Source organism: Bradyrhizobium sp. 604_D8_N2_3 (assembly GCF_051810765.1).
Classification (GTDB): domain Bacteria; phylum Pseudomonadota; class Alphaproteobacteria; order Rhizobiales; family Xanthobacteraceae; genus Bradyrhizobium; species Bradyrhizobium barranii.
The window spans coordinates 4,241,808-5,138,686 of sequence record NZ_JBPWPM010000001.1 but is presented as its reverse complement, the minus strand read 5'-3'; the positions used below and the strand labels follow the sequence as shown (position 1 = coordinate 5,138,686).

The following is an 896,879-nucleotide window of genomic DNA, read 5'->3' as shown; positions in this document are numbered from 1 at the left end:
TTGCTCGTCGACGTCGCCGGAAGCCGTGATCGAATGGACGCACTGGAAGCGCACGCATGGCACGGCGCTTCGCGGCGACGAATGGTACGCGTTCGAAGGGGCGAGCGGTCGCATCAAGGAGATCAGGGCTTATTATGCGGCGCCCGCCGATCCCTCGGCTCGGATCTGCGAACTCGTCGATTTCGACTATCGCGATCGCGGCTATCACCTTTCGTCCGAATAGCGTCGAGCGTCCACGCCGTTCCTGGGCGGCGAGGGCGCCTTCACCGCCGTCATCGTGACGCGCATCGGGCTGACCAGCTCGGTCTGGCTCGCCGGCCAGCGATGCTCGCCGTGCGGCGAAACGAGGACCTTTGCGGAGAAGCACCTCGGTGCAATCAGGGCGAAAATTGCGGAGCTGCGCGTGCTGGAAGCGACAGTGACGTCGCTGGTGAGCGGCTGCGAGGCGACATGCAGCGGCAGCGTCGCGCCGGACTGTGTGATCCTGCAGTCGGGCCGTGGGTCACACAGCGCGCCAAGCTGAAGAGCGCCCCAAGTGCGAATTCCCGCATTCCACAGGGAACAGAGCTTCTGACCCGCAACGAATCGTTGACACCCGGCTGCATATGTCACCACATGTGGGCGTCACGGTTCCGCTGGATCGCAAGATTTAGTGGCTAAGAGGGAAGCCGGTGAACCGCGCGAGAGCGCGGAATTCCGGCGCTGCCCCCGCAACTGTCAGCAGCGAGCTGCTTCCGAACAATCGTCACTGGCGCCTTTCGCGCCGGGAAGACGGGAAGTGGGCGACGACCTGCGAGCCAGGAGACCTGCCGCGACAATCTGAACGTCCACGGGCGGGGTGTCCGGCGGTCGCTTGCATGCACCGCCCGGCAACTCTGCTGCCGGCGTTTCTGCAGCGTCCTTCCTTACAGCCCCGCTCAAACACAACGCGCGCATCACGGGGCCCATTGATGTCACTGAACCTGCACGACGCGGACACCGCTTCCGCACCCATCGTTCATTTGCGTCCACAATCGCTTGCGCCTGCTTCGAGCGAGCCGGCCATGCAGATCATCCGTCGCAACGGCAAGGTCTCGCCGTTCGATTCCGCCAAGATCGCGGTCGCCATGACCAAGGCTTTCCTTGCGGTCGAAGGCACCAGCGCGGTCGCCTCACGCCGCGTCCATGAGAGCGTGGAGCAGCTGACGGCCGAAGTCGTCACTGCGCTGATGCGGCGGGCAGGCGAGGGACGCACCTTCCATATCGAGGACGTGCAGGACCAGGTCGAGCTCGCCTTGATGCGGAGCGAGCACCACAAGGTCGCACGCGCCTATGTGCTGTACCGCGAGGAGCGGTCGCGCCAGCGCGCCGAGGAGGCGGCCGCGGAAGCGACGCCCGCTGTCGCGCCGGCACTTCAGGTCACGCTCGCCGACGGTTCGCGCGTTGGTCTCGACGCCAAGCGGCTTGCGCTGATTATCGGCGAAGCCTGCGCCGACCTCGACGGCGTTTCCGCGGCACCCGTGCTCACCGAGACCACCCGCAATCTCTACGACGGCATCAGCCAGGACGAACTGGCGCTGGCCTCGATCATGGCCGGGCGCACGCTGGTCGAGGAGGAGCCGAACTACGCCTATGTCAGCGCGCGCCTGCTGCTGGACAAGCTGCGCGGCGAGGTGCTGTCCTATGTCCATGCCGTGCCGACCTCCGCCTCGCAGGCCGATATGGCTGTACGCTATGTCGAATATTTCCCGGCCTATGTGAAGACCGGCATTGCCGCCGAACTGCTCGATCCTGAACTGGCCCGCTTCGACCTCGGCCGGATCGCGGCTGCACTCAAGCCCGAGCGCGACCTGAATTTCCAGTTCCTCGGCCTCCAGACACTTTACGACCGCTACTTCCTGCACGTCCGCGGCAAGCGGATCGAACTGCCGCAAGCCTTCTTCATGCGCGTCGCGATGGGTCTTGCGGTTCGCGAGATCGACCGCGAAGCCAAGGCGATCGAGTTCTACGATCTGCTGTCGTCGTTCGACTTCATGGCCTCGACGCCGACGCTGTTTAATTCGGGTACGCTGCGTCCGCAATTGTCGTCCTGTTTTCTCACAACCGTCTCGGACGATCTCGACGGCATCTTCAAGTCGATCAAGGACAACGCACTGCTGGCAAAATATTCCGGCGGCCTCGGCAACGACTGGACGCCGGTCCGCGGTCTCGGCGCCCACATCAAGGGCACCAACGGCGAGAGCCAGGGCATCATCCCGTTCCTGAAGGTTGCCAACGACACCGCGATTGCCGTCAACCAGGGCGGCAAGCGCAAGGGCGCGGTCTGCGCCTATCTTGAGACCTGGCACGTCGACATCGAGGAATTCCTCGACCTGCGCAAGAACACCGGCGACGACCGCCGCCGCACCCACGACATGAACACCGCCAATTGGGTGCCGGACCTGTTCATGCAGCGCGTCGATGCCGATGGCGAATGGACGCTGTTCTCGCCTGACGAGACGCCCGATTTGCACGATCTCTATGGCGAGGCGTTCAAGACGGCTTACGAGGCCTATGAGGCCAGGGCGAAAGCCGGCGGCATGCGCGTCTTCAAGACCGTGCGCGCGAGCGACCTCTGGCGTCGCATGCTGACCATGCTGTTCGAGACCGGTCATCCCTGGATCACCTTCAAGGACCCCTGCAATCTGCGTTCGCCGCAGCGGCACGTTGGCGTGATCCACTCGTCGAACCTCTGCACCGAGATCACGCTGAACACCTCCGCCGACGAGGTCGCGGTCTGCAATCTCGGCTCCATCAACATGCTCAACCATGTCGGTCCCAATGGACTCGACCATGCCAAGCTGAAGCGGACGGTGACGACAGCAGTACGGATGCTCGACAACGTCATCGACATCAATTTCTACACCATCCCCGAGGCGCGGCGTTCCAACATGCGTCATCGTCCCGTCGGGCTCGGCCTGATGGGCTTTCAGGAAGCGCTTCAGGTCCAGCGCATTCCGACCGCGTCCGACGCGGCCGTGGCGTTTGCCGACACCAGCATGGAGGCAATCTCGTTCCACGCGATCGAAGCGTCGTCCGATCTCGCCGCGGAGCGCGGACGCTATCCGAGCTTCGAGGGCTCGCTGTGGTCGAAGGGCATCTTGCCGCTCGACTCCATCCAGCTTCTCGCCGACTCGCGCGGTGGTCTCGACGTCGATCGCTCCGCAACGCTCGACTGGGATCGCCTGCGCAAGAAGGTCACGTCCAGCGGCATGCGCAACTCGAACGTCATGGCGATCGCGCCGACGGCGACGATCTCCAACATCTGCGGCGTCTCGCAGTCGATCGAGCCGAACTATCAGAACCTGTTCGTGAAATCGAACATGTCCGGCGACTTCACGGTCGTGAACGAGTTCCTGGTGCGCGACCTCAAGGCGAGGGGGCTTTGGGACGAGGTGATGGTCTCCGACCTCAAATATTTCGACGGCAGCGTCGGCCAGATCGACCGCGTTCCTGACGATCTGAAGGCGCTCTACGCCACCGCCTTCGAGATCGACAGCGCCTGGCTGATCGAGGCGGCCGCGCGCCGGCAGAAATGGATCGACCAGTCGCAGTCGCTCAACCTCTACATCGCCAATCCCTCCGGCAAGAAGCTCGATGCGCTCTACCGGCTGGCCTGGCGGCGCGGCTTGAAGACGACCTACTATTTGCGCTCGCGCAGCGCCACGCATGTCGAGAAATCGACGTTGAAGGGCACCGACGGAAAGCTCAATGCGGTGTCCGCGTCAGTGGCAGTGTCGCACGCGCCGATCATGATGCCGACCGCGGCAACGCCGGACCTCGACGGCATCAAGGCCTGCCGGATCGACGATCCCGAATGCGAAGCGTGCCAGTGAGGAGATGACGATGCTCGACTGGTCCGATACCGAAACCACAGCAGTCGCTCCGGCCGCCTCAAGTCTCGCCACCGCACTGCGTCCGCAGACCCAGCTCAAGCTCGAGCCGGCCGACCCGACCGGCTTAGGCGCGATCGATCGCGCCGGCGGCCGCGTCTCCGTCGACGAGAAGCGGATGATCAACTGCCGCGCCGACGTCAACCAGCTGCTTCCGCTGAAGTACAAATGGGCCTGGGAGAAGTATCTTTCAGGCTGCAACAATCACTGGATGCCGACCGAAGTCTCGATGCAGGCCGACATCGCGCTATGGAAGTCGCGGGACGGGCTGACCGAGGACGAGCGGCGCGCGATCAAGCGCAATCTCGGATTCTTCGCGGCTTCCGAATCGCTGGTCGCCAACAACATCGTGCTGGCGATCTATCGCCATCTCACCAATCCGGAGTGCCGGCAGTACCTCCTTCGGCAGGCCTTCGAGGAGGCGGTTCACACCCACACCTTCCAGTATATCGTCGAAAGCCTCGGGCTCGACGAGGGCGAGCTGTTCAACATGTACCGTGAGGTGCCGTCGATCACGGACAAGGCGGCCTGGGCGCTCAAGCACACGCAGCACCTGGACGATCCGTCGTTCCAGACGGGGACGCCGGATAGCGACCGCGCCTTCCTGCGCGATCTCGTCGCCTTCTATGTCGTGTTCGAGGGGATGTGGTTCTACACCGGCTTCGCGCAGATCCTGTCGCTTGGCCGCCGTAACAAGATGGTCGGCATCGCCGAGCAGTATCAATACATCCTGCGCGACGAGAGCATCCATCTCAACTTCGGCATCGACGTGATCAACCAGATCAAGATCGAGAACCCGCATCTGTGGACGGCGGCATTCCAGGACGAGGTTCGCGGCATGATCCGTGATGCAGCCGAATTAGAGGCCGCCTACGGACGGGACACGATGCCGCGCGGCTTCCTCGGCCTGAATGCTGCGCTGTGCGAGCAGTACATGCACTTCATCGCCAACCGCCGCTGTGCGCAGATCGGGCTCGCTCCGGTGTTCGCCGAGGTCGAGAACCCGTTCCCGTGGATGTCGGAGGCAATGGATCTGAAGAAGGAGAAGAACTTCTTCGAGACCCGCGTCATCGAATACCAGAATGGTGGTGCGCTGACTTGGGAATAGCACCGATCATGGCTATGCCGCGGGCGTGCCACCTGTGCTTAAACGGTGGCACGCGTGCGGCAGCAGGGGGATGAGGTGGAGATCAGACGAGACGATCCGACGGCGCCCTATGTCGCCGATTTGTTGGCACATCATCTCGAGGAGCTGCGCAGCGTCATGGCCGAGCGCGCCTTCGCTCTCGATGCCACCGGCCTTTCGGCTGCCACCGTGACCTTCTGGACGGCTTGGCAGGACGATGTCCTGCTCGGGTTCGGTGCGCTGAAGGAGCTGGATCATACGCATGGCGAGGTGAAGTCGATGCGTGCCGCGCCGGCTGCACGGGGCACCGGGGTAGGGCGCGCACTGCTGGGCCATATCATCGCTGAAGCCCGCAGGCGGGGTTACGTGCACCTCAGCCTGGAGACCGGCACGGCAGCCCTGCACGCGCCCGCCATCTCGCTCTACCGCAGCGCCGGTTTCGTCTCCTGCTCGCCGTTCGCCGACTATGAGGCGAGCCCGCACAACCAGTTCATGCGGCTCGACCTGACGGATTGAGCTGGGCGCTTGGCGCTCATCACTCCTGCCTCAGGATGACGGGGTTGGTACTGCGGGCCGCCGCGACTCAGGTGAGGCACACTCCGTTCCTGAGACCCGCGCTGGGGTGCGCCTGAACAGATCTGAAATCTCAAGTTGTGTATTGTCATATTCACGAGGGTATCGCAGTAAGCCAACCCGTGTCTTCCCGGTAACGATTGTGCTGTCCCTGCAACACTCATCTTGGATTAAACCCTTATCTCCGTCCGTTCGCATCAGCGCCGCTTTTTAGCCACACCCGAACATGAATAAAATCGCTCTAAAGTTTGAAGGGCATCGGCGGTCTTCGAAGGACGGAAAATCCCAAGGTCGATTCAAATCTTGGCTCTGATTTTTCGGGTCTGAAAGGGTTGGCCGGGGAAACTGGTTTGCGATGGACGCAAAGACCGACATCAAGCAGAGGCTGCCGAGCCGTCACGTGACGGAAGGCCCGACGCGCGCGCCGCACCGGTCCTACTTCTACGCCATGGGTCTGACCACCGAGCAGATCCACCAGCCCTTCGTCGGCGTCGCCTCCTGCTGGAACGAGGCCGCCCCCTGCAACATTTCCCTGATGCGCCAGGCCCAGGCGGTGAAGAAGGGCGTCGCGTCGGCCGGCGGCACTCCCCGTGAATTCTGCACCATCACCGTTACCGATGGCATCGCCATGGGCCATGACGGCATGCGCTCGTCGTTGCCGTCGCGCGAGTGCATCGCCGATTCCGTCGAGCTGACCGTGCGCGGCCACGCCTATGATGCGCTCGTGGGCCTTGCCGGTTGCGACAAGTCGCTGCCGGGCATGATGATGGCGATGGTCCGTCTCAACGTGCCCTCGATCTTCATCTACGGCGGCTCGATCCTGCCCGGCAATTTCCGCGGCCAGCAGGTCACCGTCCAGGACATGTTCGAGGCGGTCGGCAAGCACTCGGTCGGCGCCATGTCGGACGAGGACCTCGACGAGATCGAGCGCGTGGCGTGCCCCTCGGCGGGCGCCTGCGGCGCACAGTTCACCGCCAACACCATGGCGACCGTCTCCGAGGCGATTGGCTTGGCGCTGCCGTACTCGGCCGGCGCCCCGGCACCGTATGAAATCCGCGACGCTTTCTGCATGACCGCGGGCGAGAAGGTTATGGACCTGATCTCCTCCAACCTCCGGCCGCGCGACATCGTGACACGGAAGGCGCTGGAGAACGCCGCCGCCGTGGTCGCGGCGTCCGGCGGCTCGACCAATGCTGCACTGCACCTGCCGGCGATCGCGCATGAGTGCGGCATTAAGTTCGACCTGTTCGACGTCGCCGAAATCTTCAAAAAGACACCATATGTCGCGGATTTGAAGCCGGGTGGCCGTTATGTCGCCAAAGACATGTTTGAAGTAGGTGGCATACCGCTTCTGATGAAGACGCTGCTCGACAACGGATTTCTCCACGGCGACTGCATTACGGTCACCGGTCGAACGATCGCCGAAAACCTCAAAAGCGTGAAGTGGAATCCGCACCAGGATGTGGTGCACCCGGCAGACAAGCCGATCACCGTCACTGGTGGTGTGGTTGGTCTGAAGGGCAATTTGGCGCCAGAAGGTGCGATCGTGAAAGTCGCGGGAATGTCTAACCTGAGGTTCACCGGTCCGGCGCGATGCTTCGACCGGGAAGAGGACGCCTTTGAGGCCGTCCAGAACCGCACCTACAGGGAAGGCGAAGTCATCGTGATCCGCTACGAGGGCCCCAAGGGCGGTCCCGGCATGCGGGAAATGCTCCAGACCACCGCGGCGCTGACCGGCCAGGGCATGGGCGGCAAGATCGCGCTCATCACCGACGGCCGCTTCTCCGGCGCCACCCGCGGCTTCTGCATCGGCCATGTCGGGCCGGAAGCCGCCATCGGCGGCCCGATCGGGCTGCTCGAGGATGGCGACATCATCGAGATCGACGCGGTCGTAGGTACCCTTAACGTAAAATTGAGCGACCAAGAGCTCGCCCAGCGCAAGACCAAATGGAGCGCTCGCGCGACTAACCACACGTCGGGTGCGCTCTGGAAGTATGCTCAGCAGGTTGGACCAGCGGTCGGTGGGGCAGTAACCCATCCGGGCGGCGCGCACGAGAAACAGTGCTATGCGGACATCTAAGCGTGCCATACTTGCGTTTGTGTTGGGGGTCGGTGCGCTGGCCGCGCCGGCGCTCGCCTTTGACGGTTCGGCCAGCAAGGACGCGGCCCTCCCGGTCGTGACCGCCTTGCCGGGCGCCGCGGGTGCCGTGCGCAGCAAGGTGGCGGCACCGGCGACCACGCCCCAGGAAACCTCGCTCAGCGCCCTGCAATATGCCGCCGAAGGCGGTCATCCCGGCGCTCAGTTCAAGCTCGGCCGCATGTATGCCAACGGCGACGGCGTCGCCCAGGACGATGTGCGCGCCTTCGAATATTTCAGCCGCATCGCCAATGCGCATGCCGAGGACAGCCCGTCGGCGCCGCAGGCGCAGGTCGTGGCCAACGCCTTCGTCGCGCTCGGCCGCTACTATCTGAGCGGTATCCCGAACTCGAAGATCAAGCCGGATTCGGACCGGGCGCGGGAGATGTTCTCCTATGCGGCCTCCTATTTCGGCAATGCGGATGCGCAGTACGATCTCGCCCGGCTGTATCTGAAGACCCCGGACGCCTCGCGCGAGGACTTCCGCTATGGCGCGCGCTGGCTCGGCCTTGCCGCCCAGAAGGGCCAGCACGAGGCGCAGGCGCTGCTCGGCCAGATGCTGTTCAATGGCGACCGCCTGCCGCGGCAGGCCGCGCGTGGCCTGATGTGGCTGACGCTGGCGCGTGACAGCGCCGGTATCGAGGAAACCTGGATCAAGGAAAGCTACAACCGCGCTTTCGCCAAGGCCTCGGACGACGACCGCGCCATGTGCCTGCAAATGCTGGAACAGTGGGTGCAGGGCGTTCAGGGCCGCCGGTAGTAGGTACCCCCGCCGGGTAGGTTAGCCCGCGGCTGCGCAAAGCGCAGTCCGCTGGCTGCGCAAAGCGCAGTCCGCCGGCGCCATCCAGCACCTCCAGGCATCTGCTCAAGCCGCCTCCAGATCCAGATCCGCCCATACCGGCACGTGGTCCGACGGCTTCTCCCAAGCCCGCACATAGCTGTCGATGCCGACATTGGCGAGCCGGTCGCTGGCCTGCGGCGACAGCAGCAGATGGTCGATCCTCAAGCCATGGTTTTTCTGCCAGGCGCCGGCCTGGTAGTCCCAGAAGGTATAGAGCCCGGGCTCGTCGGTGACCGCGCGCAACGCGTCGGTGAGGCCGAGGCCCAGCAGGGACTGAAAGCTCTCCCGCGTCTCGGCCTTGAACAGGGCGTCCTCGGTCCAGGCGGCGGGATTATGGACGTCGCGGGCATGCGGGATGACGTTGAAGTCGCCTGCGAGGATCAGCGGCTCCTCGGCCTTGAGGCGCTCCCTCGAATACTCAAGAAGCCGCGACATCCATTTGAGCTTGTAGGGATATTTTTCGGTCCCGACCGGATTGCCATTGGGAAGATAGAGGCAGGCGATGCGCAGCACGCCGTGCTTGAGCGTGACCACGCCCTCGAGGAAACGGGCATGGGCGTCCTCGTCGTCGCCGGCGAGGCCCGACTTGGTCTCGTCGAAGCGGAGCTTCGAGAGCAAGGCGACGCCGTTGAAGGTCTTCTGACCGTGGGTGACCACGTTGTAGCCCAGCGCCTCGATCTCCAGCCGCGGGAAGGCCTCGTCGACGCATTTGATCTCCTGGAGGCAGACGATGTCGGGCTGGCACTCCTTCAGCCAGGTCAACAGCAGGTCGATCCGCTGCCGGACCGAGTTCACGTTCCAGGTAGCAACTCTGATGGGCATTGGCGGGGCTCCGGGCAGGGGCCATGGTTAGAACAAACTGCAAACGCGCCCGTCAAGGACGCCGCAAAATCTCCCACAAAATTAACCCGGCTTAAGCCGGGCTCGGGCCATTGATACCGAAAAGGTTTTTCGAATGGGATGGCCGGACAAATCCATGAAGCAAGCTGAGCCGCGCGACGGCCTGATCGGCGCGTTCCTGTACTGGCTCGGCGGCTTCGAGATCGAGGACGGCCTGACCGCCGATCTCAGCGAGCGCGAGCTGCGCCGCATTCGCGCCAAGCAGATCGACGCAGTGATGCGCGCGATCCCGGTGACCATGGCCGTCACCATGCTCAACGTCGCCATCGTGCTGATCCTGTTCTGGGGCAGGGGCTGGAACGATTTCCTTGCAATCTGGGGCATGACCCTCGCCGTCACCGCCTCGCTTGCCGTGCGCGCGTGGCGGCGGTTGCATCAAAACCCGCCGCAGGAAGCCTCGTCGCGCGCCGCGCGGCAGATGCTGCGGCAGGCGTTCTTCCTCGCGGCGATCTGGGGCACGCTGCCGCTCGCGCTGTTCAGCCGGGTCGAGCCGACCAGTCAGCTCATCCTGGCCTGCCTGATGGTCGGCATGATGTCCGGCGGCGCCTTCACGCTGTCGACCTTCCCGCGCGCGGGCCTCGTCTATCTCGCGACCGTGACGATGGCCTGCGCCGGCGCGCTGTTCCTGTGCGGCACCGGCCCGTATCTGCTAACCGCGGTGTTCCTGTTGCTGTTCGCGTTCTTCATGGCGCGCAACATCGTCTCGCAGGGCAATCTGTTCCTCGGCAATCTCAAGGCCCGGCTCGAGCTCGAACGTCAGACCGAGATCATCTCGCTGCTGCTGAAGGACTTTCAGGAGAACGCCAGCGACTGGTTGTGGCAGACCGACGCCGAAGGGCATCTCGTCGACGTGCCCCAACGCTTCGCCGAAGTGGCGCAGCTTCCGCTTCCGCTGCTGAAGGGCTCGCATTTCGTCGACGTGCTCGACATGCTCTGTCCCGACGACAAGAGCGCAGCCTACAACGTCGTCGGCCTGATGGAGCAGAGCGAGCCGCTGCACGAGATGAACCTCAAGGTCGTCGCCGGCGGCGAGGCGCGGCTGTGGTCGCTGACCGCGAAGCCGGCCTACGACCGCGACGGCCAGTTTCTCGGCTATCGCGGCTTCGGCCGCGACGTCACCGAGCGCTGGCGCGCGGAAAAGGCGGAGGCCGAGAGCCGTGCGAAGTCCGACTTCCTCGCGGTGATGAGCCACGAGATCCGCACGCCAATGAACGGCGTGCTCGGGCTCGCCAGCATGCTGCTGGAAACCAAGCTCGATCCGGAGCAGCACGAGGCCGTCACTTCGATCCGCGAGTCCGGCGACAATCTCCAGCGCATCCTCAACGATATCCTCGATCTGTCAAAGCTCGAGGCCGGACGCTTCGCGTTCGAGGCGATCGACTTTGCGCCGCAGGCGCTGGTCGAGACGGTTGCGACCGTCGTGCGCGCAGGCGCCAAGAGCAAGGGGCTCGCCGTCAAGGTCGAGCTCGACCCGAACCTGCCGCCGACGCTGCGCGGTGATGTCGCGCGGATCCGGCAGGTGTTGCTCAACCTCGCCTCCAACGCGGTAAAGTTCACCGACGAAGGCGAGGTGACGATCAAGGCCACCTGCCAGGCGCGCCGCGATCTGCTTGCGACCGTCGAATGGACCGTGAGCGACAGCGGCATCGGCATTGCGCCTGAGAAACTCGGGGAGCTGTTCTCCGACTTCGCGCAGGCCGATGCCTCGATCAGCCGCCGCTTCGGCGGCACCGGACTAGGGCTTGCGATCTCCCGGCGCATCATCGAGCAGATGGGCGGCACCATCGGCGTCACTTCGACGCCGGGCGAGGGCTCGACCTTCCGCTTCACGCTGGTGCTGCCCTGGAGCCAGGCGCAGGCCTCCGACCAGGCGGCGGGCAGCGACGAAGCGGACGAGCTCAAGGCGCGGATCGCGGGGCTCGACCGGCCGCTGAAGGTGCTGGTGGCCGAGGACGATGCCGTCAACCGCATGGTCGTGACCAAGATGTTGGGGGCGTTCGACGTCGAGCTGCGCGTCGTCACCGACGGCGTCCAGGCGGTCGAGGCTGCATCGGAGAGCGATTACGATGTCGTGCTGATGGACGTGCGCATGCCGGACATGGACGGCCTTGCCGCGACGCGGGCGATCCGCGCGCAAGGCGGGCGTTTCGAAGCCTTGCCGATCGTCGCGCTGACCGCCAACGCCTTCCCCGAGGACGTCAAGATCTGCCGCGAGGCCGGCATGTCGGATTTTTTGGCAAAGCCGCTGCGTAAGCCCGCACTCGCGGCCGCCTTGTTGCGCGCGCTCGACGGCCACATGATGTCGGAGGGCGCGCCGCTTCAGCCGGAGCTGACGCCGCTCGACGTCGAGTGGACGGACGAGGAAAGGCAGATGACCGGCGTCTAGCCGGTCAGATCGAGAAGCTGGTCCCGCAGCCGCAGGACGGCTACGGGCGCGTGCGCCGGCAATGTAACGCGGCGCCGTTACAGTTTTCCATAGACGCGCCCGGCGACCGCCCTCAGGCGCTCGACCGAGCCGGACTCGGGATGCGGCTTGACCGGCGCGAACAGGATCGAAGCCTGCCTGCCGTTCTTCCAGACATAGATGTTGACGGCGTTGCCGTTGCCCTTGGTGCAGGAATGCTCGCCGAACGCTTCACTGCCGAGCTCGGGTATCGTCAAATGTTTGCAGGGGCCCGCGCGCTTCATCATGCCGATGACCGTGTCGCGCGACATCGCGATCACCGCGACGGTCATGGTATTGGCCTCGCGATCGAACATCATGCAGCTGCCGGCGCCGGTCCGCTGGACCGTCAGCGTGCCCTTGTCGAGAAAGCCGTCGGCATCCGCGGCCGTGAGCCACTCGCAATTGCCGAACCGCTCGCTGCTCTTGCTCACGTTGGCGATGGCAACGCGCGCGGCTTCGGCGATCGGCCCGAGCAGCGCGTCGTCGGCACGCCGGCCAATCGGATAGACGCTGATCTGCAGAATGTAATCGCCGGACAAGGCGACGACCGAGGCCTCCTGGCGTTCTGCGCCGGCGGCGCTCGCTCCGCCCTGGCCTTCTTCGCCGATCCCCGCGACTGCGTTAAGCGGCATGCGCTCGCCAAGTGTCTTGACGAAGGTCGCGTACAATTCCCTGGCGCGGTCCTTGTCGGGATTGCGGAACACGGTCAGCATCATCGTGTCGCCGCGCCCGCCCTGGTAGATGCAGCCGCGGCCGTCCTGATTTGAAATCAGTGACCATTTGAGCACCGGCATCGCGCGGGCGAGCTCCTGGGCGCTGATGAACGGGCAGGTTTCGGCCGCGCGCGCGGGAAGCACCGGGACGGCTGCGATTGCAAGGAATAGAGCGAGGCAACAGAACAGACGATCAATAACTCGCATTGGATAATTTACTACCGCTATTGGCGCGCCACGGCAGATGCCACGGCAGATGAAGATGGGCACTATTGCTTCGTCGTGGCGCTATGATGCAACGTTCAATTTTGCTCGACTGCTGCCCAGGGCGGGCGTGAGCCGCCGATGCTGCTATGATGAGCAACCGGATTTTGGATGGGCCACCGCCTACTTCCGCTGAACGCGCTGACCGGACATGGCTGCATTAACATTGCGACAGGACTGGAAGGAGGTGCCATGCCGAAAACGATCGCGATATTGGGCTCCGCCCTCTTCTTTGCGGTTGCGCCCACCACAGTGGCGGGGCTCGTTCCCTGGTGGATTACGCGTTGGGAGTTTCGGCCGCCCTTCTTCGATCTCGACGCGACACGCGCCGTCGGGATCCTGTTGATCGTCGCCGGTCTACCCGGGCTTGTCGACTCGTTTGCACGCTTTGCGCTGCAAGGATTGGGCACGCCGGCGCCGATCGCGCCGACGCAGAACCTCGTGGTGACGGGTCTCTATCGCTATGTGCGCAATCCTATTTACGTTGCCCTTGTCGCCGTCATTCTGGGCCAAGCGGCCTTGTTCGGCGACCAGCGCCTTCTTGTGTACGGTGTGTTGGTGTGGCTCGCCTTCCACGCGTTTGTCGTGGGGTACGAGGAGCCGGCGCTCGTTCGTAGCTTCGGAACGGAGTACGAGGATTTCCGGGCCAATGTCCCGCGCTGGATTCCGCGGCTCACGCCCTGGCGAGCCGCACGACGCCGGAATCATTCGTGACGCGGGCGCCACCGCGGGAAGGGCGTAGTAGCGTGCCCTGTCGTAAAATGGCGCCGCTGACGAGATTCGAACTTTCTAGAATGATTGGACTGCGGCAGGGGCCGCTTCGGCGTCAGACTGTATCGGACCCGCCGAGCCCCGCTCTTTGGGACCGCGCGATGATCGCAACTTACCCCTGATTTGCCCGACGCGTCAAACGGTTTTCGTAAAGTCCGAAATGCATCGTGCCGGCTCCCGGCTACTTTGCATGGGGTTGTTTTTCAGATTTTTAAGTCGGGCTAGATCGAGAAGCTGGTCCCGCAGCCGCAGGATGCCGTCGCGTTGGGATTGTTGACGCGGAACGAGGCGCCGATCAGATCGTCGACGAAATCGACCTGCGAGCCCGCCAGGAACGGCTGGGAGGCGGAATCGACCAGCACGACCGCATTCTCCTGCTCGATCACGAGATCGTCGTCGGTGCGGTCGCGGTCGATGTCGAATTTGTACTGGAAGCCCGAGCAGCCGCCGCCCTCGACGGAGATGCGCAGCATCGCGCCAGAACCTTCGCCCTTGAGGATCTCCCCAATCCGGCGTGCGGCGCGGTCACTGATGGTCACGTCAGTCGTCATAGCTCGTCTCCGATAGTCCCGCGGTCATACCAACTTCACTTGCCCAATTCATTTGGTATCCCGCGTCCGGCATAGTTAAATGCAAGCATACGCAGAATCAAATGGATAGGGACTAAATTCGTCGTGTCCGTCGGAATGGCAGCCCCCCGTGCGCCCTATGCCTGCGACCCCGACCGCAGCCGCGGCCGGCTGGTCGTGGAGCCGCCGAGCCGGACCCGCAGCCCGTTCCGGCGGGATTGCGACCGGGTGATCCACTCCACCGCGTTCCGCCGCCTGAAGTACAAGACCCAGGTCTTCGTGTTCCACGAGGGCGACCACTACCGCACCCGGCTGACCCATTCGCTGGAGGTGGCGCAGATCGCTCGCGCCCTGGCCCGGCAGCTCGGGCTGGACGAGGACCTCACGGAAACGTTGGCGCTGGCTCATGATCTCGGCCATCCGCCGTTCGGCCACGCTGGCGAGCGGGCGCTGGATGCCTGCCTGAAGGATTTCGGCGGCTTCGACCACAACGCCCAGACCTTGCGCGTCGTCGCTTCGCTCGAGCACCGCTATCCGGAGTTCGACGGTCTCAACCTGACCTGGGAGTCGCTGGAGGGCATCGTCAAGCACAACGGCCCGCTGACGGATCGCAGCGGCGCGCCGGTCGGGCCCTATCGCGAGCATGGCATTCCGGTCGGCATCGCCGACTACATCAAGACCTACGATCTCGAATTGTGGAGCTTCGCCTCGCTGGAGGCGCAGGTCGCCGCGATCGCCGACGACATCGCCTATGACGCCCATGACATCGATGACGGTCTGCGCGCGGGCCTGTTCCATCTCGATGATCTCAAGGTGATGCCGCTGACGGCGGAGATCATCGCCGAGACCTCAGCGCATTACCCCGATCTCGAAGACGTCCGGCGCGGCGCCGAGCTGGTGCGCGAGCTGATCTCGCACCTGATCGGTGCGGTGTATTCGGAGGCGCAGAAGAACCTCGCCGCCGTGAAACCGCAATCGGCCCAGGACGTGCGCCGGCAGAGCCGGGCGCTGGTCACGTTCCCGGCGGCGGTTGCCGAGGAGGAGGCCGCCATCAAGCGCTTTCTCTATCAGCACATGTACCGCCACAAGCGGGTGATGCGGGTGATGGGGGAGGCGGAACAGATCCTGTTCGACCTGTTCGCAAAATACCTGACATCGCCCGGAGAGCTGCCACCGGAATGGCTGCTGGGGGCGGAGGCGGACAATGAGGGCGACCGGGCCCGCCGGATCGGCAATTTCATTGCCGGAATGACCGACCGTTTCGCCCTGACCGAGCACCAGCGGCTCTTTGACTCGACCCCGGATTTGCGTTAGGCGGCGGCCATGCCCGACACATCCTCAGCACTGCACCTGTTCGCCGACGTGCTCGCACGCGTGCACGCCGCCTGCCGCGCTCTCGCAGCGGACGCCAACTGGCCCGAGGGTATCGATTTCTCGCGCGTGGTGGTCGAGCCGCCGCGCGATGCCTCCCATGGCGACATGGCGACCAACGCCGCCATGGTGCTTGCCAAAGAGGCAAAGGCAAAGCCCCGCGACCTCGCCGAGCAGATCGCCGAGCGGCTCCGTGCCGACGCGCTGATTGCCAAGGTCGACGTCGCCGGCCCCGGCTTCATCAATCTGACACTGAAGCCGGCCGCCTGGGCCGAGGCGCTGCGGACGGTGCTGCGCGAGGGGGCTGACTACGGCCGCGTCCGCGGTGGCACCAAGGTCAATGTCGAATACGTCTCGGCGAACCCGACCGGACCGATGCATGTTGGCCATTGCCGCGGCGCCGTGTTCGGCGACGCGCTGGCAAGCCTGCTCCAGTTCGGTGGCCACGACGTCACCCGCGAATACTACATCAACGATGCTGGCGCCCAGGTCGACGTGCTCGCGCGTTCCGCCTTCCTCAGGTATCGCGAGGCACTTGGCGAAAACATCGGCGCGATCCCGGAAGGGCTGTATCCCGGCGACTATCTGAAGCCGGTGGGCGCGGCGCTGGCGAAGGAGCACGGCGACAAGCTCCTTGCGATGAGCGAGGCCGAGTGGCTGCCGACGGTGCGCGCCAAGGCGATCGCGATGATGATGGACGAGATCAAGGACGATCTCGCAGCCCTCAACATCCGCCACGACGTGTTTTTCTCCGAGCGCTCGCTGATCGAGACCGGCAACAACAAGGTTGCCGAGACCATCGACTTCCTGAAGGCCAAGGGCGACATCTATGAAGGCCGCCTGCCGCCGCCGAAGGGCGCGCCGGTCGAGGATTGGGAAGACCGCGAGCAGCTCCTGTTCAAGGCGACGGCTTACGGCGACGATGTCGATCGTCCGCTGATCAAGTCGGACAATTCCTATACCTACTTCGCCTCCGATATCGCCTACCACAAGAACAAGTTCGACCGCGGCTTTGCCGAGATGATCGACGTCTGGGGCGCCGACCATGGCGGCTACATCAAGCGGATGCAGGCGGCGGTGAAGGCGACGACATCAGGCAAGGGCGCGCTCGACGTCAAGATCGTCCAGCTCGTGAAGTTGCTGCGCAACGGCGAGCCGGTGAAAATGTCGAAGCGGAGCGGGGATTTCGTCACCTTGCGTGAGGTGGTGGATGAGGTCGGCCAGGACGCCGTCCGCTTCATGATGCTCTACCGCAAGAACGATGCGGTGCTCGACTTCGACCTCGCCAAGGTCATGGAGCAGTCGCGCGACAACCCGGTATTCTACGTCCAGTACGGCCACGCCCGCGGCCACTCGATCTTCCGCAACGCCCGGGCCGAGGTGTTCCCGGAACTGCCTGAGGATACCGGCAAGCGCATCGCGTGGCTCGGCGAGTCGGCGGTGGAACGACTGTCGGACCCCCTCGAGCTCGAGCTGCTCAAGCGCCTCGCAATTTTTCCGCGCATGCTGGAGGCCGCCGCCGCGGCCCATGAGCCGCACCGAATTGCCTTCTATCTCTATGACTTAGCGAGCGAATTTCACGCACTTTGGACGAAGGGGCGCGATTTGCCCTATTTACGCTTCATTATCAATAATGATGCAGATCTTACAAAGGCGCGACTGGCCATGGTCCAGGGCGTCGTCTCTGTCCTGGCATCGGGCCTCGCCATCCTCGGCGTCCATGCTCCGGACGAGATGCGGTAGTTTGGGGCGAACTACTTAAGGGGAATTTTGGGGGTAACCGGCAGAAGCCGGACCGCTTAGACTTGGTTGAATGCCTTGTGGGTCGAAAGCCGCGCCTTGGTCGAGGGGCGCGCGGCTTTCCCGAAGGGACGCATCATCACGATGGCCGAACGATATCAGGACAGAACGTTTCCTTCCGATGGCTATGGTCGCGGTGGCGATCAGCATGGGAAGGCGGAAAACGATCCCTTGGCCGAACTCGCCCGCCTGATCGGACAGACCGATCCATTCGCAGCGCAGGGACGGCCGAGCGCGCAGCCGCCGGCACCGCCAACGCAGAGCTATCAGGACCACGATTATCCGCAGGACGACTATCGGCAGGATTATGCCGAGCAGGCGCCGCCGGCTCCGCCCGGGCCGCCCTCATGGATGCGGCGCGCCAACGTGCAGCCGCAGCCCGCGCCCGAGCAGCCCGACTATCCCGTTTCTGTGAACCCGGTTCATCCATTGCACCGCTATTCAGCCCAGCCGACCGCGCCCGAGCCCGATTTCCATCAGCCGCAGGCCTATCAGGACCACGCTTACCAGGATCAGGCCCATCAAGCGCAGGCCTATCAGGATCAGGCCCATCAGGGCCGCGCTCACCAGCAGCATGATCAGGCTTACCAGGAGCAAGCCTATCAGGAGCCGCATCAGCCACCCGATCCGGCACGCTACGACGACGCGCTCTATGGACGGCTGGAGGGCGGCGAGCAGGATTATCAGCGCGATCCCGCCTATCCGGACGATCCTTACGCGTTCCAGAGCGACTATCCCGAGGCCGATCTCGACGAGCCGAAGAAGCCGCGCGGCGGCATGATGACGGTCGCGGCGATCCTCGCGCTTGCCGTGGTCGGCACTGGCGCGGCCTTCGCCTACAAGACCTATGTCGGTTCGCCCCGCAGCGGCGAGCCGCCGATCATCAAGGCGGACAACACGCCGACCAAGATCGTGCCGGCGCCGACCGACTCCTCGGCGAAGGTGCCGGATCGCATGGCGAGCGGCGATGGCTCCGAGAAGATCGTGCCGCGTGAAGAGGCGCCTGTCGACGTCGCTGCCAAGGCGGGCGGTCCGCGCGTGGTGTTCCCGCCACTGAACCAGAACGCGAACCCGCCGTCGGTGGCGAGCGTCGCGCCGTCCACGATCCCGCCGCCAAGCGCGGGTCCGATCCCGAGCAACGGCACGCTGCCGGCCAATACGCCGCGCTCGATCAGGACTGTGGCCGTGAGAGGCGATCAGACCGATAGCACCGCGCCGCAATCCGTGGCCGCCAAGCCGGCGGCAGCCGCGCCGAAGCCCGTTGCCGCGCCCGCACCGCCTGCGCCGCGCAATCCGCCGACTTCGGCCAATGCCAGTGCCAACCAGCCGCTCTCGCTTGCGCCGCAATCGACGCCGGTTGCGGAGTTGCCGCAGCGGATGGCTGCGACCAACCCGACGCAACTCACGCCCGCCAGCAATGGTGGTGGCGGCTACGTCGTGCAGGTCTCCTCGCAGCAGAGCGAGGACAGCGCGGCAGCGTCCTACCGGGTGCTTCAGAGCAAATATGGCAGCGTGCTCGGATCGCGCTCGCCGGTGATCAAGCGGGTCGATCTGACCGACAAGGGCAAGGGTGTCGTCTATCGCGCTTTCGCCGGACCCTATGGTTCGGCCGAGGAAGCGACGCAGGCTTGCAACAGCCTGAAGTCCGCTGGCCTGTCCGCCTGCTTCGTCCAGAGGAATTAACGGCCGTTTCCTTGACCCCCTCGCGGGGCAGGGTTAATCGGCCGTTATGAGCACGCGGGCCTTCATTACCGGTGTATCCGGAACGGAACTAACCGCCGCCGAGCGGGAGTTTATCCGTGCCGAACGCCCATGGGGCTTCATCCTCTTCAAGCGCAATGTCGAGGCGCCGGCTCAAGTTGCTGCGCTGGTTGAGGAATTGCGGGCGGCTGCGGGCACAGTTGACGCGCCTGTCCTGATCGACCAGGAGGGGGGCCGGGTGCAGCGGCTGGGCCCGCCGCACTGGCCGGTCTATCCGCCGGGCGCGATTTTCTCGACCTTGTACGACACTGATTCGGTACTTGGACTGACGGCTGCGCGCCTCAGCGCCCGGCTGATTGCGTCGGATCTCGCCGATCTCGGCATTACCGTGGATTGCCTGCCGCTGGCTGACGTGCCGGTGCCGGGTGCCGATGCCGTCATTGGGAACAGGGCTTACGGCACCGAGCCGGGCAAGGTCGCCGCGATCGCGCGCGCGGTCACCGAGGGCCTGGAGCAGGGCGGCGTGCTGCCGGTTCTGAAGCACATTCCCGGACATGGACGCGCCACCGCCGACACCCATTTCAAACTGCCGACGGTCGATGCTCCGAGGGACGAACTCGACCGGACCGACTTTGCGGCATTCAAGCCGCTGGCCGACCTGCCGATGGCCATGACTGCACATGTTGTGTTTAGCGCGGTCGACCCCGCCCATCCGGCGACGACTTCTGCGACAATGATCACTCAGGTGATTCGCGGCGTGATCGGGTTCCAGGGTTTGTTAATGAGTGATGACGTGTCGATGAACGCGCTGTCGGGGGATATCGCCGAACGGACCCGCGCCATCTTCGCGGCCGGCTGCGACATGGCCCTGCATTGCAACGGCAACATCGAGGAGATGCGCGAGGTCGCCGGCCAGACACCTGAGCTGTCCGGCACGGCGCTGGCGCGCGCGAAGGCCGCACTTGCGTCGCGCAAGGCACCGCAGCCGTTCGACCGGGTGGCCGCACGCGCCGAACTGGACGCATTGATCGCACGGGCAAACACGGCATCCGCATGACCGCAGAAATCCTATCGTTTGAAACCGGGCGGCCTGCAGAGCTCGCCGAGGGTGAGCCGGCGTTGGTTGTGGACGTCGAGGGCTATGAGGGCCCGCTCGACCTGTTGCTCGCGCTGGCGCGGCAGCAGAAGGTCGATCTCGCCAAGATCTCGATCCTGGCGCTGGCCGACCAGTACCTCCACTTCATCGAAGCCGCGCGAAAGATCCGGCTGGAGCTTGCTGCCGATTATCTCGTGATGGCGGCCTGGCTTGCCTTCCTGAAGTCGCGCCTGCTGCTGCCGGAGCCGCCGAGTGCGGAAGGCCCGAGCGCAGAAGAGATGGCGACCGCGCTCGCCAACCGCCTGCGCCGGCTGGAGGCCATTCGCGAGGCCGCCAACCGGCTGATGAACAGGCAGCAATTGCTGCGCGACATCTTCCCGCGTGGCGAGCCCGAGCAGATCGCGGAGATCAAGCACCCGAAATACACCGCGACGCTGTACGACCTGCTCACCGCCTATGCCGCGCAGCGCCAGTCGCGCGTGCTGGCGAGCGTGCATCTGGCCAAGCGCACGGTGTGGTCGCTCGCTGAGGCGCGCGCCACGCTGGAGCGGCTTGTCGGCAGCATCAGCGAACAGGACGACTGGGGCGTTCTCGACGACTTTCTGCTCCGGCACGTTGCCGATCCGACGCAGCGCGCGACGGTGCTCGCCTCGAGCTTTGCGGCTGCGCTCGAACTGGTGCGTGAAGGTCAGCTCGAGTTGAACCAGAAAGAGGCGTTCGCGCCCATCTATTTCCGGAAGGGGCGCCCGAAACCGGTCGTGGACGCAGCTCCTGCGCCTGATGCGCCGGTCGGTTAAGTGCAAGAAGGAGAAGCTACCATGGCAAGCCTGGCTGAAGTGCGGGTAGAAGAGGCCGAGCCGATGGAGAACGAGTCCCAGGCACGTCCTGAAGAGCTGCGGCTGCTGGAAGCGCTGCTGTTTGCTTCGAATGAGCCGCTGGACACCGCGACGCTGGCCAAGCGCATGCCTGATGGCGTCGACGTCAAGGCTGCGCTCGAACAGCTCCAGGCCGACTATGCCTTGCGCGGCGTCAATCTCGTGCGCGTCGCCAACAAATGGACCTTCCGTACCGCCGGCGATCTCGCCTGGCTGATGACGCGGGAGAGCACCGAGACCCGCCGCCTGTCGCGCGCCGCGATCGAGGTGCTGGCGATCATCGCCTATCACCAGCCGGTGACGCGCGCCGAGATCGAAGAGATCCGCGGCGTCGTCACCTCGAAGGGCACGCTCGACGTGCTGCTGGAGACCGGCTGGATCAAGCCGCGCGGTCGTCGCAAGACGCCCGGGCGCCCCTTGACCTTCGGAACCACCGAGGACTTCCTGTCGCAGTTCACCCTGGAACAGCTTGGCGATCTGCCGGGCCTGGAGGAGCTGAAGGGCACGGGCCTGCTGGATTCGCGCCTGCCGACCGGATTCAGCGTGCCGACCCCGTCGGATGACCCGCAGCTGCGCGAGGACGAGGATCCGTTGGAACCGGGCGAGGACCTGGATCTCGCGCTGGCGCCTGCGGTCGAGCCCGAGACGCCGGAAGGCGGCAATGAGGGCGGCGAGGGTGGCAGCGAGGACTGACGTCCCGGCCGTTTAGAGGCTCCCTGCGACCAGTTAACACTGGCAAGATTACGTAGCGCCAACAGCGAATTGGCGCTGCCTTGGTCCTTGTTTTTGAGGCCTGCCGAGCCTAGGTTTCCGGGAAGATCGGCCGGGTCCCCGGCCAGGTGTGTTTGGAGGGTTGCAGGATGGGTTCGCTTAGCATTTGGCACTGGATCCTGGTGATCGCAGTCGTCCTGCTGCTGTTCGGCCGCGGCAAGATTTCGGATCTGATGGGCGACGTGGCCCAGGGCATCAAGGCCTTCAAGAAAGGCATGCAGGACGACGACAAGGTCGCCGACAAGCCCGAGCCGGCCAAGTCGATCGAGCACGCCGCCGCGCCGCCGACCGCGGCCCGGTCCGACGTCGGCAGCAAGGCCGTCTGAGTAAGCGTACGCGAGACGCGGGTGACGGCGCCGATCCTAAGCGCGAAGGATTGGGCCGGTCGCGGCTGGCGTGAACGGAAGGCCTCATGTTCGACATCGGGTGGAGTGAACTGGTCCTGATCGGGGTCGTGGCCCTGGTTGCCATCGGCCCGAAAGAGCTGCCGGGCGTTCTGCGCATGGTCGGGCAGTGGATGGGCAAGGCCCGCAAGATGGCCTCCGAATTCCAGGGCCAGTTCCAGGAAGCGATGCGCGAGGCCGAAATGGCCGACCTCAAGAAGAGCTTTGACGAGGTCAAGGAAGCCGCTTCCGGCTTTGCCGGCAACAATCTGATGACCTCGCTCCAGAAGGACGTCAGCGACGCGCTCCGCGTCGATGCGCTGGACAAGCCGGCCGAGACCTCCGCGACCACCGCCGTCGAAGCGACTTCAAGTGAAGCGCTGGCGATTTCAGGCGAAACGCCGGCGACACCGACCACGCCGGAAGCGCCGACGCCCGAGACCTTCGTGGAAGCCGAGGCGCATGCGGCCGTGAACGAGCCGCTCGCGATCACCCGCGAGGTCGAGCAGGCCCAGGTCATTCAAGACACTGCGCCACCTGAGGCGATCAAGGACGTTAAAGCGTCATGAGCGACGCCGATATCGAGGCCAGCAAAGCCCCTCTGATGGACCACCTGATCGAGCTGCGGTCGCGGCTGATCAAGGCGCTGCTTGGCTTTGGCGTGGCCTTCATCTTCTGCTTCTTCTTCGCCAAGCAGATCTACAACGTGCTGGTCTGGCCGTTCGTGTGGGTCGCGGGTCCCGAGAATTCGAAGTTCATCTACACGGCGCTGCTGGAATATTTCATCACCCAGCTCAAGCTGGCGTTGTTCGGCGCCGGCTTCATTTCGTTCCCGATCGTCGCGACGCAGATCTACAAGTTCGTCGCGCCCGGACTCTACAAGCACGAGAAGCAGGCCTTCCTGCCGTATCTGGTCGCCACCCCGTTCTTCTTCGTGCTGGGCGCGGCGCTGGTCTATTTCGTGGTGCTGCCGATGCTGGTCCGCTTCTCGCTCGGCATGCAGCAGGCCGGCAGCGACGAGACCGCGCAGATCCAGCTGCTGCCCAAGGTCGGCGAATATCTGTCGCTGATGATGTCGCTGATCTTCGCCTTCGGCATCGCCTTCCAGCTTCCGGTGATCCTGACGCTGCTCGGGCGTATTGGGATCGTGACCTCGAAGATGCTGCGCGAGAAGCGCCGCTATTTCATCGTCATCGCCTTCGTCATCGCGGCCGTTCTGACGCCGCCCGACGTGCTGAGCCAGTGCTCGCTGGCGATTCCCCTGCTCCTGCTCTACGAGGGCTCGATCATCGCGGTCGGGATGGTGGAGAAGAAGGCGGCGGCGTCGAAGGCCGCCACCGGCACCGACGTGTCGACGCCGGCCAATCCTGCAGAGTAGGGCGCCACGTCCACCGGTGTCATTCCCCGCGAAGGCGGGGAATCCAGTACGCCGCAGCCTCTCGGGGAATCACGGGCGCCTCTGGAATACTGGATCGCCCGCTTTCGCGGGCGATGACAGCTGTGCTAGGGGGAACGCGCTGACGTACAACGTTCGCCGTTGTAGGTTTATGCGCTGATCCAGGACCACCGCCATGCACGACATCAAATCGATCCGCGACAATCCGCAAGCCTTCGACGCCGGCCTCGCCAGGCGTGGCCTGAAGCCGTTGTCGGCGTCGCTGCTCGCGATCGACGAGAAGCGGCGGGCGGCGATCCTGGCCTCGGAGCAGGCGCAGGCGCGGCGCAATGCGGCCTCCAAGGAGATCGGCGACGCCAAGAAGGCGAAGGATGACGCGCGTGCCGCCAAGCTCATGGCGGAGGTCGCCGAGCTCAAGACAACGATGCCGCAGCTCGAGGCCGTTGCGAAAGCCGCCGACGAGGAGCTTGCCACGGCGCTGTCGGCGATCCCCAATCTGCCGCTCGGCGAAGTGCCCGACGGCGTCGACGAGCACGGCAATGTGCAACGCCATGTCTTCGGCAATCGGCGCAACTACGCGTTTGCGCCCAAACCCCATGACGATCTCGGCGGCGCGCTCGGTGACATGGATTTCGAGACGGCGGCCAAGCTCTCCGGCGCGCGCTTCGTCGTGCTGAAGAAGGGGCTGGCGCGGCTCGAACGCGCGCTCGGCCAATTCATGCTGAATCTGCACATCGACGAGCACGGCTATACCGAGATCAATCCGCCGCTGCTGGTCCGCAACGAGATCATGTTCGGCACGGGACAATTGCCGAAATTCGAAGACGACCAGTTCTGGGCGATCAAGGGCGAATTGCTCGCCGCACCCGATCTGGAGCGGCTGCGGACCGAGCGTCTCGGCATCATTCCGACGGCGGAGGTGGCGCTTACCAACCTCGTTCGAGAATCCATCCTCGATGAGAAGCAGCTGCCGATGCGCTTGACTGCGCTGACGCCGTGCTTTCGCGCGGAGGCGGGCGCCGCAGGACGTGATACCCGAGGCATGATCCGCCAGCACCAGTTCACCAAGGTCGAGCTGGTGTCGATCACGACGCCGGAGACCAGCAAGGACGAGCATGAGCGGATGCTGGCATGTGCCGAGGAAGTGCTGCGCCGGCTCGATCTGCATTACCGTGTGATGGCGCTTTGCACCGGAGACATGGGCTTTTCGTCGCAAAAAACCTATGACATCGAGGTCTGGATGCCCGGGCAGGGCGAGGGCGGCGCGTTCCGCGAGATCTCGAGCTGCTCGGTCTGCGGTGACTTCCAGGCCCGCCGCATGGACGCCCGCTCGCGCGGTCCGGACGGCAAGCCGCGATTCGTGCACACGCTGAACGGCTCCGGCACCGCGCTCGGCCGCGCGCTGATCGCCGTGATGGAGACTTATCAACAGGAGGACGGCTCGATCGCCGTCCCCAGCGTGCTCCAGCCCTATATGGGCGGACTGAAGGTGGTCGCGCGCGAGTAGGGCGTTTTCGAGCGAAGTGGATACCGGTTCGCGTCGAGAAAGCGCGTCAAACAAGATAAAAATCTGAAGTCCCTTTCCGATTCTATCGGAACGCGAATCCGGTGCGTGTTGCCCGGCTGTCACGCAGAAACGTTTGGTTGCGAAGATCGGGCGGCCGGCTATTCTGCCGGCCATCCGACAATGCGAACTCACTGTTCATGGCCTTGCACCGCGACATCTTCTGGGTCGGCAGACAATGGGCGGTGACAGGTGCCGGTATCCAGGCCGTCGATCAGCGCCTGCGTGGTGTGTTCGACATCGCGATCGCGCGGCTCTGGGATGACGATCTCGTGTGCAGCCGGCGGGCCAAGCCCGGCGTGAATGCTGCGGATTTCGACAAGGCGCTGACCGTGGCGCGCCAACGCTTTCCGCAGACGCCGGAGCCGGACCCGATCCTCGCGCAATTGGAGGCGCTCGGGGTGATCGAGGCCCCGGTCGTGAGCCTGGTGGTGCCGGCGATGAAGCTGCGCGCGGAAGGCAGGCTCGCACGCTTCCTGCCGCAATGGCGCATCCGCAGGTAGCAGGACCAGGCTGGGAACCCGCCCCCGGACCCAGTCGGCCGGTTTGCCTGATCGGCCCCGGCCGGATAAGACGGCTCAGACCCGCTTCAGGAACGATTTTTAATATGCGCATTCTCTGCACCAATGACGACGGCATTCACGCCCCCGGCCTCAAGGTCGTGGAGGAGATCGCACGCGCATTGTCCGACGACGTCTGGGTCGTTGCGCCCGAGCTCGACCAGTCCGGCGTGTCGCATTCGCTCTCGCTGAACGATCCGCTGCGCCTGCGCGAGGTCGGACCAAACCACTTCGCGGTGCGCGGCACGCCGACCGACTGCGTCATCATGGGCGCGCGCCATATCCTCGGCACCAAGCCACCGGACCTCGTACTGTCCGGCGTCAACAAGGGCCGCAACGTCGCCGAGGACGTGGTCTATTCCGGCACCATCGCCGGCGCGCTGGAGGGCACCATCCTGGGGCTGCCGTCTTTTGCCCTGTCGCAGGAGTTCAGCGTCGAGACGCGCGAGCGCCCGCTTTGGGACACCGCGCTCAAATTCGGACCCGACATCCTGCGCAAGGTGATCGCCGCCGGCATCCCGAAGGACACCGTCATCAACGTCAATTTCCCGGCCTGTACGCCGGAAGAGGTGCTCGGCATCCGCGTCACGCGCCAGGGCAAACGCAATCTCGGCTTCCTCAGGATCGACGAGCGCAGGGACGGCCGCAACAATCCCTATTTCTGGATCGGCTTCGAGCGCGCCGCAATGATGGATACGCCTGCCGAAGGCACCGATCTGGCGGCGCTGCGCGAGCGCTATGTCTCCGTCACGCCGCTACGGCTCGACCGCACCAATGAGGCGTTTTCCGAAGCGCTGAGCGCGACGCTGAAGTAATCGCTAGCCGCCGCGAAGGGCGGCTTCGATGGTCTTGCCGAGCGCGTCGAGCTGGAACGGCTTCTGCAGAGCCGGCCGGTCGCGGTACTGCTCGGGCAGGCCGGAGGAGCCGTAGCCGGTGGCGAAGATGAACGGGCAGCCCTTCGCCCTGATGACATCGGCGACCGGAGAGATGACCTTGCCGTTGACGTTGACGTCGAGGATGGCGATGTCGAACTCGGTCGCCTGGGCGAGCCGCAGGGCCTCGGTGATATCGCCGGCCTCGGCAGCCACCTTGTAGCCGAGCTCTTCGAGCATATCCGCGACCATCATCCTGATCATCACCTCGTCCTCGACGAGGAATACAGAGCGGCCCGAAGGTCCGGTCGCGGTCATAGTCGTTGAGTCCTTGCCCATTTGCGGAAAACGTTCGCAGATAACGCGAATCGACGCAATGCGCGTTTCGGCGAGCGGACACCCGAAAATGGTCTTTGCAGCCAACCCGTTGCAAGCCGATTTATGGTCCAATACCGCGCCCGAACGGCTATCATGGGTTCCTGGGTAGGAACAGGATTCCTGCCCCGGGTCTTAACGAGACACGTGGCCCCGGACCCGACGAGACGATAAGCAGCGATGACCTCCGATCAGCACCCGCCGGAAAAGATGATGTTTCAGCTCTCGCTGAGGCGCCGGGGCATCAGCGATCAGGCGGTGCTGCGAACCATGGAGGAGGTGCCGCGCGATCTGTTCGTCGAGGAGACCGATCGCGACGCCGCCTATCGTGACAGCGCGCTGCCGATCGCCTGCGGGCAGACCATCAGCCAGCCCTTCGTCGTCGCCTACATGACCGAGCAGCTGCAGCTCCAGAAGAAGCACCGCGTGCTCGAGATCGGCGCCGGCTCGGGCTATCAGGCCGCCGTGCTGTCGCGTCTCGCAGGCCAGGTGCTGACCGTCGAGCGCTACCGCAAGCTCGCGGAGGCGGCACGCGCCCGGCTCGAAAAGCTAAACTGTCACAATGTCGAGGTGATGCTCGGCGACGGCCTCAACCTGCCGGCCAATATCGGCCCGTTCGACCGCATCATCGTGACCGCCGCGATGGAGCAGCTTCCGGAGAACCTGGTCGAGCGGCTGGAGGTCGGCGGCATCCTGATCGCACCCATCGGCCCGCACCATGGTGTGCAGACGCTGGTCCGCTTCAGCCGGACCGAAGCCGGGATCGAGCGCAAGGAACTCGTCGAGGTCCGCTTTGTGCCGGCGCTGCCCGGGGTGGCGCGGGAGCTGTAGATTTCCGGATCGGCTGTGCCGCCAACATCTTATTGGGAGGGTTAAGCCGTTATTTACTCGCGACGTGTTTACTTAAAAGACCAGTTCTGTTGCGTACGAGTGAGTAACCATGTCTGTAGTCGCCGAGTTGCTTTACTCGCGCCGCGTGCCGCAGGTTGCGGTCTTGGCGCTGATCTCGTTCAGCTTCGCAGGGTGCAGCGCCGACATGCAGTCGCGGCTGTCCCAGTCGAATTTCTCCAATCCTTTCGCGTCTGAGCAGACCGGCTCGGTGCAGCAGGCACCGCCGCCGCAGCGTGAGCTGCCGCAATATTCGCGGCCGCAGACGCAGCCCGGTTATTATCAGTCGCAGCCCTTGCCGCCGCCTGCGGTCTCCGCACCGCAATCCTATCCGGTTGCGGCGGGCGGCGGGGTGTCCGGAGGCGGTCGCGGCGTCAGCTCCTACGCGCCCCCGGCACAGCCGCATCTTGAGACCACGGCCACCGTGCCGCCGCGCTCGGTCGCGGCCGCCCAGCCGGCCGGCGGGACCAAGATCATCGTCGGCACTAGCGACACGCTCGACGTGCTCGCCAAGCGCTATCGCGTCACGCCGCAGGCGATCCTCGCCGCCAACGGCTACAAGGGCCCGCGCGCGCTCTCGCCCGGCCAGCAATTGATCATCCCGCATCCGGCCACAGCGGCTGCGCCCGCACCGGCGATGGCTCCTGTCGCGGCGGCTCCCGCGATGGCGCCTGCTGCGAAGCCGGTTGCAGCTGTCGCCGCGCCGCCGAGCACGCACTTCGTCAACCACGGCGACACGCTCGCCAGCATTGCCCGCAAGAACCACATCTCGTCGGCTGAACTCGCCCGCGCCAACGGTCTTGCTCCGTCGGCCAAGCTCAAGCTCGGCACCAGGCTGACCGTGCCGGGTGCCAAGACCGCCGCCGTCGCGGCGCCGGTTGCTGCGGCCCCTGTCGCGGGGACGCTGCAGCCCGTTGCGGTTGCTCCCGCACCCGCCACCAAGATGGCCGCTGTCGCCGCACCGGTGCAAAGCGCGCGTCTGGCCCAGGCCACGGCCAATGTCGAAGAGAAGGCCGCGGAGGCTCCGGCGAAAGCTGCGGAGACCACGAGCGCGCTGCCGACCTTCCGCTGGCCGGTGCGCGGCAAGGTGGTCACGAGCTACGGCGCCAAGACCAATGGCAAGTCCAATGACGGCATCAATCTCGCGGTGCCCGAGGGTACGCCGGTCAAGGCGGCAGAAGACGGCGTCGTCGCCTATTCCGGCAACGAGCTCAAAGGTTACGGCAATCTGGTCCTGGTTCGGCACTCCAACGGCTACGTCACCGCATATGCCCATGCGAGTGAGCTGATGGTGAAGCGCGGCGATACCATCAAGCGCGGTCAGGTCATTGCCAAGTCGGGTCAATCCGGGGAGGTGGCGTCGCCGCAGCTCCACTTCGAGATCCGTAAGGGATCGAGCCCGGTTGACCCGCTTCAATTCCTGAACGGGGCGTGAGGCGCGGGCCCGCAGAGTAGGGCACGCAATCACCACGAGTATGCTGTCATCGCCCGCCTTGTGCGCATTGCGCACTGGTGCGGGCGATCCAGTATTCCAGAGGCGGCGGTTGCCAAGCCGAGAAGCTGCCTCGAACCGTGGCGTACTGAGGCCTTTGTGTCCGGACAATCAATTTTCGAAAAACAACCCCATGCAAAGTAGCCGATGGCTGCCGGTGAAATGTCCTAATGTCCTGAAGCTGCTTCGGTTTCGATGGCGCAGCGGACATGGCAGGCCGGACCCGGCAACATCGCGAATAACCCGACCGGGACACCCTTTGATTTAGATCAACCTGGAAGCCTCGCGTTCCGTGTCCGTAGCAGCGCAGGCCAATGACGCACGGGTCCGGAGTTCGGCATGAAGCTGGCTGATACGAAATCGCCGCCTGATTCCGGACAATCGTACCAGCATCCAACAGGTGAGGGGATGCTGTTCGTGCCGGGTGGCACGTTTCACATGGGTTCGGATCGGCACTATCCGGAAGAAGCGCCGGTCCACCGTGTCACCGTGGATGCGTTCTGGATGGATTGCCATCCAGTGACCAACCGGCAATTCAAGGCGTTCGCCAAGGCTACCGGCCACGTCACCGTTGCCGAGATCGTGCCCGATCCAAAGGACTATCCGGGAATACTCCCGCACATGGTCTATGCGGGCTCGCTGATGTTCTCTCCGCCCTCGCATCCGGTCAGTCTCCGGGACTTCAGCCAGTGGTGGACCTTCGCCAAAGGCGCGAACTGGCGGCATCCCTACGGGCCGGGCAGCGACATCCGTGGGCTGGACGATCATCCCGTCGTGCATGTGGCCTTCAGCGATGCGCTCGCCTACGCAAAATGGGCCGGCAAGGATTTGCCAACCGAAGCGGAATGGGAGTTCGCGGCGCGCGGCGGACTGGACGGCGCCGAGTTCGCATGGGGAGATGAATTTGCGCCCGGGGGCCGTCACATGGCCAACACCTGGCAGGGCGAATTTCCACGCCAGAACACCAGGGACGACGGATACGAACGGACATCGCCGGTCACCGCATTTCCGCCGAACGGTTACGGGCTGCACGATATGATCGGCAACGTCTGGGAATGGACGTCCGACTGGTACTCGCCTCGGCATGAGGCCGACGCTGCAAAAGCCTGCTGCATTCCAGAGAACCCGCGCGGCGGCCGCGAGGCCGACAGCTACGACCCCAGAACGACCAACGTCAAGATTCCACGCAAGGTCATCAAAGGCGGCTCGCATTTGTGCGCGCCGAACTACTGCAGACGCTACCGGCCGGCTGCGCGGCATGCGGAGCCGATCGACACATCCACGAGTCACCTTGGATTTCGGTGCATCAGGCGAGGTGTCTCTAACGCATCATAATGGGAGAGCGAGGCCATGTTGAATTGCATATTCAATGACAAGCCACCCTTTGCCGCAATTCCACCGTTCAAGACGTCCCGTTGCCACAAGAGGTCCTGCGCCTCGCTGCTTGGCGCGACGATATTGATGTCGCTGTCCGGGGCAGCCAGCACGCCGGCGACCGCACAGCCGGCACCGAAACCCAATATCCTCTTCATCATGGGCGACGACATCGGCTGGATGCAGCCGAGCATCTACCACCGCGGCCTGATGGTCGGCGAAACGCCCAACATCGATCGCATCGGCAACGAAGGCGCGATCTTCATGCACTATTACGCCGAGCAGAGCTGCACGGCCGGTCGCAATGCCTTCTTCACCGGCATGAATCCGCTACGCACCGGCATGATCCCCCCGCAACTGCCCGGCAGCCCGTCCTATCTGCGGCCCGGCACCCCGGCGCTCGCCAAATTCCTGCTCGATCTCGGCTACAACACCGGCGAGTTCGGCAAGAACCATCTCGGCGATCACACCGACGCGCTGCCGACCGCGCACGGCTTCCAGGAATTCTGGGGCTACCTGTATCACCTCGATGCGATGCAGGGCGTGAGCTTCCCGGACATCAACAAGTCCCCCACCCAGCAGACGGTTGCCCCGCCCTGCAAGAATACGCCGATCCCCGGCATCCCGGAAGTACCGGGCGCGGTCGATCCGCAAACGACGGTTTGCCTGACGCCTCCGCGCAACGTGCTGGCGTGCAAGTCCGATGGTACAGGCAGGACTCAGCAGTGCGTCGATCAGGGCCCGCTGACACTCGAGCGATCGAAGGGTGTCGACGAGGAAATCTCGGCCAAGGTCATCGACTTCCTCGACCGCAACGATCCGAAGACGACGGGCAAGCCTTTCTTCGTCTGGTACAACCCTGCGCGCATGCACGTCACCACCGTGCTGAACGACAAGTACATGGCCATGGTCGGCGAACCCGGCGGCAAGGACTGGGGCGTCAACGAAGCCGGCATGAAGCAGATGGATGACAACATTGGCTATGTGCTGAAGAAGCTCCAGGACATGGGCCAACTCGACAACACGATTGTCGTGTTCACCACCGACAACGGCGCCGAGACGTTCACCTTCCCGGACGGCGGCACGACGCCGTTCAAGGGCTCGAAGATGACCACCTGGGAAGGCGGCATGCGCGCTCCCTGTGTCATTCGCTGGCCGGGCGTCATCAAGCCTGGAACGGTCAAGAACGACATCTTCGCGTCGCTCGACTGGCTGCCCACGCTTGTCAACATCGCCGGCGGAGCCAAGGGCGATGCGCTGAACAAGCGGATCATGGCCGGTGCCTATCCGGGCATCGTCAAGACCAGGCTCGATGGCGTCGACCAGACCGAGTACCTCTCGGGACGTTCGGAGAAGTCGGCGCGCGATACCTTCTTCTACTATTCCAGCAGCCACCCGTCGGCGGTGCGCTACAAGAATTGGAAGATGTATTTCGCGATCGCGCCCGAAACCGCGACGGGCTTCGTGCTCCCGGGAGTCCAGACCCAGTTCGTGGCCGGCATGATAAACCTCAAGCGCGATCCATTCGAGACGGGCTGGGGCGATGAGAAAAAGGCGGCTTTCTGGATGAGCGGCGCGCTCGCCGGGCCGGTCACGGCTTACATCTACGACTGGAACCTGCTGCCCATCGGCCAGATCCTGTGGCTGAAGGAGCTGGAAACCTACAAGGAGTTCCCCCCGCTTCAGGATCCGGCGAGCTACAACCTGGATCAGGTCATGGAACAGCTCAAGAAGGGTCAGGGGCACGCGAGCCAGTAGCTCGGATGCTTGCGGGTGATGCGGGCGCCCGACATAGGGCGCCCGCCAACGGAATAGCGAGCAAAGTGATCAAGGAGGCCGCGCCCGACCGGTCGGCACCTCCACAAGCCACGTCCGCTTCCGATGCATCAAGCGAACAGAGCCAATTGCATAACAACAGGAGGAGCACGTCATGAGTAGCAAGCTTCCGCCAGAAGAATCGCACGACGTTGCGCCGCAATCGGGCGGCGGAATGAAACGCCGCGATCTGCTGCTGAGCGGCAGTTCGCTTGTGGCCGCTTCGGCGCTCTCGGCCGTCGGGCTGACAACGCCGGCACACGCGCAGCAGCCGGCTCCAGCCCCCGCAGCGGCCGGCCAGCGGCCGAATATCGTCTTCATCATGGGTGACGACATCGGCTGGTTCAATATAGGTGCCTATCACCAGGGTATCATGGCGAGCCGGACACCAAACCTCGACAAGCTCGCCGCAGAAGGCATGCGCTTCACCGACTATTACGCCGAGGCGAGTTGCACGGCGGGCCGCGCCAATTTCATCACAGGCGAACTGCCAATCCGCACCGGGCTAACCACGGTCGGCCAGGCCGGCTCCCCGATCGGAATGCCGGCGCAGGCGCCGACGATCGCGACCGCATTGAAATCCATGGGGTACACCACGGGGCAGTTCGGCAAGAACCACCTCGGCGACCTCAACGAATTCCTGCCGACCATGCACGGCTTCGACGAGTTCTTCGGCTATCTGTACCACCTCGACGCGATGGAAGACCCGGCCCACCGCAACTACCCGCAAGCGCTCTTGGCCACCGTCGGTCCGCGCAATATGGTTCATTCCTGGGCGACCGACGTCGACGATCCGACGGTGCAGACGCGCTGGGGCAAGATCGGCAAGCAAAAGATCGAGGACTCCGGACCGCTTTATCCAAAGCGGATGGAGACGGTGGATGACGAAATCCTGAAGATTACGTTCGACTTCATCGACAAGGCCAAGCGGGACAACAAGCCGTTCTTCGTCTGGCTCAACCCGACGCGTATGCACGTCGTCACGCACCTCTCCGAGAAGTACGAGAACATGCGCAACTCCGACAACGGCTGGTCGGTTTCGGAGGGCGGATTCGCCCAACTGGACGATATCGTCGGCGCCGTCATGAAGAAGCTCAAGGACGAGGGCTTCGACGACAACACGATCGTCGCGTTCACGACCGACAACGGCGCGGAGAACTTTACCTGGCCTGATGGCGGACAGACGCCATTTGCGGGCGGCAAGGGAACGGCCCTGGAAGGTGGCTTCCGCGTGCCCTGCATGATCCGCTGGCCGGGCAAGGTGCCGGCGGGAAAGGTCGAGAACGGCATTATCTCCGGACTCGACTGGTTCCCGACCTTCGTCGCCGCCGCCGGCAATCCGAATATTGCCGACGAGTTGAGGAAAGGAAAGCAACTCGCCGGCAAGACCTACAAGGTCTACCTCGACGGGTTCAACCAGATGGACCTGATTACCGGAAAGGGCCCGTCTGCCCGCCACTCGGTCTTCTATTTCACTGAGGGCACACTGAGCGCGGTGCGCATCGACGACTTCAAATATCGCTTCACCGATCAGCCGAGCGGCTGGTTAGGCGGCACGGTCAAGGTTGATTGGCCGATCCTCACCAACATTCGGCTTGATCCGTTCGAACGCACGAACTTGCCCAACGGCGCGCAGGGGTCGTTGGCATTCTATAACTGGTTTGTTTTCGAGTTCTGGCGGTTCCAGTTCGTGCAGCAGGAGGTCGGCAAGCTCGCCCAGACGGCGATCGAGTTTCCGCCGATGCAGAAGGGCGCGAGCTTCAACCTCGAAGCCGTCAAGGAACAGATCGAGAAGGCCATGCAGTCGCACGCTGGCAAGTAGAATGTGCGGTGGGCGGGCGCTCCGCGTTGGGGCGCCCGCCCACGGAATAGCGAGCAAGTGATCAAAGAGGCCGCGTCGGGCCGGTCGCCACCTCCACAAGCCACGCCGGCTTCCGATGCGTCAAGCGAACAGAGCCAATTGCGTAACAACGGGAGGAGTACGTCATGAGCAATAAGCTTCCGCCTGGAGATTCCCACGACGCTACTCCGCAATCGGGCAACGGAATGAAACGCCGCGATCTTTTGCTGAGCGGGAGTTCTCTTGTCGCCGCTTCGGCACTCACCGCGGTCGGGCTAACAAGTTCTGCGCATGCGCAGCAACCAACACCGTCACCCGCGCCAGCCGGGCAGCGGCCGAACATCGTCTTCATCATGGGTGACGACATCGGCATGTGGAATATCGGCGCTTATCACCGCGGCCTGATGGCCGGCCGGACGCCCAATCTCGACAAGCTCGCCGCCGAAGGCATGCTGTTCACCGATTACTATGCCGAGGCGAGCTGCACGGCAGGTCGCGCCAACTTCATCACAGGTGAATTGCCAATCCGCACCGGCATGACCACGGTCGGCCAGGCCGGCGCTGCCATCGGCATACCCGCGCAGGCGGTGACGATTGCCACCGCGTTGAAAGGAATGGGCTACGCCACCGGCCAGTTTGGCAAGAACCACCTTGGCGACAAGAATGAATTCTTGCCGACGGTGCATGGCTTCGACGAGTTCTTCGGTTACCTCTATCACCTCGACGCCATGGAAGACCCCGCGCACCCGAATTACCCGCAGGACCTGCTGAACGTCGTCGGTCCGCGCAATATGCTCCATACATACGCGACCGCCGTGGACGACCCCACCGTGGATCCACGCTGGGGCAAGGTCGGCAAACAGCGGATCGAGGATGCCGGAACGCTTTATCCAAAGAGAATGGAAACCGTAGATGACGAAATTCGCGATCTTGCGCTGAAGTTCATCGAGAAGGCCAAGGCCGACAACAAGCCGTTCTTTCTATGGCTCAACCCGACCCGGATGCACATCGTCACGCATCTTTCACCAAAGTACGAGGGAACGCGCAACTCCAAGAACGGCTGGTCGATACATGAAGCCGGCATGGCGCAGCTCGATGACGACGTCGGCATGGTGATGCAGAAGCTCAAGGATATGGGCGTGGACGACAACACCATCGTGGTCTTCACCACCGACAACGGCACCGAGGTCTTCACCTGGCCTGATGGCGGGCAGACGCCTTTCGCGCAGAGCAAAGGCACCGTCATGGAAGGTGGCTTCCGCGTGCCCTGCATGATCCGTTGGCCGGGCAAGGTGCCGGCCGGCAAGGTCGAGAACGGCATCATTTCCGGTCTGGACTGGTTTCCGACCTTGCTGGCGGCCGCCGGCAACCCGAACATTGCAGAGGAGCTGCAGAAGGGCAAACAGATCGGTGACACGACCTATAAGTGCTATCTGGACGGCTATAACCAGATGGACATGATTACCGGCAAGGGGCCGTCGAACCGGCACGAAATCTTTTACTTCGGAGAGAGCGAACTCGGTGCCGTGCGCATCGACGACTTCAAGTATCGCTTCATCGACCAGCCAAAAGGCTGGCTCGGCGAAAAAACCAAGGTTGACGTGCCCTATTTGACCAATCTTCGCCTCGATCCATTCGAGCGCACGGGCTGGCCCGATAACGGGAGTAAAGAAGGCGCGCAGCAATACTTCGACTGGTTCAAATACGAATTCTGGCGCTTTGTATTTGTTCAGCAGCAGGTGGAAAAGCTGGCGATGACGGCGATCGAGTTTCCGCCGATGCAAAAGGGCGCGAGTTTCAACCTCGATGCCGTGAAGGCGAAAATCGAGGCGGCCCGGGCGGCGGTGGGCAAGTAGCGCCTGGCATCGACTGGTTTCATGGCGGGCGCACCGAACTCCTGTGCGCCCGCTTGGCAGCGGAAAGGAGTCGACCTTGAAACCGATCATCCGTTTTCCTGCTATCGATCGCCGCATCCTGCTCTCGTCACTGGCCGTCCTTCCCTTGCTCTCCGCCTCACTCCGCTCCACCTCCGCGCTGGCACAGGCCCGCGATCCACTCCCGTCCTGGAACGAGGGGGCGACCAAGGCTTCGATCCTCGATTTCGTCGCGCGGGTCACGACGCAAGGCGGGCCTTTCTTCGTGCCGGTCGAGCAGCGCATCGCGACCTTCGACAATGACGGCACACTATGGGTCGAGCAGCCGATGTATGTGCAACTGGCCTTCGCCCTCGACCGCGTGAAGGCCATGGCGCCAATGCATCCGGAATGGAAGACCACGCAGCCGTTCGCAGCAGTGCTGGACGGCGACCTGAAGGCGCTTGCGGCTTCAGGCGAAAAAGGATTGGTCGAAATCATCGCCGTGACACATGCCGGCATGACCACGGCAGAGTTCGAGAAGATTGTCACGGATTGGTTGGCGACCGCGCGCGATCCCCGCTTCAAGCGGCCGCATACTGAACTGGTCTACCAGCCGATGCTCGAACTGCTCGCTTATCTCCGAGCCAGCGGCTTCAAGACCTTCATCGCGTCGGGCGGCGGCATCGAATTCATGCGGCCCTGGACCGAGCGGATCTACGGAATACCTCCGGAGCAGGTGGTCGGATCGTCGATCAAAACCCGATTTGAGATCAAGGACGGTGCGCCAACGCTCTTCCGGCTGCCCGACATCAATTTCATCGACGACAAGGCGGGCAAGCCGATCGGCATCAACGAGCACATTGGCCGGCGTCCGATCGCCGCCTTCGGCAACTCCGACGGCGATCTCGAAATGCTGCAATGGACGACGCTCGGCGCCAGTGGCGCGCGGTTCGGCCTGATCGTCCACCATACCGATGCGGAACGTGAATATGCCTACGACCGCCAGTCGCATTTCGGGAAGCTCGATGTCGCTCTCGATGCCGCGGCCGTCAACAAGTGGGCGGTCGTCGACATGAAGAAGGACTGGAAGCGCGTCTTTGCCTTCGACTGATATCCTCTAAGGACCCATAAGTGCCATCTGGACGGCTATAGCCAGTGGACATGGTTACCGGCAGGAGGCACCCAACGCATTCCGGACTTCCACACCGACCATCTTTGTCGCCTGCGGCACCGCGTTCGAGGCGCGGACGTCCGCTGTTAACGCAAGGAGGACATCAGCAGGACGTTGGGCGCCCCCTTGGGCGGCACCACGGTCGGTGGCCAATAGGGTTTGGAATCCTTGGCATCCATATTGATCGTTCCGCCGAACGGCGCGGGCGGGTTTGGGAGATATTTGCCGTCTATCGTCGTCGTGGCGCTGGATGAGCCCGGCGTTCCCGAGATCTGCTGGGCGAAGGTCGGACCAATTGTGAGAGAGCCAGAACGGAGGTCGACCATACCAATGCGCGCATGGTGGGAGTGATGTTCATGGTCAGACTCCCTCGAATTGACTATTCGAAGCTAAACCTGCGAACAGCATGCGCCATACGCTTCAGGATGGCCGCATCGTCATCGACCACAATCACGAAGCGCCATCATGTCCGTGTAGCCCCGGTACGGGCGTGCGCCAAGAGTCTTGGCCGACCGTTGATCCAGATCAATGGAATAGTCCACCGTGAGCACAACGAAGGGTCGTTGTTATAAAGGCGGGCTTTGCCGACGGGCGCTGAGAATGTCCGGTGATCGGGACGGACCGGACGCGGCTGGCCTCGCGGTCGGTTGCTGACGAGGCGACGACGTCTTCTAAAAGCGAACATTTTCGGACTAGTGATCAAAGAAGTCTGCACGATGTCGGACCGTGAACCCATTCTCAAGCCAGTTGCGATCGCAGACCTGCGCCCGACCCAGATGACGGTCGGCATTCGGGAGGTCAAGGAGAAGCGCAAGCGCTGGCGCGACGAGAGCAAAGAGAAAGGAGCCGAGTTCTTGGGCAAGCACATGATCCCGGTCGTGCTTGGCCCGAAGGACCGCCACTACGTCATCGATCATCACCACCTGGCGCGTGCGCTCCATGAAGAAGGGGTCGAAGAGGTATTGGTTACCGTGGTGAAAAACCTCAGGACGCTGGAGCCCGATTCGTTCTGGTTCGTCCTGGACAATCAAAGCTGGATGCATTCGTACGACGACGAGGGCCGTCTGCGCCCTTACAAGGATTTGCCGAAGACCTTGGCCGGGCTTATTGACGATCCGTTCCGCTCGTTGGCGGGCGAACTGCGGCGCGCCGGCGGGTACGCCAAGGACACGACGCCGTTCAGCGAGTTCTTGTGGGCGGATTTTTTGCGTCGACAGGTCAAGCGCAAAACCGTTGAGACCCGCTTCGAGGAAGCCCTCGAGCAAGCCCTGCAATTGGCCCAAAAAGAGGAGGCGAGCTACCTGCCCGGCTGGTGTGGTCCCGTCTTGGAGGATTGAAGGCATGCTTATCCAGCGCGCGAAATCCGCAAGCGCGCCGATGACCCGACGAGCCGTGCAGGCTTGGTGCGAGAGGCTAACGGACAGCGGCATCGACCAGAGGAAAGAGTAGCTCATGGCGCAAACAGAGGCCGACAGAACACTGAGCCATCTGGATCACGAGCTTGTCGCGTCGCTAAACGACTTCCACGATCCGAACCAAGAGTGGCGCCGCCTCTTCTCGGAGCTGCTCGGAACGTTCTTCCTCGTCCTCGTGGCCGCCGGTGGCGGCATGATGGGGCAGGCCTTTCCCGGCACGATCAGCCGTGCCGCTGCGGTCGTCGCACCCGGTCTGATGGTGATGGCGATCATCCTCTTCATGGGCAGGGTGTCCGGCGCTCATCTCAATCCCGCGGTCAGTATCGCGTTCTCGGTGCGTGGCGACTTCCCATGGCGTCGCGTACCGGGATATATCGTCGTGCAGTTGATCGGGGCGACGCTCGCGGCACTGTTCCTGCACGCCGTGATCAACGTGTCGGCCAGCTACGGGTCGAACTATCCCGCGTCGGGATACTCCGCGTCCGATGCGTTCCTGATGGAGGCCGTGCTGACCCTCGGTCTCGTCAGTGTCATTCTCGGCACGGCGTCAGGCGCTCAGAACATCGGGATCATCGGCGCGATCGGCGTCGGCGCGTACATCGCACTCGCCGGGCTGTGGGGGAGCCCTATCTCGGGAGCGTCGATGAACCCAGCGCGCACGTTCGGCCCGAACTTGATCGCGACCGACTTCACGAGCTACTGGGTGTATGTCGCAGGTCCACTCGTGGGTGCAGTTCTCGCAGTGGGTGCAGCATGGGTGCTCCGCGGTGCCGGCGGCGGCCGCGCAGGCTCAGGTGCGGCACAGGGGAGCCTTTTCACCGAAGTCGAGCACCCGGAGAAGGGGTGAGGCGCAGGCATAATGGGTCATGAACTCTCGCTGTTCGTGGGTACGTTCGCGACTTTGCTCGCGATAATAAATCCGTTCGAGGTCCTGCCGGTCTATCTGAAGATGCTGGAAGGCAAGGACGCCGCCACACATCGCAAGGTGGCATGGAAAGCTTGCCTCTATGCGCTGCTTCTATCTCTCTTTTTCTTGATCTTCGGAACGCTGATCCTACGCTTGTTCGGCGTGCCGCTGAGCATGGTCCGCATCGTCGGCGGGATCATCCTGATGAAGATCGGCTTTGAACTATTTTCACCATCCGCTTCCGGTGGCGTGATTCCGGCCAGCGGCGCGGATCAGAGCGGTAACATAGCTTTCGTGCCGCTTGCGATGCCGCTCATGTGCGGACCAGGCGCTATCGCCACCATCCTCGGCATGACTGCCACGATTAAGCGATCATCAGCGGAACTGGCCTCCTTCGTAGCGATCGTCGCGGCTATTTTCGCGACGATGGTCGTCACCTACCTGTGTCTGGCATATGCCGGGAAACTTTTCGACAAGCTCGGCGCAATGGGGATCGATGCTATCACCCGAATAGTTGGCTTCTTCGTCTCTGCGATGGGCGTTGCGCTGATCTTCGACGGTATCATCGAGGCATTGCAGACGCATGGTGTGACGATTCTGCGTTGAACTAGCTGTTGGTGGCGCCACGCAAATTCCGGGGCGATCTTGACCTCGGATGTATTCTGCCAATCGGAGATTTGTTCTGAACCGAACCGAGTCCGAGGTGGACCGTATTACGCGGCGTCGGGAAGTTGTCCGCCCACAGTACAAAGGACGCGATCATCCACTTCGGACACCGAGACACAAGTCTCGTTGCGCGCCAGGTTGCCGTGTCAATTAACCGGGAACAGCAACGCGACAGTAGTTCGCAGGGACCAGGCCGGAGCGCCAGTCGGACGTATCACGTTGTAATAGGCTTGAATCGATGCGTTGATCGGTTGATCACCCACTCTGAAAACCCGACCGATGCCGCCGCCGACCGGCACTGTCCACCGCTCCCCCGACGCCGCGAGCCAATCCGCGGTGATGATGGGTGACGTGTTCAGGTACCAGCCGTGCGCCATGTTGTAGTTGGCGAAGGGCTGGGCGAGGAAGGCGTTGACGGGCGGTCGCAGTGGATTGCCGCCGACCGACCACTGGTTATTGAGCAATACACCGATCACCCAATGTGGCGGCGTGACCACTAACACGGCCGTTGGGCCGAACAAGAATTTACCGGTCCCGAGGATGGGATCGTTTGCGGACGGAACGGTGAAGACTGGTCCCACGCCCCAGATCAGCGGCCCGGGATGCACGGGGGACACAAACAACGATTGAGTAATGTCGCCAATCCCGTTGGTGCTACTGTCGAAGAACGGACTTGGCTGGCTCACCAACGGAATGATGGTACGTGAGATCACGTTCCAGTCATCGTTTAAATGCATGGGCACGACGGGTTGAATGTTGAGTACTTCCTGGGTGCGATTGAAGGGTCCGGTATTGAAATTGGTGTTGCTCTGAAACGGCACGCTGACCAAATCCGCGATCGGGTTTTGTGATTTCTTCTGTAGATCTTCGTCGTCTGAAGGCTCGTGGGAATGCTTCGGCGCCTCGGCCTCCGCGGGAAGGCCGCTTTCGAATTTATAATTGATGCCAGCTTTGACCATTTGAAGGTCGCGGTTCAAAGCGACCGAGGGGACGGTGGGAGAACGCCAGTTCGATAGCCCAAGATAATCGTATTCGAGTTTGACGGTCCAATGCGACTTGAAGCCGTATTCGATGCCAGCGCCCGCCAACCAGCCGGTGTTCGTGCTGGTCCCGTTCCAAGCGGCGCCGGGGAGGTTCAAAGTAGCGCTGCTGTTGACCCAGCCGCCGCCAAGCTTGGCGAATACGAGCCATCGATCATCCACGAGGCCGACACGGCCCGCTACGGTGCCGATCCAGTGCTGATCTACAAAGGCTAATGTCGGAGCAGGAAAGACCGGATGACCGAAGCCGGCTCCATCGAACTCACCTTCGACACCAAACAGAAAGTGGCCGGCCTGGAAGTTATAGCCCGCCTGCACGCCTCCAACGAATTCGGTCAGGCCGCCATACAGATTGTTGCCGGGAATGTTCAGGCTGCCGTTGGACCATCCTCCACCGAAGTTGGCACCAACATAAAACCCTCCCCAATTATACAATGGTGCTACGATTGGTGCTTTGTATATCGGAGCTTTGACGGGCAGGTCGGACGCAAGAGCGGGTCCGCTCAACAATCCTGCCGCGATGCAAATGAGGAAAACTTTCTGCACCGTCGCCTCCTCAAGGTCGGCCACAACTCGCAAACATATGACCAAGAAGGTCTCTGACCAATCAACTTGTTTGATCTGGATCAAGCCTAGCTTGCTATGTCGATGCAGGTGACATTTCGGTCACAACGAAATTGAGGATCTTCGTGCCGCTTCGTGTTCTTTAAGTGAACATTGTTGTCTGACTTTGCGATCGTCTCCTGTTTGAGAACGCGCTGGGCGATCTGGCAGTGATGCATTGGAATTTGTGCCCATGGCGGTCATCAGCACCGCAATAGAAGTTTCGGCTAGCGAGGAGGTTGCTGCGTAGCCGGCTTCCCCACGCTTTGGCCGTACAGGGCCTTGGCGTAATCGCTTCTGGCGTGAGCATCGACGGCATCCTCGAAGACTGACGCTAGAACGACGCCGACGAGCGTGAGCTTGAGGTTCATCGTCTGGCAACTTTGCTCTTGGTCACACTCGATTACCAATAAGCAGTCGCGAGGCTCAATATGCGACCTAACAACGGCTGGCATCGCGTTGCAGCAAGAGACGCCGGCGAACGGCGATGCGAGCTTTTTTTCTCACTCGTTGGTGGGGGTCCGAAAACAGAATCGGTGGCACAAACTGCATACCCAACATTTCCAGCTATGAGAGGGTTGCAGTAGATCTGCCGTGGCGCCCGATCGGACTTGGGTTACCGAATGTGGCTCTTTGGTCGCAGCATTGATCTTTCTTGCGATAGATCTATCCCCGTTGAATTTTACATGATGAGCCCCGATCGCCTCGGGGGTACGCTGTCGCCGGATTGTATTCGGAGGTAACACATCTTACGAGGCACGACATGACAGTGAGCATTGCACTGGCGGCGGCGGAGCAGAGTGAGCGATCGAAATCAGCACGTCGACGCAGACTTGGCGTTGCTGCATTCGTCTTGACGTCCGCGATCATTGGTTTTTCCCATTGTGCGTTGGCCGATGAAGGCGGCGTCAGCTTCTGGGTCCCCGGTTTCTTTGGAAGTCTGGCGGCCGCGCCGCAGCAGCCGGGTTGGTCGCTGGCAAACATCTACTATCACACCTCTGTCTCCGCCGGCGCCGACGTCGCGCGTGCGCGCGAGTTCACGCTCAACAGGGTTCCGGCCAATGTTACCCTCGACGCAAAACTGAATTTGAACGTCAACGCCACGGGCGATCTTGGCTTTGTGATCCCAACCTATGTATTCGCGACGCCGGTTCTCGGCGGCCAGGCGTCGGTGTCCCTGTTAGCAGCCTACGGCGTCGTCGGCACCAGCCTGGCAGGCACCTTGTCAGGCGTGCTCACGGGCCCTCTCGGCAACAACGTCCCCTTCGCGCGGTCCGACACCATCAGCGACACCACATGGGGCTTTGGGGATGTCGCGCCGGTATTCCAATTGCGCTGGAACGCCGGGGTCCACAACTACATGACCTATATCATGGGCGACATCCCGGTTGGCGCTTACCAATCCGATCGCCTGTCGAATATAGGCATCGGACACAGCGCGATCGACGTCGGCGGCGGCTACACCTATTTCAATCCGCAGACCGGCCACGAATTCTCCGGCGTGCTCGGCTTCACCTACAATTTCAAGAACACTGCAACGCAGTATCAGAATGGCGTCGACATGCACTTCGACTGGGGTGCATCGCAATTCCTGTCGAAGCAGGTCATGGTTGGCCTCGTGGGCTATGTCTACAAGGAACTCGGCTGCGACAGCGGTTCAGGTGACCGTGTCGGCTGCTTCCAGTCCCAAGTGGTCGGCATCGGCCCCCAGATTGGATTCCTGTTTCCGGTCGGCGACATGCAGGGCTATCTCAATTTGAAAGCTTACGGCGAGTTCGCTGCGGAAAACCGGCCATCAGGCTGGAATACCTGGGTCACCTTCTCTATCTCGCCGCCCGCGCCCGGAGCACCTCCGACGACAAAGCCCATCGTCAGAAAATACTAGCAGCAATCAAGCTGCGGCTGTCAGTTTGCTGATCATTCTTTGCAACACGCGGGCAACCGGTGGCACCTGGTCCCCGTCGAAGCTCGTTCCGGTGACCACCACCGAGGCCGTAGTGCCGGCGCGTAGCAAGCGTCGCCTTCGCGCGCGATTCCTTTGCGATCTCGCCCGCCGCGCCTGAAAGTACCGTCACGCCGACCCGGCACATGGTGACGAAGCGAGGCACGCGCCCTTGACCCTCCGCCTTCGGGGAAGGGCGGCACGTAGCCGGGTTGCGATCCGACCGCTAATTCACCGTCAGTTTCACGCCGAGCCGCCCCGCAAGCTCCTGCACGAACTGCCAGGCGACGCGGCCCGAGCGGGAGCCGCGCGTGGTCGACCATTCCAGCGCCTCGCGCTCCAGCGCCTCGTCATCGACCTCAATGCCGAAATGGCTGCAATAGCCCCGCACCATGGCGAGATATTCGTCCTGGCTGCAGCGGTGGAAGCCGAGCCACAGGCCGAAGCGATCCGACAACGAGACCTTCTCCTCGACCGCTTCGCCGGGATTGATCGCGGTCGAACGCTCGTTCTCGATCATCTCGCGCGCTAGCAGATGACGGCGGTTGGAGGTGGCGTAGAGGATGACGTTCTCGGGGCGGCCCTCGATGCCGCCTTCGAGCACCGCCTTGAGCGACTTGTAGGACGCATCATTGCCGTCGAAGGAGAGGTCGTCGCAGAACACGATGAAGTAGAAGGACGAGGCGCGCAGCTGTTCCATCAGCGCGGGCAGGCTCTCGATGTCCTCGCGGTGGATCTCGATCAGCTTCAGCTTGTCGGCCGGTTTGCGCTCCGCGTTGATGCTGGCATGCGCCGCCTTCACCAGCGACGACTTGCCCATGCCGCGCGCGCCCCAGAGCAGGGCATTGTTGGCCGGCAGGCCGTTGGCGAAACGCTCAGTGTTCTCCATCAGGATGTCGCGCATCCGGTCGACGCCCTTCAGCAGGAACAGCTCGACGCGGCTGACCCGCGGCACCGCAGCGAGGCGGCCGTCCGGGTGCCAGACATAGGCGTCCGCCCGCTCGAACGACTCGCGTTCGACGGCCGGCTTGCCCTGGGCGGCGAGGTGCGCCGCGATCGTCTCCAGCGCGCGGACGATGCGGTCCTGGGAGAGGTCCGGGGCTGCCTTGGCGACTGCCTTGTCAACTGCCTTGGGGGTTGCCTTGGGACGTTTTGCCGCGACGCGGGCTGGCATCCTGGCAGGGGTACGGGGGCCTTTGCCGGCCGGGCTTTTGCTTGGTTTTTTGGGCATGTCCGAAGTTCCTGAGAATGCAGCCTTATCGGGCCTGAGGGCGCGCCGCAAGATGGCCAAATCGACGGTCTGGCAGCGTTGCAATTGGGGCAATGGCCGCTATAGTCCGCGCGAATTTGACCGAACCGGTCGCCTTTGAGGGCCTGACCGGTTTTCCCCCGTTTCCACGAGGATCGTCCGAATGTTCATTACCCCTGCGTATGCCCAGGCCGCGGGCGCCGGCGACACCAACAGCATGTTGATGTCGCTGCTGCCGTTCGCCCTGATCTTCGTGATCATGTACTTCCTGATTCTGCGCCCGCAGCAGAAGAAGGTGCGCGACCATGCCGACCTCGTGAAGAACATCCGCCGCGGCGACACCGTCGTGACCTCGGGCGGCCTCGTCGGCAAGGTCACCAAGGTCGTCGACGACGACCAGATCGAGTTCGAGATTTCCGACGGCGTGCGCGTGCGGCAGATGCGCCAGATGATCTCGGGCGTGCGCGCGAAGGGCGAGCCGGCCAAGGAATCCAAGGATAGCAAGGAAGCCGCCAAGGACGACGCCGCGTCGAAGTGAGCGCTTCCGCGAGCATCCCAATCTCCTGATCTGACAGGTCCAGTCGATGTTGTATTTCACGCGGTGGAAGGCGCTCGGGATTATCCTGACGGCGCTGATCGTGTGCCTCTGCGCGGTGCCGAACTTCTTCCCCGAAGCGCAGGTCAAGACCTGGCCCGCCTGGGCGCAGCGCCGGCTCGTGCTCGGCCTCGATCTCCAGGGCGGCTCCTATCTGCTGCTCGAGGTCGATTCGAGCTATGTGAAGAAGGAGAGGCTGGACCAGGTCCGCGACGACGTCCGCCGGACGCTGCGCGATGCCAAGATCGGATTCACCGGCGGCGTGACCGTGCGCAACGACGCGGCCGAGGTTCGCATCACCAAGGAATCCGACGTGCAGCCGGCGCTCGCCAAGCTGCGCGAGCTGTCCCAGCCACTGGGCGGACTGATGGGATCCAGCGGTCAGCGCGACCTTGAGGTGACCGATGCCGGCGGCGGCGTGATCCGCCTGGCGATTCCGCAGGCTGCAATGCTCGACCGCATGCGCAAGACCATCGAGCAGTCGATCCAGATCGTCGAGCGCCGCGTCAACGAGCTCGGCACCGTCGAGCCTGTCATCCAGCGCCAGGGCAACGACCGCATCCTGGTGCAGGTCCCAGGTCTTCAGGATCCGACTCGCCTGAAGGAATTGCTGGGCAAGACCGCGAAGATGGAATTCCGCATGGTCGATGCGTCCGTGCCGCCGGATCAGGCGCAGCAGGGACGGTTGCCGCCGGAATCCGAGCTGCTGATGAGCGCCTCGCCGCCGCCTACACCCTATGTGGTCAAGAAGCAGGTGCTGGTCGCCGGTGGCGACCTGACCGACGCCCAGGCGAGCTTCGACCAGCGCACGGGTGAGCCGGTCGTCAGCTTCAAGTTCAACACCTCGGGCGCGCGCAAGTTCGCGCAGGCCACGCAGGAAAACGTCGGGCTGCCCTTCGCGATCGTGCTCGACAACAAGGTGATCTCGGCGCCCGTCATCCGCGAGCCCATCACCGGCGGCCAGGGCCAGATCTCCGGCAATTTCACGGTGCAATCGGCCAACGATCTCGCGATCCTGTTGCGCGCCGGCGCACTGCCGGCGCCGCTCACGGTGGTCGAGGAACGCACCGTCGGTCCGGGCCTCGGCCAGGATTCGATCGAGAAGGGCGAGCTTGCGGCCTATGTCGGCTCGATCCTGGTCATCATCTTCATGCTGCTGACCTACCGGCTGTTCGGGGTGTTCGCCAACATCGCGGTGGCGATCAACGTCGCCATGATCTTCGGCCTGTTGTCGCTGCTCAACGCCACGCTGACGCTGCCCGGTATCGCCGGCATCGTGCTCACCGTCGGCATCGCGGTCGACTCCAACGTGCTCATCTACGAGCGCATCCGTGAGGAGCTGCGGGGCGGCCGCAATGCGATTTCGGCGATCGACGCCGGATTCAAGCGGGCGCTTGCGACCATCCTCGATTCCAACATCACCACCTTCATTGCCGCCGCCGTGTTGTTCTACATCGGCACCGGCCCGGTGCGCGGCTTTGCCGTGACGCTCGGCATCGGCATCATCACCACGGTGTTCACCGCCTTCACGCTGACCCGGCTGATCGTAGCCTGGTGGGTGCGGTGGAAGCGGCCGCAGAGCGTGCCGATCTAGGAGCTAAGACCGTGACTCACTACGTTCTCATCGGGCTTGGCATTCTCATTGCCGTTCTCACCGTGGTCGCAGCGCTCGGGCTGCTGCCGTCGCTGCGCATCGTCCCGGACGATACGCATTTCGACTTCACGCGCTTCCGCCGGATCAGCTTCCCGATCTCGGCGGCGCTGTCGATCGTCGCGATCACGCTGTTCTTCACCCATGGCCTGAATTTCGGCATCGACTTCCGCGGCGGCACGCTGCTGGAAGTGCAGGCCAAGTCCGGCGCCGCCGACATCGCCGCGATGCGGTCGACGCTCGATGGCTTGCATCTCGGCGAGGTCCAGCTGCAGCAGTTCGGCGGCCCCGAGAACGTCCTGATCCGCGTCGCGGAGCAGCCGGGCGGCGACGCTGCCCAGCAGGAAGCCGTGCAGAAGGTGCGCGGCGCGCTCGGCGATTCCGTCGAATATCGCCGCGTCGAGGTGGTGGGACCGCGCGTGTCCGGCGAACTGCTGGCCTATGGCATGCTCGGCCTGATGCTCGCGATCGTCTCGATCCTGATCTACCTCTGGTTCCGCTTCGAATGGCAGTTCGCGCTCGGCGCCATGATCGCCAACGTGCACGACATCGTGCTGACGATCGGATTCATGTCGATCAGCCAAGTCGATTTCGACCTGACCAGCATCGCGGCCCTTCTGACCATCCTGGGCTATTCGCTCAACGACACCGTCGTCATCTACGACCGTATCCGCGAAATGCTGCGCCGCTACAAGAAGATGCCGATGCCGCAGCTGCTCAACGAGTCGATCAATTCGACCCTGTCGCGTTCGATCATCACCCACTTCACCGTGACGCTGGCGCTGTTGGCTTTGCTGCTGTTCGGCGGCCATGCCATCCACAGCTTCACCGCGGTGATGATGTTCGGCGTGGTGCTGGTCGGCACCTATACCTCGATCTTCATCGCGGCCCCGATCCTGATCTATCTCGGCGTCGGCGAGCATCGCGAAGATGCGCCCGATACGGCTACGCCGGCGAAGAAAAACAAGGCATGATCCGAACCGCATGCCCTCGCAGGCGTTTGCGAGGGCAGTAAGCTCATTCGGACGAAGCACATGGCCGGCGATCCCAACGCACCGCATTTTCCCCGCTCGGCGCCGATCGAAGCCTATGGCAAGTGCGGCTTCGCCTTTGCCGGCATGTCGCATCGGGGATCGCTGCTCTGCCTGCCCGACGCGATCTGGGCCTGGGACGTGACGGACCCGACGAAGATCGACCGCTATTCGCTGGATCGCGTCTTCACGGCAGCCAACAGCATCGACACGCTTCTGATCGGCACCGGAACCGGCGTCTGGCTGCCGCCGCCTGACCTGCGGCAGGCGCTGAAGGCGGTGAGGGTCGTGCTGGATACGATGCAGACCGGCCCTGCCGTGCGCACCTACAACATCATGATCGGCGAGCGGCGCCGCGTCGCGGCCGCGCTGATCGCCGTGCCATGAGCAGCGCTGCGCCTCCGCCCGATTCCGTCGCCTTCTGCGCCGGCCTCGTGCGCAGCCATGACTTTCCGCGCTATGCCGCAACGCTGTTTGCGCCGGCCGCCGAGCGCCAGGCGCTGCTGGCGCTCTATGCCTTCAATGTCGAGATCGTCCGCGTCCGCGACCAGGTGAGCCAGCCCTTGCCCGGCGAAATCCGCCTGCAATGGTGGACCGACATGCTGTCGGGCCACGTCCACGGCAGCGCCGAGGGCAACCCGGTGGCGGCGGAGCTCTTGCGTGCGATCAGCGATTTCGACCTGCCGGTCGAGCCGTTATCGCTACTCGCCGACGAGCATCAGTTCGATCTCTACAACGATCCAATGCCGACCATGGCGGCTCTGGAGGGCTATCTGGACGCGACCTGTTCGGCATTGTTTGGCCTCGCGGCCCGGGTCATGGCGCCACCTTCGGAGGCGGCCGAGCATGTCGCAAGGCATGCCGGGCTCGCCCAGGGCATCGCGCAGGTGATTGCGAATCTGCCGCGCGACTCGGCGCATCGGCAACTGTTCCTGCCGCAGCAGCTGCTGGCGGCCCATGGCTGCGAGATGGAGGACGTGTTCGCCGGCAAGGAGACGCCGAATCTGCATGCGGTGCTCGGCCAGCTCGTGGGCGAAGCCGAGCAGCATTTGACGACGGCCTTGTCGCTGTTGCCGGAGGTGCCGGCACCGGCACGGCCGGCGTTTCTGCTGCTGAGCCAGGTGCGGGGTGACCTCAAGCGCCTGTCGCAACCCGGGCGCAATCCGTTTGCGTCGCAGCCCCCGTCGCGGCTGCGCACGCTATGGACGCTGTGGCGGGCTTCACGTTCCCGGGAATTTACCAAATAGCGGCCGGCTTATCGCCTCAAACGGCCAAATGCTCTATGCTGTCCTATGGCTGAGTTGTCCCAAAATACATCCCCCGATCTCAGTGGCTTGCCGGTCGCTCTGGGCGACATTCATGCCGCCGCCGACACCATCCGCGGCGCCGTCGTCGAGACGCCCTGCAGCTACAGCCGCACGCTGAGCAACATCTGCGGCTGCGACATCTGGCTGAAATTCGAAAACCTCCAGTTCACCTCCTCGTTCAAGGAGCGGGGTGCGCTCAACCGGCTCACCGCGCTGACGCCGGAGGAGCGTGCGCGCGGCGTCATCGCGATGTCGGCGGGCAACCACGCGCAGGGCGTCGCCTATCACGCCAAACGGCTCGGCATTCCCGCCACCATCGTCATGCCGGTCGGCACGCCCATGGTGAAGGTCGAGAACACCAAGCACCACGGCGCCGAGGTGGTGGTGACGGGCGCGACGCTGGAGGAGGCGGCCGCCTATGCGCGAAGCCATGGCGAGGCCCGCGGCATGATCTTCGTCCACCCCTATGACGACCCGCTCGTCATCGCGGGGCAGGGCACTGTCGGGCTCGAGATGCTGAAGGCGGTGCCGGAGCTCGATACGCTGGTGGTCCCGATCGGCGGCGGCGGCCTGATCAGCGGCATCGGCATTGCCGCGAAATCGATCAAGCCGACAGTGCGGATTCTTGGCGTCGAGGCCTGGCTCTACCCCTCGATGTACAACGCCATCCATGACGGCAATCTGCCTGCGCGCGGCGATACGCTCGCCGAAGGCATCGCGGTGAAATCGCCGGGCAAGATCACGACCGAGATCGTCCGCCGCCTCGTTGACGACATCGCGCTGGTGAACGAAGCCGAGCTCGAGCGCGCGGTCGCGACCCTGATCTCGATCGAGAAGACCGTCGTCGAGGGCGCCGGCGCCGCCGGGCTTGCCGCGTTGATGTCCGATACGTCCCGCTTTGCCGGCCGGAAGGTCGGCCTCGTCCTGAGCGGCGGCAACATCGACACGCGGCTGATCGCCTCCGTTCTGACGCGTGAGCTAGCGCGCGAGGGTCGGCTGACGCAGTTGTCGCTCGATATCCCCGATCGGCCCGGACAATTGGCTGCCGTCGCCTCACTGCTGGCCGAGGCCGGCGCCAACATCATCGAGGTCTCGCATCAGCGGACCTTCTCCGATCTGCCGGCCAAGGCGACGCTGCTTCAGCTTGTCATCGAGACCCGCGACAGCGCGCATCTCGACGAGGTCATGGCCAAGCTCGGCGCATCCGGCTTGAGCGCGCGCTGTACCTGAGTGGCGCGCGCCGCTATCGCGGCGCCAAACCCGCGAGGTGGCCGATCAGCCGGTCGATCTCGGCTTCCGTATTGTAGTAATGCGGGGAGGCCCGCACGACCGGCGGCAGCGAGCGGATTTCGGCATCGATGCGGGTGCTCGCCGGATCTGAAGCGCCGATGGTGATGCCCGCTGCAGCGGCGCTGCTGACGATGGCGTCCGCCTCATACCCATCCATCGTGAAGCTGACGATGGCGCCCGGTGCGCGTCCGAGGTCGCGAATGGTCACGCCGCGAACGGAGGCGAGGCCGCCGCGAAGACGGTCCGCAAGCAGACGGCAGCGCTGCTCGATGGGGCCGAGGCCAATCGCGAGGGCATAATCGATGGCAGTGCCGAGACCGAGACGTGCCGCGTAATTGTTCTCCCATGTCTCGAAACGGCGGGCATCGTCACGGAGCCGATATTCACCGCGCGAGACCCAGGGCGCGGCGAAGTGATCGATCATCGGCGGCTCGAGCCGTTGCAGCGTCTCGCGGCGGACGTAGAGAAAGCCCGTGCCGCGCGGGCCGCGGAGGAATTTGCGCCCCGTCGCCGACAGCATGTCACAGCCGATGGTGTCGACGTCGACCGTCATCTGGCCGACCGCCTGGCAGGCGTCGAGCAGATAGGGAATCCCGTGCGCCCGCGCGATCTTGCCGATCGCCGCCGCGGGATTGACCAATCCGCCATTGGTCGGAACCCAGGTGATGGCGATCAGTTTCACGCGCTCGTCGATCATGCGCTCGAGCGCGTGGACGTCGAGCTCGCCGCTGGCATCGCTCGGCACCACATCGATGATCGCGCCCGTGCGCCTTGCGATCTGAAGAAACGCGACGTAGTTGGCAGCGTATTCCGCCTCGGCGGTCAGGATCCGATCGCCCTGGCGAAATGGAAGCGCGTAGAACGCCATCTGCCAGGCAATTGTCGCGTTCTCCATGAGGGCGATCTCGTCGGGGGCGGCATTCAGCAGGCGCGCTACGGAGCCATAGACCGCATCGAGCCGATCGGACTCGCGGTCGGCAGCGGCATAACCTCCGATCTCGCCCTCCAGGTCGATGTGGTCCTTCATTGCCGCGACGACGGCAGTTGGCATGAGGGCCGCGCCGGCATTGTGGAGATAAGCGAGGCGGGAGGCGGCCGGGGTGTCGGAACGTATCCGGTCGATGTCGATCAATGCTGGTCTCCGCCTCTGCTGTCCCGATCCCATGAATTAGGCGCGTTGACGAGCGCGAGCAAGCTTATGTGCTGCTTGGAACAAAATGGCGGATTATTGCCTCGTCTTGGTATCGGATTCCAAATCGGCGGCCTTTCTCCCGGGATTTTGAGAAACCCGGTGACTTCGGACGTTATATCTTCCCGGATCGGGAAACAGACCATGCAAGAGAAAGCGCAATCCCGCTCAATGACCGGGACGCCCAGGACCAACATCACCCGACGGATCGACCTCACGACCCTGCGGCTGTTCATCGCCATCTGTGAGGAAGGCAATTTGACGCGCGCCTCGCAGCGCGAGGCGATCGCGCCCTCTGCTGTCAGCAAGCGCATGCATGACCTCGAGGAGGTGCTCGAGGTCGCACTGTTCGAGCGGCATCCGAACGGCATGGTGCTGACGCCGGCCGGTGAATCGCTGCTGCATCATGCGCGCGTGACGCTGCTCAACGTCGAGAAGATCGCGGTCGACATGGCCGAGCATGCGCGCGGCGTGCGCGGGCATGTGCGGATGCTGGCCAATCTGTCGTCGATCGTCGAATTCCTTCCCGACGATCTGCCCGGCTTCTTTCGCTCACACGAGCTGGTGCGGCTCGATCTGCAGGAGCGCCCCAGCGCCGATGTCGTTCGCGGCGTCGAGGAGGGCGTGGCCGAAATCGGCATCTGCTCGGCAGACGTGTCGACGCGCGGGCTGGAGCGGTTCTCCTATCGGCGGGACCGCCTCGTCATCGTGGTGCGGTCCGATCATCCGCTTGCATCGGCAAGAGACGTTTCGTTCGCCGACACACTCGACTACGACCATGTCGGCCTGTTTGCGACCAGCTCGATCTATCTGCGCTCGCAATACACCGCGCAGCAGATCGGCAAGTCGATCCGGTTGCGGGTCCACGTCCCCGGTTTTGATGCGGTGTGCCGGATGGTGCAGGCCGGCATGGGCATCGGCCTCATCCCCGACCGTGCGTTCGAGGTCCTCAGTCACGGCATGAACCTGACGGCCGTCGAGTTAAGCGACGACTGGGCCGATCGCGAACTGGTGCTGGTGGCCAGGGATCCCGCGGGATTGTCGGCGACGAGCCAGTTGATGCTCGATCATCTGCGATTGCCCGGAACCAAACCTCACTGATGGCGGCCTTCGTGTCGTTCGTCATCCGCGAACGCGTGTTCATCAAAGGATATTGGACTTAGGGCCCTGCGCTCGGCGACACCACGATCAAAGACGATCGAGGAGCGCCAGACGTGGACGGACCATTATCCGGAATACGAGTCGTCGAACTCGGAACTTTGATCGCGGCACCGTTTGCCGCGCGGCTCTTTGCCGAGTTCGGCGCCGAAGTCATCAAGATCGAGCAGCCGGGCAGCGGGGATCCGTTGCGCAGATGGCGCAAGCTGCATCAGGGCACCTCGCTCTGGTGGTACCTGCAATCCCGCAACAAGAAGTCGATCGCGATCGATCTGAAATCGCCTGACGGGCGCGACGTCGCGCTGCGCCTGGCCGCGCAAGCCGATGTCGTGATCGAGAATTTCAAGCCAGGGAGCCTCGAGAAGCTCGGCCTCGGTTGGGACGTGCTCTCAAAGCTCAATCCAGATCTGACACTGGTCCGCATCTCCGGCTACGGGCAGACCGGCCCTTACCGCGACCGCTCCGGGTTCGGCGCGATCGGAGAGGCCATGGGCGGGCTGCGCTTCACTACCGGCGATCCCGACAGCCCGCCGGCCCGGGTCGGCATCAGCATCGGCGACAGCCTTGCGTCGCTTCATGGCGTGATCGGCGCGCTGATGTCGCTGCTCCGAGTCAAGACAGGGCAGGGGCGAGGGCAGGTGGTCGACGTCTCGCTCTATGAGAGCGTGTTCAACCTGATGGAGAGTCTCGTCCCCGAATATGACCTCATGGGTCATGTCAGGACCCGCACCGGCGGCGCCCTGCCGGGCATCAGTCCATCCAATACATATCCCAGCTCCGACGGGCGCCATGTCGTGATCGCCGGCAACAGCGACGCGATCTTCAAGCGCTTGATGCTGGTCATCGGGCGGCCGGACCTTGCCGACGATCCGGCCCTTGCCAGCAATGACGGACGTGTCCGCAGCAACGCCTTGCTCGATGCTGCCATCGCTGCATGGACCTCGGAACGAACGATGGACGAGATCCTCGCACGCCTCGATGCGGCCGACGTTCCCGCGGGTCGGATCTATTCCGTTGCCGATATTGTCGACGATCCCCATTACGCCGCCCGCGACATGATCCTGCCGACCGAGCTGCCGGGCGACGTCACCGTAAAGATGCCGGGCATCGCGCCAAAACTCTCCGACACCCCGGGCGCAGTCAAATGGCCTGGCCCGACGCTGGGACAGCATACCGACGAGGTGCTCGCGGGCCTCGGCTTGCAGGCAGGCGATATCGCGCAGCTGCGCCGCAGCGGAGCGGTGCAATGACGGCGCCGCCACCCGACATCCTGATCCAGGAGGTCGCTCCGCGCGACGGCCTTCAGATCGAAGCGAAATGGTTCGAAACCAGCGAAAAAATCCGGCTGATCAATTCGCTCTCTGCGATCGGCTTCAGCCGCATTGAGGTCTCGTCGTTCGTGTCAGCGGCGGCCGTGCCGTCGCTGCGCGACGCCGCGGACGTCTTCGCCGGCATCGAGCGGCGGCCCGGTACGATCTACGCGGCGCTGATCCCGAACCGGAAGGGCGCCGAGCTGGCGCTGGCTGCACGCGCCGACGAGCTCAATTTCGTGATGTCGGCGAGCGAGACGCACAACCGCGCCAACATGAACATGACGCATGCGGTGTCGCTGGCGTCGCTCAGCGAGATCGTGAAGCCGGCCCATGCAGGCGGCGCATTAGTCAACGCGACGGTTGCGACCGCGTTCGGCTGTCCGTTCGAAGGCCTGCAGCCATTCGAGAAGGTGCTCGATATCGTCAAGCGCTATCTCGATCTCGGAGTCGATGGCGTCACGCTCGCCGATACCACGGGCATGGCCAATCCCAATCAGGTCTCGCAGCTGGTGGCCGAGGTCTTGATGCTGGTCCCTGCGGACATGCTCACGCTTCACTTCCACAATACGCGCGGTCTCGGGCTGGTTAACGTCCTCGCGGCCTATGACACCGGCGCGCGCCGCTTTGACGCCGCGCTGGGCGGCCTCGGCGGATGTCCATTTGCGCCGGGTGCCACCGGCAATGTCTGTACCGAAGACCTCGTCAATCTCTGCCACGAGACGGGCCTGCGGACCGGTCTCGACCTGCAGCGCTTGATCGATCTCTCGTTCCGGTTGCCTGGACTGATCGGACACGAGGTGCCGGGGCAGGTCGCCAAGGCCGGCCGTCCCCTCGATCTGCATCCCATACCCGAGCGGCTGCGACGCTCGGGCTGATCGACCGCTATCAAAATTCAAAACACATTGGAGGAAACCATGACGATTGCCACGGCGGCGACTGCCGACCTCGATACTGGACTCACAGAGCATCAGGTCATCAAGAAGATTGCGTGGCGGCTGATGCCGCTGATCATTGTCTGCTACTTCTTTGCGTTCTTCGACCGCGTCAACATCAGCTTCGCCAAGGCTGCGCTCCAGGCCGATCTCGGCCTCAGCAACACCGCCTACGGATTTGGCGCCAGCCTGTTCGTCGTTGGTTACGTCCTGCTGGAAGTGCCGAGCAACATGCTGCTCTATCGCTTCGGCGCGCGGCGCTGGATCGCCCGCATCATGATTTCCTGGGGGCTGGCGACGGCGGCGATGGTCTTCGTTCATAGCGAGTGGCAGTTCTATGCGTTGCGCTTCGTGATCGGCGCCATGGAGGCGGGATTTGCGCCCGGCATTCTCTATTACCTGACACTCTGGTTTCCAAAATCGCATCGCGGCCGCATGACGTCCGTGTTCTTTCTCGCCACTGCATTCTCGGGGATCATCGGCGCACCGATCTCGGGTCTCATCCTCAACTATCTGAACGGGCTGCACGGTCTGGCCGGTTGGCAATGGCTGTTTCTGGCTGGCGGCATTCCCTGCGTTGCGCTTGGCTTCGTCGTGCTGCTGCGCTTCGACGACGGGATCGAGCAGGCCGATTGGCTGAGCGACGACGAGCGCCGGTTGATCTCGGTTCAGCTGGACCGCCAGAAGAGCGAGATCGGCGAGCATTCGGCATGGCGCTCGCTGCTCATGCCCGGCGTGCTGCTGCTCGGATTCATCTACTTCCTGATCCAGATCGCCTCCTACGGCCTCAATTTCTGGGCGCCCGACCTGATCAAGGCGGCCGGAGGCGGAAGCGCGGCTGCGATCGGCTTCCTGACCGCCGTTCCCTATATCTGCGGCGCCATCTGCATGATTGTCGTGGGGCGATTGTCGGATGCATCGGGGGAGCGCCCGAAATTTGTCGCAGCCTTGATTCTGACCGCGGCCGTGGGCTTCTTCGCGTCCGGTGCGTTCGACAGGAATGTCGTCACGCTGGTTGGCGCGCTTGCCATTCTCGGCGCCGGTGTCGTCGCGGCCATTCCAACATTCTGGACGCTGCCTCCGAAGATCCTCACTGGCGCGGGCGCAGCCAGCGGAATTGCGCTCATCAACACGCTGGGGCAGGTCGGCGGCATCGTCAGCCCGGTCATGGTCGGCTCGGTCAAGGATTGGACCGGCAGCACGACGCCGGCGCTCTATGTCATTGGCGGCTTGTGCGTGCTCTGTGCGTTGCTGCTGACGGTGCTTCCGCGAGACCTGAAAGCCAGGGACGTGGCGGAACCCCGGGTCGCATAGGCCGCGGCATTGGCGCGCCTTGGTGAGGCGCATTCAAGAGGGCATCTAGGCGAAAGACATCACACCGCCGTCCATTCTCAATGGATGGCGGTGTGATGGCCCGGAACCGAAGGGGACGCGCAATGGCGAAGAACACGATTTGCCTCTGGTACGACAACGACGCCGAGGCGGCCGCCCGCTTCTATGCCGAGACGTTCCCCGACAGCGCCGTAAGCGCCGTCCATCACGCGCCCAGCGATTACCCCTCCGGCAGGGCGGGCGATGTGCTGACCGTCGAGTTTACGGTTGCCGGCGTTGCCTGTCTCGGCCTCAACGGCGGTCCGATTTTCAAGCACAACGAGGCTTTCTCGTTCCAGATCGCGACCGACGATTAGGAGGAGACCGACCGCTACTGGAACGCCATCATCGGCAATGGCGGGCAGGAGAGCGCCTGCGGCTGGTGCAAGGACAGATGGGGCCTCTCCTGGCAGATCACGCCGCGGGTGTTGACCGAGGCACTGGCGGCCGGCGGTGACGAGGCAAAGCGCGCCTTCGATGCAATGATGGGGATGACGAAGATCGATGTCGCCGCGATCGAGGCCGCGCGCCGCGGCTGAAATTATCTCGCCTCAGATACAGAGGCCGAGCAGCTTGACGTGGCAGCCGCTGGATTTGGGCTTGCTGGCGGGCGCGGCCTCGCGCTTCACGGCAACCAGCGGCTCCTCGTCCTTCTTGCCTTTACCTTTGCCCTTGCCCTTCGGCTCGTAGTCGCCCGCGATCACCATGGCCCAATAGGTTCGCTTGCCGCTGGCATTCTTGGCGCTGGCGATGCCGACGCGCGAGGCGTTGTGCAGCAGCAGGTTCTTGCGATGCCCGGACGAGTCGATCCACTGTCCCAGCGTTTTCTCGAAATTGTCGTAGCCATAGGCGATGTTCTCGGCGGCGCGGCCCGCGCCGGCCGGTGCGACGCGCCGGTTGAACGGGCCGAGCGCGTCGTGGCTGAGGTCGTCCTTCGCCGCCATCGCGCGGGCCTGGTCCATGGCAATGCGGTCGAGGGTTGAATCGCGGACGACGCGGACCTCGCCGTTCTTGAGGCGAAAGCCGGAGATCAGCTCGGCCGGGGATTCGGCCATCGCGGGTGCAGCTGCAAGCAGCAGAAGGCCAGCGATCACGCCGCCAACCACACGATGCATCATCATCCCCCGAATGCCCATGACCCGCCGCCCGAATGATCCGATCGGTTCTCTATCGCCAATGTGGACGCTTCAAGGCGTGAGCAGCCCGTCAGCTCGCCGGCAGGTCTGCCTCGAAGTTGAAACGGTCCCGCAGGTTCTTCCGCTGTTCCAGGATGTCCTTGAGGAAGGCGCGGTCCTGGTCGTTCTTCATCATCGGCTCGATCAGGTCGAGCTGGTTCATGGCGACCAGTTGCAGGATCTCGGTTCGCGGCTTGCCGCTGGTATCACGGGGCAGCGCGTGTACGACCTGGATGTGTTCCGGCGGCTTGGGGCCCTTGGCGGCCGAAAGCTCGCTCCGAAGCTCGCCTTCAAGCGTGGCCTGATCGGCCTCGACGAAGGCATAGAGCCCGACGCCGGAGCGGCGGTCGGCGAAGGCGACGATGGCGGTGTCGCGCACGGCCGGGTTCTTGCGGATCAGCTCGGCCAGCACCGGCGCGTCGTTGACCAGCCGGCGGCCGCCGCCCTCGCGGTCGGTGAAGTTGAACAGGCCGCGCGTGATCGCGCGATAGACCTTCTTGCCGGTCGCGAGCCACAGGCTGGCGGCGAATGATTTCTTCGCCAGGATCTTGCGCTCGCGGGGCGTCAGCGCCTCGGGTGCGTAGGAACGCTTGTGCTTGAGCAGATGCCGCAGGTCCTCGTAGGCGAGGATGCGGTAGAGCCGGCCACGTCGGTTGAAGCAGGCCGCGAGCTGGAAGTCGGTCACGTAGGCGCGGCCGTCGCGGCCGACCAGCCAGTTCTGCTCCTTGGCGAGATCGTTGTGGCAGATGCCGGCGCGGCGCAGCCGGCGTAGCGCCGCCTTGGCCGAGCGGAAATAGGCGAGGTCGCCATGCGGCTTGGCCAGATGCAGGGCAACGCCGTCGACAAAGCCGCGTACCAGGGCGCGGCGTCCGGCCCACAGCAGCTCGGGGCCGACGTTCAGGCCTTTTGCAAGAACGAGTGCGTGTTTCTCGCGCGCGAACAGATGACGGGCCAAGAGGAATGACCACCACGGCACCTCGTCGAGCCGGCGCAGCACGGCGTCGACCTCGCCGCTATCGCCGCGGAAGCGGCCACGCTCGACGGTCGAGAACACGTCGCGCTTGAGCAGCACGCCCTCGGTCCAGCGCGCCGACAGTGTCGCGGCGTCGTCTTTGGGAAGACTCATCAAAAAACTCACGCGGCTGCGGCGATGCGCAGGTGATCGGCGATCCAGCGATCGAGATCGGCGAGCGCCAGCGCGCTCATCGCCTGCTTCTTGGCCACCGTTTTCTCGTTGCCGCGCAGGCGGGTGCCGTCGGGCTTCTTCGTCGGAGCATTCGCAAGCGGCGGGAACAGGCCGAAATTGATGTTCATCGGCTGGAACGAGCGCGTACCGGGTTCGATGGTCTCGATATGGCCGCCGGTGATGTGACCGAGCAGCGATCCCAGTGCCGTCGTAGCAGGCGGGCTCGCCAGTGTTTCGCCGCGCGCATCCGCCGCCGCATAGAGACCGGCGATCAGGCCGACGCTGGCGGATTCCACATAGCCCTCGCAGCCGGTCATCTGACCGGCAAAGCGCAGCCGCGGCTGCGCGCGCAGGCGCAGCTGGCCGTCGAGCAGCTTTGGCGAGTTGAGGAAGGTGTTGCGATGCAGGCCGCCGAGGCGGGCGAATTCGGCCTTCTCCAGCCCCGGAATGCTGCGGAAGATGCGTTGCTGCTCGCCGTATTTCAGCTTCGTCTGGAATCCGACGATGTTGTAGAGCGTGCCGAGCTTGTTGTCCTGGCGCAGCTGCACGATCGCGTAGGCCTTCGTGGTGGGATCGTGCGGATTGGTGAGGCCGACCGGCTTCATCGGGCCGTGGCGCAACGTCTCGGGGCCGCGCTCCGCCATCACCTCGATCGGCAGGCAGCCGTCGAAATAGGGCGTGTTGGTCTCCCATTCCTTGAACTCGGTCTTCTCGCCTGCGATCAGCGCGGCGACGAAGCCGTCATACTGCTCCTTGGTCATGGGGCAGTTGATGTAGTCGGCGCCGGTGCCGCCGGGGCCGACCTTGTCATAGCGCGACTGGAACCAGGCCACCGACATGTCGATGGACTCGCGATGCACGATCGGCGCGATCGCGTCGAAGAAAGCGAGCGCGTTCTCGTCGGTGAGCTCGCGAATGGCGTCGGCGAGTGGCGCGGAGGTGAGGGGCCCGGTCGCAACGATGACGTTGCTCCAGTCGGACGGCGGCAGGCCTGAAACCTCGCCACGGGCAATCTCGATCAGGGGGTGGTCGTTGAGCGCCTTGGTGACGGCCGCCGAGAAGCCGTCGCGGTCGACCGCGAGCGCACCGCCGGCGGGCACCTGGTTGGCGTCGGCCGCGCGCATGATCAGCGAGCCGAGCCGGCGCATTTCGGCGTGCAGCAGGCCGACGGCGTTGTTGGCAGCGTCGTCCGAGCGGAACGAATTGGAGCAGACGAGCTCGGCGAGCCCATCGGTGCGGTGCGCCTCGGTCATGCGGTCCGGCCGCATCTCGTGCAGCACCACGGGCACGCCGGATTTGGCGACCTGCCAGGCGGCTTCGGAACCGGCAAGGCCAGCGCCGATCACGTGCACAATGTTGGATTGGGGTCCTGTCATGGGGCGGACAGGTAGCGCTTTTCGGCGGTCAGTGGAATCGCCGAGATGGAGTTTTCTGCCATCAGAAACGACAACGCCCGCACGAGGCGGGCGCTATCGGTTCGTCCGGTGAAGGGCTGAACGAAATCAGCCCTGATACTGACCGGCGGCAACGCGCGGGATGTCCGAGCGATCGAGGCCGATGTCGGCCAGTTCGCGATCGCTGAGCTGGGACAGCTCGGCAACATTGCGCTGATAGTCCCGGAAAGCCTGGATCATGCGGATGAGCGAGAGCAGCATTGGTAGTCTCCTGTAGTTCGATTCAGCCCTTGCCCGGGCCTCATCGTTGAAATGAATATAGGTGAGAGTGGTGCAGTGCGAAAGTTCCGATGTTGCGATGCAGCTAAGCGCGAGGTGCATAGCGGTAGTAACGGACGATTAACCCGGGAGCACTCTCGCCCAAAGGGTAGGCGAAATAGGAAGTGCTTTGCCATAAATCACCGTGAATTCACGGGTTTACTGAAACCACTCTCGTTACCGGTGAAATGGAAATAGGTAGGGTTCCAACTGTTCTCAAGGCGGTCAGTCAGCGCCTGCGCCCAAGTCTCGCATGCGCAAATCGCATGATAGTGGAACTATAGAGATGAATATAAATTCATTTTTATGAAAGATACCATGCGACCGGGTCCACACGATCCGACTCGCTCTGGGCTGGCGGACCACCAGACAAGCGGGCAAGGAGCCTGCCGAAACTCATCCTGACTCGTTTCAGACCGCAGCCGCCTCCTTGGTGCGGTGCACACACGCCGAACGTGTGGCGTTCATTACAAGGGTGTAATGAAAATCAGAAATTTCGCATGGCGCCTCTGCGCCGCGCGCAACATCACGCAATTCTCGCGAGAAATTTATTGCGGCAAGTTGCCGCGCCCGGAGGAAAGTCATGTCGCAGATTCTGGCAATGTCGCTGGTTCTGTCCCAAGAACAAGAGAAGGAAAGTAACATCATGACGAAGTTACTCGGGGTTATCGCAATTGCCGCCGTCGCGTTCGCTGTCGCGCCGGCCCAGGCCGCCAAGCACGCCATGGGCGGCTGCAGCTCGGCCAACCTGGAGAAGACGGAGACCGCGATCGAGAACATGGCCGACGGCGACAGCAAGTTCGTGGCGCAGAAGGAGATCGCAGCTGCGCAGGACGCGCTGCTCAACGGCAAAATGGGTGTGTGCGGCGCGCACCTGAACAAGGCGATGAACGCCACCATGGGTAAGTAAACGCACCAAGAGAGGGCCGATCGCCGGGCGATCGGCCCTACGCGTCCTGTCGGGCGCTATTTAAGGGGCGCGTGCGAGCTGGGTCGCGAAATAGGCGACGGTCTTGGAGTAGACTTCGCTCTTGTTCCACTGCTGCAATACCGCAAAATTCGGACTGCCCGGCTGCCAATCCTTGCCGCGCTGCCAGCCGTAGCCCGCGAGATAATTCGCGGTGGAGGCGAGCACGTCGGGCGCGTTGTGCAAGAGGTCGCGCTTGCCATTGCCGTCGAAATCGACGGCGTATTTCATCCAGGACGACGGCATGAACTGGGTCTGACCGAGCTCGCCGGCCCATGCGCCCTTCATGTCGGCGGGGGCGAGGTCGCCGCGCTGGACGATACGCAGCGCATCCAGCAGCTCGGCACGAAACTGTTCGGAGCGACGGCAATCATAGGCCAGCGTTGCCAGCGAGCGAATGGTGGCGAACTTGCCGGTGTTGACGCCGAAATCGGTCTCGAGACCCCAGATCGCGACCAGCACCTCGCCGGGCACGCCATAGGTCTGTTCGATGCGGGACAGCACCGAGCCGTATTGCTTCATCATGTTGGAGCCGCGCTGCATGCGCGGCGGCACCATGCGGCCGGAGAACTCCTCGAAGGTCTGGGTGAAGACTTTTTGCGAGCGGTCCCGGTTGAGCACGCTCTGATCGAGCGTCACGCCGGCAAGCCCGGCGGCAACGGCCTGCTGCGAGACGCCCTTGGCCGCGGCGTCGGCTTTGAAGTCCGCGAGCCAGGCGTCGAAATTGCCCGAGCCGCAGGCAACAGCGGCGAGGGCTGGCTGGGCGGTTAGGATTGACGCGGAGAGGGCGAGGGCTGCGAGAGCGAGACGAGAAATCGTCGGGGTCATCAGATGAAATGGATTCCGTGAAGTGATCTGACCGGCGGGCGCAATTTCGATTGTAACCGCGGCCAAAGCAAGGCGTATGACAAGCACGTAATCCTGCCCGAGCCGAGCCCGGGCAGGATAGCATGTCACGATATCGTCAGGCGTCCGTCCGATTGCGCCAGGGGAAGAGGTTGGCGGGGAAGTCGGCGGCCGGCTTGCGCGGGCGATGCGGTGGGGGCGGCACCGGACGTGCACCGGGCTCCGAGACGATCACCTTGCGGTAGAGGTGCCAGGTGGCGTGGCCGAGCAGGGGGATCACCACGGCAAGGCCAAGGAACGCCGGAATCGTACCGAGCGCCAGCAGCACCGCCACGATCAGGCCCCAAGCCGCCATCGGCACCGGATTCTTGGCGACGACGCGTAGCGACGTCACCATCGCCTCGAACGCGCCGGCATGGCGGTCGAGCATCAAGGGGAACGACACGGCGCTGATGCAGAGCGCGGCAAGCGCAAACAGGAAGCCGGTGCCGCAGCCGACCAGGATCAGCCACCAGCCTTGCTGGGTCGTCAGCACGCGCGTCATGAAATCAGAGATCCCGGTCGCGCCCTCATAGCCGAACGCCGCGACATAGATCGCCTGAGCGGTCGCAACCCAGGTCACGAACAGAGCGAGCAGCAGCGTGCCGAGACCGAGCATGGCGCCGAACGAAGGCGAGCGCAGCACCTCCATGGCATTCCAGGCGCTGGCCTCCTCATAACGTTCGCGCCGGCTGGAGAGCTCATAGAGACCGAGCGCGGCGAACGGGCCGATCAGCGCGAAGCCTGCGGCCAGTGGGAACAACAGCGGCAGCACCGAATAGCCCATCACCGCGCGGGCGAGCACGAGGCCCAGCACCGGATAGATCACGCAGAGGATGATGGCGTGGCTCGGCACCGCCTTGAAATCTTCCCAGCCGCGCCTGAGCGCGTCGTGCAGATCGGACAGTTGGATGGTTCGGATCACCGGTCCAGCCGCATCCGCGGGCTGGGCCACAGTGGGGACATTGCCCGGGTAGAGTGTGGCCATGGTCGCTAGCTCCCTTGCCATGCAGCCGAATTCGGCGCCGGCAACGGCGCAAGCGGCCGCTTTTCTGAGTTTCGCGATTCCGGCCAGACGCGAATTCCGGACGTCATCGCGAACTGAAAGTGGAGCGTACGCCCATTTCCGAGTCCTGTCCCACACGCTTGGTTGAGATTCGATGCCGCACCGCAACCTCAACGATGTCATTCGGTCGTCATTTCGCCGCAGATAAGCTGATGCTGGTTGTCGGTTCGCAGAACTTCGCGGGCGTAACGCCGTAACTTCGTTTATAAGTGCCACTCAAGGCCCTTCCAACGGATCCTATTCGGGGAGAAGACATGAGCATTTTCGGGAAAATCATGGGCGCGATCTTCGGCAGCCATCCGGCTTCCGCCGCGCCCGCAGGTGGCGCACCCTCGGGTAGCGCACCCGCCAGCGCCGCGCCGGGCGGATCGGCGCCTGCTGCCGCGCCGATGGCAACCGTGGACGTTGCGGCCATCGTCGACAAGCTGGTCGCTGCCCAGAAGGAGAAGCTGGAATGGCGCACCTCGATCGTCGACCTCATGAAGGCGCTCGACATCGACTCCAGCCTTGCCGCGCGTAAGGACCTCGCCAAGGAGCTCGGCTACAGCGGTGACATGAACGACTCGGCGAGCATGAACGTCTGGCTGCACAAGCAGGTGATGTCCAAGCTGGCCGCCAATGGCGGCAAGCTGCCGCCGGAGATCAAGCACTGACCGATTGCTCGGTCGTAAGCCAGGGGGGCCCGCGATCTCGCGGGCCCCTTTTGCATTCAGGCGACGAGGTCTGCTTCCTCCGGATGCCTGTCGAGATAGTCGACGACGAAGCCACAGCCGGCGATCACCTTCTTGCCGTCGCGGCGGATCAAGTCCAGCGCACCCTTGATCAGCTCGGACGCAATGCCGCGGCCGCGTAGCGCGCGCGGCGTCTCGGTATGGGTGATGATCACGGCCGACGGCGTCAGCCGGTAATTGGCGAAGGCGATTTCGTTGCCCGCATCGAGCTCGAAGCGACTCCTGTCCTTGTTGTCCCGTACCGCCATGCCAGATCCCTTCGAAGCGCTGCGTGTTCTCTGATTTAGGCGCCTGAACCGGCCCTTGCCAAGGTGCGACCAAGGGAGGTTGCCGCAGGGGAGATATCCGGAAAATGCGTGTCCCGCTCAGCCTCCTGGCGCTGCTTGCGGCGCTCGTCTCGACCGCGCCGGTGTCGGCTGCGGCCGAAGGCGCCCCGGCCTGGGAGGCCTGCGTCGGGCTGACCAGCACGCCGGACGAGCGGATCAAAGCCTGCTCGACCGTGATCGATACCAGGAGCGAGAGCGGGCAGAGACTCGCCGGCGCCTATTGCAATCGCGGCCATGGGCTCACCGAGAAACGCGAACTCGACGCCGCGCTGTCCGATCTCGACGAGGCAGTCCGGCTCGATCCCGGCTATGCCTGCGCCTACAACAATCGCGGCCGCGTCTACAGCTTCAAGCGCGATTACGATCGCGCCATCGCCGAATACGACCAGGCCATCAAGCTCGATCCGTCGCTGGCGCTGGCCTACAGCAATCGCGGGGAAGCCCGTTTCAACAAGGGCGACCTCGACGGCGCCATTGCCGATTTCGACGCGGCGATCAAGCGCGATCCCAACTATGTCACCGCCTACGCCAACCGCGGCTTCGTCCACGCCCGCAAGCACGACACGGCGCATGCGCTTGCCGACTACAGCATGCGGATCAAGCTTGCACCGGATCTGATTGCCTATATCGACCGCGGCAACGTCTACCGCGACAGCGAGCAGTTCGATCGGGCCGCCGCCGACTACGGCGAGGCGATCCGCGTCGCGCCGACCGACGCACGCGGCTGGCGCAATCGCGGCATGATCCGGCTCTATCGGGGCGACAACAAGGGCGGCCTCGCCGACTACGACAAGGCGCTGCAATACGATCCCTCCGACGTGTTCTCCTGGAACAACCGCGGCCAGGCCAGGCTGCGCCTCGGCGATAGGCAGGGCGCGATTGCCGATTTCCGGAAGGCGCTGGAATTGCGTCCAAGCCTGCCGTCCGCCCGTGATGCACTGCAGAAGCTCGGGGCGCTGACGCGTGAGCCATAATTGGCTCGCTGTTTCGCTTGCAAAAACACTGGTCAGTCTTGCAATCGTGCTCCCGGTTCCCCACGTGTTTCTTCAGGACATACGCCCGAATGCGGCCGGCACGGTCGCTAGACATTCGGAGTGTCATGATCGCCAGCCGCTGACGTATGCCTCTTTTGGAGGAGGGTACGATGTCGGACTTTAGTTTCATCAAGACTCATCGAACATGGGAAGATTGGTGCGGGATGCTGCTCGGCGCGCTGATTGTCGCATCGCCGTGGTTCCCCATCCAGGATCACTCGCCGATCGTCGAACGCCAGACGATGATCCTGAACACGGTCGCAATCGGCCTCGTCGTATTTGGCCTGAGCCAGCTCGAATATGTCGCGTTGCAGCGCTGGCAGGAGGTGGCGACGATCCTGGTCGGGCTGTGGCTTATCGTCTCGCCCTATGTGTTCGGTTATTCCGGCGAAGGTTTTCTCCGGATCTACCATACGAGTCTGGGAGCGGTAGCGGTGATCCTCGGCGTGCTCCAGCTGTGGCAGGACTGGGATCTGAGTGATCAGGATATGCTGAAGCATGGGCAATAGGCGGTAGATTTGAGCAGGCCTGCCGTGCGCTCGGCGGGCCTGCGCTCGCTTAACTCTTCACCAAATCCGCATACTCCGGATGTTTCTCGATCCACGCCTTCACGAACGGGCATTGCGGGATCAGTTTCAAGCCGGCCGCGCGGACCTGGTCGAGCGCGCCTTGCACCAGCTTCGAGCCGACGCCCTTGCCACCGAGCTCCTTCGGCACATCGGTATGCTCGAAGGTGATGACGTTGCCGTCGAGCTTGTAGTGCTCGGTCGCGAGATGGCCCTCCACCGCCAGCTCGAAGCGATGATCGGCCTTGTTATCGATGACGTCGCTCATGGTGTCTCCCGTCAGGTCTTCAACGAGTCCGCCAGCATCTTGCGGATCGACCAGGCCTCGCCGTCGGACGAGCCCTTGATGTCGTCGATCCGCCAGCTGTTGGCCTCGCGCACGAAGTCATAACGCACGATCTGGTCGGCGGGTTTGCGGTCGTTGCGGTGGCCGGTGATGGTCACCGCGATCGTCGCCTTGTCGGCCTCCATCTTCTCTGCGTCAACTTTGAAGGATTTCACGTCCGGTTCCTGCGAGTTGGTGACAGGATCGAAATCGACTGGACCAACGTCGCCCTTCGGCGTATGCGCATCCGCCTTGGCCCACAGCGCGACCAGCGCCCTCGAGAGATATTTTGTTTTGGCCGCCTTGTTCTCGATGACGAAGGCGCCGCCACTATCGCCTTTGCCCTTGGCTACGCGCGTGTAGATGGCGGTCAGGATCGCGACGGGATCGCTGGAGGTAGGCATCACGGCGAATGCCGGGGAGGCGGTGGCAAGCAGAGAGGCGGCGACGAAGGTCCGACGGGTGAGCATGAAATGTCCCTGAGATAATGACGTGCGACCGCATGGCCGGAGCGGCCGGCGTCAGCGCGTATCTCTGTAGACCGGTGGCGCGGCCGCTCGGTTCAATCGGTCGCTTTGGCGAGCCTGGAATCTTCAGATTGCGGCTGCGGGCGGAGGCAACCCTGGCAGATGACGAGGGAGCGGGTGACCTTGGCGTCCTGCTCGGCCTCGATGCCGTCCTGGGCCTGCCACCATTCCTTCGAATAGGGCTGAAGTCCGGCTTGCGACCTGTTGCGCTCGGAGCCGGCGTCGGCGCGCGTGGCACGCGGAGCCCCGGAACGTGGCTGGTTGGGATCCTCGCCGGCGCCATCCCAGGCATAGCGCGCAGGCTTGAAGGCGGGGTCGGCGGAGAGGTGCGCCTGAGGCGCCACGGCACATCCGGCGAGCGCCAGCGACAACAGGAGGAAGGCGGGCGCTTTGACCATGATGCGGCACTCTGTACGCGAGAACTGGCTGAGGTTGCGCCGATCATGTTTAAAATTCCCTGAACGGTCGCGGCTGCGCCGGCGACAAACGCGAATGCGATATCTGATCCTCCTGCTCACACTGCTCGCCACCGCTGCGCGCGCCGACGATGCAAAGCCGTTCAATCCCTCCGATTATCCGCCCGGCGTGCAGCAGGCGTTGCGCTACGCCAATGAGGAATGCGACAGCCAGGATGGTGGCCTGGTGACCTTCGCGCCGGACACCGTGCGCAAGATCGATCTGACCGGCGACGGCCGTGAGGACTACATCGTCGATTTCCGCGACACCAAATGCGGGGAGCGCGAGACCACCTATTGCGGAACCGGCGGCTGCGTCATGAACGTCCTGGTGACTCTGCCCGATGGCAGCGTGCGCCCCGTGTTCGACGGCTATGTCCGCAGCTACAAGATTGTGCCGCCGCCGATGAAGCGTGGCGCGGCGCGCACCATTCGATTCGATCTGCACGGCAGCTATTGCGGCGGTTTCGGTGCGCAGGCCTGCTGGAAGGAGAAGGCCATCACGGCGACGCCGTTTGCGTTCAGGCAGCCGTAGGGCAGATGCGCGACCGGCGGCCTTGCTACGCCGCATTCGATGGCGATAAATGGGCTGCAAGGAGCGGGCGGCTCGTGCGCCGCCCGCCGTCGAAGAGGAAGCCCGATGCAGCCCCTGCGCATGTCCCGCCGCGTCATGAATCTCGCTCACATGCTGACCCAGAATGCGCGGCGGCATGGCGCGCGCCCCGGCTTCGTCTGGGGTGACAAATCCTGGACCTGGCGCGAGATCGATGCGCAGGTCTCGGCGCTGGCCGCCGCACTCGCCGCGCGCGGCATCGCCAAGGGCGACCGCATCCTCGTCCATTCCAAGAACGGCGATGAGATGTTCTTCTCGATGTTCGCCGCGTTCCGGCTCGGTGCAGTCTGGGTGCCCACCAATTTCCGCCTGATGCCGGATGAGGTCACCTATCTCGCGCAGGCCTCCGGCGCGAAGGCGTTCCTGTGCCACGTCGATTTTCCCGAGCACGCTGCAGCCGTGAAGGGCGGTGCGCTGGAGTTCACCTGGAGCGTCGCCGGCAAGGGCTCGTTCGGCGAGCGCTCGGTGGCGGAAGCCATCGCCTCGCAGGCCGGTGCAAGCGTTGCGAACGTCGCCGTCGAGCACGACGATCCCTGCTGGTTCTTCTTCACCTCCGGCACCACCGGCCGCTCCAAGGCCGCGGTGCTGACCCACGGCCAGATGGGCTTCGTCGTCACCAACCATCTCGCCGATCTCACCCCCGGCGTCACGGAAGCGGATGCGTCGCTGGTGGTGGCGCCGCTGTCGCATGGCGCCGGCGTGCATCAGCTGGTGCAGACCGCCCGCGGCGTGTGCACCGTGCTGCTGCCGACGGAGAAATTCGACATCGACGAGGCGTTCCGCCTGATCGAGGCGCATCGGGTCAGCAACCTCTTCACGGTGCCGACAATCCTCAAGATGATGGTCGAGCATCCCGCCGCCGACAAATACGATCATTCCTCGCTGCGTCATGTGATCTATGCCGGCGCGCCGATGTACCGCGAGGACCAGAAGGCCGCGCTGAAGAAGCTCGGCAAGGTCATCGTGCAGTATTTTGGCCTCGGCGAGGTCACCGGCAACATCACTGTGCTACCGGCGGCGCTGCATGATCCCGAGGACGGGCCCTATGCGAAGATCGGCACCTGCGGCTTCGAGCGCACGGCCATGCAGGTCTCGATCCAGGACGACGAGGGCCGCGAGCTGGCCGTCAACCAGAGTGGCGAGATCTGCGTGATCGGGCCTGCCGTGCTCGCCGGCTACTACGACAACCCCGAGGCCAATGCGAAGGCGTTTCGCGACGGCTGGTTCCGCACCGGCGACCTCGGCCACATGGACGAGGAGGGGTTCGTCTACATCACGGGACGGGCCTCCGACATGTACATCTCCGGTGGCTCCAATATCTATCCGCGCGAGATCGAGGAGAAGATCTTGACGCATCCCGCGGTCGGCGAGGTCGCCGTGCTCGGCGTGCCCGACGCGACCTGGGGCGAGGTCGGCGTCGCCGTCTGCGTCGCGCGCGAAGGCGAGAAGCCGGTGAGCGAAGCCGAGATGGCGGCGTTCCTCCTGCCGAAGGTGCCGCGATACAAGATGCCGAAGCGGTTCTTCTTCTGGGAAGCCTTGCCGAAGTCCGGCTATGGCAAGATCCCGAAGCGCATGGTGCGCGATGAGCTCGAGGCGCGCGGGCTGCTCGATCTCGACAACAAGCAGGCGGGCTGAGCATACGCGATGCGAAGTATCAAGCAGCCGGGCGCGCCTGTCGCCGAACGCATCCAATGGGTCGAGGCGAGGGGGCGCGCGTTCTCGTTCAGGCTCGAAGCGGGTCTGCCGCTGCTCGAAGCCGCGCGGCGTGGTTTTGCGGCGGAGGGGTTTGCCAGTGGCGTGCTGAATTTTGGCAGCGCTGCGCTCGGACCATTCGCATACGTGATGCCGGCGCTGTCGAAGACAGGTGAGAACGCAGCGTTCTACAGCGACACTTTTCGCCCCAGCGCCGTGACGCGGACGAAACTCGGCTGCATGACGCTCGGTATGCGCGATGGCGCCTCGTTCTTTCATTGCCACGGGCTCTGGACGGAGGCGGACGGCAAGGCAAGCGGCGGGCACATGCTGCCGGACGAGACTGTTGTCGCCGAGCCGTTCGAGGTCGAGGCGTTCGGCATCGACGGCGCGATGTTCACCGCGGAGCCCGATCCCGAGACCAATTTCAAGCTGTTCGGACCGGTGCCCGGTATGAGCACCGGCGCGCGTACGACAAGCCGCGCCTTCGCGCTGCGGCTGCGGCCCAACCAGGATTTTGCCGGCTGCCTCGAAGCGTTCTGCCGCGCGCATGGCATCGCACGCGCGAAGATTCACGGCGGCGTCGGCTCGACCATCGGCGCGCGCTTCACCCATGGCGGGGTGACCGAGCCGTTCGCGACCGAGCTCGCCGTGACAGCGGGGACGATCGTACAGGGCAGTTCGGGCGCACCGGAGGCGGCGCTCGACATTGCCCTGATCGACTACACTGGCGGCATTGCGGAGGGCCGTCTGATCCGTGGGGATAATCCCGTGCTGATGACCATGGAGCTGGTGCTCGAGGTGTTGGGCTAGTGGCTCTGCACAGTGATTTTGACAGGTTGGGTCCGGCGGTCAGATTAGCTCCGGCAGGAGTTTCGGATCAACGAGGACCTCGATGCTGCGAGGCGTCCTTGGCTGCCGTCTGATGAGGCGGGCGCGTTCCAGTGTCAGGACCATCTGGTGAACCGTAGGCGGGCTGACGCGGAAATATTCCTGCATGTCGGTTTCGGCCGGGGGCCTGCGATGCAGCCGGGTATAGAGGTGGATAAAAGCCAGATACTGCCCCTGCGTGGGCGTGAAGGGTTTTGTCGAAGGACTCACGCCGGCCATCCGATTCAGTTGTTCGTGCGTGCCTCGAACGAGGAGGCACGCCATGAATGTACGCTATCGGGTCGAACTCAGCCAAATCGAGCGCACCGAACTGAGGGCGCTGCTCAGCGGCGGCAAGCATGCGTCCCGCAAGCTCAAGCGAGCGCAGATTTTGCTGGCCGCCGATGCCGAGACCAGCGACGAGGAGATCGCAAGGAGCGTCGGCGTGAGCGGCTCGACCGTGTACCGGACCAAGCGACGCTTCGTGGAAGGCAATCTGGAGCGGGCGCTGAGCGAAGAGCCGCGTCCCGGGGCGGAGCGCAAACTCACGGGCAAGGAAGAAGCCTTGCTGGTGGCGACAGCCTGCGCCAGTCCGCCAAGGGGCCGTGCCCGCTGGACGCTAAAGCTGCTGGCGGGTGCGATGGTCAAGCTCACCGAACACAAGAGCCTGTCGCACGAGACGGTTCGGCGGCGCCTGGCCGAGAATGCCCTCAAGCCCTGGCGCAAAGACATGTGGTGCATTCCGCAGGTCGACGGCGAATACGTCGCCCGCATGGAGGATGTGCTCGACCTCTATGCCGAGGCACCCGACTCCAGGCGGCCAGTGGTGTGCTTCGACGAAAGCCCGGTGCAACTCATCGGCGAAACGCGTCAGCCCATCCCGGCCAAGCCCGGCAGGCTCGAACGTTACGATTATGAGTATCGTCGCAATGGCACGGTCAATCTCTTCGTTCTCCTCGACGTGCATCGTCCCTGGCGCAAGGTCAAGGTCACCGAGCGGCGAGCGGCAAGGGATTACGCCCAATGCATGCGTGATCTCGTCGACATCCATTATCCCGACGCCGAGATCATCCGGGTCGTCCAGGACAATTTATCGACCCACTCCGCCGGCGCCCTCTATCAGGCGTTCCCGCCCGCCGAAGCCAGGCGGATTTTGCGACGGCTCGAGTTCCACTATACCCCAAAACACGCAAGCTGGCTCAACATGGTCGAGATCGAAATCGGCGTCCTGCGGGGCCAGTGCCTGGATCGCAGGATCGACGACCCTAAGCGACTGCGCCGCGAAATCACCGCCTGGGAACGACAACGAAATGCCGCCCGCTCCCGCATCAAATGGATGTTCACAACAGACAAGGCTCGCGCCAAAATGGCTGGCGCCTACCCCGCCACTTCCAAAGAGTCATAATCTCTGTGACGAGGTACTAGTACCGGCGAGCGATCATCAGTGAGCACGCAGCTTGGCGATGGCCAAGAACGTGGATTCACTTATCCCTGATATGCCTGAGCTCGATCCTTGAAAGAGGTTGAGCAAGGGAGATTGACCCTGGCCGATGCTCTCGCCGTTTCTGACGTCATACATGGCGGAGAACCGGCTCAACAGTTTTTCAACCTTCGCCGGATCGGAAAGATCCTTGATCTTCATGAATTTGTCCACGACCTTGGCTTGCTGATCGATCTGCATCGAGGCCATCGAGTCAGGCAAATCGAAGGTGGTTCTGAACACCTCTGAAAGAGCCTTGTCGGCAAGGATGTCGTATGCGGACGTGATTTCTCCCGCCTTTCGCTGGAAATAGAGCGCAAGGCGTACGCCGGGATTCGTATCCCCCTGTTGCTGCTCCAGGCTTTGCTGGAGATAGTTCGCCTGTGTTTCCCGGAATTGATCTCTCTTCTGAGGACCCATCATCGGGAGGCGCGCGACGTTGCCCTTGCTGTCGAAGTTGAACGACGCAACGATTTCGGCAAAGCGAGGATCGCTCTGCGTGTTCGCGAAGCTCTTTGGGTTGTTCAGGTCGGAGCTGAAGATCTTCTTGAGAAATTCGGTGCTGACCTTCTTAGGGTCCAAACCCTTGGCCAAGAGAATGAAATCGACCATCGGCCTGTTTGCGAGAAGCTCGGAAACGCTGTCGATGCCTGCGATTGCCTCTTGATAAGCCGTCGCATCTTTCGTGGCTAGTGCCCGAATTGCCTTCTCCTGCTGAGGGCTTGCCTGTTTCAGCGCGGCAATGACGTATTCCCTCGCGATCTGGAGGACCTGAGCCGAGTCTTGAGCCACCAAGGGGGTCGTCAGATTGCCTTTTGCGTCGAAGTTGAAGGCGCGTGCGAGCTCTACGTACCGATTGTCCTTGAGGGTATAGACGTAGCTCTTGGGGTCGTTGACGTCGCTTTCGAGGACTGCCTTGATCGTCGCCTTCGAGACCATTCCGGGATCGAGGCCGACGGCGCCCAGCGCAAAATCATACACGCCAGGTGTCGATACGAACGCCTGGACTGAATTGATCTTGCTGAGGTCCGTTCTGAATTGCTTGACCGCCAAAGCTTCGTATATCGGGCTTGCTGCCGAATAGACGGCGGCCTTGCTGTCGTCGAACCGCGTTTTCGTGATCGCGACATTTGCAGCAGTCTGGGCGGATACACCTGACGGAAGCGACCCGTCGGACGAAAACTCGAACGCGCCGGCCAAGTCTACAAACCCGCCAATCGTCGATATCTGGTCGCCGAGGCTGGAAATGCTTTTCGTATATGACTCCAGGTGACTTTTTTCGACCAGGATCTGGATGTTCAACTGGTTCACGTCGGCGCCCGGCTGCGATAGTTGGGCCTTGTAAGCGGTTATCTTTAAATCAGCGGCGCTGGCATCCGATTTGGCTTGAGCAAGCTGGGCGTTGAGGCCGGTCAACTGAGAAGCGAAGGTGGTGTTGACGTAGCTGTTGGGATCGGATGGATCGCTGCGCAAGACCTGACTTATCGTGTCACGCGGCCACTTGCTTTCATCGATCCCATATGCCGAATAGACATAGTTGCGAAGACGGTCGTTGTTCAGGAGTTGGTCTGCACTGCTGATGTTGCCGATTTCGGCGCTGTAGTATTTCGAGTCGTCGGCAAGTGCATCGACCTGGCTCTTCTTGGTCGCCGTGTACAGATCGATCATCTCATCGATTTGGTTCTCCGATTGCGCAACCGGCGTCGCACCGCCATTGAAGGAGAATGCCGCGGCAAACTCCTGGTAGCGTTTGTCCACCAACTTGTTGACGAAGCTCTTTGGGTCGGAGAGGTCGCTCTCCAGCACCTTCTTCATGAAAGCCTTGGCGTAGGCCATGTCTTCCAGGCCATATGCCTTCATCGCATAATGATACAGGCGATAGTCCTTCATGAAATCATCGACGGTCTTCACCTTGCCGATGTTGGCTTTGTAGTAAGCCTCCTCGCGCGCGACATCCGTTTGCTGTTCGACCCGCGCCAGGGACTGCTTGAGATTGCGCGTGATGTAGCTGTAACTGAAATACGTCGATACCATCGCGCACTCCTCGCGGCTTTACGGTCCCGGACGTCCGTCAATCATTGCCGGGGTCGCGAGGTGGGAGCCGGCCTCATGCCGGCAACTGTCTCGTAGCTACGTTTTCTTAATTCGCACCCGGGTGGCGGATGGCGGGTTTGTTTCAATTTGTTTCCATTTGTTTCTCAGATGCAGCTTTCGTGAGGATTGTGTTCCTGAGATGTTCTTATTAAAAGATGGGTCGGAACGGGTTGGAAGCCGGGCATGAGCCGAAGAAGCAATCGCACGATCAACCTGCCGGCGCCCTACCTGAAACGGGTCTGGCTCGACCCGTCGCAGGTTAGCGATCGCGCGGCCTATCCGTTTTGCCTGCCCATCTTTCCGGATGATTTCGAGCTCAACTTCGACGCCGCCATCACGATCATCGTCGGAGAGAATGGCACCGGGAAGTCGACGATCCTCGAGGGTATCGCAGCGCTTGCCGGCTACGACGATGCGGGTGGAGGCAAGGGCTACATGCCCGTCGACCATTCCGAAGCGCGGGAGAAGATGGGCGGCCAGCTTTCCAGGGCCTTGCGCGCAAGCTGGCTGCCGAAGATCACCAACGGCTGGTTTTTTCGCGCCGAGAGTTTTTTCTCGGTCGCGCGATATCTCGACAAGGCCGCACGCGATGCCGGCCAGGCCGGCCCCGACTTCCTGTCGCATTCCCATGGCGAAGGTTTTCTGCGCTTCTTCGAAGAGCGCTGCCAGCGCCAGGGCATCTTCATCTTCGACGAGCCGGAATCGGCGCTGTCGCCGGCGCGTCAGATCGAATTCCTGAAGCTCTTGCGACGCATGGAGGAGTCCCGCATCTGCCAGGTCATCATGGCAACCCATGCGCCTCTGCTGATGGCCTATCCAAACGCGAGACTGTTGCGGTTGGGCAAATACGGCCTGGAGCCGACAACGGTGGAGCAAACCGATCATTACCGGGTGATGCGCGAATTCTGTGACGATCCGCGCGGGTTCGTGGAGGCGACGCTGGCGGAGTAGGCGAGGGCGCGCTCTCACGGCACTCGCTCTTCTCGTGTCCCGGACGCGCTGCAGCGCGTAGCGGTGCGGCGCAGAGCCGGGACCCACGCAGTCACACGCTCGCTGCAGCATGGGCCCCGGCTCTGCAGCGCATCGCCGCACTGGACGATGCTGCGCATCGCCAGGGAAGCGCTGCGCTGTGTCCGGGGCACGAGAGCAGATTCTAGCTTTGCATTCGAATTCAAATCGCACGCACGGTTTCGCATCCTCGCGGCAAGATCTGCCCGAGCTTTGCTGTAGTCACCACCCTCGAAAGTGCCGAGGGCGCAGGGAAGGCCGGGTGCCGGCTGGCACCCGCGGTCCACTGTGCGGAAATTGCGCTACGAAGTTTGCACAGCGGCATACAGGTGAAGCCAAACATCCGGCCTTCCCTGCGCAGTGGTTTTACGGCTTATGCCGAGCTCTCCCCGGGGAGCGATGCACTATTGCCCCCGTCACCTTGCGGATGACTGATGTGCGCGCCCGGTCGGGCCGCCACATCACCGCAAGACTTGGCGCACAGGCTCCGGGCGCCAGGACGGCACGGTTTTACCGTACACAGGCTGCACCGGTCGTGTGCGCGCGGCGTTCGCTCACGGTTGCCCGCCCTGCAAACCACCTTCGCGCCGACGCCGCCTGCGTCCACCACGTCCCATCCCGCGTGTCGTGACGATCGCGATAACGCCCCTCGGCCCGGGGTGGGATGGCTTTCTATATGATAATCCGAAATTCGGATAAAGAGAATTATTTCTGCGTGGTGTGGTTGACCCGTCCATTGGGTGTTTTGCCCGCCGGGCGGCGCAAGGGGTGGTTGTGGGACGCGCGAGCCCGCGCCGCAACGCCGCCATGAACAGGTCTCCCCTCGGCCGCAAAATGCGTTACCATGATCCCAGCGCGCTTCAAGTCGCGCACGATCAACGAGACGCATGAGGAAACGAGATGAGGGTGACGATTGGACGGCGCACGGTCATGGGCGCGGTGCTGACTGCCGCGGGCGCGGTGGCTTTGACGGCGGCGTTTGGCCCGGCCTGGGCACATGGGCCGACCCGGCAGAAGGTGCGCGAATCCATCGAGATCAACGCGCCGCCGGCCAAAGTGTGGGCCGCGATCGGCAATTTCCAGGACATGAGCTGGCTCCCGCCTGTTACCAAGACCGAGGGCGAGAAAGGCAATGAGATCGAAGCGACGCGGCGGCTGACCCTGACGGGAGGCGCCACCGTCGATGAGGAACTCTACAAGTTCGACGCTGCCGCGATGACCTATTCCTACCGGATCACCAAGGTGGACGTGAAGGTGCTGCCGGTCACCAATTATTCCTCGACGCTGGCGGTGACGCCGAGCGCCGACGGCAAGGGCGCGACGCTGGAATGGGCGGGCGCGTTCTACCGCGGCTTCCCCAACAACGATCCGCCGCCGGAGCTGAGCGACGAAGCCGCGGTGAAGGCGGTGAAGGGGCTCTATCAGGCCGGGCTCGAAGCGCTGAAGAAGAAGATCGAGAGCGGAAGCTGACCGTGCGGGCGCGGGTCCTGGCGGCGCTCGCCGCCAGCCTTTGCGCTGCCAGTATTGGCAGCGCGTCCGCCGAAGAGGCGTTCGTCACCAACCAGCTCAGCGACGATCTGATGGTCGTGGACCTCGCGACATCGCGCAGCGTCGCGACCATCCCGATCGGCGGCAAGCCGGCCGGCGTGGCCGTCAGCGCGGACGGGCGCTTTGCCTATGTCACGAGTCCGGACGCCAAGGCGGTGACCGTGGTCGACGCGGCAACGCGGCAGGTCTCGGGGCGAATCGAGGTCGGCGGCGGGCCGCTCGGCATTGCCGTGACGCCGGATGGCAAGACGCTCTACGTCGCCGACTGGTATGCCGCCGCGGTGCGGGTGATCGATACGGCCTCGCGCAGCGTCACGGCCAGCATCGCGGTCGGCGCGTCCCCGTCCGGCCTCGCGGTGACGCCTGATGGCAGGCTGCTGCTCTCGGCGGACCGCGACGACGACAGCGTCTCGGTGGTGGACACCGCAACGCGTGAGCGCAGGGCGACCATCAAGGTCGGGACCCGTCCGTTCGGCGTCACCATCGATGCCGAGGGAAAACGCGCCTACACCGCCAATGTCGGCTCCAACGACGTCTCGGTAATCGACATCGCCGCGAGCCAAGAGATCGGCCGCGTGCCGGTCGGGATGCGTCCCTATGCGGTAGCGCTGACGCAAGGGCGCGGCTTCGTCACCGACCAATATGGCGGCACCGTCAGCGTGTTCGACCTGGCGACGCTGAAGCCGGTGAAGCGGATCAATGTCGGCGACTATCCCGAAGGCATCAATGCGACCGCCGACGGCAAGCGCGTCATCGTCGCGTGCTGGGAGAGCAACACATTGAGCATCATCGATGCCACCGAGCTGAAGGTGATCGGCGAGGTCAAGACCGGCGACGGCCCGCGCGCGTTCGGGGCGTTTCTCAGGCGGACGGAGTAGGGGGCGTAGGGTGGGCAAAGGCGCGGCGCGCCGTGCCCACCATCTCTCCGCTGCCTCGGCACGCAATGGTGGGCACGCTTCCGCCTTCGCTCTTCGAGCTACGTCGGACAAGTCGCTTTGCCCACCCTACGGCACCTTCGGCGCGGCAAACGCCTTCAACTTCAGGAAAAAGTCCTTCAGGATCGGGTTGCGGTCCACATAGGTCACGTAGCGGATCGGATGCCGCCGGCGGTCGACGCTCCACGTGATCTGATCCGTGAGAACCGGGGCCGGGATGATCACGCTCGGTGCCCACGCGGGATTCAGCAGCCAGCCGACCGGCGCCATGTCCCAGATCTCCTTGGCCCAACCCAGATGATCGGACGAATAGTCCTTGAAGCGCATGGCGAGGAACGCGCCGATGCTGCCATGCGGTTCGACGTAGCGCTCGATCTCCGGCACCGTGCTGTGAAGGTGCGAGGTGACGCCCTTGCATGGCACGAGCACGAGCGGCACGCCGCTGTCGAAAAGCACCTGCGCGCCGCCGACGTCCTGCTTGAGGTTGAACTCGATCGTGTGCGGCCATTCCAGCGCATGACCGCCAAGCCAGACCACCACCACGCGGTCGATGATGTCGGGGGCCTTGAGCAGCGCCGAGGCGATATTGCTGATGGCGCCGATGGCAATGACGTAGAGCGGATTGTCAGGGGAGCCTGCGCGCGCCCGGGCCACGAGGTCGTCGACGGCGGGGGCCGCCTGCGCCGTCTTGCCGCGGCCGACATAATCGGTGACGCCGCGATGGACGAGGCCGTCCGGTGCGACGTTGAGGCGCTCCAGCAGGCGTAGGATTTCCTGGTAGCTCAGCTCCATGCCGTGGCCGGGACTGTCGGCGCGTGTGTTGAAGAACGGCGCGGCGTAGATCGCCTCGACGTCGAACCGGTCCTTCGACAGCAGCATCTGTACCAGCGCGAACTGATCGTCGATCTCGTTGTAGGTGTCGGTGTCGAGCACCACGCGCACCTTGCCGACCGGCGGCTCCAGGAGTTTCAGGCGGGCTGCGTCCGAGAGTGTCATCACCGTCTCCTTGGGCCGGGCGCCGATTGCGGATCAGGCCTTGAGCGAAATCCGGCTGACCACGTCTGCGATCTCTTCCATCTGCGCGAACATGTGATCGGGCGCAAGCGCCCGCAGCGCCGCCGGCGCGGCGTAGCCCCAACTCACCGCGCCGCAGGCAATCCCCACCGCCCGCGCCGCCTCGATATCGCGGACCTCGTCGCCGATCGCGATCACGCGGCCTGGCTCCACGCCCGCGCGCCGGATCACGCGGCGGAATTTCGCGGGCTTGCCGAACAGCGATGCCGCGCAGTCGAAATGCGCGAACAGGGCGGCGGAATCGCCGAGCTTCTCGCGCGCATTGGCTTCGCTGTCCGAGGTCACCAGCGCGAGCTGCACGCCGTTCCCGGCCAGCGTCCGCAGCATCGTCTCGACGCCAGCGAACAGGGGAATCTCGCTAGCAGCCTCCGCCTTCAGTCGCCGCGCATGCCGCGCGATCGCCGGCAGCTTCCACAGCGGTACCTCGAGCCGGGCGAGGATCTCGCGCGACGAGGCATGCCGCAGCGCTTCGATTTCGTCATCCGCGACGCGACGAAAATTGAAGCGATCGGCGACATCGTTGATGGTGCGCAGGAACCACGGAAAGCTGTCGGCCAGCGTGCCGTCGAGGTCGAAGATGGCGAGGGAGTAGGGCATTTGAGGCGGGTTTTGGAGTTCGCTGAAAAACGTGATGTGGCGTGCTATTATTTCAGGAGAATTCGAGGACAGTCATGCGACACGAGCGCATTGAAATCAACCCTGCGATCATGGCCGGCAAGGCCGTCAGCCGTGGGACGCATGTGCGTCACCGCAATTTGCGCACGTGAACATTGATGTCGAGATCGATGTTGCTGACGCAGGTCTGCGTAGTCCGGTGAGAGCCGCCCTCGTGCCAGTGGCCATCGCGCGTGCGGGCGTTGGTGATATTGGCGAGCTTCAGGCATCGCCATTGCGGCAGAGGTCCGCTGCTCTCACCGCCAAATTGCCAGGCGAGGACGGCTTCCTCACCCATCTTGTTGGTGCCGAGGATGTGGGGGCAGAGCTCGCGATAGCGCCCCTCGTAGATGCAGGTTACCTGCTGCTCGGCGAGGATTGCCTTGCTGAAGAGCGTGTAGGTGCGGCTGGGCATCGCGGACACATGCAGACTTTCCCCGATGATCCCGCGGACGAGGCGGAGTGAATTCTACTCCGCCGCCTCGCTCGTGCTCCGCCGCTTCGGCTTCCGTGCCTTCTTCAGCACCGGCTCCAGAAACTTCCCCGTGTAGCTCCGCGGCGCTTTCGCAATGTCTTCCGGCGGGCCCCAGGCGACGATCTCGCCGCCGCCGTCGCCGCCTTCGGGGCCGAGGTCGATGACCCAGTCGGCGGTCTTTATGACTTCGAGATTGTGCTCGATGACGACGACCGTGTTGCCCTGGGCGACCAGCTCGTGCAGCACCTCCAGCAACTTCTTGACGTCGTGGAAGTGCAGGCCAGTGGTCGGCTCGTCCAGGATGTAGAGCGTGCGCCCGGTGGCGCGCTTTGACAGTTCCTTGGCCAGCTTGACGCGCTGGGCTTCGCCGCCCGACAGGGTTGTGGCCTGCTGGCCGACATGGATGTAGTCGAGGCCGACGCGGTGCAGGGTCTGGAAGGTTTCGCGCACGCGCGGCACCGCCTTGAAGAAGTCGGCGGCTTCCTCGACGGTCATGTCAAGCACGTCGGCGATGCTCTTGCCCTTGAACAGGACCTCCAGCGTCTCGCGATTGTAACGCTTGCCCTTGCAGACGTCGCAGGTGACGTAGACGTCGGGCAGGAAGTGCATCTCGATCTTGATGACGCCGTCGCCCTGGCAGGCCTCGCAGCGGCCGCCCTTGACGTTGAAGGAGAAGCGGCCGGGCTCGTAGCCGCGCGCCTTCGCTTCGGGCAGGCCGGCGAACCATTCGCGGATCGGCGTGAAGGCGCCGGTGTAGGTCGCGGGGTTCGAGCGCGGGGTGCGGCCGATCGGCGACTGGTCGATGTCGATGATCTTGTCGATGTGCTCGAGACCCTCGATGCGATCGTGGGGTGCGGCGCCTTCGCTGGCGTTGTTCAGCTTGCGGGCGATGGCCTTGTAAAGCGTGTCGATCAGCAGCGTCGACTTGCCGCCGCCGGAGACGCCGGTGACGGCCGTGAACAGGCCGAGCGGAATCTCGGCCGTGACGTTCTTGAGGTTGTTGCCGCGCGCGTTGACCACCTTGATGGTGCGGCGATGGTTCGGCGGGCGCCGCTCCGGCACCTCGACCTCGAGCTCGCCGGTGAGATATTTGCCGGTGAGAGATTTCGGGTTGCGCATGATCTCGGCGGGCGTGCCTTCGGCGACGATGTTGCCGCCATGCATGCCGGCGCCGGGCCCGATGTCGAGGACGTAGTCGGCGAGCAGGATCGCGTCCTCGTCATGCTCGACGACGATCACGGTGTTGCCGAGGTCGCGCAGGCGCTTCAGCGTGTCGAGCAGGCGGGCGTTGTCGCGCTGGTGCAGGCCGATCGAGGGCTCGTCCAGCACGTAGAGCACGCCCGTCAGCCCCGAGCCGATCTGCGAGGCGAGGCGGATGCGCTGGCTCTCGCCGCCGGACAGCGTGCCGGAGGAGCGGGACAGAGTGAGGTAGTTGAGGCCGACGTCGAGCAGGAAGGTGAGGCGCTCGCGGATCTCCTTGAGGATGCGGCCGGCGATCTCGTTCTGCTGCGTGTTCAGCGCTTCGGGCACGGTCTCGAACCATTCGCCGGCCTTCCTGACCGACAGCTCCGAGATCTCGCCGATATGCTTGCCGCCGATCTTGACGCAGAGCGCCTCGGGCTTCAGCCGGAAACCCTTGCAGCCCTCGCAGGGGACGTCGTGGAAATATTTTGCGAGCTCCTCGCGCGCCCACTCGCTCTCGGTCTCGCGATAGCGGCGGTTGATGTTGGTGATGACGCCCTCGAACGGCTTCTTGGTGTCGTAGGAGCGGACGCCGTCTTCGTAGGAGAACTTGATCTCATCCTCGCCCGAGCCAAGGAGGATCGCGTTCTGCGTCTTCTTCGGCAGATCCTTCCATTTGGTGGTCAGCGTGAACTTGTAGTGCTTGCCGAGCGCCGTCAGCGTCTGCACGTAGTAGGGCGATGACGACTTGGCCCAGGGCGCGATCGCGCCCTTGCCAATGGCGAGCTCCTTGTCGGGGATGACGAGGTCTTCGTCGACATGCTGCTCGACGCCGAGGCCGCCGCAGGCCGGGCAGGCGCCGTAGGGATTGTTGAACGAGAACAGGCGCGGCTCGATCTCCGGAATCGTGAAGCCGGAGACGGGGCAAGCGAATTTTTCCGAGAACAGGATGCGCTCAGGCCCGCTCTTGTCGTGGATTTTTGCGGTCTTCTTCTTCTCCTCGACGGGCGCGGCCGCTGCAGGCGCATCGGCGAACTCGACGACGGCGAGGCCCTCCGCGAGCTTCAGCGCGGTCTCAAAGCTCTCGGCGAGGCGCTGGCCGATGTCGGCGCGCACCACGATGCGGTCGACCACGACGTCGATGTCGTGCGGAAATTTCTTGTCGAGCGTCGGCGCCTCCGCGAGCTCATGGAAGGTGCCGTCGATCTTGACGCGCTGAAAGCCCTTCTTGAGCCATTCGGCGAGCTCCTTGCGATACTCGCCCTTGCGGCCGCGCACGACGGGGGCGAGCAGATAGAGGCGGGTGCCTTCGGGCAGCGCCAGCACGCGGTCGACCATCTGCGAGACGGTCTGGCTCTCGATCGGCAGACCCGTGGCGGGCGAATAGGGCACGCCGACGCGCGCCCAGAGCAGGCGCATGTAGTCGTAGATCTCGGTGACGGTGCCGACGGTCGAGCGCGGGTTCTTCGACGTCGTCTTCTGCTCGATCGAGATCGCCGGCGACAGGCCGTCGATCTGGTCGACATCAGGCTTCTGCATCATCTCCAGGAACTGACGCGCATAGGCCGACAGCGATTCGACGTAGCGGCGCTGGCCCTCGGCGTAGATGGTGTCGAAGGCGAGCGAGGATTTGCCGGAGCCTGACAGCCCGGTGAACACCACCAGCTTGTCGCGGGGGATCTCGACGTCGACATTCTTGAGGTTGTGCTCGCGCGCGCCACGGATCGTAATTGCGCGCAGGCTGGATCCCGCGTTCTGCTGTTGGCGCTTCGCCTTGATCACTTCATCCATCCGAGTTGCCCTCAAGGAATCCCAAAGGTGCGCGATCGCGCCAACAAAAAAGGCGCGCGTCGCCCGGAACCGGGATCGGCGCCGATGGGTATGGCAGCGAACGTAGGAAGAACGGGAGCAGATTTCCAGTGGCGTGTGCGAATCGTCAACGGATTGTTGGCGCGCTGGCGGCATCTGGCAGGAGCAGGCCCCCCGGAACATGCGAAGGGCCGGCGCGAGGCCAGCCCTTCGTTCGCGTTTGAATGCGGATTTGGGGCAATCCGCACATGATCAGGACTTGGAGGTTCCTGAGGGAGCTTTGTCTCAGTATTTGGCGACGACCGGGCCGCCCCAGCGGTAATTGATGCGGATCAGGCCCATGTCGATATCCTGGCCGATCCGGTCGGTGCGCGGGGCGAAGCCGCCGACGAGCGTTGCGAAGTCGGCGCTGTGATGGCCGAGGAAGACATGGTTGTACTCGCCGCCGACCGACCAGTTCTCGGCAAAGCCCCATTCCACGCCGATGCCGATGGTGTAGCCCCAGCGGGTCTGGTTGACGCTGTTGAACACCGCCGCCGGGACGCCGGGGACGAAGGTGTCGTACTTGTCGTGCGCCACCGCGGCGCCAGCCTTGCCATAGAAGAGCAGGTTGTTGACGGCGTAGCCCATCTGGCCAGTGAACAGGCCGAAGCTGTCGATCTTGGTCTGGTTGGTGAACAGCGGCAGCGCCACGCTGACATTGCTGCCCTTGAAGTCGGCCCAGTTGCCCTGGCCCTCGATGCCGAACACCCAGCGCGACTTCTGCCAGCGATAGCCGAGTTGTCCGCCGATCGTGCCACCGCCCGCATTGTGACAGCCTTCGCCAACGGCCGGATCGACAGCGACGCCGAGCGCGCGGGTCACGCCCCAGCATGCATGGGCCAGCCCGCCGCCGCCGTTGATGCCGACATAGATGCCGCTCCAGTCGTAGAGGGGAACGGCGGCCGCCGGTGCCTTGTAGATCGGTAGATCGGCGGCGGTAGCCGGCGCGACCGCGCCGACTGCGAACAGGCTGACCGCAGCCAGCATCCACGTCTTCATGTCACGTCCCCAACTCGTCAAAGCCATTCGCGGACGCCTTGCGCGCGCCTCACGACTCCAAGACGGTTGGGTGCACCCTCGCGCGAAAACAAAAAGGCCGGCACAAGGCCGGCCTTTCGTAACGCGATGGCGTCGGAGGCGAAGATCAGTATTTGGCGATGAGGGGGCCGCCGAACCTGTAACTGACGCGGGCCGTTGCAATGTCAACGTCCTGGCGGATCCGATCGGCGCGCGAGAACGTGCCGTTGTTGAACGTAAAGCGGTTGTCGCGCGATCCCATGAAGCCGTGCACATAATCGACGCCGACCACGATGTTGGGCGTTACGCCGAAATCGAGGCCAGCACCAACCGCTCCGCCCCAGCGCGTTTCATTCGCCCTGTCGAACACGAAGCCGGTGGCAGTGGTTAAGCCTTCGTATTTGTCGCTCACAACCATCGCACCACCCTTCGCGTAGAACAGCACATTGCTCCAGGCGTAGCCGACCTGGCCGGTCACGAGACCGAAGGCGTTGATCTTCGAGCGGTCTGAGCCGACGCCGCCGGCAGCCAGGCTCGGTCCATTGGAGCCGCTAAGGTGAGCCCAGTCGCCCTGGCCTTCCACGCCGAACACCCACGACGCGCTTTGCCAGCGAAAGCCGGCCTGGCCGCCGGCCACGCCGCCGGTCGCGGTGTGGCAGCCCTCCGATGCGGGGGGAGTGACCGGCGCACCGAGGATGTTGGTAACGATGTCCCAGCAATTATGGCTCCAGCCGCCACCACCGTTGGCGCCGATGTAGAAGCCGCTCCAATCGTAGACCGCGGCGATCATCGGGGCAGGAGCTTTGGTGTAGGGCCTCGCCGCCAGATCGGCCGCCGAAACGGACGTGGTCATCGCGACTATGCCGGCGGCGGCAAGCATAAACTTGTTCAAGACGGACCCCCCACGGCCGAAGTTGTTGCGATCTTCGATACAACCTTTGAGGTGTGACAGTCTGTCACCGGAGGGTCACAGCGCGCCGAAAATGGAACTTGTCCGCAAACGCTCATGCCGTACGCGCGAAAACAAAAAGGCCGGCGCAAGGCCGGCCTTTCGTAACGCGATGGCGTCGGAGGCGACGGTTAGTACTTCGCCACGACCGGGCCGCCGAAGGTGTAGTTCACGCGGACCGTGCCCATGTCGACGTCCTGCTTGATACGGTCGATGCGGTCGTTGATGCCGAGAAACGTGAACGAGTTGTTGCGCTTGCCCATGAACAGATGGTCGTATTCGATGGCAACGGACCAGTTCGGCGCGAAGCCGAATTCGAGGCCGGTGCCGACCGCGCCGCCCCAGCGCGTCTCGCTTGCGCTGTCGAGGACCACGCCGACGACCGTGCCGTTGTACTTGGCATGCGTGACCGCCGCGCCACCCTTCACGTACCAGAGCACATTGTTCCAGGCATAGCCGACCTGGCCGGTGAACAGGCCGATCGCGTCGATCTTGGTCTCGTTGACCAGCGGAGCAAGCGCCACGCTCGTATTCGAGCCCTTCAGATTGGCCCAGTCGCCCTGGGCTTCAAGGCCGAACACCCAGCTGGCCGACTGCCAGCGATAACCGACCTGGCCACCGACGACGCCGCCTGTCGCATTGTGACAGCCTTCAGCCGTGTCCGGACCCGCAACGCCGAAGATATTGTTGACATCCCAGCAGTTGCGGCTCGAAGCGCCGCCGCCGTTGATGCCGAGGTAGAACCCGCTCCAGTTGTAGATCGAGGCCACAGCAATGGGCGCCTTGGTGTAGGGGCGGGCCGCCAAATCGGCCGCCGAGGCGGGAGCCAACGCGCTGAGTGCGAACAGACTGGCCGAGGCCAGCAAAACCTTCTTCATTTCAATTCCCCAGTTTCGTTTCTCTTTGTCGACCAAAAACGGCCGACCCAATGACCCAACCGATGTCATTGCTCTACACCATTGAAGCCGAAGGTTGTGTCACCGGGATACCACAGCTTTCCCCGAAAACGTTGGGAATCGGTTGGCCTGGATCTGGACGCGCGAAAACAAAAAGGCCGGCGCAAGGCCGGCCTTTCGTAACGCGGTGCGTTGGAAGCGAAGCTCAGTACTTCGCGACCACCGGGCCCCCGAAGTGATAGTTCACGCCGACCTGCACGGTGTGGAAGTTGAGCGTGCCGGTGGGCAGGGCGCCCGAGAAGTAGGTCTCGCCGCCGAGGCTGCGATAGAGGTACTCGCCCTTGACCGACCACTGCGGAGCGAAGAACGCCTCGACGCCCGCGCCGACGGTCCAGCCGGAGTGCCACTTGCTGTCCGATGCGGTCAGGCCGAGAGCGGAGAGGGTGATCTTGTTGTCGATCCAGGCGTAGCCGCCGGTGCCGTAGAACAGGACCTGATTGACGGCGTAGCCGATACGGCCGCGCACGGTGCCCATGGCATCGGTCTTCGAGCTCGCCGTTGCGGTCACAACGCCGAATCCGGGAACAACAGTGGCGCCGGTCGCCGAAGCGCTGACGTCAGCCCAGGAACCATCAGCCTCGACGCCGAACACGACGTTGCCGGTCTGCCAGTTGTAGCCGGCGGTGCCGCCGACGAAGCCACCCTTCATCTTCGGGTCGCCGGAACCGTTTTCCCAGGCGCCGCCGCCGACGATACCGAGGTAGAAGCCGGTCCAGTTGTAGACCGAGGCCACCGCCACCGGAGCCTTGGTGTAGGGGCGCGCCGCGAGATCAGCGGCCGAAGCCGGAGCAGCGAGAGCGAACAAACAGGCCGAAGCCAACAAAACCTTCTTCATTTTCAAACTAATCCCAGTCCCGGTTTCTGTTTTTGCCTTCCGTGCGTTCGGAAGGACATCGGACGCCGTGGTCCAACTGATGTCGTGCTTACACGAGCAAAGCCGCAAGTTGCGTCTCCCAAAAGCCACGATAATCGCAAAACGTAACGGTGACTGACCTATAATTCCCGTTGCCCACGCAAAAAGGCCGGCGCGAGGCCGGCCTTTGATCTCCAAGCGATTTCAGAGGGATGTCAGTATCTTGCGATCATCGGACCGCCCCAGCGATAGTTCACGCGGACGAGGCCGATATCGACGTCCTGGCTGATGCGATCGGAGCGTGTGGCAACGCCGAGCGGGGCGAAATTGCCGGATCCGGTGAAGCCGATGGTGCGGTTGCCGAGGAAGATGTGGTCGTACTCGAAGCCCACGGTCCAGTTCGGGGCGAATCCGAACTCGACGCCCGCACCCACGGTGCCGCCCCAACGGGTCTCGTTGGCCCGGTCGAACTCGAGGCCGCTGGCGACGTCGAAGCTGCGGTAGCGATCGCTGACGACGGCGCCGCCGCCCTTCACGTAGACCAGGACGTTGTTCCAGGCGTAACCGACCTGACCGGTAATCAGGCCGAAGGCGTTGATCTTCGAACGATCGCGCAGGCCGCTGATCGCACTGATGTTGTCACCCGAGAAATCGGCCCAGTTGCCCTGGCCTTCGAAGCCGAACACCCAGTTGGCTGACTGCCAGCGGTAGCCGACCTGGCCGCCGACCGTGCCGCCGGTCGCGTTGTGGCAGCCTTCGCCTACGAGAACGCCACCGCCGATATCGACGTCCCAGCACTTGTGGCTGGTGCCGCCGCCGCCGTTGATACCGATGTAGAAGCCGCTCCAGTCGTAGATGGTCGCGATCATCGGTGCCGGAGCCTTGGTGTAGGGACGCGCAGCGAGATCTGCCGCGCTTGCGGGAGCCGACAGCCCCAACGCGATTGCACCAATAGTACCAATCAAAATCTTATTCATTGCAGTCCCCCCAGTTTCTGACCGCTTTTCGAAGTCCCCGAAGCGGCTGATCAGGCGCGACGCCTATAAGAATCTAATTCCGCGGCAAGCGTAGCTTAGGCGGGCGGCGGAGTCCGTCTCCGGAATGCAACAGTCGGGCGGCATCTGAACTGCCTCTAACTTGATGAATGTTAAGCTGTTTTCGCCGTTCTCAGGAATTCGGGGAAATTCCATTTGGCGCAGGCCGTCTTTGTGCAGCGCGGTGTCGTCTTGCCAGCGCAACAAGGTGAGGGGAGTCATAAGAACAAATCTGGAACGAACCGGCCAGGGGTGCTATATGTGGGGATAAGTGGAGGGGTTACGGGCCGATCCGTCCGCGCAAGCGTATAGGGTCGCGTCAACAGGTTGCAGAGGACGCGGGCGCGTCCCGGGCCTTCTAAAATTCAGTGGCATTCGGAGTGGAGAGCGGCGATGGCGGGAAGCGTCAACAAGGTCATTCTGGTTGGAAATCTCGGCAAGGATCCCGAAATCCGCCGCACCCAGGACGGGCGGCCGATCGCGAATTTGAGCATCGCCACCTCGGAGACCTGGCGCGACAAGAATAGCGGCGAGCGCAAGGAAAAGACCGAGTGGCATCGCGTCGTGATCTTCAATGAAGGGCTCTGCAAGGTCGCCGAGCAGTACCTGAAGAAGGGCGCGAAGGTTTACATCGAGGGCGCGCTCCAGACCCGCAAATGGACCGACCAGAGCGGCGCCGAGAAGTACTCCACCGAGGTCGTGCTCCAGGGCTTCAACTCGACCCTGACGATGCTCGACGGCCGCGGCGGCGGTGGAGGCGGCAGCTTCGGCGACGAGCCGGGCGGCGATTTCGGCTCCTCCGGTCCCGTCAGCAGCGCGCCGCGCCGTGCCGTTGCCGCCGGCGGCGGCGGTGGCCGCAACAGCGACATGGACGACGACATCCCGTTCTGAGACGGGCGGGGCGCTTCGCCCCTGATGTCACCTTGCTCGCGTAGAGAGACAGGATTCCTTACCAATTGGCGGGCAAAGCTCGGTTTTTCCGGGCTTGCCTCATGTGCTGCCTCAGGCCTTTGACGAGGCGTGATGTGAATGATATTAACTTGATGTTAATTCTATTCACATTGGTCGGCCGTCGATCGGAGAAAGCCCTGCATGAGCGTTGCGCCGCTGCTTGAGGCTGCTCCAGCGATCCCGCTGCATGCCTTTGCCGCCATGGCCGCCTTCGTGCTCGGCCTTGTCCAGTTTGCTGCCCCCAAGGGAACGCTGCCGCACCGGACGATCGGCTGGATCTGGGTGGCGCTGATGGCGGTGGTGGCGGCCTCGTCGTTCTGGATCCACCAGATCCGTCTGATCGGGCCGTTCAGCCCGATCCATCTCCTGTCGATCTTCACGCTGGTGATGCTACCGCTCGCGGTGTGGCGGGCGCATACCCATCGGGTCGCCGATCACCGGCGTATCATGATCATGACGTTCATCGGCGCGCTCGTGATTGCCGGGCTGTTCACGCTTGTGCCTGGACGGATCATGCACCGGGTGATTTTCGGAGCCTAGGACGTGGTTCCCGGCGGCTCATTCCGGCTTCGCTCGAGGCAGTGGTGCTGAGCTCGTAAGTCTCTGGAAAAACAGTCGGAAAAACCGCTTCCCCAGACCTCGCAAGGGTGGTTATCAGGGGGGCGATGCGCTATATGATTCCCAGATAAAATCTCACCGGATTTCCCCTTGGCTGACGACGACAACAAGCCCGGCGACCAGCCGGCGCAACCCTCGGACATTCGTCCCGTTTCCATCTACGAGGAGATGAAGAAGTCCTACCTCGATTACGCGATGAGCGTGATCGTGGCGCGTGCGCTGCCCGATGCGCGCGACGGGTTGAAGCCGGTTCATCGTCGCATCCTCTACTCGATGAACGAGCAGGGGCACACGCCCGACAAGAAGTACGTCAAGTCGGCGCGCGTGGTCGGTGACGTCATCGGTAAATATCATCCGCATGGCGACCAGTCGATCTACGACGCCATGGTCCGGATGGCGCAGGACTTCTCGATGCGCGTGCCGCTCATCGACGGCCAGGGCAATTTCGGCTCGGTCGACGGCGATCCCCCGGCCGCCTATCGGTACACCGAAGCGCGACTGACGAAGGTGGCGTTGGCTCTGCTGGCCGACATCGACAAGGACACCGTCGACTTCCAGCCGAACTACGACAACAACGAAACCGAGCCGTCGGTCCTGCCGGCCAAGTTCCCGAACCTCCTGGTCAACGGGGCGGGCGGCATCGCGGTCGGCATGGCCACCAACATCCCGCCGCACAATCTCGGTGAGGTCATCGACGCCTGCGTCGCGTTGATCGATAATCCTGCGCTCACCATCGAGGAACTCATCAACATCGTTCCGGGACCGGATTTCCCGACCGGCGGCGTCATTCTCGGACGCGCGGGCATCCGCGCCGCCTACCACCTCGGCCGCGGCTCCATCGTCATGCGCGGCAAGGTCGCGATCGAGACCATCCGCAAGGAGCGCGAGGCGATCATCATCACCGAGATTCCCTACCAGGTGAACAAGGCGACGATGGTCGAGCGCATCGCCGAGCTGGTCAAGGAAAAGAAGATCGAGGGCATCGGCGACCTGCGCGATGAATCCGACCGCGACGGCTACCGTGTCGTCATCGAATTGAAGCGCGACGCCGTGCCGGATGTGGTGCTGAACCAGCTGTACAGGTTCACGCCGCTGCAGACGAGCTTCGGCGTCAACATGGTGGCGCTCGACAGCGGACGTCCGCGGATCATGCATCTGAAGGACCTGCTGGCGATCTTCGTCGATTTCCGCGAGCGGGTCGTCACGCGGCGCACCAAGTTCCTGCTCGCCAAGGCGCGCGATCGCGCCCACATCCTGGTCGGTCTGGCGATCGCGGTCGCCAATATCGACGAGATGATCCGCGTCATCCGGACCTCGCCCGACCCGACCACTGCCCGCGACACCCTGATGGCGCGCGACTGGCCGGCACGGGACGTCGAGGACATGCTGACGCTGATCGACGATCCGCGTCACCGCATCAGCGAGGACGGCACGATCCGGCTGTCGATGGAGCAGGCGAGGGCCATTCTCGACCTGCGCCTTCAGCGCCTCACCGCGCTCGGCCGCGACGAAATCCGCGACGAGCTCGACAAGCTCGCCGGCGAGATCGCCGACTATCTCGACATCCTGCGCTCGCGCGCCCGCGTGCTGGGCATCATCAAGACCGAGCTCGCCGAGGTGAAGGCCGAGTTCGCGACCCCGCGCCGCACCGTGATCATCGAGCAGGAGGGCGAGGTCGAGGACGAGGACCTGATCCAGCGCGAGGATATGGTCGTCACCGTCTCCCACGCCGGCTACGTCAAGCGCGTGCCGCTGTCGGCCTACCGGGCGCAGCGCCGCGGCGGCAAGGGTCGCGCCGGCATGCAGACCCGCGACGAGGATTTCGTCAGCCGCCTGTTCGTGGCGTCGACGCACACACCGGTGCTGTTCTTCTCGTCGCGCGGCCAGGTCTACAAGGAGAAGGTGTGGCGCCTGCCGATGGCCGCGCCGAACGCGCGCGGCAAGGCGCTGATCAACATCCTGCCGCTGGAGCAGGGCGAGCGCATCACCACCATCATGCCGCTGCCGGAAGATGAATCGACCTGGGGCAACCTCGACGTGATGTTCGCCACCACCGGCGGCAACGTCCGGCGCAACAAGCTGTCCGACTTCGTCGACGTCCGCCGCTCCGGCATCATCGCCATGAAGCTGGACGAGAATGAAGCGATCGTGGACGTGCAGATCTGCACCGAGCACGACGACGTGCTTTTGACCGGCGCCGGCGGCCAGTGCATCCGCTTCCCCGTCACCGACGTGCGCGTCTTCACCGGGCGCACCTCGATGGGTGTGCGCGGCATTGCGCTTGGCGAGGGCGACAAGGTGATCTCGCTGGCGATCCTGCGCCACATGGAGACCACCTCGGACGAACGTTCGGCCTATTTGAAGATGCGTCGTGCGGTGGCCGGCGAAGCCGTGGTCGACGAGGCTCCGGCGGATGCCGAGGCCGAAGAGACAACCTCCGGCAGCTTCCAGCTCCCGCAGGAGCGCTATGTCGAGATGTCGGCGGCCGAGCAGGTCGTGCTCACCGTCTCCGTCAACGGCTACGGCAAGCGGACCTCGTCCTACGAGTACCGCACCACTGGCCGCGGCGGCAAAGGCATCGTCGCCATGAGCGTCAACAACCGCAACGGCAATCTGGTGGCCTCCTTCCCCGTGGAAGACGCCGACCAGATCATGCTGGTCACGGACAAGGGCCAGCTCATCCGCTGCCCGGTCGAAGGCATCCGCGTCGCCGGTCGCTCGACCCAGGGCGTGATCGTGTTCGACACCGCCGAGGACGAGCACGTCGTCTCGGTCGAGCACATCACGGAAGAGGCCGATAGCGGGAACGGCGAGAACGGGAACGGTTCGTAGATCGAGCCGATCCCGTCAGGTGTCGTCCCCGTTGACGGTTGCAATCAACCGGATAGGTCCGGCACGGCACAACGCGCCGGTGTCCGGCCTATGATCCTGGAAGATGCGGCTGGCGCGATGCCTTCCAGCCGAGCACGGCCAGCGGAATTGCCAGTGTTGCCCAGGACAGCGCGTCCCAGCCATCGTCGCCGAACAGCGCCGACGCCAGCCCGACAAGGATGAGCCCCCCGAGCAGGAGCGGCCAGCGAAAGATCTCGTCCATGGTGTGGCGCTCGCGCTTCATGGACGGATCCCGGATGTCGCTACGACAGGCGGCCCGTCCTGCGCGCGCGTGGTGACGCGAGGCGATTTGCGCTTGCCGAGCCAGAGATAGACGCCGCTGGCAAGCACGACGATCGCGGCAAGATCGAACAGCGCCCAGATGATCTTCAGCGGCAGGCTGCCGTAGTCCCCGAAATGAAGCGGGCGCGATACCTGCAACGCCCTGAGATACCACGGCAAGCCACGCGCGGTGACGAGCTGCCCGGTTTCGGCGTCGAGCATCGCGGGCGTGAACAGGCGCGAGGTGATCGGCGTCGTGCCCTTGGTCCAGACGATGAAGTGCCGTGGTGTCCCAAACCTTGCGACCGTCGGAAAGATGATGCTGGCCGGCGTATTGCCGTCGAGCGCCCGACGTGCTGCGGCCATGACGTCGTCGACGTCGGCCCATTTCGCAAGCGGCGGCTTGCCCAAGTGCGGCGCGATCAGCTCCGGCATCACCTCCGCGCGCCAGGCGGAGAACAGCGGCAACGATATCGTGTTGATGACACCGGTGACGCCGACGGCAAGCAGCCATATGAGAGTCACTCCGCCGATCAGATTGTGCAGGTCGAGCCATTTCACCCGCGACGCGCCGATACGACGCACCGTGCCGAAGTTGAGCCGGCGCATGAAGGGCGCGTAGAGCATGATGCCGGAAACGATCGCGATGACAAACAACAGGCCCATGACGCCGAGAAACAGTTCACCCGGCAACCCCAAGAACATGTCGCGGTGGAATATGCGGATGGCGCTCATCAGGCCGCCCTGCTGCGTGTCTTCGCCGATCAGTTCGGCGGTCCTGGAATCGAACGACAGTTTCAGGAAACGTTGGCCGGGGGGAGCTTCGGGCGTAGCCGAGAGGAATACGTTGACGACGTTGGCGCGATCGTCGTCCCAGCCGAGCACCTGGAGGTAGCGCTGCGGATAGCGCGCCTTGGCGGCGTCGACCAGCCGGCTTAGCGGAGCCTGCGGAGTATCCGCCGGGAGCTCCCGGGCCGAGGCTTCCGACTTGAAGAGCTCGTCGATCTCGTCATGAAAGATCAGTGGGAGCCCGGTGATGCAAAGCATCAGGAGGAATAGCGTGCAGACCAGGCTGGTCCATTTGTGGACCAGCGACCACCATTTGACTGACTGTGCTGTCATCCTCTCACCACCGGTAGGTCAGCGTCGCCAGCACCGTGCGCCCCAGCGCCCAGCGGCAGCCGCCGGCCGTGCATAACGAGACATAGGTCTTGTCGAACACGTTGTTGACGTTCACCGCCGCACTGAGGCCCTTCCACTGCTGATACCGCATCCCGAAATCATAGGACAGCACCGCATCGAACACCGTGCTGGCCGGCACCGTGGCGGCGGGCAGGAAGACGCCCGGCACGATGGTCGGAACCGTCAGATTGTTGGCGTTGGTCGTGTACGTAGCGGACGCCGCCGCCGAAGCCGAACCCGGTGGCAGGACCGCCCTGCACCAGATAGTTGGCCCAGAGCGAGGCGGTGTGCATCGGGACGTTGGCGAGCCGCTTGCCGAAATTCACGTCCTGGGGCGAGCTGATCCGGTTGTCGAGATAGGAGTACTGCCCGCGCAGGCTCAGGCCGGGCAGGGGGCTGCCGACGACGGATCCTTCGAACCCGCGCGAGCTGACCTCGCCAACCTGCGCCGTGGTGTTGGCGGGAATGCCGGGGCCGCTGATGACCGTTGCCACGTTCTGCTGCTTGAGATCGTAGACCGCGGCAGTGAACATCAGATTGGTCCCGACCGGCTGATACTTCACGCCGCCTTCATACTGCTCGCCGGTGGTCGGCTTGAACGGCTGGCCGTTCAGCAGCGTGCCGACCGAGGTCGGCTGGAACGAGGTCGAGTAGCTGACATAGGGCGCAATGCCGTTGTCGAAATTGTAGATCGCGCCAATGCGGCCGGTTGGCTTCTGGTCGTCGTTCAGGACGCGAACGCCGGTGTTCTGCGCCAGGGTATTACCCTCGGCCCAGTCGTAGCGGACTCCGCCGAGCACGGTGAGCCGGCCGAGCCTGGCCTCGTCCTGGACGTAGAGGCCGCGCTGCGACAGGTGCTGGTCGAGGTTCTGGAAGAGCGCCGTGGGGACGGCGATGCTCTGCGTGTAATTCGGCGCCAGGATGTCGAGCGTGTTGGTGGCCGCGAAGCGGGCGAGATTGTTGAAGTCGAACCGCTGGTAGTCGACCCCTGCGAGGACCGTATGCTGCAACGGTCCCATGTTGAACTTGGCCTGGAGCTGGTTGTCGGCAGCGAATGTGTCGAGGTTCTCGTTGGTCGAAAAGTAGCTCCGGTTGATCGTGCGGCCGTCGACCAGCCGGAGCGTGCCGCCCGCGCCCGTCGTCGTGAACCCGCCGGGCTGCACCTCGACATAGCTGAGCTCATTGTTCAGGTAGCGTACGTTCTGGCGCACCGTGAAGACGTCGTCGAAACGATGCTCGAACTCGTAGCCGGCGGTTGCCTGCTTGTATTTGAGAGTCTCGTAGTTGAGATCGCCGGCAAAGAAATTGCGCGGGATCTGCCCGAACGTCCCCGGCACCAGCGTGCCCTGGATCGGCAAGAGCGCGAAGGCACCACCCTTCGGGTCCTGCCGGTAGCTCGTCAGGAAGGTGATGGTGGTGTCGATACTCGGACGCCACGTCCAGGCCGGCGCGATCGAAAATCTTTGCTCGCCGATATTGTCGACCTGGGTGTCGGCGTTGAGGCCGATACCGGTGACGCGGTAGAGCAGCGTCTTGTCCTTGTCGACGGGGCCGCCGACATCGAAGGCGCCCTGGATCCGGTTGAACGAGCCGGTTTGCAGGGAGACTTCTCCGAACGGATTTTCAGTCGGGCGCTTGCTGACGAGGTTGAGGATGCCGCCGGGCGAGGCGGCGCCGTAGAGAATTGATGCCGGCCCGGTGATCACCTCGGCGCGCTCGAGCAAATAGGGATCGACCCGCGGCGCACCGAACGGTCCGCCCTGGAGCCGCAGCCCGTCCAGATATGTTTCGAGGCTGAAGCCGCGAGCGCTGACGTTCTGAAAGCGGAAATCGGTATCGTTGCTGAAATAGATTCCTGGCGCGTAGCGCAAGAGGTCGCGGATGCTCTGCGCCTGCCGCACATTCATTTCGTCGCGAGTGATGACGGCGATCGATGCCGGCGTCGACATGATCGGCGCATCCGTCTTGGTGGCGCCGGAGGCGCGGGTGGCGACGAACCCGTTGGTGCCGGCGTTGACGCGCGCTGCTGTTCCCACCAGCGCTTGGAGCTCCGGCTGTACTGTCGAACGGTTGGCCTGTTGAGCGGACCGCTGGCTCGCACTGCGCCGCGCCGATGCGTTGCGCCGGACCTGGACCGGACGTTGCGCGCGCTGAACGGGTGCGTTGACCGTCACCGGCGGCAACGCGGATGCACCGGACTGGCCGGCGGTCTGCGCGTTCACCGGCGTGACGGCCATCAGCAAGCAGCCAAGCGCGAGTGCGCTGGCTGTGCTCTTGAAAGTGTTCCTTAAAAAATAGTCCGCACGACCACGCAGGCCGTGTCCATCGCATTCCATGTCAGCGCCCCATCCGGCGATCGCCGCGCCGGCGGGATGATCCTTCTGACCTCACGCGACTTCGCACCCGCGCGCGTGTTAGATGGCGACACTGCGAGCGTCGAGTTGGACGAATTTTGAATCACTCGAAACGTCATAATTGGAGGCATTCTTAGAACTTCTAAAAAAGCGAAGCTAACTGATCGACAAAACATTGGAATTTGTTGCTGCGTATGGCTGGTGATGGGCCAGACAAGATTGAGGTGCGCGCGAATGTCGCACACTCCCGGGTAAGCGGGCGTGACGAGCTCTACCTGTCGGTGATCGGCATCTCATCGAGACGCGTGGTGCGAAGCCTGCCTTGCCCTGAACGGGCAATCCACACGATGATCAGATCTCCAGCTCGGTCCCGAACTCCACCACCTGCCTGGTCGGCACGCCGAAGAACGCGGCGGAGCGTTCGGCGTTGCGCTGGAGGAAGGCGAACAGGCCTTCGCGCCAGACCCACATGCCCGGAATGTCCTCGCTCGGGATGATGGTCTCGCGGCCGACATAGTAGGTGATGTCGGAGAGGTCGATGCCGGGCAGCTTGCCTTGGCGGCAGGCGAGCGTCAGGCCGGCATAGATCGTCGGATTCTGCATGAAACCGTAATGCAGGACCACGCGGGTGATACCGGGAACGATCTCGATCACCTCGGCGCGGTCTTCATCGGTGATGTGCGGGGATTCCTCGATCAGCACAGTGACGAGGACGATGCGCTCATGCAGCACGTGGTTGTGCTTGACGAATTGCGTCAGCGCCAGCGGCACGCCGCGCGGGGCGGATGCCAGGAAGACGGCGGTCCCGGGCAGTCTGGCCCTGCACTTGTTGACCGCGGTCTCGATCAGGTCCTCCTCGGGCTGGCGCAGCTTCGCGCGCGCCGCCTCGACCAGCTTCACGCCGCTGCGCCAGGTCAGCATCATGAAGGCGACGAGGGCCGCGAGCAGCAGCGGAAACCAGCCGCCCTCGAACAGCTTGATCGAATTGGCGGAGAAGAAGATCACGTCGATCACGAAGAAGAAGCCGTTGACGGCGACCACGATCCACGGCGAATAGCCCCACTGGATCGCGACCAGGGCCGCGAGCAGCGTGGTGATCGCCATCAGCAGCGACACCGCGATGCCGTAGGCGCCGGCGAGTGCTTCCGAGGTGCCGAAGCTCAGGACCGCGCCGAGCGTTGCTGCAGCGAGCAGCCAGTTCACCAGCGGCACGTAGATCTGGCCCATCGCGTGGCTCGTGGTGTGGCGGATCTGCATGCGCGGCAGGAAGCCGAGCTGGATCGATTGCTGGGTCAGCGAGAACACGCCGGAGATGATCGCCTGCGAGGCGATCACGGTCGCGAGCGCCGAGAAGGCGACCAGCGGATAGTGCAGGGCGTCCGGGCAGAGCTGAAAGAAGGGGTTCTCGATCATCGCGGGATCGGTGATCAGCAGCGCGGCCTGCCCAAAATAGTTCAGCACCAACGCGGGCAGGCAGATCGCGAACCAGGCGAGCCGGATCGGGAAGCGGCCGAAATGCCCCATGTCGGCGTACATGGCTTCGCCGCCGGTCACCGCCAGGAAGGCGGCGCCGAGGATCGCGAAGGAGATGTGGAAGTCCTGGTGGATCAGGAAGTTGAAGGCATAGAGCGGGCTCAGTGCCGCGAGCACAGCCGGGGCCTTGACGATGCCGTGGACGCCGAGCGCGGCCAGCACGAAGAACCAGGCCAGCATCACCGGCCCGAAGATGCGGCCGATGAAGCCCGTGCCCTGCTTCTGGATCATGAACAGCCCGATCAGGATGGCGACGGTGATGGGCACGACGACCGGCGCGAGCGAGGGCGCATCGACCTTGAGGCCTTCGATGGCTGAGAGCACCGAGATCGCCGGGGTGATCGCGCCGTCGCCATAAAGGAGAGCAGCGCCGACGAGGCCGACCACCAGGAGATGCGCGCGCCAGGTGCCGGACTGGGCGTGGCGGGCGTGGAGCAGCGCCAGCAGCGCGACGATGCCGCCTTCGCCGCGATTGTCCGCGCGCAGGATCAGAAGCGCATATTTCAGCGAGATGATCAGCAGCAGGGCCCAGAGGATCAGCGAGGCAACGCCCAGGACAGCTTCGGGAGTCACCGTAGCGCCATGGGCGGCCGCCTTGGCGGCTTCCTTCAGGGCGTAGAGGGGGCTGGTGCCGATATCGCCATAGACCACCCCGAGGGCGCCCATGGTCATGGCAATCGGCAGAGGGTCAGGGTGATGGCCGGAAACGACTGCGGGCGTACTGGACAAGGTCGACCCCCCGATGGGATCGCGCCCGCCGGGCCATTCCGACGGGCGCGAGTATCAGACAGTCTGCGACGAGACGTCGCAAATATCCATGGGATTTATCTCGGGGTTTATATAACGCGAAGCTGACAGGTTCGACTACGGGGTCCGGTCGGCGGTCACGAGACGCGCCTCGCGGATATTGGCCTTGGTGCCGGCCTGGCGCAGGCAGGACGCCTCGAAGTTCGGCCAGGCCTGCTGCGAGCAGTCCTTGCCGACGGTGCGGATATCGAGACGGTCGCTCTTGGCCAGCGGCTGCGGGACGCTCGCCTCGACGGTCGGAGCGAAACCGGGAAGGACGGTGAGAGCGGCGGCAACGAACGCAGCAATAGCGATGGCCGAGATGGTCTTGATCATTGACGGTCCCCTGTGATGCGGCCGCTACGCCCAGTTGTGCGGCCCGTCATTCGTTGGGTGGATTAGTAACCATGGCCAGTTTCCGGACGTCTTCGCGGACGCCCGAAATGGTTTCGTTCGCACTTCGTTTTGTTTCATGGCCGTCCCGAGGACGAAACAATTCGGGGGATTCCGACTCGGCGCCGCCGAAAAACCGGCAGGGAACCCGTCTGGCTTGCCGGGCCGGGCCGGGCGCGGTAGGACGGGGACATGCCGCGTATCGCCTTCTATCCGGGTTCCTTTGACCCCATCACCAACGGCCATCTGGACGTGGTCCGGAACAGTGTCCCCCTGTGCGATCGGCTCGTGGTCGCGATCGGGGTCCATCCCGGCAAGAAGCCGCTGTTCTCAACCGAGGAGCGGCTCAAGATGCTCCATGACGTCTGCGGGCCGGTCGCGGCCCAGGTCGGCTGTACGCTTGAGGCCGTGACCTACGACGATCTTGCGGTCACCGCGGCACGCAGGCACGGCGCGACTGTCATGATTCGGGGTCTGCGCGATGGCACCGACCTCGACTACGAGATGCAGCTCGCCGGGATGAACGGCGCCATGGCGCCCGACGTCCAAACCGTGTTCCTGCCGGCCTCTCCGGCCGTCCGCCCAATTACCGGCACGTTGGTGCGTCAAATCGCGGCCATGGGCGGAGATATCTCGACCTTCGTGCCGCCGCTCGTCGCCAACCTGCTCAAGGCCAAATTCGCCGGATAACGGCGCAATTCTTCATCCTACCTGATCCGGAGTTCTCATGATCCGTCGTCTCGCAATTCTTGCCACGATCTTTGCCGCGCTCTTCAGCGCGGTCCCGGCGGTGGCGCAGCAATTGCCGGCCAATCTCGACAAGGCCAACGCCATCGTCATCGACACCACCAAGGGCCGCATCGTCATCAAGCTGCGGAACGACATTGCGCCCCAACATGCCGAGCGCATCAAGCAGCTCGCGCGCGAGGGCTATTACAACAACGTGCCCTTCCATCGCGTCATGGACGGCTTCATGGCCCAGACCGGCGACGGCGAGAAATTCAACGGCACCGGCGGCTCGAAATATCCGAACCTGAAGCAGGAATTCTCCAAGGTTCATTTCGCCCGCGGCATCGTCGGGATGGCGCGGCGCGGCGACAGCGTCGACAGCGCCAACTCGCAGTTCTTCATCATGTTCGCGGACGGCGGCAGCCTCGATAACCAGTACACCGTGATCGGCGAGGTCGTGCAGGGCATGGACGTCGTCGACAAGCTGAAGAAGGCACCGCCCGGTTCGGCCGGCGGCGCCGTCGCCGATCCCGACAAGATGGTGAAGGTCCAGGTCGCTTCCGACATCAAATAGGATGGGGCCATGGCGCGCTATGGCAATAGGCTTCTGCTGGCTGCCGCGCTGCTGCTTTCAGGCGTTTCCGGCGCGGCCGCCGGAGACGCAGAGGTCAACACCATCCAGGACATCTTCCAGCACTTGCGGACCTGCTGGAAGCCGCCGCCGCCCAGCAAGGCTCGCCCTATCGACATCACCGTCGTCGTGAGCTTTAACCGGGCCGGAAACATTTTGGGCCATCCGAGGATTACCTATGAATCCGCGGAGGCCTCCGACAATGACCGGCTGCAATACCGGGTCGCCGTGATGGAGGCGCTGCAACGCTGCACGCCGATGCCATTTACCGATGCAATGGCCGGCGCCGCCGCGGGACGTCCATTCGCGATCCAGTTCCGTAACCGGAAGACTTCACCCCCAACGCAAGAGAGACGAGCATGAGCGTCACCGAAAACACCCTGATCCTCGAGACCACGCAGGGCCCCGTCACCATCGAGATGCGGCCCGATCTCGCGCCCGGCCACGTCGCGCGCATCAAGGAACTGGTCCGCGAGGGCTTTTACGACGGCATCGTGTTCCACCGCGTGATCGAGGGCTTCATGGCGCAGACCGGCTGCCCGCAGGGCACCGGCACCGGCGGCTCCGGCAAGAAGCTGAAGGCGGAATTCAACAAGGAACCGCATGTGCGCGGCACCACCTCGATGGCCCGCGCCGCCAGCCCCGATTCCGGCGACAGCCAGTTCTTCATCGTCTTCGACGACGCCCGCTTCCTCGACAACCAGTACACGGTGTGGGGCAAGGTCACCGAGGGCATGGAGAACGTCGACAAGATCAAGCGCGGCGAGCCCGTCCAGAACCCCGACAAGATCGTCAAGGCGCGGATGGCCGCGGACGCGGAGTGACCGCTCAACCCTCATCCTGAGGAGCGCGGAACGCGCGTCTCGAAGGATGAAGGCCCCGCTGTTGCAGCTCGGCCTTCATGGTTCGAGACGGCGCTAGGCGCCTCCTCACCATGAGGGTCTGACTGCGTGGCGCTGAGCCCGACATGCGCACTGATCTCTTCAATTTCGATCTGCCCGCCGAGCGCATCGCGTTGCGCCCGGCGAGCCCGCGCGACTCCGCGAAGATGCTGGTCGTGGAAGGTGGCGCGCTGCGCGACCAGCTCATTTCCGAGCTGCCGCAATGGCTGAAGGCGGGCGACCAGCTCGTCGTCAACGACACCAAGGTGATCGCGGCGCAGCTCAAGGGCCGCCGCATCGGCCGCGAGACCGAGCCCAAGATCGAGGCGACGCTGATCAAGCGCCTCGATGGTTCCCGTTGGCAGGCGCTGGTGAAGCCGGCAAAAAAGCTCGTGGCAGGCGACCGCATCCGCTTCGGCAACGAGGGCAAGGTTTGCCTGCTCGGCCATCTCGACGCCGAGGTCGAGGCCAAGGGCACCGATGGTGAAGTGACACTGTCATTCTCGTTTCACGGCCCGGCGCTGGATCAGGCGATCGAAGATCTCGGCAGCCCGCCGCTGCCGCCCTATATCGCCTCCAAGCGTGCGCCCGACGATCAGGACCTCGCGGACTACCAGACCATGTTTGCTGCGAACGAAGGCGCCGTCGCGGCTCCCACCGCGGGCCTGCATTTCACCCCGGCGCTGGAGCAGGCGCTGCGCGATCGCGGCGTCGGCATCAACCGCGTCACGCTGCACGTCGGTGCCGGAACGTTCCTGCCGGTGAAGGCGGACGACACCGAAGGCCACAAGATGCATGCTGAGTGGGGGACGATCTCGGCCGAGACGGCGGAGCGGCTCAACACCGCACGGCAGAATGGCGGGCGCATCATCGCCGTCGGCACGACGTCACTGCGGCTGCTCGAAAGCGCGGCCGGCGAGGACGGCACCATCCGGCCGTTCACAGCCGAGACGTCGATCTTCATCACCCCCGGCTATCGCTTCCGTGCCGTCGATATCCTGCTGACCAATTTCCATTTGCCGAAGTCGACGCTGTTCATGCTGGTGTCGGCGTTCTCCGGGCTCGAGGCGATGCAGCGAGCGTATGCGCACGCGATTGCGGAAGGGTACCGGTTCTATTCGTACGGGGATGCGTGCTTGTTGTTTCGGGCGCCACTAATTTCGGCGCCGTAGGGTGGGCAAAGCGAAGCGTGCCCACCATCTTTCTTAAATGCGCGAGAGAAGTGGTGGGCACGGCGCTTGCGCGCCTTTGCCCACCCTACGCACCTTCCGTTACGCCATCACCCGCTGCGGCAACAACTCCGCGATCTGCACCGCGTTCAGCGCGGCGCCCTTGAGCAGCTGGTCCGCCGCCACGAACATCGAGATCGAATGCCCTGAGGGATCGCTGAGATCCTTGCGGATGCGGCCGACCAGGACATCGTCCTGGCCCGAGGCGTCGATCGGCATCGGGAAGTAGTTCTTCACGCGGTCGTCGACGAGCTTCACGCCGGGCGCCTGCGCCATGATGGCACGGACCTGGTCCTCGCTGATCGGCTTCTCGCATTCGAAGGTGATCGCCTCGCAATGGGCGCGCAGCACCGGCACGCGGACGCAGGTGACGCCGATCGCGATCTTCTCGTCCTCGAAGATCTTGCGGGTTTCGTTGATGACCTTGGTCTCTTCGTCGTTGTAGCCGGTTTCAGGATCGACGGCGGTGTTGTGGTTGAAGAGATTGAAGGCGTAAGGGTGCGGCATCACCTTGGGCGTATAGACCTGCCCGTTGAGATTGGCGCGGGTGGACTCGACGAGCTCGTCCATCGCGGCGGCGCCGGCGCCGGAGGCCGCCTGGTAGGTCGAGATGATGACGCGCTTGATGCGGTTCGTCTGGTGGATCGGCCAGAGCGGCACCAGCGCGGTGATGGCGGCGCAGTTCGGGTTGGCGATGATGCCCTTGTGGTCGCGGATGCGGTTCGCGTTGATCTCGGGGATCACCAGCGGCACGTTCGGGTCCATGCGGAAGGCGGAGGAGTTGTCGACCACGACGGCGCCGGCCTTCACCGCGATTGGCGCGAACTTCTTGGAGATGCTGCCGCCGGCGGAGAACAGGGCGATGTCGACGCCCTCGAAGGCGCGCTCGGTGAGCTCTTCGATGACGACGTCCTGCCCGCGGAACGATACCGTCTTGCCGGCCGAGCGGGCGCTTGCGAGCGCCTTGAGCTTGCCGACGCGAAAGCCGCGCTTGTCCATGGTGGCGATGAATTCGGCGCCCACCGCACCGGTGACGCCGACAATCGCGACGACGGGATCGTTACTCACATTCTCCTCCATTGCATTGAGCTGAAGACAACAAAAAAGCCCCGGACCAGAGGTCGGAGCTTCGGTAGAGTGGATTGCGTTTAAGTCGACGACCTACGCGCGCACGCCTCCCCGGGCCCCGAAGGCCGTGGTGGTTTTAGTCGTGCGTTTGGTGGTCGTGAACATGGCGGCGACTTATGCGGGAGAGTTTCGCGCCCGTCAATGGCTTTTCGGCGGGATTGTGGCCGCCGCTATTTCGCCCGGGCGCCCGGCGGCTCCAGGATGACCTCCTTGAGGTTGTCGCCGCTGATGACGACGATCGCGAAATTCAGCCGGCCGCGTTCGCGCACCAGTCCGCCGCTGATCGCCTTGCCCGAGGCCGCACGTTCGGCGACGTGCACGGCATCCGCAAGGCGGTGCTTGATGGCACCGAGCGCCGCGAGGTTGCTGCGGTCGTCGAGATCGAGCTCGGCGAGGGGGAGGGCGGCTTCGCCGCCGACGAGCTCGCCGGTTGCGGCGTTGATGGTGTGGCGCCAGATGCGGTCGTTGTGCAGGGTCTTCACCCGGTAGACCGGCACGCCGGAGGCTCCGTCGAAACTCACATCCGCCGTCGTGGCACCGGCATGACGGGCTTCCGCAATCGCCATGGCCTGGCCGATCGAGATCGACGAGCTGCGGAATCGTTCGATTTCGCGGCTGACCGCTTGGCGGTCTGCTTCAGCATCACCATCTGTGTCGCCGTGAAGCGCGGTTGGCGTGCCCGCGGCCACGGTCGCCTGCGCCGGCGCGGCAAGGAGCAGCGCCGGCAAGGCGATCGCAAGCAATCGCGAGGTCAATCGTTTGGCTGTCGTCATGCTCGAAACCCTCGGCCAGCGAGTGTGCCGGATGATCGTAAAGAATTCGCGGCCGACCTTGGGCATCGGCCGGCCGCGGAGCGTCGCAGCGGGCTGAACCCGGCACGGCGATCTTGGGCGGGACGGACCTCTTTGGGGCTGGTGAAAAAGCGGTCCGTATCGCTTATAACTAAACCATACCGTATCGTTTTGTTTTGGTCAACGACGCGGGCGTAACCTCCAGGGGGAAACGTCACTACCTCACGGAATTGTCAGCGGGACGGGCGCCGCCGCTGTGTGCCCTTTGCGGCGCTCTGGATGCGGTCTGCTGGTCCCAGCGCGCCGGCCAGGAACAGCTTGATCGCCGCGCGCATGCGCTTCTCGGCGGCCTTCAATTCCAGCGCCGTGCCGAACGTCGCCAGGCGGTGGGTGTGACCGACGACGACGTCGAGGAACACCTCTGCCGCGATCGTGGTGTCGTCGACGTCGAGTGCGCCCTGCGCCACCAGACGGTCGAAGAAGCGGGCGGTGGTTGCGACGGCCTTCAGCCAGCCTTCCTCCTTGCCGAGCTTGGCGATGTCGGGGAAGTTGATGGCCTGTGACGTCATCATGCGGCTGAATGCGACGGCATCGGGCCCGCAGGTGAAGGTCAGCATCTCGCGCCCGATCTCGACCAGCCTCTGCTCGACCGAAATGTCCGAAGCGCTGGAGATCTGGGTCTCGGCGGCTGCCGATAGCGGCGCAAGCCAGCGCGCGATTTCGCGCCTCAGCACGGCGGCAAACAGGCCACGCTTGTCCCCGTAACGGGAATAGACGGTGGGTTTGCTGACCCGAGCGGCTTCCGCGACCGCGTCGAGCGAGGTCGCGTCGAAGCCGCGGTCCAGGAACAGGCGGGTGGCGACCTCGATCAGCCGCTGATCGCGCTCGATCGCAGCGGTCTTCGTCGGACGGCCGCCGCGTGATTTCGGCACCTCGCGCCGTGGCGCCGCCGGTTTTGTCCTGGTCGCAGTCAATCCCATGCCCAATGATTCCTGCGCGCTTCTAATCGTCGTCATTTGCTCTATATCGCGCGGGAGCGGGGGCGTCATCGCGAATCTGGCCGAATTGGCCATATCTTCAACGGTTTCGGCACGGTCTCGTTCCGTCACGAGAGATCACTACGGCAGCTTCGAAGTCCAGGCCTGGCCGGAGGCAGCCTTCTCGTATCCGTACTGATACAGCGCCCGCATATAGGCGGTGTCGAACCCTTCCGAAGGCGGCGCGGGGTAATCGCGCGCGATGTAGGAGAGGTGGAAGCCGAGATTGTTGCGCTTGGCGAAATCATAGGTCGAGAAGATGATCGAGCGCGTCTGCGACTGGGTGATCGACGACAGGCTGCGCGAGGCCACGTCGATGGTGCTGTTGGACACGAGCTCGAAATTGCGTTCGATCTTCTTGTTGACGAGGATGTAGATGTTCATCCGCGCGTTGCCGGGCAGGCGGTCCTGGGAGAGCAGGGCTTCCGGCAGCGTCAGCACCGGCGCCGTCACGCCGCCGTCGACATGCATCTCCTGAAATCTGCGGCCCTGGCCTTCGGCGTCGATCATGATAGGCGGAAACACCAGGGGAATGCTGGCGGAGGCCGCCATCACGTCGCGAAACAGTTTTAGCGCCTCGGGTGTTCCGACCGCTGCGATCTTGCCCATGTCCCAGATGGCGGTCCGCTGGGTGTCGAGATCGGTGGTCACCACCAGCAGCTTTCGGCCCTTGGCGTTTTCACGCGCGACCTGCGCCATGATCTCCGGCCCGACATAGCGGGCGACGAGCTCGCGCAGCCGCGTGTTGCCGAACAGGCCGGATCCGAACAGCACACGCATGATGCTGGGATCGCTCAGGAGGCTCTCCGCGATGCCGCTGGTGTAGAGCTCCCTGAGCGTGTCGTCATATTGCGAGCCGAGATACGCAAACGGTGCGATCAGACCGCCGGTGCTCACGCCCGAGACGACCGAGAAGGTCGGCCGGGTGCGCGCCGTGGTCCAGCCGTTGAGCACGCCGACGCCGTAGGCGCCATCGGCGCCGCCGCCGGAGAGCGCCAGATAGGACTTCGTCGCGGTGCTGGTGTCCTTCTCGAAGCTGAATTTCGTGACGGGCTCGTCGGCGTAGCGGCGCAAGCCGTCGATATCGAGCACGCGCGACGTGCTGGCCTCAGCGGCCGTATAGGGCGTGCGGGGCAGGGAGGTGCAGGCGCCGAGTGCCAGGCTGCACGCCAGAACCAGGAATCCGGTCAGGCGGGCGCCTGTCTGTCTGATCCAGCCGCGCGAGGGGCCGGACATTTCGGTCGAAGATGAAGCGGAGGGCATTGTCGGTGGCTGGCGATCACGCAAATACTGCCGCCGGCAAAATTCACCGCGGCATCTCGTCCAGCCCCGCGCAAAAACTACACTGTATCGTTTTGTTTGGCAAGCGCGCCGGGCGATCAAGTCGGCGTCAAATGTGTCCCGCTCTGAGCCACAAGCCGGCTCTGGCGTGGTCCGAGCGGGTTGATCAGCCTCTTCCGACACGCAATAAGCACGACCATGAATCTTCCTGACACCGGTCTACCCAATCATTTCGAACTGCTCGCCACCGATGGCGCCGCGCGCACCGGGCGCCTGACCACGCCGCATGGCGTGGTGCGGACGCCGGCCTTCATGCCGGTCGGAACCGCCGGCGCCATGAAGGGCATGCACTGGCGCGAGGTGCGCGAGGCCGGCGCCGACATCGTGCTCGGCAACACCTATCATCTGATGCTGCGTCCCGGCGCCGAGCGGATCTCGGCGCTCGGCGGCCTGCAGCGGTTCACTGGCTGGAACGGGCCGATGCTGACGGATTCCGGCGGATTCCAGGTGATGTCGCTGTCGGACCTGCGCAAGGTCACCGAGAACGCCGTCACATTCCGTTCGCATATCGACGGCGCCAAGGTCGAGCTGTCACCGGAGCGCTCGATCGAGGTGCAGCGCTTCCTCGGCTCCGACATTGCCATGCAGATGGACGAATGCGTACGGCTGCCGGCCGAGCGGGACGACATCGAACGGGCGATGCGGCTGTCGCTGCGCTGGGCCGAGCGAAGCAAGCGCGCATTCGAGAGTGCGCCCGACGGTTACATGCTGTTCGGCATCGTGCAGGGCGGCGACGTGCCGCAGCTTCGTCACGCCAGCGCCGAAGGCCTCGTCGCAATCGGCTTCCACGGCTATGCGATCGGCGGACTTGCCGTCGGCGAGCCGCAGGCGGTGATGCTGGCGATGATCGACGAGACCGCACCGATGCTGCCGAGAGAGCGGCCGCGCTACCTGATGGGCGTCGGCACGCCCGACGACATCCTCGAAGCGGTCAAGCGCGGCATCGACATGTTCGATTGCGTGATGCCGACGCGCAATGGCCGTCATGGCGTTGCCTTCACGCGCTTCGGCCAGGTCAATTTGCGCAACGCGCGCCACGCCGACGATCCGCGTCCGCTCGACGAAGCGAGTTCCTGGCCGTCGGCGCGCAACTACGCGCGCGCCTACCTGCATCATCTCGTCAAGGCGGGCGAGACGCTGGGCGCCATGCTGCTCTCCGAGATCAATATCGCCTACTACCAGTTCCTGATGCAGGGCATCAGGGACGCGATCGCACACGGGACGTTCGACGAGTTCTACCAGCGTACGCGCCAAGACTGGGCGAGGGGCGACATCGCCCCGCGCTAGTCAGTTGCAGACGATCCGCTGCTTGACGGCGTGCTTGGTCACGAAGCCATAGCCGCAATTGTCGCAGGTCCAGAGATAGCTGATCATATGGTCAGAGATGTAGGCGGATGCTTCGGCGGCGACCATCGAGTCGGCGCAGACCGGGCAGGTCGGCAACTCGCTGCAACGCGGGGCGCGGTGATGTGCGACGGTCGACAACACTTCAGCGACTGCTGACATCGTGGTGACCTCTCTGGCTTTGAGACCTAAGCCTAACATAGACCGAATCAGTTGACGAGGTCGCAACACAAATGCGTTGGTTTTCTGATAATTACAGCTCACGCGATTTTGCGATGCAGCGTATTTAACATGTGCCGCATTGTCGCTTGCGTGTCGTCCCAAGCTGTCCGTTACTGCACAAGAGACGCTGCAGAAACAGAAATTGTCGTCACAGGGAGTTCATCATGGACGCATCGTCCAACACGGGTGCAGCGCACCAGCCCGGCCGCGGCCGGATCTACTCTTCGATCGTCGAGGCCTTTGGCGACACGCCGATCGTGCGCTTGCAGCGGCTGCCGGGCATGCACGGCGTCAACGCGACGATTTTGGCAAAACTTGAATATTTCAATCCCGCCGCGAGCGTGAAGGACCGCATCGGCGCGGCCATGATCATCGCGATGGAGAAGGCCGGCATCGTCAAGCCTGACACCGTGCTGATCGAGCCGACCTCGGGCAACACCGGCATCGCGCTCGCCTTCGTCGCGGCCTCGCGTGGTTACCGGCTCAAGCTGGTGATGCCGGAATCGATGTCGATCGAGCGGCGCAAGATGCTGGCCTTTCTCGGCGCAGAGCTGGTGCTGACGCCGGCAGCGCAGGGCATGAAGGGCGCGATCGCGACCGCCGAGGAGCTCCTGAAGACGACGCCGAATTCGGTCATGCCGCAGCAGTTCAAGAACCTCGCCAATCCCGAGGTGCACCGCCGCACCACCGCCGAGGAGATCTGGAACGACACCGGCGGCAACGTCGATTTCTTCGTCGCCGGCGTCGGTACCGGCGGCACCATCACCGGCGTCGGCCAGGTGCTCAAGCCGCGCAAGCCGTCCCTGCGGGTCGTGGCGGTCGAGCCGGAGGAAAGCCCGGTGCTCTCAGGCGGCCAGCACACGCCGCACAAGATCCAGGGCATCGGCGCCGGCTTCGTGCCCGACATCCTCGACCGCTCGGTGATTGACGAGATCGTGAAGATCAACTCGACGACCGCAATCGAGACCACCCGGGCGCTGGCGCGGCATGAGGGCATTCCCGGCGGCATCTCCTCGGGCGCGGCGATCGCGGCGGCGCTCCAGATCGGCAAGCGGCCGGAAGCTGCGGGAAAAACCATTCTGGCTATAGTGCCGTCCTTCTCCGAGCGGTATCTTTCGACGGCTCTGTTTGAGGGAATCTAGGACATGACGGATCAACCGAGGCGGCCGCGCACGCTTGGCGATGCGCGGTCGGAGGCCGAAGCGGCGTTCAAGAAGGTGACCGCCAAGGTCGCCGTGGCGCCACCGAAGCCGAACGTGGCGCCGGGAATCAAGGAGCAGGTCACGCTGCGCATCGACCAGGACGTGCTGGAGTTCTTCCAGCAGGGCGGTCCCGGCTGGCAGGACCGCATCAACGAGGCGCTGCGCAAGGCGGCGGGGAAGTAGCGCCTCCTGCCGGGGGCGCCGAAGGGCGGCGCGCCGGCGAACTCAGAGGACCTGCGACAGAAACCGCTGCGTTCGTTCGTCCTTGGCCGCCGTAAACAAGGCTTCCGGCGGCCCGTGCTCGACGATCACACCGCGGTCGGTGAAGTAGACGTGATCGGCGACCTCACGCGCGAAGTTCATCTCATGGGTGACGAGGAGGCATGTCATGCCATCCTCGGCCAGCTCCCGGATGGTGACCAGGACCTCCTTGACCGTTTCCGGATCGAGGGCGGCCGTAACTTCGTCGAACAGCATGATGTCCGGTCGCATCGCCAGCGAGCGGGCGATGGCCACGCGCTGCTGCTGTCCGCCGGAGAGCTCACCGGGATAGGTATCCTCCTTCCCCGCGAGCCGAACCTTGGCAAGCAGCGCCCGGGCGCGCGCTTCGACCTCGGCACGTTTCTGGCCGAGAACATGGATCGGCGCCATCATCACGTTCTGGAGCGCGGTCTTGTGCGGGAAAAGATTGTACTGCTGAAACACCATCCCGACCTTGCGGCGCAGCGCCAGCTTGTCGAGCCTGGGATCGGACACCTCGATGCCTTCGATCTGAATGCTGCCGGACGTGATCGGCTGGAGCGCATTAATGCAGCGGATCAGCGTGGATTTCCCTGATCCGGACGGGCCGATGATACAGATCACCTCGCTCTTTTTGACCGACAGGCTGATGCCTTTCAGGACCTCGAGAGCTCCGAACGACTTTCTGACGTCGACGCATTGGACGATGGGCTGATCCGGAGTCCAGCTCGTGGCCATGCACTGCTTCCTCAGCGTATGCGGAACCGACGCTCGAGACGCGCGGTCCAGAGGTTGATCGGATAACAGTAGAGAAAGAAACACAGCAGCGCGAAACCGTAGAGCGGCGCGAACAGCTCCGGCCTGCCGCCTTCGGCGGCATGCACCTGCGCAGTCAGGGTGAGCATTTCCGAAACACCGACGATCGATGCCAGCACCGTCGACATCGCGACCAGCGCATAGACGTTCATCCAGGGCGGCAGCATGCGCTTGATGCACTGTGGCAGCATGATCAGCCACATCGTCTGGCGCCGTGTGAACGAGAGCGATTCCGCCGCCTCCCATTGCGTCGACGGAATGGAGCGGACGGCACCGCGCACGACCTCGGCGACATTCGCCATGACAGGCAATGCGAAGCCGACCGTTGCCTTGATCCAGTCCGGTAACGGGATGGTGGTCTTGAAGAGGGTGACCTGGAAGGGCACCAGAAACATGACGAAGAACAGCAGCACCAGCCAGGGCGCGTTGCGGAAGAATTGAGTCAGGAGCCAGCTGACGGCGGCGAGCGGTCGAAACTCCGACAACAACCCCAGACCCAGGCCAAGCCCGGCGACGGTCCCCAGCAGCATGGCCAGCAGGGAGATCAGGATGTTGAAGGCGAACCCGCGCAGCAGCAGCGGCGACCACTTCACAATGACTTGCAGCGGGGACAGCACCGCCGGTCCGGTCTGCGCCCACGCGGTGGACGCGGCCATGATGGCGCAGAAACCGAGGATCGCGGCGGCCAGCGGGCCGATCCGAACGGACATCCGGGTCGGCACGGGACGATACGGCAGAAGGACGGCAAGCCTGTGCTCGGGCTGGGCGCCTTTCATCGGGCGTATCCCGGGATGCGCATCGCCCGCTCCCAGCGATGCATCAGCCAGACGAGGACGCCGACAAGGATGCCGTAGGTCGCCAGCAATACGACCATCATTTCGAAGACGTTCTGCGATTCCGACCAGATCTGCTTGACCGCATACAGCGTCTCGGGAACGGCGATCGCGTAGGCGAGGGTGGTCGTCTTGAGCAGGTTGACGAGGTTGTTGTTCAGTGCGGGAAGGCAGACGCGAATGGCCAGCGGAAGGACGATATGGACGTAAGCCTTGAGGCGCGTGTATCCGAGCGCCTCCGCGGCTTCCAGCGTCGTCCTCGGCACCGCCTCGATGCCGGAGCGGAAGATTTCGACGTTGAAGGCGCCCGCGAACAGCGACAGCGAAATGATGGCCCATTGGACGTTGCTCAGCAGCGGAACGCGCATGCCCGCCGCCTCGACCGCCGGGAGCATGGTGCCGAGGCCGAAATAGAAAAAGAAGATCTGGACCAGCGGCGGCGTGTTGCGGAACACCACCACGAAAGCGTTGACGGGCAACCGCAGCAGCATGGACGGACTGCCCTGCAGCAAGGCGCCGACCGCGCCGATGATGAGGCTCAGCAGGATGGTCGTGACGCTCAGAAGCAACGTCATCTTGAGCCCGCCGAAATAGCGGTCCCAATCGTAGGCATCGTAGAATACGGAGAAATTCAGCCCCGTCGTTTCGTAGAGCCGTTGAAACCAGTCGCCGATTTCGTGCATTTTGCGCGACACCAAACTGTTGAGGCGATGCCTCGTATCAGTGCATTGGCTCGACCTGTTCGGAGCGCAAGACGGATCTGGCGCTCCGCCTTACGCGTCTATTTGTCCTTGTATTGCTCGTGCATGAGCAGCGAATACTCGGTCGGCGTAATGCCCCACTTCTTTTCCGCTGCCACGATGAAGCCGGTCTTCATCCAGTCCTTTGTCGTATCTTCGAGCAGCTTCTGAAGGCTGGCATTATCGAGCGCGACAGCCATCATCCATGGCGATGGCAAAATACCTTTCAGGGGCAAGTCGTAGTCCGCCTTCCACTCGTCCTCGAGCAGCTTGCCTTGCAGGAAGGTCTGATCGTAGACATAGCCGATGCAGTTGCCCTGCTTCATGGCGAACAGAGGCTTCTCCGAGCCGTCGAACGCAACGATTTCGGGGCCGTAGGATTTGGCAACGTCCTTGTTGTACCAGGCCCCCGACGTTGCACAGACGGGTTTTCCCTTGAGCTCGGCCCAGTCCTTGATGCCGGACTTCTTGTTGAGAAGGATGTTCACATAGTCCGAGTAGTACAGCGGTTCGATGGCTTGAACCACGCGACGGCGCTCCGGCCTGTCCGACATGGTCGCGATCAGCAGGTCGACCTTTCCCTGCTGAAGAAATTCGATCCTGTTGGAGGCCGCGACCGGAACGAGTTCGAGTTTGACGCCGAGGCGCTTGGCAATGTCTGCGGCGAGATCCGGCTCGATTCCGACCACGTTTCCGGTGGGATCGCGGAAGCCGAAGGGCTTGTAGTCAGCCTTGACGCCGACATTCAACGTGCCGCGCTGCTTGATGGCATCGACGCCATCAGCTGCTTGGGCGCTGCCAAGCAGCAGCAGCGCCGCGATGCCTGTCATCATGGAACGGACAATGTCTCTCATCGGATGACGCCTCCAGGATTGTGATCACGACGCGCGCTGCGCGCGCTTGTTCAAGATACAAGGCTCGTGCCAAACGTCACGAAAAACGGGAGATGGAGAATGGGCTGAGGTCGATGGCACTTCGACCGTCGGTCACCATCCCGGCTACGACGTTGCCGATACCTGCCGAGTGCTTGAAGCCGTGGCCCGAGCACGCCGAGACGACACAAATCCTGTCCTGGTCGGGATGGCGGTCGATGATGAAGCCCCGATCGGGCGTCACCGTGTAGATGCAGGCGGCCGCCTGCGCGACGCGCGGCGTGGCGCCGGCGAGCCGCCCCGCGACGTGCTTCCGGTACATTTCAGCCGATTCCGCGGGATCGACGGTGCGGTCGATGGCGTCGGCCGTCGTGTTGGTCTCGTACTGCTCGGTCGCGACCTTGAGACGACGATCGCCAGGCAACGGCGGGAAGCCGTAGAGGTAGTCGACATCGGTCGCGCCATGCATCCAGATGAACACAGGGGCGTCGGCGCGATACGCGCTGGTATCGTCGAGCTCGTACCAATGCAGCACCTGCCGTTTCACCGTGAGCACGCGGTCAAACGGCGCGCCGAGCAGGTGGGCATTCCAGCCGCCGGCCGACACCACCACCTGGTCCGCCTCGAATGTGCCCGAGGACGTTTCCACCCGAACGGCGGAGCCGCGCTGCGCGATCGAGAGAACCTCGACTCCGGTGCGGATCGTTGCGCCGAGCTGCTCCGCGCGCGTCAGCTGCGCCTTGATGCAGCGCTCCGGAAAAACGTACCCTCCGCCGGGCTCGTAATAGGCCTTCTCGTTACCCTGAAGATTCAGGAACTGCGGGAAGCGATGGGCCACCTCCCGCCCGTCGATCACTTCATGCGCGATGCCGAAGTCACGCGCCGCCCCGATCGAGCGCGCGACGAAATCCGGCTTGCCGTGGTGTGACGTCTCGCCGACACCGGGCGCCATGACGACGAGGCCGCACGGGTTCAGCAGCTCCGCAGACGTCTCGGCTTCGAGCTCACGCCAGATCCGGTGGGTATCCAGCACCAGGGGCACGTAATCGCGCCCTTCGCCGACCGCCTGCCGGGTGATGCGGGTTTCGCCGTGGCTGGATCCCATCGTGTGGGGCGGGGAAAAGCGATCGAGGCCGACCGCCTTTACCCCTCGCCTGGCCAGTTGATAGAGGGCCGCGCTGCCCATGGCACCGAGGCCGATCACCAGAATATCCGCTTGCTCGCTCATGGATCGGGACTGCTTAATTGTTAGGACGATCCGAAGTCTGCTTTCGGATGCGGCTCTTCTACAAGGATAATTCATATAATGAAGGCAATTTGCATGTTAATATGACTTCTGCTTAAGCTATGGATATGACGCCACCTGTTCCAGACTTGCGAAGCTTGCAGATTGTCGCTGCCGTCGCGGAGTCCGGCAGCATGCTTCAGGCGTCCCGTCAGTTCGGGATGACGCAATCAGCGGTTTCGCAGGCTGTGCGGCGGGCCGAGGCCTCGATCGGCGTCGCGTTCTTCAACCGTAGTCGGAGGCCGCTTACACTGACGCGGGCGGGCTGCATCCTTGCTGGCCGTGTTCGCGATCTGAATCGCGACTTTGACACGTTACTCAGCGCACTCCGGGACGCAGCGAAACTGCCTGAGCGTGTCGATCTGAGGCTCGGCCTCATCGACTCCTATGCCGCCACGGTCGGCGCACACCTCGTCAAGGAGCTCATGACGGGCGAGGTCGCACTGAGTCTGTCCGTTTGGTCGGGCCTTGCTCACTCGCATGCCGAGGCGCTGGTCCACCGAACGATCGACGCGGCGATCACATGCGATGCGATGGATGACCTGTATGATATCGAGCGCTTCCCGTTTTACCGCGAGCCAAATCTGCTGGTGGTGCCGCGCGGATTGGAAGCCGAATTTGCTGACCTTGATTTGCGGGAGATCCTGACCCGGCATCGCTTGGTCCGGTACAGCGAACGCTCCTATGCAGGCGCGCAGGTCGAGCGTCATCTGAGCCGTTTGGGCATTCGCCCACCGCGGGCCTTTCAGTTTGACACCTCGGACAGCCTGGTCGCCATGGTCGCCACCGGGATGGGCGTGGCGATCACCACGCCGCTGTGTCTGTTGCAGGGGCTCGCTCACGCTGGTCAAGTCAGCGCTCTACCTCTGCCGGGCCCCGGATTTTTTCGTGAGCTGCTTCTGGTGACCCGCCGTGGCGATCTCTCATCACTGGCGCCGCGCATCGCGGAGATGGCTCGGACGAGCATTACGATGCAGGCGATGCCGCGGATCCGGACGCTCGTGCCTTGGTTCACCCAAGATTACTAGCCATTGGCACCACGAAAAAGGCCCGGCTCTCGCCGGGCCTTTTTGCGTTTTGGAGCCGGGTCTCGCCTCAACGGCGGAACATGCCGCCCATCATGCCGCCGACGACACCGCCGACGAAGGCTGCGCCGGCATCGCCGCCGCCGCTGTTGCGATGCTGAACCGGTGCGCTGCTCTGGGCCTGGGCCGGGGCAGCACGCCGGGCCGGCTTCGCGCTGTCGTCGCTCGCGGTGGCCGGCGCGGCCGCCACGATCTCGGACAGCAGGGCCCTGTGCTGGAGCTTGTTGAGGTAGCCCGTCGACGGGTAGCCGCGGGCGGCCTGCCAGCGCTTCAGCACCGAGCGGGTCTCGTCGGAGAAGGCACCGGTCACCTTGGTGTCGAAGCCGAGCCCGGTCAGGCGGCGCTGCACGTCGCGGCGCTGGCCCTTGTCGAGGCCGATCTGGTCCTCGGTGAGCTGGGTGGAGTCGTCGGTGAAGGTGGCGGGATCGATCCCGGAGTTCAGATTGCGGGTCGCCGTGGACGGGCCGCTCTTGATCGCCGCAAGCCGCGCCAGCGCCAGCGCCTTGAACTGGCCGTTCGGATAGGCCGAGAGATAGGCGTTGAGCTCTTCCGGCTTGTTGGATTCCTTGACCGAGCGCCAGTATTCGAGCTCGACACCGTCGGAGCTGCTCGCTGCCGCCGGCACGTTTCCGGAAGCGGTCGGGGCTGCGTTGGCAACCTGCGTCTGCTGCGACGGGTTGAGATAGACCGCGCCGATCAGGTTGGTGTGGCCCCAGGGAAGCTGGCCCTTGCGGGTCTCTTCGTTGACCTGGGCGCGCACCGAGGTCATCGCCTGCTGGATCTCGACGCCGGGCTTGGTGATGTTGTCGATCAGCGCGCGGGTGAACGGGCTGTTGTTGCCCTCCTGGCCGTCGAGCGCGGTCTGGCCCGGGCCGGTGGCGAACGCGATCAGCGTGCCTTCGCCCGACTTCATCTCGGCAAGACCGCTCTGCACGTTGACGCTGCGCGTTGCCGAGTTCGACTTGATCTTGGCGGCGAACGGATTGTCGCGGCAGGCGTCGAGGAAGACGAGCTTGACCTTGGCGTCGCCCATGGTCTGCTCGAGCGTCAGGTCGATATTGATGGCTGCGCCGAGCTTGACGTCCATCTCCGACTTGATGTCGGCGTCGACGGGCAGGAGGTAGTTGCTGCCGCTGACCGCGATGCCGTGGCCGGCGTAGTAGAACACTGCGACATCGGAGCCTTGCGCCTTGCGGCCGAAGTCCAGGAGCTTCTCCGTCATCTGGTCGCGGGTGAGGTTGGATCCTTCGATCACCTCGAAGCCGACATTGCGCAGGGTCGCCGCCATCGCCTTGGCGTCGATCGGCGGGTTCGGCAATTGTGCGACGTTCTTGTAGGAGCCGTTGCCGACGACGAAAGCGACACGGCGGTCGGCCTTCGCGGCACTGACCGACAGTGCCATGCACATCAGCGAAGCGAGCAGGGTGAGAGTGCGCATCTGAAATCCCCAACAGAATCGAATTGCAGGCAGCAACAAATTGGCAACGAACCTACACGAAGTGCCCGACTTCGCGCCACCAAAACGGCGGTACGTCGTATTCAACCCGCTGCTGTGTGGCCGAATGTGCACGATGGAAAGACCCTCCAACGTGATCCAGATCACACGGCCACTTCGTTTTTGTCGCGTGAGGCTGCGCGAGGTTCACTGCGCGCGGGCGGGAACCGGAGCGGTCGGCTTCAGGTTCAGAAGATTGCCGCACAGGATCAGCGTCGCGCCGAGCACGGTCCAGGCGTCGAGCCGCTCCGAATACAGCAGCCAGCCGACAGTCGCGGTGAGCGGCACCCGCAAGAAGTCCATCGGCACCACGATGGTTGCATCCGCGTAGCGGAGCGCACTGGCGAGGCAATAGTGCGAGAATGTGCCGCAGACCCCGATGACGAAGAGCCATCCCCAGAGCGTGGCTGACGGCCAGGTCCAGACATAGAGCGTCGGCAGCAGGCCCACGACCATCTGCACGACGATCATCCAGAACAGGATCGACAATGCGCTCTCGGTCCGGGTCAGCGATTTCGCCAAGATCATGGAAATGCTGAAGCCGATCGCGGCCCCGAGCGCGATCAGCTGTCCCGGATTGATCTCGCCGGTGGCGGGCCGCACGATCATGACGACGCCGACGATGCCGAGCGCGATGGCGGCGATCTTCCACACGGTCACGCGCTCGGACAGAAACGTCGCGGCCAGCAGCGCGGTCCAGATCGGCATGGTGAATTCGATCGCGACGACCTGGCCGATCCCGATCAGCGTCAGTGCGTAGAACCAGCCGAGCTGCGCGAAATAATGGACCCCGTTGCGTGCGAGGTGCTGGGGCAGGCGTTTGGTCGCGACCGCCTTGAAACCGCCGGCCCGGTAGATGATCGGCAGCAGCAGCGTGAACCCGATCACCGAGCGCACTTCCATGATCTGGAAGACGTTCAGCTCGCGCGTGGTCTCACGGCCGGCAACCGCCATGACCAGCATCAGCGCCAGCCAGCCGGCCATCCACAGTGCAGCCATCGTTTTGGACGGTGTCGCGGTCATCGTTGCTGGTGCGGGCGATCGAGCCTGAGGGGAGGGCTGGTATCGGCGACATCGCCGGCGTTTGCAACGGCCAAAACTGCGGATGCAGCGATGCAGGGCGGCGTGCTAAGGCATCATTGAACAACAAGAAAAGGGAGATCTTCGCTCATGCAAATCTTGCAGCCGGCTGAATGGAAGAAACCGCGGGGCTTTTCTCACGGCGTGGTGGCCGAAGGGCCGGGCCGCTGGGTGGTGCTGGCCGGGCAGACCGGCGGCGACGAGACCGGCAATTACGCGCCTGACATGGCGGCGCAGATCGCAACCGCGCTGAAGCGGATCATCAAGCTCCTTGGCGAGGCCGGAGCCGGTCCGGAGCACATCGTCCGCCTGACCTGGTACCTGACCAGCCGCAGCGAATATGAGGCCGCGGGCGCCGGCATCGGCGCGGCCTGGAAGGAAACGCTGGGGCGCAATTTTCCGCCCTCGACGCTGCTCTACATCGGCGGTCTCGTGGACGAGCGCGCCAAGGTCGAAATCGAGGTCACGGCGTTCGTGCCGAACGTATAAAACGGATAAAAAAAGCCCCGGCGGAATCGCCGGGGCTTTTGGCTTGAACGCGGTCCGCCTTAGCGCGACAGCGAGATGTTGGCGCCGCGGAACTGGCTGTCCGCGCGCATCGTGACGCTCTGCTTGTTGCCGGACGTCTTCAGCGTGATGTTGGCGTTGAAGCCGGCGGTTGAGGCGACCAGCTCGTAGTTTCCGCCGGCACCGCGGCCCTGGAGCGAGCCGGAGATGTTGCGGCTGGCCTCGGACCAGCTGCCGCCAATAGTGCCGCCTTCAGCCCTGACGTTGGCGCCGAGATTGAACTTGTAGGCGTCGCTGGCGCAGGTCAGCGACATCTCCATCGTCGGTCCGATCGGGGCGTATCTGGCCCGGCAGCGGATCCGCTCGGTCGAGCCGTCATCGAGCGTGACGGTGCCGGCACCGCTCCAGCTCCCCGCCAGCGGGGCGAACGGGCCGGACTGGGCCTGGCTCTCAGAGTTGGCGATCCCCGCCGCAAACAAAACGGCGGCCGCGATCAGCAGCCGCCGGCTCACGACGCTGATCCCGAATTTCTTACTGGCGCGATGCTTCCCACCGCCCACTGCACGGTATGCCTGCAGATGCTCCATTCCACTTCCCCGATCCGGCGTTGCCGCTGAGTTGACCGTTGGCATATGCACCATTGATCGAAACTTTCACAAGTCCCCCGCTGCCGATGGTGCCGGAAACGTTAGCGCCGGGCGCGGTGATCTTGCCGTCGGCAACCGTCAGCATGGAGCTCGCGGTCGGCTCGCAGGTACCGCTCTTGGTCACGATGGTGACATGCCAGTTGCCGTCATAGGGGGTCTGGGCGAAAGCGGGAGCGGCGAGGGTGATAACTGAAGCGGCACAGAATGCCGTAATGCGACCAAAACGCATGAATTCCGTCCTTGAATCTGTCTGATATGCTGACGCTTATTCGGCCCAAATGTGACGGAAATTTGTTGCATTGCCAAAGCGAAAATTGTTCCAGTGGAAACAATAGTTTATTTGTGTTTCCGGCTCCAATTTTCGAAGCAGAATCAACGCGCCTTCACGTTAAGGGTAAACGTCAGGAGAGGACTCAGGGAACGACTCACGAAAGACTTGGCGCCAAGGTCGCGAACTGCTCGTCCTGAACCTTGGAGGGCAGCGCCTTGTGGACCTTGACGTAGTCGATCACGTCGGCCAGCAGCTTGAGGCCGAGCGGAGCGAGCGCGCGCTCCCAGAGCTCGCGAGCCGTCTCGCCCTTCTTGACGAAGCACCAGTCCTGGGCGGCGATGGCGCCGGCGTCCATGCGGTCGGCAAGATGATAGATCGTGCCGCCGGCGATCGGATCGCCTTCCTTGATGGTCCATTCCACAGCGGCTTTGCCCCGATGACGCGGCAGCAGCGAGGGATGATAGCCGATCCCGCCGTACTTCGCGGCGGCCAGGGCGTCCTTGCCGATCCGGGCGTGGCTGTGGGCGGTGATGATCAGGTCGGTGTCGGGGCCGATTTCGGAGGCGACCACCAGCTTCGGATTGGCCTGGACCGTCACCTCGATGCCAGCCGCCTTGGCGCTCGCCGCGAGGCGATCCTCGGCGTCGGCCACGACGACCCGCACGATCGGGACGCCGTGCTCCCGGAGCATGTTCAGGGTGGTCACGCCGAAATGGCGGGAGCCGACGAGGGTAATGCGCATGGGTGTCCGATCCGTCTCGCAACTGCGTCATCCCCCGATAACACGTCGGTGCGTCCTGTCACCAGCCGCGGGCGGTTTGTGCCGGTTATCAACAATGCACCGGGCGCGGGGCGCGACGGGCTCCGCGATTGCGCAGCCGGCCGTTCCGGTGCTTCCATGCGCGTATTGCACCGTATCAGGAGCGAGCGCATGCGAAGCGCGTGGTTTTTCCTTCTCGCGGCACTGAGCGTCGCTACGCCCGCGCCCGCCGGCGGGCCGTACCCGGCGATCCCGCCCGAGGTCGGGGTGGCGCCCTTCATCGGTCCGACGTGGGATGCCTATCGTTGCGTCGAAGGGCCGGTCTATAATTTCTACCACGGCGCCTATTACGGCGAGGAGCCGCCCGCACTCTATCGCGGCTACGCCTACAGGCCGTACTACCGCTACAGCGCCTACCGCAGGCTGCCGCGCAAGTATTTTTGCGTCACGGATTAGCGTTGCCGGGCGGCCACATCGACAGCAAATGATGTATCCGCCGGTTCCTCTGTTTCATTTCTAACATAAGCAGCCCCCGTGTGCCGCTAGAATGCACCAACCGGGGCTGGCCAAATTTGATTCCGAATCCGTTTTCGAACCCGGCTTTGGCCGCTGGCGAGTGATCGCCAGCGGCTTTTCATGCCGGCGCCATCACGAAATCATCAAACGGTAACGCGTTCTCAACCTGCCTGTCGTATCGACGAATCCGTCGCGGATTTGTATTGCGTACCGCGACACCAAAAATGTCCCGCCGGCGTGGGTGCGCCGCGGGCTTTTTTGCCGGGACCGATTTCATGCCGAGCGCAATTGAGCAGATCGTGGACGCCTATGTGCGGCTGAAGAACCGCCGTGGGCTGGACGAGCTGATGATGCACAGGCAGCGGCTCGCGGTCGATCTGAAGAGCAGGTCCGGCTATGATTTCAGCCTGCCGATCGGCAAGATCGACGAGGAGATCGCGATCATCGAGGAGGGGCTCAGCCGGCTGAAGGCTCAGTCTCCGGATCCCCGCGGGATACGTCCGATCTGACGCGCTCAGTCGCGCCGGCCACCGTCGATGACGGTGAACAGCGGCCGTGCCTGGGTGGGCTCGACCAGCAGTTCCTCCACCAGCGCGGTTGCCGCATCGACATATTTGCGCGTCGGTTTGTCGAGCTCACGTTTGGCCTCGTCGTCGAGCGCGACCTTTGCGGCCTCGACCAGCTTGCGCATGCGCGCCGCATGGTCGTCGCCCGCCGTCAGCGTCGCGCGCGCCAGCGAGCGCAGCACGAACAGCTCGCCTTCGAGGCGGAGCAGGCGGTCATTGAGCCTGGAGAGGACTGCGTTGAGATCGGCCATAGCTGCTGTTTGTCGCGGAGGATCTATCCTGATCTAGCGGCGATCGGTGAACGGAATCCAAACGCCATTGGCGCAATTGGGTTGATCTCCGGCGTCTCCCGGCAGCAGCGATGCCGCCGATGTGAGACATCGTGACGGTGCGATGCGTCGTCCCAGCGTGGTTCCCGCACCACATGGAGCCCCGGGTGGACGTCTGGAGCACGTATGATGCGGTCTATCCTGGCTTTGGTCCTCCTGATTGCAACATGCGCGTCGGCGGCTGCCGCGCCGGCGCATCATGCCCGCCCGCGCCATCACGTCGCCGTCCGTCTGCCCGAGGACGCGCCGGTCCCGCCCGGCTGGTACAAATTTCCCGGGTGGCCGCCGATCCCGCCGTCGGAGAACAGGAATCTCGATCCCTCCAATTTCGGCGGCGGTTGATCGAAGCTACGACGCGGTTCGGGCGAGATAGTCGCGGGCGAACGCGAGATACCAGTCGAGGCAGGCGGGATTGGCCATCGCCTCCTTGTTGATGACCTTTTCGACGGGCTGGCCGAGCAGCAGCTTCTTGATCGGCAGCTCCTGCTTCTTGCCCGAGAGCGTGCGCGGGATCTCGGCGACGGCAAAGATCTCGTTCGGCAGGAATCGCCGGGACAGGCCGGCCTCGATCGCCTTGTTGATCCTGGCCTGCATCGCAGCGTCGAAGGCTGTGCCCGCGCGCAGCACCACGAAGAGCGGCATGTAGCTGTCGCGGCCGAGATATTCGAGGTCGACGACGAGGCTATCCAGCACCTCCGGCAGCGCTTCGATTGCGGAATAGAGCTCGCTCGTGCCCATGCGCAGGCCGTGCCGGTTGATGGTCGCATCGCTGCGGCCATAGATGATGCAGGAGCCGTCCGGATTGACCTTGAGCCAGTCGCCGTGCCGCCATACCGGCCCGCGGCCGCTGCCGTCGAAATTGTCCGGATAGGTCTCGAAATAGCTGGCGCGATAGCGCGCATCGCCCTTGTCGTTCCAGAAACGGAGCGGCATCGAGGGCATCGGCTCGGTACAGACGAGCTCGCCGACCTCGTCGATGACGGCGCGGCCCTGTTCGCTGAAGGCTTCGACCGCCGCGCCGAGCAGGCGGCATTGCATCGCGCCCGGCGTCTGCGGCAATTCGCGGTTGCCGCCGATGAAGGCGCCGGCGAAATCGGTGCCGCCGGAGATGTTCGCCCACCAGATGTCGGCCTGCGCCTTGCTGCCGTTGATTTTCGACAACGCCGTGAAGCGATCGTTGAACCAGGCTTGCGTATCGGCGCTGAGCGGCGAGCCGGTCGAGCCGAGGCAACGCAGCCGCGACAGATCGCCGGCCGCAGTGAGATCGATCTCGGCCTTGGCGCAGTTGGCGAAGAACGCCGCGCCGGCGCCGAAGAAGGTCGCTTTCGACTGTGCCACGAACCGCCACAGCGTGGTCCAGTCCGGCTTGTCCTTGGTGCCGCCCGGGCTGCCGTCGAAGATGCAGCAGGTGGTGCCGCTGAGCAGGCCGCCGACCTGAGAATTCCACATGATCCAGCCGGTCGAGCTGTACCAGTGATAGCGCTCGCCGAACGAGTTCTCGTGGTAGGAGCAGCCGAGGTCGTTGTGCAGGCCCAGCAGCGCCAGCACCACGATGACGATCCCGCCATGGCCGTGCACGATCGGTTTCGGCAGGCCGGTGGTGCCGCTGGAATAGACGATCCAGAGCGGATGATCGAACGGCAGCCAGGCCGGCTCGAACGCGTCGATCGCGGCGCCCGTCCTTGCGACGATGTCGGAGAGCAGGGCATCCGGCGCTGCGGGCGCGGTCTCGCTGTGCAGGATGACGTGCTCGACCGTCGGCAGCGATCGCCGCAGCTCGGCGACGACGTCCTTGCGATCATGCCGGCGGCCGGCATAGGTGACGGCATCGCAGGCGATCAGCACCTTCGGCTCGATCTGCTTGAAGCGGTCGATCACGGCGGGCGCAGCCATGTCGGGCGCGCAGACGCTCCAGACCGCGCCCATGCTGGCGCTCGCCAGAAACGCGATGATGGTTTCGGGGATGTTGGGCAGGTAGGCCGCGATCCGGTCGCCGGGCTTGATGCCCTTCTCCTTCAGATGCAGCGCGAGCGCCGCCACTTTGCGCCGCAGCTCCGGCCAGCTCGTTTCGTTGAGCTTGCCGTCCTCGCCGCTACTGACGATCGCGGGCAGGCCGGCGGCGTCGGCGGCCTCGACATGCCGGAACACCTGCCGCGCATAGTTGACCTGCGCGCCGGGAAACCACACCGCGCCCGGCATCTTGCGCTCGGTGATCACGGCCGCAAACGGCGTCGGCGATTGCAGATCGTAATAGTCCCAGATGCTGCGCCAGAAGCCGTCGAGATCGCGCACCGACCACTGCCGCATCTCCTCGTAATTCGCGAAGGAAAGTCCACGCTGCTCGGCGAGCCAGTTGCGATAGAGAGCGATCTGGGGAACGAAAGGAGCGGTCATTGCGTGTCGGATTCTGTTGCGGGGAGGGAAGTCTATCCTGCGCCGCAGAGTAGCAGAAGCCATAGTTCGCGCAGACTGCGGTGACGGCAGTAGTGGGTCTGCGAGCGCCAGCAGCACGTTGGAGTGGCGCAATACGTTTACTTCAATGGATTCGTTGATCGCGAGCGTCGCGAAGCAATCCGGACCGTCGCCGCGGAAAGACTCTGGATTGCTTCGCTACGCTCGCAATGACGGCGTGGAGGCGCGCCGTCGCCACAATTGGGCTACGGTACCGAGACCATCGCTGGCGCCTGTCACTGCACGCCCGCCCAGCGCCGTCCGAACACCGGCGGTTTTGTCTTCACGGCTTGCCAGCCGAAGAAGTGATGCTTCCCCGACCAGCTGTGCACCACGCCGCTGCAGATGCTGCATTTGAAGCTGCCGGTGTGGGCTTCGCTGTGCTCTTCCCGTGTCGCGGTGTAGTTCATGCTGCAACCCGCGCAGGTGAATTCTTCGGTCGTCCAGATGCTGTTGGCCATTGCACATCAGTGTTTTTGAATGTTGGCGAGAAGCGTAGGTGCGGGGATTTGCATCGGCGTAAACTGACCTCGGGAAATCCGGTTAATCGCCGTTAGCCAAACCCGGCTCCGGTCGCGGCGTTGCAGGAGCTTCCCGGGTCTGACGAGCGCCCGTCAGTCCAATCGCGTCGCCGATTGGTCCAAGCGCGCGCGTGATCCCACAGCTAGATTTCATCGTCGCCTCGGTCGGAGGGCGGACAATTTGGGGGTGAGATCATGCGGAAGAAACTGGCTTTGGCGTCTGCGCTGCTGTCATTGGCAACGCCGGCATTTGCAGCTGACATCATTGCGCCCGCGCCGGTCAAAGCGCCGGTGGCGGCCCAGATCTTCAGCTGGACCGGCTTTTACATCGGCGCGCATGGCGGCGGCGCCTGGAGCAAATGGACCGGCATCGACCCGACCGATCCGACAGCGACCTGGAGCTCGGCCACGGCCAGCGGCGGCATCGTCGGGGGCCAGATCGGCGGCAACTACCAGATCAGCAATTTCGTGATCGGCCTCGAAGGCACCGGGGCCTGGTCCAGCGTCACACTCAATGCCGGCGGCCCGTTCGGAGGCGGTGCCGGCTTCAACTTGTCGCTGAAGAACGACTACATCGCCACGGTCGCCGGCCGTTTCGGCGTCGCTTTCGATCGCGTGCTGCTCTACGCCAAGGGTGGCGCGGCCTTCACCCGCGACAAGTACAGCGTCAACAACGGCCTTGCCGGCCCGCTCGCCGGTTCCGCCTCGGGCAGCTTCAATCGCACCGGCTGGCTTGCCGGCGGCGGCATCGAGTGGATGTTCATGCCGAACTGGTCGGTGCGGGCAGAGTACAACTATATGGGCTTCGGCACGATCACCGAGCAGCCGGTGACGACAGGCAATCTGGTGGCGACTCCAGCCAATGTGAAGCTGAACATCCAGACCGCCACGGTGGGCGTGAACTACCACTTCTGATCGGACGGAGCGCCACCGCTCGGCCGACTGGACCAACCCGTTCGGCGACAGCTGATGCCGCGCCGGGCGGCGCAGCGGTCCGATCCCTTGCGCAGCCGCGGGCCCGGTCGTCTTGACGCCGGATGCGCGGCTGGCAATAACGCTTTGCCGCGCAAGTGCCGGAACCCGCGTCAATGCCGCAAGGAAAGGCGTGCCCGTGAAAAGTCTCCGTCAGCTCCTGACGGGAGAGGACATCATCCAGCTCCTGATCCGGGTCGGCCTGCTTGGCCTGTTGATCATCTGGACCTTCCTGATCATCCGCCCGTTCGTCCCGATCCTGGCCTGGAGCGCCGTGCTTGCGGTCGCGTTCTATCCGGCCTTCAGCTGGGTCGCCAAGATCCTCGGCGGCCGCCCGAAGACCGCGGCCGCGATCCTCACCCTGATCACGCTCGGCATCGTCATTGGCCCGGCGACCTGGCTCGGCCTCAGCGCGGTGGACGGTGCGCGCGAGCTGGCGAAGCAGCTCGGCACCGGCGACCTCGCGCTGCAGTCGGCGCCAGAGCAGCTCAAGTCGTGGCCGGTGGTCGGCCCTTGGCTCTTTGATCTCTGGGATCAGGCCTACAACAACATCCGTGCGGTGCTGCGCGAGGTCGCGCCCTATCTCCAGCCACTGGCGGGACCCTTGTTGTCGCTTGCGGGCGATGCGAGCCTCGGCACGCTCCAGTTTCTGGTCTCGGTGTTCGTCGCCGGTTTCCTGTTTCCGCACGGACCGCGGCTGGTTGCAGCCGGCCGCGGCTTCCTGTTTCGCATCGTGCCCGAGCAGAGCGAGCATTTTCTCGAGCTTGGGGGCGCCACCATCCGCGCCGTGGCGCAAGGCGTGATCGGCGTCGCCATCGTGCAGGCGCTGCTCGCCGGCATCGGCTTCAAGATGGCAGCCGTGCCGAGCGCCGGCCTGCTCGCCTTCATCGTGCTGTTGCTGTCGATCGTGCAGATCGGCGCGTTCCTGGTGATCCTGCCGGTGATCATCTGGATCTGGACCGCCAAGGACGTCACCACGGCGCTGCTGCTCACGGTGTTTCTCGTCCTCGTCGGCTTCATCGACACCATGTTGAAGCCGCTGGTGATGGGGCGCGGCCTCACCACGCCGACCATCGTGATCTTCGTCGGCGTGATCGGCGGCACGCTCGCCCACGGGATCGTCGGCCTGTTCATCGGGCCGATCATCCTGTCGGTGGCCTGGGAGTTGATGATGGCCTGGATCAGGACCGAGGACCGGGCGGCGGCGAGCGAAAGCTGAGCTGCTCGCACGGGCTGTGGTCAAAGCGCCCCGCGAACTTGTCTATTCAACTAGACAAGTTACGATAGGGCGATTCTGTTTTCGATCTACGGCAGTAATGGCGAAGTCTTCCAAGCTGGTTGCCGCAAAACGCGGCAAGGTATTGTTGGTCAGACGGCGGTCGGACGGCCTGTGGATGTTCCCGGGCGGCCGCAAGCGTTCGCGCGAGTCCGACAAGGACTGCCTGCGGCGGGAGATCAAGGAGGAGCTGCCCAAGCTGAAGCTCGGCCGGATCAGCCTGTGGAAGGAAGTGACGGCCAGGAATAAGCGCTCCGGTCGCAAGATGAGCGACGCGATCTTCATCGCCAAGGGTGCCAAGGGCAGGCTCGAGATCGGCGACAAGAAGGAGATCGACCGGGCCGCCTGGCAGAAGCCGCGCGGCATCCGCCTGACGCCGACCTCGCGCTACATCCGCGATCGGCTGTTTCCGAGCAAGCCGCGGCGCCAGTGAGGAGGGGGGCCGCGTCTTCGCGGCGCCGGTGCGACAAATCGCCCGCTGGTCCACAACACGAGCCCGAAATCGACAGATCATCGTGCGGTCAGGTCGGCCTACCTTCGTGGTCTGATCGAGTCGGCCCCAGCCAGCCGCTATTGCTTGACCGCCAGCGTGTCCAGGCAGTGGTTGAGATAGACGGTGCGATCCCTGGGCAGCACCTTGTCGAGATCCGCCTTCAGTGCGCATTCGCGTTGCCGCATCTGCTCGGCCCGGCGCTTCTCGGCCGCCTCGCGATATTCGGGGGCAACCTTGTAGGGATCGACCAGTGCCTGCGAGCGGGCGGGAGCGGTCACGGCGAGCGCGATGGCGGCGATGATGATAATGAACTGCTTCAAATGAGCCTCCGTAAAAGGGCTCATGCTAGCGCGGGGGTAGCGAGGGCTCAAACGGCAAGTACGGTGGGACGACCGATAGCGCAGCCTGCGTCCGAGAGGCTGTCGGCGGAGTCGGTTTTTCAACGACCCGAAGTCGGCCAAGTGAAGTGGGGTAAGTGAAGTCGGCCAAGCGAAATCGGCCAAGTGAAGTCCATTCACTTCGACGCGTGGTCGATCTTGTGCCCGAGATGCCCGGTGTCGTGATCGCGACGCAACTGGCTCAGCGAGGTCTCGTTCAATTGATGCAAGACCTCGCTGAGCGGCGTCGCATCCGGATAACCTGCCGCAAATGCCTTTCCGTAGATCTTCCGCAACGTGCCGACCAGCGTGTTGCCGTGCTTCTTGCTGATCGCGCCATCCTTGTCCCGATGGCGGCCGTCCAGGCCCGGTTCCTTCATGTGGTTCTCCCTGTGCGGCGTCTTGAGCGCCTGGAGAGAGCGTGCTCCCAAACGAATTGGTTGGCAACGGGCGGCGCGCGGGAGTTGAGCGGCGGTTCGCTCCATCGCGAGAGCGTCGCGTTCGCGCTTCGCTCTCTTAGCTGTGAAGCCGCGTCAGATCGCGGTGGGACGGTCGGCGTATTACATGAGCGGAAGCGGACTCGATTGGAGCCGATATGATGCGTCTTGTTTTGGCCCTGGGCCTCTTGATCGTCTTGTGCACGTCTGCAGACGCCGCGCACCACGCTCGTGCGCACAATCCTGCGACACGCCATCCTCCGGTCGATCGTCTCGGCACGGAAGGGAATTCTCGCGTGCGCTTCGCGGTCCCCGGCTGGAGCGATGAAGCAACGGCGCGCTGGCTCAATAATGCCTCGTCCAACGTCGGCCGAGGCGGATAGCCACACCCGGAAGTGGGTGCGGGAAGATCGGCGGAGCCGTGTGAACCAGTTCACACTCGCGCTTCGAGACCGGTGCTATGAAGGCCTCATTGCTTTTACCGATTGATATTTTGAAAACGCCCCAGCGCTCCCTACCAGGCGCTGGGGTTTTCATTTCGATCACGATCACCGCTCGCGAAGCGTGATCGGACCGGACGGGTGCTTTCTGAAAAGTGCCGAAGGGCGGGCGCGACTAAGCGGCTTGCTCCTCGAACGAGGTGTAGACCTGCCCAGCCGGATCGACGATCTGAACGTCCCAGCACCCGTCTTCGACGAGCTCTCTGGCCTTCTTGAGGGCGGCCGCGAGTGACAGCCGCTTGAGGCTGACGACGCCTGCCGTGTCGAAACCGCTGATTTCAAACATGCCGTTCCTCCGGTTTTCCTGAATCTTACACCTTTCGAGGGCGTTGTCTCCCGGCTTTTGTGGCAAGGCCCTTGGAACTGCAGACAGCTGCAGCGTCCAGTGCAGCGCGGTGGCCGCCGTCGTGCCATCGGCCGACCCTGATGGTCGTGGCGCTCTCGTCGCGTTCAGGCGTCATTCAGAGGGGTTGTCTATCTTGCGGCCTTGGAGGACCGCTTCGATGTTGATCACCACTATTGCGACAATCCTTGCTCTTCATGGCGGTGCAACGGCGCCTGCCGCAGCTGTCGAACGCCCGCTCGAGGTGCAGTATCGCGGCGTACCGAGGCATCCGCCGCCGTGCGGCGATCATTGGGATCAGAGCGCCCGCGACGGGATGTGCTATCCCAACGGCTATCTCCGTCCCGAAGACCAGGCGGCGCTGCAGGGGTACTATCAGGGCCCGCGGCCTTACTATGGAATGCGCCGGCGTCCGGTGCCATGCGGCCACGGCGCTGACGTCGATATCCGCGACGGTGTCTGCTACCCCAACGGCACGGTTCCACTACAATTCCAGGACCGGCCAGAGAATTACTATCGGCGGTACTGAGAGACGGGCCGTCAGGCGTGAGGCCGGGTGTGCTCCGGATCAGTGCGCTCCGGATCAGTGTGCTCCTGATCAGCGTGCTCTTGATGAGCTAGCCGCGGAGCCGGTCCAGCGCCACGCTAAGCGGCCTGCTCCTCAAACGAGGTGTGCACGCGCCCAGCCGGATCGACGATCTGAACGTCCCAGCACCCGTCTTCGACAAGCTCTCGGGCCTTCTTGAAGGCGGCCGCGAGTGACAGCCGCTTGAGGCTGACGACGCCTGCCGTGTCGAAACCGCTGATTTCAAACATGCCGTTCCTCCGGTTCTCCTGAATCTTACACCTTTCAGGGGCCTTGTCTCTCGGCTTTGGTGCTTCGAAGCAGGCTGCCGCGTGACTCATTCCGTCGCTTCGCCCCCCGTAATCAGCCGGGGCGGCCGGGCCTGCCAGGCGGCCATGTCGCTAACGTGGAATTAATCCAAAATGCCCACATAGGAGCCGTCGCGAGGACGTTCCGGCGTCGGCTTCCTTTTGCTCGCTCATTTGAGGTCAATGGACATGACCACGACATCCGAGGCGCAAGGCCTCGTCGAACAACTCGACCCCGCGGCGCTCGCGCTCGCAGTCGCAGCACTCGAGCCCGCAGCCCCGGAAGCTTCAGCACCGGCCAAGCGGTCCAGCCGGAAATCGGTCCTGGCACTGTCGGTGTGTGCCTTGGCCATCAATGGCGCGGCGGCGATCTATACATTGCCGGCTGATTTTCCGTCGCCGAATGTCAGCAGTCTGGCTGAACTGCTTCCGCGCCGGGAAGCTTCCGCGCCAAAGCCGGATCCGGTTGTCGCTGCCTTGAAGGACATTCAGTCGGCCCAGCAGCAACACACGGCTTCGCTGCAGGAGAACAACCACGCCTTGCAGCAAAATGCAGCCCTGCTGCAGCAGGATTCAATGGTGCTGCTGTCTCTGCGACAGAGCATCACGGACGAACGGGTGGATGTGAGGAAGATATCTTCACAGCTGTCCACGCTCATCGCGAAGGTCGATACGCTGCAAAATGCGATGATGTCGGACGTCACGTCCTCGATCCGAAAAGCGAATGCACGCTATGGACTGTCGGCAGCGATGCGGAAGCGGATGGTTCGGCAGTCGAAGTCTGTCGGGCCGGTTTCAGTTGGGGGAGCGCCGCTGAGTGTGCCGGCTGCGACGTCGGCTCCGGAAAGCTGAAGATAGTTCAAGCGAAGCAGTTGGCATTACTGGCCCTCGAGTTCACGTTGGCCGGTCTTCTTGTCATGCCAAGCAGGACACGATGGCAAGCACGACGTCTGCGCTTAGCTCCCCTGAGTACATCGTGAAAAGGATGCCAGCGCCAAGAACAACAGCAGAGACCTTGAGAATAATCATTTTGAGATCCCCTCGTGGGTGACGAGACACTGGACCCGGATTGTTTCCTGAGTGCTTCGCGTGATGCGGCGAACGGTTTCATTCACCGAGACGTTATCCGTGAGGGGCTGCTCGACTTAGAGGCCGCAACAGGGGCTGCTGCGCCCCGATGCATTTTCGAGATCAAGCCCGGGGGGCATCGCAATCGAGCTGGCGCGCGCCAACGGTGACTTCAAAACTCTCTCGCAAGAGCGAGCGCAAGGTCTCAGTTGCTCCGTTCCGACCTCCAGCCGGTTTCCCGATGTGAAATGGTGGCGGTGATATCGACATCTCTGCCGGCCGACTGGCGCCAGGCCGCCACGCCGAAACACACCGTCAGCGTTAGTGTCGTCAGCAATAGCAGCACCGACAGAAACTGGCTCACGCATACCCCCAAGCAAGATCACACACGAGGGCGCGCACATCTGGTTGATTCGGAAAATGCAGTCCGACTGACCTAGGGAGCGTTTTCCCCAAGGTTGCAGACCCGTGGACCAACACTCGTAGCCCTTGAGCCACCGCGACTCAGGAGCCGGCTCCGCACGCACCAGGCTTCTGCGCTTCACAAGGATTGGCCGGCTATTGCCGTCGCTACGGCATAAGCTTTGGCTGGATGCTCGATGGCAGCCTCGCCGGCCGTCGCTCTATGATAGAGGCGATTGTTGGAGGCGGTGACTTTACAGCGCTGTAGATCCCGTCCGACCGACCAAATTGGAATCGCAGCCCTAGATCTCGCGATGGAATTAGCTGGCAACGCAGTGAAGCGCTGACCCGCCGGTTCACGCTGGCGGCCCCCCTTTAGAATTCGCTAGTTGGGGGGGCTGCCGCTCTTGGCCTTGGACGAATGTTTCACTACCGGTTTGGCTGGCGTGGCCGGCTTCTTCGCTTCGCCGCCGCGGGCAGTTCCCCACGGATCGACTGCCTTCTGGTCGGGAACATTGCCGAGGGAGCGTTGATAGGCGCGCTCGGCCCGAATGTCGTCCGCCTTCTCGGCCTCCGTCTTGTCCTTGGACTCGCCGTACATTGGAACATGGTCCTCTGCCAATGCGGTCTGCGCGATCAGGGCGAACATGACAGCGACGGCGATCTTGCGCATCGAGAAACTCCCGGTTCTGTGACTAGCATAACATCGCACCGATTGCGGCATCAATGCATCGGAGTGGCGTCCGGCAGCGGCTGATGACTCATCGCCGCCGGTTGAGGCGGTAGAGATAAGCCCGCCGGCCCACAAGGTCGGCGGGGTTCTCTTGCGGAGCAGGCTAGTCATCATCCGCCGACGAGCCGTTAGTTCGCTAGTTGAGCGCGCGCCTGTTTGACATTGCGTGAGACGACACAATCGTAGGCCGATAAAGCGGCATCGGTCGCTAACTCAACCATTTCTCGATAGGCGGCGTCGTTCGTTTGAGTGAAGCTTTCGCGGATTGCTCTGGCAAGCTGTTCGTCGGATATGGCGTCGCCCGGGGCCGCTCGTCCGGTGAGTCGGCTATACAGATTCAAGCGATACACGTCGGCGGCGATTTGCCAGGCCCAATCCTCCAGTCCCAGTTGTTGAACCACCCGGTCGACCCCTTGCTCTACGCGCAGAAAAATTGGGGTAGTCGACGCTGGGCATAGAAAAAACTAACTCAGGTTAGAAAAAAATCTGCCCTACAAATTCAGGTGGAAGCCGCCGCTCGAGGCGCGCGCCGGTTCAGGCACCAACAAATACGCCGCCGGGCTCTAATACATTGTCCCGGCGGCGGTGTTCATTTCCAGCCCCGAGATGGGAACTAACAAAAACCTCGGATAGAGATTTTACGCACGAAACCTGGGAAGGTTTCAGGCTGCCGGTTCACGCTGGCGGGCCTTGGCAGGCCCTGCAAACTCCTGTTGATGTGGCCGAGGAAGCTGTCACATTACTTTGACAGACAGGTGCCAATTTGGAAGGCGCTGGGATTTCAGAGCCCAGACAGGAATACGCGGCGAACGCTGCCAAGCGAATATATTCCGCTTGTGCAGCGTTCAGTATCCTCTCAATTTCGGGAGTTCGGCGTGTTTGATGCTGAAATGACTGCGCTGCTCAGGGCGGTGCTCGATGAAGTTTGCGAGAATATTCCTGTAAGCGAGACGGGCGCCAGAGCGTACGTTGCTTCGAAGCTGCTCGATGCCGCGGCACATGGACAGTTCTCAACCGACGCGTTGAAAGCAGCGGGTCGCGAGGCCTTGAACCCACCAACGATGTGGCGCTGATTGTCCGCTCCACATCACTCGATCACATCGTATTCGAAGGCGACGCCCTCCGGGTCGTTCTCCTCAAACCATCGTTCCGCGGCGCCCACCGTCGCGAAGACCTTGATGTGATCGATGTCGCCGACCTGCTTGGGGTGTTGCGCCGGCCGTAGTGGGGCTCTTTCGCGCGCATGGAGCGCATCTGCCCGGATCTGGCGGACGGGGAGGGCGTGCTGCCGCTTGAGCGCGCCGGCCTGGTGGCGATCGCGAGCAATTGCCGCGCTGCCATCCTCGACGCTCAGATCGGCAATCAATTTGCCAACAGAGTGCCCGCACACGGCTTTTTCGGTCGGCTTGTGATTTCGCTTAAATTATTGTTTCGGCTTGGTGAGCGCGCTGGGGCTCGAACCCAGGACCCCGTGATTAAAAGTCACGTGCTCTACCGGCTGAGCTACGCGCTCCCATGGCCGCTGATGGCTTTCAAGATCGATCGCCATCGTCTTCGGACATTCGAGAAGCATGTCTTGCCGCTGCCTCAACTGGCGTCGCGGGGAAAAACCGGCTGTTTCCGGATCATGCTTTCGGCCCGCGCTGTGTAGGGGGATGGGGCGCTGAGGTCAATAGTGCGAGTGGCGGCCCAAACTCTTGGCGGAGGCGGGGATTCGCTCGCGGTATCCGCCGCTTAGGCCGGAATTTTCAACTCGATTGGCGGCCCGCTATCCACGCCGAACAGCGCCGGTGGCTTGCCGGCGCGGAGGTTTCACCCGCGCCGAGAGGCCGTTCGTTCGTCAGTTCGCTTCCCGCCGCACTTCGCTCGGCACCGGCTGCGGCGTGCCGGCGGGGGTCGGCAGGGCCACGGGGCGCAGGCCGATCAGCTCGGCGGTGCGGATCGCGCTGTCGCGCCAGAACTGGAACGAGTTGATGCGGCTGAGCTCGAGGATCGCGATCGCGACCGCGGCCAGGAACGGCAGGCTTTGCAGCACCAGTACGCCCGCGAAGATGTAGATCTCGGTGATCTGGCGATAGCTGTTGGAGGCGATCAGCACGCCGGCGCCGATCACCAGCAGGGTGCCGATCACGGCCTCCCAGAACGCCTGGAACTCGATCGACATCCTGGACAGGCCGCCCTTGGAGGTGCGCGCGAACGCGATGTGCTCGGTGATGAGACCTTGTGCCACCGCGCGCGATACCGTCCATTGCACGCTCATCGCCGCGATCATCGCGCCCATCATCTGGCCGGGTTTGATCGCGACGCGCGCGCGGTACATCGACAGGAAGTGCGCGAGCGAGACGATGAAGGCGCCGATGATCGGTAGCGTCAGGATCTTGTCGGGGATGGCGATGTCGGCGAAGGCGACGATCGGGACCCAGACGAGGTTGAGCAGCGCCACCACCACGCCGAGGCTCTCGGCGCCGAGCCAGTTCAGCCAGCCCAAGCCATATTCGCGCTTCTGGTCGGGCGTCAGCCGACTGCGGCCGGGCAGGAAGTTCCGCCAGTGCTTCTTTACGATCTGGAGGCCGCCATAGGCCCAGCGGTGACGCTGCTTCTTGAAGGCCTCGTAGGTGTCGGGCAGCAAGCCCTGGCCGTAGCGGTGATTGGTGTAGTGGGTGGTCCAGCCGAGTTGCTGGATCGCGAGGCCGAGATCGCTGTCCTCGCAGATCGTGTCGGACGACCAGCCGCCGGCCATGTCCATCGCGGCGCGGCGGATCAGGCACATCGTGCCGTGCACGATGATGGCGTTGGCTTCGTTGCGCTGGACCATGCCGATGTCGAAGAAGCCGGCATATTCGCCGTTCATGATGTAGTGCATGATCGACAGGTCGCCGTCGCGATGCTCCTGCGGCGCCTGCACGAGGCCGACGCGCGGGTCGGCGAAAGCAGGCACGAGGTCCTTCAGCCAGTCGGGATCGACGACATAGTCGGCATCGAGGATGCCGATGATCTCGGCATCGACGGCGGTGCGGTCCATCGCGATCCGCAGCGCACCGGCCTTGAAGCCCTGCACCTTCTCCGCGTTGATGAACTTGAAGCGTTCACCGAGCGCGCGGCAATGGTCCTGGATCGGCTGCCAGAACGCGGGATCGGGCGTGTTGTTGATGATGACGACGCATTCGTAGTTCGGATAGTTCAGCCGCGACAGCGCATCGAGCGTCTGCTTCAGCATCTCGACCGGCTCGAAATAGGCGGGGATGTGGATCGAGACCTTCGGGTAGTAATTCTCGGGAACGTTCTCGACCGGCTTGCTCTTGGAGAGCAGCCGCTCCGGCGGCCGGCCCAAGGCCACCGCCGCGATCTCGTCGACGCGCGCCATCGCGATGAGGACAAGGGGAACAAGCAGGATCATGCCGAGCGTGAGCGCGAAGGCCGAGCCGAAGATGAAATAGTGGTCGTTCCAGAACGCGAACACGGTCGCAGCCCAGGCGCCGACGCCGTTGGCGGTCGCCGACAGCAGGAACGCCTGCCTGGCGGTCGGCCGCTCCAGCCGCAGGATCGGCAGCGACAGGAGGATGCCGACCAGCAGCGCAATTCCCATCAGCTTCCAGTAGTCGGGGTTTTCGACCGGGCCGGTCCAAGCGAATTTCGGCTCGCGGCTGGCGTTGAGGATGCCCCAGTACGGGCCGACGCCGCCCTCGAAATATTTCCAGGGCTGATCGATGGCTTCGACGATGTTGTATTCCATGCCGATGGCTTCGGCGCGGCTGACGAAGTTGCGCAGGGTCAGCGCCTGCTGGAACGGACCGGGGTCGGCGTTGCGAAGGTTGTAGCCCTGGCTCGGCCAGCCGAATTCGGCGATCACGATGCGCTTGCCCGGGAACAGGTTGCGCAGCAGGTTGTAGCGGTCGACGGCCTGGTCGACCGCCTGGTCCGAGCGGAAGTTTTCCCAATAGGGCAGCACGTGGGCGGCGATGAAGTCGACGTTGGAGGCAAGGTCGGGATTGTCGCGCCAGATGTTCCAGATCTCGCCGGTCGTGACGGGCACGCGGACCGAGCCCTTCACCTTCTTGATCATGTCGATGAGGTCTTCGACCTTCTGCTCGCCGCGGTAGATCACCTCGTTGCCGACCACGACGCCGACGACGTTGCTGTTCTTGCGGGCGAGCTCGATGGCGGCCTTGATCTCGCGCTCGTTGCGATCCTTGTCCTTGTCGATCCAGGCGCCGACGGTGACCTTGAGGCCGAACTCGGCCGCGATCGGCGGCACCAGCTCGACGCCGCCGGTGGACGAATAGAGACGGATCGCACGCGTCATCGTCGACAGCGTCTTCAGGTCGGCGCGGATTTTCTCAACGGTCGGAATGTTGTCGATATCGGGGTGGGCCGCGCCTTCGAACGGGGCGTAGGAGACGCTGGGCAGCAGGCCTTTGAAGTCGGGCGCGGGTTCCCTGTCGCGCAAGACTCCCCAGATGCCGGCGTGAAGCACGGACACAAGCAACAGAACGGCGGCGACAACGCGCATCGCGGCTAAACCAAAAGGGGCTGAGGTGGCAGGGAAGCGGATCCGACCCCGAGATCCGACCGAGTCCGCGGCAAATGGAGCATACCTCTGCCGCGCGGTTTCACAACTGTCATGGCCTCATGACCGTATGAGGGCATGAGGGCATGACAGTTTCGGAATGTGCGGCAGTGCCAACCGCTTCTATCGCCGATCGTTCCTGAACGGCGGCTGAAACGATCGCGGCTATTTCGAGGGCGCCGGTGTCGGGCTTGCCGCAGGCGCGGGGCTCGCGGCCGGCTGCGGGGCCTGCGAATTGCCCGTGGTTGGCGCCGCCGGCTGGGAGGCGCTGGCTGACGCCTGCTGCGGCTGGGATGCCGGATTGATCCAGCAGGCGTGCACGCGGCTGTCCAGGGTCTCGGCGACCTTGGGATCGATCTGGCCGCCAAAGCGGGTCAGGCAGCGGAACGCGGCCTGGATGTGGCCGCCGGGGCAGCCGAAGCGGTCGTAGAGGTCGAGATGGCGGAACGCGGTATCGAGGTCGTCGCGCCACATCAGCCGCACCACGCGCCGGCCGAGCCAGACGCATTCGGGGTTGCCGGCCGGGCCGTTGATGACCTGGGCTGCTTCGGCGAACTCGTCGGTGCGGCGCTGGTTCTGGGCGGCGTCCTTGGCGGCGGCATCGGCGGGCTGGGCGGCTGCCTTGCCCTGGTCCGGGGCGGGCGTGCCGCTCTGGGCAGAGGCGCCACCGAGACCGACCATCACGACCAGGGAGGAGACGGCCAAGGTGGCGGCGAACTGCCGCAGGACCGCATTTCGTAACTCGAACACCCGTTGCCGCATGAATTCCCCAATATATCAGCTGACCGCCCGCGCCAGGACCTCGCGGACTCGCCGGTGATGGCGTCCAAATGGGTCCCCAATGCGGCGGCAAAGTCCTGCCGAGTCCATGACCTGAATTTGAAATTTTGTCCAGCAAAGTCACGATCCTAGGCCTCTGTCGAACGGCCGCAGGTAAATTCCTCGGGGGAGGGAAGGATCCATCCCGGACACACCCCTTGGCAGATGGCGCGTGAGCAGGTAATCGACGGCACCTCGCGGAGGACGGAACCGATTTCTCTTCGTACGCCACTGGCGCTTCTGCTCGTTTCACTGGGTGCGATTGCTGCCGTGTGGTGGTGGCTGGCCACGCCAATCACGCTCGCGCGCGCCCCGATCGACCCGGCCGACAAGGTCCAATGCGTCTCGTATGCGCCGTTCCGCGGGGAACAGTCGCCGCTGAACGCGTGGACCCATATCGAGGCCGACCAGATCGAGCAGGATTTGCGCCAGCTCAAGGAGATCACCGACTGCGTCCGCACCTATTCGATGGAGAACGGGCTCGACCAGGTGCCGGCGATCGCCGCCAAGGTCGGCGGGCTGAAGGTGCTCCAGGGCATCTGGCTCTCCAGCAACCGCGCCAAGAATTTTGAGCAGGCCGCGCTCGCTGTCCGCCTTTCCAAGGAATTTCCCGGCATCATCACCAGCGTCATCGTCGGCAACGAGGTGCTGTTGCGCGGCGAGATGACGACGGCGGACCTCGTCTCCATCATCCGCTCGGTGAAGGCGCAGGTCAGCGTGCCCGTCACCTATGCCGACGTCTGGGAGTTCTGGCTCAGGAATCGCGAGGTCTATGACGCCGTCGACTTCGTCACGATCCACATCCTGCCTTATTGGGAGGATGTTCCGGTGAAGGCGAAGTTCGCAGCGAGCCATGTTGAGGCGATCCGCGAGCGCATGGCGGTCGCGTTCCCCGGCAAGGAGATCCTGATCGGCGAAACCGGCTGGCCCAGCGAAGGGCGCATGCGCGAGGGCGCGCTGCCGTCGCGCACCAACCAGGCGCGCGTCGTCTCGGAAATCCTGGGCCTGGCGAAAGCGAACAAGTTTCGCGTCAATCTGATCGAGTCCTATGACCAGCCCTGGAAGCGCAAGCTGGAAGGCACCGTCGGCGGCTATTGGGGCCTGTACGACTCGGTGCGCCGGAATCTGAAATATCCGCCGGGCCAGCCGATCAGCAATTTCCCGTACTGGAAATGGTACATGGGCGCCGGCATGGGCCTCTGCGTGCTGGTGTTCGCGGTCGCCGGCCTCACGCTGCGCAGGCGGCCGTGGACGCCGCGCTTCTCGGCCTGGCTCGGCGTCGCGATCTCGGCGACCTCAGCGGGCACCCTGCTCGGGATCGGCGCCGACAAGATGTACTATGAGAGTTACGGCATCGGCGGCTGGCTGCACTGGGGCGCGCTGCTTCTGGCCGGCATCCTGTCGCCGATCTTCTGCGCGCAGGCGATGGTGATCGGCCGCAGCCTTCCGACCTTCCTCGATCTGCTCGGCCCGCGCGAGGGCCGCAAATGGTCGAAGCTCACCGCCGTGCTCGGCCTGACGCTGGCGGTGACCGCGGTGATCGCGACGCAGACCGCGCTCGCCTTCGTGTTCGACTCGCGCTACCACGACTTCCCCTACGCCTCGCTGACGATGGCGGTGGTGCCGTTCGCGGTGCTGATGCTGAACCGGCCGCAGATCGGCCAGCGTCCGATCGCGGAATCGGTATTCGCGGGCCTGCTCACGCTGGCGGCCGCCTATGTGCTGTTCAACGAGGGCCGCGAGAACTGGCAGTCGCTGTGGACCTGCGCGATCTACTTGCTGTTCGCGTTCACGCTGTGGCGGGCGCGGGCCGAGCAAATCCAAGAATGAACAGGCCGATCGCAAGGCCCGACAGCACGACATTGTAGAGCACGATGCCGAGGCCGGCGGCGACGATGCCGACGGTCAGCAGCACGATCGACGGCCGCATCAGGTTCAGCGTCGCAACCACCAGCGCGACGATGCCGAACACCGAATTCTTGAACAGCACCGTCGAGACTGTGCGCGCCTTGCAGATCAGCGTCTGCAGGCCAGCGTCACAGGCGAGGCCGACGGTCGAGTTCTCGATGCCGAGATAGCGCAGATAGATCGCATAGCCGACGGACACGAAACCGACGACGATCAGGAACTGCACCTGGTAGGGCGTGAGGCGGAAGGGCTTTTTTGTCATGGGCGCAATATGGTCGGGATGACGGGAGGGGGCAACAGGCGAGGTGGATATTTCTGGTCGCTTGCGCTGTTCGACGAGTCATTGGTCGACGGCCATTGACGCCCCAATTTGATGAGAGGCCGCAGTGATCTAACTCGTGCGCGTCCCTACCGCCTGAAGAACGACGACAGCGTCGATCCCGCCGAGGCCGTCTCCGGCTTCGCCGGTGCGGCCGGCGGCTGAGGCGCGGGTGCAGGCGCGGGCTCCTCGCGCTTCGACGAGCGTTTTGAGGAGTAGCTGCGGCGGCGCTTCTCCGGTTTGGCGCCAGGAGCGGGCGCTGGCGCAGTCTCGGCTTGCGGGACGGCGTCCTGGTTCTTGTCCGCGTTCTTCTCCTGAACCCGGTCCTGAGTCTTCTCTTGTCCCTTCTCCGCTCCGCCGCGCATCGAGAGGCGCTGGCCGTCGAACACGGTGGTCTCGCAATGGCGGTCGTTTTCGGCGAGGCCCGCGCAGAGCTTTGCGGCAGCGGCGGCATTGATCAGCGGGCCGGCGCCCAAGCGGAGCTGCATGCCGAGGCCGGCATTGCCTTCCTTGATCATGATGATCGGCCGCAGCGCCGCGATCTCCGGATTGGACTTGATCAGGCCGCGCCAGAGCGCGCGCAGGCCGTCGAGCGAGTTGGCGCCGCCAAGGTCGATGGCGAAGCGCGTCTGCTGGACCGCGATTGCAGGGGCCTCGCTCTCGGCCGTCTCCGGCGGCTTGGCTGGCGCCGCGGCGACCTCGGTCGGGGCGGGCGCCTGTTCGGGCTTCTTCTCGGCGGCCTTCTCCGTCGTCTCGGGCTGCGTCAGCTTCGATGCGGCGGGATCGGGTGGCGCCATGATCGACTTGGATGGCACCAGCGGAAGCATGGGCAGTGCCGACGTTGTCAGCGGCGACTGCGATACCAGCGAGGCCATGGCGGCGTTCTGCGGCGGCGGGATCAACTGATCCTTTGCGGCCTCCTTCAGAGCGTCCTTTGTCGGCTCCTTCGCCTGGTCCTTCGCGGCTGCCGCGCGCGGCTTGTCACTTGGGAGAGCCGGCGTCGAGGCGACCGGCGCGACGCTCGGCGCCGCGGGCTGGGTGTCAGGCGCCGGCGCGTCCTGCGGCTTCGCGCTCTGCTTGGCGATGGCGCCGGTGACGGAATTCATCCCTTGCTCGAGCACGGTGACGCGCGAATAGAGCCGGTCCCGATCGGTGTTCAACGTCTCGATGGCGGAGGCGAGGCGGCGAGCCTCGTTCTGGCTCTCCTTGGTCAGCATCTGGAGCCGGTCGGCCTGGCGCGACAGATCGGCCGACGCAACCTGGTCACGGCGCCAGCCGAGCTGGGCCTGATTGGCCATCACGGCCATCACGACGGCGCCGACGGCAACCACGCCCCACGCGCCCAGCCGCCACATCATGCTGCGGTCGACCGCGCTTTCCTCGGCCAGAAGTCCGGAGAACAGCCCGCCGGTCTCCTTGGTCCCGAAGGCGTCCGCCAGTGGGTCGGAATCCTTTGCCATGAACGTTAAGTGCCCAGCCCCGAACAGCTTCCCCGAATCAATCAGGGAACATTAACAGGAAAACCCCGTCGCACTTGAATTCCGGGCGTTTGCGGGGGTAGCAAGGCGACAGCTCATGACGGCATCGGCCTGCCGCCGCCCGTTGATTCGGCCATGTTTGACAGGATTTCGATGACCGCCCGTTCCAGCCTCACGATCGTACTCGCCGCCGGCGAAGGCACGCGCATGCGATCGAACCTGCCGAAAGTGCTGCATCCGGTCGCCCACCAGAGCCTGCTCGCGCACGTGCTCGCCGCTACACCGAAGGGAACCGGCACCTCGCTCGCCGTCGTGATCGGCCCCGACCATCAGGCGGTCGCGGACGAGGCGAAGCGCATCCGTCCCGATGCGCTCACCTTCGTGCAGACAGAACGGCTCGGCACCGCGCATGCGGTGCTCGCGGCGCGCGAGGCGATTGCGCGGGGCGCGGACGATCTGCTGATTGCCTTCGGCGACACGCCGCTGATCTCGGCCGAGACCTTTGCGCGGCTGCGCGCGCCGCTCGCGAAGGGCGCGGCGATCGCCGCGCTCGGCTTTCGCGCCGCCGATCCCACCGGCTATGGCCGCTTCATCGTCGAGGGCGACCGTCTGGTCGCGATCCGCGAGCATGCCGATGCCAGCGCGGAAGAGCGCAAGATCGATCTGTGCAATGCCGGCCTGATGGCGATCGACGGGCGCCGTGCGCTCGCGATCCTCGACAAGATCGGCAATGCGAATTCGAAGGGCGAGTATTATCTGACCGACGCGGTCGGCGTCGTTCGTGAACAGGGATGGGAGGCCGTCGTGATCGAGACCAGCGAGGACGAGGTGCGCGGCATCAACACCAAGGCGCAGCTCGCGGAGGCCGAAGGCGTGATCCAGGCGCGCTTGCGCAAAGCGGCCCTGGAAGCAGGCGTCACGCTGATCGCGCCCGAGACCGTTTATCTGTCCGCCGACACCGTGTTCGGCAATGACGTCACCATCGAGCCGTTCGTTGTGATCGGTCCGGGCGTGTCGATCGCCGACGGCACGGTGATCCATTCCTTCTCGCATATCGTGCAGACCACGCTCGGCAAGAACGTCTCGATCGGCCCCTATGCGCGGCTGCGACCCGGCACCTCGCTCGGCGACGGCGCGCGGATCGGCAATTTCGTCGAGACCAAGGCCGCGACGCTGGAGGCCGGCGTCAAGGTCAACCATCTCTCCTACATTGGTGACGCCACCATCGGCGCCAATTCCAACATCGGCGCCGGCACCATCACCTGCAACTACGACGGCTTCAAGAAGCACAAGACGGTCATCGGGCAGGGCGCCTTCGTCGGCACCAACTCATCGCTGGTCGCACCGGTGAAAATCGGCAACGGCGCCTATATCGGCTCGGGCTCGGTGATCACCCGCGACGTGCCCGACGACGCCATGGCGCTGGAGCGCAATCAGCAGACGATCCGGGAAGGCGGCGCTGCGCGCTATCGCGAGATGAAGACGGGCGGCAAGAAGCCGGAAAAGAAGCCGGAGAACTAAGCGCCAACTGCGGTGTCCTCTCGCTTTGTGCGCGATCTGACTGGTTTTCTGATCGACACATTCGTCACGGGGATGGAGCGACTGCTGCTGCGGGAAGTGAACGAGTACGATCCGCCCGAGATTTTGGCCCTCGTCATCGGGCTGGCGTTCTGGGCGCTCCTCATTTCCCTCGTCTGGGCCGTGATGCTGGGGTGGTAAGGCGCGCCGCTATTCGTCGTCGGAGAATTCCGAGAAGATCGCGCGCGTCAGGCGCCAGCCGCGCGGCTTGGCGCGTTTCGCAGGTTCTCCGGCGGTGTGCTTGACGAAGACGGGCTTGCTTTCCTTGCCGCGCTGGGGCGGCGGCCAATGCGCAAGGTGCGTGCCAGTGGTCTCGCTGGCGTGGGCGTACATCGATGACAGGCCTTTGCGGCCGGACGAGCTTTTCATGACCTTACTCCCTGGTCGGGAATCGTTGGTCAAACTTATTGACAACAAGTTAATGCGCGCGGTTTAAGGCCGGCCAATTCGACGCAGTCGAAGCCGGATGCGAAACGGTGCTGTCTCAATCAGCAATAATTATTGAGTATCTGGTTCCTTAGGAACTTCGCTAAAGACCGAGCGGATCGTTTAGGCGATTTTTCGACGATTTGGGGGATATTGATCCGCATGTGCGGGATTGTCGGCATTCTCGGGCGCACGCCGGTTGCAGAGCAATTGGTGGATTCGCTCAAACGTCTTGAATATCGCGGCTACGACTCCGCGGGCGTCGCCACGCTCGAAGGCAAGCATCTCGCGCGCCGCCGCGCCGAGGGCAAGCTGAAGAACCTGGAGAAGCGTCTCGAGGCCGAGCCGCTCAAAGGCACGACCGGCATCGGCCACACCCGCTGGGCCACCCACGGCAAGCCGACCGTCAACAATGCCCATCCGCACGCGACCGAACGCGTTGCCGTGGTCCACAACGGCATCATCGAGAATTTCCGCGAGCTGCGCGAGGAGCTCGAGAAAAAGGGCACGGTGTTCCACACCGAGACCGACACCGAGATCGTGCTGCATCTCGTGGACGATCTGCTCACGCGCGGCAACAAGCCCGTGGAAGCGGTGAAGCTGACGCTGGCGCGGCTGCGCGGCGCCTTCGCGCTCGGCTTCATCTTCGCCGGTGACGACGATCTCATGATCGGCGCCCGCAATGGCCCGCCGCTCGCGATCGGATATGGCGACGGCGAGATGTATCTCGGCTCCGACGCCATCGCGCTCGGCCCCTTCACCGACACGATCAGCTATCTCGAAGACGGCGACTGGGTCGTGCTGACGCGCAAGGGCGCCACGGTCTTCGACAAGGACGGCCACGCCGTCCAGCGCGAGAAGATCAAGCATGCCGCCTCGACCTCGCTGGTCGACAAGGCCAATTACCGCCACTTCATGGCGAAGGAAATTCACGAGCAGCCGGAAGTGGTCGGCCACACGCTGGCGCGCTATGTCGACATGGCAACCGAGCGCGTCTCGCTGCCGGTCAAGCTGCCGTTCGACTTCAAGAGCATCCAGCGCATCAACATCACCGCCTGCGGCACCGCGAGCTATGCCGGCTTCGTCGCGAAATACTGGTTCGAACGCTTTGCGCGCGTGCCGGTCGAGGTCGATGTTGCCTCCGAATTCCGCTACCGCGAGGCGCCCTTGCGCAAGGGCGATCTCGCCATCTTCATCTCGCAGTCGGGCGAGACCGCCGACACGCTGGCCGCGCTGCGCTACGCCAAGGCCGAGGGCGTGCACACGGTGGCCGTCGTCAACGTGCCGACCTCGACGATCGCGCGCGAGAGCGAGACCGTGCTGCAGACGCTGGCCGGCCCCGAGATCGGCGTCGCCTCGACCAAGGCCTTCACCTGCCAGCTCATGGTGCTGGCAAATCTTGCGATCGCGGCCGGCAAGGCCCGCGGCGAATTGTCCGACGAGGACGAGACCAAGCTCGTTCATGGCCTCGTCGAGATCCCGCGCCTGATGTCGGACGCGCTCACCACCGAGCTCCAGATCGAGAAGCTGGCGCGTGAGATCGCCAAATCGCGCGACGTGCTCTATCTCGGCCGCGGCACCAGCTTCCCGCTCGCGCTCGAAGGCGCGCTGAAGCTGAAGGAGATCTCCTATATCCATGCCGAGGGCTATGCCGCCGGCGAGCTGAAGCACGGGCCGATCGCGCTGATCGACGAGACCATGCCGGTCGTCGTCATCGCGCCCTATGACCGCGTGTTCGAAAAGACCGTCTCCAACATGCAGGAGGTTGCCGCCCGCGGCGGCAGGATCATCTTGATGACGGACGCAAAGGGCGCGGAGGAGGCGACCGTCGAGTCCCTCGTCACCATCGTCATGCCCGACATGGCGGCCGCGTTCACGCCGATGGTCTATGCCGTCCCCGTGCAGCTGCTCGCCTATCATACAGCGGTCATCATGGGCACCGACGTCGACCAGCCGCGCAACCTCGCGAAATCGGTGACCGTGGAATAGGCAGAAGGGATCAGGCCGGAGCGCTAGGTAGTCTTCCAAAACCTGCTAGAAGACCCTAGCTTGAGTGCAGCGACCGACCTGGAACCCGAATGACCCCCCGCGACGACGCGCCTGCGCCGCTTGATCCCATCCCGGAACCGCATACCGGCCTGATGGGCCGCTTCCGCAATTATTTTCTGACCGGCCTCGTCGTGACGGGGCCAATTGCCATTACGCTGTATCTGGTCTGGTGGTTCGTCACCTGGGTTGACGGCGTGGTGCGGCCGTTCGTGCCGCTGGCCTACCGGCCCGAAACCTATCTGCCGTATGTCGTTCCAGGTTGGGGACTGATTGTCGCATTCTTCACGCTGACGCTGGTCGGCTTCCTCGCGGCCAACCTGATCGGCCGGACGCTGGTCGATATCGGCGAGACCTTCCTCGGCCGGATTCCGGCGGTGCGCGCCATCTATCGCGGCCTGAAGCAGGTGTTCGAGACGCTGTTCTCGGGCAAGGGCTCGAGCTTCCGCAAAGTCGGCCTGGTCGAGTTTCCGTCGCCGGGCATGTGGTCGATCGTGCTGATCTCGCAGTCGCCGAATGAAGAGGTCGCGCGCAGCCTGCCGGGGCAGGAGGAGCACGTCTCGGTGTTCCTGCCGTGCTCGCCGAACCCGACCACAGGCTTCTTCTTCTACGTGCCCAAGAGCAAGATCGTCGAGGTCGACATGAGCACCGAGGATGCCGCGACGCTGATCATGTCGGCCGGCGTTGTGCAGCCGGGCTCGGCGCCCGACCCGAAGAAGGCCGCCGCGCTCGCGGGCATGGCGAACGCCGCGCGCATTGCCAACGCGTCCGCGCTCCAGCCCCAGCCCGCGAAGGTGGAGTAGGGCCATTCCCGTTTCGGATGGCCGCATTCACGCAAGCACTTTCGTCCTCTGCTAGTCTTCCGGTTGAATTGAGCGCCTCGCTCGGAATTCGACCTGGAGTGCATGATGACGAAGACCATTGCGATTCTCGCGCCCGGCGCCATGGGCAGCGCCGTAGCCCGCCGCCTCGGCGAAAACGGTGCGCGCGTGCTGACGTCGTTGAAGGGGCGTAGCGAGGCGACGCAAAAGCGCGCCGCTGACGCCGGCATGATCGGCGCCGAGGACGACGCGATCGCGGAGGCCGACATCATCCTTTCGATCGTGCCGCCGGGCGAAGCCGTGGCTTTGGCCGAACGCCTGGCGGCGCTGATCGTCCGGCGCGAGAAGAAGCCCATCGTCGTCGACTGCAACGCGGTCAATGTCGATACCGTGCAAAGAATCGAGGAGATCATCGGCTCGGCGCAGGCGCCGTTCGTCGATGGCGGCATCATCGGCTTCCCGCCGCAGCCCGGCGGCAAGAGCCCGGCTTTCTACCTGTCCGGCGAGTACGCTGGGGATCTCGCGGTGCTGAAGGATCTCGGGCTCGACGTGCGGATTGTCGAGGGACCCGTCGGCGCGGCCTCCGCGCTGAAGATGTCCTATGCAGGTATCGTCAAGGGCCTGGCCGGCATCGGCTCGGCCATGGTGGTCGCGGCCACGAAAGCGGGCGCGGCCGATGCGCTGCGCGACGAGCTCGCGCTGAGCCAGCCCGCGGTCCTGGCCCGGCTCGAAGTCGCGCTGCCGGACATGATCCCGAAGGCCTATCGCTGGGTCGCGGAGATGCGGGAGATCTCGGGTTTCCTCGGGCCCGACCATCCGGCGAGCCAGATCTACGAAGGCTTTGCACGCTGGTTCGAGCACCTCGCCGCGGACGCGAATGGCGAAGCGGTGGATGCGGCACTGCTGAAGGCGTTCGCAGCGCGTGTCGCGCAGAAGAAGGCCTGACCGTCCAGTCTGAAGTCACGGCGATGGATCACTCGCCGTGCACTGAAACCGACTCCAGAAAACCCTGGATGTCCCGGTCGCGTCTCAGGCGCACGACCGGGACATCGGGGCCATATTGAAGGCGCTCGGCCTCGATGACGGGCACGCGCTCGGTGTCGTAGCGCCACGCCTCCTTCATCAGTTTCCAGTCGAACTGTTCCGGACATCCCTCGGGCAGATCGGGTCGCGTCGTGTCGCGATCGAACGCGGAGCGCCAGAGAATGCGCCACTGGCAGAGCCAGCGCGGGCGGTCGATGACGACCAGGGTGTCGGCACGCGCAAGCGTGAGATCGAAGGCGAGCCCCGAGAAGCTGCCGTCGATGACCCATGCGTCGCCCGCGATCTCCTCCGCGACGCGTAGACGGAAGCTGGCCTTGTCGGATGGCTTCCATCCCGGCCGCCAGTAGAGCACGTCGAGATGCACCACGGGCAGTCCAAGCTTCCGCCCGAGACTTCGGGAGAGGCTCGTCTTTCCGCTTCCCTGAGAACCGACGACGATGACCCTGCGCATGAGCGCAAGGTTTCATAAAGTCGACCGCGGCGAAAGGGTGAGTCTTCTGAAGCGGCTCTATCCACTTCGTCATTGCGAACGCAGCGAAGCAATCCAGCCTGTCTCCGTGGGAAGATTCTGGATTGCTTCGCTGCGCTCGCAATGACGGGGAGGAGACGCCGCACGCCCCGTCTGCTATGGTTTCTGCGGAGACAGATGGATGCAATCGGAGTTCGAATGAGAGTGCTGGTGATCGGCGCAGGCGCGCTTGGAGGCTATTACGGAGCTCGCCTGGTCCGAGCGGGCGGCGACGTGACCTTTCTGGTGCGAGCGAAGCGTGCCGAGCAATTGCGGCGGAATGGATTGCAGGTCGTGAGCCCGCATGGCGACTTTGCCGTGCAGCCGAAGATCGTCCTGGCTAACGATCTCAAGGAGACGTTCGACGTCGTGCTGGTCGGGGTGAAATCCTACTCGCTCGACGATGCGATGGCCCAGTTTGCCCCGGCCGTTGGCGCCAACACGATGATTCTGCCGATACTCAACGGGTTGAAACATATCGACACCTTGACCGCGAAGTTCGGTGCTGCGCGCGTCCTCGGCGGCCTGGCGAATGTCAGCGCCGGGCTCGACGCGGATGGTCGTGTCGTTCAGTTCATGGCCAATCAGACCATCGTCTTCGGCGAGACCAACGGGGCGCTGAGCGAGCGTGCGCTCGCGCTGGAAACATTGCTCCATGTCCCCGGCATCGACGTGCGCGCCAGCGAAGCGATCATGCAGGACATGTGGGAAAAGTTCGTCCAGCTCAGCACGCTCGCCGGCATCACTTGCCTGATGCGCGCAAGTATCGGCGACATCCTGGCGGTGCCGAACGGCGAGCAGTCCATTTTCCGGCTGTTCGCGGAATGCTGTGCCGTTGCAACGGCGTCGGGTTTTGAGCCACGCGCCCCGTTCATCGAGTTCGACCGGAAACTGTTCACCACCCTGGACTCGCCGCTCAAGGCTTCGATGCTGCGCGATATCGAGCGTGGTTCGGTTACCGAAGCGGAGCATATCCTGGGCGATATGGCCAATCGCGCCCGCACGCTCGGTATCGATACGCCGCTGCTGGATCTGGCCCGCGCGCATGTGGCGGCTTATGAGGTCGGACGCCGAAGAGCAGCAGGCTAACCCGCCCCGATCAGCGGGATCGCCTCGTCCCGCTCGTAGAGATACAGCAGGCACCGTAGCGCCTCGCCGCGCTCGCCCTTCAGCTTCGGATCGTCCTTCAGGATCCGCAGCGCCTCGTCTCTAGCCTGGGTGATGAGCTGGCCGTGCACCTCCGACCGCGCGATGCGGTAGCCCGGCAGGCCGCTCTGGCGCACGCCGAGCACATCGCCTTCGCCGCGCAGCTTCAAATCTTCCTCGGCGATGCGAAAACCGTCGGTGGTCTCGCGGATGACCTTCAGGCGTGCCTTCGACATCTCGCCAAGCGGCTCCGAGTAGAGAAGGAGGCAGGTCGAGGCTTCCGAGCCGCGCCCGATGCGGCCGCGGAGCTGGTGCAACTGGGCCAGTCCGAAACGTTCGGCGTTCTCGATCACCATGATGGTCGCGGCCGGCACGTCGACGCCGACCTCGACGACGGTGGTCGCAACTAGAAGCCCGATCTCATGGGCGGCGAACTGGCCCATCACGCGGTCCTTCTCGGTGCCCTTCATCTGGCCGTGGACGAGGCCGACGCGGTCGCCGAAACGCTTTTGCAAGCTCTCGAAGCGTTTGGTCGCATTGGTCAGGTGCTCGGTGCCTTCGGCCTCGGATTCCTCGACCAGCGGGCAGATCCAGTAGACCAGCTTGCCTGCCTCCAGGGCCCGGCCGATGCTGTCCGTGACCTCATTGAGGCGGCTCATCGATATGGTGCGCGTCTCGATCGGCTGGCGGCCGGCGGGCTTCTCTCGCAACTCGGAGATGTCCATGTCGCCGAAATAGGTCAGCACCAGCGTGCGCGGGATCGGCGTCGCACTCAGCACCAGCACGTCGACGGCGGCGCCCTTCGAGGTCAGCGCGAGGCGCTCGCGCACACCGAAACGATGCTGCTCGTCGACGACGGCCAGGGCGAGATCGTTGAAGATCACGTCGTCCTGGATCAGCGCATGGGTGCCGACGAGGAGATTGATCTCGCCGGCTTCGAGTTGCGCCAACAGCTCGCGCCGTTCCTTGCCTTTCTCGCGGCCGGTGAGGATGGCCACGCGCAGCCCTGCGCGCTCCGCGAGCGGGGCGATGGTCTTGATGTGCTGCCGCGCCAAAATTTCCGTCGGCGCCATCAGCGCGGCCTGCTTGCCGACCTCGGCGACGGCGGCGGCCGCCAGCAGCGCCACCACGGTCTTGCCCGAGCCGACATCGCCCTGAAGCAGGCGCAGCATGCGCACGGGTTGTTTCAGATCCTCGGCGATGGCGGCGGCGGCGTTGCGCTGGGACGGGGTCAGGGCATAGGGCAGGGCTTCGATGATCTTGTTGCGCAAGTGACCGTCGCCGGCGTTGCGGACGCCGGCGGGGCGGCGCAATTGGGCGCGGATCAGGGCCAGCGCGAGCTGGCCGGCCAAGAGCTCGTCGAAGGCGAGGCGCGACCAGTAGGGTTTTTCGGGCAGGATGTCTGTCAGCTCGACCGGCTGGTGCACGCGGCTGAGCGCCTCGGTGACCGTCGGAAAACTGCAGCGGCGCATCACCTCCGGGCTGATCCATTCCGGCAGGGCCGGCAGCTTCTGCAGCGCTTGCGCGACCGCGCGGCGGAGCGAGCCGAGTGCCAGACCGGTGGTCAGCGGATAGACCGGATCGATGCCGGAGAGTTTTGCGATCGCCTCCTCGTCGAGCACGCGGTCGGGATGCACGATCTGCGGGATGCCGTCATACATCTGCAGCGTGCCCGAGACGTAGCGCTTCTCGCCCATCGGCAGCAGCTTTTCGACATAGCCGGGCTTGGCGCGGAAGAAGGTCAGCACGACGTCGCCGGTGTCGTCGCTGGCATAGACGAGATAGGGCGCGCGGGCGTTGCGCGGCGGAGGCGGACGATGGCGATCGACGGTGACCTCCAGCGTCACCATGGTTCCCTGGACGGCGTCGCGGATCTTTGGCCGCGCACGGCGGTCGATGACCTGGCTCGGCAAATGCAGCAGCAGGTCAACCAGGCGCGGCGTCTCATTGCGGCTGAGCAGGTACTGCAGCAGCTTGTCCTGCTTCGGACCGACGCCGGGCAGGCTGGTCACGGGAGCAAACAGCGGATTGAGCAGGCTGGGGCGCATGAGAGCGAATCTAGGATCGTTTCGGCCCGTCATGCCCGGCTTTATGGCGGGCATCCACGGCTTTTTTCGCGGCGCCCACGCGGGCAGCGAGCCATGCCAAATCGAGGGCTGACAGGGGCGGTCCGAGTGGCTATATCACCCCGGCCCGGCACGTCCGGGCTTTCTGCGTTTGACTGGATCTGAGACATGACGGGAACGACACGATCGAGCAACGGGCTGGACGATCGCCGCAAGCGGCTTCTGTTCCGCTGCTGGCACCGCGGCACGCGCGAGATGGACCTGATCCTGGGCCGCTTCGCGGATGCCGAGATCGGCAATCTGTCCGACGACGAGCTGACCGAGCTCGAGACCCTGCTCGAAGAGTCCGATCCCGATCTCTATGCCGCCATCACCGGTGACAAGGTGCTGCCAGCTGATGTCACCGGCGCGCTGTTTGCCCGCATCAAGGCGTTCCCGATTACGGACGGCGATTTATGAAACAGGGGATAAAGTCGCCGGCCGAGCTGCTTACGCCCGGCCGCGCGCTGACGCTTGCCAATGTTGCCGAGGGCGCCGAGGGCCTCGTCATCTCCGATCTCGCCCGCGCCATCGCCGCGCGGCCGAAGAAACCGGCCGTCAGCCTCGCCGTGGTCTGCCGCGACGGCGGGCGAATGCAGCAGCTCGAGCGCGCGCTGCAATTCTTCGCGCCCGATTTGCCGGTGCTGACCTTTCCGGCCTGGGACTGCCAGCCCTATGACCGCGTCTCGCCGCATGGCGGCATCCTGGCGCAGCGCCTGACCACACTGGCGCGGCTTGCGCCGCTGACCGGCAGCGACAAGCCGCTGATCGTGCTGACCACGGTGAACGCAATTGTGCAGCGCGTCCCTGCGCGCGAACTCGTCGCCGCGCAGGCACTGTCGGTTGCGCCGGGCAACGTGGTGCCGATGGACACCATCATCGCCTGGCTCGAGCACAACGGCTACAACCGCTCCTCGACCGTGCGCGAGCCCGGCGAATATGCCGTGCGCGGCGGTATCCTGGATCTGTTTCCGGCCGGCCTCGACCAGCCGGTCCGCTTCGACTTCTTCGGCGACAGCCTGGAATCGATCCGCTCCTTCGACGCCGAGACCCAGCGCACGATGCTCGACATGCGCTCGCTCGACCTCGTGCCGATCTCGGAATTCCAGCTCGTCACCGACACCATCCGCCGTTTCCGCATGGGCTATGTCGCCGAGTTCGGCGCGCCCGAGCGCGACGACGCGCTGTACGAGGCCGTCAGCGAGGGCCGCCGCCATCCCGGCATGGAGCACTGGCTGCCGCTGTTCCAGGACCGGATGGACACGCTGTTCGACTATCTGCAGGGCGCAGCCATAGCGATCGAGCCGCAGGCCGAGGACGCCGTCCGCGAGCGTTTCAAGCAGATCCAGGATTACTACGAAGCCCGCCGCGATGCGATGGAGCATCCCGGCGGCGGTGCCATCTACAAGCCGCTGCCGCCCGACAGGCTCTATCTCACCGACGAGGAATGGACCAGGCGCGAAAGCGAGATGTCGCTGGTGCGGCTGACGCAGTTTTCGGTTCCGGCCGATGGTGCGACGATCGTCGATGCCGGCGCGCGCAAGGGCCGCGACTTCGCACCCGAACGCAATGACGCCACCGTCAACGTGTTCGAGTCCGTCGTCAGCCACGTGATGGCGCTGCATGCCCAGCGCAAGAAGGTCGTGATCGCTCTCTGGAGCGAGGGATCGCGCGACCGCATGACCTCGATGCTGCGCGACCACAAGCTGACCCACACCACCAGCGTCAACGCCTGGCGGACGGTGCAGGCGACCCCGCGCAACGAGACCATGCTCGCCGTGCTCGGCCTCGAAAGCGGCTTCGAGACCGACGAGATCGCGTTGATCAGCGAGCAGGATATTCTGGGCGACCGCCTGGTGCGGCCGCGCAAGGCGAGCCGCAAGCTCGACAATTTCATCTCGGAGGTGACGAGCCTTGCCGCCGGCGACATCGTCGTCCATGCCGACCACGGCATCGGCCGCTTCATCGGCTTGCAAACCCTCGACGTCGCCGGCGCGCCGCATGACTGTCTTGAGCTGCATTACGCCGCCGACGCAAAACTGTTTCTGCCGGTCGAGAACATCGAGCTGTTGTCGCGCTACGGCTCCGACCAGACCACGGTCGAGCTGGATCGTCTGGGCGGAAGCGGCTGGCAGACCCGCAAGGCCAAACTCAAGAACCGCATCCGCGAGATTGCGGGCGAGCTGATCAAGATCGCCGCCGCGCGCCATTTGCACGAGGCGCCAAAGCTGCCGGTGCAGCCGGGCCTTTACGACGAGTTCTGCGCGCGCTTCCCCTACGACGAGACCGAAGACCAGCTCGGCGCCATCGAATCGACCTTGAAGGACCTCGAGCTCGGGCGTCCGATGGACCGGCTGATCTGCGGCGACGTCGGCTTCGGCAAGACCGAGGTGGCCTTGCGCGCGGCTTTTGCCGTCGCGCTCGAAGGCAAGCAGGTCGCGGTCGTGGTGCCGACCACGCTGCTCGCCCGCCAGCACCACAAGACCTTCACCGACCGCTTCAAGGGCTTTCCAGTGAATGTGGCGCAGGCCTCGCGCCTGGTCCCGACCAAAGAGCTGAACCTGGTCAAGAAGGGCATTGCCGACGGCTCGGTCGACATCGTCGTCGGCACCCACGCGCTGCTCGGCAAGGCGATCAAGTTCCGCGATCTCGGCCTCGTCATTGTCGACGAGGAGCAGCATTTTGGCGTCACCCACAAGGAACGGCTGAAGGCGCTTCGCTCCGAGGTGCACGTGCTGACGCTGTCGGCGACGCCGATCCCGCGCACGCTGCAACTGGCGTTGACCGGCGTCCGCGAGCTCTCGATCATCGCATCGCCGCCGGTCGACCGCCTCGCGGTGCGCACCTTCGTCGCCCCGCACGATCCGTTGATGATCCGCGAGGCGCTGCTGCGCGAACGCTATCGCGGCGGCCAGGCGTTCTACGTGGTGCCGCGCATCGACGACCTCGCCGAGGTCAAGGACTTCCTCGACAAGAACGTGCCGGAGATGAAGGTCGCGGTCGCGCACGGCCAGATGCCGCCCGCGGTGATCGAAGACATAATGACCGCCTTCTACGACGGCAAGTTCGACATCCTGCTGTCGACCACCATCGTGGAATCCGGCCTCGACATTCCCAACGCCAACACTCTGATCGTGCACCGTGCCGACATGTTCGGTCTGGCGCAGCTGTATCAGCTCCGCGGCCGCGTCGGCCGCTCCAAGCTGCGGGCCTACGCGCTGTTCACGCTGCCGGCGCAGCAGAAGATCACCGCGCAGGCCGAGCGCCGGCTCACCGTGCTGCAATCGCTGGAGACGCTGGGCGCGGGCTTCCAGCTCGCCTCGCACGACCTCGACATCCGCGGCGCCGGCAACCTGCTCGGCGAGGAGCAGTCCGGCCACATCAAGGAGGTCGGCTTCGAGCTCTACCAGTCGATGCTGGAGGAGGCGATCGTCAACCTCAAGGCCGGCGTGTCCGAGCCCGCCGCCGACCGCTGGTCGCCCTCGATCACCATCGGCATGCCCGTGCTCATTCCGGAAGACTATGTCGGCGACCTCTCGGTGCGGCTGTCGCTGTACCGGCGGCTCGCCGATCTCGACACCGAGGAGGAGATCGAGAACTTTGGCGCGGAGATGCGCGACCGTTTCGGCGTGCTGCCGGACGAGGTGCGCTATCTGTTCAAGGTCGCTGCGATCAAGGCGTTCTGCCGCACGGCCAATGTCGGGAAGATCGACGCCGGCCCGAAGGGCGCGGTCATCGCCTTCCGCGACAATTCGTTCGCCCACCCCGATCGCCTGGTGTCGTTCATCCGCAGCTACGGCCAGGCCGCCAAGGTGCGGCCCGACATGAAGGTGGTGTTCCTGCAAGACTGGGAGACGCCGGAAGAGCGTCTCGCCGGCACCACGGAGATCATGCGGCAGCTTGCACAGCTCGCGCAGAGCAAGAAGGCGGCGTAATTGTTCCGAGCGCCACCGGAGCGGTACTTGGATACAAGACAGCGGCATATGGCCACTTGCGGAATGATCGAACGACAGCCATGTTCGATTCGTCGAGTTCGGCCGACGATTTGGCCTCGCCGCTGATTGCGTGCCCGACTGATAACCTGATTCGTGTGACCCGCGACTGGTTTACCGGCCGCGGGTTTTTTGTACCGCAAAGCGGGGCTGCCCCGCCCATTGAAACTTCTGAGGTCGCGAGCGTGTCTATCAATATCGATTCAGGCCAGGAACACGGTGACGAACACGACGACGTCATGTATCCGCAGGTCCTGCCGTTCATATTGGTCCACGCGGGATGCGTCGCGGCGATCTGGTCGGGCGTCTCGTGGCAAGCCGTTACCATTTGCGCGGTTCTGTACTGGTTGCGCATGTTTGCGATCACCGCCGGCTATCACCGGTATTTCTCGCATCGGGCTTACGCGACCAGCCGGGTGTTTCAGTTCATCCTGGCCTTCCTGGCCCAGAGCAGCGCTCAGAAAAGCGTCCTCTGGTGGGCTGCCAAACATCGCCATCATCATCTTCACTCGGATACGGCGCAGGATGTGCATTCGCCCCGGCACAAGGGCTTCCTCTACAGTCATCTCGGCTGGATCTTCTACCGGCAGCACGATGCAACCGACCTGGTGAAAGTATCGGATCTGGCGTCGTATCCCGAGTTGATGTGGCTGCACAAACTGGAGCTTCTGCCGGCATTCGTGCTCGCGGGCCTCTGCTTCCTCATTGCGGGGTGGTCAGGGCTCGTGGTCGGCTTCCTCTGGAGCACGGTGCTCGTGTATCACGGCACGTTCTGCATCAACTCCCTCGCACATGTTCACGGCCGCAGGCGGTATGTGACCGGCGACGATTCCCGTAACAACTGGCTGCTCGCTCTCGTCACGATGGGTGAGGGGTGGCACAACAATCACCACGCCTATCAGGCCAGTGCTCGACAGGGCTTCCACTGGTACGAGATTGATCTCACCTATTATATCCTGGTGGCCTTGTCCTGGCTCGGGATTGTCCGGGATCTGAAGATGCCGCCCAAGCAGGTCCTGCGCAATGAGCATCGGTTGGGATCACGCGCGATCAAGCAAGCGGCCGAGCAGCTCGCCGCTCGCTTCAATCCTGAACACATCGCACAGGCGATCAAGACGTCGATCCATGAGACCGAATTGTCGGTCCGGGACGCGATCATTCTGTTGCAACAGCGTGCCGATTTGCGTCTGTCCAGCATGCCGACTCGCGACCAGTTGCTGGCCGAAGCGCAGCGCATGTTCGCAAAGACGATGTCGCTGGACGACATCGTCGACCGGGCCCACGAGCTCCTGAACGAGACTGTTGGCTTTCTCCTGGCCACTCCCGCTCTGGCGACCGCCCCGAAATCGAGCACGAATGGCGGCGGTTAGCGTGACGTTCCCCGTACGAGGGGCGCGCACGAGATCAGGGATTGCTGACGCGCGACTACGACGCCGCGCGCGACGCGTCGGCTGAGAGCCGCCCGAGCAGTGACCGCGCCGTATCCGACGGCGACAGCGAGTCCACGCTGACGACGGGATCGCTGCGCATCTCGTGCTTGCCATTGGAGGTGTGCCGCATCACCGCCGACAGGCGGCGGGCGATCATGTGGGCGGTGCGGAAGTCGGTCTCGGCGAACACGACGATGACGGAACCGTCTTTCTGCGCCACGCCAAAATCCATCTGCCGCATCAGGCGGCTCAGGATCCGTGCGGCGTCGAGCTGGGCGCGGGAATTGCCGGGCTCGAAGGCGAAGCGCGCCACGGAGAGGCCGCCGCCGCGGGCAAGAGCCTGCTCGACCGCCTTGGCGAAATCGCGGGCAAAAGCTTCCACCGTAAGCAGGCCGCTGCGCGGATCGAGCCAGCCGCCGGCATCGATCGAACGCAGCGTGCGGCTCAGTTGCGCTTCCATCGCGTGCTGGCGGATCAGCGGCAGCGCGTTGGCGGCGACCTTCGCCGGCTCGCCCGGGATCAGCTCGAGATTGGGCAGGTCGTACGTCTGCGCGAGCTGGTGCGCGGTGACGACCACGGGCAGGCTGCGGAATCGGGTGTCTTCGGCGAGCACCGTGAGGAAGGCGTCGGTGACGCGCGCGGTAAAACCTTCGGCGAGCACGACGCCATCGATATCGCGGGTGTTGAGATGCTTGGCCGCAGCCTCGATCGAGAGCGCGCCGACGACCCCGACGCGTTCGCCGAACGCGACGGAGAGCGCAGGATAGGCCGCGCCGCGGCCGATCAGGAGCACCGTTGCATCGCGTACCGGATCCCCCTCCGGCAACCCGACTTTCGCGTCCGGCAGCCGGCGCAGAACCGTCGCATGGAGAGTGCGTACGCGCAGCGCGGCGCGGAGCCGCGCGACGAGACGGTCGGAATTGCCGCCGCGCGAGGAGAACGGCAGGGCGTTCTGCGGCAGCGTGCCCGCAGCATCGAGTGCCACGAACGGCAGGTAGGGCGATTGGTCCGCGATCTTCCTGGCGAGCGTCGCCAGATGGGGCTCGTGCCCGGCATGCATCGCGGCGAGAACCGCGGCCGGCTGCACCTGCTCGACCGCGCGCGCCGCGCTGGCCCAGTCGGCGTCGACGACGGGAAACAGACGGGCCTCGTCCAGGGCCGCAATGAAAGGCGGCCGCTGGGCGTTGGACACAAACAGGATCGGGCCCGCCTGGGACATCGCAAACTCTGATCACGCAACAGATGCTGCGCAATCTAGTTCGGTTGCCTTAATGCTGCGTCAATGGATGGGGCGAAACCAAGTATATACCCTTTGAACATGTACACTAGATCAGGTACATATTCGTCTGCCACAACCAGCCCTAGAGGGCTGTGGGAGACGTGCGAATGCCACAAGGGATTAGGGCGTGGGCGATCTGGGGGGCAGCACAGGTGCTGCTCACTCTTGCACTTAAGCTCGTTATCAAGCTCGTGGACAACGCCGTGATAGGCTGGGGCGACGATAGGCTCGCAGAATTGCTAGGCGTCACGTCACCGAGCGCGACGACGGTGTTCAATTGGACCATCCCCTTTGCGCTCGCGGCCCTCGCCTTATGGCTTGTCCACTACTTCATCGCGCGCCCTCTCAAAGAGGAACTGGCCAAGATTTCGGAAGGGAACCACTTTTCTGCTATTAGTGCGGCGGACCGGCTGCAAGCATGGATGCGGAGAGTGGAACCCTACCACGTTATATTCCTGGGCCTGGCAATCGCCCTAGGAGGTGTTGTTTGGCAGACGCAAAGGGGGCAACCCAAGCGATCTGATCAGCCGATGTCCCATGACTCGCCTGCAACCACACATACATCTCCGGCGCAACTGCCCCTCTCGTCGTCACCGCGAAAAACCATCACGGGTTACGATCTGCAAATTCGTCAAAAAGCCCTCGACGAAATCTATGACTGCATCCACAGCAAGATTGATCCGGCGTATGACACCCAAAACAAACTCAATATTACTTGGGACAAGGAAACTAGGGATTCTGGCCCGAAATCTCTTGCAAGAAAACTGGCGGCATCAAGGGACCAGATAAACACAGCGTTTGCTGAGCTTGATGCAATCCTAAAAAAATACGGCTCCCTGAAAGATGTTCAAGATCTAACCGACTGGACATTCACACCTATCATCGCGCAGACAGGCGTGTTTGCAGATTTATTGAACCGTCTGCCAGATGCGCCGGCCGACATGACTGGATTTATCGAGAGCCACGAAGCCTTCAAAAATTGGCGGCAAGCAGTTTCATTATTCGCGCAATGGGCTCGTTCAAAAAAAGAGGTCATCTCCAAGCAGCGTGACGATTATAATTCATTCGAGATTATACCTGGCTCAAGAGAGCAGGACGCCTCGGCTTCAGAGATCGTAAAGATCAAGCAGGCCCTTGAAGAAAAGACGAATGAACTGGAGAAAGCAAAGACAGCCTCACCGGCTATCCCGCCACGGGATTCCGCAAGATCATCGATCTTGCGTGAGGGCGGCTATCTCAAAGATGAAAAAGAAGACTTGGGCCAGAAACTCAGAACTATATCAACTTCGATCCATACGATGGGCGATGAAATACTAAAGAAGTCTGAGATTGCTCTGAACCACTCCTATTGGGAGCGCGCCGATACGGATATCGCCCCTGAAATTCAGCGAATGGACGACATTCGAAATTTGACTGTCGAGATGCACAAAGCGCTATATGACGGGTTGATTGATAAAGAAAGGGAATTCCGCGTAGAATTGAACGGGGTCCTTTTCCCAAAAGAACCGTTTACGGAATTCCAAATAGGAGCAAACGAGTTTCACAATGGGCTTACTGCATGGATGAAGATGCGAGATGCAGCCGACAATAGCGGCAGAAACGATCTACTGCGGCTTGTGCAAGGTTCTCGCATGACGTTTGGAGTTTCACGGGACAGGTTTGCTGCTTGGCTAAGCCAAAGGTTGGAAATCATCGAACAAGCGAGAAGGGAGTTAAAGTGAAGCACGCACCGAAAGAAAAACGCTTTGACCAACTCTTGCAAGCGATGATCACTCAACGAGTGCCCGGGGAAAAGCCTGTAGCAAAAGCACGAACATCAGCATCGGCTGCTTCCGCAAGTTATGGCGATACTCGAACTCGCGAAGGTAAAGCTGCAAGTGCTTCTTCGAAACCCAAACGTAAGCCCCGTTGATCCCGCGTTTCACTTGAGACCAGAACGATTCGATTGAGTTGGCGTGCACGTCGCCGCGCACGTATTCCTTGGCCGAGCGATCCACGGCTTCATGATCGTAACCGTACTTCTCTTCAGCAGCTTGAAGTTTGACGCCTCATCCGTATGGACGGGGAAGCCTTGCTTAACGAACCGCACGACATGCGGGACGATGTGAGCCTCGGTGCGCGCCTGCGCGACGCGGGTAACGACATCGCCACCGCGCTCGACGATGCCCATGACAATCGCCTTGTCGTCCTTGCCCTGCTTGTCCTTGCCGCCAATGAATGTCTCGTCCACTTCGACCGTCTTGCCGGGGCCGCCCATCGGCGCGTCGCCATCAACGTAGCCCATGTACAGGCGGATCAGGTGGCACATGCGCCAAGCCGTCTTGTAGGTCACGCCTAGCTGACGTTCGACTTCCTTCGCGGCCACGCCGTTCCGCGTCTCGCAGAACAGGAACATGACGTAGAACCAGTCACGGAGGCCGGTGCGCGTCTTCTCAAACGGTGTGCCAGCGGTCGGATAGACCTGATAGCCGCAGTGCTCGCACTCGAATGAGCGGCGCGCCTTCACGCGGTAATAGGTTGCCTCTTTCTGACACTTGAAACAGGTAAACCGCTCGCCAAACCGGGTCCGCATCAGGTGGGTCAGGCAGCTATCCTCGTCCGGGAAGCGCTTCAGAAACTCGCGAATTTTGCTCAGTTTCTGGGCCATGTGGTCCGCCTCTCCGGAGAATATATGTACTCTACCGGAGAATGTTCTACATGTCCAGAGGGGATACGCTTAGGCCGGCCCGGAGCGGTCGCGAAAAGCCTCGACCATCAGGGGGTTAAGCCCGAGTTCATTGAGCGCTTCGCGGGCGCGGCCATTGTCTTGCGCCCGTCCTGCGAGCCGGTGACCCGAGAGCCGGTCGGGCAGCGCGGTGAGCAGGGCGCCCTGGCCGAGCCGGCGCGCCCATTCCTGGAGATCGTTGGACAGGAAGCGGTAGCCGCCGACGGCCATGATGCCGGAGGGCGGCGCGGTGATGCAGATCGCGCCGCTCGGACGGTCGAGCCGCGCGGCATAGCCGGTGTCGACATAATCGCGCGGCGGCTGCGCCGTCAGGGTGTCGCCGACCGGCTGCGGCGGCGCGTAGGCCGCGATCGGCACCATCGCTCCGCGCAGGCCGAGCGTGCCCCTGGGCGTCAGCAGGATCTCGCCGGCGATGGAGGAACCGGATTGCTCGCGCGGGGCGCCGTGCGGTCCGGGCATCACCGCAACCGGCATGCCGTCCTCGCTGCGGCGGGCGCCGAACAGCCCGGCCTCACCGAACAGATAGACGTCGGTCAGCGGTGCATGCGGCGCGATCCAGGCATCGCTCGCCGCCACCTGCTCGGGGGCGCGCCAGAGGCCGATGACGTTGCGCAAGCTCGGCATCCGCGCCGCGAGATCGGCATCGCCGAGCCGCAGCGCGAGCTGCGCCGGGGCGATCAGCACCTCGCATTCGTGCTCGTTGATCTGCTGTTCCAGCACGTCGTTCTCGAAGGGATGATGCAGCGCCAGCGTGCCGCCGCAGAGCAGCCACACCGCGAGCGAGGAGGCGAGGCCCGCGAACGACATCGGCGTGAACGCCGCCATCACGGTCGCGCCCTGCTTGATGTCGGCTTCCAGCGACATCGCGAGCCCGCCGGCGATCAGGCTGAAATGCGGCCGCGGCACCGGGCGAAAGCCTTCCGCGGTGACGTCGAAGGAGATCATCGCCGCCTTGCGGCCGTCCTGGATCACGGCGCGCGTGGTGCCCGGCGGGCGGGCCAGCACGTCGTCGAGCGAGGCCATGCCCTCGGGCAGGTCGGCGCCGAAACCGCAGACGTAACGGATCGAGAAGGCCTCCGCGGCGGCATGCATTGCGAGGTCGGAATAGCTGACGCCGTCGACCTTGCTCATGGTGACGATGGCGCGCGCCGCGGTGCGGTTCAGCGCGGCGGTCAGTTCCGCATGGCGCCAGAGCAGCGGCAGCACGGCGACGACGAGCCCGGCGCGATGTGCGGCGAGCACTGTCAGCACGAACTCGACCGTAGCAGGCAGCTGGATCGCGATAACGGAATTGGCCGGCAGGCCCGATTCGACGAAATGCGCCGACAGGGCCTCGATGGCGGTGTTGGCCTCGGCGTAGGTCATCCGCCGCGGCTGGTGGCCGGTCACGCGAGCCTTGTTGAGGGGATCAAGCAAAGCGGGCGCGTGCGGTTGCCGCATCAGCGTGCGCTGAAACAGCGTGTCGAGCGTCGGCGATACGGCTGGCTGATTCACGGCGTCACTTCGCTTGCGGCTGCCCCTTCGACCACCAGGTCTCCGGCAGGTATCCGGACAGCGCGGTGGCCTTTGGCCGTTCTATCCGATTCCAGCGCGCGATCCATTGCTCGGATACGTTAAACAGGGGGATTGTATAGAAACCGGAGATCAGGGCGCGGTCGAGCGCCCGCACCGCCGAGACGAAGGCCGTGTGATCACGGGCCTCGAGGAGAGCGTCGATCATGGCATCGACGGCGGGATCTTTGGCGCCCATGTAGTTGCGGGTGCCCGGATTGTCAGCGGCCGCGCTCCCCCAATAGAAATACTGCTCGTTGCCGGGCGACAGCGACTGGTCCCAGCGGTTCTGGATCATGTCGAACTCGTAAGCGAGCCGGCGCTGGTCGAACTGCACGGGATCGACCGCGCGAACGCTCGGCTCGATGCCGGCGCGCTTGAGGTCGCGCTGGAACGCGAGCGCGATGCGCTCCTGGTCGCGGGTCGTCACCAGCATCTCGAAGGTGAAGGGGGCTTTTGTCGCGCGGTTACGCAGCACGGTGCCGTCGAGATCGTAGCCGGCGTCTGACAGGAGCTTGAGTGCCGCGCGCAGCGTCGTCCGGTCGCGCCCCGAGCCGTCGGTGACGGGCAGGCGGTAGCTGCCGTCCATGACGTCGGGCGGGATCTGCGCGGCGAAGGGCTTCAGCAGCTCTTGCTCGCGCGCATCCGCAGGCCGGCCATAGGCCGACAGGTCGGAGCCGGCGAAATAGCCGGCAACGCGCGAATAGAGTCCGAAGAAGTAGTTGCGGTTGACCAGCTCGAAATCGAACAGCAGCGTCAGTGCCCGGCGCACGCGGATGTCGGCGAAGATCGGACGGCGCGTGTTGAACACCAGGAATTCGGAAGGCTGCGGCACGCCGGGCTTGATGGTGTCGCGGATCACTTCGCCGCTTTTGGCGGCTGGAAAGTCGTAACCGTCGTGCCAGCGCAGCGGCTCGTGCTCGACGCGGAAATCATAGAGGCCGCGCTTGAAGGCTTCGAACTGGCCGTTGGCCTCGCGAAAATAGTCGAGCCTGATCTCGTCGAAATTGTAGAGCCCGCGATTGATGGGCAGGTCGCGGCCCCAATAGTCGGGATTACGGGTCAAGGTCACGCTGGCGCCGGGCTTCACCGCCGTGATCCGATACGGGCCCGAGCCGATCGGGCCGGTCAGCGTCGTCTCCTCGAAGGTCGCGACATCCACGGCATGCTTCGGCAGGATCGGCATCAGGCCGAGGATCAGCGGCAATTCCCGGTCGTTGGCGCCAGCCAGGTCGAAGTGGACGGTGAGAGGGTCAGGCGCCTCGGCCTTGGCGACCTTAGCGTAATATTGCCGATGGTTGGGGCGGCCGTGATCGCGCAGCAGCTGCCAGGAGAACAGCACATCCTCCGCCAGGACCGGCTTGCCGTCGGAGAAGCGGGCGCGGGGATCGAGGCGGAACGTGACAAAGCTCCGCGCGTCATCGGTCTCGACCGATCTGGCGAGCAGGCCGTAGAGCGTGAACGCCTCGTCATTGCCGCGTGCGAGCAGGCTCTCGACCACATAGTTCCGCACCGGCTGCACGGCCAATCCCTTGACGATGAAGGGATTGAGGCTGTCGAAGGTGCCGAGAATGCCCCAGGTGAGCCGGCCGCCCTTGGGGGCATCAGGATTGGCGTAGGGCATGTGGGTGAAATCGGCCGGCATCGCCGGCTTGCCGTGCATCGCGATGGCATGGGCTTCCCCAGCCCGTGCGCCGCTTGCGGAGAGCGCGGAGGCGACGACGAAGGCGAGAAGACAGAGGCGGGTGCCAAGGCCCTCACGAAGGCCCTCGAGAAGGCGCTGGAACATGGACATCGGCACACGTTGATTCGAGGACCTGCGGGCCTGAATCCTATCACAAGGAATTTCACGGATCGCAGGCCAGGGAGCGGTTCAAGGCGTGGTCAAAGACGCTTGTCGGCATTGATCTTTTCGTCGGCCACGTTAAGAAGGCACGCAATCGCGCAAGAGCGTCGAGCCCGTCACTTATCCGCCTCAATTGACGGGGAGAGAGCCGCGCCCAACGCGGCCAGGTTCGTCGCTTCGGAGCGGTTCGGGCACTTCCCGTTCAGAAAGGGTTTTCCGCAATGAATTTCCGTTACTTGGCCGCGTCCGTCCGGCCGCGCGGGCGACTTCTCGCCTTGTTGACGGCGACGGCATTGGCCGTTCCGTTTGCCGCTGAGGCCCAGACCCCGGCGCCGGCCCCCGGTGCCCCCGCCGCGCCCAAGGCGGCCCCGAAAGCTGCTCCGAAGGCTGCCCCCAAGGCTCCGGCGCCGGCTGCCCAGGCTCCCGCCCAGCCGGCTCCCGCGCAGGGCGCTCCGGCGCAGCAGGGCGCCGCGGCCCAGCCGGCCGATCAGCAGATCCAGCTGATCTACGCCCCCTGGACCAAGTTCTGCCTCAAGGGCCAGGACGCCAACGCCAAGCAGGTCTGCTTCACCGGCAAGGACGGCCGCATCGAGTCGGGCCAGCCGGTCATCGCGGCCGTGATCATCGAGCCGGAAGGTGAGCCCAAGAAGATCCTGCGCGTGACGCTGCCGCTCGGCATGCAGCTCGTGCACGGCACCCGCATCATCGTGGACAACAATGCGCCGTTGCAGAGCCCCTACGTGATCTGCTTCCAGAATGGCTGCATGTCCGACTACGAGGCCACGCCCGAGCTCATCGGCAACATGAAGAAGGGCCAGAACCTCGTTGTCCAGGCGATCAATGCGAACGGTGCGCCCTTGACGCTGCCGCTGCCGCTCGCCGGCGAATTCCAGAAGGCCTATGACGGTCCGCCGACCGATCCGAAGGTGTTCGAGGAAACCCAGAAGAAGCTTCAGGAAGAGCTTCAGAAGAAGGCCGACGAGCAGCGCAAGAAGCTCGAGCAGAACGGTGGCGCGCCCGGCGCGGCTCCGACCGGTCAGAAGTAAGCGGGCTCAAATCCCGGACATGAAAAAGGCGCTCGGTTCGAGCGCCTTTTTTGCTGGCCGCTTGATGGCGGCAAAACTCACTTCAAGCGCGGCTGGCTCAGTTCAGCGACGGATTGCGCGGGCGATAGCCGCCGGTCTTGTCCTTGATGAAAATCTCGGCGACCTGGGAATGGCGGATCGGCTCGCCGGAATCGTCAGGCACCAGGTTCTGCTCGGAGACATAGGCGACGTATTCCGACTCCGCGTTCTCCGCAAGCAGGTGGTAGAACGGCTGGTCCTTGTGAGGCCGCACCTCTTCGGGAATCGACAGCCACCACTCCTCGGTGTTGTTGAATTCCGGATCGATGTCGAAGATCACCCCCCGGAACGAGAAGATCCGGTGGCGAACGACCTGTCCGATCTGGAATTTGGCGGTCCTCGCTTTAATCATTCCCCGTCGATAGACCAGGATTGTGGCCGATGCTAGTGCCCTGATCTGTAATTGACCTTCGGCTAAGGGGCAGATGGCCCCCAAATCTTCAGAAAACACTTCATCAATGGTCGATATCCTCAATCTGGCGCTACCTTATTTCGGCTTGATCTTTGTTGGATTCGCTTGCGGCAAGGCCAAGTCGCTGCCGGAATCAGGCCTCGCCTGGATGAACTTCTTCCTGCTCTACGTGTCGCTGCCGGCGCTGCTGTTCGCGATCATGTCGAAGACGCCGTTTGCGGAATTGAACAACCCGCCGTTCCTGGTCGCGACCACGCTGTCCACGGTTGCGGCGTTCACCCTGGCGCTGGTCGTCGGCAAGGTTTTGGGACGGCTGACGCTGCGCGAGGCGACGCTTGCGGGCCTCTCCGGCGGCTATGGCAATATCGGCTACATGGGGCCGGGGCTGGCGCTCGCCGTGCTTGGACCGAAGGCCTCGGCGCCGACCGCGCTGATCTTCTGCTGCGACAGCATCTTCCTGTTCACGATCGTGCCGCTGCTGATCGAGCTCTCCGACCGCGACCATCCCTCGCTGGTCCATGCCTTCGGCGTCGTGCTGAAACAGATCGTGCTCAACCCGCTGATCATGTCGGCCTGCTTTGGCGCGGCCGTGGCGGCGCTTCATATCGAGCTACCGGTCGCACTCGATCGCACCATCACGTTCCTTCAGAACGCAGCCGCACCGACCGCGCTGTTCGTGCTCGGCGTGACCGTGGCGCTCCGCCCGTTCAACCGGGTGCCGTGGGAGGTGCCGGGCGTGATCGCCGTGAAGCTCTTGATTCACCCGCTCGCCGCGTTCGGCCTGATGCTGGCGTTCGGACCGTTCGCGCAGCCCTGGGCCGCGACCGCCGTGCTGATGGCCTCGCTGCCGCCGGCGCTCAACGTGTTCGTGATCGCGCGGCAGAACGACGCGTGGATCGAATCCGCCTCTGTCGCGGTGCTGCTCGGGACCTTCGCGTCGGTGGTCACGCTGACCGGCGTGATGTGGGCGATCCAGACCGGCCGGCTGGCGTTTCCGTAAGCGAGCCTACCGCCGCCACGTCGGGGTCAGGCCCTCGCGCATGGCGAAGCGCCGCAGCGGGCCGATGGCGCCGAGCAGGTGCATGCCGACCGCGCGGACCGGCTGGAGCGGCAGGAAATCGTTGAGCAGGGAGCGGTTGGCGATGTCGATCGCAAACGTGCGGCTCAGAATGTCCGGACGCCGCGCCCGGTCGTAGCGCTTGAGCACGTCGGGTGCGCCGGGATCCTGGCCCGCGGCGATGGCTTCGCCCGCGAGCCTGGCGATGTCAGCGGCATCGCGCAGACCAAGGTTGAGGCCCTGGGCGCCGATCGGCGGGACCACATGGGCGGCTTCGCCGACCAGCGCGATGCGGTCGCGCCCGAAGGATTTTGGACGTTCGATCGCCAGCGGGAATAGGTTGCGGCCCGGCTCGACCGTCATGCGTCCCAAAATGGAATGCGACTGCTTCTCGATCGCGGCGGACAGCTCCGCGTCGCTCAATCCGCGAAGCCGCTCGGCCTCGGCGGGGGCCGAGACCCAGACGATGCTGGAGCGGTCGCCGGGCAGGGGCACGAACACGCAAGGGCCATGCGGCGTGTGGAACTCGGTCGAGACGTTGCGATGCGGGCGCGCGTGGCCGACGTTGAAGGTCAGCGCGGTCTGCGTCAGGTCGCGTCGCGTCACCGCGATGCCGGCGGCTTCCCGGCACAGCGAGTGCCGGCCGTCGGCGCCGACCACGAGCTGGGCCGTGAGGAATTGAGCGGACGCCGTGCGGATCGCGACGTCGTCGGCTTCGATGACGACGCTTTCGGCCTCGTCATCGCAACGGACGAGGTTGGGCAACTCGGCCGCGCGTTCTTCCATCGCCAGCATCAGCGAGCGGTTGTCGATATTGTAGCCGAAGGCGTCGAGCGCGATTTCGTGGCAGGAGAACCGGACCTCCGGCGCCCGGAACAGCCGGCCGGTGTCGTCGACGAGGCGCATGATTTCGAGCGCGGCCGCCTTGCCCTTGCAGCGCGGCCAGACGTCGAGGCTCTCCAGGAGATCGATGGAGGCGCCGAGCAGGGCGGTGGTGCGGTTGTCGGCGTAGGGCATGCGCCGCGCCACCAGCGCGGTCCGCGCGCCGGCCTGCGCCAGTGCGATGGCGGCCGCCAGTCCCGCCGGTCCGCCGCCGATCACGGCCGCGTCATGGAGTGTCGATGCATCTGTCATGGAACGACAATTGACATGCTGCGCGGCAAATTCAAGCCCGGCTATATTTCCTTGATTTTGTGGCGAATTGTGCGACCGCGCGCCGCAATGGCGGATGTGCAAACCGGTCTCATTCTGATAGCAGAAGCCATGGATACCCAAGAGGATTCCCTGAAGCCGAGACCGGCGATCCGCGCCGCGGCCTTCTCGGTGCACATCTTCACCGCATTCGGCGCGGCCATCGCGCTGCTGGCGATGCTGGAGGCCGTGCGCGAGCATTGGGCGGCGATGTTTCAGTGGCTGGGCGTCGCCCTGATCATCGATGCGATCGACGGGCCGATCGCCCGCCTGCTGAAGGTCAAGGATGTGCAGCCGAACTGGTCGGGAGACGTGCTCGATCTCGTGGTCGACTTCGTCACCTATGTGTTCGTGCCGGCCTATGCGATCGTGGCGAGCGGGCTGTTGCTGCCGGTGGCCGCGCCGCTGCTCGGAATCGCCATCATCGTCACCAGCGCACTATATTTCGCCGATCTGCGCATGAAGGCGGACGACAATCATTTCCGCGGCTTTCCGGCGCTGTGGAATGCGGCGGCGTTCTACCTGTTCCTGCTGCACTGGCCGCCGCTGGCATCGACGCTGCTGGTCGCGGCGCTTGTCGTGCTGACCTTCGTGCCGTTCCACGTGCTGCATCCGGTCCGGGTCGTGCGGCTGCGCTGGCTGACGATGTCGCTGATCGCGATCTGGGCCGTGCTCGGCCTCTATGTGCTGGAGATGGATTTTCGCGTCGGCACCGGCGTGACCATCGTGCTCTGCGCCATCGCGCTCTGGATCAGCTTCAGCGACGCCTTGATCCGCCTGGCAAGATCCTTCGCATGATGCACCTCCTCACTAGTCCTGAAGCCTGGGCCGCGCTGCTCACCTTGACCGCGCTCGAGATCGTGCTCGGCATCGACAACGTCATCTTCCTGTCGGTGATCGTCTCGCGCATCCCCGAGAAGCAGGCCCACCGCGCCCGCCAGATCGGGCTCGCGCTGGCGCTGATCTTCCGCATCATCCTGCTCAGCCTGCTGGTCTGGCTGATCGGCCTGACCGCGCCGGTGTTTTCGTTTTCGGGTTACGGCTTCTCCTGGCGCGATCTCATCCTGATCGGCGGCGGCCTGTTCCTGATCGCCAAGGCGACGCACGAGATCCACGCCGAGGTCGAAGCCGATGACGGCGAGGGCGACCGGGAGTCCGGCGGCAGCGCGTTCTTCTGGGTGATCGTCCAGATCATCGTCATCGACATCGTGTTCTCGCTGGACTCGATCATCACCGCGATCGGCATGGCGCAGGACATCGAGATCATGATCGCGGCGGTCGTGATCGCCTGCCTGATCATGTACATTTCGTCGGGGCCGGTGTCGCGATTCGTTGCCGAGCATCCGACCACCAAGATGCTGGCGCTGGCGTTCCTGGTGCTGATCGGCGTCGCGCTGGTCGCGGACGGATTCCAATTCCACATTCCGCGCGGCTACATCTACTTCGCAATTGCGTTCTCGGCGGCGGTGGAATTCTTCAACGTGCTGGCGAAGCGCAACCGCAGGAAAGTCCGCAAGTCGTCCGTTTAGCCGTTCCAATCTGGGTCGAGTTGACAAGGCGGGCGCGATGTCTTTCGCTCAGCGGCGAGAAGACCGAGAGGAGGTCAGGTGATGACCAAAGCCGTCCGTGTGCACAAGGTCGGAGGCCCCGAAGCCCTGGTCTATGAGAGCGTCGATGTCCCGGCGCCGGCTTCCGGCGAGGTGCGCATCCGCCAGCATGCGGTCGGGTTGAACTTCATCGACGTCTACTATCGCACCGGCCTCTACAAGGCGCCGGGGCTGCCCTTCATCGCCGGCAACGAGGCGTCGGGCGAGGTCATCGCCGTCGGGCCCGGCGTGACGCATTTCCATCCCGGCGATCGCGTGGCCTACTACCACAATCTCGGTGCCTATACCGGCGAGCGCAACATCCCCTGGGAGAAGCTGGTCAAGCTGCCCGACCACATCACGCACGAGCAGGGCGCCGTGCTGATGCTGAAGGGGCTGACGGTCTGGTATCTCCTGCACAAGACCTTCAAGGTCGAGCCGCATCACCGCGTGCTGATCCATGCCGCGGCCGGCGGCATCGGCTTGCTCGCCTGCCAATGGGCGAGGGCGCTCGGCGCCCATGTCATCGGCACGGTCGGCTCGCGCGAGAAGGCCGAGCTTGCGGAGGCCAATGGCTGCGACCACGTCATCCTCTATAACGAAGAGGATTTCGTCGCGCGCGTGAAGCAGATTAGCCGCAACGAGGGCTGCGACGTCGTCTATGACGGCGTCGGCAAGGCGACCTTCCCGGGCTCGCTGTCCTGCCTGAAGCCGCGCGGCATGTTCGTCTCGTTCGGCAATGCCTCGGGGCCCGTGCCGCCGTTCTCGATTGCCGAGCTCAACAATCACGGCTCGCTGTTTGCGACGCGGCCGAAGCTCAATGACTACGTCGGAACGCGCAAGGAACTGCTGGAAGGCGCCGACACGCTGTTCGCCGCCGTCATCAACGGCAAGCTGCACGTGCCGATCAACCACGCCTACGCGCTCAAGGACGCCGCCAAGGCGCATATCGATCTCGAAAGCCGCAAGACCACCGGCGCGTCGATCCTGAAGCCGTAGCAAGTTGCTCCATCAAAGTCGTCATGCCCGGGCTTGTCCCGGGCATCCACGTTCTTTGTGCCGCGCCTCAAGGCGTGGATGGCCGGGACAAGCCCGGCCATGACGGCGAGGGCGTTTACGCCACCCGCCGTGCCGCGCCGGCCCTGGTCAAAATCCCGTCAAGACAATCGATCATCTCGGCGATCTCGGCCCGCGCGACGTTCAGCGCCGGCATGAAGCGCAGCGTGTCGAGCTGCGGCGCGTTCAGGAGCACGCCGGCCTCGAACGCCTGCGCGACGATGCCTGGCGCGATCGGCAGCTTGAGGTCGAGCGCGAGCAAGAGGCCACGTCCCCGCACGCCGCCGAGGCCGTGCCGGGCCGAGACCTTCTGCAACTCGCTTTCGAGCAGCAGGCCGGTCTCGGTGACCGACTTCAGGAAGTCGGGCTTGCAGACCTCCTCGAGCACTGCCAACCCCACCGCGCACATGATCGGGTTGCCGTTGAACGTGCCGCCCTGGTCGCCGTGCTCGAAGCAGGAGGCACGTTCGGTCGCCAGCAGGGCCGCCAGCGGCACGCCACCGCCGATGCCCTTGCCGAGCGTCATGATGTCGGGCGCGATGCCTGTGTGCTCGTAGTGGAAGAGTTTTCCGGTCCGGCCCATGCCGGTCTGGATCTCGTCAAAAATGAGCAGCAGGCCGTGCGCGTCGGTGAGCGCGCGCAGTTCCTGCAGGAACTGATCGGTCGCGGGCCACACGCCGGACTCGCCCTGGATCGGCTCCAGCATCACCGCGACGGTGTTGTCGTTGATCAGCTCTTCGACCGAGGCGATGTCGTTCAGCTTCGCCTTCTTGAAGCCGGCGACCTTCGGCTCGAACAGCGGTTCGAACGCCTTCTTGCCCGAGGCTGACATCGTCGCCAGCGTCCGGCCGTGGAAGCCGCCTGCGAAGCTGATGATCTCGAACGCGCCGTTCCTGTGCAGGCTGCCGTATTTGCGCGCGAGCTTGATCGCGCCCTCGTTGGCTTCGGCGCCGGAGTTGGCAAAGAACACCTGGTCGAACGCGCTGTTTGCGACAAGCCGCTCGGCAAGCTTCAGGCTCGGCTCGTTGTAGAACGCCGGGCTCGGCGTCAGCAGCCGCTTGGCCTGCGCGGAAAGCGCATCGGCGATCGCGGGCGGGGAGTGACCGAGGCAGTTGACGGCCCAGCCCTGCACGAAATCGAGATAGCGCTTGCGGCTGTCGTCCCAGAGGTAGGAGCCGGCGCCGCGGACGAACACGGCCTTGGGCCGTGCGGTGATCTCCATCAGCGCGTCATACGGATGCGTGGTCATGTCGAACTCCTGTGGGGACGGGGTGGAAAAGGGGCGCAAAAAGCCGAAAGGCCGCACCTTGCGGGTGCGGCCTTCTCGAAAACTCGGCTGAATTCAGTGGTTCAGCGGCGTCGTCGGACATGGCGCACCCTCTCGTCGTCGCGGAAGCGACGGCGGAGCATTTCGGTGCGCTGATGGGTCCGAGCGTTGATCATGGGGCGGGTCCCTACAGCCGAAGGGCAGGGCTTGTCAAGCGGGCGTTTTGAAGAACACCCGTCCGGCGTGCATCGGCGAGATGGGAGAACGTCACTGAACGCCGTAGCGCGCAAAACTGTCCGCGATGCCGGCGTTGATTGCCTTGGCGGCCGCGATGTCTTGCTCAGCGCCTTCGTTGTCGCCCTTCTTTCGCTTCGCCAGTCCGCGGCCGTCGAGGGAGCCGTCGAGCTCAGGCTTTGCGCTCAGCGCCGCGTCGTAATCCGCAATGGCCGCGTCGAGATTGCCGAGCTTCAGATACGTGAGGGCGCGGCTGTCCAGCGTATAGGGGTCGTTGGGAGCCATCTGCAGCGACTGCTCGCAATCGGCCAGCGCCTCCTGCAGGCGGCCAAGGATCGCACGCGTCATGCAACGCGAATTGAACACGCCCGGATAGCTCGCATTGGCCTTGATCGAGCGATCGTAATCCTCCAGCGCCTGCGCATAGTCGTGGGTGTCGAAATACATGTTCGCGCGCGCAAAGAAATCGCGATCGTTGTTCGGACTGAGCTGAAGCGATTTTGCGAAGTCGGCCAGCGCACGCGCACGGTCGCCGCGGTCGCGGAAGACGCGTGCGCGGTTGCCGTAGGCCGGGCCGTAATTCGGGTCGAGCTTGATCGAGAGATCGAAATCCGCCAGTGCGCGAGCGTCGTCGCCATGGTTGCGATAGGCAGTGCCGCGATTGAAATAGGCCAGCGCAAATTTAGGGTCGAGCTTGATGGCCTGATCGTAGTCGGCCATCGCATGCTCGTAGTCGTTCTTGTGGATGTGGGAATTGCCGCGGTTGTTGTAGTAGAGCGCGTCGCGGGCATTCAGCCGAATCGCGCGCGTGTAGTCGGCAATGGCGTGGTCGGTGTCGCCGAGATCGTCATGGGCGATGCCGCGATTGTACCAGAGGTCGGCGTCTTTCGGATCGAGATCGATGGCACGGTTGAAGTCCGCCAGGGCACGCTCCGTGTCGCCTTTTCGCCGAAACATCTCGCCGCGATTGGCCAGCGCCCGCACATTCGAGGGATCGGCCTTGAGCACGGCCGAGCAGCCGGCGATGCGCTGATCCTCGTTTCCCCCGTCGTCGTCGCCATAGCACCATTGGCGTGCCTGCGCGGCTGACGGCGATCGCGCGGCGGCGGACAGGGCGAACACGGCCATTGCGATGCCGATCGCAGACAGCTTGAAGAGAATCCTTGACGTTTCAGTGTGTTTCATTGTTTTCCACATCGAAACCATTGCGCCTCTAGCGCGTTTGTGATCGAAGGACGCGACTTGGTTCGAACCGAATGCATCACGGGTCAGACCAAGAAGGCGGGACCAACCAGATAGTTTGAAGACCTTGTCCGATACGCCTTACCCGATCGACCTCGACAGCATTCGCGGCGCGTTTCCGCCGGGCATCGAGGCGCCATCCCTGCTGGTCGACTTTGCCGATTGGCTGAACGGGCGCCCGTGGGGCAGCGTCGGCCGTTTCTCGCTGCAAGGCCAGTTCTCCGATCAGGCGCCGATCTTCGACGGCAGTCCCTTGCGCGACAGGTTTTCACTGTTCATGCGGCTGCCGGATGGCTCGGCCGTCGGCGGCTGGTATGGCGCAGGTCTTGATCGCGACAACCCGCCGATCGTGGGGCTGGGCTCCGAGGGCGACTACGAGCTGCTCGCGCCGAGCCTCGACGGCTTGCTGGCGAAGCTGACGTCACAGCAATTTGACAAGGCCTGGAGCGATCTCAAGCCGCATGACGAGGTCGAGTGCCAGACCGACGAGCTCGCGAAATGGCTTGCGGGACAGCCGATCGGCGACAAGGCCGCGTGTGACGACGGTGCTGCAGAGCTTCCCGATTTCCGCGGCTTCGTGGAAAAATGGAGCCGGGATCGCGAAGACTATTGGGCCAATCATCGCTTGATGGCCGAGCTCGGCTGGCGGCTCGCCGCGCATCTGCCCAAGGGCAAGAAGCCCTGGGACAAGACGCGCTTCGAGGTCGCGATCGTCGGCAAGCAGTACGAGGCCCGCGTCCTGACCCTCGGCCCGCAGCCGTTCGAGGAGGCCGCCTCGATCGAATCGCTGCTGCGCGATCTGCGCGAGGAGATGCGCAAGGCACAGCCCGAGCTCGGGCTGTGGCACGCGATGAAATTCGGCCTCTATGTCGACGGCCGCGTCATGCCGAACTTCGAATACGATGTGCGTCCGATCATCGGCGGCGAGCCGGCGCAGCTCTCCGAAGCAAAGGCCGATCTCGCGCGCGCCCCGCGCCCGGAGCGGTGGGTGCCGAAATGGCTGGCGTGACGGAACACCGTCAGAATCCCGTCACGGAGCCGTGCAATCAGGTTGCTGATTGAATTAGCTTCTCGTCGGGGTAGTTCGCTGATGCGCGGCCTTTGTCACCGGTTGATTGTCGCGATCCTGCTGATGTCAGCGGCCTCGGCCGCAGACGCGCAAACCGAGCTCGTGGAAAGCGCCGTTGCCGACCTTCCGATCGTGCTGGCTACCGATCCCGCGCTCACGCGGCCTCACGTGATCACACCGGACGAAAAGAAAAACAGCGATGAGGCCGATGCTGGCGGCGTTATTCTCACCTACGTTTTTGAAACGAAGCTTCGCCTTCGGTCGGAGAGGTACTTCCTGGTTGTCTGCAGCTCCGGCGGTAGTGCCGACTACAATTGCGTATTCAACCTGATTGGAGGCGCGGGCGATCTCTATCAAGACCAGATCGAAGGCCTCCGATTCGAGATACCCGGCGACGGTTGCGTCTACGCCTCCGGTCACGTCAATACGATGTTCGACCATCGACGCAAGTACTGCCTTGACGACGACCGGTTGAAGGAGGTTAACCAGCCGTTTCATTACGTCGGCCTCAAGTCAAAGACGCTGCATGACTTGACGTTCTATTTCGATAAGGCTGCGACGAATGCGGTCGGCACCATTCCGAAGGGTGAGTTCGTTGAGGTGCTCGTCGCAAGCGACCGACGTGAGGGGGACTCGTCCGAGCGCTACCATTTCCTCGTTCGGAACAAGAATGGACTGACTGGTTGGGTCAGTCTGGCCGGAGGTCAGCAAGCGGAAGACATCGAGGGGATCTTTTTTGCCGGCGACTAGTCGCGTCGAACCGGTATTCTTCTGCTGTCGTGCCATCTTGACCTCGCGGGAACGGCACCTTCGATCTCCCTTGCGATCCCCCTTGACTTAGAGTGCGCTCGAAGGGGTATCTGTACGTGCGTCAGTACGAGAACGGGCACACATGAAGATCGGCGACCTCGCAAAACGAACCGGCTTGTCGACGCACACGTTGCGTTATTATGAGCGCGTCGGGCTGCTGCCATACGCAGACCGGGATCGTTCCGGCCAGCGTGACTTTGACGCATCGATCCTCACATGGATCGCATTCCTCGGTCGGCTCAAGACCACGGGAATGCCGATCCGGGACATGTTGCGTTATGCGGCGCTTCGTGATGAAGGCGATGCCACCGGGCCAGCCCGGCGGCAGATGCTGGAAATCCACCGGGAACAGGTTCGCACGCAGATTGCCGAACTCCAGGAATGCCTGCTCGTCCTTGATACCAAGATCGCCGGCTATGCCGGCGACGAACAGAGGACGAAGGAAAATGACGCACGCCCAAACACAAGCCGAAAGCCGCTTCGATCGCGGCCAGCGGGCCCTGTCACGCATTGACGGCAGAGCCGGCGAAAAGGTCGTCGCCTCACTCGCCGACATCGCTCCGGATTTCGCACGATACGTGATCGAGTTTCCCTTCGGCGACATTTACAGCCGCCCGGACCTCGGCCTGCGCGATCGAGAGATCGCGACGATCGCCGCGCTGACGGCGCTCGGAAATGCCGCGCCTCAGCTCAAAGTGCATATCGAGGCGGGTCTGAACGTCGGGCTGTCTCGCGACGAAATCGTGGAGATCATCATGCAGATGGCCGTCTATGCGGGCTTCCCGGCGGCGGTGAACGGGCTGTTCGCAGCCAAGGAGGTGTTTTCCGCGCATGACGGACGGCAGGCGTCGGGAGAAGCGACGTGACGAACTTCGAATACGATGTGCGCCCGACCATCGACGGCGAGCCCGCCAAGCTGACCGAAGCCCAGGCCGATCTCGCCCGCGCCCGACGTCCGGAGCGCTGGGTGCCGAAATGGCTGGCTTGACGGAGCTGTAGCCCAGCGACGGTCTGCTCCTTGCAAGCTTGAGGCACAGAGGCTGCCACAGCGTCATGGCCGGGCTTGTCCCGGCCATCCACGCATTGCCCAGTGGCACGAAGAACGTGGATGCCCGGGACAAGCCCGGGCATGACGACCTTCTTCATATCCGGTTGCAGCGACCCGCAAGAGAGGTGACGCGATCGTTGGCGCCGTCAGAACCCCGCGACGCTGCCGTGCAAGTCGTATTGGTCGGCTCGCTCGATCTTCGCGGTGACGATCTCGCCGACGCGCAACGGGCGGCGGCTGGAGAGATAAACCGCGCCGTCAATCTCCGGCGCGTCGGCCTTGGAGCGGCCTTTTGAAACCGTCGGGCCGACCTCGTCGATGATGATCTGCTGGCGCGTGCCGACCTTGCGCTTCAGCCGGCGCGCGGAGATCTTCTGCTGGCGGGCCATCAGCGCGTTGTAGCGCTCCTGCTTGATCTCTTCGGGCACGGGGTTCTCGATCGCATTCGACGTCGCACCGGCAACCGGCTCGTATTTGAAGCAGCCGAGGCGATCGATCTCGGCCTCATCCAGCCAGTCGAGCAGATAGGCGAAATCGGCATCGGTCTCGCCGGGGAAGCCGACGATGAAGGTCGACCGCAAAGCAAGATCGGGACATTCCTCGCGCCAGCGCTTGATCCGCGCCAGCGTCTTGTCCTGCGCTGCGGGGCGCTTCATCGCCTTCAGCACCTCGGGGCTTGCATGCTGGAACGGGATGTCGAGATAGGGCAGCACCTTGCCCTCGTTCATCAGGGCGATGACCTCGTCGACATGCGGGTAGGGGTAGACATATTGCAGCCGGACCCAGGCGCCGAGCTCGCCGAGCTCGCGCGCGAGGTCGAGGAATTTGGCGCGGACCTGACGATCCTTCCACGGGCTCTCGGCGTATTTGAGATCGACGCCGTAGGCGGAGGTGTCCTGCGAGATCACCAGCAGCTCTTTGACGCCGGCACCGACGAGGCGCTCGGCCTCGCGCAGCACGTCATTGGCCGGACGCGAGACGAGATCGCCGCGCAGCTTCGGGATGATGCAGAAGGTGCAGCGGTTGTTGCAGCCCTCGGAGATCTTCAAGTACGCGTAGTGGCGCGGCGTCAGCTTGATGCCCTGCGGCGGCACCAAATCGAGATGCGGATTGTGGGCGGGCGGCAGCGCGCGATGCACGGCGTCCAGCACGCTCTCATATTGCTGCGGGCCGGTGATGGAGAGCACGCCGGGATAGGCTTGCTCGATCTGCTCGGGTTCCGCGCCCATGCAACCGGTCACGATCACCTTGCCGTTCTCGGCCATGGCCTCGCCGATCGCAGAGAGCGATTCTTGCTTGGCGCTGTCGAGGAAGCCGCACGTATTGACGATGACGATGTCGGCCCCGTCATGCTTGCGGGCGAGCTCGTAGCCCTCGGCGCGCAGGCGCGTGATGATGCGCTCGGAATCCACCAATGCCTTGGGACACCCGAGCGACACGAAGCTGACCTTGGGCGCAGCCGTCTGATCCATATCCAAATCTGCCTGATTGACAGGCCTGAGCTAGTCCCAATTGCCCATAATTACAACCCTTTGCATCGCCCTCCGGCATGCTATGGATGAATCGCCGGGTGGTGAGTGAGCTATGAGCGCCGAACAGTCGCCTAAAATCGTGATTGTCGACGAAAGCCCGATCCGGGCTGCGATCCTCGAGGAAGGGTTGCGGGAGGCCGGATTCACGCAGGTCGTCCATATCCGCGAGATGCAGAGCCTGCTCGCCCGTATTTATGCGGTGGATCCCGACATCATCCTGATCGATCTGGAAAACCCCAGCCGCGACGTGCTTGAGGCGATGTTCCAGGTCAGCCGCGCCGTGAAGCGGCCGATCGCGATGTTCGTGGACCAGAGCGATTCAGCCTCGATCCAGGCGTCCGTGGAGGCGGGAGTATCCGCCTACATCGTCGACGGGTTGAAGAAGGAGCGCATCAAGCCGATCCTCGACCTCTGCGTGTCCCGCTTCAACGCCTTCGCAAAACTCCAGGAGGAGCTGGAGCGCACCAAGTCGCAGCTCGAGGACCGCAAGATCATCGAGAAGGCCAAGGGAATTTTGATGAAGGTCAAGGGCCTCACCGAGGACGAGGCCTACGTGCTGCTGCGCTCCACGGCGATGCGCGAGAAGAAGAAAATCGGCGAGATCGCGCAGTCGATCATCACCGCGTCGGAGATGCTGAAATGACCGGTCCCCTCCGCATCGGGTTCATCCCGCTGGTCGACGCCGCCGCCCTGATCGTCGCCGTCGACAAGGGCTTTGCTGCCGCCGAAGGGCTGGAGGTCGAGCTGGTGCGCGAGGTCTCCTGGTCCAACGTGCGCGACAAGCTCAATATCGGCCTGTTCGACGCCGCGCATCTGCTGGCGCCGGTGGCGATTGCGTCCTCGCTCGGGCTCGGCCACGTCAAGGTGCCGATCGCGGCGCCCTTCAACCTCGGTATCAACGGCAATGCGATCACGGTCTCGCCGGCGCTCCATGCCGCGCTGATGGAGGAGATCGACGGCGACCGCTTCGATCCGCTTGTCACGGCGAAAGCGCTGGCGAAGGTCGTCGCGAAGCGTCGCAAGCTAGGTGCCGATCCGCTGACCTTCGGCATGACCTTCCCGTTCTCGACCCACAATTACCAGCTGCGGTTCTGGATGGCGGCGGCCGGCGTCGATCCGGACGAGGATGTGCGTCTCGTGGTGCTGCCGCCGCCCTACATGGTCGATAGCCTCGCCAATGGCCATGTCGATGCGTTCTGCGTCGGCGCGCCCTGGAACTCGGTCGCGGTCGATCTCGGCATCGGCCACATCCTGCATTTCGTCTCCGACATTCTCGTGCGCGCGGCTGAGAAGGTGCTGGCGGTTCGCCAGGTCTGGGCCGACAAGCATCCGGATGTGGTGGCAGCGCTGGTGCGCGCGGCTGTGAAGGGCGCCGAGTTCATCGAGAACCCCGCGAACCTGTCTGAGGCGGCGCGGATCCTGGCGCAGCCGGAACGGATCGGCGTCGATGCCGAAGTCATTCAGCGAACCCTCACCGGGCGCCTGAAGATTTCTCCCGACGGCACCCTCCGCGAGAGCGGTCGCTATCTCCTGGTCGGACGCGAAGGGGCTGGGCGCCCCGATCCGGTCCAGGCGGCCTGGCTCTATGCGCAGATGGTGCGCTGGGGGCAGACCGCACTGACGCCGGACGGCGTCAAGACCGCGATGGCCGTGTTCAGGCCCGACCTCTACGACGCAGCCCTCGGTCAGCAATCGCCCACTGAAGCCCCCGCGGCGTTCGGGGCATTTGCGGGCCCGGCCTTCGATCCCGGCAACATCCGGGGGCATCTGGAGGCCTTCGAGGTCGGACGCTGGAAGGCCTGATTCGGTTCTGCATCGTTTTTGGGCGGAAGAGATCATCGGCTAAATTTTGAGCCACCTGCTCGAATTTCATGAGAGTTCCGGGTCGCGATTTTCCGGGCTTGTCTGTATCCATCTGAAATCAAAGGAATTTTTATTTCATTGAAGCTGGCACGCAACTTGTATGTTGCAGTGCGGCCAGCTTGTCACAGACGCCTGCTGAGCCAAGTCCCGCAGCAACGAAGCTGACCGGACCGTTGGGTGCGCAGCCGGCTTCTTGAGCCAGCCGAGTTCCTCGCGGGTCGCGCAATTTTCCGTCGATGCCACCCGGTGGCCGCAGGAGCTTCGTTACCGACCATGAAAATCGATACGCTCTCAGTCGACTTCTCCGACGAGCAGAAACGCTATCTCGAAGGCTTCACGACCGGTTTGCAGATCAGCCGGGTCGGTCGCAGTCTCGGCGGCAGCGCCGGCAAGGCCAATGCCGAGCCCACGGGCCCCGACGCCGTCCACATCAAGGCCCAGGACAAGGTCATCGCAGCCGGCAAGAAGCTCGCCGACCAGGAGAAGTTCAAGCGCGACGAGCATCCGTTCGATGCCTATCCGCGACTGCGGCAGCAGGCGCTCGACAACGCGCCGCCGAGCCCTGCGGACAATTTCCGCTGGCGCTATTACGGCATCTTCTACGTCGCGCCGACGCAGGACTCCTACATGTGCCGGCTGCGCATCCCGAACGGCATCATGAAGCACTGGCAGCTGTCCGGCCTTGCCGATCTCGCCGACGATCTCTGCGGTCCCTATAGTCACGTCACGACGCGCGCCAATCTTCAGCTCCGCGAGATCCCGCCGAAGAACGCGATCAAGCTGATCGAGGGCATCCAGGACCTCGGCCTGTGCTCGCGCGGGTCCGGCGCCGACAACATCCGCAACGTGACGGGAACACCGACGGCCGGCATCGATCCGCAGGAGCTGATCGACACGCGTCCCTTTGCGCGGGAGTGGCACTACCACATCCTCAACGACCGCTCGCTCTACGGCCTGCCGCGCAAGTTCAACGTCGCCTTCGACGGCGCCGGCAGGATCGCGGTCCTGGAGGAAACCAACGACATCGCCTTCACCGCGTTCGAGGTGAAGGACGGTTTTGGCGTCGAGCCCGGTGTCTGGTTCCGCCTCGGCCTCGGCGGCATCACCGGCCACAAGGACTTTGCAAAATATTCCAACATCATCGTCAAGCCGGAGCAGGCCACCGCCGTCGCCGACGCCATCGTGCGCGTGTTCATCGATCACGGTGACCGCACCAACCGCAACAAGGCGCGTTTGAAATACGTGCTCGATGCCATGGGCCACGACGGTTTCCTTAAACTCGTCGAGGAGCGGCTGAAGACGCCGTTCACGCGCGTGCCGGAAGAGGCGTTTGCGCCGCGGCCAGCCGCGGACCGCATGGCGCATATCGGCGTGCACAAGCAGAAGCAGGACGGCTTGAACTGGATCGGCGTCTCGCTGACGCTCGGCAAGATCAGCTGCGATCAGATGCGGGGTTTGGCCAAAGTGGCGCAGGACCTCGGCGACGGCGAGATCCGCCTGACCGTCTGGCAGAACCTGCTGATATCGGGCGTGCGCGACGAGAATGTCGAACTCGCCATCGCGGCGATCAAGCAGATCGGGCTCGCGGTCGAGGCCTCGCACATCCGCGCCGGCCTGATCGCCTGCACCGGCAGTGCCGGCTGCCGTTTCGCGGCTTCCAACACCAAGCGCAATGCCGCCGAGATCGGCGACTGGTGCGAGCCGCGCGTCGCCATGGACAAGCCGGTCAACATCCACGTCACCGGCTGCCATCATTCCTGCGCGCAGCACTACATCAGCGACATCGGCCTGATCGGGGCGCGCGTGCCGGTGAACGACGAAGACACGGTCGACGGCTATCATCTCTTCACCGGCGGCGGGTTCGGTCCCGATGCGGATGTCGGGCAGGAGGTTTATCACGACCTCAAGGCCGAGGACGCGCCGAAGACGGTCGAGGGACTGCTCAAGGCTTATATCGCCCACCGCTCGTCGCCCGACGAGACCTTCCTGTCCTTTGCGCGCCGCCATGACGGCGAAACGCTGCGCAAGCTTGCCGATGCACAGGTGTCCGCATGAACCAGATCACGCCTCCGCCGAAACTCGACATCATTCCCGCCAGCGCCCCGTTCTCCGACGCGCAGCGCTCCTGGCTCAACGGCTTCTTCGCCGGGCTGTTGTCGCCTGATGTGGCTACGCCGCTGTCGGCGGAGCAGGGCGCAGCCGTCATGCAAGCCGGCGACGGCGACGACGGTGAAGCGCCGTGGCACGACCAGACCATGCCGATTGCGGACCGGATGAAGCTCGCCGAAGGCCGTCCCGTGCGCCGCAAGATGATGGCCGCGATGGCGCAGCAGGATTGCGGCCAGTGCGGCTACAATTGCCACGACTATTCGGAGGCGATCGCCACCCGTAGCGAAGCACGGCTCAATCTCTGCGTCCCCGGCGGCAAGGAAACCGCGCGGATGCTGAAGTCGCTGTACGAGGAGCTGGACAAGGCGCCGGCGGCCAAGGCGGCCGACAAGGTGGATGCGGTGGCGGCGCCGGCCGTGACGGTGACGATCGCCGAGCCCGGCCGCTCGCGCGACAATCCGATCGCGGCGACATTCCTGTCGCGGCGCCTGCTCAACAAGGGGAAGTCGGAGAAAGAGACCTATCACGTCGAGTTCGATCTCGCGGAGAGCAAGCTCGACTATGTCGTCGGCGACAGCTTCGGCGTGTTCGCACGCAATGAGGTCGGCCTCGTCGATCAGATCATCGCGCTGCTCGGCGCTTCCCACACCACCAAGGTCAACGGCAAGACGCTGCGCGAGGTGCTGATCGACGACGTCTCGCTGTCGCCGGCGCCCGACACGCTGTTCGAGCTGATCTCCTTCATCACCGGCGGCGCGCAGCGCGAGAAGGCGCGGGCGCTGGCGCAGGGCGAGGATCCCGATGGCGACGCCGCCACGCTCGACGTCATGGCGGCGCTCCAGAAGTTCTCGGGCACGCGGCCGCATCCCGAAGCCTTCGTCGAGGCGCTGGAGCAGCTCCAGCCGCGGCTGTATTCGATCTCCTCCTCGCACAATGCGACGCCCGGAAAGCTGTCGCTGACGGTGGACTCCGTGCGTTACGTCATCGGCAAGCGCAAGCGGATCGGCGTGGCCTCGACCTTCCTCGGCGAACGCATCGCCGAGGGCGAGAAGCTCAAGGTCTACGTGCAGAAGGCACATGGTTTCGGCTTGCCGCAGGATCCGAAGACGCCTGTCATCATGATCGGCCCCGGCACCGGCATCGCGCCGTTCCGCGCCTTCCTGCTCGATCGCAAGGCGACCGGCGCGCCCGGCAAGAACTGGCTGTTCTTCGGCCATCAGCGCAGCGATTGCGATTTCTTCTATCAGGAAGAGCTCAACGCGATGAAGACCTCGGGGCTGTTGACGCGCATGTCGCTGGCCTGGTCGCGCGACGGCGAGAAGAAGTTCTACGTGCAGGACCGCATGCGCGAGGTCGGCCGCGAGGTGTGGACCTGGCTTGCCGAAGGCGCGCATCTCTACATCTGCGGCGATGCCAAACGCATGGCCAAGGACGTCGAGCGCGCACTGGTCGACATCGTCGCGCAGTTCGGGGCACGTTCTACGGATGAGGCCGTCAGTTTTGTCGCCGAGCTCAAGAAGACGGGCCGCTTCCAGGCTGACGTCTACTAAGGCGCGAGCCGATCAGCGCAAATCGTCCCGGCGGCGCAACCGCCGGACGTCGCGCCGCTGGGCCGCTTCTACTGTGCATGGGGTTGTTTTCGACAATTTTGTTTGGAGGGTGTCTGAATGCCTCCGCCCGACTGTCATCCCAACGTCATCCGGGCCGGTTCCAGCTGGCTCGGATCTTAACGAATAAGATTCTCGGAACCCTTGGGTGAAGAGAATTTGCACCTGCGACGGGGCGCCTTCAGAGAACCTCCATCGCTATTTTCTCCGCCATCTTGCCTCCCGCCAGGGTTGATCCTTCATACTCCCACAAATGGGGCGTTGGAGATCGACCATGCGCGAACTATCGGCGGAAGCCAGGCTGCACTTCTACGCGCGCTCGCTCTCGCGTCGGACCGGGGCGAGCATGCACCACGTTGGGCTCTACAGCGCGTTCGCGGTCATCGCGGCCATCGTGTTCGGCACGCTCTCGGTGCATCCGTTCTGATTACGCCCCGCGCTTGAACGGCGCGACCTCGATTCCCGCATCCTTCAACGCCTGACGCAGGCCGCGCGCGATGTCGACTGCGCCCGGCGTATCGCCGTGGATGCACACCGTGTCCGTGCGCATCTTGATCACCTTACCAGTGACCGAAACCACCGCACCGTCCTGCACCATGCGCACCACGCGGTCGGCGATGGCCTTGGCATCGTGCAGCACCGCGCCGGGCTTCTTGCGCGAGACGAGGTTGCCGTCGTCCTCATAGGCGCGGTCGGCAAACACCTCGTGCACCATCGGCAGATTGGCGTCTTCGCCGGCCTTCACCAGTTTTGAGTTGGCGAGCACGACGAAGATGAGATTGGCATCGACCGCCCTGACGCCGGCGGCGATCGCCTTGGCCGTCATGTCGTCCTCGCAGGCGACGTTGGAGAGCGCGCCATGCGCCTTCACATGCGTGACCTTGTGGCCGGCCGCGGTCGCGATCGCCTGCAGGGCGCCGATCTGGTAGGCGACGAGGTTCTCGATCTCGGAGGCCTTCAGGCCCGCGATCGGATGCCGGCCGAAACCATGCAAGTCGCGATATCCGGGATGGGCGCCGACCGAGACGCCGCGCGCCTTCGCCAGCTCCACTGTCCGGCGCATGATGTCGGGGTCGCCGGCATGGAAGCCGCAGGCGACGTTGACCGAGCTGGCAAGGTCGATCATCGCGGCGTCGTTGCCCATCTCCCACGCGCCAAAACCTTCGCCGAGGTCGCAATTGAGATCGATCGTCTTCATGGGGTGCTCTCCGCCTCTGGTCGTCTTGTCGCTTACGGCTCCGCCGTGACCTGCCAGGTCCCGGCATCCATGGCGCTCACCGCATAGCCCGCGACATTAGCATCGCTGAGCGCCTCGATGTTGAGCTCGACGGTATCGGAAGAGCGCAGGCGATCGGGCAGGTTGCGGATGAGTTGCGCGAACTTGCGCGCCTCTTCCTGCGCCTCGGCCATGGTGACCTCGAGGAAGCGGAACGCGGTTCCCGCCGAGGTCTGTGCGAGGCGGCCGACATCGGCCGTGATCACGGTTGCGATCTTCGGATAGCCGCCGGACGTGCCGCGATCCATCATCAGCGCGATCGGCGAGCCGTTGCCGGGGACCTGGATGCTGCCGTTGACGGTGCCGTCGGAGACGATGTTGTGGCCATGCAGATGCTTGATCGCCGGGCCCTCGAGCCGGTAGCCCATGCGGTCGGAGGTCGCCGAGATCTTCCACTCGCTATCGAGGAACAGCGCCTTGTTGGCGTCGTCGAACTCGTCGTCCTGCGGTCCGAGCAGGACGCGGATCGGACCTGTTGCTGGCTTCGGCAGCTCGATGCGCAGCTCGGGCGCGCCGCTTGCGGCATCAACTGTGAATTCATCGCCGGCCTGCAGCGGGCGCGGGTAGGGGCTGCCGAGGCCCGCGCGGGCGTTCACCGCAAGGCTGCCGAACACCAGTTCGCCTTTGATCCCGCCTTCGATCGCCAGATAAGTGAACGCGCCGCCGCGGGCAAAGCCCAGCGTCAGCGTCTCGCCGTCCTTGAGCGTCACTGACGTGTCCATGGCCACCGGCTTACCGGCGACGTCCGCATTGCGCGGCGCGCCTGATATCGCGACGCGCACGGCGCCGTCTTTGGCGGTGAACGTGGCGCCGAACGGGCCGATCTCGACCACGGCCGCGAACGGCTCGTTGCCGACCAGCGTGTTCGCTGCTGCCAGTGACAGACGGTCCATCGCCCCGCTGACCGTCAGGCCGTAGCGCTGCGCGCCGTGGCGGCCGCCGTCCTGGACGGAGCTTGCGGGACCGATGCTGGCGATCACGAGCCGGCTCATGCGACCACCCGCTCGGCGATGATCTCGCCGGCCTCGGCGGCGCGATCCTGTTCCTCGAAGGTCTTGTGGTCGATGGCGAAAAACGTCACGCGATCACCGGGTTCGGTGAGAAAGGTCGGATTCCGGTGGAGTTGATAGGTTCTGACAGGCGTGCGGCCGAGCAAGTGCCAGCCGCTCGGGGCCGCCAGGCACTGGATTCCGGCCTGGATACCGCCGATCGAGATCGTGCCGGCGGGCGTGAACAGCCGCGGGCTCTGCCGCCGCGACATGTGCAGGGATTTGTCGAGGCCGCTGAGATAGGACCAGCCCGGGGTGAAACCGATCATGGCGACACGGTAGTCGCCGGCGACGTGACGGGCGACGATGTCGTCGGGCGTGGTGTTCAGCGCCTTGGCGACATCCTCGAGGTCGATGCCGTGCTCGCCGCCATAGGCGACGGGAATGCGCCAGCGCCGCGCCTTCGTGGCCGGCGGCAGCGGCTGGCTGGCGAGCGCAAGCAGCTTTTCGCCGAGCGCGTCGAAGCCGATCTTGCCGGGATCGTAATGCACCAGCAGCGAGCGATAGGTCGGAACGGTCTCGGTGATACCGTCGATGGGGCTTGCTGCGAGCGCCTTGTCGAGCGCGAGCACGCGCTCGTTGGCGGCGTCATCGATGGTGCGGCTGAATTCGACCGTGACGGCGCTGTCGCCACTGGGCAGAAGGCGGGGCGGGGGAAGCGTCGCGGCCATGAGCTGTCGAAGGGCTGTCGAAATCGGGCTTCTCAGGAAATGCGGGCTCAGCCTTGAGTTCCGCTTTTCCTTGCTTCGCGTAAATGCGCCCGCAAGTCCAATAAATTAATGCAAGGGGAAGCGATAAAGCGTTGTTATCGCGTCGCATAACAGCCCAGCGGCCCTGCGTTCTTGCTGGCTCTTTGGCCCTTGACGCAAGGGCTGCGGCTCGCAAGATGCGCGCGTTCTTTCCCGCCCATCCGGAGCTCGTCCTCGTCCATGTCGCTGTCCCCCGAAGCCCGCAAGACCCTCGCCGGCATCACCACTGCCACCATCACCACGGTCCTGCTGAAGAAGGGCCTGCGCAACGTGTGGATGCGCGGCGCGCGTCCGCTGCGTCCGGGCCTGCCGCGCCTGGTCGGGCCGGCCTTCACGCTGCGCTTCGTGCCGGCGCGCGAGGATCTGGCGACGCCGGAATCCTGGTCCTCGCCGATCTCGACGCGCACCGCGATCGAGGCGATGCCGGACGGCTGTATTGCCGTGGTCGATGCCATGGGCATCACCGATGCCGGCATCTTCGGCGACATTCTTTGCGCGCGCATGATGAAGCGCGGCGTGACCGCACTCGTCACCGACGGCGTGGTGCGGGACGTCGAGGGCGTGCTCGGCACCAATCTTCCGGTGTGGTGCGACGGCTATGCCGCGCCGCCGTCGGTTGCAGGCCTCACCTTCGTCGGCTGGGGCGAGCCGATCGGCTGCGGCGGCGTTGCGGTGTTCCCGAACGACATCGTGGTCGCCGACCAGGACGGCTGCGTGCTGATCCCGCAGGCGATGCTCGATCACGTGCTCAACGAGGGCGTCGAGCAGGAGCGGATGGAAGCCTGGATCGTCAACGAGGTGAACAACGGCGCGGTGTTGCCGGGCCTCTATCCCATGAACGCCGAAACCAAGGCGCGCTACGCCGCCAGCAAGAAGTAACAGGAAACGAGGTATCCCATGGAAATCACCGTCGCAGGCACGCGGCCGACCCGCCGCGCGCCCAAGGAAAATTTTACGGGCACTGTGTTGCAGGACCCCGTGATCATGGCCCCGGCGCCGGCGCGGCTGAACTGCTCGCGCGTCACCTTTGAGCCGGGCGCGCGTACCAACTGGCACCACCATCCGCTTGGGCAGACGCTCTACGTGATTTCGGGCGTCGGCCGCGTCCAGACCAAGGGTGGCCCCGTCAAGGAGATTCGTCCCGGTGACACCGTCTGGATTCCGCCGGGTGAACTGCACTGGCACGGCGCCTCGCCCAACAACAGCATGTGCCATATCGCCATGCAGGAGGCGCTCGACGGCGTCTATTCGACCTGGCTGGAGCCGGTGACCGACGCGGAGTACGGCGCGGCGCTGGGCTAATCTCTCGTGCCCCCGGATGCAATGCAGCGCGTAAGCGCTGCGTTGCTGATCCGGGGCCCACAAGTTTCCTCAAAGCAAGAGCCCTTTGGTCCCGGCTTTGCGCAGCAACGCTGCGCGTTGCAGCGCGTCCGGGACACGGCAAATCACATCCGTTCCGCGGTCCACGTGCCCGTGCACAGGGGGCCGTGCCATGTGCCGGAGCCTGAGGTGCCGCTGAGCCGCCCGAAGCCGACGGCGCGTTTGATCCCGGTGCTCAAGGTGACGTTGATGCTGCCGGCATCGGCCACGCGGCCGGATGCCGAAACCGCAGCGCTGCTCGATGCGATCTGACCGTTGCTGATGCCGATCGACACCGTTGCGCCGTTGCCGCAAGTCTCGCTCGATGATGAGATGCGGACATTCCATGCGCCGTCGAAGGTGGAGGTCGCCGCGCCCGCCTGCGTCAGCGGGACGGCGATGGCGACAATGCTGGCGAAGAGACCTTTGCAAAATCCGTTCATGACACGCCCCGTTGGTTGACCATGGGGGGATCGTGGCATGAGCGCGGAACCCGCGATGTGAGGGCTGTCACGTGCGCAAGGGGCTCTGTGAGGTGGCGCACTCCGCAAAGAGATCGCGGACAAAAGCAAAGGGGCCCGGATCGCGGGCCCCTTGTCTCGGTTCGAACGTCGAAGTCGGACTCAGTTCACGCGCGTCCAGGTCTGGCCGCCGCAGAACATGCCGCCGAAGGCGCAGCCCTGCACGCGCAGGCGGTCGGTGCCCTTCATCGCGATCGTGGAATCGTAGGTCGAGCCGGAGTTGGGATCGAGGATGCGGCCGGACCATTTCTGATCCTTGTTCTGGTCCTTGGCGGGTTTCATGTTGATGAGGACCTGTTCGCCGTTCTGGTTCGATTTGCTGTCGACCGAATAGCCGCAGAGATTGCTGCCGCATTGCTCGATGCGGACCTTGCCTTCCTTCTCCTCGGTCAGCCAGATGCCGAGCGGTGAATTGAGATCGCGCGCGGGCGCGGCTGCGGGAGCCGGGGGAGCGACGGCGGCGGCCTGAACAGGTGCGGGTGACGGGGCAGGCGCAGGAGGCGGCGCCGGGGGGGCAGCAGCCACAGTCGGGGCCGGCGGCGGCGCCACGGCGGGCGCTGCCTGCTGCCCGACCGGAGCGGGCGCCGGAGGCGGTGTAGGCGGCGGCAACACGGCCGTTTCGGCCGGCGCATTGCTGGCGGTTGCAGACGGCGGTGGAGCGGGCGGGGGCGGAATTGGAGGCGGCGCTGCGGCGGCCGGAGCCTGTTCGGTTGCGGGCGGCGCTGCGAGGGGGGCAGGTGCTGGCGCCGAAGCGGCTGGCGGTTGCGGATCAACCTTGGCCTGTTGCGGCGCCTGCTGGCCCGGGCTCGTCTCGTTCTTCTTGGCCTTCTTCGCCTTGCCCTGGCCCGTGTTGTCATAGACGCCGGGGATCTGCACCGTGCCGCGGTCCGGATCGATGCGGATGGTGCGCCCGCCATATTCGAAAGTGTACTGCGCCTGCGCAGCGGTGCTCGCCAAAAGGAATGCGGCCGTGGCCAACAGCTTCCTCATTTCGGTCTCCTGAACAGCTGGTCCCCGTACCGACACTTACGCGCCGGTTCGATCGCAAAAAGTGATCTAGATCACTCTCACCGTATGAGTCGTGTTCCGGCGGTTCCGGGTTCAATAACGCCGAACTCCGTCCAGAGTTGGACGGCGGAGCGGCGCCTCTGGACGCGGTAGGGGATAGGCAAGTAAAACCGTTGTGGTTGAAGCTTTCGAAAGCACACGCAGATGCTACAGCCACGACTTGGCGAATTTATTCTGATCGTAGTCGTTTGCCTTGCTGCGACGCTGGCGCACGCGGCCGGGCTCCGGTTTATCGAAGTGCCGGCGGACGCCGGCGGCCCCGCGCTCGCGGGCATGGTGTGGACACCTTGTGCGGCGGCGCCCTCCGAGGTCGCTTTGGGCGGCGGTGTCGTCCTGCCGGGTGTGAAGGACTGTCCGGTAGCGGGCAATCGACTGCCGCTGATCGTCGTGTCGCACGGACGGCGCGGCTCGTTTTTGGGCCACGTCGACACGGCGACCGCATTGGCCGATGCCGGCTTCGTGGTCGCTGCGATCAATCACCCAGGCGACACTGCCAGAGACACCAGCCGGACCGATGAATTCTCCGTCCTGGTCGAGCGCCCCGCCGACATGAAGCGGCTTACGGATTTCATGCTCGGCGCCTGGAAGGAAGCGGCGGTCCTGGACCCCAAGCGGGTTGGCTTGTTCGGGTTCTCGCGCGGCGCCTATACCGGTCTCGTCGTGATCGGCGGCAACCCCGATTTCGGCGCGCTCGCTCCGTTCTGCGACAGCGACGGAGCCACGACGCCAAAATGCCGGGACATTCGCGAGAGCCGGGTACCGACCGAGCCCTCAGTCCACGATCCCCGTATCAGAGCCGCCATACTGGCGGATCCGGCACTTTTTGACGGCCTGTTCAGCCGCGAGCGTCTGGCTGGCGTGACGATCCCAATTCTCTTGTGGCGTTCGGCGTTTGGCGGTGATGGCGCCGTACCCGATGCTGTCGATGCGCTGGTGCCGCTGCTTCCTGCGCAGCCCGACTACCGGATCGTGCCGAACTCCACGCATTTCTCCTTCATTGCTCCATGCCCACCCAAGCTTGCCGAGGCCGCGCCGATCCCGTGCACCGATCCTCCAGGGTTTGATCGGATAGTGTTTCACGACGTGTTCAACGGCGCAGCCGTCGCCTTCTTCCGCGCGCGCCTGGAGTGATGGCGCACGCGGCGAGAACATCGCCTTAGTCGAACCAGGCGGCGTAGATCTTCCTGTAGCTGCCGTCCTCCATCGAGATGTGCAGCCACTGGTCGACGAAAGCCTTCAGCGCCATGTCGCGCTGGAGCCAGTAGGCCTTCTCCGAAAAGTCGAACGGCTTCTCGGGATGCACCGCGCAGAGCACGCCGGAATGCTGCTTCTGCTGGTAGCGGGTCTCGGAGGCGTCCGTCATCATCAAATCGGCGTTGCCCTTGGCGATCTCGTCGAAGATCACGGTGTTGTCGGGGAAGACGTTGATCTCGGCGTCCTTGATGTTGGCGCGCGCGAACCGCTCGTTGGTGCCGCCGGGATTGACGATGACGCGGGTGCCCTTCTTGTCGATGTCGGAGATGGTCTGGTACTTGCCGACGTCGGCGCAGCGTGCGATCGGCGTCTTGCCTTCACGCATGATCGGCATCGAGAAGAAGCCCTTCCTCTGCCGGTCGAGCGTGACCGAGACGCCGCCCATGGCGATGTCGAACTGGTCGGCCTCGAAGTCCTTCATGAGCTTCGGCCAGGCCGTCGGCACGAATTCGACCTTGACGCCGAGCGCCCTGCCGAGCGCCTCCGCCATGTCGACGTCGAAGCCGTTGAACTGCTGTGTCGCCTTGTCCAGGTAGGTGAAAGGCTTGTAGTCGCCGGTCATGCCGACGCGCAAAGTGCCGCGCTTGACGATCTCGTCGAGGCGCGATGGCGCCGGCTGCTGTGCATATACCGAAAAGTTCGCCAGCAGGACCGCGGCCAAAGCCGCCACGATTCGAACGATCATCTCTTTTCCACCCATGCCCGAGCTGTCATTGTGCAGCTCTTGAAACTTGGATTTAGACCAGATGCCCGTCGCTGGCGAGGCGGAATTGAAGGGAATTTAGGGTGACGATCTCGATGTATGACGCCTCGGTCGGCGTCTTCGTGCCGTATCTGCGCAACCTGTCGGCACTGCTGGACAAGGGCGTCGCCTATGCCGAAAGCCGGAAGTTCAATCCGGCCGTCCTGCTCGGCATGCGCATGGCGCCGAACATGTACGATCTGGCGCAGCAGATAGGGGAGGCGTGCCGCCATGCCACGGTCGCGCCAGCCTTGCTGGCCGACCAAGAGCCGGTGGCGCTGCCGGCGCTGGAGCACGACATCGCCGGGCTTCAGGCGCGCATTGCGACGTCAATCGAGTTCATCGAAAGCCTGTCGCGCGCCGAGATCGATAGTGCGGCGGAACGGAACGTCTTCTTCAGGCTGAAAAACGGGACCGAGCTGCCCTTCACCGGGCGGACGCTGCTGCTTACGTTCAGCGTCCCGCAATTCTTCTTTCACGTCACGACGTCCTACGACTTGCTCCGGCATGCCGGCGTCGAGCTCGTGAAGCGGGATTTTCTCGGCCCCCGCGAGCGCTAGGCTTCGCCCTTGCGCTCGTAATCGGCGAGCGAGCTGCGGCCGGCGATCTCGCTGCGCAGCTCCTCGAAGCGCCGATGTGCCTCGTCCTCGTGCGCGTCGACGAAATGCACCGCGGCTTCGCTCGTCATCGGGCCGCTGACCACGGGCGCGGACTGCTCGCCGATGGTCTCGTGGACGTAGAACTGGCCGTCATCGCCGCGATGGACCGTCCATTTCAGACGGATCGCCACCATCGGCCCCGGACCGACCTTGCTGTAGCCGTCGGCATCGGTGTGCTCCGGCACCAGCGGCTGCTCCTCGACCACGGGATGCTCGTGCTCGTCGACCATCGCATGCTCGTCGACCACCACATGCTCGTCGGCGATCGGATGCTCGTCGGCGACGACCTGCTCACCGTCGACCACCATTTCGGTCTCGGTCTCGCGGACGGGCTCGGGGTGCTCCAAAATGCTGGCGATGGTTGCCAGCGCGTGGTCGGTCGGGTCGATCTCTGACAAGGGTTCATCCTCCAGCTCGACGCGGCCGGCAAGTCTGTCCCACTGCCGCCGCGGCCGGACTTATTACGCGGGTTTGATTAAGGCTGAGTTGGGGCTCGATCTGCACCAAAATGGGACGCATTCTGGCGTTCCGGAGGCGGGCGAATAACCGCCCGCCTGGAGGTCGGCTCAGGCGAGCACGTCCTGGTTGATGATGTTCTGCCGGATGGGATCGCCGTCCAGCACACTCAGGATATTGCGAGCGGTCTGCTCGCTCATGCGGCTCACCGCCTCGACGGTGACGCCGGCGACGTGCGGGGCCATGATGACGTTGGGCAGCGCGAACAGCGCGTTGCTGACCGGCGGCGGCTCCACCTCGAACACGTCGATCCCGGCACCGGCAATCCTGCCGGAGACCAGGGCGTCGTATAGCGCGGCCTCCTTCACGATGCCGCCGCGTGCAGTGTTGATGAGATAGGATTTCGGCTTCATCCGGCCGATCCGCGCCGCATCGAACAGGCCGACGGTCTCCGGCGTCTTCGGGCAATGGATGGTGACGAAGTCGGCGTTGGGCAGCGCTGCGTCGAGATCGGCGACGGGCTCGCAGCCCGCGGCCTTGATCTCGGCGGCAGGCTTGTAGGGATCGTAGACCTGTACCTTCATTTCCATCGCTTGGCAGCGCTTGGCGGTGCGACTGCCGATGCGGCCGAAGCCGATGATCAGCACGGTCTTGCCGTAGAGGTCGAACGGCAGCATGCCGAGCCGGTTGGCCCATTGGCCATCCTTGACGCAGGCGTGCATCTCATTGGCGCGCTTGGCCAGCGTCAGCATCATGAACAGCGCCTGCTCGGCGACCGAGGGCGAGTTGGCGCTGCCCGCTACCATCAGCGGCACCTTGCGGCGGGAGAGGGCGGGCACGTCGACGGCGTCGTAACCGACGCCGATGCGGGTCACCACCTTCATGTCCTTCGAGGCCTCGAGCTCGGTCTCACCGAAGGCGGTGGCACCCAGCGCCACGCCGTGAACCGGCGCGTGGTTCTTCAGCAAGGCTTCGAAATCCTTGGCCGAGATCAGGTTCGGAAACTCGACGAGCTCGATATCGTCCCGCTGGGTGAGGAGGGCGCGTGCCCCTTGCGACAAAGTTTGTGTAACGAAAATCTTCTTTTTGTTGGTCGCCATCGCTCCCCGCCTGCTTGCATTTCTTGGACCTGCGTCACAACACGACGCCGGTGTCTTCGTTTAGCAGGTGCATATTGTTGAGGTCCATCGCCAAACGCATGGGTGCCCCGTCCTTGGCGCCGGCGTTGGGATCGACGCGGCCGCAGACCGGCGTGCCGTCGAGCCCGAAATAGACCAGGGTCTCCATCCCCATCGGCTCGGTGACGTCGAGCACGGTGTCGAAGGTCTCGACGCCCGGCCCCAGATGCGCGTGCGACTCGGTGAGGTGCTCGGGCCGGAGGCCGAGCAGCAGCTTGTCGGTGCGCGGCAGCGCGTTGTAGCGCGTGGCGCGGGCCGGCGGCAGCGCAAAGGCGATGCGGTCGGTCAGACGGATCTGAAGCGCGCCACCGACGTCCTCCAGCCGGCACGGGATGAAATTCATCGCGGGCGAGCCGATGAAGCCGGCGACGAAGCGCGTCGCCGGCTTGTGGTAGAGCTCGTTGGGCGTGCCGATCTGCTCGATGCGGCCCTTGTTCATCACAACGACGCGGTCAGCCAACGTCATCGCCTCGACCTGGTCGTGGGTGACGTAGACCGTGGTGGTGCGTACCTTCTGGTGCACCTTCTTGATCTCGATCCGCATCTGCACGCGCAGCTTGGCGTCGAGATTGGACAGCGGCTCATCGAACAGGAACACTTTCGGATTGCGCACGATGGCGCGGCCCATCGCGACACGCTGGCGCTGGCCGCCGGAGAGCTGCTTCGGCTTGCGGTCGATCAGGTCGGTGATGTCGAGGAGGCGGGCGGCTTCCGTCACCCGCGCCTTGATCTCGGCCTTGGGAAAGTGCTTCAGGCGCAGCCCGAACGACATGTTCTCCGCGACCGTCATGTGCGGGTAGAGCGCGTAGTTCTGGAACACCATGGCGATGTCGCGATCCTTCGGCGGTACGTCATTGACGACGTCGCCGCCGATCATGATGTCGCCGTCGCTGATGTCCTCGAGGCCCGCGATCATGCGCAGCGTCGTCGACTTGCCGCAGCCCGAAGGCCCAACCAGCACGATGAACTCATGGTCGGCGATGTCCAAGTCGATGCCGCGCACGGCTTCGACATCATCGTAACGCTTGACCACCTTCCGCAATGCAACGTCAGCCATGAGACATCAACCCTTTGTCGCGCCGGCGGTCAGGCCGGCGATGTAGTAGTCCATCAGGAAGGCGTAGATGACCAGCGGCGGAGCTGCACCGAGCAGCGCGCCGGTCATGATCTGGCCCCAGTTGAAGACGTCGCCCTTGATCAGGGTGGTGGTGATGCCGACCGGGAGCACGAGCTGGTCGATGGACGTCGTGAACACCAGGGGATAGAGGAACTGCGCCCAGGACACCGTGAATGCGAAGATGGTCGCGGCAATCAGGCCCGGCAGCGCGACCGGAATAAAGATCCGCGTCAGGGTCTGAAGCCACGAGGCGCCGTCGATGATCGCGGCCTCGTCGAGCTCCTTCGGGATCGAGGCGAAATAGCCGATCATGATCCAGGTACAGAACGGCACCGTCAGCGTCGGATAGACGAATAGCAGCACGTACCATCGGTTCAGGAGCGTGATGCCGGTGATGTCCTGAACCAGCGCCAGCATCTTGAACAGCGGGATGAAGAGGAGGCTGTCCGGGACCAGGTAGGTCAGGAACACGCCGGTCGCGAGCGTCGTCGAGCCCCAGAACTTCATCCGCGCGAGCGCGAAGGCCGCAGGGATGCTGATCAGCATGGTGACTATCACAACCACCAGCGACACGATGGTCGAATTCCAGAAGAACCGGAGGAATTGGTTCGACGTCAGTAGTTCGACATAGTTTGCCAGCGTCGGGTGGAACACCCACCACGGATTGGTCGCAGCCGAGATCTCCGCGCTGCTCTTGAGCGAGGTGATCACCATGTAGAGCGGCGGCGTCAGAAAGAAGATCGCAAACAGCACCAGGAAGAAATAGGACCAGCGCAGCGCCCAGGTACGGTCGCGGCTCATGCTGCCATATTTGACCTTGCGCCGGGGGCCGGCCTTGTCGATCGCTATTGTGCTCATCAGGATTCGTTCCCGCGTTTATTGACGTCGCGCAGGATGAAGATCGCTGCGACGGCGAGGATCGGGACCATGAACAGGGAGACGCTGGCGCCGAGCGGAATGTCGTTGCTCTCGATGCCGACCCGGAACGCATAGGTGGCAAAGATCTGGGTCTGGTCGAGAGGCCCGCCTGAGGTCAGGATGCGGACGATGTCGAAATTAGCGAAGGTGACGATCAGCGAGAACAGCGTCGTGATCGCGATGATGTTGCGCATCATCGGCAGCGTCACGTACCACATCTTCTGCCACCAATTGGCGCCGTCGATTGCGGCGGCCTCGTAGAGCTGGTCCGGCACCGATTTCAGCGCCGCCAGGTACATGATCAGGAAGAACGGCGCGCCGTACCAGACGTTGACGAGGATGACGGAAAAGCGCGCCCAGGCGGCATTGCCGAGCCAGTTGATGGGACCGATGCCGAAGAAGGAGAGCGTGTAGTTGAAGGCGCTGTAGGAGGGGTCGAACAGCCACAGCCAGGCGAGCGTGCTCATCGCCGGCGGGATCACCCAGGGCACCAGCAGCATGCCGCGCCATTTGCGCTGGCCCTTGGCCGGTATGTTGTGCACGAAATGCGCGACGATGAAGCCGATCAGCGCCTTGAAGAACACGGCGGTGATCGCGAAGATGCAGGACTGCTCCACCACCATCCAGAACGTCTCGCGCTTGAACAGGAAGGTGAAGTTGCCGAAGCCAACGAATTTTTGCATCGACTTGTTCAGCGTCGCGAGGTGGATCGAGAACAGGGCAGGGTAAAGCACGAACAGCGCGATCAGCAGGATCAGCGGCAGCGTCAGGAAGAACGCCACGGTCGATTTCCGCTTCAACGCATTGTGCAGGCCCGTCCGTTTGCGCGCGCTCGCCGTGCGGGCGACGCGACCGTCCTCAACGACGACATCGGCCATGTCAGTGTCCTTGGGTCAAGCTTCCTTGCGGAATGTCCAACGGCGGAGCCGGCACCCGCGTGTCGGCTCGATCTGCTCATTCCATCGAACGGTGGGGTGCCCTGGCGGCTCACGCGGGGATGCGTGAACCGCCGTGGCACACCCCGGCTTAGGTTCGCATGAAGCCTTCACACTCGCCTTCGCCCCAGGCGAGTGCGGTCTCCAACTTTTCGCCCTGCGCAAAGCGCAGCGCCATCTTGGTCAGCGTGGCCTGCGCGTAGATCTGCTGGGCGATCTTCGGCGGCGCCGGAGAGGCCGCAATCGACAGTGTCTGATGATTGTAGGGATTTGGATAGTGATAGAGCGTGCCCTTCGGCGGGCCTACCTCGGCCCAGGTCTTCAGCGTCGTCATCTTCGCATAGGCCGGCAAATCGTATCCGCCGCTCGCCGCGACGAACTTTTCGATCGATGATGGCTGTGACAGAAAAGCCAGAAGGCTCTTGGCCGATGCCTTGTTCTTGGAGAAATTCCAGAGACCCCAGAAATAGGGCAGGAACGGCGCATACCGGCCTTTAGGACCGGAGGGGAAGCCGTGCGTCCAGCATTGCTCGGCGACCTGCGGCGCGTCGCGCCTGGCGACCGCCCAGGCGCTCGGCGGATTCATGATGAGGGCGCCGCGGCCGGAGATCAGCCATTTGTTGTTCGAGGCGTCGTCCCAGGACGGAGCGTCCGGCGGCAGGAAGGCGATCAGCTTCTTGTAGTATTCGAGCGCCTGGCGAACCTCATCGGTCTTCACCGTGACATCGCCCTTGGCGTTGACGAGTTCGGCGCCGAACGACTGGAAGATGGCGCCCGCGGTATCGACGCTGTCGGTGGTCTCGCCGAGACCGATTCCGAATGGGAAACCTGCCTTCTGGCACGCTTCCGCCGCCTTCAGGAATGTATCCATATTCCAGCTATCGGCCTTGGGCGGCGCGCCGACGGGGTACAGTTCCTGGACGTCGATCCCCGCATGCTTCTTCATGAGGTCGATGCGCGAGCAGGGCCCCTTGATCTGGCTCCCCGGGGTTGCCGGGACCGCAAGCCATTTGCCGTTGGCCTTGCCGAGATATTTGACCGTGTCGTTGACCTCACCGTTCTGCTTGATCGCCTCCTCGACCACGTCGTTCACCGGTTCAAACTGCTCGGCATACGCATGCGGCCACCAGGTGTACATCTGAAGAATGTCGTGACCGGATTTGGCCTGCGCTTCGGCCGCGACCGTCAACTCGATCTTCTTGTTGTTGCTGGTGATGTAATCGATGGAGACTTCGACCTTCTCCTTTTCAGCCCATTCCTTGACCATGGCGGTGGAGGCGTCGTTGGCACCGGGCACCCAGTGGTCCCAGAAGCCGATCGAGAGTTTGCCGGCGGCGTAAGCGCCGCGGACATAGGGCGCTGTGATCAGCGCGGCGGAGGACATTGCAGTGGCGGCTACAAATTGACGTCGCGTCAGTGTCTTGCGTGACATCTCGTTTCCTCACCTGGATGTTTTATTGTTTTCGCGTTTCCTCTGGCATTCCGAGTTTTGTTTTTGATTTTTGTTCGCGTTTCTTGGTGCTACCGCCTCGCCGTGAAATCGCGCGAAGCGCAGCAAATTGGTAGCGCGATCAGATCATGATTGATCCCGTCTGTCGAGGAAGCCGAACGACTCGCCGTCTAGAACTAACGTTGCGTCCGGGAACGCGGCGGCGCCGTCTCGCGAAGCACACCCGGAGGTGAACCTCGGAGGCGCATTTTGCGACGCACACTTCGGGTCAAGGACCGCAGGACATCTCGTGCGCAATTACGCCGCAGTTTCGAATAAGCCTTCATAACCGCTTCGCGCCAAACAGTTTTCGGGCGTGGACAGCAATTGGCTGCGGCTGGACCGCGAAGCGGCGAAAACGATAGAGTTGCAACCGGCGGGTGGCCCCCACCCGGACAGGACAATCGGATCGACGATGGAGACCAGAATGATCAACCCGGCGCCGCCTGCGCGGCTTCACCTGCGGCGATGGTTCGCGCTGGGCTCCGTGCTCGCGGTGCTGCTGGGCGCCGCCGCCGTTGCGCAGGCGCAAGGCCTGGTCAAGGGCGTTCAGGATGGAGCCGCGGCCGGCAACAAGGCGGCCGGACCCGTTGGCGGCGTGCTGGGCGGTGCGATCGGCGGCGTGGTCGGTGTCTTCACCGGCGTGCTCGGCGTCAATAACCAGCCGGCTCCGGCTGCCAAGGACGCGAGCAAGGATGCCAGCAAGGACGCGAGCAAGGATTCCAAGCAGCCGGGCGCCGGCAAGGACAAGGGCGCCAAGGAGACCGCCAAGGCGGCCAAGGGCGCCAAGGCGAGCAAGGAAGCCAGGAATGCGCCGCAGGACAACAAGGACAATAAGGACGTCACCGTCCTCACCCAGCCCGGCGCGCCGCAACAGAGCGCCGAGCAGATCGTCGCCAACAGCGATTCCTATATCGAGCGGATCAAGACCGAGTTGAACCTGACGCCCGATCAGGAGAAGCACTGGTTCGGCTTCTCGAGCGCTATGCACTACCTGGGGCATAATGGCGCGGAGCGGCTCAACCTGCGGATCGCTCGCGCCAAGCGGGATCCGCCTGACGACATCATCGAGCAGATGCGCAACGAATCGCAATTCTTGATCGACCGCGCCGCCGACCAGCGCAACGTCGCCGATGCCGCCGAGCCGCTTTATTCGAGCCTCGACGACAAGCAGAAGCAGGTCTTCATCCAGGAGATGGTGCGCCTCAGTCACGAGCGCGGGCTGGATTAATCAAGTTGAATCCGATTGCGGGCGCCTGAATTAACGGCGCCCGCCACGAATTCGTGAATCCTCTCCGCATTTCGGATATGGTTAGCTTCGTAAGCTGACTGCGGGGTTGATATGGCGGACGGACTCTCCGTTTTCCTGGTCGAAGACGAGGCGTTGATCCGGATGATGATCGCCGACATGGTGGAGGAACTCGGCCATCATGTCGTCGCAGAAGCGGACAATGTCCGGGACGCGAGCGCCTTTGCGATGACCGCGCAATACGACTTCGCCATCCTCGACATCAACCTGAAGGGCCTCTACGTCGATCCGGTCGCCGACCTGATCGAGCGCCGCGGCAAGCCGTTTCTGTTCGCCACCGGCTACGGGCCGGAGCTGCTGCCGTCCTTGCTCCGGCGGCGGCCGATCCTGCGCAAGCCGATTTCCCTCGACCAGCTCAAGGTGATGATCGATTCGCTGTTTCCGGGCGCGGTCGCCAAAACTCCTCACTGAAAAGGCTCCTCACCGAGAAGGCGCCGTACCGAGATCGCCAACGAAAATGGCCGCCCGTGAGGGGCGGCCATTTGGCGAAAGAATGTCTCGTCGTCTCAGATCAGGCCGGCGCTGAGGTCGATGCCGCGCGCCATCACGCCGAACGAGGCGACCAGGCCCATGCAGCAGAACAGCAAGATGATCTTGAACGAAGAATCGGCAAAACGGGTTTCGACGGCGACCGGGATCGCGGCAAGCGAAATCATGCTCATGTTCATTCCCCCCTTTGTTGACCCCTGAATTGCATCAGGTAAGGGAAGCTCTTAGAGCAAAAAGTTTGACGCGAGCTTGCGAGGGATCGTTAACGGAATCGCAATCGCTCGCGTGTTTTCGCGAGCAGCGAGCGGTCCCGCAAGTCTCAGTTGCGGCCGTTCTTCAGCACGGTGGCGATGGTATGGGCCGTCATGGCGGCGCGATCAGAGGCGCGCTGCGCGGCCAGCCGGTCGCGGGCCTTTTCCTCGATCAGGAGCTCGATCAGGGCCAGCCGCTTGTCATCGTCGTCCGCCTCGGTCAGCAGGCGGTGATAGCGGTGATAGTCGAAACCGAAGTCCTGCTTACGCATGTCACGCCCCCGCAACTACGGGAATTGTTTCCCATCGGACACAGTCGGGCAAGCACGATCCTGCGTGGAACCGCGCCTTGGCTGCAATCAGCTGTGTATAGTTAACGGACTGGACGGCGTCGGAGCCGATCGCGGCTCATCAATCCGGATTGTGGTCGGCGAACATCTTCAGGCCGACGAAGCTCGCGTCGGGTTTCGTCACCAGCCTGGTCGGGATGTTGCGCAAATAGTCCTGGAAGCGTCCCTTGGCTTCGAAGCGCGCCCGGAACGCGGAGGCGGCAAGGAACTCCGGAAAGCGCGGCACGATCCCGCCAGCGATGTAGACGCCGCCACGGGCGCCGAAGGTCACCGCGAGATTGCCCGTGACCGAGCCGAGGATGGCGCAAAACATCTCCAGCGTCGCGCGGCTGAGTTCGCAACTGCCCTCCAGGGCGGCCTTGGTGATGGCGGCGGCGTCGCGGTGCGGCACCTGGGCGCCGTCGACCTCCGCCAGCGCCTCGTAGAGGCTTTGCAGACCGGAGCCCGAAAGCGCCCCGCGCTCGATGGAGACATGGCCGAAACGTCGGCGCAAGCACGCGATCACGCGTTCCTCGCGCTCGTTTTCCGCCGGCAAAGTGGCGTGGCCTGCCTCGGTGACGACCGCCAGCCGGGCGCCGTGGCGTTCGACCAGACAGGAGACGCCGAAGCCGGTTCCAGGCCCAACCACTAGCAGCGGTTCTCCGGGGAGGCCGTCCTGGCCCCCGAGCGGGATCAAATCGGCAGGCTTCAGGGCGGGCAGGGACCAGGCCACGACCTCGAAATCATTGAGCACATGCACGCTCTCGAAGCCGAGGGCCGGCTGGAGCTCGTTGCCGTCGATGACCCACGGACTGTTGGTCATGACGCAGCGGTTATTGGTCACGGGACCCGCGACGGCCAGCACGGCTCGTTTGGGCTGCTTGCCGCCGGACCGGCGCGCAAGGACGTCCGCGATGGCTTCCCGGACGGTCGGGAAGTCAGCGACCTTCACATAGTCGATGGGCCCGGCCTGGTCGCCGCTGTCCGATGCGCTTTCGCTCAGCGCAAAGCGCGCATTGGTGCCGCCGATATCGGCGAGAAGAATCTGTCCTGTCTTGCCGATACTCATGACCTTGTGGCTGCCGCGTCCTGCAGGCTCGCGGGAACCGTTCCCTCCGCTCCATCCGATCCGCAATTTGCGAACGTCTCTAGAATCCGTCCTCGGGTGAGCCTAGTCAACTCGGACAACGCCAAACCGTTGCATCCCAGGTGCGACGGGCGCGATATCGCCGCATGTGTCGATGGTTGCGAAGCCGCGCGGGAAGATCGACATTGGACGGAGCGTTCGGCGCCCGTCGCGCCGGACGGCTGGAACGGGACCTTGCGATGCAGATTTCCGACCGCGACGTGCTGCTGGTGATCGACGTGCAGAACGACTTTTGCACCGGCGGAGCGCTCGCCGTTCCCGGCGGCGAGAAGGTTGTCCCGGCGATCAACCGAATTGCCGCAAATTTCACCAATGTGGTGCTGACCCAGGACTGGCATCCGGGCGACCACGTCTCGTTCGCACCGAACCATGCGGGCAAGCAGCCGTTCCAGACCATCGAGCTCGACTACGGCACCCAGGTGCTGTGGCCGACGCACTGCGTGCAAGACACGGCGGGCGCTGAATTCCATGGGGAGCTTGAAATTACCAGGGCAAACCTCGTGGTGCGCAAAGGCTTTCGTCGCGGCATCGATTCCTATTCGGCGCTGTTCGAGAACGACCACCGGACGCCGACCGGGCTGCTCGGTTATTTGCGCGAGCGCGAGCTGAAGACCGTCTTCATCGCCGGTCTGGCGCTGGATTTCTGTGTTCGTTTCTCGGCGGAAGATGCCCGCAAGGCGGGGTTCGAGGTCGCCGTCATCGAGGATGCATGCCGCGGCATCGATCTCGACGGCTCGGTGGCCGCGACCCATCGGAGTTTTCGCGAGCGCGGTATTTCGATCGTCAGCCTGGAGGCCTTGCTGTGAGGACCTTGAGATAGTCATGGTGGAGAAGGGCGGCAAACCGCTGGGTGGATCGGATCGTCCTCCGGATGATCCGCTGCTATGGCCATTTGCGGCGGCGCGGCTCGCGATGGACGCCTGCTTCTGGTGGCTGGAGCGCGATCCGCCGGAACAGGACGCGAGCAATCTGCCGTGGACGACACCCAACACGGTCGGCTTGGAGCTTGCGACCATGCGCCTGCGCGATTGCACGCGGACGCAATCCGGCCAGCCGGCACTGGTCTGCGCGCCCTATGCGCTGCATCGGGCCCTGATCGCCGACTTCGCACCGGGCCACAGCGTGGTGCAGTCGCTGCAGAATGGCGGCATCGATCGGGTCTACCTCACCGACTGGCGCTCGGCCTCGCCGGACATGCGCTATCTCTCGATCGACAGCTATCTCGGCGATCTCAACGTCGCCGTTGACGAAATCGGCGCGCCGGTCGATCTCGTCGGCCTGTGCCAGGGCGGCTGGCTGTCGCTGCTCTATGCGGCGCGCTTTCCCGCCAAGGTGCGGCGGCTGGTGCTGGTGGGGGCGCCCGTCGATCTCTCGATCGATTCCGCGCTGTCCCGGCTAGCTCGCAATTCGCCTGAGGCGCTCTACGACCAGCTCGTGGCGCGCGGCGGCGGCAATGTCAGCGGCGACGAGATGCTGCGCTTCTGGACGAAGGCGCCGAGCCGCGACGACATTGCGGCGGCATTGCAGAGGGATCTCTCGGACGAGGAGGGCGCGGCACTGCTCGCGCGTTTCGATCGCTGGAATACCGAGACGCTCAACCTGCCCGGCACCTATTATCTGGAGATCGTCAACCGAATCTTCCGGGAGAATCGGATTGCCGGCGGCAACTTCACGGCGCTCGGCCGCGAGGTTGATCTGAGGGACGTCAAGGCGCCGGTCTTCCTGCTCGCCGGGCTCGATGACGACGTCGTGCCGGCCAGACAGGCGCTTGCGACCGCCGGTCTGCTCGGAACGCCGCCGGCCTTCATTGCCGCGGCCTCTGAGCCCAGCAATCACCTCGGCCTGTTCATGGGGGCGCGCACCCACGCCCATGCCTGGCCCCGGATCGCCGAGTGGCTGCGCAACGACCTCTCCGGAGTGCTGGCCCGCAGCGCCTGACCTTGTCGGGTGCCTTGGCCCGGCCGGGCCGGCGAACACGCAAATCCGTTATGCATGACGGCGGATGGCCTGCACGGGGCTCGGTCGATGGGTTACATATCATGGGGAACTGGCGGCTGCGGCCGCGACAAGATTAAGGGTACCGCGCTCGATGAGCTTCCACTCGATCTACGCCCACGGATTTGCGCGCGTGGCGGCCTGCGTCACCACCTCCCATGTGGCCGATCCCACGGCCAATGCGAAGGCGATTCTGGCGGCGGCAGGCGCTTGCCATGAACAGTCGGTGGCGGTTGCCGTGTTTCCGGAGCTGTGCCTGTCCGGCTACGCGATCGAGGATCTCGTCAAGCAGGACCCGCTGCTCGATGCGGTCGAGCGCGGGCTCGCCTCAATCGTCGAGGCCTCCTCGGCGCTGATGACGGTTCTGATCGTCGGCGCGCCGCTGCGCTTCGGTCATCGCATCTACAATTGCGCCGTCGTCATTCATCGCGGCAACGTCCTTGGCGTCGTGCCCAAGTCTTATCTGCCGACCTATCGCGAATTCTACGAGGGACGGCATTTCGCCTCCGGTGCCGGCGTGGCCGGAGAGACGATCGCGTTTGGCGGGCTGCATGCACCGTTCGGCGTTGACCTCCTGTTTGCGGCCGAGGATGTTCCAGGCCTGATCATCGGCGTCGAGATCTGCGAGGACATGTGGATTCCGGTGACGCCGGCATCCGAACTCGCGCTTGCCGGCGCCAGCGTGCTGATCAATCTATCCGGCAGCCCGATCACGATCGGTCGGGCGCGCTCGCGCGCACTGCTGTGCCAATCGACGTCGGCGCGTTGTCTTGCGGCCTACGTCTATTCAGCCGCCGGAGCAGGGGAATCGACCACGGATCTGGCCTGGGACGGCCAGACCTCGATCTATGAGAATGGCGTGCTGCTGGCCGAGGGCGAGCGGTTCCGCCAGGACGGCCAGATCACGCTGGCCGATGTCGATCTCGATCTGCTCAGGCAGGAACGCGCACTGATGGGCACGTTCGACGACAATCGCCGGCAACGCGAAGCCTTTTTCCGGAGGATCACCTTTGCCCTGAAGCCGCCGGCCACCGACGTCGGCTTCCTGCGCAAGATCGAGCGCTTCCCGTTCGTGCCGAGCGACGAAGCCCTGCTCGAGCAGGATTGCTACGAGGCCTACAACATCCAGGTCGCCGGCCTCGTGCAGCGCATGCGCGCGACCGGAACCAAGCGCGTGGTGATCGGCGTCTCGGGCGGGCTCGATTCCACCCACGCCCTGATCGTCGCCGCCAAGGCGGTCGACCTGCTCGGACTGCCGCGCAGCAACATCCTGGCCTACACGATGCCGGGCTTTGCCACCGGCAGCGAGAGCAAGACCAATGCACTGGCGCTGATGAAGGCGTTGCAGACGGAGTGGCAGGAGCTCGACATCCGCCCCACGGCGACGCAAATGCTGAAGGACATCGGCCATCCCTTCGGCAAGGGCGAGAAAGTCTACGACATCACGTTCGAGAACGTGCAGGCGGGCCTGCGGACAGACTATCTGTTCCGGCTCGCCAACCATCATGGCGGCATCGTCATTGGAACCGGCGATCTCTCGGAGCTCGCGCTCGGCTGGTGCACCTACGGCGTCGGCGACCAGATGGCGCATTATAATGTCAACGCCGGGGTGCCGAAGACGCTGATCCAGCACCTGATCCGCTGGGTGATCGCCTCAAAACAGTTCAGCGACGACGTCAACCGGACGCTGGCGTCGATCCTGTCCGCCGAAATCTCGCCAGAGCTGGTTCCGGTCAAGCCCGGCGAGAAGCCGCAGAGCACGGAAGCCTCCGTCGGGCCCTACGAGCTGCAGGATTTCAACCTGTTCTACACGCTGCGGTTCGGCATGCGGCCGTCCAAGATCGCGTTCATGGCGCAGCACGCCTGGAATGACGTCGCCAAGGGCGAATGGCCGCCGGCGTTCCCGACCGATAAGCGCAGGGCCTATGATCTGCCGGAGATCCGGCGCTGGCTGGAAGTGTTCCTGCGCCGCTTCTTCGCCTTCAGCCAGTTCAAGCGCTCGGCGATGCCGAACGGGCCGAAGGTTTCGGCCGGTGGCTCGTTGTCGCCGCGCGGCGACTGGCGCGCGCCGTCGGATTCAAGCGCGGCGGCATGGCTTGAGGATCTCGAGCGGAACGTTCCGAAGTGATTAGGCAAGACTGATCGGGCAGGGCGCCTCAAAACGACTTCGCGCCGCGCGGCTCATACAGCCGGCGGCGCGAAATTGCGTTCAATCTAGAAAGTTCCGAGGTCCGGAGTGCCTAGGAGTCCGGACCTCGTCACCTTGCCCCAGCCTTTGATCCCCCCGCCCCATGCGGTCCCCCAACCCCATGTAGCGCGATCAGAGGGTGATGCCCCTGGAAGGCCGCCGATCGATGCGCGCGATGTACGCGAAGTATCGTTAGGATTCCATTCCGTGTCACTACGGACACGAACGCGCTTGATGCTGCACGCTGGTGCATTCGTCCGCATCTGCTGCGATCACTGCTGCCTGAATTCGATGCAGGCGATCGGCGGGGATGTCCACATCAGCGCATCGCCGCGGCACCTGCATTTCACGGGCCTGTCACTTAACTGGTCTAGCGCTGCTCCCGTCATCGCTGACGGTCAAGGAGCAAGCCATGTCGAAGCCGGTGCTGGGCGCAGCATTGTCCATCAAATCGATCCCTGCTCACCGCGACTGGCTTCTGGAACGGCAGCGCGATCTCGAAATCCAGGATTTTTTCCGCGCGGATTTGCTCGACGGCGATTGGCGGAGTGCAGCCAGCGAGATCAAGCAGATGCTCTCGGGCCATACCGGCCGGCTCGGCATTCACGGCCCGTTCTGGGGCTTCAAGATCGACAGCCATGATCCCTTGATCCGCAAGGCGGTGACGAAGCGGCTGCTTCAGGGCCTCGATGCCGCGGAATTCCTCGGCGCGACGCAGATGGTGATCCATTCACCGTTCACGACCTGGGACCACAACAATCTCGACCTCTATCCTGATAACCGAGGCAATCTCGTCGAACGCGTCAAGACGACGCTTGCCGAGGTGATCGCGCGGGCCGAGACGATCGGCTGCGAGGTCGTCATCGAGAACATCGAGGACAAGGATCCGCGCGACCGCGTGCGCCTCGCCAAGGCGCTCGAAAGCAACAAGGTCCGCGTCTCCCTCGACACCGGCCACGCCAACTATGCCCACATCTCCACCGGCGCTCCGCCGGTCGATTACTACGTCGAGACCGCCGGCGACATGCTGACGCATGTGCACCTCCAGGACACCGACGGCTTTGCCGACCGGCACTGGGCGCCGGGCGAAGGCAACATCCCGTGGGTGGCCGTGTTCCGCGCGCTGGGCCGGCTGACCTCCAACCCGCGGCTGATCCTCGAACTCCGCAATCACGACGACGTTCGCGCCGGCGCAGCCCATCTGGCCGCGCTCGGTCTCGCTGAATAACCGGCATCACAAAGGTCAGGGCTTATCGTCATGAGCAAACTCACCCGTCGCACCATCCTGAAGTCCGGCGGCGCTGCCGCAGGCACGCTTCTCCTGCCGCGCTTTGCGATCGGGCAGGCCGACAACCGTCCGTCGGTGACGATCGCCGTGCAGAAGGTGACGAATTCGAACGTGCTCGACGTGCTGCGCGAGCAATCGAACGTCGGCGAACGCGTGTTCTTCTCCTCGATCTGGGAGGGACTGATCTCCAAGAACTGGCGCGGCAGCCTGGAGGCCGTGCCGGGCCTCGCCACCGAGTGGCGCCGCATCGACGACCAGACCGTCGAGGTGAAGCTGCGCCAGGGCGTGAAGTTCCACAATGGCGACGAGCTGACGGCCGAAGACGTCGTCTTCACCTTCAGCCGCGAGCGCATGTTCGGCGAGACCGAGGCCAAGAGCCGCTCCACCATCCAGGCCTTCGAGAAGATCCCGACGCCGCGCCCGGGCAAGGAATTGCCGCCTGACGTGCCGGCGGTCGCCCGCCGCATCTGGCCGGACCTCGTGCGCGTCGATGCCGTCGACAAGTACACGGTGCGCTTCTACAACGCGACGCCCGACGTCACGATCGAGGGCCGGCTGTCGCGCTACGGCTCCGACATCATGAACCGCCGCGCCTGGGAGCAGTCCGCGAGCTATCTCGACTGGGCGCGCAAGCCGATCACGACGGGGCCGTACAAGGTCGTCGAGCTCAAGCCCGACGTGTCGCTGACCCTCGAAGCGCATGACGAATATTGGGGCGGCCGGCCGCCGCTCAAGCGCATCCGTTTCCTCGAAGTGCCCGAGGTTGCGAGCCGCATCAACGGGCTGCTGTCGGGCGAATACCAATTCGCCTGCGACATCCCGCCGGACCAGATTGCCGGCATCGAGAAGAACTCTGCGTTCGAAGTGCAGGGCGGCACCATCCTCAATCACCGCCTGACCGTGTTCGACAAGAACCACGCCCAGCTCGCCAATCCGCTGGTGCGGCGCGCCTTCACCCACGCGATCGACCGCCAGGCGATCGTCGACAGCCTGTGGGCGGGCCGTACCCGCGTGCCGAAGGGTCTTCAGTGGGAATTCTACGGCGACATGTTCAACGCCGACTGGAGCGTGCCGGCCTACGATCCGAAGCTCGCGCAGGATCTGTTGAAGCAGGCCAACTACAAGGGCGATCCGATTCCGTATCGCCTGCTCAACAACTACTACACCAACCAGGTTGCGACCGCCCAGGTGCTGGTCGAGATGTGGAAGTCGGTCGGCCTCAACGTCCAGATCGAGACCAAGGAGAACTGGTCGCAGATCATGGAACGCGCGCAGACCCGCGCGGTACGCGACTGGTCGAACTCGGCTGCCTTCAACGATCCCGTCTCGTCGCTGGTCGCCCAGCACGGCCCGAACGGCCAGCAGCAGCAGATCGGCGAGTGGACCAACGCCGAACTGAACAAGCTTTCGGAGTTCCTGGAGACCTCGACCGACCGGGCCGCCCGCAAGAAGGCGTTCCGCCGCATGCTGGAGATCGCCGAGCGCGAGGATCCCGCCTATACGGTGCTGCACCAGAACGCGACCTTCACCGCGAAGCCGAAGTCGATCAAGTGGAAGGCGTCGCCGGCATTCGCGATGGATTTCCGCGCCGGCAATTTCGAGGCGTAAATGGCGACGCCGCTGGTCAGCATCCAGAGCCTCAGCGTCGCCTTCAACGGTGTAGCGGTCCTGCGCGGCGTCGATCTCACCTTGCAGAAGGGCGAGGCTCTCGGCCTCGTCGGCGAGTCCGGCTCCGGCAAGTCAGTGACGTGGCTTGCTGCGCTCGGCCTCTTGCCGCGGCATGCAAAAGTCTCGGGCTCCGTGCGGCTCGACGGACGCGAAATCCTCGGCGCACCCACGGGTGAGCTTGACCGGGTGCGGGGCGGGCGGGTCGCCATGATTTTTCAGGACCCCGCAAGCGCACTCAATCCGGTGCTCACCATTCGCAAGCAGCTCTGCGAGGCTTTGGCGCTGCATCGCGCTCTCTCGGGCGAGGCGGTGAGAGCCGAAGCGCGGCGGCTGCTCGATCTCGTCGGCATTCCCGATGCGGCGCGGCGGCTCGAAGCCTATCCGCACGAATTCTCGGGCGGCCAGGTCCAGCGCATCATGATCGCGATGGCGCTGGCCGGAAATCCCGATCTCCTCGTCGCGGACGAGCCGACCACGGCGCTCGACGCCACCATCCAGGCGCAGATTTTGGAGCTGCTCTCGACCATCCGCCGCGAGATGAGCATGGCGATGGTGCTGATCAGCCATGATCTCGGCGTCGTCGCGGAAAACTGCGACCGCGTCGCCGTGATGTATGCCGGCCGCATCGTCGAGCAGGCGCCCGCCAACCAGCTCTTTGCCGATCCGGTGCATCCCTACGCGCAGGGCCTGATCGGCGCACTGCCGCCGCTCGACGGACCGCGTCGACGTCTCACGGCCATTCCGGGGACCGTTCCCGATCCCGCGCACATGCCAAGCGGCTGTGCCTTCGCGCCGCGCTGCGTGCTGGCGGCCGAGCCGTGCGGACTTGCCGTGCCGAGCCTGGCGCCGATCGCGAACGATCGCGTGGTTGCCTGCATCCGTGCCGAAGCTTCGCGCCGCGCGCTGCTCGGGATCGCCGCCGAATGAGCGGGCCGCTTGTCGAGGTGTCCTCGATCTCGCGCAGCTACGCGATGCGCTCCGGGATGTTCGGCCGCAGCACAGCGGTTCACGCGGTCGACGGCTTGTCACTTGCGATCCGCAAGGGCCAGACGCTCGGCCTCGTCGGCGAATCCGGCTCGGGCAAGTCGACCACGGGTCGTATCGTGCTCGGTCTCGAGCCGCCCGATCGCGGCGAGGTGCGGTTCGACGGCAAGGCGATGGCCGCGCCGGGCACGAAGGCGTGGCGCGCGCAGCGGGCGCGCATGCAGATGATCTTCCAGGATCCGCTGGGGGCGCTGGACCGGCGGTTGCCGGTCGCCACCCAAATCCGCGAGCCCCTGGACATTCACGGTCTCGGCACGCCGGCCGAACGCGAGGAGCGTGTCCGCGAATTGCTGCGCGCGGTCGAGCTGACGCCGGCGCATGGCGCGCGCTATCCGGGCGCGCTCTCCGGCGGCCAGCGTCAGCGTATCGTGCTGGCGCGGGCACTGGCGACAAAGCCCGATTTCCTCGTCTGCGACGAGCCGGTCAGCGCGCTCGACGTCTCGATCCAGGCGCAGGTGGTGAACCTGCTTTGCGACCTCCAGGCGCAGCTCGGGCTGACGCTGCTGTTCATCAGCCACGATCTGCGCGTTGTCAGGCAGATCAGCAATGTCGTCGCCGTGATGTATCTCGGCCGCATCGTCGAGATCGGCAGCGCCGACGATCTCTTCGCGCGTCCCGAACACCCCTATACGCAGGCGCTGGTCTCGGCCTCGCCGGCACCGGGCCGCCGCAGCGCGGGCCGCATCGTGCTGGCAGGCGATCCGCCGAACCCGGCGGCCAGGCCCCAAGGCTGTGCGTTCCATCCGCGCTGCCCGCGCGCTATCGCGCGCTGCGCGAGCGAGGTGCCGGTGCTGTCGGCCGTCAGCGGTGACAGGCAAGTCGCCTGCCACCTCGTGACGGGGCCGCAGGCCGAGACGCGGGACGCGGCCTGATGGGACGCTACCTTGCCATTCGGATCGGACGCGCGGCGCTGACGATCGTGCTCGTCGTCACCTTCGCCTTCGTGGTGCTGCGCCTCTCCGGCGATCCCGCGTTGATGATCCTGGGACCGGAGGCGCCGCCGGAAGTGCTCGCTGCTTTCCGCAAGGCCTGGGGGCTAGATGATCCCATCTGGTTCCAGTACCTCGACTACTTCGGCGCCATCGCCAAGGGCGAGCTCGGCCGCTCCATGCGCGACGGGCGACCGGCGATTGAGCTCGTGCTGGAGCGGATTCCGGCGACGCTGGCGCTGACGCTGCCGGCGTTCTTCTTCAAGGTCGCCCTCGGCATTCCCGCCGGCATCTACGCGGCGCTGCACCGGGGCTCGGGAATCGACCGCGCCGTGATGATGACGGCGGTCGCCGGCTTCACCGTGCCGAGTTTTGTCCTTGCGCTGCTGCTCGTGCTCGTGTTCGCCGTGCAGCTCGGCTGGCTGCCGTCGGGCGGGCAGGACAGCTGGCGTCACGCCATCCTGCCAATCGTGACACTCAGCCTCGGCGGCGCCGCGGTGCTGGCGCGCTTCACTCGCAGCGCCATGCTGGAGGTGCTGGGCCAGCCCTACATCCGCACCGCCTCGGCCAAGGGCGTGCCGTGGCGCAAGGTGGTGACGTCGCATGCGCTGCCGAACGCGGCGATCCCGACCGTCACCATCCTCGGCTTCATGGTGGGCACGCTGATCGCGGGCGCGGTCGTGGTCGAGAGCGTATTTGCTTGGCCGGGAGTAGGGCGCCTGCTGGTCGTCGCCGTCGCCAACCGCGACCTTGCCGTCGTGCAATGCATCCTGTTGCTGGTCGCGATGACCATGGTCACGTCCAATCTGATCGTCGACTTCCTCTACGGCTTCCTCGATCCGCGCCTCCGCGCCAAGGGGGCCCACGCATGACCGATGCGACGCTGAAGGATACGGCTGTCCGCCACCGCATCAGCCTTCCCGCGATCCCTGTCTCGGTCGCACTCGCGATCAGCTGGATCGTCGCCATGCTGGTGATCGCAGCGTTCGCCGAGAAAATCGCACCTTACAGCTTCACCCAGCTCGACCTGCGCAACCGGCTGGCTGCGCCCGGCAATGTCGCGCACTGGCTCGGCACCGACGAGCTCGGCCGCGACGTGCTGTCGCGGCTCCTCGTCTCGATCCGCATCTCGCTGTTAATTGCGTTCGGCGCGACTGCGATCTCTGCGATCGTCGGCACCACGCTCGGCTTCCTTGCCGCGCATTTCCGCGGGGCCGTCGAGCAGCTCGTGCTGATGCTGACCGACTTCCAGGCCAGCATGCCGTTCCTGATCATGGCGCTCGCGGTGCTGGCCTTCTTCGGCAATTCGCTGCCGCTGCTGATCGGCCTGATGGGCCTGTTCGGCTGGGAGCGCTACGCCCGCATCGCCCGCGGCCTCGCCATCTCCGCCAATGCGCAAGGCTATGCCGCCGCCGTCCGCCAGCTCGGCGCGACGCCGTCGCGGATTTACCTTAGGCATATCCTGCCCAACATCGCCTCGACCCTGATCGTCTCGACGACGCTCGTCTTCCCCGAGGTGATCCTGATGGAATCCGGCCTGTCCTTCCTCGGCCTCGGCGTGCAGCCCCCGATGACCAGCCTCGGCAACATGGTCGGCTATGGCCGCGAGTACCTGACCCGGGCGCCCTGGATCATGCTCGCGCCGGCGACCACAATCGTGATCACCACGCTGGCCGTCTCCGTGATCGGCGACTGGCTGCGCGACCGGCTCGATCCGACCCTGCAATAGGGCGACCGGCCTGACGCGTGCGCCGACTTGCCATCGGACACCCGCTTCTAGCCTTGGACCTCCGGCGTCCGGCCGCGCCCGAGCGCGAATTGACCGACCGGGCCCTCGATATGGAATTCCAACTCCGTCATTTTCGCGAACAGATCGATGTTGGTGCTGCCAATGGCGCAGCCGCCGAGGCCCATATCGGTCGCCGCCAGGTAAAGCGTCTGAATCAGGCTGCCGACATCCTTCAGGATCAGCGAATATGCGATTGAGCTGTATTTCCAGGAGACCCGTCCAAAACGCGCCGCGATCGTGATGAGGATTTGCGGCTGACCCGGCGCGTCCATGGCGAACTGGGCAGCCGCCAAATGCGCCTGGAGTTGTTGGGGGGAGGCGCTGATCGCGACGAGCGCGTGGCTCCCTGCATCGTAGTGGTAGAGTCCGCGCGCAAGCCCGTCGCAGTTCGCGACGGTAAGGTACAATTCCAGCTCGTACGCGCTGCCCGCCGACGGATAAGGCCTTGTGCTGTAGGTGACGTCGGGACCGCCTTCGAAATACGGCTCGCTCGTCCATTCGGACAAGACGCGCGCGCTGGTGTCGAGAAACTGCGCGAGTTCGCCGAGCGTGACCGGATTCTTGTCGTCGAAATCCCGTGTTGAATGGCGTTCGCGCAACAGCTTCGGGAAGCGGGAGTTCGGTTCCGGGGAGGAGAATTTGCGCAGGTCAATCTTGCTGCCGGCCCAGGGCGGACGCACCGCTGGCGACGGCGGAACGACGCCGGCATAGGTGAAAGCGGCGCCGACCGGATTGGCTTGCCGACCCTCCGTGCTCCGCGTGTGAAACACCAGATCGTGGAAATCCCAGAGTACGAGGTTGCCGTCGCCTTCGTTCACCCGCAGGCCTTCTCCGTCTTTCGCATCGAGCTTGAGCAGGATCTGGCTGTCCAGCAACAGTTCGAGCAGATGGACGGTGGAGGAAGCCACCTTCTGGTTGAGCTTGCCGATCTTCCGGGGCTGCGACAGCGCCGCAAGGGTGGCGGCGATGGCGGGATCGCCAATCCGGAACAACGCGCCGGCGCGTGGCGATTCCAGCACCAGCTCGTTGCCGCGCCGACGGAGAAAGGCAAAGCGCGATAGGACAATGGTGTCACGACTGCCCAGCTTCGCGCGCCGCGGCCAGTATTCGGGGACTTGGGGTTCGATGACCACGAAGTCCTGCGTGTTACGCGAAGAGGAGAGGCGGTATTCCAGAAGCCCCTGCCGGGCCAGGCGACGCACCAGGGCGTCGACGTCTCTCGCGAGGGCGCTCTTGCCCGCAAAGGACGCGAGCGGAAGGCCGGTGCTCAGATGTCGCGCGCAGTCCATCGCGGCCGCGCTGAATTGTCCGAGGTTGACGGAATAGTCGCCCAGAATGGCGGTGATGTTTCCGTCCGGCTGCATCTGGAGGGAGAAATGATGGCTCAACCGGGCGGCAATGTCTGGCGCGATCTTCCTGGTCGGCTTTTTCCGGGGAGCGCGCACGAAAGAGCAACCCTTCAGGTGTGTGGAAGGAATGAAGTCAGATCGCTTTCCGGTCGCGGCCGGTCCAACAATCCGAGCTTCACCGGCACATCGTAAAGGCGACCCGGTGCGAAACGGCGATAGAAATGACGCAGGCCGGGAACGAGCACTCTGACGACCGGAACCTCGACGTCGGGACGTGTCTGGTCGAGGACGAGGAAATCGTAGCCTGCACGGGCGGCGATCTCGACGCAGGCAATGACCTGGTCACGCGTATTGTCGTGAAGCTTGAGGCTCGGCGCTGGGGGGACGATCGGGTGGTCGCTCGGTGTCAGGAACGGGTAGTCTTCCAGGCGCAGCGGCGTGACACCGTCGAGGGTCGGCTTCTCGCCGCTTGCGCCGCCCATCATGCCGACGGACATAAATTGGGTCAGTTCGGTGAGGGATCGCAGCAGCGCTATATGGCGGTCGAAATGCGCGCCGGAACCGAACTCGATATTCTCGTGTCCATTCTGCATCCAGTGCATGATCGCCACGTAAGTCGGAATGCCGAGGTCCGTGGTGATGTCGAGCACCCACAGCTTGCGCCCGGCTTCCGCAAATTGAGCCTGGAGATCCCGAACATAGAAATCGTCGAATTGCCCGAGATCGACCTCGGCGCGTTGCACCCGGTTGTACCACCAGATCGCGTAGGCATCGCGCTCGATCAGTTCGAGGAAGCCCTGAACGATGGCTTCGTCGCGGGTGTTGCCGGCCGCACAGCCGTTGGAATCCGTATGAAAGCCGCCATAGAAGAAGTACAGGAGGCCGGTCGGCAGATATTTGAAGCGTTTGTCGCGCAACGACGAGACCGGCGACCACTCGGTCCTCGTCGAGGGATCGAACGGCTCGGGCACCGGATGGGGATCGTCCTGCTGCTGCAGAAACCTGGTCTTGAACTGCGTTTCGCTGAAGAGCTGGACGTCGTTGGGAAGAAGCGCGTCGCCAGGCGCGAAATCGTCGAAGCGGCGCGTCGTCCTGATTTCATCGCCCTGGAAAATGCCCGAATAGCGTTCGATCGACTCCATCAGCGCGCTTGCCTCACCCTGTTCAGCCGTCGAGCCCTTGCCAAAACTGCCCCCGCTCAATCCAGACCTGAGCTGGTCGATGCTGTGGGCCGGCGCGGAGAAATTGTGCTGGGCGAAGTAATTGGTGTTCATCGGCAGGTCGACGTCGATCCGCTCGAGTCGGGTCACCACCCCTGTCAGTGGACTCACATGCTTGCGGAAGCGCGACACCGTCGACCGCGACGTCACGGTGCGATATCCACCGCTGGTCATGACGAGCCTCTTGCCCTCGGCAATCTCGACCAGGGCCGGAGATCGGCGCGGGTTGTTCAGCTTCCTGCTGCCGCAGGTCGGACATTGCGGACGTCGCGTCACGTAGTGCTTGGCGATGGCGGCGCCGGTCAGGTCGAAGCTTGCGATGTGATCGCACAAATCGGTGCGAAAATCCGAGGCAATTGCCTTGGCGATCTCGACGGCCGCAAAATGGATTCCAGTCTTGCCGACGCTTTCTCTGACGAGAGGCGACATGGCAACCGCACGCGCCGGTCCCCGGTCAAGAAACCCCTTGATCTCCCGGTTGCGGATCATGCGATCGAACAGGCAGGTCCAGCAGGCGCTCTCGCCCGGTTTGAACATGGGCCCGACCAGCGGAAACGCGCCGGACGGCTGTACCAGCAACCAGGACGTCTTGCCGGCCACGCGTTCCTGGTTCAGTTCGGCAAGTCGCCCGTCAAGATAATCGTTCACCAGCGTGATCGTGAGCTTCGGCGAGCGCTTGGCGATTTGAACGCCGAGCTTACCCAAGGCCGCGGTCAGCTCCTTGGCGCCTTTGACGTCAATCGACTCGACCTGAACGGGGCAATTGCGAAGATTTTGTTCGGCGATCTCCAAGGGCATGCCGAGGCTTGCCAGGAAACCGCCGACGGCGTCGTCGAACGCTTTCGGGGTCCGCGCAACGACATATCGGCGATCGAGCAGCCGCTTGATTGCTTCCTCGATCTTGTCAGCCGGGAAGCGCTTCGAAAGCTGGCGAATGATCTCCGACCTGGCCTTGCCGTGTTGCCCGATCGCACTGGCGAGGGCGCAGTAGAGCTCGCCGTGCAGGAAGAATTTGCGGTTCTCGGAATAGAGACAAACCGCATCGGGAGGCAGCAAGTAAGCGGTGAAATTCGGTGCAAATCGGAGAATGTCTTTGCGGGTCTGCCGCGCAACGCGGGTCTTGCGAGTTGCAGTCATTGAGTCAGCACGCTGATCCTGTTGCCGTCACGCTAGATCCCCGGCGCAAGATGGATCGTCGCGACCGCGCGCCGGCATTTTCCCAGAGAATTGAAACGAATTCAGCCGTCACCCGCAAGCCGCCGATGCAAGCGTCGTAGCGAATTCAAGCAATTGGCCGGACCCTTTCTTGAGGCCGGCCAATGACCTATCAACCCGTGAATTTGACATTCGGAATGCGCCGGGGTCTAGCACACGCGGCAGCGGCCCCACGATGCGCAGCAACCCGCGCATGATACGGCGCATCCCACCACACCAACGCCACAGCCGACAGCACAGCCAACTGCACAACCCGCACATCGGCAACCGACGCCACATCGACAACCACGGCAAGCCCGACAGCCTCCGCAGCCGCGGCAACCGCCGCATCCGCGCCATGCCAGCTGCACGCGGCTACCGGCGTTTTCCTTGTCGAAGAGATGGAAGGTGGCCAGGCTGACGTCAGCCATTTCCTCTTCATCGAGCGTGATTGCCTGGCCCGTTCCAAGGTGCGGCAATTGCTGTACGTCGGGTGTCGGCACGGCGGACGCCGATGCGCCTCCCGCCAGCGAGAACGTCAACCCTGCGGCTCCGAACGCCGGCACGGCGACTTTGCTTACTCGCTTCTTCCCTTTAGAAGTCTTCTTCGCCTGCCGCATGGTCCAACCTCCGAGCATTGCAAGAAGTATCCCAGCCGCGGTAAGTCTACGCCCAGGAAATAACGCGGGCAACAATTACGCGCACAAAGCGCGGCGCTGCACGTTCGGGATGTATTCATCTTCATGAACGGCAATCGGCACGGCCGCGTCAACGATCCACGCTCTCGGTGCGCGTGCAACTTGGTGCAGTGCCGCAATCGCTTCCAGGTTTGAACGGAGAGATCGGCGTGGCGGATCAACTCGGACGTTTCGCTTGGTACGAGCTGCTGACCACGGACGTCGCGGCGGCGGGCGCATTCTATCGCAAGGTCGTCGGCTGGGGCGTGACGGATGAATCGACTCCGGAACTGCCTTACACGGTGCTTCGTAGCGGCGGCACCCCGCTGGGCGGCCTTATGGACATCCCGGACGAGGGGCGGAGATCAGGGGCAACGCCGAGATGGATGGGTTACGTCGCTGTCGACGACCTGGACGGGGCTGCCGCGCAGATCAGGCGTCTCGAAGGCACGATCTTTGTGCCGCCGACCGACACCAATATTGGCCGAATAGCAGTCGCTGCCGATCCGCAGAAAGCGACGTTCGGGCTGATCGAGAAACCGACATATGGCCGATGGAAACCGGGCCGACTGGACGAGCCGGGGCGCGTAGGCTGGCATGAGCTATTGGCCGCCGACCGGACCGTGATCTTCGATTTCTACAGAGAACTGTTTGGTTGGCAGAAGGCTGACGCTCAAACCGATCCAGCGGACTGGTATCAATTGTTTTCGGCGGAGGGGCAAACGGTCGGCGGCATGCTGACGAAACTTTCGAGCGTAGCGCAGCCATGTTGGCTGCATTACTTCAATGTCGACGACATCGGCGCTGCGACGAAGCATGTGAATGCTGGTGGAGGCCGGATCCTCCAGGGTCCGATCGAATTGCCTGATGGCTGCTGGATCGCACGATGTGTGGATCCCCAGGGCGCCCTGTTTGCGCTGCAGGGTGCCCAGGGGCATGCAGGCATCGAGCCATTCTCGGCCTCGGAAGTCGGGTGGTCCGCCAAGTGGGGCGGCATTGCCTCCCAGGGGAGAATTGTGCTGCCCAAGCCGAAGCGCTAGCTACGGCAGCGTCCGTCCGGCGCTGGCGCGACACTGCATTAACCCGCGCCGGGAGCAGGGGAGGCCTGCGCGGGGCCGATCCGGGCCGTTTCGGGGCAAGTTCCCGTTGCGCGCGCCCAGCCCGTGCGCTATCCGGCCGGAAAGGCCTGAGGCGGCTTCCATTTTTCCGCCCGGCTGACCCAACCGAGGACGGAAACCGCCATGCCAGCCTATCGCTCCCGCACCACCACCCACGGCCGCAACATGGCGGGCGCCCGCGGCCTCTGGCGCGCGACGGGCATGAAGGATGCCGATTTCGGCAAGCCGATCATCGCGGTCGTGAACTCCTTCACCCAGTTCGTGCCCGGCCACGTCCACCTCAAGGACCTCGGCCAGCTCGTGGCGCGCGAGATCGAGCAGGCCGGCGGCGTCGCCAAAGAATTCAACACCATCGCGGTCGATGACGGCATCGCCATGGGCCATGACGGCATGCTCTACAGCCTGCCGTCGCGCGAGCTGATCGCCGACAGCGTCGAATACATGGCCAACGCGCACTGCGCCGACGGCCTCGTCTGCATCTCCAACTGCGACAAGATCACGCCCGGCATGCTGATGGCCGCGCTGCGGCTCAACATCCCCGCCGTGTTCGTCTCGGGCGGCCCGATGGAGGCCGGCAAGGTCACGCTGCAGGGCAAGACCAAGGCCGTCGACCTCATCGACGCCATGGTGGCGGCCGCCGACTCCAAGGTCAGCGACGAGGACGTCAAGGTGATCGAGCGCTCGGCGTGTCCGACCTGCGGCTCCTGCTCGGGCATGTTCACGGCCAATTCGATGAATTGCCTGACCGAAGCGCTTGGCCTCGCATTGCCCGGCAACGGCACGGTGGTGGCGACCCATGCAGACCGCAAGCGCCTGTTCGTCGAGGCCGGCCACACCATCGTCGATATCGTGCGCCGCTATTACGAGCAGGACGATGCCTCCGTGCTGCCGCGCAACGTCGCCAACTTTAAGGCGTTCGAGAACGCGATGACGCTGGATATCGCGATGGGCGGCTCGACCAACACCGTGCTGCATCTGCTGGCGGCGGCCCATGAAGGGCAGGTGGAGTTCACCATGCAGGACATCGACCGGCTGTCGCGCCGCGTACCCGTGCTGTGCAAGGTCGCGCCATCGGTCGCCGACGTCCATGTCGAGGACGTGCATCGCGCCGGCGGCATCATGGGCATTCTGGGCGAGCTCGACCGCGCCGGCCTGATCGACACCTCGGTCTCGACCGTGCACGCGCCGACCATGAACGACGCGCTGGAGCGCTGGGACATCAAGCGCTCCAAGAGCGAGTCTGTCCGCACGTTCTTCCGCGCTTCGCCCGGCGGCATCCCGACGCAGGTCGCCTTCAGCCAGGAGCGCCGTTACGACGAGCTCGATAGCGATCGCGAGAAGGGTGTGGTCCGCAACCTCGAGCATGCCTTCAGCAAGGATGGCGGTCTCGCCGTGCTCTACGGTAACCTCGCGCAGGACGGCTGCATCGTGAAGACCGCGGGCGTCGACGCCTCGATCCTGAAGTTCTCCGGCCCGGCACGCGTGTTCGAGAGCCAGGACGCGGCCGTTGAAGGCATTCTGGGCGGCAAGGTCGTCGCCGGCGAGGTCGTGGTCATCATTTACGAAGGTCCGCGCGGCGGCCCCGGCATGCAGGAGATGCTGTATCCGACCAGCTACCTGAAATCGATGGGCCTCGGCAAAGCCTGCGCGCTCGTCACCGACGGACGCTTCTCCGGCGGCTCGTCCGGCCTCTCGATCGGCCATCTGTCGCCGGAAGCGGCGGAAGGCGGCAACATCGGTCTGGTGCGCACCGGCGACCGCATCGCCATCGACATCCCGAACCGCAGCATCAGCCTGGAGGTCTCCGATGAGGAGCTCGCCAAGCGCCGCGCGGCGGAAGAGGCCAAGGGCGATGCCGCCTGGCAGGCGACGGGCCGTAAGCGCAACGTCTCGACCGCGCTTCAGGCTTACGCAGCACTCACCACCAGCGCCGCACGCGGTGCGGTGCGTGAGGTAAAGCGGCGCACGAAGTAAGCGCTGTACCGTCCGCGCCTCGCGCGCATGGTCAACAAGTTCTGAACGGCCGGCGAAAGCCGGCCGTTCGCATTAAGGATGCCTCGACGAAGTTCGGCAACTTGGGATGTTGCAGCGTATACTGCTCGCGACCTTCGCAAATCCATTTTGGGCAACTGGGGCACCACCACAATGTCTCGTACTCTCGCTATCGTTATCTCAACAGTCGTCGCCGCGATTTCCATGACGAGCGCGGCCTCTGCCGGCTGCTACAATTGCTACGCGCCGCCGCCGTGCCAGACCTGCTACCAGCAGCAATACGTGCAGCCGCAATACCGCACCGTCGACGAGACCGTGATGGTGTCGCCCGGCGCAACCGTCGCACACCGCACGGCGGCGCAGTACCGCACCGTGATGGTGCCGCAGACCGTGATGGTGGCACCGCCGAGCGTCCAGTACGAACGCATCCCGCCGCAATACGCCACGCGCCAGCGCGTCGAGATGGTTTCGCCCGGCTATTCCTATTACGCGCCAGTGCAGATGGGCTGCGCGTCCTGCGGCTACTGAGCCAACGCAGCTACGACAATTCCATGCGGCGCTCCTCGCGGGGCGCCGTTTTCTTTTGCGCACCAGCAAACGAGGCCCGGAAATGGACGCGAATCCAACCGGGCCTCGCAACCAGCGACGCCCTGGGCGGTGTCGCCAGTGTCCGGGATTGCTGAGGGGCGGCGTGTGTCGGCGGCCGACATGTTGCGAAGCTAGACGAACAGGCTGACGCTCGCCTGACAGATCACGTGCGGCGGAAAATTCAGGCTTGGGGTGAGGGCGCGCGCTTGGAGGTGCCGGTACCAACGGACGGTGGCGCGACGCGCCGCCGCCATTTCTCTCGATGCTAAAGCTCCCGTGCCGGCCGCGTATTAGGACAGCTTCAATGCCATGTGAATTACACCGGGTTCGCGGATCGTTGCGGGCTTGAAGCCAAACTTGTCGAAGACGCGGAGCATCGCTGCGTTCTCCGGTAGCACTTCCGCGGTCAACTCCGTCAATCCGGCCTCGCGGGCGATAGCGATCAGATGGCGCGTCAGCAGCCCGCCAACGCCACGTCCCTGCCAGGCATCGATCACGACGAAAGCTGCTTCGGCCCGTCCAGGCTCGAATATGACATAGCGACCACCGCCGATGATCATGCTGCGGTTCGCCTCTTCCGTGCACGCAACCAGCGCCACGTGGTTTCTGAAATCGGGTTCCATGAAGAAAGCGCGTTCCCGTTCGGAAAAATGACGCTTCGTCACAAAGAAGCGGCGTTGGAGCGATTGAGCGCTGGTCTCCTCGAGCGCGGCAAGCATGTCGGGCTCATCCTCGGGACGAAGCGCCCGGATATCGACCAATCGTCCGTCGCGTAGTCTCTCCTGGCGGCTGTAATTTGCTGCATCCGGCACTTAAGCTCTCCCGCGGCCCGATTGCGGCGCGCCCCCGCGGGGCAGTTGGTCGATCCCGATTGACGCGAACACCGTCGCCAACCGTTGACCTAAATCAACGTCAGCGACCGCCGACCTTAATTGAATGACCTCGCGCGACGACGAGGTCGAACATGGCGATCAAAGACTTAAAGCTGCCTGATGGCCCAATGTCGGGGCTGGTCGCCTCGGCCGTGGAATACATGGTCGATGCGGGACAGCGTAGCGTCCTGTTCCTGGACATCATGCGCCAGCGCGGCGACCAGTACCGCGAGCACGTCGCCCAGACCGCGCCGCACGTCCTGCAATATGCCGCCGAACTGATCACGGACGGCCGGAAGCTGGACGAACCGGTCAACTACGCGCTGGTGCGCATCGTTCCGCCGAAGGATGTTGAGATCGACATGAGCCGGCGTCCGTTCGTCGTGGTCGATCCGCGCGCCGGCCATGGACCCGGCATCGGCGGCTTCAAGGCCGATAGCGAGATCGGCGTCGCCATGAAGGCGGGGCATCCCTGCTACTTCATCGGCTTCCTTCCGGAGCCGATGCCCGGGCAGACCATCGAACGCATTGCGCGCGCGGAAGCCATCTTTATCGAGACCGTCATCAGCCGTCATCCGGACGCCGACGGAAAGCCCTGCGTGATCGGCAATTGTCAGGCCGGCTGGGCCGTCATGATCCTGGCGTCACTGCGGCCGGAATTATTCGGGCCGCTGATCATCGCTGGTGCGCCGCTGGCTTACTGGGCAGGCGTGCATGGCAAATACCCCATGCGTTATTCCGGCGGCCTGCTGGGCGGAAGCTGGCTCACGGCACTCACGAGCGATCTCGGCGCCGGCAAATTCGACGGCGCCTGGCTGGTGCAGAATTTCGAGAACCAGAACCCGTCGAATACGCTCTGGACCAAGCAGTACAACGTCTATTCCAAGGTCGATAGCGAGGCGGAACGCTATCTCGATTTCGAGCGCTGGTGGGGCGGACACGTCAATCTCAATGCTGAGGAAATCCAGTTCATCGTCGACGAGCTCTTCATCGGCAACAATCTCGCAGCCGGCAAGATCGAGATGTCCGACGGCCGCAAGGTCGATTTGCGCAACATTCGTTCGCCGATCGTTGTGTTCTGCTCCAAGGGCGACAACGTCACCCCGCCGCAGCAGGCGTTGGACTGGATCCTAGACTGCTACGCCGACGTCGACGAGATCAGAGCTTATGGCCAGACCATCGTCTATACCGTTCACGAGAGCATCGGCCATCTCGGCATCTTCGTATCCGGCGGTGTGGCCAAGAAGGAGCACGCTGAGTTCTCAAGCAACATCGACCTGATCGACGTGCTGCCGCCAGGGCTCTATGAAGCCACGTTCGAGGCCCGTGGCAACGAGACGCTCAATGCGGATCTTGCGGCAGGCCAGTGGGTGATGCGCTGCGAGGCCCGCACGCTGGATGATATCCGCGCGATGGGCGGAAATTCGCCCGAGGACGAGCGGCGCTTCGCTGCGGCCAAGCGTGTCTCGGAGCTCAATCTCGCGGCCTATCAAAAATTCTTGCGGCCGTGGGTGAAGGGCATGGTGACGCCCCAACTCGCGGAATGGGCCCGCAACATGCATCCGCTGCGGCTGCAATACGAGGCGTTCAGCAGCCAGAACCCCTGGATGTCCACGGTCAAATCGGCTGCAGATCGTGTCGAGACAGACCGCAAGCCGGTTTCAAAGGACAATCCATTCCTGGCATTCCAGGAACAAATGTCGAAGCAGATCGTGCACACGCTGGATAGCTGGCGCGATGCGCAGGAGGCGCTGAGCGAGGCCGTCTTCCTCAACCTCTACGGCTCGCCGCTGCTCCAGGCCGCGGTCGGCGTCGACCCTAATTCCGTGCCCTCGCGCCACCGGGAGATGTCGCTGGAGCATCGCGCCATGCTCGCGGCACGGATCGCCGAGCTGAAATCGCACATCGCTGAGGGCGGGCTCCGCGAAGCGGCCCTCCGCGCGCTGCTTTATGTTGGCTCCGCACGCGGCATGGTGGATGAGCGCAGCATCGAGGCGTTGCGGCAGGTTCGGCGTGACCATGCCGGCGCCCGCATGACGCTGTCGGAATTCAAGAAGCTGGTGCGTGAGCAGTTCTTCATACTGCTTCTTGATCGCGAAGGTGCTCTCGCTGCGATCCCGAAATTGTTGCCCGACGACACCAGCCAGCGGCGTGCGGCCTTCGTGGCGATGCGCGAGGTGCTGTCGGCGAGTGAGGACATCACCGGCGAGCGGGCCAATCGCCTGAAGCGCGTCGCCGCGCTGTTCGGTCTGGACGGAGAGGCGGAGTTGACATCGAACGTCGCCCCTTTCGATCCCAAGGCACGGGCGTCGTAACGCGGATTGGCAGGATCGGGAGTGACATCATGTCGGCCGACACGACGCAAACCCAACCCGGTAGCAAGTACGATCGCTTAATTGCGGCCGCGAAGGGCGCGCCGCCAACGCCGACCATCGTGGTGCATCCTTGCGACGAGACCTCGCTGCGCGGCGCCATCGATAGCGCAAGCGCCGGCATTATCCGGCCCGTGCTCGTCGGGCCCGAGCGGAAGATCAAGGATACTGCCGCCCGGTGCGATCTCGATGTGTCCGGTTTCGAGATCGTTGATGCCGCGCACAGCGACGAATCCGCGGCCAAGGGCGTCGAGCTCATCCATGCCGCCAAAGGCGAGCTGTTGATGAAGGGCAGCCTGCACACCGACGAATTGATGCGCGCCGTCACGGCCAAGACCGGTGGCTTGCGCACCGACCGGCGTATCAGCCATGTCTTCGTGATGGATGTGCCTGCCTATGCAGAGACCATCTTCGTGACGGATGCGGCGATCAACATTTTCCCCGATCTCGACGCCAAACGCGACATCATTCAGAATGCGATCGACCTCTACAATCAGGCAGGGTTCGGCAAGACGCCGCGGGTGGCGATTCTGTCTGCCGTCGAGACCGTGACCTCGAAAATCCCCTCGACGATCGAAGCCGCGGCCCTGTGCAAGATGGCCGATCGCGGCCAGATCACCGGCGGCATCCTCGACGGCCCGCTGGCTTTCGACAATGCCATCGATCTGGAAGCCGCGCGGATCAAGGGCATCACATCCGAGGTCGCCGGGCGGGCTCAGATCCTGATGGTTCCGGACCTCGAGTCCGGCAACATGCTCGCCAAAAACCTTGCCTATTTCGCCAAGGCCGATGGCGCCGGCATCGTGCTCGGTGCGCGCGTGCCCGTCGTGCTGACCTCGCGCGCGGATTCGCCACGTGCGCGGATGGCGTCCTGTGCGGTCGCCGCGCTCTATGCTCATGCCCGGCGCCAGAAGGCGCCGACGGTTGCCGCGTGATCGCCATGGATACGATCCTCGTCGTCAATGCCGGCTCGTCCAGTGTGAAGTTTCAGGTCTATGCGATCGAAGGCGACGGTGCGCTTCGTCGTCAGATCAAGGGACAGATGGACGGTATCGGCAGCCGACCGCGTCTGCGGGCAAGTGGCCCGAGCGGCGATCCGATGGCCGATCGGGCCTATCCGATCGAGGCTGTGCCTGATGTTCCGGCGGCGATGGCCGTTGCCGGCGACTGGCTGCGGGACGAACTTCGCGTCACGCCGATCGCGGTCGGTCACCGGGTCGTGCATGGTGGGCCGGACTATTCGCGGCCGGTACTGATCGACCACGGTGTCGTGTCCCGTCTCGAACGATTTGTGCCCCTGGCGCCGCTGCACCAGCCCCACAATCTGGCGCCGATCCGTTCGCTGCTGGCGAATTTCCCGACGCTGCCGCAGGTTGCTTGCTTCGACACCGCATTTCACCGCACGCATGATGCCGTCGCCGACCATTATGCTATTCCGCATCAGCTTCATGCCGAGGGTGTCAGGCGCTATGGCTTTCATGGGCTGTCCTACGAATATATCGCCCGGACCCTGCCGGGCGTGGCGCCCGATATCGCGAAGCGGCGCGTGATCGTTGCCCATCTCGGCAGCGGCGCGTCGATGTGCGCGCTCAAGGACGGGCGCAGCGTCGAGAGCACCATGGGTTTCACAGCGCTCGATGGCCTCCCGATGGGAACGCGTCCAGGGCAGATTGATCCCGGAGTGGTGATCTATCTTATCTCCGAGAAAGGGATGTCCGCCTCAAACGTGCAGAACTTCCTTTATCGCGACTGCGGATTGAAGGGGCTCTCCGGTGTCAGCAATGACATGCGCGAGTTGGAGGCGAGCGCCGACCCCAAGGCGAAGCTCGCGGTCGACTATTTCGTCTACCGGATCGGTCTCAGTGCCGGCATGCTCGCGGCCGCCTTGCAGGGCCTCGACGCCTTCGTCTTCACGGCCGGGATCGGCGAGAATTCGGCGAACATTCGCGCGCGCGTGGTCGAGCAGCTCGGATGGCTCGGCGGCACGCTCGATCCCGTCGAGAACGCGCGCAATTCCAGGCTGATCTCGCGTTCCGACAGCCGCATCCCCGTCTACGTCGTGCCAACCGACGAAGAACTGATGATCGCACAGCATACGCTGTCGCTGTTGATGAACGGACAATCGACCAATCCAAGGCAAGAGAGGGTGTCATGATCCCCGTGTTCCCGGATACAAAGGTTGCCCTGAAGGGCAAGAAGGGCCTCGTCGTCGGCATCGCGAACGACCAGTCCATCGCCTGGGGGTGCGCGAGGGCATTTCGTGCGCTTGGGGCCGATCTGGCCGTCACCTACCTCAACGATCGCGCCAAGAAACACGTCGAACCGCTGGCACAGGCGCTGGAAGCGCCGATCTTCATGCCGCTGGACGTGATGACGGAGGGGCAGACCGAGGCGGTGTTCGAGCGGATCACGAAGGAATGGGGACAGCTCGATTTCCTGCTGCATTCGATCGCCTTCTCGCCGAAGGAGGCGCTCCATGGCCGCGTGGTGGACGTCGGCCGCGATGGCTTCCTTAAGACGATGGACGTCTCTTGCTGGTCATTCCTGCGCATGGCGCATCTCGCCGAGCCGCTGATGAAGAACGGCGGCACGATGTTCACCATGACCTATTATGGCAGCCAGATGGTGGTGGAGAACTACAACATCATGGGCGTGGCGAAAGCGGCGCTTGAAGCGGCCGTCCGCTACGCGGCCGCCGAACTTGGCCCAAAGGGCATCCGCGTGCACGCGATCTCGCCCGGCCCGCTCGCCACGCGCGCGGCGTCAGGTATCCCGGAGTTCGACGAGCTCATGGACAAGGCGCAGTCCAAAGCGCCGGCGCGCAGCCTGGTCAGCATCGACGACGTCGGCAATGCCACCGCGTTCCTGGCGCTAGATGGCGCCAAGCTGATCACCGGGGGCGTTCTCTATATCGATGGCGGGTATCACATCATCGACTGAGCGCACTCAGCGATAGTGCAGGGCGATCAGCTCGGCGACACAAGCGGGCTTCTTGCCGCCCTCGATCTCGATCACGAGATGATAGTTGACGCGCAAGCCGTCCGGCGGCACGTCCTCGGTTTCAGCCACGGTGACCCGGCCGCGAAGCTTCGAGCCGGCCGGCACCGGCGCCAGATACCGGATGCGATCCGCGCCGTAATTCAGCGTATTGCGCAGCCCTTTCAAACCCATCACGGATCGAATGAACAGCGGAGCAAGCGAGAGCGACAGCAGGCCGTGAGCGATGGTGGTGCCGCCGGGCGCTTCCTTCCTGGCGCGGTCCTGGTCGACATGGATCCATTGTTCGTCACAGGTTGCTTCGGCGAATTTATTGATCCGATCCTGGGTCACTTCGATCCAGTCGCTCGCGCCGATCTCGGTGCCGACCGCGGATTTGATCTCGTTGAAGTCGCTGAATATCCGCATGGTCGTGACCTCGTCAGATCGTCATTTCCGGGATGTTGTCAGGAATGACCAATTCGGCCTCTGTCACCGCCACAACCTCGCCAACGCTGACACCGGGGGCGGTCTCGAGCAGCGTCGCCTTGCCGTCCGCAAAACCGATGACCGCCATGTCGGTCACGACCAGATGGACCGGGCGCGCCGAGGTCAGGGGCAAGTTGCATGTCTTGACGATCTTCGACTTGCCCTTCGCGGCATGTTGCATGGCGACGATGACCCGTTTGGCGCCGCTGACGAGGTCCATCGCCCCGCCCATGCCCGGGACCATCTTGCCTGGGATCATCCAGTTGGCGAGAAGCCCATGCGCATCGACCTGGAGGCCGCCGAGCACGGTGACGTCGACATGGCCGCCGCGGATCAGTCCGAACGACATCGCGCTGTCGAAGGTCGCCGCACCCGGGAGCGCGCTAATGGGGCGGCCGCCGGCGTCTGTCAGCGTCGGATGCGCCATGCCTTGTTCGGGAATCGGCCCGGTGCCGATCAGTCCGTTCTCCGACTGAAAGAAGACTTTCAAATCGGCCGGAACGTAATTCGCAACCAGGGTCGGAATGCCGATGCCGAGGTTGACAAGGTTTCCGCTCTTCAACTCCCTGGCGACGCGTCGGGCGATGATGATCTGCGGGTCCATGATCTCACCCGTTGGTAATGAGGTAATCGACGAGCGGCGCCGGGGTCACGACGTGATCGGGCGCGATGACACCGACGGGCACGATGTTCTCTGCAGTGACGATGACCGTGTCGGCAGCCATCGCCATGACCGGGTTGAAGTTGCGGGAGGTCAGTGCGTAAGCGAGATTGCCGAGATAGTCGGCGAGAAACGCGTGAACCAGCGCGTACTGCGCCCGCAATGCCGTCTCCAGCAGGAACGGCTTGCCATCCACCTCGATCTGACGCTTGCCTTCGGCAACCAGCGTTCCGACGCCCGTCGGCGTCAGCACGCCGCCGAGGCCACATCCGCCCGCGCGGATGCGTTCGACGAAGGTGCCTTGCGGCACGAGATCGACGGCGATCTGGTTCGCGAGCATCTGCTGCTGCGCCTTCGGATTGAGGCCGATATGCGTTGCCGTCAGCCTTGAGACCAGCGCAGCGTCGAACAGCTTGCCGACGCCTTTGCCGGGAGTAGCGGCGTCATTGCAGATCAGAGACAGGCCGGTCTTGTTCTGCCGCACGAGTTCGTCAAGCAGGCGCTCCGGGGTTCCGACGCCCATAAAGCCGCCGACCATGACGCTCGCACCGGCCGGGATCATCGCAACGGCTTCTTCGACGGAAACGGCCTTCATGGGCGGAACTCCGGTCGGCAGGCGCAGGTGAATACTGGATCGATGTTGGGGGCGGGCAGACTCTCGGCTTTGATCTGCGTCAAGGTTGCCGGGTCATTCGCGCAGGCCAACGCCGACGCCTGCAAGGGTCTCGTGCCAGAGTCTGCGCACCTCGGCGTGCCGCCGTTCGAGCGTCGCGTTGACGGCATCCCGGAAAGGTAGGAGGTCTGGGCCCTTCAGGAACAGAATCTGCGCCTGCAACAGCCGACCGCTCTCGAACTCGATGCGCCGCAGCGCCATCACGAAGGGATCGTTCGCGTTCGCTTCCGTCGGCAGCAGGGCCGCCGGCCGGATCCCGGCATGAACCGCATGCGCGAGCGTCGCGAGGTGAATGGTCTGCGCGCGGGTGTGATCGGCGATGCCTTCGATCGGGGCGGGGAGCCAGGCCATCTCCCAGGATGCCGCCATCGGGCCCAGCGCGAGGTCCGGGACCCAGGCGGTCGCGCGCATGAGAAGCGAGACGATCTCGCTCTCGCGATAGAACTGCGCGTTCAATTCGGTCTGCCAGGCGGCATCGAATCTCGCGGGCAGGGCGACCGCGAGTTGCCGTGCCAGCGCACCATGCGCAGAAACCAGGAACGCGGCGACCCGCGTCTGCTGGCGCGGCGGCACGCGCCCGTCGGCTTGCAACGGTCCGAAGAACGCGCTCATGTCGCTGGCCTGTGCACCGGGATCGCGCGCAGATGGTCATAGCCGGCGGGAAACGGCGAAAAGTCTCCGCCGGCATCTTCCGGCGCGATCAAGACCTGCTTGTTGCCCTGCCAGCGGCCAGCCAACACGTCCTCGGCGAAGCGCGCCAGCAGGTCGGCTGTTAAGGCAGCCTTTTCGAGCGTGAAGGCGTGATAGGCCCTCGGAATGATGACGAGCGCACTGTCAGGAATTTCCACACGCAACGTCTCGTGCAGCGCCCGCGGCGTGAGGAAGTCGAACTCGCCGTTCAGGATCATGGTCGGGACGGATATTGAGGAGAGCTGCGGCGTCAGCGGCTTGAAGTCGAGGAAAGACTCCATCAGGTTCTGAAGGGCGTACACGTCGTTGACCAGCCAGCCCTGCCGCTTCACGCTGTCGAGCTTGTCCAGCAGCGGCTTCAGCCACTGGTCGGACAGGTTCATCGGCAGCAGCAGATCCTGGAGGTAGCCGGTGCCGCCCAGGATGAGGCCGGTGCGCAAGGCGTTGCCGATCAGAAGCAGTTGTGGCGAAAGCTCGGCAAAGCAGCTCATCGGCACAAGGCCCGACAGCCGCGCGCCATGCTCGATGGCATAGCGCAACGCGATCAGGCCACCGAAACTGATGCCACTGAGGAAGACCGGACCGTCGCCAAGCTCGCCGATCAGGCGATGCAGCACGGCGATGTGGTCGTCCTGATCGATGAACAGCGCGGGCTTGTCGGAGACGCCCTGGCCGAGCAGGTCGAAGGTAGCGACCCGGAACCGCCGTGCGATTAGCGTGTCGCGATACGCGCCCCAAAGCTCGGAATACTGCGTCAGACCGTTAACCAGCACATAGGCAGGCGCATTCGCCGGTCCGTCGAGCTCATAGCGGATACGATATGAGCCATGACTGAGGAAGGGCATTGCGGGGACCGGCCAGCGTGACGATGACCACGATCCTCAACGCAGGCTCAAGGATTCCATTGAGCTAAATCAAGCCTCAGGAGGAGGTCCAGCCTAGCGTTCGCGCAAAACACCGCCAGGAGGGAGTTCGTCATGAACGGGAGAAGCGCACTCAAGCGTTGCCTCGTCAGCCTGATGTTATTGCTGCTCGGCGCCGCGCTCGCGGTCGCCCAGCCGTTCACGCGGCGCTCGTCGCAGATGCAGCATGACGGGCTCAAAAAGACCTATGAGATCGCGAACTTCCGGCTTGGCGGCAAGTACGACCTGGCCAATCCCTCCAAATGGGAGAATGGCGGCGAGGGCGGCGTGACGCTGGAATCGCTCGGGGCAGGCAAGCTGCGTACCGGATACATCGCGATCGGCAACGCGCGGCGCAATGCCGCCGGTGAGATCACCAACGCGGTCGTGATCAATTCCTATTATTCCGGCGATTCCACCGATATGTACGAACAGTGGGTCAAGGGCGCGGCCCTGTCGGGCGGCGTCCCGATCATCGGCCCCGGACGGCCGATCGACACCGACCGCTACTACGTCATCATGGTCGACCCGCTCGGGACGTGGGGCGCCAGCAAACCGTCCGACGGCCTCGGCATCAAGTTTCCGCAGTACAGCTACTACGACATGGTGCAGGCGAACTACCGCCTGCTGCGCGACGAGTTGAAGGTCGCGCGCGTCGCGCTTGTCACGGGCGTCTCCATGGGCGGCACCCAGACCTATGTGTGGGGGGTCATGCATCCCGAATATATCGGCGCGCTGATGCCGATCGGCGGCACCACGCAGTCGGACGGTGAAGACCCCGTCGGCAACTGGACCTTCCAGATGATGACGGCCGCGATCGAGGGCGATCCGGTCTGGCAGGCGACCAAGGGCGACTACTACAATCTGCCCAAGGAGAAGCACCCTATGCCGGGTGTGGCGTTCGGTTGGTCGATTCTGGGCATGACGGGCTACGACTTCGGCTTCCGCACGACCCAGAACTGGGCCGCGGTCCAGCCCGAGATATTCTACTGGGATCCGCCGAACGAGAAGGCCGGTCTGAGTGTCACCAACCGTGCCAAGCTCTATGACGCCGTCGATCTCGTCTGGCGCAACCGGGTCGGTGAGACCCACAACATCAATCCATATCTCGGCCGCATCCAGTCGCGCACACTGGTGATGCACATCACCAACGACCTCTGGCTGAACTTCAAGCTGGCGCAGAAGGCCGTAGATCGCGTGCCGGGCGCGGACCTGATCGCGCAGGAGAGCCCGGTCGCACATTACGGCGTGTTCCCAATCATCAACCAGCGCAAGAACGATCCGAAGTTCGTCGCCTTCATGGACGACGTCGCGGCTCTCGATCGTGCGAGGATGTTCGTCGACAAGAATTATCGTGTGCCGGGCGTCGCCGAAAACATCGATCCGAGCAAGTCCTTTTGGAAGGACTTCGTGACCTATCCCTATCCGGTCAAATACGCCAACGCCAAGGACAAGATCGGCAACACCTGGCAGATCGGTTACATGGATGAGTATGCCGGCACCGACAAGGATCCCAAGGTCCTCGTCATCATCCACGGCAAGGGCGCATTCGGCGGGCACTATGGCAACATCATGCAATATGCGCTGCGGAGTGGCTTGCGTGTGATCGTGCCGGACTTGCCGAACTACGGCATGTCCGGGCCCGGTAATCTCGATAAGAGCCCGGCGCGCACCATGCAGGATATGCGCGAGGTCATCTACGATCTCGTCGTAAACCAGCTTGGCGTCAAGAAAGCCTATTATCTCGGCCACTCGCTGGGCGGTCAGTTCGTCACGGGGTACGCCCTGACCTGGCCGGATGCGGTGCAGGGCCTCGCGCTCGAAGCACCATCCGGGCTCGAGGAATACCCGCGCGACATTACGATCGCGAAAGACAAGAAGGCACCTCTGTTCCAACCGGGACTCGGTCGCGACTTCGACAAGTGGAAGCAGATCTGGGACCAGACCGGCATCCTGGCGGCGGAGAAGGCCCGCGACGAGCAGGGCATTCGCGACTTCTTCTATTTCAAGAAGCGCGACCCCGACACCGGCGTGGTGTCGGCGGCCAAGAGCGGCTACTTCTTCAGCGACAGCGAATATGCGCGCTTCCATACCGAGCAGCGCGTCGGGCTTACAAAGGGCAATCCCAAGGAGCTCGAACAGTGGTGCAACGTCTTCATCTTCGACATCTACACGATCGGGGCCGAGCTCCAGCAGGATGATCCGAAGAACCTTTACGAGCGGGTTACCCAGATCAAGGCGCCGATCTTCCTCGCTTTCGGTGACAAGGAGCCGTTCATCCCGACGCCGGCTTTCAACGGGCTGACCGATCTCGGACGCGACGTCATCACGCCGTTCATGACGCGCATGACCAATGCGGGCAACCGGCCGATTCTGAAAATCTATCCGGAGACCGGGCACTTCATCCATACCGACAATCCGGTGGAATATTCCGCCGACGTCGTGGACTTCGTCACGAAAGGAACGGTCGACACCTCATCGCCCCTCGGCACAGATCGCATGATCAAGGGTTCCGTGGTATCCGCCCTGCCGGTGGCGCCGACACCTCCCGGTGCGGCACCAACCGCCGGTCTCAACAAATAGGATCGGTCTATGCCACGGGTGCAGGCGGGTGAAATCGAGCTTGGCTGGCGGGAGTGGGGCCGAGGCGAAGTGACCGTCGTCTTCATCCATGGCAATCTCGCCAGCAAGGACTGGATCGAGCTGGCTGCGCCCTTGTTTCCAACGGGCCTGCGCGTCATCGCCATCGACTGGCGCGGCTGCGGGGACAGCGACCGGCCGAAGCCTGCCGCCGATTATTCGAACTACTCCATGCAGCAGCATGCCGAGGACATGCTGGCGGCACTCGATATGCTCGACATCGGTTATTGCCATCTCGCGACGCATTCGACCGGCGGCATCATCGCTGCCCGCATGCTCTTGATGCAGCCGCAGCGTTTCGGGCGCGTGTTCGCACTCGATCCGGTGACGCCGCTCGGCATGGCTTTCAATGCCGATCAAATCGGCCTGTTTCGGGCGATGATGGCGAGCAAGGACCTGACACGGACGATCATGGCGACGGCGGCGTCCTCGCTGTTCGTGCCCGAGAGCATGGCGCCGAACGCCGTGCCTCGATTTCGGGAGGGATTGAAGGACATCCAGGCGTTATTCGACCGCATCATCGAGCAGACCTTTGGCGTCTCCGAGGGCATCTGGATCGGGACGCCGGTCAACCTCACGAAGGAAAGAGAGAGCAGAGAGCTCGAGCGCCGCATGCCGGAGCTGAAGCATCCGCATCTGGTGCTATGGGGCGAATGGGACGGCTGGATTCTGCCAGCCGATCTTCACGTCATGGCCGATGCGATGCCGGATTGCCGTCTCGTGATCGTGCCTCGCGTCGGGCACTCGATGAATCTCGAAGTACCCGCGCTCTACGCCGGCTATTTCGGCGCCTGGTTCGGTGGACTTACCGCGTAACTGCTAACACCTGAAGGGAGAGACGTCATGGCAGAGATCAATCTATCGGCAGATAACGTCCGTGCGGCGCTGACCGAGGCGCTTGGCCGCCTGCGCAAGGCCAACGCGGACTATTTCGAGATGCTGGAGAAGGGGATCAGTTCGTCGCCTCTGCCGATCGCGAACCAGGCGAAGGAGTTTTGCAGTTTCATGCAGCGCAATGTCACAGCGACCCTGGACCTCAGCGACAAGCTGATCCATGCCAAGGATGTCCAGGACGCGCTCAAGCTTCAAGCCGATTTCTTCCAGGAGCAGATGCGGGCCCTGACCGACCAGACCAAGACCATGGGTGAGGCGGCGATGAAGGCGGCCGGCGGCATGTTCAGTCCGAAGAGCTGAGACTGCAACCACGGTACTGACAGACGCGGTAGCGTCAGAAAGGTCTGGTATGGCCGAGACCAACAAGCTTTCTGTCGAAAAGGCACTCCAGAAGTTGCTTCGCGACGAACCCTTGGAAACGGCGAGCGAGCAACGAGACGAAAAAGCCGAGGCGCTCAGGGAGGAGATCAAGCGCATGCGCGCGCAGAGATCGCGTCTTGAGCGATCACCCGGCAAGGACAAGTGAGATCCGGTATCATCGGATGATGCCCCGGTTTTTCGTCGGCATGCTGGTCCGTGTCGCCAACAGCTGGTCGGCCGTGCTGTTCGAGGTTCTGCGCAAGACGCTCGACAATCTGGCCGATTTCAAAGCGCCCGGCTTCACATGCCCGTAAGCCGAAGAGCGGAGCGGGCGCAGCATGCGTGATATCGCCACATCGGGGCTCGTTGCCGATTTCCTGTTCGGCTTCGGCGCGCTGTTCGCGATCATCAATCCCTACGGACTGGCCTTCATCTTCCTCGACAAGACGAGAGGTCTTTCTGAAGACGAGCGCGCCAGCCTTGCGCTGCGGGTTGCCGGATATGCCTTCGTGGTCTTGCTGGTGTCGCTGTTTCTGGGCAGCCAGATCCTCAACTTCTTCGGCGTGACAATCCCGGCGCTTCGGATTGCCGGCGGCCTCGTGGTCGCAGCGACAGGCTGGTCCATGCTCAACGCGCCCTCGGGCCCGGCCGGGCCTCACGAGGTCTCGTCCCCCGATCATGCGACCATGAAGCGCATGGCCTTCTTTCCTCTCACAATTCCGCTGACGACCGGGCCGGGAACGATCGCGACAGCCATCGCGATCGGAATCAGCCGCACCAGCAGCCTCGATGCGATGTTCCAGTCATCGATCGTTTCACTTCTGGTGGCGTTCGCCGTCACCGCGGCGATCTACCACGCCTACCGGAAATCGAGCGCAATGGCGCGCCTGTTCGGCGAGGAGGGCACCAGCGTGGTGACGAAATTGTCAGCTTTCCTGCTGCTCTGCATCGGCGTGCAGATCATCCTCACCGGCGTTTCCGAGGTCGCGCGGTCCATATTGGACAGCGCTCCGCGCGCTATCCAATAGATAGAAGCGCGCCGACCGCAACACCAATCGGCCAATGCGACTCCGAGGTTGGTCCGGTGATGATCAGGTAGAGTCCGTCTCCATCGGCGTTTGGCGCTCTACCTCGAGCGGTTTGAGCCTTCCAGCCATTCCTCAGGAAAAACCGTCCTCTGAACCCACGGTCAAAAAGCCGCGGTCAGTGATCTGTCACCGCTCCTCCAAACAACGCTAGCCAAGAAGTTGAACTCATTGCAAATTCTGACGATCCGCGCGGAGCTCGCGTACAATGCTACGGTGACGAGCTACGAATGGACCCTCGCAAATTCGGCACTACGCCGATTGGGCGGGCAGGGGACTTCGTCAGGAACGCGGCTAAGCGTGCCGCTATGAGGCTACCTGATGGGCGAGCTAGCCTGAGTCTTTCAGTCGATTGACGCTCAGATCGTCACCGATAGGCGCGTTGATTGTCGATGTTGCGTGTCTCGCGATCGGAGGCAACTGATGGCTCGATCGTCGAGCGGATCAGCATTTGAGTGAGCGCTAGAATAATAGCCCGCTGTCTTGCGGGCCAAAATCGCTCTGTGCGAAACCCAATGGCGGTCGGGCGGTCGATTTTTCTGCAATCAGACCTGTGGTAATGGGACAGAACTAAGCCGAATGGCAAAAGTCATTTCTAACAAGAGCGCAGCGGCAGGAATGTCCCATGAGCGTCTCCCAACTCACGAAGCGCGTTCGACGCGAGCTGACTTATTTGGACTATCCGGCTCGGGAGTGGACCGTCCCGCGATTTATGGACGGAGTGCCGGTTCTGGACGTGCTGGTTGTCGGCGCTGGACAGAGCGGACTGGGTATCGCGTTCGGCTTGAGGCTTGAGCGCATAGCAAACTTCAGGATCATCGATCGTTGCCAGCGCGGTTTCGAAGGACCTTGGCGCAATTTCGCTCGGATGGAACGGTTGCGGACTCCGAAGGAGGTGACTGGGATTGATTTCGGCGTCCCGAGTCTAACGGTGCGTGCGTGGTACGAGGAAAAATTTGGGCGGCGAGCATGGGGTCGCATAGATACCGTCCCTCGGGAGGTGTGGCGCTCGTATCTGGATTGGTACCGAGACGTCCTGGACCTCCCGGTTGAGAACGAGGTCGAACTAATGTTGATTGAGCCGGCGAATGGCATCTTCCTTGCCCATCTCCGTCGTTCCGAAGGAATTGAGCGGGTGTATGCAAGAAAGATTATTCTTGCGACAGGCTTTGAGGGAAGTGGAAGGTGGGGCGCTCCTAAGTCTCTGGTCGCCCATTTGTCGGCAGATCTTTACGCACATTCGGCCGATGATATCGATTTTCGCAAGCTTGCAGGAAAGCGCATTGGTATCCTTGGTGCCGGGGCATCCGCCTTTGACAACGCAGCTCTCGCACTTGAGGCGGGCGCCGCGCGAGTAGACCTTTGCTTCCGCCGTTCGGAGATGCCGCGGGTCAATCCACTCACTTGGATGAATTTTGCCGGTATGTTGGGCCACTTCGGCGATCTGACGGACCTGGACCGCTGGCGGTTCATGCGTCACATTCTTGAGGAGCTTCCGGTCCCGCCTACACAGGACGCTTATTGGCGATGCCGCGAGTTTGAGAATTTCGCCTGGCACCCCGACTGCGGATGGAGTTTCATCGACGAAGCTTGCGGTATTGCAAGGGTTCAAAGCAGCAATCGTAGATTCGAATTCGACTTCATGATTTTTGCGAGCGGCGTTGAGGCGGATCTCTCGGCGCGTCCCGAGCTCGCCCTATTCTTTGAACAAATAGCCCTTTGGCGCGACCGCTTCACGCCTCCATCGGGCGAGGAAAGCGAGGCCCTCGCGCGCTATCCCTATTTGGGCCAAGCCTTTGAATTCACGGAGCGGCACCGCGGCACTGCTCCGTTTCTGCGAGGGCTACACAACTTTACGTTCGGAGCGATGCTGAGCCATGGAATATCAGGAGCGGCCATCACGGGAATAAAATATGGAGTGCGGCGGCTCGTAAATGGCATCGCGCGTGATCTGTTTTGCGAGGAGTCGGCAACTTATTACCGAGATCTGCTGTCATACCAGACGCCTGAGTTGCGCACCTTGGACAGTGCATTTGTCTGGTTGAGCCAGCTTGGCAGTGACGCCACTGATTTCGAGAGCTTCGCCAATCAGCTGGATCAACGCCAGTTTGCCACGCTCCGCGCCTTGTTGCAGCGATCAAGGCCCCACGAGAAATCTCCGACTGTAAGGTCTTCCCGACTCGGTCGCACGAAGCGCACCTCGCGACCGGCGCGGCTCAAGAACAAAAAGCGGAAGTGAAATAACGACGGCGTGGTAGCGCGATGTCAGTTGCTACCGCTTTCTCTCGCGCTCACCACGAGGGCCCGTGGGTCGGAAGGCCGATCGAGTATTTCTGGAAGAAATGCCGTTTGACTATAGGTCGATGATATTGGAGAATATTTGTTTCACTGCCTTGCACATATTGATCACGGCCTAACGACCACCACCATCGGGAGGTAAGCAATGGCCTTCATCGCGTTTACGAAGGTGATCGATTTTACGACATTGACCGCCGAGCAGCGAAGACAACTCAAGAGCATTCTTGGAAAGCGCGAGAAGCAGCTCAAGAAGGCAATCAAGGATGTCGAGAGCGCCCTTAGCAAACTTGAACGAACAGGTGGCAAGTCCGGAAAGCGGGCGAAGGGCAGGCGTTGATCGGACGCTGATCAATTTACGTCAGGCATGATGTTGAGCGGTGCTGGTCAACAGCTGCCACGCTTTGGCTCATCTTTCATTCCTGAAACCGATTTCATTCCTGAAACTGAGCGTAGTTCGTCCACGAGATTTTTCGCGTCTGTCAGATCGGGTGTATCCCGACCTTCGGTGAACCAAGTGTATATAGGCTCTAAGAGGGACCAAGCCTCGAAATATCTGCCTTCGTTACTCCAATGCCGCGCGAGACAGATCGAGGCACGCAACTCCCACCAGCGAGCTTGTTGTCGCCGCGCAATCGCCACGGCTCGCTGCAGTGCGGCCTCTGCCTGGTCACGCCTGCCGAGTTTTAGGTTGATGTTGCCCCGAAGACGATACAACTCGGCCTCAAAGAAACTCTCCCCTGTTGTTTCGGCCAGCTGAACGCCTTCGTCCAGCAGGCGCAGTCCAACTTCAAGCTCTCCGAGCTGGGCATGAGCGAAGGCGAGATGGCCCAAATAGAGAGTGCGGCGGCACCGTTCAGAGTTTTGGTAAGTTGCCGTCAAAGCGCCGCGCATCAGTTCGATTCCGACTTGAAGATCCCCTCCTTGGGCTAATAGCGCTCCGCGGAAAAAACGTGCTCTTCGTTCAATTGCCGCAAATTCATGCTCGATGCTGAGCGATATCGCTTCGTCGGCGTGAGCCAAAGCGCGCTTTGCGTCGCCGCCGATTGTGCCCAAAACGACTATGTTCCCCAGGGCCAGGGCCGTCGTAAAGCTTTGTTCCCTCGTTCGAGCAAGAGTTTCAGTACGCTCGACGATTGTTGTAGACTGTTTAGGATAGCCAAGGACCAATAGCGTCGTCGAGAGCCACGCCAGGCTGTTCACCGCGTCATCGACTCCGAAGCGGCGATAGGTCGATATCGTGGCTGGATTGGTTGAGCACAGTGCGAGGGCGCGATCGAGGTGTTCGCGTGCGTCGGCGAAGGCACCCGTGAGATGCAATGATTGTCCAATAAAGCGCGTGGCTAGGACGGCCACGCCGGGATGATCATGCTCTGCGGCCAACGCGAGGCCGTACCGGGCATCCTCCAGCGCTGAGCTATACTCCGCGCGCATACTGTGGGCTAGGTAGCTGCCCCACAGGATCGTCATCCGTTCTTCTAGGCTGACACTTTCGCCTAGCAGCGCGCGAGCCCGTGAGAAGACCCGCGACGTTTCAGCCGCGGCATCGCCCTCAGTTGCGGCGACTGCAGGACCAAGGGCCAGATAGAAATCCAGTTCTTTGCGATCGCGTTGCGGCGAGCTGAGCAGTTGCTGGGTCAGCTCCATTCCTCGCGTGAGATGTTTTACAGCCTCGGCATTGGAGGAGCGCCCGAGCGCGCGCTTTCCGGCCTTGAGCCAATAGTCCGTTGCCTTCTCAAGCATGCCGGCTTCGGTGAAATGGTGCGCAAGGATTTCAGGGTCGTTCACGACGGCATCCTGGAATCCTTCCTCAAGCACGCGCGCTATTTGCGCATGGAGTTGCCGCCGCCGTGTCTTCAGCAGGCTCTGATAAGCCGCATCCCTCACCAATGCGTGTTTGAAGCTATAAATGGCATCCGGCAGGTCACCTTCGCGGAAAATAAGCCCGGCCTCCTCGAGTTCGGAGAGGGAATGCTGCAACCGTGTTTCCTCTCGAGCGACCACAGCCCGCATCAAGGAATAGGAAAATTCGCGACCGATGGTGGCGCCAATCTGGGCGATCTCCTTCACCGAATGCAGGCGGTCGAGCCGCGCCATCAGGGAGTCGTGAAGGGTTTCCGGGATGGCAAAGGGCGGTAACGGTCCCCCGAGCTGATAGCGATCCTGGCATTCGATCAGAATGCCAGCTTCGAGGACAGCCTTGGTGAGTTCCTCCACGAAGAGCGGATTTCCGTCAGTCTTTGTTACGATCTGCTTCATCACGTCGATCGGAAGCGCTCGGCCATTGGCCACCTGCGTGGCAACACCTTTGACATCATCTGGGTTGAGCCGTCCGAGGACCAGGCTTCCGACATTTGCAAGACCGGTCCAGGGAGGCTCGAACTCTGGTCGAAAGGTAACCAGCGCAAGGATAGACAACTGTCGGGCTCGCTCTACGATGAGGTCGAGCAATTCGAGGGTGGTGTCGTCGGCCCACTGAACATCTTCGATAAGCAACAGGATGGGCTGTTTGCGAGAACGGCTCTCGAATTGATCGAGCAGCGCGGCAAGTGTGCGGCGACGCTGCTGGGCGGGGCTTAGCTGCGGTTTTGGATAACGGCTCGCGAATGGGATCGATAGCAGCTCAGCAAAAAGTGGTACTACCGTCTGAACTTGCGGTGCTCTCAACGAGAGGAGTGCCTCCAGCTTGTCAAGCCGCGTCTCGACGGGATCGTCCGCCTTAAATCCGGCACTCCTTTCCAACTGCTCGACCACGGGATGAAGTGCGCTGTTGGCGTGGTAAGGCGAGCACTGATAACGGAAATGCACGTGTGGTTGATGCTTAGCTGCACGTTCAGCCAGAGCCGCTGCTAAGCGCGATTTCCCGATACCCGGCTCGCCTGAGATGAGAACGATCTGGCCTTCGCCCGTGCGAGCCAAACGTTGACGTTCCAACAAGAACTCCAACTCGGAATCGCGGCCGATGACAGGGGCGAGTTCTGTCGGACGCACCGCCTCAAAGCGGCTCTCGGAAGCCGAGACGCCCTGGACGGCCCACGCGCTCACCGGCTCGCTAATGCCCTTGAGGTGGTGGGCGCCAAGGTCGCGAAGACTAAAGATATCGCCAAGGAGACGACGGGTGGAGTCTGCGACGACCACGGTGTTCGGCTCGACCAAGGCTTGCACGCGAGCCGCGATATTGGGAGCGCCCCCAACCACGGAGTGCTCCCGAAGTTTGCCTTCGCCGCCCAGGTCACCGACTACCACCATGCCGGTAGCGATACCGATACGCACCGCGAGCGGTTCTCCAGCGCGGGTTTCAAGCCGTGCGACAGCAGCAATGATATCGAGCGCAGCTCTTACAGTTCGTTCGGGATCGTCCTCGTGCGCAATGGGATAGCCGAAATACGCAAGAATGCCGTCTCCGCGAAAGTCGGCGAGAAAGCCGTCATAGGAGCGCGTGATACGAGCACAAGCAGCGTGATAGGCATCGATGACGGCGCCCATATCTTCCGGGTCAAGGCGTGCCGTCAGGGCGGTCGAATCGACCAAGTCACAGATCATTACCGTGAGGTGGCGCCGTTCCGCGTATTGCGCAATTGCAGCATTCACGACAGTGGAGGGAAGGCTGGAGGGAAGCGCACTGATCGCATTCACGAGGCGTTTCCGGTCGCCGAGTGGGATGCCAACCTTTTCGAAGTCAACTTCTGTCAATTGCGGCAACACATCGCAATCTATGGCGTTCGCGATGAACAGGGACTCATGTCGTCCTAGGCCCAAACTTTTCAGCCAAGTCCCGATTTCCATGGCAGGACCCTTGTGTGTACGAACAGCTTCAGCGCATCAGAGCCGAATATTTGCTCGTCCTACTTAATTCTATTGGAAGCCATTCAAACGAACAGTTCGGCATGACCGCACCGACAATAGCATGCTGTCGGGTCCGAACATGTGAACAGCCTCGCAATTCGCAGCATCCAAATACCTGCGGAAACGCGCGAGCGCTTCCGGTTCGCGATGATGGTTGCGACCTGGGCGGCCCGTGAAATTGAGCGGACGATACGTCCGTGAAGCCAGGCCCGCCGGCTCACGCGGGCGGCCTACTTCGCGATCCGATATTTCCTGGCCGCCTTGCGCCTTGGTGGTGTATCCGGCGTACGCTGCTTTCCGAGGTCTCAAACAGAGGCAGGAGATAATGTCGGCTACAGAAATCCTAAAGAGCGCGCTCGCGCTAGCCCTTTATACTGCGGCGACAACAACGACGCTCGCAACCGCCCAAGAAGCGACATTTTCAGAAGGCGAGCGACTTGGCCTTGCGGCGTGTTTGTCCAAATGCCCCGATAACGACAAGGCATGCAACAATCGATGTATCTCGAGTTCTCAAACCAAGGGCCGTGTGTGGGGCGACGATGTGCGCGCTTGCATTAGGGGTTGCCGGGTAGGCACCCAAATGAAAGATCAGATATTTGGTTGTATAACGGGCTGCCGTCTTGATCGGATCGTCCGATAGAAGCGCGGTGGTAGCGTCGACACAAGCCGCTAGGGATTGCGGTACCGAAACGCAGGCGGCCCAAGCAGCAACCCGCCGGTTCACGCTGGCGGGCTGGGCGTCTCTCGCAACTGCCCTAGTAGGCGCGGCGGCCGTGCCGCCGATAAGCTGCGGGGTTTTCCACGCCCGCGAAGTATGGATTTATGGCGCACTCTGCGGCGCGGCCCGATGCCGAAGCATTGCACTGAGGCAGCGATGTGTAGCTGCAATCGTAATAGTTGGCCCCCGCGCGGTAAACGTGCAGGCAAACCGGATAGGCCGGATTATACGTCTGAGCTGCCGCCGGCTCTGTTGATGCCATCCCGATTGCCAAAATCGCCAAGGCCGGAGTACGCATTGGAACCTCCTTTCGGACATTGAGAACGCGCGCGAAGCTCCACGAGCCAGCCAGTACTTCGATCGTACCCCGCGGAGGTCGCGACTGCGCCTGACGATCGCTACCAGCCCGCTGGTCACGCTGGCGGGCCGTCCCTTCTAAACTTCATTGCGATCGGTTCCGTTCCCGATGAGGACCTATACCGCTTTGGGCACAAGTGGACAGAACTGATTGCCGGTTTTTCCTATGCTCATGACCACCTGGCGACCCCATTACCGCCAAGGTAGCCTCCAAACGGCCCCGGCAACTTAGTCTTTTGCTGGGGCCGCTTTTGCGCTGGTGTCGATCAGCCGGACATAGGTCCCGCTCTCGTGCAGCTCGAGCCAGCCCTTCTCAACTGCATGCTTGATGCCGGCGCCGAACTCCAACCCGGTGGCCTTGAGCGTGTAGAGAAACGGAGCATTGAGCTTTTCGATGTGAATGCGACCGTCCTGGACAGCTTCAATGGTCTTCGCGAGCTCGACCAGTTTGCGGGCGGCGGCTTCAGGAGCGGCAAAGGCACGTTCGGCGGCGAGTTTCATGCAGATCGACTACCCGATTCTTCGTCCCCAGGCCGTACTGCTTCACCCGCACTTGTGGTTTTTGGCGTGCAGCGCGGTTCGGTCGCCAGTCATCTCACCGACGTAGTCGTCAATGGCGCTCATCAGCTTCTCGCGGTCGGCACGGCGATCCTTCCTGCCAAAGATGAGGTAGTGGCGAAGCCGGCCGAGTTCGGCCAGGTCGGCTGCTACCGCCTCGGCCCGCACTTCTTCCGCGCGCTGACGCATGCGCTCTTGGTGCCAAGCTCTCGCCGCCGGTCTGTTCTCTGCCTTGGTCATGACGCCATCGAACCGCGGCGCAGGCGAGAGTCAAATTATCGATTCCTAGCGGCGCGGAATGCTCGCGAGCTACTGCCGGTCGTGGGTGTGGATAGATGCGCGACGCCATCGCTGTGATTCAAGGACCGTCTTGTCGCTCCTTCGATGCATCGCGTCGAAACACGACAGTCCATCGCGACGTCGGAAAGCTGATGAGATCGGCGGCGGCATCAGTGTTGGGATCGGGCGTCGCCTCGTCCGAACTGCGACAAATCGACTCGATCTCACCGCGACGCTTACGGCGCCACCAAGCGACGATTGTACGTTCGATTGTGCGCTGAAGCGAAAACCACGAGCTAACTAATTGATTTTGTTGATGTTTTGGCGGAAGGGGTGTCTTGTCAACTGTATTGATTTCTAACGCCTTTTCCGTGCGCACCTCACGCCTTCTACGGTCGTCACTACGGAGTGCAGCCTCGTTCGCGCCTGGGCGATTGCAGAATCCGGCCGGCGTGACGAAGGTCTTGCGGACTTTGATGCGGGGCTTGAGGATTTCCGGCGCATAAGTGCGGGGCTACGTATTCCGCACCATCTCGGCTTGCTCGCCGCGCTTCGTCGCAAGGCTGGAAACGCCATGGCCGGGCTTCGGGTCATCGACGAAGCGGTCGCACTTGCGGACGCAAGTCTCGAGAGCTGGTGCGCCGTCGAACTTCACCGGGAGCGCGATGAACTGCTGTTGCTCGCAGCCGGGGCGGAGGCCGAAAATCAAGCGGACGCGGAGTTCGAGGCTGCGATTGAAATTGCCGCGGCCCAGGGAGCAAGGCTGCCCGAGCTTCGCGCAAGCGTTGCGCGCGCCAGACTTCAAGCGGCACGCGGCATGCGGCGAGAGGCGCGCAACGCTCTTGTGCCGATCTACAGCTGGTTCAGCGAGGGCTTGGAAACACGCGATCTCGTGGAAGCTCGCAAGTTGCTGGCAGACTTGTGACCAAGTTGACGCATTAACCACTCGATCTGGGTTCCGGACAAGACAGAGCATCTCGCAGGCTGACTTTGGGGTCAAAGGGCTACCAAGGCCGAACCGACCGGTTTAGACCACCGGGCAAAGCGGACAACCTGCAGACACGCCACTTCTACTGTGGGTCACAAGCGGCGGTGAACGCCGGTGCTGCCCATCGTCTGCTCCACCTTCCACAGCCGACATCTCAATGGCTTGAACGCTGTTCGGCTTGGGGCCATGAACAGACATAGCCTCACCCGTCGCGTTAGCGCCGAGCTCTGACCGCCGCTGCAAGGCGTCCTAATAAACCAGGCTAGTGCCGGGCGGTTTCTCTAGCGCGGCGGCCAACGACCGGTACTCCTCGCAGCCAGTCCCGCAAATCGCCGCGATCCGACTCAAATGATATTGCGCTTGATCGCGGTTGCCCTGCTCGAGCTGCCATAGACCGTAATATTGCCAGGTCAGCACATGGTTCGGATCGGCCTTCAGCGCGCGCTCATACCAGAGCTGCGACTGCCTGTAGTCGCCGAGCTTGCGAAATGAGTAGCCGATGAGGTTGGCCACATTCGGGTGATCGTCGTGGCCGAGCGTCTTCAACTGCTCAATCGCAGAGGCATAGTCGGTGCGGTCGTAGACCGCCGAATAAGCTGCGCGGTACCCATGGGCAAAGGCGGGGTCGTCGAACAGGGACTGCTTGGCTTTTTTGGCCTTGGGCGCGTGGTTGGCCTTGTTGCCCGACCGCTTCGGGTATGACGAAGGCGGATAAGCGGAGCGTTGCCCCGTCCCGCTATAGTCTGCCTCACTGCCACCTGGCTCAGTGCCCGGGGCCGCAACAGCCGGAGTGACCGAGAACGCAGCGATCAGCGCAATCGAACACGTTGCCAGCGTCACAATCCTGAGCATCAAGTTGGCCATAGGAACCTCCTGCAAGCTACGCCTTCGAGCTCCCAATCCAGCCGAACATGTTAACTCCGGCTTACCTCAAACATTCCTGGAAAGGTATTTAGAAAAACGAGATTTGGTGTGACAGCAATGTTGTCTTATCAGCCAATCAATGTCCGCAGCGGGTCACACGCTGGCGTCGCGACCATATTGACCTTGGTCCGTTCGCACCCCGCAAGCCGACGTCAGGGCGTAGAAACAGAGAGGCAGCTAAGGGGACATGAGCCGACCTCGCTCCAATCAAGCGGCGATACTTGTCAGGCTCCTTAACGGCCGTAGGGGAAGCAGCGGTTGCGATCGAGTGTGAGACCGAAATGCGCTCCCAGTGCAGCGATGGCCGCGTCCTGCTGAGGATAAGGATCGGCATTGGATGCGGCAACGATGATGATCCGGAACCCGCCGCGATCTTTGCCACCCGGTGGCAGCATCGCTGTAGTTAGTGCATTGCCCTCCCTGTCGCGCAGCGTGAGGAAAAGCGGCATCTCTCGCTGTACATGGGCCTCGAGGCCGATGTCGCGCTCGATCGCGTTGGGCCGCTCGGGACGCCAGGACTGGACTGCCTTCTCCCGCTCGCGGCGGAAATATTTCTCAACTGTGTGGCCCATCAGGCGCGACTCATACATCGCTTCACCTTCCGTCTCGATACGGAACCAGGTCTTGCCCTTCGGCGCGTCGCAAACATACTGCATTTCGCCCGTCCTGCGATCGCCGCAATTCTGGGCGGTGGGCCTGCAAAGCCAATATGAGACTAGCTCCCGTGTATAGCGCTGCACGATCAGAGCTAAGAGTATTTGATTGGACGTTGAAGTTCTAGTGAGCCCGAACAATACTAGGTCGACCGGAACAATCCTCTTCAAGGAGCGTCCCGATGCCTGACGTAAGGGAAAAGCAACGCGAGGTCCGCCGGAAGATCATTCGCCAATGGGCGAAGCTTCCGAAGGATAAACGGCAGTCTATGGAGGGGATTTCTGAATTCGCCAGGGCCGCCGCTCAGCAGTAAGCGCTGTTCAGCGGCCACCTACCGGATGACGGGGTGATCTGCGAGTCTGCGGTTTGTTCGGACCGTTAGGCTTAGAATGGACACAGTGCATAGTGCTATCGCGGAGCCGGTGCGGCGGCTTGAGGTCTTCACCGGAGCCGGTCGTCGGCGGAAGTGGAGCGACGACGACAAGGCGCGGATCGTCGCCGAGATCGTGGCGAGTGGCGACTCGGTGTGTTCCGTGGCCCGACGGCATGGATTGTCGCCGCAGCAGTTGTTTGGTTGGCGCCGCCAGTTGCGAGAAGCAGCAGGCGGTCATTCCGAAGCGGACAAAGTCCAGTTTGTGCCAGCGGTGGTGGAGGCCGTGGTACCGGCGCCGGCAGCTCACCAGGAGCGTAAAGTGGTGCGCAAGGCAGATAGCGGGATCATCGAGATCGAAGTCGACGGCATCACGATCCGGGCCGGTCGTGGTGCGGACCCAACGATGATTGCGTCGATCGTCCAGGCGCTGAAGGCGAGCCGGTGATCGGTCCGTCGGGTGCGGTCCGGGTGATGGTGGCGACCAAACCGGTAGACTTCCGCAAGGGAATGGAGGGGCTTGCTACCCTGGTGCGCGAGAGTATGGGGGCTGACCCATTCTCAGGAGCTGTCTATGTGTTCAGGGCCAAGAGGGCGGACCGGATCAAGCTGGTGTTCTGGGACGGAACGGGTTTGTGTCTGTTCGCCAAGAGGCTCGAGGATGGAATCTTCCGCTGGCCGAAGATCGAGGACGGTGTGATGCGTCTGTCGGCGGCGCAATTGTCGGCGCTGCTGGAGGGGCTCGACTGGCGGCTTGTGCACGAGGCACGGGAAACGTCGAAGCCAACGCAGGCCGGATAGCTGTTGGCGGCGCTGCGGCGAAGTGAATCAGGAGCGTCGGACGCGTCGCCAGATGGCGGCGAATATGCTCTGAATTGGGTGTGAGCGACGCCCTGCCTGACGATCCCGAGACGCTGAAAGCGATGCTGCTCGCCGAGCGGTGCGAGAGCGAGCGGCTGCGTCAGATCATCAAGGAATTGCAGCGGCATCGGTTTGGCCGGCGGGCAGAGACGCTGCCTGAAGATCAGATGCTGCTGGGCCTGGAAGACGTCGAGCAAGTGGCAGCGTACAGCGAGACGGCGCAGGACGTGAGCGCACCTGAAGGCCGTGAGGCGCGGGCTCGCAAGCGCCGCGGCAACCGTGGTGCCTTGCCGACGCACCTGCCGCGGATCGAGGTCGTCGTCGACATCGAGGACAAGACCTGTCCCTGTTGCCAGGGCGAGTTGCACCGGATCGGCGAGGATCGGAGCGAGCGGCTGGACCTGGTCCCGGCGCAGTTCCGGATCCTCGTGACCCGGCGTCCCAAATACGCCTGCCGGGCTTGCGAGGACGGCATCATGCAGGCGCCGGCCCCGGCCCGGCTGATCGAGGGCGGATTACCGACCGAGGCCACCGTCGCCCAGGTCCTGGTCTCCAAATATGCCGATCACCTGCCGCTCTACCGGCAGGCCCAGATTTACGCCCGCCAGAGCATTGAGCTCGATCGTTCGACGTTGGCGGACTGGGTGGGACAAGCTGCCTTCCACCTGCGTCCGTTGCATGAGCGCCTCCTTGGCAAGCTCAGGCAACGGCCAAAGCTGTTTGCCGATGAAACGACGATGCCGGTGCTCGATCCCGGCCGCGGGCGCACCAAGACCGGTCAGCTCTGGGCCTATGCGGCGGACGACCGGCCATGGGGCGGCGCCGATCCGCCGGGCGTCGCCTATGTCTATGCGCCCGATCGCAAAGCCGACCGACCGATCGCCCATCTTGCAGGCTTCAAGGGGATCCTGCAGGTCGATGGCTATGCCGGCTATGGCAAGCTCGCCGAGCGTGGCGAGGTTCAGCTTGCATTCTGCTGGTCGCATATGCGGCGTAACTTCTACGAACTTGCCACACCCGGTCCCGCGCCCATCGCAAGCGAAGCGCTTCAGCACATCGCCGAGTTCTACGCGATCGAGAAGGACATCCGTGGCCGCAGCGCCGAGGAGCGCCGCCTCGTCCGGCAGCAGAAGGGTCGGCCGCTGGCGGAAGCCTTCGAACGGTGGCTCCGCGCAAAGCTCGCTTTGATCAGCCAAAAGGGCAAGCTAGCCGACGCCATCCGCTATGCGCTCTCACGCTGGGAAGGCCTGACGCGCTTCATCGAAGATGGCCGTATCGAGCTCGACAACAACGCGGTCGAGCGATCAATCCGCCCGATCACGCTCAATCGGAAGAATGCGCTGTTCGCAGGCTCCGACGGCGGCGCCGAGCACTGGGCCATCATCGCTTCCCTGATCGAAACCTGTAAGCTGAACGATGTCGATCCGCTTGCCTATCTGACCGATGCCCTCACCAGGATCGTCAACGGCCATCCAAACAGCAACATCGATGAGCTGCTTCCGTGGGCCTATTGCCGTCACGACCTCAAAGCCGTGGCCTGAGAACGACGCTTACGCTCAGCAAAACGAGAACGCATTCGTCCCCAGTCGTCGCGATCCATATCAGAAGATCATGGGATGGCTATTGCCGCGTGCCCATCTCTGAACGACTGAGTCCTCTGCGCATTCTTCGAAGGCGACACCGAAATTTCGGCAAAGTCATCGAATGTCCTGCCGTGTCCGCTCCCCCGGCAGGGCCGTCACAAAGCGACGAGATAACTTTGAAGCTGAAAGCAACAATCATCGTCGTAGCGCTGCTAGCTGCAACGGCTGCACATGCCGAGACGATCGATCTGAAATGCTGGGCGCGGGGCCTTACGGGCGGCGAGCGCAACTCGGTCTACATAAATGGGGAACAGGTCACCGTTAATCTGGACGAGGGGACGATGCACTCTCGGAAGCAATTTGGCCGTCCACGTGACGGATACGCACTTGTTCTTTGAGACGGCGCTTACGCTCGGCAACATTTGGAAACATCTGTTCGACCCGACCGCTGTCTGGCAAGGTTTCATCAACCGCGTCGACGGCACGCTTAAGGGGCATAAACGCGACGGTACTGTCATCAGCGGGCACTGCCAGCTGGTCGGCTGAACCTGCCCATGTCGCAGATGGGTCACATGGGCGCTTCGCGGCGATCTTCGTCCTTGGTCCGCTCGCCCCCCGCAAGCCGACGTCAGCGCGTGGAAACGGAAGCAGCTAAGGGCCAATCGCGACATCAAGCACCATTTTCACGTGACCCTTTCAATATCCGGCAACTTCCGGCTCTTGTCCATGATCGCCTTTCCGGGCCGTACACACGAAATTACGGCAACCACTTCTGACCGGCAGGGGTGTAAAGCCAGTTGGACTGCTGACCCGCGGGCGGCTCAGGGCCGATGTAAATGTCCACGGACCCGTCGGCGTTCTCCGCAACTCCTTGTCGAGCGAACCGCGCGTGAGGCGCGACGAGGACCAAGGGCGGACAAGACAATCCGAGTCGCGGTCGTAATTCGATGACCCTCGTTGCTTACATTTTTCTGAATGTAAGCTATTCTTGCTCGTCAGGCGTAAAGGGGGCAAGGGAGGGCGGAAGATTGCGCTATCTCTTTGAGGAATACACATTTGACACCAGCCGACGCGAGTTGCGTCGGGGGATGGAGTTGGTATCTGTCGCGCCGCAAGTATTTGACTTGCTCGAATTGTTGATCTGCGCGCGCGAGCGAGTCGTTAGCAAAGACGAACTCGTCGCTACCGTTTGGAAAGGGCGCATCGTTTCGGATGCGGCGCTAACGACCCGGCTAAATGCTGCGCGGAGCGCTGTTGGCGATACGGGCCAGAAACAACGGCTGATTAAGACGCTGCAGCGCAAGGGCTTTCGCTTCATTGGCGCTGTGCGGGAAACACCCACCGTTGAATTGACTAGTTCAGCGACGCAAACGTCACCGCCGCACCTTTCAATTGTTGTGTTGCCTTTCGCTAATCTCAGCGGTGATCCCGAACAAGATTACTTCGTTGACGGTGTTACCGAAAGCCTGACCACAGACCTGTCGCGTATTAGGCGATCGTTCGTCATCGGTAGGCACACTGCATTCACCTACAAAGGCAAGGTTATCGATCTCAGGCAGATCGGCTTGGAGTTGAACATCCGTTATGTGGTCGAAGGATCGGTTCAGCGTAGCGGCGACCGACTGCGGGTAAACGTTCAGCTCGTAAATGCCGAAAATAGCTCACATCTATGGTCCGATCGTTTCGACAAGTCCGTTGCCGACTTGTTGGATCTGCAAGACGAGATTGTATCAAGACTCGCTAATGCGCTGAACGCGCAACTCATTGAGGCTGAGGCGCGGAGGGCCGAAAACACTCCGCATCCGGATTCAATGGATCTGTATCTTCAAGGTCGCTATTGGTGGAACAAAGGACTTACGTCTGAATATTTGCGGCCGGCTCGTCATTTTTTTGAGCGTGCATTGTCGATTGATCCAGGAAATGTCGATGCGATGGTGTGGATGGCGACGGTCGACACGGTAACTGCTTGCGCCTTGTTGACCGACGCTTACCATCAGCTCTTTGTTGCGGCAGAGACCATATTGCTGAAAGCGCTGTCTCTTGCGCCGAATCATTCTTGGGCTCACGTAAATTTGGGGACTGTGCTCGTCTATACGAATCGCGTGGCCGAAGGCGTGGCCGAGTGTGAGCGGGCGTTGGCGTTAGATCGCAATTTGGCTATAGCGCACGGAGTTATGGGTATCGCAAAGCTGTTCGGTGGTGGTGGCGCAGACACGGAGGGCCACATCAATCAGGCGCTACGTCTATCTCCTCACGATATCTTCGCTTTTGCCTGGATGGGCGACGTAGGCTTCTCCAAAGTGCAGCTCGGAGCAGAAGCTGAGGCCGTCACTTGGTTTCGTCGCGGACTCGAAACGAATCGAAATTATGCTTTTGCACATTTTGGACTGGCTGCCGCGCTTGCGCTTCTTGGCAATTTGCCCGAGGCGCAAGCTGCCGCGAAAGCTGGACTTGCACTTGATCCCACGTTCTCTATTCGTCGTTTTAAGAGTTTTTCGGTAAGCGATAATCCGGTGTTCCTGGCTGGCGCCAAACGTACCATAAGAGGGCTGTATATAGCCGGCGTGCCGAAGGAGTGATGTCGCAGTTGGGTCAAAAGCCGTAAGCTTCAGTTTGAGCAAATGCTTTCCGGTTTGCGCCTCAAAGCAGACGCCGCCGGTCAAGACCGAGGCCGTACATCCGCGCCGCTGCCTTGCCGAGCTGGGTGCGATTGCAGAAGAAATGATGGTGGCCCGCTACGGGTCTAAGCGGACTTTTAGGATGGCGCGCTCGACCCGCTTGGCAAGATCGAGCGAGAGGCGCGGCGGCAGGTAGGTCAACCTGTTGGCCTTCTTCCATTCTTCGACGACGCCGATGGCAAGGCCGAGGGTCGTGCCATCATCAGGCTTCGGAGTTGGCAATGTCATGATGACTTGTCCTCGTCGAGGTCCACGTCTCCTATGAGCGGCCCGCTGACGCCATTACGTTCATCTCTCGCGATATGCTGCCCGATTGCCCTGGCCAGCGCCAACCATTGTTCACGGTGGCTAGGATGATCAAGACTACGCGGGTCGCTCGGCGGTACGTTGCTGCTGATGGCGATCATGGGGTCGCCCTTGCGTTTCAGCGTCGGCCTGACCTGCTCGAAGCATGCTGGGTGCCACTCGCCATGGACAGACTCTCCCTTTTTGTAGGAGACGGTAATGCTGATCACATCCGCGTCTTGCACTCGGCAGTGCGCGCAGGTGAATAGCGGAACCTTTCTCATACTCTTACTCCGCCGATGCCTCAACTTTGGTGGCGGACACGAGCGAAATTTCGCTCGCGGAAACTGGCCCCGGCGCCGGGGATATAGGGGGTTGTTTGTACGCCGGGGCCAGCGCTCTCCGCCGTCGAATCGTGCTATTGGAGGTAGAACATCCTGGGCGGCAAGCTCACTGATGGTGGAGACATCGCGCTTCTGGGCAAGTGCAGTTTGTGCCAAGCGATGTTGCGCTCACGGAAAGCCGTGTGCCGATGGTGAATTCACTGGAACCGCGAAATTCGTAGGTCGGAAAAAATGGCGCGCTGGAAGCAGGATTGGACCGCAGAGGAAATCGAAAAGCTTAGGACGTTGGCGGGCACGATGCCGCTGACGCAGATCGCCGCCGCTCTGTTCTCTGCCTTGGTCATGACGCCATCGAACCGCAGCGCTGGCGTGAGTCAAATTATCCCAGCGGCGCGGGATGCTCGCGAGGTACTGCCGGTCGTGGGTGTGGAAAAGCAGGTCCGGCCGCCGGTTCACGCTGGCGGGCCTAATTTCGATAATGACGTGATTTTAGATCGGCTCTAAACTCGTTCCTGCTTCGGAGCGAGGCGGTGTTTTGGAGCGGGATCATGCGAGAGTTTCGCGCATACTTGATTGACGGCGAGGGGCACATAACGTTTCGAATCGACCTTGACGTGCATGACGAGGAGGAGGCTCGGGAGCGAGCCAAATTGCTTGTAGACGAGCACGCGGTTGAGCTTTGGGGGGGCGCAACCAGACTCGATAGATTTGAGCCGATCAGCAGGCACTAAGGCCATCTCAGATGGCGGTCGGTTTCAAGCTTACCCTTGAGTGCGTTAGCCCTGGACGGCGAGCAACGCTCTGATCCACGCTACCTTCTCTTTGGCGCTGCTGGGTCCCTCTATGGCCTTCCGGATATCGTCGACCAGGCCCTCCAGTCGCAGTCGATGCGCGCGATCAACTTCGCGGCGACGGGCATCTGCAATCTCATCAAGAGCAACCATGCGGCGAGTATTGCTGAAAATTCCCGTTGCGTCAAAGCGCCGTTCGTCACTACGGGGTACAGCCGCACCGTAAGACCGTAGATTGGGGGCGGGTAGAGCGCTTTGGGAGCCTTGGAGACCTGTCTCGATCGCTCGTAAGACGCATCTGTGAGGCGACGCTCGAGCACGGCAAGAGAGCCAGTGAACGGGTCGGGAGAGCTCAGATAGGATGCATAACGAGCCCTTTGAAGAGGCTCGAGCCAAACACTCGTCCCCGTCGATTGTCTGGTTCGGGTCACTTTGCAGACATGGCAGGAGAGGGCGCTAAGGTCCGCGAAGAGCCACTTCCGGACTCTTGCATCGCGGCAATTATACCAGCGGTCAGAAGAGCTGACCGGTGAGCGTATGATGGATGAGCCGCCACCGAGACTCAACGCCGACTAAGCAAGCTGCGTAGGCTGATCGGGAGGCTGCGCGGGTGACGCCCGCAGCGACCGCCAGCCCAGCCGCCGTTAGTATCCGCGGCGATATGCTCGTCGCGCAGTCCTTCGACCGACGCCTGCAACGCTCGTCGCAGTTAGCGGCCGTCCTACTCGGGCATCAGCGCGGTCAAGGGATAGTACCACGTTCTTTTCAGGGGACCACTGAAACGAGAAGGGCGCCGCCGCCAATAACGCGCCTCCAACGATAATCGCAAGCACACTGAGCTTTTTCATGATCGGTCTCCATGTTGATATCGCGGCGTTATTGGCATGGCGGCCCCAAATACCGGTGATGCGAGAAAGCACCGCCAAAAGCGGAGAAGGACGCCATCATCGCAGGGAGCGCTATCAGGCCAAACGCGGTCGCCAATCCGAGAGAAGAAAGAGCCTTTCGCCGAGAGATCATGAGATCCTCCTCAAGCTCTCCCCCACAAGTATAAACCAACTCAGTCGCCTTGGGTTGATCTACATCAGTGTGGACGGAGCGAGTGGGCGGCCGAATGATTATTCAGTAGCACTGACCTGTCTTGCGAAAGGATGCTTCGGCGCGGTGGCGCAGTGCAAGCATGTGTGTCGATGGATGTCCCGACATGATGACGTGGTCGAGGTCGAGCTGAAGCGCGCGCGACGGCGCGACCGTCGAAGGATGGCGGATGTGCGCGCTTCCGTCCAATGACATAGATCAAGACGAGGACGGGCAGAGCGAGTAAACTTCTAATCTTGGGGCAGTCCAGTGAGGGAGGCAGTCATGATCTCTCGACGGAAGCTTCTTTCTTCTTTCGGCTTGGCGACTGCAATTGCCGCGTTCCCGACCGTGCTGATGGTCCCTGACGCGGAGGCGCAGACCGCTGGCATGGAAAGGCGTCAAGATCGACGTGAGGGGCGCCACGAGCGCCGCGAGGATCGCCGTGACGCGCGCCAAGTGCGCCGCGAGGGTCGCCGTGAGGCGCGCCAAGTGCGGCGCGGAGTTACGCCGGCGCCAGGAGTTACGACGGGGGCAGCTAAGTAGCTTGGCTATAGCGTAGTGGGTCGATAGGTCATCATCTTCGCTCATCGTCCCGGTGCAGCGCGTGCAGGAACTCGCGTGCATGAAGGGAAAAATGATCGAGACGCGGCATCCTATATCTCCCACGCATTTGCCTTGGTTATCACGCAGCCCGGGCAAATTGACACGCTCATGGTGTTCACCGCAGCCTTTCTCTTGTTGTTCACCGTGACAATGGGCGTCCTGATGCTCCGACTTCTCTACCTGCCTGAGAAAATGGTCCCGCAGGAACAGAAGGCCAAATATGAGGTCGTTGCAACGCTCTGCTTGCTCGCGATGTTTGCTTCCGGCAATTTCCTTTGGATTGCCGCTCTATAGGTGGCGATGACAGACATACCCGACTTCACGCCGCTCCTCCGCCGGATAGCTGAGGCTGTTCGGCGCATCGCTCAGTCACGGAAGATGGAAGAAGAAGTTCGTTCGCGCGCGGAGAGCCACCGGGATTTGTGACCCAAAAATCGTGAACCAGCGTTGAAGTCGTCCGATTGCCGCCTGAATGTCCGTTGAGGGTCAAAACCGCCACCTGATCGGTTGGATCGAGCCTGAACCACGTCTCAAACGAATTGAAAGCCGACGTTCTTTCAGAGGTTTACCCGCTCCAATATGGCGCACCTCACTAACTGAGGAGGCCATCATGCCTGACATCTCAAGCGTTACCAAAGTGATTGCGAAGCGCATCCCCTGGAATAAGGGGAAGATCGTCGGAGCGAAGCCGCCACTCCGGCCCAAGCACGTGTGGTCCATTCGAACGAAGCTTCAAGTCGAGGGGCGCGTTCGGGACCTTGCTCTCTTCAATCTCGCCATCGACAGTAGGCTCCGCGGCGGCGACGTTGTGGCGCTTAAAGTCGGCGATATCGCCCCTCGGGGCTACGCGGCCGACCGCGCAACCGTTCGGCAGAAGAAGACCGGCCGGCCGGTCAGTTCGAACTCACCGAGGCGACGCGGGAAGCCGTCGATGAATATCTGAAGGCGACCACCAAGAGGCCGGGTGACTATCTGTTCACGAGCCGGCGTGGGTTCAATGTCAGCTTGACGACACGGCAGTATGCGCGGCTCCTCGCTGGGTGGATCGCCAGCGTCGGCTTAGACCCCCGTAACTTCGGGACACACTCACTGCGTCGAACAAAGGCAACCTGATCTACAGGCGGACGGGCAACTTGAGAGCCGTCCAACTCCTGCTCGGTCATACCAAGATTGAAAGCACCGTCCGGTATCTGGGCATCGAAGTCGATGACGCCTTGGCAATAGCGGAACAGATTGACGTCTGAAGTGCCCGGGCAGAGCGGACATGCTCTGCCCGTCGTCTCTCCGCTGCTTCGGGCCACGAGCGGGCGCCGTCAGCGCTGGGCACCTTGTGGCCCCACCGAGCGTAATTGGGGATTGTCTCTTAGGTCACTGTACCAAGGTGCAATGTCAGGGGCATTCAACCAGCCGAACAGCCCCGCATGACCGCTACAGATTTCTTCGGCTTGAAGCGGGCACAAATGCACGTTGCCGGGCATTTGGTTCCTTGTAAGTCCTTCACACGAATAAGGAAATCCCGCTCAACATCTGAGCCCAGTGTTGCGGCTGGGCTACATCAACCTGCGGGCGAACGGGATAGCATCGATTCCTTAAGTGGGCGTCGTGCCTTTTTTGAACTTCTTTCTGGGGAGATTTCTCGTAATGAAAAAGCTTCTAATTGCCGCGGCCGGGATGATGGCCGTGGGTCTATGTGCTCCTGCGTCGGCGGCTGATTTGGCGGCACGCCCGTACACCAAGGCGCCCCCTCCGATTGTCTCTCCGGTCTATGACTGGACTGGCTTCTACATTGGCGCCAACGGCGGATGGGGCCAAAGCCGCGGTTGCGTGGATTTCGTAACTGCTCTCGGAACAGTCGCAGGTGGTTGCGCGGATCGCTCCGGCGGCCTTGTCGGCGGACAGATCGGGTATCGCTGGCAAACCAACCAGTTCGTTTTCGGATTGGAAGCGCAGGGCGATTGGGCCGACATCAAGAACACGCGCGTCAGCCTAGTCGATCCACTCATTTCGACCACAGGGAAAACCGACGCTATTGGTCTCTTCACGGCTCAACTCGGTTGGGCGTGGAACGCCTCGCTGCTCTACGTGAAGGGTGGTGCGGCCGTGACCCACAATCGTCTTGATGTCTTCAACAACTTCACCGGAGTGGGTCTGGACTCGGCAAGTCATACGCGCTGGGGCGGCGCCTTGGGCGTCGGCTGGGAATATGGCTTCACGCCGAACTGGACGGTTGGTGTTGAATACGACCACCTTTGGATGGGGAATGACACCCGCACCTTCGTGGGTGCAGGCTTAGTCACGCCCGGTGGTGTCACTCTCGTTGGCGAAAGGTTCAGTCAGGATGTCGACATGGTCACGGTCCGGTTGAACTATCGCTTCGGCGGTTACGGCTCTCCGGCCAGATACTAATCGCTTCAGTCTGCGCAAACCAAAGCCCCGGCTCGCCGGGGCTTTTTTCTGGCTATGAATTGCTGGCGGTCACTGTATCCTTGCGATGTCCGAGGTGGGTCACAAGCGGCGGTGAACGCCGGTGCTGCCCCGCGTCTGCTCTACCTCCCACAACCGACATCTCAATGGCTTGAACGCTGTTCGGGTTGGGGCCAAGTCCGGACTCATGCGCGCAGCAACAACGACGATCCGATCCACCTCGCGGCGAGGTCACCAGTGACCGCGATCATGAAGACATTGACCCGATCGACACCGTTCAACAGCCCCGAATTGGTAGTGGCTCCAGCTCCGAGAGGGGCCACTTGGAGGTTGGACCTCAAAATGCGAAGAACTCAACCTGAGCAAATCTTGTCAGCCATGCCTCGATGAGCCCCCTCGTGGAGGGATGCCGCCACTGCGCCTATGGGCTGCTAGGCGACGTCGGATGGAAACAGAGCTTCCGAGGGTTCACCTGTCGCGCTTCAATGCGTCCCAACCGTTTTGCTTTTGCAGGAACTCGTTCGACCACGTCCGCATGTCGGACCTTTAGATTGCTTCTAGCATGAGCCCGCGCTGTGAATCGTCGCGAAGCGTTCCCAGAATGATCTCACGTCCAGCACCCGTGTTGTGCGAGCGGTCGGGCAGACAAATGCTTCAACGGGTTGGCTTCAAGCGCGCCTTTGATCACTCTCTCAACCGGCGCATTCATTCTACCCGCGGCGTCGCTTGACTACCCCGTAGCTGGTACTGTCGGCGTATTCCAATCGAAGTGCGGTCGCACATCGGCAACTCTCCCACTGCAAGCTGACAGACGAGGCTCGACTCAAGGTCCGAGAGCCTGTCGGCGATACGTAGGTCCGCACCGTAGCTTGTCGAAGAAAACCTCGCCACTAGTCAAAATTCGATCGAGACTTCAATACGATCGTCAACTCGATGTGGAGGAGGGAGTATCCCCAAAACGCCTTCACTTCTCAAGTTGATGAGGTACTTCAATAAATCGGAAGCGATTTTGTTTTTGCCTGAACTGCGTCCATTGTGGTGACTTCATCCATTCGCGCAATTGAGATACTCGAACCTGAAATTTCTGTTCTTTGGTCCATCGGGACACCGTTGTTCGATCGACATCCACCAAACCGGCGATGAAGCTCAAGCTCAAGTCTGGAGCCTGAGCCAGTATGTATGCTGCCTTCTCCTTAGAGATGTACGAGCTTACCTGTTCCTGCGCTGCAGGAGATAACTTGAGGAGGCCGTGGATAAGACGTTGGAGGTAGGGGCCCGGCGGAGCCACGATGTAGCCCTGAAGCAGGTCGAATGCGATATAAGCAATCGTTGAGTGAGGTAGGCGTCCGCCGCTCCTTACAGGAGCATTCCCGGCTTCCTTGAGAGCTTGTAGCTCCTGCAAAAGAAAAAACGCGAGCGCCTCACCGGCCGTCCCGGGCTCTGCACCCGTTTGAGCAAGTCGTTCTCCTTTCTCCTCATCTGGATCTACAAGGTAAATGACGTCGTAGTGCTCGTTCTGAGTGAGCGATCCTGGTTGAGGGGGAACGTACCAAACAACTTCCGAGTGGTAAGCGCAGCCACTCACAGCTTCAATTATCCCTTCTGGGATCGTCCTGCCGCGTAGTGATTCATACATTTCGTGGCGTAGATCGGCATCAAAGCCTCCCTGCACCCAATCGGTTGGCAAATAAAGCCCGATCATTTCGTGAGCACTGCCTCCCTTGTTTCTTTTTCGCGCCATCGCTTTGAACCTGTGCGCCTTAAATTTAGTACGCACGATGTGCATATCGAATTTCTCGTGCCCGGGCAGCTGTATTTGTTCGCGCCCATTCATCGGCCTCCCCCATAGTTAACCTGCAAAAGTGAGGAATCGCGTGGTTTCTGACTTTGGGGGGCTGGATCGGAGCTATTACGGCAGCAGCACCCACCCTCAGGGGAGCATCGTCTACTGCGGGGTGCGACCAAGACGAAGCCCGGTCCGAAAGGTGCGAGGGCGGTCGCCGGAGCGATGCGCAGCTCCGCAAGTAGGCACCGATGATGGTCCGCAGCATCGCGAGATCATCGCCCTAAGCGAGGGTCGGCTCCATGCGGACATCATCGTGGTGGGCATAGGGACTGCCTCCGCGCAAAATCGGGGGTAGTCGTCCTATGCCCGTCGCTCCGGTCTCACCTTCAGACATTGATTTGGCAAGATAGTAGGTCACCAAGATGAAAGACTGCGCAGTTTCCGGGAACGACCTCAATTCTCCCGCTTCTCGCCAGCGGACGCTCGTTGCGAGCGTGAACGAGTGTATGCACACATTGAAAATCGGCCGGGCAAAACTTTACGAGCTCATCAACGCAGGTGAGCTTGAGAGCTATCGCGAAGGATGCTCACGCAAGATCCTTTGGCGCAGCGTCGAGACTTACATCGAACGCCGCTTGCAGGACGAAGCGCGGCGCCGCAACCGCGGCACTTAGTGCGCGAGTAACCCGAGAAGGTACTGGCGTCAGCCCGCTGAAGCACGCCAGCGTGGTCGTCACTGAATGAGACCACCTACGGATCCCTACCTTGATGAGGGCGCCATACTCTGGAAAGGCGTAGAGGCCGCGCGCCTCCTCGTCGCGGAGCTATTTGAGCTCGCCTTGAAGCAGGGCAGGAGCGTGGAGCAATGAGCAACGCCAATTCGATTTCCGCAGCCCGACGCCGCGAGGGCCGAGCGTGAGCGACGGGATGCGGGGGCTTACCGCCAAATGGAGAGCGATCTGCGCGATTTAGTCAACATGGGTCGCATCACCGCGCAATTGGCACATGATGCGGACGGAGAGCCTCCGCTCTGCGAGAAGCGAAATCTAGCTCTCTTCTCCATCTTCCATCTTCAAGAGATGCTTCTTCAGTTTGAGATGAAGTATGACGAGGGCGATTGGCGGGTTGGTGGAGGGAGTCCGGGCACATGAGGCGCTGACTGCCCAGGCTGTGAAAGACGGGGCCCGCCGCTGCGGGCCTAGCACTCCCGGCGCTCAAATCCGCAATTGGATCGGCAGCCGGGAGCATTGGGGCTGGAATTGCCATGCCGTGCCATGTCGGCCCTCCAAGTGACAATGCGTAGAAAACCGGAGTCCGGTAGTTTTCCGGACTCCATTTTCGGAACGGGGTGTTCTACTGAAGGAACACCGGCGCGATTTGAGCACCAAGTTTTTTCGTTATTCCGGGAATGCCGCAGTGGGGCTGGAACCACGCTGCGGCTTTTCCCATTGTACCCCGCGTCGCAGATCACGCTTCAGGCGGGCAAGCCCACCACGTTGTACTCGAAGGCCACGCCCTCCGGGTCGTGTTCATCGAGCCAAACCTTGGCAGCTTCCTCACTCGCGAACACCATCAGGTCTTTGCCTTGGTCGTAGATCCAGACGGTCATTGATCCCTCTTGAGCTTGCGCCGGCCCCAATGGGGCTCCTTTCCCTTCGGGTTAAACTCCGAAACGTGGTGGCGGTTCAATGCCCGCAGGACGCCGATGCGGGCGAACATCGTCGGGCCGCCACCTTCCGCCACCAGGATCAAGGCTTCCATCGCCGCTTGCCATTCTGGCGCGGCGTGCTCCTTCTTCGGCAGTGCCGCGATGTACTCGCCGGCGTCGAGCAGCGTCACCAGTACGCGATCGCCGATCGTGATCGGATCCTCGAAACGCCGACCCCAGCCTCGTTCGGTCATTCCTTCCGCTTCAGCTCAGGTCCCGCGGCAGCAATGGCGTGTTCAACCTCGTCGGCCAGAACTGTCAGATGCTCGGCCAGCCTCGTGAACAGTTCTCGCTTCTTGGGTTCAGTAGCAAGATCGCGGATCAAGGCGCACTCGGCAGCATCCGTGCGGAGCTTTTCTAACTGAGCCTGCATGTCCTTCATTGCGATCGGTTCCGTTCCCGATGAGGAACTATACCGCTTTGGGCACAAGTGGACAGAACTGATTGCCGGTTTTTCCTATGCTCGTCACCACCTGGCGACCCCATTACCGCCAAGGTCACCTCCAACGGCCCGGCCTCCACACTTCAAAAGCCCCCATGGCCGGGGCCGTTTTTAAGGTGGCTACCGATAGCCCATGCCGCCGATCGGCCCTTTTGCGTTCCAGTTGAAATCCGGTCGCACGTCTGCGCCACGCCCGCCGCAGGCGGTGCAGACGAAGCGCGGCTCGACATCTGACAGCCGGACATCGTCGGGCCAGCGATCGCTGCCGAGAGCAACGTGATGGCCGCAGGGGCAATAGATGAGGACGCCGCGCAAGCCCATCTCGCGCATCTCGCCGAACGTGATCTTGAGCGGCCGGCCGTCGGGGCGTGTGGCGGCGGGCAGGGCGAGGCATGCCGCGATCAAAGCGGCATCCTAAGCGCGTCGCAAATTATCAATCCCTTGGCCCCGGAGCGCGCGCGAGCTACTGCGCGTCGTGGGTGTGGAAAACAAGATCTGGCCGCCGGTTCACGCTGGCGGGCCTAGCACTCCCGGCGCTCTAATCCGCAATTGGATCGGCAGCCGGGAGCAGTTGGGGCTGGAAAGCGAGCGTTGCCATGTTCGGTATCCGCGCGCAATCAATGAAAAAGGGCCGCAACAACTTTCGATGCCGCGGCCCCGCCGGGTTCAAAAAATTAGGTGAAATATGGACCAGCCCCGGCATCCGTGAATGCTATGCCTCTGTGTTTCCGGTGCAACGTAAATCGTTGTTTGGTTAACGGAACCGGGCTGACTGTTGTAAAATGGATGGCAGCATATCTGACATAGATAGAGCAAGTCCCGCCCTTTGCTTCTGTGCTACGCTGGATGTGTCGTTTGTTGGCCTAACTCGGGAACCGAACATAAGCCGCTCTCGTTGTGTTTGCATCACCGCCCAAACCTTGGCTCTTATCGGTGATGAGAACGCCAATCGCGCTCCCGCCTTCCTCTCAGGATAGGAGCAGCGCCATGCAGCGACGCCGTTTCAAGCAAACCACGTCCCTTGAAGAACGCCTTGCCGCAAAGGCGAACCACCTGCGCGAACAAGCCAAAGCCCTACCTCCCGGCGCTCAACGCGAGGACCTTCTCCGCAAAGCCCGCCAAACCGAGACTGGCTCGCACATGAGCGAGTGGCTGAGATCGCCCGGGCTACAGCCGCCGGATTAATTGCTCAATTCCGCTTATTGTTTCGGGAAAAACTGGCACAAACTGCATAGCCGCCCTGGGAACCGGGTTGCTATGATCACTCGTGGGTCGTGAATGGTTATTTCGTATTGCGGTAGTTGTGCTTGGCCTTTTGCCGGTAGCACTGATCGCCTTCGCTCTCTTCGAAAGAGCATTTCATTGATTTAGCCCTTGGTCATTGCGTGTTTCGGTACCCCATGATTGCAAGCTGCGGATCGCCTCGGTCGAAGTCTGGCCGAACCTCGGCGCCGCGACCACCGCAACCACGACAGACGAACCGCGGTTCGAGATCGGAGAGCCTTACGCGGCCAAAGGTCGGCGTCCAGAGGGGACGCAATGTTGCTTGATCGATCCGCTGCGGTTGCCTCGCTCGACAAGGGAGTGCGGCGCGCGAACTCGGCGTGGCGCCGGACGGCGGCCGCCGCTTCGTCCATCCGATGATCCAACCAGACCGAGGCGCACCAAGATCGAGGTACTGGCGTTCATGGAGCAGGCAGCGGCGGCCGTCGAGGCCAAGCTCAACCCGCCCGCTGCTGAGGCAGTCGCAACGTGAAGTGGTGTTCATCGCCTTTGGCTCCTTCCTCGTCGCGTTCGACACCGCGCTCTATTTCAGCGAAGGATGGTGGGCGCCGCTGCGCCACGATTGGCGCTGAATGCCGCTGGGCCGCGAATGTTGTTCTGCACCAAGCCGGACGGATCGCTGTGGAGGGTGCCATGAGGGCGATCCGGCGCGTCCTGGGCGGCCTCTGGAACGCCTTCGGCTGCCTGCTGCTGATCTGCGCAGGCATGCAGGCTGGCCAATGGATCGGCTACGGCAAGGGCGCGCGCGACCTGTCTCGCCTGATCATCGAGATGAGACAGGGCGGCTATGAGACACCCGACTCGTGGGATCGCGGTGACATCTGACCATCGGTTTAACCATCGGTAGCACCATCGGTTGAACCGATGGTTAGAGGAGACGACATGGCCACGAAGGACGACCGCACCGTTCTTGAGCGCCTCCGAGAGTTCGTAATGATGGAGGGATCGGCGCCGCACATGCTCGTGGAGGCGCTGGACGACCTCGACCACCACTATCGCAGCTTCGACCTGCGCTGGAGCGCCGACGTGCTCGCCATCGCCCGCTGGCGTCAGGCAGCGCCTGGTCGCGAGCTCACGTGGCCCGACCACGCCGACCTTGTCGTCTGGCTGCTGAGCGTCTGGCCGGGCAGCTCGCCGAGGTCAGCCCCGGGTGGCCGCTGAAGGTGCCGCCGGGAAGGTCGATGCAATTGCCGGCCGCTTCAGGCAGGCGAGACACCACTTTTGGGACGGGGTGAGACAGTTGGTGAAACACCTACGAACTAGCGGGGGTGTCTCAATGCTGGGGCTCGTAGAAGCATGGAAGGCCATTCGCGCCTGAAGTCGAGGTCCCCTCACAACGAGAGGATGGACCTGAACGCACTATCAGCGCGATTTGCGCCGAATTCGGCCGGCGAGACACCGCGAGTCACCGCGCCCCCCAGATGAGACAGGTGTCTCATTCGTCGTCCGGGCGGAAAACCAATGTGCGAGAAAGACTGAGGGTGAGACACCACCGCCTGCTGGCCGGTGAGACATCGCGATCAAACCCGGTGGGCTGCAGGTAGCCGGCGAGACTTCGAGCTAGACACGCCGAGTGTGGCATCGGCGACCTCGACGGCTTGTTCGAGCAGATCGGGGCGCAGGACTGGCAGCAAGGGGCAATGGCCTAATGCGCCTGATCCGCCTCTACATAGGCCGGCTCTGCTTCAAGCTCAGCATGTGCCTCGCCATCGCCGGCAAGACAATCTCCGGCATCTGACGAGAAGGGCCGCCCGTTCGCATTGGCGGAACACACGACGCTAGGCACCAACAAATACGCCGCCGGGCTCTAATACATTGTCCCGGCGGCGGTGTTCACTTCCAGCCCCGAGATGGAATAGCAAAAATCTCGGATACAGATAGGTACGCACAGAACCTGCGAAGGTTTCAGTTTGTCGGGATGCCAATTCAAGGGCCCGCCGGTTCGCGCTGGCGGGCCATCTCGTTAAGAGAGGCAGGCGACGATGGCGAGAACTACGTCGGCGCCCAGGTCGCCCGAAAACATGGCGAAGATAAATCCGGCACCAAGGGCGACCGCAATTGCTTTCAGCGTGATCATTTTGACATCCCCTCGAGCGCAGGTTTCTCATTCTTCTGCTCGACGCGGGCGCCGCTCTCTCTGCAATTATCATGCGGCTGCTAATCTTGGTGACCAATTGGATATGACATCACGGGCGACAAAACGCGCCGGTGCCATTCGCCATCGCTACGGACAGCATGCTTAACGGGCGGCTGCGGTCCCTAAATGCTACTCAGTCTGGCGCATCCCGCACAGTAAGCCATGAAGTGATTTAGGTGGTTCATAAGGCCGGTGAAGAGGCCCTAGATACTCTGCCAGCCGGCGCAATCCTATCGCCATGCCGTTCAGGCGGGCTGCTTCATAGTCGTACAAATTCGGTGTGCAAGCCCATCCCTCGCACATGTCGGCAAGATGGTCGAGCTGTGAGCTCGACAGCAACCCGAGTGTGCCCATCGGAGGTACAGCGAAAACATCGATTAAGCTCAATGCGTCCGCCCTTAGGATTGGCTTCTCCGGAACGCCCCCTCGATCGAGGATGACTCTTAAGAAGTCTGGGAGTTTCCACATTCTGCATCGCCGTTCAGCTTTGGCCTCTTCGAGGGCGGCTTCTCTGATGACCGTGAGCTTACTTTTCAACTGAGCGATCTCGTCAGCTGAGGAGCTTGCCGCAATGTTCTCCGTAATCTGAGCGTACCTATGCGCGCAGAGCTGGATATAATACTCGGGCTCGAATTTTCCGACCACCAAAGGCCCCGCCAGCGCAGTGGGTGATGCCGATCGGGCGGTTCAAATCGGTGCTTCTCGTTTGTTCAGGTTCGCGCCCATCTTGCAGGTAGTCAGCTCCCCTTCGATTTTCGAGTCCTCCCCAACTCATCAGCGAAAATTTCTGAAAGCTTACGTTGAGGGCTTGGGCAACATGCCAGTCAGAGCGTTACGATGCACATGCGCTAATTCCAACAGCCACCGTAGGAACCAATTAGGCTTGCTCCAGTTGCCGGATTTCCATCCGAAGGAGGACAGCAATGGATTGGAATCGCGTGGAAGGCAACTGGAAGGAAATGAAGGGCAAGGTCAAAGAGCAATGGGGCAAGCTTACTGACGATGACCTCGACGTCATTGCAGGAAAGCAGGACCAACTCGAAGGCCGCCTGCAACAGCGTTATGGCTACGCAAAAGACCAAGCGCAGAAGGAAGTGGACAGTTGACGCTCGCCAGAAGTGGTGATCGACACAAGGGGCCCTGTTTAGGCAGGGCCCTTTTGCTTGAGTGCGATCAAGTTTGTAGGAGTCTGGGCATGTCTGGTCCAACCGAGGAAGAGATCCGCACCAAGGCTTATCAGCTCTGGAAGTTCGCTGGCGAACCGGCATGCAAAATGGATAGGTTTTGGAACCAAGCCGAGAATACGAGGAGCTGTCCGAGCTGGGCGATCCGATCCGGTAATGACTGACAACCTGCCGATCTAGGGTACCCCTCAATGGGAAATGTCTGCTTCCGGGAGTGAAGCAGACTTGAGCAGTCAACACGGCCATTTCGCCTTTTGACGCACAGCTGAAGTCGCCAACAAGAGTCAAATGCCTGAACAAACAAAGGTTGAATAAACGGAACTTTTTCTCTTTTTGGTTGTTGTACCATCGATCCCCAAAAGTGGAGGGATCGAAATGAAAAGTCAGCAGCTAAAATGGTCAAATCACTATCAGCCCTTGCGGTACTCGCCCTCCTCGGAGTCTCGGTGATCATCTTGCCGGGTTTCGCCCCCAAGGTTGAAACGGGTACCATCGCGGTGCCGGCCAAGGGAGACCGGCTTGCGGTCCGAGCGGCCGTCTCCAATTGCTCAACACAGGTTTGGCCGGATTTCACCGCATTCTGTCTGCGAAGCCCAGGCTCTGAAGTGAAAGTCCTGGAAGCTCGTCTTGTGACCGCCCGCCGATAGAGCCGGTCCGATCTCTCACATGTTCCTGATATTTGTAACGCCCGCCACAAGGTGATGGTGAGGTGGGCCGCCTCCCTAACCTCGCGATTTGCAAAAACGCGGCCATCAGCTTGCCGTCGATGTGAAACGGGACTTCCCTCTGCCTTCGCCGGTTGCTTCGTTCAACCTTTGAGCGCTGTTATAGACCGTAGGCCATTGCCAATTAGCTAGCTATCCGACCACCAAAGACGCAGTAATGAACAGTGCAGGGACGCTCGGATCTGAGTTGCTACGCAATTGCGGGTATCAACGTTCGCGGACAAATCTGGCACCGGGCTTTCTGTGAGAGAGTGAGACTAATTATGTCGACAAATGATCTGACGCCGGTGCCGAATGTGCTTGTCGTGGAAGACGAGATGATCCTCCGCATGCGCGCGGTCGACATCGTAGAGGATGCCGGGTTTCGTCCCATCGAGGCCGTCAATGCGGACGAAGCACTTTCGATTCTTGAATCTCGCTCGGACATCTCGCTGCTATTCACCGACATCCAGATGCCCGGCAGCATCGACGGTCTGAAACTCGCGCACGCCGTGCACGAACGCTGGCCGTCGATCAAGATCATATTGGTTTCTGGTCAAGTGAAGCCATCTGACGCAGAAAGGCCGGAAGACAGCCGGTTTTTTGGCAAGCCGCTCGGTGTCGAGCAGATGATTACTGAGTTGAAGACGATGGTGGGCGCAGGTGCGCTGAGGATCGTTCCGAACACAAGCGATTGGCCGGTAGATCAAGCGCTTCGCACGACGGAGGCATTTGATCCGCCGCCCCCCTCTGTCCAGGAGACGACCTTGTCGGCGGAGAACGACAGCCTTCGTCTGCTGCTCGAACAGGCCGGGATAGACGCTGAGGCCCTGCTTATCCAGGCCGGCATCGACGCCAAGAAGCGTGAGGCTGCCGATAAATTGCAGAAGCTGATCCTTGGGGAACTTCACCACCGGATCAAGAATACGCTGGCCATGGTGAGCGCGATTGCGTCTCAAAGCTTCCGGGCCGCGCCCAGTATCGAGAAAGGTCAGAAGGCGATGGATGGCCGGCTGGCCGCGTTGGGAAGGGCCCACGATCTGCTGATGCAGGTGAGCTGGGCAAGTGCGAGTCTTACTCACACGCTCAGCAGTGCGACGGAGCCCTACGACAATCATGGAGGCAGACGCTTTCATCTTAACGGACCGGATATCAGGATTACTTCCGGGGCCGTCATCGCGCTTGCCATGACGTTCAACGAGCTGTGTACCAATACTACCAAATTTGGAGCGCTGTCCGTCTCCACGGGCCGCGTCGAAATCGCGTGGACGATAGACGACTCAAAGCAAAGACTTCGCCTTTCCTGGACGGAAAGAGGGGGGCCGGCTGTCGAGCCTCCGACTCGGCGAAGCTTCGGCACCCGCATGATGGAATCTCTCGGCCAGCAATTGACCGGTCAGATTCAGCTCGCGTACGAACCGGGAGGATTGGTCTACGCATTAGACGTGCCGCTTAGCTCAGTCGTGGCGGCCGCGTGAATACTGTCAATTCCGCTATTGATGCTTTGGACGGCTCCTCCACGGGCACGAGAGTGCCAAGGAGTGGGCGTCGCTTGAAGCTCCCACGATTCGGAGGAGCAGCCTATGCAGTCAATTTCAACGATTGGTCTGGATATCGCGAAGTCGGTCTTTCAAGTGCATGGCGTCGATGCGGCCGGCCAGGTGGTCATACGCCGTCAGCTCAAGCGCCGTTTCGTGCTGTCCTTCTTTGAGAAGTTGCCGCCGTGCCTGGTGGGAATCGAGGCTTGCGCGTCATCCCATTATTAGTCCCGCGAGCCGCGGGCGTCGGGGCATACGGTGCAATTGATGCCTCCGGCCTATGTGAAGCCCTACGTCAAGCGGCAGAAGAACGACAGCACCGACGCGGAGGCGATTTGCGAGGCGGTCACGAGACCCAACATGCGGTTCGTGCCGATCAAAACGATCGAGCAACAGAGCTGTCTGATGCTTCATCGCGTGCGCCATCTCTTCATTCGCCAGCAGACTGCCGTCATCAACTCAATCCGCGCTTATCTGGCCGAGTTCGGGATCGTCGCCCCCGTCGGGCGCAGGGGTGTCGAACAGCTGTTGGAAGTCGTCGCCGATCCAGCTGAACGCCGCCTCCCGGAGGTGGCCCGTGCGTGTCTTGCGGCTCTCGGCAGTCAGTTGCCGGCACTGAAGGCTCAGATCCTGGAGTTCGACCGGCGCATTATCGCCTGGCATCGATCAAGCGCGACGAGCAAGCGACTGGATGCGATCCCTGGCGTCGGTCCAGCGCTGGCAACAGCGCTAGTCGCGAGCGTTGCCGATGCCAATGCCTTCCGATCGGGACGCGACTTCTCGGCCTGGGTTGGGCTCGTACCGAAGCGGAACTCCAGTGGGGGCAAGGACAGGCTTGGCAGTATCAGCAAGCAAGGCGATCGCTATTTGCGCAGCCTGTTCACAGCTGGTGCGCTCGCCGTGATCCGCTATGCCAAGATCCATGGCACGAGCCATCGGCCCTGGCTCACCGCGTTGTTGGCGCGGCGCCCCACCAAGGTCGCTGCCATCGCACTCGCCAATAACCTCGCCAGGATGGCATGGGCGATGATGGCCAGGAACGAACGCTAAGGAACCCGCCGCTCTTACGGCGTGAACGAGATCACAGCCGGTCATCCGGGTGTGACGTAACGGTTGGAAGGGCGAACAGCACTAATGCAGCGCCGGTCGATCCGGCGATCAGGACAACCCACTAGGGCCACAGCATCGTCGAATGCGTGCTATTGACCGGGACCTGATCCGCGGAGGGCATTATGGCCAGCGGTCACGTGAACCGCGCTAACAGGCCGAACACATGGCTGCTCCGACCAATGCTGCAAAGTGAAGATTCTTCTTGCCAACCCGGAGCCGTCCACACATGGCCCTTAGCGTCAGTTATCGCGTCGCAGCGCCACGTCTGGAGTCGGGGGTAGATCGGAAGTGACCGGCGCACGGCCACAGCGACGCTCCTGACCCGGAACGGACATTCTGAGTGTTGAAAGTCGCGCCCAAGAGTTTCGCTAACTCGGCGGGTTGCAGGTATCAGCGCTGAGAATGGCAATCGGCCTGACGCACAGTGTCTTCGTTCCATTCAATGAAGCCATCGGCATTCTTCGAAGGTGCGCGAAACATTTTCGCATCCCTGTAACTTGAGTTAATCGTGGGGCCTAATCGAAAGGTCGCGATATGGAACCGACCAGCAGAATATCGGACCACATCGATCATCAGACTGCCCGGTCGATCTGTGACGAGGTGGGTGACAGATTGCAACAGAACTTATCTCTCGGAGCCTCGCCTCTGCCGCCGTACCTCGAACGTCTAGTCGATGAATTGCGCAAACAGGAGCGTCATCCAATTGATGGCGTCGCAGCGCCCGCTAACCGTTTCCTTCATGCGACGCGACGGGTAGTCGCGGCCGTCTGAGCGCATAAAGAAGAAGCCGTCGCCGCGCTCAACCCGGCGGCAGCTTTTCCGCTAATCTGTTGCTGAGGCATTCCAGGCTTGGCCGCGCCGGACGCTATCAGGACGCGCTTGGTCAGTGAACGGTCAAGCCGCGCTGCTTCCCCCTGTTGGCCCATCAGCGAAGTGGCGAACCGTCCTATTGAGGTCCGCTTCGTGGGTGGAAGTGGGGTAGTTTTGCTCGGGCCGAGTTCTTCGCACTTTGACCCATAGCGGACATCTCTGCCTCGCGAGACCCGCACTGCGTGACAGTCGTGCCACCAATGGTGGAGCAGTTAAGGCCAAGGTTTTAAGCTATGCCATGCGCGGCTGCCGTCTCTCGCGCCGCTTTCTCCTGTGCGAGAGTTGCTTCCAGCCGCGAGATGTTTTCCTGGAGACGCTGGTTGTTTTCCAGCAGACGCTGACTGGTGAGGAGGAGGATGACGGTGAGAACGGCACTCCGCGTTCGTTCACATATCCGAGCTTGGCAAGCTCCTCAGCGACATCGCGCAAAGAGCGTTGGCCTCCCTTTGGTGCTCGGCGTCTGAGCCGCCGCGATTCCTTCACCAGCTGGGGATCAATCTCATCACCCGTGATAGGTCAGTGCTGTCGGTCAGGTCGTCTCCGTTCGACGTCAGCACGCGGACACCTCGATTGATCAACGCCAGAATTCCAAGCTCTTGGGTCATGAGCTCACGGGCAAAGCGGCTGGCGTCCTCGACGATGACGGTTCTGACCCCCGTTGCTCTCAATTCGATCCAGCAGGGCGGTGAAGCCCGCCCGGCTCTCGATGGGATCAGCTCCCGATACAGCCGCGTCATTGAACTCGCCCACCAATACGAACCCGGCACGTTTGGCAAAACCTTCGATGGCGGCCCGCTGCCGCTTGTCGCTGTCTTTATCGGCCCCGACGTTGGCTGCGGAGGAGGTTCGTATGTAGGCGACTGCGGTCAGTTTTGCCTTCATTACCATAGACATGCCCCCGGGGATGTACGGAATTCTTGAGAAAGCGCTGCGGCGGTTTGGCGGCGCTTCGCCTCCACCAAGGCAGGGTTTTGAGACGGGCAGGGGCCCATCCAGGGCACGTCGGCGGAACGGGGCTCCCCCAATCCGCGGGAGCTATCCCACTGAGTTTTTAGGAGATTCAGCCTGCTCATCCAAAAGCAATCTGAATAGCTACGGTGACAAGCTACAGGTGGCTGCTTTTGCGCCTGGTCGCCGGCCTGCAAAAGCACACGCACACGTAAGGCCAATGCCGCTGGTCGAGCCGGTCACGATCGCCGATTTGCCTTTCAGAATAGCATCTCAATCGGTTGTTCTGTATGTTGGGTTGAGCCTCACGATGTGCTCGGTTCGGGAACTGCGGTCAGGTGACCAGACTTTGTTCTGCGGCCCGCACCACAGGTCGGCTTGGTCTTTGCAGATAGTCATGGGCCACCCTGCCCAAGCCGAGCGTGAGATCTGCGCGGATGTGGATGGCCGAGACGATCTCCAGGACGGGGAGGTCGGCCACCGGCGCCAGGGCATGAGGCGTCAGGGAGAGAGCCGCGGGTCCGGTCCAGGCACCCTTCAGCGCAATCTGCTCGAGGTGGTATTCGACGAGCTCTAAGATGCGCGGGCTACCGTCGACATGGGGAATGATCTTGAGCAGGAAGTTCGGCTCATTGAGCCCTGCCTTGACCTGGCCAAGATCGGCTTCGCGGTGCTTGTAACCCATCGTTCCCGTTGCAACCCGCAGTGGGCCATAGTCGAGCGTGCCGATCAGCGTGTCGATCTCGGTCCGCAATGTCGGCTGGGCGAGCTTTTTCGGAAAGCCCCATAACTCGCGCCCACCAGCGATGGGCCCCTCATCGTTGAGGAACATGCAGTGGGTGTAACCGCCCTTGCGTCCACGGAAGGAGACTGGGATGACTTGGCCGCTTTCGGTATAGTCGCCAAAGCCATTCGAATCCGGCATGCGGATGAATTCATATTTGACGAGCGCTTCGCGTGCATCTAGCTCCAGCGGTTCGGGCACCACAGCGCGCAGCTTTGCCGGATCGGTGCGATAGGTGATGATCAAATATTCGCGGTCCACAAACCGATACGGTCCTGGCGGATAGGACGGACTGGTCAGCGGCATCGCAAAGGCGCATTTTCGTACTTCACTCTCACGCATTTGGGTTCTCCTTGCGGCCGGCATGGCCGGCCTGCCTATTCGCGACCGTCGTTATCGAGGTCGAATGTGAAGACGCCATCCGCACTAGCAGGGCGGGTGAGTACCTCGGGATGGCGTAGCGTGCGCAGCGCATCGTGATAACCGGCGCGCCAATGGTCCTGCATCGAAAGCCGAGAGAATTCGTAGTCCTTGGAGTGGCCTTCGTGGTTCCGCGCTCGATAGATCAGGTGAACGATGTTGTAGACGTTGTGGGAAACCGCCGTGCTGAGGAGCTTCACGTCCTCATGGCCCTGTAGGTCTTTCGGCAGCCGTCCCAGCAGGTCGGCGAGCGCACGGCGGAGGCGCTGTACCCTCTTGAATTGGTCGGTGCTTGCGCGCGTGCGGCTCGAATATTGAACCTCCTTCTGACGTGTGACGACCTCGGCCATGTTGCTTGGAAGCTGACCTTTCGCGCTCCAGAGGTCGACCTGAAACGCCAGCATGTCCTGGGGCGCACCCCAGTCGATCACCCATTGCAGCGGCGTATTGGACACCAGGCCGCCGTCCCAGTAGTGCTCGCCCTCGATCTCCACCGCGGGAAAGCCAGGCGGCAGCGCGCCGCTCGCCATGATGTGCTCCGGTCCGATGGTATGGGTGCTATTGTCGAAATAGACGAAATTCCCCGTTCTTACATTGACCGCGCCCGCACTGAAGCGCGTGATTCCCCCGTTGAGGCGGTCGAAGTCGATCAGGCGCTCCAGAGTGCTCTTCAACCCGCTGGTGTCGTAGAAGCTGGTCGCCTCGGTCGTTCCACCCGCGTGCAACCAGGGCGGAAGGGGGCGCGCGGAGAAAAATCCGTTTGCGCCGCATGTCGCGGCAAGGCCCGCGCTCATCTGATTGAGGACATTGCGCGCATTGTCGCTACGCCTATCGAGAAGTGGATTTCCGGACCAATCCCAGGGCGCAGTTGAAGTCACTTGCGTCCAGAAATCGCGGAGCCGGTCAACACGGGACTCGAGCGGGTTGCCGGCGATAATCGCCGCATTGATCGCGCCGATCGAAATGCCGGCGACCCAATCCGGATGGATGCCGGCTTCGGCCAAGGCTTCGTAGACGCCCGCTTGGTAGGCCCCCAGAGCGCCGCCGCCTTGCAAGAGCAGGGCGATGCAATCGAATGGTATCCGCCGTTGGGTGGTCGGCAGGTGTAGTCGGGGCTGGAAGTTCATGACTTGGCGTGTCTCTCTGGTGTGTGATGATCGAAGCTAACGTTGTGCGAAAGAGTGGAGGACGCTCTAATAACAAACTACACAGTATAGTTTAAATATCGCGCGACGATCAAGCAACTCACGAGATCGTGCTTCAGCGGCGGAACGGCACGTCCGCGCCTAGTGCTGAGTTGACCGCTGTCCGACCTTGGGCGGCTCGAGCGTCACTTCCTTTAGGCGGTCGCCGCTGGCGACGACGACCACGAAGTTGATTTTGCCATCCTGCTTCACCAGTCCACCGGCAAGCGCGTTTCCCGCCGCGGCTTTCTCAGCGACCTGGACCGCTTCCGACAGTTCCTGCTTGATCCACTTCAGGGCGATGATGTTGGCGAGATCAGCTCGATCAAGCTCCTTGAGCGATGAAGCGATTTCCGCTTGCGATACCCTTCCGGTGTTCGCGTCTATGACATTCTCGAAGACTCGCTCATTCTTGACCGTACGGACGCGATAGACCGGCTGGTCAGATGTCTCGAAGCTGATGTCCGCAGTCCTCGAGCCGTCATGCAGGCGCTCCGCAATTGCCATTGCATGGCCGAGTGGTACCTTCGTGGTGCTGAATTGTTCGAGCACGCGGCGAATAGCTGCTTCGTCGGCATTGCCCTGCGCGGCCGCGCTTTGCTGGTCAGCATCGGCCGGGGCCTGCGTGACATCGGCCGTAGCTCCCGTGCCAGCGAGGGCGGCGGAACAAACGATCAGGGCAAGCAAGTGCTTCTTGGACATCGCGTCAATCCTGTGGTTTTCATCCAAAACATGAGCAGTGACCTAGTTGGGAACGGGAGCGCCCGGGTAAGGACAGCGCTAGCGGCTAAATGGTATGCAGCCGCCGAAGCTGGTATCGAAGCTCGGATGCTGAGCGGATCGCCGCAGCCTTCGGGGCGGTGCCTGCGCGAGCTTGCGCTGTCGTGCCGCAACGTCGCGTGGCCTTGTGGCTCCGCTTGCTTGAACGTGAACGGGGGACTGCAACCTCGCCAGGCTTTCGCGAAGGCGCAGATCAGTCGTTGGCGCTTGGCTACTGTCACCGACACCCATAGCGGCGTTGGCGACCTCAGGCTCCAGCAGCTGCGATGGAGCCACAGCGATATCGTGTTCAGGGGGCATCGGGAGCAGTCCGAACCCGCTGGTGTCGATGATGACCGCTTCCGGTCCTTTCAGCTCTGTGTGGATGCGGATCGGCGGCAGCGCGGAATGCGAGTCCGTGAGCCGGCTCGGCAATGGTGCGGGCAGCCCCCAATCGGCGGCCAGAAGCAGCAGGAGCAGCGCTCCTCCAACCGACAGAAAATAGGCCCGCAACGGAAGCTCGGGTTCGACAAGACTGTTCGCGTGTCTCGACAGCACAGAGTTCCTGCTCACGGCAGCCGGCTCCTGGACATGGACTGATTTCGTCTCACCGTCAGATGCCCCAGGGGCGGGGATGCCGGCGCGCCGAGCTCGGCATCGAGATAGCCGCGCTCGTCGATCCAGTCGGCCGGGCAATAGGCCATCGCCTTTGGGTTGATCAGGTGCCCGTCGCGCTCGAGGGCCGTTCGCGTGCCCGTGAGTCCGGTCCACACTGAAGCGCCGGTGGCCGGCTCCACGTGCATGATGTCGAACACTTCGATGAAGTTGAGCATGTCGTAATTCCAGGAGTCTCAGGCCGCGGGCCGGGAAGGGGGCTCGACCCCTTCAAACGCGACGCCTCTGCGGACGAGTTCGGATTCGATCATGTCGAACATGCATTCGACCGGCGCGAGCCAGACGTTGACCCAATAGATGATGAAATCGCGAGCGAGCAGCAGTGCCGGGGTCATGCGAAGCCCCGTCGGTTGGTGGCATGCCGCATCGGCGCCAGCTCGCGATCGGCGAGCGCGTGCGCCCAGGCGAGCACCGAAATCGTGACACCCAGCAGCAGGCTTACGCCCACGAGCGACACGGCCACGATCAGATTCAGCGACGCGACCGCAATACCGGGCCAGGGATTTTCCCGCGCGAGCGCCACGAACAGGGTTGACATCTTCGATCTCCGAAATAAACTACACCGTATATTTCATATACAGCGTGGTTCACGAAGCCTGTCAAGAGCAGAGACTCACGAGCGCGTATTCGTACTGATCGGACGACGGGGACTTCGGAATGAGGCCAGGAACTCCCTTTCGTAAGCAGATGGCTTCAACTTCAGAAAGGATTCGTTATGTTCAAGAACCGGCTAATGCTTGCAGTCTTGGTGTTCGTTTCGTTCGGTGGCGGGGTTGCCTTCGCACAGGAGAACCGCGGCACAGCAGAGCAGAGGGCGGCATGCGCGCCTGATGCATTTCGTCTGTGCGCCGGCTACATCCCTGACCCCACCAATGTGGAAGCCTGTCTCAGGCAAAGAAAGTCGGACCTGCGCGATGCTTGCAGAGCCGTCTTCGAGAACTCCGCGGCCGCGGCTTCGGTGAGAACCATCGGATCGCTTCGCTATCGCGGCGCAAAAGATGGGGAATGACCGCATGAACACGATCTATGCTCCCGCTTTCGCTGCGTTCGGGGGCTCGGCCTTCGGAGCCATTTCCACAATCGTGACGGGATGGGTGACCCGTCGTCGCAGGGTCCGTGAGCGCCATCATGCCCACACGGTCTCGAAGCGTGAAAAGCTGTACCGATGCTTCATCGAGGAGGCGTCCCGGCTTTACGCGGACGCGCTGACCAGCGACAAATCCGAGATCCCGGCGCTGGTGAACTTGTATGCGCTTGTCGGGCGAATGCGGATTCTGTCCGACGATGAGGTGGTCCACGCCGCGGAGCGGGCAGGCCGACTGATCATCGAAACCTACCTTTCGCCGAACACGTCGTTCGTCGACCTGCCGGGCTTCTTGGAAGAGATGGACCCGTTGCGTGAATTCGGCGAAGCCTGCCGGCGTGAAATGCACACGATTCACTCGCGTTGAGGCCGAATATGCTAAAGGCACTGACTCCCCGTCGGGGTGGATCGTCGTGCACTCGTGGACGAATTGTGCAGGCTGCAATCCGCTTGTACCGCGAGATCGGGTACCGGAAGACCACGGTTGCCGACGTCGCTCGCGACGCATCAATGTCGCCTGCAAATCTCTATCGGTTTTATCCCTCCCGCCGAGCGCTCGAAGAGGCCGTCGTGACCGAGCTGCTCGAGGGGGTGTCGGCGGCGGCTGCAAGCGCAGCGCGAGGCGAGCGCTCGGGCCTGGAGCGGCTGAATGCGGTCTTTAGGGCGATCTCCCGGATCCATGAAGATAGGCTGGCAAACCATGTCCGATTGCACGAACTGGTGGTCGCCGCAGGACAAGCAGACTGGCCGGCCAGCCTGTCCCATGCGGATCGGCTTCGCGGTGTCGTGCAGTCGGTCATCGCGGCCGGGCAGGCCGGTGGCGAATTTCGAGCCGGGAGCCCGATGGCGCTGGCCTGCTGCCTGCTCGTCGCGATGGATGCATACCTCAATCCGTCCCGCATCAAGACGACCGCTGTTCGGCCGGGCTTCAACGAGATGATGAGTTTTTGCGCGGGGGCGCTTGGCAACGCAGCGTCTGTTAACGCGGCGTCGTTTCAAGTGACCAGCATCGGGGCCGATTTGCGTTACAAGTCCGTCTGTCGAACCTGACGCGCGGCGATCGCCGGCTCACGGCGTCCAGTCTGCCTCGCAGGCCGCAAGGAAAAAGCCGACCCGTTCGCGCACGAAAGAGGGCAGCTCCCGTCTCAGCTCCTTTGGTGTCTCTCCCACCAACGAGCGAAATAGCATCGGCAGCAGGATCAGATCCAGGAAGATCTGAGCGGTGGCAAGGCTTCGCTTTCCAGTGAAAGGGCCTTTTGGTGCGCGCGCCAGCTTCTGCGTGGCTTCATTCAAGAGTTGGGAAACGGCGTTGACGGAGCGATCGCGCGCGGCATCGTGGACGTTGCGGCTCAACTCGGGGAAACGCTGCGCTTCGGCGATCGTGGCGCGGACCATGCCCATCGATTCTTCGATGACCTTCTCGACGACGGCGGTGCCGAGGCTCGAGAGCTTGTCCTGAAGGGTGCGGCCCTCGGGCTCGAAGCCATCGAAGTCCGTCAGGCCGCTGATGGTGCGGGCCACGACCGCTGCGAACAGTGCCTCCTTCCCGGGAAAATGCGCATAGATGGTTGGCTTGCTCGCCGGCGCCAGCTCGGCGATGTCATCGATACTGGCACTACGGTAGCCCTTCTCGAGAAAAAGCTGCTGGGCTGCATCAAGGATCCGGACCTGAACGTCACCGGCGAGATCCTTGGGCGGTCTGCCCCGTTTCGGGGTGTTTTTCTTCGTCATGCGTCGGTCTCCCAATCACGAGCCTGTGGGCGCGCAGATCGCACTTGACATGCCCGGTGGGAAAAGGCAATAAAAAGAAAATATACGGTATAGTTTCATTTGTCCGTTGCCTGGACCTCGTAGGACCGGCGACGGCCTTCCGGATGGTCGGGGCCCGCAAAAGTGCGCGTTGGCCCCGATCATCAAGACCACCTCAGGAGATCACAGTGACGATGTTGAGCCCGGACCCGCACCGCCCACAAGACGGCGTCCTGCTGCGTGAACTGCATCACAGGGTCGATAAAGGGATCGCCTCGGCGATCGATCTGGTCTCGGCCGCGGTCGTGCGGGCCGATGGGGCGGAAGCCAAGGCCGCCTTGAGCGATGTCGTCGAGCTGCTGCACGGACACGCCGAGCTGCATCGTGCGCTCGCAATGCCCCGGGGCGAAGCCCTCAATGACGCCGCGACTTACATTCGCAGACTGGGCTGCGCCCTGCGCGAGTCGCTGTTGGATCGAATGGGGATCCGGCTGGCATTGACCACTGAATCTCTCCCGCTTCAATCGGAGCGGTGCTGGCGGCTTGGCCTGATCGTCCATGACCTCATCGTAAACGCAGCGAGGCATGGGTGTTTCGACGCGCGCCCCGGCGAAATCAAAGTCAAGCTGGCGCGCATCGGCGCGGTGGCGAACTGCGTCGTGCTGGATAACGGCTCGCGGTCCGCGCGGGCGGCCCCGGGCCGGGAGCTCCAGATCAGCAGTGACCTTGCCAAGGGGCTCGGGGGACGGATCGAGCATGGCTTCGCCGCCGAGTTCACATCTGTCGTTCTCTCGTTTCACTTGAGCGAGCGGGAGCAACGGGCGAGCTGGTCGATGGCGACGCGCCGCATCAGGTCGCCGCGCCCGCTGAGAGCCAGGTCGTCCGTGACACCCGGCTCGAGCTCCGGCCTCTCGGATCAGGTCGGACGCCAGGCCGCAATCGAAGCGGATCCAAACTTGTTGCGAGCACGTCCGAACGAACCGGCCCCGCTTTGCAAGGGCTCGGACATCCTTGGCGAGCTGCTGTCACCCTCTCACCGCATGGACGCGCTATGAAACCGCGCTATTCGAACCGCACCAAGATCGATCGAACCGAGCGGATGTTGAGGCCTCTCGCCGGCTTGGCGCTCGCCCTTGTCGCAGCCGCGCTCAGCGGCTGCAACGATCACACAGGTGCTCCATCCGCGCGCGCCGCGTTCGTGCGCACGGAGGTCGTCCAGCCGAAGGACCGGCAGGCTTCGATCACCCTGACTGGCGAGGTGCAGCCCCGCTTCCGCGCCGATCTGTCGTTCCGTGTCAGCGGACGTGTGATCGCGCGCTATGTCGATGTCGGGACCCACGTCAAGGCCGGCGAAGTGCTGGCCCTTCTCGATCCCGCCGAGCAGGAGGCAGATGTCGATGCTGCGACCGCTGCTGTCCTCGCCGCGGAATCCCAGCTGCGTGTGGCGAAAGCGACTTTCGAGCGGCAGAAGGCGTTGATCGCGAGCGGCTTCACCACGCGCACGGCCTACGACCAGGCGCAGGAAGGATTGCGGACCGCGGAAGGCGCGCTCGAAGCCTCAGGAGCACTGCTCGGAACGGCAAAGGACGTTCTTGGCTATACGGCGCTGCGAGCGGAAGCGGACGGCGTCGTCACCGCACGCAGTCTGGAAACCGGTCAAGTCGTACAGGCTGCGCAACCCGTATTTTCGCTGGCGCAGGATGGGGAGCGGGACGCCGTCTTTGACGTCTATGAGTCCATTTTCCTCGGCAATGCCGACGACCGCAGCGTTTCGTTGGCGCTGGTCTCCGATGCGGGCGTGACCGCAAGCGGCCACGTTCGGGAGGTCTCGCCGGCGGTCGACGCCAAGAGTTCAACCATTCGGGTCAAAGTAGCGATCGAGGACCCGCCTGCCGCAATGACGCTTGGAAGCCCCATCGCAGGGTCCGTGAAAGTAAAGGCTCAGCGGCAAATCGCATTGCCGTGGCGTGCATTGATGGCCGCGGGCACCAGGCCAGCGGTCTGGACCGTCGACCCGGCTACGCGGACAGCTTCGCTGAAGCCGGTAACAGTCGGTGGCTACGAGGCCGGAGAAGTATTGATCAAGGCAGGTCTCGAGCCGGGCGAGCGCGTCATCGTCGATGGCGGCAAGCTTTTGAGCGTGGGTCAGCCCGTGACTTATGAAGGAGATCTCTCATGACCAACCGCGCAATGATTGTGGCGGCCCCGCTTGCATGCGCGCTCGCACTTGCCGGATGTCAGCAGGAGACAATGGCGCCGGAGCCCGTGCGGCCCGTCCAATCGGTGCTTCTCGAAGCGGACCACGCCGACGATGCGGTTGCGGTGGGCGTTGTCGAGCCGCGCTACAAAACCAATATTGGTTTCCGGGTGCTGGGACGTCTGACCGCGCGCCCGGTCTATGTCGGCGATCTCGTGAATGAAGGACAGACGGTCGGCATCATTGACCAGACGGCCCTGGAGCTCGCCGTTCGCTCGGCCAAAGGGGAGCTTGCCAAAGCAGAGGCGCAGTTCGCGACCGTCAGAGCGACGGAGGAGCGGCAGCGAACGCTCATCACCACCGACGCGACCACAAAGCAGACGCTGGACAACGCCGAGCAGGCGCGGGCCGGCGCCGAAGCAACGGTGGCGCATGCACAGGCAAACCTGACCAAGGCGATCGAGCAGCTCGGTTATTCGCAGATCAAGGCCGATTTCGCCGGTGTGGTCACCGCAGTCGGCGCGGAAATCGGACAGGTGGCGTCCCCGGGCCAGAGCGTCGTGACGATCGCAAGACCGGATGTGCGCGAAGCCGTCGTCGATATCGGACAGGACTTTCCGGTTCCGCTGGAGGTCGGCCTGCCGTTCACGGTCAGCCTACAGATCGCGCCCGCCGTTCAGGTGCAAGGCAGCATTCGCGAGATCGCGCCACAAGCCGATCCGGTAACGCGCTTGCGGCGGGTCCGCATTGCGCTCAGCAACCCGCTTGAAGGCTTCCGCCTCGGCGCGACCGTCACCGCGAAACTTGACAAGGGCCAAGCCCGGATATTGCGGCTGCCCGCCTCGGCGGTGCTCGTCAAAGACGGCGCGAATTTCGTCTGGACGGTCGATCAGCACGACAGCACGGCTTCATTGCAAAAAATCGATGTGATCGCTGACCAGGTGGGCGCGCGCGTGACCGGCGGCCTCACTCTCGGCACACGTGTCGTCACAGCCGGAATCCACAGCCTTAAGCAAGGACAGCGAGTCCGCATTGAACAGGATGAGAAGCCATGAAGTCGTTCAACCTCTCCAATTGGGCGCTCGGCCATCGCTCGCTCGTCTGGTATTTTATGATCGCCTTCATGGCGGCGGGCCTTTTCGCCTATCTCCAGCTTGGGCGGCAGGAAGACCCCGACTTCACCATCAAGACCATGGTGATCCAGGCGCAGTGGCCGGGTGCCTCGCCTGAAGAGATGACGCGCCAGGTCACAGACCGGATCGAGAAGAAGCTCGAGGAGCTGGAATCGCTCGACTACACCAAGAGCGTGACGGTTGCGGGCCAGACCACAGTTTTCGTGTATTTGCGCGACAGCACCAAGGCTGCCGACGTCAAGCCGACCTGGATCCGAGTCCGCAACATGATCGCGGATATCAAGGGCGACTTCCCGCAAGGGGTGATTGGGCCGGGCTTCAACGACCGCTTCGGCGACGTGTTCGGCAACATCTATGCGTTCACCAGCGACGGCTTGAGCCAACGTCAGTTGCGCGACCAAGTGGAGGACATCCGTGCCAAAGTCCTGACCGTGCCCGATATTGGCAAGGTCGACATCCTGGGCGCGCAGGACGAGGTCATTTATCTCGAATTCTCCACCCGCAAGATCGCGGCCCTTGGTCTTGACGTCCACTCCATCATGAATTCCTTGCAGGGGCAGAATGCAGTCGCCCCATCGGGCGTATTTCAGGAGGGGCCCGAGCGGATCAGCGTTCGGGTGAACGGACAGTTCACGTCCGAAGCAAGCCTGAAAGCAGTTAATCTGCGCATCAACGATCGCTTTTTTCCTCTGACCGACGTCGCAACCATCACGCGCGGTTATGCTGATCCGGCCAAGACCTTGTTCAGGTACAACGGGGAGCCGGCGATTGCGCTTGCCATTGGCATGAAGTCCGGCGCAAATCTGCTGCACTTCGGCGAGGCGCTGAAGGCGGAGATGTCGAGAATTATTGCCGACTTGCCGGTCGGCGTTGGCGTTCACCTCGTCGCCGATCAGCCCATCGTTGTTGAGCACGCTGTGTCTGGCTTCACCGAGGCGCTCTTTGAGGCCGTGATCATAGTTCTCGGCATCAGCTTTCTCAGCCTGGGCATGCGCGCCGGACTTGTCGTCGCAATCGCGATTCCGCTGGTTCTCGCCATCACGTTTGTCGTGATGGCATATGCAGGCATTTCGCTTCAGCGAATTTCGCTTGGCGCCCTGATCATCGCGTTGGGGCTCCTGGTCGATGACGCAATGATCGCCGTTGAAATGATGGTGGCGCGGCTCGAGGTCGGCGATCCCGTGGAAAGGGCGGCAACCCACGTCTATACCTCGACCGCCTTTCCCATGCTGACGGGCACGCTGGTAACCGTCGCTGGCTTTATTCCCATCGGGCTCAATAGCAGCAGTGCGGGCGAATTTACCTTCACGCTGTTCGTTGTCATCGCCGTCTCGCTGATCGTCTCCTGGATCGTCGCGGTGCTGTTCACGCCGTTGCTCGGCGTCACCATCCTGCCCGCCAAGATGAAGGGCAATCATGGGGAGAAAGGCCGCGTGGCGCAGCTGTTTGCGCGTCTGCTTCTGTTCTGCATGCATCACCGCTGGATGACCATATCGGTGACGGTTGCGGCCTTCCTGCTCGCCTTGTTCGGCATGCAGTTCGTGCAGCAGCAGTTCTTTCCGTCCTCGGATCGTGCTGAGCTCGTGATCGACTGGAATTTGCCGCAGAACGCTTCCATTGCCGATACCAATGCGCAGATGGCGCGGTTCGAGCGAGAACAGCTTCTGGGCAATGATTCGGTCGATCACTGGTCGACCTATGTCGGCACCGGCTCGCCGCGCTTCGTCCTTTCCTTCGACGTGCAAACCGCCAACACCTGGTTCGGTCAGCAGGTGATCGTGACCAAGGGCGGCATCAAGGCGCGCGATCAGGTCAAGGCACAGTTCGAGGACTACCTGAAGAAGACGTTCCCCGGGACCGACACCTACGTCAAGCTGCTCGAGGTCGGCCCCCCGGTGGGGCGCCCTGTGCAGTACCGATTGAGTGGGCCTGATACCGCGAAGGTGCGAGATCTGTCGCAGAAGCTCGCCGGCATCGTGCGGACCAACCCCGATCTCGGCAATGTCGTGTTCGACTGGATGGAGCCGGCCCGCGTCGTCAAGGTCGACGTTCTCCAAGACAAGGTGCGCCAGCTTGGCGTCACATCGGAAGACATCGCCACGACCTTGAACTCCGTGCTCGAGGGCACGCCGATCACCCAGGTGCGCGACAGCATCTATCTCGTCAATATCACGGGACGTGCGACCGCGCCGGAGCGGGCTTCCATCGACACCCTGCGCGATCTGCAATTGACCGGGCTCGGCGGTCAATCCGTGCCGCTCGGTGCCGTGGCCAATTTGCGTTACGAGCTCGAGCAGCCGACGATCTGGCGACGCGCGCGGATCCCCACCATCACGTTGAAGGCCGGCATCGTTGGCAACGCGCAGCCCAAGACGATCGTGGATCAGCTCGCTCCAAAAGTCGCAAAGTTCACCAAGGAGCTGCCAGCCGGCTATTCGGTGAAGCTCGGCGGCTCCGTCGAGGAGAGCGCCAAGAGCCAGGCGCCGATCGTGGCTGTCGTTCCGCTCATGCTGTTCGTCATGGCCACGGTGCTGATGATCCAGTTGCAGAGCTTCCATCGCTTGTTTCTGGTGTTCGCGGTCGCGCCGCTCGCCGTGATCGGCGTCGTCATGGCCCTGCTGCCGAGCGGTGCCGCGCTTGGCTTCGTCGCCATCCTCGGGGTGCTCGCCCTGATCGGCATCCTAATTCGAAACTCCGTGATCCTCATCGTCCAGATCGAGGATCTCCAGAAGGAGGGGCGTCCGGCGTGGGAGGCCGTCGTAGAGGCGACCGAGCATCGCATGCGGCCGATCCTTTTGACGGCGGCCGCCGCAAGTCTCGCGCTGATTCCAATCGCGCGCGAGATCTTCTGGGGGCCGATGGCCTACGCTATGATGGGCGGCATCATCGTCGGCACATTGCTGACGCTGCTGTTCCTGCCCGCGCTGTATGTGGCTTGGTTCCGGATTCACCCTGATCACAACGAGAACTCATCCACGCATGAGCCCGCCGTGCCTGCGCACGACTCGCCAGCCACGGAGGCGATCTCCGTATCCAAGCCGGTGCCCGTCCTCGTAACTCAGTTTTAGCAAGAGCAAGACCATGTCCCGCAAGATACTGATGATGCTGTCGATCCCCGTGACGCTCGCAACCGTTGTCTCCCACTGTAGCGTTCGCGCCGTTTCCTCCGCCGTCCCCCATGGCCGGGCGCTCGCCGATTGCGGCCGGCGGGCTGACTCCGCTGGCAACCGGAGGTCCTGCGGCTTTCGCGGAGCGTCCTCCAATAGGCCCTGGCGGTGCAACCCGTGTTGGCCTTAGCGGCCCGGCATCTCTTCTAGGTGAGAGACCTGCGCCGCGCGGTGCTCTCGCCGCGGCTAGGCGTCCCGGCTCCGCTGGTCGCAGAGGCCCAGCGGTGGCGAGTGTGGTTCGCGGCACATCGGTTACTTACAACCGCTTTGGGGACGACGGCCGCTACGGCGGATACCGATACGGCCATGGCGCCGCCTATGCCACAGGTGCCTATGCTGCCGCAGCCACTGCCGGCTACGTCTATGGCCGTTCGCGCGACCGCTATAACTCCGACAGCGGCTGCAATCCACGGATCACCGCTCCTCCAAACTGGAGCAACCAAGGCGCTGAAACCCCAGCGATTTTAGTCGATCCTTATGAAGCATGCGCGAGTAGCTACGGTGACAAGCTACAAACAATTGGCCCAAACGTGCGCAACCGCCGACAGAAGGTAACACTTTAAGATCGGCGGCACGCGGGTGCGGCGGGGAGTTCATTTGCCCGGCGCACTCGCGAATGTGATAAAGCGACTTGTTCCACGAAACCGTGATGGGATGTGCATTGCGGGTGCACGCCTGCAAGGAATCGCCTCAGGGCTTCGCGGCCGGTTGTTCAAGGGCGTCCGACGAGCAACGGCAGGACGTCTGCGCCGCCTGCCATGAGGGGATTCGACGGCTCGAAATGTTCCCGCAATTCTCGCTTCCGGACGAGTGAGCGCGCATCCAGAAACGCATCCTTCAGATTAACGGCTTTCCGGAGCGCGATGTTGAAAAATGCGTCGCCGAAATAGGTCCACTTGGCCTTGTCCTGACAGCCGAACGACGGATGGTTGGCATCGGCCGCGGTGATGACCAGCACATCGGGATTCGCCAGGCGCGGGATAAAGACCCCGGAATAACAAGCCGAGATGACAACCACCTTGTGTCGCACACCTGTCTTCGCGAGCATGTTGCTGAGACGAGATGGCGTGAGCGTCTCTGTGTGCCGCCCCGCCTTGATTGCGAGGCCGTCTGGAGAGCCATGCGAGGTGAGAATCAAAAAGAGAACGTCTTTCTCAGCATCCAGGCGGTTGGCTGCCGCCTGCAACGACCTGGTCAGCGCTTCGATCGTTGCATTTCCGCCCTTCTTGGAATTGTACTCCACATTGATCGATCCAGTCCGAAAACGGCCAGCTACGACCTGAGCTGCACCGGTCGCCTCGGATCTAAACACGCCTTGATCCCCGAACAGGCCAAAGGACACCACGCCAACCTTTCCAGCGTCCTCAACAGCATGTACCGACGAAACTAACGGCCAGATGGTCAGAAAAAAAGCGACGAGCGGCGCACCGAGCCTGATCGAGGACCTGGAGGTCATAGCGAACCTCGTTTCGAGATCGCCGCGAGAGAACTACCGCTCAACACAAATAGTGAAAACCCAGTGTAGTTCCATTCTTCGGAACGGACACGCATGAGCCCGGAAATGCGAAGTAGCGGCACCTCCGATTGAGGTCCGCTTAGTGGGTCGGAGCGGACCAGGTTTGCTAACGCTAGGTTCTTCGCATTTTGACCCAACGCGGACATTACCCCGGAGATCTTGCGGCAATGATAGCCGCGGAATCTTTGCGTGCTGCGCGGGACACAAGGACGTTATCGCCGCGCGCAGCAACTACACAAGAAAGTTGTGCGCGCAACTCTATCGGTGGGTCTATTTAGTTATTTGCGCTGTTTTTTGATCACCCGCTCGGACCCGATCGGCCACGTCAGTGACGAAGCGATGCGGAGGTGCTCGCAGCCGTTGCTTTTCCTTTTGAAGGCCCGACTCTGGTAACGAAGGATTCGAAATATGAAAGGAGAGGGGACCTCGATGTCGAGCCCGTTGCGAGTCGGCTTGGTCGGCGCATCGAAGATCGCGATTCGCTCGGTGCTTGCGCCGGCGCGCGTCCTTCCTGGGATCGAAGTGGTTGCGATTTCCGCGCGCGATCCTGGCCGGGCGGAGGCCTATGCTGCCGAGCATGGCATCGGCCGCGTCTATGCGAGTTATGCCGAGATGCTTCGTGATTCCGCGATCGATCTGGCCTATGTCGGCACCACGCCGAACGTCCATGCCGAGCAGGCGTTGGGCGCGGTCGAAGCTGGCAAACCGGTTCTCGTCGAAAAGCCGTTCGCAATGAACGCCGACGAGGCGCAACGCGTGTTCGAGGCGGCGCATGCTGCGGGCGTGCCGGTGTTCGAGGGAATGCATTCGCTGCATCACCGGCTCTGGGCGCGGGTGATGGAGGTGATCGAAGGCGGCATGATCGGCGCCGTCCGCCATGTCGAAGCCGAGTTCAGCGCCTTCATTGCCAAGGAGGGTAATTTCCGCTGGGACGCGCAGTCGGGCGGCGGCGTGCTGCGCGATCTCGGCGGCTACCCGCTCGCCTGGGTGCGGCGTGTCTGCGGCGATGCCTTCCGGGTGACGCAGGCCGAGCTTGAATTCGAGGAGGGCGTAGGCGCCCGATTTTCGACCGAGCTGATGTTCAAGAGCGGGGTGAGTGCGGCGGTCCGCGGTTCGATGATCGCGACGCCGGCGCGGGTGCGCCTGATCGTGGAAGGCGAGCGCGGCCGGCTCGACGTCACCAACCCGCTCGCACCGCAGCTCGGCCATTTGCTGCAGCTCAACGTGGACGGCAAGGAGCGCACCGAGACCCTCGAAGGCCCCAGCACCTTTGAGGCGCAGCTTACGGCGGTACGCGCCACCCTGCAGGAGGGCAAGCCGTTCCCGCTGCCCGCCGACAGCTATGTCCGATCGATGGAGGCGATCGATCGCGTCCGCGCCGTCTTAGCCGAGCGCTATGGCGCGCCGGGCGCGCTCGCCTGAAAGTTATGTTCGGCCGCGTTGCCTTCGGAATTTTATCGTGGCGCTGATTTGGTCATTTGCGCTGTACTTTAACTCTGCAAGATTCGACTGCAGCTCGGAGGAATGGCGTCGCCGGAACGTCCACCCAGGATGCGCCGGGAGCGCGTGAAAGCTCGGGCATTGGAGTTGGAGATGGAATTACCAGCCGAAGAAGACGGTCGATTACCCTAATCGGGCCTGCTATTTGCCGTGACGGCAAGGCAAATGATTTAGGCGGAAAATCCGGTGTGGGGAGGGCGGGCACGCGGGCCAACCATGGGTTTGTGGTCCCAAAAGCCCGCCGACTGCGTCGAGCAATGTCCGAGTTCGAGGGCAAAGCGGAAATCATATGCTCGTACTGAGTTCTTCTCAGTTTGACCCGTACCGGACGTCGGGCCGAACTCTGGACGATTCGTTCGTAATCGATCTCAATGTTGCGCCCGCAGTTTGTGTCTGACGAACGGTCCTCCGCCCGGCTCCCGCGACGCGCGCGGCAAACATGTCCGCCTCCGGACAAGATGAAATCGCAAACAGAAGGCTAACGAGCTGTCCGTCAATGTCAGCATCACTGACGTACGCACGAACGCCTGGTCGCAAACCGCATTCGATGGTTGTCCTGCTTGATCTGAATCAAAAGCGGGCTCTCCCGAGAATTGGAGGTTGGCTTTCCGTGCGTCAGGCAAAAAGCGTGACAGCACTGCAACCGGAGAGTGACCATGTTTGACTGCATTCTCAAGAACAGGCCGCGAGCTGGAGCGAGCGTTTCGCCGAGGAAGAAGACAGGTTGGCATAAGCGGGTCACGGCTACATTCCTCGGAGCAACGACACTTATGTCATTGTCAATAACCGGGCTGACGAGCATGCCCGCTGCGGCACAGCAGCAGAAACCAAACATTCTCTTCATCATGGGCGACGACATCGGCATTATGCAGCCGAGGATCTACCATCAAGGCCTGATGGTCGGTGAGACACCCAACATCGACCGCATCGGACGAGAGGGTGCGAAGTTCATGACCTACTACGCCGAGCAAAGCTGCACTGCCGGGCGCACCGCCTTCTTCACCGGCATGACGCCGCTGCGCGCCGGCATGATTCCGCCGCAACTGCCCGGCAGCCCATCCTTCCTGCAGCCCGGCACGCCGTCGCTGGCCAAGTTCCTGCTCGACCTCGGCTACAACACCGGCGAGTTCGGCAAGAACCATCTTGGCGACCACTCGGCAGCGCTGCCGACGGCACACGGCTTCCAGGAGTTCTGGGGCTACCTTTATCACCTCGATGCGATGCAGGGCGTGAGCTTCCCCGACATCAACAAGACTCCGATTGAACAGGCCATCGTTGCGCCTTGCAAGAACACGCCGGTGCGCGGACTCGCGGAGGTCCCAGGCGCGGTGGATCCCGCGACCACGCTGTGCATGACGCCGCCGCGGCCGGTAATCGCCTGTACCTCTTCCGACGGCACCGAGAGGAACCAGACGTGCAAGGACGAGGGCCCGATGACGCTGAAGCGCTCTGAAACCGCGGATGAGGAAATCTCGGCCAAGGTCATCGACTTTCTCGACCGCAACGACCCGAAGAAGACCAACAAGCCGTTCTTCGTCTGGTATAACCCGGCGCGCATGCACATCACCACCATGCTGTCCGACAAGTACATGGCAATGGTAGGGACGCCCGGTGGCAGGGACTGGGGCGTCAACGAAGCCGGCATGAAGCAGATGGACGACAACATCGGCTATGTGATCAAGAAACTCGAAGACATGGGCCAGCTCGACAATACGATTGTAGTCTTCACCACCGACAACGGCGCCGAAGTGATCACCTACCCCGATGGCGGCAACACGCCGTTCAAGGGTGGCAAGCTGACCACCTGGGAGGGCGGCATGCGCGCTCCGTGCGTCATTCGCTGGCCGGGCCAAATCAAGCCTGGCACAGTCTTGGACGACATCTTCGCATCGTACGACTGGTTACCGACCTTTGTTGAAATCGCCGGTGGCGCCAAGGGCAACGACCTCAACAGGCAGATCATGGCGGGCACGTATCCCGGCATCGTCAAGACCAAGCTTCAAGGCGTCAACCAGCTCGACTATCTGACCGGCAAGTCGGACAAATCGGCACGCGATCACTTCTTCTACTACGGAGGTCCGGTTCCGTCGGCAGTGCGCTACAAGAACTGGAAGATCTACTTCGCGATGGCATCAGAGGCCGCGAGCGGTGGCCTCCTGGGGGTCCATACCTTCCATTGGCCTTTGGTCAACAACATCAAGCGGGATCCGTTCGAGGGTTCGGTTGGTTTCCAGCCGTCAAGCCTTATGGGTCAGAGCGGCGCACTCGCCGGACCGGTGACCGCTTATATCTACGACTGGAACATCATTCCTGTTGGCCAGGCGCTGTGGCTGCAGGAGCTCGAAAGCTACGGGCCGTACCCGTCGCTGCAGTCCCCGGCGTCCTACAGCCTGGCCCAGGTTCTGACGGAGGTGAAAGAACAGATGAAGAGGACTCGCGCAAAAGGAGATTAGGACGTCGCGAGACTAGATAGCCTAGCAAGGCGTCTGATCATGCTCGCGGGCGGCTCGAAAGAGTCTCCCGCGACTCTCTCAGCCGGCGATTTCAGCAATTGGCCCTTAGCCGAACAAGGCTGAGACCATTGTAGTGTCGGCTATCGGCGGCAGATCGGACGCGGGGCCGTGCTCACTTCGACCGCCGCTTGTGACCCTAAGGCGACATTGCATCCGTTCAATCAGCCGGCGCACTGGCAATGGGGTTCTCCACCGCGTGGTGCTCGAGCCTTTAGTTGGCCGCTCTCTGTATCGCTCTATGCGATCCGCTTTATGCCGGGCGGCTGCCATGTCCCTTCGCCCGGCGGCAAGATCGAAGGTGCTTCGGTCTTCGGCCAGTAGAGCCGCATGACAAGATAGATCGTGTCGTTCGGCGCCGGCAGCCAGTTTGCTTCCTTGCCAGCGCCGGGCGACTTGTTCTGGATGTAGAGCGTTAGTGATCCGTCCGCATTCTTTTTCATGTTCGGCAGCATCGGCGAGTTGATCAGATAGCGGTTGATCGGATTTTCGATCAGGAGTTGGGACTTGCCGTCATACATCGTCAGCGACCAGAACGAATTCACCGGTGGCAGTTTTCCGGCCGGGAAAGTCAGTGTGTAGTTGTGCTTGCTGCCGTCGAGCGTTTGACCGTCGCCGTCAACGCGCGTGAATGGATAGGTCGCTTCCGCCGGGTCATTACCATAGATGCCGGCCTGAGCGGCGACGGCACGCTTCAACCAGTCGCCATTGTAGTGGGCGCTATCGCCTGGAAGACCGCTAACCCGCCAGCCATTGATCGCCTTGCCGACATTGGCGACGGCCTCGTCGACTTTCCGCTGGCCTTCCTTCATGCCAAGGCCTATCTCCAGTTTCTGCTCCAGAGGGAGGTCCTTAAAGTTGAAGGTCTTGCCAGGCCCAATGCCGATGCGTGCTAGCTTGGCGCGTATCTCTTTCTCATTGCCCTGCGCCGGCGCGAATTGCAGCGCGAAGTCGAGATAATCGAAGAAGTTGGTCTTCACGAGTTCCTTATCGATCTTGGGGAAGTCGATGGTTGGCGCGGCCGGCGGCGGCGTCTGCTTCAGATAGGCCGATAGCATCTGCACCTTGTAGCCAGCCTGCACCTTCTTGACGTTGTCGAGATCTTCCGGACCGAAAAGCTGGGTGCGATAGCCTGCGACGGAAAACTGTGTGCTCGAACGAAACACCTGCTTGATGCCCGCCGGGGTGTCGCCCTTCCAGTCGGGCCCGACCACCATGTAGTCGCCGGCCTCGCTCCCTGTGGCACGGGTGCCTATATAGCCGTAATTGTAGGTATTGCCGTCGCATAGCATGACCGAGTAGTAGCGCTTCGGATCGATCGCCGGCACCGAGAGCACCACCGGCTCCGCCCGCAAATCCATCCACACGAAGGAATAGGGTGTGTCGCTGTTCGGCGTGACGATTGCGGTATCTTTGTAGGTGAAGACGTTAGGTTCGTTCTTGATCTGATTGAACGGAGCCTTGAACTGCCCAGAATTCCGATCGATCGCATATTCATGCATGACGGCATAGTTCATCACGATAGGCAGGCCGTAGACGAACCCTGCCTCGGCAATGTCTTTTGCCTCGAAAAAACCTGAGCGATCGACGCTGGTCTGTGCGTGCGCGGGGACAGACTTCGCCGTCGATGCAGTGATGGCAGCCAAGGCGGCCGAACGAAGAAGATCGCGCTTAGTAAACATTTTCCGCAGTCCTTCCAGTTCTTTGTGCTCAAGCGCGCATGCGCTGCTCGCAGATCGATTTGTTTGAGAAGTTTCGCACCTGCCGCGATGGTTGACAATGCAAAATCGGACAACCCTAAGCATGCCCGGAGGTCCGTTGTTGGCCCTTAGCGTCGAAGCGTACCCATCACTTCGGCGTCGGCTGTTCGGGGAAGACCGGACATGGATGCAGGTATGCCAACCGACGCGAATTGCACTAAGCCGCTGTCGCGGTAGAGCACGACGGCTCGATATCCGCGGTAGGGAAGTGGCTCCGCTGCCCGGCGACAGATCGGCCCGGGTGGGCTCTGCCAGCAATTAGCTGCGCATGGCGGCGCGGAAACCGACGAAGCTCAACGCGCCCGCCACGGTGACGGCAATCCAGCTCACCCGAAACGGTACATCGACGCCATTCAAGGTACGGACCAGCGCATCACAATCCGGATCAACTGCAAAAGCGCGCTCAGGGCAAAGATGGCGGCGGCGAGCGTGCAAAAGGTTCTTATGGTCATTGCCCGTCTCCGACGGCACACGAGGACGTGGCTCGCCCCCGCAGCCAAAATGGGGAGGGGCCGGCGCGGCGGCCGCTCCCTTTAAGCAGGGAAGTAGCTAAACAGAGCCATTCTCGATGTATCGCACAATCGCCGTTTCGCGACGCCGCGAGTCGGGATCACTTCCGCTTTTGGCACAAATGCGAAGTGCAGCGATGTCCGCGGTTACTGTGAGCGGCACTTCGTCCCCACAATCCGCGGGCAGTGTTACTGCGCCAGAAATCTATATGCGACAATCAGAGCCACCACGCTCGCGAAAATCAGCAGTGCTGGAAGGAGTTCTCGGATCATTGGCTTCGTCGAATGCAGTGCAGCCGATAGACCGGGCTGATTAGGCCGTTTCTTGAGCCGCACGACTTTGCCCTCTGTCATTGGTGTGCGAGCCTTTGGTTCCGGGGGCGCGCCCACGCCTCCCATCTCGCTGTAATAAGCGCTGTAGACCTCGCGAACGGCTAGGGCCGTGGACTCGGCCTCGCTCATTGTCTCGAGCCGAGTTCGATAGTTAGTCAGAAAGCTTTGGGCGCTGGACGGCAGGTCATCGAAACCACCGAGCTTGGCCATCATGAGCCAGGTGGCAAAATCCGCCTCAGCCTTCGTGCGCGCTTTCTTGGCGATACTAGCTTTGGAGCTAGAGGACATGGTGGTCCGATTGGTTTGAACCCGGCCGCGAAGCTGTTCATTGACACCATCCGCGCGGCGGGAAAGGCAATTGGCAATCCAGTCACAGTAATGACGGCGCGGGAGAGTTCAAACGCGAATCTTACCAACTAGTCGGCTCCTGGCCCAGGTTGAAGCGGACTGAGCAGGCTCGCTAGGGTAGGGCTCACCTCCGCTGATGCCCCAACGGCAGTAGCTCTGCGACGCACATACGAACAGTAAGCGCGGAAAACAGCGCCTGCAGGCCGATCCATTAACGTTAGCGGATATCCACTCCTCTGCATTTGGCGGCTCACTATATTGGTATCTCAGCGGAATTTTACTTTGCGCGTTCAGCTCGCGTAATTTGCTACGGTGATAAACTACGGAATGCCTTCATTCGAAGGAGTCTTACACGCGGAGAGCTCTGAGGATCGCCGTGCTCGCTGCGGGCGATGTCATCTTGGTCGCACGAATGGATCGCTTGGCGCGATCAATCCGCGATCCGTTGAATCTGGTTTCGGAGATCACAATGAGCGAGGCCCGTCGTTCCGGTCGCTGCGTGAACACTGGGCCAACAACAGCAACGCGCACGGTTGCCTGATCCTGACCGTTCTCGGCGGCCTCAACGCCTAGTACCGAAGCATGCTTCGCGTCTGCCACCGAGCACGCGCAATGAGCAAAGCGACACCGCGCGAGGCCGTGACCATTTTACTAAAGATGGCCGTTTAACCGTGTATCGTATTTTCGATATCAGCGACGCTTAGATAGCGATATCGTCAGCGCTGATTCAGCATGCTGTTCCTGAAAGTGCCAAAGCCAGCGCGGCCACGGACTGAGGATGGCACATGATCAAGCATTCCACAGATGGCCTACTGTTTTTTGAAGGCCGAGAATTGAGCATTACTGCTTACGGCGTTAGCCGGACGCACGCCCAAGTCCACGCTGATCGGCTGGGTCTTCTTCCAATACGCTTCTACATCACGCTTGACGGCTTTCTTACAGTTGCAAAATGTCGGCTCGTGTGGAGATGGCGGGACGATATCAGTGTCGTCTTTGAAAGATGGCTTGATATCCGCCAACGGATCGCGCTTGATCAAATAGGCGCTGGTGAAGCCCGTGATCAACAATCCAGATAGGTGATGGTCGATACACCGCTCGCACCGAAGCTGGCCAAGCGCGGCTGGTTGGCGGGTGGCTGTTGGAGAGGAGCCCGCGGGAGATCTCGATGTTGGGCATGCGCTTGCAGGCCCAGACCCCGCTGCCGCTGTTTGCCTAAGACCAACCTGGCCAGGCTGTTGGCGCGGCGGAGCAATTTTGGCGTTGGGCGGTCGGTGAAATTGCCGGGCAACGATTCCCCGCCTTAACCGGGAAGGAGTGGGTCCAGGGTTAAGGAATGGTTAAGCCGGGTCTGGGAGGTTGCATGGGGGTGACCTGAAACGAGGCCCATCATGTTGAGCCTAAAGGAAGCTAACCCGGTATCCGGGGAATTGAACATCGGCCAGATCGACACCGCCGAGTTGCTGCTGCACCGCGTATACGCCTTTGGAGCAGCCGAGGGACATGCCGCCGACCTGTCAGTGGGGCAAGACGCTGCGGGTTGGGAACGGGCGGAAATGGCTCTGCTACAGGCGCAGATCGACACCCAGTCCCAAATTATCAAGCTGCTCCGCAACGAATTGTCAGATGTGAAGAAGGACCGCGACGCCTGGCGCAGTCGGGCTGACAGGCTGTGTCAGTCGGTTTCGAATGATCTCACAGCCAGCCCGCGCCCAGGATCGTTTGCGGCATCTCTCCAGCAGCGTCGTATACATTTCCGGCAGCATTGACTCAAACAATTGGCGCATGGCCCGCAGCCTTACCGGCATTCCTTCTCGCCCTCGCGGCGCGCCGCCTCGCTCGCCGGGTTTTTCAACTTGCGCCAGTTCTTCGATGGGCCGCTGCGGTAAGGCGCGTCGAACTCCTATCGAAGGAAGCCCGCCATTCGCGACGGGCTCAAGTCTAAGGGAGGAAAAGCGCCATGAAGGACGCGGCAAAAGCCTACGGCGAGTCGCGCCGATGCGGTGTGTCGCGATCGTCACTGTGGACAACAAAGCGCCCCTAGCGCTACGCGCAAGGAATGACAGATCGGGGCTGGGGCCGCCCATTTTACGATCCGATCAAAGTGCCTGGCGGCAAGCTGGTGACGCTGCACGATGCCGGCGAGAATATCGCTGGGCTTCTACCGGACGATCCGATCAAGGCGGCAGCCCGTGATACAACCAAATATCTGATCTTTCATTTGGGTGCCTACCCGGCAACCCCTAATGCAAACGCGCACATCGTCGCCCCACACACGGCCTTTGGTTTGAGAATTCGAGATGCACCGATTGTTGCATGCCTTGTCGTTATCGGGGCATTTGGACAAACAAGCTGCAAGGCCAAGTCGCTCGCCTTCGGAAAATGTCGCTTCTTGGGCGATTGCGAGCGTCGTCGTTGTCGCCGCAATATAAAGGGCGAGCGTGAATGCCCTCTTTAGGATTTCTGTAGCTGACATTATTTCCTGCCTCTGTTTGAGACCTCGGAAAACAGCGTACGCCGGACACACCACCAAGGCGCAAGGCGCCCAAGAAATATCGGATCGTGAAGTAGCCCGCCAGCGTGAACCGGCGGGCCTCGCAAACTCTATCCAACCCGAAGATTTCCGGCGGATTCCTTGCCGCGGTCCGTGACTAGTTCATAGCTGACCTTAGCGCCCTCGTTGAGGCTGCTCAGGCCGGCCCTCTCAACGGCCGAGATATGGACAAATACGTCTTTGCCGCCTTTGTCAGGTTGAATAAACCCATAGCCTTTTGTCGCGTTAAACCACTTCACCGTCCCTGTAGCCACGTCGATTCTCCCCATTAATTCGAAACTTGAAAGGATGGAATTAGAAATCTGGCGAAACAAAGGGCCCGCTATGATGAGCCGGAAAGCGCTGCGCTCAACGACGGGCCCTAATCCGCCGACGATCTAATGGCCAGGAGAGCGTTGAATGGCAGAACGGGGCGGGGGCGGCTGTTCGAAAGTCCGATTGAGGTAGCCGGCCGTAAGCTGGTCACATTGCGCGATGCCGGCCGATACATCACCTCGCTGCCAAAGAAGGGCGTCGAGCGGCATAGGACACTGGGGGGCAAAAGCGTTGATTGCGCCCAATCTCAATGGGGGCCGGTCTGCCCCAAGAAGTCGATATGACCACGCGCTTGGCAAACGGTCGGCTAAGGGCCGATTGTGTTGCAACAGTCTTTTTGGGGTGACGAACGAAAATTCTTAGAGCCGCTGATGCGTTTTACGCGCGCGACGTGAGGGACCATATCGTTTCATCCGAAATCGACCACGGACCTTCGTAGCGGAGCTGAATAGCGACGCGGCAGCGGAGAAGTCTAAAGATCTACTCTCGCGAGGTTTTTAGGGCCGTTCGATTTTCGACTTTTGCAACACTATCGGCCATGTGTGGACGTAAGGCGTTGTCCAGCCCACCCTGACTCCTGCCTATCTCGCGAGTTGTTTAGGTGATGAAGACGACCCGCGTTTCCAGCGAAACCCGCCGGTACAAATCCTCGACATCGTCGTTCACCAGCCGAATGCATCCGGAAAAGACGAGATGGCCGATCGTCTTCGGCGAATTCGTGCCGTGGATGAGCAGTCCGGGCTTGTCGAGCAACAGTGCGCGGGCGCCGAGGAAACTGCCGGGACGGCCGGCCGACGCCTGCAAGGCTTCGGTGTCCCTGCTACTCGTAGCGGAAGGCTGCCAGTCCGGCCATTCCAGCTTGTTTGCGATGCGGAAGAAGCTGCCGCCCTTCTGGCAGGCCTGCGCGATCCCGATGCCGTAGCGGCGCGCGGAATTGTTGTTATCGATCAGGTAGAGAAAGCGGTTTTCGCGGTCGACCACGATCGAGCCGGGAACGACGGTGGTCCGGTAAAAGACCACTTGTCGCTGTAGCGCGAACGGCAGGCCTTCGCCTGTGGAGCCGCCATCGACGCCAGGCTTGAGATCCGCCATGACGGCCTCTTCGCGCACACGCTGCACCTTGGGCGGCGTCGATGCGGCATTGCTGGCAACAATGGCCGGTCCTTTAATAGCGACATAGACGTAGAGCAAGGCAGACGCGGCGATGGCAGCAACGAGCGCAGCCGCGCCGATGGCGAGCGGCTTCCAGTTCCTCCCCGTCGACAACACCTCGTTGATTTCAGCCGCGGCGTTCGCTTCCTCGGCGGCCATGTCATCCTCGATCCGCCGGATGGCGTCCTCCAGCGCGGCGGCGTGCGACGACGCGGCCTCGCGCGTGAGGTGGGATCGCGTGATCAGTCCAAAGGCGTCCTTGTAAATCCGGTCGCGCGCCGCGGCATCTTTGCCTGCGACGGCTTTCGTGATCAGCGCATAATAATCCACGTCCATGGTCGGCCCCCAAAAGGAATTATCTGACGGGAGGCGCGTACTGAATTCCGCCCTGCGTCCAGAGCCCGTTCAGTCCGCGCGGGATACTGAGCTTCGACTGCGTTCCAACATTTCTCTCGTAGATTTCGCCGTAATTGCCGACTGCGCGCACCGCGCGAGCGGCCCAATCTTTTGTAAGGCCCAGCTGCTCGCCGAACTCGCCTTCGCCGCCGAGCAGGCGCCTGATGTCGGGATTTTGCGATTTCGCGGCGTCGTCGACCGTTGCCGACTTGACACCCAATTCCTCGGCATTGATCACCGCATAGAGTGTCCACTTCACCAAGTTGAACCACTGGTCGTCGCCTTGCCGCACCGCGGGCCCAAGCGGCTCCTTCGAAATCACCTCCGGCAAGATGATGTGGCTGTCGGGCGCGGACAGCTTGAGGCGCTCGGCGTAGAGTTGCGACACGTCGCTGGTCAGCACGTCGCATTTGCGATCATCATAGGCTTTTCGGCTCTCTTCCGCGGTGTCGAGTGCCAGCACCTTCAGTGCCATGTCCTTGGTGCGAAAATAGTCCGTCAGGTTCAGTTCGCTGGTGGTGCCGGTCTGGGTGCAAACCGTCTTGCCTCCTAGCTGCAATGCGGTGTCGATCCCGGTATCCCGCCGCAACAGAAAGCCCTGACCGTCATAATAGGCGATACCGGCGAACATCAGACCGAGCGAACTCTCCCGCGACATCGTCCAGGTCGAGTTGCGCGACAGCAAATCGATCTTGCCCGACTGCAGCGCCGCGAAGCGGGAGGTTGCATCGAGCGGGGTGAACGTCACCTTGGCGGGATCGCCTAAAATCGCTGCCGCAACCGCCCGGCATATGTCGACGTCGAAACCGCTCCAGTTGCTCTTGTCGTCCATGCTGGAAAATCCCAGCAGTCCCTGGCTGACACCGCAATTCAGCGAACCGCGCTCTTTGACGGTTTTCAGGGTCTGCGCGCGGGCGGGATGGCTCCCCGCAACAATCATAGCCATCAACACGACGGCCGCGAGGATGATGGGGCGCTTCCTGAAGTCGGGCATGCCAGTCTCACGACAAGTGGTTGCCACAGCGTTTTTCGGCCAAAGGATTTCAGCAGGCTAGCACAACCCGAACGACTACCAATACGCTGCAGAACGGCGCGGCCTTCAGACGAAAAACGCATAGGTCCCCTTGATCAGCCAAAAGGCCGCCATTGTCCCGATCGCGTAAGCCACAGCAAAATCTAGCCGATTGACCGCCTGTGGGACCAATGTCGGTTTCGCGTAAAGTGCGATTGCGCAGCAGAAAAATCCAGATCGCCGCTACGCGTGGTACAGATCGTCTGCAACGGATGCGTTCGCTTGACGAAGTCCCTTCCGGGTCAAGATGCGAAGAACTCAGAGCGAGCAAAGTCAGTCCGCTCCACCCCACCAAGCGGCCCCCAATCTAGGTGTCGCCACTTCGCTGATGGGCTGAGAGCGGACGCTGCCTCGAGTTTGTCATATTCAGGCCACTTGAGGCCTGCGGATGGTTCCGTCATTATATCTGGAACCTTCGGTAGACCCGCCCATGTCCGACCTCGCGGCAAAAGTCACGAAGATTCAACGAGCGATGCCCGCCGCGTTTGATCCGACGAAGTGGGCAGGCGTCATCACACTCACATTTGCTATCGCTATTGCGTATTTCACCGCTGCGCGGCTTAGCCTCGAATTGCTGACCAAGCCGGAGGGCGTGGCAGTGTTCTGGCCGGCGGCGGGCGTGTCGGCAGGCGCTCTGATCGTTCTGGGGGCCCGCGCGCGATGGCCGGTCATCTTCGGCACGATGGTTGCGACCATTTTGGCCAACCTGCTTGGCGATCGAAATCTCTGGGGTGCCATTCTCTTCGGCTGTTGTAATGCTTTCGAGGCCGGGCTCGCGGCATGGCTGATCGACCGTTACCATGGTTCCGGCTTCACGTTGGCCAAGCCGCACAACGTGATTGCATTGGTCGGGGCAGCATCCGTCGCGACTGCCGTGTCCGGCGTCGGCGGCGCTGTTGTATTCAAGTTCTTTCACAGCGCGACCACTCCGATATGGGTTACCTGGCAGCATTGGTTCGCATCTGACGCACTGGGGATCATCGTCGTTGCGCCATTGCTCATCGAGTTCGCCTCAGCTGCGCGGGACCGGCCGCCCGTGGCCGAGCTTCTGGAGGGCGCTTTAACCGTCGCGATGTTGGCGCTGGTGAGCGCGCTGGCCATTTTCCTGCGTTCGGATCTTCTGTCAAACGTCGGACCAGTCGCTGTCCTTTTTGCGCCGCTGCTATGGCTCGCAGCGCGATGCCGGCCGGTTTTTGCCGCAGCTGCGGCTTTCATCGTCAGTCTTTCAATCGTTTGGACGACGACCTTTGGCATTGGCTATTTCGGCAATCCCACCCTTGCGATAGACGAGCGCGTCGCTGCAGCGCAGGTCAGCATTCTGCTCGTGACCATCGGCGCATCGCTTCTGGCGGCACTGTTTGCCGAAATCCGCGACAAACGGAGGATTGCCGAAGCGGCGCTGCACGCCAGCGAAACCCAGCGCTATCTCATTGAGACCGAGAAACTCGCCGCACTCGGGCGCCTTGTTGCGGGGGTCGCACACGAGCTCAACAGCCCTGTTGGTACCAGCTTGACGGTCGCCTCGACACTCGCACAACGCTGCTCAAGGTTTGCCAATCAAACAATCTCCGGTCCTGTGCGCCGTTCGTCCCTCTCGGAATTTGTCGACAGCAACCGCGACGCCGCCAACCAGCTGGTTGCCAATCTGGAGCGCGCTGGCAAGCTGATTCAGGCGTTCAAGCAAGTTGCCGTCGATCGCGATCTAGCAGATCGCCGCAGCTTTGACCTCAGGATTGCAACCGAGCAAATCGTGGCCAGCGTCGTTCCCGGTCTGCCTAAACCTCGCAGTCCACTGGCGCTCGATATTCCCTCCGACATCATCATGGAGAGCTATCCGGGCGCTTACGGTCAGGTGTTGACGAACCTGATCTTCAATGCCGTTACCCACGGCTTTGCTGACCGATCTTGCGGCGACATGTTGATTGAGGCAACCCGCATCGGCAGCGACTTCGTAAAGATTACTTTTTCTGATGACGGAATAGGCATTTCGGAGGACGCCCTGCGAAACGTGTTCGATCCTTTCTTCACCACGCGGCGGGCGAAGGGCAGTACCGGGCTCGGCCTTCACATCGTCCATAACCTCGTGACCAAGCAACTGGGCGGTCGTATCACGCTGGCCTCCGCCCTTGGGAAGGGGACTTCGATCTCTATGACACTTCCGCTGGTCGCCCCTGGAAACGAAAGGCCAATCGGCGCAGCGGGTGCGATAAATGATGATCGATCAGCAGATTTGCGAGCAGAAACGAAGAAGAGGGATTCAGCTATTTGATCGCCTCCATCTCGTTCAATGCCTCACATGCGCTGGGATATGGACCCGTGTAAAATGTAGTTGCACATCACCCTCCACATTTGCTCGTAAGAAGTGCCACGGGCGCAAGACGAGCATGCTTGGCTGCGCAGATCGCGGTCGGGCGCAGGAACCGATAGCGGCGCTTCGAGGTCACTCGGCGTTCTTCTTGTGAGTTGGGCTTATCCGGCCCTCAGAGAGTCGATCTCCTCCTGTCCGGCTCCATCGCTGGGGCAGGGGGCTGAATAGCGATGGAGCGGGAGTCGAACGCTTCGATAGTACCAACGCTAGAAATCGACCGAGGTCCTCGACGCGCTAGATTGCAGGCATGATTCTAGCCTGTTGGTGGCCGATGCATGGGACCATTCGTTCAGACTGGAGCTTGGATTTGGATCGGCACGTCGGGCGAAGGTCTGCGCTGCGTCGCACGACCTCGGCGAAATCTAACGAGTGTTGCAGCCAAACAATTCCCAAAATCACATTGCGGCCCCAATATCGACGGTAGCCGGTCAGGATTCGACCAGCGTTGACTGGCTAGGCCCGGCACACTTATCGGCGGGGGCAGTGTGCCGGGCCGCCGACGCGGGGTGCATTGCCGTGGAAAGCTCGAGGAAATCAATCGGTCGGCTTCGTTGGGTCGTAGACAGCGATCGCGAGGAGTTCGCTAGTTTTGAGGCGGGGCGCCATTCCGATGGCGTCAGCGGGAACGATGCCGAACGAGAGGCATCTTCACTCAGTGAGCGCGTTTCGACGAATCTAGCGCTGATCCGTGCGTACGAAGCCAAGAACAACTAGCTGCAGGTATTTGCTCCAAGGGGCAATAGCGGAGGGCGGAGCGCGATTCAGCGACTGCGCCTCGCATTTACGATCTACGTCATCTACGCAGCCGCTCGATCTTCCTTGTTCGCTCTACGAATTACGGTCTTGAGCGCGTTACCCGGCCAACGGCCGTTTCCGACAAACGATGACTTCCAGTGGGACAAGCGTGAAAGCCTCCGCCACCAAGGCTGCCTTACCGTCGACAGCGCCCCCTCGAGGTGCGCGGCTCTCGCTTGGGCAGCCGTAGTTTCAATATTTGCCTTAAGCAGTTCGGCTAGGAGCTTGTTGGTGCGGTCATACTCTCTCTCAAAGTCCGCCCGGTGACCGCCGGCGACAGACTTCATCTCCATAAGATCCGCCTGCAACGTCGCAATGTGTTCCTTTAGGGCGGTCACCGCCTGGTGACCGGCCCGGGGGGCTGGGGTGCGCGCGTGACAGGAGAATGGCTGATTTCCGCAAGGTCGACCTGTACCAGCGTCTTGCCATCGTTGGAGCGGGAGCGCGGCAAGCGATGTCGTTTGACGAGCGCTCTTGCAGCTTCTGGGGAGATTTTGAGTCGTTCGCCCAAGTCGGCGTAAGTGAACATCTCGACGGGCATGATGGGTGCTCCCGTTTGGCCGGATGGTCACCATCCGGACATCCGCCCAACGGCCTCATCCAGCCGTGCGGTCGCCAAATTGGATTACGTTGGCGCCCGTGAGGAATGCGGCCCAATCCTTCATTAGTGCTCTTCGCTTTTCCAGCTTTTGCCCTCGCTGATACGCCGCGGTTGTCTCGCTCTTGTACTTGTGGGCTAACGCGGCCTCGCGCACGCCATCCGGATAGTCGGTGCATTCCTCAGCCCAAGTTGCGAAAGTCGACCGGAAGCCGTGCACTGTCACGTGTCCATAGCCGAGACGATCAAGTACTGCGAGCATCGCGTTCTCGGAGAATGCCCTGCCATCGGGATTGGTGAAGATGAGTTCGCCCTGGCGGCCATCGCGCATCTCGTCGAGAACTGCCAACGCGGGATCCGTCAAGGGAACGTGGTGGTCCTGGTCCATCTTCATTCGCTCGCTAGGAATTTTCCAAGTCGAGCCCGGCCGATCGATCTCGGACCAATGCCCTTCAATGGCCTCGTTGGTGCGGCAAGCCGTGAAGATTAGGAAGCGTACCATGGCGGCAGCTGTTCCGGGCGCACTGGCAAGGAGCTTCAAAAACGCCGGCGCCTCGCTGTAAGGTAAGGCCGGATGATGGCGTACGACCCGCTTGGGGCGCTTTGGCAGCTTTTCGCGCAACTGCCTCGTCAGTTCGGCCGGATTGCGGAAGTCTGGATCGTCGATATCAACGTTCTTCGCAACAACCGTTTCGATCCGGCCGCGGACACGGTTCGCAGTCTCGCGCTTCTCCACCCAGATCGGCTTGAGCAGATCGTGGATGTGGCTCGGCTTAATCTCTGGGATGGTCAGCTTGCCGATGGTGGGATAGGCGTAGCGCTTGAGGGAGGATGGCCACTGATCGCGATGCTTCTCGCTCCAGGTCGACCAATTCGTCCGGATGTAGGCTTCCGCACATTCCTCGAACGTGGGCAACACAACCTTGGCCTCGACGGCTCTCGCTTCTTCGCGCGCCTTTCGCCTCTCCTCCACTATGTCCACGCCAGCGGTGGTGCGATCGCCTTTCACGCGCAGCCGCGCCGCATCCCGTGCCAGCCGCGCATCCTTTAGCGATACATCCTTTAGAGAGCCTAGCCCGTGCCAGCGCTCCTTGCCGTCTTTCCAATATCTGTATGACCAGCTCTTCGATGTTGGTCCGGCGATGATCAAGTAGAGCCCATCGCCATCGGCGTATTTGCCGGGCTTGGTTTGGCGTTGTACGTCGAGCGGTTTGAGCCTTCCAGCCATCGTTCCTCCGGGAAAAACCGTCCTCCGAACCCACGGGCAAAAACCACGGTCAGTGACCCGATTAGAAGGAACACCGGCGAACTGCGAAGTACAGCTCTCCGACGCAAGTCACTGATTTTGCTGTGGACTTCGAACGACTACGAACAGAGGAGAACAATATACTGGCGGAAGGGGTGGGATTCGAACCCACGGTGCCCTTGCGGGCACGCCGGTTTTCAAGACCGGTGCCTTAAACCACTCGGCCACCCTTCCGAGACTTGAAATTGCTAGGCTTTTCGTTGCTTCGCAGAGAACATTTCGAGCACTCTGCTACCGCTTTGCTACCCAACGTCGTCGGTTCGCTTCTTTATGGCGGCTCGCATAGCGTCGTCAACCGCCGCCGCCGCTCCGCCCTGCATATTCGGCATCAGATGTGAATAGATGTCGAGCGTGATGGCAATGCTGGAGTGTCCTAGCCGCTCCTGAACGATCTTTGGGTGGACGTTTGCCGCCAGCATGTGGCTCGCATGGGTGTGACGCATCTTGTGCAGCGTCATGCCCCACTCCTTCAGGAAGTCAGACATGACGTGTGTAAGGCTCCGCGGCTGGAGGGGGGCGCCATCCGCCTGGGTGACGACGTGCCAGCCATCATCCGCCCGCACGCCGAGTTTGAGCAATTCCTCGGCTTGCTGGAGCCGCCAGCGCCGCAGCTCCTCGACGGCGAGTGAGGGGAGGGCGACAGTACGGGAGCGGCCAGACTTGGCTTCCTTCTCGCGGATGCTGCCGGCGTCGGTCTGCTCAGTGCTGGCGATGACGGCCAGCTGTCCGTTGTCCAGGTCTATCGAACGCCAGCGGAGGGCGGTAATCTCGCCCCGGCGCAGGCCGCAGAGGGTTGCTAGCACCAACGGAATGAACAGGCGACGTTCCCGGGCGGCATCGAAAACGGTTGCCGTGGTCGGCGCGTCGATTGTCCGGACTGGTTTCCGTTCGATCTTGGGGCGGTCCTTCTTCTCGAGCAGCGCGGCGGGATTGCGAGCGATCAGCTTCCACCGTTCGGCCTGACCGAGCGCGGAATAGAGAACACGGTGGATGTGGTGGACGGTGCGGGGAGAGAGACCACCATTTCCATCCCGGCGTCCGGTCTCCAGGGCCTTGCCGTATGCCTCGCTGATGTCGATTGGCTGGAGCTTCGACAGGATCTTGCCGCCGATTAGCGGGACAATGTTCTTCGTCGCAATCTGCTCATACCGTTCATGGGTGCGCGGCGAGACGTTCGGCTTGATGTGCTTCAGCCAGCGATCAAAGAACTGAGCCAGCGTCGTCTTGGATGGCTCGACATAAGAGCCGCCGTTGTGTTCGGTTATCAGCTTGCCGCAGGCTGTTTGCGCATCGCGCTTCCCCTTGGCGTCCGGTAGCGAGACCCACTTGCGCTTGCGCTTGCCGGTTCCGTCGCGGGTTTCGATGACTGCATACCAGCGGCCCTTGCCGCGCTCGCGGACGTGACCCTTCACTTCTTTCCCTCCTTTTTGGAAAACAGCTTTTCACCGAGTGTCGGGAGCTCATAGAAGCTATTTGGCATATGCACGTTTGGAGCCAGTCTCCCGGTCGGTGCGTCCATCATCATGCGATCGCGCAATCCCAGCGCGGCTGCGCTGCCCACCCCCGCCGGAGTCGCATATCCCGGAACAAGTTGCTCCATCTCGCGCAGGTGAGGTGGCACAATTACCGAGGTCGTGGGATTGAGTAGCGCGAGGCTGATGTCCAGCGCGCGCTTAAGCGCTTCGAACGTGAACTGATCCTCCAGCCACTGCTTGCCGGTAACGCCCTCGACTTGATTAGCCAAATGCATTGCTAATCGGGCGAAGTCGCGCACGTGAGGTGCCCCCCAAGCATTTTTCTCATTCAGGGAATCTTCTAGGCGGTTCTGGATCTCCCTCGACAGAGAGTGGCCCGATTTCTCCGCTTCGCGCTCGAGTCGGTCCCTGGTTGCGTCGTCCAGCCGCGTCGAAAAGTAAGCGTTCTTTGTCACCGCTTGAGGCTTTCGCCCGGCGTTTTTGCGAGCGCCGCCCCTGTTTTCCATTTTGATTTTTGCCATAACATTCTCCGCCATTTGGCGTATCAAATCATGGCATCTGGGATAAATCAAGTTAAATTGGGTTCGCCGACACAGAGGGATTTCAGGGCGCAGCAGTCGGCGGCTTGCCGCTCTCACATGGGAAAGCAAATGACGCAGCAATATGAGGCTCTTTTGACTCGGCCGACTCTGACGCCGACTGAGACCGCCAACTTCTTGGGCCTGGGCAAAAACGCGACGTACGACGCCATCAAGCGTGGTGAGATCCCCTCGATCCGGATCGGCAAATCTATCCGGGTGCCCACGGCAAGCCTCAAGGCGCTGGTCGGGATCAAGTCCTAACGATGGTCGCAAAGCAAAACCCCGCAACGCTGGCGGCGTGCGGGGCTCCGGTAGATGATCTGGCGGCTAGCAAGATTGACCCGGTAGATAGCAAGCATATGCGCTTCGTTCAAGCGCAGCATCTCATGCGCAAGTGCGCCATCGCAGCCTCGCTGGCCGAGGCCCTCGCTCCGTTCGTGTACGGAGGCGCGCGATGATGCGACTAGAGAAACTTAAGCCGGTCGACGAGTTGGATGCTTCTGAGGCAGTGAAGGAGTTCAACAGCTTCAAATCGCGCCTGAAACGACAGCCAGCCGAGACCGCAGCTGAGATGCTGTGTGAGTATGCCGCTCGCTTCGTTGAGATGCAGAGTTTCGGTTACATCTACAGCGATCGGCAGTGGCTCGAAGGGTACATCTACGCCACCGCGGAAGAATTTAACCTGACTGAGAAAGTCGGTCGGCCACGCTGGGACCGAATGCTCCACGCGGCCTTAACCGGGCAGGTCTGCGACGTTATCACTGCGAGCCCATATCGTTGGAAGTCACCCGCGGATATTCCTCGGCGTGATTGGTTGTATGGCAATCTTCTGCTCCGAAAATTCGTCTCAGCGTCCGTTTCGCCCGGTGCTGTTGGCAAATCTTCGCTGACCGCGGCGGAAACGCTTGCCCAGGTCTCGGGCAGAGATCTTTTGGGCGTAACCCCGCCCCGTCCTTTGCGGGTTTGGCTTTGGAATCTCGAAGACCCCCAAGAAGAAACGGAGCGCAAAATCCAGGCCGCAGCGCTCCATTATGGCCTATCGCCTGACGATATCGGCGACCGGCTGTTTGTGGATAGCGGACGAGATCAGCGTCTCGTGATAGCGACTGCTGAGCGCAATGGCACCACAATCGTGCAGCCCGTGGTCGACGCTATCGTCTCGCAGATTCAAGAACGGCACATCGATATCGTCGTAATCGATCCTTTTGTCTCATGTCATGCCGTTCCCGAGAACGACAACACGGCCCAGGACATGATCATCAAGGAGTGGGGCAGAGTTGCCGATCGCGGCAATTGCGCTGTTCACCTCGTGGATCATACTCGGAAGCAGGGCGAAAACGAAGAAGTGACCGTTGAGAGTGCGCGCGGAGCCAAGTCAAAGACGGACGGCTGCCGCTCCGTTCGCGTTCTCAACAGAATGACGAAAGCTGAGGGCGAAAAAGCTGGAGTGGATAACCACCGCCTCTACTTCAGCACCTATGACGACAAGCCGAACCTTCACAAACCGGCCGACAAGAAGGATTGGTTCAAGCTCGTCAGTGTGCCGCTCGGAAACGGACACTTAGGCGGTCCTGGCGACGAGGTTGGTGTGGTGACGTGCTGGGAGTGGCCGGATTTGCTTGCCGGCGTCACTGGCGCGGATTTCGATCAGGCCGCGCGCGCCATCAAGGTCGGCACCTGGCGCGCCGATGTTCAGTCCCCTCTGTGGGTTGGGAATGCCATCGCGAACGCGCTGGGGCTCAATCTTAAGCTTCCGGCCGACAAGGCGAAGGTGAGGGCTCTGCTTAAGAGTTGGCGCGATAGTGGCGCGCTGGTCGAGATCGAGGAGCTCGATGAGAAACGGAAGCCTCGAAAGTTCACTGTCGTCCGCGAAGATGAAGAGGTGGCCGCATGATTTGCTCCACCTCACTTTTCTACTCGCGCTCCGCTCCACTCCACCCTCCGCCCCTAATAAAGGGGCGGTGGTGGAGCAGGATTGGAGCCCACGTGCGTCACCTTTGCTCCACGTTGGGCGGAGCAGGTGGAGCAGTAGAGTTGGACGCCGGCCGGCTCCACTGCCGTTCGATGGTGTGGGTGCGCAAAGCCGGTCGGCGATCCTCGCTGCGCTTGCAGAAGCGCACGCGGCCTTTTTCTCGCGCCGTGCGCGCGGGTTTGCTCAATACGCTAGCCTGCAAGGTTCAATCTATTTTGTACCATTCAGTACAAATATGCGGTTCGGTAGCAAACCGGTAGCAATCGGTGTTTGCGGACTCGCTAAGCAACTGATTTGACTCGTAAATGATAGGCCGCAGCACCGGTTCTGTAATTCGGTAACGCGTGAAGCGCAGAGAGAATTTCTCAGTTCGTCACGCTCCGTCCCATCGCTTCCCAACGTCAAGTTGCGGCGCGCAGTGAATGAGTCCACATGCAAAAAAGCCCGCAGATACACGCGCGATGCGCACAGGAAACATGACCGAACTAGAGCCGAAGACCAAGCTGATGACCCTCGCGGACTTGGACGGCCGCACGCGCGCGGCGCAAGCCGTGAAGCAGACTATCGGCGCCATCGTCTCAGACCTCGGCGGCGAGCAGAACATCTCCACGGCTGAGCACCAGCTGATTGAGCGCGCCGCTGTCACTGGCGCGATGTGCGAGAGCCTGGCCGCGCGCTGGCTGCTCGGTGAGCCCGCAGATCCCGCGCTGTTCGCCACGCTCTCAAACGCCGAGAGGCGCCTCCTGGAGACCGTGGGGCTTCGTCGGCGCGCGCGCGATGCCACGCCCAGCCTGCGCGAATACCTCACCAGCAAGGCCGCCAAGCCCGCTGAGAGTCCTTCCAATCAGGAGCCCGCCACCTGATGTCCTACCACACCACCACAAGCTCAGCGGTCCTCAGCCCCGGCGTTGCCCAGCAAGTGGTCGGGCCGAATAGCAATCGGTATGAGCTGACGCTGCAAGTTACCGGCGCCAACCCCGTGACGTTCGGGTTTGGCTCGGCGCCCTCCGCTCCTGGCAAGGGGTTGACGCTTGCTGGCGCCTCGGCCGCGGGCGGGCAGGGCGGTGCCAGGGTTTGGGCGCAGAATGCGCGCCAGCAGCCTGAAGATTACTATGCAATCAAGAACAAGGGCGACGCTGTACCGCGTCAATCGATCTGGGCGCTTAGCGCTGCGGGCTCGACGGTCGTCGTGATTGAAAGCCTTCCGTGAACATCATCGACGCCATCGACGATCCCAACCTCTATGGACCATGGTTTCCAGGCGCGAGCTGGAATCCGTGGAAGGTCGTGTTGAAGGCCATCTTCGCCATCCCGATGACGGATGCGGAGAAAGTCTTCTTCCGCACTATTGCCGAGCGCGATCCGCCGGCTGAGCCGGTCAGGGAAGTTTGGCTTATCGCGGGCCGGAGGGCCGGGAAAGATTCCATCGCCTCCGTGCTTGTGGCGCATCTCGCCGCGATGTTCGACGGTGCTTCCAAGTTGCGCCCTGGCGAGCGTCCGGTGGTGCTGTGCCTCGCGACGGACCGCGACCAGGCCAAGATCATATTCGGTTACACCCAATCTTACTTCCAGGACATTCCGCTGCTCGCTGGTCTCGTGCAGCGTGAGACGGCCAGCGGCCTGGAGCTCAACAACCGAGTTGATGTGACGATCGCGACCAACAGCTTTCGCAGCCTTCGCGGCCGGCCGGTGCTGGCGGCGGTGCTGGACGAGTGCGCGTTCTACCGCGACGACAGCTCCGCTTCACCTGATGTTGAAACCTACGACGCCATCAAGCCCGGCACGGCTACGTTGCCGAATTCAATCATCATTGGCATATCCTCGCCCTATCGAAAATCCGGGCTGCTATACAACAAGTACCAGGAGCACTTCGGCAAAGACAGCAAGGTGCTGGTGGTGAAGGCGCCTTCGTTGGTGCTCAATCCGACGCTCGATCCCCAGATCATCCAGGATGCGCTCCGCGATGATGTTGCTGTTGCAAGTGCCGAATGGCTCGGTGAGTTCCGTAACGACATCTCCGCATACATTCCAATCGAGGCCGTGCGGGCGTGCGTCGCGAATGGCGTCATGGAGCGCAAGCCCGAGCGTAACAAGCATTACGTTGCCTTCACGGACGTAGCGGGCGGCTCGGGCAAAGACTCGATGACCCTCGCGATAGCCCACAAGGAAGGCGCTGAGGAGACCGACACTGTGGTCCTCGACGCCATCAGAGAGGTTCGGCCGCCGTTTTCACCGGAGGCCATCGTTCAAGAGTTTTGTGACTTACTGCGGTCCTATCGGGTCAGTCGCGCGGTCGGGGACCGCTTCGGGGGGGACTGGCCGCGCGAGAGTTTTCGAAGGTTCGGGGTTCATTACGAGACGGCCGATCGCTCACGGTCCGACCTCTACGTGGCTCTGTTGCCTTTGATCAACTCACGCGCGGCCGATCTCCTCGACAATGACCGTCTGATCACACAGTTGGCGCTGCTTGAGCGGCGCGCTACCCGCGGCGGCAAAGATGCGATCGATCACGCTCCCGGCGCGCACGATGACGTTGCTAACGCGGTTGCTGGGGCCTGCGTCCTCGCGACCACCGCGAAGCGAAGGAAGCCCGGCCCCATAACTCACCAAGGATCGGGCCGCTATAACCCCCACCAAGGAGCCTACAATTGAGCGACACAAACGCGACAGTTAGCACAGCAGCAGAAGCGTGGGCTGCTGGCGATCACTTGGGCGCCCAGGCCCTTTATCAGCCCATCCAAGACGACGCCACGGCAGCGCCGGCTAGCGACGTGCAGCCTTGGCTGCAGAACCATCAGGCGATCCAGCAGATTCGAGAGACCCAGCAGACTAGGACCGCGACCGACCAGGCTGCGGCTGAAACGGCGATGATCTCGAGCGCGGCCAGCAAACTGAACGAGCTCGGGCCGGAGGGTGCTTCCCTCGTGCAGGAATGGGGCGGGCACACCTCGCCCGATTTCAAAGAGAATCTGGCGTACGCGAAAACCGCGTTTGCGGACATCGCGAAGAACCGGCCGGACCTAATTGCGAAGGTTGATGCGAGCGGGCTCGGCAATGATCCGGCCGTTCTGAAAATCCTGTCCGAGCTCGGCCGGCAGCGAGCTAACACGTATGGAGACAACACCGTGATCAGCAGACGTTCGCAGTTCGATGAACCGCGTCAAGCGCTTCCCAGCGGCGGCAGCGCGGCACAGCGAGAGCTGAACAAGATCTTCGAGGAGACGCCCCCGGGTAGTCCTGGGTACGCAAAGCGCTCCGTGCAGGACCGCATCTGGCAGTTACAGGAAATAATCCACGGCAACGAGGCCGTGGGCTTCGGCAATCCGGGAGTACACAAGATATGAGCGACATTCACGACGCGCCGCCGCGCATGGACCCGCACAGCCTCGCGCTGGCGGTCACCACCAAGCCGTTCAACGTCTTCTTCTACAAGACGCCGGATACCCTCGATGAGGTGCTGGCGCGCGGCTATTTCGATGAGGCCGTGGAGCACCTGATCCGCAAGCACGACCGGATTGAGGTGGTTGCGGATGCGGGTGGTGATGCCGATTTTGCAACGCTCGTGGTTGGCAGCGTCCTGGTCAAGGGCGGAAGAAAGTCGGTTGAAGTCTCGAAGCTGGAGCGGCGCTGATGGGGCACCGCGTCAGAATTCCAGGGGAAGGCGGCAAGATCGAAGCGAGGGCGGCCAGATTGAGTGCTGCTGTTGCTGCAGAGGTAGAGCGGCTAGCGGAAGAGAAAAAGCCCAAGGCGAATACGCCGGATCGAACGACCTTCACGCATATTCCGGACTACAGGGAAGCCGGCCTCGCTGATAGGGGCTAACCCGGACCTGAACCACGCCAACTTCGGGGTTGAGTAGTTGCCGTTCCCCGGCATCACTAGGGGGCTTCGTTCTGATTGGTACCAACGAAGAGATAAACAAGATCGCCGAATTCCGGCACCGTGGGCTTATCAAGTTCAATGTGGAGCGGGGTTGTAGCTTCGATAGCTGTTTTAAGAAGCGCGGCTTTCTTCGCTCCGGGGCCTGCAATGATGCCAAGGTGCGCGCCGCCGCCATCGGAAAACGTGGCTCCTTCCCATCCGGCTTTCTGAAAGGCTTGATGGAAAGTTTGGGCCAACTCTTTTCCGAGCTGGTTGGCGTACATAATTTGCACGCGGTGTTTTTCTAACTTTGCGAGCGCCCCGGCGAGATCATCTATCTGCCGCCCCGTCAAAGGTTTCCAGGGATAGCCAATCGTGATGGAGATGATTTTGTTCAAACCCTTGAGCTCGCCCTCCAGGCGGTCAACCTTTGTTTTTGCCTCATCGGGCGTCGACACAGCCAGCTTGTTCTTGAAGTCATCACGTTGTTTTTCTGCGAGCTCTGCTTGTCCTTTGGCGCTTGCGATTTGGTTAGAAAAATGAATTGAAGCATATGCCCACACAAACCCGCCGACCACGATAACGGTCGCGATGAAGGGCAGCGGATTAGCCGCTATAAGTGCCCAGTTCTTTTCAAGGAATTCCATCTTACCTAAATCTACTTCTTGGCTAACCGGCAGCAGCGGCCGTTGCAGCTTTCGCACGAGCAAGGTGTGCGCGAAGCATTGAGGGGGCTCTAGTCGTACCTAATCTGGGATTCGAGAATTTGGATCGGCTGTGAGCGGCCAGCCGTAAAGATTGCTGCCCCTGTTTCGGTTCTTGTTATCCTATGAACCACCCCGGCGCCGTAGGGGTCGCGGTCCATGTCTCCGCGAATGGGATGACCGGGTTCAGCTATACACAGCTGTTGTCCGTCCTCGTGTACCCAGGTAAGGCGCGATAGGGTTTGGATCATATTGCTAGGTCCAGCCATCCGACCGAGGCTTAAGCGGTCTCCGGAATTGCTTTGCCTCTTCGGAATCCAACTGCAATCGGATCTTACAGTCTGGGCATATGACATGGGCGGCGTCCGCTCGCTGCAATATCCTCTTCTTCCGATCTTCATAACAATTTGCACAAATGTAGTGAGGTGGAATGGTGCCACCAATATCGGGCTTGCGCACATAGGCCAACGTATCACGATGGATGGTGGTAAGCTGATAGTTCTCCTTCTCATCGTCCCATTGTTCAAACGCCGCTATCTGTTTCTCCAACTCGCTTATTCGCTCAAGGAGCGCTGTCTGTGCCTCGCGGGCCGACAGGATTTTCTCTTGGAGGTCCATAACCGCAGAATTACGCACCGTGGCGTCATGGATGTCCTTGAGCGCCCTGGTCATGTCGAGTGCGGTCTTCAACGCACTCAATCCAGAAAGAGTCTCTGCGATGACCATTACTGCTGGCCTCCTCGCCGAGCAGCCCTTCGTGCCTCCGCCTCTGTCAGTCGCCCCGGCAGCGTGAACAACGCCTCCAAGAGTTCAACGGTGAAATCCTGAATGTCTAAGGCGTCGTCCTCGCCGAGCGGCGCGTTGTGGACCGCATCATTGGCGTCCTCGCGAATGCAGTCCGCCAAAGCTTCTAGGTTTGCCGGAAGCAGATTGTTCGCGAAAAGCCAGGCGAGACGCGGCTTCAAATTGAAGCGGGTCCGGTTGTCCGCTGGAGGTCCTCCGGGGGCGGAGTGCATTTTGTCTTTTGAGATCTGGTCAAGGATCTTCCGAAACATGGCGCTGGCGGCGTTCCATGCTCCTATCGAGATACACTCGGCGCCTTCGTCGAAGATGAGCTTCAATTCTGGCGGAGTGTGCTCGGGTGCAGAGGCGGCATTTGGTTTAGGTCGCACGACGTGTCGCACAGTCACAGCGTCATCGATACTGTAATCTGCAGCCCACTGCTGCGAGGGATCGTGTTGATTTGCTCGTTGGCCGACCTCCCATATCGATGCCTTTGCGCAGGCACGACATTGGACAGCATATTCGTAGATTGCCACTCCGTCTTCCCGGTACCCCGTGCAGGTTCTTACATCGTGCGTCATGCGCTGAGCGCCACACCGGGCGCAATCGAGCTCTAGCATTGCCATTGGAATCCCCCCGCACATTCAACCGCAACCGGAGGGCGAGAGCAAGCCGCATTACCGGTGGATCGAAGTTGAATAGCCTTTGACCTCTCTGCGACTCGGGCGGCTCTTTCGCAGCCGTTGGCGTATCGGACGGCTTTTCCGATTTTTGGATGTCTCCGACGTGTACAGGGTAGGTCCAATCAAGCAGGTGAAAAATGATGGACTTTGTTCGGTACTATGCCGGTCGTGCTCGCTTCCGGTTCGCGATGATCGCAGCGGCCTGGGCGGCCCGTGAAATTGAGCGGACAATGCGGCCGTGAAACTTTAAGGCCCGCCGGTTAACGCTGGCGGGCTTCTTCTTTTAGAGGAGCGGCGCCCTTGATAGCCGCCGCCCACGCAGTCCGGCCATTTCATTTGCCGTCCCGACCGCGGTCCAGCGCCGGCCTTCGCGTGCGGAGGCGGGCTGGCACTAGGGAAATAACCGTTCCACCGCTGGAACCACTCCCACCGCAATATTGTTTTCCTAAAAACATTGGAGGAACATCATGATTTCCAAATATCTTGCAATAGCCTTCCTGGCCACCGCGTCGATGACCAGCGCGGCGGCGGCTCAAACAGCTACAAACCAAGCGGCCTCGGCAACCAGTGCTACCACGCACAAGGAGGGTGAATGGCGCGCGTCCAAGCTCGCCGGCATCGATGTGTACAATGAAGCAAACGAGAAGATCGGCGACATCCACGACGTGATTTTGGATAGGTCAGGCAGGGTGGCCAATGTCATTCTGGGTGTGGGCGGCGTTCTCGGCCTGGGCGAGCATTACGTGGCGGTCGCCTTCGATAAGCTGAAGTGGGTTGACCAGCCGGTGACCTCGACAACTGCGTCAACAACGTCCCCACCGGCGAATGCGCCTGCAACCACTTCCGCTCCAGACAGCACCACGCGAACGACCACCGGTGCCGCAACTACCACCACTACAACCACCACAACCAGCGCCAGTACGCGTTGGTATCCCGATCACGCGGTGTATAGCGCCACCAAGGACGAATTGAAGGCCATGCCGGAGTTTAAGTACTAACTTTGGTGCGGGAATGCGCCTGATACGGCTACTGATCGCTCGTTACTGAGACAAAGGGCCCGCCGGTTCACGCTGGCGGGCCTCGGAGGTGAGCAATATTGACCATCACGGGGAACAAAGATGTGCCACCCTCCGCCTTATCACCGCGCGGCCCCTGGCTTTCATCGGTGATGAGAACGCCACTAGCGCTCCCGCCTCCTCTAGATAGGAGCAGCGCCATGCGTCGCCATTTCACGCAAACCCAATCGCTTGAAGAACGTCTTGCCGAAGAGGCGAAGCGCCTGCATGAACAAGCCGAATTGCTTCCGCATGGCAATCTGCGCGAAGCCGTCGAAAGGAAAGCACGGCAGGTTGAAACCGGCTCGCACATCAGCGAGTGGCTGAGATCACCCGGATTACAGCCGCCGGTATGACACCAACCGCACTTGATGAGCTTATCGAGATACAGGCGGACCTTGCTGAGCTTCGCAAGCTTGCACGTGTGTTCCCTCCCGAAACGGAGAAGGTCTTGCAACTGTTCGCGGACCTAATGGAGAGGCGCGCCCGCGAGATCGACAAAATGATTTGAGGCCGCCTCAGTTGGCGGTGTCTTTCATTGCTTCAGCTTGCGCCGCCCCGGCCCTTGGTCATGTCGTGTTTCGGTACCCCATGATTGCAAGCTGCGGGTTACCTAGGTCGAAGTCGGGCCGAACCTCGGCGCCGCGACCACCGCAACCACGACAGACGAACCGCGGCTCGAGATCGGAGAGTCTTACGCTGTTAGGCCAAAGGTCGGCGTCCAGAGCGACGTGATGGCCACAATGGCAATAGACCAAGACGCCGCGCACGCCCATCTCGCGCATCTCTCCGAAGGTGATCTTGAGCGGTCGCCCGTCAGCGTGCGTAGGCGTGTGGCGTCGAACAGGGCGAGGCATGTAGCCATCAAAGCGGCATCGGCGGGCCCTCGCAAATTATCAATCCCTTGGGCCCCGGACCGCGCGCGAGCTACCGCGCGTCGTGGGTGTGGGTTGTCCGCCGGTTCACGCTGGCGGGCCCAGATGCTAAGTCTGATTCCCAAGCGACCGGTGCCCGCCGGTCTACAATCTTTAGCTACCTCCCGCCGCCCCCTCAAAGGTCGGCGGGTTTTTCGTTGGCCCTGCGAAATTTACGGATGGGCGCCGGCTCAGGCTCGCGGGCTTTTACCTGCGTTGAGGGTCGCAATGAACACCACCACCAACAGAATCCAACCGACGATATCGATAGCCGCCATGCCCCACCCCCATTTGAGAGTTGGGCCAAGCCCGGGTTGCTACCGGATTTGCTACCCAACTTGTTGGGACGACGCGGGATTGGCGGGAACGAAAGGGTGCGGCGGCTGGGGAATCTCCCAGTATTTCAGCACCAAACGGGACCGGCAGTCACAAGCCGGTATCACGATTCCAGAATTTCAAGACCGGTGCCTTAAACCACTCGGCCACCCTTCCGGACAGAGAATGGTTGTCGCTTAACGCAGTCGACCGCGCAAGGCAACGCGAAGTTGGCGCTTGCGGGGGAAAACCAAGTCCGATGGGGAAACGGGCCGGGAAGGGCGAAGCTCGGCTTCGTCGAGCAGTCGTTCGGCGCGGATTCGCTCCAGGTGTGGCTCGGCTTCATCCCACGACGACTGGAATGCACGCTACGCTCAATCACGCAGCGTTTGATGACCGGACACGTCCGATGGCCGGCGCTGAGCTTGAGCAACGCACTCGTGCTCGCATCCGCCTCATCCACACGACGCATGGCCAGATCTGTCGTTTCGATAGAGGTTGTATGAAATAGATCACGCAACCCCGAAAAATATTCGCGCTTGCTTCGACGTTGAAGGTGCGTGTCTACGTGACATCACCCAAAAGTTGTGATTAGTCTCCGGCCGCCTTCTTCGTCTTGCTGTCCGGGGGCTGGAATGGACACCGAAGCATTGACCGTTGCTTATGCGCGCGTGAAGGCGATCCTGGATGAAGCTGCCGGCGATAGCACCGCTGATTATGGTGGTGCTGGGCGGTTTTGGGACAAGGGCGCACAGGCGCTGGAGACGGCCGAGATCTTCGGCATCAAGATGGTTGCTCCAGTGCCGGAGGGCCACGCCTGCTGCATCCCGCCGCATGCGCGCAGCGACGCATCCGGATTGATCAAGGGATTGCGCGGTGACGCACCGTTCGATGGCGGCCGGTTCCCGGCGCTGCCATGGGGCGGCAAGCGCGTCGCGCCCGCTGACGTCGACCGCATTGCCGACTGGATCGATGCCGGCTGCCCGGATGATGCGACCAGCGTCGCAGTTGAGCTTGCGCCTGGCAAGCCGGCGAAGACGGCGACGGTGAAGGTGAGCGAGATCGCCGAATTTGCGGTGGCTGCCGACGGCTATTCGCCGGCCGCGGATGCCGGCGAGCCCCGGCGGCGCATGAACATCGACTGCATGAGCGAGCCGCAGCTCGAACGCCTGCGCCGCGGCTTCCGCCGGCTTTACGATCTCGACCACTGGCCGGAAGACCGGCGCAACTACAACAACCAGGCGCTGATCCACCAGAATCATTGCCAGCACGGCTGGGAGCGCTTCCTGCCCTGGCACCGCGCCTATCTCTACGAGTTCGAGCAGAACCTTCAGGACTTCGAGCCCGGGCTGATGCTCCCGTACTGGGACTTCACGATGCCGGAGTACCGGCCGGAGGAGCCGGACAAGGGCCGCATCATTCCGAATTCGATGAAGGCCTATCTCACCGAGGAAGCGGCCGAGACGCTGTTGGCGGCGCTCGACCCGGCGCCGACGGCGGCGCAGAAGAAGGCGATCCTGGCGCTCGCGCATGACCGCGTCACCTTCACCTCACAGCACGGCTTCTTCTGCTACGTCATCAGCAAGATCGGCTATGCGGCCGTCACGCCGGATCCTGAGAATGCCAACCGCCAGCGCTTCATCGACGCGCTGCTTCAGTCGAACTCGCTCTGGTATCCGCTGCGCTATCCGGCCGAATATCCCAAGGGACAGACTATCAACCAGGCGATCAACTATCATTACCCGTCGGCCGACGACATCGCCCAGATCCTGAGCCTCAACAATTTCCGCGACTTCGGCGGCGGCAGCATCTACGACGCCGCGTTCGGGTTCCTCGACCAGAATCCGCACAACACCATGCACATCTGGACCGGTGGGCAGAATCCGGATGCAGGGCAGGCGACCTATGTCTGCAAAGATGCCCCGACCGCGGCGGCTGCGTCGCAATCCGACGCCGAGACCACACGTCTGCGCGCGCTCGCCAAGCGGCGCAACGATGCCGTACAGGTCGGCGGGCGCCGTTTCCACGCCCGCCCGGATCTTTATTCGCAGCCGCGCTCCGGCGACATGTTCAGCAACCTGACGGCCTCCTACGACCCGGTGTTCTGGCCGATCCACGTCAATATCGATCGGATCTGGTGGGAGTGGCAGAAGCTCAATCCGAATGCGCTGCCGGCCGATCTCGATTCCGTGCTGTCGCCGTGGAACTACACCATCCGCGACACGCTCGACATCGCGCCGTTCGGCTACGAATACGTTCGCAGCTCGCATTTCATGCCGGTCGGGCTCGAGGCGCCGGTCAGCCGCTTCGTGTCGCAGCCGATCAACGTGCCGCAGGCCGCGCGCAGCTTCAAACGCGCGGAGATCCGCCTGCATCAGGTGCCGCAATTGATGCGCTCCTGCTTCGTGCGCGCCTTCCTGAACGAACCCGGGGCCGACGCTTCGACGCCGATCAAGGGCAATCCGCACTACGCCGGCTACATCTCGATCTTCGGACATGGGGCCTGCTACGGCGGTCCCGGCCATTGCGATATCCCGCCGCCGCAGCCGCGGCGCTTCGACCAGCGCGGGCGTAGCCACAACACGCCACGCGTCCATCGCATCGACGTCACGGCCGCCGCCAGGCAGGCGCTCAAGAAGAAGGGCCCGCTTCAGATCACACTGGTCGTGATCGGCGGCGACTACCAGGAGGAGAGGGAGCTTCTGAAGCTGGAAGGCGTGTCGATCAGTTTCCTGGATTGAGAAAGCGGCGGGGAAGTCATGGCGACGTATCGAATCCATCCGGGCATCGGCATCGCGCGCCTGGGCAACAGCGACAGCGAATTCTACCTCGCGCCGGAGACGCCCGCGGCGATGCCGATCGCCTGCGACAGTTTCGGCAATCCCGTGCACGGCCCCGACGGGGTCACACCTGTTCCGGTCAAGACCTTCAAGGATGCGCAGGGCCGCGTGAAGCGCCAGGCCGCGCGCTTCCAGATCTTCGTCTATGACGATGAGTCCCCGGAAGGCAGGCCGCTGGCGCTCGGCGATGCCGTGGAGGGCGGCGGCAATCATGGTGTGCTCGTCGACATCCAGTGGCGCGTCTATGTCGCCAACAAGAAAGCCTCCTGGTACCCGTTCACCGAGCTCAAGGGCGAGCATGGCTACGCCCCCGGCAGTGCGCGCCGCAACGCCGACATCACTGGCCAGGACCGCGACCTGCTCATCATCGATCCCGGCCCGCGCAGCGTGAATGCGACCACCAACCGGCGCGCGCATTTCGATCGCTCGGGCGGCCCCGGCGGCTATGCCACCACGTTCCCGCCCAGGGGCCTCCAGCCGTTCGACATCGACACGCTGGGCGAGATGATGACCGACAACAAGGGCCGCCTGGTCGTGCTCGGCGGTCACGGCAATTCGGGCATGGACGTCAACGGCAGCTTCGGTCCGAAGATCGAGGACTATGCCAACACCGACGGCTGGTACGACGACATCTCCGACGGCCCGGTGATGGCGCGGCTGATCATGTATTCGAAACAGGTCGGCCAGACCCGCTACATCGACGTCGAGTTTCCGGCCTGGGTCGTGGTCGGCTATCCGCGCTTCGTCCCTGAGATCCTCGACATGATCACGATGGACGAGGTGCTGTACGATCTCTATGTGCGCCAGTTCGCCACCGATACCGGCATCTATGGGACGCTCGGCACCTATGACGATCCGCAGCAGATCCCGTTCCGCGACGAGGCGGCGCTGCGCCACTGGCAGGCCGGCCGGCTTGCCTGGAATCGCAACTACCGGCCGTGGTTCTATCGCGACATCTGGCCGATCCTGTTCCGGCCGGATGAATTCAGATATCTGAACGATATCCTTCAGCAATCGAACTACCCGCACGATCAGGCGCAGCGCGGCACGTTCGATCCCGACAAATTATCGAAGACTCCGAAACGCGCGACGCGGCCGACGGCGACGGCAACACCGTCGGATGCACCGTTGCGCGATGCCAGTCAGGGCGAAGCGGTCATGGCGGTGGCGGCGGTCGCAGATCCGACCCACTATTCCAAGGCCGACGATCCCTACGGACCGATGCGCCGCTTCCTGTTCGATCTGTTGCGCCGTGCGGGCGAGGCCAATTCCTTCCAGGTGCAGGACCGTGCATCGTCGCGCGTCCATTCGCTGCCGCTGATGCCATTGCTGTGCGGCGACAATCCGCTGACCAACGAGACGCCGTCGAAGTTCCTTCATCTCACCCAGTACCAGCTCTTCATCCTCGGCCAGTGGGCGCGCGGCTGGTTCATCAACGAGAAGGAGGAGGGCTGGCTGCCCGACGGCTATTCACCCTTCGCGCCTTATCCGAAGACACCGCCGAAGACCGGCCGCGAGCTCGACCGCGGCGTGCTCAGCAACGTGCTCGGCGGCGCCTTTTGTCCGGGCGCCGAGCTCGGCTGGGTGATGCGCAACCCTTCGATCTACTGGGCGCCGTATCGCATCAACGCCGATCGCAGCATCTCGGATTTCCTGCAGAGCGCCGCCCAGGCCAATCAGGACCACGGCACCGTGATTGCCGACCCGACCTTCAACGTCAACTCGCCACTCAGCCAGGACAACGACTTCGAGACCGGTCTTCAGCCGGGGGACCTCACCAAATATATGGGGCTGCCCTGGCAGTCCGATTTCAACGAGTGCACCACGCAGCCGATCAACATCACCTACGCCGACTGGAACAATCTGTGGCCCGACAGCGACAATGACGATCGCTTGCGGCGCGACGAGAAGACCTGGACCACGCTGTGGTGGCCGGCGCATCGGCCGTTGCAGTCGTTCGAGATCGCCTCGGTCTCGAACGGAAAGCCCAATTACGTCTGGACGACGTGGAGCCGCGGCGTCCCGCAGACGCCGGTCGGCGACCTCAAGATGGTCACCGAGTGGTCGCTGCTCGGCTTCATCGTGCGCAATCCCTACGAGCCGGCTGTCAAGCCCGCCGACAGTTATCAAGGGCCCAAATACATCAGCGTCGAGCGAACAACCGGGTCGCGGCCCGATCCCAAAAGCGAGGCATCATGAGCGACAATCCATTCGTCGGACATTGGACCTATCGCAGCCTGCTCAATGATCCCGACGTCAACACGGCCTTCAACAATCTCGAATTCGGCCGCGGCACGATCGATATCGCGGACGGGCCGATGCAGCTGCTGACCGGAACGATCGGCGGCCCAGGCTGGTCGCTCGCGCTGAAGGGATCGCGCGCCTACGGATCGCCGATGCAGGTACGTTTCCAGGGCACCGGCGTCGTCGGCGGCGAGGAATGGATCTACGATTATTGGGGCTCGCTGGTGCCGGCCTGGCCCAATGGCGTCGACCAGCGTCCGGCCATCGTCGGCTCGGTGATCCGGACCATCCCGCACAGCGGCGGCTCGCCCGGCACGGTGGCGCCGGCCGGTGTGGTGGCGTCGTTCTACGCAGTCCGGGCCGACTGACCTTGGCCGCGTTCGACATCATCGTTGCAGGCGCAGGTCCAGCCGGCGCGGCCGCTTCCCGCGCGCTTGCGATGTGCGCGCCGGAGCTTCGGGTGGCCGTGATCGCGCCGTCCGAGCGGCGCGGGCGAGGCGAAGGACGAGGCGAGGTCTTGTCACCGCTGGTCCAGCCGGTGCTGCGGCAGCTCGGTCTGTGGCCGACTTTCCTGGCGCAGGGCTTTGCGCCGTCGCACCGCACGCTCACCTCCTGGGACCAGGCCGGCCTGACGTCGAGCGAATTGCTGCTGGAAGCGCGCGGGCCGTCATGGCGCGTTGACCGCAGGGCGTTCGATGGCTGGCTCACGGCGGAGGGTTGCCGCGCGGCCGAGCGCGTCGATGCGAAGGTCTGTCATCTCGCGCGCGAGGCGGACGGCTGGTCGGTCGTTTGCGACGACGGCACCAGCCGTTCGGCCCGGCTGATCATCGATGCGACGGGCCGCGCCCGCGCACTCGCCGACCGCCAGGGTTCGCGGGCGAAAGCGCAGGACCGCCTGATTGCGGCCTATGCCGAGGCGACGACATCGGGACCGGCCGCACCGGAACTGCTCGTCGAGGCCTTTGAAGACGGCTGGTGGTACACGATGGCACTCGACCAGGGCAGGCGCGCCTTTGCCTGCATGACCGATGCCGATCTCGCGCGTGGCCTCAGGCTGAACACGCCGGACGGCTGGCGCAGAGCTCTCGCCAGGACGCAATTCGTCTCGGCGCTCGCGAGCAAGATCATTCGGCTCGAACCACCCCGCTTGATCCCTGCGGGCAGCCGGTACGCCGCAACGACTGCCGGCTTCCATTTCCTCTGTGCAGGCGATGCCGCAAGCGCTTTTGATCCGATCTCGGGTCATGGCGTGGTCAAGGCCATGCGCTCGGGTGTGTTCGCCGCCTATGCCGCCAGCGATTGCCTCGCACGCGGTGATGCGGCCGCTCTCGATCGCTACGGCGCGTGGATCGCGCGCGAAGCTGCGGCCTACGCGACGACGCTAAGCGAGCACTACGGCAGTGTCTCGCGCTGGCCCGAGCGGCCGTTCTGGCGGCGCCGGCGTGCCGACGCGCCTTCACGCAATCCTTCGAGCAGTCTTCTGGAACAGTAGGGCGGACAACATGATGAAGAGCTTCGCGCGAATTGGTCTTGTCATCGCCGCGCTGGGACCGAGCCTTCCAGCATTCGCGGCGCCGGTTCCCCGTGCTTTCGAACCGCCGCCGACGCTGCCCGGACAGGGCAATGTCGTGGCCCTGGAGGCCGGCGTGGCGCCGGCCGTTGGCGGCTGCCGGCCGCAAGGATCGATCTCGCGCAGCGGCTCGATCGTCTCGGTGGTGCTCAACTTCGTGCGCGGCCGCTTCTTCATCAACAACCCGGATCCGACCGATCCGCAACCGGATGGCCTCGACCCCGTCGAGCTGCGCTCCTATGGCGGCTGCAAGTCGGGCCCGGCGATCTTCGTCAAGCCCGGCGATACGCTGCGCGTCGACCTGATCAACCAGCTCGCGAAGGACGACCCGAGCTGTTTGCCCAATCCGCCGGAGGGGCTTGGCTTGCCGGCGTTGGTCGGGTGCTTCAACACCACCAACCTGCACACGCACGGCCTGCACGTTTCGCCCGCCGGCAACAGCGACAACGTGCTGCTCAACATCGCCCCGCAGACGAAGTTTCCGTATGAGATCAACATCCCCAACGACCATCCGGCGGGGACGTTCTGGTATCACGCCCACCGTCATGGCTCGACGGCAGTGCAGGTGGCGAGCGGCGCCTCGGGCGTGCTGGTCGTCAAGGGCGAGCGTCCCTATACGCCACCGTCGCCGCAGAACCCGAAGCCGATTGCCGATATCGACACGGTCCTGCATGACGTCAACGGCGCCCCGTTCAAGGAGCAGCTCTTCCTGTTTCAGCAGATCGCCTATGCCTGCTTCGCCAACCAGCCGAACCAGCCCGGCGGCCCGTGGCAGCAGATCTACACCACGCAGGGGCTCTACAACGCCAACAGTCCGGCAAATATCGCCAACGCGCCGTGGACGTGCCCGCTGGCGACGTCAGGCAATCCGGTAAGCCCCGGCGTCGTCGAGAACTTTGGCTTGCAACTGGACTCATCGTCGATCTGGGACACCAATGGCCGCTTCACCAGCGTCAATGGCATCGTGCAGCCGACGCTCACCGTGCCGGCGGGCGAGATCCAGCGCTGGCGCTTCGTGCATGCCGGCATTCACGACACGATCAACATTCAGCTCGTGCGCGCCACGCCGGTCGGCACAACGAACCTGATCGCGACCTCGGCGCTGAGCGGCAACCGCGAGCAGCAGAAGGCCGATCTTCTGGCTGCCTGCAACGCCTCGGCCGGCACGCTGATCCCGCAGTTCGAGATCGCATCCGACGGTCTGACCCGGACCAAATTGCGCACCGTGCACGCCTCGCAAGTCGGCGGCGTGCTTGAATCGAACTACATGCAGCCCGGCTGTCGCAGCGACGTCCTCGTCGTATTCCCCTCGGACGGGGACTATTGCCTGCTCAACCAGGCGGCGCCGAAGGCTGAGCGCGTGTCCAACGGCAATGGCGGCGGGCAGGGGCCGACGACGCCGCAATTGCTGGCCTATGTCCATGTGCGCGGAGGGCAGCCCGTGACGGGGGACCTGCAGGCCTATGTCGGCAAGGCGCTGTACGATGCCAATCCGACGCTGCCGGACGCCGTTCGCACCGGGCTGCGTGACGGCGATCTGCGGCCGTGGGCGCCATTCGAAGACCTTGCGCCGCCGGCTGCCGGCAGCCAGCAGCAGCAGGCGGCCTTCGCGATCAACTTCCCGGCCTTCACGGTCAACAACGCCTCGTATGATCCCGACGTGGTGAACTTCACGCGCGAGGTCAACACCACGGACGATTGGCTGCTGTCCGCGCAAGGCGAGCCGCACATCTTCCATATCCACGTCAATCCGTTCCAGGTGATCGACGTCACCACCACCAACACCAACGGTCAGCAGATATCGATCTACAATCCCGACGGCACCTGCAAACCTGACATCGTGTATGCCGACAAGCAGCAACTGGCCAACCAGTATTGCGGCATGTGGCACACATTCCGCGACACGATCATCGTCGAGAACAACTATCAGATCCGCGTCAGGACGCGGTACGACCGCTACATCGGCGAGTATGTCCTGCATTGCCACATCCTGGACCACGAGGACGCGGGCATGATGGCCAACATCGCAATCGTTCCCGACCTCAACGCGCCGGGCGGCGGCCTCGGGATGGCGGGGATGCGTCATGCCAAGCAGCCGACGGCGACACCCGCGGCGACGCCCGTAGGCCACAAACATTGATCGTCACAGGAAGCAGGGAGGATTTCGCGCGATGAAGATCGGCATTCCCGTCTACGACGGCGTCGACATGCTCGACGTCGCCGGTCCCTTCGAAATGTTCGACTGGGCCGACTTCGACGTCGAGATCGTCGCGGCAAAGCCGGGAATGAAACGGTTTCGCAACCGGGGATTTCCGTTCGAGGTCGCAAAATCCTTCGCGGAATGCGCCCAGTATGATGCCGTCTGGATTCCCGGCGGCGATCCAGACGCGCTCACCGAGATCATCAACGATCCGCACCGGACCTACTTCCAATTTCTGACCAGGCAGGCCACCGGTGCGAAGTACATGTGCTCGGTCTGCGAGGGGGCGATGCTGTTCGCGGCATCGGGTCTTCTCGACGACCACTGGGCGACGACCCACTGGGCTTTCCTGGAATGCTTTCCGACGCTGTTCCCGAAGGTGAAGGTTGCCGACGGACATCCGCGTTTCGTGCTGGATCGCAATCGCCTGACCGGAGCCGGAATATCCGCGGGCCTCGACGAGGCGCTGATGTTGATCACGCTGCTCGGAGGCACGGAGTTGGCGCGACAGGTTCAGCAAAACACCGAATACTATCCGGATCCGCCCGTGCGCAGCGCGATTCCCGCAGCGCCGCAGTGCCCTCTCCCAGGCGTCAAGCCGCCGGGGTCGACGCAATAGGTCCGGCCGACCGAATGCATCATCTAACTATCTGATATGTTGATACTTCAATCGGCCGCGTCGACTGCCGGGTTCAACTCATGGAACCGTTTCGTTGCTTGCGCGTTGTCTCCGCATGACCGAAGACCTTTCCTTCCGACGCAAACCCCTGACCCCTGAGCAGCGCCAGGCTCGTGATGCCGCACGCCGGATCGAGGCCGAAAAGGCCATGCGCGATCACGAAGAGGCCCAGAAGGCGTTTTACGCCAATAAGGAACGGCTGAGGGCCGAGCGGCTCGCGCGCGAAGCGGCCGAGGCGAAGGGCTGACCGAACGCGGTCGCCGCCCACAATCTTCTGAAGCGATCTCCCAACCGGAGACCGGCCGCTAATGCCGGTTGGACATTCCCGTTGCGCTCAAAGCCAGCTTGAGCGCCTGGACGGCGCCGGCGAACGCGCCGCGGGGCGCTTGCGCCTCGATCGCCTCGGCCGCGATGCGACAATCGTCGGCGACCTTGAGCAACCCGCTTCGCGCGAGATCCATGGTGGAGAGGGCAGCCTGCTCCAGGCAGACCCGTTCAAGCCGTCGAAACTCCCGCAGCTCTTTGTTCATGCGCCAGCTCTCGATGTCCCCCGGCCCATCCGGCGCCGAGTCTGCTTAACGGACGGTAAACATCTCTGCCTAGCCGATTTGGCTGGCGCGGCGCTGGTGCGTGCCGTGCCCACGCCCGGGCTGCGGTGCACCACCGCGCAGGCTTGACGGCCTCTGCCTTCCGGGAGGAAGATTCAAATGATCCTAAACTGACGAGAACCACGGAGACGTTCGCTCCCAGCCAGTCCGATTCTCCTCAGCGAAAACGCATTGGAGCTGACCATGACCACGTTCGACAAGCGCGAGCAGGGCTTTGAGGCCAAATTCGCCCACGACGAGGAATTCATGTTCAAGGCCACGGCCCGGTCCAACAAGCTGCTCGGGCTCTGGGCCGCGGGCCAGCTCGGGCTCAGCGGCGACGCCGCGGCAAGCTACGCAACGGCGCTGGTGACAGACAATCTGGAGAGCCAGAGCATCGACGATGTCGTGGGCAAGGTGTCCGGCGATCTTGCCGCCAAGGGCGTGGCGCGCGAGCAGGTCGCGCAGAAGCTTCAGGAGTGCCTGCACCAGGCGCTCGCGCAGCTCGAAGCAAGCAAACAATGAGAAGGCCGGCCGTTGCCCTCACTCGGCGTGCTTGCGCATTCCGGAGTCGCTGAGCCTGTCGACGTAGGCAATGCCGATCGCCGAGGCGATGAAGGTGATGTGGATCAGGACCTGCCACATCACGCCGGTCTCGGTGAAGCCGGCGCGGTTCGAGCCGAGATTGCCGGCCTCGATGAAGGTGCGTAGCAGCGCGATCGAGGAGATGCCGATGATGGCCATGGCGAGCTTGATCTTCAGGACGCTCGCATTGACGTGGCCGAGCCATTCCGGCTCGTCCGGATGACCCTGGAGGTCGAGCCGCGAAACGAAGGTCTCGTAGCCGCCGACGATGACCATCACGAGCAGGTTGGAGATCATCACGACGTCGATCAGCGCCAGCACGCTCATCATGATCTGCTGTTCGGTGAGGTCGATCGCGTGCCAGGACAGATGCCAGAGCTCCTTGAGGAACAGCACGATGTAGACGCATTGCGCCACGATCAGTCCGAGATAGAGCGGCAGTTGCAGCCAGCGCGAGCCGAAGATGATCATCGGCAGCAGGCCCAAACGCGGCAACGGCGGGCGGGGCTCGGTGCGCAGTTCGGACTCGGGTCCAGGCTCAACCGACATTCAGGCAGCATCCTCGCGAGCTGAGATGATCTCGCCTTCATGTAACCCGACAAGATGGCCGGTGGAAGACGGCCAAGCCGCTGGCTGCGGCCGGCAGATCGCGCAGTCTCGTGCTACCGTGCCGAACGGCCAAAGAGTCAGGGCTTGAATCGGGAGGCGGGGGTGTCTTGGAGCGGCTTCGGCAAAGGGCTCGGCGGCATCGCGGTCGCCGTCGCAATCGTGGTTGGCGCCGGTGGCGCGGAGGTCTCGGCGACGCCGCTGACGCCGTTTCGCTACGAGGCGCAGGCGCAACGTCATTGCCCACACGATCAGGTGGTCTGGCTCGATTTCAGGAAAGGCATCTACTACGGCAAGGGCCAGAAGCGGTACGGCCAGGGTTTCGACGGCAGCTTCGTCTGCCTGAGCGAGGCCCGCGACAGCCTTTATCGCCGCTCGCTATTGGGCCTGCGCTGAGCAGCGCGTGATTCGGAGGTTTGGGGAACGGCTATTTCCGGTCCGGCAGCTTCACCGGCACGTGCGGGGAGGTGCTGATCACCCGGGGGCTTCCGTCGGGATAGGTGCGGTCGCCGCGGATCAGCGATTCCAGAACCAGAAAAAATTTCTCAGCAAGCATTTGCGTCACCCTCGTTGGTGATGGCCTCTTGAAATGAGTCGACGCGCCGAACGCAGAAATTCAATCAACTAAACGGGAGCAGGGCAATACCGGACAGCGCTGTATGCTGCATCGCGGTGTAGTTGTGGTTAGAAAGAAGGAGACTGGTGGTGGTGCTCAGGCGAAGGCCAGTGCCACGAGGCTCGAGCAGAGAAGAAACAAGCCGCCGGCGGTCAGTGCCAGGAAGCCATCGGATACGAAGTCATGGTTGCGCATGGGACACCTGCCGCTCTCGTGTTTGATGCTCGGTCGGATCGATTAAGATTGTCCGAACGTGCCGTCTTGAAAGAGGTGATCCTTGCCGTCCGCGCGAATGCCCTCAGGCCCTCGTGCGGTAACCTTCAAACGCATGGGCCAGGAAGATCCCCGCGCTTACCAGACCCATCAGTGCCGAAACCGTCTCGATCATCGTCAAATTCCAGTTCGCCCCTGCAACCGAGAAAACGCGTGCGGCCTTGCACAGTCAAAAGAATTCCAGTGAGCCACAAGACAATGGGGGTGGAGTGAGGATTTGGCGCAACAGAATGTCCAGGAGTGGCACAGAGCAGGGTGCCTGCGCTCCGTAGATCAACGGGGAGAAGCGAACGCCCCGTTTACCATCTCGGCGTGAACGCTGTGGGCTCCCCATTTCCGCCGTGTTCGGGTTGCGTTATCCTTACTGCTTCCGACGCGGTGGTGGGCCGCCTCGGATTTTGGGACCGGACAGCGCTCCCCCGTAGCCAAAGCGGGTTGGGTACGCCTCCGGCGAAGTGGTATTTGGGGCTCATGGGGATCCGACGGTCAGATTCGGTTTTGCGGGCCGCACGCGGTGTTGCGGCGGTCGCGACCTGCCTCGCGCTCGCCAATTGCGCCTCCTCGAACAAGTTCGCCAGCCGGGTCGATCCGAAATACGGCGTGTCCTCGAGCCCGCGGGTCGTGGCGCTTGGGGATCCGGTTCCGAAAGGCGGCGGCACCTACCGCGTCGGTAAGCCCTATGTTGTGGCCGGCCGGACCTACGTGCCGGAGGAGGACGTCAACTACCGCGCCGAGGGTATGGCGTCCTGGTACGGCGACGATTTCCACGGCCGCCTGACCGCTAATGGCGAAGTGTTCGACATGACCTCGCTGACAGCGGCGCATCCGACCCTGCCGATGCCGTCCTATGCGCGGGTGACCAATGTCTCGAACGGCAAATCGCTGATCGTGCGCGTCAACGACCGCGGGCCCTATCACGGCAACCGGCTGATCGACGTCTCGAACAAAGCCGCTGAACTCCTTGAATTCAAAGGCAATGGCGTCGCCAAGGTCCGTGTCGAATACGTCGGCCGGGCGCCGCTGGAAGGCTCCGACGATCGCCAGTTGATGGCGACCCTGCGCACCGGGATCCCGGCGCCGTCGCCCTCGATGGTGCGGGTCGCCTCGGCAAGGCCCTTCGTGCCGGAGCTGCCATCGTCGAACCGCAGCGCCATTCGCGGCGAGGTTCCGACGCCGGAGGGGCGGCCCTACAATCTCGGCAACACCTCTGCCGACATGGCGTCGCTCAACGCGACCTCGGAGATGTCGGCCTCGAGCCGCAGCCGGGGCCGCGGCCGAGCGCTCCAGAACGCGCGCGCAGTGTCCTATGACGAGGATGGCCGCTACGCGACCGAGAACGCGCCGTCATCGGCCGACGGCGCCGCCGAGGCCCGCAGCATCCTGAGCGGCCGCGGCCTCTACTAAGCAGGTACCAAGCCGGCAAATCCGGCGAGCGGCGTAGCGCCCAGGGATCAGAATGGGATGCGCGCGCGTCCCGTGAACGTCCAGATCTGCGTGTTGCTGCCGATGCCGCCGAGTTCGGCGCCGAAGCCGACCGTGGTGCCGCCCGCCAGCCTTGCGCCGATGCCGCCCGTGATGCGGGCTGACCAGCCCTGGAGCAATGGTGTCGAAGCGAGCGGGATGCCGCCCGCAGCAACGATCGCGGCCGCATCGTCCTGCGTGAAGTAATAGTCGGCAAAGACGCCGGCATAGGGCGCCAGCAGCACGCTATCGAGCCACGGTATGGGGTAGGAGACCCTGTTGCCGGCAGACGCGCGGCCGCTCGAGAAGGTGCGGGCCGCCTGCTGGGTGCCGAGCGAGTCGACATAGGCGTTTTCCCGCTCCCAGATCGCGTAGACCTTGGCCGACGGTTCGATATTGAAATTGGCCCAGCTGTAGCTGCCGGTGAAGCCGGTCGCGAATATCCAGCGATTGCCGTTGAAGTTGCCTTGGGCCGTGCCGGCGGTGCCGTCATAGCCGATGCCGGAATAGGTCACGGCCACGTCGTAACGCAGCGTCGGGATGATCTTCCAGCCGAGATAGGCACCGACGGTCCAGCCGTCGCCCTTCAGCTTTCCGTTGATGTCGGTCTGGGTGTAGCTGAAGTTCTCATAGCCGCCGGTCACACCGACCAGCAAATTGGGTCTCGCCCGGTAGGTCAGTCCGGACAGCAGGTTGATCTGCTGGCCGAAGAGCGTGGCCTGGGTTGCACCCTGACCGATGTTGCCGGACGAGCCCCACTGATCGATGCCGCTGCCGCGCGCGTCGATCCAGAACAGCCAGTCCTTCTGCTCCCTGAAGCGCGCAGCCGGTGCCTTGGTCGGAGCCGCCCGATCGATCGCGGCGAAGGCGTCATCGATCCGCGAGGAGCCGCGCCCGCGGCCGCCGGTCCGGCCGGGGCCGCCGTCGCCCGAATAGGCGTTCAAACTTTGAGAACCGGGCTGCTGACCGGATTTGGGCTTGTCGTCCTCATCGCCGTCGGGCGCGGCGGCGAAATTGACGCGCAGTCCGCCCGCGCCTGGCGTGATGTATTGCCCGCCGTCGCTGAACCCTTCGGAAATCGCGGTGTCAATCGAACCGGAGATCGCCTGTCCCGAACTCTGCGCCACGATCTTGGTGACGTTGAGCTGGAGGGCGCGCAGCTTGGCGCTGTCGGCGGGAATGTCGACCGACTGGTTCAGAGCCGGCGAGGTCGAGGCGTTGAAGGCCACACTGACGTTGTAGGTTGCCGTGATGCTGTGATTGCCGACGGCGAGTGTGGTCGTGGCAAAGGTGGCGACACCGGCCGACAGGGTAGACGTGCCGATCGGCGTGCCGCCGTCGTTGAAAGTGACCGTTCCCGTCGGCGTTCCGCCCAAGCTGCTCACCTTGGCCGTGAAAGTTACAGACTCGCCGTAGCTGCTCGGATTCTTCGACGACGTGAGCTCCGTGGTGGTCGTCGCGGACAGATAGGTGAACCTGTCTGCCGCCGAGGTCGGCGACGTCCCTCCGGCCGTCGTCACGGTGACATCGACCGTGCCGGCGCCGGGCGGCGAGGTTGCGGTGATCGACGTTGCCGAATTGACCGTGAAGCTGGTCGCGTTGTTGGCGCCGAACTTCACTGCGATGGCGCCGGTGAATCCGGTCCCCGTGACCGCCACGGAGGTGCTGCCGATCGCGGATCCGGAGCTCGGTGAGATCGAGCCGACCGTTGGTGCCGGCGTGTAGCTGAATTGGTCCGATGCCGATGTGGCGGACGTTCCGCCTGGCGTCGTCACGGTGACATCGACCGTACCGGCGCCGGCCGGCGAGACCGCGGTGATCGAGGTTGCCGAATTGACAGTGAAGCTGGTCGCATTGGTTGCGCCGAACTTCACCGCGGTGGCTCCGGACAACGCGGTGCCCGTGATGGTGACCGACGTTCCGCCGGCGAGCAGGCCCGCATTCGGCGCAACCGACGTCACCGCCGGCGTCGCGGCGTAGCTGAACTGATCCGCCGCGGACATTGCCGACGTTCCGCCTACCGTCGTTACCCTGATGTCCACGGTGCCGGCCCCGGCAGGCGATGTCGCGGTGATCTGGGTTGCCGAATTGACGGTGAAGCCGGCCGCCGCCGTGGCGCCGAACGTCACCACCGTTGCACCTGACAGATTGGCGCCGGTGATCGTGACAATGGTGCCGCCGCCTAGGGGGCCGCCTGTCGGCGAAATCGACGTGATCGAGGGAGGGCCGGCATAGGTGAACTGATCAGCCGCCGAGATCGCGGACGTCCCGCCCGGCGTCGTGACCCTGACGTCAACAGCACCGGCGGCCCCCGCCGGAGAGGTCGCGGTGATCGAGGTCGCTGAATTGAACGTGAAGCCGGCCGCGGCCGTCCCGCCGAATGACACGGCCGTGACGCCGGTGAAATTGGTGCCCGTGATCGTCACCACCGTGCCGCCGGCCGCCGGCCCCGACGTCGGCGAAAGCGACGTGACGGCTGGCGTGGCGACATAGGTGAACTGGTCGGCGGCGGAGGTGGCCGAGGTGCCGCCGGCTGTCGTCACCCTGATGTCGATCGTGCTGGTTCCTGCCGGCGACGTCGCGGTGATCTGGGTCGCCGAATTGACCGTGACGCCAGTCGCAGCCGTTGCTCCGAACACTACGGTCGTCGCGCCTGTGAAGTTGGTGCCGGTGATGGTTACGGTGGTGCCGCCAACGCCCGGACCCGAGGTCGGCGAAATCGAAGTGACCGTCGGTGCCGGAACATAAGTGAATTGATCGGCTGCTGACGTTGCCGATGTTCCGCCCACGGTCGTCACCGTGATGTCGACCGTACCAGTGCCTGCGGGCGATGTCGCGGTGATCTGGGTCGCCGAATTGACCGCGAAACCGGTTGCCGCCGTTGCGCCGAACGTGACCGCAGTTGCTCCGGAGAAGTTCGTACCGGTGATGACCACGGTCGTGCCGCCGGTCTGCGGACCCGATGTCGGCGAGATCGACGTCACGGTCGGCGGCGCGGCATAGGTGAACTGATCCGCAGCCGAGGTCGCTGATGTCCCGCCCGGTGTTGTGACCCTGACGTCAACAGCACCGGCGGCACCCGCCGGCGAGGTCGCCGTGATCGATGTCGCTGAATTGAATGTGAAGCCGGCCGCCGCGGTCCCGCCGAACGTCACGGCCGTGACTCCGGTGAAGTTGGTGCCGGTGATCGTCACCGACGTCCCGCCGGCCGCCGGACCTGCGGTCGGGGAGATCGAGGTGACGGTGGGAGCGGCAATATAAGTGAACTGGTCCGCTGCAGATGTTGCGGACGTGCCGCCGGCTGTCGTCACCCTGATGTCGATCGTGCTGGTTCCTGCCGGCGACGTCGCGGTGATCTGGGTCGCCGAATTAACCGTGACGCCAGTCGCAGCCGCTGCTCCGAACACCACGGCCGTCGCGCCTGTGAAGTTGGTGCCGGTGATGGTTACGGTGGTGCCGCCAGAGCCCGGACCCGAGGTCGGCGAAATCGAGGTGACGGTGGGCGCGCCCACATAGGTGAACTGGTCGGAGGCCGTGGTCGCGGACGTTCCGCCTACTGTCGTGACGGTGACGTCGACGGTGCCGGTTCCGGCAGGCGCAGTGGCCGTGATCTGGGTATTGGAATTGACCGTGTAGCTCGCGGCATTGTTGGCGCCGAACTTCACGCCGGCAGCGCCTGTGGTCGTGCTGAAATTCGTGCCGGTGATGATCACCGATGTGCCGCCACCGGTTGGACCTGATGTCGGCGATATCGAGGTTACAGTCGGCGCGGCGACATAGGTGAACTGGTCCGCCGCCGACGTCGGCGATGTCGAGCCGTTGGTGACGGTGACATCGACGGTCCCGGCGGACCCCGCCGGCGCCGTCGCCGTGATCTGCGTATTGGAATTGACGGTGTAACCCGTCGCGTTGGTGGCGCCGAACTTGACGCCGGCCGCGCCGGTCGTCCCGGTGAAGTTGGTACCCGTGATCACCACCGAAGTGCCGCCGGCGAGCGGCCCGGTCGTCGGTGAAACCGACGTCACCGTGGGGCTGGGTAGATTGATCGTGAACGTATAAGGGGTGTTTGCGATCGAGCTGCCGGAGCAGCCCACGTTGAAATCGCTGCAGCCCGGCGTGTAATACAGGGTGATCGAGTCCTGTCCGCCACCTGTCTTGCTGTTCAGCGTGATATCGATCTCGGCCTGGCCGGCCTTCGCGGATTGACCGTTTTGGTTCGGGTTCGTTGGATGAAATGTGTAAGTTGCCTTTGACGTGGTCGGATTATAATCGGCCGCTGTGAGCAGTGGGCTGCCCGAATGGCCGCTCGAATTTGCGATCGGTGCATTGTAAAAGGCGTCTGTGCCCGCGACGGAATAGACGCCGTATACAACCGAGTCGTCGGCCGCGGCTGCGCCGACGGTCAGACACAGGCGATAGATCTGACCGACCGACGTGAAGTTGATGGTCACGCCCGACGTCGAATCCGTCGTTTGATCGCAAGCCGCGTTCGCCGCTGCCATCGCGCCGAGCATCACGACGGCCGCGATGCAGATGCGTTGAGCCGCCCGCCAGAGAGAGCGCAATATCCGCGAAGGCGTAGCTTCACCATCACGTGTCGGGATCGCCAATTTCCCGATTATCGCTGGAATGGCCACCGCAATTGCGTGACTCACCGGCCCCCCTTAGCGGCAGCTCTCGATAGAGCATCCGCCTAAAATCCCTGATTGTGAAATTATTCGCCTATATCGTTGCGTGCATTTGACGGGACGCGGTGCGCAACGCAAGCGAGCGAGCCAGCCAAACTGCTCAAACCAAGTCGCAAGCACTACTTTCCGGCGAACCGTTGCATAGCGGCAACAAAAGCGTGCTTTGATAGTAATCGACGGAAACGCTTGGCGTGTCAATTTATGGTTGCGCTTGCGCTTGACTGTCGACGCTGGCTGTTCAACAATCTTGGCGAGTGGGCCGCAATAAATTCATTCTTTAATTTAAGTGCCGCCGTCGTGGTCTGCATCATCACGCGACGGGTCGTTAGTTTTTTGGGGGAGGGGTCATGCCGTTACAGCCGGTTCTCGGACAGATCATGCCTTTTGCGGGCGCAGTGATTCCCAGAGGTTGGGCGCTGTGTAACGGTGCGCTGCTGGCCATCCAGCAAAATTCCGCGCTGTTCTCGTTGCTCGGCACCTATTATGGCGGCAACGGAGTGACGACGTTTGCACTCCCGGATCTGCGCGGTCGCGCGATCCTCGGCTCGAGTGGCGCCGGCCAATATCCCGTGGGCATGACCGGCGGATCGTATATGGCCAGCCTCAATGTGCAGCAGCTCCCGGCCCACAATCATCTCATTCAAGTGTCTGCAGCGGTCGGAGGAGGCGGACGCGGGAGCGTCCCTCCCACAGGCAACGTCTTCGCGACAAACTCACTGCCGGCGACCAACCCGACGAAGATTTTTGCCGCAGCCGGGAGCGGCGACACGCCATTGGCCACCGCCACCAATCTGGTGAACGAAGGCGGCAACCAGCAGCATAACAACATGCAGCCCTATCTCACGATCAGCTATCTGATCGCGACGCAGGGGATTTTTCCGTCGCGAAGCTGAGCGGCTGCACGGCCGCATTTTCGCAAACGTAATCCGCCCACTTCAATTTTCCCATATTCGCGCATTCGCCGATCGGAATTCGCGCATTCGCCGATCGGATCGGAACGGGCGCACACCAAAGGATCATATGCGATGGCAGATCCGTTTATCGGCGAGATCAGGTTGTTTGGCTTTCCGCGGGTGCCGGACGGCTGGTTCGCCTGCAATGGACAGTCGGTCTCGATTGCCCAGTTTGAGACGCTTTACGCCGTGATCGGCACCACCTATGGCGGCGATGGCGTCAACACGTTCAACCTTCCCGATCTGCGCGGCCGTGTGCCGATCGGACAGGGACAGGGGACAGGCCTTCCGAACTATACGCTGGGCCAGCCCGGGGGTGAGGAGAACCACACCCTGATCGAAGCCGAAATGCCGACCCACAGTCATGCGCTGATGTCCTCGACCGCGACAGCAACGGATGTAACGCCCGGGCCGACCCTCCATCTTGCCACGGCGTCAGCAGGTGAACTCTACGCACCGATTGCGAACGCCGGGACGTACTCCACGATGGCCCCCTGCGTCGCCACTTCGGGCAACAGCATCGGGCACAACAACATGATGCCGAGCGTCGTTGCCAATTACTGCATTTGCTACGCGGGCGTCTTCCCTTCGTCCGGTTAGGCTGCGCACGCATCCGTATTCAGTCTCAAGGAAAGACAACATGTCAGATCCGTTCGTCGGAGAAATCCAGGCTTTTACGTTTCCTTTTGCAGTCGGCGGCTTCAACAGCGCCTGGCTACCGTGCGGCGGCCAGCTCCTGCCAATTCAGGGCTACAGTGCGTTATTTGCACTCATCGGTACCTATTACGGCGGCAATGGCACGACCAATTTCGCCTTGCCGAACCTGAACGGTTCGGTCGCGATCGGCCAGGGGCAAGGTCCGGGATTGCAAAATTATGTCGTCGGCGAGACCGTCGGCAGTTCGACGGTGACGCTGATCGGCGACAACATGGCGAGGCACACGCACGCCCTGCAACTCGGCGACAAGAGCGCGACAGGCGCTACGGCAGGTCCCGGCGCGGCGGGGACCACGGTTGCGATCGACCCGAACTTCACCGGCTTCACGGCGCCACCCGGCAGTCTCACCTTGGTGCCAAGCGCCGTCACACTCACCGGGCAGAACCTGCCGCACGACAACATGCAGCCGACCCAGGCGATCGTGTGGTGTATCGCCTACGCGGGAATCTTTCCGGCTTTTGGCAGCTCCTGAACGATCTTGAGTGCGCGACGGCATGATTGACGGCGCGCCGCTCGACATCGTTCCGGACGATCCGGCTCTTCGGCTTCGGCCCGCAAGTCCGATCGACGAGCCGTTCATCCGGCATCTCTTCGAGGAGGTGCGGACGGGGCAATTCACCGCGACCGGATTGTCCGGGCCGATCGTCGGCCAGATCATCGCGCAACAGTTCCGCGGCCAGGCGGCCGGCTATGCCGCGCAGTTTCCGGGTGCGATCTCGCTGATCGTCACACAGGACGGGACCGCGATCGGCCGGCTGCTGCTTCATTGCGAAAGCGAGCACTGGCACATCATCGATATCGCGCTGCTGCCGGCCGATTGCGGTCGCGGCGCCGGTACGAAGATCCTCGACGCGCTCGAAGCGAGCGCACGGCAGCAGGGTCTCGGCGCGCTGACCCTCTCGGTGCTCGCGGACAATTCGGCCGCGCTCAGGTTTTACCTGCGGCGAGGATTTGCCGAGACCGGGCAGGCGGGCGCCGCCCATATCGCGATGAAAAAGGATCTCGCCTAACGCACAGTCACCTCGCGCAGGAACTTCAGCAGCGCAGCATTGACCTCGTCGGACCGTTCCTGCTGGACCCAATGGCCGGCGCCTTCGATGATCAGCTTCCGCGTCAGATTGGGCAGGACGCGCTCGAGCTCGTTGACGCGCTTGGCGCCGATCAGGCCGGTGATGACGGCGTCTTTGGAGCCGGCAATGAAGAGCGACGGCTGATGGATCTGCGCGTCCTGCCAGGGCGCCGTCAGCTCCCAATTGCGGTCGAGGTTACGGTACCAGTTCAGCCCGCCGCGGAAGCCGGACTTGCGGAAGCTTTCGGTGAAATAGGCGAGGTCAGCCTCGCTGAGCCAGTTGGGCAGCGGCTCCTCGGCGAGCGCGTGACCGAGAAAGCCCTTGCCCTCCTGGACGAACATCGCGGCACTGGGATCGGCAAGGCCGCGCCCGCCGAGCACGATGCGCATGGTGCGGGCGATGTCACGCTCGAACTCGGCCTCGGCGACGCCGGGCGTCTGGAAATACTGCCAGTAGAAATTGGTGACGCCGCCCTGGCGCAGCAGATCGAGCGGCTTGCCGCGGCCGCGGAATGGCGGCGGCACGCTCAGGCCCGCCACCGCCGTGAAGATGTCGGGCCGGAACAGCGCCGCATGCCAGGCGACCGGCGCGCCCCAGTCGTGGCCGACCACCATCGCTTTGGTCTCGCCGAGCGCGTGCACGAGGCCAACGATGTCGCCGACCGTGTCGAAGATCGAGTAGGCGGCGACGTCCGCCGGTGCCGCGCTCTGGCCGTAGCCGCGCATGTCAGGGGCGACGACGCGAAACCCGGCGTCCGCCAGCGCCGGGATCTGGTGGCGCCAGGAGTAGGATAGCTCGGGCCAGCCGTGGCACAGCACCACCAGCGGACCTTGGCCGGCTTCGCGGATGAACAGGTCGATCCCGTTGGCCTTGATGACGCGGGTGGACAACATCGCTTTTCCGCCTTGTTTCAGGGGTTTGGTCGGGAAATATGAGGTGCCACGATAGGGGCGCGCCGAGAATCGTGCAATCTCGGGTTCGGCGGCCAGCCCCGTGTTGTTCGCACCGGTTCCTGCTGTTAGAACGCCGCTCTCAGGGCTTCGCCATGGCATTTCGTCTTTTTCCGCTCCGTCGCACCCGGTTCTCCGCCGGTGCGCTGGCGCGCGGGCTGATCGCTGCGGTTCTGGTGGCGGGCATCGGCTGGGGCGGGGCGCTCTACGCCGCCAACCAGAGCATCCAGGGCGCCAAGAAAACCGAGGATTCCGGCTTCGATGGCGACGCCCCAACCGCGATTCTGATCGAGGCTTCCAGCGGCAGCGTGCTGTTCGAGAAGAACGCCGACGAGCTGCGTGCGCCCTCCAGCATGATGAAGCTGATGACGGCCGAAGTCGTCTTCAATGCCATCAAGAAGGGCGACATCAAGCCGACCGACGAGTACCGGATCAGCGAGAACGCCTGGCGCAAGGGCGGGGCGCCCTCGGGCGGCTCGACCATGTTCGCCGCCATCAACAGCAAGGTTTCGGTCGACGATCTCCTGCATGGCGCGATCATCCAGAGCGGCAATGACGCCTGCATCGCGCTGGCCGAGGGCATTGCCGGCAACGAGAAGATCTTTGCCGCCGACTTCATGACCAAGCGTGCCCGCGAGCTCGGCATGACGAAGTCGACTTTCGGCAATTCCAACGGCCTGCCCGATCCCGGCAACAAGATGACGGTGCGCGAGCTCGGCATCCTTGCCCGCCACATCATTCTCGACTTCCCCGAATTCTATAAACTGTTCGGCGAGAAGGAGTACACCTGGAACAAGATCCGCCAGCCCAACCGCAATCCTCTGCTCAATTCGATGGAAGGCGCCGACGGTCTGAAAACCGGCTACACCAAGGAAGGCGGCTACGGCATGGTCGGCTCGGCCGTGCAGAACGGAACGCGGCTGATCGTGGTCGTCAATGGCCTGGAAGATCCCGAGGATCGCGCCACCGAAGCCAAGAAGATGCTGGAATGGGGCTTTCGCAATTTCGAGACCCGCACCCTGATCGCGGCCGACCAGCAGGTTGGCTACGCAAAAGTGTTTGGCGGCGAGAGCCGCTCGGTCAAGCTTGTCGCCAAGACGCCCGTCAAGGTGATGGTGCACAAGAACGGCAGCGACAAGCTGATTGCGCGCGTCGTCTATAGCGGACCGGTGCGTGCGCCGATCGAAGCCGGCCAGAAGGTCGGCGTGGTCAAGGTCTGGCGCAGCGGCAACATCGCGGTGGAAACGCCCGTCTATGCCGCCGAAGCGATCGGCACCGGCTCGACCATGCGCCGCGCGATCGACGGTGCCAGCGAGCTCGTGATCGGCATGTTCCGCGCGGGCGCCGAGAAGCTCTGATCATGAGTGAGAGCGCAGCACAGCGACCGTCCGGGCGCGGACGCTTCATCACCTTTGAAGGCGGCGAGGGCACCGGCAAGTCGACCCAGATCAAGAAGCTCGCCGACCGCCTCACTGCGGCCAGGATGCGGACCCTCGTCACGCGCGAGCCCGGCGGCTCGCCGGGTGCCGAGATCATGCGCCACCTGGTGCTGTCGGGGATGGGCAAGCTGCTCGGGCCCGAAGCCGAGACGCTGCTGTTCGCGGCTGCTCGCGATGACCATGTCCGCACCGTGATCCAGCCTGCGCTCAATCGGGGCGCCTGGGTGCTGTGCGACCGCTTCGCCGACTCGACGCGGGCCTATCAGGGCAGCCTCGGCCGCGTGCCGATGGGCCTGATCAACGCGATGCAGCGGGTCACGATCGGCGATCTCAAGCCGGACCTCACCCTCATCCTCGATTTGCCGGTCGAGATTGGATTGCAGCGCGCCGCCGTGCGTCGTGGTAGCGGCACACCTGACAGGTTCGAGGGCGAGCAGCTCAGCTTCCATCAGGGCCTGCGCGAGGCCTATCGCAAGATCGCCGAGGACGATCCCGGCCGTTGCGTCCTGATCGATGCCAATTCCGATCCCGACACGGTTGCTGGACGAGTCTGGACGGCGCTGCGCGACCGTCTTCTCCCAACCCCTGCATCGGTGGTTTCCCTATGAGCCCGCGCCAGGCCGAACGCGAAACCGCCATTCCGCATCCGCGCGAGACGAGCCTTCTGTTCGGCCATCGCGAGGCCGAGACGGCGCTACTCGCGGCCTATCGCAGCGGGCGCATCCCGCATGCCTGGCTGATCGGCGGGCCGCAGGGGATCGGCAAGGCGACGCTGGCTTATCGCATGGCGCGCTTCGTGCTTTCCAACGGCCAGCCGCTGGCGCCGTCCGTGCAGCGCGCCGAGACCCTCGCGGTCGATCCTGATAACGCCGTGGCGCGGCAGGTTGCGGCCAGCTCGCATGGCGGGCTGTTGACGCTGGAACGCACCGCCAACGATCGCGGCGTGATGCGCACCGTGATCACCGTGGACGAGACGCGGGAGACGATCGGTTTCTTCGGCTCGACTGCCGCGGCAGAAGGTTGGCGCGTCTGCATCGTCGACACCGTCGACGAGCTCAATCCGAATGCCGCCAACGCGCTGCTGAAAATCCTCGAGGAACCGCCGCAGCAATCGCTGTTTCTCCTGGTCAGCCACGCGCCGGCGCGCGTGCTCGCCACGATCCAGTCGCGCTGCCGCAAGCTGCGCCTGCGCCCGCTCGACACGGATGATGTGATCGGCGCCGCAGCTTCGACGGCTGACCTCGATCCGAACGATCCGGCGCTGCGCGAGGCCGCGGAGGCCTCCGAGGGCAGTGTCGCGCGGGCGCTGACGCTGCTCGGCGGCGATGCCCTGAAGCTGCAGCAGCGCACGGCGGCGCTGCTTGCGCGCCTGCCACAGGTGGATCCGCGCGAACTGCACACGCTCGGCGATTCGCTTGGCACCAGCGATCGAGTCGCGCTGGCGGCCTTCATCGACGGCATCGATCGCTGGATAGCGGAACGCCTGCACTCCGACGAGGCCAATGCCAACCAGAATCTGCCGCGCCTTGCGCGCCTAGCTGAGGTATGGGAAAAGATCGTCCGCGCCGCGCGCGACACCGAAACCTACAATCTGGAGCGAAAGCCCTTGGTTTTCTCGGTGTTCGGCTGGCTGGCGGACGCAACGCGCTAGAGCATGATCCGGAAAAGTGTGCAGCGGTTTTCCGACAGGATCATGCTCCAAATAATGACCTAACGCAGGTTCGTTTCCAAATTTCGAGAAGCCGGTAAAGGAATTCGTCGTGGCCACGCGAGCTAAGAAAACCGCTAGAGGCAAGAGCAGCAAGAAGAAGGCTGCCAACAAGGCCGTGAAGAAGGCCGTGAAGGCGCTCGCGCGCAAAGCTGCCAAGAAGGTCAAGAAGACCAAGAAGCCTGCCGTCAAGAAGGGCGTGAAGAAAAGCGCTGCGAAGACGACAAAGAAGGCCGGCAAGAAGGCCGCGAAGAAGCAGGTCGTCGCCAAGAAGGCGGTGAAAGCGGCCAAAAAGGCAGCCAAGTCTCCGGCGAAGAGCAAGGCTCCGGCGAAGAAGGTCGCCAAGAAAGCGAAAGTGACCGCGCCTGCCGTGACCGCCGCACCGGCTCCTGTCGCCACGCCGCCAAAGATTGTGAAGCCCAAGGTGTCGAAGCCCAAGGTGTCGAAGCCTGAGGCGCCGCCCGCACTGAGGCCCGTCGCAGCTTCGCAAGCCGCAACTCCCGTTGCTGCGCCCGCGCGCGACAACGTCTTCTACATCTCGACCGCCATCGCCTATCCCAACGGCAGCCCGCATATCGGCCACGCCTATGAGGCGATCTCGGCCGACGTGCTGGCGCGCTTTGCGCGGCTCGACGGCAAGGACGTGTTCTTCCTGACCGGCACCGACGAGCACGGTCAGAAGATGGTCCAGACCGCGCAGAACGAGGGCCTGACCCCGTCCGCGCTCGCGACCCGCAATGCTGGCCGCTTCAAGGAGATGGACGAGCGTCTGAACGTGTCGTTCGACCGCTTTATCCGCACCACCGAAGAGCAGCACCATCGCTCCAGCCAGGAGATCTGGCGGCGCATGGAAGCGAACGGCGACATCTACGCCGACAGCTATGCCGGCTGGTACTCGGTGCGCGACGAGGCGTATTACGCCGAGGACGAGACGCGCCTGAACGACGACGGCGTGCGCCTCGGACCGCAAGGCACGCCAGTCGAATGGGTCGAGGAGAAGAGCTATTTCTTCCGCCTGTCGGCCTATCAGGACAAGCTTCTGAAGCTCTACGAAGATCATCCTGAATTCATTGGCCCGGACTCGCGCAAGAACGAGGTGGTGAGCTTCGTACGCGGCGGCTTGCGCGATCTCTCGATCTCGCGCACGACCTTCGATTGGGGCGTGAAAGTGCCCAGCGACGAAGAGCACGTGATGTATGTCTGGGTCGACGCGCTGACCAATTACATCACCGGCGTCGGATTCCCCGACGAGAGCGACAAGAACTGGCGCTACTGGCCGGCCGACGTGCACATCATCGGCAAGGACATCATCCGCTTCCACGCGGTCTACTGGCCCGCATTCCTGATGTCGGCCGGCATTTCGCTGCCGAAGAGGGTCTATGCCCATGGCTTCCTGTTCAACAGGGGCGAGAAGATGTCGAAGTCGGTCGGCAATGTCGTCGACCCCTTCAATCTTGCCGAGCAGTATGGCGTCGACCAGATGCGCTATTTCTTCCTGCGCGAGGTCTCGTATGGCCAGGACGGCAACTACAACCACGATGCCATCGTCGCGCGCATCAATGCCGATCTCGCCAACGACCTCGGCAACCTCGCGCAGCGCTCGCTTTCGATGATCGCCAAGCAGCTCGGCGGCGTGCTGCCGGAGCCGGGCGAGTTCAGCGACAACGACAAGGCGATTCTGGCGATGGCGGACGGCATGATCGTCGCATCGCGCGAAGCGATGGCGACGCAGCAGATCCATCACTGGCTCAACGCCGTGTGGGCCGTGGTCGCGGAGGCCAACCGCTATTTCGCGGGCGAGGCGCCGTGGGCGCTCGCCAAGACCGATCCTGTCAGGCAGAAGACGGTGCTCTATGTCACCGCCGAAGTCGTGCGCCAGATCGCGATCCTGGCCCAGCCGGCGATGCCGACCGCCTCGGGCCTGCTGCTCGACAGCCTCGGCATTCCCGCGGGCGAGCGGAACTTCGCGATGCTCGGGGGCGCCAAACGGATCGCGCCAGGCTCGACGCTGCCGGCGCCAACACCGGCGTTCCCGCGCTACATCGAGCCGGCGGCCTAGGGCGTTCGGGCGATGCTGGTCGACAGCCACTGCCATCTGGATTTTCCGGACTTTGCGGAAGACCTCGACGGGATCGTCTCGCGTGCACGTGCGGCCGGCATCGGCCGTATGGTCACGATCTCCACGCGGGTGCGAAAGCTCAATCAGCTTCTGGCCATCGCTGAGCGCTACGACGACGTCTACTGCTCGGTCGGCACCCATCCGCACAACGCGGACGAGGAAGACGGCATCTCGCCGGACGAGCTGATCGGGTTGACCGGGCATCCCAAGGTGGTCGCGCTCGGCGAGGCCGGGCTCGACTATTTCTACGACAACGGCGCGCCGGAGGCGCAGGCGAGGGGCTTTCGCGCCCATATCGCGGCGGCTCGTGCGACCGGCCTGCCGCTGGTGATCCACACCCGCGAGGCGGACGAGGATTGCGGCCGCATCCTGGAGGAGGAAGCGGCCAAGGGATCGTTTCGCGCCGTGCTGCATTGCTACACGGGCGGGCGCGAGCTGGCGCTGAAGGCGGTGTCGCTCGGGCTCTATATCGGCTTCACGGGCATCCTGACCTTCAAGAAATCGGAGACCCTGCGCGCGCTTGCGGCTGAACTGCCGTCTGACCGTATTCTGGTTGAAACAGACTCGCCCTATCTTGCGCCCGGCAAGTTCCGGGGCAAACGCAACGAGCCGGCCTATGTGGTCGAGGTCGCCAAGGTGCTCGCCGAAACGCGCGGCGTGTCGCTCGACGAGATCTCACGCCAGACCACCGAAAACTTCTTCCGCCTGTTCTCCAAGGTGAAATCTTAGGACTGGGAGCCGCATGACGCTGACGCTGACGATCCTGGGCTGCGGCTCCTCCGCCGGCGTGCCGCGCCCGGCACTCGGCTGGGGCGCCTGCGATCCCAACAATCCAAAGAACCGCCGCCGCCGCTGCTCGCTGCTTGTCGAGCAGACATCACACCACGGGACCACGCGCATCGTGGTCGACACCTCGCCCGACCTGCGCGAGCAGCTCATCGATACCAATGTCGACCACATCGACGCGGTGTTCCTGACCCATGAGCATGCCGACCAGACCCACGGCATGGACGATCTGCGCTCCGTCGTGCTCCACATGCGCAAGCGCATTCCGGTTTATTTCAACCAGTCGACCGCGAAAGACATCATGGCGCGGTTCTCCTACTGCTTCATCTCGCCCGAGGGCAGCGACTATCCGCCGATCCTGCACCGGCATTCGATCGAGGCCGGCGAAAGCCGGACCATCACCGGCAAGGGCGGCGACGTGACCATGACCGCCTTCCTGGTCCAACACGGCCAGATCCCCGCGCTCGGCTATCGCATCGGCAATGCCGCCTACACGCCCGACCTCAACGACATCCCGCGCGAGAGCTGGGGCGCGCTGGAGAATCTCGATCTCTGGATCGTCGACGGCTTGCGCTACACCCAGCATTCCAGCCATTTCAGTATCAACGATGCGCTGTCCTGGATCGAGCGCTTCAAGCCGAAGCGCGCCGTCATCACCAACATGACGGCCGACGTCGATTACGAGGTGATCCGGCAATCGCTGCCGGCGGGCGTGGTGCCGGCCTATGACGGCATGCGGCTCGACACGCACTGATCGCGCCGGCTCGGTTCAGGCCGAGATCGCCTTCGACGAGCCGACCTCGTTACGCAGCAGGAATTTCTGGATCTTGCCCGTGGACGTCTTCGGGATCGGTCCGAACACGACGGCCTTCGGCGTCTTGAAGCCGCTCATATGCGTGCGGCAGAAGGCGATGATCTCGGCTTCGGTCGCGCTGGCGCCGTCCTTCAGTTCGACGAAGGCGCAGGGCACCTCGCCCCATTTCGGATCGGGCTTTGCGACGACGGCTGCGAACAGCACGGCCGGATGCTTGTAGAGGATGTCCTCGACCTCGACGGAGGAAATGTTCTCGCCGCCGGAAATGATGATGTCCTTGGAGCGATCCTTGATGATGACGTAACCGTGCTCGTCGAGCACGCCGAGGTCGCCGGTGTGAAACCAGCCGCCCTCGAAGGCTTCCTTCGTCGCCTTCTCGTTCTTGAGGTAGCCCTTCATCACGATGTTGCCGCGGAACATGACCTCGCCGATGGTCTCGCCATCGCGGGGCACCTCCTGCATCGTCTGCGGATTGATGACGGTGACGCCTTCCTCGAGCGGGTAGGGCACGCCCTGCCGCCGCTTCATGCTGGCGCGCTCGGCGGCCGGCAGATCGTCCCAGCCGGGTTGCTCGGCGCAGACGGAGGCGGGGCCGTAGACCTCGGTCAGGCCGTAGACGTGCGTGAGCCTGATGCCGATGTTTTCTGCGCCTTCGAGCACCGCGACCGGCGGTGCGGCGCCGGCGATCAGGCCCACGACGCGGCGCGCGGCACTGCCCTTCGGCGCGTCGGGTGCGTTGATCAGCGTGTTATAGACGATCGGCGCGCCGCACATGTGGGTGACGCCGTGCTGCTTGATCAGCTCGAAGATTTTTGTCGGCTCGACCTTGCGCAGGCAGACGTTGATGCCGGCGGCCGCCGCGATGGTCCAGGGGAAGCACCAGCCGTTGCAGTGGAACATCGGCAGCGTCCAGAGATAGATCGGATGCTGGCCAAGCTGGCCGGCGAGGATGTTGCTGACGGCGTTGAGATAGGCGCCGCGATGATGGGTGACGACGCCCTTGGGATTGCCCGTGGTGCCCGAGGTATAGCTCAGCGCGATGGCGTCCCATTCGTCCTTGGGCGGGATCGCCGCGAAGCCCGGGTCGCCTTGCGCAACCGCCGCCTCATACTCGATCTCGCCGATGCGCTTGCCGCCCTTGAAAGCGGCGTCGTCGACGTCGACGACGAACGGCTTCGGGCCCTTCATCTGCGCGAGCGCGTCGGTGATGACAGTCGAAAACTCCGGATCGACCAGGATGATCTTGGCGCCGCCGTGATCGAGCTGAAACGCGATCGAAGGCGCATCGAGACGAATGTTGAGCGCATTGAGAACGGCGCCGGTCATGGGGACGGCGAAGTGCACCTCGTTCATCGCCGGAATGTTCGGCAGCATCGCCGCGACGGTATCGCCGACGCCGATGCCCTTGCCGCCGAGCCAGGACGCAAAGCGCTTGCAGCGCTCATGCGTCTCGCGCCACGTGAAGCTGCGGCCCTCATAGACCGTGCTGACGTGGTTGGGATAGACGGCGGCGCTGCGCGCGAGGAAGCTCAGCGGGCTCAGGGGGACGTAGTTGGCGGGGGTCTTGTCGAGGCCGATATTGTACTGGTTCTGCCGCTCGCTCATCGAACCCTCCTTGACGCCGCGCTCTACAGGAATCCGATCGAGATCCAGGGGAAGATCGCGACGATGATCAATCCCACCAGCAACGCCAGCAGATAGCCCCAGATCGGCCTGATGCCTTCGGCCGGATCGACGCGTCCGATGGCGCAGGCGGCATAATAGCCGACGCCGAAGGGCGGGGCGAATAGCCCGATACCCATGGCGAGAATGATCACCATGGCGTAGTGCACCTCGTGCACGCCGACGGCGCGGGCGATCGGAAACAATAGCGGCCCGAACAGCACGATTGCCGGAATGCCCTCGAGCACGCTGCCGAGAACGGTAAAGGCCAGGATCGACACGGCGATGAAGGTGGCAGGTCCCCCGGGCAATCCGGTCATGGCTGCAGCCAGCGAGCGCGAGAAGCCGGATTGGGTGAGCCCCCAGGCCATGCCGGTCGCCGTGCCGATGATCAGGAGGATCGCGCCCGACAGCGCCGCGGTCTCGACCAGCATGGGAAACAGCCGCCGCCAGTCGAAGCGGCGGTAGACGAGGAGGCCGACCAGGGCGCCGTAGACGATGCCGATGGTGGAGACTTCGGTCGCGGTCGCAATGCCCTCGACCACGGCGTAGCGGATCACGAAGGGCAGCGCGAGCGCGGGCAGGGCGATGATGAAGGTCTTGCCGATCTCGCCACCCGTGGCGCGGCGGACATGGCTCATGTCCTCGTGGCGGTAGCGCCACCACACCAGCATGCAGAGCGTGATGGCGAGCACGACGCCAGGCAGCAGGCCGCCGGTGAAGAGGGCGGCGATCGAGACGCCCGTGACCGAGCCGATCGTGATCAGCACAAGGCTCGGCGGAATGGTCTCGGTTTGGGCACCGGTAGCCGCAAGAAGCGCCACGAGGTCGCCGGGCTTGGCGCCGCGCTGCTTCATTTCCGGGAACAGCACGGGCGCCACCGCCGCCATGTCGGCCGCCTTGGCGCCGGAGATGCCGGAGACGAGGTACATCGCGCCGACCAGCACGTAATGCAGGCCGCCGCGGACATGGCCGAGCAGGCTCGCCAGGAACGCGACCATGGCCCGCGCCATGCCGGTCATCTCGATCAGAAGCCCCAGGAACACGAACAGCGGCACCGAGAGCAGGATGAGGTGGCTCATGCCCTCGTCCATCCGCCCGACCAGCACCATCACCGGCGTCCGCGTGGTCAGCGCCAGATAGCCGTAGATCGCGAGGCCAAACCCGAACGCAATGGGAACGCCGGCAAAGACGCAGAAGCCGGCGACGCCGACGAAGAAGATGACGAGGTTGAGATTGCCGAGCGGCCGCAGAAAAGGCTGCGCCAGCCAGAACAGGCCGACGATGACGGCAACCGATATCGCCGCCGTCAGCACCATGCGGTAATCGGCGGCGCGCAGCAGCCGCAGCAGCGCGAACACTGCCATCAGGCAGACGCCGGCCGGCAGCGCCGCGGCGCGCCACATGTTCGAGATCTGGAGCGCCGGCGTGGTGATGAAGCTTTCCTCGTAGGCGTATTCGGCGGATGGCCAGACGATCAGCGCCAGGAACGCCAGCGCCGCGCAGGTCGCGACCACGTCCAGATAGGCGCGCACGGCCGGCCGCGCACTCGCGACGAGCGCCGTCATGCGCATGTGCTCGGAGCGGCGGAATGCGACCGCCGCGCCCAGCATGGCCAGCCACAAGAACAGGATCGAGGCGAGCTCATCCGACCAGATCAGCGGCCGGTGCACGCCGTAGCGTGCGACCACGCCGGCAAACAGGATCACGATCTCGGCGACGACCAGGATTGCCGCGGGGATCTCGACGGCGAGACCGAGCACATGCTCCAGCGAGGCCAGCACGAGGGATCGGCGAGGGGGCTGAACAGCCACCTCGCCCACCACTCCGGTCGCCTCAACCTCGACATGAGCCATCTCGATAAGAACCTCGGCGGCCCCAAAGCGCGTTACGACAGCTTGCCGACGGCCTTTTCCAGGAGATCCCAGGCCTGGTCGCCATACTTGCCCTTCCACTCGGCATAGAAGCCAGCGGAGCGCAGCTTGTCACGGAACGGCGCCACCGCAGGCTGGTTGAAGGTCAGGCCCTTGCCCGCGAGCTCCTGCTGGAGGTTCGCATTGAGTTTCGCGGTATCCTCACGCTCCTTGACGGCGGCGGCGTTGATGTTCTTGGCGACGATGGTGCGGACGTCCTCCGGCAGCGCGCTCCAGGCGCGGCGGTTGGCCAGGAACCAGAAGCCGTCCCACATGTGGTTGGTCAGCGAGCAGTACTTCTGCACCTCGTACAGCTTGGCGGTCGAGATGATCGCCAGCGGGTTCTCCTGGCCCTCGACGATCTTGGTCTGGAGCGCGGAATAGACCTCGGCGAAATTGATCGAGGCGGGCGCGGCGTCGAACGCCTTGAACATCGAGGTCCACAGCGGCGACACCGGCACGCGGATCTTGAAGCCCTTGAGGTCGTCGGGACCGTTGATCGGCTTGCTCGACGACGTGGTCTGGCGGAAGCCGTTGTCCCAGATCTTGTCCATGACCTCGAGGCCGGCCTTCTTGATCTCGCCGCGGACATGGGCGCCGAGGTCGCCGTCCATGGCCTTCCAGACCGTGCCGTAGTCCGGGAACGCGAAGCCGATGCCGTTGATGGACGCGGCCGGCACCAGGGTCGACAGGATCAGGCCTGACAGCGTGAAGAATTCGACGCCGCCGGACCGGATCTGGCTCAGCATGTCGGTGTCGGAGCCGAGCTGGTTGTTCGGGAAGATCTGGAGGTCGAACTTGCCGTTGGTCTCGGCCTTGATCGCCGCCGCCATCTCCTTGGCGCGCACGTTCAGCGGATGGGTGTCAGGCAGGTTGTTAGCGTATTTGTAGGTGAACTCGGCGCTCTGGGCGCGGGCCACATGGGGCGCACCGAGGCCGCCCAGGACCGCGGTCGCGGCGGAGGCCTTGAGAAGCGTGCGTCGGGAAAAGCTCATGGGTCTGCTTCCTCGGAAGTTTGTTGTTGTTCTGAGATGCAAACCTATACGGATGGAAGGCCTGAAGGTCATCTGCGATCTCGCGAGGTCTCGCTTATTGCAGCCGGACACCGTCGCGGCAATATCGGCTTTCGGCAGATGGGCCGGATTCAAAATCTGAAAAACAACCCCATGCACAGTAGCCGTCAAGAGCCGAGAGGCCGGTCGCGGCGTAGACCGAAAACGGACGGCAAGCGAAGGCGCGGTGTCAGGAATTCGATCTAAATATCTGATCTAATTGTATATAAAGATATTCCATAATATACCTTATGCGAATTACGGATATGGCGGTCCGGGCTGGGTGCCGCCTGGCGCACGGTCGCCGAAATCCCTCCCCACCGTTCATGGTGAGCCGCCTTGCTGGCCGTGGCGTCGCGGCGCATCGCCGCGCGCGGACTCAGCTGTGCATGCTTCTGAACGGGTGACGCTCGCGCACGGCGTCACCCGAGACCGTCCGGCCGGCGATTAGGACGGCGCCGCGAAGTCGTAGGAGATGCGTCCGGCGGGCAGATAGAACAGCGCGATGACGGCGCCGCCGCGGACCTCGGGATAGTGCCGGCTGCCGGGATCGGGCGCGGTCCAGCCGGGCCCTTGCCAGCCCTGCAGCCCCTTCAGCTCGGCGCCCTTGTCCAGCGGCACGACCAGGTTCAGTTCCCCATATGGGTGACCGTGATATTGCCCGCGGAGCACGTCGTGGTCGTCCTCGTCCTTGAAGCGGCGCGGATCGGTGCTGTTCATGTAGACGGCCGTGATGCTGAATTGGAACGTTTCAGGCGTCGGGTCCATGATGCGGCTGCGCCGGTAGTTCGGACCGTCGACCTCCTGGTTCGCCGCCCAGCCTTCCTCGACGCCGCGCTTAATCAGCCGTGCCAGGTCCTGGTAGAGCTGGCTGCCCTCGCCGTATGTTTGGTTGAGCCACCGCTCCATCTCCGCGCCGGGCGTCATATCCTTGACCTCGCGCAGAAACGGAATGCTGTACTGAATCAATTCGTCTCGGCTTCCCATGGCGTTGTCCTTTCCATTTGGGTTGCACTTTGTTCTTCAAAGCCCGCGAACGAGGCGAAGTCCGCGATGTCCGCGCGCGGCATCAGCCTGCCCGCGATTTGGTCCCTGGCACGGCCGATCGAAATGCCGCACACGACCATTTGCTCCGCCGGGATCGACAGCAGCGGACGCAGGATCCGGTGGTATTTCGAGAACGTCTCCTGCGGACATGACTGGAGCCCATGGCCTGCCGCAGCCAGCAGCACGTTCTGGATGAACATGCCGAGGTCGAGCCAGCTGCCGACCTCCAGGCGCCGGTCGATCGTGACGATCAGCCCGACGGGCGCGCCGAAGAACGCATAGTTCTTGGCGGTCTGGCCGCTCCTGGCTTTGATATCGGTCTGGGCGATGCCGAGCGAACCGTAGAACAACCGGCCGAACTCCTGTCGTCGTTGCAGGTAGGGTTCGGGCAGGTCACTGGCGTAGTATCTGTATTCCGACATATGCGCGTCGCGGGCGGTTTCGTGCGCCTCGCGCAGCGCCACCGAGACCCTGTCTTTGGCATCGCCGGCCAGCACGTAGACGTGCCAGGGCTGGATATTGGCGCCGCTTGGCGCAAACCGTGCCACGCGCAGAATCTGCTCGATGGTCCCTCGCCCGACCGGCGCGCTTGAGAAGTCGCGGCATGCAAAACGGCCTGCGATGATCTCGTCTATGCCGCTCTGCACGGCTGCGCCCTCGCCGATCATGGCTGCTTCAGCAGCGGACATCCGCCTTGCTCCATCGGCCGGAAGGCTTCCTCGCCCGGAATCGTCGCCAGCAGCTCGTAATAGTCGAACTTGTATTTGGACTGCTCGGGCGACTTGACGCGAAACAGATACATGTCGCGGACCAGCCGGCCGTCCTCGCGGATCCGGCCATTTTTCGTCATGAAATCGTTCACGGGCATGGCGCGCATCCTGGCGGCGACGGTCGGACCATCCAGCGTGCCTGCCGCCTGAACCGCCCTAAGGTAGTGCATCACCGCGCCATAGGTGCCGGCGTGGATCATGGTCGGGACCTTCTGGGTCTTGGCGATGAAGCGCTTCGACCACGCCCGCGTGTCCTCGTTCATGTCCCAATAGAACGCCGAGCTCAGCATCAGGCCCTGGGCGCTCTGGAGCCCGAGACTGTGAATGTCGGCAATGAAGACGAGCAGCCCGACCAGCTTCTGCCGCTGCGTGATGCCGAATTCGCCGGCCTGCTTGACGACGTTGATGAAGTCGCCGCCGGTGTCGGCGAGCGCGATCACGTCCGCCTTCGAGGACTGTGCCTGGAGCAGGAAGGAGGAGAAATCCGGCGTATTGAGCGGATGTTTCACCGCGCCGATCACCTTGCCGCCCATGGCGTCGATGACCTTGCGGCTGTCGGCCTCGAGTTGGGCGCCGAGGGAATAGTCGACCGAGATGAAGTACCAGGAGTTTGCGCCGAGACGCGACATCGCCCGCGTTGTTCCTTGCGACAGCGCATAGGAGTCGTAGGTCCAGTGAATTCCGGTCGGCGAGCATTCGTCGCCAGTCAGGCGCGACGTGGCGGCGCCGGTGGCGAGGAACAGTTTCTTCTTGTCCCGTGTGATGCCCTGCACCGCCAGCGCGACCGCAGAATTCGGCACGTCGAGGATCACCTCGACGTTTTCATTTTCGAGCCAGCGCCGCGCTATGGTGGCTCCCACATCGGCCTTGTTCTGGTGATCTCCCGCGACGATCTGGATGCTGCGCCCCAGCACCTGGCCGCCAAAGTCGTCGACCGCCATTTGCGCCGCGATCACCGAGCCCTGGCCGCCATTGTCGGCGTAGAGCGAGGACATGTCGGTGAGAACGCCGAGCTTCACCGGACCGTCCTGCGCAAGGGCCGGCGCCGAGAACAGCGCGAGTGCCAGTCCGAAAGCTCCGATCGACATCCCGCAGGATTTCATTGCCCGTCTCCTCCAAATTTGGCGTCGGGATCATGACGGGATCGCGCGAATTCGGAAGTGAAACTCTTGCAGAGTGATCCTGAACCGCCTTCAGATTGGTGGCGCGAACGGCTGGGCGTCGCGGTCCGGGCGCCCTGCTCGGTTGCGTTGGCCGCGCGCATGGCCTTAACTCGAAACGATCGCAGGTACGCAACGGGCGCGCGATCCGCCTGCGACGGTGTCCTGCACGTGGCTGTTTCCTTCAAGACCCTGGACCTGAACCTGCTCAAGGTCTTCGACGCCGTCATGGAGGAGCGCAGCGTGCTGCGGGCGAGCCAGCGGGTTGCGCTCAGTCAATCCGCCGTGAGCCATTCGCTCGCCCGGCTCCGCGAGATGCTGGAAGACGATTTGTTCGTGCGCACGGCGACCGGCATGCAGCCGACCGCGCGCGCATTGACGATGGCGCCACAGGTTCGCGAAGCGCTGCGATCCCTCGAGGCGGCGGTCGAGCAGCCGCGCTTCGTTCCGGCGGCCTCCACAAGGCAATTCACCCTCGCCGCCAACGACTTCACCACGATGGTGCTGGCGTCACCGCTCCTGAAGATACTTGGGCTTGAGGCGCCGGCGATCGACCTGATCATCAAGCCGGTGACACGGATCGACCTTGCCGAGCAGATCGACCTTGGTCGCATCGACGTTGCGATCGGCGTCTTCTCGGATCCGCCGAGCCGCTTCCGGACCTCGCTGTTGTTCGAATATGACGACGTGCTGATCGTGGGCGGAAAGCGCAAGCTCGGCCGGATCGACAACGCGGCCCTGGCGCGCATGCCGCTGGTCGTTGTGTCCTTCGGCGGCGAGCAGGAGGGCGCGATCGGAGGCTTCATCTCCGAGCGCGGCCTCGCAAGGCGATCGGAAATGTATGACCGCGCGGCGCTCGAACGGGCATTGTCCGAAAGCGACCGGCCGCCGCGCATAGCGGTTTCGCTGCCGCATTTTCTGGCGCTGCCCGCCCTGCTCGCGGACTCTGAACTCGCGGCCATCGTTCCGCGTCCATTGGCGCGGGCGTTCGAACGCGCGCATGCCATCACGACGTACGAATTGCCTTACGCCACAACCCCTGTCGAGGTCCGGCTGCTCTGGCACGAACGTATCGAGGGCGAGCCATCGCATGACTGGCTTCACGATATCCTCAGGCGCGCGACCGCGGACCTCAGGCGTGGACGCTAGCTGGCGACGGTCTCAGTCCTGGTTCCATTTGCCATTGGGTCGTTCAGTTGGGTGCGCGAGTGGAGGTTGTGCTAGACTAGGCGTCGCAGTCCTGAAGAGGTCAACGATACAAGGCGGTCTCAACCGCCGCTCAAGGAGCCCGTCATGCAGGAGAACGTCACCCGCGCGAACAGCTCGCGCGCCATTCCGTTCGACGCCGCCAAGCTCGACCGTCTCATGGAGGCCGCCGGCCTCGACGTGCTGGTCGCGACCTCCAAGCACAATGTGCAGTACCTGCTGGGGGCCGAGCGCGCGATCTTCTTCGACTACATGGACGCGATGGGCGTCAGCCGCTATCTGCCGGTCTTGGTCTATCCCAGGGGTGCGCCGGACAAGGCGGTCTATATCGGTCACCGTCTGGAAACCCATCAGCGTGCCGTGGCGCCGCCGTGGGTGCCGCAGGTCCGCACCGAATCCAATGGCTCGGTCGACGCGGTCACACGGGCCATTGGCCTGATCCGCGACGCCGGCGTGCCCTTGAAGCGGGTCGGCGTCGAGATGGCGTTCCTGCCGATGGATGCTGGAAGGGCGCTCGCTGACGCCCTGCCCGGTGCCGAGCTCAAGGACGCGCTGCTGGTGCTGGAGCGGCTGCGGGCGGTCAAGTCGGCGGACGAGCTGGCCAAGCTCAAGACGGCGTCCGAGCTCGTCATTGCATCAATGCTGGAGGTGATCGCCGCGCACGGGCCGGGCACCACCAAGCAGCAATTGTCGGACAGCTTGCGTGTCGCCGAGGCCAATCGCGGCCTGACTTTCGAATACTGCCTGCTGGCCTGCGGCAGCAGCCACAACCGGGCGCCGTCTGCGCAGCGCTGGGAGCAAGGCGACGTTCTGTCGCTCGACTCCGGCGGCAATTATCACGGCTATATCGGCGACCTCGCCCGAATGGCCGTGCTGGGCGAGCCCGATGCCGAACTGAGAGACTGTCTGGCCGAGATCGAAGCCGTGCAGCGCGCCGCGTTCGCCGCGGTCCGGCCGGGCGCTCTGGGCGGCGACATCTACGTCGCGGCCGAGCGGCAGCTTGCCCGGATCACCCAGCGCGACTGCACAGATTTCCTGGCCCACGGCATGGGTCTCGTTAGCCACGAGGCCCCTCGCCTGACCGCCAAGGGTCCGGTCCCCTACGACGACACCGACGCCCGGCTGCCGCTCGAAACAGGCATGGTGGTCTCGATCGAGACGACGATGAAGCATCCGAAGCGCGGCTTCATCAAGCTCGAGGATACGGTTGTGGTGACGCCTACCGGGTATGAGATTTTTGGCGAAGGTGGCCGGGGCTGGAACGTTGGTGGCAGTGCACTTTAGACGGCAATCCAACCTCAGACACTCTTCAAGGCGTCAGCAAACTCGGCCACGATCGCCTTCGTCAGGCGTCCGCTGAACCTGTCCTTCTGCCACAGCGCAGTCATCTCGACGGGCGACGACTCCCATCCGGTCATGACGCGGACGAGCGCTCCCGAATTCAGCGCCGCCTCCACCATGAACAAAGGCAGGTTCGCGACACCGAGTCCGGCGATCGCCGCCTCTACCAATATCGTTTGTCGGTTTGCCGCGAAGCCAATCCGTGGAGTCACCGTGACAGCAGCGCCGTCGTGACTTCGTAGATCCCACTCGACCAAATCATGACGGATCGCAAGTGCGGGGATCTCATTCAGGTCCTGCGGCTCTTTCAATGGCATCTGTGTGGCGAGAAAGCCCGGACTCGCGACCAGCACGCGCGGCAGAGAGGCGAACTTCTTGAACATCAGTCCGGAGTCGGCAACCTGCCCCATCCGCACGACTAGGTCGTATCCCTCCTCGATCAGCGAAACCCTTCGATCGGCCAAGGTCATCTCGATCATCACGCTGGGATGCCTGACCTTGAAGCGGATCAACGCTGGCGCCAGAACGGCCGTCGCGATGTCCGGCGGCAGCGACAATCGAACGGTGCCTGACAGTGCAACCCGCTCGTCCTGAACCTCAGCCACGGCCTCTTCGGCGAGGTTGAGCGCGGGCCGGGTGCGGTCGAAGAGCCGCTGTCCCTCTTCGGTCAGCGCGACGCCCCTCTTCGTCCGTCGCACCAGTCGGACGTTGAGCGTCTTCTCGAGGGCGGACAGACGCCGCGACAGCGTTGCCTTGGGAATGCCCGTCGCACGCTCGGCCGCCGCCAGCCCGCCGGCTTCGACGATGCGGGTGAACAGTGCAAGGCCGTCGAAATCTGAAAAGGCTGACATGTTCCATTTATGAAACATGAGGTGGGCATTTTTCAAGTCTGCCGCGGGGTTCGTTCCATCCATAGGTTCATCGGCGAGCGATGCCGCTCGTTCGACCGAGGGAGACCCCGCCATGCCTAACTATTTCGCGCCTGAGGATTCCGCGCTTCTGCTGATCGACCACCAGATCGGCACCATGCAATTGATCAAGAACATCGATGTCGACCGTGCCCGACGCATGTCGCTGGCGCTGGCGAAAACCGCGAGCATTCTCGGCATCCCCACCGTCCTGACATCGAGCCAGGAAGATCGCTTGCAGGGTCCGCTGCTGCCCGAGCTGAAGGACATCCTTCCCGACGCCTTTGACAAGCGCGTCAAGCGCGAAGGCATCGTCAACGCCTGGACCGACGCCAACTTCAAGGCCGCCGTGGAAGCGACGGGTCGCAAGAACCTGATCATGGCGGGTGTCACGACCGACGTCTGCCTCGTCTTCCCGGCGATCGACGCCGTGGCCGAAGGCTACAAGGTGCAGGCCGTCATGGACGCCTCGGGATCGCCGTTCGAACTCTCGGAAGATATGTCCCGCCGCCGCATGCAGGACGCCGGCGTTGTCCTGACGGCAACCAACACCATGATCGCGGAACTGGCCCAGAACTGGGGCACGCCGAGCGGGCAGAAGCTGATCCATCTCCTGTTCACCGAGGTGTTGCCGCCGATCCAGTCGTAATCGATCCCAAGATCGACCTAAGCCGCCGGGGCCAAGGAGTAACAGCATTTCTTTCGTTGCGCCCATCAATGGGATCGGAATCGTGTCACCGGAGACCCATCAGGTCAGGTCACACGGGCCATTCCAGTTGCGCCGAATCCATCCAGGCATCTCGCTGGATCAACGGGACGATGCGGGCTTCGGCGGGCTTGGGGTCATCGACCACGCCCGGCTTCACCCCGGTCTCGTCGTGAGGATGCACGAACACCGCAACGACGAGATCATCAGCTACATGCGTAGCGGAAGGATGCTGCACACCGATTCCTCCGGCAGAAGCGAAGTCATTTCATCCGACCGGCTCATGGTGATGAATGCAGGTCGGGGCTTCCACCATGAAGAGAAGGTCGACGGCGACGACCAGATCGAAATGCTCCAGATCTTCGTTCGGCCCGAAACCGCAGATGCAGAGCCCAACGTTCAGTTCGTCGAGCTGGACGAGGCTGCGCGAAAAGACAAATGGCGGCTATTGACGGGGCCGGAGGGATCGGACGCTTCGACCTTCGTGCGGCAAGCCATCTACCTTTACGACATACATTTGCCGGCGGGGCGAAGCACTGAGCTTCCGTCGAAACCGGGTTTCGATCGCTGGCTCTACGTCTTCCGGGGCAGCATCGTCGCGGACGGGCACAAGGCCGATAAGCATACCGCGCTGATGTTCGCCGGCGACAGAGCCTCACCGAGGCTGGAAGCGAGTGAGGACGCCGACCTTATCGTTTTTCTCGTTGATCGAGACTCCAGATATTCGCGTGGGGGAACGATCAGCGGTTGAAGGCGGCCGTAGTTTGATGAATTGCGGCTGCCGCGCGCTCTAGCGGATGGGAAGCAAATCGATCTGGCTCTGCGCCTTCTTCACCGCCGCCGCGTACCAACCTTGGTTTGGCGCTTCCTTGGCGAAACATTTGGTGTAGGCGTCCATCGCCTGGTCTTCCTTGGCCATGGCGTCCTCTGGGGTGTTCCTGGCCATCATCTGCTTCCAGACTTTTTCGCAGGCCGGGATCTCGGCCGTCTTCGCGGCGTCGGTTGCGGCGAGGAAGTAGACCTTGTCGCCCTGGATCGCGACGACGTCGATTTCATGCGGCGCGCCCTTCAGGTCGCCGTTGCCGCGCACGCCGAGCACGGCGACCGCGGCACTCGCGGATGCGGGTTTCGTGATCGGCAGCTCGGCATATTTGGCGAAGGCCGAGTCCTGGATGGCTTGATAGTAGAAGCGATCCGACTTGAAGGCTGCGGCGATCTCCTGCGGCAGGCCGTCCTCGCGGTGCTCGGCAAGCCAGTGCTTGAGCAGCGCGGTCGTCGTCACCACGGCCTGCATCTTGTCGCCCTCTGAGGCGAAGCCCAGCCCGTCGAGATGGCCGAAGCCCGAGTCGCCCTTGAACAGCGTGTCGGCGTTCGACTTGCCCTCGGCCGGCAGCCCCTTGATCGTGACCGGTCCGACCAAGCCGCGCAGCACACCGGTCAGCTCGTTAAGCGCCGCATCGTGCTGCTTAAAAGTCTCGTCGTTCTCCTTGGCTTTGGAGAATTTTGCGATGTAGCGATCGCGCAAATCGAGATAGTGCTGCTCGGGCGTGGCGGCGTCGGTGGGTGTCGCGAAAACGAGCAGGCAGAGCAAGACGAGCGATCTCATTGCAATTTCCGGAAGACTGGGAGCGATCTCCAGTCTTTGTGCCGGTGCCGGACTGGAAGGTTCATCGGCTCCTGAACTGCAAACGTGCGCGGCGGCCGGAGGTGTCGATGTACCCGTTTCAGGTTGACAAGAGCGGCCGTCCAGCGCCAAAATTCGGTTGGGTCGATACACCCGCTGCCTGCGCCCTTTGGGGATGGTGAACGTATCAAAGTCGCCCTCACCCTCGCTATTGGCGAGCGGGTCGGCAAGGCAGGCACCGATCTTCTCCGTTCGCCGATACGGGTGCTCTCATGCGCGATTTCCGCGATGCGAAGGCTATGGCTCGTTCCTTGCGCGATGCCTTGAATGCCAAAGCCGTGCAAACCACTCACAGCGAAGCTTTGGAACTGATCGCGAAAGCGTTCGGGTACGAGAACTGGAATATTCTGTCGGCCAAGATTGATGCGGCGCAGCCGAGTGCTGGCGTGCAGAATCCTGCCCAGCAGGATCGTCCCATCTACTGTTCGTTCTGCGGCATGAACCAGCATGAAGTGAGCAAGCTGGTGGCTGGGCCGGCTGTCTTTATATGCGACGAATGTATCGACCTATGCACCGATATCGTTGATGAGCAGCTGCTTCGCCTCATCGAAGGAGATGCAGACAGTGCTCGCGCCATGCCCACCGATCGACTGCTTCACTATGTGGAGCACGCGAACAAAGGGGTGGAGCGCAATCGGCTGTTGTCGCAGAACATCGAAAGGGTTTTTGCGCTTCGACAGAACGCTTCGGCGGCAAATGATGACGTGTTCAAGACATCCAACGTCGCTCGATTGAGAGGCAAGACGTCCGACGAACTGCTGGCGATGAAGAAATTCTCGCTCAGTCAGTTGAAGCGTTACGAGCAGGCGCTGCAGACAGCGGTTCCCATCGTCAACGAGCGGACCCGGTAAACGCACAGACGATCGAGCGGCACGCCGGCCCTACTCTGCCGGCGTGAGCTGCTGCCGGCTCGGGCGCATCGCCGCGGTCTCGCGCACCCTGACGCGGGCGCGGCGCTTGCGCCACCAGATCACGACGCCGGTAACCGAGAGTGCCGCCACCACGAGGCCCATGATCGAGATCAGGATGCGGCCGAACAGCCCGACGATACGGCCCGAATGCAGCGGGAATTGCGCCTGCACGAAGATGTCGGCGGCGGTGCCGACCCAGGGCAGCCGTTCGCCGATCGGGCGGCCGTCCTCGCTGTCGTAATAGAGCTGGGCCGGCCCGACGCCGCCGGCGCCGTGATCGTCGCCGGGATGGAAGTAGGCGGCCGCGTAGACGCCATGGGCCGGGCCGTAGCTGAGCGCGCCGACCGGGACGGTCCACCCTCGCCCCTTGCCGTCAGCCGCCGCGCGCGCAGCAATGTCGGCGAACGTCACCCTGGGCTCGATGGGATCGTCGAGATCGCGATAGGGCCGCTGCTCATAGGGCGTCGGCGTGTAGTTCGACACCATCTTCATCATCGGCGAGAACACTTCGAAATAGAGGTTCAGCGAGAACGCCGTAAAGGCGATGATGAACAGCACGCCCCAGGTCCACAGGCTGAAAGCGCGATGGATGTCGAAATTGATCCGGTAGGCGCTGCCCGATGCCTTGATGGTCCAGGCCGGCGCCCAGCGCGCCCAGAAGCCGCGTTCGAGCTGGCGCGTGACCTGGGGCGCCCGCGCGGCCTTGGCGCGCCGTCGCGAGGGCAGCGTCAGATAGAAGCCGACGAAGCAATCGATGGTCCAGATGATGGCGATCACGCCGAGCACGCGCATGCCCCAGCGATCGCTGCCCCAGAATTCCGGGATGTGCATGGTATAGTGGAGCTTGTAGAGGAACGAGACGAGGTTTTCGCGCGTCACCGGCCACACCGCGCCCCAATAGCGCCGGCCGAGCTCGACACCGGTGTTGGGATCGAGGAAAATCTGGTTGTAGTCGATCGCGAAGCGTTTTCCCGTCGCCGGATCGATCCGCGGCATCACGAAGAACCACAGCGAGTGCCCCTCCTCCGGCGTCATGAAGAGGTAGACGACGCGTGCGCGGGGATCGCGCTGCTCGATCATCTTCGCGAGCTCGATCGAGGGAATCGACGGGCCTTTGCTGGTGACATCGAACAGGTGGTGATTCAGCACCTCGTCGATCTCGTGGTCCCAGGAGATGATCGCCCCGGTGATGCCGGAGAAGAACAGGAAGCCGGCCGTCAGCAGTCCCGCCCAGCGATGCAGCTTGCCAAATATCGCTCTCATCGTCTCGACTTTCATCAAGCGGGTCGGGCGCGCTGCGCCGGCGCTTCCACCGAGACCGTGGGAATTTGAGTCTGCGCCTGCGCAGGCGCGAAGGGAACGCAGAGAGCGAATATGCTGACGGCGCCGAAGAAAAGCACCTGAAGCTGTCGAAGGCGCGCATTGGAGCACGAACGAAGTTGGAAGTCTGACACGTCTAGCGAGGCCCCACGCACTGCCGGCTTTGCCGGAATGATTTTTGGACTCTCGCCCTAACGCGGGGGCATCTTCAGTGCGAGAGACGCAGAGTTAGAATCTATCGAGACCGGAGAATAAATCGTGCGACCAATGCGCCCATATGCGCGTCGAGGTGCATCGCCGGCTTCTGCGAGCGCTTCGAAATGGAATGCTTCTAGAGTGAGAACATTCGCCACTTGTCCGCAACGGCGGGCGTGCTACCTCGCGCCGATCGCCGGAGCTTCGGCGATCAGCGTTGCCGCGAGCGAATGGCTGCGACGACGATGCGACGGCTGACGGGAGCCGGCAATTCAACCTTGCGCGGCAATCATCGCGTTGAGCGCTTTAACGCTCGGGGCAAACAGCACCGCGACCCCCTTGTAGCGGATAAATTGCTTCATCTGGAACGTCACGGAGGCGTCCCCCGCGAGCGGAACCTGGAACCGGGTCGCGGCCTTTGGATCTGCCCGGTTTCCGGTCAAGGCATCCTGCGCATTGGCTCCGTTCGGAAGGCGCATGTAGGCGTCGGCAAAGTCGGTCTGATGCATCCACCGCAGGATGGTATAGAATTGCTCGTTGATCCTGGCGAAGTAGAAAAGCCCTACGATGCCGCGGTCCTTGCCGTCGTCCTCCGTGCCCTCCAGATGAGGACCGTAGGAAAATCCGCGGCGTATGACGCGTGGCGGCCCCTTGGGGAAACGAATCTGATTGGCAAATTTCAGCGGATGATCGCGGCAATTGACAATGCGAATGTGAGCCCCGAGCGGGCATCTGACGCCGTTTGGATCGTCGCCATAGCCGAACGCATCGTTCAATTGCGGGGTCGACGGTGGTGCATCCGGAAAGCGTGACAGCGGCGACCCGTGTCGCCAGCGCCCCATCATCTTGGCCGCGATCCATTCTTCGGCCAGTTCCGGGCCGACATGCGGCGCCGCCTGCGGTGCATTCGCCTTCAGGAATTTGTTGAAGGCCGCGACGTCCTGATAAAGCCACGACAGGCCGACGAACGATCCATCGCGCGCGAAGTCCTGCCACGGACCGGACTTGAACGGTGAAGTGGGAAAATCGCTGTTCGGATAGCCGACGACGATCTCGCGACAATCGACGGCGTCGGAAGCCCTGGCAGCCGGCGCATCCTGCCAGTCAACATTGGGCGCGGTGATTCCATCACGATAGCCAAAATGCAGGCGGCCGTCGGCTGGCCGACAGCCGGACAGCGCGCCGTCGTCCCAACTTTCGAGTGACAATTCCCGGACACCGAAACCTGTCGCCGACTGCCGCACCTGCGCGAGGCAATCGGCTTTCTGCTCGGGCGTATCGAACCCGATATGGATGGCCAGATCGATATCGCCCGACTTGAACTTGCCATCCCACCATCCCGCCGGAGCGCTGGCGTCGAAGAAACCAAGCTGTGTCGCAATGCCGCCATCCGGCGCCTGCGCGGGGTCCACGAACGATACCTCGAACTGCCGCCGCCCCTGCGCGACGTCAAGGTCGGGGCGACCCGACATCAACGTCGCGATGCCGTTCCAACTGAACATGAAGTGGAACGCGGGACCATCGGGGTCCGGGCCCGCCCCCACCGCTGCTCGCGGTATCCATTGCCGCAGGAAGGACCTGGCACCGCCGGCGTCGCCAAACCTAAACAACAGAACCGCGAGTAGCGGCTTGGCGGAGCTTCGAGCGACGATCGCCTGCAAATTGCCGAGATCCACCATGGCGCCTGTCCTGCAAGAACGGTCAGCCGATAGGCAGCCTCAAAGCCGGCCTATCTCGAAAGCGCAAATACGCTCTGAAAGCTATTTCCCGAGCTTTGCCAGAATGTCTGCGACAGTCATGCCGTCATAAGCCGAGAACAGCCAGCCGGACGGGTTGCCGCTGATGTCGGTTGAGCCGTCGGTCGCGGTGCCCAGCGAACGCGCGTTGTGGTTCTTCGAGAGTTCGAAGAACGCATTGGGATCGTTGATGTCCAGGCCAGTCGTATCTGCCAGGGAAAATATCGCGGCAAATATCGGCGTGAGCGCTCGCCGGAAAAACTCCGTGTATTCCTGGTGCGTTCCCTCATATTCGGTGATGACCTGGATGTACTTGTCCTCGATGACGACGACCCGGGCGAAATGAACGATCCTGGACTGCTTCAGCGCCGCCGCGATGGCGGGCTGAACCTTCTCAGTGAAGCTCGCCTCGAGATTCCGCAGCTTTGCCAGGGTCTCGGCATCCTGCTTGATCGGCAGCGTGAGATTGAGTGCATGGGTCATGGGAAATCTCCTTAAAGAATACAACCTTAAGATGGTATCACTCTCGAAAGGAATTGGAAGCGATCTTTTCGACGTGCGGCCGGCCGTCGCGTCGCGGGCCCTTCGAAAGGGGCAGCAATACTCCCCTGACAATTCGACCGCGAGCGCATGCGACCAGCGAACGAGCGCTGGTTGGCCTGCTGCGAACGTTGTTGTCGCGCGACGAGCCTAAGCTTTGCCGGCGTGGCAGCACGCGCCGCCGGCGGCATCCTTCGGGTCGCCCGCCAGCACGCTGCGGCTGTTGCGCTCCGGCGGAATGTCGCCGGCGGCATTGGCCGAAAAGAATCCGGTCGGCTTCAGCATGAAGCCGGCATATTCGACCGGCATGATCGGAAAATCCTCGGGCTTGCAGACATGGGTGTGGCCGAAGGAGTGCCACACCACGAGATCTGTGTTCTCGATGTTGCGGTTCTGCGCGGCGTAGCGCGGCAGGCCGTCGCCGCCGGCATGGACGTTGGGATAATCGCCGCTCGCGTATTTCTCGTCCTTGTCGAAGGCCGTGACCCAGACGTGCTTCGTCGCAAAGCCGCCGCGCTTGCGCACGTAGCTGCCCTCCTGCGCCAGCATCAGCGGGCTCGGATTGACGACGAGCTTGTAGGCCGGCGCGTTGCCGACCGAATTGGTCTCGTTGGGATTGCTGATCTTCCAGAACCGGCCGGTCTCGCCATTCGCAATGGCAGCCGCATCACGCTCGCGCGACAGCACGCGCGTCGTGGTGTCGAAGGCGTTGCCGTGCGGATTGTCCGCGCCCCAGGGCCGCGGCACGAACTCGTGCTCGGCGACGGTATTGCCGCCGCCGTCGAGGTCCATGTGCAGGCGCACGTTGAAGAAATGCTGGTGCGTGGGGCCACCCAGATTGTCGTCGACCATGCCGCCCCATTTGTACTTTTCGCCTGATGGCACAGCGGCGGTCTGGATGATGCCGGTGAGTTTTGTTTCGAGCTGGATCGTGCCGTCCTGGTACAGGTACCAGTAGAAGCCATAGTCGTAATTGCCGACGGTCGCGAAGAACGAGATGACGAGGCGCCGCGAGCGGCGGACCTCGAACAGGCCGTTGCGGAATTCGTAATGCTTCCAGGCAATTCCGTAGTCTTCTTCATGCATGCAGATGGCGTTCTGCATGACGAAGGGGGCGCCCTTGTTGTCGGCGGCCGGCACGTCGAAATAATGGATATTGCCCAGGCAGTCGCAGCCGAGCTCGAGCGCGTTGGCGAGCATGCCGAGCCCGTATTCGCCGGCATCGAACGCCGACTTCCAGAAATGGTTCTCGGTCGGATCGGCATAGGGCACCACCATCTCGGTAACGCTGGCGCGATGGATCAGCGAGCGCTTGCGCGCACCGTCCTGGTAGGCGAGCTGATGCAGCACCAGGCCCTCGCGCGGCGTGAAGCCGACTCGAAAGCTCCATTTCTGCCAGTCGACCTTCCAGCCATCGACCTTGAAACTCGCGCCCTCCGGCTGCTCGATATGCAGCGGCTTGATGTCGGTGCGCGGGTTCTTGACTTCGTGTGCGCCGTAATTACGCTTCTTGCGCGGGATCGGCACGATCGGATCGGCGTCCGTGAGGTCGATGACCTTGCCGCCGATCAGGTCGACGACGGCGACCACGCCCTCGATCGGATGGGCGTAGCCGTTATCCTGAAGGTGCTCGCGGAAAAAGCTGACAGCGCGCACGATGCGGGCGCCGCGCTCGTACTGAAAATCGAAGAAGCCCGAGGAGAACGGATCGACCTGGACTAGCTCGATATCCTTGTCGGTCAACCCGCGCCGCACCATCGCCGCGCGCCAGCCGGGGTCGGCCTTCACCACGGCCTCACACTTGAAGAATTCCTCCAGCATCACCGGCGGCTGCCCATAGGGCGCCTCGCGGTTCGGAAGGACCTTGCGCGCGACGATCTCATTGCGCGCGAGATCGACGATGTGCTCGATCGCCTCGCCCGTCGTCACGTCCAGCGTCAGGGTGAAGGCACGGCGCCCCACTCCGCTCGCGGCCAATTCCTGCTTGGTCGGCTCCTCCAGCCGCACCGTCGGGAAGCGGCAGTTCTCCGGCGAGGTCGCGGCGGCACGAACCAGCGTGCAGGCGGCCGTGATCTCTTCGGCCGTCAGGGGATCGAGCGGATGAGGTGCGGCCGCTTGAATCGGTGATTTGGCTTTGACGGTATCGAGCATGATGATGACCAGAAATCAGCGCGGCGCGAGATGGGTGGTGATGGCGCGGAAGGCGGCGAGCCAGCGGTGGTCGAGCGGAACGTCCATCGCCTTCGGCTGCGTGGCGAGCTTGACGATCACGGTATCGGTGGCTGCGTCGATATAGAGCCACTGGCCATGAATGCCGATCCCCGCGAGATCGTTCCGCGAGGGATCGATCGTGTACCATTTGCTGCGGTAGCGGGCGCCGGGGAAGATGTCGGCGAGGTCGCCGTCTTTCCATGCCTGGGGATCGCCGTTCTCGTGGATGTCGTCGATCCACCAGCCGGGCACCACCTGCCGCCCCTCGACCACGCCGCGGCAGCGGATCATTTCGCCGAAGCGCAGCAGATCGCGCGCGGTGACGGAAAGCCCGCCGGCGATGCGGCCCATGCCGTGGCTGTCGAGCGTGAGGGAGCCGTCCTCCTCGGCACCCAATGGCTGCCAGAGATAGTCGGAGAGGATGCGATGGTAAGGCATGCCGCAGGCGCGCTCGTAGACCCAGCCGAGCACTTCCGTATTAGTCGAGACGTAGTGGAACACCTTGCCGTGCGGCTTGCCGGTCCCGCGCAGCGTGGTGAGATAGGCGCGCTGATGGCCGGCTTCGACGCCCGGCGGCGGCACGTCCCAGCCCGAGGAGAAACGATAGCGTGCGACGTCGCCGGCCGGATCCTCGTAATCCTCCTCGAACTTGATCGCGACCGCCATGTCGAGGACGTTGCGGACGGTGCAGCTGCCATAGACCGAGCTCTCCAGCTCCGGCACGTAGCGCACCACCCTCGCCTCCGGATCGAGCAGGCCGCGCGCGGCCAGCACCCCGCCGAGCGTGCCGGCGATCGACTTGCTGATGGAGCAGATCAGATGCGGCGTGGTCGCGCTCATGCCGTCGCCGTACCATTCGTGGATCAGCGTGCCCCGGTGCATGACCAGCAGCGCATCGCCGAAGGTTTCGCGCAACGTGGCCTCGACCGTGGTCGGCTTGCCGTCCGGCGCGGTGAAGCTGAGCTTTTGCAGCTCGCGCGGCGCGCTTGCCATCGGTGTGGGATGCGCGGAGCGACGGACTTCCGCGGTCGGCAGCACTTCGCGGGTGTGGGTGAAACCCCAGCGGATGGCGGGAAAGCTGCGCCAATTGGCGCGGGTCGCCTGGGCCTCGGGCGCGGGCGGGCTGCCGCGCATGATGTCCGTCGGTCGCATCTCGATCCTCCGCAAGGCTATCCCGACTGCGATGTCGGAACGGCAAGGGAGAAGACTGCACACAGGCCGCATCGGGCGTTATCGAGATCCGGCAATATTTTGCTGGACAGCGGCCATGGCCGTGCCAGTCTGGCGTAGTTCTTGCTGGCTATTCGGCTTGCAAATTCTGACGTGCTGTCATGGCCTTAAGCGCAACTCTTCCGATTCAAGACTCGGCTGCCAATCTACTTCAAGTGAGCAGCACGGATGTCGACGAGCATTGCGCCACGCTCGGCCGCTGGCGGCTGAGCTACGACCAGATCAGCGCCGGGGCGTTCCGGGGCAGCTTCACGCAACTCTCCCTGCCCCGGCTCGAAGTGTTCTGCGAGATCACCAGCCAGCAAGTCCGCCAATACGGCCAGCTCGGTGCCGACAGCTTTGGCATCGGTCTGCCCTGGCACGGCGACGGCGAAGTCAATTGCAACGGGGCCAGTGTTGCAGGCTCCCAGGTCATCGCCAGCATCGATGCCGAGATCGACATGTGTACGCCGAAGGCCTTCGAGCTGCGCGGTGTCGTCGCCAGCGCGATGCTGATCGCGGAGCTTGCCGCTCGCCTCGACATCGAATTGCCGCGCGCCGTTTGGCACCAGTTGCGGGTGATCGAGATGGCGGCGGCACCGGTTGCGCGGCTGCGCGCCCATCTCGCCGCCATTCACGAGACCATCACGGCCGCACCCGAACGGTTCGACGATCCGGCCGCGCGGCAGGCGCTGGAGGACGCCCTCCTCGTCGAGATCATGGACATGCTGCCGACGGCCCAGCCCAGCGATCCCGGCCGCAGCGCCACGGCCCGCAAGCGCACCGTGGATCGCGCCCGTGAGCTGATGCATGGCAGCGGCGATCGCTCGCTGTCGCTGCTGGAGGTCTGCAAGGCGGTCGGCGCGAGCCCGCGCAAGCTCGGCTATTGCTTTCAGGAAGTCGTGGGCACGAGCCCGATGCATTACTGGCGCGCGATGCGGCTGAACCGGGTGCGGCGGGACCTGAAGCGCGCCGGCGGCGCCGAGACGTCGATCTACGACGTCGCCGTGCAACACGGCTTCTGGCACTTCAGCCAGTTCTCGCTCGACTACAAGCGCCACTTCTCCGAGCTGCCCTCGGAGACACTGCGGCGCGCGAGGCTTGTCGCCTGACGCGCGCGTCTTCTACTCCAGGACAAGTCGTGGCTAGCAGCTCGCTTGCGGCCATCCTTCGAGACGCCCGCCTCTGGCGGGCCCTCGGGATGAGGTCGCGTTTTGCGGCGAGATATTGGACCCTCATGGTGAGGAGCCCGCGCAAGCGGGCGTCTCGAACCATGCAGGCCGGGCACGTTACCAGGTCGGCAAATACGTACCCTTGAAGCGCGTCTCGAGAAACGCCTTCACGGGATCGGAGTGAGAGGCCTCGATCAGCTGCTTCACCCACGGCTTGTCCTTGTCCTCCTCGCGGACGGCGAGGATGTTGACCCAGGGTCCGTCGGGGTTTTCACGGGCGATCGCATCTGTCGCCGGGTTGAGGCCGGCCTGCACCGCGTAATTGTTGTTGATCGAGACGACGTCGACGTCCTGCAGCGCACGCGGAAGCTGGGCGGCATCGAGCTCGACGAAGCGCAGCTTCTTCGGGTTGTCGGTGATGTCGGCAATGGTCGAAGCGACGTTGTTCGGGTCCTTCAGCTTGATCACGCCGTGGAGCGCCAGGATCATCAGGCCGCGGGCGCCATTGGAGGGATCGTTGGCAATCGCAACGCGGGCGCCTTCCGGCAAATCGGCGAGCTTCTTGTATTTCTGCGAATAGACGCCCTGTGGCGAGCCGATCGTGTTGGCTACCTTGACAATTTTCCAGCCGGTCTTGGAGATCTGGTTTTTCAGGTAAGGCTCGTGTTGGAACGAGTTGGCTTCGAGGTCCTTCAGCGCCAGCGCCTGGTTCGGAATGACGTAGTCGGTGAACTCGACCACCCTGATGTCGAGGCCGCGCTCGGCGCCGACCTTCTTCACGACGTCCAGGATCTCGGCATGGGGGCCGGCGGTGACGCCGACGCGGATGGTTTCAGCTTGAGCGGTGGTCGTAAGCAAGGCTGCAGCCGCAAGGGTTGCGAGAAAGCGCATTGAAGTCTCCAGTTTTAGGGAATGTGTATCAGCGCTGCCGCAGCCGGCGGTTGACCCGGCGTGCGAGATAATCGCCCGCGCTCTGGACGAGCTGCACCAGCGCGATCAGAACGACCACGACGGCCAGCATCATCTCCGGCATGAAGCGCTGATAGCCGTAGCGAATGCCGAGATCGCCGAGCCCGCCGCCGCCGACGGCGCCGACCATGGCGGAGTAGCCGAGCAGGCTGACCACGGCGAGCGTCAGCGCCAGCAGCAATCCCGGCAGCGCCTCGGGGATCAGCACCTTGAGCACGATCTGGATCGGCGAGGCCCCGAACGAGGACGCGGTCTCGATCAGGCCGCCGTCGACCTCGCGGATCGCGGCCTCGACCAGGCGCGCGATGAACGGCGCCGATGCAATGGTCAGCGGCACGATCGCCGCGGTCGACCCAATCGAGGTGCCGGCGACGAAACGCGTGAACGGGATGATGGCGACGACCAGGATGATGAAGGGCGTGGAGCGCGTCGCATTGACGACCATGCCGAGCACGCGATTGATGGTGGGCGCCGCAAACAGCTCGCCTTTCCGGCTGGTCGCGAGGAACACGCCGAGCGGCAGGCCGAAGGCGGTGCCGAGCAGTGCCGCGATGCCGACCATGTACAGGCTTTCGCCTGTTGCCTGGACGATGAGGTTGATGAGTTCAGGCGACATAGCCGAGACGCTCCGCCGGGAGTTGATATTGAGAGAGCCAGGCGAGCGCGCGCGTCACCGCGTCCTCGCCACCGGGAATACCGAGGGTCAATGAGCCCACATGCTGGCCGCCGATCTCGTCGATGCGCGCCGACAGCAGCGCCACGTCGAGACCGAGCTCGCGGGCAAGCCGCGCCACCACCGTGTCGCCGGCCCCTGCCCCGCGCACCTGGACGCGGATCACGGCCTGCCCGCCGGCAGATGGCTCCGCCACGATCCGGCTCGCAAGCGACACCGGCAGGCTGTCGCCGATGACTTCGGCGAGGAAGGACTGCGTGATCGGATGTTTGGGATGAGTGAAGATGTCGGCGACATGGCCGCTCTCGACGACGTGGCCGGCGTCGAGCACCACGACCTCCTTGGCGAGCTGGCGCACCACCGACATTTCGTGGGTGATCAGCACGATGGTCACGCCCAGCTCGCGATTGATGTTGGCGAGCAGATCGAGGATCGCGCGCGTGGTCTGCGGGTCGAGCGCCGAGGTCGCCTCGTCCGACAGCAGCACGCTCGGCCGCGTCGCCAGCGCACGGGCAATGCCGACGCGCTGCTTCTGGCCGCCCGAGAGTTCAGAAGGGTAGCGGTCGTGCTTGTCGGCGATGCCGACCAGCGCCAGCAGCTCGGCCACGCGGGCCTTGACGTCGGACTTGGCCCAGCCGGCGATCTCCAGCGGTAGCGCGATGTTGTCGGCCGCCGTGCGCGACGACAGCAGGTTGAAATGCTGGAAGATCATCCCGATCGAGCGCTGCGCCAGCCGCAATTCGCGACCTGCCAGCGCCGAGATGTCGCTGTTGTCGACGATCACGCGGCCCGTGGTCGGCTTCTCCAGCCCGTTGATCAGCCGGACCAGGCTCGACTTGCCGGCGCCGGAGCGGCCGATGACGCCGGTGATCGAGGCGCGCGCAATCGCGAAGTCGATGTCTTGCAGCGCGTTGACACCGGGCTTGCCGCGATAGGCCGGATAGATCTTCGAGATGCCTTCGAAACGGACCATCGCGTCAGCGTTCTGGGCGGCAGGTGAAATCGCTTCAAGCGTTTCGATCTTCTGTCCGATCGCGAGCGATTGGTGGGCGTTCATGGAGGCGGCCTTCATGCACAACAGTTCCTGCTGCCCCCGTGGGGCATGCGGGAACCGGTCGCGTCAAGCGACGGAGAGTGAAATCGCGGCGAGGGTTCGGGTGGAACGCGCTGCACTGCAGCACACACCATCGCTTTTTCAGGTCTTCCTTGCAATGTCAGATATTTGCGGGGAGTTGGACGAAGTTTTCCCAATCCCACCCCGGCGAAGAAAATTCGTCTGCCGGGGGTATGAGCTTCCGGCCCCGCTCAGCTGATCTGCAACCAGGGCAGCACGATCAGCAGCAGTCCCGCAAAATAGAGCAGCCCGAACAGCAGCCCAAAGCCCCAGAACTGGCCCTTCCCGATATAGCCGCTGCCGAAATACATCGGCGCGGGTCCCGTCGCGTAAGGCGAGATCACGCCCATCAGGCCGAGCGAATACATGCAGAGCATGGCGAGCGTCGTGACCGGCAGGCCGGGGATGCCCGATCCGACCGCGAGCACCACCGGCAGCACGGCTGCGGCATGCGAGGTGATGCTCGAGAAGAAGTAGTGGATCCAGAAGAACAGCGCGACCAGCAGGAGCATCGCGGTCGACGGCGACAGCCCCGCGAGCGGTTTGGCGTATTCGGTCGCGAACCATTTGATGAAGCCGATTTCGTTGAGGCCCGAGGCCAGCGTCAGCAGCGAGGTGAAATAGAAAAACACCTCCCAGGCGCTCTTCTCGCTGACGATGTCGGCGAACTCGATCACGCCCGTCACCAGCATCAGCGAGATCACGATGAACACGACGGTGGTGGCGTTGACGAAGTTCGAGCCGAGCAGCGGCACGTGGATGTCCGGGCTCGAGCCCGCGATCCACAGGAACATCGCGAGGACGATCAGAGCCAGCATGATCCACTCGTTGCGCGACATCGGGCCCATCTCGCTGACCTCCTTGGCCGCCCATTCGGAGATCTCCGGGCTGTGCTTCACCTCGGGACGGCAGACCACATAGCTGAGCAGCGGCACGAGGATCATCAGGAGGATGCCGAGCGGCGCAAAGCCGACGAACCACTGCGCCCAACTCACCTCGACGCCGGCGGTCCTCTTGGCGATCGCAAGCGCGGCCGCGTTGGGCGCGAGCGCGGTGAAGAACAGCGAGCTGGTAATCGCGGTTGCCGCAAACGCCGTCCACATCACATAGGTGCCGATCTTGCCGGCGGTCGGCCCAGGCTCGGAGCCGTAGATGCGCGGGATGTTGCTGATGATGGGATAGACGATGCCGCCGCTGCGCGCGGTGTTGGAAGGCGTCGCTGGTGCCAGCAGGAAGTCCGACATCGCTACCGCGTAGCCGAGACCGAGCGTGTTGTGGCCGAGCTTTTGCACCAGCACCAGCGCGATACGGCGGCCGAGCTGGCTCTTGCGATAACCGATCGAGAATACGAAGGCGCCGACGATCAGCCACACCGTGCTCTCGGCAAAACCCGCCAGCATCCAGCGCAGCGATTTGCCGGGATCGGGATCGATATAGCCGGCGACGCCCGCGACCGTCAGCCCGATGAACCCGACCGCGCCGACCGGCATCGATTCCAGGATGAGTCCGGTGATGACGGCCGCGAACACGGCAAAATAGTGCCACTGATTGGCGTTGAGACCCGTCGGCACCGGCCACAGATAGATGGCCAGCCACACCACGAGCGGCGCGATCAGCTTCCAGCTAAACCCTTTTGCCTGAGGCGTCTGCGAGCTAGCGGCCATGGGCCCTCCCCCCTCGATTGTCGTCGCATTGTACCGCCCGTTGGCCGAGCCGTTTTTGTCCTAGCGCGGCGTATACGGACTGTCCGCGGTGCGATCAATGGCCTGACTTCACGTTCTACCGCCCCTTGAAGCGCGGCCTGCGGCGGGTCAGGAACGCCTCTACGCCCTCCTTGTGATCTTCGGTGAGACTCGCCAGCGCGAATTGGTCGACGTCCATATGGCTGGCGAGATCGTCCAGCGCATGTGCCAGCCGGTTGACGGTCAGCTTGGTCATGGCGACCGAGAGCGGCGGCTGCGCGGCGACCTTCCGGGCAAGCTCCATGGCGGCATCGAACGCATGGCCGGGATCGGCCACCTGCTCCACCAAACCCCACTCGTAGGCCTCATCGGCCGAGATGCGCTGGTCGGCCAGGATCACCGCCTGCTTGGTGCGGGCCGGCCCGATCAGATGCAGCATGCGCGGGATGCTCTGCCAGCTCATGTTCATGCCGAGCCCGATCTCGGGCACGCGCAGATGCGCGTCGTGCCCGATCACGCGGAAGTCGAGCGCCACGGCCAGCGCGACGCCACCGCCGACGCAAAAACCCTCGATGGCGGCGATCGTGATCTGCTCCATCTCATGCCAGGCATGGGTCAGACGCGGCCCGAGCTTGAGATGCCGCCGCAGCGTGCCGAGATCCATGTCCTTGCGCGAGCGGCCCTCGGCATCTTTCAAGTCGAAGCCGGCGCTGAAGGCGCTGGTGCTGCCCGTCAGAACCACGACGGACGTTGCGGCATCATCCTCGAAGCTGCGCGCGGCCGCGGTGAGCTGGCGCAGCGCCTCCGGCGAGAGCGCGTTGATGCCGTCGCCGCGGTCGAACCGTACCACCGCAATCCGCCCCTCCGGTCCGAGCCCCTTCTCGATCGTCACGAAGTCCGTCACCGATGTCTCCTTATCCGCTTTGCTGCGAGGCTAGCCTACATCCGGCCTCACGAATATGGGACCCGGTTGCGCCCCAGCGCATACTCGACAGGCAGGGACCATTGCGCCTATCTTTGCACCATGAGCCACGATCACGACCATCATCACGACCATTCCGAGCTGTCGGAGACCGAGCTGCGCGTGCGCGCGCTCGAGACGATCTTGACAGAAAAAGGTTATGTCGAGCCGGCCGCGCTCGACGCCATCATCCAGGCCTATGAGACCAGGATCGGGCCGCACAATGGCGCGCGCGTCGTCGCCAAGGCCTGGACCGATCCTGCGTTCAAGAAGGCGCTGCTGGAGGATGGCTCGAAGGCCATCGGCACGCTTGGCCACGTCAGCCGCGTCGGCGACCATCTCGTCGTGGTCGAGAATACGCCAGAGCGCCACAACATGGTCGTGTGCACGCTGTGCTCCTGCTACCCCTGGGAAATGCTGGGGCTGCCGCCGGTCTGGTACAAGGCCGCGCCCTACCGCTCGCGCGCGGTGAAGGATCCGCGCGGCGTGCTTGCCGATTTCGACGTCACGCTGCCCAAGGACATGGAAATCCGTGTCTGGGATTCCACCGCCGAGACCCGCTTCCTGGTGCTGCCGATGCGTCCCGCGGGCACCGAAGGCTGGAGCGAGGAGCAGCTTGCCGAGCTCGTCACGCGCGATTCCATGATCGGCACCGGCTTTCCCAAGACGCCTGGAGCGCCCTCGTGAACGGCGTCCACGACATGGGCGGCATGGACGGGTTCGGCAAGGTCGAGGCCGAGCCGAACGAGCCGATGTTTCACGAGGAGTGGGAATCGCGTGTTCTCGCCATGGTGCGCGCGATGGGCGCGGCAGGCGCGTTCAACATCGACACCTCGCGCTTCTATCGCGAGACGCTGCCGCCGCACGTCTATCTCTCGAGCTCCTACTACAAGAAATGGTTTCTCGGGCTCGAGGAGATGCTGATCGAGAAGGGCTACCTCACCCGGGACGAGGTCGCCGCCGGTCACGCGATGCAGCCTGCAAAGGCGCTCAAGCACGGCAAGTTCGACCTCGCCAATGTCGAGCGCGTCATGGTGCGCGGCAAGTTCGCCCGCCCTGCTCCGGCGCCGGCAAAATTCAACATCGGCGACCGCGTCCGCGCCAGGAACATTCATCCGACCACGCATACGCGGCTGCCGCGCTATGTGCGCGGCCATGTCGGTGTCGTCGAGCTGAACCACGGCTGCCACGTATTTCCGGATTCGGCGGCGATGGAGCTCGGCGAAAATCCGCAATGGCTTTACACGGTGGTGTTCGAGGGCCGCGATCTCTGGGGCGCGGACGGTGATCCGACCTTGAAGGTGTCGATCGATGCCTTCGAACCCTATCTGGACCCGGCGTGATGAGCAGCACGGCTGCGGCCGCCGCGACGGCGGCCATTCCGAGCATCCCGCGCGATGACGACGGCCCGGTGTTCCGCGCCCCCTGGGAAGCGCATGCGTTTGCGATGGCGCTGACGCTGCACGAGCGCGGCGTGTTCACCTGGCCGGAATGGGCCGCAGCCCTGGCCTCCGAGATCAAGCGTGCGCAAGCCGCCGGCGACCCTGATACGGGCGAGACCTATTACCTGCACTGGCTCGCCACGCTGGAAGGTTTGGTTGCAAGCAAGGGCGTCGCATCGGCGGAGACGCTGCACCGTTACCGCGACGCCTGGGACCACGCCGCGGATCGGACGCCGCACGGCAAGCCGATCGAGCTGCGGGAAGAAGATTTTCGGTAGTTCGGTAAGAGGCACGCTCGTGCCAAGCCCTCCGCTGTCATTCCCCGCGAAAGCGGGGAATCCAGTAGGCCGCGGCCTCTCGACTCAAGCACAGTCTCTGGGATACTGGATCACCCGCTTTCGCGGGTGATGACACCGAATATGTGGCCTCAGCGCCCCGCCGCAAACTCCCGCCATCCCTTCGCCCGCAAACTGCACGCCGGGCACTCGCCGCATCCGAAACCCCACTCATGCTGCGCGCCGCGTTCGCCGAGATAGCAGGTGTGCGAGTGCTCGCGGATGAGATCGACCAGCCCTGCGCCGCCGAGGTCATGGGCGAGCTTCCACGTCGCCGCCTTGTCGATCCACATCAGCGGCGTATGCAGCTCGAATGGCCTGGCCATGCCGAGCGAGAGCGCGGTCTGCATGGCGCGGATGGTGTCGTCGCGGCAATCGGGATAGCCGGAATAGTCGGTCTCGCACATGCCGCCGACGATGTCTGTGATGCCGCGCCGGTAGGCCAGCGCCGCGGCAAAGGTCAGAAAGATGAGATTGCGGCCCGGCACGAACGTGTTCGGCAGGCCGTCGGCGCCCATCGCGATGGCCACGTCGCGCGTCAGCGCCGTTTCGGACACGGCGGCCAGCGTCGGGATCGACAGCGTGTGGCTCTCGCCGAGCCTTGCGGCCCAGTCTGCGCGCAGGCCCTTGATGCCGTCGAACAGCCGGGCGCGGCAGGCGAGCTCGATGGCATGGCGCTGGCCATACTCGAATCCCAGTGTCTCCACGCGTGCAAAGCGGCTGAGCGCCCAGGCGAGGCAGGTGGTGGAATCCTGGCCGCCGGAAAACAGCACCAGCGCGGTTTGTGATGAAAATGCGTCACTCATGGCCCGCGCTTTAGCACCTCGCCAATCTGCCGCCAATCGGTGGAAATCGGCCTGTTCCGCCGCGCCGCGCTGGGAACGGCGGGCCGCTTTTGGCATAAGGTTTTGGACCCAGGAGACTGCCCCGCAATGACCCCTTCCCGTGACATTTCCCGCCTGATCGAGATCATGGCAGCGCTGCGCACGCCGGTGACCGGCTGCCCCTGGGACCTCGAGCAGGATTTTGCGACCATCGCGCCCTACACGATCGAGGAAGCCTATGAGGTGGTCGAGGCCATCAGCCGCGGCGATCTCGATGACCTGCGCGAAGAGCTCGGCGACCTCCTGCTCCAGGTCGTGTTCCACGCCCAGATGGCATCAGAACAGAATGCCTTTGCCTTCGGCGACGTCGTGGAGGCCATCACCCGCAAGATGATCCGGCGCCATCCCCATGTCTTCGCCGACAAGGACGGCAACCTCGCCGCCTCCCACGTCAAGGAGGTCTGGGACCGCATCAAGGCCGAGGAGAAAGCCGAACGTGCGGCGCGCCGGCCGCCGGAGGAAACGCCGACGCACAAGTCGTTACTCTCGGGCGTCAAGGCCGGCCAGCCCGCGTTGACGCGCGCGATGGAGCTCCAACGCAAGGCCTCGACCGTCGGCTTCGACTGGAACGACCCGCGCGCGGTGCTGGCGAAAATCCGCGAGGAAGCCGACGAGATCGAGGCCGCGCTCGACCGCAACGACAGCGAGGGGCTGGCGGAAGAGACCGGCGATCTGATGTTCGCACTGGTCAACCTCGCCCGCCACGTCGACGCCGATCCGGAAGCCGCGCTACGCGCGACGAATGCAAAGTTCGAGCGGCGCTTCGCCTTCATCGAGCGCGCGCTCGAGGCGCAGGGCCGGACGCTCGAGCAGGCGTCGCTGGCGGAGATGGACGCGCTGTGGAATGCGGCTAAGAGTGAGGCGAAACCGGTATCAGAGACTCGCTCGCAGGCCCGTCGCTAGCTTGTGGCCTGCTCCATCGGCGTGCCCGCAAGGATCGAAGCGGTCACGAAGGAGATATAGGTCAGCATCTTTTCCCGAATGCAGCGCGGTCATGGCGGATCGTAGTCAAGCCATGAAACCGTCACGACAAGCAGTCTAAAGTTGAGCAACGGAGCCTGCGCAGCCGAAATCCCACCTCAGGTGAGTGCGATGCCATTAAAGCACTATTCGGTCCTCAAGGGACGCCCGATCGCGATGCGTTTCGGCACCGGCCAGTCGCCGCACTATCAAGTCCATGTCGTGGCGGACAACGCGGATTTCCGCATCGCCGTCAATGTGCAGTCAGGCGACGGAAGCGAAGTCGAGTTCCTGGTGCGATCGCACTTTGTCCATCCGATCACCGATCAACTCGCGGCGTTGCCCGAGGGCCTGCACCCGCAGCCGCCGAAGCCGGCCAGCACCGCGCTGGACTTCATTCGCGGCAATCTGATGCAGCCCCAGGAGATGATCCCGCTGCCGCTGTCCGTGCCCGGACCGGACAATGACCTCAACGAGAAGCTCGACCAGTTCGTCCAGCGCGCGCTCTCAAACGAAAGCGCGATGATCTACGCATTTGGTGAGACATGGGGGCCGGAGACCAAGGCGGACAATTATTTCGGCTTCCGGCCGGGCCGCGGCATCCACGACATCCATATGAATCAGGGAAACCCAATCGGACGGTTCTCGGGCGACAACGGGCCATGGCAAGACGGCGGGCTGGTGTTCGAATTCCCGGATCAGAAGCTATGGACGGCGGTCTTCCTCAAATTCCAGACGCAGGCCTGGCACACCGACGACAAGACCGGTGACCCCATCGATCTCGGCGCGCCGACACAGCCGCCAGATCCGACCGCTCCTCCGACCGGGCAAATGCCTGACGGACTCGTGCGCATCATCGCAGCACTCGTCAATGCCTTGAAGACGCCCGAGCGGGAAGTCGTCACGCTGCTCAATACGGCCGATCGCGACATCGATCTCACCGGCTGGATGCTGGCCGACAAGCAGAAGAACAAGATGGTCCTGTCAGGGAAGATCGCGGCCGGCGGCACGCTCGCCGTCGTCGTGCAGAAGCCGATGGAGTTGTCGAACCAGGGCGGCATCATTTCACTGCTGGACGAGCGCGGGATCAAGATCCACGGCGTCGCCTATACCAAGGCGCAAGCGAAGAATCCGGGCCTGACCATTCCATTCTAGCGTTACGCGCCTCAACCCAGAAACGCGGATATGGTCGATATCGCACGCAGGCCGGTCGGGCGCACCGCGCCCTTCGGATCACGCCACGCGCGGCACGGCATCGAACCGGTTCACCACGATATCCCGCTTGGTCTCGTCGACCCGCACCGTCATGTCGAAGCGGCCGTCGTGCAGCTCTTTCGCCAGCACCTCCGCATTTCGATGCAGCCAGCTGATGCCGGCGCCGTCGGCGGCGTCGATGGAGAGATCAAGCGTGGTGCGCTTTGCGGCGAGACGTTCCTCGATGGCCGCAAGCAGTGCATCGATCCCCTCGCCTGACACGGCCGACACCAGCATCGCCGGGTGATCTTCCGGCCGGCGCGCGGCGATGTTCAAAAGCTCTTCGCGCTTGTCAGGCTCGTAACGGTCGATCTTGTTCCAGACCTCGATGATGCGGCCACTGTCGTCGGGATTGATGCCGAGCTGGCGCAGCACCGCGTCGACGTCGCTCTGCTGGGCCTCGGCATCCTCGTGCGAGATGTCGCGCACATGCAGGATGACGTCGGCTTCCAGCACCTCTTCCAGCGTGGCGCGGAAGGCGGCGACGAGCTGGGTCGGCAGGTTGGAGATGAAGCCGACGGTGTCGGACAGCATCGCCTTGCCGCCATGCGGCAAGGTGAGCGCGCGCAGGGTCGGATCGAGTGTTGCGAACAGCATGTCGGCGGCCTGAACGTCGGCGCGCGTCAGGCGGTTGAACAGCGTCGACTTGCCGGCATTGGTGTAGCCGACCAGCGCGACGACTCGATACGGCACGCGCTGGCGCCCGGCGCGATGCAGCCGCCGCGTCGCCTGCACCTTCTTCAGTTCGCCCTCGAGTTTCGAGATGCGCTCCTGGATCAGGCGGCGGTCGGCCTCGATCTGCGTCTCGCCGGGACCGCCCATGAATCCGAAACCACCGCGCTGGCGCTCCAGATGGGTCCATGAGCGAACGAGGCGCGAGCGCTGGTAGTTGAGATGCGCAAGCTCGACCTGGAGCGAGCCTTCCTTGGTCTTGGCGCGGCGGCCGAAGATTTCCAGGATGAGCCCGGTGCGGTCGAGCACCTTGGCGTGCAATTCCTTCTCGAGATTGCGCTGCTGGATCGGCGCCAGCGCGCAATCCATCACCACGAGCTCGACATCGAGGCTCTTGGCCAGCGCGGCGATCTCCTCGACCTTGCCCTTGCCGATATAGGTCGCGGGGCGGATCTGGCTGATCGGCGCGATGATGGCGTCGGCAATGACGAGGTCGATCGCCCGCGCGAGGCCGGCGGCCTCATCGAGCCGGGCCTCCGCGTCACGCTGAACATGGCTTTCCGATTGCGTGTCGGCACCGCCCGCGCGCACACGCAAGTAGGGGCCGATGACAAGCACCCGCCCCGTCTGCTTCGCCCCTGCCGACCGCGGACGGTCGGCCTCCCCGTCGAAATTCCGGGGTTCCAATCAGATCACTCTCAAGCCGGCTGATCCTCGCCGCCTTCGAACAACTGGATCGGAGCGCCCGGCATGATGGTCGAGATCGCATGCTTGTAGACAAGCTGCGAGTGACCGTCGCGCCGAAGCAGCAAACAGAAATTGTCGAACCAGGTCACGATGCCCTGGAGCTTCACTCCGTTGACCAGAAAGATCGTCAGTGGCGTCTTGGTTTTGCGAACGTGATTGAGGAAGGTGTCCTGTAGGTTTTGTGCGCGGTCTGCCGCCATTGTTTTTTTCTCGCTTTGAGTTTCTTTTTATTGCGCCGGTTGCGGCCCTCTTTGTGACATTCGGGGCCTCTTCCGGTTGCTATTCCTCATGAGATCCCCCTCGGAGGAACAGCGGTTCGATTAGAGGACAGGACGGGTTATTAGGCAAGCCGCTTCACGCGGCAGGCAACGCCCAATTGCCCCGAAAAACTACGGAAATCGATGATTTTCCTCGCTAATCCCTGAGCTGCGGCCGCGACGTCGCGGTGTCAGCCGACACCGAGCGCCTTCAGCTTCCGGTGCAACGCCGAACGTTCCATGCCAACAAACTCAGCCGTACGAGAAATATTTCCTGAAAAACGGCTGATCTGTGCAATCAAATAGTCGCGCTCGAACACTTCGCGCGCTTCGCGCAGCGGCAGCCCCATGATGTGCTCGCCATTGTTGCTGGTCGGCATCGCCGGCACCATCGAGCCGACGTCCTGCGGCAGCATGTCGGCGGTGATGATCACCTCCGGTCCGCCCGCGGCCAGAATCATGACTCTCTCAACGTTGTTGCGGAGCTGGCGCACGTTGCCCGGCCACACATGCGATTGCAGCACCGCCATCGCGTCCTGCCCGATCTGCCGCTTGGGCAGGCCGCTGCCGGCCGAGATCTGCTCCATGAAATAGTCGATCAATTCCGGAATGTCCTCGCGCCGCTCCGAGAGCGCGGGCACGCGGATCGGCACCACCGAGAGCCGATGATAGAGGTCTTCGCGGAAATGGCCGGCCGCGATCTCCTCTTCGAGATTTCGCGCGGTGGAGGAGATGATGCGGACGTCGACCTGCACCTTGCCGGTGCCGCCGACGCGCTGGAACGACTGCTCGACCAGCACGCGCAAAATCTTGTTCTGGGTCTCGCGCGGCATGTCCGCGATCTCGTCGATGAACAGCGTGCCGCCATGGGCTTCCTCGAGCGCACCGGGCTTGCGCGCCTGCTCGCCGTTAGATTGCTCGACACCGAACATCTCGTGCTCCATGCGCTCGGGCGTGATCGCGGCGGCATTGATCACGACGAACGGACCATCGGCGCGGCCCGAGGCCGTATGCAGCGTGCGCGCGGTCAGCTCCTTGCCGGCGCCGGCCGGGCCGACGATCAGGATGCGGCTGTTGGCCTTGGCCGCGCGGTCGATTGTCTGGCGCAGCTGGTTCATGCTCGGCGAGCGGCCGACGAGCGAGCTTGCGCTCGGCGCAAGCTGCTTCAGCTCCTTGACCTCGCGCTTGAGCCGCGAGTTCTCGAGCGCTCTGTTCGCGACCAGGATCAGCCGGTCGGCCTTGAACGGCTTCTCGATGAAGTCGTAGGCGCCGCGCTTGATCGCGGCGACCGCGGTCTCGATGTTGCCGTGGCCGGAGATCATCACGACCGGCAGATCGGCATTGTCCTTCTTGACCTGCTCCAGCAGCTGCAAGCCGTCGAGCTTGGAGCCCTGGAGCCAGATGTCCAGAAACACCAGATGCGGCCTGCGATTGGCGATCTCGGCGAGCGCCGTATCGCTGTCGCGAGCGGTCCTTGTCACGAAGCCCTCGTCTTCGAGAATGCCCGCGACGAGATCGCGAATATCGGCCTCATCATCGACAATCAGAATTTCACTTGCCATGGTTCGTGCCTGTCTTGTCAGATGCCTGTTGAGGCTTCGATCTTCGTTGAATCATTGGTCTTTTCAGCCGCCTCTTTGGTTTCGGCGGCCGGCTGTTTTGTTTCGGGCGGCTTGGCGATGTCCGTGACCGCGTTTGCGGCCGACGCTGCCTGCACGGTCCCCTCGCTCTTCGCGGGGGCACCGGAGATTGCAAAACGCATCCGCATCCACGCGCCGCGCTGGCCCTCGCGGAAATCGGAAGCGTCCTTCAGCTCGATACGCCCGCCATGGTCTTCGAGCACGCGGCCGACGATCGCCAGGCCAAGGCCGGTGCCCTTGGCCCGCGTCGTCACATAAGGCTCGAGGAGGCGCGAGCGCGCGACCTTGGGCAGGCCGATGCCGTTGTCGATGACATCGATCAGCACGTCCTCGCCCTCGCGCGAGACCACGACGTCGATGCGGCCCTTGCCGTAATCCTTGCCGAGCTCCTCCGGCGGCACCTGCTCGACCGCCTCGGTGGCGTTCTTGACGATGTTGGTGACCGCCTGCGAGATCAGCCGCCGGTCGAACTGCGCGCGCAGCGGATCTTCCTTGAATTCGGCCTCGATATCGATCTCGGGATGGGCGACCTTCATCAGGAACACCGCCTGCCGCACGGTGTCGGCGACGTCCTCGCCCTCCATCACCGGCTTCGGCATCCGTGCGAAACGCGAGAACTCGTCGACCATGCGGCGGATATCGTCGACCTGGCGCACGATGGTATCGGTGCACTGCTCGAAGATCTGCTTGTCCTTGGTCTCGGTGATGTCCTTGCCGAACTTGCGGCGGATGCGCTCGGCCGAGAGCTGGATCGGCGTCAGCGGATTCTTGATCTCATGCGCGATGCGGCGCGCGACGTCGCCCCAGGCCGAGGTGCGCTGCGCCGAGACCAGCTCGGTGATGTCGTCGAGCGTGATGATGTAGCTGTCGTGCGGCTGGCTGGTCTTCTCGGCGCTGACGCGGACCGACAGGTTGCGCTCGGTGCCGTCGCGCGTGATCGTGATCTGGCCCTGTACCAGGCGCTGGGTCCCTTCCCGCGCCGTCTTCATCATCTCCTCGAGCTCGGGCAGCACGTCGGAGAGCGGATGGCCGAGCGTCTCGGCTTCGGAGTGCCCGATCAGCTTCTCGGCGGAGCGGTTGAGGATGCCGACGCTGCCCGAATTGTCGACGCCGATGATGCCGGCGCTCGCCGAGGACAGCACGGCCTCGATGAAGCGGCGGCGGCTGTCGATGAGATCACTGGCGTTGACGAGCTCGTCGCGCTGGCTGCGCAATTCCTGCGTCATCTTGTTGAAGGTCTCACCCAGCTGGGCGAGGTCGCCTTCCGACTGATGCACGGGCACCTTCACATGGAGGTCGCCGGTCGAGACCGTGTGGGCGGCGTTCATCAGCCGCCGGATCGGGGCCACCAGCGAGTTGGCGAAGTTGAGGCCGATCAGCACCGAGGCCATCAGGATGGTGAGCGCGATCACCGCGAACATCAGCGCGAAGGCGACCTGGATGCCGAGCCGGCGCGACTCGATCTGGGCGTATTCGGCGACGCTGACCTCGGTCTGCTTGAGCTGGTTGACAACGTTCGGATCGAGCGGCCGCGCGACATAAAGGAAGGTGTCGCTGAAGGCGCGCAGGCGGATCACCGCGGCGACGAAGCTCGCATCCGGCAGCACCGCGATCTCGGGCTCGGATTCGTTGACGTTGCTGAGGAAGTCCGGCGCCGGCGGCGAATAAGCGAGCCGCATGCCGGTGTCGGCCGATTCCAGGATGTTGGTGTTCTTGTCGATGATCATCGCGCCCGGCAGGTTGCGGGAGCCGGCGCTGGCGGTCAGCAGCTCGCGGAACGAGCGGCGGTCCTGGTCGTAGAGCGGCCGGGCGTGGGCGATGTCATTGGCCATGCCGAGAATGTCGCCGCGGATCAGCTGTGCGTGGTCCTGCATGTAGGCGCGCGCGATCGTCAGCGAATTCTGGATCACCTCCTTGGTCGGGCCGGAGAACAGCCGGTCGAGGCCGCGCTCGATGGTGACGTTGGCGACGACGGCGACCAGCACCGCCGGCAGCACCGCCACGATCGAGAACAGGCTGACGATCTGGACATGGAGGCGCGCCGCCGCCCGGCCCCGCCGCCGCGCCAGGATCAACTGCCAGAGCTCGCGGACGATGATGCCAACCAGCAGCAGGATCGTGGCCGCATTGATCAGATAGAACGAGCGGACCACCTCCGGCGTCGGCTCGATCCTCGTCAGACCGGTCAGGACCAGGAAGGTCAGGAGGGCCGACAGCAATGCCATCGCCACGGCAAGGGGTGCCAGCCAGCGTCGCACCGACCAACGCCGGGGCTCTTCCGCTGGGGCCGTGTCGAAGTGTGCGGCCGAGGTGTCTGCGCTGGTCATTCCGGCAATGGTGCTGAAAACGGGGTCCGCGGCGGGCGGATACTGATGTATTCGTACCACATTGTTGCCGAATTGCGACAATTCCGCGGCGCCCTCGCCGCGACGGACCGGCGCATCCACAGGCCGCTGTTCTGGCAAACCTCGCTTGCGGGAACGGAGTCCCGCCCCTGCGGCTTGACCGCCATGGACAGGTTCTTTCTCGCGATGATGGTGTCGGCCGTGCTGCTGCTGATCGTAGCCGCCGACCTCCTGGTCAATGGTCTCGGGGTGCAGCAGCCGCTGGCGAACGTCGCCAGCGCCCGGCCGGTCTCGGCGCGGCTGATCAGATGAGCGCGACGCAGCGCTCGGCGGTTGAATAACAATTCATACGTTCCAGCGGAACGTTTCGGCCTGATTCGGACTTTTGCTCACCGCGTTAGCCACAACGGCCAGCGCGATCCGGACAGGCTCAGCTCCGCTTTGGTAGGGGGAGCTGAGCCACCGTCCGTTCGGGAAGACTAACCCCCGCTCCGGTACACCTGGATATCGAGGTCCCGGATCTTCTTCCGCAGCGTGTTGCGGTTGAGACCGAGCAAATCGGCGGCGCGGATCTGGTTGCCGCGGGTGGCGGCGAGCGCGGCCGTGAGCAGTGGCACCTCGATCTCCTTGAGGATGCGGTGATAGAGGCCCGGCGGCGGCACGCCGTTCGGGAAGCCCTGGAAGTGCGAGGACAGATAGGCCTCGACCGCGCCGCCGAGATTGTCGACGCCCTGCTGGACCGCGGCACCGGGGCTGACCGTGGGCGGCGCCAACTCGCCGTCGATGACGGAGCCCGTGATCACGTCCTGCGGGTAGAGCGCGGCGAGGCGCCGGGCGAGATTCTCGAGCTCGCGCACGTTGCCGGGCCAGCGGTGCTGCTTCATCCGCTCCAGCGCCAGCGCATCGAGCTTCTTCGGCGGCAGGCCGTCCTTCTCGGCCAGCGTGAAGAAGTGCCGCACGAGGTCCGGTAGGTCTTCGATGCGCTCGCGCAAGGGGGGCAGCCGCAGCGGCACGACGTTGAGGCGGAAGAACAGATCTTCGCGGAACAGGCCCTGCTGGATCAGGACGCGCAGGTCCTTGTTGGACGCCGCGACGATCCGCACGTCGGTCTTGATCGGAGTGCGGCCGCCGACGGTGGTGTATTCGCCCTGCTGAAGCACGCGCAGCAAGCGGGTCTGCGCCTCCATCGGCATGTCGCCGATCTCGTCCAGGAACAGCGTGCCGCCCTCGGCCTGCTCGAACCGGCCCGAGGCGCGGGTGTTGGCGCCGGTGAAGGCGCCGCGCTCGTGGCCGAACAGTTCGGACTCGATGAGGTCACGCGGGATCGCGGCCATGTTGACCGCGACGAACGGGCCGTTGCGGCGCTTGCCGTAATCGTGCAGCGCGCGCGCCACCAGCTCCTTGCCGGTGCCGGACTCGCCCGTGATCATCACGGTGAGGTCGGTTTGCATCAGGCGCGCCAGCACGCGGTAGATTTCCTGCATCGCCGGCGAGCGGCCGACCAGCGGGATCGCCTCCATCTCGGCGTCTTCGTCCGGCGTCGAGACCCGTTCCTTCGGCTCAGCCAGCGCACGGCCGACGATGGCGATCAGCTCCTTCAAGTCGAAGGGCTTTGGCAGATATTCGTACGCCCCGCGTTCGGAGGCGCGGATCGCGGTCATGAACGTGTTCTGCGCGCTCATGACGATGACGGGCAGATTGGGCCGCATCTTCTTGATCCGCGGCAGCAGGTCGAACGCGTTCTCGTCGGGCATCACCACGTCGGTGATGACGAGATCGCCCTCCCCCTGGCTGACCCAGCGCCACAGCGTTGCGGCATTGCCGGTAAGCCTGACCTCATAGCCGGCGCGGGACAGTGCCTGATTGAGAACTGTGCGGATGGCGGTGTCGTCATCAGCAACGAGAATGCTACCTGCGGGCATCGTTAATCCTCATTTCGCCCCCTGTGACGCAGACGACGACTTCCCGGCAGAGCCGTCGCGGCTGCTTTGATCGGCATGTTTGACCGATGTGGAATACATCGGCATCAGCACGCGGAAGGTGGTCTTGCGCGGCTGAGACTCGCATTCGATGATGCCCCCGTGATCTCCGATGATCTTTGCGACCAGCGCCAGGCCAAGACCCGAGCCGGTCTGCTTGGTGGTCACGAAGGGATCGAACAGGTTGGGCAGAAGATCGTCCGGCACGCCTGGTCCGTTGTCCTTCACGCAGAACTCGAGCGGCAGCGATACACGGGATTTTTGACCGGGGACTGACAGGCGCACGCCGGGACGGAACGCGGTGGTGAGCTGGATCTCGGCGTCGGGGACGTCGATCAGCGCTTCGGCGGCGTTCTTCACGAGGTTGAGGAACACCTGGACGAGCTGATCCTGGTTCGCCAGGACCGGCGGCAGCGAGGGATCATAATCCTCGATGAAGCGGATGTTGCGGGCAAAGCCCGACTGCGCCAGTCGCTTCACGTGATCGAGCACGGAATGGATGTTGACGGGACCGCGCACCACGGGACGTTCGTCGCCGAACACCTCCATGCGGTCGACCAGCGTCACGATGCGGTCGGCCTCGTCGCAGATCAGCCGCGTCAGCATGCGGTCCTCGGACGAGGCCTGCTGCTCCAGCAGCTGCGCCGCGCCGCGGATGCCGGAGAGCGGATTCTTGATCTCATGCGCCAGCATGGCGGCCAGCGCGATCACCGAGCGCGCGGCGCTGCGATGGGTGAGCTGGCGGTCCATCTTGTCGGCGATGGAGCGCTCCTGGAGCATCACCACGATATGGCCGGGCCGTTCCGTCAGCGGGGCGACATGCAGATCCACCTGGCGGTCGCCGCCCATGCGCGGCGTGCCCAGATCGACCTTGTATTCGTTGACCGGCGAGTTCGACGAACGAACCTGGTCGATCAGCGCCAGCAAGGGGCTCCCGAACGGCACCAGCTCTTTCAGCGACTGCCGTTTCAGGAACTGCGTCGAGATGTCGAAGAAGGCTTCGGTCGCGATGTTGGCGGCGACGATCTTGCCGTCCGGCCCGATCATGAGCACGGGATTGGGCAGCGCATCCAGGATCGCATCGCTCTCGGACGGAAGCGGCCGGCGATGGTCAGCAGCTGAACTCATGCAGCAGCGCTCCATGCGAAATCGTCGAAGGCATCTTGCAGCGACTGGTGGACGAGGCGCGGATCCTCGGAGGTGAGGATCTTCTGGCGCCAGGCTTTCAGCTTCTCGGCCGGTGCACGGCTCACATCGGCCGCGACGTCGAGCGCCCAGCCGAGATGTTTTCGCGCGTGCCGGAGGCCGATGCGCAGGCCGTAGAGCGCGCAGACGCCCTCATAGAGCGTGCGGACATAATGCAGCTGCGTATCGAGCGACGGCGCGGCTTCGACCGCCCCGCCCTTCAGGCGCCGGCCGATCTCGCCGGGCAACCAGGGCTGCCCCTGCGCGCCACGGCCGATCATCACGGCATCGGCGCCGGAGGCCTCCAACGCCGCGAGCGCCTTCTCGTAAGTGGTGATGTCGCCATTGACGACGAGCGGAATGGAGATCGCTTCGCGCACCGCGCGGATCGCATCCCAATCGGCCTCGCCCTTGTAGAACTGGCAGCGGGTGCGGCCGTGCACGGTGACGAGCTTGATGCCGGTGGCTTCCGCGCGCCGCGCCAATTCCGGCGCGTTGCGGGTGTGATCGTCCCAGCCGAGCCGCATCTTCAGGGTCACCGGCACCTTCACCGCCGCGATCGTTGCATCGATCAGGCTGACGGCATGGTCGAGATCGCGCATCAGGGCGGAGCCGGACTGGCCGCCGGTGACGTGCCGGGCCGGACAGCCCATGTTGATGTCGATGATGTCGGCGCCTCCGGCTTCCGCGATCCGGGCCCCCTCGGCCATCCAATGCGCCTCGCAGCCGGCGAGCTGGACCACATGAGGGCCGATCCCGGTCGCTTCGCAGCGCAACCGAGACATCTTGTGGCCATTCGCGAGCTCATCGCTGGCGGTCATTTCGGACACGACCAAACCGGCCCCGAGCTCGGCGGCAAGCCGGCGAACGGGCGAGTCGGTGACCCCCGACATCGGCGCCAGGAAGACCGGGGTGGCGACCTCGATATCGCCAATTTTCAACGGCTTAGAGCCTGATACTGCCGAGCCGGTCACAGGGGTCTCGTTGCGTAGGCAGGGCCTCATCGCGCCTGCCATGACCTATCTTGCGCACAATTCTTGTGCAGTCAAGCGTCATGCCTACAGTTTAGACAGTTCTGCAAATCTTTCAAGTGCAGTGCAGCAAAATGCTGTTTCCCACAATCCGGGGAAACCCCTTTTTTTGCGGGCCTGCCGTGCTAGAGGCATGCGGCAATCACCCCACTCCCCCGACTCTCTTCATCACCAACTGAGTATTTGAGTCCTATGGCGAAATCACAGCGCACCGCAGTCGTCCTCGTCGCGGCCGGACGCGGCCTGCGGGCTGGCGCCGGTGGTCCCAAGCAATATCGCGAGATCGGCGGCGTTCCCGTGATCTATCGCGCCATGGAAGCCTTCAGCCGCCACCCCGACGTGTTCGCCGTGCAGCCGGTGGTGAACCCCGACGACAGCGCCATGTTCACGGTAGCGGTCGCAGGTCTCAGCCACGAGCCGCCGACCAATGGCGGCGCGACGCGGCAGGCCTCCGTGCTCGCAGGGCTCGAAGCACTCGCCAAGCATAAGCCCGATATCGTGCTCATCCACGACGCCGCGCGCCCCTTCGTCTCGGCAGGCGTGATTTCGCGCGCAATCGAGGCGGCCAGCCGCACCGGCGCTGCGCTCCCCGTCGTTGCCGTCACCGACACCATCAAGGTCACCGGCGAGAGCGGCAATGTCGAGGACACGCCAGACCGCTCAGCCTTGCGAATCGCGCAGACGCCGCAATCCTTTCGTTTCGACGTCATCCTCGAGGCGCATCGTCGCGCGGCAAAGGACGGGCGCAGCGATTTCACCGACGATGCCGCGATTGCCGAATGGGCGGGATTGACGGTCGCAACCTTTGAAGGCGATGTTGCCAATATGAAGCTTACCACTCCCGAGGATTTCGTGCGCGAGGAAGCGCGCCTGGCCAGCCTGCTCGGCGACATCAGGACCGGCACCGGCTATGACGTGCACGCCTTCGGCGAAGGCGACCACGTGATGATCTGTGGCGTGCGGGTCCCGCACACCAAAGGCTTCCTCGCCCATTCCGACGGCGATGTCGGCCTGCATGCGCTGGTCGACGCCATCCTCGGCGCACTCGCCGACGGCGATATCGGCTCGCACTTTCCGCCGAGCGATGCGAAATGGAAGGGGGCTTCCTCCGACCAGTTTCTGAAATACGCCATCGAGCGCGTTGCGCAGCGTGGCGGCCGCGTCGCCAACCTCGAGGTGACGATGATCTGCGAGCGGCCGAAGATCGGCCCCTTGCGCGACACCATGCGCGCCCGCATCGCCGAGATCTCCGGGGTCGACATCTCGCGCGTCGCGGTGAAGGCGACCACCAGCGAGCGGCTCGGCTTCACCGGCCGCGAGGAGGGCATCGCGGCCACCGCGAGCGCCACCATCCGCCTGCCCTGGAGCGTCTAGGTCATGGGCGGCAGCGACGCACGCGCCCTCTCCCGCTCGCTGCTCGATCTGTGCCGGATGCGCAAGCTGACGATTGCCACCGCCGAGTCCTGCACCGGCGGCCTGGTTGCCGGCGCGCTGACCGACATTCCCGGCTCCTCCGACGTGATCGACCGCGGCTTCGTCACTTATTCCAATGACGCCAAGCGCGCGATGCTAGGGGTCGAGGCGAGCACGCTCGCGAATTTCGGCGCCGTCAGCAAGGAGACCGCAACCGCGATGGCGGTCGGCGCGCTGGAGCGGGCCGGCGTCGATCTCGCCGTTGCCATCACCGGTATCGCCGGCCCCGGCGGCGCCACGCCCGGCAAGCCGGTCGGCCTCGTGCATTTTGCGGTTGCCGCGCGCGACGGCCGCATCGTCCATCGCGAGCATCGCTTTGGCGCGATCGGCCGGACCGCCGTGCGCCAGCGCTCGGTGGTCGAGGCATTGCGCATGCTGATGGATCTCGCCCGCGGCCCGAAGGCCCAGCCCAAGCCCCGGCGCGCCGCCGCGGCAACCCGCCTGCGGCCTCGCGTGACCCGCTCGCCGCGCCGGCATGCGGTGAAGCGCAGGACGCCGCGGTCACCGCGCGGCTAGAGACACTTCATGCCGCCGCCAGCAGCGCGCTCGCGTGGTCGAGCACGCGCTGCTTGACCGCATCGGCGTCGGACGGCGCCACCTTCGCGCTCACCGTCAATTCCACGACGGGCGCTGCGGGATCGGCGGCGACCACCTTCGACACATTGACCGATGGCGCGGCCCGCTCGTCGCCGCGAGGATTTTCACGCAACTTCTTCAGGATCTGGTCAGCCAGCTGCCGGCCTGTCCCATGCTGTCAATTGAGCGCGGCCAAGCGCGCGTTCCCGGCATGTGCGTTCGGCGCAAGGAAGCCGAATGGGTTCCGCGACATCCAATTATTGTTCCTGGCGCTTCGTCCGACAAATGACAGGGAGCTTCTGCTCAATCGCCTTCGCCAGCACCGTGCCGCGGGTCCGGCCGAGCTCTTTCGCTATCAGCGCAATCGGCTTGGTGCCTGCCAGTACCTTCAGCCTGCCAAGGTCTTCTTCGCTCCATGCCTGCTTCCAGCGTCCCATCTCCCCGATCCCGCGATAAGGCGCCCGCGCCCGACTCGGATTGTAGTCGAACCCTTCGCGAAGGGCAGACCTCGTGGCGCGCCGTTTCCGGCAAGGGGTGTTGCGTCAGCGCGCTGCGTTTTGGCACAAACTGCACTTGTCGCCCGACGGGAAGATGCACTTTTATGAAAGATTGTCTGCCCGGCCCAAGCGGCAGAACATCCGCGCGCGCGCGAACGGATTCCACATTGCCGCGCTTCCCGCTTGTGAAGCAAAGCTCGGGCGGAATACGCCGCGAGATCGCGGCGTTACGCCAGTTTTCAAAAAGCACGCAATTCTTGTCGAATTCGATCAGGATCGCAAATGTGCAACCGCGACCAAGCGTCATCGCCATGTCCGATCTTGCGCGCGACTGTATTGGCGCAATAATGCGGCTCTACGCTGTGGCCAGGAATCAACCCGGTCCTGCTTTCTGGAGGGCGACGGCGTGTTCGCTCGCGACACTGCACTGGCAATCGCCATTGCTACCTTGGCCGCCATTGATGGTACTGCCGCACAAACGGCCAACCAGCCGCCGGATACGATGGCGGCGCGGGTGGAGGCGTGCACGCCCTGTCACGGCAACAAGGGCGAAGGCACCAGCGACGTCTATTTCCCGCGGCTTGCCGGCAAGCCGGCCGGCTATCTCTACAACCAGCTCCTCGCCTTCCGCAGCGGCCGGCGCAAATACCCGCCGATGAACTATCTGCTGGAGTTTCTGCCTGATCCGTATCTGGAGGCGATGGCCGAATATTTCGCCAGCGAGCATCCGCCGCTGCCGCAGCCCGCGCCGAGCGAAGTCAGCAAGGAAGTGCTGGCGCAGGGCGAGCTGCTCGCGACCAGCGGCGATGCCGGTCGTAACATACCGGCGTGCGTGAGCTGTCACGGCCCGGGCCTCACGGGCATGCAGCCCGGCATCCCCGGTCTGCTGGGCTTGCGCGCCGCTTACGTCAGTGCGCAGCTCGGCGCCTGGCGCTACGGCACGCGAACGGCAAAATCGCCGGACTGCATGCAGCTCGTCGCCGGCCATCTGACAGAAGCAGATGTTACCGCCGTCGCGGCCTGGCTCGCGACGCGGCCGGCGCCCACCAACCCGGCCCCCGTCCCGAAAGGCACCTACGCGCTGCCGTTCGGCTGCGGCAGCCAGCCCAACTGACGAGGCGCATGATGGGCTCAAGACTGTCGATCACGCAGCTATCGATCAAGCTCCTGGCCCTTGCCGCGCTCATCACGGCCGCGCAAGCGCAGGACAAGGCCGGCGACGTCATTGCGCGGGGTGAATATCTCGCCCGCGCCGGCGATTGCACGGCCTGCCATACTGCGGCTGAGGGCCGGCTGTTTGCCGGCGGGCGCCCGATGCCGACCCCGTTCGGAACGATCTACACCTCCAACATCACGCCCGATCCGGAGACCGGCATCGGCAAGTGGAGCGCGGACGATTTCTACAGAACCATGCACAACGGCCGTTTCCCGGATGGTGGGCTGATCTATCCGGCGATGCCGTTCGCGTCCTATACCAAGGTTACCCGTGCCGACAGCGACGCGATCTTCGCCTATCTGCGCTCGATTCAGCCGGTGAACCAGAAGAACAAGCCGCACGAGCTGCGCTTTCCCTATGACAACCGCCAGCTCATCCTCGGCTGGCGCACGCTGTTCTTCCGCGAGGGTGAGTTCAAGCCCGACCCCACCAAGTCGGCGGAATGGAATCGCGGCGCCTATCTGGTCGAGGGGCTCGGCCATTGCGGCATGTGCCATTCGCCGATCAACGCGCTCGGCGGCACCTCGCAATCGGACGCCTTCAAGGGCGGTCTGATTCCGATGCAGAACTGGTACGCGCCGTCCCTCACCTCCAACCGTGAGGCGGGTCTCGGCGACTGGAGCATCAAGGACATCACCGATCTGCTCCAGACCGGCGTCTCCATGCGCGGCGTGGTCTACGGCCCGATGGCCGAGGTCGTGCACAACAGCCTGCAATACCTCAACGACGAGGACACGCGCGCCATGGCGGTGTACCTCAAGGGCATCGCGGAGCCCTCGCCTCCGCCGGCGCCGAGTTCGGCCCTGCCGACCACCGAGAGCAGCCTGCTGATCAGCCTCGGCAAGACCGTCTACGACAAGAACTGTGCGAGCTGTCATGGGGCGCAGGGCGAAGGCAAGCCGCCGCATTGGCCGCCGCTCGCCAACAACCAGTCGATCGAGATGCAGTCGGCGGTCAACCCGATCCGCATGGTGCTCAATGGCGGCTATCCGCCGGGCACCAAGGGCAATCCGATGCCCTACGGCATGCCGCCCTTCGCAGGCCTCCTCTCCGACAACGAGGTCGCCGCCGTCGTCTCCTACATCCGCACCGCCTGGGGCAATCGCGGCACGCCGGTCTCGGCGCGCGAGGCCAACGAGCTGCGCTCCGCACCGCTGAACTGAGAGGCGTCATGTTCAATTCCGATCCGCCGACCAGCCCAGCCGCCGCCGACCAGGCCGTCGAGGAAGTCGTCTCGCAAGGACCGTCCGGCGCGATCGTGCTGGCCGGCATCGCCACGGCCTGCGTGGTCGCGATGTGGTTTGCCTTCTATCTCTTCGTCTTCCTGCCGCGCGGATCGCTGCAATGAGCGCAGGGGACACCCACACCCATGGCAGCGCCGAGGTCGCGGCCCGCGTCGAGCGGCGCTGGGCGACCATTGCCGTGATAATCGTCGTCGGCATGGCGCTTCTGGCAGCCTTCGCCGGCATCCATCGCGCCACCATGCCGCAGCCGCGCGTCGAGACCACCGATCCCTCGCGCATTCATCTGTCTGGCGAATTCGTCGAGAGCAATCTCGGCAGCGTGCTGGAGGCCAATGGCAATGTGACCGTGCGCGCGATCGGCCAGCAATATTCCTTCACGCCGGCCTGCATCGTGGTGCCCGTGGATACGCCGATCACGATGCGCGCCACCAGCGCCGACGTCGTCCACGGCATCCTGATCCAGGGCACCAACATCAACACCATGCTGGTGCCGGGCTACATCTCCGAGCAATTGATGCGCTTTACGAAGACTGGCGACTATCTGATGCCCTGCCAGGAGTTCTGCTCCTTCGGCCATGAGGGCATGTGGGGCAAGGTCAAGGTGATCGACAAGGCCGACTTCGCCAATCGTGCGAAGGGTGGCGGGAGGCTGAGCTGTGTTGGTCAATAGGAAGCTCATCCTCGCCCATTTCTGGCTGGCCTTTGCCGTGTTCGGCTTTGCGCTGACACTCGGCGCTTGGCAGATGTTCATCCGCAGCCCGATCGGCACCTGGCTGTCCAATCCCGAGCTCTATTACCGCTCGCTCACCGCGCACGGCACGGTGATGGGCTACGTCTTTCCCACGCTCGTCGCGATGGGCTTTGGCTATGCCATCAGCGAGTCCGCGCTGGAGCAGCGCCTGGTCGGCGTGCGCTGGGCCTGGACCGGATTTTGGCTGATCGTGATCGGCAGCGTCATGGCGATGGTCCCGGTCGCGCTCGGCCGCGCCTCGGTCCTCTACACGTTCTATCCGCCATTGATCGGCAACGTATTCTATTACCTCGGCGTCGTGCTCGTGGTGGTCGGCTCCTGGATCTGGGTCGCGTTGATGGCGATCAATCTGCGCGTCTGGCGGAAGGCCCATCCCGGCGCACCGGTGCCGCTGGCGATGTTCGCCAATGTCGCGGGCTCCTATCTGTGGGCCTGGACCGCGGTCGGCGCCGCCCTCGAGCTGTTGCTCCAGATCATTCCCGTCGCGGCCGGCCTGAAGGCCACGATCGACGCGGGTCTTGCCCGCGTGTTCTTCTCGTGGACGCTGCACGCCATCGTCTATTTCTGGCTGATGCCGACCTACATCGCCTATTACACCATCGTGCCGCGCGCGATCGGTGGCCGGGTCTATTCCGACAGCATGGCGCGGATCTCCTTCATCCTGTTCCTGGTGGTGGCGATGCCGATCGGCATGCACCACACCTTCGCCGATCCGCAGGTCGGCGCCGGCTTCAAGTTCATCCATTCGGCCTTCACGGCGCTGGTCGCGCTGCCGACGCTTCTGACCGTGTTCACGATCTGCGCCTCCGTCGAGATCGCCGCGCGCCTGCGCGGCGGCCGCGGGCTATTCGGCTGGATCAAGGCGCTGCCCTGGGACAATCCGATGATGCTGGCGCTGGCGTTCTCGTTCGTCATGCTCGGCTTCGGCGGCGCCGGCGGCCTCATCAACATGAGCTATCAGCTCGATGCGTCGATCCACAACACGCAATGGATCACCGGCCATTTCCACCTGATCTTCGGCGGCGCCATCGTGATCATGTACTTTGCGATCGCCTATGATCTGTGGCCGCATCTGACCGGGCGCGAACTCATCGATATCCGCCTGATCCGCACCCAGCTCTGGCTGTGGTTCATCGGCATGATCATCACGACCTTCCCGTGGCACTGGGTCGGCATCCTGGGCATGCCGCGCCGCATGGCCTATTTCGACTTCGGCGATCCCGCGATCGCGCCTCAGGCGCTCTCGGTCACATTCTCCGCGATCGGCGGCTTCATCCTGCTGGCGTCGGGCATCATGTTCATCGTCATCCTGGCACGTGGCATGCGTGCGCCTCGGGTTGACGCCGGCCCCTACCGCTTTGCGCTGGCCGTGCATCAGCCCGCGACCGTGCCGGTCGCGCTCAACACGCACGCGCTGTGGGTGGCGCTGATGATCGTCCTCACCCTCACCAATTACGGCTACCCGATCGTGACGCTGGCGCTGACCGAGGGCACGTCGGTGCCGGCCGTCTATGTGGGAGCGCAGTGATGAGCGCGCGCGACCTCTTCACCTTCCGCAACAGCCATTTCAGGATTGGCGTCGGTATCACCGCCGCGATCCTGATCGTGACGGCGATCACCGGCTTCATCGTGCTGCCTTTCGCGCAGCCCTGGGTTCAGTTCGCCAATGTTTGGGATGCGATCTGCAGCGCCGCCGGCGTGCCGCAGCGTGCGGCGAACGTTACTGCGCCCGAACAGACAAAACGCCTGTCGGAGGTCGTGCTGACCTCGCATACGCTGTCGCGTCCGAGCCAGGAAGCCATCGGCCGCGGCGCGACGCTGGCGCAGCGCTGCGCCATCTGCCACGGCCCGACCGGCATCAGCCGCGCGGATTCGCCCAATCTCGCCGGCCAGTACGCGGCCGTCATCTACAAGGAGCTGCACGATTTCCGATCCGGCGCGCGCACCAATGCCGTGATGTCGCCATTCGCCGTTAATCTGACGGACCAGGAGATCGCCGATCTCTCGAACTATTACGCCTATCTGCCGCGGCCGGCAGCCTATCACCCGACGCCGCAGCTGCCGAAACCGAGCATCGTCATCTACGGCGCGCCGATGCGCGGAATCGCGCCCTGCGGCTCCTGCCATGGCAGCCTCGACAACAAGACCGGAAGTCCGTGGCTCGAAGGCCAGTCCGAAACTTATATGAAGGCGCAGCTCCAGGCGTTCGCGTCCGGCGAGCGGCGCAATGACATCAGCCAGCAGATGCGCAACATCGCGCGCGCGATGACGCCGCAGGAGATCGAGGGGGCCGCGGCCTATTACGCCTCGCAGCCGCCGGATGTGGTGAAGGCGGTGGATTGAGCCTCACTGTCATTGCGAGCGCAGCGAAGCAATCCAGAATCCCTCCGCGGCAAGACCCTGGATTGGTTCGTCGCAAGGGCTCCTCGCAATGACGGCGGAGAGAGTACGCCTTACGACGACGCCAGCTTCGGCCGGCCGTAGATCGCATCCGCCCGCTTCTCGAATGCGATGGAGAAGCGCGCGAACGCGGCATCGAACATCGAGCCCATCAGCATCGCCAGCATCCGGCTCTTGAACTCGTAGGCCAGGAAGAATCCGACGTCGCAGACGCCCTCACCCTTGGGCTCGAACGTCCAGCGGTTCTCGAGGTTGCTGAACGGGCCTTGCAGATATTCGACCCGGATATTCAGATTGGCGCGGTCGAGAGTCACGCGGCTGGTGAAGGACTCCTTGACCAGCTTGAACGACACCGTCATGTCGGCGACCAGCACCTCGGTGCCGTCGGGTTTGGCCATCCGCTGGCGGATCTTGAGCGCGCTGCACAGCGGCACGAACTCCGGGTAGCGCTCGACGTCGGCGACCAGATCAAACATCTCGGACGCGCTGTGATGGACACGGCGCTTGCTTGAAAATTTGGGCATGGCGGTTCAGCGGGCAGTCGCGGCCCGTGCGGCCTTCAGTCTCGCAAAGTCCTCGCCGGCATGATGCGACGAACGGGTGAGCGGGCTCGCCGACACCATCAGGAAACCCTTGGTGTAGGCGACCTTCTCGTAGGACGAAAACTCGTCGGGCGGCACATAGCGCATCACGGCGTGGTGCTTCCGGGTCGGCTGGAGATATTGCCCGATGGTCAGGAAGTCGACGTCGGCGGAGCGCAGATCGTCCATCACCTGCTGCACCTCGTGGCGCTCCTCGCCGAGGCCGACCATGATGCCGGACTTGGTGAAGATGGTGGGATCGAGCTCCTTGACCCGCTGCAACAGCCGGATCGAGTGGAAGTAGCGCGCGCCGGGCCGCACCGTGAGGTAACGCGACGGCACGGTCTCGAGATTGTGGTTGAACACGTCGGGCCTCGCCGCGACGACGACCTCCAGCGCGCCCTCCTTGCGCAGGAAGTCGGGCGTCAGGATCTCGATCGTGGTCGAGGGGCACGCGGCCCGGATCGCACGGATGGTCTCTGCAAAATGCTCGGCGCCGCCATCGACCAGATCGTCGCGGTCGACGGAGGTGATGACGACGTGGGCCAGCCCCAGCTTGGCGACGGCTTCGGCGACGTTCTGCGGCTCGGCCGCATCCAGCGCATTGGGCATGCCGGTCTTGACGTTACAGAACGCGCAGGCCCGGGTGCAGGTGTCCCCCATGATCATGAAGGTCGCGTGCTTCTTGTCCCAGCACTCGCCGATGTTCGGGCAGCCCGCCTCCTCGCACACGGTATGCAGGCCGTTGGCGCGCACGATGTTGCGGGTGTCGGCATAGCCGCGGGTATTGGGGGCGCGCACGCGAATCCAGTCCGGCTTCGGCGGCGAAGCGGAATCAGGGCGATTCACCTTTTCAGGGTGGCGGGGGCGCAACGGGTTCGAGATGGTGTCGACAATAACGACCATGGGCTGTCCGGTCTGTTCAGGTCCTACCTAGTCGGTCTGGCTGCCTGCCGCAACCCGGCTCGCGCCGCTTCAGGGAACATGGCAGATATGGGCAATATCCTGCTCTGTTCTCAGGCGATTCTCACCTCGAATGGCTCCAACCTCGAAAGCCTCACCACCGCGGCTCGGCAAAGCCCTGAAGCGTGCCTTTTTCGGCCGCAGCGTCCACGAGGTCGCGCCCGATTTGATCGGGGCCACCATGCTGGTCAATGGCGTCGGCGGCCCCATCGTCGAGGTCGAGGCCTATCATCATACCGAGCCGGCGGCGCACTCCTACAATGGCCCGACGCCGCGGAACCAAATCATGTTTGGCCCGCCCGGCTTTGCCTATGTCTACCGCTCCTACGGCATTCACTGGTGCGTGAACTTCGTCTGCGAGGAGGAAGGCTCCGCCAGCGCCGTGCTGATCCGCGCACTGGAGCCGACGCATGGCATCGCCGCGATGCGCCGCCGCCGCCATCTCCAGGAGGTGCACGCGCTGTGCTCGGGCCCCGGCAAGCTGACCGAGGCGCTCGGCATCACCATCGCGCACAACGCCCTGCCGTTGGACCGGCCGCCGATCGCGCTGCATGCACGGACAGAGGAGGTCGAGGTGGTGGCCGGCATCCGGATCGGCATCACCAAGGCCGTCGAGCTGCCCTGGCGCTATGGCGTCAAGGGCTCGAAGTTTTTGAGCAAGCCGTTTCCGAAATAGGCCTAGAACCCGTTCCGATGGAACGGGCTCTAGATTCTAGTTTTGACGCGTTTTCTTGACGCGAACCGGTTTCCACTTCGCTCGAAGACGCTCTACGACGCCTGCTTCAGCCGCTCCAGCGCCTCCAGCAGCTTGGCCTTGCGGGCCAGTGCTGCCTCGCGCTTTTCGCGCTCCTCATCGACGACCTCTTCGGCCGCGTTGGCGACGAACTTCTCGTTCGCCAGCTTGGACTCGGCGCGCTTGATGTCGGCGTCGGCCTTGCCGATCTCCTTGTCGAGGCGCGTGCGCTCGGCGGCGACGTCGATCACGCCCTTCAGCGGCAACGCGGCCACCTCGCCGCGCACGAGGAGCTGGACCGCACCATCAGGTGCGCGGTCGGCGAAGGAGATGTCGGACAGCCGTGCCATGCGCTTGATGACGTCGGTCCAGCGCGGCGCGCGTTCCTTCGTCTCGGTCGAGGCGCCCGCGAGCACCAGCGCCGTCAGCGTCGCCGGCGGGATGTTCATCTCGGCGCGCACCGAGCGGATCTGCGTGACCAGATCGATCACCCAGCCGATCTCGGCTTCCGCCTTGGGATCGGTGAAGTCGGCATGGTCGAAGATCGGCATGATCAGGACCGGCGAGATCAGCGGATCGGTCGGCCCGGCAGCCGCAGCAAGCATCGCGAGTTGCTCCGGCGTCGGCTCGGACGGCTTCAGCGGCCATTGCGCCAGCGCCAGCAGGCCGTCGCGCTTGGCCGTCACCTCCCACAGCTCTTCGGTGATGAAGGGCATGAAGGGGTGCAGCAGCTTCAGGATCTCGTCGCGCGCCCAGGCGACCATGGCGCGGGTTTCGTCCTTCGCGGGGCTATCCGGACCGAGCAGCACGGGCTTTGCGAGCTCGACATACCAGTCGCAATAGACGTTCCAGACGAAGCGATAGATGGCGCCTGCCGCGTCGTTGAAGCGATAGGCTTCGATTGCCTCGGTCACCTCGCGCGTGGTGTGCGCGCTCTCATGCGCGATCCAGCGGTTCAGCGTCTCCTTGGCCTTCGCCGGCTCGAAACCTTCGGGCACGGCGCAGTGGTTCATCTCCGCGAAGCGCGACGCATTCCAGAGCTTCGTCGCGAAATTCCGGTAACCCTCGACGCGGCTGGTGGCGAGCTTGATGTCGCGTCCCTGCGCCGCCATGGCGGCCAGCGTGAAGCGCAACGCGTCGGCGCCGTATTCGTCGATCAGGTTGAGGGGGTCGATGACGTTGCCCTTCGACTTCGACATCTTGGCGCCCTTCTCGTCGCGGACGAGGGCGTGGATGTAGATCGTCGAGAACGGCACTTCCTTCATGAAGTGCAGGCCCATCATCATCATCCGGGCGACCCAGAAGAAGATGATGTCGAAGCCGGTCACCAGCGCGTTGGTCGGGTAATAGCGCTGCACTTCCGGCGCGTCCTCGGGCCAGCCGAGCGTCGAGAACGGCCACAGAGCCGAGGAGAACCAGGTGTCGAGCACGTCCTCGTCACGCGTGATGAAGCCTTCGCGCTTATTGCGGTCGAGCGCCATCTCGCGGCCCTGCTCGGCCGTGATGACCTCCTGCTCGACGTAATAGCCGAGCGCGTGGCTGACGGCCTCCTCCTCGGTCTCGGCGACGAATACCTTGCCGTCAGGGCCGTACCAGGCCGGGATCTGATGACCCCACCACAGCTGGCGCGAGATGCACCAGGGCTGGATGTTCTCCATCCACTCGAAATAGGTCTTTTCCCAGTTCTTCGGCACGAACGTCGTTTCGCCCGAACGCACCGCCGCGATCGCGGGCTTTGCCAGCGTCTTGGCGTCGACGTACCACTGGTCGGTCAGATAGGGCTCGATCACGCTGTTCGAGCGGTCGCCGTGCGGCACCATGTGGGTGTGCGGTTCGATCCGCTCGACGAAGCCGAAGGATTCCAGTCGCTCGACGATGCGCTTGCGCGCCGCGAAGCGGTCGACCTTGTTGAACTCCTCGGCGAACTGCGAAGCGCCTTCCGGCAGGTGGCGCAGGTAATCCTCATTGTCGACGAGGTCGAGGCAACCTTCCTTGTCGATGACGCTGATCCGGCCCAGGCCGTGGCGATTGCCGACCTCGAAATCGTTGAAGTCGTGCGCCGGCGTCACCTTCACCGCGCCCGAGCCCTTGTCCGGATCGGAATATTCGTCGGCGACGATCTTAATCTTGCGACCGACCAGCGGCAGGATCACGTTCTTGCCGACCAGCTTCTGATAGCGCTCGTCATCGGGATGCACGGCAACGCCGGTGTCGCCGAGCATGGTCTCGGGCCGCGTGGTGGCGACGACGATGAAGCTCGAGGGATCCTCGGGGCTGAACGTCTTGCCCTCGATCGGATAGCGCAGATACCACAGGCTGCCCTTGACCTCGGTCTGCTGCACTTCGAGGTCGGAGATCGCGGTCAGCAGCTTGGTGTCCCAGTTCACCAGCCGCTTGTCCTTGTAGATCAGGCCGTCGCGATGCAGCTCGACGAACACCTTGATGACGGCCTTCGACAGGCCCTCGTCCATGGTGAAGCGTTCGCGCGACCAGTCGCAGGAGGCGCCGAGGCGCTTGAGCTGGTTGATGATGGTGTCGCCGCTCTCGGCCTTCCACTGCCAGACCCGCTCCAGAAACTTCTCGCGGCCCATCTCGCGGCGGCTGGGCTGCTGGCGCTCCATCAGCTGCCGCTCGACCACCATCTGGGTGGCGATACCGGCATGGTCGGTGCCCGGCTGCCACAGCACGTCGCGGCCGCGCATGCGCTCGAACCGGCACAGGATGTCCTGGAGGGTGTTGTTGAGGGCGTGGCCCATATGCAGCGAGCCCGTCACGTTCGGCGGCGGGATCACGATGGTAAAGGGCACTGCGTCGCGGCGGTCGGGGCGGCCGGCCCTGAAGGCACGGCTGTCCTCCCACACGACGGACATGCGGGCTTCGATATCGGCGGGCTGGTAATTTTTCTCGATCATGGGCTGCTAGAAAGCCGCGCGCGGGGGGCAAGTCAACGAAAAGGTCCGGGAGAGGATCAACGGAAAGCCCGGCGGCAAAACGGCTTTCCGGCCGGTCGGCAGGCCAAACAGGCGCATAAGAGGGGCTTTATGAGGGCTCGGGAGCCGCCCTCACCTGCCGCCGCGCGAGACCCGCTCGATTTCGGCCTTCACGATGCGTTCAACGAGGCCCGGCAGGTTGTCGTCGAGCCAGGATTTCAGCATCGGACGCAGCATCTCCTTGACCAGATCTTCCAGCGTCCGCGCATTGCTGCTGAGCACCGTGTGGGCCAGGGAGTTGAAGGCGGATTCGACCGCCGAGACCGTCGATTGCGCCAGGATCGGCTGTTGGGGCGGCAGCGGCGGCGCATCGTAGTCCACCGACGGATAGGACGGTGTCGAGCGCGGCAGCGGCGATTCGGCGAATTCCAGATCGTCGCGCGGCTCGACCTTGCGGAAGCTCGGCGGCGGCGGAGGCGGCGTCGGCTCCGGATCCACCGCCATCTCGTCGGTCAATTCGAGCACGTCGGGTTCAGGTTCGGGCTCTGGCTCAGGCGCACGGACCTCGGGCGCAGGCGTAGCCGCGTCCAGCCCCGCCAGCAGAGCATCAATATCGTCCTGGTTATTGGATGCATCGGCCGCAGGCGCGGGCGGCGGCGCTGGAGCCGGCTTCACAGCCGGCGGCGGCGCGGGCTTCTCGGCGGCAGGTTTTGCGGGAGCGACCCTGGATGGCGGAATGTCGTTCATGGCTGACGGCTTCGGCGCAGCTGCAGCGGGCGCGGGCTTGGCGGCTTCTGCCGGCGGCGGCTTGGCCTCATCGTCGGCAATGATGCGCCGGATCGAGGCCAGAATCTCCTCCATCGAGGGTTCTGTGACCTTTGCAGGCTGCGTCATCTCCGACTCCACATCATCAACGCCCTCGCATGCGTTGTTTTACACCAAGCACGACAGGATTGGCCGGTTCCGCAACGGACGCCCCGACATTTTCGTCGCGGCAGCCCGACTTGTCCCCAGTTCACGGCTCAACGTGCGGAGGTGCGCCCCTGCCCTCGGCACTCAAGCCTTTACGCACACGACATCAGGTGCCGGGCGAATCGACCCGCATCTTCTTGGCAAGGCTATGTCAGGGATTTTGATGATTGCAAGCAAAGCACCAGTCGGCCTCGGCTGTTTGCGAGGCCGACCGGATGACTACGGACCTTAGCGTCCGTCAGGCGTGCGCACGCCGGCCCAGCTGTCGCGGACCTGATGGTAGTGAACGCTCGCATCATAAACCGTGGTCGCAAGGCCGAGGACCTGCGGCGACAGACGGCCGATGGCGGCCAGAACCTGATAGGACGCGACCACGCGGTCGTGCTGTGCGGTCACCAGCGCGACGCGCGCGTTGACCAGCGCCTGCTGCGCGTTGAGCACGTCGAGGGTGGTACGCTGACCAGCCTTGGCTTCTTCGCGCACGCCGTTCAGCGCGATCTCGGACGCCGTGACCTGCGCCTGCGCGGACTGCACCTGGGCCTTGCCGGCCTGCAGCGAACCCCACCACTGCACGACCGTCGCGCGGGTCTGATCGCGGGTGGTTTCGAGGTTGAGACGCTGCTGCGCCAGGTTTTCCTTGGACTGGCGGATCAGCGAATATGAATTGCCGCCATCGTAGAGCTGCCAATTGGCCTGCGCGATGGCGGACGCGTTGAACGACCTGTATTGAATCAAGGACTGTTCGTTCCCCTGCGTGGCCCCCACCTGCAACGCGATCGTCGGCAGCAGCGCGCCTTCGGCGACCTTGACCTGCAGAAAGTTGACGTCGATGCCGAACATCGCGGCCGTGACGTTGGGATGTTCGATCAGGCCGAGCTCGACTGCCCCGGCGAGGCTTGCGGGGAGGAAACGATCGACCGGCGAACCGGGCGCGAGGTTCGTCGGCTCGTTGCCGATGATGCGGCGGAAGTTCGCGCGCGTCGTGGTGAGATTTGCTTCGGCAGTGAGGGCCTGCGTCTTGCCAGCCGCCAGCTGCGCTTCCGATTGCGCAACGTCGGTGCGCGTCACTTCGCCGACGTTGAAGCGATCACGCGTCTGCTTCAGCGTCTGCTCGAGCACGCGCACGTTGCTGCGCTGGACTTCGAGCGTAGCCGCATCGCGCAGATAGTCCATGTAGATCGAAGCGCCCTGAAGCAGCACGCTCTGATCCAGGCTGCGCAGCGCTTCGCGGGAGCCGGAAACCTGGCTCTCGGCGGCGCGCGTCCTGTTGCCGGTGATGTTGCCGTTATAGAGCGTCTGCGTGACGGTCACACCCACGCTGCGCGGCACGCTGGGCCCGTTGATTGGTGTGTTACCCGGCCCCGGCGAACTCAACGTATCCTGATATTGATAGCCGCCGTTCGCCGTCAGCGCGACCCTGGGGCGATAGCCCGACAACGCCTGAGGCACGTTCTCGTCGGTCGAGCGCACCTGGGCGCGCTGTGCGTTGAGCTGCGGATTGTTCTGATAGGCCCGCACCAAGGCGGCCTCGATCGTGTCCGCCAAGGCAGGCGTCGGCCCGGCAAGCGCCAGCAGCAGGACCGAAACCGCAGCTCCGGTGAAGAGCTTCACCCCATGCATCCCTTAAATTCCGTTCATTCTAACGCCCCGCTCGTGCCCGCGAGCTAGGATACCGTCTACCGAGTGGAGTCGTTGCCCCTCAGCAACATAGGCCGCCAATTGGCGCAACGGAACCACCTGAAGGTAGTTCCCGGTGGAAACTCTTCACGTGCAGCATCCGGGCCACACTTCTGATTCAGAACGGGATTTTAACGGGCCAAAGCCCTCAATCGGGACTTCAGAAGACGAAAGCGGCGGCCCGTTCCAACCCGGGAAGGACCGGAGCTGCGGCATCGAACAGCGCCCGATGGCCGAATTCACCGTGGGTATGGGTCACGATCATGGCCCGGGGGGGCGTGGATTGGGCCGACACCCCCACGAGGCGCCCGCCCTCCTTGAGCTGCCCGAGCAGCGCCTCAGGCGTCACCTCGAAGGCGCCGTTGAGGATAATGACGTCATAGGGAGCGGCAGAGGGATCCCCTTCTGCGCAGGCTGCGGCCTTGCACGTGACGTTGGCGAGGGTGGCGCAAGCATCCTTGGCCTTCGCGGCCAGGGCCGAATCACATTCCGTCGCGGTGACCTGACGGGCGAGCGTAGCCGTCAGCGCGGCGAGGTAGCCCGTGGCGCAGCCGACCACCAGCACGTTGTCCCCCTCTCCGATTTCGGCGGCCTGGAGCAGCTTGCCGGTCAGCTGCGGCTTGATCAGGAACCGCTTGGCCCCGCCTTCGCTCACGTCGAGATCGAGGTCGAGATAGGCCAATGCCTGCCTGGCAACCGGCACGAACGCCTCGCGCGGAACTGTGAGCATCGCGTCGAGAATACGGCGATCGGTGACGTCATTGGTGCGCACCTGGCCATCGACCATTTTTAGGCGCGCGGTCGAGAAACCGGACATTTGCGGACCCTGCAATGCGGACGATGCCGCGGACGAAATTTGGCGGCATCTTTGGAACAGGCTCCGCGAAAACGCAACATGTCCGTTGGCCCGGCGGACCAGGCTGCGCAACCCGAGGCGTCAAGGTGATCGATGAGCTATTCGATCGTGACTGCGAGGCGGCCGATCAATGCGGCGACTTCGTCGAGCCGGGCCGAATCGTGCGCCTCGACGGCGCGTGCGAGGCAGGCCAGGCATTCATCATCGCTGAGCTCGGGAACGTCCGCCGGCAGAATCGAGGGGGCCATTTCGGAACGGTCGAGGACGTCTGGCATTGGAATCACCTCCGTAAGGATCCGGCGCCTGCCAAGCTCGATTTGAATTGGGTCGAATTGGCGTCGCCCTCATGACGCGACCGCGCCCGACACACACAACTGCTTGAGTGCGATTCTGCGCTGGGGCGGATATCACCTGAAGTGGTGCCGCGGCTGCATTAGAATGCGGGCGCAGGATATTGAAAACACATTGAAATATGATCTGGACGCTGGGCAGGCCGATGCATGGCCCGAAGGGAGTGTCCGTGCGAGCCTGTGCCCCCTGCAAGTTCAGGCGACGGTTGCAAGGTAGAGCTGCGTGTCGAAATAGTCTGCGGCCCGCACGGGTGCGGTGACGCCGGCATCCGTCATGAAGAAGTCGCTGACCTGCTGGAGCCATTTCACGACGGTCCCGTCGGAATAGAGTCGCTTCCATTCGCGCGAGGAATAGAGCTTCTGGGCCTTGAAGGCTTCCGCGATGTCGGCGCGACGCGACTGCCCATAGTGTGTCTGGAGCGCCTCCGCTGCGGCCGCCGGGTTGCGCACCATGTGGTCGTTCGCATCCGCCCAGGCGCGGACGATCCGGGCCAGCACCTCCCTGTTCCCCGCATAAAAATCCATCCGCGCGGCCCAGCCGCCGAGCACAGCGGATTGCGGGTAGAAGGCGGAGGCGTCCACCAGCTTGACCGCATCCGGCAACGCCTCGCGGACGGCAATGTTGAACGGCACCCAGAGCGCAATGGCCGGCACCTCGCCGGCAATGAACGCCTTGACGGCGGCGGCCATGCTGCCGTTGACGATCTCGACCTCGGACGGATTGACGTTGTTGGCCCGCAGCGCGCGATCGAGAAAAATGTGCGCCGTGGTCTTCATCGTCGTCGCGATCCGCTTGCCCCTGAGATCTGCCATCCCCTTGACGCCGAGCGTCGGCCGGACCCAGAGCTGCGCGGTCGCGACCTCAATGTCGTTGATGAGAAAGCCCCGGCCGCGGCCGAGCGCCAGATAGTTGGAGATGACGCCGCCGGCCGAGAGGACGTCGAGCTCACCCCGCGCCATCGCCTCGAAGACCTCAGGTCCGGTGTTGAACTCGTGCAATTCGAAATCGATCCCCTCGCGGTCGAACGAGCCGCGATCGAGCCCGGTCCAGATGTGTCCGTCCACGGCGACAACGTGGAGATAACCGAGCCGAATTCTGCTGCGCGCCTGCGCAATGGCTGGCGCCGCGTGCATTGACGCGGCCGCCAGCGCCGCGCCGTGCCGCAGCAACTGCCGGCGATTGACACCGAAGATGTTCATGCCGCCGCTCCCGCATTCCGGGCCGCGGACCGAAATCGCTGGGCATGAAATAGCGCGACGCTATCCTTGGGATAGTCGTGCAGGAAGGCCGACAGCCGGACCCGCGTCGTCTCGGCCGCGCCGTCCTGCGCGATCGCCGCAAAGACTTCATCCCAGCGTCGACACATCGCAACCTCGGCTTCATCGGCGTGCGCCAGCTCGCCGCGGAGCTCACTGACTTCGATCGCGTCGGCAAATCCCTTCGGCGTGATGCTGTCGACGCTGCGGAACAGGAACCGATCGCCGACGCTGGCGCGGACCGCCGCGCTGACCAGCACGCGCGTGCCGTAATTCTTGTTCAGTCCCTCCAGCCGCGACGCCAGGTTGATGGTGGCGCCCAGCGCGGTGTAGTTCATCCGGTCGCTCGAGCCGATGTTGCCGACCACGGCATCGCCGACATGCAGGCCAAAGCGGGTGTCGTAGGGCGGCCAGCCCTCACGGCGAAACTCCTTGTTGAGCGCTTCGTTGGCCGCAAGGCATGCCAGGATGGCACGGCAGGCATTGACGGTGTGGTCGGGATCGTCGGCCGGCGCGTTCCAGAATGCCATCACGGCGTCGCCGATATATTTGTCGATCGTGCCCTGGTGCCGCATGATCTCGTCCGACAGTACCGCGAAATAGCGCGAGGTGTGGATCATCACCTGCGACGGGTCGGCGCGCTCCGTCTTGGCGGTAAAGTCGGCGACGTCGGTGAACAGCACCGTGACCTCACGCCTGGAGCCGCCGAGGCTGAGCGAAGAGCCGGTCTCGATCAGCTGCCGCACGATCTGGCGCGGGATGAAGCTCGCAAAGCTGCGGACCACGCTGCGCATGGTGAACACCGAGCGGCCAAGCTCCTCGATCTCGGCGATGACGGAATGGACGCGCGGCCGCTCGGTAATCTCGAACCGCTGGATCGCGTCGGTCTCGTCGGCGAGCTTGCGCAGCGGCTGCGCCATCAGCGATCCGAGCCAGAACGCGAATGGCAGCGTGGCTCCGACAAAGGCCAGCGCCAACGCGAACAGCGTGCGGCGCTCGTCGATGATCTGCGCATAGAACTCGTCGAGCGGCGCGACCATCGCCATCCGGATATTGGCCGAGCCGGCCGTCTCGAGCCTGTGGACCGCCGCAACATAGGTTCGGCCCGACGCGTCGGCAAAGAACTGCTGGGCCGCCCCGCCGTCCCGCCAGGAGTGGATGACCGGCACGAGCGCGGGCAGCCGGAGCGCGCCGATCTGTGGCAGGTCGTCCTGCCGCTCAGGAATCTCCGACATCAGGCGGTTCATCTCGGGATGGCCGACGATGCGCCCGGCATCGTTGAACAGGAACGCCAGCCCTGATTGGCCGAGCTTCTGCTCCGCCAGCATGTCCTCGAACCGGTTCAGCAGCAAATCACCCGCAATGACGCCGCGGCGCCCTTCCCTCAACGGCGTCCGCAGCGTGTAGCCCGGCTCGCCCGTGGCGTAGAAGACGTAAGGACCGGTCAACAGCGTCTTGTCGTTCTTGAACGCCTCGACATACCAGGGCCGCTGCCGCGGGTCGTAGCTCGCGGGTCCGGCGACCTCGGCAACCTGAATGAGGTTTTCGGAGAGATATTGAGTGACAGGCGCGGCCCCCGCCGTGCGCGAGATCACGACCAGGCGGAAGGCAGCATCCTCATCGACATTCAAACCCTTCCGGAACGACGGCTGGGCCCGATCGATCACGTCCATCTCGATGAACGAGCCGTCCTCGTAGCCGACATAGAGATTGAAGAGCTGCGGGTTGTTGCGCAGCATCGCCGCCATCAGGCTGTAGAGCCGCGTATTGTCCGCGATGTCGGCCTCCTGAATCGGCGGCAGGCCGGACAGGATGTCGAGATTGTCGCGGACATTCTTGAACTGCTCGTCGATGTGATCGGCGCCAAGCTGCGCCACCTTCTCGATGAAGCCAGAGGCGGCCGTCCTGGTGATGGCGGTCACGCGTTCGAAGCTGAGATAGACCAGCGTCAGGCCCACAAGCAGCACCACGCCCACGAACACCGTGATGATCGATGTCTGGTAGCCAATGCGAAATACGCGTTTGCTGGTTTTCTCTCCGGTCATCGGAGCTGCCTGAACGCCTCCATCAGTACTTTCGAACGATGGGCTTCGTCGCCGCCGGCGCGGGCGCTGCCGGCGAGACCGAGAAAGTAACCCAGGTCGACCAGCTGTTCGGCCGGTTCTCTGTCTCAAGGTCCTTGTAGCCTCGGACATTGAGATAGCCCTGGTAGCCGTCGGACATCGGGATCATGAAGCCGATCTGCGGACCGATGCCGACCGCCTGGCCGCGGAAGCCACCGAGCTTGGCGCCGGGACCGCTATCGTCGGTGATCTGCTGGAAGAAATAGCCGGCGATGCCGATGTGAACGTTCTTGCTGACGAACTGCGAGGCAGCCCAGTCGACATGAAAATCCATGCCGTTCTGATACTGGAGGGCCCCGTTCATGAAACTATAGGTGAGGCCGCCGACGATCGAGAATTCGTGTCCGGTCTTCGGATCGAGATAGGTGTAGCCGGCACCGACGTCGATGGCGGGGAAGCCAAAACTCAGATTGGCGAGCCGGCTGGAATCATAGGTGCCGCTCGGGATGTTGCCGGTGATGTAGACCAGCTCGTTGTGGACGCCCTGATTCCATTTCAGCGTGCCCTGGTAGAACACGTCGGTCAGCGTCGTGCGGTTGTCGGTGGCGCCGCCCGAGATCGTATTGCCGCGCGGACCGGTCAGCGTCGCATCGATGCCGGCGCCAATGTTGCCGGGCGCGGTGAGCACGGTGAAGCCGGCTTGGCCACCCAGCACCGGCATCGGCGAGGTGTAGGTGATGCCCATGACGAGCGCGTCGGCATGTGCGTTGAGGCCGGCGGTCACCGAGCCGGGTATGCCGCCGCTGGTGACGAAGTTCTGCCCTCCTCCGGCCTTTTCGTTGAGGTGAAGGTAGATCGTCGAGTAGGCCCATCCAGGCGTTACGGGAACGGCGGCCAAGCTGCCGAAGATGCCCGGAAGCCAGAAGCTCACGCCGCCGGCAGCGGCAAGCGCGGGCTGAGCGGTAAAGCTCGCCAGCGCCAATGCAGTCCCGAGCCCGGCTTTGCGAATGTGTCCCGTCACGTCGCGTCTCCCTATTCTCGTCACGTCTTCCACCCAAACGCGTCACGCTCGTCCAATTGCACTACTTCTTGGCGCCCCCGATCGTGGCGGCGACACGCTCGGCATCGGGCAGTTTCCAGCTGTGGTCGAACAGCGGCTGCTCGGGCCCGTAGAGGCGGAATAGCAACTCGAACTTCCGCGCCGGATCGGTCGGCACCCAATTGGCTTCCTTGCCCTCCGGCGCCTTCGGACCGAAATAGACATCGACCGAACCGTCGGCATTCTTCTGGATGCCCGGGCTGATCGAAGCCCGGCTTGCGCTCGGCATGTTGCGCACCAGCGCGTGCGTCTCGCGGTCGTAGACGGTTGCGGACCAGTATTGCTTGACCGGCGCGTTGGGCGGCACCGTCAGGCGATAGGTGGCCGCGCCGTCAAATGGCTGACCGTCGCGGTCCTTGTTGGCCATCAGGTAGAACTGTGCGGTGCCCAGTCTCTTGATGCCGGTGAAGCCGAGCGTATAGGTGACTCCGCGCATCTCGACCGGATAGGTGTTCGGATCGGCGTATCCCGTGCTCGCCGCCTTGACCATCTCTGCGACGGCAGCCGGGAACCAGCGGATGCCTGGATTGATCACGGCGAAGCCGGCGTCGTAGCGCTGTTCGAGTATCGCGTGGGCTTCGCGGGCCGCCTGATCGAGCAGCGCAACGGTCTTCTGATCCGGATTGAAGGCCTTGCCCTTCTCGATGCCAATGCTCGCGAGCTGGTCGATCATGGCGCGATCGCGATCGAGCCACGGCTCGTTCTGCACCACGCGGTCGAGGCTGCGATAGAAGCTCGCATCGTAGGGAATCGTGGAGTCGAACAGCACGTCGTAGGCGTCGGTGAAATTGGTCTGAGGCGGATCCTTCGCCTGCGCGAGTGGGTAGACCTTGACCAACTTGCCGTAGGAGACCGACTTCGCCACGTCGGCATCGCCGTGGCTTGCGAGATTGGAGCGCAGCAGCGCGAAGCCGCTGAACGTGTCCGACTGAAGCGAGATGTAGCCCGCGGGCGCGTCGCCCTTGTAACCGGGCGGCAGGATCAAATATTTGCCGCCCTGCCCCTTGTCGGCGCCTTCGGGACCTGCGTCCTCCAGCGGCATCTGCCACGCCGTGACGATGTTGCCCGCGATCGAGCCGCCTTGCGCCGGCGGAATGTCGATCACGACCGGGCCGTCCTTCACGTTCCAGAACGACATCAGATAGATCGAATCCGGATTGGGCGTCAGCGTCTGGTTCTTCCAGTTCACCGGCTTCGACCAGTAGATGATCTCGTTCGGCTTTGCCTTGGTCGTCCCAAGCATGGTCTGGAGCATGAGATCGGCATTCACCGCCGGCATGCCCCAGATCATCGCCTCGACTGCGCGACGCTGGATAGTGCGCGCGGCAACCTCATCCGGCGACAGACTCTGCGCATGCGCGCTCGCTGTCATCAGTGTCATGGCGATGGCGCCTGCGATTGCGTGTCTCATGACAGCCTCCATTCTCGTTCAGCCTTCAGCTCACCGGCTTCGGCTCGGGGAATTTCCACTTGCCGTTCAGAATTTCGGGACGCGGCCGATAGAGTCGCACCGTGTAGTTCCAGCCCTTCATGATCGGGAGGCAGTTCGGGATCTTGCCGTCACAGCCACCGAACTGGACCACCGTGGAGCCGTCGACTGATTTCGTCGCCGTCAGATTGTTGAGCGAATAAGCGTTGTAGGGGTTTTTCTCGAAATAGCCCTCGGCGTTGTAGAGACTGATCGACCAGAAGCCGTCGACCGGCACATTACCGGGGACGGTCAGCTTGTAGACGGTGCTGCCGTCGTTCTTCTCGGGGGTGACGCTGAGATAGGTGGCGTCCTTGTCGGGATTGCCGCCCCATCCCGCGGCGGTCGCGATCAGGTGCCGGATCGGATCGACCTGCCCCTTGGCGCCAAACGCATCCTTGAAGCCGCCTGCGGTTGACGACAGCACCAGGAGCGCGTCCCGCACCTTCTTCTGGCTGACCGGATCCCAATTCGGTATCTCGAACTTGCCCGGGGCCTTCTGGCTGATCGTGACGGCATCCTGGACTGCGCGGACCTTCTCGACATCCTTGGGATCGTTGGGATCGACGAGGGTTCGAAGCCCGATCAGCGCATAGCGTGTGCCGACCCTCTTCCGATCGTAGGTGTAACTTCCGGCGCGATACTCTATGTCGCCGACGATGTAGTGATCCTCGTTGACCACCATCAACGACCGGAACCGCTTGCCAGCGTCCGGCAACTTGATCGTTACTGGTCCCGCATCGAGATCAACGACGGCCATGGAGTACAGCGTGTCACGATTCGACCGGATGACGCCCTGCTTATCGATCGCCATCGGCTCGCGATGGTGAAACAGCTTGCCGATGCCACCGGCGTCCTTGACGCCGTTGCCGAAGTACAGGTCGGATTCCGCGCGCCCAAAATTATCGACCGTCACCGGGACCGGCGACTGCGCCTGCGTGGCCGAGGTGAGGATGAGGAACGAAGCCGTCAGCACTGCTCTTTTCATGCGCCCTCTCGCTAGAACGGATTGACGTAATTCAGGATCGCGACCTGCCGCAGGATCACGCGGCGCACGACGTGGGTCGGTTTGACGTGATCGGTGTAGATCGCAGCCGTTCCGGCGCTGCCGGCCGGCAACCGTTTGACGAAATCGGCGTCGTCGAGCTTGACGCGCACGACGAAGGGGGCGGCCTCGATGGCTTTCGGCAGGACTGCCGTGCCCGATGTCTGCACCTGTCCGGTCGCGATCGCCTGGAGCACGCTCTCGACCTTGCCGGAGTAGATCTGCCCAGGTGCGAATTTGAATGTGGCCTCGACCTCCTGGCCGGGCGCCACGTAGCGCGCATCGTTCTGGTTGATCTCGACGCCGATGATGGTGCTTGAGACGTCAATGAACGCCATCACCGGCGCCAGCGGCAGGTTCGCCACGCGCGCGCCCTTGCGCAGCGCGAGATTGGTGACGTAGCCGTCGGCCGGCGCGCGCACGACCGTCTTGTCGAGATTCCATTGCGCGGCCTCGAGCTGGCCGGAGAGCTGGTCGGCCTCCGATTGCCGCTGTTCGACATCGAAGCCGCGGCCGGCGTCGCGCTCGTAGAGCTGCGTCATCTGGCCGAGGCGCGTCTTGGCGAGCTTGAACTGCGCGTCGATCGCCTTGACCTGCGCCGCGTAAGGCGTCGGGTCGATCTTGAACAGGACATCGCCTGCCCTCAGCGGCGCGTTGGCGAGAACCGGAACATCCGTCACCTCGCCCGCCACATCAGGCACGATCGAGACTGCATTGCGCACGACCAGCGCGTTGCCTTGGGGGGCGCCCCACCCCATCGGGATCAAGAGCCCGAACAGCAGCAGCACCAGCACGATCGCGGGCGAGGCCTTCCAGAACAGGTTGAAGCGCACGACGCCGAAGTGGACCAGCAGGAAGAGCAGCACGAGGTAGGTGTTGAAGATCGCAACGCCCATCACACATCTCCCGCTTTCCGCGCGGGCACGTCGAGATAGGCCCAGATGACGGCGATCGGCCACAATGCGAAGCCGAAGAACAGCGTGATCCAGCCGGCGACCGTCACGGCCTGCGCATGCGGATGGTTGCGCGACTTTGCGATATGCCCGGGCAGCCATCCGGCGATGCAGACAACGCCGATCGCGCTCGCCAGCAGGATGACGAGCACGATCCAGGCGAAGATGTCGTAACCGCTCATGACGACTGCCTCATCGCATCAGGGATGCTCCATCATTGGCAGTAGTCCCAAAAACCCTGCGTGCGGGATGGATCGGTGTAGTACCAGCACATCCCCGGCGCGGGCGCAGCACCCGCCCAGGCCACAGCCGTGGCCGCTGTCACGAAGCCGATCGCAGCACCGGCGGCGATCGCGCCGCCCCTCGGCCAGTGGTAATAGCCGGGTCGCGCCCAGCCGCCGCGCCCGGCCACAGCCGTGGTGCTGCGGACGGCGACGTTGCCGCGCGGTCCGACCACTGCGGTCCGGCCGCGATAGGCGGCGCCTCGGGGGCCGACCACGGCGCCGCCACGATGGACCACGGCCCCACCACGCGGCCCCATGGCGGCCCCGCCGCGGCGAACAGCGGCACGCACCTCGATCAGATCGGATGGTCCAGTCGCGCCCTGCTGGATTGCCGCTGGCTGGAGCGGCGCCGCCGACACCGTTCCGACCGGAAGCGACGCGCCGGTTGCCAACGCCAGCAGGCAGTTCGTCCACCGAAACATGCGCATATGTCCAGACATCCTTGTCCCTCCCTTTGTTATTGCTGTCGTTGATGCAGCTTCCCGCACGCGTCCTCGTCATTGCGACGCTTCCGCGGTGCCGCGTTCGGACGCAAACACCGTCGTCCAGTCCTTTGCCATGTCGACGACGGTCCAGCCGCGCTGCGTGGCCTCGTCCCAGGCCTTGTCGAGCTTTCCGATCTTGGACTCCCTGTCGTAGGAATATTCGCGGGCCGCATCGGTGTGATGGACGATGCCGACGAAGCGCGCTCCAGGTCCGGCCGCGGTCCATTGCAGCATCTGGTGGTCGCCGTCCGAATTGCCGAAGGCGAGGATTGGACGGCGGCCGATGAAGCGGTTGATGCCCGACGGCTTGCCGGGGCCATCGTCGATGAACTCGACCTTGGGCAGCTTCGTCAGGACGGGACGCCCGTCAGTGCCGATCTTGAACTGCGCGACTCCGGAGGAGCCAACTACCTGCTCCGGCGGGATGCCGTAGGCTTTCTCCGCCCACGCCCGCATGAATTCGACGCCTCCACCCGAGGCGATGAAGGTCTTGAAGCCATTTGCGCGCAAGTATACGAGCAGCTCCACCATCGGCTGATAGACAAGCTCCTTGTAGGGGCGCTGACAGCGCGGGTGCTGCGCCCGGGCCAGCCAATCGGCAACCGAGGCCGCATAGGCGTCCGTCGTTATGCCGCTATGGGACGCCGCGATCAGCGTCAAAAGACCTTTCTCACCCTGCGCCGCCAGCACGTCCTTGTTGCCTGAGAGGAACGCCTTGAAGGGCTGCTGCTGCTTCCACTCGGGATGCTGCGGCGCCATCGCCCTGACGCTATCGAGGCCGAAGGCCGCCTGGAAATAAATTGGCTGTTCGCACCAAAGTGTACCGTCGCTGTCGAACACGGCAACGCGCTCCGCCGGCGGCACGAAATCGACTCCGCCTTGCGAGGTCACCCGCCCAACAAAGTCGATGATTGATGTCTTCGTGACCCCGTCGTTCCACGAAGGTAGAGGTCCGGTTCGAGCAAAAGCTGCCGCACTCCAGACCGCGACAGCATTGATGGCGGCGAAACCGATCAGAAACCCACGCCGGGTGGCAGATGCGAGGGAAACGGGCATTCTGGATCTCACAGGCGCAAGCGAGTAACTACGAAGGTGGCACCGGCCCGCAACGACGCGGGCCGGTGAGGATGGGGTGTCAGCTATTTGACTCCGCGTTGCTGGAGCTGCTGTTCGATCATCTGATTGACGCCTGAGCGTATCTTGTCGATGCTCTGGGCTCGTTGTCCTGTCCTGGCGCGGTTGTCCTTGATCTCATCGAGCTGCTCTTCAAGGATCGTGGCCGGTACGAAACTCGGTGGGAACGACCGCGGCGGAAAATCCTTGAAGGTCATGACGAAGGCGCCGACGTCGTCCATCGCGCCGTAGACCTGCCCGACATGGTTGAGTTGCCAGTCCCAGAATGTGTTCGAGGTGATGTCAGCCCTCTCGAACGGATCCTGAAGCAGGTTGAATATCTTCTGGAGGCGTAGCTTGGTGAAGGGCTCGGCCCAGACGCCCAGTGTGCCGGGCAGACGCTGCTCGGCGTAGACATACTTGTAGTCGCCCTTGCGCAAGGCCACGAGCAAGCCGTCATCATCCGAGTAGAAGAACTTGTCACGAGCGCTCTTGGTGCCGTTGTTGTTGCCGGCCGTGCCGCTGACGTTGCGCAGGAATGCGGTCTGGTCGAACCCGTCGAGATGGACCTTGTAGTTGATGCCGTTGGCGGTGTACCCGGCGCTCAGCTTGTTGACGATGTCGGGCTCACCTGCCGCCGAGCACAACGTCGGAATCCAGTCGTTGTGGCTCATCAGCTCATTGGTGACCGTGCCCGGCTTGATGACGCCCGGCCAGCGCACCAGGCACGGCACGCGGAAAGCGCCTTCCCAGTTGGTGTTCTTCTCGGAACGGAACCAGGTCATCGCGCCGTCCGGCCAGCTGTTCATGTGAGGACCGTTGTCGCTGGAGTAGACGACGATGGTGTTGTTGGCGATCCCCATATCGTCGAGGGCTTTGAGCAGAGTACCTACCGTATCGTCATGCTCCTGCATGCCGTCGATGTATTCGCTGTCGCCATGCGTGTAGCGGCCGCGATGATCGGTACGCACATGGGTGCGCAAATGCATGCGCGTGGCGTTGAACCAGCAGAAGAACGGTTTGCCGGCGGCCTGTTGCCGTTTCATATAGTCGATGGCCGCGGCCGACGTCTCGTCGTCGATCGTTTCCATGCGCTTCTTGGTCAGCGCGCCGGTATCTTCGATGGTCTGTTTGCCGATCTTGCCGAAGCGGGGGTCTACGGTCGGATCGTCGCGGTCTGCAGCCTTGCACCTCAGCACGCCTCGGGGGCCGAACTTGGCGAGGTAGCTGGGGTCTTTGGGATAGTCGGGTAGTTCCGGCTCCTCCTCGGCGTTGAGATGATAGAGATTGCCGAAGAATTCGTCGAAGCCGTTGACGGTCGGCAGCGACTCGTTGCGGTCGCCGACGTGGTTCTTGCCGAACTGTCCGGTGCCATAGCCGAGATTTTTAAGGAGGCCGCCAATCGATGGGTCGAGCTGGCTCATGCCCATCGGCGCACCGGGAAAGCCGACTTTGGTCAGGCCGCTGCGAATGCCGTGTTGGCCGGTCAGGAACGCCGCGCGACCCGCCGTGCATGATTGTTCGCCGTAATAGTGGAGGAACTTGATCCCCTCGCGTCCGATGCGATCGATGTTGGGCGTCTCGTAGCCCATCAATCCGTTGGAGTAGGCGCTGATGTTGGCGATGCCGATATCGTCGCCCCAGATCACGAGAATGTTGGGCTTGCCTCCCGCTGGCTGAGCTGCCGCCGGCGCGCGAGAGGGCGCTGCTTGCTGCGCTTGCGCCAGTGCTTCCGAGGTCAGCGTCGCTGCTGCGACGATCGATGATGTTCCAAGGAGCAGATTTCTGCGGTTGATCGTTTGTTCAGCGTCGGAGGAATTGTTCTTGTTCTTTAGTTCGCCGCTCATTTCTACGCTCCCTGTGTTTCATTGGTCGTTCACGTCAGCCGCTCGGCGTTGCTGCCAGGCGGTCACGCCACGCTATTGCGTGACTTGAAAACTCCTCTGCATCTTCTCGACGATCTGATCGATGCTGAAGCTCGACGGCCGCTGACTCGGGGGAAATTCCTTGAAGGTGGCGAGGAACTCCCCCACAATTCTAGGCGCAGCAATGAACACACCCGCGCCGTCCGTCATGAGCCAGTCGTAGTAGGTGTTCGACGTGATATCCGCGCGCTCGTAGGGGTCCGAGCGCAGATCGAAGATTTTCGGCACGCGCAATTTGGTAAACGGCTCGGCCCAAATTCTTAATGTACCTTGCGCACGCTGCTCTTCGAAGACGACTTTCCAGTTCTCGTAGCGCAGAGCCACCACGTCGCCATCGTCGTCGAAGTAGACAAACTCCTTGCGCGCGCTGCGCTCCTGCTGACCCGTGAGGTGGGGAAGCTGGTTATATCCGTCGAGATGGACCTTGAACGTTTTGCTTCCGGCCTGGTGCCCCCTCAGCAGCTTGTCCTTGATATCCGGTTCGCCCGCGACCGCCAGCAGGGTCGGCATCCAGTCGAGCGCGCTGATTGTCTCGTTCGAGATCGAGCCGGGTTGAATTCGTCCTGGCCAGCGGATCATGCACGGCACGCGGAACGCGCCCTCCCAGTTGGTGTTCTTTTCGCTGCGGAACGGCGTCGTTCCCGCATCCGGCCAGGAGTTCTGATGCGGCCCATTATCCGTGGTGTAGATCACGACGGTATCGTTACCGATGCCGAGATCGTCGATAGCCTTGAGCACCGTTCCGATCGTCGCATCGTTTTCGATCATGCCGTCGGCGTATTCGGTCCTGGCCGTCAGCCCGGGCGGGCCACGATGGGACTCCCGTACATGCGTGCGAAAGTGCATTCGGGTCGTGTTGAACCAGCAGAAGAATGGCGTGTTGGCCTTCGCCTGACGTTGCATGAAATCGATGGCGGCAGCCGATGTTTCGTCGTCGATCGTTTCCATCCGTTTCTTGGTGAGTGCGCCGGTGTCCTCGATGGTCTGCTTGCCGACCTTGCCCCAGCGCGGATGTTCGGTCGGATCGTCGCGATCCGACGCCTTGCAACGCAGCACGCCCCGTGGGCCGATCTGGTCCCGCATACCGGTCGGATAAAAGCGGTTCTCCGGATCTTCCTCGGCGTTGAGGTGGTAGAGATTGCCGAAGAATTCGTCGAAGCCGTGCACGGTTGGCAGATATTCATTGCGGTCGCCGAGGTGGTTCTTGCCGAACTGCCCGGTGGCGTAACCAAGCGGCTTCAACAACTCTGCGATGGTCGCGTCTCGCGCTTGCAGACCCACGGTCGCGCCGGGAATGCCCACCTTTGAAAGGCCGGTGCGCAGCGTGCATTGGCCAGTGATGAAAGAGGACCGCCCCGCCGTGCAGCTCTGCTCGGCGTAATAGTCCGTGAACATCATGCCTTCTTTCGCGATGCGGTCGATGTTCGGCGTGCGATAGCCCATCACACCAAAGGAATAGGCGGAGACATTGGTCTGTCCGATGTCGTCGCCGAAGATCACGAGGATGTTCGGCTTGCGGCCGGACGCCGATGAAGCCGCCGGGCTCGCGGCTGAACCCGGCGCCGCTTTCTGCGCTTGCGCCAGTGCCTCCGATGTCAGCGTCGCCGCGGCGACGATGGACGAAGTTCCCAAAAGCAGTTTTCGGCGATTGATCGACTGGTCAGCCTCGGACTGGGTGTTGTTCTTCTCCAACTCGCTGCTCATGCGATACTCCCTATCTTGCTATGTTGCGGAAGACCCTTCTTGTTCGCGATGAACAACGAGAGGCGTCCGCATCACGCAGCGGAAGCCGACATGGCTGGTTGAAGTATCGACCGGCTCGGCGTGGCGCGCCGCGGGGCGGTAGCGACGGCAATAGTTCGGCGCGCAGAGATGCGAGCCGCCCTTCAAGACTTTGCGCGGGATGCGGATGTCGGGTTGACATGGATCAAAGCTCGCCTCCTCGCGGCCGCCGCGGGGATTTCTGGGAATGCAGCAAGGCTTTGCGGCATCGGCGGCATGCTTTGACGACCACCAGTCCGAGGTCCACTCCCAGACATTGCCGATCATGTCGTGGAGGCCGTAGCCGTTCGGCGGGAAAGCCATGACCGGCGAGGTACGCTTGAACCCATCCTCGCCGAGATTCTGGACGGGGAAATTGCCCTGCCAGATGTTGGCCATGTGCTTGCCGCCGGGCATCAGCGCATCGCCCCAGGCGAACTCCTCGCCGTCGAGGCCGCCGCGCGCGGCAAACTCCCATTCCGCTTCCGTCGGCAGCTCCTTGCCGGCCCAGCGGGCATAGGCTGCCGCATCGCTATAGGAGACGTGCACGACCGGATGGTCGTCGAGGCCCTTGATGTTGCTGCCGGGGCCGTAAGGATGACGCCAGTTGGCGCCGCGCATGAAGGACCACCATTGGCTCCAATCGGTGAGATCGGTGATGCGCGGCAGCGGCGAGAACACCAGCGAGCCGGCGTAGAGCATCTCCTTCAGCGCGCCGGGATAGTCCTTGGGGTCGGGAACGATCTGCGCCTCGGTGACGTGGCCGGTCGCGTTGACGAATTGCTTGAACTGCCGGTTGGTGACGGAGGTGCGGTCGATCCAGAAACCGTCGACGGAGACGCGGTGGCTCGGCGCCTCCTCGGGATAATGATGGTCGGATCCCATACGGAAGGTCCCGCCGGGAATGAAGACCATCTCGCCGGTCTTCACGTCGTCCGGCAACCACTCGCAGTGATCCGTATCCGCCCGCAGCATCGTGGAAACTCCGATACGAGTATTCCACCCGATACTATGGCGCGGATTTCAGCAGGCGTCGACGAGAGCACATTGCCCGGCATTCTGGACGCATTGTCTGGTCCCCTCTTCTTGGCGCCGAGGGTGCGAGATGGGTGTCGTAGACTTGCGTCAGCATCTCTCCCTCTTTTGCGCACATCCTTCGAGCCCGCGGCAACACCATACCGCCATCCCCGCCCCGCGGTTCGCAGAACGATCGTTGCCGATATCGCCTAGGTTGCAAATGGTATCCGAAGATAGGATGCCCGTGATGTGCAGTTTGTGCCAATACGTCGCGCCGATCGGTGAGGCTTAACGACACATGTCGCAAATTCCTCAATCCGCAGCGTCGTGTGGCGTACAGCTCGCGTCAAATTCGGCGATAATTTACCTCAAAGCGCGAACTCGGACTGTCGTACCCACTTCGCGTTGTAGTGGTGTTCAGCCGCCGCCTGCCGCAGAATTGTCGCGCTTGAGTAACAGGGTGGCGCCATGGGCCAATTCCTTCTGGTTGATTCGCGTAAGCTCGACGGGTTCGAAGGTCTTCACCAGGCCGTTCACGGCTCGCACGTCGATGTCATGCAGCTCGGGCGCGGGCGATTGCGCGGATCGCTCTCCCATGTCGGCATCGGCGATTTCTCGCTCAGCATCGGCACCTTCAGCGTCGGCATGCGTACGCAGCGTGTCGCCAGCGACGACAAGCTGATCATCGGGATGCTGCTCGCGGCCGAAGAGCGCGTCACCCACTGGTCCTTCGACATGCGCCTCAACGACGTGCTCGTGATTCCGCCGCTGCTCGAGCATGACGGAATCTTTCACGGTGGATCCGCTTACGCCGCCATGCGCTTCGACATCAACGAGGTCGCATCGCTGTTCGGCGGCGAAGCGAGGCTGAGCAATCCCGACACCTGGCGTAGGCGCGACCATTTCCGGGCGGCCCCCGATAGCGGCGCGATCGCCGCACATCGTCTGGTCCGGATCATGTCACATCTGCGCACCTACAGGAGCGGCCTGACGCCCTCGACCGCCGATTTCTGGAAGCGATCGATCGTCGAATGCATGGCGGCCAACGTGATGTCGTCGCTACCGCCCGACGACACCGGCTGGCTGCCTTCGGCGAGGCGGCTGATCCGCCGGGTCGAGGAGTATCTCGACGAGGCCGGCACGCGCCCGGTGCATGTCTCGGAGATCTGCGCCGCTCTCGGGGTGTCGCGCCGCACCCTCCATCGCGCGTTCCAGGAGGTGTTCGGCTTGGGCCCGGTCAGCTTCCTCAGGCACAAGCGGCTGTGTGCCGTTCATTCCATTCTGCATGAGAGCGTGCCGGGCTCGACGACCGTGGCCGCTGTCGCCATGCAGCAGGGCTTCTACGAGCTCGGGCGGTTCTCGCAGTATTACCATGCGATGTTCGGGGAACGTCCGTCGCAGACCCTGGGAGGACGAACTGTCCCTCGCCTGAGGGTTCAACCCTCTGAGCATGAATTATAGGCGCCCGGTTCGGCTGTGCTGGGGGACGGCTAGGGTCCGACCGATTCCCTCTCCACCGGCCGATTGCACAGCCGTGCACCGGCCCCAACGCGGCGGTCGCGGGTAGTGTTGCGCAATTGCAACGCAAGTAAGGCTTTGAATTTGCTGGATTTTGGCTCCCCGGGCTGGATTCGAACCAGCGACCATCCGATTAACAGTCGGATGCTCTACCGCTGAGCTACCGAGGAAAGGGCGAACCAGTCGTTCGCGCGCGGCTGCGTATAACAAAGCCGCTTGCGCTTGCAAAGGACGAATTCGCGATCTTGCACAATGCGCCGAGGAAGGGCCGCCAGCCCTCCCCTGGCTCAAGTCAGGTCAAACTATTCGGCGACGAAGGACGTGGTCTTGGTTCCGGAGTCGTAGCGCAACCGAAGCGCGGTGATCTTGCAGAGGTTGACGTTCTTCCAGAGCACGGATTCGTCATAGTTCTGCCAGTCGACGCGGATGTTCCAGACACATCCCTCGTCGTCCTCTTCGAACTCGACATAGGTGCTCGCCTGGTTCTGCAAAACCTTGTCGAGCTCGTTCTCCCATTCGTCCAGGCCGTCGTCCGGCGCGTTGAAGCCCAGGAATTTGATGGCATAGCCGGTCTCGTTGACGACGGTGACGTTGCGGGCGTCGGCCGCGAACGACGGCGCAGCGGCGATTGCAAGACCGATCGCGATCAGTCCGGACAGAAAATACTTCATGTGAAATTCCCCCGATCGAAAGAGGCTCCGGTGCCTGACGTCGATCCGCGCAGGCACCGCGGCAACAAATGGCGTTGCCTCGAAGAATTCACCCGGAGCGCGATCGAGTGGTTCAACACGCGATCGATCGACGCTCCGGAGCGTGCGCGACGCGAGACGCGCACGGGCAGTTCATATCGATTCGAATTCTCCGCAGCAATGAACCGGCGTTCATAGATCGGCGGTGTTTGTTTTCTCCGGCACGGGCGCCGGCACTGCGGCGCCGTTGCTCTTTCCCGTCACGGCGCCGACCAGCGCTTTCACGGGATCCTCGCCCGGCGCAAACCCGCTCTGGCGCAGGATCTCGTCGATCATCGGACGCAGCGCGTGCACCTTAAGGAGCTCGCCCGCAAGCCCTTCGCCGAAGCCGACATTGCCGCCGCCGGTGCCATTGCTGCCGAACGCGCCGCCGGTGTGCAGGATGCGGACGTCCTTGAGATTTCCGATCGGCCTGACCATCTCGGCCAGCGCCGAGGGCATGGTTTCGATCCGCTTCTTGGCGAGCTCGAAGTCGATGACGTTGGCGCCGAGCTTGTTCTGCGCCTCGTTCTTGAGCGTGATGATTGCGGCTTCGGCCTCGCCGATATTCCTGACGCCGACAGCCTTGATCTTGTTGGACTCGGCTTCCGCGGTGGCCAGCGTCTTGACGGCCTCGGCGCGATCGAGCGAGGCCTTCTTTTCGGCTTCGGCGGCGACGATCAGCTCGGTCGATTTGCGCTCGGCCTCGGTGCGCGCGGCGAGCACCTGGGTGAGACGGGCACGGTCGGCGACCTCGACCGCGCGGGCGGTCACGACCTTTTCCTCCGCGGAAACGGCGAGTGCTTCGGCGGTCTTGGCCTCGGCGACGGCTTCCGAGGTCTGCTTGCTCTTGGAGGCGATCTGGATCTCGTTCTCCTGCGTGGCGATCTGGATTTCGCGCTGCGCGTCGGTCTTGCGCTTGTTGATCGCCAGATCCGACTCGATGACTGCGGTTTCCTTGACCTGCTTGGCGCCGGCCTCCTTCTCGGCAACGGCGCGGTCGGTGTCGATGCGGGCGTTCTCCTCGGTCAGACGCGCGGTCTGGGTTGCGGTCGCGACCTCAGCGCGGGTGCTCGCGGTCTTGTTGGCGATGTCGCGCTCCTGGGACAGCTCGGCCTCCTTCTTGGTGCGCTCGATGGTCAGGGTCTGCTGCCGCGCCTCGAGGTCCTTTTGCGCAATCGCCACCTCGTTGTCGCGCACGATCGAGTTGCGGTCGCGCCGGCGCGTCTCGGTAACGGTCTTCAGCTGGGTCAGACCTTCGGCGTCGAAGAAGTTCTCCGGGTTGAAGAATTTGACGTCGGTCTGGTCGAGCTTGGTCAGCGACACCGATTCAAGCTCGAGACCGTTGGATTTTACGTCCGATTCCACGGTCGCCTGCACATGCTTGACGAAGTCGCTGCGCTTCTCCTGCAACTCCAGGATGGACATGGTGGCCGCCACCGAACGCAGGCCGTCGACGAATTTTGCCTCGACCTGGTTACGCAGGGCTTCGGCGTCATTCGTCAGCGCGCCCAGCGTCTGGCTCGCGAGCGCAATGCTCTCATCGTCAGGACGGACACGCACGTAGAATTCGGCGACGATGTCGACGCGCAGGCGGTCCTTGGTGATCAGGGACTCCCGCTCCTTGCGCTCGACGGTGAGCCGCAGCGTCTTCAGATTGACGCTGGCGTAGGAGTGGAAGATCGGCAGGATCATGGCGCCGCCGTCGAGCACGACCTTCTTGCCGCCGAGGCCGGTGCGCACGAAGGCCTCGTCGCGGGTGGCGCGCTTGTAGAGGATGGTGAAGACGATCCCGAGGACGACGATCAGCGCGACGCCGATCATGGCCGGGACTGCAATGTCGAACATGACTTTCTCCGATAAATGACTTGTCAGCTGCTTAGAGGCGGTTTGGAAGGTTTCAGTTCATCGTCGGCCTTCACGGCCACGAAGCGGGTGCCGGCGCGATCGACCAGCAGGACCATGGTTCCCTGCGGCAGGGGCAATGATGACGGTGCGGCGACCGCCCAGACGAAATGGCGGTTGCCGTGGATGTCGGCGACGCTGACGCGGCCGGGCGGCCCCTGATCGAGCGGGCCGATCACGACCTCGCCGACGCGGCCGACGAGATCGCCGAGGCCGACGGCATAGCTTTCATCCTTGGGAATGACCCGCGCGATGCCCCTGCTTGCGGCGCGGACCAGCGGAATCGAGACGGCGACCGCTCCGACCGACGCGAGCGTTGCCGGCAAGGGACCCGCCACCATCCGCGCGATGTCCTGGATCAAGAAGCCGGTGATGGAAAACGCGCCGAGCAGCAACAGCAGGAAGATCAAGAGCGGCACGCCGCCGACATTGATCCAGGAGATGGCGTTGATCACGCCATTGTCGCTGGGGTGACCGAAATCGATGTTGGTGCCGAGCATCTCGCTCAGCGAGGCCCCGACCAGCATCGAGACCACCTCGATCGAGCCGACGATGAGGATCATGGCCGCCGCGATCGCGAACGGCCTGACCTCCGGCGACATCACGTGTTCGAGCAGTGCGCTCATGACACATTACTCAGGAGCGCGACTTCAACCGCGCCAGCCTCGCTGCAATCTCCTTGTCGCGATGCAACGTGCTGAGCTCGTCGATGTCGCTTGAATACGGGATCGCTGCCGGAACGCCGGTGGCGCGCGCCACCGCCCTGCCCGCGCGCAAGGCCTTCGCTGCCGCCGAGGCACCACCGGACTTCCGGGGCGACGTCGAGGCCTGATGGCTTGCGTGAGCCTCGCTCTTTTCGAGATCGGCGCGGCGCTGCTCGGCATCTTGCAATGCTGACAGCACGGCGCGCAGCGACGTCACGCACTGTTCGATCTTCTCGTTGTTCTCATCGATGGCCCGGGAGAGCACCTCGAACTGCGCCTCGAGGTCTATCTGACGCGCGATGCCGGCGCGGGCGAGATCGTCGCGGCTATCCGCGATCGCGCCCTCGATCTTGGGCGTGAGATCGGTCATCTCGCGTTCGATCTCGGTGCGGCGCGCGTTGAGACGGTATTCCTCGGCGCGCGCGGCCGCGAGCGCATCGCGCGCTTCACTCTCCGCGCGCTCGATCTCGCGGATGGCCTGGCCAACCACGTTCAGCTTGTTCTTCCCCTCCGCCTGCTCGATCGCGTCATAGGCGATCCCGGCGATCAGGCGCCCGACCCGGGACAGGAAGTTGTCGGGGGCGGCAGCGATGGTATCCATAGCGTTCTCCTCCTCTGGCAGATTGTTCGGCGTGACGCCGTAGTGAACTTCAAAGCCGTCGTCGGTGCGGATGAGGTGCGCGGGCGCGCTCTGCCCCCAACCCTCGGCATAGCCGGCATAGTCGAAGGGCACGCTGAAGCGCCCCTGCACGGTCGCAATCGAAATGGTGGCGGGGCCCTTGATCTTGGCGAGCTTGTCGTCGAGCGGCAGGCGGCGGCCCTGCGCGGCGCGATAATCGGCGCGGTCGCGCAGGCCCAGCGTCACTAGCCGCGACGGCAGCGCGGTTTCTTTCCGGATCGGCTCATAGGCATGGGCATGGAGCAGGACGACGTTGGAGCCGACGTTATGGCTCCGCGCCACCTCATCCAGGATCTCCATCATGCGGTCATAGGCTTGGAACGTCGCCTCAAGCGCGGCCTTGGCGGCCGGGTCAGGGGCAAGCCTGTAACGCAGCGCGGACGGCGCGTTTCGGGGCGACGGGCTCATGGAAAGCACTAAAGCACCATTTTGGTGCTTTAGGAAGAGGAAGTACGATCACGTTCCCCTGACCCTCATGCACTCTGTGGGTTAGTCGTCGGCCGCAGGCGACGCGTTCAAGGCTGGTGACCATCGATAGATCACGGCCGACAAGACTTCTTGCACGCGCGGGTTGCAATTTAAGACGAAGTGGAGAGAGAGCGTTTGGCGACTGCCACTCTCGTGTCCCGGACGCGTTGCAACGTGAACCGTTGCGGCGCCAAGCCGGGACCCGGAAAGCCGCACCGTAGCTGTGGCATGGGCCCCGGCTCTGCTGCGTATCAGTTCGTGCCGCAGCGTCCGGGCTGCGAAAGCCGAGCTCACGGCCGCCGGCACACCAGGTCGATCTCGATCAGCGCATCATAGGCGAGCCCGGTGACGCCGACACACGTGCGAGCCGGCAAACGATCCGGTGCGAAGAAGCTGCGATAGGTCTCGTTCATTGAGGCGTAGTCTTCCTTGAAACGCGTCAGATAGATCCGCGTCATCACGACGTGCTCGAGGCCGAGATCGAGGCCGGCGAGCACCACCTTCAAATTCTCCATCACGGCCCGCGTCTGCGCCTCTATGCCGTCGGGCAGCAAACCCGGCGCCTGCGGCGTGTCCGGCATCTGGCCGGTGACGAAGACAAACCCGTCGGTCTCGACGGCGTGGCTGAAGGGCGCGACCGGCTTCGGTCCGCCGCTGATCATGTGGAATTTCACTTGAGATGTCCTTGTTAAGTCGCGTCCCGAAACAGGCGCTTGCTGAGGATGGCGTGCACGCCCCAATTGCCGTCGACGACCTGGGTGACGCCGAAATCAACGGCGGCCGACATCAGCGCGATCGCCTCGTCCTCGCTGAGGCCCTTCACGTTCATCAGGAAGCGCCGCATTTTCCGGAACGCATCCTTCATGGCAAGGTCGAGCGAGGACTTTGCGTAGACCTCGCTCTGGCCCTGCGCGCCGAACTCGGCGAGATAGTTGGGATGGCTGAACCCGGTCAACACCCAGTCGGTCTCGGTCTCGATCAGGGGATAGGAGAGATCGGCAAAGGGCCGGCCTGCAAGATCGGCCTTCTTGTGCAGGATCACCTCGAACGTCCCTGTCATCGAACATTCGATCGCGGTGCCGCTGAGCTCGCCGTCGCCCTGCGTGGCATGGGAATCGCCGACCGAGAGCAGCGCGCCGGGCACCGAAACCGGAAGATAGACGGTAGACCCCTTCCCCAGCCGCCAATTGTCGAGATTGCCGCCGAAATAGGACGGCGGCACGGAGTCGACGAAATCGACCTCGCGCGGAGCCACCGCGATCACGCCGAAATGCGGCCTCAGGGGAATGCGGATGCCATCGAGTACGGCATGCCGGCGCTTCACCGTGGCCGGCGCGACGGGGACGCCGGGATAGTCGTAGGTGGCGTGCACGACGCCGAAGGGGTCGGTCTGCGGCTCCCAGCGATAGGAATAAAGCGCCCGGGCGTGCGGCTCCTCTGGATCGTCGAAGATCTCGTAGATGGTGACGACCTCGCGCGGCTTGGGACCGCCGAGAAACTCGTTGTAGTGATAGCCCCACCAGGCCGCGACCGAGGAGCCGAACACGCGGCCGGCATGGTTCGGATTGCGGCTCGCGCGCGGCACGATGTCGAGGATGCGCACCTCCAGCACGTCGCCGGGCTGGGCATCCTTCACCGCGACCGGCCCCGTGCAGATGTGCACGCCAAATCCTTCGCCGGCGCCACGGCCGAACACGCTCGCGTCCATCGGACCAGCGCCGCGACGATCGACGTTCTTCTTGTCCCGTGTCCAGCCGAACACGCTTTCAGCACCGGCATCGCCCGCGATCATCATTTCGGGCGCGTCGGAGGCGTGCTGCGTCAGCGTCTCGATGGTGATGGTGTCGCCCGAGGCGATCTCGATTTGCGGCGCCAGCGAGCGGCTGAAATAGCCCCAATGGATGCGGCTGGCTTCGACCGGGAGACGGTGATGCCTGCGTTCCGCGGTCGTCCGCTCCTCGGTGCCGGCGCAAGCAGCGGTGCTGCGTGCCTCGACGCTCGAATGCACGCGGAGCTGCGCCAGCGCCTCCTGCGGCCAGCCGCGCTGGCCGGCAATGCCGTGCTGCAAGGTCGCCCGCTCCGCCTCCTGCTGGCGGAATTCGCGCGGCGGCAGGCCGAAGCGATGACGGAAGGCGCGGCTGAAATGTGCGGAATCGCCAAAGCCGTAGGCGTAGGCGATCTCCGAGATCGAACGAAGCGCCTCGGTCGGATTGGACAGATCGGCCCAGGCACGCTGGAGGCGGCGCTCCCGGACGTAATGGGTGAAATTGTCGCCGACCGTCTCGAACAGTTTTTGCAGGTAGCGCTCGGAAATCCCCTGGGCCTGCGCGACGCGCGCCGGCGCCAGTTCGGGATCGTCGAGCCGCCGCTCGATGGTCTGGCAGATCCGGTGCAGCAGCGCGGCCTGCGTCGCACTCGATCCGGCATCGGACGTCGAAGCCGCCAGTTGATGCGCGAGCGTCAGGAGCAGGTCAACGAGCGACTGCGCGACCGAATTCCACTCGGCATCGCTCAACGTGTCGAGCGTGCGCGCGGTCGCGTCCAGCAGACGCGAGAACACATCGGCAAAGCCGCTGGGTGGAACGACGCGGGGCTCGCCGAGCCGCGGCCTGCCCGAGAGGCGTCCGTGCAGCGCTTCCGAGGTCACCGACAGCACGATGGCCCGCATGTCGCGCTGGAACACGATGCTCCAGTCTCCGCTCCGCGGCAGCAGCACGAGATGGCCGACCGGAACGATGCGGTGGCCGCCGGCGCTCTTCAGCACCATGCCGTCCTCGACCGGGACCAGCGCGATCGGAAGGTCTTCATTCGCTTGCGATAGCGGCGCGACGCTTTGCGCGCCAGCCGCCATCCGCGTCAACGCAACACCTGCGGTGTGGCGATGCGATGCGGTTGCGTGTCCGTCAAAGAAGGAATGGCCGGTCGCCGGCTGCAGGCCGACCGCCGCCAGCACGTCCCGCCAGGCTTCGGGGCGGTCGTCTTGCGCGTAGGACTCGCTCGTGAACGGCCGGAAGCTCATCGGATCAACCCAGATTGCGGTTGATCGAAGCAACCTCTGTGCCAGACGAACGCGGTCATCCGTCGCAGCAACGGGCCGCAAATGACGTTCGGTGGTCAAGCGTTCATCCGGGAAATTGAATTTCCTTCAGAGTGTTAGCGCCCAATTGCTGCATCAAGCACGCTGCGTAGCCCGGATGGAGCGAAGCGTAATCCGGGAATCGGGCCGCCATCGACGCTGTCCCGGATTGCGCTTCGCTCCATCCGGGCTACCCCCGTCAATCGCACCGAAAGATGTTCTTGCGGATCGTGCCGTGGACGCCCCAATTGGCGTCGACGACCTGGGTGACGCCGAAATCGGCGCCAACCGACAGTAGCGAGATCGCCTCGTCCTCGCTGAGACCGTGCACGGTCATCAGGAACCGCCGGAGTTTTCTGAACGCATCGCGCATCGCACGGTCGAGGCTCGAGTGATTGGCAATCTCGGTTTGTGCGTCGGCGCCGAGTGCGGCCAGATAGTTCGGATAGGTGAAGCCGTAGAACGACCAGGCGTGATCGGACTCCAGCATCGGATGGTCGAGGCCCTCCAGATTGGTGCCGGCCAGATCAGCCTTCTTGTGCAGGATGAACTCGAAATCGCCGGTGAGCGAGGTCTCGATTGCGGTGCCGCCGAGCTCGCTGTCGCCTTGCGCGGCGTGGGGATCGCCGACCGAGAAATAGGCGCCGGGGACTGCGACCGGATAGAACATCCGCGCGTCCTTGCCGATGCGCCAGTCGTCGATGTTGCCGCCGGTGTAGCTCGGCGGGATCGAGCTGACGAAATCAGCTTCCGAGGGCGCGAGGCCCATGGTGCCGAAATGCAATCGCGCGGGCACCCTCACGCTCGACAGAATGTTTTCGCGCTTCCTGACGGTGGCGTGATCGACGCGCACGCCGGGATAGTCGATGGTGGGATGCACGATGCCGTCGGGGTCGGTCTGCGGCGTCCAGACGTAGTTGTAGACCGCTTTCGCATAAGGCTCGCCCGAGGTGTCGAGCTCGAAGATGGTGACGACCTCCCGCGGCTTCGGCTCCTCGATCAGGTCGTGATAGTGAAAGCCCCAGTTTGCGGCGACGTTGGAGCCGAAGCAGCGGCCGGCGTGGCAGGCGCTGCAGCTCGGCCGCGGCCTGATATCGAGGATGCGCACTTCCAGGATGTCACCGGGCTCGGCGCCTTCGATCGCGACGGGACCTGTGAGAAGATGCACGCCGATCCCCTCGCCCGCGCCACGGATGAAAGGGCCTTCGACGGAGCCCGCGCCGCGGCGCGCGACCGCCTTGTGCTCGCGCGTCCACTGGAACACGCTCTCGGCGCCGGGATCGCCCTGGATCATGCGCTCGTAATCGTCATTGGCATGATGGGTCAGCGTCTCGATGGTGGCGCGATCCCCGGAGCGCAATGTCAGGGCCGGCGTCACCTTCTTAGAGAAATAGCCCCAGTGGACGGTCTTCGGCGAAACCGGCAGCGTGAAATGCTTCATGAGATGGCCTCTTCGGGAGTCTTGAACCTTACGAAGGCAGCGCTCATCGCACCGCCTCCGGAGTCTTGTCGGCTTCCATCACGCTGAGGAAACGCGCCGTCAGCGGATTGCGGGGATTGGTGAGCACCTCGTGCGCCGGTCCCTCCTCGATGATGGTGCCGCCGCTCAGGAAAGCGACGCGGTCGGCGACTTCATCGGCAAAGCGGATCTGGTGCGTCGAGATGATCATGGTGAGGCCGTCGTCGATGGCGAGCCGCCGGATCACTTCCAGTACCTCGTTGACGAGCTCGGGATCGAGCGCCGAGGTCGGCTCGTCCAAAAGCAGCACGCTTGGATTGGGCGCCAGCGCGCGGGCGATGGCGACGCGCTGCTGCTGGCCGCCGGAGAGATGTCGCGGCAACGCGTCGGCGCGATGCGAGAGACCGACGCGGTCGAGCAGCTCGGTGGCGCGACGGTCGGCGTCGATGCGGGTCATACCGTGGACCCAGCGCAAAGGCCCGGCGATGTTTTCGCGCGCCGACAGATGGGCGAACAAATTGAACTGCTGGAACACCATGCCGACACCGACGGTTGCCCGCTCGTTGGCGATGGCCCGGGGTGACAGCAACTTGCCGTCGTCGTCAAAGCCGAGACGGCGGCCGCCGACGCGCACGGTGCCTCCGTCCCAGCTTTCGAGATGGTTGATGCAGCGGAGCAGCGTGCTCTTGCCCGAGCCGCTGGGGCCGAGCAGCGCGACCACTTCGCCGACGCGAACGGTCAGATCGAGGCCGCCGAGCACCTTTTGCGTGCCGTAGCTCTTGGTGAGGTCCTTGGTCTCGACTGCGATGTTGTTGCGCGCGATCGTCGCGGAACGCCGCGTGCGCTCCTCTCTGGTCAGAGCAAGCGGCGGCGTGTCGGTCAGCTCTGCCTGCACGGGTTCGGGATCGGCGACGGTCGCCTCCGCAAGCTCCAGCTTGGTGCCGAGGTCGACGCGGCGCCACGGCAGGTAATCGGCGAGTTTGCGCTGACGCCCCCTGGCGCGATCGAGATCGAGCAGCCATTCGACGAACAACTGGATGACGCTGATGGCGAAGGTCAGCACGAGGTACAAGAGGCCAGAGGCGAAGAAGATCGAGAAGAAGTCGAAGGTCGAGGAGGCAAGCTGCGTCGAACGCAAGGTCAGCTCCTGGACCGCGACGACGGACGCCAGCGAGGAATTCTTCAGCGCACTGACGGCCTCGTTGCCGAACGCCGGGATCATAGTGCGGATCGCCTGCGGCGCGATCACCCGCCACATCAGGATCCGCGGCGTCATGCCGAGCGCCTGGCCGGCCGTCACCTGCCCGCGGTCGACGCCGAGCACGCCGGCGCGCAGCATCTCCGCGATGAACGGCGCCTCGTTGCAGGCGAGCGCGAGGCCGGCCGCCAGCACCGCCGACAGCTTGATGCCGATATGCGGCAACGCATCGTAGGCGAACACCATCTGAAGGATCAGCGGCGTGCCGCGAAAGATCACAGTATAGGCCCTGGCGATCGCCGCCAGGGGCCAGAAGCGCGAGAGCTGCATGCCGGCGAGGATCAATCCGAGGATCAATCCGCCGCCGAGCCCGAGGGCGGTCACCTCGAGGGTGAGCTCGATGCCCTCGAGCAGATACGGCATGCTCAGGTAGTGAAGGAACAGCGACATCAGTCAGCCGTCAGAATGTCCGGTTCCTTGAAGTTGTTCACATCGAGCCCGTGCTTCTTCAGAAGCTCCGTATGCGTGCCGGCCTTCTGCACCTCGATCAGTGCGGCCAGCACGGCGTCGCGGAATTTCGGCTTGTCCTTCGGGACGGCGATGCCGACCGAATACGGGATCGTCACCGCGATCGCCTTCTCCAGCTTGTCCGGATAGGCTTTGACGGCGCTGTCGACGGTGTTGACGTCGTTGATGTAGGTGTCGGCGCGGCCGGCCAGGATCGCCTGGATACAGTTGGCGTTGTTGTCGTAGAGCTGGATTGTCGGCTCGGCCTTGCCGGCCTTCTTGCATTCCGGGATCAGGGCCTGGATCAGGGGCACCTCGACATAGCCGGTGTTTTCGGCGGCCGCCGTGCCGCACATCGACATGTTGATGCCGTTGATGCCCTTCGGATTGCCCTTGGCGACCAGCACGCCGTCGAACACTTTCGAGTAGGTGATGAAGTCGGCGGCCTTGGCGCGCTCCTTGGTGGCGTAGATGTCGGAGATGATGATGTCCGCCTGGCCGGCAGCGAGTGTTGTGAGGAGTGCTGCGAACGTCACCGGCTTGTAGGTCAGCTTGAAGCCGAGGCATTCGCCGATGGCTTCGCCAAGATCGATGTCGAAGCCGATATATTTGCTGGGATCCTTCGGGTCGATCGTTTCATAGCCCGGCGTGTGCGGGTTGATCGCGTTGACGAGGGTCTTGCCCTTCCAGTCCGGATATTTCTCCTGGAGTGCGGCGCAGGCGGCGGGCGCGGCGGCCTGCGCGCTCAGCGGTGCCGCGGCGACGAAGCCGAAAGCGATGGTGGCGCCGAGCGCGACCTTGCGCCATGGCAATGATGCGCGTGCGATCCCCCGTGCATGGGGCAATACCCGTGTCTCCATCTCCAGCTCCTTCGAATTGTCATGGCACTGGCCATGTTCCAGATCTCGGGAACGAGCCTAGGTGGAGTGCGGACGGGAAAGCTTGTCCGCGGGCGTACAAAAAATTGGATGAATGGGGCCCGCGAATTGGGCAGCCAGCTGCACAAAAACTGATCGTGCGTCAGGTGTCCTGCGGCACGCAATTCCGAATTCGGGAGAACCAAATGATCTCGGACAAAGCAATGATCTGCGCGGCCGGAGAATCAATCAGTCAGGATATTTGACAGAGATATGACGCTGGCTGATGGAAATAGGGTGCGGGGCAGACGCATCTGTGGACGACATCCACAGCATCTCACCGTCCGTCCACAGGCTGTCCGCAGCATATCCACAGGCCGACTATGCCGGATTCGCGAGACCGCACGAGCCACTTGCTGCGCACAAACCCACAGGGCGGCTATGTCACCCGCCGGCTTGATCGAACACGGTGCGGCAAGCCTCGCTCAAGCTTGACCGGTTACGGCGCAGACAGGCCGTGATGGCGCGGACGTTGGGGATCTCGCCGGCGCAGAGCCGGTAGACGTCGGGGGTGCAGGCCCGGCGCTGCTCCGGGGTTCCCTGCTGCGCCTGAGCGACGGTGGCGAACAGCGCTAGGAACAGCCCGACCGTCGAGGCGCGGCGCGCCCGGCTCTTCGCACCTGCAAACCGTAAGAACCTTGCCTTCATGACCAAGTCTCCCGTCCGCCTTGCCCGCCCCCGGCCTTCGCTGGCCGGTGTCGTGCCAAGGGGTAGGAGAAATAAATCGCGGGGGATGTGATCTCTTTCACACTGAGGCCGGACGGGAGGAACGTACGGTTCCGCGGGGATTTTAGGGAATCGCTAACCAATCGGAGCCCGATCGCCGGATCGTTAAATTGCGAACGATCGGCTCAATCGGGCAACAAACCGGCTTTGCGACATTGCGCCATCCGCGTTCTGCGAGGGTGCGATGAGCGAAGCCGAATTCAACTTGCTGCTGGATGCCGTCCGGGACGCCATGGTCTATCAAGATTTTGCGCCCGAGCCGGAGGAGGAATTCGTGCCCCGCTCGTGGTCGTACGTCGCAACGCCCAAAGCTGCCAATGACAATGAGGGCGCCTGGCCCCTTCTGCCGTTTCCGGACGGCTGGTACGCGGCCGGTTGAGACCACTTTCAACGTCAACCGATGCGCCCGCTCCCGCGGGCGTTTTGCTATCGGCCATGCGCCGGAACGGCGCGGCGCCGATCAGGTCTTGACCCGCTCCTCGCCGTCCTGCGGCACCCGGTCGGGTGCGGCCGGCGGAAAGATGCTGTCATAGATCGCACGGGCCTCGCGAATGAGGCGAGCCCGTTCCAGCTCGGATTTCGGGACGAATCGGACGACGTCGCTCACGTGCTCTCCAGCTCCAGGGGTTCGTGACGCATCACTTCGCAGATGCGAAGTCTATGCCATCCGGCCTGAATCGCTGGTGTCCGCCAAGCCCCGGGCAAACCCGGTGTGCACGGCCTGGAAGGCCTTTACCGCACGCGGGGCGGAACGCGCGGTGAGCAAACTTTGTAATGAAATATCAGGAGGTTGTAATGGAGGCCACGACCAGAATTGAACTGGTGTACACGGTTTTGCAGACCGTTGCGTAACCACTCCGCCACGTGGCCCCGTAAGGGCGGAGCAATATAGGGGATCAATGGCTTAGGCAACCCCGACCGGGCGTTTACGCCTTGGCCCCGCCGGGACCGGCGAGATATTTCGCAAGAATCGCATCGGTCGGGCCGGCCGCGGTCATCCGCCCCTCCTCGAGCAGGATCGCGCGGTTACAGGTGCTCTGGATCAGCTCGATGTCGTGGGAGGCCAGCACCAGGATGCCGGCACGGGCCACGATCTCGTCGAGCCGCTGCCGCGCCTTCCGGCGGAATTGCTGGTCGCCGACGCCGATCCATTCGTCCAGCAGCACGATCTCGCCTTCCACGGCGGTTGCGACCGCGAAGATCAGCCGCAGCATCATGCCGCTGGAATAGGTCCGCAGCGGCAGGTCGAGCCTGTCACCGAGCTCGGTGAACTCGGCGATCTCCGCCCGCCGCGCATCGATCTCGGAGCGCCGCGCGCCGATTACGAGCCCGCGGCGCACGATGTTCTCGTAGCCCGTGGCCTCCTCGTCGAAGCCGGCCGACAGGTCGAACAGCGACAGGCAGCGGCCGAGTACATCCACGCTGCCCGCGGTCGGATGATAGATGCCGGCGAGCACCCGCAGCAGCGTGGTCTTGCCTGCGCCGTTGGCGCCGATGATGGCGACGCGGTCACCGGCGCGGATGTCGAGACTGACGTCGTTGAGCGCGGAGACGATGTGCGGCACCGCCGGCGTCCGGCGCAGCGTCACCGCGCTGACGAAGCGGCTGCGCAGCGAACGGTCGCGGAACGACAGGACCGGAAATTTGACCGAAACGTTGCGGAGCACGATCTGGGCAGCAAGGCTCATGCGCGCCTCACAGCCAATACGCCACGCGGTGGCGGTATTTTGCGTAGCAGCCGAAGGCGATGACGGCTACGACGATCGCATAGATCGCCCCGAGCAGCCATTGCGCCGGATCGGTCGGCTGCGACAGCAGCGGCCTGCGCACGAGGTCGAGCAGCGTCGCGAACGGATTGGCGCGGATCAGCCAGTAGAACGCGGTGCCGCGCAGGGCGTCCTCGGTCCAGATGATCGGCGTCAGGAAGAAGATGAATTGCAGGCCGCTGACGATCGCCGTGCCGATATCGCGAAAGCGCGCGCAGAGCATGCCGAGCGCGACCGAACCGCCGAGCAGAACGATCAGCAGGATCGCAAAGCCGGGCACCGCGAGCAGCATGTTCCAGTACAGCGGCCATGGCATCACGATGTAGAGCAGCACCACGATCACCAGATGATGCGCGAAGATGAGCACATTGCGCGCGATCATCTGGAGCACATGCACGATCAGCGGCGCCGGCACGGCCTTGATCAGGTGGCCCGACGCCACGAAGATGCTGGAGCCTTCCTGGAGCGTCGTCGCGATCAGGGTCCAGACGATCAGGCCGACGGCGAAGGGCGGCAGGAAACCGGCGATGTCCTGCTTGAACAGTGCGGCGTAGACCGTGCCGACACTTGCGATTGTTGCGGCCAGCGTCAGCGTGATCCAGAGCGGGCCGATCACGGTGCGCCGGTAACGCAGCGAAATGTCCATCAGCGCGAGCGTGCCCCACCGATCGGGCCGCGCCGCTTGTGCAAGGATTTCCTTCGCCGCGGCCTGAATTCGACTGCCCCTTCCGCTTCCGGCTTTCCGATTCTGCGAAGATAACAGTTCGCGGCCCATCGGCCGACCGTCTCTACCCGCCCGTCTCGCGCGGGGCAATCAACCGTACGGAGGATTTAAGCGCGAGTCAGCTGCGCTTGCTGCGCCGGACACCGCGCCGGCGGTCCTTGACCGGCGGTTTTGGCGCCAATTCCGGCATTTCGGCCTGAACCTCGCGGTAGCGCGTCAACATCCGTTCAAAACTGGCATTGAGCGTCTCGGCGATATCGGGGCGCTTCTCAAGACTGGCCAGGATGGTCGCGGCCGCCTCGATGGTCGACAGCCCGTCTTTCCGCGGCTCCTTGCGCAGGCGTCCGTATCGGGAGGGATACGCCGGGTTGAGGATCACGCGCTGGCACTTGAGCATCCAGGGATTGCGCCACCACAGCGCCTTGGCCTGGCTCCAGGTGCCGTCGAGCAGCACCACGCCTTCGAGCTTGCCGAGGATCGAGCGCTGGTTCTCCGCGACTTCGCCCTTGCGGTTGAGCGCCAGGATCTCGCCCTCGGCCTCCAGATCGGCCGCGCGCGCCGAGCCAAGATAGAGCACGGCCCAGTGCGAGGCGTTCTCGACCGGCCGCGCCAGCGCCTTGGACAGGCTCGACCAGGACAGGCCGACCCGCACCGTGGCATCGGCAAAGTGCTTCGCAAGCAGCCGGGCGGTGCCGAGCGCCCTGTCCTGCTCCTGCGGATGCTGGAGGATCAGGAGCGAGAGCCGGTTCTTGATGGGCGTGACACTGTCGCAGATGCACAGCGGCATCGGCTTCTGGCAGTGCGGGCATTCGGGGATCGGATCGGCCGGCGCGGCGGCTGTGGGGTTCGACATGGTCGCCGCTATACGCTTGAAGCGGCGGTTCAACAACTCTCTTGCCGGGAGTGGCGCCGCCATAACCCCGAACCTCGGCACACGACAAAAAGACCGCCCGAAGGCGGTCTCGTTGCGCCGGTATGTCGAATGCGTCGACCGCTCTGCTAGACCGGCGTTCCGGCAGCGTCTCTCCAATCCACAGTACCATTCGCGGCCACGTTGGCGACCCAAATCGGCTTGCTGAGGTCGGTGTCGTAGAACTGAGCACCTACGTCGACATGGGCTTTGGGGCGAGGATTGGGAGGCGATGGTCATGAAGTGTGGTGGTCAGGCCGTAATACACGCCCCAGTTGATCGCCGAATGACGTTATCGCTCGGACTTGGTGACGTCTTGGAGGGTACGATCTTTCTACAAGGCGCCTGCGTTGCGTGACGTTCCGCGCTCGAAGGCCTCTCGTCCCGTGCGCTCTTTCGTCTTCGCAATGAGGTGTACGGCGGCTTGAGCCCGACGTGACTTGGCTGTCGGGCTCACGGCACGGGGCGTTTGCGCATGAACGCCGTCAACACCGTCTTGAACGGAGCCGGCGTGCAGTGCTGAACCGCTAGCAACAGCGAATAGAGCAGCTTCGATCCGAAATAGTAGGCCGGCTCCGCGTCCCACGGGATCACATACAGATCGTATCGGGAGGCGGGAAAATGCCGTTTGAACGCGCTGGCAGTGTTCAGCCGATAGACGGCCGGGAAGACATCCTCGCCCTTGCGGTCGTCCTGGGCCGACTGGATGATGCGGGCATGCAACCGGTCGGGGATCATCCGGTTGGCGAGTGCGATGTATCCATAGCGGTTGGGCGTTCGCGCGCAGATCCAGCCGCCCGGCTTGAGCACGCGGTCGAGTTCACGGGCGGCTCTGGCAGGATCCTGGAGATGCTCGAACACGAAATCCGATACGATCACGTCGATGGAGTGATCGGCGATCGGTAGCTCTCCATCGGGTGTGATCACGAACGCCCGATCCAGCGCCTTGTTGGTCGTGACAGCCGGGTCGACATCCACCCCGACGAGCTCGCGCACCCGTCCCTTCAACGACCGCAGACTGCGCCGGTAGGCAACCGAATCCTCGCTCTGGCCGGCGCCTCGTCCGGCGCCAAAGTCCAGCACGACGGAATCCGGTCCAACCAAGGCCCCGACCCGCTGCCAGAACTGAATCGTGCCATCGACCCGAGAGAATCCACCCGCCGCAATCTCCGGGAAAAAGTGCGATCCGACGGTATTAGCCATTTGGCCAATCACTCCAAGACACCACGAGCCAGCCGATTTCCGCTCGCCCGCAAGGATTCCCAAGCACGTCACACGTTCTCGGGGCGGGATTCCGTTCGAATGCAACAGCTTCGGGCGGCGCGACGAGCGAAGGCTGCGCCCGTCTCCGTTCTGTAACGAGCTTTGTTGACAGAAATGAGAACTAGCAGCTTTTATGAATACAGATGTTAATTTGATAACATCAAATGTTAGGGGATCGAGCCGACTGACGGTGTCGGAACGTGTGCGATACTTCGCCTATTCCGCGGGCGCGGCGAGCGGACGCGGCTCGGAACGGCGGCGCAGGCGGTCGATCAGCAGGTAGATCACGGGCGTCGTGTAGAGCGTCAGGATCTGCGAGACGAACAGGCCGCCGATGATGGTGATGCCGAGCGGACGCCGCAGCTCCGTGCCGGGGCCGGTGGCGATGACCAGCGGAATGCCGGCGAACAGCGCCGCCATGGTCGTCATCAGGATCGGGCGGAAGCGCGCCTGGCAGGCCTCGAAGATCGCCTCCGCCGAGGACAGGCCGCGCTGGCGCTCGGCGTCGAGCGCGAAGTCCACCATCATGATGCCGTTCTTCTTGACGATGCCGATCAACAGGATGATGCCGACGAAGGCGATCACCGTCAGCGGCGTGTTGGTGAGCTGCAAGGCGAGCAGCGCGCCGAGCCCGGCGGATGGCAGCGTCGAGATGATCGTCAGCGGATGGGCGAGGCTCTCATAGAGCACGCCGAGGACGATATACATCGCCACCAGCGCGCCGAGGATCAGCAGCGGCTGGCGGCCGCTGGTCCTGGCGAAATCGCCCGCGTTGCCGTCAAAACTGCCGCGAATGCCTTCCGGCATGTGCAGCTCCTCGATCGCGCGCTGTACGTTCTGGGTCGCGGTCTGGAGCGGCACGTCCGGCATCAGGTTGAACGACACCGTGGTCGAGGGAAACCCCTGCGAATGATAGACCGCCAGCGCAGCGAGCCCGCGCGTCGCGTGTACCACGGCCGACAGCGGCACCTGCGCGTCATTGGCACCGGCGACATAGATGCGATCGAGGTTGGATGGGTCGACCTGGAATTTCGGGTCGATCTCCAGCACGGTCATATACTGGTTGCGCTGAGTGTAGATGATCCCGATCTGCCGCTGCGAAAATGCGTTGTTGAGCGCGTTGTCGATGTCCTGGACCTTGACGCCGAGCGCCGAGGCCTTCTGGCGGTCGATCGAGAGCGTGAGTTGGAGCCCGCCGGGATCGCGGTCGCTCGAAATATCGGTGATGCCCTCGACGCTCTCCATGCGCTTGGCCACGATCGGCGCCCACTTCTGGAGCAGGCTGAGGTCGGTGCTGGTCAGTGTGTACTGGTAGTCGGAATCGCTCTGCCGTCCGCCGGCGCGGACGTCCTGGGCGGCGAACATGAACAGGCGGATGCCGGGCACCGGGTACAGGGCGCGCCTGAGACGGTCGATCACGACCTGCGTCGAGACGTGGTCGCGCTCCTCCGGCGGCTTCAGGCTGATGAACATGGTGCCGCGGTTCGAGGTCGCAGCCCCCGGTCCCCCGCCTCCGCTGCCGACGGTCGAGCCGATCCCGGCCACGGCCGGATCCTGCATCACGATGTCGGCGAGCCGCTGCTGCAGGCCGAGCATGGACTGGAACGAGATGTCGGCCGAGGCGCGCGTCGCGCCGATGACGAAGCCGGAATCGTCGGTCGGGAAATAGCCCTTGGGAACCTTGATGTAGAGCGTCACCGTGAGGCCGATGGTGGCGAAGAACACCAGCAGCGTCAGCAGCGGATATTGCAGCACGGTGCGCAAGCTGCGGGCGTAAAACGCGACCACGCGCGACAGCGAGCCTTCGATCAGCCGATCGAACAGCGTCGCGGTGCCGGACGTGGTCTGCCGGATGTAATGGGCGCAGATCATCGGCGTGACCGTCAGCGACACCAGCGTCGAGACCAGGATCGCGAAGGTCAGCGTCAGCGAGAACTCGCGCAGCAGGCGGCCGACGATGCCGTCCATGAAGATCAACGGCGTGAAAGCCGCGATCAGCGACAGGCTGATCGAGACCACGGTGAACCCGATCTGCCGTGCGCCTACCAGGGCCGCCTGGAGCGGCCGCATGCCATGTTCGAGATTGCGGTACATGTTCTCGATCATGACGATGGCGTCGTCGACCACGAAGCCGACCGAGATCGCCAGCGCCATCAGCGACAGATTGTCGATCGAGAAGCCCGCGACCCACATCCCGGCGCAGGTTCCGGCCAGCGCCAGCGGCACGGAGATGCCGGCCGCGATCGTCGGTGTCAGCCGCCGCAGGAACACGAACACCACGACCATCACGAGGACGGCGGTTGCCAGCAACGTCCACTGCATGTCGAGCACGCTGGCGCGGATCGTGCTGGTGCGATCGACCAGCGTGGAAATATCGACACCCGCCGGGATCCATTGCTTCAGCGCCGGGATCAGCGCCTTCACCCGGTCGACGGTGTCGATGACGTTGGCGTCGCCCTGCTTGGTGATCTGGATCAGCACCGCCGGCTGCTTGTTGAACCAGGCGATCGAGCGAGCATTGCGGACGGAGTCCTCGATGTCGGCGACGTCGGACAGCCGGACGAAATTGCCGTTCGAGCTCTTGATGATAATGTCGCGGAACTCTTTCGCCGTCCGCATCTGCTTGTTCAGCGACAGCGTCTCGCTCTGGCGCTCGCCGTTGAAGATGCCGACGGGACCAAGCGGGTTGGCGTTGATGATCGCGGTCCTGACGTCGTCGGTGGCGATGCCGGCGTTGGACAGTGCGACGGGGTTGAGCTGCACGCGCACCGCCGGCTGGTCGGCGCCGCTCACCGTCACGTCACCGACACCAGGCACCTGCGAGATGCGCTGCGCGAGCACGGTATCGGCGACGTCGTAGATCGCGCTGGCCGACAGCGTCTTCGAGGTCAGCGCCAGCACGAAAACAGGCGCGCCGGCCGTGTTCGCCTTGCGGAAGCGCGGCAGCGTCGGCAGGTCGCTCGGCAGGTCGATCAGCGCGGCGTTGATCGCCGCCTGCACGTCGCGCGCGGCCTTGTCGATGTTGCGGCCGATGTCGAACTGGAGCTGGATGCTGGTCGTGCCGAGCGACGACGTCGAGGTGATCTGGTTGATGCCCGCGATCTCGCCGAGCCGGCGCTCCAATGGCGAGGCCACCGTCGCCGCCATGACGGACGGGTCGGCGCCCGGCCGGCTGGCCGACACGAAGATGGCGGGGAAGTCGACGTTCGGGACCGAGGCGACGGGAAGGAACTCGTAGGCGACGACACCCAGCAGGAACAACCCGATCGACAGCAGCGTGGTCGCGACCGGCCGGCGGATGAACGGCTCCGAGATCGATGCCATCACTGCATCCCCTCGGTCGCGCCCGCGACCGGCGGGCCGCCGGATTCAGCCGGTGGCAGCGCCTGCTCGAGGCGTCGGTTGATGCGGTCGAGCGCCAGGTAGATCACGGGCGTGGTGTAGAGCGTCAGCAGTTGGCTCAGCAGCAGGCCGCCGATGATGGAGATGCCGAGCGGAAAGCGCAGCTCGGCGCCGGTGCCGCTCTCGATTGCGAGCGGCAGCGCGCCGAACAGCGCCGCCAGCGTCGTCATCATGATCGGACGGAAGCGCAAGAGACAGGCCTGCACGATCGCCTCGTTCGGCGACATCCCCTGCCGGCGCTCGGCCTCGAGCGCGAAGTCGATCATCATGATCGCGTTCTTCTTGACGATGCCCATCAGCAGGATAATGCCGATCAGGCCGATCACCGAGAGGTCCTGCCCGCACAGCATCAGCGCCAGGATCGCGCCGACGCCGGCCGAGGGCAGCGTCGACAGGATGGTGATCGGGTGGATGTAGCTCTCATAGAGCACGCCCAGCACGATGTAGATCGTGATCACGGCGGCGAGCAGCAGCCAGGGCTGGCCGGCGAGCGCCTTGGCGAATTCGGCGGCGTCGCCGGCATAGACGCCGACGATGCTGTTGGGCATCTCGATCCGGGTCTCGATCGTCTTCACCGCCTCGACGGCGTCGCCGAGCGCGGCGCCCGGGGCGAGGTTGAAGCTGAGCGAGATCGACGGGAACTGCGCCTGGTGCGAGATCGCGAGCGGCGCCGTGGTGCGCTTCAGCGTCGCCACGGCCGAGAGCGGCACCTGGGCGTTGGGCGCGCCCACGATGCTGCTCGCCGCGCCCGGGAGATACAGCTTCGACAGGATCGAGGGATCGCGCTGGTACATCGGCAGCGCCTCCAGCACCACGCGGTACTGGTTGGCCTGGCCGTAGATTGTCGAGATCTGCCGCTGCGCGAACGCATCGTTGAGCGTGTCGGTGATTCCTTGCAGACTCACGCCGAGCTGTCCGGCCCGGGTCCGGTCCACATCGAGCTGCGCCCGCAGGCCGGCCTCCTGCGCCTCCGAGGAGACGTCGCGGAACAGCGGATCGCGCCGCATCTCGGCAACAAGCTTGCGCGCCCATTCCGACACCAGCGTCGCATCGGTCCCGGTCAGCGTGTACTGGTACTGCGAACGGCTCGACTGGGTCGAGATCTGCACGTCCTGCACCGGCTGGAAATAGACGGTCATGCCGGGGATGGCCGACACCCGTTCCTTCAGCCGGGTCACGACCGCGCTGACGTCGTCGCGCCGCTCGCCGCGCGGCTTCAAGGTCATGACCAGGCGCCCGACATTGGTGGTCGGGTTGACCGAGCCCGCCCCGATCACCGAGACCACGCCGACCACATCAGGATCGGCCTTGATGGCATCGGCCGCCTCGGCCTGACGCTTCTGCATCTCGGCGAACGACACGTCGGGTCCCGCCTCCGTCACCGCCGTGATCGAGGCGGTGTCCTGAAGCGGCAGAAAGCCCTTTGGCGCGACGACGTAGAGGACGAGGGTCGCGACCAGGGTCGCAAATGTCACGAGCAGCGTGGCGCGCTGGCGTTCCAGGACCCAGAGCAGCGTCCGGTGATAGAACTCGACGGTGCTATCGATGAAGCGGCTGATCGCGGCCAATCCCGGCACCGCCAGTTCCTCATGGGCGTGCTTGAGCAGCCGCGAGCACATCATCGGCGTCAGCGTCAGCGAGACCACGGCCGAGGTCACGACCGCGATCGTCAGCGTCAGCGCGAATTCGCGGAACATGCGCCCGACGAGGCCGGACATGAACAGCAGCGGGATGAACACCGCGATCAACGACACCGTCAGCGAGATCACGGTGAAGCCGATTTCGCTGGCCCCCTTCAGCGAGGCCTCCATCGCGCTATCGCCGTTCTCCATGTGGCGGACGATGTTCTCGATCATGACGATGGCGTCGTCGACGACGAAGCCGGTGCCGATGGTGAGCGCCATCAGCGACAGATTGTCGAGGCTGAAGCCGGCGAAATACATGATGCCGAAGCTGGTGATCAGCGACAGCGGCAGCGCGACGCCCGCGATCAGCGTGGCCCGCAGCGAGCGCAGGAACAGCAGCACCACCAGCGTCACCAAGACGACGCTGAGGATCAGGGTGAACTGCACGTCGCGGACCGAGGCGCGGATCGTGACGGTGCGGTCGGAGACGATGGTGAGGTTCACGCCGGCCGGAATGGCGCGCTGGACTTTTGGGATTTCCGCCCGGATCTGGCTGACGACATCAATGACGTTGGCGCCGGGCTGGCGCTGGATGTCGATGATGACCGCCGGCGTGCCCTGGTACCAGCCGCCGGTGCGGTCGTTCTCGAGGCCATCCACGATCTGCGCGACGTCGCCGATCGTGACCGGCGAGCCGTTGCGGTAGGCGATGATAACAGGCTTGTAGGCATCGGCAGCGGCGATCTGGTCGTTGGCGGCGATGATGTAGGATTGCTGCGCACCGTCGAGCGAGCCTTTTGGCCCCGAGACGTTGGCGTTGGCGATCGCGGTGCGCAGATCCTCCATGGCGATGCCATAGGCTGCGAGGCGCGCCAGATCCGCCTGGATGCGCACGGCCGGCTTCAGCCCGCCGAGCACCGAGACGCGCCCGACGCCGGAAATCTGGCTCAGCCGCTGTGCCAGAAGCGTGTCGGCGATGTCGCTCATCGCCCGCAGCGAGATCGTGTCGGAGCGAAGCGCCAGCGTCATCACCGGCGCGTCCGCCGGGTTCACCTTGGCGTAGGTCGGCGGATAGGGCAGCGTCTTGGGCAGCACGCCGGCCGCCGCGTTGATCGCGGCCTGCACGTCCTGGGTCGCGCCGTCGATGTCGCGGTTGAGATCGAACTGAAGCGAGATCTGGCTGACGCCGAACGAGCTCGTCGAGTTCATCGCCGACAGCGACGGGATCTGGCCGAGCTGGCGCTCCAGCGGCGCGGTGATCAGCGAGGCGATCACGTCGGGGCTTGCGCCCGGAAGCTGCGTCGTCACCTGCACGGTCGGGAAGTCGACCTGCGGCAGCGCCGAGACCGGCAGCGAGAAATAGCCGAGCGCGCCCCCGATCAGCAGGGCGATGCCGAGCAGCGAGGTCGCGATCGGCCGGCGGATGAAGGGTTCGGAGACGCCCATGGGATGTGCCTGCCGCTCAGGCGGCTGTTGTCGGGATCATGGCTGCTTGGCTCCAGGTCCCGATGCCCCCGGCCCCGGTGCCGGTCCGGTCTGCCCCTTCTGGTCGCCTTCGCTGCTGCTCCGTTTGGCGCGGTGCTCGCCGTCCTTGCCCTGTCCGTCCTTTTGCCCGTCCTTGGCCTGCCCATCCTTCTTCTGGCCATCCGGGCCGCGCGTGCGCTTGCGCGGGGCGAGATCGGCCGACGGTGTCTGGTCATCGCGGCCGACGACCACCTTGGACCCGTCGGACAGATTGGCAAAGCCCGTCGTGACGACCTTGTCGGTCGGCGACAAGCCGCTGGCAATGACGGCGTCATGCTCGTTCTGCTGGGTCACGGTCACCGGCTTGGCGGAGACGACATTGTCCTCGCCGATGACGTAGCTGAAGGTGCCGATCGGTCCGCGCTGCACCGCCGAGGTCGGCACCACCAGCGCCTGCATCAAGGTCTCGACCTTGAGGCGGACATTGACGAACTGGCCCGGCCAGAGCTGGTAATTGGCGTTGGGGAATTCGGCCTTGAGCTTGAGCGTGCCGGTGGTCTGGTCGACCTGGTTGTCGATGCCGGTGAGCTTGCCGGTGTCGATCACGGTGATGCCGTCATTGCCGAACACGTCGACGGCGAGCGTGCCCTTCGACGCCGCCGCGTTGACGCGCATGATCTGCTGCTGCGGCAGGCTGAACCACACCGCGATCGGCTGCAATTGCGTGATCACCAGGAGGCCCGTGGCGTCGGCGGCGTGGATGATGTTGCCCTGGTCGACCTGGCGCAGGCCGGCGCGGCCCGAAAGCGGCGCCACGATCTTGGTGTAGCTCAACGTCGCCGCCGCATTGTCGATCGCGGCCTGGTCGGCTTTGACCAGCGCCTCGGTCTGCGCGACCGCGGCGCGCTGGGTGTCGGCCTGTTGTTTGGAGCCCGCGTTGGAGGCAGCCAACTGCTCGTAGCGCGTAAGGTCGATGCGCTGGTTGGCGAGCTGCGCCTCGTCCTGCGCTTTCTTGGCGACGGCCTGATCATACGTCGCCTGGTAGAGCGCGGGATCGATCTCGCCGAGCACGTCGCCCTTCTTGACGTCCTGGCCCTCGGTGAATTTCACGGCGATCAGCTTGCCGTCGACCTGCGAGCGCACGGTCACTGTGTTGAGCGCGCGGATCGCACCCACGCCGTCGAGATAGACCGGGACGTCCTGGATGCGGGGTGTCGCCGCCAGCACCGGCACCGGCAGATCGGGCCGCTGGTTGCGGCCATTCGCCTGCTGCGGCTGCTGGTGCCAGACGGTCCAGCCGAAATAGCCGAGCCCGCCAAGGATGGCGAGCGTGATCAGGGTCATGACGAAGCCGCGGCCGCGCGATTTCTTCGCCGCGCCTTCCTTCGTATCCGGCTTAAAGAGCATTGACCGGTTTCTCCATTCGCGGCTCCCAGCCGCCGCCGAGCGCCTGATACAGGCTGACGATGGCGAGAAGCCGTGCGAGTTGGGCCTGCCACAACGCATCTTCGGCCTGAAATAGTGTCTGCTGGACGTTCAGCACAGTCACGATGTCGGCCGTGCCGGCGCGCAATTGCTGCTCGGCGAGATCGAAGGCGCGCTTCGACGAGGTAACGACATCGCGCTGCAATTGTAGCTTGATCGTGGTCTGCTTGATCGAATACAGCGCGTTGTCGACGTCCGCAAACGACTGGATGATGGTCTTGCGGTAGGTCTGGAGCAACTCGTCCTGCCGCGCCTTGGCGAATTCGAAATTGCCGAGGATCTTGCCGCCGTCGAAGATCGGCTGCGTGGCGCTCCCGACGAGCTGGAAGAAGGCCGCATGCGGCTGGAACAGCGAGACCAGCGCCGAGCTCTGATAGCCGCCATTGCCGGTGAGCTGGATGGTCGGAAAGAACTGCGCGCGGGCATTGCCGATGTTCGCGGTCGCCGAGGCGAGCTGTGCCTCCTGGCGGCGGATGTCGGGCCGCTGCGTCAAAAGCTCCGACGGCAGGCCGGGCGTGACGCGCGGGATGGCGATCTTGTTCAGCGAGCCGCCGAGCACGCGGACGCTCTCCGGCGGCCGCGATACCAGCACGGCGAGCGCGTTGACGTTCTGGTCGAGCGTCTGGCGCAGCGGCGGCACCAGCGCCTTCTGGTTGGCGACCACGCTCTCTTGCTGGGCGACGTCGAGATCGGTCCCGGTGCCGGCCTTGCGGCGCTCGCGGATCGCATCGAGGATGCGCTGCGCGCTGGCGATGTTGCTCTGGGCGGTACGCAGGCGATCCTGCGAGGCCAGCACCTGGAAATAGGCGTTGGCGACGCCTGCCAGCGTCGTCAGGGCGACGACGTCACGATCGAAACGGTTGGCATTCGCCGTCTCTTCCGCCGTTTGCAGCGCATCGCGGTTCTGGCCCCAGAAGTCGAGCTGGTAGCTCGCGCTCAGCGACGCCGAATAGTTGACGACTTCGCGGCCGCCGATGGACAGGCCCGAGGCGCTCGAACCCGAGGTGCGTGAATAGGTTTCCGATCCGCCGCCCGACAGGCTCGGCAGCAGCGCTGCGCCCGCCTGCCGCGCCTGGGCGTCGGCCTGGACGATGCGCGAGACCGCGGCGGCGATGTCGAGATTGACGGTCTGCGCCTCCTCCATCAGTTGCGTCAGCTCCGCAGAGCGAAAGCCGCGCCACCAATCCAGCGACGGCGGCGCATCCGGCTTGCCCGCGTATTTGTACTGCGTGGGAACATCGAGTGCGGGATCAGGCAAATCCTGCGTCAGCACGCAGGCGCCTGAACTGGCGGCAAGGCACGCCACGGCAGCCCATCGCGCCGCGCGCGACGTCCGGAACGTAAGGCCGGGAGATCGCCTCATGGCGACCGCAGGACCATCCTGTGTCACATCCACCCCCCGCCGGGCAGATAGATCCGCCACCGCAGAGCCGGATTAACCGATTCGTGGCGGAACGGCCGGGGGCGTTTGTGTAACTCGTTCACAGCCGTGATGCTTTCTGCGGAACCTGAAGTTCATACTAGCGGGGCGCGGAACAGGGGGACAGTCCCGCACCTGCGAAATGCGGCCTCGAATGCGTCGATGTCGAACTCACGCAAATACAAAATATACCTGTGTCACAGGGCTTTTTTGTATTCCAACCTCGCACCGAGGCGCATTCAAGCTTACCAAGATTTCATGTGATATTGCCGCCACGCCGACGCCAGGGCTACCGGTCCCGCCAGGCGCTCCACCGAAACCTGCGCCGCGGCGCACCGCAGCTTCCCCGGCCTTGGCTGAGCGCACGGCGCGCTAGGCCTGCAATCGCACTGTGCACACGGCGGTGGACTGCCGGAGGTACCCCGCCAGCCCCTTGGCGACCGGCGCAGCGCGCACCTATATCATGCGCATGATTCGACGCTGACCGTTTGCGGGGCGCCCTCGGGTCCAGCGATATGAGGCGTATGGGGGCGCCTGGCTCGCGGTCGGAGAGTATCCGTTCAGGTGATGGATCTGCCGATGTCGCATACCATCTCGGTGACGTCAGACACCATAGACACAGTGCTTGCCGATCTGCCGCGCATCGTTCGGCTCGCACTCAGTTTTGGCGCGCGGCTGCGGCGAGGAACGCTCGACGTCACCCTGCCCGACGGACGCGTGATCCGCCTCGGCGGCCAGGAGCCGGGCCCGAATGCGGCGATGCGGCTGCACAATTACGGCTTCGCGTCGCGCCTCATCAACGGCGGCGACATCGGCATCGCGGAGGCCTATCTCGCCGGCGACTGGGATACGCCGGACCTGACGCAATTCCTCTACCTGTTCTGCGTCAACCACGATCTCATCCAGGCCATGCTGAACGACAAGCCGCTGATGCGGTTCGTCCAACTGCTGCAGCACTGGTTCAACCGCAACACCCGCCGCCAGGCGCGGCGCAACATCCATGCCCATTACGACATCGGCAACGCGTTCTATTCGGCCTGGCTCGATCCCGGCATGACCTATTCCTCGGCGCTGTTCGAGGAGAGCACCTCCGATCTCACGGCAGCCCAGACCAACAAATACCGCCGGCTCGCCGAGGCGCTCGACCTGAAGCCGGACCAGACGCTGCTCGAGATCGGCTGCGGTTGGGGCGGCTTCGCCGAGTTCGCCGCAAAGACCTTCGGCACGCGCGTGGTGGGCCTCACGATCTCGACCGAGCAGCGCGATTTTGCGCAGAAGCGCATTCACGAGGCGGGCCTTGCCGACAAGGTCGAGATCCGTCTTCAGGATTATCGCGACGAATGCGACCGCTACGACCGCATCGCCTCGATCGAGATGATCGAGGCCGTCGGCGAGCAGTTCTGGCCGAAATATTTTGCCCAGTTGCGGGACCGGCTGCTGCCCGGCGGCCTCGCCGGCATCCAGGCGATCACCATCCAGGACAGGCTGTTCCAGAGCTACCGGCGCGAGGTGGACTTCATCCAGCGCTACGTCTTTCCCGGCGGCATGCTGCCCTCGCCCGCCGTGCTCAAGTCGCTCGGTGACAGGTTCGGTCTGCCCGTCATTCGCGAGCGCATCTTCGGGCAGGATTATGCCAAGACACTGGCCACCTGGCGGAATAACTTCCAGACGGCCTGGCCGGGCCTCGTGCCGCTCGGCTTCGACGACCGGTTCCGGCGGCTGTGGGAGTATTACCTGTCCTATTGCGAGGCCGGATTCCTGTCCGGGAATATCGACGTCCGGCAAGTCATCTTCGCAAAGCAGCAATAAGGGTTTGCGGGGTCGGCTTGCAAGGGTCGCTTGTAAGGCCCGCCACCCTACTTTAGGGTCGCGCCACCCTATGATCCAGCCGGTAATTGCCTGACATGACCATCAAAAATGACGTTGTCGAAGCCATCGGCAACACCCCGCTCATCAAGCTCAAGCGCGCCTCCGAACTGACCGGCTGCACCATTCTGGGCAAGGCCGAGTTCATGAATCCGGGCCAGTCGGTGAAGGACCGCGCCGGCAAATGGATGATCCTGGAGGCCGAGAAGCGCGGCGAGCTCAAGCCGGGCGGTCTCGTGGTGGAGGCGACCGCCGGCAACACCGGCATCGGCCTCGCGGTCGTGGCGAGCGCGCGCGGCTACCGCACGCTGATCGTGATCCCGGAGACGCAGAGCCAGGAGAAGAAGGATTTTCTTAAGCTGTGCGGCGCCGAGCTGATCGAGGTGCCGGCCCTGCCCTATGCCAATCCCAACAATTATCAGCATGTCGGCCGCCGGCTCGCCGACGAGCTGCGCAAGACCGAGCCCAATGGCGTGCTGTTCGCAGACCAGTGGAACAACCTCGACAATGCGAAGGCGCACTACGAGTCGACGGGCCCCGAGATCTGGGAGCAGACCGGCGGCAAGGTCGACGGCTTCGTCTGCTCGGTCGGCAGCGGCGGCACGCTCGCCGGCGTCAGCCGCTATCTGAAAGAAAAGAACAAGAACGTGAGGATCGCCTGCGCCGATCCGCATGGCGCCGGCATGTTCGAATATTTCCGGAGCGGCGACGCCAAGGCGACGCCGGGCGGCTCGATCACGGAAGGTATCGGCCTCAACCGTGCGACCGCAATCGTCGAGAGCGCCAAGGTGGATGACGCCTATCTCGTTCCCGACGCGGAAGCCGTCACGGTGATCTACGAGCTGCTCCAGCACGAAGGCCTGTGCCTCGGCGGTTCCACCGGCATCAACATCGCCGGCGCGATCCGGCTCGCGAAACAGCTCGGGCCCGGCAAGACCATCGTCACCGTGCTCTGCGATTCCGGCAGCCGCTATCAGTCGAAGCTGTTCAATGCCGACTTCATGCGCGCCAAGAACCTGCCAGTGCCGGAATGGCTGGAGAAGCGCAGCAACATCAAGCCGCCGTTCGTCTAGGCCGGGAGGGTTGCGGCCGCCCGGATTACCAAGTCCGGCTCAAGTTGAGCCAAGCCGCGGTGCCGTAGGGTGGGCAAAGCGTCAGCGTGCCCACCATGCTTGCCAAGATCGCCGAGGGATGGTGGGCACGGCGCGACGCGCCTTTGCCCACCCTACGGCAGCTCGCTTCACCGCAAGATCTGGCTCAAGAACAGCTTGGTGCGGGCGTGCTGGGGAGCGGCGAAGAACTCGTTCGGCGTATTGGCCTCGATGATCTGGCCCGCATCCATGAACACGACGCGGTTGGCGACCTCGCGGGCGAAGCCCATTTCGTGAGTGACGACCAGCATAGTCATGCCCTCCTCGGCGAGGTCGACCATGGTGTCGAGCACTTCCTTGACCATTTCGGGGTCGAGCGCCGAGGTCGGCTCGTCGAACAGCATTACCTTGGGGTTCATCGTCAGCGCGCGTGCGATCGCGACGCGCTGCTGCTGGCCGCCGGACATCTGTCCGGGAAACTTGTTGGCCTGATGCGGGATCTTGACCCGCTCCAGGAATTTCATCGCGTTGACCTCGGCGTCCCTCTTCGGGATATTGCGCACCCAGATCGGCGCCAGCGTGCAGTTCTCCAGCACGGTCAGATGGGGGAACAGGTTGAAGCTCTGGAACACCATGCCGACCTCGCGGCGGACCGCATCGACGTGCTTCAGGTTCGGCCCGAGCTCGATGCCGTCGACGACGATCTCGCCCTCCTGGAATTCCTCGAGCGCGTTGATGCAGCGGATCAACGTCGACTTGCCCGAGCCCGAGGGGCCGCAGATCACGATGCGCTCGCCCTTCTTGACCTCGAGGTCGATGTCGCGCAGCACGTGGAACTCGCCGTACCATTTGTTGAGGCCGGAAATCTTGACGATGGGGTCGGACATGATGACCTCGATCAGTTGCGACGGTGAGCGTTGAGGCGGTGCTCGACGAAGAGCGAGTAGCGCGACATTCCAAAGCAGAAGATGAAGTAGATGATCCCGGCGAAGGCAAAGCCGGTGAACGCGGTCGACGGCGTCGACCATTTCGGATCCGAGAACGACGCCCTGAGCGAGCCCAGCAGGTCGAACAGCGCCACGATCGAGACCAGCGACGTGTCCTTGAACAGCGAGATGAAGCTGTTGACGAGGTTCGGAATGACGTGGCGCAGCGCCTGCGGCAGCACGATCAGCGAGGTCGTCTTCCACCAGGACAGGCCCAGGGCGGCGGCCGCCTCGCCCTGCCCGCGCGGGATCGCGGCCAGCCCGCCGCGGACGTTCTCGGCCTGATAGGCGCCCGTGAATAGCGAAATGCCGATCAGCGCGCGTACCAGACCGTCGACCGTAAAATTGCCCGGCAGAAACAAGGGCAGCATGTAGGTCGCGAAGAACAGCACGGTGATCAGCGGCACGCCGCGCCAGAACTCGATGAAGGCGATCGAGAAGATCCGGATCAGCGGAATGGTCGAGCGGCGGCCGAGCGCCAGCGCGATGCCGATCGGCAGCGAGGTGACGATGCCGGTCACGGAGACCACCAGCGTCACAAGAAGCCCGCCCCACAGATTCGTGGTCACGACCGGCAGGCCGCCGTGATCGAGCCCCATCAGCTTGATCACGACCGCGATGGCGACAAAGGTGGCGATGCTGGATGTCAGCGCCCGGCCGCCGGTGCGAACGCCGCCACCGACGACGAAGGCGATCAGGGAGACGATGGCCGCCGTGATGGCGAAATCGGCCCAGACCGACTGGCCCGTTCCCTGGAGCTGGTCACGCAGCCAGGTCAGCGGAAAGATCAGCCAGTAGATCGCGGTGCCGACCAGCACGATGAGATTGCCGGCCAGCCAGAAGAGCGGTGCGATGGCTGAGGTCTTGGCGAGACTGAGCAGAGCCTGCCCGGCGCCGATGATGCTGTCGTCGAACAATCGCAGCAGGCCGGCCGTCCAGCTCAGGCCAAACCCGGTGATGCCGCCGCCGTGCAACAGAAAGAATGCAACGACTGGAAAGGCGAAGAAGAACAGACCGGCGTTCAGTCCCTTCGCCGGCAGGCGCGGAATGAGCAGCGGCAGAAGCAGAGCCGCCGCCAGGATCAGCGAAAGGTTGACCCGCCAGCGCTCGGCCTCGGGATAGAAGCCGTAGATCAGTTGCGGCAGCTTGGCCTGGATGAAGGGCCAGCAGGCGCCGACCGAAAAGCCGGCATTCTCGGTCAGGCACGCCGTGCGATCCTTGCCGGTCCAGACCGCATCGACCATCAGGAACTTCACGGCAGGAATGACGGTGAACCAGAGCAGCAAGGCGCCGACGATCGTGAGCAAAATGTTGGTCGGCGAATTGAACAGGCGCGTGCGCATCAGGCCGATGAAGCCCGTGGTCTTGACCGGCGCGGGACGCTCAGTGAGCAGGTCCCGGCGGACATAGGCGGACGAGATGATGTCGCTCATGCGCCCAGACTCCGGCTGACGCGCCAACCGTAGACGCTCATGACGGCGCTCGTGAGCAGCGAGATCAGGAGGTAGACGCCCATCGTCATGGCAATGATCTCGATCGCCTGCCCGGTTTGGCTCAGCGACGTGCCGGCGAACACCGACACCAGGTCAGGATAGCCGATCGCGACCGCGAGCGAGGAATTCTTGGTGAGGTTGAGGTACTGGTTGGTCAGCGGCGGCACGATGACGCGCATCGCCTGCGGCACGACGATCAGGCGGAGCGTGGTGCCGCGGCTCAGGCCGAGCGAGGATCCCGCTTCCATCTGACCGGAGTGGACGGACAGGATGCCGGCGCGCACGATCTCGGCGATGAAGGCCGCGGTATAGGTCGACAGCGCCAGCGTCAGCGCCACGAATTCCGGGATGACTCTTGAGCCGCCGGCAAAATTGAACCCCTTGAGCTGCGGCAGCTCGAAGGTGAAGGGCAGGCCGAACACCAGCACGGCCGCGAGCGGCAGCCCGAACAGCAGGCCCAGCACATAGGGCCAGATCCGGATCATCTGACCGCGCTGAAATAGCGCCCGCCGCGCATAGAAGCGCAAAACCAGCGAAGCGACAATGCCGAGGACCAGCATCGCCAGGAATGGCTCGAAGCCGCCCTCACCGATCGGGCGCGGAATGACGAGCCCACGGTTGCTGATGAAGGCGATGCCCAGCAGCGAAATGCTCTGCCGCGGATTGGGCAAGGCCGCGAGAACCGCCAGGTACCAGAACAGGATCTGGAACAGCACCGGCAGATTTCGGCAGATCTCGACATAGATCTCGCCGACGCGCGACAACAGCCAGTTGGGCGACAGCCGGCACAGCGCGACGATGAAGCCGATCACGGTGGCGAAGAAGATGCCCACCACCGAGACCACGAGCGTGTTCAAAAGCCCGACCACGAACACGCGCAGGAATGTGTCCGAGCCGGTGTAGGAGATCAGGGTCTGGTTGACGTCGAAGCCGGCGTTGTTGCGCAGGAAGCCGAAGCCGGCGGCAATGTGCTGGTTTTCGAGGTTGGCCCGGGCGTTGGAGACGATCTCGTAGCCAATCCAGCCCAGGATCGCCGCGAAGGCAAACTGGACGGCGACGCCGTTCCAGCCTGCCTTGCCGCCCAGAACGCGCCTGATCTTCAGCGCGATCTGGGCCGGCGGTTTTCGAGCCTCGGTGCTCATCGCCGCGGATCAGGCGGGATCAGCGGATCGGCGGCGCGTACTGAAGACCGCCCTTATTCCAGAGATTGTTGAGGCCACGGCTGATGCCGAGCGGCGAACCGGCGCCGACGTTGCGGTCGAACACCTCGCCGTAATTGCCGGTGGCCTTCACGATCCGCACCACCCAGTCCTTGGTCAGGCCGAGCTGTTCGCCGAAATTGCCGTCGCTGCCGAGCACGCGCTTCAGCTCCGGATTTTCCAGTTTCGCCTTCTCGTCCACGTTCTTCGAGGTCACGCCGAGCTCTTCGGCGGTAACCATGGCGAACAGCGTCCATTTCACGATGTCGAACCACTGGTCGTCGCCGTGGCGCACCATCGGCCCGAGCGGCTCCTTCGAGATGATTTCGGGGAGCACCATATGGTCGTTGGGATTGGCAAGCTTGAGGCGGTTGGCGTACAGGCCCGACTGGTCGGTGGTGAAGACGTCGCAGCGCCCGGCTTCATAGGCCTTGACGGTCTCGTCGTTGGTGCCGAACGCGATCACCTCGTACTTCATGTTGTTGGCCTTGAAGTAGTCGGCGAGATTCTGCTCGGTGGTGGTGCCGGTCTGGACGCAGACCGAGGCGCTGTTGAGCTCGAGCGCCGAATTCACCTTGAGCGACTTCTTCACCATGAAGCCCTGCCCGTCATAATAGGTGACGCCGGTGAAGTTGGCGCCGAGCGAGGTGTCGCGCGAGATGGTCCAGGTGGTGTTGCGCGAGAGCACGTCGATTTCGCCGGATTGCAGCGCCGTGAAACGATCCTTGGCGGACAACGGCACGTACTTGACCTTGGTCGGATCGTTGAAGATCGCGCCTGCGATCGCGCGGCAGAGGTCGACGTCAAGCCCGGTCCAGTTGCCCTTGTCGTCGGGCGAGGAGAAGCCGGGCAGGCCTTGGCTGACGCCGCAGGACAGCATGCCCCGGTCCTTGATGGTCTTGAGCGTTTGCGCATCGGCGGCCTGGGCGGAGAGGCCGGCGGCGAGAGCGAGAGTGAGAGCCAGAGTTACGCGTTTCATGGGCTGAAGGCCTTTCAAAGTCGTCTCAAGGTCAGGAATGGCGTCTTTGGGATCGTCTCCGCCAGGGCTAGCCGCATCAAGACTAGCCTTGCAAGAGTCATGCTGGAAAACCTTGCCGAACACTCGCCCATCCCGGGAGGCCATACCTTAATCCCCGCCGCAGGCGTCCGCCGTTATGGCTGTGACGCAAGGTCCGGTCAGACGATGGATCGAAGGTCGCGGCAGCCCCTCAACATGCGGCGACTGAATAGCACCCGCGCATCTCAGAACGACTGGCGAGCCGGGTCAAGGGGTTGACGGGACTCTTCTGTGTTCTGTTATTAACGGCAGCGGCCTTCGGCCGGCCCGCGGGCGCGGCGCGCCCGGTGGAAACGCGGTTTTGAAAGCAGACGCATGGATTCCTCGCACCCCTCCCAACAGAACGCCGAAACCCGGCTGGTGACCTCCGGCCGCGACACCAAGGCGCAGAAGGGGTTCGTCAATCCGCCGGTGTTTCACGGTTCGACCGTGCTCTATCCGACCGCCGAGGACCTGCACGCCCATCGCGGCGAGTTCCAGTACGGCCGCCACGGCACCCCCACCACCAGGGCGTTCCAGGAGACGCTGATGGCACTGGAGGGGCCGCAATGCGCCGGCGTCGGCATCGTGCCGTCAGGCCTTTCGGCGATCTCCACCACCCTGCTCTCGGTGCTGAAGACCGGCGACCATCTGCTCGTCTGCGACAACGTCTATCGGCCCTCGCGCAATTTCTGCAACGGCATGCTCGCGCGCCTTGGCATCGAGACCACCTATTTCGATCCGCTGATCGGCGCGGGCATCGACAAGCTGTTCAAGCCCAACACCCGCGCGGTGCTGGTGGAGGCGCCGGGCTCGCAATCGTTCGAGATGCCGGACATCCGCGCCATCGCCGAGGTCGCGCATGCGCGCGATGCGCTCGTCATCGACGACAACACCTGGGCGACGCCGCTCTATCATCGCTCGCTCGACCAGGGTGTCGACATCAGCATGCAGGCCGCCACCAAGTATATCGGCGGCCATTCCGACATCATGTTCGGCACCATCTCGGCCAACGCCAAGGCCTGGCCGCAGATTGCCGAAGGCATCCGCCTGCTCGGCGTCTGCGCCGGCCCTGACGACGTCTTCCTGGCGCTGCGCGGCCTGCGCACGCTGTCGGTACGATTGGCGCAGCATCATCGCTCGGGGCTCGACATGGCGCGCTGGCTCGCGGCCCGACCCGAGGTTGCGCGCGTGCTGCATCCGGCGCTCGAAACCGATCCCGGCCATGCGATCTGGAAGCGCGATTTCACCGGCGCGTCGGGCCTGTTCAGCATCGTGTTGAAGCCGGCGCCGCAGAAGGCCGTCGACACCATGCTCGACACGCTCAAGCTGTTCGGCATGGGCTTCTCCTGGGGCGGCTTCGAGAGCCTCGTGATTCCCTTCGATTGCGACGCCTATCGCACCGCCACGAAGTGGTCGCCGGGCGGCCCGACCCTGCGTCTTCACATCGGCCTCGAAAGCGTCGACGATCTCAAGTCCGATCTCGATCGCGGCTTCGCTGCCCTCAAGGCGGCAATGTAAGCCTGCTCACAAGGCATCGCGCCTCGGGACGCGGCAATCGCGCGCCGGCGGACGCGCAAAACGCGCGCCGCGGGAACGCGCAACCGCCGCAAACGTTAACGCCGATGCGCCAACAAAGGGTTTGAACTGCTGACGTTTGGCGCTAGCCTCACCAGTCGACTCCAATCCGGACGCGGAGCATGGGAACGTTGGTTCTGCTCGATCTGATGGGCGGCGTGGCGCTGTTGCTGTGGGGCCTGCACATGGTCCACAGCGGGATTCTGCGTGCCTTCGGCCCGGACCTACGGCGGCTGCTCGGCAAGGCGCTCGGCAACCGATTCAACGCGTTCGCTGCCGGGCTAGGCCTCACCGCGCTGCTCCAGAGCAGCACGGCGACGGCGCTGATCACCAGCTCATTCGCGGCAGAAGGCCTGGTCAGCCTGGCCGCCGCGCTCGCCATCATGCTGGGAGCCAATGTCGGCACGACGCTGATCGTGCAGGTGCTGTCGTTCAACATCGCAGCCGTTGCGCCTGTCCTGTTCGTGCTCGGGCTCGTCGCCTTCCGCTCCGGCCCACGGTCGCGGATCAAGGATATCGGCCGCGTCTTCATCGGGCTCGGCTTGATGCTGCTGTCGCTGCACATCCTGCTCGACACGCTGGCTCCGGCGGAGAACGCGCCGGGTGTTCGCGTCATGATGTCGGCGATCACGGGCGATCCCGTGCTCTGCATCGTCATCGCCGCGCTCGTCACCTGGGCGGTGCATTCGAGCGTCGCCAGCGTGCTGCTGATCATGTCGCTGGCCTATTCGCAGTTCATCACGCCTTACGCAGCCCTCGCGCTGGTGTTGGGGGCCAATCTCGGCAGCGCCATTAATCCCGTGTTCGAGGGCGCCCGGCGCGACGATCCCGCGAGCTACCGCCTGCCGCTCGGCAATCTCGCCAACCGCGTGATCGGGATCGCGCTGGTGCTGCCCTTCCTGAGTGGGATCGCCGAGCACATGCACGCCTGGCAGCCCGATCTCGCCAGGATGACGGCGGCCTTCCACATCGCCTTCAACGTGGGCACGGCCGTCATCTTCATCGGCCTACTCGACATCATGTCCCGGCTCCTGACCCGGCTGCTGCCTGATCGCGTCCGGGAGGACGATCCGGCCCGGCCGCGCTATCTCGACGAGAGCGCGCTGGAGACGCCGTCACTGGCGCTCGCCGACGCCGCGCGCGAGACCTTGCGCATGGGCGATCTGGTCGAGGTCATGCTGCGCAAGGTGATGGCGGCGATGATGACCGGCGACCGTGCGCTGGTCGACCAGGTCACGAAGATGGACAATGTCGTCGACAGCCTCGACGAAGCCATCAAGCTCTATGTGACGAAGCTGATGCGGGGCAGCCTCGACGAGAGCGAGGGCCGGCGCGCGATGGAGATCATCTCCTTCGCCATCAACCTCGAGCATATCGGCGACATCATCGACAAGAGCCTGAGCGAGCTCGCGACCAAGAAGATCAAGCGCCGCTTTCAGTTCTCGGTCGAGGGCGCCGAGGAGCTCGCCGCCTTCCACAAGCGCACGATGGACTCGCTGCGGATCGCCTTCGGCGTCTTCATGTCGGGCGATGCCAACGAAGCGCGCAAGCTGCTGGTGGAGAAGACCACGCTGAAGAACACCGAGCTCGCCGCCGTCGAGCGTCATCTCGACCGCCTGCGCGAGGGCCGCCCCGAGACCATCGAGACCACCTCGCTGCATCTGGACGTGCTGCGCGACCTGCGCCGCATCCACTCGCATATCTGCTCGGTCGCCTATCCCGTGCTCGATGCCGCCGGCGAGCCTTATCGCAGGAGTGAGGCGGATACCGCCCTGCCCGCCTCCGGCGCGGCCTCGGCGTTACCGCGCTAGCGGCGCATCTCAGCGTTCCAGCGTTCTTGAGGCGCGGCCGCGGTTCTTGATGATCAGCATGATGTTGCGGACATAGATGATGGTCGCGAGCGCCTGTCCGAGGATGATGACGGGTTCGCGCTTCACGACGCCATAGACCAGCGTCATCAACCCGCCGCCCATCGAGCAGAACCAGAACGCCATCGGCACCACGCTGTTGCCGGCCCGCTCGCTCGCGATCCACTGTACCAGGAAGCGCGCGGTGAAGAACAGCTGCGCGACGAGGCCGAACGCCAGCCAGAAATCGAACTTGGCGACGAAGACGTCGTAGAGATAGTTATTCAACGCCTGACCGTATTGGATGATCATGCCTTCACCTCAGTCACATCTGGTGTCGGCTTCTTGCGGCGGATCAGCCACCACACGCCGACGAGATCCATGATGCCGATCCACAGCCGGTCGAAGAAACCATAGTTTGACACGCCGGAACGGCGCGGCCGGTCGATCACGTCGACATAGGCGATCTCGTAGCCCTCGCGGCGCACCAGCGCCGGCAGGAAGCGATGCAGCCCGTCGAAATAGGGCATCATCAGGAACACGTCGCGCCGGAACGCCTTCAGGCCGCAACCGGTATCGCGCGTTCCGTCCTTCAGGATAGCATTGCGGACGCCGTTCGCCACGCGCGACTGGAATTTCTTGAAGCCGGTATCCTTGCGTCCGACACGCTGACCGGCAGCGAGACCGACGCGCCCCGCCCCCTTCTCGACCGCCGCGATCAGGTCCGGCAGGAAGGCGGGATTGTTCTGCCCGTCGCCGTCGAGCGTCGCCACGATTGTGCCGCGCGCCGCGCGCACGCCACTGCGCACTGCTGCCGACTGGCCGCCTGATCTGGCATGGCGAAGCTGCCGGAGATTGTCCCGCTGCTGCATGATCGCGCCGAGCCGTTCGCCGGTCGCGTCCGTCGAGCCGTCGTTGACGTAGATGATTTCATAGGCCCAGCGGCCGTCGAGCGCCGCGCCGATCTCCTCGATCAGCGGCGCGATGTTGTCGGCTTCGTTGCGCACGGGAACGACGATGGAAACCGAAGGCTGGGACGACGACAAATCGAAAGCTCGTGGTTGGAATTGGCCTGCCCCGGGGAACCGGCGGTCCCGGCAGGCAGCCGCTTTTATGGGGCGGATGCCCCGTGGGCAACCCTTTTGAGGCGGCCCGAGACCGCCCCTGCAAGAGGCACAATGGTGCCGTCGGCGCGGATGGCAAAGCCGAGCCTCCGGGCCGCGAACCAGTAGCGCACTGCCATGGCGCCGACCATGCCGACCAGAGCGCCGGCGACGACGTCGCTCGGATGATGCGCGAGCAGCACCAGCCGGGTCAGCAGGATCACGATTGCGTAAGTGAACATGAACACGCGCAGGCGCGGCCACAGTGCCGAGACCGCAAACGCCAGCGCAAACGCCGTCACCGCATGACCCGACGGCAGGCTGGCATAAGCCCCCGTTCCCTCTAACGGGATGAAGTTGAACGGATCGGCCTTGCCGCTCACGAACGGACGTCCGCGACCGATGAGATATTTCAGGATCTCGGCAACGAACACGGACAGGGCGACAGACAGAAACATGAACTGCAGCCGCGTACCGAGGCCGAGCAGCAACCCACGACGGGTGCCGTGCAATCCCGCTGCAACGAGCGCCAGGAGCACCAGCGTCCCCCCGAGCACCGAGAGCACATACTCGTCCTTGCCGAAATCGGTGAGGATGCGGATCGGCCACAGGCTCGGCGTGCCACGCACCGGCATCAGCTGGATCTCGGTCTGATCGAACGCGAGCATCAGCACGATAATCAAGGCCGCACCGGCCGCGCTGAGCCACAGCGAATGCCGCGCCAGCTTTCGCGCGGCTTCGGCGCGGCATGAATGCGAAGGCGTACGGACGAGTTGCGCCAGGGCACGGCCCGACACCGCGAGCAATTGCGCGGGATAGCCCGGGCGCGGCGTGATGTCGGCTGGCGCCGGCATCTACTCAGTGCCTTCCGAGCGGAAGATCGAGATCGAGATCGCGCGCCCTTGCGAGAAATTATAGCCGTCGATGCGCGTACCGACCTTGTAGCGCAACCCGATCGCCTCGGCGCGCTGCACGAAGCTGCGCTCCGAGCGCTGCTCGATCAGCGCGAAGCGACAGCTCCCCTGCCGCAGGAAATCCGCCGCGCCAGAGCCGTCGGTCAGCAGCGTCTGCGTGCCCGTCAGGAACACGAGGCTCGGCTCGTGATATCCGGCAGCGGCTGCCTTCGGCCCGACGCAGGTGACGTTGCGAAGCGCGCGTGCGATCTCGATGCTCGGAAACAGCGGGGTCAGCGACGGCAGCACGATGCCGTAGACCACGACCGCGAGCATCAGCGCTGCGACCAGCGCGTTGAGCAGCGAGCGCTCGGCGCGATTGGTGTCGAACAGCCACCAGGCGAACAGACCGAAAATGAGCGAGGCCGCAATGAACGGCCAGGCCACGAACGCCGGTTGCCGCGTCAGCATGACCGCGCCGACCACGGCGATGATCGAGGCGGCAGCGGGAATCGCGAACCACCAGGCCGAGCCGCGCGCGAGCCACGAGCGCGACAGGACGTTGCGCTCCAGCGCACCGACGGTGAGGATCGCGATCGCCGGATACAGCGGCAGCACGTAATGCGGCAGCTTGGTCAGCACCGCCTCGAACACGATCCAAGACGGGATCAGCCAGGCCAGCAGGAACTGCGCGCCGGGCTCGCGCCGGGCCCGCCACACCGCCGGCGCCGCCATCGCCGCAAGCGGCGCGCCCGGCCAGAACGTGATCCAGAACAGCGCCAAATACAGTCCGGGCGGCGCGCCATGGGATTCCTGGGCGCCGATTTTGCTCAGCATGTCGCCGCCGACGGAATCGGCGAAGAAGGCATCGCCAGCGCGCCAGAAGATCGCGACGAACCAGGGCAGCACCAGCACCAGCATCCACATCAGGCCCCAGAGCGGACGCAGCTTCCACAGCCACGAGGCATCGCGGTCCTGGATCGCGAGCGCGACGATGGTGAGGCCTGCGAACATCAGGATCAGCGGACCCTTGATCAGGATGCCGACCGCGAGCGCGGTCCAGAAGATCGCGGGCCAGCTCCACGGCGGATGGGTCTCATCCTCGGCGCGCTGCCACGACAGATAGGCGCGCGACATTGCGCCCATCGCGGCGGTCACGCAGAACAGCAGCATCGCATCGGTTTTCGCCAGCCGCGCCTCGACGCCGAGCAGCACGGAGGCACACATCAGGAGCGCGGCAAGCACAGCGGCGCGCCGCGTGACGAAGCCGAGCGCGGCCCAATAGGTCATCAGCACGGCGCCGATGGCGCCGATCAGCGACGGCAGCCGGTACACCCAGATCCGCAATTCGGCCTTCGGCAGCTTGAGCGCTGATGCGGCTTCAACTGCGGCCGATTGCAACCAGTAGATGCCGACCGGCTTCTTGTAGCGGACGTCTTCCTGAAAACGGATGTCGACATAATCGCCGCTCTCGACCATCTGCTTGGTGGCCTGCGCGAAGCGCGCCTCGTCGCGGTCAACAGGCGGAATCGTGAAGAAGCCCGGCAGGAACAGCAGCAGCGCACACAGCAGCAGGAAGCCGACTGCGCGGGCGTGACTGGCCGTGGCGTAGTCCAGCATAAGCACGAGCCGGCTGCCCGGATTCACGGGCGCTTTCGGCTCGCGGGGTGCTCCAAAACGGGGGCTGGGATAGGTCTCGGCCATTGGTTCCGCTTACGCTGAAACCGTCATTCCGACAACCGGTTAAGGCGGGGTCATTGAATTCGAATGACAACTGTGTCCGCGGCGCCAGTGGCGTCGATCACGGTGAGCCGCGCAAAGCCCGGACCGGGCGGATCGATCAGGCGCTGGCGGCGCCCGTCGATCTCACCGAGTGATGTTCCATTAACCATGATGGTCATGGGAAGGACGCCGCCGGCGACCTTCACCGGCATGGCTGCGCTTCCCTCGCCGCCGGAACGGTCGACATCGATCCGCGAGCCGTTCAGCGGGAACTGGATGTGCAGCGCCTGCTCGCTGCCGGTCCGCACCAGGTCCCCGACTGGGCGGAACCGCTTCAGCGGCAATGGCAACTTGGCGTTGCTGGCGACCAGGGTTCCCTTCGGCGGCTTCGGCAACGGGGCCAGCGTCTTGCCGGTGCGGGCGAAGGCGTCGAACAGGATCGGGGCTGCGGCCACGCGGCCGATCAGCCCGGGAACCGGCGCACCATCGGGCCGGCCGACCCAGACGCCGATGGTCATGCGGCCGTCGAAGCCGACCGACCATGCGTCGCGATAGCCGTAGGAGGTGCCGGTCTTGAACGCGATGCGGTTGTGAGCGGCATTTTCGGGCGGCGGCGTCCCCAGGAGCACGTTGCCGACCTGCCAGGCCGCGACCTGGTCCAGCAGCCGCAGCGGTTCCCGATCGTCCCGGCCGGTCATGAGGTCGCGCAACGGCATGGTGGTGCCGAGCCGGGCGAAACCCGTATAGAGCTGGGTGAGGTCCTGCAGTGTCACGCCGACGCCGCCGAGTCCCATCGCGAGCCCAGGTGCCTCGTCCTTGGGCAGGACCAGATTGCCACCGGCCTGCCGCAGCCGCGACGACAGCCGGCTCGCACCGACGCGGTCGAGCAGCACGATCGCCGGCACGTTCAGCGACAATTGCAGCGCCTTCTTCACCGGTACCGTGCCCTGAAACGTCATGTCGAAATTTTCCGGCGCGTAGGATCCGAAGCGGACGGGCCGGTCGTCGATCAGACTGTCGGGGTGGACGAAGCCGTCCTCGAAGGCGAGCCCGTAGATGAAGGGTTTTAGCGTCGAACCCGGCGAACGGACGGCGCGGGTCATGTCGACCTGCCCCGCCCGGCTCTCGTCGAAATAGTCGGCCGAACCGACGCGGGCGAGCACGTCGCCGCTCTCATTATCGACCACGATGATGCCGACCGAGATATTGGGCCCGAGCGCAATGGCACGGTCGCGCGCCAGCGGCTCCAGCACCTTCTGCAAATTGGCATCGAGCGTCAGCTTGATGACCGGCGTATCCTTGACCGTCGACAGCGCCGTGTCGGAGGCGTGCGGCGCGAGGATCGGCATCGGCTTGCGCAGTTTTGGCACGGGTACGGCCTTGGCCTGCTTCGCGTCCTCAAGGGCGACCACATGCTCCTCGACCATGCGGTCCAGCACGCGGTCGCGCGCCTTGCGTGCGGCCTCGGGATAGCGATCGAGCCGGCGCGTCTCCGGCGATTGCGGCAGCGCGACCAGCAGCGCGGCTTCCGCCAGCGACAAGCGCTTCGGCTCCTTGCCGAGATAGGCGATCGAGGCCGAGCGGATGCCTTCGAGATTGCCGCCGTAGGGCGCGAGCGCGAGATAGAGGTCGAGGATCTCGGCCTTGCTCATGCTGCGCTCGATCTCGATCGCCCGCACGATCTGCCGCAGCTTTGCATAGAGCGAGCGCTGCCGCCGCGGCTCCATCAACCGCGCCAGCTGCATCGAGATGGTCGAGCCGCCCGAGACGATGTGGCCGCGCGTGGTCAGCTGTAGTGCGGCGCGCCCGAGAGCGAGCGGGTCGAGACCATTATGCGCGTAGAAGCGCTGGTCCTCATAGGCGAGCAGCAGTTTGAGATAGGTCGGATCGACATTGGCCCTGGCATCGACCGGCAGCCGCCAGCGGCCGTCGGCCATGGCATACGCGCGCAGCAGTTTTCCGTTGCGATCGACGATCGTGGTGGAGACTTGGCGTGCCTCGTCGAGCGGCAGCGGGCCGAGCGAGTAGACCCAGGCGACGAAGCCGCAGGTGACGAGGATGAGCGTGAGCGCGAGGCCCGAGAGGACGCGAAAGCCCCTGCCCCTGGCTCCGTCATGGCCGGGCTTGACCCGGCCATCCACGTCTTTGCCGGCAGCGCCACAGTTCGTGGATGCCCGGGACATCTGCGCGAAGACGCGCTTCGCGCTTTTGCCCGGGCATGACGGCGGAGTATGTGGCTCTGCTTCGCTCATCTCACCACTCACTTCGCCGCCCGCACCTCGACGTTACCCGTCCCGGTCCGGCCGTAGCGCGAGGGATTGTACATGTCCTCGACATAGGCCTGCGGCAGCACGTATTTGCCGGGCGAGACCGCGCGCACGACGTAGGCGACGGTGAAGACCGACTTGGAGTCCGAGGCGCGATCGACCGCCGCCGTGAAGCGGTCGTCACGGAACTCGGTATCTTCGGGCTCCTCGCCGTCCTCGATCCAGTCCAGCGTGCCGCTGTCGCCGGACGAGACCAGCTTCGGATTGTCGATCTCGAGGCCCGCGGGCAGATAGTCGGACACCATGATGTGGCCGTACTCGGGCTTCGCTTCGGTGATCTTCAGCACCACGGCGAAACGCTGGTTCTGCTTGACCTTGCTGATGTCGGCGGGCTTGCCGTCGAGCGTGAAGTAATTGCGCTCGATCTTGAAGCCGTTCGATGCAGCCGGCTCCGGCGTGACCGGCGAGCCCGACACCGAGACCACCGCCTGAACCGGCGCATCGCCGGTGTTGGTGATCTTCAGCGGCTTGCCCTCCAGCGTCACAGCCTTGTAGCTGCGGTACAGCGCGGTCTTGACCGGCTGGCCGTCAACTTCCATCGACAGGTTCTCCTTGGCCAGCGCGCGCGCCGCCAGCACCAGCCACGCATTCTCCTGCGTGGATGTGTAGGGCGTCAGACCGCGCGCGGTCTCGACCCGCGACACCGCCTGCGTCAGCGTCGCCTTCGGCGCGTTGCCTTCGCTGGCAAGCGAGACCAGCGCTGCGGCATCGCGCAGCTGCGAGCCGTAGTCGGTGCGGCCGAACTCCAGCACCGGTTTTGGCGCAAGGCTGTCGAGCGCGGCACCGTAGACGCGTTCCGCGCGGTTGCGGTCGCCGACCAGTGCGAGCGCCGCCGCAAGCTGCGACTTCGCGATCGGGGTCGCGAGGTTGGCGAGCTTGGTGTCGGCGAGATAGCGGAGATCGCCGATCGGCGCCGCGCCGTTACGCGCGAGCACGTAGAGTCCGTAGGCGAGATCGCGCCCGCCGTCCTTCTCCGGCTCGTTGCCGTTCACGACCGAGTTGCGGATACGGTCGAGCGCGTTCTTGAACAGCACGTCCGGCACCGCAAAGCCCTTTTCGCGGGCGCGGGTGAGGAAGTCCGTCACGTAGGCGTCGAGCCAGGCGTCGTCGCCTCCGGCCGACCACAGGCCGAACGAGCCGTTGGAGCCCTGGCGTGCCAGCAGCCGCTCGATCGCATCGCGGATGCGCTGGTCGACCTCGGTGTCCATGGCCAGATGCGCGCCGGCGGCGAGCTCGTTGACATAGAGCAACGGCAAGGCACGGCTCGTGATCTGTTCGGAGCAGCCATAGGGATAGCGGTCGAGCGCCTTCAGGATCGTTGCGGCGTCGAGCGCCGTCGACAGGCTGGCCGACACCGAGACGCTGCCGGTGCCCGGGACGAGATCGGAGAACATGTCCGAGGTCAGCGTCAGGCTTTCACCCTTCGCCAGCGTCCGGATCGAACGCCGCGCCAGCACCTGCGTCGCCGCCTTGACGTCGAGCGCATAGTGACGCGCCAGCGCAAGGCCGTTCGGCCCCTTGATATCAACGTCGAGCGTCGCCTGCCCCGCCGCCGTCGCGTCGATTGCGAGCGTAAACGCGTTGCGCTGCTTGGCGCCGAGCTTGACCGTGGTTGCGGGATTTCCGGTCATCTTCACCGGGCCGCCTGTCTTCACGTTGATGAAGTAGTCGCCGGCCTGGCCCTCGACATTGTCGATCTCGAGGTTGACCGTGCCGTGGTCGCCATTGAGCAGGAAGCGCGGCAACGTCGTGGTCAGCACCACGGGGTCGCGGATCACGACATCCGTGTTGGCGCGGCCGAGCTTGGTCGCAGTCCACGCCACCGCCATCACGCGCGCGGTGCCGGCGAACTCGGGGATATCGAAGCTCACTTCGGCGGTGCCGTCGGCGGCGACCGTGACGATGCCCGAGTAGAGCGCGAGCGGCTTTTGCGCAGGCGGAGAGCCCTGCAATTCGCCGGCGCCGGCATCGCCGCCGGACTTGATCTGTCCGCCCGTGCCCGACATGCCGTCGATCAGTTGCCCATAGAGATCGCGGATTTCCGCGCTCAGGCGGCGCTGGCCGAGATAGTAATCGTCCGGCGCCGGCGGCTTGTAATTGGTCAGGTTGAGAATGCCGACATCGACCGCGGCGATGACGACCTTGGCGTCCTCACCCGGATTGAGCCCGTCGAGCTTGACCGGGATCTTCAACGTCGCATTCGGCCGGACCAGTGCCGGCGGCGTCAGCTTCACCTGGAGCGTGCGGGTCTGCTTGTCGATGCCGAACCATTTCAGGCCGATCGCCCGGCCCGGCATGCGTTGCGCAGCCGCATCGAGCGGGCGGCGCAGCGTCGCCACCACATAGGCGCCGGTGCCCCAGTCCTTGCCGACCGGCAGCCTCACCTGCGCGGTACCTTCCTTGACGTCGATGGTCTGCGTCGTCAGCAGGCGGTCGCCGAGCACGTTGACCGTGAGCTTGCCGGCGCTGCGGACGTTCACCGACACTGTCATGGTGTCGCCGGAGGCGTATTGCGGCTTGTCGATCGAGGTCTCCAGCAGGTCCGGCGTATCGGCGCTGCCGTCGGAATACCAGCCGACGTCGAACTGCACCGAGGTCACCGGACCGTCGGCGTCGTTCGACTTCACATCGAGCCGGTAGCGGCCGGGCTGCGGGCTCAGCGAGATTCGCGACGGCTTGTCGGCAGCGATCGTCACGTCGCCGTCGGAAACGCGCGAAGTCGATTTGACCGGCTCGTACTCCCAGTAATTGTTCTGGCGATACCACTGGTAGCGCGACTCCATCTTCAGGAGCTCGTAGCGCAGGCCATCGCGGCGCAGTCTCTCACCCTCAGGCGAAACGAACACTACGTCGAACTCGGCCTTGTCGCCCTCGGCGACGTTCTTGTCGCCGAACAGCGGCTTGGTGCCGATCATGGCGTTCGCGGGCGCGACCGGCAGCACGATCTTGCGCTCGACGGCGCGGCCGCCGGTCTCGACCATGCGCACGAAGATCTGCGCCTCCTGCGGGCGCGTCGAGGCAGGCTGCTTGTCCAGCGTCACCGGGAAGGTGGCAACGCCATTGGCGTCGGCTTCCGGCAAATTCTCCAGCGGCGTGCGCTCGTTCGAGGTGGTCTCCTCGTCGGCGACGCCGAACTGGTAGCCGGCAAAGCCCGGGCGTTCGCTCGCGGGCGCGACCAGCATGTCGCCTTCGAGCTGGAGACCGGAGGCCGGCGCGCCATAGAGGAAATGGCCATCCGCCTTGAGCTCCACCGGAGCGTTAGCTTTGATCAGCTTGTCCTTGGCGGACAAGTCGAATTCGATCCTGTCAGGAACGTAGTCCTCGACCATGAAGGTGGTTTCGCCGACCGACGAGCCCTTCGGATCGGTGAAGGCACGCACCCGCCAGGTCCCGGTCGGGACAGCCGAATTGAGCGGCACGGACAGCGTACGGCCGCCGGCGCCCTGGTCGGCCAGCACGGCGCGGCGGAATTCGACGCCGTCGGGGCGCTCGATCACCAGCGTCAGCGGCCCGCCGGCAACGGCATTGCCCTGCCCGTCGCGCAAGAGCGCGGTGAGATAGACGGTCTCGCTGGAGCGATAGACGCCGCGCTCGGCATAGACGAAGGCATCGGCGCCCGATGGCACCGCCCGGCCCGAAACGCCGCGGTCGGACAGGTCGAAAGCCGAGGTCTTCAGGCTCAGGAAAGCATAGTCGGCCTTCTCGCCCGTGACCGTCAGCATCGCCGGCGACAGGCCGCCCTCGCCACGCGCAAGCCCCGCCTCGAACAGCACATGGCCGCTGTCATCGGTCTTGCGGGTCGCCAAAATCTCGTTGTTGCGGGCAACCAGCCGCACCTCGGCCTTGCCGACCGGATCGGTCGACGCCAGCGAGTTCACGAAGACATGGATGCCGTCATTGCCGGAATAGGCTGCTACCCCGAGGTCGGAGACGATGAACCATTGGGTGGCGAGCTGATTGTCGTCATCCGAGCCCGGGCCCTTGGCCGCGGCCGTCATGACATAGACGCCGGGCTGAAGCTCGCCGAGCGCCTCGTCGACCGGGAAAGCCGTGGTGACGTCCTGGTTCAGCGTCATCGCGGTCGCGAGCTCGCCGGTCCAGACCTTGACGCCGCGCTCGGCGCCGAGATCGGAGAGCTGGTAGCGCGACAAGGTCTTCTGGAAATCGCTGTCCACCACCGTGTTGATCAGATTGCGGTCGCCGATCCGGAACACGTTGATGTTGACGGCGGGCGTGTTGACGCTGACCACGGGAATGCCGCGCTGGCCGGTCCGCGGCAGCACATAGGCACGGCTGGTGAAGCGCACGAACGGCTTGCGGTCGCGCACATAGACGTTGAACTCGGCCGATTTCGGCAGGCCCTCCTTCACGGTGGACGGCAAGCCGGCGCGCAGATTGATGTTGTAGCGCTCGCCGTGCTTCAGCCCGTCGACGCAGAGCTGCTTGCCTTCGGCCGATAGCGCCGGCTTGTCCTGGCCCGCCAGCGCGAGGTACGGCGCGAAATCGGTGCGCTTGGCCAGCTCCTCCGAGAACTGGAAGCAGGCGCGCGGGCTCGCCGAATCCGAGTCCACGGTATAGTCGAGCAGCCGGAAGCCGTGCTCGTCGCGCATCTTCTCGTATTGGCCGCGAACGTCGGCGACCTCGCGCATGTCGAGCGACAGCCGCAGCGCATCCAGCGCCGGCCGCCACAGCTTGCGTTCGGCCAGCGACTTGCCGAGCACGGCGAGCGCATCCGCCTCCTCGCCCGGATTGCCGGCGCGCTGGTAGGCGATGTAGGCGGCGGTCGAGGCCCGCTCCAGCAGGAACGTCTGCTCGCTCGAGCTTTTCGGCGAGATCTGGAAGATCACCTTGGCGAGCCGCAGCCAGTTGCCGGTATCCTCCGGCGTGGTCGCGGCGATCTGGCCGAGCACCGACAGCCCGGTGCGGAAATCATTGCGCCGGAAGGCGGCGTCGGCGTCGGTGCGCAGCGTCGCGCTGGTCTTGGCGACCGGCCCCGCTTCGCTCTTGATCTGGGCCTCCAGCTTGATCGCGGAATCGGCGAGGTCGTCGCGCTTGAACGCCTTGTCGGCGGCCAGCGCTGCGCTAAGGCCGAGCGCCAGCGTGGCGCAGAGTGTGACGGCGCGAACAAGACCGATCATAATGGACTCCCGGAAATCGCGGCGAACGCCGCGTGAGCATGAAATGCGCGGAAAGGTGACGGACTCAAGGCGATGGAACCAAAGGTGCAAATCGTCGCATTCGCCATGACAAGGCAAGCCCTGAGGAGACCGATCGAGATATCACCGCGCACGCCGTCCTGATGGCGCAGCCATACCTGACCGATCGACCGGCGGCCGTGTCCCGGAAGCTGGCCAGCGTTCCCGGCGATGTAATCCATCGTCCAGTCCGCTGCCGCTCAACCCGGCACCCTGACACCCCACCGTTCCGCTTAGTCGCGGCGTTGAGGAAAACGGTTCGGTTCAGACTTGGCGGGAGCGAGGATTTTTCATATTTGGCGTGATAGAAGACCGGCAGGCGGCAGCCGAGGCCGGCATCAAGACGGTCCCATAGCTCAACTGGATAGAGTAGCGGATTTCTACTCCGCGGGTTGCAGGTTCGAGTCCTGCTGGGATCGCCATTCATCACTGGATTGACGAGGCCGATGGAGCCGACTTGCGGTATCGGCCGCCCGCTCACCGGAGACGTCTTCAAGAGCCTCGCTGTTCTCGTCGATCCCGTGGACGATTTCGATTCGCGCTGCCGGAATTTCGGTGCCGCTTGATCGACGTGACGGACGCACAGTTACCAATCCTCATTACTTCACGAATACGTGGGTACCCTCGCCCCAGTCTTTGAACCGGACAGACGAACCCTATCTATGCGCCGGGCGACGTGCGCCCGATAGGGAATTCGATGCTGCCAACCGAGTGGACGAGAATGGCTATCGCATCTGCGGTTGCCGTGATCGCGATGTCGTATTTGGCAATCGACGCTGGCGTCGTGAGCTCCAGCGTGATCACACGGCGCATCGAGACGGCGCGGGCTTCCATTGCGGACGCGGCGGCCAGTCAGCATCAACTCGCCTTCGCTATTCAGGCCTGGGCGCGTCCAAGCCGCCAGAAGGCGGACTCGGAGCCACATTTGGAGCACTGCCTGGCGATCGATTGAGCCAGGCGCAGCACCAGATCAGCCGACGCCTAAGCGGCCTTTCTTTTGTTCACGGTCCGACTCCGCTTCGTTCCAAAAGCACGAATCGTCATCGCAAAAATCGGCAGCGCGCATTCATTAATGCCGCGTTTCGCTGGCTCGGTTCGTTCATGCATCCAAGGTCACGAGCACGGGCCGCAATCGGTACGCATCGATCGCGGCGTTCGACAGCAGCAGCCTGCGCCGCTCGCCGCGCAGCATCAACCGGTCGATCCTGTTCAGGATGAAGCGGGCTGAATCATTGGGCTCACCGGTGAGCAGGCCGGATTGGTCGAGATATTTCCAGGCGATCTCGAAAGACTGCGCGCGCAATTCGGGGTCTGTCATAGCCGGCCAACGTCGACGGGGAACGGATGTTCCTAACCGCGCAACGTCTGTCGCAGCGAACCACGGCGCGACGAAATGCGTAGCGCCGCGAACGAGATCACGACCAGCACGTTGGCTGCAACGGAATGGAGTGGTGCCGACCCGCCAGCCCCGGTCGGCTTTGAAGGGCCCCGTGCTTGTCCCCCCGAGCACGGGGCTTTCTCATGCAGGCCAACCAGCGTCCCGACCTCGGCCGGCCATTGGCGCGAGATCTCGCCGAGGATGCGATTAGTCCGTCTGCTCGTCGCGCCGGTCGCGGGCGAGCTGATGCCAGGCCAGAGCCAGTTGGATCAGTCTCTGCCGGTCGGCGCCGTCGGCGGACGCCGCGGCCCGCTTCATCGCCGCCTCGGCTTCGTGCTGTGGGTCGTACTTGGGGCACATGAGGCCGAACCTAACCGACCGATATGGACGGACCGATGGCAATTTCGTCCGTATGAATGCGGGGTGGCTTCGCGTCGTCCGAACCCACCCTGACGCATCTGTGAAGTGCGTCACAGCCTGCAACCGGCGTCTCGGCTAAACAGAACTCAACCGCTCGCACCACCGCGAGAGGGCATGGGTGGTCCATCATGACACAGGAAGCAGCAGCCGAGGCTCACGTCCCAACGCGACGCGCAAGGCCCGACCTGTTCGGCGCCACGTTTCTTGCCACCATCGGTATCGTGATGCTGGCCTGGATCGCAGGCCTGGTCTGGGCCGCGATCGCGTTCTTCAACTGGCTGGTGTGACGCGCGAAGCGATCAGTATCGCGTCAGCAAGCAATACGTTGCCCAGACAAAAAGAGGCGGGCCTGCGCCCGCCTCCTTGTTTCAGACCTTGCCTGAAGCCTCAGTAACACGCGCGAGGATCGGCCTGCACATACTGGCCGCTCGGATAGCGGTAGTAGCAATTGCCCTGGGCGAAATAATATCCGGGCCGCGAGGCAGCCGTGGCGCCGGCGATCGCGCCGGTGGCGCCGCCGATCACGGCACCCGCGGCCGCGCCCGAGGCGTTGCCCGAGATCAGGCCGCCCAGCACGCCGCCGACGATGGCGCCGCCAAGTGCGCTTGCGCCGGGATCAGCCGGTGGCGGAGGCGGCGGCGGTTCGTAGGCGACGGGAGGCGGCGCCGGAGCATAGGCCACCGGCATGTCGTCGAAGTAATCCTCGGAGATGTAGGCCGGCGGGCCGGCCATCCGCTGCGGATAATAGTACCAGACGCCGCCGACGTCCCACCACCAGCCGGAGCGGCCGTTGCGGACCTCGTGGCGCCAGCGCCCGCCATCCCAGGCGCGATTGCCGCGATAGGCGTGTCCGCCCCAGTCGCGCTCCGGTGCGGGGCCCCTGGCGTAATTGCGTCCGGGCGGCGGGCCACCTGCTCCGTGCGGGCCGGGACCGGGGCCGCCGGCGTGGGGCTGGCCGCCGGGCTGTTGCGCGGGCCGGGCCGCCTGCTGCGGCGGGGGGCCCTTGCGCATGTTCTGATTGTTCTGGGGCGGCGCGCCCGCGCCGGGCCCCGCAGGCGGCTGGGCCTGGGGTCTTGGCGGCAATGAGTCCTGTGCCTGCGCCGACAGCGCGACAAGGGACATGGCCGAAACCAAGGGAATAATGATCTTCATGCGGCTGGACGCACTCATGCGTGCTTAACCCCCTACTCTCGCGATTGCCGTGGTGCCTAGCGCGATAGACGATTCGCCTCGCGCCTGGCTGATGCCGGCGGACATAACTGACCTGCTTTGGTCGGCTAAGTCCCGTTACAAATGATTAAGATCACGGCAATTTTCGGCCCTGGGGGCGCGGCGGAACCGCTCTAGCGCGCCGGCTCGATCACATTGCAGTTGGTCCGCCCCGACATCAGGCAGTCCTGCATCTTGCTGGCCGCGGTGAGATCGCGGGCGAGCCACCAGCCGACACCGAGGATCACGAGCGCGATGATCAATCCGGCAATCGCACCACGACGGTTGTCGCCGGATTGAGGTTTTGCGAGGGATTTGGGCTTTTTGCCCGGTTCGGGCTTGGATTCGGGCTTGGACTCAGACTTGGACATGACTGGCCGATCGCAGGGGTGAGCCGGCTTTACCACCTCTGCGACGTCGCGTCACATCCCGGTCGATCGTTCAGCCCCGGGTCTGCCGGATCGCATCCTTGCGCGAGGTTTCGACCGCCGGAGTGGCCCGAGGTGCGCAGGTCGTCAGCAAGAATGCGGTCTGGGTGCATTCCCAATCCGCGCCGAGGACGGCACTTTCGATCGGCTTAGGGCGGGCGAGCAACAGTGCGACGCCAGCCAAGGCGACCACCGCGACGGCGATTGCGAGCGCCTTCGGGCTCAGTCTTGAGATCATCATGCCCGTGCTCCGTCTCGTACCGGGCGGACGCTAGGCGCCGCTCCGTGTGGTCCTCTATGAAGGACATCACAATTCGGCAGTTTTTCGGGGCTACGAGAGATCGTCGGTGGTGGCGATTTTTCGTCTACCTGATCGGCTGCGATTATGGGTGGCTTCGCGACGCGCGCCGATGTACACGCTTCTGCGTCGCGTGGTGCCTGCTATGCCCAGCCGACGTACCAACAGTCACCGATGTAGGATTGAAAGCGAGGAAGGCAAGGCCCGTGAGTGGATTTAGGGAACCCGGGTTTTCAGACCGGCAAAAGGCGGCGCAGGAAGCGCGCAAAAATCTTTTGAACAAATTCAAGTCGCAGCCCGGGCTGGATGATCCGGCGGTGGCGGCACGTCGTGCTGAGCGCGAGGCGCTCGCGGCCAAGCGCGCAGAGGCAAAGGCCGCGCGCGAAGCCGAGAAGGCTGAGCAGAAGCGTATTGCGGAAGAAGCTGCAGCGGCCGAAGCCGCGCGTATCGCCCGCGAAGCGGAAGAAGCGATCGCCAAGCAGGCTGAAGTCGAGGCCGAGCAAAAGGCCAAGCGCGACGCCCGCTACGCTGCCCGAAAGGCCAAGCGGAAGTAACGTTCGCAAGTCACGTTCAACTCACGTCGCGTTCAAGTGAAGTTGAACTGAAACATCGCTGGGGGCGGTCCATGTGACCGCCCTCGGACTTCCAAGCGCGCGTCTGCCTTCGCAGACGCCGCGACGACGGCGGAAGATCAGTTCTTCTTCATCATCCCGTCGTCTTTCTTCATCCCGTCCTTCGACATGTGGTCCTTCTTCATGCCGTCGTCCTTGGACATGGTGTCCTTCTTCATGCCGTCCTTGGACATCGTGTCCTTCTTCATCATGCCGTCGTCCTTGCCCATCTTGTCCTGGGCAAAAGCGGCCGGCGACAGCGCGAGGCCAAGCGACAGAGCGGCAGCCGAGACGCCGAGCACGATGCGGGTGCGAATGGTCATGAGTGATTTCCCTTCGAGATGGTGTTTGTCAGCGACGGACGCCGCTATCTGATCTCGACGGATTGCCCGCTGGCGTTGTTACGCGCCCACTGACAAAATTTCTGCGGGCCGGCTGCGAGGATGTTCCGTGTGCACTGCAGCAAGGCCGGCACTTGCCCCGGCATTCGGTCTCGAACTATCAGATGAGAGAATATTGGGTGAGAGACCGGCTAGGATGGACCTATGCGCTGGTCTCAAGGACCCAGCCCACCTCACACCAAACAAGAACCGGCCAAGGGCCGTCCAAGGGGATACACCATGCTCACGCGCCGTCATCTGATCGCGACCGCCGTCGCCGCACCCGCCATTCTTCGCTTCGGCACTGGTACCGCGCATGCCGCGACCACGCTGAAGATCTCGCATCAATTCCCGGGAGGGACCATCGACAAGGGCGACTTCCGCGACCGGCTCTGCCGCATGTTCGCGGCTGAAGTCGCCAAGCGCAGCAAAGGCGACATCGCTGCAGAAATCTATCCGAACTCCTCGCTGATCAAGACCAACGCGCAGTTCTCCGCGATGCGCAAGGGCGCGCTCGACATCAGCCTCTATCCGATGCCTTACGCCGGTGGTGAGCTACCGGAGACCAATATCGGCCTGATGCCGGGCCTCGTGACCACCTACGACCAGGGCATGCGCTGGAAGAAGGCGCCGGTCGGCAAGGCGCTGACTGACTTCCTCGCCGACAAGGGCATCATCCTGCTCACCTGGGTGTGGCAGGCCGGCGGCGTCGCCAGCCGCTCCAAACCGATCGTCGCCCCTGAAGATGCCAAGGGCATGAAGGTGCGCGGCGGCTCGCGCGAGATGGACATGGTGCTCCAGACCGCCGGCGCCTCGGTGCTCTCGGTGCCGTCGAACGAAATCTACGCGGCGATGCAGACCGGCGCCTGCGATGCCGGCATCACCTCCTCGACCAGCCTGATCTCGTTCCGGCTCGAAGAGGTCGCGAAGTCGCTGACCTCGGGTGCGGGTGCCTCCTACTGGTTCATGCTCGAGCCGCTGATGATGTCGAAGGCGATCTTCGACAAGCTGCCGAAGAACCAGCAGGACGTCCTGCTCGCGGTCGGCACCGAGCTCGAAGCCTTCGGCCGCAAGGGCGCGCAGGACGACGACGTCGAGGTCGCCAAGGTCTACGAGAAGGCCGGCGCCAAGGTCAGTGCGCTCGATGCCGCCACCGTCGGCAAATGGCGCGACATCGCCCGCGACACCGCGTGGAAGGATTACGGCGCCAAGACCGCGACCGCCGCCAACCTGCTCAAGCTCGCCTCCGACGTCGGCGCATGAGCCACGGTCCGCTTCCGGATCGTGACGACCAAGCGAACGCTGCCGCAGGGACCGGCCTTGCGGCGGCGATCGATCGCGGTCTCGCCGTCCTCAACACCATCATCGTCGTGTTCGCAGCGATCGCGCTGATCGCGGCCTGCGCCATCCTGAGCTACAGCGTGCTCAGCCGCGCTCTGTTCAAGGCCGCCAATTACTGGCAGGACGAGGCCGCCGTATTCCTCCTGGTCGGCGCCACCTTCATGACGGCGGCCTATGTGCAGCAGAACCGCGGCCATATCGGCATCGAGGCCTTTGTCGGCCTGCTGTCGCCGCTCGCGAACCGGATCAGGCTCTGGCTGGTCGATGCCGCGACGTTCCTGTTCTGCGCCTTTTTCACCTGGAAGTCGTGGACGCTGACCCATGAAGCCTATGTCGACGGCCAGGTCTCGAACTCGATGTGGTCGCCGCCGCTCGCCATTCCCTATTCGCTGATGGCGCTCGGGATGAGCCTGCTCTGCATCCAGATCCTCGTGCAGCTTGCGCTGCCTTTCGCAGGAGCCAGGCGTCCATGAGCGTTTTCGGTATCGGCCTCGCCTACGGTATCGCGACGCTGGTCGTGATGTTTTCAGGCATGCCGATCGCGTTCGCGCTCGGCGCGGTCGCGGTCGTGTTCATGGGCATCTACATGCCGGCCGCGTCCCTGGATACGGTGACGCAGAACGTCTACGAGGAAATGGCCTCGATCACGCTGCTGTCGATCCCGCTCTTCATCCTGAAGGGCGCCGCGATCGGCAAATCGCGCGCCGGCCAGGATCTCTATTCGGCCCTGCATGCCTGGCTGCATCGCGTCCCCGGCGGCCTCGGCGTCGCCAACGTGTTCGCCTGTGCGCTGTTTGCGGCGATGGCGGGCTCCAGCCCCGCGACCTGCTCGGCGATCGGATCGGCCGGCATCCCCGAGATGCGCAAGCGCGGCTATTCCGGCGGATTTGCTGCCGGCATCATCGCGGCCGGCGGCACGCTCGGCATTCTGCTGCCGCCCTCGATCACGATGATCCTGTTCGCGGTCGCCGCGGAAAAATCGCTCGGCCGGCTCTTCCTCGCCGGCATCGGCCCCGGCCTGCTGCTGGTCTCGCTGTTCGGCGCCTATGCGGTGATCCGCTTTCGCCAGGAATATGCCGCGGCGCAGGCGATCTTTGAGAAAGGCGGGCCTGAGGCTGCGATCCTGGCCCGCGACGAATACACGCTGGCCGAACGCTTCAGCGTGCTGCCGCGTGTAATCCCCTTCGTGCTGCTGCTCACCGGCGTCATGATCGCGCTCTATGGCGGCTACGCGACACCGTCGGAAACCGCCGGCCTCGGCGGCCTGCTCGCGCTGGCGCTGATAGCGGCGATCTACAGCGTGTGGCGGCCGAGCGACCTCGCCCCGATCTTGAAGTCGACGATCCGGGAATCGACCATGCTGATGATGATCATCGGCATGTCGCTGCTCTATTCCTACGTGATGAGCTATCTGCACATCTCGCAATCGGTCGCCGAATCCATCGTCGCGATGCACCTGCCGCGCTGGGAGCTGCTGTTCGCGATCCTCGTCATGGTCGTCGTGCTCGGCTTCTTCCTGCCGCCGGTCTCCATTATTCTCATGACCGCGCCGATCATCCTGCCGCCGCTCCGCGCCGCCAATTTCGACATCATCTGGTTCGGCGTGGTCATGACCATCGTGATGGAGATGGGGCTGATCCATCCGCCGGTCGGCCTCAACATCTTCGTCATCCGCAACGTCGCGCCGGATATTCCCCTGCGTGAGGTGATCTGGGGCACCCTGCCCTTCGTGCTGCTGATGATGCTCGCGGTGCTGCTGCTGTGCTTCTTCCCGGGAATCTCGACCGGGCTGCCGGACCTGGTGATGGGGCCGGACGGGAGCAGATGATGCTGCCGTAGGGTGGGCAAAGCGACTTGTCCGCCGTAGCTCGAAGAGCGAAGGGCGGAAGCGTGCCCACCATTTATCGTGTCCGTTGGACAGCGTGGTGGGCACGGCGCAAGTGCGCCTTTGCCCACCCTACTAGCGCATCGATTACGACTCGCTCTTCCGCCGTGCCTTCGGCGCGATCGTGCTGCCGGCCACCACCTGCAACAGATCCTTGCGCACCGCCTCGATGTGCCGCTCCAGGAACCGGCAGGCCTCCTCGACCTTCTGTGCACGGCAGAGCGCGATTAGATGGGCGTGCTCCTTCTCGGCTGTCCCCATCGCCTTGGTGTTGGAGAGCTGGAGGCGCGTGTAGCGGTCGCTGGTCTGGAGCAGCGACAGCACGATCGCGCGCGTACGCGGCTGCGGGGCGTGAACGTAGAGTGCCATGTGAAAATCGGCGTTGAGCTGGCCCCATTCGCTGACGTTACGCGCCTTGATCGCCTTCTCGAAGCTCTTGTGGATGTCATCGAGCCCGCTGAAATCATCGGCGGTGAAACGCGGCGCCGATTGCGCCAGGAGGCGTGGCTCCAGGATTCCGCGCAGGTCGAACACATCGTTGATCTCGTCCAGCGACAGCTCCGAGACGATCGCGCCCTTCTGCGGGACGATGCGCACCAGGCCTTCGGCTTCGAGCTGGAACAGCGCTTCGCGCACCGGGATGCGACTGACGCCATAGGCCTCGCCAAGCGCGTCCTGACGCAGTTGCGAGCCGGCCGGATAGGTGCCGTCGAGGATCGCCTGCCTGAGCTGGTCGACGATCGCGGCCGACAGGGTGCGATGCTTCAGAGGCTGTTTCATCTGACCTTCTGTTGTCCTTCCCGACTCATCCGGCCGAAGCGGTCTCTCTCTTGCATGTTGAGGGGCCCAACAAAAGTGCGCAGCCCGGCAAAAGCCAGTGCCCAGCAAAAGCGCGTCCTGCCGCCGAAATGACCGCAATCTCCGTTTGACACGCAAAATGTATAAATTATACATTTGCCGATAGCACGAGATTTCTCAGGGGTCGGGGCCTCTTTCATGATCGAGCAGACGATGCTGGCCACGCGCGCATTCAGCGTTCGACGCATGGTCGTCGGCGCGTCCAGTGCCCTGCTCGCCGTCGAGCGCGTCGCGCTGATGGGCCTGATGTACCTGCTCACCGGCCTGATCCTGGTGAACGTCGTCACCCGCTACGCGCGCTTCCCGATCTACTGGATCGATGAATCCGCGGTCTATTGCGTGGTCTGGCTGACCTTTGTCGGCGCCTCCGCGATGACGCGGCTGCGGCTCGATTTCGCGGTCACCATGCTGACGGAGCGTCTTTCGCCACGGCACCAGAAGATCGCAAAGGTGATCTCGACCGGCATGGTCGTCGCGTTCGGAATCGCACTGATCGTTACCTGCGTGCTCTGGATGGACCCGATTGGTCTTGCGCGCGCCGGCTTCGACGGGCGCAAGCTCGCGGCCGAGACCTTCAACTTCCTCTACACCGAGCACACCCAGACGCTGAACTGGCCGACCTGGGTGCTCTATTTGACGCTGCCGATCTTCGCGGTCTCGATGACCATCCACGGCCTCGCCAACCTGCTGGAAGATCTCGAGCTGGTCCCGCGCACGCCGCCGAAGGGCTTTGCGCTCTCCGAGCTCGACGGGGTCAACTGATGATCACGTCAGCCGCCTTCGTCGCGATCATGCTGGTCGGCGTGCCGATCGGCCTCTGCCTGTGCCTCGCCGGCCTCGTCTACATCGCAGCATCCGGCAATCCGGTGCTGTTCCAGTCCTATCCGCTCCAGCTGTTCGGCGGTGTCGACAGCTACGGTCTGATCGCTATCCCACTCTTCATCCTGATCGGCGAGATCATGAACGGCGGCGGCATCACGCGGCGCATCGTCGACATGGCGATGGCCTTCGTCGGCTCGCTCAAGGGCGGGCTCGCCTACGTCAACATCCTCGCCAACATGTTCATCTCCTCGATCCTGGGATCCGCCACTGCGCAGGTCGCGATCATGGCGCAGATCATGGTCCCGGAGATGGAGAAGAAGGGCTACGACAAGACCTTCGCGGCGGGATTGACCGCCTATGGCGGCATGCTCGGCCCGATCATTCCGCCGTCGGTGATGTTCGTGGTCTACAGCGTGCTCGCGCAGGTCTCGGTCAGCGACATGCTGATCGCCGGCATCGTGCCCGGCGTGATCCTCACGGTGATGTTCTGCCTCGTCATCGCGCTGATGGGGTATGTCTACAATTATCCCCGCGCGGATTATCAGACGCCGCGCCAGCGCGTCATGACGATCCTGCGGACGTCACCCACCCTGCTGATCCCGATCGTCATCGTCGGCACCATCCTCAGCGGCCTCGCCAATGCGACGGAATCCGCGGCCGTCGGCGCGGTCGCCGCAGCACTCGTCGGGAAATACTGGACCAAGGAATTCGAGTTCTCGCAGCTGCCGCAGATGATGCTGCGCAGCGCCATCTATTCGGCGATCGTGCTGTTCCTGGTGGCCGCCGCGGCGGTGTTCTCCTGGGTGCTGATCTTCGGCAAGGTGCCGCAGGAAACCGCCGGCTGGATCCAGTCCGCCGCCAAGGACCCGGTCAGCTTCATGCTGATCTGTAACGTCATCCTGCTGATCATCGGCACTGTCATCGACGGCATTCCCGGCCTGATCATGACGGTGCCGATCCTGCTGCCGGTCGCAACCGACGTCTACCACATCGATCCCCGGCATTTCGGCGTCGTGGTGGTGATCAACCTCGTGCTTGGCCTGCTGTCGCCGCCGGTCGGGCTCTGCTTCTTCGTCGCGGCCGCCGTCACCGGCGCCAAGCCCGGCAAGATGTTCATGGTGACGCTGCCGTTCTTCGTCATCTCCTGCGTCCTGCTGGTGCTGCTCTCGCTCTACCCCTCGCTCTCGCTGATCCTCATCAAATAGGCCCGTTCAAAAGGAAGCCAGACCATGCCGCTTTCACGCCGCCGCTTTCTCGCCGCCAGTGCCGCCGCCTCGGTGTTCGCACCGTCGCTGGCGCTTGCCCAGGCCAAGGAATTCCGCCTCGGCCTGATCACGCCCAACGGCCATTCCTGGAACAAGGCGGCGCTCAAGTTCGGCGACGATCTCAAGGCGGCCACCAACGGCCGGCTCACCCTGACCGTGTTCCATTCCGGCCAGCTCGGCAACGAGCCCGCGATGATGCAGCAATTGCAGTCCGGCGCGCTCGACATGGGCTTCATCCAGGCCGCCGAGCTCGGCTCGCGCGTGCCACACATCGCCGCAATCAATGCGCCCTACATCGTCCGCTCGACGCCTGCGGTCGCGAAATTCGTGCGGCATCCGGCGGCGGTGAAGCTGTTCGATGTACTGCCGCAGGAGACCGGCACCATCGGCCTCGGCTGGGGCATCACCGGCATGCGCGCGGTGTTCTCCTCCAAGGACCTGAACTCGCTCGCCGACATCAAGGGCATGAAGCTGCGCATCAACCCGACGCCGGTCTATCGCGACTTCTATTCCTCGCTCGGTGCCGCACCGACGCCGATCCCGACGCCGCAGGTGTTCGACGCGATGGCCAACGGCCAGGTCGATGGCCTCGAGGCCGATCTCGAATTCTCCTGGAACCAGCGCTTCGACAAGGTCTCCAAGGTGATCCTGCAGATGAACGCCGTCTTCATGCCGATGGCGGCAGTGGTCTCGGGCCGGGTCTGGCAGACGCTCCCCGCAGCCGACCGCGAGCTGATCGCCAAGACGGTGAAGTCGACGCTGGACGCGCAGATCGACGAGTTGGCCTCCAACGAGCCCGCGCTGATCGAGAATTTCAAGAACGCGCCGATCCCGATCCGCCAGGTCCCGCCCGGCGACACCGAGGCCGTCATCGCTGAGTTCGACAAGATCTGGCTGCCCAAGGCACCTGTCCTCGCCGAGCTGCGCAAGGTCGGCGCGACGCTCTGATCCCATTCGCCATCCTCTTCACCACAGCCGGCGGCCCCAGCCCCCCGCCGGCAAACTCACTTGGAGTCACATCATGAGCCGCCGCGTTTCCTGGGAAGGCGTCTTCCCGGCCGTCACCACGCAATTCCACGACGATCTCTCGCTCGACATCGACGCGACCGCCAAGGTCATGGACGGATTGATCCGCGACGGTGTCTCCGGCCTGATCGTCTGCGGCTCGGTCGGCGAGAACACCTCGCTGGAGCGCAAGGAGAAGGTCGCGATCATGGAGACGGCGAAATCCGTCGCGAAAGGCCGCGTGCCGGTACTGTGCGGCATCGCCGAATTCACCACCGCCTTTGCGGTCGAGACCGCCAAGGAAGCCGCGCGCGTCGGCATCGACGGCGTGATGGTGATGCCGGCGCTGGTCTATTCGTCCAAGCCGCACGAGACCGCCGCACATTTCCGCGCGGTTGCCAGCGCGACCGACCTGCCGGTGATGCTCTACAACAACCCGCCGATCTACAAGAACGACGTCACCCCCGACATCCTGGCCTCGCTCGCCGACGTCGAGACCGTGGTCTGTTTCAAGGATTCCTCGGGCGACACGCGGCGCTTCATCGACACCAGGAACATGGTCGGCGACCGCTTCGTGCTGTTCGCAGGGCTGGACGACGTCATCGTCGAGAGCATCGCCATGGGCGCGGTGGGCTGGGTCTCCGGCATGTCCAACGCCTTCCCGCGCGAGGGCGAGACGCTGTTTCGTCTTGCCAAGGCCGGCCGCTTTGCCGAGGCCATGCCGATCTACGAATGGTTCATGCCGCTGCTGCATCTCGATGCGCGCCCCGACCTCGTCCAGTGCATCAAGCTGTGCGAGCACATCATGGGCCGCGGCACCGCGCTGACCCGCCCGCCCCGCCTCGCGCTGCTGCCGCAGGAGAAGGCCGAGGTCGAGGCCATGATGGCCAAGGCGCTCAAGAACCGGCCGCTCCTGCCGGATGTCGGGCTGAAGGCGGCCTGAAGGCACAGTTTCGTAGGGTGGGCAAAGCGAAAGCGTGCCCACCATTTGAGATCAAAATCGCGGAGAGATGGTGGGCACGGCGCTACGCGCCTTTGCCCACCCTACGAAGCTAGGAAGCAGCCCGCTTCTTCTTCGCGTTCAGCGCGGAGGCTACGCGGCTCACAGGCGGCTTGCCCAGCACGCCGCTCATCTCGTTCGTGGCCGCCAGCAGCTTGTCCATGTCGACGCCGGTCCTGACGCCCATGCCTTCGAGCATGTAAACGACGTCCTCGGTCGCGACGTTACCGGTCGCACCCGGCGCGTAGGGGCAGCCGCCGAGGCCGCCGGCAGCGGAATCGATGACGCGGACGCCCTCCTCCAGGCCGGCATAGAGATTGGCGAGCGCCTGGCCGTAGGTGTCGTGGAAATGCATCGCGAGTTTTTCCGGCGGGATATTGGCGCTGACCGCGCGCAGCATCTCCTTGGCCTTATCAGGCGTGCCGACACCGATGGTGTCGCCGAGCGAGATCTCGTAGCAGCCGAGCTCCCACAGCGTGTTGGCGAGATCGGCGACCGCCTTCGGCTTGATCTCGCCGTCGAACGGACAGCCCAGCACGCAGGAGATATAGCCGCGGACCCTGACGCCATCCGCCTGGGCGCGCGCCAGCACCGGCTTGAAGCGCTCGATGGACTCCGCGACCGTGCAGTTGATATTGGCGCGCGAAAACCCTTCCGAGGCCGCCGCGAACACGGAGACGACTTGCGCGCCGGCAGCGCGCGCGGCGTCATAGCCCTTCTCGTTCGGCACCAGCACGTGGAATTCGGCGCCCTTGACGTAGCTGACGCCGCGCAGCACGGCGTCCGAGCTCGCCATTTGCGGGATCGCCTTGGGCGAAACGAAGGCGCCGACCTCGACCGTAGAGAGGCCAGCGGCTACGAGCGCCTCGATGAAGGCGATGCGGGCCTCGACGCTGACGGGCGTCTTCTCGTTCTGGAGGCCGTCGCGCGGCCCCATTTCGATGATGCGGACGGGATCGCTCATCTCACTCTCCCGATGGCTCGACCACGGCGAGCTCGACGCCCTCCTGGACAATGTCTCCGACCTTGCATTTGATCGATTTCAGCACGCCGGCATAGGGCGCGCGCAGCGTCTGCTCCATCTTCATCACTTCCAGGGTGAGGATCGGCGCGCCCTTGTCGAGCTTGGCGCCCTCCTCGGCCAGCACGGCGACGACCGTGCCCGGCAAGGGCGCCGCGATCTTGTCCTCTCCGACATGCTCTTCGCTCTCGCCGCCGAACGGATCGACCCAATGCAGGTCGAAGCGGCCGTTGCGTGTGCGCAAATACAGCTCATGACCGTCGATCACGGCTGCGACCTGCGATTTGACGCCATCGAGCGTCAGATCGAAGCCGCCGTCACGAGGCGCGATCGTGAACGCCAACTCGCGGTCGCCGATCACCAGCGTCGACGGCCCGCTGCCATAGTTCAGCGTGATCATCTGCTCCGGCCCATGGCCGACGCGGAAGGCAAAGCTGCGCTGGCGACGGCCGACCGGCATCCAGCCAAAGGTCTTCCAGGGCGAATTCGCCTCGTCTTGCGCGGCCTGGCGCTCGTCGTTGATAACAGCGGCGACTGCAGCGCACAGCTCGAGCTCGCCGGGTGCCGGCGAGGCCTGCGTCAGGCCCGCCAGCTCACGCTCGATGAAGCCGGTATCGATCGCATTGGTCCGCACCTTCGGATGCGTCATCAGCGCCGACAGGAACGGGATGTTGGTGACGATGCCGCGGACGTCGGAGTCTTGCAGCCCGCGATTCAGCCGCTCGATCGCGACGTCCCGCGTCGGCGCCCACGCGATCATTTTTGCGAGCATGGCATCGTAATAGGGCGAGACCGTATCGCCTTCGCGATAGCCGGCGTCGATGCGCAGGCCGCCGGTTTCCGCCGGCAAGCGCCAGGTCGAGATCCTCCCGACCGACGGCATGAAGTTCTTGGTCGGATTTTCCGCGTAGACGCGCGCCTCGACCGCGTGGCCATTGAGCCGGATCTCGTCCTGCTTCAGCGGCAGCGCCTCGCCGAAGGCGACGCGCAGCTGCCACTCGACCAGATCGATGCCGGTGATCAGCTCGGTCACGGGATGCTCGACCTGAAGACGCGTGTTCATCTCGATGAAGAACACGTCCTTACCGTCGGAGACGAACTCGATCGTGCCGGCGCCGACATAGTTCACCGCGCCGGCCGCCTTTCGCGCGGCGGCGCAGACGGTCTCGCGCTGGGCTGGATTGAGCGTCGGCGACGGTGCCTCCTCGATCACCTTCTGGTGCCGGCGCTGCAGCGTGCATTCGCGCTCGAACAGTGACAGCAGATTGCCGTGGCTGTCGCCGATGATCTGCACCTCGATGTGGCGGGGATTGTCGACATATTTTTCGATCAGCATGCGGTCGTCGCCGAACGCAGCCTTGGCCTCGCGCTTGGCGCTGACGATCGCCGGTCCAAGCTCGTCCGCCGAGCGCACGATGCGCATGCCGCGGCCGCCACCACCGGCGGACGCCTTCACCAGGATCGGGAAGCCGATCTTGTCCGCGGCCTTCGAAAGCGTCGCGTCGTCCTGAGCCTCGCCGTGATAGCCGGGCACCAGCGGCACGCCGGCCTTCTCCATCAGCTCCTTGGAGCCGGACTTCGAGCCCATCGCCGTCATCATCGCGGCGGTCGGGCCGACGAACACCAGGCCCGCCTCCAGGCACGCCCGCGCGAACTCGGCATTTTCGGACAGGAAACCGTAGCCGGGATGCACGGCTTCCGCGCCGGTCTTTCGCGCGGCCTCGATCAGCCGCTCGACACTGAGGTAGCTGTCGCGGGCCCGCGCCGGACCGAGCAGCACGGCCTCATCCGCGAGCGCGACATGCATCGCGTCGCGGTCGGCCTCGGAATAGACCGCGACCGTGCGCAGGCCCATGGCTCGCGCGGTGCGGATGACGCGGCAGGCGATCTCGCCGCGGTTGGCGATCAGGAGCGTGCGAAAACGCCGATAGAGCATTGAACGGTCCATCGCATCACATCCTGAACAGGCCGAATTTCGTAGGCTCGATCGGCGCATTCGACGCCGCGGAAAGGCCGAGGCCGAGCACGAGGCGCGTGTCGGCCGGGTCGATCACGCCGTCGTCCCACAGGCGCGCGGTAGCGTAATACGGATGCCCCTGGCTCTCATATTGCGCGCGGATAGGCTCGCGGAACTTGTCTTCCTCTTCCTTCGACCAGCTATCGCCCTTGGCCTCGATGTTGTCGCGGCGGACCTGGCTCAGCACCATCGAGGCTTGCTCGCCGCCCATCACCGAGATGCGCGCGTTCGGCCACATCCACAGGAAGCGCGGCGAGTAGGCACGGCCGCACATGCCGTAATTGCCGGCGCCGTAGGAGCCGCCGATCACGACGGTAAATTTCGGCACCGAGGCGGTCGCGACCGCCGTGACGAGCTTGGCGCCGTCCCGCGCGATGCCGCCGGCCTCGTACTTCTTGCCGACCATGAAGCCGGTGATGTTCTGCAGGAACACCAAGGGAATGCCGCGCTGGCAGCACAGCTCGATGAAATGCGCGCCCTTCAGCGAGCTCTCGCTGAACAGGATGCCGTTGTTGGCGATGATGCCGACCGGATAGCCCCAGACATGGGCGAAGCCGCAGACCAGCGTCGTGCCGTAGAGTTTCTTGAACTCGTCGAACTCCGAGCCGTCGACGATGCGGGCGATGATGTCACGGACGTCGAACGGCTTGCGGCCGTCGACCGGCACCACGCCGTAGATCTCTTCCGCCGCAAACAGCGGATCGCGCGGCTTGTGCATGTTGAGGTTCGGCCGCACCGACGGCTTCAGCGTGCCGACGATGCGCCGGGCGATGCCGATCGCATGGGCATCGTTCTGGGCGTAGTGGTCGGTCACGCCCGACTGCCGCGAATGCACGTCGGCGCCGCCGAGCTCCTCGGCACTCACCACCTCGCCGGTCGCGGCCTTCACCAGCGGCGGGCCGCCGAGGAAGATGGTGCCCTGGTTGCGCACGATGATGCTCTCGTCCGACATCGCGGGGACATAGGCGCCGCCGGCGGTGCAGGACCCCATCACGATCGCGATCTGCGGAATGCCCTGCGACGACATCTGGGCCTGGTTGTAGAAGATGCGGCCGAAATGGCGTTCGTCCGGAAAGATCTCGTCCTGGAGCGGCAGGAAGGCGCCGCCGGAATCGACCATGTAGACGCAGGGAAGATTGTTCTGCCGCGCCACGTCCTGCGCGCGCAGATGCTTCTTCACCGTCATCGGGTAGTAAGTGCCGCCCTTGATGGTGGCGTCGTTGGCGACGATCACGCATTCGCGGCCCGCGATGCGCCCGACGCCGGTGATGACGCTCGCCGAATGCACGTCACCGCCATAGAGGCCGTACGCCGCCAGCGGTGACAGCTCCATGAACGAGGTGCCGGGATCGACCAGCAGGTCGACGCGCTCGCGCGCCAGCATCTTGCCGCGCGAGGTGTGGCGGTTGCGCGAGACCTCGCCGCCGCCGCCGGCGACCTGGCTCAGTTTTTCACGCAAGTCCGCAACAAGCCCGCGCATGGCCTCGGAATTGTGCGCAAAGTCTGATGAAGACGTATCGATGCTGGAATGGAGCGGCATGTTGATTCCAATGAGGTGAAGGTTTCAGGCCGTCTCGGACATCAGCTCGCGGCCGATCAGCATGCGACGCACCTCCGAGGTGCCGGCGCCGATCTCGTAGAGTTTTGCGTCGCGCCAGAGACGTCCGACCGGGAATTCGGAGGTGTAGCCGACGCCGCCCAGTGCCTGGATCGCCTCGCCGGCCATCCACGTCGCCTTCTCGGCAGAATAGAGGATCGCGGCCGCCGCATCCTTGCGCAGCGTGCGGGCGTGGTCGGCCCGGTCGCAGGCGCGCCCGACCGCATAGACATAGGCGCGCGCCGACTGCCAGGTCGCATACATGTCGGCGAGCTTGCCCTGCATCAGCTGGAAGTCGCCGATCGGCTGGCCGAACTGTTTTCGTTCATGCATGTAGGGCACCACGGCGTCCATGCAGGCCGCCATGATGCCGAGCGGGCCGCCCGACAGCACCGTGCGCTCGTAATCGAGGCCGGACATCAGCACCTTGACGCCCTCGCCGACCTTGCCGAGCACGTTCTCCTCGGGCACCTCGCACTCGTCGAAGAACAGCGGATAGGTGTTGGAGCCGCGCATGCCGAGCTTGTCGAGATGCTGGCCGTGGGTGAAACCCTTGAAGTCCTTTTCGATCAGGAAGGCGGTCATGCCGCGCGGGCCCGCCTCCGGATCGGTCTTGGCGTAGACGACCAGCACGTCGGCGTCGCCGCCATTGGTGATCCACATCTTGGAGCCGTTGAGGACATAGCGGTCGCCGCGCTTGTCTGCGCGCAGCTTCATCGAGACGACGTCGGAGCCCGCGCCGGGCTCGGACATCGCGAGCGCGCCGACATATTCGCCGGAGATCAGTTTCGGCAGATAGCGCGCGCGCTGCGCGTCGTTGCCGTTGCGGCGGATCTGGTTGACGCAGAGGTTGGAATGCGCGCCGTAGGACAGCCCGACGGCGGCTGAGCCCCGCGAAATCTCCTCCATGGCGACGATATGGGCGAGATAGCCCATGCTGGAGCCGCCATATTGCTCCGGCGCGGTCATGCCGAGCAGGCCGAGGTCGCCAAAGCGCTTCCAGAGGTCGGCCGGGAACAGATTGGCCTTCTCGATCTCGGCGGCGCGCGGGGCGATCTCCGCCTCCACGAAGGCGCGCAGCGTGTCGCGCAGCATGCTGATGTCTTCGCCCAGATCGAAATCGATGCTCGGGATGTTCAAGGCGATTCCTCCGTATTCTTGTCGGGTCCGAACCTACCCCCGCCCGGGCGTCCCAGCGGTCGAAAAGGTTGCATTTTCCGCCAAGTTTGGCGAGGATTTTTCATGCCCTTTCAAGCCGCGACCGCGACGCCCCGCCGCGCCATGACCCCAGCCGCCTTCGTCCGCGGCGTGGTTGCCGCTTATGCCGTTTACGGACGGGATCCAGCGGAAGCGCTGGGCAAGGGGCAAGTCGCCGGGGACCTTGTTCGATCCCGGGACGGCCGGGTGACGGCGGCCCAGTTCGAGGCGCTGGCCGGCCATGCCATGCGCGAGCTCGACGACGAAGCGCTTGGCTGGTTCTCGCGCCGGCTGCCTTGGGGAACCTACGGTATGCTGTGCCGCGCCTCGATCACGGCCCCCAATCTCGAAGTCGCGCTAAAACGCTGGTGCCGGCATCATCGCCTGCTGACCGAGGACGTGCTGTTCGAGCTCTCGCTTGGTGATGAGACCGCGACGATCTCCATTCGCGAACAGCGCGACCTCGGCCCCTTGCGTGAATTCTGCCTGGTCACCCTGCTCCGCTATGTTCTCGGCTTCTCCTGCTGGGCCGTCGATTCCGCGATCGCGCTGCGTGCGGCCGAGTTTCCCTATTCCGAGCCGGGCCACGTCTCGGTCTATCCGACGATCTTCTGCAGGCATTTGAGCTTTGGTGCGGACGGCGCCCGCATCGTGTTCGACAAGCATTATCTCTCTCTGCCGCTGACCCGCAGCCCCGCCGATCTCGACAGCATGCTCAAGGGCGCGCTGCGGCTCACCGTGCTGCCCTACCGGCGCGACCGGCTGCTGGTCGAGCGCGTCCGCCGCGTGCTGCGCAATGCACGCGGGCGCATTGTCGGCGCCGAGGATGTCGCAAGCGAGTTGGCGCTCTCGACCCGCACCATGCACCGGCGCCTGCGCGAGGAAGCGACCTCGCTGCGCGATCTCAAGGAAGAGGCAAAGTTCGAGCTCGCCAAGCAGGAGCTGATGCGCGGCCGCGCCCCCATCAAGCGGATCGCGGAGATCGCCGGCTTCCGCAACGAGAAGAGCTTTTCGCGCGCCTTCCGCACCTGGACCGGCGCTAGCCCGCGCGAATTTCGCGAGCGCTATCGCTGAGGCGCGGCGTCACCTGCTTGTCATAAATTGACGTCCTCCGAGATCACTCTCGGAGGACGCAATCTCTCGGATCAGGTCGCGATCTCAGGCGTTAGTTCTGCGCGCCCTGGCGAGCCTTGGGCTGCTTCGTCTGCTTCGGCTGGAAGGCGAGCGCATCGTTGCTAGTCTTGGCGCCGCCGGCCTGCGAGCACGTGCCGCCGATGCCACCGGCCGCCTGACGGCAGGCTTCCATCGTCGGATAGCCGCAGCCGTGAGCGGCCTGGGCGCCGTTGGTGATGCAATAATCGTCGGCCTTCGCAGCCGGCGCCGACAGAACAAAAAACGCAGACGCAAACAGCGTCGCAGCAGAGGCTGCGATCGTCTTCGAAGTCGATGTCATGATGTCTTTTCCTGCTTAGGGTCCCACAAAAGCATCCCCGGCGTGCGACGCAGACCGAGGTTCACACCCTGCATCTAGGCAGCGCAAAGATGCCGACAATCACGGTTGCGCGCATTGCAGTCCTGCCTAAATCACATGTCACAGTTAGGTGAGTTACTAAGCTATTATAACTATCCGAATCGACCGCACCGCGCGCAAGCGCCCCCTGACTTCGGAACTTCAGTAGCGAGACTTGAACGCCCTATCCGACGGGTGCCGCCACTACATCCTGTAACGGCAGCGGCACATCCTTCGCGACGCCCAGCACCGGAAAGCTGCGGACGTTCTTCACATCAGGCATCGCGGCGAAATGCAGCAGCTGCTGGCGCATGCTTTCGACGTTCGGCGCGACGCATTTCAGCAGGTAGTCGGTGTCGCCTGAAATCCGCCAGCACTGCTGGATGCGCGGGATCGCGGCAATCGAGCTCTCGAACGCCTCCAGCACCGGCTGGGCCTGGCTCACGAGCTGGATCGAGACGAACGAAACCACCTCATAGCCGAGCAGCCGCTCGTCGATGACGGCGCGGACCGCCCGGATCACGCCGCGGCTGAACAGCAGTTTCAGCCGCCGCAGGCAATTGGGCGCGGACACGCCGACCCGCAGTGCCAGCTCGTTGTTGCGCACCCGACCGTCCTGCTGCAGCTCGGATAAGATCTTCAGATCGACGCCGTCGAGCTGGTCACGCCCGGCCATCCCCCACCTCGCCATGATCGTGTCATGCGAGGCAGCGAAGCACGCGGCGGAATCGCTGCCAAGGGGCCGCAGCCCAGCGCAATAGCCGATCCGTCGATCGGGATCATCGGACGCGACGTCATGTCTGCGGGCGGGGTACCCCCACCGTCATGCCGGGGCTTGTCGCGGCCATCCGCGCTCTCACTCGCCCCAAAGACGTGGATGCCCGGAACAAGCCCGGGCATGACGAGTAAATCACGTCGTATGAAGTCAGAGCAGCCAGCCGCCCCTCAATGCGTCCAGGGCTCGCCGCGCCGGAACGAGAAATTGTCCGCATAGGCGACCGTCCGGTGCCGCGACTCTTGCGGCTCGACCACCTGGTAGGCGATGCCCTTGCGCTCGCAATAGGCGACCGCCTCTTCCTTGCTGTGGAAGCGCAGCGTGATCTGCTGCTTCATGTCGCCGGACGAGGTCCATCCCATCAGCGGCTCGACCGAACGCGGCTGCTCCGGCTCGTAATCCAGCTGCCATTCCTTGGTCTTGGACCGGCCGGATTGCATCGCGTTCTTGGCGGGCTTGAAAATGCGTGCGGTCATGGGTGGTCCGGGCCTCTTGGTCTTTTCGTTCGATTTCGATGCGTCACGGTAGCAGTTGGTGGAAACCGCGGGCATAGTATAGAGACACCTTTTGGGAACTGATCGGTGATTCCGGTCCCCCGGGGGTGCCTTGCCGACGGGTATAGTCATTATGCTGCACCGTGACAATTGCGTACCCGCCTTCCGCGCCGGGATCCCGCCCGGCGGCCCTGTCTCGCCGACACCAGCGTATCCGCCCCCTCCGAAAGCTTCCGTCGCATGGCCTTCCTGAACATCAACGCCACGCTTCCCGAAAAGGGCCGTGACCTCAGGCTCGACCTGTTTCGCGGCATCGCGAACTGGGCGATCTTCCTCGACCATATCCCCGACAACGTGGTGAACTGGATCACCACCCGCAACTACGGCTTTTCCGACGCCGCCGACCTGTTCGTCTTCATCTCGGGCTACACCGCTTCCTTCGTCTATGCGCGCATGATGCTCGAGCGCGGCTTCATCGTCGGCGCCACGAGGCTGACCAAGCGGGTCTGGCAGCTCTACGTCGCCCACATCATCCTGTTCGTGATCTACATCGCCTCGATCAGCTATCTGGCGCTGCGGTTCGGCGATTCCGACATGATCAACGAGTTCAACGTCGCCGGCCTCGTCGACAACGCCACCGAGACGCTGCGCCAGGGCCTGTTCCTGCGCTTCAAGCCGCTCAATCTCGACGTGCTGCCGCTCTACATCGTGCTGATGGGGCTGTTTCCGCCGGTGCTGTGGTTCATGTTGCGCAAGCCCGACCTGACGATGGCGCTGTCCATCGTGCTGTGGCTCGCCGCCCGCCATTACGGCCTGAACCTGACCGCCTATCCGGCCGGCCAGTGGTACTTCAACCCGTATGCCTGGCAGGTGCTGTTCGTGTTCGGCGCCTGGTGCGCGATGGGCGGCGCCCGGCGTTCGGGAGCCGTGATCAATTCGCCGATCACGCTGTGGCTTTGCCTCGGCTATCTCGCCTTCGCGCTGGTCATGACCATGGCCGGCCGCTTCCCCACCCTCGGCGGCATGTTCCCGGGATGGCTGTTCTCGGCCTTCAACCCCAACGACAAGACCAACCTTGCGCCCTACCGCTTCCTCCATTTCGTCGTGATCGTGATCCTGGTGATCCGCTTCGTGCCCAAGGACTGGCCCGGCCTGGAGTGGAAGGTGTTCGATCCCTTGATCGTCTGCGGCCAGCAGTCGCTCGCCGTATTCTGCGTCGGCGTGTTCCTGTCCTTCGTCGGCCATTTCGAGCTGTCGATGAGCTCGGGCTCGCTGTTCGCGCAGATCTTCGTCAGCATCGCCGGCATCGCGATCATGACGACGGTGGCCTATTACATTTCCTGGTCGAAAAAGCAGGACAAGCCGTTGAAGCCGCCGCCGCCCAAGCCTGCGGCGGCCGCCTCGCCCGCAAAGGCCGCCTAGAGCCGTTTCCGTTCCGATGAAATCGGAACGGGGCGCTAGATTCAGTTGCGGCAGCGGAGCCGGCTCAGGCCGCCTCGGTGTCGTACTCGGTGAACTTCTTGTAGATCCAGTCGCGGCCGTCGTGGCGGCGCCAGACCTTTCCATAGACGAGCTGCCCGTTGATCGAGCGGCGAGGCACGATCACGGTCCAGAGGTGCCAGATCTCGGTCCAGCTCGACTGCGGATGGACGGTTCGGACGTTGCGATCGAAAGACATGACGCAAAACTCACAAGATATGAGCGCCGCGACGAACTGTGACCTGTGTGACCACCGATTGCAGGCCCCCCATCGCGAGCCTTGCCGACCTGATATCAGCCAGGAATGTGGCTGCAACAACCACTCGGCCTTAACCTAACTGGTCAACCTTACCCCTCGTGGGTACCCGCCAAGACCCGTTGAAAGCCGGCGCCGATCTTTCTATGATGCGTGCACAATTTGAGAATGAGCGCGCCGTTTTGGACGCGTGGCAATTGCGAACTGATCTTCATTTTTCAAATGACTTGCTGACTGGGGCACCACAATGAATATGCAATGTGGACGTTTGCGCCTGGCGGTGTGCACGGTGCCGCCTGCGCCGCGCATCAAGACAGTCAAGACATCCGTCTCTGAACCGCCGAAGGCGGCCAACGACAATCATCTGGCGTGGCCGTTCCTGCCGTTTCCGCTCGGCTGGTACGCGACGAACTGATCCCCGGAATAGCGCGACGCCGCTCAAGCGGAATATCATCGCTTGGCGGCGTCCGTTTAGGCATTGGGCGCTGAAATCCCCAATGCCTATATGTCTATGGCGACAGCCAAAGGTTCGAAGCAATTTGCGAATTCTGCGGCGGGCCGGCCGGCGCAATGCCTTGAAAAATCGCGCAGAAGTGGCGTTTGGCGAAGAACAAGCGCCAGGGCTTCAGGCAAGGCTTCAAGCAAGGTTCGCGCGCGCTTCAGGTCGCCATAGGCCCGCCTGCCCATCCCCCGCAATCGCGCTCGCTCAGATGCGCGACGGGCTCTGCGCACCGGCGCTGAGCGTGCCCTGCGCGTTGTAGGCCTGTCCCGCCTGGTTGCCATGTTCCCGCCTCTGCGGTCGCAACCAATCACCGCGCCATGAGTTGCAGGTTCTTCCCGTCTGTCCGGGGAAGCCGCGTGGCTGCGATCCATGCCCGCGCGATGTACGGACGGTCATCTCGCCTCACGACCGTGTGAGCTGGAGCGCGGCCGGTGAATTTTCACGAGCGAGCAGAGACCAACGAACAGCAGGCCGCAAGCCAAGGGGATGCAGTGAGTCAAATCGATACGACCGAGAAGCTCTCGGCCACGCCGGAGACTGAAAGTTCGCTGTTCGCACTGTGCGGGCTTGGCGTCGCCGGGATCGCCATGCTGGGCTGGATCTGCGCCCTCGCCTGGATCGCCTGGCGCCTGGTCGATTGGCTGTTGTTCTGAAATCGAAACGCCGCCGGCACGCCGACACACGCAAAAGTTGCGACGAGCGCAATTGCTCGGGGATCGTCCTGCCAGCCTGACCGTCGTCGGCGGCAGCGAAACGGGATGAGCGCGGCGCAATATCGAGAGAATTGAAGGAGCTTCAACCTCGGGACTGGTCGGGGCAGCTGGATTCGAACCAACGACCTGCAGTACCCAAAACTGCCGCGCTACCAGGCTGCGCTATACCCCGAATGTCCGGCGAGCCCCGTCGATACACGCTTCCCAAAGCGCCATCAAGCTTTCAAGCCGCCAGCAAGGCGGCAATAACCCCGCCGGGTCGCCCTACTTGGTGCCGAACAGCGGGTGGCCGACGCGGTCGCCGGGACGGATGCCGTATTTCTGCGCCGTTCCCGCCACCACCTCCAGCACGGCCCGCGCGGGCCCCTGGGACGAGATGATCTTGGTCGACAGCGGCTCGGTGTTTTCGGCGATGCGCAGGATGCGACCGTCGGCGCGGATGAAGATCATGTCGAGCGAGACGTAGGTGTTCTTCATCCACATCGACACTTCCTGCTCGGGTTTGAAGTCGAACAGCATGCCTTTGCCGTCGGCCAGCTCCTTGCGGTACATCAGCCCGGTCTGCTTCTCCTCCTCGGTCGTCGCCATTTCCACCGAGAACACCTGCACGCCGTTCCTGGTGACGATCTCGAGCGGCTGGAAGCTGGCGGCGCGCACCGGCGCGCTCGCGACGGCACAGCCGACGACGAGGATGGCGGCCAGCCAGCCCCTTGCAATGGACCAGACGGCCTTTCGGTCAAAATTCATGGGACGGTACTCAAGGGGGCGTGGGACTGGACCAGTCCTTACGCGGCGATCGTGACAAAAGCCAGAGGCGCGCCGGACGGCCTGCGCGCCTCTTGTCACGATTGCGGGAGTTGGCGATCGCCGCTAGTGCGACTGCAATCCCGGCGATCCCGTCTCGGGATGGATCTCGGCCGCCATCATGCCCTTGGAGCCGGGCCCGAAGCGGACCAGGACATATTGGCCGGGCCTGAGCTCGGTCATGCCGAAGCGGCGCAGCGTCTCCATGTGCACGAAGATGTCGGGCGTGCCCTCGCCGCAGGTCAGGAATCCGAAGCCGCGCAGGCGGTTGAACCACTTGACCTGGGCCCGCTCAAGCCCGCTGGTCGCGGTGACCGTGACGTGGGTGCGCGGCGGCAGCATCTGCGCCGGATGGATCGCGGTCGACTCGTCCATCGAGACCACGCGGAAGGCTTGGTAGCCCTTGGCGCGCTGGATGCACTCGACGACGATGCGGGCGCCCTCATAGGCGGTCTGGAAGCCGTCGCGCCTGAGCACGGTGACGTGCAGCAGCACGTCCGGCCAGCCATTGTCCGGAACGATGAAGCCGTAGCCCTTTGAAGCGTCGAACCATTTGATGACGCCGTGAACCTCGACGAGGTTGGCACTGCCTTCACCAAGCCCGCTGAACGGGCTTAGCGCGTTATCGCGACCGCCGCCGTGCTCGCCCACAGCGGGAACTCCGATCTTCTTGGACTCAAATCCGTCCGACGACCCCATAACCCCGGACCCCACACTGCCCATTGCAACCCGCCTCAGCGGCGGCGTCGAATCACGCGTCTTAAGAGAATGTTCTCAATTCGACGCGACGCGAATCTTTCGACTCAAAAGATAACACTCCCGGTTGCGGCGCATAGATAAAAAAATGATTCGCCGGAACCTATGAACAGCTTGCACAGCCGCGAATCAAATTGATGCCTCAATTTCCGACAAAGGGCCCGAGAGTCTCGCCTATGTCGTGGCGGATAACGAGGTCGGCGATGTCGTCCTGATCGGTCGGCTCGCGATTGATGATCACCAGACGTGCACCGGCGTTCTTCGCCATCATCGGAAAACCCGCCGCCGGCCACACCACGAGCGAGGAGCCGATCGCGATGAAGAGGTCGCAGGCTTGCGACAGCACGGTCGCGCGCTGCATTTCGTCGTCGGGCATCATTTGGCCGAACGAGATCGTCGCGGTCTTCACGGGCTCGTCGCATGCGGTGCAGTTGGGTGCGCCGCCATCTTCGTCGAAGCGGCGCTTCACCCAGTCGAGCTGATAGGCCTGCCCGCATCCGATGCAGCGCGCATAAGTGGTATTGCCGTGAAGCTCGATGACGTGCTCGGCGGCAAAGCCCGAAGCCTGGTGCAGATTGTCGATGTTCTGGGTGATGACGGCGGGAACCTTGCCGGAGCGGTAGAGCGAGGCGAGCGCGCGATGACCGCGGCCGGGCCTGGCCGCGGCAAAGACCGCCTCCATCGCAAAGCGGCGGCGCCAGGATTCGTCGCGAGCTTCCTGGCTGGCGACGAATTCGTCGAACGGGATCGGACGGTTGCGCGTCCAAATTCCCCCCGGTGAGCGGAAGTCCGGGATGCCGCATTCGGTGGAGATGCCGGCGCCCGTGAACGGCACGATGGTCCTCGACTCGGCGATCATGTCGCCGAGTCGTTCGACGCCGCTGCGAAGATCCGATGCAATCACTCGCGGCCTCCCATGTTGGCCTTGCGCTGGCCGCTCCATGCGCAAGCGACAAGATCGTTGACGCTGTTATCCACTGCCACGTGAGAATCGCGCAAGCGCGGTCGGCAATTTTTTCCGACCTTCGCTTATCACAATCCTGCAATGCCTCCTCCCCATTGACGCCCCAATCAGAAGCGCCAATGCATGTGTTAACGCGACTCAACGTGATTGCGGCGGCAGTGCGTGAGTTCGGCCGTGCACACATATTGGAGTGCACAGATACTGACGTGTAGAGGGGATTTGACATGACCGAAGACGAACAACGCAAAATCCGCGAACGCGAAGAGATCGCCGCCCGTGTCGCCGCCTTCCGTGCCACGCAGGAAAGATTCCAGCGCGAGCGCGAAGAGTATTTCGTGTCGACGCTCGACAATGCGCGCAAGGTGGAGCGGCCCTCGCTCTGGCCATAAAGGCACCTCCGATCGCCACGCATGAAAAAAGCCCGGAGCATCGCTCCGGGCTTTTCACTTGGTCAGCCGTTACCAGCCGCGGTAGTAGTGGCGCCGAGGGTAGTACGGCCCATCGCCGTAATAGGCATACGGGCCGGGGCTGTAATAGGCGGGCCCGCCATAATAGCCGTAGCCCGGACCATAGCCGTACGGATGGGACGCAGCGATCGCGCCCGCGGTGATCGCGCCGGCGGCGAGGCCGAATGCGAGGCCCGGGCCAATGCCGCGACCGCGCGCCTCTGCAGGCGCAGGCGCCGCGACCGCGGTCACGCCGACGGCCGCAACGGTGGCCAGAACTGCCAATGTCTTCTTCATGACTCTCCTCCTTCGCGTCTCGCGGGGACAACGTCGCCGGCCCGCGATGGTTGCGCGCAGGAGTGGAACCCGGGCGGCAGAAAAATATCGGCACGAGCGGAACGAAAGCCGGTTCGGCGGATTGCATCTGCGAGTGCGGAAGCCTCCGCTATCCGGTTGAGGCGACAGCACGATGCCCCGTCAGCATCTCCGCGATGCTGGCGGGGTTTTTGGTTTCGCGGACAGAAAATGGCGGCAGACATCAATGGCTGCCAATGGGACGGATGCCGAGGAGGACACATTGCCGCTATCCGCTTTGCTGGGGCGCATCCGCAGGCTCGTTCCCAAATCGCGCGACCAGCATTACGACGAGATCGTCCGCAACTTCGGTGTCGGCGCGCTTCGCCCGCCGCCGACGCCGATGAGCGACGGCGAGCTGGCGCGGGCCATCGCCGAGTTCCTCAAGGAGCAGCCGTCGAGCGCGTCCGTTGCGACCCTCGGCCGGCGGCTGGACCCCTCCTCTCCGCTTTAAGCGGGTTTGTTTCTGGCGAGCACGGAACAAAGGTTTCCCGCGCACGTTGAACCCTCTTCACGCAAGAAGGGACCCGACATGCCCGCGTGGCTTGAAGTTCTGCTCAACCTGTCCGGCTATGCCGGCTTCGTCGCGCTTGCGCGCCGCGGCACCGCGTGCCCGGACCATTCCGCCGACGACCGCATCTACGGTGACGAGCGCTAATTGGTGTGGGGCGCCTGGCCTGCCGTGCGCACCAGCCGGTCGGCCTTGACCGCGACGCGCGTGTCCTCGAGCTGCGGCCGCAGCGAGAAGCTGATCACCACGAAGGCGAGGCAGAACAGCGAGCCGACGACGGCGACGCGCCGGTAGGTGTGCCGGTCGCCCTGAAAAAAGGATGGTTCTGAAAAAGGTGTCATGCAAACTTGCTTCTGGGCAAAGTCGTTTCTTGTCCTTGCCAGACACCTATCCCAAGCAGCGGCAAGCGCAACGCGATTGGGGTTTTAACCTAACCGAATAGGGTTATCGGCTTTCCCGCAAATCTTCGTTAGGAGTTTGCGCAAGGCTTGAGACATCTGCCCTTGAGATCCCGGCGCGCCGCTTCAGACCGCCTCCGCACCAAAACTCCTGAACCGGTACGGCTTTGTTCCAGATTCGCCTGCGTTTCGTTCTCGAAGAACGAATCGGAATCGAAGAAATCGGCGCGGAGCAACTCTTAACAAGTGGTGCGGATCGTCGCGAAATCAAACGTGCGATCGCAGCGAAAGCCCGATCACTCCGTGTCGTCTCGCTTCAGTGGCGGCGGCACCTGCGGCACCGAGGGCCTGCCTTTGCGCAGCCGCTTGTGCCTGTCGGACCAGAACACTTTGACGATCTCGGCGAGAAACCAGCACGCATCCATGTCGCTCTCCCTCGCCTCATTCGATAGCGAGGACACGAGGGCGGGACCGTGCGAAGCATCACGCGCACGCGCGGCGACAAGGCCTGTCCCGCATCGACACAGAAGCCACGCCTTGTTCTGCATCCGACTCCATTTCGTTCGCAAAGAACGAATCGGAGTCGAGCAAATCAGCGCGGCGCGACTCCTAACGATCAATGAAGGCGCGCGCCGTCACGACTTCATCGGCAAGATTTTCAACGGCAGACGAGATCGCGCTTATTGGGTCGCCGTCGTGGCCCGCCTCACGCCGCTCGCTTGGCGTTGGCCTTCTCGGAAAAACATTCGAGGATCTGGATGCGGAGCTCTTCAGCGGCCGGCCCCTCGACTTTTCTCAGCTGATTCCAGAGCCTGATCACTTCGCGCTGTTTCTCGACGGTCATGAGTCACCTCCAACGTGATGATCAACTAGAACAAAATGAGAACAAAAAGTCCAGCCCCTCGCGCGCGATTTCCCACGCACATCGCCTCAAGCCTTGCTCGCGCTGCGCGGCCCCCTGAAAGCTGGGGATTTCCGCGCCCGGCCACTGGCAGCGCGCCTGACGAACATGCTCCGTCGCCACGGCGGGTTGCTTTTTGGATTTTCAACCTTAAGTTCGAGGCGCTGGCGGCCAGGCGCTGAAATCCCAACGCCGCCGGCCAAGAGAGCCCCGTGCGCAAGCGCGGGGTTTTTCTTTTGGGAACGCGCCGTCGTCCTCCTCGTTAGCCATTCCGGAGCGAGGGACCGTGACCAGGAAATTTTACGCCATCGAAGTGGTTCGTCAGATCGAGGAGACCGTGGAGATCATGGTCGAGGCCCCCGACGAGACCACGGCGCACGATGCGGCGCTTGCGCACCTCAAGGCGCGCGGCTCCGAATATCAGTGGCTCAATCCCAAATGTGAATTCATCGTCTGGCGCGAGCGCCAGATCGATCCGCCGGCGATCATCGATGTGTCGGTGTCGACGGAGTAGCGGCCGGAACGAAGGTCCCCGCCCCGCGTTATCCGGTCGAATTCAGTGGTGCTGGCGGCTGTGCGACGCGGCCGTCCAGCTTTGAGAAGCCCCGGCCCCCAACGCCGGGGTTTTTCTTTGCGGCGTCTCGAACAACAAGGCAGCGAACAACAAAGCAGCCACACGGGCGTTACACCGGGTGGCTGCTTTGACGACTGTCAGCTTCGCGCAAGATTCCGTCGCCGTCATCTCAACCGCCGAACGCCGGACAACGTTCCGGCGCCTGGCAAATTTCCGTGCGGCCTTTGTTGACCGTCAGACCGGCAAATTGTCGTTCAGCCCCGGCGGGACTTCGCCTTGCGCGGCCCGCTCGGCGAGGAGCAACTTTTCGGCCTCATACCAGAAGGTGTCCATTCTCCCCGCGGGCTCGCCGGCTTCCCGCCAGAGATGATAGGCGCGGTCCCGGATCTGTTCCTCGCTCAGACTGGCCATGTGACGTCTCCCTTTGGGAAGCAAAGCGTGACGATGCCCGAGAGTTCCTTGTCCGTGTCTGACACACCAGCCGGCGGTCGTTGCGGCGCTCCGAGAGAGGGAGCCGCCGTGACGATGTCGCGGGCCCCTTAGACGGAGTCCTTGGCCACCTTCAGCGGCGAGGCCTTCACCGACTTGCTCGCCGGCTTCGCCGCGAACTGCATCGGCTCCTTGGTGAAGGGGTTGACGCCCATGCGGGCTTCGGTCGCCGGCTTGTTCACGACCGACATCTTGACGAAGCCGGGAATGACGAACTCGCCGGACTCGTTGAGCTCCTTGTAGCCGACCGTTGCCATGTACTCGATGACCGACTTCACGTCGTTCTTCGACAGCTGCGTGCCCTCGGCAATTGCATCAATCAATTGAGTTTTCGTCATCTTCGCCATGTCTGAATTCCTTTTGTGCGGGTGAGCAGATCTGCTCAGGACGCGGCTGAACCACGCAAGTGTGATGCCGATTCACGCCGGAGGTCATGAAGTCACGGGGCTTAGAACCCATTGAAGCCCAAAACACAAGCATGGCTTCGGCTGGGGTTCCACCCTTTCCCGCGAAAGTGTCGCAGCATGCGCCGCGTTGGCTTTGAACCATTCTGCCGCTGGCGCGTCTAACTAATTGAAGTCCCCAAGCTTCACCCCCATCAGAGAGCCCCGCTTCCCCCCAGGCGGGGCTTTCGCTTTTGGAGGTCTGGTGGAGCGCGCCGGCTGTTATATGGTTGGATGTTTCTCGTGAGGGGCTGATGAAGATTGCCATTGTTATCGCCGGCCTGATCGTCGTTGCGGTCGCCGCCCTGGTCGCCATCCAGCCGGAGTTCTTGAAGCCTGCGTCTCTGGCACAGGTCAAGAAGTCCGACATCTTCGGCTTTTCGCCCGGGATGACATTCGAGGAGACCAACAAGCTCGTCACGCAACGTCACTACCGCTGCCGACAGGGTCGCGGTTCGTACATCCTCGAATGCGAAATCAACGGCGCCAAGGTCACGGTCTATAATGACGACGTCGACGCCAGCCACCCCATCCGGCGCGTCAATGCCGCGTTGAACAATCCGGGGCCGCAGGACGCGGCCGTCAAGTCGATCTCCGACCAGTTCAACGCCCAACCGACCAGGGACGCCCGTGACGGATGGACGTGGATCGTCGGCCGTGGGCTCAAGCTGAGCTACGACGGCAGCGCCTTGAAGCTCGTGGACGAGGCCTGGGATAACAGGCTTCACAAGGACGAAGCCAAGCGCTAGGCGCGCTGCGCTGAAATGAGCGGACCGTCACCGCAATCCGGTTATCCCCAGCCAACGCGTCACCTCGTCGTGAAACCTGCGGTCCGGCACGCCTTGTTGAGACTTAGGTAACCTAACCCATCCACTCTCCCCGCCAGTATCGTTGCGTTGGAGTAAACCCACAGTGCTGAATTTTGACGAGCTGCGTGAACTCGCGGCTGATGTTCGCGTGTTTGTTGACATCGCCGAGGACAAGGCCGAAGCGCTCAAGGCCGTCATCGCGGCCTACGACGTGGTGCTGGCGATCTTCCCCTCGCAGGAAGGCATGGGCCTCCACGTCATCAAGGGCAAAGAGATCCTGGACAGGATCGCAAACTCGCGGACCCATGCGGTGTACAGCCACACGGCGATCGCGGTTCCCGACCTCGAGCATGCGCAGATGCTCAAATATCTAACGGCGCCTGTCGAACGGCGGATCGCTGCGTAATTGCCGACGGCAAGCGCATCCTCACGATGACCAGCGGATAGGAACGGTCGGCTCTCCCGCACATTGACCCATCTCCAGATGAGGAGATTGCAATCAGCGTTGAAGGTAAAGCCAAGGAAGCCGCCGGCTACGTCAAGGAAGAGCTGTACGAGCACGGCAAGTCGCCCGAGAGCCAGAAGAAGGCGCAGGAGGGTCGCGACCTCAGGAACGAAGGCCGCGTCGAAGACGGCAAGCCGCCTAAGACGACGAAGCCCGGCACCGGTCACTAGACCGACTTTTCGAAGACCGCCCCTGGCTCTGTCAGGGGCGGCTTTTCATGTGCGCTCGTGCCTCGGACGCAGCGCTCGCGGCGATGCGAAGCATGGTCCAACAGCGACGAACACGCTGCGGCTACGTCCCATCTCGCATGTCCCTGGTCGCGAAGTGACATCCAAACGCCACCAGGACCAGAGCAAACGTCGAGCCGAGCAGAATTCGCAGGGTCGATCCCGTCTCCTGGCTCACATACCGGACATCGTGTCGGTGCGCGTAGCGTTCAGGATGCTCGGCATCGGGCTCCTGAGGCGAGCTCGTCAAAAGCACAAGCCACGCGACGGTCCCGCAAAGCGCAGCAACCCTCGCAACCTTTCCGAGCCTTTGAAGCCAGCGCGTCATGCCGCCCTCATCATGGCGTGGATCTCCGCTGCGCCTTTGTCCGGATCAGCCTTCATAAGCTCCAGGAGGTCGCCGCGCGCCTCAACTCTTCGGCCTGGCCAGCAGCCTGAGAGCGCTGAGAACGCTGATAACGGCGAAAGCGCTGAGAGCGTAGGTGAGTGCATTCACGAGCCAGGAAATGGCAATCCCTGCGAAGCTGGAGCCTCCGACCGCTCCCCAGAACAAATACGCTGCGGTGATGCCGGGCCACTCCAGCGAAAGAAAAGCGAAGTCGGTCAGCGGCTCGATGGCGAGGAGCACCGACGAGATGAGCGCCCCGATGGCCAATGCGATGATGAGGTTTGCCTTCACGGAGAGCATCAAAACCCCAGCAGCCCGGCGATGACCGGAATCAGGAAATAGGCGGCGAGCCCGAGAAGGCCGCCCACGACAAGGCGTGCAGCGCGGCCGTGAATCTTCGTATCGAGCCACGCACAAACGGTCACCGCAGCCCGTCTCAGCCAGTCACCGACGAGGATTCTGACGAGATCAAACAGAAGTTCTGCAAAGAAAGCGGCCATGGCGTTTAGTCGCCCTACCTCTGGCGGGGTTCAACTGCCGAGAGTTTGATCATTGCCGGCGCCGGTTCGATAGGTTGCTGGCGAGGTCGCTGCTCGACACTCGTAAACAGCCCTCATCGCCGAGGAACGGGCTAATCGGGGGCGGATTGGTTTTCCGTCACCGTGAGTGATGCCGATGCGGATTGACGAAAAGCCCGCCGCAAGGCGGGTTCTCTTTTGAGAGAATTCCCTGCATAGTGCGGCATGGCCAAAGCAAAAGTGACCTTCAAAACCGTCCGCCTCTCAGACAGCGACTGGAAGATACTGGCGGACTACCCCGACCACGAACAGCGCGAAATCACCGGATTCGCCAGCAAGGCAGATGCCGACGACTGGATCAACGGCGATCGCAAGATCGCATGGCTCCGCTCCCAGGGTTACGCCAAGTGAGCTAGCCAAGTGACGTAGCTGTCGCGCGCACGTCGCGATCCCCCTTTTTGATGTTGCAGCCGCATCGTGTCATGTCCTCGCGCGGACAGACGGTCACGCATGCGCGGCTCACGCCTTGCGTTAGGACCCGCTAGCGTCCCCTGCAACCAAAAGGAGTAAATTAAACCGTCGTCAATCAAGGGGAGATCGTCATATTGCCGGACCAGATCCCCTGGGGCCCGGTCGACGCGCGTGGCGCAAGTGCCATTGGCTTGCTTTCGCCGAAGGTGGTGGAGAAGCTGGGGTATATGATGGGGCTGGTGCGGGAGCGAGCGTGACTCGTTCGCATCCGTCGCGAAGCGCGAACGCTGCTCGCAGCCACTTCAATTCGTCGTGGTCTTGCCGCCGCGCATGGACACGAGCTTGTCCTCACCAAATCCGAGAATGAGCCAAGCGGTCTCATCGAAACCGTCTGCGAGCTTTCCCTCGTGAGAATACACGATCTGAGCAGCTTCCGACTTCGACGGCGGTCCCAACGCCGTGATGACCTCCTGACGCGACATACCTAAATGCAGCTTGCTGTCGAGGACGACGGGCGAGAACTTTTCCGGGATGATGGCGCAATCGGCCGAGGCCCCGGCGTCTTTCTCAATGAACTCTTCAACGATCTCCGTGACGAGATGGTCCGGGCCGCCCATCTCTCCGCTGGACACCACCCATAATCGATGCTGCGCGCGCCGATAACACAGCCAATAGATGCTATCTCCAGCGTCGCCTTGGTGTCGGATGGTCCCTTCGCCCACGGCTTCGCGAACCGCGCCGAGCCGCGTCTCTTCGAAACGGCCGGCGAATGCGCCTAGCGAAAAGCGGGTCGCCAATCTCTTCACGACTGTCGGCGGCACGCGCTCGAACGCATGTTCGTCGACTGGGGGCGGCGGTGTCTGCGCAGAGCAGTCGTCCGCGGGGATCGCGAAAAGGAGAAGGAGCAAGACGAGCGTCTTTCGACCATCAACTCCGAATTGCCTATATATTTCTCGCCTCAGCAGGTCGCGCCTAGGCGTCGAGAGTGCGGGCATCAGTTTCTGGGTGTCGGACACGTCAGTCACCCCAGCTTCCCTTCATTGATCTTGTGCGCAACCTCGCCAACAGAGCTGCCAACGATGACGGCGGTCACGATTGGCCAAAAACCCGCCACCATGACGATAGCGCCCCAACGCATGTCTTCGCCGGGCCGTCTATAGCCATCGTTGATGCCGCCGAGGATCAACCAGATCAGGCAGCCAATTGCATATCGCTTGAACCATTTCACGGCGAAATACCTTCCAGATATGGGCATTAGTGACCGTGACATTGAGGATGGTTCATCGGCAGGACCGGGCTTACTCATTGACGAGAAGCGCTGAATTCCGCTGACAGCGCATTGAACTCATCTGCGTGTCCCGGCTGACGCTACGGCTTGTCCGTCCATGCTGAGTTGGCTGACCGCACCCACCGTCTCTTCCTCACGCACATGTGCCTGCGCCCCCTGCCCCTCCTCCCACTTTCCTGCTATCTCCTGTCCCCGCCGTTCCGGCCCAAACCAAAACACCTCCGTATCAGGGAGCAACAACCATGCGATACCTCCACACCATGCTGCGCGTGCGCAATCTCGATGTCGCGCTGAAGTTTTACCAGGATGCGCTGGGACTGAAGGAGGTGCGGCGGATCGAGAACGACAAGGGGCGCTTCACGCTCGTCTTCCTGTGCTCGGCGGACGATCTCGAGGCGCTGAAGAAGCAGCCGCAAACGCGCGGTGCGCCGCTGGTCGAGCTCACTTACAATTGGGACGAGGAGAAGTATGGCGAGGATCGCTTCTTCGGCCATCTCGCCTATGAGGTCGACGACATCTACGCCACCTGCGCGCAGCTGATGAAGGCCGGCGTCACCATCAACCGTCCCCCGCGCGACGGCAACATGGCCTTCGTCCGCTCGCCGGATCTGCACTCGATCGAGTTGCTGCAGAAGGGCGAGCCGAAGGCGCCGGCCGAGCCGTGGTCGTCGATGCCGAATACCGGCCACTGGTAGGGCCGCGACGCAGGAACCAGCCCTCGCTACCCGTGTTGTCCCTCCGACATAACGATTGGAGGAGGACGCAATGGGACGAGGACTGTTGCTGTGGATGCTTGGCGTGCCGATCCCGGTGATCATTCTGTTGTGGCTGTTCTTCGGCCACTGATCATCGGGCTCGATTTGCCGGGTTCGATTTGCCAGGCTCAACTCGCCAGGTTCAACTTGCCAAGTTTGGCTTGCAATGAAAGCTCCGCCGACGGTGGAGCTTTTTGCATGAGGGGCGCGCCGCAATCGCCGTCGCTCCCGCCAGGGAATTCCGCTATCACGCGCGCCAAAGCGAAACGCGGGAGGACTTCATGCCGGACACCAAGCGGACGATCTGGGGCCGCGCCAACTCGGTCAACGTGCAGAAGGTGCTGTGGTGCCTCGCCGAGCTCGACCTGCCCTATGAGCGCATCGACGCCGGCATGAGTTTCGGCAGGACCCGCGAGGCCGACTATCTCGCGATGAACCCCAACGCGCGAATCCCGACGCTGGTCGAGGGCGACTTCGTGCTGTGGGAATCCAACTCCATCATGCGCTATCTCTGCCTCGCGCATGGCCGCGGCACGCCGATCTATCCTGAAACCGCAAAGCTGCGCACCAGCGTCGACCGCTGGCTCGACTGGACGCTGTCGATGGTGCAGCCGGTCGACCGCCCGGTGTTCTGGGGCATCGTGCGCACGGCCCCCGCCGAGCGCGACATGATCCAGGTGCAGCGGGATGCCGATGCCGCCGCCGAGGTCTGGGCCATCGCCGACCGCCTGCTCTCGTCGCGCCGCTTCATGGACGGCGACCAGTTTACGCTGGCCGACATCGCGATCGGCGCCTATGCGCGGCGCTGGCTGGGCGTCGAAGGCATCACCCGCCCGGCGCAACCGCATTTGACCCGCTGGCTCGCCGAGCTCGGCAAACGGGGCGGATTTGCACAGTTTGTCGCACCGCCGATGTCGTGAGCCGGTGGCGCGGCGTAAGCTGCGCTGAGTGCGCGATGAAGCGTCGTTTTGGCGCACGTCTAGGGCGTCGCGCCGGGACTTGACGGCTACTGTGCATGGGGTTGTTTTCGCGTTTTTTGTTTTGAGAGCGTTTTCAAGCGAAGTGGATACCGGTTCGCGTGAAGAAAACGCGTCCAAACAAGACCCCTAGCGCCAGCCGCGCTCGACCAGCAGCACGCAGATGATCAGCACCAGGGTCACGGCGGCGGTGGCGAGCTTGGCCGTCCAGCTCAGGCCGCGGCCGACCCACAACAGCAGCGCGCAATACATCACGAAGGGGACGATGATGTCGGGCCGCATGAGATCCGGCGGCATCCGACTTCAGCGCCTGACCGTGGTCTCGACGCTGACCGAGCCGCCGATCTTCACGCAGGTGCCGGTGCTCTCGACCATGACGAAGCGCGGACCATAGGAGGCGCAGGAGCCCGCCTTCGCGGTGCCACCCGTCCCCTTCAGCGGCAGAGTCTTGCCGGCCTGTGGCGGCTCGGCAGGCGGAAGGCGCAGGGCCTCGGCTGCGGCCGCGGAGGTGGCCAGCAACGGGATGAGGATGAGGAGCGGCGCGCGCATGCAGCCGTTCTAGCCCGGACCGGCGCCACGCGCCATCCGGGTCGCCTCGATCGGGATCAGATGAACTTGACGCCGGCCGATTTGCCGCGGCGCCAGATCACCTGGCAGCTCCGCCCGGTGCGGGCATCGCGAGCGAAGGCCATCCGGATCACGCCCGGGAGCTGGCTCGCGTCCTCGCCCAGCATGATCTTCGCGCCCGTATCAGAGATGTCCTGGACCAGGCAATGCCGCGCCGCGAATCCGCCGTCGAGCGTGATCCAGGCGTGCCGCGACAGCGATTTGCGGGCTGCGCGCTTCTTGGGCTGGGGCATGGACAAATTTCTCCGGTTCCAGCGCTAGCTCACGGGGCCTAAGAAACCGTTGAAATCGCCCCCGAATGTCACGGGGGTGGAGGCTATCCACCGGTGCCAAAAGACCGTTCCCGAACGGCTTGCCCACGGCGCCAAAGGCCACTATACGTTCGCCCGCTGCAGCCGCCGGGCTCGACTCGGATGGCCGGCGGCCATGCCGTGAAAAGCGGCGGGGCCTTGTGTTTGCTCCCTTCGTCTATCGGTTAGGACGCCACCCTTTCACGGTGGAGAGAGCGGTTCGATTCCGCTAGGGAGCGCCAACAAAATCAATCACTTGCCGCCTCCTCCACCGCCGTGTCCAATATACGGGTATGGGCTCGTTCACAGCGCGCCGGGTCGGGGAGCTGCGCGAAATGGAGCGCCTTTGCTCGGATTGGGCGGACGATGACGATCTCGTTCTCGCGCGCGACGGACTGAACGCGCTGGCGGCCGACTACCGCGCCGCTGCGGACGCGATGGTTCCCTCTAGTGCTGTTTGGGACCTTTAGGGCGCGGTGAGCGTTGAGGCGTTAGCACCGGGGCAGGATCGCGAACCCCGGAGTTCGGATCATGAGCACGATCCCTGTGGACCTCGAAAGAAAGTTCGAACATCGGTGGGCCGCCAGATTGGCGCGGCCCATTCCGCCGGCTCCATTTGCGCGCCCTGCCTGTCCGAGGTGCAAGGCCCAGATGATGCTCGTCAGCATCGAGCCAAAAAGCCTAAGCGTGGACTTGCACATGTTTCGCTGCGCTGTCTGCAATCACGCACTTACGACCTTCGCAGCGCATGAAGATCCCATGCATTCCAATGGCCGCTGGCTTCAAGGCGATTTGCACCCACCAAAGTAACCCGCGCTGCAAGTCGTGACCGAAAGCGAGACGCCGCGGCTGCCGGAAGGTTTCAGGGTCGAGCTCGACAAGGACGGTTGGCGGCACTGACTCGCGCGAAGCGGCGATGGCCTCGATGCATCTGCCGCGCTGACTGATCTTCACTAATCCGCCGGCCGCGTAGGGCATGACCATGTCCGATGACTGGACCAAACGAGCGACGAACATCCTTCGAGAACTTCATGCTGCCGAGACGGAGCTAATCGGCAGGGGTGTTATCCTGACCGACGGTAAGGCGGGGACGGTTGATCACGTCTTCCTTGACGAGGTGCACGGGCTCCGGATCTCGATCGGTGGCCACGACGGCAAGTGGCCGATTTCGACTCTGAAGCTTCTAGACTCCGGTTTCGCCAGATAGCTTGTCCGCCCGGTCACCGTCCGCGGTGATCACTCGGTGACCGGGCGCCGAGCGCGGACTTCGAAGGCCTGCTCGCCGGTGCCTGGCCGAGTAAGCCAGTCACGGTTTACCTGGAGTGGCAGCCATGATGCAGAACGTTGTAGCCGGATGCGTCGTAGTGGCTTTGATTATCCTGGCCTTGATTGGCTTCGCCCAAACGCACCATGAATGTTGGCACGGGCACGTGCTCCTAACCCATGAGCCCTGCGGATCCGTCAGCCCTTCAATATAGGAACAACCATTTTCCGTTGATCTAGGCGCGGGACCAAAGCCCCGCCGCTCGTGAAGTTCTGCCAGCACAGGTAAGCTTGCGGACGACTCAGCGCGAAAGCCCCCCTACCGCCCGGTAACCGCCTTCTGGCGCGCAGCGTTCAGGCCTGCCTTTGTCTGTGCAGTTGCGGCACTCGCGGGCTCTCGATTTGGGGGCGGCTCATTGAGGTCTCGGGCCCACGGCGCGCCAGATCGAGCAACTGACTTCGGAGCGGCATGTTCTGAGCTGGAGCAGGCAGAGACGAGAGAGACGACAACAAGGGACATCCCCGTCCGGCCCAACGTTTGAGTGATCCTGTTCATCAGGCAATCAACTTCTGGCGCGGCCTTACTGTTGGCGCCTGCGATCCGCTCTAGCATCGAAATAGATGACCACCGCGAATGTGGCGCCTAGAGCCAAAACGCTGACACAGCCGGTAATCAACGCCACCGCCATCATAGCTGGATCAGTATTTCTACGGCGTCAGGGGCAGGCAATTCACGAATGATTAGCGCATGCAACAAGGCTGGGGCCCGCCAGCGTGAACCTGCGGGCCTTTGCTTTTCCACACCCACGATGCGCAGTAGCCCGCGTTCGTTCCGCGGCCCAAGGGATTGATAATTGGACTCTCTCGGCGCCAGGCTTCGATGGCGCAATGACCAAGGCAGAGAACCGAGCGGCCGCCAGGGCCTACCACCAGGAGCGGATGCGTAAGCTCGACGAGGAAGCCGAAGCAGCACGCATTTTTAGACGGGGATAAACGACCATGGACATCATCCCATCTCTTTCACGGTGGAGAGAGCGGTTCGATTCCGCTAGGGAGCGCCATCATCCGGGCCATCGGGTGATGCGGCGAAATCCGCCGCCCCTGCATGAACCTCCCCGCCCCTGACCGACGACCAATGTCCCGTTGGAACCGGTGCAGGCCCATGGCGCAGCGCAAATCCCCCTCGGACCGCCAGACCGGCGCCGCCTCGCCGGCACCGCCGTCCTGGATGCACCGTACCGCGCCCTACGCGCCGGAGCGGCGCGCCAGAATGATGCTGGAGCACATGGCACGCGCCCGATCGCTTCCGCAGCCCCAGGCCGCGACGGCGCCGACGCCGTCGCGCACGAGCGGTATGAACATTCTCGGCGACGCCTTCGGCTACACGGTCCTGTTCGGTATCATCGCCCTGCTGTTCCAGTCGCGCGTTCCGCTCTATCTCGGCGCCTTCCTCTTCCTCACCGACGGCGAGCGCATCGAGCACGCGCTTGGAACGATCGGCATCCGGCTCGAGCCGGACACGGTCGGGCCCGACATCATCAACGGCTTCGCCTCCCTGTTCGGATGGTTCGCGCTGCTCGCATCCTTGCGAGGCTCCGTCCCGGCCTGGCTTGCGGCATGGATGCCGCCGGACACATCCTGGTCCGCCATTGCCGGCATCGCCGTCGTGTTCGCGACCGTCGAAGCGTCTGGGGGGCTGGCGATACGGCACGCATTGCCGTGGTTCGGATTCCAGATCAGGCCGGACAGCCTGACCGCGACGACGATCAAGCTCCTCATGGCCCTTGGCCTGCTCGCCTTGCTGGTACTGCTCGGATCTCTCTGAGCGGCGCGCAATGACGATGTCGTGAGACGGCCGGGGCGTTTACCGGAAATTTACCCCTGCTATTTGATCGGCGTATCGTTTGCTTAGACGTTGCGCCCTACCGTGAATCTACGGAAACAATCCGAAACACGATTGGCGTTCATGTCCGTCTCAGAGTTCCTCCGGCAGCGTGCAGTGGAAGTCAGCGTGAGCGGCAGCTACTCGCTGCCGCGCTGGTACGATTGTGAGGGCCAGCTGCGTACCTTCGCCTGCCGCACCAAGCGTGTCTCGCCGTTCCGCATGATCGTCGACGTGCCTGTTGTCGGCAAGGTCGGCGAGCGCGTGACCTCCTATTTCCAGGACTTTGGCGAATTCCAGTGCACCATCAGCGCGACGCTGAAGGCGGGCTTCCTGATGGAACTCGAGATGACGCGAGAGCGGCGCGCCTGGATGTCGGAAAAGCTAACGTGGCTGGAGAAGAAGCAGAAGGACGCCAGCATTCTGGAACTGCGCAATGACGCGCGCTTCGTTCCCCAGGTCTCGCACACCTTTCTGACGCTCGCCGACGGCAGTACCCATGCCTGCTTCATCATCGACGTCTCCACGGCCGGCGTCGCGATATCCTGCGAATACGACCCGCAGATCGGAACCCCACTTGCGGTCGGCGCCTGCGTCGGGCGCGTCATTCGCAAATTCGACAACGGCTTTGCGGTCAAGTTCGCCGAGAAGCAGCAGCGGGACGACCTCGTCCGCCTGGTTGTCCGTACGCCCATGCTGCAATCGGCCTGAATCGGCCCGATCGATTTTAACTCAATTTTAACTAAATACTGGAGGTGCTGATCCCCGCGCGGTAGGGTGTGACCCAACATGTCCGCAATCACTGCGGGCCCCGAGTTATTGGAAGTCCCGGAATGTCCATCGCTGAGTTCGCCCCGGCAGAGACCGCCCAAAACGCGCCCGCCGTCGCAAAGCCGCAGCTCCCACCCGGCGTCATCACTGAAGGCCCGCTCGTCCAGGCCAAGTTGCGCGAAAGCTATCTCCTCCTCGGTATTCTCTACGTCGGCGCCGTCGCGGGCATCATCTGGGCCATCACGCAAGGCGTCGGCAAGGTGGAGCTGTTTACCTTTGCCTGGATGTTCGCGTTGACGACGTTCGGCATCGGCGCCGGCATGCACCGCCTGTTCGTCCATCGCAGCTTCCGCACCGGCCCGATCATGCGCGTCTTCTTCTGCGCCATCGCCCAGATGGCGGTGCAGGGCTCGATCGCGAAATGGGTCGCCAACCACCGCCGCCATCATCTCTACGCTGATGACGTCGGCGACCCCCACAGCCCGCAATTCGACGGCTTCGGCAATCGCTATGTCAGCGCGCTCAAGGGCTTTCTGCACGCCCAGGGCAGCTGGGTGTTCGATCAGGCGACCACCGACAACGAATACTACGCCAAGGACATCCTCGCCGATCCGATCGCGATGTTCTTCGTGCGTACGCGCTGGGTCTGGTACGGGATGTCTGGCGTCTTCATTCCCGGCGTGATCGGCTACACCTTCGGTGGCGTGCACACCATGATCGGCTGCGTGCTGTTCTCCGGCCTGCTCCGCTGTTACCTGCTGATCCTCACCAGCCAGCTCACCGGCTCGGTCTGCCACGCCTACGGCTATCGCCGCTTCGAGGTCGAGGACGCCTCGACCAACGAGTTCGTGACCACGATCCTCACCTTCGGCGAGGGTCTGCACAACAACCATCACCGCTTCCCGCGGGACGCCTATATCTCGCACGCCTGGTGGGAGATCGATCTCAACGGCCTGATCATTCTGGGCATGGAGAAGATCGGCCTCGTCCACGACGTCTTCCACGCCTCGCACCGTCAGCTCGAGCTGGCGTCCGAAGCGGAGGCGCAGGCAGCCACGACGGGGCGCTGAACCGGCAGGCCGGCGGCCTCCTCCGGCCGTCTCGCCTCCGCTCCGCTGCCCTATCGCGGCCCCATTGCGGGATCAGCTTTTGAGGGTCTGTGCCTCGTGCCGGATCTCATTTGCAGACTTGCGATCGGGGGGACCGAATGGCAGTCAACAAGATTAGGATTGATAAGATCACTTGGGACAGGGTTGGCCGGGTCACCGAGCCCGGACGCTACATGTACACCTTTGGCTGGCTGACGATTACGGCTGGCGATCTCGATATCTGGAAGCAATATCCGCAAGCCGCCTTCACGCTGCTCGCGCACCACGCCGAGCCGGACGAGGCCGTCGGCGAGGAATTCCATCTCGGCGCCTTCGACATCGCGCCGGACACCCCACCGCCGTTCACCACGCATTGAAGGGCGGGAACGCCGGCCCAAATCGCCTTGCGGGCTGCGCGCGGCGCAGGCGACCGCGGGAACGCATGGCATGCACGTTGCTTAATCAACGTCATGATGCACATCCCCGCCGTCGACCAGGCCTTCCTGCTGCTGCTCATCGTCTTCTGCCTTGGCACGTGCCTCGTACGCGCCTTCTGGGAGCTGGAGCAGGTGCGGGCACGCCGGGTCGCAGCGCCGCCCCGCGGGCGCACAACGAAGCGTGACTAGGCCGGTTGGCCCGGCCGCGCGTTGTCCAGGCGGCAGCCACGCCGCCTCTGGACACGCCGTTCGCGCACGTGCATCGTGAATCGAAGAAACCTGCGCAGTGCCTTGATCTGACTTGCCAATCGCGATCCGGTGACGAGCGCGGGCCGCTCCCATCAATGACGAATTGGTTCTGTCATGCGCTTGATTGCGCTCGCATTCTACACGTTCGGTGCCGATCCCGATGAACGCTGGCTGTCGCGCCTGTTAAGTGACGCGACAGCAAATGCATGACACATGGTCGCATCGGTAGACGTAGATAAGCAGATCAAGGGAACCTATTTTCGGCGCCGATGTACCTGATTGAAGCTTTGCCCACCGTCATCGGAACTGCCGCCATCGCCCCGGCGCTGCTGATGCTGTGGCTCGTCATTGCCGCCGAGGAGCGCCCGGGACCGCCGGCCCAGGTCTGGACTGCGTTCCTGCTCGGAGCGGCCAGCATTTCGCTGCTGGGCCTTGCCCGCGCGCCCTTCGCCAAGATGGTTGCGGCCCCCGACAACCCCTGGGCGGCGCTCGCCATGCATTCGGTCTTCGGGGTCGCGCTGCCCGAGGAAGCGGTCAAGGTGATCGCCATCGTGCTGGTCTCCTCGACCAAGCGGCGGACCTTCGCCAATCCGATGGACACCGTGGTCTATGGCGCAGCGGTCGGCCTCGGCTTCGCCGCCTACGAGAACCTCGCCTACCTCGTCCAGCACGCCGAGATGTGGCGCTCGCTGGCCGCGCTGCGCAGCGTGCTGACCGTGCCGTTCCACGGCGCGCTCGGCATCATCGCCGGCGCCTACCTGACGATCGCGCGGGCCGGCACGGCGCTCGGCGCCAACCGCCACCATCGCGACTGGGCCCGCCTGTCCAGCCGCCTGCTGATCTTCGCAGGTCCGGTCGCGCTGCATTCGGCCTTCGACTTCCCGCTGCTGACCTTGCAGCGGATGCCCGATCTCGATCCGACGCTGCGGATGTGGCTGGGCGGAGCGAGCCTACTGATCGGCTTCAGCTCGATCGCCTTCGCCATCCGCCTGGTGCGGCGGGTCGCGCGCCATCACGCGCCGCGGACCGATATCGCGCGGGAGCGGCTTAGCCAGCTGCGCCGGATGTGGGCGCTGCTGCTCGCCGGCGGCGGCGTCGGCTTCCTCGGCCTCGCCTTCGTGCTGACCTCGATCCATCACTGGCTGATCAATCCCGAGCGCAATCTGACATTGGCCCTGATCCCGATCGGCTTCGTCTCGATCCTGCTCGGCCTCGCGCTCCTGATCGTCACGATCGCGATCTACATTCTCGGCCGCAACCGCGTTCGCACCAGCGGCGAAGGTTTTTCGTCAGCGCACGGCGGCGGTTGAACCACGGGATGGCAAGCGCGGTGTGTGCATACTAGATTGAGCACACATCTTTCGATCTGGAGCCTGCCGATGACATCGCCTGAGGATTTTTCCCGGCTGCAATCGGCCATGAGCGAAACGGTCAAGGCGCATTGGAAGGCCTTCCTGTTCGAAGGCATCCTGCTTGCCGTTCTCGGCGTCGCCGCGCTGATCCTGCCGCCGCTCGCGAGCCTTGCGATCACGATCTTTCTCGGCTGGATGTTCCTGATCAGCGGCATCGGCGGACTGATCGTGACCTATTGGGCGCGCAGCTCGCCGGGTTTCTGGTGGTCGCTGATCTCGGCCGCGCTGGCCGTGCTCGCCGGCATGCTCCTGCTGGCCCGGCCGATGCAGGCCGTGCTGACGCTGACCATCGTGCTCGGCGCCTACTTCCTCGCCGAGGGCGTCGCCACCATCATGTATGCGCTGGAGCACCGCCGCGAGCTGAGCAGCCGCTGGTCCTGGCTCCTGATCTCCGGCCTCGTCGACATCGCCATCGCGTTCATGGTGATCACGGGGCTGCCGAGCTCGGCGGAATGGGCGATCGGCATCCTCGTCGGTATCAATTTGCTGTTCGGCGGCGCCACCCTGATCGGCATGGCGCTGGCGGCACGCAAGAGCAACAGTTGAGGCGCCTCGTGGCCGCTCGCGCCGATTGGGGGGTGACAACCCGCCAATCGCACGCTATATGAGCGGCCATGATCACCCTCGTCACCGGCTATTTTTGGTACTTTAGCTACGACAGCTCGCTGGCGGCAGGAGGATCGCGCTCAATCTGAATATTGAAGCAAACGTCCGAACAAGCCGCCAGACCTGGCGGCTTTTTTATTGCCGGCAGGTTCAAACAAACAGGAGCCCGCCGTGCTGAGCACGACCGACGATCTTCGTATCCGCGAACTGAAAGAGCTGAGCACGCCGGAAGAGGTGATGCGGGAAGTCCCGCGCACGCTCACCGCAACGCGTGTGGTGATGGCGGCGCGCAACGCCATCCATGCCATCCTCAACGGCCAGGACGACCGCCTGCTGGTCGTGGTCGGCCCCTGCTCGGTGCACGATCCCAAGGCCGCGCTCGAATATGCCGAGCGCCTCGCGAGCTTGCGCGAAGAGCTGGCCGACCAGCTCGAGATCGTGATGCGGGTCTATTTCGAGAAGCCGCGCACCACCGTCGGCTGGAAGGGCCTGATCAACGATCCTGACCTGGACGGCAGCTTCGACATCAACAAGGGCCTGCGGCTGGCGCGCAACGTGCTGTCCGCGGTAAACAATCTCGGCCTGCCCGCCGGCGCAGAATTTCTGGACATGACGACGCCGCAATACATTGCGGACCTCGTGTCCTGGGCCGCGATCGGCGCGCGCACGACCGAGAGCCAGATCCATCGCGAGCTGGCCTCGGGGTTGTCCTGCCCGGTCGGGTTCAAGAACGGCACCGACGGCAATGTGCGCATCGCTGCGGACGCGGTGAAGTCGGCCTCGCATCCGCATCATTTCATGGCGGTGACCAAGCTCGGCCGTTCGGCGATCGCTTCGACCGCGGGCAACGAGGATTGCCACATCATCCTGCGCGGCGGCAGCCAGCCGAACTACGATGCGGCAAGCGTCGCGGCGGCCTGCAACGATCTGGCCAAATCCGGCGTCGCGCCGCTGGTGATGGTGGATGCGAGCCACGCCAATTCGAGCAAGAAGCCGGAAAACCAGCCGCTGGTCATGGCCGACATCGCCGGCCAGATCTCAGGTGGCGAGAACCGCATCATGGGCGTGATGATCGAGAGCAATCTCGTCGCCGGCCGCCAGGACGTGGTGCCGGGCAAGCCGCTGACCTACGGCCAGAGCATCACGGACGGATGCATCGACTGGGCGACCACGGCAACCGCGCTCGAGCAACTCGCTGACGCGGTCGAGATCCGGCGCAACACGAAGCGCGCGGGGCTGCACGAACGCTCGGCGTAAGGCCAAAGCCAACGCGGGCGGGGCGAGCTGTCGCGCCCTGCCCGCCGCTAGCCACAAGCTAACAACCGCGGCAGATGCTCTTGATCTTCTTGTCGAGCGCCGCGTCTTCCTTGTTCACGGGATTATTCGGATCGCTCAGATTTTTCTCGTTCGGTACGTCACCGGCGCGCGGCTGGCGATGCCCGATCGGCGCTTGCGGCACCGACCCGGACGTCGCGCCGCCGGATGTCGCCCCCTTGGAGCCGCTGGGCTGTGCAACCGCCGCACCGCCAAGCAAGACCACGAGCGACGCTGCCACCACCATGATCTTCTTCATGTCCGTTCCTCCATTCTCAAACCCACGTTCTCTGCATCGCCGCTCACGTCTCGGGCGGATAGAGATGAACGTCGCCGCAATAATCCACGATACGATAGCGCGTTTCCTTTTCCGCTTCACGCGCGTCGGCTGCGGTATTTTGCACCGCCAACACATAATTCGGCCCCACCGGCGATTTGCCGGCGCCGCCGGGAATGTCGATGACATAATCGGGCTGACACAGTCCTGACACCCGTCCGCGCAGCTGCCGCATCAAATCCTGCCCCTGGGCCAGCGTCGTTCGCAAATGCACGGTGCCCGGCGCGAGATCGCCGTGATGCAGATAATAGGGCTTGATCCGGCATTCGACGAAAGCTCGCATCAAATCCGACAAAGCGGCAATGCTGTCGTTGACGCCGCGCAAAAGCACGGACTGACTCACCATGGGAATTCCGGCATCGGCAAGCCGTGCGCAGGCCGCGCGCGCAGGCCCCGTCAACTCGCGCGCATGGTTGGCATGCACCGCCACCCAGGTGGTCGCGCCCTCGACCTTCAACGCAGCCACCATCTCGTCGCTGATCCGCGCGGGATCGGCCACCAGCACGCGGGTGTGAAGGCGGATGATCTTGACGTGATCGATTCCCGCGAGATCGGCCATGATCTCGCTCATCCGGCGCGGCGACAGCATCAAGGGATCGCCGCCGGTCAGGATCACTTCCCAGATCTCGCTGTGCGAACGGATGTAGTCGATCGCCGCGCGATAGGCGCCGTCCGAGAGCGCGTTCTCCTTGCCGGGCCCGACCATTTCGCGGCGGAAGCAGAAGCGGCAATAGACCGCGCAGACGTGGACGAGCTTGAACAGCACGCGGTCGGGATAGCGATGCACAATGCCCTGCACCGGCGAGTGCGGATGATCGCCGATCGGATCGGCGCTCTCACCTGGCTGCATCTCCAGTTCCGCGACGGTCGGAACGAATTGCCGCGCGATCGGATCGTCGGGATCGGACGTGTCGATCAACTCGACCAGCGCCGGCGTGATCGCCACCGCATACCGCGCGGCGACACGTTCGAGCGCGGGCAGCGCTTCGGCAGGTGCAAGCTGTGCGGCCACAAGTTCGGCCGGCTCACGCAGGGTGCGTGCAAGGTTGGTCTTCGTCATGTCTCACTTAACGTTTCATTTGCAGGCGGTGTCCACACCACCTGATCGATCCGCGCTGCGCCGCTCGCCAGCATCACCAGCCGGTCGAAGCCGAGCGCGACACCGCTCGCCTCCGGCATTTGGGCGACCGCGGCCAGAAAATCCTCGTCCAGCGGATAGGCCTCGCCATAGCGGCGCTGCTTCTCCGCCATCGACTCCGTGAAGCGCTTGCGCTGTTCCTCGGCGTCGGTCAACTCGCCAAAGCCGTTGGCGAGTTCGACGCCGCAGGCATAGACCTCGAACCGCTCGGCGACCCGCGGGTCATCGGCCTTCACCCGCGCCAGCGCCGCCTCTGGAGATGGGTATTCGAACAGAATGGTCAAACGCCCCTGCCCCAGATGCGGCTCGACATGCTCGACCAGGACCTTGCTGAAGATGTCGGACCAGGTGTCGTCCTCCGCCACGCGGACCTTGGCGCCGGCCGCCTGCGCGAGCGCGGCACGATTACCCTCGCCGCCCGAGATTGTCGACAGCAGGTCGATCCCTGCGAACCGCTCGAAGGCGCCGGCGACCGTCACTAGCTCCGGCTCCGCGAAGGGGTCGGCGGTCCGGCCGCGGAAGGAGAACGTCCCGATCCCGGTCGCCTGCGCGGCGCTGGCGATGACGACGACGGTGTCCGCCATAATGGCATCATAGGGGGCGCTGGCCCGGTACCATTCCAGCATGGTGAATTCGGGCAGATGCAGGTCGCCGCGCTCACGATCACGGAACACCCGTGCGAATTCGAAAATCCGCTCCTCGCCCGCCGCCAGCAGCTTCTTGCAGGCGAATTCCGGCGAGGTCCGCAAGTACCGGCTGGCACGGCTGCCATCGGGCCGCATGATCTCGGTCCGGGGGGCGTGCAGATGGGTTTCGTTGCCCGGGGAGACCTGAAGGACCGAGGTTTCGACCTCGAGGAACCCCTGCTCGGCGAAAAAGCCCCTGAGAGACCCGGTAATGGCCCCCCTGGCCTGGAGGAACGGCCGCCGGTCGAGGTGCCGCGAGGGCGACCAGAACGGCGAAATCGGCTTGTCCCCAACCATCAACCGGCCGCCCCGCAGGCCAGCAAAATGCTGGCATTCAACGACAAAATGCGTATGTTGCGGCCCGAAACGGGTGCCGCGGTCTGATTTGAGGCCCCAGGTCCCCCATCAATTTGACCACGTCCTGGCCGGAGCCGGGCCAAGCAAGCAGGAAATATAGCTTTGAGAGTCATCGCCAGTTCTATTCGCAAGGGCAACGTGATCGAGCAAGACGGCAAGCTTTATGTCGTTGTGACCGCCGAGAACATCCATCCCGGCAAGGGCACTCCGGTCAGCCAGATCGAAATGCGCCGAATCTCGGACGGGGTAAAGATCTCCGAGCGCTACAAGACCACCGACCAGGTCGAGAAGGCCACGATCGAAGAGCGCAACTTCACCTTCCTCTATGAAGATGGCGACGGCTTCCATTTCATGAACCCGGAAACCTATGACCAGGTCCAGGTGTCCAAGGACGTCATCGGCGATGCGGCCGCTTATCTCCAGGAGAGTATGACAGTCAAGCTGTCGACGCATGACGTCAACGTGGTGTCGATCGCGTTGCCGCAGCGCGTGACGCTGGAAGTGGTCGAGACCGAGCCCGTGACCAAGGGCCAGACCGCCTCCTCCTCCTACAAGCCCGCGGTGCTCTCCAACGGCCTGCGCACCACCGTGCCGCCGCACATCGCCGTCGGCACCCGTATCGTGGTGATGACCGAAGACGGCTCCTACTCCGAGCGCGCCAAGGACTAAGCGAGGAATCAGAGCAGGTGCCGCCGGGGGCCGAGGCAGTGGTTGGGAAAAGTTTCCGCTTCGTCTCGCTGGTTCTGGCGGCGCTTTCGCTCCTCACCGCCACTCCGCTCGCTGCGGACGAAATCCGCAGCCCTTCGCTCACGGCTCTGCGCGTCGATTGGCGCGCAGCGCTCGACCAGTTCCGCACCGAGGTCAACAGTCGTCCCCCGATCGCGGGCGACTTCATCTTCGCACCCCGCCGTTCGGTGCCACGCTACGATCCGCGCGCGATGCCTGCGCTGGTGCAGCTCAACGCGGTCTCATCGCAATTCTTCACCGGAATCGCCCGCAGCTCCGTGCCCGTGCTGCTGCCGTTCGATGCTGCCGCATATCTCGAGGCGCAGCGCAATCGCGCGCCGGGGACACTCGCGCTCTCGCGTTATCAGGCCGATTTCAATCCCGTCGACATGTTTGATGCCGGCCCCTCAGGTTACAGTGCCAGCTTCTCGCTCGAACCCGGTGCCGGCGACGGTATGCCGAGCCGCGTCTACACAAGGCCGGTCGAGGTGCAGATCACGGGCTCGGCACTCGTTTACGACGTCGCCGATCCCGCCGGCGGCAAGGGCGAGCAGGTCAAGCCGCTTGCAGCAACCTATCCGGACCTGCGCAGGTTCATCCGGGAAGGCTATGTGCGCTACGCCTTCACCCGCTTCGGCGTTGCCTATGTGGTCTCCATCCAGTGCCTGGACAGCATCGCAAAGCCGCGGAGGCTCGCCTGCAAGGAAGCCTATCCGGTTGCCGAGCGCTTCCTGAAAGGGCTCCGCATCGCCGGCGGCCAGCGCATGCGGCCGCTGACGGACATGGCCTCCAGCATCATCGATCGTCCTTCAGCGCGGTCGCCGGATTTCACCTACCGACCGAGCGGCGACATCATCCCGAACACCGGCTATCGCAACAAGGCCGGCCATCCGGATGTGATGGCCTATGCGCAGATCCGTTTCCCCCTCGAAAAGGCGCCCGCCTTCGTGCGTTCGCAATCCTACGGCAAGCGCGACAAGAGCGACGGCCCGACGGCCTATCCCTGGCGCGACAATTTCTGCGAGTCCCGCAGTTTCGAGGTCTGGCAGTGCGGCGGCGGTTATGGCCACCAGGGCGAGGACATCCGTGCCGCCGAATGCCCACCGCCCGGCGAAGGCCACGAACCCTGCGATCGCAAGCAGCGCGGCGTCGTCGCGGTGCGCGACGCCATCGTGATCCGCGGCGCCAAGGATCAGGCCGCGACGCTCGAGGTCAACAGCCGCACCGAGCATATTCGCTTCCGCTATATGCACATGAACCCGCAGGCGCTGACCGCCGACGGCATGCTCAACGGTCGCATCGTCACCGAAGGCGAGAAGATCGGTGTGGTCTCCAACTATCTCGACCATCCCGCCGGCACATCGATGCATCTGCATTTCGACGTGCAGGTATTTACCCGCGACGGCTGGATCTGGGTCAGTCCTTACGTCACGCTGGTCTCGGCTTATGAACGCCTGATCCACGCCCGCGGCCGCGAAGTCGGCCCGGAGATCGCCGGCACGCCACAGCCGGTGGCGCATGCGTTGCCGGAGGACGTGATCAAGCCGGACCTGCGCGAGGGATCGAGCGGCGAGGAGAATTGAGGGGCAGGCTGCTCATGCGGCCGCTACAGACTACTCCAACAGCGTCGTCAGTTGCGCGCCCTCGTCCGCCACGAACACCGCGATCAATTCCGCCGGCTCGGTCGTGCTGGCATTGGCCGAGACCAGATGCGTCGATCCCGGCGGCTCGAAGAAGGACTGGCCGACACCAAATGTCTCGACAGGACCGCCACCAAGCTGGGAGCGGATTTCACCCTTGGTGATGTAGGCGGTCACCGAACCCGCGTGACGATGCGGCCGCGAGAATCCGCCGGGACCGTAGAACACACGCACGATGGTGACGCGCTTGCCCGGGACGTTCGGCAGCGCGTAGGAGCCGATCGGCTCGACCTTGTCGAGCGGCGAGCTCTCCGCCGCGGTCGCGCAGAGCGGCGCCAACGCGCCGGATACGGCGTCCATCGTCACCGGCAACGCCTTGCCGATCGCCAGCGCGCAGGCGAGCCCGCCGACGACGGCCAGCGCCATCGAGCGCGATGGCACCGGACGCTGCGCATGGGTCAAACTCATTGCAGTCATGATAACCTCCCCTTGTTTTCTCGTTGTTGCACTCAAGATGCCGCGGCGCTCGCTGCGACCGGCCGCTTCGCCGGCGTCCAGCGATACGCGGCGCCAAAGCGGTTCCAGACGTTGATCGAGGCGACCGCCGAGGTCAGGTACATCAGCTCGGTCTCGGAGAATTCGCGGGAAGTCTCCGCATAGACCTCTTCGCTGACGCCATCGGGCAGGCAGGTCAGCGCCTCTGCCCAGGCCAGCGCGGCGCGCTCGCGCGCGGAAAAGACCGGCGCCTCGCGCCAGACCGCGACCAGATTGAGCTTGTCCACGGGCACGCCGATCCGCTCCGACAACAGGACGTGGTGCTGCACGCAGAAGGCGCAGCTGTTGATCTGCGAGGCGCGCAGCTTGACCAGCTCGAGCAGCTGCTTGTCGAGGCCCGCCTTGGCCGCCACCTGGCCGAGCGCCAGCACCAGCTCATACGCATCGGGCGCGATCTTCTTGAAATCCTCGTACTCGCTGCGGGCGTGTGACACTGCCGTTCACCTCGTGTATTGTAAGACTGCTTACATCTTATAAGAGCTCTTATATGTCACGCAAGACCGCTGCCACCACGAAATCGAAGGCTTCGCGGAAGCCGACCGCGCCTGCCGAAATCGTTGCCGTTCGCGTGCCCGCGCCCGGAGAAGGCAAGCGCGGCGAGCAAGGTTATCTCGGCTATCTGCTGCGACAGGCCCATGCCGCGGTCCGCCTGACGATGGAACGGACGCTCGCCGACCTCGGCGTGACGTCGCCGCAATTTGCCGTGCTGACCATGCTGAACGCCTATCCGGGCCTCTCGGGCGCCGACGTCGCCCGGCTCACCTTCCTGACCCCGCAGACGGTCGGCGTGATCATTCGCAACCTCGATCGCGACGGTGCGATCGTGATGACGCCTCATCCGGTCCACGGCCGGATCCAGCAATGGACGCTGACGCAGCGGGGAACGACGCTGTTGAAGGCTTGCAGGGAGCGCGTGATCGCGCTGGAGAAGCGCCTTGCCGCAAGTCTGGACGCCAAGGCAGAGACCGCGATCCGGCGCTGGCTCGCCGGCATCGCCGCCGATTTGCAGGAGGACTAACCGGCTCTAGTCGCCGCCGCCCCCGTCACCACCGCAGCCGCCGTCGCCTCCATCGGCATCCGAGAAATCGCTGACGGCGCCGTCGCCCTGAATGCCGCGGCCAAAGTTCTCGGCGATGATCATCAGGATCACGACAAACAGCCCGGCGCCGAACGGCCAGGGATTGCTACCGATGATGTCGAACAGCTCCCGCATGCGCGCATTCTGGGCAGACGGAAGCAAACCGACCGTAAAGCGACAGGCTTGAAATTGGGGATATCCGGGCAGCCGCAAGGACGCTCAGCCGCCCTTCAACGCTTTCTTAACCTCGCCGTCGGGCCAGGCATCGCCCGCCGCGCTCACGCGCACACGGCTCTGATCGGCGGTATTCACCAGCACATGCGAACTCGTCCGATCCCCGCTCGGCTCGAGACGCAAATCGGTTTCGGGCTTCCAGCTCAATGTGGTCGCGAGATCGCCGGGATAGATCCGCCATTGCGATCCGTCGTCGAGCTCGACGACATGGCTTTCCGCATGTGCCCGTATCTTCATTCCACCCCGAATTCTCGATGAGCAGACTGCGTGTAGAAGGCGAGCCCCGGCGCTCGGCCGGGGCCCTGCTCCGTCAGTCGTTGTCGTGATGAATCACGGTCTTGCTGCGATTGCCGAATTCATCTTCCTTCTTGATCACCGTGGTGCGGTTGGCAGGCTCGCGCTCCCTGATGACCGTGGTGCGGTCGCGATCGCGGTCCCGCTCACGATATTCGTGGGACTGTCCGACCGTCACGCCGGCACCGACCGGGCCGACGTGAACGCCGACTTCGTCGGCGAATGCAGGGGCGGCGATGGCCGTGACCATGGCGGCGGCAAACAGATATCTCTTCATCTTCGTCCTCCAATGTATGCGGAGGGAATGCGGGACTGCGACACTTTGTTCCGGCGGAACGCGGGGCGATGGCCTGTTCCCGGTGTTCCAGGAACCGGCCCACAGCAGCCGTGATTCCCGCTAGAATGGGTCCATGAAACAAGCTGATTCCTCGGCCAATCACAGCCGCCGCGCCCTGCTTCGATCCACGCTCGGCGCAGCCGCACTCATCACATTCCCCACGCAGCTTCTCGCCGCGCCTCCGGGCTTCGACGAATGGCGCGAGGGGTTTCGTGCACGCGCCATGGCGAAGGGCATTTCGGCTGCGACCTGGCAGCGCGCGATGGCGCGGGTCGAGCCCGACATGAGCGTGTTCAAGCAGATGCGCAACCAGCCCGAATTCCACGAGCAGGTCTGGCAATACATCAACCGTCGCGTCTCGGACTGGCGCATCATCAACGGCAAGATCGCGCTGAAAAACAACGAGGCGCTGCTCGCGCGCATCGAGCGTGATTTCGGCGTCGAGCGCGGTACGCTGCTGGCGCTGTGGGGCGTGGAGTCCGCCTATGGCGATCCGCTGGTGCAACAAAACCACATGACGCCGGTATTCCCCTCGCTCGCCGCGCTCGCCTGGAACGAGCCGCGCCGCAAAGCCTATTGGGAGACCGAGCTGATCAACGCGCTGCGCATCGTCGACAAGGGCTGGAGCACGCCGGAGCAGATGCAGGGATCCTGGGCCGGCGCGATGGGGCACTCGCAATGGATGCCGGAGGTCTGGCTCAATGTCGGCATCGACTATGACGGCGACGGCAAGGTCTCGCCGTTCGGCAAGCCCGACGACGCGCTGGGCTCAACGGCAAAGTACCTTGTCAATCGCGGCAAGTGGCGCCGTGGCGAGCACTGGGGCTACGAGGTACGCGCGTCCGGCGATATGAGCGGCAACCGGACCTACGCGGCGTGGGCATCGGCCGGCGTCACCCGCGCCGACGGCCAGCCGTTTCCGCAACCGAATGCATCCGCGCAGATGTGGACGCCGGTTGCGGGCGGGCCGACATTCCTGCTGGGACCGAATTTCTATTCGGTGAAGAGCTACAATCCCTCGATGAACTATGCGCTCGCAATCTGCCATCTCGGCGACCGCTGCCTCGGCGCGCCGCCCTTCATCCAGCCCTTCCCCGGCTCAGAGCGCGCGCTGACGCTCGCAGAGGTGCAGGAGATGCAGACGCGCCTGACCAAGGCCGGGTTCGACACCGGCGGCACCGACGGCCGCGTCGGCAACGACACCATGAAGGCGATCAAGGATTTTCAGCAGCGCGCGGGGATCACGCCCGCCGATGGCTATGGCGGGCTGAAGGTGCTCGCCAAGCTGCGGCAGGGGTCGTAAGCCGTCTCAGTGCCGGTACTGCGGCTCTTCCGCATCCAGCTGGCGCCGGATCGCGGCGAGATGCAATCGCGCGGATTCGAAATCGCCTTCGCGCATCTGCCTGTAGGTTTCCTCCGCGATCGCGGGATCGACCGGCAGCACCTTTCGTCCCGTCGACATCGCCAACACCTGCACCTCGGCGGCGCGCTCGAGATAGTAGAGATCGTCCCAGGCCTCCGCGATGGTCGGCGCCAGGACCATCACGCCATGATGCTTCATGAAGACGATGTCGGCATCGCCGACGGCGGATGCGATCCGCGCGCCTTCGCGGTTGTCGAGTGCGAGGCCGTTGTAATCGCGGTCCACTGCGGTGCGGCCGTAGAATTTCAGCGCGGTCTGGCCGGCCCAGATCAGGGGATCACCCTCGGTCATCGACAAAGCCGTGGCGTAGGGCATGTGGGTGTGGAAGGCGACCTTCGCGCGCGGCAGCAGCCTGTGCATCTCGGCGTGGATGTAGAACGCGGTTGCCTCGGGCGCGCCCTCGCCGTCGAGGACGTTGCCGTGGAAATCGCAGATCAGGAGCTTTGACGCCGTCAGCTCGCGGAAGGCGTAGCCATATGGATTGACCAGGAAGAGATCGTCATGGCCAGGCACCACGGCCGAGAAATGGTTGCAGATGCCCTCCTCAAAACCATTGCGCGCGGCCATGCGGAAGCAGGCCGCAAGATCCTCGCGCGCGGTGCGGATCGCGTCGGTGGCGAGATCAGGCCGGTTCGAGCGGAACGGCGCAGGTGCGGATGAGGAAGATTGAAGGCTGTGCGCCATGGCGAAGGAAACCTCTATCGGTCGGAAGAGGCCCGCGTTGTACAGCGCCAACGCCTCTGCGTCAGCCCCCGCGGGCGCCACCCTGCCCTTCGCGTCTTGCGCGGCGGCCTATTGCCGCCGCGGCACGCCGCCGGCATTCATTCCGCCGTCGATGACGAGCTCGCTGCCGGTGACGTAGCGCGAGGCATCGGAAGCCAGATACAGCACGCCGGAGGCGATCTCCCCAGCCTGCCCGGCGCGACCGAGCGGCGTTGCGACCTTGGCTCGCTCCTCGGGGTCGATCGGGGCGTTCTGGCCGGCCCCCGTCGCCCCCGTCGGGATCTTGCCCCAGATCGGGGTGTCGATGATGCCGGGGTGCACGGAGTTGACACGAATGCCGTCGCCGGCCGCCGCACACTCCATCGCGATCGATTTGGCAAACAGCCGCACACCGCCTTTGGTCAGCGAATAGGCCGACAGGCCCGGCGCACCGCGCAAGCCCGCGAGCGAGGACATCATGACGATGGAGCCGCCGCCGGTCTTGCGCATCAGCGGCAGGCAATGCTTCACGGACAGAAACACGCCGTCGAGGTTGATCGCGTTCTGCTTGTGCCAGTCAGCGAGCGTCATATCGACGATCGAGGGTACCGCAATGCCGATGCCGGCATTGGAGACCATGATGTCGAGCCGGCCATAGCGCTTGGCGATCTCGGCGACGATCTCGATCCAGGGCTCCTCGCTGGTGACGTCCTGCTCCAGGAAGATCGCCTTGCCGCCGGCTTTGGTCACGCGCTTGGCGAGCTCGGGGCCGCGCAGCTCGTCGATATCGGTGACGACGACAGTGGCGCCTTCGCGGGCGAACAGCTCGACGATCGCCTCGCCAATACCCGACGCACCGCCCGTCACCAGCGCGACCTTGCCCTCAACCTGCCCTGCCATGTTCACTCCCATTTTTTGTTGTTTGAGCGGCTCATTTTTGACGCATGATCTCCGCGCAAACGCGTACCGCGTTTGTCGCGAGGGATCTTGCGTTATCTAATCACGGATGGCCCCTGGTCCGGTAGCGCGACGTCGACGACGCGGAATTGCACGCGCTCGGCGCCCTGGTACCGGTCGACCGACAACGATCCCGCGACATGCAATTGCTGACCGCGATTGGCGAGAAGTGCATTGCCGAGCTTCTGGCCGACCGAACGGAACGCAATGCCGTTGACGATCGAGCCGTCGCCAGACTTGAAGCGTAGCCTCAAATGCGCCTGTCCGACCTCATCGGCATAGACGAGCTGATGCGATGGCAGCGCCAGCACGACCTCCGGATTGCCGCTGCCGAAGGGACCGGCGCGGTTGAGCGTGGTCGCAAGCTCCGTCGTCACGGCGCGCGCGGACACCGCGCCGTCGACATAGAGCTCGTTGACATGGCGCGCCTCGGCGACGTCCTGCGCCAGCGCGTTTTCGAGATAGGCGCGGAATTCGGCGAGCTTCTCCTTCCGCAACGTCACGCCCGCGGCCATCGCGTGGCCGCCGCCCTTCAGCAAGATGCCGTCGGTCACCGCCTGCCGCACCGCCTTGCCGAGATCGACGCCGGCGATGGAGCGGCCCGAGCCGGTGCCGATGCCGCCGGGCTCCAGCGCAATCGCAAAGGCCGGCCGTGAAAACTTCTCCTTCAGGCGGGACGCGACGAGGCCGACCACGCCGGGATGCCAGCCTTCGGAGGCCGTGACGATGACGCCAATCTTGTCCTCGAGCCCGATCGAGGCCAGCGCCTCGGCTTCGGCCTGCGCTTCGGCCGCCTGCTCGATGACGCGGCGCTCGCTGTTGAGGCGATCGAGCTCGGCCGCAATCCGCGCCGCCTCGACGCTGTCGCCTTCGAGCAAGAGCCGCACGCCGAGATCGGCGCGGCCGATCCGGCCGCCGGCATTGACGCGCGGCCCCAGCATGAAGCCGAGATGCCAGGCCTCCGGCGGGCCGTTGAGCCGCGCCACGTCCATCAGCGCGGTGTGGCCGACATGGTCGCGCCGCCGCATCGCGATCAGGCCTTTGGCGACGAAAGCACGATTGAGCCCGATCAGCGGCGCGACATCCGCAACCGTACCGAGCGCGACGTGGTGCAGCATGCCGAGCAGATCGGGCTCGGGCATCTCGCTCGTCCAGAAGCCGCGCTGGCGCAGCTCGCGGTTGACGGCGACAAGCGTCACCAGCACGAGACCGACGGCGGCGAGATGGCCGAGGCCCGAGAGATCGTCGAGCCGGTTCGGATTGACCAGCGCATCGACCTCCGGCAGCTCCGTGCCGGCCTGGTGATGATCGATCACGACCACGGACATGCCGAGGCGCTTGGCTTCAGCGAGCGGCTCGATGCTGGTGGTGCCGCAATCGACGGTGACGAGCAGCGTGGCGCCCTTCGCGGCCAACGCGCGGATCGCTTCGGTGTTCGGGCCGTAGCCTTCAAAGATGCGGTCGGGAATATGGATCAGCGGATCGAGCCCGCAATGGCGCAGATGCCAGGCGAGCAGCGCCGCCGAGGTGGCGCCATCGACATCGTAGTCGCCGAAGATCGCAACCTTCTCGCCGCGCACCGCCGCATCCGCGATCCGCTTCGCGGCGGCCTCCATCTCGGTCACAGTGTATGGGTCCGGCAACAGCTTGCGGATGGTCGGATCCAGGAAGTCGCTGACGCCATCGATGTCGATGCCGCGGCCCGCCAGCACCCGCGCCAGCAGCTCCGGCAGCTGATGCCGCTGCACGATGGCGAGCGCCTTGGCCGCCCCGCGCGCATCCAGCCGGTCGAGCCAGAGCTTGTCGGTGAGCGAGCGCGCGACGCCCAGAAACGCCTGGGGCACTTCGACGGGCAAGGCGGTTGCGGGCGGCGTCATGAGTCGAGACTGGCTTGAGGAACCCGGGAATCGGACTGGGCGTTGCGGCGATCGGCCGACAATGACGATTGACCTGGAATCCCCCGGGATTTGCAATGTCCGCGCCGCACAAAGCGGTGGATTGCCGCTTTGCTGCGCGGACTGACTATCATTTGGGCATTCCGTGGAACAGCAAATTAAGCGGGCGTTAGGCGGAATCTTCGAAAAAGACTCGTATTCGATCTGTAATTAGTTGTTCCGGGTTCGTTGCAGATCAGGCCTCATTGCCAAGGGAAGCTCCCCGATGTCTGCTGCGCTGGGTCTGAAAGCCAAGCCGATCGCCACCGAACCCGCTGATGACGATTCCGATATCTCCGCACTGATCAATCGCCTGACCGCCGAGGTCAACCAGATCGCAGTCGACAAGACCAAGGCGATTCAGCAGATCACCAACCAGATGAAGATGCTGGCGCTGAACGCGCTGATCGAGAGCTCGCGCGCCGGCGCGCAGGGCGCCGGCTTCGCGGTGGTGGCGCAGGAGGTGCGCGGCGTCGGCCAGCAGGTCGAAACCATCGCGCGCGAGCTCGAAACCCAGCTGACGAAGCGCACCGGCGATCTCGTCGCCTCGATCGACCGCATGAGCCAGCGCTCGCGCGGCGAGCGCATGGGCGACCTGTCGCTCAACGCCATCGAGCTGATCGATCGCAACCTCTATGAACGCACCTGCGACGTGCGCTGGTGGGCGACCGATTCCGCCGTGGTCGATTGCGCGGCCTCGCCGAACGCCGCAGCCGTCTCCCATGCCTCGCAGCGCCTCGGCGTGATCCTCGGCGCCTACACCGTCTATCTCGACCTCTGGCTCTGCGACCTCGACGGCAATGTCATCGCCAACGGCCGCGCCGACCGTTTTCGCGTCGTCGGCCAGAACGTCGCCCACACCAAGTGGTTTCGCGAGGCGCGAACCTTGCGCTCCGGCGACGACTACGTTGCCGGTGACGTCGAGAACCAGCCGCTGCTCGGCAATGCCCAGGTCGCGACCTATTGCGCCAGCGTCCGCGCCGGCGGCCAGGCCAACGGCGCGCCGATCGGCGTGCTCGCCATCCATTTTGACTGGGAGGCGCAGGCCCGCGCCATCGTGCAGGGCGTGCGCGTCGGCGACAGCGACAAGGCGCGCGTGCTGCTGGTCGACTCCAATCTGCGTGTGATCGCAGCTTCCGACGGCCAGGGTATTTTGAGCGAGCGCATCTCGATCTCGCTGAACGGCCAGCGCTCCGGATTCTATCACGACCGCACGGGCGCGCTGGTCGCGTTCCATGCGACCCCGGGCTACGAGACCTATCGCGGCCTCGGCTGGTACGGCGTGATCGTCTGCGGGGCGTGACGACATCATCGCGTGATCTGTGAGCGCGGCAGCGTGACCGTCGAACGATGGTCGCGCCGTGATGCGGAGTGACTTGCAGCCTATCCGAGATAGCCAGACACTCCGTCCCACAACAGCTTCAACGCCGTCACGGCCAGCAAGCCATGGCACGCCCGGTAGATCTGCCGCTGGTCCAGCTTTCCGTGCAGCCGCCAGCCGAGCCAGACGCCGCTGGGAATGGCAAAGAGGCACGCCGCCATCACGATCCAGACGTTGCCCGCCGGCCGCACCAGCAACAGCCAAGGCACCGCCTTGATCGCGTTGCCGACGGTGAAGAACAGGCTCGTCGTTCCCGCGTAGACCTCCTTGCTGAGGCCAAGCGGCAGGAGGTACATCGCCAACGGCGGTCCGCCGGAATGCGCGACCATGGTCGTGACACCCGAGGCAAGACCGGCAGCAACCGCCTTCGGCGAGGAGCGCGGACGAATGACCACCTTCGGATCACTCACGAGCCATATGCCAACGAAGCTCAATGTCACGACCGCCATCACGATCGCGACGGCGCGATGGTCCAATACACGGAACAAGAGATAGCCGAGGGCAATGCCGATCACGAGCCCGGGCAACAGCAGCACAAGGTCCGGCTTCGACCATGTCGAGGGCTTCCAGTAGCGCAGCGCGAACAGGTCCATGGCGATGAAGAGCGGCGCGAGCAGGCCGCCCGCCGTGACCGGATCCATCACGCACGACAGCAACGGAATGCCGACGATGGAGAAGCCGCCGCCGAATGCGCCCTTCATGAAGCAGATCAGGAAGACGCCGGAAAAGGCGATGATCACCGTGGCGACAGTCAAATCCATCTGCGCATCTCCATGACGGGCACGCTCGCGCCTCGGCGCGCGTCACGCCGAAACGTCGCGGGAGAGACTCGGCTCAGGTCGCCGTGACGTCGTCATCGGTTGCTGTTGGGCCGGCGTCGGTCGACGTCGCTTGCGAGGTTCGAGGCGGCTCGGCCTTCGGCTGGAAAAAGAGACCGGGCAGCACTGAAGGCAGGCCAAAGGTCATTCCGAGGAATGCCAGAAACACATCAAGATAACTCACGCTCATTCTGTTGCTCCGCTTTGTCGGGCGCGACCACCTCTCGGTGCATTTGAGGGTCGATGCGGCGCAATATGAACCGGTACATTTCTCAGTACAATAAGAACATTGATCTCGGTGCAATTTTGCCGCGGCCGCACGAGCAGAGCAGATGCAGCAAACTTTCTTGCGTCGGACTTCGATCCGACCACGGCGGGCGCGGCGCCCACTCCGTCGCAATGAGTCTTCTGAGCATTTTCCGGCAAGGCAGGCCGGTTACAGGCAAGAGCCCGCCGCATTGCTCGGCTAAGCTGCGCTTCGCATCACGTTGGGCGGACGTGACATGATCGGCCCACGGATTGAGATCACTCACGCTCGTCACATGCCGAGGAGACATGCCATGAAGATCGTCGTGATCGGCGGGACCGGATTGATCGGATCCAAGCTCGTGACGAAGTTGAAGCAACACGGCCACGAGGCCGTTGCGGCCTCGCCGAAATCAGGCGTGAACGCCGTGACCGGGGAAGGCCTCGCAGCAGCGCTGGCTAGCGCGGATGTCGTCGTCGACGTTGCCAACGCACCGTCCTGGGAGCCCGCCGCCGTGCTCGATTTCTTCCAGCGCTCGAGCACAAACCTCGTCGCGGCAGAGGCGGTCGCGGGCGTGAAGCATCACGCGGCGCTGTCGGTCGTGGGGACCGAACGGTCGCCCGACAATTCCTATTTTCGGGCCAAGCTCGCCCAGGAGACCATCATCAAATCCTCGTCGGTCCCCTACTCCATCGTTCGTGCCACCCAGTTCTTCGAATTCCTCGGCGCCATTGCCGAAACGGCTGTGGTCGATGGAAAGATCGTCGTCCCGTCCGCACTGTTTCAGCCGATCGCCGCCGAAGACGTAGCTGATCGCCTCGCGGAGGTCGCCATGGGCCGGCCGCTCAACGGCACCATCGATATCGCAGGACCCGAGAAGGCCCCCTTCAATGAATTCATTGCGCGGCGCCTCAAGGCGTCCGGCGACACCCGACCGGTGGTGGGGGACCCGAAGGCACCGTACTACGGCGCCCCCATTGACGACACATCACTGAACCCGCTCGGCGAGGCGCGGCTTGGAAAAACGCCGCTCGCAACGTGGCTCGCAAGACTCTGACGGACCGCAAGAGCTTCAATCACGACAACCACTGCAATGAAGGAAATCCCATGCGCAGATTGCTGATCGCAACGGCGGTTTATGCCGCATCAATCCTGACGGCTTATGCGGCCGAACCGGCACCTCTGGCCAAAGTGACGGTCGTGTTCGACCAGGCGCTGCCGAACGTCCCGGGCAAGAGCATGAAGGGCGTGCTGGTCGAGTATGGTCCCGGAGGCTCCTCGCCGGCCCACATGCATCCGCGCTCCGCATTCATCTATGCGACCATCCTGGAAGGAGCGATCCGCAGTCAGGTCAATGACGAGCCCGCCAAGGTCTATCGCAAAGGAGAGAATTTCTTCGAAAAGCCCGGCGACCGTCACGCCATAAGCGCGAATGCCAGCGATACCGAACCTGCGAAGCTGCTGGCCGTCTTCGTCGTGGATTCGGCAGACAAGGAGCTGGTCACGCCGATCACGAAGTAGCGCCGCCTCGTCACGCAGCGCGGCGCGCGGCCATCTCCGCGGCGAGCAGCAACGCGGCGCGGCTGGCGCCGATCGACGCGATGCCTTGCCCTGCGATGTCGTAGGCGGTGCCGTGCGCGGGCGTGCGCCGATGACACCGCAGCGCTGGGCCTTCGCCGTGAAGGAGCACGAGGCGATCCTGAACGCGCTGCAGCAGCGTGATGGCGCCGGCCTCTCCCACATCCTGCGTGCGCATCTGCGCCACAAGCGCGAAGAGGTCTTGCAGGCGGGCTTTGCCGAAACGGAAGGAAGCGACCTCGCGCTGCGGATCGCGTGAGGCGGGCTCGCCCGGCGAGCATTCGTTCATTCCGCGTCTGGCCTTCGCGCCGCTTCGCTGCGATAACCGCCTCGAAGATCGGTCATAAGATCAGGCGACGCCGCAATGAACAAGCCGCTGCCCTCAGATCCCGTCGCGCGTGCGACCTCCGACAGCACGGGAAGCGCGCCGCAAGGCGGCTTTGCCGATCTCGTTCCCGAACTCAGCGTTTCCAGCATTCAAGCCAGCCTGCCGTTCTGGCGCGACTTGCTCGGCTTCGAGCTCGCCTATGATCGCCCCGATGCGCGATTTGCGTATCTCGCCAGGGGGCGATTGCAAGTCATGCTCTGCGAACTGAATGGACGCTGGGAGACGGCAGAGATGCAGCGGCCATTCGGACGCGGCGTCAATTTCCAGATGGTCGTCGATCGCATTGATCCCATGCTGAGGGCTCTCGGCGATGCCAAATGGCCGCTCTACGAGCAGCCGAACGAAGCCTGGTATCGGGTCGGCGACCAGGAATTCGGCCAGCGTGAATTCCTCGTCCAGGATCCGGACGGTTACCTCGTGCGCTTCGTCGAACGCCTGGGCACGCGCACGCCATCCTGACGCAAAAAGATTCGTGCCGTCCTGCCGCACCGCGCGATCAGGAGACACAATCGCGACACAATCATTGCTTGCATTGCGATAGCGCACGAACAGTTGCGCAAAACAAAAGACAAAGGCGGAGGAAACGCATGACAATCGATGTCTCACGTCGGTCCCTGCTCGCATTGGGGGCTGGCCTTGGCGCCAGCGCAATGCTCGGCAGCAGCGCGCTGGCGCGCGCTCCCAAACTCGGCACCCAGACCCCCTACTGGCACCGCTTCGAGCTCGGCGATGCCGAAGTCACCGTCGTGTCCGACGGACCGCTGCCGCTCGGCGACCCCTCCGGGACGTTCACCGGCGTCCCCAAGGAAGAGGTGAAGAAGATGCTGGCGGACAATTTCCTGTCGCCGGACAACGTCGTGCTCGAGCAGAACTCGCCGATCGTCAACACCGGCGACAAGCTCATTCTGTTCGATACCGGCATGGGCAGCTCCAAGATGTTCGGCGCCACCACCGGCCGGCAGCAGAAGAGCATGACCGAGGCCGGCATCAAGCCGGCCGACATCGATGCCGTGGTCTGCTCGCATGCCCATATCGACCACATCGGGGGCATCGTGGACGACGGCGGCAAGCCACTGTTTCCGAACGCGCAGATCTACATCTCCCAGACCGATTTCGACTTCTGGACCGACGAAGGCAAGCTCGGCAGCGCGGCCAAGGATTTCGTCGTTCACGCCCGCAAGAACCTGCTGCCGGTCCGCGACCGCATCGTGTTCTTCAAGGATGGCCAGGAATTCTTGCCGGGCGTACAGGCGATCGCCGCGCCCGGTCATACCGTCGGCCACACCATCTTCTTGGTCTCGTCGGCCGGCAAGTCCTTTGCCTTCCTCGGCGACCTCTCGCACCATTCCGTGCTGCTGCTGGAACGGCCGCGGATGGAATTCTCCTACGACACCGACCCGAAGCAGGCGGCCGAGTCGCGCGTCAAGCTGCTGACGATGCTGGCGGCCAACAAGACCCCGGTGATGTCCTATCACTTCGCTTGGCCGGGCTACGGCCATGTCGCCAAGGCCGGTGACGGCTTCCATTACTATCCCGAACCGATGCAGATGACGCTGTAATCATCAAGAACCGGTCCGGGCGGTGCACGCTGCCCGGACCATTGAACTGATGCACGCTCTGTGTCGTGTGGGACGTAAGCTGCATTCGGCTCACGAGCTGAACTTGCTCAATTTCGCATTCGCCCGATTATCCTTGCGACCCTCTGTCAGCTGACGTGGTCGCGCGTTAGACGTGAAGCTCCCCCGCTTCCCGCTCCGCGAGCACCTCGGCTCGCCGTTGCGCAGCCAACGGAGACCATCTCATGACCAAACCAAGCATCGTTTTCGCGCACGGCCTCTGGGCTGACGGATCGTGCTTCGGCAAGCTGATCCCGGCGCTGCAAGCCGAAGGCCACGAGGTCCTGGCGAGCCAGCACGGGCTCGATTCACTCGCAACCGACGTCGCCTGCGTGACGGCGTGCTTTGGCCGTGTTCCTGGACCCGTGGTCCTCGTCGGCCACTCCTATGGCGGCACACTGATCACGCATGCCGGAACCGATCCGCGGGTCGCCGCGCTGGTCTACATCGCGGCGCTCGCGCCCGCTGCCGACGAAACTTCGCAGAGCCAGATTGCAAAATTTCCGACGACGCAGGTGTTCGGCCACATCGACGCGCCGGCGGGCCGTGTCTGGCTCAAACCAAGCGGCCTGACGCACTTTGCCGGCGACCTGCCCGAAGCCGAGCAAAAGCTGGTCTACGCAACGCAAGGGACGCCGGTTGCGGATCTCCTGACCCAAAAGGTCGATGGCACAGCGTGGACCTCGAAGCCGAGCTGGTACATCCTCGCCAGCAAGGACCAGACGGTTCACCCCGATCTGCAACGCTTCGTCTCGAAGCGCATGAACGCCACCGTGACCGAAGTGCCTTCGTCCCACGTCCCCATGCTGTCGAAGCCAGATGTGGTGCTGGATGTGATCCGAAAGGCTGCGAATGCGGTCACAGCGAAGTAGCATCGGCTGGCATACCATACCGAACCAATGCAGATGACGTTGTCATTCTTCAGATCAGGTCAGGGCGGCGCGAGACCGCCCGGACCCTTTGTCCATCGCGAAAACGCCATGCCGATTTCTGCTTTTTCTAATATCGATTAGTCCGATTGTAAAAGCGCATATTATTCGTTTGTCAAAATCCTCCTTCTGCGTAGCCTGATCCCGCGCCATCGCCCGGCTGCCCGTAAAGGCTGCCCCCGAGAACAGCGAGGCACCGGAGGATTGGATGACGACGACGCTCGACGCATCGGGAATGCCTGCACGTTCGCTGCTGCCCTTCCTTGATCGCGAGCACACGATCGCAAGGCCGGGCTACAGCCGATGGATGGTGCCGCCCGCGGCGCTTTGCGTGCATCTGTGCATCGGGCAGGCCTACGCCTTCAGCGTCTTCAACCTGCCGATGACCAAGCTGATCGGCGTCACCCAATCGGCACCCGGCGACTGGAAGCTCACCGAGCTCGGCTGGATTTTCTCCATCGCGATGGTGTTCCTCGGACTGTCGGCCGCAGTGTTCGGACGCTGGGTCGAGGAAGGCGGCCCGCGCAAGGCGATGTTCACCGCCGGCGTCGCCTGGGCGAGCGCCTTTCTGATCTCGGCCCTCGGCGTCTATCTCCACAATCTCTGGATCATCTATCTCGGCTACGGCGTGATCGGTGGCTGCGCGCTCGGCATCGGCTACATCTCCCCGGTTTCGACGCTCATGAAGTGGTTTCCTGACCGGCCGGGCATGGCCACCGGCATGGCGATCATGGGCTTTGGCGGCGGCGCGCTGATCGCTTCCCCCCTCTCCGTATGGCTGATGAGCAAGTTTGCGACCACGAGCGACGTCGGCGTGCTCGGCGCCTTCATCACGCTCGGCTGTGTCTACTTCGTCTTCATGATGGTCGGCTCCGCCATCGTGCGCGTGCCGGCGCAGGGCTGGAAGCCGGAGGGTTATGTGCCGCCTGCGGCCGCCACCAAGCTGATGACCAGGAACGACGTGTTCGTCTACCAGGCGGTCAAGACGCCGCAGTTCTGGCTGATCTGGATCGTGCTGTTCTGCAACACCACCGCCGGCATCGGCGTGCTCGGCCAGGCCTCGGCGATGAGCCAGGAGATGTTCCCCGCCCACATCACCGCGGTGGCGGCCGCAGGTCTCGTCGGCCTGATGAGCCTGTTCAACATGGGCGGACGTTTCAGCTGGGCCTCGCTATCCGACTTCATCGGACGCAAGAGCACCTATTTCGTCTACATGGTGCTCGGAATCGCCCTCTACGTGACCGTGCCCTATGCCGGCGCGAGCGGCAATGTCGTGCTGTTCGTGCTGTGCTTCCTGATCATCGTCAGCATGTATGGCGGCGGCTTTTCCACCGTGCCGGCCTATCTGCGCGACATGTTCGGCACGCGCTATGTCGGCGCCATCCACGGCATCCTGCTGACGGCCTGGTCGATGGCCGGAATCGCCGGGCCTGTGCTGATCAACTACATCCGCGAATACAACGTCACGCATGGTGTGCCGAAGGCGCAGGCCTACAACACGACCATGTACATCATGGCCGGACTGCTCGTGGTCGGCTTCCTCGCCAACCTCTGCGTCCGTGCCGTCGACAAGCGTCATCACATGCAGGACGAGGACAATTCAGGTCTCGAGGCGGCGCGTGCTGCCTGACGTTCGGACGAACACAAGGAGGCGACCATGACCACGACATCACGGAGCGAAGCGTCATTCTCCCAATCGCTGCTGAGCTGGATCGCCTGGCGGGTATCCCGGACGATGGCGGCGATGCGGCCGGTGCATCGTGCCACCGAGATCGCGGCCGCAGCCGCGGCGAGCAACAATCCCTCGGGGGCCTGACATCATGCAGACCGCTCAGACGGCAAAGACCACCCCGCTGCAATTGGCGCTGGCCTGGAGCTTTGCGGGCATCCCCCTGCTCGCGGGCGTGATCCAGACTTTGCTCAACGCCATGAAGCTGTTTCAGTAGGCGGCGAATGCGTCCCACGAACAAGCGTGCAGCGCTTCTCGGCGGCGCGCGACGGTTGGTAACCGACGAAGGCTTCACCATCACCGTGCTGGCCGCGGTGATCGCCGCTGCGGTTCTCGCAGTCGGCTTTGACGCGACTGCGGACATCGTCGTCGCGACGCTCGCACTTGGCGCGGTGACGGCGCTCGCCGAGACCCGCCTGCACCGGCGCGGATAGATCCAATCAAACGAGCCGTCAGCGGCGCTTGCGCGCACCACGCGCCGGCGTTTCCGTCACCCGCCGGGTCTGCTCGGCGGCGAGGTCGCGCATGATCGCTATCGCGCTCTGCACGTGGTCGTCGGGCTGGTCGACCGAATAGACGACATAGGCAGGCATCGAGAATTTCGGCGCTCCCACCACCAGGTGAAGCCGCCGTGCCTTCAGCAGCGGCTCGACGATCCGGTGCGCAAAATAGCCGGAGCCGCCGTTGGCGAGGACGTGCTGCAGCCCGAGCCAGCCGATGTTGGCGGTCAGCGCAGGCCCCGCGAAATTGGGAAAGACGGCGCTGTGGCGGGCGTAGAATTCGGGCCCCCAGTCGACATAGACGTAGCCATCCTGCGGCTCCGGATCGCTCCTGGGATTGGTCGACACCAGCACAAGCTGCTCCTCGATCAGCAACTCGACCTTGAGGCCGGGGCGGCTTTGCGGGGTGTACATCACGCCGATGTCGATGCGTCCCTCGACCAGCCCCTGCATCAACTCGGGCTCAAGGGCGCTCTCGGCCCGGATGGAGATCTGAGGATTGGCCTCCTGCATGCGCGGCACCCAAAGCAGCAGGAACTCCTCCCACAGGCCGATGCGGCCGCCGACCACCAGCGCCCCGCTAAAGCCCTTGGGGAGGCCGACGTCGTGGCGGGCCTGCTCGACGGTGCGAACAAGCGTCGAGGCATGGCGCTGAAATTGCCGTCCCGCCACCGTAAGCGTCGCGCCCGCCTTGTTGCGCACGAACAGCGTGCAGCCGAGCAGCTCCTCGAGCGAGTGGATCCGCGTGCTGACGGTGGACTGGCTGACGTGAAGCCGGTCGGCGGCGGTGATGAAATTGCCGGTCGCGACCACGGTCAGAAATGTCCGCGCGAGCTCGGTATCCAAGGGCGCACCTCACACATCGACATCGTCGATATGAAAGGCGCTGTCGTGAAGGATGTCAAACTGAAGCAGTGCCGCTTAGCAGCCGAGCTTGTCGGCGACCCCGCCAAAATCCTTCGCGACGATGTCCCAATTGCCGGCCGCCTCGAAATCGACCTTCTGGAGCGGACCGTATTCCGTTGGCCGCGCCACGAACGCGGTCTTCAGCCCGTTCTTCTGGGCGGCGGCGAGATCGCCGTTGTGGGCGGCGACCATCATCACCTGCTCCGGCTTGAGGCCGAGCAGGCGCGCGGCCCCGAGATAGGTCTCGGGATCGGGCTTGTAGTGCTCGAACAGCTCGGCCGACATGATGAGGTCCCACGGCAGGCCGGCGAACTTCGCCATGTTGGTGAGCAGCGCGACGTTGCCGTTCGACAGCGGCGAGATCACGAATTTCGACTTCAGCCGGGTCAGGCCGGCGACACTGTCAGGCCAGGGATTGAGGCGGTGCCAGCCCTTGGTGATGTAGTCGAGGTCGGCCTCGGTCAAACCCTTGATCGCGAACTTCTCGACCAGCTTGTCCAGCGAGCGGCGGTGCAGGACGTCGAGGATGACATAGCCACGTTCGGGGTGCTTGCGCACGTCATCCATGGCGGCCGTGTACATGCCGCGCCAGCCGTCGACCAAAGCGGTCCAGTCGGCGGAGATGCCGCGGCCCTTACCCCACCACATGAGGTCGGTGATCAGGCTGGTGCGCCAGTCCACGACGGTGCCGAACACGTCGAAGACCAGGGCTTTGACGGAGGAGAGATCGGACATGTGCGCTTCCTCTTTTGTTGTTCTTGTCATTCCGGGGGGCGCGTCAGCACCAACCCGGAATCCAGAAGTTATGGCGCGAGATTCCGGTTTCTCCGGGCCGCGCGCTTTGCGCGGTCCCGTCGCCCCGGAATGACGAAGCGCGTCAGCCCAGGTAAAACTTCTCCAACTGCCGGTGCTCGGCCTTGATGTAACGCACGGTGCCGGTGACGGAGCGCATCACGACCGTCTCGGTCTCGATCACGCCGTCCTTGCGGAACTTGACGCCCGACAGCAGCGAGCCGGTGGTAACGCCGGTGGCGGCGAACAGGCAGTCGCCGCGCGCCATGTCCTCGATGCCGTAGATCATCTTGGGATCGTTGACGCCCATCTTGGCGGCGCGCTCGCGCTTCTCGTCGGAATCCAGGATCAGGCGGCACTGCATCTGGCCACCGATGCAGCGCAGCGCCACGGCCGCGAGCACGCCTTCCGGCGCGCCGCCGGTGCCGAGATACATGTCGACGCCGGTGTTATCAGGATCGGCGCAGTGGATCACGCCGGCCACGTCGCCGTCGGTGATGAGGCGGACGGCGGCGCCGGTCGAGCGCACGCTCTCGATGATGCTGGCATGGCGCGGGCGGTCGAGCACGAGAACGGTGATGCCTTCCGGCTGGACACCCTTGGCCTTGGCGAGGCGGCGGACGTTGTCGGCGGGCGAGGCATCAATTTCGACAACACCCTTGTCGTAGCCGGGACCGATCGCGAGCTTCTCCATGTAGACGTCAGGAGCGTGCAGCAGCGTGCCGCCGTCGGCCATCGCCATGGTGGCAATCGAGCCCGGCATGTTCTTGGCGCACAGCGTGGTGCCCTCGAGCGGGTCGACCGCGATGTCGACCTGCGGGCCGGCGTTCATGCCAACCTTCTCGCCGATGAACAGCATCGGCGCCTCGTCGCGCTCGCCCTCGCCGATCACGATGGTGCCCTCGATCGGCAGCTTGTTGAGCTCGCGCCGCATGGCGTCCACCGCGGCCTGGTCGGCCGCCTTCTCGTTGCCGTGCCCGCGCAGCCGCGCCGAAGACACCGCCGCCCGCTCCGTCACCCGCACGATCTCCAGCGTGAGGATGCGCTCGAGCAACGCGTGCGGCGGGACTGAAATATGGGTCGACATCGGCTAACTCCTTCGGAACAGTTTTGGACGGAGATCTCCGTCCGCATCAACTCGTAACACCCACAGTTCGTTCGAACCGTGTCCTATTGTTTGAGCATGACCTTTCCGGAAAACCTCTTCACACTTTTCCGGGTCATGCTCAGTTCTTCTCGATCCGGATCACCTGTGGCCGTCCGCTGATCACCTTGTCCTTCTGCACGGCCGCGAGCGCGCGTCGCACGGCGTCCTCATGCGTCGCATAGGTGATCAGGATGACGGGCACGGGCACCGCCTTGCCGTTCGCCGGCGCAGCGCCGCCATTGGGATGACGCTGCACGATCGACTCGATCGAAATCTTCTGCTCCGCGAGCCGGGTCGCGATCGCGGCCGCAGTGCCCGGGAAATCCCGCGCCAGCAGGCGGATATAGTAGCCGCCCTCGTGCCGCTCCATCGGCGCCTTCTTGGTGTCGCGCAGATGCGAGATCGGCCGGCCGAACGGATTGGCGCGGATGCCGCGCGCAACGTCGGCGATGTCGGCGACGACGGCGGATGCGGTCGCAGCACCGCCGGCACCGGGGCCGACCAGCGTGATCGGAGGAATGCCCTCGCCATCGATCGTGACCGCATTGGTGACACCCATCACCTGCGCGATCGAGGAGGATTTTGGAACCATGGTCGGGTGCACGCGCTGCTCGATGCCCTTGGCGGTACGGACGGCAACACCGAGCAGCTTGAGCCGGTAACCGAGATCGTCGGCCGCGCGCAGATCTTCCGGCGCGATGGATGAGATACCTTCGACATACACAGCGCTTTGAGCAACTTTCGTGCCGAAAGCGAGGCTGGCGAGAATGGCAAGTTTTTGCGCGGTGTCGTGGCCATCGACGTCGAAGGACGGATTGGCCTCGGCGTAGCCGAGCCGCTGCGCATCCTTGAGGCATTCGGCGAAGGACAGTCCCTCCTGCTCCATCCGCGTCAGGATGTAATTGCAGGTGCCGTTGAGGATGCCGTAGACGCGGGTGACGCCGGTTCCGGCAAGCCCTTCGCGTAACGTTTTGATGACAGGGATCGCGGCGCCGACCGCTGCCTCGAAATTCAGCGCGCCGCCGTGCTTTTCGGCGGCCTTGGCAAGCTTCAGGCCGTGCTTGGCGAGCAGCGCCTTGTTGGCGGTGACGACCGACTTGCCCGCATTCAGTGCCGCTTCGACCGCAGAGAGAGCGGGATCACCGGCGCCGCCCATCAGCTCGACGAAGCAGTCGATGCCGGGATGCGTGGCCAGTGCCATGGGGTCCCTGACCCATTCGATGCCGCGCAGATCGACGCCGCGCTTCTTCGCCTTCGAGCGCGCGGTGACGGCGACGACGCGAATGCCGCGGCCGCTGCGGCCCGCGAGCACGCGGGCCTGGGTCTCGATCAAACGGACAACTTCGGCGCCCACGGTGCCGAGCCCCGCTATGCCCACTTTCAGGGGTGCAACCATGATGCTTTAGAAAACCTGCCGAAGAGAAACTTAACGCCGATTGGCGAGCGGAACGACGTTGTGCAACGTTTCGATGCCGCTTTCAAGGAAGCGGCGCACGCCGCGCGCGGCCTGCCTGATCCGTTGCTCGTTTTCCACCATGGCGATGCGGACATATCCTTCACCGTGCTCGCCGAAGCCGACACCGGGCGAGACCGCGACGCCGGATTTCTCCACCATCAGGGTTGCGAACTGCATGCTGCCGACGCTGCGGAAGGCCTCCGGCAGCGGCACCCAGGCGAACATCGAGGCTTCCGGCGGCGGGATCTCCCAGCCGGCGCGGCCGAACGATTCCACCAGCGCGTCGCGGCGCTTGCGGTAGGTGTCGCGCATCTCCTTGATGCAATCGTCGGGGCCGTTCAGCGCGGCGGTCGCGGCGACCTGCACCGGCGTGAAGGCGCCGTAGTCGAGGTAGGATTTGACGCGGGCGAGCGCGGCGATCACGCGGTCGTTGCCGACCGCAAAGCCCATGCGCCAGCCGGCCATCGAATAGGTCTTCGACATCGAGGTGAACTCGACGGTGACGTCGATCGCGCCGGGCACCTGGAGCACCGAGGGCGGCGGGTTGTTCTCGTCGAAATAGACTTCGGCATAGGCGAGATCGGACAGGATCAGGATCTCGTGCTTCTTCGCGAACGCGACGAGGTCCTTGTAGAAGTCGAGGCTCGCGACATAGGCGGTCGGGTTCGAAGGGTAGCAGACGACGAGCGCGAGCGGCTTCGGGATCGAATGCACGATCGCCCGTTCCACCGCCTCGAAGAATTGCGGCGTCGGCTCCGAGGGCACCGAACGGATCACGCCGCCCGCCATCAGGAAGCCGAAGGCGTGAATCGGGTAGCTCGGGTTCGGGCAGAGGATGACGTCGCCGGGCGCGGTGATCGCCTGCGCCACATTGGCAAAGCCCTCCTTCGAACCGAGTGTCGCGACGACCTGGGTGTCGGGGTTGAGCTTCACGCCGAAGCGGCGGGCGTAATAAGCGGCCTGGGCCCGGCGCAACCCGGGGATGCCGCGGGAGGCCGAGTAGCGGTCGGTGCGCGGCTTGCCCAGCGTCTCCTTCAGCTTCTCCAGCACATGTGCAGGCGCCGGCAGGTCCGGATTGCCCATGCCGAGGTCGATGATGTCGGCGCCGGCATTCCGCGCGGCCGCCTTGGCCCGGTTGACCTGCTCGAACACGTAAGGCGGAAGGCGGCGGATGCGGTAAAACTCTTCCATGGCTCTCTGGGCTCCGGGCAACCGGTCAGGACAGAATCGACCGGCCATGACAGCCGCTCGGGAAAGCTCTCGCCCCCTCGCGAAAATCGCTCAAAATCAAACGCTTAGAGCAATATTCGACGGCAGGAGCTGAAGTTGTTCGCCCTGACTCTCGGCTGAACTGAGGTCTTTTAGCACGGCATGGCGGGGGCGCCAGCGATTACGCCGCGTTACTTGGCGTCTTTTGCGGCAACGGATTGGCGCTCGCGCGCGGCGGCCAGCTCGGCTTCGATCTTGGCGCGCTGGTCCGGCGGGATGATTGCCTGATCACGATCCGGTGGCAGATCGTGCACCGGAAGGTACGAGCCGGGCTCCCTGGGATGGGCCTGCGCATCAGTAGGGGTATAGTCAGCCAGCTGACTCGAGCAGCCGCCCAAGGCAAGCGCCGCCATCAGCAGCGCGCCACAGATCGGCAGCGACTTTTGCAGGTCCCTCAACGCCAACACTTGGGAAATCCCCTACTCGTCCCAACGCAAGGCTGCCGGAACTTAACCCGACAACCTGCCCAAGCTCAAACCATTGCTGCCCACAAATGGTACGAGCGAGAATACTTCCAAGGCCCACTGCGGAAGAGGTGCACGCTGATTGTGACAAAACCAAGGGGCTTTGTCGCAGTGCAGCACATGTTGGAGCTTGTTTAACGCCAAACATGCGAGCTTCGCGGTGACGAATACAGAATGAATCGTTACTGTTCTGCTCATGAGTACCGCCACGACCGACACGCCCAAACCCGAGACGAAGTTCGATGCGGAAGCCTTCGCGATGAATGTCGCGCGGGCGATGGAGAGCGGCGGCAAGGCGCTCGCCGCGTATCTGAAACCACGCGAGAGCGGCGACGTGCAGGATCGCCCGCCGGCCGAGCTTACGGAAGTGGTCAAGGCCTTCACGTCGGTCGCCCAATACTGGATGTCAGATACATCCCGCGCGTCCGATCTGCAGACCAAGCTCGCCAAGGATTATCTCGACCTCTGGGGCTCGGCGGCGCGCCGCATGGCCGGCCAGGACGCTTCACCCGCGATCGCGCCCTCGCCGCGCGACAAGCGCTTTGCCGATCCGGAATGGAAGTCGAACCAGTTCTTTGATTTCATGATGCAGCTCTATCTGCTCACGACCAAATGGGCGCAGGAGCTGGTGCACGACGCCGAGCTCGATCCGCAGACCCGCCGCAAGGCGGAGTTCTACGTCCAGCAGGTCACCAATGCGATCTCGCCGTCGAACTTCGTGCTGACCAATCCGGAAGTGCTGCGCGAGACGGTGGCGAGCAGCGGCGAGAACCTGGCGCGCGGCCTGAAGATGCTGGCCGAGGACATCGCGGCCGGCAAGGGCATGCTGAAGATCCGCCAGTCCAATCCGGACAATCTCGTCGTCGGCGTCAACATGGCGACGACGCCGGGCAAGGTGATCTACCAGAACGAGATGATGCAGCTGATCCAGTATTCGCCGACCACGGAGAACGTGCTGCGCACGCCGCTCCTGATCGTGCCGCCCTGGATCAACAAGTTCTACATCCTCGATCTCAAGCCGGAGAAATCCTACATCAAGTGGTGCGTCGACCAGGGCATCACCGTGTTCGTGATCTCATGGGTCAATCCCGACAAGCGGCTCGGCAACAAGAGCTGGGAAGACTACATGAAGGAAGGCCCGCTCACGGCGATGGACGTGATCGAGAAGGTCACCGGCGAGTTGAAGGTGCACACCGCCGGCTATTGCGTCGGCGGCACCATGCTCGCGACCACGCTGGCCTGGCTCGCCGAGAAGCGCCGCCAGCGCGTGGCGTCGGCGACGTTCTTCGCCGCGCAGGTCGACTTCACCCATGCCGGCGATCTCCTCGTGTTCGTCGACGAGGACCAGATCGCGGCCCTCGAGCAGGACATGAAGGCGGCCGGCGTGCTCGAAGGCTCGAAGATGGCGATGGCCTTCAACATGCTGCGCTCCAACGATCTGATCTGGTCCTATGTCGTCAGCAACTATCTGAAGGGCCAGCAGCCGAGCGCGTTCGACCTCTTGCACTGGAATTCGGATGCGACGCGCATGACCGCGTCGAACCATTCCTATTACCTGCGCAATTGCTACCTGGAGAACCGGCTCTCCACCGGCACCATGGTGCTCGACAACACGCTGCTCGACCTCTCCAAGGTCAAGGTGCCGGTCTACAACCTCGCCACCCGCGAGGACCACATCGCGCCGGCCGAATCGGTGCTGTACGGCTCGCAGTTCTTCGGCGGCCCGGTAAAATACGTCCTGTCCGGCTCGGGCCACATCGCCGGCGTGGTCAACCCGCCCGCCTCGAACAAGTACCAGTACTGGACCAACGACAACGTCAAGGACGTCAACGTCGCCGAGTGGATGAAGGGCGCGGTGGAGCACAAGGGCTCGTGGTGGCCGGACTGGCGCGAATGGCTGGGCGGGCTCGATCCCGAGGAAGTCCCGGCGCGCGTGGTCGGCAGCGAGGCCCTGCCCGCGATCGAGGACGCGCCCGGCAGCTATGTCAGGGTTCGCGCCTAGCGGGATTTCTTTGCGCATGGCGCAATCCTGCGCGCTTGTATAATCTCGCGTTCAACACAGCGACGACAGAGGGGACCGGGTTATGACGCGCGAATTGTTCTGGCTGACACTGACTGTGATCCTGACCGGGATCCTCTGGATTCCCTACACCATCAACCGCTGCCAGGTTCGAGGTCTCAGTGGCGCGCTGGCCAATCCCTCGCGCGCCGACAAGCCGCAGGCGGAGTGGGCGAACCGCCTGATGTTCGCGCATGACAACGCGGTCGAGAACCTCGTGCTCTTCGCGCCGCTGGTGCTGATCCTGAACGCGATCGACTATTCCTCGAAATGGACCGTGCTCGCCTGCGCGGTCTATTTCTGGTCGCGTGTCGCGCATCTGATCGTCTATGCGCTCGGAATCCCGGTGTTCCGGACTCTCGCCTTCACCGTCGGCTTCCTCGCCCAGGCCGTGCTTGCGCTGGCAATCTTCAAGGTGCTCTAGAAATCGGGTCTCTTAGGGATCAGGCCCTGCGTACGACGAGGTTCAGCATGTTGGCTGGCGTCTCGTCGAAACTCTGGATCACGTTGGTGTCCGACGACAGCGTGATCCACGAACCTGCGCTGGCGTAAGTCATCTCGAGCCACTCCCGCGAGACGTAGCTGTAGTAGCGCCCGAGGCTGTCGCGGCCATCGTCCTCACCCATCTTGTAGCTGGCGTAGAACACGCCTGATGGCTTGAGCGCACGGTGGATCTTTCCAAGGATGCCGGCGAGTTCGTCGCGTGGCACATGCAGCAGACAGGCGCTCGCCCAGACGCCGTCATAGGCCTCGTGCGCATCCAGCTGGTCGAACCGCATCGCCTCGACGGGATGACCAAGCCGGCGCGAGGCGATCTCGGCCATTTCGGGCGAGCCATCGGTCGCACGCACTGAAAAACCTTCGGCGAGCATCACTGCGGAATGATTGCCGGCACCGCAACCGAGCTCGAGGATCGCGCCTCCCGGCGGCTGCAGGGCGAGAAAGCCCCGCAACCGCGTCGATGCGGCCTTCGCCCAGCCGGCATAGACCTCGGCGTTCTGCCGGTAGAATTGCAAGGTCGCTTCGTCCACCGCAGTACCTCGTGTCATGGAAACAGCGCGATCTGCTCCAACCCCGCCGTCTCGGGCAGCCCGAACATCAGGTTCATGTTCTGGATCGCTTGCCCGGCCGAACCCTTCACCAGATTGTCGAGCGTGGAAATCACGATCGCCCGGTTCTTGATGCGGTCGGCGACGACGCCGATCTGCACATAGTTGGAGCCGCGCACATTCTGGGTCTGCGGCAGCACGCCCTTCCTGGCGACATGCACGAAGGGCTCGTTGGCATAAGCCTGCTCCAGCGCGCTTCGCAGATCGTCCGGCGTCGCGCCGTTGAGCTTGACGTAGGAGGTGCAGAGTTCGCCGCGCGCCATCGGAATAAGATGCGGCGTGAAGTTGATCGTCACTGCGGAACCGGCGGCGACGCCGATCTCCTGCTCGATCTCGGGCGCGTGCCGGTGGGTGCCGACCGAATAGGGCGACAGCCCCTCGCCCGCCTCGCTGAACAACGTGTTCTGTTTCAGCCCGCGGCCGGCGCCGGTGACGCCCGATTTCGCGTCGATGACGATGTCGTCGACGTCGATCAGCTTGGCTTTCGCAAGCGGCACCAGCGCGAGCAGCGCCGCCGTGGGATAGCAGCCGGGACAGGCGACCAGCCGCGCCGACGTGATCTTCTCGCGATAGAATTCGGTGAGACCGTAGACCGCTTCGCCCTGCAGTTCGAGCGCCCGGTGCTCATGGCCGTACCACTGCGCATAGGTGCTCTTGTCCCGCAGCCTGAAATCGGCGGACATGTCGAGGACCTTGATTTTGGGATTTGCCTTGAGGACCGCGGCGATGATTTCCTGCGTGGTGCCGTGCGGCAGTCCGCAGAACACCGCATCGAGCTTGCTCCAGTCGACCTTTTCCCATTCCACGAGTTTCGGCAGGTCCAGCATGAAAAAATGCGGAAACACGTCGCCCATCGACTTGCCGGCATGGGTGTTGGCGGTGAGCGCGACGATCTCGGCATTCGGATGCCGGGCCAACAGGCGCACCGCATCGGCCCCGGTGTAACCGGAGGCGCCGAGAATGCCGATCTTCTTCGAGCTCATCACGCGTACCTTTCAGGCGTCATTTGATCGTCTTGCCGGGGTCGAAAGTCGCATCGTCGCTTCGTCCACCGGGCTGGCCTCCCGAGCAACGTTCGATCAGCTATTGTCGGCAAGGCCCAACATCAGCCGCATGTTCTGCACGGCCGCACCCGAGGCGCCCTTGCCGAGATTGTCGAGCCGGGCGACCAGTACCGCCTGGTGATATTTGTCGCTGGCGAAGACGTGGAGCTCGAGCGTGTTGGTCTCGTTGAGCGCCTCCGGCTCGAGCTTGCCGCCCTTGGTCGCCTCGTTCTGGAGCGGCATCACCGAGACATATTTCGAGCCGGCGTAACGCTTGGCCAGCGCGGCCTGAAGGTCCGCACCGCTGGGCTTGCCGGGCAGCGCGTCGAGCTGGAGCGGCACCGAGACCAGCATGCCCTGCCGGTAGTTGGCGACCGAGGGAATGAAGATCGGCCGCCGCGTCAGTTTCGAATAGAGCTGCATCTCCGGCAGATGCTTGTGCTCGAAGCCGAGGCCGTAGAGCTCGAAGGACGGCGCGCTGCCGTCTTCGAAGCTCGCAATCATCGACTTGCCGCCGCCGGAATAGCCGCTCACCGCGTTGACGGTGACGGGATAATCGGGCGGCAACAGACCCGCATCGACGATCGGCCGCAGCAGCGCGATCGCACCAGTCGGATAGCAGCCGGGATTGGAGACCTTCTTGGCGGCCTTGATCTTGGCCGTCTGATCGGGCGTCAGCTCCGGAAAGCCGTAGGCCCAGTCGGGCGCGACCCGGTAGGCGGTGGAAGCGTCCAGCACCTTCGGCGCTGAAGCGCCCATGCTGTCGACCAGCGCCACTGTTTCCTTCGCGGCCTCGTCAGGCAGGCAGAGGATGACGAGATCCACCTCCTCCATCAGCGCCTTCTTGGCCGCGGGGTCCTTGCGCTTGTCGTCGGCGATCGTCTTCACCGTGACGTCGCTCTGGAGCTTCAGCCGCTCGTTGATGCCGAGCCCGGTGGTGCCGGAGCCGCCGTCGACGAAGACGGTGGCGGGCTTCTTGGCGGCGCCGGTGGTCGGGGCCTTGGTGGTTTCCGTGAGGCTCATGGCGCGCTCCTTTCGAGCATGTTGGTTTCGTTCGCGAAGGCCTCCGGCCTCACGTCCTGCATCAATTGTGCAATCTCTCTGGCGTCGGCTGCGGGTTGCACACCGAGCGCGTTGGCGATCGCGGTATAGTCGGCGTCCGATTTATGCTGGTTGAGCTTGAAGCTGCCTTCGACCTCTTCAACCGTCATGACCAGGCCCACGATTCCCTTCTTCAACGCTTCCAGCCGGCCTGCCGTCATCTTCGCCGATGTCCACGGCGCTTTCGGCAACAGCCAGCTCTCGAACTTGTCGCTCAGCGTGTCGATCTGCACCGCGAGCTGATCGTCCGACAAGAGGCGTACCGGCCCGCTCAGATGCACCGACTGGTAGAGCCAGGTCGGCACCTGATCCGGCGAGACGTACCAGTCGGGCGATACATAGGCATCGGGGCCGTTGACCGCGAGCAGCCAGGAGGTCGCGCCGTCCGCCAGCTTTAGCAGCGGATTGTGACGGGCGACATGAAAGGCGGCCTGCGGCGTGCCGTCAGCGGCGTAAGTCAGGTAGAACGGCAGCGGCGAGGCGACCGGCTTGTGGCCGTCGAAGGCGCACATCGTGCCGAAGCCGCGCTCCTCGGCGAATTTCAGGCTCGCGGCGCGGTCCTGCTTGAAAAAGGGTGGCGTGTACATCGTGGTCTCCTGCTGGGCCTCCTCGGGGGGCCGCCGGATCAGATCGCGCTGACAGGAGAGAGAATGCCGCGGATCGGATCCAGCGGCAAAGACGATGATCTCAAACGCGATCGACCGCCCAAACCGCTAAAGAGCGGCGGCGGCGACGGGCGAACAGGATGGTCGCGGCGTTGATCATGGCGCGCGGCTATACGGCCAGCGGGTTCCAGGGTCAAGTCCAAATCGATGGGGCGTGACGGCTGCCGCACAGGTGACGGCAGGATGCCGCACTCGTGACGGCAGGATGCCGCACGGATGTCATCGGGTCGCAGCGGAATTTCTCCTAAGCTTGGGGGTTCCCGAGAAAGAAAGGCGCCACAACCCCGCCGGTTCGTGCCTTTCGTTCGCAACCCAGCCCCAGGACATCGCCATGACCGAGATCACCCGTCGCGCAACGCTAGCCGGCGCCGCCGCCTCGGCGCTCCTGCCCTTCGTGAAGACCTCGCCCGCGAGCGCCGCCGCGCCCCCGGCCGCGACCCAGAATGCGAGCTTCTACCGCTACAATGTCGGCACCCACCAGATCACCGTGGTCTGCGACGGCGTCGCGACCGTCAACCTGACGGACAATTACGCGGCCGGCGCCAGCAAGGACGACATCAACAAGATCTTCGCCGAGAACCATCTACCGACCGACAAGGTCACCCACACCTTCAATCCGGTCGTCATCAACACCGGGCCGAAGCTCGTCGTGATCGATACCGGTCTCGGGCCCGACCAGTTCACGCAGACCAAGGGCAAGGTCGGCCAGTTCCACAACAACCTTGCGGCGGCCAGCATCGACCGCGCGGCAGTCGACACCGTCATCATCTCGCACTTCCACGGCGACCACATCAACGGCCTGCTCGCGGCCGAGAACAAGCCGGCCTTCCCCAACGCCGAGATCATGGTTCCGGCAGTGGAATGGAAGTTCTGGATGGACGACGGCGAGATGAGCAAGGGGACCGGCAATCCGATCCTCGAAAGCAACTTCAAGAACATCCGCCGCGTGTTCGATGCGCTCGGCCGCAAGGTCACGCAATACGAGTCCGGCAAGGAAGTCGCGCCCGGCATCACGTCGGTGGCGAGCCCGGGCCACACGCCGGGACACAACTCCTTCATCGTCGCGTCAGGCGCGGAAAAGGTACTTGTGCAGGTCGACATCACCGCAGGCGCAGCGTTCCTGTTCGTGAAGCACCCTGAATGGAACATCGCCTCCGACGTCGACAAGCCGCTGGCGCAAGAGACGCGGCGGAAGCTCTACGACATGGCGATTGCCGAGAAGATGCCGATCCAGGCCTTCCATGCCGCCTTCCCGGGTCTCGTTCGCGTCGAGAAGGAAAAGGATGGTTCGGGCTATCGCTGGATTCCGTCGATCTGGAACGCCTCGCTATAGGCTCTGCCATATGCGCTGACCGGGCGGCCGAGCTGCCCGGTCAGATCACGCGCCAGATCCATTCCATGATCGTCGCGATCACGTCGCCGAACAGCAGCAGCGCCGCGGACCAGACCAGCGCCGAGATGAAATTGGCGGCCTGAAAACTCCAATAGGGCATCTCGAAAATGCCGGCTGCGAGCGGCACCGAGGCGCGCAACGGGCCGAAGAAGCGGCCGATGAAGATGCTGGGCACGCCCCAGCTCCGCACGAAGGCTTCGCCCCTGGGCAGCAGTTCCGGATAGCGCGACAGCGGCCACATCTGCGCGACCTGCTCCTTGTAGCGATAGCCGAACCAGTAGGAGACCCAGTCGCCGAGCGCAGCACCGATGCCGCCGGCGATCCAGACCGGATAGAAGCTGATGCCGCTCGCTCCGATCAGCGCGCCGATCGCAACCAGCGCACCCCAGGCCGGGATCAGCAGCGAGATGAAGGCCAGCGACTCCCCGAACGCGAGCAGGAACACGATCGGAGCCGCCCAAGCCTGGTGAGCACGCACGAAATCGGCCAGTGCGTGCGCGTACTGCTCCATTCCAGATTGCCTTCCCCGCCCCGTCACGGTCCTCTCAGATAAAAGGACTGGTAAGCCAAGGACTTGTGTGACATCAAGTCACAAAGCCGGGCCTGAGCCGGGCCAAGGTGTCAAATTGCCGGGAATTGGTGGGCCTGCGGCGTAAAATCGCCGGGATTGGCTCCCACCCACACCCACCCGGCGGACCTACGGTGACCTTTGCAGGCGAGCCGTGGCATAGTCGGCCGAACCGATTCGCCGCCATCGCGGCCATCAAAGTGCATCAAAATATATGTCCAAGCAGTTGAAGCCAAAAGCAAAAGACGATTTTTTCGGCGGCGATGAGCCGAAGTCGCGCGCGCCCGCCAAGGCGGCTTCGCGCGGGACCGGCGGCGAAGCCGACTACACTGCGGCCGATATCGAGGTGCTCGAAGGCCTGGAACCGGTGCGCCGCCGGCCCGGCATGTATATCGGCGGCACCGATGAGAAGGCGCTGCATCACCTCTTCGCCGAAGTCATCGACAACTCGATGGACGAGGCGCTGGCCGGGCACGCGACCTTCATCGGAGTCGAGCTCAGCGCCGACGGGTTCCTGACCGTCACCGACAACGGCCGCGGCATCCCGATCGATCCGCATCCGAAGTTTCCGAAGAAGTCGGCGCTCGAAGTCATCATGTGCACGCTGCATTCGGGCGGCAAGTTCGACTCCAAGGTGTACGAGACTTCCGGCGGTCTGCACGGTGTCGGCATCTCCGTGGTGAACGCCCTCTCCTCACTGCTCGAGGTCGAGGTCGCGCGCAGCCAGAAGCTCTACCGCATGACATTCGAGCGCGGGCACCCGAAGGGCAAGCTCGAGGATCTCGGCAAGATCAACAACCGCCGCGGCACCCGCGTGCGCTTCAAGCCCGACACCGACATCTTCGGCGCCAAGGCCGCATTCAAGCCGCAGCGCCTGTTCAAGATGACGCGCTCGAAGGCCTATCTGTTCGGCGGCGTCGAGATCCGCTGGAATTGCGCACCCGAGCTCTTGAAGGGCGTCGAGGATGTGCCGGCGGAAGCGACCTTCCACTTCCCCGGCGGCCTCAAGGATTACCTCGCCGCTGCGATCCACGCCGACACCTTGGTGCATCCCGACATCTTCTCGGGCAAATCGGGCCGCAACGGCGCGCATGGCGCCTGCGAATGGGCTGTCGCCTGGACCGCGGATGCCGACGGCTTCCTGTCGTCCTACACCAACACCGTGCCGACGCCCGATGGCGGCACGCACGAATCCGGCCTGCGCAGCGCGCTCCTGCGCGGCCTGAAGGATCACGCCGAGCGCGTCGGTCAGGGCAAGCGCGCGTCATCCATTACGTCGGAAGACGTCATGGTGGGCGCGGCCGTGATGCTGTCGGTGTTCGTGCGCGAGCCTGAATTCCAGGGCCAGACCAAGGATCGTCTCGCCACCGCCGAAGCACAGCGCATCGTCGAACAGGCGATGAAGGATCCGTTCGACCACTGGCTGTCGGGCAATCCGAACATGGCCAACCGGCTGCTCGACTTCGTGATCGACCGCGCCGAGGAGCGGCTGCGCCGTCGCCAGGAAAAGGAAACGGCACGCAAGACCGCCGGCAAGAAGCTGCGCCTGCCCGGCAAGCTCGCCGACTGCACCGATGCCGGCACCGAGGGCTCCGAGCTCTTCATCGTCGAGGGTGACTCGGCAGGCGGCAGCGCCAAGCAGGCCCGTGATCGCAAGACGCAAGCGGTGCTGCCGCTGCGCGGCAAGATCCTCAACGTCGCCTCGGCCGGCAAGGACAAGCTGACGGCGAACGCGCAGCTCTCCGACCTCGTGCAGGCGATCGGCTGCGGCCAGCTTTTGCAATATCGCGAAGAGGATCTGCGCTATCAGCGCATCATCATCATGACCGACGCCGACGTCGACGGCGCCCACATCGCCTCGCTCCTGATCACCTTCTTCTACCGGCAGATGCCGCGGCTGATCGACGAGGGCCACCTCTTCCTCGCAGTGCCGCCGCTCTACAAGCTGACCCATGGCTCGAAGTCCGTCTACGCACGCGACGACAAGCACAAGGAGACGCTGCTCAAGAGCGAGTTCAACGCCAACGCCAAGGTCGAGGTGAACCGCTTCAAAGGCCTTGGTGAGATGATGCCAGCGCAGCTCAAGGAAACCACCATGGATCCGCGCAAGCGGACGCTGCTCAAGGTGGTGCTGCTCGCCGACGACCGCGACACCACGGCGGATTCGGTGGAGCGGCTGATGGGCACCAAGGCCGAGGCGCGCTTCGCGTTCATCTCGGACAAGGCGGAGTTCGCGAGCGAGGAGCTGCTCGACGTCTGAGGCAGTCTTCCGCCGTCACGCAAAAAGCCCCGGCCGACACCGGGGCTTTTTTGTTTGCGGCTGCTCGCGGAGGCGCCGACCAGACCGCCTCCGCTGCCCGACTCATCTTGGGGCGGAACGACTCGGTCAACGACTCACCGGCATCAAGGCTGAGGCAGGATTGCTACCATTTCGGACAGAGCCGGATTTGCTAACGAGAAGTTACCGGAATTCGATCTTCGGAAAATGACGCAACACATTGGAATCATATAGCTATTTCTGATTTCGGAGATCGCGCCCGAAATCGCTGCCAGGCGGCGTTTCCCGGCGACTGTGCCTGTCCGGCAACAGCATTTCGGCGGAAAGCAGCTATAGTCCGGGCATCAGATCAATCGGACTTCAGTGCGCTCGCGCCTGCCGGACAGACCAAAGCTTGGGGATTTTGAAATGAAGAAGATTTTGCTCGCACTCACCGCGGTTGCCGCGATGACCGGCTCGGCGTCGGCGGCCGATCTGGCTGCCCGTCCCTACGTGAAGGCCCCGCTTCCGGCGCCCGTCGCCAACTGGACCGGCTTCTACATCTTCGGCGGTGGTGGTGGTGGCCTCTCGAACTCCGATCAGTCCGTCCAGACCACGGTCGGCGCGGTTCCGCTGACGATCGGCCAGCGCCAGGGTGGCTCGGGCTGGTTCGGCACCGTCGGTCTCGGCTATGACTGGCAGGTCAGCAGCACCTGGGTCGCCGGCGTGTTCGCTGACGGTCAGTTCGGCAGCATCCGTGGCACGGTTCAGGATCCCTTCTTCGGCATCACCGGCTCGCAGAAGCTGGAAGACTCCTGGGCCGCTGGTGTGCGCCTCGGCTATCTGGTTGCTCCGAACGTTCTCTCCTACGTCAACGGCGGTTATTCCGGCGCTCACTTCGGCCAGACCAACTTCCTGACGCTGGCCGGCGTTCCCGCTGGTGCCCACCTCAACAGCTACAACCGCAATGGTTGGTTCGTTGGCGGCGGCGTCGAGAACAGCCTGAACATCTTCGGCATCTCTTCGCCCGGCTGGTTCATGAAGACCGAATATCGTTCGGCCTTCTACAACGCCAAGACCCAGGACGAACTGATCGACGGCACCAACCTCCCGACCGGCAACAGCATCCGCGCCAACAGCTGGAACCAGACGATCTCGACCTCGCTGGTCTACCGCTTCAACTGGACCGGTCCGGTCGTCGCGAAGTACTGATCTGATCTGAAATTCAGACGTCAAAGCCCCGGCATTGTCCGGGGCTTTTTCGTTGCGGCTTCTGTTTTGCGGAGTTCAAGGCTCGATACATCGAGAGCTCCGGTGCGCGGTGCCCCAGCGGGTCGTGCCAGTCCGGAGGCGTCGCCTCAAGCTCTGCGTTCCCAATTCATATGTACCTGACCGGCATCTTCCGCACGGACATGGATCCTCCCAGCGGCCCTGCATCCGCAGCCATTGTATCCAAACCGAAGCTACGGCTAGTCTGGCGGGAAGTTTTCGTGACAAGCGGCGATCGTTGATGCCGTGGGCCACGACAGAAGCAAACCAACGGGGAGGAATGCATGCGCAGATTTCTGCTGATCGCAGGCCTGTTTGCCCTCGCCGTCGGGCTGCTCTGGATCGGACAGGGAACGGGCACCGTCGCCTGGCCGCGGTCGAGCTTCATGGTCAACCAGTTGCAATGGGCCGGCTATGGCGCAGCCATGGCCGGCTTCGGACTGGTCCTAATCTGGCAGAGCAACCAATAGAAGAAACCAGGGAATACAAATATGACATCCAACCGGTTCGATCTCCGCGGCAAAGTCGCGATCGTCACAGGGGGCAATGGCGGCATCGGTCTTGGCCTCGCCCACGGACTCGCCGATGCCGGCGCCGATATCGCCGTGGTCGCACGTAACGAAACCAAGTCGGCCGCTGCCGTTGCCGATCTCAAAAAGCGCGGCGTGAAGGCGATTGCCGTCACCACCGACGTCACCGACAAGGCGGCGGTCGCGGCCATGATCGACCGCGTCGTCAAGGAGCTCGGCCGCATCGACATCCTCATCAACAATGCCGGCATGAGCATCCGCAAGCCGCCGCACGAGCTCGAGCTCGACGAGTGGAACAAGGTGATCGATACCAACCTCACCAGCGCCTTTGTGTGCTCGAAGCTGGCCTATCCGGCGCTGAAGGCGTCGGGCAACGGCAAGGTGATCAATATCGGCTCGATGATGTCGATCTTCGGCGCGAGCTTCGCCACAGCCTATGCGGCAAGCAAGGGCGGCATCGTGCAGTACACGCGCGCGTGCGCCAATGCGTGGGCGCCCGACAACATCCAGGTCAACGCCATCCTGCCGGGCTGGATCGACACCGACCTCACCCGCGGCGCGCGGCAGCAGGTCTCGGGACTGCATGAGCGCGTGCTGGCGCGCACGCCCGCGGGACGCTGGGGCGATATCGACGACTTCGCCGGCATCGCCGTGTTCCTCGCCTCGCCCGCCTCGAACTTCGTCACGGGCACCGCGATCCCCGTCGACGGTGGATTCTCCGTGATGGCGTAAGCTTGGCCGCGGCCGACGAAAAAGCCCCGGCAGATGCCGGGGCTTTCAACGCTCTCACGTTCGAAGAGATCAGTACCTTGCGACAACGGCCGAGGGACCGAAGCGGTAGTTCACGCCGACGCGCACCGCATCAACGACATGGCTGAAACGATACGTCGCGGCGGAGTCCGTGGGGCAGAAATAGGCAAGTGCTATTTACCTACTGCACCCTTATGCACCGTCACGGTCAGTTTCCGGAGATGACCATCCGCTGCGCCGTCCCGCCTGTGGCGACAACGACGCGCGAATCGGCAGAAAAAAGCCCCGGACGGAGCCGCGGCTTTCAGTTGTTGGCAGTACTTTTTTAGCTTCGGTCGTTTGTTGACGTGCTCAGTAGCGCGCGATGACCGGTGCGTCGAACTTGTAGCTTGCGCGCACGACGGCCCACTGGATGTCGCGCGGCTTGGCATCGAAGGTGTAGTTACCCGAGGTGCCGCCGAGCTGATAGGTCTGGCTGCCGAAGGCCGCGTAATTGTACTCGAGGCCGACGATCCAGTTGCGGGTGATGCCGTATTCCCAGCCGGCGCCGACGGTCCAGCCGTTGGCCCAGTGGGTCTGACCGCCCGAGCCGGTCGAGGGCGCAACGGTGTCGCTGACGTTGAGACGGTTGTTCACGCCGGCATAGCCGCCCTTGATGTAGAACAAATTGTTCTGCACGGCGAAGCCGGCGCGGCCGACGACGGTCGCGAGCACGTTGGCGCGCCAGGTGAAGATGTCGTCAGCGGCGCCGAAGGCGGTGTTGACGACCGTACCCTTGTTGTCGAGGCCGGAGATCGTGCCTTCCATGCCGAACACGTAGTTGTTGGCCTGCCAGTTGTAGCCGATCTGGGCGCCGCCCATGATGCCAGCGCCACGCTGGCGATAGCCCTGGCCCGGAACGAGATCACCGAACGGCGCGCCGGTCCCGTTGTTGATGAACTGCTCGTTGGTCCATGCGCCACCGATGTGGCCGCCGACATAGAAACCGGTCCAGTTGAACAGCGGCTCCGCATAGGCGGGCGCCTTCGTGTAACGCGCACCGAGATCGGCGGCTGAAGCAGCGCCGGTCGAAACCAGAGCGGTCGTGCAGGCGAAGGCGGCAATCAATTTATTACGCATGGTACACCCCGTGTCCTTTGATGGGTGCACGGTCACACGCAGGTCTTACTCAAATTTGAATCAAGAAAGTTAAGACGCCGGATTGGCAAGCGGCGCGACGTGAATCCGTTTGCGCTGTTGCACGCACGCAACGCGCGGCGCGCGATTTAACGCCGCGTTATCCCTACCGACCTCCTGCACTACGATGCCGGCGCGGCCTTGGACTGCACATGCTCGGGCCGCACGCCGAGCGCAATCAGGCGCGCCGGAATACCCTGAAGCCATGGCAGCGCAGTGATCAGGCGCACGACCAGCGGCACCTTCAGCGGCCGATCGGCGCCCTGCAGGGCGCCGCTGATGATGTTGTTCTGCACGATCATCTGCATGCGCTGCGTCATCCTCACCGGGAATTCGCGGCGTCGGCGCACGGCATCGAGTTCATTCTCGGTTGGGCAGCCCTGCCGAAGCTTGTCGGCCAGCAAATTGGCGGTCGCAACTGCGTCCTGCACGGCGAGATTGACGCCGACGCCGCCGACCGGCGACATCGCGTGCGCGGCATCGCCGATGAGAAGCAGGCCCGGCCGCGTCCAGCGCGCCAGGCGGTTGATCGCGACGGTGAGCAGCTTGACGTCGTCAAAGCTCTTCACATCGGCAATGCCGGATCGAAGGATCGGCGCCATGCGCACGACGTCGTCGAGCAGCGCCTGCAATCCCCTCGCCTTCACTGCCTCGTATTGTCCCTTCGCGATGACATAGGCGCACTGCCAATAGTCGCCGCGGTCGAACGTGACCATCATCTTTCCGGGCTCGACGCGCGCGAACAGGTTCTCGGTCTCGTCCGCCTTGCGGCCGACGCGGAACCACAGCACGTCCATCGGCGCGCCGATCTCCTCGACGCGGAGCCCCGCACGCTCGCGCACCGTCGAATGCCGGCCATCGCAGGCAATGGTGAGATCGGCTTCGATGTCGATCGGCCCATCCGGCGTCATCGCGCGCACGCCGGCGATGGTCTCGCCGCGACGGATCAGATCGACGGCTTCCGTATTCATCATCACCTTGAGCGAGGCGAAGCGCTGGCCGGCCTCACGCAGGAAATTCAGGAAGTCCCATTGCGGCATGAAGGCAATGAACGGGTACTTGGTGCGGAGCCGGCGGAGATCGGCGATCCGCACGGGCGTGCCGCCAAACAGGCCGTCCATCATCTGCAGGCGCTGGTGCGGCAGCTTCAGGAACCCATCGATCAGGCCGAGCTCGTCCATCACCTGGAGCGTCGAGGGATGCACGGTATCGCCGCGAAAGTCGCGGAAGAAATCCGCATGCTTCTCCAGCACCACGACGTCGATGCCGGCGCGTCCCAGGAGATAGCCGAGCATCATGCCGGCCGGCCCGCCGCCGACGATGCAACATCGGGCTCTCACGGAGTGACGCACGGTCTGCTCTGGGGTATCAGATTCCGTCATCAACTCCTCGCTTACAACTTTAGTACTCTGTGCGGTGCAACAAGCCGGAATTGGTTTGCCGCAATGCCGAATGGCCGGTAGCGTTGCTGATAATTTCGATTGATTTCAGGATGATCCCGCGTTGCGCACCATACTGATAGTGCTTGGCATCTGGCTGCTGATCAACGTGCTTTTCGTCGTGATCATGCTGCCGCCGCGCAAGCCGCGGAAGCCGGATCCTCAGGAGGCGGGCACGCTCGCGCCGGCACGGATCGACCAGAACGGCTATCCGTTCGAGGAACAGGAGAAGGTCCTGCTTCGCCATGTGGTCATCTCGATCGCCATGGGGACGTTCTTCTCGCTTGCGCCGCCCTTGATGGAAGCGATCGACGCCATCAAGCGCTACATCGGGAAGCGTCGCGGCTAGTTTCCCGCGCCAACTGCGCTCGCCGCCCAACAATGGCAGACCGCTCAGTTGTTGCTGCGGTTCGCGGCCCGAAAACTCTTGATTTCCGACACGCTGCCATCGCGGTAGGTCAGTTCCACCGAGACGAACTGCGTCGCCGGGGCAAGCTTCATGTAGAGCGGCATGCCGGCGCTGATCGCGCTGGGATCGCGCATGTCGCAGCCCGGCATCTTCAACACCTGGTTCGGAACGGCGGTGTCGATGCCGATGCGCACCTCGCGGATGGCGCACCGGTAGGACACGAGATGCGTGTAATAGACGAGCAGCCCGTTGAACTCGCGGAACGACAGCCAGCTCGTCGCGGTCATGTCGAGAATCTTGCGCTGGTCGCGGATCAGCGCGGCCTCGGGATCGAACTTGATCGGGAATGGCCCCTGCATGTCGCCGGACTGATCGACATAGCGGACCTCGATGGTGCCGGCCTGCGCATCCGGCGGCAATTCGATCGACGGGTTCGGCATCCGCTTGCGCGTGCGCGGATCGAGCGTGTCGATGAAGCCGGTCTCGCGGAAATCGCCATTGCCGGCCATGCGCCAGGAAATACCGAGCGTCGGGTCGGCGAAGGAGAACACCACGCTCCAGCCGCCATTGTGGCGCGAGAAGCTGGCGATCGGCGCGTTGGTGGTTTCTTCCTTCGGCACGCGCGGTACCGACACCGGCGGGAGAGCCGCGAGCTTCTGCGGCGGCGGATCGGCCGGGCGCGCAGCGGCCGTCGCGTCCTTGGCAACGCCGCTGAGGAAGACGTCGTCGACCATCTGGTCGAAATAGACCGGCACCTGCCTGTGCTTGACGGTGTCGGCCATCTCGCTGACGAGACGGCGGGTGCGCTGCGCCACCTGCACCAGGTTCTCGCCGGGCTGGAGCAGCTCCTTGGCGAAGGTGCGCGTGAACACCGAATTGGGATTGGCGTCGTCGTTGGAGAGACGATCGAGTGCGGTCTGGCGGGGACCTGCGGAGAACACCGAGAACACGCCTTCGGGCAGCTGCACCATCGGCGCGAGGCCGCCGCCGCCGGCGACCGCGCGGGTGCCTTTGCGCTCGAACGGGTTGTTGCGGCAGGCGTCGAACACCAGAATCGACGTGCGCGCCTTCTTGTTCTGAAGGCGCTCGACGATGCGGTCGGCCAGGATGGAAGCGTCGCGCACCAGCTCTTCCTGCCCTTCGGTCGCCGCCGGTACGTCAGTCGGCAACAGGTAGTTCTGGCCCGCGATCTCGAAGCCGTGGCCGGCGTAGAAGAAGAATGCGGTGTCGCCGGGCTCGATCGTCCTGTCGAACGCGAGCAGCGTCTCGGAGAATTGCTGCCGGCTCTGGTTCTCGGCGACCATCACCGAGAAACCGAGCTGCTTCAGTGTATCGCCCATGGTGCGGGCGTCGTTGACCGCCTTGAGGAGCTTGGGGACGTTCCTGTAGTCGTTGTTGCCGACGACGAGCGCAACGCGCTTCTCGGCTTGTGCGGGCAGCGCGAAGCCGCTCAGGCTCACCGCAAGGCCAAGGGCCGTCAGAATTCTGAAAAGCCGACGCGTCATCGTAAAATTCCCGTTGCAGAACGGCGCTCCGCCGGCCCCCTCGAACAGCGATTCATTGGAACCCTCTGCCGTTGATGATAGTCGGTCCAGCCATATCGACGGTTCAACGCGCAGAGCCCACGGGTTCCGTCATCTGGACTATGGCAGATTCCTCCGGAATCTGCTTTTTCTAGGAAGCTGCGCTGCAAGCGGGGGCTGCCGTGTATCGATGGTGTACTGACGAGGTCGAGCCGCATGACCGGTTCGACTATTGGCGCGAGGTCCGGTCCAAGGGCCTGTTCGGCGTCACCGCCGAACTCGAGCGCGAGCGCCGCGCGGACTTCTACGGCGAATTCTCGCTGCGCCAGCTCGGCGGCGGTGGGCTCGTCGAGCTGAAGGCGTCGCACTACACGGTCGAGCGCAGCAACTCCGACATCGCCTACGCGCCCGGCGACAGCATCTGCGTCTACCAGCAGCTCGGCAGCGGCGGCTGGTTCGGCGGCATGCGCACCGGCGACTTTGCGATCGCCAACGGCAGCTTCGCCACCAGCCATACCGACCAGCCCTATCGCACCGCGCCGCTCGGCGCAGGCGGCTTCCACCTGCGCATCCTGAAGATCCCCGTGAGCAGCCTCTCCACGCAGGACAGGCGCATGCGCGAGCTTGCGCCCCGGACGTTCAACGATCCCGGCCTGGCGCCCCTGCTCGGCGCCTGCTTCGCCGACCTCGATGAGGCCGCCGCAGGCGATAACGGCGCCACTGATGCGACCTCAGTCGCCCAGACCTCCTTGGATCAGGCCTTGGATCAAGCCTCGCTCGTCCAGGCCTTGGCCCATCTGGCGCTGATCGAGCGCGGCATCGTGCGGCCCGGCAGCCGCCGTGGGCAGGCCGCGCTGCGGACCGCCCGGCTCTCACAGGCGCGTCGCCTGATCGCGCGCTATCTGCAAGACCCCGATCTGGCGCCGACGATGGTGGCTGACCAGCTCGGTGTGTCCGTGCGTCACCTGCACATGCTGTTCGAAGCCGCGGCGAAGAGCTTTTCGCAGACCGTGACGGACGAACGCCTGAAACAGAGCCGCCGCCTGATGCGCGAGGCGCCGGACCGGCTGATCGCTGATATCGCGACCTCCTGCGGCTTCGAGAGCCTGGCGACCTATTACCGGGTCTTCAACGCCGCCTACGGAATGGCCCCCGGCGATTTCCGGGCCCGGGGCCCGGAGGGGCGTTAGCCGTCCCTCCGGCAGCTATCGCCCGGTTGACGGTGGAGGCGGAAAAGCCCAGCCGGGCCCGCTATTTGAGCAAAAACCTCAGGTTTTTTAGGGTCTTCCCGCGCCCGCTCCATTGACTTTGGCCGATTCCCGCCTATGTTCCGGGGCGACGCGGCTCAGATCGAAGACCGATTCTTGAGCCTTGCGCTTTGTTCGCGTGAGTCAGCACCCCCAGCTTCTTTGAGAGCGCGCCGTTTCGGGGTGGAACGCGACAGCCTTAATTACCCTCGATTCCGAACGGCGGTTTCGACCAGAGGCTCAATGTCCTTTTCAAATCTCGGACTGTCTGAAAAAGTCCTCGCCGCAGTGGCGGCCACCGGTTACACCACCCCCACCCCCATTCAGGAACAGGCGATCCCCCACGTCCTCGCACGCAAGGATGTGCTCGGCATCGCCCAGACCGGCACCGGCAAGACCGCGGCCTTCGTGCTGCCGATGCTCACCATCCTCGAAAAGGGTCGCGCCCGCGCGCGCATGCCGCGCACGCTGATCCTGGAGCCGACCCGCGAGCTCGCGGCGCAGGTGAAGGAAAACTTCGACCGCTACGGCGCCGGCCAGAAGCTCAACGTCGCCCTGCTGATCGGCGGCGTATCCTTCGGCGACCAGGATGCCAAGCTGACGCGCGGCGTCGACGTGCTGATCGCCACCCCCGGCCGCCTGCTCGACCACACCGAGCGCGGCGGCCTGCTGCTCACCGGCGTCGAGCTGCTCGTCATCGACGAAGCCGACCGCATGCTGGACATGGGCTTCATTCCCGACATCGAGCGCGTCTGTAAGCTCGTCCCGTTCACGCGGCAGACCCTGTTCTTCACCGCGACCATGCCACCGGAAATCCGGCGCATCACCGAGACCTTCCTGCACAATCCGCAGAAGGTCGAGGTCTCCAAGCCCGCCACCACCGCCGTGACCGTCACGCAGTGTCAGGTCCCGGCCGGGCGCGAGGCGCATGAGAAGCGTGAATTGCTGCGACGCCTGCTGCGCGAGGCCAAGGATCTCCAGAACGCGATCATCTTCTGCAATCGCAAGCGCGAGGTCGCCGTCGTTCACAAATCACTGCAAAAGCATGGTTTCAGCGTCGGCGCCCTGCATGGCGACATGGACCAGTCGGCCCGCACGGCGGCGCTCGAACAGTTCCGCAAGGGCGAACTGCCGCTGCTGGTCGCCTCCGATGTTGCCGCCCGCGGCCTCGACATCCCTGAGGTCAGCCACGTCTTCAATTTCGACGTCCCCCACCACCCCGACGACTATGTTCACCGCGTCGGCCGCACCGGCCGCGCCGGCCGGTCCGGCATGGCGATCTCGCTCGTGACGCCGCTCGACCAGAAGTCGATGGTGGCGATCGAGAAGCTGATCGGCCAGAGCATTCCGCGCGCCGAGGGCGATTTCGAAGTGCCCGCGGACGCAGGCGAGCAGAGCGCACGTTCGCGCGAACCGCGCGGGCGCGACCGTGAACGTTCCCGCGGCGGACGCGGCAAGCCGCAGCGTGGCCGCGATCGTGAGCGCAGCCACGAGCCCCGCGAACCGCGCGGCGAGGCGAGGCCTTCCGCAGAGACACAGCCCGCTCCTGAAGCGAGACCTGCACGTGAGCCGAGGCCCGCACGGGAGGCGAGGCCTCCGCGTGAAGCGAAGCAATCATCCGAGCCGCGCGGTGGATCGCGCCAGCAAGCCAATCCATCGCATGTGCCGTCGATCGGCCGCCCCGAGCCGCGCCGCCAGCGCGAGGCCGATACCGAGCCCGGCGATCACTCGCACCTTCCGGCGTTTCTGCTCCGGCCAGTGCGTTCTCCCGCCGGCGCCTGACGCGCCGGCGCGACTCAGGTTCGGTTGAGCAGAGCCGCTTCACACTTATTCTGATGCATTCGCGAACGTCTGTTTACAGAGCGTTCACGATCGTCCGTTAGCCTGCGAACATAATTTAAGTATTGCTGCGGTCGATGGCGCACCGACCGCTGTGGGGTATGTTCAGTGGTCAAGGTGCTCGACGAACACGAACGCACGATGGCGTTCGCCGAAGTGGCTCTCGGTCAGATCCGCTCGCTTCGACAGACTGCAATTCCCCGCAATTACGAGATCTGGTACGTCTACGCCACCGGCTATAACGCGCCGCTCAACAAGATCATCAACGAGACGCTGGCGCGCCACGGCAAGCTGACCGAAGGCGATCTCGAGCAGATCTACGAGACCTATCTTTCCCACATCAAGACCACCGACCGCATCGACAAGGTCGGCGCACGCGTCATCGGCGAGATCGACGACGTGATGACGGTGCTGAGCGAAGCGCTCGGGATGACCGGCTCCTACGATGCCAGCCTGTCGGGCGCGACCGAGCAACTGTCGTCGGCCAAGAGCCGCGACCAGATCAGGTCGATCGTCGAGACGCTGCTGCGTTCGACCAGCGAGATGCGTGAGACCAACAAGGCGCTGGAAGACCGGCTGACCCTGTCCAAGAACGAGATCAGCAATCTCCAGCAGAGCCTGGAGGCGATCCGCGCCGAGAGCCTGACCGATCCGCTGACGGGGTTGGGCAATCGCAAATATTTCGATCGCATGATCGGCATGGCCGTGCAGAGCGCGCTCGGCTCGGGCGAGCCGCTGTCGCTGCTGCTGTTCGACATCGATCATTTCAAATCGTTCAACGATTCCTACGGCCATCTCACCGGCGACCAAGTGTTGCGGCTGGTCGGCCTGTCCATGAAGCAGACCATCAAGGGACAGGACATCACCGCGCGCTATGGCGGCGAGGAATTCGCGGTCCTGCTGCCCAACACCGCGCTGCGCCAGGCCCTCACCGTTGCAGATCACATCCGCCGCGCCGTGATGGCGAAGGAATTGAAGAAGAAATCGACCGGCGAGATCCTCGGCCGCGTCACCATCTCCGTCGGCGTCTCCATGCTCAAGCAGGGCGACGACCCCGACGCGTTGATCGAGCGTGCGGATGCCTGCCTCTATGCCGCCAAGCGCAACGGGCGCAACCGCGTGATCTGCGAGGCCGATCCGGAATTCGCGATCGAGTCGCACAGCCGGGTGGCCTGACGCCGAAGCAGCGCGCCGAAGAGACGGCCGGCGCTTGACATTCCAACCCGCCGAACGACATCTTCCCCGCCGCCCGACTGCGAGCGTCGAGAGGACTTGTCGTCTTGCCCAATCCCCATGACTTTCACACACCGCAGCCGTCGTACACCAGGGATGAACTGCTGAGATCGAGCGACGGCGGCTATTTCGGCCCGGGCAACGCGCAATTGCCGGCCCCGCCGATGCTCATGATGGATCGCATCACCGAGATCAGCCTGGACGGCGGCGAGTTCGGCAAGGGCCACATCGTCGGCGAGCTCGATATTTTGCCCGGCCATTGGTTCTTCGATTGCCACTATCGCGGTGACGCGATGATGCCGGGAAGTCTCGGCCTGGATGCGATGTGGCAGATGATCGGCTACTGGCTCGGCTGGTCGGGCTCACCAGGCAAGGGCCGCGCCATTGGCGTCGGCGAGGTCGAAGCTACGGGATTGGTCACACCGGAGACGCGACGCGTGCGCTACGAGGTCGCCATGCGCATGGTCCGCCGCGGCAAGCTGGTGCTCGGAATTGCCGACGGTCGTGTGCTTGCCGACGGCGTCGGTGTCTTCATGGCCAAGGACATGAGGGTCAGACTGACCAAGGCCGTAGATTGATCCTCAGGTCCCGTAGGGTGGGCAAAGGCGCGCAGCGTCGTGCCCACCATCTCGGCATAACTATCTCGAACGGTGGGCACGCTTCGCTTTGCCCACCCTACGCACCGCCTTCTTGGCCACTTTCTTGGCTAGCTGCTTCTTCGCCACCGCCTTCTTCCCCTTCGGCCGCTTCTTCACCTTGGCGCGCTGGGCGGCGGCAAGCGCTGCCCTTGCCCATTGCGCAAGCTCCTCGGAATCGTCGAACAGGCGCGCCGGCAATTCCCAATAGGAATTCACCAGCACAGTTTTGGCGCGGGTCGAATACTGAAACGGCTTCGAGCCTTCCGCTTCAAAGTCCGGGATGGTGACCTCGTCGGCGCGGAAGAACAGGCCCGCGCGCAAGGCGAGCGCGAAGTTGATGCCGTCGGCGGAGACGCCGTAGCCGGAGAACATTTTTCGGATGGTGACGGGGCCGAAATCGGCGAACAGGTCGATCAGGAATTCGCGGTCCATGGCCAAGCTGTCTCCCCACGGTCGTCCCCGCGAACGCGGGACCCATAACCACAGGGAGGAGTTTAGCGAAGACTACCAGCCAGGAAAGCTTGGTACTGATACCGAGCGTCATCGCCAGATCACGCGGTATGGGTCCCCGCGTTCGCGGGAACGACAGCGACTTACCCGTCGATCTTCGCGGGCCGCAGCTCGACCGACTCGCCGCAGCCGCAGGCGGAGACCTGGTTGGGGTTGTTGAAGACGAACTGGGCCTGCATCTTGTCGGCCTTGTAGTCCATCTCGGTGCCGAGCAGGAACAGCACGGCCTTGGGATCGACCAGGATCTTGACGCCCTTGTCCTCGACGACCTCGTCGGTCGGGCGGACATCATGGGCGTATTCGACCGTGTAGGACTGGCCGGCACAGCCGCCGTTCTTCACGCCGACGCGCAGGCCCACGATCTCGGAATCGGCGCGGCTCGTTAGCTCGCTGATGCGCTGGGCGGCGGCATCGGTCAGCCGCATCACCTGCGGACGCGGGCGCCGCGGTTTCGGAGTGGATGCTGGTGTTGGGCCGGACGATATCTGTGTCATGTCAGTGATGTGGTCCGTTGCTGAGCGAATTCAATGCCAGAGTTACGCGTCACCACATATTGAGGACGAGACGGGCCTCGTCGCTCATGCGTTCCGGCGTCCATGCCGGCTCCCAGATCACCTTGACGTCGACCACGCCGACGCCGGGGACGCTGGCGACCGCGTTCTCGACCATGGTCGGTAGCTCGCCGGCGGCCGGGCAGTTCGGCGTCGTCAGCGTCATCTGGACGTCGACGGAACGGTCGTCCTTGATCTCGACCTTGTAGATCAGGCCGAGCTCATAGATGTCGGCCGGGATTTCCGGGTCGAACACGGTTTTGAGGCCAGCGATGATCTCGGTGGTGAGACGCTCGGTCTCCTCCGGCGGCAACGCCGAATGGGTCTCCATCGGATTGGCTTTGATTTCGGCCGTGTCACTCATGAGAACAAATCCCGCGCCTTCAAAAGCGCCTGAGCCAGATGATCGACTTCTTCCCGCGTATTATACATGCCGAACGACGCCCGGCATGTGGCCGTCACGTTGAACCGCTCTAAAAGCGGCATCACGCAATGGGTGCCGGCGCGCACCGCGATGCCCTGGCGGTCGATCACGGTGGCGACGTCGTGGGCGTGTGCGCCCTTGAGCTCGAAGGAGATCACCGGGCCCTTGCCCCGGGCGGTGCCGATCAGCCGCAGCGAATTGATCTCGCGCAGCCGGTCCTGGGCATAGGTGGTGAGATCGTGCTCGTGGGCGGCGATGCGCTCCTTGCCGATCGAATTGACGTAGTCGATGGCCGCGCCAAGGCCCACGGCCTCGACGATCGCGGGCGTGCCGGCCTCGAACTTGTGCGGGGGATCGCCATAGGTGACGATGTCGCGCGAGACCTCGCGGATCATCTCGCCGCCGCCGTTATAGGGACGCATCGCGACGAGGTGGTCGTACTTGGCCCAGAGGATGCCGATGCCGGTCGGCCCGTAGACCTTGTGGCCGGTAAAGACGTAGAAATCGCAGCCGAGATCCTGGACGTCGACAGGCAGATGCACCGCCCCCTGGCTGCCGTCGACCAGCACGGGAATGCCGCGCGCATGCGCGATCTTCACAACGTCCTTGATCGGGACAATGGTGCCGAGCGCGTTCGACATCTGCGTGATCGCGACCAGCTTGGTCTTCGCGGTCAGCAGCTTCTCGAACTCGTCGATGAGGAAGTTACCCTCGTCGTCGACCGGCGCCCACTTGATCACGGCGCCATGGCGTTCCCTGAGGAAATGCCACGGCACGATGTTGGAGTGGTGCTCCATGATCGAGATGACGATCTCGTCGCCCTCTTTGATGTTCGGTTCGCCCCAGGACGACGCGACGAGGTTGATCGCCTCCGTCGCGTTGCGGGTGAAGATGACCTCTTCGGTCCGCGGCGCGTTGATGAACTGCGCAACCTTGCTGCGACCGCCCTCATAGGCCTCGGTGGCGGCATTGGCGAGGTAATGCAGGCCGCGATGCACGTTGGCGTATTCGGACGTATAGGCCTGCGTCATGCGGTCGAGCACGGCGCTCGGCTTCTGCGCCGAGGCGGCGTTGTCGAGATAGACCAGCGGCTTGCCGTAGACCTGCATGGCGAGCGCCGGAAAATCCTGGCGCACGCGTGCGACGTCGTAGGCACCGTTCTTGACTGCGGGATGCGTGCTCATTGGCGCCGCTCCAGCCAGCGCTCGGCGATGCCGATCACGTGCTCGCGCAAACCGTCATCGGCGATCTGCTCGATCGCCTCCCCCACGAAAGCCTGGATCAGCAGCGCCTGGGCCTGCTTCTCCGGCAGACCACGCGCCTTCAGATAGAACAGCAGGCTGTCGTCGAGCGCGCCGGCAGTGGCGCCGTGGCCGCAGGAGACGTCATCGGCGAAGATCTCGAGCTCCGGCTTGTTGTCGGCCTCGGCTTCGTCCGAGAGCAGCAGCGCGCGGGTCATCATCTTGCCATCGGTCTTCTGCGCATCGGGACGGACGATGATGCGGCCCTGGAACACCGAATGGGCGCGATCGTCGATCACCGCGCGGAAGACCTCGCGGCTGACGCAGTTCGGCACGGCATGATCGACCACCAGCGTGGTGTCGCCGTGCTCGGTCTTCTGCAGCAGGTTCACGCCGTTGACGGAGAGGTCGCTGCCCTCGCCCGCCATCGTGATGAAGCCCTGCAGGCGGCTGACGGCAGCGCCAGTCGTCATGTTGAAGAAATTGAGCTTCGTGTTCGCGCCGACCGTGACGAACTGCGAGGTCACGTTCACTGCGTCGGGTGCATCGTCCAACAGGCGGATATGCGCGACGTCGGCATTGTCGCCGACCGAGAGGATGACGGCGTCGTTGACCTGGTAGGCCTTGGCACCGGCCGCAACAAAGCTCTCGATGATGGTGGCGCGAGCGCCGTTCCCGACCGCGATCCGCGAACGGCTGAAAGCCGACGCGGACGAAGCGGTCGCGATGTGGATGATCTGGATCGGCGCGGACAGCTGCGCACCGTCGGCGATCGACAACACGACGCCGTCGGTTGCCAGCGCCGCATTCAGCGCGATCACGGCATCGGTGGCCGCGGTCTTCAGGAGACCTGCGTCCTTCTCCAGCGCTTCCCGCAGCGTCTTGAGGCCCGCCTCAGAGGCAAGCGCCTTGACGTCGGAGAGGTCGGCCGCGAACACGCCGTCGACCAGCACCAGCTTGCGGGCGCCTTCGATCGCGTGCGCCTTGACGGCATCCGCGGCACGCTTCAACGCGGCCGCATCGGGGCTGGCTGCAAGCGGCAGCACCTCGCCGACCAGCGCGCGCAGGTCGGTGTATTTCCATTCCTCGATCCGGCGATGCGGCAGGCCGAGACGCTCATAGGTCTCGAACGCCTCGCGGCGAACCGCGATCACAGAAGGCGAACCCGGCAGGCGGCCTTCGGCGCTGGCGAAGAGATCGCTCACCGCGCGGCCGTTTCCGGTCTTTGCCACAGCAACGTTCATCCTAAAATTCCTTACGCGGCATCCTCGAACTGGGCGTAGCCGGACGCTTCCAGCTCCAGCGCCAAGTCCTTGCCGCCACTCTTCACGACACGGCCCTTCGACATCACGTGCACGACGTCGGGCACGATGTAGTTCAGCAGCCGCTGATAATGGGTGATGACGACCATCGCGCGCTTGGGCGAGCGCAGCGCGTTGACGCCGTCGGCCGCAATGCGCAGCGCGTCGATGTCGAGGCCGGAATCCATCTCGTCGAGGATGCACAGGCTCGGCTCGAACAGCGCCATCTGCAGCACCTCGTTGCGCTTCTTCTCACCGCCGGAGAAGCCGACATTGACGCCGCGCTTGAGCATGTCCTGCGGGATGTTCAGCGACTTCGAGACCTCGCGGACCTTCCTCAGGAAGTCCGGGGTCGAATATTCGCTTTCGCCGCGCGCCTTGCGCTGCGCGTTCAGTGCGGTGCGCAGGAAGGTCATGGTGGCGACGCCGGGAATCTCGACCGGATACTGGAACGCCAGGAACACGCCCTTCGCGGCGCGCTCGTTGGGATCCATCTCCAGCAGGTCCTCGCCCTTGAACAGGATCTGGCCGTCGGTAACCTCGTAGCCGGGCTTGCCGGCGATGACGTGGGAGAGCGTCGATTTGCCGGAGCCGTTCGGCCCCATGATCGCGTGAACCTCGCCCTCGTTCACGGTCAGCGTCAGCCCGTGGAGGATCTCACGCTCCTCGACACGAACCTTCAAATCCTTCACTTCAAGCAAAGCCATCTTGGTGTCCAGTCTATTCAAATGATGCATGGAGCGCCGTAGCGCACCGCGAGGGTCGGCGATTAGCCGACCGACCCTTCAAGCGAGATCGAGATCAGCTTCTGCGCTTCCACCGCGAATTCCATCGGCAGCTGCTGAAGCACGTCCTTGACGAAACCGTTGACGACGAGGCCGACGGCTTCTTCCTGGCTGAGGCCGCGCTGGATGCAATAGAACAGCACGTCCTCGGAGATTTTCGAGGTCGTCGCCTCGTGCTCGAACGTCGCCGAGGAGTTCTTGGCCTCGATATACGGCACGGTGTGCGCGCCGCATTTGTCGCCGATCAGCAGGGAATCGCACGCCGTGAAGTTGCGCGCGCCGGTCGCTTTCCGGTGCGCGGTGACGAGCCCGCGATAGGTGTTCTGCGACTTGCCGGCGGCGATGCCCTTCGAGATGATCCGGCTCGACGTGTTCTTGCCGAGGTGGATCATCTTGGTGCCCGAATCGACCTGCTGGAAACCGTTCGAGATCGCAATCGAGTAGAACTCACCGCTGGAATTGTCGCCACGCAGGATGCAGCTCGGGTACTTCCAGGTGATGGCGGAGCCGGTCTCGACCTGGGTCCAGGAAATCTTGGACCGGTCGCCACGGCAGTCGCCACGCTTGGTGACGAAATTGTAGATGCCGCCCTTGCCTTCCGAATTGCCGGGATACCAGTTCTGCACCGTCGAGTATTTGATCTCGGCATCATCGTGCGCAACGAGCTCGACCACGGCGGCGTGCAGCTGGTTCTCGTCGCGCTGCGGCGCGGTGCAGCCTTCGAGATAGGAGACGTAGGAGCCCTTGTCGGCGATGATCAGCGTGCGCTCGAACTGGCCGGTGTTCCGCTCGTTGATGCGGAAATAGGTCGACAGCTCCATCGGGCAGCGCACGCCCGGCGGCACGTAGACGAACGAGCCGTCGGAGAACACCGCCGAGTTCAGCGTCGCGTAGAAATTGTCTGAGGTCGGAACCACCGAGCCCAGATATTTCTGCACCAGCTCGGGATGCTCGCGGATCGCCTCCGAGATCGGCATGAAGATCACGCCGGCCTTCTTCAGCTCGGCCTTGAACGTGGTCGCAACCGAGACCGAATCGAAGACTGCATCAACCGCGATCTTGCGCCGGGCCGGATCTTCCTCGCCGGGCTTCGGCTCGACGCCTTCGAGCATGGCGACTTCCCGCAGGGGAATGCCGAGCTTCTCGTAGGTCTTCAGAATCTCCGGATCGATCTCGTCGAGGGAGGTGACCGTCTTCTTCGGCTTCGGCGCCGCGTAGTAATAGAGGTCCTGGAAGTCGATCTTGGGATAGTCGACGCGCGCCCAGGTAGGCTCGATCATGGTCAGCCAGCGCCGATAGGCCTCGAGCCGCCACTGGAGCATCCAGGCGGGTTCGTTCTTCTTCTCGGAGATGAACTTGACGGTCTCTTCCGACAGTCCCTTGGGGGCCTTGTCGGACTCGATCAGGGTCTCAAACCCATAACGATACTGATCGACGTCGATGCGCTTCACGCGCTCGACCGTCTCTTGCACGGCTGGCATTCTATCCTCCGCTCGCGGTTTCAAGGACCGCGGTGGATCACAAACTTGGACGAGTATTACGATGTTTTTCGGCAGAAAGCACGTGCTTAGAACCGTTCAAGCCGTGTTTCGTCGCTTAGGCTCTAAGTAGGGTATTACCAAGCTTTCGCCAAGCCTCTAACGCCCTGTTGATGTCATCTGGTTCCGTGGACCAGCCCAGACTGAGACGCACCGCTCCCTGGGCGACGGTGGCATCATACCCCATCGCCGACAGCACATGAGACGGCTGCACCTTGCCTGATGAACAGGCCGAGCCCGAGGACACAGCCACGCCTTCGAGATCGAAGCCGATCACGGCGGTTTCGGCCTTCAAGCCGGGGGCAGTAAAGAGGATGGTATTTGGCAACCGCTTGACGTCATCCGCGAAGACCGCCGCGCCGGCGATCCCGCGGATTCCATTTTCCAAGGAATCTCTGAGGGTTGCCATCCGCTCCGCATCCTCCGGCAGAGTCTGAAGGGCAGCTCTCACCGCTGCCCCGAAGCCGGCGATGCCAGCGACATTCTCGGTTCCCGCGCGCCGGCTCAACTCCTGTCCGCCGCCCCGTAGCACGGGTTCCAGTCCAGTGATCCCCTCCGCCAGGACCAGCGCGCCGACGCCCTTGGGGCCGCCGATCTTGTGCGCCGAAAAGGTCGCGAGGTCTGCGTCCACGGCCTTGATATCGAACGGGATTTTTCCCAGCACCTGGATCGCATCGACGTGCAGGAGCCCCCCCGCCTCGTGGACGATCCCGGCAGCCCCTGCGATCGGCTGAATCGCGCCGGTCTCGTTGTTCGCAACCATGATGGAGACCAGCGCCGGCGGACCGTCGCCGAGCAACGCCTTCAGACGGTCGAGGTCGATGACGCCGGAGCGTGTGACCGGAATCTGGCTGACCTTCTCCGCTGGGAACCGGCCGCCTGACAGCACCGAGGCATGCTCGACAGCCGAGACCAACAGGCGTTCGACGAGGCGGCCGGACGACCCCCGCAGACCGGGCGACAGCGCCAGCGCATTGGCCTCGGTTCCGGCTGAGGTGAAGACGACGTTTCTCGGCAATGCACCGACGGCCGCCGCGAGCGTGGCACGGGCTTCCTCGACCAGCCGGCGCGCCTCGCGCCCCTCGGCATGAACCGAGGACGGGTTGCCGATCAGCTCCCAGGCCGCAAGCATCGCGGTCCGCGCTTCGGCGCGGAGCGGCGTGGTCGCATTCCAGTCGAGATAGACACGACTCGGCATGAGGTATTATCTTACTCCATGGATCGGGCTGGTGTGCCCGTCCTGGAGCCCGACATGGGCCCCCGTGGAGCGCTTGGCAACTCGATTCCGAATCCCCACCGCGCAATGACGCCGCCATGACACGCTAACATCTTGAGCCCATTGCGGGATGTTCAAGATGCTTGCTTTTTGACCCTCGCCTCATGTTAGAACGCCCGCGTCAGTTCACCGCGCGCCGCTCGCGCACCATCCGAGGGCGCCGCTCCACTCTTCCATTCGCGGTTTGATCGGCACAGCAGTCGATGAAGTCCGCACAATCGGTTGATTGCTGAAGAGCGTCTTCAAGGGATCAATCAAGAGATCATCATGCCTGAAGTCATTTTCACCGGCCCTGCTGGCCGTCTCGAAGGCCGCTATCACCCGGCCAAGCAAAAGAACGCGCCGATCGCGATGATCCTGCATCCGCATCCGCAGTTTCACGGCACGATGAACCACCAGATCGTGTACCAGTGCTACTACGCCTTCGCGCATCGCGGCTTCTCGGTGCTGCGCTTCAACTTCCGCGGCGTCGGCCGCAGCCAGGGCTCGTTCGACCACGGCACCGGCGAATTGTCGGATGCGGCCGCAGCCCTCGACTGGGCACAGACCATCAATCCCGAAGCGCGTGCCTGCTGGGTCGCCGGCTTCTCGTTCGGCGCCTGGATCGGCATGCAGCTGTTGATGCGCCGTCCCGAGGTCGAGGGCTTCATCTCGATCGCGCCGCCGGCCAATCTCTACGACTTCTCGTTCCTGGCGCCCTGCCCGTCGTCGGGCCTGATCGTGCATGGCGAGAAGGACGCGGTGGTGCCGCCCAAGGACGTCAACACGCTGGTCGAGAAGCTGAAGACTCAGAAGGGCATCGTGATCGACCAGCAGGTCATCCCCGGCGCCAACCACTTCTTCGACGCCAAGCTCGAGCCGCTGATGGAAACCATCACGGCCTATCTCGACATGCGCCTCGCCAACGTGCGCTAAGGCCTCAAATGGGCTGCTTCGTCGCCTTGCTGCGTGCCGTCAATGTCGGCGGCACCGGCAAGCTGCCGATGAGCGAGCTCAAGGCCATGTGCGAGGAGCTCGGCTTCGCCGCCGTGCGCACCTATATTGCGAGCGGCAACGTCGTGTTCACGAGCCGCAAGTCGGAAGCTGCAATCAAGACCGCCCTCGAAAAGCGCCTGCACGCCTACGCCGGCGCGCCGGTCGGGGTGCTCGTGCGTAGCGCCGCCGAGATGGCGCAAGTCTCGGCCGACAATCCTTTTCCAAAGGCAGCGCCCAATCGCACCGTCGCGATCTTCCTCGACAGGGCGCCACCTGAAGACGCGCTTGCCAGCATCCGCGGCCAGAACAACGAAGAGCTCAGCCTCGGCCGCCGCGAGATTTACGTGCACTATGGCGACGGCATGGGGACATCGAAGCTCGTCATCCCCGCCGCCAAGACCGGCACCGCGCGCAACATGAATACCGTCGCAACGCTCGCGAAGATGGCCGCGGAGATCTAGGCCAGCTTGAGCGCGGCGATCCCGATCAGCACGAGCGCAATGCCGGCAAGCTTCATCGCACTCAAGGTCTCGCCGAACAGCACGACGCCCAGCAGGAAGGTGCCGGCCGCGCCGATGCCGGTCCACACCGAATAGGCGACGCCGACCTCCAGCACCTGCAAAGCGCGTCCGAGCAGGAAGACGAAGGCGGCGAGCAGCACCAGCGAGGTGATGCTCCAGCCCGGCCGCGTGTAGCCCTCCGCATATTTCATCGAGATCGCCCAGCCGACATCGAGCGCACCGGCGATCACCAGCATCAGCCAGGCCATGGATTGCGACATTGGCGCGCGCTCAGGCCGCAAGCTTCAGCAGATGCGCGTCGTGGCGCACCAGGAAGGCACGCAGCAATTGCGGATAGTCCGCGCCGACTGCGGTGCGTACGCTCGGGCGTCTCGCAAGCTCCGCGCGCCATGCGCGGACCTTCGGCACTTCGCGGAAGATACCGTGCTCGGTCAGTTCGTCGAACAGGTCGAAATAGCGGAAGATCGGGGCGAACACCGCATCCACGAGGCTGAACGCATCGCCTGCGAAGTAAGGCCCTGCGCCGAGCGCTGCCTCCACGCGCGCGAATTTCGCCGCTACCGCCTGGCGCTTGCTTTCGAACGTCGCCGGATCGGTCGTGGTCTCCAGACCCCAGAGGTCACCGAGGATCGCCGAGCCGAACTCCATCCAGGCGCGATGTTCGGCGCGCTTCAACGGATCCGCCGGGTGCAGCTTGAGGCCTGCCTGCGTCTCCTCGATGTATTCGCAGATCACGTTGCTCTCGAACAACGCGACCTCGCCCTTCTCCGTCGTCACCACCAGGACCGGCACCTTGCCGAGCGGCGAGAGTTTCAGAAACCAGTCGGGCTTGTTGGCGAGATCGATGTCGATCCGTTCGAACGGCACGCCCTTCTCGTTGAGCGCGATCACGGCACGCTGCACATAGGGGCAGAGCTTGTGGCTGACGAGTTTCAGTGAAGCGGTCATGGCAATGATCCCGGCGGTTTGATGCAACTGCATCCAATATAGATGCAATTGCATTCACCTGTCAAGATCGATGCATTTGCATCAACCGTCCTTGGATCTTAAGGCCCGGACCTCAGGGCCGCGCCATTACGCCGCCTGTCATCGGCATCGGCACGCCCGTGGTGGCGGGGTAGGACAGCGGCAGCCCCTTGAGGCCGCGGGCGGCAAGGAAGCCAAAGGCCTGCGCCTCGATGGCGTCGGAGGCCCAGCCGAGCGTCTCGGCGGCTTCGACGGTGGCCGAGCCCACCTGCTCCCGCAGCATCCGTAGCATGGTGAGGTTGCGGGCGCCGCCGCCGCAGACGATCCAGCTCCGCGGCCGGCGCGGCAGGAGCGAGATGATCCGGGCGATCGCCGCCGCTGTGAAGGCGGTCAGGGTCGCGGCGCCATCGGCCGGCGGGACGTCGCCGAGCTTCAGCGCGGCAAAGTCGTTGCGGTCGAGCGATTTCGGCGGCAGAGCTGCGAAGAACGGCAGTTCCAGTCCCCGCGCGATCCAGGCTTCGTCCGCCTTGCCGAGCGCTGCGAACTTTCCTTCCGCATCGAAGGCCTGGTTCATGGTGCGGTACATGAAATCGTCGAGCAGCGCGTTGCCCGGTCCGGTGTCGCAGGCGATCAGCGTGTCGTTGCCGTCGATATAGGTGATGTTGGAGACGCCGCCGATATTGACGACGACGATCGGCCCTTCACGCTCCAGCGAATGGACGAGCGCCCGGTGGTAGACCGGCACGAACGGCGCGCCCTGCCCGCCGGCCTCGACGTCGGCGGCGCGGAAGTCGTGCATCACGGGGATATGGATCGCCCTGGCCAGCGCCGGCGCATCGCCGATCTGGACCGTCAGCCGCTTCTCGGGGCGATGCAGCACCGTCTGGCCGTGGAAGCCGACGATGTCGATGTCCTCCGGCTTCATCCGGTTTTGGGCGATGAAGGCGGCCACAGCCTCGGCATGGGCCAGCGTCACCGCGCGCTCGGCCTCGGCCAGAACGCCCGGGCGGGCGTCGCGTCGCGGCAGGTGCACGGCCTCGCTCAGCGCCTGGCGCAGCAGATTGCGCTCCGCCGGGCTGTAGGCCCGGTAGCCGGACGGCCCGAACGCCTTCACTTGCTTTCCGTCGGTTTCGATCAGCGCGACATCCACCCCGTCCAGCGAGGTGCCGCTCATCAAACCGAGTGCCGTCAACATCATGGATCAGCGTCCTCAAGAGCCCCCCTCCGGCATGCCGATCTTGTGCCAGAGGGACACATCTTATAATGCCACAGGCAAAGTGGCGGGTGGCAATCGAGTTCCCACGGGAGACCCTTAAATTGCACCCGAAACAGTAAACCAAGAATTGTCAGGCTCGCCGACAGATGACTGCATTTAAATCGGATTTCCTCAATACCCTGCAGGAACGTGGTTTCATCCACCAGTGCTCCGATTTCGAGGGGCTGGACGCGCTCGCCGCCAAGGGCGAAGCGACCACCTATGTCGGCTACGATTGCACCGCCCGCTCGCTGCACATCGGCAACTACCTGACCATGATGATGCTGCACTGGCTCCAGCAGTCCGGCAACAAGCCGATTACGCTGATGGGCGGCGGCACCACCATGGTCGGCGATCCCTCCGGCAAGGACGAGACCCGCGCGATGCGCACCGTCGCCGAGATCGAAGCGAACAAGGAATCGATCCGCGGCGTGTTCGCAAAGGTGCTGCGCTACGGCGACGGCAAGAGCGACGCCGTCATGCTCGACAATGCGGAGTGGCTGACAAAACTCAACTGGATCGAGATGCTGCGTGACGTCGGCCGGCATTTCTCGGTCAACCGCATGCTGACCATGGACTCCGTGCGGCTGCGCCTCGAGCGCGAGCAGGAGATGAGCTTCATCGAGTTCAACTACATGGTCTGCCAGGCCTACGACTTCGTCGAGCTCGCCAAGCGCACCGGTTGCAAATTGCAGATGGGCGGCTCGGACCAGTGGGGCAACATCATCATGGGCGTCGATCTCGGCCGCCGCATGGGCACCCACCAGCTGTTCGCGCTGACGACGCCGCTGCTGACGACCGCGTCCGGCGCCAAGATGGGCAAGACCGCGCAGGGCGCGGTCTGGCTGAACGCCGACCAGTTCTCGCCGTATGATTTCTGGCAATACTGGCGCAACACCGAGGACGCCGACGTCGGCAAATTCCTGAAGCTGTTCACGACGCTGCCGATGAGCGAGATCAGGAAGCTCGAGGCGCTCGGCGGCTCGGAGATCAACGAGGCCAAGAAGGTGCTTGCGACCGAGGCGACCGCGCTCTTGCACGGACGCGACGCAGCAAACCAGGCGGCTGAAACCGCGCGCCGCACCTTCGAGGAAGGCGCACTGGCCGAAAGCCTGCCGACGGTGGAAATTCCGCGCGGCGAGCTGGACGCCGGCCTCGGCGTGCTCAACGCCTTCGTCAAGGCAGGCCTGGTTGCCTCCAATGGCGAGGCACGGCGCCAGATCAAGGGCGGCGGCCTGCGCGTCAACGACGAGTCCGTCAGCGACGAGAAGATGGCGCTGTCTGCGGCCAATCTGACGCCTGAGGGCGTGATCAAGCTGTCCTTCGGCAAGAAGAAGCACGTCCTGATCCGGCCTGCATAGGCTTATGAGCTTTTGATGCTTGTCAGGGCGCGCCGAAGCGCGCTCCCTGACCGGCAATGGATCAAAACACGCCCAGGGAAACTTCGAGGGAACAAGCCGTACGCACGCAGCGAGATGCGGTGCGCACCGCACTCATCGTGCTCGGACTGTGCTTCACGCTCGCCGTCCTCGGCCGCGGCCTCAGCGAGAGCTTTACTGTCTTCCTCAAGCCGATCTCCGAAAACTTTGGCTGGGACCGTGCGCAGGTCGTCTCGATCTACTCACTGACCTGGTTGATCAGCGGGCTGACCGCGCCACTGGTCGGGCGCCTGTTCGACCATTCCGGACCGCGCATCGTCTACGCACTCGGGCTTTTCCTGCTCGGCTCGGCCTTCCTGATCGCGGCGCACGCGCAGGCGCTCTGGCAATTTCAGCTCTCGATCGGCCTCTGCGTCGGCATTGGCGTCGCCTTCATCGGCATTGTGCCGAACTCGATCCTGCTCGGCCGCTGGTTCGGGCCACGGCTGCCGACCGCGATGGCGGTGGTCTATTCGGCAATGGGTGGCGGCGTGCTAGCGCTGCTCCCGACTTCGCAGCTCTTGATCGATCATCTCGGCTGGCGTGAAGCCTATCAGGTATACGGCTTCGCCGCGCTCGGCCTGCTCGTGCCGCTGCTGCTTCTGCCCTGGCGCATGTTCGCGCTCGGCTCGCCGCGTGTCAGCAAGAAGACCGATCCTGATTTCATCGACAACGGCTGGACGCTTGCGAGCGCGATGCGCCACCACGCTTTCTGGGCGCTGTTCTCGACCTTCTTCTTCACCGCGGTCGGCATGTATTCGATCGCGGCACAGATCGTGGCCTACCTCATCGATGCCGGCTTTCCGCCGCTCCAGGCCGCGACCGCCTGGGGTTTTTCGGGCGTGGTGCTGGTGTTCGGCATGCTCGGCGTGTCCGCGCTCGACGGGCTGATCGGGCGCCGGCCCTCGGTGCTGCTCAGCTACGCGATCTCGATCATCGGCATCGTCCTGCTCTGGCTCTTGCAGTATTATCCGAACATCATCCTGCTCACCGGCTTCGTCGTCTGCTTCGGCAGCATGATGGGCTCGCGCGGCCCGCTGATCACAGCGACCGCCATGAAGATTTTTCGCGGCAAGCGCGTCGGCACGATCTTCGGCACCATCTCGATCGGCAGCGGATTGGGCTCGGCGTTCGGCTCATGGAGCGGCGGCCTCATCCACGACTTCACGCACGGCTACAATCTCCTGCTCGTCTTCGCACTTGCGAGCGTGATCCTCGGAATGATTCCATTCCTGATTGTCCCCGCCTTGCGGGAGTAGGTCTCCCCGACGTAACCTGCATCCCTCCGCGTCACCGGGAAATTACGGGCGACACACGCGGCGCCGCGTGCGAAACAGTCGAGCGCAACCGGAGTTAAGGGACGAACTGCGATATTTTGTCCACATGACAAAAATGTCAGCACGGAATTGACCCCGGGTGGCTTGCGAGGCCGAACTGAATACGGTCCAAGTCGCCCATTGGATGGAGGGCACAAACCAATGAACTTTTCCTATCTCACTCGCTTTGAACCGGTTCTCCTGAGCCTGTTCCGCTTCATCACTGGCCTGCTGCTGTTTCAATTCGGCGTGGCCAAGCTTTTCAAGTTTCCGCCTTTGCCGATGTTCGCGAAAGTCGAACTGATGTCGCTTTACGGCGCGGCCGGCACGCTTGAACTGGTGCTTGGCGCGCTGTTGATCCTCGGCCTGTTCACCCGCCTCGCCGCTTTCATCCTCTCCGGTGAAATGGCCTTCGCCTACTTCATGGGACATATGCTCAAGGGCGAGACGCCGGTGCTCCTGCCGCTGCTCAACAACGGCACGCTCGCCATCCTGTTCTGCTTCGCCTGCCTCTATCTCTCGGCGGCCGGCGGCGGCCCGATCAGCGTCGATGCGGCGCTGGGCAACGAACGCGCCTCGACCGGCGGCGCATTTGCGCGACGCTGACGCGCGCAACTAGCGCTCAAGTCACGGATGGCACCGGCAGCTTTGCCGGTGTCATCTACCGCGAGCCCAGCACGTTCCAGATTAGGACGAGGGCCGCGACGAGCAGCGCGGACATGATGAGGCGGTGAACGAATCGGTTCATTGCCGCTCCCGCCAAGCTCGATGACCACCAAAGTCCAGGATCGATCTTCTCCAGCATACGCGCTGACGTGCGCCGACGCATGTCGCTTTGCCTGCATGGTTGCGCATCAGGCTGCGAACGGTCACGCGCGCGGCCGGCGGCCGCATGCCTATGTTCATGATTGGTAAGAACTTCATGCTACCGATGCGAGCAATAACAACCATTTCGTAGAGGCTGCGATGAAGCTGCTGAGCCATCTGAAGATCCGCACCAAGCTTACCAGCATGGTCTGTCTTGCGGCTCTCACAGTCACAGCCATCATCGCGGTATCGGCCTTCCTCAGCAAGAGCCGCATGATGGAGGACCGGGTCCAGCAGATGAAGACCGCGGTCGACATGCTCTACAATCTCGCCCAGTCGGTCCAGGACGACGTCACCGCCGGCAAGCTAACGCAGGCCGAGGCCAAGGCCCAGTTCCATATGCGCGGACGGCGCATGACCTTCAACGGCAACCAGGGCTATCCGGTCGTCTACAACGCCGACACGTCCCTCCTCGTCAACGGCGCCAACCAGCAGCTCGAAGGCAAGATCACCGGCGCGATCGACGCCAACGGCGTCCTCATTGCCGACGCGATCCTCAAGGCCGGCGAACAGAATGGCGGCGGCGTGGCCTCCTATCTCTATCCCCGCCCCGGCCAGACCGAAGCGGTGCGCAAGACCGTGTTCGCGCGCAAGTTCGCCCCCTGGAACGCGACGATCAGCTACGGCCTCTATGTCGACGACATCGACGCCGATGTGCGCGCGCTGACGCTCGAGCTTGCCGCGGTCGGCTTCGGCCTGATGCTGCTGATGGCGACGTTGTCGTGGCTGATCGCGCGCGACGTGCTCGGCGCACTCGATCGCCAGAAGACCCGCATGCAGGAGATTGCCGACGGTTCCATCGACCAGCCGGTCGAGGAGACCGATCGCGGCGACGAGATCGGCCGCATGGCCGAGACCCTCGAAATGCTCAGGCAGACCGCTTTGACGGCGCGCACGCTGGAGTCCGAACAGATCGCCGCCAAGACACGCAGCGAGCAGGAGAAGCGTGACGCGCTGATCGCGCTCGCCGACCGCTTCGATGCCTCGGTCGGCCAGCTCGTCGGCCTGATGGCCTCGGGCTCCGGCGAGCTCGAGACCACCGCCAAGTCGATGTCGTCCACGGCCGAGGGCACCAACCACCGCGCCGCCGTGGTCGGCTCGGCCGCCACCGAAGCCAGCCAGCGCGTCCAGACGGTCGCGGCTGCCGCCGAAGAGCTCTCCTCCTCCATCACCGAGATCAGCCGCCAGGTCGCGCAATCCGCCGAAGTGACCGGCCGCGCCGTGGACAGCGCACGCCGCACCGACACCATCGTCCGTGCCCTCTCTGACGGCGCCCAGCAGATCGAGCACGTCGCCGAGCTGATCTCCAGCATCGCGGCGCAGACCAATCTGCTCGCGCTGAATGCCACCATCGAGGCCGCGCGCGCCGGTGAAGCCGGCCGCGGCTTTGCCGTCGTCGCCTCCGAGGTGAAGTCGCTGGCGAGCCAGACCGCGGAAGCCACCCGCGAGATCGGCGACAAGATCGCCCAGATCCAGGGCGCGACCAAGGAGGCCGTGGACGCCATCGGCGGCATCACCGCCACCATCGAGGAAGTCAGCCGGATCGCCACCTCGATCGGCGCGGCCATCGAGGAGCAAGGCGCCGCCACCGCCGAGATCGCCCGCAGCGTCTCGCAGACCGCTGAAGCGACCAAGGAAGTCACCACCAATATCGGCGGCGTCAGCACCGCAGCGAACGAGACCGGCAACGCCGCCGGCATGGTGCTCGCGGCCGCCTCCAACCTCTCCAAGCAGGCCGAGCAGCTCTCAGGCGAGGTCGGCACCTTCCTGGCGGGCGTGCGCGCGGCATAAGCCGCGCAACATCTGCGCAGGTTCCGAACAAGACGACGCATCTGCGAATCGATGTTCGGAGCGCACCGGATTGATCGCACGAACACGATCACGATGCATTTTTCTGGACACGTCGCCGCAGGCATCGGCGTCTTCCCTGCACATGCGTGTCCATGGCTGCGCAGATTGCGCCGCGTCTGAACACGCCGTGCCCTGCGTTCAGGAATGGTAAGGACTTCCTGATACGGCTGCGCGAGAATTAGCATTTTGCAACCGTTCGCGAGGCCGTCATGACGCTGCTCAGTCACCTGAAAATCCGCACCAAGCTTGCCAGCATGGTCTGTCTTGCGGCGCTCACCGTGACCGCCCTCATCGTCGCGTCAGCCTATCTCAGCAAGACCCGCATGCTCGAAGATCGCGGGCGCCAGATGCAGACGGCGGTCGATCTGCTGCACGGCTTCGCGCAATCGCTCCAGGACGACGTCACCGCCGGCAAGATGACGCTCGCCGATGCGCAAGACCAGTTCAAGCTGCGCGGCCGGCGGATGAAGTTCAACGGCGGCCAAGGCTATCCCGTCGTCTATACCGCCGATTCAACAGTGATGATGAATGGCGGCGCGCCTCAGCTCGAGGGCAAGAACAACGGCATCAAGGATGCCAATGGCATCGTGATCGGCGATGCCACGGTGGCCGCAGGCAAGCAGACACCGGAAGGCAGTATCCTGTCCTATTTGTTCCCGCGTCCGGGCGAGACGGTTGCGGTTCGCAAACTGGTGTTCGCCCGCCAGTTCGCCCCCTGGAACGTCGCAATTGCCTATGGCCTCTATGTCGACGACATCGACGCCGACGTGCGCGCGCTGACGCTGGAGCTCGCCGCAATCGGCGTTGGCCTGATGCTGCTGATGGCGACGCTGTCCTGGTTGATCGCCCGCGACGTGCTCGGCGCGCTCAACCGCCAGAAGACCCGCATGCAGGAGATTTCCGAAGGCGCTATCGACAGGCCGGTCGAGGAGACCGATCGCGGCGACGAGATCGGCCGCATGGCCGAGACGCTCGAAGTGCTCAGGCAGACCGCTTTGACGGCGCGCACGCTGGAGGCCGAGCAGGTTGCCGCCAAGAGCCGCAATGAGCAGGAGAAACGCGACGCCCTGATCTCGCTCGCCGACCGCTTCGATGCCTCGGTCGGCCAGCTCGTCGGCCTGATGGCCTCCGGCTCCGGCGAGCTCGAGACCACCGCCAAGTCGATGTCGTCCACAGCCGAGGGCACCAATCGCCGCGCCGCCGTGGTCGGTTCGGCCGCCACCGAAGCCAGCCAGCGCGTCCAGACAGTCGCGGCTGCCGCCGAAGAGCTCTCCTCCTCCATCACCGAGATCAGCCGCCAGGTCGCGCAATCCGCCGAAGTGACGGGGCGCGCCGTGGACAGCGCGCGCCGCACCGACACCATCGTCCGCGCGCTCTCGGACGGCGCCCAGCAAATCGAGCACGTCGCCGAGCTGATCTCCAGCATCGCGGCGCAGACCAATCTGCTCGCGCTCAACGCCACCATCGAGGCCGCGCGCGCCGGTGAAGCCGGCCGCGGCTTTGCCGTCGTCGCTTCCGAGGTGAAATCGCTCGCCAGCCAGACCGCGGAAGCCACCCGCGAGATCGGCGACAAGATCGCCCAGATCCAGGGTGCGACCAAGGAGGCCGTGGACGCCATCGGCGGCATCACCGCCACCATCGAGGAAGTCAGCCGCATCGCCACCTCGATCGGCGCGGCCATCGAGGAGCAAGGTGCCGCCACCGCCGAGATCGCCCGCAGCGTCTCGCAGACCGCTGAAGCGACCAAGGAAGTCACCACCAATATCGGCGGTGTCAGCACCGCAGCGAACGAGACCGGCAACGCCGCCGGCATGGTGCTCGCTGCGGCCAGCAATCTCTCCAAGCAGGCCGAGCAGCTCTCAGGCGAAGTCGGCACCTTCCTGGCGGGCGTGCGCGCGGCGTAAGCTTCCCGACGTCAATACCTCCACATGCGTCATGGCCGGGCTTGTCCCGGCCATTCACGTTTTGCCGCGCGGCACGAAGGACGTGGATACCCAGGCCTTCGCCGCGCCGAAGCGGCTTCGGCCGCGCAGCCGGGACGAGCACCTGCGAATTTTAGTGGGTTATCGCCGCGCGAGGGTGCAGCCGCTCGAGAGCTGGCGCGTCGATCCGGTCGAGCCGTCGTTCGACTGCGACGGGAATTCCTCGAACGGCGTGTTCTGCTTGCCGGTGTTGAATTCGAAGATCTTGCGGAACACACCCGGCACCATGGCCGAAACCGGATTGACGCGCATCACCGGCGCGGCCGGCGTGCCGACGACCTCGTAGGTCACGCCGATCAGGCCTTCCTTGTCGCCACCGCCCAGGAACAACCCGAGCACCGGAATCTGTCCGAACATGTTGTTCAAGCCGTACATCGGCACGAAGGTGCCGCTCATGCAGACCTGGTTGCCGGGATAGTCGATCGAGCCCTCGATGGTGGCGCCGATCATCGGGCCCTTGACGACGCCATCGCGGATCGTCAGCGCGCCGTTCTGGCGCGTGAACTCGGCGCGCAGCGCGCTGAAGGAGACGCCGTTCCCGGTGCCGTTGGGCGCGCCGGCGGCAACGCGTTCGAGCTGCGCCTCGCCCTTCACCGTGAAGTCGCGGACGTTGATGAGGCCCTCGCGCGTGGTGTTCGGCTCCGACGTCGGCGGCTCCATCGCCACCACCATCTGGCCGCCGCTCGCCTTGGTGTAGGTGTCGGTGAAGCGCAGCAACGCGCCGGCATCGTTGGTCTGGAGGTAGATCACCTCGCGATTGCCCTGGGCGCGGCCGCCGCGCAAATCGGCTGCCACCGGCGTGTCGCGGCCGATCTTGCCGTTCAGCGTGAAGGCTTTGACGGTGCCGTTGCGCCGCGACATCTTGCCGTCGACGCTGCGCATCGCCTCGCCGTTGAAGCCCGCGACGGCACCGAGCTTCACGTCGATGTCGAAATCGACGTTCTTCATCTTGTTCTTGGCGTCGTCCTTGGAATTGCCCGAGATCGCCGACTTCAGGAAACCGCGGCCGTCGAACACATCCCCGCGCATCGTGCCCCGCACCACCCCGTCCTGGCCACGCTCCACCTTCAACGAGGCCTTGTCGCCGTCGGACGGGGCGTAGGTCGGGAAGTTCGCGTTCATGAGGTCGCCGTTCGGATCGACTTCAAGCGAGCCCTTGATCGAGGCGCCGCCGCCTTCGACGACGATGTCCTCCAGGCGCGTTGATTGCGCCGTCGGCACCACCTTGAAGCTGGCCTTGGCCGATTTGCCCGGCAGCTTGACCCAGCCGGGCAGGATGTTGTCGAGCTTGACCGAGGTCAGGTCCGCCTCGACACCGAGCTTCGTCGTCTGGTCGGGACCTCCGGCGATCTTGCCCGACAGCTTGATCGGCAGCGATCCGCTCACGGCAGGGCTGAGGTCGAATCCGAGACGCGCGCGGCTCGCATCGTCGAGCGTGGCCTGCAATTTGACGTCAGCGTCGCCCTCGGTCGGCTTGCGATAGTCCAGCGAAGCCGCCTGCCCGTTGATCTTGACGTCGCCCTTGACCTGATAGCCCTGGTTGTTGGCTGATATCTTGAGGTTGTTGGCCTCCAGCTTCTGGTTCATCACCAGCTTGTCGGCGGCAAAGCCGTTGAGGTCGGCGCTGACGGCGTAGCTGGTGTCGCCCTTGGTCAGCGCGCCCTTGACCGGCAAGCCGAGCTGGATGTTCGCCGAGAACGTTCCCTTGCTGGTGTTGGGATCGACGAACGTCGCCGACAGATCGCTGAGCCGATCATTGGAAAGGATTTCGGCGGCTGCCGCCACGGGGCCGTCGGCGCGGAACCTGGTCCGCGATGGCGACGGCTTGGGCGCCATATCCGGCACCTCGAACACGAAGTCGGAGATCGTGACCTTGCGGCCCGCCGGCGTATCGGCAATGCCCTGCCCGATATTCACGGTCGCGGTGCGCCCGGTCACACGCGCCTTCAAATCGGCATCGTGCACCACCGGCATGCCATCCACGGGGCGGACCGCGACGCCACTCGCGACGATGTTGACCGACAGGCCATCGTCGGGAATGGGCGGGCCCTTGCGCGGGAGGTTCTTCGTCGGCGAATTGACGCCGATCTCGATGCGCTGGAGCGTGCCGCGCTCGATCCGCTCGATCACCCATTCGCGCAACTCGGGAACGACGAGCGTCGGCCACATCCGCTTGAGCGCGGAGGCCGACATCGGCGTTCCCGCAAAGCCCAGCGTCAACCGCGGCTCGCCCGAATAGTCGATGGCACCGGTGCCGGCGACGCCGATCTCGCCATTGCTGATATCGGCTTGCGTCAGCAGCATGCGCTTGTGGTCGGTATCGAAGCGGAAGCCGATCGCGATGCGGTTGAAGACCAGCGGGGGCTCGTTGTCGATGCCGCCCAGCAGGATCGAGCCGCCGCTGAAGCCAAGCTGCCAGTCGTTGGTGGTGCCGTTGGGCGGCTCGAGATGGGCCAGAAGCGTCAGGCGGTTCGCGCCCGAGAGAATCTTGAACGGAGCGACCAATACCCGCCGGTTCGAATCCCACTCGACGTTGATCTCGGCCGAGTCGATCGCCATCGGATAGTCAGGCGTGTCGGTGTCGATGATGTTGCCCGCACCGACCGCGATCTTGCCGCGGAAGAAGGTCGGCACGCCGTCGCGGCCGAGCTCGCCCTTGAGCTCGCCGGTCAGCGGCAGGTCGGCGGTGTAGGTGAAGTCCTTCACCCGGAGTGCCAGCAGGATGTTGGCGGTGGAAAGCTTATCGGCGCGGATGTCGACCGAACGCACACCATTCTCGGCAGGGCCGATCGTGGCGCGCAGCGACCACGGGCGCGCGCCCTCCTCGCCTAGGCTGAGCGCGACGCCGCCATGGCTCGGCCGGCGCAGGCTGAGCGTGATGTTCTCAAAGCTCCATTTGCTGCCGCGCTGCTGATCGTCGACGATCAGATTGCCGTTCTTCAGACCGATCTCGTTGAGGTTCTGGCCGTCGAGGCCGGTCATACTCAGACTGTCGAGCCAGTCGAGGCCCTGAAGAATGCCGCTCGGGGCAGCGGCCTGGGGAGCGGCCTGCGATGCGTCCGGGCTTACAGGTCCGGTGGCGAATGGCGGCGGCGGGACACCGTTGCGCGGGAATGTCGGCGGCAGGCCCGCTTCCTTCTTGGATGCGACGCCGGTTGCCAGCGGCTTTGCGGTGTCGCCGGCGGACACGGTGACGGTGCCGTCGGGCGCGATGCGGATCGCGAGCTCCGCGTCCACGAGATTGAGGCTCTCGGCGCGCAGGTGCCCCATCAGGAGACCTGCCCCCGACAGCTTCACCTCGGCCTTCGGCGCGGTGGCGACGATGGCGTGGTCGTGGTCGCGGACGACGATGTCGCGGATGCGCACGGCGATGCGGATCCGCCCGGCCCGCTCGATCTGGGTGCCGCCGACCTCCACAGTGTTGCCGTGGCCGATATTGTCCTCGATGGCAGCAGCGAGCCAGGGTGTCGCGATGTCGAGATTGATGGGACCTGCACCAAGCCGCCACCACAGCGCGCCGAAACAGCCGATGAAAATGACGGCAAGGGCTCCGACCACGATGGCCAGCCGCTTCAGCCAGCGATCAGCCGCCAGCCAGCGGCGCATTGACGCAAACCCGTCACCGAAACGATGGAAGCCTGAATTGGAACGCGACAACAGCCGGCGCGCCCGATAGCCCGCCGCTGCTTCCTGATCCGGATCCCAGTCGGCGTCGTCCCATTCCTGCGGCTGCTGTTGACCGCCGCGCCGATCGAAATCCCGATTGTAATCCTGGGGCGACGTATTCCTTGCCATTGCCTCTCGATACAGGCGCCCATCGTAGGATTGAGCACCGCCGGGACCGCAGCCGTCCGCGGGAAGCGAAGCTCCCCGCGCCGGCATTGCCGCCATACCTCGAATGTTCCTGCTGTTCGTCATTTCGCCCCGGGCGCGCGTTCAACGAGCAGTGGGGTGGTGCGTGGAATTCCTTGTAACCATACCCCGGCGTCGCCAGACTTGCCCAGACGAGGGCGATTCCGGCACACCGGTCGAGAGCTGCAATACCGCTTTGGTTGACCCGCCGAAAGCGACGAAAGGAAGGCGTATGTCCAAGAAATCCCGAAAGAAATCGTCCAAAACGCCCTCCGGCATCGCAACGGCTAAAAAGAAGACCCCGACCAAGCGGGCAACGACTCAAACAAAGTCCGCAAAAACACAGCGGACGCAGGCGAGCAAATCAACCAGGACCGTAGCAAAAGCAGGATCACATAAGGCCGCATCGAAACAGTTAAATTCCTCCAAATCGGCCTCCGCGCCCGCGAAGGCGAAGCCGGCCCTGACCGAAGGCCAGAAGGCGCCCGCCTTCCGGCTGCCCCGCGACGGCGGCGATGTGGTCTCGCTCGCCGACTATGCCGGTCGGAAGCTCGTCCTGTTCTTCTACCCCCGCGCCGACACGCCCGGCTGCACCCGGGAGGCGATCGATTTCACGCGGCTGGCGGACGCTTTCAGCGCTGCCGGCACGGCCCTGCTCGGCATCTCCGCCGATCCGTTAAGGGCCCAGGAGAAGTTCCGCGACAAGCACAGCCTCGGCATGCCCCTCATCTCGGATGAGAAACACGAGATGCTGGAGGCGTACGGCGCCTGGGGCGAAAAATCCATGTATGGCAAGAGCTTCCTCGGAGTTCTTCGCACCACGATACTGCTTGGCCCCGACGGCAAGGTAGCCAGGGTCTGGCGCAATGTCCGCGTCGACGGCCACGCCGACGAGGTGCTGGAAGCGGCAAGAGGCCTTTAACCAATCCGTTAAATTCGAGCGGTTCCGTTTCCGGAAAATTAACCATGACCGGCCCAGATTGCTGCGGCAATTAGGCCGTACGGACTCATCCGACCGGCGCGGGAGTGCCGATGTCGAAAAGTTCTGCCCAATATTCGCAGTACCCCCAACATCACGCGCACGACCACGGACGGCCCCTCCATCGCCGTCCTGCCGCCGCCGTGGCTGCAGCCGCGATCCCCCTTCCCTCGACCGACGACGCCTACACCATCGTGCACCACGGCAAGCAGGTCCGCCTCGGACCTGTGGTGTTCTGGATCGTGGTCGGCACCGTCGTGCTGCTCGGACTCTGGTCGGCCGCGACCGCGACCTATTTCGCCTTCCGCGACGACGTCCTGACCCGGCTGATCGCACGTCAGGCCGAGATGCAGTACGCCTACGAGGATCGCATCGCCGAACTCCGTGCCAAGGTCGACCGCACCACCAGCCGGCAGCTGCTCGACCAGGAACAGTTCGACCAGAAGCTCGACCAGATCATGAAGCGCCAGACGGCGCTGGAGTCCCGCGCCACGGCGCTCGGGGCCATGCCCGACGTGACCGGATCAATCCCCCGCACGGCGCCGCAGCGCGGTGATTCGAGCCAGGGCGCGACGCAGGGCACGCCGAAGCCGTCGCCGATCAGCGACACCGTGATCTTCGTGGCACCGCCCGATCGCGAAGCGCGGCTTGAGTCGCGTGCGCCGATCGTCGCGGCACCGCCGACTAGCCAATTCGCCAAGAACCAGGGTTTCGACAACGTCCTGGTCCGGCTCACGACCTCGCTTGACCAGGTCGAGCGTCGCCAGATGGCGACGCTCAGCGCGGTCGAGGAAGGCATGGATTCACGCATGCGCCGGATGCGCGGTGTCGTCAGCGACCTCGGCCTCAATCTCGCCAGCCTCGAAGCCGCCGTGCCGCGCTCCGCGATGGGCGGTCCTTTCGTGCCCGTCAAGCTGACGGCCAATGCCGGGCCGTTCGAGAAGCAGCTCAACCGCATCAATGTCACCCGCGCCGAGATGGATCGGCTCAATCGCACGCTGGCGCTGGTGCCCTACCGCAAGCCCGTCATCGGCGAGGTCGAATTCACCTCCGGTTTTGGCGTGCGCAGCGATCCGTTCCTGGGCCGGCCCGCGATGCATACCGGTCTCGATTTCCGCGCCGCGACCGGCGATCCCGCCCGCGTCACCGCCAACGGCAAGGTGGTCTCGGCCGGCTGGTCCGGCGGTTACGGCCGCATGGTCGAAGTCGATCACGGCAACGGGCTGTCGACCCGCTACGGCCATCTCTCCGAGATCAACGTCAAGGTCGGCGAGATCGTGAAGCTCGGCCAGGTCATCGGCCTCGTCGGCTCGACCGGCCGTTCCACCGGCCCGCACCTCCATTACGAAACCCGCATCGACGGCGAAGCGGTCGATCCGCAGAAGTTCTTGCGCGCCGGGGTGAGGCTCAGCGCGGGCTAACAAGCCCGCGCCACGCGCTTCCAGCGTGGCCGCGGCCTACCGCCGGCCGCCGCCCATCCCGCCTCCGGGACCTCCGAAGCCGCCACCACCCATTCCACCGCCGGGTCCCATGGACCCGCCGCCGGGCGAACCAAATCCACCGGGGCCTGACGGGCCGCTCGGGCCCGTCGGCGCGGAGCCGGGATTCGCACTTGGGCCAGGTCCTGGGCCAGATCCCGGGGCAGCTCCACCAGTTGGCGCGCCGGGCTGGCCGCCGCTCGGAGTGGCGGCGCCGCGGTTCGGATGCAGGATCGAGCCGCCGGGCGACCGATTGGGATTGCCGCCACCGGATGGAGGGGCTCCCGGCCCCTGGCCGATGGCCTGAGCCGACTCCACCTGGAAGCCGCGCGAGCGATCGAACACGCCGTTGACCACCATGCGGGCCTCGCCGGCGGCCGGGCCGAAGCGTGAACCGTCACGAGCCACGAAGCCGGAGCCGAGCTGGAGGTTCGATCCCACGCGCTGCACATAGGCCTCGATCGAGAGGCGGCTTGCGCCGACGAGATCCGAGAAGTCGTCGATGCGCGTGCGCGCGGCCTGCATCGTGCCTTGGCTCGAACGGCCCTCGATCAGGGCGCGCTGGCCAACCAGCAGCGGATCGACCCCGCTCAGCCTCAGCCCGCCAATATGCAAGCCGTCAGGCCCGCGCTCGACGAGACCGGTGACACGCTCGGTCGCCTCGCGCCGCGGCTCGATCAGGCTTGCGACGATCACGCCGTCGGTCCGGCGCAGGCCATAGACGGCCACCTGCGTGCCCGCACGGAGCTTGCTCTCCTTGTCGCTTGTGACGATCTTCTGGCCGAGCACAGTCAGCTCGTTGCCCTTCACGGCTTCGATCGGACCTGCGACCTCGCTCGCGATCGTGATGTTGCGCGTCACGAGCGTGCCGTCGGCCTGACGGGTCGCGACCACGCGCGCGAGCTGACCGATGCGCAGAGCCTTGGGGCTCGCGGCCTCGCCGTCGATGCGGACCGGCACGTCGCTCGCATAAGTGACGCGCTCGCCGTTGACGTAGATGCTGCCAAACCGCTGGATCACGCCGACGATGCCGGTGCCGCCGATGCCGTGGTCGTCACCGCGCCTGATTCCGGTGCCGCCGATGCCCTGATCGGTGCCGCGCTTGACCTGCGCGTGGGCCATCGCCGTACCGGCGAGCCAAAATCCTGTCAGCAGCAGACGGCGGGAGATCAGCGGCGGCAGGCTCATCAAGAACCACCCTCCTTGCCGCTTTCCTTGCTGCTGCCCTTGCCGCCTTCCTTGACCTCTGCCTCGCCATCTGCGTCTTCGCTGTAGATGTAGATGCCGAAATTCCAGCGGGCGTCACCGCCCTTGTCCTTGCCGAGCGCGCGGTTGGCCTCGCGGTTGGCGGTCTTCAGCGCGTCCATCGCGAGCTCGCGCGAGCGTGCCTCGAGGCGCCGCGCCAGCTTGGGCGAAATGTTGTTGTAGTGCACCGCGCGCTCGAGGAAGCGCGGCGCCGCGCCTGAGACGTTCTGTGCGGCGGCCGCGATATGGTCGTGCAGATTGCGGCCGAGATAGTGCCATTTGCTGTCGTCCTCGCCGCTCGGGACGAAGGCCGCCTCGACCAGCTCGATCTCGTCGGAATCGTTGATGGTGACGAGCTTGCGGTCGACCCATTCGTCGAGCACCGCGCGCGGCCGCACGTCCTTGGTGACGGAGGCGACGAGCTGCTCGAACGACGGCGCATCGCCCTCGGCCGTTCGCGGCAACGCCAGCGGCTCACCCTTCGCATCGGTGAATTCGGGCGCAGCAAGCCAGCGCGCAATCACGGCGCTCGTCAGCGACACCGCGGCCGGCGCCTCGTGCACCGGCGCGCCGGCACCGCGCAGCCGCGCCACCTCCTTGCGATGGATCCCGGTGAGCAGGCTGACACGGCTATCGGTCTGCTCCTTCCCCTCCAGCGCAAAATCGTGCTCGGCGACGTTGACGAACAGCTCGCGAAGCAATTGCGCCAATGCCGGAAAAGTCATGCCGCTGCGAATGCAGAGCCGCACGAGCGGGCGCAGCAGCCGCGCCAGCGGCGCGTGCAGCTTCGCGGCGGCATTCGGCTGCGGAGCCGCTGCTTTGGACCCGGACTTGGCATTCATGTCTGAATTGTACCCGTGCCCCACGTGGGACACAATCCCACTTTTTTCTCCCTTCCGATTGACGTGGTAAATTTTCCCACATATACGGGACGCCACTGAGGGCGCGACGTAAAGGGACTCACACCCATGGCTGACCGCTTGGTCCGCAATTCCAACTCACTGCGTGCTGTGCCGGCTCCTGACTGGGGACACGGCGCAATCGAGCCGATGCTGCCGGCGCTGTTGCGCGGCGTGATCTTCATCTCGGTGCTGGCCGCACCGTTTGTCGCGGCCCTTCTCGCAGGCTGACACCATCATGCATCACACCAGCGAAACTCCGCGCCGCCCGTCGGTGCTGCACATCTTCAAGATCTATTATCCCGACCTGTTCGGCGGCACGCTGACGGTGATCCGCGACATCTGCGCGAGCCTGAAGGACAGCTTCGCCTCCGCCGTGCTGGTCTGCTCGCAATCGGCCGAGCGGCGCGAGATCGTCGTCAATGACGTGCCGGTCGAGCGCGTCCGCTCCTTCGGTAATGTCCTGTCGCTTCCCGCCGCTCCTACCTATCCCTGGCGGCTCTGGCGCAAGATCGCCGAGCACGATTTGCTGGCGCTCCATGCCCCCTTCCCGCTCGCCGACCTCGTTTTCGCGTTCGGCTTCGGCGCCAATCGGCCGCTGGTGGTGCACTGGCATGCCGACATCGTCACCCATGCCGGCCTGCGCTGGTTCATCGAACCGTTGATGCGGCGGACACTGCGCCGGGCGACAGCGATCATCGTCTCGGACCACGCGCTGATCGAGAACACGCCGTTGCTGCGGGAATTCGTCGACAAATGCCACGTCGTGCCGTTCGGCATCGACACCTCGGGTTACGACTGGCCGAAGATCGAGCCGCACCACGTGAACGATCGCGGCCGGCTCGTGCTCGCCTGCGGCCGGCTCGTGCCCTACAAGGGCTTTGACGTCCTGATCCGCGCCGCGGTCAACCGCAAGTTCGAGGTCTGGATCATCGGCGAAGGCACCGAGCGTCCGCGGCTCGAGCAGCTGATCCGCGAGCTCGGCCTCGGTGACCGCGTCCGCCTGCTCGGTTCGGTGAACGACAGCGAGCGCATCAAGCTGATGTGCCTGTCCGACGTCTTCGTCATGCCGTCGGTCACCAATGCCGAGACCTTTGGCCTGGTCCAGCTCGAGGCCATGGCCGCCGGCCGCCCTGTCGTGAACACGGCGCTCGACACCGCGGTGCCGCGCGTCGCCCGCCACGGCATGGAGGCGATCACGGTGCCGCCAGGCGATGCCGAAAAGCTAGGCGATGCCATCGACACGCTGATCAGCGATCCCGAGCGCCGCCGCCGCATGGGACTGTCAGCCCGGACGCGCGCCCTCACCCGCTATTCCGCCCCAGCCTTCAGGGAAGGCATGCAGGCCGTCTACCGCGACGCCGTCACCGCGTCGTGCACGGACCCCGCAACCGCCGCCGAGCCGCCGCAGGCGACCGGCTGGCTGGACACCGTCCGGATCGCGGCCGCACTGGCCTGGTCGGACATGCGCCACCGCTACGTGCGTTCGCTACTTGGCCCGTTCTGGATGTCGCTTCAGATGGCGATCATGGTCGCCGTATTGGGCTCGGTGATCGGCCAGATGTCGAACGCCGACATGCTGGCGCGCCTGCCGATGCTGGCGCTGTCGATGACGGCCTGGACCTTCCTCAACAGCGTCGTGCTCGATGCGACCACGGCGCTTCAGAATTCCGCGAGCCTGATCCGCGACCGGGCGCTGCCGCCGGTGATCTTCCTGCTGCAATGCACCTTCCGCCAGGCGCTGTTCGCGCTGCATAACGCCTGCGTGCCGCTGGTGCTGTGGCTGATCCTCTCGCCCCACGACCTCTCTCACGCGCTGGCGGCGCTGCCCGGCCTGCTGCTGTTCATAGCCTGTACCTTCGCCCTGAGCCTCGTCCTCGGCGCGACGGCAACGCGCTATCGCGACCTCAAGCCGATCATCGAATCCACGCTGATGCTCGCCTTCCTCGCCTCGCCCGTGATCTGGTCGGCCGAGATGATCAATCACCGCTCGACGGTGATGCGGCTCAATCCGCTGACGCATCTGTTCGCGGTATGGCGCGAGCCACTTGCAGGCGGCCATATCCATCCCGCCAGCATCGTCTACGTCCTCATCACGCTGGCGCTGCTGATCTTTGCGAGCGTGCTGACGCTGGTCCACCTGCGCAAAGCCGCATTCTGGATTTGACGCATGGTCTCGATCAGCCTGCACGACGTCTGTCTCGACTATCCGCTCTACGGCGCCTACGACTTCTCGCTGAAGCGGCGGCTGCTCGGCCACCTCATCCGCGAACCGGGCAAGATGCGGATCATCCGCGCCGTCGACAACGTCTCGATCGAGGCCGAAGCCGGCGCCCGTATCGGGCTTGCCGGGCCTAACGGCTCCGGCAAGTCGACGCTGCTGCGCCTGATCGCCGGTGTCTATCCGCCGAGCAGTGGCCGCGTCACGGTCCGGGGCAACGTCGTGCCCCTGCTCGGCCTGAACGCCGGGGTCAATCTGGACTTCGTGGCGGAGGACAACATCGCGCTGCTGCTGCGGATCAGCGGTCGCAAGCCCACACGCAGCGTGATCGACGAGATATGGGCTTTCACCGAGCTCGAAGCGCGCATGCAGCGCCTGCCCCTGCGGATGTTCTCCTCGGGCATGCTGATGCGGGTGTTGTTCGCGACCGCCACCGCTTTCCCGGCCGACATCCTGCTGCTCGACGAATGGCTGAGCGTCGTCGACGAGCATTTTGCCGAGAAGGCCGAGAGACGGCTGCAAAACCTGGTCTCGCAGGCGGCGATCGTGATCATCGCCTCGCACGACCTGCCGCTGCTGCGCCGCACCTGCTCCAGCATCATCAACCTCGATCACGGCCGCATCGCCTCGACCATCGCGGTCGAGCCGCCCGTCACGCACACCTTTGAGCTCCGAGAGAAACGCGCATGAAACAGAACATCCTGGTCGTGTCCGAGTCGCTCGGACAACCCAATCACAAGCGCGGCATCTTCCACTTCACCCGGGAATTGGTACGGTCGCTCGCGTCGGAAGGTCACGAACTCACGTTGCTGGTGGAAACCTCAAAGCGTTACCGCAAGCTATGTCGGCGCGAGCGACGCACGAAGCTGTTTCCGGCGCAGTCGCGCAACATCGAGCTGCTCGCTCTTTATCGCTTCCTCGACGAGGTCAACGTGAGCGGGCCGGTGATGCTCAGCGGCGCGCGTCGCAGGTTCGACTGGCTCCGCCACAAGGCCACCATGCTGCTGTCGCGGGACAATATCCTCTGCCTCCTGCGCGCGATCGGCCTGCTTGGCCTGCAAGCCCGGCTGATCGAGAACCGGACCGCCGCGCTCGAATACATTCCGCCGGATATGCGCCATCTCGAACTGTTCGGCGAATTCCAGCTCGAGCCCGGATTCTTCAACTATCAGGACTCCTCGGCCTTCTTCCTGCTGCCGCCGCCGCGGATCGACGCGCGTGACTATGATCTCATCGTTGTGGACACCCCGACGCGGGTCGCGATCAGGCGCAAGCCGAACGCCAAGGTGATCTGCGTCGTCCACGATTTACTGCCGCTCACCGACCTCAAGCTCAGCGACATTGCCACGCGCCAGTTCCTGGCGCGGATCGGCACCAGCCTGTGCCAGGCTGACGAGCTCGCCTTCGTTTCAAACTATAGCATGATGCGGTTCAGGGAACTGTTGCCGCAATTTGCGCACCTGCCGGCGCGGGTCGTGTATCCCCGCACCCGGTTCGACGCCCCGGATGTCCTCCACCTCCCAGCCCTGTCGGGGCGTCCGGGGCGGCCGAACTTCGTCATCATCGTGTCGAACGAGCCGCGCAAGAACGTCGCCACCGTCATTCGCGCCTTCCGCAACGTCCCTCAGGCCGATCTCGTGGTGATCGGTCATGCGGGCCAGATCAGCCGGATGCGCAACCTGCCGCCAAATGTCCGCTTCACCGGCTATGTCGACGAGCATGAAAAGGCCGCCATGATCGCGGAGGCGCACGGGCTGATCATGCCGAGCCTGGCCGAAGGCTTCGGCATACCGATCATCGAGGCGCTGGCCGCGAACACGCCGGTGCTGTGCTCCGATATCGCGGTGTTCCGTGAGGTCGCGGGCGAGCTGGCCGACTATTTCGATCCGTTCTCGACCGAGGCGATCGCAGCTTCAATCACCCGCGTGCTGACGCGGCAGGAGGAATGCCGCGGCCGCATCCGCGCGAGGCGACACGAGCTCGCCGAACGCTTCGGCTACGAGACCCAGGCGCGCGACTTCCTCGGGCATGAGATGCCCAGGGAAAGCCTGGCTGCCGCGCAATAAGCGTCGTTGCACATGACTGCTGAAACCGCGGTATGGTCCGGCCCGGTCGGTCGACAAGCGTTGCGCGCCCGATGGCAAGCCATGGGCAAATCGCCCGCTCTGATCGGGGCCGCCGATGTGCTCGCTGTGCTGATCGCGGCGTCGCTGCCCTGGTCGACCACAGCGCCTTCGATCTTCGTCGGGCTCTGGCTGCTGGTGGTGACGCCGACCATCGACTGGCGCGATTATGGACGCCAGCTCGCACGGCCTGCTTTCGCCCTGCCCTTTGCCTTCTTGCTGCTCGCGCTTCTCGGCACGCTCTGGTCGGACGGCGCGTGGGCGGACCGGCTGCATGCGATCAAGCCGGTCGCAAAGCTCGTGCTGATTCCAGCACTGTTCTATCACTTCAGCCGATCCGAACGCGGTTTCTGGGGTTTCCTTGGCTTTCTCGCGTCCTGCGCGCTGCTTGCAGTCTATTCCTGGATCGTGCTGCACGATCCCGCCTGGAAACTCACCGCGACCGCGTCGGCCGGTGTTCCCGTCAAGAACTACATCGACCAGAGCCAGGAATTCACGCTGTGCGCCTTTGCGCTCGCGCTGCCGGCGTTGACCTTCTGGCGCCGCGGCAACGTGGTCGCGACAGCCCTCTGTCTGGCATTGATCCTGCTGTTCGCCACCAACATGGTGTTCGTCGCCTCCGCGCGCACGGCGTTGCTGTGCATCGCCGTGCTGCTCGGACTGCTCGCCTGGAGGCATTTGAGCCGGCGCGCGGCGCTGGTCCTACTCGCGGGCACGATAGCCGCGAGCACACTGGCCTGGACGACCTCGCCCTATCTGCGCCACCGCATTGCAGACATCGCCGTGGAATACCGCCACGGCCACGAGGACATCAGCCGAGCCTCGACCGCCCAACGCCTGACCTATTGGCGCAAGGCGCTTCACGCCATTGCCGAGGCGCCCCTGACCGGTCACGGCACCGGGTCGATCAAGCGCCAGTTCGAGCGCGCCGCCACCGGTGGAAGCCGCCTCGATGCGGAGATCGTCAGCAATCCCCACAACCAGACCCTCAATGTCGCGATGCAATGGGGCGTACTCGGCGTCGTCCTGCTCTACGCCATGTGGATCGCGCACCTTCGCCTGTTCCTGGACGAAGGCCTTGCGGCCTGGATCGGGCTCGTGGCCGCCGTACAGAACATCGCGAGCTCGCTTCTGAACTCGCATTTGTTCGATTTCCACGAAGGCTGGATGTATGTGCTCGGCGTCGGCGTCGCCGGCGGTATGGCGCTGAAAGCGAAAGCCGGCCGCCAACCCTGACTATTGACCGCGCTCGTGGCCGACCTCGCCGGTGATCACGTCGCCAAACAGCTCCCAGGCCTGCCCGTTGAAGCGCATCAACTGCATCTGCTCGATCGGGAAATAGTCGTCGGTGGAGGTGTTGACCATGATGCCGGGCAGCATCAGATCGGTGTGAAAGTCCTTCAGGCTGGTGGCCTGCTTCATCGCGTTCTCACGCGTGAGATTGTCGCCGCACTGCTTCAGCACCTGCGCCATCGCCTCGGCCTGCACATAGCCATAGAGGTTGTTGGCATTGGCCTTGTCGCCATCGGGATAATATTTGTCCATGAACGCGCGCCATTTGATCACGGCCGGATCCTTGTCCCAGGTCGGATCGGTCGGGTCCTTCAGATAGGCTGTCGAAATGATGTCCTTGGAATAGTCGAGCCCGGCAGGCTTCAGCACCGAGGCGATGGAAGTCGCAGTATTGGCGAGGAAGAATTTTGGTTTCCAGCCGAGCTCGCCGACCTTGCGGATCGCCTGCGCCGATCCCTTCGGGGCGGCCCATGAGAAGAAGATGTCGGCGCCCGAGTCATGCAGCGCCACGATCTGCGAGTCGATCGAGGGATCGCTGACCTCATAGGACTTGTCGGCGATGATCATGCCCGCCTTGTCGCCGAGCCCGTCCTTCAGGCCCTTGAACTGGTCCTTGCCGGCGTCGTCGTTCTGCCAGAACACCGCTATCTTGCTGTTGGGAAAATGATCGCGGATGTATTTTGCGTAGATCCGCCCCTCGCTCTGGTAGTTCGGCTGGAAACCCATGGTCCACGGGAAATTCTTGGGGTCGCCGAACTTGGTGCCGCCGGAGGCGACGAACAGCTGCGGCACCTTCTTGGCGTTCATGTATTTCATGATCGCCGAGTTCGAGGGCGTGCCGAGCGGCTGGAAGATCAGCAGCACCTCGTCGCTTTCGACCAGCTTGCGCGCTTGCTCGATCGCCTTCGGCGGCGAATAGGCGTCGTCATAGCTGATGAAGTTGATCTTGCGGCCGTTGATTCCGCCCTGATCGTTGATCATCCTGAAATAGGCGGCCTCGGTCTTGCCGATCACGCCATAAGACGACGCCGGCCCGCTATAAGGCATGATGTTGCCGATCTTGACTTCGGTATCAGTGGCGCCGGGATCGTATTTCTTCTGCGCCAAGGCCGGTGCCGTGACGAGCACGCCGGCAGCAAGAATGGCGAGGGCAGCAAGGCTTTCGCGACGACCCGGCATCGTTCTCTCCCCTATGTTTTGTAGTCTTGTTTTGCGGAGAGTGTCGCAAGGCCGTTCGCCGCTGGCAAGCGCCGCGATTTTCCGCGACATGAAACGGCGATCTGGAACTTACGGCACGCGCCGCGGCAGTCTCAGCGCGCGCCCGTCGATCACGAGCAGTGCGCTGCCGATGACGATGGCGCCCGCGATCTCGCGCGCGGAGATCGGCTCACCCAGCACCAGCCATCCCAGCAGGATGGCGGTGACGGGAATGAGCAGCGTCACCAGCATCACATTGGTCGCGCCCGAGCGGCGGATGATCTGAAAGAAGACGATGTAGGCGAGCGCCGTCGACAGGGCGGCAAGGCCAAGCACCGCGAGCCATGTCGTGAGACCCGGCATCGAGAGGTGCCACGGCTGCTCCATAGCTCCGGCGACGACCGCCATCATCACCGTCGATGCCATCAGCTGAAACGTCGCCGTTCCCAGCGGAGGCGCGTCCTTCAGCAGCCTCCGCGCGGCCAGCGCCGCAAAGCCATAGCTGAACGCGCCGCCCAGGCAGAGCAGGATGCCGAGCCCCTGCCCCGGCCTCGTTTCGATGCCCCATCCGCGCAGGATGATGACGCCGGCGAGGCCGAGCGCCACGCCGGCCACCCGACGCATCTGCAGGGCCTCTTCGCCGGCCGCCGCCATCACCATCACCGTGAAGAGCGGCGTGGTCGCGTTCAGGATCGAGGCCAGTCCGCTCGGAATGAAGGTCTGGCCGAGCACGATCAGCGAGAACGGGATGACGTTGTTGAGCAGCCCGATGGCGACGAACGGCTTCCAGCCCGTCACTCCCTTGGGAAGCCCGATGCCCTGCATCCGGAGCAATGGCAGGAGAATGGCCGCCCCAAGCGCGACGCGCAGGAATACCAGCGTCAACGGCGGCAATTCCCGCAGCGCCGCGCCATTGAAGAAGAACGATCCGCCCCAGAGAACCGAGAGCACCGCGAGCAGCGACCAGTCTCGCGCGTCGATCCTGTTATCGTTCGGGGACATGTTGCTTCACCTCGGCGGCCGAGCCTGCCGCCTAGAACGGCGCGAGACAGGCCGCCACCCGATTTCCGACAAATTTGCTCAGGAGGAGCGCCGCGAGCGGCCGTCACCGGCAATATCGGCGACAACCGCTCCAATCACCAGAACGCCGCCAATGAGCGCATGCACGGCGGGCAACTCCCGGAAGGCCATCCAGATCCAAAACGGCATCAGCGGCGTTTCCAGCGTCGCGATCAGCGAGGCCTGCCCTGATGGCAGCAAGCGCGAGCCGAGCATGTAGAAGGTCAGGCCGAGCGCGACCTGGAGGCAGCCGAACATCGCGAGGATCGCAAGGCCATTGCCGCCGACATGGGCGATGTCGTGGGCGAAGGGAAGGCTGACGAGGCTTCCCATGAAGTTCGACAGCGCGGCCGCGGCCACCATCGACGTCTCGCGATGGCGCCGGACCACGACGGTCATGGCGGAGATGGCAAGCACCATCAGGCAGCTCAGCGCGACGCCGCCGAGATCGGCGCCGGCTTGCACACCGCCGACCGTGATGACCACGCCGGCAAAGGCAATCAGGCTCGCGGCCAGCGTACGCCACGTCGCGGCTTCGCCGAGCCACAGCCACGCCAGCACAGCCGCAACGAAGGGCTGGGTGGCGATCAGCACGGCGACGTTCATGACCTTGGTCATCTGAAGCGCGGGAATGAACGAGACCATGCCGACCGCGGACAAGGACGCGACGAGCAGGCCGCCCTTCCCCGGCACGACCAATTGCCACAGCGCAGCGCGACCCTGCATCACGACGAGAAAGACCGTGATCAGGCTGCCCGCGAACAGGCCTCGCCAGAACAGGATGGTCCAGGGGTCGAACGGCAAGAGGCGCGTGAAGAACGGCGCCGTGCTCCAGGCAACTGCGGCAGCGATGACGAGGGCAATGCCGAGACCGCGATCCGAACGAGGCTGCCCCATGTTGATGCGTCCAGCTAGGTCGGCTTCTTCGGCCGCGACACCAGCTCGATCATCTTGCCTTCATCGTCGTCGGGCATTGCGGCCTTCGCCTGCGCGTAGGACTCGACCGCAGCGCGCGAGACCAGCGGCTTGTCGGCGAGCAGGCTTTCGGCGAGCCTCACCGCGTAGGCGGCATCCTTGTGCCGCAGCGCCGCCGTAAACGTCGCGCCGCTGAAATCGCGGGCGACCATGCGCCTGGAGTGACGCTGCACCTGCGGGCTTGCCGCGACGCCGGCCTGGATCGATTCCAGCACCAGGTTCATGTCGAGCCCGGCCTGCTCGGCGATGGCGAGGCCTTCGGCAAGGCCCGCGATCTGGATCGCGCCCAGGAGATTGTTGATGAGCTTGTAGACGGTGCCGGAGCCGACCGCGCCGAAATGGCGGATGGTCGAGCCGATCGGTTCGAGAAACGGCCGCGCACGTTCGAGATCAGCTGCGTCGGCGCCGGCGAGCAGCGTCAGCTTTCCGGCCGCTGCCGCATCCGGCAATCCCGTCACGGGGCAGTCGATGTAGATCAGCCCGCGCGCGTTCAGTTCGCGGCCCATCTCGCGGGCGTGGTCATAGGAGACGGTGGAGCACTCGATCGCAATGGTGCCGGCCTTTGCCGTCTTGGCCGCGCCCTCGGGCCCGAGCCAGACCGCGCGCGAGGCGTCGTCGTCGGCGACCATGGTCACGACCGCATCGGCATCGATCGCGGCATCCTCAGGCGAGGTCGCCCAATGCGCACCGCGCGCGATCAGGTCCTCCGCTTTTGCCTTGCTGCGATTCCACAGCGTCACCGTGAAGCCGGCATCGAGATAGCGCCCGGCCATGCCGTGGCCCATCCGCCCCAACCCGATGAAGGCGACGCGGGACATCAGTCGACGTCCTCGATGTCGGCGCCGGTGGTGCCGAAGGCGCGCTGCGCCAGCGTTGCGGCCATGAAGTCGTCGAGCTCGCCGTTCAGCACGCCCGACGTGTCGGACGTCTGCACGCCGGTGCGCAAATCCTTCACCATCTGGTAGGGCTGCAGCACGTAGGAGCGGATCTGGTGACCCCAGCCGATATCGGTCTTGGCGGCCTGGTCGGCGGCAGCCTTCTCCTCGCGCTTCTTCAGCTCGATCTCGTAAAGCCGCGCGCGCAGCATGTCCCACGCCTGCGCCCGGTTCTTGTGCTGGGAGCGGCCGGCCTGGCAGACCACGGCAACGCCGGTCGGAATATGCGTCAGGCGCACCGCGGATTCGGTCTTGTTGACGTGCTGGCCGCCGGCGCCGCCCGAGCGCATGGTGTCGACGCGGACGTCGGCTTCCTTGATGTCGATCTTGATGCTGTCGTCGATGACGGGGAACACCTGCACGCTCGAAAACGAGGTGTGCCGCCGCGCGTTGGAATCGAACGGCGAGATGCGCACCAACCGGTGCACGCCCGCCTCCGTCTTCAGCCAACCATAGGCGTTGTGGCCCGAGACCTGGATCGTCGCGGACTTGATGCCGGCCTCTTCGCCCTCGGACTCTTCGAGGAATTCGACCTTGAAGCCGTGCGTCTCGGCCCAGCGCGTGTACATGCGCAGCAGCATCTGCGCCCAGTCCTGGCTCTCGGTGCCGCCGGCGCCGGCATGGACTTCGAGATAGGAATCGAAGCGATCGGCCTCACCCGACAGCAGCGCCTCGAGCTCGCGCCGGGCGACTTCCTTCTTCAGGTTCTTCAGCGCGGTTTCGGCCTCAGTGACGACGCCGGCATCGCCCTCGGCCTCGCCGAGCTCGATCATGCCGATGTCGTCTTCGAGCTCCTGCTCGACCTTGCCGATGCCCGAGAGCGAATCCTCAAGCGAGGTGCGCTCCTGCATCAGCTTCTGGGCTTTCTGGGGATCGTTCCAGAGGTTGGGATCTTCTGCGAGCTTGTTCAGCTCAGCGAGGCGCGCCGTCGATTTCTCGACGTCAAAGATGCCTCCTCAGCAGCCCGACTGACTGCTTGATCTCTTCTACCAACCGTTCGATTTCGGCGCGCATGTTGTTCTCTGATCTCGCGGAATCCCGCGTGCATTGGAGCTGGGATGTAGCGGCGGCGGCTGCAAAGCGCAACCGCCGGAACCGCGATCGTCTGTCTTATCCGCTAGTACAGCCCGCCGGTGCCCGGCCGCATGAAGAAGCCGGAATCCGGCTGCTGCTGCTGCGACGCCGGCACGCCGCCGCGCCCGTCGGCATCGGCGACGCCGATGACCGAGTAGTTGTCCGGCGGCGCCGTGCCCGGCTTGAAGGCTTCGAGGATGGTTCCGCCGGTCTCGCCGGGACCAGCGCGCATACCGGTCTTGGAGACGACGCGCACGAGCTTGATGCCGGCCGGCACCTTGAACGGAACGGCGGGCTTGTCGGCGAGCGCAAGCTTGAGGAAGTCGCGCGCGATGGGTGCGGCCAGATGGCCGCCGGTCGCGGCGTTGCCCCTACCGAGCGCGCGCGGCTTGTCGTAGCCCATATAGATCGCGACGGCGACGTCGGGCGAGAAGCCGACGAACCAGGCGTCCTTGGCCTCGTTGGTGGTGCCGGTCTTGCCGGCGATCGGCTTGCCGACCTCCTTGACCACGGTTGCGGTACCGGCCTGGACCACGCCTTCCATCAGCTCGGTGATCTGATAGGCGGTCATGGAATCCAGCACCTGCTCGCGGCGGTCGATCAGCTGCGGCTCGGCCTGGTTCTTCCACCCGCCCGGCGCGTCGCAGCCGCGGCATTCGCGCTGGTCGTGCTTGAAGATGGTGCGGCCGTAACGGTCCTGGATGCGGTCGATCAAGGTCGGCTTCACCCGGCGACCGCCATTGGCGAGCATCGAATAGGCCGTGACCATGCGCATCGCCGTGGTCTCGCCGGCGCCGAGCGCGTAGGACAGATAGTTCGGCAATTCGTCATAGACGCCAAAGCGGCGCGCATATTCGCCGATCAGGGGCATGCCGATGTCCTGCGCGAGGCGCACGGTCACGGTGTTGAGCGACTGCCGCAGCGCGTTGCGCAGCGTGACGGGTCCCTGGAATTTGCCGGACGAGAAGTTTTCGGGCCGCCACACGCCGGCGCCCTGGCCCTGGTCGATTTCAATGGGCGCGTCGAGCACCACGGTCGAGGGCGTATAGCCGTTGTCGAGCGCGGCCGAATAGACGATCGGCTTGAACGACGAACCCGGCTGCCGGTAGGCCTGCGTCGCGCGGTTGAACTGGCTCTGGTCGAACGAGAAGCCGCCGACCATCGCGAGCACGCGGCCGGTCCAGGGATCCATCGCCACCATCGCACCGGACACTTCGGGGATCTGGCGCAGGCGGTACTGGCCTTCGACCGGCTGTCCTTCCTTGGTGTAGAGCGGATCGGCATAGATCACGTCGCCGGGCTGCAACACCTGCGCCACCGACGTCGGAGTCTTGCCCTTGGCGTTGCCCTGGGCCGCCCTCGCCCAGCGCACGCCGTCGACCGTGACGATGCCGGTCTCGCGCTGCTTGCTGATGGCGCCGCCGAGCTCGCGGTTCGGCTGGAAGCCGATGCGCGCGGACTGGTCGCTGGTCTCCAGCACCACCGCCATGCGCCATGGCGAGATGTCGGAGAGCGACTTGATCTCGGCGAGCTTCACGCCCCAATCGCCCGAAATATCGAGCTTGCTCATGGCGCCGCGATAGCCCTGCTGCTCGTCATAGTTCACGAGGCCGGCGACCATGGCCTTGCGCGCCATGACCTGGATCTTCGGATCGAGCGTGGTGCGGACGGACAGACCGCCCTCATAAAGCTTCTTCTCGCCGTAGCGCTCGAAGATGTCGCGGCGGACTTCCTCGGCGAAATATTCACCGGCGAAGGTGTGAGCGCCGTTTGAACGGTTGGTGACGGCCAGCGGCTCCTTGCGCGCCTTGTCGGCATCGGCCTGCTTGATCCAGCCGTTCTCCAGCAGACGGTCGATCACGTAGTTGCGGCGCTCGATGGCGCGATCGCGGTTGCGGACCGGATGCAGCGTCGCGGGCATCTTCGGCAGCGCGGCGAGATAGGACGCTTCAGCGACCGTCAGCTCGTTCACCGACTTGTCGAAATACACCAGCGAAGCGGCCGCGATGCCGTAGGCGCCGAGGCCGAGATAGATCTCGTTCAGATACAGCTCGAGGATCTTGTCCTTCGAGTAGGTCTTCTCGATGCGCATCGCCAGCAAGGCTTCCTTGATCTTGCGGGCGAAGGAGACCTCGTTGGTCAGAAGGAAGTTCTTGGCGACCTGCTGGGTGATCGTGGAGGCGCCCTGCGGACGCCGGTTCGAGCCGTAGTTCTGGATGAAGAGCACGCCGGCGCGCGCCATGCCGGTGTAGTCGATGCCGCCATGCTCGTAGAAATTCTTGTCCTCGGCCGCGAGGAAGGCGTTGATCACGAGCTTCGGCACCGCCTGGATCGGCAAGTACAGCCGCCGCTCCTTGGCGTATTCGCCGAGCAGCGACCCGTCGACCGCGTGCACGCGGGTCATCACCGGCGGCTCGTAATCCTGAAGCTGAGAGTAGTCGGGCAAGTCCTTGGAGAAATGCCAGATCAGGCCTGCCACGGCCCCGACACCGACAAGGAACACCACCGTTCCCGCGGCGAACAGGAAGCCCATGAACCGCACCAGCAAGCGCATTATATGTTTATCCGTTCAAACTCTGGATCAGCTCAAGGCACCCAAAACAGGCGCCAACTCCACGTCGCGAATTTACCCGCCTACTCAATTACATCAGTGCCGGACCAAGACGCTTGCCGAACGGGATTCTCGCCGATTCCGGAACCCCCTGCGGCATTTTTATAAAGCGCCCGCTGTGGCCAAACTAGGGCTTTTGCAACGGGACGGAAAATCCCTCTCAATTCGACGACCCCCGGTCGTCAATTCGACGAACCCCCGGTCGTCAATTTGACGATCCGGCCGTGGCCATCCGCTTGGTCAGGAACCCGTCGATCGCCTGCGCCATCGAGCCCACGGCCTTGGACCGCCACCCCTCCGAGACCAGATGCTCGAGGTCGCCCTTGTTGGAGACATAGCCGATCTCGACCAGCACCGACGGCACGTCCGGCGCCTTGAGGACCCGGAAGCCGGCCGACTTCAGGGGATGCTTGTGCATCCGCACGGACGACTTCATTTCGCCCATCAACAGGCGGGCAAAACGGCTTGAAAAGGTACGAGTTTCCCGCTGGGTGAGGTCGATCAGGATGTCGGCGACGTCGGTCGGCTCCTCCGCGAGGTTGAAACCGGCGATCGCGTCCGCCCGGTTTTCCGCATCCGCCAGTCGCTGCGCCTCGGCGTCGGAGGCCTTGTCGGACAGCGTGTAGATGGTCGCGCCCTGCGCATCGCCCTCGGCCTTCGGCAGCGCATCGGCGTGAATCGAGACGAACAAGGCGGCCTTGAGCCCGCGGGCGACTTTGACCCGGTCGTTGAGCGGAATGAAAGTGTCGTCATCCCGTGTCATCACCACGCGGAATTTGCCGGTCTTGTCCAGCTGGTCGCGCAGCGCCAGGCCGAAGGCCAGCACCAGGTTCTTCTCGCTCTCGCCGCCCGACTGCGTGCCGTTGTCGATGCCGCCATGGCCGGGATCGATCACGACGATCGGGCGCCCGTCGGCCTTTTGCTGCCCGGCTTCCGGAGCTGCGGCGGCCGGAACCGTTGCCGGCGGCGCGTCGGCGATTGCGGGCCGCAGTTCGGGACGTTTCTCGGGGACGAGCGACTGCACGAAGGCGGCACGGTCGACCTCCTCCAGCTCGAGCACGAGCCGGGCTGGCTGGCCATTGGCGGCCTCCAGCACGTAGGACTTGGCGATCTTAGCCGGGCCTGTCAGATCGAACACGATTCGCGAGCCGCCGGGCATGACCAGCCCGTAGCGGAAGGCCTTGACCAGTCCCCGCCCCTCGACCCCGGTGCCCGCGGGCAGTTGAAAATTGACCTGGGGCACATCGACCACCACCCGATACGGGTCGGCGAGCGTCACGGCGCGGAATGTGACGGCCTGATCGATGTCGAGGATGAAACGGGTCTGCTTGCCATCGCCGGCCAGCCGGGCGGCGGACGCGGTTGGAAAATTCGCTACCGCAACAGAGGGTTGCGGCTGGCTTTCCGCCGCGCTCAGGCGCCAGGAATCAGCGCATACCAATGCTGCGGCGCACAGAAGCGCGCATCCCAGCAAAACCCTTTGATTTGTGCGGCTCGTCACCGATTCAGTGCCTCCGAGCGGCCCTTCTAACGCAATAGAACCACAGGGTTAATCGTCGCTTAATGACAGATATACGAAACTCCCCGACTGTGACCGCCGTGCGACGCTCCCTTGCACGGTTGGTCCATTCCACGTATGTACGGAGTGCTGACGGCCGATATTTCCGGTTGTGTCGCGTTCAGCCTCCCGGTGCAGCGCCGGAACTCTCAAGGTTTGGGAATTCCAGCGTTTTTCCGTTCCCCTCAAAGACCAGCGCGGTGCGCGGCAGCGAGGTGGAGCGGGTCAAGCCCCGGTGGCGGACGGTCCCTGGTTACCACCGCGTTTCCGGGACGGTTTTGACAGCGACGTGACTCGTTACCCGGTCCCTTAATCCCAAGGGAGCGGTTCGTAATCCCCAAGGCGAGCGCGCTCGCGCCATGCCTGGCCAGCAGCAACTGATTGAGGGGCGGCCCCGCCGCCCAATGTTTCATACGGGCCGACGCTTGATGCGCCAGACTGTGCCGACGAATTCTGAAGGACCGTTCGCGACGCTGCGGAGTGACAATCCCGCGCGCCGCTTCGGCCCTCCAGCTTCCGTTTCGGCAAGGCGCGAGAGACGGCGTTTCGGCCTTCCCCTCACCCCCGAATCAGGTGGACCGTCGCGGCACCCGGCAGCGCTAATCGCGCCCACGGTGAATCGCGCCCGCCGCCGCCAAGAGTTAAGACATGCCCAACAAGATGTTGATCGATGCCACCCACCCGGAGGAGACCCGGGTCGTCGTGGTCCGCGGCAATCGCGTCGAAGAGTTTGATTTCGAGACCGCACAACGCAAGCAACTGCGCGGGAATATCTACCTCGCCAAGGTCACCCGGGTGGAGCCTTCGCTCCAGGCCGCCTTTGTCGAATATGGCGGCAACCGCCACGGCTTCCTCGCCTTCAGCGAAATCCATCCCGATTACTACCAGATTCCGGTCGCCGACCGGCAGGCACTGATCGAGGCCGAGGAACAGGCCCATCGCGAGGCCGAGGAAGAGAGCGAGAACCGCTCCCACGGCCGCCGCCGCTCGCGCCACCGCAACTCCCGCCGCCGCAGTCAAGGCGAACGCGTCCGCAGCGACATCGTCGAGGGCCTCGAGGCCGGCGCCGATCCAGCGGCCCAGCCGGTCGAGAGCGACGCCCTGCACATCGAGGGTGCGTCGCACGAGGGCGAGCACCTGCACGCCGAGACGGAGCATCACGGCGAGCACGAAGGCCACGAGCATCAAGACCACGAACATGGCGATCATGATCACCACGATCATGACCACGAAGGACATGGTCACGACCATCATCATGCCAATGATGACGATCACCATCACGCCCACGGTCATGACGACCATGGTCATGACGAGCACAATCATCACGACCATGATCATGCCGACGAGACGCCCGCGCCTGTCGCAGCCTTCGGCGCCGAGCCCGTGGTCGCGACCGAGACCGCTGCCGAACCGCAGGAGGCTATCGCCTCCGAGGCCCATGCCGAGGCTCTCGCCGAAGCCGTGACCGCCTCCGCCGAACCGGCCGACGCCGTCTACGCTGCCGGCGAAAGCACTGATGCTCGTCATCACGAGTCCGATGAGGAAGACGACGAGGACGAGGACGGCGAGGAAGCCGAAGAGGAACACGTCGAATCCGTCGGCGGCGACGACGTGATGGAGGAAGTGCCGGAGCGCACCTTCCGCCCGCGCCGCCAGTACAAGATCCAGGAAGTCATCAAGCGCCGCCAGGTGATGCTGGTGCAGGTCGTCAAGGAAGAGCGCGGCAACAAGGGCGCGGCGCTGACCACCTATCTCTCGCTCGCCGGCCGCTATGCCGTCCTGATGCCGAACACCGCGCGCGGCGGCGGCATCAGCCGCAAGATCACGAGCGCCCAGGATCGTTCCCGCCTGAAGGAAGTTGTGCAGGATCTCGACGTGCCCGAGGGCATGGGCATCATCCTGCGCACCGCCGGCGCCGCCCGTACCAAGCCCGAGATCAAGCGTGACTTCGAATATTTGATCCGGATGTGGGAGACGGTGCGCGACCTGACGCTGAAGTCGCAGGCCCCGACCCTGGTCTACGAGGAAGGCTCGCTGATCAAGCGCTCGCTGCGCGACCTCTACAACAAGGAGATCGACGAGATCTCGGTTGCCGGTGAGTCCGGCTACCGCGAAGCGCGCGACTTCATGAAGATGCTGATGCCCGCCAATGTCAGCGCGGTGAAGCAGTATCGCGACGGCCAGCCGCTGTTCTCGCGCATGGGCGTCGAGAGCCAGCTGGACGCGATGTTCTCTCCGACCGTGCAGTTGCGCTCCGGCGGCTACATCGTGATCAACCAGACCGAGGCGCTGGTCTCGATCGACGTCAACTCCGGACGATCGACCCGCGAGCACCATATCGAGGACACCGCGCTCAAAACCAATCTGGAAGCGGCCGAAGAGGTCGCCCGCCAGCTTCGCCTGCGCGACCTCGCCGGCCTGATCGTCATCGACTTCATCGACATGGACGAGAAGCGCAACAACCGCGCGGTCGAGCGCAAGCTGTCCGATTGCCTGCGGCAGGACCGCGCCCGCATCCAGGTCGGCCGCATCTCGCATTTCGGCCTGCTCGAGATGTCGCGCCAGCGCATCCGCGCCAGCGTGCTGGAATCCTCGACCGATCCCTGCCCGCATTGCGGCGGCACCGGCCATGTCCGCTCGGTTTCCTCGGTTGCGCTCCAGCTGCTGCGCGGCCTCGAAGAGATCCTGATGAAGGGCGCGACCCACAATCTCGTGGTCCGCACCCGCACGGACGTCGCGCTCTATGTGCTGAACCACAAGCGCGGCCATCTGCGCGACCTCGAGAATGGCTTCAAGGTCACGCTGGCCGTCATCGCCGACCCCAGCGTCAGCGGACCGCAGGCCTATCTCATCGACCGCGGCGAGCAGGTGCATACGCTGGAAGCAGCGAAGGCGCTGCTGGCGGCACAGGCCGCCGCAAGCCCGCCGCCCGTAGCCGAAGAAGTCTATGACGACGAGGAATTCGATCCGGAGCTGGAATCCGAGGTCGAGACCGAAGAAACCGAAGGCCTCGCCGAGGAGCAGGCTGGCGGCGAAGCGGCTTCCGACCAGGATGGCCAGCGCCGCAAGCGCCGCCGGCGTCGGCGCGGCCGCGGTGCCCCGCGCGACGGCGAGTTGCGCGAGGATGGCACTCCGACGTCGTCCGAAGCGACCGTGGCGGCCAGCGAAGGTGAAGAAGACGCCGAGTCCGAACAGGACGGCGAGGAAGGTGAGGACCAGGCGGCCCGCAGCGAGCAGCAGGGCAACGGCGATCGCCGCCGCCGGCGTGGTCGTCGCGGTGGACGCCGCCGTCGCGGTGGCAACGAGGAAGGTCTCGCCGGCTCCATCGGCGACGAACTCGCGGCCAATGCACCGTCGGAAGCGACCGACGCCGTCGCCGATTTCGACAGCTTTGGCGGCGAGGCTGCGCCCTCGATCGCGCAGGCCGAACACACCGCCGCCGAGCCTGAGGTCAGCCAGCCCGAGCCGCGCGCCGAGGTGCAGATTGAGGCGCCGGCCCAGCCTGAGCCCGCTCCTGCCGCCGCGGACGAAGAGCCCGCCGACGACAAGGCAGCGCGTCGCCGCTCCACGGTCCGGGAAAAGGTGAGCTTCCTGTCGAGCAGCGCGAGCGAGCCGGCAACACCGGTTGCGGCAGCGCCGGAGCCGGTTGCCCCGCCCGCACCAGCCGCTGAACCCGCGCCGGAAGCGGCAACCGAAACTCCGGCCGCGCCGCGTCGCGCCGGCTGGTGGTCTCGCCGGTTCGGCGGCGGCGAGTAGGCGAACAAATCAGTTGAGACCGCCCGGCCAAACCGGGCGGTTTTGATTTGGCAAGGTCAGTACGATGCAAAGCGCAATTGTTCTCGGCGGCGGCATGATCGGCGTGAGCGCGGCGCTGCACCTCCGGCAGCGCGGTTGGTCGGTCACGCTCGTCGACCGCAGGGAGCCGGGCCGCGAGACCAGCTACGGCAATGCCGGGATGATCCAGGCCGAAGCCGTGCGTCCCTATCCGATGCCGCGCGACTTCGCCACGCTCCTGAAGATCGCGACCGGCCGCACCAACGACGTGCGCTACAGCCTGTCGTCGCTTCATCTCCATATCGAGCCCCTGCTCCGCTACTGGTGGCACTCGGCGCCGAAGCGGCATCGCGAGGCGATCGACGCCTGGGCGCGGCTGATCGCCTACGCGACGGCGGAGCACGACATCCTCATCCGCGAAGCCCATGCCGACAATCTGATCCGCCGCGCGGGCTACCGGCACCTGCATCGCGACGCAGCTTCCTTCGATCTCGCCGTCAAGGCGGCGGAACAAGACCAGCGCGAATTCGGCGTGAGGTTTCGCGCGCTCTCGGGGGCCGAGCTCGCCAAGGCCGAACCGATTCTGCGCGACGACCTGCCCGGTGCGATCCATTGGCTCGACACCTGGACCGTGTCCGATCCCGGCGCGCTGGTCACGGCCTATGCCGAGCTGTTCGAGCGCCTCGGCGGCACCATCGTGCTCGGCGATGCCCAGACCTTGCGGCAGACCGCGACCGGCTGGTCGGTCGACACGGACCAGGGAGCCGTCGACGCTGCGGCCGCCGTCGTGACGCTCGGGCCCTGGTCGCCCAATCTCCTGCACAAATTCGGCTATCGCATTCCGCTGGTGCGCAAGCGCGGCTACCACATGCATTACAGCGGCGGCGCATCACTCGATCTGCCGCTGGTCGACAAGGCCGGCGGCTATGCCATGGGTCCGATGGCGAAGGGCATCCGCATCACCACAGGCGCGGAATTGACCGGCATGGACGCGCTCGCCACGCCCGTGCAGCTCGCCAGTGCCGAAGCTTCGGCGCGACAGCTGATCGACCTCGGCAGGCGGGTCGAGCCCGACCCGTGGTTCGGCACCCGCCCCTGCACGCCCGACATGCTGCCGGTGCTCGGGCAAGCTCCGCGTCACCCCGGCCTCTGGATGAATTTCGGCCACGGCCACCAAGGTTTTACGCTCGGGCCCGCGACCGGCCGCCTCCTCGCCGAGATCATGAGCGGCGAGACGCCGGCGATCGATCCGACGCCATACCGGCCTGAGCGCTTTTAGCTGTCGGCGTCCGCAGTGCGCACCGCGAGCGCGGCTGAGATGCGCGAGCTGGCAAATTCCGTCAGTCGGCGCGCTCGGCCAGCAGCTTCCTGATGCGGTCGGCATCTTCGGGCGTCGCCGGATTGTAGACGATCATGCTGAGATCGGAGCGGCCCTCGACATTGAAGCTCGAATATTCGAACGACATCGTGCCGTGAACGGGATGCCGCAGCCGCTTGGTGCCGTCGCCATGATGGCGCACGTCATTGTCGCGCCAGAGCGCCGCGAATTCCGGACTTGTCCGACAGAGCTCGTCGACGAAATCGGCGACATGCGAGACGGCACCTGCTCGCGCCGCGTCTGCCCTGAATGCGGCCACCACGAAGCGTGCCACACTGTCCCAGTCATATTGCGCGGCGCGCACGCGCGGATCGCAGAAGATGAAGCGCAGGATGTTGCGCTGTCCCGGCGGGATCGCGCCGTAGTCGGTCAGCACGACGCTTGCGGCGCGATTCCAGGCGACAACGTCCCAGGTCGCTGTGCGTACCAGCGCCGGGCTGAATGAGAGCGCATCGAGCACGCGTTGCAGCCGCGGCGAGACGCCTTCGCTCGCCTGGTAGCGCACCTCGGGCGGGCGGCCGAGGCCGATCAGGAACAGGTGCTCGCGCTCGACATCGGTCAGCATCAACGCGCGCGCGATCCGGTCGAGCACGTCGGCCGATGGCGCCCCGCCGCGGCCCTGCTCCAGCCAGGTGTACCAGGTCGAGCTGATATTGGCGCGCTGGGCCACTTCCTCCCGGCGCAGACCCGGCGTGCGCCTGCGGCTGCCGGAGAAGCCGAACGCGGCTGCATCGAGCCGGGTGCGACGGTCCTTCAGATAGGCCCCAAGCAAGTTGTCGGCGGCAGTGCTCTCGCTCATCCTGTTAGATATTATACCCTGATAATGTCACTACTTTACCCGGATAACTCTAGCGCAGATGGTTCTCTCCACCAACATCTGGAGATTTCGCATGCGTGTTTTCGTTACCCGGTGCCACCGGCTTCGTCGGCTCCGCCGTCGTTCGAGATCTGTTGGCCGCCGGCCATAGCGTGCTCGGCCTCGCCCGCTCCGATGCCGGCGCCGCAGCGCTCACCGCGATGGGCGCCGAGGTCCATCGTGGGTCGCTGGAGGATCATGCATCCTTACGCGGCGGCGCCGCCGCTTCGGATGGTGTGCTGCATCTCGGCTTCAACCACGACTTCTCGAAATTGGCCGACAATTGCGAGCTCGACCGCCGCGCGATCCTCGCGCTTGGTGAGGAGCTCAAAGGCTCCGACCGCCCTCTCATCGTCACATCAGGTGTGGCGCTACTGACGCCCGGACGGCTCGCGACCGAAGACGATGCGGCGGCCCGCCACTTTCCGCGCGTCTCGGAAGCCACTGCCGAAGACCTCGCAGAGCGCGGCGTCCGCACCGGCATCGTGCGGCTGCCGCCCACGACCCATGGCGAGGGCGACCATGGCTTCGTGCCGCGCCTGATCGCGCTCGCCCGGGAGAAAGGCGCCGCGGCCTATATCGGCGAAGGTCAAAACCGCTGGCCGGCCGCGCACCGCCTCGACGCCGCGCGCGTCTATCGTCTCGCGCTGGAGCAAGGTGCGACCGCGCGGCGCTATCATGCGATCGCCGAGGAAGGCGTGCCGTTCAAGGCGATTGCAGAGGTGATCGGCCGAAGGCTCGGCGTCCCCGTCGTGTCCAAATCGCCTGAGGAAGCGGCCGCGCATTTCGGCTGGTTCGCACAATTCGCCGGCATCGACGTTCCGACCTCAAGCGCCAGGACGCGCGCTTTGCTCGGCTGGGAGCCCAAAGAAAAAGGGCTGATCGAGGATCTCGACCAGCCCTACTACTTCAAGGTCTGACGGCGCGCGGCGCCGCCACCGGCAGATCAGTCCGTCGTGACGGCCGTCTCCAAGTCGGTCGGATCGATCTGCCTGGCGAGGTTGGCGTTGAGCTTGTCGCGGTCGAGCTCACCTTCCCACCAGGCGACGATCACGCAGGCCACGCCGTTGCCACAGAGGTTGGTCAGCGCGCGGCACTCGCTCATGAACTTGTCGATTCCGAGCACGATCGCCATGCCCGGCACGAGGCGCGGATCGACCACGGCGAGCGTCGCGGCCAGCGTGATGAAGCCCGCGCCGGTGATGCCGGAGGCACCCTTCGAGGTCAGCATCGCCACCACCAGGATGGTGAGCTGCTGGCCGAAGGAGAGATCGAAGCCAAGCGCCTGCGCGATGAACAGCGTCGCCAGCGTCATGTAGATGTTGGTGCCGTCGAGATTGAACGAATAGCCCGTGGGCACCACGAGACCGACCACCGACTTCGAGCAGCCGAGGCGCTCGAGCTTCTCCATCAAGGACGGCAACGCGCTTTCCGAGGACGAGGTACCGAGCACGATCAGCAGCTCGTCCTTGATGTAGGCCAGGAACTTGAAGATGGAGAAGCCGGCGAGGCGCGCGATGGTTCCGAGCACGACGAACACGAACAGCGCCGCGGTGACGTAGAACGTCGCGATCAGGCCGACCAGGTTGAGGATCGCCCCGGTGCCGAACTTGCCGATGGTGTAGGCCATTGCGCCGAAGGCGCCGATCGGCGCCGCGCGCATCACGATGGAGATGACTCCGAACACCGCATGCGCGGCGTCATCGATGAAGCTGCGGATGGTATGGCCGCGCTCGCCGAGGCCCATGATAGCGAAGCCGAACAGCACCGAGAACAGCAACACCTGCAGGATCTCGCCTTGCGCGAAGGCGCCGACCACGGTGTCGGGGATGATGTGCAGGATGAAGTCGACCGACCTCTGGCCCTCGGCCTGCTTGGCGTAGTTGGCGACGGCCTGCGCGTTGGCGGCGGCGCTGCCGAAACCCGCACCCGGCTTCACCAGGTTGCCGATGATGAGTCCGATCACCAGCGCGAAGGTCGAGACGACCTCGAAATAGACCAGCGCCTTGACGCCGATGCGGCCGACCTTCTTTGCGTCCTGGATATGCGCGATGCCGGAGACCACGGTGCAGAAGATGATCGGCGCAATCACCATCTTGATCAGCTTGATGAAGCCGTCGCCCATCGCCTTGATCCACTCGTTGGTGGCGAGCGACGGCCACAGCCAGCCGACCAAGGCGCCGAGCACGATGGCGATCAGCACCTGGACGTAGAGAACCTTGTACCACGGCTTGGCGGCGGCCGGTGCGACCGGCGCCCCCGCCATCGTTGTCGTCGTCATTGTTTCACTCCCCCTCAAACTCAGAGCCAGCCAAGATCAACTTGGCCGGCTCTGTCAATCGGAACTGCTCGGAATGGTGCGCTTTACCCGCGTCGATCGACGATCCGGCGGGCCGCCGGCATCAGCGCGGCGCCCAGCGCGTTCTTGACCACCGATGCCGCAATGAACGGCGCGACGCCGACCGCCCAGGCCTTGGTTGCGCCAAGGCCGATGACGTAGGCCAGCCAGCCGAAGCCGGCGATGAAGATGACGACATGGGCGAGCGCCATTGCTCCAAACAGGAACACGACGTTGCGATCCCAGCCGCGCTCGGCCAGCCAGCCGGTGATAAAGGCAGCCAGCACGAAGCCATACAGATAGCCGGCAGTCGGGCCGAGCAGCGGTGCAATTCCACCGACCGGACCGGCGAACACCGGCAGCCCCATCGCGCCTTCGGCGAGGTAGGCGATCATGGTTGCGCTGCCAAGGCGCCAGCCATAGGCGGCGCCGATCACCAGCACGACCAGCGTCTGCAGGGTCATGGGCACGTAAGGCAGCGGCAGATTCACTTTGGCTGATAGCGCCATCAAGGCGGTGCCGAGCGCAATCAGCACGACGGCGCGAAGTGCGCCGACGGTTTCACCCGGACGGGTCGGCCACATCAATGCGGCGAGAGGAGAATGCGGCGTGGCGACGGACGGGAGGGAACGGTCAGACAAAGTTGAACTCCGCAGGGCTGGTGTCGAAACGGCTGTCGAAAACTCGCGGCTATTTAAGCCAGTGAGCGATCCGGTCAACTGCCTCCCGCATCTCCGCTGCCGAACGCGCATAGGAGAGCCGTATGAACGAACGACCATGGATGGGATCGAAATCGAGACCCGGCGTGGCCGCAACGTGCGCCTGCTCCAGCATCTGCTTGGCGAATTCGAAACTGTCCGAGGTGAAGTCCGAGACGTCGGCATAGAGATAGAAGGCGCCGTCGGCAGGCAGGAACTTGCTGAGGCCCGCCTTGGGCAATCCCTCGATCAGGATGCGCCGGTTTTCCTGATAGCCGTGCTTGATCTCCTCCATTTCGGCTGCGCCGTCGAAGGCGGCCTCGGCCGCGATTTGCGACAATGACGGCACCGAGATCGAGAGGTTCTGCTGCAGCCGCTCGATCGGTCGCACCAGGATCTCGGGCACGACCATCCAGCCGACGCGCCAGCCCGTCATGCAAAAATATTTCGAGAACGAGTTGATCACGAGTGCGTGCTCCGACATCGCCGCCGCCGTTGCCGCCGGAAACGCGTAGTCGAGCCCGTGATAGATCTCGTCGGAGATGAAGCGGATGCCGGCGTCTTCCGCCGCAGCGATCAGGCCGGCAAGCGCCTCGCGGGACATCATCGTCCCCGTCGGATTGGCCGGGCTGCCGACCAGCACGCCCTTCAGCGGCGCCTTGCGATGCGCCGCCAGCAGCGCCTCGCCGGTCAGCGCGTGGCGCGTGTCATTGGTGGTCTCGATCAGCACCGGCTCGCAACCAAGCGCGGTGAGGATGTGACGGTAGGGCGGATAGCCCGGCACCGTCACGGCGACGCGGTCGCCGGGCGCGAACATCGACAGGAAGGCCAGGATGAAACCGCCGGAGGAGCCTGTCGTCACCACGATCCGCTCGGGGCTGACATCACAGCCATAGGCATCCCGATAGTGGCGCGCGATGCGTTCGCGCAATGAGGGGATGCCGAGCGCGGAGGTGTAATCGATCCGCCCCGCCTCGAGCGCCGCATGGGCGGCCGCGATCGCGGTCTTTGGGGCGCCGGTTGCGGGCTGGCCGACCTCCATGTGGATGACATGGCCGCCTGCCGCCTCGATTCGGGCCGCGGCGGCCATCACGTCCATCACCATGAACGGGGGAACATCGCTGCGGCGGGAGGGCTCGAGCCACTGCCCCACCCGGTTCCTCAATGTCGCATCGTGCATCGAATTCTGCTATTTCGCTGGCGAACCGGTCGGTTCGGTCCGGGAAACGGGGCGCTTGCGCCCCAGACTGGCCGCATTGTACGGCTCATAAGGGCATATCTCGTATCCGGTCCGCCGCCAATCGCCAAAAACCAATCACGAAACTGCTTGATCAAGACCGTTTGACCCAGACCGCCTGATGTTGCTCCAGATCGCATTGCGCAAGAAGGCCTCCTCCCTCACCGCCCTCGTCACCGCCGCGGCGATCGCGTTGTTGCCGATGCCGGCCGTGCATGCGCAGGCCAAGGGGCCGCCGATCCTGCGCGACACCGAAACCGAGCAGCTGCTGCGCGAATACACGCGCCCGATCCTGCGCGTTGCCGGTCTGGAAAAGCAGAACATCCAGATGGTGATCATCAACGAGGGCTCGTTCAACGCGTTCGTCGCGGACGGCCGCCGCATCTTCGTCAATTACGGCGCGATCATGCAGTCGGAGACGCCGAACCAGATCATCGGCGTGCTCGCGCACGAGACCGGACATCTGGCCGGCGGCCATCTGTCCAAGCTGCGCGAACAGCTCGCCAACGCCCAGACCCAGATGATCATCGCCATGCTGCTCGGGGCCGGCGCGATCGCCGTGGGCAGCACCCGCGGCAGCAACAGCGCCGGCAACAACGGGCTCGCCAATGCCGGTGCTGCCGCCATCGCCGGACCGCAGGAGATGATCCGCCGCACGCTGCTGTCCTATCAGCGCCAGCAGGAGGAGAACGCCGACCGCGCCGGCGTGAAATTCCTGACCGCGACCCAGCAGTCGCCGAAGGGCATGTACGAGACCTTCAAGCGCTTCACCAGCGAGAGCCTGTTCGCTGCCCGCGGCACCGATCCCTATCTCCAGTCGCATCCGATGCCCGCCGAGCGCGTCGCGTCGCTTCAGGAATTCGCCAGTTCCAGCCCCTATTGGGACAAGAAGGACGATCCCGCGCTCCAGCTCCGCCACGACATGGCGCGCGCCAAGATTTCCGCGTTCATGGAGCGGCCGGAGACGGTCTACCGCCGCTACCCCCAGACGAACGACAGCATGCCGGCGCGCTATGCCCGCGCCATCAGCACCTATCTGCACGGCGATTTGCGCAGCGCCCTGGCCCAGATCGATGCGCTGATCCAGGTCCAGCCGAACAACCCGTATTTCTACGAGGTGCGCGGCCAGGCCCTGCTGGAGGGCGGCAAGCCGGCCGAGGCGATCCCTGCCCTGCGCAAGGCGGTGCAGCTGTCCAACAACGCGCCCCTCATCGAGATGTTACTTGGGCAGGCTCTGGTTGGATCGGATAATAAGGCCTACACCGATGATGCCGTTCGGATTCTCCGGGCCGCGGTGGCACGGGAACCGGAGGCTGCGCTCGGTTATATGCAGCTCGCGATGGCCTATGGCCGGAAGGGCGACTATGCCGAGGCGGATCTGGCGTCGGCGCAGGCCGCTTATCTGCGCGGCGACAACAAGACCGCCCGCGAGCTCGCCACGCGCGCGAAAACCCGTTTCGCCGTCGGCACGCCCGGATGGGTCAAGGCCGACGACATCGTGGCGGCCAAGCCGCCGCGCAACTAACGCGACCAAGACGACGCCTGACACCACGACGTCACGACACCGAGCTTAAGTCCGCCGGGACGTTTTCCGAAACCAGCTTTCGATAAGAGGATTTGCCTATGCCTTCGCTGCGCCTGCTTGCTCCCGCGCTGTTCGCGCTCGCCATGTTCGGCGCAGCCGCGCCCGCGTCGGCCGACAGCTTCTCGGATGCCCAGCGCACCGACATCGAGGCGATCATCAAGAACTATCTCGTCACCCATCCCGAGGTGCTCGAGGAAGCGATGACCGAGCTCACCAAGCGCCAGGCCGCGGCCGAAACGCAGAAGCACGAAGCCAGCATCGCGCAGAACTCCGATGCGATCTTCAACTCGCCGCGCCAGGTCGTGCTCGGCAACAAGGACGGCGACGTCACCTTCGTCGAGTTCTTCGATTACAATTGCGGCTACTGCAAGCGCGCGATGGGCGACATGCTCGACCTCATGAAGGCCGATCCGAAGCTGAAGGTCGTGCTGAAGGAGTTTCCGGTGCTGAGCCAGGGCTCGGTCGAAGCGGCACAGGTCGCGGTCGCCGTGCGCATGCAGGATCCCACCGGCAAGAAGTATCTCGACTTCCACCAAAAGCTGCTCGGCGGCCGTGGCGCCGCCGACAAGGCGCGCGCGCTGCAGGCGGCCAAGGAAGCCGGCCTCGACACCGCCAAGATCGAGAAGGACATCGGCAGCCCCGAAGTGCGCGCCACCATCGAGGAGAATTTCAAGCTTGCCGAAGCGATGGGCATGAACGGCACGCCGAGCTACGTGATCGGCAAGCAGATCGTGATCGGCGCCGTCGGCCTCGAAGGCCTGAAGGAAAAGATCGGCGTTGCCCGTTGCGGCAAGGCGACTTGCTAACAAGGCGACCTGCTGATCGCGCGTTTCACAATTCACGCATGCAAGGAGGCCGGCTGAACAGCCGGCCTTTTTCGTTGACCGCAGCTTTGCGCGAATTCTGGCGCGAATCCGGCGCGCGCATTCATCTCGCGTTTAAGAAACAAATACCCCGGAACCGCCGATGTTCCGGAACAACTCAAATCTCCTTTCGTTGGTGGCGCGGGCAATGACGCAAAGAAACACGTGAGGAGAGATTCGATGTCTAACCGCTTTATGATCTCGGTTGCCGCGCTCGCGCTCGTCGCAGGCACCGGACTGGCGAACGCACAGGGCACCATGAACCGCGACAGCGGTGGTGGCGCCGGTGCGCAGCCGACGCAACATTCGCAACCCGCCGGCGGCGCAGCTGAACGTGGCGCGATGGGCAAGGAAGCCGCTCCCGAGAAGGGCACCGTCGGCCAGGCCGGCGGCGCCATGAAGCCCGGCGGAGCAGCCGAGGAGAAGTCGTCCGGCGCGACGGAGAAATCCGGTGCGATGGAAAAGTCAGGCGGGATGGAAAAATCCGGCACGATGAACAAGAACGCGGCTGACGAGAAGGCCGGCGCGACGAAGGGTGAGCACGCCCAAGGCGCGCAGGACAAGTCCGCGCAGGACAAGTCCAAGAGCACGATGGACAAGTCCCAGATGGACAAGTCCAAGAGCACCGAGACCGACACCAAGAGCGGCAACATGAACGCCCAGACCAAGGGCGCGGACAGCAAGGCTGCCGACACCAAGTCTCAGACCACGACCGGCGCCGCGCCTGCGACCGCTGCGGCACCGCCTGCCGAGAAGCGGTCCGAGATCTCAACGGCGATCAAGTCGACCAAGATCGAAGAGACCACGAACGTCAACTTCAACATCTCGGTCGGCGCCGCGATCCCGGCGTCCGTTCGCTTCCATCCGCTGCCGCCCCGGATCGTGGAAATCTATCCGGAGTGGCGCGGCTATGACGTGATCTACGTCCGCGGACAGTACATCATCGTCCGTCCGCAGACGCGCGAGATCGTGTACATCATCGAAGGCTAAGCCGCCTGGCTGACGCCCGATAAGCCCTTGCCGAGAGATCGGCAGGGGCTTTTGGCCTATTGGGCGGCCTCCCCTGCCTATCCCGCCCGGCAGCCACGATTAGAACTGGTTAACAAGCAATTTCCGTAACTTCCGCACAGGTTTTTGCACCCCGGATGAGCTGTTTGAAGCCCCCTGGGAGGTCCTTCAAGGCTTCCCCTAGGGCGCTTTGTTACCTATAACCCCCGCCACGCCGAAGCACCTCTTGCGGGATTGGAATGGCCGAACCAGCAACCGACACGATCCTCGTTCTCAACGGGCCGAACCTCAACATGTTGGGGACGCGCGAGCCCGAGAAGTATGGCCATGCGACGCTGGCCGACGTCGAAACGCTGTGCCGCGAAGCGGCGGCGGCGTACGGCCTCAAGGCCGACTGCCGGCAGTCCAACCGCGAAGGCGAACTGATCGACTTCATCCACGAGGCGCATGCCCGCAAGATGAAGGGCATCATCATCAATGCCGGCGGCTATTCGCACACCTCGATCGCGCTGCACGACGCGCTGCTCGCGGTGCAGATCCCGACCGTCGAAGTGCACGTGACCAACATCCACGCCCGCGAGAGCTTCCGTCACCATTCCTACACCGCGCGCGCGGCCTTCGCCTCGCTCTGCGGTTTCGGCATCGAGGGCTACCGCCTCGCGATCCAGGGCCTTGCAGCCAAGCTCGGCATCAAGCCCAAAGCCTGACGCTCCCTCTTCACACAGAACATTCGGATCAGAACATGGCGCGCCAGCCAGACGACAAAGCAGCCGTAAAGTTTTCCAGCGAGGATTCCGCGCTCGTCCGCGAGCTCGCACTTCTGCTCGATGAGACCAGCCTCACCGAGATCGAGATCGAACGGGCCGGCCTTCGCCTGCGCGTCGCCCGCAACATCAGCGTCGCCGCCACCATGCCGATGCAGATGGCGGCCGCTCCCGCCATCCTGCCGGCAGCCGCAGCTGTCGCCGCGCCAGCCGCGGCCGACCTGTCGAAGCATCCGGGCGCGGTGATCTCGCCGATGGTCGGCACCGCCTATTGGGCGCCGGAGCCCGGCGCCAAGCCGTTCATCGAGGTCGGCAGCAAGGTCTCGGTCGGCCAGACGCTGCTGATCATCGAAGCCATGAAGACCATGAACCAGATCCCCTCGCCGCGCGCCGGCACGGTGACGCAGATTCTGGTCGAAGACGGCCAGCCGGTCGAGTACGGCGAGCCGCTCGTCATCATTGAGTAATGGTCGTGGGCGGTCAGCCGCCCTAGCCGCTTCCCGCGCGCCAGTCCCTTAAGGACACCATGTTCGACAAGATCCTCATAGCCAATCGCGGCGAGATCGCCCTTCGCATCCTGCGCGCCTGCAAGGAGCTCGGGATCGCGACCGTCGCCGTGCACTCCACCGCCGACGCCGACGCCATGCATGTGCGCCTGTCGGACGAGAGCGTCTGCATCGGGCCGCCGCCGTCCAAGGACAGCTATCTCAACGTGCCCGCGCTGCTCGCGGCCTGCGAGATCACCGGCGCGGATGCCGTGCATCCCGGCTACGGCTTCCTCTCCGAGAACGCGCGCTTCGCCGAAATCCTTTCCGAGCACAATCTGCATTTCATCGGCCCCAAGGCCGAGCACATCCGCCTGATGGGCGATAAGATCGAGGCCAAGAAGACGGCCAGGAAGCTCGGCATTCCCGTGGTGCCCGGCTCGGACGGCGCGGTCGGCCCCGAGGACGACGCGATGGCGATCGCCAGGAAGATCGGCTTCCCCGTGCTGGTCAAGGCAGCCGCCGGCGGCGGCGGCCGCGGCATGAAGGTCGCGCAGAGCGAGGCCGACCTCCAGGTGGCGCTGTCGACGGCAGCCAACGAGGCCAAGTCCGCCTTCGGTGACGCGTCCGTCTATCTCGAAAAATACCTCCAGAAGCCGCGTCACATCGAGATCCAGATCCTCGGTGACGGCCGCGGCGGCGCGATCCATCTCGGCGAGCGCGATTGCTCGCTGCAGCGCCGCCACCAGAAGGTCTGGGAGGAAGGTCCCTCGCCCGTCCTTGCCGCCGCTGCACGCGCCAAGATCGGCGAGACCTGCGCCAAGGCGATGCGCGAGATGAAATATCTCGGCGTCGGCACCATCGAATTCCTGTTCGAGGACGGCGAGTTCTACTTCATCGAGATGAACACCCGCATCCAGGTCGAGCATCCCGTCACCGAGAGCATCACCGACATCGACCTCGTGCTGGAGCAGATCCGCATCGCTGCCGGCGGCGATCTGCCGGCCAAGCAAAGCGAGATTCAGATCATCGGCCACGCGATCGAGTGCCGTATCAACGCCGAGAACCCGCAGACTTTCCGTCCCTCGCCGGGCCGCATCACGCAATATCACCAGCCCGGCGGGCTCGGCGTGCGCATCGATTCTGCGGTCTATCAGGGCTACACCATCCCGCCCTATTACGACTCCCTCGTCGGCAAGCTCATCGTCCACGGCAAGACCCGCGCCGAATGCCTGATGCGGCTGCGCCGGGCACTGGACGAGATGGTGGTCGAGGGTATCGAGACGACGCTGCCGCTGTTCCGCGACCTGGTGCGCCAGGACGACATCATCAACGGCGACTATCACATCCACTGGCTGGAACAGTACCTCGCGGGCAAGGAACCGGTCGCAGGGTGACCCCTCTCCTCCCGTGGAACCCTTTGGCCCCCATCGCGTTCTGGACGGGGACAGTCCGAGGGGGCCTTTTGAGTTCCGTTGACTTGACGAAGCGAGACCGTCGTGACGACTGAAGCGCAACGACGGCGCTCCATGTGGCAGATCCTGCTGTTCTCGGCGGGTCTTCTGGTCTTGACCGTGATCAGCGCCGGCTCCGTCTACCTGGTCAACAAGGCCAGAGACGATAGCAAATGGGTGATCCACACCATCGAGGCGGAGAACCAGATCAACGCCCTGCTGCTGGAAATCCGGCGTGCCGAGAGCGCCGCCCGCGGCTATCTCCTGACCCAAGGGGCGGATTTCAAGGCCGACCATGAGAAAGCCGTGGCAGCGATCATACCTGCCCTCGACAAGCTCACGCGCCTGACCCGCGATAATCCGGACCAACGCGGCAACATCGAGAAGCTGAGCGCGGCTATCGAAATCCGGCTGGGGCAATTCAAGCAGGAGCTGGACTTCATCGGCCAGAATCGGCCGGACAAGGCCATAGCGCAGGTCCGCGAGGCCGCCTCCACCGACACCACGGCCGAGATCAGCAAAGTCGCCGTCTTCATGATCCAGGAGGAGGAGCGTCTGTTCCGGCTCCGATCGGCCAATTCCGACCGCAGCCAGACGCTGGCGGCCTCGATGACCGGCATCGGTTCGGGCCTCGTGGTGCTGCTGACCCTGATCTCGATCTGGCTGGTGCGGCGCTCGGTGCTGGCCCGCGACGAGGCCGAGACGCGCCTGCGCGACGCCTACGCGAATCTCGAGACCGTCGTCGACGACCGCACGGCAGACCTGCGCGAGGCCAACAACGAGATTCAGCGCTTTGCCTATATCGTCAGCCACGATCTTCGCTCGCCACTCGTCAACATCATGGGCTTCACCAGCGAACTCGAAGAGCTCAGCGGCGACATTTTCCGCCGTATCGGCGGCCTTACCCATGTCCCGGCCGATGGCCCGCCGCTAGCTGACGGCGAGGTCACGCTCGAAGGCCCCGACAAGCAGCTTTCAACGGATTTTTCCGAAGCGCTCGGCTTCATCAAGTCGTCGATCGCCAAGATGGACCGCCTGATCTCGGCGATCCTCAACCTCACCCGCGAGGGCCGGCGCGAATTCGTGCCCGAGAAGATCGACACCCGCGAGCTGATCGAAGCCATCGTCTCGACGCTGGCGCATCAGTCCGCCGAAGCGCAGGCCGAGATCCATGTCGCGCCGCTGCCGGATCTCGTCAGCGACCGCCTTGCGCTGGAGCAGATCTTCTCCAATCTGATCGACAACGCCATCAAATATCTCAAGGCCGGCGCCCCCGGCGAGATCAGAATCCGCGGGCGCACCAAGCTTGGCTACGCTATCTTCGAGATCAGCGATAATGGCCGCGGGATCGATCCGAAAGATCACCAGCGGATTTTCGACCTGTTCCGCCGGGCGGGAACCCAGGACAAGCCTGGTCAGGGCATCGGTCTTGCGCATGTGCGTGCACTTGTTCGCCGCCTCGGCGGTACCATGTCGGTATCATCGGAACTGAATACCGGCAGCACCTTCACCATCACGCTGCCCATCACCTGGAACACAAGCAACCGGAACGCCGACCAATGACTCAACCCGTCACCATCATCATGATCGAGGACGACGAGGGCCACGCCCGGCTGATCGAGCGCAACATCCGCCGATCCGGCGTCAACAACGAGATCATCCCCTTCGCCAACGGCACGGACGCGGTGAAGCACCTGTTCGGCGCAGACGGCAGCGGGCTCGTGCAGAAGGGCAATGCGCTCCTGATCCTGCTCGATCTCAACCTCCCCGACATGACCGGGATCGACATCCTGAAGCAGATCAAGGAGAACAAATATCTGAAGGCCTCGCCCGTGGTGGTGCTGACCACCACCGACGACAGCCAGGAAATCAAGCGCTGCTACGAACTTGGCTGCAACGTCTACATCACCAAGCCCGTGAACTACGAGAATTTCGCCAATGCCATCCGGCAGCTCGGCCTGTTCTTCTCGGTCATCCAGGTCCCGCCCGCCGCCTCATGAACCAGCACCCGCCTACACTGCTCTACATCGACGACGACGCGGCGCTGGCCCGCCTGGTCGAGCGCGGCCTGACGCGGCGCGGCTACAAGGTCATTCATGCCGCGAGCGGCGAGGAAGGCCTGGAGCGTATCCGCCGCGCGGGGACCCAAAACAGCGCCGACGGCTGCATCGACGTCGTGGCGCTCGACCAGTACATGCCCGGCCTCGACGGGCTGGAGACGCTCGAGCAGATCATGGCGATATCGGGCGCGCCGCCCGTGGTGTTCGTCACCGCGTCGCAGGATTCCAGCATCGCGGTCACCGCGCTGAAGGCGGGCGCGGCCGATTATCTCGTCAAGGACGTCAAGGGCGACTTCATCCCCCTGCTCCACGTCGCCGCTGACGGCGCGCTGCGGCAGGCCGAATTGCAGAAGGCGCGCGAGGAAGCCGAAGCCGAGATCCATGCATCGCGCGACCGCTACGCCGCACTCGCCGCCGAACGCGAGCTGCTGCTGCGCGAGGTCAATCACCGCGTCGGCAACTCGCTCCAGATCATCGCTTCGCTGCTGCATCTGCAGGCGAACTCCGCAGGCCAGGAAGAGGTCAAGGCGGCGCTGACCAACGCGATGGGCCGCGTCGCCGCGGTCGCGCAGGTGCACCGCCGGCTCTACACCTCGCAGGACCTGAAGAGCGTGGTGCTCAACCAGTATCTGGATTCGCTGCTCGAGGATCTCAGGCGCTCGGCCGAAGGCAACCGGATGTCGCGGCTGACGGTGAAGGCCGAGCCGATCGAGATCGATCCGGACCGCGCCGTCGCCGTCGGCATCATCGTCAACGAGCTGGTGATGAACGCGGTGAAATACGCCTATCCCGACGGCGCCGGCCCCATCCATGTCGAGCTGACCTCGCAGGGCGAGGATCTGCTGCTGGCGATCACCGACGACGGCGTCGGCGACAAGGTCAAGGCGGATCCACGCTCGACCGGCATGGGCCAGCGCATCGTCGCGGCGATGGCCACCAAGCTCGACGCCACCGTCGAGCGCGACCCCGCCCATTCCGGAACTCGCGTCATGCTGAGGTTCCGCCGCACGCCCGCGGCCCCCGACAAGACCAACAACGCCGCCGCAGGCTGATCCTCGCCCCCTTCGCAACACCTCCACGATCCTGCTATTGTTGCGCCATGACTTCGCGCGACTCCGCTTCGTCTGAAATCACGCCGGCCGTGCTGTTGCGTGCCTATGCCTGCGGCATTTTTCCGATGGCCGAGAGCGCCGACGATCCGACCCTGTTCTGGGTCGAGCCGGAATTGCGCGGCGTGATCCCGCTCGAGGGATTTCGCGTGGCCTCGCGGCTCGCGCGCACCGTCCGTACGGACGCCTTTCGCGTCACCGTCAACACCGCGTTCAAGGCAACGATCGCCGGCTGCGCGGCGCCGCAGGCGGGACGCGAGGACACCTGGATCAACAAGCGGATCCGCGACCTCTATGGCGGCCTCTACGAGCTCGGCCATTGCCACAGCGTCGAGGCCTGGCAGGGCGACGACCTCGTCGGCGGGCTCTACGGCGTCAGCCTCGGACGCGCCTTCTTCGGCGAGAGCATGTTTCACACCGCGCGCGATGCCTCGAAGGTCGCGCTGGTGCACCTGGTCGCGCGGCTGATCCATGGCGGCTTCGAGCTGCTCGACACGCAATACGTCACTGATCATTTGAAGAGTTTTGGCGCGGTCGAGATTTCGCGGCGGCGCTACACCGCACTGCTCGACAAGGCCCTCGCCGGCGACCCCGGCGATTTCCTGAGGCTGTCAGCCGGTGACGCGATCCCGGGCGCGCGCGCGCTCGACATCGTCGCCTCCCGGCCATGATCGGTGAAGGGGCCTAGCGCCCGAACCCGGGGATGCCGAACAGGCCCGGCCGCTGCTCCGGCGGCGGCGGGGGTGGCGGCGCCGGCTGCTGCTGCTGGATCGGCGGCAAGGGCTGCGGCGGACGCTGCTGCACGGCCTGCTTGGGTGGCGCCGCCTTCTTCTGCGCGGGCGGCGGAGCCGGCGGCTTTGCCGCGGCCGGATCGGGCGCCGCGGTCGCAATGGTCTGCTGCGGCTCTTTGCAGTCGGTGAGCCAGATGTCGTAGATCGGATGCTCGACGCCGTGCAGGCCGGGGCTCGCCGCATACATCCAGCCTGAGAAGATGCGCTTCACCTCGCCCTGCAAGGTGATCTCGTCGACCTCGACGAAGGCGTCGGTATTGGTGGCTTCCGTCGCCGGCCGCGTATAGCAGGCGTCGGTCTTGACCCGCAGCGCGCCGAACTGGACGGTCTCGCCGATGTCCTCGTCGAAATTGATGATGCGCCCGGTGATCTTGTCGAGGCCGGAGAAGGTCGCCTTCTTGTTCACGATCTTCTGGGCCGGCGGCTCGGTTACGACCTCGTCGCCCGGCTGGAGGCTCGCCGGGGTCTGCGGGACAGTGCCGCCCGGCCCGCCCTTCTGCTGGGGCTGGCGCTGACCGGGCGCACCCGGGGCGGCTTGCGGATTGGGCGGAGCGACCGCCACGGACGGCGGCTGGTTTGGCGGAGCGACGGTTGAGCCCGGCGGCGGCGCCAGGGGCTGGGATTCGACCGGCCCCGGCATCACGTTACCTTGCCGGCCCGGCGGCGGCGCCATCGGGCGCGACGGCAGCACGCGGCCCTGCGGCGGCAGCTCGGGGACCTCTTCATCGTCATCGGGGATCTGAGGCTGCGGCTGACCACGCGGAATCGAACCCGGCGGCCGCGGCGGCGGGTCGGAGAAGATCGTGCCGATCTGCGCCTGCGCGGGCGTCGCAACCGTCAATGCGGTGGCGGCCAGAAGCGCCGCAAGACCTGGCAGGGCAAGTCTTGTAAGGGTAAAGGTTCGAACCATCTTCTCGCGCGGCTTCAACAGCGAATCGGGCTTGCTGGACATTCTACAGGGGATACCGCCGCTCGCAGGCCATCCGGTTAACACGGCGAATACGGCGGGGGAAGGGCGGCATCCCTGCCCTGCCCGCCGCCCGCTGGCCAGACCGGCGGCCGGATGGGATAGTTCACCGGCCCCTCCCCGGGGCCGAGGCGGGCAGCGCCCCCGGAAACGACGTCCAACGATAACAGAAAGCCCAAGGTCGCTCCCATGCCCGTCGTGCTCGATCCCGATGCCGCCGCCGTCTACAAGGCCTTCCTGGAGGCCGGCCGCCCCGCCTATGAGACGCTGACGGCACCGGAAGCCCGCGCCTACTACGGGCAGGCCCGCTTCGCCACCAACCCCGAGCCGCCGGAACTGGCGCGCGTCGCGGCGCTGGCGATCCCGGCGCCGCACGGCGAAATCCCCGCCCGCATCTACGTCCCGAAGCAGCCGCGCCTTCAGAACGGCCTGTCGCCGGCGCTGGTGTTCTTCCATGGCGGCGGCTGGGTGATCGGCGATCTCGACTCCCACGACGTCGTCTGCCGCCAGCTCGCCGTTTCAGGCGCGCTGATTGTGATTTCGGTCGATTACCGCCTCGCGCCCGAGCACAAGTTTCCCGCCGCCGCCGATGACGCGATCGCCGCGACCAGATGGATTGCAGCGAACGCGCGCGAGCTCGGCATCGATGCCTCGCGCCTTTCGATCGGCGGCGACAGCGCAGGCGGCAATCTCGCCGCCGTGGTCGCGCTCACCGCACGCGACGGCCATGGTCCGAAGATCGCCGGCCAGGTCCTGATCTACCCCGCGACCGATTTCGCCATGACGCACGGCTCCCACAGCGAGCCCGAGACCAGCGTGCTGCTGACGCATTCGGTGATCCGCTGGTTCCGCGACCACTATCTCAACGGCGCGGCCGACATCCAGGACTGGCGTGCCTCGCCGGCGCGCGCGAAGAGCCTTGCCGGTCTGCCGCCGGCCTATGTGCTGACCGCCGGCGCCGATCCGCTGCGCGACGAAGGCGACGACTATGCCGAGCGCCTCAGGCAGGCCGGCGTGCCCGTCACGTACAAGCACTACCCCGGCCAGTTCCACGGCTTCTTCACGATGGGCAAATTGCTCCAGCAGGCCAATGTCGCGGTGCGCGAGATCGGCGCCTGGTTGAAGGAGCTGGGCTGACGCCTCCCATGCCCTTCGTTCTTCAAACCGTCTTCGCCCTCCCCCTGCGCGCGCTGACATGGCTCGGCAGCCAGGGCACCCGCGGGGTCGCGGCGGTCGTGTTCGTCGCCGCCGCCGTGCCGCCGCTCGGCGCGCTGCTGCGGCCCTACATCACCGAAGCGATCCTCGTCCTGCTCTGCATCTCCTTCATGCGAGTCGATCTCGCGGCGCTGTACGGTCACCTACGCCGCCCGGCGCTGATTGCGACCGCAACCGCCTGGACTACGATGGGCGTGCCGCTGATCGTCGGACTGATCATCTATGCAACAGGGCTCAACGACCGCTCGCCCGGCCTTTCCGTTGCCCTGATGCTCCAGAGCATGGCCTCGCCGATGATGGCGTCTCCGGCGCTCGCCGCGCTGATGGGCCTCGATGCCACGCTCGTGCTGGTCACGCTGGTGACCTCCACCGCGCTGGTCCCCTTCACAGCGTCGCTGTTCGCAAGCCTGTTCCTCGACGGCATGCTCAGCGTCACACCGGCGACGCTCGGCCTGAAGCTGCTCGGCATCCTCGCGGCGTCGCTGCTGGCCGCAACCATCATCCGTTGGGTGTTCGGCGCAAAAGCGATCCAGCGCCACAGGAAGCCGATCGACGGCTTCAACATCATCATCCTCCTGATCTTCGCCGCCGCGATCATGGGCGATGTTGTGAACGATCTGGTGGCGCAGCCGGTGTTCACCATCAGCCTGGCGGCTCTGTCCTTCGCGACCTATTTCACGCTGCTCGCCGTCACCACGCTGCTGTTCCGCCGCATCGGCTATGAGCGCGCGCTGGCGCTCGGACTGATGGTGTCACAGCGCAATCTGGGCCTGATGCTGGCCGCGACCGCCGGCGCGCTGCCGCCCACCACCTGGCTCTATTTCGCGATGACGCAGTTTCCGATCCACCTTGCGCCCTACATGCTGACGCCGATTGCACGGCGCCTGGTGGCCCGCGCGGATGGCGCAGGCACGGCAGCCGCGGGCGAGGCGACCTAGGACGCAATCATAGCGGCGGCGCGGCTGGCTTTGAGGCCCTGAAGAGATAGCGGTTGGTGCTGAAGAAGTATTGTCCCGCCCCGCTGAGATGCTCGAACTCGCTGTGCCATGCTTCGAGATCATCGGCTGAAACGTCGTTCCTGCGGGCGACGAAGTCCCGAATGCCCTGAGCCAGCCCCTTGCTGTAGCTATCGTCATCGTACTGCAAATTCAGGATTGGAAAGACCGACGCTCCGTCCAGGTGAAGTCGTGCATTCACCAGTCTGTGGGCCATCGACCTCGGGAGACGCGGGTGAGCGCAGTGCGCTTCCCATGATTTCATCACCGCGGCCATACGTTCCGGGCTTTCGGAATGCCACACCACCGCATCCCAGTCGGTTGCGACGAAAATCGTACGGCCACCTGGCTTGAGGACGCGAAATGTCTCTGCGAGGACGCGGTCGACATCAGGCACGTACTCGGCGACCTGCGTGCACACGACGACATCGAACGACGCATCGGGTTGACCCAATTCCGTGGCGTTGCCGATCGCATATGAAATCCAGGCGGAAGCCTTCTGCCGGTTGCAGACCGCGATCAGGTCAGTCGACACATCGATCCCGACGACGGCACCATCAGGCCCAACGATCTGCGCCATGCTTTCGCAGAGATAGCCGGGACCACATCCGATATCGAGAACGCTCTCGCCGGCAGACAGATTGAGCTGCCGAATGGTCTCCGCGCGCTGGGCGGTCACGTCCCCCGTGAGATAGATTCTCTGGAGCCGTTTCGCGTTCTCGTTGCTGTACTCCATCCCGCTCATCTTCGCCTCCACGCTCGAGTGCCAGGTGAGATTTCCTAACCCGCCCGCGCCGCGCGCCGCAGCGCCTGCGGCGGCTGGCCGAAGGCGCGGATGAAGGCGCGCCGCATGCGCTCGGGGTCGCCAAATCCGGTCGCCTCCGCGACGAGCTCGATCGCCTCGCGTGAGGACTGCACGCGCTCGCGCGCGACCTCGATCCGTAAGCGCTCGATCGCCTTCGACGGCGTCGTGCCGGTCTCGGCGGCAAAGGCGCGGGCAAAATGCCGCGCGCTCATGCCGGCACGATCGGCGAGGTCTTCGACCGTCAGCCGGGCATCGAGATTCTCGCGCGCCCAGGACAGCAGCGCGCCGAAGCGGCCGTTCGGTGTCTTCAACTCCAAGAGCGATGAGAACTGCGACTGGCCGCCGCTGCGGCGGTGATACAGCACGAGCTGGCGCGCGGCCTGTTGCGCGATCTCCTCACCATGGTCCTCGGTGACCATCGCGAGCGCGAGATCGATACCCGCCGTGATGCCCGCCGACGTCCACACATTGCCGTCATGCGTGAAGATCTGGTCCGGCTCGAACTTCACCTTGGGATAGCGCGCGACGAAATCCCGTGTGCGGCCCCAATGCGTGGTGGCGCGGCGTCCATCGAGCAGGCCCGCCTCGGCCAGCACATAGGCGCCCGAGCAGACGCTAGCGACACGCACACCGCGCCGCGCCAGCCGCTGCACGAAGGCGCGCGTGACCTCGCAGCGTGCGGCGTCCGTTACGCCTGCGCCACCCGCGATGACCAGTGTGGTGATCGCGTTCGCCGACCTGAAGTCGCGCGCCATCATTTCCACGCCGGACGAGCTGCGCACGGGCCCCGCGTTCAGTGCCAGCACGCGGATTCCGGTGGTCGTCTTGCCCGTGCAGCGCGCCGCGATCTCGAACACCGAGATCGGGCCGGCCGCATCGAGCAACTGGAAATCCGGGAAGATCAGGATGCCGATCATGGTCATGTCCGAAAGTGAGGGAAATACGCCATTTTGGACGGAATGGCATCATGAGAGGCTGCCTCCGTCAAGCTCATCTTTGGAGGACCTGCCCATGTCGTCACCGCTCCAGATCGGTCTTTTGGTGTTTCCGCGCGTCACCCAGCTCGATTTCACCGGTCCCTTGCAGGTGTTCTCCTCCGTCCCCGGCGCGAAGCTGCACCTGATCTGGAAACGGATCGAGCCGGTGCCGAGCGATTCCGTGCTGACGCTGACGCCAACCACGACATTCGCCGACTGTCCGCAGCTCGACGTGATCTGCGTGCCCGGCGGCGGCGGCACCAACGACCTGCTCAATGACGAAGAGGTGCTGGATTTCCTGCGCAGGCAGGCCGAAGGCGCCAAGTACGTCACCTCGGTCTGCACGGGGGCGCTGGCGCTCGGCGCTGCCGGCCTGCTCAAAGGCTACCGCGCTGCCACCCATTGGAGCGCGATGGAGATGCTCGGCCAGTTCGGCGCAACGCCGACCAAGACGCGCGTCTGCATCGACCGCAACCGCGTCACCGGCGGCGGCGTTACCGCCGGGATTGATTTCGCGCTGACGCTGGTGTCGATCCTGGTCGACCGCACCACGGCGGAAGCGATCCAGCTCCAGATCGAATACAACCCCGCCCCGCCGTTCACGTCCGGCTCGCCCGACACCGCGCCCGCGGAGGTGCTGGCCTTGCTGAGAGAGCGCGGCGCCGCAAACCAGGCCCGCCGCCTCGAGGCGGTCAAGCGCGCGGCTGAGCGGGTGTAGAGCAGAGGCTTTGCTCACGCGCCCCGAACGCAGCGCAGCACTTCCCGGGCAATGCAAAGCATCGTCCGGAAGCTCCGCACTGCTGACATGACGCTGTCAGGAGCCTGTCGCGACAATCCGTATCGCGCCCAACACCCACGGACGCTTCCCGGTCGCGTGCGCACAGGAGGGTCTCACCATGGCGCGATACCGGCTGCATTGCATCGGAGCTTCCGGCAATTCGTTCAAGGTCGCGCTGTTCCTCAACTGCGCCGGGCTCGACTGGGAACCGGTCGGCCTCGACTTCGCCGGCGGCGAGACCCGCACGCCTGACTGGCGGGCCGCCACCAATGTCATGGGCGAAGTCCCTGTCCTCGAGGTCGATGGCCGGCACATGAGCCAGTCCGGTGCGATCCTGCTGTGGCTCGCCGAGACTCACGGCGTGTTCCGTCCGACGCCCGAGGAGACGTTCGAAGCCACGCGCTGGCTGCTGTTCGACAACCACAAGTTCACCGCGAACTTTGCCCAGCACCGGTTTCAACGCTGCTTCATGCCGGAGCCCGCCCATCCCGCTGTGCTCGCTTACTTGCGCGCGCGGACCGACAGCGCCTTCTCGATCGTCGACAGACACCTCTCCGACCGCAGCTTCATGCTGGGCGATCGGCCGACGATCGTCGATTTCTCAATGTTGGGCTATCTGTACTATCCGACCGAGGAGACGGGTTTCGATCTCGCCGCGACTTTCCCGGCGATTGATGCCTGGCGCCGGCGTGTCGCCGAACTGCCGGGCTGGAAGCCGCCCTATGAGATGATGCCAGTCGGCAACTCACCGACGCTCCATCTCTGAGAAGCGAGCAGAGCAACAGATCAAAGAAAAAGGCCGCTCGGTTTCCCAAGCGGCCTTTCCTGTCTTACGGTGGCTGCACATTCCATCGGGCGATTTCGAACTTCCAGACCGGGGGCCTATCTCCCGATCGAGTCCTCGTCGGCGGCCGCTGCATCTCGGGACAGTCGCGAACTGTTGCCCGAACCGAACGCGATGGTCTCCCATCTCCGTAAGATGGGACCATTGAGCCGCATCGCTCGCGTAGCTGCAACACCTGCGCAGGCGCTGTCCCCGCTGTTCCCGTTGTCCACAGCAAGGTGAGGCGGATGCTGGTGCATCCACCCCCCACGTCAAGATTCGGACGGAGATCGGAAAGCTAGCCGGGCGTCCAGGGCTGGTAGTCGCCGGTCGCCTTGGGACGCTTACCGCTGGCAAGCGTCGAGCCGGAGGGCCGATAGGCGTTCGGCGTGCCGGTGGGGTTCGGCTGGTGCGGCTTTTGCCATTCGCGCGGCTGGTAGTTCTCTTCAGTCGGCGGCACATCGACGACGTGATGCATCCAGCCGTGCCAACCCGTCGGGATGCGGCTTGCCTCGGCGTAGCCGTTGTAGATGACCCAGCGCCGCTCGAAGCCGAGCGTCGGATCGATCGCCCCGCCGCGGGTCCGATAATAGCGGTTTCCCTGCTCGTCCTGGCCGACCAGCTCGCCATACCGCTTGGTCCAGAGCTGGGTACCAAAGGTCTGGCCACTCCACCAGGTGAAGAACTTGAGGAAGAACTGTTTCATGCGGCTAGGGCCCTGCTTCGTGAGGCCCTGATGCCATCCGGGCGGCGAAATGTCCAGTTCGGCGGGGGCGGCCGTGCCCCCGCAAAATGTGGTGCCCCGGCGCAAGCACTGCCGCAAATCGGACGCGATCCGTTCATGCCGGGTACAGCGGCCGCATGGAAACCTGCGCCATACGCGCACACCGGCGTGAACCCTGGAACCGCGGGCCCTTCAAGAGGTTTGCTTCAGGGAATAAGGAGTTTGAACATGAAAAGTCTGAGAATTTTGAGCGCCGCGGCAGCGGTAGCGTTGGTCCTTCCGTTGGCGACGCCGAGCTTCGCCCAGGGCCGTGGCGGCCACGGCGGTGGCGGCGGTGGTCATTTTGGCGGTGGTGGCGGCGCCCATTTCGGCGGTGGCGGCGCCCGCATGGGCGGCGGCAGCTTTGGCGGCGCGCGGTTCGGTGGCGGCGGCGGCAATTTCGCAGCCGGAGCCATGCGCCCGAGCGCCGGCCTAGCCATGCGTCCGACCGCAGGAGCCACGTTTAGTGGTGGCGGCGGCCGTCCCCTCGCAGTCGCGGGTAACAACTGGCGCGGCGGCGGTGGCAACTGGCACGGTGGCGGCTGGCGTCGTCACGGTGGCGGTTTCTGGCCGGGCGTCGCAGCCGGTGCTGCGATCGGCGGGCTCGGCTCCTACGCCTACTACGGTGGCGGGTACTACAACGATCCCTACTACTATGGCGACGACAGCTATTATGACGAACCGTCGTTCGCAGTGGTGCCGGATAGCGGTGGTGACTCGTCGGCTTATTGCGCGCAGCGCTACAAGTCCTACGATCCGGCCTCGGGCACGTATCTCGGCTATGACGGCCAGCGTCATCCCTGCCCGTAAGCAGATCGACAACGCTTGAAGGAAGAGGCGTCGCATCGGTGCGGCGCCTCTTTCGTTTGTCGCGCGCTCATCGCCAGTTTCGCGCGCAGCCCGCGCATCTCGTGCGACGATCTATACATGCGAGGCGCGAGGGACCTTTATTCACCGCACCGTGCATATCTACAATGATCCAATCCCAAATTGACCCGTCCCGCGATTCGCCTATATCACCGATGAATGTTGGGACTTCGATCTACTGGGAAATGTCATGCCGCGTATCCTCGTGGTAGATGACGATCCGATGGTCGGCGCGACCATCGAGGTTCTGCTCCAGCGTCAGGGCTTCGATGTCACGATGGCTGACGGCGGCGAAACGGGACTGGCTGCGCTCGAAGCGCAGACGTTTGACGTGATGCTGGTCGACATCTTCATGCCGCACATGCGCGGCTTCGAATCCATCCGCATCTTTCACGAGCGCGCGCCGGCGATCCCTCTGATCGCGATGTCCGGCTACGCCTTCGCCTCGTCCGCCTCGCCCTCCCCCGATTTCCTCCGCATGGCATTGGAACTCGGCGCGACACGCTGCCTGCGCAAGCCGTTCACGCCGGACGCGCTCCTGACCACGATCCGGGAATGCCTCGGCGAGGCCGCGCAGCCGAAGGACAAGAAAGAAGCCCCTTGATCCCAACGCAGCGCGTCATTCTCGGTGCTGGACTTGCAATCCTCCTGATCATCACCGCCGCCTCGATCGGACTCGACGTCAAGTCGCGGTACGATGCCGCCTGGGTCAATCACACCATCGAGACGCAGAAGAAGATCTCCGATCTGCGCGTGCTGATGCGCCACGCCGAGAGCGCCGCGCGCGGCTACGAGATCTATCGCAACCCGAGCTTCAGCGACGAGTTTCAGGCGGTGCACGCCCAGCTCGCGCCGGCGCTCGCCGACCTCAAGCGCAGCCTGCGTGACAATCCGGATCAGGTCGCGCTCATGGAGGGCACCGAGTCGCTGGCGCTGCGCCGGGTCGAGATCGCCGCAGAGGTGATGCGCCTGCGCGCCGAGAACAACCAGGCCGGCGTTGCCGCGCTTCAGGGCAAGGCCGAGGGCCGCGGCCTGATGGACACGGTGATGGGCAATCTCGATCATCTGAGCGCGGAGGAAGAGCGATTGCTCGCCGCCCGCGCCCAGAGTTCACGCCGAACCGGCATCGTCCTGCTCGGCATCGACGTGATCGGCGCGCTGGTGATCCTGCTGCTGGTCGCAATGCTGATGCGCGAGAGCCAGCGCACCACGGTCGCGCTGAAGAGCACGCTGCTGGAGACCACGGCGGCGAAGGAGCAACTCGAGGCGGCCGTCGCCGAGCGCACCGAGCATCTCGTCAACGCGCATGACGAGCTGCGCCTGTCGGTGAACGTGCTCCAGAGCACGTTCCACAGCATGGCCGAGGCTGTGCTGGTGATCGACGCCGAGGGCACTGTCCTTCTGTCCAATCCGGCCGCGGAGCGCATCTTGCTGCATCGCGCCGGGATGAGCCTGCGCAATCTGCGCGCCCTGTCCGACGTGTTTCACGGCGACGGCGTCACGCCGCTCAGGGCGGACGAACTGCCCTCGACGCGCGTGCTGCGCGGCGAGCAGTTCGAGAATCTGGAGATGATCGTCCGCCCGCATAACGGCAACGATCCCCGCCATCTGATGATCAGCGGCCGGCCGATGCGCGACGGACAAGGCAACGTCTCCGGCGCCGTGCTGGTCTATCACGACGCGACCACGTCGCGCGAAACCGAGCGACAGCTGCACCAGTCGCAGAAGCTGGATGCGATCGGCAAGCTGACCGGCGGCGTCGCACACGACTTCAACAACATGCTCACGGTGATATCAGGCAATACCGAGACGCTGGTGGCGAGCCTGAAGCAGCAGCCCGAGCTCCAGCGCGTGGCGCGGCTGATCGACGATGCCGCCGAGCGCTGCGCCGAGCTGATCCAGCATCTGCTCGCCTTTGCACGTCGGCAGCCGCTCCAGCCGCGCAATGTCGAGATCAACGGCGCGATCGCCGATATCGCCAAGCTGCTGCGCCCCACCCTCGGCGAGCAGATCCAGATCGAGACCGTGCTGGAACAGGGACCGATGACCGCGCACATCGATCCGTCCCGCCTCACCAATGCCGTGCTCAACATGGCGATCAACGCCCGCGACGCCATGCCGAACGGCGGCAAGCTGCTGCTCGAGACCCACCACGTCGTGCTCGACGAGGCCTACGCGCAGGCCCACGTGGAGGTGCAGCCCGGCCCCTACGTGATGCTCGCGGTCAGCGACACCGGCACCGGCATGTCGGCGGACATCCAGCAGAAGGCCTTCGAGCCGTTCTTCACCACCAAGGAGGTCGGCAAGGGCTCGGGCCTCGGCCTCTCCATGGTCTACGGCTTCGTCAAGCAGTCCGGCGGCCACATCAAGATCTACAGCGAGGAAGGCCACGGCACCACGATCAAGCTCTATCTGCCGCCGGGCGACGGCATGACGGATGCGGCGGCCCCGGTGGCGCCCCAGGCCGAAGGCGGCGCCGAGACCATTTTCGTGGTCGAGGACGACACGCTGGTGCGCAACTTCGTCACCGCGCAGCTGCAGAGCCTCGGCTACGACACGGTCGCCGCGCCCGACAGCCGGGCCGCGCTGGACATGATCGAGGCCGGCCAGGACTTCGACCTCCTGTTCACCGACGTCGTCATCCCCGGCGGCATGAGCGGCCGCGAGCTCGCCGAAGAGGTGGCCAAGCGCCGGCCGGGCGTGAGGGTGCTCTACACCTCCGGCTACACCGACAACGCCATCGTCCACCACGGCAAGCTCGACGACGGCGTGCTGCTGCTGACTAAGCCCTACCGCCGCAACCAGCTCGCCGAGATGATCAGGAAGGCGCTGAACGGCGGCGGGATGACGGCGGGCTAGAGCACTTTCTCACGGCTTCGAAAGCGCCCGGATTGTGTGTGCGCCCGGCTGAGAACTGCACTGAATTGCGAATGCTTACTGACGTCATCCGCGGTCTCGCGGCGGGTGTCGATGTTGTTTCCGGGTGACAGGCGACCGAAATCAAGCGGTATTTCTGGCAGGTAAGACCATTCTCGTTGAGCCGCTTCGGCGAGCGAATATGTTGCGGTCTGTTTCCGAGGATTTCACCTCGGAATGGCCTGCGGGTCGGTGCCAAGTCTGCCGGTAATACAATTGATAATTGAATCGAGAATTGGTTCTTGTCCCACCCGGCGCCGTTTCAGGCTCCCTACATTGTTGGCGAGCACGGCTGTCGCACTGGCGCTGACGATCATGTCGGCGCGCGCCGACGGCGGCGCTGGCGGAGCCGGTGGCAATGGCACGGGCGGCGGCGGTGGCGCTGCCGGTACCAGCGCCTCTCCTAACGGTGGAAATGGCGGTGACAACGCGATCGGACAAGGCGCGGGCGGCGGCGGCGGCGCTGCCGCAGGCGGCACCGGAGGCTCCGGGGGCACGGCGACCTCAGGCGGCAACGGCGGACTTGGCGGTGACGGCGGCAACGTTGTCGGTGGCAGCGGCGGCAATGGCGGCAACGGCAACTCAGCCCTCACTGCGGGTAGTGGCGGTGGCGGCGGCGGTGGCGGCGAAGGTGCGCTCGGTGCCGGCTCCGGTGGAGCGGGTGGCGCCGGCGGTCACGGCGGCGCCAGTGCGAGCGGCGCCGATGGTTCTGCTGTCATTGGCGGCCTTGATGCGAGCGCGGGAGGGGGCAGCGGCGGCATCGGTGGCGGCGGCGGTGGGGGTGGCACCGGCGTAGAGGTCAGCGTCGGCGGCAGCACGCTTTCGATAGCGGTGACCGGCGGCGCGGGTGGGGTTGGTGGCAGTGGCGGCGCCGGCGGGAGCGGCGGCAATGGAGCCAGTGCTCTCTCCCTGGGCGTCGCTGGTGTGACCGGCGGGACCGGTGGCGACACCCTCGGCAGCGGGGGCGCTGCCGGCGGCGGCGGCAATGGCGGCACCGCCGTACAGGTCACAAGCGGAGGCACCACCACGGTCCAGCAAACGGTCGCTGGCGGCGATGGCGGCAGCGGCGGGCGCGGTGGTACAGCGGGTCACGGCGGGAGCGGTGGTGCGGGCGCTTCCGGCGCCAATGTTCTCGGCGCGCTCGATGGCGGGACCGGTGGAAACGGCGGCAATAGCGGGGTTGGTGCCGGCGGCAATGGTGCGATCGGCGGCAGCGGTGGCGATGGCATCCAGGTCACGGGTGGCGGCACCGTGACGATTTTGCAAAGCGTCACGGCAGGTACCGGCGGCAGCGGCGGCGCTGGCGGTGCAGGCGGCGCCGGCGGCATGGCCGGCAACGGCGGCAACGCGGGATCCAGCATCGGGCTCGGCGTAGCCGGCGGGCACGGTGGCAATGGTGGCACTGGCGGCAGCGCCAGCGCCCACGCAGGCGATGGCGCCAATGGTGCCGGCGGTGGCGTTGGTCTGCAGGTGACGAGCGGCGGCACGCTCTCAATTTCCCAAACGATCATGGGAGGCGCCGGTGGCAATGGCGGCGCTGGCGGCAACGGCGCCAATGGCGGCGCAAGCGGGATCGGCGGCGCCGGCGGCACAGGCGACAATGGCGCCAACGGGTCCTCCGGCTCCGGCTTTCTCAATGGCAACAACGGTCTGGTTGGTGGCGCTGGCGGCAACGGCGGGAATGGTGGCGCCGGCGGAAATGGCGGCATTGGCGGTAGCGGATCCAGCGGCGGCGATGGTGTCCAGCTCACGAACGGCGGGACCGTTACAGTTTCGGGCAGCATCGCTGGTGGCGCCGGCGGGATTGGCGGCTCCGGCGGCAATGCCGGCAACGGCGCCGCCGGGGGCAACGGCAGTGACGCCGGCACAGCGGGCACCGGCGGTGCTGGCGCGAGTGCCCTTCTCCCGGCCGTCGCTGGCGGCAGCGGCGGCAGCGGCGCCGCCGGCGGAATGGGTGGCAACGGCGGGAGCGGAGGAAGCGCCGGCGATGCCGGCGTAGGTGGTCATGGCGGCGCCGGCGGCGCCGGCGCGACCATTTCAAACGGTGGCACGCTGACCAATCAAGGCATCATCACCGGCGGCGATGGCGGCCGCGGCGGCACCGCAGGCAGTGGCGGCAACGGCGGCGCCGGTGGCAATGCGGGCAACGGCGGTGTCGGCGGCGTTGGCGGCGCTGGCGGCAACGGCACTGCTGGCGTCAACGTGGTCGGCTCGACCGATGGCGGCAATGGCGGCAACGGCGGGACCGGCGGATTTGGCGGTGCCGGCGGCAATGCCGGCAACGGTGGCAGCGCCTCGAGCCGCGGCGGCGATGGCGGCTATGGTGGCACCGGCGGCGTTGGCGCCGCCTTCTCCAACGGCGGCACGCTGATCAATCGCGGCACGATCACCGGCGGCAATGGCGGCATCGCCGGGGCCGCGGGCATGGGTGGCCTCGGCGGCACCGCGGGCAGCGCCGGCAGCGGTGGTGTCGGCGGCTCCGGCGGCGTCGGCGGTGCCGGGGCCTTGGCCGCCAGCGGCGGCACGAACGGCACCACGGGGACGAACGGCTTCTCCGGCGTGAGCGGCAGCGCCGGCGCGAGCGGTAGCTCCGGCAGCAGCACCGTCACCGCCGGGATCTCCGGCGCGGTCGGTGCAGGCGGCGCCGGCGTCATCGGCACCAATCTCAGCATCATCAACAGCGGATCGATTTCCGGCGGTCTCGCCGGCGACGGCGTCACGCGTGCCAACGCCATCACCTTCACCGGCGGCACCAACACGCTGCAGCTTCAGGCCGGCTACAGCTTCAGCGGCAACGTCGTCGATCAGACGGGCAACGGCACCTTGCAGTTCGGCGGCAGCACCAACCCCACTGCTTCTTTCGATGTCTCGCTGATCGGCGCCGCTGCGCAGTATCGGGGCTTCGCGAGCTTCGAGAAGACGGGCGCTTCGACCTGGACGCTGAGCGGCACCAATAGCGCTGCATTGCCGTGGTCGATCGCCGCCGGCACGCTGCTGGTGAACGGCTCGCTGGCCAATTCGACCATGACCGTGAACGCAGGCGGCACGCTTGGCGGCACGGGCACTATCGGCGCAACGACGATCAATGCCGGTGGCACGTTCATGCCTGGAGCCGTCAACACGCCCGGGACGTCGACGATGGTGGCCGGCAATCTGGCCTTCCAATCGGGCGCGCTCTACGTCGTTGCGGTCAATCCATCGACGTCGAGCTTCGCCAATGTCACGGGCGCGGCGACGTTGACAGGCGCGACCGTGGTCGCGAATTTCCTGCCCGGCAGCTATGTCTCGAAGACATACACGATCCTGACCGCGGCCGGCGGACGGGGCGGCACGACGTTCGCGGGCATCATCAATGTCGGACTGCCGACGGGCGCGAGCGATACGCTGAGCTATGACGCCAACAACGCCTATCTGAACCTGACGGCCGCCTTCACCAATTACACCGGCCTCAACGTCAACCAGCGGAACGTCGCCAACGCGCTGACCTACGCCTTCAACAATAACGGCGGCCTTCCGATGGGCTTCTTCGGGCTCGATCCCGCCGGCTTGACCCAGGTCTCCGGCGAGGGCGCCACCGGCTCTCAGCAGACGACGTTCAACGCGATGAACCAGTTCATGGGCCTGATGACGGATCCATTCGTCTCCGGTCGCAGCGATCCCGTCAGGGCTAGTGGCGCGCCGAGTGCGTTTGCGGAGGAGAGTTCGGCCCACGCGTCACGCGGTCGAACTGATGGCGAGCGCGACGCGTATGCGGCGATGTCCACCAAGGCGCTGCCAGCCCCGACCTTCGAACAACGCTGGAGCGTGTGGGCCGCCGGCTTCGGCGGGTCGCAGACCACGGCCGGCAACGCCATCATCGGCTCGAACAACAGCGCGAGCAGCATCTACGGCATCGCGGTCGGTGCGGACTATCGGGTCTCGCCGGACACGCTCGCGGGATTTGCGCTGGCGGGCGGCCGCACCGGCTTCAACGTCAACGGCCTCGGCTATGGCAGCTCCGACCTGTTCCAGGCCGGCGCCTTCGTTCGCCATAACATCGGTGCGGCCTACATCATTGCTGCGCTGGCTTATGGCTGGCAGGACATCACGACCAACCGCATCGTCACGGTCGCCGGCATCGACCACCTGCGCGCCGAGTTCAATGCGAACGCGTATTCGGGTCGCGTGGAGAGTGGCTACCGCTTCGTCATGCCGACGCTGGGCGGTCTCGGCATCACCCCTTACGCCGCAGGGCAATTCACCACATTTGACCTGCCGGCCTATGCCGAAAGTGTCGTCGCCGGTTCGCTGTTGTTTGCACAGACCTATGCCGCCAAGAGCGTGACCGACACGCGCAGCGAGCTCGGCATTCGCACCGACAAATCTTTCGCCATGCAGAACGGCATCGTCACGCTGCGCGGCCGCCTTGCATGGGCGCATGATTTTAATCCGGATCGTTCGATTGCCCCGACCTTCCAGTCGCTGCCGGGCGCAAGCTTCGTCGTCAACGGTGCGGCGCAGGCGCCCGACTCCGCGCTGACCACAGCCTCGGCCGAATGGCAGTGGACCAACGGCTGGTCTGCCGCCGCGACGTTCGAGAGCGAGTTCTCGAAGGTCACGCAAAGCTATGCCGGCAAGGGCGCGATCCGCTACGCATGGTGATGCCTGGTTCTCGAACTAGCGCGTCGCCAGCACCACGGCCGCCAGCGTAAAGATCAGCGCGGCGATCTGGCCCGGCCCCAGCGGCTCGCCCAGCGCCAGCGCGGAGGCGACCACGCCAATGACAGGCACCGCCATGGTGCCGATCGCGGCGACCGAGGCCGGCAGCCGCGCCAGTGCCGCGAACCAGCTGACATAGGCGATGCAGAACTGCACCACGGTGGAATAGACCAGCAGCCACCAGCCGACCGGCGTCACCAGCGAAAGATGCGTGGTCTCGACCAAGAGGCCGATGATCGAGATCGGCAGGCAGCCGATCCCGATCTGCCAGGCCGCGGCCGTGATCGGCGGCAGATGGATCGGGTACTTCTTCGAGAACACCGTGCCGACGGCGAAGCCGAGCGCGCCGGCCAGCGCCATGATGATTCCAGGCAGCTTCTCCACGCTCGCGGCAAAGCCGTTGCCGCCCATGATCGAGGCCAGGCCCACGAAGGCCATCACCAGCCCCAGCGTGCGCAGCACGGTCGGCCGCTCGCCCAGCACCGGCCAGGCGATCAGCGAGGCCCAGACCGGCATGGTGTAGGCGATCAGCGCCGCCTCGCTGGCCGGCAGCCAGAGCAGCGCCAGGCCCATCAGCACCATCCAGCCGGTGACGTTGAGGACGGCGGCGGTCAGTAAGCGCGGCCAGATCCCCGGCCCCACCTTGAGGCTCTGCCGGCGGATCAGCGCGAGGGCGGCGAGCAGCACGGCGCCCAGCACGCCGGTCACCCCGCGCAGCGTCAGCGGCGGCAGCTCGGACAGCAGGAACTTCGTCACCGGCCAGTTGAAGCCCCAGCCGATCGAGGTGATGGCGAGGAACATCAGGCCGGCCGGGGCGATGCGCGGTCGCGCATCCCGGCGAGTCGAATCAAGCATGTGGGGTACCCGGCAAAATCGCGGTCAGCTTGGCGCGGATTCGCACCCGCCACCACCACCCCGGCGGGCATGCCTGCCCTCACCTTCCGTAGCCCTACGTGAGTCCCGCTGAGGCAACCCCGGTCCCGAAAAATATACCTGCCCTGTGAACAGCGGGGTGAAGGGTCCGTATCGTCACGGGATGCAAATTTTTTTGGTTGGGAATCCCTGAGGACTCACTGATACTTGGCTCAACAACAGGCGCGGGCTTGCCCCCTGTTATCCCCCGCAATCCACCATATTTAGTATTTGATTCAGGAACTCGCACTAGTTCTTGACGGGCGCAACGGAGAGTCCTAGCTTTCGGTCCGTTCGGCGCGAGTGAGTTTGCGTCCCGCCGGCACTCCCCCAAAGGGTCTCGCAAATCGTCACTCCGCCAAGCCAGCCAAAGGCCGCGGATGAGGGCTTGTCTGCCCTCGAAATGCAGACCTTTCGGGCGCCAGAACGGGCCGGCAACAGGCTCGGATGGCATTGGTTGAAGTGGCGTGTGGGGCGTTGAACGCATGTCGCGCACATCCCCTTGGGGGCGGATGGGTGTGGACATGCCGGCGGATGAGAACCATCGCGCCGGGAGAAACTGGGCCGGATCCACCGGCTGAACTGCGAAGCCTTTGGGCCGATGAGGCCCTCGGAGGAATCGCGAACCGAAATAGCGACCCGGGCGCCTTGCGGAGGCAGTCCGGCAGATAAAAGGACGGGGCAAGACCATGCGGATTGAGCGGCGCCACACCACTTCGGGACAGTCACCTTACGCCGGGATCGATTTCCGGCTGACCACGTCGGAGATCCGGAATCCCGACGGCTCGGTCGTGTTCAAGCTTGAGAACGTCGAGGTGCCGACCGAGTGGTCGCAGGTCGCCTCCGACGTGCTCGCCCAGAAGTATTTCCGCAAAGCGGGAGTCGCCGCGCGCCTAAAGAAGGTCGAGGAGGAGTCCGTCCCCTCCTTCCTGTGGCGCTCCGTGCCCGACACCGAGGCGCTCGCCGCTCTCCCCGAGAAAGAGCGCTTCGTCAGCGAGCTCTCGGCCAAGCAGGTGTTCGATCGGCTCGCCGGCTGCTGGACCTATTGGGGCTGGAAGGGCAACTACTTCTCCTCCGACGAGGACGCCCAGACCTTCTATGACGAGATCCGCTACATGCTCGCCATGCAGATGGTCGCGCCGAACTCGCCGCAATGGTTCAACACTGGTCTTCACTGGGCCTATGGCATCGACGGCCCCGGCCAGGGCCACTATTACGTCGACCCCTTCACCGGCAAGCTGACCAAGTCCAAGTCCGCCTACGAGCACCCGCAGCCGCACGCTTGCTTCATCCAGGGCGTCGGTGACGACCTCGTCAACGAGGGCGGCATCATGGACCTCTGGGTCCGCGAAGCGCGCCTGTTCAAATACGGCTCCGGCACCGGCTCCAACTTCTCCCGCCTGCGCGGCGAAGGCGAAAAGCTCTCGGGCGGCGGCCGCTCGAGCGGCCTGATGAGCTTCCTGAAGATCGGCGACCGGGCAGCCGGCGCGATCAAGTCGGGCGGCACCACGCGCCGCGCGGCCAAGATGGTGGTCGTCGACGTCGATCACCCCGACATCGAGACCTATATCGACTGGAAGGTGAAGGAGGAGCAGAAGGTCGCAGCCCTCGTCACCGGCTCCAAGATCAATCAGAAGCACCTCAAGGCGGTGCTGAAGGCCTGCGTGAACTGCGAAGGTTCGGGCGACGATTGCTTCGACCCCGAGAAGAACCCGGCGCTCCGCCGCGAGATCAAGCTCGCGCGCCGCAGCCTCGTGCCTGACAATTACATCAAGCGCGTGATGCAGTTCGCCAAGCAGGGTTACAAGGACATCCAGTTCGACGTCTACGACACCGACTGGGATTCGGAAGCCTACCTCACGGTATCAGGCCAGAACTCCAACAACTCGGTCTCGCTGAAGGACGACTTCCTCCGCGCCGTGGAAACGGATGGCGACTGGAATCTCGTCGGACGCACCACCAAGAAGATCACCAAGACGCTGAAGGCGCGCGACCTCTGGGAGAAGATCGGCTACGCCGCCTGGGCGTCGGCCGACCCGGGCCTGCACTTCAACACCACCATGAACGACTGGCACACCTGCAAGGCGTCCGGCGACATCCGCGCGTCCAATCCGTGCTCGGAATACATGTTCCTGGACGACACGGCGTGCAACCTCGCCTCCGCCAACCTGCTGACCTTCTACAACACCGAGACCAAGCAGTTCGACGTCGCCGGCTACGAGCACCTCTGCCAGCTCTGGACCATCGTGCTCGAAATCTCCGTGATGATGGCGCAGTTCCCGTCGCGCGCGATCGCCGAACTCTCCTACGAGTTCCGCACGCTCGGCCTCGGCTACGCCAACATCGGCGGCCTGCTGATGACCATGGGCCTGTCCTATGACAGCAAGGAAGGCCGCGCGCTCTGCGGCGCCCTCACCGCTGTGATGACCGGCATCACCTACAAGACCTCGGCGGAGATGGCTGCTGAACTGGGCACCTTCCCCGGTTACAAGAAGAACGCCGCGCACATGCTGCGCGTGATCCGCAATCACCGCCGCGCCGCCCACGGCCAGTCCAACGGCTACGAGGCGCTCTCGGTGAACCCGGTGCCGATGGACCTCGTGTCCTGCCCGCAGGCTGACATCGTCACGCGTGCCCAGGCCGCCTGGGATGCGGCGCTCGAGCTCGGCGAGAAGCACGGCTATCGCAACGCCCAGACCACGGTGATCGCGCCGACCGGCACCATCGGCCTCGTCATGGATTGCGACACCACCGGCATCGAGCCCGACTTCGCGCTGGTGAAATTCAAGAAGCTCGCCGGCGGCGGCTACTTCAAGATCATCAACCGCGCGGTCCCCGCGGCGCTGCGCGCGCTCGGCTATCGCGAGAGCGAGATCGCGGAGATCGAGGCCTACGCCGTCGGCCACGGCTCGCTTTCCAACGCGCCGGCCATCAACGCCTCGACGCTGAAGGCCAAGGGCTTTACCGATGAAGCCATCGCCAAGGTCGAGAAGGCCCTGCCGACCGCCTTCGACATCAAGTTCGCCTTCAACAAGTGGACCTTTGGCGAGGACTTCATCCGCGACCAGCTCGGCATCGGTGCCGAGGCGATCGCGGCCCCCGGCTTCGACCTGCTCCAGGCCGTCGGCTTCACCAAGCGTGAGATCGAGGCGGCCAACGTCCACATCTGCGGCGCGATGACGGTGGAAGGTGCCCCGCACCTGAAGGCCGAGCACTATTCGGTGTTCGACTGCGCCAATCCCTGCGGCAAGATCGGCAAGCGCTATCTGTCGGTCGAGAGCCACATCCGCATGATGGCGGCGGCGCAGCCCTTCATCTCGGGTGCGATCTCCAAGACCATCAACATGCCGAACGACGCGACGGTGGAGGACTGCAAGTCCGCCTACATGCTGTCGTGGAAGCTCGCGCTGAAGGCCAACGCGCTCTATCGCGACGGCTCCAAGCTCTCCCAGCCGCTCAACTCGCAGCTCATCGCCGACGATGAGGACGAGGAGGATGCGGTCGAGAGCCTCTACGAGAAGCCGATGGCGGCGCGTGCCACCCAGGTCTCGGAAAAGATCGTCGAGAAGCTGGTCGAGCGCATCATCGTGATGCGCGAGCGCGAGAAGATGCCGGATCGCCGCAAGGGCTACACCCAGAAGGCGGTCGTCGGTGGCCACAAGGTCTACTTGCGCACCGGCGAATACGATGACGGCCGTCTCGGCGAGATCTTCATCGACATGCACAAGGAAGGCGCAGCACTCCGCTCCTTCATCAACAACTTCGCCATCGCGGTGTCGCTGGGCCTCCAGTACGGCGTGCCGCTCGACGAATATGTCGACGCCTTCACCTTCACCCGTTTCGAGCCGGCGGGCCCCGTGCAGGGCAACGACAGCATCAAGTACGCGACCTCGATCCTCGACTACGTCTTCCGCGAACTCGCGGTGAGCTACATGTCGCGCTTCGATCTCGCCCATGTCGATCCGACCGAGTCGAACTTCGACGCGCTCGGCAAGGGCGTCGAGGAAGGCAAGGAGCCGGACGAGACCCAGCACGCGACCAAGCTGGTCTCGCGCGGCCTCACCCGCTCCCGCACCGACAACCTCGTCGTGATGCGCGGCGGCTCCGCCGCGATCGCCCCGGGCAATGACAGTGCCCCGACCGGCGGCTCCAAGGTCACGGCCCTCGCCTCCCACGGCGCAAGCCGTGTCGGCGATGCCCTGGAAGGCGCGGTCGCGCTGAAGCAGGAAGCGCAGCACGACCTTTCTCCGACGGAGAAGCTCGAGCAGCTCCAGTGGAGCAAGTCCGGCACCGCGCAGACCCTGGTCCCCTCCAAGGCCGAACGCCGCGCGGAAGCCAAGGCCAAGGGCTACGAAGGCGAGATGTGCTCAGAGTGCGGCAACTTCACGCTGGTGCGGAATGGCACCTGCATGAAGTGCGATACGTGCGGCAGCACGACGGGGTGTTCGTGAGGCGGTAGAGCGTAAAGATTGCTAAGCCGGGCTTGATTCCGGGCATTTGCGAGGGGCGGCCAAAAAGGCCGCCCCCTTTCTTTTCCAATTGCAACTAGTAGCTGTTCTTGTTCTTATGCCCAATACTTTGGGGATTGAGATACTTGGATAGACAACTTCGTGCAGTGCACAAGCACATGCTCCATCTCGGCTTGGGCGCGTTAGCTCACGCGAATTGGCACGCGAACTATCACAGCTTCGAGAACGACTCGTGGCCAGAACTATCAGTTCTGCAGGCAGCGCACGCGGCTGAAATCCTGGTGAAGGCAAGAATAGCTCAGCAACATCCCCTCTTGATCTTCGAGCACCTTCCGAAGCCACCTACGCAAAAGACCAAGTTGACCCTCGAGCACTTACTGCAGGATGGTCGCACCTATCAATACGGAGAACTGCCAGATCGCCTCTGGGCCGCCACGGGAGTGCAAATCCCAAATCTCGCGCTATATCGCTCGTTTGGCCGCCTAAGAAACTCCATTCAACACTTCACCTCGCCAAAGAAAGACGTGTCGAAAGACGCAATCGAATTCATATACGGCGTGATAGACCCATTCATTCATCAATGTTGGAAGCTATTCGCCATCGATTACAACGAAGATCATGAGCCGTACACCTATCTGGTCTCAGGCCTAATCAGACGCGGCGTGCCCTTCTTGGTATCGCCCGGCCTCATCGGCTCTCTCGACGGCATAGATATGGAATGGCCGAGCGGCAATTCACAGTACAAGAAGCTAATGCTCGGACGTCTAGAATCCTTACGTACTCATAAGCAGATTTGAGCGTGGAGAAAGCAGTGCCATATCAGAAATTGCCGCTTACGCAGCTTCTCATTAATCGCGCGAACGATCGCCACGGAGAATTAGAAAATGAGACCGCCGCTATTGCGTGGCTGTTCAACGAGAATGAAACGCATATGCGGAATTTGGCAAAAGACATAGCTGAAACGTCGGAAATTTATGAAGCCCCCTTAGTCTATCCCGATAGAAGCAACTACCTAGTATTTGATGGCAACCGCCGCACAACATGCCTGAAGCTACTTCATGCGCCGCGGCGTGCTCCCACCATTGAACTGCAAGACTATTTCACAGAACTAGCTCAGCAGTGCAGTCAAAACCTGCCCGCTCAGGTTGAATGCGAAGTCGAGACAGATAGAGATCGAATAGACGAAATCCTATTTCGGCGTCACACAGGATCTCAGTCCGGAATAGGACAGAGCAAATGGACAGATCGGATGAAATCGAACTTCATCGATCGTACCGGAAAAGGCGGCACAACAAACGTTGCCAGCGAAATCGAAATCCAGCTTAGAAACTCTGACCTACCTGCATTTGAGTACAGAATTCCTTGGTCGACCATGAATCGGTTGTTGTCGGCCGAAGTATTTCGCAATCGCGTTGGCTTTAGCATCAAGAAGGGGCATTTCACATTCACACATCAAGAGCCTGTGGTATTGCGCGCACTGAACCGTATCGCGACTGACTTGGCTCAAAAAGAAGTTGTTCTCGGTGATCTGTGGGACGTCGAGGGGAAACGACACTATCTCGATAAGCTCGAAGCTGAAGGCGTTCTACCCTCCGCACGCCACTCTTTGCCTATATCGCCGCCCACTTCCATAAAGACGGCCAAGCCCTCCAAAGTCGCCCCTCGTCCATCTTCGCCTCCTCGACAGAATCGTCAGTCACTCATTCCAGACACGCATTTTCCGATCGCCTGGCCTGGACGCCTGCAACGGCACCGCGCTATCTGGGAGGAACTTCAGTTTACCTTACGCCTGAAGGAGCATCCCAATGCTATATCTGTTCTCTTCCGCGTGTTGCTTGAGCTGTCCATAGACAACTACTTAAGTCAAACATCATTGCCCACGGCAAAACCTACTGACTCCTTGGCAAAGAAAGCCGTGCGGATAGCAGACGACCTTTTTGCGAAGGGAAAGATCGACAAGAAATACTTAGACTTATTTCAGAAATTTCCTCAGTACGACGGCTTGGTTTCCAGCGACACCTTAAACCGATATGTACACTCACCAAATTTCGCTCCATCTCCGGAACATTTGACGGCGCTATGGGACACTTTGGCTGACTTCGTCGTCCACTGCTTGAATGCGTGAACAAGCGTAGATGAGCATCGAAGCGATACGCATCAATCATGACGCAAAAACGATGGGTTTCGCGAGAGCTCAACCCATCCTACGGGCTACGGGCTAGGGCGAGGAAAAAGCATGGCAAGCGAAACGAGTCTCTTCGGCGGCAAGCGACCAAAGTCGCAGCTGCACCCGTCCTTCCAATTTTTGAAAACGTCGGCGCGACACAAATCGACCCGTCAGATGATGAATGATTCTTTTGCGAGATTCATTGAAAAAGACGGCAATTTCGTTGAGCAATTCCAGACAACGGGCTTCAACACCCGCACTTTCGAATTGTACGTGAGCGAGCTGCTTCACTCAGAGGGGTTCGCATTCAATGCTGCGGAACCCCAGCCCGATTTTTGCGTCGCGAAGAACGGCGTACAACTCGCTATCGAATGCACTACCGCGAACCCTACGGATGATGGTAAGGGCGCCCTTCACGTCTATAAGCCGATCAACGATAAAGACCGAGACTTAGAAGGGCTCAAAGCACGCCAAGAAAATGAAGTACCCATAAGGATCGCTGGTGCGCTGAGGAACAAACTGCGGCACCGACTCAACAAGAAAAAGGATCCAAAGGCCTATTGGGAGTTACCGCACGTAATCGGAAATCCTTTTGTTCTTGCCATTCAGACTTTTCACGAACACGGCGCTCTAGGCTTCTCGAATGCCCCGGTAGTGCGTTATCTCTACGGGATCGAGCAAACACCAACTTGGGACGAATCCGGCAACTTGGTAATCAAGACGGAGCAAGTACACGAACATACTCACGACGGTCGGGTGATCCCCTCCGGCTTTTTCAATCAGCCCGACGCTGAAAATGTCTCTGCAGTACTTTGGACAAACGCTGGAACGGTTGCAAAATTTTCTAGAATGGCGCTAAGCGGTCCCTATCCAGACGAAGATATGACGTATCTCCGCTTCGGATCGATGTTTGACTTCGACCCGAACGCCAACGCCCCGCTTCCGTTTGCTTATATTGTTGGTGATCCAGACACGCCAGTCGAAACATGGGGGCAGGAAGCCAACCTATTCCACAACCCGAACGCCAAGTATCCTATTGCCAACGACCTCTTCGGAGCGGTGACTGACTCTAGATACGTCAATGGAGAATATAGCGATCTCATCAAGGGTGATTTCTCGCCGATCATGTCCATGTCGATGGCCGTTAGTGGACCGGGGCATCGTCAGGGCGCAATTGCTCGCGGAGAAAAGATCATTGAGGTACTGAGCGAAGCCTACAAAAAAATCGACAAGCGCCCCGTCGCGGAGAACATGTAGCTTTGTGAGCGCTAGCAAGTTGCTGCGAACTGCGGTGACAGTGCACTCAACTCTCAGGAACGAACCGTTGTAGCGATATCCACGCACGGCGCGCAGGATCGGTGGAGCTATACCCATCAACTCCGCCGGGTGATGGGTTTCGCAAGGGCTCACCCCACCCTACCTGCTCCCACAAGTCCCATGCCAAGAAAAAGCAAGCCCCTCCTCCCTCGCCTCCGTAGCGTCCGGCGGCACGCTCGGTGGGTGCGAAAGACGTTTGCGCGAGCACCGCGGATGGCTCGGATCGCGGGCGGCGTGGCGATGCTGCTTGTGGCCATCGCGCTGGTGAACATCGTCTATCACGTGATCCGCAAGCCGACCGAGCTGTCCTTCTTTGTCGGCAACGCCCTCGACAAGGACCCGGCCGAGAATTGGCGGCAATACGGGCCGCTCTTCCGCAAGCATTCCACCGCTACGATCACGCCTGAATTGCTGGCCGCGCTGGCACAGGTCGAGAGTTCAGGCAATCCGGTGGCGCGCACCTACTGGCGCTGGCGATTGAGCCTCAATCCCCTCGCGATTTACCGGCCCGCCTCCAGCGCCGTCGGCCTCTACCACAGTTACGGTGACAGTGCGCTAAATTCACTCGCTCTATGCTGACGATCTGCGGCTTCGGCTGAGCAGCGTCAATTAAGTGCACTGTCGCCGCAATCGCAGATCTGTTCCGGCTTCGATGCTCTTCAATACCCTGCCACCGAAATTGCCTTTGCGGTCGAGCCCTTCCCTCCTAAACTCCCGACACCACCGGCATGGGTTCCGACGGGCCCGGTAGAAGCGGAGTCGAGTTATGCCCACACCGGAGAGCTTCCCGATCGAGAAGATTTTCGTTCCCACGAAAATGAAGAAGGCCATCAAGCCCGAGATCGTCGGGGAGATCGCGGAAAGTATTCTGGACATCGGACAGCAGGCCCCCATTTTCGTTCGGCCCGACGGAGACCGCCTCGTTCTGGTCGAGGGACTGCATCGGCTCGAAGCCTGCAAGGCGCTCGGCGAGACAACCATTATCGGTGTCATCGTCCCGGCGGAGCTTGCTCAACACAGGCCCCTGCTGTCCGAAGGACCCGGAGTCGACGCCGAGCGCATCAAGATGGCGCGATTGAAAAAGCTGCGCCTCGAGAAGGAAGCCGCAGAGGCATCGACGGCTACCTTGAAGAGCGTCAACGGAACGGAAGCGCCGCGCACCCGTCCGACGAAAGGCGTTCGCGACAATCCGAAGGCATCACCGGGCCGGACTGCGGGATTGACACCGAAAACATTGTCGGACTGGATCACGCAGCAAAAGGGCAACGGCGGCCGCTATTGATGGCGGGCTCCAGATCTTGAGATCACAGCGTCTTGAGATCACAGCTTGAATTGCAGTGACAGTGCTGCGCAAGCGCAATGCCAGGAAAACGCACCCACCTCCTCCCTCGCTTTCGCAACCTCCGAAGAGGCGCTCGGCGGATGCGAAAGGCGTTCGCCCACGCACCGCGGATCGTCCGGATCGCGCTCAGCGTAGCAGTCTTGCTTGCGGCCCTCGCCCTCCTCGACATCGCCTATCAAATCATCCGCAAACCAACCGAGCTCTTCGCCTTCGTCGGCCACTCCCTCGACAAGGACCCCGCCGAGATCTGGCGCCAATACGGCCCCCTCTTCCGCACCTATTCCACCGCGACGATCGCGCCCGAATTGCTGGCCGCGCTGGCGCAGGTCGAGAGCTCTGGCAATCCGGTGGCGCGCACCTATTGGCGCTGGCGATGGAGCCTCAATCCGCTCGCGATTTACCGGCCCGCCTCCAGCGCCGTCGGCCTCTACCAGATGACCGATCCGGCCCTCAGCGACGCCGCACGGTTCTGTGTCCGCGGCAACGCGGTCACGGAGACCGGCTGCGGGTCGACCTTCCTCTACACCCGCGCGATCCCGAGCCACGCCATCGAGCTGGCATCGGTGTATCTGGACCGCAATGTGGCCGACGTTCTCGCCCGCGCGGGCGATGTGAAGGCAAGCCGCGAGCAGAAGCAGGATCTGGCCGCCTTCATCCATCTCTGCGGCGCCGGTCCCGCCACGGCCTACGCACGCCGCCACTTTCAGCTGACGGCCGGCGAGCGCTGCGGCGATCATCTCGTCGCAAGCTATATCTCTGGGGTCGATGCGATGAAGCGGCAATTTCAGCGCCTGGCGGCGGATGACGGCGGTTAGCTTGTCCGTAGGATGGGTAGAGCACTTGCGAAACCCATCAATCCACGACGACTGTTGATGGGTTTCGCTTCGCCCAGAGACCTCACGGCTCATCATTCGCCGGAGCGTTGCGGCGTGATTGCCTTGCCGCTTGCCTTGCGTCTTTTCTGGCAACCCAGTGCTCGCGAAATCGCTTCGCGGCATGAAACGCCCGCGGCGCCACGACCTGAAACGCCATGGAGGCAACGCCGGCGACAAATCCCTTCACCACGTCAAAAGCGAAATCGGGTCCAAAATACTCCCACATGACCCTGCATCCTTCTTCGCGAAGGCACCGCCGGGCAGTCGTGGGCTGACATGAAAAATGGAAAGGCCCCGTCCGTCACCGGCGGGGCCTCAAGAAAATCCCTGCACGCGCCGTTGCGCGCACGCGAAATCTCTCGGTTCACCCGCTCATGGTGGACACGATGAAAGAGCTGCAAAGCATGGCCGTGCGATTGAAAACGCCCATAGCGATCATCCCGAAATTGCCAAATGCCGACCCGCCGGTGCGCATCGCCGAGCAAGCGCACGAGGGTATAGTGTCGGTGCTAAAGAAGCAGACCCGAGGGCTGCCGTCTGTGTGCCATTTCACAATCGGCGGAAGACTTTTATAAGGCGTGATGAGCAAGCGTGGCCCGCAGGAAGGACCGCCATGAACGGCAATCGCTACTACGGGGTTCGGGTCGAGGGCGCCAAATACGGCGTGGGTTTTGGCTCCGCACTCGCCATCGCAATCTCCTACACCAACAATCATTCGATCCTGTGGGCGATCATCCACGGCATCTTGGGCTGGCTCTACGTGGTCTATGTCGCCCTGTTCGGGTGACGACGAACGCGCGAGGACCAGGACGCCCGTCATTGCGAGCCGCCGGGTCCGCGCGGAGCGCGGCCCGATGACAGGCTCTGCGAAGCAGTCCAGGCCGTCACCCGCGAATTGCGCCTGGCCGGTGCCCGGCAAAATCTCACCACATGGCCGCCACGCAAGCGACAACCCGCAATCGCGATTTCAGCGCAAACACGACGGAGGCTTGCGGCTTCAGCGATATTCAGGAGTCATTTGCAATGTTGAGTGCGGGCGAAAATAAGACAACGGGAAAATCCGGCCGGCGCGGCGCGAAGAAGAAGGCCGGGCAACGGACCAGGGCCGGCGAGCAACACGCAGCTGCAGCCCATCAACTGCCGGATGCCTCGGCGGAGATCAGCCAAGAGACTAAGCAAGAGAACAAGCAAGAGAACAGGCAAGAGGCCGAGCAAGAGATAAGGCAAGAGACGAGCCGAGAGATCAGTGCTCAGGTACCCTCGGCTGCAGCCTTGCCAGGCGAGGCTTCCGGGATGGAGATCGCTGCAAGCGCGCCCGTCGCACCGGTGGAACCCTCCCAGGCCAGCCCGCAGGCGATTGCCGATGCCTACAGCGACTACACGAGGACGTCGCTTGAGCACGCCTGGAACTTCCTGGGAAAGCTCGCGGCGGCGCGCTCACCCGTCGAGGCCTTTGAGCTTCAGATGGAGTACGCGAAACAGGTGTGCGGATCGTTGATCGCCGAATCCCAGAAGATCGCCGAGTTGCATGGACAATTGACCAGACAAAGGGTCATGCATTTTGAGGGGTTCGTGGCCAAGCTCACCCAGACGACGCTCGAAATCCGCGCGACACGTCACTAACGACAACTGCGTATTCCGACGCCGCGGGGGGAGCGAGCGTAGCCCGGATGGAGCGACTTGTCCGCCGTAGCTCGAAGAGCGAAGGCGGAAGCGAAATCCGGGCTACCTGCCGCGGTCTCGGCATCGGCTAACGCATGATCCGGAAAAGTGCGAAGCGGTTTTCCGAAAAGATCATGCTCAAACAACAACCTAAAGCGCGATGACGATTCATCCCAATCTCATCGCGCTTTAGCCGGTTGTCTTGGCCCGCTGCACTTCGTGCGGGTGGCGACGATCGCCGCGCCGATTTGACTTGCGAACGTAGGTGACGAGTGCCTCGGGGTTCTCGAGCTTGATCTTCAGCGCCGCGACCAATGCGTCCTCGGCTTCGATCGTGAGCACCTTGGCACGCACCCCGAGCTTCAACCCGACAGTATATGACGTCATGGCAGACTCCACGGGTCCAGGCTTCCACCGTACCTCAATCGGCGTCTCTTCGGAACAGCCCTGCTCAACACATCCCCTTTCGCCGCCGAATAAAGCCGGATCACGACCGCTCTACCAGGATCGGAGAACCGAGCTCTTCGAAATGAAAGAGCTGAAAGACCCGCTGGCCGTTGAAGTCGAGCACTCTCAAATCATCGGTCTCGTGCAGATTGCTTTCGACCGCGTGAAAGTGCCCGCCGTAGCGCTCTCTGGCGAGCGACAAGGGAACCTCGAACGCGACGAACTTGCCGATGCCTTTTTGCCTGAGCACCCCAAGGAGCTTCTGGTCGTCCAGGGACTGGTGCGAGGTGAGAATGAGCAGCGGACCGCTCGCCGTGAGCAGCAGAAGCGATTTCATTGGATCCTCCTTTGCGCCCCTCCCTACCTGATCTTCGCCGGGACTCCTTCAGGCGCTCCAGCTCCGTACGAACCTGCGCCTCCATGGCGTCTTGCAATGCGAGTATGCCCCTGCTGGACAATTCTGCGGAGGCCTTTCTGTCCAGATTCTGCTTCCAATCCCGGATGGCTTGCTTGGTGGCCTTTTGGGCCTCCGACGTCGTCTTAACGTACTCCATCATGCAGGCGTCGGCCATTGAGCATGTCTGGCACTCCTGGGGCCGCGGCCGGACCTGAAAGAAGCAGAGCGAGTGTCGCGGTGGAGACCCTCATGGCGCTTCCTCCCGCGATAGCACAGCACGTCGCAGGGATGCCCCGGGGAGCAGCGCCCGGCTGCTTCAGCAACCGTAGCCCGCCATAATTTCTCCTTCGCTCGCGCGTTGTGTTGGACAACGGTGAGGCCTATCCTTCCGACGATCGGACTGCCGCACTCCCATTGACGCCCGACTGGATGGAGCGCGCATCGGTGCCTGAAGCGAACGACCCCAAGCCTGATACCGACAAGCCTGAGGCCCAAAAGCCTGAGGCCGCCAAGCCGGATGAGGTGCGCGCCGATGGCGGGCTGGCGCGGGCCTATGACCAGATCAAGAGCGCAGAGCAAGACCTTGCGCGGCTGGACCGGCTGGTTTCCGGAATGGAACGCGGCAACGAAGCCCCGCGGACCTCGCAGGCCAGCGCCGGAGCGAAGGCAGCCGAGGGTCCCAAGGACAAGGTGCCGGCACCGGTTAGCAAGGTGGGCAATCAAGGCCTGAAGGGAGATCGGACCATGCTGCGTGCCCTGGTTGGCCTCGTGTTGGCGATCGGCCTTCTCGGCGCCGCCTTCGCTTCGCAATATCGCGATGAGGCCAAGTCGATGACCAGGTCCATCATGGCGCGATGGGCTCCGCCGGCCGCGAGCGAACCCGCGCGAGCGTCCGTGGTCGAAAGTCCGGCGCAACCGCCGGCCGTGCAACTGGCTGCTGCGGATGGGCCCAGTCCGGTGCCCGCGCCGCCGCTCGGCAAGGAAACGGAAAGCGCTCCAAGAACTGACGCTCCAAGAGCTGGGGCTCCAAAACCTGACGCTGCAAGACCTGACGCGCCAAGAACCGGCGCCACGGCGCCTGATCCGTCATCGTCCGATCTCGCGCAATCGCTCAAGACCATCACCAGCGAGCTTGCGAGCATCAACGGAAAGCTCGAGCAACTGAAAAGCCGCAACGAGCAGACGCTGCGCGAGCAGGCCGACACCATTCAACAGCTCAAGGCGGCGCAGGAGAAGGATGCCGCGGACAATGCGCGCCTCGCCGCACAGGTCCAGGCGCTGCAAACGCAACTGACGACGTCAGCCGCGCCTGCACCCGCGAAACCGGTCGTGCGGAGCGCGACGAGCAACGAGACGGCTGCGCCTGCACGGCCGCACGTGCAAGCGACCGCCCCCCGGCGGCCCAGGCCACCGCCGCCGCGAGGACGCTGGATGCCCCCGCCCTATATGGCCGACCCCTACGATCCGGATTGGTGAGCCGTCAGCGTTCTCGGCCAAGAGGCTTGGTGCCAAGAGCCTTGGTGCCAAGAACCTTGATGCTATGCTGCGCGGTGATCGGCCGGCAGGCCCTCGGCCAGATCTGTGCGACGTCACGACGGGCCTCGGCATGAAGGAGCAAGCCCATGACCAGGCACCTTTCACGCGTCCTGTTGACCCCAATGATGCTTCTGTTTGCAGTCTGCGCGGCCAGCGCCGCAGACGGCTGCGGCACCGGTTGCCACGCCACCGTTTCCGGCGCGTGCGTGGTCGATGGCTGGGCAACGGGTGCGCGGGTCTGGAATCAATGTCCGGCCACGTCGCGTGCGCGTCCGCCTTGCGGCGGTTCAGATTACGTCTGGGACTCTCGCAAACGGGCTTGTTTCCCGTCGACGCGCGATTGGCTTTGAAGCCCAGCCCGCAGGATGGGGCGCGCGAGCGCTCACCCCATCCTGCGAACGACGCTCTACGCCCGCCTCACCGTACCTCGCACACCGACACCGTGGCTGCGATCCCGGTCGGCTCGAGCTCTTCCGTCGCAAGCTCCTCGCTGCAGTACTCGCCGACCGAGACGTCCTTCATCCTGCGCTTGACCTGCTCGCACGTCTTGCGGACGTCTTCCGTGAAGAGCGCGCATTCCTCGATGCGCTTGAAGATCTTCCGCCCCTCGTCGCGATACCCCGCTGCCGTCTCGCGCATGAAGGCGATCGCATCATGGACCTGGGCTGTCAGCGCCTCGCATTTTCGCGCGGCATCGATCAGCTCGGCGCCCATGGCCTCGATCTCTTTCGCAGCGGACTCATAGTCACGAATGACCGCCTCTGCACTGAGCGCGCCCACGCGCGTGACCCCCTCGGTGTGCTCGACGTAATCGGGCAGCGCAATTGAAGCAATCGAGCTTCCCGTGCGCACCGATGCAATGTCCGCCTCGAGCTGGACCAAGTTTACGCCTTCACGTCTGCGCAATTGTTCGACACTTGCCATGATTGACCCTCCCAATACGCTCCCCGTACCCCAAACGGCGCTGAGTGTATTACGTGGATAAGCGACCTTCTAATCAGATATGTCGTTGACAATCGCAGCTTTGCCATTTTTGTGCAGTTGCCGCCGCGGCACGCAGCGATGATGGATGTCATCAACGCTCAACCTCTCATAGTTGCGGTTCGAATTGCGGTGACGGTGCACCCAACTCTCAGAGGACAGGGACGAATCGTTGCAGTGATACCCCCACACGATCCATAGGATGGGTGGAGCGAGTCTATCCCCATCGACCCCGTCAGGTGATGGATTTCGCAAAGCGTCAACTCATCCACGCGCTCCCACCAGACCCATGCCACGAAAAAGCAAACGCCTCCTCCCCCGCCTTCGCAGCGTCCGGCGAGGCGCCCGGTGGATGCGAAAGAGGTTCGCGCGCGCACCGCGGATGGTTCGGATCGCAGGCAGCGTGGCGATCCTGCTTGCGGTCGCAGCGTTTGTGAACATCGTCTATCACGTCATCCGCAAGCCGACCGAGCTGTTCGTCCTTGTCGGCAACGCGCTCGACAAGGAGCCGGCCGAGAACTGGCGGCAATACGGGCCGCTGTTCCGAAGCTTTTCCACCGCGACGATCACGCCCGAATTGCTGGCGGCGCTGGCACAAGTCGAGAGTTCGGGCAATCCGGTGGCGCGTACCTACTGGCGCTGGCGATTGAGCCTCAATCCGCTCGCGATCTACCGGCCCGCCTCCAGCGCCGTCGGCCTCTACCAGATGACCGATCCGGCTTTCGCCGACGCCGCACGGTTCTGTGTCCGCGGCAACGCGGTCACGGAGACCGGCTGCGGGTTCAAGGGCCTCTACACCCGCGCGATCCCGAGCCACGCCATCGAGCTGGCATCGGTGTATCTCGACCGCAACGTGGCTGACGTTCTCGCCCGCGCGGGCGATGTGAAGGCAAGCCGCGAGCAGAAGCAGGATCTGGCCGCCTTCATCCATCTCTGCGGCGCCGGTCCCGCCACAGCCTACGCGCGCCGCAAGTTTCAGATGATCGCCGACGAACGCTGCGGCGATCACTCGGTTGCAAGCTATATCGCCAGGGTCAACGCGATGAAGCGGCAGTTCCTGCGACTATCGGCGGATGACCCGTAGGGTGGGTTTGCCTGCGGCTGCGCGAAGCGCACCAGCCTAGACATTCATGGTCGCGAGGGCGCGCGCTTCAGCGGGCTGGCCGGCGCTTTGAGGCGCGTTGATATCCTTCCAACACTCATCGCTTTCCCAACGCTCGCTTATGCGAGGCTTGCCGCGAAGAAGGCGCAACCAGTGCCTTGCCAGCCACGAAGATCATGCGTTTTGGCAAAGGCTCAACCCGTCCCTATATGCGGGTGCTTTCCGCCGCGCGCTTGCGCCCTACCTGATCTTCGCCAGGCACTCCTTCAGCCGCTCCAGCTCCGAACGAACCTGCGCTTCCATCGCGTCCTGCAATGCGAGTATGCCTCTGCTGGACAATTCGGCGGAGGCCTTTCGGTCCAGATTCTGCTTCCAGTCCCGGATTGCTTGCTTCGTGGCCCTTTGGGCCTCCGACGTCGCCTTGAGGTACTCCTTCATGCAGGCGTCGGCCATTGAGCATGTCTGGCACTCCTGGGCGGCGGCCGGGCTCGAAAGAAGCAGGGCGAGTATCGCGGTAGGGACTCTCATGCTGATTCCTCCCGCCCAGGAGCATAGCACGTCTCGGGGATGCCTCGAGGAGCAGCACGTAGGATGGGAGGAGCGCTTGCGAAACCCATCGTGCCGCGACAGCTATCGATGGGCTTCGCTTCTCGTCTATTCCGCTCCGCGTCCGTCGGCGGCCTTTACCACCAGTACGGCCACCGCCATCCCTCATAGCGGACCCATGACGACACATAGGGCGGGCCGTTCGGATCGACCCGGTCGTCTTCAGGGCGATAACGATATCGTGGAACAATGTAGTAATCCCACGGCGTCGGCCTGAGCACGGGCGCCGTGACGATAAGCCTCTGCTGTGGTTCGCGAACCACTTGGGCCTTCCGCGTCCGGGCCTCAGCGCCCGATATCCCGAGGTTGCACAGCACCAGGGCCGTTCCGAGCGCACACGCGGCGGTGATGATCTTCATGCGTTGGTCTCCTTCCCTGGAAGAGTGCAAAAGGACGCAAGGCAAGGCAAGCTAAATTCGCTCGCGCTACGTGCGCGCGCGGCGCAGAGCCTCCTCCAGCTTTTTCCTTTGCTTGTCCCACCGGCCCTGCTCGGCCTCGGCGCGTTCGTCGAGCACAGCCCGCTCGGCTTCGATCGCCTCCGCCTTCGCGGCGTGCTCCCGCCTCGCCGCGTCCAGCGCCGCCTGGGCCGTGGCGACCGCCTTGTCGCGGCGCGCGCGCTCCTTGGCGAGGGCGACCTCTTCCTTGCGTCGCTCGGCGTCTCGCCGCCGCTCTTCCTTCTCGAACGCCGCGGCGGCTTTGCGCGCGTCTTGATCGTCAATCTTGCGTGACTGTTTTGTTACGCCCTCGGCCGGACGCTGCTTCGACTTGGATTTGGACTCGGGCTTGGAGTTGGGTTTGGGTTTTCGCTTGGCCTCATCGTCGGCGAGATCGGTCGGCAGCGCGGCGCTCACGGTGAACGGGCCGCCGGAGCCGACCGGGCGCCGGAGCACGACGCCCGGGCTTGCCATGGTCGCCGCGACGATGTCGGGGTCGTCGGTCTCCTTCGCGGCGCCCTGATGGAAGAGGTTGGAGCTGGCGCCCCAGGCCTCCAGCGCCGCCTTCATCGAGGGTGCGGCGACCGCCTGGTCGTAGAAGCCGAGCGAGGTCCGGTAGGTCTTCAGTTTTCTTTGCGGTTTTCTTGTCGCTTCGCTTTTCGGTTTTTTCGGCATGTCGCCCCGCGGCCCCGGCGAAGCACCTCTCCGTCGCACCGGCGCCACCATGCCATAGTGCCCCTGTTTTGCCCGACGAGTCAAATTTTATTCGGGATCACCGAAATCGATCCGAGGCAAGCAACGACCGGGATTGCCGACGGAGCAGCCCAATATTCGGTCCCGCAGACCCCTGAAATCACACGAGTTTTCTACGGTGCATGGGGTTGTTTTCGACATTCTTGTTGGCCGCGCAGTTCCGCGACGTGTCTCCCTACGCCGCGTCGACGTCCTCAGGCGGCGGACCTGCGACGAGCCCGTCGAGGCCGACCATCAGCAAATCGGCGATGTGCATCAGCTGGTAGAGCGGAATGTCCGCCTCGCCGTTCTCGGCCAGCGCCAGGAAGGCGGGCGTGACGCCGATGCGCTCGGCGAGCTGGACTTCGGTATAGCCGCGGGTCTCGCGTGCCGCTTTAACACGCGCGCCGATCCCGAGCCGGTGCCGGGACTGCTCGTCCGCGGTCATCATGACGGCCTGCTCGTCCGGGCTCGCATAACCCTCGGCGAACGCGGTGCCGATCAGTCTGCCTTTGCGCCAGGCGACGCGGCAGTCCTTGCGCAGTCCGCTGCTGAAGACCAGCGTGAACTGCTCGGCCACCCATAGCGACGAGTTGAGCTGCAGGCGGGCGCCGGTGCCAGAGACATCGCGGATCGTGCAGGGCACGCTGACGAGGCTGCCGGTGCCGTTGTCGAACTCGACAATCCCGGTTCGCAACGTCTGATGTCTGGCAGCGGCACGATGCTCGCTCATGACCTGGACTCCCAAAGCTTGCGGCAGCACCGAACGGCGTAGCCGACGCATCCGTATGATCAGGACATGGATACCGCGGAATTTTTCCCGAACTCCTAAGGCCCCGGCACTTCAACCGGGACCGGACGCCATGGTAAAGGATTTGCTCCCAATCCATCTTTTCCGGCGGAATGCGTGCGGCGCGCCCGTTGGAGCGTTTTCGAGCGAAGTGGATACCGGTTTTCGTAAAGAAAACGCGCCAAAACAAAAACCTGGAGCAAAGGCTCTAGGGCGTGACGAGGCAAGCAATGACCGAACCGATGAAATGCCCGAACTGTCAGTCCGAGCACGCCTATCAGGACCGCGATCTCTGGGTCTGTCCGGAGTGCGCCCATGAATGGCGCGCTGGGGGCGATGCGGCCACTCCGATCGCGCAGGAGGCCGGCGTGTGCGATGCGCATGGCAATGCGCTCGCCGATGGCGACAGCGTCATCGTGATGAAGGACCTCAAGGTCAAGGGGTCGTCGTCGGTCGTCAAGGGCGGCACCAAGGTCAGGAACATCCGCCTCCAGGATGCCACCGACGGCCACAACATCGCCTGCAAGATCGACGGCATCGGCGCGATGAATTTGAAATCGGAGTTCGTGAAGAAGGCCTGAGCCGCCCGCGTCCGCTCGAGCTATTCCTCCAGCAGCGCGTCATACCCCTTCGCGCTGAACGCCAGAAGACAAAACCCGTGCCCGAACGGATCGGCCAGCATGGCGATCCGGCCATAAGGCGCATCGCACGCGGGCGCCTCGAGGATCGCACCAGCGGCAAGTGCGCGCGCGACGGCGGCATCGACGTCGTCAACGACGACGTCGATATGCAGCGGCGTCCAGTGCCGCTCGTAGCGGCGGCGGTCGCTGCCCGCGCCCGGTGTGCCGGCCTGCTTGGTCAACAGATACAGCGGCGCGGGCCAGCCCAGCAGCTCGACGAAGTCGGTGCCGAAGCGGCGGCCGACCGTCAGGCCGAAGGCGGCGGTGTAGAAGGTGGTCGCTTGCGCTGCGTCGGGAACGTCGATGTTGAGCAGGATGGTCATGGCGGCAGCGTAGCCCGGCTGGAGCGGACGCATAATCCGGAATCTTGCCGCACCTCCGATCGCGCTATGCGATCACCGCTGCCGCTGCGCCAGATAGAACCCGCACAGCACCGTGACCAGACCCGCCACCTGCAACATCGTCGGCGGCTCGCCGAGCAGCAGCCAGCCGACCAGGAGCGTCAGCGCCGGCACGCAGGCCGGGATCACGGCGGCGCGGGCGACGCCGAGGCGCTGGACCGAGACGGCGAACAGATAAAGCGCGGCGGGGCCGGCGAGCACGCCCTGCGCCAGCGCCTGAATGGCATTCTCGGTCACGCCGATCGCCGCGACATGGGCGAGACCGACGGTGGCGAGATAGATCGGCAGCAGCAGCAGCGACAGCACATTGATGACGAGCGCGGCCGACACGGCGGAGACGCGCCAGAGCCGCAGCAGCGCGCCAAAACCGGCGAACATGAATCCGGTGAGCACGAAGACCAGATCGCCGAACACGCCGTCAGCTCCGATATGCCCGATCGATTCCGCGCCGATCACGCAGAGGCCGCCGACGATGACCAGGGCGCCGGCAAGGCGCGAGGCGGAGATGTGCTCCTTCAGCACGACCGCGGCGAGCAGGAGGCCGCCGAGCGTCGCGCATGAGGGCTGGATGACGCTGCCGTGGCCGAGCGGCACGAACAGGAATCCGGTGTAGGAGATCAGCGACATCACGGGACCGCCGAGCACCATCAGCACAAGGCCCCTGCCCCAGCCGATGCCGCAGAGATCACCGATGCCGGCGCGCGCGACCAGCGGCAGGAACGCGATGCCCGACCAGACATAGCGATGCACGAGCAGATCGACCGGGGTGAAACCGACCCTGAGGCCGTGCCGCGTGCCGGCAAAGCCCAGCGCCCAGAACAGCGCAGCCGACAGGCCGCAGACGACGCCGAGTAACGCCGGCGCCGCATCGTTCTTCTGAATGAGAGCGTCAGCGCCGCTCGTTCGCTGATCCATGGGGAAGCCTTATGTCAGCGCGTGAGCCGCCTCAACCCACGCCGTTGCAGGTCTGGCACGCAGCGTAGCCCAACCATCAGGCCTCCTCGCCGAACACCATCCGCCATCCCTTGCGCGTGTCCATGTATTCGCGCACCTCGCGAATGCGGTCCCCGGCCACCGTGAACACGAAGCAATAGTCGTTCTCGTAGGGCTTGCCGCCCGCAAGCGTGGCACGCATCCGCTCCTCCACGATCACGACATCGCCGTCGGCGTAGACGCCGCGGAAGGCGATATCGACCTCGGAAAACATCCTGTGCATCTCCTGCGCGATGAAGCGCGCGATCGCTTGCGCGCCCACCATGTGATCGGTGTGATCGAGCGCGACGGCGGTGGCGTTGCCCTTCGGCGCGATCCATTCGGCATCGTCGGTGAAGAGTGCGGCGATGCGGCCGGCATCGCGCGACGAAAAGGTCTTCCAGGCGTTGATGACGATGTCTTTCGGGCTGGTCACGGCGCGCTCCAGAACTGGCATTGAGGGGGCTTGCATCGAGGGCCGCCTTCTAGGCCGCCATGCGCGTTGCGGCTCGCCACAATCGGACTCGGTCATCCCGCGGCCCTTCCGCCCGCGCGGGCATGCGCTATCATCCGGCCATGCTGAGTTTTGACGATTGCAACGCCGCGCGCCTGCGCAGGGATCCCCGCTATGACGGCCGCTTCTTCACGGCGGTGAAGACCACGGGCATCTATTGCCGCCCGGTCTGTCCGGCCAAGCAGCCGCTGACGCGCAACGTCGTCTATTACCCGACGGCGGCCGCGGCCGAAGCCTCTGGATTCCGGCCCTGCCTGCGCTGCCGTCCTGAAACCGCGCCGTTCTGCCCGGCCTGGAACGGCACGCGTTCGACGGTCGCGCGCGCGGTGAAGCTGATCAACGAGGGCGCGCTCGATGAAGATTCGGTGGTGACGCTCGCGATGCGGCTCGGCATCTCCTCGCGTCACCTGGCGCGCTTGTTCGAACGTCATGTCGGCGCGACGCCGCAGCAGCTTGCCAAGACGCTGCGCGTCCAGCGCGCAAAACGCCTGCTCGATGGCGGCGAACACACCATGACCGACATCGCGTTTCAGGCCGGCTTCGGCAGCCTGCGGAGATTCAACGCCGCGTTCGCCGAGCTCTATGGAAGATCGCCGTCCAGCCTGCGCTCATCGAAGCGTGCGTAGCCCGAATCGAGCTGCGCGAGTTCGCTCAGAAAAATCCGGGGCTGAGATCGAGCCCATAGGTCAGGCTCAGCACGAACACGAACAGCGCGGCGGCTGCGAACAATGCAAGATGCCTGAGAATAAACGCGCGCGGCGAGGTGGTGGCAATAACTGCTTTTTGCGCAACGGGCATGACGGCTCCATTATGAAAACGGTTTTTGGCCGCCACTAAGCGGCGCCCGCATCAGGCGCCGCGATCTGCAAAGCAACTATTAAAGAGATCACACTAGTCTTGAACGGCCGTACACAACCGGCGCGCGACGGCGATTTTTCTTGCCGCAACTTTCTCAACCCGCGCACGGCCGCGCCTGAACGTGGCTCGCTTCTCAAAAAAAAGACCGCGCTCCTGAAAGGGAACGCGGTCCATGCAGGCTCGGGAGGAGACAAGCCTGTTTCATGTCTTCAAGCGATTGAGATCAGCGGGCCGTACCCGTCGTGACATCCGCGGTCTTGACCTTGCGCGGCGTCAGCACGCGGGCCTGGTGGACCGAAGCGACCGTGGTCGGCACGGTTGCCTGCTGCTCGACATGCGCGGCACCGAGCACGCGCACCTGCAGGGGGGAGACCGGAAAACCGTTGGCCTCATAGGTCGGCAGCTCGGCGGCGAAGGCCGCGGTGCTGCCCGCGATCGTCAGGATGGCGGCGGCGATCGACAGAGTCTTCTTGTTCATTGGTGATGCTCCTGAGTGGAAGGTTCGGAGCACATTTAAGCGCGTTTTGCTGCATTGCGACATGCTCTGTTGCATTGCAACAGCGCGCCCGCTGCATGGCAATATGTTTAATGCGCACAAGCCCTTGGTCGAAGCCCCACCGGACGCGACATGACACTTTTATGAGCGGCGGTCAGGCACCGAGCACATGCCCCCGCGTCCACGAGGCCTATTTCAACGCCGTCGCCAGCGATTGCAGCTTAGCCACGAGATTGGTGCCGAGCGCATAGATGATCTCGATGATCGCCAGCGCGATACCAGCTGCAATCAGGCCGTATTCGATCGCGGTGGCGCCGGATTCATCGGCGGCAAATTCGGTCAACAGGCATTTCAATTTCACAACTCGTATCCTTCCAACTCTACCGCACATTGCCGGCACGGGAGAGATACCAAGCCGCAATCCAAGATTGAGTAAATTCAATCCCTTCAATTTGATGACAATGAATGGCTGCCGATTTTCAGCCACTTGCCGCGCCTGAAACCGCAGGGAACTTGCGTTGCACCTCGGCAACACCCGCCCGAAAAGCCCCGTTTCGCCCATTTGCGCCATTGCGCCGCCACACCATCCTCCGAACAATCGACGCGTCGCGTGCCTGGCTGTGCAAGATTGGTTCGAACAGAACCGTTTGGAGGCAGGGATCATGAATGATCGGCGGTCTCTTCTGGTGGCGGTCTCGTGCCCCTCGGCCGTTTTCGCCGGCTGGCTGGCGCTCTCCCTGTCCGCCTACGCTCCGGCCCTCATCGAAAAAAGCAGCGCCAATGCTTCCGCCGTGTCGCGCGCGAAAGATCTTGGCCGGCTCGAACTCGCCGACGTCCCGCATGCTGCGGCCATTGAGGATGGCATCGCCCTGACCGCCGATATCGCGGCCGCTGTCGCTGCGACGCCGAATCCGGATCCGGCCCCCGAGGCCGCAACAGCCGAGATGCCCGCCGCCGTCATCAAGCTCGCCTCGGCCGATCCGGCCCTGATCTTGCCGGCGGAAGCACCGCCAACGCTACAGATTTCACCTGAACCCGCGCCCGTCCTCAGCGAGGTTGCACCAGCAGAAGCCGCACCGGCGCCGGAGCCCGTGGTCAAGCTCGCCTCCGCCGATCCCACCGAGATCGTGACGACAGATGAGCTGTCGCCCGCGGCGATCGCGACCGGCCCAGCGCCTGCTGCGAGCAAGCCCTCGCCGCCGGCCGACACAGTCGCCGTGCTCGATGAGTGCTTTGTCATGGACGCCTGCATCGACCGCTACCTCTGGGCGCTCTACCAGCGCACGGCGAAGGAGGACTCGATCAAGGTCGAGGACCGCCGCGCCGTTACCGTCAAGCGTAGGGGCAAGATGGTCACGGTGATGCGCAGCTTCACAAAGCTGGTCGATCAGGATTTTGGCTGGAAGGATCCGAAAGCGGCCGAGCGCGCCAGCATGCCGATGATGGATTACGTCATCGGCGGCATGGACAAGAGCTTCAAGCGAAAGCTGTTTCGCATGCTGCTCGCAGCCGAGGCCGCCGGCCTGTCGCCGGGCATCACCAGCGCGTTCCGCGACGACTACCGCCAGTCGATCGCGAGCGGCCTGAAGGCCGCCTCCGACCGCTCCTATCATGGCGGCAGCACGCGCGGTGGCTACGGCCACGGCATGGCAGCCGACATCGTCAGCACCCAGGGCAACAACCGCGCGCAGCGCTGGGTCTCGACCGAAATCCTGTGGAAGTGGGTTGACGCCAACGGCAAGGCATTCGGCATTGGCCGGCCCTATCTCGGCCGCGATCCGCCGCATGTCGGCCCGGTCGACGGCCAGGAATACATCTCGAAGCGTGGCACGGGAGACCGCAAGGAAGCGACCAACGTGAGGTCCAAGAAGGTGATGCGGGCCGCGGCCCACGCAAAGCTGCGAAAGACACACGCCGCGCGCGAGCAGAAGGGTTTGGCCAAGCCGCAGAAGTCGGCGCAATCGGCCGGCAAGCGCGCGACCTGACCCTGTTACGGCTTCCGCCCGGGGATCGGCAGCGGTACGAGGCGCATCTCGGCGGTGCCTGCGTCTTGCGTGCGCACCAGCACCGCAAAGATGGTTTCGACCGAGAGCCGTACGGCCGCCTGCGTCGCCTTTCCCTTGGCCAGATGCGCCGCAATCAGGCCGGTAAGGAGATCGCCGGTGCCTGAGGGGCGGATCGGCAACCGCGGCGTCGCAAAGCGCGACAGCTGGCCGTCGGCGCACAGGATCGTCTCCACCTGCCCTTCTGCCGTGTCAGCGAGCGTGCAGCCGGTAGCGACGACATCGATGCGACGTTGCCCCGCCAGCGCCGCGCAGGCCGTGCGCAGGCCCAGCGTGTCCGCGATCGTGACGCCGGAGAGCAGCTCGAGCTCGAACTGGTTCGGCGTGGTCAGGTTGGCGGCAGGCAGCAGCCGGTGCTGCACCACGTCCAGAATGCCGTCGGCAACATAGACGCGGCCGTCATCGCCGATCACGGGATCGCAGAGATAGACCAGCTTCGAATTCCGCGTCAGCGCCCGCTCGACGAAGTCGGCGATCACCGCCGCATTGCCGGGGGAGCCGAGATAGCCGGTGACCAGCACCGCGGCCTCGTCGACGAGGTCGCGCTCCTCGACGCCTTTCAGGAGATCGGCGACGAGCTCGGTCTCCAGCACCCGCCCGCGCAACGTCGGATAGCGCGGATGGTTCGACAGCAGCGTCGTCGGCACCGCTGCAACGTTCACGCCCTCCGCCTGCATGGCATAGGCGGCCGCGCTGTTGCCGACATGGCCGTGGACCACCTGGCTTTGAATGGAGATGACGAGCATTGAGAGGTCCGTAAGATCAAATGCCGAGCGAAGCAAGCGTAGCAGGAACGGCTCGCGTAGCCCGGATGGAGCGAAGCGTAATCCGGGGTTCTCAGATCGCGGCATGAATCCCGGATTACGCTGCGCTCCATCCGGGCTACAAGTTTAGAGCATCTCATACCCTAGCCCCGGTCGCAGCGCCTGCATCTTCCGCGCCAGCCGCCGGTGCCCCGTCTCCTCCGACCGCGCCAGCCGGTCAGCGACCACGACATGGTCCGCATCGCTCTTGTGCTGATTGAGCTTGGCCTGCCCCTCGACGGTGTCGACCACGAGATCGACGACCCGGATCGCAGCCAGCATGCTCTCGCGCTTGCCCGGCTCCATCTGCGCGAGGTCCCAGGGCTGCTTCGGCAACCGCGCCTCGGACACCGCAAGCAGCGCATCGCCATGCCCGCGGTTCTCGTCCAGTTCGCGCAGATGCGCCACGCCCGACAGGTGCACGGCCTCGTAGAGCCAGGTCGAGACATTGTCGCGCGAAGAGTACCAGTCGTTGGAGATGTAGGCGTCGTCGCCGGCAACGATCAGCAGGAAGCGCCGCGTGCCGTCCGCAAGCGCAACGAGCGGATTCTTGGCGGTGAAATGGATCTGCACGATCACCTGCCCGTTGCGCTCGCCCAGCACGAACGGCACATGCGAGGCGCGCGGACCGTGCTCGTCCGCCGCGACGATCATGCCGAAGCCGCGTTGCCCGGCAAATTCCAGCGCGCGCTGCTCCTCGATGCGAAACTGGGGACGAAGCAGATGCATGGCGCGGCGCTCGATGGCTCGAATAGGGGACGGCGAGCGAAGGCTAACCCATGACCCTGCAAAATCTGAAGAATAATCGGCCCGCAAACGCCGATGTCAGCAATGCCTCAGCGCCGCGCCAACGTCGCAAGATAGGCGCAGAACATGTCGGCCATGGCATTGGCATAGGCTGCGATCTCCGTCTCGCTCCGCGTATCTTCCGAAAAACTCTTGCCGACCTCGCTCAGCGTCGCCGTGATCAGCTCGCCGGCGAGGATACGCGTCGCATCCGAGGCTTTCGGCAGCGCCTCCCGCATGAACGCGGCGACGATCCCCTCGCCGGCTGCCCGGGCGTCCTGCGCCTCGGGCGCGTCGCGATACAGCGGTGCAGCGTCACTGAGCGCGACGCGGATCGCGGCCTCCTCGCACTCGGAACGGATGAAGGCGTGGACCAGCGCACGCAGCCGCGCCGGTGGCGGCTTCGCTGCATCCGCGAGGATCCGGCGCAAGAGCTCGCTCGTGCGCCGCCATTCGTCGCTCTGGAGGCGGAACAGGATCGCCGCCTTGTTCGGAAAATATTGGTAGAGCGATCCGACGCTCACACCGGCCCGCTCCGCCACCCGCGCCGTAGTGAAACGCTGCGCTCCCTCCTTGGCCAGGACCTGAACAGCGGCATCCAGAATCGCGGCCACCAGCCCGCTCGATCGGGCCTGTTGCGGCTGTTTTCGTGAGGAAATTGAACGGCTTCGGCGGTCGGCCATGGCGTGCTCGGGCAATGCGAATAGGAAATGCGACGAATTAGTCGTATTTCAATCCCGGCGCAAGCACGCGCTTCTTCGCGAACTCCGGAGACATAAAATGACCACCCCGACCATCACAACGCTTGCGCCGCTGCTGGATCGCCTGTTTGACGAGGCCGAAGCAGCCAGGGGTGCAACACACGCCGCCGTCGCCGATTTGTCCGACGCAGACCGGGCGCGGATGATGCGGAGCAAGACCGATTACCGCGACCTCTACGGACGCTTGAAGGACGCACCGCTCGCGGTCTCGCGCGAGACGGGTCACCTGCTCTACATGCTGGCGCGCAGTTCGCGCGCCAAGGCGATCGTCGAGTTCGGGACCTCGTTCGGCATCTCGACCCTGCACCTTGCCGCAGGCTTGCGCGACAATGGCGGCGGCCGTCTCATCACCAGCGAGTTCGAGCCGTCCAAGGCGGCACGGGCACGGGCCAATCTTTCGGCTGGTGGGCTGATCGATCTCGTCGAAATCCGGGAGGGCGATGCGCTGAAGACGCTCAGCGCCGATCTGCCCGACACGATCGACCTCGTGCTGCTCGACGGCGCCAAGGCGCTCTACCCGGAGATCCTGGATCTGGTCGAAGGCCATCTCAAGCCGGGCGCGATCATCGTCGCCGACAATGCCGACGACAGCCCCGACTATCTCGCGCGCGTACGCAGGCCCGCAAGCGGCTACATGTCCACGCCCTTCGCCGAAGACGTCGAGCTCTCCGTGCGGATCAGCTGACGCTGCATAAAATCGACACTCTGAGCCGTCGTGCGATCTGTCGCGCGGCGGCTTCGTCTTTTCGGCGAAACAGCCAAAACTCCGGCAAACCGCTGCCAACAGGCTCCGGCCTGTCGCAGGCTCGTCACTCACACGTGATACCTCCACCCGCCAAAAGCCATGCTCCGCGTGCTAAACATACCTACCGCGCGGTATCTTTCGCGCGCCACATCTGAGCTCGCCATGACCTCCGCCTTCAATGCCTACGCAGCGCTTGCCCTCGCCATCGTCTTCGAGGTGACCGCGTCCGCCCTCCTGCAGCAGTCCGCGCAGTTCACGCGGCCATGGCCGACGCTGGCCATGGTGCTGTTCTACGTCGCCTCCTTCTACGCGCTGTCGGTGGCGATCCGGGTCATTCCGCTCAGCATCGCCTACGCGATCTGGGGCGGCGTCGGCATTATTCTGACCGCGACCGTCTCCTTCGTGCTGTTCCGCCAGATGCTGGACGCCGCGGCCTTCGTCGGCATCGGGCTGATCGTGTCAGGGGTCGTGGTCATCAACTTGTTCTCGCAGACGACGGCGCATTGATGCCGGCCAGCGCCTACACCCGCGCCAAGCAGCCCGAGCAGGTCCGGCGCGCCCTGCTCGACCATGCCGCGGCGATCGCCATGGATCACGGCGTATCGGGGATCACGGTGCAGGCGGTGGCGGCGGCGGCCGGCGTCACCAAGGGCGGGCTGTTCCATCATTTCGGCAGCAAGCAGGCGCTGATCGAGGGCCTGTTCGCCGATCTCCTCGGCCGCGTCGATGCCGAGATCGACGCCGCTATCGAAGCCGACCCGAAGCCGCGCGGCAGCTTTACGCGGGCCTATGTCAATGCGGTCTTCACCGGCAAGGCCTTCGGCTTTGCGACGCCCTGGGCGGCGCTGAGCATGGTCGTGGTCACAGATCCGTCCCTGCGCCGGCTCTGGAACGACTGGATGAAGGCGCGCCTGAAGCGTCACCGTACGACCGACGCGGCGCCCGAACTCCACGTCGTGCGCCTCGCCGCCGACGGCGCCTGGCTGTCCTACATCACGACGGGACAGACGCGCATGGGCGCGGAGTTGCGTGCCGTGCACGACCGCCTGATCGCACAGACCTATCGGCGCGGATAACCGGAACGACAGCTATTGGCTCTGCACTGCCTTGGGCGGACGCGGCGCGGATTTGGCCGGCTTTGCACCGGACTTGGCCGCCGCGCGCGGCGGCGGTTCGTCGACGGACACCAGATAGGCGGCGAGCGCCTTGGCGGAGTCGGGGCTGGTTGCGTAATGGTCCTTCAGGAACCAGGCGAGCGTCAGGCTGAAGCGCCCTTTCGCCAATCCCCGCGGGCTGCGATGGCAGGTCGCGCAGCCGTCCGCGAAGAGCTTTGCGGCCGGCTTGCCGGCATCGAGATTTTGCGCGGACGCGACCGTCACCGTCAGCGCCGCGGCTGCGAGAGTCACCAGGGGCGCGATCACGTCGCGCCCCGGTCGAAACAGCGAAATCAATGTCGTCCCCTAGAGCGTTTTCGAGCGAAGTGGATTCCGGTTCGCGTAAAGAAAACGCGTCAAAAGAAGAATCGGCCCCGTCGCGCGGTCACGCCGCCGATAGCTGATCGAATTCGGGCGGAGTGTAGGCCTTGCCGTCCGGGTCGGTGATGACGACCTTCCATCCCTCGCTCGCCCATACTTTTGCCTTCGCCACGATGAGCAACCGGCTCTCGCGGGCAAAACTGCACTTCTCATTGTCGCGTTCTGCGACCATCTTATAGGCCAATGCGCATCCCCTTGCGTCGTCCTGCACCCGCTCCCTCGTGGCAGCGGGCTTTGGCGGCAATTCGCCGGGAGCGTGGCAATTTGGTGCCATCGACGGCAGCATTGTGCCCTGGTTCCAACTGAGCGACGGAGATTGATCGTGCGCAGCATCAGAAATGCGATTCTGCTTGTCGCGGGCTTGCCTGGCGTGGCGCTGCTTGCCACCGCACCTGCGCGGGCGCAGACCTACGATCCGCGCTATCCCGTCTGCATCGAGATCTACACCATCGACGGCAGCAGCATCGATTGCAGTTTCACGTCGATCGCGCAGTGCGCCGCGACTGCTTCCGGGCAGTCCGCCCAGTGCTACGCCAACCCTTATGCCCTGCGGAGCCGGCCACCGGGCCCGGGCCCATCGCCGCCGCGACGGAACCGTTAGGGGATCGCGATCCGGTCAGTGGACCCGGATGATATGGGGACGGCCGAGATCGATCAGCCCCTGCACCGCCGAGAGACGGTCGTCCAACGCTGCGATGGTCAGCAACAGGTTGTTGCGGCGCTCGTCGAGCATGCCCATCTCGGCACCGGTGAGCTTCGTGCTCGTCCGCTCCTTGTGAATCCCGTCGAGGGATTTGCGCAGCCCGGCGATCAGGCTGGACAGTTGTTTGGCCTCCTTGGTCATCGACCGCTTCGCGACATTTTGGCGGCGCGTCTCCGCCTGGCTCTGTCTCATCGTCATCCTCCCGTTGCCCCGCTGCCCCGAGTGGATGCTTACAGCTTTGAGTACACATATTACGATCGATGAAATCTGCCCGCGAAGAACTTTCTTAAATTGGACAAGCCGGGAACCTGACTCGAACCAAACGGAAAGCCCTGCGCGAGGACCGGGCTTTCGTTGGCAACGCCAGGGCTGTTTGAGCGTCAGCTCGCTTGCAGCATGAACGCGTCGAAGTACGCCGCGAGCGCAGAAAAAGCGTCGATCGGAAGAACCTGCGCGACATATTGGTCGGGGCGCACCACGACGATGCAGCCAGCCCTCCGATCGATACCGCGCATGGTGAAAACGTCCTGGCCGCTCTTGAGGTCCGGACAGAACATCTTCTCGTAGTCGATCAAGCCGTGTCGCCCCTTGCGCGGCAGCAGCAGCGCCGGCATCGCCTCCACGGCGAGCGCGCGATGATCCTGCTGGAAGACGGCACGCAGGTCGATCACGCTGTCGATGTCGGCTCCAGCGGGCGTATGGCGACGGACCGGCGATTCACGGGCCTCTGCGAGAAAATCACACAGCGCGCGGATCGCCGATCCCGCGGCGGCGGGATCCTCCGCGGGCGAAAACGCGTAGACGCGGAAGCGGCCATCGGCCTGCGCGGCATGGCCGAGATGCACCGGCTTGGCGTCCGCAAGCCGGATCACCGGCGCGGAATGGAAGCGCGTGCCGATGACGAGGCCTTCGGCAAGATGCTGGTGTGATGTCGCGCCAGTGAGGGGCGACGGCCGGTAATGCGTCGCCGTGCCCGCGGTATAGCGCCCGTGCCTGACGAAATAGTCCTGCGTCCTGGCCGCATCGGCACCACCGGCCTTGGCGGCGGAGGCGAGAATGCCCGCCCATTCGCGGTCGAAATCGATCAGCTCCTTCGCCACCGCCTGGCGCTCGGCCGAATAGGAATGCAAGAGGCCCGGTGCACACTGCCCCCGGAGGACGGCGGCGAGCTTCCAGCCGAGATTGAAAGCGTCCTGCATCGAGACGTTCATGCCCTGCCCCGCCTTCGGGCTGTGGGTATGGCAGGCATCGCCGGCGATGAAGATGCGCGGGAGGCGCGAGGCGATCTCGGCCTCCGGAACGTCGTCGAACTTGTCGGTCAGGCGCTGGCCGATCTCGTAGACCGACCACCAGGCGATCTCCTTCACATCCAACGTGTGCGGCTTCAGGATCCGCCGCGCTTTCGCGATCACGTCATCGGCGGTGATGTTTCGATTGGCGACGCGCTCGCCGACATCGAGCTTTGCGAGCTCGACATAGAGGCGGACCATGTAGCCGCCTTCGCGCGGAATGATCAGCAGGCTGCCGTCCTTCGCCGACTGGATCAGGGCCTTGAAGCGGATGTCGGGAAAATCGGTCACCGCCAGCACGTCCATCACGCCCCAGGCGTGGTTGGCGGAATCGCCATGCAGCTCGCGGCCGATCGATCTGCGCACCGTGCTGCGCGCGCCGTCGCAGCCGACGACGTAGCGCGCCCTGATCGTCTCCACCTTCCCCTCATTGCCGGCATCGGCACGTTCGAGGCGCACCGTCACGGCATGGTTGGCGGGACCCGCCGCCGGATCAACCACGAGATCGAGCAGGCGGCGGCTGTAATAGGGCTCGAGCTTGGCCGGCGCTTTGCGCATGACATCGAGAAAGCCGTCATGGATGCGCGCCTGGTTGAGGATGACATGCGGGAATTCAGACAGCCCGTCCTCGACATCCTGCACACGCCCGCTGCGGACGATCGTCTCGGGCTTCCGTTCGTCCGGCTTCCAGAACGTAGTCTCGTTAACCCAATAGGCTTCCTTCAGCACGCGCGCGCTAAACCCATAGGCGTGGAACATCTCCATGGTGCGGCAGGCGATGCCGTCGGCCTGCCCGACCAGCAAACGGCCCGGCTTCTGCTCGACGATGCAGGTCTTGATGTCGCCGAATTGCGCAAGCTGGGCCGCGAGCGTCAGGCCCGCAGGGCCGCAGCCGACGATGAGGACGTCGACCTCGTCAGGCACGGCCCCGGCCGCGCCCGAAGCCAGAATGCGATCGGCGGGATCGGCGATTTCAGGATCGCCCGGCTGAAATCCATTGAGATGGAATTGCATGAGCACCTCTCCCGTCAACGTCTTCTTCGATATTGCTCAGTATGCTGACTATCAGTATACTTGTCAATGATCCGCGCCTTCCCTACCGCAACGGAGAATTCGGTGAAAGACAACAACGACATGCCCGGGCATCTGGCGCGCCGGTTCCAGCAGATCGCGGTGGCGGTGTTTCTGGCCGAGGTTGGCGAAGCCGGTTTCGACCTGACGCCGGTGCAATACGCGGCCCTTGCAACCATCAAGGCCAATCCGGGGCTCGACCAGGTGACGCTCGCAGGATTGATTGCCTACGACCGCACCACCATCACCGGGGTCATCGACCGCCTCGTCCAGAAAGGCCTTGCCGAGCGCCGCGCCTCCAGCCGCGACCGCCGCGCCCGCGAGCTCGAGATCACCGACGAGGGCCGACGCACGCTGCGCAAGATCACCCCGGCCGTGGAGTCCGCCCAGCGCGTCATGCTGCGCGGTCTCAGCGCGAAGGAAAGTGAAGAGCTGATGCGGCTGCTGCGCAAGGCCATTGCCGCCGGCAACGAGCTCAGCCGCGCCCCGCTGCGCGAGCTGGAGGCATGAACCCCGTATTTCTATCCGTAATTGTCGCAGTGCCGCGAAACCTGGAACTAACCTTCGGCTGCTACGGTCGCCAACATTCGGCGCTTAACGCGCGATTAACTTTGCCGCTCGGGAGTTTCGGATGTTCAGGTTCCTCATTGCGGCGACGGCCATCGCGCTCTCGGCCGGTCCTGCGCTTGCCAACGGCCATGGCGGTGGCGACCCTGCTCCGCCGAAGCCCGAGGCCACGACCGCACCGGCGAAGGTGGTCCTGACCAAGCAGGGTCCCACGCTCGTCGACCTCAAGGGCATGACGCTCTACACTTACGAGCGCGACACCACCGGCAAGACGTCGAACTGCAACGGCAAGTGCGCCGAGAGCTTTGTACCGCTGCCCGCAACGGTCGACGCCAAGGCCATCGGCGACTTCACCGTGATCAGCCGCAACGACGGCAGCAAGATGTGGGCGTACCGCTATCGTCCGCTCTACACCTCGCCGGCCGACAAGGCGCCGGGCGATGCCAACGGCAATGCCACGACGCTGCAATGGCGCGTCGCCCGGCCTGAGAACTAGGTCTCAACCGGCAACCCTGCCCACGACGAAAGTCTCGTGAGCAGTGGGATGACCGATCGCACCGCGCTTAGCCGCGCGAGCTAGACCCGGCGTCGACCCGCGCGTTCTGCCCGGGCGGCAGCACCACCACCGTGGCATTCAGCTTCACCCGGTCGAACAGATCGATCACGTCCTCGTTGCGCATCCGAATGCAGCCGGACGAGATCGCCTGCCCGATATATTCCGGCTGGTTGGTGCCGTGGATACGGTAGAGCGTGTCCTTGTTGCCGAGGTAGAGATAGATGCCCCGCGCGCCCAGCGGATTGGCGGGGCCACCGGCGACGCGCGCCGGATACGGTCCTAGCCGCGCCTGGATCTCCGCTGTCGGAACCCAGTCGGGCCATTCCGCCAGACGGCCGACGCGCGCGACGCCGGAGAAGGCCATGGCTTCCTCGCCGACCGCGACGCCGTAGCGGATCGCCTTGCCTTCGGGCAGCACGAAATAGAGGTAGCGCGCATCGGTATCGACCAGGATCGTGCCCGGCTGCTCCTTGCGCGGGTAGTCGACGATATGACGGAGATATTGCTCAGGCACGTTCGCCTGCGCGTAGGGCGTGTGCGCAAGCAACTGCCGGTCGCGCGGCGTCATGCTCGCATCCGTCGATGGAGAAAGCGTCGTCTGCATGCAGCCGGCGAGCGGAAGCATGGCCATGACGAACAATACGATTAGAGATTTTGGCACCACCGGCCCCCCGATAGCGGATAGTTGCGCTCCCAGCGACGCCAGATGCTGCCCAAATCGTGCTGAAAACAAGGCAATGCGGAACACGTGCCCGTGTTCGACTGGCATGGTTCCATCACCACAAACGGCGAAGAACCGTCGCACAGTCTCCATCCCCTCGCCTTGCTTTGGTCAAACCCGGCTGGACTCGTGGGTCATCGTGCGGACTCATCGGATTTGGGATGGGTTCACCTCGACAGATCGGCTCGCGCCAATGCGGACGCCCATACTTTAAACACTCGGACTTCAAAGGAGCTGCGATGCTCGCGACGCTGAACTCTAGGCAAATCGTCGATGAGATCGTGAAGGACACGGTCAAGGACAACGATCCGCACGACGCCGTTGAGATTTCACCCGACATGGTGCTGGCTTCGCGCCCCATCAGTGGTGCGCCCGCGTTGGCCCCTGAGATCGCAACCCGTCCAGAGCCGAAAATAGATCCGAAGTTCGCGCCGGAGCGCACCATTAATCCGGAGCCGAAATTCAGTCCCGTCTTGGAGCCGCAGACGGCAGCGCCCTCGGTCGACACCGCCGTGCGCGTCGCCGCCAGCGATGGTCGCAACCGGCGGAAGCGATCCTCCGCCGGCAAATGGCTGCGCGGCGCGTTCGTTATGATCTTGTTTGCGGGCGGAAGCGCGGCCGCCACTGTCGCCTGGGAGAAACATGGCGACACGGCCAGGCAGATGCTCGCCGAATGGAGACCAGCATTGACTGCGTTGACTTCGCTGTTGCCTTCGACATCGCGAACGACGGCACCGGTGACCGCCGCGCCGGTCACCGCCGCGCAGGCCGCGCCGCCCGCGGAGCCAGTCGCAACGGATCAAGCGGCGGATCAAGCTGCTCAACCTGCGACGCCGCCTCCGGTCCAGGTTGCAGCAGCCGCACCTGTCGCAACACAGCCCGATCCCGCGCAGTCGGTCCAATCGATGACGCGCGATCTCGCAGCGATGGCGCAGCAGATCGAAGCGCTCAAGGCCAACATCGCCGAGCTGAAGGCCGGGCAGGAGCAGATGGCGCGCGAGATGGCGAAGCCGCCCGCGCCAAAGCCGGTGGCTGAGGCCAAACCGGTCGATCCGCGCGCGCGTGTGTCCACGCTCCCGCCGCGGTCTCCGGCGGCTCCGGTGCGCAAGCCGAAGCCGGTCGTGTCGCAAACCTACATGCCGGCCTATTCGCCCGCGCCGCTTGCACCTCCGCCGCCTTCGCAGGCTGCCGCGGCCGCGCCGACAGCAGCACCGGTCGCCACGACGCAAGCCGTTGCCGATGACGACGGACCTGTCGTGCGTCCGCCGATGCCGCTCCGCTAGACCAGGCGCGAGCGCAGCGTCGCTGTCGCGACGTCGCCCAAGCTGTCCGAGTCGATGCGGTGCGTTGAGTCCGGGCGATTACGGAGACCGATATTTCGATCGTCTTCCGTCAAGAGAAAAGGCCGTCGGGATTTATGCCGCCGGCCTTCTCTTGCAGCTGCCGGTTCCCGGAGCCCGGTTCTGCTGCAATTCCATGCCTTATGATCACGTCGACATATTTAATAAAATCTTAACGCACACAATTGCTGCACATGATTTCTGCGCCATAAGCACAGAGATTGCGCGACCTGTTCATTCGAAAATATCGACTCAGTGGTATCATCCGGGATGTGTTGAGACTTCCACTGAAGCTCACGTCGTCACACCGGGGAAATCGAATGCCCTACTATTCCTTCGATCTCGTGGTTGGTGAAGAGTTCAAGAACCAGGGTGGAATCATCCTCGAAGACATCGAGGTCGCTTCCGATCGCGCCGTTCAATTGGCTACCGAGCTGTCGCAGGTGAAGCCGGAGCTGCAACGGAAGGGTTGCGCGGTGCGCGTCACCGATCGCGATCATAACGAGGTCTATCGCACGCCGCTCGATCCCGTGCCGGCCTGGCGACGCTAGGCCACAGCGTTTTCGAGCGATTTGGAAACCGGTTCGCGCAAAAAGCGCGTCGAACCGTGACTCAAAAGCATCGTCCGAGTCATCGGAACGGGGCTTTAGTCGTCCAGCTCCGGCGGCTCGAACCAGTTCGTCAGCGACAATCCGCCGTCGACGACGAAGGCTGCGCCGGTGACGTAACCCGAGAGCTTGTTCGACAGCACCGCAAGCGCCATCGGCGCGAGGTCCTTGGCCTCGCCGAGGCGCCCGAGCGGAATGTGCTTCGCCAGCGAGGCGTCGGCAACGAACCCGCCCGCCGCGATCGCGCCGGGCACCAGCGCGTTGACGCGGATGTCGTGACGCCCGAGCGTCTTCGCGAGCTCCTTCACCAGCATCGCCATCCCCGCCTTCGCCGTCGAATAATGCGGCAGGTTGCGCGGCGTGCCCGCGTGCAGCGAGGTGAGAAACAGGAACGAGCCCGGCCGTTTCGCCGCGATCAGCCGTTTTGCCAGCCCGCGCGCCAGATGGAATCCGGCATCGAGATTGACGGCATGCATCTCCTGCCAGGTCTTGCGATCGACCGCGAGCGCATGATCGGCCTCGCGCCGCGGCGGCGATGCGCTGTGCACGAAATGCGAGACCTCGCCGAGCCCCTCTGCGGCGGCCAGCAGGGCATCGCAAGCGTCTGACCTGGCGAGATCGCCGACCCACGGCACCGCCAGTTCAGGCCTGCCGCTCGCGCTGATCGCCGCGCTCACCCGTTCCAGGCTCACATCGGCGAACACGGTCCGAACGCCCTCGCCGACCAGCGCCTGCGCAATCGCGCGGCCGATGCCGTTGCCTGCGCCGGTGACGAGGGCCGTGTCGCGTGCGGGGTCGAACGGCGTGCTCAACAGGCTCATGTCGCTCTCCGTGGCCAGGACGGGCTGACGATAGCGCACCGCACCGGGGAGCGACAAATACGTCCCGGCACCATTGCGGAGTGGCTTGCCGGACGCTAGCCTCCCAAAAAAACGGAGGAGATACCAAGGATGCGCACCGGTTTCCTGATCGCAGGTCTGTTACTGCTCACCGCGCCGGCCCAAGCGGCGGACCGTGCACGCTCGACCTATGTGACGATGGTCTTGCAGGCCTTCGCCGCCAAGGTGGAATGTCCGAACACCGATCTCGTCTATCAGGACCTCGTGCAGAAGGCGCAGCAGATGCAGCTGCCGGACGGCACCACCGAGAAGGTACGCAAGGCGATCGCCTGGATGCACACCGGCGGCAAGATGGGCGAGAAGCAGGACGATGATTTGATGGCCGAGGTCGCGGTCGCGACGCAGGCGACCGACATGGACCAGCGCCGCCTCGGCATGCCCGGCTGGTGCGAGGCCCAGAAGACCAACCTCGCCGGCCTGATCCGCAGCAAGGGCGGCTAGGCGCTCTCTCGCGGCGTTAAGCACGCCGTGGCGGAACCGTCGCGGCGGCCAACTATCGTCATAATCCTCGACACCATGCGGCCTCTTCGAATTCGAACAGGAGAGCCCACATGCGGAGTATCCATTTTGTTTTCGCCGGCGCATTTGCGGCCGCCGCTGTGCTGACCGCGCCCGCCCTGGCGAAGAACTCCGATGCCCAGAAAGGCGAGGAAAAATCCACCTCGTCATCCTGCAGTGCTTACCAGCAGGCACCCGACGGCTCGTGGGAACCGCTGCCCTGCAAAGAGACAGGCGAGCGTCCCCAGCCGCAGACACAAAATCGCACTACGCAGCCGGGCGCCGACCGCGGGGAGCGCTGAGCGCGCTGGCCGCGGATCAGCTCTGGTGCGGGCCGCGGATGATCTTCATGGCGTCCTCGATGTGACGCCACTCCTTGGCCTCATCGGCCTCGCCGCGGCCCTCACAGGCCTGCGCCTGCTCGGCGGCCTTCGCAATCGCAGCGAAACCATGTTTTTCCAGCATCTGGCGCGCGATGGTGTGGACCTGGATCTCGGATATCATGGGCGCTCTCCTGTTCAGGAAACCGCAGCGCCTGGCTTGGCGCTCCGCGGCCTCTGACAACGATTTCGCCGCAGGTCCCGTTCCGCCCACGACCGATCACATCGGCAGGCCTGGAATTTGACGTGACGAGCAAGCAAGACAAAGGCGGTCCGCTATGCCCAGCGGACCGCCTTCTCACCCACCCCAAATTTGCAGTGTACCGGCCGGATCCCCTACCCGACCGCCGCGCGCTTGCGCTCCAAATCGTTCGGCACCTCGATATCGACCTCCAGGGTCGATACCTCGTCGCCGCGCTCGAGCCGGACGATGACCTTGGTCGGGTCCAGCGTGACGTGCCTGGACACGACAGCAAGAATTTCCTCGCGCAGCACGCCGAGCAGATCGGGCTGGCCGCGCAATCCGCGTTCATGGGCAAGCAGGATCTGCAGCCGTTCGCGTGCGACGGGTGCCGAGGCCTTCTTGCCGCGGAGAAGCCGAAGCAGACCCATGCTCATGCAGCCCTCCGTCGCAGCAGACGATCCATGAAGCGCCTGCGCTCGGCCGGAACCTGCATCGCCACGGTGTCGCCGCACAGCCGCCGCGCCGCGTCGATATAGGCCCGTGCGGGTGCACCGTCCACGTTCGACAGCGTCACCGGCGTGCCGACATTGGAGGCCTTCAACACGTCCTGGCTCTCGGGGATGATGCCGAGCAAGGGCGTTGCGAGGATTTCGAGGATGTCGTCGATGGTCAGCATCTCGCCGCGCGCGGCGCGCGAGGCATCGTAGCGGGTGATGAGAATGTGCTTCTGGACGTGCTCGCCCTTCTCGGCCCGCACCGTCTTGGAATCGAGCATGCCGATGATGCGGTCGGAATCGCGCACCGAGGAAACTTCCGGATTGGTGACGATCACGGCCTCGTCCGCAAAGCGCATCGCCATGGAGGCGCCGCGCTCGATGCCGGCTGGGCTGTCGCAGATCACCCAGTCGAAGCGGTCGCGCAAATCGTCGATGACCTTGCCGACGCCCTCTTCCGTCAGCGCGTCCTTGTCGCGGGTTTGCGAGGCCGGCAGCAGCCAGAGATTCTCCAGCCGCTTGTCGCGGATCAGCGCCTGCGGCAGCTTTGCGACGCCCTGCACCACGTTGATGAGATCGAACACGACGCGGCGTTCGGCGCCCATGACGAGGTCGAGGTTGCGCAGGCCGACGTCGAAATCGACGACGACGACCTTGTCGCCGCGCTGCGCCAGCGCAGCCCCCAGTGCGGCGGTCGTCGTGGTCTTGCCGACCCCACCCTTGCCTGATGTCACGACCAGTACCTTACTCATCTGAAATGTCTCCTTTGCTGGTCAGTTCAGTGCTGTAATTCGCATGGTATTCCCCTGCAGCCAGGCCTGCGCCGGCTTGCCGCGCAAAGCGGCGTCGATGTCGTCCGCAGTCTGGTAAAATCCATCAATTGCAAGCAGTTCAGCCTCGATCTTCTGACAATAGATGCGGGCGCTCGTGTGCCCATTGACCCCCGCCATGGCACGGCCGCGGAGCGCGCCGTAAATGTGGATGGAACCGCCGGCGACGACTTCGGCGCCGGAGCCGACCGAGCCCAGAATGGTGACGTCGCCTTCCGGGAAGATCACGGTCTGGCCCGAGCGCACCGGGCTATCGAGCAGGAGCGAGGTCGGCTTGGTTACGGCCTTCGCCTCGGCCTTCTTCGGCGCGCTCGGCTCGACCACGCAGCTGCGCCCGCCCGAGAGCAGCGGCGGCATCGTCGGCGTCAGCCGGCCCTCCTCCACCCCCTCGATCCCGAGCACCCGGATGTTGCGATCCTGGAGGCTCGTGAGCAGATGGGCGATGCCGGACTGGCTGAGATCGACCGAGGACAGATCGATCACCACGGGCCGGCCGGCGAAGAAGCCCGGCGAGCGCGCGATCGTGGCGTCGATCTCCTGCAGCCAGTCCTGGATCGGAACCGTCGGCACGAACACGAAGGCCACGTAGGAGCGCCCGCGCAGGCGAACCATTTGGCGTTGGACTTTTGCTGCAGCCTCCATAGCGGCCGACTCGATCCCTGTTATTGAATGGTTAACGATGCAGCGGATTTGGTTAACGGCCAGTTAATTTCTCCGTGGGCACGTGGGGGTGTGGACGGGCTGGGCCTGCGGAAGGGCTTGGGCGAGCGCTTCCGCGCAACACACCGCGGTCATGCCCCGGCTTGACCGGGGCATCCAGTACGCCGCGGCTTATCCGCATCATGGCACGGCCTCTGGAATACTGGATCGCCCGCCTACGCGGGCGATGACACTGAGAATGTCGAGACAGTGGGCCCTCACGCCGTCCATTGTGATCGCAGACCCGACCATCCGGATTGACATGCTCATGGCATCTGGTTTCGATCCGCCTCCCCCGTGGACGGAGCCGAGCATGTCAATTCAGTCTTCCATCAGGCGCAAGACCGCGCCGGACATCCGTGCACGCAAGCGGGGCGAACCGATCGTGATGCTGACGTCCTATCACGCGCATACGGCCGCACTGGTGGATCGGCATTGCGATGTCATTCTGGTCGGCGATTCCCTTGGCAACGTCATGCACGGCTTCGAGACGACGGTGCCTGTTACGCTCGACATGATGATCCTCCAGGGCGCCGCGGTGATGCGCGGCTCGAAGCAGGCGCTGGTCGTCGTCGACATGCCGTTCGGCTCGTATGAAGCTTCCAGGGAGCAGGCGTTCAACTCCGCGGTGCGGATCATGAAGGAAACGCAATGCGGCGCGGTGAAGCTTGAAGGCGGCGTTCGCATGGCGGAGACGATTGCATTCCTGTCCGGGCGCGGCATCCCGGTGATGGGTCATATTGGCCTCACTCCGCAATCCATCAACACGCTCGGTTCGTTTCGTGCCCAGGGGCGCAACGAGGTGGACTGGGGCCCGATCGAGGACGATGCGAAGGCCGTCGCCGATGCCGGTGCATTCTCGGTCGTCGTCGAAGCCGTGGCCGAGCCGTTGGCGCGCAAGATTACGGAGACGATTGCGATCCCCACCATCGGCATCGGTGCGAGCGCGGCCTGCGACGGTCAGGTGCTCGTGCTCGAGGACATGCTCGGGCTGTCGCCACGAACCCCGAAATTCGTCAGGCGGTACGGCAATCTTGGTCCGGCCATCGAAGCGGCGATCGAAGGGTATGCCGCCGACGTGCGGTCACGCGCCTTTCCCGGGCCCGAACACGTCTACGAGATGAAAAAGAGCTGACGATACGCAGCAAGCGCTTCCGCTTGTAGCCCGGATGGAGCGAAGCGCAATCCGGGAAACCTGCCGCCGACGATGCACTGTCCCGGATTTCGCTGCGCTCCATCCGGGCTACGGGTGCCCTACTTCTTCACCTTGGTCGCATCCATCTTGACGGCGGGATCCAGCATCTTGGTCGTGAAGGCCGTAGAGACGTCGAACGGCTTCTCCATGCCGAGATAGGTTTGGACCAGCTCATAGTCCTTCTTCATCCGCTCGCCGTCGATCCAGCCGAGACCCTTGGTGGTCGTGAACTCGTCGGTCATCAAATACTTGATGCGCTCCCACTGCCGTTCCTGGTTCTCCTTGTCGAGACCGGAGACCTGGTCGAGCAGCGCCTTCAGGCACGGCGTGACGTCGGCGACGCAGGCCGCAAAGGCCTTCTGCGAGACGCGCACGAACTCCTCGACCAGCTTGGGGTTCTTCTGGAGATAAGCGCCGTTGACGATCAGCGAATTGCCGTAGGGGTTGAGCCCGATGTCCTTCCAGTTGACGAAGCCGAGATCGCTTCCGAACTCTGTCACCTTCAGATCGTGCTCGTTGTAGAAGTCGCTGATGATGTCGACGGTGTGGCTCTTCAGCGCCGCGATTTTCGCGGTCGGCCCGATATTGACGAAGCTGACGGCATCAGGCGCGATACCTGCGGCCTTCGCAAAAGCCGGCCACATCACCCGCGAGGCGTCGCCGGGTGGGTTGCCGATCTTGTGGCTCGGAAAATCCTTCACGCCATTCACGCCGTAGCTCTTCAGCCAATAAAACGTCTGGCCGGTGTTGGCGTAGATGCTCATCAGCGCGACGTCGTCCGCGCCCTTGCTCTTGGCGACCAGCATGGTGGCGAGATCGGCGATGCCGAACGGCGAGCCGCCGGAGCCGACCTTGGCGGCGGAGACGCCGGAGCCCTTGCCGACCTCGATGGTCAGGTCGATGCCGGCCTTCTCGTACCAGCCCTGCGCCTTGGCGTAATAGAACGGCGAATGGTCGGCCGTCGGCGTCCAGTTCAGGATCAGATTGACCGCCTCGCCCGCGCTCGCCGGCACCGCCGGCACACCGAGCATCAGGGCCAAAGCCAAAGCCGAGCCCGCAGCCTGCAAACGCTTCATCGCATCCCTCCTCATTGCCGCGACCCGGCTTGTCGCTCTCCCCGTGTGAGGATACCAATGCAACAAGCCGCCCTCGACTTGTCAACTGTCTGGTTGGAAATGCCCGCAAAACGTTCAGGCGACACCGTGCCGCAGCGGCGCGATCCCGTCGCCACCCGCAAGAAGCTGCTCACCGCGGCGCGCCTGGAGTTCGCCCGGCACGGCTTTGCCGGCGCCCGCGTCGACGAGATCGCCGAGCGCGCCGGCGTCAACAAGCAGCTCGTCTACCACTACTTCGGCGACAAGGACGCGCTCTATCTGGCTGTGCTCGAATGGGTCTACGCCGATATCCGCGAGCAGGAGCGCCAGCTCAACCTCGAAGGCCTGCCGCCGGAAAAGGCGATCCGGAAGCTGATCGAGGCCTCGTTCGATTACCTCGCAACAAACCCCGATTTCATCGTGCTCCTGAACGACGAGAACCGCGGCGGCGCCCGCCACGTCCGCGGCTCGACGCGGCTGGAGGCGATGCATTCGCCGCTGGTGAAGAGCGTCTCCCACATCCTCCACGAGGGCGTCCGCACCGGCGTGTTCCGCAAGGGGATCGATCCGATCCAGCTCTATATCTCCATCGCCGGCCTCAGCTATTTCTATCTCTCCAACACGCCGACGCTGTCGGCGATCTTCGGCAAGGACCTGTCGAGCCGGGCGGCAAGGCGCGCCCGCCGCAGGCATGTCGTCGACCTCTTGCTGCATTCGCTCCGGCCATAATCAACCAACTGGTTGAAAGTTCCTTCAAGGCCGGTTAGGCTGACGAACAGTGGCAAGGTGGCCGCTGGCAACAGGGAGCAACCGGTGACCGGAGACGGCGCACGCACCTCGCGCAGCTTTGCGATCATCCTGATCGTGCATCTCGCCGTGCTCGTGCTCTGGCAGGTCGCGGTCGATGCCTTCCACGTACCGAAATTCATCCTGCCCTCCCCGCTCGCGACGGTGCAGACGCTGGGCACCGCGAGCTATGCCTGGGGCGCCAACACGCTGGTCACCGCCATCGAGATCCTCGGCGGCTTCGCCCTCGGCGCGTTCGTCGGCGTCGCGCTCGCGGTGATTTTCAGCTGGGCACCGCTGCTGAGCCTCGTGCTGCTGCCGCTGTTCGTGACGATGAACATGATCCCGAAGGTCGCGCTCGGCCCGCTCTTCATCGTCTGGTTCTCCTACGGCATCGTGCCGAACATTCTGATCGCCTTCAGCATCTGCTTCTTCCCGATCCTGCTGACCACCGCGCGCGGCCTGCGCGAGGTCGAGCCGGACCTGCTCGACCTCGTCAAATCGCTGCGCGGCTCGCGCTGGACGCTGTTCCGCAAGATCCAGTTGCCGGGATCGCTGCCTTACGTGTTCTCCGGCATGAAGGTCGGCGCCATCCTCGCGGTGGCCGGCGCCATCGTCGGCGAGTTCATCGCCTCCGAGCGCGGGCTTGGCTATCTCATGATCCAGGTGCAGTCGTCGCTCGACACGCCCGCGATGGTGATGGCCGTCGTGCTGCTGACCCTGCTCGGCGTCGCTCTCTACGGCCTGGTCCTCGCCCTCGAACGCATGTTCGTGGTCGGCGATGCCAGGCAAAACTAACGACAAGGACCGATCCATGCTGCTCACCCGCCAGACGCTGCCGAAGACGATCCCGGATATCGCAGCCCTCGACGATCTCCTGTGCCGGCCGACCCAGGCGCTGATCGACGACCTCAAGAAGGTCGAGGGCGACATCATGATCCTAGGCGTCGCCGGCAAGATGGGACCGACGCTGGCGGGGCTCGCGAAAGCCGCCGCACCCGATCGCCGCGTCATCGGCGTCGCCCGCTTCAGCGATGCGAGCGTCAAGGACTGGCTGCACGCGCGCGGCGTCGAGACGATCAGTTGCGACCTGATGGACGAGAGCGCGATTCAGGCCCTGCCGAAGGCACCCAACATAGTCTTCATGGCCGGCCGCAAGTTCGGCGCCGAGGGCGACCTGTCGCTGACCTGGGCGATGAACGCGCATGTCCCGGCGCTGGTCGCACAGGCCTTCCCGATGTCGCGCATCGTGGCGTTCTCGACCGGCTGCATCTATCCCTTCGTCCCCGTCGACGGCAAAGGCGCGACCGAGGACATGGCGCCGAACCCGCCCGGCGAATACGCCCAGTCCTGCGTCGGCCGCGAGCGCATGTTCGAGTATTTTTCGCGCAAGTTTGAAACGCCGGGCCGCCTGTTCCGGCTCAATTACGCGATCGACATGCGCTATGGCGTGCTGCACGACATCGCCACAAAGGTGCTCACGGGAACGCCGATCGATGTCAGTCTCGGCCACGTCAATTTCATCTGGCAGGGCGATGCATCCGCGCAGGCGCTGCGGTGCCTTTCGCATTGCACCGCGCCGACCTCGCCGATCAATGTCAGCGGACACGAGATTTTGGCGGTGCGAGATCTCGCAGCAAAATTCGGCGCGCGCTTCGGCCGCGCGCCGGTGCTGACAGGCAAGGAAGAACCCACGGCGTGGCTCACTGACACGTCCAGGGCGGTCGAGCTGTTCGGCCTGCCCGTGGTCGACACCGAGCAGTTGATCGCCTGGACCGCGGACTGGGTGTCCCGCGCCATGCCAAGCCTCGGCAAGCCCACCAAATACGAGGTGCGCGATGGACGCTACTGACGGTCCGCCCATCCTCAAGCTCGCCGTCGACGACGCGATCGCCGGGCTGGCGCTGTCGACGGAAGCGCAGTGGAACCAGACCGAGGAGGACTGGCGAATCTTCCTGCACGAGGGCGTGGTGTTCGGTATTCGCGACGGCCTACGGCTGGTCGCGACCGCGGCGCTGCTGCCCTATTCCGGCAACAACGCCTGGATCAGCATGGTGCTGGTATCGGGCACGCATCGCCGCCGCGGCCTCGCCACCCGTCTCGTCGATGCTTGCCTGGAAACCGCGCGCAAGAACGGCCTGACGAGCTGGCTCGACGCGACGCCCGACGGCGCCGCCGTCTACGGGCCGCTCGGATTCACGCCGACGCTGCAATTGCGCCGGATGAAGCTGGTGAGATCCGGGCGAGCCGAAGCCCCACCGCCTTCATCGGCGACCATCGATGCGCTGCGGGCGCGGGACCGGCGCACCACCGGTTTCGACCGCACCGCGCTCCTCTCCGCCATCGCCCTGCGCTCCGGCTCACGTATCGTCGCCGCGCATGGCGCCATCGCGCTGGTTCGCGACGGCCGAACCGCGCGCCATATCGGGCCGTTGTTTGCCAACAATGCCGCGCCGGCGCTGGCCCTGGTTCATGCGATCGCGCGCTCCGAGACCGGCCCGATTCTGATCGATGCCGTTGCGTCGCAAGCCGCATTCCTGGACGGATTGACCGCCTCGGGCTGGACCATCGAGCGGCCGTTCCAGCGCATGCGGTTCGGCCCCGCCACCACCGCTGCGAAGGATACGCCATTCGCCGTCGCCGGCCCTGAATTCGGATAGGACATCATGCACCACAGCCAGATTAACAGCGACGTCCGCAAGCTGATCGCCGACGGCACCGTGCTGCCGGCTCACCCCCTCGCGCTCACGGCGGAGCGCCAGCTCGACAAGAAGCATCAGCGCGCGCTGACGCGCTACTACATCGACGCCGGCTCGGGCGGCCTCGCGGTCGGCGTCCACACCACGCAATTTGCGATCCGGGACGTCGGCCTCTACCGTCCCGTGCTCGAGCTCGCCGCCGAGACCGCTGCGAACTGGACCAAGCGTCCGCTGGCGATGGTCGCGGGCCTCGCCGGCCCGACCCGGCAGGCAGCGGCTGAGGCCCGCACCGCGCGCGATATCGGCTATCACGCAGGGCTCCTCAGCCTCGCCGCGATGAAGAGCGCCTCCGAGGATGAGATCATTGCGCATTGCACGGCGGTCGCCGCCGAGATCCCGCTGGTCGGCTTCTATCTCCAGCCGGCCGTCGGCGGGGTCGTCCTGTCGAGCCGGTTCTGGCAGCGCTTCGCCGCGATCGACAATGTGATCGCGATCAAGATCGCGCCGTTCAACCGCTATCGCACGCTCGACGTGCTGCGCGGCGTCGCAGCCGCCGGTGCGCTCGACCGCGTCGCGCTCTACACCGGCAACGACGACCACATCCTGCTCGACCTGATGCTGCCGTTCGACCTGCGCGACAACGGCATCACCACGCGCACCTACTTCAAAGGCGGTCTGCTCGGCCATTGGTCGGTGTGGACCGCGAGCGCCATCAAACAGTTCGAGCGCTGCAAGGCGGCGCGGCACAAGGAGGCCGTGCCGGCCGATCTGCTCGCGCTCGATGCCCGCGTCACCGACTGCAACAGCGCCTTCTTCGACGTCGCCAACAATTTTCACGGCTGCATCGCCGGTTGCCACGAAGTGCTGCGGCGTCAGGGCCTGATGCAGGGCCTGTGGTGCCTCGACCCGAACGAGGGCCTCAGCCCCGGCCAGAAGGAAGAGATCGACCGCGTCACTCGCGAGCACGCCGACCTCGGCGACGACGCCTTCGTCGCCTCCAATCTGGACAAATGGCTGGCATGAGCGCCGAGCCCTTCATCAGCCTGAGCGGCGTCCGAAAGGTCTATCGCAGCGGCGGCGCCGAGTTCCTGGCGGTGTCCGACGTCACGATGGACGTGCAGGAAGGTGAGCTCGTCTCGCTGGTCGGCCCCTCCGGCTGCGGCAAGACCACGGTGATGAAGATCTTGGCCGGCCTGCACGGCGCCGACGGCGGCACCGTCAGAATTGGCAATGCCAAAAGCCCGTTCGATCCGACCCGCGACATCGGCATGGTGTTCCAGCAGGCGCTGCTGCTGAAGTGGCGCACCATCCTGGACAACGTGCTGTTGCCGGCCGAGATCGTTGGCCTGCCCATCAAGGCCGCGCGCGAGCGGGCGCGCGATCTGCTCAACCTGGTCGGGCTTGCCGGCTACGAGCAGAAATATCCGCGAGAGCTCTCGGGCGGCATGCAGCAGCGCACCGCGATCGCGCGGGCCTTCATTCACGATCCAAAACTGATCCTGATGGACGAGCCGTTCGGGGCGCTGGACGCCTTGACACGCGAGCAGATGAATCTGGAGATGCTGCGGATCTGGCGCGAGAGCGGCAAGACCATCATCTTCGTCACGCACTCGATCCAGGAAGCCGTGTTCCTGTCCTCGCATTGCGCCGTGCTGACGGCGGGGCCTGCGAAGATGGCCGACTACTTCCCGATCGACCTGCCCTTCCCGCGCGACCTGCCGCTCAAGACGACCGACGCGTTCGGCGCCTATGCGCGGCGGATCTATGCGAAGCTGGGGTTGAGCGCGGGGTAAGCTGCCCGATGCGTCCGTAGCCCGGATGGAGCGCAGCGTAATCCGGGGCGGTGCCGTTGACGTGCGAGATCCCGGATTTCGCTGCGCTCCATCCGGGCTACGGAAGCGGGGCGCGGCGTAGTCACCGCGCCCTGCTCGTCATCAAGTCTTATTCCGCATCTTGCTGAGCAGATAGTTGTCGTAGAAGTTTTCCGCGATCTGCGTGTAGAACAGCAGCTCCTTCATATAGGCGTCGTGGCTCTCCTTGGTGCGCTTGAACAGGTCGCTCTTGGCGGCGAGCTCGTTCAGGTGCTCCTGGGTCGCGTTGTAGCAGGCTTCCAGCACCGGCTGCGGGAACGCCTTCAGCTCCGCGCCGTTGGCGATCAGCCGCTTCAGGGCCGCCGGATTCACGCTGTCGTATTTCTCCAGCATCCAGGCGCCGGCCGCCGAGGCGGCCTGATTGACGATCGCCTGGTACTGCTTCGGCAAGCTCGCCCACTTCTCGTCATTGACGATCATGTGCAGCATCGCGCCGCCTTCCCACCAGCCGGGGAAGTAATAGTACTTGGCGACCTTCTGGAAACCGAGCTTCTCGTCGTCATAGGGACCGACGAATTCAGCGGCGTCGATCGAGCCCTTCTCCAGCGCCGCATAGACGTCGCCGCCGGCGAGCTGCTGCGGCACGATGCCGAGCCTGGCCAGTACATGGCCGCCCATGCCGGCGATGCGGAATTTGAGGCCCTTGAGATCGTCGACGGTCTTGATCTCCTTGCGGAACCAGCCGCCCATCTGGGTGCCGGAATTGCCGCAGAGGATGGCGTGCGTCTTGAACGGCTTCAGCGCCTCGTTGGTGAGTTCGGCGCCGCCGCCGAAATACCACCAGGATTCCTGGTGGCGATGGTTCATGCCGAACGGCGCGCCGGTGGCGTAGGCCAGCGCCGGCTCCTTGCCGATGTAGAAATACAGCGGCGTCTGCGCCATCTCGACGGACGCGACGCTGACGGCATCGAGCGCCTGGAGGCCGGGGACGAGCTCGCCGGCCGCGAAGGTCTGGATCTGGAATTTGTTGTCGGTGGCTTCCGCAACGTATTTCGCAAAGGTCTGCGCCGTGCCGTAGATGGTGTCGAGCGACTTCGGGAAGCTCGAGGTCAGGCGCCATTTGATCTCGGGCGCGCCTTGCGCAATCGCAGGTGCAGCAACCAGCGTCGTCGCACCGGCGACCGCGCCGCCCTTGAGGAATGTACGGCGTTTCATGTTGGGGTCTCTCCCTGGAAGTAAGTTTCAAAGATACATATCGGCGTCTAGCCACGGTCTTCGCGGACCGTTTGCCCGTTCCTATAGCGGAGTTCAAGCTGGGAGCGGAAGGCCTGCTGGCGTCCATAGCCCGGATGGCGCGCAGCGCAATCCGGGCGACGAGAGCGCGTTGAAAGGCTGCTCAGAGCAGCTTCGCGCTCACGAACAGCGCGCGCACAGCGTTGGTCGCCTGCACCGCGAGCATGGCGTTGTCGGCGGCGCCTTCGAGCGCCGCGACCGCCTCTTCATGGAGCGAGCGGAATTCCATCCACTCGACCGATTTGAAGTTGGTGAGGAATTGATAGGCCTGGCCGACGGTCGCAATCGCCAGCGTGTCGCCGTTCAGCTTGATCTTGAACGTCGTACGCAGCGGGGTCTCGGAACTCTGGGGATCACTCATGGGCTGCTTCTGGACGAGGTCGGCTTAACGAAGAGGAAACGGCAGCCCCGCCGTCCAGCAAATATCAGGAGTCGGTACTCGCGCGCTGCGAGGCGGTCGCCGATCCGCGCAGGCTAGGCACGACGACCAGGCGGTTGAACTCGCCATTGTCCCAGGACTTCAGGAAGCGATCATAGTCCTTGATCGAGACGCAGCCATTGGAGTCGCCCCGTGGCCCGAGCATGTAGTTGTGGGTGAGCAGGCCGACGCGGCCGAGCGCACTGGTGCCGTCAGTGGGCGTCAAGCGCAGGGCACGGACGCCGTGGAACAGCTTTTCGCGCGGCTTCAAATCATAGGTCGCCGGCGGGGTCGCGCCAACCATGCGCTGGTCGACATGGTCGGGGTCGTCCATCAGCGCGCCCATGCCCGAATGCGCTTCCAGCGCGATGCCGCTCGGCAGGTAAAGCGCCTTGGCCTTGATGTCATAGACCGCCGTGCGTGAATCGTAGCCGAGCGCGGCGAGATCAGGCGCCCTGCTGAGCAGGCCGTCGCCGGGAGTCAGTGACGCCAGCTTGATCTTGTCGGTGAATTTTTCGAAGAAGTTGCGGTTGTCGACCCTTGGGTTGGTCTCGGCATAGGCTTGGCTCGAGGCGATCTGGGACGCGAGGTCTGCCTGGGCCGGGCGCGAGCGCGGCACCGGGATGGCGTCGGCGCGCTGCGACGGCCTCGTCTCGTCAACCACGTGCCGGTCGTCATCGGTCAGGGTCGAGCCGGTCAGGGTCGAGCGCCAGTCGTCGCCCTGGAGTTTTTGGGCCAGCATCGCCTTGGCGTCGCGCAGCTTGAGCTGGACCGCGCTCACCGCGGAGCGCTCCAGCGTCCGCAGGCCGAAGTCACGGGCGGGCGGGCTGCTGGATACCGAAGCGAAACGGTCGTCAAACGAAGGGCCATTGGCCGGAGGCAGTGCGGCGGCTGGAGGCAGTGAGGCGGTGACCAGCGGTGTCGAATCGCCCATGTCCGCGACCCAGGCGGCCGCTCCCAGTGCCAGCGCGACGGCTGCCAAAGACAGCAGTATCGTCTCCGCTCGCCCAATACGGCGGCGCGACAACAGCCTTTCGGCGCTTGCGCGGTCGGAAACCATCAGATCCCCAAATCAACCCCCGGAGGGGCCCAACCCCCGTCCGGAGACTCTATACCAGCTATCGCATTGGGAGCCAAAACTTAGGCATAATCGCGGCCGGCAAGCCCCCCTTGAGGTATCCAATGACCGATCCTTTCGACCTAGAGCGCTTTGTCAGGGCCCAGGACCCGGTTTTTCGCGACGTCCAGGGGGAGCTGGCCCGGGGCCGGAAACAGACTCACTGGATGTGGTTCGTCTTCCCGCAGATCGCCGGCCTCGGCTTCAGCACCATGTCGCAGCGCTACGCCATCGGCTCGCGCGCCGAGGCCAGAGCCTACCTCGCCCACCCCGTACTCGGTCCGCGACTCATTGAATGCACCACGCTCGTGCTTGCCGTCGAGGGACGAACCATCAACGCGATCCTCGGCGCGCCCGATGACGCCAAATTCCGCTCGTCGATGACGTTGTTCGGCGCAGTCTCCGACGAACCCGTCTTCGACCAGGCGCTCGCCCGATATTTCGCAGGCGAGCGCGACGGCGCGACGCTGGAGATGCTCGCCAGGCTCGATCAGCCGGCGCGCTAGCGCGACCTACGCCTAGACGAATAGACGCATGCAGGCGGAGCATGGCGGCCGGCAGCGTAAACTCCGGATTAACACCGGCTGCCTATCGTTTGCGCAGAATAATTTTCTTCCCCGCGCCAATTGCCGGACAGATCATGAAAATCGGTACGCTGCTGACCACCGCCATCGTCTCGCTCTCGACAGTCGGCGGCGGCCTCGCCGTCTACGTCGCCGTGACGAAGTACCAGACGATGGACAGGATCGCCGAAGCGCAGGGACGACTCGCGATCGTCCGCGCCGCCAGCGACATCCCGCGCTACCTCAACCCCGAGCGCGGCTTCGCCACCAACATCCTCTACGGGCCCGCGACCGTCGATCCGGCGCAGCTGACCGAGCACGATAAGCTGCGCAAGCAGACCGACGGCGCCCGCGACAGAATGAACACGCTGCGCAAGGAGCTGCCCGGCCCGTTCGACGACGGCGCCACCATCGGCAGCAACATCGACGCGATCAATTCGAAATTCACCGCGCTCCGCGAGGCCATCGACAAGGCGATCGCAGGGCCTGCGGATGCCCGCAAGGACGCGGCCAAAAAGGTCGTCGCCGACAATGCCGTGCTCAACGCGGGAGTCACCGCGCTGCTCAACGAGCAGGTCCGCCGTATGGCGATCCTGAACGGCGACGCCTACCGCCAGTCCAACTACGCCAACATCGCCATGACGCTGCGCGACGTCGGCGGCCTCAATTCCAGCGTGCACAAGAACCTCGTCGGCGCGAAGAAAGTGGCCAACGACGCCGAGAAGGCCGACATGGCCCGCATGCAGGGCCGCAACGACCAGATCGTGATGTCGCTGATGGAATTGCGTGGCAATGCGGCAACTCCGGCCAACGTCGCCGCAGCGCTGGAGACGATGAACTCGAACTACGTCGAGGAATTCGGCCGCGAGATGAAGCTCGTCAAGGACGGCGCCGTCAGCGGCAAGTACGAACACGATGTCGAAACCTTCTACGTGGCGTCCCAGAAGGGCCTCGGGTCCATCATCGGCGTCCGCGACGCCTTCTACGACAACGCCGAGCAGATCCTCGCCGGCGCTTCCTCCGCCGCGCGCACCAGCTTCACCATTGCGCTGGCCGGCCTCCTCGCCGTGCTGATCGCCAGCGCCGGCCTGATCGTGATGGTCCGCCGCCGCGTCTGCGCTCCGATCGTCAGCCTGACGACGCGGATGTCGCGGCTCGCCGACGGCGACGTTGCTGACGAGATTCCCGGCGCCGAGCGTTCCGACGAGATCGGTGCGATGGCCTCCGCCGTCCAGGTGTTCAAGGACAACATGATCCGGGCCGACCGGCTCGCAGCCGAGAAGCAGGCCGAGAACGACGGCAAGATGCGCCGCGCCCAGGCGCTCGACGGGCTCACCCGCGCATTCGAAGCCAAGGTCACCGAGCTCGTCGGCGGCCTCTCCCGCGCCTCCTCCACCATGGAAAGCACGGCGCAATCGATGACCTCGACGGCGGCCCAGACCAACAGCCAGGCCGCGGTCGTCGCCGCCGCCTCGCAGCAGACCTCGACCAACGTGCAGACGGTCGCGAGCGCGACCGAAGAGCTGACCTCCTCGATCTCCGAGATCGGCCGTCAGGTGGCACAAAGCACCGAGATCGCGGCCCGCGCCGTCGACAACGCCCGCCGCACCGGCGACACCGCGCGCGCGCTCGCCGAGGGTGCCCAGAAGATCGGCGACGTCGTTACGCTGATCCAGAGCATTGCCGAGCAGACCAATCTGCTGGCGCTCAACGCGACCATCGAAGCCGCCCGCGCCGGCGACGCCGGCCGCGGCTTTGCGGTCGTCGCATCCGAGGTGAAGTCGCTGGCGGGCCAGACCGCCAAGGCCACCACCGAAATCTCCGAGCAGATCACCGCGATCCAGTCCGCAAGCGACGAGACCGTGAACGCGATCCGCAACGTCGCCGACGTCATCGCCGAGATCGACCAGATCGGCACCGCGATCGCGGCTGCGATCGAAGAACAGGGCTCAGCGACCCGGGAGATCTCCCGCAGCGTGCAGGAAGCCGCGCGCGGCACCCAGGAGGTCAACACCAACATATCGGGCGTGCAGCGCGCCGCCGACGACACCGGTGCGGCCGCGAGGGAGGTGCTGGGCGCGGCCGAGCAGCTCTCGACCCAGTCGCGTGATCTCGCCGGCCAGTTCGACCGCTTCCTCGGCGAGGTCAGGGCCGCCTAGTCAGCTTAGTATGGCGGCGCCTTGCGCGTCCGCTGCGCCTTGGCGGCCTCGATCCACCAGGAGAGGTCGTCGGCAAAGCGCGGGAACGAGCGCTCGAGTGCCTTGCCGCCCTCGCCGATCGGCTCGCTCTCGGCCGACAGCGTCTGCGCGATCGGGCCGACGCCGATGGTGCTCGACACCACGACCATGCCCATCTCCGACAGCGTGCCATGCCAGGCGGTCGAGGCGCGTGCGCCGGACAATCGGCCGGCGGAGTAGCTCACGATCGCGGCCGGGCGCCAGAACCACTCTTCCAGGAAGTGATCGGTGAGGTTCTTCAGGCCGGGCTGGATGCCCCAATTGTATTCGCCGGTGACGAAGACAAAACCGTCGGCGCCGCGGATCTGCCCCGCCAGCTTCTCGAGCGCCTCGGGTGCTGCCCCCTTGGGATATTCCTTGTACATGCGATCGAGCATCGGCAGGCCGATCGCCTTCGCGTCGATGAACTCGACCTCCTCGCCGCGCTGGCGCAGGCGATCGATGACGAAATTCGCAAGGCGGACGCCCATGCGGTCGGAACGGTAGGAGCCGTAGAGGACGAGGATGCGGTTGCTCATGGCCGGCACGCTAGCACGAAACAGCGGTACGGCCTCAACCGATTTGCCGCGCTACCGTTGTCGTCCGAGCTCCAGCGTTTGCGACGGCGTCTCGCCGAACTGGTCGCGATAGCTTCTGGAGAAGTCGCTGAGATGCCAGAAGCCGAACGCCAGTGCGACGGCCTTGACGCTGTCGGCACCGGCGAGCAGGCGCTGACGCACCAGCCACAACCGGCGCAGGCGCAAATAGCGATGCAGGCTCATGCCGCGATAGCGGCGGACGACGTCGTGCAGGGTGCGGACGGACAGGTTGAGCTTGCGCGCAATCTCCTCGCTGTAGATCGGCTGCGAGAGGTCGTCGGACAGAAGCGCGCGGATCTCCCGGAAGATCCTGAAGTTGCGCTCGTCATTGGGACGCAGGGTCCATCGCGCGGCAACGACGCTTTCGAATGCGTCGTCGACGGCGCCAAGCAGGGACTCCTTCATGGCTGCGGCCTTCAGCGGCACGTCCGCGGCTCCGATCGACTCCGACGCGGCAGCCAGCACCTCGCGGACCAGGCTGCGCAGCCGGTTCAGGCTCGCGGCCGTCGTTTCAAATATCTTGAAGCTGGATGTCGCGTGCGGCCAGCCGCGATCCGTCACCTCCGGCCTGAACACCACCGAGGCGATTTGCCGCTCCACCTCCTCGATGGTGGTGTAGGCGGCGCCGCCGCTGCCGATCACGATGACAGGTCGTGCCCGCTGCGAGCCGTTGAAGCGGATGGGCACGTTGAGCTCATCCATCGTGAATCCGATGGCGGTGCAATTCTCGACGAGCTGCGCGTCGACGACGCGGGGAAACGCCCGCGTGAAATTCACGTCGCAACCGGGCAGCGACAGAATGGTCTGCTCGGCCGAAATCCTCCGTACGAAAGGCGTGAACTCGAAATTCAGGCCTCGTATGGCATTTCGAAATTCATCGACGTCGGAGAAGCGAAATACCTTGGGCGCAATATCGTTCATGGCAATGTGAAACGGCGCGTCGTAACCAAGCGCGTCCGGCGGCGATGCCGGCCCGAGTTTCCCCCTTTCGGTTGTCCCGTTCGACCGAAAGAATCATCCTAATTCGTCTCGTTCAGTTGGCGAGGGTCCCGTTCAAAGGACAAGTCGCCGCATCGAGTCTCGCCGAATTTCGATAGCGTTTCCAGCGCCGCCAGCGGTGCGCTGATACCCCGTCGATCAAGCTCTACATTTCAAATTAACGCCTGTCAGGCGGAATGAAGGTCATTGGATAGTCGCGTTTTTTTGAGTCAGGCCCCTGCCATGATGGCAAATTTGCCTGCTGATATTCTGGTTGAGCTGGAACAGGCGGTCGCTACGTGCCCGCCGGACCGCTGTGCACGCATCCTATCCGGCATTGTGCAGTTGCTCACCGGTAGCCGCGACCGGCCTCAGGAATTGCTCGCCGGCGTGGTTGACGGCGTTCTGCTGCGATTGACGGAACGCGTCGAGGCCAAGTCGCTCGTCCAACTCAGCACGGTGCTTGCCGAGCTCAAGGTGGCCCCGCCCGAGACATTGCAGCGCCTTGCCTCACACGACGACCCGGACGTGGCCTGTCCAGTCCTCCTCAAATCGCAGGCAGTCTCCGCCACCGATCTCGCGACGATCGCGGCCTCGTGCGGCGAGCGGCATCAACGCGCGATCGCCGCGCGCAACTCGATCGAGCCTGAAGTGGCCGAGGCGCTGATCAAGCGCGGCGGCCCGATCTGCCTTGCGCTGATCAAGAACCCTGGAACCCAATTCTCCGAGGCAGCTTACGCCGTGCTGATCGCCAGGGCCGATCCGGACGGCGAGATTGCCAAGGCGCTGGTGCTGCGGCCCGGCACGCCCGACCTGGTCGTCCGGAAGCTGCTCTCCGTGTCACCTGCCCCGAAGGCGCCGGCCAAGGCCAACGCATCCGCCATTCCACCCGCACGACAAGCCGCGCCGGTTCCGCCCAAGCTGCCCTGCCCGGCCGACTATGCGAGCGCGAGGCCGGAGATCGTCGCCCTCAGCCGCGTCGGCAAGCTCAACGATTCCACCGTCAACCGCTTCACGATCCGCGGCGAGACGGCCAATCTGTTCACGGCGCTCTCGGTGCTCTCCGGCGCTCCGATCGAGATCGTGGAGCATGTCATGACCGATGACGATTGCGAGGGCCTCGTCATGGCCTGCCGGGCCGCACGGCTGAACTGGGCCACTACGCTTGCGATCCTGAGCAACCGCAGCGGCTCGCGGCTCTCCTTCGTCGAGCGTGAACGGGCGCAGCAGATTTTCGAAACGCTTCTCTTGTCGACCAGCCAATGGACAGTGCGCTGGGGGGAAATTGCAGCGAGTGCCAACCCAAGCGATGCGGGACATCGCGGCACAAAAATGGGGGTTAGCCGATGAGGTTCGACGGTCGAAAGGCGCTTCGCGTACGGATGGATCACAAGCAGGCCGTCAATCTGATGGGCTCCGACGGCACCTGGCGACGCACTTGCTTCCTGCTCGACGTGTCGCAAAGTGGCGCCAAGATCGAGGTCGAAGGGACGCTCGACGTGCTCCAGGCCAAGGAATTCTTCATGCTGCTGTCGTCGACGGGGCTTGCCTACCGGCGGTGCGAACTGGTGTGGATCGACGGCACCATGGCCGGCGTGCACTTCATCACCGCAGACGGCAAGAAGAAGCCGGCGAGCGCAAAGGCAGCCGCCGCGCCAAACTCCACGCCGAGCAAATAGGCTCCAGAATTCATCGAGCTCATTCAATGTCATCATAGTCCGGTCCGCCGTGCAGAGTGCCCGAACCATATCCAGCCCCGCCAAAAACGACGGCGGCGTCCGAATGACGGAAGCGGTTCGCCCGTTTGTGCATGTGCTGGCCGATTCGTCCGACAAACTGGCGGGCGTCTGCTCGGCCCTCGAACGGCAATTTACCGTCGCCGGCGAACGACTCGATGCGGAAGCCAGGCTGTCACAAGTGCCATTCGCGGTCGTCGTTCGCGCGGAGCTGCGTGACGTCGGCAACATCGCGGCCATCAAGAAGCGTGCCGGCAAGCTCGCGAAAGCCACGAAGCGCATCTTCCTCGTCGAGCACTCGTCTCACGTCGGCATCTCGCAGGCCTACGCACTCGGCGCCACCCTCGTTCTTCCCGGGGCTCTCAACAAGAGCAAGCTGCTGGCAGCGCTGGCTGACCCGGCCGAGCTGGCCTCTGCTGGCTCAAGTGACGCAGCCCAACCGGACAACGCCGTCGAAGCCGCGGCGACCGCCATCGCTTCGATGTTCACGGCCGTCACGCTCGGCGAGCCCCTCGACGTCGACGGCACGAAGGAAGCGGGCCGCAGGATCGCCGACCGCATCACCGAGCACGGCCTGTCCGAATGGCTTGCCACGGTGCGGCGTCACCATGAGGGAACCTACCAGCATTGCCTGCTCGTGACCGGCGTGGCGATCGACTTCGGACTGAGCCTCGGCGTCGGACGAGCCGATCTCGAGCGGCTGTATTCCGCAGCCATGTTCCACGACATCGGCAAGGCGCAGATCCCGCTTGCGATCCTCGACAAGCCCGGCCGCCTCGACACCGACGAACGCGCCATGATCGAGAAGCATCCGGCGGCGGGTTACGAGTTTCTGAAGGATCACGAGAAAATCTCGCCCGAGATTCTCGACGCCGTGCGGCATCATCACGAATATCTCGACGGAAGCGGTTATCCCGACGCGCTATGCGGCGAGAGTATCAACGACATCGTCCGCATTCTGACGATCTCGGACATCTTCGCCGCGCTGATCGAACACCGGCACTACAAGCCGACGATGCCGCGCACCGAGGCCTACAACATTCTTTGCGGGATGACCGGAAAACTCGAGAAGGCCCTCGTAACCTCGTTCAAGGAGGTTGCGCTCACGCGATGACCGCGCAGGCTGGGCGATCCCGCAGCGAGGACCTCGTCACGAACCGCGCTTAGTGCGTGGCCCGGTATTTGGCGCGGTGCGGAATCGACCGGGAGGCCAGTCCTTCCGCAAGCAGCTTCATGTCCTCGCGCCTGCCACTCCGGATCAGCTTGCCGAGCTCATCGGGTGTGAAGGGCAGATTTGGATCATCATCAATCGGATACCGCGGTCGCGGACCGAAGAACCGTCGAACCAGGCTAGCCAGCCGCCGCATGTCGATTCCCTCGCGCCAGCAACAAACCTTTCACTCCGCGTATTGTTCCTCCCACGCGATCGAGATTGCAAGAGGCCACCAACGGCTCAGCATCAAAAAAATTCGACGAGAGAATAATCTCCTCTCCTCCACCTCAGCCGGCTCTCCGCGTTAGTCGGCTCGCAGCGTCAGCCGGCTGTGCGCATCAGTGACTTCCCGCACTAGTCGGCAAAGCCGACATAGCGCACGAAATCGTCGTTGCCCTCGCGATCGGAGCGAACGGCGTTCGCGGCGAAGCTGTCGTCGGGATACCCCATCGCCACACATGTCATGATGACCTCTTCTTCCGGAATCTTCGCGACCTCGCGCACGATGTCGGAGCGCATGATGCCCTGCCCGTTGATCACCGAACCGAGACCGCGGTCCCAGGCCGCGAGCACGATGCCGTAGCAGAGCGCGCCGAGATCGAAATGGCAGACCGCGCCGGGATCCAGCACGCGGTCATAGGTCAGCACCAGCGAGACCGGCGCGTCGAATTGGCGGAATCCGCGCAGCACCCAGTCCTGCCGCATCGGCTTGTCGTCGCGCGCGATCCCCATCGCGCCGAACAGCTTCTTGGCGATGTCGACCTGCCGGGTGCGATGAATGCCCTGGTATTCGCCGTGGCTGATGATGTCGCGCTTGACCTTCGCGCCGCCGACCATCTCCTCCATGTTGCGGCGGCGCAGCTCTTCAAGCGGAGGGCCTGTGAGCACATGCACATGCCAGGGCTGGGTGTTCATCGACGACGGCGCGCGCTTGGCGCTCCCGATGATCGCCTCGATCACCGCGCGCGGCACCGACTGCTGCTTGAAACCGCGCACGCTGCGGCGCGACTGGACCAGCGTTTCGAATTCCAACTCTTGACCTCCCTGACCGCTCATTCCGCGGCATTGCAATTGTAACGCGTAACCGGTTGCCGATGCGGTACGCCAAATCTATGCTACCCCGCAAGCAAGACCAAGAACCCAGCGAGGACCTGCAAATGCCCGCACCGCTCGATCCCGTCATCGCCCAGATCATTCCGCTGCTGCCGCTGCGCGATCCCACCACGATGACGCCACAGAGCGCGCGCGATGCCTTGCGCGCACTGGCTGCCTCGCGTGCGGATGTGCCGCCGCCCCCCGTCGACACGGTGCAGGATATCAAGGTGAAAGGCGGCGCCGGGCCGCTCGATGCACGTGTCTATCGCGTCGGCCCCAATCCTGCGCCAACCGTGGTCTTCTTCCACGGCGGCGGCTGGGTCGCGGGCGATCTCGAAACCCACGACCGGCAGGCGCGCAATCTCGCGATCGAGACCGGCGCGGTCGTCGTCTCCGTCGATTATCGGCGCCCGCCGGAAACGCGCTTTCCCGGCGCCTTCGAGGACGCGTTCGCTGCCGCAAGTGACATCTTCAACCGCGTCGCGGAATTTGGCGGCGATGCAAAGCGTCTCGGCGTTGCCGGCGATAGCGCCGGCGGCAATCTCGCAGCCGCCACCGCGATCGCCTGCCGCGATGCCGGCATCAAGCTGGCCGCACAATTGCTGGTCTATCCCGTGACCGACATCGTCGGGGGCTACGCGGATGCGCGCGAGAACGCGCCCTATCCGTCACGCACCGAGAATGCCGACGGCTATTTTCTGACACGCGCGACGATGGAATGGTTTTGCGGCCACTATCTCGCCGATCCCAAGGATGCCGCCGACTGGCGGGTCTCGCCGCTCCGCGCCGCTTCGCTCAAAGGGCTCGCGCCCGCGATCGTGACCACCGCATGGTTCGATCCGTTGCGCGACGAAGGCGCGGCCTATGCACGGGCGCTGGAGGCCGCCGGCGTCCGCGTCAAGGACCATGAAGGCCCCGGCCTGATCCACGGCTATTTCGGCCTTGGCGATGCTTCCGCGGCCGCGAAGGCCGAGGCGCAACGCGCACGGGCCGATTTCAAGACACTGCTCGCGCGCGGAATCTGAACCGCAGATGAATGGAAAAATCCGCGACATCGGTCGTGGCGCGCGTCGATCCTGCTTGATTGCGCCACGATTCGCGGTTCCAATCCGCTTGGTAATTTTGTCCTAGGGAGACACCCATGATGAAGCGGATTTTTCTCGCAGCGATCGTCGCCACCTTTGCAGCGGGCTCGGCCCTCGCGGACGACACCTGCGAGAGCAAGGCGGTCGGCAAGGACGGCAAGGCGCTCGCCGGCGCCGCCAAGACCTCGTTCATGAAGAAGTGCAAGGCCGACGCTTGCACGCCCAAGGCCGTCAGCGCCGACGGCAAGCCACTCGCCGGTGCCGCCAAGAACAGCTTCATGAAGAAGTGCGAGGTCGGCGCCTGATCGCTGCTGGTTCGCCACTGCTGCACGGACACTCTGCAACTCCGTCGTGCCCGGGCCTGTCCCGGGCATCCACATATGTGTGTCCGTGCGGCACAGATCAGATGGCCGGGCCAAGTCGAAAGCACGAACGTCCTCTGAAAACATCGTCGTCAAGCCGTTCGAATTAACCACCAATTCGATCCAATTTTAATAAGACAACAACGCTGCTTGTTAGCGTGAGCCGCACAGATCAACGTGCGGGAATTGCCGTTTTCCGGATATCGGCGGGACCGGGAAAGTGACTTCGTCGAGTGCGATCGTCTTTCATTGGGAGCATCTCGCCATGATCGAACGTCGTGCAATGAAGCGCATACCGATCAACCGGGCCGCGCGGCTATCGTTTGGTGAAATTCACGGGACTCATCCGTGCCTGGTGCGCGATATCAACGCCTTGGGTGCCCGCATTTCCACGCCGTACTACATATTTGCCGACGAGTTTGTGTTGTCGTTCGACGGTCATTCCGGAATTTTCTACTGCCGCGTCGTATGGAAAAAGGAGACGCTCTGCGGCGTTTTATTCCTCCTGCGTCGTCGCGCGCCAAAGGCAGCGAACGATTCCGGCGCGCCCGCAAATGTGGTGCGACTTGATCGCCGCCTCGTGTGCCGCGTCGGGGTCTTTAGCCCGGAAGTATCGACCTGACTCCTCGCCCGCGCGGGTGCATATTGCAGCGGAAGGGCGTCGCGAGGTGACCGAATGAAACGCCGCAATTTTGTCGCGCTTCTCGGCGCAGCGGTTACCGTCATGCCCCTCGCGGCCCATGCGCAGCAACCCGCGGTGCCGCGGGTTGGCTATGTCTGGGGTGGCGTTCGCGGGACGGACTTGTACTACCAGACCGGCTTCCGTCAGGGACTTGCGGACCTGGGATATGTCGTGGGGCGCAACCTGCTGCTCGAAGAACGCTACGCCGACGGAGAGCCGGAGCGCGTTCCCGCATTGATCGCTGAACTCCTCACGCTCAACGTCGATGTTCTCGTGACTCCAGGCACACCAATTTCGCAGGCTGCGCAACGTGCAACGTCCACGGTGCCGATCGTCTGCATGAGCGGAGATCCGGTCAGAGCCGGTCTTGTGGCAAGCCTTGCCCGACCAGGCGGCAATATCACCGGGCTGTCGCAGCTCTCGGGCGAATACGGTGTCAAGTGGGTGGAACTGCTGAAGGAGGCGGCACCGAAAGTGCACCGTGTCGCAGTGTTGTGGAATCCTGACAATCCGACGACCGCCAACCAAGTCGAACTCATGCAGAAAGCGGCGCCCGGTCTCGGTATCGAGCTGACGGCTCTCTCGATACGGCGCGCGGACATCGACAACAGCTTCACCGCGCTTCGGGAGAGAGGCTTCGATGGTCTCGTCGTCACCGACGATCCATCGCTGATACCCCTCGTTCCCCGCCTGATCGAGTTCACTGCAGAGCGGCGCTTGCCGGCGATCTATCCATTCCGCGACTCGGCTCAGAGAGGAGGACTGATGTCGTACTCGGCCAACCTTTTCAAACTATGGCAACGCGCTGCAAGCTATGTTGATCGCATTCTGAAAGGGGCCCGTCCGGCGGAGCTTCCCGTCCAGCAGACGACGGATGTGACCCTGAATATCAACCTCAAGACCGCCAAGGCCCTCGGTCTCGACATTCCCATGACGCTGTCCGCCCGAGCCGACGAGGTGATCGAATAGCAACGGAATTGCTGCGCGCGAAAATTGCGCTTGGCAGACTGTCGCCGGGCGCATCAGTATGGGGTTGATGAACGCAAGCGGCTGCCTGCCCCCCTCGGCTGCGGTCGCTGCCAATAGGGGTTCTCCACGCACATCGCGGCAAGTCCGATCGTCGTCGCTCGGCACTGATCCCATGACGTATAAGCGCATTCGAAATAGGTGCTGCCACCCCACTCCCATCTCTGAAGGCAGACGGGGTGGCTGGGATCGTAAGTTTGGGCTGTAGCCGAGGCGATCGCCAGGATCGCCGCACTGCCCAGGATTAGCCAACGGAGCATCCACATCGCCGCCTCCTCCAAATGGATCATCCAAGCATTCCGGTTCGACCGCCGCTCATGTGGAGACAGGAGATGCCTTGCGACGCTTCATAGCTCCTGCGTCGTCGCTCGACGAAAGCGGGGAACGATTCCGTCGCGCCCATATCGGCACCTCAGCGCTCGCCCCGGGCCGGCGGACATAACTCATCCGATAAGTGGCCCAGAGCCTTGCTCGGAAAGACCCTGCAGCCGCCATCCTGCAATATCACTGGTCTTTCCGCATTGCTCGCAATTCAGGTGAGAGCATCCCCTAGCTCGTCCCCGCTGAACGTTCTCGCGGGAGGCTTCACATCCGCAGCGCGGGCAAGCTAGCGCCGCGCGCCCGCATCCAGGGCTTGCGAGCAAGAAACTGGCGAAGTTCGATACGCGGTCGACGATCCTTCTGATCAATTTGGATTATCCAAACGACGGCCCCGGACTTGGGTTGAGTGTGAGGTTCCGGGACCGTCATCGAGGCGCGGACCGCAGCCCACCCGCGCACTGCCAGTAACGTGGATGTCCGCGCGACGAACAATTGTCTTCTGGTACAATCCCGCTGCGCGTCATCATGCCCGCTAGCGGGCATTGCGGTGCTCGGAGCCGATAGCCAATCCTGGCCCGTCAGCGAAACATCGATGCCTCTCAACCAGGTCCGCCTGATGGGCCGCAGCGCACTGGATATCTCGCGCCGAACTCTTCGCATTTGCCCTGTACCGAAGACCTTTGATCTGGATCAAGGAGTCGAACTATCGATGCAATCTCAACTTGGGCGATAGGCGACGTTCGGAACCATCGACGCCTGTCACATCAAATTCGCGAATTAGGGGGCAACCAACAGACCTGCAACGTAGTGGAGAGACCGCCATGGCCGTCAATCTCATTTCAGCTGCACAACAGCTCCTGACCCCTGAAGTCATTGCGCAGATTTCCTCCTTTCTTGGGATGGACCGAAGCGCGACGCAGAAGGCCGCAATAGCGGCCATCCCGACCATACTGGCCAGCCTGTCGGACCTGGTCGGAACCCCGGCCGGTGCCAATCAACTGTCAAAACTGCTGTCACAACAGCAAGGCACCAATCCCATGGATATGTTGCGCAACGCCGGCGCCCCGGACCTGGCTCAGACGGGTTCGAGCATGTTGTCCGGACTGCTTGGAGGCCGAACCATGGATACCATGGCCCAGGCGATCGGCGGCTTCGCGGGAATGGGCGATGGCGGCGGCAAGTCGTTACTCGCCGTGGTCGGGCCGCTAGTCCTGGGTATGCTCGGCAAGCAGCAGCATGACGCCGGGATGGATGCAAACGGACTGGCATCGCTTCTGCGCTCGCAGAAAGATCAGATCATGGCGGCGATTCCATCGGGCCTCAGTGATCAACTCGGCGCCGCGGGCCTGATCGACAAGGCACGCAGTGGAATGGCCACTGCCGCCGCCACAGGGAGCCGGATCGCCGGCGTTTCCGGCGCTACTGGCGCGAGCCAGGCCGCCATGGCCGCCGGCCGGACGCAATGGCCATATTGGCTCGCCGCGCTCGTTATCGTTGCCGGACTTGCCATATATGCGCTTCAGCGTCCGACCGAGCAGACGGTCGCTCAGAGTACAAACGTTGCGCGGCCCTCAACCGGAACTGTGGGCATGGCGCCCGCGGATCTGACCGTTGACGGCGTGAATCTGGCGAACCAGGTCAATTCGTCCCTTGGTACGCTGCAGGCTCAACTGCCGACCATCACCGATGAAGCTAGCGCGCAGGCGGCCCTGCCGAAGATCAACGACGCCATCTCACAGCTGGATGGCGTTACGGCGCGAGCCGCCAAGCTTTCTCCGGAAGCACGACGCGCGCTTGCCAAGCTGATCGTCGCGGCGGCGCCGGCCATCAATCAGATGTGTGACAAGGTCTCGGCGACACCGGCCGGCACGATCGCAAAGCCCGTGATCGACAATCTTCGTGCCAAGCTCGACCAGTTGGCGAAAGCCTGAAAGCCAGAGACGTCACACGCAATAAACTCGCCACACTTCAGGACGGGACGTGTTTCCCAGCCTCCCGTCCTGCAAGATGAAAGGAGAAGACTCCATGGCCGACAAGACCAATTTCACCAAGGATGAATGGGCGCTCCTCCTGAGAAGCCCGATGAATGCTGGAATGGCCATTACGGCTGCCGAACCGAGCGGATTGTTTGGCCTTCTGAAGGAATCATTTGCTGGCGGCACCGCGCTCGCCCAGGCGGCCACCGATCCCAATGCCAACCCCTTGGTAAAGGCTGTGGTCGCCGACTTCCAGACGAGCGACGGCCGGGCCGCGGCTCATGACGGGTTGAAGGCAGAGCTCGGCAAGAGCACGCCGGCCGAGATCAAGACCAAGACAATCGCATCGTTGCATGAAGTCACGGCGCTGCTTGCTGCGAAAGCTCCGGATGATGCCGCGGCTTTCAAGGGCTGGCTGCGTCAGATTAGTCAAAAGACGGCTGAGGCTGCATCGGAAGGCGGAGGGTGGTTCGGTGGGGGCGTTCAGGTCAGCGACGCCGAGAAAGCAACCCTCGGCGAAATCTCCAGCGCGCTTGGCATCTGATCTCGGTGGGCCGCACGGCCCACCTCTACGCGCCCTGCACCATTGGTTTGCGGGATGCCCGAGCCGCTGGCTTCCCCAAGGCCAGCGGCTGTTCTTTGCGGCGATGTGCGGGCAGTTGGGCAAATTCTCGTTGCGCGTCGGCTGGGCGCTGACCGAAATGGCAACTCCGCTGCCTTCCATGGCAACGTTGACATATGTCAAAGCCGGCAATTCCTGGAACCGAACTACTCCAACCAGCTGAAGCGCTGGGGGGGCCATCATGAAACGATGGAGCGGTCAACCTGCACTGCTCGCTGCTACCGCGATTGCTGCATCATGCATCGCATTCGATGGTGGAATTGACTCTGCGCATGCGAAGTTCGGTCGAATAACGAAGTCGGCGATTGTCCCTGGCGCAACGCCGCTGGAAGTGCATGACCATACCCGCGACGCAAACGGTTCGCCAAACGCCAACGACCTCCCCTCGCTTGCCACGAAATCACCGCGACGGCGTCAGCGCGCAGCAGGGCAAGGCCCGAAAGCTCACGGCGACATTCGGCGAGCAACGCATCGGAAGAGCAACCATCAGCATGCACTTCATAAAAAGCATCCCAGAAGGGAAACCCCACTGTTCGGGCTTGCGAGTTTCTACTCGGAAGACCAGATGACCGCGAGTGGCGAGAGGTTCAACAAGCATGCGCTGCATGCGGCGCATCCGTCCTTGCCTTTCGGAACGCGCCTGCGCGTGACTAATGTCTTGAACAAAAAGTCCGTGATCGTGAGAGTCAACGACCGTGGTCCATTTGTTCATGGACGCATCATCGACGTTACATCGGGTGCGGCCCAGGCCCTTGGAATGATCAAGATCGGCGTGGTCAATGTCACGCTTGAAATCGTTCGATAATGGCCGCCCATTTCATGTATCGACGGCGGCCGGGCCGTGATCAATACGGCGGGAAAGGACTGATTTGGGCGTACACGGCCTAGTCCCGCTTGAACCGATAGTCGAACGCCCCATCCAGCGGCTTGATCAGCCCGACCGTCGGCGCCGGAAAATGGATCGGCAGGATCAGCGTGTCGGTGTCCGCAACGGAGGCAAAGAACTTTCGCCGCGAGACCGCCGACTGCCTGGCATCCCAATCCGGCTTCGCCGACCAGTCCGGCTCGCGGCACTGGATCTGATGATGCATGAGATCGCCCGCGACCACCGCGCGGCTTCCCCTCGAAACGATGTTCACGCAGCAATGACACGGTGAATGCCCCGGCGTCGGCGTCAGCGTGACGGTGTCATCGAGCGCGTAGTCGTCGTCCACCAGCAGCGCCTGCCCGGCCTCGACGATCGGCAGGCAGTTGTCGCGGAAGACGGTGCCGGGCGGGTTGTTGCCTTTGGCATTCTCCGCCTCCCAGGCAGCGTACTCGCCCTTGTGAAAGACGTACTTTGCATTCGGAAACGTCGGCACCCAGCGGCCGTCGCGCAAGGTCGTATTCCAGCCGGTGTGGTCGATGTGCAGATGCGTGCAGAAGACGTAGTCGATCTGCTCGAAAGAGATGCCGAGCGCGAACAATTCGTTGCGCCAGCGCTCCTTGCCGGGAAAGTCGAACGGCGGCGGATGACCCTTGTCCTCGCCGGTGCAGGTGTCGACGAGGATGGTGTAGCGCGGCGTGCGCACGACAAACGTCTGGTAGGTGATGACCATCATGCCGCGCGCGGCATCGAATACCTCCGGCTCCATCGTCGGCAGATGACGGGCGAACACGCCCTCGTCATAGGCCGGGAAGAAATCCTGCGGCCGCCGCCACGGCCCTTCCCGCTCGATCACCGCATCGATGGTGATGTCGCCGATCCGCAGTTGCTTCACGCGTCTCCTCCCGCTTTTTCTTCAGCGTAACGAGCGAGTTCGCAGTGCTCAAGGCTCATATGCGCATGTCTGTGCGGCCGGGACCTTGATTTCGGTGTGACGTGACCACAGCCACGCCGCGTTATCTCAACGACGCACACACGTCGCCGAGGCGTCACACGCGCGTCGTGGGCCACGCTCGATAATCCCCGCGTCATTCCAGGTCAAACCCGCGCAGGTTGCGCAGCAAGAAACATGGGGCACCACGTGGACATGAAAGCGCTCTTCTCCCTGATCTCGTCGATATCGCTCGCCGCATCGCTGGCCGGCACCGCAATTCCGGCGCACGCCGATCAGGACGACAACGGCCGCGACCGCGGCTTCGACAATTCCAGGGATCGCGACCACGATCGCGACCATCATCACGGACACCGCTCGCCGCCGGTAGTCGTCATCTCGCTCGACGGTGCAAAGCCCGATTTCATCCAGCAATTCATCGACGAAGGCGTACTGCCGCGCGACGGCGCTCTGGCGCGGCTGAGCCGCCATGGCGCGGTGGCGCAGCAAAACATCACGGCGTCGCCGTCACTTACCGCCGTCTCGCATATCGAGATCGCCACCGGCTCGACCGCCGTCCACAACGACATTCCCTCGAACACCTATCAGGCGATCGTCGGGCCGGTTACGTCGAGCCTCAGCGGTTTCGCCGCGCCGATCGGCGGCTATCGCGAGAGCCCGCTCGGGCCCTCGCCGCGTCCGACGGCATTGCCGCTGTGGGTGCAACTGCGCCAGCAGGGCAGGAAAGTCGTCACTGCGACGTGGCCGGGCGGCGACGGCGCCGACATCTCGATCAACGGCACGGTGGTGCAACCGGCCCAGCCGATCCGCATCACCGACTACACCGTGCCGTTCGGCGCATTCGGCGGTATCGGCGCCCAGGGCTTTTCGCTCACATCGGCGGACTTCGCCGCCGATCCGGCCGTGGCCACGGCCCTCCAGGCGGCTGGCCGCTTCTCGTTCAGCCCGGTGCTGGCAACCTCCGCGCCGATCGAGACGTTCTCATGCGCATCCGCTCCGACCGCAACCTGCACCAACGCGGCTACCCAGGACATCAAATATGCGATCCGGGTAGCGGCGCTCGACACCACCAATGACAGCAGGGTGAACTACGACACGCTTGTGTTCTTCGACGCCACGCGCGGCATTACGGCTGGACCGTTCAAGCCCCCGGCGACCGGACCGGCCTATGCGAAGTTCGGTGGCGAGAACGCGCCGTTCTTCTTCGACGGCAGCGGCGCCAAGGTCGGTGCGGCCTACTTCGTCTCGCAGCTCGCGCCCGATCTCTCGGTGGTGCGCTTCGCCCGTTACGGCGCCAACTTCATTCCGCGCAACGCACCGGTCCTGACCGACGTCGACGACATCAACAACACTATCGGCTTCTGGCGTCCGCAGGCCGACTTCCGCATTCCGGAGCGGCTGAGCCCGGGCTTCACCAATTTCCCGGACATCGAGATCGAGGCGATGTTCGAGGACATGGTCAAGACCTTCGTGCGCTATCAGGCGGATATCGGCGAGCGCGCCATCCTGAACAATCCCGACGCCGATCTCGTGATGGTCTATATCGAGCAGCCCGACGGCTCCGAGCATCAGTTCCTGCTCACCGACCCGCGCCAGGGCACCAACCCGAAGGACCCGAACTCGATCGGGGCCAACCAGGACGCAGCCAAGGTCGCCCGCTACAAGTCCTACATTCGCTTCGCCTATCAGACCGCGGACAAGGCGGTGAAGCGGATCGCCGATGCCGCAGGGCCGGACAGCAACGTCATCGTCGTGTCGGACCACGGCTTTGCGCCGTTCCACACCTCGGTCAGCATGGCCAATATCCTGAAGAACGCCGGCATCGACACCACCAAGGTGGCGATCCGCACCTCCGGTCCGGCGGCCAACATCTACGTCAACCTGCAACAGCGCGAACAGGGTGGCACCGTCGATCCTGCCACCTACAAGTCGCTGGTGACGCAGATCACCGAGGCCGTGAGGAATGCCGTCGATCCCAACCCCAAATTCAACGCTTCGCTCGAGGACGGGCGGCTGTTCACGGTGGTCGAGACCCGCCCGCTACAATGCGAGGCCGGGCTCGGACAGTGCACCAGCAAGACCATCGGTCAGGACTTTGGCGACGTATTCGCGCTGATGGCCCCGGGGTACAATTTCGACGGCATCCAGAGCCCCGGCGTCGCCCGGCTCGGCGATGCTCCGTTCAATGCGGCGACGACCACGCTGTCGATGCCAAACTTCTACGGTGCCCACGGCCACGATCCCAAGCTGCCGGTGATGAGCGCGACCTTCATCGCCGCCGGCCCGCAGATCCGCAACAACACCACGATCCGACGCATGCACAATCTCGACGTCGCGCCGACCATCATGCAGATCCTGGGCGTCAGACCGCACCAGGTCGATGGCGAGGTGCTGCGCGAGATTTTGCGATAGCGATTGAGGGCCACAACGGATGGGTGCTGTACCGCCGCCCATCCCGCTAGTTCATTGCGAGTCTCTCGATTTGGTTGCAGCCCGGATGGAGCGAAGCGTAATCCGGGGCCGGTCCGTCCTCATCGCAACGAGCGCCCTTGTGGCACGAAACCCGGATTGCGCTTCATCCGGGCTACCGCTCATCACTACGATCGCAACCCCGGCGCTTCCTGCCCGGTGCGCGCGACATATTCCGTGTAGCCGCCGCCGAACTGGTGGATGCCCTCCGGCGTCAACTCCAGCACGCGGTTCGACAGCGTCGCCAGGAAGTGGCGGTCATGCGAGACGAACAGCATGGTGCCCTCGAAATCCGCCAGCGCCGTGATCAGCATCTCCTTGGTGGCGAGGTCGAGATGGTTGGTCGGTTCGTCCAGCACCAAAAAGTTCGGCGGATCGAACAGCATCTTGGCCATCACGAGGCGCGCTTTCTCGCCGCCCGACAGCACGCGGCAGCGCTTCTCGACGTCGTCGCCGGAGAAGCCGAAGCAGCCGGCGAGCGCGCGCAACGACCCCTGCCCTGCGGTCGGAAACTGATCTTCGAGCGACTGAAACACGGTGCGCTCACCGTCCAGCAGATCCATCGCGTGCTGAGCGAAATAGCCCATCTTGACGCTGCCGCCGACTGCCACCGTGCCCTCGTCCGGCTCGCTCGCACCGGCGATCAGCTTGAGCAGCGTCGACTTGCCGGCGCCGTTGACGCCCATCACGCACCAGCGCTCCCTGCGGCGGATCATGAAATCGAGGCCGTCATAGATGCGCTTGCTGCCGTAACCCTTGTGGACGTTCTTGAGCGCTACGACGTCCTCGCCCGAGCGCGGCGCCGGCGGAAAATCGAACGCCACGGTCTGGCGGCGGCGCGGCGGCTCGACCCGCTCGATCTTGTCGAGCTTCTTCACCCGGCTCTGCACCTGGGCCGCATGAGACGCGCGCGCCTTGAAACGCTCGATGAACTTGATCTCCTTGGCGAGCATGGCCTGCTGGCGCTCGAACTGCGCCTGCTGCTGCTTCTCGTTCTGCGCCCGCTGCTGCTCGTAGAACTCGTAGTCGCCGGTATAGGTCGTGAGCGATCCGGAATCGATCTCGATCACCTTGGAGATCACGCGATTGATGAACTCGCGATCATGCGAGGTCATCAGCAGCGTGCCTTCGAAATCGTGCAGGAATTTTTCCAGCCAGATCAGGCTTTCGAGATCGAGATGGTTGCTCGGCTCGTCGAGCAGCATGACGTCGGGGCGCATCAAAAGAATACGCGCCAGCGCCACGCGCATCTTCCAGCCGCCGGAAAGCTTGCCGACGTCGCCGTCCATCATCTCCTGGCTGAAGCCGAGGCCGGACAGCGCCTCGCGCGCGCGGCCGTCGAGCGCATAGCCGTCGAGTTCCTCGAACGCGTGCTGCACCTCGCCATAGCGCGCGATGATCTCGTCCATCTGGTCGGCCTTGTCGGGGTCGGCCATCGCGGCCTCGAGCTCGCGCAACTCGGCTGCGACCTCGCTCACGGGACCTGCGCCATCCATCACCTCGGCCACGGCGCTGCGGCCGCTCATCTCGCCGACGTCCTGGTTGAAATAGCCGATGGTAATGCCACGATCGGTCGAAACCTGCCCTTCATCGGGCAGTTCCTCACCGGCGATCATCCGGAACAGCGTGGTCTTTCCCGCGCCGTTCGGGCCGACGAGGCCGATCTTCTCGCCCTTGTTGAGGGCGGCGGAAGCTTCGATGAACAGTATCTGGTGGCCGGCTTGCTTGCTGACGTTGTCGAGGCGGATCATGGGGTCTTTTTGGGGGGAATGTTGCGTTGCAGCGTCATAGGCCATACGGGCCGCCAGGGGAAGCCCGGCCGAGCCCGGATTCCACCCCGCCAGACGCCAGCTTCCTGTAATTCATCCCGACGCGACGCTTCGCGCCCGCTGCCTGCCGTCGCGCTGTCCGCTTCCAGCCGAAGCGCGCTGTCCGAGCGGCAAGGCGTGACGTCCGCCAATGTCCCATATAGCGGACTTGCCGCTACCGCCCGTCCGGCGTCGGCTTGTGACCCATAGCGGTCATGGGACCTTCTTTTGCCCGCCTGCATCCGGGAGCCTTTCTCGCAATGATGCTGTTCCCAGCATAGGCGATGCTGTCAACGTGCACGCCGTCGCCAATTGCTCGGGGTGTCCCCGGTCAGCTTCCTGAAGGCGGCGGCGAACGCGGTCTGGGAAGAATAGCCGAGCGCGACCGCAATCGAGAGGACCGACGCGTCGGTGCCGCGCAGCATGTTTTTGGCCTCCTCGAGCCGTTGCTGGCGCCGCCAGGCATGTGGGGAAAGCCCGGTGCTTTCCTTGAAGGCGCGGCAGAAGTGGAATCGCGAAAGACCGGCATCAGAAGCGAGCGCCGCGAGCGATACGTCAGCGTCGATGTCCGAGTGCAGGCGCTCGATGGCGCGGCGCAATACGACCGGTGAGAGGCCGCCCCGCGTCGGCTGGAACGTGGACGGCGCGCCGACATGCGCCGCCAGCAGGCGCGTGGCCAAGAGGTCCATCAGCTGATGCCTGAACAGTGTATCCACGACGACATTGCCCACCACGGCGTCGGTCGCGGTCAGGAGCAATCGGGATGTAATGGGGTCGGGATGCGCCGTTCGCTCCAGAAGATCGGTCGAGGTGGCGCTGTCGACCTCGCCTGCAACCCGCTCGAGCGTGGCGTGCGGAAGATAGAGTTGGATGACATCGACAGGTTTCGGAATATCCCACCGGGAGCTCGATCCTTCGGGGATGATGATCACGACTCCGGGACGAAACGTACCGATCGCAACAGCGCTTCCCATCCGCCGCTCCATGCGCTGCACCGTGCCGTTGTAAGCCATGATGACGTGATGGCTCATGGGCGCGACGACGTCGTGCAGCGGGTCATGCTTCCAGTGGGCGATTCCGGCGCCGGAGGAATCCAAAGCCATTTGAAATGGCGTGGTCCCGAGCACCCGCGCCATTTCTGCACCGGCGGGAGGGCGCTCGGCATGAGCCGGAGTGACTTGGCACGCCTCAGGCGCAACTGACGCGTCCTCCAGGGAAGCGCGCAAGATATGCTTGTTCATGAACGTATCCTCGCACTCGGGAGGCGATGCAGGTGGTAAGCCTGCCTCGGCTCGGCCAGGTTTGTTGCGTTGTTTGCGAACGTCAGTGCGCGTCGAGTGCAGGCGGGCCAACCATTTCTCGAACCCTCGTTCCCGAAGGGTGAGAAAATGTGTACTGTTTCGAACGGAAAAGACCTTGCAGCCGGCCTGAATTGCGATCGAGTTTTCCTTGGCTTCTTGTCCAGGAAGGATCACAAGTGTCGTTTCTATTCGAAGATTATTGTCTCGATGCCAACCGGCGCGAGCTCAAGCGAGGCTCCGAGCTCATCCCCATCGGACCGAAGGTGTTCGACCTGCTGCTCTTCCTGGTCCGAAACCGGGAACAGGTCGTGACAAGGGACGATCTTCTGAAGGCGGTGTGGGAAGGACGGATCGTGTCCGAATCCACGCTGACCAGCCACGTCAATGCCGTGCGCAAGGCAATCGGGGATACCGGCAAGGAGCAACGCCTGATCCGGACGGTTTCTCGCAGAGGCTTCCGGTTTGTTGGCGAGATCACCGAGGAAGAATTGCCCGCGCGAGCCTCGGTCACAGACCCAGGTACGGATCTTGGCGTTCAACATGTAAAGAACATTCAGGAGCCAATCAGGGCCTTTGAGGTCGATGCGCCGACGGAAACGCGAGAGGCTGCGCCAGTTTTTGCTGCCGAGGCCGGGAGTCCGCCTCCGCTGCCCGACAGGCCTTCCATTGCGGTGCTTCCGTTTCAGAATATGTCTGGCGATGTCGAACAGGAATACTTTGCCGATGGAATGGCCGAGGACATCATCACGGCGCTGTCCCGTTTCAAGGCGCCATTTGTCATCGCCCGAAACTCCAGCTTCACCTACAAGGCGCGCGCTGTCGACGTGAAGCAGGTGGGGCGCGAGCTTGGGGTGCGCTACGTGTTGGAAGGGAGCGTTCGCAAGGCGGCAAACCGAGTGCGCATTACGGGACAACTCGTCGATACCGCTACTGGAGCACATATTTGGGCCGATCGGTTTGATGGCGAGCTCGGCGACATCTTCGATTTGCAGGACCAGGTGACTGAAAGCGTTGTCGGGGCGATCGCGCCTGCGGTGGAGAAAGCTGAGATCGAGCGCGCCAAACGCAAGCCGACCGCTAGTCTCGACGCCTATGCCCACTATTTGCGCGGTCTGGCCCGGCTTCATCAGTTTGGTAACCGGCAAGCGAACGACGAGGCATTGCGTCTGTTCAACCGCGCGATAGAGCTCGACCCGGAATTTGCCACCGCCTACGGTCGCGCAGCCTTTTGCTACCTCATTGCCAGGATCAATGGCTGGATTCCGGACACGGCGAACGCGATTGCCGAAGTGAAGAAGCTCACCCAACGGGCAGTTGAGTTGGGCAAGGATGACGCGAACGCGCTCTCCGCTGGCGGGAATGCGTTAGCGTTTGTTGTTGGGGATCTCGGGGTAGGTGCCGGCTTAGTTGATCGCGCGATCGCGCTTAATTCCAATTTGGCTGAGGCATGGAATTTCGGCGGCTGGGTAAAACTCTGGCTCGGCGAGCCGGAATCGGCGATCGAGCGCTTCGCACGAGCCATTCGCCTGAGCCCACTTGATCCGTGGCTGATGGGCATGCGAGCCGGGACCGCGTATGCACATTTCTTTTTGGACCGCTATGACGAAGCGGCATCATGGGCGGCAATGGCATTGCAGTGCAGTCCAGACTATCGACCTGGATTACGTATCACCGCCGCAAGCAACGCAATGGCCGGTCGGCCGGAGCAAGCACACAAGGCCGTGGCTCGGCTGCGAGAACTGAGCCCCACGCTGCGCCTTTCCAATCTCAAAGATGTGCTTGGCCCTTATCGACGTGCTGAGGACGTCGCGCGATATGAGGAAGGATTGCGGCAAGCAGGGCTGCCCGAATGACCATCTCGGCCAAGGTACTCGCCTTGGCAACGAGGTGATCGAATAAGCGCAACTTCCGCTAATGGCCCACAGCGGACGCTTTGTAGTCTTTGCTCAGGTGTCGACTTGTGACCCGGAGCAGACGTCGATCCCTAGCGATCATGACTTGCCGCAGTTACCCCCGTTGACTAGCTTAGCTGCTGGCAAAATGCCCTGTCGTGAAATTTGCAAGACCGATTTGATAGACTCTGTTTGAACAACATGGGTGTCTTCATGGTTCGGCTTCCGGTTATTTTCTTGCTGGGAATTTTCTGTGCGTCACTGAGCAGTTTGAGCGCTTTCGGACAGAGTTGCGGTACAACGCCGCTCGACGTGCAAATCCTCGGTTCTGGTGGCCCCAGAATGAATCCCACTCGGGCATCGACGAGTTATCTGGTCTGGATCGAGGGGCGCGCAAGAATACTCATCGACATGGGCGGTGGTGCTCAACACCGCTTTGGTGAATCGCAAGCCAAACTCGAAGACTTGTGGATGGTCGGAATAAGCCATCTTCATCCAGATCACGTTTCCGACTTGCCAGCGTTCCTTTGGCTGAGCCACGAGGTCCGCAAGGAACCTCTCAAGGTTTTCGGTCCTACAGGCAACGATGCGGCCCCTGACTTTGCGATTTTCCTCAACAGGCTTTTTGACGAGAAGACTGGCGCATTTCCAGTGCTCGGATCGGCGTTAGGCGGCTCATACGGGGGCAGCGGCGTGCGGCCCGATATGGGGCGCGTTGTGGCGGGTGGCGTTCGACTTGATGTCGGAGTGATTGACGCTGTCAAAAGCGATCCATCCGTGGTTTTGCAGCGCGAGGGAACGACAGTCACGGCACGGAAAATCCCGCATGGAAATATGCCAACCTTGGCCTATCGCGTGCAGACCGGAAATGTGTCGATCGTGTTTAGCTCCGACCAAAACGGCACCGATCCTGGCTTCGTCGAATTCGCAAAGGGCGCGAACCTCCTGATCATGCATCTTGCAATCGCGCCCGGTGCGAATGTTCCCTTGCACGCAACACCTGCAGTCGTCGGACGCGTTGCCCAAGAGGCTGCGGTCAAGCAGCTCATCGTCAGTCATTTCGGTCTGTTTGAACTCGATGCGGCCATCGCTGATTTGCGAACTGCCTACAACGGGCCGCTCATCGTCGGAGCAGACATGCAGTGCACGCCAGTGCTGTGAGACCCACGGTCCTTCGCTGGTTGATGTCCGGTTATGGCCCACAGCGGACCTGCCGCTGCCACCCGTCAGGCGTCAGCCTGTGCCCCCTTGGTTGACCTTGCTCAGTGTGTTTCCCGCACCGGCAACTGCCCCCTTGAGCAAAACCAGCTGTGGCTCTTCCACCGGTTGTTGAAAATCGCGGGAGCAACCAATTTACGGATTGTTAGTAGATTCTATCGTAAATGGTTCAAGAAGATAAAAACAACCATACCGGGTTCCACTACCCGACCAAATCCATGAATGCATCTGCTTTCCTGATCGCGACGGCCTTTGGCGCAGCATTCCTTGCTGTGGAGTACAAGTGGTACTACCAGCCCGACATGTTCAATCCGGATGTCGTGCTCAGCATCTTCTCTAACGAGCACATGAAAGCTCGCGCAGCAGTTCGGCACGTGCTGATCGATCCGGACTCGGCCAAATTCAGCGCATTGCGTTCAGTCGAGGCCGACGCGGCGCGATATGTCTGCGGCGCCGTCAACGCCAGAGACAAATCCGGCCAATCCATCGATGCCGCTTTCGTCTACACTGCGGCCGTTGACTTTGTCCGCATCGACGACGACGGCCGGATCACGCAGCTGCGCTCGGGATTTCGGCCTTGCCCCACTGAAAATGACAAGGTCGCGCAGCAGAAGCCTGCTCTTTCGCCTGGCATGCTGTCCGTTGCGCAAACCGTTCAGAAGGTTGCTCCGCAGGCCGGCACCTCAACTGTGTCAGGTCTGACGACGCGTGCACCTGCGGCAGGTGCAACGGCGTCCGGCGGGACCATGGAACAGCAGATCCGCGAGTTGGCCGCACGGACTGTCCCGCCTCAATCGGCCAATGGGGCCCAGGCAAACTGGCCGGGAGAGCGTGGGACCGCCAAGGAGAGTGAGTGGCGAGCCGATCAGCCTCCCGTCGCATGGCCCAAATTCCCTCCGGATCACCCGTTGGCGAGGTCAACCCGGAAACGGAGCCCCTCCGAAGCACTCGCCTTGGCGAACGGCGTCGAGGAACGCTGGAACCAAGCCAAGTCGTCCGGAAACGTCGCGATGCGTCCCTCGTCGGAAGAAATCAAAGAGGCGTGTCGCGCCTTGCTTGGGATCAATCCCACAGACAGCGAATATCGAAAAGCCTGGGCGACTTTCGTGCATCTGCAAGACATCGACCGCGATGTTGCGATGAAATGAAGCGGGAGTGGTAGAAGAACTGCCTTCCCGCCTCTGCCCCACGGACGACGTTCGTCCAGCCCACTTCGATGTCACTTTTGGCGCGAGCCGACGCGGCTACTATGAGTGCACGTTCTAGGCCCGCCGCATCAGCTTGAGCGAGGCTGCAAGGCGCAGGCTGCGCTTGCCGGCGAGCGCGATGCCTTCGAGCTCACCGCTATCCGCAGTGCAGGTTCCGGAGAAGCCGATCCCGACCTCATAGCCGCCAAACACGGGGTTTTCGCCCTTCGCCGGCGTGTGCTCCTGGTTCAGCATCTCGCCCTTCCAGCGGCCGTCCGCCGAGGAATAGGAGCCGAGATAGTAGAAGAACGCATCGCCGCCGAGGATGCGGCCGTCGATCAGGAGCATCACGCCCGATAATCCGGCATCGACACCGTCAAGCGCGCGCAGGCTCATCCCATAGAGTCCGTTGGCGATGCCGCCCGGACCGACCGCACCACTCGGAGGCAACCCCTCGTCGTCGAGCCGGGTGAGATTGGCCCAGAATTTTGCGCCCGGCATGGTGTCCGCGCCACCCTCGAGACGGATCTGGTTGCCGGTGAGCCGCCCGCGCGCACCGATCGAGGCGATATCGGCTCCCATCAGCGGCTTGTGATTGGGATCCTCGTTGTGCCGTTCGGTGATCACCTCGGCGACGATCTCGCCGTCGCGCTCGACATAGGTTCCAAGGTGCGCGAAGGCCGAATTGCCGCCCAGCATCTTACCGTCATGCAGGCACATGATGCTGCGGCCGAACGCATCGTTGACGCCGTATTCAACCTTGTAGAGTCCGTCCAGCAATTCAATAAGCCCACAAAATCAGAAAAGAATCGCGGGCTACCTAGGCCGTGATCCCATAAATCAGCCGATCGGTCGGCTTGCCAGAGTCCGCTATGCCCCCGATAGCTACCAAATTCCGCAGCACAGCGAAATGATGCGAAGGGCCAAAACCGGAAATCGTCAACTTACCAGGAATACCGCACCACGCCCTTGCCGGCGTAGCTGGTGGTGAGTTGAGAGAACTCGCCTTCGAAGGTGGCGGCGGCGGACCAGCCGTTCAGCCATTTCTTCTCGACGGAGACGGTGACGAGCGCGGAGTCGCTGGCTTGCGCGGCGCCGCCAACGACAAAGGATGCGCCCGGCAATGTCTGGAACGTCGCACCGATATTGCGGCCGGGGTTGAAATCATGCGCCCATGCCAGGCGCCCTCGCAGCGTGAAGATTCCGTCCGCCATCGCATATGATTTGTCGCTGCGAAGGCCGAGCTCGCTGCGCGTATCAGTGACACTCTTCGAGGCGTAGGCGAGCGCAAAGGTATTGACGCCGGTTACCGCCTGCTCGGCATAGGCAGGCAGGTCGAAGGTGGTGAACTGTCCTGCGGCATAAGGCGTGATGCCCACCCCGCCCGTCCATGGGCTGACAAAACGATAGCCGCCTTCGACGCGACCGGACCACGCATTGGCGTTGAACTGCGCGCGCAACTGGTCGATGCCGGCCACCGTCACGGTGCGGTTGGTGGTGATGTCCTGCCAGCCATAGGCCAGTGCGCCGGAGAGATACGCCGCACCGGCATTGTGCCGGATGAAGGCGCCGGCCTGGAACATATCGGATCGGCCAGAGCCGCTATTGACGACGCTGAAGTTCGTACCACCGCCGGCCAGCGCAAAGCCTGCCAGCGTATTCGGCGAGATACGGTAATCGGCGCCGACCGCGGTGCCTGCGATGCGGCTAGTCGTGTTGTTGGAGCCGAGTGTCGTGTTGCCGTCGGTGGTCTGCGAGCCGCCATAGCCCGCCGCCCACACGCTCCAGCGCTGCGCGAACGGATCGGCCATGACGACCGCCTTGGTGAACATCGCATGGGCGTCCCGCGCCGCACCGGAGCGTGGCATGTCCGGTGAGGCGTAGGCCGATGCGCCCGCCGATGATCCCGCTGAAACGCCATCGCCGCGACCGTCGATGAAGGGATCGGTAGCAATCCCATGAACTGGTTCATCGCGTTGAAGGTCGTCTGCTGCGAGCCGGTCGCGGTCTCGCCCGAGATCTGGATCAGTCCCGCCGGCGTCAGCCCGCCGAACGCCAGCGGAATACCGCCGTTGGAGTTGAAGAAATTGACGATCGGGTCGGCGATGTTCCGTTGGTTGTTGTTGAGACCCGTCCCGGGCGGCGGCACGAAACTGAGAACGAGATTGAGATACGCATTGTTGGCGTCATAGCTCAGGCTCGACGCGAATCCACCCGGCAAGTTGGTGTTGACGATCGAGCCGAACGTGCTGGTGCCGATACCGCCGGTGGCGTTGAGGATGGTGTATTGCTTTGCGACATAGGCCCCGGCTGCGAAAGATGCTTTGACGGTGGCGCCGCCGAACGTCGCCACGCCGGTGACGTTGGTGCGGTCGGCCGCCGAAGGCGACACCTCGACCATGTAGCTCGATGCGGCCGTCAACACGAGATTGCCCTGCACGGTCAACGTACCGATCGAATTGCCGGGCGCCAGCGTGCCGCCATTGATGGTCGTGTTGCCGACCGTGCCGTTGCCGCCGAGCGTGCCGCCGGCATTCACCGTCACCGCGCTGGCCGTGCTCGTGCCGTTGACCGAGAGCAGGCCGCCGTTGACCGTGGTCGCGCCTGTGAAGGTGTTGGTGCCCGTCACATTGGTCGCGCCACTATTCGCCGTCAGCGTCATGCCGCCGCCGAGGCTGTTCAGCGTGCCGCCGCTTGAGGTCACTGCGCCGGTCAACGCGCCGTTGGCCAACGTGCCGCCCGATAGCGAAACGATATTGATCGTTTGTCCCAGCAAACCGAGATCGAGCGTGCCACCGGTGTTGATTGTCGTCGCACTCGTAGCGCTGAATGTGTTCGCCGCAGCGCCCCTTAGCGTGCCGGCATTGATCGTCGTAGCTCCAGTATAAGTGTTGGCGCCAGAAAAGCTGAGCGTGCCGATGCCGCTCTTGGTAATGGCGCTCGATCCACCGGTGCCGCCGAGGCCGTCCGAGGCCGCGGAGCCGCCGGAACCGTTCTGATCGGCGATGGCGTCCGACACCGTGTAGCTGCCGCTGCCACCGAAGGTCAGCGTCGAGCCCTGCACAAAGAAGCCCGTGCCTAAGGCCGAGCCCGCACCGCCGCCGTTGGAGCCGGTGCCGCCGGCTACGCTGCCGCCCGAGGTCGAGCCGTTGCCGTTGATGGTGAGCGAGCCGCCCTTGACCACGAACACCGCCCCGCCCATGCCGCCGCCGCCGCCGTTCCCGCCACTGGTGCCGTCGCCGCCGCCAAAGCCACCCGCACCGCCGGCCCCGCCGCCGCCGCCCCCACCGCCAAACCCACCCGCGCCGCCGCCGCCGCCACCGCCGCCGCCAAAGCCGCCCGCACCGCCGCCACCGCCGCCGCCGCCACCGAAGCCACCGGCGCCGCCAGGGCCGCTGAAACCACCGCCGCCGCCGCCGAAACCACCGCCGCCGCCGCCGTTCAAGCCGGTGCCGCCGCCGCCGCCGAAACCACCCGCCCCGCCGGTCGAGCCGGAACTGCTTGCGCCGCCGAAGCCGCCACCCCCGCCCGCATTTCCGATACCGCCGCCGCCGCCGCCATTCGCACCACCGGTGGTGCCACCACCAAATCCGGCGCCGCCGGCGCCGTTGAGGCCGGCGATCGACAGGAGGCCCGCGGTGCCGTTCGTGCCGTTTCCGCCGGCGCCGCTATAGCCGCCGCCGCCGGCAGCGGCAACGGAACCGCCGAAAATGCCGCCGCCGCCGGGGCCGCCGCCGCCGAAGATGCCGCCGCCGCCGCTGCCGCCGCCGCTGCCACCGAGGCCGCCGCCGCCGCGAAACGTGTTGGTTGTTGCGTTGCCGCCCTTCGCGTTGTTGTTGGCGAAGCTGACATTGCTCAGCGTCACGTCGGCCGACTGGTTGACGAACAGCGCGCCGCCCGCCCCCATGCCGCCGCCGGCGCCGTTGCCGCCGCCCTGGGCGAGGCCCGCGGACAGGATGACGTTGCTGATCGCCACCTGAGGGCGGTCCGCGATGATCGAGCCCGCCACCCCCGCGCTGGTCTGCGTCGCGGTGTCGACGCCGACCATGAAGATGCGCTGCGAATTGTTGCCGCTGATGGTGAACCCGTTGCCGTTGATGGTCACCGAGTTGAAGATCGGCGACAGCGGCCCTGACAGCGTGACATTGGTCTGCAGGTTGATGATGAAGCCGCCGGGGGGCGTGGAAGCATTGATCTGCGCGAGCGCGGCGCTAAGCGTGCCGGCGCCGCCAGTCGAGCCCCCCGAGGTGGTGCCGGTGTCGTTGGCGACCGTGACGTTGATCACCGTCTGGGCCCGCGCTCCGGTCACGAGCGCGCCGAGCAAGACGCCGGCGAACAGCGCCGCGCGCATGGTCGCCGCAAAGCGGCTAATCGATCGCTTGCGCCCAACAACGGCCGCGCCGGTTTCCAGCGCGCCTTCAGACGCTACAAAATAAGACAACCCAAACCTCCCCGCAGCCCAAATAGCGACCGTTGAAATACCATTGCGCCGTTGCGGCGCCGGTCGCGCATGGACCCGTTAAGCGGGGCTCTGTGGAATCAGGTTTAGCGGGGGAACATCGCGGAGTCCGACTAATATCGGTCATCCGACAAAGCGCGCGCCGTATTCGGCCGATTGCGTCATTAATATCACAGGAGGAACGCGGACAGGATATGAATGTCCAATGAGTCCACGCCCCACGGTCGACGCACCGAGGCCATCCGGCTTTTCAGCCGCAGGGCAGCGGAGCCCACTCGCCGCATGATGTCATCATGCCCCTGTTTTGCCCGACGGGTCAATTGATTTTTCGCAAAATGCGAAATCAGTGATTTCAACGACTTGCCTACTGTGCATGGGGTTGTTTTTCGACTTTTTTGTTTCGTGCGATCCCGGGCGGCCCTCCTCATGTTGTGATTCAACGGCCCGTGCCGGAGCTGGTTCCTCCTTGAGGCTGCTTCGAACCCGCCGGAGCGAGCGCACGACAAAGCGGCATGAACCAGACAGAGCCTTCAGCCGAAGCGCAGATCGCAGCGATCATCGCCAGCGCTGCAAAGCAGCCGCTGCTCGATGCGGCCTTCGAGCTCTGGTGCCGGCGCTACCGGTTCAACACACTCGACGGACGCCCGACCGACGAAGAGGTCCGCGTCTATCGCACCCTCACCCCGCAGCAGATGGCCGAGAAATACCGCTACGACCGCGACCACGCCCATGAGGGACCGATGTTCGGTTATGTGAAGCGCGCCCATCCACGCGCCGATGACGAAGCAATCCGGCAGGCCATCATCACCGCCGTGAAGTTCGAAGATGCCACCTTCGAGCACTTCAACTGGAATGGCGATTTCTGGGAGTGCGTCGTGCGCGCCGTCGCGCGCGCGGCCGCTCAATATCCGGACTTTCTCGAGACGACTTATCGCGACGCCCGCAACAACGTCGCCTACTACTACAAGTGAGCTAGAAGCATAGCGTGGTGACGAGCTTGCCCTGCTTGTCCTTGATCGCATAGGGACAGCGCAGCCGCTCCAGCGCCTTCTTGGCGTCCTCGTCGCCGAGCGCGGCGGCGCGCTCGTAATAGGCCTTGGCGGCGTCCTTGTCCTTGGCGCCGCCGCGGCCTTCCTGCGCGAAGGCGCCCATCCGCTCCCGCGCCGGGATGGTTTTGCGCCGCCGCCTTCTCGAACATCGCGCGCGCCGCGACGTCGTCCTTCTCGCCGCCGTTGCCGTTGGAGAGCATCAGGCCGAGCTGGTACTGCGCCTCGGCGTTGGTCTCGGCCGCCCTGCCGAGCAGAGCGCGCGCCTGCGCGGGATCGGCCGGCGCAGCACCGCCGGCGCCGCCGAGCGCGGCAAGATTGCTGACACCGCGAGGATTGCCGGCCTGCGCCGCCCGCTCGAACAGCTTTCGTGCTTGTGCTTCGTCTTTTGCAACACCGGAGCCGGTGCCGTAGGCAACGCCGAGCTCGACCATCGCCGCGCTCGATCCCTTGTCGGCCGCCTTGCGCCAGGCGGCGATCGCCTCCGCCGTCTGCCGGTTGGCGGCATAGGCGCGGCCGAGCGCGAACATCGCCCGCCGCGACGACGCTGCGGCCTGCTTGCAGAATTTGACGGCGGTCGCAATGTCGGAGGCAGCAAGCTCCGTCACGCCCTTCACATCGGCCGGCTTGTCGGGATCGCTGGGATCGGCGGCCACCCGGTCGCACAGGACGAGATCGGCCGATTGGGCATGCGCCGATAACGGCGCTGCAAGCGTGAGGAGGATGGCAAGGAAACAAGTCCGCATGGACACCACGTTGCGTCTCTGCTCCGGCAAATTCAAGGCTCGAGTCCCGATTGGCGCAGCACCGGGACGACCTCCGGCGATGCCAGATAGCGCAGCAGCCGATCGGCCGCTTCGGCATGTCTGGCGTTGGCCATGCGGCCGGCGGAAAACACGGCCGGTGTCTGCAAATCGTGCGGGATCGGGCCGACGACCTCGATGCCCTCGACCTGCTTCAGCTCACTGATCTGCTGCACGGCGAGGTCAGCCTCGCCGCTGACGAGCCGCTCCGCCGTAAAGCCCTGCTCGACGATGGTGGCCTTGGCGTTGATCTCGGCCGCGATGCCCCATCGCTGGATCAACTGGGCGAAATAGACGCCGCTCGCGCCCAGCCGCGAATAGGCGACGGATCGCGCCGCGAGCAGCGACTTGCGGAGCGCGGCTTCGCCGCCGATATCGGGATGCGCCTGCCCTGCCCGCACGGCAATGCCGACGAAGGAGCGCGCCAGATCGGCCGCGCTACCTGCGGCCACGCGGCCCTCGCCGATCATCTCGTTGAGCCCCTCACGGGTAAGGATCACGAGATCGGCGGCCTCGCCGTCGCGTAGCCGTTTCAGCAATGCCAGGGTCGGCGCGAAGTCGGCATCGACATGGAGGCCGTGAGCGGCCTCGAAGGCGGAGGACAGGCTGCGCATCGCGCCCATCAGGCCGAGCGTCGAGAGCATGCGAATGTTTTCCATGGGCTATTCCCGTCGCGATCAGGCGCGGTGCATCAGCTTGAGCGCGGCGGTCAGGCGCAGGCTACGCTTGCCGGCGAGCGCCGTTGCCTCCAGCACCGCCTGCTCCGCGTCATAGGTGCCGGAGAAACCGATGCCGACCTCGTGGCCGCCGAAGATCGGATCGTCCTTGGCCGGCGTGTGCTCCTGATTGAGGATCTGGCCCTTCCAGCGCCCGTTGGCCGCGGTGTAGCTGCCGAGATAGTAGAACGAGGCATCGCCGCCGAGGATGCGGCCCTGGTTGAGCAACATCACGCCGGTCAGGCCGCCATCGACGCCGTCGAGCATGCGAAGGTGGATCGAATAGAGCCCGTCGGCGATGCCGGCCTCCCCGACGCCGCCCGCGATCGGCACCTCGTCTTCGGTGATCGGCGTCATCACCGACTGGAAGGGCACGCCGGGCAGCTCTTTCAGCTCGCCCTTGAAACGATAGAGATCGCCGTCGGCCCAGCCTTTCGCAAGCAAGGTCGCATCGTCGGTGCCGGCCATGGCGCGGTAGTTCGGGTCGGGGTTGTGGCGAACCGTCTTGATGACGATGTCGACGCCGGCTTCGGTCCTCTCATAGCTGCCGATATGAGCGAAGGCCGAATTGCCGCCGAGCATCTTGCCATTGCCGACATGCATCACGCTCCGGCCGACCGCGTCGCCGAGCTGAAATCGCACCTTGTAGAAGCCTTCAAACACCAGCCGTGTCCCCGGCCCCGCGCATCCCGGGGCATTCTATCCCGGTTTCGCCGGCGATGGACAGACTTCAAGCCGGCATGGCCGGCAGACCCACAACAACGGCTGTCATCGGAATGCAAAAATCCGCCGGAGCCTTTTCGGCTCCGGCGGATTGAAGACCAACCCGGGCCAGCCCCCCCGGCCCGGGCCGGGAGGATCTTAGGCCGCGGCCTTCTTGTCGGCGGGCACGGACGCGATCGTCTTCAGGATCTGCGAAGCGATCTGGTATGGGTCGCCCTGCGAGTTCGGACGGCGGTCTTCCAGATAGCCCTTGTAGCCGTTGTTGACGAAGGAGTGCGGAACGCGGATCGAGGCGCCGCGATCGGCAACGCCGTAGCTGAACTTGTTCCACGGCGCGGTCTCGTGCTTGCCGGTCAGACGCTTGTCGTTGTCCGGGCCGTAGACGGCGATGTGGTCCATCAGGTTCTTGTCGAAGGCCGCCATCAGCGCCTCGAAGTACTCCTTGCCGCCGACCGTACGCATGTACTCGGTGGAGAAGTTGGCGTGCATGCCGGAGCCGTTCCAGTCGGTGTCGCCGAGCGGCTTGCAGTGGAACTCGATGTCGATGCCGTACTTCTCGGTCAGGCGCAGCATCAGGTAGCGGGCCATCCACATTTCGTCAGCGGCCTTCTTGGAGCCCTTGCCGAAGATCTGGAATTCCCACTGGCCCTTCGCGACTTCCGCGTTGATGCCTTCATGGTTGATGCCGGCAGCCAGGCAGAGGTCGAGATGCTCTTCGACGATCTTGCGGGCGACGTCGCCGACGTTGGAGAAGCCGACGCCGGTGTAGTACGGGCCCTGCGGCGCCGGATAGCCGGAGGCCGGGAAGCCGAGCGGACGGCCGTCCTTGTAGAAGAAGTATTCTTGCTCGAAGCCGAACCATGCGCCGGCGTCATCGAGGATGGTGGCGCGCTTGTTGGACGCGTGCGGGGTCTTGCCATCGGGCATCATGACTTCGCACATCACGAGCACGCCGTTGGTGCGCGCGGCGTCCGGGAACACGGCGACCGGCTTCAGCACGCAATCGGAGCTGTGGCCTTCGGCCTGCTGCGTGGAGGAGCCATCGAAGCCCCAGAGCGGAAGCTGCTCGAGCGTCGGGAACGACGCGAATTCCTTGATCTGAGTTTTGCCGCGCAAGTTCGGAGTCGGCGTATATCCGTCGAGCCAAATGTACTCGAGCTTATACTTGGTCATTGAGCCTCTCTGTAGATGATGCGAAAGGTGGGGTTGAGAGCCCCCGCACGTTTGTACCCGGCCATCATCGGCCGACCCTCTACAAGCATTTTGCGTGCCAAAAGGCCGCAGCGCGGGAGGTTTTCCACCGCCGCCGGGATCGGCCCGCCGACGGCAAACCGTCCCCGGCGGCGTGCGTCATAGCCGCGCACCTTCGCGTGAAGCTGCACCGCAAAAATCCCGCGGAAAACGCCTGATTCTGGAGCAGATGCACCGTTGCCGGAGGTTGCCGATGAAACGCGCATCAACGTCCAGCAACTTTCGCAAAGTCCTGCGCCCTGCCTAGCAACCTTTGGAATGGCCCAGGCGTTAGCCACCGACATGGTGCCTTAGGGGGTGCAGAGGGTCACCTGCCTACAGATTGGGCAGCAACTGATTTCCTTTTCAGCACTTTCCAATTCGGGATGAGCGGCCGATATGGGGAATCCAGTAACCACAATCGAACGAGTCGGGCGCACCATGGAGGCCAAGGCGCTTCGACCCAGGAGCAATCGCAATGATGAATAATGGTCTGAATCACGGATCTGCAACGATCTACCAATTCCCTGTCGGGGGCCGCGCGGCTCTCGCCGGACGCCGCTATGGCGACACCCGTCTTCCCGCCGATCATGCTTCGCTTCCCGCGAACGTCTCGATCTGCAGCGACAGCTGGTACCACCAGGATGCGGTCGACGAAGCAAAGCCCAAATGGGAACGCTAATGTTTGTGTTTGGTATGATACCGCCGCGCTCGCGCAAGCGTCCGACGGAAGTTTGAAAAAGGGTCGAAACAACGAGGTTTCGGCCCTTTTTGATTCCTGCTGGACTCCCGGCTAGAGCGCGGGCTTTTCGATCACCGTGCAGGAAGTGACCGGCCGCTTCAGATGCTGGACCGTGGTCGCTCCGGTCTTGCCGATCCTCAGTGTGATCCCTGCCCCCGAATAGCGGGTGCCAGAAAGCGCCAGCCGCTTCTTCAGCGTGACAGGTTCGCCGTCGATCTGGAGGAAGGCGCGTTTGTCATCGTCATAAAATCCCACGATGAACTGCGTACCATCGGCGCAGCGATAGGTCCGGAACGTCTGCGCATCAGCCTGCCGCACACCGAAAATTCCGCCCGACAGCATGGTGATCGCCAAAACAATGGCCTTGTGCCGACCCATGATTGCCCCCTGAATGCACTCAAGGACGCCGCAGTGCGTCCAGTGGAAACATAACCCAAGTTGATCTCATGCCAGATTCCCCTGCCCGCCACCTCGCCCTGCAAGGCGCCAGCAATTTTCGCGACCTCGGCGGCTATCCGACTTCGGATGGCCGCACCACGCGCTGGCGCCACATCTTCCGCTCCAACCATCTCGGCCAGCTCACGGCCGCCGACGTCGAGATCGTCCGCACGCTGGGCGTGCGCAGCGCCTTCGATTTTCGCGGCGTCGAGGAGCGCGCGGCCGGCGTCTGCGTCGTGAACGAGATCACCGTGCATTCGCTGCCGATCGAGCCGACGGTCGTCGCCGCGCTGCGCGCCGAGCTTGCTGAGGGCAGGCTCACCGCGCCGGTCGCGCTCGAGCTCATGCGGGAGTCCTACCGCAATTATGTCCGCCACAACACGCACAGTTTTCGCATGCTGTTCGGCCATCTCCTGGAAGACCGCGCGCCGCTGGTGATCCACTGCACCGCCGGCAAGGACCGCACCGGCTTTGCGAGCGCGCTGATCCTGCATACGCTCGGCGTGACCGACGAGGTCATTGCCGAGGACTACCTGTTGACCAACCAGCACTATAGGCGCGACGCGACGGCCGCCATCGACCTGCCGGCGGACGTGCGCAACGCCATTGGCAGCGTCGAGCCCTCGTATCTTGCCGCTGCGTTCGAAGCCGTCGGCAGGGAGTACGGCGATCTCGAGACCTATTTGCGCGACGGGCTCAAGCTGGGCACGGCCGAGCGGACCGCGCTGAAAGAGCGTTATCTCAAGTCGTAATCAGACACGGGCATCTTTGTGTCACGCCGGCCTTCGTTAGGATCGCCGAACGAAGAGCGCGCGCAACATGCATCGTGCTCCAGTCGCTCTGATGCAGCTTCAACTCATCGTCAGGCGCGAGCAGCTGCTCGAACGTTGCGTTGTTGTACGCGTGCCAATGCCGCATCAGCGCCCAGCGCCGGAACAAATTGACCTTGGCGTCTTTCGCCGCGGTCCGGATTGCCGAAACCATCTTCTCCGAAAGCTCGGCATTGTCCTCGATCATGGCTGTCACGTATTGCGGGTCGATCAGAATGACGTCCATGGCCGGGTGACCGCCCAGGAGCTTCAATCCCTCGGCGATCTTCCCAACCACTTCGGCGAAGTTGAATTGCTCCTTGCGAAACACAGCGTTGGTCCCGACTTGCCAGAGCACCAGGGAAGGACTGTCGGCAAAGATATCGTCGTTGAACCGATCCACTTCCTGTGGCGCATCTTCACCGCCCTTGCCGCGGTTGAACACGTCGATCCGGATGTCTCTATGGAGGTCATCATCCTTATAGTGTTTTCTCAAATACAGCTCGAGCCGCGCGGGATATGCAACGACGTTGCCGAGTCCGGCCGTCGAGGACGACCCCATCGCCACGATGCGCACGGGCCCCTTTCCGCCCAATGCCTTCCTGAAATTCTCCAGTGGGAACTGCAGATCAACGATCGCAGCGGGAAACTCGAGGGTCGGCAAATTGTCAGACATGAAACAACCTCCTCAACCATCTAAAGTTGCATTTATAGCCCAATTTGGAAGCCGCCGCCATTGCAAGCCCAATTCACCGCGCGCAATAGTTGGCGCGAATTGAAACGACGGAGAGCGCCGTGCAGGGAAAAGTCATTGTCGTGACGGGCGCGCTCGGCGCCCTTGGCAAGGTTGTCGCGGAGACGGCGTTGGCGCGCGGCGCGCGTGTGGCCGGCATCGATCACGCGCCCTCGCAGACGTCGGCAACGCCCGAACGCATCGAGATCGGCGGCGTCGATCTGTCCGACCCAGCACAAGCGAAGACGGCGGTCGAGGCGGCAGCAAAGCACTTCGGCAGCCTGGATGCGCTGATCAACATCGCCGGCGGCTTCGCGTTCGAGACCGTGGGCGACGGCGACATCAAGACGTGGCAGCGCATGCATGCGCTCAACGTGCTGACGGCCCTCAACACCTCGCGCGCAGCGCTGCCGCATCTCGCCGCGTCCGGGGCCGGCCGCATCGTCAATATCGGCGCCATGGGCGCGCTTCAAGCAGGTTCCGGCATGGGCCCCTATGCGGCGTCGAAAGCCGGCGTGCATCGCCTCACCGAGGCGCTTGCCAACGAGTCGAAGGGCAAGGTGACCGTGAACGCGGTGCTGCCGTCGATCATCGACACCAAGGCCAACCGCGCCGACATGCCGAAAGCGGATTTCTCCAAATGGGTGACACCGCAGGAACTCGCCGAGGTGATCCTCTTCCTCGCCAGCGATGCCGCGAGCGGCGTCACCGGCGCGCTGATCCCGGTGAGCGGCCGGGTTTAGTCCGGCACCAATAACCGCAGATTGCCTTTGAAGCGGATGCTCTGCTTGCCGGCGAGCGCGATGCCTTCGCCATAGGCGGTCTCCCCGGCGTAGGTGCCGCTGAAGCCGATCGTCACGACCTTGCGGCCCCACACCGGGCGCTCGTCGAACGAGGGCGAATGCTCCTCGTTGGTCAGCTCGCCCTTCCACTTGCCGTCGGCCGAGGTGTAGCTGCCATAGGCGAAGAAGAATGAATCGCCGCCTCGCATGGTGCCGTCGCGCAGGACCATGACGCCCTGATTGCCGCCCTGGACGGCATCCAGCATCTCGATGCGAATGTGATAGAGGCCATTCCTGATCGTCATCTTCGTAAAGCGCCCGACTGTCCCGGTCGCAGGATAACCGCACCATCGGTTCCCGATCAAATGGCGCAGAGCCACAACTGCGTTCCGGGCTAAACTGGCCGCAACTGATTCTCGGATCGGAACGCAAGACCCGGACGCTTTCCTTGGAAACCGCGCTTTATCTACCCGTCAAACGCTTCCTCGAAGAGCTCGGCTTCACGGTCAAGGGCGAGATCGGCGGCTGCGACCTCGTCGGCCTCAGCGCGGGCGATCCGCCTGTCATGGTGATTGGTGAGCTCAAGCTCGCCTTCAATCTCGAGCTGATCCTCCAGGCGGTTGACCGCGCACCGGCCGGCGACGAGGTCTGGATCGCTGCAAAGATGTCGATCCGCGGCAAGGGACGCGAGAGCGATGCGCGTTATCGCAATCTGTGCCGCCGCCTCGGCTTCGGTATGCTTGGGGTCACTGACCGCGGCCAGGTCGAGGTGCTGGTGAAGCCACCCACGGCAGCGCCGCGCCGCGAGCCGAAAAAGCGCTCTCGCCTCGTCGCCGAACATCAGCGCCGCCAGGGCGATCCCGTGCTCGGCGGCAGCACCCGCGCGCCGATCATGACGGCCTATCGCCAGCAGGCGCTGGCCTGTGCGTCGGAACTCGTCGGCGGGCCACGAAAGGTGCGCGAATTGCGCAAGCGCTGTCCCGATGCCGGCAAGATCTTGCTTAACAATGTGTATGGCTGGTTCGAACGTGCGGACCGGGGAATCTACGGGCTGACCGAGGCCGGACACGCGGCGCTGAAACGCTGGCCGCAGGCACCGATGAAAGAGACGCCCCGGGAGGCATCGCCGCCCTAACGGAAATCACGTCGGGAGACATCGCATGATCGTTGTGACTGGCAGCGTAACGGTCCGCACCGAGAGGTTCGACGAGGCGCGCCGCCTGAGCCTCGAGCATGTTCATCGGTCGCGACAGGAACCCGGCTGCATCTCCCATGGAGTGCATGTCGACTGCGAGAATCCGCTCAGGCTGGTGTTCTTCGAGCAATGGGCCGACCGCGCCGCGCTCGCCGCCCACTTTGCGGTACCTGCATCCGGCGAGTTCGTGCGCACCTTGCGCTCGCTGGCCACAGGGCCGACCACGCTCGACCTCTATGAGGCCAGCAGGCTCGAAAAGCTGTGAGCGCATGGCTGTGATGCCACACCAAATTCATATTGCAATGCAACATCTCCGGCACTAGGTATCCCGGCATCAAACCGAGGCCGTTATGAGCGCAGACTGGAACACCAAATATGGCACGCGGCGCGTGCGCCACGATCCGCCGACCCTGGACGAGGCGATCTTCGCCGCCGTCGGCATCACCGACGATCATGAGCAGCAGGCCGAGATCGCGGCAGCGCTGATGGGGATGCCGATCGAAATCGTGCAGGCCGAGGTGAAGAAGCAGGCCCGCACCAACGGCCGCATCACCGCCACGCGCGTGATTGCAGGCGAACAGGGTGCGCAGCGCTCGGTGGTGGTCGAACGCCGTGTCGTCCGCCGCTTCGGCAACGACAAGCGCACCGGTACCTGAGCGCTCAATTCCCTATCCCCAATACGAAAGCGGACCGGTTTTGCCGGTCCGCTTTTTTGATTCTAGTCCGCGTTGGGATTTAGGCGGCGCGATTGCCGTACATGCTGGAGATGATCTTCCAGCAGGTCGAGTTGAAGCTGAGAAGAGCGCGGCCGGCCGTGAAGGGCGAGGCCGCGAGTTCAGCGAGCTCGGCCTCGGGCGTCTTGGCGAGATCGATCGTGCCGGTCGATTCGCCATGACGGAATTGCAGATTCGCTCCAAATTTCCTGGCGAGCGCCCGCATGGCGTGATTCTCGGCACCGGTGGTGATGCGCAGGCGCTTGTAGCCTTTCCAGCGCGCTTCCGCGATCAGCCGGCTGAACAAGATGGTGCCGACATTCTGGCGCCGTGCCGAGGCTTCCACGCTGAAGGCGACCTCGGGCAACGAATCGTCCTCCGGCGGATGCAGCTCGGCCGCACCGCGGACGACGCCGTCGACGATGTAGGCGACAATCACGGTGCCGTCCTCGGCGCAGCGGGCGGCGTAACGCTCGATGAAGCTGTCGTCGAGAAAGCCGTTGAAACGGTCGTGCCGGCTTGCGGAATCAAGCCGCAGGAGGTGATCGCGCAGAAGCGGCAATTCTTCCTGCTGGCTCAAGGTCCGCACATAGCCCGGAACGGGCGTCGTGCGGGTCGTGTCTTCAAGTACCACGTCAAAACTCCTCTTGGTGTCCCTCGAGGAGGCGTTCGAATCCCTAGGTCCCCAATATTGTGCGTCGCAGCATATTTTTCAAGACGGGAACCTGCCCAAGTTTCAGGCATCGAGAGCGACCAATTCGTTAATAAAATCAAGCCCCCGTAGTCATACGAGGACCAGCTGAGTCTGGGTCACCACGGCAACCAGCTTGCCGTCCTCGGTCTCCAGCCGGGTGCTCCAGACCTGGGTCCGCCGTCCCCGATGGACCGGTGTAGCCGTGGCGATAACCGTGGTTCCCTCCTTCGCCCCGCCGATGAAGTTGGTCTTGCTCTCAAGCGTCGTGGTGCCCTTGGCATCCTCCGGGAGATTGATCACCGTCGCGGCGGCACCGACGGAATCGGCGAGCGCCATCACCGCGCCGCCGTGGATGGTGTGGTGGAGCGTGCAGAGGTCGGGCCTGACCGTCATCCGCGCCACCACGCGGACTTTCTCGGCCTCGACAAACTCGACGCCCTTGAGCTCGGCAAACGGCATCTTCATCGCTTTAAGTTTCTCGAGCGGCGTCATCGGATCTCCTCCCAATTCTTTGTTGTTTCAGCGTGAATTGCTTCGGGCGGCAAAGCAATGACGTCCGAGGTAATGGCCCTGCTGACATCGGCGGCGGCATTTGCGCATATGCTCTTCCCATGCGCCACTTCCCGCCCCGCCGCATCGTCTGCCTGACCGAAGAGACGGTCGAAACGCTGTACCTGCTCGGCGAGCAGGACCGCATCGTCGGTGTCTCCGGTTACGCCGTCCGCCCGCCCCAGGTGCGGCGGGAGAAGCCGCGGGTGTCGGCCTTCGTCTCCGCAGACATCCCGAAGATCCTCGCGCTGGAACCGGAGCTGGTGTTGGCCTTCTCCGACCTCCAGGCCGGCATCGTCGCCGACCTCGTGCGCGCGGGCGTCGACGTCCATGTTTTCAACCAGCGCGACATCGCCGGCATCCTAGCGATGGTCCGCACACTCGGCGCGCTGGTCGGCGCAGCTCAGCCCGCCGAGGTACTCGCTTACGGGCTTGAACGGCGCCTCGCAGAGATAGCGGCAACACCTCGCCCATCGGCGCGGCCAAAGGTCTATTTCGAGGAATGGGACGATCCGTTGATCTCAGGCATCGGCTGGGTGTCCGAGTTGATCGAGATCGCCGGCGGTGAGGATGTGTTTCCGGAGCTGCGACATCGGCAGGCGGCAAAGGACCGCATCGTCTCGGCGGAGGCGGTGCGCGAGGCAGCGCCCGACGTGATCCTCGCCTCCTGGTGCGGCAAGAAGGTCGTCCCTGCCCGCATCCTCGCGCGCCATCGCTGGAACGAGATCCCCGCCGTGCGCGACGACCGCATCGTCGAGATCAAGTCGCCGATCATCTTGCAACCGGGGCCGGCGGCGCTGACGGATGGGCTGGATGCGATCGTGACGGCGTTGTGGGGTGGACCCAAATAGCTTGATCGCAGCTCTCGTGTCCCGGACGCGCTGCAACGCGTCAGCGTTGCTGCGCAGAGCCAAGAGGCGTTGCGCCGCGTCCGGGGCACGAGACCTTCTTCAGGTCACCGCGTTCACGACCTGATATTCCGGCCGACGCCAGACCTCGCCTGCAATCACCTCCTCGATGATCTCGGCTGCTCGCATGATCTCGCTCTCCCCAATGTAGAGCGGTGTAATCCCGAACCTCATAATGTCAGGCGCGCGGAAATCGCCGATGAGGCCACGGGCGATCAGGGCCTGCATGGCGGCGTAGCCGCCGTCGAAGGCGAAGGACACTTGTGAGCCGCGGCGCTCGTGCGCGCGAGGGGTGACGAGCTTGAGCTCCGGGCAGCGGCGTTCGACCTCGGCGATCAGGAGATCGCCGAGTGCCAGCGAGCGCGCACGAACCTCACGAATGTCGACCCTGTCCCAGATGTCGAGCGAGGCCTCCAGCGCCGCCATTGCGAGCACCGGCGGAGTGCCGACGCGCATGCGCTCGACGCCGCCGGCCGCCGCGTAGCCAAGCTCGAACGCAAACGGTTTGGCGTGGCCCATCCACCCCGACAGCGCGGCGCGCACGCCGTCGGCGTGGCGCGGCGCGACGTAGAGGAAGGCCGGCGCGCCGGGGCCGGCGTTGATGTATTTGTAGGTGCAGCCGGCGGCGAAATCGGCACCGCAGCCAGCGAGATCGACCGGCAGCGCGCCGGCCGAATGCGCGAGGTCCCAGACCGTGACGATGCCGAGCGCATGCGCCTTCGCGGTCAGCGTCGCCATGTCATGGCGCCGTCCGGTGCGGTAGTCGACCTCGGTGATGTAGAGGACCGCAATCTCCTCCGACAACGCGGCCTCGATCTCTTCCGGCGCCACCAGGCGCAATTGATGGCCGCGGCCGAGCGTCGCGATCAGGCCCTCGGCCATGTAGAGATCGGTCGGAAAGTTTCCGGTGTCCGACAGCACGACCTTGCGCGCGGCTTTCATGTCGAGCGCGGCGGCGAGTGCCTGGTAGACCTTGAGCGACAGCGTGTCTCCGACCATCACGGAGCCGGCTTCCGCACCGACCAATCGCGCGATGCGATCGCCGACATGGCGCGGCTGGGCATACCAGCCCGCACTGTTCCAGGCGCGGATCAGCTCGTTGCCCCACTCGGCGGTGATGACGTTGCCGACGCGCTCGGCGACGCCCAGCGGCAGCGCGCCAAGCGAATTGCCGTCGAGATAGATCACGCCCTCAGGCAAATGGAACAAGGCCCTGGTGTCGTCATAGACGCGGAGCTTGGTCATGGGATCTCTACAGAATCGTGCGGACGCGCCAGAGCTCGGGGAACAGCTCGACCTCCAGCATGCGCTTGAGATAGCTGACTCCGCCGGTGCCGCCGGTGCCGCGCTTGAAGCCGATGACGCGCTCGACCGTCGTGACATGGTTGAAGCGCCAGCGCCGGAAGTAGTCCTCGAAATCGACCAGCTTCTCGGCAAGCTCGTAGAGCATCCAATGCGTCTCCGGCGCTTCGTAGACGATCCGCCAGGCCTGGAGCACGCCCTCGTTGAAGCTGTGGGTCTCGCGAACGTCGCGCGCCAGCACGGACGCGGGCATCTTGAGCCCGTTGCGGTCGGCGAGCCGCAGCACCTCGTCGTACAGGCTCGGCGTGGCAAGCTCGCCCTCGAGCAGCCTGGTCGTTTCCACATCGTGCGCGTGCGGCTTGAGCATGGCGTGGTTGCGGTTGCCGACCAGGAATTCGATCAGCCGGTACTGACGCGACTGGAAGCCCGAGGACTGGCCAAGCTGCGAACGGAAGCGCGTATACTCGCTGGGCGTCATGGTGCGCAGCACGTCCCAGGCACCGTTGAGCTGCTCGAAGATGCGCGACATCCGCGCCAGCATCTTCATCGCGGGCTGCACTTCGTCCCTGGCGATGGCGCGGCGCGCAGCGCTGAGCTCGTGGATGGCAAGCCGCATCCACAGCTCCGTGGTCTGATGCTGGATGATGAACAGCATCTCGTCATGGGCCTCCGAGAGCGGATGCTGCGCGCCGAGGATCGCATCCAGCGCCAGATAGTCGCCGTAGGACATACGCTGGGCGAAATCGGTCTCGGCGCCTTCGCTCGTGGGATCGTAGTCGCTGGACGTCATGGCAGGCCCTTTCGATCGATCGATCCTCGCCGCGTCAGTCAAGGCCGATCAGGCGCGCGGTGATAGGGGACGACGGATCCTTCAGTCCGTCGATCACCGTAAAATGGTTGAGCCCGGGATCGACGACGAGGCGCGTCGGCACGTCGAAGCCGATCCAGACATTGGCGATCAGATCGGACTGACGCATGAATTCGGGCCGCTCGCCGCCGCCGACCCAGGCGGTGACCGGCGAATGTCCCCGCGGCAGGTGCAGCGCCGCGCTTTCAAGCGTCGCCTCCTCCATGGTCATGCGTAGCGTCTCGTTCATCTTCGTGTTGAGCAGCGGTCGCAGATCATGCAAGCCGCTGATCGAGAGCGTGCCGGCGATGCGGTTGTAGACGGCAGGCTCGAGCCGGCTGTCGTTGCACAGCATGCGCGTGACGAGATGGCCGCCCGCGGAATGGCCGGCGAGCCGGATCGGGCCGGAGACGAGCGAAGCCGCCTTGGTGATCGCGGCGGTGATCTCTGCGGTGATGTCGGAGATGCGCGCGGCCGGCGTCAGCGTGTAGCTCGGCAGCGCCACCGTCCAGCCGTGATGCCGCGCGCCTTCGGCCAGATCGGTCCAGGTCGACTTGTCGAAGCGCATCCAGTAGCCGCCGTGCACGAAGACGACGAGGCCCTTGCTGTCGCCGTTGGGCAGGATCAGGTCGAGACGCTGGCGCTCGCCCGGGCCGTAGGCGACGTCCGCGCGGAAGTCTTTCAGGCCGGCGCGGTAAGCCGCCGCCCGCTCCGCCCATTGGGCCGGCATCTTGTCCGAGCCCGGGATATGGGCCGAATTGGCATAAGCATCATCCCAATCGCGCATCGTGACACCCTAGGATTCGGCCGTCGAACTGGGGCCAGTCTGCCACCAGTCAGGACGGCGTCCTAGTCTTTCTTTTAAGCTTAAAGTATTTGATCGCGCCCGTGTTTCGGGCAGCGGTCGCCTCAGCCGAGATGCCGTAGGGTGGGCCAAGCGACTTGTCCGCCGTAGCTCGAAGAGCGAAGGCGGAAGCGTGCCCACCCTTTCGTGCAAGATCAAAGAGAGATGGTGGGCACGGCGCAAGGGCGCCTTTGCCCACCCTACAGGACCGTCCGCCCGCATTGCGAGCGCAGCGAAGCAATCCAGTCTGCTTCCGCAGCGACGGTCTGGATTGCTTCGTCGCAAGGGCTCCTCGCAATGACGGCGGAGAGACCTACGCCTTCTCCACCCCGCACCAATCCGCGATGAACAGGGCCATCGCCTTGGTCGACTTCTTCAGCGACTCCAGGTCGACGAATTCGTTGAAGCCGTGCATCTCGCCGCCGCTCGCGCCGAAGCAGAGGCTCGGGATACCGTGATTGAGACCGTAGAAGCGGGTGTCGGTGAGCGCGGTGAAGACGAGGTCTTGGATTTCGCCGCCATAGACGGTGTTGAAGGCCTTGCCGAACGCGGCCTCGGGCGCCGCGGCGTCAGTCAGTTCATACCCCTCCGACAAAAAGCCCGACCATTCGACCTCCGGCGGATTGTTGGCGAGGAAGCGGTGGTTGCGCGCGGCAGCCGCAACGCAGGCCATGATCTCCTTCTGGTGATCGGCGATCGACCAGCCCGGCAGGACGGCGATGCGGCAATCGACGTCGCACCAGGCCGGCACGCTGGAGGCCCAGTCGCCGCCCTTGATGATGCCGGGGTTGAAGTTGATGGGATGGTTCAGCGTCTTGAAGTGCCGATCAGATTTCGCGCGCTCGTTCCACTCGATCTCGAGTTTTTGCAGCGCCTGGATCAAATGATAGGCCGCCATGATGGCGTTGGCGCCGGAGCCGGCGAAGGCAACGTGGGTCGGATGGCCCTTCACACGCAGGCGAAACCAGATCACGCCGACCTGCGAGCGCACCATCTTGCCGCCGGTCGGCTCCGGGATGAAGCAGGCGTCGGCACGATAGCCGCGCTGCAATGTCGAGAGCGCGCCGACGCCGGTGCTCTCCTCCTCGATCACGGACTGGAAGTGGATCCGCGCCGTCGGCTTGAAACCCGCAGCCTTGATCGCATCCAGCGCGTAGAGCGCGCCGATCGTGCCCGACTTCATGTCGCAGGCGCCGCGGCCGAACATCTTGCCGTCCTTGATGACCGGCGAGAATGGCGGCGTGTCCCACAGTTCCAGCGGCCCCGCGGGCACAACGTCGCAGTGCCCCTGGAGGATCAGCGATTTGCCGCCGTTCGTTTGCGGGCGGTAGGTGCCCACCACCGTGCGCGCCTTGGAGAAATCGTGCTCGATCGGACCGAAACCACGCAGATCCTTGAGGTCATCGACATCGATGTGCCAGTCGTCGACCTCGTAGCCGCGTTCGCGCAGGAGGTCGCCGATCATGTCCTGGCACGGCCCCTCGGCCCCGCGGGTCGAAGGGATCGCAACGAAATCGCTTGTGGTCGCAAGCTGGGCTTCGAAGCCGACATCGACGGCGTCAAGAATCCTCTGCTGCGTTTCGGCATTCATCAGGCAACTCCAAGCATCCAATTGGTCAATGGTGCGCGCAAGCTAGCCGATTTCAGCCGTTCGGGTACTCCACAAAATAAGCATCCCGCAATGCATCTTCGAGCAGCCGGCCTTCCGAATAGCCATTCAGCGTCGCAGGCCGGGTTACACCGTCCAGCAGGCGCGAGCACGGCTCCGGCGCGCCCAAGACGGTGCGCACGGGGATGCGCTCGGCATAGATCGGCAATTCGTAGTCCTCATCGTCGTCAGCCACACCCTTGGCGCGGACTTTGGCCGAGGCCTCCTCGATCTCCATCGCGATGAAGGAGGTCGCCTTGATCTCCTGCGCGCTGCTCTGACGCAGGCTCGCGGTGCGGTCCGGGAAGAAGCGATCGACCATGGCGATGACCGCCCGCTCCTTCTCCTCGGGATCGGTGACGAGATAGGCAGTGCCGAACGCCATCACGGCGCGGTAGTCGGCGGAATGGTTGAAGCCGCAACGCGCCAGCACGAGGCTATCGAGATGGGCAACGGTGAGGCAGACGCGCTCGCCCCTGGTCTGGTTGCGCAGCATGCGGCTCGCGCTCGAGCCGTGCCAATAGAGTTTTGTCCCTTCGCGCCAGAAGAAGGTCGGCGTGCAATAGGGCTGGCCGTCGATGACATAGGAGACGTGGCAGAGCATCGAGGAATCCAGGATGCGGTGAACGGTGTCGTGATCGTAGAAGCCGCGGTCGTGACGGCGCTTGACCTGGTTGCGCGCTGACGTCGGATAGGAATTCTGGCTTTCGGTCTGGCTCACGGCCGCTCCTGTCGGGCTTGGAACAATTCCAGGAGAGTTGTAGCCGCGGATTTGGTCTGCGATAGTGCCAATTCCATGCGAAAAATTCCGACCAATTTAGTCCCCTCGCCGGCCAAGGCCGAACTGCCGCTCGACCTGACCGGCCCGCACATCACGGCGGGCGCGTCATCGGCGCACCGACTGTACCAGGCGTTGTGCGACATGATCGTCTCTGGCCTGGTCAAACCCGGCGAACCGTTGCCTCCGTCGCGGACGCTGGCGAAGCAGACCGGCTTCCGCCGCAACGCCGTCGTCACGGCCTATGAACGGCTGATCGCCGACGGCTTTGCCGACGCGACCGTTGGCTCCGGCACTTTCGTCGCCGCGCGCATTCCGGCGCCTGCGGCCGAGTCGAAGAAGCCGAAGGCCGTGGTCGAAGCACCGCGGCAGGGCGCATTCTCGCTCGGCTGTACCCATATCGACGAGCGCGCGTTGCAGCGCTTCCGTGCCTTCCTCGGACGGCGCATGCGCGCGTTCGGACCTGAGCATCTGCACTATGGCGATCCGCGCGGCAGCCGCGAGCTGCGCGCGGCGATCGCCGATCACCTGCTGTCGGCGCGTGGCCTGCGCTGCGACCCGGATCAGATCATGCTGACCTCGGGCACGCTGCATGCGCTGCGCATCGTGCTGAGCGCGATCCTGAAGCCCAACGACCAGGTCTGGTGCGAGGACCCGGGTTACCCCGCCGCGCGAAACACCATTTCGCATTGCGGTTATCGCGCCGTGCCCGTTCCCGTCGACGAGCACGGGATATTTGTCGCCAAGGGCCGCACCGCCGCTTCGTCCGCACGCGCGGCCTATGTGACGCCGTCCCACCAGTTTCCGCTGGGCGTGCAGATGTCGATGCCGCGACGGCTGGAGCTGCTGGATTGGGCGAGGCAGGCCGGCGCCTTCGTGCTGGAGGACGATTACGACAGCGAGTTCCGCTATGACGGCGCGCCGTTGATGTCGCTTGCCGGCATCGATCATCTCCAGCGCGTGATCTACATGGGCACGTTTGCCAAGACGCTGTTTCCGGGCCTGCGCATCGGCTATTGCGCGCTGCCCGAGCGCCTGATCGCGGACGTCACGGCCACGCGCGCTGCGCTCGACCGCTTTCCCGGCACGCTGATGGAGGGCGCTGTGGCCGACATGCTCAATTCCGGCGCGTTCGCCGCCAACCTGAAGCGCGTGCGCAAGCTTTATCGCGAGGCGCGCGATGCGCTGGCTGAGACGCTGGAAGCAGCATCCGACGGCGCGCTGTCGGTGCCGGTACCGTCGCAAGGACTGCACCTCGTCGCCCGGTTCGATCCGTCGGTCGAGCTTACGGTCGCGGCGCAGGCGAAGCAGGCGGCAGGCGCGGAAGGCTGGCTACTGGCCGACACCTATTCGCGCGCGCGTCCCCTGCCCGGGTTCGTGCTGGGATTTTCCGGCCACGCGGTTCCGCAACTCGTGGCCTCCGCCGAACGGCTCGCGCTGGAGTCGCGTGGCGCCTTGCGCGCGAGGAGCAAATCGGCCCGGCGGGCGTGACGAACGTTCACTATGAGAATCGCCTGCCGCTCCCTACATTGCGGCATCGATGCCGGGACCTCACATCATGCTGCTGCGCCGCGCGACCTGCCTCTCGCTGCTGATCTCGGTCGCCCTCGCGACGGCGGCGCATGCCGTCACTGTCGGACGTGAACAGGACATCACCGATCTCAAGCTCGGCCAGCGCGTGCAAGTGGATGACGGAACCTGCCCCGCCGGGCAGGTCAAGGAAGTGCGCGGTGCGAGAATGACCGACAAGGGCGTGGCGCGGACCATCGCCTGCGTTCCGCGCTTCGGTCCGAAATCGAAGTGATGGTTACGACTTCGCCGGGTCGAACATGCACTGCAAGGTCGGTTTGGCGATCTTGGTGAAGGTCGAGCCGATCTCGCCCTGCTTGGACGCGGGCACCCAATCAGTCTCGATCGTTGGCACGCCGGTCTCGCTGATGCCGCGCAACAGCGCCTCGCGCAGATCGCGGTCCTCGACGGCAGCAACGGCGTGATCATGCAGACAGCCGCAGACCTCCTCGGGATGCTCCCAGCGCCCGAGCATCCGCGGCGCACACTGACGCATGAACTCGCTGCGGGGATCCGGTAGCCTCGAAGGAGCGCGAACCTGCGCGTGGGCAGCGCTGATCGTCAGAAGCGAAACGAACGCTGCGGCGCAGAATCGGACAATCATGATGGCCTTTATCGGCTGGTTTTTCTTGTGATTTTTCTTTTGATTTTCTTGGCTGTCGATCAGAAACGCGCAGCGACCACGATCGGCTGCGGCGCCGTGGTGGTGACCGGCGAGCCGCTGTACTGGAAGGTGCCGACACCCGGGAGATTGCCGTCCGGCGCCCCCGCGAACGAAGAGCCGGCGAGCACGAAAGCGAAGGCAAGGATGAAGCTGAGCGTGCGCATGATCTCGTGTCCCAATTCCTTGGCCGGCGGTGCGTCGTCGTTGTGAAGCTGATAACCATGCGTCGTTTCGCGCGTGATGCGCCAAAACCGGAAAATGGTTTCGTCTTTGTGAGAATTGTTTCGTCACGCGCCAGGCGACGAAACATTCAGCGGAAAATCCCAGTCTTTTCAAATGGGTCGCGCCGCGCCTGAAAGTGGCCTTGCAGGCTCTGTCCGTGCTTGGAAGCAGACCCACACTGCGCGCCGTCACACGCACGCCTTCCGCACTTCACATGCATTTTACGTTTTTCTGCTGAAGAGAAGCCCGAACGGGGGCTGGGTTCCGTCGAACCGGGCGCGATTCGACTGCGACCCAAGCCATCGAAACCGAGAAGCCCGGAACCACCGGGCGCGTTCAGTTGAGGGATGCCATCATGACGGCGCAAGATCGCGCAACGCCGCGCGACGCGGACCTGCGGACGGACCGCGCCGACCGGCAATCCAGCCGCGTCGCTTCAATCGGGGCAATGTCGCTGCAGTCGGACCGCGGCCACGAGGCCGCACCACAAGCTTTCGTGCGGCTGACCGGCTCGCATCTCGCAAAGCCGCGCGCCAGCCGCACTCTCGTCACTGAGTGAACGCACGCGCGTCACTGAGTGAAGAACTCGCCGCACTTCTGGACGTTTGCGTCAGCCGGTCCCCACGGCATGACCGGTACCGTCGAGGTCGAGTTCTTCGGCGAGCCCTCGATCAGCCGGTCCGAATAGACCATGTAGACCAGCACATTGCGTTTGGCGTCACAGCCGCGCACGATCTGCATCTTCTTGAAGAACAGCGAGCGGCGCTGGCGGAACATGTCGTCGCCCTGCTCCATCTTGTTCTTGAACTTGATCGGACCGACCTGGCGGCAGGCCAGCGAGATATCCGAGACCTCCTCGGCAAGGCCGAGCCAGCCCTTGAAGCCGCCCTTCTCCGGCACCGTGAAATGACAGGCCACGCCCTCGACCTCGGGGTCGTCGAGGCCGTAGGTCGCGAGCTTGTCATTCGGGCTCATCCATTTGAATACCGTCGAGCGGCGGAAGATCAGATCCGGCTCGTCGGCGGCGATTGCAGAACTCGCTGGGACAGCGAGCAACAGGAGGAATAAAGCAAGGCCTTTCAAGCGGATGCCGGAAAGACCGGGGAAACGAGATGACATGAAGTTCTCCGGTAACAAGTCCCGGCAATGTAGGCATGCGACAGCCGGTCAGGAAGACGACCGGCAGCCGTCGCGGCCGCCGTTTACCGCTCCGTGAGGCTTTTTTGCTACGTCATGGACAAAATTCGCTGACGGCAGAACTGCCGTGCTAGTGAACGCGTATCCCCTCTGCGAGACTAATTTCTGAGTTGGATTGTGGATTCGAGGAATGAATAGCGTGAACGGGGCCAGTTTTTCTGCCAGGCCGGCCCGGCTGTGGCAGGTCGCCATTTTGACGGCGGCGGGTGCGATTGGCTTGACCAGCCAGGCGGACGCGGCGTTCTACTACTGGAGCGACTACTCCGACGGGTCCTACGCCGCCCGGCAGGAGCGCTATCCCGACATTCCCCGGCAGAAGCCACAGAAGCGCAGTACGGCTGGCAAGAAGGCGGTCGTCGCCGAGAAGGAAGCCGGCACCAAGCCGCAAGGTCCGCTCGTGATCGTCGTGTCGATCGATCGGCAGAAGGTGACGGTCTTCGACACCAACGGCGTGTTCGCAGAATCCCCGGTGTCGACAGGCATGAAGGGCCACTCGACGCCGATGGGCGTGTTCAGCGTGATCCAGAAGCACAAATTCCACCAGTCCAACATCTATAGCGGCGCGCCGATGCCGTACATGCAGCGGATCACCTGGTCCGGCATCGCCATGCATGCCGGCGTGCTGCCGGGCTATCCGGCCTCGCACGGTTGCATCCGCATGCCGATGGCGTTCGCGGTGAAGATGTGGAACTGGACCAGGATGGGCGCGCGCGTGATCGTCTCGCCCAGCCAGATGTCGCCGCAAAATTTCTCGCATCCCCTGCTCGCCTCGGTGCGCGTGCCGCCGCAGCCCGCCGTCAGCCTGGAGCCGCAAACCAATGTCGGCGACAAGGCCGACAAGGGCGCCGCACCAACCAAAGTCAGCGAAGCAAAGCCCGTCGAGACGAAGACCGCCAGCGCGGAGAGCGCGCTCGAGCTGCGTTCGTCGGTCGGCCATACCGTGATGTCGGATGTGACCACCGGCAATGCACCGGCGCGCGCGGAAGCAGCCGCACCAGCCGACAAGGTTGAGGCCAAGTCTGAAAAGACCGCCGACGCATCTGACCCGGTCAAGCCGCAGTCGGAAGAAGCAGCCAAGCCCGCAAGCGCCGACGCAAAGCCCGTTGAGGCCGCAGAAGCGCCCAAGACTGCAGAAGCGCCCAAGGCTGAAGCCGCCGAGCCCGCGAAGAAACCCGATGCGCCCGCTGCCGCACCGCCGCTCGCCGCCTCGCCCGACGCCAAGAAGGACGAGACCCGCGTCGCCGATCCTGCGCCTGCCGCGAAGCCGGAGACGCCCAAACGGGCCGGCCAGATCGCGGTGTTCATCAGCCGCAAGGATTCCAAGCTCTACGTGCGGCAGAATTTTGCGCCGCTGTTCGAGGTTCCCGTCACGATCGCTGCGAGCGACCGGCCGCTCGGCACCCACGTCTTCACCGCCGAGGTCGACAAGACCAACACCAACGCGTTGCGTTGGTCGGTGGTATCGCTGCCGGTCTCCGTCCGCGCCGCCGCGCGCGAAGATGACAGCCGCGTGACACTCCGCCAGCGTGGCGCCGCCGTGATCCCCGTCGCCGCCAAGCCCGTTACAGCCAAGCCCGTGGTCACGCCGGACAGCCCGGCCGAGGCACTCGACCGTATCTCGATCCCGGCCGACACCATGGCAAAGATCAACGAGATGCTGACATCGGGCGGCTCGATCATCGTCTCCGACCAGGGCATCAACCAGGGCGAGACCGGCGAAGGCACCGACTTCATCGTCCGCCTGTACTAGAGCGCTTTCGAGCGAAGTGGCGCCTTGCCGCGTCCGATAACGCGGTGTTGACCAGGCGCGTCGCGCCGACGCAGTAAGGTGCGTCCCGGATCACGTCGGGGGACGTTGCCATGCTGAACCGCAGGACCATGCTCGCCGCGCTTGTCGCGACGACCGCGTCTGCTGGACGCAGCCGTGCCGATAGCGGCATGAGCCGGATCTCGGCCTATGCCTTCTCTTTCCCTGCATTATCAGGCGACGACATCCGCCTTGCCGCGTTCACGGGCAAGCCGCTGCTGGTGGTCAACACCGCTTCGCTCTGCGGCTACACTCCGCAATACGCGGGCCTGCAAGAGCTCTGGAGCGAGTTTCGCGAGCGCGGGCTCACCGTGATCGGCGTGCCCTCCAACGATTTCGGTGGCCAGGAGCCCGGCGGCACCAGCGAGATCACGGAGACCGCGCACCACCAATACGGCGTTACCTTCCCGATCGCGGCCAAGGCGGTGGTGGTCGGCGCCAAGGCGCATCCGTTCTACAAATGGGCGGCCGAGGCGCGCCCCCGCGATGTTCCGCGCTGGAACTTCCACAAATACCTGATCGGGCGCGACGGCTACATTGCCGAGGTGTATCCGTCTGCGGTCGATCCGACGGACACACGGGTCAAGACGGCGATTGCGAAGGCGCTGGCCGACAGCTGACACCCGCAGCCCGCATCCGGTTGGGCACAATTGTGGCGGGGTGCCAAACAGCCGTTGCAATGACGAGGGCCCACCATCTAGGCTAGGACTATCAAGGGGCAGGATGGTTTTGCCAAAGGCGAAAAGCTGCGGCGGAACAACGGGATCAATCTCGAGGACAACACCATGCGTGTGGCGGCAGGACTGATTTTGGCAAGCGCGATGTCGGTTGCGATGGCAGGCGCAGCGTGGTCGCAGACCCCGGCCGCAAAGCCCGCAGCCGCCACCCAGGCGGCACCGGCTGCACCCCCCGCCGCGGCATCGGCGCCCGCTCCCGCGGCGGCAGCCGCTGCGCCGACGCAAGCGGCCTTCCCGCCCCCGCCGAAACAGGCGCCCCAGCCCGCCCGCGCGGCCTGCAACACGCCCGGCGCGCTCGGGGTCGCCCGCACGGTCGAGATCGACACCACGGGTGGTCCGGGCTTCGGCTTCGAGCATTTCAAGGAGCTCGACTTCCTGCGCGACAAGGAGGTCGTGCTGACCTTCGACGACGGCCCCTGGCCGAAGAACACGCCCGCGGTGTTGAAGGCTCTCGCCGACGAATGCACCACCGGCATCTTCTTCTCGATCGGCAAGCACGCGACCTATGAGCCGGAGATCCTGAAGCAGGTCTATGCGGCCGGCCACACCGTCGGCGCCCACACCTGGTCGCACGCCAACCTCAACAACAAGAAGCTCACGGAAGCGCAGCGCAAGGAAGAGATCGAGAAGGGATTCTCGGCGGTGAAGTGGGCGCTCGGCGGCATCTCGCCCTCGCCGTTCTTCCGCTTCCCGGCGCTCCAGCACCCACCGGAGATGGTCACCTATCTCGGCAACCGCAACGTCGCGATCTTCTCCTGCGACATCGACTCCTTCGACTTCAAGGCCTCGAAGCCCGAGAAGGTGATCGAGACCGTCATGAAGAAGCTCGACACCAAGGGCAAGGGCATCATCCTGATGCACGACTTCCAGAAGCACACCGCCGAAGCCCTGCCCGAGTTGCTGAAGCGGCTGAAAGCCGGCGGCTACAAGGTCGTGGCGATGCGCGCCAAGTTCCCGGCCTCGACGCTGCCCGAATACGACCAGGAGCTGCTCAAGGACGTCAAGCTGCCGACGGTGAGCACGCGCCCGGTCAATTCCGTCGTGACGACGGTCTCGGAATAGACCGCAATTGTCTTTCCGGTTTGAAGGTTACGTCATCATATCGGCGGACGGCATGCTTGCCGATCCGTCGCACATCATGCCCTCAACGCTGGTGTTCGAAGGCGACAAGCGCTTTTTCGAGCAAGCGCTCGATCGAGCCGCGGTCGTCGTGCACGGCGGACACTCGCACGAGCAGCAGCCGAATTCGCCGAAGCGCAAGCGGCTGATCCTCACCCGCAAGATCAAGACGCTCACCGTCGACCCGGAGATGCCGAACGCGACGCTGTGGAATCCCGAGCATGCGAGCTTCGAGGAGGCCTGCGCTTTCGCCGATGTCGCCTCCGGCACGGTCGCAATCATCGGCGGCCCCGTCGTGTTCGACATGTTCATGGACCGCTACGACACGTTCTGGCTGTCGGAAGCCCCGCATGTGCGGCTGCCCGGCGGCGAAGGCTGCTTCGTCGGCGTGCCGGAGCGGACGCCGCATGAGGTGCTGGCGTCACACGGGATGAAGCCGGGGGCGCCGTATCTGCTCGACGCGGCGCATGATGTCACCGTCACGCCGTGGCGTCGAGTCTAGCACAGGCGATCTGCGCTACGGCGTCGGAAGGTGATAGGCCAGCACACCGCGCAGCGTGTGCACCGTGCCGCCCGCGCTCAGGCTGGTCATGAAATCAGACGCCAGATCGTCTCGCGCCCCGAGATGCGTGACGCGATATTCCGCGCGGGCGGAGATGCTGTCGGTGAAGAAGCGCTCGAAGCCGCCACCGAAGGTCGCGCCGTGATATTCCCGCGTCGGAGCGGTGCCGGGAAATCCGAGGAAATTGTACGAGATCAACTGCGCGGTCGTTCCGCTGTAGCCGCCGAGCAGGTAGACCAGCGTCTCCGGTGCCACGAGATAGCCGACGCGTCCACCGACGGTCCACCCCCACTTCACCGCCGCCAGATCCGACGAGATCGCAACACCTCCGCCCGATGCGTTGACCTTGGCGCCGCCATTGGTCCCGGCATCAATCAACCCGAATGCGCCGAGGACCCATCTCGGCGCGACCTGGCGATCGTAGCCGATCGTGAAAGTGCCACCGACATCGGCGCCGCCCAGACCGGATGCGTCGAAATCCAGCACACCGGCGAACGATCCCGCGACATGGGGCGTGATGACGTCGCCCCCGATACCCGCGCCGACGTAAACGCCCGTCCATGTCGGGTTCAGCGCGGGCGCCACTGAAGCGGTCGCAGGTCCGCCGAACTGGCCGAAGCGATAGGCCGCGCCGATCCTGACCACATGCTCGGACAGGTCCGTGGTCCAGACCGCGCCGAGCGGATCGACCGTCGTGTTGCGGCCGAGCGCGACGTAGCGGTATTCGCCGCGCAGTGACACGTTGCTCGCGAGGCGATATTCCGCGCCGGCGCCGACCGTGTAACCGTGCGACGTCAGCCCCGATTCCTGCACCGTGAACGAAGGCCCTCCCCCGAGGATCACGTAGTTCAAGTTCCAATTGTTGATGCGCATCTCGCTATAGCCGGCGAGGCCGTAGAGCAGGATATCGGGCGTCACCAGAAATCCCGCACGGCCGCCGATCGTCCAGCCCTGGTCCAGCGACGGCAGCGCAGCGTTCAGGCTCTGGCCAAAGAACGGGCTCGATGCACTGGCCGTCGTGCGCTGGCGCGACCAGTCGTAATCGACGAAACCGCCGACCACGAAACGCGGCGCAACCTGGACGTCAAATCCGGCGAAAACAGACAGCCCGAGATCGGCGCCCTGCAAGCCGTCGAGGCTGAACAAATCCGGGCCACCGCCGACCGGCGTCAGGTTCGACCGTCCGGTCGCGAAGTCGAAGCCCAGTCCGCCGCCGACGTAAAACTGGGTCCAGTTCGCCACGGGCGCCGCGAACGGCCGCGCCTTCACGGGCAAGTCTGCTGCACAGGCCGTGGTTACAGAAACGGCTACGACATACGCCGCCCCCAGAACGACAACAACGCATGCCGCCGCCTTGCGCTTCGATTGGACCAAGTCCGCCCCCAATCACCCAGTGCCGATTGCGCCTGTGCAACCGGAACCGTCTGTACTATTGGGCTAGGACGGATTCCGACAAGTGGAGAGACCGGTCGATCCGCAGCGGCCACGATTTTGTGGAACCGCTGTGATCTCAAAACCATAATCTGTGAATGATGGTTCATGCACTCGTCGCAAACGGACGAGCCATCAACTCGCTTTACACGTCCCCATAGGCCGTCTCGGCCGAGCGCGTAGCGCGGCCATAGCCCATGATCATGAACAGCGCACCGATGATCGAGAGATTCTTCAGCGCATCGACCACCATCCTGGCGTTGTCGGGCGCGGCCTGATTCCAGAAATCGGAGAACAGGACGGTCGAGCCCGCGATGTAGATGATCATGAGCAATGCGAAAAAGCGCGCGCCGAAGTTCAGCGCAATCATCAGGCCTGCAATGATCTCGAGCCCACCGCCCGCGATCGCCAGCAGTTGCGGCGTGGTCATGGCGGTCGCCGTCTCGATCTGCTTGGTGTAGGACTCGATGACCTCAGGCACCACCACCTTGGTGGCGATGAAATCGGCCGTCGCCTGGAGGGGAAAGAACTTGGTCGCGCCCGTGTAGATGAACAGCACGGCGAACAGGATTCGCCCGAAAGTCACGAACGCTGGCATGATCGGCCTCTTGGCTCAGGCTTTTTGAAAAAGGCGTCTTGACGAGAGTACCGGGCGATTATGAAGAGTCGTGCGCCGGTTTACAAACGGGGAAATGGCGAACTGCGAGCAATTCAAAGTTGGCGGCACGGGCGGTGCACCTTCTCCCCTTGTGGGCCTGTTGCGTAATTCGTCAATTGTGATTCCCTAGGGCAAAGCCTTGGAGGGTAGCGATGGCGGTCAAGCGGACGGGACAGCCGAGCTTTGTGGAAGCGCTGATGCCGAAGGGAGCCGGCGCCAATGCGGCGCTGGATCGGCTGGCTGGCCTGGTCAAGTGGTACCGGTTCGAGAAGCTGATCGGCCATTTGCGGGATGAAGGGGGGCCCGGTCGACCAGGCTATCCGGTGCTGGTGCTGTTTCGTGCTGTGCTGTTGCAGTCGCTGTATGGTCTTTCGGAGCGCGAACTCGAGGAAGCGCTGGGCGACCGGTTGTCGTTCAAGCGCTTCGTCGGTTTGAGCCTTGAGGATGCGACGCCCGACCACACGGTCCTGAACCGCTTCCGGAACCAGCTCGTTGAACAAGGCCTGCTGGAGAAGCTGTTTGGCGAACTGGATCGTCAGCTTGAGAATGCCGGCGTGATCCTCAAGCGCGGCACGATGCTGGATGCGACCTTGATCCAGGCAGTCTCGGCTCCGCCCAAGGAGGATCGCCCCTCAAACGATCCTGATGCCCGGTTTGCCAAACGGCAGGGCAAAAGCGGCTCGACCTTCGGCTACAAGGCCCATGTCGGTGTCGACGAAGGATCCGGCTTGATCCGCGCGGTGTTGACCACACCCGCTAACGTCAACGATACGACACCGGCGGACGCTTTGATCCGCGGCGATGAAGCCGTGGTCTGGGCCGATGCGGCTTACGACACCCATGCCCGACGGGCCCGGCTGAAGGCGGAAGGCAAGAAGCCCCGCATCGCTCGTCGGCCCAACAGACATCACCCGGAACTGCCGCCCAGGCTCAAACGCTACAACCTCCTCATCGCGCGTCGACGAGCCCAGGTCGAGACCACCTTCGCTACTCTCAAACGCCGCATGCGGCTGACCTGCATCCGCTACGTCGGTCTGATCAAGGCGACCGGGCAAGTCCTGCTCGCCTCGATCGCCTTCAACATGAGGCGGTGGGCCACGATCGCCGCGTGAGCTGCCCGCTCAGGGCGACAACTACAGATCTTGCCAGGCAATTGCCGGGACCAGGGCACTCGCTCCTGACGTCTTCAGCCTCAAGAGCCGATAACGCAACAGGCCCCTTGTGGGAGAAGGTGGCATAGGCGGCCTGCGGCCGCCGTTCTTAAGAACGCCGAAGCGAAGCTTCGGCTATGGCGCCGGATGAGGGGTATCTCTCCGCGAGCTCAATAGCGGTGGGACTCGTGGATAGAGACCCCTCACCCGTCTCGCCGCTAACGCCGCGATCCACCCTCTCCCACAGGGGGAGAGGGTAAGACGGCATCTTACGTAAACAACGTCGGCTGCTGCCGTGCAGCGCGCTCCTGCGCTTCCACGACCGCAACGGCCGTCATGTTGAGGATGCCGCGCGCGGTCACCGAGGGCGTGAGGATATGGGCGGGGCGTGCCGGGCCGATCAGGATCGGGCCGACAGGGAGCGCATCCGCCAGCGACTTGATCATCTGATAGGCGACGTTGGCGGTGTCGAGGCTCGGCATGATCATGATGTTGGCCTCGCCCTCGAGCTTGGAGTGCGGCAGCACCATTTTCCGCGCAGCAGCTGAAAGTGCCGTGTCGCCCTGCATCTCGCCGTCGGCCTCGATCTCCGGATGCTTCTCCTTCAACAGCTGGGTCGCCCGGCGCATCTTGCGCGAGGACTCGGTGTCGTAGCTGCCGAAATCCGAGTGCGAGACGAAGGCGATCTTCGGCTTGATGTTGAAGCGCTGGACGTGGACCGCCGCCAGCGAGGCGATCTCGGCGAGCTCCTCGGCGCTCGGATTGGGCCGAACCTGCGTGTCGGCGATGAAGAAGGCGCCCTTGCTGGTGATCAGCAGCGCCAGTGCCGCATAGTCGATGATCCCCGCGGAGAAGCCGATGATCTCGCGGACATGGCGGAGGTGGTGCATGTAGCGGCCTTCGACGCCGCAAAGCATGGCATCCGCCTCCCCGCGCATGACCGCGAGCGCGGCGATCACCGTGTTGTTGGTGCGCACCACCGTGCGCGCCGCATCCGGCGTCACGCCGCGGCGGCCGGCGACCTCGACATAGGATTGCACATAGGAGCGATAGCGCGGATCGTCCTCGGGATTGACGAGGTCGAAATCCTTGCCTGCCTTGATCGACAGGCCGAAGCGCTTGATGCGCGCCTCGACGACCGACGGACGCCCGACCAGGATCGGCGTCGCCAGCTTCTCCTCCAGCACCACTTGCGTGGCACGCAGCACGCGCTCGTCCTCGCCTTCGGCGTAGATCACGCGCACCGGCTGGGTCTTGGCCTTGGCGAACATCGGCTTCATGACGAGGCCGGAGCGGAAGGCGAAGCGCTCGAGCAGCGCGGTGTATTCGTCAAAGTTGGTGATGGGGCGCGTCGCGACGCCCGACTCCATCGCCGCCTTGGCGACGGCGGGCGCGATGCGCAGAATCAACCTGGGATCAAAGGGGCTCGGGATCAGCGAGCCCGGGCCGAAGCCCTGCGTTTCGCCGGTGTCAAAGCCCTGCGCGACCGCATCCGACGGCGCCTCGCGCGCGAGCTGCGCGATGGCCTCGACGGCGGCGTGCTTCATCTCCTCGTTGATGGCGCTGGCGCCGACGTCGAGCGCGCCGCGGAAGATGAAGGGGAAGCACAGGACGTTGTTGACCTGGTTCGGATAGTCGGAGCGGCCGGTGCAGATCATGGCGTCGGGGCGCACCTTCCGCGCCTCCTCCGGCATGATCTCCGGGGTCGGATTGGCCAGCGCCATGATCAGCGGCTTGTCGCCCATCGCCTTGGCCATCTCCGGCTTGAGCACGCCGGGTGCCGACAGCCCGATGAAGATGTCGGCGCCGCCGATGACGTCGCCCAGCGTGCGCTTGTCGGTCTTCTGCGCGTAGACCGCCTTCCAGCGGTCCATCGTGGTGTTGCGGCCCTCATGCACGAGGCCGTCGATGTCGCAGACCCAGATGTTCTTGCGCTGCGCGCCCATCGATACCAGAAGGTTGAGCGTCGCGATCGCGGCGGCCCCCGCCCCCGACGCCACGATCTTGACGTCGGACAGCTTCTTGCCGTTCAGCCTGAGACCATTGGTGATGGCGGCGGCGACGATGATGGCGGTGCCGTGCTGGTCGTCATGGAAGACCGGGATCTTCATGCGCTCCTTCAGCTGCGCCTCGATCTCGAAGCATTCCGGTCCGCGGATGTCCTCGAGATTGATGCCGCCGAAGGTCGGCTCGAGCGCCGCCACGGTCTCGACCACGCGCTCGATGGTGTCGGCGGCGATCTCGATGTCGAACACGTCAATGCCGGCGAATTTCTTGAACAGGACGGCCTTGCCCTCCATCACCGGCTTGGAGGCCAGCGGGCCGATATTGCCGAGGCCGAGCACCGCGGTGCCGTTCGAGACCACCGCGACCAGATTGGCTCGGGTGGTGAGCGTGGCGGCTTCCGCCGGGTTCTTGGCGATCTCGGTGCAGGCGGCGGCAACGCCCGGAGAATAGGCAAGCGCGAGGTCGCGCTGGTTGGCCAGCGGCTTGCTCGCCTGGATCTCAAGCTTTCCGGGGCGCGGCAGACGGTGATAGGCCAGCGCCGCCTGGTGGAGATCATCAGAATAAGACGACATGCGGTGTCTCGCCTCGCGTTACCGGCTTCAAAATGCCTCATCCGGAGCCGCCGCCCAAGCGGACGGTATTTCCGGGTCATGGAAACGGGATGAAGCACGGCGGGCGCCCCGGTGGCAACATCCGATTACGGCCCCATCAACAGGGCGCATGGTCAAATACCTGATAGCGCTAGCTTTCCCTAGACCGCGCGGGATTTCCCGAATATGGCAGGTTGCGCAGTGCAAAACGGGCAACTGGAGCTGGGAATGAAGCGGATCCTGATCGGCCTGATCGTGGCAGCCGTGCTTGCCGCGGGCGGATGGTTCGGCTTCAACCTCTATGTCCAGCACCGCGCGACCAGCGAGGTCGAGGCGGCGTTCGAGCAGATGCGCCAACAGGGCGGCAAGGCGAGCCACGGCAAGATCACGTTCGAGCTCGCGACCTGGACGCTGACGATCGAGGATATCGCGGTCACTCCCGGCAACCTGCCGCAGGCGCAGATCAAGATCGCCGGCATCAAAGGGACGGGCGTTCGCCTGGTCGACGATATCAGGTTTTCGGCCGACAGCATCGACATCACCGGTGTTGAGGTCGCACTGGACCAGGCTCCCCCGGCAAAACTGAAAGTCTCCTACAAGATCCCGCAATTGACGATGCGCGACTACGCCGGTCCCGTTCACGCCGCGGCTGCGCCAGCGGACAACTCCCTGATCGAGATGTACCGCTATGCGCTCAGCCAGTACACGGGCGTCACGGCCTCGTCGCTTACGGCCCCGACACTGACGATGAGCTTCGATTCCGGCAACGCTGCCGCCGGCAGCGGCGAGTTCACCTATACCGGGCTGGCGATCCAAAACCTCAAGCACGGCAAGATCGATGCGATGAAGGCCGACCGCGCCGTCATCTCGGTCGAGGTGAAGCAGCCAGGCAAGCCGGACAAGCTGACAGGCGAGCTGTCGAACATCATCGTCAACGATTTCGACGCGACCGCGATCCTCGCTACGCTCGATCCGCAGGCGGCGGGTGACGACAGCTACCGCCGGATCTACCGGCAGGTCTCGGTCGGCCCCTATGCGCTCAAATCGGCACAGGGCATGCGCGTTGATATCGACAGCTTCACCATCGAGGACATCGCCGTGCAGCCGTCGAAATTCCGGCCGGCCGAGATTTTTGCCGGGCTGCCGGAGGACAAATCCGTCCCACTGGCGCCGGCGCAGGCGCGCGAGCTGCTGGAGAAGCTCGCCGGGGTCTACGAGGGTGTTCGCATCGGCAAGGCCGAGATGGGCAAGACGTCGATCGGGACGCCGCAGGGAACAGCCAAGATCAATGCGGTCAGGTACCGCGAGGGCGACTTCGCCGTCGAAGGCGTCGATACGCCGTCGCCGCAAGGGCAGTTCAAGATGGAGCGCTTCGCGCTGAAATCCTTCAGCATGGCAAATCTGATGCGCTGGGCAACCGGCCTCACCAATCCCGGCCAGGCGCCCTCGCCGGACCAGCTGCTGGGCCTGTTCCGGGTGCTCGAAGGTGCCGAGATCAAGGGCGTGGTCTCGCCTTACAAGAACACGCGGCAGCTCGTCACCATCGATACGATCAGCCTGAACTGGGGCCAGCTGGTCGGATCGATCCCGAGCAAGGCCAATCTGGTCGTGAAGATGGTCACGCCGACCGATCCCTCCAGTCCGGCGCAGCGGCCGCTGATCATGGCGGGCGTGGACAAGCTGGCGATCGACCTCGATCTCGGTGCCGCCTGGACCGAGTCGTCGGGCGCGTTTGCGCTTGCGCCCGCCACCATTGATCTCGGCAACCTTGCCAAAGCTCAGGCCCGCTTCGCGCTCGCCAACGTGCCGCGCGGCCTGTTCACGACCGACCCGGCGCAGGCCATGGGCCAGGCGGCGCAGGTCGAGACCGGCGCGATCGAGCTCTCCCTGCGCGACAGCGGCGTCGTCGATCTGATCGTGGCGCAGTTCTCGCGCATGCAGAATGTCAGCCGCGACGCCGCCCGCAGCGCCATCGCCGAGATGATCCGCGCGCAGGGCGAGAAGGTCACGGCCGCCAATCTCGATGCCAAAGCGGCGGTCGATGCACTCGCCGGCTTCGTCGAGACCTCAGGTCAGACGCTGACGATCAAGCTGACCCCGCTCGGCAAGGTGCCGGTGCTTCAGCTCATGGACGCACTGAACAGCGAGCCGATCGTCGCGCTGGCGCAGTTCAGGATCGAGGCGTCGACGGGGCTGTAGGCGACGGCGGTGGTCTTGTGTTCCGGACGCGCTGCAGCGTTCTTACGCTGCTGCGCAGAGCCGGGACCCAGAAGCGCCGCTGCTCGCCGAGACGTGGGCCCCGGCTCCGCAGCGCACCGCCGAAGTCGCGCTGCGCTGCGTCCGGGGTACGGGACCGAAAACCGGCTCAGATCACTTCTGCGGCAGATTCACCCGCACATGCAGCTCGCGGAGCTGCTTGGTGCTGGGCTCCGACGGCGCGCCCATCAGCAGATCCATGGCCTGCTGGTTCATCGGGAAAAGCGAGATCTCGCGCAGATTATTGGTGCCGCACAGAAGCATCACGATGCGGTCGACGCCCGCGGCCATGCCGCCATGCGGCGGCGCGCCGTATTGGAAGGCGCGGTACATGCCGCCGAAGCGGTCGACCACTTCCTGCTCGCCGTAACCCGCGATCTCGAACGCCTTCACCATCGCTTCCGGCACGTGGTTGCGGATGCCGCCCGAGGCGATCTCGTAGCCGTTGCAGGTGATGTCGTACTGGAACGCCTTGATGGTCAGCGGGTCCTGGCCCTTCAACGCGTCGAGACCGCCCTGCGGCATCGAGAACGGGTTGTGCGAGAAGTCGACTTTCTTGTCGTCCTCGTTGTACTCGTACATCGGGAAGTCGACGATCCAGGCGAGCTCGAACCGCTCCTTGTCGGTGAGGTTCAATTCCTCGCCGACCTTGTTGCGGGCAAGACCTGAGAATTTCCAGAACTTGTCGGGGTCGCCGGCGACGAAGAAGGCGGCATCGCCTTCCTTGACGCCGATCTGCGCGCGGATCGCAGCCGTACGCTCTGGCCCAATGTTGTTCGCGAGCGGACCCGCGCCCTCGCCGCCCTCGCGCCACATGATGTAGCCGAGACCGGGTTGGCCTTCACCCTGCGCCCACGAGTTCATGCGGTCGCAGAACGCGCGGCTGCCACCGCCCGGCGCCGGGATCGCCCAGACCTGGTTCTTGGGGTCTTCGAGCATGCGCGCAAAGACCTTGAAGCCGGAGCCGCGGAAATGCTCGGAGACGTCCTGCATCTCGATCGGGTTGCGCAGGTCCGGCTTGTCGCTGCCGTATTTGCGTAGCGCTTCGGCGAACGGGATACGGCGCCAGTTCTTGCTCACCGGCTTGCCCTTGGCGAACTCCTCGAACACGCCGGTGATCACGGGCTCCATCGCCGCGAACACGTCCTCTTGCGTGACAAAGCTCATCTCGACGTCGAGCTGGTAGAACTCACCCGGCAGACGGTCGGCGCGCGGATCCTCGTCGCGGAAGCAGGGCGCGATCTGGAAGTAGCGGTCGAAGCCCGACATCATCAGCAGCTGCTTGTACTGCTGCGGCGCTTGCGGCAGCGCATAGAACTTGCCGGGATGGATGCGCGACGGCACCAGGAAGTCGCGCGCGCCTTCCGGCGAGGACGCAGTCAGGATCGGGGTGTTGAACTCGAAGAAGCCCTGCCCCTCCATGCGCCGACGCATCGACTTGATGATCTCGACGCGCGTCATGATGTTCTGGTGCAGCTTCTCGCGGCGCAAATCGAGGAAGCGGTACTTCAGGCGGATGTCTTCAGGATATTCCTGATCGCCGAACACCGGCAACGGCAGGTCACCGGCCGGTCCGAGCACCTCGATCTCGCTGACATAGATCTCGATCTTGCCGGTCGGCAGATCCTCATTGTCGGTCCCCTCGGGGCGGCGGCGGACCTTGCCGTCCATCTTGACCACGAATTCCGAGCGCAGCTTTTCGGCCAGCGCGAACGCCGGCGAGTCCGGATCGACCACGCACTGGGTCAGGCCGTAATGGTCGCGCAGGTCGATGAACAGCACGCCGCCATGGTCGCGAACGCGATGGACCCAGCCCGAGAGGCGAACTGTTTCGCCGATGTTGCTCTCGCGGAGCGCGCCGCATGTATGTGACCGGTAGCGATGCATGGTCGTCCCAAAATTAATGTCGGAGGGGTCGAATCGGACGGCCTGAAACGACCGGTCCGAAGTTGCGGCAGGGTTTACCCGACGAGGCCGGAGGCGGCAACTAAGGGAACGGGCTGTTTTGGGGCCAGAAGCGCCCATTTTTGGCCGATTGGGCCTCAAGCCTTTGCCATCAGGCGTTCCCCGCCTATCTTTACCTCCATGACCGTCCATTTCCCCTTCCAGAACTCGTATTCGGCACTGCCGGACAGCTTCTTTGCCCGGGTCGCGCCGACCCCTGTGGCCGCCCCCCGGCTGATCAAGCTGAACCGCCCGCTGGCGGTCCAGCTCGGGCTCGACCCGGATCTGCTGGAGACCCCTGAGGGTGCCGAAATCCTGGCCGGGAAAACGGTTCCCGCTGGCGCCGATCCAATCGCCATGGCCTATGCCGGCCACCAGTTCGGGCAATTCGTGCCCCAGCTCGGCGACGGCCGGGCGATCCTGCTCGGCGAGGTCATCGACCAAGACGGCGTCCGCCGCGACATCCAGCTCAAGGGCTCGGGCCCCACCCCGTTCTCCCGCCGCGGCGACGGCCGTGCTGCGTTGGGTCCGGTGCTGCGTGAATACATCGTCAGCGAAGCCATGTTTGCGCTCGGCATCCCGACCACGCGCTCGCTCGCCGCGGTCGTCACCGGCGAGCACGTCATCCGCGAGACCGCGCTGCCCGGCGCTGTGCTGACGCGCGTCGCCGCGAGCCACATCCGCGTCGGCACCTTCCAGTTCTTCGCCGTCCGCCGCGACACCGGCGCGATCCGCCGGCTCGCCGACCACGTCATCGCCCGCCACTATCCGGATCTGCTCCATGCAGAGCGCCCCTATCACGCCCTGCTCGCCGGCGTCGTCGCGCGTCAGGCCGATCTCATCGCGCGCTGGCTGCTGGTCGGCTTCATCCACGGCGTGATGAACACCGACAACAGCTCCATCTCCGGCGAGACCATCGATTACGGCCCCTGCGCCTTCATGGACGCCTACAACCCCGCGCAGGTGTTTTCGTCGATCGACGAGATGGGCCGCTACGCCTATGCCAACCAGCCACGCATCGCGCTGTGGAATCTGACCCGGCTCGCCGAATGCCTGCTGCCGCTGTTCTCCGACGACCAGGAGAAGGCGGTCGCCGAAGCCCAGGACATTCTCGGCGCCTTTGCCGAGACCTTCAGCAACGCCTATCAAGCAGGCCTGCGCAAGAAGGTCGGCCTGTTCACGGAACGCGACGGCGACGAGGCGCTGATCCAGGACCTGCTGGATGCCATGGCCAAGAACCAGGCCGACTTCACCCTCACCTTCCGCAAGCTCGGTGACGCCGCAGGCGACGAGGCCGCCGCTGCCGACGTCCGCGCGCAGTTCATGGACCCCTCAGCCTTCGACGACTGGGCCAGACGCTGGCGCGAGCGCACCGCGCTGGAGCCGCAGGCCGCAGCCGAGCGGCAAGCCGCCATGCACGCCGCCAACCCGATCTTCATCCCCCGCAACCACCGCGTCGAGGCCGTGATCCAGGCCGCGGTAAACAACGACGACTACGCGCCGTTCGAAGAGCTGGTGAAGGTGCTGGCCAAGCCGTTCGAGGAGCAGCCGGACTATGCCGCCTACGCCGATCCGCCGCTGCCGGACCAGCGAGTGCTGCAGACGTTCTGCGGGACATAGCAACAAACTCGGTGCGTAGGGTGGATTAGCCGAAGGCGTAATCCACCGCTTCTCTCAACCAGACGAGAGTACAGAGGTGGATTACGCTTCGCTAATCCACCCTACGAGCTAACGCGATCGTCACGCCCGCTCACCGAATTCGCCCGCGATCTTGGCGTCACCGCCCGAATCCTCGGGAAATAATCCAGCCCGCACATCGCGGTGAAATGACGAGTACCGCCAATCGCAAACCTTCGAGACATGACCGTGCTTGACGGGATTGTAATAGCAATATTCGACGTGGCGGGCGTAGTCGGCCTCGTCACGGATCAGATGCTCCCAGAACCGGCGTTGCCAGATGCCGCGTTCGTTCCGCGCCGCACGGACAACGCTCAGCCGCTCATTCGCTGGGAGTGCTTTGGCAAATCGCGTCTTGATCAGCCTCCAGCGGACCGAAAAATTGGCATCGTCCGGTGGCAGCTTCCAGATCGCGTGGAGATGATCCGGTAAAACTACGAAAGCATCGATCTCGAAAGGATGGCTCCGGCGCGTTGCGGCGACCGCGTCCCGTAAGATTTCGATGTGGTGGGTCAAAAGAGCTTTCCGCCGATCGAGCAGGTTCACGGTGAAGAACCAGCCCCCTCCGGGGATGAATGCGCGGCGGTAGTCGGACATATCACCGATAACACAACTTGAAGTTGGCTCACAGTGGTGGATTACGCCTTCGGCTAATCCACCCTACGCACCTTCTTACTTCGTCGCCTTCCTGATCCCGCCGAACGACGCCGCGTCGAACTTCTGCGGATCGACGGGATCGTAGCGGGACCACTCCATGTCGGGCACATTGGCGTACCGCTCGGCCCAGGCCTTGTTCGTCGTCGTCGTTCCGGGCGCGACGGGGCGGATCTCGAAATGCAGCACCTTGTTCGGGCCGATCTCGCCGATCGTGTCCTTGGCCTTGACGCTCGCGCCGACCGCAAGCGGCTCGCCCTTCGGACCGACGATGCGGCCGAGCTGGACGTAGCGCGTGTAGACGACGCCGCCGTTGGGATAGGTGTGCTTGAGCACGACGTAGCGGCCGCAACCGCCGATCACGGGCAGGTCAGCCGGCGCCTGCTCGCTGGTCTCGATCTTGACGACGACGCCGTCCGCCATCGCCGCCACCGGGCCGCCTGCCTTGTCGGAGGTGAAATCGACACCGGGATGCTCGTCCTGGGTCCAGCATCCACAGGAGGTCATCGTCTTGTCTGCAGGCTTGTCGGCGCGCGGAAAGCTGCGCGGGGTGAGGAATTCATTGACCAGCAGTCCCGGCCCTTCGGGGGACGTGAAGGCATGGATCGCATAGAGCGAGAGCTTGTCCCCAACCGGCACCTCCGCCGGCAAGAAGCCGTAGACCACATCCTGGATGAAGACCTTCAGCTCGCGCCCCTTGGCGGAGCGGACCGTGATGCAGTTGGTCGCCTGCAAGGCGTCGGCGTCGGTCTTGGGCATGCCGCTCATGATCAGCGATCGCTTGAGCGCGCCACTTGCGCACGGCTCCCCGTGGGAGGCCAGCGTGACGTCGAGCTTCAGCGGCGACATCGGGTAGACGTCGAGGCCGGTGGCCGGTCGCCGCCGTGCCAGGAACTCGTCGAGATCGGTCTCCTTGTAACGGGCGAAATTGAATTCGGCGCGCGCCGCATCGGGGACGGCGGAGAGGACGACAAGCAGCAGGGAGACGGCAAGCAAACCCAGCTTGGGGAGGCCACGCGGCGGCAACATTCGGAGGTCTCGTGATGCAAATTCGGTGCGCCGTATGAGCAAACCACGACCGCATCTTCGCGGCAAGGTAGACCGCATCTTGCGCCTCAATCGTGAGAGGTCATTCGGCCGCAGAGTACGCTCGCCCGGTCGTCCCAAGCATGTCCACACCTTCCACGCGCCGTAGGAACCGCTGTCATCAAACTGAAACACTGGCGCTCTAACGGCCTGTCAGGGACGTCCTGCCGGAGGCGCCCATCCTCCAACAGTCCTGACGCGCCATGCCCTTCAAATTCATCCACATCACCGACACGCATCTCGCGAACCCCGGACTGAAGCTCTATGGCCTCGATCCGCGCGCCCGGCTGGACGCGGCGGTTGCCGACATCAACAAACACCAGTCCGATGCTGCCTTCGCAGTCGTGACCGGCGACCTCACGCATTGGGGCGAGCCTGAATCCTACGCCAATTTCGCCGAGGCGATGGCCGCTCTGAAAATCCCTTATATCGCCATGGTGGGCAATCACGACAAGCGCGTGGCCTGCCTCGACGGACTGAAGGCCGCGCCGCGCGACCAGAACGGCTTCGTCCAGGGCACCCGCACCACCGAGCACGGCCTGTTCGTCTTCCTCGACACGCTGGACGAAACCAGCCACGCCGGCGAGATGTGCGCCAAGCGCCTCGGCTGGCTCGCGAGCACGCTGGCGGCCGCGCCCGCCGATATGCCGTTCGTCGTCTTCATGCATCATCCGCCCTTCCCGGTCGGCGTCCACGCGATGGACGAGATCGCACTGGCGCAGAGCGCCGAATTCGCCGAGGTGATCGCGCCCTATCGCGCACGCATCCGTCACCTCTTCTTCGGCCACGTGCACCGGCCGATCTTCGGTAGCTACGGCAAGATCCCGTTCTCGACGCTCCGCGGCACCAACCACCAGGTCTGGTTCGAGCTTGACGCTGCCGCGACCGACCATCTCGCCAGCCATGAGCCGCCGGCCTATGGCGTGGTGCTGATCGACGGCGAGAACCTGGTCGTGCACAGCCACGACTTCCTCGACACCAGTCTGCGCTTCCCCTTCGAGCCACCGGCGGGAATGGACGGCCGCGACTATGCGCTCAAGTTCGCGGCACGGTGAAATGAGCCTAGCTGAACCCGCGGCTCTTCCGGTCGCGGCATCGGCGGCACCGCGTCGGCACGTCCTGAAGCGGTTTGTAGGCCGCTTCAACGCCTCGCTGCCTGCCTATCTGTTGCTTCTGCCATCGCTGGTCTTCCTCGCACTGTTCACCTATGGCGCGATGGGCCGCGTGCTCATCGACGCGCTCTACCAGCGCGCCACGCCGAAGGCGCCGGTCCGCTTCGTCGGCCTCGACAATGTCAGTGCGGTGCTAGCCGACCCCGCCTTCACCGGCGCGGTCGTCAACAATCTCGTCTACGCCATCGGCACGGCGATCCCGAGCATTGGACTTGCACTCCTGTTCGCGCTGGCGCTGTCGCGCACCAATGCGGTGAGCAGCGCGCTGCGCGCCGCGCTGTTCCTGCCGGTGCTGATCCCGATGGTCGCGGCCTCCGCGCTGTTCCTGTTCATCTTCCTGCCCAATGTCGGCCTGCTCGACTACTACATCGGCCGCCTGCTTCCGGTGGTGCCGAACTGGCTCGGCGACCCCGACATCGCACTCTATGCGATCATGGTGATCACCATCTGGAAGAACGCCGGCTACTACATGTTGTTCTTCCTCGCCGGCCTGCAGGCCGTGCCCGAGGATGTCATGGAAGCCGCGCATCTCGACGGCGCCGGCCCGTTCATGCGGCTGCGCTACATCATCCTCCCCGAGCTCAAGCCCACCTTCCTGTTCGTCATCGTCATCGCCACGCTCAACGCGGTCACGCAGGTCGACCACGTCTTCGTCATGACCAAAGGCGGACCGTCGAACTCGACCAATCTCGTGTTGTTCTACATCTACCAGCAGGCGGTCGAGCATTACGACATCGGCAAGGCCTCGGCGGCAACGCTACTGACGCTTGCGGCGCTGATGGGCCTCACCGCGCTCTCCTTCCGGACGATGGCCAATCGTGAGGGCGGAGCATGACGCTGATCGACTGGCTGCTTAGGGACGCCCCGCTCGCCACGCGCCGCGAGATCACGCCAAAGCTCGGCTTTCTGCTGACCGTGCTGCTCGCGATCGTTTGGCTGATCCCGTTCCTGTGGATGGGCGTGGCGACGCTGCGCCCGGCGTCCGACGGCATCAACGTGATGGCCGAGCTGATCCCGAGCCTCAAGCCCACGCTCGACAATGTCAGGGATGCCTGGGAGATCGGCGATTTCCCGCGCTACACCCTCAACACCACGATCATCTGCACCGGCATCCTGCTGGTGCAGTTCGTCACGATCACGCTGGCCGGCTTTGCCTTTGCGCGGCTCGAATTCGCCGGCAAGACGCTGATCTTCTATTTGTTCCTGATGCAGCTGATGCTGGTACCGGTGCTGCTGATCGTGCCGAATTTGAGCCTGGTGGCGCAGCTCGGGCTCTACGACACGCTCGCCGGCGTGATGATGCCGTTCTTCGCCTCGGCCTTCGGCACCTTCCTGATGCGACAGGCTTTCGAAGCCATTCCGACCGAGCTGGAAGACGCCGCCCTGATCGACGGCGCCAGCCTTCTCCAGCGCATCCGCCACATCTACGTGCCGCTGTCGATGCCGAGCTTTTCCGCCTTCGCCATCATCTCCGTTACCAGCCACTGGAACGACTTCCTGTGGCCGCTGATGGTGATCAACTCGCCGGACAAGCGGCCGCTCACGGTCGGTCTGTCCGTCTTCACCGCGACCGCCGAAGGCACGCAGGCCTGGGGCACCATCGCCGCCGGCACGCTCATGGTGATCGCGCCGCTGCTCATCACCTTCCTGATCTTCCAGAAGCGCTTCATCAGTTCTTTCGTCACCTCAGGCATCAAATAGGAGAGTTTTCGATGCTGTTTACCCGCAGGCTCATGCTTGGCCTTGCCATGGCAGGCTCCATGGCTGGCGCCCTCGCCGTCCCGGCGATGGCCGAAGGCCCGACCGAGATCGACCTGTTCTTCCCCGTTCCCGTCGACGGCAAGCTCGCCCGCGACATGGGCACGTTGATCAAGGAGTTCAACGAGACCCATCCCGCCATCAAGGCGACCGCCGTCTACACCGGCTCCTATGACGACACGCTGATCAAGACGCGCGCGTCGATCAAGGCCGGCAAGCCGCCGGCCGCCGTGATCATGTCGGCGAACTTCCTGCTCGACATGCAGATCGAGAACGAGCTCACCAATCTCGATCCCCTAATCGCCGCCGACGGCACCACCAAGGACCAGTTTCTCGGCCAGTTCTTCCCGGCGCTCCAGGGCAATGCGGTGATCAATCGCTCGGTCTACGGCGTGCCCTTCCACAATTCGACGCCGCTGCTCTACATCAACGCCGACAAGGCCAAGGAAGCCGGCCTCGATCCGAGCAAGCCGCCGCAGACCTGGGCCGAGCTCACCGACTGGGCCAAGAAGCTCACCAAGCGCGAGGGCGACAAGGTGACCCAATGGGGCATCGCGATCCCCTGCGCCTATGACTATTGTGGCTGGATGATGGAAACGCTCACCATGACCAACGGCGGGCGCTACTACAACGAGGAGTTCGGCGGCGAGGTCTATTACGACACGCCCTCGATGCTGGGCGCGCTGACCTGGTGGAACGACCTCGTCTACAAGCACAAGGTTCATGCCCCCGGCGCGACGCCGGGACCGGCCGTCAGCACCTCCTTCATCTCCGGCAATGCCGCGATGATGATGCTCTCGACGGGCTCGCTGACCTATGTGCGCGACAACGCCAAGTTCAACTACAAGGTCGCGTTCATCCCGCGCAACGTCCGCAACGCCGTGCCGATCGGCGGCGCCTCGCTGATCGTTCCGGCCGGCCTCGAAGCCGACAAGCAGAAGGCTGCCTGGACCCTGATCAAGTGGATGACCTCGCCCGAGAAGAGCGCCTGGTGGAGCAGTGCCACCGGCTATTTCGCGCCCAACATGGCCGCCTACAAGACGCCTGACATGGTCGACTTCCTCAACAAGAACCCGGACGCCAAGACCGCCGTCGAGCAGCTCGACGTCGCAAAACCCTGGTTCGCGACCTACAAGACCGTGCCGGTCCGCAAGACGCTGGAGGACGAGGTCATGCTGGTCCTCAACGGCAAGAAGCAGCCGAAGGAGGCGCTGGTCGCCGCCCAGAAGGCCGCCGACGAGACGCTGAAGCCGTACAACGCGGAGACCTCGCTGAAGCTGCCGTAAGGCTAGCGATCAGCCAAACAACCTCGGCGCTCCACGGTGTGGGGCGCCGAAATCATTTCAGGGGTCGCGATCGCATCAGTTGCGCCTGCCGTCGAGCCTGAACACCATCTGCGTCGGACGCACGAACCGCAATGCGACCAGCAGCACGGCCATGACGGTGCACATGTAGATGACAGCCATCGCATCGATCGAATAGACCGGCCGGACACCGCCAGCGAAGACGTTGTAATACAGCGCGACGACCAGGGTCTGCGATCCCCCGCCCGCGAGCAGAAACGCCAGCTCGAAGTTCGAGATCGTATTCACGAGAACCAGCAGACCCGCCGTCAAAATGCCCGGCAGCATCAGCGGCAACAGGATGCGGCGGAATATCTGCAGCCGGCTCGCGCCGAGCATCTGGGCCGACCATTCAAGATTCAAGCTGATCTGCTCGAAGAACGGCAACAGGATGAAGACCGCAAGAGGAACCATGGGGACGAGCACGGCGAGAATGACGCCAATGACCGTCCCTCCGACACCGAACCCATAAAGCGTCGTGGCAAGCGGAATGCCGTAGGTCATCTGAGGGATCAGTAGCGGCAGGAAGTAGAGCAGCAGCAGGACCGGCTTGGCGTTGAAATTCCGCCGCGCCAGCACGTAGGCCGCCGGAAATCCGATCGCGAGCGCGATGAAGACCACGGCCAGCGCGATGAACAGCGTGATGAAGAGAACATGGGAGAGCTCGAACTCCCGCCAGGCGTAGGTAAACCAATCCGTCGTGAACGCCGGCGGCAACGGCTTGCCGAACCAGCGTTTGGCGAACGAGCTGACCACGACATGCGTCACGATGCCGAGCAGGTTCAGGATGAACCCCAGCAGGAACAGGTAGATCGCCAATTTCCACATCCGTCCGCGCATCTGCTTCCCCTCAGCGTTTGCCGACGCCCATGGTTGTTGCAATCGTCATACGGCGACGCACCAGCACGATGACCACCAGCGCCGCGAGCTGGCAGAGCCCCATGATGACCGCGATCGCAGATGCGTAGGACATGTCATATTGCTCGAAGGCCTGCTGGTAGGCCGCGATCGAGATCGTCCGCGTCGAGCCGGCCGGCTGGCCAACCATCACCGCGGATGGAAACACCGCAAAGCTCATCACGAAGACGAGGGCAAACGCGATGATCAGGCCCGGTGCGATCAACGGGAACATGACACGCCGGAAGATGGTCCAGGGCCCGGCGCCCAGCATGCGTGCGGAGCTTTCCAGGCTCGGGTCGATGCCGGAGATGTAACCGAGCAACATCAGGAAGCAGAACGGAAAGTTCTGCATGAACAGCGAGAAGGTGACGCCGATAGAATTATGCGTCAGCTCGAGCGGGTTCTGGATCAATCCGACCGCAAGCAGCAACTGGTTGAGCCAGCCATTGTGGCCGTAGAAGCCGAGGATCCCTTCCGACAGGAAGACGACACCGAGCGAGATCGGAAGCACGAGAATGGTCGTGATGGTGCGCTCGAACCAGATGCCACGACGCATGCCGTATGCGAGGAACAGCGCAACCAACACGACCGCGACCGTCGTCGGCAACGCCAACATGAAGGTCGTCTTGATCGTATTGTACTGGTAGGCGTCGTTGAAGAACGCGACATAGTTCGAGAATATCCCGGCGTCGCGCTTCTTCGGCTGCAAGCTGATGTAGATCCCGTAGAGGAACGGGTAGACGAACATCGCGAGCACGTAGAGCAGCGACGGCGCAAGGCAGAGGATCGCGACGAGGTCCAGTTCGCTGCGAGAATCAGAGCGGATGCGGCCCACGATCTGTCCCCTCACTCGCGACGCAGCAGGACGAACTTGTCCGCCGGCAAGGTCAGATCCAGCATCTCGCTCAAAACGAGCTTCTCGTGCGAACGGACCCAGAGCCGTGCGCCGCCATCGAGCGCGATCTCGGCCTCCTGCTCGCGTCCGAGATATTCGACCAGCTCGACCTTGCCGCGCAGCACGTTGACGCCATCACCAGACTTGCCGAGACGCACATCTTCCGGCCGGATAGCCAGAACGGCGTGCTCGCCCAGGCGGAAGCTATCCCTGGCCCTGGCCTGCAGGATTTGCCCCTTGAAACCGGCTTCGATCATACCGCCCGCTTCCTTGCCGAGTGTCACATCGAGGAAATTTCGAAAGCCCATGAAATCCGCCACGAAGACGTTCTTGGGGCGGTCGTGGATTTCCTGCGGCGTCCCGACTTGCATGAGCACACCTTCGCGTAGCACGACGATGCGGTCGGAGAGCGAGAGAGCTTCGGCCTGGTCGTGGGTGACGTAGATGGAGGTCAGGCCAAGCCGCGTATGCAGCTGCTTGATCTCGGCGCGCATCTCGACGCGGAGCTTCGCGTCGAGGTTGGACAACGGCTCGTCGAACAGCATCAACCGAGGGTGCAGCACAAGAGCCCGCGCAATGGCGACACGCTGCTGCTGTCCGCCCGAGAGCTGACCGGGATAGCGGTCTTCATAACCGGCAAGACGCACCAGACCGAGCATGTCCCGCACGCGCTGCTCGATTTCCACAGACGGCCGCTTCTGGAGAGTGAGGCCGAAGGCGACGTTGCCGAACACAGTCAGATGCGGAAACAGCGCGTAGTTCTGGAACACCATGCCGAACCCGCGCTTTTCGGGCGAGACATCGTCAATCCGTCGTCCGTTGAGATGGATCTCGCCGTCGCTCGGCGGCACCAGGCCTGCGATGATGCCGAGCGCCGTGGACTTTCCGCACCCGCTCGGCCCCAGGAAGGTGACGAACTCGCGGCCGCCGATCTCCAGCGGAAAGTGGTCGAGCACCACCTTGCCGCCATAACGCTTGGTGATCGACATCTGCAGCTTATCGATAGAGTCGGCCATTCCCCGCCCCGCATACGCGCGCGAGGGCCGCACCTGCGCGCCCTCGCGTCTTGGTCCCGGTTATTGTTATTTCTTGACCTGATCGGCACCGACCTCACGGTCCCACCGTTCCATCGCGTAGCTCAGCTCGGTCACGCCCAGTGGAGGCGATACCTTCCATTTGGTCCCGATCTGATCGTATTCAGGACGCCAGAACTCCTTGACCTCGTCCTGAATTTCCTTGGGCGCCGATGCGAGGGCTGCGGCCTTCACGACCGGACCGATGAAGGCCTTCCAGGTGAGCGCCTGCTGCTCCGGCTTCCACATGAACTTCATGAGGTCGACGATGACATCGACCTGTTCCTGCGGCACACCCTTCGGGATGCACCAATAGTGACCGTCCACCACGAACGTGGTGTTCTCCAAAATTGCGATCTTCGAGTCCGGCGGGATCACGCTCTGCGCGCGCGGCTTCATGTCCCATTCCATGATCCCGGCGATCATCCAGCGCTGCCCCTGGGCGAATTCCTTCAACGTGATCGCGGTACCGGTCGGATAATATTCGACGGACTTGCCGAGCTCCTTCAGGAAATCCCAGCTCTTGTCCCAGCCCTTTTCGGGGTCGAGCGGCTTGGAGTCCCCAAGAATGAAGGCAAAGCCCTGGAGGATCGCGCGGCCCGGCCCGCTGTTCGCCGGACGCGCGTACATGAACTTGCCCGGATTCGCTTTCACCCAGGCAAGCAGTTCCTGCGCGGTCTTCGGCGGGCTCGGCACCTTCGCCGGATTGTAGATCAGCACCGGTCCACCGGCATTGCCGACTGACGGAATGAGGACGCCCTTGCCCTCGTCGTAAAGCGCCTTGCCCGCGTCGGTGAGGCCGTCGCGCGGAAAGTTCTTCTGATAATCGGGGATGGCGATGAGCTGGCCGTTCTGGGCCAGCAGCGCGCCGCCATCCTGCCCGGTCAGCACCAGATTGATATCGAGGCGTCCGGCATCCTGCTGCGCCTTGATTTTGGCCGGAAGCTCCGGCGCGGGCGCGCGCTGGATCCTGATCTCGCTGACCTTGTCCGGATTCGCCTTCTTGTAGTTCTCGATGATGGTCTGCACCGAGGCCAGGTCACCGCCGGTATCGATGATCGAAAGACTGACCCGAGCGGCCAGGGCTCCGCTGCAAAGACACGCCCCCAACAGGACGGCGACCATTGGGGTTGCTGACCTCGGTTTCATTCTCGCCTCCCACGCGCTTTATTTTTTGCGCAACTTGTTATTTATTTGTAAGGCAAACATCGACGAAATCTTCGCTGGTTGTCAAGCGGTCTGTTCTGTGGCTGTTTCGAACTGCCGCCCGAGTGCCTTGTGCACGGACTGAAATGTCAAAAACTTGTTTGGAAGCCGAACGCAAAACCGGACGGAGCCGGACTTGAAAAAGCCTGCGATGAAATCCGCGGAGTTGCCGCTGTCGTCCTCGACGGGACGATTGAGCGACCGGATCTACGACCATGTGCTGGGTCAGATCGCGATCGGCATCCTTCCCGTGAACTGCCGGTTACCGCCCGAGAATGGCCTTGCCGAACTCCTCGGCGTGTCGCGGCCCGTCGTTCGCGAGGCGCTGACGCGATTGCGCGACGACGGGCTGATCGCATCACGCCAGGGCGCGGGATGGTTCGTGACGCGGCGCCCGGCCGCCAATGCCTTCGACTTCGCGCCCGTCAGTAGCATCCCCGACATCCAGCGCTGCTTCATCTTCCGGATGGCGGTCGAAGGCGATGCCGCGGCCCTCGCCGCCCGCAACCGGGACCGACAAAGCCTGCGCCGCATTCAGCAGGTCCTGACCAGGCTGGATACGATGGTTGCCCAAGGGCGCGAGGGCGGCCTTGGTGTCGAGGAAGATCTCCTCTTCCACCGCACGATTGCGGAGGCGAGCGGCAACCGGTTCTTTGTCGAGACGCTGACGTCGTTGAGGGAGCAGATCGCCATTGGCGTCAATCTCAACCGCAACCTGTCGCTCATTCAGCCGCGCGGCCGCATTCTCAGGGGGCAGCAGGAGCATCGCCGCGTGTTCGAGGCCATCGAGGCACAAGACGAGGACGGCGCCCGCCGCGCCATGCGCACGCATGTCGAAAATGCCCGCAAGAGAATATTCGAGGGGGGCTGATCGCCGCGATGTGAGCCACGCACCGCGCGCTTAGATCGTCACCACGATCTTGCCGAACTGATTGTTCGACTCCAGGAAGCGATGCGCCTCGACGATCTCCTCGAACGGGAACGTTCTGGCGATCACCGGCTTCAAGCTGCCGTCTGACAACCCGTCGAGGATGAACGCCTTTGCTTTCGCAAGGCGCACGGGATCGCGGATGATCTCGTGCACGAGGTAGCCGCGCAGGACCAGGCTCTTGGTCAACACGTTGAAGAGCGGGAACGGCGTCGGCGCGGGGCTCAGCCCGCCATACTCGATCAGGATTCCGCCCGGTGACATCGCCGCGGTCAGCGGCTCGAATGCCGGACCTCCGACGGCGTCAAACACCACGCGGACGCCGTTTGAACCGGCGATCTCCGCAAACCGCGCTCCGATGTCCTCCTCGTCCGAGGCGATCACGTGCGCGGCGCCGGCATCGCGCAAGGCGCGCCGCTTGGCCGAGGTCCGCGTCAGGGCGACCGGGACAGCGCCGATCCGGTTCGCGATCTGGATGGCCGCAAGCCCGACGCTGCTCGATGCCGCCGTGATGGCGACGACATCCCCTCGCCCAAGTCCGGCGATGTCGACCAGCGCGCCGTAGGCCGTCAGATACTGCATCCACACCGCAGCCGCCGCCTCGAAGCCAAGCTCGGGCGGATGCTTCACGACGAGCTCGGCCGGAAACGTCGCGAGTTCGGCATAGGCCGGCCATCGCACCATCGACAGCGGCGGCACGATGCTGACTGCATCGCCCGGCGCAAAGCCGGCCACGCCTTCACCGATCGCCTCGACGATACCTGCCGCCTCCAGGCCAAGGCCGGACGGAAATGTCGCGGTCTCGATATAGGTGCCCGTCCGCAACAGCGCCTCCGCACGGTTGAGACCGAGCGCCCTGACCCGGATCTGCACCTCGCCCTTTGCCGGCGGTGGAACGTCGACGGTCTCGATGCACAGCACTTCGGGACCGCCATGCCGGTGAAAGCGAACGACGCGGGTCATGGATACACTCCAAAACAATTGAACTGAATGGAGCTATGCCGATCCCACCGAAGTGGATAAATGGCCCGAATACGCGAACAGTCGAAACCAGGAGTTTTCAATCATGGACCGCCTGACCAGCATGGCCGTATTCGTCCGGGCCGTCGATCTCGGTTCGTTCGCGGCCGCGGCCGACGCCCTGGAGATGTCGGGGCCGATGGTCGGCAAGCATGTGCGCTTCCTCGAAGAACGTCTCGGCGTCCGCCTCCTCAACCGCACCACGCGGCGCCAGAGCCTGACCGAGGCTGGCCAGGCCTACTACGAGCGCTGCCGCGCGGTACTCAGCGAGGCCGAAGCCGCCGACGCCGTCGTGGCCGATGAACTCTCCGCGCCGCGCGGCAGGCTGCGCGTGACCATGCCTGCCCTGCTCGGACGGCACTGCATCGCCCCTCTGTTGATGAAGCTCGCGCGAAAATATCCGCATCTCGAGCTCGACCTCTCCTTCGGCGATCCCATCGCTGACATCATCGAGGCCGGCTACGATCTTGCGATCCGGACCGGCGATCTCGACGACCAGTCCGGTCTGATCACGCGGCGCATCGCAAGCCAGCGCATGGTGGTGTGCGGCGCGCGGTCCTATTTACGCGCCAACGGCAAACCAAAATCGCTCGACGATCTCGCCGCGCATCAGGCGATCATCTATCGCCGCTCTGGACGCGTCCGGCCATGGCTGTTTCCACAAGCCGACCAGCCGGCACGCGAGATCATGCCGTCAGGCAGGCTGAGGCTCGACGATATGGAGGCGATCGCGGACGCCGCCGCACAGGGCATGGGGCTCGCCTGGCTGCCTTATTGGCTGGTCCGCGAGCGTCTCAACAGCGGCGCGCTGGTCGGCCTCCTCGAAGGCCAGCCCGAATTCCTCTACGACTGCCACGCGCTGTGGCCCCGTTCGCCCCGGATTCCGCCAAAAGTGCGTGCCGCCGTGGACGCGCTCGCCGCCTTGCCGAAGCTCATGGGGTGATGGTCGAGCCCGCCCCCGTTAACTCCCCGTCCACCATCCGGCTTGCCGGGCGGCCGGTAACCACGAGCATTAACAGACCCTCAACGTACCCCCGACAAATCTATCAATGTTTCTGGAGATTTCGCCGTGGATCTGTTGGTTTTCGAGTTCCTGGGGCTGGCGCTGGTCGCCATGTGCGTGGTCGTGGTGGCGCTGCCCTGCGCGCGCAAATCCTCGCACCGGATCCGTTACGAATAGGAATTTCGTCGGAAAGAGACGATTCCGGCCTGATGCAATGCTCGAATTCGCTTAGAGCCCCTTGACATCACAGCGCTTTCGGCAGAACGGCTGATACCAAGTGTCATGGGCCGTTCATGGATTTGATTACCACCACCGCTGACCTCGCGGCTGCCTGCAGCCGGCTGGCCAAGCACCCCGTTATTACAGTCGATACCGAGTTCCTGCGCGAAACCACCTACTACCCGCTGCTGTGCGTGGTGCAGATGGCCAGCCCCGAGGAAGCGATCGTCATCGACACCCTGGCCGAGGGGATCGACCTCAAGCCGTTCTTCGACCTGATGGGCAACGAGGGCGTGCTGAAGGTATTCCATGCCGCCCGCCAGGACATCGAGATCATCTGGCACCAGGCCAACATCATCCCGCACCCGGTGTTCGACACCCAGGTCGCGGCCATGGTGCTCGGCTATGGCGACAGCATCGCCTATGACGCGCTGGTCGAGAAGGTCGCGGGCCACCGCCCGGACAAGACCCACCGCTTCACCGACTGGTCGCGCCGGCCGCTGACGAAAGAGCAGATGCACTACGCGGTGTCCGACGTCACGCACCTGCGCGACGTGTTCGCCGCGCTCGATGCCGACCTCAAGAAGCGGCGCCGCAGCGAGTGGGTCTCCATCGAGATGGAGGTTTTGACCTCGCCCCGCACTTACGACTTCCACCCCGAGCGCGCCTGGGAACGGCTGAAGACGCGGGTCCGCAAGCCCAAGGACCTCGCGGTCCTGATGGAGGTCGCGGCCTGGCGCGAGCAGGAAGCGCAGAGCCGCGACGTGCCGCGCGGCCGCGTGCTGCGTGATGAAGCCATCAGCGACATCGCGACCCACGCGCCGAACACGCTGGAGAAGCTCGCCCATCTGCGCTCGGTGCCGAAGGGGTTCGAGAAATCCAAATGGGGCGCGGACATCGTCGCCGCGGTCGAGCGCGGGCTGGCGCGGGATTTCGCGACGCTGCCGAAGCTGGAGAAGCCGCGCAACAACAACAATGGCGCCGCCATCGTCGAGCTGTTGAAGGTGCTGCTGCGCATGACCGCGGAGCGCCACGCGGTCGCCAGCAAGGTGATCGCCACTGTCGACGATCTCGAAGAGATCGCAGCGGACGACGAGGCCGACGTGCCGGCCTTGCGCGGCTGGCGCCGCGAGTTGTTCGGCGACGCCGCCTTGAAGCTCAAGCGCGGCGAGCTGGCGCTCGCGATCGAGAAAGGCCGCGTGATCGGGGTCCAACGGGTGGAGCCGGTTAAACCGTCATCCTGAGGCGCGAGGCGTGAGCCTCGAAGGATGAGCGGCCCCCGCTGCGGCCAGTCGGCCGTCGCCCTTCGAGGCTCGCCGAAGAGGCGAGCACCTCAGGGTGACGGTGATAAATCGAGGCTCACTGCATCAACGCCGTCATTGCGAGCGAAGCGAAGCAATCCAGAATCTTTCCGCGGAGACGGTCTGGATTGCTTCGTCGCCAGCGCAAAATTGCTTCGCAATTTTGTTGCGGGCTCCTCGCAATGACGAGGAGAGAGCCTACGCCGGCGTCAGCTTCGCCACTTCCGGCTTCATGTCGTTCAGCACGCCCGTAATGGCCGCGATCAGCTCGTCGATCTGGGCCTTGGTGACGATCAGCGGCGGGCAGATGGCGATGGCATCCAGCATGTTGCGCGAGATCACGCCGCGCTCCTGGAGCATGCGGCTGGCGATGCCGCCGACGGCGCCGGGCGTGCTGGCGGCCGTCTTGCGTCCCTTGTCGAGCACGAGCTCGATCGCCGCGATCATGCCGACGCCGCGGACCTCGCCGACCAGCGGATCGCTGGTGAGCTCGCGCAGCTTGCCCTGCATGTAGCCGCCGAGCTCGGCGGCGTGCGCGACCAGGCCGCGCTCCTCGATGATCTTGAGATTCTCCAGCGCAATGGCCGAGCCGACGGGATGGCCGCCCGCAGTGAAACCGTGGCCGAGCACGCCGATCTTGTTGCTCTCGTCCGCGATCGGCTCGAACATGCGGTCGTTCAGGATGATCGCCGACAGCGGGAAATAGCTCGAGGTGATCTGCTTGGAGACCACCATCACGTCCGGCTTGATGCCGTAGGTCTCGCAGCCGAACATCTTGCCGGTACGGCCGAAGCCGCAGATGACCTCATCTGCGACCAGCAGGATGTCGTATTTCTTCAGGACTGCCTGGATCTTCTCCCAATAGGTCGCCGGCGGCACGACGACGCCGCCCGCGCCCATCACCGGCTCGCCGAAGAAGGCCGCGATCGTATCCGGGCCCTCCTTCTGGATCAGCGCGTCGAGCTCCTCGGCCCGGCGCGTTGCGAACGCCTCCTCGCTCTCACCGGGCGCGCCGTCCTTGTAGAAATGCGGCGAGCCCGTGTGCAAGATGTTGGGCAGCGGCAGGTCGAACGAGCGGTGGTTGTTCGGCAGGCCGGTGAGGCTTGCCGAGGCAATGGTGACGCCGTGATAGGCGCGCATCCGGCTGATGATCTTCTTGCGCTGCGGCTGGCCAAGCGCGTTGGAGCGATAGGCGATCAGCTTGAGGACGGTGTCGTTGGCCTCCGAGCCGGAATTGGTGAAGAACACCTTGCTCATCGGCACCGGCGCGAGCGCCACCAGCTTCTCGGCGAGGTCAATCGAGGGCCCGTGCGATTTGGCGGAGAACGTATGGTAGAACGGCAGCGCCAGCATCTGCTTGTGCGCCGCCTCGACCAGCCGCTTCTCGTTGAAGCCGAGCCCGACGCTCCACAGGCCGGCCATGGCCTCGAAATAGCGCTTGCCCGACGCGTCGAACACGTAAGGACCCTCGCCACGCTCGATCACCAGCGGACCGGCCTGCTGATGCGCGCGCGCATTGGTATAGGAATGGAGCTGGTAGGCCACGTCCCGGGCCTCTTGCGAATTGGGCAGCATGGACATTGCGGGATTCCTCAACGGTGCGTCATTGGAGGTCATGACGCAGACCTGTCCAAACGACGAGCTTGTCCAAAGAAAACGTCGACATCTTGGCTATTGCGGCAGGCCGCAACTTGCAACGTCATTTCGTTGGCAACAAGCGCACACGAGCGTTGCAGGAAAGCAGCGCTGGCACTTCGGCAGGATATATCGCCTCGGCTAGCCTCGCCGTGCCAGCACGAAGGCCGCCGCCGCGGCGATCAATGCCGGGACGGCCGCAGCGCCAAACAGCGGCTGCGGTCCCATGTCGCGGGCCAGCATGACGCCGCCGATCAGAGGCCCCACGATCGAGCCGATGCGGCCGATGCCCAGCGCCCAGCCCACGCCGGTCGATCTGATCGCCGTCGGATAGAAGGTCGCCGTCAGCGCGTTCGAGGCGATCTGTCCCCCGACGATGCAAAATCCCGACGCGAAGATCGCGATCGTGACCAGGACGATCGAATGGCTGGCCATCCCAACGGCGGCCACCGCGACCGCCGCAGCGAGATAGGTCAGCGACAGCGCGCGAAACGAGAAGCGGTCGATGAACTGGCCGAGCGTGAACGTGCCGACCACGCCGCCGACCTGGAGCATCGCACCAATCGCGGCCGCCCCCGAAACCGACACGCCGAGATCGTTCAGCACGGTGGGCAGCCAGTTCGACAGCAAATACAGGTCGAGCAGGCTCATGAAGAACACGACCCAGAGCAGAACCGTCACCGATGCGCGGCCCTCTGCAAACAAATGCGCGACGCGCAATCCCGACAATTTGGGCTCCTGGACCACGAATTTGGCATTGCCGGCGAAGGATACCCCCGGGGCTATCTTTTGCAGGAGGTTCGCCACCTCGCGGTCGCGGCCGCCCATCATCGCCAGGAACCGGATCGACTCCGGCAACGCCTTGAAGAGGAAAGGCAGAAGCAGCAGCGGCACGAGGCCGCCGACGAGGAACACCGAGCGCCAGCCGAAAGCCGGGATCATGGCGGCCGCCAGCAGCCCGCCCAGGGCCGCACCGATCGAAAAGCCTGCGAACATGATCATGACCATGGTGGCGCGGCGGCGATGCGGGCTGAACTCGGAGATCAGCGCAATCGCATTGGGCATTGCACCGCCGAGACCGAGACCGGTCAGAACGCGCAACGCGATCAGCCAGGTCGTATCCACCGCGAACACGGTGAGCAGCGTCCCGATGCCGAACACCAGCGTGCTTGCGAGGATGATGCGGCGGCGACCGATCCTGTCGGCCATCGGACCGAAGATCAGGGCGCCGATCATGAGACCCAGAAGCCCCGCGCTGAACACCGGACCCAGGCTGCCACGCGCCAGCTTCCATTCCTGCGCGACTGCAGGCGCGACATAACCGATGGCCTGGGTGTCGAAGCCGTCGATGAACAGCACCGCGGCGCAGACGAGCAGAACCCGGATCTGAAAGGCGCCGACCGGCTGACGATCGACATAGGCGGGAACGTCGACCGTGCCCGACACGATCCCATCCGTAGCTGTGACGGCCATGCCCAACCCCTCCCCGGCAGCTCACGCACTATTATTCTTCTTAAAATCTCTTATAGTGAGATTATAACGAAGGCAAGCCACTGCCGTGCCGCCGTTTTGCGGCCGACGCGAAAGCGGGTATCACGGCGAATACGCGAAGCTGGATCGAATCTCACTTGGTCAAAGCAAACAGTCAGGATCGGGTTCTTGCCGTGCTCGATCTCTTCACCGAGGCACGGCCGCAATGGTCGCCCGAAGAGCTCATGAAGGAGCTCGGCTACACAAGGCCGACGCTGTATCGCTATCTGAAGAGCTTGAAGGACAGCGGCTTCGTGATGCCGACGCGCGGCGGCCGGTTCGCGCTTGGCCCGCGCGTGGTGGAGATGGACTATCTCAGCCGCCGTTCCGATCCGCTGATCGCAGCAGCCACCCCGCATCTGGAGCGGCTGTCGGCCGCGCACCCCTGTACGGCCCTGGTCGTGCGCTGGTATGGCGAAAAGATGCTGTGCGTGGCTTCAATCGCCTCCGTCGTGAATCCCGTAAGCAGCTATCCGCGTGGCCGACCGATGGCGATGGGACGTGGGGCAATCGCGCGCTCGATCATGGCCTTTCTGCCCAAGCAACGCGTAATGCCACTGGTGACGCGCTATGCCGCCGATCTGCGCAGCGTCGGCGTCGGCGACACCTCCGACGAAATCCTGGCAGCGCTGAAACGCGTGCGGCGCGCTGGCGTCGCGGTTGCCTTTGGCGAAGTGACACCGGGCGCGGTCGGGATCGCCGCGCCGATCCTCGATGCGGGCTACCCGATCGCAAGCCTCTGCATCACGATCGCCGGACCACATGCCAAGGGCGAGTTGATCGATCGCATCAGCGCGGAGGTCAGCGAAGCGGCCCGGCAAATCTCCGAGGTAATGACATCGTAATCTAATCTCATTATTTGAGATTTTACTTGACGAAATCCGTGCGACATCTCATGAGGACGAGCGATCGCGCCTCGCGCGATGACAATCGTGGGGAAGCGATGTGAGGCAGGCTTCAGCGGATAGCGACGCGCCCGTCGTGATCGTCGGCGGCGGACCGGTCGGGATGGGTCTGGCGATCGGCCTTGGCCAGCGCGGCATCAAGACCATCGTCGTGGAACGCCACGAACAGCCGCAGCCGATCCCCAAGGGACAGAACCTCACGCAGCGGACGATGGAGCATTTCCATTTCTGGGGCGCGGAGGCAGCGCTGCGCGCGGCCCGCACCATTCCTCCCGACTATGGCATCGGCGGAATGACCAGCTACGGGACGCTGCTCAGCGGCTACAATTACAACTGGCTGCAGCGCGAACTCGTCCGCCCCTTCTATTTCACCGACAACGAACGCCTGCCGCAATACGCGACCGAAGCCGTGTTGCGGCAACGGGCGGCACAGCTTCCCTCCAATGACCTGCGATACGGCTGGACCTGCCGGGATGTCCGGCCTGACGCCGAGGGCGTGAGCCTCGACATCGAAAATCGCGACGGGATGATGCAGAGCCTTCGCGCCGACTACGTGATCGGCTGCGATGGCAGCCGATCGATCGTGCGCGAACGCGCCGGCATCACCCAGACCCGCTCCGACCACGACCGGCTGATGGTGCTGCTGGTGTTTCGCTCCGTCGAATTGCATCGACTGCTCGAGGCCTTTCCAGGCAAGTCGTTCTACAGCGTGTTGCATCCGGACCTCGAGGGCTATTGGAAGTTCTTCGGCCGGGTCGATCTCGGCAGCACCTGGTTCTTCCATGCCCCCGTTCCCGCGGACGCCACCGCCGACAATTTCGATTTCCGACGCTTGCTGCACGATGCCGCCGGCGCACAATTCGACATCGAGTTCGAGCACATCGGATTCTGGGATCTTCGCTTCACGGTCGCGGACAGCTACCGCGCCGGCCGCGTCTTCCTCGCCGGAGATGCCGCGCACAGCCATCCGCCCTACGGCGGCTATGGCATCAACACCGGCTTCGAGGACGCCGCAAATCTGGCGTGGAAGCTCGCCGCGACGCTGCAAGGCTGGGCGCCAGCCGGTCTGCTCGACAGCTACGATGCCGAGCGGCGTCCGGTGTTTGCGTCCACTGCGCGCGATTTCATCGAGACTCCGATCTTCCGCGACCGCGATTTTCTTCGCCGGCACGATCCGGCGCGCGATCGGGCGGATTTCGAGGCCGCCTGGCACGAGCGGCACTCCGGCGCGCGCGCCGAGGTCAACGCCTTCGAGCCGAATTACGAGGGGTCACCAATCGTCTTTGGTCCGGCCGGCGCTGTCTGCAGCGCGATCGGCTCGCACGCCTATCCGGCGCGCGCAGGTCATCATCTCACCCCGCAACCTCTGTCGTCAGGCAAAAACGTGTTCGAGGAATTGGGCGACGGCTTCACCTTGATCGATCTGACGGACGGCGCCGCGGCAACAGCTCTTGAGCAAGCCGCCGCGCGGCTTGGCATCCCGCTGACGGTGATCAGGGACACCGCATCAGGCGGACGCGAGAAATACGAGGCGCGGCTGATCCTGGTGCGGCCCGATCAATTCGTCGCCTACGCGGGCGACAACGCTGATGACGCATCCGATATCCTGATGCGCGCCATCGGCCGATCCTGAGAGAAACGCTTTCGCCGCAGGCCCGAAACCCTACGCCGCGCCGTCGTCATCCTCTTCGTCGGCAGCGCGAGCGGCTTCCCTCACCTCCACCAGCGCCATCGAGAGCAGATAGACCGTCGTGGGCAAGCCGACGCTGCGCGCCGTCTCCACAGCACGCGACAAATCGCTTGCCAGCTCCTTGAGCTCGTCCCCCCGTGACAATGTCCCACCCCATCCATCCGCCGACCACGGCCGCCTAGACCGCGATGGCGCCGCTGGTTCTGATCAGTTCGGCGCTGGCATGGACTGTAGCAAAATTCCCGATCACATTCACCACCGACTGTTTGTAGACGGCGGCATCGCCCGTGCCCGGCTGCCGGCAGGCCACGGCGTCAGTGACGATCTGGTAGCGATGGCTGCGGTGAAACCCGTCGACGGCGGTGGCCAGGATGGTTTCGTCCAGGGAAAAGCCGACCAGAATGCAGCGCACATTGCGGATATTGGACATGTAGTCCACGAACCGCGAAGAGCTGTAGGCCGACGGCAGCGGGTGCTCGAAAGTCATTTCGCCGGGCCGCGGCTTCGCCTCCGCGATCCAATCGGTCAGCCTGGATGCCGGATTGAACCACGCCGCCTGGGCGATGCGCTTCAGATGCATCACCGGCCAGAGATTGGTGCGCCACAGTGTCAGGAGCTCCAGGCAGCGCACGGTGGCGGCTTCGCCGTCGAGGATGACATGGCGACGCCCGGGGGTCAGATATTCGACCTGGAGATCCGCACAGACCAGGATCGACGGATCATCGGTAATGGAAGCCAGCATTGTCTTGCGCAGAGCTGCACCAATTTCAGTGATCGGCGAGTGCGAGGTCCCGTAGCGGCGAGGTCACCGCCCGCCCCGCGGATGCGTCGAGCACGCCGGGCCGGTCCCAATCGCCCTCGGGACGGATGATCACATAGGGATCGCTGTCCAGCGTGATGGCGTCCGGCCCCGGCTCGATCTCCAGCAGCATCTCCGTGTAGGAGAAATCCGAGAAGGTGATCTTGCGGTTGTGACCGAGCGGCTTGGCGCCGAAATGAGCCCAGAAATCGACCAGCCGGTCCTGCGCCTGGCCGTAGATCTTGCGAAAGCCCTTGCGCTTCACATAGTCGACGCTCGCCTGAACCAGCTTGAACGAGACGCGCGAGCGCCGATATTGATGACGCACCGCGAGCCGCTCCACCTTGGCGAAATCCCCGAAGAAGCGTACCCGCAGGCAACCCGCAGGCTCGTTGCCGACGTAGCCGATGAAGTGCGCTGCGACCATGTCGTTGCCGTCGAACTCCTCGTCGAACGGACAATCCTGCTCGGCGAGATAGACCGCCGCGCGAATGGCGGTGACCAGCATGAGGTCGTTGGGATCGCGCGCGAGGCGAATGGTGATGGCGCGGGAGTCGGGCTTGGCGAGGGGAATCCTAGTGCCGTGCATCTGCAAAACTCCTTGTTTGGATGATCGCGCCCGGCATCCGCATCGGCTGCCGATGCCAGGGCCGCTCGTAACACCAGAGATCGGGCTGGAAGCTCGGGACGGGGTCGAATCCCGTCGCCTTCATGATGTCGCGTCCGGCCACGGTTGACGGCTGCGCATAGCAATCCGCGCCGCGAAACCTTACCTGACGTAGATGAGCCGCGGCCTTGCCGAGACCGGCGATACCCCGGCCTGTCGCCGCGATCGCCCAGATGTAGATCGCTGCAACGTCTTCCTTCGCGGAAGCGAGATAGCGCGTTTCGGGTGCGGTCAGGCAGATCTCGTCGAGCAGCAGCGCATCGTGTCCGCGGTCGTTGAGGAACAAGAAGGCCATGCCGCCGACCAGATTGCCCTTGCGACTGAATGTCAGGATGCTCTGAGGATCGAACGTGAAATATCGCGCAAGCTCTGCCGTTCCGATCTGCACACCCGGCACCAGCCGGTGCGCCATTTCAGAAAGCGCAGCAATTTCGGAAGATTGCGCACATCGGACATCGACGTCCGGACTGAGCGGCAATGCATCGAAATCATGCCTTGCGGCAAAGGAGCCCCTTTCCATACTCATGTCACCCCTCTATCGTCCGAGGATTTAGTGCCCCGCTATGACGATGACCTTAGCGGTTGGGGATCTGGCGTATGCAGCAGTTATTGCACCGGGGTGCTGCTTTGATGCAGCACCGTGAAGAAGCCCTGGACGCGTCCTGGGACGATTTGAAACTCTTTTTAGCGTGCGCAAAATATAAAAGTTTCCGCAACGCGGCCGAAGAACTCGGCCTCACCTCCACCACGCTGATGCGCAGGATCGACCGGCTCGAAGAGAGCATCGACTGCAAGCTGTTCCTGCGCGACCAGAGCGGACTGACGCTCAGCGATGAAGGCGCTGCGATGATCGCCGACGTCGCGCATATGGAGCGTCATGCCTTCAACGTCTTCCGGCGTGCTTCGCGATCGTCGAGCGACACGTCAGGCACCGTGCGCGTCGCGGTGACGGAAGGCCCCGGCAATTTCTGGATCCTGCCGCGGCTGATCGATTTCCAGAAGACCTATCGCAAGATCACCGTCGATCTGCGCTGCGCGATGGAGCAGGCCGACGTCGCCCGGCTTGAATCCGACATCGCGATCCAGCTCGAGCCGCCGACCAATCCCGACCTGATCGTCGCCAAGCTCGGCCGCCTGCACATCTATCCCTTCGTCTCCAGGGAATACGAGAGCCTCTACGGCGTGCCGGCGTCCCTCGCCGAGCTGAAGAACCACCGCATCATCAAGCAGAGCGCGCCGCAGGTCGACGACGGCGCCTACGCCCGCGTGCTTGGACTGAAGTCGCTCGAGGGCATCGTCGGGATCAAGACCAACTCCTCGGTCGGCGTGCTCTATGCCGTGGAGCGCGGCGCCGGCATCGGCTTCCTGCCGACCGTGTCGATCGCGCTCGGCGCACCGCTCGTCGCCGTCGATCTGGGCGTCAGCCACCACGCCGATCTCTGGCTCACCTATCACAAGGAATTCCGCAACTCCGAGCGCCACAAGATCGTGGTCGACTGGCTGAAGAAGATCTTCGATGCCAAGACCTATCCCTGCTTCCGCGACGAGTTCATCCATCCGAATGCGCTGGTGCCAATGATGACGGCCGCGCGCGAGGGCTTTGGGCTAACGGGTTATGTCGCGGCAACGCCGACGTAGACGCAGGGCGCGCTTCGCCCTCACCATCTGTACTCGAAGCCGACCGTCCCCTGATGCGACGTCAATTCGTTGCGGAACTTGCCGTCATAGTTGATGTAGAGCCGCGCGACGCTGGTGAGGCTGAGCGAGGCCGAGGCGCCGGCATCCATGCCGTAACGGCTCTCCCCGATGCCGGGAACGACGATGCTCTGGGTTCCCAGGCTGACCTGCACCGCTCCCAGGTTCTGGTAGAAATTGTCGACGAACTTGCCGTAGGCCGACAGGTCCAGGATTTTCTGGTCGTAGATGAAGTACCGCCCGATCTCCGCGCCGATCATCACGCGTGCGCGTGAGAGTGCCGTGGAGCCGACGTTCAATGGATCGAGTCCTCCGGCCTCCTGGAACGCGGCGCTGGTGGCGCGCACATATTCGAGCGCGCCCTTGGGCACGATGCGCATCTGGTCCTTGGTCCAGTAGTAGCTGATCTCGGTCAGACCACCGTCGATCGCGGCACGATAACCCGCGGTCGCAAGACCAAAGCCGGTGTCCCTGCTGGAACGGACCTTGCCGAAACCGTGCACCACCGCGAACGCCCAGGTCCACGGTCCCTTGTCGACCGAGCCGTTGAAACCGATCTGCGTCAGGTCGAGCGTCGCCGACTGCAGCGCCAGCGGCACGTCGATGTCGGTATGGCTCTGGTCGACGGAGAAGCCGAGATTGACGCCCGGCGCGACCCGCGCACCGAAGCCGGCGACGCCGCCAAAGGTCTTGCGCTTGTCGCCGAGGAAGTCGCCTTGCGCGTCGGTCCGGACCGAGATGCCATAGCCTTCGAACCAGGTGCGGTAGAGCGGATCCTCCGTGCTCGCCGAGGCGCCGCCCCCACCGGGATTGTTGCGCGATGCACGGTTGACGCCGCCAGAGGCCTGGTTGCCGAGCCGCTCCAGGAAATTGGAGCCAAGATAGAGCGCACTGTTGCCGGCCGACTGGTCGTAATTGGTCGCGGTCGGCGTGGGGGTCGGTGACGCCGTGGGTGTCGGGGTCGGGGTCGGCGTGGGCGTCGGACTCTGCGCGAAGGCTGATGTCCCCGACATCATCACGACGAGTCCAAGCGCCATGACGAGCGCAGCCGCGATCCGGCGGACACGGCCCAGCCCGACCGTCTGCCGTGTCCCGGAGAGCTGCAAGGCGCAGCGCATGACGACTAATCCCAAAGCAAAGTGGCGGAGCGCAAAAATGCAACACGAACGGCGCGCGCTTGCGGCGATTTGTGCCGAACTGCCACGCAGGGTCAACCGGTTGGGCGCGCTGGAGCGGGGCTATTGCCTCGATTGTGGTTCCCTTGCCACAGGTCGCAAATAGCAGACAGCGACACCCGCCGCGATCTTGAAAGCCGTGCACCGCTTGCTAACGCGCGAATTTCATGTTGCAATATTGGACACAATCGGAATTGGCCGCTCGGCTGTGCGTTTCGCGACATTGAGACTCGAACAGACTACCGGAAGCCCGTTTGTGGCGTGGCACGCGAAACTGCGGCCGCGTCTTTTTTGTATCTAGTGGAGGAGATGAGCGATGCCGCAAAAGGGCACCGTCAAATGGTTCAACCCGACCAAGGGCTATGGGTTCATCAAGCCGAACGGCAGCGATAAGGACGTGTTCGTCCATATCTCGGCCGTCGAGCGTGCCGGACTCTCGACCCTTAATGAGAACCAGGTGGTTGAATACGACCTCGTGGAGAACCGCGGCAAAGCATCCGCGGAGAACCTCAAGGTCTCCTGATTTCTCTCAAAGCTCTCGCGCGAGAGATCATGACGATGCCCCCGGCTCTGCCGGGGGATTTTGTTTGCGAAGACGAAACACGGTGCGACGGCGCTTCAGCGCACCACCGGCGATACCAGGAAATTCTCCGAGGGCCCGCTTCCGTCCGTCCTGCACACATCGCCCTCGATCCGGACCTTGCCGGTCGCTAGCAACCGCAGCGCTTCGGGATAGATGCGATGCTCCACCTCGAGAATGCGCTCCGACAGCGTAGCGCCCGTGTCGTGGTCGCTAACAGGGACTGCACCCTGCATCACGATCGGGCCAGCATCGGTCTCGGGGATCACGAAGTGCACTGTCGCGCCAGACAGTTTGACGCCGGCGCGCAAAGCCTGACCGTGCGGGTCCAAACCAGGGAATGACGGCAGCAGCGACGGATGGATGTTGAGCATCCGCCCATACCAGGCCTTGGTGAACTCGGCCGTGAACAGGCGCATGAAGCCGCCGAGACAGATCAGCTCGATGCCGTGCTGGTCGAGCGCGGCCTGCAGCAGCTTTTCGAAGCCGGCGCGGTCCTTGCCGAACGGCTTGCTTTCGATCACCAGCGTGTTGACGCCGCTCGCCTTTGCGCGTTCGAGCCCGAGAGCGTCGGCCTTGTTGGAGATGACGAGCGAGATTTCCGCTGGAAACTCCGCCGCAGCAGCGGCCCTGATCAGCGCGGACATGTTGGAGCCGCGGCCGGAGATCAGGATGGCGACGCGGCGCTTCATCACAGCGCCAGTCATCACAGCGCCAGGTCGAGGTGGCCGTTGTAGACGACGCGGTGCTCGCCCTCGGCCGGAATCACGGTACCGAGCTGCGCCACCGTTTCACCGGCATCGCTGAAGACCTGCACGACCTGATCGACCTTGTCGGGCTCGACGATTGCGATCATGCCGATGCCGCAGTTGAAGGTGCGCAGCATCTCGAGCTCGGCGATGCCGGCTTGAGCAGCCAGCCATTTGAACACCGGCAGCACCGGCAGGCGCGCCAAATCGATGCCGACGCCAAGATGGCTCGGCAGCACGCGTGGAATGTTGTCGGTGAAACCGCCGCCGGTGATGTGGGCAAGCCCCTTCACCGCGCCGGTCTCGCGGATCGCACGCAGGCAGGATTTGACGTAGAGCCGCGTCGGCGTCAGAAGCGCGCCGCCGAGCGTCATGACCGGCGCGAACGGGGCCGGCGCCTCGAAGCTGAGGCCGGACTGCTCGACGATCTTGCGCACCAGCGAGAAGCCGTTGGAGTGCACGCCAGAAGAGGCAAGGCCGATCACGGCATCGCCCGCGGCGATGTCCTTGCGCGGCAATAAGGTACCGCGCTCGGCGGCGCCGACGGCAAAGCCGCCGAGGTCGTAGTCGCCGTCCTTGTAGAGGCCGGGCATCTCGGCGGTCTCGCCCCCGATCAGGGCGCAGCCGGATTCGCGGCAGCCTTCGGCGACACCGGCGACGATCGAGGCGGTCGCCTCCGGGTCGAGCTTGCCGCAGGCGAAATAGTCGAGGAAGAACAACGGCTCGGCGCCCTGCACCACGAGGTCGTTGACGCTCATGGCGACGAGGTCGATGCCGATCCCGCCATGCAGGCCGGTCTCGATCGCGATCTTGACCTTGGTGCCGACGCCGTCGGTCGCGGCGACCAGGACGGGGTCCTTGAAACCGGCCGCCTTGAGGTCGAACAGGCCGCCGAATCCGCCGATCTCGGCGTCGGCGCCGGGCCGCGCGGTGGCGCGCACCATCGGCTTGATCAGATCGACCAGGCGGTTGCCCGCGTCGATATCGACGCCTGAATCGGCGTAAGTGAGGCCGTTTTTGCGGTCGGTCATGCCCGATTTCCAGTGGGTTTGCGGCTGGTTACGTCGAATTCCGGGGACGCGCAATGGCAAGCGTGGCGCCCCGCCCTATACTATGTAGATATCAACCGGTTCAGCCTTCAATCGGGCCGGATTCGAGGTCAGGCCGGGTGCCAGGAAGCGCCGCGTGAGTATTCCGAATATCATTACCCTGGGCCGCATCATGCTGGTCCCAATCATCGTCTGGGCCATCGTGTCGAGCCAAATGGAGGTTGCGTTCGCCGTCTTCCTCATTGCCGGCGTCAGCGACGCGGTCGACGGCTTCCTCGCCAAGCGCTTCAACATGACGAGCGAGCTCGGCGCCCTGCTCGATCCGCTCGCGGACAAGGCGCTGCTGGTCTCGATCTATCTGGCGCTGGGGATCTGGGGCGACATCCCGCGCTGGATCGTGATCCTGGTGGTGTCGCGCGACATCATGATCGTCGCCGCCGTGATCGTGTCCTGGCTGTTCGACAAGCCGGTCGAGATGAAGCCGTCGAAGGTGTCGAAGCTCAACACCGCCGCCCAGGTGGCCTACGCGGCGCTGGTGCTGGCCTCCCTCGCTTTCGGCTTCAAGCCGGCGCCCTATGATATGATCCTGATGGGCCTCGTCACGATCTTCACGCTCTCGTCCGTGTCGCTCTATCTCGTCGAGTGGCTGCGGCACATGAGTACGATCGAAGCCAAGTAGCACGATCGAGGCCAAATGAACCGGGATGCGGCCCCGCAAAAGGCCAACTCCCGCTCGATGACGTCGAATCTCTTCAAACGAAGCCGGCGCGCCGGCACGGAGCACAGCAAGCGTGGCAGGCCGCGTTCATCCCCGACAATTGGCATTCTCGCTTCCGCACGCGGAGAGCCTCAGCCGGGACAATTTTCTCGAAGGCCCCGCCAACGAAGCCGGTCTTGCCCTCATCGATGCCTGGCCTGAATGGCCGAACCGGATCATGTGGCTGGCCGGCCCGGAAGGAAGCGGCAAGAGCCATCTCGCCGCGATCTGGGCCGAGGCTTCCGGCGCCCGCTCGACCACAGCCAATGGGCTGACCGCCGAAAACGTCCCGGGCGCGCTCGCCACCGGCGCGCTGGTGGTCGAGGATCTCAAGGCAAAAGAGTTCGACGAGCGGGCCCTGTTTCATCTGATGAACCTCGCCCGCGAGGATGGGGCCTACCTGCTCTTCACCGGCCGCGAGGTACCGGCGTCGATCGAGATCGAGCTGCGCGACCTGCGCTCGCGGCTGCGCGCGGTGCCTGTCATCTCGCTGCTGCCGCCCGACGACCAGCTTTTCCGCGGCCTGATCGTCAAGTTCTGCGCCGACCGCCAGCTCACCGTGGATGAGAGCGTGGTCAGCTACCTCGCCACCCGCCTGGAGCGGTCCTCGGCGGCCGCACGGGAGGCCGTTGAGCTGCTCGACAGCGAGGCCCTGCGCCTCGGTCGCCCCGTCACGCGGGCCCTGGCGGCCGAGCTGCTTCGGGACGCCTGACCCCTCTACCCTGGCTCCAAGGCCGCTTGACGCGGCGCAGCGGCGGAACATCAATGTCATCGAAACGTCATCGGACTAACACATGCTCCCGCCGGTTTTGCGCATAAGTCGCAAATTGAGGCGAACTGGATGGATCGACTTCTGATGGACTCTGCGCAAGCTGTTGAAATTAAAGAAAAAGCCCCGGAGACCGAGGGCCTGCCGGCGATTGCCTCAAGTCCCGAGCGCTTCATCAATCGCGAGCTCTCCTGGCTGCATTTCAACCGCCGCGTCCTCGAGGAAGCGGTCAATCCCAGCCACCCCATGCTGGAGCGGGTGCGATTCCTGTCGATTTCAGCGAATAACCTCGACGAATTCTTCATGGTCCGCGTCGCTGGCATCAAGGCCCAGATCCGCGAGGGCATCGCCGAGCGCAGCCCCGACGGCCTGACGCCGTCCGAGCAGCTCGCGCTGATCAACCGCACCGTCTCGCAGCTTGCCTCCGACCAGCAGGCGATCTGGCGCGACCTGCGCGGCACGCTGGCCGACGTCGGCATCGTGCTGGTCGACGGCAAGGACGTCACCAAGGCGGAACGGACCTGGATCGAGGACTACTTCCTCAACAACGTGTTTCCGCTGTTGACCCCGCTCGCGATCGACCCGGCTCACCCCTTCCCGTTCATTCCGAGCCTCGGCTTCACCATCGCGCTCCAGCTGACGCGCGCCGCCGACGGCAAGCAGATGAACGCGCTGATTCGTATGCCCGGCAAGATCGACCGCTTCATCCGGTTGCCGGCCGAGGGCAAGGTCGTGCGGCTGATCTCGCTCGAGCAGGCGACCGGGCTGTTCATCAACCGCCTGTTCCCCGGCTACAATCTCCACGGCCAGGGCGCCTTCCGCATCATCCGCGACTCCGAGCTCGAAATCGAGGAAGAGGCCGAAGACCTCGTCCGCCTGTTCGAGACCGCTCTGAAGCGCCGCCGCCGCGGGTCGGTGATCCGGCTCGAGATCGACGGCAAGATGCCGGAGGAGCTGCGCAGCTTCGTGCAGCATGCGCTGTCGGCCGCCGACGACGAGGTCTTCCTGGTCGACGGCGTGCTCGCCATGAACGAGCTCTCGCAGCTCACCCGCCTCGACCGGCCCGATCTCGAATTCACCCCTTACGTACCGCGCCATCCCGAGCGCGTGCGCGAGCATGGCGGCGACATCTTTGCCGCGATCCGGCAGAAGGACCTCGTCGTCCATCATCCCTACGAATCCTTCGACGTGGTGGTGCAGTTCCTGCAGCAGGCCGCCCGCGATCCCGATGTCGTCGCGATCAAGCAGACGCTCTACCGCACCTCCAACAATTCGCCGATCGTGCGCACGCTGGCGGAAGCCGCCGAAGCCGGCAAGTCCGTCACCGCGCTGATCGAATTGAAGGCGCGCTTCGACGAGGAGGCCAACATCCGCTGGGCGCGCGACCTCGAACGTGCCGGCGTGCAGGTCGTCTACGGCTTCCTCGAACTGAAGACGCACGCGAAGCTCTCGATGGTGGTGCGCCGCGAGGGCGGCGGCCTCACCACTTACGTCCACACCGGCACCGGCAATTATCACCCCGTCACCGCACGTATCTACACCGACCTCTCCTACTTCACCTCGGATCCGACCATCGGCCGCGACGCGGCGCGCGTGTTCAACTTCATCACCGGTTATGCCGCGCCGAGCGATCTGGAAAAGATGGCGGTGTCGCCGCTGACGTTGCGCAAGCGCATCATCGAGCACATCCAGGGCGAGACCGCGCATGCGCGGCATGGCCGACCCGGCGCGGTCTGGATGAAGATGAATGCGCTGGTCGACCCCGACATCATCGACGCGCTCTACGAGGCCTCGCAAGCCGGCGTCCAGGTCGAGCTCGTCGTGCGCGGCATCTGCTGCCTCAGACCCGGCATTCCAGGCCTGTCGGAGAACATCCGCGTCAAGTCGATCATCGGGCGCTTCCTGGAACACGGCCGAATCTACTGTTTCGGCATGGGCCAGGGCCTGCCGAGCGCGAAAGCGGCTGTGTATATCTCCTCGGCCGACATGATGCCACGCAACCTCGACCGCCGCGTCGAGGTGCTGTGTCCGCTGCAAAATCCCACGGTGCATCAGCAGGTTCTCGAACAGATCATGGTCGCGAATCTGAAGGACAATGAGCAGAGCTGGCAATTGTTGCCGGACGGGTCCTCGACGCGTATGAAGACCGCGAAGGGCGAGGAGCCTTTCAACGTCCACAACTACTTCATGACAAATCCGAGTCTATCTGGCCGTGGAAAGTCGCTCAAGGAATCCTCGCCGCGCCGTCTCACGCGCCGTAATGAACGTCATCAATCTTGATCCGGGATCGAGGACGTGAAGCGGCCGCGTAAGCGCGGCTCGAGCGTCGCGGTCATCGATATCGGTTCCAACTCGGTCCGTCTCGTCGTCTACGAGGGACTGACGCGGAGCCTCATTCCGATCTTCAACGAGAAGACGCTGTGCGGCCTCGGGCGCGAGGTGCAGAGCACGGGCCTGCTTGCGCCCGATGCCGTCGACAAGGCGCTGACCTCGCTGAAGCGGTTCCGGGCGCTGTGCCGCGTCATGCAGGTCGGTCGCGTGTTTGCGATTGCGACCGCAGCCTGCCGCGACGCCTCGAACGGCCCCGACTTCATCGCGAAAGCCGAGCGCATCTGCGCCGTGAAGATCGAGATTCTGTCGGGCCCGCGCGAGGCACGGTTGTCGGCGCTCGGCGTGATCTCCGGCATCCATCATCCCGACGGCATCGTCGGCGATCTCGGCGGCGGCTCGCTCGAGCTGATCGATGTGCGCAAGAACAGCGTGCGCAGCGGCGTGACGCTGCCGCTCGGTGGCCTCGCGCTCCAGGACCTCGCGCACAAATCGCTCAAGCGCGCCGACCGCATCGTGCGCGAGGAGCTCGACGAGGTGCCGCAGCTCACCGCCGGCCGCGGCCGCACCTTCTACGCCGTCGGCGGCACTTGGCGCGCGCTCGCGCGCATCCACATCATCCAGAGCGGCTATCCGCTCCAGGTGATGCACGGCTACTCCATTTCCGCAGCTGAAGCGCTCGACTTTTCGCGTCGGCTCCGCCGGCTTGCGGCCGCCGACATGCTGGCCGACATCGAGATCGTCGCGGATGCCAGGCGCCCGCTCCTCACCTATGCGGCGCTGGTGCTCGAGCACATCATCCGCGTGGCGAAACCCAAGTCCATCGTGTTCTCGACCTTCGGCGTGCGCGAGGGCCTCTTGCACGAGAAACTGTCGGAATCCGAGCGCAACAAGGACGGGCTGATCTGCGCCGCGGAAGAGCTCAATCAGCTGCTGTCGCGTTCGGCAAAGCACGCCCGCGAGCTGATCGCCTGGACCGACCGCCTCGCGCGCGTGGTGAAGCTGCGCGAGACCGAGGAGGACCGCCGCTTGCGCCACACCGCGTGCCTGCTCTCCGACATCGGCTGGCGCGTGCATCCCGACCATCGCGGCGAGCAGACGCTGAGCCTCGTCGTCAACGGCAATTTCGGCGCAATCACCCACACCGAGCGCGCCTTCGTCGGCCTGTCCGTGTTCTACCGCTATGCGGGCCTGAGCGAGGAGAACCAGCCGCCGGTGACCATGCAGGAGCTGCTGACACCGGCCCAGCTCGAACGCGCCCGTCTGCTGGGCGCGGCGTTCCGCGTCGCCCATCTGATCTCGGCAGCACGCCCGGGTGTGCTGCCGGCCACGCATTTCCGCAGCCATGGCCGCAATCTGATGCTGGTGTTCGAGCACCGGCTCGTCGACCTTGTCGCCGACCGCGTCGGCAGTCGCTTCCGCGCCCTCGCCCGCCTGATCGGCCGCTCCGGCTCGATCGTGCGGCGCTAGGCTCGCCGGCCGGTCCTGATCCTCCCTGGACGCTTCTTGAGCCACATGATCCCGCCGCTGATGAACAGGGCGAGAGGTGCGAAGCCGGTTGCGAACACGAACAGGCGCCCGATCAGCCCGAACGTCGCGCCGTTATGGATCCAGAGCTGTTCAGCCAGATAGCGATCCCCCATCGACATCGCGGCCGAAGTGCGATCGTGCACCACTGCGCCACTCCATGGATCGAGCCAGATCGCTCCCCGGGCACGTACCGCGGGATCAGCGCCCTCGTCCCGGAACTGCACCCGCCACGTGTTGCGCGTTTCGGTTGGCGGGTTCAGCATGGCAACCGCCAGGCCCGGCTTGGCCGCTTGCGCGTTCCGCATGATCGCATCAGGTGATAGCGGCGGTGTCCCCGTGGGGGGCGGCGCTTCGATCCGCGGCGACGGATCGGCTGTCGGTTGCGACACAAGGCCAACGATGGGACGCACGACGTCGGGAAAAATGATCCCGACGCCGGTCATCGAGATCACCGTGAGCGCGAGCAGCGCCCAAAAGCCGGCCGTGCCGTGGACGTCGAAAACAAATCGAAGCAGCGAAACGTCCTTCCGGACCGACACCGATCGCCAGAATCGACCCGGCCTCGGCCACCACAAGATGACGCCTGACATGGCCACGCCGAGCAGCATGAACCCGGCAACGCCGACCAGCTCTTTGCCCCACCACTCGTAGAGCAGCAGCGTGTAGTGCAGACGATAAACCTTGAGGGAGAACGCGTTGATGTAGTCACGCCGCCCGAGCACCTTCCCGTTCGAAGGATCGACCATGGTCGTCCAACGATTCGGGTAGCGGCCTTTCGCAGTTTCATGCGCATGTATCACGACCCAGACCGGCCAAGTCCGATCCGGCGCGAGGATCGTGGCAATCGGCGCGGGATCCGCTGCTGCGGCCGCGCGCATCACCTCGCTCAACGTAGCCTCTCGTTCCCGACCGGCGGGAGTGTAAAGCGCCGGGTTCAGGGCGGCGTCGATTTCCCGATAGAAGACGATGAAGCTACCCGTGAGGCCGATCAGCACCACGACGATGCCGCCGAGCAATCCGAGCCATCGATGAGCCCACAGAAGCCCGCGCCGTGCGCGTCCGGTGAGGTTCGGGGCCGGCAACATCGCCGTTGCACGCGTCAAAGCCGACCCGCCTCAGAAATCCGTCGACATCGACAATAGCAGGGTTCGCGGTACACCTTGCGACAATGCGGAGAAGCTCGCCACGCCAGCCCAGTAATTGGTATCGAACACGTTCTGCACCAGGGCCCGCAGCGTCACCGGCCGGTTGTTGATCCGCGTGTTGTAGCGGGCACCCAGGTCGAGCCTCGTCCAGGCCGGAACGACCTGCGTGTTCGCCGCATCCAGATACTGGTGTCCCGTATAGATGGTATTGGCGACCAGCGTCAGTCCGGGTGCGAACGGGGTGTCCCATTCGGCGGACAGGTTTGCCTGCACCTGAGGCACACCGATCGGCGTCTTGCCGAGATTGGTTGGCGTGCTTGTCTTTGTCAGCTCTGCATCGATCAACGTCACGCCGCCAAGGACACGTATGCCCGGCTGCACCTCTCCGAATACGGTGAACTCCAGGCCGCGTTGCGCTGTTCGGCGTCGGCCAGGAAGATCTTGTCGACCCCCAATTGTCCCGACGGCTTGGTGATCTGGAACACGCTGATCGTGGTGGCCAGCATTCCGAAGTCGACCTTGACGCCTGCCTCGTGCTGCTTGCTGAAGTAAGGCGCAAGAACTTCCCCCTGATTGCTCGCGGTCGTCGGTGCGACGTCGCCCTTGCTGAGCCCTTCGATGTAGTTGGTGTAGAGCGAAACGTTGCTCCAGGGCTTGACGACGAGGCCAACCATCGGCGTGAGCGCCGTCTGGTCATAGGAGGACGTGACCGCTCCCGTGGTGGTATTGAAGTTGTTGGACTTCACCCCCTGCTGGCGCACGCCGACGGTCAGCTGAAGGCGCTCCTGAAAAACCGACAAAGTGTCAGCCAGCGCAAGGCCGGTCAATTCGGTATCCGAAAGCTTCGGAACAGTCGCGGGAGCAGCAACGAGCTGCTCAGGACGGGCGATCGGCGCATAGATGTTGGACAGAACCGGCGTCCCGGACACAGAGCCCCGTGAGATCTGATCCGTGTAGTAGCTGCCCTGGAAACTCACGGCGTGACTGATCGCGCCGGTTTCAAACCGGGCGCGCACACCGGCGTCGGCGACATTCCTGTCAATATCGAATTTGAAGCGTCCCGGTGTCGACGTGGTGTTGCCGGCCGCGTTCAGGATCGTCGGCGTGCCGAACAAGCGATCGACCTGGGTCCTGCCGCCACCGCCGTCGGCGAACACCGTCACGGAATCCGTCACATCGTATTCGGCGCGCGCCAGCAGCGAGTTGTCATGAACCTTGGCCCATTCCCAGGCCTGCGTGACATTGCGCCTCCCGACCGGCGCGGTCGGGACAGCTACGCCTGTTGCGACCAGAAACGGTCTCGTGGGCGCGTCGAACTTTTCTTCCTGATCGATGAAGTCGAGCGATGCTCTGAATTTCTCACCGCGATAATCGAACGCGGCGGCGCCGACATGCGCCTCCCGGTTCTGGTTGTCCAGCGGCGTATCACCATTGTGATAGCTGCCATTGACGCGAATTCCGAATTCGCGGTTCTCGCCGAACCGTCGGCTGACGTCGAGATGCGTGCCGAACTGGCTGTTCGTCGCGTAGTCGGTCGTAACCCGTGTGAGATCGACATCAGAGGCACGCTTCGGGACGATATTGATGGTGCCCCCGACGCTGCTGTTCGGGGCCATCCCGTAAAGCAGCGCGGTCGGGCCCTTGATGATCTCGATCCGTTCGACGTAGTCGGTGAAGACACGGTAGTTCGGCGCAACACCGTAGACACCGTTGAAGGCAATTTCTCCGACATTCCCCTCGCCGATCGGAAAGCCGCGGATGAAGAAGGAGTCGAGAATGCCGCCGGTCTGACCGGTGAAACGGACCGAAGGGTCGTTGCTGACGACGTCGGCTATCGTGCTGGCCTGCTGATCTTCGATCTTCTTCGCCGTGTAACTGGTGATGTTGAACGGCGTGTCCATGAAATCCCTGTTGCCCAGCAAGCCGATCTGGCCTCCGCGGGCGACCTGCCCACCTGGGTAGGAGGGCGGGAGTGCGCCGGGCCTTGCGGCAGCGGGCTTCGCTTCCGCCTGCATCCTGGCCCGCTCATTCGCGGGCGCGCTTTGACGGCCCGCCCTTCGACTTGGGTTCAAACGCGGGCGTGCACGCTGCTTCGGCACGTCGGCAGTGACGGTCACCGCCGGCAAGGCTGTCGCCGTCTCCGGCGCAGCGCCTTGCGCGCTGATGCGGTGAAGGAAGCCGTCGCCGAACAAGGCGATGGAGACCAGAGAGGCCGCGAAGGCAGTCGGTCTGGAGAACTTCGGATGGGATTTGACGGTAGCGGCAAGAATAGCAACAGGGCGGCAGGTGGCTCTCGAAGACATCTCTCAACAGCTTCCGGTTCGACAGGAATAAATACCGGAGCGACGTGCCGCGGCATGAGCCGCCAAGTCAATAAAAACGCCTTTATTTTCAGTAGTTTATAATAAGTCAAAGTCTAAATCGCGCAGAGGTTGAGAGCGCTGTGGGTCACCCACGAAGTGCCGGACCGCACTGTGCGTGACCGCCTGACGCGCGAGTTCGCCATAAGGCGGCAATGCTCGCCGGCGTGCGGACTATGATGACCGGTTCAGTGGGGACGGCGACTGCCGGAACCCCTGTCGGAATGATCGCGCGCAAGACCTCTCCCCGCCGGGAAGAGGCAAGCAAAACCAGATCATGCCGTAGAGATTACTCCGCCGAGGCCTTGGCGTGGCGCTCGGAGGATTCGAGCGCGGCCTGGCTCAGGCTGCGCCGGCGCCAGATGCTGCCGACGACCAGCACGACGACGACGCCGAGAGCTGCGCAGAGATATTCGCCGCCTCCGCCGCCATGGGCGAATTGGGGCGGGATGCGAAGTGCGCCGAGCATGCCGTCCAGCGAGGCACCGAGCGGGCCGTCGAACAGCGTGTGCAGCTTCGGCGCGATGCCGGGATCGGTCGCGATCACCTCGCCCGAGATCCAGCCGAGCAGTGCTGCACCCGCCCAGACCAGGACCGGCAGCTTTGCGAGCAGCGCCATGATCAGCGCCGCACCGGCGACGATCAGCGGCACGCTGATGGCGAGACCGAGGATCAGCAGCGGCACGCTGCCATTGGCGGCGGCGGCGACCGCAATGACGTTGTCGAGACTCATGACGATGTCCGCGACGACGACGATCTGCACCGCCTGCCACAGATGCGAGGCGGACTCGACGCCCTCCTCGTCCTCGTTCTCCGGCACCAGGAGCTTCGCCGCGATCACGATCAGCGCGAGACCGCCGACGAGCTTGAGATACGGCAGCTCCATCAAGCTCGCGACGATGCCGGTGAAGATGATCCGCAGCAGCACGGCTGCGCCGGCGCCGAAGATCATGCCCCACAGCCGGTGCCGCGGCTTGAGTCCGCGGCAGGCGAGCGCAATCACCAGCGCGTTGTCGCCGGAGAGCAGGATGTTGATCCAGATGATCTTGCCGACCGCAATCCAGAAGGTCGGTTCGGCCATCTCGTTGCGAAACTGGGTGAAGAATGCCCCGATCGTAGCGGGATCGAAGACCTGCCAGAGCCAGTTCACAATACGTCCTTTCGCCCCGTCGATATTAACCTATCGGCTGATCAGCCGACGATCTCGTTGCCCGAGAAAAACTGCGCGATTTCGATCGCGGCGGTCTCCGGCGCATCCGAGCCGTGAGCGGAATTCTCGCCGATCGACTTTGCGTAGAGCTTGCGGATGGTGCCGTCGGCGGCCTTGGACGGATCGGTCGCACCCATCGCGTCGCGGTACTTGGCAATGGCGCCCTCGGCTTCCAGCACCTGGACCACTACCGGGCCCGAGGTCATGAACTCGACGAGTTCGCCGAAGAACGGGCGCGCCTTGTGCACGGCATAAAAGGTCTCGGCCTGTTCCTTGGTCATGCGGATGCGCTTCTGCGCGACGATGCGCAGGCCCGCCTTCTCGATCACGGCGTTGACCGCACCGGTCAGGTTACGCGCGGTCGCATCGGGCTTGATGATCGAGAAAGTGCGTTCGATGGCCATAATCTTGTCCTTGAGAAGAAAGCGGTGGTTCGGAGTTGCCGGGCTTATATCGGCGCCTTTGCCGGACGGCAAGCGACCGCCAAAACCGCCCCCGGACGCTTCGCCGCAGGCTGCCCCGCCGGATCTAGTCATGGATTACCGAGATTTCACCCAGATGAACCCAATCTGAAGGCTCCGTTCAGGGCTTGGTTCAGCTTCGCCGGCGTAAGGTCGGGCCTATCGAAACCGAAAGCCCGATCATCTGGCAGACCGTTTCGGCGGCCTTTCCATCGACGCGATAGCCCCGCGCCGGCAGTCTTTAGGAGATCACCATGTTGAGGAAACTTTCGCTTGCCGCTGTCGCCGCGGTTGCGCTGGGTGCCGCGCTGGCGCCGACCTCCGCCTCCGCTCACTGGCATGGCGGCTGGGGCTGGCACGGCGGCGGCGGTGGCTGGCATCACGGCTGGGGTGGACCGCGCTTCTATGCCGGCGGCCCCGTCTCCTACGGTTATGGCGGCTGCTACGTGCGCCGGCTGGTCCCGACCCCCTGGGGACCCCGCTGGCGGCTGATCAACCGCTGCTACTGAGCCCGTCAGCACCTTCCTGAGGTACCTAGGCCCCCCAGGTACCTTCCAAGCGAAGCCCCGGCGTTCCCCTGCGCCGGGGCTTTGTATTTGGGTGGCTATTGCCCGGCTTCATGCAATTTTTACTAGAGTGCGGGGCAATCTCCGCGCGTGGCGAAACCATTTGGGGGGCCAAGGACTTGATACCGTGTCATCACTTTGAGAACACGGAACCCCACAATGGCTGGCCTTTTTGCCAATGACAGCGAACAGATCGACCGGCGCACCAGCCGCTCGATTTGCGATGCGGTGGGCGAACGGCTTCAGCAGAGCCTGCGCCCCGAACCACGGCTCCCGACGCATCTCGAACAGCTCCTCGACGAGTTGAAGCAGCGCGACTGCGATTCGCACTGACGTGAGGCTCACGCAAAAACGGGTTGCGTTCGACGCGCCTTGCGGTGACAAGGCCGCATGCTTGCTATCACCGACCTCTCCATCCGCCTTGCCGGACGCCTTCTGATTGACCAGAGTTCCGTGCAGATCACGCCCGGTGCGCGCGTCGGCATGGTCGGGCGCAACGGCACCGGCAAGTCGACCCTGTTCAAGGTGATCCGCGGCGAGCTGGCGGCCGAGCACGGCACGGTCACCCTGCCGCCACGCTGGCGCGTCGGCAGCCTCGCGCAGGAGGCCCCGAACGGCCCCGAAAGCCTGATCTCCGTCGTGCTCAAGGCCGACCTCGAACGCGACGCGCTGCTTCACGAAGCGGAGAGCGCGACCGACCCGCACCGGATCGCCGAGATCCAGACCCGCCTCGTCGACATCGACGCCCATTCGGCGCCGAGCCGTGCGGCCGCGATCCTCTCCGGCCTCGGCTTCTCCGCCACCGACCAGCTCCGCCCCTGCGCCGAATTCTCCGGCGGCTGGCGCATGCGCGTCGCGCTCGCCGCCACGCTGTTCGCCGCCCCTGACCTCCTGCTGCTCGACGAGCCCACCAACTATCTCGACCTCGAAGGCACGCTGTGGCTCGAGGATCACCTTGCGCATTATCCGCGCACGGTGATCGTGATCAGCCATGACCGCGACCTGCTGGAAAGCTCGGTCGACCAGATCCTGCATCTGGAGCGCGGCAAGCTCACGCTCTACAAAGGCACCTATTCCTCCTTCGAGGAGCAGCGGGCCATGCGTGAGCTGCTCGATGCCAAAGCGGTCAAGCGCCAGGAAGCCGAACGCGCCCGTCTGCAGGCCTTCGTCGACCGCTTCAAGGCGAAAGCCTCGAAAGCCCGCCAGGCGCAGTCTCGTGTAAAAATGCTGGAGCGGCTGAAGCCGATCACGGCGCTGGTCACCCAGGACGTGCGCGAAATCAGCTTTCCCGCGCCGGAGAAAATCCTGTCGCCGCCGATCATCGCCGCCGACAACGTCGTGGTCGGCTACGATCCGAACACGCCCGTGCTTAACCGCGTCACCTTGCGCGTCGACAATGACGACCGCATCGCGCTCCTTGGTTCCAACGGCAACGGCAAGTCGACGCTGGTGAAACTGCTCGCGGGCCGCCTCGCACCGTTCTCGGGCAAGGTGACGCGTGCCGACAAGCTCTCGATTGCCTATTTCGCCCAGCACCAGCTCGACGAATTGAACGAGGATGCCTCGACCTACGACCACGTCCGCAAGCTTATGGGTGAAGCGCCCGAGGCCAAGGTGCGCGCACGCGCCGGCGCCATCGGATTCTCCGGCAAGGCGGCCGATACCAAGGTCGGGAAATTGTCTGGCGGCGAGAAGGCGCGCTTGCTGCTGGGGCTGGCGACCTTCTTCGGCCCCAACATGATCATTCTGGACGAGCCGACCAACCATCTCGACATCGACAGCCGCGCTGCGCTTGCGGAGGCGATCAACGAATTCCCCGGCGCCGTCATCATGGTTTCGCACGACCGCTATCTGATTGAGTCCTGCGCCGACCAACTCTGGATCGTCGCCGACCGGACCGTGACCAATTACGACGGCGACCTCGACGAGTATCGCCGCCTGGTGCTGTCGGCGCGCAACGGCGAGCCCGCCCCGCGCGAGCGTAGCGCCGCGAGCGAGAAGCCGCAGCGCCCGAGATCGGACAATCGCGGCTCGCTGAAGAAGCGCATCGCGGAAGCCGAGAGCGAGATCGCCCGCGTCAGCGAGATCATCACCAAGATCGACACCGCACTCGCCCTGCCCGACATCTTCACCAGGGATCCCAAGCAGGCCGCGCAACTGTCGAAGGCCCGCGCCAACGCCGCCGACGCGCTGGCGCGTGCGGAGGAACAGTGGCTGGAGGCGAGCACGCAGTTCGACGAGGCAGCGGGCTAGACTCAAAATCTGAAAAACAACCCCATGCACAGTACGGGTAATAAATTACCTGCATGCAAGCCGCTGAGCAGTTGGCCCTTTGCTCAATCGGCATACTGCCCCGCCGCCTTGATGATCGGCGCCCAGCGGTCGACTTCGCTGGTCAGCATCGCCCCGAGCGCCTCCGGCGTCGCCTTGTCCTGCGGGACCGGCTCGGTGTTGATGTCGTTGAACCGGGCGATCAATGTGGGATCCCTCAGCGCGGCCTGGAGCGCCGCCGTCAGCTTCTGAACGACCGCGGGCGGCGTGCCCTTAGGGGCATAGAGGCCATGCCAGACGCCGAGCTCGAACCCCTTGAGGCCGGCCTCGTCGGCGGTCGGCAGATCGGACAGGCTCTTCAGCCGCTCCTTGGTGGTGACCGCGTAGGCCTTGACCTGCTTGGCCGTGATCGGCCCGGTCGTGTTCGTCGCCTGGTCGCAGGTGAGATCGATCTGCTTGCCGAGCAGATCGTTCATGATCGGCCCATTGCCCTTGTAGGGCACCGTGGTGAGCTGCTTCTGGATCGCCGTCATGAACAGCATGCCGCACAGATGCGATGCCGCACCTAACCCGGCATTGGCGTAAGTCAGCTTGTCGCCCTGCTGCTGGGCGTAGGCGACCAGTTCCTTGAGCGTGTCGGCCGGGAAGTCCGGACGCGCGATGATGGTCATCGGCGCATTGGTCACGAGCCCGATCGGCGCAAAGGCCGTCTTCGTGTCGTAGCTCAGGTTGCGATACAGCGTGGCCGCGGTCGAAATGCCGACATGATGGACCAGCAGCGTGTAGCCGTCCGGCTGGGCGCGCGCGGCGCGCGTCGTGCCGATCGTGCCGCCAGCGCCGGTCGCGTTCTCGACGATCATCTGCTGCCCGAGGGATTTCGCCATGCTTGCTGCGGTCAGGCGCGCGATGGTGTCCGTCGGTCCACCCGCGGCGTACGGCACCAGCACGGTGATGGGCCTGGACGGATAGTCCTGGGCGACCGCCGCGCCGAGCGACAGAAGCAGAGCCGACACGATCGTGATGAAACGCATGTTCCCTCCAAGATTCTTTATCGCGCCATAAAAGCGCATCCCCGGCCGCACGGCCATCAGGAAAGCGACCTCTGCAAAAGTGTCGCAATCACGATGATCCGCGCCGAGAATGGCGACGTCGCCGGCGAGACGAATGGTGGGCAGGCGTGATACGGCTCCGCTGGAGCAAAATGGGATCTACCGCTCCCGCATGATCTCCTGTCGGTAGCGCTGAAGCGGAGATAACAGGTAGCTCAAAATGGTGCGCGAGCCGGTCCTGATCTCCACTGTCACGGCCATTCCCGGTGACAGGCTGACGAGGCGATCGTCCACCTGCATTTGCGTGCGATCGAGCGAGATGCGTGCGCTGTAGCTCAGCTCCTGGCCGTTTGGCTCGCTGCTGTCACGTTGCGCCGCGAGCGCGCGGTCGCTCCCCGGCGGACGGTCGCGGATGATGGCGTCCTGCGAGACGCTCAGCACCCGTCCCTCCAGCAGGCCGTAGCGGGTGAAGTTGAAGGTGTCGATCTTGACGGCGGCGTCCTGCCCGGCCTCGACGAAGCCGATGTCGCGGTTGGAGATCATCGCCTCGACCTCGAGCCGCGTATCCGATGGCACGATCACCAGCAGCGATTGCGCGGGCGTGACCACGCCGCCCACGGTGTGGACCGCAAGCTGCTGCACGACGCCGTCGACCGGCGAGGTCAGCTGCTGCAGCCGGGTCCGCTGCTGCGCCTTGATCAGATCGCGCGCGACGCCATTGGCTTTCTGCTCGCTCTTGGCCAGTTCGTCGGACAGGCTCTTGCGATACTCAGCCATGGCCTGGGTGCGGGTCTCCCGGATCGCGGCGACGGCCGCCTCGGCTTCCTTCAGATGGCTGCTCTGGACGCGAAGCTCCTCCTGCTGGTCGATCAGAAGCTGAAGGGTCTCGTAATAGGTCAGCTTCGAGCCGATTTCCTTCTCCATCAGAATCTTGCGGATATCGACGCGCTGCTGGGTGACAGGGAGCAACGCATCCAGCTTGTGGATCGTCGCCGCAATGGTCTGATGCTCGGCCTCCTTCTGCGCCTGCTGGCGCGCAAGTGACGCCAGTTTGGCGCGATGCTCGCTGACCTGATTGGCAAGAAGCTGCCGCTGTGTCGCGACCAGCGAGGGATCGGCATCCGCAGGCGGGACGAGATCGGTGGAGGCATCTTCGCCGCTTGCCAATGCGGCGCGGAGACGCGCCATATTGAGCCGTTCGGCCATGAGATCGTCATGCAGGTGATCGCGCTCCGCGGCATTCACGGTCGGATCGAGCTCGATCAGCACGTCGCCCGATTTGACCGCCTGCCCGTCCTGCACGTGGATGGCGCGCACCACCCCGGTCTCGAACGGCTGGACCACCTTGCTTCGCCCGCTCGACACCACCTTCCCGGTTGCGGACGCCACGATGTCGATCATGCCCCATGCCGACCACGCGAGTGCTGCGCAGACAAGGAGCATCAGGGCGATCGCGATGGCCCGGCCGATCGGTGACGGTGGCGCCTCGGCAATCTCCAGCGCCGCGGGCAGGAAGGCGATCTCTTCAGTGCGCCGCCCCTTCGCTTTCCGGAAGGGAACGACGGTCTGCTCCGGCCGCGGGGCCGGCACCGCGCTAGCCGACCTCATAGATCCCTCCCTGGAGACGATGCAGGGCCGCGTATCGGCCGCCGGTCTTGATCAACGCGTCATGCGTGCCGTCCTCGACCAGACGGCCGCGCTCGAGCGTGAAGATGCGATCAGCGCCGCGGACGGTGGACAGCCGATGCGCGATGATCAGGACGGTGCGGCCCCTGGCGATCTCCTTCATGTTCTCATGGATGATCCGCTCGCTTTCATAATCGAGCGCGCTGGTCGCTTCATCGAAGATCAGGATGCGGGGATTGGTCACCAAAGCGCGGGCGATCGCGATGCGCTGGCGCTGCCCGCCCGAGAGCGTCGAGCCGCGCTCGCCGACGACAGTGTCGTAGCCCTCGGGAAGCTCCAGAATGAAATCATGTGCGCCCGCAAGTTTTGCTGCGTCCATGACGCGGTCCATCGGCAGGGTCGGATCGGCCAGCGCGATGTTGTCGCGCACCGAGCGGTTGAACAGCATGTTGTCCTGGAGCACCACGCCGATCTGGCGGCGGAGCCAGGCCGGATCGGTCATCACAAGATCCATTCCGTCGATCAGCACGCGGCCGCCTTGCGGAACGTAGAGCCGCTGCACCAGCTTGGCGAACGTGCTCTTGCCCGAGCCCGACGATCCGACGATGCCGACGGTTTGCCCGGCCGGAACATCGAACGAGACGTCATGCAGGATTTCCGGCCCATCGAGCCGGTAGCGGAACGACACGTGCTCGAACCGGATATTGCCCCGGATCGGCGGCAGCCCCGCACGCGCCGCCGAATAAGCCGGCTCTGCCGCGCTGTTGAGGATGTCGCCAAGCCGCGCGATCGAGAGCCGCGCCTGATGAAAATCCTGCCAGACCTGGGCCAGCCGCAGCACGGGCGCCGAAACGCGCCCCGCAAAAATGTTGAAGGCTACGAGCTCGCCGACGGTCAATGCATCGCCGATCACGAGGCGCGCGCCGACATAGAGAATGGCGGCGGTCACGACCTTGCTGACGAACTGGACGAGCTGGCTTGCGGTGTTGCCAAGGCTGGTGACGCCGAAACTCGCCGAGACATAGCCGGCGAGCTGTTCTTCCCACCGGCGCTGCATCTGCGGCTCGACCGCCATCGCCTTCAGCGTCTCGATGCCGCTGACGCTCTCGACCAGAAAAGCCTGGTTCTCGGCGCCGCGGCGGAATTTCTCGTCCAGCCTGCGGCGAAACAGCGGCGTCGCCACCGCCGAGATCGCGATGTAGAACGGGAACGATGCCAGCACGATGCAGCTCATCAGCGGCGAATAGGCGAACATCACCGCCAGGAATACCGAGGTGAAGAACAGGTCGATGAGAAGCGTCAGCGACGAGCTGGTGATGAAATTGCGGATGTTCTCGAGCTCGCGAACCCGCGCCACGGAATCGCCGACGCGCCGCGCCTGAAACCAGGCCATCGGCAATGCCAGAAGGTGGTGGAACAGCCGGGCGCCCAGCTCCACGTCGATGCGGTTGGTCGTATGCGCAAACAGATAATTGCGCAGGATACCCAGCACCGTGTCGAACAGCGAGACGACGACGAGACCGATGACGAGCACGTCGAGCGTGGACAGCGAGCGATGCACCAGCACCTTGTCGATCACGACCTGGAAGAACAGCGGCGAGACCAGCGCAAAGAGCTGGAGGAAGAACGAGGCGGCCAGCACCTCGCCGAACAGCCGCCGGTATTTGCCGATCGCGCCGATGAACCAGGTGATATCGAAATGGCGTCCGAGGTCGGAGAGCCCGGCGCGCCGGGCCATCAGGATCAGTCCGCCGTCCCAGATCGCGCACAGCTCGTCGCGCTCCATCAGCACCGGGCGCTGGGCCTGCGGCGATTGCACCAGCACCTTGTCAGCGGAGGCCTTTGCGATGACCATGAAGCTGCCGTCGCGCAGCATCGCGATCGCCGGCAGCGGGCTGCCCGACAGACGACTCCACTGCGTTCGATAGGTTCGTGCCTTGAGGCCGAGAGATTTGGCGCAGCGGATGATCTCCGCTGCGCCAAAGATAGCCGTTCCGGTCCGGTGCTTGAGCTGGTCGCGGTCGGCCGCAACACCCTGCAAATGCAGCAGGGTGAGCAGCGCGTCCAACCCCGTATCGGTCGAGACCGCGTTCGTGGTCATGGGCGTTCTCCGGGCCGGAGCCTAATGTCAGGCGTGTTGCGGCGGTGCGAGGGTCTGGCTCTGTGCCGCGTGCGGATCGGGCAATGGCATCTCGCCGTGACCGTCACCTGCCGGAACGAGGTTTGCCGCCATGGCCTGGTTGAGCAGCATCGCGGCCGCCATCGCCCCGCCCCCGTTGATGACGACGTTGTTGCCGGGGCCACCGTCGAGGACGTCCTGTCCGCCGCCACCGATCAGCACGTCGTCACCCGCCCCACCCGCGAGCGTGTCGTTGCCGGGGCTGCCGATCAGGACGTCATCGCCATTGCCGCCATTGGCGACGAGCTGGATGCCGCCGTGCAAACCGGAGGCCGTGATGACGTCGTCGCCATCGAGGCCGTTGATCACGATCCTGTCGCCTGTGCCGGCATCGGTGATGTTGATGTCCTGGCCAAGCCCCGACACCGTAATGATGCCGTCGTGCTCGGTCACCGTGATGACGTCGCTGCCGCTGGTTCCGTTGATCGTCACCGTATCCGCGGCGCCGTCATTGGCGCCGAGGTCGAGGTTGACCTGATTCACGCCGGTCCCGGAGAGGTCGCCGACCGTGATGTTGTCGGCACCACCGAGGGCGTTGAAGTTGATATGCTCGACGCCGTTGAGGTCCATCGCGATGGCAGCAACATCGCGGGTGAACAGCACCCGTCCGCCATTGGCCGAGATGTTGATGTTCTCGTTGATGTTGGCGCCGTTGAACAGCAGCGTATCGGTGCCCTTGCCGCCTTCGACAATGTCGCTGCCGTCGCCGGGATTCCAGACGAAGGTGTCATCGCCGGCGCCGAGATTGGCAACGTCGTTGCCACGGCCGCCGTTCACAATGTCATTGCCGGCACTGCCGGTGATGGTGTCGTTGCCGTCACCGCCATTGATGTTGAGGCTGAACGGCTGCCCCGCCTTGATGGACGAGGCATTGATGACGTCGTTACCGCCTCCGCCGTTGACGGTCAGGACGTCACCGGCATCGGCGTGAGCGATGGTCACCTGCGCCGCAAGGCCGTTGACAACGATCGATCCGCCAGAGGTCGTGATCGAGATGTTGTCATCGCCTGCGGTGCCGTTCACGGTCACACGATCTGCCGCACCGTCACCACTCTGGCTGCCGGGGCCGGCACTGAGGTCGATCGCCACCTGCGTGACGCCGGTGCCGGAGAGATCGTTGACGGTGATGTTGTCGGCGCCGCCGGCGGCAGCGATCTGCACATGCTCGACGCCGTTGAGATCCATGGTGATGGCGCCGACGTCGCGGGTGAGAAGCGCGCGGCCGCCATTCGCCGAGATCGACATGTTCTCGGCGACATTGGAGCCGTTGAACACCAGCGTATCCGTTCCCGCGCCACCTTCGACGGTGTCGCTACCATCACCGGGATTCCACGTGAAGAGGTCGTCGCCTGCGCCGAGAAGCGCGACGTCATTGCCGCGGCCACCGGTGACCTTGTCGTTTCCGTCGCCGCCGATCAGGGTGTCGGCGCCCTGACTGCCGGTGATGGTATCGTTGCCCGCGCCGCCGTCGATGGTCAGCCCAATCGCCGCAGCAAGTAGCGATGCATCGATGACGTCGTTGCCGCCGAGCGCCTGGATCACCAGCCGGTCGTTGGCAGCTTCCGCATTCGCGATCGTCACGACTTCGGGCAGGCCCGTCACCGTCACGGTCGTCCCGTCGGACGTGACCTCGATGTGCTGGCCGCCGTTGGTGCCGTTGACCGTCACCGTGTCGGCCGCGCCGTCGCCTTGCGTGCCGCCGGGAACGGCTCCGAGATCGACCAGCACCTGCGTGACGCCGGTCCCGGAGAGATCGCCGACGGTGATGTTGTCGGCGCCGCCGCGCGCATCGAATTCGATCTGCTCGATGCTGTTGAGGTCCATCGTGATGTTGGCGACGTCGCGGGTGAAGCGCACCCGGCTGCCGTTAGCCGAGATATCGATGGTCTCGTTGATGTTGGCGCCGTTGAACAGAAGCTTGTCGTTGCCCGATCCGCCTTCGACCGTGTCGCTGCCGTCGCCGGGATTCCAGATGAAGGTGTCGTCGCCCGTCCCTAGTTGTGCGACGTCGTTGCCGCGTCCGCCATTAACGATGTCGTCGCCGCTGCCGCCGATCAGGAGGTCGTTGCCGTCGCCGCCGGTGATCCTGTCGTTGCCGGCGCCGCCGTCGAGCGTCAGCGAGATCAGGCTGGCGAGTCCATTGCTTGCGGTGATGACGTCGTCGCCGCCGCCGGCGTGCAGCACGAGATTCTCCGTCGTGCCGATGTCGAGCGAAAATGGCGCCGCGCCCGTCCCGTCGAATCGCACGCGCGTGCCGTTCGCCGTGATCGTGAACGTCTCCGGGTCATTGCTTCCGTTGATCTGCGCGGTGTCGTTGCCGTCACCGCCCTCGAACAGGTTGGTGCCGCCCCCCGGATTCCAGATCATGAGGTCGTTGCCCGCTTCGCCGAACAACTGGTTGTCGCCGCTGCCGCCGTCCAGCGTGTCGTTGCCCGCGCCGCCGAACAGCAGATCGTTGCCGCCGCCGCCCTTGATCGTATCGTCGCCGGCCTGCCCAAACAGCAAATCGGCACCCGAGCCGCCCGTGATCCTGTCATTGCCGTCGCCGCCGAAAATGTGCACCGCGGGCATCGGGCCGTTGGATTCGTTAACGGTGATCGTGTCGTCGCCGCCCTGACCGAAGATGTCGATCTCATTGGTGTTGGCCACAGTGGGATCGCCACCGATCGTCTTCACCTGCCCGTTATTGATGAGAATGCGGCCCGACTTGTCGCGGCTGATCACGACGCCGTTATTGGCGCTGTCGCCGAAAATGGTGAGCTGGCCCGTAACCGGGGAGAAAACAGAGGTAGTAGACATCCAAATATTCCTTCGATCGATCTAGCCCCTCCCCTCGATGCGTAGCAGTGGTGCGGATGTCTTACTTGAAGCACTGCTTTAGACGCGCGTGATTATTCTGGAGATTTCCTCCAGTTTTCCTCCGGGCTGGTTTCGACAGCGGATGCAAACGCTCTCACATCACGAATTGCCGATCACGTATAACGGCAGCGTGACTTTCGAAGGCGCGCGCGAATCTCACCAACGCATTGATGCGCGCGCAGAAGCCACAGCTCGAAGCGACGACGCATTCGTTTTGATGAGATGGCGAATTCGATCGGTGCTCTCGTGCGCCGGACACAGCGCAGCACGATAGTGGTGCGCTGCTGAGCCGGGGCTCATGATCGAGAGAGACTGGATCGAGAGAGACCAGGTCCCGGCTCTGCGCAGCAGCCCATAGCGCGTCGAAGACGCGCGTGGACGCGCTGATGGCGCTGCAGCGCGTCCGGGACGCGAGAGTTCGCCTTACGCCGACTTCTTCTTCGGCTTCGGCTTGGTCGCCTTCGGCATGACAGGCGCTTCCGGCGTGCCCTCGATCGAGGACAGACGGCCGGACGTGAAGGTGTAGATGCCTGCGCGCGGACCGGTGCTCCAGGTGACCACGGCAACGCGCCGGCCGGCGGCGTCACTGGAGAGATTGACGGTCGAGGGCGCCCCGATGCCGCGCACCACATCGCATTCGGTGTGACCGAGCGCGACCGTGCCGCCCATGGGCGCCGGCGCCGTCGTCGAAGCATTGGCGTCAGCCGGCCCAGGGGGCGGCGTCATGCCGGGACAGGCGCCGTCGGCGCTGACCAGATCCTCGGCCGTCACGGGCTTGTCGGGGGTCAACGGTGGCGATTCGATTGAGATGCTCTTGATGAACAGGCGGCTCGGCGTGTTGAACCACTGGGCATCCTTGGACAACAGGTCGGTCCCCGAGCAGCCCGCGAGCAGCGGTGCTACGGCAGCCAACGCAACTATGAGCGAGCTGGGAAGCTTTTGATGTCGCACGATAAACTAAATTCCCCGCATGAAGGACCGGCCCTAAGCGATTGTCCCAACATCACTTTGCGGCACGAAGGTGACAAAAGCCAGCATCGCCCGAAAAGTGCAAATTATCATTAATTGCAAACGACCGCTAATTCCGGCGCTGCCAACGGCCCCGTTCGTCGGCCTGCCAATAGGTGACATCAAATCCCCGCGCCTTGCAATCCGTCCAGGCGCTCCGGGCAAACGCCAGCGCGTCCGGATCGTCGCCGTTGAACAGCAGCACCATGCGCTCATAGCCCTGCGCGTCCTGCGGCAGCGCGGCGTTGTCGACCAGGAAGCGGACATTGGCGCCGTTGGGATTGTCCTCCTCGATCGCCAGCACGATCGGCTGATCGGCGGCATCGTTCACGCGCCATGTCGCGTGCGGCAGGAAGGAATCGTCGCGGTAGGTCCATAAATGCGCGTCGAGCGCATCGGCGCGCTCCGGCGAGGTCGACTGCACCACGACGCGCCAGCCGCGCTCGAGCGACTTCTCGAGAAGCGGCGGCAACACGTTCTCCACCGTCATGTTTTGCAGATGGTAGAAAAGGACTTCGGTCATCTCAGATCATTTGCGCTCGTAGTGGTCGGCGACCAGACGGTCGAGCAAACGGACACCGTAGCCGCTTCCCCAGCTCTGGTTGATGTCGGTCTTCGGCGCCCCCATCGCGGTACCAGCGATGTCGAGATGCGCCCAGGGCGTGCCGTCGACGAAGCGCTGGAGGAACTGCGCCGCAGTGATCGAGCCGCCATGGCGGCCGCCGGTGTTCTTCATGTCGGCGAACTGGGAATCGATCAGCTTGTCGTATTCGGGGCCGAGCGGCATGCGCCAGACCTTCTCCCCGCTCTCGATGCCGGCCGCGAGCAGACGGTCGGCGAGCTCGTCATTGTTGGAGAACATGCCGGCATGCTCGGTGCCGAGCGCGACCATGATCGCGCCGGTCAGCGTCGCCAGATCCACCATGAATTTCGGCTTGGTCTTTTTCGCGACGTACCAGAGCACGTCCGCCAGCACGAGGCGGCCTTCGGCGTCGGTGTTGATGATCTCGATGGTCTGGCCCGACATCGAAGTGACGATGTCACCCGGCCGCTGCGCATTGCCGTCGGGCATGTTCTCGACGAGACCGATGGCGCCGACCACGTTGGCCTTGGCCTTGCGCGCGGCGAGCGCGTGCATCAGGCCGACGACGCAGGCGGCACCGCCCATGTCGCCCTTCATGTCCTCCATGCTGCCGGCCGGCTTGATCGAAATGCCGCCGGTGTCGAAGCAGACGCCCTTGCCGACGAAGGCGACCGGTGCCTCGCCCTTCTTGCCGCCGTCCCAGCGCATGATCACGGTGCGGCTCGGCCGCGACGAACCCTGGCCGACGCCGAGCAGCGCGCCCATGCCGAGCTTGTCCATCGCCCTGACGTCGAGCACCTCGACCTTGACGCCGAGCTTGCGGAGCAGGCCCGCGCGGCGCGCGAACTCTTCGGGGAAAAGCACGTTCGGCGGCTCGTTGACGAGGTCGCGCGCGATGATCACGCCGTCGACGACATGGCCGGCCGAGGCAAACGCCTTCTTCGCCGCGGTGGCATCGCCGACCGCAAGCGAGACGTCGGCGCGCAAGCCGCCCTCCTCGCCGTCTTTCTTTTTCGTCTTGTAGCGATCGAACTTGTAGGCGCGCAGCCGCAGGCCCGAGGCGATCGCAACCGCCTGCTCGCTGGTCATGGCGCCATCAGGAAGTTCCGCGATGATGGTCATGGCAGCGGCCGCGGCCGAAAGCTTGCTCGCCGCCACGCCGCCGAATTTGAGGAAGTCGTTCGCCTTCAGGCTCGCCGCCTTGCCGGCGCCGATCACGACCAGGCGGGTGGACTTCAGCCCCTCCGGTGCCAGGACGTCCAGCGCGGCGCCGCTTTTGCCCTTGAAGCCGGCGGCGGAGGCCGCCCGCTTGACCAGCTCAGTGGCGCCGCCGAGTGCCTTGGCCGTCGCCGGACCGAGCTTCAGAGTGTCGTCGCAGAACACGACCAGAATGCCACGGGCGGCAGCAGACAGCGGGACAAAGCCGACCTTGATGGCATCGGACATGGGTAACTCCTTCAAAACATCGGGCTTTTCGTCGCTGGGCGGACCCGGCCACGGGCCGGAGCTGAACGACGATTCACTGGACTTTCCCCACTATGGGCCACCGGCGCGGTGGCTGCCAAGCACCCCCGTGGCCGCCGGGCCACAACGAGGGAAATATTAACCATATATTGACGGCGCCACGGGGCAGCCATTTTGTTGATGGATCAAAGGGATGGTAGTGAGAGAGTAAGCCGGTGGAAGAGGTGGTTGGCCGACCTTGGGGATCTCCTGATCGGGGATTGGTTGGGCAGCCGAACTTCCGGCCTGCATTGGGGCGCTGGTGGGGATTCGTGCGGTAGCGCATGGGGTCAATCGATAGGTATATCTTCCGCACGACGCTGGCGTCGTTTGCGCTGGTCCTGGTCAGCCTCACCGGCGTGATCTGGATTACGCAGGCGTTGCGCGGCATCGACCTGATGACGAGCCAGGGTCAGACCATCCTGACCTTCCTCGGCATCACCAGCCTCGTCGTGCCGGCACTGGTCCTGATCATCTCGCCGATCGCGCTGATGATCGCGATCTCGCACACGCTGAACAAGCTCGCGACCGATTCCGAGATCATCGTAATGAATGCCGCCGGCTTCTCGCCGTTCCGGCTGTTCTATCCGTTCTTCTACGCCACCTGTGTCGTGGCGCTGCTGGTCGCCTTCATCGCGGCCTATCTCGCCCCCGACGGCATGCGGCGGATCAAGCAGTGGGACGCCGAGATCACCGCCGACGTGCTCACCAACATCCTCCAGCCCGGCCGCTTCGCTCAGCTCGACAAGAACCTGACGATCCGGATCCGCGAACGCCAGCCCGGCGGCATCCTCGCCGGGATCTTCATCGACGATCGCCGTGATCCCAACGAGCGCGTCTCGATCGTCGCCGAGCATGGCGAGGTCGTGAAGAACGACAACGGCTCGTTCCTGGTGCTCAAGGACGGCAATCTCCAGCGCTTCGAGGCCGGCAAGCGCGATCCCGCGCTGGTGGCGTTCGGCCGCTACGGCTTCGACATGTCGAAATTCTCGGGCCAGGGTCACGACGTCACCCTCGGCATCCGCGAGCGCTATCTCTGGGAGCTGTTCTCCCCGTCCGAGGACGATCCGGTCTACAAGCAGATTCCCGGCCAGTTCCGCTCGGCTCTGCACGACAGCCTGCTGGCGCCGATCTATCCCTTCGCCTTTGCCGTGCTGACCTTCGCCTTCCTCGGCGCGCCGCGCACCACGCGCCAAAGCCGCAACTTCTCGATCGGCGGCTCGGTGATCGCCGTGTTCGGCCTGCGCATGGCAGGATTCGCCTGCTCGGTGATGGCGGTGAAATCGCCTGGCCCGGTGCTGTTCCAATACGCGATGGTCCTGGGCGCCATCGGCGTCGGGCTGTGGTTGATCATCGGCGGCATCGTGGTCGAGCCGCCGCCCCGCCTCATGGAGGCCATCAACAGGTCGAACGCGCGCATCGCGCGGCTGTTCGGACGGCCGGCCGCCGCATGAGTATGCTCACCAACACACTCGGGCGCTATTTTGCCGGACGCTTCGTCGTCGCGGCGCTCGGCGTGTTCGCGGGCATTTTCCTGCTGCTGGTGCTGGTCGATTACATCGAGATGGTGCGCAAGACCTCAGGGCTCGCATCCGCCTCCGCGATCATGGTGGCCGAAACCTCGCTGTTCCGGGTCCCGCAATTGCTCGAGAAGCTGACGCCGTTCTGCATGCTGATCGGCGCCATGACCTGCTATCTCGCCCTCTCCCGCCGGCTCGAGCTCGTGGTCGCGCGCGCCGCCGGAATCTCGGCATGGCAATTCATCTCGCCGGCTCTCGGCAGCGCGCTCCTGATCGGGGTGATCGCCACCGTCGCCTACAATCCGATGTCGGCGAACCTGCGCGAGCTGTCCAAGCGCATGGAAGCCGAGCTGTTCGGCTCGGCCCCCGGCGGCGGCATCCAGGACGCCTCCGGCTTCTGGCTCAACCAGGTCACCAATGACGGCCAGGTCATCATCAACGCGGCGCGCAGCGAGCAGCAGGGCGTCCGGCTGACCGGCCTGACCCTGTTCCGATTCGATACGGACTGGCATTTCAAGGAGCGGATCGAGGCGCGCGAGGCGGCGCTGGAGTCCGGTCACTGGCTGTTCAAATCGGTGCGCCGCTTCTCGCTGGATTCGCCGCCGATCGACCAGGCGACGTTGGAGATTCCGACGACGCTGACCGAAGCCCAGATCCGCAACAGCTTTTCCACACCCGAGACTGTGTCCTTTTGGCAACTACCGAGCTACATCCGCTCCTCCGAGAGCTCAGGCTTCGCGACAGCCGGCTATCGACTCCAGTATCACAAGCTCCTGGCACAGCCGTTTTTACTGGCCGCCATGGTGATGCTGGCGGCTTCCGTGTCGTTGCGTTTCTTCCGGATGGGCGGCGTGCAGAAGATGGTTTTGAGTGGCGTGGGCGCAGGCTTTCTGCTCTACGTTTTGTCGAAAGTGACTGAAGACTTGAGCAAGGCTGAGTTGATGCATCCGATCGCTGCGGCGTGGTTGCCCGCGGTGGTGGGCGGCCTCACCGGCTTTTTGGCCTTGTTGTATCAGGAGGACGGTTAGTGACTGCCGTCCATCGAGGGCTCGTGTCTCGTTTGACGCAGCGTACTGTGGTGCGCGCGAACGGATACGGCTTGTCCATTCGCAGGCTCCTGCTGGCTGTCGCCGCCGTGGCGTCGCTCGGCGGGCTGATGGACATTGCGGCCGTGACGCCGGCCTCCGCTCAGAGCTTCACCTACAATCCGCTGCCGCCGCGTGCGAAGCCGCCGAAGGTCGCCAACGACAACCAGATGCTGGTTCAGGCGACCGAGGTCGACTACGACTACAACAATTCGCGCGTCTCCGCGGTCGGTAACGTCCAGCTGTTCTACAACGGCACCAGCGTCGAGGCCGACAAGGTCATCTACGACCAGAAGACCAAGCGGCTGCATGCCGAAGGCAACGTCCGCATGACGGATGCCGACGGCAAGATCACCTATGCCGAGATCCTGGATCTCTCCGACGACTACCGCGACGGTTTCGTCGATTCGCTGCGCGTGGACACCGCCGACCAGACCCGCATGGCGGCGAGCCGCGCCGACCGCTCCAGCGGCAACTACACGGTGTTCGAGAACGGCGTCTACACGGCCTGCGCGCCGTGTAAGGACGATCCGAAGAAGCCGCCGCTGTGGCAGGTCAAGGGTGCGCGCATCATCCACGACCAGCAGGAGAAGATGCTGTATTTCGAGACGGCGCAGCTCGAATTCTTCGGCGTGCCGATCGCCTACATGCCCTATTTCTCGACGCCCGACCCGACCGTGAAGCGCAAGACCGGCTTCCTGATGCCGGGCTTCACGTCGAACACGCCGTTCGGCTACGGCGTCGAAGTTCCGTTCTACTGGGCGATCGCGCCCGATATGGACATGACCTTCAGCCCGCGCATCACCTCCAGGCAGGGCGTGCTGTTCCAGGCCGAGTACCGCCAGCGCCTGATGGACGGCGCCTACCAGATCCGAGTCTACGGCATCGACCAACTCGACCCCGGCGCACTCGCCGGCCAGCCCGGCGACCGCCAGTTCCGCGGCGCCGTCGACACCAAGGGTCAGTTCGCGCTGAACGACAAGTGGGTCTGGGGCTGGGACGGCGTCGTCATGTCCGATTACTACTTCTTCTCGGACTACCGCCTGTCGCAATACCGCGATCCGCTGGGCTCGTTCCTGTATCTGCCGACCGACGCATTGTCGCAGCTCTATCTGACCGGCGTCGGCAATCGCAGCTTCTTCGATGCGCGCACGATGTACTGGCTGAGCTACTCGGGCAACCAGAGCCAGGTGCCGATCGTCTATCCCGTGATCGACTATTCGAACGTGCTCAACTATCCGGTGTTCGGCGGCGAGTTCAGCTACAAGACCAACTTCACGAACCTGTCGCGTGACACCGCGGTGTTCGATCCGATCACCACGCTCGCCAATACCAACAGCCTGTGCACGACGACGTCGGCCGATCCGCTCGCGCGCACGCCGTCGCAGTGCCTGCTGCGCGGCGTCCCCGGCACCTACACCCGCCTCACGGCGGAAGCGCAGTGGCGCAAGTCCTACACCGACCCGTTCGGCGAGATCTGGACACCGTTCGCCAGCCTCCGCGCCGACGCGATCAACGCCTCGATCTCCAACCAGCCGGGCGTGTCGAACTACCTGCCGGTCGGCGACACCCAGGCGTTCCGCCTGATGCCGACCGTCGGCCTCGAATACCGCTATCCCTTCATCAACGTTCAGCCCTGGGGCTCGACCACCATCGAGCCGATCGCGCAGGTCATCATCCGGCCGAACGAGCCCTATGCCGGCAAGTTCCCGAACGAGGACGCCCAGAGCATGGTGTTCGACACCTCGAACCTGTTCAGCGTCGACAAGTTCTCCGGTTACGACCGCGTCGAGGGCGGCGGCCGCGCCAATGTCGGCGTGCAGTCCACCACGCAGTTCGACAAGGGCGGCGCCGTCAAGGTGCTGTTCGGCCAGTCCTACCAGCTGTTCGGCCTGAACTCCTACACGGTCCAGGACACCATCAACACCGGCCTTGATTCCGGCCTCGACAAGCCGCGCTCGGATTACGTGGCGAGCGCCAGCTACTCGCCCAACAGCACCTACACGTTCAGCGTCCGCTCCCGCATGGACGAGCAGACCTGGAACGTGCAGCGCTTCGAGGCGGAAGGCCGCGCCAACTTCAATCGCTGGTCGGTCAGCATGATGTACGGCAATTACGCCGAGCAGCCGGAGCTCGGCTATCTGACGCGGCGCGAGGGCATCCTGACCTCGGGCTCGATCAAGGTCGCGGCCAATTGGGTGGTGACCGGCTCGGCGCGCTGGGACCTTGAGGCCAACAAGATCAACCAGTATGTGCTCGGAGCGGGCTATGTCGACGATTGCTTCGTGCTCGGCGTGAACTATGTAACTTCGTATAGTTACTCTGCGGGCACGGCGCCGCCCGTACTGAACCACGCGTTCATGTTCCAGATCGGCCTGCGCACGCTGGCGACCTCGACCGGGTCCAGCTCGTCCGCCGGCTACCAATGAACCGTCTGAAATGACGGCCGGGCTCTCCCGAGAGCGAGCTCATCCCGGCTGACATGCGAGCGATAATCATGACGACCCAATTGCCTGTTTTTCGCCTCCTCCTCGCCATCGGTGCCGGGTTGATCCTCACCGGCCTGCCCGCGCCGTCGCGCGCGCAGAACATCGTCGTGATGGTCAACGGCGACCCGATCACCGATTTCGACATCGAGCAGCGCTCCAAGCTCGACCAGCTGACGACGCAGAAGACCCCGAGCCGGCAGGAGGTCATCAACGAGCTGATCGACGACAAGGTGAAACTCAAGGAAGGCAAGAAGTACGGCGTCGACCCCGGCATCTCCGACATCAACCAGTCCTACGAGGGCATGGCGCAGCGCATGCGCATCACGCCGGATCAGCTCACCAAGTCGCTCGAGGTCAAGGGCGTCCGCCCCGAGACGCTGAAGGGCCGCATGAAGGCCGAGATGGTCTGGACCAGCCTCGTACGCGGCCGCTTCAAGGAGAAGCTGATGGTCGGCGAGCGCGACGTCGCGCAGGCCGTGCAGGCCCAGACCGGCGACAAGCTCCAGATCGAGGGCACCGAGTACAAGATGCAGCCGATCGTGCTGATCGTGCCGCGCGGCTCGTCCCCGGCGTTCCTGGAGACGCGGCAGAAGGAAGCCGAGACCTATCGCTCGCGTGTCGGAAGCTGCGAGGAAGCCAATTCGCTGTTCCGCTCAACGCCGAACGCCACCATCCGCGACACCGTCACCAAGACCACCGCGGAACTGCCCGAGGCGCTTCGCAAGGTGCTCGACGACACCCAGATCGGCCACCTGACCGCGCCGGAGGTCACCAAGGCGGGCATCGAGATGGTCGTGCTGTGCTCGCGCAAGCCGACCATGATCGACACGCCGAAAAAGCGCGAGGTCCGCGAGAAGATGTATTCGGAGAAATACGAGAAGACCCAGAAGGCCTATCTCGATGATCTCCGGAAAGCGGCGATGATCGAATATCGCAACCGCTGATGGCCAACTTCGCCTTAGAACCTTCCATCAAGCCTTCGAAGCCCCTCGCCCTGACCCTGGGAGAGCCCGCCGGCATCGGCCCCGACATCACGATCGCAGCCTGGCTCAGACGCCGCGAACTGAACCTGCCCGCCTTCTATCTGCTCGGCGACGAGGCCTTCGTCGCCCGCCGCGCCAAGGCCCTCGGCGCCGATATCCGGACTGCCTCGGTAAGCGCCGGCGAGGCCGCAGCCGCGTTCACCGAGGCCCTGCCCGTGGTCGCAACGGGCGAGAGTGCAACAGCCGAGCCCGGCAAGCCCGATGACGCGAGCGCGCCGGCCGCGCTCGCTTCGATCCGGCAGGCGGTCGCCGACGTCCGTGAAGGCCGCGCCGGCGCCGTCGTCACCAACCCGATCGCCAAGAGCGTGCTCTACCGCTCAGGCTTCCGCCATCCCGGCCACACCGAATACCTCGCCGAGCTTGCCGCGGAGAACGGCCGCGTGCCGCAGCCGGTGATGATGCTGTGGTCGCCGCGACTCGCCGTGGTGCCCGTGACCATCCACGTCTCCTTGCGCGATGCGCTGGCCCAGCTCACCAGCGAGCTCATTGTCTCGACCGTGCGCATCGTCGCGACCGAGCTGAAATCCCGCTTCGGCATCGAAAGGCCGCGCATCGCGATCTCCGGCCTCAACCCGCATGCCGGAGAGGACGGCTCGCTCGGCCACGAGGAGCAGACCGTGATTGCGCCAGCGCTCAAGGCGTTGCGCGGCGACGGCATCGAGGCGAAGGGACCGCTCCCTGCCGACACCATGTTTCACGAAGCCGCGCGAAGCACCTATGACTGCGCCGTCTGCATGTACCACGACCAGGCGCTGATCCCGATCAAGACGGTCGCCTTCGACGACGCGGTCAATGTCACCCTCGGCCTGCCCTTCATCCGCACCTCGCCCGATCACGGCACCGCGTTCGACATCGCCGGCACGGCCAAGGCCAAGCCGGCAAGCCTGATCGCGGCGCTCAAGCTCGCAAGCCGCATGGCGGCTGCGCAAAGCTGATGAGCGCGATCGACGACCTCCCGCCGCTTCGCGAGGTCATTCGCCAGCACGCACTGTCGGCACGCAAATCGCTGGGGCAGAACTTCCTGCTCGACCTCAATCTCACCGCGCGCATCGCGCGTGCGGCCGCGCCGCTCGAGGACTCCACCATCGTCGAGATCGGTCCCGGCCCGGGCGGGTTGACGCGCGCGTTGCTCGCGCTCGGCGCCAAACGCGTCATCGCCATCGAGCATGACGAGCGCGCGATCCCTGCCTTGCAGGATATTTCCGCGCGCTACCCTGATAGGCTCGAGATCGTCCATGGCGACGCCATGACCTTCGACCCGCGTCCGCTGCTCAATGGCGAAAGAGCAAAGATCGTCGCGAACCTGCCTTACAACATCGCGACCCAGCTCCTGATCGGCTGGCTCACGACCGACCCCTGGCCGCCCTGGTACGACATGATGGTCCTGATGTTCCAGCGCGAGGTCGGCGAGCGGATCGTGGCACGCGAGGACGAGGAGGCCTATGGCCGCCTCGGCGTGCTCGCCAACTGGCGCTGCGAGACGAAGATCCTGTTCGACATTTCGCCCTCGGCCTTCGTGCCGCCGCCGAAGGTCACCTCCTCCGTCGTGCGGCTGGTGCCGCGCGCAGAGCCCCTGCCTTGCGATCGCAAGCTGCTCGAACAGGTCGCAGCCGCCGCTTTCGGGCAGCGCCGAAAAATGCTGCGGCAAAGCCTGAAATCGCTTCAAGCGGATCCCGCTCGCCTTGCCGCGGCCGCAGGTGTCGATGCGACGCGGCGTGCCGAGACCATCCCGATATCAGGCTTTGTTGCCATGGCGCGTGAATTGGCGGATATACGAAAGCAAGCTGGATAACAGGAATTTCGGAGGAAGGAATATGGCGTTGATGCGTCGGCAGTCCCTGGTCAAATTCGATGCGCCCTTGTGCGAGACCATCGTCGACACGCCGAAGCCGCAGGGCGCCGAGGTGCTGGTGCGCATCGAGCGCTGCGGCCTCTGCCATTCCGACCTGCACATCCAGGACGGCTATGCCGACCTCGGCGGCGGCAAGAAGCTCGACACCACGCGCGGCATGACGCTGCCCTTCACGCTCGGCCACGAGATCGCGGGCGTGGTCGACGAAGTCGGCCCTGACGTGCCGGCCGGCCTGGTCGGAGCGAAGAAGGCGGTGTTCCCGTGGATCGGCTGCGGCCAGTGCCGCGACTGCGCCAATGGCGACGAAAACCTTTGCGCGAAGCAGCGCTTCCTCGGCGTCTCCATCGATGGCGGCTTCGCCACCCACGTACTGGTGCCCGACGCGAAGTACCTGCTCGACTACGATCCCCTGCCCGTCAACCAGGCCGCGACGCTGATGTGCTCCGGCGTGACCGCCTACGGCGCGCTCAAGCGCCTGGTCGACCGTCCGCGCCAGCGCAATCTGCTGCTGATCGGCCTTGGCGGCGTCGGCATGATGGGCCTGTCGTTTGCGCAGGCGATGTTCAAGCAGCCGATCACGGTGGCCGATCTCTCGCCGGCCGCACGCGAGACCGCGCTGAAGAACGGCGCAGCCAACGCCTATGATCCGTCCGAGCCCGACGTGATCAAGCGCATCCTGAAGGAAACCGAGGGCGGCTTCGACGAGGTGGTCGATTTCGCCGGCAATGAGAAGTCGATGGCCTTTGCCGTGGCGGTCGCCGCGCGCGGCGGCAAGGTCGTGGTGTCCGGCCTGATGGGCGGCCAGTTCACCCTGCCGATGGTGCAATGGGTCTACAAGCGCCTGACAGTCGAAGGCTTTATGGTCGGCACGCTCACCGAAGCCCAGGAGCTGATGGCGCTCGCCCGCGCCGGCAAGATCAAGCCGACGCCGATGCGCGAGGAGCCGATGGGCGACGTCCAGAAATGGATCGACGAATTGCGCGCCGGCAAGGTCGTCGGCCGCATCGTGCTGAAGAACTGACGCGCAGGAAAATCCAGGCAGGCTTGGCGGCGGGATGAGATCTCGCCGCCGCGTTTTCCTCCGCCGAATTAACCCGGAATCGACGCAAGCCCCGGTTCCAAATAGGGGAACCGGCACGTCGCGAACTAAAGTCCTGGCCAGCTTTCTCTTTGGAATTCTGGTGAGGCCATGCAGACCATCCGCCGCTTCCTGGCCGATGAAACCGCAGCCACTGCAATCGAATACGGCCTGATCGCAGCCGGCATCGCGCTCGCGATCATCGCTGTGGTCAACAATCTCGGCTCGTCGTTGAAGTTGAAGTTCGGCTCGATCAGCACCTCGCTGAAGTAGCGCCAAACCTGCGCGCTGAAGGCACGTCGCCGCGCGGAACGGCTGCGGCCACACCGCGTTGGCAGCGCATGTCCATTCGTTGCACCGTCGAAAGCGCATTCTTCATCGCCTGGAGCTTCCTGGAGCAGAGCGGCGAGCTCGGACCTCCGGACGAGACCGCGAACACCATTCTGGATGCCATCGAAGCGCAGCTCAGGACCGGAGAGCGCCGGCAGTTGATGCTCGCCAACAAGGCGATCGGTGCCTACCGCAAGCAGGTCGCCCAAAGCCGCCTCCTGGCCGAACGCCAGATCCGTCTCGGATAAGAGCCCGCGGCGCCCCACAAGCGCTGGCTCATTTGGAATTTCCGTAGTTCTGCGGATGAGAACAAAGTTCGCAGCGTGTCCTGCGGGCAACGCCGGACGCCGCGACGCCTCGCTGCTGCGAACTTTTCGGTTTCCCGCAAACACTTGTGTTCACTTTGGAACTGTCGGTTCCTGCGCGGAAACGTAGGGTTTTTCCCAGAGACGCCGATTCCCGGCCAACGAAGAGCCCAGAGACAAGAAGAGTGACCGGCCGGCCCAGGAACGATCTGCTGCGAAGGCTCAGCGCCCAGGATTTCGAGCTGCTCGCGCCGCACCTGCAATCGGTCGAGGTCGCCGCGAACCACGTTCTGCATCACGCCGGCGACGGCATCTCCGTGGTCCACTTCCCCTGCGGCCCTGCGTTCGTGTCGTTCGCGGTGCCGGTTGAGGATGACCGCGAGGTCGAAAGTCTCCTGGTGGGCCGCGAGGGCGGGGTCGGTCTTTCCGCAGGCCGCAGCCCGTCGCTGGCCTTTTCCCGCGTCGTCGTGAAGGTCGGCGGCACGCTGGTCCGCCTGCCGCTGCGCGCGCTCGAGCAGGCGCAGCAGCGATCGCCCAGCATGCATGAGATTTTTTCGCGCTACGCAGCCTGCCAGTTCGCACAGCTGCTCCAGACCGCGGCCTGCAACGCGGCGCATTCGATCGAGCAACGCGCGGCGAAATGGATCATTGCGGCCCGAGAGCATATCGGCAGCGACGAAATCCGCCTTACCCATGAGCAGCTCGCCAGCATGCTCGGCGTCTCCCGCAGCTATGCCAGCCGCGTCATCCAGACGTTCAAGGCCAGGCGCATCCTCGCGACCCGCCGCGGCGCCATCCTGATTCTCGATGCGCCGGCACTCGAGACAAGCGCCTGCACTTGCAACGGCGCGGTGAAGAAGCACTTTCGCGAAGTGCTGGGACGCTCGGCGGGCTAGAACGATCCGCGCAGCCGGAACATATTCGCGTGGCCCGCATTGCCCGACATGGCGCGGTACTTCTTTCATTTCGAGGGCCAGCAACCTCACACCGACACGACCGGTGAAACGCTCCTCGACGACGATGCCGCCTGGCGCGAAGCCGTCCGCCTCTCCCGCGACGTCGAGCATGCGCTGCGCCCCGGCGACAGCTGGACGCTCAGCGTGTTTGACGGAAGCGAGCCTGTCTTCGTGCTTGCAATGGTGACACGGCGGTTTCGCTGACAGCCCTTCCCGTCGCCTCCGCACCGATCACATCAGACCACCAATTGGAACGCCGCGAATGTCCCATGCGTTGGCATCTCGTGAGGCAACGACGGAGTCAAAGCCCATGACGAAGCCGCTGACGAAAACGGTCAAGCCTGTTCCCGCGGAGAACCAGAGCCACAAGGGTCCCGGCAGCACGCCGTCAATTCCGCTCGACACCACCAAGGGCCATCGCGACGACGAGAAGCAGAACATTCGCGAACAGGCCGAGCACGGCAACATCACCCAGAACACCACGAACAGGCGCATGGGCTAAAAGACCAGGGGGATCGAAGAGAGGAGACACGAACTTGGTCGATCTCGGCAAATGGTACGATCCGATATCCGAGCGCTGGATCGCACCACGTGAATCACGACTGGAGGAAAAGTCCTCTCATGCAAGCGAGAACCACGTCCTTGAGCTGCAGCGGACCATCGAAGTTCAGCGCATCTGGCGCGCACTTGTCGATTGCTGCGCCCGCGACTGATGATCTTGCGCGCACGCCGCGGCGGATCGACCCGCCGCCGGCCGCGCCGTTGTAACCCTGCATGAACGATCCCGCTTCATCCGCAAGGCCCGTCGCAACCGCGATATGCTATCTGTCTATCATTGTTGGCTGCGCCTGCCTGCTGCTGGCCGCAATCTGCATCGCCATCGCCTGCCAGGTCTTTATCCAGACCGGCGTGTTCGCCCAGTCCTACGCGCTGGTGGGACTCATCAGCACTGCGCTGGGATGTCTGGCGCTGACGCTGGCGCGGGTGTGGAAGTAAACACCGATCCATCCCTCATCATTCCGGCGTGCGTGCCCCGGGGTGGATGCCCGGGATAAGCCCGGGCATGACGGCCTGTAACGCTCCCATGCGATTGCCCTGCACAGAATGTCGCACCGCTTTTCGCCGGCGCGCCGGGCTGGTAGATTGGCGTCATTGCCTTGAAGAATTTTCGCTTTGGGGGTTTTCATGCGCGCGAGGATTTTCAATCGCGTCGTGGGGCTGGCGGCGCTGGCCGCAGCCCTGCTTATCGCCGGGGCGGCGCCGGCCTCGGCCGAGAAGCGCATTGCGTTGGTCGTCGGCAACTCCGCCTACAAGAACATCACGCCGCTCGACAATCCCTCCAAGGACGCGAGCCTGATGGCGGAGACGCTTGGCGCGCTCGGCTTCACGCTGGTCGGCGGGCGCGCCCAGCTCGATCTCGACAAGGGCGCGATGGATATCGCGGTGCAGAGCTTTGGCCGGCAGGTCCAGGGCGCCGACGTCGCGCTGTTCTATTATGCCGGCCACGGCGTGCAGGTCGCCGGCTCCAACTATCTCGTGCCTGTCGGCGCCAATCCGACGCGCGAGGCCGATGTCGATTTCCAGATGACCGACGTCAACCTCGTGCTGCGGCAGATGCAGGGGTCGGGCACGCGCCTCAACCTCGTGATCCTCGACGCCTGCCGCAACAACCCGTTTGGCTCGCGCGGCCTGCGCGCCTCCGACGGCGGCCTTGCGCAGATGCGCGCGCCGGAGGGCACGCTGATCTCCTACGCGACGCAGCCCGGCAACGTCGCGCAGGACGGCAGCGACGGCCACAGCCCCTACACCAAGGCGCTGGCGGCGACGGTCCGGACCGCGGGCCTCGACGTGTTCCAGACCTTCAACCAGGTCGGCCTCGCCGTGAAGCGCGCCACATCAGGCGCGCAGCAGCCCTGGGTGTCGTCCTCGCCGATCGACGGCACCTTCTATTTCGTGCCGCCGACGCAAAGCCCGCCGCCGCAGGTCGCGGCGATGCAGCCCGATCCGCTGCCGGCGGATCGGCTGCGCGCCGATCCCGATCGCGTGCCGCTGCGCGATGCCGCGCTGCTGAGCGAATTGAGTGAGCGGCTCTACGAGCTCAATTTCGATCCTGACACGCCCGATGGACTGACCCGTGCGATCACCAAGCTCCAGCAGAGGATCTCGATGGCGCCGACGGGCGAGGCAACCGAAGGCCTGCTGCTGCGGATGCGCAAGATGGAGGATCTGAAGCCGTGGGGCTCGATCGTATACGGGCCCGACAGCAGCAAATGGGGCATATCGTGGAACCACGCCTCGCGGCGCGCGGCGGTGGCGGATGCGCGCGGCAATTGCGCCGGTGCCAAATGTCCGATCGAGCTCTCCTTCTACGGCAACCGCTGCGGCGCGTTCGCGATATCAGACAAGTCCTGGTCGCTGGTCCAGCGCGACAGCATCCAGCACGCCAGGGATGCCGCGCTTGACGAATGCGGCAAGGCTGGCAAAGCTTGCCGCATTATCGGATCCGTCTGCGCCGACGGCTCCGGCCGCTGATACCTTTTTCATTTCGGATTGTTTCCTCATGCCCAATGCCGTCGTCCGTACGATCACCCTTGCGTCCCTCCTCAACCTCGCCCTCGCCTCGTCGTCCGCCTTCGCGCAGTCTGGCAGCGCCGGCGGCTCAATCGGCAACGACGAAAAGTCGTTGTCCGGCTCGCGCCAGGATACTTCTTCAGGCCGCTCGGCCGAACCGGCCGCGCCCTCACGCCGGAGCAAGCCGGCGACCGAGGAACGCTCGTCGCCTCGGCGAAGCGGAGGTGGCGGTGGAGGTGGCGGCGGTGGTTTCGACGGTGCCTGGGCGGTCGTCAGCGTTGGTTGCGGCGGCAGCACGAGCGGCGCTGTCGTCGTGAGCTCGGGCAAGATCATCGGCGAAGGCGTTCGCGGAACCGTCAGCACGGGCCGGCTCTCGGGCCGCAGTGGTTCCGGAACGTGGCGCCGCTCCGACGGCTGCGGCGGAACCTGGAGTTCGGCGAAGCAATAGCCCTCGAAAACGCCTGAATTCGCGGAGGAACGAACGCCGCGCAGGCCCGATTCAAGCCACATCCTCTCCGGATTTGCGGCTCATTGCCACCCAAGTCTTTGATGACAAAGGGAAGGTAAAGAGTTGCGTTATGCGTAATCGGGAGACCAGGATGGGCAACCGCACCGCGAAGTTCATATCTGCGCTTGTCGGCAGCATCATCGCCGGCGCACCACTGGCCGCCGTGTCGCAGAATGCGCCGGAGGCAACGAGCTCGGCAAATGCCGCCAGCGACTGCCTCGCCTCGCCAAAGGGCGTCGCGCCGCAGGGGCAGCATTGGTACTATCGCCTGGAGCGCGGGACCAAGCGGCAATGCTGGTATCTGCGCGCCGAAGGCGGCAAGGACAGCGCCAAGGCCGTGCAAACCGCGCAGGCTGCGCCCGATGCACCGACGGCAGATTCAGCAGCGCCGCCGCAGCAGCACCCATTGCAGGACGCACGCGCCGAATATCTGACGCCGCAGGGCAATACCGCGCCGACGACGCCGAATGCGCCCGCGCCAGCGAAACCGGCGCCGATGCAACAAGCTGCCACTCCCTCCGCCGACAGCAACGCGCAGCAGCCCCCGGTCGCCACGCGCTGGCCCGATGCCTCCGCCGCGGCTCCGTCGCCCGCACCGCAGGCTGCGCCCGCTCCTGTCGCCTCGCCCGCACCGCCGAGCGCGAAGCCGTCAAAATCCCCTGCCCCGGTCGCGCTTGCCGCAGCAGATGCCACCACCGATAAAGCGACCGGCTCGCTCCAGACGCTGCTGCTCGTGATCGGTGGCGCGCTGGCGCTCGCCGGCCTCCTCGCCAGCATCATCTATCGCTTCGCAGGCGGACGACGCGTCCGCGTCCAGGATCGTCGCGTCAATTGGGACAATCGGGAGCCGCACGACGACGGTCGCGCGCCCTGGCTCGAGGCGATGCCGACTGCCGCGCCGCGTGCGCAGCAGCCGCGCCCGGTGGATTTCGATGCCGCCCGTCCCCAGGCGGCCGCGCGTCGCCAAGCCCCCCAACGCGAAGCCACTCAGCGCGAAGCCGCGCAGCTCGAGGCGATCGATCACGCGATCGATGCCGTCGATCAGCGGGCGCCCCAAGCCCGCAACGAGGTCGCAGAGCTCGACGAGGCCAACATGTTCAACGGAGAGTTCGAGATCGAGGCATCGGCCCCCCGGCTCGCGGCCAACGACATCAATGGCAAAGAGTCGGCCAATCGCGATGACGATCTGCAGATCGAGGACGCCGTCGACGTCGACGTGATCACGGCGATGCTGGAACGGCTGGCGCAGGAAGGACCGCGTCTCGCGAAGCCTAACCTTGAAGCTGGCCTTGCAAACCTCGTACGAAACCAACGAGGCCAGTCCGCCGCTCGCGCTTGAGGCGCTCGGCCTTCAGGATCGACTGCACCTCGGCAAACGCCTCGTCGACCGCGTGGTTGATGACGATGTAGTCGTACTCGGCCCAGTGGCTCATCTCGTGGCTGGCGCGGCTCATGCGCTTGCGGATCACCTCGTCGGAATCCTGCGCGCGCGAATGCAGCCGCTTCTCGAGATCGGCGGCCGAGGGCGGCAAGATGAACACGCTGACGACGTCCGCGCGCGCCTTCTCGCGAAGCTGCTGCGTGCCCTGCCAGTCGATGTCGAACAACACGTCCTGCCCGGCCGACAGCGCCGCCTCGACCGGCGCACGCGGCGTGCCGTAGCTGTTGTCGAACACCGTCGCCCATTCCAGCAGCTCGTCGCCCTTCACCATCGCGTCGAACCTGGCCTTGTCGACGAACAGGTAGTCGCGGCCGTCGACCTCGCCGGGCCGCATTGCCCGCGTGGTCGCGGAGACCGACATCCGCAGGCCGGGCATGCGCTCGATCAGCAGACGCGACAGCGTCGTCTTGCCCGCGCCCGACGGCGAGGACAACACGAACATCAATCCACGCCGCTCGACACCGTCAGTTCCGTGACCGCCCGCCGTCATCAATCACTCCAGATTCTGGACCTGTTCGCGGAATTGCTCGACCACGTTCTTCATGGCCAGGCCCGTATTGGTCAGCTCGATATCGTTCGACTTCGAGCAGCAGGTGTTGACCTCGCGATGAAACTCCTGCGCCAGGAAGTCGAGCTTGCGGCCGATCGGGCCGCCCTTGCCAATCAGCTCGCGCGCCTGCGCGATGTGGGAGGCGATGCGGTCGAGCTCCTCGCGGATGTCCGCCCTGGTGGCGATCAGGATCGCCTCCTGCATCAGGCGGTCGGAATCGAAACGGTCGGAGGTGTCGAGCAGGGTTGCGATCTGCTCGGCGAGCCTCGCCTTGATCGCCTCGGGCTTGCGGCCCGGCGCGGCTTCCGCCTTCCTCGCCAGCACCTCGACCTCGTCGACCCGCTGGGTCAGGATCTGCCCGAGCGACGTGCCCTCGCGCTTGCGCATCTCGACGAGATCGGCGAGCGCCTTGTCGAAGGCCTCCGCGGCGGCGGCACGCGCGGCCTTGTCCTCCTCCTCGTCACCCTCGGGCTCGGCAACCTCGACGACGCCCTTGATGGCGAGCAGGCCGTCGACGCTCGGCGCGACCGCGTCGACCTTGCCGGCGATCATCGCGGCCGCCTTCAGGACGGCGTTGAGCACGTCCTCGTTGACGCGGACGGAGGCGGCGGCGTTGGCGCGCTTGACGTTGAGATTGGCGTAGACGGTGCCGCGCGACAAGAGCTCGCCGGCGCGTTTCTTGGCGTGGGCCTCGAGCTCGTCGAACCCCTGCGGCAACCGCACCCTGAGGTCAAAGCCCTTGGCGTTGACCGACTTCAATTCCCATTCGAACGTATACGGCCCGCTAGCGCCGTGGCTTCGGGCAAAGCCGGTCATGGACGACAGCGCCATCAGGTCAATTTCTCCGGACACAGGATTCGCGAGGCCCATCAGGCCACGCGAATCTTAAGACTATTTTGCAGGAAAGTGGAATCCGCAAAGTCCCGCAGGCAGGTCTGCGCGAACTAGCGCTGGACCACCGGCGGCGACGGCTGCACCGCGCCCTGGCGGGCGGGCGCGGGACCAGCGGGGCGAGCGGCTGGCGGCTTTTTCTGCTGATTGGGCCGCGCCGGCGTGGTCGCGGTCGGCGGATCCGCGGCAGCGCCGGGCGCGGCGGCCGCCGGCGGCTGCGCATCCTCGGCCGGCTCGACCGTGTCGTTCTGGATCTGCTTCTCCATCGCGCGCAGCTTGGCGACGTTCTTCTGGTGCGCGTCGTAGGTTTCGGTGAAGGCATGCCCGCCGGTGCCGTCGGCGACGAAATAGAGGTCGCGGGTGCGGGCCGGGTTGGCGGTGGCTTCCAGCGAGGCGCGGCCGGGGTTGGAGATCGGACCGGGCGGCAGTCCCTCGATCACATAGGTGTTGTAGGGCGAAGGCTGCGTGATCTCGCTGCGCTTGATCGGTCGGCCGAGCGTACCCTTGCCGCCGACAAGGCCGTAGATGATGGTCGGATCGGACTGCAGCTTGATTTTCTGCTTCAGCCGGTTGGCGAATACGGCGGCGACACGGCTGCGCTCGTCCGGCTTGCCGGTTTCCTTCTCGACGATCGAGGCCAGCGTCACCAGTTGCTCCGGCGATTTCACCGGAATGTCCTGGCTGCGGCGCTCCCAGATCTCGGCCAGCACGCGCTTGTGCGCCTGTTGCATGCGCTGGATCACCTGATCGCGCGGGGTCCCGCGCGGGAACTTGTAGGTCTCGGGCAGCAGCGTGCCTTCACGCGGCAATTCGCGGACGCTGCCGGTGAAGATGTCGTTGTCGGACAGCCGCGCCACGATCTGCTCGGAGGTGAGGCCTTCCGGGATCGTAACGGAATGCTGCACCACCTTGCCCTCGACGATAGTGGCGATGACGTCGCGCAAGGAGGCGTTCTTCTGGAACGAATATTCACCTGGCTTCAGGTCCGAGCTCGCCTTCAGCGCGGCGACGCTGGCGATGAACACCCAGGGATTGACGTCGGCCACGCCTTCCCGGTTCAGCGTCTCGGCGATGTCGCGCTTGCCGGCCCGCTGCGGGATGTTGACGATCTTGTCTTCCTTCAGCGGCCCCGGCGCCTCGAGCAATTGCCGGCCGTAATAGTAGACGCCGCCGGCGCCCAACATGGCGATCAGCAGAAGGGTGATGATGGCGTTGCCGACGATCACGAAGGGATTGCGCGCCCGATCCGATCGCCTCGGCGGCGGCGGAACCTGCTCGGGCTCCAGCGCTGCCCGCGGACTCCGGGGCGAAATGGGCGGCCTTTCACTCATCGAAGCAACCTGAATCCTGCCGGTTCAATCGCGGCCAGACAATCGCTTGTCGAGCCAATGCACGCGCCCACGGGGTATGACTATCGCTGAATACGGCAAAACGGTGGATTCGTTTCAAACGCAAACTAATGAACCAGGCGGCGGAAGATCACCGACGCGTTGGTACCGCCAAAACCGAAAGAATTCGACAACGCGACGTTGACCTCGCGCTCCTTCGCAATGTGCGGCACGAGATCGATCGCAGTCTCGACCGACGGATTGTCCAGATTGATGGTCGGCGGCACGACATTATCGCGAATCGCGAGAATGGCGAAGATCGCCTCGATCGCGCCGGCGGCACCAAGGAGATGGCCGGTCGAGGATTTGGTCGAGGACATCGCGACCTTGGAAGCGGCGTTGCCGAGCAGCCGCTCGACCGCACCGAGCTCGATCTCGTCGCCGAGCGGTGTCGAGGTGCCGTGGGCGTTGATGTAGTCGAGATCGGATGCCGTGAGGCCGGCGCGCTTGAGCGCTGCCGCCATGCTGCGGAAGCCGCCATCGCCATCGGGCGACGGCGAGGTGATGTGATAGGCATCGCCCGAAAGACCGTAGCCGATCACCTCGGCGTAGATCTTGGCGCCGCGACGCTGAGCGTGCTCGAGTTCTTCCAGGACGAGGACGCCGGCGCCCTCGCCCATCACGAAGCCGTCGCGGTCCTTGTCGTAGGGGCGCGATGCCTTCTCGGGCGTTTCGTTGAAGCCGGTCGAGAGCGCGCGCGCGGCGTTGAAGCCGGCAATGCCGATACGGCTGATCGGCGACTCGGCGCCACCGGCAACCATGACGTCGGCATCGCCCAGCGCAATCAGGCGGGCGGCGTCGCCCACCGCATGTGCACCGGTCGAGCAGGCCGTGACCACCGAATGGTTTGGCCCCTTCAGGCCGTGCGCGATCGAGACGTAGCCGGAGGCAAGATTGATGAGGCGGCCCGGAATGAAGAACGGCGACACCCGGCGCGGTCCGCGCTCCTTCAGGAGGATCGCGGTTTCGGCAATGCCGGTGAGGCCGCCGATGCCGGAACCGATCATGGTGCCGGTCGCACACTTGTCCTCTTCGGTCTCGGGATGCCAGCTGGCATCATCGAGCGCCTGGCCGGCTGCGGCCATGCCGAAGATGATGAAGTCGTCGACCTTGCGCTGGTCCTTCGGCTCCATCCAGGTATCGGGATTGAACGTATCGTTCGTGCCGTCGCCGCGCACGACGGTGCAGGCGTACTTGGTCTGAAGATCGGAGACATCGAAGCTCTCGATCCTGCGTGCGCCGCTTTCGCCGTTGAGGATGCGTTTCCAGGTCGGTTCGACGCCGCAGCCGAGCGGCGACACCATGCCGAGACCAGTGACGACAACCCGCCTCATATTCGAAAACTCCGCATCGAAAGATTCACGGCCAATAACAAGAAACCGGCTGACCGCTGGTCAGCGGCCCGTCCGGTTTCAATGTTGTCCCCGCGAAAATGAAGAGCCTTAGCTCTTCGCGTTCTTCTCGAGAAACTTCGTGGCGTCGCCGACGGTGAGAATCGTCTCCGCGGCGTCGTCCGGAATCTCGCAACCGAATTCTTCTTCGAACGCCATCACCAGCTCGACGGTGTCCAGACTGTCGGCGCCGAGGTCGTCGATGAAGCTCGCAGCGTCGACAACCTTCTCGGGTTCAACACCAAGGTGTTCGACCACGATCTTCTTAACCCGCTCGCCAATGTCACTCATTGCATAACCTCGTGTTGTTCCCTGTAGACCCGACCCCCCGGGACGATACGAGCCGTCGTGGTCGTTGACTGCCTTCGCTTACGAACTTTGATTGGCCCCATCTTAACCGATGCAGGCCCGGCGAGACGGCCAAGGCTCCGCATCGCCAATATACAGGGTTTCAAAAACCTGCAATGGCGTTCTTTGCCCATCCGTTGAGCGTCCGGTTATCATACTTCAACTGCCTTGACTACAAGCCTCATTTCGCACCGGAAACGGCCGTTTGCCGCATCCCGCACCGCCCTTGTGGGCAGTGCGGAAGGAGACGTCAGATCATGGCCATGCCGCCGTTGACGTGGATGGTTTGTCCCGTGACGTAGGCCGCTTCGTTCGAACTCAGGTAGACGGCGGCGGCTGCGATGTCCTCCGGCGTCCCCAGGCGGGCAGCCGGAACCTTGGCCAGAATCGTCTCGCGCTGCTTGTCGTTGAGCGCATCGGTCATCGGCGTCTTGATGAAGCCCGGCGCGATGCAGTTCGCGGTCACGCCGCGCTTCGCGTATTCGGCACCGAGCGTCTTGATCATGCCGATCAGGCCGGCCTTCGATGCCGTGTAGTTGCCCTGCCCGGGATTGCCGGTGACGCCGACGATCGACGTGATGGCAATGATACGGCCGAAGCGCTTGCGCATCATCAGCTTGGTCGCGGCGCGCGCCAGGCGGAAGGTCGAGGTCAGATTGATGTTGATGACCTCCTCCCAGTCCTCGTCACGGAGCTGGACGAAGAGATTGTCGCGGGTGATGCCGGCGTTGGCGACGAGAATGTCGACCTGCCCCATCGCGGCTTCCGCAGCGGGCACCAGCGCCTCGACCTCGTCGGCCTTGGAGAGATTGCAGGGCAGCACGTGGGTACGCTCGCCGAGCTTGCCGGCAAGCTCATCCAGCACTTCCTTGCGCGTTCCGGAAATCGCAACGGTAGCACCCTGCGCGTGCAGCGCCTGCGCGATCGCGCCGCCGATGCCGCCGGTCGCGCCGGTGACGAGCGCCTTTTTGCCAGTCAGGTCGAACATTGAAAAACTCCTTCAGGCCTGCTTCGCAGCGGCCAATGCATCCTTGGCAGCGGCAATGTCGTTGGGACCACCGACCGACACGCCGACGGCGCCGTCCGCAATGCGCTTGACGAGACCAGACAGCACCTTGCCGGCGCCGATCTCGAAGAAGCGGTTGACGCCCTGGCCTGCCATATAGGCAACCGACTCGCGCCAGCGCACCGTGCCGGTGACTTGCTCGACCAGGCGGCGACGGATCTCGTCGGGATCGCTGATGGCGCTGGCCAGCACGTTCGACACCAGCGGCGCCGCCGGCGCCTTGATCGTGACCTTCGCCAGCGCCTCCGCCATGGCGTCGGCGGCGGGCTGCATCAACTTGCAATGGAACGGTGCGGACACCGGCAGCAGCATTGCGCGCTTGGCACCCTTGGTCTTGGCAATCTCGACGGCGCGATCGACCGCAGCCTTGTCGCCGGAGACGACAACCTGCCCGCCACCATTGTCGTTGGCGGCCTGGCAGACCTGGCCCTGTGCCGCCTCGCCTGCGACCTCCATGGCGGCCTCGTAGTCGAGACCTAGGAGAGCGGCCATCGCACCGGCGCCGACCGGAACGGCTTTTTGCATTGCGAGACCGCGGGTGCGAAGCAACCGCGCGGTATCCGAGATCGTCAGGCTGCCGGCCGCAGCCAGCGCCGAATATTCACCGAGCGAGTGGCCGGCGACGAAGGCCGCGTCCCGTCCCACGGAAAACCCGGCTTCGGCCTCCAGCACGCGCAGGGTGGCGACAGATACCGCCATCAGCGCCGGCTGGGCGTTCTCTGTAAGCTGGAGCGTTTCTGCAGGACCATCCCAGATGATCGCCGTCAGCTTCTCCCCAAGCGCGGCATCGACCTCGTCGAACACGGCGCGCGCCAACGGAAAGGCGTCGGCCAGGGCCTTGCCCATGCCAACCGCCTGGGACCCCTGCCCTGGAAATGTGAATGCTGCCGTCATCGGCGCTCCCTGCTTGTCGGGCGTGATCCCTGCGAGAACCGGCAGCCGATGACGCACGGCCTTAGGCCATGGTTCCGGATCATGCTCCAAAGGGGGCCGTAGACACTGTCCGGGGCCGGAATGTCAAGCCAAGATAGGAACTTCGCCCGGGATTCAACGGGGAACGCTGGCCCTAGAATCCACCATTGGTCTGATTGGCGTCGACCGCCGCCCCTGCCTGCGCGCGGCGCGCGCTGTTCACGAGTTGCCCCGGCCGGTCATCCCGGTCCGGCTTCGCGGTCGCGAGCCGCAGCACCGCGGCGTAGCCCGGCTGCACCTCCATGCGGCCGGCGTGCCGGCTCGCACTCAGCAGGCGATGCACCTTCGGCAGATTGTAGCAGGGCACGTAGAACAAGAGATGATGCTCGAGGTGATAGTTCACGTAGTACGGCGCGATGAACAGCCGCTCGAGGAAATTCGCATGCGTGGTGCGGGTGTTGCGCAAGGGATCGCTGCTGTCGGGCACGACGGCGTGCTCGGCGATGTTGCGGATGCGGGTGATGACCATCATCCAGGTCAACAGCGGCACCAGCCATAAAAGCGGATAGGCCCACCACACGCCGGCTGCCGCGAGCGCTGCGAACATCGCGGCATTGGCGAGACATTGCGGGCCGAGCTTCTCCCAGAAATGCGCCGCGCGCTGCCGCAACGTCCAGTCCTTCGGCCCGAGCGCATTGAGCAGTTGCGCCTTGCGCTGCTGGTAGCCGGTCTGCCCGGTGATATCGCGAATGAACTTGCGGCGATAGCTCAGCTTGGTGATCGGAAACGGCGCCGACAGCACGAGATCGGGGTCGTCTTCCTGCTGGGTGCGCGCGTGATGCTGAAGGTGATAGCGCCGATAGCTGCGCGTCTCCGCGAAGAGAGGATAGGCGCAGAACCATTGGCTCAGGGCCAGATTGGTCTTCTCGTCAGCGGACAGGCAGCCATGCGCGCCGTCATGCATCAGGATCGCGAGCCCGAGCTGGCGCGAACCGATGATGGCAACGGCGAGAATGTAGGTGATCGGGTTGGGCCACCACGCGACCAAGACGATCGCTGCGACAATGAGTGCCCAGGCGTGGGCGATCAGCGCGACGCCTTTCCAGGTCACGCGCTGGCGCACGTCCGCGAGTTGGTCGTCGGTCAGGAAATCGCGGGCACGCATGCGAAGTGCGGTCATGGCCTAACCCTCCTCATTCGAATTGCCAGATGCATCGCGCTCGTCGACCAGACGGAGGCGCGCCGCGTCGCTGGCTGATTTCGCCTGCTCGCCGAGCACACGCAGCATCTCGGCGCACAATTCATCCGGCGACCGGCCCATCGCGTACCCCTCAAGAATGACGCCGATGGCGACGGCCCAGAACCGCCGCGAGCTTTCGTCGGGCGCACGCAGGGAGCGCCAGCCGTGCCGCGCGACCTGGCTCGCATAGGCGCGTGCGCCTTCACCGTGCAGGCGCTCGATGGTGCGCTCGACCAGCGGCGCAAGATCCTGACGCCGCCGGGTCAGCGTCAGCGCCTCGGCGAAGAAGGCGACCGAATCGCTCGCCGTCACGGTCTCGGCCAGCGCACGGGTGTAGTCCCGCGGCGTGCGCGCTTTCAGCGCCGCCTGCTCCGTCGCTCGCGCCAGATACAGCAGCTCGCGGCAGGCGCATTCGACGAACAGCGCCTCCTTGGTCCGGAAGTAATAGGTGATCTGGCTCGGGAACGCGTCCGCGGCGGCGGCGATGTCGGTGATGGCCGTGCCGGACAGCCCCCGCTCCCTGAACAGAGGGCTCGCCGCATCGAGCAGCAGCGACCGCATCTTGCGGCCGGCCGAACGTGTGGCCCGTGCCGCATGCTTGGGGTCGCCAGCCGCCTCTAACGGCTCATGGACCGACTTTTCCGCCATTGGGGTCCTCTACGTTGATTTATTTGTATGCTATACAAACAAACAAATCAAGCTGGTCTGGTCCGGGAGGACCGGTCCCGCCGCCCGCACCGGAACCATCCGGGGCCGAAAACACGGCCCTCCAACCTTGCAAAGCCGGCCAAAATCCGTATAAGCGCGCCATCCGCAGACCCCGGCCGGGAGCTGAACGGACGGTCTCAGCAAATCATTCGTGATTTTGGTGTGGCAGGGCCAGTCGGCCCGTCGTCCCGTGTTTCCGCCTTCTGAGCTTAATCCCAGAGTCCTTTCCGAAGGCCTCTTAAGGGCTTGACGCCGGGCGATGCGCCAACATGAGGAAAGGACCATTATGGCTCTCTATGAGCATGTTTTTCTCGCGCGCCAGGACGCGAGCACGCAGCAGGTCGAAGAGCTGACTGCGCAGATGACCGGCATCGTCGAGGGTCTCGGCGGCAAGGTCACCAAGACCGAGAATTGGGGCGTTCGCTCCCTCACCTACCGCATGAACAAGAACCGCAAGGCGCACTTCGTGCTGCTCAACATCGACGCGCCGTCCGCGGCGATCGCCGAGATCGAGCGCCAGGAGCGCATCAGCGAAGACGTGATCCGCTATCTCAGCGTCCGCGTCGAGGAGCTCGAGGAAGGCCCGTCGGCGATGATGCGCAAGGCCGACCGCGACCGCGAACGTGACGACCGTGGCGGCGGCTTCCGCGGCGATCGCGAAGGCGGTGGCTTCCGTGGCGACCGCGAGGGTGGTTTCCGTGGCGGCGATCGCGACGGTGGTGGCTTCCGCGGTGACCGCGGTCCGCGCCGTCCGCGCGACGAAGCTGAAACGACAACGCCGGATGCGGAGTAAGATCAATGGCTGAAGCTGGTGCACGCCGTCCGTTTTTCCGTCGTCGCAAGAGCTGCCCGTTCACGGGCGCAAATGCTCCGAAGATCGACTACAAGGACTCCAAGCTCTTGATGCGCTACGTCTCCGAGCGCGGCAAGATCGTGCCGAGCCGCATCACCGCGGTGTCGGCCAAGAAGCAGCGTGAGCTCGCCCGCGCCATCAAGCGCGCGCGCTTCCTGGGCCTGCTGCCCTACGTCATTCGCTAAGACGAATTCTGCCGGCGGCGACATCGCCGCCGGCCGCGCTTTTTTGGTTTCATAAGGCTTCCGGGTCGTCCGGTCGCCGATGGTTGGGGCAAGATGCCTCTAACCGCTCGAAGGGAGCGGGACAGCTGATGATGACTCTTGGACTGATAGCCCTGATCGCCGGCGCTGCGTCGGCCCTGATGTTCGCCTCGATCGTATCGGGCGCGCTGATCTCGCTCGTCCTGTTCTATCTCGCACCGCTGCCGCTGATGGTCGCCTCGATCGGCTGGGGCCCGCTTTGCGCGAGCCTCGGCGGCATCGCAGCTGCGATCGGCCTCGGGGCCCTGTTCGGCCTGCCCTACTGCATCGCCTTTGCCGTGACCGTCGCGCTGCCCGCGTGGTGGCTCGGCCATCTCGTCCTGCTCAGCCGGCGCCTTGGACCCGTCGCGCCGGAAGCCACCACCGAGCCGCCGGCCGAGCCCGAGCTCGAATGGTATCCGGTCGGCCGCATCCTGCTGTGGATCGCGGGCTTCGCCGCGCTGACCACGATCGCCGCCCTGCTCACCCTCGGCACCGACGCCGAGACCATCACCGGCACGCTGCGGCGCGGCTTGATGCGCCTGCTGCGCACCGCCGACCCGCAGACGTCAGGCGAAGCCGGTCAGTTCGTCGACGCGCTGGTGCTCATCGCTCCGGCCGCCGCCACCATCGTCGCGATGATGACGCTCACCCTCAATCTCTGGCTCAGCGGCAAGATAACGGCGACATCGGGCCGCCTGCTGCGTCCGTGGCCGGACATGATGACGGCCGAGCTGCCGCCGATGACGCTGGTGGCGCTCTGCATCGCGCTCGCGTTCTGCTTCACCGGCGGATTGCTCGCCATGGTCGCGCAGATCACGACGGCAGCGCTGATGATGGGCTATGCGCTGACCGGTTTTGCCGTGCTGCACACGCTGACGCTGGCGCTGAAGAGCCGCACCTTCTGGCTCGGCTCGACCTATGCCGTCGTCGTGGTGTTCGGCTGGCCCGTCATCGCGATGGTGATCCTCGGCCTTGCGGATGCCGTGTTCGGCTTCCGCGAGCGCTTCCTGCGCAGCCGCCAGCCACCGCCGCTGCCGACCTCTTAAGTTCAACCCCAAAACCCAACTCACTCAACACTTCAAAGGAGAACGAATATGGAAGTCATTTTGCTGGAACGCGTTAGCAAGCTCGGCCAGATGGGCGAAGTCGTGAAGGTTCGCGACGGCTATGCCCGCAATTTCCTGCTCAAGCGCGGCAAGGCGCTGCGCGCCACCGCCGACAACCGCGCCAAGTACGACGGCATGAAGGCCGATCTCGAGGCTCGCAACCTCCAGTCCAAGGGCGAGGCGTCCAAGGTCGCCGAGAAGATCCAAGGCAAGAACATCATCGTGATCCGTCAGGCTTCCGAAGCCGGCCAGCTGTTCGGCTCGGTCACGGTGCGCGACGTCGTCATTGCGTTCGAAGCCGACGGTGTCTCGCTTGAGCGCCCGCAAGTGCAGCTCGACGCGCCGATCAAGACCATCGGCAAGCACACCATCACCGTCGCCGTTCACCCCGAGGTCGAGGTCGAGGTTTCCGTCACGGTTGCGCGCAGCCAGGACGAGGCCGAGCGCATCAACCGCGGCGAGGACATCTCGACCCGCAATGAGGACCGCGATGCGGCCGCCGAAGCGATCGCCGCCGCCGGCGAGTTCTTCGATCCGGAAGCCCAGCAGGACGACGAGCCGGCGCCGGCTGCGGACGAGACCGAGAAGTAAGACCCGCGTTCGCGCAGGTTGCGACGCCCGGCCGCCTCAGGCGGCCGGGCTTTTCGTTTTCGCGGCGACGTCCTCGCTCAGCATCGCGATCGAAGCGAGCGCAGTTGCCGTGTGCTTCTCGACACCGCCGTTGACGCAAAACACGTCGGCCGCGACCACCGAGACCTGGCGGCCCGGCTTGATCACCCTGGCCCGGCAGATCAGCTTCTCGCCGACCGCAGGCGACAACAGATTGAGCTTGTATTCCGCCGTCAACGCCGGCTGGCCGCGCGAGGTCGCCGCCGCGATCGTCGTGGCGTTGTCGACCAGGAAGGCGGTGACGCCGCCATGGAAGAAGCCGTGCTGCTGGAGCAGTTCGGGCCGGCGTGCGACCGCAATTGTACAGGTGCCGCGCGACAATTCCGAGAGCTCGGCGCCCACCAGGTTCATAAACCCCTGCCGGCCGACATTGGCGTGGATGCGCTCGGCGATCGGACCGAATTCGGGATCTGCTTCGGCTCGCATGCGGCTTCTCCTATTGCTTGTGGATGCGATCGGGCGGGCGAAGCGCACGGTTGGCACAGGCGACAAGCGTGTCGGCTTCGCTGCGCGGATCGGCGCGGTCACGTCCCGAGAGAAGGGCGCGGCAGAAGATCTGGGCGGGGCCGATGAGCTGGCTGACGAACATCACCGGCGTCATCGGCAAAAGCTCGCCGCCGGCAACCAACGGCGCGCGCCAGCGCTCGATGCCTTCGGCAAGGCGCGCATTCTGCGCGCGCTGGGCGTCGCGGACGTCCTCGCCCCATTCGCTGCGCGAGATCTCGAAGAGATAGCGGGCCTCGCGCCGGCTCGACACCACCCAGTCGAGATGGGCCCGGATCAGGCGATCGATGCCCTGTCCGGCACTGGGCACCGGATCGAGCGCGGCCAGCACTGCGGCGTGATAGTGCCGCAGCACCTCCAGGAACAACGCACCCGCCAGTTCCTTCTTCGATCCGAAGACATGAAAGAAGCTGCCGTTGGAGGCGCGTGCCCGGGCGCGGATCGCTGCCACCGTCGCGGCTTCGAAGCCGACGCGGTCGAACACGAAAAGCCCGGCCGCCAACAGGTCGTCACGCACGCTCGTCGTCATCGACGCCTCCTGGAGCATAACTCTAGAGTAACGCTCTAATTGCGGTCAAGACAATGCGAAGGCCGCGATGCGTGCGGCCTTCGCAAATCGACGGAAAATGTGGCTCGCTTAGCGCGAAATCGGCGGTGTGGGCGGACCGGACGAGTCGGCTGGCGCCGCGGGCGGGGCCGCAGCGGTCGCGGGCGGCGCAGGCTCCAGCGGCTTGGTTGCCGGTTCGGAGCTCGCGGCCGGCTTGGGAGCAGCCTCCTCCGCCGGCTTGGCCTCGGCGGGCTTCGCGGCGGCAGACGGTGCAGCCGGCGTGACCTGCGGTACCGGATCGGGCCGCAGCGCCGGCGTATCGCTGCTGCGCGGCTCGACCTTGGCGCTATCCGGCCTGGCCTCAGCCGGCTTCTCCGCCGGCTTGTTCTCGGGCTTCGCCTCGTCACGGCCGGGCTCGACCTTGGCCGTGTCGGGCTTGGTGTCGGACTTGGTCTCGGCCTTCGGTTCGCTCTTCTTGTCTTCGATGGCCGGCGCGGCGGCGTCGACCTTCGGTGCTTCCTCGGTCCCGGGCTTGCCGCGACGCTTAGCCTTGCGTCCCTCGGGCGCTGCCTGGCCCTCGGGCCTCGCACCTTCCTTCGATCCCTCCTCGGGTGGCCGTGCCGCGCGCTTCTGACGCGCCCCCTCGGACGCGGGAGCGGCAGCCTCGCCGTCCGGCTTGGCGGCGTCCTGGGAGCGCTGGCGGCGCCCCTGATGGTCCGGCGCGGTATTGGCTTCCTTCTCCTTGGCGCCGTCCTTTTTGTCCTTGCCGTCCTTGGCCTGGTAGCGGGTGTCGGTGGCACCGTTTGAGACGAGATAGGACGCGAGCACGCCGGCCATGTCGGAGCTGGTCGTGTAGTGCTGGCGCAGGAAGCCCGGCAGCGAGCCCGGCGCCACCGTCTTCAACAGGCCGCGCGGGCTCTTGTGGCAGGCACTGCAGGTCTGCGCGAAAAGCTGGGATGGGGCCTTGCCGGCCTCGAGGTTCGTCGCCTGCGCAAGAACGGTATCGGTCGCGCCGAAGCCGATCAGAAGCAATACCGTCGCGAGGCTGAGCGCTCGGCTCGACATTCCCATCATCTCCATTGAATTTACGCGAATGCAGCCGGCATAAGGCGCGGCGGCGGGTCACCTTTTAGCGGATTGAGCCGCGAATGGAAGCAGCCTCCACACGCAAGGATGTGATTAAGCGCTTTTGGAATATCGGCTGTGATCACAGCGCAATAGCGCTGCAGCTTGTTCGAGTGCCGGTGGCCTCGTGAGACGACGCGTCGCCTGTCGGAAGCGGCACATCGTCGCAAAGTCACGACGCCGCAGACACCCGTCATCGTGCGCGCGAAGGCGGCGCCGAACCCGGGCCTGACGCTGGTTGGTGAATAAATCCTAATGACGCAGGGTCGAGATCTGGGACGATCGGAACGAGGCTGTTAACGCCAGTTGCGCCCGCAGCTCCGCAAGAGTCTCGGGCGAGACCGGCTCGCGCCGCACTTCGGGCCGCTCGGCGTGCTGCATGGCCGCGATGAGGCCCGACAGCCAAAGCCGGCTGGCCGCCTCGCTTCGCCAATTCTGCTGCCGTTCTGGCCGCATCGCTCGCCTCGTTCCCTGGTGGCGGGAGACAACCCCCCGCCAGCCTTCCTGTTCCGGGTCGTACCCCGAAAGAATCCGGGGAGATGTGATCTGTTTCACATAAGTCTCGTCGGGCCCGGCTTAGACCGTCGCCATGAGCAAGCGGACCCAAACCTCATTCGACGTGCAGGACGACCTCCGCACCGATTACGCCCTGATCGCCACCGGCGTCGGAGCGGCCCTGGTTGCGCTGGTCTACCTCCTGCTGGTCTGAATCCGAGCCCAAAGCTCCCGGCGTGCGTCATTTCGCGCGCTTCTTGATACGTCTGCGCGCCAATCCATTAGGTTCATGTCACCCGGAGTTTTCCGTGGCGCGGTCACGGCCGCTTCCGGGACGGGCGAGTTCCGCAAAAACCGTCAAGCGCGGCGCGTGCCGCGGCTGCCAATCATCCACCATTTTAACTGAGCGGTTGATAGCGGTCAGCTTTTGCTTCCGCTTTGGCCTGAGGCGGCGCTTTATCCCGGCCCCGTATCCGCCCCAGAAAATTGCTAACGCTCGACCATGGCCCTGACTGATTCGAACGTCCTCAAACTCGCGCCCGAGCCCGGAACTCCGGCGTATCGGAGCGCGCCGCATAATATCGAGGCGGAACAGAGCCTTCTCGGCGCGATCCTGGTCAACAACGACGCCTTCTACCGCGTCTCCGACTTCCTCGAGCCGAAGCATTATTTCGAGCCGCTGCATCAGACCATCTACGAGACGGCCAGCAGCCTGATCCGGATGGGCAAGATCGCCACGCCCGTCACGCTGAAGACGTTCCTCCCGGCCGACACCGATGTCGGCGGCATGACCATCGGGCAATATCTGGCGCGGCTCGCGGCGGAAGCGACCACCATCATCAACGCCCAGGACTACGGCCGCACCATCTATGATCTGGCGCTGCGACGCGACCTGATCGGCATCGGCGAAGACATGGTCAATGTCGCCTATGACGCGCCGGTCGACTTCGCACCGCGGGCGCAGATCGAGGACGCCGAGCGCCGCCTGTACGAACTCGCCGAATCCGGCCGTTATGACGGCGGCTTCCAGAAATTCTCGCAGGCGTTGGCGGTCGCGGTCGATCTCGCGGCCAAAGCGTTCCAGCGCGATGGAAAGCTGTCCGGCATCTCGACCGGCATGCGCGACCTCGACACCAAGATGGGCGGCCTCCAGCACTCCGACCTCATCATTGTGGCCGGACGCCCGGGCATGGGCAAGACTTCGCTGGCGACCAACGTCGCCTACAACGTCGCCAAGGCCTATGTCGGCGAGGTCCAGGCTGACGGCACCATGAAGGCCGCCAATGGCGGCGTGATCGGCTTCTTCTCCTGCGAAATGTCGGCCGACCAGCTCGCCACGCGTATCGTCGCCGAGCGCACCGGCATTCCCTCCTCCCACATCCGCCGCGGCGGCATCTCGGAAGCCGATTTCGACAAGATCCGGGAAGTCTCGATCGAGCTGCAGTCGCTGCCGTTCTATGTCGACGCGACCGGCGGCCTGTCGATCGCGCAGCTGATGGCACGCGCGCGCCGGCTGAAGCGGCAGAAGGGCCTCGATCTCCTCGTGATCGACTACATCCAGTTGCTCTCCGGATCCGGCAAGCGGAGTGACAACCGAGTACAGGAAATCACGGAGATCACGACCAGCCTGAAGGCGCTGGCCAAGGAGCTCAACGTTCCCGTGATCGCGCTGTCCCAGCTCTCACGCCAGGTCGAATCCCGCGACGACAAACGGCCGCAGCTCTCCGACTTGCGTGAATCCGGATCAATCGAGCAGGACGCCGACGTCGTCCTGTTCGTTTACCGCGAGGAATATTACCTCGCCATGAAGGAGCCCCGCCCAGGCACGCCTGAACACGAGAAGTGGCAGCTTGACATGAGTCTTGCGCACGGAAAGGCCGAGGTCATCATCGGCAAGCAGCGCCACGGCCCGACAGGCACCGTCGATTTGGCGTTCGAAGCCTCGGTCACGCGGTTCGGCGACCTCGCGCCTGACAGTCAGTTGCCGGTTCGCAGCGGCAACGACTACTGAGTTCCTTGAACCAGACCGGCCTCTTGCGTAAAACGGCGCCATGACAATGGCGTCCGACCCGAAAATGATTCCGCAAGCTGGCCTCCTCTCCGCGGCGGCCAATCAGGCTGCCGCGCTCGCAGCCTATGGCGGCGTGCTCACCGTCGATCTCGACGCCATCATCGCCAATTGGCGCAAGCTCGAGAAGACGGCCGTGCCGGCCGAATGCTCGGCCGTGATCAAGGCCGATGCCTATGGCTGCGGCGCCGCGCAGGTCTCGCGGGCCCTGAGCAAGGCCGGTTGCAAGACCTTCTTCGTCGCCACCATCGAGGAAGCGCGCACTGTGCGCGAAGCCGTGCCGGAAGCCGCGATCTACGTGCTGGGCGGCTATTTCCAGAACACCGGCGAGCACTACGCCAGGATCAATTGCCGGCCGGTGATCGGCGACCTCAACGAACTCGCCGAATGGGACGTGTTCTGCCGCCGCACCGGCTGGACCGGGGGCGCCGCTGTTCACATCGACACCGGCATGAACCGGCTCGGCCTGACGCTCGCGGACGCGCAGGCCATCATCCCCCGCATCAATGCCGGCGATCACGGCATCACGCTGGTGATGAGCCATCTGGTCTCGGCCGAGCAGCTCAACAGTCCCGTGAATGCAAAACAGCTGGCAACCTTCCGCGGTATCGCCAGCGAATTTTCCGGCGTGCCGGCTGCGCTTGCCAACTCCTCCGGAATCTTCCTCGGCGCGCCCTTCCAGTTCGACCTGGTGCGGCCGGGCGCAGCGCTCTACGGCGTCAACCCGACGCCTGAGGCCGACAACCCGATGCAGCCGGTGGTCGACCTCAAGGCGCGCATCGTGCAAACCCGCAATGTCGAGCGCGGCGAGAGCGTCGGCTATAGCGGCACCTGGACCGCGCGGCGGCCGACAAAACTCGCGATCATCGCGGTCGGCTATGCCGACGGCTATTTCCGCGCCGCCAGCTCCAATGACGGCACCCGCGGCGCCGAGGTCGTTGTCGCCGGCAAGCGCTGCCCGGTCGCGGGCCGCGTTTCGATGGACCTGATCGCGATCGACATCACCGATTTGGCCCCGAATGCGGCGCGGCGCGGCCACATGGTGACGCTGCTCGGCGAGGGCATCACCGTCGACGAGCTCGCGCATCATTTCGGCACCATTGGCTACGAGGTGCTGACCAGCCTCGGCCACCGCTACGCCCGCGTCTACAAGGGCGGCAATGAGGTGGAGCCGCTGGTCAAGCCGGAGCCCGCGCCGACGGCCGAGCAGTCGCCCTCCCCGCCGCCGATCGAGCAGCCCGCGAGCCCGCCGCCGCTGCCGAGTTAGGGACGCGCCCGTTCTTCGGGCGCGGCGCAGCGCTCCTTCAGCAATGCGCTGCAGAGCCGGGGCCATCTCCCCGCACCGTACTGTGTCGCTTTCTGGGTCCCGGCTCTGCGGAGCAGCGTCACACGCTGCGCCGCGTCCGGGACACGAGACTTACTTCTTCCGGCTGTCGAGCGCCGTCTTGCAGGACGCGCTGAGCTGATCGCGCTTGGCGTTGAGGCAGGCGATGATCTTGCCACCACCGGGCGCGATGCCGGCGCAGAATTTGTCATAGTCCGCCTTGCACGCGCCGCGTGGATCGGACGATTGTGCCGACGAGACACCGGAGAACGCGACGACGAATGCGACGATGGCGAGGCTCAGACTGGACTTCAACATGGATTTGGATCTCCGGTGGCGGCGCAAACGACCGCGGCCGCAATCTCTACATGAAGATTGCGGCACTCAACGTCAACCGAATCTGTCCGACGACCGCGCGGCGAAGCCTGATGTCGCTAGGGGCGATGACGCTTCGTCGATCTCATCGCGCTCGATTATCCGCGCACCTTGTTATCGATAACCCACGCATCCATGCTCTCTTTGCACGCGTTGCCGATATGGCTCCTGTACCTGTTCAGGCAAGCAACAATGCGCCCGCCCCCCGGCACGACACTGGGGCAGTATTTGAAATATTCCACCCTACAGGCGATTTCCATTTTCTCGGCAGCAAGAGCCACTCCGGAAAATGCGGTTGCGGCCACGACTACGGCAAGGCAAAGCTTGGTCATCGTCAAACCTCCATCGTGTCGATCGGCAATTTTGGGTTGTAAGCATACATCGTGGAACGCCGATGACAACGGTTGCGAGTCATTTCTGAAGATTTCCAGTCGTTGGGCCCATGAGGATCGCGACGTTCAACATCAACAATGTCAACCGCCGCCTGCCCAACCTGTTGCGTTGGCTGAGCGCGGCGAAGCCTGATGTCGTCGCGCTCCAGGAACTGAAGGCAGCCGACGGCGAATTTCCGGCGGCAGCCATCGAAAGGGCCGGCTACGGCGCGGTGTGGTGTGGACAGAAGACGTGGAACGGCGTCGCCATCCTCGCCCGCAATGCCGAGCCCATTCTCACGCGCGATCGCTTGCCGGGAAAGCCTGATGATCGCGAAGCCCGCTACATCGAGGCCGCCGTGCGCGGAATCATCGTCACCAGCATTTACCTGCCGAACGGCAATCCGCAGCCGGGACCGAAATTCGACTACAAGCTCGACTGGTTCGCGCGGCTCAAGCGCCACGCCAAGACCTTCATCAAGCAGGATCTGCCCGTGGTGCTCGCCGGCGACTACAACGTCGCGCCTGATGAGATCGACATCTATCCGACGCGGTCATGGGACAAGGATGCCTTGATTCAGCCGAAGAGCCGCGCTGCATTTGCCTCGCTCATTGAACAGGGTTGGTGTGATGCGATCCGCGAACTGAATCCGGACAAGCGCATCTACACGTTCTGGGACTACAAGCGAAACCGCTGGCCGCGCGATGCCGGCCTGCGGCTCGATCATCTCCTGCTCAGCCCTGCCCTCGTCTCGCGGCTGGCCAGGGCAGGTGTCGACAAGAAGGTGCGCGGCGAAGATGGTGCGAGCGATCACGCGCCGGCGTGGGTGGTGCTGAAGGAGCGTTGACGGTGCCGTAGGGTGGGCAAAGGCGCTCTCGCGCCGTGCCCACCATCTTCTATCGCGAGTAAGGTGGCGGGCACGCTTCCGCCTTCGCTCTTCGAGCTACGGTGGACAAGTCGCTTTGCCCACCCTACGAGATCACCCGAGATCACCGCCCGTAATAGTCTTGCACCGTATCCCACGCCGCCTTTTGCAGCAGTTGGGTGGTCTCCGCATCCAAGCCTATCGTATAGGAGTTGCCGACCGGCGAGCGCCCGGTCAGCGCGGCGAGGGTCACGCAGGTTGCGAGGTACGTGCCCGCCGGACTCGGGTGCCGCTTGTCCGGCGCATAGAGATTGAGTTCCGGCTGGAGCTTGCGCACGCGCGCGAAGGCGAGGCCTGCGGGGATCACGAGCGCATCGTTGGCATTGCCCGCGGTCGTATAGGCCTCGGCCAGAGCCTCGGTCATCTCCGGCTTGTCGGCATAGGCCCAGGACATAAAGAACACCGGCCGCATGCCGTGGGCACGGACGATCTCGCTGTCCTTCTTGGCGAAGGTCGCGAACGCGTCCTTCAATTGCGGATGGATCGGGCACTGGCTGCAATCCATCATGACGACGGCATCGAACTGCCTGCCCGGCTTGTTGAAGACGACGTTGTTCTGGTCGTCGAAGGAATAGGCGCCGATGCCGCCCGGCCGCAGCAGGTTGTCCATGTCGTGCCAATCGAGGCCGGAGCCGCCGATCGTGGCCATGGTGTTGCGGTACGCCGCCTTGTTGTCAGCATCAGCCGCGCGCTCCATGAAGGAGAGATGCCCGGGCATGCCGTTGTTGTAGTAGAAGAAGCTGTTGCCGACGAACAGCGCGGCCTTGAGGAAGTCAGGTCCCGATGTCGTGACCTTCGGTTTGGTCTGCGCCTGCGCGTTGAAGCCGGCTGCAACGGCCAGACACATTGCGAGCATCACTCGCGCAAAAAGACGCATCGTGGCTTCCCCCCTTTTTCTCTGGGGCCGGACCAAATCAGCTTTTCAAAATCGCCTCAAGGTCACAAACGCGCAGCGGACATGCGCGCGCCCTGCATGCTCACCACAAATTCCTGCCGTCGATCATATTCACCGGCACGGCATCGAGATCGAAATCGTCGAACAGCCGCGCGTTCACGGCAACCTTGGGATTGTCGAAATCGGCCTTGCCGGTCGACCAGTCCGGCGACTCCGAATAGGTACCGCAGCCGCAGCTCGCGCAGAAATGATGTTTGACCGTGCGGCTGCCCCAGAGATAGGTCGCGACATTTTCCGGCGGCGACAGCAGGCGAAATTGCGCCGGCGTGTAATAGGCCCACAACGCGCCCCGCTTGGCGCAGAGTGAGCAGGTGCAGCGCGTCACGCTCGCCGGCACCTCCGTCACCTCGAACACCGTCTCACCGCAATGACAGCTTGCCTCGATCGGCATGGACCCGCTCTCCGTTTTGTCAGGAGATGGTCGTAGCCTGCCCCTGCTGCCAACATGCTGTCAGCAGCGCAACTCGGTCATGGAGCCTCGTTCGCGGACAGCCGCCTGGCGTTCGCGGCCACGTGCTCGCGATAGCGCTGGACGATGGCGGCCGGCGTTGCTCCCGCAAGCAGGCTCGCGGCCGCCTCGAAAGCCGCGGCGATCTTCTCGCTGACCATCAGCGCGGCCTCCTGCCGGGCGCCCTCGTCGCCGTGGCTGAGCTTCTCGCAGCGCAGCCGCACCACCTCGCTCGCTTCGACCGCGAGCATCGCGCTCGCATACCAGGGAAAGCCGTTGTCGGATCCGCTGAGCGCCGCATGACGGTCGAGGGCGGAGAAAGAACGATGATCGGGCATCGCGGACCTCAAGTTCTTTGAGTGAGCGCTCCGATCAATACGCCTCAAATTTGAAGGATCCGGCCGGGGAACCGATCGGATTGGCCGCGCCTGCGACACCCGCAATTAACCAAGGCTCTTGACGCCGACGCTCTGGTTAGCCTACTGGTCTGACCAAGATCAGACCAAAAAGAGACCGGGATGGAAGTGAAGCGGGCCGCTGAGGGCGAAAAAGGGTTCGAGAAGGTGTTCGCCTTCCTGCGCGAACGCCTGCTTGCGGGCTCGCTCAAGCCCGGCGACCGCCTGATTTCCGAGCGCGAGCTGGCGACCCTCCTCGGCGTCAGCCGGCCGATCGTCCGCGAAGCGCTGCGCGCCCTCACCGTGCTCGGCATCGTCGAGATCCGCGACCGCATCGGCACTGTGGTGACACAGCCGGACGTCTCAGTGCTGAACGACTTCTTCACCTTCGCGCTCGCCCAGCAGGCCGACATGCTCGATGACGTCATGCAGGCGCGCGTCGCGATCGAGTGTCAGGCGATCCGGCTCGCCTGCGAGCGCGCCAACATCGCCGATTTCGAACGCCTGCAGCGTGCGCTCGCGAAGATCGGAGAGACGATCGACGAGGCGGATGCCGGCGGCATGGCCGACTTCGAATTCCATCGCGCCATCGTCGTGGCATCGCATTCGGAAACGCTGACGGTCCTGCACGGTTCGCTGGCGGGACTGCTGACGCATTCGCATCGCAGCCGCCGCGAGCTGGTGCAGGCCTTCCCGTCGATGAAGACGTACCTGATCGACGACCACCGGCGCATCTTCGACGCGATCATCGCGCGCGACCCCGAGCGAGCAGATGCGACGCTGCGTAAGCATTTTGCCATCGGCGACGAATACCGCAGGCGCGCCGTCGTCGGCGACATCGACAAGACCAGCGCCTCAGGCTGATCGCGGCAGGCCAACAAGCAAGAAACCAATCAACCAAGAAACGGACGACTGACATGGGACGGAACGACAAGGGCAATGTCGGCTTCATCGGCATCGGCACGATGGGCCGCGAGATGGTGCGCAACCTCCTGGTGGCCGGGCATGCGGTTCGTGTCTTCGATCTCAACGAAGCAGCCTTGGCCGACAGCGTCAAGGAAGGCGCGGCCGGCGCCAACAGCCCCGCCGACGCCGCGCAAGGCGCTGACATCGTCATCACCATGTTGCCCGACACGCCTCATGTCGAGGCGACCGTTTACGGCGAACATGGTCTCCTGAAGTCTCCCCCGCCCGGCAAGCTGATCGTCGACATGAGCACGATCTCGCCGGTCGCCGTCCGCCGCATCCATGCCGACCTGCAAAAGGCCGGCGTCAGCTTCATCGACGCACCGGTCTCGGGTGGGCCGGTGGGCGCCAAGAACGCCGCGCTCTCGATCATGGCCGGCGGTGATGCGGCCGCTTTCGCCCAGGCCGAACCGTTCTTCCGCGCGATGGGCACGACCATCACGCATGTCGGCGCGGCCGGCGCCGGTCAGACCGTGAAACTCTGCAATCAGTTGATCTGTGGCATCAACATCCAGGCGATCTGCGAGGCACTAGCGCTCGGGCGCGCTTCCGGCATCGATCTCAATCTGCTGCGTCGCGTTCTGCTCGGCGGCTCCGCCGCGTCCTGGATGCTTGACAAGCTCGGCCCCGCAATGATCGCGGGCGACGTCTCCGCCGGCTTCCGGATCGATCTCCAACTCAAGGATCTCCGCCTGGTGCAGGAGCACGCACAGGCGCTGAGCGTGCCGCTGCCCGGCACCGCGCTCGTCACCAGCCAATATGTCGATGCGCGCGCCCATGGCGAAGGCAGCAACGGCAATCAAGCGCTGTTCCGCGTCTATGACCGCATGACCAACCAGGTGACGGGCTGAAGCCGATACGATGAGCCTCCAACTCGACTTTCCCGCGGTGCTGGAGCGTTGGCCGAATTTTCTGGCCGGCGCGGCGCTGACGCTGGAGTTGGCGGCCTTTGCGACGGTGCTCGGCGCCCTGTTCGGCACGCTCGCGGCCGTCGGCCGCGGCTCGCGAAGCTCGCTGATCGCGGGCGCCTGCAAAGTCTATGTCGAGACCATCCGCAACACGCCGCTGCTGGTCCAGATCTTCCTGGTCTATTTCGGCCTCGCCAGCCTCGGCCTGAAATTCTCCGCCTTCACCGTGGCGGTGGCCGCGTTGACGATCAATGTCGGCGCCTACACTGCCGAGATCATGCGCGCCGGCTTCGAAGCGATCCCGCGCGGACAGATCGAGGCCGCCGAAGGACTGGCCCTGTCGCGCCTGCAAATCTACTGGCACATCATCCTGCTGCCGGCGATCGAGAAGGTCTATCCGGCGCTGACCAGCCAGTTCGTGCTGCTGATGCTGGCCTCCTCGGTCTGCTCGCAGATCTCGGCGGAAGAACTCACCGCCGTCGCCAACTACATCCAGTCGGACACCTATCGCGCGTTCGAGACCTACATCATCGTCGCCGTGCTCTACGTCATCCTGTCGCTGGTGATGCGCGCGGGCTTCTGGGGCCTCGGCCTCGCGCTGTTTCCGCGCCGGCGCCGGCTCGGCACGCCGTTGTGAGATGACCATGGGCGGACATCTCAACATCAATCATCTGATGTTCCTCGGCCAGGGCGCGCTGTGGACGATTGGCCTGTCCGTGATCGCGCTGATCGGCGGCGGCATCGTCGGCTTCGTGATCGCGCTCGCGCGCATCTCGCCGCTCAAATCGGTGCGGATCGCTAGCGGCGTCTACGTCCAGCTGATCCAGGGTACGCCGCTGCTCGTCATCCTGTTCCTCGGCTATTTCGGCCTCGCCGCGATCGGCCTCAAGGTCTCGCCGTTAGCTGCCGCCGGCGCTTCGCTCACGCTCTATGTCTCGGCCTATCTCGGCGAGATCTGGCGCGGCTGCATCCAGTCGGTGCCGAAGCCGCAATGGGAGGCCGCCGAAGGACTCGCGCTGAGCCGGACCCAGCGCATGCTGAAGGTGATCCTGCCGCAGGCGATCCGCATCGCGACGCCGCCGACCGTCGGCTTCATGGTGCAGATCATCAAGAATACCTCGCTCGCCTCCGTGGTCGGCTTCGTCGAGCTGATGCGGTCGGGCCAGATCGTCAACAACTCGCTGTTCGAGCCGTTCGCCATCTACGCGATCATCGCCGTCGTCTATTTCGCCATGTGCTATCCCCTATCCCTGTTCAGCCAGAAGCTGGAACGGCGGATGGGGCGTGGCAGGTCCAACCTCGCACCAGCCTGACATGCAGAAAAACCCCTCCTCCTCCGAACCGATCGTGTCGCTCCGCGACGTGCAGAAGAGCTTTGGCCCGCTCCGGGTGCTCGATGGCGTCTCCTTTGCCGTCGAACGCGGCGAGGTGCTGGCACTGATCGGCCGCTCCGGCTCCGGCAAGAGCACGGCGCTGCGCTGCATCGACCGCTTCGAGAAGGTGGACGGCGGCGAGATCGTTGTGTGCGGGCATCGCGTCGACCGCCCTGATGTCGATCTGCGCGCGCTGCGCCAGGACGTCGGCATTGTGTTCCAGAGCTACAATCTGTTTCCGCACCTCACCATCGAACAGAACATCACGCTCGCCCCCTGCGCCGTGAAGGGCATGGCCACCTCGCAAGCCAGGGACCTCGCCCGAAAAGTGCTCGCGCAGGTCGGGCTCGACGAGAAACTGCACGCCTATCCCGAGCAGCTCTCGGGCGGCCAGCAGCAGCGCGCGGCGATCGCCCGCTCGCTCGCGATGCAGCCGAAGGTGATGCTGTTCGACGAGGTCACCTCCGCGCTCGATCCCGAGCTCACCGGCGAGGTGCTGAAGGTGATCGAGCAGTTGGCGGCGGACGGCATGACCATGGTGATGGTCACCCATGAGATGGGTTTTGCCAAAGGCATCGCCGACCGGATCGTCTTCATGCATCGCGGCAAGGTCCACGAGACCGGCCCCGCCTCGATCCTGACGTCGCCGGCGACGCCCGAACTCACGCAATTCGTGGGCACTGGAAACTTAAAATCATAACAGGAGAGGAGAACCAAGGATGACAAACAAGACACTGCTGGGGACCGCCACCGCGCTGTTCGGCCTCGTCATGATATCAGCCACGCCGGCATCGGCCGATCTGCTCGACGACATCACGCAGGCCAAGAAGATCCGCATCTCGACGGACGTCGCCATTCCGCCCTCGGGTATGATGGACAGCAGCATGAAGCCGACCGGCTCCGACGTCGAAGTGGCGCAACTGCTCGCCAAGGATTGGGGGCTCGAGCTCGAATTCATCCAGACCACCGGCGCGACACGCATCCCCAACGTCCTGACCGGCAAGGCCGACATCATCATCTCGACCTTGTCGGTGACGCCCGATCGCGCCAAGGTCATCGACTTCACCAAGCGCTATGCGACGCTGCAATCCGACGTCGGTTGCCTGAAATCCTCGACCGTCAAGGACTGGCCCGACTTGAAGGACAAGTCGATCGGCGTCTCCCGCGGCACCACGCAGGACACCACCCTGTCCAACATGAAGGACAAGGACCTCAAGATCTCGCGCTACGACGACGACGCCACGATGGTGACGGCGGCCGTCTCCGGCCAGGTCGACTGCGTCGCCTCGTCGGCGACGATCATCAACCAGATCGGGGTGAAGAACCCGTCGCGCGTGTTCGAATCCCGGATCCCGCTGGCGACCTTCGACCTCGCGATCGGCCTGAAGAAGGGCGAGCAGCGCCTGATGGACAAGCTCAACGCCTGGATCACCGAGAACGTCAAGAACGGCAAGCTCAACGCGATCTACAAGAAATTCCACGGGGTCGAGCTGCCGCCCGACATGCGCAGCTGAAACCAGGGAAAATCGTGGCAGCCGCGAAGCGGCTGTCACGACCAACATAAAATCAAGAAGGACATCACATGCGTCTCGTCATCGGATCCGACCACGCCGGCTGGCCGCTCAAGCAGACCGTTATCGATCACATCCGCAGCCTCGGCCACGACATCGTCGATGTCGGCTCCCATGACGACAAGCCGGTGGACTTCCCCGACATCGCGCGGGCCGTGGCTCAGAAGGTGACGTCAGGCGAAGCCGCACGCGGCATCATGGTGTGCGGCACCGGCGTCGGAGCCTCGATCGCAGCCAACAAGATGAAGGGCATCCGCGCCGCGGTTTGCCACGATGTTCATTCCGCCCATCAGAGCGTCGAGCATGACGACGTCAACGTCATGTGCATCGGAGCGCAGATCGTCGGCGCCTGGCTCGCCGTGGATCTGGTCTCGTCCTATCTCTCGGCCGAGTTCTCGACGGACGAGGATTTTCGCCGCCGCGTCGAGAAGCTGCGCATCATGGACGAGCAAGGCTGACGGCCGGCCGGGATGGCATGCGCTGAGCGATTGGTTCCCTCGCCTGGAATGGATCGCCCGCATCGCCGGCCACGGCTAAACTCTCCCGATTCGTGGAGAGCACCTTGGCCTTTCTCTTCGTCCTCATCGTCGGCCTGATCGCCGGCACCGTCTCAGGCATCGTCGGCACGGGGTCGTCGATCATGCTGATGCCGGTGCTGGTCTATGCCTATGGGCCGAAGGAAGCCGTGCCGATCATGGCGGTCGCCTCCGTGATGGCGAATTTCTCGCGGATCCTGGCGTGGTGGCGCGAGGTCGACTGGCGTGCCTGCGCGGCCTATTCGGTGACGGGCATTCCGGCCGCCGTGTTGGGCGCGCGCACGCTGCTCGCGCTCCCCTCGCACGCCGTCGATCTCGCCATCGGCGTCTTCCTGATCGCGATGGTGCCGGTGCGGCACTGGCTGGCGCGGCACGATCTCAAGGCCAATCTCTGGCACCTCGCGATCGGCGGGGCGATCATCGGCTATCTCACCGGCATCGTGGTCTCGACCGGCCCGCTCAGCGTGCCGCTGTTCCTGTTCTACGGCCTGTCCAAGGGCGCCTTCCTCGCAACCGAAGCGGCCTCCTCACTCGGCCTCTATTTCGCGAAGTCCGTGACCTTCGAACGTTTCGGCGCGCTGACCGCTGACGTCTTCATCAAGGGCCTGATCGCAGGCTCCTCGCTGATGTCGGGCGCCTTCATCGCAAAGCGCTTCGTGCTGCATCTCAAGCCGGAGATGTTCCGCGTGGTGATGGACGCGATCATGATCGCTGCGGGCCTCTCCATGCTCTGGAACGCAACGCAGTCGTAATCGCGCTCAGGCGGCGAATTCGGGCGCGATCGACGGGCTGCCGGCGAGGACGCGGCTTGTCTCAGTTGGTACCGCCTGCTTTTCGAGCCATTGCAGCACGGCGTCGAGCGGCTGCGGCCGATGGTAGTGATAACCCTGCCCGAGCATCACGCCCATCTCGCGCATGGCGTCGGCCTGCTCGGGCCGCTCGATGCCTTCCGCGACGAGCGTCAGCCCTAGCGTGCCGGCGAGCGAGGCGATGACGCCGACGATCGCCTTGTCTTCCGCGCTGTCAGGGATCTCGCTGATGAAGGCTTTGTCGATCTTGACCTTGTCGAGCGGGAACCGCCTGAGATGCGCGAGCGAGCTGTAGCCCGTGCCGAAATCGTCGAGCGCGATGGTTGCGCCCAGGCGCCGCAGGCGGTGCAGCGTCTCGGAGGCGCTGGCGATGTTGTTGATCAGCGAGCCCTCGGTGATCTCGAGCTCCAGCAATGATGCCGCGACATCGAAACGCGCGCAGGTCGCGCGCAGCTCGGCAGCGAGCGAATGGTCGGCGAGCTCGGACGGCGGCAGGTTGATCGCGATCCGGATCTGCGGCCTGCCGGCGGATGCCAGTCGCTGCAACGCGCGACAGGCATCGGTCAGCACGTAGCGCGTCAGCCGCGCATTGTTGCCGCTGCGCTCGATCAGCGACAGGAATTCGCCGGGACCGATCAAGCCAAGTTCGGGATGGCGCCAGCGGATCAGCGCCTCGAGGCCGACAACGGCCTGGCTCCCGAGGTCGACCTGGCTTTGATACCAGACCTCGAACTGCCCCTCGGCGAAGCCCGCGGGAATGGCGAGCTCGAGGTCCCGGCGGCGGCGATAGTCGCGCTGAAGCGCTTCGTCGAGCACAGCGACGGTGCCCGGCGCCTTGCTCTTGGCATGGTAGAGCGCGATGTCGGCGAGCGCCGGCAAATGCGACAGCTCGGGATCGCCGGCGCGGCGCACGGCAAGGCCGATGCTGGCGCGCGGCACGACCTGCTTGTCGTGCAGCCGGATCGGCTCGGAAATCGCATCTAACAGCTGGCGCGCGAACGCCTGAGCGGTCGCTTCATTGCTGACCTCGGGGCGGATGACGACGAATTCGTCGCCGCCGAGCCGGGCGACCCAATCCTGCGGTTCGACCGCATCACGAAGGCGCTCGGAGATGTGCACCAGGAACTTGTCGCCGGCATCATGGCCGAAGGTGTCGTTGATGCCCTTGAAGTCGTCGAGATCGATGAAGCAGAAGGCGATCAGCGAGTCCGGCGAGCCGGCATCGCCGCTCAGGGTCACCAGATGCTCGGACAGCGAGCGACGATTGGGCAGGCCCGTGAGCGGATCGTGCGCGGCCATGTGCCCGAGCCGGTCGAGCGCCCCCGACGTCGTGTGCTGCATGGCGTTGAAGGCACGCGCGAGCTGGCCGAATTCGTTCGTCGATTTGATGTCGGCCGGATAGGCGCGCCCGTCCTGCTTGCTGCGCTGGATCGCCGACATGATCGCGGTGAGCGGCTTGCCGATGAAGATGTTGGCCGAGATCCGCATCGCGATCAGGGTGGCAAATGTCGCGAGCAGGCCGACCACCAGCAGCAACATCAGCCGGCTGCCCGTGTCCGTGTAGACCGTCGCATAGGAATAGGCGATCGCGATACGACCGGCCTGCACGGCGATGTTGCCGTTGCTGTAGCGGATCGGACGCGAGACTTCCGATACCGCCTGGTCCGCCGGCCGCGCCACCACGCGGGCGATCGCGACGCCGGTGTCGTCATAAACGGCCGCCGCGGCAATGGTCTCGTCGTGCATGATCTCGTTGAGGACGCTCGTGACCTGATCGTAGCGCATCTTCCAGAGCGGCTCGGCGATCAGCTCGGCGCGGCTCTCGGCCGTGCGGGCAATGCGCGCGTCGAGCTGCCTGATCTGCGACCAGAAGCTCGATGCCTCGACGCCGGCGGAGGCGAGCAGCTGCACCACCAGCAGCACCGGCACGGTGGCCCAGAGCATCGCGCGGACCACCGAGCGCGAGCGCGACGGCGCCGCCGCCTGCTGCTTGCGATCCGGATCGGTCATGTCGTCACCGTTTCGCATCAGTCAGCAGCGCCTTCCGGAAGCGTCAGCGAAGAGATGAGCGCATCGATGGAGAAATCATACTGGCCGCAGCGCCCCGCTCTCGCCCTGAAGCGCGCGAAATCGATCCGATCGAAGGCGCGCGTCTTGATGAGGTCCCCGACCGCAGCGAGATTGTCGCGCGTGATCGCAGACGTCTTGGCCTCGACGCGGGGCGATGCGGCCGCGAAGTCGCAGCCGTCGGCGTAGTCGCGCAGGAGGACGATCGACCAGCCGCCGAGCAGGAAATGTCCGCCATCGGTCATGAGCAGACGGCCCGCCTTGATCTCGCGCAGCGCGTCCTCCGACCAGTTGAGGCCGACCAGCTGGATGTTCCGGCCGGGCGTGAGGCCGGCAGCGACCACCGCGCGAAGCGCGCCGAGCGCCATCGGATCGTTTCCGGCCCAGATGCCGGCAGGCCGGATCTCCTTGCGCGCGGCCCAGCTCAGATAATTCCTGGTGACCTGCTCCGCCTCCGACTGGGTCCAGTTGGCGAACAGCATCCGGTCCACCACCACGTCGGGCGCGGCGTCCACCGCGAGCTTGAGACCGGCGTTGCGGGCGATCGAGGCCGGCGTGATCTCGTCGCCGCCGATGCCGAGAATGTGGATCTTGCCGTCCGGGCTCTGCCATTTCTCGGCGCGCGCCACTTTGATCAAGGCATTGGCCATCCTCGCACCCGCGGTCTGGAGATCCGTCGTGATGTCGCCGAGCCAGGTCTTGAGCTTTTGCCGGGGCGGTCCGAGGCGCGCGGCGTCGTCGCCGATCAGCGTGTTCGAGAGCAGCAGCGTCTTGACCCCGGCGGCCTCGGCCGCTTCCAGGATGGGAACGGCAGCGGATTCCTCATTCGACAGGATGAGGAAGTCCGGCTTGTCGGCGCGTGCCACCACGCCGAAGCCAAGCTCCTGCATGGTGCGGTAATTCCGCTCGCTGGTCAGCACCTCGACATGCGCGTCGAGCTTGCGGCCCGCGGCCTGCATGGTCTGCGCGACCATGTCCCAGTAGACCTCGCCGGTCTTGCCGGGGTTGACGAAAACGATGTTGAGACGCCCGGCGTCGGCCGCAACGGCGCCGCCAACCGGCAGAAGAAAGCCGCAGGCCATGCCCACGGCGAGCATTATCCGCAAGACTACCGTCATTCGTTTCGCCATCCCGTATCGGTTTCGAAACTGGACCTGCGTCCGCTAACATTTGGCAAAGTCCGGAACGGCGCGGCGGCGTAGAGCTAACAAAGGGTGTATCGGCTGCGGTGAATTGGGCTAATGGGGGTGCCGGCGATCGCCGTCTCGCCCGTCATTCCGTGCTATCAGCAAACCTGAAACCCTCGACTCGCTGTCCCCATGGCCAAGAACACGCTTTCCTTCGTCTGCCAGAACTGCGGCGCGGCCTATAACCGCTGGCAGGGCAAGTGCGAATCCTGCGGCGAGTGGAACACGCTTGCCGAGGAGGACACGACCGGCAGCGTGCCGGTCTCGATCCGCTCAAAGCGCAAGGGACGGACGTTTGCGCTGGAGAGCCTGTCGGGGAAGACCCAGGACGCTCCTCGCCTGTCCTCGGGCATGACCGAGCTCGACCGCGTCACCGGTGGCGGCTTCGTCCGCGGCTCGGTGCTGCTGGTCGGCGGCGATCCCGGCATCGGCAAGTCGACGCTGCTAACGCAGGCCACCAGCATGATGGCGCGCGCCGGCCACCGCATCGTCTACATCTCCGGCGAAGAGGCGGTCGCCCAGGTGCGCCTGCGCGCCGAGCGGCTCGGCCTGTCGGACGCGCCGGTGCAGCTCGCGGCCGAGACCTCTGTCGAGGACATCGTCTCGACGCTGTCGGAAGGCGCGGTGCCGCGGCTGATCGTGATCGACTCGATCCAGACCATGTGGACCGACACGGTGGAATCCGCGCCCGGCACGGTCACCCAGGTGCGCGCCTCGGCGCAGGCGCTGATCCGCTTCGCCAAGAAGACGGGTGCTGCCATCATCCTGGTCGGCCATGTCACCAAGGACGGCCAGATCGCCGGCCCCCGCGTGGTCGAGCACATGGTCGATGCGGTGCTGTCCTTCGAGGGCGAAGGCTCCCAGCAATTCCGCATCCTGCGCGCCGTGAAAAACCGCTTCGGCCCGACCGACGAGATCGGCGTGTTCGAGATGAGCGGCCTTGGTTTGCGCGAGGTCACCAATCCCTCCGAGCTGTTCCTGTCCGAGCGCGATCTGGGCACGCCGGGCACCGCAGTCTTCGCGGGCATCGAGGGCACGAGGCCCGTTCTGGTCGAATTGCAGGCCTTGGTGGCCCCCACCTCGCTCGGCACCCCGCGCCGGGCCGTGGTCGGCTGGGATCAGAGCAGGCTCTCCATGGTGCTGGCGGTGCTGGAGGCCCATTGCGGGGTCAAGCTGTCCGGCCACGACGTCTATCTGAACGTCGCAGGTGGCCTGCGCATCCACGAGCCGGCGGCCGATATGGCCGCCGCGGCCGCACTGGTTTCATCCCTGGTTAATGCGCAGTTACCCACCGATGCTGTCTATTTCGGCGAGATTTCGCTCTCCGGCGTCATCCGCCCGGTGGCGCAGACCCCGGCCCGGCTCAAGGAAGCGGTCAAGCTCGGCTTCAAGCGCGCCGTGCTGCCCGAATCGGCCCGGGGCGGCGATGCTGGCGGCGACGCCGGACTGTCCCTGAACGCGATCAACAGCCTGACGACGCTGGTGGCCGAGATCGCGGCCCGGGGCTCCCGCCGCGGCGAACAGAGCCCTCCGGCGGAGAAAAATGCCACACCGGCAAGATTCCGCCGTGGAGAGGGTTAGGCGGAGGTGACGTCCTCCGCCCCCGCCGCTATACAGCCGTCACAAAAGCAGCATGGGATTGCGTGGTTGCGGCCTTGCCGGGAACGCCGTCTGGCCCTCACTTAGGGCCACGGCCAAACACCGATTCGCTGAGCACCTTTGAAGTACGAGCGGACCCGACCAGCCGATGCCAGTAACACTCCTCGACCTGATCCTGCTCGGTGTGATGCTGATCTCGGGCCTGCTCGCCATGGTCCGCGGCTTCATGCGCGAAATCCTGTCGATCGCGGCCTGGGGCGCTGCGGCGATCGTGACGCTGTACGCGTTCTCGAAGCTGCTGCCGACCGCAAAGACCTATTTCAACAACGACACGGTGGCGAGCGTCGTCGTGGTCGCCGGTGTGTTCGTCGGCACCCTGGTCGTGGTCTCCGTGATCACGGTCCGCATCTCCGACATGATCCTGGATTCGCGCATCGGCGCGCTGGACCGGACCCTGGGCTTCCTGTTTGGCCTCGCTCGCGGGCTTTTGATCGTCGTGGTCGCGTTCCTGTTCTTCACCTGGCTGGTGCCGGACAAGCAGCGCCCGGACTGGGTCACGGGGGCCAAGTCCCGGGTGGTGCTCCAGGGAACCGGCGATTGGCTGATGGCCCTCTTGCCTGACGACCCCGAGAACACCATCTTGAAGAGATTCAAGAAAAACAAACCAGATGATGATCAAGCTGATTCCGAGCAGCAGCCTTCGGGCAGTGGCGACGGATACAGCAAACCTGCTCGTGACAGCCTCAAGAAGCTGATCGAGAAACCTGCGGCGCGTTGATTAGGCCCTAAAAGAGAGGCGCGGACGAGATGCGACACCCTGACCAGGACGCCCAACTTGATCTCGGCCCAGCCGCGCTAGAGCTTCAGGACGACTTGGAGGGCGATACGCTCCGCGAGGAATGCGGCGTCTTCGGCATCTATGGCCACCCTGACGCCGCGGCCATCACCGCGCTCGGCCTCCACGCCCTCCAGCATCGCGGCCAGGAAGCCGCCGGCATCGTCTCTTACGACGGCAGCCGCTTTCACTCGGAACGACGCCTCGGCCTCGTCGGCGACACCTTCTCCCGCCGCGAGGTGATCGACCGCCTGCCCGGCAATATGGCCGTCGGCCATGTCCGCTACTCCACCACCGGCGCCACCATCCTGCGCAACGTGCAGCCGCTGTTCGCCGAGCTCAATGCCGGCGGCCTTGCGGTCGCCCACAACGGCAACCTCACCAACGGCCTGACGCTGCGCCGCGAGCTCGTGAAGAACGGCGCGATGATGCAGTCGACCACCGACACCGAGGTGATCCTGCATCTCGTCGCGCGCTCCCGGCGCAGCCGCTTCATCGAACGCTACATCGACGCCCTGCGCGAGATCGAGGGCGCCTATGCATTGGTTTCGCTGACCAACAAGAAGCTGGTCGGCGCGCGCGATCCGCGCGGCATCCGCCCGCTGGTGCTCGGCGAGCTCGACGGTTGTCCGATCCTGACCTCGGAGACCTGCGCGCTCGACATCATCGGCGCGCGCTTCATTCGCGACATCGAGCCCGGCGAAGTCATCGTGTTCGACGAGAACGGCCAGGACATTCACAAGCCGTTCCCGCCGATGGCGCCGCGCCCCTGCATCTTCGAATACATCTATTTCTCCCGTCCGGACTCCATCGTTCACGGCCGCTCGGTCTACGAAGTGCGCAAGGCCTTTGGTGCGCAGCTCGCGCGCGAGAGCCATGTGCCGATCGACGTCGTCGTCCCGGTGCCGGATTCCGGCGTGCCCGCCGCGGTCGGCTACAGCCAGCATTCCGGCGTGCCGTTCGAGCTCGGCATCATCCGCAACCACTATGTCGGCCGCACCTTCATCCAGCCGACGCAGGCGATCCGCGAGTCCGGCGTGCGCATGAAGCATTCGGCCAACCGCGCCGCGATCGAAGGCAAGCGCATCATCCTGATCGACGACTCGCTGGTGCGCGGCACCACCTCGAAGAAGATCGTGCGCATGATGCGCGATGCCGGCGCCAAGGAAGTGCATTTCCGCCTCGCCTCGCCGCCGATCCTCTATCCCGATTATTACGGCATCGACCTGCCGGATCGCGGCGGCCTCCTGGCCGCGACGCATTCGCTGGAGGAGATGCGCGAGATCATCGGCGCCGACTCGCTCGCCTTCCTGTCGATCGACGGCATGTATCGCGCCATGGGCGAGCCCGGCCGCGACCCCGCCAATCCGAAATTCTCGGATCATTGCTTCACCGGGGCGTATCCGACCCACCTCACGGACCAGACCCAGACCGAGCAGCAGCCGCGGCAACTCTCGTTGCTGGCGGAGGCGAGCTAACGGCGCGACCGCGACGATGCAGCTGGCCATCGCCATTCTCTGCGGAGGGCTTTTGGTCGGCTTCATCGTCTTGCCTTCAGGCAGGGCATGAAGGTGCCGCCTGACAGCTCGGGGAACGGCCCGAACAATAGTACCAATATCCAGTAGGGCTGCGGCGGGAGCTCGAGGGCAGAAATTCCGGGCTTGTCCCGGCCATCCACGCCTGTAAAACCCCGCCATGACAAAACCCCTCGCCAACCGCATCGCTCTCGTCACCGGCGCCTCGCGCGGCATCGGCTTCGCCACGGCCAGGGCGCTGGCCAAGGCCGGCGCGCATATCGTTGCGACGGCGCGCACGCAGGGCGGGCTGGAAGAGCTCGATGACGAGATCCGGAAAGACGGCGGCAGCGCCACGCTGGTGCCGCTCAATCTCACCGATTCCGACGGCATCGCGCGGCTCGGGGCCGGCCTGCACGAACGTTATGGCAAGCTCGACATCCTCGTCGGCAATGCCGGCGTGCTCGGCCCCTCCTCGCCGGTCGGCCACATCGAACTGAAAACTTTCACCGACGTGATGGCGGTCAACGTCTCCGCGAACTTCCAGCTGATCCGCTGCATGGAGCCGCTGCTGAGGCAGTCCGATGCCGGCCGCGCCGTGTTCATCACCTCGGGCGCCGCCAACAAGGCCACCGCCTATGTCAGCCCCTACGCCGCCTCCAAGGCCGCGCTGGAAACGCTGGCCCGCGCCTGGGCGCAGGAAACCGCGAACACGCCGCTCCGTGTTAACCTGTTCAACCCGGGCCCGATCCGTACCCGCATGCGCGCGACTCTGATGCCGGGCGAAGATCCGGCGACGCTCGACACCCCCGAACAGGTCGCCGAGTTCATCGTGCCGATGTGCACGCTCGGCTGGACCGAAACCGGCAAGTTCTACGACTACAAGACCCGCACGCTGATGAGCTTCCGCTCGCCGGCCTGATTGACTCGCGCGCCTCCCCGCGATTGACTGCCCGCGCCCAAGCGGCAGCAAGCCGCAAGCCAAAAAAGGGAGGTTGCCATGGCGCCGTGGCATGATCGCGCAGGGCTTGTCTGTACAAGGCTCGGCCCTGCGCTCGTACGAGTCTCTCACGCCTTCTCCATCCTGATTGCAGCCATCGCGTTCGTGCTTCCAGGCACGGCGACTGCGGGCGACGTCCCGACCTTCGCGGTCGATGCCTCCTGGCCAAAACAGCTACCTAACAACTGGATCCTCGGCCAGGTCGGCGGCATCACCGTCGACTGGCAGGGCCATATCTGGGTGATCCATCGCCCGCGCTCGCTCACCGATGACGAGAAAGGCGCGAGCCTCAACCCGCCGCGCTCAAAGTGCTGCGTGTCGGCGCCTCCCGTGCTCGAATTCGACACCGACGGCAATCTGCTGCGGTCGTGGGGCGGTCCGGGCGAAGGCTATGAATGGGTCGGCCGCGAGCACGGCATCGAGGTCGACGAGCGCGGCTTCGTCTGGGTCGGCGGCAACGCCGACAACGACAATGCCATTTTGAAATTCACGCTCGACGGCAAGTTCGTCGCCCAGATCGGAAAGATCGCGCCGAGCCTCGGCAGCAACGACACCACGCAGCTCGGCAAGCCCGCCGAAACCGCGATCGACAAGGCGGCGAACGAAATCTACGTCGCCGACGGTTATGGCAACCGCCGCGTCATCGTGTTCGATGCGACGACGCTCGCTTACAAGCGGCACTGGGGCGCCTATGGCAACAAGCCCGATGACAACAAGCAGGCGGCGTATGATCCCAAGGCGCCCGTCTCCCAACAATTCGGAAATCCCGTCCATTGCGTGAAGCTCGCCAATGACGGTCTCGTCTACGTCTGCGACCGCATCAACAATCGCATCCAGGTGTTCAAAAAGGATGGCACCTTCGTGAAGGAGTTCTTCTTCGAGAAGAACACCCTCGGCAACGGCGCGGTGTGGGACATCGCGATCTGGCCCGATCCGAAGCAGACCTATTTGCTCAGCGCCGACGGCGAGAACAACGAGATCCGGGTGATCAAGCGCGAGGACGGCAGCGTGGTCGGCAGCTTCGGCCACAACGGCCGCAATGCCGGGCAGTTCCACTGGGTGCATGCCATGGCGATAGACGCCAAGGGTAACGTCTATACCGCCGAGGTCGACACCGGTAAGCGCATCCAGAAATTCAAGCTGACCTCGGACGCGCTCAAATAGCGTCTCAACACACTTTGCCCAAAGGTTAACCGACGGATGACGCTACGCCGCAGCGTCATCCGGCTTTAGGCGCATTGCCGCCAGCCGTGGGACACGGTAGAGCGATCAGCCGGAACAAGGCTCCGCAAGAGAGCCGTCCGCATATTGAAAATGGAGGAGACCTTTTATGACGACGACGCTCGCGCGCCGCTATGCGGCCCTTCTGGCCTGTGCCGCCTTCGGTTTTGCAACATCCGCTTACGCGCAGGACAAGACCGTCAAGATCGGCGTCTTGAATGACATGTCGAGCCTTTATGCCGATATCGGCGGCCCGAACTCCGTGGTCGCGATCAAGATGGCCGTCGAGGATTCCGGCCTGCTCAAGAAGGGCTGGAAGATCGACGTTCTGAGCGGCGATCACCAGAACAAGCCGGACGTCGGCGTCAATATCGCTCGGCAGTGGATCGATAACGAGAAGGTCGATGCGATCGCCGATACGCCGAACTCCGGCGTCGCGCTTGCGGTCAGCAACCTCGTCAAGGAAAAGAATTCGGTGCTGCTGAATTCCGGCGCCGCCTCTGCCGACTTGACCGGCAAGGCCTGCACGCCGAACACGATCTCCTACACTTACGACACCTACATGCTCGCCAACGGCACCGGCAAGGCGCTGACCAAGGCCGGCGGCGACACCTGGTTCTTTCTTACCGCGGATTACGCCTTCGGCCACGCGCTGGAACGCGACACCACGGCCGTCGTGACGGCGAACGGCGGCAAGGTGCTGGGCAGCGTCAAGCACCCGATCAACAGCTCGGACTTCTCGTCCTTCCTGCTGCAGGCCCAATCGTCCAAGGCCAAGGTGGTCGGCCTCGCCAATGCCGGCGGCGACACCACGAACTCGATCAAGCAGGCGGCCGAATTCGGCATCGTATCGGGCGGCCAGAAGCTCGCGGCGCTGCTGCTGTTCATCAACGACGTGCATTCGCTGGGCCTAAAGACCGCGCACGGCCTGACCTTCACCGAGTCCTTCTACTGGGACATGAACGAGCAGACGCGCGCCTGGTCGAAGCGCTTCGCTGCCCTGGCCAGCAAGAACGCGATGCCGTCGATGACCCAGGCCGGCAACTACGCGATGGTGCTGCACTATCTCAAGGCGATGGAAGCGCTCGGCGGCAACCCGCATGACGGCGCCAAGGTCGTCGCCAAGATGAAGGAGCTGCCGACCGACGATCCGCTGTTCGGCAATGGCCCGCTGCGCCAGGACGGACGCCGTCTCATCCCGGCCTATCTGTTCGAGGTGAAGAAGCCCGAGGAGTCGAAGGGCCCGTGGGACTACTACAAGCAGATCGCCACGATCGCAGCGGAAGACGCGGCCAAGCCGCTCAAGGACAGCGAGTGTCCGCTGGTGAAGAAGTAAGAGAGTCGACGCTGCCGTAGGGTGGGCAAAGGCGCGTAAGCGCCGTGCCCACCTTCTCTCCGCGAGTTGACGAAGTAGCGGTGGGCACGCTTCGCTTTGCCCACCCTACGAGACCGTCTTCGTAGTCGCCAGCGTCCGCATCGCGATCGCGACACATGCCACCATCAGCACCGCCGCAAGCAGGAATGGCGCGCCGGGCAGATGCCACGGCGCGCTGGCGCCGATGAAATAGGAAAACGTCAGCGTGAACAGGAACGGCCCGACGAGCTGCGAGACGCTCTGCACGCTCGCGGTCGCGCCCTGCAACTGGCCCTGCTGATCGGGCGCGACCAGTCGCGTCATCAGCGATTGCATGGCGGCGCCCGAGATGCCCCACAGCGACATCACGGGAATGCCGATCCAGAACAGCGGGCCGGTCGGCGCCGCGCCGAAGATCACGAAGCCGATCGCGCCACAGCACAGACCGAGGACCAGCGCATTCCGCTCGCCGAGCACGCGCACGATCGGGCCGATCGCGAGCCCCTGCACCACCATGGCGCAGATGCCGACCATCGCGAGCGTCAGACCCACGGTCTTGGAATCCCAGCCGTAGCGATAGGTCGCATAGAGCACGAAGGTCGAGGGCAGCACGACATGCGCGACCTGTGCGATGAAGTTGACGATGGATAACGCGGCCAGCGCCGCGTTGGAACGCAGCAAGTGCAGCGCTCCGACCGGATTGGCGCTGGTCCAGCGGAACGGCGCGCGCCGCTCCGGCGCCAGCGATTCCGGCAGGACGAAGAGCCCATAGAGCGCATTGGCAAAGCTCAAAGCCGCCGACGCCCAGAACGGCAGCCGCGGATCGATATCGCCGAGCAGGCCGCCGAGCGCCGGGCCCAGGATGAAGCCGGCGCCGAAGGCAGCTCCAATCCTGCCGAAGACGGCCGCGCGCCGCTCCGGCGGCGTGATGTCGGCGATATAGGCAAAGGCGGTCGAAATGCTCGCCGAGGTGATGCCCGAGATCACGCGGCCGATGAACAACCAGAGCAGCGACGGCGCGAGCGCCATCAGCACATAGTCGGCGGCGAGCCCGAAATTCGACAGCAGCACCACCGGCCGCCGTCCGAAGCGATCCGACAGCGCGCCGAGCACCGGCGAGAACACGAACTGCATCAGCGCCCAGGCGGTGCCGAACAGGCCGAAGATACGGGCCGCATGCGCGGTGTCGTTGTCGACGAAGCTCTCGATCAGCTTCGGCAGGATCGGCATGATCACGCCGAGCGCGAGCATGTCGAGCAGGATGGTGACGAAGATGAAGGCGACGGCACCACGCCGGACCGGCGCAGCGCTTCGCGCCGTCGCCTCGCCGGCATCGTTGCTCACGACGGCCGCTTGCGCTTGTGGGCGAAGGGGTTGGCCTTTTCGCGCAAGGTGATGCGCACCGGCGTACCCGGCAGCTCAAAGGTCTCGCGCATGGAATTGGTCAGGTAGCGCAAATAAGACTGCGGCACCGCGTCCGCGCGCGAGCAGAACAGCACGAAGCTCGGCGGACGCGCCTTGTTCTGCGTGATGTAATTCAGCTTGAGCCGTCGGCCGGACACCGCCGGCGGCGGATTGGCCTGCACGGCCTGCTCGAACCAGCGATTGAGCGCGGAGGTCGGCACGCGCCTGTTCCAGACGGCGTAGGCATCCTGGATCGCCTGCATCAGACGATCGATGCCCTCGCCCATCAGACCTGATACGGCGACGATCGGCACGCCCTTGATCTGCGGCAGCCAATGGTCGGCATCCCGGCGCAGGCCCGAGACGGCGCCGCCGCCCTTGGTCTCCATCAGATCCCATTTGTTGACGGCGAGCACGACCGCGCGGCCTTCGCGCTCGATCAGATCGGCGATGCGCAGGTCCTGCTCCTCGAAGCGGTTCTGCGTGTCCATCATCATCACGACGACTTCGGCAAAGCGGACCGCGCGCAACGCGTCGGCGACCGAGAGCTTCTCCAGCTTTTCCTCGATGCGCGAGCGACGGCGCAGGCCTGCGGTATCGAACACGCGAAAATCGCGGCCCTTCCAGTTGATCTCGACCGCGATGGAATCGCGCGTGGTGCCGGCCTCCGGGCTCGTCAGCAGGCGCTCCTCGCCGAGCAGATGATTGATCAGCGTCGACTTGCCGGCATTGGGCCGGCCGACGATGGCGACGCGGATCGGACGCGTCGCGGCCTCCTCCTCGGTCAGCGGCTCGTCGTCCTCGGCTTCATCTTCCTCGACAGGCTCCGGCATCAACTCGCGGAGGGCGTCATACAGCTCGCCCATGCCTTCGCCGTGCTCGGCCGAGACCTGGATGGGATCGCCGAGGCCGAGCGCAAAGGCCTCCATCGCGCCGGCATCGCCGTGCTTGCCTTCGCTCTTGTTGGCGACCAGCAGTACCGGCTTGTCGGCCTTGCGGGCGAAATCGGCGAAGGCGCGATCGGTGGGCGTCAGGCCGATGCGGGCGTCGATGACGAAGAACAGCGCGTCGGCCTGTGCGATCGCGGCCTCGGTCTGCTCCTGCATGCGCGCGGTCAGCGAGCCCTTGGCGCCCTCGTCGAGGCCGGCGGTGTCGATGATGGTGAATTCGAGGTCGCCGAGCCTGGCCTCGCCTTCGCGGCGGTCGCGGGTGACGCCCGGCAGGTCATCGACGAGCGCGAGCTTCTGCCCAACCAGGCGGTTGAACAGCGTCGATTTGCCGACATTTGGCCGGCCGATAATAGCAATCGTGAAGGACATCGGTCATTCGTGCGCTGCGAAGGCCGCGCCTGTCAATGTAATGAAGTGATCAGCGCGAAAAGCTGCCGCTCGGCATCGGTGCCGGGAAAGCTCCCTGCGATTGCTGCTGGGTGGTCTGGGTCGGTTGCGCCTGCTGGACGGGTTGATCCGGCGGCGGGGCGGTGGTGCGCTTGCGCACGATCTTCTGCTTGGGCGGCGGAGCAGCCGTGGGCGGCGCGGCCTCCGGCTGGGCCTCGCCGTCGACCTCGCCCGCCGGCGCCTCAGCGGGCGCGGCCGCGGTGCTGGCAGGCTGTTTGGTCTTCTTCGCCTTGGCACCCTTTGCCGGCTTGGCCTCGGGCGGCGGCTCGGCGGGCAGAGCCGCGACGGCCGGTGCGTTCGGATCCGGCTGCTGCTGTGCTGCGCCCTTGTACATCTCCCGCGGCACGCCCTGCTCGAGGCCCGGAACGCCCTCCGGGAAGACCGGCTTGCGGTCGCCCGGCAGCTTCTTCTTGGTGTCGAGGAAGTCGAGCATGTCGCTTGGATCGAAGCTGGAGCAGCCGCCCAGGATGCCCGTGAAGGCGATCAGGACGGCGGCTGCGATCAAGCGTGGCGTGCGGCGCATCTTGTGTCTCGTCTACGTCAGAGAGCCCGAAGGTCAGCTCTTGGTCAGCTTTTGGCGACGGGCGGCAGCAGGGCCTGGAGCGCCTCGGCGCGTGAGCGCAAACCGGGCGGCGTTTCGCCGTCCTCGGCAATCGCGTCGAGCCATTTGCGGGCTGCGGTCATGTCGTTGTTGCGCCAGGCCGATAGCGCCAGCAACTCGCGGGCGCTGTGGCGGAACGTGGATTTGGGCGCGGCGGAGGACTCCAGCCGCTGCTGCATGTCGGCATAGGACGCGCTGTCGACCAGCAAGCCGGCGGCGCGGAGCTTCGCCAGATCCTGCCACTCACCACCGATGCTGCGATCGGCGGCGATGTCGTCAAACATCTTGGCGGCCGCCTTGGGATCGCGGGGCGCTGCCTCGGCCGCGGCACGTAGCCGCGCCAGGGTGCGATAACCCGAAGGAGCCTTGGCGGCGAGCGCGGTGAAGGCGGCCTCGGCCTCCGCGTGCTTGTCCTGGTCGGACAGCTCAGCGGCCTTCTCGAAGGCGGCGCCGGCCTCGGCGGCCTTTTTGCCCTCCAGATACTGGTAGCCGCGCCAGCCACCGACGGCAGCCACGATCAGCACCATCAGGGCAATGAAGACAATCGAATACTTGTCCCACAGCTTCTTGAGCTGTTCGCGACGTACTTCCTCGTCGACTTCGTCAAATAATTCAGACACTTATGCTAATCCCATGCCCGTCCGGGTGCGCGCGCCAATGCGTTCGCGTCAGGAATCCCGTCCCCACGTGGCGGCGGGGTAGCCTAACGATATGGCGGTGGCAAGGCAAAGCGAGCCCAATCAAGGCGTTAACCACCTGGGATAGCCCGGACCGGCCTGTCCGGCTCAGGTTCCCAGGAGCTCCCGCAGCTGCCGCTTCAGCACCTTGCCGTTGGCATTGCGCGGCAGCGGCTCGGGGGTGATCGCCATGGTTTCGGGGACCTTGTAGTCGGACAGCCGCTCCGCGCACCAGGCGCGCAAGGCTTCGCTCGCCACCGGCGCCCGCGTCACCACCACGGCGTGGACGCGCTCGCCCAGCACCGGGCAGGCCTTGGCAATGATCGCGCTCTCGACAACGGCGGGGTGGCTGGCCAGCACGGATTCGACCTCGGCCGAATAGATCTTCAGGCCGCCGCGATTGATCATGTCCTTCTGGCGGTCGAACACGCGGACAAACCCCTCCGCGTCGACCGAGCCGAGATCGCCGGAATGCCAGAATCCGCCCGTGAAGCTTTCGGCCGTCGCCTTCGGGTTATTCCAGTAGCCCTTGATGACGGAGGCGCTCTGGATCCAGAGCTCGCCGATCTCGCCATGAGGCAGCTCGCGCCCGTCCGCACCCATCGCGACGATGCGGGCACCTGGACACGGCAGGCCGACACTGTCGATGTGGCTTGCAGTCAGCTCGCCCGGCATGATCGTCGAGGGCGACGTCGTCTCGGTCGAACCGTAGCAGTTCGCGAGCTTCAGGCCGGGAATCGTCGCCTTGAGCTTCTCGATGGTCGCGACCGGCATCGGCGCGCCGCCAAAGCCGCCGATGCGCCAGCTCGAGAGATCGTAGCTGTCGAAATCGGGCTGGAGCAGGCAGAGATTGTACATCGCCGGCACCATCACCGTGTAGGTGACGCGCTCGCGCGCGGCGAGCTTGAGATAATCGGCAGCCTTGAACTCCGGCATGATGATCAGCGCGCCGCCGCAGCGGATCATGGTCGTGATGTTGGCGACGACGCCGGTGACGTGGCCGAGCGGTACGGCCGCGATCGAGCGGTCCGCTTCCGTCAATTGCAGGCAGGAGACGAACACCATCGAGGAATGGACGATGTTGCAATGGGCGAGCATCGCGCCCTTCGGCTTGCCCGTCGTGCCCGAGGTGTAGAGGATCATCGCGGTGTCCTCCTCGCCGATCTCGACCGGCGCCGGTGCCGGGGCGTGGTCGGCGAGCACGGCGAAACGCGACAGGGCCTGATCGCTGTCGACGGCGATGCGGTGGATGACATCGGGGACGTCAAGCGCAGCGGGCAGCCGCCCGGTCAGCCCCGCTTCATGGATCAGGACCTTGGCGCCGCAATCGGCGAGGACATAGGCGATCTCGGGCTTCTGCTGGCGCGTGCCGAGCAGCACCGTCACCAGCCCCTCATGCGCGGCGGCAAACAGCAGCAGCGGAAATTCGATGCGATTGCCGAGCAGGATCGCGACGCGATCGCCACGCTGCAGGCCGAGCTTGCGAAAGCCGGCCGCGATCCGCGCGGCCTGCTCCACGGCCTGCCGCCAGCTCAACCGGACATCGCCTGCGATCAGCGCTTCGCCATCCGGATTGCGGGCGCAAGCGTCCGCGATCATCGCCCACAGGCTCGCCGGCCGGTCGCAGAAGGCCGGCACCACCCGATCGCCAAAGCGCGCCTCGAACCGCATCGGCGGGATCTGAGATTGCGACCAGTCCATCGGGATGCCCTCGGCTGTTGCTTGTCACGTTCCGCGCACGGCTGCGCGGAACCGTCTTGCGCTGATCGGCTGTCGTCAGCCTCCCATGACGGGAACGCCGATCACAACCGGGTGGAATGCGAAGGCCAGCGCGAGATAAGCGACGACACCGACTGCAACGGCGATCAGATCATTGGTGACCCCGCCCACCGGAATCGGCGGGCCGCCGCCATCGGTGCGATGCTTCAGCGAGATGCGGTCGTACACGGCCCAGCCCAGGAACGAGCCAAACAGGATGATGGAGCCGAGATCGCCATTGGCGAGCAGATGCGCGGCCGCCCACAATTTGATGCCCGCCAGCATCGGATGCTTCAGCGTCGCATAGATGCGCCCGCGCAAGTAGGACGCCACCACCAGGATGACCGCGGGCAGCATCAGCGCCACTGTAATGTGCTTGAATGCGACCGGCGGCTCCCAAACCGGGATCATTCCGGCAGCGCGATAATGGGCGAAGCCCCAGATGATCAGCGCCAGCCCCGCAAGCGAGACGGCCGCATAGAGGATCTTGTAGGTCCCCTCGCCCAGCCTCGCGATCGCCTGCGCGCGCGCCTCTCGTTTCGTTGTGAAAACATGGGCCGCAAAAAACAGCATCAGCCCCAGGATCATGACCAGCAGACCCACGACATCCTCCCCTCAACCAGCGCCCCCGCCCATGGCGTATCATCGATTGGGCGCGGGTCGCAACTCTCGCGCCTCATGGTCAGGCGTGCAGGCTCGGGTCTGCAACAGCGCGGCCTTCATCCTGCGAGACCCGCGCAAGCGCAGTCCGCAAGATGCGGGGATAGAGCTATTTTCCAAGCTCGCGATTATCGACATAGCGGATCGCGATCGGACGCCCAGCCAGCGCTCCCCCGAGGCCGCTGGTGAATTTGAGCGGCAGGCAGGCTTTCAGCGATGAATTGATCGCGTTGAGATAGGTCGTTCGGGTATCGGCCGGGACGCCCGCGGTCGCATAGGTCAGCTGCGGCGGACCGATCATGCCGCCTGCCTTGTTGAAGCTGAAGCGCACCGCCATCTGCATGCCCGCGCGCGCATTGTCCGATGGCGGCGACCAGCAGGTGCGTAGCTCGGCGAAGAGATCGCCGATCGTATCGAGATCGTGATCCGGCTTCCGGTATTTGGCGCGATCAGCCTCCGTCGGCACGGTTTCGATCGTGAGCTGGAGGTTCTGACCGTAGGGATAATCGATCTCGGGAATGCAGGGGCCGGGCTCGAGCGGGCTGCAATAGTACGGCGTGCAGGGCCGGCCGGCGAGCACGCTGCAAGGCTCATGCGAAAACGGGATCGGATTGATCTGGCGGCGCTGCGCATCGGCGGCAACCGTCGATATCGCCAACATGAGGAAAACGAGGATGCCGCGCCACATGATGCGAGCTCACAATGTCACACGCACAAACGTGGCATTGCCAACGAACGCGTCAAGCCTGCGGCTGTTCACATGCTCGCGTTTAGCTCCGGTGTCGTCGCCCGGCTCGACCGGGCGACCAAGTACTCCGAGACGGCGGTGATGGAATCGAGAGGCTGCGGCGTACTGGATTCCCCGCCTACGCGGGGAATGACAGCGGAGTGTGGCCACGCAGCAAGCGCAGAGAGCGCCCTACCCCTTCTTCTTGACGTCCTTGACGTTCGTGAACTCGATGCCCTCGGCGCGCTCCCTGGCGTAGCCGAGATAGAACTCGTTTCTCGCCAGATACACGGGATCGCCGTCGACATCGTCGGCGATGCTCGAGGTGTTGGCCGCGATGAAAGTGTCGAGCTTCTTGCGATCTTCGGATGAGACCCAGCGGGCGAGCTGGAACTCGCTGACCTCGAACTCGACGGGCAGCGAATATTCCGCCTCGAGCCGTGCCTTCAGCACGTCAAGCTGCAGCGCCCCGACCACGCCGACCAGCGCCGGTGCGCCGTCGCGCGGGCGGAACACTTGCACAACGCCCTCTTCGGACATCTGCTGAAGCGCTTCCTTCAGCTTCTTCGCCTTCATCGCGTCGGTGAGACGCACGCGGCGGACGATTTCCGGCGCGAAGCTCGGTACGCCGACGAAGGTGAAATCCTCGCCCTCGGTCAGGGTGTCGCCGATGCGCAGCGTGCCGTGATTGGGAATACCGACGACGTCGCCGGCGAAGGCTTCGTCCGCGACCGACCGGTCCTGCGCGAAGAAGAATTGCGGGCTCGACAGCGGCATGCTCTTGCCGGTGCGCACCAGCTTGGCCTTCATGCCGCGGCTGAGCTTGCCGGAGCACAGGCGCGCAAAAGCAATGCGGTCGCGGTGGTTCGGATCCATGTTCGCCTGGATCTTGAACACGAAGGCGCTCATGCGCGGGTCGGTCGCCTCGATCTTGCGCTGGTCGCTCTCCTGCGCGCGCGGCTCCGGCGCGAACTTGCCGAGGCCTTCCAGGAGGTCGCCGACGCCGAAATTGCGCAGCGCGCTGCCGAAATAGACCGGCGTCAGATGCCCCTCGCGAAAGGCGGCGAGCTCGAACGGTTTTGAAGCCTCGGTGACGAGCTCGAGCTCGTCCTTCACCGCGGAGACGTCGAGATTGGCGTTGAGCTTGGCCAGTTCCGCGATCTCGATCTGCTGCGCCGCACCGGTCTTGGCGCCGCCGCCTTCGAGCAGGCGCACGCCGCCATTGGCGACGTCATAGGTGCCGAGGAAATCGCGGCCGCGGCCGACCGGCCAGGTCATCGGCGTGGTGTCGAGCGCCAGCGTCTTCTCGATCTCGTCGAGCAGCTCGAACACGTCGCGGCTTTCGCGGTCCATCTTGTTGATGAAGGTGATGATCGGAATGTCGCGCAGGCGGCAGACCTCGAACAGCTTTCGGGTGCGCGCCTCGATGCCCTTGGCAGCGTCGATCACCATGACGGCGGAGTCGACGGCCGTGAGCGTACGGTAGGTGTCCTCCGAAAAGTCCTCGTGGCCCGGCGTGTCCAGCAGATTGAACACGAGACCCTCGAACTCGAACGTCATGACCGAGGTCACGACCGAGATGCCGCGCTCGCGCTCGATCTTCATCCAGTCCGAACGGGTGTTGCGCCGCTCGCCCTTGGCCTTGACCTGGCCGGCGAGATTGATGGCGCCGCCGAACAGCAGCAGTTTCTCGGTCAGCGTGGTTTTGCCCGCGTCCGGGTGGGAGATGATCGCGAAGGTGCGCCGCCGCGCCACCTCGGTGGCGAGCGGGGAACGGGCCGGCGAGTCGGCTGATATGGCGATGTCGGACATGGCGGGAGCGTTTGGCAGGGAAAATGGGCCTGATCAAGCCTCATGTGGTGATTGCGGAGCCCTACGGCCAGCCCCATATCCGCTCCCGGGGAGGACGGCCTCCCCCCTCATCAGCATATCCGCCGCGGGGACGACCCTGCCTTGAATGGAGGGTCGTCATGGCCTGGAGCATCCTGTTCGTCGCCGGTCTTCTCGAGATTACCTGGGCGATCGGCCTGAAATACACCGAGGGCTTTACCAAGCTTGTTCCGTCCGTCATCACGCTCGTGGCGATGGCCGGCAGCGTCATTCTGCTCGGACTTGCTCTTAAAACACTGCCCGTCGGAACCGCCTATGCGGTCTGGACCGGCATCGGTGCGGTCGGTACCGCCGCGCTTGGCATCATTCTGTTCGGCGAGCCGGCCACGGCGTTCCGCCTCGCCAGCATCGGGCTGATCGTCGCCGGCATCGCTGGGCTGAAATTCGTCACCTGACGAAAATCTGGACCGCCCACCAGGTCAGCGCCGCGACAATGGCCGAGGCCGGGATCGTGATCACCCAGGCATAGACGATCGAGCTCGCGACGTTCCAGCGCACCGCCGAGACGCGGCGGGCCGCGCCGACGCCGACGATCGCGCCGGTAATGGTGTGGGTGGTCGAGACGGGAACGCCGAGGAAGGTCGCCATGAACAGGGTCGCTGCGCCGCCGGTTTCGGCGCAAAAGCCCTGCATCGGTGTCAGCTTGGTGATGCGCAGGCCCATGGTGCGGACGATGCGCCAGCCGCCCATCAGCGTGCCCAGCGCCATCGCGGCCTGGCAGGACAGCACCACCCAGAACGGTACCGAGAATTCACCGCCGAGATGCCCTTGCGAATAGAGCAGCACGGCGATGATGCCCATGGTCTTCTGGGCGTCATTGCCGCCATGGCCGAGCGAATAGAGCGAGGCGGAGGCGAATTGAAGGATGCGGAACGCGCGATCGACCGCAAACGGCGTCGAGCGCACCGAGAGCCAGGACACGATCGCGACCAGCATCATCGCGAGCAGGAAACCGACCAGCGGCGACAGCACGATCGCCAGCACCGCCTTGGACAGGCCGCTCCACACCGCCGCCGAGATCCCCGCCTTGGCCATGCCGCCGCCGACGAGGCCGCCGATCAGCGCATGCGACGACGAGGATGGGATGCCGAGCCCCCAGGTCACCAGGTTCCAGACGATCGCGCCGACGAGCGCCGCGAAGATCACCTGGGCGTCGACCACCGCGGGATCGATGATGCCGGTGCCGATGGTCTGGGCAACATGCAGCCCGAACACCATGAAGGCGATGAAATTGAAGAACGCGGCCCAGAGCACCGCGAATTGCGGCCGCAGCACGCGGGTGGACACGATGGTCGCGATCGAATTGGCGGCGTCGTGCAGGCCGTTCAGGAAGTCGAACAGCAGCGCGACGGCGATCAAGCCGACGAGGACAGGAAGTCCGAGCGCAGCATCCACGGCGCGACCCCTGCCCTAAACTTGCTCGATGACGATGCTGTTGATCTCGTTCGCGACGTCGTCGAAACGGTCGGCCACCTTTTCGAGATGGTCGTAGATCTCGACGCCGACGATGAAATCCATCGCGCTGCCATCACGGTGCTTGAGAAACAGCTCCTTCAGCCCGATGTCGTGGAGATCGTCGACCCGGCCCTCCAGCTTGCCCAGCTCTTCCGTGATCGCGGTCAGCATCGCGACGTTCGGGCCGATCGACTGCATCAGCGGCAACGCGCGCCCCACGAGATTGGCACATTCGATCAGGAGCCCGCCAATCTCCCGCATCGGCGGCTCGAACGTGCGGACCTCGAACAGCATCACGGCCTTGGCCGTCTGCTGCATCTGGTCGATGGCGTCGTCCATCGAGGTGATCAGGTTCTTGATGTCGCCGCGGTCGAACGGCGTGATGAAGGTGCGACGCACTGCCGTCAGCACCTCACGGGTGATGTTGTCGGCGTCGTTCTCGAACTGGTTGACGCGCTGGCAGTAGACCGGCGTCTCCTCGCCCCCGTTGAGCATGCCCTGGAGAGCGATCGAGCCCTGGATCACGGTCTGTGCATGGCGGTCGAACAGGTCGAAGAACCGTTCTTCCTTGGGCAGGAAAGCGCGAAACCATCGCATCATGGGGATAGGCTACCGGTTGGAAATGGCCCGGCCCGAATAGGCCGTCACAAAACTGTCATAGACCATTTCCGCTCCGCGCGCGTGTCATCTCACGCCCGCGGAGCAGGATCATCCACCGGATTCGCGCACCAATGAAATTGGTACGATATCAAAGGTTTATAGCGAGCGCCGGAAGTAATGGGCGATTTCGCCGATGACGCCGCGACGGAAGGTGAGCACGCAGACCACGAAGATCGAGCCCTGGATCACCGTCACCCATTGGCCAAAACCCGCCAGATATTGCTGCATGGCGATGATCGCGAAGGCACCAACCACGGGGCCGAAGATGGTGCCGAGACCGCCAACCAGCGTCATCAGCACGACCTCGCCCGACATCGTCCAGTGCACGTCGGTGAGCGAGGCATTCTGCGCCACGAACACCTTCAGCGATCCGGCAAAGCCGGCCAGCGTGCCGGACAGGACGAAAGCCAGGAATTTATATTGGTCGGTCCGGTAGCCGAGCGAGATCGCGCGCGGCTCGTTCTCGCGGATCGACTTCAGCACTTCACCGAACGGTGAGTTGATGATGCGGTAGATCAGCAGGAAGCCGGCGAGGAAGCCGACCAGCACGACGTAATAAAGCACCGTCGGCTTGGAGAGATCGAGCAAACCGAACATCCGCCCCTGCGGAATGCCCTGGATGCCGTCCTCACCATGGGTGAACGGCGCCTGGAGGTAGATGAAGTACAGGAGCTGCGACAGCGCCAGCGTGATCATCGAGAAATAGATGCCCTGGCGGCGGATCGAGATATAGCCGGTGATGAGCGACAGCCCGAACGCCGCGGCGATTCCGACGAGGATGCCGAGCTCCGGCGGCAACGCCCACACTTTCAGCGCGTGCGCGCTGCAATAGCCGGCGGTGCCCATGAACATTGCGTGGCCGAACGACAACAGGCCGCCATAGCCGATCAGCAGGTTGAAGGCGCAGGCAAGCAGCGCAAAGCACAGCGCCTGCATCACGAAGAACGGATAGACGCCCGTGAAGGGCACCGACGCCAGCAGCAGCGCCATCACCACGAACACGACCATCTCGTCACGCATCGCGCGCGGGGTTACCGGCAGCGTGTCGTCCGTCAAGGCTGTCATATCAGGCCGCCCTTCCCGTCAGTCCCGTTGGCTTCACCAAGAGCACCAGCACCATCAGCACGAACACGACGGTGTTCGAGGCCTCGGGGTAGAAATACTTGGTCAGGCCCTCGATCACACCGAGCGCAAAGCCGGTGATGATGGAGCCCATGATCGATCCCATGCCGCCGATCACGACCACCGCGAACACGACGATGATGAGGTCGGCGCCCATCAACGGCCGCACCTGGTTGATCGGCGCCGAGAGCACACCGGCGAGCGCGGCAAGGCCGACGCCAAGACCGTAGGTCAGCGTAATCATGCGCGGCACGTTGATGCCGAAAGCGCGCACCAGCGTCGGATTTTCGGTGGCAGCGCGCAGGTTAGCACCGAGCCGCGTCTTCTCGATCAGGAACCAGGTGGCGATACACACCACCAGCGAGAAGATGACGACCCAGCCGCGATAGATCGGCAGGAACATGAAGCCGAGATTCATGCCGCCCTTGAGCTGGTCCGGAATGGCATAAGGCAGACCGGAGGAGCCGAAATAGTTCTGGAACACGCCCTGCACGATCAGCGCGATGCCGAAGGTCAGGAGCAGACCGTAGAGGTGGTCGAGCCCGGTCAGCCATTGCAGCATGGTCCGTTCCAGGATCATGCCGAAGATGCCGACGATAACAGGCGCGATCAGCAGCGCCCACCAGTAGTTGATTCCGCCGAGGCTCAGCAGGAAATAGGCAACGAACGCGCCCATCATGTAGAGCGCGCCGTGGGCGAAATTGATGATGTTGAGCATGCCGAAGATCACGGCAAGCCCGAGACTGAGCAGCGCGTAGAACGAGCCGTTGATCAATCCCACCAGTAGCTGAGCGTAAAGAGCCTGCATCGATCCCGCACCCGGTCCCTTCGGCGTTGCCTGAAAATCGCCCGCAGGCCTGATCGCCTGCGGGCGGTTATCTTACTTCTTCAAGAGCGCGCACTTGCTCTCGGACAGCGGCGTGAAAGCCTGGTCGCCCGGCACGGTGCCGACCAGCTTGTAGAAGTCCCACGGCCCCTTGGACTCCGAGGGCTTCTTCACCTCGAACAGGTAGGCGCTGTGGATGGTGCGGCCGTTCGGCTGGATCTCGCCCTTGCCGAACAGGTCGTCCTCCGTCGGCAACGACTTCATCTTCTCGACGACCTTGACGCCGTCATGGGGATTGCCGCCGAGCGCTTCCAGCGTCTTGAGATAGTGACGCACGCCCGCATAGACGCCGGCCTGCACCATGGTGGGCGGCGCGTTGTTCTTCATCTTGTCGGAGAAGCGCTTGGAGAAGGCCCGGGTCTTGTCGTCCATGTCCCAATAGAACGTCTCGGTGAAGTTGAGGCCCTGCGCGGTCTCGAGGCCAATCGCCTTGACGTCGGTGAGGAACAGCAGCAGCGCCGCGAGCTTCTGTCCGCCCTTGACGATGCCGAACTCGGCCGCCTGCTTGATCGAGTTGGTGGTGTCGCCGCCGGCATTGGCAAGGCCGATGATCTTGGCCTTGGACGCCTGCGCCTGCAGCAGGAATGACGAGAAGTCGGGCGTGTTGAGTGGATGCTTGACGCCGCCGACGACCTTGCCGCCGTTGGCGGTGACCACGGCCGTGGTATCGCGCTCGAGCGCCGCACCGAAGGCGTAGTCCGCGGTCAGGAAGAACCAGCTGTCGCCACCGGCCTTCACCAGAGCCTGACCCGTGGTGTGGGCCAGCATGTAGGTGTCGTAGGTCCAATGCACCGTATTGGGCGAGCACTGCGCGTTGGTGAGGTCCGAGGTCGCGGCGCCCGAGTTGATGTAGACGCCATTCTTTTCCTTGATGACGTTGTTGACGGCGAGCGCCACGCCGGAGTTCGGCACGTCAACGATGATGTCGACCTTGTCGACGTCGAACCATTGCCGCGCGATCGCGGTGCCGATGTCGGGCTTGTTCTGGTGATCGCCGGAGATGATGTCGATCTTCCAGCCCTTCGCCGCAAGGCCGGAATCTTCGACGGCCATCTGGGCGGCGAGCGTCGAGCCGGGACCGCCGAGGTCGGCGTAGAGGCCGGACTGATCGGACAGCGCGCCGATCTTGACGGTCTTGTCCTGCGCAAAGGCTACGCCAGCCGTGGTGACGGCCAACGCCGTGCCGAGCAGAAACGACGCAATCGACTTTTTCATGCTACTTCCCTCGTGAATTTTCTCGTGGCCGTTTGACGCTTGGCCGTCTTAGACGCCTAGATAGGTGTGGAGCTTGTCCATGTTGGCGGCAAGCTCCGAATTGGAAAATCCGTCAATGATCTTGCCGTGCTCGACCACGTAATAGCGGTCGGCGACGGTGGATGCGAACCGGAAGTTCTGCTCGACCAGGAGGATGGTAAAGCCCTCCTTCTTGAGCCGTGCAATGGTGTGGCCGATCTGCTGGATAATGACAGGCGCAAGACCTTCGGTCGGTTCGTCCAGCATCAGGAAGCTCGCGCCGGTGCGCAGGATGCGCGCGATCGCGAGCATCTGCTGCTCACCGCCGGAGAGCTTGGTGCCCTGGCTGTTGAGACGTTCCTTCAGATTCGGAAACAGATCGAAGATCTGCTCGAGCGGCAATCCGCCCGGGCGAACCACCGGCGGCAGCAGCAAATTCTCCCGCACATCGAGACTGGAGAAAATGCCGCGTTCCTCCGGGCAGAACGCGATGCCCATCCGCGCGATCTTGTCGGAGGTCGCGCGGATGATGTCCTGGTTGTTGAACTTCACCGAGCCGGTCCGCTTGCCGATGATGCCCATGATCGACTTCAGCGTGGTCGTCTTGCCGGCGCCGTTGCGGCCGAGCAGCGTGACGACCTCGCCCGCGTTCACGTCGAAATTGATCCCGTGCAGGATGTGGGACTCGCCGTACCATGCTTCCAGGTTGCGGACCTGGAGGATGTTGCCGCCGGTTGCGGTCTTTGCGGGAGCGTCCGCGGTTGCAGTCTCAGGCATGACCGGCTCCCAGATAGGCTTCCTTGACGCGCTCGTCCTTGGTGAGTTCGCTGTAATGGCCTTGCGCCAGCACCTGCCCGCGCGTCAGCACGGTGATGATGTCGGAGAGATTGGCCACGACGCTCAGATTATGCTCGACCATCAGGATGGTGTATTTCGCCGAGATGCGCTTGATCAGCGCCGCGATCTTGTCGATGTCCTCGTGGCCCATGCCGGCCATCGGCTCGTCCAGCAACATCATCTCGGGGTCGAGCGCGAGCGTGGTTGCGATCTCGAGCGCGCGCTTGCGGCCGTAGGCCATCTCGACCGCGGGCGTATTGGCAAACTCGCTGAGGCCGACATCGTTCAACAGTTCACGCGCGCGATCGTTGAAGCGGTTGAGCACGGACTTGGAGCGCCAGAAATCGAAGGAACTGCCGTGCTGGCGCTGAAGCGCAACGCGGACGTTTTCCAGCGCGGTGAGATGCGGAAACACCGCCGAGATCTGGAATGAACGGACCAGTCCCAGGCGCGCCACATCGGCCGGCGCCATCGCCGTGATGTCCTGCCCCTTGTACAGAATTTTGCCGGCGGACGGTTTGAGGAACTTGGTCAAAAGATTGAAGCACGTCGTCTTGCCCGCCCCGTTCGGGCCGATCAACGCGTGAATGCTCCCACGGCGAACCTTGAGCGCAACGTCGCGGACGGCGAAGAAGCCCGCGAACTCCTTGGTCAAGCCTTCCGTTTCGAGAATGAACTCATCGGCCAAACAGATTTCCCCCTGCCCGCACAATACGCGTGGCTGTCCTTAGTTACTTCGGCTTTCCGGGGGCCTTGGAGCCTGTCCCGGAACGTCGCCTCCGGGCGCGGAATATGCCGGAGGTGACGGGGGTTAGGCAAGGCGGAAAGCTGAGCAGATCAGGTCTCCGGCCGGGAGGCTTATGCTCCCTTAGTCGGACGCGTTTTGATGTCGCCTGCCCGGCCTCCCGGTTCGCAAGGCACCGGTCATCAAGCCGTCGTTAACGGTCTTTCATCCCGCGCGCCAGCCTTCATAGAAAATTTTCCCGCCGCATGGATCATGCGCGGGTTTTATGCGTCGGGAATATTGTCTTGGAAATTGCCTTGGATTTTGCAAGCGCCGCTCCTTCTGTCGTCAAGTCGATCAGGCAGCGTGATCTCCTGAACACGTGGCTGCGACTTTATGCGCGCGGGCAGATGGTGCCGGCGATCTGGGAGTATCAGCCCGCGCGGCTCGAGGAAGAGCTGTCCGATCTCATCTATTATACCGTCGACATCTCGGCGCCGACGCCGCGCCTCATCATCCAGAGCGAAGGCACGCGCATCTCGCGCGCCTATGGACAGACCGGCAAGGGCGTTCTGCTCGACGACTATATCGGACCGCGCCTCGCACCCTTCGTGATGCCGATCTATTATGAATGCGTGGCACGTGGGCTTCCGGTCTACAGCGTGGCCGACGTCGACGACATCTATGGCCGCGTGGTTGCCTATGAACGGCTGCTGCTGCCGTTCCAGACCGCCGGCAAGGTCTGCCACGTCATCGCCTCGCTCAAGACATTCTGCGAGGACGGCGGCTTCGAGATCAAGAATCTGATGCGCGGAAATGACGCGCTGCCGCGCCCGAAACTGCGCACGGTGATCGACCGCGATCTCTTCCATCGCGCTCCCGGCCGGATCGCTGCCGCCGACGTCGTCGAGTTCGCCGATCAGCCTGGCGTCACCACCGAGATCGTCGAGCTGAATTAGAGGCCAGCGCGATCTGGCGCCGACCTACTTGGCCTTGACCTACTTGGCCTTGACTTCCTTGGCATAGATATCCGGCTTGAAGCCTACCAGAAGCTTGCCGCCGACTTCGAGCACCGGCCGCTTGATCATCGATGGTTGCGCTAGCATCAGCGCCAGCGCCTTCTTCTCGGTGAGGCCTTCCTTGTCGGAATCCGGCAGCTTCTTGAAGGTCGTGCCGGCGCGATTGAGCAGCGTCTCCCAGCCAGCCTTGTCGCTCCACTGCTTGAGCTTGTCCTTCTCGACGCCCGCCGCCTTGTAGTCGTGGAACTCGTAGGCGACGCCATGGGTGTCGAGCCATGCGCGCGCCTTCTTCATGGTGTCGCAGTTCTTGATGCCGTAGATGATGTTGGGCAAGACCTTCCTCGCGCATGCGTCGTTGGATGACTGCAGCGTTGTACGAAACTCCGGTTCGCGCGACAACATTGCGAACGAACCTCGCTCTCCGAACGGATACATCAATGCACGCCACTCACGATCCCGCCGCGGCCGCGTCGCCAGCCATCGACTTCAACGCCTTCCTCGCGGTCGATATCCGTGTCGGCACCATCGTCGATGCAAAACCGTTCCCGGAGGCGCGCAAGCCGGCCTGGCGGCTGTGGATCGACTTCGGTCCCGCGATCGGCGTGCGCAAGAGCTCGGCCCAGATCACCGAAAATCATCCGCTCGAGACGCTGGTGGGGCAGCAGGTCGCGGCCGTCGTCAACTTCCCGCCGCGCCAGATCGGTCCTGTTGTCTCGGAGGTGTTGACGCTCGGCTTCCCCGATGCCGAGGGCAAGGTCGTGCTGGTGCAGCCGAGCAAGCCTGTGCCGAACGGCGGACGACTGTTCTAGCCGCGCGATTGCGGGCCGGGCCGCCGTTACCTCCCGCCATACCCCCGGCGGCGGCTTGATCCTCCTGTTTCCGGACCGTCTGGACTTGACCAAGATCGCCTTTGGTAATAAAAATGACTGACTGATCGTTTTTTATTGGTGCCCCACTATATAGCGACCCCATCAGGCGAACAGTCAAAACGACCGATCTGTCAGTTATTTATGGACTGCCAAAATGCCCAAGATCAGCGACAAGCAACGCGAAGGTAGGCGGCAGCAGATCCTCGAAGCGGCGCTTGCCTGCTTCGCCGAGCAAGGCTTTCACCAGACCGGCATGGCCGACATCGTCAAACGGTCGGGCTTGAGCCACGGCGCGGTCTATCTCTACTTCCAGAGCAAGGACGATTTGATCGAGGCGCTCGCCGACGACCGGCATCGTCGCGAGGCCGTGCTCAACTCGGTGGCGCAGGGATCGGGTGATCCGATCGAAGGACTCCACGCGCTGATCCGCGTCTACGCGCAATGGCTCACCGATCCCGCCGGCGAAGCGCGGCGTCGCGTCGGCATCCACGGCTGGGCGGAGGCCCTGCGCAACCGCCGCGTCCGCACCAGCGTCGTCGAAGGCATCGACATGCCGCGCGCGCTGATCGTGGCGCTGGTCGAGCGCGGCCAGCATGACGGCCTGATCAAGCGCGACCTCGGCGCCGATGCGATCGCGCGCGTGCTCATCGCGATCTTCCAGGGCTTCGTGCTGCAGAAATGCTGGGGTGAGGATTTTGACGTTGAGGCCTGCATGATGGCCGTGGGCGGCGTGATCGAGGGATTTCGCACGACCAGGCCTGACATCAAGCGGCGGACCAGGACGTAAGCGATGTCCTGGATTCACGATCTCCTCGCAGGCATCGGCGTCGGTCTCGTCGGCGGGCTGACATCGGGCTTCATGGGAACGAGCCCGGGCGGCGGGCTTGTCGTCTTCACCGTGCTGCTGCTCGGCGCGGAGCAGCATGTCGCCCAGGGGACTTCGCTGATCACGCAGGTCCCGCCCACTGGCCTCGCCGGCGTACGCCGCTACTGGCAGGGCGGCAATCGCAGCCCGCTGCAATGGATCGCCTGGATCGGCCTCGGATTTCTCGTCGGCGGTGCAGGCGGCGGTTACGCCGCGGCGGCGGTCTCCGACTCGGTGCTGCAATGGACCTACGTCGTCTATCTCGTCGCGCTGATCGCCCTTCTGATCCTGCGCCGCGACCGCAAGGACGGGAGCCACGCGGCCGCCGACCGAGACGAACTGCCTTGGCTCCCCCTGCTTCTCATCGGCGCGCTTGCCGGATTTTCCTCCGGCTTCATGGGCATCGGCGGCGGGCTCGCGATCACCGTCGGCCTCGCCGCGGGCCTACGCGTCCCGCAGCACCAGGCGCAACTCGTTAGCCTCATCTTCTCGGTCATCCCGACCAACATTCCGGCGGCCTGGATCTACTGGAGCAAGGGGCTCATGGTCGGCTGGCCGGCCATCATCGGGATTCTCGCCGGCCTCTGGATCGGAACCGATCTCGGCGCACGCGCGGCCAATGGCGTCAGCAAAGCGGTGCTGCACAGGGTCATGATCGCCCTCGTCTCGGTGATGGCGCTCTACATGACGCATAAGGCGCTGACCTGATTTTACGGCCGCTTCGGAATGTTCAGGCCGCGCTGCACGGCAGGACGCGCCAGCCCCCGTTCGAGCCAGGCACCGACCGACTTGAACTGGCTGAATTCGACGAGATCGCCGGCGCCGTAGAAGCCGATGAGATTGCGCACCCAGCCGAGCATGGAGATGTCGGCGATGGTGTAGTCGTCATCCATGAACCATTGCCGGCCGGAAAGATGCGTCTCCATCACGCCGAGCAGACGCTTGGCCTCGCCCACGTAACGTTCGAGTGGCCGCTTGTCCTCGAAATCCTTGCCGGCGAATTTGTGGAAGAAGCCGACCTGGCCGAACATCGGCCCGATGCCGCCCATCTGGAAATGCACCCACTGGATGGCCTGGTAGCGGCGCGCGGCGTCCTCCGGCAGAAGCTTGCCGGTCTTCTCGGCGAGGTATTGCAGGATCGCCCCGGACTCGAACAGCGGCAGCGGCCGGCCGCCCGGACCGTTGGGATCGAGGATCGCCGGAATCTTGCCGTTCGGATTGAGTGAGAGGAATTCCGCCGTCTTCTGGTCGTCCTTGCCGAAGTCGACGAGGTGGACCTCGTAAGGCAGACCGATCTCTTCCAGCATGATCGACACCTTGACGCCGTTCGGCGTCGGCAGCGAATAAAGCTGAAGCAGCTCCGGATGCCTGGCAGGCCAGCGTTTGGTGATGGGAAAGGCGGACAGATCAGGCATCGGAACCCCGGCTTCGTTCGTGAGATGCCGCCTAATCTAGGCGAGCCGTCGAACGGCGCAAGGCCGAGCAGTGATCATGCATCGAAGCCGGACTACAGGGGCCGCAGCAGATGCCTGGCCGCGTACGCGATATCGCGCTGCGCGCGTTGCTCGATGAAGAGCTGCCCGGTGACGAGCAGCGCCCCGGTGAAAACGAGCGCGAGCATCGCGGTCGCGAACTGACTGGCATCCTTCATCGCACGAGCTTCTCCGTCATCGGTTCGCACGGGGAACGCGGGCCGACCGTCGACAGTTCCTGCACGCTTCAAATAAATTGCCACTTTATCCCGACTCGAGACGCGCGAGGCCGCGACCTCAATAATTGATCTCCATCCGCAGCCCGCGCGGATCGACCTCCTCGCCGCCGACACGCTCTGTGCTGTCGCGGGCCGCGACCGCGCAGGCACAGGCATCGATGAGATCGTCGCGGCCGATGCCGGTGCCATGACGCTGCGTCAGCCATGTCTCCAGGCGCGTGAAGCCGTGTTGCGCCAGCAGCGAGATGCGCTGCTCACGACCTCGCGCCGACGTCTTCTTCGGAAGACGGACTCGGCCCGCCAGATTCCAGAAAATCAATTCCGGATGCGCTTCGCCAATTGTCGCCTGCCGCACCGGCGTCATGATCTCGTCGACGTCCCTGATCTTGTCCCTGATGTTCCAGAGCTGCGCCGACACGCCCCTGCCCTTGCCCTCCCGCTCCCAATAGTGGCGGTTGGCTGCCGCCATGTCGGGAAATGTCCAGAGATCGCGGCGCGCGCCGAGAAACACGGCGGGGCCGACCAGCTCGCGCGCGCGCAGGTCGCACACACGATAGCCGCTCGGATTCAATCCGATCGGCATGTCGATCATCGCACGCGCATGCGGCAACGCAAGCAAGCGCATCAGGCCCAGCGAATAATCAAAGCCGTGATCGCCGTGCTCGTCGATCCAAGCTGCGACCCAGCCGAAGCGAAACCCATCGAGACCGAGATAGTTTGGCAAATCATGCGTCCCGACGTCGACTAGACATCTATGTTTCTCCCTCGTCACTGTGCCGCTCGAACAAGCGCTGCGCCAGCAGCGCATGGCCGAGCGTGCCGCCGGCGCGCACGGCCGCGGCGATCAATGCCGCTTCGGCGACTTCCTCCCGCGTCGCGCCGGCTTTCGCTGCCTGCGCCGTATGCACGTCGACGCAATAAGCGCATTGCGTGGTGAGTGCCACCGCGAGCGAGATCAGCTCGCGATATTTCGGCGGGATCAATCCGTCCTTGCGCTCGACCGCGTGGTTGAACGCAAGGAACGCGTTGGCCTCGACCGGCGCGAGCGCCACGAAAGCCGGGACAGATTTCAGATCGTCAGGCGTTTGATAATCGGTCATGTCTCACCTCGTCAGATATTCGCGCATCAGGGCACGGGCGCGATGCAGGCGCGCCTTCACGGTCTGCCTGGACGCTCCGAGCGCGGCGGCGATTTCGTCGATGGTCATTTCCTTGACGTCCCGCATCAGCGCGACATCGCGATAGTGCGCTGGCAACGCTTCAAACGCAGCCGCCACGTCAAGACGCAAATCGGCTTCGGAACGCGACAGCAGCAGAGCCTCCGCCTCGCCGTCGTCGATCGATGGCGCGAGGCCCGCCTTGCGCGCGAGCCGCAGACATTCGCGGCGGACCACGCTGAACAGCCACGCGGAAAAAGCGACCAGCGAGCGGATCGTGCCGACATGGCGGAACAGGATCCACATCGCCTCCTGGGTTGCATCCTCGGCATCCGCCGAGCTGCGGCAGGTGGCGCGTGCGTAGCGGCGGATATCCGGCTGCGCCGTCTCGAGCAGAGACGCGATCGCCTGGGGATCGCCGAGCCGGGCCGCCTCGAACAGGCTTGACGAGATCGCCGCCGCACTCACGACACGCCTCCTCGTCCGATCCCGGCCATCGCGCACATCGGGCAATAGCCGACGAGCCCCGTCAATGCGAAGCCTGCGCCCCCGAGCGCCACCAGCCACGCCGCGACGCCGGCGAGATACACGAATGCGGCAATCGCAACCGTAATTCCGAGCGCAACCCGCACCGCCTGATGCAGACCGCCGATATTCTTCCTGTAGAATGCCATCACATCCTCCAAAATGAGCCGAAGCAAAATGCCTCGACCATCAAGAGGACGCGAAGGCCGGAAAGGATTCGCGGACGCCGGCAATTTTTTCGCGATCAGCCCCCGACCGCCTGGTAGGCCAGGCGCTTGAACTCGAAGAAGAAGGGGTTCCAAAAGCCCATATGGCGCTGGGCCATCAGCACGCCGGCGGTGTTGGCCTGCGGACAAATCCACCAATGGGTGCCGGCAAGCCCACCCCACTGGAATTCGCCGGTCGAATTCGGGGGATCGAACGGCGTCGGCGCAAAGGTGACGGCGCCGCCGAGACCAAAGCCCTTGCCGGGGATCGGCCCGAGATTGGCAAATCGGATGGTCTGGCCCGCGGGCAACTGGTTCGTCATCATCTGCTGCAGCGTGTCGGGCTTTAGCAGCGCATCCGGACCGGGTAGCAGCGCGCGTACCAACGCGAGCATGTCGGGCAAGGTCGAGACCAGACCGCCGCCGCCCGACAGCCGCGGAAACGGCCGCCGATAGGCCTGCGGATAAGGCAGATTGTCGGCCCGCGTCAGGCCCGGCTTCATCGGATCGAGCACGTCAGCGCCGGTATAGAGCGCAACCAGCCTGCCCTGCTGCGCCTCGGGCACTGAAAAGCCGGTATCGACCATACCGAGGCGATCGAAGATGCGCGCCTTGAGGAAGGTGTCGAGCGCATGGCCGGAGACGACCTCGATTACGCGGCCGAGCACGTCGGTCGCGACCGAATATTCCCATCCCGTGCCGGGATGATAGGACAGCGGCAGATCGGCAAGCTTGTCGATCATGTCGGTCAGCGGCGTGAGCGGATTGAGCACGCGCGCCTCGTTATAGCCTTTGAACAGCACCGTGCCGGGATCGAAGATGCCGTAGCTGAGGCCCGAGGTGTGGGTCAGAAGCTGGCGGATCGTGATCGGGCCCTTCGCCGGCTCGACATCGGCAAGGCTCGCGGCACCCTTTTTCAGCACCTTACGATTGCCGAGCTGCGGCAGGAATTTTTCGACGGGATCATCAAGCCCGATGCGGCCCTCCTCGACCAGCAGCATGATCGAGCACGTCACGAAGATCTTGGTATTGGAAAACGCGCGGAAAATATGGTCAGACCGGAGCGCCGTCTTCGCCTCGCGATCGGCAAAGCCGACGCATTGCTGGTCAACCACCTCATGACCACGGAGCACGGCCCAGGACACACCCGGAATGATCTCCTGATCGACATAGCGTTCCATCGCCGTCCGTGCGGCGGAAAAATCCGTTGTCCTGACGTCCATGTGTTTCCCCCAAATTATGGTTGGGATGGATATAGCGCGCTTTCGCGGGAAATGAAGACCGTCCGATCGGCCCTCAAATCTTCATCAGCGCCGTGACGTGCAGCCGGCGACGGATCTTCATGCCCTGCCGTTCGTACAGCGCAATCGCCGAGACGTTATGAGAAAACACGTGCAGGAACGGAATTTCGCCGCGCGCCTCGATCCGGCGCGCGACCGCCGCCAGCAGCGCCTGCGCGTAGCCGCGCCCACGATAGTCCGGATGCACGCAGACGGCGGTCATCTCGACGAACTTGCCCGGCTTCATCCGCTCGCCCGTCATCGCAACCAATTCTCCACCAACGCGGATGCCAAGGAAGGTGCCGAGCTCATGGGTGCGCAACGCGAACGGACCAGGCTTGGTCAGCTCCGTCAGCGCCATCATGCCGGCGACGTCGGCCGCACCCAATTTGACGATCTCGGCATCACGAAGCGGACTGTCGGCCGGCGAGCCGATCATCTGCTCGCCGGTCTCGGCCAGAACAACCTTGAAATTGGCGGGAACGTCGACCGGCTCCGGCGTGAACAGCGCGGCAACCTGCGAGCCCGCCAGGAGATCACCGAGCGCGGCGAAGCTTGCCTCAGACATGTCGACCATGTCGGCAAACGGTGTCATGTCCACGGGATAGCGCCGCGCGCGCGGGCCGCCCTCCGCCAGATGCTTCTGGCTCGTCGTCAGCGCGCTCCAGATCGGACGATCCAGTAGCCACTCATCGCTGTCGGACACCGGCCTAGTCCTTGTCGAAGCTGACGATCACCGCCGCATTGGCGATCAGGATGGGATCGTTGGCCACTTCCGTGGCCGAGGGAATCTCCAGCCCGCCCTTGACCGCAGTTACGGTCACCGTGCCGTAAGGCAGCTCTTTCGCAACGGCGTCCTTGTCCACCGCTTCAGGATTGGGCACCGCAATCGTGACATCGACGAACATATCGTTCGCGGTCTTCCCGATCATCCGGAAGAAACCAAGGCTCGAATGCCTGATGGCATCCGACACCGCACGCTTCGCCGCCTTGGTGGCGTCCCTGCCGTGGACGTCAACGCCCATGCCCATCTCGGTGATACAGCGAACGCGAGTCATGTCTTATTCCTGTGGTTGGTTGAGCTACGTTGATGCAGGTTGTTATCGGATTTTGGCTGATCAGCATACTCCGTCATTGCGAGGAGCAAAGCGACGAAGCAATCCAGACTGCCTCCGCGGAAAGATTCTGGATTGCTTCGCTGCGCTCGCAATGACGATGTGGCGAGAGCATCGACCACATCACGCCTTCGACTTCTCATGTGCCCGCAGCTCGTCGACCAGCACGCGCACATTCTCCGAATAGTCGATCGGGATCACGACCAGATGCACGCCGCCCTCCTTGAAGGCCGCATCGAGCGTTAGGCCGAAGCTGTCGATGCTCTCGATGCGATGTCCCTTGGCGCCGTAGGCCTTCGCGTAAAGGACAAAATCGGGATTGCCAAAGGTCATGCCGTAATCGGCGAAGTGATCGACGGCCTGCTTCCAGCGGATCATGCCGTAGGCGTTGTCCTCGAGCACCAGCACGACCAAATTGAGCTTGAGGCGGACGGCGGTCTCCATCTCCTGGCTGTTCATCATGAAGCCGCCGTCGCCGGCGACCGCGAGCACGCGGCGCTCGGGATAGAGCATCGCAGCCATCATGGCCGACGGCAGGCCGGCGCCCATCGTCGCCAGCGCATTGTCGAGCAGCAGCGTGTTGGCGACGCGGGTTCGGTAGTTGCGCGCGAACCAGATCTTGTACATGCCGTTGTCGAGCGCGACGATGCCATTCTCCGGGATCACCTGGCGGATGTCGTGCACGATGCGCTGCGGTGTCGGCGGCCAGCGCGCCTCGGTGGCGCGGTCTGCGATGTGCGTGAGGATCTCCTCGCGCAACGGCAACAGCGCCGCCGCCTGCGGCAGCTTGCCTTCGAGCCGGTCGGCGAGCAGCTCCAGGCTCGGACCGACGTCGCCGACGACCTCGGCATCGGGGAAATAGACCAGCTCGACGCTCGCCGGCGTGTAGCTGACGTGAATGACCTTCGGTCCCGACGGCCCCATGATGAAGGGCGGCTTCTCGATCGGGTCATGGCCGATCGCCACGATCAGATCGGCTGCGTCGATCGCGTCGTGGACATAGTCGCGCTCTGATAGCGCCGCCGTGCCCATGTAGAGATTGGTGCCGCCGGGCACCGTGCCCTTCCCCATCTGTGTCGTGAAAAACGGAATGCCGGTTCGCCGAACGAAGCTGGCGATGCCGTGGGTCGAGCTCGGCCGGCTGGTCGCAGCTCCCATCATCACCAAGGGACGTTTTGCGGCCAGGATCATCTCGGCCGCGCGGTCGAGCGCGGCGCGATGGGCGACCGGAATTTCAATCGGATGGACCGGGATCACGGGGACAGCCGGCACTTCATCGCCCGCGATGTCCTCGGGCAGTTCGAGATGCACCGGCCCCGGCCGTTCCTCCATCGCCACGCGAAAGGCATCGCGCACCACGGTCGGAATGCTGGAGGCGCTGATGATCTGCCGAGAGAGCTTCGTCAGCGGCTTCATGGTCGCAACCACGTCCACGATCTGGAAGCGCGCCTGCCGGCTGCTCATGATCGGCTTCTGGCCGGTGATCAAAATCATCGGCATCCCGCCGAGATGGGCATAGGCGGCACCCGTGGACAGGTTGAGCGCGCCTGGGCCGAGCGTCGAGAGACACACTCCAGGCTTGCCGGTCAGCCGACCGTGCGTGGCGGCCATGAAGGCCGCGGCCTGCTCGTGGCGGGTCAGGACCAGCTCGATCTTGGAGGTGCGCAGCGATTCGACGAGGTCGAGATTTTCCTCTCCGGGGATACCGAAGATGCGATCGACGCCCTCGTTCTCCAGCGCCGCGACAAACAGGTCCGATCCTTTTGCCTTGCGTTCCTGCCCGCTCATGTCGCCTCCGCTCGCTGTGCGTCCCGTGGTCGGGAGCGGTCATATGGTAGCGGCTCGTGGCGCAGGCACAACTCACAAAGAGGCGGGCGATTGTTCCAACAGCGTCAATACGATCGCAGCGAAGCAATCCAGAATCTTTCCGCGGATATTTCTGGATTGCTCCGCCGCGCTCGCAACGACGCCGTTTCCGAATTCCGGTAGAGTGGATTGACCGACTGTTCGGGTGTCTTTTGCCTGTCGGGCTACGAAGCTCTACAACTTCGCCTCAGCAAAGATGCCTGATATCCAGTCGAGGAAGACGCGCAGGCGGAGCGCTAGCTGGCGGTTTTGCGGATAGAGCGCGGAGAGCGGCGTCGGCGACGGCGGATAGCCGGCCAGCACCTCGACCAGCGCACCGCTGGCGAGATCCGCCGCGAAGCGATAGCGGGGCGCCTGCGTCAGGCCGAAGCCGAGCCGCGCGAGATCGGCCATGGTGTCGGAATTATTGACGCGAACCCGGCTCGGCAGCACGACATTGCGCAGCGCGCCGGCGACGGAAAACTCCAGCGGCAAAACATCGCCGGTGCGCGAGGAGATGAACGCGATCATCTGATGGCCGTCGAGCGTATCAGGCGTCGCGGGCATGCCGTGGCTGGCGAGATAGCCCGGGCTCGCCACCGTGATTTCCTCGACGGTGCCAAGGCGCCGCAAAATCATCCCGCTGTCCTCGGGCTCGCCCGACCGGATCGCGCAATCGATGCCCTCGCGCACGAGATCGACCAGCCGGTCGCCCTGCCCGATCTGCAAGTCGAGCTGCGGATGGCGCGCCAGGAATTCCGGCAGGTGCGGCAAGATGAAAGTGCGGGTCAGCAAAGGATGTGCGTCGATACGCAGCAAGCCACGCGGTCGCGCATCGCGCATCGTGGTTTCGGCTTCCTCGACCTCCGCGAGGATGGCGACGCAGCGGCGGTAATAGTCCTCGCCATCGAGCGTCGGCGTGACATGCCGTGTCGTGCGTTCGAGCAGGCGCGCGCCCAGCCGCGCCTCGAGCCCGCGCAAAACCTCGCTCGCCGTCGAGCGGGGAATGCCGAGATCGGCAGCCGCCGCCGTAAAGCTCTGCCGTTCGACGAGGCGGACGAACAGGCGCATGGCGTCAAATCGGTCCATGGCCGATTGTTCACCACAGCCGACAAGTGATGACAAGTTTTTCGCGATTATCCGGTCGCGGCGATCGGGCATTCTCGAACAGGAGCAACCACACCCCATCACACGGAGAGACCCATCATGCCCTTTGCCAATATCAAGATCCCTCAGGCCGCCTTATCGCGGGCGCAGAAGGCGGAGATCGTGCACAACCTCACCGCGCTGTTCGCGCACTATTTCGGCGAAGCGGCGCGGACGCACACCATGGTGCTGATCGAGGAAGTGCCTGATGGCGGTTATGGCCGCGCCGACGAGGTGTTCGTGGTTCCCGACGCCTATCGCGCAAGCGACGCCGCTACCTCACCTTGAGGCTGAGCTCGGTGCCGCCCTTGAGCGGCAGCGTCATCGATACGAAGCCGTTGTCGGGATCGCGGATGAAGGCGAGATAGTCGGGCTCGGCATTGTCGTTCATGACGTAGCCGCCGACGCGCAGCTGCGGCGCGACGATCCCAATCACCTCGCGCGCCAGCGAGGGACCGCTCTCACCCGGCCAGCCGTCGATCAGGACGAAGTCGACGGGATCGCCGAGATCGCGCAAGGTTTTTCGCGCATCGCCCTCGCGGATCTCGGCATAGTCGGCAAGGCCGGCCTCGGCGAGATTGCGTTTGGCGGTCTCGACCTTGGCCGGCACGATCTCCGAGCCGATCACGGTACCGCCGCCATTGTCGCGGATAGCGGCCGCGAAATAGAGAGTGGACATGCCGACCGAGGTGGCGAACTCGGCCACGCGCGTAGCACGCAAGCCACGGCACAGCAGATAGATCAGTTCGCCCTGCTCGGAATGAATCGAAAAGCCCTGCTCGGCATAGGCGTGGGGATCACGGCTGTTGAAGGAGCCGCGCGGCCCGCCGCCGGCCGGCCGCTGCCGCGCGCCTTGGAGGCGCGCGAGGACGGCGTTGACGCGTGGGTCTTGAATCGGGCTGTGGGGCCGATCATTCATGTGTTGCTTCGCCTCTCAGTTATTTGCCGAGGATTTCCGCGGCGGCACGATCCAGGATCGCCGCGATGCGGCGCGCCTCGGCGGGGTCGCTGCCAAGCCTGGAACGCAGCGCGCGCTTGAGGTTGTGGCGGGCACGGTGCAATTCGTCGGAGGCGTCGGCATCGAGATCGCTGACGCCGGCAAAGGCCTCGCGCACCTCGTCCATGCGGCGCCCGATCCGCGACAGCGCTTGCAGGATCGCGTCCGCAGTCGCGCGGTTCTCGGCGAGATGCGCCTCGCCCTGCGGCGTGATGCTGTAGAGCTTTCGACCGCCATCCTGCTCGACGCTGCTGTGGCCGACCTCTTCCAGATAGGTCAGCGCCGGATAGATCACGCCCGGGCTCGGCGTGTAGAAGCCGTCGGACCGCTCCTCGATGATCTTGATCAGCTCGTACCCATGAGCCGGCTTTTCGGCGAGCAACGCCAGGATCACGAGCTGAAGGTCCTGCGAGGACAGCCGCCTTGCGCCGGGGAAATCACCGCCCGGGCCGCGCCCGAAGAAGCCGTGCCCGCCGCG

Annotated in this window: 881 protein-coding genes, 7 tRNA genes, 12 pseudogenes and 1 riboswitch (2 of these 901 cut by a window edge); of the genes and pseudogenes, 448 read left to right on the top strand and 452 right to left on the bottom strand. The window is 64.0% G+C overall.

Annotated features, from left to right (window positions below; genetic code table 11):
• From AB7245_RS24445 to AB7245_RS24420, 6 genes are all read left to right on the top strand, one after another.
• Positions 1-223, top strand: the 3' end of a protein-coding gene (locus tag AB7245_RS24445) for a nuclear transport factor 2 family protein (protein ID WP_085404636.1). It extends 227 nt beyond the left edge of the window; 223 of the gene's 450 nt are visible here — the last part of the coding sequence; its start codon lies off the left edge, out of view; the stop codon is at positions 221-223.
• 387 nt (positions 224-610) lie between these two features.
• A riboswitch (cobalamin riboswitch) is annotated at positions 611-828 on the top strand.
• 122 nt (positions 829-950) lie between these two features.
• Positions 951-3,854 carry a ribonucleoside-diphosphate reductase subunit alpha gene (locus AB7245_RS24440; protein WP_354115203.1) on the top strand — a complete coding sequence of 968 codons (2,904 nt, stop codon included), beginning with the start codon at positions 951-953 and terminating at the stop codon, positions 3,852-3,854.
• A 10-nt stretch (positions 3,855-3,864) separates the two neighbouring features.
• Complete coding sequence (locus AB7245_RS24435; protein ID WP_085404748.1) at positions 3,865-5,019, top strand: ribonucleotide-diphosphate reductase subunit beta; 1,155 nt, start codon at positions 3,865-3,867, stop codon at positions 5,017-5,019.
• 75 nt (positions 5,020-5,094) lie between these two features.
• On the top strand, positions 5,095-5,553 hold the full coding sequence (locus AB7245_RS24430) for a GNAT family N-acetyltransferase (RefSeq protein ID WP_085404639.1): 459 nt from the start codon (positions 5,095-5,097) through the stop codon (positions 5,551-5,553).
• A 412-nt stretch (positions 5,554-5,965) separates the two neighbouring features.
• Positions 5,966-7,690 carry a dihydroxy-acid dehydratase gene (ilvD, locus tag AB7245_RS24425; RefSeq protein WP_085404640.1) on the top strand — a complete coding sequence of 575 codons (1,725 nt, stop codon included), beginning with the start codon at positions 5,966-5,968 and terminating at the stop codon, positions 7,688-7,690.
• The gene (locus AB7245_RS24420; RefSeq protein ID WP_439035045.1) at positions 7,677-8,507 is read left to right on the top strand and encodes a tetratricopeptide repeat protein; all 831 of its coding nucleotides are present in this window, start codon (positions 7,677-7,679) and stop codon (positions 8,505-8,507) included. The genes ilvD (AB7245_RS24425) and AB7245_RS24420 overlap by 14 nt, the downstream gene beginning before the upstream one ends.
• A 105-nt stretch (positions 8,508-8,612) precedes the next feature.
• Here the strand turns inward: AB7245_RS24420 and xth are convergent, their stop codons facing one another.
• Entirely contained in the window at positions 8,613-9,410 is a 798-nt protein-coding gene (gene xth, locus AB7245_RS24415; protein ID WP_014495040.1) for an exodeoxyribonuclease III, read from the bottom strand.
• A 133-nt stretch (positions 9,411-9,543) separates the two neighbouring features.
• Between xth and AB7245_RS24410 the strand changes: the two genes are divergently transcribed.
• Positions 9,544-11,874, top strand: coding sequence for a hybrid sensor histidine kinase/response regulator (locus tag AB7245_RS24410; protein ID WP_085404642.1), 2,331 nt, complete (start codon positions 9,544-9,546; stop codon positions 11,872-11,874).
• A gap of 77 nt (positions 11,875-11,951) precedes the next feature.
• Here AB7245_RS24410 and AB7245_RS24405 read toward each other — a convergent pair whose 3' ends face one another.
• A complete protein-coding gene (locus AB7245_RS24405) occupies positions 11,952-12,854 on the bottom strand; it encodes a hypothetical protein (RefSeq protein WP_085404643.1) in 903 nt (300 codons plus the stop codon).
• Positions 12,855-13,103: 249 nt separating this feature from the next.
• Between AB7245_RS24405 and AB7245_RS24400 the strand changes: the two genes are divergently transcribed.
• Complete coding sequence (locus AB7245_RS24400; RefSeq protein ID WP_085404644.1) at positions 13,104-13,625, top strand: methyltransferase family protein; 522 nt, start codon at positions 13,104-13,106, stop codon at positions 13,623-13,625.
• Positions 13,626-13,903: 278 nt separating this feature from the next.
• Here AB7245_RS24400 and erpA read toward each other — a convergent pair whose 3' ends face one another.
• Complete coding sequence (gene erpA / locus AB7245_RS24395) at positions 13,904-14,233, bottom strand: iron-sulfur cluster insertion protein ErpA (RefSeq protein ID WP_014495044.1); 330 nt, start codon at positions 14,231-14,233, stop codon at positions 13,904-13,906.
• A gap of 123 nt (positions 14,234-14,356) precedes the next feature.
• Between erpA and AB7245_RS24390 the strand changes: the two genes are divergently transcribed.
• The 12 genes from AB7245_RS24390 to surE all read left to right on the top strand — a co-directional run bounded on the left by AB7245_RS24390 (position 14,357) and on the right by surE (position 26,583).
• Entirely contained in the window at positions 14,357-15,565 is a 1,209-nt protein-coding gene (locus AB7245_RS24390) for a deoxyguanosinetriphosphate triphosphohydrolase (protein ID WP_094184451.1), read from the top strand.
• 9 nt (positions 15,566-15,574) lie between these two features.
• Positions 15,575-17,365, top strand: a complete 1,791-nt coding sequence (gene argS, locus AB7245_RS24385) for an arginine--tRNA ligase (protein WP_085404645.1) — start codon at positions 15,575-15,577, stop codon at positions 17,363-17,365.
• Positions 17,366-17,506: 141 nt separating this feature from the next.
• On the top strand, positions 17,507-19,105 hold the full coding sequence (locus AB7245_RS24380; protein ID WP_085404749.1) for an SPOR domain-containing protein: 1,599 nt from the start codon (positions 17,507-17,509) through the stop codon (positions 19,103-19,105).
• Between the two features lie 46 nt (positions 19,106-19,151).
• Positions 19,152-20,180 carry a beta-N-acetylhexosaminidase gene (gene nagZ / locus AB7245_RS24375; protein ID WP_085404646.1) on the top strand — a complete coding sequence of 343 codons (1,029 nt, stop codon included), beginning with the start codon at positions 19,152-19,154 and terminating at the stop codon, positions 20,178-20,180.
• Positions 20,177-21,016 carry a segregation and condensation protein A gene (locus tag AB7245_RS24370; RefSeq protein ID WP_063983110.1) on the top strand — a complete coding sequence of 280 codons (840 nt, stop codon included), beginning with the start codon at positions 20,177-20,179 and terminating at the stop codon, positions 21,014-21,016. The genes nagZ and AB7245_RS24370 overlap by 4 nt, the downstream gene beginning before the upstream one ends.
• A 21-nt stretch (positions 21,017-21,037) precedes the next feature.
• Positions 21,038-21,787, top strand: coding sequence for an SMC-Scp complex subunit ScpB (scpB, locus tag AB7245_RS24365; RefSeq protein ID WP_063983111.1), 750 nt, complete (start codon positions 21,038-21,040; stop codon positions 21,785-21,787).
• Positions 21,788-21,954: 167 nt separating this feature from the next.
• Complete coding sequence (locus AB7245_RS24360; RefSeq protein ID WP_028156107.1) at positions 21,955-22,191, top strand: twin-arginine translocase TatA/TatE family subunit; 237 nt, start codon at positions 21,955-21,957, stop codon at positions 22,189-22,191.
• A gap of 86 nt (positions 22,192-22,277) precedes the next feature.
• On the top strand, positions 22,278-22,817 hold the full coding sequence (tatB, locus tag AB7245_RS24355; RefSeq protein ID WP_085404647.1) for a Sec-independent protein translocase protein TatB: 540 nt from the start codon (positions 22,278-22,280) through the stop codon (positions 22,815-22,817).
• Positions 22,814-23,626, top strand: coding sequence for a twin-arginine translocase subunit TatC (gene tatC / locus AB7245_RS24350; RefSeq protein WP_063983113.1), 813 nt, complete (start codon positions 22,814-22,816; stop codon positions 23,624-23,626). The genes tatB and tatC overlap by 4 nt, the downstream gene beginning before the upstream one ends.
• A 193-nt stretch (positions 23,627-23,819) precedes the next feature.
• Positions 23,820-25,151, top strand: coding sequence for a serine--tRNA ligase (gene serS, locus AB7245_RS24345; RefSeq protein WP_085404648.1), 1,332 nt, complete (start codon positions 23,820-23,822; stop codon positions 25,149-25,151).
• Positions 25,152-25,348: 197 nt separating this feature from the next.
• Entirely contained in the window at positions 25,349-25,711 is a 363-nt protein-coding gene (locus AB7245_RS24340; protein ID WP_085404649.1) for a hypothetical protein, read from the top strand.
• 104 nt (positions 25,712-25,815) lie between these two features.
• Positions 25,816-26,583 (top strand): 5'/3'-nucleotidase SurE, encoded by a 768-nt coding sequence (gene surE / locus AB7245_RS24335; protein WP_085404650.1) that lies wholly within the window; start codon positions 25,816-25,818, stop codon positions 26,581-26,583.
• A 3-nt stretch (positions 26,584-26,586) separates the two neighbouring features.
• On the opposite strand, the gene AB7245_RS24330 is transcribed toward surE, so the two are convergent.
• Positions 26,587-26,958 (bottom strand): response regulator, encoded by a 372-nt coding sequence (locus AB7245_RS24330; protein ID WP_028152469.1) that lies wholly within the window; start codon positions 26,956-26,958, stop codon positions 26,587-26,589.
• Between the two features lie 237 nt (positions 26,959-27,195).
• Between AB7245_RS24330 and AB7245_RS24325 the strand changes: the two genes are divergently transcribed.
• The 7 genes from AB7245_RS24325 (at position 27,196) to AB7245_RS24295 (ending at position 37,391) form a co-directional block, all read left to right on the top strand.
• Entirely contained in the window at positions 27,196-27,846 is a 651-nt protein-coding gene (locus tag AB7245_RS24325; RefSeq protein ID WP_028152470.1) for a protein-L-isoaspartate(D-aspartate) O-methyltransferase, read from the top strand.
• A gap of 109 nt (positions 27,847-27,955) precedes the next feature.
• On the top strand, positions 27,956-29,338 hold the full coding sequence (locus tag AB7245_RS24320; RefSeq protein ID WP_085404651.1) for a LysM peptidoglycan-binding domain-containing M23 family metallopeptidase: 1,383 nt from the start codon (positions 27,956-27,958) through the stop codon (positions 29,336-29,338).
• A gap of 396 nt (positions 29,339-29,734) precedes the next feature.
• Entirely contained in the window at positions 29,735-30,730 is a 996-nt protein-coding gene (locus AB7245_RS24315) for a formylglycine-generating enzyme family protein (protein WP_085404652.1), read from the top strand.
• Positions 30,731-30,856: 126 nt separating this feature from the next.
• On the top strand, positions 30,857-32,527 hold the full coding sequence (locus tag AB7245_RS24310) for an arylsulfatase (protein ID WP_085404653.1): 1,671 nt from the start codon (positions 30,857-30,859) through the stop codon (positions 32,525-32,527).
• Between the two features lie 232 nt (positions 32,528-32,759).
• Positions 32,760-34,406 carry an arylsulfatase gene (locus AB7245_RS24305; protein ID WP_085404750.1) on the top strand — a complete coding sequence of 549 codons (1,647 nt, stop codon included), beginning with the start codon at positions 32,760-32,762 and terminating at the stop codon, positions 34,404-34,406.
• 224 nt (positions 34,407-34,630) lie between these two features.
• Positions 34,631-36,280: an arylsulfatase gene (locus AB7245_RS24300; RefSeq protein WP_201266261.1), complete on the top strand. Its 1,650-nt coding sequence runs from the start codon at positions 34,631-34,633 to the stop codon at positions 36,278-36,280.
• A 130-nt stretch (positions 36,281-36,410) separates the two neighbouring features.
• Entirely contained in the window at positions 36,411-37,391 is a 981-nt protein-coding gene (locus AB7245_RS24295) for an HAD family hydrolase (protein ID WP_434057412.1), read from the top strand.
• A gap of 161 nt (positions 37,392-37,552) precedes the next feature.
• Here the strand turns inward: AB7245_RS24295 and AB7245_RS24290 are convergent.
• Positions 37,553-37,777 (bottom strand): annotated as a pseudogene (locus AB7245_RS24290) (hypothetical protein); the annotation flags it as partial.
• Positions 37,778-38,167: 390 nt separating this feature from the next.
• Here AB7245_RS24290 and AB7245_RS24285 point away from each other — a divergent pair.
• The 3 genes from AB7245_RS24285 to AB7245_RS24275 all read left to right on the top strand — a co-directional run bounded on the left by AB7245_RS24285 (position 38,168) and on the right by AB7245_RS24275 (position 40,379).
• Complete coding sequence (locus tag AB7245_RS24285) at positions 38,168-38,788, top strand: ParB-like protein (protein ID WP_439035044.1); 621 nt, start codon at positions 38,168-38,170, stop codon at positions 38,786-38,788.
• A gap of 115 nt (positions 38,789-38,903) precedes the next feature.
• Positions 38,904-39,713 (top strand): MIP/aquaporin family protein, encoded by an 810-nt coding sequence (locus AB7245_RS24280; RefSeq protein ID WP_085404656.1) that lies wholly within the window; start codon positions 38,904-38,906, stop codon positions 39,711-39,713.
• 12 nt (positions 39,714-39,725) lie between these two features.
• The gene (locus tag AB7245_RS24275) at positions 39,726-40,379 is read left to right on the top strand and encodes a MarC family protein (RefSeq protein ID WP_063983123.1); all 654 of its coding nucleotides are present in this window, start codon (positions 39,726-39,728) and stop codon (positions 40,377-40,379) included.
• A 206-nt stretch (positions 40,380-40,585) separates the two neighbouring features.
• Here the strand turns inward: AB7245_RS24275 and AB7245_RS24270 are convergent, their stop codons facing one another.
• Positions 40,586-42,109 (bottom strand): outer membrane protein, encoded by a 1,524-nt coding sequence (locus tag AB7245_RS24270; protein ID WP_245344251.1) that lies wholly within the window; start codon positions 42,107-42,109, stop codon positions 40,586-40,588.
• A 736-nt stretch (positions 42,110-42,845) separates the two neighbouring features.
• Between AB7245_RS24270 and AB7245_RS24265 the strand changes: the two genes are divergently transcribed.
• The gene (locus AB7245_RS24265; RefSeq protein WP_245344252.1) at positions 42,846-43,967 is read left to right on the top strand and encodes a SphA family protein; all 1,122 of its coding nucleotides are present in this window, start codon (positions 42,846-42,848) and stop codon (positions 43,965-43,967) included.
• A gap of 283 nt (positions 43,968-44,250) precedes the next feature.
• Here the strand turns inward: AB7245_RS24265 and AB7245_RS24260 are convergent, their stop codons facing one another.
• Positions 44,251-45,255, bottom strand: a complete 1,005-nt coding sequence (locus AB7245_RS24260) for an ATP-binding protein (protein ID WP_085404659.1) — start codon at positions 45,253-45,255, stop codon at positions 44,251-44,253.
• Between the two features lie 181 nt (positions 45,256-45,436).
• On the opposite strand from AB7245_RS24260, the gene yajC reads away from it, so the two are divergent.
• From yajC to AB7245_RS24230, 6 genes are read left to right on the top strand one after another with little or no spacing between them, the layout of a single operon-like run.
• On the top strand, positions 45,437-45,811 hold the full coding sequence (gene yajC / locus AB7245_RS24255) for a preprotein translocase subunit YajC (RefSeq protein WP_071913636.1): 375 nt from the start codon (positions 45,437-45,439) through the stop codon (positions 45,809-45,811).
• Between the two features lie 46 nt (positions 45,812-45,857).
• Complete coding sequence (secD, locus tag AB7245_RS24250; protein ID WP_071913639.1) at positions 45,858-47,462, top strand: protein translocase subunit SecD; 1,605 nt, start codon at positions 45,858-45,860, stop codon at positions 47,460-47,462.
• A gap of 11 nt (positions 47,463-47,473) precedes the next feature.
• Positions 47,474-48,493 (top strand): protein translocase subunit SecF, encoded by a 1,020-nt coding sequence (gene secF / locus AB7245_RS24245; RefSeq protein WP_085404660.1) that lies wholly within the window; start codon positions 47,474-47,476, stop codon positions 48,491-48,493.
• Between the two features lie 60 nt (positions 48,494-48,553).
• Positions 48,554-48,937, top strand: coding sequence for an Mth938-like domain-containing protein (locus tag AB7245_RS24240; protein ID WP_085404661.1), 384 nt, complete (start codon positions 48,554-48,556; stop codon positions 48,935-48,937).
• Positions 48,934-49,797 carry a phytoene/squalene synthase family protein gene (locus AB7245_RS24235; protein ID WP_085404662.1) on the top strand — a complete coding sequence of 288 codons (864 nt, stop codon included), beginning with the start codon at positions 48,934-48,936 and terminating at the stop codon, positions 49,795-49,797. The genes AB7245_RS24240 and AB7245_RS24235 overlap by 4 nt, the downstream gene beginning before the upstream one ends.
• 45 nt (positions 49,798-49,842) lie before the next feature.
• Positions 49,843-51,087 carry a threonine ammonia-lyase gene (locus AB7245_RS24230; protein ID WP_085404663.1) on the top strand — a complete coding sequence of 415 codons (1,245 nt, stop codon included), beginning with the start codon at positions 49,843-49,845 and terminating at the stop codon, positions 51,085-51,087.
• A gap of 13 nt (positions 51,088-51,100) precedes the next feature.
• On the opposite strand, the gene AB7245_RS24225 is transcribed toward AB7245_RS24230, so the two are convergent.
• Positions 51,101-52,279: an aminotransferase class V-fold PLP-dependent enzyme gene (locus tag AB7245_RS24225; RefSeq protein WP_085404664.1), complete on the bottom strand. Its 1,179-nt coding sequence runs from the start codon at positions 52,277-52,279 to the stop codon at positions 51,101-51,103.
• 201 nt (positions 52,280-52,480) lie between these two features.
• Here AB7245_RS24225 and AB7245_RS24220 point away from each other — a divergent pair, with 201 nt between their 5' ends.
• The 5 genes and pseudogenes from AB7245_RS24220 to AB7245_RS24200 all read left to right on the top strand — a co-directional run bounded on the left by AB7245_RS24220 (position 52,481) and on the right by AB7245_RS24200 (position 57,649).
• A complete protein-coding gene (locus AB7245_RS24220; protein WP_245344253.1) occupies positions 52,481-53,437 on the top strand; it encodes a LysR family transcriptional regulator in 957 nt (318 codons plus the stop codon).
• 113 nt (positions 53,438-53,550) lie between these two features.
• Positions 53,551-54,744: a CaiB/BaiF CoA transferase family protein gene (locus AB7245_RS24215; RefSeq protein WP_085404666.1), complete on the top strand. Its 1,194-nt coding sequence runs from the start codon at positions 53,551-53,553 to the stop codon at positions 54,742-54,744.
• Complete coding sequence (locus AB7245_RS24210; protein ID WP_085404667.1) at positions 54,741-55,682, top strand: hydroxymethylglutaryl-CoA lyase; 942 nt, start codon at positions 54,741-54,743, stop codon at positions 55,680-55,682. Before AB7245_RS24215 ends, AB7245_RS24210 begins: the two co-directional genes overlap by 4 nt.
• A gap of 39 nt (positions 55,683-55,721) precedes the next feature.
• Positions 55,722-57,053, top strand: a complete 1,332-nt coding sequence (locus tag AB7245_RS24205) for an MFS transporter (RefSeq protein WP_085404668.1) — start codon at positions 55,722-55,724, stop codon at positions 57,051-57,053.
• Between the two features lie 122 nt (positions 57,054-57,175).
• A pseudogene (locus AB7245_RS24200) lies at positions 57,176-57,649 on the top strand (VOC family protein).
• A 12-nt stretch (positions 57,650-57,661) separates the two neighbouring features.
• Here the strand turns inward: AB7245_RS24200 and AB7245_RS24195 are convergent.
• The 4 genes from AB7245_RS24195 to AB7245_RS24180 form a co-directional block, all read right to left on the bottom strand.
• Positions 57,662-58,225: a CAP domain-containing protein gene (locus AB7245_RS24195; protein ID WP_085404753.1), complete on the bottom strand. Its 564-nt coding sequence runs from the start codon at positions 58,223-58,225 to the stop codon at positions 57,662-57,664.
• A 91-nt stretch (positions 58,226-58,316) separates the two neighbouring features.
• Entirely contained in the window at positions 58,317-59,411 is a 1,095-nt protein-coding gene (locus tag AB7245_RS24190) for an AMP-binding enzyme (protein WP_085404669.1), read from the bottom strand.
• Positions 59,412-59,419: 8 nt separating this feature from the next.
• Positions 59,420-60,847 (bottom strand): methylenetetrahydrofolate--tRNA-(uracil(54)-C(5))-methyltransferase (FADH(2)-oxidizing) TrmFO, encoded by a 1,428-nt coding sequence (gene trmFO / locus AB7245_RS24185; protein WP_085404670.1) that lies wholly within the window; start codon positions 60,845-60,847, stop codon positions 59,420-59,422.
• Between the two features lie 126 nt (positions 60,848-60,973).
• On the bottom strand, positions 60,974-61,126 hold the full coding sequence (locus tag AB7245_RS24180) for a DUF1127 domain-containing protein (protein WP_007590701.1): 153 nt from the start codon (positions 61,124-61,126) through the stop codon (positions 60,974-60,976).
• 640 nt (positions 61,127-61,766) lie between these two features.
• Here AB7245_RS24180 and AB7245_RS24175 point away from each other — a divergent pair.
• Positions 61,767-62,093, top strand: coding sequence for a hypothetical protein (locus AB7245_RS24175; protein ID WP_028152352.1), 327 nt, complete (start codon positions 61,767-61,769; stop codon positions 62,091-62,093).
• A 60-nt stretch (positions 62,094-62,153) separates the two neighbouring features.
• On the opposite strand, the gene AB7245_RS24170 is transcribed toward AB7245_RS24175, so the two are convergent.
• Both AB7245_RS24170 and AB7245_RS24165 read right to left on the bottom strand, forming a co-directional pair.
• Entirely contained in the window at positions 62,154-62,978 is an 825-nt protein-coding gene (locus tag AB7245_RS24170; RefSeq protein WP_085404671.1) for a lytic murein transglycosylase, read from the bottom strand.
• 136 nt (positions 62,979-63,114) lie between these two features.
• A complete protein-coding gene (locus AB7245_RS24165) occupies positions 63,115-64,023 on the bottom strand; it encodes a DUF2189 domain-containing protein (RefSeq protein ID WP_063983141.1) in 909 nt (302 codons plus the stop codon).
• A gap of 332 nt (positions 64,024-64,355) precedes the next feature.
• On the opposite strand from AB7245_RS24165, the gene AB7245_RS24160 reads away from it, so the two are divergent.
• Entirely contained in the window at positions 64,356-64,754 is a 399-nt protein-coding gene (locus AB7245_RS24160; protein WP_028156132.1) for a DUF3597 domain-containing protein, read from the top strand.
• 56 nt (positions 64,755-64,810) lie between these two features.
• Here the strand turns inward: AB7245_RS24160 and AB7245_RS24155 are convergent, their stop codons facing one another.
• Positions 64,811-65,080, bottom strand: a complete 270-nt coding sequence (locus tag AB7245_RS24155) for a GNAT family N-acetyltransferase (RefSeq protein WP_028152356.1) — start codon at positions 65,078-65,080, stop codon at positions 64,811-64,813.
• Positions 65,081-65,184: 104 nt separating this feature from the next.
• On the opposite strand from AB7245_RS24155, the gene AB7245_RS24150 reads away from it, so the two are divergent.
• Both AB7245_RS24150 and AB7245_RS24145 read left to right on the top strand, forming a co-directional pair.
• Positions 65,185-66,132 carry a tetratricopeptide repeat protein gene (locus AB7245_RS24150; RefSeq protein ID WP_085404672.1) on the top strand — a complete coding sequence of 316 codons (948 nt, stop codon included), beginning with the start codon at positions 65,185-65,187 and terminating at the stop codon, positions 66,130-66,132.
• Positions 66,133-66,302: 170 nt separating this feature from the next.
• Positions 66,303-66,701 carry an SPW repeat protein gene (locus tag AB7245_RS24145; RefSeq protein WP_063986354.1) on the top strand — a complete coding sequence of 133 codons (399 nt, stop codon included), beginning with the start codon at positions 66,303-66,305 and terminating at the stop codon, positions 66,699-66,701.
• 49 nt (positions 66,702-66,750) lie between these two features.
• Here the strand turns inward: AB7245_RS24145 and AB7245_RS24140 are convergent, their stop codons facing one another.
• The 3 genes from AB7245_RS24140 to AB7245_RS24130 all read right to left on the bottom strand — a co-directional run bounded on the left by AB7245_RS24140 (position 66,751) and on the right by AB7245_RS24130 (position 68,008).
• Positions 66,751-67,026: a GNAT family N-acetyltransferase gene (locus AB7245_RS24140; RefSeq protein WP_085404673.1), complete on the bottom strand. Its 276-nt coding sequence runs from the start codon at positions 67,024-67,026 to the stop codon at positions 66,751-66,753.
• A gap of 11 nt (positions 67,027-67,037) precedes the next feature.
• The gene (locus tag AB7245_RS24135; protein ID WP_085404674.1) at positions 67,038-67,553 is read right to left on the bottom strand and encodes a DUF3828 domain-containing protein; all 516 of its coding nucleotides are present in this window, start codon (positions 67,551-67,553) and stop codon (positions 67,038-67,040) included.
• 92 nt (positions 67,554-67,645) lie between these two features.
• On the bottom strand, positions 67,646-68,008 hold the full coding sequence (locus AB7245_RS24130) for a hypothetical protein (RefSeq protein WP_014495092.1): 363 nt from the start codon (positions 68,006-68,008) through the stop codon (positions 67,646-67,648).
• 94 nt (positions 68,009-68,102) lie between these two features.
• Between AB7245_RS24130 and AB7245_RS24125 the strand changes: the two genes are divergently transcribed.
• The 4 genes from AB7245_RS24125 to AB7245_RS24110 all read left to right on the top strand — a co-directional run bounded on the left by AB7245_RS24125 (position 68,103) and on the right by AB7245_RS24110 (position 72,645).
• Positions 68,103-68,600, top strand: coding sequence for a hypothetical protein (locus AB7245_RS24125; protein WP_354115200.1), 498 nt, complete (start codon positions 68,103-68,105; stop codon positions 68,598-68,600).
• A gap of 105 nt (positions 68,601-68,705) precedes the next feature.
• Positions 68,706-70,313, top strand: coding sequence for an acyl-CoA synthetase (locus tag AB7245_RS24120; RefSeq protein ID WP_085404676.1), 1,608 nt, complete (start codon positions 68,706-68,708; stop codon positions 70,311-70,313).
• Positions 70,314-70,322: 9 nt separating this feature from the next.
• Positions 70,323-71,183, top strand: coding sequence for a PCC domain-containing protein (locus AB7245_RS24115; RefSeq protein WP_085404677.1), 861 nt, complete (start codon positions 70,323-70,325; stop codon positions 71,181-71,183).
• A gap of 340 nt (positions 71,184-71,523) precedes the next feature.
• Complete coding sequence (locus AB7245_RS24110; protein ID WP_063981152.1) at positions 71,524-72,645, top strand: IS630 family transposase; 1,122 nt, start codon at positions 71,524-71,526, stop codon at positions 72,643-72,645.
• A 36-nt stretch (positions 72,646-72,681) separates the two neighbouring features.
• On the opposite strand, the gene AB7245_RS24105 is transcribed toward AB7245_RS24110, so the two are convergent.
• Entirely contained in the window at positions 72,682-74,754 is a 2,073-nt protein-coding gene (locus tag AB7245_RS24105) for a DUF1217 domain-containing protein (RefSeq protein ID WP_085404678.1), read from the bottom strand.
• Positions 74,755-74,997: 243 nt separating this feature from the next.
• Between AB7245_RS24105 and AB7245_RS24100 the strand changes: the two genes are divergently transcribed.
• The 3 genes from AB7245_RS24100 (at position 74,998) to AB7245_RS24090 (ending at position 78,248) form a co-directional block, all read left to right on the top strand.
• Entirely contained in the window at positions 74,998-75,765 is a 768-nt protein-coding gene (locus AB7245_RS24100) for an AAA family ATPase (protein ID WP_085404679.1), read from the top strand.
• A 957-nt stretch (positions 75,766-76,722) separates the two neighbouring features.
• The gene (locus tag AB7245_RS24095; RefSeq protein ID WP_085404680.1) at positions 76,723-77,292 is read left to right on the top strand and encodes an SRPBCC family protein; all 570 of its coding nucleotides are present in this window, start codon (positions 76,723-76,725) and stop codon (positions 77,290-77,292) included.
• Between the two features lie 2 nt (positions 77,293-77,294).
• Entirely contained in the window at positions 77,295-78,248 is a 954-nt protein-coding gene (locus tag AB7245_RS24090; protein WP_085404681.1) for a cytochrome D1 domain-containing protein, read from the top strand.
• A gap of 126 nt (positions 78,249-78,374) precedes the next feature.
• Here the strand turns inward: AB7245_RS24090 and AB7245_RS24085 are convergent, their stop codons facing one another.
• The 9 genes from AB7245_RS24085 to AB7245_RS24045 form a co-directional block, all read right to left on the bottom strand.
• A complete protein-coding gene (locus tag AB7245_RS24085) occupies positions 78,375-79,301 on the bottom strand; it encodes a nucleoside hydrolase (RefSeq protein WP_085404682.1) in 927 nt (308 codons plus the stop codon).
• Positions 79,302-79,334: 33 nt separating this feature from the next.
• On the bottom strand, positions 79,335-79,976 hold the full coding sequence (locus AB7245_RS24080; protein WP_085404683.1) for an HAD-IA family hydrolase: 642 nt from the start codon (positions 79,974-79,976) through the stop codon (positions 79,335-79,337).
• Positions 79,977-80,124: 148 nt separating this feature from the next.
• Entirely contained in the window at positions 80,125-80,457 is a 333-nt protein-coding gene (locus AB7245_RS24075; protein WP_144030845.1) for a hypothetical protein, read from the bottom strand.
• Between the two features lie 45 nt (positions 80,458-80,502).
• Positions 80,503-83,481, bottom strand: coding sequence for an excinuclease ABC subunit UvrA (gene uvrA / locus AB7245_RS24070; RefSeq protein ID WP_354078838.1), 2,979 nt, complete (start codon positions 83,479-83,481; stop codon positions 80,503-80,505).
• 303 nt (positions 83,482-83,784) lie between these two features.
• Positions 83,785-84,540: an outer membrane protein gene (locus AB7245_RS24065; RefSeq protein WP_085404686.1), complete on the bottom strand. Its 756-nt coding sequence runs from the start codon at positions 84,538-84,540 to the stop codon at positions 83,785-83,787.
• A 145-nt stretch (positions 84,541-84,685) separates the two neighbouring features.
• Positions 84,686-85,450 carry an outer membrane protein gene (locus AB7245_RS24060; RefSeq protein ID WP_085404687.1) on the bottom strand — a complete coding sequence of 255 codons (765 nt, stop codon included), beginning with the start codon at positions 85,448-85,450 and terminating at the stop codon, positions 84,686-84,688.
• Between the two features lie 188 nt (positions 85,451-85,638).
• Complete coding sequence (locus tag AB7245_RS24055; protein ID WP_085404688.1) at positions 85,639-86,385, bottom strand: outer membrane protein; 747 nt, start codon at positions 86,383-86,385, stop codon at positions 85,639-85,641.
• 223 nt (positions 86,386-86,608) lie between these two features.
• The gene (locus tag AB7245_RS24050; RefSeq protein WP_085404689.1) at positions 86,609-87,298 is read right to left on the bottom strand and encodes an outer membrane protein; all 690 of its coding nucleotides are present in this window, start codon (positions 87,296-87,298) and stop codon (positions 86,609-86,611) included.
• A gap of 233 nt (positions 87,299-87,531) precedes the next feature.
• Positions 87,532-88,293 (bottom strand): outer membrane protein, encoded by a 762-nt coding sequence (locus tag AB7245_RS24045; RefSeq protein WP_085404690.1) that lies wholly within the window; start codon positions 88,291-88,293, stop codon positions 87,532-87,534.
• 450 nt (positions 88,294-88,743) lie between these two features.
• On the opposite strand from AB7245_RS24045, the gene AB7245_RS24040 reads away from it, so the two are divergent.
• The 3 genes from AB7245_RS24040 to gyrA all read left to right on the top strand — a co-directional run bounded on the left by AB7245_RS24040 (position 88,744) and on the right by gyrA (position 92,751).
• Positions 88,744-89,241, top strand: coding sequence for a single-stranded DNA-binding protein (locus AB7245_RS24040; RefSeq protein ID WP_028153432.1), 498 nt, complete (start codon positions 88,744-88,746; stop codon positions 89,239-89,241).
• A gap of 201 nt (positions 89,242-89,442) precedes the next feature.
• Entirely contained in the window at positions 89,443-89,841 is a 399-nt protein-coding gene (locus AB7245_RS24035) for a DUF2306 domain-containing protein (RefSeq protein ID WP_085404692.1), read from the top strand.
• Between the two features lie 168 nt (positions 89,842-90,009).
• Positions 90,010-92,751, top strand: a complete 2,742-nt coding sequence (gene gyrA, locus AB7245_RS24030; protein ID WP_085404693.1) for a DNA gyrase subunit A — start codon at positions 90,010-90,012, stop codon at positions 92,749-92,751.
• A gap of 88 nt (positions 92,752-92,839) precedes the next feature.
• Here the strand turns inward: gyrA and AB7245_RS24025 are convergent, their stop codons facing one another.
• The 6 genes from AB7245_RS24025 to AB7245_RS24000 all read right to left on the bottom strand — a co-directional run bounded on the left by AB7245_RS24025 (position 92,840) and on the right by AB7245_RS24000 (position 99,263).
• Positions 92,840-93,034, bottom strand: coding sequence for a hypothetical protein (locus AB7245_RS24025; protein WP_085404694.1), 195 nt, complete (start codon positions 93,032-93,034; stop codon positions 92,840-92,842).
• Entirely contained in the window at positions 93,031-94,194 is a 1,164-nt protein-coding gene (locus AB7245_RS24020) for a PepSY-associated TM helix domain-containing protein (protein WP_085404695.1), read from the bottom strand. The genes AB7245_RS24025 and AB7245_RS24020 overlap by 4 nt, the downstream gene beginning before the upstream one ends.
• Before the next feature lie 4 nt (positions 94,195-94,198).
• The gene (locus AB7245_RS24015) at positions 94,199-94,345 is read right to left on the bottom strand and encodes a hypothetical protein (RefSeq protein ID WP_439035043.1); all 147 of its coding nucleotides are present in this window, start codon (positions 94,343-94,345) and stop codon (positions 94,199-94,201) included.
• Positions 94,346-94,352: 7 nt separating this feature from the next.
• Entirely contained in the window at positions 94,353-96,491 is a 2,139-nt protein-coding gene (locus AB7245_RS24010) for a TonB-dependent siderophore receptor (RefSeq protein ID WP_439035042.1), read from the bottom strand.
• Between the two features lie 468 nt (positions 96,492-96,959).
• Positions 96,960-98,813, bottom strand: a complete 1,854-nt coding sequence (locus tag AB7245_RS24005) for a potassium transporter Kup (protein ID WP_085404697.1) — start codon at positions 98,811-98,813, stop codon at positions 96,960-96,962.
• 192 nt (positions 98,814-99,005) lie between these two features.
• A complete protein-coding gene (locus tag AB7245_RS24000) occupies positions 99,006-99,263 on the bottom strand; it encodes a hypothetical protein (protein ID WP_071913713.1) in 258 nt (85 codons plus the stop codon).
• Positions 99,264-99,512: 249 nt separating this feature from the next.
• On the opposite strand from AB7245_RS24000, the gene coaD reads away from it, so the two are divergent.
• From coaD to queA, 5 genes are all read left to right on the top strand, one after another.
• The gene (gene coaD, locus AB7245_RS23995) at positions 99,513-100,010 is read left to right on the top strand and encodes a pantetheine-phosphate adenylyltransferase (RefSeq protein WP_085404698.1); all 498 of its coding nucleotides are present in this window, start codon (positions 99,513-99,515) and stop codon (positions 100,008-100,010) included.
• A 37-nt stretch (positions 100,011-100,047) separates the two neighbouring features.
• The gene (locus AB7245_RS23990) at positions 100,048-100,623 is read left to right on the top strand and encodes a peptidylprolyl isomerase (RefSeq protein ID WP_085404699.1); all 576 of its coding nucleotides are present in this window, start codon (positions 100,048-100,050) and stop codon (positions 100,621-100,623) included.
• Between the two features lie 9 nt (positions 100,624-100,632).
• Entirely contained in the window at positions 100,633-101,043 is a 411-nt protein-coding gene (locus AB7245_RS23985; RefSeq protein ID WP_063983169.1) for a hypothetical protein, read from the top strand.
• On the top strand, positions 101,040-101,504 hold the full coding sequence (locus AB7245_RS23980; protein ID WP_071913717.1) for a peptidylprolyl isomerase: 465 nt from the start codon (positions 101,040-101,042) through the stop codon (positions 101,502-101,504). The genes AB7245_RS23985 and AB7245_RS23980 overlap by 4 nt, the downstream gene beginning before the upstream one ends.
• 143 nt (positions 101,505-101,647) lie before the next feature.
• On the top strand, positions 101,648-102,733 hold the full coding sequence (gene queA / locus AB7245_RS23975; protein WP_085404700.1) for a tRNA preQ1(34) S-adenosylmethionine ribosyltransferase-isomerase QueA: 1,086 nt from the start codon (positions 101,648-101,650) through the stop codon (positions 102,731-102,733).
• Between the two features lie 99 nt (positions 102,734-102,832).
• Here queA and AB7245_RS23970 read toward each other — a convergent pair whose 3' ends face one another.
• The 4 genes from AB7245_RS23970 to AB7245_RS23955 all read right to left on the bottom strand — a co-directional run bounded on the left by AB7245_RS23970 (position 102,833) and on the right by AB7245_RS23955 (position 106,982).
• On the bottom strand, positions 102,833-103,870 hold the full coding sequence (locus tag AB7245_RS23970; protein WP_085404701.1) for an aspartate-semialdehyde dehydrogenase: 1,038 nt from the start codon (positions 103,868-103,870) through the stop codon (positions 102,833-102,835).
• A gap of 218 nt (positions 103,871-104,088) precedes the next feature.
• Positions 104,089-104,691 (bottom strand): PepSY domain-containing protein, encoded by a 603-nt coding sequence (locus AB7245_RS23965; RefSeq protein WP_063986357.1) that lies wholly within the window; start codon positions 104,689-104,691, stop codon positions 104,089-104,091.
• Between the two features lie 251 nt (positions 104,692-104,942).
• Entirely contained in the window at positions 104,943-105,689 is a 747-nt protein-coding gene (locus AB7245_RS23960) for a TetR/AcrR family transcriptional regulator (RefSeq protein ID WP_085404702.1), read from the bottom strand.
• Positions 105,690-105,827: 138 nt separating this feature from the next.
• On the bottom strand, positions 105,828-106,982 hold the full coding sequence (locus AB7245_RS23955) for a patatin-like phospholipase family protein (protein ID WP_085404703.1): 1,155 nt from the start codon (positions 106,980-106,982) through the stop codon (positions 105,828-105,830).
• Between the two features lie 243 nt (positions 106,983-107,225).
• On the opposite strand from AB7245_RS23955, the gene tgt reads away from it, so the two are divergent.
• Positions 107,226-108,374, top strand: a complete 1,149-nt coding sequence (tgt, locus tag AB7245_RS23950; RefSeq protein WP_085404704.1) for a tRNA guanosine(34) transglycosylase Tgt — start codon at positions 107,226-107,228, stop codon at positions 108,372-108,374.
• Here tgt and AB7245_RS23945 read toward each other — a convergent pair whose 3' ends face one another.
• Complete coding sequence (locus AB7245_RS23945) at positions 108,375-108,593, bottom strand: hypothetical protein (RefSeq protein WP_085404705.1); 219 nt, start codon at positions 108,591-108,593, stop codon at positions 108,375-108,377. It abuts the gene before it with no gap.
• Between the two features lie 224 nt (positions 108,594-108,817).
• Here AB7245_RS23945 and cysK point away from each other — a divergent pair, with 224 nt between their 5' ends.
• Together cysK and AB7245_RS23935 are read left to right on the top strand one after the other, a co-directional pair.
• On the top strand, positions 108,818-109,795 hold the full coding sequence (gene cysK, locus AB7245_RS23940; RefSeq protein ID WP_085404706.1) for a cysteine synthase A: 978 nt from the start codon (positions 108,818-108,820) through the stop codon (positions 109,793-109,795).
• A 3-nt stretch (positions 109,796-109,798) separates the two neighbouring features.
• A complete protein-coding gene (locus AB7245_RS23935) occupies positions 109,799-110,038 on the top strand; it encodes a BrnA antitoxin family protein (protein ID WP_028152108.1) in 240 nt (79 codons plus the stop codon).
• A 42-nt stretch (positions 110,039-110,080) separates the two neighbouring features.
• Here the strand turns inward: AB7245_RS23935 and AB7245_RS23930 are convergent, their stop codons facing one another.
• The 5 genes from AB7245_RS23930 to solA all read right to left on the bottom strand — a co-directional run bounded on the left by AB7245_RS23930 (position 110,081) and on the right by solA (position 114,584).
• The gene (locus tag AB7245_RS23930; protein WP_085404707.1) at positions 110,081-110,833 is read right to left on the bottom strand and encodes an amino acid ABC transporter ATP-binding protein; all 753 of its coding nucleotides are present in this window, start codon (positions 110,831-110,833) and stop codon (positions 110,081-110,083) included.
• Between the two features lie 11 nt (positions 110,834-110,844).
• The gene (locus AB7245_RS23925) at positions 110,845-111,687 is read right to left on the bottom strand and encodes an amino acid ABC transporter permease (RefSeq protein ID WP_085404708.1); all 843 of its coding nucleotides are present in this window, start codon (positions 111,685-111,687) and stop codon (positions 110,845-110,847) included.
• On the bottom strand, positions 111,684-112,427 hold the full coding sequence (locus AB7245_RS23920) for an amino acid ABC transporter permease (protein ID WP_085404709.1): 744 nt from the start codon (positions 112,425-112,427) through the stop codon (positions 111,684-111,686). Before AB7245_RS23920 ends, AB7245_RS23925 begins: the two co-directional genes overlap by 4 nt.
• A 98-nt stretch (positions 112,428-112,525) precedes the next feature.
• Complete coding sequence (locus AB7245_RS23915; protein WP_085404710.1) at positions 112,526-113,338, bottom strand: transporter substrate-binding domain-containing protein; 813 nt, start codon at positions 113,336-113,338, stop codon at positions 112,526-112,528.
• Positions 113,339-113,414: 76 nt separating this feature from the next.
• Complete coding sequence (gene solA, locus AB7245_RS23910) at positions 113,415-114,584, bottom strand: N-methyl-L-tryptophan oxidase (protein ID WP_085404711.1); 1,170 nt, start codon at positions 114,582-114,584, stop codon at positions 113,415-113,417.
• 119 nt (positions 114,585-114,703) lie between these two features.
• Here solA and AB7245_RS23905 point away from each other — a divergent pair, with 119 nt between their 5' ends.
• Positions 114,704-115,669, top strand: a complete 966-nt coding sequence (locus AB7245_RS23905; RefSeq protein ID WP_439035041.1) for a LysR family transcriptional regulator — start codon at positions 114,704-114,706, stop codon at positions 115,667-115,669.
• A gap of 67 nt (positions 115,670-115,736) precedes the next feature.
• Here the strand turns inward: AB7245_RS23905 and AB7245_RS23900 are convergent, their stop codons facing one another.
• Both AB7245_RS23900 and AB7245_RS23895 read right to left on the bottom strand, forming a co-directional pair.
• The gene (locus AB7245_RS23900; RefSeq protein ID WP_085404712.1) at positions 115,737-117,164 is read right to left on the bottom strand and encodes a caspase family protein; all 1,428 of its coding nucleotides are present in this window, start codon (positions 117,162-117,164) and stop codon (positions 115,737-115,739) included.
• Between the two features lie 204 nt (positions 117,165-117,368).
• Entirely contained in the window at positions 117,369-118,244 is an 876-nt protein-coding gene (locus AB7245_RS23895) for a DMT family transporter (RefSeq protein WP_085404713.1), read from the bottom strand.
• A 147-nt stretch (positions 118,245-118,391) separates the two neighbouring features.
• Here AB7245_RS23895 and AB7245_RS23890 point away from each other — a divergent pair, with 147 nt between their 5' ends.
• Positions 118,392-118,790, top strand: coding sequence for a RidA family protein (locus AB7245_RS23890; RefSeq protein ID WP_085404714.1), 399 nt, complete (start codon positions 118,392-118,394; stop codon positions 118,788-118,790).
• 59 nt (positions 118,791-118,849) lie between these two features.
• Here the strand turns inward: AB7245_RS23890 and AB7245_RS23885 are convergent, their stop codons facing one another.
• The 3 genes from AB7245_RS23885 to AB7245_RS23875 all read right to left on the bottom strand — a co-directional run bounded on the left by AB7245_RS23885 (position 118,850) and on the right by AB7245_RS23875 (position 120,468).
• Positions 118,850-119,395 (bottom strand): hypothetical protein, encoded by a 546-nt coding sequence (locus tag AB7245_RS23885; RefSeq protein WP_085404715.1) that lies wholly within the window; start codon positions 119,393-119,395, stop codon positions 118,850-118,852.
• Positions 119,340-119,684, bottom strand: coding sequence for a hypothetical protein (locus AB7245_RS23880; protein WP_014495138.1), 345 nt, complete (start codon positions 119,682-119,684; stop codon positions 119,340-119,342). The genes AB7245_RS23885 and AB7245_RS23880 overlap by 56 nt, the downstream gene beginning before the upstream one ends.
• A 196-nt stretch (positions 119,685-119,880) precedes the next feature.
• Positions 119,881-120,468 carry a formyltransferase family protein gene (locus AB7245_RS23875; protein ID WP_085404716.1) on the bottom strand — a complete coding sequence of 196 codons (588 nt, stop codon included), beginning with the start codon at positions 120,466-120,468 and terminating at the stop codon, positions 119,881-119,883.
• A 189-nt stretch (positions 120,469-120,657) separates the two neighbouring features.
• Here AB7245_RS23875 and AB7245_RS23870 point away from each other — a divergent pair, with 189 nt between their 5' ends.
• Entirely contained in the window at positions 120,658-120,942 is a 285-nt protein-coding gene (locus tag AB7245_RS23870) for a hypothetical protein (RefSeq protein ID WP_085404755.1), read from the top strand.
• 335 nt (positions 120,943-121,277) lie between these two features.
• The gene (locus tag AB7245_RS23865) at positions 121,278-121,511 is read left to right on the top strand and encodes a hypothetical protein (protein ID WP_071917441.1); all 234 of its coding nucleotides are present in this window, start codon (positions 121,278-121,280) and stop codon (positions 121,509-121,511) included.
• A 5-nt stretch (positions 121,512-121,516) separates the two neighbouring features.
• Here the strand turns inward: AB7245_RS23865 and AB7245_RS23860 are convergent, their stop codons facing one another.
• Positions 121,517-121,819, bottom strand: a complete 303-nt coding sequence (locus AB7245_RS23860; protein WP_063983186.1) for a hypothetical protein — start codon at positions 121,817-121,819, stop codon at positions 121,517-121,519.
• A 204-nt stretch (positions 121,820-122,023) separates the two neighbouring features.
• Between AB7245_RS23860 and AB7245_RS23855 the strand changes: the two genes are divergently transcribed.
• Positions 122,024-122,239 (top strand): hypothetical protein, encoded by a 216-nt coding sequence (locus AB7245_RS23855; RefSeq protein WP_245344255.1) that lies wholly within the window; start codon positions 122,024-122,026, stop codon positions 122,237-122,239.
• Positions 122,240-122,245: 6 nt separating this feature from the next.
• Here the strand turns inward: AB7245_RS23855 and AB7245_RS23850 are convergent, their stop codons facing one another.
• Positions 122,246-124,291, bottom strand: a complete 2,046-nt coding sequence (locus tag AB7245_RS23850; RefSeq protein ID WP_085404717.1) for an acetoacetate--CoA ligase — start codon at positions 124,289-124,291, stop codon at positions 122,246-122,248.
• Positions 124,292-124,584: 293 nt separating this feature from the next.
• A complete protein-coding gene (locus tag AB7245_RS23845; protein ID WP_085404718.1) occupies positions 124,585-124,809 on the bottom strand; it encodes a hypothetical protein in 225 nt (74 codons plus the stop codon).
• Positions 124,810-125,064: 255 nt separating this feature from the next.
• On the opposite strand from AB7245_RS23845, the gene AB7245_RS23840 reads away from it, so the two are divergent.
• The 3 genes from AB7245_RS23840 to AB7245_RS23830 all read left to right on the top strand — a co-directional run bounded on the left by AB7245_RS23840 (position 125,065) and on the right by AB7245_RS23830 (position 127,550).
• Complete coding sequence (locus tag AB7245_RS23840; protein ID WP_085404719.1) at positions 125,065-125,784, top strand: outer membrane protein; 720 nt, start codon at positions 125,065-125,067, stop codon at positions 125,782-125,784.
• Between the two features lie 190 nt (positions 125,785-125,974).
• A complete protein-coding gene (locus tag AB7245_RS23835; RefSeq protein ID WP_085404720.1) occupies positions 125,975-127,060 on the top strand; it encodes an AI-2E family transporter in 1,086 nt (361 codons plus the stop codon).
• Between the two features lie 97 nt (positions 127,061-127,157).
• Positions 127,158-127,550, top strand: a complete 393-nt coding sequence (locus tag AB7245_RS23830; RefSeq protein WP_028152127.1) for an NUDIX hydrolase — start codon at positions 127,158-127,160, stop codon at positions 127,548-127,550.
• A gap of 137 nt (positions 127,551-127,687) precedes the next feature.
• On the opposite strand, the gene AB7245_RS23825 is transcribed toward AB7245_RS23830, so the two are convergent.
• The 3 genes from AB7245_RS23825 to AB7245_RS23815 form a co-directional block, all read right to left on the bottom strand.
• Positions 127,688-127,930, bottom strand: coding sequence for a hypothetical protein (locus tag AB7245_RS23825; RefSeq protein ID WP_085404721.1), 243 nt, complete (start codon positions 127,928-127,930; stop codon positions 127,688-127,690).
• Between the two features lie 194 nt (positions 127,931-128,124).
• On the bottom strand, positions 128,125-128,367 hold the full coding sequence (locus AB7245_RS23820; protein WP_028152129.1) for a hypothetical protein: 243 nt from the start codon (positions 128,365-128,367) through the stop codon (positions 128,125-128,127).
• A 672-nt stretch (positions 128,368-129,039) separates the two neighbouring features.
• Positions 129,040-129,210 carry a hypothetical protein gene (locus tag AB7245_RS23815; RefSeq protein ID WP_167541702.1) on the bottom strand — a complete coding sequence of 57 codons (171 nt, stop codon included), beginning with the start codon at positions 129,208-129,210 and terminating at the stop codon, positions 129,040-129,042.
• Positions 129,211-129,427: 217 nt separating this feature from the next.
• Between AB7245_RS23815 and AB7245_RS23810 the strand changes: the two genes are divergently transcribed.
• Positions 129,428-129,796 carry a hypothetical protein gene (locus AB7245_RS23810; protein ID WP_049807936.1) on the top strand — a complete coding sequence of 123 codons (369 nt, stop codon included), beginning with the start codon at positions 129,428-129,430 and terminating at the stop codon, positions 129,794-129,796.
• Between the two features lie 116 nt (positions 129,797-129,912).
• Here AB7245_RS23810 and AB7245_RS23805 read toward each other — a convergent pair whose 3' ends face one another.
• Positions 129,913-130,083, bottom strand: coding sequence for a hypothetical protein (locus AB7245_RS23805; protein ID WP_201266259.1), 171 nt, complete (start codon positions 130,081-130,083; stop codon positions 129,913-129,915).
• 240 nt (positions 130,084-130,323) lie between these two features.
• Between AB7245_RS23805 and AB7245_RS23800 the strand changes: the two genes are divergently transcribed.
• Positions 130,324-130,992 carry a hypothetical protein gene (locus AB7245_RS23800; RefSeq protein ID WP_085404722.1) on the top strand — a complete coding sequence of 223 codons (669 nt, stop codon included), beginning with the start codon at positions 130,324-130,326 and terminating at the stop codon, positions 130,990-130,992.
• A 421-nt stretch (positions 130,993-131,413) separates the two neighbouring features.
• Here the strand turns inward: AB7245_RS23800 and AB7245_RS23795 are convergent, their stop codons facing one another.
• The 3 genes from AB7245_RS23795 to AB7245_RS23785 form a co-directional block, all read right to left on the bottom strand.
• Positions 131,414-131,572, bottom strand: coding sequence for a hypothetical protein (locus tag AB7245_RS23795; RefSeq protein ID WP_244623041.1), 159 nt, complete (start codon positions 131,570-131,572; stop codon positions 131,414-131,416).
• Positions 131,573-131,995: 423 nt separating this feature from the next.
• Positions 131,996-132,283, bottom strand: coding sequence for a hypothetical protein (locus AB7245_RS23790; RefSeq protein WP_085404723.1), 288 nt, complete (start codon positions 132,281-132,283; stop codon positions 131,996-131,998).
• Positions 132,284-132,471: 188 nt separating this feature from the next.
• A complete protein-coding gene (locus AB7245_RS23785) occupies positions 132,472-132,744 on the bottom strand; it encodes a hypothetical protein (protein WP_085404724.1) in 273 nt (90 codons plus the stop codon).
• 435 nt (positions 132,745-133,179) lie between these two features.
• Between AB7245_RS23785 and AB7245_RS23780 the strand changes: the two genes are divergently transcribed.
• Positions 133,180-133,416, top strand: a complete 237-nt coding sequence (locus AB7245_RS23780) for a hypothetical protein (RefSeq protein ID WP_085404758.1) — start codon at positions 133,180-133,182, stop codon at positions 133,414-133,416.
• A 14-nt stretch (positions 133,417-133,430) separates the two neighbouring features.
• On the opposite strand, the gene AB7245_RS23775 is transcribed toward AB7245_RS23780, so the two are convergent.
• The 4 genes from AB7245_RS23775 to AB7245_RS23760 all read right to left on the bottom strand — a co-directional run bounded on the left by AB7245_RS23775 (position 133,431) and on the right by AB7245_RS23760 (position 137,672).
• A complete protein-coding gene (locus tag AB7245_RS23775) occupies positions 133,431-133,709 on the bottom strand; it encodes a hypothetical protein (RefSeq protein WP_085404725.1) in 279 nt (92 codons plus the stop codon).
• A 71-nt stretch (positions 133,710-133,780) separates the two neighbouring features.
• Positions 133,781-133,856 (bottom strand) — tRNA-Lys (locus tag AB7245_RS23770).
• A gap of 327 nt (positions 133,857-134,183) precedes the next feature.
• On the bottom strand, positions 134,184-136,853 hold the full coding sequence (locus tag AB7245_RS23765; RefSeq protein ID WP_085404726.1) for a glycosyltransferase: 2,670 nt from the start codon (positions 136,851-136,853) through the stop codon (positions 134,184-134,186).
• A gap of 222 nt (positions 136,854-137,075) precedes the next feature.
• Positions 137,076-137,672 (bottom strand): beta-1-3, beta-1-6-glucan biosynthesis protein, encoded by a 597-nt coding sequence (locus AB7245_RS23760; RefSeq protein ID WP_085404727.1) that lies wholly within the window; start codon positions 137,670-137,672, stop codon positions 137,076-137,078.
• 222 nt (positions 137,673-137,894) lie between these two features.
• Between AB7245_RS23760 and AB7245_RS23755 the strand changes: the two genes are divergently transcribed.
• The gene (locus tag AB7245_RS23755; protein ID WP_094184464.1) at positions 137,895-139,559 is read left to right on the top strand and encodes a glycoside hydrolase family 17 protein; all 1,665 of its coding nucleotides are present in this window, start codon (positions 137,895-137,897) and stop codon (positions 139,557-139,559) included.
• On the opposite strand, the gene AB7245_RS23750 is transcribed toward AB7245_RS23755, so the two are convergent.
• Together AB7245_RS23750 and AB7245_RS23745 are read right to left on the bottom strand one after the other, a co-directional pair.
• Positions 139,519-139,899, bottom strand: coding sequence for a hypothetical protein (locus AB7245_RS23750; protein ID WP_028147889.1), 381 nt, complete (start codon positions 139,897-139,899; stop codon positions 139,519-139,521). The two genes, AB7245_RS23755 and AB7245_RS23750, sit on opposite strands and share 41 nt — an antisense overlap.
• Positions 139,900-140,045: 146 nt before the next feature.
• The gene (locus AB7245_RS23745) at positions 140,046-141,416 is read right to left on the bottom strand and encodes a hypothetical protein (RefSeq protein ID WP_354078883.1); all 1,371 of its coding nucleotides are present in this window, start codon (positions 141,414-141,416) and stop codon (positions 140,046-140,048) included.
• A gap of 171 nt (positions 141,417-141,587) precedes the next feature.
• On the opposite strand from AB7245_RS23745, the gene glmU reads away from it, so the two are divergent.
• Both glmU and AB7245_RS23735 read left to right on the top strand, forming a co-directional pair.
• Positions 141,588-142,955, top strand: coding sequence for a bifunctional UDP-N-acetylglucosamine diphosphorylase/glucosamine-1-phosphate N-acetyltransferase GlmU (glmU, locus tag AB7245_RS23740; protein ID WP_085404730.1), 1,368 nt, complete (start codon positions 141,588-141,590; stop codon positions 142,953-142,955).
• Positions 142,956-142,967: 12 nt separating this feature from the next.
• Positions 142,968-143,153 carry a hypothetical protein gene (locus AB7245_RS23735; protein ID WP_144030846.1) on the top strand — a complete coding sequence of 62 codons (186 nt, stop codon included), beginning with the start codon at positions 142,968-142,970 and terminating at the stop codon, positions 143,151-143,153.
• Between the two features lie 9 nt (positions 143,154-143,162).
• On the opposite strand, the gene AB7245_RS23730 is transcribed toward AB7245_RS23735, so the two are convergent.
• Positions 143,163-143,381, bottom strand: coding sequence for a hypothetical protein (locus AB7245_RS23730; RefSeq protein ID WP_085404731.1), 219 nt, complete (start codon positions 143,379-143,381; stop codon positions 143,163-143,165).
• A 219-nt stretch (positions 143,382-143,600) separates the two neighbouring features.
• On the opposite strand from AB7245_RS23730, the gene glmS reads away from it, so the two are divergent.
• The 3 genes from glmS to AB7245_RS23715 all read left to right on the top strand — a co-directional run bounded on the left by glmS (position 143,601) and on the right by AB7245_RS23715 (position 147,250).
• Positions 143,601-145,427: a glutamine--fructose-6-phosphate transaminase (isomerizing) gene (glmS, locus tag AB7245_RS23725; RefSeq protein WP_063983209.1), complete on the top strand. Its 1,827-nt coding sequence runs from the start codon at positions 143,601-143,603 to the stop codon at positions 145,425-145,427.
• Between the two features lie 89 nt (positions 145,428-145,516).
• A complete protein-coding gene (locus tag AB7245_RS23720; protein ID WP_028147884.1) occupies positions 145,517-146,287 on the top strand; it encodes a DUF502 domain-containing protein in 771 nt (256 codons plus the stop codon).
• A 105-nt stretch (positions 146,288-146,392) separates the two neighbouring features.
• Positions 146,393-147,250 carry an NAD(P)-dependent oxidoreductase gene (locus tag AB7245_RS23715; RefSeq protein WP_038955477.1) on the top strand — a complete coding sequence of 286 codons (858 nt, stop codon included), beginning with the start codon at positions 146,393-146,395 and terminating at the stop codon, positions 147,248-147,250.
• A 28-nt stretch (positions 147,251-147,278) separates the two neighbouring features.
• On the opposite strand, the gene AB7245_RS23710 is transcribed toward AB7245_RS23715, so the two are convergent.
• Positions 147,279-147,800 (bottom strand): AAA family ATPase, encoded by a 522-nt coding sequence (locus AB7245_RS23710; protein ID WP_085404732.1) that lies wholly within the window; start codon positions 147,798-147,800, stop codon positions 147,279-147,281.
• A 216-nt stretch (positions 147,801-148,016) separates the two neighbouring features.
• Between AB7245_RS23710 and panE the strand changes: the two genes are divergently transcribed.
• A complete protein-coding gene (gene panE, locus AB7245_RS23705; protein WP_354078887.1) occupies positions 148,017-148,946 on the top strand; it encodes a 2-dehydropantoate 2-reductase in 930 nt (309 codons plus the stop codon).
• Here panE and recG read toward each other — a convergent pair.
• A complete protein-coding gene (gene recG / locus AB7245_RS23700; RefSeq protein WP_085404734.1) occupies positions 148,943-151,051 on the bottom strand; it encodes an ATP-dependent DNA helicase RecG in 2,109 nt (702 codons plus the stop codon). The genes panE and recG overlap by 4 nt on opposite strands.
• 186 nt (positions 151,052-151,237) lie before the next feature.
• Between recG and AB7245_RS23695 the strand changes: the two genes are divergently transcribed.
• The 3 genes from AB7245_RS23695 (at position 151,238) to AB7245_RS23685 (ending at position 156,470) form a co-directional block, all read left to right on the top strand.
• Positions 151,238-151,528, top strand: coding sequence for a succinate dehydrogenase assembly factor 2 (locus AB7245_RS23695; protein WP_028147879.1), 291 nt, complete (start codon positions 151,238-151,240; stop codon positions 151,526-151,528).
• Positions 151,525-155,043, top strand: coding sequence for a transcription-repair coupling factor (gene mfd, locus AB7245_RS23690; protein WP_085404735.1), 3,519 nt, complete (start codon positions 151,525-151,527; stop codon positions 155,041-155,043). The genes AB7245_RS23695 and mfd overlap by 4 nt, the downstream gene beginning before the upstream one ends.
• 296 nt (positions 155,044-155,339) lie before the next feature.
• Positions 155,340-156,470 carry an acyl-CoA desaturase gene (locus AB7245_RS23685; RefSeq protein WP_085404759.1) on the top strand — a complete coding sequence of 377 codons (1,131 nt, stop codon included), beginning with the start codon at positions 155,340-155,342 and terminating at the stop codon, positions 156,468-156,470.
• Between the two features lie 55 nt (positions 156,471-156,525).
• On the opposite strand, the gene AB7245_RS23680 is transcribed toward AB7245_RS23685, so the two are convergent.
• The gene (locus AB7245_RS23680; protein ID WP_085404736.1) at positions 156,526-157,749 is read right to left on the bottom strand and encodes a hypothetical protein; all 1,224 of its coding nucleotides are present in this window, start codon (positions 157,747-157,749) and stop codon (positions 156,526-156,528) included.
• A 167-nt stretch (positions 157,750-157,916) separates the two neighbouring features.
• Between AB7245_RS23680 and AB7245_RS23675 the strand changes: the two genes are divergently transcribed.
• Positions 157,917-159,530 (top strand): hypothetical protein, encoded by a 1,614-nt coding sequence (locus AB7245_RS23675; protein ID WP_085404737.1) that lies wholly within the window; start codon positions 157,917-157,919, stop codon positions 159,528-159,530.
• A gap of 48 nt (positions 159,531-159,578) precedes the next feature.
• Here the strand turns inward: AB7245_RS23675 and AB7245_RS23670 are convergent.
• From AB7245_RS23670 to AB7245_RS23660, 3 genes and pseudogenes are all read right to left on the bottom strand, one after another.
• Positions 159,579-160,456 (bottom strand): annotated as a pseudogene (locus AB7245_RS23670) (IS1595 family transposase).
• 69 nt (positions 160,457-160,525) lie between these two features.
• On the bottom strand, positions 160,526-162,028 hold the full coding sequence (locus tag AB7245_RS23665; RefSeq protein WP_085398193.1) for an AMP-binding protein: 1,503 nt from the start codon (positions 162,026-162,028) through the stop codon (positions 160,526-160,528).
• 4 nt (positions 162,029-162,032) lie between these two features.
• Positions 162,033-163,880: an extracellular solute-binding protein gene (locus tag AB7245_RS23660; protein WP_085398192.1), complete on the bottom strand. Its 1,848-nt coding sequence runs from the start codon at positions 163,878-163,880 to the stop codon at positions 162,033-162,035.
• 272 nt (positions 163,881-164,152) lie between these two features.
• Here AB7245_RS23660 and AB7245_RS23655 point away from each other — a divergent pair, with 272 nt between their 5' ends.
• A complete protein-coding gene (locus AB7245_RS23655) occupies positions 164,153-164,977 on the top strand; it encodes an invasion associated locus B family protein (protein ID WP_063983219.1) in 825 nt (274 codons plus the stop codon).
• 97 nt (positions 164,978-165,074) lie between these two features.
• On the opposite strand, the gene hspQ is transcribed toward AB7245_RS23655, so the two are convergent.
• Complete coding sequence (hspQ, locus tag AB7245_RS23650) at positions 165,075-165,407, bottom strand: heat shock protein HspQ (protein ID WP_014495177.1); 333 nt, start codon at positions 165,405-165,407, stop codon at positions 165,075-165,077.
• Between the two features lie 106 nt (positions 165,408-165,513).
• Between hspQ and AB7245_RS23645 the strand changes: the two genes are divergently transcribed.
• Complete coding sequence (locus tag AB7245_RS23645) at positions 165,514-166,467, top strand: AEC family transporter (protein ID WP_283016531.1); 954 nt, start codon at positions 165,514-165,516, stop codon at positions 166,465-166,467.
• A 6-nt stretch (positions 166,468-166,473) separates the two neighbouring features.
• Here AB7245_RS23645 and AB7245_RS23640 read toward each other — a convergent pair whose 3' ends face one another.
• Positions 166,474-167,658 (bottom strand): UbiH/UbiF family hydroxylase, encoded by a 1,185-nt coding sequence (locus AB7245_RS23640; RefSeq protein WP_085398991.1) that lies wholly within the window; start codon positions 167,656-167,658, stop codon positions 166,474-166,476.
• Between the two features lie 87 nt (positions 167,659-167,745).
• Here AB7245_RS23640 and pcsA point away from each other — a divergent pair, with 87 nt between their 5' ends.
• The 3 genes from pcsA to AB7245_RS23625 all read left to right on the top strand — a co-directional run bounded on the left by pcsA (position 167,746) and on the right by AB7245_RS23625 (position 170,300).
• Positions 167,746-168,513 carry a phosphatidylcholine synthase gene (gene pcsA / locus AB7245_RS23635; protein WP_085399014.1) on the top strand — a complete coding sequence of 256 codons (768 nt, stop codon included), beginning with the start codon at positions 167,746-167,748 and terminating at the stop codon, positions 168,511-168,513.
• Complete coding sequence (locus AB7245_RS23630) at positions 168,510-169,244, top strand: TerC family protein (RefSeq protein ID WP_063983222.1); 735 nt, start codon at positions 168,510-168,512, stop codon at positions 169,242-169,244. Before pcsA ends, AB7245_RS23630 begins: the two co-directional genes overlap by 4 nt.
• 81 nt (positions 169,245-169,325) lie before the next feature.
• Positions 169,326-170,300: a quinone oxidoreductase family protein gene (locus AB7245_RS23625; protein ID WP_014495182.1), complete on the top strand. Its 975-nt coding sequence runs from the start codon at positions 169,326-169,328 to the stop codon at positions 170,298-170,300.
• Positions 170,301-170,415: 115 nt separating this feature from the next.
• On the opposite strand, the gene AB7245_RS23620 is transcribed toward AB7245_RS23625, so the two are convergent.
• Both AB7245_RS23620 and AB7245_RS23615 read right to left on the bottom strand, forming a co-directional pair.
• On the bottom strand, positions 170,416-171,606 hold the full coding sequence (locus AB7245_RS23620; protein ID WP_085398992.1) for an acetylornithine transaminase: 1,191 nt from the start codon (positions 171,604-171,606) through the stop codon (positions 170,416-170,418).
• Positions 171,607-171,891: 285 nt separating this feature from the next.
• Positions 171,892-173,043, bottom strand: coding sequence for a tetratricopeptide repeat protein (locus tag AB7245_RS23615; RefSeq protein WP_231142031.1), 1,152 nt, complete (start codon positions 173,041-173,043; stop codon positions 171,892-171,894).
• Between the two features lie 115 nt (positions 173,044-173,158).
• Here AB7245_RS23615 and AB7245_RS23610 point away from each other — a divergent pair, with 115 nt between their 5' ends.
• The 5 genes from AB7245_RS23610 to AB7245_RS23590 all read left to right on the top strand — a co-directional run bounded on the left by AB7245_RS23610 (position 173,159) and on the right by AB7245_RS23590 (position 175,967).
• Positions 173,159-174,109, top strand: a complete 951-nt coding sequence (locus tag AB7245_RS23610; RefSeq protein ID WP_225048847.1) for a hypothetical protein — start codon at positions 173,159-173,161, stop codon at positions 174,107-174,109.
• Between the two features lie 42 nt (positions 174,110-174,151).
• Entirely contained in the window at positions 174,152-174,919 is a 768-nt protein-coding gene (locus AB7245_RS23605) for an SH3 domain-containing protein (protein WP_144030615.1), read from the top strand.
• Positions 174,920-175,061: 142 nt separating this feature from the next.
• Entirely contained in the window at positions 175,062-175,493 is a 432-nt protein-coding gene (locus AB7245_RS23600) for a MerR family transcriptional regulator (RefSeq protein ID WP_085398994.1), read from the top strand.
• Positions 175,426-175,845 (top strand): carboxymuconolactone decarboxylase family protein, encoded by a 420-nt coding sequence (locus tag AB7245_RS23595; protein ID WP_014495189.1) that lies wholly within the window; start codon positions 175,426-175,428, stop codon positions 175,843-175,845. The genes AB7245_RS23600 and AB7245_RS23595 overlap by 68 nt, the downstream gene beginning before the upstream one ends.
• On the top strand, positions 175,842-175,967 hold the full coding sequence (locus AB7245_RS23590) for a hypothetical protein (protein ID WP_283808540.1): 126 nt from the start codon (positions 175,842-175,844) through the stop codon (positions 175,965-175,967). The genes AB7245_RS23595 and AB7245_RS23590 overlap by 4 nt, the downstream gene beginning before the upstream one ends.
• A 206-nt stretch (positions 175,968-176,173) precedes the next feature.
• Here the strand turns inward: AB7245_RS23590 and rimO are convergent, their stop codons facing one another.
• Entirely contained in the window at positions 176,174-177,499 is a 1,326-nt protein-coding gene (gene rimO / locus AB7245_RS23585) for a 30S ribosomal protein S12 methylthiotransferase RimO (RefSeq protein WP_063983228.1), read from the bottom strand.
• Between the two features lie 112 nt (positions 177,500-177,611).
• Here rimO and AB7245_RS23580 point away from each other — a divergent pair, with 112 nt between their 5' ends.
• The 5 genes from AB7245_RS23580 (at position 177,612) to AB7245_RS23560 (ending at position 183,565) form a co-directional block, all read left to right on the top strand.
• Positions 177,612-178,202 carry an ANTAR domain-containing response regulator gene (locus tag AB7245_RS23580; protein WP_027559205.1) on the top strand — a complete coding sequence of 197 codons (591 nt, stop codon included), beginning with the start codon at positions 177,612-177,614 and terminating at the stop codon, positions 178,200-178,202.
• Positions 178,199-179,362 (top strand): CmpA/NrtA family ABC transporter substrate-binding protein, encoded by a 1,164-nt coding sequence (locus AB7245_RS23575; RefSeq protein WP_085398996.1) that lies wholly within the window; start codon positions 178,199-178,201, stop codon positions 179,360-179,362. The genes AB7245_RS23580 and AB7245_RS23575 overlap by 4 nt, the downstream gene beginning before the upstream one ends.
• Before the next feature lie 333 nt (positions 179,363-179,695).
• Positions 179,696-181,477 (top strand): NirA family protein, encoded by a 1,782-nt coding sequence (locus AB7245_RS23570; RefSeq protein ID WP_085398997.1) that lies wholly within the window; start codon positions 179,696-179,698, stop codon positions 181,475-181,477.
• The gene (locus AB7245_RS23565; RefSeq protein WP_085398998.1) at positions 181,474-183,081 is read left to right on the top strand and encodes a sulfite reductase subunit alpha; all 1,608 of its coding nucleotides are present in this window, start codon (positions 181,474-181,476) and stop codon (positions 183,079-183,081) included. Before AB7245_RS23570 ends, AB7245_RS23565 begins: the two co-directional genes overlap by 4 nt.
• A gap of 331 nt (positions 183,082-183,412) precedes the next feature.
• Positions 183,413-183,565, top strand: a complete 153-nt coding sequence (locus tag AB7245_RS23560) for a hypothetical protein (RefSeq protein ID WP_014495196.1) — start codon at positions 183,413-183,415, stop codon at positions 183,563-183,565.
• Here AB7245_RS23560 and AB7245_RS23555 read toward each other — a convergent pair whose 3' ends face one another.
• The 3 genes from AB7245_RS23555 to pxpB are packed head-to-tail and all read right to left on the bottom strand — an operon-like array spanning position 183,566 to position 186,134.
• Positions 183,566-184,336, bottom strand: coding sequence for a LamB/YcsF family protein (locus AB7245_RS23555; RefSeq protein ID WP_085398999.1), 771 nt, complete (start codon positions 184,334-184,336; stop codon positions 183,566-183,568). It lies immediately after the preceding gene.
• A gap of 32 nt (positions 184,337-184,368) precedes the next feature.
• Positions 184,369-185,406 (bottom strand): biotin-dependent carboxyltransferase family protein, encoded by a 1,038-nt coding sequence (locus AB7245_RS23550; protein WP_085399000.1) that lies wholly within the window; start codon positions 185,404-185,406, stop codon positions 184,369-184,371.
• Positions 185,403-186,134, bottom strand: coding sequence for a 5-oxoprolinase subunit PxpB (gene pxpB, locus AB7245_RS23545; RefSeq protein WP_085399001.1), 732 nt, complete (start codon positions 186,132-186,134; stop codon positions 185,403-185,405). Before pxpB ends, AB7245_RS23550 begins: the two co-directional genes overlap by 4 nt.
• A gap of 258 nt (positions 186,135-186,392) precedes the next feature.
• On the opposite strand from pxpB, the gene AB7245_RS23540 reads away from it, so the two are divergent.
• Both AB7245_RS23540 and AB7245_RS23535 read left to right on the top strand, forming a co-directional pair.
• Positions 186,393-187,091, top strand: a complete 699-nt coding sequence (locus AB7245_RS23540) for a ribonuclease activity regulator RraA (protein ID WP_008129640.1) — start codon at positions 186,393-186,395, stop codon at positions 187,089-187,091.
• An 18-nt stretch (positions 187,092-187,109) separates the two neighbouring features.
• A complete protein-coding gene (locus AB7245_RS23535) occupies positions 187,110-187,514 on the top strand; it encodes a (R)-mandelonitrile lyase (RefSeq protein WP_014495201.1) in 405 nt (134 codons plus the stop codon).
• Positions 187,515-187,657: 143 nt separating this feature from the next.
• Here AB7245_RS23535 and AB7245_RS23530 read toward each other — a convergent pair whose 3' ends face one another.
• Together AB7245_RS23530 and AB7245_RS23525 are read right to left on the bottom strand one after the other, a co-directional pair.
• Positions 187,658-188,014 carry a hypothetical protein gene (locus tag AB7245_RS23530; protein WP_354115174.1) on the bottom strand — a complete coding sequence of 119 codons (357 nt, stop codon included), beginning with the start codon at positions 188,012-188,014 and terminating at the stop codon, positions 187,658-187,660.
• Between the two features lie 180 nt (positions 188,015-188,194).
• A complete protein-coding gene (locus tag AB7245_RS23525) occupies positions 188,195-189,082 on the bottom strand; it encodes a DUF2147 domain-containing protein (protein WP_085399003.1) in 888 nt (295 codons plus the stop codon).
• A 393-nt stretch (positions 189,083-189,475) separates the two neighbouring features.
• Between AB7245_RS23525 and AB7245_RS23520 the strand changes: the two genes are divergently transcribed.
• Positions 189,476-190,291 carry an alpha/beta hydrolase family protein gene (locus tag AB7245_RS23520; RefSeq protein WP_439035040.1) on the top strand — a complete coding sequence of 272 codons (816 nt, stop codon included), beginning with the start codon at positions 189,476-189,478 and terminating at the stop codon, positions 190,289-190,291.
• Positions 190,292-190,316: 25 nt separating this feature from the next.
• Here AB7245_RS23520 and AB7245_RS23515 read toward each other — a convergent pair whose 3' ends face one another.
• The gene (locus AB7245_RS23515) at positions 190,317-191,099 is read right to left on the bottom strand and encodes a transporter substrate-binding domain-containing protein (protein ID WP_085399005.1); all 783 of its coding nucleotides are present in this window, start codon (positions 191,097-191,099) and stop codon (positions 190,317-190,319) included.
• Positions 191,100-191,212: 113 nt separating this feature from the next.
• On the opposite strand from AB7245_RS23515, the gene AB7245_RS23510 reads away from it, so the two are divergent.
• A complete protein-coding gene (locus tag AB7245_RS23510) occupies positions 191,213-191,716 on the top strand; it encodes a DUF1993 domain-containing protein (RefSeq protein WP_028158770.1) in 504 nt (167 codons plus the stop codon).
• On the opposite strand, the gene AB7245_RS23505 is transcribed toward AB7245_RS23510, so the two are convergent.
• From AB7245_RS23505 to AB7245_RS23480, 6 genes are all read right to left on the bottom strand, one after another.
• Positions 191,713-192,213: a hypothetical protein gene (locus tag AB7245_RS23505; protein WP_071913817.1), complete on the bottom strand. Its 501-nt coding sequence runs from the start codon at positions 192,211-192,213 to the stop codon at positions 191,713-191,715. The genes AB7245_RS23510 and AB7245_RS23505 overlap by 4 nt on opposite strands.
• Before the next feature lie 168 nt (positions 192,214-192,381).
• Entirely contained in the window at positions 192,382-193,371 is a 990-nt protein-coding gene (locus tag AB7245_RS23500; RefSeq protein ID WP_354115173.1) for a hydroxyacid dehydrogenase, read from the bottom strand.
• A gap of 34 nt (positions 193,372-193,405) precedes the next feature.
• Positions 193,406-194,506: an ABC transporter ATP-binding protein gene (locus AB7245_RS23495; RefSeq protein WP_063983242.1), complete on the bottom strand. Its 1,101-nt coding sequence runs from the start codon at positions 194,504-194,506 to the stop codon at positions 193,406-193,408.
• 6 nt (positions 194,507-194,512) lie between these two features.
• Positions 194,513-195,424 carry a carbohydrate ABC transporter permease gene (locus AB7245_RS23490; protein ID WP_071913823.1) on the bottom strand — a complete coding sequence of 304 codons (912 nt, stop codon included), beginning with the start codon at positions 195,422-195,424 and terminating at the stop codon, positions 194,513-194,515.
• Positions 195,424-196,362 carry a carbohydrate ABC transporter permease gene (locus tag AB7245_RS23485; protein ID WP_085399008.1) on the bottom strand — a complete coding sequence of 313 codons (939 nt, stop codon included), beginning with the start codon at positions 196,360-196,362 and terminating at the stop codon, positions 195,424-195,426. Before AB7245_RS23485 ends, AB7245_RS23490 begins: the two co-directional genes overlap by 1 nt.
• 148 nt (positions 196,363-196,510) lie before the next feature.
• Positions 196,511-197,851, bottom strand: a complete 1,341-nt coding sequence (locus tag AB7245_RS23480) for an ABC transporter substrate-binding protein (RefSeq protein ID WP_063983245.1) — start codon at positions 197,849-197,851, stop codon at positions 196,511-196,513.
• 484 nt (positions 197,852-198,335) lie between these two features.
• Here AB7245_RS23480 and AB7245_RS23475 point away from each other — a divergent pair, with 484 nt between their 5' ends.
• Together AB7245_RS23475 and AB7245_RS23470 are read left to right on the top strand one after the other, a co-directional pair.
• Positions 198,336-199,139, top strand: a complete 804-nt coding sequence (locus tag AB7245_RS23475) for a Spy/CpxP family protein refolding chaperone (RefSeq protein ID WP_085399009.1) — start codon at positions 198,336-198,338, stop codon at positions 199,137-199,139.
• A gap of 111 nt (positions 199,140-199,250) precedes the next feature.
• Positions 199,251-199,628 carry a response regulator gene (locus AB7245_RS23470; RefSeq protein WP_028158777.1) on the top strand — a complete coding sequence of 126 codons (378 nt, stop codon included), beginning with the start codon at positions 199,251-199,253 and terminating at the stop codon, positions 199,626-199,628.
• 95 nt (positions 199,629-199,723) lie between these two features.
• Here the strand turns inward: AB7245_RS23470 and AB7245_RS23465 are convergent, their stop codons facing one another.
• From AB7245_RS23465 to glk, 3 genes are all read right to left on the bottom strand, one after another.
• The gene (locus AB7245_RS23465) at positions 199,724-199,879 is read right to left on the bottom strand and encodes a hypothetical protein (protein WP_166096600.1); all 156 of its coding nucleotides are present in this window, start codon (positions 199,877-199,879) and stop codon (positions 199,724-199,726) included.
• 146 nt (positions 199,880-200,025) lie between these two features.
• Complete coding sequence (locus AB7245_RS23460) at positions 200,026-200,229, bottom strand: hypothetical protein (RefSeq protein WP_014495215.1); 204 nt, start codon at positions 200,227-200,229, stop codon at positions 200,026-200,028.
• Positions 200,230-200,368: 139 nt separating this feature from the next.
• Positions 200,369-201,355, bottom strand: coding sequence for a glucokinase (gene glk / locus AB7245_RS23455; protein WP_085399010.1), 987 nt, complete (start codon positions 201,353-201,355; stop codon positions 200,369-200,371).
• A 257-nt stretch (positions 201,356-201,612) separates the two neighbouring features.
• Here glk and pncA point away from each other — a divergent pair, with 257 nt between their 5' ends.
• From pncA to AB7245_RS23410, 9 genes are all read left to right on the top strand, one after another.
• Positions 201,613-202,239, top strand: a complete 627-nt coding sequence (gene pncA, locus AB7245_RS23450; RefSeq protein ID WP_085399011.1) for a bifunctional nicotinamidase/pyrazinamidase — start codon at positions 201,613-201,615, stop codon at positions 202,237-202,239.
• 16 nt (positions 202,240-202,255) lie between these two features.
• Positions 202,256-203,371, top strand: a complete 1,116-nt coding sequence (locus tag AB7245_RS23445) for an alpha/beta fold hydrolase (RefSeq protein WP_085399012.1) — start codon at positions 202,256-202,258, stop codon at positions 203,369-203,371.
• A gap of 151 nt (positions 203,372-203,522) precedes the next feature.
• Positions 203,523-205,556, top strand: a complete 2,034-nt coding sequence (locus AB7245_RS23440; protein ID WP_085399013.1) for an NAD(+) synthase — start codon at positions 203,523-203,525, stop codon at positions 205,554-205,556.
• Positions 205,557-206,028: 472 nt separating this feature from the next.
• A complete protein-coding gene (locus tag AB7245_RS23435) occupies positions 206,029-206,844 on the top strand; it encodes a sugar phosphate isomerase/epimerase family protein (RefSeq protein WP_063983251.1) in 816 nt (271 codons plus the stop codon).
• Positions 206,845-206,874: 30 nt separating this feature from the next.
• Complete coding sequence (locus AB7245_RS23430) at positions 206,875-208,512, top strand: ABC transporter substrate-binding protein (protein ID WP_085401532.1); 1,638 nt, start codon at positions 206,875-206,877, stop codon at positions 208,510-208,512.
• Positions 208,513-209,499 carry an ABC transporter ATP-binding protein gene (locus AB7245_RS23425; RefSeq protein WP_085401531.1) on the top strand — a complete coding sequence of 329 codons (987 nt, stop codon included), beginning with the start codon at positions 208,513-208,515 and terminating at the stop codon, positions 209,497-209,499. It abuts the gene before it with no gap.
• Positions 209,496-210,488, top strand: coding sequence for an ABC transporter ATP-binding protein (locus tag AB7245_RS23420; protein ID WP_085401530.1), 993 nt, complete (start codon positions 209,496-209,498; stop codon positions 210,486-210,488). The genes AB7245_RS23425 and AB7245_RS23420 overlap by 4 nt, the downstream gene beginning before the upstream one ends.
• Entirely contained in the window at positions 210,488-211,417 is a 930-nt protein-coding gene (locus AB7245_RS23415; RefSeq protein ID WP_014495224.1) for an ABC transporter permease, read from the top strand. Before AB7245_RS23420 ends, AB7245_RS23415 begins: the two co-directional genes overlap by 1 nt.
• A complete protein-coding gene (locus tag AB7245_RS23410) occupies positions 211,414-212,274 on the top strand; it encodes an ABC transporter permease (protein ID WP_135213653.1) in 861 nt (286 codons plus the stop codon). Before AB7245_RS23415 ends, AB7245_RS23410 begins: the two co-directional genes overlap by 4 nt.
• Positions 212,275-212,321: 47 nt before the next feature.
• On the opposite strand, the gene AB7245_RS23405 is transcribed toward AB7245_RS23410, so the two are convergent.
• Both AB7245_RS23405 and AB7245_RS23400 read right to left on the bottom strand, forming a co-directional pair.
• A complete protein-coding gene (locus tag AB7245_RS23405; RefSeq protein ID WP_085401528.1) occupies positions 212,322-213,698 on the bottom strand; it encodes a SagB/ThcOx family dehydrogenase in 1,377 nt (458 codons plus the stop codon).
• Positions 213,699-213,793: 95 nt separating this feature from the next.
• Entirely contained in the window at positions 213,794-216,040 is a 2,247-nt protein-coding gene (locus AB7245_RS23400; RefSeq protein WP_354115172.1) for a TOMM precursor leader peptide-binding protein, read from the bottom strand.
• A 904-nt stretch (positions 216,041-216,944) separates the two neighbouring features.
• Between AB7245_RS23400 and AB7245_RS23395 the strand changes: the two genes are divergently transcribed.
• The 3 genes from AB7245_RS23395 (at position 216,945) to AB7245_RS23385 (ending at position 220,412) form a co-directional block, all read left to right on the top strand.
• A complete protein-coding gene (locus AB7245_RS23395) occupies positions 216,945-217,814 on the top strand; it encodes a VOC family protein (protein ID WP_244623036.1) in 870 nt (289 codons plus the stop codon).
• A gap of 201 nt (positions 217,815-218,015) precedes the next feature.
• Positions 218,016-219,866: a dihydroxy-acid dehydratase gene (ilvD, locus tag AB7245_RS23390; protein ID WP_085401525.1), complete on the top strand. Its 1,851-nt coding sequence runs from the start codon at positions 218,016-218,018 to the stop codon at positions 219,864-219,866.
• Positions 219,867-220,088: 222 nt separating this feature from the next.
• A complete protein-coding gene (locus tag AB7245_RS23385; protein ID WP_085401524.1) occupies positions 220,089-220,412 on the top strand; it encodes a hypothetical protein in 324 nt (107 codons plus the stop codon).
• Positions 220,413-220,762: 350 nt separating this feature from the next.
• Here AB7245_RS23385 and AB7245_RS23380 read toward each other — a convergent pair whose 3' ends face one another.
• Positions 220,763-221,284: a GNAT family N-acetyltransferase gene (locus AB7245_RS23380; RefSeq protein ID WP_085401523.1), complete on the bottom strand. Its 522-nt coding sequence runs from the start codon at positions 221,282-221,284 to the stop codon at positions 220,763-220,765.
• 152 nt (positions 221,285-221,436) lie between these two features.
• On the opposite strand from AB7245_RS23380, the gene AB7245_RS23375 reads away from it, so the two are divergent.
• From AB7245_RS23375 to fabI, 4 genes are read left to right on the top strand one after another with little or no spacing between them, the layout of a single operon-like run.
• A complete protein-coding gene (locus tag AB7245_RS23375) occupies positions 221,437-223,659 on the top strand; it encodes a DUF3141 domain-containing protein (RefSeq protein WP_085401522.1) in 2,223 nt (740 codons plus the stop codon).
• A 29-nt stretch (positions 223,660-223,688) separates the two neighbouring features.
• On the top strand, positions 223,689-224,651 hold the full coding sequence (locus AB7245_RS23370) for a phosphate acetyltransferase (RefSeq protein ID WP_085401521.1): 963 nt from the start codon (positions 223,689-223,691) through the stop codon (positions 224,649-224,651).
• Positions 224,652-224,656: 5 nt separating this feature from the next.
• Positions 224,657-225,871 carry an acetate/propionate family kinase gene (locus AB7245_RS23365; protein WP_135213649.1) on the top strand — a complete coding sequence of 405 codons (1,215 nt, stop codon included), beginning with the start codon at positions 224,657-224,659 and terminating at the stop codon, positions 225,869-225,871.
• Positions 225,868-226,656 carry an enoyl-ACP reductase FabI gene (gene fabI / locus AB7245_RS23360; protein ID WP_028147828.1) on the top strand — a complete coding sequence of 263 codons (789 nt, stop codon included), beginning with the start codon at positions 225,868-225,870 and terminating at the stop codon, positions 226,654-226,656. The genes AB7245_RS23365 and fabI overlap by 4 nt, the downstream gene beginning before the upstream one ends.
• Before the next feature lie 6 nt (positions 226,657-226,662).
• Here fabI and AB7245_RS23355 read toward each other — a convergent pair whose 3' ends face one another.
• The 5 genes from AB7245_RS23355 to AB7245_RS23335 all read right to left on the bottom strand — a co-directional run bounded on the left by AB7245_RS23355 (position 226,663) and on the right by AB7245_RS23335 (position 230,050).
• Positions 226,663-227,121: a MaoC family dehydratase gene (locus tag AB7245_RS23355; protein ID WP_071913863.1), complete on the bottom strand. Its 459-nt coding sequence runs from the start codon at positions 227,119-227,121 to the stop codon at positions 226,663-226,665.
• Between the two features lie 13 nt (positions 227,122-227,134).
• Positions 227,135-227,785 carry a 3-oxoacid CoA-transferase subunit B gene (locus tag AB7245_RS23350; RefSeq protein ID WP_071913865.1) on the bottom strand — a complete coding sequence of 217 codons (651 nt, stop codon included), beginning with the start codon at positions 227,783-227,785 and terminating at the stop codon, positions 227,135-227,137.
• 4 nt (positions 227,786-227,789) lie between these two features.
• Complete coding sequence (locus AB7245_RS23345; RefSeq protein ID WP_063983266.1) at positions 227,790-228,437, bottom strand: CoA transferase subunit A; 648 nt, start codon at positions 228,435-228,437, stop codon at positions 227,790-227,792.
• A gap of 93 nt (positions 228,438-228,530) precedes the next feature.
• Entirely contained in the window at positions 228,531-229,127 is a 597-nt protein-coding gene (locus AB7245_RS23340; protein WP_085401519.1) for a hypothetical protein, read from the bottom strand.
• On the bottom strand, positions 229,124-230,050 hold the full coding sequence (locus tag AB7245_RS23335; RefSeq protein WP_085401518.1) for an alpha/beta fold hydrolase: 927 nt from the start codon (positions 230,048-230,050) through the stop codon (positions 229,124-229,126). Before AB7245_RS23335 ends, AB7245_RS23340 begins: the two co-directional genes overlap by 4 nt.
• 132 nt (positions 230,051-230,182) lie before the next feature.
• Between AB7245_RS23335 and AB7245_RS23330 the strand changes: the two genes are divergently transcribed.
• The 8 genes from AB7245_RS23330 (at position 230,183) to AB7245_RS23295 (ending at position 237,721) form a co-directional block, all read left to right on the top strand.
• Positions 230,183-232,690, top strand: a complete 2,508-nt coding sequence (locus AB7245_RS23330) for an alpha/beta hydrolase (RefSeq protein WP_085401517.1) — start codon at positions 230,183-230,185, stop codon at positions 232,688-232,690.
• Between the two features lie 9 nt (positions 232,691-232,699).
• A complete protein-coding gene (locus AB7245_RS23325; RefSeq protein ID WP_085401516.1) occupies positions 232,700-233,563 on the top strand; it encodes an alpha/beta fold hydrolase in 864 nt (287 codons plus the stop codon).
• A gap of 27 nt (positions 233,564-233,590) precedes the next feature.
• Positions 233,591-233,941: a phasin gene (locus AB7245_RS23320; RefSeq protein ID WP_071913875.1), complete on the top strand. Its 351-nt coding sequence runs from the start codon at positions 233,591-233,593 to the stop codon at positions 233,939-233,941.
• 49 nt (positions 233,942-233,990) lie between these two features.
• Complete coding sequence (locus AB7245_RS23315; protein ID WP_166096581.1) at positions 233,991-234,167, top strand: hypothetical protein; 177 nt, start codon at positions 233,991-233,993, stop codon at positions 234,165-234,167.
• 16 nt (positions 234,168-234,183) lie between these two features.
• Entirely contained in the window at positions 234,184-234,315 is a 132-nt protein-coding gene (locus AB7245_RS23310) for a hypothetical protein (RefSeq protein ID WP_275552074.1), read from the top strand.
• A gap of 24 nt (positions 234,316-234,339) precedes the next feature.
• On the top strand, positions 234,340-235,029 hold the full coding sequence (locus tag AB7245_RS23305) for a MarC family protein (RefSeq protein WP_085401515.1): 690 nt from the start codon (positions 234,340-234,342) through the stop codon (positions 235,027-235,029).
• 682 nt (positions 235,030-235,711) lie between these two features.
• Positions 235,712-237,325: an NAD(P)-binding domain-containing protein gene (locus AB7245_RS23300; protein WP_085401514.1), complete on the top strand. Its 1,614-nt coding sequence runs from the start codon at positions 235,712-235,714 to the stop codon at positions 237,323-237,325.
• Between the two features lie 204 nt (positions 237,326-237,529).
• Positions 237,530-237,721 carry a hypothetical protein gene (locus AB7245_RS23295; RefSeq protein ID WP_063983274.1) on the top strand — a complete coding sequence of 64 codons (192 nt, stop codon included), beginning with the start codon at positions 237,530-237,532 and terminating at the stop codon, positions 237,719-237,721.
• Between the two features lie 47 nt (positions 237,722-237,768).
• Here AB7245_RS23295 and AB7245_RS23290 read toward each other — a convergent pair whose 3' ends face one another.
• The 4 genes from AB7245_RS23290 to AB7245_RS23275 all read right to left on the bottom strand — a co-directional run bounded on the left by AB7245_RS23290 (position 237,769) and on the right by AB7245_RS23275 (position 243,100).
• A complete protein-coding gene (locus AB7245_RS23290) occupies positions 237,769-241,167 on the bottom strand; it encodes an AAA family ATPase (RefSeq protein ID WP_085401513.1) in 3,399 nt (1,132 codons plus the stop codon).
• Between the two features lie 815 nt (positions 241,168-241,982).
• Complete coding sequence (locus tag AB7245_RS23285) at positions 241,983-242,243, bottom strand: DUF3551 domain-containing protein (protein ID WP_071911927.1); 261 nt, start codon at positions 242,241-242,243, stop codon at positions 241,983-241,985.
• Between the two features lie 287 nt (positions 242,244-242,530).
• Entirely contained in the window at positions 242,531-242,803 is a 273-nt protein-coding gene (locus AB7245_RS23280; RefSeq protein ID WP_063983276.1) for a hypothetical protein, read from the bottom strand.
• A gap of 42 nt (positions 242,804-242,845) precedes the next feature.
• Positions 242,846-243,100, bottom strand: coding sequence for a hypothetical protein (locus AB7245_RS23275; RefSeq protein WP_439035039.1), 255 nt, complete (start codon positions 243,098-243,100; stop codon positions 242,846-242,848).
• Between the two features lie 613 nt (positions 243,101-243,713).
• On the opposite strand from AB7245_RS23275, the gene AB7245_RS23270 reads away from it, so the two are divergent.
• Positions 243,714-244,064: a hypothetical protein gene (locus tag AB7245_RS23270; protein WP_439035038.1), complete on the top strand. Its 351-nt coding sequence runs from the start codon at positions 243,714-243,716 to the stop codon at positions 244,062-244,064.
• A gap of 312 nt (positions 244,065-244,376) precedes the next feature.
• On the opposite strand, the gene AB7245_RS23265 is transcribed toward AB7245_RS23270, so the two are convergent.
• Together AB7245_RS23265 and AB7245_RS23260 are read right to left on the bottom strand one after the other, a co-directional pair.
• A complete protein-coding gene (locus tag AB7245_RS23265; RefSeq protein ID WP_439035037.1) occupies positions 244,377-244,991 on the bottom strand; it encodes a tetratricopeptide repeat protein in 615 nt (204 codons plus the stop codon).
• Positions 244,992-245,284: 293 nt separating this feature from the next.
• Positions 245,285-245,707 (bottom strand): hypothetical protein, encoded by a 423-nt coding sequence (locus AB7245_RS23260; protein ID WP_439035036.1) that lies wholly within the window; start codon positions 245,705-245,707, stop codon positions 245,285-245,287.
• A gap of 387 nt (positions 245,708-246,094) precedes the next feature.
• Here AB7245_RS23260 and tnpA point away from each other — a divergent pair, with 387 nt between their 5' ends.
• From tnpA to AB7245_RS23235, 5 genes are all read left to right on the top strand, one after another.
• Positions 246,095-246,523: an IS66-like element accessory protein TnpA gene (tnpA, locus tag AB7245_RS23255; RefSeq protein ID WP_135179689.1), complete on the top strand. Its 429-nt coding sequence runs from the start codon at positions 246,095-246,097 to the stop codon at positions 246,521-246,523.
• Positions 246,520-246,876, top strand: a complete 357-nt coding sequence (gene tnpB, locus AB7245_RS23250; protein WP_135179688.1) for an IS66 family insertion sequence element accessory protein TnpB — start codon at positions 246,520-246,522, stop codon at positions 246,874-246,876. Before tnpA ends, tnpB begins: the two co-directional genes overlap by 4 nt.
• 122 nt (positions 246,877-246,998) lie before the next feature.
• On the top strand, positions 246,999-248,477 hold the full coding sequence (gene tnpC, locus AB7245_RS23245; RefSeq protein ID WP_135217330.1) for an IS66 family transposase: 1,479 nt from the start codon (positions 246,999-247,001) through the stop codon (positions 248,475-248,477).
• A 218-nt stretch (positions 248,478-248,695) separates the two neighbouring features.
• A complete protein-coding gene (locus tag AB7245_RS23240; protein WP_439035035.1) occupies positions 248,696-248,917 on the top strand; it encodes a hypothetical protein in 222 nt (73 codons plus the stop codon).
• The gene (locus AB7245_RS23235; protein ID WP_439035034.1) at positions 248,907-249,065 is read left to right on the top strand and encodes a hypothetical protein; all 159 of its coding nucleotides are present in this window, start codon (positions 248,907-248,909) and stop codon (positions 249,063-249,065) included. Before AB7245_RS23240 ends, AB7245_RS23235 begins: the two co-directional genes overlap by 11 nt.
• 211 nt (positions 249,066-249,276) lie before the next feature.
• On the opposite strand, the gene AB7245_RS23230 is transcribed toward AB7245_RS23235, so the two are convergent.
• Entirely contained in the window at positions 249,277-249,429 is a 153-nt protein-coding gene (locus tag AB7245_RS23230; RefSeq protein ID WP_439035033.1) for a DUF1214 domain-containing protein, read from the bottom strand.
• A gap of 118 nt (positions 249,430-249,547) precedes the next feature.
• On the opposite strand from AB7245_RS23230, the gene AB7245_RS23225 reads away from it, so the two are divergent.
• Complete coding sequence (locus AB7245_RS23225) at positions 249,548-251,098, top strand: winged helix-turn-helix domain-containing tetratricopeptide repeat protein (protein WP_439035032.1); 1,551 nt, start codon at positions 249,548-249,550, stop codon at positions 251,096-251,098.
• A 156-nt stretch (positions 251,099-251,254) separates the two neighbouring features.
• Here the strand turns inward: AB7245_RS23225 and AB7245_RS23220 are convergent, their stop codons facing one another.
• Complete coding sequence (locus AB7245_RS23220; protein WP_439035031.1) at positions 251,255-251,425, bottom strand: hypothetical protein; 171 nt, start codon at positions 251,423-251,425, stop codon at positions 251,255-251,257.
• The gene (locus AB7245_RS23215) at positions 251,422-251,766 is read right to left on the bottom strand and encodes a hypothetical protein (protein ID WP_439035030.1); all 345 of its coding nucleotides are present in this window, start codon (positions 251,764-251,766) and stop codon (positions 251,422-251,424) included. Before AB7245_RS23215 ends, AB7245_RS23220 begins: the two co-directional genes overlap by 4 nt.
• A gap of 291 nt (positions 251,767-252,057) precedes the next feature.
• Between AB7245_RS23215 and AB7245_RS23210 the strand changes: the two genes are divergently transcribed.
• From AB7245_RS23210 to AB7245_RS23190, 5 genes and pseudogenes are all read left to right on the top strand, one after another.
• Positions 252,058-252,330 carry a hypothetical protein gene (locus tag AB7245_RS23210; RefSeq protein WP_439035029.1) on the top strand — a complete coding sequence of 91 codons (273 nt, stop codon included), beginning with the start codon at positions 252,058-252,060 and terminating at the stop codon, positions 252,328-252,330.
• Positions 252,331-253,463: 1,133 nt separating this feature from the next.
• Positions 253,464-253,907 (top strand): hypothetical protein, encoded by a 444-nt coding sequence (locus AB7245_RS23205; RefSeq protein ID WP_439035028.1) that lies wholly within the window; start codon positions 253,464-253,466, stop codon positions 253,905-253,907.
• A gap of 408 nt (positions 253,908-254,315) precedes the next feature.
• Positions 254,316-254,594 (top strand): hypothetical protein, encoded by a 279-nt coding sequence (locus tag AB7245_RS23200; protein ID WP_439035027.1) that lies wholly within the window; start codon positions 254,316-254,318, stop codon positions 254,592-254,594.
• Positions 254,595-254,910: 316 nt separating this feature from the next.
• Positions 254,911-255,544, top strand: a pseudogene (locus AB7245_RS23195) (tyrosine-type recombinase/integrase).
• A 397-nt stretch (positions 255,545-255,941) separates the two neighbouring features.
• Positions 255,942-256,706 carry an outer membrane protein gene (locus AB7245_RS23190; RefSeq protein ID WP_439035026.1) on the top strand — a complete coding sequence of 255 codons (765 nt, stop codon included), beginning with the start codon at positions 255,942-255,944 and terminating at the stop codon, positions 256,704-256,706.
• A 982-nt stretch (positions 256,707-257,688) separates the two neighbouring features.
• Here AB7245_RS23190 and AB7245_RS23185 read toward each other — a convergent pair.
• Positions 257,689-258,558, bottom strand: a complete 870-nt coding sequence (locus AB7245_RS23185; protein WP_439035025.1) for a hypothetical protein — start codon at positions 258,556-258,558, stop codon at positions 257,689-257,691.
• 374 nt (positions 258,559-258,932) lie between these two features.
• On the opposite strand from AB7245_RS23185, the gene AB7245_RS23180 reads away from it, so the two are divergent.
• Positions 258,933-259,184 (top strand): helix-turn-helix domain-containing protein, encoded by a 252-nt coding sequence (locus AB7245_RS23180; protein ID WP_354133866.1) that lies wholly within the window; start codon positions 258,933-258,935, stop codon positions 259,182-259,184.
• A 273-nt stretch (positions 259,185-259,457) separates the two neighbouring features.
• Complete coding sequence (locus AB7245_RS23175) at positions 259,458-259,661, top strand: hypothetical protein (protein WP_439035024.1); 204 nt, start codon at positions 259,458-259,460, stop codon at positions 259,659-259,661.
• A gap of 323 nt (positions 259,662-259,984) precedes the next feature.
• Here AB7245_RS23175 and AB7245_RS23170 read toward each other — a convergent pair whose 3' ends face one another.
• From AB7245_RS23170 to AB7245_RS23155, 4 genes and pseudogenes are all read right to left on the bottom strand, one after another.
• Complete coding sequence (locus AB7245_RS23170; protein WP_354133865.1) at positions 259,985-260,119, bottom strand: hypothetical protein; 135 nt, start codon at positions 260,117-260,119, stop codon at positions 259,985-259,987.
• On the bottom strand, positions 260,116-260,412 hold the full coding sequence (locus AB7245_RS23165) for a hypothetical protein (protein WP_354133864.1): 297 nt from the start codon (positions 260,410-260,412) through the stop codon (positions 260,116-260,118). Before AB7245_RS23165 ends, AB7245_RS23170 begins: the two co-directional genes overlap by 4 nt.
• On the bottom strand, positions 260,409-260,600 hold the full coding sequence (locus AB7245_RS23160; RefSeq protein ID WP_038955530.1) for a hypothetical protein: 192 nt from the start codon (positions 260,598-260,600) through the stop codon (positions 260,409-260,411). The genes AB7245_RS23165 and AB7245_RS23160 overlap by 4 nt, the downstream gene beginning before the upstream one ends.
• A gap of 180 nt (positions 260,601-260,780) precedes the next feature.
• Positions 260,781-261,054: pseudogene (locus AB7245_RS23155) on the bottom strand (hypothetical protein).
• A 593-nt stretch (positions 261,055-261,647) separates the two neighbouring features.
• Here AB7245_RS23155 and AB7245_RS23150 point away from each other — a divergent pair.
• The 7 genes and pseudogenes from AB7245_RS23150 to AB7245_RS23120 all read left to right on the top strand — a co-directional run bounded on the left by AB7245_RS23150 (position 261,648) and on the right by AB7245_RS23120 (position 268,557).
• On the top strand, positions 261,648-261,845 hold the full coding sequence (locus tag AB7245_RS23150) for a hypothetical protein (RefSeq protein WP_439035023.1): 198 nt from the start codon (positions 261,648-261,650) through the stop codon (positions 261,843-261,845).
• A 732-nt stretch (positions 261,846-262,577) separates the two neighbouring features.
• Positions 262,578-262,769, top strand: a complete 192-nt coding sequence (locus AB7245_RS23145) for a hypothetical protein (protein WP_354133862.1) — start codon at positions 262,578-262,580, stop codon at positions 262,767-262,769.
• A 57-nt stretch (positions 262,770-262,826) separates the two neighbouring features.
• The gene (locus tag AB7245_RS23140) at positions 262,827-263,105 is read left to right on the top strand and encodes a hypothetical protein (RefSeq protein WP_354133861.1); all 279 of its coding nucleotides are present in this window, start codon (positions 262,827-262,829) and stop codon (positions 263,103-263,105) included.
• 1,899 nt (positions 263,106-265,004) lie between these two features.
• Positions 265,005-265,187: a CsbD family protein gene (locus AB7245_RS23135; protein ID WP_354133860.1), complete on the top strand. Its 183-nt coding sequence runs from the start codon at positions 265,005-265,007 to the stop codon at positions 265,185-265,187.
• Positions 265,188-265,276: 89 nt separating this feature from the next.
• Entirely contained in the window at positions 265,277-265,429 is a 153-nt protein-coding gene (locus AB7245_RS23130; RefSeq protein ID WP_354133859.1) for a DUF2934 domain-containing protein, read from the top strand.
• An 824-nt stretch (positions 265,430-266,253) separates the two neighbouring features.
• Positions 266,254-267,447 carry a sensor histidine kinase gene (locus AB7245_RS23125; protein WP_439035022.1) on the top strand — a complete coding sequence of 398 codons (1,194 nt, stop codon included), beginning with the start codon at positions 266,254-266,256 and terminating at the stop codon, positions 267,445-267,447.
• A 105-nt stretch (positions 267,448-267,552) separates the two neighbouring features.
• Positions 267,553-268,557, top strand: a pseudogene (locus AB7245_RS23120) (IS110 family transposase).
• A gap of 1,539 nt (positions 268,558-270,096) precedes the next feature.
• On the opposite strand, the gene AB7245_RS23115 reads toward AB7245_RS23120, so the two are convergent.
• The 7 genes from AB7245_RS23115 to AB7245_RS23085 all read right to left on the bottom strand — a co-directional run bounded on the left by AB7245_RS23115 (position 270,097) and on the right by AB7245_RS23085 (position 274,795).
• Positions 270,097-270,375 carry a recombinase family protein gene (locus AB7245_RS23115; protein ID WP_439035021.1) on the bottom strand — a complete coding sequence of 93 codons (279 nt, stop codon included), beginning with the start codon at positions 270,373-270,375 and terminating at the stop codon, positions 270,097-270,099.
• A 394-nt stretch (positions 270,376-270,769) separates the two neighbouring features.
• The gene (locus AB7245_RS23110) at positions 270,770-271,561 is read right to left on the bottom strand and encodes an acetoacetate decarboxylase (RefSeq protein WP_354133855.1); all 792 of its coding nucleotides are present in this window, start codon (positions 271,559-271,561) and stop codon (positions 270,770-270,772) included.
• A gap of 35 nt (positions 271,562-271,596) precedes the next feature.
• Entirely contained in the window at positions 271,597-272,766 is a 1,170-nt protein-coding gene (locus AB7245_RS23105) for a DUF3734 domain-containing protein (RefSeq protein ID WP_439035020.1), read from the bottom strand.
• A gap of 159 nt (positions 272,767-272,925) precedes the next feature.
• A complete protein-coding gene (locus AB7245_RS23100; protein WP_354133853.1) occupies positions 272,926-273,525 on the bottom strand; it encodes a PepSY domain-containing protein in 600 nt (199 codons plus the stop codon).
• Between the two features lie 626 nt (positions 273,526-274,151).
• Complete coding sequence (locus AB7245_RS23095) at positions 274,152-274,415, bottom strand: hypothetical protein (RefSeq protein ID WP_354133852.1); 264 nt, start codon at positions 274,413-274,415, stop codon at positions 274,152-274,154.
• Between the two features lie 18 nt (positions 274,416-274,433).
• A complete protein-coding gene (locus AB7245_RS23090) occupies positions 274,434-274,592 on the bottom strand; it encodes a hypothetical protein (protein WP_354133851.1) in 159 nt (52 codons plus the stop codon).
• Positions 274,589-274,795 carry a hypothetical protein gene (locus AB7245_RS23085; RefSeq protein ID WP_354133850.1) on the bottom strand — a complete coding sequence of 69 codons (207 nt, stop codon included), beginning with the start codon at positions 274,793-274,795 and terminating at the stop codon, positions 274,589-274,591. Before AB7245_RS23085 ends, AB7245_RS23090 begins: the two co-directional genes overlap by 4 nt.
• A 177-nt stretch (positions 274,796-274,972) precedes the next feature.
• Between AB7245_RS23085 and AB7245_RS23080 the strand changes: the two genes are divergently transcribed.
• Genes AB7245_RS23080 through AB7245_RS23070 form a run of 3 tightly spaced genes read left to right on the top strand, consistent with a single transcriptional unit; the run spans position 274,973 to position 276,391 of the window.
• Positions 274,973-275,266, top strand: coding sequence for a hypothetical protein (locus tag AB7245_RS23080; protein ID WP_354133849.1), 294 nt, complete (start codon positions 274,973-274,975; stop codon positions 275,264-275,266).
• A 4-nt stretch (positions 275,267-275,270) separates the two neighbouring features.
• Positions 275,271-275,708 carry a hypothetical protein gene (locus tag AB7245_RS23075; RefSeq protein WP_354133848.1) on the top strand — a complete coding sequence of 146 codons (438 nt, stop codon included), beginning with the start codon at positions 275,271-275,273 and terminating at the stop codon, positions 275,706-275,708.
• An 8-nt stretch (positions 275,709-275,716) separates the two neighbouring features.
• Positions 275,717-276,391, top strand: coding sequence for a TetR/AcrR family transcriptional regulator (locus AB7245_RS23070; protein WP_439035019.1), 675 nt, complete (start codon positions 275,717-275,719; stop codon positions 276,389-276,391).
• A gap of 18 nt (positions 276,392-276,409) precedes the next feature.
• On the opposite strand, the gene AB7245_RS23065 is transcribed toward AB7245_RS23070, so the two are convergent.
• On the bottom strand, positions 276,410-277,072 hold the full coding sequence (locus AB7245_RS23065; protein ID WP_354133846.1) for a TetR/AcrR family transcriptional regulator: 663 nt from the start codon (positions 277,070-277,072) through the stop codon (positions 276,410-276,412).
• 212 nt (positions 277,073-277,284) lie between these two features.
• Between AB7245_RS23065 and AB7245_RS23060 the strand changes: the two genes are divergently transcribed.
• The 5 genes from AB7245_RS23060 (at position 277,285) to AB7245_RS23040 (ending at position 284,150) form a co-directional block, all read left to right on the top strand.
• The gene (locus tag AB7245_RS23060; RefSeq protein WP_354133871.1) at positions 277,285-278,145 is read left to right on the top strand and encodes a sensor histidine kinase; all 861 of its coding nucleotides are present in this window, start codon (positions 277,285-277,287) and stop codon (positions 278,143-278,145) included.
• On the top strand, positions 278,142-279,269 hold the full coding sequence (locus AB7245_RS23055) for an efflux RND transporter periplasmic adaptor subunit (protein WP_439035018.1): 1,128 nt from the start codon (positions 278,142-278,144) through the stop codon (positions 279,267-279,269). Before AB7245_RS23060 ends, AB7245_RS23055 begins: the two co-directional genes overlap by 4 nt.
• Positions 279,266-280,342 carry an efflux RND transporter periplasmic adaptor subunit gene (locus AB7245_RS23050; protein WP_354133844.1) on the top strand — a complete coding sequence of 359 codons (1,077 nt, stop codon included), beginning with the start codon at positions 279,266-279,268 and terminating at the stop codon, positions 280,340-280,342. Before AB7245_RS23055 ends, AB7245_RS23050 begins: the two co-directional genes overlap by 4 nt.
• Complete coding sequence (locus AB7245_RS23045) at positions 280,339-283,488, top strand: efflux RND transporter permease subunit (RefSeq protein WP_354133843.1); 3,150 nt, start codon at positions 280,339-280,341, stop codon at positions 283,486-283,488. The genes AB7245_RS23050 and AB7245_RS23045 overlap by 4 nt, the downstream gene beginning before the upstream one ends.
• 332 nt (positions 283,489-283,820) lie before the next feature.
• On the top strand, positions 283,821-284,150 hold the full coding sequence (locus AB7245_RS23040; protein ID WP_439035017.1) for a hypothetical protein: 330 nt from the start codon (positions 283,821-283,823) through the stop codon (positions 284,148-284,150).
• A 149-nt stretch (positions 284,151-284,299) separates the two neighbouring features.
• On the opposite strand, the gene AB7245_RS23035 is transcribed toward AB7245_RS23040, so the two are convergent.
• Positions 284,300-285,043, bottom strand: a complete 744-nt coding sequence (locus AB7245_RS23035) for a C13 family peptidase (protein ID WP_354133841.1) — start codon at positions 285,041-285,043, stop codon at positions 284,300-284,302.
• Positions 285,044-285,532: 489 nt separating this feature from the next.
• On the opposite strand from AB7245_RS23035, the gene AB7245_RS23030 reads away from it, so the two are divergent.
• Positions 285,533-286,525, top strand: coding sequence for a Gfo/Idh/MocA family protein (locus tag AB7245_RS23030; protein WP_439035016.1), 993 nt, complete (start codon positions 285,533-285,535; stop codon positions 286,523-286,525).
• Positions 286,526-287,403: 878 nt separating this feature from the next.
• Positions 287,404-289,056 carry an arylsulfatase gene (locus AB7245_RS23025; RefSeq protein ID WP_354133839.1) on the top strand — a complete coding sequence of 551 codons (1,653 nt, stop codon included), beginning with the start codon at positions 287,404-287,406 and terminating at the stop codon, positions 289,054-289,056.
• A 296-nt stretch (positions 289,057-289,352) separates the two neighbouring features.
• Here AB7245_RS23025 and AB7245_RS23020 read toward each other — a convergent pair whose 3' ends face one another.
• The 3 genes from AB7245_RS23020 to AB7245_RS23010 form a co-directional block, all read right to left on the bottom strand.
• Positions 289,353-290,795 (bottom strand): DUF1254 domain-containing protein, encoded by a 1,443-nt coding sequence (locus AB7245_RS23020; RefSeq protein WP_354133870.1) that lies wholly within the window; start codon positions 290,793-290,795, stop codon positions 289,353-289,355.
• A 336-nt stretch (positions 290,796-291,131) separates the two neighbouring features.
• Positions 291,132-291,344 (bottom strand): hypothetical protein, encoded by a 213-nt coding sequence (locus AB7245_RS23015; protein ID WP_354133838.1) that lies wholly within the window; start codon positions 291,342-291,344, stop codon positions 291,132-291,134.
• 227 nt (positions 291,345-291,571) lie between these two features.
• Complete coding sequence (locus AB7245_RS23010) at positions 291,572-292,003, bottom strand: hypothetical protein (protein ID WP_354133837.1); 432 nt, start codon at positions 292,001-292,003, stop codon at positions 291,572-291,574.
• A 424-nt stretch (positions 292,004-292,427) separates the two neighbouring features.
• On the opposite strand from AB7245_RS23010, the gene AB7245_RS23005 reads away from it, so the two are divergent.
• Positions 292,428-292,604, top strand: coding sequence for a recombinase family protein (locus AB7245_RS23005; protein WP_439035757.1), 177 nt, complete (start codon positions 292,428-292,430; stop codon positions 292,602-292,604).
• A gap of 268 nt (positions 292,605-292,872) precedes the next feature.
• Here the strand turns inward: AB7245_RS23005 and AB7245_RS23000 are convergent, their stop codons facing one another.
• Positions 292,873-293,127 (bottom strand): hypothetical protein, encoded by a 255-nt coding sequence (locus tag AB7245_RS23000; protein WP_354081244.1) that lies wholly within the window; start codon positions 293,125-293,127, stop codon positions 292,873-292,875.
• A 324-nt stretch (positions 293,128-293,451) separates the two neighbouring features.
• Between AB7245_RS23000 and AB7245_RS22995 the strand changes: the two genes are divergently transcribed.
• Together AB7245_RS22995 and AB7245_RS22990 are read left to right on the top strand one after the other, a co-directional pair.
• On the top strand, positions 293,452-293,829 hold the full coding sequence (locus AB7245_RS22995) for a hypothetical protein (protein ID WP_439035015.1): 378 nt from the start codon (positions 293,452-293,454) through the stop codon (positions 293,827-293,829).
• Positions 293,830-294,119: 290 nt separating this feature from the next.
• Positions 294,120-294,518 (top strand): hypothetical protein, encoded by a 399-nt coding sequence (locus AB7245_RS22990; RefSeq protein WP_439035014.1) that lies wholly within the window; start codon positions 294,120-294,122, stop codon positions 294,516-294,518.
• Positions 294,519-294,664: 146 nt separating this feature from the next.
• Here AB7245_RS22990 and AB7245_RS22985 read toward each other — a convergent pair whose 3' ends face one another.
• The 3 genes from AB7245_RS22985 to AB7245_RS22975 all read right to left on the bottom strand — a co-directional run bounded on the left by AB7245_RS22985 (position 294,665) and on the right by AB7245_RS22975 (position 297,471).
• Positions 294,665-294,868 (bottom strand): cold-shock protein, encoded by a 204-nt coding sequence (locus AB7245_RS22985; protein ID WP_354081238.1) that lies wholly within the window; start codon positions 294,866-294,868, stop codon positions 294,665-294,667.
• Positions 294,869-295,526: 658 nt separating this feature from the next.
• Entirely contained in the window at positions 295,527-296,240 is a 714-nt protein-coding gene (locus AB7245_RS22980) for a L,D-transpeptidase (RefSeq protein WP_354081236.1), read from the bottom strand.
• A 196-nt stretch (positions 296,241-296,436) separates the two neighbouring features.
• Positions 296,437-297,471, bottom strand: coding sequence for an amino acid ABC transporter substrate-binding protein (locus AB7245_RS22975; protein WP_439035013.1), 1,035 nt, complete (start codon positions 297,469-297,471; stop codon positions 296,437-296,439).
• A gap of 508 nt (positions 297,472-297,979) precedes the next feature.
• On the opposite strand from AB7245_RS22975, the gene AB7245_RS22970 reads away from it, so the two are divergent.
• Positions 297,980-299,818 (top strand): ATP-binding protein, encoded by a 1,839-nt coding sequence (locus tag AB7245_RS22970; protein ID WP_354081234.1) that lies wholly within the window; start codon positions 297,980-297,982, stop codon positions 299,816-299,818.
• Between the two features lie 1,228 nt (positions 299,819-301,046).
• On the opposite strand, the gene AB7245_RS22965 is transcribed toward AB7245_RS22970, so the two are convergent.
• The 5 genes from AB7245_RS22965 to AB7245_RS22945 form a co-directional block, all read right to left on the bottom strand.
• On the bottom strand, positions 301,047-301,253 hold the full coding sequence (locus tag AB7245_RS22965; RefSeq protein WP_439035012.1) for a hypothetical protein: 207 nt from the start codon (positions 301,251-301,253) through the stop codon (positions 301,047-301,049).
• A 55-nt stretch (positions 301,254-301,308) separates the two neighbouring features.
• Complete coding sequence (locus AB7245_RS22960; RefSeq protein ID WP_439035011.1) at positions 301,309-302,538, bottom strand: tyrosine-type recombinase/integrase; 1,230 nt, start codon at positions 302,536-302,538, stop codon at positions 301,309-301,311.
• Positions 302,539-302,700: 162 nt separating this feature from the next.
• Positions 302,701-302,790 (bottom strand) — tRNA-Ser (locus tag AB7245_RS22955).
• A gap of 68 nt (positions 302,791-302,858) precedes the next feature.
• Entirely contained in the window at positions 302,859-304,028 is a 1,170-nt protein-coding gene (locus AB7245_RS22950; RefSeq protein ID WP_439035010.1) for a site-specific integrase, read from the bottom strand.
• Entirely contained in the window at positions 304,025-304,612 is a 588-nt protein-coding gene (locus AB7245_RS22945; protein ID WP_439035009.1) for a TraY domain-containing protein, read from the bottom strand. The genes AB7245_RS22950 and AB7245_RS22945 overlap by 4 nt, the downstream gene beginning before the upstream one ends.
• A 129-nt stretch (positions 304,613-304,741) precedes the next feature.
• Here AB7245_RS22945 and AB7245_RS22940 point away from each other — a divergent pair, with 129 nt between their 5' ends.
• From AB7245_RS22940 to AB7245_RS22910, 7 genes are all read left to right on the top strand, one after another.
• Positions 304,742-304,933, top strand: a complete 192-nt coding sequence (locus AB7245_RS22940) for a helix-turn-helix domain-containing protein (protein WP_049806455.1) — start codon at positions 304,742-304,744, stop codon at positions 304,931-304,933.
• Between the two features lie 193 nt (positions 304,934-305,126).
• Entirely contained in the window at positions 305,127-306,566 is a 1,440-nt protein-coding gene (locus AB7245_RS22935) for an AAA family ATPase (protein ID WP_439035008.1), read from the top strand.
• 539 nt (positions 306,567-307,105) lie between these two features.
• Positions 307,106-307,507 (top strand): hypothetical protein, encoded by a 402-nt coding sequence (locus AB7245_RS22930; protein WP_354133825.1) that lies wholly within the window; start codon positions 307,106-307,108, stop codon positions 307,505-307,507.
• Positions 307,507-307,854 carry a hypothetical protein gene (locus tag AB7245_RS22925; RefSeq protein ID WP_439035007.1) on the top strand — a complete coding sequence of 116 codons (348 nt, stop codon included), beginning with the start codon at positions 307,507-307,509 and terminating at the stop codon, positions 307,852-307,854. Before AB7245_RS22930 ends, AB7245_RS22925 begins: the two co-directional genes overlap by 1 nt.
• A complete protein-coding gene (locus AB7245_RS22920; RefSeq protein WP_439035006.1) occupies positions 307,851-309,296 on the top strand; it encodes a hypothetical protein in 1,446 nt (481 codons plus the stop codon). Before AB7245_RS22925 ends, AB7245_RS22920 begins: the two co-directional genes overlap by 4 nt.
• Positions 309,293-309,988, top strand: a complete 696-nt coding sequence (locus AB7245_RS22915; protein WP_354133822.1) for a hypothetical protein — start codon at positions 309,293-309,295, stop codon at positions 309,986-309,988. Before AB7245_RS22920 ends, AB7245_RS22915 begins: the two co-directional genes overlap by 4 nt.
• Positions 309,985-310,275 carry a hypothetical protein gene (locus tag AB7245_RS22910; RefSeq protein ID WP_354133821.1) on the top strand — a complete coding sequence of 97 codons (291 nt, stop codon included), beginning with the start codon at positions 309,985-309,987 and terminating at the stop codon, positions 310,273-310,275. The genes AB7245_RS22915 and AB7245_RS22910 overlap by 4 nt, the downstream gene beginning before the upstream one ends.
• A gap of 247 nt (positions 310,276-310,522) precedes the next feature.
• Here AB7245_RS22910 and AB7245_RS22905 read toward each other — a convergent pair whose 3' ends face one another.
• The 3 genes from AB7245_RS22905 to AB7245_RS22895 form a co-directional block, all read right to left on the bottom strand.
• Positions 310,523-311,215 carry a hypothetical protein gene (locus tag AB7245_RS22905; RefSeq protein WP_439035005.1) on the bottom strand — a complete coding sequence of 231 codons (693 nt, stop codon included), beginning with the start codon at positions 311,213-311,215 and terminating at the stop codon, positions 310,523-310,525.
• Between the two features lie 249 nt (positions 311,216-311,464).
• Positions 311,465-311,935, bottom strand: a complete 471-nt coding sequence (locus AB7245_RS22900) for a hypothetical protein (protein WP_354133819.1) — start codon at positions 311,933-311,935, stop codon at positions 311,465-311,467.
• Complete coding sequence (locus tag AB7245_RS22895; protein WP_354133818.1) at positions 311,935-312,528, bottom strand: DUF4145 domain-containing protein; 594 nt, start codon at positions 312,526-312,528, stop codon at positions 311,935-311,937. Before AB7245_RS22895 ends, AB7245_RS22900 begins: the two co-directional genes overlap by 1 nt.
• A gap of 614 nt (positions 312,529-313,142) precedes the next feature.
• On the opposite strand from AB7245_RS22895, the gene AB7245_RS22890 reads away from it, so the two are divergent.
• The 9 genes from AB7245_RS22890 to AB7245_RS22850 all read left to right on the top strand — a co-directional run bounded on the left by AB7245_RS22890 (position 313,143) and on the right by AB7245_RS22850 (position 324,739).
• Positions 313,143-313,673, top strand: a complete 531-nt coding sequence (locus tag AB7245_RS22890) for a PRC-barrel domain-containing protein (protein ID WP_354133817.1) — start codon at positions 313,143-313,145, stop codon at positions 313,671-313,673.
• Between the two features lie 218 nt (positions 313,674-313,891).
• Positions 313,892-314,086 (top strand): hypothetical protein, encoded by a 195-nt coding sequence (locus AB7245_RS22885; protein WP_354133816.1) that lies wholly within the window; start codon positions 313,892-313,894, stop codon positions 314,084-314,086.
• Positions 314,087-315,594: 1,508 nt separating this feature from the next.
• Complete coding sequence (locus AB7245_RS22880) at positions 315,595-317,700, top strand: tyrosinase family protein (protein ID WP_085401512.1); 2,106 nt, start codon at positions 315,595-315,597, stop codon at positions 317,698-317,700.
• 18 nt (positions 317,701-317,718) lie between these two features.
• A complete protein-coding gene (locus AB7245_RS22875) occupies positions 317,719-319,998 on the top strand; it encodes a LodA/GoxA family CTQ-dependent oxidase (RefSeq protein ID WP_439035004.1) in 2,280 nt (759 codons plus the stop codon).
• Positions 319,995-320,411: a hypothetical protein gene (locus tag AB7245_RS22870; protein WP_063983279.1), complete on the top strand. Its 417-nt coding sequence runs from the start codon at positions 319,995-319,997 to the stop codon at positions 320,409-320,411. The genes AB7245_RS22875 and AB7245_RS22870 overlap by 4 nt, the downstream gene beginning before the upstream one ends.
• Before the next feature lie 2 nt (positions 320,412-320,413).
• Positions 320,414-321,535, top strand: a complete 1,122-nt coding sequence (locus tag AB7245_RS22865) for a tryptophan 7-halogenase (protein WP_244623034.1) — start codon at positions 320,414-320,416, stop codon at positions 321,533-321,535.
• A 10-nt stretch (positions 321,536-321,545) separates the two neighbouring features.
• Positions 321,546-323,753: a multicopper oxidase family protein gene (locus AB7245_RS22860; protein WP_439035003.1), complete on the top strand. Its 2,208-nt coding sequence runs from the start codon at positions 321,546-321,548 to the stop codon at positions 323,751-323,753.
• A 31-nt stretch (positions 323,754-323,784) separates the two neighbouring features.
• Positions 323,785-324,432, top strand: coding sequence for a DJ-1/PfpI family protein (locus tag AB7245_RS22855; protein ID WP_085401509.1), 648 nt, complete (start codon positions 323,785-323,787; stop codon positions 324,430-324,432).
• A 115-nt stretch (positions 324,433-324,547) separates the two neighbouring features.
• Positions 324,548-324,739, top strand: coding sequence for a hypothetical protein (locus AB7245_RS22850; protein ID WP_028153368.1), 192 nt, complete (start codon positions 324,548-324,550; stop codon positions 324,737-324,739).
• Positions 324,740-324,797: 58 nt separating this feature from the next.
• On the opposite strand, the gene AB7245_RS22845 is transcribed toward AB7245_RS22850, so the two are convergent.
• Complete coding sequence (locus AB7245_RS22845; protein ID WP_028153369.1) at positions 324,798-325,022, bottom strand: hypothetical protein; 225 nt, start codon at positions 325,020-325,022, stop codon at positions 324,798-324,800.
• 261 nt (positions 325,023-325,283) lie between these two features.
• Between AB7245_RS22845 and AB7245_RS22840 the strand changes: the two genes are divergently transcribed.
• Positions 325,284-325,604, top strand: coding sequence for a DUF1476 domain-containing protein (locus AB7245_RS22840; RefSeq protein ID WP_063986370.1), 321 nt, complete (start codon positions 325,284-325,286; stop codon positions 325,602-325,604).
• Between the two features lie 18 nt (positions 325,605-325,622).
• Here AB7245_RS22840 and AB7245_RS22835 read toward each other — a convergent pair whose 3' ends face one another.
• Positions 325,623-326,213 (bottom strand): TIGR00645 family protein, encoded by a 591-nt coding sequence (locus AB7245_RS22835; RefSeq protein ID WP_063983282.1) that lies wholly within the window; start codon positions 326,211-326,213, stop codon positions 325,623-325,625.
• Between the two features lie 162 nt (positions 326,214-326,375).
• On the opposite strand from AB7245_RS22835, the gene AB7245_RS22830 reads away from it, so the two are divergent.
• Positions 326,376-326,666, top strand: coding sequence for a hypothetical protein (locus tag AB7245_RS22830; protein ID WP_071913898.1), 291 nt, complete (start codon positions 326,376-326,378; stop codon positions 326,664-326,666).
• 31 nt (positions 326,667-326,697) lie between these two features.
• Here AB7245_RS22830 and AB7245_RS22825 read toward each other — a convergent pair whose 3' ends face one another.
• Positions 326,698-326,826, bottom strand: coding sequence for a hypothetical protein (locus tag AB7245_RS22825; protein ID WP_256374848.1), 129 nt, complete (start codon positions 326,824-326,826; stop codon positions 326,698-326,700).
• Between the two features lie 804 nt (positions 326,827-327,630).
• On the opposite strand from AB7245_RS22825, the gene AB7245_RS22820 reads away from it, so the two are divergent.
• Positions 327,631-328,563 carry a septal ring lytic transglycosylase RlpA family protein gene (locus AB7245_RS22820; protein ID WP_085401508.1) on the top strand — a complete coding sequence of 311 codons (933 nt, stop codon included), beginning with the start codon at positions 327,631-327,633 and terminating at the stop codon, positions 328,561-328,563.
• A gap of 47 nt (positions 328,564-328,610) precedes the next feature.
• On the opposite strand, the gene AB7245_RS22815 is transcribed toward AB7245_RS22820, so the two are convergent.
• Positions 328,611-333,071 carry an IPT/TIG domain-containing protein gene (locus AB7245_RS22815; RefSeq protein WP_245344096.1) on the bottom strand — a complete coding sequence of 1,487 codons (4,461 nt, stop codon included), beginning with the start codon at positions 333,069-333,071 and terminating at the stop codon, positions 328,611-328,613.
• A gap of 584 nt (positions 333,072-333,655) precedes the next feature.
• Here AB7245_RS22815 and AB7245_RS22810 point away from each other — a divergent pair.
• From AB7245_RS22810 to AB7245_RS22795, 4 genes are all read left to right on the top strand, one after another.
• On the top strand, positions 333,656-334,201 hold the full coding sequence (locus AB7245_RS22810) for a phage tail protein (protein ID WP_063983286.1): 546 nt from the start codon (positions 333,656-333,658) through the stop codon (positions 334,199-334,201).
• A 132-nt stretch (positions 334,202-334,333) separates the two neighbouring features.
• On the top strand, positions 334,334-334,861 hold the full coding sequence (locus AB7245_RS22805; protein WP_085401506.1) for a phage tail protein: 528 nt from the start codon (positions 334,334-334,336) through the stop codon (positions 334,859-334,861).
• 40 nt (positions 334,862-334,901) lie between these two features.
• Positions 334,902-335,450, top strand: coding sequence for a phage tail protein (locus AB7245_RS22800; RefSeq protein WP_085401505.1), 549 nt, complete (start codon positions 334,902-334,904; stop codon positions 335,448-335,450).
• A gap of 22 nt (positions 335,451-335,472) precedes the next feature.
• The gene (locus tag AB7245_RS22795; RefSeq protein WP_085401538.1) at positions 335,473-335,988 is read left to right on the top strand and encodes a GNAT family N-acetyltransferase; all 516 of its coding nucleotides are present in this window, start codon (positions 335,473-335,475) and stop codon (positions 335,986-335,988) included.
• On the opposite strand, the gene AB7245_RS22790 is transcribed toward AB7245_RS22795, so the two are convergent.
• Positions 335,985-336,941, bottom strand: coding sequence for an alpha/beta fold hydrolase (locus AB7245_RS22790; RefSeq protein WP_085401504.1), 957 nt, complete (start codon positions 336,939-336,941; stop codon positions 335,985-335,987). The genes AB7245_RS22795 and AB7245_RS22790 overlap by 4 nt on opposite strands.
• Before the next feature lie 152 nt (positions 336,942-337,093).
• On the opposite strand from AB7245_RS22790, the gene AB7245_RS22785 reads away from it, so the two are divergent.
• From AB7245_RS22785 to AB7245_RS22760, 6 genes are all read left to right on the top strand, one after another.
• Positions 337,094-338,356, top strand: coding sequence for a D-alanyl-D-alanine carboxypeptidase family protein (locus AB7245_RS22785; protein ID WP_085401503.1), 1,263 nt, complete (start codon positions 337,094-337,096; stop codon positions 338,354-338,356).
• A 2-nt stretch (positions 338,357-338,358) separates the two neighbouring features.
• Positions 338,359-339,045 (top strand): dTMP kinase, encoded by a 687-nt coding sequence (tmk, locus tag AB7245_RS22780; protein WP_085401502.1) that lies wholly within the window; start codon positions 338,359-338,361, stop codon positions 339,043-339,045.
• The gene (locus AB7245_RS22775) at positions 339,042-340,088 is read left to right on the top strand and encodes a DNA polymerase III subunit delta' (protein ID WP_135213643.1); all 1,047 of its coding nucleotides are present in this window, start codon (positions 339,042-339,044) and stop codon (positions 340,086-340,088) included. The genes tmk and AB7245_RS22775 overlap by 4 nt, the downstream gene beginning before the upstream one ends.
• A 109-nt stretch (positions 340,089-340,197) precedes the next feature.
• Positions 340,198-342,204 carry a methionine--tRNA ligase gene (gene metG, locus AB7245_RS22770; RefSeq protein ID WP_439035002.1) on the top strand — a complete coding sequence of 669 codons (2,007 nt, stop codon included), beginning with the start codon at positions 340,198-340,200 and terminating at the stop codon, positions 342,202-342,204.
• Between the two features lie 12 nt (positions 342,205-342,216).
• Positions 342,217-342,993: a TatD family hydrolase gene (locus AB7245_RS22765; protein ID WP_085401499.1), complete on the top strand. Its 777-nt coding sequence runs from the start codon at positions 342,217-342,219 to the stop codon at positions 342,991-342,993.
• A gap of 13 nt (positions 342,994-343,006) precedes the next feature.
• Entirely contained in the window at positions 343,007-343,804 is a 798-nt protein-coding gene (locus AB7245_RS22760) for an MBL fold metallo-hydrolase (protein WP_085401498.1), read from the top strand.
• 15 nt (positions 343,805-343,819) lie between these two features.
• Here the strand turns inward: AB7245_RS22760 and AB7245_RS22755 are convergent, their stop codons facing one another.
• The 6 genes from AB7245_RS22755 to AB7245_RS22730 all read right to left on the bottom strand — a co-directional run bounded on the left by AB7245_RS22755 (position 343,820) and on the right by AB7245_RS22730 (position 351,411).
• Positions 343,820-345,469: an acyl-CoA synthetase gene (locus AB7245_RS22755; protein ID WP_085401497.1), complete on the bottom strand. Its 1,650-nt coding sequence runs from the start codon at positions 345,467-345,469 to the stop codon at positions 343,820-343,822.
• Between the two features lie 23 nt (positions 345,470-345,492).
• Positions 345,493-347,382 (bottom strand): TRAP transporter large permease, encoded by a 1,890-nt coding sequence (locus AB7245_RS22750; RefSeq protein WP_085401496.1) that lies wholly within the window; start codon positions 347,380-347,382, stop codon positions 345,493-345,495.
• Between the two features lie 32 nt (positions 347,383-347,414).
• Complete coding sequence (locus tag AB7245_RS22745; protein WP_085401495.1) at positions 347,415-348,434, bottom strand: TRAP transporter substrate-binding protein; 1,020 nt, start codon at positions 348,432-348,434, stop codon at positions 347,415-347,417.
• A gap of 504 nt (positions 348,435-348,938) precedes the next feature.
• Positions 348,939-349,478 carry a 4-hydroxylaminobenzoate lyase gene (locus AB7245_RS22740; RefSeq protein ID WP_439035001.1) on the bottom strand — a complete coding sequence of 180 codons (540 nt, stop codon included), beginning with the start codon at positions 349,476-349,478 and terminating at the stop codon, positions 348,939-348,941.
• Positions 349,457-350,206, bottom strand: coding sequence for a nitroreductase (locus AB7245_RS22735; RefSeq protein WP_439035000.1), 750 nt, complete (start codon positions 350,204-350,206; stop codon positions 349,457-349,459). Before AB7245_RS22735 ends, AB7245_RS22740 begins: the two co-directional genes overlap by 22 nt.
• On the bottom strand, positions 350,203-351,411 hold the full coding sequence (locus AB7245_RS22730; RefSeq protein ID WP_439034999.1) for an ABC transporter substrate-binding protein: 1,209 nt from the start codon (positions 351,409-351,411) through the stop codon (positions 350,203-350,205). Before AB7245_RS22730 ends, AB7245_RS22735 begins: the two co-directional genes overlap by 4 nt.
• Positions 351,412-351,639: 228 nt before the next feature.
• On the opposite strand from AB7245_RS22730, the gene AB7245_RS22725 reads away from it, so the two are divergent.
• Both AB7245_RS22725 and AB7245_RS22720 read left to right on the top strand, forming a co-directional pair.
• Entirely contained in the window at positions 351,640-352,617 is a 978-nt protein-coding gene (locus AB7245_RS22725; protein ID WP_354175580.1) for a LysR family transcriptional regulator, read from the top strand.
• Positions 352,618-352,761: 144 nt separating this feature from the next.
• Complete coding sequence (locus tag AB7245_RS22720) at positions 352,762-353,958, top strand: M24 family metallopeptidase (protein ID WP_439034998.1); 1,197 nt, start codon at positions 352,762-352,764, stop codon at positions 353,956-353,958.
• A 14-nt stretch (positions 353,959-353,972) separates the two neighbouring features.
• Here AB7245_RS22720 and AB7245_RS22715 read toward each other — a convergent pair whose 3' ends face one another.
• A complete protein-coding gene (locus tag AB7245_RS22715; protein ID WP_223153554.1) occupies positions 353,973-354,929 on the bottom strand; it encodes a LysR family transcriptional regulator in 957 nt (318 codons plus the stop codon).
• Between the two features lie 49 nt (positions 354,930-354,978).
• Here AB7245_RS22715 and AB7245_RS22710 point away from each other — a divergent pair, with 49 nt between their 5' ends.
• Entirely contained in the window at positions 354,979-355,572 is a 594-nt protein-coding gene (locus AB7245_RS22710; protein WP_439034997.1) for an isochorismatase family protein, read from the top strand.
• 82 nt (positions 355,573-355,654) lie between these two features.
• Positions 355,655-356,380, top strand: coding sequence for a pirin family protein (locus tag AB7245_RS22705; RefSeq protein WP_439034996.1), 726 nt, complete (start codon positions 355,655-355,657; stop codon positions 356,378-356,380).
• A gap of 39 nt (positions 356,381-356,419) precedes the next feature.
• Here AB7245_RS22705 and AB7245_RS22700 read toward each other — a convergent pair whose 3' ends face one another.
• Positions 356,420-357,235: a hypothetical protein gene (locus tag AB7245_RS22700; RefSeq protein WP_439034995.1), complete on the bottom strand. Its 816-nt coding sequence runs from the start codon at positions 357,233-357,235 to the stop codon at positions 356,420-356,422.
• 290 nt (positions 357,236-357,525) lie between these two features.
• Here AB7245_RS22700 and AB7245_RS22695 point away from each other — a divergent pair.
• Positions 357,526-357,678 (top strand): annotated as a pseudogene (locus AB7245_RS22695) (glyoxalase superfamily protein); the annotation flags it as partial.
• A 72-nt stretch (positions 357,679-357,750) separates the two neighbouring features.
• A pseudogene (locus tag AB7245_RS22690) lies at positions 357,751-357,844 on the top strand (ClpX C4-type zinc finger protein); the annotation flags it as partial.
• 350 nt (positions 357,845-358,194) lie between these two features.
• On the opposite strand, the gene fsrB reads toward AB7245_RS22690, so the two are convergent.
• From fsrB to AB7245_RS22665, 5 genes are all read right to left on the bottom strand, one after another.
• Positions 358,195-359,487: a siderophore utilization protein FsrB gene (gene fsrB, locus AB7245_RS22685; RefSeq protein ID WP_439034994.1), complete on the bottom strand. Its 1,293-nt coding sequence runs from the start codon at positions 359,485-359,487 to the stop codon at positions 358,195-358,197.
• Positions 359,488-360,011: 524 nt separating this feature from the next.
• Positions 360,012-361,400, bottom strand: coding sequence for a hypothetical protein (locus AB7245_RS22680; RefSeq protein ID WP_439034993.1), 1,389 nt, complete (start codon positions 361,398-361,400; stop codon positions 360,012-360,014).
• 99 nt (positions 361,401-361,499) lie between these two features.
• Positions 361,500-361,958: a hypothetical protein gene (locus AB7245_RS22675; RefSeq protein ID WP_439034992.1), complete on the bottom strand. Its 459-nt coding sequence runs from the start codon at positions 361,956-361,958 to the stop codon at positions 361,500-361,502.
• Positions 361,959-362,165: 207 nt separating this feature from the next.
• Positions 362,166-364,166, bottom strand: a complete 2,001-nt coding sequence (locus AB7245_RS22670) for a primary-amine oxidase (protein WP_439034991.1) — start codon at positions 364,164-364,166, stop codon at positions 362,166-362,168.
• 15 nt (positions 364,167-364,181) lie between these two features.
• A complete protein-coding gene (locus AB7245_RS22665) occupies positions 364,182-365,378 on the bottom strand; it encodes a serine hydrolase domain-containing protein (protein ID WP_439034990.1) in 1,197 nt (398 codons plus the stop codon).
• Positions 365,379-365,557: 179 nt separating this feature from the next.
• Between AB7245_RS22665 and AB7245_RS22660 the strand changes: the two genes are divergently transcribed.
• A complete protein-coding gene (locus AB7245_RS22660; RefSeq protein WP_439034989.1) occupies positions 365,558-366,547 on the top strand; it encodes a helix-turn-helix domain-containing protein in 990 nt (329 codons plus the stop codon).
• 177 nt (positions 366,548-366,724) lie between these two features.
• Here AB7245_RS22660 and AB7245_RS22655 read toward each other — a convergent pair whose 3' ends face one another.
• The 5 genes from AB7245_RS22655 to AB7245_RS22635 form a co-directional block, all read right to left on the bottom strand.
• Complete coding sequence (locus AB7245_RS22655) at positions 366,725-367,498, bottom strand: MetQ/NlpA family ABC transporter substrate-binding protein (RefSeq protein WP_439034988.1); 774 nt, start codon at positions 367,496-367,498, stop codon at positions 366,725-366,727.
• Positions 367,499-367,526: 28 nt separating this feature from the next.
• Positions 367,527-368,192 carry a methionine ABC transporter permease gene (locus AB7245_RS22650; RefSeq protein WP_439034987.1) on the bottom strand — a complete coding sequence of 222 codons (666 nt, stop codon included), beginning with the start codon at positions 368,190-368,192 and terminating at the stop codon, positions 367,527-367,529.
• Positions 368,182-369,321: a methionine ABC transporter ATP-binding protein gene (locus AB7245_RS22645; protein ID WP_439034986.1), complete on the bottom strand. Its 1,140-nt coding sequence runs from the start codon at positions 369,319-369,321 to the stop codon at positions 368,182-368,184. Before AB7245_RS22645 ends, AB7245_RS22650 begins: the two co-directional genes overlap by 11 nt.
• A gap of 233 nt (positions 369,322-369,554) precedes the next feature.
• A complete protein-coding gene (locus tag AB7245_RS22640) occupies positions 369,555-371,027 on the bottom strand; it encodes a DASS family sodium-coupled anion symporter (RefSeq protein WP_439034985.1) in 1,473 nt (490 codons plus the stop codon).
• Positions 371,028-371,142: 115 nt separating this feature from the next.
• Positions 371,143-371,949: an enoyl-CoA hydratase/isomerase family protein gene (locus AB7245_RS22635; RefSeq protein WP_439034984.1), complete on the bottom strand. Its 807-nt coding sequence runs from the start codon at positions 371,947-371,949 to the stop codon at positions 371,143-371,145.
• A gap of 120 nt (positions 371,950-372,069) precedes the next feature.
• Between AB7245_RS22635 and nthA the strand changes: the two genes are divergently transcribed.
• From nthA to AB7245_RS22620, 3 genes are read left to right on the top strand one after another with little or no spacing between them, the layout of a single operon-like run.
• Positions 372,070-372,693: a nitrile hydratase subunit alpha gene (nthA, locus tag AB7245_RS22630; RefSeq protein ID WP_063983312.1), complete on the top strand. Its 624-nt coding sequence runs from the start codon at positions 372,070-372,072 to the stop codon at positions 372,691-372,693.
• On the top strand, positions 372,690-373,349 hold the full coding sequence (nthB, locus tag AB7245_RS22625) for a nitrile hydratase subunit beta (protein ID WP_166341639.1): 660 nt from the start codon (positions 372,690-372,692) through the stop codon (positions 373,347-373,349). The genes nthA and nthB overlap by 4 nt, the downstream gene beginning before the upstream one ends.
• Positions 373,349-373,726, top strand: a complete 378-nt coding sequence (locus AB7245_RS22620) for a nitrile hydratase accessory protein (protein ID WP_439034983.1) — start codon at positions 373,349-373,351, stop codon at positions 373,724-373,726. Before nthB ends, AB7245_RS22620 begins: the two co-directional genes overlap by 1 nt.
• 149 nt (positions 373,727-373,875) lie before the next feature.
• On the opposite strand, the gene queC is transcribed toward AB7245_RS22620, so the two are convergent.
• Positions 373,876-374,589, bottom strand: coding sequence for a 7-cyano-7-deazaguanine synthase QueC (gene queC / locus AB7245_RS22615; protein ID WP_439034982.1), 714 nt, complete (start codon positions 374,587-374,589; stop codon positions 373,876-373,878).
• Between the two features lie 126 nt (positions 374,590-374,715).
• Between queC and mazG the strand changes: the two genes are divergently transcribed.
• Positions 374,716-375,570, top strand: coding sequence for a nucleoside triphosphate pyrophosphohydrolase (gene mazG, locus AB7245_RS22610; protein WP_439034981.1), 855 nt, complete (start codon positions 374,716-374,718; stop codon positions 375,568-375,570).
• A gap of 189 nt (positions 375,571-375,759) precedes the next feature.
• Positions 375,760-376,782, top strand: coding sequence for a DUF2278 family protein (locus tag AB7245_RS22605; RefSeq protein ID WP_439034980.1), 1,023 nt, complete (start codon positions 375,760-375,762; stop codon positions 376,780-376,782).
• Positions 376,783-376,860: 78 nt separating this feature from the next.
• Here AB7245_RS22605 and hflX read toward each other — a convergent pair whose 3' ends face one another.
• The 4 genes from hflX to AB7245_RS22585 all read right to left on the bottom strand — a co-directional run bounded on the left by hflX (position 376,861) and on the right by AB7245_RS22585 (position 382,524).
• Positions 376,861-378,240, bottom strand: coding sequence for a GTPase HflX (hflX, locus tag AB7245_RS22600; protein ID WP_439034979.1), 1,380 nt, complete (start codon positions 378,238-378,240; stop codon positions 376,861-376,863).
• An 11-nt stretch (positions 378,241-378,251) separates the two neighbouring features.
• Positions 378,252-378,500 carry an RNA chaperone Hfq gene (gene hfq, locus AB7245_RS22595; protein WP_007591126.1) on the bottom strand — a complete coding sequence of 83 codons (249 nt, stop codon included), beginning with the start codon at positions 378,498-378,500 and terminating at the stop codon, positions 378,252-378,254.
• Between the two features lie 248 nt (positions 378,501-378,748).
• Complete coding sequence (gene ntrX, locus AB7245_RS22590; protein WP_071914044.1) at positions 378,749-380,119, bottom strand: nitrogen assimilation response regulator NtrX; 1,371 nt, start codon at positions 380,117-380,119, stop codon at positions 378,749-378,751.
• Positions 380,120-380,136: 17 nt separating this feature from the next.
• Positions 380,137-382,524: a sensor histidine kinase gene (locus AB7245_RS22585; RefSeq protein ID WP_135213619.1), complete on the bottom strand. Its 2,388-nt coding sequence runs from the start codon at positions 382,522-382,524 to the stop codon at positions 380,137-380,139.
• Between the two features lie 45 nt (positions 382,525-382,569).
• Between AB7245_RS22585 and AB7245_RS22580 the strand changes: the two genes are divergently transcribed.
• The gene (locus AB7245_RS22580; RefSeq protein WP_439034978.1) at positions 382,570-382,854 is read left to right on the top strand and encodes a histidine kinase; all 285 of its coding nucleotides are present in this window, start codon (positions 382,570-382,572) and stop codon (positions 382,852-382,854) included.
• 167 nt (positions 382,855-383,021) lie between these two features.
• On the opposite strand, the gene ntrC is transcribed toward AB7245_RS22580, so the two are convergent.
• The 3 genes from ntrC to dusB are packed head-to-tail and all read right to left on the bottom strand — an operon-like array spanning position 383,022 to position 386,647.
• Entirely contained in the window at positions 383,022-384,464 is a 1,443-nt protein-coding gene (gene ntrC / locus AB7245_RS22575; RefSeq protein WP_028147560.1) for a nitrogen regulation protein NR(I), read from the bottom strand.
• A 9-nt stretch (positions 384,465-384,473) separates the two neighbouring features.
• Entirely contained in the window at positions 384,474-385,649 is a 1,176-nt protein-coding gene (locus AB7245_RS22570; protein WP_014495336.1) for a two-component system sensor histidine kinase NtrB, read from the bottom strand.
• Positions 385,646-386,647, bottom strand: coding sequence for a tRNA dihydrouridine synthase DusB (gene dusB / locus AB7245_RS22565; protein WP_439035756.1), 1,002 nt, complete (start codon positions 386,645-386,647; stop codon positions 385,646-385,648). The genes AB7245_RS22570 and dusB overlap by 4 nt, the downstream gene beginning before the upstream one ends.
• A gap of 282 nt (positions 386,648-386,929) precedes the next feature.
• On the opposite strand from dusB, the gene AB7245_RS22560 reads away from it, so the two are divergent.
• Positions 386,930-388,111, top strand: a complete 1,182-nt coding sequence (locus AB7245_RS22560; RefSeq protein ID WP_439034977.1) for a bifunctional 2-C-methyl-D-erythritol 4-phosphate cytidylyltransferase/2-C-methyl-D-erythritol 2,4-cyclodiphosphate synthase — start codon at positions 386,930-386,932, stop codon at positions 388,109-388,111.
• Positions 388,112-388,114: 3 nt separating this feature from the next.
• Positions 388,115-388,726 (top strand): CinA family protein, encoded by a 612-nt coding sequence (locus tag AB7245_RS22555; protein ID WP_028161429.1) that lies wholly within the window; start codon positions 388,115-388,117, stop codon positions 388,724-388,726.
• A 7-nt stretch (positions 388,727-388,733) separates the two neighbouring features.
• Here AB7245_RS22555 and AB7245_RS22550 read toward each other — a convergent pair whose 3' ends face one another.
• Together AB7245_RS22550 and AB7245_RS22545 are read right to left on the bottom strand one after the other, a co-directional pair.
• Positions 388,734-388,919, bottom strand: a complete 186-nt coding sequence (locus AB7245_RS22550) for a hypothetical protein (protein ID WP_354079896.1) — start codon at positions 388,917-388,919, stop codon at positions 388,734-388,736.
• A gap of 124 nt (positions 388,920-389,043) precedes the next feature.
• Positions 389,044-389,223, bottom strand: a complete 180-nt coding sequence (locus AB7245_RS22545) for a hypothetical protein (RefSeq protein WP_071914051.1) — start codon at positions 389,221-389,223, stop codon at positions 389,044-389,046.
• Between the two features lie 466 nt (positions 389,224-389,689).
• Here AB7245_RS22545 and AB7245_RS22540 point away from each other — a divergent pair, with 466 nt between their 5' ends.
• From AB7245_RS22540 to AB7245_RS22515, 6 genes are read left to right on the top strand one after another with little or no spacing between them, the layout of a single operon-like run.
• Positions 389,690-390,397: a c-type cytochrome gene (locus AB7245_RS22540; RefSeq protein ID WP_063986378.1), complete on the top strand. Its 708-nt coding sequence runs from the start codon at positions 389,690-389,692 to the stop codon at positions 390,395-390,397.
• 8 nt (positions 390,398-390,405) lie between these two features.
• Positions 390,406-391,662: a cytochrome c gene (locus AB7245_RS22535; protein ID WP_439034976.1), complete on the top strand. Its 1,257-nt coding sequence runs from the start codon at positions 390,406-390,408 to the stop codon at positions 391,660-391,662.
• Between the two features lie 8 nt (positions 391,663-391,670).
• Positions 391,671-391,847, top strand: a complete 177-nt coding sequence (locus AB7245_RS22530; protein ID WP_166341619.1) for a hypothetical protein — start codon at positions 391,671-391,673, stop codon at positions 391,845-391,847.
• A complete protein-coding gene (locus AB7245_RS22525; protein ID WP_208086771.1) occupies positions 391,844-392,413 on the top strand; it encodes a cytochrome C oxidase subunit II in 570 nt (189 codons plus the stop codon). The genes AB7245_RS22530 and AB7245_RS22525 overlap by 4 nt, the downstream gene beginning before the upstream one ends.
• Entirely contained in the window at positions 392,400-394,022 is a 1,623-nt protein-coding gene (locus tag AB7245_RS22520) for a b(o/a)3-type cytochrome-c oxidase subunit 1 (protein ID WP_439034975.1), read from the top strand. Before AB7245_RS22525 ends, AB7245_RS22520 begins: the two co-directional genes overlap by 14 nt.
• Positions 394,022-394,837 (top strand): c-type cytochrome, encoded by an 816-nt coding sequence (locus AB7245_RS22515; RefSeq protein ID WP_439034974.1) that lies wholly within the window; start codon positions 394,022-394,024, stop codon positions 394,835-394,837. Before AB7245_RS22520 ends, AB7245_RS22515 begins: the two co-directional genes overlap by 1 nt.
• 110 nt (positions 394,838-394,947) lie before the next feature.
• Here AB7245_RS22515 and AB7245_RS22510 read toward each other — a convergent pair whose 3' ends face one another.
• A complete protein-coding gene (locus tag AB7245_RS22510) occupies positions 394,948-395,418 on the bottom strand; it encodes a type II toxin-antitoxin system RatA family toxin (protein WP_071914058.1) in 471 nt (156 codons plus the stop codon).
• A gap of 6 nt (positions 395,419-395,424) precedes the next feature.
• Positions 395,425-396,381, bottom strand: coding sequence for a lipoyl synthase (gene lipA / locus AB7245_RS22505; RefSeq protein ID WP_354118267.1), 957 nt, complete (start codon positions 396,379-396,381; stop codon positions 395,425-395,427).
• A gap of 130 nt (positions 396,382-396,511) precedes the next feature.
• Between lipA and AB7245_RS22500 the strand changes: the two genes are divergently transcribed.
• Complete coding sequence (locus AB7245_RS22500) at positions 396,512-397,114, top strand: DNA-3-methyladenine glycosylase (protein ID WP_439034973.1); 603 nt, start codon at positions 396,512-396,514, stop codon at positions 397,112-397,114.
• A 92-nt stretch (positions 397,115-397,206) separates the two neighbouring features.
• Here the strand turns inward: AB7245_RS22500 and AB7245_RS22495 are convergent, their stop codons facing one another.
• From AB7245_RS22495 to AB7245_RS22410, 18 genes are all read right to left on the bottom strand, one after another.
• A complete protein-coding gene (locus tag AB7245_RS22495) occupies positions 397,207-400,083 on the bottom strand; it encodes a valine--tRNA ligase (RefSeq protein ID WP_439034972.1) in 2,877 nt (958 codons plus the stop codon).
• Positions 400,084-400,233: 150 nt separating this feature from the next.
• Complete coding sequence (locus AB7245_RS22490) at positions 400,234-400,995, bottom strand: PopZ family protein (protein WP_439034971.1); 762 nt, start codon at positions 400,993-400,995, stop codon at positions 400,234-400,236.
• Positions 400,996-401,301: 306 nt separating this feature from the next.
• Positions 401,302-402,693, bottom strand: a complete 1,392-nt coding sequence (locus tag AB7245_RS22485; protein ID WP_208071439.1) for a TolC family outer membrane protein — start codon at positions 402,691-402,693, stop codon at positions 401,302-401,304.
• Between the two features lie 217 nt (positions 402,694-402,910).
• Positions 402,911-403,567 carry a protein-L-isoaspartate O-methyltransferase family protein gene (locus AB7245_RS22480; RefSeq protein WP_439034970.1) on the bottom strand — a complete coding sequence of 219 codons (657 nt, stop codon included), beginning with the start codon at positions 403,565-403,567 and terminating at the stop codon, positions 402,911-402,913.
• A gap of 137 nt (positions 403,568-403,704) precedes the next feature.
• A complete protein-coding gene (locus tag AB7245_RS22475) occupies positions 403,705-403,881 on the bottom strand; it encodes a hypothetical protein (protein WP_094183926.1) in 177 nt (58 codons plus the stop codon).
• Between the two features lie 270 nt (positions 403,882-404,151).
• Positions 404,152-405,156, bottom strand: coding sequence for an ABC transporter substrate-binding protein (locus AB7245_RS22470; RefSeq protein ID WP_439034969.1), 1,005 nt, complete (start codon positions 405,154-405,156; stop codon positions 404,152-404,154).
• Positions 405,153-407,258, bottom strand: a complete 2,106-nt coding sequence (locus AB7245_RS22465) for a cache domain-containing protein (RefSeq protein WP_439034968.1) — start codon at positions 407,256-407,258, stop codon at positions 405,153-405,155. Before AB7245_RS22465 ends, AB7245_RS22470 begins: the two co-directional genes overlap by 4 nt.
• Positions 407,259-407,280: 22 nt before the next feature.
• Complete coding sequence (locus tag AB7245_RS22460; RefSeq protein ID WP_439034967.1) at positions 407,281-408,297, bottom strand: SphA family protein; 1,017 nt, start codon at positions 408,295-408,297, stop codon at positions 407,281-407,283.
• A gap of 61 nt (positions 408,298-408,358) precedes the next feature.
• On the bottom strand, positions 408,359-409,786 hold the full coding sequence (locus AB7245_RS22455) for a DUF1254 domain-containing protein (protein ID WP_439034966.1): 1,428 nt from the start codon (positions 409,784-409,786) through the stop codon (positions 408,359-408,361).
• Between the two features lie 25 nt (positions 409,787-409,811).
• Positions 409,812-410,831 (bottom strand): DUF1214 domain-containing protein, encoded by a 1,020-nt coding sequence (locus AB7245_RS22450; RefSeq protein WP_439034965.1) that lies wholly within the window; start codon positions 410,829-410,831, stop codon positions 409,812-409,814.
• An 11-nt stretch (positions 410,832-410,842) separates the two neighbouring features.
• Positions 410,843-411,784: an HlyD family secretion protein gene (locus AB7245_RS22445; protein WP_439034964.1), complete on the bottom strand. Its 942-nt coding sequence runs from the start codon at positions 411,782-411,784 to the stop codon at positions 410,843-410,845.
• Complete coding sequence (locus AB7245_RS22440) at positions 411,784-412,023, bottom strand: DUF3302 domain-containing protein (RefSeq protein WP_439034963.1); 240 nt, start codon at positions 412,021-412,023, stop codon at positions 411,784-411,786. The genes AB7245_RS22445 and AB7245_RS22440 overlap by 1 nt, the downstream gene beginning before the upstream one ends.
• A 32-nt stretch (positions 412,024-412,055) precedes the next feature.
• Positions 412,056-412,547 (bottom strand): hypothetical protein, encoded by a 492-nt coding sequence (locus AB7245_RS22435; protein ID WP_225048827.1) that lies wholly within the window; start codon positions 412,545-412,547, stop codon positions 412,056-412,058.
• Positions 412,548-412,622: 75 nt separating this feature from the next.
• Positions 412,623-413,666, bottom strand: a complete 1,044-nt coding sequence (locus tag AB7245_RS22430; RefSeq protein ID WP_439034962.1) for an HAD family hydrolase — start codon at positions 413,664-413,666, stop codon at positions 412,623-412,625.
• 83 nt (positions 413,667-413,749) lie between these two features.
• Positions 413,750-415,570 (bottom strand): arylsulfatase, encoded by a 1,821-nt coding sequence (locus tag AB7245_RS22425; protein WP_439034961.1) that lies wholly within the window; start codon positions 415,568-415,570, stop codon positions 413,750-413,752.
• A gap of 72 nt (positions 415,571-415,642) precedes the next feature.
• Positions 415,643-417,352: an arylsulfatase gene (locus AB7245_RS22420; RefSeq protein WP_439034960.1), complete on the bottom strand. Its 1,710-nt coding sequence runs from the start codon at positions 417,350-417,352 to the stop codon at positions 415,643-415,645.
• An 18-nt stretch (positions 417,353-417,370) separates the two neighbouring features.
• Positions 417,371-418,384, bottom strand: a complete 1,014-nt coding sequence (locus AB7245_RS22415) for a formylglycine-generating enzyme family protein (RefSeq protein WP_439034959.1) — start codon at positions 418,382-418,384, stop codon at positions 417,371-417,373.
• Positions 418,385-418,843: 459 nt separating this feature from the next.
• The gene (locus AB7245_RS22410) at positions 418,844-419,023 is read right to left on the bottom strand and encodes a hypothetical protein (RefSeq protein ID WP_354142362.1); all 180 of its coding nucleotides are present in this window, start codon (positions 419,021-419,023) and stop codon (positions 418,844-418,846) included.
• On the opposite strand from AB7245_RS22410, the gene AB7245_RS22405 reads away from it, so the two are divergent.
• A complete protein-coding gene (locus tag AB7245_RS22405) occupies positions 419,003-419,887 on the top strand; it encodes a helix-turn-helix domain-containing protein (protein ID WP_247310375.1) in 885 nt (294 codons plus the stop codon). The genes AB7245_RS22410 and AB7245_RS22405 overlap by 21 nt on opposite strands.
• A gap of 152 nt (positions 419,888-420,039) precedes the next feature.
• Here the strand turns inward: AB7245_RS22405 and AB7245_RS22400 are convergent.
• The 11 genes from AB7245_RS22400 to AB7245_RS22350 form a co-directional block, all read right to left on the bottom strand.
• Positions 420,040-420,114 (bottom strand) — tRNA-Asn (locus tag AB7245_RS22400).
• 132 nt (positions 420,115-420,246) lie between these two features.
• Complete coding sequence (locus AB7245_RS22395) at positions 420,247-420,615, bottom strand: hypothetical protein (RefSeq protein WP_063983400.1); 369 nt, start codon at positions 420,613-420,615, stop codon at positions 420,247-420,249.
• A 210-nt stretch (positions 420,616-420,825) separates the two neighbouring features.
• Positions 420,826-422,520 carry a flotillin family protein gene (locus tag AB7245_RS22390; RefSeq protein ID WP_439034958.1) on the bottom strand — a complete coding sequence of 565 codons (1,695 nt, stop codon included), beginning with the start codon at positions 422,518-422,520 and terminating at the stop codon, positions 420,826-420,828.
• Between the two features lie 23 nt (positions 422,521-422,543).
• Positions 422,544-423,203, bottom strand: a complete 660-nt coding sequence (locus AB7245_RS22385) for an OB-fold-containig protein (RefSeq protein ID WP_085401466.1) — start codon at positions 423,201-423,203, stop codon at positions 422,544-422,546.
• A gap of 10 nt (positions 423,204-423,213) precedes the next feature.
• Positions 423,214-424,377 carry a PspA/IM30 family protein gene (locus AB7245_RS22380; protein ID WP_439034957.1) on the bottom strand — a complete coding sequence of 388 codons (1,164 nt, stop codon included), beginning with the start codon at positions 424,375-424,377 and terminating at the stop codon, positions 423,214-423,216.
• Positions 424,378-424,718: 341 nt separating this feature from the next.
• Complete coding sequence (locus AB7245_RS22375; protein ID WP_439034956.1) at positions 424,719-425,102, bottom strand: RidA family protein; 384 nt, start codon at positions 425,100-425,102, stop codon at positions 424,719-424,721.
• Between the two features lie 14 nt (positions 425,103-425,116).
• Positions 425,117-427,447, bottom strand: coding sequence for an acetamidase/formamidase family protein (locus AB7245_RS22370; RefSeq protein ID WP_439034955.1), 2,331 nt, complete (start codon positions 427,445-427,447; stop codon positions 425,117-425,119).
• A gap of 256 nt (positions 427,448-427,703) precedes the next feature.
• On the bottom strand, positions 427,704-428,945 hold the full coding sequence (locus tag AB7245_RS22365; RefSeq protein WP_439034954.1) for an acetamidase/formamidase family protein: 1,242 nt from the start codon (positions 428,943-428,945) through the stop codon (positions 427,704-427,706).
• Between the two features lie 43 nt (positions 428,946-428,988).
• A complete protein-coding gene (locus tag AB7245_RS22360; protein ID WP_439034953.1) occupies positions 428,989-430,611 on the bottom strand; it encodes an amino acid ABC transporter permease/ATP-binding protein in 1,623 nt (540 codons plus the stop codon).
• A complete protein-coding gene (locus AB7245_RS22355; RefSeq protein WP_439034952.1) occupies positions 430,611-431,528 on the bottom strand; it encodes an ABC transporter substrate-binding protein in 918 nt (305 codons plus the stop codon). The genes AB7245_RS22360 and AB7245_RS22355 overlap by 1 nt, the downstream gene beginning before the upstream one ends.
• 441 nt (positions 431,529-431,969) lie before the next feature.
• Entirely contained in the window at positions 431,970-432,233 is a 264-nt protein-coding gene (locus AB7245_RS22350) for a hypothetical protein (protein WP_439034951.1), read from the bottom strand.
• 262 nt (positions 432,234-432,495) lie between these two features.
• On the opposite strand from AB7245_RS22350, the gene AB7245_RS22345 reads away from it, so the two are divergent.
• Positions 432,496-432,690 (top strand): hypothetical protein, encoded by a 195-nt coding sequence (locus tag AB7245_RS22345; RefSeq protein WP_014495402.1) that lies wholly within the window; start codon positions 432,496-432,498, stop codon positions 432,688-432,690.
• 81 nt (positions 432,691-432,771) lie between these two features.
• On the opposite strand, the gene AB7245_RS22340 is transcribed toward AB7245_RS22345, so the two are convergent.
• The 10 genes from AB7245_RS22340 to AB7245_RS22295 all read right to left on the bottom strand — a co-directional run bounded on the left by AB7245_RS22340 (position 432,772) and on the right by AB7245_RS22295 (position 446,313).
• On the bottom strand, positions 432,772-432,918 hold the full coding sequence (locus AB7245_RS22340) for a hypothetical protein (protein ID WP_167767891.1): 147 nt from the start codon (positions 432,916-432,918) through the stop codon (positions 432,772-432,774).
• Between the two features lie 189 nt (positions 432,919-433,107).
• Positions 433,108-433,181: transfer RNA gene (locus tag AB7245_RS22335), tRNA-Cys, on the bottom strand.
• Positions 433,182-433,237: 56 nt separating this feature from the next.
• On the bottom strand, positions 433,238-433,999 hold the full coding sequence (locus AB7245_RS22330) for an ABC transporter ATP-binding protein (protein WP_439034950.1): 762 nt from the start codon (positions 433,997-433,999) through the stop codon (positions 433,238-433,240).
• Positions 434,000-434,006: 7 nt separating this feature from the next.
• Entirely contained in the window at positions 434,007-434,723 is a 717-nt protein-coding gene (locus tag AB7245_RS22325; protein WP_439034949.1) for an ABC transporter permease, read from the bottom strand.
• A gap of 196 nt (positions 434,724-434,919) precedes the next feature.
• Positions 434,920-435,654, bottom strand: coding sequence for a tRNA-uridine aminocarboxypropyltransferase (locus AB7245_RS22320; RefSeq protein WP_439034948.1), 735 nt, complete (start codon positions 435,652-435,654; stop codon positions 434,920-434,922).
• Positions 435,655-436,164: 510 nt separating this feature from the next.
• Positions 436,165-436,977 carry a class I SAM-dependent methyltransferase gene (locus AB7245_RS22315; RefSeq protein WP_208086727.1) on the bottom strand — a complete coding sequence of 271 codons (813 nt, stop codon included), beginning with the start codon at positions 436,975-436,977 and terminating at the stop codon, positions 436,165-436,167.
• A 213-nt stretch (positions 436,978-437,190) separates the two neighbouring features.
• Positions 437,191-440,298 carry an efflux RND transporter permease subunit gene (locus AB7245_RS22310; RefSeq protein ID WP_439034947.1) on the bottom strand — a complete coding sequence of 1,036 codons (3,108 nt, stop codon included), beginning with the start codon at positions 440,296-440,298 and terminating at the stop codon, positions 437,191-437,193.
• Positions 440,298-443,447, bottom strand: coding sequence for an efflux RND transporter permease subunit (locus AB7245_RS22305; RefSeq protein WP_439034946.1), 3,150 nt, complete (start codon positions 443,445-443,447; stop codon positions 440,298-440,300). Before AB7245_RS22305 ends, AB7245_RS22310 begins: the two co-directional genes overlap by 1 nt.
• Positions 443,448-443,483: 36 nt before the next feature.
• Positions 443,484-444,872, bottom strand: a complete 1,389-nt coding sequence (locus AB7245_RS22300) for an efflux RND transporter periplasmic adaptor subunit (RefSeq protein ID WP_439034945.1) — start codon at positions 444,870-444,872, stop codon at positions 443,484-443,486.
• Complete coding sequence (locus AB7245_RS22295; protein ID WP_223153563.1) at positions 444,862-446,313, bottom strand: efflux transporter outer membrane subunit; 1,452 nt, start codon at positions 446,311-446,313, stop codon at positions 444,862-444,864. Before AB7245_RS22295 ends, AB7245_RS22300 begins: the two co-directional genes overlap by 11 nt.
• A gap of 636 nt (positions 446,314-446,949) precedes the next feature.
• Between AB7245_RS22295 and AB7245_RS22290 the strand changes: the two genes are divergently transcribed.
• Entirely contained in the window at positions 446,950-448,179 is a 1,230-nt protein-coding gene (locus AB7245_RS22290; protein ID WP_063986386.1) for an SAM-dependent methyltransferase, read from the top strand.
• 95 nt (positions 448,180-448,274) lie between these two features.
• A complete protein-coding gene (locus tag AB7245_RS22285) occupies positions 448,275-449,309 on the top strand; it encodes a cysteine synthase A (RefSeq protein ID WP_028147612.1) in 1,035 nt (344 codons plus the stop codon).
• A gap of 167 nt (positions 449,310-449,476) precedes the next feature.
• On the opposite strand, the gene AB7245_RS22280 is transcribed toward AB7245_RS22285, so the two are convergent.
• From AB7245_RS22280 to AB7245_RS22265, 4 genes are read right to left on the bottom strand one after another with little or no spacing between them, the layout of a single operon-like run.
• A complete protein-coding gene (locus AB7245_RS22280) occupies positions 449,477-450,214 on the bottom strand; it encodes an amino acid ABC transporter ATP-binding protein (protein ID WP_063983419.1) in 738 nt (245 codons plus the stop codon).
• Between the two features lie 11 nt (positions 450,215-450,225).
• A complete protein-coding gene (locus AB7245_RS22275) occupies positions 450,226-451,746 on the bottom strand; it encodes an amino acid ABC transporter permease (RefSeq protein WP_439034944.1) in 1,521 nt (506 codons plus the stop codon).
• A complete protein-coding gene (locus AB7245_RS22270) occupies positions 451,743-452,948 on the bottom strand; it encodes an amino acid ABC transporter permease (protein WP_439034943.1) in 1,206 nt (401 codons plus the stop codon). Before AB7245_RS22270 ends, AB7245_RS22275 begins: the two co-directional genes overlap by 4 nt.
• 19 nt (positions 452,949-452,967) lie before the next feature.
• Positions 452,968-453,984 (bottom strand): amino acid ABC transporter substrate-binding protein, encoded by a 1,017-nt coding sequence (locus AB7245_RS22265; RefSeq protein ID WP_208086720.1) that lies wholly within the window; start codon positions 453,982-453,984, stop codon positions 452,968-452,970.
• A 393-nt stretch (positions 453,985-454,377) separates the two neighbouring features.
• Here AB7245_RS22265 and metC point away from each other — a divergent pair, with 393 nt between their 5' ends.
• Together metC and AB7245_RS22255 are read left to right on the top strand one after the other, a co-directional pair.
• Entirely contained in the window at positions 454,378-455,562 is a 1,185-nt protein-coding gene (gene metC, locus AB7245_RS22260; protein ID WP_439034942.1) for a cystathionine beta-lyase, read from the top strand.
• A gap of 179 nt (positions 455,563-455,741) precedes the next feature.
• Positions 455,742-457,430, top strand: coding sequence for a Na/Pi cotransporter family protein (locus AB7245_RS22255; protein WP_439034941.1), 1,689 nt, complete (start codon positions 455,742-455,744; stop codon positions 457,428-457,430).
• Between the two features lie 9 nt (positions 457,431-457,439).
• On the opposite strand, the gene AB7245_RS22250 is transcribed toward AB7245_RS22255, so the two are convergent.
• The 7 genes from AB7245_RS22250 to AB7245_RS22220 form a co-directional block, all read right to left on the bottom strand.
• Complete coding sequence (locus AB7245_RS22250) at positions 457,440-457,778, bottom strand: lipid-A-disaccharide synthase N-terminal domain-containing protein (protein WP_028151722.1); 339 nt, start codon at positions 457,776-457,778, stop codon at positions 457,440-457,442.
• Positions 457,775-458,512 carry a glycosyltransferase family 2 protein gene (locus tag AB7245_RS22245; protein ID WP_071914140.1) on the bottom strand — a complete coding sequence of 246 codons (738 nt, stop codon included), beginning with the start codon at positions 458,510-458,512 and terminating at the stop codon, positions 457,775-457,777. The genes AB7245_RS22250 and AB7245_RS22245 overlap by 4 nt, the downstream gene beginning before the upstream one ends.
• A gap of 65 nt (positions 458,513-458,577) precedes the next feature.
• Entirely contained in the window at positions 458,578-459,423 is an 846-nt protein-coding gene (locus AB7245_RS22240) for a phosphatase PAP2 family protein (RefSeq protein WP_085401447.1), read from the bottom strand.
• Positions 459,424-461,166, bottom strand: a complete 1,743-nt coding sequence (locus tag AB7245_RS22235; protein ID WP_028151725.1) for an ArnT family glycosyltransferase — start codon at positions 461,164-461,166, stop codon at positions 459,424-459,426.
• A 50-nt stretch (positions 461,167-461,216) separates the two neighbouring features.
• Positions 461,217-463,325 carry a penicillin-binding protein 1C gene (pbpC, locus tag AB7245_RS22230; RefSeq protein WP_439034940.1) on the bottom strand — a complete coding sequence of 703 codons (2,109 nt, stop codon included), beginning with the start codon at positions 463,323-463,325 and terminating at the stop codon, positions 461,217-461,219.
• A gap of 119 nt (positions 463,326-463,444) precedes the next feature.
• Positions 463,445-468,649, bottom strand: a complete 5,205-nt coding sequence (locus AB7245_RS22225; RefSeq protein WP_439034939.1) for an alpha-2-macroglobulin family protein — start codon at positions 468,647-468,649, stop codon at positions 463,445-463,447.
• A complete protein-coding gene (locus AB7245_RS22220) occupies positions 468,646-468,888 on the bottom strand; it encodes a hypothetical protein (protein ID WP_166341529.1) in 243 nt (80 codons plus the stop codon). The genes AB7245_RS22225 and AB7245_RS22220 overlap by 4 nt, the downstream gene beginning before the upstream one ends.
• A gap of 163 nt (positions 468,889-469,051) precedes the next feature.
• On the opposite strand from AB7245_RS22220, the gene AB7245_RS22215 reads away from it, so the two are divergent.
• Positions 469,052-469,128: transfer RNA gene (locus tag AB7245_RS22215), tRNA-Arg, on the top strand.
• A 238-nt stretch (positions 469,129-469,366) separates the two neighbouring features.
• Here the strand turns inward: AB7245_RS22215 and AB7245_RS22210 are convergent.
• From AB7245_RS22210 to AB7245_RS22200, 3 genes are all read right to left on the bottom strand, one after another.
• Positions 469,367-469,540: a hypothetical protein gene (locus AB7245_RS22210; RefSeq protein WP_231141891.1), complete on the bottom strand. Its 174-nt coding sequence runs from the start codon at positions 469,538-469,540 to the stop codon at positions 469,367-469,369.
• A 265-nt stretch (positions 469,541-469,805) separates the two neighbouring features.
• Positions 469,806-470,024, bottom strand: a complete 219-nt coding sequence (locus AB7245_RS22205; RefSeq protein WP_166341428.1) for a hypothetical protein — start codon at positions 470,022-470,024, stop codon at positions 469,806-469,808.
• A gap of 267 nt (positions 470,025-470,291) precedes the next feature.
• Complete coding sequence (locus AB7245_RS22200) at positions 470,292-470,444, bottom strand: hypothetical protein (protein ID WP_014495428.1); 153 nt, start codon at positions 470,442-470,444, stop codon at positions 470,292-470,294.
• Positions 470,445-470,632: 188 nt separating this feature from the next.
• Here AB7245_RS22200 and AB7245_RS22195 point away from each other — a divergent pair, with 188 nt between their 5' ends.
• Positions 470,633-470,791 carry a hypothetical protein gene (locus AB7245_RS22195; protein ID WP_028161343.1) on the top strand — a complete coding sequence of 53 codons (159 nt, stop codon included), beginning with the start codon at positions 470,633-470,635 and terminating at the stop codon, positions 470,789-470,791.
• A gap of 100 nt (positions 470,792-470,891) precedes the next feature.
• Here AB7245_RS22195 and AB7245_RS22190 read toward each other — a convergent pair whose 3' ends face one another.
• From AB7245_RS22190 to AB7245_RS22180, 3 genes are all read right to left on the bottom strand, one after another.
• Positions 470,892-471,674, bottom strand: a complete 783-nt coding sequence (locus tag AB7245_RS22190; protein ID WP_085401257.1) for a hypothetical protein — start codon at positions 471,672-471,674, stop codon at positions 470,892-470,894.
• Between the two features lie 173 nt (positions 471,675-471,847).
• Positions 471,848-472,084 (bottom strand): hypothetical protein, encoded by a 237-nt coding sequence (locus AB7245_RS22185; protein WP_085401256.1) that lies wholly within the window; start codon positions 472,082-472,084, stop codon positions 471,848-471,850.
• 70 nt (positions 472,085-472,154) lie between these two features.
• On the bottom strand, positions 472,155-472,382 hold the full coding sequence (locus tag AB7245_RS22180; protein WP_028150973.1) for a hypothetical protein: 228 nt from the start codon (positions 472,380-472,382) through the stop codon (positions 472,155-472,157).
• Positions 472,383-472,645: 263 nt separating this feature from the next.
• On the opposite strand from AB7245_RS22180, the gene AB7245_RS22175 reads away from it, so the two are divergent.
• Positions 472,646-472,993 (top strand): DUF6481 family protein, encoded by a 348-nt coding sequence (locus AB7245_RS22175; RefSeq protein WP_071914157.1) that lies wholly within the window; start codon positions 472,646-472,648, stop codon positions 472,991-472,993.
• 137 nt (positions 472,994-473,130) lie between these two features.
• Here the strand turns inward: AB7245_RS22175 and AB7245_RS22170 are convergent, their stop codons facing one another.
• Complete coding sequence (locus AB7245_RS22170) at positions 473,131-473,373, bottom strand: pentapeptide MXKDX repeat protein (protein WP_028150975.1); 243 nt, start codon at positions 473,371-473,373, stop codon at positions 473,131-473,133.
• A 297-nt stretch (positions 473,374-473,670) separates the two neighbouring features.
• Here AB7245_RS22170 and AB7245_RS22165 point away from each other — a divergent pair, with 297 nt between their 5' ends.
• From AB7245_RS22165 to AB7245_RS22155, 3 genes are read left to right on the top strand one after another with little or no spacing between them, the layout of a single operon-like run.
• The gene (locus AB7245_RS22165) at positions 473,671-474,693 is read left to right on the top strand and encodes a TRAP transporter substrate-binding protein (RefSeq protein WP_063983435.1); all 1,023 of its coding nucleotides are present in this window, start codon (positions 473,671-473,673) and stop codon (positions 474,691-474,693) included.
• The gene (locus AB7245_RS22160; RefSeq protein WP_439034938.1) at positions 474,690-475,244 is read left to right on the top strand and encodes a TRAP transporter small permease; all 555 of its coding nucleotides are present in this window, start codon (positions 474,690-474,692) and stop codon (positions 475,242-475,244) included. The genes AB7245_RS22165 and AB7245_RS22160 overlap by 4 nt, the downstream gene beginning before the upstream one ends.
• The gene (locus tag AB7245_RS22155) at positions 475,241-476,599 is read left to right on the top strand and encodes a TRAP transporter large permease (protein WP_063983437.1); all 1,359 of its coding nucleotides are present in this window, start codon (positions 475,241-475,243) and stop codon (positions 476,597-476,599) included. The genes AB7245_RS22160 and AB7245_RS22155 overlap by 4 nt, the downstream gene beginning before the upstream one ends.
• A gap of 144 nt (positions 476,600-476,743) precedes the next feature.
• Here AB7245_RS22155 and AB7245_RS22150 read toward each other — a convergent pair whose 3' ends face one another.
• Entirely contained in the window at positions 476,744-477,436 is a 693-nt protein-coding gene (locus AB7245_RS22150) for a GntR family transcriptional regulator (protein ID WP_439034937.1), read from the bottom strand.
• A gap of 231 nt (positions 477,437-477,667) precedes the next feature.
• Between AB7245_RS22150 and AB7245_RS22145 the strand changes: the two genes are divergently transcribed.
• The 4 genes from AB7245_RS22145 to AB7245_RS22130 all read left to right on the top strand — a co-directional run bounded on the left by AB7245_RS22145 (position 477,668) and on the right by AB7245_RS22130 (position 481,549).
• Positions 477,668-478,276, top strand: coding sequence for a TRAP transporter small permease (locus AB7245_RS22145; protein WP_439035755.1), 609 nt, complete (start codon positions 477,668-477,670; stop codon positions 478,274-478,276).
• Positions 478,276-479,541, top strand: a complete 1,266-nt coding sequence (locus AB7245_RS22140; RefSeq protein WP_028161334.1) for a TRAP transporter large permease — start codon at positions 478,276-478,278, stop codon at positions 479,539-479,541. The genes AB7245_RS22145 and AB7245_RS22140 overlap by 1 nt, the downstream gene beginning before the upstream one ends.
• Before the next feature lie 24 nt (positions 479,542-479,565).
• Positions 479,566-480,549, top strand: coding sequence for a TRAP transporter substrate-binding protein (locus AB7245_RS22135; RefSeq protein ID WP_038936090.1), 984 nt, complete (start codon positions 479,566-479,568; stop codon positions 480,547-480,549).
• A gap of 73 nt (positions 480,550-480,622) precedes the next feature.
• Positions 480,623-481,549 carry a dihydrodipicolinate synthase family protein gene (locus AB7245_RS22130; RefSeq protein ID WP_071914161.1) on the top strand — a complete coding sequence of 309 codons (927 nt, stop codon included), beginning with the start codon at positions 480,623-480,625 and terminating at the stop codon, positions 481,547-481,549.
• Positions 481,550-481,658: 109 nt separating this feature from the next.
• On the opposite strand, the gene AB7245_RS22125 is transcribed toward AB7245_RS22130, so the two are convergent.
• From AB7245_RS22125 to AB7245_RS22110, 4 genes are read right to left on the bottom strand one after another with little or no spacing between them, the layout of a single operon-like run.
• On the bottom strand, positions 481,659-482,570 hold the full coding sequence (locus AB7245_RS22125) for a hydroxymethylglutaryl-CoA lyase (RefSeq protein WP_439034936.1): 912 nt from the start codon (positions 482,568-482,570) through the stop codon (positions 481,659-481,661).
• A 1-nt stretch (position 482,571) separates the two neighbouring features.
• Positions 482,572-484,575, bottom strand: a complete 2,004-nt coding sequence (locus AB7245_RS22120) for an acetyl/propionyl/methylcrotonyl-CoA carboxylase subunit alpha (RefSeq protein WP_439034935.1) — start codon at positions 484,573-484,575, stop codon at positions 482,572-482,574.
• A 4-nt stretch (positions 484,576-484,579) separates the two neighbouring features.
• Complete coding sequence (locus tag AB7245_RS22115) at positions 484,580-486,184, bottom strand: carboxyl transferase domain-containing protein (RefSeq protein WP_439034934.1); 1,605 nt, start codon at positions 486,182-486,184, stop codon at positions 484,580-484,582.
• A 24-nt stretch (positions 486,185-486,208) separates the two neighbouring features.
• On the bottom strand, positions 486,209-487,336 hold the full coding sequence (locus AB7245_RS22110) for an isovaleryl-CoA dehydrogenase (protein ID WP_439035754.1): 1,128 nt from the start codon (positions 487,334-487,336) through the stop codon (positions 486,209-486,211).
• Positions 487,337-487,483: 147 nt separating this feature from the next.
• Here AB7245_RS22110 and AB7245_RS22105 point away from each other — a divergent pair, with 147 nt between their 5' ends.
• Positions 487,484-488,512 carry an AraC family transcriptional regulator gene (locus AB7245_RS22105; RefSeq protein WP_439034933.1) on the top strand — a complete coding sequence of 343 codons (1,029 nt, stop codon included), beginning with the start codon at positions 487,484-487,486 and terminating at the stop codon, positions 488,510-488,512.
• 91 nt (positions 488,513-488,603) lie between these two features.
• On the opposite strand, the gene AB7245_RS22100 is transcribed toward AB7245_RS22105, so the two are convergent.
• The 3 genes from AB7245_RS22100 to AB7245_RS22090 all read right to left on the bottom strand — a co-directional run bounded on the left by AB7245_RS22100 (position 488,604) and on the right by AB7245_RS22090 (position 490,199).
• Positions 488,604-488,891: a DUF3551 domain-containing protein gene (locus tag AB7245_RS22100; RefSeq protein ID WP_063983447.1), complete on the bottom strand. Its 288-nt coding sequence runs from the start codon at positions 488,889-488,891 to the stop codon at positions 488,604-488,606.
• Between the two features lie 241 nt (positions 488,892-489,132).
• Positions 489,133-489,624, bottom strand: coding sequence for an Lrp/AsnC family transcriptional regulator (locus tag AB7245_RS22095; RefSeq protein WP_135213563.1), 492 nt, complete (start codon positions 489,622-489,624; stop codon positions 489,133-489,135).
• A gap of 269 nt (positions 489,625-489,893) precedes the next feature.
• A complete protein-coding gene (locus AB7245_RS22090; protein ID WP_208086673.1) occupies positions 489,894-490,199 on the bottom strand; it encodes an ETC complex I subunit in 306 nt (101 codons plus the stop codon).
• A 258-nt stretch (positions 490,200-490,457) separates the two neighbouring features.
• Between AB7245_RS22090 and AB7245_RS22085 the strand changes: the two genes are divergently transcribed.
• On the top strand, positions 490,458-491,639 hold the full coding sequence (locus AB7245_RS22085; RefSeq protein WP_063983449.1) for an OpgC domain-containing protein: 1,182 nt from the start codon (positions 490,458-490,460) through the stop codon (positions 491,637-491,639).
• A 64-nt stretch (positions 491,640-491,703) separates the two neighbouring features.
• Here the strand turns inward: AB7245_RS22085 and AB7245_RS22080 are convergent, their stop codons facing one another.
• A complete protein-coding gene (locus tag AB7245_RS22080; RefSeq protein ID WP_063983450.1) occupies positions 491,704-491,895 on the bottom strand; it encodes a hypothetical protein in 192 nt (63 codons plus the stop codon).
• A gap of 304 nt (positions 491,896-492,199) precedes the next feature.
• On the opposite strand from AB7245_RS22080, the gene AB7245_RS22075 reads away from it, so the two are divergent.
• Both AB7245_RS22075 and AB7245_RS22070 read left to right on the top strand, forming a co-directional pair.
• Complete coding sequence (locus AB7245_RS22075) at positions 492,200-492,367, top strand: hypothetical protein (protein ID WP_201266177.1); 168 nt, start codon at positions 492,200-492,202, stop codon at positions 492,365-492,367.
• Between the two features lie 578 nt (positions 492,368-492,945).
• The gene (locus AB7245_RS22070; protein ID WP_439034932.1) at positions 492,946-493,107 is read left to right on the top strand and encodes an RNA-binding protein; all 162 of its coding nucleotides are present in this window, start codon (positions 492,946-492,948) and stop codon (positions 493,105-493,107) included.
• A 155-nt stretch (positions 493,108-493,262) separates the two neighbouring features.
• Here AB7245_RS22070 and AB7245_RS22065 read toward each other — a convergent pair.
• The 4 genes from AB7245_RS22065 to AB7245_RS22050 form a co-directional block, all read right to left on the bottom strand.
• Positions 493,263-493,339 (bottom strand) — tRNA-Pro (locus AB7245_RS22065).
• A gap of 92 nt (positions 493,340-493,431) precedes the next feature.
• On the bottom strand, positions 493,432-493,914 hold the full coding sequence (locus tag AB7245_RS22060; protein ID WP_038936099.1) for a DUF192 domain-containing protein: 483 nt from the start codon (positions 493,912-493,914) through the stop codon (positions 493,432-493,434).
• Positions 493,915-494,037: 123 nt separating this feature from the next.
• Positions 494,038-494,670, bottom strand: coding sequence for a cold-shock protein (locus AB7245_RS22055; protein WP_028150990.1), 633 nt, complete (start codon positions 494,668-494,670; stop codon positions 494,038-494,040).
• Between the two features lie 199 nt (positions 494,671-494,869).
• On the bottom strand, positions 494,870-495,631 hold the full coding sequence (locus AB7245_RS22050) for an SIR2 family NAD-dependent protein deacylase (protein WP_439034931.1): 762 nt from the start codon (positions 495,629-495,631) through the stop codon (positions 494,870-494,872).
• A 284-nt stretch (positions 495,632-495,915) separates the two neighbouring features.
• Between AB7245_RS22050 and AB7245_RS22045 the strand changes: the two genes are divergently transcribed.
• Positions 495,916-496,080 carry a hypothetical protein gene (locus AB7245_RS22045; protein ID WP_166096472.1) on the top strand — a complete coding sequence of 55 codons (165 nt, stop codon included), beginning with the start codon at positions 495,916-495,918 and terminating at the stop codon, positions 496,078-496,080.
• A 69-nt stretch (positions 496,081-496,149) separates the two neighbouring features.
• Here the strand turns inward: AB7245_RS22045 and AB7245_RS22040 are convergent, their stop codons facing one another.
• Positions 496,150-496,434, bottom strand: a complete 285-nt coding sequence (locus AB7245_RS22040; protein ID WP_439034930.1) for a hypothetical protein — start codon at positions 496,432-496,434, stop codon at positions 496,150-496,152.
• Between the two features lie 244 nt (positions 496,435-496,678).
• On the opposite strand from AB7245_RS22040, the gene AB7245_RS22035 reads away from it, so the two are divergent.
• Positions 496,679-496,945, top strand: a complete 267-nt coding sequence (locus AB7245_RS22035) for a hypothetical protein (protein ID WP_175627352.1) — start codon at positions 496,679-496,681, stop codon at positions 496,943-496,945.
• A 78-nt stretch (positions 496,946-497,023) separates the two neighbouring features.
• A complete protein-coding gene (locus AB7245_RS22030; protein WP_135213555.1) occupies positions 497,024-497,149 on the top strand; it encodes a hypothetical protein in 126 nt (41 codons plus the stop codon).
• On the opposite strand, the gene AB7245_RS22025 is transcribed toward AB7245_RS22030, so the two are convergent.
• The 3 genes from AB7245_RS22025 to AB7245_RS22015 all read right to left on the bottom strand — a co-directional run bounded on the left by AB7245_RS22025 (position 497,146) and on the right by AB7245_RS22015 (position 498,244).
• A complete protein-coding gene (locus tag AB7245_RS22025; protein WP_039148983.1) occupies positions 497,146-497,343 on the bottom strand; it encodes a hypothetical protein in 198 nt (65 codons plus the stop codon). The genes AB7245_RS22030 and AB7245_RS22025 overlap by 4 nt on opposite strands.
• A gap of 353 nt (positions 497,344-497,696) precedes the next feature.
• Positions 497,697-497,825: a hypothetical protein gene (locus AB7245_RS22020; RefSeq protein ID WP_439034929.1), complete on the bottom strand. Its 129-nt coding sequence runs from the start codon at positions 497,823-497,825 to the stop codon at positions 497,697-497,699.
• A 281-nt stretch (positions 497,826-498,106) separates the two neighbouring features.
• The gene (locus AB7245_RS22015) at positions 498,107-498,244 is read right to left on the bottom strand and encodes a hypothetical protein (protein WP_166096469.1); all 138 of its coding nucleotides are present in this window, start codon (positions 498,242-498,244) and stop codon (positions 498,107-498,109) included.
• 343 nt (positions 498,245-498,587) lie between these two features.
• Between AB7245_RS22015 and AB7245_RS22010 the strand changes: the two genes are divergently transcribed.
• A complete protein-coding gene (locus tag AB7245_RS22010) occupies positions 498,588-498,815 on the top strand; it encodes a hypothetical protein (protein WP_439034928.1) in 228 nt (75 codons plus the stop codon).
• A 294-nt stretch (positions 498,816-499,109) separates the two neighbouring features.
• On the opposite strand, the gene AB7245_RS22005 is transcribed toward AB7245_RS22010, so the two are convergent.
• Together AB7245_RS22005 and AB7245_RS22000 are read right to left on the bottom strand one after the other, a co-directional pair.
• Positions 499,110-499,286 (bottom strand): DUF2934 domain-containing protein, encoded by a 177-nt coding sequence (locus tag AB7245_RS22005; protein ID WP_084795141.1) that lies wholly within the window; start codon positions 499,284-499,286, stop codon positions 499,110-499,112.
• Between the two features lie 128 nt (positions 499,287-499,414).
• Positions 499,415-499,711, bottom strand: coding sequence for an HU family DNA-binding protein (locus AB7245_RS22000; protein ID WP_007591377.1), 297 nt, complete (start codon positions 499,709-499,711; stop codon positions 499,415-499,417).
• A gap of 350 nt (positions 499,712-500,061) precedes the next feature.
• Here AB7245_RS22000 and AB7245_RS21995 point away from each other — a divergent pair, with 350 nt between their 5' ends.
• Both AB7245_RS21995 and AB7245_RS21990 read left to right on the top strand, forming a co-directional pair.
• A complete protein-coding gene (locus AB7245_RS21995; protein WP_439034927.1) occupies positions 500,062-500,556 on the top strand; it encodes a hypothetical protein in 495 nt (164 codons plus the stop codon).
• 163 nt (positions 500,557-500,719) lie between these two features.
• A complete protein-coding gene (locus AB7245_RS21990) occupies positions 500,720-501,022 on the top strand; it encodes a hypothetical protein (RefSeq protein WP_028161315.1) in 303 nt (100 codons plus the stop codon).
• A gap of 735 nt (positions 501,023-501,757) precedes the next feature.
• On the opposite strand, the gene AB7245_RS21985 is transcribed toward AB7245_RS21990, so the two are convergent.
• Both AB7245_RS21985 and AB7245_RS21980 read right to left on the bottom strand, forming a co-directional pair.
• A complete protein-coding gene (locus tag AB7245_RS21985; RefSeq protein ID WP_439034926.1) occupies positions 501,758-502,036 on the bottom strand; it encodes a hypothetical protein in 279 nt (92 codons plus the stop codon).
• A complete protein-coding gene (locus AB7245_RS21980; RefSeq protein WP_135213551.1) occupies positions 502,036-502,236 on the bottom strand; it encodes a hypothetical protein in 201 nt (66 codons plus the stop codon). Before AB7245_RS21980 ends, AB7245_RS21985 begins: the two co-directional genes overlap by 1 nt.
• Positions 502,237-502,479: 243 nt before the next feature.
• Here AB7245_RS21980 and AB7245_RS21975 point away from each other — a divergent pair, with 243 nt between their 5' ends.
• Positions 502,480-502,665 carry a hypothetical protein gene (locus AB7245_RS21975; protein WP_028151001.1) on the top strand — a complete coding sequence of 62 codons (186 nt, stop codon included), beginning with the start codon at positions 502,480-502,482 and terminating at the stop codon, positions 502,663-502,665.
• A gap of 362 nt (positions 502,666-503,027) precedes the next feature.
• On the opposite strand, the gene AB7245_RS21970 is transcribed toward AB7245_RS21975, so the two are convergent.
• Together AB7245_RS21970 and AB7245_RS21965 are read right to left on the bottom strand one after the other, a co-directional pair.
• Positions 503,028-503,741, bottom strand: coding sequence for a hypothetical protein (locus AB7245_RS21970; protein ID WP_439034925.1), 714 nt, complete (start codon positions 503,739-503,741; stop codon positions 503,028-503,030).
• 5 nt (positions 503,742-503,746) lie between these two features.
• Positions 503,747-503,953 (bottom strand): hypothetical protein, encoded by a 207-nt coding sequence (locus AB7245_RS21965; RefSeq protein ID WP_028151003.1) that lies wholly within the window; start codon positions 503,951-503,953, stop codon positions 503,747-503,749.
• 302 nt (positions 503,954-504,255) lie between these two features.
• Here AB7245_RS21965 and AB7245_RS21960 point away from each other — a divergent pair, with 302 nt between their 5' ends.
• Positions 504,256-504,708 (top strand): VOC family protein, encoded by a 453-nt coding sequence (locus tag AB7245_RS21960; RefSeq protein ID WP_014495478.1) that lies wholly within the window; start codon positions 504,256-504,258, stop codon positions 504,706-504,708.
• A gap of 341 nt (positions 504,709-505,049) precedes the next feature.
• Positions 505,050-505,688: a glutathione S-transferase family protein gene (locus AB7245_RS21955; RefSeq protein ID WP_439034924.1), complete on the top strand. Its 639-nt coding sequence runs from the start codon at positions 505,050-505,052 to the stop codon at positions 505,686-505,688.
• Positions 505,689-505,874: 186 nt separating this feature from the next.
• Here the strand turns inward: AB7245_RS21955 and AB7245_RS21950 are convergent, their stop codons facing one another.
• Genes AB7245_RS21950 through AB7245_RS21940 form a run of 3 tightly spaced genes read right to left on the bottom strand, consistent with a single transcriptional unit; the run spans position 505,875 to position 506,605 of the window.
• Positions 505,875-506,042 carry a hypothetical protein gene (locus AB7245_RS21950; protein WP_014495480.1) on the bottom strand — a complete coding sequence of 56 codons (168 nt, stop codon included), beginning with the start codon at positions 506,040-506,042 and terminating at the stop codon, positions 505,875-505,877.
• Between the two features lie 6 nt (positions 506,043-506,048).
• The gene (locus tag AB7245_RS21945) at positions 506,049-506,294 is read right to left on the bottom strand and encodes a hypothetical protein (protein ID WP_439034923.1); all 246 of its coding nucleotides are present in this window, start codon (positions 506,292-506,294) and stop codon (positions 506,049-506,051) included.
• Between the two features lie 56 nt (positions 506,295-506,350).
• The gene (locus AB7245_RS21940) at positions 506,351-506,605 is read right to left on the bottom strand and encodes a PilZ domain-containing protein (RefSeq protein ID WP_439034922.1); all 255 of its coding nucleotides are present in this window, start codon (positions 506,603-506,605) and stop codon (positions 506,351-506,353) included.
• 224 nt (positions 506,606-506,829) lie between these two features.
• Here AB7245_RS21940 and AB7245_RS21935 point away from each other — a divergent pair.
• A tRNA-Glu gene (locus AB7245_RS21935) sits at positions 506,830-506,904 on the top strand.
• A 93-nt stretch (positions 506,905-506,997) separates the two neighbouring features.
• Positions 506,998-507,132, top strand: coding sequence for a hypothetical protein (locus tag AB7245_RS21930; protein WP_439034921.1), 135 nt, complete (start codon positions 506,998-507,000; stop codon positions 507,130-507,132).
• A 211-nt stretch (positions 507,133-507,343) separates the two neighbouring features.
• Here the strand turns inward: AB7245_RS21930 and AB7245_RS21925 are convergent, their stop codons facing one another.
• On the bottom strand, positions 507,344-507,640 hold the full coding sequence (locus AB7245_RS21925; protein ID WP_225005074.1) for a hypothetical protein: 297 nt from the start codon (positions 507,638-507,640) through the stop codon (positions 507,344-507,346).
• Between AB7245_RS21925 and AB7245_RS21920 the strand changes: the two genes are divergently transcribed.
• The 8 genes from AB7245_RS21920 (at position 507,639) to AB7245_RS21885 (ending at position 515,627) form a co-directional block, all read left to right on the top strand.
• Positions 507,639-507,869, top strand: a complete 231-nt coding sequence (locus tag AB7245_RS21920) for a photosystem reaction center subunit H (RefSeq protein ID WP_081369264.1) — start codon at positions 507,639-507,641, stop codon at positions 507,867-507,869. The two genes, AB7245_RS21925 and AB7245_RS21920, sit on opposite strands and share 2 nt — an antisense overlap.
• 1,218 nt (positions 507,870-509,087) lie before the next feature.
• Positions 509,088-509,750, top strand: coding sequence for a hypothetical protein (locus AB7245_RS21915; protein ID WP_439034920.1), 663 nt, complete (start codon positions 509,088-509,090; stop codon positions 509,748-509,750).
• Positions 509,751-509,891: 141 nt separating this feature from the next.
• Positions 509,892-510,518 (top strand): PilZ domain-containing protein, encoded by a 627-nt coding sequence (locus tag AB7245_RS21910; protein ID WP_439034919.1) that lies wholly within the window; start codon positions 509,892-509,894, stop codon positions 510,516-510,518.
• A gap of 122 nt (positions 510,519-510,640) precedes the next feature.
• Complete coding sequence (locus AB7245_RS21905) at positions 510,641-511,648, top strand: acyl-CoA desaturase (RefSeq protein ID WP_439034918.1); 1,008 nt, start codon at positions 510,641-510,643, stop codon at positions 511,646-511,648.
• Between the two features lie 137 nt (positions 511,649-511,785).
• Positions 511,786-512,043, top strand: a complete 258-nt coding sequence (locus AB7245_RS21900; protein WP_063983473.1) for a hypothetical protein — start codon at positions 511,786-511,788, stop codon at positions 512,041-512,043.
• 578 nt (positions 512,044-512,621) lie between these two features.
• Entirely contained in the window at positions 512,622-513,662 is a 1,041-nt protein-coding gene (locus AB7245_RS21895) for a PrsW family glutamic-type intramembrane protease (RefSeq protein WP_014495490.1), read from the top strand.
• Between the two features lie 69 nt (positions 513,663-513,731).
• Positions 513,732-514,310, top strand: a complete 579-nt coding sequence (locus tag AB7245_RS21890; RefSeq protein ID WP_063983474.1) for an HdeD family acid-resistance protein — start codon at positions 513,732-513,734, stop codon at positions 514,308-514,310.
• A gap of 231 nt (positions 514,311-514,541) precedes the next feature.
• A complete protein-coding gene (locus tag AB7245_RS21885; protein ID WP_354121666.1) occupies positions 514,542-515,627 on the top strand; it encodes a 3-deoxy-7-phosphoheptulonate synthase in 1,086 nt (361 codons plus the stop codon).
• A gap of 58 nt (positions 515,628-515,685) precedes the next feature.
• Here the strand turns inward: AB7245_RS21885 and AB7245_RS21880 are convergent, their stop codons facing one another.
• From AB7245_RS21880 to epmA, 3 genes are read right to left on the bottom strand one after another with little or no spacing between them, the layout of a single operon-like run.
• On the bottom strand, positions 515,686-515,943 hold the full coding sequence (locus AB7245_RS21880) for a hypothetical protein (protein ID WP_063983475.1): 258 nt from the start codon (positions 515,941-515,943) through the stop codon (positions 515,686-515,688).
• A 43-nt stretch (positions 515,944-515,986) separates the two neighbouring features.
• Positions 515,987-517,081, bottom strand: a complete 1,095-nt coding sequence (locus tag AB7245_RS21875) for a lysine-2,3-aminomutase-like protein (protein ID WP_439034917.1) — start codon at positions 517,079-517,081, stop codon at positions 515,987-515,989.
• Positions 517,078-518,142, bottom strand: a complete 1,065-nt coding sequence (gene epmA, locus AB7245_RS21870; RefSeq protein WP_283018794.1) for an EF-P lysine aminoacylase EpmA — start codon at positions 518,140-518,142, stop codon at positions 517,078-517,080. The genes AB7245_RS21875 and epmA overlap by 4 nt, the downstream gene beginning before the upstream one ends.
• A gap of 162 nt (positions 518,143-518,304) precedes the next feature.
• Between epmA and efp the strand changes: the two genes are divergently transcribed.
• Together efp and AB7245_RS21860 are read left to right on the top strand one after the other, a co-directional pair.
• Positions 518,305-518,871, top strand: coding sequence for an elongation factor P (gene efp, locus AB7245_RS21865; RefSeq protein ID WP_063983478.1), 567 nt, complete (start codon positions 518,305-518,307; stop codon positions 518,869-518,871).
• 17 nt (positions 518,872-518,888) lie between these two features.
• On the top strand, positions 518,889-520,511 hold the full coding sequence (locus tag AB7245_RS21860) for a M23 family peptidase (protein WP_439034916.1): 1,623 nt from the start codon (positions 518,889-518,891) through the stop codon (positions 520,509-520,511).
• A gap of 30 nt (positions 520,512-520,541) precedes the next feature.
• Here the strand turns inward: AB7245_RS21860 and AB7245_RS21855 are convergent, their stop codons facing one another.
• Together AB7245_RS21855 and AB7245_RS21850 are read right to left on the bottom strand one after the other, a co-directional pair.
• Complete coding sequence (locus tag AB7245_RS21855; RefSeq protein ID WP_208086655.1) at positions 520,542-521,045, bottom strand: cupin domain-containing protein; 504 nt, start codon at positions 521,043-521,045, stop codon at positions 520,542-520,544.
• A gap of 32 nt (positions 521,046-521,077) precedes the next feature.
• On the bottom strand, positions 521,078-521,557 hold the full coding sequence (locus AB7245_RS21850; protein ID WP_439034915.1) for a carboxymuconolactone decarboxylase family protein: 480 nt from the start codon (positions 521,555-521,557) through the stop codon (positions 521,078-521,080).
• A 53-nt stretch (positions 521,558-521,610) separates the two neighbouring features.
• On the opposite strand from AB7245_RS21850, the gene AB7245_RS21845 reads away from it, so the two are divergent.
• Positions 521,611-522,141, top strand: coding sequence for a MarR family winged helix-turn-helix transcriptional regulator (locus AB7245_RS21845; RefSeq protein WP_439034914.1), 531 nt, complete (start codon positions 521,611-521,613; stop codon positions 522,139-522,141).
• 6 nt (positions 522,142-522,147) lie between these two features.
• On the opposite strand, the gene AB7245_RS21840 is transcribed toward AB7245_RS21845, so the two are convergent.
• From AB7245_RS21840 to AB7245_RS21830, 3 genes are all read right to left on the bottom strand, one after another.
• Complete coding sequence (locus AB7245_RS21840; RefSeq protein ID WP_439034913.1) at positions 522,148-522,336, bottom strand: hypothetical protein; 189 nt, start codon at positions 522,334-522,336, stop codon at positions 522,148-522,150.
• 84 nt (positions 522,337-522,420) lie between these two features.
• The gene (locus tag AB7245_RS21835; protein WP_439034912.1) at positions 522,421-522,672 is read right to left on the bottom strand and encodes a hypothetical protein; all 252 of its coding nucleotides are present in this window, start codon (positions 522,670-522,672) and stop codon (positions 522,421-522,423) included.
• A gap of 73 nt (positions 522,673-522,745) precedes the next feature.
• Positions 522,746-523,006, bottom strand: a complete 261-nt coding sequence (locus AB7245_RS21830; RefSeq protein ID WP_028151025.1) for a hypothetical protein — start codon at positions 523,004-523,006, stop codon at positions 522,746-522,748.
• Positions 523,007-523,139: 133 nt separating this feature from the next.
• On the opposite strand from AB7245_RS21830, the gene AB7245_RS21825 reads away from it, so the two are divergent.
• Positions 523,140-524,369: a lytic murein transglycosylase gene (locus AB7245_RS21825; RefSeq protein ID WP_439034911.1), complete on the top strand. Its 1,230-nt coding sequence runs from the start codon at positions 523,140-523,142 to the stop codon at positions 524,367-524,369.
• A gap of 6 nt (positions 524,370-524,375) precedes the next feature.
• On the opposite strand, the gene AB7245_RS21820 is transcribed toward AB7245_RS21825, so the two are convergent.
• The 3 genes from AB7245_RS21820 to recJ all read right to left on the bottom strand — a co-directional run bounded on the left by AB7245_RS21820 (position 524,376) and on the right by recJ (position 528,025).
• Positions 524,376-525,173, bottom strand: coding sequence for an aldolase (locus AB7245_RS21820; protein WP_439034910.1), 798 nt, complete (start codon positions 525,171-525,173; stop codon positions 524,376-524,378).
• Between the two features lie 108 nt (positions 525,174-525,281).
• A complete protein-coding gene (locus AB7245_RS21815) occupies positions 525,282-526,091 on the bottom strand; it encodes an SDR family NAD(P)-dependent oxidoreductase (protein WP_439034909.1) in 810 nt (269 codons plus the stop codon).
• 92 nt (positions 526,092-526,183) lie between these two features.
• Positions 526,184-528,025 carry a single-stranded-DNA-specific exonuclease RecJ gene (recJ, locus tag AB7245_RS21810; protein ID WP_439034908.1) on the bottom strand — a complete coding sequence of 614 codons (1,842 nt, stop codon included), beginning with the start codon at positions 528,023-528,025 and terminating at the stop codon, positions 526,184-526,186.
• 283 nt (positions 528,026-528,308) lie between these two features.
• Here recJ and AB7245_RS21805 point away from each other — a divergent pair, with 283 nt between their 5' ends.
• Positions 528,309-529,385 carry a methyl-accepting chemotaxis protein gene (locus AB7245_RS21805; RefSeq protein WP_439034907.1) on the top strand — a complete coding sequence of 359 codons (1,077 nt, stop codon included), beginning with the start codon at positions 528,309-528,311 and terminating at the stop codon, positions 529,383-529,385.
• A gap of 80 nt (positions 529,386-529,465) precedes the next feature.
• Here the strand turns inward: AB7245_RS21805 and AB7245_RS21800 are convergent, their stop codons facing one another.
• Together AB7245_RS21800 and AB7245_RS21795 are read right to left on the bottom strand one after the other, a co-directional pair.
• Entirely contained in the window at positions 529,466-530,224 is a 759-nt protein-coding gene (locus AB7245_RS21800; protein ID WP_063983490.1) for a sulfite exporter TauE/SafE family protein, read from the bottom strand.
• A gap of 73 nt (positions 530,225-530,297) precedes the next feature.
• Positions 530,298-530,471 (bottom strand): hypothetical protein, encoded by a 174-nt coding sequence (locus tag AB7245_RS21795; protein ID WP_166096445.1) that lies wholly within the window; start codon positions 530,469-530,471, stop codon positions 530,298-530,300.
• A gap of 370 nt (positions 530,472-530,841) precedes the next feature.
• On the opposite strand from AB7245_RS21795, the gene AB7245_RS21790 reads away from it, so the two are divergent.
• Both AB7245_RS21790 and AB7245_RS21785 read left to right on the top strand, forming a co-directional pair.
• Positions 530,842-531,585 (top strand): SDR family oxidoreductase, encoded by a 744-nt coding sequence (locus AB7245_RS21790; RefSeq protein WP_439034906.1) that lies wholly within the window; start codon positions 530,842-530,844, stop codon positions 531,583-531,585.
• Positions 531,586-531,635: 50 nt separating this feature from the next.
• A complete protein-coding gene (locus AB7245_RS21785; RefSeq protein WP_354097772.1) occupies positions 531,636-532,049 on the top strand; it encodes a cupin domain-containing protein in 414 nt (137 codons plus the stop codon).
• Positions 532,050-532,059: 10 nt separating this feature from the next.
• Here the strand turns inward: AB7245_RS21785 and AB7245_RS21780 are convergent.
• Positions 532,060-532,263: pseudogene (locus tag AB7245_RS21780) on the bottom strand (4-hydroxythreonine-4-phosphate dehydrogenase PdxA); the annotation flags it as partial.
• Here AB7245_RS21780 and AB7245_RS21775 point away from each other — a divergent pair.
• The 8 genes from AB7245_RS21775 (at position 532,180) to AB7245_RS21740 (ending at position 537,202) form a co-directional block, all read left to right on the top strand.
• Positions 532,180-532,365, top strand: coding sequence for an FCD domain-containing protein (locus AB7245_RS21775; RefSeq protein ID WP_439034905.1), 186 nt, complete (start codon positions 532,180-532,182; stop codon positions 532,363-532,365). The pseudogene AB7245_RS21780 and the gene AB7245_RS21775 overlap by 84 nt on opposite strands.
• Positions 532,366-532,470: 105 nt before the next feature.
• Positions 532,471-532,953: a bleomycin resistance protein gene (locus AB7245_RS21770; protein ID WP_439034904.1), complete on the top strand. Its 483-nt coding sequence runs from the start codon at positions 532,471-532,473 to the stop codon at positions 532,951-532,953.
• A 128-nt stretch (positions 532,954-533,081) separates the two neighbouring features.
• Positions 533,082-534,053 carry an MBL fold metallo-hydrolase gene (locus tag AB7245_RS21765; RefSeq protein ID WP_439034903.1) on the top strand — a complete coding sequence of 324 codons (972 nt, stop codon included), beginning with the start codon at positions 533,082-533,084 and terminating at the stop codon, positions 534,051-534,053.
• A gap of 242 nt (positions 534,054-534,295) precedes the next feature.
• Positions 534,296-534,982 carry an alpha/beta fold hydrolase gene (locus AB7245_RS21760; protein WP_439034902.1) on the top strand — a complete coding sequence of 229 codons (687 nt, stop codon included), beginning with the start codon at positions 534,296-534,298 and terminating at the stop codon, positions 534,980-534,982.
• Between the two features lie 265 nt (positions 534,983-535,247).
• A complete protein-coding gene (locus AB7245_RS21755) occupies positions 535,248-536,669 on the top strand; it encodes an L-lactate MFS transporter (RefSeq protein WP_439034901.1) in 1,422 nt (473 codons plus the stop codon).
• Between the two features lie 27 nt (positions 536,670-536,696).
• Complete coding sequence (locus tag AB7245_RS21750; protein ID WP_157790313.1) at positions 536,697-536,855, top strand: hypothetical protein; 159 nt, start codon at positions 536,697-536,699, stop codon at positions 536,853-536,855.
• A gap of 4 nt (positions 536,856-536,859) precedes the next feature.
• Complete coding sequence (locus tag AB7245_RS21745) at positions 536,860-536,985, top strand: MFS transporter small subunit (protein WP_014495518.1); 126 nt, start codon at positions 536,860-536,862, stop codon at positions 536,983-536,985.
• 7 nt (positions 536,986-536,992) lie between these two features.
• Complete coding sequence (locus AB7245_RS21740) at positions 536,993-537,202, top strand: hypothetical protein (protein ID WP_208086640.1); 210 nt, start codon at positions 536,993-536,995, stop codon at positions 537,200-537,202.
• An 18-nt stretch (positions 537,203-537,220) separates the two neighbouring features.
• Here AB7245_RS21740 and AB7245_RS21735 read toward each other — a convergent pair whose 3' ends face one another.
• From AB7245_RS21735 to AB7245_RS21710, 6 genes are all read right to left on the bottom strand, one after another.
• Positions 537,221-538,114: a LysR family transcriptional regulator gene (locus AB7245_RS21735; protein ID WP_039149060.1), complete on the bottom strand. Its 894-nt coding sequence runs from the start codon at positions 538,112-538,114 to the stop codon at positions 537,221-537,223.
• Between the two features lie 75 nt (positions 538,115-538,189).
• On the bottom strand, positions 538,190-538,909 hold the full coding sequence (locus tag AB7245_RS21730; protein WP_439034900.1) for a haloacid dehalogenase type II: 720 nt from the start codon (positions 538,907-538,909) through the stop codon (positions 538,190-538,192).
• 142 nt (positions 538,910-539,051) lie between these two features.
• Positions 539,052-540,053: a class II fructose-bisphosphatase gene (gene glpX, locus AB7245_RS21725; RefSeq protein ID WP_063983497.1), complete on the bottom strand. Its 1,002-nt coding sequence runs from the start codon at positions 540,051-540,053 to the stop codon at positions 539,052-539,054.
• Positions 540,054-540,192: 139 nt separating this feature from the next.
• Entirely contained in the window at positions 540,193-541,509 is a 1,317-nt protein-coding gene (locus AB7245_RS21720; protein ID WP_085401211.1) for a homoserine dehydrogenase, read from the bottom strand.
• Between the two features lie 30 nt (positions 541,510-541,539).
• Positions 541,540-542,760 carry an LL-diaminopimelate aminotransferase gene (locus AB7245_RS21715; protein WP_014495524.1) on the bottom strand — a complete coding sequence of 407 codons (1,221 nt, stop codon included), beginning with the start codon at positions 542,758-542,760 and terminating at the stop codon, positions 541,540-541,542.
• Positions 542,761-542,969: 209 nt separating this feature from the next.
• Positions 542,970-543,245, bottom strand: a complete 276-nt coding sequence (locus tag AB7245_RS21710; protein ID WP_135213523.1) for a hypothetical protein — start codon at positions 543,243-543,245, stop codon at positions 542,970-542,972.
• 253 nt (positions 543,246-543,498) lie between these two features.
• On the opposite strand from AB7245_RS21710, the gene AB7245_RS21705 reads away from it, so the two are divergent.
• Together AB7245_RS21705 and AB7245_RS21700 are read left to right on the top strand one after the other, a co-directional pair.
• On the top strand, positions 543,499-545,304 hold the full coding sequence (locus AB7245_RS21705) for a PHA/PHB synthase family protein (RefSeq protein WP_208086638.1): 1,806 nt from the start codon (positions 543,499-543,501) through the stop codon (positions 545,302-545,304).
• Between the two features lie 82 nt (positions 545,305-545,386).
• Positions 545,387-545,785, top strand: a complete 399-nt coding sequence (locus AB7245_RS21700; protein ID WP_063983501.1) for an MAPEG family protein — start codon at positions 545,387-545,389, stop codon at positions 545,783-545,785.
• A gap of 19 nt (positions 545,786-545,804) precedes the next feature.
• On the opposite strand, the gene AB7245_RS21695 is transcribed toward AB7245_RS21700, so the two are convergent.
• The 4 genes from AB7245_RS21695 to AB7245_RS21680 form a co-directional block, all read right to left on the bottom strand.
• Entirely contained in the window at positions 545,805-546,392 is a 588-nt protein-coding gene (locus AB7245_RS21695; RefSeq protein ID WP_208086637.1) for a class I SAM-dependent methyltransferase, read from the bottom strand.
• Positions 546,393-546,406: 14 nt separating this feature from the next.
• Entirely contained in the window at positions 546,407-547,453 is a 1,047-nt protein-coding gene (argC, locus tag AB7245_RS21690) for an N-acetyl-gamma-glutamyl-phosphate reductase (RefSeq protein WP_063983503.1), read from the bottom strand.
• A gap of 96 nt (positions 547,454-547,549) precedes the next feature.
• Positions 547,550-548,536: an N-acetyl-gamma-glutamyl-phosphate reductase gene (gene argC / locus AB7245_RS21685; RefSeq protein ID WP_439034899.1), complete on the bottom strand. Its 987-nt coding sequence runs from the start codon at positions 548,534-548,536 to the stop codon at positions 547,550-547,552.
• Complete coding sequence (locus AB7245_RS21680; protein ID WP_439034898.1) at positions 548,533-549,201, bottom strand: FMN-binding negative transcriptional regulator; 669 nt, start codon at positions 549,199-549,201, stop codon at positions 548,533-548,535. Before AB7245_RS21680 ends, argC (AB7245_RS21685) begins: the two co-directional genes overlap by 4 nt.
• Positions 549,202-549,610: 409 nt before the next feature.
• Between AB7245_RS21680 and AB7245_RS21675 the strand changes: the two genes are divergently transcribed.
• On the top strand, positions 549,611-550,612 hold the full coding sequence (locus AB7245_RS21675) for an MBL fold metallo-hydrolase (protein ID WP_439034897.1): 1,002 nt from the start codon (positions 549,611-549,613) through the stop codon (positions 550,610-550,612).
• Between the two features lie 40 nt (positions 550,613-550,652).
• On the opposite strand, the gene AB7245_RS21670 is transcribed toward AB7245_RS21675, so the two are convergent.
• Positions 550,653-551,183, bottom strand: coding sequence for a DedA family protein (locus AB7245_RS21670; RefSeq protein ID WP_041958275.1), 531 nt, complete (start codon positions 551,181-551,183; stop codon positions 550,653-550,655).
• Positions 551,184-551,454: 271 nt separating this feature from the next.
• On the opposite strand from AB7245_RS21670, the gene parE reads away from it, so the two are divergent.
• The 4 genes from parE to AB7245_RS21650 all read left to right on the top strand — a co-directional run bounded on the left by parE (position 551,455) and on the right by AB7245_RS21650 (position 556,028).
• Positions 551,455-553,500 carry a DNA topoisomerase IV subunit B gene (parE, locus tag AB7245_RS21665; protein WP_071914292.1) on the top strand — a complete coding sequence of 682 codons (2,046 nt, stop codon included), beginning with the start codon at positions 551,455-551,457 and terminating at the stop codon, positions 553,498-553,500.
• Positions 553,501-553,926: 426 nt separating this feature from the next.
• The gene (locus AB7245_RS21660; RefSeq protein WP_167767882.1) at positions 553,927-554,709 is read left to right on the top strand and encodes an outer membrane protein; all 783 of its coding nucleotides are present in this window, start codon (positions 553,927-553,929) and stop codon (positions 554,707-554,709) included.
• Between the two features lie 341 nt (positions 554,710-555,050).
• Positions 555,051-555,236, top strand: coding sequence for a hypothetical protein (locus AB7245_RS21655; protein ID WP_007609848.1), 186 nt, complete (start codon positions 555,051-555,053; stop codon positions 555,234-555,236).
• Between the two features lie 21 nt (positions 555,237-555,257).
• A complete protein-coding gene (locus tag AB7245_RS21650; protein WP_208071618.1) occupies positions 555,258-556,028 on the top strand; it encodes an SDR family NAD(P)-dependent oxidoreductase in 771 nt (256 codons plus the stop codon).
• A gap of 369 nt (positions 556,029-556,397) precedes the next feature.
• Here the strand turns inward: AB7245_RS21650 and AB7245_RS21645 are convergent, their stop codons facing one another.
• Positions 556,398-557,165, bottom strand: coding sequence for an outer membrane protein (locus AB7245_RS21645; protein ID WP_135213516.1), 768 nt, complete (start codon positions 557,163-557,165; stop codon positions 556,398-556,400).
• 179 nt (positions 557,166-557,344) lie between these two features.
• Complete coding sequence (locus AB7245_RS21640) at positions 557,345-558,604, bottom strand: FAD-dependent oxidoreductase (protein WP_135213515.1); 1,260 nt, start codon at positions 558,602-558,604, stop codon at positions 557,345-557,347.
• Between the two features lie 121 nt (positions 558,605-558,725).
• Here AB7245_RS21640 and AB7245_RS21635 point away from each other — a divergent pair, with 121 nt between their 5' ends.
• The gene (locus AB7245_RS21635; protein WP_063983514.1) at positions 558,726-559,010 is read left to right on the top strand and encodes a hypothetical protein; all 285 of its coding nucleotides are present in this window, start codon (positions 558,726-558,728) and stop codon (positions 559,008-559,010) included.
• Between the two features lie 44 nt (positions 559,011-559,054).
• Here the strand turns inward: AB7245_RS21635 and AB7245_RS21630 are convergent, their stop codons facing one another.
• Positions 559,055-560,575 carry a caspase family protein gene (locus AB7245_RS21630; RefSeq protein ID WP_439034896.1) on the bottom strand — a complete coding sequence of 507 codons (1,521 nt, stop codon included), beginning with the start codon at positions 560,573-560,575 and terminating at the stop codon, positions 559,055-559,057.
• Between the two features lie 200 nt (positions 560,576-560,775).
• Between AB7245_RS21630 and AB7245_RS21625 the strand changes: the two genes are divergently transcribed.
• From AB7245_RS21625 to fabA, 4 genes are all read left to right on the top strand, one after another.
• The gene (locus tag AB7245_RS21625; RefSeq protein ID WP_439034895.1) at positions 560,776-561,783 is read left to right on the top strand and encodes a helix-turn-helix transcriptional regulator; all 1,008 of its coding nucleotides are present in this window, start codon (positions 560,776-560,778) and stop codon (positions 561,781-561,783) included.
• A gap of 300 nt (positions 561,784-562,083) precedes the next feature.
• Positions 562,084-563,622 carry a DEAD/DEAH box helicase gene (locus AB7245_RS21620; protein ID WP_063983517.1) on the top strand — a complete coding sequence of 513 codons (1,539 nt, stop codon included), beginning with the start codon at positions 562,084-562,086 and terminating at the stop codon, positions 563,620-563,622.
• A 165-nt stretch (positions 563,623-563,787) separates the two neighbouring features.
• Entirely contained in the window at positions 563,788-564,855 is a 1,068-nt protein-coding gene (locus tag AB7245_RS21615) for a GGDEF domain-containing protein (protein WP_439034894.1), read from the top strand.
• A 104-nt stretch (positions 564,856-564,959) separates the two neighbouring features.
• Positions 564,960-565,490, top strand: coding sequence for a bifunctional 3-hydroxydecanoyl-ACP dehydratase/trans-2-decenoyl-ACP isomerase (gene fabA, locus AB7245_RS21610; RefSeq protein WP_439034893.1), 531 nt, complete (start codon positions 564,960-564,962; stop codon positions 565,488-565,490).
• 60 nt (positions 565,491-565,550) lie between these two features.
• Here the strand turns inward: fabA and AB7245_RS21605 are convergent, their stop codons facing one another.
• The 8 genes from AB7245_RS21605 to AB7245_RS21570 all read right to left on the bottom strand — a co-directional run bounded on the left by AB7245_RS21605 (position 565,551) and on the right by AB7245_RS21570 (position 573,098).
• Positions 565,551-565,982: a TfoX/Sxy family protein gene (locus AB7245_RS21605; RefSeq protein WP_439034892.1), complete on the bottom strand. Its 432-nt coding sequence runs from the start codon at positions 565,980-565,982 to the stop codon at positions 565,551-565,553.
• A gap of 161 nt (positions 565,983-566,143) precedes the next feature.
• Positions 566,144-566,554: a HesB/IscA family protein gene (locus AB7245_RS21600; RefSeq protein ID WP_071914312.1), complete on the bottom strand. Its 411-nt coding sequence runs from the start codon at positions 566,552-566,554 to the stop codon at positions 566,144-566,146.
• A gap of 49 nt (positions 566,555-566,603) precedes the next feature.
• Positions 566,604-566,975 carry an SUF system Fe-S cluster assembly protein gene (locus tag AB7245_RS21595; protein WP_071914314.1) on the bottom strand — a complete coding sequence of 124 codons (372 nt, stop codon included), beginning with the start codon at positions 566,973-566,975 and terminating at the stop codon, positions 566,604-566,606.
• Positions 566,972-568,219: a cysteine desulfurase gene (locus tag AB7245_RS21590; RefSeq protein ID WP_071914316.1), complete on the bottom strand. Its 1,248-nt coding sequence runs from the start codon at positions 568,217-568,219 to the stop codon at positions 566,972-566,974. The genes AB7245_RS21595 and AB7245_RS21590 overlap by 4 nt, the downstream gene beginning before the upstream one ends.
• Positions 568,216-569,520 (bottom strand): Fe-S cluster assembly protein SufD, encoded by a 1,305-nt coding sequence (gene sufD, locus AB7245_RS21585; protein WP_439034891.1) that lies wholly within the window; start codon positions 569,518-569,520, stop codon positions 568,216-568,218. Before sufD ends, AB7245_RS21590 begins: the two co-directional genes overlap by 4 nt.
• A gap of 11 nt (positions 569,521-569,531) precedes the next feature.
• On the bottom strand, positions 569,532-570,284 hold the full coding sequence (gene sufC, locus AB7245_RS21580; RefSeq protein WP_028161255.1) for a Fe-S cluster assembly ATPase SufC: 753 nt from the start codon (positions 570,282-570,284) through the stop codon (positions 569,532-569,534).
• Positions 570,285-570,346: 62 nt separating this feature from the next.
• Complete coding sequence (gene sufB, locus AB7245_RS21575) at positions 570,347-571,843, bottom strand: Fe-S cluster assembly protein SufB (protein ID WP_439034890.1); 1,497 nt, start codon at positions 571,841-571,843, stop codon at positions 570,347-570,349.
• Between the two features lie 115 nt (positions 571,844-571,958).
• Positions 571,959-573,098 carry a cysteine desulfurase family protein gene (locus AB7245_RS21570; protein ID WP_439034889.1) on the bottom strand — a complete coding sequence of 380 codons (1,140 nt, stop codon included), beginning with the start codon at positions 573,096-573,098 and terminating at the stop codon, positions 571,959-571,961.
• Between the two features lie 345 nt (positions 573,099-573,443).
• On the opposite strand from AB7245_RS21570, the gene AB7245_RS21565 reads away from it, so the two are divergent.
• The gene (locus tag AB7245_RS21565; protein WP_014495555.1) at positions 573,444-574,091 is read left to right on the top strand and encodes an alpha/beta hydrolase; all 648 of its coding nucleotides are present in this window, start codon (positions 573,444-573,446) and stop codon (positions 574,089-574,091) included.
• Positions 574,092-574,099: 8 nt separating this feature from the next.
• Positions 574,100-574,612, top strand: a complete 513-nt coding sequence (locus AB7245_RS21560) for a DUF1697 domain-containing protein (RefSeq protein ID WP_354243283.1) — start codon at positions 574,100-574,102, stop codon at positions 574,610-574,612.
• On the opposite strand, the gene AB7245_RS21555 is transcribed toward AB7245_RS21560, so the two are convergent.
• The 3 genes from AB7245_RS21555 to AB7245_RS21545 all read right to left on the bottom strand — a co-directional run bounded on the left by AB7245_RS21555 (position 574,609) and on the right by AB7245_RS21545 (position 576,836).
• Entirely contained in the window at positions 574,609-574,932 is a 324-nt protein-coding gene (locus AB7245_RS21555; RefSeq protein ID WP_439034888.1) for a DMT family transporter, read from the bottom strand. The two genes, AB7245_RS21560 and AB7245_RS21555, sit on opposite strands and share 4 nt — an antisense overlap.
• Positions 574,933-574,942: 10 nt before the next feature.
• Entirely contained in the window at positions 574,943-575,620 is a 678-nt protein-coding gene (locus AB7245_RS21550; RefSeq protein WP_354243278.1) for a glutathione S-transferase family protein, read from the bottom strand.
• A 112-nt stretch (positions 575,621-575,732) separates the two neighbouring features.
• Positions 575,733-576,836, bottom strand: coding sequence for an anhydro-N-acetylmuramic acid kinase (locus tag AB7245_RS21545; RefSeq protein WP_354243275.1), 1,104 nt, complete (start codon positions 576,834-576,836; stop codon positions 575,733-575,735).
• A 164-nt stretch (positions 576,837-577,000) separates the two neighbouring features.
• Between AB7245_RS21545 and tyrS the strand changes: the two genes are divergently transcribed.
• The 3 genes from tyrS (at position 577,001) to AB7245_RS21530 (ending at position 580,233) form a co-directional block, all read left to right on the top strand.
• Positions 577,001-578,254: a tyrosine--tRNA ligase gene (gene tyrS, locus AB7245_RS21540; protein ID WP_063983526.1), complete on the top strand. Its 1,254-nt coding sequence runs from the start codon at positions 577,001-577,003 to the stop codon at positions 578,252-578,254.
• Positions 578,255-578,310: 56 nt separating this feature from the next.
• Entirely contained in the window at positions 578,311-579,570 is a 1,260-nt protein-coding gene (locus AB7245_RS21535; RefSeq protein WP_208086615.1) for an MFS transporter, read from the top strand.
• 219 nt (positions 579,571-579,789) lie between these two features.
• Positions 579,790-580,233, top strand: a complete 444-nt coding sequence (locus AB7245_RS21530; RefSeq protein ID WP_071914328.1) for a DoxX family protein — start codon at positions 579,790-579,792, stop codon at positions 580,231-580,233.
• A 138-nt stretch (positions 580,234-580,371) separates the two neighbouring features.
• On the opposite strand, the gene AB7245_RS21525 is transcribed toward AB7245_RS21530, so the two are convergent.
• A complete protein-coding gene (locus AB7245_RS21525) occupies positions 580,372-580,611 on the bottom strand; it encodes a hypothetical protein (RefSeq protein ID WP_439034887.1) in 240 nt (79 codons plus the stop codon).
• Between AB7245_RS21525 and AB7245_RS21520 the strand changes: the two genes are divergently transcribed.
• Together AB7245_RS21520 and AB7245_RS21515 are read left to right on the top strand one after the other, a co-directional pair.
• Positions 580,594-582,285, top strand: a complete 1,692-nt coding sequence (locus tag AB7245_RS21520; protein ID WP_439034886.1) for a methyl-accepting chemotaxis protein — start codon at positions 580,594-580,596, stop codon at positions 582,283-582,285. The genes AB7245_RS21525 and AB7245_RS21520 overlap by 18 nt on opposite strands.
• 269 nt (positions 582,286-582,554) lie before the next feature.
• Positions 582,555-584,249 (top strand): methyl-accepting chemotaxis protein, encoded by a 1,695-nt coding sequence (locus tag AB7245_RS21515; RefSeq protein WP_439034885.1) that lies wholly within the window; start codon positions 582,555-582,557, stop codon positions 584,247-584,249.
• 159 nt (positions 584,250-584,408) lie between these two features.
• On the opposite strand, the gene AB7245_RS21510 is transcribed toward AB7245_RS21515, so the two are convergent.
• Positions 584,409-588,209, bottom strand: a complete 3,801-nt coding sequence (locus AB7245_RS21510) for a YhdP family protein (RefSeq protein WP_439035753.1) — start codon at positions 588,207-588,209, stop codon at positions 584,409-584,411.
• A 202-nt stretch (positions 588,210-588,411) separates the two neighbouring features.
• Here AB7245_RS21510 and AB7245_RS21505 point away from each other — a divergent pair, with 202 nt between their 5' ends.
• Complete coding sequence (locus AB7245_RS21505; protein WP_135213498.1) at positions 588,412-589,101, top strand: peroxiredoxin; 690 nt, start codon at positions 588,412-588,414, stop codon at positions 589,099-589,101.
• Positions 589,102-589,211: 110 nt separating this feature from the next.
• Positions 589,212-590,579: a peptidoglycan DD-metalloendopeptidase family protein gene (locus tag AB7245_RS21500; RefSeq protein WP_439034884.1), complete on the top strand. Its 1,368-nt coding sequence runs from the start codon at positions 589,212-589,214 to the stop codon at positions 590,577-590,579.
• Positions 590,580-590,615: 36 nt separating this feature from the next.
• Here AB7245_RS21500 and AB7245_RS21495 read toward each other — a convergent pair whose 3' ends face one another.
• Positions 590,616-591,824 (bottom strand): DUF5666 domain-containing protein, encoded by a 1,209-nt coding sequence (locus AB7245_RS21495; protein WP_439034883.1) that lies wholly within the window; start codon positions 591,822-591,824, stop codon positions 590,616-590,618.
• Positions 591,824-592,723 (bottom strand): DUF6502 family protein, encoded by a 900-nt coding sequence (locus AB7245_RS21490; RefSeq protein WP_439034882.1) that lies wholly within the window; start codon positions 592,721-592,723, stop codon positions 591,824-591,826. The genes AB7245_RS21495 and AB7245_RS21490 overlap by 1 nt, the downstream gene beginning before the upstream one ends.
• 126 nt (positions 592,724-592,849) lie before the next feature.
• Between AB7245_RS21490 and AB7245_RS21485 the strand changes: the two genes are divergently transcribed.
• The 5 genes from AB7245_RS21485 to AB7245_RS21465 are packed head-to-tail and all read left to right on the top strand — an operon-like array spanning position 592,850 to position 598,360.
• Positions 592,850-593,011 carry a hypothetical protein gene (locus AB7245_RS21485; protein WP_014495568.1) on the top strand — a complete coding sequence of 54 codons (162 nt, stop codon included), beginning with the start codon at positions 592,850-592,852 and terminating at the stop codon, positions 593,009-593,011.
• Between the two features lie 7 nt (positions 593,012-593,018).
• The gene (locus tag AB7245_RS21480) at positions 593,019-594,947 is read left to right on the top strand and encodes a glycosyltransferase (RefSeq protein WP_439034881.1); all 1,929 of its coding nucleotides are present in this window, start codon (positions 593,019-593,021) and stop codon (positions 594,945-594,947) included.
• 3 nt (positions 594,948-594,950) lie between these two features.
• Positions 594,951-595,691 carry an ABC transporter ATP-binding protein gene (locus AB7245_RS21475; protein WP_354123646.1) on the top strand — a complete coding sequence of 247 codons (741 nt, stop codon included), beginning with the start codon at positions 594,951-594,953 and terminating at the stop codon, positions 595,689-595,691.
• On the top strand, positions 595,688-597,067 hold the full coding sequence (locus tag AB7245_RS21470) for a glycosyltransferase family 4 protein (protein ID WP_439034880.1): 1,380 nt from the start codon (positions 595,688-595,690) through the stop codon (positions 597,065-597,067). The genes AB7245_RS21475 and AB7245_RS21470 overlap by 4 nt, the downstream gene beginning before the upstream one ends.
• Before the next feature lie 12 nt (positions 597,068-597,079).
• Positions 597,080-598,360, top strand: a complete 1,281-nt coding sequence (locus AB7245_RS21465; RefSeq protein WP_439034879.1) for an O-antigen ligase family protein — start codon at positions 597,080-597,082, stop codon at positions 598,358-598,360.
• On the opposite strand, the gene AB7245_RS21460 is transcribed toward AB7245_RS21465, so the two are convergent.
• The 7 genes from AB7245_RS21460 to AB7245_RS21430 form a co-directional block, all read right to left on the bottom strand.
• The gene (locus AB7245_RS21460) at positions 598,361-599,596 is read right to left on the bottom strand and encodes an ABC transporter substrate-binding protein (protein WP_439034878.1); all 1,236 of its coding nucleotides are present in this window, start codon (positions 599,594-599,596) and stop codon (positions 598,361-598,363) included.
• Positions 599,597-599,704: 108 nt separating this feature from the next.
• Complete coding sequence (locus tag AB7245_RS21455) at positions 599,705-600,616, bottom strand: DMT family transporter (RefSeq protein WP_439034877.1); 912 nt, start codon at positions 600,614-600,616, stop codon at positions 599,705-599,707.
• Positions 600,617-600,694: 78 nt separating this feature from the next.
• A complete protein-coding gene (locus tag AB7245_RS21450; protein ID WP_439034876.1) occupies positions 600,695-601,570 on the bottom strand; it encodes a DMT family transporter in 876 nt (291 codons plus the stop codon).
• Between the two features lie 14 nt (positions 601,571-601,584).
• Positions 601,585-602,466, bottom strand: coding sequence for an NAD(P)-dependent oxidoreductase (locus AB7245_RS21445; RefSeq protein WP_208086600.1), 882 nt, complete (start codon positions 602,464-602,466; stop codon positions 601,585-601,587).
• A protein-coding gene (prfB, locus tag AB7245_RS21440; RefSeq protein WP_100213929.1) for a peptide chain release factor 2 occupies positions 602,466-603,597 on the bottom strand; the annotation gives its coding sequence in 2 pieces (ribosomal slippage) (positions 602,466-603,527 and positions 603,529-603,597; 1,131 coding nt in all). The genes AB7245_RS21445 and prfB overlap by 1 nt, the downstream gene beginning before the upstream one ends.
• Before the next feature lie 103 nt (positions 603,598-603,700).
• Entirely contained in the window at positions 603,701-606,211 is a 2,511-nt protein-coding gene (locus tag AB7245_RS21435; RefSeq protein WP_014495579.1) for a penicillin-binding protein 1A, read from the bottom strand.
• 262 nt (positions 606,212-606,473) lie between these two features.
• Positions 606,474-607,769 carry an N-acetylmuramoyl-L-alanine amidase gene (locus AB7245_RS21430; protein WP_208086599.1) on the bottom strand — a complete coding sequence of 432 codons (1,296 nt, stop codon included), beginning with the start codon at positions 607,767-607,769 and terminating at the stop codon, positions 606,474-606,476.
• A 705-nt stretch (positions 607,770-608,474) separates the two neighbouring features.
• Here AB7245_RS21430 and AB7245_RS21425 point away from each other — a divergent pair.
• On the top strand, positions 608,475-611,582 hold the full coding sequence (locus AB7245_RS21425) for an Rne/Rng family ribonuclease (RefSeq protein ID WP_439034875.1): 3,108 nt from the start codon (positions 608,475-608,477) through the stop codon (positions 611,580-611,582).
• A gap of 64 nt (positions 611,583-611,646) precedes the next feature.
• Positions 611,647-612,879 (top strand): NAD(P)/FAD-dependent oxidoreductase, encoded by a 1,233-nt coding sequence (locus tag AB7245_RS21420; RefSeq protein ID WP_208086597.1) that lies wholly within the window; start codon positions 611,647-611,649, stop codon positions 612,877-612,879.
• A gap of 61 nt (positions 612,880-612,940) precedes the next feature.
• Here the strand turns inward: AB7245_RS21420 and AB7245_RS21415 are convergent, their stop codons facing one another.
• A complete protein-coding gene (locus tag AB7245_RS21415; RefSeq protein WP_166340995.1) occupies positions 612,941-613,777 on the bottom strand; it encodes a helix-turn-helix transcriptional regulator in 837 nt (278 codons plus the stop codon).
• A 91-nt stretch (positions 613,778-613,868) separates the two neighbouring features.
• On the opposite strand from AB7245_RS21415, the pseudogene AB7245_RS21410 reads away from it, so the two are divergent.
• Positions 613,869-614,754 (top strand): annotated as a pseudogene (locus AB7245_RS21410) (SDR family oxidoreductase).
• Positions 614,755-614,780: 26 nt separating this feature from the next.
• Here the strand turns inward: AB7245_RS21410 and AB7245_RS21405 are convergent.
• The 3 genes from AB7245_RS21405 to AB7245_RS21395 all read right to left on the bottom strand — a co-directional run bounded on the left by AB7245_RS21405 (position 614,781) and on the right by AB7245_RS21395 (position 618,050).
• Positions 614,781-616,115, bottom strand: coding sequence for a dicarboxylate/amino acid:cation symporter (locus AB7245_RS21405; protein WP_208086594.1), 1,335 nt, complete (start codon positions 616,113-616,115; stop codon positions 614,781-614,783).
• A gap of 83 nt (positions 616,116-616,198) precedes the next feature.
• The gene (locus tag AB7245_RS21400) at positions 616,199-616,756 is read right to left on the bottom strand and encodes a biotin transporter BioY (protein WP_208089405.1); all 558 of its coding nucleotides are present in this window, start codon (positions 616,754-616,756) and stop codon (positions 616,199-616,201) included.
• A gap of 106 nt (positions 616,757-616,862) precedes the next feature.
• Positions 616,863-618,050, bottom strand: coding sequence for a pyridoxal phosphate-dependent aminotransferase (locus tag AB7245_RS21395; RefSeq protein WP_439034874.1), 1,188 nt, complete (start codon positions 618,048-618,050; stop codon positions 616,863-616,865).
• A gap of 178 nt (positions 618,051-618,228) precedes the next feature.
• Here AB7245_RS21395 and AB7245_RS21390 point away from each other — a divergent pair, with 178 nt between their 5' ends.
• From AB7245_RS21390 to aat, 10 genes are all read left to right on the top strand, one after another.
• On the top strand, positions 618,229-619,632 hold the full coding sequence (locus AB7245_RS21390; RefSeq protein WP_208086592.1) for a M48 family metalloprotease: 1,404 nt from the start codon (positions 618,229-618,231) through the stop codon (positions 619,630-619,632).
• A 98-nt stretch (positions 619,633-619,730) separates the two neighbouring features.
• Positions 619,731-620,498 (top strand): DsbA family protein, encoded by a 768-nt coding sequence (locus tag AB7245_RS21385; RefSeq protein ID WP_085401094.1) that lies wholly within the window; start codon positions 619,731-619,733, stop codon positions 620,496-620,498.
• 237 nt (positions 620,499-620,735) lie between these two features.
• Positions 620,736-621,545, top strand: a complete 810-nt coding sequence (locus AB7245_RS21380; protein WP_208086591.1) for a DUF1236 domain-containing protein — start codon at positions 620,736-620,738, stop codon at positions 621,543-621,545.
• 257 nt (positions 621,546-621,802) lie between these two features.
• The gene (gene aroQ, locus AB7245_RS21375) at positions 621,803-622,270 is read left to right on the top strand and encodes a type II 3-dehydroquinate dehydratase (protein ID WP_135213477.1); all 468 of its coding nucleotides are present in this window, start codon (positions 621,803-621,805) and stop codon (positions 622,268-622,270) included.
• Between the two features lie 35 nt (positions 622,271-622,305).
• Entirely contained in the window at positions 622,306-622,794 is a 489-nt protein-coding gene (gene accB, locus AB7245_RS21370) for an acetyl-CoA carboxylase biotin carboxyl carrier protein (protein WP_439034873.1), read from the top strand.
• Positions 622,795-622,853: 59 nt separating this feature from the next.
• The gene (gene accC / locus AB7245_RS21365; protein WP_439034872.1) at positions 622,854-624,209 is read left to right on the top strand and encodes an acetyl-CoA carboxylase biotin carboxylase subunit; all 1,356 of its coding nucleotides are present in this window, start codon (positions 622,854-622,856) and stop codon (positions 624,207-624,209) included.
• 102 nt (positions 624,210-624,311) lie between these two features.
• Positions 624,312-625,829: a sensor histidine kinase gene (locus AB7245_RS21360; protein ID WP_439034871.1), complete on the top strand. Its 1,518-nt coding sequence runs from the start codon at positions 624,312-624,314 to the stop codon at positions 625,827-625,829.
• Complete coding sequence (locus AB7245_RS21355) at positions 625,826-626,266, top strand: response regulator (RefSeq protein ID WP_135213475.1); 441 nt, start codon at positions 625,826-625,828, stop codon at positions 626,264-626,266. Before AB7245_RS21360 ends, AB7245_RS21355 begins: the two co-directional genes overlap by 4 nt.
• Positions 626,263-627,378: a sensor histidine kinase gene (locus AB7245_RS21350; protein WP_063983555.1), complete on the top strand. Its 1,116-nt coding sequence runs from the start codon at positions 626,263-626,265 to the stop codon at positions 627,376-627,378. The genes AB7245_RS21355 and AB7245_RS21350 overlap by 4 nt, the downstream gene beginning before the upstream one ends.
• A 47-nt stretch (positions 627,379-627,425) precedes the next feature.
• A complete protein-coding gene (gene aat / locus AB7245_RS21345; protein WP_135213473.1) occupies positions 627,426-628,106 on the top strand; it encodes a leucyl/phenylalanyl-tRNA--protein transferase in 681 nt (226 codons plus the stop codon).
• Between the two features lie 13 nt (positions 628,107-628,119).
• Here aat and AB7245_RS21340 read toward each other — a convergent pair whose 3' ends face one another.
• Entirely contained in the window at positions 628,120-629,178 is a 1,059-nt protein-coding gene (locus AB7245_RS21340) for a DUF2155 domain-containing protein (protein WP_166096385.1), read from the bottom strand.
• A gap of 204 nt (positions 629,179-629,382) precedes the next feature.
• Here AB7245_RS21340 and AB7245_RS21335 point away from each other — a divergent pair, with 204 nt between their 5' ends.
• Both AB7245_RS21335 and AB7245_RS21330 read left to right on the top strand, forming a co-directional pair.
• On the top strand, positions 629,383-630,330 hold the full coding sequence (locus tag AB7245_RS21335; RefSeq protein ID WP_439034870.1) for an alpha/beta hydrolase: 948 nt from the start codon (positions 629,383-629,385) through the stop codon (positions 630,328-630,330).
• A gap of 8 nt (positions 630,331-630,338) precedes the next feature.
• A complete protein-coding gene (locus AB7245_RS21330) occupies positions 630,339-631,346 on the top strand; it encodes a Na+-dependent transporter (protein ID WP_439034869.1) in 1,008 nt (335 codons plus the stop codon).
• Positions 631,347-631,353: 7 nt separating this feature from the next.
• Here AB7245_RS21330 and AB7245_RS21325 read toward each other — a convergent pair whose 3' ends face one another.
• Both AB7245_RS21325 and AB7245_RS21320 read right to left on the bottom strand, forming a co-directional pair.
• Entirely contained in the window at positions 631,354-632,148 is a 795-nt protein-coding gene (locus AB7245_RS21325) for a methyltransferase domain-containing protein (protein WP_439034868.1), read from the bottom strand.
• Positions 632,149-632,183: 35 nt separating this feature from the next.
• Positions 632,184-633,125 carry a GlxA family transcriptional regulator gene (locus AB7245_RS21320; protein WP_085401111.1) on the bottom strand — a complete coding sequence of 314 codons (942 nt, stop codon included), beginning with the start codon at positions 633,123-633,125 and terminating at the stop codon, positions 632,184-632,186.
• Between the two features lie 94 nt (positions 633,126-633,219).
• Here AB7245_RS21320 and AB7245_RS21315 point away from each other — a divergent pair, with 94 nt between their 5' ends.
• Positions 633,220-633,903 carry a DJ-1/PfpI family protein gene (locus tag AB7245_RS21315; protein WP_085401104.1) on the top strand — a complete coding sequence of 228 codons (684 nt, stop codon included), beginning with the start codon at positions 633,220-633,222 and terminating at the stop codon, positions 633,901-633,903.
• 178 nt (positions 633,904-634,081) lie between these two features.
• Positions 634,082-634,729: a glutathione S-transferase family protein gene (locus AB7245_RS21310; protein WP_439034867.1), complete on the top strand. Its 648-nt coding sequence runs from the start codon at positions 634,082-634,084 to the stop codon at positions 634,727-634,729.
• Between the two features lie 355 nt (positions 634,730-635,084).
• Here the strand turns inward: AB7245_RS21310 and AB7245_RS21305 are convergent, their stop codons facing one another.
• Positions 635,085-635,492, bottom strand: a complete 408-nt coding sequence (locus tag AB7245_RS21305) for an NADH:ubiquinone oxidoreductase subunit NDUFA12 (protein WP_028148726.1) — start codon at positions 635,490-635,492, stop codon at positions 635,085-635,087.
• Positions 635,493-635,738: 246 nt separating this feature from the next.
• Here AB7245_RS21305 and AB7245_RS21300 point away from each other — a divergent pair, with 246 nt between their 5' ends.
• From AB7245_RS21300 to AB7245_RS21285, 4 genes are all read left to right on the top strand, one after another.
• Entirely contained in the window at positions 635,739-636,359 is a 621-nt protein-coding gene (locus tag AB7245_RS21300) for a BA14K family protein (protein WP_439034866.1), read from the top strand.
• A gap of 247 nt (positions 636,360-636,606) precedes the next feature.
• The gene (locus AB7245_RS21295; RefSeq protein WP_028148724.1) at positions 636,607-637,020 is read left to right on the top strand and encodes a response regulator; all 414 of its coding nucleotides are present in this window, start codon (positions 636,607-636,609) and stop codon (positions 637,018-637,020) included.
• Positions 637,017-639,275, top strand: a complete 2,259-nt coding sequence (locus AB7245_RS21290) for a CHASE3 domain-containing protein (RefSeq protein ID WP_439034865.1) — start codon at positions 637,017-637,019, stop codon at positions 639,273-639,275. The genes AB7245_RS21295 and AB7245_RS21290 overlap by 4 nt, the downstream gene beginning before the upstream one ends.
• Before the next feature lie 336 nt (positions 639,276-639,611).
• On the top strand, positions 639,612-643,973 hold the full coding sequence (locus AB7245_RS21285) for an autotransporter domain-containing protein (RefSeq protein WP_439034864.1): 4,362 nt from the start codon (positions 639,612-639,614) through the stop codon (positions 643,971-643,973).
• A gap of 15 nt (positions 643,974-643,988) precedes the next feature.
• Here AB7245_RS21285 and AB7245_RS21280 read toward each other — a convergent pair whose 3' ends face one another.
• Entirely contained in the window at positions 643,989-644,885 is an 897-nt protein-coding gene (locus tag AB7245_RS21280) for a DMT family transporter (protein ID WP_354075635.1), read from the bottom strand.
• Between the two features lie 746 nt (positions 644,886-645,631).
• Between AB7245_RS21280 and AB7245_RS21275 the strand changes: the two genes are divergently transcribed.
• The 10 genes from AB7245_RS21275 (at position 645,632) to AB7245_RS21230 (ending at position 656,735) form a co-directional block, all read left to right on the top strand.
• Positions 645,632-649,393, top strand: a complete 3,762-nt coding sequence (locus AB7245_RS21275; RefSeq protein ID WP_439034863.1) for a vitamin B12-dependent ribonucleotide reductase — start codon at positions 645,632-645,634, stop codon at positions 649,391-649,393.
• 143 nt (positions 649,394-649,536) lie between these two features.
• Positions 649,537-650,208 carry a hypothetical protein gene (locus AB7245_RS21270; protein ID WP_439034862.1) on the top strand — a complete coding sequence of 224 codons (672 nt, stop codon included), beginning with the start codon at positions 649,537-649,539 and terminating at the stop codon, positions 650,206-650,208.
• A gap of 14 nt (positions 650,209-650,222) precedes the next feature.
• Complete coding sequence (locus AB7245_RS21265) at positions 650,223-651,536, top strand: hypothetical protein (RefSeq protein WP_439034861.1); 1,314 nt, start codon at positions 650,223-650,225, stop codon at positions 651,534-651,536.
• Positions 651,537-651,647: 111 nt separating this feature from the next.
• The gene (locus AB7245_RS21260; protein ID WP_439034860.1) at positions 651,648-652,835 is read left to right on the top strand and encodes a hypothetical protein; all 1,188 of its coding nucleotides are present in this window, start codon (positions 651,648-651,650) and stop codon (positions 652,833-652,835) included.
• A 273-nt stretch (positions 652,836-653,108) separates the two neighbouring features.
• A complete protein-coding gene (locus AB7245_RS21255; RefSeq protein ID WP_439034859.1) occupies positions 653,109-653,474 on the top strand; it encodes a hypothetical protein in 366 nt (121 codons plus the stop codon).
• A 187-nt stretch (positions 653,475-653,661) separates the two neighbouring features.
• Complete coding sequence (locus AB7245_RS21250) at positions 653,662-654,177, top strand: ParB N-terminal domain-containing protein (RefSeq protein WP_439034858.1); 516 nt, start codon at positions 653,662-653,664, stop codon at positions 654,175-654,177.
• Between the two features lie 140 nt (positions 654,178-654,317).
• Positions 654,318-655,052, top strand: a complete 735-nt coding sequence (locus tag AB7245_RS21245; RefSeq protein WP_439034857.1) for a transglycosylase SLT domain-containing protein — start codon at positions 654,318-654,320, stop codon at positions 655,050-655,052.
• Positions 655,053-655,498: 446 nt separating this feature from the next.
• The gene (locus tag AB7245_RS21240) at positions 655,499-655,687 is read left to right on the top strand and encodes a hypothetical protein (protein WP_155257768.1); all 189 of its coding nucleotides are present in this window, start codon (positions 655,499-655,501) and stop codon (positions 655,685-655,687) included.
• 38 nt (positions 655,688-655,725) lie between these two features.
• On the top strand, positions 655,726-655,899 hold the full coding sequence (locus AB7245_RS21235) for a hypothetical protein (RefSeq protein ID WP_166096372.1): 174 nt from the start codon (positions 655,726-655,728) through the stop codon (positions 655,897-655,899).
• Positions 655,900-656,042: 143 nt separating this feature from the next.
• Positions 656,043-656,735: a phasin family protein gene (locus AB7245_RS21230; RefSeq protein ID WP_439034856.1), complete on the top strand. Its 693-nt coding sequence runs from the start codon at positions 656,043-656,045 to the stop codon at positions 656,733-656,735.
• Positions 656,736-656,963: 228 nt separating this feature from the next.
• On the opposite strand, the gene AB7245_RS21225 is transcribed toward AB7245_RS21230, so the two are convergent.
• The gene (locus tag AB7245_RS21225) at positions 656,964-657,161 is read right to left on the bottom strand and encodes a hypothetical protein (protein ID WP_014495617.1); all 198 of its coding nucleotides are present in this window, start codon (positions 657,159-657,161) and stop codon (positions 656,964-656,966) included.
• Positions 657,162-657,261: 100 nt separating this feature from the next.
• On the bottom strand, positions 657,262-657,558 hold the full coding sequence (locus AB7245_RS21220) for a hypothetical protein (protein WP_063983569.1): 297 nt from the start codon (positions 657,556-657,558) through the stop codon (positions 657,262-657,264).
• Between the two features lie 489 nt (positions 657,559-658,047).
• Between AB7245_RS21220 and AB7245_RS21215 the strand changes: the two genes are divergently transcribed.
• Positions 658,048-659,094, top strand: coding sequence for a hypothetical protein (locus tag AB7245_RS21215; RefSeq protein WP_439034855.1), 1,047 nt, complete (start codon positions 658,048-658,050; stop codon positions 659,092-659,094).
• Positions 659,095-659,240: 146 nt separating this feature from the next.
• Positions 659,241-659,504: a GCG_CRPN prefix-to-repeats domain-containing protein gene (locus tag AB7245_RS21210; protein ID WP_071914415.1), complete on the top strand. Its 264-nt coding sequence runs from the start codon at positions 659,241-659,243 to the stop codon at positions 659,502-659,504.
• Between the two features lie 67 nt (positions 659,505-659,571).
• Here the strand turns inward: AB7245_RS21210 and AB7245_RS21205 are convergent, their stop codons facing one another.
• Complete coding sequence (locus AB7245_RS21205; protein WP_063983570.1) at positions 659,572-660,078, bottom strand: hypothetical protein; 507 nt, start codon at positions 660,076-660,078, stop codon at positions 659,572-659,574.
• Positions 660,079-660,424: 346 nt separating this feature from the next.
• Between AB7245_RS21205 and AB7245_RS21200 the strand changes: the two genes are divergently transcribed.
• Complete coding sequence (locus tag AB7245_RS21200) at positions 660,425-661,219, top strand: transglycosylase SLT domain-containing protein (RefSeq protein ID WP_439034854.1); 795 nt, start codon at positions 660,425-660,427, stop codon at positions 661,217-661,219.
• A 258-nt stretch (positions 661,220-661,477) separates the two neighbouring features.
• Here AB7245_RS21200 and AB7245_RS21195 read toward each other — a convergent pair whose 3' ends face one another.
• From AB7245_RS21195 to AB7245_RS21180, 4 genes are all read right to left on the bottom strand, one after another.
• Positions 661,478-661,690: a hypothetical protein gene (locus AB7245_RS21195; protein WP_354121591.1), complete on the bottom strand. Its 213-nt coding sequence runs from the start codon at positions 661,688-661,690 to the stop codon at positions 661,478-661,480.
• Between the two features lie 230 nt (positions 661,691-661,920).
• Positions 661,921-662,202 (bottom strand): hypothetical protein, encoded by a 282-nt coding sequence (locus AB7245_RS21190; protein WP_071914421.1) that lies wholly within the window; start codon positions 662,200-662,202, stop codon positions 661,921-661,923.
• A gap of 66 nt (positions 662,203-662,268) precedes the next feature.
• Entirely contained in the window at positions 662,269-662,952 is a 684-nt protein-coding gene (locus tag AB7245_RS21185) for a cell envelope biogenesis protein TolA (RefSeq protein ID WP_439034853.1), read from the bottom strand.
• 253 nt (positions 662,953-663,205) lie between these two features.
• Positions 663,206-663,742 (bottom strand): helix-turn-helix domain-containing protein, encoded by a 537-nt coding sequence (locus AB7245_RS21180; RefSeq protein ID WP_439034852.1) that lies wholly within the window; start codon positions 663,740-663,742, stop codon positions 663,206-663,208.
• Between the two features lie 287 nt (positions 663,743-664,029).
• Between AB7245_RS21180 and AB7245_RS21175 the strand changes: the two genes are divergently transcribed.
• Complete coding sequence (locus AB7245_RS21175; protein ID WP_439034851.1) at positions 664,030-664,380, top strand: zinc ribbon domain-containing protein YjdM; 351 nt, start codon at positions 664,030-664,032, stop codon at positions 664,378-664,380.
• Between the two features lie 20 nt (positions 664,381-664,400).
• On the opposite strand, the gene AB7245_RS21170 is transcribed toward AB7245_RS21175, so the two are convergent.
• The 3 genes from AB7245_RS21170 to AB7245_RS21160 form a co-directional block, all read right to left on the bottom strand.
• Positions 664,401-664,802 carry a VOC family protein gene (locus AB7245_RS21170; protein ID WP_028161191.1) on the bottom strand — a complete coding sequence of 134 codons (402 nt, stop codon included), beginning with the start codon at positions 664,800-664,802 and terminating at the stop codon, positions 664,401-664,403.
• Between the two features lie 72 nt (positions 664,803-664,874).
• Positions 664,875-665,795: a DMT family transporter gene (locus tag AB7245_RS21165; protein ID WP_439034850.1), complete on the bottom strand. Its 921-nt coding sequence runs from the start codon at positions 665,793-665,795 to the stop codon at positions 664,875-664,877.
• A gap of 76 nt (positions 665,796-665,871) precedes the next feature.
• Complete coding sequence (locus AB7245_RS21160) at positions 665,872-666,288, bottom strand: nuclear transport factor 2 family protein (RefSeq protein WP_439034849.1); 417 nt, start codon at positions 666,286-666,288, stop codon at positions 665,872-665,874.
• A 122-nt stretch (positions 666,289-666,410) separates the two neighbouring features.
• On the opposite strand from AB7245_RS21160, the gene AB7245_RS21155 reads away from it, so the two are divergent.
• Positions 666,411-666,992, top strand: a complete 582-nt coding sequence (locus AB7245_RS21155; protein ID WP_439034848.1) for a bifunctional transcriptional activator/DNA repair enzyme AdaA — start codon at positions 666,411-666,413, stop codon at positions 666,990-666,992.
• A gap of 25 nt (positions 666,993-667,017) precedes the next feature.
• On the opposite strand, the gene AB7245_RS21150 is transcribed toward AB7245_RS21155, so the two are convergent.
• The 3 genes from AB7245_RS21150 to AB7245_RS21140 form a co-directional block, all read right to left on the bottom strand.
• A complete protein-coding gene (locus AB7245_RS21150) occupies positions 667,018-667,164 on the bottom strand; it encodes a hypothetical protein (protein ID WP_167541704.1) in 147 nt (48 codons plus the stop codon).
• 283 nt (positions 667,165-667,447) lie between these two features.
• Positions 667,448-667,702, bottom strand: a complete 255-nt coding sequence (locus tag AB7245_RS21145; RefSeq protein ID WP_028161188.1) for a hypothetical protein — start codon at positions 667,700-667,702, stop codon at positions 667,448-667,450.
• 208 nt (positions 667,703-667,910) lie between these two features.
• Positions 667,911-668,075, bottom strand: a complete 165-nt coding sequence (locus tag AB7245_RS21140) for a Flp family type IVb pilin (protein ID WP_028169565.1) — start codon at positions 668,073-668,075, stop codon at positions 667,911-667,913.
• A 307-nt stretch (positions 668,076-668,382) separates the two neighbouring features.
• Here AB7245_RS21140 and AB7245_RS21135 point away from each other — a divergent pair, with 307 nt between their 5' ends.
• Entirely contained in the window at positions 668,383-669,705 is a 1,323-nt protein-coding gene (locus AB7245_RS21135) for a hypothetical protein (protein WP_439034847.1), read from the top strand.
• A 5-nt stretch (positions 669,706-669,710) separates the two neighbouring features.
• Here the strand turns inward: AB7245_RS21135 and pdxY are convergent, their stop codons facing one another.
• The 3 genes from pdxY to AB7245_RS21120 all read right to left on the bottom strand — a co-directional run bounded on the left by pdxY (position 669,711) and on the right by AB7245_RS21120 (position 672,055).
• Entirely contained in the window at positions 669,711-670,529 is an 819-nt protein-coding gene (gene pdxY / locus AB7245_RS21130) for a pyridoxal kinase (protein ID WP_439034846.1), read from the bottom strand.
• A 144-nt stretch (positions 670,530-670,673) separates the two neighbouring features.
• Positions 670,674-671,315 carry an FMN-binding negative transcriptional regulator gene (locus AB7245_RS21125; protein ID WP_439034845.1) on the bottom strand — a complete coding sequence of 214 codons (642 nt, stop codon included), beginning with the start codon at positions 671,313-671,315 and terminating at the stop codon, positions 670,674-670,676.
• A 107-nt stretch (positions 671,316-671,422) separates the two neighbouring features.
• On the bottom strand, positions 671,423-672,055 hold the full coding sequence (locus AB7245_RS21120; RefSeq protein ID WP_439034844.1) for a TetR family transcriptional regulator: 633 nt from the start codon (positions 672,053-672,055) through the stop codon (positions 671,423-671,425).
• A 97-nt stretch (positions 672,056-672,152) separates the two neighbouring features.
• Here AB7245_RS21120 and AB7245_RS21115 point away from each other — a divergent pair, with 97 nt between their 5' ends.
• From AB7245_RS21115 to AB7245_RS21105, 3 genes are all read left to right on the top strand, one after another.
• Positions 672,153-672,818 carry an O-methyltransferase gene (locus AB7245_RS21115; RefSeq protein ID WP_439034843.1) on the top strand — a complete coding sequence of 222 codons (666 nt, stop codon included), beginning with the start codon at positions 672,153-672,155 and terminating at the stop codon, positions 672,816-672,818.
• 222 nt (positions 672,819-673,040) lie between these two features.
• A complete protein-coding gene (locus AB7245_RS21110; RefSeq protein ID WP_439034842.1) occupies positions 673,041-673,385 on the top strand; it encodes a DMT family transporter in 345 nt (114 codons plus the stop codon).
• A complete protein-coding gene (locus AB7245_RS21105; protein WP_247310929.1) occupies positions 673,385-673,954 on the top strand; it encodes a TetR/AcrR family transcriptional regulator in 570 nt (189 codons plus the stop codon). Before AB7245_RS21110 ends, AB7245_RS21105 begins: the two co-directional genes overlap by 1 nt.
• Before the next feature lie 12 nt (positions 673,955-673,966).
• Here the strand turns inward: AB7245_RS21105 and AB7245_RS21100 are convergent, their stop codons facing one another.
• Both AB7245_RS21100 and AB7245_RS21095 read right to left on the bottom strand, forming a co-directional pair.
• Positions 673,967-674,329: a hypothetical protein gene (locus AB7245_RS21100; RefSeq protein ID WP_166353032.1), complete on the bottom strand. Its 363-nt coding sequence runs from the start codon at positions 674,327-674,329 to the stop codon at positions 673,967-673,969.
• 88 nt (positions 674,330-674,417) lie between these two features.
• Positions 674,418-674,624: a hypothetical protein gene (locus AB7245_RS21095; protein ID WP_166096363.1), complete on the bottom strand. Its 207-nt coding sequence runs from the start codon at positions 674,622-674,624 to the stop codon at positions 674,418-674,420.
• A 111-nt stretch (positions 674,625-674,735) separates the two neighbouring features.
• On the opposite strand from AB7245_RS21095, the gene AB7245_RS21090 reads away from it, so the two are divergent.
• Positions 674,736-675,014 (top strand): DUF3551 domain-containing protein, encoded by a 279-nt coding sequence (locus AB7245_RS21090; RefSeq protein WP_176400468.1) that lies wholly within the window; start codon positions 674,736-674,738, stop codon positions 675,012-675,014.
• 15 nt (positions 675,015-675,029) lie between these two features.
• Here AB7245_RS21090 and AB7245_RS21085 read toward each other — a convergent pair whose 3' ends face one another.
• A complete protein-coding gene (locus AB7245_RS21085; RefSeq protein WP_224580733.1) occupies positions 675,030-675,257 on the bottom strand; it encodes a hypothetical protein in 228 nt (75 codons plus the stop codon).
• A gap of 239 nt (positions 675,258-675,496) precedes the next feature.
• Positions 675,497-677,419, bottom strand: coding sequence for an FAD-binding monooxygenase (locus tag AB7245_RS21080; protein ID WP_439034841.1), 1,923 nt, complete (start codon positions 677,417-677,419; stop codon positions 675,497-675,499).
• Positions 677,420-677,521: 102 nt separating this feature from the next.
• Between AB7245_RS21080 and AB7245_RS21075 the strand changes: the two genes are divergently transcribed.
• Complete coding sequence (locus AB7245_RS21075; RefSeq protein ID WP_071917490.1) at positions 677,522-677,986, top strand: MarR family winged helix-turn-helix transcriptional regulator; 465 nt, start codon at positions 677,522-677,524, stop codon at positions 677,984-677,986.
• A 121-nt stretch (positions 677,987-678,107) separates the two neighbouring features.
• Positions 678,108-678,539, top strand: coding sequence for a COG4315 family predicted lipoprotein (locus AB7245_RS21070; protein WP_439034840.1), 432 nt, complete (start codon positions 678,108-678,110; stop codon positions 678,537-678,539).
• A 67-nt stretch (positions 678,540-678,606) separates the two neighbouring features.
• Here AB7245_RS21070 and AB7245_RS21065 read toward each other — a convergent pair whose 3' ends face one another.
• Positions 678,607-679,224: a L,D-transpeptidase gene (locus AB7245_RS21065; protein ID WP_071917491.1), complete on the bottom strand. Its 618-nt coding sequence runs from the start codon at positions 679,222-679,224 to the stop codon at positions 678,607-678,609.
• Between the two features lie 335 nt (positions 679,225-679,559).
• Between AB7245_RS21065 and AB7245_RS21060 the strand changes: the two genes are divergently transcribed.
• Positions 679,560-680,603 carry a hypothetical protein gene (locus AB7245_RS21060; RefSeq protein ID WP_439034839.1) on the top strand — a complete coding sequence of 348 codons (1,044 nt, stop codon included), beginning with the start codon at positions 679,560-679,562 and terminating at the stop codon, positions 680,601-680,603.
• A 377-nt stretch (positions 680,604-680,980) separates the two neighbouring features.
• Positions 680,981-681,211, top strand: a complete 231-nt coding sequence (locus AB7245_RS21055; RefSeq protein ID WP_027530842.1) for a DUF6894 family protein — start codon at positions 680,981-680,983, stop codon at positions 681,209-681,211.
• Positions 681,212-681,306: 95 nt separating this feature from the next.
• Here AB7245_RS21055 and AB7245_RS21050 read toward each other — a convergent pair whose 3' ends face one another.
• Positions 681,307-682,089 carry an SDR family NAD(P)-dependent oxidoreductase gene (locus tag AB7245_RS21050; protein WP_439034838.1) on the bottom strand — a complete coding sequence of 261 codons (783 nt, stop codon included), beginning with the start codon at positions 682,087-682,089 and terminating at the stop codon, positions 681,307-681,309.
• 129 nt (positions 682,090-682,218) lie between these two features.
• Between AB7245_RS21050 and AB7245_RS21045 the strand changes: the two genes are divergently transcribed.
• Positions 682,219-682,608 (top strand): hypothetical protein, encoded by a 390-nt coding sequence (locus tag AB7245_RS21045; protein WP_283018709.1) that lies wholly within the window; start codon positions 682,219-682,221, stop codon positions 682,606-682,608.
• A 110-nt stretch (positions 682,609-682,718) separates the two neighbouring features.
• Positions 682,719-682,967 (top strand): hypothetical protein, encoded by a 249-nt coding sequence (locus AB7245_RS21040; RefSeq protein WP_231144930.1) that lies wholly within the window; start codon positions 682,719-682,721, stop codon positions 682,965-682,967.
• Between the two features lie 16 nt (positions 682,968-682,983).
• Here the strand turns inward: AB7245_RS21040 and AB7245_RS21035 are convergent, their stop codons facing one another.
• From AB7245_RS21035 to minC, 4 genes are all read right to left on the bottom strand, one after another.
• A complete protein-coding gene (locus AB7245_RS21035) occupies positions 682,984-683,169 on the bottom strand; it encodes a hypothetical protein (protein WP_028161169.1) in 186 nt (61 codons plus the stop codon).
• Positions 683,170-683,381: 212 nt separating this feature from the next.
• Positions 683,382-683,663, bottom strand: coding sequence for a cell division topological specificity factor MinE (gene minE / locus AB7245_RS21030; RefSeq protein ID WP_063983590.1), 282 nt, complete (start codon positions 683,661-683,663; stop codon positions 683,382-683,384).
• Positions 683,660-684,475 (bottom strand): septum site-determining protein MinD, encoded by an 816-nt coding sequence (gene minD / locus AB7245_RS21025; RefSeq protein ID WP_063983591.1) that lies wholly within the window; start codon positions 684,473-684,475, stop codon positions 683,660-683,662. The genes minE and minD overlap by 4 nt, the downstream gene beginning before the upstream one ends.
• A 21-nt stretch (positions 684,476-684,496) precedes the next feature.
• A complete protein-coding gene (gene minC / locus AB7245_RS21020; RefSeq protein WP_063983592.1) occupies positions 684,497-685,195 on the bottom strand; it encodes a septum site-determining protein MinC in 699 nt (232 codons plus the stop codon).
• 370 nt (positions 685,196-685,565) lie between these two features.
• On the opposite strand from minC, the gene panB reads away from it, so the two are divergent.
• Positions 685,566-686,387 carry a 3-methyl-2-oxobutanoate hydroxymethyltransferase gene (gene panB / locus AB7245_RS21015; protein WP_439034837.1) on the top strand — a complete coding sequence of 274 codons (822 nt, stop codon included), beginning with the start codon at positions 685,566-685,568 and terminating at the stop codon, positions 686,385-686,387.
• A 119-nt stretch (positions 686,388-686,506) separates the two neighbouring features.
• On the opposite strand, the gene AB7245_RS21010 is transcribed toward panB, so the two are convergent.
• Positions 686,507-687,523 carry an ABC transporter substrate-binding protein gene (locus AB7245_RS21010; RefSeq protein ID WP_439034836.1) on the bottom strand — a complete coding sequence of 339 codons (1,017 nt, stop codon included), beginning with the start codon at positions 687,521-687,523 and terminating at the stop codon, positions 686,507-686,509.
• Positions 687,524-687,622: 99 nt separating this feature from the next.
• Between AB7245_RS21010 and AB7245_RS21005 the strand changes: the two genes are divergently transcribed.
• The 6 genes from AB7245_RS21005 (at position 687,623) to AB7245_RS20980 (ending at position 692,819) form a co-directional block, all read left to right on the top strand.
• Positions 687,623-688,270, top strand: coding sequence for a TetR/AcrR family transcriptional regulator (locus tag AB7245_RS21005; RefSeq protein ID WP_063983595.1), 648 nt, complete (start codon positions 687,623-687,625; stop codon positions 688,268-688,270).
• A gap of 84 nt (positions 688,271-688,354) precedes the next feature.
• Positions 688,355-689,125, top strand: a complete 771-nt coding sequence (locus AB7245_RS21000) for an ABC transporter permease (protein WP_439034835.1) — start codon at positions 688,355-688,357, stop codon at positions 689,123-689,125.
• Positions 689,126-689,141: 16 nt separating this feature from the next.
• Positions 689,142-690,179 carry an NAD-dependent epimerase/dehydratase family protein gene (locus AB7245_RS20995; protein ID WP_439034834.1) on the top strand — a complete coding sequence of 346 codons (1,038 nt, stop codon included), beginning with the start codon at positions 689,142-689,144 and terminating at the stop codon, positions 690,177-690,179.
• Positions 690,166-690,987 carry a GNAT family N-acetyltransferase gene (locus AB7245_RS20990; RefSeq protein ID WP_439034833.1) on the top strand — a complete coding sequence of 274 codons (822 nt, stop codon included), beginning with the start codon at positions 690,166-690,168 and terminating at the stop codon, positions 690,985-690,987. Before AB7245_RS20995 ends, AB7245_RS20990 begins: the two co-directional genes overlap by 14 nt.
• Before the next feature lie 6 nt (positions 690,988-690,993).
• Positions 690,994-692,049 (top strand): dihydrodipicolinate synthase family protein, encoded by a 1,056-nt coding sequence (locus AB7245_RS20985; protein ID WP_439034832.1) that lies wholly within the window; start codon positions 690,994-690,996, stop codon positions 692,047-692,049.
• Entirely contained in the window at positions 692,037-692,819 is a 783-nt protein-coding gene (locus AB7245_RS20980) for an ABC transporter ATP-binding protein (RefSeq protein ID WP_439034831.1), read from the top strand. Before AB7245_RS20985 ends, AB7245_RS20980 begins: the two co-directional genes overlap by 13 nt.
• 141 nt (positions 692,820-692,960) lie before the next feature.
• On the opposite strand, the gene AB7245_RS20975 is transcribed toward AB7245_RS20980, so the two are convergent.
• The 3 genes from AB7245_RS20975 to AB7245_RS20965 all read right to left on the bottom strand — a co-directional run bounded on the left by AB7245_RS20975 (position 692,961) and on the right by AB7245_RS20965 (position 695,539).
• Positions 692,961-694,052, bottom strand: coding sequence for a TRAP transporter substrate-binding protein (locus AB7245_RS20975; protein ID WP_063983601.1), 1,092 nt, complete (start codon positions 694,050-694,052; stop codon positions 692,961-692,963).
• A 181-nt stretch (positions 694,053-694,233) separates the two neighbouring features.
• Positions 694,234-694,491 carry a hypothetical protein gene (locus AB7245_RS20970; protein ID WP_014495671.1) on the bottom strand — a complete coding sequence of 86 codons (258 nt, stop codon included), beginning with the start codon at positions 694,489-694,491 and terminating at the stop codon, positions 694,234-694,236.
• A gap of 64 nt (positions 694,492-694,555) precedes the next feature.
• A complete protein-coding gene (locus AB7245_RS20965; protein ID WP_439035752.1) occupies positions 694,556-695,539 on the bottom strand; it encodes a DUF2778 domain-containing protein in 984 nt (327 codons plus the stop codon).
• A 191-nt stretch (positions 695,540-695,730) separates the two neighbouring features.
• Here AB7245_RS20965 and AB7245_RS20960 point away from each other — a divergent pair, with 191 nt between their 5' ends.
• Together AB7245_RS20960 and AB7245_RS20955 are read left to right on the top strand one after the other, a co-directional pair.
• A complete protein-coding gene (locus AB7245_RS20960) occupies positions 695,731-696,171 on the top strand; it encodes a DUF1810 domain-containing protein (RefSeq protein ID WP_439034830.1) in 441 nt (146 codons plus the stop codon).
• Between the two features lie 134 nt (positions 696,172-696,305).
• Complete coding sequence (locus AB7245_RS20955) at positions 696,306-698,387, top strand: methyl-accepting chemotaxis protein (protein ID WP_439034829.1); 2,082 nt, start codon at positions 696,306-696,308, stop codon at positions 698,385-698,387.
• A gap of 5 nt (positions 698,388-698,392) precedes the next feature.
• On the opposite strand, the gene AB7245_RS20950 is transcribed toward AB7245_RS20955, so the two are convergent.
• Complete coding sequence (locus tag AB7245_RS20950) at positions 698,393-698,983, bottom strand: NADPH-dependent FMN reductase (RefSeq protein WP_071917495.1); 591 nt, start codon at positions 698,981-698,983, stop codon at positions 698,393-698,395.
• A 51-nt stretch (positions 698,984-699,034) separates the two neighbouring features.
• Positions 699,035-699,964, bottom strand: a complete 930-nt coding sequence (locus AB7245_RS20945) for a helix-turn-helix domain-containing protein (protein ID WP_439034828.1) — start codon at positions 699,962-699,964, stop codon at positions 699,035-699,037.
• A 300-nt stretch (positions 699,965-700,264) separates the two neighbouring features.
• Here AB7245_RS20945 and AB7245_RS20940 point away from each other — a divergent pair, with 300 nt between their 5' ends.
• Genes AB7245_RS20940 through AB7245_RS20930 form a run of 3 tightly spaced genes read left to right on the top strand, consistent with a single transcriptional unit; the run spans position 700,265 to position 702,871 of the window.
• The gene (locus tag AB7245_RS20940; RefSeq protein ID WP_439034827.1) at positions 700,265-701,371 is read left to right on the top strand and encodes a DUF2336 domain-containing protein; all 1,107 of its coding nucleotides are present in this window, start codon (positions 700,265-700,267) and stop codon (positions 701,369-701,371) included.
• Positions 701,368-701,700, top strand: a complete 333-nt coding sequence (locus AB7245_RS20935) for a PilZ domain-containing protein (protein ID WP_085399211.1) — start codon at positions 701,368-701,370, stop codon at positions 701,698-701,700. The genes AB7245_RS20940 and AB7245_RS20935 overlap by 4 nt, the downstream gene beginning before the upstream one ends.
• 49 nt (positions 701,701-701,749) lie before the next feature.
• A complete protein-coding gene (locus tag AB7245_RS20930) occupies positions 701,750-702,871 on the top strand; it encodes an HD-GYP domain-containing protein (protein WP_439034826.1) in 1,122 nt (373 codons plus the stop codon).
• Positions 702,872-703,324: 453 nt separating this feature from the next.
• On the opposite strand, the gene AB7245_RS20925 is transcribed toward AB7245_RS20930, so the two are convergent.
• A complete protein-coding gene (locus AB7245_RS20925; RefSeq protein WP_166352899.1) occupies positions 703,325-704,002 on the bottom strand; it encodes a nitroreductase in 678 nt (225 codons plus the stop codon).
• A gap of 125 nt (positions 704,003-704,127) precedes the next feature.
• Between AB7245_RS20925 and AB7245_RS20920 the strand changes: the two genes are divergently transcribed.
• The 4 genes from AB7245_RS20920 (at position 704,128) to AB7245_RS20905 (ending at position 707,163) form a co-directional block, all read left to right on the top strand.
• Positions 704,128-705,090, top strand: coding sequence for an alpha/beta hydrolase (locus tag AB7245_RS20920; RefSeq protein WP_439034825.1), 963 nt, complete (start codon positions 704,128-704,130; stop codon positions 705,088-705,090).
• A gap of 116 nt (positions 705,091-705,206) precedes the next feature.
• Positions 705,207-705,455 (top strand): hypothetical protein, encoded by a 249-nt coding sequence (locus AB7245_RS20915; protein ID WP_135216116.1) that lies wholly within the window; start codon positions 705,207-705,209, stop codon positions 705,453-705,455.
• Positions 705,456-705,777: 322 nt separating this feature from the next.
• Complete coding sequence (locus tag AB7245_RS20910) at positions 705,778-706,134, top strand: PilZ domain-containing protein (protein WP_439034824.1); 357 nt, start codon at positions 705,778-705,780, stop codon at positions 706,132-706,134.
• 54 nt (positions 706,135-706,188) lie between these two features.
• Positions 706,189-707,163: an ABC transporter substrate-binding protein gene (locus AB7245_RS20905; protein WP_439034823.1), complete on the top strand. Its 975-nt coding sequence runs from the start codon at positions 706,189-706,191 to the stop codon at positions 707,161-707,163.
• 53 nt (positions 707,164-707,216) lie between these two features.
• Here the strand turns inward: AB7245_RS20905 and AB7245_RS20900 are convergent, their stop codons facing one another.
• Positions 707,217-707,480 carry a DUF3551 domain-containing protein gene (locus AB7245_RS20900; RefSeq protein ID WP_439035751.1) on the bottom strand — a complete coding sequence of 88 codons (264 nt, stop codon included), beginning with the start codon at positions 707,478-707,480 and terminating at the stop codon, positions 707,217-707,219.
• A gap of 882 nt (positions 707,481-708,362) precedes the next feature.
• On the opposite strand from AB7245_RS20900, the gene AB7245_RS20895 reads away from it, so the two are divergent.
• From AB7245_RS20895 to AB7245_RS20885, 3 genes are all read left to right on the top strand, one after another.
• Positions 708,363-709,472 (top strand): DUF937 domain-containing protein, encoded by a 1,110-nt coding sequence (locus AB7245_RS20895; protein ID WP_166096304.1) that lies wholly within the window; start codon positions 708,363-708,365, stop codon positions 709,470-709,472.
• 94 nt (positions 709,473-709,566) lie between these two features.
• Positions 709,567-710,061 carry a hypothetical protein gene (locus tag AB7245_RS20890; RefSeq protein WP_247311173.1) on the top strand — a complete coding sequence of 165 codons (495 nt, stop codon included), beginning with the start codon at positions 709,567-709,569 and terminating at the stop codon, positions 710,059-710,061.
• A 259-nt stretch (positions 710,062-710,320) separates the two neighbouring features.
• Positions 710,321-710,944, top strand: coding sequence for a septal ring lytic transglycosylase RlpA family protein (locus tag AB7245_RS20885; RefSeq protein ID WP_439034822.1), 624 nt, complete (start codon positions 710,321-710,323; stop codon positions 710,942-710,944).
• Positions 710,945-711,023: 79 nt separating this feature from the next.
• Here the strand turns inward: AB7245_RS20885 and AB7245_RS20880 are convergent, their stop codons facing one another.
• On the bottom strand, positions 711,024-711,899 hold the full coding sequence (locus AB7245_RS20880; RefSeq protein ID WP_439034821.1) for an MBL fold metallo-hydrolase: 876 nt from the start codon (positions 711,897-711,899) through the stop codon (positions 711,024-711,026).
• 252 nt (positions 711,900-712,151) lie between these two features.
• Here AB7245_RS20880 and AB7245_RS20875 point away from each other — a divergent pair, with 252 nt between their 5' ends.
• A complete protein-coding gene (locus AB7245_RS20875; protein ID WP_439035750.1) occupies positions 712,152-714,368 on the top strand; it encodes an alkaline phosphatase family protein in 2,217 nt (738 codons plus the stop codon).
• 185 nt (positions 714,369-714,553) lie between these two features.
• Here the strand turns inward: AB7245_RS20875 and AB7245_RS20870 are convergent, their stop codons facing one another.
• Both AB7245_RS20870 and AB7245_RS20865 read right to left on the bottom strand, forming a co-directional pair.
• Positions 714,554-716,176 carry an ABC-F family ATP-binding cassette domain-containing protein gene (locus AB7245_RS20870; protein ID WP_259257798.1) on the bottom strand — a complete coding sequence of 541 codons (1,623 nt, stop codon included), beginning with the start codon at positions 716,174-716,176 and terminating at the stop codon, positions 714,554-714,556.
• A 347-nt stretch (positions 716,177-716,523) separates the two neighbouring features.
• Positions 716,524-717,474, bottom strand: coding sequence for a helix-turn-helix domain-containing protein (locus tag AB7245_RS20865; protein WP_439034820.1), 951 nt, complete (start codon positions 717,472-717,474; stop codon positions 716,524-716,526).
• 236 nt (positions 717,475-717,710) lie between these two features.
• Here AB7245_RS20865 and AB7245_RS20860 point away from each other — a divergent pair, with 236 nt between their 5' ends.
• From AB7245_RS20860 to AB7245_RS20850, 3 genes are all read left to right on the top strand, one after another.
• Positions 717,711-719,387 (top strand): winged helix-turn-helix domain-containing protein, encoded by a 1,677-nt coding sequence (locus AB7245_RS20860; RefSeq protein WP_247311187.1) that lies wholly within the window; start codon positions 717,711-717,713, stop codon positions 719,385-719,387.
• Positions 719,388-719,627: 240 nt separating this feature from the next.
• Positions 719,628-720,587 (top strand): MBL fold metallo-hydrolase, encoded by a 960-nt coding sequence (locus AB7245_RS20855; protein ID WP_085399220.1) that lies wholly within the window; start codon positions 719,628-719,630, stop codon positions 720,585-720,587.
• A 221-nt stretch (positions 720,588-720,808) separates the two neighbouring features.
• Positions 720,809-721,792, top strand: a complete 984-nt coding sequence (locus AB7245_RS20850; protein ID WP_439034819.1) for a hypothetical protein — start codon at positions 720,809-720,811, stop codon at positions 721,790-721,792.
• 114 nt (positions 721,793-721,906) lie between these two features.
• On the opposite strand, the gene AB7245_RS20845 is transcribed toward AB7245_RS20850, so the two are convergent.
• Positions 721,907-722,611 (bottom strand): hypothetical protein, encoded by a 705-nt coding sequence (locus tag AB7245_RS20845; protein ID WP_085399222.1) that lies wholly within the window; start codon positions 722,609-722,611, stop codon positions 721,907-721,909.
• Between the two features lie 164 nt (positions 722,612-722,775).
• Positions 722,776-724,526: pseudogene (locus tag AB7245_RS20840) on the bottom strand (autotransporter domain-containing protein); the annotation flags it as partial.
• Between the two features lie 2,276 nt (positions 724,527-726,802).
• On the opposite strand from AB7245_RS20840, the gene AB7245_RS20835 reads away from it, so the two are divergent.
• Positions 726,803-727,261, top strand: coding sequence for a hypothetical protein (locus AB7245_RS20835; RefSeq protein ID WP_439034818.1), 459 nt, complete (start codon positions 726,803-726,805; stop codon positions 727,259-727,261).
• A gap of 1 nt (position 727,262) precedes the next feature.
• Here the strand turns inward: AB7245_RS20835 and AB7245_RS20830 are convergent.
• From AB7245_RS20830 to AB7245_RS20815, 4 genes and pseudogenes are all read right to left on the bottom strand, one after another.
• Positions 727,263-728,082 (bottom strand): annotated as a pseudogene (locus AB7245_RS20830) (tetratricopeptide repeat protein).
• Between the two features lie 32 nt (positions 728,083-728,114).
• Positions 728,115-728,798, bottom strand: a complete 684-nt coding sequence (locus AB7245_RS20825) for a substrate-binding domain-containing protein (protein ID WP_439034817.1) — start codon at positions 728,796-728,798, stop codon at positions 728,115-728,117.
• 18 nt (positions 728,799-728,816) lie between these two features.
• A complete protein-coding gene (locus AB7245_RS20820; RefSeq protein ID WP_439034816.1) occupies positions 728,817-729,518 on the bottom strand; it encodes a GrlR family regulatory protein in 702 nt (233 codons plus the stop codon).
• Between the two features lie 198 nt (positions 729,519-729,716).
• A complete protein-coding gene (locus AB7245_RS20815) occupies positions 729,717-730,751 on the bottom strand; it encodes a glutamine synthetase beta-grasp domain-containing protein (RefSeq protein WP_038943077.1) in 1,035 nt (344 codons plus the stop codon).
• Between the two features lie 535 nt (positions 730,752-731,286).
• Between AB7245_RS20815 and AB7245_RS20810 the strand changes: the two genes are divergently transcribed.
• Positions 731,287-731,490 (top strand): DUF2735 domain-containing protein, encoded by a 204-nt coding sequence (locus AB7245_RS20810; RefSeq protein ID WP_028147811.1) that lies wholly within the window; start codon positions 731,287-731,289, stop codon positions 731,488-731,490.
• A 111-nt stretch (positions 731,491-731,601) separates the two neighbouring features.
• Here AB7245_RS20810 and AB7245_RS20805 read toward each other — a convergent pair whose 3' ends face one another.
• A complete protein-coding gene (locus tag AB7245_RS20805) occupies positions 731,602-731,928 on the bottom strand; it encodes an MliC family protein (protein WP_208089396.1) in 327 nt (108 codons plus the stop codon).
• Positions 731,929-731,996: 68 nt separating this feature from the next.
• Here AB7245_RS20805 and AB7245_RS20800 point away from each other — a divergent pair, with 68 nt between their 5' ends.
• Complete coding sequence (locus tag AB7245_RS20800; RefSeq protein WP_439034815.1) at positions 731,997-732,740, top strand: tyrosine-protein phosphatase; 744 nt, start codon at positions 731,997-731,999, stop codon at positions 732,738-732,740.
• Here AB7245_RS20800 and AB7245_RS20795 read toward each other — a convergent pair.
• Positions 732,730-733,473 carry an SGNH/GDSL hydrolase family protein gene (locus AB7245_RS20795; RefSeq protein ID WP_439034814.1) on the bottom strand — a complete coding sequence of 248 codons (744 nt, stop codon included), beginning with the start codon at positions 733,471-733,473 and terminating at the stop codon, positions 732,730-732,732. The two genes, AB7245_RS20800 and AB7245_RS20795, sit on opposite strands and share 11 nt — an antisense overlap.
• Before the next feature lie 119 nt (positions 733,474-733,592).
• On the opposite strand from AB7245_RS20795, the gene AB7245_RS20790 reads away from it, so the two are divergent.
• Entirely contained in the window at positions 733,593-734,273 is a 681-nt protein-coding gene (locus tag AB7245_RS20790; RefSeq protein WP_439034813.1) for an SDR family oxidoreductase, read from the top strand.
• On the opposite strand, the gene AB7245_RS20785 is transcribed toward AB7245_RS20790, so the two are convergent.
• On the bottom strand, positions 734,270-734,617 hold the full coding sequence (locus AB7245_RS20785) for a GrlR family regulatory protein (protein ID WP_166352857.1): 348 nt from the start codon (positions 734,615-734,617) through the stop codon (positions 734,270-734,272). The two genes, AB7245_RS20790 and AB7245_RS20785, sit on opposite strands and share 4 nt — an antisense overlap.
• Positions 734,618-734,760: 143 nt before the next feature.
• Between AB7245_RS20785 and AB7245_RS20780 the strand changes: the two genes are divergently transcribed.
• The 3 genes from AB7245_RS20780 (at position 734,761) to AB7245_RS20770 (ending at position 736,163) form a co-directional block, all read left to right on the top strand.
• On the top strand, positions 734,761-735,447 hold the full coding sequence (locus tag AB7245_RS20780) for a DUF2161 domain-containing phosphodiesterase (protein ID WP_439034812.1): 687 nt from the start codon (positions 734,761-734,763) through the stop codon (positions 735,445-735,447).
• Between the two features lie 25 nt (positions 735,448-735,472).
• Positions 735,473-735,772, top strand: a complete 300-nt coding sequence (locus tag AB7245_RS20775; protein ID WP_439034811.1) for a putative quinol monooxygenase — start codon at positions 735,473-735,475, stop codon at positions 735,770-735,772.
• Between the two features lie 85 nt (positions 735,773-735,857).
• On the top strand, positions 735,858-736,163 hold the full coding sequence (locus AB7245_RS20770; protein WP_063983633.1) for a hypothetical protein: 306 nt from the start codon (positions 735,858-735,860) through the stop codon (positions 736,161-736,163).
• Positions 736,164-736,242: 79 nt separating this feature from the next.
• Here AB7245_RS20770 and AB7245_RS20765 read toward each other — a convergent pair whose 3' ends face one another.
• Both AB7245_RS20765 and AB7245_RS20760 read right to left on the bottom strand, forming a co-directional pair.
• Positions 736,243-736,854, bottom strand: a complete 612-nt coding sequence (locus AB7245_RS20765) for a GNAT family N-acetyltransferase (RefSeq protein ID WP_028147806.1) — start codon at positions 736,852-736,854, stop codon at positions 736,243-736,245.
• A gap of 150 nt (positions 736,855-737,004) precedes the next feature.
• Positions 737,005-737,406, bottom strand: coding sequence for a PaaI family thioesterase (locus AB7245_RS20760; protein WP_439034810.1), 402 nt, complete (start codon positions 737,404-737,406; stop codon positions 737,005-737,007).
• A gap of 119 nt (positions 737,407-737,525) precedes the next feature.
• Between AB7245_RS20760 and AB7245_RS20755 the strand changes: the two genes are divergently transcribed.
• Positions 737,526-738,314, top strand: coding sequence for a cobalamin-binding protein (locus AB7245_RS20755; RefSeq protein ID WP_439034809.1), 789 nt, complete (start codon positions 737,526-737,528; stop codon positions 738,312-738,314).
• A gap of 99 nt (positions 738,315-738,413) precedes the next feature.
• Here the strand turns inward: AB7245_RS20755 and kynU are convergent, their stop codons facing one another.
• The 5 genes from kynU to AB7245_RS20730 all read right to left on the bottom strand — a co-directional run bounded on the left by kynU (position 738,414) and on the right by AB7245_RS20730 (position 743,733).
• A complete protein-coding gene (gene kynU / locus AB7245_RS20750) occupies positions 738,414-739,616 on the bottom strand; it encodes a kynureninase (RefSeq protein ID WP_439034808.1) in 1,203 nt (400 codons plus the stop codon).
• A gap of 7 nt (positions 739,617-739,623) precedes the next feature.
• The gene (gene kynA / locus AB7245_RS20745; RefSeq protein WP_439034807.1) at positions 739,624-740,463 is read right to left on the bottom strand and encodes a tryptophan 2,3-dioxygenase; all 840 of its coding nucleotides are present in this window, start codon (positions 740,461-740,463) and stop codon (positions 739,624-739,626) included.
• A gap of 34 nt (positions 740,464-740,497) precedes the next feature.
• A complete protein-coding gene (locus tag AB7245_RS20740) occupies positions 740,498-741,307 on the bottom strand; it encodes an alpha/beta hydrolase (protein ID WP_439034806.1) in 810 nt (269 codons plus the stop codon).
• A 370-nt stretch (positions 741,308-741,677) separates the two neighbouring features.
• Positions 741,678-742,955: an ArgE/DapE family deacylase gene (locus AB7245_RS20735; protein ID WP_439034805.1), complete on the bottom strand. Its 1,278-nt coding sequence runs from the start codon at positions 742,953-742,955 to the stop codon at positions 741,678-741,680.
• A 52-nt stretch (positions 742,956-743,007) separates the two neighbouring features.
• Positions 743,008-743,733 carry a pyridoxamine 5'-phosphate oxidase family protein gene (locus tag AB7245_RS20730; protein WP_439034804.1) on the bottom strand — a complete coding sequence of 242 codons (726 nt, stop codon included), beginning with the start codon at positions 743,731-743,733 and terminating at the stop codon, positions 743,008-743,010.
• 75 nt (positions 743,734-743,808) lie between these two features.
• Between AB7245_RS20730 and AB7245_RS20725 the strand changes: the two genes are divergently transcribed.
• Positions 743,809-745,281, top strand: coding sequence for a PLP-dependent aminotransferase family protein (locus AB7245_RS20725; protein WP_439034803.1), 1,473 nt, complete (start codon positions 743,809-743,811; stop codon positions 745,279-745,281).
• A 67-nt stretch (positions 745,282-745,348) separates the two neighbouring features.
• Complete coding sequence (locus AB7245_RS20720) at positions 745,349-745,594, top strand: DUF6719 family protein (protein WP_071914551.1); 246 nt, start codon at positions 745,349-745,351, stop codon at positions 745,592-745,594.
• A 3-nt stretch (positions 745,595-745,597) separates the two neighbouring features.
• On the opposite strand, the gene AB7245_RS20715 is transcribed toward AB7245_RS20720, so the two are convergent.
• Both AB7245_RS20715 and AB7245_RS20710 read right to left on the bottom strand, forming a co-directional pair.
• Entirely contained in the window at positions 745,598-745,963 is a 366-nt protein-coding gene (locus tag AB7245_RS20715; protein ID WP_063983641.1) for a hypothetical protein, read from the bottom strand.
• Between the two features lie 59 nt (positions 745,964-746,022).
• The gene (locus AB7245_RS20710) at positions 746,023-746,187 is read right to left on the bottom strand and encodes a hypothetical protein (protein ID WP_166096179.1); all 165 of its coding nucleotides are present in this window, start codon (positions 746,185-746,187) and stop codon (positions 746,023-746,025) included.
• 413 nt (positions 746,188-746,600) lie between these two features.
• On the opposite strand from AB7245_RS20710, the gene AB7245_RS20705 reads away from it, so the two are divergent.
• Entirely contained in the window at positions 746,601-746,804 is a 204-nt protein-coding gene (locus AB7245_RS20705) for a hypothetical protein (protein ID WP_439034802.1), read from the top strand.
• Positions 746,805-746,815: 11 nt separating this feature from the next.
• Here the strand turns inward: AB7245_RS20705 and AB7245_RS20700 are convergent, their stop codons facing one another.
• Positions 746,816-747,364, bottom strand: a complete 549-nt coding sequence (locus AB7245_RS20700) for a CreA family protein (protein WP_028157500.1) — start codon at positions 747,362-747,364, stop codon at positions 746,816-746,818.
• Between the two features lie 208 nt (positions 747,365-747,572).
• Here AB7245_RS20700 and AB7245_RS20695 point away from each other — a divergent pair, with 208 nt between their 5' ends.
• The 4 genes from AB7245_RS20695 (at position 747,573) to AB7245_RS20680 (ending at position 751,607) form a co-directional block, all read left to right on the top strand.
• A complete protein-coding gene (locus AB7245_RS20695; protein WP_439034801.1) occupies positions 747,573-749,192 on the top strand; it encodes a L,D-transpeptidase in 1,620 nt (539 codons plus the stop codon).
• Between the two features lie 110 nt (positions 749,193-749,302).
• Positions 749,303-749,869, top strand: a complete 567-nt coding sequence (locus tag AB7245_RS20690) for a glutathione peroxidase (protein WP_439034800.1) — start codon at positions 749,303-749,305, stop codon at positions 749,867-749,869.
• A gap of 165 nt (positions 749,870-750,034) precedes the next feature.
• Positions 750,035-751,048 carry a polysaccharide deacetylase family protein gene (locus tag AB7245_RS20685; protein WP_439034799.1) on the top strand — a complete coding sequence of 338 codons (1,014 nt, stop codon included), beginning with the start codon at positions 750,035-750,037 and terminating at the stop codon, positions 751,046-751,048.
• A gap of 7 nt (positions 751,049-751,055) precedes the next feature.
• The gene (locus AB7245_RS20680; RefSeq protein ID WP_208086470.1) at positions 751,056-751,607 is read left to right on the top strand and encodes a dihydrofolate reductase; all 552 of its coding nucleotides are present in this window, start codon (positions 751,056-751,058) and stop codon (positions 751,605-751,607) included.
• A 15-nt stretch (positions 751,608-751,622) separates the two neighbouring features.
• On the opposite strand, the gene AB7245_RS20675 is transcribed toward AB7245_RS20680, so the two are convergent.
• Both AB7245_RS20675 and AB7245_RS20670 read right to left on the bottom strand, forming a co-directional pair.
• Positions 751,623-752,936: an outer membrane protein gene (locus AB7245_RS20675; RefSeq protein ID WP_439034798.1), complete on the bottom strand. Its 1,314-nt coding sequence runs from the start codon at positions 752,934-752,936 to the stop codon at positions 751,623-751,625.
• A gap of 307 nt (positions 752,937-753,243) precedes the next feature.
• Positions 753,244-753,696, bottom strand: coding sequence for a DoxX family protein (locus tag AB7245_RS20670; protein ID WP_208086468.1), 453 nt, complete (start codon positions 753,694-753,696; stop codon positions 753,244-753,246).
• A gap of 212 nt (positions 753,697-753,908) precedes the next feature.
• Here AB7245_RS20670 and AB7245_RS20665 point away from each other — a divergent pair, with 212 nt between their 5' ends.
• A complete protein-coding gene (locus AB7245_RS20665; RefSeq protein WP_085398127.1) occupies positions 753,909-754,868 on the top strand; it encodes an IS5 family transposase in 960 nt (319 codons plus the stop codon).
• Between the two features lie 308 nt (positions 754,869-755,176).
• On the opposite strand, the gene AB7245_RS20660 is transcribed toward AB7245_RS20665, so the two are convergent.
• Positions 755,177-757,486 carry an NADP-dependent malic enzyme gene (locus AB7245_RS20660; RefSeq protein WP_063983646.1) on the bottom strand — a complete coding sequence of 770 codons (2,310 nt, stop codon included), beginning with the start codon at positions 757,484-757,486 and terminating at the stop codon, positions 755,177-755,179.
• Positions 757,487-757,732: 246 nt separating this feature from the next.
• Here AB7245_RS20660 and AB7245_RS20655 point away from each other — a divergent pair, with 246 nt between their 5' ends.
• The gene (locus AB7245_RS20655; RefSeq protein WP_439034797.1) at positions 757,733-759,703 is read left to right on the top strand and encodes a hypothetical protein; all 1,971 of its coding nucleotides are present in this window, start codon (positions 757,733-757,735) and stop codon (positions 759,701-759,703) included.
• A 171-nt stretch (positions 759,704-759,874) separates the two neighbouring features.
• Here the strand turns inward: AB7245_RS20655 and aspS are convergent, their stop codons facing one another.
• Positions 759,875-761,647 (bottom strand): aspartate--tRNA ligase, encoded by a 1,773-nt coding sequence (aspS, locus tag AB7245_RS20650; RefSeq protein WP_439034796.1) that lies wholly within the window; start codon positions 761,645-761,647, stop codon positions 759,875-759,877.
• 198 nt (positions 761,648-761,845) lie between these two features.
• Here aspS and AB7245_RS20645 point away from each other — a divergent pair, with 198 nt between their 5' ends.
• Positions 761,846-763,324: a protein adenylyltransferase SelO gene (locus AB7245_RS20645; protein WP_208086466.1), complete on the top strand. Its 1,479-nt coding sequence runs from the start codon at positions 761,846-761,848 to the stop codon at positions 763,322-763,324.
• Positions 763,325-763,444: 120 nt separating this feature from the next.
• Here the strand turns inward: AB7245_RS20645 and AB7245_RS20640 are convergent, their stop codons facing one another.
• Positions 763,445-763,978 (bottom strand): REP-associated tyrosine transposase, encoded by a 534-nt coding sequence (locus AB7245_RS20640; RefSeq protein ID WP_135215315.1) that lies wholly within the window; start codon positions 763,976-763,978, stop codon positions 763,445-763,447.
• A 75-nt stretch (positions 763,979-764,053) separates the two neighbouring features.
• Entirely contained in the window at positions 764,054-765,064 is a 1,011-nt protein-coding gene (locus AB7245_RS20635; RefSeq protein WP_208086465.1) for a M23 family metallopeptidase, read from the bottom strand.
• A gap of 260 nt (positions 765,065-765,324) precedes the next feature.
• On the opposite strand from AB7245_RS20635, the gene AB7245_RS20630 reads away from it, so the two are divergent.
• The 4 genes from AB7245_RS20630 to AB7245_RS20615 are packed head-to-tail and all read left to right on the top strand — an operon-like array spanning position 765,325 to position 769,337.
• Entirely contained in the window at positions 765,325-766,176 is an 852-nt protein-coding gene (locus AB7245_RS20630; protein WP_208086464.1) for a phosphodiesterase, read from the top strand.
• Position 766,177: 1 nt separating this feature from the next.
• The gene (locus AB7245_RS20625) at positions 766,178-767,128 is read left to right on the top strand and encodes a carbohydrate ABC transporter permease (RefSeq protein ID WP_439034795.1); all 951 of its coding nucleotides are present in this window, start codon (positions 766,178-766,180) and stop codon (positions 767,126-767,128) included.
• Entirely contained in the window at positions 767,125-767,994 is an 870-nt protein-coding gene (locus tag AB7245_RS20620) for a carbohydrate ABC transporter permease (protein ID WP_085402888.1), read from the top strand. The genes AB7245_RS20625 and AB7245_RS20620 overlap by 4 nt, the downstream gene beginning before the upstream one ends.
• An 11-nt stretch (positions 767,995-768,005) precedes the next feature.
• Positions 768,006-769,337, top strand: a complete 1,332-nt coding sequence (locus AB7245_RS20615) for an ABC transporter substrate-binding protein (protein ID WP_439034794.1) — start codon at positions 768,006-768,008, stop codon at positions 769,335-769,337.
• A gap of 75 nt (positions 769,338-769,412) precedes the next feature.
• Here the strand turns inward: AB7245_RS20615 and AB7245_RS20610 are convergent, their stop codons facing one another.
• The 4 genes from AB7245_RS20610 to AB7245_RS20595 form a co-directional block, all read right to left on the bottom strand.
• Positions 769,413-770,234: an ABC transporter permease gene (locus AB7245_RS20610; protein ID WP_014495741.1), complete on the bottom strand. Its 822-nt coding sequence runs from the start codon at positions 770,232-770,234 to the stop codon at positions 769,413-769,415.
• A gap of 10 nt (positions 770,235-770,244) precedes the next feature.
• On the bottom strand, positions 770,245-771,129 hold the full coding sequence (locus tag AB7245_RS20605) for an ABC transporter permease (RefSeq protein WP_071914578.1): 885 nt from the start codon (positions 771,127-771,129) through the stop codon (positions 770,245-770,247).
• 11 nt (positions 771,130-771,140) lie between these two features.
• Positions 771,141-772,205, bottom strand: coding sequence for an ABC transporter ATP-binding protein (locus AB7245_RS20600; protein ID WP_208086461.1), 1,065 nt, complete (start codon positions 772,203-772,205; stop codon positions 771,141-771,143).
• Positions 772,206-772,271: 66 nt separating this feature from the next.
• Positions 772,272-773,411: an ABC transporter substrate-binding protein gene (locus tag AB7245_RS20595; protein WP_439034793.1), complete on the bottom strand. Its 1,140-nt coding sequence runs from the start codon at positions 773,409-773,411 to the stop codon at positions 772,272-772,274.
• A 193-nt stretch (positions 773,412-773,604) separates the two neighbouring features.
• Between AB7245_RS20595 and AB7245_RS20590 the strand changes: the two genes are divergently transcribed.
• Positions 773,605-774,339 (top strand): FadR/GntR family transcriptional regulator, encoded by a 735-nt coding sequence (locus AB7245_RS20590; protein ID WP_208086459.1) that lies wholly within the window; start codon positions 773,605-773,607, stop codon positions 774,337-774,339.
• Positions 774,340-774,369: 30 nt separating this feature from the next.
• On the opposite strand, the gene AB7245_RS20585 is transcribed toward AB7245_RS20590, so the two are convergent.
• A complete protein-coding gene (locus AB7245_RS20585) occupies positions 774,370-775,359 on the bottom strand; it encodes a zinc-dependent alcohol dehydrogenase family protein (RefSeq protein WP_439034792.1) in 990 nt (329 codons plus the stop codon).
• 103 nt (positions 775,360-775,462) lie between these two features.
• Here AB7245_RS20585 and AB7245_RS20580 point away from each other — a divergent pair, with 103 nt between their 5' ends.
• Both AB7245_RS20580 and rnd read left to right on the top strand, forming a co-directional pair.
• The gene (locus AB7245_RS20580) at positions 775,463-776,359 is read left to right on the top strand and encodes a LysR family transcriptional regulator (protein WP_063983659.1); all 897 of its coding nucleotides are present in this window, start codon (positions 775,463-775,465) and stop codon (positions 776,357-776,359) included.
• Positions 776,360-776,712: 353 nt separating this feature from the next.
• Positions 776,713-777,882, top strand: coding sequence for a ribonuclease D (gene rnd, locus AB7245_RS20575; protein ID WP_085402881.1), 1,170 nt, complete (start codon positions 776,713-776,715; stop codon positions 777,880-777,882).
• A 255-nt stretch (positions 777,883-778,137) separates the two neighbouring features.
• Here rnd and AB7245_RS20570 read toward each other — a convergent pair whose 3' ends face one another.
• Complete coding sequence (locus AB7245_RS20570) at positions 778,138-779,520, bottom strand: aspartate aminotransferase family protein (protein WP_208086457.1); 1,383 nt, start codon at positions 779,518-779,520, stop codon at positions 778,138-778,140.
• 195 nt (positions 779,521-779,715) lie between these two features.
• A complete protein-coding gene (locus tag AB7245_RS20565) occupies positions 779,716-781,047 on the bottom strand; it encodes an MFS transporter (RefSeq protein ID WP_208086456.1) in 1,332 nt (443 codons plus the stop codon).
• Between the two features lie 155 nt (positions 781,048-781,202).
• Between AB7245_RS20565 and AB7245_RS20560 the strand changes: the two genes are divergently transcribed.
• Positions 781,203-781,949, top strand: a complete 747-nt coding sequence (locus AB7245_RS20560) for an IclR family transcriptional regulator (protein WP_208086455.1) — start codon at positions 781,203-781,205, stop codon at positions 781,947-781,949.
• Between the two features lie 100 nt (positions 781,950-782,049).
• The gene (locus tag AB7245_RS20555; RefSeq protein ID WP_439034791.1) at positions 782,050-783,642 is read left to right on the top strand and encodes an FAD-dependent monooxygenase; all 1,593 of its coding nucleotides are present in this window, start codon (positions 782,050-782,052) and stop codon (positions 783,640-783,642) included.
• A gap of 30 nt (positions 783,643-783,672) precedes the next feature.
• Here AB7245_RS20555 and AB7245_RS20550 read toward each other — a convergent pair whose 3' ends face one another.
• From AB7245_RS20550 to AB7245_RS20535, 4 genes are read right to left on the bottom strand one after another with little or no spacing between them, the layout of a single operon-like run.
• Positions 783,673-783,843, bottom strand: coding sequence for a hypothetical protein (locus AB7245_RS20550; RefSeq protein ID WP_166096098.1), 171 nt, complete (start codon positions 783,841-783,843; stop codon positions 783,673-783,675).
• A 34-nt stretch (positions 783,844-783,877) separates the two neighbouring features.
• Positions 783,878-784,441: an isochorismatase family protein gene (locus AB7245_RS20545; RefSeq protein WP_208086454.1), complete on the bottom strand. Its 564-nt coding sequence runs from the start codon at positions 784,439-784,441 to the stop codon at positions 783,878-783,880.
• A 25-nt stretch (positions 784,442-784,466) separates the two neighbouring features.
• On the bottom strand, positions 784,467-785,087 hold the full coding sequence (locus tag AB7245_RS20540; RefSeq protein ID WP_063983664.1) for a GNAT family N-acetyltransferase: 621 nt from the start codon (positions 785,085-785,087) through the stop codon (positions 784,467-784,469).
• The gene (locus AB7245_RS20535; protein WP_208086453.1) at positions 785,074-785,691 is read right to left on the bottom strand and encodes a hypothetical protein; all 618 of its coding nucleotides are present in this window, start codon (positions 785,689-785,691) and stop codon (positions 785,074-785,076) included. Before AB7245_RS20535 ends, AB7245_RS20540 begins: the two co-directional genes overlap by 14 nt.
• A 71-nt stretch (positions 785,692-785,762) precedes the next feature.
• On the opposite strand from AB7245_RS20535, the gene AB7245_RS20530 reads away from it, so the two are divergent.
• Entirely contained in the window at positions 785,763-786,803 is a 1,041-nt protein-coding gene (locus tag AB7245_RS20530) for a LysR family transcriptional regulator (RefSeq protein WP_208086452.1), read from the top strand.
• 20 nt (positions 786,804-786,823) lie between these two features.
• On the opposite strand, the gene AB7245_RS20525 is transcribed toward AB7245_RS20530, so the two are convergent.
• Entirely contained in the window at positions 786,824-787,978 is a 1,155-nt protein-coding gene (locus AB7245_RS20525; RefSeq protein ID WP_439034790.1) for an autotransporter outer membrane beta-barrel domain-containing protein, read from the bottom strand.
• A gap of 373 nt (positions 787,979-788,351) precedes the next feature.
• On the opposite strand from AB7245_RS20525, the gene AB7245_RS20520 reads away from it, so the two are divergent.
• Positions 788,352-788,558: a cold-shock protein gene (locus AB7245_RS20520; RefSeq protein ID WP_007591938.1), complete on the top strand. Its 207-nt coding sequence runs from the start codon at positions 788,352-788,354 to the stop codon at positions 788,556-788,558.
• A gap of 95 nt (positions 788,559-788,653) precedes the next feature.
• Here AB7245_RS20520 and purN read toward each other — a convergent pair whose 3' ends face one another.
• Both purN and purM read right to left on the bottom strand, forming a co-directional pair.
• The gene (purN, locus tag AB7245_RS20515) at positions 788,654-789,307 is read right to left on the bottom strand and encodes a phosphoribosylglycinamide formyltransferase (protein WP_208089394.1); all 654 of its coding nucleotides are present in this window, start codon (positions 789,305-789,307) and stop codon (positions 788,654-788,656) included.
• Between the two features lie 14 nt (positions 789,308-789,321).
• Positions 789,322-790,395, bottom strand: coding sequence for a phosphoribosylformylglycinamidine cyclo-ligase (gene purM / locus AB7245_RS20510; RefSeq protein ID WP_085402875.1), 1,074 nt, complete (start codon positions 790,393-790,395; stop codon positions 789,322-789,324).
• A 154-nt stretch (positions 790,396-790,549) separates the two neighbouring features.
• Between purM and AB7245_RS20505 the strand changes: the two genes are divergently transcribed.
• The 4 genes from AB7245_RS20505 (at position 790,550) to ppx (ending at position 795,737) form a co-directional block, all read left to right on the top strand.
• Complete coding sequence (locus AB7245_RS20505; protein WP_208086450.1) at positions 790,550-791,092, top strand: CDP-alcohol phosphatidyltransferase family protein; 543 nt, start codon at positions 790,550-790,552, stop codon at positions 791,090-791,092.
• Positions 791,093-791,204: 112 nt separating this feature from the next.
• Positions 791,205-791,882 (top strand): chromosomal replication initiator DnaA, encoded by a 678-nt coding sequence (locus AB7245_RS20500; RefSeq protein WP_439034789.1) that lies wholly within the window; start codon positions 791,205-791,207, stop codon positions 791,880-791,882.
• A 144-nt stretch (positions 791,883-792,026) separates the two neighbouring features.
• Positions 792,027-794,219 carry an RNA degradosome polyphosphate kinase gene (locus AB7245_RS20495; protein WP_063983670.1) on the top strand — a complete coding sequence of 731 codons (2,193 nt, stop codon included), beginning with the start codon at positions 792,027-792,029 and terminating at the stop codon, positions 794,217-794,219.
• A 15-nt stretch (positions 794,220-794,234) separates the two neighbouring features.
• Positions 794,235-795,737: an exopolyphosphatase gene (gene ppx, locus AB7245_RS20490; RefSeq protein ID WP_282522351.1), complete on the top strand. Its 1,503-nt coding sequence runs from the start codon at positions 794,235-794,237 to the stop codon at positions 795,735-795,737.
• On the opposite strand, the gene AB7245_RS20485 is transcribed toward ppx, so the two are convergent.
• From AB7245_RS20485 to ndk, 5 genes are all read right to left on the bottom strand, one after another.
• Complete coding sequence (locus AB7245_RS20485; protein ID WP_439035749.1) at positions 795,734-796,882, bottom strand: PepSY-associated TM helix domain-containing protein; 1,149 nt, start codon at positions 796,880-796,882, stop codon at positions 795,734-795,736. The genes ppx and AB7245_RS20485 overlap by 4 nt on opposite strands.
• A gap of 30 nt (positions 796,883-796,912) precedes the next feature.
• Complete coding sequence (locus AB7245_RS20480) at positions 796,913-797,293, bottom strand: TonB-dependent receptor domain-containing protein (protein ID WP_439034788.1); 381 nt, start codon at positions 797,291-797,293, stop codon at positions 796,913-796,915.
• A complete protein-coding gene (locus AB7245_RS20475; RefSeq protein WP_439034787.1) occupies positions 797,290-798,957 on the bottom strand; it encodes a TonB-dependent receptor in 1,668 nt (555 codons plus the stop codon). The genes AB7245_RS20480 and AB7245_RS20475 overlap by 4 nt, the downstream gene beginning before the upstream one ends.
• A gap of 634 nt (positions 798,958-799,591) precedes the next feature.
• Positions 799,592-800,452, bottom strand: a complete 861-nt coding sequence (locus AB7245_RS20470; protein ID WP_439034786.1) for a TerC family protein — start codon at positions 800,450-800,452, stop codon at positions 799,592-799,594.
• A gap of 41 nt (positions 800,453-800,493) precedes the next feature.
• On the bottom strand, positions 800,494-800,916 hold the full coding sequence (gene ndk, locus AB7245_RS20465) for a nucleoside-diphosphate kinase (protein ID WP_027535388.1): 423 nt from the start codon (positions 800,914-800,916) through the stop codon (positions 800,494-800,496).
• Between the two features lie 311 nt (positions 800,917-801,227).
• On the opposite strand from ndk, the gene AB7245_RS20460 reads away from it, so the two are divergent.
• The 3 genes from AB7245_RS20460 to AB7245_RS20450 all read left to right on the top strand — a co-directional run bounded on the left by AB7245_RS20460 (position 801,228) and on the right by AB7245_RS20450 (position 803,792).
• Positions 801,228-801,482: a hypothetical protein gene (locus AB7245_RS20460; protein ID WP_014495771.1), complete on the top strand. Its 255-nt coding sequence runs from the start codon at positions 801,228-801,230 to the stop codon at positions 801,480-801,482.
• 216 nt (positions 801,483-801,698) lie between these two features.
• Entirely contained in the window at positions 801,699-801,872 is a 174-nt protein-coding gene (locus AB7245_RS20455) for a hypothetical protein (RefSeq protein WP_439034785.1), read from the top strand.
• 57 nt (positions 801,873-801,929) lie between these two features.
• Entirely contained in the window at positions 801,930-803,792 is a 1,863-nt protein-coding gene (locus AB7245_RS20450) for an ABC-F family ATP-binding cassette domain-containing protein (protein ID WP_166352779.1), read from the top strand.
• 83 nt (positions 803,793-803,875) lie between these two features.
• On the opposite strand, the gene AB7245_RS20445 is transcribed toward AB7245_RS20450, so the two are convergent.
• From AB7245_RS20445 to AB7245_RS20415, 7 genes are all read right to left on the bottom strand, one after another.
• Entirely contained in the window at positions 803,876-804,841 is a 966-nt protein-coding gene (locus AB7245_RS20445) for a tripartite tricarboxylate transporter substrate-binding protein (protein ID WP_354122135.1), read from the bottom strand.
• Positions 804,842-805,018: 177 nt separating this feature from the next.
• On the bottom strand, positions 805,019-806,467 hold the full coding sequence (locus AB7245_RS20440; protein ID WP_439034784.1) for an HlyD family type I secretion periplasmic adaptor subunit: 1,449 nt from the start codon (positions 806,465-806,467) through the stop codon (positions 805,019-805,021).
• On the bottom strand, positions 806,454-808,586 hold the full coding sequence (locus AB7245_RS20435) for a type I secretion system permease/ATPase (protein ID WP_439034783.1): 2,133 nt from the start codon (positions 808,584-808,586) through the stop codon (positions 806,454-806,456). The genes AB7245_RS20440 and AB7245_RS20435 overlap by 14 nt, the downstream gene beginning before the upstream one ends.
• A gap of 27 nt (positions 808,587-808,613) precedes the next feature.
• Positions 808,614-811,463, bottom strand: coding sequence for a beta strand repeat-containing protein (locus tag AB7245_RS20430; RefSeq protein WP_439034782.1), 2,850 nt, complete (start codon positions 811,461-811,463; stop codon positions 808,614-808,616).
• 483 nt (positions 811,464-811,946) lie between these two features.
• Complete coding sequence (locus AB7245_RS20425; RefSeq protein ID WP_028147753.1) at positions 811,947-812,435, bottom strand: hypothetical protein; 489 nt, start codon at positions 812,433-812,435, stop codon at positions 811,947-811,949.
• A 166-nt stretch (positions 812,436-812,601) separates the two neighbouring features.
• Positions 812,602-813,054 carry a DNA polymerase III subunit chi gene (locus tag AB7245_RS20420; protein WP_014495779.1) on the bottom strand — a complete coding sequence of 151 codons (453 nt, stop codon included), beginning with the start codon at positions 813,052-813,054 and terminating at the stop codon, positions 812,602-812,604.
• A gap of 6 nt (positions 813,055-813,060) precedes the next feature.
• Complete coding sequence (locus AB7245_RS20415; protein WP_439034781.1) at positions 813,061-814,560, bottom strand: leucyl aminopeptidase; 1,500 nt, start codon at positions 814,558-814,560, stop codon at positions 813,061-813,063.
• A 341-nt stretch (positions 814,561-814,901) separates the two neighbouring features.
• Here AB7245_RS20415 and lptF point away from each other — a divergent pair, with 341 nt between their 5' ends.
• From lptF to AB7245_RS20330, 17 genes are all read left to right on the top strand, one after another.
• Entirely contained in the window at positions 814,902-816,071 is a 1,170-nt protein-coding gene (lptF, locus tag AB7245_RS20410) for an LPS export ABC transporter permease LptF (protein WP_063983679.1), read from the top strand.
• Entirely contained in the window at positions 816,068-817,165 is a 1,098-nt protein-coding gene (gene lptG, locus AB7245_RS20405; RefSeq protein WP_063983680.1) for an LPS export ABC transporter permease LptG, read from the top strand. The genes lptF and lptG overlap by 4 nt, the downstream gene beginning before the upstream one ends.
• The gene (locus AB7245_RS20400) at positions 817,165-819,651 is read left to right on the top strand and encodes an LPS-assembly protein LptD (RefSeq protein ID WP_439034780.1); all 2,487 of its coding nucleotides are present in this window, start codon (positions 817,165-817,167) and stop codon (positions 819,649-819,651) included. The genes lptG and AB7245_RS20400 overlap by 1 nt, the downstream gene beginning before the upstream one ends.
• 68 nt (positions 819,652-819,719) lie before the next feature.
• Entirely contained in the window at positions 819,720-820,655 is a 936-nt protein-coding gene (locus AB7245_RS20395) for a peptidylprolyl isomerase (RefSeq protein ID WP_439034779.1), read from the top strand.
• The gene (pdxA, locus tag AB7245_RS20390) at positions 820,655-821,689 is read left to right on the top strand and encodes a 4-hydroxythreonine-4-phosphate dehydrogenase PdxA (protein ID WP_439034778.1); all 1,035 of its coding nucleotides are present in this window, start codon (positions 820,655-820,657) and stop codon (positions 821,687-821,689) included. Before AB7245_RS20395 ends, pdxA begins: the two co-directional genes overlap by 1 nt.
• Entirely contained in the window at positions 821,689-822,546 is an 858-nt protein-coding gene (rsmA, locus tag AB7245_RS20385) for a 16S rRNA (adenine(1518)-N(6)/adenine(1519)-N(6))-dimethyltransferase RsmA (protein ID WP_085402860.1), read from the top strand. The genes pdxA and rsmA overlap by 1 nt, the downstream gene beginning before the upstream one ends.
• Positions 822,547-822,568: 22 nt before the next feature.
• Positions 822,569-823,627: an alcohol dehydrogenase gene (locus AB7245_RS20380; RefSeq protein ID WP_439034777.1), complete on the top strand. Its 1,059-nt coding sequence runs from the start codon at positions 822,569-822,571 to the stop codon at positions 823,625-823,627.
• A gap of 168 nt (positions 823,628-823,795) precedes the next feature.
• Positions 823,796-823,957: a Flp family type IVb pilin gene (locus tag AB7245_RS20375; RefSeq protein ID WP_071917505.1), complete on the top strand. Its 162-nt coding sequence runs from the start codon at positions 823,796-823,798 to the stop codon at positions 823,955-823,957.
• A gap of 68 nt (positions 823,958-824,025) precedes the next feature.
• Positions 824,026-824,262 (top strand): hypothetical protein, encoded by a 237-nt coding sequence (locus AB7245_RS20370; RefSeq protein WP_028157550.1) that lies wholly within the window; start codon positions 824,026-824,028, stop codon positions 824,260-824,262.
• A gap of 242 nt (positions 824,263-824,504) precedes the next feature.
• Positions 824,505-825,215: a Crp/Fnr family transcriptional regulator gene (locus AB7245_RS20365; protein WP_439034776.1), complete on the top strand. Its 711-nt coding sequence runs from the start codon at positions 824,505-824,507 to the stop codon at positions 825,213-825,215.
• A 48-nt stretch (positions 825,216-825,263) separates the two neighbouring features.
• Complete coding sequence (locus tag AB7245_RS20360; RefSeq protein ID WP_063983687.1) at positions 825,264-825,479, top strand: DUF6894 family protein; 216 nt, start codon at positions 825,264-825,266, stop codon at positions 825,477-825,479.
• Positions 825,480-825,585: 106 nt separating this feature from the next.
• Entirely contained in the window at positions 825,586-825,777 is a 192-nt protein-coding gene (locus AB7245_RS20355) for a hypothetical protein (protein ID WP_063983688.1), read from the top strand.
• A gap of 34 nt (positions 825,778-825,811) precedes the next feature.
• Positions 825,812-825,988 carry a hypothetical protein gene (locus AB7245_RS20350; RefSeq protein ID WP_166095994.1) on the top strand — a complete coding sequence of 59 codons (177 nt, stop codon included), beginning with the start codon at positions 825,812-825,814 and terminating at the stop codon, positions 825,986-825,988.
• A 61-nt stretch (positions 825,989-826,049) separates the two neighbouring features.
• The gene (locus AB7245_RS20345) at positions 826,050-826,271 is read left to right on the top strand and encodes a hypothetical protein (RefSeq protein ID WP_063983690.1); all 222 of its coding nucleotides are present in this window, start codon (positions 826,050-826,052) and stop codon (positions 826,269-826,271) included.
• A 189-nt stretch (positions 826,272-826,460) separates the two neighbouring features.
• Positions 826,461-827,807, top strand: a complete 1,347-nt coding sequence (locus AB7245_RS20340; protein WP_439034775.1) for a caspase family protein — start codon at positions 826,461-826,463, stop codon at positions 827,805-827,807.
• Positions 827,808-827,835: 28 nt separating this feature from the next.
• Complete coding sequence (locus AB7245_RS20335) at positions 827,836-828,294, top strand: hypothetical protein (RefSeq protein WP_439034774.1); 459 nt, start codon at positions 827,836-827,838, stop codon at positions 828,292-828,294.
• A gap of 151 nt (positions 828,295-828,445) precedes the next feature.
• Positions 828,446-829,693 carry a hypothetical protein gene (locus AB7245_RS20330; RefSeq protein WP_439034773.1) on the top strand — a complete coding sequence of 416 codons (1,248 nt, stop codon included), beginning with the start codon at positions 828,446-828,448 and terminating at the stop codon, positions 829,691-829,693.
• Here AB7245_RS20330 and gmk read toward each other — a convergent pair.
• From gmk to AB7245_RS20285, 9 genes are all read right to left on the bottom strand, one after another.
• A complete protein-coding gene (gene gmk, locus AB7245_RS20325; RefSeq protein WP_439034772.1) occupies positions 829,626-830,285 on the bottom strand; it encodes a guanylate kinase in 660 nt (219 codons plus the stop codon). The two genes, AB7245_RS20330 and gmk, sit on opposite strands and share 68 nt — an antisense overlap.
• Before the next feature lie 3 nt (positions 830,286-830,288).
• Entirely contained in the window at positions 830,289-831,176 is an 888-nt protein-coding gene (locus AB7245_RS20320; protein WP_063983695.1) for a YicC/YloC family endoribonuclease, read from the bottom strand.
• A 113-nt stretch (positions 831,177-831,289) separates the two neighbouring features.
• Complete coding sequence (mltG, locus tag AB7245_RS20315) at positions 831,290-832,567, bottom strand: endolytic transglycosylase MltG (protein WP_208086427.1); 1,278 nt, start codon at positions 832,565-832,567, stop codon at positions 831,290-831,292.
• A gap of 125 nt (positions 832,568-832,692) precedes the next feature.
• On the bottom strand, positions 832,693-833,958 hold the full coding sequence (gene fabF, locus AB7245_RS20310; protein ID WP_439034771.1) for a beta-ketoacyl-ACP synthase II: 1,266 nt from the start codon (positions 833,956-833,958) through the stop codon (positions 832,693-832,695).
• Between the two features lie 108 nt (positions 833,959-834,066).
• Positions 834,067-834,306, bottom strand: a complete 240-nt coding sequence (locus AB7245_RS20305; protein ID WP_008130699.1) for an acyl carrier protein — start codon at positions 834,304-834,306, stop codon at positions 834,067-834,069.
• A gap of 307 nt (positions 834,307-834,613) precedes the next feature.
• The gene (gene fabG, locus AB7245_RS20300; RefSeq protein ID WP_028147729.1) at positions 834,614-835,351 is read right to left on the bottom strand and encodes a 3-oxoacyl-[acyl-carrier-protein] reductase; all 738 of its coding nucleotides are present in this window, start codon (positions 835,349-835,351) and stop codon (positions 834,614-834,616) included.
• Positions 835,352-835,363: 12 nt separating this feature from the next.
• Positions 835,364-836,323, bottom strand: coding sequence for an ACP S-malonyltransferase (gene fabD / locus AB7245_RS20295; RefSeq protein ID WP_354131196.1), 960 nt, complete (start codon positions 836,321-836,323; stop codon positions 835,364-835,366).
• Between the two features lie 172 nt (positions 836,324-836,495).
• Positions 836,496-837,521, bottom strand: coding sequence for a fatty acid desaturase family protein (locus tag AB7245_RS20290; RefSeq protein WP_439034770.1), 1,026 nt, complete (start codon positions 837,519-837,521; stop codon positions 836,496-836,498).
• A gap of 3 nt (positions 837,522-837,524) precedes the next feature.
• A complete protein-coding gene (locus AB7245_RS20285; protein ID WP_439034769.1) occupies positions 837,525-838,229 on the bottom strand; it encodes a TetR/AcrR family transcriptional regulator C-terminal domain-containing protein in 705 nt (234 codons plus the stop codon).
• A gap of 346 nt (positions 838,230-838,575) precedes the next feature.
• On the opposite strand from AB7245_RS20285, the gene rpsF reads away from it, so the two are divergent.
• The 4 genes from rpsF (at position 838,576) to rplI (ending at position 841,084) form a co-directional block, all read left to right on the top strand.
• Positions 838,576-839,082: a 30S ribosomal protein S6 gene (rpsF, locus tag AB7245_RS20280; protein ID WP_014495806.1), complete on the top strand. Its 507-nt coding sequence runs from the start codon at positions 838,576-838,578 to the stop codon at positions 839,080-839,082.
• 5 nt (positions 839,083-839,087) lie between these two features.
• A complete protein-coding gene (gene rpsR / locus AB7245_RS20275) occupies positions 839,088-839,327 on the top strand; it encodes a 30S ribosomal protein S18 (RefSeq protein ID WP_007592020.1) in 240 nt (79 codons plus the stop codon).
• A 128-nt stretch (positions 839,328-839,455) separates the two neighbouring features.
• On the top strand, positions 839,456-840,433 hold the full coding sequence (locus AB7245_RS20270; RefSeq protein ID WP_085402847.1) for a hypothetical protein: 978 nt from the start codon (positions 839,456-839,458) through the stop codon (positions 840,431-840,433).
• A gap of 48 nt (positions 840,434-840,481) precedes the next feature.
• The gene (rplI, locus tag AB7245_RS20265; RefSeq protein ID WP_063983702.1) at positions 840,482-841,084 is read left to right on the top strand and encodes a 50S ribosomal protein L9; all 603 of its coding nucleotides are present in this window, start codon (positions 840,482-840,484) and stop codon (positions 841,082-841,084) included.
• 36 nt (positions 841,085-841,120) lie between these two features.
• Here rplI and AB7245_RS20260 read toward each other — a convergent pair whose 3' ends face one another.
• From AB7245_RS20260 to AB7245_RS20245, 4 genes are all read right to left on the bottom strand, one after another.
• A complete protein-coding gene (locus AB7245_RS20260) occupies positions 841,121-841,588 on the bottom strand; it encodes a PaaI family thioesterase (RefSeq protein WP_247311414.1) in 468 nt (155 codons plus the stop codon).
• 10 nt (positions 841,589-841,598) lie between these two features.
• Positions 841,599-842,195, bottom strand: a complete 597-nt coding sequence (locus tag AB7245_RS20255) for a TetR/AcrR family transcriptional regulator (protein WP_439034768.1) — start codon at positions 842,193-842,195, stop codon at positions 841,599-841,601.
• A gap of 108 nt (positions 842,196-842,303) precedes the next feature.
• Entirely contained in the window at positions 842,304-843,278 is a 975-nt protein-coding gene (locus tag AB7245_RS20250) for a hypothetical protein (protein WP_439034767.1), read from the bottom strand.
• Positions 843,279-843,590: 312 nt separating this feature from the next.
• Positions 843,591-843,794, bottom strand: a complete 204-nt coding sequence (locus AB7245_RS20245; protein WP_166352720.1) for a transcriptional regulator — start codon at positions 843,792-843,794, stop codon at positions 843,591-843,593.
• 541 nt (positions 843,795-844,335) lie between these two features.
• Here AB7245_RS20245 and AB7245_RS20240 point away from each other — a divergent pair.
• Together AB7245_RS20240 and alr are read left to right on the top strand one after the other, a co-directional pair.
• Positions 844,336-845,844: a replicative DNA helicase gene (locus tag AB7245_RS20240; protein ID WP_063983703.1), complete on the top strand. Its 1,509-nt coding sequence runs from the start codon at positions 844,336-844,338 to the stop codon at positions 845,842-845,844.
• Between the two features lie 46 nt (positions 845,845-845,890).
• Entirely contained in the window at positions 845,891-847,168 is a 1,278-nt protein-coding gene (gene alr, locus AB7245_RS20235; RefSeq protein WP_439035748.1) for an alanine racemase, read from the top strand.
• A 150-nt stretch (positions 847,169-847,318) separates the two neighbouring features.
• Here alr and AB7245_RS20230 read toward each other — a convergent pair whose 3' ends face one another.
• Complete coding sequence (locus tag AB7245_RS20230) at positions 847,319-847,543, bottom strand: cysteine rich repeat-containing protein (protein WP_071914679.1); 225 nt, start codon at positions 847,541-847,543, stop codon at positions 847,319-847,321.
• A gap of 50 nt (positions 847,544-847,593) precedes the next feature.
• Between AB7245_RS20230 and AB7245_RS20225 the strand changes: the two genes are divergently transcribed.
• Both AB7245_RS20225 and AB7245_RS20220 read left to right on the top strand, forming a co-directional pair.
• Positions 847,594-847,974 (top strand): hypothetical protein, encoded by a 381-nt coding sequence (locus AB7245_RS20225; protein ID WP_208086408.1) that lies wholly within the window; start codon positions 847,594-847,596, stop codon positions 847,972-847,974.
• A gap of 68 nt (positions 847,975-848,042) precedes the next feature.
• Entirely contained in the window at positions 848,043-848,819 is a 777-nt protein-coding gene (locus tag AB7245_RS20220; protein ID WP_208086407.1) for an exodeoxyribonuclease III, read from the top strand.
• A 142-nt stretch (positions 848,820-848,961) separates the two neighbouring features.
• Here AB7245_RS20220 and AB7245_RS20215 read toward each other — a convergent pair whose 3' ends face one another.
• From AB7245_RS20215 to AB7245_RS20205, 3 genes are all read right to left on the bottom strand, one after another.
• On the bottom strand, positions 848,962-849,774 hold the full coding sequence (locus AB7245_RS20215; protein ID WP_208086406.1) for a DUF4886 domain-containing protein: 813 nt from the start codon (positions 849,772-849,774) through the stop codon (positions 848,962-848,964).
• A gap of 100 nt (positions 849,775-849,874) precedes the next feature.
• Positions 849,875-850,243 carry a GFA family protein gene (locus AB7245_RS20210; RefSeq protein WP_028149720.1) on the bottom strand — a complete coding sequence of 123 codons (369 nt, stop codon included), beginning with the start codon at positions 850,241-850,243 and terminating at the stop codon, positions 849,875-849,877.
• Between the two features lie 77 nt (positions 850,244-850,320).
• Positions 850,321-850,638, bottom strand: a complete 318-nt coding sequence (locus tag AB7245_RS20205) for a hypothetical protein (protein ID WP_208086405.1) — start codon at positions 850,636-850,638, stop codon at positions 850,321-850,323.
• Between the two features lie 180 nt (positions 850,639-850,818).
• Here AB7245_RS20205 and AB7245_RS20200 point away from each other — a divergent pair, with 180 nt between their 5' ends.
• From AB7245_RS20200 to AB7245_RS20165, 8 genes are all read left to right on the top strand, one after another.
• Entirely contained in the window at positions 850,819-851,559 is a 741-nt protein-coding gene (locus AB7245_RS20200; protein WP_208086404.1) for a FadR/GntR family transcriptional regulator, read from the top strand.
• Entirely contained in the window at positions 851,559-852,512 is a 954-nt protein-coding gene (locus tag AB7245_RS20195) for an NAD(P)-dependent oxidoreductase (protein ID WP_439035747.1), read from the top strand. The genes AB7245_RS20200 and AB7245_RS20195 overlap by 1 nt, the downstream gene beginning before the upstream one ends.
• Positions 852,513-852,522: 10 nt before the next feature.
• Positions 852,523-853,206, top strand: coding sequence for an amino acid ABC transporter permease (locus tag AB7245_RS20190; protein WP_439034766.1), 684 nt, complete (start codon positions 852,523-852,525; stop codon positions 853,204-853,206).
• A gap of 7 nt (positions 853,207-853,213) precedes the next feature.
• Positions 853,214-853,882 carry an amino acid ABC transporter permease gene (locus tag AB7245_RS20185; protein WP_439034765.1) on the top strand — a complete coding sequence of 223 codons (669 nt, stop codon included), beginning with the start codon at positions 853,214-853,216 and terminating at the stop codon, positions 853,880-853,882.
• 1 nt (position 853,883) lies between these two features.
• On the top strand, positions 853,884-854,642 hold the full coding sequence (locus tag AB7245_RS20180) for an amino acid ABC transporter ATP-binding protein (RefSeq protein WP_439034764.1): 759 nt from the start codon (positions 853,884-853,886) through the stop codon (positions 854,640-854,642).
• Between the two features lie 19 nt (positions 854,643-854,661).
• Positions 854,662-855,456 carry a transporter substrate-binding domain-containing protein gene (locus AB7245_RS20175; protein ID WP_071914695.1) on the top strand — a complete coding sequence of 265 codons (795 nt, stop codon included), beginning with the start codon at positions 854,662-854,664 and terminating at the stop codon, positions 855,454-855,456.
• A gap of 68 nt (positions 855,457-855,524) precedes the next feature.
• Positions 855,525-855,971 carry a ribose 5-phosphate isomerase B gene (gene rpiB / locus AB7245_RS20170; RefSeq protein WP_085402833.1) on the top strand — a complete coding sequence of 149 codons (447 nt, stop codon included), beginning with the start codon at positions 855,525-855,527 and terminating at the stop codon, positions 855,969-855,971.
• A gap of 104 nt (positions 855,972-856,075) precedes the next feature.
• Positions 856,076-856,801, top strand: coding sequence for a sulfite exporter TauE/SafE family protein (locus tag AB7245_RS20165; RefSeq protein ID WP_439034763.1), 726 nt, complete (start codon positions 856,076-856,078; stop codon positions 856,799-856,801).
• 6 nt (positions 856,802-856,807) lie between these two features.
• Here AB7245_RS20165 and AB7245_RS20160 read toward each other — a convergent pair whose 3' ends face one another.
• Together AB7245_RS20160 and AB7245_RS20155 are read right to left on the bottom strand one after the other, a co-directional pair.
• Positions 856,808-858,886, bottom strand: a complete 2,079-nt coding sequence (locus tag AB7245_RS20160) for a putative bifunctional diguanylate cyclase/phosphodiesterase (protein ID WP_439034762.1) — start codon at positions 858,884-858,886, stop codon at positions 856,808-856,810.
• Positions 858,886-860,043, bottom strand: coding sequence for an ABC transporter substrate-binding protein (locus AB7245_RS20155; protein WP_439034761.1), 1,158 nt, complete (start codon positions 860,041-860,043; stop codon positions 858,886-858,888). Before AB7245_RS20155 ends, AB7245_RS20160 begins: the two co-directional genes overlap by 1 nt.
• Positions 860,044-860,244: 201 nt before the next feature.
• Here AB7245_RS20155 and radA point away from each other — a divergent pair, with 201 nt between their 5' ends.
• From radA to AB7245_RS20125, 6 genes are all read left to right on the top strand, one after another.
• Entirely contained in the window at positions 860,245-861,693 is a 1,449-nt protein-coding gene (gene radA, locus AB7245_RS20150; protein ID WP_439034760.1) for a DNA repair protein RadA, read from the top strand.
• Between the two features lie 166 nt (positions 861,694-861,859).
• Positions 861,860-862,489 carry a CvpA family protein gene (locus AB7245_RS20145; RefSeq protein ID WP_439034759.1) on the top strand — a complete coding sequence of 210 codons (630 nt, stop codon included), beginning with the start codon at positions 861,860-861,862 and terminating at the stop codon, positions 862,487-862,489.
• A gap of 29 nt (positions 862,490-862,518) precedes the next feature.
• The gene (gene purF, locus AB7245_RS20140) at positions 862,519-864,024 is read left to right on the top strand and encodes an amidophosphoribosyltransferase (RefSeq protein WP_063983721.1); all 1,506 of its coding nucleotides are present in this window, start codon (positions 862,519-862,521) and stop codon (positions 864,022-864,024) included.
• A 217-nt stretch (positions 864,025-864,241) separates the two neighbouring features.
• Entirely contained in the window at positions 864,242-864,982 is a 741-nt protein-coding gene (locus AB7245_RS20135; protein ID WP_439034758.1) for an SDR family NAD(P)-dependent oxidoreductase, read from the top strand.
• Positions 864,983-865,060: 78 nt separating this feature from the next.
• Positions 865,061-866,224, top strand: coding sequence for a hypothetical protein (locus tag AB7245_RS20130; RefSeq protein WP_439034757.1), 1,164 nt, complete (start codon positions 865,061-865,063; stop codon positions 866,222-866,224).
• Between the two features lie 166 nt (positions 866,225-866,390).
• Positions 866,391-867,617: an ABC transporter substrate-binding protein gene (locus tag AB7245_RS20125; protein WP_063983724.1), complete on the top strand. Its 1,227-nt coding sequence runs from the start codon at positions 866,391-866,393 to the stop codon at positions 867,615-867,617.
• 105 nt (positions 867,618-867,722) lie between these two features.
• Here the strand turns inward: AB7245_RS20125 and AB7245_RS20120 are convergent, their stop codons facing one another.
• The 8 genes from AB7245_RS20120 to AB7245_RS20085 form a co-directional block, all read right to left on the bottom strand.
• A complete protein-coding gene (locus AB7245_RS20120; RefSeq protein WP_439034756.1) occupies positions 867,723-868,979 on the bottom strand; it encodes a TCR/Tet family MFS transporter in 1,257 nt (418 codons plus the stop codon).
• On the bottom strand, positions 868,976-870,358 hold the full coding sequence (gene der, locus AB7245_RS20115) for a ribosome biogenesis GTPase Der (RefSeq protein ID WP_071914715.1): 1,383 nt from the start codon (positions 870,356-870,358) through the stop codon (positions 868,976-868,978). Before der ends, AB7245_RS20120 begins: the two co-directional genes overlap by 4 nt.
• A gap of 49 nt (positions 870,359-870,407) precedes the next feature.
• Entirely contained in the window at positions 870,408-870,959 is a 552-nt protein-coding gene (locus AB7245_RS20110) for a hypothetical protein (protein WP_135215260.1), read from the bottom strand.
• A 44-nt stretch (positions 870,960-871,003) separates the two neighbouring features.
• On the bottom strand, positions 871,004-871,657 hold the full coding sequence (locus AB7245_RS20105) for a tetratricopeptide repeat protein (protein WP_085402824.1): 654 nt from the start codon (positions 871,655-871,657) through the stop codon (positions 871,004-871,006).
• 165 nt (positions 871,658-871,822) lie between these two features.
• The gene (locus AB7245_RS20100) at positions 871,823-873,415 is read right to left on the bottom strand and encodes a class I adenylate-forming enzyme family protein (RefSeq protein ID WP_439034755.1); all 1,593 of its coding nucleotides are present in this window, start codon (positions 873,413-873,415) and stop codon (positions 871,823-871,825) included.
• A gap of 75 nt (positions 873,416-873,490) precedes the next feature.
• Entirely contained in the window at positions 873,491-874,075 is a 585-nt protein-coding gene (locus AB7245_RS20095) for an NnrU family protein (RefSeq protein WP_063983728.1), read from the bottom strand.
• A gap of 166 nt (positions 874,076-874,241) precedes the next feature.
• Positions 874,242-874,820 (bottom strand): hypothetical protein, encoded by a 579-nt coding sequence (locus tag AB7245_RS20090; protein WP_439034754.1) that lies wholly within the window; start codon positions 874,818-874,820, stop codon positions 874,242-874,244.
• A gap of 231 nt (positions 874,821-875,051) precedes the next feature.
• On the bottom strand, positions 875,052-876,671 hold the full coding sequence (locus tag AB7245_RS20085; RefSeq protein WP_071914726.1) for a peptide chain release factor 3: 1,620 nt from the start codon (positions 876,669-876,671) through the stop codon (positions 875,052-875,054).
• A gap of 158 nt (positions 876,672-876,829) precedes the next feature.
• On the opposite strand from AB7245_RS20085, the gene sugE reads away from it, so the two are divergent.
• Positions 876,830-877,144 carry a quaternary ammonium compound efflux SMR transporter SugE gene (sugE, locus tag AB7245_RS20080; RefSeq protein ID WP_208086389.1) on the top strand — a complete coding sequence of 105 codons (315 nt, stop codon included), beginning with the start codon at positions 876,830-876,832 and terminating at the stop codon, positions 877,142-877,144.
• Here the strand turns inward: sugE and AB7245_RS20075 are convergent.
• From AB7245_RS20075 to AB7245_RS20045, 7 genes are all read right to left on the bottom strand, one after another.
• Positions 877,137-878,144: an inorganic phosphate transporter gene (locus tag AB7245_RS20075; RefSeq protein ID WP_008143644.1), complete on the bottom strand. Its 1,008-nt coding sequence runs from the start codon at positions 878,142-878,144 to the stop codon at positions 877,137-877,139. The two genes, sugE and AB7245_RS20075, sit on opposite strands and share 8 nt — an antisense overlap.
• 15 nt (positions 878,145-878,159) lie before the next feature.
• On the bottom strand, positions 878,160-878,804 hold the full coding sequence (locus AB7245_RS20070) for a DUF47 domain-containing protein (RefSeq protein ID WP_014495845.1): 645 nt from the start codon (positions 878,802-878,804) through the stop codon (positions 878,160-878,162).
• A 156-nt stretch (positions 878,805-878,960) separates the two neighbouring features.
• Positions 878,961-879,929, bottom strand: a complete 969-nt coding sequence (locus tag AB7245_RS20065) for a branched-chain amino acid ABC transporter permease (RefSeq protein ID WP_085402820.1) — start codon at positions 879,927-879,929, stop codon at positions 878,961-878,963.
• Between the two features lies 1 nt (position 879,930).
• Complete coding sequence (locus AB7245_RS20060; RefSeq protein WP_063983732.1) at positions 879,931-880,794, bottom strand: branched-chain amino acid ABC transporter permease; 864 nt, start codon at positions 880,792-880,794, stop codon at positions 879,931-879,933.
• A 72-nt stretch (positions 880,795-880,866) separates the two neighbouring features.
• A complete protein-coding gene (locus tag AB7245_RS20055; protein ID WP_071914736.1) occupies positions 880,867-882,087 on the bottom strand; it encodes an ABC transporter substrate-binding protein in 1,221 nt (406 codons plus the stop codon).
• Positions 882,088-882,135: 48 nt separating this feature from the next.
• Entirely contained in the window at positions 882,136-882,882 is a 747-nt protein-coding gene (locus tag AB7245_RS20050; RefSeq protein ID WP_071914738.1) for an ABC transporter ATP-binding protein, read from the bottom strand.
• Complete coding sequence (locus AB7245_RS20045) at positions 882,875-883,630, bottom strand: ABC transporter ATP-binding protein (protein WP_063983735.1); 756 nt, start codon at positions 883,628-883,630, stop codon at positions 882,875-882,877. The genes AB7245_RS20050 and AB7245_RS20045 overlap by 8 nt, the downstream gene beginning before the upstream one ends.
• 302 nt (positions 883,631-883,932) lie before the next feature.
• On the opposite strand from AB7245_RS20045, the gene AB7245_RS20040 reads away from it, so the two are divergent.
• A complete protein-coding gene (locus AB7245_RS20040) occupies positions 883,933-884,625 on the top strand; it encodes a hypothetical protein (RefSeq protein WP_439034753.1) in 693 nt (230 codons plus the stop codon).
• Positions 884,626-884,664: 39 nt separating this feature from the next.
• Here the strand turns inward: AB7245_RS20040 and AB7245_RS20035 are convergent, their stop codons facing one another.
• A complete protein-coding gene (locus tag AB7245_RS20035) occupies positions 884,665-885,018 on the bottom strand; it encodes an ArsC family reductase (protein WP_014495852.1) in 354 nt (117 codons plus the stop codon).
• 104 nt (positions 885,019-885,122) lie between these two features.
• Here AB7245_RS20035 and AB7245_RS20030 point away from each other — a divergent pair, with 104 nt between their 5' ends.
• The 3 genes from AB7245_RS20030 (at position 885,123) to AB7245_RS20020 (ending at position 887,127) form a co-directional block, all read left to right on the top strand.
• A complete protein-coding gene (locus tag AB7245_RS20030; RefSeq protein WP_071914740.1) occupies positions 885,123-885,494 on the top strand; it encodes a tRNA-binding protein in 372 nt (123 codons plus the stop codon).
• Between the two features lie 214 nt (positions 885,495-885,708).
• Positions 885,709-886,341 carry a TetR/AcrR family transcriptional regulator gene (locus AB7245_RS20025; RefSeq protein WP_085402817.1) on the top strand — a complete coding sequence of 211 codons (633 nt, stop codon included), beginning with the start codon at positions 885,709-885,711 and terminating at the stop codon, positions 886,339-886,341.
• 3 nt (positions 886,342-886,344) lie between these two features.
• Positions 886,345-887,127 carry a sulfite exporter TauE/SafE family protein gene (locus AB7245_RS20020; protein ID WP_439034752.1) on the top strand — a complete coding sequence of 261 codons (783 nt, stop codon included), beginning with the start codon at positions 886,345-886,347 and terminating at the stop codon, positions 887,125-887,127.
• Between the two features lie 2 nt (positions 887,128-887,129).
• Here the strand turns inward: AB7245_RS20020 and AB7245_RS20015 are convergent, their stop codons facing one another.
• The 11 genes from AB7245_RS20015 to AB7245_RS19965 form a co-directional block, all read right to left on the bottom strand.
• Complete coding sequence (locus tag AB7245_RS20015) at positions 887,130-887,834, bottom strand: glutathione S-transferase family protein (RefSeq protein WP_439034751.1); 705 nt, start codon at positions 887,832-887,834, stop codon at positions 887,130-887,132.
• Between the two features lie 92 nt (positions 887,835-887,926).
• The gene (locus tag AB7245_RS20010; protein ID WP_166095729.1) at positions 887,927-888,070 is read right to left on the bottom strand and encodes a hypothetical protein; all 144 of its coding nucleotides are present in this window, start codon (positions 888,068-888,070) and stop codon (positions 887,927-887,929) included.
• A 118-nt stretch (positions 888,071-888,188) separates the two neighbouring features.
• Positions 888,189-888,854 (bottom strand): DUF429 domain-containing protein, encoded by a 666-nt coding sequence (locus AB7245_RS20005; RefSeq protein ID WP_439034750.1) that lies wholly within the window; start codon positions 888,852-888,854, stop codon positions 888,189-888,191.
• Positions 888,855-888,882: 28 nt separating this feature from the next.
• Positions 888,883-889,230 (bottom strand): carboxymuconolactone decarboxylase family protein, encoded by a 348-nt coding sequence (locus AB7245_RS20000; protein ID WP_439034749.1) that lies wholly within the window; start codon positions 889,228-889,230, stop codon positions 888,883-888,885.
• A 3-nt stretch (positions 889,231-889,233) separates the two neighbouring features.
• Positions 889,234-889,755, bottom strand: a complete 522-nt coding sequence (locus AB7245_RS19995) for an RNA polymerase sigma factor (protein WP_063983741.1) — start codon at positions 889,753-889,755, stop codon at positions 889,234-889,236.
• Positions 889,752-889,961 (bottom strand): YgaP family membrane protein, encoded by a 210-nt coding sequence (locus tag AB7245_RS19990; protein ID WP_439034748.1) that lies wholly within the window; start codon positions 889,959-889,961, stop codon positions 889,752-889,754. The genes AB7245_RS19995 and AB7245_RS19990 overlap by 4 nt, the downstream gene beginning before the upstream one ends.
• A 95-nt stretch (positions 889,962-890,056) precedes the next feature.
• Positions 890,057-891,241 carry a serine hydrolase domain-containing protein gene (locus AB7245_RS19985; protein WP_439034747.1) on the bottom strand — a complete coding sequence of 395 codons (1,185 nt, stop codon included), beginning with the start codon at positions 891,239-891,241 and terminating at the stop codon, positions 890,057-890,059.
• 73 nt (positions 891,242-891,314) lie between these two features.
• Positions 891,315-892,004, bottom strand: a complete 690-nt coding sequence (locus AB7245_RS19980) for a GNAT family N-acetyltransferase (RefSeq protein WP_439034746.1) — start codon at positions 892,002-892,004, stop codon at positions 891,315-891,317.
• A 4-nt stretch (positions 892,005-892,008) separates the two neighbouring features.
• Entirely contained in the window at positions 892,009-892,356 is a 348-nt protein-coding gene (locus AB7245_RS19975) for a Lin0512 family protein (protein WP_063983745.1), read from the bottom strand.
• A gap of 180 nt (positions 892,357-892,536) precedes the next feature.
• Entirely contained in the window at positions 892,537-894,201 is a 1,665-nt protein-coding gene (locus AB7245_RS19970) for an acetolactate synthase large subunit (RefSeq protein ID WP_439034745.1), read from the bottom strand.
• A 252-nt stretch (positions 894,202-894,453) separates the two neighbouring features.
• Entirely contained in the window at positions 894,454-895,347 is an 894-nt protein-coding gene (locus AB7245_RS19965) for a LysR family transcriptional regulator (protein ID WP_439034744.1), read from the bottom strand.
• Between the two features lie 117 nt (positions 895,348-895,464).
• On the opposite strand from AB7245_RS19965, the gene AB7245_RS19960 reads away from it, so the two are divergent.
• Positions 895,465-895,692, top strand: a complete 228-nt coding sequence (locus AB7245_RS19960) for a tautomerase family protein (RefSeq protein ID WP_014495867.1) — start codon at positions 895,465-895,467, stop codon at positions 895,690-895,692.
• Here the strand turns inward: AB7245_RS19960 and AB7245_RS19955 are convergent.
• Both AB7245_RS19955 and AB7245_RS19950 read right to left on the bottom strand, forming a co-directional pair.
• The gene (locus AB7245_RS19955; RefSeq protein ID WP_439034743.1) at positions 895,679-896,323 is read right to left on the bottom strand and encodes an O-methyltransferase; all 645 of its coding nucleotides are present in this window, start codon (positions 896,321-896,323) and stop codon (positions 895,679-895,681) included. The genes AB7245_RS19960 and AB7245_RS19955 overlap by 14 nt on opposite strands.
• Before the next feature lie 19 nt (positions 896,324-896,342).
• Positions 896,343-896,879: the 3' portion of a PadR family transcriptional regulator gene (locus AB7245_RS19950; RefSeq protein ID WP_354179890.1), read on the bottom strand. 90 nt of this gene lie beyond the right edge of the window; 537 of the gene's 627 nt are visible here — the last part of the coding sequence; the start codon falls outside the window, past its right edge; the stop codon is at positions 896,343-896,345.

What these genes read in the sequence shown, in the direction of transcription:
- AB7245_RS24110 (WP_063981152.1), top strand. Translation starts at nt 71,524, where the DNA reads ATGAATGTACGCTATCGGGTCGAACTCAGCCAAATCGAGCGCACCGAA.
- AB7245_RS21405 (WP_208086594.1), bottom strand. Translation starts at nt 616,115, where the DNA reads ATGACGACGACAACGATGGCGGGGGCGCCGGTCGCACCGGCCGCCGCC.
- AB7245_RS20920 (WP_439034825.1), top strand. Translation starts at nt 704,128, where the DNA reads ATGCCCGCACCGCTCGATCCCGTCATCGCCCAGATCATTCCGCTGCTG.
- AB7245_RS22015 (WP_166096469.1), bottom strand. Translation starts at nt 498,244, where the DNA reads ATGACCGTCGAGAAACAGCGCGAAGTGATCAGGCTCTGGAATCAGCTG.
- AB7245_RS21395 (WP_439034874.1), bottom strand. Translation starts at nt 618,050, where the DNA reads ATGCACGATGCGACATTGAGGAACCGGGTGGGGCAGTGGCTCGAGCCC.
- AB7245_RS19965 (WP_439034744.1), bottom strand. Translation starts at nt 895,347, where the DNA reads ATGGACCGATTTGACGCCATGCGCCTGTTCGTCCGCCTCGTCGAACGG.
- AB7245_RS22355 (WP_439034952.1), bottom strand. Translation starts at nt 431,528, where the DNA reads ATGGAGACACGGGTATTGCCCCATGCACGGGGGATCGCACGCGCATCA.
- AB7245_RS23745 (WP_354078883.1), bottom strand. Translation starts at nt 141,416, where the DNA reads ATGGCAAAGGATTCCGACCCACTGGCGGACGCCTTCGGGACCAAGGAG.
- AB7245_RS23985 (WP_063983169.1), top strand. Translation starts at nt 100,633, where the DNA reads ATGGCGCGCTATGGCAATAGGCTTCTGCTGGCTGCCGCGCTGCTGCTT.
- AB7245_RS23945 (WP_085404705.1), bottom strand. Translation starts at nt 108,593, where the DNA reads ATGTCAGCAGTCGCTGAAGTGTTGTCGACCGTCGCACATCACCGCGCC.
- AB7245_RS20375 (WP_071917505.1), top strand. Translation starts at nt 823,796, where the DNA reads ATGCAGACCATCCGCCGCTTCCTGGCCGATGAAACCGCAGCCACTGCA.
- AB7245_RS21930 (WP_439034921.1), top strand. Translation starts at nt 506,998, where the DNA reads ATGGAGCGCCTTTGCTCGGATTGGGCGGACGATGACGATCTCGTTCTC.
- AB7245_RS22740 (WP_439035001.1), bottom strand. Translation starts at nt 349,478, where the DNA reads ATGGGAAGCCGAGACGAATTGATTCAGTACAGCATTCCGTTTCTGCGC.
- AB7245_RS20180 (WP_439034764.1), top strand. Translation starts at nt 853,884, where the DNA reads ATGCAGAAAAACCCCTCCTCCTCCGAACCGATCGTGTCGCTCCGCGAC.
- AB7245_RS23935 (WP_028152108.1), top strand. Translation starts at nt 109,799, where the DNA reads ATGACGGATCAACCGAGGCGGCCGCGCACGCTTGGCGATGCGCGGTCG.
- AB7245_RS24160 (WP_028156132.1), top strand. Translation starts at nt 64,356, where the DNA reads ATGAGCATTTTCGGGAAAATCATGGGCGCGATCTTCGGCAGCCATCCG.
- AB7245_RS23850 (WP_085404717.1), bottom strand. Translation starts at nt 124,291, where the DNA reads ATGACCGCTCCTTTCGTTCCCCAGATCGCTCTCTATCGCAACTGGCTC.
- AB7245_RS22180 (WP_028150973.1), bottom strand. Translation starts at nt 472,382, where the DNA reads ATGATGATCTCAAGACTGAGCCCGAAGGCGCTCGCAATCGCCGTCGCG.
- AB7245_RS23925 (WP_085404708.1), bottom strand. Translation starts at nt 111,687, where the DNA reads ATGAAAGGCGCCCAGCCCGAGCACAGGCTTGCCGTCCTTCTGCCGTAT.
- rpsF (WP_014495806.1), top strand. Translation starts at nt 838,576, where the DNA reads ATGGCTCTCTATGAGCATGTTTTTCTCGCGCGCCAGGACGCGAGCACG.
- AB7245_RS22645 (WP_439034986.1), bottom strand. Translation starts at nt 369,321, where the DNA reads ATGAAGGCCGCCTCCATGAACGCCCACCAATCGCTCGCGATCGGACAG.
- AB7245_RS22660 (WP_439034989.1), top strand. Translation starts at nt 365,558, where the DNA reads ATGGCCTTAAGCGCAACTCTTCCGATTCAAGACTCGGCTGCCAATCTA.
- AB7245_RS24135 (WP_085404674.1), bottom strand. Translation starts at nt 67,553, where the DNA reads ATGCTCACCCGTCGGACCTTCGTCGCCGCCTCTCTGCTTGCCACCGCC.
- AB7245_RS22975 (WP_439035013.1), bottom strand. Translation starts at nt 297,471, where the DNA reads ATGCCCGACTTCAGGAAGCGCCCCATCATCCTCGCGGCCGTCGTGTTG.
- AB7245_RS20915 (WP_135216116.1), top strand. Translation starts at nt 705,207, where the DNA reads ATGATGAAGCGGATTTTTCTCGCAGCGATCGTCGCCACCTTTGCAGCG.
- AB7245_RS21115 (WP_439034843.1), top strand. Translation starts at nt 672,153, where the DNA reads ATGACCACCCCGACCATCACAACGCTTGCGCCGCTGCTGGATCGCCTG.
- AB7245_RS20700 (WP_028157500.1), bottom strand. Translation starts at nt 747,364, where the DNA reads ATGTCATCTCGTTTCCCCGGTCTTTCCGGCATCCGCTTGAAAGGCCTT.
- AB7245_RS20455 (WP_439034785.1), top strand. Translation starts at nt 801,699, where the DNA reads ATGGCTGGCCTTTTTGCCAATGACAGCGAACAGATCGACCGGCGCACC.
- AB7245_RS22095 (WP_135213563.1), bottom strand. Translation starts at nt 489,624, where the DNA reads ATGGCCGGGCGTGACCAGCTCGACGGCGTCGATCTGAAGATCTTATCC.
- AB7245_RS23625 (WP_014495182.1), top strand. Translation starts at nt 169,326, where the DNA reads ATGACCAAAGCCGTCCGTGTGCACAAGGTCGGAGGCCCCGAAGCCCTG.
- pcsA (WP_085399014.1), top strand. Translation starts at nt 167,746, where the DNA reads ATGGCGGATGTGCAAACCGGTCTCATTCTGATAGCAGAAGCCATGGAT.
- glmU (WP_085404730.1), top strand. Translation starts at nt 141,588, where the DNA reads ATGACCGCCCGTTCCAGCCTCACGATCGTACTCGCCGCCGGCGAAGGC.
- AB7245_RS23915 (WP_085404710.1), bottom strand. Translation starts at nt 113,338, where the DNA reads ATGAGAGACATTGTCCGTTCCATGATGACAGGCATCGCGGCGCTGCTG.
- AB7245_RS21350 (WP_063983555.1), top strand. Translation starts at nt 626,263, where the DNA reads ATGAACCAGCACCCGCCTACACTGCTCTACATCGACGACGACGCGGCG.
- AB7245_RS20050 (WP_071914738.1), bottom strand. Translation starts at nt 882,882, where the DNA reads ATGCCTGAGACTGCAACCGCGGACGCTCCCGCAAAGACCGCAACCGGC.
- AB7245_RS21680 (WP_439034898.1), bottom strand. Translation starts at nt 549,201, where the DNA reads ATGTACACGCCACCCTTTTTCAAGCAGGACCGCGCCGCGAGCCTGAAA.
- AB7245_RS22420 (WP_439034960.1), bottom strand. Translation starts at nt 417,352, where the DNA reads ATGAGCAGCGAGTTGGAGAAGAACAACACCCAGTCCGAGGCTGACCAG.
- AB7245_RS21040 (WP_231144930.1), top strand. Translation starts at nt 682,719, where the DNA reads ATGCGGAGTATCCATTTTGTTTTCGCCGGCGCATTTGCGGCCGCCGCT.
- tnpC (WP_135217330.1), top strand. Translation starts at nt 246,999, where the DNA reads ATGCTGCTCGCCGAGCGGTGCGAGAGCGAGCGGCTGCGTCAGATCATC.
- AB7245_RS21240 (WP_155257768.1), top strand. Translation starts at nt 655,499, where the DNA reads ATGAAAGAGCTGCAAAGCATGGCCGTGCGATTGAAAACGCCCATAGCG.
- AB7245_RS24300 (WP_201266261.1), top strand. Translation starts at nt 34,631, where the DNA reads ATGAAACGCCGCGATCTTTTGCTGAGCGGGAGTTCTCTTGTCGCCGCT.
- AB7245_RS23220 (WP_439035031.1), bottom strand. Translation starts at nt 251,425, where the DNA reads ATGACATTGCCAACTCCGAAGCCTGATGATGGCACGACCCTCGGCCTT.
- AB7245_RS22755 (WP_085401497.1), bottom strand. Translation starts at nt 345,469, where the DNA reads ATGAGCGAGCGGCAGAACCAGTACAATATCGGCCTCGACAAGACCCCC.
- AB7245_RS20565 (WP_208086456.1), bottom strand. Translation starts at nt 781,047, where the DNA reads ATGGCCGTCACAGCTACGGATGGGATCGTGTCGGGCACGGTCGACGTT.
- AB7245_RS21600 (WP_071914312.1), bottom strand. Translation starts at nt 566,554, where the DNA reads ATGACACAGATATCGTCCGGCCCAACACCAGCATCCACTCCGAAACCG.
- ntrX (WP_071914044.1), bottom strand. Translation starts at nt 380,119, where the DNA reads ATGGCAAGTGAAATTCTGATTGTCGATGATGAGGCCGATATTCGCGAT.
- AB7245_RS21535 (WP_208086615.1), top strand. Translation starts at nt 578,311, where the DNA reads ATGGATCAAAACACGCCCAGGGAAACTTCGAGGGAACAAGCCGTACGC.
- AB7245_RS24260 (WP_085404659.1), bottom strand. Translation starts at nt 45,255, where the DNA reads ATGCCCAAAAAACCAAGCAAAAGCCCGGCCGGCAAAGGCCCCCGTACC.
- AB7245_RS22775 (WP_135213643.1), top strand. Translation starts at nt 339,042, where the DNA reads ATGAGCCCGCGCCAGGCCGAACGCGAAACCGCCATTCCGCATCCGCGC.
- AB7245_RS21505 (WP_135213498.1), top strand. Translation starts at nt 588,412, where the DNA reads ATGTCCAAGAAATCCCGAAAGAAATCGTCCAAAACGCCCTCCGGCATC.
- ntrC (WP_028147560.1), bottom strand. Translation starts at nt 384,464, where the DNA reads ATGCCCGCAGGTAGCATTCTCGTTGCTGATGACGACACCGCCATCCGC.
- AB7245_RS23055 (WP_439035018.1), top strand. Translation starts at nt 278,142, where the DNA reads ATGAAACCGCGCTATTCGAACCGCACCAAGATCGATCGAACCGAGCGG.
- AB7245_RS22440 (WP_439034963.1), bottom strand. Translation starts at nt 412,023, where the DNA reads ATGAGCGGTTACGACATCTTCGCCTGGATCGTGCTCGTCATCCTGCTG.
- tmk (WP_085401502.1), top strand. Translation starts at nt 338,359, where the DNA reads ATGAGTGAGAGCGCAGCACAGCGACCGTCCGGGCGCGGACGCTTCATC.
- AB7245_RS21790 (WP_439034906.1), top strand. Translation starts at nt 530,842, where the DNA reads ATGAAGATCGTCGTGATCGGCGGGACCGGATTGATCGGATCCAAGCTC.
- AB7245_RS22935 (WP_439035008.1), top strand. Translation starts at nt 305,127, where the DNA reads ATGATGCGACTAGAGAAACTTAAGCCGGTCGACGAGTTGGATGCTTCT.
- AB7245_RS22800 (WP_085401505.1), top strand. Translation starts at nt 334,902, where the DNA reads ATGTCAGATCCGTTCGTCGGAGAAATCCAGGCTTTTACGTTTCCTTTT.
- AB7245_RS23280 (WP_063983276.1), bottom strand. Translation starts at nt 242,803, where the DNA reads ATGAAACTCGCCGCCGAACGTGCCTTTGCCGCTCCTGAAGCCGCCGCC.
- AB7245_RS24325 (WP_028152470.1), top strand. Translation starts at nt 27,196, where the DNA reads ATGACCTCCGATCAGCACCCGCCGGAAAAGATGATGTTTCAGCTCTCG.
- AB7245_RS20885 (WP_439034822.1), top strand. Translation starts at nt 710,321, where the DNA reads ATGAAACGATGGAGCGGTCAACCTGCACTGCTCGCTGCTACCGCGATT.
- AB7245_RS21010 (WP_439034836.1), bottom strand. Translation starts at nt 687,523, where the DNA reads ATGAAGCGTTTGCAGGCTGCGGGCTCGGCTTTGGCTTTGGCCCTGATG.
- AB7245_RS21195 (WP_354121591.1), bottom strand. Translation starts at nt 661,690, where the DNA reads ATGGCCGACGCCTGCATGAAGGAGTACCTCAAGGCGACGTCGGAGGCC.
- AB7245_RS23415 (WP_014495224.1), top strand. Translation starts at nt 210,488, where the DNA reads ATGGGACGCTACCTTGCCATTCGGATCGGACGCGCGGCGCTGACGATC.
- AB7245_RS22150 (WP_439034937.1), bottom strand. Translation starts at nt 477,436, where the DNA reads ATGAAACAGCCTCTGAAGCATCGCACCCTGTCGGCCGCGATCGTCGAC.
- AB7245_RS24440 (WP_354115203.1), top strand. Translation starts at nt 951, where the DNA reads ATGTCACTGAACCTGCACGACGCGGACACCGCTTCCGCACCCATCGTT.
- AB7245_RS24050 (WP_085404689.1), bottom strand. Translation starts at nt 87,298, where the DNA reads ATGAAGAAGGTTTTGTTGGCTTCGGCCTGTTTGTTCGCTCTCGCTGCT.
- AB7245_RS22965 (WP_439035012.1), bottom strand. Translation starts at nt 301,253, where the DNA reads ATGCCCGTCGAGATGTTCACTTACGCCGACTTGGGCGAACGACTCAAA.
- AB7245_RS20270 (WP_085402847.1), top strand. Translation starts at nt 839,456, where the DNA reads ATGATGACTCTTGGACTGATAGCCCTGATCGCCGGCGCTGCGTCGGCC.
- AB7245_RS20815 (WP_038943077.1), bottom strand. Translation starts at nt 730,751, where the DNA reads ATGACCAAGTATAAGCTCGAGTACATTTGGCTCGACGGATATACGCCG.
- AB7245_RS22390 (WP_439034958.1), bottom strand. Translation starts at nt 422,520, where the DNA reads ATGTTCGACATTGCAGTCCCGGCCATGATCGGCGTCGCGCTGATCGTC.
- AB7245_RS22080 (WP_063983450.1), bottom strand. Translation starts at nt 491,895, where the DNA reads ATGTCTTTCGATCGCAACGTCCGAACCGTCCATCCGCAGTCGAGCTGG.
- AB7245_RS23145 (WP_354133862.1), top strand. Translation starts at nt 262,578, where the DNA reads ATGAGGGCGATCCGGCGCGTCCTGGGCGGCCTCTGGAACGCCTTCGGC.
- AB7245_RS23420 (WP_085401530.1), top strand. Translation starts at nt 209,496, where the DNA reads ATGAGCGGGCCGCTTGTCGAGGTGTCCTCGATCTCGCGCAGCTACGCG.
- AB7245_RS19990 (WP_439034748.1), bottom strand. Translation starts at nt 889,961, where the DNA reads ATGGCATTCTACAGGAAGAATATCGGCGGTCTGCATCAGGCGGTGCGG.
- AB7245_RS24400 (WP_085404644.1), top strand. Translation starts at nt 13,104, where the DNA reads ATGCCGAAAACGATCGCGATATTGGGCTCCGCCCTCTTCTTTGCGGTT.
- AB7245_RS23810 (WP_049807936.1), top strand. Translation starts at nt 129,428, where the DNA reads ATGTTGATCACCACTATTGCGACAATCCTTGCTCTTCATGGCGGTGCA.
- gmk (WP_439034772.1), bottom strand. Translation starts at nt 830,285, where the DNA reads ATGACGGCGGGCGGTCACGGAACTGACGGTGTCGAGCGGCGTGGATTG.
- serS (WP_085404648.1), top strand. Translation starts at nt 23,820, where the DNA reads ATGCACGACATCAAATCGATCCGCGACAATCCGCAAGCCTTCGACGCC.
- AB7245_RS23525 (WP_085399003.1), bottom strand. Translation starts at nt 189,082, where the DNA reads ATGAGGAAGCTGTTGGCCACGGCCGCATTCCTTTTGGCGAGCACCGCT.
- AB7245_RS20260 (WP_247311414.1), bottom strand. Translation starts at nt 841,588, where the DNA reads ATGCGAGCCGAAGCAGATCCCGAATTCGGTCCGATCGCCGAGCGCATC.
- AB7245_RS21150 (WP_167541704.1), bottom strand. Translation starts at nt 667,164, where the DNA reads ATGCCCGTTGCGCAAAAAGCAGTTATTGCCACCACCTCGCCGCGCGCG.
- AB7245_RS22255 (WP_439034941.1), top strand. Translation starts at nt 455,742, where the DNA reads ATGGGAACGTTGGTTCTGCTCGATCTGATGGGCGGCGTGGCGCTGTTG.
- AB7245_RS21485 (WP_014495568.1), top strand. Translation starts at nt 592,850, where the DNA reads ATGGCTGACCGCTTGGTCCGCAATTCCAACTCACTGCGTGCTGTGCCG.
- AB7245_RS23500 (WP_354115173.1), bottom strand. Translation starts at nt 193,371, where the DNA reads ATGGCGACCAACAAAAAGAAGATTTTCGTTACACAAACTTTGTCGCAA.
- tatB (WP_085404647.1), top strand. Translation starts at nt 22,278, where the DNA reads ATGTTCGACATCGGGTGGAGTGAACTGGTCCTGATCGGGGTCGTGGCC.
- AB7245_RS21180 (WP_439034852.1), bottom strand. Translation starts at nt 663,742, where the DNA reads ATGAGCGAGCATCGTGCCGCTGCCAGACATCAGACGTTGCGAACCGGG.
- AB7245_RS20990 (WP_439034833.1), top strand. Translation starts at nt 690,166, where the DNA reads ATGGACGCTACTGACGGTCCGCCCATCCTCAAGCTCGCCGTCGACGAC.
- AB7245_RS21055 (WP_027530842.1), top strand. Translation starts at nt 680,981, where the DNA reads ATGCCCTACTATTCCTTCGATCTCGTGGTTGGTGAAGAGTTCAAGAAC.
- erpA (WP_014495044.1), bottom strand. Translation starts at nt 14,233, where the DNA reads ATGACGACTGACGTGACCATCAGTGACCGCGCCGCACGCCGGATTGGG.
- AB7245_RS20725 (WP_439034803.1), top strand. Translation starts at nt 743,809, where the DNA reads ATGCGAAAAATTCCGACCAATTTAGTCCCCTCGCCGGCCAAGGCCGAA.
- AB7245_RS23310 (WP_275552074.1), top strand. Translation starts at nt 234,184, where the DNA reads ATGATGCCCCGGTTTTTCGTCGGCATGCTGGTCCGTGTCGCCAACAGC.
- AB7245_RS22060 (WP_038936099.1), bottom strand. Translation starts at nt 493,914, where the DNA reads ATGAATTTTGACCGAAAGGCCGTCTGGTCCATTGCAAGGGGCTGGCTG.
- AB7245_RS23165 (WP_354133864.1), bottom strand. Translation starts at nt 260,412, where the DNA reads ATGACCGAACGAGGCTGGGGTCGGCGTTTCGAGGATCCGATCACGATC.
- sufD (WP_439034891.1), bottom strand. Translation starts at nt 569,520, where the DNA reads ATGAACGTTGCTGTGGCAAAGACCGGAAACGGCCGCGCGGTGAGCGAT.
- AB7245_RS22110 (WP_439035754.1), bottom strand. Translation starts at nt 487,336, where the DNA reads ATGCTGCGCGACACGCTGCGCGCCTTCGTGGAGGCGGAGATCGCCCCG.
- AB7245_RS22365 (WP_439034954.1), bottom strand. Translation starts at nt 428,945, where the DNA reads ATGAAGCATTTCACGCTGCCGGTTTCGCCGAAGACCGTCCACTGGGGC.
- AB7245_RS23765 (WP_085404726.1), bottom strand. Translation starts at nt 136,853, where the DNA reads ATGCGCGTTGTCGCCGCCGTTCTGTTGCTTGTGTCCGTGCTTCACGCC.
- AB7245_RS22395 (WP_063983400.1), bottom strand. Translation starts at nt 420,615, where the DNA reads ATGAAGTATTTTCTGTCCGGACTGATCGCGATCGGTCTTGCAATCGCC.
- AB7245_RS21950 (WP_014495480.1), bottom strand. Translation starts at nt 506,042, where the DNA reads ATGCCGCCGGATCTCATGCGGCCCGACATCATCGTCCCCTTCGTGATG.
- AB7245_RS23050 (WP_354133844.1), top strand. Translation starts at nt 279,266, where the DNA reads ATGACCAACCGCGCAATGATTGTGGCGGCCCCGCTTGCATGCGCGCTC.
- AB7245_RS21750 (WP_157790313.1), top strand. Translation starts at nt 536,697, where the DNA reads ATGACCACGACATCACGGAGCGAAGCGTCATTCTCCCAATCGCTGCTG.
- AB7245_RS21340 (WP_166096385.1), bottom strand. Translation starts at nt 629,178, where the DNA reads ATGTCCAGCAAGCCCGATTCGCTGTTGAAGCCGCGCGAGAAGATGGTT.
- AB7245_RS23580 (WP_027559205.1), top strand. Translation starts at nt 177,612, where the DNA reads ATGAGCGCCGAACAGTCGCCTAAAATCGTGATTGTCGACGAAAGCCCG.
- AB7245_RS20340 (WP_439034775.1), top strand. Translation starts at nt 826,461, where the DNA reads ATGCGCGCGAGGATTTTCAATCGCGTCGTGGGGCTGGCGGCGCTGGCC.
- AB7245_RS22510 (WP_071914058.1), bottom strand. Translation starts at nt 395,418, where the DNA reads ATGCCCAAATTTTCAAGCAAGCGCCGTGTCCATCACAGCGCGTCCGAG.
- AB7245_RS22855 (WP_085401509.1), top strand. Translation starts at nt 323,785, where the DNA reads ATGAAGATCGGCATTCCCGTCTACGACGGCGTCGACATGCTCGACGTC.
- AB7245_RS22795 (WP_085401538.1), top strand. Translation starts at nt 335,473, where the DNA reads ATGATTGACGGCGCGCCGCTCGACATCGTTCCGGACGATCCGGCTCTT.
- AB7245_RS21205 (WP_063983570.1), bottom strand. Translation starts at nt 660,078, where the DNA reads ATGGCAAGTGTCGAACAATTGCGCAGACGTGAAGGCGTAAACTTGGTC.
- AB7245_RS22675 (WP_439034992.1), bottom strand. Translation starts at nt 361,958, where the DNA reads ATGACCCATGCACTCAATCTCACGCTGCCGATCAAGCAGGATGCCGAG.
- AB7245_RS21555 (WP_439034888.1), bottom strand. Translation starts at nt 574,932, where the DNA reads ATGTCGCAATCCATGGCCTGGCTGATGCTGGTGATCGCCGGTGCGCTC.
- AB7245_RS21905 (WP_439034918.1), top strand. Translation starts at nt 510,641, where the DNA reads ATGTCCATCGCTGAGTTCGCCCCGGCAGAGACCGCCCAAAACGCGCCC.
- AB7245_RS22875 (WP_439035004.1), top strand. Translation starts at nt 317,719, where the DNA reads ATGGCGACGTATCGAATCCATCCGGGCATCGGCATCGCGCGCCTGGGC.
- AB7245_RS21775 (WP_439034905.1), top strand. Translation starts at nt 532,180, where the DNA reads ATGACACCGCAGCGCTGGGCCTTCGCCGTGAAGGAGCACGAGGCGATC.
- mazG (WP_439034981.1), top strand. Translation starts at nt 374,716, where the DNA reads ATGACCCCTTCCCGTGACATTTCCCGCCTGATCGAGATCATGGCAGCG.
- AB7245_RS22475 (WP_094183926.1), bottom strand. Translation starts at nt 403,881, where the DNA reads ATGCCAGACGTCCTCGACCGTTCCGAAATGGCCCCCTCGATTCTGCCG.
- AB7245_RS20950 (WP_071917495.1), bottom strand. Translation starts at nt 698,983, where the DNA reads ATGAGCAACCGCATCCTCGTCCTCTACGGCTCCTACCGTTCCGACCGC.
- AB7245_RS22105 (WP_439034933.1), top strand. Translation starts at nt 487,484, where the DNA reads ATGCCCTTTCAAGCCGCGACCGCGACGCCCCGCCGCGCCATGACCCCA.
- AB7245_RS21480 (WP_439034881.1), top strand. Translation starts at nt 593,019, where the DNA reads ATGCATCACACCAGCGAAACTCCGCGCCGCCCGTCGGTGCTGCACATC.
- AB7245_RS21675 (WP_439034897.1), top strand. Translation starts at nt 549,611, where the DNA reads ATGACCGAGATCACCCGTCGCGCAACGCTAGCCGGCGCCGCCGCCTCG.
- AB7245_RS23475 (WP_085399009.1), top strand. Translation starts at nt 198,336, where the DNA reads ATGATCAACCCGGCGCCGCCTGCGCGGCTTCACCTGCGGCGATGGTTC.
- AB7245_RS21295 (WP_028148724.1), top strand. Translation starts at nt 636,607, where the DNA reads ATGCCGCGTATCCTCGTGGTAGATGACGATCCGATGGTCGGCGCGACC.
- AB7245_RS20850 (WP_439034819.1), top strand. Translation starts at nt 720,809, where the DNA reads ATGGTTCAAGAAGATAAAAACAACCATACCGGGTTCCACTACCCGACC.
- AB7245_RS21420 (WP_208086597.1), top strand. Translation starts at nt 611,647, where the DNA reads ATGCAAAGCGCAATTGTTCTCGGCGGCGGCATGATCGGCGTGAGCGCG.
- AB7245_RS20580 (WP_063983659.1), top strand. Translation starts at nt 775,463, where the DNA reads ATGGACCGCCTGACCAGCATGGCCGTATTCGTCCGGGCCGTCGATCTC.
- AB7245_RS21740 (WP_208086640.1), top strand. Translation starts at nt 536,993, where the DNA reads ATGCGTCCCACGAACAAGCGTGCAGCGCTTCTCGGCGGCGCGCGACGG.
- AB7245_RS21335 (WP_439034870.1), top strand. Translation starts at nt 629,383, where the DNA reads ATGCCCGTCGTGCTCGATCCCGATGCCGCCGCCGTCTACAAGGCCTTC.
- AB7245_RS22640 (WP_439034985.1), bottom strand. Translation starts at nt 371,027, where the DNA reads ATGGCCGCTAGCTCGCAGACGCCTCAGGCAAAAGGGTTTAGCTGGAAG.
- AB7245_RS21670 (WP_041958275.1), bottom strand. Translation starts at nt 551,183, where the DNA reads ATGGAGCAGTACGCGCACGCACTGGCCGATTTCGTGCGTGCTCACCAG.
- AB7245_RS22735 (WP_439035000.1), bottom strand. Translation starts at nt 350,206, where the DNA reads ATGATCGGCGAGGGCGCAGCCGTGCAGAGCGGCATAGACGAGATCATC.
- AB7245_RS19955 (WP_439034743.1), bottom strand. Translation starts at nt 896,323, where the DNA reads ATGAATGATCGGCCCCACAGCCCGATTCAAGACCCACGCGTCAACGCC.
- solA (WP_085404711.1), bottom strand. Translation starts at nt 114,584, where the DNA reads ATGAGCGAGCAAGCGGATATTCTGGTGATCGGCCTCGGTGCCATGGGC.
- AB7245_RS22545 (WP_071914051.1), bottom strand. Translation starts at nt 389,223, where the DNA reads ATGGGACGCTGGAAGCAGGCATGGAGCGAAGAAGACCTTGGCAGGCTG.
- AB7245_RS22115 (WP_439034934.1), bottom strand. Translation starts at nt 486,184, where the DNA reads ATGCCGCTCCATTCCAGCATCGATACGTCTTCATCAGACTTTGCGCAC.
- AB7245_RS22455 (WP_439034966.1), bottom strand. Translation starts at nt 409,786, where the DNA reads ATGAGACACGCAATCGCAGGCGCCATCGCCATGACACTGATGACAGCG.
- AB7245_RS20335 (WP_439034774.1), top strand. Translation starts at nt 827,836, where the DNA reads ATGCCCAATGCCGTCGTCCGTACGATCACCCTTGCGTCCCTCCTCAAC.
- AB7245_RS21255 (WP_439034859.1), top strand. Translation starts at nt 653,109, where the DNA reads ATGGCTCGGATCGCGGGCGGCGTGGCGATGCTGCTTGTGGCCATCGCG.
- AB7245_RS23845 (WP_085404718.1), bottom strand. Translation starts at nt 124,809, where the DNA reads ATGGCCAACAGCATCTGGACGACCGAAGAATTCACCTGCGCGGGTTGC.
- AB7245_RS20690 (WP_439034800.1), top strand. Translation starts at nt 749,303, where the DNA reads ATGCTGAACCGCAGGACCATGCTCGCCGCGCTTGTCGCGACGACCGCG.
- AB7245_RS21910 (WP_439034919.1), top strand. Translation starts at nt 509,892, where the DNA reads ATGTCCGTCTCAGAGTTCCTCCGGCAGCGTGCAGTGGAAGTCAGCGTG.
- AB7245_RS23030 (WP_439035016.1), top strand. Translation starts at nt 285,533, where the DNA reads ATGTCGAGCCCGTTGCGAGTCGGCTTGGTCGGCGCATCGAAGATCGCG.
- AB7245_RS23485 (WP_085399008.1), bottom strand. Translation starts at nt 196,362, where the DNA reads ATGGCCGATGTCGTCGTTGAGGACGGTCGCGTCGCCCGCACGGCGAGC.
- AB7245_RS22350 (WP_439034951.1), bottom strand. Translation starts at nt 432,233, where the DNA reads ATGAAGGCAAGGTTCTTACGGTTTGCAGGTGCGAAGAGCCGGGCGCGC.
- AB7245_RS24130 (WP_014495092.1), bottom strand. Translation starts at nt 68,008, where the DNA reads ATGGTCAAAGCGCCCGCCTTCCTCCTGTTGTCGCTGGCGCTCGCCGGA.
- AB7245_RS21955 (WP_439034924.1), top strand. Translation starts at nt 505,050, where the DNA reads ATGCCGGACACCAAGCGGACGATCTGGGGCCGCGCCAACTCGGTCAAC.
- AB7245_RS24230 (WP_085404663.1), top strand. Translation starts at nt 49,843, where the DNA reads ATGGCTGAGTTGTCCCAAAATACATCCCCCGATCTCAGTGGCTTGCCG.
- AB7245_RS20900 (WP_439035751.1), bottom strand. Translation starts at nt 707,480, where the DNA reads ATGCTCCGTTGGCTAATCCTGGGCAGTGCGGCGATCCTGGCGATCGCC.
- AB7245_RS20760 (WP_439034810.1), bottom strand. Translation starts at nt 737,406, where the DNA reads ATGACGCCGCTCGAGAAACTTAAAGCGATGAAGATGCCGTTTGCCGAG.
- AB7245_RS24100 (WP_085404679.1), top strand. Translation starts at nt 74,998, where the DNA reads ATGAGCCGAAGAAGCAATCGCACGATCAACCTGCCGGCGCCCTACCTG.
- AB7245_RS21650 (WP_208071618.1), top strand. Translation starts at nt 555,258, where the DNA reads ATGACATCCAACCGGTTCGATCTCCGCGGCAAAGTCGCGATCGTCACA.
- AB7245_RS22880 (WP_085401512.1), top strand. Translation starts at nt 315,595, where the DNA reads ATGGACACCGAAGCATTGACCGTTGCTTATGCGCGCGTGAAGGCGATC.
- AB7245_RS20785 (WP_166352857.1), bottom strand. Translation starts at nt 734,617, where the DNA reads ATGACGATCAGGAATGGCCTCTATCACATTCGCATCGAGATGCTGGAT.
- AB7245_RS21415 (WP_166340995.1), bottom strand. Translation starts at nt 613,777, where the DNA reads ATGAGCGAGAGCACTGCCGCCGACAACTTGCTTGGGGCCTATCTGAAG.
- AB7245_RS21330 (WP_439034869.1), top strand. Translation starts at nt 630,339, where the DNA reads ATGCCCTTCGTTCTTCAAACCGTCTTCGCCCTCCCCCTGCGCGCGCTG.
- AB7245_RS21385 (WP_085401094.1), top strand. Translation starts at nt 619,731, where the DNA reads ATGCCTTCGCTGCGCCTGCTTGCTCCCGCGCTGTTCGCGCTCGCCATG.
- AB7245_RS20160 (WP_439034762.1), bottom strand. Translation starts at nt 858,886, where the DNA reads ATGCGAAACGGTGACGACATGACCGATCCGGATCGCAAGCAGCAGGCG.
- AB7245_RS21985 (WP_439034926.1), bottom strand. Translation starts at nt 502,036, where the DNA reads ATGCTCTCCGTGAAGGCAAACCTCATCATCGCATTGGCCATCGGGGCG.
- AB7245_RS21175 (WP_439034851.1), top strand. Translation starts at nt 664,030, where the DNA reads ATGACCGAACCGATGAAATGCCCGAACTGTCAGTCCGAGCACGCCTAT.
- AB7245_RS21605 (WP_439034892.1), bottom strand. Translation starts at nt 565,982, where the DNA reads ATGGACCGCGAATTCCTGATCGACCTGTTCGCCGATTTCGGCCCCGTC.
- AB7245_RS23640 (WP_085398991.1), bottom strand. Translation starts at nt 167,658, where the DNA reads ATGACAGATGCATCGACACTCCATGACGCGGCCGTGATCGGCGGCGGA.
- AB7245_RS23575 (WP_085398996.1), top strand. Translation starts at nt 178,199, where the DNA reads ATGACCGGTCCCCTCCGCATCGGGTTCATCCCGCTGGTCGACGCCGCC.
- AB7245_RS21045 (WP_283018709.1), top strand. Translation starts at nt 682,219, where the DNA reads ATGCGCACCGGTTTCCTGATCGCAGGTCTGTTACTGCTCACCGCGCCG.
- AB7245_RS23020 (WP_354133870.1), bottom strand. Translation starts at nt 290,795, where the DNA reads ATGTTTACTAAGCGCGATCTTCTTCGTTCGGCCGCCTTGGCTGCCATC.
- AB7245_RS22845 (WP_028153369.1), bottom strand. Translation starts at nt 325,022, where the DNA reads ATGAACAAAGAGCTGCGGGAGTTTCGACGGCTTGAACGGGTCTGCCTG.
- AB7245_RS22900 (WP_354133819.1), bottom strand. Translation starts at nt 311,935, where the DNA reads ATGGTCATCGCAGAGACTCTTTCTGGATTGAGTGCGTTGAAGACCGCA.
- rpiB (WP_085402833.1), top strand. Translation starts at nt 855,525, where the DNA reads ATGCGTCTCGTCATCGGATCCGACCACGCCGGCTGGCCGCTCAAGCAG.
- AB7245_RS21645 (WP_135213516.1), bottom strand. Translation starts at nt 557,165, where the DNA reads ATGCGTAATAAATTGATTGCCGCCTTCGCCTGCACGACCGCTCTGGTT.
- AB7245_RS20320 (WP_063983695.1), bottom strand. Translation starts at nt 831,176, where the DNA reads ATGGCGCTGTCGTCCATGACCGGCTTTGCCCGAAGCCACGGCGCTAGC.
- AB7245_RS21730 (WP_439034900.1), bottom strand. Translation starts at nt 538,909, where the DNA reads ATGTCCGATCTCTCCTCCGTCAAAGCCCTGGTCTTCGACGTGTTCGGC.
- AB7245_RS22620 (WP_439034983.1), top strand. Translation starts at nt 373,349, where the DNA reads ATGAGCAGCACGGCTGCGGCCGCCGCGACGGCGGCCATTCCGAGCATC.
- AB7245_RS23305 (WP_085401515.1), top strand. Translation starts at nt 234,340, where the DNA reads ATGCGTGATATCGCCACATCGGGGCTCGTTGCCGATTTCCTGTTCGGC.
- AB7245_RS24170 (WP_085404671.1), bottom strand. Translation starts at nt 62,978, where the DNA reads ATGACCCCGACGATTTCTCGTCTCGCTCTCGCAGCCCTCGCCCTCTCC.
- AB7245_RS23685 (WP_085404759.1), top strand. Translation starts at nt 155,340, where the DNA reads ATGTATCCGCAGGTCCTGCCGTTCATATTGGTCCACGCGGGATGCGTC.
- glmS (WP_063983209.1), top strand. Translation starts at nt 143,601, where the DNA reads ATGTGCGGGATTGTCGGCATTCTCGGGCGCACGCCGGTTGCAGAGCAA.
- AB7245_RS22970 (WP_354081234.1), top strand. Translation starts at nt 297,980, where the DNA reads ATGTCCGACCTCGCGGCAAAAGTCACGAAGATTCAACGAGCGATGCCC.
- AB7245_RS23185 (WP_439035025.1), bottom strand. Translation starts at nt 258,558, where the DNA reads ATGAATGGGCGCGAACAAATACAGCTGCCCGGGCACGAGAAATTCGAT.
- AB7245_RS24015 (WP_439035043.1), bottom strand. Translation starts at nt 94,345, where the DNA reads ATGCGGTATCAGCAGTGGAAGGGCCTCAGTGCGGCGGTGAACGTCAAC.
- nthA (WP_063983312.1), top strand. Translation starts at nt 372,070, where the DNA reads ATGAGCCACGATCACGACCATCATCACGACCATTCCGAGCTGTCGGAG.
- AB7245_RS21170 (WP_028161191.1), bottom strand. Translation starts at nt 664,802, where the DNA reads ATGACCATCCTGCTCAACATCGACGTTCCCGACGCAGCGCAAGCGACC.
- AB7245_RS23320 (WP_071913875.1), top strand. Translation starts at nt 233,591, where the DNA reads ATGGCAGAGATCAATCTATCGGCAGATAACGTCCGTGCGGCGCTGACC.
- AB7245_RS22745 (WP_085401495.1), bottom strand. Translation starts at nt 348,434, where the DNA reads ATGAGCTTTTCCCGACGCACGCTTCTCAAGGCCTCCGCCGCGACCGCG.
- AB7245_RS20015 (WP_439034751.1), bottom strand. Translation starts at nt 887,834, where the DNA reads ATGCCTGATCTGTCCGCCTTTCCCATCACCAAACGCTGGCCTGCCAGG.
- AB7245_RS21705 (WP_208086638.1), top strand. Translation starts at nt 543,499, where the DNA reads ATGAGTACCGCCACGACCGACACGCCCAAACCCGAGACGAAGTTCGAT.
- parE (WP_071914292.1), top strand. Translation starts at nt 551,455, where the DNA reads ATGTCCAAGCAGTTGAAGCCAAAAGCAAAAGACGATTTTTTCGGCGGC.
- AB7245_RS20705 (WP_439034802.1), top strand. Translation starts at nt 746,601, where the DNA reads ATGACGGCGCAAGATCGCGCAACGCCGCGCGACGCGGACCTGCGGACG.
- AB7245_RS24040 (WP_028153432.1), top strand. Translation starts at nt 88,744, where the DNA reads ATGGCGGGAAGCGTCAACAAGGTCATTCTGGTTGGAAATCTCGGCAAG.
- AB7245_RS21530 (WP_071914328.1), top strand. Translation starts at nt 579,790, where the DNA reads ATGAACTTTTCCTATCTCACTCGCTTTGAACCGGTTCTCCTGAGCCTG.
- AB7245_RS22930 (WP_354133825.1), top strand. Translation starts at nt 307,106, where the DNA reads ATGCGCACAGGAAACATGACCGAACTAGAGCCGAAGACCAAGCTGATG.
- uvrA (WP_354078838.1), bottom strand. Translation starts at nt 83,481, where the DNA reads ATGGATGAAGTGATCAAGGCGAAGCGCCAACAGCAGAACGCGGGATCC.
- AB7245_RS21805 (WP_439034907.1), top strand. Translation starts at nt 528,309, where the DNA reads ATGTCTGCTGCGCTGGGTCTGAAAGCCAAGCCGATCGCCACCGAACCC.
- AB7245_RS21220 (WP_063983569.1), bottom strand. Translation starts at nt 657,558, where the DNA reads ATGAAATCGCTTCTGCTGCTCACGGCGAGCGGTCCGCTGCTCATTCTC.
- AB7245_RS22470 (WP_439034969.1), bottom strand. Translation starts at nt 405,156, where the DNA reads ATGAACATCTTCGGTGTCAATCGCCGGCAGTTGCTGCGGCACGGCGCG.
- AB7245_RS22430 (WP_439034962.1), bottom strand. Translation starts at nt 413,666, where the DNA reads ATGCCCGTTTCCCTCGCATCTGCCACCCGGCGTGGGTTTCTGATCGGT.
- AB7245_RS22445 (WP_439034964.1), bottom strand. Translation starts at nt 411,784, where the DNA reads ATGGGCGTTGCGATCTTCAACACCTACCTCGTGCTGCTCTTCCTGCTG.
- AB7245_RS20810 (WP_028147811.1), top strand. Translation starts at nt 731,287, where the DNA reads ATGATGAATAATGGTCTGAATCACGGATCTGCAACGATCTACCAATTC.
- AB7245_RS23840 (WP_085404719.1), top strand. Translation starts at nt 125,065, where the DNA reads ATGCGGAAGAAACTGGCTTTGGCGTCTGCGCTGCTGTCATTGGCAACG.
- AB7245_RS23875 (WP_085404716.1), bottom strand. Translation starts at nt 120,468, where the DNA reads ATGCGCATTACCCTCGTCGGCTCCCGCCATTTCGGCGTGACCACCCTG.
- AB7245_RS21260 (WP_439034860.1), top strand. Translation starts at nt 651,648, where the DNA reads ATGGCAAGCGAAACGAGTCTCTTCGGCGGCAAGCGACCAAAGTCGCAG.
- AB7245_RS20145 (WP_439034759.1), top strand. Translation starts at nt 861,860, where the DNA reads ATGCCAGTAACACTCCTCGACCTGATCCTGCTCGGTGTGATGCTGATC.
- AB7245_RS21235 (WP_166096372.1), top strand. Translation starts at nt 655,726, where the DNA reads ATGAACGGCAATCGCTACTACGGGGTTCGGGTCGAGGGCGCCAAATAC.
- AB7245_RS23570 (WP_085398997.1), top strand. Translation starts at nt 179,696, where the DNA reads ATGAAAATCGATACGCTCTCAGTCGACTTCTCCGACGAGCAGAAACGC.
- AB7245_RS22265 (WP_208086720.1), bottom strand. Translation starts at nt 453,984, where the DNA reads ATGAAACGCGTAACTCTGGCTCTCACTCTCGCTCTCGCCGCCGGCCTC.
- AB7245_RS21565 (WP_014495555.1), top strand. Translation starts at nt 573,444, where the DNA reads ATGCCTGAAGTCATTTTCACCGGCCCTGCTGGCCGTCTCGAAGGCCGC.
- AB7245_RS21250 (WP_439034858.1), top strand. Translation starts at nt 653,662, where the DNA reads ATGCCCACACCGGAGAGCTTCCCGATCGAGAAGATTTTCGTTCCCACG.
- AB7245_RS21960 (WP_014495478.1), top strand. Translation starts at nt 504,256, where the DNA reads ATGCGATACCTCCACACCATGCTGCGCGTGCGCAATCTCGATGTCGCG.
- AB7245_RS22605 (WP_439034980.1), top strand. Translation starts at nt 375,760, where the DNA reads ATGCCATTAAAGCACTATTCGGTCCTCAAGGGACGCCCGATCGCGATG.
- AB7245_RS20205 (WP_208086405.1), bottom strand. Translation starts at nt 850,638, where the DNA reads ATGCCCGATCATCGTTCTTTCTCCGCCCTCGACCGTCATGCGGCGCTC.
- AB7245_RS23615 (WP_231142031.1), bottom strand. Translation starts at nt 173,043, where the DNA reads ATGAAACACACTGAAACGTCAAGGATTCTCTTCAAGCTGTCTGCGATC.
- AB7245_RS21925 (WP_225005074.1), bottom strand. Translation starts at nt 507,640, where the DNA reads ATGCCCTACGCGGCCGGCGGATTAGTGAAGATCAGTCAGCGCGGCAGA.
- AB7245_RS22730 (WP_439034999.1), bottom strand. Translation starts at nt 351,411, where the DNA reads ATGAAATCCTGCGGGATGTCGATCGGAGCTTTCGGACTGGCACTCGCG.
- AB7245_RS20290 (WP_439034770.1), bottom strand. Translation starts at nt 837,521, where the DNA reads ATGACCGCACTTCGCATGCGTGCCCGCGATTTCCTGACCGACGACCAA.
- AB7245_RS21445 (WP_208086600.1), bottom strand. Translation starts at nt 602,466, where the DNA reads ATGTCCCGCGTCGCCTTCATCGGGTTGGGGCGGATGGGCCACGGCATG.
- sugE (WP_208086389.1), top strand. Translation starts at nt 876,830, where the DNA reads ATGGCCTGGAGCATCCTGTTCGTCGCCGGTCTTCTCGAGATTACCTGG.
- AB7245_RS23645 (WP_283016531.1), top strand. Translation starts at nt 165,514, where the DNA reads ATGGTCGATATCCTCAATCTGGCGCTACCTTATTTCGGCTTGATCTTT.
- AB7245_RS22145 (WP_439035755.1), top strand. Translation starts at nt 477,668, where the DNA reads ATGCTGGCCACGCGCGCATTCAGCGTTCGACGCATGGTCGTCGGCGCG.
- AB7245_RS23680 (WP_085404736.1), bottom strand. Translation starts at nt 157,749, where the DNA reads ATGTCCCAGGCGGGCCCGATCCTGTTTGTGTCCAACGCCCAGCGGCCG.
- AB7245_RS24265 (WP_245344252.1), top strand. Translation starts at nt 42,846, where the DNA reads ATGACAGTGAGCATTGCACTGGCGGCGGCGGAGCAGAGTGAGCGATCG.
- AB7245_RS20585 (WP_439034792.1), bottom strand. Translation starts at nt 775,359, where the DNA reads ATGACCCGCGTCGTTCGCTTTCACCGGCATGGCGGTCCCGAAGTGCTG.
- AB7245_RS23265 (WP_439035037.1), bottom strand. Translation starts at nt 244,991, where the DNA reads ATGGCCAACTTGATGCTCAGGATTGTGACGCTGGCAACGTGTTCGATT.
- AB7245_RS23895 (WP_085404713.1), bottom strand. Translation starts at nt 118,244, where the DNA reads ATGACCGCGACACCGTCCAAAACGATGGCTGCACTGTGGATGGCCGGC.
- lptG (WP_063983680.1), top strand. Translation starts at nt 816,068, where the DNA reads ATGAGTATGCTCACCAACACACTCGGGCGCTATTTTGCCGGACGCTTC.
- AB7245_RS22500 (WP_439034973.1), top strand. Translation starts at nt 396,512, where the DNA reads ATGGCTCCAACCTCGAAAGCCTCACCACCGCGGCTCGGCAAAGCCCTG.
- AB7245_RS22300 (WP_439034945.1), bottom strand. Translation starts at nt 444,872, where the DNA reads ATGCTCTTTAAGCCGGATACGAAGGAAGGCGCGGCGAAGAAATCGCGC.
- panB (WP_439034837.1), top strand. Translation starts at nt 685,566, where the DNA reads ATGTCAATTCAGTCTTCCATCAGGCGCAAGACCGCGCCGGACATCCGT.
- AB7245_RS22130 (WP_071914161.1), top strand. Translation starts at nt 480,623, where the DNA reads ATGAGCCGCCGCGTTTCCTGGGAAGGCGTCTTCCCGGCCGTCACCACG.
- AB7245_RS23695 (WP_028147879.1), top strand. Translation starts at nt 151,238, where the DNA reads ATGACGGGAACGACACGATCGAGCAACGGGCTGGACGATCGCCGCAAG.
- AB7245_RS20175 (WP_071914695.1), top strand. Translation starts at nt 854,662, where the DNA reads ATGACAAACAAGACACTGCTGGGGACCGCCACCGCGCTGTTCGGCCTC.
- AB7245_RS20545 (WP_208086454.1), bottom strand. Translation starts at nt 784,441, where the DNA reads ATGCTGGCTTCCATTACCGATGATCCGTCGATCCTGGTCTGTGCGGAT.
- AB7245_RS22980 (WP_354081236.1), bottom strand. Translation starts at nt 296,240, where the DNA reads ATGGCCGCCGAGGAAGCGAACGCCGCGGCTGAAATCAACGAGGTGTTG.
- fabI (WP_028147828.1), top strand. Translation starts at nt 225,868, where the DNA reads ATGATCCCCGTGTTCCCGGATACAAAGGTTGCCCTGAAGGGCAAGAAG.
- ilvD (WP_085404640.1), top strand. Translation starts at nt 5,966, where the DNA reads ATGGACGCAAAGACCGACATCAAGCAGAGGCTGCCGAGCCGTCACGTG.
- AB7245_RS23295 (WP_063983274.1), top strand. Translation starts at nt 237,530, where the DNA reads ATGGCCTTCATCGCGTTTACGAAGGTGATCGATTTTACGACATTGACC.
- AB7245_RS23080 (WP_354133849.1), top strand. Translation starts at nt 274,973, where the DNA reads ATGTTCAAGAACCGGCTAATGCTTGCAGTCTTGGTGTTCGTTTCGTTC.
- AB7245_RS21105 (WP_247310929.1), top strand. Translation starts at nt 673,385, where the DNA reads ATGCCGGCCAGCGCCTACACCCGCGCCAAGCAGCCCGAGCAGGTCCGG.
- AB7245_RS23675 (WP_085404737.1), top strand. Translation starts at nt 157,917, where the DNA reads ATGCCACAAGGGATTAGGGCGTGGGCGATCTGGGGGGCAGCACAGGTG.
- AB7245_RS22185 (WP_085401256.1), bottom strand. Translation starts at nt 472,084, where the DNA reads ATGTCCAAGTCTGAGTCCAAGCCCGAATCCAAGCCCGAACCGGGCAAA.
- AB7245_RS22090 (WP_208086673.1), bottom strand. Translation starts at nt 490,199, where the DNA reads ATGACCGCACGCATTTTCAAGCCCGCCAAGAACGCGATGCAATCCGGC.
- AB7245_RS23600 (WP_085398994.1), top strand. Translation starts at nt 175,062, where the DNA reads ATGAAGATCGGCGACCTCGCAAAACGAACCGGCTTGTCGACGCACACG.
- AB7245_RS20130 (WP_439034757.1), top strand. Translation starts at nt 865,061, where the DNA reads ATGGCGCCGTGGCATGATCGCGCAGGGCTTGTCTGTACAAGGCTCGGC.
- purF (WP_063983721.1), top strand. Translation starts at nt 862,519, where the DNA reads ATGCGACACCCTGACCAGGACGCCCAACTTGATCTCGGCCCAGCCGCG.
- AB7245_RS21320 (WP_085401111.1), bottom strand. Translation starts at nt 633,125, where the DNA reads ATGATCGGCATCCTGATCTTCCCGGATTTCCAGTTGCTCGATGCGGCC.
- AB7245_RS24285 (WP_439035044.1), top strand. Translation starts at nt 38,168, where the DNA reads ATGTCGGACCGTGAACCCATTCTCAAGCCAGTTGCGATCGCAGACCTG.
- AB7245_RS21845 (WP_439034914.1), top strand. Translation starts at nt 521,611, where the DNA reads ATGTCACGCAAGACCGCTGCCACCACGAAATCGAAGGCTTCGCGGAAG.
- AB7245_RS20770 (WP_063983633.1), top strand. Translation starts at nt 735,858, where the DNA reads ATGAGCGCAGACTGGAACACCAAATATGGCACGCGGCGCGTGCGCCAC.
- AB7245_RS23285 (WP_071911927.1), bottom strand. Translation starts at nt 242,243, where the DNA reads ATGCGTACTCCGGCCTTGGCGATTTTGGCAATCGGGATGGCATCAACA.
- AB7245_RS21700 (WP_063983501.1), top strand. Translation starts at nt 545,387, where the DNA reads ATGACGCGCGAATTGTTCTGGCTGACACTGACTGTGATCCTGACCGGG.
- AB7245_RS23275 (WP_439035039.1), bottom strand. Translation starts at nt 243,100, where the DNA reads ATGACCAAGGCAGAGAACAGACCGGCGGCGAGAGCTTGGCACCAAGAG.
- aroQ (WP_135213477.1), top strand. Translation starts at nt 621,803, where the DNA reads ATGGCCGAACCAGCAACCGACACGATCCTCGTTCTCAACGGGCCGAAC.
- AB7245_RS22525 (WP_208086771.1), top strand. Translation starts at nt 391,844, where the DNA reads ATGAGCGCAGGGGACACCCACACCCATGGCAGCGCCGAGGTCGCGGCC.
- tgt (WP_085404704.1), top strand. Translation starts at nt 107,226, where the DNA reads ATGAATCTTCCTGACACCGGTCTACCCAATCATTTCGAACTGCTCGCC.
- AB7245_RS20615 (WP_439034794.1), top strand. Translation starts at nt 768,006, where the DNA reads ATGCTGTTTACCCGCAGGCTCATGCTTGGCCTTGCCATGGCAGGCTCC.
- pdxA (WP_439034778.1), top strand. Translation starts at nt 820,655, where the DNA reads ATGGCCAACTTCGCCTTAGAACCTTCCATCAAGCCTTCGAAGCCCCTC.
- AB7245_RS21355 (WP_135213475.1), top strand. Translation starts at nt 625,826, where the DNA reads ATGACTCAACCCGTCACCATCATCATGATCGAGGACGACGAGGGCCAC.
- AB7245_RS22000 (WP_007591377.1), bottom strand. Translation starts at nt 499,711, where the DNA reads ATGGCGAAGATGACGAAAACTCAATTGATTGATGCAATTGCCGAGGGC.
- AB7245_RS24115 (WP_085404677.1), top strand. Translation starts at nt 70,323, where the DNA reads ATGCGAAGTATCAAGCAGCCGGGCGCGCCTGTCGCCGAACGCATCCAA.
- AB7245_RS21825 (WP_439034911.1), top strand. Translation starts at nt 523,140, where the DNA reads ATGAAACAAGCTGATTCCTCGGCCAATCACAGCCGCCGCGCCCTGCTT.
- AB7245_RS20450 (WP_166352779.1), top strand. Translation starts at nt 801,930, where the DNA reads ATGCTTGCTATCACCGACCTCTCCATCCGCCTTGCCGGACGCCTTCTG.
- AB7245_RS21080 (WP_439034841.1), bottom strand. Translation starts at nt 677,419, where the DNA reads ATGCAATTCCATCTCAATGGATTTCAGCCGGGCGATCCTGAAATCGCC.
- AB7245_RS24315 (WP_085404652.1), top strand. Translation starts at nt 29,735, where the DNA reads ATGAAGCTGGCTGATACGAAATCGCCGCCTGATTCCGGACAATCGTAC.
- AB7245_RS22450 (WP_439034965.1), bottom strand. Translation starts at nt 410,831, where the DNA reads ATGAAAAGAGCAGTGCTGACGGCTTCGTTCCTCATCCTCACCTCGGCC.
- AB7245_RS23800 (WP_085404722.1), top strand. Translation starts at nt 130,324, where the DNA reads ATGGACATGACCACGACATCCGAGGCGCAAGGCCTCGTCGAACAACTC.
- AB7245_RS22205 (WP_166341428.1), bottom strand. Translation starts at nt 470,024, where the DNA reads ATGACAGACCCCGAATTGCGCGCGCAGTCTTTCGAGATCGCCTGGAAA.
- AB7245_RS20220 (WP_208086407.1), top strand. Translation starts at nt 848,043, where the DNA reads ATGAGGATCGCGACGTTCAACATCAACAATGTCAACCGCCGCCTGCCC.
- AB7245_RS23560 (WP_014495196.1), top strand. Translation starts at nt 183,413, where the DNA reads ATGCGCGAACTATCGGCGGAAGCCAGGCTGCACTTCTACGCGCGCTCG.
- AB7245_RS23095 (WP_354133852.1), bottom strand. Translation starts at nt 274,415, where the DNA reads ATGCTCAACTTCATCGAAGTGTTCGACATCATGCACGTGGAGCCGGCC.
- AB7245_RS20710 (WP_166096179.1), bottom strand. Translation starts at nt 746,187, where the DNA reads ATGCGCACGCTCAGCTTCATCCTTGCCTTCGCTTTCGTGCTCGCCGGC.
- AB7245_RS22870 (WP_063983279.1), top strand. Translation starts at nt 319,995, where the DNA reads ATGAGCGACAATCCATTCGTCGGACATTGGACCTATCGCAGCCTGCTC.
- AB7245_RS22160 (WP_439034938.1), top strand. Translation starts at nt 474,690, where the DNA reads ATGAGCCACGGTCCGCTTCCGGATCGTGACGACCAAGCGAACGCTGCC.
- AB7245_RS21890 (WP_063983474.1), top strand. Translation starts at nt 513,732, where the DNA reads ATGACATCGCCTGAGGATTTTTCCCGGCTGCAATCGGCCATGAGCGAA.
- AB7245_RS21830 (WP_028151025.1), bottom strand. Translation starts at nt 523,006, where the DNA reads ATGAAGAGATATCTGTTTGCCGCCGCCATGGTCACGGCCATCGCCGCC.
- AB7245_RS20835 (WP_439034818.1), top strand. Translation starts at nt 726,803, where the DNA reads ATGAACCAGACAGAGCCTTCAGCCGAAGCGCAGATCGCAGCGATCATC.
- AB7245_RS22945 (WP_439035009.1), bottom strand. Translation starts at nt 304,612, where the DNA reads ATGGCAAAAATCAAAATGGAAAACAGGGGCGGCGCTCGCAAAAACGCC.
- AB7245_RS20685 (WP_439034799.1), top strand. Translation starts at nt 750,035, where the DNA reads ATGCGTGTGGCGGCAGGACTGATTTTGGCAAGCGCGATGTCGGTTGCG.
- AB7245_RS20610 (WP_014495741.1), bottom strand. Translation starts at nt 770,234, where the DNA reads ATGCGCGGACGGATGTGGAAATTGGCGATCTACCTGTTCCTGCTGGGG.
- AB7245_RS24435 (WP_085404748.1), top strand. Translation starts at nt 3,865, where the DNA reads ATGCTCGACTGGTCCGATACCGAAACCACAGCAGTCGCTCCGGCCGCC.
- epmA (WP_283018794.1), bottom strand. Translation starts at nt 518,142, where the DNA reads ATGGTTGGGGACAAGCCGATTTCGCCGTTCTGGTCGCCCTCGCGGCAC.
- AB7245_RS21050 (WP_439034838.1), bottom strand. Translation starts at nt 682,089, where the DNA reads ATGAGCCTGTTGAGCACGCCGTTCGACCCCGCACGCGACACGGCCCTC.
- purN (WP_208089394.1), bottom strand. Translation starts at nt 789,307, where the DNA reads ATGAAGCGCCGCGTCGCCATCCTGATCTCCGGCCGCGGCTCCAACATG.
- AB7245_RS23175 (WP_439035024.1), top strand. Translation starts at nt 259,458, where the DNA reads ATGGAGAGCGATCTGCGCGATTTAGTCAACATGGGTCGCATCACCGCG.
- AB7245_RS23655 (WP_063983219.1), top strand. Translation starts at nt 164,153, where the DNA reads ATGAATTTCCGTTACTTGGCCGCGTCCGTCCGGCCGCGCGGGCGACTT.
- AB7245_RS22285 (WP_028147612.1), top strand. Translation starts at nt 448,275, where the DNA reads ATGACCATCAAAAATGACGTTGTCGAAGCCATCGGCAACACCCCGCTC.
- AB7245_RS20795 (WP_439034814.1), bottom strand. Translation starts at nt 733,473, where the DNA reads ATGTCTGACAATTTGCCGACCCTCGAGTTTCCCGCTGCGATCGTTGAT.
- queA (WP_085404700.1), top strand. Translation starts at nt 101,648, where the DNA reads ATGCGCACTGATCTCTTCAATTTCGATCTGCCCGCCGAGCGCATCGCG.
- AB7245_RS21305 (WP_028148726.1), bottom strand. Translation starts at nt 635,492, where the DNA reads ATGAAACAGTTCTTCCTCAAGTTCTTCACCTGGTGGAGTGGCCAGACC.
- AB7245_RS20330 (WP_439034773.1), top strand. Translation starts at nt 828,446, where the DNA reads ATGGGCAACCGCACCGCGAAGTTCATATCTGCGCTTGTCGGCAGCATC.
- AB7245_RS24005 (WP_085404697.1), bottom strand. Translation starts at nt 98,813, where the DNA reads ATGACCATGGGCGCCCTCGGGGTGGTCTATGGCGATATCGGCACCAGC.
- AB7245_RS23750 (WP_028147889.1), bottom strand. Translation starts at nt 139,899, where the DNA reads ATGACAAAAAAGCCCTTCCGCCTCACGCCCTACCAGGTGCAGTTCCTG.
- AB7245_RS21920 (WP_081369264.1), top strand. Translation starts at nt 507,639, where the DNA reads ATGACCATGTCCGATGACTGGACCAAACGAGCGACGAACATCCTTCGA.
- AB7245_RS20090 (WP_439034754.1), bottom strand. Translation starts at nt 874,820, where the DNA reads ATGTGGCGCGGCATCCTCGTTTTCCTCATGTTGGCGATATCGACGGTT.
- AB7245_RS22700 (WP_439034995.1), bottom strand. Translation starts at nt 357,235, where the DNA reads ATGAGATCGCTCGTCTTGCTCTGCCTGCTCGTTTTCGCGACACCCACC.
- AB7245_RS20155 (WP_439034761.1), bottom strand. Translation starts at nt 860,043, where the DNA reads ATGACGGTAGTCTTGCGGATAATGCTCGCCGTGGGCATGGCCTGCGGC.
- AB7245_RS22715 (WP_223153554.1), bottom strand. Translation starts at nt 354,929, where the DNA reads ATGGATGGAACGAACCCCGCGGCAGACTTGAAAAATGCCCACCTCATG.
- AB7245_RS23550 (WP_085399000.1), bottom strand. Translation starts at nt 185,406, where the DNA reads ATGAGCCGGCTCGTGATCGCCAGCATCGGTCCCGCAAGCTCCGTCCAG.
- AB7245_RS19960 (WP_014495867.1), top strand. Translation starts at nt 895,465, where the DNA reads ATGCCCTTTGCCAATATCAAGATCCCTCAGGCCGCCTTATCGCGGGCG.
- AB7245_RS22360 (WP_439034953.1), bottom strand. Translation starts at nt 430,611, where the DNA reads ATGTCGCTGTTCCTTCACTACCTGAGCATGCCGTATCTGCTCGAGGGC.
- AB7245_RS23340 (WP_085401519.1), bottom strand. Translation starts at nt 229,127, where the DNA reads ATGAGCGCGTTCTTCGGACCGTTGCAAGCCGACGGGCGCGTGCCGCCG.
- AB7245_RS22760 (WP_085401498.1), top strand. Translation starts at nt 343,007, where the DNA reads ATGACGCTGACGCTGACGATCCTGGGCTGCGGCTCCTCCGCCGGCGTG.
- AB7245_RS23445 (WP_085399012.1), top strand. Translation starts at nt 202,256, where the DNA reads ATGGTGGAGAAGGGCGGCAAACCGCTGGGTGGATCGGATCGTCCTCCG.
- AB7245_RS23760 (WP_085404727.1), bottom strand. Translation starts at nt 137,672, where the DNA reads ATGCGGCAACGGGTGTTCGAGTTACGAAATGCGGTCCTGCGGCAGTTC.
- AB7245_RS24240 (WP_085404661.1), top strand. Translation starts at nt 48,554, where the DNA reads ATGGCCGGCGATCCCAACGCACCGCATTTTCCCCGCTCGGCGCCGATC.
- AB7245_RS23555 (WP_085398999.1), bottom strand. Translation starts at nt 184,336, where the DNA reads ATGAAGACGATCGATCTCAATTGCGACCTCGGCGAAGGTTTTGGCGCG.
- AB7245_RS21435 (WP_014495579.1), bottom strand. Translation starts at nt 606,211, where the DNA reads ATGCGCTTGCTGGTGCGGTTCATGGGCTTCCTGTTCGCCGCGGGAACG.
- AB7245_RS20970 (WP_014495671.1), bottom strand. Translation starts at nt 694,491, where the DNA reads ATGAGTGATCCCCAGAGTTCCGAGACCCCGCTGCGTACGACGTTCAAG.
- AB7245_RS23105 (WP_439035020.1), bottom strand. Translation starts at nt 272,766, where the DNA reads ATGAACTTCCAGCCCCGACTACACCTGCCGACCACCCAACGGCGGATA.
- AB7245_RS22720 (WP_439034998.1), top strand. Translation starts at nt 352,762, where the DNA reads ATGCAGGAGAACGTCACCCGCGCGAACAGCTCGCGCGCCATTCCGTTC.
- AB7245_RS22790 (WP_085401504.1), bottom strand. Translation starts at nt 336,941, where the DNA reads ATGTTGTCCACCCGCGTCATCAAGGCCAACGGGATCGACCTGTTCATC.
- AB7245_RS23350 (WP_071913865.1), bottom strand. Translation starts at nt 227,785, where the DNA reads ATGGACCCGCAGATCATCATCGCCCGACGCGTCGCCAGGGAGTTGAAG.
- AB7245_RS20735 (WP_439034805.1), bottom strand. Translation starts at nt 742,955, where the DNA reads ATGAATGCCGAAACGCAGCAGAGGATTCTTGACGCCGTCGATGTCGGC.
- AB7245_RS23100 (WP_354133853.1), bottom strand. Translation starts at nt 273,525, where the DNA reads ATGTCCAAGAAGCACTTGCTTGCCCTGATCGTTTGTTCCGCCGCCCTC.
- AB7245_RS23060 (WP_354133871.1), top strand. Translation starts at nt 277,285, where the DNA reads ATGTTGAGCCCGGACCCGCACCGCCCACAAGACGGCGTCCTGCTGCGT.
- AB7245_RS24085 (WP_085404682.1), bottom strand. Translation starts at nt 79,301, where the DNA reads ATGACACTCTCGGACGCAGCCCGCCTGAAACTCCTGGAGCCGCCGGTC.
- AB7245_RS20020 (WP_439034752.1), top strand. Translation starts at nt 886,345, where the DNA reads ATGTCCTGGATTCACGATCTCCTCGCAGGCATCGGCGTCGGTCTCGTC.
- AB7245_RS20875 (WP_439035750.1), top strand. Translation starts at nt 712,152, where the DNA reads ATGAAAGCGCTCTTCTCCCTGATCTCGTCGATATCGCTCGCCGCATCG.
- ndk (WP_027535388.1), bottom strand. Translation starts at nt 800,916, where the DNA reads ATGGCCATCGAACGCACTTTCTCGATCATCAAGCCCGATGCGACCGCG.
- AB7245_RS23870 (WP_085404755.1), top strand. Translation starts at nt 120,658, where the DNA reads ATGCGAAGCGCGTGGTTTTTCCTTCTCGCGGCACTGAGCGTCGCTACG.
- AB7245_RS21210 (WP_071914415.1), top strand. Translation starts at nt 659,241, where the DNA reads ATGACCAGGCACCTTTCACGCGTCCTGTTGACCCCAATGATGCTTCTG.
- AB7245_RS21125 (WP_439034845.1), bottom strand. Translation starts at nt 671,315, where the DNA reads ATGCATCTGCTTCGTCCCCAGTTTCGCATCGAGGAGCAGCGCGCGCTG.
- AB7245_RS21840 (WP_439034913.1), bottom strand. Translation starts at nt 522,336, where the DNA reads ATGCGGGAGCTGTTCGACATCATCGGTAGCAATCCCTGGCCGTTCGGC.
- hspQ (WP_014495177.1), bottom strand. Translation starts at nt 165,407, where the DNA reads ATGATTAAAGCGAGGACCGCCAAATTCCAGATCGGACAGGTCGTTCGC.
- AB7245_RS20755 (WP_439034809.1), top strand. Translation starts at nt 737,526, where the DNA reads ATGCGCCACTTCCCGCCCCGCCGCATCGTCTGCCTGACCGAAGAGACG.
- AB7245_RS23065 (WP_354133846.1), bottom strand. Translation starts at nt 277,072, where the DNA reads ATGACGAAGAAAAACACCCCGAAACGGGGCAGACCGCCCAAGGATCTC.
- AB7245_RS22995 (WP_439035015.1), top strand. Translation starts at nt 293,452, where the DNA reads ATGTTGAGCCTAAAGGAAGCTAACCCGGTATCCGGGGAATTGAACATC.
- AB7245_RS20190 (WP_439034766.1), top strand. Translation starts at nt 852,523, where the DNA reads ATGAGCCTCCAACTCGACTTTCCCGCGGTGCTGGAGCGTTGGCCGAAT.
- AB7245_RS22765 (WP_085401499.1), top strand. Translation starts at nt 342,217, where the DNA reads ATGCTGGTCGACAGCCACTGCCATCTGGATTTTCCGGACTTTGCGGAA.
- AB7245_RS24280 (WP_085404656.1), top strand. Translation starts at nt 38,904, where the DNA reads ATGGCGCAAACAGAGGCCGACAGAACACTGAGCCATCTGGATCACGAG.
- AB7245_RS21570 (WP_439034889.1), bottom strand. Translation starts at nt 573,098, where the DNA reads ATGCCGAGTCGTGTCTATCTCGACTGGAATGCGACCACGCCGCTCCGC.
- AB7245_RS22100 (WP_063983447.1), bottom strand. Translation starts at nt 488,891, where the DNA reads ATGACATCGACTTCGAAGACGATCGCAGCCTCTGCTGCGACGCTGTTT.
- rnd (WP_085402881.1), top strand. Translation starts at nt 776,713, where the DNA reads ATGGATTTGATTACCACCACCGCTGACCTCGCGGCTGCCTGCAGCCGG.
- minD (WP_063983591.1), bottom strand. Translation starts at nt 684,475, where the DNA reads ATGAGTAAGGTACTGGTCGTGACATCAGGCAAGGGTGGGGTCGGCAAG.
- AB7245_RS23125 (WP_439035022.1), top strand. Translation starts at nt 266,254, where the DNA reads ATGTCGACAAATGATCTGACGCCGGTGCCGAATGTGCTTGTCGTGGAA.
- AB7245_RS22240 (WP_085401447.1), bottom strand. Translation starts at nt 459,423, where the DNA reads ATGCCGGCGCCAGCCGACATCACGCCGCGCCCGGGCTATCCCGCGCAA.
- AB7245_RS22555 (WP_028161429.1), top strand. Translation starts at nt 388,115, where the DNA reads ATGGGCGGCAGCGACGCACGCGCCCTCTCCCGCTCGCTGCTCGATCTG.
- AB7245_RS24140 (WP_085404673.1), bottom strand. Translation starts at nt 67,026, where the DNA reads ATGAGCGACGTCATCGATAACAAGGCCGATCATCGCTTCGAGCTGGCG.
- AB7245_RS22005 (WP_084795141.1), bottom strand. Translation starts at nt 499,286, where the DNA reads ATGGCCAGTCTGAGCGAGGAACAGATCCGGGACCGCGCCTATCATCTC.
- AB7245_RS21225 (WP_014495617.1), bottom strand. Translation starts at nt 657,161, where the DNA reads ATGACGTCATATACTGTCGGGTTGAAGCTCGGGGTGCGTGCCAAGGTG.
- AB7245_RS22170 (WP_028150975.1), bottom strand. Translation starts at nt 473,373, where the DNA reads ATGACCATTCGCACCCGCATCGTGCTCGGCGTCTCGGCTGCCGCTCTG.
- AB7245_RS21630 (WP_439034896.1), bottom strand. Translation starts at nt 560,575, where the DNA reads ATGACGCGTCGGCTTTTCAGAATTCTGACGGCCCTTGGCCTTGCGGTG.
- AB7245_RS21940 (WP_439034922.1), bottom strand. Translation starts at nt 506,605, where the DNA reads ATGCCCCAGCCCAAGAAGCGCGCAGCCCGCAAATCGCTGTCGCGGCAC.
- pncA (WP_085399011.1), top strand. Translation starts at nt 201,613, where the DNA reads ATGCAGATTTCCGACCGCGACGTGCTGCTGGTGATCGACGTGCAGAAC.
- AB7245_RS21275 (WP_439034863.1), top strand. Translation starts at nt 645,632, where the DNA reads ATGCGGATTGAGCGGCGCCACACCACTTCGGGACAGTCACCTTACGCC.
- xth (WP_014495040.1), bottom strand. Translation starts at nt 9,410, where the DNA reads ATGCCCATCAGAGTTGCTACCTGGAACGTGAACTCGGTCCGGCAGCGG.
- AB7245_RS20805 (WP_208089396.1), bottom strand. Translation starts at nt 731,928, where the DNA reads ATGGGTCGGCACAAGGCCATTGTTTTGGCGATCACCATGCTGTCGGGC.
- rsmA (WP_085402860.1), top strand. Translation starts at nt 821,689, where the DNA reads ATGAGCGCGATCGACGACCTCCCGCCGCTTCGCGAGGTCATTCGCCAG.
- AB7245_RS23960 (WP_085404702.1), bottom strand. Translation starts at nt 105,689, where the DNA reads ATGGGATTGACTGCGACCAGGACAAAACCGGCGGCGCCACGGCGCGAG.
- AB7245_RS20775 (WP_439034811.1), top strand. Translation starts at nt 735,473, where the DNA reads ATGATCGTTGTGACTGGCAGCGTAACGGTCCGCACCGAGAGGTTCGAC.
- nagZ (WP_085404646.1), top strand. Translation starts at nt 19,152, where the DNA reads ATGAGCACGCGGGCCTTCATTACCGGTGTATCCGGAACGGAACTAACC.
- AB7245_RS23815 (WP_167541702.1), bottom strand. Translation starts at nt 129,210, where the DNA reads ATGTTTGAAATCAGCGGTTTCGACACGGCAGGCGTCGTCAGCCTCAAG.
- AB7245_RS22850 (WP_028153368.1), top strand. Translation starts at nt 324,548, where the DNA reads ATGACCGAAGACCTTTCCTTCCGACGCAAACCCCTGACCCCTGAGCAG.
- AB7245_RS21755 (WP_439034901.1), top strand. Translation starts at nt 535,248, where the DNA reads ATGACGACGACGCTCGACGCATCGGGAATGCCTGCACGTTCGCTGCTG.
- AB7245_RS22710 (WP_439034997.1), top strand. Translation starts at nt 354,979, where the DNA reads ATGCCTAACTATTTCGCGCCTGAGGATTCCGCGCTTCTGCTGATCGAC.
- AB7245_RS24155 (WP_028152356.1), bottom strand. Translation starts at nt 65,080, where the DNA reads ATGGCGGTACGGGACAACAAGGACAGGAGTCGCTTCGAGCTCGATGCG.
- AB7245_RS19985 (WP_439034747.1), bottom strand. Translation starts at nt 891,241, where the DNA reads ATGGACGTCAGGACAACGGATTTTTCCGCCGCACGGACGGCGATGGAA.
- AB7245_RS21145 (WP_028161188.1), bottom strand. Translation starts at nt 667,702, where the DNA reads ATGAACAAGAAGACTCTGTCGATCGCCGCCGCCATCCTGACGATCGCG.
- AB7245_RS22820 (WP_085401508.1), top strand. Translation starts at nt 327,631, where the DNA reads ATGGGGATCCGACGGTCAGATTCGGTTTTGCGGGCCGCACGCGGTGTT.
- AB7245_RS23210 (WP_439035029.1), top strand. Translation starts at nt 252,058, where the DNA reads ATGGCGCGCTGGAAGCAGGATTGGACCGCAGAGGAAATCGAAAAGCTT.
- AB7245_RS23325 (WP_085401516.1), top strand. Translation starts at nt 232,700, where the DNA reads ATGCCACGGGTGCAGGCGGGTGAAATCGAGCTTGGCTGGCGGGAGTGG.
- AB7245_RS22490 (WP_439034971.1), bottom strand. Translation starts at nt 400,995, where the DNA reads ATGACGCAGCCTGCAAAGGTCACAGAACCCTCGATGGAGGAGATTCTG.
- AB7245_RS22325 (WP_439034949.1), bottom strand. Translation starts at nt 434,723, where the DNA reads ATGGACATTTCGCTGCGTTACCGGCGCACCGTGATCGGCCCGCTCTGG.
- AB7245_RS23920 (WP_085404709.1), bottom strand. Translation starts at nt 112,427, where the DNA reads ATGCACGAAATCGGCGACTGGTTTCAACGGCTCTACGAAACGACGGGG.
- AB7245_RS23375 (WP_085401522.1), top strand. Translation starts at nt 221,437, where the DNA reads ATGGCGATCAAAGACTTAAAGCTGCCTGATGGCCCAATGTCGGGGCTG.
- AB7245_RS24305 (WP_085404750.1), top strand. Translation starts at nt 32,760, where the DNA reads ATGAAACGCCGCGATCTGCTGCTGAGCGGCAGTTCGCTTGTGGCCGCT.
- AB7245_RS24105 (WP_085404678.1), bottom strand. Translation starts at nt 74,754, where the DNA reads ATGGTATCGACGTATTTCAGTTACAGCTACATCACGCGCAATCTCAAG.
- AB7245_RS20010 (WP_166095729.1), bottom strand. Translation starts at nt 888,070, where the DNA reads ATGAAGGATGCCAGTCAGTTCGCGACCGCGATGCTCGCGCTCGTTTTC.
- AB7245_RS22280 (WP_063983419.1), bottom strand. Translation starts at nt 450,214, where the DNA reads ATGTCCGACCCCATCGTCAAGATTTCCGGCCTCAACAAATGGTACGGC.
- argC (WP_439034899.1), bottom strand. Translation starts at nt 548,536, where the DNA reads ATGAGCCTCACGGAAACCACCAAGGCCCCGACCACCGGCGCCGCCAAG.
- AB7245_RS20530 (WP_208086452.1), top strand. Translation starts at nt 785,763, where the DNA reads ATGCAGCAGTTATTGCACCGGGGTGCTGCTTTGATGCAGCACCGTGAA.
- fabF (WP_439034771.1), bottom strand. Translation starts at nt 833,958, where the DNA reads ATGAGGCGGGTTGTCGTCACTGGTCTCGGCATGGTGTCGCCGCTCGGC.
- AB7245_RS23980 (WP_071913717.1), top strand. Translation starts at nt 101,040, where the DNA reads ATGAGCGTCACCGAAAACACCCTGATCCTCGAGACCACGCAGGGCCCC.
- AB7245_RS20305 (WP_008130699.1), bottom strand. Translation starts at nt 834,306, where the DNA reads ATGAGTGACATTGGCGAGCGGGTTAAGAAGATCGTGGTCGAACACCTT.
- AB7245_RS23905 (WP_439035041.1), top strand. Translation starts at nt 114,704, where the DNA reads ATGGATATGACGCCACCTGTTCCAGACTTGCGAAGCTTGCAGATTGTC.
- AB7245_RS22345 (WP_014495402.1), top strand. Translation starts at nt 432,496, where the DNA reads ATGAGCGAAGCCGAATTCAACTTGCTGCTGGATGCCGTCCGGGACGCC.
- AB7245_RS22250 (WP_028151722.1), bottom strand. Translation starts at nt 457,778, where the DNA reads ATGATCATCCAATACGGTCAGGCGTTGAATAACTATCTCTACGACGTC.
- lipA (WP_354118267.1), bottom strand. Translation starts at nt 396,381, where the DNA reads ATGGTCGTTATTGTCGACACCATCTCGAACCCGTTGCGCCCCCGCCAC.
- AB7245_RS23075 (WP_354133848.1), top strand. Translation starts at nt 275,271, where the DNA reads ATGAACACGATCTATGCTCCCGCTTTCGCTGCGTTCGGGGGCTCGGCC.
- AB7245_RS20665 (WP_085398127.1), top strand. Translation starts at nt 753,909, where the DNA reads ATGGCGGTCAAGCGGACGGGACAGCCGAGCTTTGTGGAAGCGCTGATG.
- AB7245_RS23755 (WP_094184464.1), top strand. Translation starts at nt 137,895, where the DNA reads ATGGCGCGTGAGCAGGTAATCGACGGCACCTCGCGGAGGACGGAACCG.
- AB7245_RS22570 (WP_014495336.1), bottom strand. Translation starts at nt 385,649, where the DNA reads ATGAGTTCAGCTGCTGACCATCGCCGGCCGCTTCCGTCCGAGAGCGAT.
- AB7245_RS21525 (WP_439034887.1), bottom strand. Translation starts at nt 580,611, where the DNA reads ATGGCTCAGCAGCTTCATCGCAGCCTCTACGAAATGGTTGTTATTGCT.
- der (WP_071914715.1), bottom strand. Translation starts at nt 870,358, where the DNA reads ATGTCCTTCACGATTGCTATTATCGGCCGGCCAAATGTCGGCAAATCG.
- AB7245_RS20345 (WP_063983690.1), top strand. Translation starts at nt 826,050, where the DNA reads ATGAACGATCCCGCTTCATCCGCAAGGCCCGTCGCAACCGCGATATGC.
- secD (WP_071913639.1), top strand. Translation starts at nt 45,858, where the DNA reads ATGTTGTATTTCACGCGGTGGAAGGCGCTCGGGATTATCCTGACGGCG.
- AB7245_RS24045 (WP_085404690.1), bottom strand. Translation starts at nt 88,293, where the DNA reads ATGAATAAGATTTTGATTGGTACTATTGGTGCAATCGCGTTGGGGCTG.
- AB7245_RS22235 (WP_028151725.1), bottom strand. Translation starts at nt 461,166, where the DNA reads ATGGCCGAGACCTATCCCAGCCCCCGTTTTGGAGCACCCCGCGAGCCG.
- AB7245_RS22190 (WP_085401257.1), bottom strand. Translation starts at nt 471,674, where the DNA reads ATGAGTGCGTCCAGCCGCATGAAGATCATTATTCCCTTGGTTTCGGCC.
- AB7245_RS23820 (WP_028152129.1), bottom strand. Translation starts at nt 128,367, where the DNA reads ATGAAGGAACCGGGCCTGGACGGCCGCCATCGGGACAAGGATGGCGCG.
- AB7245_RS22385 (WP_085401466.1), bottom strand. Translation starts at nt 423,203, where the DNA reads ATGAGCGCACTGCTCGAACACGTGATGTCGCCGGAGGTCAGGCCGTTC.
- AB7245_RS22805 (WP_085401506.1), top strand. Translation starts at nt 334,334, where the DNA reads ATGGCAGATCCGTTTATCGGCGAGATCAGGTTGTTTGGCTTTCCGCGG.
- AB7245_RS23440 (WP_085399013.1), top strand. Translation starts at nt 203,523, where the DNA reads ATGAGCTTCCACTCGATCTACGCCCACGGATTTGCGCGCGTGGCGGCC.
- AB7245_RS23205 (WP_439035028.1), top strand. Translation starts at nt 253,464, where the DNA reads ATGATCGGTCTCCATGTTGATATCGCGGCGTTATTGGCATGGCGGCCC.
- AB7245_RS24360 (WP_028156107.1), top strand. Translation starts at nt 21,955, where the DNA reads ATGGGTTCGCTTAGCATTTGGCACTGGATCCTGGTGATCGCAGTCGTC.
- AB7245_RS23115 (WP_439035021.1), bottom strand. Translation starts at nt 270,375, where the DNA reads ATGGTAATGAAGGCAAAACTGACCGCAGTCGCCTACATACGAACCTCC.
- AB7245_RS20895 (WP_166096304.1), top strand. Translation starts at nt 708,363, where the DNA reads ATGGCCGTCAATCTCATTTCAGCTGCACAACAGCTCCTGACCCCTGAA.
- mfd (WP_085404735.1), top strand. Translation starts at nt 151,525, where the DNA reads ATGAAACAGGGGATAAAGTCGCCGGCCGAGCTGCTTACGCCCGGCCGC.
- AB7245_RS20800 (WP_439034815.1), top strand. Translation starts at nt 731,997, where the DNA reads ATGCCAGATTCCCCTGCCCGCCACCTCGCCCTGCAAGGCGCCAGCAAT.
- AB7245_RS24210 (WP_085404667.1), top strand. Translation starts at nt 54,741, where the DNA reads ATGACGGCGCCGCCACCCGACATCCTGATCCAGGAGGTCGCTCCGCGC.
- AB7245_RS23900 (WP_085404712.1), bottom strand. Translation starts at nt 117,164, where the DNA reads ATGCGCACTCTCACCCTGCTCGCTTCGCTGATGTGCATGGCACTGTCG.
- AB7245_RS21745 (WP_014495518.1), top strand. Translation starts at nt 536,860, where the DNA reads ATGCAGACCGCTCAGACGGCAAAGACCACCCCGCTGCAATTGGCGCTG.
- AB7245_RS22410 (WP_354142362.1), bottom strand. Translation starts at nt 419,023, where the DNA reads ATGGGAGAGCGATCCGCGCAATCGCCCGCGCCCGAGCTGCATGACATC.
- AB7245_RS22530 (WP_166341619.1), top strand. Translation starts at nt 391,671, where the DNA reads ATGTTCAATTCCGATCCGCCGACCAGCCCAGCCGCCGCCGACCAGGCC.
- AB7245_RS23035 (WP_354133841.1), bottom strand. Translation starts at nt 285,043, where the DNA reads ATGACCTCCAGGTCCTCGATCAGGCTCGGTGCGCCGCTCGTCGCTTTT.
- AB7245_RS21595 (WP_071914314.1), bottom strand. Translation starts at nt 566,975, where the DNA reads ATGAGTGACACGGCCGAAATCAAAGCCAATCCGATGGAGACCCATTCG.
- AB7245_RS21815 (WP_439034909.1), bottom strand. Translation starts at nt 526,091, where the DNA reads ATGGCAGGGCAGGTTGAGGGCAAGGTCGCGCTGGTGACGGGCGGTGCG.
- AB7245_RS20960 (WP_439034830.1), top strand. Translation starts at nt 695,731, where the DNA reads ATGACCGATCCTTTCGACCTAGAGCGCTTTGTCAGGGCCCAGGACCCG.
- AB7245_RS23215 (WP_439035030.1), bottom strand. Translation starts at nt 251,766, where the DNA reads ATGAGAAAGGTTCCGCTATTCACCTGCGCGCACTGCCGAGTGCAAGAC.
- AB7245_RS24180 (WP_007590701.1), bottom strand. Translation starts at nt 61,126, where the DNA reads ATGCTGCTCTCGCTCATCCGCATGATCCAGGCTTTCCGGGACTATCAG.
- AB7245_RS21155 (WP_439034848.1), top strand. Translation starts at nt 666,411, where the DNA reads ATGCGCTATCATCCGGCCATGCTGAGTTTTGACGATTGCAACGCCGCG.
- accC (WP_439034872.1), top strand. Translation starts at nt 622,854, where the DNA reads ATGTTCGACAAGATCCTCATAGCCAATCGCGGCGAGATCGCCCTTCGC.
- AB7245_RS22835 (WP_063983282.1), bottom strand. Translation starts at nt 326,213, where the DNA reads ATGTCGGTTGAGCCTGGACCCGAGTCCGAACTGCGCACCGAGCCCCGC.
- AB7245_RS22035 (WP_175627352.1), top strand. Translation starts at nt 496,679, where the DNA reads ATGGCTGCCAATGGGACGGATGCCGAGGAGGACACATTGCCGCTATCC.
- AB7245_RS20980 (WP_439034831.1), top strand. Translation starts at nt 692,037, where the DNA reads ATGGCTGGCATGAGCGCCGAGCCCTTCATCAGCCTGAGCGGCGTCCGA.
- AB7245_RS21715 (WP_014495524.1), bottom strand. Translation starts at nt 542,760, where the DNA reads ATGGAAGAGTTTTACCGCATCCGCCGCCTTCCGCCTTACGTGTTCGAG.
- AB7245_RS22200 (WP_014495428.1), bottom strand. Translation starts at nt 470,444, where the DNA reads ATGTGCCCCAAGTACGACCCACAGCACGAAGCCGAGGCGGCGATGAAG.
- AB7245_RS20445 (WP_354122135.1), bottom strand. Translation starts at nt 804,841, where the DNA reads ATGCGTTTCATCACGATCGTGTCGGCTCTGCTTCTGTCGCTCGGCGCG.
- AB7245_RS22990 (WP_439035014.1), top strand. Translation starts at nt 294,120, where the DNA reads ATGACAGATCGGGGCTGGGGCCGCCCATTTTACGATCCGATCAAAGTG.
- AB7245_RS20715 (WP_063983641.1), bottom strand. Translation starts at nt 745,963, where the DNA reads ATGATTGTCCGATTCTGCGCCGCAGCGTTCGTTTCGCTTCTGACGATC.
- AB7245_RS24000 (WP_071913713.1), bottom strand. Translation starts at nt 99,263, where the DNA reads ATGATCAAGACCATCTCGGCCATCGCTATTGCTGCGTTCGTTGCCGCC.
- AB7245_RS22030 (WP_135213555.1), top strand. Translation starts at nt 497,024, where the DNA reads ATGCCCGCGTGGCTTGAAGTTCTGCTCAACCTGTCCGGCTATGCCGGC.
- AB7245_RS20240 (WP_063983703.1), top strand. Translation starts at nt 844,336, where the DNA reads ATGGCCCTGACTGATTCGAACGTCCTCAAACTCGCGCCCGAGCCCGGA.
- AB7245_RS24175 (WP_028152352.1), top strand. Translation starts at nt 61,767, where the DNA reads ATGTCGCAGATTCTGGCAATGTCGCTGGTTCTGTCCCAAGAACAAGAG.
- AB7245_RS19970 (WP_439034745.1), bottom strand. Translation starts at nt 894,201, where the DNA reads ATGAGCGGGCAGGAACGCAAGGCAAAAGGATCGGACCTGTTTGTCGCG.
- AB7245_RS21855 (WP_208086655.1), bottom strand. Translation starts at nt 521,045, where the DNA reads ATGACTGCAATGAGTTTGACCCATGCGCAGCGTCCGGTGCCATCGCGC.
- AB7245_RS20940 (WP_439034827.1), top strand. Translation starts at nt 700,265, where the DNA reads ATGATGGCAAATTTGCCTGCTGATATTCTGGTTGAGCTGGAACAGGCG.
- AB7245_RS21060 (WP_439034839.1), top strand. Translation starts at nt 679,560, where the DNA reads ATGCTCGCGACGCTGAACTCTAGGCAAATCGTCGATGAGATCGTGAAG.
- AB7245_RS23410 (WP_135213653.1), top strand. Translation starts at nt 211,414, where the DNA reads ATGACCGATGCGACGCTGAAGGATACGGCTGTCCGCCACCGCATCAGC.
- AB7245_RS23880 (WP_014495138.1), bottom strand. Translation starts at nt 119,684, where the DNA reads ATGCGTTTTGGTCGCATTACGGCATTCTGTGCCGCTTCAGTTATCACC.
- tnpA (WP_135179689.1), top strand. Translation starts at nt 246,095, where the DNA reads ATGGACACAGTGCATAGTGCTATCGCGGAGCCGGTGCGGCGGCTTGAG.
- AB7245_RS24220 (WP_245344253.1), top strand. Translation starts at nt 52,481, where the DNA reads ATGCAAGAGAAAGCGCAATCCCGCTCAATGACCGGGACGCCCAGGACC.
- AB7245_RS23070 (WP_439035019.1), top strand. Translation starts at nt 275,717, where the DNA reads ATGCTAAAGGCACTGACTCCCCGTCGGGGTGGATCGTCGTGCACTCGT.
- AB7245_RS24120 (WP_085404676.1), top strand. Translation starts at nt 68,706, where the DNA reads ATGCAGCCCCTGCGCATGTCCCGCCGCGTCATGAATCTCGCTCACATG.
- AB7245_RS21500 (WP_439034884.1), top strand. Translation starts at nt 589,212, where the DNA reads ATGTCGAAAAGTTCTGCCCAATATTCGCAGTACCCCCAACATCACGCG.
- AB7245_RS20855 (WP_085399220.1), top strand. Translation starts at nt 719,628, where the DNA reads ATGGGTGTCTTCATGGTTCGGCTTCCGGTTATTTTCTTGCTGGGAATT.
- AB7245_RS22275 (WP_439034944.1), bottom strand. Translation starts at nt 451,746, where the DNA reads ATGAGCGACATCATCTCGTCCGCCTATGTCCGCCGGGACCTGCTCACT.
- AB7245_RS23470 (WP_028158777.1), top strand. Translation starts at nt 199,251, where the DNA reads ATGGCGGACGGACTCTCCGTTTTCCTGGTCGAAGACGAGGCGTTGATC.
- AB7245_RS23510 (WP_028158770.1), top strand. Translation starts at nt 191,213, where the DNA reads ATGTATGACGCCTCGGTCGGCGTCTTCGTGCCGTATCTGCGCAACCTG.
- AB7245_RS20645 (WP_208086466.1), top strand. Translation starts at nt 761,846, where the DNA reads ATGACCGTCCATTTCCCCTTCCAGAACTCGTATTCGGCACTGCCGGAC.
- AB7245_RS20740 (WP_439034806.1), bottom strand. Translation starts at nt 741,307, where the DNA reads ATGCGCGATTGGGATGATGCTTATGCCAATTCGGCCCATATCCCGGGC.
- AB7245_RS23540 (WP_008129640.1), top strand. Translation starts at nt 186,393, where the DNA reads ATGTCGCTGTCCCCCGAAGCCCGCAAGACCCTCGCCGGCATCACCACT.
- minC (WP_063983592.1), bottom strand. Translation starts at nt 685,195, where the DNA reads ATGGAGGCTGCAGCAAAAGTCCAACGCCAAATGGTTCGCCTGCGCGGG.
- AB7245_RS21425 (WP_439034875.1), top strand. Translation starts at nt 608,475, where the DNA reads ATGCCCAACAAGATGTTGATCGATGCCACCCACCCGGAGGAGACCCGG.
- AB7245_RS24035 (WP_085404692.1), top strand. Translation starts at nt 89,443, where the DNA reads ATGAGCGTTGCGCCGCTGCTTGAGGCTGCTCCAGCGATCCCGCTGCAT.
- AB7245_RS21135 (WP_439034847.1), top strand. Translation starts at nt 668,383, where the DNA reads ATGAATGATCGGCGGTCTCTTCTGGTGGCGGTCTCGTGCCCCTCGGCC.
- AB7245_RS20370 (WP_028157550.1), top strand. Translation starts at nt 824,026, where the DNA reads ATGTCCATTCGTTGCACCGTCGAAAGCGCATTCTTCATCGCCTGGAGC.
- AB7245_RS20600 (WP_208086461.1), bottom strand. Translation starts at nt 772,205, where the DNA reads ATGGCCGACTCTATCGATAAGCTGCAGATGTCGATCACCAAGCGTTAT.
- radA (WP_439034760.1), top strand. Translation starts at nt 860,245, where the DNA reads ATGGCCAAGAACACGCTTTCCTTCGTCTGCCAGAACTGCGGCGCGGCC.
- AB7245_RS20890 (WP_247311173.1), top strand. Translation starts at nt 709,567, where the DNA reads ATGGCCGACAAGACCAATTTCACCAAGGATGAATGGGCGCTCCTCCTG.
- AB7245_RS20865 (WP_439034820.1), bottom strand. Translation starts at nt 717,474, where the DNA reads ATGAACAAGCATATCTTGCGCGCTTCCCTGGAGGACGCGTCAGTTGCG.
- AB7245_RS21490 (WP_439034882.1), bottom strand. Translation starts at nt 592,723, where the DNA reads ATGAATGCCAAGTCCGGGTCCAAAGCAGCGGCTCCGCAGCCGAATGCC.
- AB7245_RS22825 (WP_256374848.1), bottom strand. Translation starts at nt 326,826, where the DNA reads ATGCTTGCTGAGAAATTTTTTCTGGTTCTGGAATCGCTGATCCGCGGC.
- AB7245_RS21835 (WP_439034912.1), bottom strand. Translation starts at nt 522,672, where the DNA reads ATGAAGATACGGGCACATGCGGAAAGCCATGTCGTCGAGCTCGACGAC.
- AB7245_RS23130 (WP_354133859.1), top strand. Translation starts at nt 265,277, where the DNA reads ATGTCTGGTCCAACCGAGGAAGAGATCCGCACCAAGGCTTATCAGCTC.
- purM (WP_085402875.1), bottom strand. Translation starts at nt 790,395, where the DNA reads ATGACCGACCGCAAAAACGGCCTCACTTACGCCGATTCAGGCGTCGAT.
- AB7245_RS23090 (WP_354133851.1), bottom strand. Translation starts at nt 274,592, where the DNA reads ATGACCCCGGCACTGCTGCTCGCTCGCGATTTCATCATCTATTGGGTC.
- AB7245_RS21120 (WP_439034844.1), bottom strand. Translation starts at nt 672,055, where the DNA reads ATGGCCGACCGCCGAAGCCGTTCAATTTCCTCACGAAAACAGCCGCAA.
- AB7245_RS21770 (WP_439034904.1), top strand. Translation starts at nt 532,471, where the DNA reads ATGAACAAGCCGCTGCCCTCAGATCCCGTCGCGCGTGCGACCTCCGAC.
- AB7245_RS20540 (WP_063983664.1), bottom strand. Translation starts at nt 785,087, where the DNA reads ATGCACGGCACTAGGATTCCCCTCGCCAAGCCCGACTCCCGCGCCATC.
- AB7245_RS24410 (WP_085404642.1), top strand. Translation starts at nt 9,544, where the DNA reads ATGGGATGGCCGGACAAATCCATGAAGCAAGCTGAGCCGCGCGACGGC.
- AB7245_RS22135 (WP_038936090.1), top strand. Translation starts at nt 479,566, where the DNA reads ATGCCGCTTTCACGCCGCCGCTTTCTCGCCGCCAGTGCCGCCGCCTCG.
- AB7245_RS21390 (WP_208086592.1), top strand. Translation starts at nt 618,229, where the DNA reads ATGTTGCTCCAGATCGCATTGCGCAAGAAGGCCTCCTCCCTCACCGCC.
- mltG (WP_208086427.1), bottom strand. Translation starts at nt 832,567, where the DNA reads ATGAGTGAAAGGCCGCCCATTTCGCCCCGGAGTCCGCGGGCAGCGCTG.
- AB7245_RS23460 (WP_014495215.1), bottom strand. Translation starts at nt 200,229, where the DNA reads ATGCGTAAGCAGGACTTCGGTTTCGACTATCACCGCTATCACCGCCTG.
- accB (WP_439034873.1), top strand. Translation starts at nt 622,306, where the DNA reads ATGGCGCGCCAGCCAGACGACAAAGCAGCCGTAAAGTTTTCCAGCGAG.
- AB7245_RS23860 (WP_063983186.1), bottom strand. Translation starts at nt 121,819, where the DNA reads ATGGCCGATCTCAACGCAGTCCTCTCCAGGCTCAATGACCGCCTGCTC.
- AB7245_RS21300 (WP_439034866.1), top strand. Translation starts at nt 635,739, where the DNA reads ATGAAAAGTCTGAGAATTTTGAGCGCCGCGGCAGCGGTAGCGTTGGTC.
- AB7245_RS23330 (WP_085401517.1), top strand. Translation starts at nt 230,183, where the DNA reads ATGAACGGGAGAAGCGCACTCAAGCGTTGCCTCGTCAGCCTGATGTTA.
- AB7245_RS23355 (WP_071913863.1), bottom strand. Translation starts at nt 227,121, where the DNA reads ATGCGGATATTCAGCGACTTCAACGAGATCAAATCCGCGGTCGGCACC.
- AB7245_RS20420 (WP_014495779.1), bottom strand. Translation starts at nt 813,054, where the DNA reads ATGACCGAAGTCCTTTTCTACCATCTGCAAAACATGACGGTGGAGAAC.
- AB7245_RS21760 (WP_439034902.1), top strand. Translation starts at nt 534,296, where the DNA reads ATGACCAAACCAAGCATCGTTTTCGCGCACGGCCTCTGGGCTGACGGA.
- AB7245_RS21895 (WP_014495490.1), top strand. Translation starts at nt 512,622, where the DNA reads ATGTACCTGATTGAAGCTTTGCCCACCGTCATCGGAACTGCCGCCATC.
- surE (WP_085404650.1), top strand. Translation starts at nt 25,816, where the DNA reads ATGCGCATTCTCTGCACCAATGACGACGGCATTCACGCCCCCGGCCTC.
- AB7245_RS20595 (WP_439034793.1), bottom strand. Translation starts at nt 773,411, where the DNA reads ATGAAACCGAGGTCAGCAACCCCAATGGTCGCCGTCCTGTTGGGGGCG.
- AB7245_RS21785 (WP_354097772.1), top strand. Translation starts at nt 531,636, where the DNA reads ATGCGCAGATTGCTGATCGCAACGGCGGTTTATGCCGCATCAATCCTG.
- AB7245_RS24330 (WP_028152469.1), bottom strand. Translation starts at nt 26,958, where the DNA reads ATGACCGCGACCGGACCTTCGGGCCGCTCTGTATTCCTCGTCGAGGAC.
- queC (WP_439034982.1), bottom strand. Translation starts at nt 374,589, where the DNA reads ATGAGTGACGCATTTTCATCACAAACCGCGCTGGTGCTGTTTTCCGGC.
- AB7245_RS23965 (WP_063986357.1), bottom strand. Translation starts at nt 104,691, where the DNA reads ATGACGACAGCCAAACGATTGACCTCGCGATTGCTTGCGATCGCCTTG.
- alr (WP_439035748.1), top strand. Translation starts at nt 845,891, where the DNA reads ATGGCGTCCGACCCGAAAATGATTCCGCAAGCTGGCCTCCTCTCCGCG.
- AB7245_RS24370 (WP_063983110.1), top strand. Translation starts at nt 20,177, where the DNA reads ATGACCGCAGAAATCCTATCGTTTGAAACCGGGCGGCCTGCAGAGCTC.
- AB7245_RS22140 (WP_028161334.1), top strand. Translation starts at nt 478,276, where the DNA reads ATGATCACGTCAGCCGCCTTCGTCGCGATCATGCTGGTCGGCGTGCCG.
- tatC (WP_063983113.1), top strand. Translation starts at nt 22,814, where the DNA reads ATGAGCGACGCCGATATCGAGGCCAGCAAAGCCCCTCTGATGGACCAC.
- AB7245_RS23170 (WP_354133865.1), bottom strand. Translation starts at nt 260,119, where the DNA reads ATGACCGTCTGGATCTACGACCAAGGCAAAGACCTGATGGTGTTCGCG.
- AB7245_RS22585 (WP_135213619.1), bottom strand. Translation starts at nt 382,524, where the DNA reads ATGACCAGCGCAGACACCTCGGCCGCACACTTCGACACGGCCCCAGCG.
- glk (WP_085399010.1), bottom strand. Translation starts at nt 201,355, where the DNA reads ATGAGTATCGGCAAGACAGGACAGATTCTTCTCGCCGATATCGGCGGC.
- AB7245_RS20695 (WP_439034801.1), top strand. Translation starts at nt 747,573, where the DNA reads ATGAATAGCGTGAACGGGGCCAGTTTTTCTGCCAGGCCGGCCCGGCTG.
- AB7245_RS21900 (WP_063983473.1), top strand. Translation starts at nt 511,786, where the DNA reads ATGGCAGTCAACAAGATTAGGATTGATAAGATCACTTGGGACAGGGTT.
- AB7245_RS21795 (WP_166096445.1), bottom strand. Translation starts at nt 530,471, where the DNA reads ATGAGCGTGAGTTATCTTGATGTGTTTCTGGCATTCCTCGGAATGACC.
- AB7245_RS23025 (WP_354133839.1), top strand. Translation starts at nt 287,404, where the DNA reads ATGCCCGCTGCGGCACAGCAGCAGAAACCAAACATTCTCTTCATCATG.
- AB7245_RS23565 (WP_085398998.1), top strand. Translation starts at nt 181,474, where the DNA reads ATGAACCAGATCACGCCTCCGCCGAAACTCGACATCATTCCCGCCAGC.
- AB7245_RS23045 (WP_354133843.1), top strand. Translation starts at nt 280,339, where the DNA reads ATGAAGTCGTTCAACCTCTCCAATTGGGCGCTCGGCCATCGCTCGCTC.
- AB7245_RS23660 (WP_085398192.1), bottom strand. Translation starts at nt 163,880, where the DNA reads ATGTCCATGTTCCAGCGCCTTCTCGAGGGCCTTCGTGAGGGCCTTGGC.
- argS (WP_085404645.1), top strand. Translation starts at nt 15,575, where the DNA reads ATGCCCGACACATCCTCAGCACTGCACCTGTTCGCCGACGTGCTCGCA.
- AB7245_RS20945 (WP_439034828.1), bottom strand. Translation starts at nt 699,964, where the DNA reads ATGAACGATATTGCGCCCAAGGTATTTCGCTTCTCCGACGTCGATGAA.
- AB7245_RS20285 (WP_439034769.1), bottom strand. Translation starts at nt 838,229, where the DNA reads ATGGCGGAAAAGTCGGTCCATGAGCCGTTAGAGGCGGCTGGCGACCCC.
- AB7245_RS20250 (WP_439034767.1), bottom strand. Translation starts at nt 843,278, where the DNA reads ATGTCGAGCCGAGCGCTCAGCCTCGCGACGGTATTGCTTCTGATCGGC.
- AB7245_RS22560 (WP_439034977.1), top strand. Translation starts at nt 386,930, where the DNA reads ATGGCGAAATCACAGCGCACCGCAGTCGTCCTCGTCGCGGCCGGACGC.
- AB7245_RS21945 (WP_439034923.1), bottom strand. Translation starts at nt 506,294, where the DNA reads ATGCGCGCGCCGCTCCTCATCCTCATCCCGTTGCTGGCCACCTCCGCG.
- AB7245_RS22485 (WP_208071439.1), bottom strand. Translation starts at nt 402,693, where the DNA reads ATGCATGGGGTGAAGCTCTTCACCGGAGCTGCGGTTTCGGTCCTGCTG.
- AB7245_RS22580 (WP_439034978.1), top strand. Translation starts at nt 382,570, where the DNA reads ATGTATTCGTACCACATTGTTGCCGAATTGCGACAATTCCGCGGCGCC.
- AB7245_RS22670 (WP_439034991.1), bottom strand. Translation starts at nt 364,166, where the DNA reads ATGCTCGATACCGTCAAAGCCAAATCACCGATTCAAGCGGCCGCACCT.
- AB7245_RS20905 (WP_439034823.1), top strand. Translation starts at nt 706,189, where the DNA reads ATGAAACGCCGCAATTTTGTCGCGCTTCTCGGCGCAGCGGTTACCGTC.
- AB7245_RS20955 (WP_439034829.1), top strand. Translation starts at nt 696,306, where the DNA reads ATGAAAATCGGTACGCTGCTGACCACCGCCATCGTCTCGCTCTCGACA.
- AB7245_RS21915 (WP_439034920.1), top strand. Translation starts at nt 509,088, where the DNA reads ATGGCGCAGCGCAAATCCCCCTCGGACCGCCAGACCGGCGCCGCCTCG.
- AB7245_RS22860 (WP_439035003.1), top strand. Translation starts at nt 321,546, where the DNA reads ATGATGAAGAGCTTCGCGCGAATTGGTCTTGTCATCGCCGCGCTGGGA.
- AB7245_RS23370 (WP_085401521.1), top strand. Translation starts at nt 223,689, where the DNA reads ATGTCGGCCGACACGACGCAAACCCAACCCGGTAGCAAGTACGATCGC.
- AB7245_RS23290 (WP_085401513.1), bottom strand. Translation starts at nt 241,167, where the DNA reads ATGGAAATCGGGACTTGGCTGAAAAGTTTGGGCCTAGGACGACATGAG.
- AB7245_RS24150 (WP_085404672.1), top strand. Translation starts at nt 65,185, where the DNA reads ATGCGTGTCCCGCTCAGCCTCCTGGCGCTGCTTGCGGCGCTCGTCTCG.
- AB7245_RS21560 (WP_354243283.1), top strand. Translation starts at nt 574,100, where the DNA reads ATGGGCTGCTTCGTCGCCTTGCTGCGTGCCGTCAATGTCGGCGGCACC.
- AB7245_RS21065 (WP_071917491.1), bottom strand. Translation starts at nt 679,224, where the DNA reads ATGCTTCCGCTCGCCGGCTGCATGCAGACGACGCTTTCTCCATCGACG.
- hfq (WP_007591126.1), bottom strand. Translation starts at nt 378,500, where the DNA reads ATGGCGGCAGACCGCGCACAAAACCTACAGGACACCTTCCTCAATCAC.
- AB7245_RS22295 (WP_223153563.1), bottom strand. Translation starts at nt 446,313, where the DNA reads ATGAGGCGATCTCCCGGCCTTACGTTCCGGACGTCGCGCGCGGCGCGA.
- AB7245_RS20910 (WP_439034824.1), top strand. Translation starts at nt 705,778, where the DNA reads ATGATCGAACGTCGTGCAATGAAGCGCATACCGATCAACCGGGCCGCG.
- AB7245_RS21230 (WP_439034856.1), top strand. Translation starts at nt 656,043, where the DNA reads ATGGCCGCCACGCAAGCGACAACCCGCAATCGCGATTTCAGCGCAAAC.
- AB7245_RS22290 (WP_063986386.1), top strand. Translation starts at nt 446,950, where the DNA reads ATGTCGCATACCATCTCGGTGACGTCAGACACCATAGACACAGTGCTT.
- AB7245_RS20985 (WP_439034832.1), top strand. Translation starts at nt 690,994, where the DNA reads ATGCACCACAGCCAGATTAACAGCGACGTCCGCAAGCTGATCGCCGAC.
- AB7245_RS21590 (WP_071914316.1), bottom strand. Translation starts at nt 568,219, where the DNA reads ATGAGCACGCATCCCGCAGTCAAGAACGGTGCCTACGACGTCGCACGC.
- AB7245_RS23180 (WP_354133866.1), top strand. Translation starts at nt 258,933, where the DNA reads ATGAAAGACTGCGCAGTTTCCGGGAACGACCTCAATTCTCCCGCTTCT.
- panE (WP_354078887.1), top strand. Translation starts at nt 148,017, where the DNA reads ATGAGAGTGCTGGTGATCGGCGCAGGCGCGCTTGGAGGCTATTACGGA.
- AB7245_RS22040 (WP_439034930.1), bottom strand. Translation starts at nt 496,434, where the DNA reads ATGAAGAAGACATTGGCAGTTCTGGCCACCGTTGCGGCCGTCGGCGTG.
- AB7245_RS23530 (WP_354115174.1), bottom strand. Translation starts at nt 188,014, where the DNA reads ATGAACGGATTTTGCAAAGGTCTCTTCGCCAGCATTGTCGCCATCGCC.
- AB7245_RS20525 (WP_439034790.1), bottom strand. Translation starts at nt 787,978, where the DNA reads ATGCGCTGCGCCTTGCAGCTCTCCGGGACACGGCAGACGGTCGGGCTG.
- AB7245_RS23865 (WP_071917441.1), top strand. Translation starts at nt 121,278, where the DNA reads ATGCCGAGCGCAATTGAGCAGATCGTGGACGCCTATGTGCGGCTGAAG.
- AB7245_RS20435 (WP_439034783.1), bottom strand. Translation starts at nt 808,586, where the DNA reads ATGACCACGAACGCGGTCTCGACCGATACGGGGTTGGACGCGCTGCTC.
- AB7245_RS22910 (WP_354133821.1), top strand. Translation starts at nt 309,985, where the DNA reads ATGAGCGACATTCACGACGCGCCGCCGCGCATGGACCCGCACAGCCTC.
- AB7245_RS22960 (WP_439035011.1), bottom strand. Translation starts at nt 302,538, where the DNA reads ATGGCTGGAAGGCTCAAACCGCTCGACGTACAACGCCAAACCAAGCCC.
- AB7245_RS23830 (WP_028152127.1), top strand. Translation starts at nt 127,158, where the DNA reads ATGGCGAAGTCTTCCAAGCTGGTTGCCGCAAAACGCGGCAAGGTATTG.
- AB7245_RS23405 (WP_085401528.1), bottom strand. Translation starts at nt 213,698, where the DNA reads ATGCAGCCGGACGGAAACATCACCGCCATTCTGGGCGACTATTCCGTC.
- AB7245_RS20655 (WP_439034797.1), top strand. Translation starts at nt 757,733, where the DNA reads ATGAAGCGGATCCTGATCGGCCTGATCGTGGCAGCCGTGCTTGCCGCG.
- AB7245_RS21005 (WP_063983595.1), top strand. Translation starts at nt 687,623, where the DNA reads ATGCCCGCAAAACGTTCAGGCGACACCGTGCCGCAGCGGCGCGATCCC.
- sufC (WP_028161255.1), bottom strand. Translation starts at nt 570,284, where the DNA reads ATGGCTTTGCTTGAAGTGAAGGATTTGAAGGTTCGTGTCGAGGAGCGT.
- AB7245_RS22220 (WP_166341529.1), bottom strand. Translation starts at nt 468,888, where the DNA reads ATGGATTACATCGCCGGGAACGCTGGCCAGCTTCCGGGACACGGCCGC.
- AB7245_RS19975 (WP_063983745.1), bottom strand. Translation starts at nt 892,356, where the DNA reads ATGACTCGCGTTCGCTGTATCACCGAGATGGGCATGGGCGTTGACGTC.
- AB7245_RS23190 (WP_439035026.1), top strand. Translation starts at nt 255,942, where the DNA reads ATGAAAAAGCTTCTAATTGCCGCGGCCGGGATGATGGCCGTGGGTCTA.
- AB7245_RS22305 (WP_439034946.1), bottom strand. Translation starts at nt 443,447, where the DNA reads ATGGGCGTCTCCGAACCCTTCATCCGCCGGCCGATCGCGACCTCGCTG.
- rimO (WP_063983228.1), bottom strand. Translation starts at nt 177,499, where the DNA reads ATGGATCAGACGGCTGCGCCCAAGGTCAGCTTCGTGTCGCTCGGGTGT.
- AB7245_RS23535 (WP_014495201.1), top strand. Translation starts at nt 187,110, where the DNA reads ATGGAAATCACCGTCGCAGGCACGCGGCCGACCCGCCGCGCGCCCAAG.
- AB7245_RS21165 (WP_439034850.1), bottom strand. Translation starts at nt 665,795, where the DNA reads ATGGATCAGCGAACGAGCGGCGCTGACGCTCTCATTCAGAAGAACGAT.
- AB7245_RS24275 (WP_063983123.1), top strand. Translation starts at nt 39,726, where the DNA reads ATGGGTCATGAACTCTCGCTGTTCGTGGGTACGTTCGCGACTTTGCTC.
- AB7245_RS23620 (WP_085398992.1), bottom strand. Translation starts at nt 171,606, where the DNA reads ATGACCACGCATCCGTATGACGCGCTGATGGAGATCACCGCACGGCCC.
- AB7245_RS22310 (WP_439034947.1), bottom strand. Translation starts at nt 440,298, where the DNA reads ATGGCATCGATCTCGGAGCCGTTCATCCGCCGGCCGGTCGCGACCACG.
- AB7245_RS20110 (WP_135215260.1), bottom strand. Translation starts at nt 870,959, where the DNA reads ATGCGCCGCACGCCACGCTTGATCGCAGCCGCCGTCCTGATCGCCTTC.
- AB7245_RS22925 (WP_439035007.1), top strand. Translation starts at nt 307,507, where the DNA reads ATGTCCTACCACACCACCACAAGCTCAGCGGTCCTCAGCCCCGGCGTT.
- AB7245_RS22165 (WP_063983435.1), top strand. Translation starts at nt 473,671, where the DNA reads ATGCTCACGCGCCGTCATCTGATCGCGACCGCCGTCGCCGCACCCGCC.
- AB7245_RS20185 (WP_439034765.1), top strand. Translation starts at nt 853,214, where the DNA reads ATGGGCGGACATCTCAACATCAATCATCTGATGTTCCTCGGCCAGGGC.
- AB7245_RS21245 (WP_439034857.1), top strand. Translation starts at nt 654,318, where the DNA reads ATGCGAAAGGCGTTCGCCCACGCACCGCGGATCGTCCGGATCGCGCTC.
- AB7245_RS21325 (WP_439034868.1), bottom strand. Translation starts at nt 632,148, where the DNA reads ATGAGCGGGATGGAGTACAGCAACGAGAACGCGAAACGGCTCCAGAGA.
- AB7245_RS20520 (WP_007591938.1), top strand. Translation starts at nt 788,352, where the DNA reads ATGCCGCAAAAGGGCACCGTCAAATGGTTCAACCCGACCAAGGGCTAT.
- AB7245_RS22225 (WP_439034939.1), bottom strand. Translation starts at nt 468,649, where the DNA reads ATGATCGGTCTTGTTCGCGCCGTCACACTCTGCGCCACGCTGGCGCTC.
- AB7245_RS21215 (WP_439034855.1), top strand. Translation starts at nt 658,048, where the DNA reads ATGGAGCGCGCATCGGTGCCTGAAGCGAACGACCCCAAGCCTGATACC.
- AB7245_RS22655 (WP_439034988.1), bottom strand. Translation starts at nt 367,498, where the DNA reads ATGCGCTTTCTCGCAACCCTTGCGGCTGCAGCCTTGCTTACGACCACC.
- AB7245_RS21450 (WP_439034876.1), bottom strand. Translation starts at nt 601,570, where the DNA reads ATGGGGCAGCCTCGTTCGGATCGCGGTCTCGGCATTGCCCTCGTCATC.
- AB7245_RS20720 (WP_071914551.1), top strand. Translation starts at nt 745,349, where the DNA reads ATGCTGCTGCGCCGCGCGACCTGCCTCTCGCTGCTGATCTCGGTCGCC.
- AB7245_RS23270 (WP_439035038.1), top strand. Translation starts at nt 243,714, where the DNA reads ATGGCCGGGCTTCGGGTCATCGACGAAGCGGTCGCACTTGCGGACGCA.
- AB7245_RS20825 (WP_439034817.1), bottom strand. Translation starts at nt 728,798, where the DNA reads ATGGAAAACATTCGCATGCTCTCGACGCTCGGCCTGATGGGCGCGATG.
- AB7245_RS20070 (WP_014495845.1), bottom strand. Translation starts at nt 878,804, where the DNA reads ATGATGCGATGGTTTCGCGCTTTCCTGCCCAAGGAAGAACGGTTCTTC.
- AB7245_RS20210 (WP_028149720.1), bottom strand. Translation starts at nt 850,243, where the DNA reads ATGCCGATCGAGGCAAGCTGTCATTGCGGTGAGACGGTGTTCGAGGTG.
- AB7245_RS21470 (WP_439034880.1), top strand. Translation starts at nt 595,688, where the DNA reads ATGAAACAGAACATCCTGGTCGTGTCCGAGTCGCTCGGACAACCCAAT.
- AB7245_RS22810 (WP_063983286.1), top strand. Translation starts at nt 333,656, where the DNA reads ATGCCGTTACAGCCGGTTCTCGGACAGATCATGCCTTTTGCGGGCGCA.
- AB7245_RS22890 (WP_354133817.1), top strand. Translation starts at nt 313,143, where the DNA reads ATGATTTCCAAATATCTTGCAATAGCCTTCCTGGCCACCGCGTCGATG.
- AB7245_RS24020 (WP_085404695.1), bottom strand. Translation starts at nt 94,194, where the DNA reads ATGACAGCACAGTCAGTCAAATGGTGGTCGCTGGTCCACAAATGGACC.
- AB7245_RS21980 (WP_135213551.1), bottom strand. Translation starts at nt 502,236, where the DNA reads ATGGCCGCTTTCTTTGCAGAACTTCTGTTTGATCTCGTCAGAATCCTC.
- AB7245_RS21720 (WP_085401211.1), bottom strand. Translation starts at nt 541,509, where the DNA reads ATGGTTGCACCCCTGAAAGTGGGCATAGCGGGGCTCGGCACCGTGGGC.
- AB7245_RS20630 (WP_208086464.1), top strand. Translation starts at nt 765,325, where the DNA reads ATGCCCTTCAAATTCATCCACATCACCGACACGCATCTCGCGAACCCC.
- AB7245_RS23425 (WP_085401531.1), top strand. Translation starts at nt 208,513, where the DNA reads ATGGCGACGCCGCTGGTCAGCATCCAGAGCCTCAGCGTCGCCTTCAAC.
- AB7245_RS21620 (WP_063983517.1), top strand. Translation starts at nt 562,084, where the DNA reads ATGTCCTTTTCAAATCTCGGACTGTCTGAAAAAGTCCTCGCCGCAGTG.
- AB7245_RS23890 (WP_085404714.1), top strand. Translation starts at nt 118,392, where the DNA reads ATGCAAATCTTGCAGCCGGCTGAATGGAAGAAACCGCGGGGCTTTTCT.
- AB7245_RS24205 (WP_085404668.1), top strand. Translation starts at nt 55,722, where the DNA reads ATGACGATTGCCACGGCGGCGACTGCCGACCTCGATACTGGACTCACA.
- AB7245_RS23630 (WP_063983222.1), top strand. Translation starts at nt 168,510, where the DNA reads ATGATGCACCTCCTCACTAGTCCTGAAGCCTGGGCCGCGCTGCTCACC.
- AB7245_RS20135 (WP_439034758.1), top strand. Translation starts at nt 864,242, where the DNA reads ATGACAAAACCCCTCGCCAACCGCATCGCTCTCGTCACCGGCGCCTCG.
- AB7245_RS23345 (WP_063983266.1), bottom strand. Translation starts at nt 228,437, where the DNA reads ATGAAGGCCGTTTCCGTCGAAGAAGCCGTTGCGATGATCCCGGCCGGT.
- AB7245_RS20245 (WP_166352720.1), bottom strand. Translation starts at nt 843,794, where the DNA reads ATGCGGCCAGAACGGCAGCAGAATTGGCGAAGCGAGGCGGCCAGCCGG.
- AB7245_RS23970 (WP_085404701.1), bottom strand. Translation starts at nt 103,870, where the DNA reads ATGGAGGAGAATGTGAGTAACGATCCCGTCGTCGCGATTGTCGGCGTC.
- AB7245_RS23730 (WP_085404731.1), bottom strand. Translation starts at nt 143,381, where the DNA reads ATGAAAAGCTCGTCCGGCCGCAAAGGCCTGTCATCGATGTACGCCCAC.
- AB7245_RS23300 (WP_085401514.1), top strand. Translation starts at nt 235,712, where the DNA reads ATGAGCGTCTCCCAACTCACGAAGCGCGTTCGACGCGAGCTGACTTAT.
- AB7245_RS21475 (WP_354123646.1), top strand. Translation starts at nt 594,951, where the DNA reads ATGGTCTCGATCAGCCTGCACGACGTCTGTCTCGACTATCCGCTCTAC.
- fabG (WP_028147729.1), bottom strand. Translation starts at nt 835,351, where the DNA reads ATGTTCGACCTGACTGGCAAAAAGGCGCTCGTCACCGGCGCGACCGGC.
- AB7245_RS21995 (WP_439034927.1), top strand. Translation starts at nt 500,062, where the DNA reads ATGAAGATTGCCATTGTTATCGCCGGCCTGATCGTCGTTGCGGTCGCC.
- AB7245_RS23435 (WP_063983251.1), top strand. Translation starts at nt 206,029, where the DNA reads ATGTCGAAGCCGGTGCTGGGCGCAGCATTGTCCATCAAATCGATCCCT.
- AB7245_RS20085 (WP_071914726.1), bottom strand. Translation starts at nt 876,671, where the DNA reads ATGTCCGACATCGCCATATCAGCCGACTCGCCGGCCCGTTCCCCGCTC.
- AB7245_RS23495 (WP_063983242.1), bottom strand. Translation starts at nt 194,506, where the DNA reads ATGGCTGACGTTGCATTGCGGAAGGTGGTCAAGCGTTACGATGATGTC.
- AB7245_RS22885 (WP_354133816.1), top strand. Translation starts at nt 313,892, where the DNA reads ATGCGTCGCCATTTCACGCAAACCCAATCGCTTGAAGAACGTCTTGCC.
- AB7245_RS24145 (WP_063986354.1), top strand. Translation starts at nt 66,303, where the DNA reads ATGTCGGACTTTAGTTTCATCAAGACTCATCGAACATGGGAAGATTGG.
- sufB (WP_439034890.1), bottom strand. Translation starts at nt 571,843, where the DNA reads ATGCCAGCCGTGCAAGAGACGGTCGAGCGCGTGAAGCGCATCGACGTC.
- AB7245_RS24235 (WP_085404662.1), top strand. Translation starts at nt 48,934, where the DNA reads ATGAGCAGCGCTGCGCCTCCGCCCGATTCCGTCGCCTTCTGCGCCGGC.
- AB7245_RS20620 (WP_085402888.1), top strand. Translation starts at nt 767,125, where the DNA reads ATGACGCTGATCGACTGGCTGCTTAGGGACGCCCCGCTCGCCACGCGC.
- AB7245_RS22940 (WP_049806455.1), top strand. Translation starts at nt 304,742, where the DNA reads ATGACGCAGCAATATGAGGCTCTTTTGACTCGGCCGACTCTGACGCCG.
- AB7245_RS23490 (WP_071913823.1), bottom strand. Translation starts at nt 195,424, where the DNA reads ATGAGCACAATAGCGATCGACAAGGCCGGCCCCCGGCGCAAGGTCAAA.
- AB7245_RS22125 (WP_439034936.1), bottom strand. Translation starts at nt 482,570, where the DNA reads ATGAGCGATCCCGTCCGCATCATCGAAATGGGGCCGCGCGACGGCCTC.
- coaD (WP_085404698.1), top strand. Translation starts at nt 99,513, where the DNA reads ATGCCGCGTATCGCCTTCTATCCGGGTTCCTTTGACCCCATCACCAAC.
- AB7245_RS22155 (WP_063983437.1), top strand. Translation starts at nt 475,241, where the DNA reads ATGAGCGTTTTCGGTATCGGCCTCGCCTACGGTATCGCGACGCTGGTC.
- AB7245_RS23150 (WP_439035023.1), top strand. Translation starts at nt 261,648, where the DNA reads ATGCAGCGACGCCGTTTCAAGCAAACCACGTCCCTTGAAGAACGCCTT.
- AB7245_RS23135 (WP_354133860.1), top strand. Translation starts at nt 265,005, where the DNA reads ATGGATTGGAATCGCGTGGAAGGCAACTGGAAGGAAATGAAGGGCAAG.
- AB7245_RS24080 (WP_085404683.1), bottom strand. Translation starts at nt 79,976, where the DNA reads ATGCCCTACTCCCTCGCCATCTTCGACCTCGACGGCACGCTGGCCGAC.
- lptF (WP_063983679.1), top strand. Translation starts at nt 814,902, where the DNA reads ATGGGGTCAATCGATAGGTATATCTTCCGCACGACGCTGGCGTCGTTT.
- yajC (WP_071913636.1), top strand. Translation starts at nt 45,437, where the DNA reads ATGTTCATTACCCCTGCGTATGCCCAGGCCGCGGGCGCCGGCGACACC.
- AB7245_RS23790 (WP_085404723.1), bottom strand. Translation starts at nt 132,283, where the DNA reads ATGCGCAAGATCGCCGTCGCTGTCATGTTCGCCCTGATCGCGCAGACC.
- fabD (WP_354131196.1), bottom strand. Translation starts at nt 836,323, where the DNA reads ATGACGGCAGCATTCACATTTCCAGGGCAGGGGTCCCAGGCGGTTGGC.
- AB7245_RS22840 (WP_063986370.1), top strand. Translation starts at nt 325,284, where the DNA reads ATGACCACGTTCGACAAGCGCGAGCAGGGCTTTGAGGCCAAATTCGCC.
- AB7245_RS21400 (WP_208089405.1), bottom strand. Translation starts at nt 616,756, where the DNA reads ATGTGGCCGACCCGTCCGGGTGAAACCGTCGGCGCACTTCGCGCCGTC.
- AB7245_RS22785 (WP_085401503.1), top strand. Translation starts at nt 337,094, where the DNA reads ATGGCATTTCGTCTTTTTCCGCTCCGTCGCACCCGGTTCTCCGCCGGT.
- AB7245_RS21380 (WP_208086591.1), top strand. Translation starts at nt 620,736, where the DNA reads ATGTCTAACCGCTTTATGATCTCGGTTGCCGCGCTCGCGCTCGTCGCA.
- AB7245_RS20870 (WP_259257798.1), bottom strand. Translation starts at nt 716,176, where the DNA reads ATGATCCGCCTCGACAACGTCAGCAAGCAAGCCGGCCACCAGATACTG.
- AB7245_RS23140 (WP_354133861.1), top strand. Translation starts at nt 262,827, where the DNA reads ATGGCCACGAAGGACGACCGCACCGTTCTTGAGCGCCTCCGAGAGTTC.
- AB7245_RS22055 (WP_028150990.1), bottom strand. Translation starts at nt 494,670, where the DNA reads ATGGGGTCGTCGGACGGATTTGAGTCCAAGAAGATCGGAGTTCCCGCT.
- AB7245_RS22195 (WP_028161343.1), top strand. Translation starts at nt 470,633, where the DNA reads ATGACACAGGAAGCAGCAGCCGAGGCTCACGTCCCAACGCGACGCGCA.
- AB7245_RS24010 (WP_439035042.1), bottom strand. Translation starts at nt 96,491, where the DNA reads ATGGCCGTCACGCCGGTGAACGCGCAGACCGCCGGCCAGTCCGGTGCA.
- AB7245_RS23160 (WP_038955530.1), bottom strand. Translation starts at nt 260,600, where the DNA reads ATGAAGGACATGCAGGCTCAGTTAGAAAAGCTCCGCACGGATGCTGCC.
- AB7245_RS22650 (WP_439034987.1), bottom strand. Translation starts at nt 368,192, where the DNA reads ATGTCGCCTGAACTCATCAACCTCATCGTCCAGGCAACAGGCGAAAGC.
- AB7245_RS21875 (WP_439034917.1), bottom strand. Translation starts at nt 517,081, where the DNA reads ATGACGAAGACCAACCTTGCACGCACCCTGCGTGAGCCGGCCGAACTT.
- AB7245_RS21070 (WP_439034840.1), top strand. Translation starts at nt 678,108, where the DNA reads ATGTTCAGGTTCCTCATTGCGGCGACGGCCATCGCGCTCTCGGCCGGT.
- AB7245_RS23885 (WP_085404715.1), bottom strand. Translation starts at nt 119,395, where the DNA reads ATGGAGCATCTGCAGGCATACCGTGCAGTGGGCGGTGGGAAGCATCGC.
- AB7245_RS20065 (WP_085402820.1), bottom strand. Translation starts at nt 879,929, where the DNA reads ATGACAGCCTTGACGGACGACACGCTGCCGGTAACCCCGCGCGCGATG.
- AB7245_RS20495 (WP_063983670.1), top strand. Translation starts at nt 792,027, where the DNA reads ATGGACTCTGCGCAAGCTGTTGAAATTAAAGAAAAAGCCCCGGAGACC.
- AB7245_RS24420 (WP_439035045.1), top strand. Translation starts at nt 7,677, where the DNA reads ATGCGGACATCTAAGCGTGCCATACTTGCGTTTGTGTTGGGGGTCGGT.
- AB7245_RS22465 (WP_439034968.1), bottom strand. Translation starts at nt 407,258, where the DNA reads ATGACCGGAGAGAAAACCAGCAAACGCGTATTTCGCATTGGCTACCAG.
- AB7245_RS21185 (WP_439034853.1), bottom strand. Translation starts at nt 662,952, where the DNA reads ATGCCGAAAAAACCGAAAAGCGAAGCGACAAGAAAACCGCAAAGAAAA.
- AB7245_RS21640 (WP_135213515.1), bottom strand. Translation starts at nt 558,604, where the DNA reads ATGACGGAATCTGATACCCCAGAGCAGACCGTGCGTCACTCCGTGAGA.
- argC (WP_063983503.1), bottom strand. Translation starts at nt 547,453, where the DNA reads ATGAGCTCGAAGAAGATCGGCATTCTCGGCGCCTCCGGTTACACCGGG.
- AB7245_RS24340 (WP_085404649.1), top strand. Translation starts at nt 25,349, where the DNA reads ATGGCCTTGCACCGCGACATCTTCTGGGTCGGCAGACAATGGGCGGTG.
- AB7245_RS20640 (WP_135215315.1), bottom strand. Translation starts at nt 763,978, where the DNA reads ATGTCCGACTACCGCCGCGCATTCATCCCCGGAGGGGGCTGGTTCTTC.
- AB7245_RS23720 (WP_028147884.1), top strand. Translation starts at nt 145,517, where the DNA reads ATGACCCCCCGCGACGACGCGCCTGCGCCGCTTGATCCCATCCCGGAA.
- AB7245_RS20060 (WP_063983732.1), bottom strand. Translation starts at nt 880,794, where the DNA reads ATGCAGGCTCTTTACGCTCAGCTACTGGTGGGATTGATCAACGGCTCG.
- AB7245_RS22415 (WP_439034959.1), bottom strand. Translation starts at nt 418,384, where the DNA reads ATGCTGCGGGCGGATACGGATCACTGCGAGTGGTTGCCGGACGACGTG.
- AB7245_RS20415 (WP_439034781.1), bottom strand. Translation starts at nt 814,560, where the DNA reads ATGTCCGATGCCATCAAGGTCGGCTTTGTCCCGCTGTCTGCTGCCGCC.
- AB7245_RS24195 (WP_085404753.1), bottom strand. Translation starts at nt 58,225, where the DNA reads ATGCATCGTGTGGTTGGCGGCGTGATCGCTGGCCTTCTGCTGCTTGCA.
- AB7245_RS22045 (WP_166096472.1), top strand. Translation starts at nt 495,916, where the DNA reads ATGACCGAAGACGAACAACGCAAAATCCGCGAACGCGAAGAGATCGCC.
- AB7245_RS21510 (WP_439035753.1), bottom strand. Translation starts at nt 588,209, where the DNA reads ATGCCGGCGCGGGGAGCTTCGCTTCCCGCGGACGGCTGCGGTCCCGGC.
- AB7245_RS24165 (WP_063983141.1), bottom strand. Translation starts at nt 64,023, where the DNA reads ATGGCCACACTCTACCCGGGCAATGTCCCCACTGTGGCCCAGCCCGCG.
- AB7245_RS20200 (WP_208086404.1), top strand. Translation starts at nt 850,819, where the DNA reads ATGGAAGTGAAGCGGGCCGCTGAGGGCGAAAAAGGGTTCGAGAAGGTG.
- AB7245_RS21975 (WP_028151001.1), top strand. Translation starts at nt 502,480, where the DNA reads ATGGCCAAAGCAAAAGTGACCTTCAAAACCGTCCGCCTCTCAGACAGC.
- AB7245_RS20215 (WP_208086406.1), bottom strand. Translation starts at nt 849,774, where the DNA reads ATGCGTCTTTTTGCGCGAGTGATGCTCGCAATGTGTCTGGCCGTTGCA.
- AB7245_RS20255 (WP_439034768.1), bottom strand. Translation starts at nt 842,195, where the DNA reads ATGACGACGAGCGTGCGTGACGACCTGTTGGCGGCCGGGCTTTTCGTG.
- AB7245_RS23465 (WP_166096600.1), bottom strand. Translation starts at nt 199,879, where the DNA reads ATGAGCATGATTTCGCTTGCCGCGATCCCGGTCGCCGTCGAAACCCGT.
- AB7245_RS20460 (WP_014495771.1), top strand. Translation starts at nt 801,228, where the DNA reads ATGTTGAGGAAACTTTCGCTTGCCGCTGTCGCCGCGGTTGCGCTGGGT.
- AB7245_RS20000 (WP_439034749.1), bottom strand. Translation starts at nt 889,230, where the DNA reads ATGACCGATTATCAAACGCCTGACGATCTGAAATCTGTCCCGGCTTTC.
- AB7245_RS21460 (WP_439034878.1), bottom strand. Translation starts at nt 599,596, where the DNA reads ATGCCGGGTCGTCGCGAAAGCCTTGCTGCCCTCGCCATTCTTGCTGCC.
- pdxY (WP_439034846.1), bottom strand. Translation starts at nt 670,529, where the DNA reads ATGCTCGTCATCTCCATTCAAAGCCAGGTGGTCCACGGCCATGTCGGC.
- pxpB (WP_085399001.1), bottom strand. Translation starts at nt 186,134, where the DNA reads ATGGCCGCGACGCTTCCCCCGCCCCGCCTTCTGCCCAGTGGCGACAGC.
- AB7245_RS22020 (WP_439034929.1), bottom strand. Translation starts at nt 497,825, where the DNA reads ATGGATGCGTGCTGGTTTCTCGCCGAGATCGTCAAAGTGTTCTGGTCC.
- AB7245_RS21495 (WP_439034883.1), bottom strand. Translation starts at nt 591,824, where the DNA reads ATGAGCCTGCCGCCGCTGATCTCCCGCCGTCTGCTGCTGACAGGATTT.
- AB7245_RS21520 (WP_439034886.1), top strand. Translation starts at nt 580,594, where the DNA reads ATGAAGCTGCTGAGCCATCTGAAGATCCGCACCAAGCTTACCAGCATG.
- AB7245_RS20635 (WP_208086465.1), bottom strand. Translation starts at nt 765,064, where the DNA reads ATGTTGCCGCCGCGTGGCCTCCCCAAGCTGGGTTTGCTTGCCGTCTCC.
- AB7245_RS21465 (WP_439034879.1), top strand. Translation starts at nt 597,080, where the DNA reads ATGACTGCTGAAACCGCGGTATGGTCCGGCCCGGTCGGTCGACAAGCG.
- kynU (WP_439034808.1), bottom strand. Translation starts at nt 739,616, where the DNA reads ATGACCAAGCTCCGCGTCTATGACGACACCAGGGCCTTGTTCCATTTG.
- AB7245_RS20440 (WP_439034784.1), bottom strand. Translation starts at nt 806,467, where the DNA reads ATGAGGTCGGCTAGCGCGGTGCCGGCCCCGCGGCCGGAGCAGACCGTC.
- AB7245_RS23855 (WP_245344255.1), top strand. Translation starts at nt 122,024, where the DNA reads ATGATGCGGTCTATCCTGGCTTTGGTCCTCCTGATTGCAACATGCGCG.
- AB7245_RS24025 (WP_085404694.1), bottom strand. Translation starts at nt 93,034, where the DNA reads ATGAAGCGCGAGCGCCACACCATGGACGAGATCTTTCGCTGGCCGCTC.
- AB7245_RS23260 (WP_439035036.1), bottom strand. Translation starts at nt 245,707, where the DNA reads ATGCAGTATGTTTGCGACGCGCCGAAGGGCAAGACCTGGTTCCGTATC.
- AB7245_RS22075 (WP_201266177.1), top strand. Translation starts at nt 492,200, where the DNA reads ATGAATATGCAATGTGGACGTTTGCGCCTGGCGGTGTGCACGGTGCCG.
- AB7245_RS21190 (WP_071914421.1), bottom strand. Translation starts at nt 662,202, where the DNA reads ATGAAGATCATCACCGCCGCGTGTGCGCTCGGAACGGCCCTGGTGCTG.
- AB7245_RS22370 (WP_439034955.1), bottom strand. Translation starts at nt 427,447, where the DNA reads ATGAGCTTCCGGCCGTTCACGAGCGAGTCCTACGCGCAAGACGACCGC.
- AB7245_RS24320 (WP_085404651.1), top strand. Translation starts at nt 27,956, where the DNA reads ATGTCTGTAGTCGCCGAGTTGCTTTACTCGCGCCGCGTGCCGCAGGTT.
- tyrS (WP_063983526.1), top strand. Translation starts at nt 577,001, where the DNA reads ATGACTGCATTTAAATCGGATTTCCTCAATACCCTGCAGGAACGTGGT.
- AB7245_RS23010 (WP_354133837.1), bottom strand. Translation starts at nt 292,003, where the DNA reads ATGTCCTCTAGCTCCAAAGCTAGTATCGCCAAGAAAGCGCGCACGAAG.
- AB7245_RS21820 (WP_439034910.1), bottom strand. Translation starts at nt 525,173, where the DNA reads ATGGCGCACAGCCTTCAATCTTCCTCATCCGCACCTGCGCCGTTCCGC.
- AB7245_RS21455 (WP_439034877.1), bottom strand. Translation starts at nt 600,616, where the DNA reads ATGTCCCCGAACGATAACAGGATCGACGCGCGAGACTGGTCGCTGCTC.
- AB7245_RS21655 (WP_007609848.1), top strand. Translation starts at nt 555,051, where the DNA reads ATGCGCAGATTTCTGCTGATCGCAGGCCTGTTTGCCCTCGCCGTCGGG.
- AB7245_RS23335 (WP_085401518.1), bottom strand. Translation starts at nt 230,050, where the DNA reads ATGCCCTTCCTCAGTCATGGCTCATATCGTATCCGCTATGAGCTCGAC.
- AB7245_RS20475 (WP_439034787.1), bottom strand. Translation starts at nt 798,957, where the DNA reads ATGCAGGCGGAAGCGAAGCCCGCTGCCGCAAGGCCCGGCGCACTCCCG.
- AB7245_RS20975 (WP_063983601.1), bottom strand. Translation starts at nt 694,052, where the DNA reads ATGAAACGCCGTACATTCCTCAAGGGCGGCGCGGTCGCCGGTGCGACG.
- ilvD (WP_085401525.1), top strand. Translation starts at nt 218,016, where the DNA reads ATGCCAGCCTATCGCTCCCGCACCACCACCCACGGCCGCAACATGGCG.
- AB7245_RS20485 (WP_439035749.1), bottom strand. Translation starts at nt 796,882, where the DNA reads ATGTTGCCGGCCCCGAACCTCACCGGACGCGCACGGCGCGGGCTTCTG.
- AB7245_RS23710 (WP_085404732.1), bottom strand. Translation starts at nt 147,800, where the DNA reads ATGCGCAGGGTCATCGTCGTCGGTTCTCAGGGAAGCGGAAAGACGAGC.
- AB7245_RS21085 (WP_224580733.1), bottom strand. Translation starts at nt 675,257, where the DNA reads ATGACCAAGGAGGCCAAACAACTGTCCAGCCTGATCGCCGGGCTGCGC.
- AB7245_RS21315 (WP_085401104.1), top strand. Translation starts at nt 633,220, where the DNA reads ATGTCGTCACCGCTCCAGATCGGTCTTTTGGTGTTTCCGCGCGTCACC.
- AB7245_RS23955 (WP_085404703.1), bottom strand. Translation starts at nt 106,982, where the DNA reads ATGTCCGGCCCCTCGCGCGGCTGGATCAGACAGACAGGCGCCCGCCTG.
- AB7245_RS22320 (WP_439034948.1), bottom strand. Translation starts at nt 435,654, where the DNA reads ATGTCGAACCCCACAGCCGCCGCGCCGGCCGATCCGATCCCCGAATGC.
- recG (WP_085404734.1), bottom strand. Translation starts at nt 151,051, where the DNA reads ATGCGCCCCAGCCTGCTCAATCCGCTGTTTGCTCCCGTGACCAGCCTG.
- AB7245_RS23385 (WP_085401524.1), top strand. Translation starts at nt 220,089, where the DNA reads ATGACGAGCGCGGCCTCTGCCGGCTGCTACAATTGCTACGCGCCGCCG.
- AB7245_RS20030 (WP_071914740.1), top strand. Translation starts at nt 885,123, where the DNA reads ATGCACGCCACTCACGATCCCGCCGCGGCCGCGTCGCCAGCCATCGAC.
- AB7245_RS23515 (WP_085399005.1), bottom strand. Translation starts at nt 191,099, where the DNA reads ATGATCGTTCGAATCGTGGCGGCTTTGGCCGCGGTCCTGCTGGCGAAC.
- AB7245_RS23990 (WP_085404699.1), top strand. Translation starts at nt 100,048, where the DNA reads ATGATCCGTCGTCTCGCAATTCTTGCCACGATCTTTGCCGCGCTCTTC.
- trmFO (WP_085404670.1), bottom strand. Translation starts at nt 60,847, where the DNA reads ATGACAGGACCCCAATCCAACATTGTGCACGTGATCGGCGCTGGCCTT.
- AB7245_RS20430 (WP_439034782.1), bottom strand. Translation starts at nt 811,463, where the DNA reads ATGTCTACTACCTCTGTTTTCTCCCCGGTTACGGGCCAGCTCACCATT.
- AB7245_RS20570 (WP_208086457.1), bottom strand. Translation starts at nt 779,520, where the DNA reads ATGTCCATGCTGCCCAATTCGCAAGAGGCCCGGGACGTGGCCTACCAG.
- AB7245_RS22330 (WP_439034950.1), bottom strand. Translation starts at nt 433,999, where the DNA reads ATGAGCCTTGCTGCCCAGATCGTGCTCCGCAACGTTTCGGTCAAATTT.
- AB7245_RS20935 (WP_085399211.1), top strand. Translation starts at nt 701,368, where the DNA reads ATGAGGTTCGACGGTCGAAAGGCGCTTCGCGTACGGATGGATCACAAG.
- AB7245_RS22120 (WP_439034935.1), bottom strand. Translation starts at nt 484,575, where the DNA reads ATGGACCGTTCAATGCTCTATCGGCGTTTTCGCACGCTCCTGATCGCC.
- AB7245_RS23315 (WP_166096581.1), top strand. Translation starts at nt 233,991, where the DNA reads ATGGCCGAGACCAACAAGCTTTCTGTCGAAAAGGCACTCCAGAAGTTG.
- minE (WP_063983590.1), bottom strand. Translation starts at nt 683,663, where the DNA reads ATGAGCATGGGTCTGCTTCGGCTTCTCCGCGGCAAGAAGGCCTCGGCA.
- rplI (WP_063983702.1), top strand. Translation starts at nt 840,482, where the DNA reads ATGGAAGTCATTTTGCTGGAACGCGTTAGCAAGCTCGGCCAGATGGGC.
- AB7245_RS21035 (WP_028161169.1), bottom strand. Translation starts at nt 683,169, where the DNA reads ATGATATCCGAGATCCAGGTCCACACCATCGCGCGCCAGATGCTGGAA.
- AB7245_RS20995 (WP_439034834.1), top strand. Translation starts at nt 689,142, where the DNA reads ATGCTGCTCACCCGCCAGACGCTGCCGAAGACGATCCCGGATATCGCA.
- AB7245_RS22515 (WP_439034974.1), top strand. Translation starts at nt 394,022, where the DNA reads ATGAGCGCGCGCGACCTCTTCACCTTCCGCAACAGCCATTTCAGGATT.
- AB7245_RS22495 (WP_439034972.1), bottom strand. Translation starts at nt 400,083, where the DNA reads ATGATCGAGAAAAATTACCAGCCCGCCGATATCGAAGCCCGCATGTCC.
- AB7245_RS22425 (WP_439034961.1), bottom strand. Translation starts at nt 415,570, where the DNA reads ATGAGCGGCGAACTAAAGAACAAGAACAATTCCTCCGACGCTGAACAA.
- AB7245_RS23400 (WP_354115172.1), bottom strand. Translation starts at nt 216,040, where the DNA reads ATGACTGCAACTCGCAAGACCCGCGTTGCGCGGCAGACCCGCAAAGAC.
- fsrB (WP_439034994.1), bottom strand. Translation starts at nt 359,487, where the DNA reads ATGAGAGCGATATTTGGCAAGCTGCATCGCTGGGCGGGACTGCTGACG.
- AB7245_RS21765 (WP_439034903.1), top strand. Translation starts at nt 533,082, where the DNA reads ATGACAATCGATGTCTCACGTCGGTCCCTGCTCGCATTGGGGGCTGGC.
- aat (WP_135213473.1), top strand. Translation starts at nt 627,426, where the DNA reads ATGACTTCGCGCGACTCCGCTTCGTCTGAAATCACGCCGGCCGTGCTG.
- AB7245_RS22535 (WP_439034976.1), top strand. Translation starts at nt 390,406, where the DNA reads ATGATGGGCTCAAGACTGTCGATCACGCAGCTATCGATCAAGCTCCTG.
- AB7245_RS21660 (WP_167767882.1), top strand. Translation starts at nt 553,927, where the DNA reads ATGAAGAAGATTTTGCTCGCACTCACCGCGGTTGCCGCGATGACCGGC.
- AB7245_RS22270 (WP_439034943.1), bottom strand. Translation starts at nt 452,948, where the DNA reads ATGAGCACCGAGGCTCGAAAACCGCCGGCCCAGATCGCGCTGAAGATC.
- AB7245_RS24095 (WP_085404680.1), top strand. Translation starts at nt 76,723, where the DNA reads ATGAGGGTGACGATTGGACGGCGCACGGTCATGGGCGCGGTGCTGACT.
- recJ (WP_439034908.1), bottom strand. Translation starts at nt 528,025, where the DNA reads ATGACGCCGCCCGCAACCGCCTTGCCCGTCGAAGTGCCCCAGGCGTTT.
- AB7245_RS23930 (WP_085404707.1), bottom strand. Translation starts at nt 110,833, where the DNA reads ATGGCCACGAGCTGGACTCCGGATCAGCCCATCGTCCAATGCGTCGAC.
- AB7245_RS21110 (WP_439034842.1), top strand. Translation starts at nt 673,041, where the DNA reads ATGACCTCCGCCTTCAATGCCTACGCAGCGCTTGCCCTCGCCATCGTC.
- AB7245_RS21800 (WP_063983490.1), bottom strand. Translation starts at nt 530,224, where the DNA reads ATGGATTTGACTGTCGCCACGGTGATCATCGCCTTTTCCGGCGTCTTC.
- AB7245_RS22480 (WP_439034970.1), bottom strand. Translation starts at nt 403,567, where the DNA reads ATGTCCGGTTTCTCGACCGCGCGCCTAAAAATGGTCGATGGCCAGGTG.
- AB7245_RS22085 (WP_063983449.1), top strand. Translation starts at nt 490,458, where the DNA reads ATGGCCTTCCTGAACATCAACGCCACGCTTCCCGAAAAGGGCCGTGAC.
- AB7245_RS20360 (WP_063983687.1), top strand. Translation starts at nt 825,264, where the DNA reads ATGGCGCGGTACTTCTTTCATTTCGAGGGCCAGCAACCTCACACCGAC.
- AB7245_RS21880 (WP_063983475.1), bottom strand. Translation starts at nt 515,943, where the DNA reads ATGAAGAAGATCATGGTGGTGGCAGCGTCGCTCGTGGTCTTGCTTGGC.
- AB7245_RS20025 (WP_085402817.1), top strand. Translation starts at nt 885,709, where the DNA reads ATGCCCAAGATCAGCGACAAGCAACGCGAAGGTAGGCGGCAGCAGATC.
- AB7245_RS20395 (WP_439034779.1), top strand. Translation starts at nt 819,720, where the DNA reads ATGACGACCCAATTGCCTGTTTTTCGCCTCCTCCTCGCCATCGGTGCC.
- AB7245_RS22025 (WP_039148983.1), bottom strand. Translation starts at nt 497,343, where the DNA reads ATGACACCTTTTTCAGAACCATCCTTTTTTCAGGGCGACCGGCACACC.
- AB7245_RS24055 (WP_085404688.1), bottom strand. Translation starts at nt 86,385, where the DNA reads ATGAAGAAGGTTTTGCTGGCCTCGGCCAGTCTGTTCGCACTCAGCGCG.
- metC (WP_439034942.1), top strand. Translation starts at nt 454,378, where the DNA reads ATGGATTCCTCGCACCCCTCCCAACAGAACGCCGAAACCCGGCTGGTG.
- AB7245_RS20625 (WP_439034795.1), top strand. Translation starts at nt 766,178, where the DNA reads ATGAGCCTAGCTGAACCCGCGGCTCTTCCGGTCGCGGCATCGGCGGCA.
- AB7245_RS23110 (WP_354133855.1), bottom strand. Translation starts at nt 271,561, where the DNA reads ATGCGTGAGAGTGAAGTACGAAAATGCGCCTTTGCGATGCCGCTGACC.
- AB7245_RS20225 (WP_208086408.1), top strand. Translation starts at nt 847,594, where the DNA reads ATGAAGATTGCGGCACTCAACGTCAACCGAATCTGTCCGACGACCGCG.
- AB7245_RS21550 (WP_354243278.1), bottom strand. Translation starts at nt 575,620, where the DNA reads ATGACCGCTTCACTGAAACTCGTCAGCCACAAGCTCTGCCCCTATGTG.
- AB7245_RS23085 (WP_354133850.1), bottom strand. Translation starts at nt 274,795, where the DNA reads ATGTCAACCCTGTTCGTGGCGCTCGCGCGGGAAAATCCCTGGCCCGGT.
- AB7245_RS22210 (WP_231141891.1), bottom strand. Translation starts at nt 469,540, where the DNA reads ATGGAAGCCCGCGCCGTCTCGATGCGCCGTGTGATCACGCTGGAGCTC.
- aspS (WP_439034796.1), bottom strand. Translation starts at nt 761,647, where the DNA reads ATGCATCGCTACCGGTCACATACATGCGGCGCGCTCCGCGAGAGCAAC.
- cysK (WP_085404706.1), top strand. Translation starts at nt 108,818, where the DNA reads ATGGACGCATCGTCCAACACGGGTGCAGCGCACCAGCCCGGCCGCGGC.
- AB7245_RS21545 (WP_354243275.1), bottom strand. Translation starts at nt 576,836, where the DNA reads ATGATGTTGACGGCACTCGGTTTGATGAGCGGCACCTCGCTGGACGGG.
- AB7245_RS20055 (WP_071914736.1), bottom strand. Translation starts at nt 882,087, where the DNA reads ATGAAAAAGTCGATTGCGTCGTTTCTGCTCGGCACGGCGTTGGCCGTC.
- AB7245_RS20660 (WP_063983646.1), bottom strand. Translation starts at nt 757,486, where the DNA reads ATGTCGTCTTATTCTGATGATCTCCACCAGGCGGCGCTGGCCTATCAC.
- AB7245_RS24065 (WP_085404686.1), bottom strand. Translation starts at nt 84,540, where the DNA reads ATGAAGACGTGGATGCTGGCTGCGGTCAGCCTGTTCGCAGTCGGCGCG.
- rpsR (WP_007592020.1), top strand. Translation starts at nt 839,088, where the DNA reads ATGGCTGAAGCTGGTGCACGCCGTCCGTTTTTCCGTCGTCGCAAGAGC.
- AB7245_RS20230 (WP_071914679.1), bottom strand. Translation starts at nt 847,543, where the DNA reads ATGTTGAAGTCCAGTCTGAGCCTCGCCATCGTCGCATTCGTCGTCGCG.
- AB7245_RS23805 (WP_201266259.1), bottom strand. Translation starts at nt 130,083, where the DNA reads ATGTTTGAAATCAGCGGTTTCGACACGGCAGGCGTCGTCAGCCTCAAG.
- AB7245_RS23430 (WP_085401532.1), top strand. Translation starts at nt 206,875, where the DNA reads ATGAGCAAACTCACCCGTCGCACCATCCTGAAGTCCGGCGGCGCTGCC.
- AB7245_RS22665 (WP_439034990.1), bottom strand. Translation starts at nt 365,378, where the DNA reads ATGCGACCGACGGACATCATGCGCGGCAGCCCGCCCGCGCCCGAGGCC.
- AB7245_RS21515 (WP_439034885.1), top strand. Translation starts at nt 582,555, where the DNA reads ATGACGCTGCTCAGTCACCTGAAAATCCGCACCAAGCTTGCCAGCATG.
- AB7245_RS20100 (WP_439034755.1), bottom strand. Translation starts at nt 873,415, where the DNA reads ATGGACTGGTCGCAATCTCAGATCCCGCCGATGCGGTTCGAGGCGCGC.
- AB7245_RS20535 (WP_208086453.1), bottom strand. Translation starts at nt 785,691, where the DNA reads ATGAGTATGGAAAGGGGCTCCTTTGCCGCAAGGCATGATTTCGATGCA.
- AB7245_RS21200 (WP_439034854.1), top strand. Translation starts at nt 660,425, where the DNA reads ATGCCACGAAAAAGCAAACGCCTCCTCCCCCGCCTTCGCAGCGTCCGG.
- kynA (WP_439034807.1), bottom strand. Translation starts at nt 740,463, where the DNA reads ATGACGTCCAGCGACTACGATCCCACGAGCGAAGGCGCCGAGACCGAT.
- AB7245_RS23715 (WP_038955477.1), top strand. Translation starts at nt 146,393, where the DNA reads ATGACGAAGACCATTGCGATTCTCGCGCCCGGCGCCATGGGCAGCGCC.
- AB7245_RS23365 (WP_135213649.1), top strand. Translation starts at nt 224,657, where the DNA reads ATGGATACGATCCTCGTCGTCAATGCCGGCTCGTCCAGTGTGAAGTTT.
- AB7245_RS20670 (WP_208086468.1), bottom strand. Translation starts at nt 753,696, where the DNA reads ATGCCAGCGTTCGTGACTTTCGGGCGAATCCTGTTCGCCGTGCTGTTC.
- AB7245_RS24125 (WP_354115200.1), top strand. Translation starts at nt 68,103, where the DNA reads ATGCGATATCTGATCCTCCTGCTCACACTGCTCGCCACCGCTGCGCGC.
- AB7245_RS22435 (WP_225048827.1), bottom strand. Translation starts at nt 412,547, where the DNA reads ATGTTTCGGTGGACGAACTGCCTGCTGGCGTTGGCAACCGGCGCGTCG.
- AB7245_RS21310 (WP_439034867.1), top strand. Translation starts at nt 634,082, where the DNA reads ATGGCGCGATACCGGCTGCATTGCATCGGAGCTTCCGGCAATTCGTTC.
- AB7245_RS20380 (WP_439034777.1), top strand. Translation starts at nt 822,569, where the DNA reads ATGGCGTTGATGCGTCGGCAGTCCCTGGTCAAATTCGATGCGCCCTTG.
- scpB (WP_063983111.1), top strand. Translation starts at nt 21,038, where the DNA reads ATGGCAAGCCTGGCTGAAGTGCGGGTAGAAGAGGCCGAGCCGATGGAG.
- AB7245_RS20355 (WP_063983688.1), top strand. Translation starts at nt 825,586, where the DNA reads ATGACGAAGCCGCTGACGAAAACGGTCAAGCCTGTTCCCGCGGAGAAC.
- AB7245_RS23595 (WP_014495189.1), top strand. Translation starts at nt 175,426, where the DNA reads ATGACGCACGCCCAAACACAAGCCGAAAGCCGCTTCGATCGCGGCCAG.
- AB7245_RS20040 (WP_439034753.1), top strand. Translation starts at nt 883,933, where the DNA reads ATGGATCATGCGCGGGTTTTATGCGTCGGGAATATTGTCTTGGAAATT.
- AB7245_RS20125 (WP_063983724.1), top strand. Translation starts at nt 866,391, where the DNA reads ATGACGACGACGCTCGCGCGCCGCTATGCGGCCCTTCTGGCCTGTGCC.
- AB7245_RS23480 (WP_063983245.1), bottom strand. Translation starts at nt 197,851, where the DNA reads ATGTCACGCAAGACACTGACGCGACGTCAATTTGTAGCCGCCACTGCA.
- AB7245_RS24190 (WP_085404669.1), bottom strand. Translation starts at nt 59,411, where the DNA reads ATGAGTCTTCCCAAAGACGACGCCGCGACACTGTCGGCGCGCTGGACC.
- AB7245_RS22750 (WP_085401496.1), bottom strand. Translation starts at nt 347,382, where the DNA reads ATGGCTCATGTCGAGGTTGAGGCGACCGGAGTGGTGGGCGAGGTGGCT.
- AB7245_RS21280 (WP_354075635.1), bottom strand. Translation starts at nt 644,885, where the DNA reads ATGCTTGATTCGACTCGCCGGGATGCGCGACCGCGCATCGCCCCGGCC.
- glpX (WP_063983497.1), bottom strand. Translation starts at nt 540,053, where the DNA reads ATGTCGACCCATATTTCAGTCCCGCCGCACGCGTTGCTCGAGCGCATC.
- AB7245_RS24405 (WP_085404643.1), bottom strand. Translation starts at nt 12,854, where the DNA reads ATGCGAGTTATTGATCGTCTGTTCTGTTGCCTCGCTCTATTCCTTGCA.
- AB7245_RS24310 (WP_085404653.1), top strand. Translation starts at nt 30,857, where the DNA reads ATGTCGCTGTCCGGGGCAGCCAGCACGCCGGCGACCGCACAGCCGGCA.
- AB7245_RS24380 (WP_085404749.1), top strand. Translation starts at nt 17,507, where the DNA reads ATGGCCGAACGATATCAGGACAGAACGTTTCCTTCCGATGGCTATGGT.